Raw genomic sequence first — 916,806 nt, 5'->3', positions numbered from 1 at the left:
GCGTCACTGGCGAGATGGAGTGCGAGAGGTCCGAGTTCCTCCGGCTTCCCCATGCGACGCAGCGGCACGAACGACGCTTCCTCACCTTCAGCAGGCGCCCACGACTTCGAGACGTCCGTCAGGAAGGGGCCCGGCAGGATCGCGTTCACCCGGACCTTCGGCGCGAATGCATCGGCCAGTCCGACCGTGAGTGCATTAACCCCTGCTTTGGCGCAGGCATAGGGCAACTGACGCGCGCTCGCCACCAGGGACCCCGCGGTACCGACATTGATGATGGAGCCACCGTCGTTTTCGGCCATGTGGGTGGCGGCTCGAACGGCGAGCCGAAACGGTCCCTTGAGGTTGACAGCGAACGTCTTGTCATACAGCTCTTCGGTGATGTCGTCGAGGTTCTCGTACAGCGGTGACATTCCGGCGTTGTTCACCAGTACGTCGAGCCTTCCGAAATGTTCCAGGGTCTGTTCGATCAACTGGTCGCACTCGTCCCAGCGTCCGACGTGACAGGCTACGGGAAACGCTCGACTGCCGGTGGACGTCTCTACCTCCTTGGCCGCGAGCTCGCATGCATCGAGCTTGCGTGAGGCGATGACAACGTCGGCCCCCGCCTCGGCGAGAGCCTGCACGATGGCCCTTCCGATGCCGCGGGATCCGCCGGTGACGACGGCAACCTTGCCGGTCAGGTCATGTAGGGAAGCACTAGTGGTCATCCATGAATTATGCCCGAGTCGAGTGCCCTTTGGAAAGGACGTTCTGACATTCGAGAATCGCATTCTGCAGGCGGCGGAGTGCTTGTGTGGTGAGCTACATGCGGGGGGTGATTGTGCTTGTCGAGAGGTGAGGAACCACATGAATATGCAAGTGGTACAGGACAAGGCCGAGATCGTGGAGCTGATGTATCGGTACGCGCGAGCCATCGACACGAAAGACTGGGCGCTGCTGAATTCAGTGTTCACGGAGGACGCTCACCTCGACTACAGCTCGGTCGGGTACCCGCCCGGGCCGCGAGACGAGGTGATCGCCCTTCTCCGGGATGCGTTGACCCAGGTTCCGCTAACGCAGCATTTCGTCACGAATATCGAGATCGATCTCGATGGCGCCACTGCGAAGGTGCGGGCAATGTTCTTCAACCCCATGCAACTACCCGGCGTGAGCGGCATGACCTACTGCGGGGGCAACTACCACCACGAAGTGGTGCGTACTCCGGATGGCTGGAGAAGCGCCCGACTCCGGGAAGAGAGTCTTTGGTTCTCGAATCATCCCGGACCGAGCGGCCTTGACGAGGCCGCTCGGTCATAGCCGGTGTCAGAGCTGGACGAGGCGCGGCGCCGATCCTTCGGCCCGGATCATCGCGCCGGCTTCGCGGGTGAGTTCTCGCGCACTGCCGAGGAGGCCGTCGAGCACCAGCGCGCGCCGGATGTGCCGGTGTAGATCGTGTTCGGCGGTGAAACCTATCCCACCGAGCACCTGCTGGCAGTGACGAGCTGTTATGAGCGCCGCCTGGCCGGCCGCGGCCTTGGCGAGCAGGGAACCGAGGTCGTCGGTGGCGGCGGCCAGGGTTGCTTCGGCGCCCTCGATGGCGACGAGGGTCTCCGCGAGCCGATGCCGTACGGCCTGGAATGCGGCGACCGGCCTGCCGAACTGTGTACGACCCAGCGCGTGTGTTCGAGCCAGGGACAGCATGGCTCGGCTGGTACCGGTCAACCACCAACCGAGCGCTCGGCGGCCCGCAGCGAGCGGGACCGGACTTCCGGGGTCGACGATCGCCAGCGGTAGTTCACTGTCCAGTGTGCTGTACTGCGGTGCGGGCGCCTTGTCGGTGCGGTCCCACAGAACCCAGGAGCCTCCGGTGTACGGCAGGGGGACGGCGCCACCGACGGGGAGTCCCGCCTCGTCCAGCACCACGTCATTGAGGAAGGGTCCGTGTGCGCCGGTCTCCCCGAGGAGCCGGAACACGATCGGCACTGCGAGGTCTGGCATTTCGGTGAGCATGTCGTGCCACCCGAGTTCGGTGAGGGCGGTATCGAGATCTGCGCCCGATCGGGTGGTCATCGTTTTGCGAAGTGTGTCCTCGAGGAGGGTGAGCTCCACGTCGTACACGGTCATTCCGCCCCCAGGTCGAGTAGCCGGCGCGCGATGATGTTGCGTTGTATTTCCGCGGTGCCGCCGTAAATGGTTGCGGCGCGGGAATACAGGAATTCCGTGCGCCACTCGTTCTCGCCGAGTTCGAGCACCCCGGGGAGCAGGTCTCGGGCGGTGTCGAACAGTCGCTGTTCGGCGGTGGCCAGCAATACCTTGTCGATGGAGGTCTCCGGGCCGAGCTGGGCACCGTTTGCCAGTCGCTGCTGGGTGGCGTGGGAGCGACACCGAGCGGTGTGGAGCGCAAGGTATGCCGCACCGAGATCGCCGTCGTCCGACGTCGCGGTATTCGATTCCGTCAGCAATCGATCGAGACGGGTGAACAGATAGGCGATTCGGTGCCAGAAGCAGGTGGACCGTTCGTGAGGGAGTAGGTCCATGGCCACCCGCCATCCGTCGCCCGGGCGGCCGAGCATGCGATCCTCGGGAACGACCACATCGTCGAAGTACACCTCTGCGAACTCGTCGACGCCGTGCATCGTGCGCAACGGCCTGACGGTGATGCCTGGTGTGTTCATGTCGACGAAGAAGGCGGTGATACCGCCATGGCCCGGCGCGGTGCGGGTGAGTAGGACACAGCGGGTGGAGTACTGGGCGAGGCTCGTCCAGACCTTTTGCCCGTTGATCACCCATGTGTCGTCACCGCGGGGATCCGCGCGGGTGGTCAGCGAAGCGAGGTCGCTTCCCGAACCGGGTTCGGAAAAGCCCTGGCACCACTGCTCGCGGCCGCTGAGGAGTAACGGCACCATCTCGGCCGCCAACTCCGGGCGGGCGTACGAGATCATGGTCGGAGCGAGTACTTCGATCATCGAATAGATTCCGGGCTCGGCCAGGTCGCGGGTCGCCACTTCCTCGCCGAGGACGGCGCGAAGCACCGCGGGCCCGCCTACACCGCCGACCTCGGTGGGCCAGCCGTAGCGCATCCAACCGGCGTCGTAGAGGGCGCCACGCACCCGGGCCAACTGCGCGACCTGTCCGTCGAGCGAATGATCGGGCCCGGCGGACAGGTCGTTGTCTTCGAGCCAGCCGCGCAGACCTGCCCGAAATTCTGTGACGTTCATGCGCCAGGACGTTCGAAGGCGTGCGGGCGCCCCGAATCATGCGCTCCGCTACGGCGAATGAACGTCATGGCCCGTGTCCGAAGCCGCCAGCCGTCGGTGGTCCGGGCATAGGTGTCGTTGTAGTACCCGATTCGCATGTCGTGCGTCGCCTCGTCGACGAAGCACAGTGGCTGTGTCCCGGTTGCCGTGTCGCCGGACAACTCGATGAGGGGCGTACCGGTCATGAACAGACCCTTGGGTGCGGCAGCAACCAGTTCGGGGAACTGATCGAGGGGAAATGCGTCACCGAAGGCGCTGTAGGTGCCGTCAGCAGTGAAGACACCGGTCACCCCCTCGACGTCGCCCTTGGTCATGTTCACCGCATAGCGGGCGAGCAACTGCTGAATTTCCATCAGGTCGTCATTTGTTGACATAGACCTTGCCGCCTTTCATGACGAACCGCACATTCTGGGTCACGGTGATGTCGTCCACCGGGTCACCGGGAACACCGATGATGTCGGCCAGCAGGCCCTCCGCGAGCCGTCCCCGGTCGGTCACGTCGATCAGATCGGCGGCGGTGGTGGTCGCTGCCTGCAGCACCGACAAGGGCGGCATACCTCGCTCCACGAGGGCGACGAGTTCGTCGGCGTTCTTGCCGTGGGGAATCGCGGGTGCATCGGTGCCGACGGCGATCTTCACGCCTGCCTTATATGCCGCAAGAACCGAAGTGCGTGCGCGGGGGAACATCTCGGCTGCCTTGGCTTGCAGATCGGCAGGGGCATGCGAGACGTCCATGGCATCCGCGAGCCGGGTGGTGGGCACCAGGTAGGTACCGCGCTCGACCATGAGGTCGATGGCATCGTCGTCGATGAGGAAGCCGTGCTCGATGCAATCGATGCCTGCCTCCACCGCCGCACGCACCGCATCCGCGCCGTGTGTGTGCGACGCGACGCGCAACCCGCGCCGATGAGCCTCGTCCACGATGGCCCGTAGTTCCTCATCCGAATAGTGCTGCGCACCTGGAAGTCCGGTATGTGACATGACCCCGCCCGAGACGCACACCTTGATCAGCTGTGCGCCGTGCTTGATCTGATAGCGGACGGCCTTGCGTACCTCGTCGACCCCGTTGGCGATCCCTTCCTCGATGGTGAGGTCCAGAACACCGGGGGCGAACGCCGCGAACATCGTGGGGTCGAGATGCCCACCGGTGGGGGTGATCGCGTGTCCGGCCGGCACGATCCGGGGACCGTCCACCCAGCCGGCGTCGATCGCCTTGCCGAGCGCGACGTCGAGTAGGTAACCGCCCGTCTTGACGAAGAGTCCCAAATTGCGGACGGTGGTGAAACCGGCGTGCAGCGTGCGGCGGGCATTGCCCACCGCACGCAGCATGCGCAGCGGAGGATCGTCCTGCACGGTGGAGTACACGGGCTTCTCTCCCCGCCCACCCATCAGGAGGTTGACCTCCATGTCCATGAAGCCGGGAAGGAGGATCAGGTCGCCGAGATCCAGTACCTCCCCTTCCGCGTGGTCGCCGGCATTGCCGGCGTCAGAGCCGACACCGACAATGCGATCGTCCTCGATGTGGAGGATGCCGGGTCGGATGATCTCGCCGGAATCGATGTCGAGTAGCCCGGCCGCCTTCAGTGTCAGCATGATGTCAGACCACCGGTTCCTTGATGAGATCGACCCACGCCGCGCCGCTGTCGGGCACCCGGGCCTGCTTCCACACCTCGATCGGGAACGACACCATGACGAGCGACTGCATCAGGTGCACGAGGGAGCGGGCGTCGTCGGGCAGGTCGTCGAAGTCGAACTTGTCGCAATACGTGATCGCGTCTTCGAGGCGGCCGAACGCGGCGTCGTAGAACTCCTGCATCTCGGGCATGGTGGAGGCGAGGCGTTTTGCATAACGCTCGGGTTCGGTCTGCAGGGCCCAGCCGGCGTACGGCTCGAGGTCGACGAACTCAGTTGGCAGAGCCATCACGGTACTCCTTGACGTAATCTTTGACGGTCTTGTGAAGGTGGCGGAGAAGAACTTCCTGATCGCAGAGCGGGAAGTCGGTGACGGTGCCGGTGGCAAGCATCGACTGGGTTGCCTCGAGGGTGTTGGCATCCTGGAGTGCGTACTCCTTGAAAGTCACCGCAGCCAGCTCCTGCGCGAGGCGTTCGCGCGTGTTCTTCGGGGGAACGAAGTAGAGGTTCGCCTCGAAGGTGTGGCGACCGACCTCTGTCGGCCAGTACTGGTACGTGAGGTACCAGCCCGGTGCCCAGAACAGGAGCGAGAAGTTGGGGAAGATTTCGAATTCGTCGATGCCCCAGGGCTTTGCGCCGGCGGGGTTGATGCCGCGCGGCAACGGATCGAGCCCCTCGATGTCCGGACGATCCCACGGACCGAAGAGACCACTGCGCAGGACTCGCTCGATCGGCTTGACCATGTTGAGATCCTTCGGCGGCGACATGCCACCCCAGGAGGAGATCATCGAGTGGGGAGTCTGCAGCTCGTAGTGCAGTGCCTCGAAGCCGTAGCCGATGAGCTTGTCGGCCTCGTCCTTGGTTGCCTGCTTCTGGTGGAGCACAGGCGCGTGGTAGAACTCGGCGAACGCGTCGATGAACAGCTTCCAGTTACTCGCGATGTCGGAGCGGTAGCTGTAGACCTCGGTCATCTCGTGGAAGGGGTAACCCTTGAGGCTCTGGCCGTAGTCGCCGAGGTATTCCTCCAGTGATACTGCTTCGGGATCGAGGTTGACGAAGATGAAGCCTTCCCAGACCTCGCAGCGCACGTCCTTGAGGCCGTAGTTGCTCTTGTCCAGGTCGAAGAACTCGCCCTCCTGCTGAACGAACGTGAGCTCGCCTTCGAGGCTGTAGCGCCACGCGTGGTACTTGCAGGTGAACTGACGGCAGGTGCCGGACGTTTCTTCCTGCGGGAAGTCGTTCCACACCAGCTTGTTACCGCGGTGGCGGCAGACGTTGTGGAAGGCGCGAATCGTGCCGTCGGCCCCCTTGACGATGATCAGTGAGGTGTCGGCAGCCTTCAGTTCTCTGGTGAAGTAACCACCGGTCTTCGGCACCTGTTCGACGCGCCCGACCAGCAGCCAGGTGCGCTTGAAGATTGCGACCCGCTCGTCTTCGTAGAACTGGGGATCAGTGGAGTCGGTGTAATCGACCGGCTCGGTACCCAGTTGGGGGAAACTCTCTGTCCAGCTTCCCGCAGCTGGTTTCGTGAAGTGGGGCACGGGTCTACCTTTCCTGTTCGAGCTCTATGCCGAATGTGTTGAAAGCCATGGCCATCATGGTGTAGCCGCCGATCGTGAAGACCAGGTCCATTTGCTGCCGTTCATCGAGACGTTCACCGAGAGCGGCCCAGGTCCGATCCGACAGGCGGGACGTCTCGTCGAGTTCGTCCACGGCCGCGAGCAACTTCTGCTCGAAGTCGTCGGCGGCTTCGCCGCGCTGCGCGGAGGCGATCTCGTCCGCGGACAGTCCTACTTCTCTGCCGAGTTCCGTGTGGTGTGTCAGCTCGTACGTGCAGTCGCGGCGATACGCGACCCGCAGGATTGCCAGCTCGCGCAGGCGTGCGGGCAGGGTCGACCGGTACAGCAGGTGAACGCTGAAGCCGAGAAATGCCTTTGTCAGGTCAGGGTGGCGAGCGAGTGTCGCCAACGCTGTGCCCGCCCCTTCCGGATTCTGCCGTTCCCTGGGAAGCATCCCGGCGAAGGCGAATCGTGCTTTGTCGTCCCAGCGGTCTGCGGGCAGCGGGGGCAGTAAGGGCATTCGTAACCTCCTCTCGATGAGAATAACATTCTCAAATATGAGCACTAGGTTTCCATGGGTTGCTCCGATAGTCAATCTCTGCGGTAAAAAGTGTTGTCCACCGCGGTCAACGGCACCCCTCGCCGAGGGGCGGGCAGTGCGATCCCGGCTGACGTGACCGCCCGGCCGGCAGCCTCCTCCTCGGGTGCATCCGATTCTGTATAGCTTGATTCTCTGTAATGGAGAGGATAGTTTCCAAGTAGTAAGAGAGCGACCATCGTGGGGTGTCCCCGTCGGAAAGCGGAGACGCCCGGTGATGCTTCCGCTTCACATCTGCGGTCCCCATGTCCTCGACCTGCCCGCTGACCGCTTCGTCGAAAGGGAGATTCATCGTGACCACATCAGCACCGCTGCGTCCCGGTGAGCAGCTCGCCAGTGCCGTCTGCTCCACTCGAGTGATCGTCGTGCGCGCCCCGGCCGAGGGTGCACCGCTCATCGCCTGCGGTGGCACACCGATGGTCCCCGCTACCGGCGGTCGGCCTTCCACAGCCGGAATGACCGATCCCCGCACACTCCTCGGCAAACGCTATGTCAATGCGAGCGAAACCCTCGAGGTGCTCTGCACGTCCCCCGGCGTGGGAGAGCTGAGCTGTGACGGCGTCCCCATGATCATCAAGGCCGCAAAAGCCCTTCCCGCCTCCGACTGAGCGGAAACGGTCAGGGCACGCAGAGACGTGTCCGACGGTCCCGTCGGCGGCCGGCTGAAATGAGAGAGAGCAGAGTGATGGCTGTGCCCGGTGGCATGAGTTTCGAGCTGACCGAGGATCAGGAACTGATCCGGAAATCGGTCGGCGAGTTGGTGAAACGGTTCGACGACCAGTACTGGATGGAAAAGGACCGCGCACACGAATTCCCCACGGAGTTCTACGACGCCATCGCGGACGGTGGATGGCTGGGAATGACGATGCCGCAGGAGTACGGCGGGCACGGGCTCGGCATCACCGAGGCAACCTTGCTGCTCGAGGAAGTCGCCCGATCAGGCGGTGGTATGAACGCCGCGAGCTCCATTCATCTGTCGATCTTCGGAATGCACCCAGTTGTGGTGCACGGATCCGAAGAACTCAAGCAGCGGACGTTACCGCGCATCGCTTCCGGCGACCTCCACGTCTGTTTCGGGGTTACCGAGCCGGGCGCGGGGCTGGATACCTCGCGCATCTCGACCTTCGCGCGGCGGCAAGGCGACCACTACGTCGTCAACGGCCGCAAGGTGTGGATCTCGAAGGCGATGGAGTCGGAGAAAATTCTCCTGCTGACCCGCACCCAACGCTACGACGACGTATCCAAGAAGACCGATGGCATGACGCTGTTTCTCACCGATCTCGATCGCAGCCGGGTGGACATCCGTCCGATCGCAAAAATGGGGCGAAATGCGGTCACCTCCAACGAGTTGTTCATCGACGATCTCCGTATTCCCGTCGAGGACCGCGTCGGTGAGGAAGGCATGGGCTTCAAGTATCTGCTCGACGGGCTGAACCCTGAGCGGATGCTCATCGCCTCCGAAGCGCTGGGGATCGGCCGGGTAGCGCTCGAGAAGGCAGTGAAGTACGGCAAGGAACGCGAAGTGTTCGGCAGGCCGATCGGAATGAACCAGGGCATCCAGTTTCCACTCGCCGATGCTTTGGCGCATCTGGATGCGGCCGAACTGGTTCTTCGAAAGGCCACCTGGCTCTACGACAACGGTCAGCCGTGCGGGCGTGAGGCGAACACCGCCAAGTATCTCTGCGCGGAGGCCGGGTTCGCGGCTGCGGACCGAGCGCTGCAAACCCATGGGGGAATGGGGTATTCGGAGGAATATCATGTCGCCCGCTATTTCCGCGAGGCCCGGCTGATGCGAATTGCACCGATCAGTCAGGAAATGATTTTGAACTATCTAGGATCACACACTTTGGGATTGCCGAGGAGCTACTGATGGCCGACAATATTGGGTTGTTCGATCTGACCGGACGGTCTGCGCTGGTAACCGGTGCCGCCGGGGGTATCGGTTCGGCAGTTGCGCAGGCACTCGCTGCCGCGGGCGCTGCCGTGCTCGTCACGGATGTCGATGCCACCGCCGCCGCGGCTGTGGCCGAGAAGATTTCGGCGCGCGGGGGTAAGGCCGACAGCATCGCCTTGGACGTTCGCGACAAGGACTCCGCCGACGCAGCGGTGGCCAGGGCGGCCGGTTTCACCGAGGGCGTTCTCCACGTACTCGTGAACAACGCAGGAGTGACTGCACCGGCCATGTTCGCCGATCTGCAGGAGGAGTCCTTCCAGCGGATGCTCGACATCCATCTGCTCGGAGCCTTCCACTGCGCCCAGGCAGCACTGCCGTTCCTTGCCACCGATGGGACCGGACGGATCATCAACGTGACCTCTTCGGCCGGCATCACCGGCACGCTCGGTCAGGTGAACTACTCCGCCGCCAAAGCCGGCATCATCGGCATGACAAAGTCGCTGGCGCGTGAACTGGCCCGCAAGAACATCCTCGTCAACGCGCTGGCACCACTTGCTGCCACCCCGATGACGGAAACCATACGTACGGACGAGAAGTTCGCCGCCCAGATGCTGAACCGCATCCCACTGCGACGCTGGGCTGAACCCGAAGAGATCGCCGGTGCCTTCGTCTTCCTCGCCTCCGATGCCGCCTCCTTCGTCACCGGGCAGGTGCTGCCGGTGGACGGCGGCATGGTGATGTGATGGCCGAACCTGCGGCGCGGGGTGGCCCACTCGAAGGCATCACGGTCGTCACGATCGAGCAGGCCGTATCCGCCCCGATGTGCACCAAGACGCTCGCGGACTTCGGTGCCCGCGTGATCAAGGTGGAGAATCCGCGAGGTGGTGACTTCGCCCGCCACTACGACGACGTCGTCGGCGGTCTTGCGGCCCATTTCGTCTGGGCCAATCGCGGTAAGGAATCCGTGACACTCGACCTGAAAACCGATGACGGGATCGAGATGCTGCACCGGTTACTCGGAAATGCCGACGTACTGGTGTCCAACCTCGCGCCGGGGGCCACTTCCCGCCTCGGTATCGCGCCCGCAGATCTGGCAACGCGTTACCCGGAACTCGTCGCGGTCGAGATCGACGGCTATGGGTCGGGCGGGCCGCTGTCGCACAAGCGGGCGTACGACCTTCTCGTGCAGGCGGAGTCGGGCGCATGTGCGGTAACCGGATTTCCGGGTGAGCCGGCCAAACCGGGCCCCCCGGTAGCCGATGTCAGTTCTGGACTGTATGCCGCGTTGTCGATCCTCGCTCTGCTGTGCGCGAAGGGGCGTCGTCCTGAACTGGGTGCTCGCTTCGGCGCGGTCACGGTCAGCATGTTCGACACCATGACGGAACTGATGGGCTACCCCCTCACCTACACACGGCACTCCGGGGTAGATCAGCAGCCGCTCGGAATGTCGTCGCCTGCGGTCGCGCCGTACGGCGCCTACCGGACCGCCGATGAACAAACCGTGGTACTCGGCACCACGAACGACGGGGAATGGCAGCGGTTGGCGCGGGACATACTGCAGCGCAGCGACCTTGCCGACGACGACCGATTCGGGACGAACTCCGGCCGGGTCACGCACCGTGCCGAGCTCGACGAGGCCATCGGTGCATGGTGTGCGCTCCACGACCTCGCCCACGTGCAGAAGACTGCCGACGCCGCGGGTATCGGCAACTCTCGGTACAACCTCCCGAGTGAGGTTCTGGGGCATCCGCAGCTCACTACGCGCGACCGTTGGCGGCAGATCGAGACACCCGCAGGTCCGATCCCGTCACTGCTGCCGCCGCCCATCATCGCCGGTTACGACCCTCCGATGGCGGCGGTGCCGGGTCTCGGGGAGCACACCGACTCCGTACTGACCGAGTTCGGGATCGCTGAAGCCGACCTCGCCCGGCTGCGGGAGCAGGGCGCCGTGGGGCCGGTCTACCGCTGATGTGCCTGTGAAGGGGAAACACTGTGACTGACAGTTCCATACTGTTGTGCCGGGACCGCGACGGCGTGCGAACTCTGACGCTCAACCGGCCGCAACGCAAGAACGCCATCAACGCGGAATTGTGGGCCGTATTGCGGGATGCGCTCGTCGCAGCCGGAACCGATCGTGCGGTACGTGCGGTGGTTGTCACCGGGGCCGGTGGGGCATTCAGCTCGGGCGCTGACATCTCTTCCCCGAGCGACGACCACCCGGCAGACAAGATGCGGCGCCTGACCGACGTAGCGTTGCTGTTGCACGAGCTGCCGAAACCGACGATTGCCAAGGTGACCGGCGTGGCTGTCGGCGCGGGGTGGAACCTCGCACTGGGATGCGATTTCGTGGTTGCCACGCCGGAATCGAGGTTTTCCCAAATCTTTACGCGGCGCGGCCTGTCGTTGGATCTGGGCGGCTCCTGGTTACTGCCGAAACTGGTGGGATTACAGCAGGCGAAGCGACTTGCCCTGCTGGCCGAGATGATCGACGCAGCAGAAGCCTACGCCCTGGATCTCGTGACCTGGGTCGTGCCGGCCGAGGACATCGATGGTTTCGTCGCCGACCTCGCCGAGCGACTGGTGGCAGGCCCGCCGGTTGCGCTCGCGCAGAGCAAGGCGCTGCTCAACGAGGGAGCCGACCGAACGATGCGCGATGCGCTGGCGAACGAGGCCCGCGCGCAGATGGTCAATTTCGCCACCGCCGACGCTCCGGAGGCATACGCCGCTTTCGCAGAGAAACGCGAACCACATTTCACGGGTCGCTGGGCGGTCGACCGTGCGCGCGACGCCGTCGACCTTCGAACCATGGACAGACCGACAGTAGGAGAAGTCAATGCGTGAGGTAGTAATCGTCGAGGCGGTCCGTACCCCGGTGGGGAAGCGGAACGGCGGACTGTCCGGCGTGCACCCGGCAGACCTGTCGGCAATGGTTCTCACAGCGCTCGCCGAACGCACCCGGCTCGATCCGGGCATCGTCGACGATGTGATTTGGGGGTGCGTCTCCCAGGTCGGAGATCAGTCGAGCAACATCGGCCGCTACGCCGTACTCGCCGCGGGGTGGCCCGAGACCGTTCCCGGAACGACGATCAACCGAGCGTGCGGGTCGAGCCAGCAGGCGCTCGATTTCGCGGTGCACGCGGTGATGTCGGGGCAGCAGGACGTCGTCGTAGCAGGCGGTGTCGAGGTCATGAGCAGGGTGCCGCTCGGAGCGGCGAAAGCTTCCGGCGCGCCATACGGGCCCAAAGCGCTTGCCCGGTACGACAATTTCCAGTTCAACCAGGGTGTCGGCGCGGAAATGATCGCCCAGAAGTGGGGTCTGTCCCGGAGCCGGCTCGACGAGTTCGCCAGTCTTTCACACGACCGCGCGGCAACCGCTCTGGACAACGGAGCCTTCGACAACCAGATCGTTCCCGTATCCACTGAGTCGGGCGTGATCGCCGTCGATGAGTGTGTGCGACGGGGAACCGACGTCGACAAGCTCGCTGCACTGAAGCCGGTGTTCCAGGACGACGGTGTGATCCACGCAGGCAACTCCTCGCAGATCGCCGACGGGGCAGCCGCTCTGCTCGTCACGACACCGGACAGGGCGCGCGAACTGGGGTTGACGCCGATCGTGCGGTACTGCGCCGGTGCCGTCACAGGGGCAGATCCGGTCCTCATGCTGACCGGACCGATTCCGGCGACCGAGAAGGTGCTGAACAAGGCAGGCATCGACCTCCCGGAGGTCGGCGTTTTCGAGGTGAACGAAGCCTTCGCCTCGGTGCCGCTGGCCTGGCTCGCGGAGACCGGTGCCGATCCCGCTCTGGTCAACCCGTTGGGCGGCGCGATCGCGCTGGGTCACCCGCTCGGCGGATCGGGCACCATTCTGATGACCCGCATGATTCATCACATGCGCTACAACGGAATCCGCTACGGCCTCCAGACGATGTGTGAGGGCGGCGGCACCGCCAATGCCACCCTGGTCGAGCTGTCGGCGTAAGGGAAGGAATCGACATGCGCAGAGACGTTTTCACCGCAGACCACGAAGCTTTCCGAAAACTGGCCCGCGACTTCATCGAGAAGCGAGTGGTCCCCGACTATCCGATCTGGGAGAAGGCAGGGCGGATGCCACGTGCGGTCTTCGAGCAGCTCGGATCCCTGGGATTGCTGGGTACCGCCATCCCCGAGGAGTTCGGGGGAGCGGGGCTGCCCGACTACCGCTACAACGTCATCCTGCAGGAGGAGGCGGCCCGCGCTCTGGTCACGTTGAGCACGGTCCGTACCCAACTCGACGTCATCCTTCCGTACTTTCTCGCCTATGCCGACGACGCGCAGAAGAGCCGCTGGTTTCCCGGTCTGGCGGCAGGCACGTTGCTGACGGCTATCGCGATGACCGAACCGGGTACGGGCTCCGACCTCGCGGGAGTTCGCACCACCGCAGTGCGGGACGGCGACGAGTATGTCGTCAACGGTGCCAAGACGTTCATCACGGGGGGATTGCTCGCAGACCTCGTGATCGTCGTCGCTCGGACGTCGACCGATCCGGACAATCGGCGCGCTGGATTGACCCTGCTGGTCGTGGAGGACGGCATGCCCGGGTTCACGCGCGGTCGAATTCTGGACAAGATGGGCTGCAAGGTGCAGGACACCGTCGAGCTGTCGTTCGATGACGTCCGCGTTCCGGTGGCCAACCGGCTGGGCGAGGAGGGTGCCGCCTTCGGTTACCTCGGCCGAAATCTGCCGCAGGAGCGAATGACAGTGGCGGTCGGTTCGGTCGCCCAGGCGCGGGCGGCAGTGATGACGACGATCGAGTACGTCAAGGAACGTAAGGCGTTCGGCACGCCCGTCGCTTCGTTCCAGAACACCAAGTTCGAGCTGGCGGCCATGTCCGCCGAGGTCGAGGCAGCACAGTCGATGATCGACCGGGCGGTGCTCGATCTCGTGGACGGCGAGTTGTCCGGTGCCGACGCAGCGAGGGTCAAGTTGTTCTGCACCGAGATGCAAGCGCGTGTCGTCGATCGGTGCCTGCAACTGTTCGGCGGCTACGGCTTCATGACCGAATACCCGATAGCCCGCCTCTACACGGATGCGCGCGTCGCCCGAATCTACGCGGGGACGAGCGAGGTGATGAAGGTAATCATCGCCAAGTCTCTAGGACTGTGACGACCGCATGTGACTGTAGCCACGCGTAACAACAAAAGAGATCCTTGTCACATCGGATGAACTGACCTACTGTGTGTTCAGTAGGTTGGTCCAACGAAGGAGTCCGGTGTCGGAACCACGGCCGTATGACACGCTTCTGGCGAAGGGTGAGGATCGACGGCAATTGATCATCACCGCCGCTCAGCGGCTGTTGGCGCGGAACGGCTGGCGCAACACGACGTTGGCTCAGATCGCGAAGGCGGTCGGGGTCAGCCCTGCTGGACTGCTGCATCACTTCGAGTCGAAGGAGCAGCTGTTGCACGCGGTGCTCGACGCCCGCGATGCCGACGACGACGCTCACGCAGACCGCTCGGGTGATCTCATCGAGCAGATCGAGCGGGTCGCTGAGCGATTTCAGCGCTCACCGGAGCTGCTCGGCATGTTCGCCGCCCTCCAGATCGAAAACCTCGATTCCAACGCGCCGCTGCACGACCGCCTACTCGGCAGAGCCAGGGCCTCTGTCGAGGCCGTGGCAGAGGGCATCCAGCGTGGTCAACGCGCCGGCCGATACCGAACAGATGTAGACCCGGCACTCAAGGCCGTAGAGATTGTTGCGTTTCTCAGAGGAATGGAGACCTCATGGCTACTCGACCCTTCGATCCCCGTAACCGACGTATTCAGGGAGTATGCACGATCGCTGACTCGACAGCTCGCGCCCGACAGCGAAGCCTGAGGTATCGGGTTGCCGTCGTCGCACCGAACGTGGTCGACGTGGTGCGGCTCGCTGGAGGCTGGCTGTTCGACCAGACGATGGCGGGGTGGGACGTTTCGGTCATCGTCGCGGACCACCTTGATGCACGGCCACTCCAGATTCTCGGAGCGATCACACTCGATCTGGAATCCGCGCTCGCATCCCCTCACGGTCCCTGTCCGCAGGTGATCGCAGTGTCGGCGGATCTGTACCAAACCGACTCCCGCGTGCGGCGGGGTGTGCTCGCAAACCTGGACAAGGGCGAGACCGAGGTCATGCTGCTCGGGGATACGTTCCCGGATGACCTCGACGAGAGATTCGGTGCCGGCAGCCACCGGTTGAGTATGGCCGCCAGAGCTTTCAAGGCTCATGCCCTCGCGGCGGCTGCCGTTTCGGTCGATTCGATCGGGGCCACGGAGACCTTCCGCCACAACGAGCTGCTCAACTGGCCGTCGTTGTCGATATCCGACATAGCTTGACCGGCTGGGTTTTTGGTCATCGGTGTGACTCCTCCGACTGAGTCGGAGGAGTCACACCGCACTACGACTCGCAATCGATGAGTACCTTGCCGATGGCCTTGCCGTCGGCGACGAGCCGGAGAGCGTCGGCTGTGCCCTCGAGCGGATACGACGCGCCGATGTGGGGGACTGCACGATCCGCGAGGAGCAGGTCGGTCAATTCCTGTTCGTTGCGATGGAATTCGTCGGCTGGAATGTCCTTGAACTGGAATCCGGAGATGTGAATGCCTTTGACCAGTACCAGATTGAGAGGGATGGACGGGATGACGCCGGAGGCGTAGCCGACCGTAACGAAGCGGCCGCCCGGGCGTAGCGCGCGGAGGGCAGGCTCGGAGAGGTCGCCTCCCACCGGGTCCACCACGACGTCTGCGCCCTGGGGAAGGGCTTCTTTCAGCCGGGTGCGCAGATCCCCGGATCGGTGATCGATGAGGTGGCCGGCTCCATATGACGCAGCGACGACGAGCTTGTCGGTGCTCGATGCGACCGCGGTGACGGACGCACCGAGTGCGATACCGAGTTGAACAGCGGCGATGCCGACTCCGCCGCCCGCCCCGAGGACGATCAGCTCGTCCCCAGGCCGCAGGCGGGCCACCGAGCGAAGTGTGTGGTAGGCCGTGCGATATGCGACGCCGAAGGCAGCGGCGACGCGTGCATCGATGCCGTCCGGGATCCGCTTGAGGGTGAGTTTGTCGGAGGCCACGACTATCTCCTCGGCGAAGGCACCGACAAACCCGGTTCCGGTGACCCGGTCGCCCACGGAGACTGCGCTGACTCCTTCGGCCACTTCCTCGACGACGCCCGCGAACTCACTTCCTGGTGTGAACGGTGGTGGGACACTGACTTGGTACTTGTCGGCAATCAGCAGCACATCTGAGAAGTTGACGGCTGCGGCTCCGATCTTGATCCGCACCTGACCCGCTTCCAAGAGAGGTGAGGGAAGCGTTTCGACTGTGACAGCTTCAGGGGGCCCGTACGAGGAACAGACTGCGGCACGCACTCTCAGATCACCGGCCCTGCCAGATCGGTGCGCGCTTCTCGATGAACGCCGCGGCGCCCTCTTTGGCGTCTGCACTGGTGAATACGATGGACTGCCAGTCGGTGAGTCGTTCCGCGGCCCGGGCAGCATCGGAGACCGAGAGACGGACGAGTTCCTTGCAGGCAGCAAGTCCGAGGGGTGCATTGGCGGCGATTCGCTCGGCGAATCCCAGGGCAGTGTCCAACACAGCATCAGCTTCGACCACAGCATTGATCAAACCGAGCTGGTAGCCACGGTCTGCGGTGATGAAGTCGCCCGTGAGCGTCATTTCCAGCGCGGCGTGCAACGGGAGTCTCGTGCCTATGGTCGTTCCGCCGCCACCGGGGAACAAACCCCGCTTCACCTCGGGGAAGCCGAATTTGGCGGTCGACGAAGCGACGATGACATCGGCCCCGAGCAGCAGCTCGAGTCCGCCGCCGATGGCCGTGCCGTTTGCCGCACCGATAACCGGGAGGGTCAGTTGTCCCGAAGCCAGTCGCGCGTAACCCTCGGAGTTGAAACCACCCTCGCCTTCTTCCGCGAAGGAGCGCAGATCCATCCCTGAACAGAATGCGCGGTCGCCCGCGCCGGTGAGGACGATGGCGCGAACGTCCGGATCAGCTTCGGCCTCCACGACGACGGTGCCGAGGTCACGCATCAGCGTGCCGGTGAGTGCGTTCCGTGCCTCCGGTCGGTTCAGGCGAAGGACCAGAATGGCGCCGTGGCGTTCCTGTACGAGTTCTGCGGTGTCGGTCATGACTTGTACTCCGTCGTTTCGGCGAGCTCGGCGGCCGCGATCATGGACTGGACGACGATGGGCCCGAAGGCGAGGAGCTTTTCGTTGCCGCCTGCACGCTGGTATCCCTGTTCGAGAATGATCGCCAACTTCCATTTGGCGAGGATCCGGTAGTAGTCGAGATCGTCGACCTGGCGTCCCGAGACGTCGGAATAGTGTCCTGCCAGCTGATCCATCGACGGCATCCCCTGCAGATTGACGTAGCTGCAGGTGGCAGCTTCCGGGGTGCTGGTGTCCGCAGGCCAGCCCTCGAGCATCCAAGCCAGGTCGAGCTTGGGGTCTCCGACCGTGCCCATTTCCCAGTCGACGATCGCGGCCAGTTTCGCCGGTGCACCGTCCTGGAACATGACGTTCGCGAACTGATAGTCGCCGTGCATGATGCCGGGGACGAAATCGAGCGGCTTGTGGTTGCGCAGCCAGTCGGTAGCTACATCGAAACCGTCGAGTTCGCGGCCCTTGATCTTCGCGAAAAGGCCGGTCCAGCGGTCGACCTGGCGTTCGTGGAAGCCCTCGGGGCGGCCCAGGTCTTGGAGACCCCTGGACTTCCAATCGACCGCGGACAGGAGGGCGATGCCTTCGGCCAATTGGTAGCCGAGTCCGGCGCGGGCCACGAGGTCGGTGTCGAAGGGGGTGGTCCAGTTCCTGTTCTCCATCGGTGACCAACCGTCGACGAATCCCATCAGGTAGAACGGCCGGCCGAGGACCGATGCGTCTTCGCACACGGCGATGGCCTCGGTGTGTGGCACGTCGGTGCCCTCGAGTGCCTGGATGATCTGCCACTCCCGCAGAATTCCCTTGTCGCGATTCGCCGGAGCTTCGGGCGGTGGTATTCGGATCACGCAGCGGAGGTCTTCGCGGGTCAGTTCGTAGATGTCGTTCTGTGTTCCGCCGGAAAGGTATCGGTGTTCGAGCGGGGCCCCCTTGCCGAGCCCCTGACCGTCCATCCAGTCCGACAGGCGTTGAAAGTCGATCACAAATTTCCTACTTCCAGTTCGAGGTACTCGGCGAACTTCGCCTTGGCGGCTTCTTGCTTCTTCGGGATCCATTCCGAGGGCCAGAGGTCGTCGTTGGGCTTGTAATCGCGAAGTACCTGCTTGGCGACTGTGGTCTTGTGCACCTCGGTGGGGCCGTCCGCGAGGCCCATGACGGCGGCGCCGTGAATCATCTGGAACAGCGGCAGCTCGTTGGTCACGCCCAGTGCTCCGTGCACTTGCATTGCGCGCCAGGCAATGTCGTGTAGAACTGTCGGCATGATGACCTTGGCGGTGGCGATGTCTTTTCGAACCTTCTTGTAGTCGTTGTACTTGTCGATTTTCCAGGCCGTGTGCAGCACGAAGAGCCGGAACTGGGCCAACTGGGCGTAGGAGTCGGCGATATAGCCCTGGACGAATTGCTTGTCCGCGAGGCGGCTACCTGAGGTTTCGCGGCTGAGGGCGCGCTCGCACATCATGTCGAGGGCCTTCTGCGCGAGACCGATCGTCCGCATGGCGTGGTGGATCCTGCCGCCGCCGAGGCGGGTCTGAGCGACGGCGAAAGCCTGACCTTCTCCACCGAGCATTGCCTCTTCGGGAACCCGGACACCGTCGTAGTGAATGAGGGCGTGGGTACCGTCGTTCATGGCTTCCCCATACAGGCCGACGTTGCGAACGATGTCGATTCCGGGCGTATCCGCCGGGACCAGAAACATCGACATGCCTTTGTAGACGCTGACGTCGGGGTTCGTGACGGCCATGACGATCAGGAAGGATGCGGTTCTGGCGTTGGAGGAGAAGTACTTCCAGCCGTCGATGATCCAGTGGTCCCCATCTTTGACCGCTCGCGTGGTGAACTGGGCTGGGTCGGCGCCTGCCTGGGGCTCGGTCATCGAATAGGTGGAGAACAACTCGCCGTTGAGCAGCGGCTGCAGATAGCGCTCCTTTTGTGCTTCGGTGCCGTAATGGGCGATGATCTCGGCGTTGCCGGTGTCCGGCGCTTGGCACCCGAACACGATCGGTGCCCACGAAGATCGGCCGAGTATCTCGTTCAGGAGCGCCAACTCGAGCGCTCCGTATCCCTGGCCGCCGAGTTCGGGTCCGAGGTGGGTGGCCCAGAGGCCTTGTTTCCGAACCTGGTCTTTCAATGGGTCGATAGCCTTGCGTCGCGCCCCGTCGAGGGGAACGAACTGTTGGTGCTCCCAGATGTGATCGAGTGGCTCGACCTCGTCGCGTACGAACGTATCCGCCCAGTCCAGTTTCGCTTGGTACTCAGCGTCCGTCTCGAAATCCCATGCCATTGCGCCTCCTTCGTCTACATGAGAATATCGTTCTCGTGAACATAAATGCAATTCTTATTTTTCGGAGTTCGCTTCTTGAAGCCGCGGAGAGTTGGGCGAGGCCGGCCGATGAAGGCTGAGGATCTCTTTCATCTCGGCATCGTCACCGACAAACCGGAAGCGACCCGGATGGAGCTCCGCGCCCTGTTCGGGTACGAGTGGGGCGACGAAATAGGTGGTCCGATCGCGGTGACTGTGCCGGTCGTGACCGAGGCGACCCGGGTGGGTTCCGACGGGCAACCGTTCTTCACTTTCCATCGCAGCGCGACGACGGGCCTTCGGATCGAATTGGTGAGTCGTGTGGCGCAGCCAGGGCTTCAGCGGTGCTGGGCCCGCCCCGAGCGGCTTTCGCGCGGTCCAGCCGAAGCGAACTGACGCGATGGAGGATCTTGCGAACCGTATTGCTCAGCGCGCGTTGGCCAAACGCGGCGCGATATATGCCATGGAAATCCGTGGGTTGCTCGACGCCGCGCTCGAGGTGATGCGGGCGTGCGGAACGACCTCCCGCCCGCGGGTCGCGGACATTGTCGCTGCGGCCGGCCTGTCGAACGAGGCGTTCTATCGTCATTTTCGGTCGAAGGATGCGCTGGTGGCAGCGCTGTTCGAGGACGGAACGGAGCGGTTGCGGAATTACGTTGCGCACCAGATGGGCAAGGAGTCCACGCCTGAGGTAAAGGTTCGCCGCTGGGTCGAGGGTGTGATCTCCCAGGCCGCCGGTGAGGTCGCGGAAACCACGCGCGCCGTCCTGTGGAACGCCGGCAGTCTCGGCGAGGACGCGGCGTCGGGCCTGCGGTCGGCCAGTGATCCGCTGGCCGGTTTGCTGCACGAACCGTTCAGGCAGTTGGGAAGCGAGGCGCCCGAATTCGATGCCTCCCTTGCAGCGCACGCGATGATCGGCACGTTGTCGGACTACCTCTGGCGGCGGGTTCAGCCGACCGCGACCGACATCGATCGCATCACCGTGTTCTGCCTGAGAGCCGGAGCAGCCGGGCGGTAATGCGCCGACCGGCCGTGGCTTTCCGGTTCACGTCCGTTCGTCGTCGACGCGCCGCAGGCTGCGAAGAAAGAGCTGCACCGCCGAACGGGTGTGGCGTGCCCGGTCCTCGGGGTCGTGCACGATGCCGAAGGACGCGAGGCGCGCCGGCGCGACCGAGGCCATCCCGAGGAAGTGTTCCGCGAGCAGGTCGGGGTCTTCGGCCACGATCGAGCCGTCTGCCGCGTGCCGGTTGAGTAGGTCGACCACGAGCTGCTTGCGCGGCCAGAATCCGGTACCGAAAGTCCGGCGGGCGAGCTCCGGGTAATGCGAAGCATGGGCAATAGCGATCTGTTCGAGCCTGATCATCGCGGGTTCGAGCGCCCGACTCAGCGCGGCGGACGCGATCGCGGTCAAGGCCTCCTCCAAGTCGTCGAGGCTCGGCGCGGGTGGTTCGGGAACCGGCCAGTCGGTGCGTTGGATCGCCCATTCGAGTACCGAGCGGAAGACTGCCTCCTTGGTGGGGAAGCGAGCGTATAGGGACGGTTTGGTGGTGCCGGCCGCCTCGGCGATCGCATTCATCGACGTGCCCTCGTAGCCGTACTGGAGGAAGAGCTCGAGCGCGCTTTCGCGGACGCTTCGATCGATCCGCGTGGCTTGCTCCCGGGTGGGACGGCCGCCGCGGTGAGGCGTGGAGTCGTCTGTACGAGAGCGGGACTTCGGCGACGTCATGCCGGTAAGTCTGCCAGCCGAGTCCGGGACTGCTGTGGACAAAATAACTTTACCGTGGGTAAAGTTAACGCAACTTGACCGAGGGTAAAGTTATTTGCGCTCACGACGCCGGAGGCACCATGTCAGGAACGACGAAACAGCGGAATGTCATCGAGACACTGGATGCGCTTTTTCAGGAGCGGCGCCGGCAGGTGCCCTTTCTCGCGCAGCGGGCCGATGCGGAGGGAATCGAGAGAATCGCGTCCCGCGAGGACATGATTCCCCTGCTCTTCCCGCATACCGCCTACAAGAGCTACCCCGAATCGCTGATCGCGAAGGGCAATTGGAGGCAGCTCACTCGCTGGCTCGATTCCCTCTCGACCCACCGGGTCACCGACGTCGACCTGTCCGGCGTCGCGGACGTCGACGGCCTGATCGACAGGTTGGAAGCTGCTGGACATCTGGTGTCGAGTTCGAGCGGCACCAGCGGGAAAAGTTCCTTTTTGAACAAGTCTCCGCGTGACCGGGAAGTGTCGCTGCAGAACATGCTCGACGGCCTGACCGATCTCGGTCTGCCGCCGGAACGCACGTGGCATTTCATTCCTGTCGGTCCGGAGACCGGGCTCAGCGGACACAATGCCATGCGCGACCTGCTCCTCGGCTCCTACGGCCGACCGGACGGCATCCCACTCTTTCCGGCCGCGCCCCCCGCCGCCGGGCACCACGCCTACATGGCGCGCCTGTCCGCGGTGCGCAAGGCGATGGCCGACGGGACCGCCACACCGGACGAGCTCGCGGCGCACGAGGCAGAGGCCGCGAAGCGGCAGGCGGAGAACGAGCGGCGCCTGCACTACTGGGCAGAGCAGATACTCGAACATCGTTCGGAGCGAATCTTCTTCAGCTCCCAGTTCGCAAGCCTGTTTCGGCTCACGGAGATACTGCGCGAGCTCGGAGCGAAAGACGGAGACATCACCGGCGAGAATGCGCTGACGGTGGGCGGCGGATTGAAGGGCCACTCCTTGCCTGCCGACTATCAAGCGCAGATCTACCGGATGCTGAATATCTCACCGAGCAGGTTCTTCCACTACTACTCCATGCAGGAGCTCAATCTGCGTCTTCCCCGATGTTCCGCCGAGCGCTACCACGTGCCGTCCGGACTCGTACTCTTCGTACTCGACAAGAACGGCGAGGCGCCGGCACCGGAATCGGACGGACAGGTCGAGGGTCGTGCCGCATTCTTCGACACGACCGTCGACGGGCGCTGGGGCGGGACGATCACCGGCGACAAGATCAGCGTCGACCTCGACGCGTGCGCCTGCGGCCGATCGGGGCCCTCGATCGCCCCCGACATCACTCGGTACTCGGATCTGGTCGACGACGACAAGATCACCTGTGCCGGCACCACGGATGCTTACGTCCGTGGATTCATCGAGGACTGAGGACGAAACCATGACGACGACAACCACTCTCACCCCGAGTACGTCCAAGATCCGTGTACCCCATTTCGTGCGCGGCAAGCTGATCTGGGGTCACGACACCGAATATCTCTCCCGCGACTTCGGCGTGCCCTTTGCCACGCCGCGCCTGAAGCTCGACGAACTGTTCGTTCCGCGCACCCAGCAGGGCCCGGCATTCGAGGTTCCACTCTCGGAGATCATCGATTTTCTCGTCGAGACCGCCAAACATCTCACGCTCGAAACGAACGAATATCTGCAGGAGTCGCTAGAGATGACCCTGCAGGTCAGCGCGCTGCCGCGGCGAATCATCGAGAATACGTTCGCCAGGCCCGGGCAGTTCCTGACCAGGGAGGCGCTCGAGTACCGGCTCGACCGCACGTTCGGTGACCGGAATCTACTCGACGGATGGGTCGAGCGCACCGATCCGAACGGAAGGGTGAGTCGGATTCGGGCCTTCCCACCCCGGCTCGTCCACATGCTCGCAGGAAACTCACCGAGCGCAGCCATGACCTCGATCGCCGACGCAGCACTTGTCAAGGCGGTGAACGTCTTCAAGATGCCTTCTGCTGATCCCTTCACCACGGTTGCCGTACTTCGAACCATGTCGGACATCGAGCCCGATCATCCGATTCTCCGGTCGATGTCGGCTGTCTACTGGCGCGGGGGCGACGCGCAGGTCGAGAACGTGCTGTACCGCTCCCAGTACTTCGACAAGCTGGTGGCCTGGGGTGGCGGCTCCGCGATCGCGAACGCCGCGAAGTACGCCGGGCCGGGGTTCCAGTTGATCTCGTTCGACCCCAAGGTGTCGATGTCCATCGTCGGCAGGGAGGCGTTCGCATCGGAGGAGACCCTGCAGCAGGTGGCCGAACTCGCCGCGGCCGACGCCACGATCTTCAACCAGGACGCGTGCGTCGCCGCTCGGCACATCGCGGTCGAGGGTGACATCGGGCAGGTCGACCGGTTCTGTGCCGCGCTCACCGCACGACTCGGTGTCGACCGGGACTTCGCGGAGGCAACCGGGCCGAAGACTCCCAGCGACATTCGTGAGGAGGTGGAGGGAATGCGCTTCCTCGAACCCGACTATCGGGTCTGGGGAGGTTACGACGGTAGCGGCCTGGTTGTGCGCTCGCCCGAGCCGGTCGACTTCCACCCGACGAACAAGACTGTCAACGTCGTGCCGGTCGCGTCGATGGGCGACGCCGCCGCCTTCGCGACGGTGGCGACGCAGACGGTAGGCATCTACCCGACACACCGGAAGGCCGAGGTTCGCGATCATCTCGCTACGGCGGGCGTGCAGCGTGTCGTGAAACTGGGCAGCGCACTCACCGGCAGCATGGGCAGCCCTCACGACGGTATGTATCCCCTCCATCGATTCGTCAACTGGGTGGTGGATGACGATGCCTGACTCGGATCGCAGGAGGGGAATGGGGATGCGTGTGCTGGGCTCGTCCGGCCTGCGTGTCAGCGAGCTCTGCCTGGGTGCAATGACATTCGGGACGGAGTGGGGGTTCGGCGCGGATGAGGAGACGTCGCGGGAAATCTACCGTGCCTTCCGCGACGCGGGCGGCAACGTGGTCGACACGGCCAACAACTACACCGAAGGCGCGAGCGAATCGATTGTCGGGCGACTGGTAGCGGGCGAGCGCGATTCTGTCGTCCTGAGTACCAAATTCACACTGCCGACCCACAAGGACGATCCGAACTCGGGCGGCAGTCACCGCAAGAGCCTGCGTCGCAGCGTCGAGACGAGCCTGCGACGGCTGGGCACCGACTATGTGGACTTGTTGTGGGTACATGCGTGGGACCAGTGCACTCCTGTCGAAGAGACATTGCGTGCACTCGACGACCTGGTGCGATCCGGCAAAGTCCTCGCGATCGGCGTGACAAACACGCCCGCCTGGGTCGTCTCCCGATCGGCCGCCATTGCCGAGTTGAGGGGCTGGTCCGCGTTTTGCGGCATGCAGGTCGAATACTCTCTCGTCGCACGTACTCCGGACCGAGAGCTCCTGCCCATGGCGCGGGCACTCGGCCTGGCTGTCTACGCGTGGAGTCCGCTCGCACGCGGGATACTGGCCGGGAAGCTTCCCGGTGGTATCGAGCGACTGTCCCCGTCTCACCAACGGGGTGTGAACGCTGCCGTCGAAATCGCGGAAGAACTCGGAACCACGTCCGCGCGCGTAGCGCTGGCCTGGGTGCTGCGCCAGGGGCTGATCCCGTCGATCGGCGCACGTACCGTGACCCAGATCCACGACAATCTCGGCGCACTGAGTGTCCATCTGGACGACTCACATATGGAGCGGCTCGACGCGGCCACACGTGTGCGGCTCGGCTATCCGCACGACTTCCTGCACGAGCGTCGGGCGATGTTCTCGTCGGATGCCGACACTGCAACCTGATTCGGAAGGAACCACGATCATGGCGACTACACGGTCGTTCATCAATGGAGAATCTGTCGATTCCCCCGAGTGGTACGAGAACATCGACCCGTCCACGGGCCGTTCCCTGGGCACCGTCGCACGTGCCACGGCGCAGCAGGTCGATTCCGCGGTGTCCGCGGCCCGTGCGGCGAACAGGTCGTGGCGGCGCACCAAGCCCGAGGATCGTGCACACATCCTCACCCGTATCGCGAACCTGATCCTGCGCGACAAGGAACACCTTGCACGGATGGAGAGCGAGGATTCGGGCAAACCTCTCAGCCAGGCGCGCAACGACGTCGACGTGTCGGCACGCTACTTCAGCTTCTATGGGCACGCGATCGACACCTACTACGGTCAGTCGATTCCGCTCTCAGCCGACCTGCACGTGTACACCCGGCGTGAGCCGTTCGGGGTCACCGCCCACATCGTGGCCTGGAACTACCCGATGCAGCTCCTCGCGCGCGCGGTGGCACCCGCCATTGCGACCGGCAACTGCTCGGTGGCCAAACCGGCGGACGAAACACCCCGCACCGCGGTGGCGTTCGCGCAGCTGGCTATCGAGGCAGGCTTACCGCCCGGTGTGTTCAACGTCGTCACCGGGATCGGCGCCGAAACCGGTGCGGCACTGTCCGCGCATACCGGGGTCGACCACATCGGGTTCGTCGGGTCGACCCGGATCGGCGCGGTGATCGCGCGTGCGGCCGCCGACCGTGTCGTTCCCGTGGTACTCGAGCTCGGGGGTAAGTCCGCGCAGATCGTCTTCCCGGACGCTGATCTGGACGCAGCATCCACGGCGGTGGCGAAGGCAATCTTGCAGAACGCGGGGCAAACCTGCTCCGCAGGTTCGCGTCTGCTCGTTCACGAGTCCGTCCATGCCGAAATGGTCGATCGGGTCGCCGAACACTTCTCCCGCGTGACCATCGGAGCCGGTGTCGACGACAAAGAACTCGGTCCGCTGGTGTCGGCCAAGCAGCAGGGCCGGGTCAAATCCATGGTCGACGATCTCACCAAGGGTGAAATAGTGTGCGGGGGCATCGTCCCTGAGGACGAATCGCTCGCCGGCGGCGCCTACTTCGCGCCGACCCTCATCGACAACGTGGATCCGGTCTCACCGATCGCTCAGGAGGAAATCTTCGGGCCCGTTCTCGTGGTCAACTCTTTCGCCGGAGAAGAGGAGGCGGTCGCACTGGCGAACGGCACCGAGTATGCGCTGCTCGGCTCGGTGTGGACCGCCGACCTTTCTCGGGCGCACCGGATGGCCGCGGACATCGAGGCAGGTCAGGTGTACGTCAACACCTACGGCGCCGGTGGTGGTGTGGAACTTCCCTTCGGCGGCTTCAAGAAGTCCGGATACGGGCGTGAGAAAGGGTGCGAGGCCCTCGATGCCTTTACCGCCACCAAGACGGTTGTTGTCAAACTCTGACGTGAAGCGGATCGACCCTCTACGCATGATGCCCGCCGACTCCGGTCGGCGGGCATCATGCGTGTAAAAGTTTCCTGACCTACGAGTTCGCGAGTTCGTAGCGTCGGCGGTACTCCTCCTTGGACGTCTCACTCACGTCGACGTCGGTGGCGCGGGCACGCAGGGCTCCCACGGTGGCCTGCTCGCGAGGAGTGTGCTCGAACGGATCCCAATCGAAGAACCTGGCAACATTCTTCCAGGTGATTTTATCGATCTCCTCGTCGGTGCAGCGGGAGGCGGCGAGCTCCTCCATCAGCATCTCCGGCGAATTCGGCCAGGTGGAATCGGAGTGCGGGAAGTCGCACTCCCACGCGATGGTGTCGATGCCCAGCCGCTCACGGTTGTTCAGACCGCTCGGCTCGGTGATGTAGCACGCCAGAAAGTTCTTTCGCCACACGTCCGTAGGGCCCATTCCCTTGGGGAGGAAGCTCATGCCCGTCCACGACTGGTTCTCGATATGCCGCTCCAGCCGGTCGAGCCACGGCGCCACCCAGCCCACACCGCCCTCGCTCATGGCGACCTTGAGGTCGGGGAACTTCTGGAAAGCCCCGCTGAGCATCATGTCGTTCGCCGCGATCGTCGAGATGAGCGGCGTCAAGACCATCATGTCGTCGATGTTGAAACCCTCGGGCCGCTTGACGAGGCCGAAGCCGCCGCCGATGTGCAGGCTGAGGACAATGTTGTGCTCCACGCACGCTTTGAAAACCGGGTCCCAGTGACCTGATTTGAAGTCGGGAAACCCGACACCGTAGGGGGTTTCGGGAATGCTGATGGATCGGCAGCCCATCGCCGCGAGCCGGTGGATCTCCTTGACCGACGCGTCCATGTCGAAGAACGGGATGATGCCGAGCGGGATGAAGCGGCCCGGGTAGGTGCTGGGGACCTCGCCGACGACCCAGTCGTTGAACGCCTGGCAGGCAGCGAGAGATAGCTTCTTGTCCGGCAGGCTGGCCAGATGGGTGCCGGCGAATCCCGGGAAGGTGGCGAAAAGTGTTGCGGCCAGGGTGCCGTTGGCATCCATGTCCCGCACCCGCATGCCCATGTCGTAGACACCGGGGCGCATCTCGGCGTAGCCCGTCGGATCCAATCCCCACTCGCTCTTGGGCCAGGAGACCACGGCGTTCAGCCCCGAGCTGCCGACCACGACGTCCTGGAACATCCAGGCCTGCACGTTGGGGTTGCGCGGGTGGGCTGTCAGCTTGGGAGCCTGGTCCATGAGACTCTTCGGGAAGTGCTTTTCGAAGATGTCGGCTGGTTCGACCACGTGGTCGTCGATGCTGACCATCACCATGTCGTCAATGTTCATTGGAAATCCTCTCCTGCACTGCGCAGAAATATCCGGCAGTGGCGCCAGTCACTAATGAGAATAGTACTTTCATTTGTGAGAATCTAGATCCCGCGTTCGAATCGGCCGTTTTTGCGGTCGATGGGCCGGTCGTGCGTGGGAACCGAGCGACACCGTTCAGCGCAGGACAGTGCCGCCATCGACGTTGACGACCTGGCCGTTGATCCACGCCCCGTCGTCGGACATCAGATAGGCGACCATTCCCGAGATGTCGCTCGGCCTGCCCGCGCGCGGGCTGCGGGATCGGGCGATCAAAGATTGCAGCAACTCCGGAGAGGCACCCTGCTCGATCTCAGGAGTGAGGATCAATCCGGGAGTAATGGCATTGGCGCGGATGCCCTCCCGGCCCCAGCGAGAGGCAACGTGCCGCGCCAGGGCATTGATACCCGCCTTGGTCGCGGAGTAGGCCGGGCGTTCGGGATCACCCGTGAAGGACGCAATGGACGAGGTGTACACGATGGTCCCACCACCTCGGGCGAGAAGCTCCGGAATGCTGTGGCGGGTGACGAGCATGTGGCCGCGGAGATTGACGGCGATGGTGCGGTCCCATATCTCGAGGTCGATATCGACGATATTCGTGTCCTTGGACACCGCCGCCATGTCCCCGGCGTTGATGTGGACTGCGTCCAGGTGTCCGTAGGTCCGCACGGAGAACACGACCAGTTCCTTGACGGACTCGTCGTCGGAGATGTCGAACTGTGCGGCGACCGCCTGACCACCGGCCTCGCTGATGGCTGCAGCGGTCTTCTCGGCTCCGGGAAAGTTCAGGTCGCCGACCACAACCCGTGCTCCGTACTGTGCCAACCGGTGCGCAGAGGCGGCGCCCAGGCCGGTGGCCGCACCGGCGACGAGGACTACCTTATTTGTCAGACCCTCCACGAGGACCTCCTTGGTGACGTCATTCCGCGGTCCGTGGGGGAGATCCGCGGCAATCGGATATGCGAAATGGGGGGGTCGGCGTCGTTCATCGACAACGCCTCCTGCCGCGCCGACGGTACGGAAGTGCTCATCGGGGGTACCGCACCGGATGCCCACCGCTGATGACACTGTCGAGGATGCCCAGGTCACCGCCGAGTTCGGCGACGGTTTTACGGACTACTGCCACATCCTTGTCGAGGAACTCACCGACCGCGCTTCGGAAGGACCTCACCGAGCCTCGCGCCGCGACACTGCCCATGACCCGACTGGCGGAGCTTCCGTGGGGAAGGGCCTCGAGCAGCACGGACTCGTCTATTCCGAGCTGCCTGCCGAGGTCGGCGGCTTCGGCGAGGAGTCCGATCTGCGCCGCGAACAGTGCATTGTTCACCAGCTTCACGCGTTGCCCGTTGCCGCTGGGGCCGACGTGGAGAATGGGATCGCCGTAGCTTTGCAGTATCGGGCGAATTCGTGCCACAGCGCCCTCGGGTCCGCCGAGGAAGAGGGTCAAGCACCCGGCTGCGATGTCGGGTGGCCCGCCGCTGACCGCGGCGTCGACCACGTCGATGCCATGTGCCGCTGCACGTTCCGCGACGGCCTCGACCGTGCGGGGACTCACCGTGGTGTGCACCGCCAGGACGGCGCCGCTCGGCATGGCTGCCAGCAACAGGCTGTCGAGGCACACGTGCCGAACCTGGTCGTCGCTGAATACGCATACCGTCACGAGATCGGCTCCCTCGCCGACCTCGGAAAGATCGGAGAATGCCTCCGCCCCCGACGCGTAGATAGCGGCCCGGCTTTCGGATGAGCGGCCCAGCGCGCGCACTTCGTGACCGGCTTCGGCGAGCCCCCGCACCATGGGGAGTCCCATGCGCCCGGCACCGATGAATCCGACGCGACTCATCGCAGGTGGTCCATCAGGGTGAGCGTGGTGTCTGCGGCGGCCATCGCGATGCCCGTCGGGACCTCCGCCGCGGCCGCGAGCCCGGCCACCAGCCCGACATCCTTCTGGAGCAGCTCGCCGGCGTGCGCCGCGATGCGATCGAGAGTTCCTCCGGCAGAGACGATTCGGCTGAGTGCAAAGCTGTCGGCGGTTCCGTGGGTGATGACTTCACCGAGTCTGGCGGGGTCGACACCCAGTGACTGCCCGAGGCTCAGGGTGCTGGCCGCCGTGGCGAGGTTGGCGGTGAAGAGCAGATTATTGAGCAGTTTCGTGACCTGTCCGGCGCCCAGCGGACCTAGGTGGACGACAGGGTTCGCATACATCGAGAACACCGGCCGGCAGCGGTCGTAGTCGTCGACCGCTCCTCCCACCATCACCAGCAGACGCCCTTCGGTAGCCGCCGATCCGCCGCCGCTCACCGGAGCATCGACGACGGAGACCCCGCGCTCCCGCGCCTTGGCAGCCAGGTCGTGACACGTGTCCGGGTGCACCGTGCTGTGGATGGCGATCACGCCGCCGTCCTTCATTCCTTCGAGTACACCGTCCTCACCGGCGACCACCTCCTGAACGTCGTCGTCGCTGACCACGCAGATACACACGAGATCGCTGGCCGCGCCGAGGTCGGCCGGGGAGTCGGCGAACGTCGCGGCGGTGTCGGCAAAGGGCACGAAAGCGTCGGGACGGCGCGCCCACAGTGTGACGTCGTAGCCCGCGTGAATGATCCGGCGTGCCATGGGTGCGCCCTGGCTGCCGAGTCCGATGAATCCGACGCGCATCAGTGTTCCTCCGATTCGAGATTGGGCATCATGCGGCCACGACCTCTCGCGGTTGCGGTCGCCAGAACAGTGCAAGCAGTCCTGCCGTTGCGGCGACGCCCAGACCCAGTGCGGTGCCCCCACCGGCCCAGCCGGCGATGTCGATGCCTGTGACAGCGTCGAGCGAGAACTCTCCCGGGCCGAGCATTGCCAACGCCAGTGCGGTTATCGATAGCACCAGGACGTATTCATAGCCTTCCTTGAAGACGAAGAACCCGTTGGGCCGGTGGGCGAGGAGTCCCGCCACGAGCATCACCGAGATGACCGCCGCGCAGGCGAGCGGCGTGAGGAGGCCTATGACGAGAAGTAAGCCCGCACCGATTTCGGTGATTACGCTCAGCCACGCCTGCAGCTTGCCCTGCCGCAGACCCAGTCCGCTGAACCAGCGGGCAGTCCCTTCGATACGGCCACCGCCGCGCCAATGGTTCAGCCCGTGCGCGATCATGGTCGCTCCGATAACCAGTCTGACAAGTAGCAGTGCAACATCGACGGCGTGCATCAGTCGTCCTTTCCCGTTGTGCTGTGTGTGCAGTCCTCGACGAAGGACAACACCTTCGCGTAGTAGTCCGGGGCTCCATGGCCGAGGCTGAGGTTGTGCCCGCTGCCGGCCTGTTCGTTGACGGTGACGCTGGGCGCAGCAGTGAACATGGCTGCGATGTCTTGCAGTGCAGCGGAGTCGATTCGCCACACCTTCTCGAACTCGGCGGCGGTGAAGTGGACGGGAACTCGTATCCGCGCCGCGAGCGCCGGGAAGTCGATTCGCGCCCAGGTCGCGAGGACACCTGACTCGTAACGGGGAGTCGATGAGGCGATAGGTGCGCCCCCGATCAGTTCGGTGGGGTACAGGTGGCTCGGTTGCCACAGCAACGCGCGCACTGCCTCCGGCGGTGCCGGCTGGTGAGGCGTGCCCAGGATTTCGGCCGCCACGGGCTGGTGTTCGCGACCGGTGCCGGCAAGCTCGATACCCAGTAAGTCGGTGCCTCGTTCGTCGGCGGCCATGCGGACTGCGAGCTCCGAACCGGCCGAATGCGCCCACACGAAGACGCCGGCGCCGCGCGGACGCGACCCGAGGTGGTGGTCGATGGCCGCATAGGTGAGGTCGACGCGTCGTTGGTGGGGGGCGATCTCGACCGCGAACGGTGCAGAAGTGCCGTAGCCCGGCCGATCGAGCGCGAGCACGGTGTACCCGAGCGCGGACGCGAATCGCAACAGCGACAGTTCGGGATGGCCCGGGCAGTCGTAGTAGCCCGAGTTCGTTGCTCCACCGTGCAGCGCGACGATCACCGCGCGCGGATTCGGGGCCTCGGACAACAACGCCGACATCGGGATTCCGTCGATGTCGGCCACGCTCGCGCACGGCGTGGTGGTTTCAGGGTCGTCGAAGTCGGCGGGTAGCGACAGATCGGGATCCGTGGTGGTCATGCATCCGTCCTGAGGAGCAGGGCGCCGCCGGGGGAGAGGCCTCCGGTGGCGGCGACGGCGACGCGGGCGCCGGGAACCTGGCGTGCCCCGGCATCGCCGCGCAATTGGGTGACGGCTTCGTGGATCAGTCCCATGCCGTGGGTACGGCCGTGTGAGAGCTGACCGCCGTGCGTGTTGAGGGGGAGCACGCCGTCCCGGGCAATGTTCGTGCCGCCGTCGAGGAAATCTTTCGCTTCACCGATGCCGCAGAAGCCCAGGGCCTCTATCCAGGACAGGCAGTTGAACGTGAACCCGTCGTAGAGCTCGGCCACGTCGACATCACTGGGGCTCATCGAAGTCCGCGACCACAGGTGGGCGGCGGGGCCGAGAACCTGAGGTTCGTGCGTCAGCGTGCTCTGATCCCATTCGATCCGCTCGACGATCTGGGTGCCGACGGCCTCGACGAGCACGGGCGGCTTCGCGAGATCGTGGGCGGCGTCCACCGCCGAGACGATGACGGCAATCGAGCCGTCGCAGGGAACGTCGCAGTCGTAGAGACCGAACGGTGTGGTGATCGTCCGGGCAGACAGGTAGTCGTCCATCGTCATCGGATCGCGGTATACAGCCGTGGGATTGAGTGCGGCGTTGGCCCGCTGGTTCAGTGCGATCCATCCGAGTGTTTCCCGGGTAGTTCCATATCGGTGGAAGTGCCGCTGTGCGTTCTGGGCCAGCGTATGTGCGGCCGAGGTGGCCCCGAACGGCACCATCCAGCTGGGAGTGCGGCCGGTGGCCGGTGGGGGGATCTCGCCGCGACGCATCTGCTCGCTGTAGGTCGCTTCCCAGAGGGTCCGGTAACACAGCACATGACGTGCCAGGCCACTGGCGACCGCGAGCATCGCGGTGATCACGGATCCGCCGGGACCGAAGGTTTCGATGCCCCCGTTGTGCCACGTCGGCCGGAGTCCGAGGGCTGCCTCGACTCCGGTCACGCCGCCCTCGCCGAAACCGCCGACCTGGCCGGCGCCGGGATAGCTTGCGAGGCCGTCGATATCGTCCATCGTGAGGCCGGCATCGGCCACGGCACGCTCGCAGGCCTGCAGTGTCAGCGCCATCGGCGACACCATCAGCCGTCGACCGATTTCCGACATCCCGATGCCGGTGAGAGCTACCTTGTCCTCGAACTTTTCGCGCGTCACCATGGGGCGCACGGACTTCCTGATCTGGCCCGGATCGACGTCGTCCGTAGGCAGGGGAAGAGACGCAGGCTGTTCGGCCGCAGGCCGGAACAGCGGGAGCCACACATCGCCGTCCTGCGTGAAGACGACCTCCATCCACATACCGAGTGCGAGCTGTGCAGGGTCGCACTCGACCACGTTGGTCGTCAAGCGAACCCGCTGATCCTCGTCGATCGCGACCTGGGCCACCACGTAGGGTGCCGGCAGCCCGGGCAGGCTGAAGCGGTGGTTGACCGTGAATCCGATGAGAGTCGCGGAACCGGACACCACCCGGACACCCAACTGATGGCTTCGGCAGTACCGGCAGATCGGTTGCGGCGGATGGATGAGAGCCGAGCACGACTCACACTCCTGCAGCCGCAGGCGGCCATCCGCGCCGGACGTCCAGAAGAAGCGGTTCTGCGGCGTGATCTGGGGGAGGGGACGGCCGGACTCTTCGGCCGCCTTCCCCCCTACCACCGGATCGACCACCGTGGAATCAGCCACGTGCTTGCGCATCCTTACCTCGTGCCGTGATCGGTTCGGCGAGTCCCTGCTCGTCACAGATCAGTTGGAGCTTCTCGAGCGTGTCATCCAGGCCGGCGCCCAAGCGGGGGCCGGGAGTGAACGTCGCCGGAAGATGACGCATACCCTGAATGACACCGATGGAGTCGTAGTGCACGGTGCCTTCCGGGTCGCAGCGGTAGTCGGGCATCCGGTCGAGCACGGCGACGAGCATCCGCTTGAACACGGTTCGTGCGACGTTGGATCCGATGCAACGGTGAATTCCCAGACCAAAACTGAAGTGGCGGTTTCCCTTGCGCTCGAGATCGATCTGGTTCGGCTCCGGAAACAGCGACGAGTCGCGGTTGGCCATTGCCCAGGACAGCCAGAGGCGGTCGCCCTCCTTCAACTGGATTCCGTCGTACTCGCAGTCGGCGGAGATCGTGCGCCCGTCGCCCGGTGCAGGGGCGAAGTAGCGCAGGAATTCCTCGGTCGCGGAGTTCAACAGGGTGTCGCGTTCGCGGCTGAGAGTGTCGCGCTCCTCGGGATGCTGAGACAGCCACTCGAGCGAGTGCGCCGTGAGTGCCGTCGTCGTGTCGAACCCACCGCCGATGAGGAGACTGAGAATGCCGAGCAGTTCCATATCGTCCGGTGTCTCGCCGTCGACTGTGGCGCGTGCCAGCGCGTCCACCAGTCCTGGACGGGGATTCTCACGGATCTCCATGAGATTGGTGAGGAGGTCCAATCCCATGGCGCGGTGCAGTTCCCCGATTCGCGGGATGTCGGGGGAGTCCGGTGGTGTGTAGACCGCGGCGTGGACCGGCTCGTTGTAGATCGTCCATTTCTTGATGGGGATTCCGAGCATCGCCAGTGTGAGGACGGCGGGGACGATGTTCGCGAGCTCGTCTACGAAGTCGATCCTGCCCGTTTCGATTTTCTCGTCGATGGACGCGCGCACCACCTCGTCGATGAACGGGATCCACCTGTTGACTGCAGCGGGCGACAGGTACGGGTTGAGAAGCGAACGAAATTCACGATGCTCGGGCTCGTCCATTTCGAGGATGCCGCCTCGGACGCCGCTCGCGCGTTCCATTGTGGGGATAGCTATGCCCTTGTATCCACGACGGATGCCCTTCAGGTCGTGATCGTTCGACACGTCGGCGGACCGGGCGAAGGTGAACACCTCGCGGCCGCCCGCGGCGACCCAGTGGCCGCCGTGAGTATCGGACCAGGCCATCGGACACTTCGCGTGCATTTCCTCCGTGATCGGTAGGAAATTGTCGCGGTACTCCGGTGCGTGCCGGTCGAAGTCGTAGGTGTTCTTCTTCCGACTGTCGTCGTCTACGACGTCATCAACGCTCATCGCGTCGTCCTCTCTTGCGGTTCGAGGTGAATTGGCGAGTTCCGACCGGCAGCCGTGTCAGAAAAGGGAGATAGCCTGCTCTGGGCAGGAGTGGGCGGCTTCGCGCACCTTCTCTTCGTGTTCGGCGGACACCGATTCGCTGACGGCCGACGCGTGGCCGTCGATGTCGCTCAGTTCGAATACGTCTGGAGCTGCCATTGCGCACAGGGTGTGCCCTTGGCAGCGTTCTGGGTCGACCTTCACCTTCACGTTATTCCTCCTGATCGCAGGTGAATCCATCTCGAGCACATACTGTTTCGATCCCGTCGAGCCGCGGTCCGGCCGCAGGTCAGGTGTGGTAGTCGTACCACTTGAGGTAGCCGCCGCCGTCGACACGCATCTGCATGCCGGTGACGTATCGGGCTTCGTCGGAGGCGAGGAACAGGACGGTGTTGCTGATGTCCTCGGGCTCGACGTAGGGGATCGGCATGGCCTGTTGAACCCCGAAAGCGGGCTCGGCGTCCGCCCGCGTCGGGTGTTCCAGATCTGGCCGGAACGATCGATACATCGGCTCGCTCTGCAGCATGTCGGTATTGCAGTTCGTCGGGTGCACGACGTTGGCACGAATGCCGCGCGGGGCGAGATGTGTCGCAAGTTCGTGGATGTATTGGGAAAGTGCACGTTTGGAGAAGACATAGGCGACGCCACCGAGGTCCTTGCCGGGAACGTCCACCTTGCTCACGTCCATGAGTGCGGCGGTCGATCCGGTTGCGATGATCGAGGCACCATCTCCCAGGTGGGGCAACGCAGCCTGAATGGCATTCATCGTCCCAATGAGGTTGGTGTCGACCACAGCGCACCAGGCATCGATCTGTGGTTCGCCCTTCATACCCGCGACACCGGCTTGCGCGACCACGATGTCGAGAGAGCCGAGTTCGGCGATGCCACGCTCCACCGCGGCCCGCAACTGGTCGATTTGCCGAACGTCAGCCTGTATAGCGACGATGCGTCGACCGTGCTTTTCTACCAAGCGTGCGGTCTCTTCGAGATCCTCCGGGGTCGCCATCGGATAGCCGATCGCCGCGATGTCGCTACACAGGTCGACAGCGATGATGTCGGCTCCCTCTTCGGCCAGTCGCACGGCATGGCTGCGACCCTGGCCTCGCGCCGCGCCGGTAACGAACGCGACCTTGCTTTCTACTCGTCCCACTGAGAATCCCTTCGTTGATTGGCCGGCGTCAGTGCTTGCGTCCGATGCGGTGCGCGATGCGCCTCAGGTATTGCGGCCGCCGTTGACGCCGAGGATCTGGCCGGTGATGTATCCGGCTTCCTCGGAGATGAGGAAGGAGCAAGCGGCGGCGATGTCCTCCGGTTGGCCGACGCGCCGGACTGGGGTCTTGCTGATGTGCTGGTCGATCGAGCCGCCGAGGAGGCCCTTCTCCTCGGACCGGCGCAGCATGGGTGTGTCGATGAAGCCGGGAGGCACCGCGTTGACCGTGATGCCGCTGGGCCCGTATTCCAGAGCCAGCGATTTGGTGAGTCCGTTGACCGCCGACTTTGCGGATACGTACGCCGACATGAACGGCTGGCCTGAGTGCGCACTGGACGACGAGATGTTGACGATGCGACCCCAGCCCGCATCGACCATGTCCGGAAGCACCGCCTGGACGCAGTGGAAGACGCCGTTCAGATTGACGTCGATCACTCGCTGCCAGTTGTCGAATGCGATGTTGCCGAACCGCTTGTACAGCTCCAGTCCTGCCCCGTTGACCAGGACGGTGATCGGGCCCAACTCTTTTCGAACCTCGGTGAGAGCGCTATCGATCTGGGCAGGGTCGGTCACGTCGACCTTGTACTCGAACGCGGAGTCGGTCGGTGCAAGATCGAGTACGGCGACTTGGTAGCCGTCCTTGCGCAGGCGTTCGGCGATGGCGCGTCCAATGCCGGAGCTACCTCCGGTGACGACAGCTGTTCTCACGACCAGGCCTCGTCGCCCGAGATCGTGGTGCGCCGCATCAGGCGTTCCGAGGAAGGGGCATAGGGGAGCGCTCGGTGCAGCATCCCGGTGTTGTCCCACACCACCACGTCGCCGACCTTCCATTCGTGGGTGTACGAGAAGCGTTCCTGGGTCGCCCAACCAAGCAATTCGTCCAGCAGTGCCCGGCTTTCCTCGGGCTGCATTCCGACGATGTGGTCAGCGGTGGCACCGATGACGAGTGACTTTCTACCGTCGCGGCGCGTCCAGACGAGTGAAGTCTCGTGTGTGGGAAGTCGACGCCAGTGCGCCAGCATCTCGTCGGAAGGGTCTGGATGGACCAGCCGCTGGGCCGCCTCGAAGCTGTGTACTACCCGCAGGCCCTCGTAGCGTTTGCGCTCGTGCTCGGGCAGGTTCTCGTAGGCCGCGTAGGTACTGGCGAACTCGGTTCCGCCACCGACCATGGCGACGTGCCGGGCGGTGAGCATGGTTGCCTTCGCCGGCACATCATTGGTGGTGTCGTCGATGTGCCAGTAGAAGGTCCCTTTAAGGTACTCGGCGGACGGAGCCTTGGCCGGGTCGAGGGAGACCGTGAAGAGCTCCTCGCCTGGTGCCGTCATGCGCACCGTTCCGAGCCTTCGGCTGAACGCCAGCTGAGCATCGTCGTCGAGATGCAGGCCGCGAATGAGCAGCACGCCCCGCCACTTCAGAGCCTCCAGGCACCGGGCGATGACCGCCTCATCCTCCAGGCTCTCGACGCCGGTGACTTCCACTCCGAGCGATGGACCGAGTGCTGTAGTCTGGATCACAAGAATCTCCCTTCCGTTTTTGAGAACCATACTCTCGGAGAACACGGTGTGGCAACAGTCGATCAGCAACCAGGTGAGGTGTGGCGCCGATCTCAATTGGGGGTATCCCCGCGGCTCACATGTTGTTACATTCTCTGCAGAGCCAATGCATAATTCTCAAATGCGAGAATTGTATTTTCACTTTGAGCGAGGAGAACGGAATGTCATCTCAGGACACGGTGTCGGCCGCGAACGGTGGTCACGGAGGCCGTGAGGCTGCGACCGTGCTGGACGTCGACAAGCGCCTGCTGATCGACGGGCAGCTTGTTGCGACCGAGCGGACGTTCGCATCGATCAATCCAGCTACGGGTGACATCGTCGGATATGCGCCTGATGCCGGGGTCGCGGAAGCCGAAGCGAGTATCGCTGCAGCGCGGAGGGCCTTCGACACGACCAGCTGGTCTACCGACGTGGCGTTCAGGATCAAGTGTCTCGACCAGTTCCACCAGGCGCTGCTCGACAATCTCGAGGAGCTCCGCGAACTGACGATCGCTGATGTGGGTGCCACCGTCCAGCTCACACGCGCCAACCAGCTGGAGGCACCTATCCGAATCGTGCGCTACTACGCAGACCTCCTGCGCGAGTACCCGCTGAGCGAAGACCTCGGCGAAATCGACATTTCCGGACAGCGCCACAAGCGGTGGGTGGAGAAGGAAGCGGCCGGCGTCGTCTCCGCGATCGTTGCGTACAACTACCCGACGCAGCTCGCGTTGGCCAAGATCATTCCCGCGCTTGCCGCGGGATGCACAGTGGTGCTCAAGGCTGCGCCCGACACGCCGCTCGTCACGCTGGCTCTCGGCGAGATAATCGCGCAACACACCGACATTCCAGCGGGCGTCGTGAACGTCATCAGTTCCTCGGAGATTGCCCCCGGTGAGCTGATGACGACGCACCCCGACGTCGACGTGGTCACCTTCACCGGGTCGACCCCGACCGGACGCCGCATCATGGCGGCGGCGGCAGACACGATGAAGAAAGTGTTCACGGAGCTCGGCGGGAAATCCGCGATGATCGTGCTGGAAGACGCCGATTTCGCGATGGCTGCGAAATTCGCGGCCGGGACCGTCTGTTCGCACGCCGGTCAGGGGTGCGCGCTGACCACGCGGCTACTCGTGCCGCGAGCGCACCACGACGAGATCGCGAAGATGGTGGCGGCGATCATCCGCCGCATCCCGTTCGGCGATCCGACTGACCCACAGAATTACATGGGCCCTCTCGTGAGTGGTCGTCAGCGCGAAAAGGTCGACGCGATGGTGCAGCGCGCGATCGCTGACGGTGCCGAGTTGCTGGCGGGTGGCACGAAGGTCGATCCAGGTTTCTTCTATGAGCCCACGGTCTTGGCGGGCGTGGACCCCAAGAGCGAGATCGCACAAGATGAAGTGTTCGGACCGGTGCTCGCGATCATCCCGTTCGATGACGACGACGACGCTGTGCGGATCGCCAACGACTCGATCTATGGTCTGTCCGGCGCTGTGATGAGCGCGAGCGACGAACGTGCAATCGCGATAGCCCGGCGCATCCGTACCGGAACGATGGGTATCAACGGCGGGAATTACTTCGGTCCGGACGTCCCGTTCGGTGGTTACAAGCAGTCGGGTATCGGACGTGAATGCGGCCGAGAAGGACTCGAGGAGTTCCTCGAAACCAAGGCCTTCGCGGTCGTGGTGAAGCCGTGAAGCCGCTTGCGGGTATCCGCGTGCTCGAGGTCGCGATGTACGGCTTCGTGCCCTCAGCGGGTGCCGTGCTCGCCGATTGGGGCGCGGAGGTCATCAAGGTCGAGCACGCCGTCACCGGGGACCCGCAGAGGGGGCTCCGCCAGATCGGGCCCCTCCGGGTCGAGGGTGATCCCAATCCCAATGTCGAGCATGCCAATCGCGGCAAGCGAAGTATCGGACTGGACATGGGCCGACCGGAGGGCAAGGCGGTCCTCGACGACCTGGTCCGTCGGTCGGACGTCTTCCTGACCAGTTTCCTTCCCCAGGCCCGCACCAAATTCGGGATCGACGTGGACGACGTCCGCGCAGTGAACCCGAACATCATCTATGCGCGAGGCAGTGCCCTCGGTCCACGTGGTGTCGAGGCAGACAAAGGCGGTTACGACATGACCGCTTTCTGGGCGAGGGGAGGCATCGCCGCAACGCTCACACCTCCAGGAGTGGAAGGCATGATCAGTCCGCCGGGACCTGCCTTCGGCGACACCATTTCGGGGACGAATCTTGCCGGGGGTGTCGCAGCGGCGCTCCTGGCCCGCGAGCGCACGGGCACACCGTCGATCGTCGACGTCTCGCTGCTGAGCAGTGGCGTGTGGGCTATGGGACACGGCATTGCGTTGTCAGCTCATCTCGGCAAGGCCATGGTGGCACCCGTCCCTGGCGCCCACGGCGCGCCGACCAATCCGCTGTCGGGGATATACGCCACCGGCGACGGACGTTACCTGGCATTCGTCATGCTGCAGCCTGCGAAGTACTGGGCAGATGTGTGTCGCCACATCGACCGCCCCGAACTCGCGGATGATCCGCGCTTCGCCGACGCCGCCCAGATCGCCGCCAACACCGACAAGGCCGTGGCGATTCTCGGGGAGGTGCTCGCCACCCGCACCCTCGCGGAGTGGACGGAGCGCTTCGCCACGCTGTCCGGTCCGTGGGGGCCGGTGCAGGATTCACTCCAGGTGTCCGTCGACGCGCAGGTCCGCGCCAACGAATACCTGGTCGAGGCGGGCGAACTCGAACTTGCTGCCAACCCGGTGCAGTTCGACGTCGCTGCCCCCGAGCTTGGCCCGGGTCCCGAGTTCGCGGCCCACACCGACGAGATCCTGGCCGAGCTCGGCTTGGACTGGGATCGCATCATCGCGCTCAAAACGGCGGGCGCTGTTACCTAGATTGCTGGGAGTTCACATGTCATACATCACTTCGATAGGTACGTACCTGCCGTGCTGGGGAACACCCGGGCGCCGTGTGCCGGGTGACGACGAGGATGCGATCACCCTCGCTGTCGAAGCTGGTCGAGCCGCCCTCGACAGCGGCGGCTCGGTCGAGTGTGTCGTGCTCGTCAGCCGCGACCTGCCGTTGATGGAAAGCAGCAACGCTGCTGTGCTGCTCGCCGGCCTGGGGCTCGACCCTGAGCTCGAGGTGACGGAGCGGCTCGGTGGTGCACCGGCGACGCTCGATGCCCTGGGCTCGGCCCGTCCGCGCACGCTGGTCATCGGTGTGGACATCGATGCAGCAGGAGCGGCAGCGGCGCTGACCGCGGAGCGTGGACTGCAGGTTCGCACCGCTGCGCGTATCGCCCGCAGCCTGCCGGTCCGCACCCGCACCGCGAACGGTCTGGTACACGACTACGGTGACCCGCGCCTACTGAAGGAGCGCGGCTTCCTGGCTTCACTGGCAGCGGCGTGGGTGGACACTCCGGTCGCGGTGGCAGGTGTAGAGGAGAAGCAGGCTGCGGCTCTGTGCGCGGGCCCTCCACTGCCATTACCGACAACCGGAGCGAGTTCCGGACTGTTCGCACTCGCCGCGATGGTGGAGTCGGGGTCTACCGGCCCGCTCGTGGGGGTTGAGCAGGCCAGCCTCTCCGGCATCACGGTCGCCGACGGTGCGGCGCACATCAACCGCAGGGAACCGCGAGCGCGTGCCAAGCCGGAGTGTGCGTACATCCCCAGTGCGGACATCCCGATTTCCCTCGCCGCCTACGAGAGGGCATTTGAGGCGAAAGTCCGCTGGGAAGCCGGAAAATACTCCGACAGCGACGAGCTGGACTTTCCGCCCCGATACCGCGTCGACCGTGATGGAACGCTCAGGACCGACTACTCCTTCGTGCCCCTGCCCCGCACTGGAACCGTCTATACCGAGGTGACCGTGCACGTACCGGTACCCGGCCTCCGGACCCCGTACTCGCTGGTGATCGTCGAACTCGACGACGTGGGCGTTCGCGCGTTGGCGAAGGTAACCGGTATCGAGCCCGGCACCGTCGACATCGGCGATCGCGGTCGCATGGTGCTGCGCCGGGTTGCCGTGCGGTCCGGGGTTCCGGACTACGGCTATGCATTCGAACCCGATCCCACATCCGATCGCGCCCTGGAGGCGGCAGCATGAGAAACGTTGCGATCGTCGGCGCCGGTATGACACCGTTCGCCGAACACTTCACTCTGGGAATCAAGGATCTCTTGCCGATGGCGTTCGCGGAATGCGCCGGCAGCATCGACAAAGGGCTGGACAAGTCCGATCTGCAGGCCGCGTGGTTCGGCTCGATGGGCACCACGGACGGATTTCCGTCCGGAATTCTCGCCGACACGCTCGACATCTCCGACATTCCGGTGACACGGGTCGAGAATTCCTGTGCCACAGGTCATGACGCCATCCGGAACGGCTTGTTCGGGATAGCCTCGGGAGCGTTCGACGTGGCACTCGTCATGGGCGCCGACAAGCTCCGCGAAACCGCGTCGAAGGACATGCTCTGGGAGTGGGAGGCGATGACGCGCGACATGGCCTGGGACTACCCACTGGGCCTCGTCGCACCGGCAGGATTCGCGCTCCACGTTCGCCGGTATCTGCACGAGTCACCCGCCACCCGTGAGCACATGGCGATGGTGGCGGTGAAGAACCACCACCATGCCATCAATAACCCCAAGGCACGGCAGCGCTTCGAGATCACCGTGGAGGAGGCTTTGAACGCGCCGACGGTGGTGACGCCCTTCGGGCTCTATGATTGCGCCCCGCAAAGCGATGGAGCTGCGGCACTCGTTCTCGTATCCGAAGACGTGGTCGACCGGTTCACCGATCGCCCGGTATGGGTTCGCGGCGTCGGCTCCGGCCTCGATTCCGTGATGGCGCAACACAAGCGGGACATGACTTCGTTTCCGTCGACGGTACGGGCCGCGAAGCAGGCTTTCGCGATGGCGGGACTGTCTCCATCAGACGTCGACGTCGCGGAGGTGCACGACTTCTTCACGGGCATCGAACTCATCAGCTACGAGGACCTCGGATTCGCGGACCGGTTCGAAGGTTTCAAACTCCTCGAGGCCGGCGTCACCAGCGTCGGCGGATCACTACCGGTGAACCCCAGTGGCGGGCTGATCGCCAAGGGACATCCGCCGGGCGCAACCGGTGTCGCACAGTGTGTGGAGTTGTTCGAACAGCTGCGTGGCAGCTCGGTCAACCAGGTCGACGGAGCACGGATCGGATTGGCACACAACGTCGGCGGTCCGACGGCGGTATCGGCCGTCACCATTCTCGAGGGTCCCGGAGGAACCAACCGATGACAGAAACGCTGTCAGATACCAGCTCGATAGAGGACGCCCACCGCACCCTCTTCGACGCGGGCCTCGCCGTTCGCAGGGAGGTGCTCGGAGATGACTACGTCAACGCTGCGATCACCCGGAATGCGGGTTCCGACGGAGCACCATTGCAGGAATATGTCAGCGAAACCGTGTGGGGCTCTGTGTGGACCCGTTCCGGTCTCGACCGTCGCAGCCGAAGTCTGATCACTCTCGGAATGCTGGTCGCGCTCAACCAGCCGCGAGAGCTCGCCGTTCATGTGCGCGCCGGCATCCGTAACGGGTTGACACGCGAGGAGATCACGGAAGCCGTGATTCACGGAACCGCGTATGCCGGTGTACCGGCGGGAGTCGCAGCGATGCGCGTCGTCCAGGAAGCGTTGGACGCCCATCTCGGTCCCCTGAACGCCGAAGACCCCTTGAACGCCGAAGACGAGGTGGACGCTCCGAAGATTCCGCTGCCACACAGCAAGGTGGGCTTCGTCGGGCTCGGGGCCATGGGCAGGCCGATCGCACGCAATTTCGTCAGCGCCGGACAGCCGATCGTCGTGCACGATGCCGACCGGGAGGTCCGTCGACGATTCATCGACGACAATCCCACCGCTACTAGTACAGCGACCACCGCCGAGCTGGCGGACTGCGACATAGTCGTCCTCGTCCTGCCCAACAGCGACATCGTCGACCAGGTCGTACTCGCTGACGGGGGCCTGCTTTCCTGCCTGAAGCCGGGGAGCATCCTCGTCGACATGGGATCGAGCGTTCCCGCCCGCACCCAGGCGATCGAGAAGGCCGCGGCAGTCCGAGGAATTGATGTCGTGGACGCCCCGGTCAGCGGTGGGGTAGTGCGCGCGAGAAACGCGGATCTTCGCTGTGATGGTCGGAGGCGACCAGTCGGCGATCGACACCGTACTGCCGTTGCTCGAATCGACGGGTCGACAGATCATCCGTGTCGGGCCGGTCGGATCGGGGCACGCTGCGAAGGCGCTCAACAACCTCCTCGCCGCCAACGGTTTGGTGGCCGCCGGAGAGGCACTTCTCGTGGGACGGAAGTTCGGCATCGATCCCGCGACACTGCTGTCCGTGATCAACGCCGGCAGCGGTCGAAATCAGGCAACGGAGACCAAGTACGAAAACTTCGTCCTCTCCCGAAACTTCGCGTCGGGGTTCAGCGCCCGGTTGATGCGCAAGGACATCGGAATTGCCCTCGATCTGGCGCGGCAGCTCGATGCCTCCACGGTCCTCGGTGACGCTCTGGGGCGTGTGTGGGGAGAAGCGGTCGAGGATCTCGATCCGGCAGCCGACCAAACGGAAGTAGTGCGCTATCTCGAAAAGCTCAGCGCGGTAACGCTGGACGAGAACGCCCTCCCTTCCCTGTCCGAAAGGTGAGTTCCATGGTTCTCACGGTTACGAAGCGGATCGGCCGCAGCGTGTCGGTGGTGCTACTGGTGACATTTGCCGTGGTGGCGCTCCTCGGTTTGGCGCCGGGGTCGGTGGCGGAGGTGATTCTGGGCGAGAATGCGACACCCGAGGCGGTGGCGGCGATGAATGCCGAGCTCGGTCTGGATGTCCCGCTGTGGTCACAGTATGTGTCCTGGCTTTCCGACGCGGTGCGGGGTGACTTGGGAGCATCACCGTTGACCGGGCAGTCGGTGCGAGAGGCGATCGTGGAGCGGTTGCCGGTAACGTTGCAGCTCGCGGCGATGGGCTTGACCATCGCGTTGACGGTGGCCCTCATCATGGGTGTTCTGTCGGCGTCGCGGCCGGGCAGTGCGCTCGATCGGGGCACGAACGCAGTGTCGGCGGTGTTCTTGTCGGTGCCCGCATTTATCGCGGGCCCGGTGCTGATCTACTTCTTCGCGATTCAGTTCCAGTGGTTCCCGGTGATGGGGTGGTCGCAGATCAGTGACGGGCTGGGGCCGAATCTGCAGAGCGCGATGTTACCCGCGATCGCCATCGCGTTGACGGAGATCGCATCGTTTCACCGGTTGCTGCGTACCGACCTGATCGGGACGTTGCGGGAGGACTTCATCGCCTCGGCGCGGGCGAAGGGAATGCCTCGCGGATACGTGATGTTCCGTCATGCGCTGCGGCCCTCCTAATTCTCACTGATCACCGTGGCGGGGATCAATCTGGGGCGGTTGATCGGAGGGACGGTCATCGTCGAGACATTGTTCGGACTACCGGGTTTGGGGCAGCTGGTGGCATCGTCGATCACCTCCCGTGACGTGATCATGGTGCAGGGCATCGTCGTGTTCATCGCGGTGGTCTACGTGGGGATAAACACGGTCGTCGATCTGAGCTACTCAGTGATCGACCCGCGGGTGCGAAAGGTGGCCGGAGCATGACCGATGTGGCGGTAAATCAGACAGTACGTACGGATCCAGGTCCGGCGGTGGAGTTGCCGGCGGTTCCGGTAGTTCGCAAGCGCCGGTCGTTGCTGGTGTATCTGTCGGTGCTGTGGCTGGTGGTGTTGATAGCGGCGGCGCTGCTGGCCGGCGTACTGCCGTTGGCTCCGTTCGCCACTCCGGTGGCGGCACCGCGACTGGGACCGCAATTCGGCTCACTCGAACTGTTGCTGGGCACGGACACGTTGGGTCGGTCGATGTTGTCACGCATCATCTACGGCGCCCGCGTCTCGCTCGTGGTGGGTACGGTAGCCGGATTGGTGGGGTTTGTGATCGGGTCATTGATCGGACTGTTCGCCGGCTACTTCGGTAAGCGTCTCGATGCCGGCGTGTCGCTGGTGGCCGATGCGATGCTGGCGTTCCCGCCCTTGATCCTCCTGCTGGCATTGGCGTCGATCCTCGAACCCAGCGTGCCGACGATATTGCTGGGGCTCACGTTGTTGGTGATCCCTGCTTTCATTCGGTTGTCGCGGGCCAACACGATGTCGTGGTCGTCGCGGGAATTCATCAGGGCGGCCCGCAATATCGGCGCGGGTAATTTTCGGATACTTTTTCGGGAAATCCTGCCGAACCTGTTGGCTCCGTTGGCGGCGTATCTGCCGATCGTGATGGCGGCGTTGATCGTGGCGGAGGGATCGTTGAGTTTTCTCGGTCTGGGAATTCCTCCGCCGCAACCGAGCTGGGGAGGAATGATCAACGACGGCAAGGACGCGATCGCCACGTCACCACACCTTGTGTTCGTCCCCGCATTGGTCATCTTTTTCACCGTTTTTGCCCTGAACCAGGTCGGCGATCATCTCCGCACCAAGTTCGACCGGACCATGCACGACTGAACCGGCGAGGTCCTTCGCCACACCATATCTGCATTACCAGCTTCCACCTTCCCGAGAGGTCCATGATGTTTCGATCCAGACGTATTCTGACCGCGATGGTCGCGGCATGCGCCGGAGCACTGCTCTTCAGCGCCTGCGGTGGCACGGGTTCTGCCGCCGGCGGCCAGTCCGAGGGTGGTGAACCCGTCGCCGGTGGTGTGGCTCGCGTCCTGCAAACCGGCGAGCCGCGGAACCTCGACCCCGCCAGCCTGTCCAATACCTGGGCCCACCAGCCCGTACTCGGCAACGCTCTATACGGAACGTTGATGATCAACAATCTCGAGAACTTCGATCTCGAATACAAGATGGCGACCGGATTCTCCACCACTGACGGCGGAGCCACGTTCACGCTCACGCTGCAGCCTGGCCTGAAGTTCACCGACGGGACCCCGCTCGACTCGGCTGCGGTCAAGTTCAACTGGGACCGGTTGCGCGACCCTGCCCTGGGATCGACGACCATCCGTCAGGCAGTCCAAATCGCGTCGTCGGAGGTGATCGACCCCACCACGCTGAAAGTAACCATGGTTGCGCCGAATCCGCATTTCGGCCAGTCCTTGGTCGCCGGTGCATTGAATTGGATCGCGTCACCGACGGCTCTGCAGAAGGGGCAAGCGGCTTTCGATGCGAACCCTGTGGGCGCGGGACCGTTCACCCTGGTGGAATGGGTCCGGCAGGACAAGATCGAACTGCAGAAGAACCCGGGTTACTGGGATGCACCCAAGCCCTATCTCGAAGGTCTGACGATCAAGACGGTGAGTGACAGTAATCAGCGGGTCAACACCATAATGACCGGTGGCGCGGATCTGTCGTCGGAGACGAACTGGGCGAGCCTGAACAAGGTAGAAGCCGCTGGTTATCCCACGGAGGTCGTACCGACAGGTGGTGGTCAGTTCGTAGCGATGAATTTCCGCCGTGCGCCATTCGATGACGAGCGGGCGCGCCGGGCGATCGGGCTGGCAGTGGACTTGGATGCGATCAACACGATCGTCTACAACGGCGAGGGCGTCGTTCCCAAGACGCTGTTCGAGGAATCCTCGCCGTACTACGCCGATATCTCGCTGCCTACGCCGAACAGTGAGGAGGCGCAGAAATTATTCGATGAACTGGCCGCCGAGGGCAAGCCGGTCTCGTTCACCTTCCTCTCCTACCCGACCACGGAGAGCAAGACGCTCGCCGAAGGTTTGCAGGCTCAGCTGAGTGCCTTCGACAACGTCGAAGCCAAGGTCGAGGTAGTGGACTTCGCGGTCGCGACGGCCCGGGCCGGCGCGCGGGATTTCGACATGATCATTTCGTCTGCTGTGGTCCAGGATCCCGACTTCGGATTATGGACCGCTTTCCACGGTGCTTCTCCGGGCAATTTCGTCGGCATCAATGACCCCGAACTCAGCGCAGCGCTGGACGCCGGTCGCAACGCCGAATCGGTGGAGGAGCGCAAGGTGGCATACGAGACGGTGCAGAGGCGATTGGTCGAACTGAATCCAGGCCTCTGGTACGTCCGGGCGGTGCCTTCTGTCACCGCGAGTAAATCTTTGAACGGTATCGACCTGTACACCCTGGGTTCGCCGCTACCCGAAGAGCTGTGGACCACAAAGTAGTCGGCAGCAGAGGGAAACAGCTGACAACCGAAGGGATGGAGCCGGACTCGTCATGAATACTCAGTCGTTGCTCGAAGTGAAGAATTTGCGTGCCTATATCGGCACGCCTCGTGGGACCGTGCGGGCAGTGGACGACGTGTCGTTCACGGTGGACGCGGGACAGGCACTGGGGATCGTCGGTGAGTCCGGCTCCGGTAAGTCCGTCTTGGCCCGGGCCGTGATGGGCCTGATGCCTCCGCGCTCGGCCCGCTCGGGTGAGGTGACCTTCCAGGGCCGAGATCTGCTGGCTCTGAGCAAGAAGGAGAGTCTCGACATTTGGGGTAAGCAGATTGCCATGGTCTTCCAAGACCCCGGCCGATCCCTGAACCCGGTAGTGCGAGTGGAACGGCAACTCACCGAAGGGATGCGCCGGCACCTGGGCATCACCCGATCCGAGGCACACGGACGGGCCCTCGATCTCTTGCGGGAGGTCGGGGTGCCCGACCCGGAACGACGGCTCCGCAACTACCCGCACGAAATGTCCGGTGGCATGCGTCAGCGGGTGATGATCGCCATCGCCTTGGCGTGCGAACCGGACCTTCTGATCGCCGACGAGCCGACCACGGCGCTGGATGTCACGATCCAGCGGCAGATCCTCGATCTGCTCCGCCGGATTCAGCGCGAACGTGGCATGGCGATGATGCTCATCAGCCACGATCTCGCCGTGGTTGCGGGCCGCACCGACCGCGTCTCGGTAATGTATGCAGGTCGGCTCGCCGAGATCGGCTCTACCCGCGAGATATTCGAGGACCCGAGGCATCGCTACACGGAAGCGTTGCTGGGCGCGACCCCCACCATCGACCACGAACGGCATGCGCCGCTGCGACTGATCGCGGGTTCACTTCCAGATCCCACCCAACCCCCGGAGGGGTGCCGATTCGCACCCCGCTGCGAACATGCCGATGAGGAATGTCGAAGCTCCGGTCCGGAGCGGCAGTCCGTGGGTGTGGACCATCACGTGTTCTGTGTGCACCCGGTTGCCTCCGCGGCATCCGTACCTTCCGGAGGTGGAAATCATGGCTGGTAGCGGTAGCGCTCACCTCCGCGGCGAGCAGGCACTGCTCAGTGTGCAGGATCTCGTCGTGGAGTACCCGACAGGTGCGGGCACCGTGCAGGCAGTGTCGAAGATCAGTTTCGACGTGCTGCCCGGAGAAACCCTCGGCATCGTCGGAGAGTCCGGATGCGGCAAGTCCACTACGGGGCGGGCCGTGCTGCGGCTCGACCGCCTCACTGCGGGACGCATCCGCTTCGGTGACGATTGGATCGAAGAAGTGGACGAGAAACGCATGCGCGCGCTGCGACGCGACATGCAGATGATCTTCCAGGATCCGGTGGGCTCACTCAATCCGCGCCGATCAGTCAAGGACATCGTGGTCGAGGGATTGGCAGTGGCCGGTGCACCATCGTCCGAGCGTGCCACCACCTCCGCTGCCGTCCTCGAACAGGTCGGCCTGGCCGGGAACCGGTTCGCCGACATGCTGCCCCGTCAGCTGTCGGGTGGACAGGCACAGCGCGTTGCCATCGCCCGGGCGTTGGCCCTCGGCCCCCGACTCCTGATTTGTGATGAGCCGGTCTCCGCGCTCGACGTGTCGGTCCAAGCCCAGATTCTCAACCTGATCGAGGAACTGAAGGCCGAGTTCGATCTGACTGTCGTCTTCATCGCCCATGACCTCGGTGTCGTGCGGACCGTCAGCGACAATGTGTTGGTCATGTACCTCGGTAAGGTGTGCGAGTTCGGTGACTCGATCGAAATCTACGACGATCCCGCCCATCCCTACACCCGAGCTCTCCTCGACTCCGTGCCACTGACCGACCCTGAGAAGGGGTTCGCCGGTCCGGCGTTGGAAGGTGATGTGCCCTCCCCGCTGGCGCCGCCGACGGGTTGCCGGTTCCGTACCCGTTGTCCACAAGCTCAACAAAAGTGCGCCACAGAGGAGCCCGAGGTACGGGAAGTGCGACCCGGCCAGTTCGTCGCCTGCCATTATCCGTTACCCGCAAGCACCGACGAAGTAGCTTTCGCATGAGGTGACCTGCCTCCGGCACCTGCCGTGCAATATCTCAGGGGACGCTGTCGGGCACGGTCGACAGCGTCCGGTCGGGACGGTGAGCCGGCGCTTGCAGATTTCGGGAAGCGCAGACACGGCTTTGTGATTGACGAAATGGCGTTGCCCGCCACGCCGGCCATACTGCCGCGAGAGGACACCGTCAGCTCCGGCCTCGACTCCGTGGAGGAAGCTGACCTAGTGCACTACTCGTCGTCCGTGAACGCTACTCGGGGTACGAGGGGAAAATCTTCTGCTCGAACTATCCAGTTTCGTCAGTCGCCGTACTGAAACCGGCGACGTGAAGCACATCCTCTCGGTGTCACATCTCGTAACCCTTGACCGGGGTAGGCGGTGTTGGCAAGGCCAGTTTGGCGCGGCGCGTGGGCGAGAGGGCGCCAACGTGCGTACCGCGACGGGGTGTGGCTGGTGGAGTTGTTGGGTGATGGGTTGGTCGAGTTCCTGCGACGCGGGAGCTGCTGCTAATTCTCGATAATCTTGAGCAAGTGCTGGACACGACTGCGGAGTCGGCGGAGACGCTGTTGAAGACCTGTCCGCATCTACGGATTTTCGCGACAAACCGCGAGCCTCTCGGGGTCGGTGGCAATGCCGCATTGCGGGTACCGCCGCTGGCTGCGGCGAAGCTGGATCAGGAACCGTCGCTGCGGGGCCTGCCTCGCTACGCTGCAGTTACTGGGGGAGGACGTATGGACACCTCGGCAGCGAGAGATCGAATGCTGTCAGCAGATGCTCGCGGTCACCGAAACCCGCGGCGAAGTGCTGTATCGGTCGTACGCTCTAAGGGCTATGGCCGTTGCCATCTGGGCGGCAGGGAAATCCCAGTCGCGCGGCAGGGCTACTCGAGCAGTCTTTACAACTGGCCCGGAAGAGGAGCGAATCTTATACTACCGCAGCGTGTCTCGAGGTTTTTGCCTGGGCCGCGGAAGCTGGATCGGACGTGAGGGGAGCCGCAGTACTGATGGGCGCGGCCGAGGAGTTGGCGCGGTCGATGGGTAGCTTCATTCGCGTACGCGCTCCGCGCACAAGCTGTGGATAACGACAAGGCGCAGCCTTCGACCGCAAGATCACTCACATTGACGAACCGAGAACGTCAGGTCGCCGAACTCGTCGCCGAGGGGCTGGCCAATAGGGCGATCGCTGCCCGCCTTGTGATTTCGCCACGCACCGCTCAGGGAAACGTCGAGCACCTTCTGACCGAGATCGACGTGGAATGGGCCGACCCCTTCTAGTACGTCACACCAGGTATCGCGCAAGACTGTCCGCGACGCAGGCTGGGCGCTGCGCACCCTCGGTGGTGATCGTGACGGTTCGTTCGACCTGCACACCGCCGGGGACGTCGGTTACGGAGGTGAGCATAACGGTACCGCGAACTCGGCTACCGACGGGCACTGGAGTGATGAACCGTGTCTTACCGAGCCCGTAATTGAGGGCAATACGGGCGCCACTGACAGTCATGACCTGCTGGGTGATCGGTGCGAGTAGAGCGAGCGTCAGAAATCCGTGTGCGATCGTGCAGCCGTAAGGACCACTCGCGGCGCGCTCGGTGTCGACGTGGATCCATTGATCATCACCGGTGGCGGCCGCGAAGCGGTCGATACGTTCCTGGTCGACAGTGATCCAGTCACTGGTGCCGATCTCGGTCCCGGCGGCCGCGCGGAGCATGTCGAAGTTGGTGAAGTCTCTCATGTGTGTCCTTTTGCTTGCGTCGCCCACATCATCCCGCTCGGGCCTGCGGCACATGCAATCTGCTGTCACAGATATCAGTTAGTTGCGTGACGAGGTGGGGCGTCAGCTGATGCTGTCGGTGGGTGGCCAGGAGCCGGCGCAGTCGGAAGAAGAACTGGTATGCGGGAATACCGAACTCGACGAAGATGTCCTCGTCGGGTCCGCCGTCCCAATGTCGCCATTTGATGGCGAATTCGATCATCGCGCTGTCGGTGTCCATTGCGGACCTCCTACGTCGAAGTGTGAGTTCTGTGCGTCTACGCCGGGTCCTGTCTTCGCGCGGCCGAGCGTGGTTCGGGAGGGTGTTACCCCACCAGATCTTTCAAGTGCTCCTTCATGACCTTGCCGGTGGCGTTCAACGGGAGCGAGTCGACGAACCTTACGGTCCGCGGCACCTTGAACCCCGCCATTCGCTCACGGCTCCAGGCGATCAGCTCCTCCGCGGTGACAGGGTTCTTCGCGACCACGAACGCCTTCCCTACCTGGCCGAGCCGCTCGTCGGGAACGCCGATCACCGCTACTTGGTCGACTGCGGGATGCTCGAGCAGGAATCCCTCTATCTCGGCGGGGTAGGCATTGAAACCGCCGACGATGTACATGTCCTTCTTGCGGCCGATGATGCGCAACCGGCCCCGGTCGTCGAGGGTCCCCAGATCCCCGGTGTGCAACCAACCGTCGGCATCGATGGCTTCCGCGGTCGCGGCCGGATCATCGAGGTAACCCTGCATGACGGTGTAACCCCGGATCAGAACTTCGTTGTCGGCTGCGATCCGCAATTCGACTCCCTCGCAGGGTGTGCCGACGGTCGTCGCAATTTCTTCGAAGGTGTCGCCGGGCCGCGAGGCGGTTGCCGTCCCACCCTCGCTGAGGCCGTACCCGGTCATGATGGTCTCGAACGGCAGTTCGTCGTGAATTCGCCGGATGAGTTCGACCGGGATGTCCGCTGAACCGGTCACCGCTGCACGCAAGGACGAAAGATCCCAGTTCCCCTGAGCTGCCAGAAGCGACTGATAGAGAGTCGGCGGACCGGGCAGCATGGTCACCTTCTCCTTCTCCACCAGTTCGAGTACCCGATCGACGTCGAGCACGGGCACGGGCAGGATGGTGGCGCCCCGAATAAGGGAGGCGATCACACCTGCCTTGTAACCGAACATGTGGAAGAACGGATTGACGATCAGATAGCGGTCACCTTCCCGCAGATCCGCCAGATCGCACCACTCCGAGAAGAGGCGGAGCGTCTGGCGGTGGTTCATCATGACGCCCTTCGGGCGGCCCGTCGTACCGGACGTGTACATGATGTCGGCGATGTCTTCGCCGCTGACCTCACACTCGAAGGGCTGGCCGTCGGAGAGAAAGCCCGATTTGAGATCGATCACGGGCACACCATCGGGTCCCGAGTACCGGACACCGAGGAAACCCTGCTCGACCAGCAGAAGTTTCGCGCCGCTGCGCCGGATGATGTCTTCGGCCTCGTCCTGCTTGTACCGGGTGTTCACGGGAACGAGCACGCCGCCGGCGGTCAGCAGACCGAACGCGGCGACGATCCATTCGGCCGAGTTCGGTGCCCAGAGGGCCACCCGGTCACCCTTGTCGATGCCGGCCGAAGCGAATGCCCCTGCGGCTCGCCGAACTCGGCCGGCGAGTTCGGCGAAGGTGATCCGAAGCGGCCCGTCGACGACCGCTTCGGCAGTGCCGAAGCGGTCGCCCGCGCTCAGGACCATCTGGGGGATGGTCTCCCACGTCATAGATTCATCAACCTCGCGAGGTTGCCGCCCATGATCTTGGCCTGGTCCTTCTCTTCCAGGTGTCCGAGCATGTCGGCGAAGTGCCGCGGTTGTGCCAGACCTTCCGGGTGCGGGTAGTCGGACCCGAACAGCACCTGGTCGACACCGATCAAGTCGATCAGGTCGGTCACGCCCTCCTCATAGAAGGGGCTGACATGGATGCTGCGCTTGATCGCCTCCACCGGATCTTGCATACCGAAGCCCTCGGGGGCCTTCTTGTACGTGTCGGCCAGGACGTCGAGCAGGGGCTTCAGCCAACTCGAGCCGTTCTCGATGACAGCGAGCTTGATATCGGGGAAGCGGAACAGCGCGCCGTGGCAGACCCACGAGGCCACCGTGTCCTGCACGGGCCGCCATTCGTTGACCATCCGGAACGTGTTCGTCTGGAACGGCAGCATTTCGCCGTCACTGCCCTCCCACTCTGCGTCGTGCCGGGCGTAGCCGCTGTCCGAGGAATGCATCGCGACGAGGATGTCGAGCTCGACGACACGCTTCCAGAAGGGGTCGAACTCGGGGAGGGCGAACGAGCGGGAACCCTTGTAGCCGGGTACCGGTGCGGGGCGGATGAGAATAGCCCTGGCGCCTCGCTCGACCACCCACTCCAGCTCCTCGATCGCCTTGTCGACGTTCGGCAGCGTGATCACGGGTGTGGTGAAGATACGGTCCTGGTAGTTGAAATTCCATGTCTCGTAGAGCCACTCGTTGAGCGCGTGGACGACAACATGGATCAGGTCCGGATCGTCACGCATGCGCTCCTCGACGAGGCTGGCAAGGGTCGGGAACATCAGTGTCCGCTGCACGCCCAACTCGTCGAGCAGCTCGAGACGAGCGGCAGGCTCACGAAAGGCCGGGATCGACTTCATCGATTTGCCGAAGATCTCACGCCGGCTCTTGCCCTCGGGGTTCCCGTTCTTGAAATAGTCCTCCATCGAGCCGGGCCGAGCGACCACGTCGAAGGTGGGGTTGGGGATGTAATCGCTGATCTGGCCGCGAATAGCGATCTTGGTGCGGCCGTCGACCTGCACATACTTGATCGCATCCTTGTACTTCTCGGGAAGGAACTTGGTAAGGGCCTCCTCGGTCTCGTACAGGTGGTTGTCCGCGTCGAACAGCGGATACGGCAAGTCGTTCACTGGCATGAGATCCTCCTTATCGATTTACGAGAATACTATTCTCTTCTGCCGAGTGCCGCAATGTCCTGCCGCACCCGAAACTTCTGGATCTTGCCGCTGGCGGTCCGCGGAAAGTCGTCGACTCGGTGCAGTTCCTCCGGCCACTTCTGCCGCGCGATCTCGGCCCGCTCGAAGTGAGCGCGGACGGCGTCCATCGAGGGCATGGCGTGTCCGGGCCGCAGGCGCAGAACGGCGGCCGCCCGCTCCCCGAGGCGGGCGTCGGGTGCCGAAACTACCGCCGCCTCCGCGACCTCGGGCATGGCGAGGAGAACTTCCTCGACCTCGAGGGCGCTGATGTTCTCGCCGCCGCGAATGATGATGTCCGCCTTGCGATCGGTGATCGTCAGGTAACCGTCTTCGTCGATCGTGCCGATGTCCCCGGTGTGGTACCAGCCGTCCGCATCGAACGCTGCCTCCGTCAAGGTGAGATCGGTATAGCCGACGCAGAGATCGGGGCCACGACTGAGGATCTCACCGTCGGCCGCCAACCGGACCTCCACTCCGGGCAGGGCGTCCCCGTCCGTGAACAGCCGTTTGTCCTCGGGTGCCGTGTACCGCGAGCCCGTGATCGACGGATGTTCGGTGCTGCCGTACGAGCGGAACACGGTAATGCCCAGCTCTGCGAGCCGAGTGGTCACCGCCGAGGGGACCGAAGACCCGCCGAGGCCCGCGTACTTCATGTGCGGCAGATGCCGGGGCGCAAAATCAGGATGGTCGAGGAGGCTGGTGACGAAGTAGGTGGCCCCGCCGCCGACGGTGAGCCCGTCGCTCTCCATCAGCGCCAGCGCCTGAGCCGGATCCCACGTGTCGGTCAGATTGATTGCCGTGCCGTCCAGAACGGGGATCAGGAAGGCATTCACCATGCCGATGAAGTGGCCGACGGGAGCGGCAGTGAGCTGTTTCCCCCGGTCCGGCGGGTAGAGGCCCGCGAGCTGTCGCGTCTCGTGGCCCAGTGTCTGATGACTGTGAATGACACCTTTGGGGGCCCTCGTGGTGCCGGAGGTGAAGGCAATCAGCGCCGGACCCGCCGGATCGGCTTCGACGGTACCCGGCATCGGGTGCTCATCGAGCAGGTCGTCGAAGTCGCGGCCCACGACACCCACGACGGGCACGTCCGAGCACAGATCGGCGTGGTGCTCGGTCCGCCCGAATCGTTCGGCGGTCACGAAGACGCGCGGCTTGGTCTCGCTGAGGATGTATCCGAGTTCCTTGCGCCCGTAGAAGTGGACGATCGGGACCACGGTGGCGCCCAGGAAGGCCGACGCCCAGAAAACAGCGGCCGCTTCCATCCAGTTGGGCAACTGGAAGGCGACCACGTCTCCGGGACCGACTCCGCGAGAACGCAATCCGCCCGCCAGTCGACTGGCAACGCGCTCGACGTCACCGAAGGTTCCCGACCACGGACGAACGGTCGAGTGAATCCGGAATTCGGTGTCGGGGGCGGCCTCGAGACCGCGCCTGAGCAGGTCTCCGATGGTGTCGTGGGTCCACCATCCCTCGTCTTCGTAGCGTCTGATCAGTTCGGGGGGGACGTGCCGCATGTGAGAGCTCCAATACCCGTGGACGGAGCCGCGCCGAGGTCGGCACCGCGGCGTCGGGACTCGCTCCGGCCGGCGTCTGCCAGCTGTGAATATGATATTCTCACTGAACAAGAATGCCAATATCAGAATGGAGAACAGCGCATGGTCGACCTTGAGCTGGAGCAGGAGTTGGCGGTCATCACCATCGATCGACCGCATGCTCGCAACGCCATCGCGCCGGAGACCATGGATCAGTTGGAGAAGGCGCTCGATGCGGCGGCCGGGGCCAAGGCGCTGGTGATCAGGGGAGCCGGTGACCGGGCCTTCGTGTCGGGCGGAGATCTCAAAGAGCTGAGCAAACTCAGAACCGAGGAGCAGGCGGCAGACATGGCGCGCCGGATGCGGACGGTCTGCGACCAGATCGCGAACTTCCCGGCGCCGGTCGTCGCCGCGCTGAACGGCCACGCTCTCGGCGGTGGGGCAGAGGTGGCCGTGGCCGCCGACATCCGGGTAGCCGCCGACGACATCAAGATTGGCTTCAACCAGGTCGCACTGGCGATCATGCCCGCATGGGGTGGCGCCGAGCGGCTCGCCGCGCTCGTCGGCCCGGGCAAGGCCCTCATGCTGGCCGGCTCGGGTGCCGTACTCGACGCGGCAGAAGCCGAACGTCTCGGATTGGTGGACCTGGTCATGCCCAGGACGTCCTTCGAGGATGGTTGGCGTTCGCTGGCCCTGTCGCTGGCCAACAACTCGGCTGGTGAGATCAAGCGTGTCATGGCGGGCGCCTCCGCAGCCGAGGCGGTCACGGCGTTCGCGCGGCTCTGGGTTGCCGACGAACACTGGGAGGCTGCAGACCGAGTGATGAGCCGCAGCAGGTGAACTCATAACCTTCGGGATGCGGTGCCCAGTCGGTTCCGTTGCCTTCGCACTGGGGAAAGATGTTGCAACACCCGCTGGACACGGCTTTGCGCCCGTCTCCGCTGGCATGGCGAGCCCCCGCCGACATCGAGGACGCGTTGGTAGTTCGGCATCCCGGCGTACACCGTGACCGTCGGTGCCACGGCTGGGCGGGCCTTCGTAGGCGTCGTCGTGGAGAGCCACGAAACGCCCGGTGACAATCCTGGGCGCGGGTCGTCCTACCGCTGCGGCTTGGATCACCGGCGCGATGTGCGAGTCGCACTTCCGCCGACCCCACCCACAGGACCGTGCCGTCGGCCTGGCCTGCCACCCGCAACATGTGCGGTGACACGGCAGACAACAGAACCGGCACGTCGTGAACAAGCGGCAGCATGCGGTTTGGCGCTGGTCGTCGCCCAATCGCCGCGAAACTCCACGCCCTCGCCGCGGAATAGCGCGGTCAGATTGTACGTATCCTTCGGTGTTCCTGCCTGGACGGTCGTAGGAGAGGCCATACACGTCACGGACTACGGACCTCGCGCAAGGGGCCGAGACCGAGCGTGAAACCGCCGCGGCCAATGGGCTCGGCGACGACGGCAGCTAACAAGGATAGGTCTGCAGCACAGCGGTTCCGAGCTCGATCGTCGAGGTGGCGCTGCCGGCCCCCCGAGGGCTGGCAGTGGATCACTCGCGACCGTGCTGGCGCACCAGACGGAGGTGAACCCGTCCGCCTCAGTCTGCTGGGCTTGCCGCACGATCTTGTCAGTCGACGAAGCGCCGCCGGTCAGTGCTATCAGCATGATGCATCCTCCGTTGCCGCCACTAGGAGGAAATGTTCCTTTCCTCAGTTGGTAACTACGCTAGCTGCAACAGAGAGTGATATTCTCGTTTTATCCAGCTGCCTCAGGAGGAACCGTGTTCGCCAACGCCACCCCGATCACCGCCACCATCGGTGTCGAGATCACCGAACTGCCGGGAAGCCACCTCGTCGACGACCGCGGCGCAGCCCGCTGCCGGGCCGCGCTGGACCAGTACGGCGTCGTTGTATTTCGGGAAGCCCACATCGACGACGACGATTTGGTCGCACTGAGCCGCCTCCTCGGCGACGTGGTCGTGGCGCAGGTGGGTGGGCAGGACGAGCACCCGGAGATATCAGCCATCAGTCTGGATCCGGCCAAGACCGTGTTGGCGTCCCTAAACCAGGGCACATTCCACTGGCACATCGACGGCGCCACGGACGCAGTGCCACAGAAGGCCACCTTGCTCACCGCACTGGAGGTGTCCGACGAGGGCGGCGACACCGAGTTCGCCAACACCTACGCAAGCTACGAGGCGCTAGGTGACGACGAGAAGGCGGAGATCGCCGACCTTCGGGTCGTGCACAGCTTCGCGGCAGCGCAAACGTTGGCCAATCCCGAGCCCTCGGACAAGCAGCGGGCGGCCTGGGACCGGGTGCCGACACGGGAGCATCCACTGGTCTGGACCCGCAGCAACGGGCGTAAGTCGTTGCTTCTTGGCGCGACGGCGTCTCATGTCGTCGGCTGGCCGGAGGACAAGGGCCGGGCGCTTCTCGACCGCCTCCTCGGCTGGTCGACGCAACCTCGATTCGCGTTGCGGCATCACTGGCGGCGCGGCGACCTGGTGCTGTGGGACAACACCGGAATGCTGCACCGCGCCGTCCCCTACGCGCCGACGTCTGCCCGCCTACTGCACCGGACGACCTTGATCGGCGAGGAAGCCGTCGCCTGACCATTTCCGGTTCGACCGTAAGGAGACCTATGACCACCGACGAAGACGTAATTACTCGGTTGCAGCGTGATGTGCAGTATTTGATGGACCGATCGGAGATCCTCGACTGCGTGTCCAAGCACTCTCGCGGCTGCGATCGGCACGATTCCGACCTACTTGGCAGCACCTATCACGTCGACGGTGTCGACGAGCACGGCACGAGCACCAATTTGGGGCCGGACTATGCGCGTTGGGCGAACGCCGTGCACGCGGCCTCCTCTCGCGCCCACACCCACAACGTCACCACTCACACTTGCGAGATTGACGGCGATACCGCTCACTGCGAGAGCTACGTGCTGGTGGGACTGCTCTATCAGGACGGCACCACGGTGCAATTGCTGAACGGCCGCTATCTCGATCGACTCGAACGACGTGAAGGTACGTGGCGGATCGCGGTCCGGCGATCGACCGTCGAATGGACCGCGACCGCCGACGCCTCACTACTTCAATCACCGTTCTTCACAAAGCAGGCGTTCGTCAAGGGCACGCGGGACAAGGACGACCTCTCCTACCAACGCCCGTTGTTCGTCGACACGCCGGCGCCCGAGCGTTGGTGATTGGCAGCGCCGGGTGCGTGTCGAAATCATTCGAGTCGGTCCCGAACAACATTAGTCTGCCTGCTAATTGCGCAGACGGTGTGCGCAAGTGCTGAGTCGATTGATCACGCGCAACGGGTGTTTGCGATGCCCGGTACAGCGCGAAGCCGAAGACCGTGATCGCCCGCCTCAGGAGCCCGCCCCTTCTGTCGTGGATCTGATCGGGTAATTCCGGGATCGTATGCTAAGTAATTGGCTCGCAGTAGTTTTCGGGTCGAAAGATGGGAAGACGCCTTGTTTGCAAGTACCGCGATCGTGTCACCGTGCCGTGCGAGGTAGCGAAAATGGCCAGGGATCATCGATGCCGAAGTAGGAGGACTTATGTCAGTTAATGGGGTGGTGGCAGTGGTCACCGGAGCAAGTCGCGGCGCTGGAGCCGGTATCGCACGGGCGCTGGGCAGTCACGGTGCCACGGTCTACGTCACCGGGCGATCCGAGAGCGCCGGCGATTCGGCACGGCCGGGCACCATTGGCGAAACCGCGGACCTCGTCACGGCCGCCGGTGGTCGAGGCATCGCTGTACGCGTTGACCACAGCGATGACGAGCAAGTGAAGGCGTTCTTCGATCAGGTCGGCCGCGACCACGGACGTATCGACATCCTAGTCAATAACGCCGCGATCATCCGCGATGAAATGATGGGCCGTACGAAGTTCTGGGAGGAGCCCCTGAATGTTGTCGACACATTCGACGTCGGACTACGAAGCAGCTATGTGGCTACGGTCTATGCCGCCCCGTTGATGCTCTCACATCAGGGTGGGCTGGTGGCCTTCACGTCGTCATCGGGCGCTGTCCACTATGCCTTTGGCCCTGCCTATGGTGTCCCAAAGGCGGGTACAGACAAGATGGCGGCCGACATGGCGTACGACTTCAAAGAGTTTGATATCGCGGCCGTTTCAATTTGGATGGGTTCGCTACTCACCGACCGTGTAAAGCAGATCATCGCGAGCAACCCGGCGAAATTCGGCCACATTCTGGACAGTGCCGAGACGCCGGAGCTGACCGGCCATGTCATCTGGGCCCTTTTCAATGATCCTGAGCTCATGGCGATCAGCGGTCAAACTCTCATTGGTGCAGAACTTGCGGTCAAGTACGGCATAAAAGACGCTGGAAATCGCCAGCCCCCATCCTACCGGCAGCTTTTCAATGTTCATCCGAACAGGCAGTACAGCCACGTCATGAGATAAGTCGGGCTACTTGATTATTGCTGCAACGACAGTTGCGATGTCCAAATCCGTATGATGGCAAGGGATTTGGTGAGACTGGCGCGGCGCCGGGTCTGTCACTACCTCCTATGTCAAGCAGCGATGGTGACTGATAGCGATTGGTCGGTGAGTATGGCACGGAAGACGACGTGGGAGAGTCTGATGTGTTGCTTCCGCACCACCGTCACCGTCGGCTTTTGTGGCGGGCCAAGAGTGCGCGTGCATCATCGGCTGCGTCACGGTGAGTTTGAGTCCAGCGGTTCACAGCCACCGCCCGCAGGGCAAGATGAGGCTGCATCCTTGGAGTGGACACCCCTGACAATGGTTCCAGTGGAGAGCCAGGAGGGATGTCGAGGTGGGACGCCAGTCTCTGTACACGGAGGAATTCCGGAAGGACGCGGTGGCGCTGTATCGCGCGGCCGATGGTAAACGCACGTACGCGGCGGTGGCCGCGGACCTGGGCATCAGTGGCGAGACGCTGCGGACGTGGGTTCGTAAGGACGCCGCCCGAGAGGGACGCCCGGAGGCCCGCCGCATAGCCGGTGGGGAGACCGAGTCGGACGAGCTCGCGCGCCTGCGGGCAGAAAATGCTCGGCTGCGGGGTGCGGAGAAGGAATGGCAGCTCGAACGGGAGATTCTGCGCCGGGCAGCCGCGTATTTCGCATCAAGGAGGTGAAGTGAAGACCCGCCGCTGGGACTTCATCTCCGACCTTTGCGCCGAGTTCTTCCGTGCTGCGGCTGTGCTGGGTGCTCGGGACCTCCCGCTCCGGCTACTACAAGCACCTGGCCACCGAAGATGCTCGTGCCGCGTCGGCGCCTCGAGGTGCGGGACCGCGGCGGGACACTACCCCGCGGGCGGCATCAACATCGGCCCGGCGATGACCTTCGGCTACATCGCCGCACGACACGCAACAGGTGTCATGGACCTACAGGTGTTGTGATGCACCCTGGGCGATCCACTCGCCGATCTCGGCAGTCTGCTCACCTACTTTGGCGGACGACTGACGGGCGGCAACGCGCAAGCGAGCAAAAATCTATGCGCACGGTCGCAGATTCATTTCATTCATCTGTTAACATCGTGGGGTTCCTTGAGAAGAAGGGAGCCACTTGTGGTGTTGGATGTCATGCCCCGGTCGCGTCGCGGGGTGTATGGAATAGCGGTCACATCGGAGTTGACCGGAATCGGGCCGCAAACACTGCGGCTGTACGAACGGCGCGGATTGCTGACGCCCGCGCGGACCAGCGGCGGAACCCGTCGTTACAGCGAGGAAGATCTGGTTCGCCTCGGACGCATCGCCGAACTTATCGAAGCCGGCATCAACCTGCCGGGCATACAGCGGATTCTCGACCTCGAAGCGGAGAACGCTGAACTTCTGGGTCGTCTGCACTCGGCCGAACATGGTTGCGACCGCCTGAAGGTCGAACGTGAAGAGGCAACCGCCTGAAACGGCGGTACGCGATCGATCGAATCGACAACCAGTAATCGTCACTGGCCGGTTCTGCGGGCGCGTTCTTCCGAGCGTCCAGCGGCCTTTTCGTTATGCATGACACTGCAGATCACAAAACATCTCGAATTCTGAGATGTATGGGGTTGTCTATTCTGCCTGGTCACTCAGTGTTTTCGGAGTCGACTCCAGCCGGGCGTCGCGCTGGGTTTGCGTCGCGGGGTTGAACTTCTGTCGTTAACCGATACGATAAAATCTATACCCGCCGGAGCAGATAAATTACTGAGCAACACTGCGTCGGCGGTGAAACAGCGACACGCTGGCCGTGCAGAAGGCCGCGGCCGGCGTCGCACCGGAAACGCCAGTTCCGGTGCGTCAGCCCGAAGACCTCTGGCCCAGACTCGACGCAAGACGGGACCTGAACCATGACTCTCGCCGCACATGACGTATTCCGCCCTCATACTCCCCGGCACGCAAAGACTGCTAACGGAACGCCCGACCGGCGCTTCTCCGTGGGAACCGCGTTGACCGCAGGCCTCATTGCAGCCGTGCCCGCGGCGACTGTGACTGGTTCGGTGGTACTTGCCGCCGCTACTGCCACCTCTGTACTGATTGGAGTGATTCTGGCCGCATTTCTCATCTCGAGCGTGATCTGACCGATATTCGTCCGCCACATCAGCTATCGAAGGAGAAATATATGACCAGCACCACCACCGCAACGCTGATCACTCAGTTGCGTGCCGTTCTCGACCTCACCAACACCGAAATCCAGGTAGCAGAGACCCGCATCGCCCAGGCACGCACCGAGGCTGTTCGCCGCGAACTCACGGAGAACGCCGAAAACGGACGTCAGCGCGCCGAGGCCATCGAACGCGCAATCCGCGACCTCGGCGGTGTTCCCGAGGTTATCGGGCCCTTCCTCGGTCGGCTTGCTGCCGTGCTCAAGGCGATGGCCGAGCAAGCGCAGCCGTTCGACGAGGCACTGCTGGGCGACCTGGCCCTCGAACATCAACTCCTCGACCGCGCGCGTTACATCAAGGCGCTCGCCACCGTCGCGAAGGAGCCGGCAGTCATCGGTCTAGCGGACCGATTGATCACAGCGCATTCCGCAACCGTGGACTGGCTTTCGACCGTTCTGGCCGAGGATGCGCTCGGCGGCCCGGCAGCGCTGCGGCGCACGCCGTTCCAGGCCGCTGCCGGAAGCACGATTCGGCTGCTCAACGTCCCGGTCACCTGGTCGGCGCGCGGAATCGATCGAGCATTGGACACGGCCCGCACCACACCGCCCCTGCTCAGTGCGTTGCTCAGCCGTGGCGCTCACGCCGGCGATGTCGCAGTCAAGACGTTGGCCGCCTCGCGGGATGCCGCCCTCGAAACTGCGGAGAGTGTGACCCGCCGGGAAGGCGCGAGCGGTGTCGCCGACGCCATCCATTCGGCTCGCGCCGCGGGTGGTGTCGTGGATCCGGGCGAGCTTCCGATCGACGACTACGACGACCTGAACGTGTCGCAGGCCGTCGCTGCGGTCAGGGAACTCACCGATCCCGCCGATGTGCGCACGGTCGTCGCCTACGAGGAAGCGCACAAGAATCGGCACGGCATCGTCTCCGCCGCCCAAACCCATCTCGCGTCCATCGCGCAGGAAGTCGCCGGCATCCGCTGACGATTCGTAGAAGAATTCCGCCGGTCCCCACAGGGGGCCGGCGGAATTGTCGGTGAGGTCAGCAGGTGCCGGTTTTGGCAGCGTCGTACGCCCTGACCATCTGATCCTTACGTTCTTGCGGGGCGTCTTTCCATTCCGGGGTGAGGGCCGACTGGTCGAAGAGGTCGCTCAGAGCCTTCGTGCGGTCGAACGGTTCGCCGGTCTGCTGCGCTCGGGCTTCGGCACTGTTCGCGTACTGGAGCAGGCCCGCGCACAGGTCGGCGACGGCGGGAAGGTCGGCGGCCGCTGCCTCCGCCGCCTCGGTGGTTGCGCTCACCTCGGTGTCGGTGTCGGTGTCGGTCGATTCGGAACTGCACGCTCCCAGGAACAGGACGGCAGGGATCAGCAGCGCAACGATGGTTCGGGTCATGCGAAATACATACCAGAGCTGCCGACCACGCCGTGTCGTCCGGTTCGCCACGATCGGGGAGCGGGCGCGTCTTCCGCGGAAGACCTCGTGCTCAGCTGATCTTGCGCCGGTAGATGGCGGTCGCGAAGGCGTAGGCGACAACGAGGATGCCGACCAGCCACCCGAGAGCGATCCAGATGTCAGTGCCGACGGGTTGCTGGGCGAACAGTGCTCGGATGGTGTTCACGACGTAAGTCACGGGCTGGTTCTCGGCGAACCATGCGACCGGTCCGGGCATCGAGTCGGTAGGCACGAAGGCCGAGCTGATGAACGGCAGGAAGATCAGCGGGTAGCTGAACGCGCTCGCGCCGTCGATCGTCTTCGCCGAGAGTCCGGCAATCACGGCGATCCAGGTCAGCGCGAGGGTGAACAAAATCAGGATGCCCGCGACCGCGAGCCAGGCGGCCACGGATGCTCCGGTGCGGAACCCCATGATCAGCGCGACACCGGTGACGATCGTGACCGAGACCAGGTTCGCGGCCACGGACGTGAGCACATGCGCCCACAGCACACTCGACCTCGCGATCGGCATGGATTGAAAGCGTTCGAATATGCCGCCCCGCATGTCGAGGAACAGTCGGTACGCGGTGTACGCGACGCCGGACGCGATCGTGATGAGCAAGATGCCGGGGAGCATGTAGGTGCCGTACGACTGGTCGGATCCGGTGTTGATCGCGCCGCCGAATACGTAGGTGAACAGCAGCATCAGCGCGATCGGGGTGACCGCGGTAGTGACGATCGTGTCGGGGCTGCGGAGGATGTGCTGCAGCGAGCGGCCGGTGAGGACGCCGGTGTCGCCGAGGACATGGGTGGTCATCGGGCTTCCTTTCCTGCTGGGACGGTCGTGTCACCGACGAGGGCGAGGAAGACGTCCTCGAGGGAGGGCTGCTTCTCGATGTACTCGACCTTGGCGGGCGGAAGGAGCTGCTCGAGCTCGGCGAGGGTGCCGTTCTGAATGATGATGCCCTGGTGCAAAATTGCGATGCGGTCGGCGAGCTGCTCGGCCTCGTCGAGGTGCTGGGTGGTCAGCAGTACGGTCGTGCCGGTCCTGGCGAGTTCCTTGACCGTCTGCCACACCTCGATCCGGGCCTGCGGGTCCAGCCCAGTGGTGGGTTCGTCGAGGAAGATGATCGGCGGGTTGCCGATCAGGCTCATTGCGATGTCGAGCCGGCGTCGCATGCCACCGGAGTACGTCGTCGCCTTGCGGTTCCCCGCTTCGGTGAGCGAGAAGCGGGCGAGCATGTCGTCGGCGATCGCACCCGGATTCTTCAGGTGGCGCAGCTTGGCGACCAGCACGAGGTTCTCCCGGCCGGTGAGCACTTCATCGATCGCGGCGAATTGGCCTGTCAGACTGATCGACTCGCGTACCTCGCCGGGCTTCGCAGCGACGTCGAAGCCGTGGATCGTGGCGGTGCCCGCGTCGGCCTTCAACAGCGTTGACAGGATTCGCACCAGCGTGGTCTTGCCCGCACCGTTCGAGCCGAGCAGCGCGAAGATGCTCCCCGCCGTCACGTCGAAGTCGACTCCCCGCAACACCTGCAAGCCCTTGAACGATTTCACGATGCCCCGCACTCGGATCGCCGGTTCGAGCGCCTGATCGGCGGTCATGGCCGGTTCTCCGTTTCCGGCGCGTTCACGCCCTCGTCGGCGGCCTTGTCGAGGGCGTCCGTCAGGCGCCTGCGCTCCTTGTTGATCCATTGGCCGTCCGAGTAGTTCTGGATGAAAGTGTCTGCGAATTCGACTGGGTCGTCCCCGACGATGTCGCGGATCGGGGTGCCGTCGGCGGCGGCGCGCTCGATCAGGTCGGCGAGGTCCTCGAGCATCTGGATGAGCACATCGCCCTTGACGATCGATCCGGCGTACATGAAGTAGCGTTCGATCCCGTCGATCCCGGTTCGGTAGCTCGTGGGAAGCTGTTCCTTACGGGCCTTGTACCGGCGCCAGCGCTTCTTGTCCTCGAACGAACCCGTGATCTGCTCGATCCATCGTGCGGCCATGATTACTCTCCTTCGCTTCGTGGGTGCTCGATGTGCTGGTGGAGCTGGTCGATCCGCTCTGCGAGGAAGGTCCACGTCTTCCAGAATTCTTGGAGGTACCCGCCACCGTGTGGGTTGAGCGAGTACACCTTGCGCGGCGGACCCTTCTCGGACGGGACCTTCTCCACGTCGACGAGACCTCGCTGCTCGATCCTGACCAGCAGGGCGTAGATGGTGCCCTCGGCGATCTCGGAGAAACCCTGCTCGCGAAGTCGCGCCGTGATCTCGTAGCCGTACGCCGGCCGCGCGGCCAGGATCGCCAGGACGATGCCCTCGAGCGTGCCCTTGAGCATCTCGGTCATCTGCTTGCCCATCGGACCCTCCTTCCGACTACTCAGTGTTAATGACTACCGCTAGATAGTAACGCTGAATACCGTTCGTGCAAGAGGGTTGATGCAACGAATTCAGAAGGGGGTTCGGAGCGTTGAGGCTCCGGCAGCTGCGGGCGTTGACGTTCGACGCGCAGAGCAGCCCGGCTGCGGGCACCTGTCAGATGGCAGGGCGAGATGTTTTCACGAACGCGTCAGGCAGGACCCAGCGTGTAATCGATGCCCGGTCGATCGCCCTTGCCCTTGAGCCAGCGTCCAGGAAGGCGGCCGGCGAGTTCCCCGAGGGGGCCGACGGCTGCGCTCAAAACCGCGACTGTGTCCTGTAGCAGATCGATGCTCGCGCTCATCCGCTCGAGATTCGGCGCCAGTGCGGTCAAGGTTTCCGAGAGCGCGACGATCTGGTCGAGCGGTCCGCCCTCGGCGATCAGCCGTTCGAAAGCGCCACCCTCGGACAGCAGCGTGTCGAGGATCCCGTTCTCGGCCAGGGCGCGGTCCACGATGCCGCCCTGCGCGGTGAGTCGCTCGACGGCGCCGTCGGCGGCTGTGAGTCGTTCGAGGGGGCCTTGCTCGGCGGTGAGGCGGTCGAGCAGTCCATCCTTGGCGAGTAGACGCTCGAGCGTGCCGTCCTCGGCGAGAACGCGGTCGAGTGGGCCGTCTTTCGCGAGCACCCGGTCGAGCGGTCCGCCGGGTTCGAGGAGCCGTTCGAGGGTGCCGCCTTCGGAGGTCAGCCGGTCGACCGGGCCACCCGGCGCAAGCAGTCGATCGAGTGGTCCTCCGGGCTGGAGTGCTTGTCCGAGTGGCCTGTCGTTCGCCGCCAGTGAGGACAGTTGACTGATCATCTGCAGCGGGCTGCCGGAAGCGCCCATGCCGGTGACCACTCCGGTGCCTGCTACCGCTGTGCGCACCGTTGCCAAGGTGGCCTCGGCGATTCCGAGTCCGACATCGGCCGCCGCAAGTCCGGCGCGCACCGGGAGGGCCAGCAACGAGACCACGTTCATACGGTTACTGTAACCCGCGACACACAAGCATTTCGCGGCTCGGGGCGCTCAGTGCAGGACTTTGAGTCCCACGACGCATGCCACGATGGCGGCGACCAGCAGAATCTTGACGAATGATGTGTTTTCGGCGCCGGTCACCATCGCGAAACCGACGGTAAGGGAAGCGCCGATTCCCACCCAGACTGCGTATGCCGTCCCGGTCGGCAGAGTACGCATCGCGAAGGCCAGCCCCGCCATGCTGAGGACCAGCGCAATGACGAATACGACACTGGGACTGATTTTGCTGAACCCCTCGGACCGACCGAGTGCGGTGGCCCAGACGGCCTCCAGCACACCCGACAGCACCAGCACGATCCACGCCATGACAACTCTCCCGAGCACCGTCTTGTCGCTGGCCGGGTACGGTGCGCTCGTCCGGGTGTCGTATCGACGACCTTCACGGTACCGAAAGCCCGTGCCGCGGGCTGAACGCAGTGGTCGGCGCGTGCAGGAAAACGCCGGATAAGTCTCCCTCGTCTCGGCGGATTTCCTTTTTGTGACACGGCGGGGAAACGCATTGTTATCGGGTCGGGTTCACGCCGGCGAATGCGCCGAATAACTCAGCGGATCGCGGCCTGCTTGTTTATTGTCGAGCACAATGCGTGAATTCCGTGCGCACTCCACCGACGATGACGAGGCATATCATGATGCTCGGACTGCTTGCCGCAATCAACAGCGCGTTCACACTCGGGATTGCCAACACTATCGGGACGTTCGGGGGAGTGGTTCTCAACCTGAACGTGGTCGGCTGAGAAACCGGTCGACGTCGACAGCTGTCGGACCGACAGCAGGACACCTACTTTCACCACATCTGTGATCGACGGCCCCGCCGCGTCTCCTGCGGCGGGGCCGCCGTGTACCCGGGGCGCCCCAGCCTGCGGAAGGCACAACTTTCCCATCCTTGCTCATCGCTCTCGAATCTCGGCTCTTTTCGCCGAAAAAGTCTCGGTGAGAAATTTCGGGAAAATCCAATGCGAGTGTCGCCACAGATTTGCGACGGTTCACCTATTGTTCTCGACAACGTGCAAGCAACGCGCGTAATCGGCTCGACACGGAAGTCCGCCCTGGCACAGGGGGAGATGATGGAGAACATGATGCTCGGATTACTCGGCGCACTCAACAGCGGTGTCACGCTCGGTCTGGCCAACACGATTCTGACGTTCGGTGGCGTAGTCCTCAACCTCAACATCGTCGTCAACTGACAAGGGGGCTTCGTCGTCTGCTGACGACGGGCGCACCGCCCGCCCGCTCGGTTCCCTGGGACGCTCACAGGAACTTCCCAGGGAACCGACAGCGATGATCCAGCGTCCCGCGTGATGATGGGTTCCGTGAATGAGAAGCCCATCGAAGCCCGAGTTCTCGTCGTCGACGACGAACCGAACATCCTCGAACTGCTGTCCGTCAGCCTGCGTTTTCAGGGTTTCGAGGTCGCGATCGCGTCGAGCGGCGCGGCAGGTCTCGATACGGCGCGCACCTTTCGGCCCGACGCCGTAATTCTCGACGTCATGATGCCGGGGATGGACGGGTTCGGGATGCTCCAGCGGCTACGCGCGGATGGCGTGCACGCGCCGGTTCTCTTCCTTACCGCAAAGGACGCGGTCGAGGACAAGATCAGCGGCCTCACACTCGGCGCCGACGACTACGTCACCAAGCCGTTCAGTCTCGAAGAAGTGGTGACACGGCTGCGTGTGATCCTCCGTCGATCCGGCAAGGTGTCGGTCGAGGAACAGTCGGCGCGCATCACGTTTGCCGACATCGAACTCGACGACGACACACGTGAGGTATGGAAAGCGGGCGAACTGGTATCGCTGTCGCCCACCGAGTTCACCCTGCTGCGGTACTTCATGGTGAACGCAGGCACGGTTCTCAGCAAGCCGCGCATCCTCGACCACGTGTGGAATTACGACTTCGGCGGTGAGGTCGGGGTGGTGGAGTCGTACGTCTCCTACCTGCGTCGCAAGGTGGACACCGGGGAGACGCCGCTGATTCACACCCTTCGGGGCGTCGGGTACGTGATGCGCGAACCGCGGCGATGACCGCCCCACCCGCACTAGAGAATTCTGTCGCGCCGGCCGGGCACGCGGGTCGGTGGTGGGTGCGGTCGATGCCGTTGCGGGTCAGCTTGGTAAGTGCGGTGCTGCTGCTCGCGGCACTCGGTCTCCTGGCGTCGGGAGTCGCGGTGACGTCGGCGCTCGAGAATTCTTTGACGAGCCGAATCGACCACCAACTCCGCGAGGCCGCGCAAGGGTGGGCCAAGCCGCGGGAAATGCGTCCGCTCCCGCCCCCGGACGAGCCGAACCCGGGACGACCGCCCAGCCCGTTCTATGTCCGCGCCGTGTCCCCGGACGGAACGGTGCTCTTCCAGATCAACGACGAGACCAGCGCGCCCGCAATTCCTGCCGATCCCTCTTCGGGTCCCATGACGGTCGGCTCCACCGACGGATCCGATGTCCGCTGGCGTGTGCTCACCACCACCGCGGCGAGCGGCACCCAGACGACGGTGGCGGTGACACTCACCGAGAACGACGACACGGTGAACCAATTGGTGGTCCTGCAACTCGGCATCGGCGCGGTGGTGCTCATTGCGTTGGGCGTCGTCGCGTACTTCGTCGTCCGCCGCAGCCTGCGTCCCCTCGGCGAAGTCGAGGAGACCGCCGCCGCGATCGCTGCCGGCGACCTCCATCGGCGTGTCCCCGCGCGCGACGACCGCACCGAGATCGGACGGTTGTCGGTTGCCCTGAACGGGATGCTCGCCCAGATTCAGCATGCCTTCGCCGCAACAGAAGCGTCCGAGGAGTCGGCCCGCCGCTCCGAGGAGAAGATGCGGCAATTCGTCGCCGACGCCAGCCACGAATTGCGTACCCCGCTGACCACAATTCGCGGTTTCGCCGAACTGTATCGGCAGGGCGCGATGACCGACACCGAGACGTTGATGAGCCGTATCGAGGGAGAGGCCTCCCGGATGGGTCTACTCGTGGAGGACCTACTCATGCTCGCTCGGCTCGACGCCCAGCGGCCCCTCGAGAATCGGCCGGTCGACCTGCTGTCCGTGGTGTCCGACGCCGTGCATGCTGCCCGCGCGGTGGCGCCCGAACGCTCCTTCGCCCTGGAAGTGGGTTCCGGACCGGGAACCCCCGAAGTCCTCGGTGACGAGGCGCGGCTGCGGCAGGTGCTCGGCAACCTACTTACCAACACCGTCAAGCACACTCCCGCGACCGCGGACGTGACGGTTCGACTGCAGACCACGGAGAACCGGGTCGTGCTGGAGGTAACCGACACCGGCCCGGGTCTCAGCGAAGACGATGCGGCGCGGGTATTCGAACGGTTCTACCGAGCCGACGCGTCCCGCACCCGAGAGAGTGGGGGAAGCGGACTCGGCCTGTCGATCGTGGCGGCGCTCGTGGCCGCGCACCAGGGCACCGTGACCGTCGACAGCCGGCCGGGCGAGGGCGCCACCTTCCGGGTGGAACTGCCCCGGGCGCTCTAGATCACATGTCTCAGTCGGGAACGTTGTCTGCGTATCCGAGATCGCGGAGGGCGCCGCGGAGCTTCGTCATAGCGTCGTCCTGCGACTCCTGAGACGGATCCGGATTTGCATTGCTGATGTTGAAATCACCGAGGTCGTATGCCGGGAAGACGTGCACATGCAGGTGTGGGACCTCGAGTCCGGCGATCAACAGTCCGGCACGGGGCGCGTCGAACGCCGGGCGCACAGCCTGCCCGACGATGCGGGCCACATCCATCACCTTGGCCCACAGCTCACCGTCGACCTCCTGCCAGTGGTCCACCTCTTTCCGGGGCACGATGAGGGTGTGGCCTTGTGTGATGGGTGCGATGGTGAGGAACGCGACGACATCCTCGTCCTCCCACACGAACCTTCCGGGTAGATCTCCGTTGATGATGGCGCTGAATACAGATCCCATGGCCGCCATTATGCGGCTTCGCCGCCCGTGAGTACTTATTAACCATCCCCGGTTAACAAGTACTCACAGGCGCGAAGCGCACAGGAAACTGCCAGGCGGTGTCCAGGGAGGCCGGAGAGTTCGGGCCGAATCTGGGACGCATGACGACGAACTCCCTCTCCCGCGGATCGGGTGCACCGTTACGAACAGAGACCTCGCCGACCGCGCCCGTGCTGGACGTTGTCGTGCCGGTGTACAACGAGGAGGCCGGCCTCGACCACTGCGTACGGCGGCTGCGACGGCACCTCGACGACAATGTTCCCTACTCCGCCCGCATCACGATTGCCGACAACGCCAGCGTCGACGCCACCCTCGCCGTAGCGGAACGGCTCGCCACCGAAGTCCGCGACGTGCGCGTCGTCCACCTCGACCTGAAGGGGCGCGGCCGCGCGCTGCGGGAGGTGTGGGTTGCATCGGACGCCGAGGTCGTGGCCTACATGGACGTAGACCTGTCGACTGACCTCAACGCCCTCATGCCGCTGATCGCCCCTCTGCTGTCCGGGCATTCCGACGTCGCGATCGGCTCCCGCCTCGTCCGCTCGTCCCGGGTGGTGCGAGGGCTGAAACGCGAGTTCATCTCCCGCAGTTACAACCTGATCCTCCGCGGCGCACTGCACGCACGCTTCTCGGACGCACAGTGCGGCTTCAAAGCAATGCGGGCCGACGTAGCCCAGCGTCTACTTCCCCTGGTCGAGGACACCGGCTGGTTCTTCGACACCGAACTGCTGGTCCTCGCCGAGCGTGCCGGCCTCCGCATCCACGAAGTCCCGGTCGACTGGGTCGACGACCCGGACAGCCGGGTCGACATCGTCGCGACCGCGGTCGCCGACATGAAGGGGGTCTGGCGGGTGGGCCGCGCCCTGTCCACGGGCTCGTTGCCGCTGGGCGGCCTTCGCGCCAGCTTCGGTCGTGAGCCGCTCGTTCCGGGGGTGCCGCGCGGAATGGTCGGGCAGCTGGTCAGATTCGCGGTGGTAGGAGTGGCATCCACCCTGGCCTATGCGCTGCTGTACCTGATTCTGCATCCACTGATGGGTGCACAGTGGGCCAACGCCGTCTCGCTTCTCGTCACCGCCGTCCTCAACACGGCCGCGAACCGCGCCTTCACTTTCGGTGTGCGCGGCTCCGAAGGCGTCGCCCGACACCAGCTGCAGGGCCTGTTCGTGTTCGCCTTCGGATTGTTCCTCACCAGCGGTTCACTGTTCGTTCTGCACTCGGCAGCCCCGGACGCGTCCAAGCACGTCGAACTCGCTGTGCTCGTGCTCGCCAACCTCGTCGCCACCGTCAGCCGTTTCATAGCCCTTCGCTGGGTGTTCCGGAACGCTCGAACCGAAGGAGCTTCTGCATGACCACGACTCTCGACGCACCGAAGGTCGAAACGGCCGGACCACCGGTACGTAAACGCTGGGAACTGTGGGCGCTCGGCGCCCTTCTGGTGGGAACCGCGGTCGCGTACACGTGGGGGCTCGGCGCCTCCGGATGGGCCAACTCCTTCTACGCTGCCGCGGTCCAGGCCGGGTCGGAATCGTGGAAGGCCTTCTTCTTCGGCTCCTCGGACGCCGCCAATTCCATCACCGTCGACAAGCCTCCGATGTCGTTGTGGGTCATGGAATTGTCGGTCCGGGCCTTCGGTTTGAGTTCCTGGGCCATGCTGGTGCCGCAAGCGCTTCTGGGCGTCGGTTCGGTGGCCCTGTTGCACGCCACGGTGAAGCGGTGGTTCGGTGCCCCGGCCGGTCTGCTCGCCGGCCTCGTGTTCGCGCTGACGCCCATTGCCGCGCTCATGTTCCGCTTCAACAACCCCGACGCCCTGCTCGTGCTCCTGATGATCGCCTCCGTCTGGGCGATGCTGCGGGCAGTAGAGGACGGACGCACCCGCTGGATGGTGCTGACCGGTGTATTCGTCGGATTCGGCTTCCTCACCAAGCAGCTTCAGGTGATGCTCGTCGTTCCGCCGCTCGCCCTGACCTATCTGATCGCGGGACCCCCGAAGTTCGGCACGCGCCTGGCCCAGTGCTTCGCCGCACTCGGCGCGATGATCGTGTCCGCGGGCTGGTGGCTGCTCACCGTCGAATTGTGGCCGGCGTCGTCGCGCCCGTGGATCGGTGGCTCGCAGAACAACTCGATCCTCGAACTGACGCTGGGATACAACGGACTCGGCCGATTGAACGGCGAAGAGACGGGCAGTGTCATTCCCGGCCGCGGCGTGGCGGCCACCACCATGGGTGGCGCCGCGGAAGCCGCGATGGACGGCGGTATGCCTGGCGGCGGAATGTGGGGCAGCACGGGCATCACCCGGATGTTCGAGTCCGCTCAGGGCGGCCAGATCGCCTGGCTGATCCCAGCAGCGCTGATTCTGCTGGTCGCCGGACTCGTAGTGCGCAGCTGGGCGCCTCGTGTCGACACCCAGCGCGCGTCGTTCCTCGTCTGGGGTCTCTGGCTACTCGTCACCGGACTGACCTTCAGCTTCATGGCCGGCATCTTCCATGCCTACTACACGGTCGCGCTCGCACCGGCCGTGGCCGCCCTGGTAGCGATCGGATCGGTGACGATGTGGCGTCGACGGGACGCGCTGTGGGTGAGGGCGGTGCTCGCCGCGACAGTGCTGGCCACCGTTGCCACGTCCTGGATCCTGCTCGGCCGCACCGCGTCGTTCGTGCCGTGGGTGAAATGGGCGGTGGTCGCGGTGGGTGTCGTGTCCGCCCTCGCACTTCTGATCCCGGCGCCGACCCGGGGTCGCATCGCAGTCGCAACCGTCCTGGCGGCTCTGTTCGCGGGGCTCGCCGGACCGGCCGCCTATGCGATCGACACGATCGCCACCCCGCACACCGGCTCGATCGTCTCGGCCGGACCCACCGTCGTCGGAGGCCGTGGAGGTCCGGGCGGAATGGTCCGGCCGGCCGGAACGGACGGACCTGGACGCACGGGAGCCGGCACGGCACCACCCCCAGCGCCTCCTGGAGCCGCAGGTGGGGCTGGGGCCGCCGGCGGCCTACTCTCCGGCAGTACCCCGAGCGCCGAACTGGTAGGGCTCCTCGAAGTGAACGCCGACGACTACACCTGGGTGGCCGCGGCAATCGGCTCCAACAGCGCGGCGGGGTACCAGCTGGCCACGGAGGATCCGGTGATGCCGATCGGCGGTTTCAACGGGAGCGACCCGTCACCCACGCTCGAGCAGTTTCAGCAGTATGTGACCAACGGTGAGATCCACTACTTCATTTCCGGCGGTCGCGGAGGGGGAATGGGTGGTGGCGGCACGGCGTCGGAGATCACCACCTGGGTGCAGGAGAACTTCACCGCCGTCACGGTCGACGGAGTGACGCTGTATGACCTCACGGACTGACAGCCGTGAGTACTTGTTAACCGCCCGGTGTTAAGAAGTACTCACAGGGGGTGTTCCCGGCCACCCTCACCGGTGGCATTACGCGGCCCGTACGCTGACACCGTGCGCGTACTCGTTATCGGCTCCGGAGCCCGTGAACATGCCCTCCTCCTCGCCCTCGCTCGCGATCCGGGTGTCACTGCCCTGATGTGCGCTCCCGGGAACGCTGGGATCGCCAAGATCGCCGAGCAGCATTCCGTCGACATCGCCTCCGGGGAGGCCGTCGCCGATCTCGCGAAGAAGGTCGAAGCCGACCTGGTCGTGGTGGGCCCCGAGGTCCCGCTGGTTCTGGGTGTTGCGGACGCCGTCCGCGCTGCGGGAATCGCCTGCTTCGGCCCGTCGGCCGACGCCGCGCGCATCGAGGGTTCCAAGGCGTTCGCCAAGGACGTGATGGCCGCCGCCGGTGTGAAGACCGCGCACAGTGAGATCGTCGATTCTCCCGCCAAGCTGGACGAAGCACTCGACCGCTTCGGACCCAACTGGGTCGTCAAGGATGACGGCCTCGCGGCAGGCAAGGGCGTCGTGGTCACCACCGACCGGGACGCCGCCCGCGATCACGCCGCCGAATTGCTCGAGAACGGGCACCCGGTCCTCCTCGAATCGTTCCTCGACGGCCCCGAGGTGTCGCTGTTCTGCGTCGTCGACGGCGACACCGTGGTGCCGCTCCTCCCGGCCCAGGACCACAAGCGCGTCGGCGACGGCGACACCGGACCCAACACCGGCGGCATGGGCGCGTACACCCCGCTGCCGTGGCTGCCCGAGCAGATGGTCACGCAGATCGTCGACGACGTCGTCAAGCCGGTCGCGGCGGAGCTCGTCGCCCGGGGCAGCTCTTTCAGCGGTTTGCTGTACGCCGGTCTGGCGATCGGCAAGGATGGCCCCGCCGTGGTCGAGTTCAACTGCCGCTTCGGCGACCCCGAGACCCAGGCGGTACTCGCCCTGCTGAAGAGTCCGCTGGGTGAGCTGCTGAACGCGGCGGCCACCGGCACGCTTGATCAGGTCCCGCCGCTCGAATGGCAGGACGGTTCGGCGGTCACCGTGGTGGTGGCGGCCGAACATTATCCGGCGACGCCCCGCACGGGTGACGTGATCAGCGGCGCCGACGGGGAGGGCGTGCTCCATGCCGGCACGAAGCTCGTCGACGGACAGGTGGTGTCGGCAGGCGGGCGTGTACTGAGTGTCGTCGGGGTCGGCGCGAACCTCAGCGAAGCACGCGAGGACGCCTACGCCAAGATCGCCGCAATCAAGCTGCCCGGCAGCCACTTCCGCAAGGACATCGGGCTAGCCGCAGTCGAGGGGCGTATCGCCATCCCGTAGTTCTGTTCCCGTTCGAGTACTGAAAGACGTGCACCCCGGAGTATTCCAGGGGTGCACGTCTTTCGGGCCGATTGGCTATCGCGCAGTCCACCCGCCGTCGATGGTGTACGACGCGCCGGTGACCATACCGGCGTCCGCTGAGGCCAGCCATCCGACGAGGGATGCGACCTCGGCCGGTTCCACCAGCCGTTTGATCGCGCTCTCGGTGAGCATCACCTTCTCGACTACGTCGGCCTCACTGACGCCGTGCAGCTGTGCCTGATCGGCGATCTGCTTCTGCACCAACGGCGTCGACACGTAACCGGGGTTGACGCAGTTGCTGGTCACGCCGTGCGGGCCACCCTCGAGGGCGGTCACCTTGGACATGCCCTCGAGCGCGTGTTTGGCCGTCACGTACGCCACCTTGAATGCCGAAGCCCGAAGTCCGTGCACGGAGGATACGTTCACTATCCGACCGAATCCCTGCGCGTACATGTGGGGGAGAGCGGCACGAATGAGCAGGAACGGTGCCTCCACCATCAGTGTCTGGATCCGGCGGAAATCGTCGACGCGGAATTCCTCGATGGGGCTGACGGTCTGGATACCGGCGTTGTTGACGAGGATGTCTGTCTTCAGGCGCAGATCGGCGAGCTGATCGGTGTCGAGAAGGTCCACGTGCCAGGCGCTTCCGTCGATCTCCTCGGCGAGCGTCTTGGCCGCGACATCGTCGAGGTCTGCGACGGTGACCTGTGCTCCACGTGCGGCCAGGTGTCGCGCGCATGCTGCACCGATTCCGCTCGCACCACCGGTGACGAGTGCGGTGCGGCCGGAGAGGTCGCGGGCGGTCATGCCGGCGCTCCGGCCTTTTCCGCGGCCAGGGTACGGGCGTCGGCCGCGTCGATCGATTCGAGGGAGATGCCCTTGGTCTCCTTGGCGACGATCACGGCGACGACGGTGATGAGCGAGGCGATCGCGAGATAGATCGCGATGGGGACCGAGGAGTGGTACCTGTTCAACAGGGTCGCCGCGATGATGGGGGCCAGAGAGCCGGCCACGATCGACGTCACTTGGTAGCCGAGGGAGACACCCGAGTAGCGCATCCGGGTGGGGAACATCTCCGCCATGATCGCGGGCTGGCCGGCGTACATGAAGGCGTGGAACACCAGGCCGATGACGATGGCTCCGAGAATGACGGCGTTGTGGCCGCTGTTCATCATCGGGAAGGCGAAGAAACCCCAGGTTCCCGCGGTCAGGGCACCGATCATGTAAACAGGGCGGCGGCCGATGCTGTCGGACAACCGTCCCACCAGCGGGATGACCGCGAAGTGCACCGCATGCGCGATCAGCATCCACCACAGGATCTGCGCGGTGTCGGTGTGGACCACCACCTTGAGGTAGGTGATCGAAAAGGTGACGACGAGGTAGTACATGACGTTCTCGCCGAACCGCAGTCCCATCGCGGTGAACACGCCGCGCGGGTAGCGTTTGACCACCTCGAAGACGTTGAACGACGTCTCCTTGATCTTCTCGGCATCCTTCTGGGCCTGGAGGAAGATCGGCGCATCGGTCACCTTGGTGCGAATGTAGTAGCCGACCAGGACGATCACGGCGGAGAGCCAGAAGGCCACACGCCAGCCCCAGCTCAGGAAGGCGGCGTCCGGGAGGGTCGTCGTCAGGATGAGCAGTACGACGGTGGCCACGAGGTTGCCGGCCGGAACGCCGGCCTGCGGCCAGGAAGCCCAGAACCCACGCGATCGGCTGGGGCTGTGCTCGGCGACGAGCAGCACCGCGCCGCCCCATTCGCCACCGACCGCGAAGCCCTGGATGAAGCGAAGCGTGACGAGTAACGCCGGCGCCCAGTAACCGATTTGAGCGAAGGTGGGCAGGCAGCCCATGAGGAAGGTGGCGGTGCCCACGAGGACGAGGCTGAACTGCAGCAGCTGTTTGCGGCCGAACTTGTCACCGAAGTGGCCGAAGACGATGCCGCCGAGCGGTCGGGCGACGAAACCGACCGCGTAGGTGACGAAGGCCGCGATGATGGCGTCGAGTTCGTTGTCTCCGGCCGCGAAGAACACTTTGCTGAAGACCAGGGTTGCCGCCGTGCCGTACAGGAAGAACTCGTACCATTCGACCACGGTGCCGGCCATCGACGCGCCGACCACCTTCTTCAGCCCCGACGGTGGGGTCTCTTCCGTGCGTAGTGTCTCGTCGACGCTCATCTGCCGCTCCTTGCTGCCCTGTGACTGGGGACACATCGAGTGTTGCCTGCCGAGTATTGATGCATATTTGTGCGCACACAATGGCGCATGATGCAACCCCCGTGTGCAAATATGCAGACATGACTTCCGAAACGTCCATGCCCAGCGCAGATGACCTGCTTGTGCTGTTGGCGGTGGGACGCACCGGCCGCTTCAACACCGCGGCCGACGACCTCGGTGTAAATCACACCACCATCTCCCGGCGCATCACAAACCTCGAGAAAACCCTCGGCGGTCGCGTACTCGTGAAGGCCGCCGGCGGATGGGAACTCACCGAACTGGGACAGCAGGCCCTGACCGCGGCCGAGCGGGTAGAAGCCGCTGTGCACGGCCTCGTCGCCGAGCCAGGCGGTGGTGACGGCCTCAAAGGCGTGGTGCGAGTGTCGGCGACCGACGGGTTCAGTGCGTACATCGCAGCACCCGCGGGCGCGTTGATTCGCCGCCGGCACCCCGAGGTGTCCGTAGAGATCGTCGCCGTCACGCGCCGGGCCTCCCAGCACCGTTCGGGTCTCGACATCGAGGTGGTCGTGGGCAAACCGCAGGTGCACCGCGCCGAGGCCGTCTGGCTGGCCGATTACACCCTCGGTCTGTATGCGTCGCGGTCGTATCTCGTGCGGAAGGGCACTCCGCGGACCGTCGTCGAACTCACCGACCATTCCCTGGTGTACTTCATCGACTCGATGCTGCAGGTCGACGAACTGGACCTCGCGCGCCGGCTCACCGTATCGATGCGGGAGTCGGTGACCTCGACCAACGTGTTCGTCCACGTGGAGGCCACCCGCGCCGCCGCGGGGATCGGGCTGTTGCCGTGCTTCATGGCCGATCGTCACGACGACCTCGTTCGCGTGCTGCCCGGACAGGTGGAGGCGACGCTCGCGTACTGGCTCGTCGCACGTCCCGAATCGCTCCGCAGACCCGAGGTGGCTGCAGTCGTGGCTGCCGTCCGCGAGACGGTCGAGTCCCAACGGGACGCGTTGGCCGGGCGTTGACGGCGTCACGCTAGCGTCGAGGGGTGCGCTCCGAATCTCAGCGATCCGACATTCAGACCTTCCACGTGATGGACGTGTGGAAGGCCGCCGCCGAGCGCGAACGGACCCACGGGGACGTGCTGACTCTCGCAGCAGGTCAGCCTTCGACCCCGGCGCCGAAGCCCGTGCTGAGCGCCACCCGGCAGGTCCTCGACGGACACCTGCTCGGCTACACCGAGACGTTCGGGATCCTGGGACTCCGCGACGCGATTGCGGAGTACCACTCCACCAAATCCGGTATCGACGTCGACGCCGAGGACGTGGTGGTGACCACGGGGTCCTCCGGAGCCTTCACGTTGCTGTTCCTCGCCGCTTTCGATGCGGGCGACACCGTGGTCGTCGCTCGCCCGGGTTACCCGGCGTACCGCAATACCCTCGCCGCCCTCGGTTGCCACGTCGTCGAACTCGATTGCGGTGCCGACACCCGGTTCCAGCCGACGGTCGCGATGCTCGAGGCGCTCCCCGAACCCCCGGCCGGTCTGATCGTCGCGAGTCCCGCCAACCCCACCGGAACCGTGATCGATCCCGAAGAATTGGCGGGTCTCGCTCGGTGGTGCGACGACCACGGCACCCTCCTGATATCCGACGAGATCTACCACGGCATCGGATACGGCGGGCAGACGATGGCGAGCGCCTGGGAGACGTCGCGGGAATCCGTCGTCGTCGGGTCGGTGTCCAAGTACTTCTCGATGACGGGCTGGCGGCTGGGGTGGATGCTGGTACCCGCCGGGCTGAGGGGCGCCCTGCAGCGCCTGGCGTCGAACATGACAGTGTGCCCACCGGCGATTTCGCAGTACGCGGCGATCGCGGCGTTCACACCGGAGTCGCGGGCCGAACTCGATTCGCACGTCCAGCGTTACGCCGTGAACCGCGAACTGCTCCTCACGGGGCTACCGGAACTGGGTATCACCGAGCTGGCGCCCGCGGACGGTGCGTTCTACGTGTACGCCGACATCGGTCACCTTCTCGGTGGGGCCCATGGTGACACGTCGACGCAGTGGTGCTCGCGACTGCTGCAGGACACGGGTCTGGCACTGGCACCCGGCATCGACTTCGACACCGTCCACGGGAACAGGACCATCCGTCTCTCGTTCGCCGGGTCCACCGCGGAAGTGCGGGAAGCGCTGATCCGCTTGCGGCGCTGGCTCTAGCGATCGACCGAAGTCGGCCTACACTATGACCAGGATTACAGTGTTGCGGCGCACGCGGGCAAAAGGCGAAACCATGAGCGAAATCAGCAACCCAGACCCTTCCACTCCTGGTGGACTCCGCATAGGAACCTTGGAGCGGGAGCAGGCCGCAACGGCACTCGCCGCACACTTTGCGGCCGGCCGCCTCGACACCGACGAGTTCGATTCCCGGGTCCGTCAGGCGTACCTCGCCAAGACCGCAGCCGACCTCGCACCTCTGTTCGCGGATCTTCCGGGCGAACAGCGCTTCGGGACCGAAGTCGAGTACGAGCCGGAGCCGAGCCGCCGGGATCCGGGACGCGAGGCCGCGGCCCTGCGCACGCTGCTGTTCGTGATCGCGGTGCTCGCCGCGGTCCTGTGGGTCTTCGTTGTCCGCGTGCCGCCTCTCGTCTTCCTTCCGATCATCTGGCTCGTCCTCGCACGGCATCACCTCGGTCGCCGTTCGTGCCGAGCCTGGTGACTTCGCCCGGCGCAAACTTCGCGGTCTGTAGCCCAATCCGCTCTGGTGCGGCACCCCCGGCTGGCAGGATGAATTGGTGTCGACAGCGGCAACTCCCAAGGGCGAACGGCGCCGACAGGCGCTTGTCGACGCTGCCGCCGACCTGCTTCTGGAGGGCGGCTTCGAAGCGGTGCGGCACCGGTCGGTGGCCGCGCGCGCGAACCTTCCGCTGGCATCGACCACCTACTATTTCGCGTCGCTCGAAGAGCTGATCGCGAAGGCCGTCGAGTGCAACGGTGAACGCGACCTCACCGTCATGCGGGCGCGGGTAGAGGACGTCACCCACCGTCGTCGCGGTCGCGAGTCCACCGTCGACCTTCTCGTGGAACTACTCGTCGGGCCGGTACTGATCACCGACGACAGTCGCGAACGCTTGATCTGCCGGTACGAGCGGCTCACCGCGTGCGCGCGGCGACCCGAACTACGCGAGGTTCAGCTGCGGTTGCGAGCACAGCTCGACGACATCCTCACCGAGGCCCTGCGTCGTTCCGACCGTGACGTGCGGCAAGGACAACTGCGTCGCCTGGTCGCCACCGTGGACGGCGCCGTGGTGACTGCCCTCGGCGAGCACGACCCCGACCTTCGTGGGCTCGCCCGGGCCATGCTGCTCGACGTCGTCGACCTCGTCGCGCCGGCGCTGGACCGGCCGGACCACGTTCACCTCTAGCGCCGCCGTAAACTGAAGTCTCGTGACCCGCATCCCGAACGTCCTCGCCAACCGTTACGCCAGCCCTGAACTCGTCGAGTTGTGGTCGCCCGAGCACAAGATCGTGCTCGAACGCCAGCTGTGGCTCGCGGTGCTGCGTGCCCAGGCGGAACTCGGGATCGACGTGCCGGCCGAGGCGCTCGCCGACTACGAGCGGGTCATCGATCAGGTGGACCTCGACTCCATCGCCGCCCGCGAACGGGTCACCCGGCACGACGTGAAGGCCCGCATCGAGGAATTCAACGCACTCGCCGGTCACGAGCAGGTACACAAGGGTCTCACCAGCCGCGACCTCACCGAGAACGTCGAACAGCTGCAGATCCTGCGGTCTCTCGAGCACGTGTACGCACACGGTGTCGCGGTGGCCGCACGGCTGTCCGAGCGTGCCGCCGAGTACAGCGGCCTCGTCATGGCCGGCCGTTCGCACAACGTGGCGGCGCAGGCCACCACCCTCGGCAAGCGCTTCGCCTCCGCCGCCGACGAACTGCTCGTCGCCCTCACCCGGCTACGGGAACTGATCGACCGTTACCCGCTGCGCGGAATCAAGGGTCCGATGGGCACCGCGCAGGACATGCTCGACCTTCTCGACGGCGACGCCGCCAAACTCGACACCCTCGAGCGGAAGGTGGCCCAGCACCTCGGTTTCGCTCACGTCTTCACCAGTGTCGGGCAGGTCTACCCGCGCTCGCTCGACCACGACGTGCTGTCCACGCTGGTCCAGGTCGCCGCCGGGCCGTCCTCCTTCGCCCACACCATCCGCCTGATGGCCGGGCACGAACTGGTCACCGAGGGCTTCCAACCCGGCCAGGTCGGGTCCTCCGCGATGCCGCACAAGATGAACACCCGCTCCTGCGAACGTGTCAACGGACTGCAGGTCGTCCTCCGCGGCTACGCGTCGATGGCCGCAGAACTCGCAGGCGCCCAATGGAACGAAGGCGACGTGTTCTGCTCCGTGGTGCGCCGGGTCGCCCTGCCGGACGCATTCTTCGCCATCGACGGACTGATCGAAACGTTCCTCACCGTGCTCGCCGAATTCGGCGCCTACCCGGCCGTGATCGAGAAGGAACTCACCCGGTACCTGCCGTTCCTCGCCACCACCAAGGTCCTCATGGCGCTCGTGCGGGCCGGTGTGGGCCGCGAAACCGCGCACGAGGTCATCAAGGAACACGCCGTCGCCGTCGCACTGGCCATGCGCGAGCAGGGCAAGGAACCCGACCTCCTCGACCGGCTCGCCGCCGACGACCGGCTGCCCCTCGACCGGGCAGCCCTCGACGAGGCGCTCGCCGACAAGAAGGCGTTCATCGGCGCGGCCGAAGCTCAGGTGGCCGCAGTGGTGACCGAGGTACAGAAGCTCGTCGATGCCAACCCCAAGGCGGCTGCCTACCAGCCGTCCCCGATCCTGTAGGCGGCTTCGCCGCCCGTGAGTGGTTAACGAGTGCAGGGACTCGTCAACCACTCACAAGCACCGGAGGTGCCTACCCCATGAACTGCACTTTCTGCGAAATTGTCGCCGGTCGCGCCGAAGCCAGCGTCGTATACGACAACGACGAGGTGATGGCGTTCATGGACATCCGGCCGTGGACCCCCGGACACCTGCTGGTGGTTCCCAAGCGGCACGCGACCGGACTGTCCGACCTCGACCCCGCCGATGGTGCCGCAGTGTTCACCGCGGGACAGCGGATCGCAACCACGTTGCGGCACGGGTCGTTACGCGCCCATGGCGTCAACCTCTTCCTGGCCGACGGAATCGCCGCCGGTCAGGAGGTGTTCCATGTTCACCTCCACGTCGTTCCCCGCACGAACGGTGACGGATTCGGGTTGCGCGGAATGCCGACGTCGCCCAGCCGGATGGCGCTGGAGCAAACTGCCGGCGTCATCCGATCGTCGCTTACCTGACCTGTGCCGAGTCGAACCGGACTTCGCCGGCGACCCCGTTCGGATCGAAGCGGCGTTCGGTGATGTCGTAAGTGCCGTCCGAGCGGACACGGAGGACGGTCGACGCCCGGGTGCCGTACTCGCCGTAGTGGATGAAACGCGACGACAGTGCCCGTTCGAGGTCCGGCCCGACCCCGGTGTCGGGCAGCGACTCCCACGGTGCCGGCTCGCTCTGGGCGAGGACGGCGAAATACGCCTCGAGGTCGGCGTCCGGCTTACCGTCGTCGGCGGCGAGGGCGGCGAGGGCGGCGCCGAACGCGCGGGTGCCCTCGGTGACCTTCGGCCATGGGGTGTCGAGTTCGGCGTTGGACAACCCGTGGATGCCGGGTTCGACACGCTGCCGGCGGCCGTGCGGCCGGTTGGTGGACCACCACAGTTCCTCCCGGTCGGCGACGAGCAGGTTGAAGCTGCCGTACGCACTGCCGGTTGCGGCGACGCTGTCGGCATGAAAGGCCGCCGAGTCCTCGGAGAGGAGGAAATCGACGGGCAGCCGCCCGCGGGACAACGCCCCGGCCGCAGGGGACCCATCGCGGACGTTGGTCACGGCCGCGAACCGTAATCCGTCACTGATTCCCATCCAGGTGCCGCCCGCGAGGAGGTCCCGGCCGGCGACGAAACCCTCGTCCCAGCGGTGCAGCGGCTCGGTGGGGCGGGCGTAGAACTCGTCGCGGTTGGCTGCCACGACCAAGGGAAGGTCGGGGTGGGTATGCCACGCGAACAGGACCAGACACATGCTTCCGACAGTAGTGTGCGCTGGACCCCGAAGTATTTCGACAGCACCTGCCATCGCGAAGCGAGGCACTACGACAGCGCAGACTACGGTGTCGCGAGCGTCTTCTCCAGGGCTCGGCGCAGTTCGGACTTGCTGATCTTGCCAACGCCTGTGACCGGGAAGTGTTCGACGAACATCACCTTGTCGGGGACCTTGTACTCGGCGAGGCCGCGGCCGCGCACGAATTTCTTGAGTTCTCCTTGCGTCGGTTGTTCGCCGAGGACGACGACGAAGGCGCAGGTGCGTTCGCCGAGGTAGGGATCGGGCATCGACACCACTGCGACGTCGGCGACGCGGGGATGTGCCAGAAGATGGTTCTCTACCTCCTCTGCGGCTACTTTCTCGCCACCGCGGTTGATTTGGTCCTTGGCCCGGCCCTCGACGACGAGGTATCCGTCGTCGGTGAGGCGAACGATGTCACCGGTGCGGTAGAAACCGTCCTCGGTGAACGCCGTCGAATTGTGTTCGGGTGCGCGGTAATAACCGCGAATGGTGTACGGGCCGCGGGTGAGCAGGTGACCGGAGGTGCCGACGGCAACGGGTACGTCGTGCTCGTCGACGACGAGCACCTCGTCGTCGGGGCTGATCGGCCTGCCCTGCGTGGAGACGAGGATGCTCTCCGGGTCGTCGAGTCTCGTGTAGTTGACGAGGCCCTCCGCCATACCGAACACCTGCTGCACTGTGCATCCCAGTTCGGGCCGCACCCGCTTGGCCGCCTCGGCACTGAATTTTGCGCCGCCGACCTGTATCACCTCGAGACTCGACAGGTCACGTTCGGTGCGGGCGGCGGCCGCCAACCATGCCAGTGCCAGCGGTGGGACGAGCGACACCATGGTGATGCCTTCACGCTCGATGAGGGCGAAGGCAGTGTCGGGACTGGGATCCGGTGCCAGCACTACGCGACCGCCTGCGTGCAGGACACCGAGGATGCCGGGCGAGCTCATCGGAAAGTTATGCGCAGCAGGCAGAACAACGAGCATGCGGGTGTGCTCGTCGACGCCACAGACGCGAGCCGATTCGCGCACCGAGTAGAGGTAGTCGGCGTGCGTGCGAGGAATCAGTTTCGACACCCCGGTGGTGCCACCCGACAGTTGCAGGAAGGCCACCGACTCCGCGTCGACCGGCGACTCGACGGTGATCGGCATCGAGCCCCGCAGATCGTCGAGCGCAACGAATTCCTGCGCGTCTCCGGCGACGATCACCGTCGGCGGCTGTTCCGAAGACGACACCACCTGGCGGGCCAGTGCGCGGTAATCGAAACCGGAGTGCCGGTCGGTGACGATGTATGCGGCCGCGTCGGTGAAACTGCAGAAGTAGGAGACCTCGTGCTCGCGGTGCGCGGGCAAGGCGAACACGGGCAACGCGCCGAGGCGAAAGAGCGCGAAGACCACTTCCACGTACTCGACGATGTTCGGTAACTGCACGACGACCCGATCACCGGGGTGGATGCCCGACTCGAGAAGTCCGGCCGCCAATCGACCGGCGCGGTCGGTGAGTTGGCGGTAGGTGAGGCTCGTATCGCCTCCGGTGGCGTCCGGCCCCACCACCGCAACGGCATCCTCGAACTCCGCTGCGCGTGCGCCGAGAAACTGCTGGAACGTCTCGTCCGTCCAGTAACCGGCCTGCCGATACCGTTCGGCGAAGGAGGCGGGATATCCGGTGGTGTCGGAGAGGGGCGCGCGCAGGCTCGTGGTCATCGAAAGTCCTTCCGCAACTTGCTGTTCGGTCTCACGCCCGGAGGGTGGCGCCGCCGTCGACGTACAGGGCCTGCATGGTGATGTGCCGCGCGCGATCGGAGAGCAGGAATTCGACGGAATCGGCGATGTCAGCGGCGTCCGCGATCCGGCCCAGGGGGATGCCGACCTTGAACGATGCGAGATCGCCGTCGATCGCGGCGCGGGCCCCCTCGTCGTCGGCGGGGTCGGACCACAGCGACCGCTGCATGGCGGTGTCGGTCGAACCCGGTGCCACGATGTTGGCGCGGATCCCGTACTCGGCCAACTCGAGTCCGAGGACCCGGACGATCATCGCGACTGCGGCCTTGGATGCGCCGTACGCGCCCATTCCTGTGCGCGGCACGCCGGCAGCATTGGAGCCCACCACGACAATCGAACCCTTTCTGCGCTGGCGCATTTCGATTCCGACGGCCCTCAGCACGTTGACCAGTCCGGTGACATTGACGTCGAAGACGCGTTGCCAGCTCGCGGGATCGGCGTCGAGTATCGAACCGGTTTCGAGTATTCCGGCGACGTGCGCGAGTGCGGTGACGGGGCCGTGCCGGTCCTCGATGTGTCGTACGGATTCTGTGACGGCGTCGGAGTTGCGGATGTCGACGACCTCGGTGTCGAGCGGCGACCGGTCCAGGAGGGCGGCAGTGCTGCGCAACCCGTCGCCGTCGCGGTCGAGCAGCGCCAGGCGATGACCTCGCCGGGACAGAGTGACGGCGGTGGCCTGCCCGATACCGTGTGCCGCGCCGACGACGAGGGTGACTCCGTCGCTCACAACTCCACTCCCAAACCGGCCAGGATCGTCCCCAATTTCGTTGTCGTCTCGGCGAGTTCGTCGTGAGGGTCGGATGCGGCGACGATGCCACCGCCCGCGTGCGCGACGATCGTGGTGCCGCGGGCGTCGATCTCGGCGCACCGGATGCCGACCATCCATTCGCCGTCCCCGTCGGAGTCGGTCCAGCCCACCGCTCCGGCGTAGAAGCCGCGGTCGCCCTCGAGTTCGGCGATCAGCCGGCGTGCGGCGTCGGTGGGAGTGCCACAGACGGCGGGTGTCGGGTGCACCGCTACGGCGAGGTCGAGGGCTGTGACCGAGCGGTCTCGCAACCGACCCGAGACGGGTGTGCCCAGGTGCCAGAGGTGGGGGGTGCGGGTGAGGGACGGACTGTCGGGGATGTCGAGTTCAGTGCACAGCGGTGCGAGGCTCGCCCGGAGCGCGTCGACGACCAGCGCGTGTTCACGCAGATTCTTCTCGGACGCGGCGAGACCTTCACCTGTCCGACGATCCGACTCGGGGTCGCTGCGGCGCGGCGCAGAACCGGCCAGGGGGTGGCAGCTCACCGCGTCTCCTCGGCGCCGGATCAGCACCTCGGGACTCGAACCGACGAGGTGCTTTCCCGACCAGGCGTCTCCAGCCGCGCCCAGAGCGACGCTGAAACCGTTGCCGCCCTGGTCGTGTGCGACCAGTCGGGCGAGCAATGCATGGGGGTGCAGACGTTCGTCCGCGTGCAGTGTGAGTGACCGGGCGAGGACCACCTTCTCCAGAGTGTTGTCCGGCGAATGCAATTCGCGTAGCGCGGCTTCCACCCGGGCGACGTGCTCGGCCTCCATGGGGGCCGCTGGTCCGATCCGGATGCGCGGGAGCTCGCGGTATTCGCCGTTCCAGCTCCCGGATTCGTGTTTCAGCGACTGCGGCGTGACGAGTGCGGACGGGTGTTCGGGGTCGAAGGGGAGCGCGCCGACTATCGCGGTCGCGCGGCCGTCGCGCAGCGCCTCGGCTGCCGCGACGGTGGAGTCGTACTGCGCGCGGGTTCCCACGGCAACGACCGTGCCGTGGGGGCGGGAAAGGATGAACGGTGTGCTCGACGGTGAATCCGCTCCGATGTCGGCGGATTCGGCGACTGCCGTCGATTCCATGTGTGATCCCCTCTCGATAACCGGCGAACTCACGTCAGACTATATGGTTAGCCTAACCTTTGGTTCGGTGCCGATTTCGATGCTGGTCAACGTCACCCGCACGCGGCGGGGAGGGCAGGCTTTCGCAACGGGGGCCCGACGCGACCGTCATTCGCCGGCCGGCGGCGCGGTACTCGGCGCAGGCGCAGCGGCGGATTTCTTCGGCATCGCCACGGCAGCGAGCACGAGAATCACGGCGGCGCCGAGGGCGGCTACGAAGACCAGGTGCAGGGCTTCGGCGAGATCGGCGCGGGCGGGGTCCTCGGTGCCGCCGAGGCGGGCGTTGACGAGGGCTCCGAAGAGGGCGACCCCGACGGCGCTGCCGATAGACCGGGCGAACATGTTGGTGGACGTGACGACACCGCGCTCCGACCAGTCGACGCTGGCCTGCGCGGCGATGAGGGTGGGGCTGGCGACGAGGCCCATCCCGCCGCCGATGACGAAGCAGCAGAGCGCCACCTGCCACACCGCCGACTCGATGGACAGGATGGTCGTGAGGGCGGTACCCGCGACGACCAGCAAACTGCCCGCCGTGGCCGTGACCCGGAATCCGAAGCGCAGGTACACACGCCCGGACAGCGACGCGGCGATCGGCCAGCCGATGGTCAGGGTGGCCAGTGCGAACCCGGCCACCAACGCGCCCGTCCCGAGCACACCCTGGGCAAAGGTCGGCACATACGTGGTGAGGCCCAGGACGATGGCGCCGACCAGAAGCGAGACGACGCTACTCGCGGCGAGGACTCGTCGCGTCAACACCCACAGCGGGAGGATGGGTTCCGCGGCTCGCCGTTCCACCAGGACGAAGACGAACAGGAACACGCCGCCGGCGGCGAAGATGCCCAGACTGACCGGCGAACTCCACGCCCAGGCCTGGCCGCCTTCGAGCAGGCCCAGAATGAGGAGCGTTGCGCCCACGGCGAGCAGTCCGGCCCCCGTGTAGTCGATGGACCGGCGGGTCCGCGCCCGCTTCTCGTCGAAGTTGCGGATCAGCATCACCGCGGCCAGGAGGCAGAGCGGAATGTTGACGAAGAAGATCCAGCGCCACGACAGATACTCGGAGAACACGCCGCCCAGCGTCGGTCCGACCACCGCCGACATTCCCCACACGCTCGCGAGGTAACCCTGCGCTTTCGCACGTTCGGCGAGCGTGTAGATGTCGCCGGCGATGGTCATGCTCATCGGCTGGACCGCGCCTGCCCCAAGACCCTGCACGGCGCGGAAGGCGATGAGTGCCGGCATGCTCCAGGCAAGCCCGCAGAGGACCGACCCGAGCGCGAAGAGGCCGATCCCCAGAAGCATGACCGGTTTCCGGCCGAAGATGTCGGCGAGTTTGCCGTAGATCGGCACGGACACCGCCTGGGTGAGTAGATAGATGGAGAAGAGCCAGGGGAACTGGGTGAATCCACCGAGATCGCCGACGATGGTGAAGACCGCGGTGGAGATGATGGTGGCGTCGAGGGCAACCAGGGATGTCGTGAGCATCAGCGCTACGAGTACCGGACCGCGCTCCGACCGGAACCCCACATCGACGGGCGCTGTGTCGGTTGTCATTGCTCACCTGATTCGTACCTGGGATCACATCGTGTCGTAACCCACGGTAACGACATGGCTCAGGAGGGTGTTCCGCGCGGTCGGCTCAGGGGCCCGACCTCACGGTAGAGCGCAACGATCGACCCCGGAACGCTGTGAGCGCCGCAAGGTCAGCGCCCGGTCTGTCCGGCAGGACCGATAGGCTGGCTCACCGTGCGCCCCTCACTCGATTCCTACGCCCATCTGGCCGGTGGCAAGGTCCGCGACCTCTACACGATCGACGACGAGCACCTGCTGTTGGTCGCGAGCGATCGCATCTCCGCCTACGACCACGTTCTCGGTACCACGATTCCGGACAAGGGCCGGGTACTCACCGCGATGAGTGTCTTCTTCTTCGGTGTGCTCGGTGGCAGCAACCATCTGGCGGGTGAGCCCGACGACAGTCGCATCCCCGAGGAGGTCCTCGGCCGCGCACTCGTGGTGCGCAAGCTCGAGATGGTTCCGATCGAATGTGTCGCCCGCGGTTACCTCACCGGTTCCGGCCTGATCGACTACAACGAGACCGGTTCGGTGTGCGGGGTGCCCCTGCCCGAGGGGTTGGTGGAGGCCAGCCGGCTCCCTGATCCGATCTTCACCCCGGCCAGCAAGGCGGAGCTGGGGGAGCACGACGAGAACATCACCTTCGACGTCGTGGTCGACAAGGTCGGTCAAGATTTGGCGATCAAACTGCGGGACGACACCCTGGACATCTACGGCAGAGCAGCCAACTTCGCCGCCGACCGTGGGATCATTCTCGCCGACACCAAGCTCGAGTTCGGCCTCGACAAGAAGGGCAACCTCGTGCTCGCCGACGAGGTCCTCACACCCGACTCGTCCCGCTACTGGCCGGCCGACGGGTACGAGGCCGGGAAGGTGCAGCCGAGCTTCGACAAGCAGTTCGTCCGTAACTGGCTCACCAGCCCCGAGTCGGGCTGGGACCGCGCGTCCGACACGCCGCCGCCGCCGCTTCCCGCGGAGATCGTCGCGGCAACGCGGCAACGCTACATCGACGCGTACGAGCGCATTTCGGGATTGTCGTTCGCGGAGTGGGTGGGCTGAGCGATGACCACCGAGAACAAGATTCTGACCCCGCCCGTTGCCAAGAAGGTTCCCACCGAGCGGGTCCATCACGGACACACCTTCGTCGACGAGTACGAATGGTTGCGCGACAAGGAAGACGCGGAGGTGATCGCCTACCTCGAAGCCGAGAATGCGTACACCGAGCAGGAGACCGCCCATCTGGCTCCCTTGCGCGACCAGATCTTTTCGGAGATCAAATCCCGGACACAGGAAACCGACATGTCGGTGCCCACCCGGATGGGGGAGTACTGGTACTACGCCCGGACCATCGAGGGTAAGCAGTACGGCGTGCAGTGCCGGACACCGATCACGGGTCCCGACGACTGGACGCCGCCGGAGCTCACCCCGGGGGTCGAACTCCCCGGTGAGCAGATCCTGCTCGACGGCAACGCGGAGGCCGAGGGTCACGACTTCTTCTCCGTCGGAGCCTTCTCCCTCAGTCACGACGGCACGCTGCTCGCGTACTCGGTGGACGTGGTCGGCGACGAGCGCTACACGCTCCGGTTCAAGAACCTCGTCACCGGCGAATTGCTGCCCGACGAGATCACCGGCACCGCACCGGGAGTTACCTGGGCGATCGACCACCGGCATGTCTTCTACCTCACGGTCGACGAGTCCTGGCGCCCCGACACCGTGTGGCGTCACCGGCTCGGCACCGCCCGCGAGGAGGACGTCGCCGTCTTCCGGGAGCCCGACGAGCGGTTCTGGGTTTCCGTCGGATCCACCCGCAGTGAGAAGTACCTGATGATCTGGGTGGGTTCCAAGATCACCAGCGAAGCCCGGGTCCTGGAATCGGCAAATCCTGAAGGTGAGTTCCGGGTAATTCTTCCGCGGCGCGAAGGCGTCGAATACGGCGTCGAACATGCAGTGGTCGCGGGCGAAGATCGTTTCCTGATCATGCACAACGACGTCGTCGACGGTGAGAAGGCCGAGAATTTCGTGCTTGCCGAGGCACCGGTGTCGGATCCGACGTCCTTGACCACGCTGATCTCGCATCGGTCGGATGTACGACTCGAGGAGGTCGACGCCTTCGCCGACCATCTGGTGCTCAGCTACCGGCGGGAAGCGTTGACCCGCTTGGCAATCTGGCCGCTCGGCCCGGAGGGGTATGGCGAGTTCACGGAGATCGCCTTCGACGAGGAACTATTCAGCGTGGGCCTCGGCGCCAATCCGGAATGGCAGCAGCCGACTCTGCGGATGGCGTTCACCTCGTTCATCACGCCCGGGCAGGTGTACGACTACGTGTTGTCGACGGGCGAACTGGCGCTACGGAAGTCGCAACCCGTGCTCGGGGACTTCGACGCGCGCAACTATGTGCAGCAACGTGATTGGGCCATCGCCGCCGACGGTACCCGGATTCCGCTGTCGATCGTGAGGCGTGCCGACGGTGCCCCGGACGAACCGGCGCCGACACTCCTGTACGGCTACGGCTCGTACGAGGCCAGCATGGATCCCGCGTTCTCCGTCGCACGGCTCTCGCTCCTCGATCGGGGAGTCGTGTTCGTCGTCGCACACGTGCGTGGCGGCGGCGAGATGGGCCGGCATTGGTACGAGAACGGCAAGACACTGACGAAGAAGAACACCTTCACCGATTTCGTCGACTGTGCACGTCACCTCGTGGACACCGGCCGCACCACTCCGAACCAACTCGTCGCGGACGGCGGCAGTGCCGGCGGTCTCCTGATGGGCGCAGTGGCCAACCTGGCTCCGGAACTCTTCGCAGGCATCCTCGCCAACGTTCCCTTCGTGGACCCGCTCACCTCCATCCTCGATCCGTCGCTTCCGCTGACGGTGATCGAGTGGGACGAGTGGGGTAATCCGCTCGAGAACCCCGAGGTGTACGAGTACATGCGTTCGTACAGCCCGTACGAGAACGTGGAGGCCAAGGATTATCCGGCCATCCTCGCGATCACCAGCATCAACGACACGAGGGTCCTCTACGTCGAGCCGGCGAAATGGGTGGCCAAGCTTCGGGCCACCAAGACGGGCGACTCGCCGCTGCTTCTCAAAACCGAGATGAGCGCGGGCCACGGAGGCGTGAGCGGGCGCTACGAGAAGTGGAAGGAAGTGGCGTTCGAGTTCGCCTGGGTGCTCCACATCGTCGGGAGGGCCTGACACCAGGTCCGCCCGACATGAGCGTCCTCGTTCCGGAACCATGGGCGAACTCGGGCCTGCCATTCGAGCGACAGGTTTAAGCTGATCGTCATCCTGGTTCCGACGCGACGAGGAGGTGACGCTCGTGACAGAGATGGCGATCGACACGGCGCGAGCGGTCGAGCATTTCGCGGCGATGCTCCGTGTCCCCACGGTGTCCACCCGGGGCGACGCGAACACGGACTGGACGTTCTTCGCGCGTTTCCGGAGTCTTGTCGACGAGTTGTACCCGCTGGTGCGGGAGAATCTCGACAAGGAGATCATTGCCTCGCATTCGCTCGTGTACCACTGGGATGTCGGGGTGCCCGACAAGCCGATCGTGCTGATGGCGCACCAGGACGTCGTGCCCGCACACGACGAGGGATGGACTCATCCACCGTTCGGCGGGGTAGTGGCGGACGACGCCGTCTGGGGGCGCGGTGCCATCGACGACAAGGGCGTGCTGGTCAGCATTCTCGAGGCAGTCGAAGGGCTGCTGCGCAGTGGTGTCGTCCCGGCCCGTGACGTCTATCTGGTTTTCGGCCACAACGAGGAGGTCGGAGGAGACGGCATTCCACAGGTGGTGCACACGTTCCGGGAGCGGGGGATCGTGCCGGGTGTGGTCATCGACGAGGGCGGTGGAGTTGCCGGCGACGCGTTCCCCGGAGTCGACGCGACGCTCGCGGTCCTGGGGACTGCCGAAAAAGGGATCCTCGACCTGCAGTTGACGGCGAAGGACCCTGGTGGTCACGCGTCGATGCCGGGGAGGAAGACCGCTACCGCCCGGCTTGCCCGCGCCATCACCCGCGTCGACCACCACAAGTTCCCGGCCCGGCTCACTGAACCCACCGTCGACCTGCTCACCAACGTAGGCGTCCATGCGAAAGGTCCGCTGGGCACGGTGCTCTCCCGGACCGACACCTTCGGACCACTGCTGGCGAGGGTGCTGCCGCGTGCCGGTGCACTGATGAACGCCATGTGCCGCACCACGGCAGTCGCTACCGTCCTGGAAGGCAGTGTCGCCAACAACGTGATGGCGGAGACGGCGCGTTCAGTGCTCGATATCCGCATACTGCCGGGCGACACCGTGAACGGCACCGTGGAACGGATACGGAAGACGATCCGCGACAACGACATACAACTCGACATCCTCGGCGCAACTGAACCGTCACCGGTGTCGCGGACGGACGACGAGGTGTTCGCCCGACTCCGGCAGGTGGTAGCCGATACCTTTCCCGGGGCGATCGTGTCACCGTTTCTCCTGGTCGGCGCCACCGACGCCCGACACATGGCCCGGATCAGTGAGTACGTCTATCGCTTCTATCCCTTCGAGCTCGACGCCCGGAGCCGGGCGCTCATTCATTCCACGGACGAACGCCTGTCGATTGCCGGGTTACGGAACGGGATCGAGTTCTTCAGCCGGCTGATCCGCGACTGGCGTTAACGGTCCGGTGCGTCGGCTCGCCGGCCGGTCGAGGTCGCGTCGGCGAGCACGTCCTCGGCCATCGCCACGAGTTCGGCGGCCACCCGATCGAGCGCCTGCGTGCTGCGTTGCGCTCTCGACAGCACGAGTGCGCCTTCGATCGCGGAGATCGACATGGTGGCGACGGATTGGGCACGGGACATCCGTACGCCGTGCTGCCAGAGTGAGGCAGCGATGGTGGCCTCCCAGGAACTGAAGGCTTCACCCGCCGCATCCTTGGCAGTGGGGCATTCGCCACTCGACAATGCGCCGGCGGCGACCGGGCACCCGGACGAGAAATCCGTCTCCACGAGTTCCCGGCGGAACAGATCGATGATGAGGACGAGTGTCTCGACGGGGCCCTTGTTCGAGAGGCTCTCGCTGATGAGCGACCCCATCAGGCCACCGGCCCGATGCGTGGCCTCCTCGGCCAGCTGACTCTTACCGCCGGGAAAGTGGTGGTAGATGGACCCGCGGGGAGCGTCTGCGTGCGCGACGACGTCGGCCAGCGACGTCGCGTCCACGCCCCGCTCGCGGAAGAGGGTGACGGCGCTCAGCAGCATCCGGTCGCGTGCAGTCGTTCGCCTACTCATTATGTCGACCAGCATAGCTCTTCGACCTGCTCCCGGAAGTCGTTCTCGAACTCCCTGCGGAAATTCGTGCGGAAACACGGCAACCGCCCATTGACTGTAACTAGTCGTAACGCATACTCTCGCCGCAGGAGATATGCAGTCCCGCATAACAGCGACGAGGAGTCGATTCCAGTGCCACACACCACGGCGGTTCATCCAGCCGCGCCTCGAACTACCGACAGCGGCATGAGTCGTCGAGCGCGCTACCTCGCGCTCCTCGTCATCTGCCTGGCCGAACTGCTCGTCGTTCTCGACAACACCATCGTCAACGTCGCGCTGCCCTCACTCGGCGTCGAGTTGCATACCGACATCAGCGGCCTGCAGTGGGTGGTGGACGCCTACACCCTGACCTTCGCGGGCTTGCTGCTCGCGTTCGGCCACCTCGGCGACAGATACGGGCGGCGGCGGGTCATGATGATCGGGCTGGCTGGTGTCGCCGTCATGTCCGTGGGCGGCGCCCTCGCGACCGATCTGGGGCAGGTGATCGCCGCCCGGGCCGCCATGGGTGTGTTCGCCGCCGCGGTGTTCCCGGCGACACTCGCGCTGATCATCAACATCTTCACCGATGTGAAGGAACGGGCGGTTGCCATCGCCGCCTGGACGGCAATGGCGGGAATCGCGATCGCGATCGGCCCGACCGCAGGTGGCTGGCTCCTCGAGCACTTCTCGTGGCATTCGGTGTTCTGGATCAACGTGCCGGTGGCATTGGTCGTGCTGGTTCTCGCTCGGCTCCTGATTCCCGAGTCGAAGACCACACACGTCGGCAGGCTCGACCTGCTCGGCATCGCCTTCTCGCTGCTCAGTGTGACCACGTTGGTATGGACCATCATCGAAGCGCCGCACCAAGGATGGGTTTCGGCGATCAGCCTGTCCGGCTACGCGATGTCGGTCGTGTTCTTCGCGGCGTTCGTGTGGTGGGAATTGCGCACCGACTCCCCGGTCCTCAACATGCAGCTCTTCCGCATCCGGCGTTTCTCGTTACCGGCGCTGGCGATCGCGGTTGCCTACTTCAGCATGTTCGGATTCCTCTTCATGATCACCCAGTACTTCCAGGGCGTGATGGAACTGACGCCGCTGCAGTTCGGGATCCACTCGTTGCCGTTCGCCGCGGCGATCGCCGTCGGCGCGCCGCTGGCCACGCTGATCGCGCAACGGATCGGCACCACCGCAGTCATCGTGTTCGGTCTCGTCGTCATGAGTGTCGGAATGTTCATCGCCGGGCAGGTGAAGGTCGAAACCCCCTACCTAGGAGCGGTGGTCGTCTCGATGGTGTTGATGGGGCTGGGACTGGCCATCGTGCAGGGGCCGGCCACCGAGTCGATCATGTCCTCGGTGCCGCTCGAGGAGGCCGGAGCCGGTTCCGCTGTCAACGACACCACCCGTGAGGCGGGCGGCACCCTCGGCGTCGCAGTACTGGGGTCGATCGTCGCTTCGGTGTATACGACCAAGGTCGGACCGCGCATCGATGCCATCCCCGACTTCCTGATGACGCCCTACGAGAAGAGCTTTGCGCGCGAAACGGTGATCAGTGTGCTCGAAATCGTGAAGCGACCCACCGTTCCCGCGTTCGCGCAGCAGAAGGCCGACCTCGTCTACGCCATGAAGGCGGCGTCGCTGGAGGGCTTCCAACTGGCCTCCTACGTCACCGTATCGGTCTCGCTGCTCGTCGCTGTTGCGGTGGCCGTCTTCCTGCCGTGGAAACCGGCCGCCGAATCCGTTCTGCTGGCCTGGAAAGAACCGTCCGCGAAGTAGTCGGGCCTCGAACAGAAGGAACCTCGTATGAACATCGTCCCCACGGGAAAGAACATGAGCGCCGACCTGATCGACGCACTGGAGCTTCCTTGCGGTCAGCGCTTGCCCAACCGGTTGATGAAGGCGGCACTCAGTGAGGGACTCGCGAACAAGGACCACGGTCCCGACCCGCGCCTCGAACGCCTGTACACCCGCTGGGGCAGTGGCGGCTACGGACTGGTGGTCACCGGAAACGTCATGGTCGATCGCAGCCACCTGGGCGAACCGGGCAATGTGGTCCTCGACGACGACCGAGACCTCGACGGGCTCCAAAGATGGGCCAAGGCAACCCAGGACGGCGGCGCACCCATCTGGATGCAGCTGAATCATCCCGGACGACAAGCAAATCCACTCGTCACTCGCACTCGCCCCGTCGCTCCCTCGGCGGTGGCGTCGAACATCCCGGGAATGACCACACCACGTTCACTGACCGAATCGGAGATCGAGAACATCATCGATCGTTTCGCCGCGGCCGCGGGCATAGCGGAAACGGCGGGATTCAACGGTGTCGAGATACACGGTGCACATGGATACCTGGTCTCGCAGTTCCTCTCACCCCTCTCCAATCAGCGCACAGACCGCTGGGGCGGCGACTCCGAACGGAGGATGCGGTTCGTTCTCGAAATAGTCCGCCGGATCCGCTCCGTCGTGGCACCGAGCTTCGCTGTCGGCATCAAACTGAACTCGGCAGATTTTCAGCGCGGCGGATTCACCGAAACGGAGTCACGCTCGGTGGTCGAGCAACTGTCCGTGGAGAGAATCGACCTGATCGAAATCAGTGGCGGCAGCTACGAATCCCCGGCCATGATGGGCCGGAACGCGAGCGTATCCACCAGTACGAGGCAGCGGGAGGCCTATTTCCTCGACTACGCCGCGTCGGTGCGCGAGGCGGCGGGTGACGTACCGCTTGCGGTCACCGGCGGATTCCGGTCACGCTCCGCCATGGCCCGGGCCGTCGATTCCGGAGTGTGCGACGTGATCGGCCTCGGCCGTCCGACGGTGACCACCCCCGACGCGGGATCGGCGCTTCTCGTGGCGGGCGGCGACCGAGTCGACGCCATCCCGGTCTCTTTCGGTCTGCGTGGCGGACTGTCCCGGATCGCGAACCTCCGGGCCCTGGACGGCGCCCTGGATCTGCAATGGCACACCGACCAGCTGGAGCGGCTCGGTGCCGGCATGGACCCCGACCTCGATCGGCCGTGGTGGAAGACCGCGGCGTCGATGATCAACCGGAACGGCGTCGGCGCTCTCCGCAGCAAGCGGGGTGGCTGACGGACATACGGTTTCCTCAGCGCAACGCGTACCGAATTTGCGGTCGTCCCGCCCGGCCGTACTCCGTGTGCCGGGCGAGGACGCCGTCGTCGGCCAGTCGTTCGAGGTACCGCCATGCGGTCACACGGGACACACCGATCGCGGCGGCCACCTCGGCGGCAGTCAGGGGTCCTGCTGCGTCCCGGATGCACGCGGAGACGTGGTCGAGGGTCTGCGGAGCCACACCTTTCGGCGAACTCGCGCGTTCATCCGAGGTGCGCAGGGCAGACATTGCCCGGTCGATGTCCTGCTGGCTCAACGCGTTACTGCCAGCAGGAAGTGCGTCCCGGAACTCGCGGTACCGTTCGAGTTTGTCGCGGAACGCGGCGAAGGTGAACGGCTTCAGCAGATACAACGCGATCCCGCGGGCCACCGCGGTGCGCACCAACTCGAGGTCGCGGGCCGAGGTGACAGCGATGACGTCGGGGCTGGGCCGGATCCCGCTCAGCGCGGCCGCAACATCGAGACCACTCGAATCCGGCAAACCGAAGTCCAGCAGGACGAGGTCGATCGGATCCCCGGTGCTGCCGGCTTCCGCCACGGCGCGCATCGCACTGCTGCCGTCATGGACGACGGTATGCACGGAGAACCCGGGCACCCGCTCGACATACGCACGATGAGCCTCGGCGATCAGCGGCTCGTCCTCGACGATCATCACTCGAATCACGAAGCCGCTCCGGCGATCGGTATCTCGACGACGATCATCGAGCCCAGTGACGGTTCGGTGCGGATCGTTCCCCCGTGGCGTGTCACGACCTGCACGACGAGGGCGAGTCCCAGCCCGCGCTGGCCGGATTTCGTGGAATAGCCACGGGTTACGGCCTTGTCGAACACCTCCGCGGGAATACCCGGACCACTATCCGCAACGCGCACGACCATCGACGAATCCTCCTCGCATACAGTGACTTCCACCCAGGGTCCGTCGGCCGTCTGCTCCGCAGAACCGCGCGCGGCGTCGATGGCATTGTCCACGAGGTTACCCACCAGCGTGACCAGTTCCCGCGCGGTGAGCGGCGTGACGGGACCCAGTGCGGTGTCCTCGGTGACGATCAAGTCGACGCCCCGTTCCGCCGCAACGCCCACCTTGCCGAGCAGCAGCGCTGCCAGTGCCGGTTCGTGTACCGCCGTCATCAGCCGGTCGATCAGCTCCTGGGACAGACGCAGATCATCCGTGGCGAACGCGATCGCGTCGTCGTAGCGGCCCAGTTCCACCATCGTGATGATGGTGTGTAGCCGGTTGGCCGACTCGTGGGCCTGTGAACGCAAGGACTCGGCGAACCCACGCACCGAGTCGAGTTCACCCATCACGCTTTGCATTTCGGTGCGGTCACGCAAGGTCAGTACCGTGCCGATGCGCTGTCCCTCCCATTCGACGGATTCACGGCTGACGAGGAGAACGCGGTCGGTGGTCAGATGTATCTCGTCGCGCGGCTCGCCGGTGTCCGACGGGGCGGGGGCGGTGGCCGTACGCAGCGACGGTGGCAGGGCGGAAACGGGCACCGGGCCGTCGGGTAGATCGAGTAGTCGGCGGGCCTCGTCGTTCACTACCTCGGCGGTCGCGTCGTCGCCGTCGGTTCGACCGAGAACCACCAGACCCTCGCCGATCGAATGGAGAACGGCGGCGTGGTGCTCGTACATACGCCGCAGTTCATCGGGCGCCATTCCGAGTGTCTGACGGCGCAGCCGCCGGCTCAGCAGGAACGAGCCGGCCGCGGACACCACGAGTCCGATTGCGGCGACGGCGAAGATAGTGGGCAGGCTCTTCGCCACCTGGTCGCCGATCTTCTCGCGGGTGACACCCACCGAGACGAGACCGACGATGCGGCCGCCGTCGTAGATGGGGGCCACCGCCCTGATGGACGGACCGAGCGAACCGGCGTAGGTCTCGGTGAACGTTTCCCCGGCGAGCGCACGCTCGATGTTTCCGGAGAACGTGCCACCGATGAGCTCCGGGCTGGTGTGCGTGAAGCGCGTGCGGTCCGGGGCCATCACCACGATGAAGTCGGTTCCGGTGGCCGTGCGGATCCGTTCGGTCTGCGGTTGGAGAATCGCGCTGGGGTCAGGAGTGCGCAGCGCTGCAACGGTTCCGTCGGACAGGGCCAGCGCCGTGGCCACCGCCGTCACCGCACGCCGGGTGCTGTCGTCGCTGTCGCGTCGCTGATCGAGGACGGCAAGCAAAGTTCCCGCAGCGATCACCAGCGTCAAGACCGCCAACTGCAGGAGGAACAGTTGACGCGCCACGCTCATGGGCCGTCTCGGCAGTGGTCGTCGCACAGCACTCTCCTGAACGTAATGAACACAAACTTCTCCAACCGAGCGATCGCTTACAAGATTCTCCACAAGACGTGATCGCGGTCACTACCCGGCTTATCGATCAGCTTGCCATTCGAACTGGAGGACCACCCCATGAGTACTGCGACAGGGAAAACGAAGAAACGCGACCGTACCCACTGGTTGTACATGGGGGTCATCGTCGCCGTGGTCGCGGGCGTACTCGTCGGATGGCTCGCGCCGGGGGCAGGCAAATCGCTCGGTGTCCTGGGCACGATGTTCGTCGACCTGATCAAGATGATGATCAGCCCGGTGATCTTCTGCACCATCGTGCTGGGAATCGGGTCGGTGAAGGCAGCGGCCAAGGTCGGCAAGGTCGGCGGGCTCGCTCTCACCTACTTCATCGGCATGTCGACCGTCGCCCTCGGCATCGGCTTGGTGGTGGGCAACCTCCTCGACCCGGGTAGCGGCCTGAACGTCAGCCCAGACACCGCCGGAACCGGCGCCCAGCTGGCCGAGAAGGCGCACGGCGCAGGCGGCACCGTCGAGTTCATCGGGTCGATCATTCCCACGTCACTGCTGTCCGCGCTCACCGAGGGCAACGTCCTGCAGACCCTCTTCGTGGCCCTGCTCGTCGGCTTCGGTCTGCAGGCGCTGGGTAAGCAGGGTGAGCCGATCCTGCGCGGGGTCGGTTACGTGCAGAAGCTCGTGTTCAAGATCCTGTCGATGATCCTGTGGCTGGCCCCGATCGGTGCCTTCGGCGCCATCGCCAACGTCGTCGGACAGACTGGACTCGGCGCAGTCGTTCAGCTCGCGACCCTGATGCTGGGCTTCTACCTGACCTGCCTGATCTTCGTCTTCGGTGTTCTCGGATCGATCCTGCGCGTCGTCGCCGGAGTGTCCATCTTCAAGCTCGTCCGCTACCTGGCCCGCGAGTACCTGCTGATCTTCGCCACGTCCTCGTCCGAGTCGGCCCTGCCCCGCCTCATCGCGAAGATGGAGCACATCGGCGTCGAGCGCACCACCGTCGGCGTCGTGGTCCCGACCGGATACTCGTTCAACCTCGACGGCACCGCGATCTACCTGACCATGGCATCGATCTTCATCGCAGACGCGATGGGCCAGCCGCTGTCGCTTCCCGAGCAGCTGTCGCTGCTGCTGTTCATGATCATCGCGTCCAAGGGCGCCGCCGGGGTGAGCGGTGCAGGTCTCGCTACCCTCGCCGGTGGGCTGCAGAGCCACCGCCCCGAATTGCTCGACGGGGTCGGACTGATCGTCGGCATCGACCGGTTCATGTCCGAGGCGCGCGCAGTCACCAACTTCTCCGGCAATGCCGTCGCGACGCTGCTCGTCGGCTCGTGGACGGACACCGTCGACAACGACCGCGTCCGCAAGGTCCTCGACGGGAAGCTGCCTTTCGACGAGGAGACCATGGTCGACGACGGTCACGGTGAGGTCGTCGAGCAGGAGAAGGCAACCCCTGCCCGCGAAGACGACTCCCGCGTGCTGCTCACCCACTGACACCACGAACGAACACGGAAGCGCTGTGCGCCCGGGCGGATCTCCGCTTGGGCGCACAGCGCTTGTTGTCGCTACGTTGGGTGTCATGACGACTCCTGTGCAGAACATTGCCATCAAAACCCTGGGCGGCGTGCCCACCTCGCTCGGCGAATACGACGGGCGCGCAGTTCTCGTGGTGAACGTGGCCTCCAAGTGTGGGCTCACCCCCCAGTACAAGACCCTCGAAAAGCTGGCGACCGATTACGCCGACCGCGGTCTCACCGTCATCGGGATTCCGTGCAACCAGTTCATGGGACAGGAGCCCGGGACTGCCGAGGAAATCGAGACGTTCTGCTCCACCACGTACGGCGTCACCTTCCCCCTGCTCGAGAAGATCGAGGTGAACGGCGACAATCGTCATCCGCTGTACGAGGAGCTGACCAAGGTTGCCGACGCCGACGGGGAGGCGGGGGACGTGCAATGGAACTTCGAGAAGTTCCTCGTCGCACCCGACGGCACCGTCGTGAACCGGTTCCGTCCGCGCACCGAACCCGACGCCCCCGAGGTCGTGGCCGCGATCGAGGCTGTCCTGCCGAAGTAGGCCCTTCGGGCTCGTGCGCCTTTCTGGTGGCCCAGGCGACCAGAAAGGCGCACGACCTTTGCCTGGCGTTCACCTTGGGCTGTCACCCTGGAAGTCATGACCGGACAGTTGCTCGTGTCGGTGTCAGGACTTCGACAGGAAACGCGCGACTTCGCCGCCGCGTTCGCCGAGGAGATGGACGCGCGGGGTGTGCCGCTGTCGCTGCTGGTCGCTCCGCGCCTGAAAGACAAATACCGCCTGGTCAACGACCCGGCGACCCAGGACTGGCTGCGTCTGCGCCGTTCCCGGGGCGACGCCGTTGTCCTGCACGGCTACGACCAAGCCGCCACAAAACGTCGTCGCGCAGAGTTCGCGGCACTTCCCGAACACGAAGCCCGACTGCGGTTGATCGCCGCCGACCGCGTGATGGAGCAGACCGGCCTGCGCACCCGGGTGTTCGCCCCGCCGCGCTGGCTGGCGTCGCAGGGTGCCGTCGCGGCCCTGCCTTCCGCGGGGTTCCGCCTCCTCGCGAACATGACCGCTATTCACGACCTCGAACGGGGGTCGTCCGTACGGTCGCGCGTACTGGGCATCGGCGAGGGGTTCCGGGCAGAGCCGTGGTGGTGTCGGGCGCTCGTCCACGGCTCGGGGCGCGCGGCGAAGCGCGGGGGAGTGGTCCGCCTCGCGGTCACGGCCAAGCAGCTGGGTACCCCCGGCCCGCGGCAGGCGATTCTCGACGCCGTCGACCTGGCCCTTCAGTACGGCGCGGAGCCGACGGTCTACCGGTGGCAGCCGCGACATCCCCGGGTGGGCGCCGCCTGACCCGTGAGTACTTCTTAACAGCGGGCGGTTGAGAAGTACTCACAGGGGTGTCAGGCCACCTCGACGCTCGATTCGCTGGGAAGGGTGCGGAATTCGGTTCCCGCCGGTGCCATGTCGGTGTAACGACCGTAGAAGATGCCGGTGGCCTGGTCGGCGATGATCGCCTGATGAATGGGTACGGCGACCCGCGGCGCGACGGCGCGCAGGTAGTCGATCGCCTCGGATATCTTCAACCACGGCGCCGCGGCGGGCAGAGCCAGCACGTCGACCTTCTGTTCCGGGACGAACAGCGAGTCGCCCGGATGCAAGAGCTGTGCCGGATCGCTGGAGTCGCCGAGTAGGTAAGCGGTGTTGTCGATCATCGGGATGTCGGGGTGGATCACGGCGTGCGTACCGCCGGTGCCGGTGACGTGGACGTTGCCGATGTCGAACTCGTCGCCGGCATGCACCCCCGTCCATCTACCGCCGAGCTGCGCCGCGGTTTGTGGATCCGAGTACAGGGCTGCGTCGGGGTTCGCCTCGACGAGAGCCGGCAATCGCTGCTGGTCGACATGGTCGGGGTGCTGATGCGTGACCAGGATCGCGTCGAGCCCGGTGAGACCCTCGAATCCGTGCGAGAAGTTGCCCGGATCGAACAGGATGGTGGAACCGTTCAACTCGACGAGGACGCAGCTGTGGCCGAAGTGAGTCAGTCGCATGGATTCGAGTATGCGCGCCCTCCGTCCGATGCGGGCTGCACACCGGTGGCCCGGTAAACTCCCTAGTGCCCGGTGTTCCACTCTGGGCTCGCGCACTACTAACGAGGAGCAGCACGTGGCCCGTGTCGTCGTCGAAGTCATGCCCAAGGCCGAGATTCTCGACCCCCAGGGGCAGGCCATTGCCGGGGCCCTGCCGCGGCTCGGGTTCGCTGGAATCTCGGATGTCCGCCAGGGGAAGCGTTTCGAGCTCGAGGTCGACGGCAGCGTCGACGACGCGCAGCTCGAGAAGATCGCCGAGGCCCTGCTGGCCAACACGGTGATCGAGGACTGGACCGTGAGGCGCGTCGAAGCATGAGCGCACGCGTCGGAGTCATCACTTTCCCCGGCACCCTCGACGACGTCGACGCCGTCCGTGCGGTGAAACTCGCCGGTGGCGAGGCCGTGAACCTCTGGCACGGAGACGCCGACCTCAAGGGCGTCGACGCGGTCATCGTCCCGGGTGGGTTCTCGTACGGTGACTATTTGCGAGCAGGCGCGATCGCGCGCTTCGCCCCCGTCATGGGCAAGGTCGTTCAGGCAGCTCAGGGGGGCATGCCCGTCCTCGGTATCTGCAACGGTTTCCAGGTGCTGTGCGAGGCCGGTCTGCTGCCGGGCGCACTCACCCGCAACGAAGGCCTGCATTTCATCTGCCGTGACGAGTGGCTCAGGGTGGAATCCACATCGACGGCGTGGACCTCGCGTTACGAGTCGGGTGCCGAGATTCTCATTCCGCTGAAGTCGGGCGAGGGCCGTTACCAGGCTCCCAAGAAAGTACTGGACGAGCTCGAGGGTGAAGGCCGGGTCGTCTTCCGGTTCGCGGGCGACAACCCCAACGGGTCTCAGGGCGCAATCGCCGGCATCTCCTCAGCCAACGGACGCGTCGTCGGCCTGATGCCACACCCGGAGCACGCCACCGAAGCTCTCACCGGTCCCAGCGACGATGGGCTCGGCATGTTCTATTCCGTCCTCGACAGCGTCATTTCCGCCTGACCTGGACGTTTCGCCCTACGCCGATGCCTTGTCGCTCTCGATGAGCGACTCGGCGTCGGCTTCGGTGTGCAGGGCCGTTATCGGCGTCAGTGCACCGATCTCATCGTTGATGCGTTCGGGAGCGTCGTGCACGCTGATGCACGGAATGCCTTCTCTGCGGACTCGCTGCAACATGGTGGCCTCTGAAGGAAGACAGAGCCCATCGAGAACGTCTTCGGTGGCGACCGCACACACCACCGGCCCGCCGGCGAATGTCCTGGTGGTTTCCAGCCCGTGGCCGGTCGCCCACACCCGCATCGCGGCCCAATGAATCACCTCGATGAACTGGGTGGGGTTGCCGATGAACAACAACCGCCGCACAGGATGCTTCACTCTCGACGTCACACGCCCCTCCGTTGTCAGTTGCGGCCCTCTGTCAGTTGCGGGTCTCTGTCAGTTGCGGTTCTCGGGGCTTCGTCCTGCGCGAACATCGCTTCGATCCGTGATTTGATCTCTTCGGTACTCATCGACGACCTGCGTTTCGCCGGGGTCGCCGTTGCGGGCGCGGTGTGCGTCTTCGGTCCGGTCATTGTCGGTATCGGCTCTCTCAACTTGCGTGCCGGTTGGCGAGCATGGGTGCCCAGGTCTCGTCCAGGGCGGCCGTCTCGGCGCCGTGGAGTCGACTGGCCTCTGCTACCGCACGAGAATCCTTCGCCGCGAGATCGATGAGCCGTTCGGCGGCGCGGCGAACATCGACGTGGTGCCTGCGCGCCACATCCATCAGTTCGTCGAACGCTGCGTCGCCGCTGTATCCGCGGCACTCGATCAAGATGTGCTCCGCCGTGGCCAGTACGTCACGCTCGGTGCGCTGCTGTCGTAGGGGCTGTGATCGTAGATCGACTACGTTGTGGGACATCGGTTCTCTCTTCAAAAGTGGTTGCAATCGAGCGCCGATCGAGGGATTGCCTCGACTCGATGCCGAATCATCGTGTGATAGCAGTATTCCCACTGAATGTCCGGTCGAATCCGGACGGAGACAAGTACATCGAGCAGCGAACAGAGGTGTGAGGATCCGACCGGACATTCCGGCCGATTCGCTGCAGGCGTCGTCGAGGTTGTGTGAGGGCAACATCGTCCACCGCGACACCCATAGTGTGGTCCTACCTTGCCTCGGGAAGGAAGGCGCGAAAATCGCGAAAGCCGAATGGGGTTGAGTCTCGAGTTTCCGCGCGGCGGCGAATCCCTGCGTCGGCTGCGTGCTCAACCTTTGCTCAGGATAGCGTGCCGCGCATGTTTCGGCAATGAAACTGCCGAGTAACGAGTGGAAATGTGTTGTCACTCAGCAAAGGGCATACCGTTGTCGCCTACTATTTCGCGGCTCGAAACACGACGATCTGCTCGCGGGACTGCCCGGGCTCGATGAGGCCGCGCTCCTCGAGCATCTTCCGCCGTCCCTCGAGAACCGGCCCGAAGGGAATTTCTGCCGTGGCTGCTAACTCGACCCTCAAATTCTGCTCTTCGAGCATCGTCTGGGTCTTCTCGATCCCACTGAGCGCGGATTGGGCGAGGAGGAGTACCCCACCGGGCGCCAGCACGTCCGGTGATTGAGCGCAGATCCTGTCGAGCAGGGCGCGACCGTTCTTGCCCGCGTCCCACGCCCGGGCAACACCTCGCGCGGGAAGGGCGTCGTCGTGTGCGGGAACGTACGGCGGGTTGGACACGATGAGGTCGAATCGCTCGGACCGGATCGACTCGGTGAGGTCGCCGCGGAGAACCCGAATCGGGAGTCTCCTCGTCAGCGCGTTGAGCCGGATGCTGAGCACTGCGCGGAGCGACACGTCCACCGCGGTGACCGATCCGGCACCGGCCTCAGCTGCCCGGACGCTCAGGGCGCCGGTGCCTGCACAGAGGTCGAGAACGCGTGAGGAAGGCCCTAGCTCCTCGGCTGCGATCACGTCAGCCAGCATCTCCGTATCGTCCTGTGGGCGATAGACTCCAGGAAGACGTAGCAGCATCTGGGCTCCTTGGTCGGTGAGAGTACGAGGTGAGTCCGAACTCTGTCACCGGGCACTCTCGGCAATGTCGAGTCGAACGGCAGTGTCGATTGGGGTCCAATTACCCGGGACGCGCCCGAATCAATCAGTTCCGTGTTTACGGCGCGCGAGCGCACCGTCGACCTGGCACGATCGACAAGGTGAGCTACAGCCAGCAGTTGCGGAATCTAGCGGCCCGGCACGGCGTGGCGACGTCGTACGAGGGATGGGACGAGCAACGTCACGAGGTCGGGGACGAGACATTGCGCACCGTCCTCGCGGCGATGGATGTCCCGGCCGACACCGACGTCGAGGTCGAGGATGCGCTGGAAGAGTGTGAACTGGCGCCTTGGCGGCGTGTACTGCCACCGGTCGTCGTCGGAGTGCAGGGCACCGAGGCACGCTTCGTCGTCCACGTGCCGCACGGCGACCCCGTCACCGTCACGATCGTCACCGAATCCGGCGACGAGGTCGCGGCGCGGCAGCTCGACGTGTGGGTCGACCCGCGAGAGGTCGATGGCGCCCTGATCGGTCGCGCGACTTTCGCCGTCCCCGCCGACGTATCCTCGGGGTGGCACGAGATCCGCGCGTCGACATGGAGCGACGGGACGGAGCCGTCCGACGCTACGTCCGAGTCGTGCACGCTCGTCGTCACGCCGGCCCGGCTGTCGACATCGGATTCTCTCAGCGACCGGCAACGGTGGGGAGTCCTTGCCCAGCTGTACTCGGTGCGTTCCCGGCGCTCGTGGGGTCTCGGCGACTTCGGGGACCTGGGGGACTTGGCCACAATCTTCGGTTCCGTGCACGGCGCCGACTACGTTCTGGTAAATCCGCTGCATGCGGCGCAACCGCAGCCCCCGGTCGAGGCGTCTCCCTACCTGCCGACCACTCGTAGGTTCGTCAATCCGCTGTACATCCGCGTCGAGAACATCCGGGAGGCCGCGTACCTGCCCCGTCCGCACTACGCCCGTATGCGTGAGGCGGCGGCCCGTTTCGAGCGGGCCAACGGCAAGGCCGATCGGATCGACAGGGACAGGTCCTACCGCGCCAAGCTTCGGACACTCGAGCGGGTGTTCCGAGTCGAGCGCAGCGCGAGTCGGCAGCAGGCGTTCGACGAATTCCGCCGCACCGAAGGAGACGGGCTCCGCGACTTCGCAACCTGGTGCGCCCTCGCCGAGAAATTGTCTCCGCGGGACCCGCGATGGCAGACGAAGGCTGCCTCGCCCGACACCGAATGGGTGCGAGCGCAACGCGACAAGCTCTCCGACCGGATCGAATTCCATTCTTGGTTGCAGTGGATCTGCGACGAACAACTCGCCGAGGCTCAGCACGCTGCCCGCGCGGCAGGCATGGACATCGGTGTCGTGCACGACCTGGCGGTCGGTGTCCAGCATGGCGGAGCAGACGCCTGGTCGCTCGCTTCCGCTCTCGCGGAAGGTATTACGGTCGGCGCTCCACCTGACGACTTCAACCAGCAGGGCCAGTCCTGGGATCAGCCGCCCTGGCGGCCCGATCGGCTCGCCGAATTGGGCTATGCCCCCTATCGCGACATGCTGCGCACCGTGCTCAAGCATGCAGGTGGACTGCGTGTCGACCATATCCTCGGCCTGTTCCGACTGTGGTGGATACCGGAGGGTGCAGCGTCACCGGCGGAAGGGACCTATGTCACCTACGACCACGAAGCCCTCATCGGGATTCTGGTTCTCGAGGCGGAACGCGCGGGGGCCGTCGTCATCGGCGAAGACCTGGGTGTTTTCGAGCCGATGGTGCAGGAGTATCTCGCCGAACGCGGAGTGCTCGGGACGTCGATTCTGTGGTTCGAGCGCGACGAGGACGGCCCCATTCCGCCCGAGAAATACCGTTCCCTGTGTCTGACTTCCGTGACGACGCATGATCTTCCACCGACTGCCGGGTATCTCGCGGGCGAGCACATCGAATTGCGTTCGCGGCTGGGCCTTCTCGAACGGGACCTCGAATCGGAGAAGGAGCACGACACGCGTCAGCGCGAATCCGTTCTGCAGATGGCCCGGGACCGCGGGCTGTCGGAGGACGGCGCGTCGATCGAGGACACAGTGAAGGCGTTGTACGCGTTGATCGGCCGGAGTCCCTCCATGTTGCTGGGAGTTGCACTCGTCGACCTCGTCGGCGAGCACCGCATCCAGAATCAGCCGGGCACGGGCGATGCCCAGTACCCGAACTGGAAGATTCCCCTGGCCGACGCCTCAGGTAAGGCGGTTGCTCTCGAGGACCTGGCGCGGGCCGACTACAGCTACGTCGAATGCGAGGCGGTCACAGCGCAAGGGCACTCCTGACTCTGGCCTGCGTCAACACATGCATTCCTTGACGGGGGCTGCGGTGATGCCTGAACGGGTGCCGCCTCGGCGGCTGGCGGGATGGTGAGAGCGACGGTCGCTGGCGACGGTCTCTGGTGACGAGTGTCCGGTGTGGACCGGTCAGAGCGCCCCGCTCGGGGCGCGGTATGCATCCCTGGGCGCAAAGCTCGTGAAAAAGTTGGCGAACCTGCAATTGCGGCAGTGATTCGAAAACCGGCGCCGGGGTATTCGGATTCTGTCACCGGTCGGTCAGGAAGTGCGCCGACGCCGAAAGAGAGGCGTTGGGTGCGAGTGCTGCCCCACGCCTCACCGCGGAGGAAGTGGGGTGCGCCGTGCTGATAGACGTTCCGCGGTTCGTCGTGGGGGTGCGACGATGAGCTTGCGACCACTCGACAGCGCACGATCGGACGTACCCGGCTCCAGCCGCGGTCCGTCGGTCGGAGTGGAGGAAGAATTCTTCCTCGTCGACGCGTCGACGAACCGAATGCTCGCGTGCAATCGGGAGGTCGTCGACAGTGCCCGAAGCCTGGGCGGCACGCTCGATCTGGAGCTCAAGACGAGCCAGGTGGAGACCAACACCCCGGTCTGCCGGGGAATGCGCCAGTTGTACGACCAGATCGCGGGGGCTCGCTCGGTTGCGGCGGCGGCAGCGACCCAGCATGGGGCGGCCCTGTTGTCCACGGGGGTGCCGCCGGTGTGCGGCGAGTTCTCGACGGTCACCGATGTACCCCGTTACCAGCGGATGGCCGAGCGGTACGGGTCTCTCGTGTCCGAGCACGAGGTGTGCGGTTGCCACGTGCACGTGGCGATCAGTGACCGCGAGACCGCGGTGCAGGTGTGCAATTATCTGCGGCTCTGGCTGCCGACTCTCCTCGCGCTGACCGCGAACTCTCCGATCCATCGAGGCCGCGACACCGGATTCGCGAGCTGGCGGGCGGTGCTCGGAGGCAGATGGGCGTGCTCGTGGGCACCCCCGTACTTCACATCGGCCGATCACTACGACTCGGTGGTCGGCGTGATGATCGAATCCGGGGGCATTCTCGACGAGGCGATGGTGTACTGGGACGTCCGCCCCTCCGCGCACCTTCCCACCGTCGAGGTCCGGGTCAGTGACGTGCCCGGCACTGTCGACGAAACGGTGGTCGTGGCCACGCTGATTCGTGCCCTGGTCGCAGCAGCGGAGCGTTCGGTACATGCCGGACGGCTAGCGCTTCCGGTGGCTCCCGAAGTGCTGCGGGCCGCATATCTGCGTGCCGCGCGCGAAGGCGTCAGCGGGCAATTGCTCGACATCACCTCTTCGCGGTTGACCTCACCTGCGCGCCAGCTGTCCTCGCTGATCCGTCACGTGCAGACGGAACTCGACGAGTTCGGTGAACGCAGCAGGGTGGAGAAGATGATGAAGAAGATCCTGTCTCAGGGCAACGGCGCTACGCGGCAGCGGGAGGCGTTCTCCCGGCGACAGGACGCGGCTGACGTGGTGTCGGTCGCAGCTCGCTGCACGCTCGCGGGTTCGTGGCCCGCTGCGATCCGCGAGCATGACACCGTTCATTGAAGACCGACACCGCACGCAATACACCACACGGTGACATCGGGGAAGGAAATCGACGTGGCCGAACGTAAAGCTTCCGTCTTCGAGGTGGAGCACGAAGTCGATGCCGACACGATCCGGAAGGCGCAGCGGGCGGTCGCGTCGCGATCGCGCGATGCCCACGATTGCAAGGATCTGTTGTCGATCCTCGGGATCCTGCACATCACACCGGCAACGGAGTGACACAGCGGCTTGCGCAGGAGCTGAAAACGTGTCGGTGAGCGGGGATAGGGTGCGCCCATGGCACTCGAACTCGGCATGATCACCTTCGACAGCACAGATCCCGGACCCCTGGCCACCTGGTGGGCGGAGCAGACTGCGGGCACCGTCGAGCAGGAGAACGACGGATGGTTCTATGTCGTCACGCTTCCGAACTCGCCGTACAAGCTCGCCTTCCAGAAGGTGGACGACCCCACGCCGGGGAAGAATCGCATTCACCTCGACCTGACGTCCGAGAATCTCGACGGCGAGGTGGGCAGACTGACCGCCGGGGGCGCGACGGAGGTGGCGCAACGTGAGATGGGCGGGTTCCGCTGGGTCACCCTCGCCGATCCAGACGGCAATCAGTTCTGCGTCTCGGGTCCCCACAGCTAACACCGCGTCCTGCATGATTGGCTCCATGCATTCCACTACGTGGGCCGACGCCCAGGGCCTGTGCACCTTCGTCGATGCGTCACCGTCGCCTTTCCATGTGTGCGCGACGGTGTCGATGTTGCTGTCCGGCAACGGATTCACCGAGCTGCACGAGACGGACTCATGGCCCGGCGAACCTGGCCGCTACTTCCTGGTTCGCGGCGGATCGCTCATCGCCTGGAGCACCGAGAGGGTCGGGCGGACGGCGCCGTTCCGCATCGTCGGCGGGCACACCGACAGCCCGAACCTGCGCGTCAAGCAGCATCCCGATCTGTGGTCGGCCGGGTGGCAGATGGTGGGTCTCGAGCCGTACGGGGGTGCGTGGCTCAATTCGTGGCTCGACCGCGACCTGGGTATCTCGGGACGCCTGAGCGTGCGGGTCGGCAACGTGGTGGAACAGAAACTCGTCCGCATCGACCAACCGATCCTGCGGGTCCCGCAGCTCGCGATTCACCTGTCGGAGGATCGCAAGGGAGTGCATCTCGACCCGCAACGACACCTCAACGCGGTCTGGGGTGTCGGTTCGGAGCGTCGATCCTTCATCGACTTCGTCGCGGACCGGGCCGAGGTGCCTGCCGATTCGGTGCTCGGCTGGGAACTGATGACCCACGACCTCGCGCCCAGTGCGGTGGTCGGGACGGATGAGGATCTCGTCAGCGCGCCGCGGCTCGACAACCAGGGCACCTGCTACGCCGGAACCCAGGCGCTGCTCGCCGCCGCCGAGTACCCGGCAGGTGATCACGTGCCCGTGCTCGCGCTCTTCGATCACGAGGAGGTCGGGAGTATGTCGGATCGCGGCGCGTTCTCGGACCTCCTCAACACCGTTCTCGAGCGCATCGTGCTCGGCCGGGGTGGCGGGCGCGAAGAATTCCTGCAGGCCATGGCCGGCTCGGTGTGTGCGTCGGGCGATATGGCGCACGCCACCCACCCCAACTATCCGGACCGCCACGAACCCGCACACCAGATCGCCGTCAACGCCGGGCCGGTCCTCAAGGTCAATCAGAATCTGCGCTACGCCACCGACGCGGCGGGCGCAGGAGCGTTCGCGCTGGCGTGCGATCAGGCCGGCGTGCCGTTGCAGAGGTATGTGCACCGCGCCGATCTGCCGTGCGGGTCGACCATCGGCCCGATCACCGCCTCACGAACCGGTCTGAGCACCGTCGACGTCGGTGCCGCTCAGTTGGGAATGCACTCGTCCCGGGAGCTGATGGGTGCCCGCGACGTGCGGGCATACTCCGACGCCCTTGCGGCGTTCCTCACACCGACAACCTGATGCCGGGCAGGCCGGTGAGCGCCAGGTCGATGGCGGAAGAAGGTGCCGGATAGACTGACGTACGGCTCGTCGCCACCCGGCTCACCGGCCGGCCCTGACTCCGGCTTGCCGCTCTTGACTCCCGTAGGGAAGGGACCACACCTCCAGTGTCAGCACACCCGGTCGATACCGTCACCGCCGCCGCCGCGAACCCCGAAGTCGCGCAGCCTTACAAGGAGCTCGGCCTCAAGGACGACGAGTACGCCCGTATCAAGGAGATCCTGGGCCGGCGCCCCACCGAGGCCGAGCTGGCGATGTACTCGGTGATGTGGAGTGAGCACTGCTCGTACAAGTCTTCCAAGGTGCACCTGAAGTACTTCGGTGAGACCACCACCGACGAGATGCGTTCCTCGATGCTCGCCGGTATCGGGGAGAACGCCGGCGTGGTCGATATCGGTGACGGCTGGGCCGTCACCTTCAAGGTCGAAAGCCACAACCATCCGTCCTACGTCGAGCCCTACCAGGGTGCGGCCACCGGTGTCGGCGGCATCGTCCGCGACATCATGGCCATGGGCGCGCGGCCCATTGCCGTCATGGACCAGCTGCGTTTCGGTGCGGCGGATGCCCCCGACACGCGGCGCGTGGTCGACGGTGTGGTGCGCGGTGTCGGTGGCTACGGCAACTCGCTCGGGCTGCCCAACGTGGGCGGCGAAACCGTGTTCGACGAGTCGTACGCCGGAAATCCTCTGGTCAACGCCCTGTGTGCTGGTGCCATGCGCGTCGAGGATCTGCATCTCGCCTTCGCCTCGGGTGCCGGTAACAAGATCATTCTGTTCGGTGCCCGCACCGGACTCGACGGCATCGGCGGCGTGTCCGTGCTTGCGTCGGAGACGTTCGACGGCGACGAGAGCGGGGACGAAGCCGCCGGCGGAGCATCGAAGAGCAGAAAGAAGCTCCCGGCGGTGCAGGTGGGCGATCCGTTCACCGAGAAGGTGCTCATCGAGTGCTGTCTCGAGCTGTATGCCGCCAAGCTCGTGGTCGGTATCCAGGACCTCGGTGGTGCCGGACTGTCCTGCGCCACGTCCGAGTTGGCCGCGGCGGGCGACGGTGGCATGCACATCGACCTCGAGCAAGTCCCGATGCGCGCGACGGGCATGACGGCGGCGGAGGTGCTGTCCAGCGAGTCGCAGGAACGTATGTGTGCCGTCGTGACTCCCGAGAACGTGGATGCGTTCATGGCCGTGTGCAAGAAGTGGGACGTTCTCGCGACGGTGATCGGCGAGGTCACCGACGGTGACCGTCTCACCATTTCCTGGCACGGCGAAACCGTCGTCGACGTGCCGCCGCGCACCGTCGCCCACGAGGGCCCTGTCTACGAGCGTCCGGTGCAGCGGCCCGCGAGCCAGGATGCGCTGGTCGCGAACACCACGGCGGGGCTGAAGCGGCCCGAGTCCGCCGAGGAGCTGAAGGCGACGCTGCTGAAGATGATCGCGTCGCCGGCGCTGTGCAGCCGGAAGTGGATCACCGAGCAGTACGACCGTTACGTCCGCGGCAACACGGTACTGGCCGAAAATGCCGATTCGGGTGTCATCCGGATCGACGAGGAGACGGGCCGCGGCATCGCCCTGGCCACCGATGCGTCCGGTCGCTACACCGCACTCGACCCGTACACCGGAGCGCAGCTGGCACTCGCCGAGGCGTTCCGCAACGTTGCCGTCACCGGAGCCACCCCGAAGGCCGTCAGCAACTGCCTCAATTTCGGATCCCCGGAAGACCCGGGCGTGATGTGGCAGTTCCAGCAGGCCGTGCGCGGTCTGGCCGATGGCTGCGCCAAGCTGGGCATTCCCGTCACCGGTGGCAACGTGAGCTTCTACAACCAGACCGGTTCCACGCCGATCCTGCCCACCCCGGTGGTCGCAGTGCTCGGCGTCATCGACGACGTGCACCGGCGCATCCCCACGGGCCTCGGTCTCGAACCCGGTGAAACGCTGATCCTGCTCGGCGAGACGCGCGACGAATTCGACGGTTCGATCTGGTCGCAGGTCGAGCACGGACATCTCGGCGGCGTTCCCCCGCGGGTCGATCTCGACCGCGAGCAGCTTCTCGCCGACATCCTTCTGGCGTCGTCGCGTGACGGGCTGGTGTCTGCCGCACACGATCTGTCGGAAGGTGGCCTCGCGCAGGCTGTCGTCGAGGCCGCGCTCGCCGGTGAAACCGGTTGCCGCATCCTGCTTCCCGACGACGCCGATCCGTTCGTCACCTTGTTCTCCGAGTCGTCGGGCCGCGTGCTCGTCGCCGTCCCGCGTACGGAAGAAACTCGCTTTACCGGAATGTGCACGGCACGTAACCTCCCGTGGGTGCGCATCGGTGTGGTGGACGAAGGCTCCGACTCCGTGGAGATCCAGGGACAATTCTCGATCACCCTTGCCGAACTGCGGGCGACGTCAGAAGCGACCCTGCCGGCGTTGTTCGGGTGATGCGTGGTCGAATCGGGGGCGCTGGACAGGATTGACACCGAGCCGCGGGAACGCCCGCGGCTCGGTGGATCGATCCGTCTTCGCGACTCCCGGCTCGAAAGATTGTGGCGTCTACTGCGTCTCGACGTCACCGGCATCGCCTGTGCGACGCTGTTCTTCTGCTGGTCGCTCACGCCGTCGTTGCTGCCTCGCGACTGGCTGTTCCAGGGTCTGATCGGGGGGATCAACGCCGCGATCGGCTACGCGTTCGGTACGGCGCTCGGTTGGGCCGTGCGCCGGTACTTTTTGCGACGCAAGGCGTGGTGGCCGCTGCCGGAGTCACGGTCCACCACGATCACGGTATTCGTCACGGTCACCTCCGTGGTGGTGAGCCTGGTGATGCTCGGGTACTCGGCGGCGTGGCAGCGGGAGATCGCCGGCCTCATGGGCGCCGAGGGCACCTCGACCACGGGATACATCCGTACCGGTGGGCTCAGCTTGCTGGTCGGTGGGGCCATCGTCTCGGGGTGGCGGCTGCTGCGCGAGTTGGTGCGATGGATAGCGGGCCGTTTGATCCGGCGCTGGCACCTCGCCATTCCCACCGCCACGACAGCGGGCATCCTCATCGTCACGGTGTTGTTCCTGCTCCTCGTCGACGGGGTTCTGGTACGCGGCATCTATGCCGTCGCCAATCTCGGGTTCAGCCTGCAGAATTCGTCCACCCGGGACGGTGTCGTCCAGCCGGTCGACCCCGAAAAGTCGGGCAGCCCGGCGTCGTTCGCGCCGTGGGACACGCTCGGGTACGAGGGCCGCAACTTCGTCTCCCGGGGGCTGGACGCAGCCGGACTCACTGCAGCGAACGGCACACCGGCCGTAAACCCGATCCGTGTCTATGCCGGCCTCGAGACGGCCGAGGACGCGGAGGCCCGCATGGACATCGTCATCGACGAACTCGAGCGGACCGGGGCATTCCAGCGCGAGGTGCTGGTGATCATTCCGACCACGGGAACGGGATGGGTGAATCCCACTGCAGCGCAGGCTATCGAGCTCGTCCACAACGGAAACACCGCGTTGGTGGCCAGTCAGTATTCCTTCCTGCCGAGTTGGGTGTCCTTCCTCGCCGACCGAGACAAGGCCGCCGAGGCGGGAAGGCAACTCATCGGCCGGGTGCACGAACGTTGGCTCCAGGAGCCCGAGGCAACCCGTCCCAAATTGCTGGTCTACGGCGAGAGTCTCGGGACTCAGGCGGGGGAGGGTGCCTTCGACACGCTGACCGACATCCGGCAGACCGTCGACGGTGTGCTCTGGGTCGGCCCGCCCAATGCAAACCGCTTGTGGGGGCAGTTGATCGAGCGTCGTGACCCCGGCACCTCTGAGGTGGATCCGGAGTACTCCGCGGGTCTGGTGGTGCGATTCGCCGACGACGCCGCCGACATGGTCGACAACACCGGGGAGTGGCTCTCTCCCCGGATCCTCTACGTGCAACACGCATCCGATCCGGTGGTGTGGTGGTCGCCGGACCTCGCGTTCACCAGACCGGACTGGTTGAAGGAACCGCCGGGCGACGACCGCTCACCGTCGATGAAATGGTTTCCCTTCGTGACGTTCTGGCAGGTGTCGGCCGATCTCACCAACGCGGCCGGAGTTCCGGACGGGCACGGTCACAATTACGGGACGCTGGTGCTCGACGGGTGGGTCACCGTTGCTCAGCCCGAGGGATGGACACCGCTCGACACCATGCGGGTCCGGACGGCCCTCGACATGCTTGCCGGTAGCGAGGGTCCCGAGAAGTGAGCAGATCGTCGTCCGTGTTGGTGGCAACGGCGGTCGTGGTGTGGAACAACGGGATACTTCCGCGGTGCGGGTGGGGGCCGTACGGGCGCGCGGTCGCCGGCGCCGCAACGGCGCTGACAGCGGTGGGAGTGGCGAGCGCCGCCGGGTACAGCCGGAACGAACTAGGGCTGTCCCCTTCCGCAGTGCCTGCGGGCCTGCGATACGGCGCGGCGGCCGCGCTGATCCCGGTGGTCGTCGGTGTTACGGCCGTAGTGGCGCAGCCGTGGCGAAGTGGGGTACGGCTCGCGGCGCATTCCGCGGACTTCTACGGCTGGGTCGGTTTTCGGATTCCCGTGGGCACGGTGGTCGCCGAGGAACTGCTGTTCCGCAGCGTCCTGAGCGCCGTCCTGCAACGGGTGTGGTCACCGCGGACCGCGCGTGCGTTGCATGCGATGACGTTCGGACTCTGGCACGTTCGGGCCGCCCGACTCGCGCACGAAAATGTCCTCGGCACGGTGATCGTCACCGCCGCATCGGGGGTGTTGTTCGAAGAGCTGAGGCGCCGGAGCGGCAGCGTCGTAGCGCCCGCACTGCTGCACCTTTCGGTCAACGTCGCCGGCGCGGTCGCCGCCGGGCCGCGGAACCCGGACCAGTAGATTGAAGGCATGCCGCGTCGAGCCGTGAACCCAGCCGAGATGAGGGCGGCCGTCCTGGAAATCGGCCCGTGGTTACGCGGGGACACCGTCGAGAAGCCGTCCCGGACCGTCCTCGCTGCGGCGGTCCGGCTCAGCGCCCGAACTCTCGAGCAGGTGGCCCCCGGATCGAGTGTCGAGGTGAGGGTTCCCCCGTTCGTGGCGGTGCAGTGCATCGAGGGCCCGCGCCACACGAGGGGCACACCACCCAACGTGGTGGAAACCGACCCGCGGACGTGGTTGCTCCTCGTGACGGGCCTGATCGACTTCGATGAGGCGACTCAGGGCGGCGGGGTCACCGTGTCGGGGGCCCGCGCCGGGGAGATCGCCCACTGGTTGCCGCTGCTGCGGGTGTAGTCAGCCCAGCCACAACGAACGGGTGCGCGGCAGCCCGCTCGACCCGTCGTCGGACGGACGAACGGCGAGCACCTGATGAATCGTCAGCCGGTCCTTCTCCTCGAAGCCCAGCGCGCTGGCGGCGAGATAGAGCAGCCAGGTACGGGCGCGTTCACCGCCGACGAGACGAACCGCGTCGTCCCAGGAGTCGCGTAACCGGTCGACCCAGGCGCGCAGAGTGAGCGCGTAGTGCTCGCGCAGCGCCTCGGTGTCGCGGACTTCGAGTCCGGCGCGTTCGAATGCGTCCACCGTTCTGCTCAACGGCAGCACCTCCCCGTCGGGGAAGATGTAGTTGTCGATCAGGCCGTTGCCGTTGCCGCCCTCGCGTGCGACGACCGACGCGATGGCATGGTTGAGGAGGCGTCCTTCCGGCTTCAGGAGGCCGAACAGCTTCGCGGCGTATCCGGGCAGGGCCGACGCGCCCACGTGTTCCGACATACCGATGCTGGAGATGGCGTCGTAGGGCCCGTCGGCGACGTCGCGATAGTCCTGCACCCGAATCTCGATCCGGTCGGTCAGTCCCGCCTCCTCCACCCGCGCCCGCGCCCATTGGCACTGCTCACGGCTCAGCGTGATCCCGACGACGGACACGTCGTACTTCTCGGCGGCATGGAGCGCCATCGACCCCCAGCCGCAACCGATGTCCAGCAGTCGCATGCCCGGTCCGAGTCCGAGCTTGCGGCAGATCAGATCCAGTTTGTCGATCTGCGCGTCGTCGAGCGTTCCGCTGTCGCCGGAACTCTTCGGTTGCCGGTCCCAGTATCCGCACGAATACACCATCGTCGGGCCCAAGAAGAGCCGGTAGAAATCGTTGCCCACGTCGTAGTGGTGGGAGACGGATGATGCGTCGCGCGCCTTGGTGTGCTTGGCGCCGCGGCGTCGCGACACCTCCACGGACGGCGGCCGCGGTGGCAGGCCGGGACCGGCGAGACGGAGGAACGTGGCCAGTGACCGCAGGACGATGCGCCGATCCGGCCTGCGGAGGCTCAATTTACCCAGCCGGTCGACGAGTTGGGGGAGGGTCAGCAACCGGAAGATGTCGCCGTCGATCTCGAGGTCGCCGGACACGTAGGCCCGCACGAACCCCAGCTCGTTCGGCGACCACAGCACTCGGCGGATCGCCCGGCGGTTCCGGAACACGACGGTGAGGTCCGCATCGGCCCCCGCCTCGGAGCCGTCCCAGCATCGGACGCGCACCGGAAGTGGTATTCCGATGACGCCCTCGAAGGCGTCGAGGAGGCGTGTGGCCGCGGTCGGAGCCGTGGTGCGGACAGTCAACGGAAGACCCCACTCTGTCGATCCGAGCTTTCGATCGGTATCGAAACTAACCGATGTCGGCCCGTCCGTCCCGGATCTGCACACACGCATAGGGCACCGTGGCCGAGCCGACCGCCGACGGCACGTAGACTGTGGGTGCCCCTCACACGCCCATCCCCAGGGAGCACCCCGGTGACCAGAGCCGATCTGTCGGTCAACAGTCCTAATCTCCTCTCTTCGAACCCGTCCGACGAGGACGAGAACGAACCCCGCGAAGAATGCGGCGTCTTCGGCGTCTGGGCGCCGGGAGAGGATGTGGCGAAACTCACGTACTACGGGCTCTATGCTCTGCAGCACCGTGGACAGGAAGCGGCAGGCATTGCCGTCGCGGACGGCTCCCAGGTGCTGGTGTTCAAAGACCTCGGTCTGGTCAGTCAGGTGTTCGACGAGCAGACGTTGGCCGCCATGCCCGGGCACGTCGCCGTAGGGCACTGCCGGTACTCGACCACGGGATCGACCACGTGGGAGAACGCCCAGCCGATCTTCCGGACCACCGCCGCGGGCAGCGGCATCGCTCTCGGACACAACGGCAACCTGGTGAACACGGCGGAGTTGGCCGGACGGGCGCGGGAAGCCGGGCTGGTCAACGACAAGCGCCCTGGCGGCGCCACCTCCGATTCGGATGTCGTCGGTGCGCTCCTCGCGCATGCCGCCACGGACAGCACCATCGAGCAGGCGGCCATGAAGCTGCTGCCGACGCTGCGCGGCGCGTTCTGTCTCACCTTCATGGACGAGCACACTCTCTACGCGGCCCGAGACCCGCACGGCATCCGCCCACTCTGTCTCGGCCGCCTGGACCGCGGCTGGGTGGTCGCCAGCGAGACCGCCGCCCTCGACATCGTCGGTGCATCCTTCGTCCGCGACATCGAGCCCGGTGAACTCCTCGCCATCGATGCCGACGGAGTCCGCTCCTCCCGCTTCGCGAACCCCGAGCCCAAGGGCTGCGTGTTCGAGTACGTGTACCTGGCGCGCCCGGACAGCGTGATCGCCGGCCGTTCGGTGCACTCCACCCGCGTCGAGATCGGCCGTCGACTCGCCACCGAGCATCCGGCCGACGGCGACCTCGTGATTCCGGTTCCGGAGTCGGGCACCCCCGCCGCGGTCGGGTACGCGCAGGGGTCGGGAATTCCGTACGGCCAGGGGTTGATGAAGAACGCCTACGTGGGCCGTACATTCATCCAGCCGTCCCAGACCATTCGTCAGCTCGGTATCCGGCTCAAACTCAACCCGCTCAAGGAAGTCATCCGAGGTAAACGTCTCGTCGTGGTGGACGACTCCATCGTCCGCGGCAACACGCAGCGTGCACTCATCCGTATGCTGCGGGAGGCGGGTGCTCTCGAAATCCACGTCCGGATCGCCTCACCGCCGGTCAAATGGCCCTGCTTCTACGGCATCGACTTCGCCTCGCCCGCCGAGCTGATCGCCAACGGCGCCGGTGGCGGAGCCGAGCCCGGAAGCTTCGACGAGATGCTTGAAGGCGTCCGCCGATCCATCGGCGCCGACACCCTCGGCTATATCTCCACCGACGGGATGATCGCGGCCACCGAGCAGCCCGCCACGCGGCTGTGCACGGCGTGCTTCACCGGCGCCTATCCCATCGCACTTCCGACGGAAACGTCGATAGGCAAGAACGTCCTCGAAGGAATGCTCGAGAGCGCGGCAGGCGGTCCCGCCACCCGGGACAACGACAACGCGCACGCGCTCAGCCGACCCTAGGCCAGTACATCGGGTCGGCCGTCGAATGTGCTCCGGTACCGTAAGGGCGCAATCACAGCACTCGATTGCCCGACCGACACCACTTTGACGAGCAACAGAAGGCTGGAGTAACAACCACATGACCGAGGATCCGACAAGTCGCCCTGGAGCGTCCTACGCCGCCGCGGGAGTCGACATCGCCGCAGGCGATCGGGCGGTGGAACTCTTCGCGCCCCTGGCCAAGAAGGCCAGCCGTCCCGAGGTTCTCGGGGGTCTGGGTGGATTCGCGGGTCTGTTCGCGCTCAAGGGTGATTACAAGGAGCCGCTGCTCGCGGCCTCCACGGACGGTGTCGGCACCAAGCTCGCCGTCGCCCAGGCGCTCGACAAGCACGACACGGTCGGACTCGACCTGGTCGCGATGGTCGTCGACGATCTCGTGGTGTGCGGCGCCGAGCCGCTGTTCCTCCAGGACTACATCGCTGTCGGACGGGTCGTCCCCGAGCGGGTCGCCGAGCTGGTCAGCGGCATCGCCGAGGGCTGCATCCAGGCCGGCTGCGCGCTGCTGGGCGGCGAGACGGCAGAGCACCCCGGCGTGATGGCCGACGGTGACTACGACCTGTCGGCGACCGGCATCGGCGTAGTCGAGGCCGACCAGGTCCTCGGTCCCGACCGGGTCCGGCCCGGCGACGTCGTGATCGCCATGGGCTCCTCCGGTCTGCATTCCAATGGTTACTCGCTCGCTCGCAAGGTGCTGCTCGAGATCGACCACATGAGCTTGACGGCCCACGTCGACGAGTTCGGCCGCACGCTGGGCGAAGAAATGCTCGAGCCCACGAAGATCTACGCAAAGGACTGCCTGGCCCTCGCCGCCGAGACCGACGTGCGCACGTTCTGTCACGTCACCGGCGGGGGACTTGCCAACAACCTGGCCCGGGTCATGCCCAAGGGGCTCGTCGCCGAACTCGATCGCGGAACCTGGAGCCCCGCTCCCATCTTCGCGATGATCGCGCAGCGCGGTCGCGTCGAGCGCAGTGAGATGGAACAGACGTTCAACATGGGCGTCGGCATGGTTGCCATCGTGGCTCCCGAAGACGTCGATCGTGCGCTGGCCGTCCTGACGGCACGGCACATCGACTGCTGGACGTTGGGCAGCATCAAGAAGTCGCACGACGCCTCGGAGCTGCGGGCTCAGCTCGCCGGGGACCACCCGCGATTCTGACGACGATCTGACAAAGCCGGACGGGGCGAGCTAGCGGCCCTGTCCGGCTGAAGATGTGGAAATGAGGGGGAGCCGGACTCGGCTCCCCCTCATTTCGTTGTCGCTACTATCAGCGCCGCCAGTCGTCATCGTCCTCCAAGGAGTACCCCTCCCTGTCGGCACGCTGGTCAGCAAAGACCTCGTCCCGATGCGAGTTGGACGACCCACCTGAGAGCTCTCGTTGCAGGCTGTCAAAATCCGTGGTCGGTACGCTGTACTTCAACTCGCGTGCAACCTTGGTCTGCTTTGCCTTAGCCCGGCCGCGGCCCATGGCTGACCCCCTCGCGCTTTCGCGGGGCGGCCTGGGGAATTTGGCGGCCCCGTTTGAGTGTGTAAGTTCCTGCCCACACTCTAGCGTGGAAAAGTCGCTCGCGCTTCCATCCACCGCCTGTCGTGGTGTCTGTTGTGTCTCACCCAGTGCGCGAGCAGCCAGAATGCCGAAATTATTCGGCTCAGAACACTCCGGGAATCGCGCGGACCGTTCCCACCCGGACGCCGCCACCGAGCACGGGCTGCGAGGCGAGGGCGGCGAGGTCCTCCGTCCACTCCGCGCCCATCCGGTGCAGCAGGGCTGCGGCCAGCGGCAGGCGGGCCCGCTCGTGGCCGTCCTCGATTTTGAGCGCGAACGCCGAACCGTCCGGCAGTGCTCCGGCGTAGACGCCCTCGGCGCCTGCCTTCGACACCAGGCCGGGCACCACCGGCATCAGCCGGGCGTCGTCCTTTCCGGTGCCCGAGATCAGATAGGGGTGCTCCCGGATGGCATTGGCGACGGCGCGCTCCGGTGAATCGGGCTCGGCCGTGACGAGTCGCGCGAATGCCCGCGCCAGATGCGTCAACGACAGCGGGACGATCGGGAGGCCGCAACCGTCGATACCCAACTCCGCGTCGACGTCACCGCTGATCGACCCTAGGGTCTCGACCACCGCGAGTTGCAACGGGTGCGTCGGCTCGAGGTAGCTGTCCAGCGGCCAGTCGTTGGCCAGGCAGGTGGCGAGCATCGCGGCATGCTTGCCCGAGCAGTTCATGTAGATCGGCCGGGGAAGCTCTCCGGCCGCCAGCAGTTCGGCGCGGGCGAGTTCGTTGGACGGGAGGTCCGCGGGACAGCGGAGCTGATCCTCGTCGAGTCCGTGGCGGAGAAGTAGTTCCTCGACCAGCTCGACGTGGTCCGATTCCCCTTCGTGCGAGGCGGTCGCAATCGCGAGTTCCTCCGCACTCGTCGGCGCGAAGCCGCTTCTGAGGAGGGTCACCGTCTGCCAGGGTTTGTTGGACGAGCGCGGGTAGATCGGCGTGTGCACCTCGCCGACCGCGACGGCAGTGTCGCCGTCCGGACCTAGGATCACCGCGGATCCTCGATGGACGCACTCGCGGAAACCCGATCGAACCACCTCGACGAGTTCGATGCTCACGTCGTCACCCTGTCCTCCGGCTCGGCGATGCCCGCTCGCTCGACGATGCGCCGGGCCATCTGGGCGGCGGCCGGCGAGAGATCCACCTGCTGCGCAAGGAGGGCGGCGCAGCGCTCGGCGTCGCGGCCGGTGAAGAGATCACGCACGGTGACACCGTGCGCGGGTACATGGTGGCGGTGCACGGTGTCACCGGCACTGATCGACCCTTCCGTCACCACCCGCAGGTAGGCCCCCGTGTCCCCGCGCTGAGTGAAGCGCTTGACCCAGTGCTCCTCGCCTGCCCACACCGCAAAGGTGCGGCAGGGCGTCCGGGGGCTGTCGACTTCCAGCTCGGTGGTGCCGATCCGCCAACGCTCCCCGATCACCGCGTCGCTCGTCGGAACGCCGCGTACCCGCAGATTTTCGCCGAACCAGCCCGGTGGTAACTCGCGGCCGAGGTCCGCCTCCCACCGCCGCGCCTCGTCTTCCTGATACGCGTACACGGCTTTGAACGGGCCGCCGTGGTACTTGGTGTCGCAGACGTAGTCGCCTGCCAGCCCGGTTGCCGTCACCCGTATCGGACCGTCCACGGGACGCTTGTCGATAGCCGTCCGTTTCACGCGTCGGACACCACTGTCCCGCTCGGCGTGCAGGACGCAGACGGCCAGCACCTCGCCGGCCGCCCCGGCGCCTGCGCTCACCGTCCGCGCAGCCGCTCGACGGCGGCCCGGCCGGCCTGCACGGTCTCCTCGGTGGGAACGGAGTCGGGATCGATGGAGGCGGCGCACGGTCCCGTGACCAACTCGGTGTCGATGGGAATGGAGCGTTTGATCAGGGCGAGGGCGATGGGACCGAATTCGTGATGGTCGATCACCGTGCCCACACGGCCCACTGTGCGGCCGCCTGCGGTGACAGGATCACCGGTTTCCGGGCGACCTTCTGCGCTCCCGTCGAGGTGCAGCAGCACGAGGTGTCGGGGCGGCTTGCCGAGATTGTGAACACGGGCCACCGTCTCCTGCCCGCGGTAGCAGCCCTTCTCCAGGTGGACGGCCCCGTGCTCGGCAGGACCGCCGATCCACCGGACCTCGTGCGGGATGGTGCGTTCGTCGGTGTCGAGTCCGAGGCGGGGTCGCAGGGCGGCGACCCGGAGCGCCTCGAAGGCCCACGTTCCGGCTGGTGCGGCTCCTGCCGCGGTGAGTCGTGCCCACCAGTCGGTCAGCTGCTCGCGTGGCACCAGCAGGTCGAACGAGGAGTCGGTAGGCCATGGCATGCGGCGAACGAATCCGCCGCCCGCCAGCGCGGCGGCGGCGTAAGGCTCGGTGGGTGCGGCGGCTCCGGCTCCTTCGAGTGCGGCGGGAGCGTCCGGTCCGATCACGGTCAGGACCGCCAGCTCGTTCCCGTCGCGGGGCTCAGCCTTGGCCCAGAACACCATCTTGGTGAGGAACGAGAGGAGGTCGGGTCCGCGACCGGTCTCGGTGTCGATCCAGGTGACGCCGGCGAGGTCGGTCTGCACGAAGTGGTGTTCGACGCGGCCGTTGACGTCGAGGCTGAGGTTCTCCGCGCCCTCACCGTCGGCGAGGGCGGCGATGTGCTGGCTGGAGATGGTGTGCAGCCAGGTCAGTCGTTCGGCACCCGCGACAGCGAGGACGAAACGGTGGGACCGATCGATGACCACGGCGGAACGCTCGGCGCTGCGCTGTTCCCCGAGGGGGTCGCCGTGGTGCCATGCGACCCCGGCGTCCGGCGAGTCGTCGGGCGCCCGGACAGCGCCCGGGGCCGTGAGAAGTGGACTGGGTGAAACGGGCAGTTTGTCGACCACGAACCCAGTCTAGGGACCACGGAGGGCGTGCGGCGGCAGGCAGGGTGGATAGGCTGGCTCCATGTCTGATGCAGTGCTGGTGACGCTGGACCATGAGGTACGCGATCCGAACGCCCCGCTTCTGTACGCGGACGATCTGGCGGTGGTGCGCGGCGACGGTGTCTTCGAGACACTGCTCGTGCGCGGCGGCCGGGCGCTCAAGGTGGAACCGCATCTGTCCCGCCTCGTGACGTCCGCCCGGGCCCTCGCCCTGCCGATGCTGGATCTCGACGAGTGGCGCCTCGCGATCGAACTTGCCGTGGAACAGTGGGGCTCAGAACGCGAGGGTGCGATGCGTCTGGTGCTCAGCCGAGGGAGGGAATCTGGGGGTGACCCGACGGCGTTCGTCACGATCGGTGCGGTGTCCGATCGCATTCTCGACGCTCGTCGCGACGGCGTGTCGGTTCTCACACTGGCGCGTGGGTACTCCGTGGACCTGTCGGCGAGTGCGCCGTGGCAGCTACTCGGGGCCAAGACCTTGTCATATGCGACCAACATGGCGGCTCTGCGCTACGCGGCGACGTTGGGCGCCGACGATGTGATCTTCGTCAGTAGTGAAGGCAATGTGTTGGAAGGGCCACGTTCCACGGTCGTCATCGCCCGGGAGAAAACGCTCCTCACCCCGCCGCCGGAGCACGGCATCCTGCCGGGGACTACGCAGCAGGCGCTGTACGACGTGGCGTCCAAAAGAGGCTTCCGCTGTGAGTATGCTGCACTGCGTCCTGCGGATCTCATTACTGCAGAAGGTGTTTGGCTGATCTCCAGCGTCACCATGGCGGCTCGGGTGCGCAAGATCGACGGACTGGTGCTTCCGGAGCCCCCTCTCGCTGACGAGATCGTGAAGCTGGTGGACCTTGCGGTCGAGACCGCGGGCTCGGAGTCTGCCGAGGCTTGACAGGCCTACTACATTCGGTAGTAGCTAGGTCCCGTCGGGGAAGTCGTGCGAGGGAAGCGTCTCGCAAAAAGGACTGCCTCGACAGGATCACGCGCACAGGGATCGAGCGGATGCCCACGCCTCGACCCCGAAGCCTGTCCTAGGGCCCAGTTTCGGAGTAGCCATGGATACCCTGGATGTCTCTCGGTGGCAGTTCGGCATCACCACCGTTTATCACTTCATTCTCGTCCCGCTGACGATCGGGCTCGCGCCTCTGATCGCTGCAATGCAGACGATGTGGGTGGTCACCGGTAAGGCCCACTGGTATCGGCTCACCAAATTCTTCGGCAAGCTCTTTCTGATCAACTTCGCGCTCGGGGTCGCGACCGGCATTGTGCAGGAATTCCAGTTCGGCATGAACTGGAGCGAGTACTCGCGCTTCGTGGGAGACGTGTTCGGCGCCCCGTTGGCGCTCGAGGGGCTCGTCGCATTCTTCCTCGAGTCGACCTTCCTGGGGCTGTGGATCTTCGGCTGGGGCCGGCTGCCGAAGCTCGTCCACCTGGCGACCATCTGGCTGGTCGCGGTCGGGGTGAATGCGTCCGCGTATTTCATCATCGCGGCCAACTCATTCATGCAGCATCCGGTCGGCGCCACGTACAACCCCGACACCGGTCGCGCCGAACTCACCAGCATCTGGGCGCTGCTCACCAACAACACGGCGATGGCAGCTTTCCCGCATGCGGTGGCAGGGGCGTTCCTGACCGCCGGAACGTTCGTCGCGGGTATCTCCGGATGGTGGATGGTGCGCAACATGCGACGGGCGCGGACGGCCACCGCACCCGAGGCGGCGAAGCTCGAAGGTGACGCACGGACCATGTTCCGTCCGGCCGCGCGCCTGTCGCTCCTGGTGGTGATTGCCGCCGGTGTCGGACTCGTCTACACCGGCGACGTGCAGGGCAAGCTGATGTTCGAGCAGCAACCCATGAAGATGGCGTCGGCAGAATCGTTGTGTCACACCGCAACCGACCCCGACTTTTCCATTCTCACGGTCGGCACCCACAACAACTGCGACGGTGTGAAGCATGTGCTCGAGGTGCCGTTCGTCCTGTCCTATCTCGCCGAGGGCGAGTTCACCGGGGTGACGTTGCAGGGCGTCGAGGATTTGCAGGCCCAGTACGAGGAACAGTTCGGTCCGGGCAACTATCGCCCCAACCTATTCGTCACCTACTGGTCGTTCCGCGCGATGATCGGTCTGGCCGCCGGGTCCGCTCTGCTTGCGGTGGCCGGGTTGTGGCTCACCCGCGGCAACCGTGTCCCCGACCAGAAGTGGTTCTCGTGGCTCAGCATCGCCGCGATCCCGACACCCTTCCTCGCCAACAGCGCCGGCTGGATCTTCACCGAGATGGGCCGCCAACCCTGGGTGGTCGCGCCCAATCCCACCGGGGTGGACATGATCCGGCTGACGGTCGACCAGGGCGTGTCGCATCACTCGGTGTGGACGGTGTGGTTCTCGCTGATCACCTTCACGCTCCTGTACGGCGCACTGGGTGTGGTGTGGTTCATGCTGATTCGTCGTTACGCCGTCGAGGGGCCACTCGAGCACGATGCCCATCCGCCGGGTGACGACGACGAGGAACCCGAAGAGCCGGGCACGCCGAAGCAACTCTCGTTCGCCTACTAGGAGAGATGGTCATGGGACTGGTAGAAGTGTGGTTCATCCTGATCGCGGTGCTCTTCACCGGCTACTTCGTGCTGGAGGGGTTCGACTTCGGCGTCGGGATGCTGATGCCGGTGCTCGGCAGGCGCAAGGATGCCGACGGCGACACTCGCCGGCGAGTCGTCCTCAACACCATCGGTCCTGTCTGGGACGGCAACGAGGTGTGGCTCATCACGGCGGGCGGCGCCTTGTTCGCAGCGTTCCCCGAGTGGTACGCCACGTTATTCTCCGGTTTCTACCTGCCGCTCCTGCTCATTCTGGTGGCCCTCATCGTGCGGATCTGTGCCATCGAGTACCGCGGCAAGATCGACGACGACACCTGGCGCCGGCGTTGCGACTGGGGCATCGTTTTCGGGTCGTGGGTCCCCGCGGTGCTGTGGGGTGTGGCCTTCGCGAACATCGTGCGGGGAGTGGACATCAATGCCGAGAAGGTGGTCACCTCCAGTCTTCTCGATCTGCTCAATCCCTACGCGCTGCTCGGTGGTCTGACCACGGCGCTCCTGTTCGCATTGCACGGTGCCGTCTTCCTGGCGCTGAAGACCGCCGACGAGGTCCGCGTCGACGCTGTCGAACTGGCAGCGAAGCTGGCACTGCCCACAGTTCCGGTAGCCGGGGCGTTCGTTCTGTGGACGCAGTTGGCCCACGGCAAGGCGTGGACCTGGATCCTGGTGGCCGCGGCAGCCGCTGCTCTCGCCGGGGTGGTCGCGCTCACCCGGGCCGGACGTGAGGGCTGGGCATTCGCACTGACGTCGATCGCCGTCATCGCGAGCGTGGTGCTGCTGTTCGGTTCGCTGTTCCCCGACGTCATGCCGTCCACCCTCGACGCTGCGTACAGCCTGACTGTCGACAACGCGTCCTCGAGTCCGTACACGCTGACAGTGATGACCTGGGCGGCTGCCTTCCTCACTCCGGTGGTCCTCCTCTACCAAGGCTGGACGTACTGGGTGTTCCGGCAACGTATTTCGACCAAGCAGATCCCGCCGTCGATCGGTCTCCCACTCGGGCGCAGATGAGCGTCGACACAGGAAGCGAACTTCGTCTCCCCGGTGAGCGTCCCACCGGGAAGGCCGGTTCACGGCCGCCGATCGACCCCCGGCTGTGGCGCTACTCCGCCGCGGCTCGCGGCTATCTCGTCCTGACCGTCGGCCTGTCGGTCGTCAACGTCGCGATGGTCGTCATCTCGGCCCTGGCCCTCGGGCGGATACTCGCGGGAATCATCGTCGACGACGTCACCGACGTTCGCCGATGGACCACCGAACTGTCGGTTCTTCTGTTGGCGATGGGAGTTCGGGTCCTCGGCACCTGGTTGCAATCGAGGTTCGCCCATCGCGCAGCCAGTCGGGTGGTGGCAGAACTGAAGGGTGAAGTACTCGGTGTCGCCGCCCGGATTCGGCCCCGCGACCTCGACGTGCGTCGGGACGAGATCGCAACGGTACTGACGCGCGGGATCGACGGTCTGCTGCCCTACCTCACGGGGTATCTCCCCGCCCTGGTTCTGGCCGCCACGCTCACCCCGGCGACTCTGGCGGTCATCGTCTTTCAGGACCTGACGTCCGCGGCGATCATCTTCGTCACGTTGCCGTTGATCCCGATCTTCATGATCCTCATCGGGTTACTGACCCGAGGCAAGGCTGCTAAGACGCTGACCGCGATGACGGCGCTGTCGTCGCAGCTGCTCGACCTACTCGCCGGTCTGCCGACGCTCCGCGCGCTGGGGCGTGAGCACGGACCCGCCGCACGCGTGCGCGAACTCGGTGACGCACATCGCCGCACCGCGATGTCCGCCCTGCGGGTGGCGTTCCTCTCGTCCATGGTGCTCGAACTGCTTGCGACACTGTGCGTCGCGTTGGTCGCCGTCAGTATCGGTCTGCGTCTGGTATACGGCGAGATGAGCCTGGAGGCAGGAATTGTGGCGCTCATCCTCGCGCCCGAGGTGTATCTCCCACTGAGGATGGTCGGAACACGCTTTCATGCCGCGGAAGACGGAATGGCGGCCGCAGAACGGGCATTCGCGGTGATCGATACCGAACTGCCCGGCAACGGCGGCGGCATCGGCCGTATCGACGCACGAGGGGCGAGCATCGAGTTCGACGGCGTCAGTGTGCAGTCGCGCCGCGGGATGGCGCCGCATGCCTTGTCGGGAGTGCTCGAGCCTGCTCGGGTCACCGCGCTGACCGGACCGAACGGCTCCGGCAAGTCGACGGCCGTGCAGGTACTTCTGGCTCTCACGGACCCGGACGCAGGTGAGGTGCGGGTGGCCGGAACGCCTGTCCCGCAACTCGACCGGACCGCGTGGTGGGCGCAGGTGGCCTGGTTGCCGCAGCGTCCCGTCCTGGTACCCGGCACCCTCGAGGAGAACCTTCGGCTGATCGGCGACGTCGAGGATATTGAGGCAGCCTGCGCGGCAACCGGTTTCGATGCGGTTCTCGCCGAGCTTCCGGACGGGTGGTCCACCCGCGTCGGGGCAGGCGGAGCCGGCTTGTCGCTGGGCCAGCGTCAGCGGCTCGCGCTGACCCGTGTGCTCGCCACCCGCCGTCCGGTCCTGATCCTCGACGAACCGACAGCGCACCTCGACGACAGGTCGGAAGAAACCGTGCTTTACTCGCTGCGCAGACTCGCGGCGGCGGGAAAGACCGTCGTCGTCATCGCGCACCGGGCCAGTGTGCTGGCAGCCGCCGATTCTGTGATCGAGGTGCGTGCCGATGTCGAATGACCCGCTCCTGCGAGCTCTCCCGCTCCTCGAACTCGAGCCGAAGAGAATGCTGCGGGCCGTCGCCGCCGGCGTAGCCACCCTGGGAAGCGCGTTGGCACTCGCCGTGCTCTCGGCGTGGCTGATCACCAGAGCCTGGCAGATGCCGCCCGTCCTCGATCTGAGCGTCGCTGTGGTGGCGGTCCGTGCCCTCGGAATCTCCCGCGGCGTGTTCCGGTACCTCGAGCGGCTGGCCACCCACGACACCGCCCTCAGGGGAACGACGTCCGCCCGGAGTCGGCTGTATCAGCGGCTGGCCGCAGGCAATCCCGCAGCCGCGGCGGGATTGCGCCGCGGCGACCTCCTCGCTCGCACCGGGGCCGACGTGGACACTCTCGGCGATGTCGTCGTGCGTGCGCTGGTGCCGATCGCAGTCGCGATCGTCCTCTCGGTGGCCGCAGTGGGCATCCTTGCCGTCATCTCGCCCGCCGCGGCGCTGATCCTGGCGGTCTCGCTCGCCGTGTCCGGGATTGCGGCACCGGTGCTGTCCGCCCGCGCCGCGCTGATGTCCGAAAAAGACAGCGCAGCAGCGCGGGCACGCTTCAGCGAAGAGGCCGTCACGGCGCTCGATCACGCCGCTGAACTGACAGTGGCCGGTCGACTCGACCGCACCGTCGACGGTGCGATCGCTGCCGAGCGGGCCGCCGTTGCAGCGACCGACCGCGCCGCCGTGCCCGGCGCCTTCGCCGACGCCGCGACCCCGCTCGCGGTCGGGGCCAGCGTGATCGGTGCACTGCTGATCGGCATGAACCTGTACTCGTCGGGGACCATGAGCCCGATGGCCCTGGGCATCCTCGTCCTCATGCCGCTGTTGGCGTTCGAGGCGACCAGCACCCTTCCCGCGGCCGCTGTCGCGCTGACCCGGGCCAGGATCGCGTCACGTCGTATCCTCGCGCTGTTCGATGCCGCCACTTCGGACCCACATCCCGGAGACCGGGAACTGGACGGTCCCGTGCACCTGCGAACGACCGGTCTCCGATGCGGATGGCCCGGTGGTAGGACAACAGCGCCGATCGACCTGGACCTGCCGCCCAGCGCCCGGGTCGCGATCGTGGGCGGCAGCGGCTCCGGCAAGACCACGGCGCTGATGACACTGGCCGGACTGCTACCTCCGGTGTCGGGGGCGATCGACGTCAACGGCGCCGCACCGGCCGACATCCGGCCCGACTCCCTGCGACGCCGGATCGGATTCTTCGCCGAAGACGCGCACCTTTTCGACACATCCGTCCTCGAGAATTTGCGCGTCGCACGCGGCGATCTGCAGGAGGATGAGGCGCTCGACGTCCTGGAGTCCGTGGGGCTGAGGGAGTGGGTTTCGCAGTTGCCGCAGGGCCTGGCCACCACGCTCTCCGGCGGCGCCCGGGCGGTGTCGGGCGGGCAGCGTCGCAGGCTGCTGCTCGCCCGCGCCCTCCTCTCACCCGCCGACGTGCTGTTGCTCGACGAACCCACCGAACATCTCGACGCGGACAGCGGAGCGCAGCTGCTGCGGGATCTCCTCGCGCGGGACGCAAAGCTGGTGTCGGGGGAGCGCACCGTCGTCGTGGTCACTCATCAGCTGCCGGAGGATACCAGCGCTGACGTGGTGATTCGCGTCGAGAACGCGGAGAGCGAAAATACGTTGCCGACGATGTGAGGGCGGCGTACTTTCTTGAGTACACGAGGAAGGAGGTGGTCTGAAGTTGAATGACAAACGGACACGTGAGGTGGCTGCCAGCTAGCCGCTACCGCTGACGGAATTCACTGACCGCGCGAGCGGCGAGCGAATCCCAGGCAGCTACCCGGCCCCCGAGCCCCCGGTCTGGTCCAGATCGGGACCGGTGCACCCGCACCGGAAGGCTCGGGGGCCGTTCTACGCTCCGCGCCTGTGAGTACTTATTAACAATCCATTGTTAATAAGTACTCACAGGCGGTTATCCACAACCTCACATCCATCCACAGGCGAATTCCGATCGTCGGCTTTCGCCCATAGGTCTGTCGGTGACGCTGCGCACCGTTCGGACCATGACCACCGCGACATCCGACTACACACCCGAATTCCAGCGCGTTCTCGACTACCAGCACGGGATCATCACCACCAAGCAATTGCACTACTTGGGTCTTTCGACCCGCCAGATCCAGCATCGCGTCGAGTCGGGGCAGTGGCCGGCCGTGCTCCACGGCGTGTATGCGGTGACCAACGGACCACTCGACCGCTCCATGACTCTGTGGGCGGCCCTGCTGTTCGGTGGTCCGAGGGCTGTCCTCAGCCATCGCACGGCGGCCGAGGAGTGGGCGCTCGAATCCGTCGACGCCACTGCGCCCGTCCACGTGACCGTGCCCTACGGACTGTCGGCGGAGTCGCAGGCGCCTACGTACCGGCAGGCCGGTAGCCGGTCCGAACGGCTCGTCCCGAGAGAGGGCGATCTACTCCATCCCGGTGTCGTCGTGCATCGCTCCCGAGCACACACCCACATCACCGTGCCGACAGTGCCACCGCGGACATCGCGAGCGGACACCATCCTGGACCTCGCCGTTTCCGAACCATCGGCAGCAACTGGAGCCCGGGTAGTGGTGGCAGCAGCGACGACTGGCGGTGTTCCGGTGCACGATCTGCTCCGACGGATCGAGGAGCGGCCACCGCGCAGATATCGCCGTGCTTTGACCGCAGCACTCGTGTCGGTGTCGGATGGCGGTGTTCAATCGCTCCTCGAGCACCGTTACGCCGCAGACGTGGAGAAGGCGCACGGGCTACCGGCAGCGCGTCGACAGTCACCCATTCTCGTCGACGACCGCACCCTGTACGAAGACGTGGATTACTCGGACACCGGTATTCCGCTGATCGTGAGACTCGATGGATTGCGGTACCACTCGTCACGCGTGGTTGCTCTGCGCGACCGGCGCCGCGGCAACGCAGCGGAAATCGCCGGAAAACCGACGCTGGTGTACGGCTGGGAAGAAGTGACTCGGCGCCCGTGCGTCGTCGCCGCGGAGGTTCGAACGGTGCTCGAACGCGGCGGCTGGAGTGCCCCCAACCCGTGCCCGCACTGTGCGCACTTATCAACCGCGGAGTGTTAACAAGTACTCACGGGTGGGGTCAGCCGATGTAGCGGGTAAGACGCGCCGAAAGGCGGGGAAGAAGTTCTCCGTCGGCGATGATGCGTTCCTCGACGTACGCCAGGTCGCCGCCTTCGACGATGCCGTACAGACGCTTGGCGCCGCCGACGAGGGCACCGGAAGTGCTGCGGATGACGACATCGGTGGCGAGTTCCCACGACGACTGCGTGAGGGCGCGACCGTAGAACAATTCGACGATGCCGGAGCTGTGGGTGAGGAGCAGCTCGACGACTTCTTCGTTGGTGCTGCCGGGTATGCCGTCGCCGCTGATGCGCCAGAAACCGGATTCGCGGAGATCGGGACGGACGTATTCACCTTCACTGTCGAGAACCCAGGACTGGGACTCCCAGTTCAGGTAGTTGCCGCCGTTGTGAGAGACGACGATCTGCTGCCCGAATCGGTAGTCGCCGGTCTCGGGGTCGTGGCCTTCGCCTTCACCGCGCCACACACCCACGAGGGGCAGTACCGCGAGGAGTTCGTTGTTGAGGTCCGGCCCGAGCCGCAGATTTGCGGTGTCCTCGGGCAGCGGAAGGTCCGGAAGCAGGGGAATGTTGCGTGACGCCGTCGACTTGGATCGCTCGATGGCGGCCGCGACGGCTGCGTCTCCGCTTCCGCGACGAACGGTCGTGGAATCGCCGGCCTGCTCGTCGGAAGCCGGCCGGTCGGGAGACGGATCTGCGCCTGAGTCCGGGGAAGAACTCACGACTCGTCGGTGACCAGGCGGTAGATCGTGTACAGCGAGAACCACGTGATCAACACGGCGGCAAGGACAAGAAGTACCTCGAAGAAGATAACCACGCTGCCATCTTAAACCGACGCATTCGAACGGTCGAAACGGGAGCGGCGTTCCCGGACGGCTAGTACGGTTCTCGCGTCGCCGGCCTTCGGGGCCGGGATTCTCCTTTCTCTATCCGGCCAGGTCGTTCCGCGATATCCATGGAGGTTTTATGCTGCGCCCATGCCCTGAACTACTGATGAAAGGTGTGATCATCGCCACAGCAACTCTTCTCGCGTCGGCGATGCCTGTGGTCGCGGTGGCGGCGCCGGACACCGGAAGTGTCGGCTCGGGGAGTGCCGACACGAACCGGGTGGATCCGAACAACTACGCCACCGAGTGCCCGGACGTCCTGATCGTCGCGGTGTCGGGCGCCACCGATTCGACGGAGGACCGCAACCCGCTCGCGGACGAGGAGCGACAGCTCTGGTCGAATTGGGTGGGCAACGTGACGGTTCCGACGGGGGCGCGCAACGCCGGTGAGCCGGGGAAGGTGGGATGGATGTACGTCCCCTATCCCTCCACCTACGGTGTTGGACTCCTCGAACCCGTTCCCACGTACCAGGATTCGATGGCGGCGGGTGTTGCCTCGACCAATCGGATCCTCGACGAGAACAAGAAGAAGTGTGGTGATGCCACCGAGTACGTTCTCGTCGGGTACAGCGTCGGCGCCGAGGTGGTGGAAAGGGTGGCCCGCGAACTCGGTCACCGCGACTCCACCGCGCTGGTGACTGCGGACGACATCGCCGGCGTGGCCTTGATCGGCGACCCGTACCGGCCCGCGGGAACTCCGTCGCTCGGTGATACCGGCCCGGCGGGTGGCGGTTTCATGGCGTCCGAGCCCGCCGACTACGGCGCGCTGGACGGGAAGATCACCTACGCCTGCAGGCCGTACGACATCGCGTGCGACGCGCCTCAGGACATCGCGGTTCTCGAGCTCGCGTTGGGAGTGCTCGGTCAGATGCACTTCACGGTGCTGAACCCGGGCCAGACGTTCTCCGACTTCGCGACCGCGGTGTCGGGCATGGCTGCGCGCTCCATCGTGCACATCATCACCCATGAGGACTGGTTCGGTTCGGAGGAATCATTTCTCGATGTGCTGCGGAAGGTGGCCGACCTCAGCTATGACCCCGATGGGCCAGACCGCGACATTCAGTTGACCGACGAGCAGGTTGTCGAGGCGCTGAACTGGGCGACGGGGCCTGGCGCAGACGTGGTGCAGGCCAAGCTGGCCGACGAAGGCGCCGGATTCCTCGAGGACAACAAGGACATCTTCGACCTGGTGGTCAAGCCGTACATTTTCCTGGCGTTCATCCAGCACTTGCTCTATTGGAACAACAATCCGAACGACCCCTGGTACTGGGAGAGCGAGAAACTGGTCGATTGGATCACCGACTTGGCCCACGCCGAAAAAGGCAGCGATACAGCGGCGCAGCCGGACGCTGCAACCCCGGGCAGCTAGACCCTCGCAGCCGAGAAAGGCCCCGCTCCGTATACGGAGCGGGGCCTTCGTGGTGCGGTGAAACTAGTCGCCGACGGTGACGTCGACGTTGTGAACGCCTGCGCCGCTCGGGCTCACCGTGGCGGTGCCGTTGCCGGAGCTCGACAGTGCACGCACGGTCCAGTCGCCGGGAGCGGCGAAGAAGCGGAAGTCGCCGGTGCCCGAGGCAACGACCTCGGCGGTGAACTCGCCGCTGCCGTCGAGGAGGCGCACGAACGCTCCACCGATCGGCTGGCCGTCAGTGGCGAGGACCCGGCCGGTGATGACCGTTTCCTTCTCCACGTCCACGCCTGCGGGCAGGGTCTGGGTCTGTACGGGTGCTCCACACATGATCAGTGAACCTCCAACTCGATCGGGGCGCCGACGAGTGAGCCGTATTCGACCCAGCTGCCGTCGTAGTTCTTGACATCGGACTTGCCGAGGATTTCCTTGAGCACGAACCAGGTGTGGCTGGAGCGCTCACCGATGCGGCAGTACGCGATGGTGGGCTTGGACTCGTCGTAGCCCTTCTCCGAGTACAGCTTCTCGAGGTCGTCGTCCGACTTGAAGGTGCCGTCCTCGTTGGCGGTGGTGCTCCACGGGATGTTCAGGGCGCCGGGGACGTGTCCGCGCTGCTGCGCCTGCTCCTGCGGAAGGTGCGCCGGGGCGAGGATCTTGCCGGAGAACTCGTCGGGGGAACGGACGTCGATCAGGTTCTTGTTGCCGATCGAGTCGATGACCTCGTCACGGAACGCGCGGATCGACAGGTCGGGGGCCTCGGCCTTGTACTGGGTGGCCGGGCGGGTGACGGTCTCCTTGGACAGGGGGCGTCCGTCGAGTTCCCACTTCTTGCGTCCGCCGTCGATCAGCTTGACGTCCTGGTGGCCGTACAGCTTGAAGTACCAGTACGCGTAGGCGGCGAACCAGTTGTTGTTGCCGCCGTACAGGACGACGGTGTCGTCGTTGGCGACGCCCTTGGCGGACAGGAGGTCGGAGAACTGCTGCTGGTTCAGGAAGTCGCGACGGACGCCGTCCTGCAGGTCCTTCCGCCAGTCGAGGCGGATGGCACCCTCGATGTGGCCGCCGTCGTATGCGCTGGTGTCCTCATCCACCTCGACGAAAACGGTCTTGGGGGCGTTGAGGTTCTGCTCAGCCCAGTCGGCGGAGACTAGGACATCGGAGCGAGCCATGGTGTTCCTTTCGATGTGTACTTACTCGGTTCGGGTGGATGGTGCAGTGGTGTGTGGCGGTCAGGCGATGGCGCGCACCCGTGCGACCAGCGGATAGATCTGGCAGCCCAGACAGAAGCCGAACGCCGCGTTGAGGAACGCCGCGAACAGCGCGAAACCGGTGGCCACGGCGCCGACGATGCCGGAACCGGCCAGGAAACCGATGGTTCCGACTGCAGCGAAGACGAAACCGACGAACTGGGCGAATCGAAGCGGTGCGACGGGTTCCTTCTCGGTCACCGGGGCGAGCCGGGGAGCAACGAGTGCGCCGAAGATGCGGCCGTAAGGGCTTCGGCGCGGCCCGGTGGCCGCACCGACTGCGAAGACGACGGCCTGCAGGGCGAGCAGGACGCCCGCGGCGAGCAACGAGAACGCAGAGAGAACGAACACGGCGACCAGGACGGCGGTGGTGACCCAGGCGGCGAACCGGGGGCCACGGACGTCGACCTGCTCGACTTCGAGGGTTGTGGACATGAGAAGTGCTCCTGCGGTGAGTGCTGAATGCTTGGCTGGCTCCGACGGGCGACGAACTTCGTCGTCATCGGGTTTCGATCACGTGAGCGGAGTCCGCGGTGTCAGCAGAAAGTGACAGCCCTGGTGATCAGCAGCAGGTACAGCAACAAGCCCCGAGGCGGCACAGGTCAACCGTGCGGCGTCGGGTGAGCATGAGCTCGTGGCTGGATTGCACGTCGGTGAGTTTACCCGGTTCTTCAGGAATTTGAAGCGGGGGGCCGGGAGAGAGGCTCCAAGGCGGCGCGCAGGTCGGCTGCGGAAGGCACACCGGACACCCGAAAGCGTTCGCGCAGGTCGCTGTCCAGAATGAACGTCGTCGGCAGGGACAGAACGCCCAGTTCCTTGGCGAGAGCGGGGTATTCGTCGATGTCGAGTTCCACTTCGGCCGGTGGGTGCGGCTCGTCGGAGAGGTCCTGGATGACCTGTCCCACCACCCTGCGCACGGCGGCGCACGGGCCGCACCAGTCTGCGGAGAAATGCAGCACGGTCGCCGAATGGTGAGACGCTGCCGCTTCGGAGCCCACGCCGGCGGCCCCGAGGAGCCGTCGCCGTTCATCGGTCACGAAAGAATCAGTCGACCCGCTCGGGGTGCGAACCCTGCCTTGCCTGCGTTGCCACCAAAGCCCGAACGCAATGGCGACGAGCAGTGTGACGATCAGCAATGTGATCTCGGTCATCTGTTCTGCAGTTCGTCGAGGTCGATCGTCACGTCGTTGCCCACACCTTCGATGACTATCTGTGAACCCTCGGCGTAGACCTCCGTGGGCTGGACCCCGAAGGGCAGTTCCCTGGGGTCGATCGTCCGGGTGAAGAGTCCGAGGATGGCGGGAGCCAGGGGATCGGGGATGCTGAAGTCGGCGTGACCCTCCGGACCGAAGTAGAAGTCGCTGGCCACGATCTTCACCTGGCCGCCCTCGAGAACGAGGTCGGCCTGCACGCTGACCGTCGTCTCGATCGGCCCGACCGGAACCGTGCCCGTGAGGACGACGCCCCCCGCCGTGGGCATGCCCGAGCCACCCGATCCGCCGGTGCCGTCCGATTTGCTCGCCGGCGGTGCCGACACCTGCAGGTCAGGTATGCCGAGGAATCTGCCCAGGTCGGTGGCGTCGATCAGCATCCGGCCTGTCAGGTGATCGACGGGAAGCGCCTGGACCGAGCCGTCCACCAGATCGGACAGCGGGGCCGAGACGCCCTGGAGGGTGGACTCGATCGTCACCTCGCCCACCACATCACTCTGTACCCCCTGTGCCCGGATTTCGATGTTGTCGTACTCGCCCTCCCAGGCCTGGGTGAGGAACGGGAACCCGTGAACCGTGACCTCCGGATCCGCCGTGAGCGAGGCGCCCGCCCGCAGTTCCCTCGACACCCGGTACTCCGCGTAGGCCGCCGCCCCGAAGTCGACGACGAGACCGAGGGCGACGAGGAAGACGATTCCCATGATGAGTTTCCGCACGGCCCCATTGTGACCGATACGGTGACCGTGGGCGCCGGTGCAACCATCGGCGCCGGGCCTCGGGGGTTCGGTGCAACGAACAGGTCTGGTGGCGCGCTACTCTGTCACCGACAAAAGTGTCGATACCTTCAGGGTCGATCTACCTGCACCGGCTGTCTCACCAGTCGGCCGGTCGGGTACGACGGTGACGAGATGGGAGGCTGTGTGGAGCTACTGCTTCTTACCTCCGACCCCAACCCGGAGGCGGTCCTACCGGCCCTCTCCCTGTTGGCGCATTCGGTGCGGCCTGCTCCGACGGAGGTGTCTTCGCTTCTGGAAGCGAGCTCTGCTGATATCGCCCTGGTGGACGCGCGGACTGATCTTGCGGCCGCCCGTGGCCTGTGCAGGCTGCTGGGAAGTACCGGTTCTGCCGTACCGGTGGTCGCCGTGCTGACCGAGGGTGGCCTGGTGGCCGTCAATTCCGACTGGGGATTGGACGACATCCTTCTGCCCGGCACCGGACCTGCCGAGGTCGACGCGCGTTTGCGTCTTCTCGTCGGGCGCAGCGGTGGAGTTGCCAGCCCGGAGGCCTCGGGCAAGATCACGCTGGGCGAACTCGTCATCGACGAGGGCACCTACACGGCCCGGCTTCGTGGCCGTCCCCTCGACCTCACCTACAAGGAATTCGAGCTCCTCAAGTACCTGGCGCAGCACGCGGGACGCGTCTTCACCCGTGCGCAGTTGCTACAGGAAGTGTGGGGCTACGACTTCTTCGGCGGCACCCGCACCGTCGACGTCCACGTGCGGCGCCTCCGGGCGAAGCTGGGCAGCGAGTACGAATCCTTGATCGGTACAGTCCGCAACGTGGGCTACAAAGCTGTTCGACCCGCCAGGACCAAGTCGGGTACACCGGTCGTGCCCGTCGACGACATGGATGCCGACGACATCGACTTCGAGTCGGCCGAGGGGCCGGCGATCTGATGAGTGCTTCGGTGCAGTCTTGGCAGGATCGACTCGACGCGACGCAGGCCGTCGAAGTGTCCGCGCTGTTGGAGCGGGCAGCGGAGGCGGATGGGACCGCCGCGGTGTCGGAGCAGGGAATCCACGCGTTGGCCGGCGTCGGCGAGGCGCGACATCTCGTATGGACCGACGAACATCGCGTGGTCGGGTACGCGCAGTTGCAGCCGGGTCACGGCGAGCACCCTGCGATGGCGGAACTCGCAGTCGACCCGCAGGCCCGTGGCCGCGGAATCGGTGGCCGCCTGGTCGCCGAGGCACTGGACGAGGGTGGCCCTGACTCGCGGGTCTGGGCGCACGGCAATCTGCCGGCCGCGCAGGCGGTAGCGCGGCGTCTTCAACTGGCCGGTGCACGTGAATTGTTGCAGTTGAGGCGCCCGCTCGCGGGCACCGATCTGCCGGAACTCGTTACGCCGCAGGGTATTACGCTGCGCGCCTACCGTGGAGTCGAGGACGACTCCGAGGTGCTGCGGGTCAACGCCGCCGCATTCGCCTGGCATCCCGAGCAGGGTTCGTGGACCGCGCGCGAGATCGCGGAGCGTCGCGCCGAGGACTGGTTCGATCCCGCGGGGCTGTTCATGGCCTTCGAGGCGTCGGACGAGCGCACCTTGCTCGGATTCCACTGGACGAAGGTGCATCCCGCACAGGGCGAGAATCCGGCGATCGGTGAGGTCTACGTCGTGGCGATCGACCCGTCGGCGCAGGGGCGTGGACTCGGCCGATTCCTCACGCTCGCCGGACTGCATTATCTGCGCGACCGGGGAATCGGGGCAGTACTTCTCTATGTAGAAGGCGACAACGCTGCCGCCCTCCATACCTATGAGCGGCTGGGCTTCGCGCCGTTCCACGTCGACGTGGCCTACGCGCGCCGCTGACGGTCTCCACTACGTTCCGTTCGGCCGTACGTCCGGGAAATCTGGACGAATGCGTGGTCTGTTCACTTTCCGTTCACCGATCATGGTCCTACTGGACATTCACTACCCCTAGGTTTCTCCATGGGCAGCGCCGTGTTGCCTGGTGCAGGATTCAACCAGCGATCCGCGCCTCATGTCGCCGCCCGATCGTGGGCGAGACGATATTTCCGGAGGACTAGGTGAATTTCAAGCGCAATGGTGCCCTGCTCGGTGCAGTGGCCCTGGGTGCCATGACCTTGGCCGCGTGTGGCAGCGACAACAACGCCGCAACGAGCGGAGTCGACGTGTCGGCGTCCGACGCCACGTGCGAGGGCAAGGCCAACCTCTCTGCCGCTGGTTCCTCGGCGCAGAAGAACGCGATGGACCAGTTCGTGTCTACCTACATCTCCGTCTGCCAGGAAAAGGGCAAGACCGTCAACCTCGCGTACAACCCCAGCGGATCCGGTGACGGCCGTACGCAGTTCATCGCCGGCCAGATCGACTTCGCCGGTTCCGACTCGGCAATCAAGGCGGAGCAGGCCGAGCAGGCGAAGGCCCGCTGTGTCGGCGGCGAGGCCTGGAACCTTCCTCTCGTCTTCGGGCCCGTCGCCGTCGCGTACAACCTGGACGGTGTCGAGGACCTCGTGCTGAACGGCGAGGTGACGGCCAAGATCTTCAACGGCACCATCAAGAAGTGGAACGACCCGGCCATCGCCGCGCTCAACGAGGGCGCCACCCTGCCGGATCAAGACATCACCGCGATCATCCGCTCGGATTCTTCGGGCACCACCGACAACTTCCAGCAGTACCTCACCGCCGCCTCGAACGGCGCCTGGACCACCGGCGCCGGCTCCGACTTCACCGGTGGTATCGGTGAGGGCGCCAAGGGTTCGGCCGGTGTCGCGCAGGCAGTGGCCTCCGCCCCCGGTTCGATCACCTACGTCGAGAAGTCCTTCGCCGACCAGAACAAGCTGTCGGCCGCGCAGATCGACAACGGCTCCGGCCCCGTCACGCTGTCCGACGAGTCCGCGGCGAAGGCGATCGAGGGTGCGCAGTTCAAGGGTGAGGGCACGGGCGACCTGACCCTCGACCTCGCGTCGATCTTCGGTACCCAGGAGTCCGGCGCATACCCGTTGGTGCTCGCCACCTACGAGATCGTGTGCTCCAAGGGATACGACGCCGACACCTCGGCTGCGATCAAGTCGTTCCTGACCAGTGCCGCGAACGAGGGTCAGGCGGACCTGGCCGAGCAGGGTTACGTGCCGCTGCCCGACACGTTCAAGGAGAAGCTGAACGCGTCGATCGCCGCCATCGGCTGATAGCAAGCAGTTCGTTCGGACCGCTCATGTCTCTATATCCTGACGAGAAAGAATGCGAGCGCAGATGAGTGAAGCGCCCACCGAATCAGCACCTCGCACCTCCGGCTCCGCTTCAGGCGGGGCCGGGGTGGGCGGTCCGAACGGCACCCCGGAGGCCGAGTTGAGTTCTACCCAGGCCGAGACCCCGACCCCGACTTCGGCGGGAGGGACCCCCGGCAAGGCGGTCACCAGGCCCGGAGACCGGGTCTTCCGCTCGCTCGCGACCAGTTCGGCGATTTTTGTCTCCGTTCTCATCGGGGCGATCGGCATCTTCCTCGTGTGGCGCGCGGTTCCTGCTCTGAGCCGGAACGAGGTGAACTTCCTCACCAGCCGTGAGTGGGTCACCGTTGACATCAATGCGATGGCGTTCGGTGTGCTCGACCTCTTCCAGGTGACCCTGCTGGTGTCGGTGTTCGCGCTGGTGCTCGCAATGCCTGTTGCTCTCGGAATCGCGATCTTCCTCACTGCGTACTCACCGAGTTGGCTCAAGCGCCCGCTGGCATACGTCATCGACCTGCTCGCCGCAGTGCCGTCGATCGTGTACGGGTTGTGGGGTCTCCTCGTCTTCGCCCCGGCAATCAAGCCGTTCGCCATCTGGCTGAACGAAAATCTCGGCTGGTTTCCGCTGTTCGCGACCGGCAGCGGATCCATCCTCGGCGGCGGCACCATCTTCACCGCGGGCATCGTTCTCGGTGTGATGATCCTGCCGGTGATCACCGCGGTCACCCGGGAAGTGTTCGTCCAGACGCCCACCGCGCACATCGAGGCGGCGCTCGCGCTCGGTGCCACCCGGTGGGAGGTCGTCCGGACCACGGTCATCCCGTTCGGCAAGTCCGGTTACATCAGTGGTTCCATGCTCGGCCTCGGCCGCGCCCTCGGTGAGACCATGGCGCTGTACCTGATCTTGCGGACCACCTCGCAGTCGTTCTCCTGGTCCTTGTTCGACGGCGGCGCCACCATCGCCTCCAAGATCGCTCTCGGCTACGCGGAGTTCAACAACGACATCCAGGCCGGCGCCTACATCGCCGCCGGTCTCGTGCTCTTCGTGCTCACCTTCGTCGTGAACGCCGCTGCCCGCGCCGTGATCGCAGGAAAGAAGGACTGATCCCATGACCGCGACCCTCGACAAGCCGGTCAAGGCGCCCACATTCCGGGGTGTCGGTACCCGGCGCCGTATCACGGACGTCACCGCTACCGTGCTCGTCACGCTGGCCGTGCTCATAGCGTTGATTCCGCTGGTGTGGGTGCTGTTCACCGCGATCGCCAAGGGAATTCCCGCCCTGACCTCGGCCACCTGGTTCACCCACTCGCTCAGTGGCCTGACGTCCTCGGCGGCCGGCGGTGGCGTTTACCACGCGCTGATCGGCACGATCCTGCAAGGACTCGTCTGCGCGCTGCTGTCCATCCCGCTCGGCCTCTTCGTGGCGATCTACCTCGTCGAGTACGCCGACCGGCAGTCGCGGCTGGCCAAGCTCACCACCTTCATGGTCGACATCCTGAGCGGTGTCCCGTCGATCGTGGCGGCCCTGTTCATCTATGCGCTGTGGATCGCGACCTTCGGCTTCCCGAAGTCGGGATTCGCGGTGTCGCTCGCGCTGGTGTTGCTGATGGTTCCCGTCGTCATCCGCAGTACCGAGGAAATGCTCCGCATCGTCCCTCAGGACCTGCGGGAAGCGTCCTACGCACTCGGTGTTCCCAAGTGGAAGACGATCGCCAGGATCGTCCTTCCCACTGCGCTTCCCGGCATCATCACGGGTGTCATGCTGGCCCTCGCCCGCGTGATGGGAGAAACGGCTCCGCTGCTGATCCTCGTCGGCTACGCACCGTTCATCAACTTCGATCTGTTCGGTGGTGAGATGGGGACGCTGCCCGGGGTCATGGTGTCCGAGATGAACAACCCCACCGATGCGGGCACCAACCGCATCTGGGGCGCGGCGCTGACGCTGATCCTGCTCATCGCCATCCTCAACGTTCTGGCCAAGGTCATCGGCCACTTCTCACAGGTTCGTAGCAAGTGACACATACACATACATCAGTAGGGAGCCGGTAATGGCCAAGCGTCTGGATCTCAAGGACGTCAACATCTACTACGGCAAGTTTCATGCCGTCGCCGATGTCGGGCTGTCGGTTCCCCCGCGGAACGTGACTGCCTTCATCGGACCGTCCGGCTGCGGCAAGTCGACCGTCCTGCGCACCCTCAACCGTATGCACGAGGTGACTCCCGGTGCGCGCGTTGAGGGTTCGATCCTGCTCGACGGTGAGGACATCTACGGTTCCGGCACCGACCCGGTCGGTGTCCGCAAGACCATCGGCATGGTGTTCCAGCGTCCCAACCCGTTCCCGACGATGTCCATCAAGGACAACGTGGTGGCCGGTCTCAAACTGCAGGGCGAGCGCAACAAGAAGCGGCTCGACGAGGTGGCGGAGCGCTCACTGCGCGGCGCAAATCTGTGGAACGAGGTGAAGGACCGTCTCGACAAGCCCGGCGGCGGCCTCTCCGGTGGCCAGCAACAGCGTCTGTGCATTGCCCGTGCCATCGCGGTATCGCCCGACGTGCTGTTGATGGACGAGCCCTGCTCGGCTCTCGACCCCATCTCGACGCTCGCGATCGAAGACCTCATCACCGAGTTGAAGAAGGACTTCACCATCGTCATCGTCACCCACAACATGCAGCAGGCAGCGCGGGTGAGTGACCAGACGGCGTTCTTCAACCTCGAGGCGACCGGCAAGCCGGGCCGTCTCGTGGAGATCGACGACACCGAGAAGATCTTCTCGAACCCGACGCAGAAGGCCACCGAGGATTACATCTCCGGCCGCTTCGGATAGAGCTCGACGACGAACGCCCCGACCGTAATTCGGTCGGGGCGTTCGTGTTGGAAAGGCTCTTACAGATCGGGGTAGGTGGTCAGGTTGTCGGCATCGGCCACAGGGCCGGTCTCGTCGGGCAGCTTGCCGGTGACCAGGAAGATGACGCGGCGGCCCACCTCGACGGCATGGTCGGCGAAACGCTCGTAGAAACGGCCCAGCAGCGTGACATCGACGGCCGCGGCTACGCCGTGCTTCCATTCACGATCCATCAGGACGGTGAACAGGTGGCGGTGCAGGTCGTCCATCGCCTCGTCCTCCTCGCGGAGGCGTGCGGCCCGCTCGGGGTCCCGGGTCTCGAGAACCTCACGGGCGGCTGCACCGATGGAGACGGCGATGCGCCCCATCTCGGCGAAGTATCCGTTGACCTCTTCGGGCAGAACGTGATTGGGATGTCGGCGGCGCGCGATCTTGGCGACATGGAGGGCGAGGGCTCCCATGCGGTCGATATCGGCGACGATCTGGATTCCGCTGACGACGGAGCGGAGGTCGCCGGCAACAGGTGCCTGAAGGGCGAGGAGGGCGAACGCACGCTCCTCGCAGATGGTGCTGAGATCGGTGATCTTGTCGTGCTCTCCGATCACCTGCTCGGCAAGGGAGAGGTCGGCCTGGAGCAGTGACTGGGTGGCCCGCTCCATGGCGGCCCCCGCAAGCCCCGCCATCTCACCGAGCAGGTCGGCAAGCTCGGTCATTTGTTCGTTGTAAGCCACGCGCATGAGGTCACAGCCTACGGTGCACGGGAGTCCAAGTCACGATCGCAGGGTGAACGCGGGGTGAACGACGTGCCTGATCAGCGCTCAATCACAGGACGCGTCGCCGGCATTGACCACCGCAAGATCGGCGGGGATCTCGACGTCCTCCGGCTGGCCGACACGCACCCCGGACATGTCCAGCGGGGTGTCGATCGCGCTCGGTGCCTGCACGGTCCCGGAGAAGTTCGACCCGACGGCAACCTCGGTCACCGTGCCCAACCCGGAGGTCGACTCGAGGATCGCGCCGGGGAAAGCCGACGCGAGGGTGGCGGCCTCGGCTTCGTGCCCGGGGGAGAACCGGACGACCGTCTCGGCACTGGTGGCGGTGTAGTTGCCGACGTTGTAGATCTGAAAACCCTGTGCGGCCAGCGCGTCCGCGGTGGTCGCGGCCAGCCCCGATTCGCCGGAAGCGTTCGAAACCTGCACCGACACGCTGGTCGGGTCTACCGCGAAAACGGAGAGTGGTGCGCTCGGCGTCGGAGTGGGGGCGGAGGCTGCAGCCTCGATTGGTTCGGCCCGCTTCTCCCCGGGAAGCGGAGCGTCGTCGATGATGGCGCGGAAGATGGCCTTGATGTCATCGGTGCGGGGAATCTCGTTTCCCCAGTCGGTCGTTCCTGCGGTTGGGACCGTCAGGAAGGTGACCGCGCCGGCGTCGACGTTCTGCAGCGAACGGCCGAGTGTGACCAGGGACTTGGTGTCGATGTTCTCCACGAACGTGTCTCGGGTGAAGGCGTTGATGAACCCGTTGAGCTTGCCGGGGTTGAGGAGTACCTGACTGGACAGAGCTCCTCGGAGAAGCGCAGACAGGAACCGCTGCTGACGATTGATGCGGCCGTAGTCACCGTTGCCCTCCGCCTCCACGTGGCGGGCACGTACGAAGTTCAGCGCTGTCTTTCCGTCGAGCACCTGGGTGCCGGCCTCGGGAAGCACGGTGCCGAGGACGAAATCCTCGAGCGGCTGTGTGGTGCAGATCTTGACGCCACCGATCTCGTTGACCATCGACTCGAAACCGGCGAAGTCCATGCCGACGAAGTGGCCGATCTTCAGGCCCGACATCTTCTGGATCACCTTCACCAGACACTTCGGCCCGCCCAGGGCGTAGGTGGCATTCAGCTTGTCGCCCTCGGCGGAGGGGAACGTTTCCTCGGTGTACGTCCCGGTGGCGTTGTCCCAGCCCTGGCAGACCGGGCGCTCGACGTCGAGGTCGCGGGGAAAGGAGACCGCCACGACGCGGCTGCGATCAGCAGGAATGTTGACGAGCATCACGGTGTCGGCGCGCGAACCCTCGGCGTCCTCGACCGTTCCGGCGCCGATCGCGCCGCTGGCACCGGCTCGCGTGTCGGTGCCGACGATGAGATAGGTCTCGTCACCGGTCTGCCCACCTGCGTCGACGATATCCGTCGACTCGGTGTCGAGGGCGGCGATCTGATCGAACTTGCCTTCGGTGGAACGCAGGTAGCCCCACACGATTCCTGTTCCGGCGAGCGCGATCACCGCCACCAACGCGACGAACGCTCGTCCCAGCGCCCGCAGGCGGCGGCGTCGACGGCTCTTGCTCAACGCCAGACGAGTCAATCCCGGATTACCGACGACCTGAGGAGTCGCGGTGGTTTCGGCGTCCGCATGCCAGCCGGTCTCTGTGTCGTCGGTGGCGAGTTGTGAGGGCGGAGGTGTGAACGTCGGCTCCGGTGGGGCGACGGCACCGGGTGGGGGATGTCGCTCGTCGACGGGGGCGATCGTCTCGGTCTTGTCCGGATCATCCGGTCGCTGTGGTTCGCCTCCGGCGACCTTCTTGACGAGGTCTGCAACGGAGAGGCCTTCGGTGGGTCCGCCGGCCGCGCGCCGGCCGATGCGCCCGCTGTCCTGGCGGATGGCGTCCGTGCGCTCGATCGGGGGACGACGGTCCGACGGAGCCGGACGTTCGGGAGGCCGCTGTTCCGGAGATGGCTGGCGTGGAGGCAGCCGACGTTGTCGTCCCGACTGCGCTTCCCGATAGCGTTGATCGGCGAGAGGGCGTTCCCAGGGGGCGCGCGATTCGGGCGCCGGGGCGTCCGAACTGTGATCATCACCCACCGATACAACCTGCCCTTTCCGCCGACCCGGACCTCCGTCGGGGCCGACGGATTCCAGTCATAGTACTTATCGAACGTCGGCGCTCCACTCGGGAAGCGATGCGACTCGCCCCCTGCTCCTAACCGCCCGAGTGCATCATGTCCGCTCCAGCCGGAACCAGGCAGTCCTCGGGATCGTCGAGCCAGCCCTCGGGGAGGGCCACGGTTCCCGGCGAGCCCTGGCGTCCCCGGGGTCCCTCGGCGTCCTTGGGGAAGGGGATCGACGGATCGAGCTGGGCGAGGAGCCCGTCGAGTTCGGTGAGGGTGCTGACGAGGGCCATGGCCACGCGCAGATCGGAGCCGGCCGGGAATCCGCGCAGATACCAGGAGACGTGTTTGCGCAGTTCCCGGAGGCCTTTGTCTTCGCCGTGGTGAGCGGCGAGGAGTTCAGCGTGCCTCCGGATGATGGTCGCGACCTCACCGAGGGTGGGCGGCGTCGGCAGTGGTAGTCCGTTCAACGCGGCGCTCAGCTCGGCGAACAGCCACGGCCTGCCGAGGCATCCGCGGCCGACGACGACGCCGTCGCACCCGGTCTGGTCCATCATGCGGGCCGCGTCTCCGGCGTCGAAGATGTCACCGTTTCCGAGCACCGGAACGTCCGTGACGTGTTCCTTGAGCCGCGCGATCTCGTTCCAGTCGGCCGTACCCGAGTACCGCTGGGACGCGGTGCGCGCGTGCAAGGCGACAGCGGCGGCGCCCTCGGCCGCGGCGATGCGGCCGGCGTCGAGATGCGTGTGGTGTTCTGCGTCGATGCCGACACGGAATTTGACCGTCACCGGGATGTCGGTGCCCTCGGTGGCCTTGACGGCGGCGGCGACGATCCGGCCGAACAGGTTGCGCTTGTACGGCAAGGCCGCGCCGCCACCTTTGCGTGTCACCTTGGGTACCGGGCAGCCGAAGTTCATGTCGATGTGGTCGGCCATGTTCTCGTCCACGATCATCTTGGCCGCCGCGTATGTCGTGTCGGGATCGACCGTGTACAGCTGCAGCGACCTCGGCGTCTCCGTCGGCCCGAACGTGGTCATGTGGAGAGTTGCGGGTTGCCGTTCGACGAGTGCCCGGGCGGTCACCATCTCGCAGACGTAGAGGCCGGACGTGCTCCCCGCCCGCTCCGTCTCGAGTTCCCGGCACAGCGTGCGAAACGCGACGTTGGTGATGCCTGCCATGGGAGCGAGCACCACCGGGCTGCGCAGCTCGAGCGAACCGATACGAAGGGTAGACATTGACGACCTCTGGGAAAGTACTGACAAAAAGCGTGCCCGGCACCGAAACCGGTACCGGGCACAGGATAGCTGTTTCGGCTACGAAGCCTTCTGCTCACGCTTCTTGGCCTCGCGAGCAAGCATGCGGTCGCGCTGCTCCTCGAACTTGGTGGCCTGGCCCTCGAGGTTCTCGAGGAAGGCGCCGAGCGACTCGCGGATTTCTTCGCCACGGGCCGTGAAGTCGGACCGCTCGAAGATGTTCCACTTGCGCAGGACCGGCATGACGACCTCTTCGAGGTGCTGCCGGAGATCGTAGATGCCGTGCTTGGCCATGAGCACGCCGTTGCGGCGGAAGTTCGGCATTCCCGCGCCCGGCATCTGGAAGTTCTGGACGATCATGTTGATGGCCTCGAGTGCCTGGTCGGGCGCGAGATCGAGGGCTGCACCGCACATGTTGCGGTAGAAGATCATGTGCAGGTTCTCGTCGGCCGCGATGCGCTGCAGCATCTTGTCGGCGACGGGGTCTTTGCAGGCTTTACCGGTGTTGCGGTGGCTCACCCGGGTGGCCAGCTCCTGGAAGGTGACATATGCCACCGAGTGGAGGAAGCCGGCATCGACGTCGGCGGGGGAGGCGAAGCCGTTGGTCATGTGCTCCATGCGGAAGCGCTCGAGCTGGACGGGGTCGACGGCGCGGGTCACGACGAGGTAGTCGCGCATCACGATGCCGTGACGGTTCTCCTCGGCGGTCCAGCGGCCGACCCACGTGCCCCACGCGCCGTCCTGGGAGAAGTTTTCGGCGATCTCACGGTGATACGAGGGAAGGTTGTCCTCGGTGAGCAGGTTGGTGATCATGGCGGCCTTGGCGACCTCGTCGAGCTGTGACTGCTCCGGATCCCAGTCGATTCCGCCCATCGCAGCGAAGTTGCGGCCTTCGTCCCACGGAACGTAGTCGTGTGGATGCCATTCCTTGGCCATGGAGATGTGGCGGTTGACGTTCTCTTCTGCGACCGGCAGCAGCTCGTGCAGCAGCTCGAGTTGGGTCAGATCCCTCGCCATGTGTTTAGCCTCCATATAGCTCACTGTGACTGTCGTTCAGCCTACGGCACCGTAAGTACGTCGGTAAACGCCTTCGGTGCGCCGGAGACCGTGGAAGTTACCGATCCGTAATCGAATCTCCGGGGTCTGTCGCCGCGACACGGCCGACCGTTACACACAGTGTACTGGGAGACGCCGATGGGCAGTGACCTGCGCGGTTATGCGGGAAAGATCATCACGTCGGCTGGCCTGGCACTGTGGGCGGTCACAGATTGCGGGGTTTGCCGAGGTCGTCGTTACGTGCCCGAGTCGTAGGCCGTGCACTCGTTGACCGTTCCGTGTCCGATTTCTTCGGTGTGTCGTGCCGTGATGTGAGTCCCGACACGCCGTGACGCTCCTCCACGAAAACAGGCTTCTTCACGACGGCAGTGCACGTGGTTGCGCTGGGCCCCGGCACAGCCAACAATCGGGTCATGGCAACTGTGCCGACGCAGGGGGACGAACGATGACGGCAGACATCAGCGGTTCCACCACACCAGCGAAGCCGGGCTTGCCCGCCTGGGCGAAGAAGGCTATTGCTGTCGCTGCGGTCCTGGTAGTCCTGGTCATCGCCTATTTCATTCTGGCGGCCTACCTTCCGCGGGCGTGGGCGCAGAACGTCGGTGGGCTGGCCGACGGCAGCTTCGGTGCCGGGATTCTCTGGGGCTTGTTGTTCGGCTTCCTGTGCACTCTCATTCCACTCCTGCTGTTCCGCGGAGCGTGGCGATTGTTCCGCCGGCGCCGATTCAGACCGATGCAGGTAATCATGCTGATTGTCGCCGTGATCGTCGCGCTGCCCAATCTCCTGACACTCAGCGTGGTGCTCGGCGGGAACAGTGCGGCGCATGCGGGCGAACGCATCATGGATGTGGACGCGCCCGGGTTCCGGGGGGCGTCTCTGGCGGGCGCGATCATCGGCGTCGTCGCCTTCCTCGGCGTCATCGGGCTCACCTACACCTATCGCAAGCGCGGCGAGGATCTCGCCGAGCTCCGTGATGCCGATTCGAAGGGCCCGGCGACGGGACCCGGTGAGGCGCCGTCTGCACGCTGAGGGTTGCCGATCACCACACCAGTACCGGTTTGACGACGCTGCCGGAGGTCTGATCGGCCACGGCGCGATTGATGTCTGTGAACGGGTAACGGGTGACGAGCCGGTCGACCGGGAACTTCCCTTCCGCGTGCAGGGCGAGGAGCCGCGGAATGAAGGTCTGCACCGACGAGTCACCTTCGATGCACCCTCGCAGAGTTTTGCCCTTGCGCATCACGTCCTGGATGTTCACTGTGACGTCGGGTGCGCCTAGTGCCACCACGACGGCCGTGCCCCTTTCCCGCAGTGCCGAGACGGCCTGGCCGATCACCGCCGGAATTCCCGTCGTATCGAGCGTATGGGTGGCGCCGCCGCCGGTCAGTGCCCGAATCTCGGCGACGACGTCCTGGGTGGCCGGATCGAGGGCCACGGCACCGAAATCCTCCGCGAGGGCGCGTCGTGCAGGAACGGTGTCTACCGCGCACAGCGTCGCAACCCCGCTCGCGCGGGCAGCGAGAAGGGCTGCGGATCCGACGCTTCCGGCGCCGAAGACCACCATGGTCGAATCGTCATTCGGAGCAAGCACATTCAGAACTGCACCCGCTCCCGTCTGGAAACCGCATCCGAAGGGCGCCGCAAGGGTGAGATCCACGGACTTGTCCACCACGACCACGTTGTCCGCCGTCGCCACCACGTACTCGGCGAAGCTGGACTGGCCGAAGAAGGTGGCCCGCACGTCTCCACCGTTCTGGGTGATCGTCGTCGATCCGTCCGGTCGGCGTCCCGAACTGTTGAGCTGTTGGGCGCGTTCGCAATAGGCGGGATGCCCGCCGCGGCACTGCCGGCAGGCGCCGCAGTGCCGATAGCTGAGCACCACGTGGTCACCCGGTGAAATGTCCTTCACCAGTGCGCCCACCTCCTCGACGACTCCGGCGCCTTCGTGCCCGAAGACGGCCGGCCCCATCGCGGCGGGAAGCGTCGACTTGGCGATGAGGTCGGTGTGGCACAGCCCGGTGGCAACGATGCGCACGACCACCTCGTCGGGACGCGCACGATCGAGCTCGACCGTTTCGAGCGAGAAAGACGACCGAGGGTCACGGGAAAGTGCGGCCTTCATCTGCATGGGAGCGTCCTCGGTGTCGAGGGGGCGACTCGTCGATTCGTCACCGGGTCAGTCTCTTTCGAGAACGAAGTAGTAATGCCTGCCACCATCGAGGACGAGTGCGGACTTGCCGTTCATGATGCCCATCAAGGTGGTGTCGTCGACCCGTTTGAAGTGATCGAAGATGGGCGCGCCGTCGTAGACCATGGTCGCGGTCACCTCACCCCGGAACTCGATGTTCCACAGGCTTGCCTCCCCGTTTCCGCTCGCGATGTCGGAGAAGAGGTTTCCGTCCGCGTCGCGGCAGATCAGGGGTTTCGCGTCGTCGAGCGAATTGAACGTCTTTCCGTGCCAACGGCTCGCGGCGAGTTTCTCGTGCAGGCGATGTCCGGTGGCGAAGTCGTCACCTTTCCACTGCCCGAGGATCTCTTCGGCGCGGACCGGGTCGAGCGCTGCCCACACTGCGTCGAGGTTGTCGGGGGATACGCCGCTCTCGAGCCGGCGGAGTGTGCTGAAGGTGCTGCGTGCCTCATCGATGTCCATGGACAGTCCTCCGGAGAGAGCGCTGGATGCTGCGCTCGGAATGATGTTCGCGAACCATCTGGTTCGCCGAAACGGAACCCTACGCCGAACCAAACGGTTCGGCAACGGTCAACTTAGGATGATGCGTATGCGTTCAGCCGGTGAAGCCACGAGGGAACGGATTCTCGCTGCGGCGAAGGAGGAGTTCGCTCGCTACGGAGTGGCCGGGGCCCGGATCAATCGCATCGCGGCGGCAGCCCGGGCGAGCAAGGATCGGTTGTACGCCTACTTCGACAGCAAGGAAGCGCTCTTCGACGCGGTCTCGCACCAGTGGATTGTCGAAACGACCGAAGAGACCGCGCTGCGCGGAGACGACCTGCCCGGGTACGTCGGCCGACTGTTCGACAACTATCTGGCTCATCCCGAGAACGCGAGACTTCAGGAATGGGCCGATCTGGAGATGGGCGAGCTGGACGAGGAGGACGACATGCGGATCCGCGCATTGCGGCCCAAGATCGCCGAGATTCGTCGCGGACAGGAGGCGGGGTTCATCGACCCGTCTTGGAACCCCGCTGAGTTGCTGCTGGTCATCACCGACATCGCGCGCACGCTCGCGGCGACACGTCTCGGGCTTCACGGCGGAAGATCGGGCCAGCGCGGCGCCGGCGAACGAAGACAGACAGCTGTCGAGGCCGTGCGGCGACTGATCGCGGTGCCGGGCTCCGAGCCCTGAACGGGCCGCTGACCCCTTACCCGGCGAAGGCGCCGAGTAAGGGGAGTGGTGGTGCCCCCAGTAGGGCTCGAACCTACGACCTGCGGATTAAAAGTCAGAACCCCGACGTGATCCCTGATGATCCACAGTGATCGATAGGCGCTGTTTTACCAGGTGGATGGCGGTTCGTTGTCCACCTGGTGATGCCTGGTGATGTGGTCACACGCGTCGTCTGTGACCACATTGAAGCCACGAAGCATCAATATTCCGCGCTCGCTAAGTACGATGCTCTGTGTCGTTGTCGAGCGGAGGAAGTAGTCATGGTGGTGGAGGAGCCAATTAGGCATACGGAGGTCGTAGCTAGTGGCGACATCACCGAAGGACTCGTCGCGATGAAGCGCGTGACAGCGAGGGAGTTGACTCTCGACGATGTCGGCAAATTCATCGGCTGCCACCAGGACGGCGTCAACTTCCAGGCGAAGATACTGAAGATCGAGATCTTCGAGGACGGTCACGCCCCGGGCGTGGGCTTGGTCCTTCAGTGCCCGCCTCTTCCGAAGCGAGCAGCGACACGCGACGCATGGCGAGTTCCGTTCGACGAAGTGTTGGAGCTCGTCGAGCTCATCGCGATGTGAACGCCGCGGCTTAATTCTCACGCCCCGTCAATAGTCGAGCAGGTACTGTCGGACTGCAGTGGTACACCTGATGCAACGGATTGGAGTCGTGATGTCGCTGATTACTGAAGCAATCGACGGTGTCGTCGAGCTGTCCGATCAGGAGTACGACGCGCTCTTCGATCGCATCACACGCAAGAACATGGGAATCTCTGCGGCAGAGTTCCTGGAGCGGTGGGATGCCGGCGAATACGAGGGTCGAGACTGGGACGATGTTGGCGGCCTCCGAGCAGTCGCGATGGCGCTGCCGTTGATCCGCTCGTAGGAGTCCATCGGTGCCTGGTCGAAAGCCGTTCGAGGCTGTCAAGAACTACCTCGATCCCATACGCGACTGCGTGGCGGTCTTGGGTCACCCGACCCTCATTCTGGCCAAGGGGCAGAAGTACGAGGTGGGTGCCGAGGGGTACTGGCGTCTCGGTGCGGAGGACGGTCTCCAGCTGCGGATGACAAACGGGTCGACGGCGTACTTCGAAGCTGAGCAGGCATTTCGAATCGTCGAGATTGAACCTGAACGGCGCACTGGGTCTGATCGTTACCGCGTGACCACCCTGATGTATGCATATCAGCTAAAGATCGACGGGATCGTGGAATGGCAGATGCACTGGCATCCGCAGGGCAATAGCTACGAGACTCGTCCGCACTACCACTTCAACCGTAAGCCTGGCGCCCACAATCCCTGTGCCCGTCACACGATTGAGGATGCAATCGAGTGGTGCGTGGTGGAGGGTGCCGTACCGACGACGGAAGGTTGGCCGTCGATTCTACACGCGAGCAAGCAGGTCCACGAGGATCACCGCTCGTGGCATGACCAGCCGTTGGAGTCCACTACCTAAAACGCGTGGCGGTTGCCTGCCTTACCGAGATTCTGGCCTCATTGGACACTCGGGGTTTGTACAGTAGGGGCCTCCGTCGTCAGCCCGACTCGGAAACTGCCCGAAATGGTTACTGACGATTACGTAGTTCTGTCGAAGACGCTCGCCGCATGAGGCGCAGCGCTCATCCAGTAACCGCCATTGACTTGTCATCTCCCGACTCTAGCTGTTGACCTTGGTGTACGTCAGCGGTGCGGGGCTAGGGCAGCGATGATCTGACGAGAAGATGCCCCCCGGCGACGGCTTTCCTCCGCGCCGGGACGAAGCTACCGGGACGAAGCTATTCGGGATCCATGCCGGGGTACTTATAGAGCTGGCCAACGCCAGCGATCATGAACGCGAGACCGAAGATACCGACGATCGCAGTTACGGCCCAAATCGCACCATGCACGTTGAGGGCAAGCCACGACGATCCCCAGATCAGAAGAGCGGTGACGATTCCGATCAGGATGAGCCCGGACAGGGCTACCCCGTTCAGCGTCCGTGAGGATCGCTTGGCTTGCCGCTCAGCGAACAGTTTCACTTCGTTCTTGGTCAGCGTCTCAAGTGGCTCCCGGGCATCCTCTGGAACCGTCTCTAACAGGTCTGTGTAGCGCTTGATGCGGCGCACATGCGACTCATCACGACCATCGGAAAGGAACCGAGCCCCGATCGCGAGCAATGACGGCAAGGCGGAAGCAGCGAAGCCAATCCATCCATTCATGATTCTGCCAGGGCCCTTTCGATGAAGCGCGTCTAGTTGATGCGGTCAAGGGTGGTCGTGCCGTTGTGGGTGATGCACAGGAATGTAGTCCGGATGTTCGCGCCGAAGGTGTTCTCTGAGTCGACTGCGCCCTTGGTGATGTAGTCGCCGGCACCGTCCTTGTAGGTGGTTACGCCGGTGAAGTCTGCGGTAGCGGGCGCCTTCAACCGGTTGGTCACCAGCTTTTCACAGGTAATCTCCGCGGCAGACTTGGCCTGTAATTCGGCCGAGCGTGCATCGAACACGGCCTGCTCGGCGGCCTGTTGGTCGGTCTTTGCCCGTTCGGCCGCGGCGCGTTCCTCGGCGGAGGGGCCGGTGATTGCCGAGTATCCGATATAGACGCCCAGCGCCGCGACCAGGACGCCGGCGAGAATAGTGTATTGCTTCCACCCCCACGGCGGCCTTGGTGGCGGAGGAGGCGTCTGCGCGTTGGTCGTATGCGTCGTCCACTGCTGCCCATCGTGCCAGCGCGCAACCGCCCTTCGCTGGGGATCGGGATACCACCCGGCTGGCGTTGATGTCATGTGAGATGCATACCAGGCCGTTGAGACACTGTCCGCCAATGTCATTCACGTGACTGACACTGAGCGTTGACTCAACGTAATCGCGTGCGCTCACGCATAAGCCCTGCTCAAGACTTGTTTTTCGGTGTTGGATACGGTTCGAGGGTTGTGTCACCCAAATGGAAGGGATCGCCCGCGAATGCCACCGATGGAAGGACTATTCGATATCCCCGATTCGGGGGCGAAGTCGAAGCTGATGGACCTCAAGGAGGTAGCAGAAGCCCTCTGTCTGCGCCCGCAGACGATCATCCGGAAGCGGGTGGAAGACCCCATGCACCCCCTGTTCTCGAAGGCTGTAAAGCCTGGGGGCGCTCACAACTCCCCGTTGGCGTGGTTCCGGGACGACGTCGACGCCTACATCGAATCGTTGCGCGGGGATGTTGTATCGGCCGGTTCGGGTCGCCGACAAGATGTAGAAGGAATTCGGCGAGCGGTCGTTGATCTTCGGAGAGTCATCACTTCCCTTGAGAAGTCGTTGCGGTAGAGCCGAACCGATTGGGGCCCGCCAGTTCGGCGGGGCCCCAGCCATTCTCAGTCTGTCTCGGACCTGCGGATCGAGTGTCCGATGGACGGGTCATTTCTCCTGTTCGGACGGGGTGTGGTCACATCGTGGTCACACCCCGTCCGAACGCCCTTTGTGGGTTTATTGGCGGGGGCTACGGGGTGACGAAGTAACCCTTCTGGTTCGCCTGTCCCGCCTGCCGTTGCGTGTCCGTGAGCGCTGACGTGAAGGACACAACCTCGGAGACGATGCCCGTGAACGGGGCGATCGCGGTCACGCCGTTCGAGTAGACGATGCCTCCCATGCAGGTGCGGGCGATGGTCAGCGTGCCCGCACGGGTGTACGTCTGCTGGGTTCCGCTCAGTGCCCCATTCGCGTACAGGCTGATCTGCGTGCCCGTGTCGACCGTGGACACCTGATGCAGCGTCCCGTTCTGCGTGAGCGCGGTACCCACTACCTGCTTCATCGTGACATCGGTGTCATCGGTGATGTTCAGGACCGGAGCGCCAGCGCCGGACCACCACAGTGTGGTGTAGCGGGCGTTCTTCCCTGCCGCACTGCCGCCTTCCGAGTACGCGGCCATCGACGCGGCAGTCGAGGCGATCGTGTCGACACCCAGTACCGACGCCGCGCCTGCCGCGTACAGTCCGGCGAACGCACCCTGGAGTGTGTTCTGTGCGGAGCCGACGAACTTGATACCCGGCTTGCCGTTCTTGGTCACCACGACACCGGACTCCACCAGTACGGGCTGATTCGCCGCCGTAGCCTGCACCAGATTCCGGGCGTTACCCGACTGGTCGTAGAGCGTGTCGACGTATGCACTGTCGGAACCGGCGAACGCCAGCAGTGCGGTGGTGTCCAGATCGCCACCGGCAGTAAACCCAATGTCCTGGGTCGTGTTGTCCGAGGACCGACGAACCTTCAATGCCGAGCCACTGTAAGAGCTGGACAGCTTGCGGGTGCCGTACGCGGTGAAGGCAGATACGCCCACATCGGTCAGAAGCGCCACAGGCGGTGCCGTCGAGACGTTGGCGAGCGCGGTGCTCGGTGTCCCGGTGCCGGCCGCATTGATCGCCGACACCCGGTAGTCGTACGGTGCGGCAGCCGACAAGCCGGTAACCGTGTGACTGACGCCAGTGACGGTCGCGGCCGTGAGCCAGGTCGTTGTCCCGTTCGGCTTGTACTCCACCTTGTAGCTGGCAGCCCCAGACACTGCGGACCACGAGAGCGGCTGCGAGGACGGGGTTGCCGTGCCAGCGGTCAGCCCGGTCACCTGTGCGGGAAGCGCCACGAGGGTCACTGATCCCACTGGGCTGGGCGAAGAGGTGCCCTGCTCGTTGATCGACGACACCCGAACCTGAACCGTCGACACACCAGGCAGCCCGGTCAGGGTGGCCGTGTTGTCGATCGACTGAGCGCGGGTCAGAGTCGTCCACGCGCCAGCGCCGACCTTGTACTCGACCAGGTAATCAGTGACCCGGCCGGGAGTGCGAACCCACGAAATAGACGCTGCGGTCGGACTCGTCTGGGTGACCGTGACGGCACCCGGCGAAACGGGATCGGTGCCCAGCACGTTGCCCAGTGCGAGCAGGTAGGCATCGAAATACCGGCGACCGAGGATGCGTTGACCAGCTGCGTTGTAGTGAATCTTCTCGTTCTCGGCGTTGTAGTAGCCAGCCGGACCGTAGGCGAAAGCGGTCCGCGCCTTGCGCCGAGGGGTGTCGATGTGCGCGGCGTTGACGATCGGGTATCCCGACGCCGAACCCAGCGCAGCCACGTGTTCGGCCATACGGTCCGGTGTCATCTGCCCGAGGATGAACGGCAGGTCAGGCTTGCCGAACAGGGTCCGAATCGTGTCGATCAGCGTGTCGAAGTGTCCCGCGTAGGCATTGGCGACCGTGGTGTCCCCGGAGTCGTTCTCGCCTTGGTGCCACAGGACGCCCACCAGGCGGGCATTCGGACCAGCCGCGGCCAGCGCCGAGCTGATCTGCTGCACCGCGAGATTGAACAGGTTGACGCTGGTGGTCGTGTCCGCGGGGTCCCAGGTGAAGCCGCCGCTGGGGGCGAAGCCGGTAGAACCACGACCACACGGGACCAACAGGACTCGCCTGTTCGGTGGGACCGCGCCGAGGTAATTCTTCGCGAACGTCATCGCGAAGCCGACACCACCAAGGCCGCCCTGATGCATCAGCGGGTCGACACCCTTGACGATCTTCCCGAAGTAGGTGGAGCTCGAACTGTTCGCGTACTGGTCGATTCGCCCATCGGTGGTGTCGATGTACGTCACGTCCAGGCCGACGCCAGATCCGGTGTTCGACTGGCCCAGCACCGCCCACACGTCGTAGCCGACATCGTGCGGGTTCACCGCCAGGTCGACGGGGGCATAAATACTGTTAGCGGTCGTCCTGGTTTCCGAGTCCGGGTCCGCCAACTTCGCCGCGATTGCTTCGTCCTGGGCGGTGGACAACCCCTCAGCTGTGGCCGCCGAAGCCTCCGCAGCCTCAGCCCACTGACGGGCCTCATTCACCACCGGCGCAGGGGCCGGCGTGTAGGTCTCGATGAGGGGGAAAAGGCGTTCGTCATCGACACTGTCCGGAACGATGATGTCGAACTCGTCGGCCAGGGTGCCGTGTTGCAGTGAAGATTTGAGCTTCCCTTGCCAGTGCCCTGGGTCCAACACAACCGAGAATGTGCCATCTGCGGCCACAGGGACAGTGATGACTTTCTTCGTCACCATGGCGTTGGATGCGGCGTTGTCGCGCAGGTCGGGGGGCCAGAACTTCAGCGTGGCCTTGTCTCCGGCGCCCGTTCCGTCTGTGAACTTGTCTGCGATAGTGGTCATGTTGTGGTTCGTTCCTTCCGTGTGGCCCCCGCCAATCGGTGGGGGCCACACTGGGGTAGATCAGGATTCGTCGTCGGAGTCTTCGTCGGCCGCGACGTTCTGGCTCATCGCCATGTGAAGACCGATCGTGGATTCCATGGGGTTGCCCTGGCCGGTGTCGATGACGTCGACGAACCGCTCGAACGCCGGCACGACGTCGTCGATCGTGGCGGCCTCGGTGATCGCTGCTGCTCCTGCGGGCTCAGCCAGCTCCGCGAAGCGTGCAGCGACGGCACGCCCCACCGCAGAGGTATCAACCGTCCGGTCTTCGAGGGTGACCTTGCCGCCACTGTTATGGGCGTTCGCGTGGAACCCCGCCTCCATTCCGGCGACACCACTACTCTGGCCCGGACTGTTGGCCTGCAACCAAGCCGGTGCAAACCGTTCCGCACCGAGCACGGCATCGGCGTCAGCGTTTCGTAACGCTGCCTGGAGGGTCCGTCCCTTCTCCAGCTGGGGGAGGACGACGTTGCGCCACGCCTGCTCGGTACGCACAAGGTCGGTCGGTGAGTTCGGATCGAACTGCGGCCGCGCATTCGCTGCCTTCGCTTTCGTGTCCCTCGCGTATGCGGCAACTTCACTCTTGACCTCCGCGAACTTGGGCCCGAACACCTTGTCGTACTCCTTGCGCCAGTTCGCGACGTAGGCAGCGCGTTCGGTGGGTGTCATCATCGGATCACCCGCGGCGTCGGCGCGGCGCTGGGCCAAGAGCTGTTCCCGCTCCTGCTGGAGGCTCCGTGCCTTCTTCTGCAAATCCTTCAGCGTGCTCATTGTGCTCAGTTCTCCTCGTCGGTGGTAGCGGTGCGGTGCGCTTTGATGGCTGCGAGCCGGCGCGGGTCGTCGACCTCGATGGCAACGACGGTGGGCCCGTGCGGGTCATCGATGCCGGCGTTGGTGGGCGGCAGTATTTCTGCGGCCTCAGGGGTGATGGATGCGTCCTGGACCTTGGTGCCTAGCTGGATGGGGTTCGGCCATCCAGCGGGAAGTTCACCGTCTGTGTAGGGGAGTCCGTCGTTGTACAGCGCCATGGGTCTTCTCCTGCTCTAGTCGTTCCAGTTGGGGTTGTCGAGGTTCGGCCAGCCGAAGCCCTCGGGGGGCGTGGGCCAGCCCGAGCCGGTGGGCACCAGCGGGGGAAGGGGCCGCGGGTCGGCGCCGTCCTGCACCGGGATTGCCCGGACGATGGCCCCGTCTGACGAGCGAATCCGGTGTTGGATGCTGCCGTCGCGGCGTTCACCGTAGGGGTCGATCAGGAATCCTTGGGGGGTCAGGCGTGAACCGCCGCGCATGACGAAGTCACCGGTGGTCTCGTCGTAGTGGGTGTCGAGGGCGGGGTGGCCCTGTGTGGGGTTGTCGCTCATGGTGTCCTCCTCGGACGTTGTTGCGTGGGTTTGGGTTTGAACCTGCGGATTTGTTCTCCGATGGGCGGTGCATTCGCGCAGGTCGGGGGATATGTGGTCACGCCGTGGTCACGCGGTCTGGTCACGGTCACCGACCTCGGGTAGTTCGCTACCGTTCTCGGCCGCAGCCTCCGCTTCGTACTCAGCGGCGTACTTCTCCAGAGCCGTCTGCATCTGCATCAGCATCGACTTGGAGTGGTCAACCGAGGATGTGGACGTGAACTCGGCCATCACGGCGTGCGACTTCGCCAACCGTTCGATGGCCTTCGCGAAGTCGGCCGTGGCCTTCGCATCCGGCAAATCCTGAGACATCCGCTCGGGCCCTGCCGGTGTGTTCACGATTACCTCGTGCTCACTCCACATCCGCTCCCGAAGCGCCAGGGCATCCGCGAGTGCCGCCTCAGACAGCCGCATCCGGTTGAACGCCAAGCGCTCACGCACGACGTCCGCGGCCGCCGGCACCCCAGTCCAGAGCAGACCCTCTTTCTTGGCCCACCGGCTCACCGTCGACGGATTGACGCCCAGCTCGCGGGCAATCGAGTTCAGTGACTTACCTAGTATGTGACCCTCACGGATCTTCGCTGCGTCCTCGTCACTCAGCTTGGGTGCGACCATGTTGGGCCTCCATACGGTCTCGCGTGCGCGCACGCGGGGAACATTGCGCCACCGCGCCTCTTCATTGCGTCTTTGTCTTTCGGTGTTCTGGGAGTCGTTGTGCGACGTTGGCGAGGATTTCGGGGTGTTCTCCGGGGAGTTCGTGTGCGTTGGCGATTTCGCGGGTGAGCATGGCGGCGAGGTGGGCTTGGGCGAAGATCATGGGCCGAAGTTGCTCGGGATCGAGTTCGCTGACGGCCTGGACGAGTGCGGTTTCGTCGGCGTCGTTGATGCCGGCTGCGATGGCTGCGAGGCCAATTGCTGCGGGGAAGGTGTCTTTCATGCTGTTCCTCCGGTGAGGTGGTTGCGTCGGGCGAGGTGGGGTTTGCATTGGATGCAGGGGATGGGGTGGCCGTCGAGGTCTTGTCCGAGCCATCCGCTTCGGCATCTGGGGTCGTGGGGGAGGCGGGTATGCGTGCTCGTTTCGGGCTTTTCGCCGTAGCGGTCGGGCATGGGTGCCTCGTTTCTGGTGTCTGTGTGCGTCTCTGAGCGGTTTTCGGGGTGTTCCTGGTGTGGTTGGGTGGTCATGAGGTTTGCCGCCGTCCTGGTCGGCGTCGGGAACTCCGCATTTTGGTTATCTCGGCGGCGACGGGGTAGAAGGTTCTCGTCGATTCCTCGGCGAACATGGACTCGGCGACGGCCATCTCATCGGCGCTCATCGGGCCCACCGCATTTCGGAGCAGCTGCATTGGCGTCGGCGTCTCATCGACCACCGGCTGCCGCGGCCGCATCTCGACAACCTCAGCGTCGATGACTGAGGGCTTGGCCGTTCTTCCCCCGGTGTTCTTCGGGAAGAGTGCTTCGAAGGGGAAGGGGGTGTACTCGCCGCTTTCGCCCGCGCCCGCGTTACTTACGTAAGGGGAGTGCTCTCCTGGTGAAAGTTGATCTGGTGAAGATGAACTGGTGGGTGGACATCCAGGTGTCCGGTAATAAGTGTCTGGATGTCCACTAATAACGCTGTCGTGTCCACTATTTAGGTCCGTATTGGTGGACATCTGGGTGTCCACCTTTTCGGTTGGAATAGTGGACATCTGGGTGTCCGCTATTTCCTCGCCGACAGAGAAGGCAGGGAACGTCAACCGGTACACATCCGCTCGCCTGTTACCGCGGCCCCGAGGCGCGGGCTCATCGAGAAAGATGAACCCGCGCTCGACACCGTTCTCCAGAGCGCGACGAACGGTGCGCTCGGACACGTGCTTATCGTTCGGAGTCGCAAGAGCCTCGGCGATCCTCTTGATACCCGGGCGTCCATTGGTGCCGTCAGGGTTGGTGTACGACTCCAGTTCGAGGAGGACACGCCGCGTGGCATCAGAGAGGTCCGGGTCGCGGACCACCAACTTCCGCCACACGAAGCGCATCGAATCAGTCATCGGCGTTAGCCCTCCCTGCGATTGAGGGCCCGCACGCCGCTGCACTTGACCTTCTTCGACACGATGATGGTCGTCGCCCATCCGAGTTCATTCCCGAGAACGACAGGCACCCAGCCGGACTCGGCATTCGCTTCGCAGTAGAAGGCGTCTTCGGCAGCCGCAGCCAAGTAGCCGGCCTGGCGAGTGGTGAGGTCGTGGCGGGGGAACACGTAGATGATCCCGTCGAGGCTGACCAGTTGCCCAACGTTTGTTTCCGCCCGCCCGCCGCTGATGCGGGTGGTAACAACCCCGTGTGGATCCTCAGTGCGGATGCCGAGGGTGTCAGCCAGATCCCCAGCTATGGGCGTGGTCGCCGCCTCGGGGAACAGCTTCCGGGAGACGGCGGTGTTGCGTGAGATGATCTGTCGTGCAAAGATATCCATATTCAGTTCTCCTCGTGCAGGGGCGAATTGGTGGATGCCCTCGGCGCATAGGTGTTCCAGCACCTTGCCGGGGGTGTTCTCTGTTATGGAGTTGTGGTTTTGATTCACGCGGCCAACTTCCTCTCTTAACTCTCGATGCCAAGTAGGCTGAGTAGATCCGCTGTGATGCACCGGTAGCTCGCGCCGAGCTTGAGTACCTTCACCGGAAACTGACCGCTTCTGGCGAGCGTGTAGGCATGGCTCCGGCTGATTCCCAGTGCTTGGCCAGCGGTCGGCCAGAGCGGGACCGTGGGGCCCGCGCTGAGAAGCTCATCGGTAATCCCCTTCGTGCTCGTTATGGGCATTTCGTCGCCTCCATTGATTTGTCGTCCAGTGACGAATAGCTACTTCTTCTACTCGCCGTGCGACAACCGTAGCACTGATTCTTTACAGAGCGCCAGAGTTCGACGTAGTCTCATCGCGTGGCGACAAATGATGAGTCTGACCGGTGGGCCGAACAAATCGTCAAACGAGTCGGAGCGACTGCAAAGGCGCTGCGGGGTAAGCGATCTGCCAAATGGTTGTCCGAGCGGACCGCTGAGCTTGGGTTCCCGCTCTCACCTCAGGTCATCGCCCGACTCGACTCGGGAAAGCGCGCCGGCCACCTGGAAGTGTCTGAGTTAATCGTCCTCGCGGCCGCGCTAGACGTATCTCCAGTCGAACTGCTGTTGCCTGAACTGCCAGACGCACCCGTCGAGCTGTGGCCCGGGTTAGAGACCGATTCGACGAAGGCCCTGCTCTGGATGTCCGGGGAACTTGCGTTCGTTCCGATCGATCATCCTGAGCATGCCTCCAAGTGGGGAAGTCTCAACATCGGTGTGGATAGCAACCGTCTCGTTTCGTTGGCTCGCCGGCGGCACCAGCTGGAGGAGGATGTACGCACCTATGAAGCGCACGTTGTCGTAACCCGCCATAGGGAGAAGATCGACCCCTTGCTCCCGCCTCGATCTCCAGCGGAAATCGAGCAGAGCGAAGCGGCGGCCAAGATCCTGCTCGAATCGGCGCTGCGGGAACTGGACGCGGTGAATGCTCAGATCAAGCGAATCCAGGAAGGCGCACGATGAAGGGTTCTGTATCGAAGCGGTGCAAGTGCCCGGTGGAGTACGACGCGAAGGGCAGGCGGAAGGCGTGCAAGAAAGCGCACGGCTCCTGGGTGTTCGTCGCAGACATGGGGATCGACCCGGCGACGGGGAAGCGCCGGCAGGTCCGCAAGTCGGGATTCCGGTCCAGCGATGAGGCGCAGGCCGCGCTGTCGACGTTCCTCCACAATGTCGGCACCGGGCAGATCGCGCATGACGACAGGCTGACCGTCGCCGACTATCTGAAGGGCTGGATCGAGGCCAAGCGAGACGCCGGTATCCGACCGACCACCCTCCGGTCATACGAACAGCACGTCAACACGTACCTGATCCCGCACCTCGGACGGATCCGCCTGGGTGACCTCCGCGCCACTCACGTCGAGAAATTCCTCCGCGACATCGCAAAGCCACCAACGGCGCCGAAGGCAGGCGAGAAGATCGCGAAGGGTGCGCGCCGTAACCCCAAGACGTTGAAGCCGGCCACAGTGCGGCGCATCCATGCCACCCTGCGCTCGGCGCTCACATCCGCACGCCGGAAGCACCTTGTGGCGTTCAACGCCGCCGAGAACCTGGAGTTGCCGCGGGCTGCGCGTCCGAAGGTGAAGCCGTGGGAGGCTGCCGAGCTTGGCCAGTTCCTCGACCACGCCACCACAGACCGACTCGGCACCCTGTTCGAGGTCATGGCCATGACCGGGCTGCGTCGGGGGGAAGCCTGTGGGCTTCGATGGGACGACGTCGACTTGAAGGCGAACACCATCATCGTGCGGCAGCAGCTCGTCGAGATTGACGGCACCGGTGTCGTCTGTGAGTACTGCAAAGGCGAGCACCGTCAGTTCCAGTTCGGCAAGCCCAAGACGGCGAGCGGTGAAGACCGCGTTGTCGGCATCGACCAGCACACCGCGGGCGTTCTCCTCGCACACCGCTTCGCCCAGGACTCCGAACGCAATGAGTGGGGGAGCGCGTACTCCGACCACGGGCTGGTGTTTGCGCGGGAGAACGGCACCCCGTACCCGCCGCAGCACGTCACGGATCAGTTCAACAAGCTGACGAAGGCCGCGGGCGTCCGTGGAATCCGCCTGCACGATCTGCGGCACGGCCAGGCGTCACTGTTGCTGGCGGCCGGCGTCGACCTGACGATCGTGTCCAAGCGGCTCGGGCACTCATCGATCGCCATCACCGCGGACACCTACAGCCACCTTTTGGCGGGCGTGGACTCCAAAGCGGCGGAGGCTGCGGCCGGTCTCGTTCCTCGCGTCACCAGAGAGCAGAAAGGCGGGCGTGACCACTCGGTGACCACTCCCGCCAATCCGAACCTCTTTATCGCACTCCCTGACCAGGAAGTTCCTGGTGAGGATGGTGCCCCCAGTAGGGCTCGAACCTACGACCTGCGGATTAAAAGTCCGTAGCTCTACCAACTGAGCTATAGGGGCGCGGAGCCAGAGTCTAGTGCGCGGACGGCCGGGGTGAGAACTGGACCCCCCGACACGCCGTCACCTGTCTCGAACCGACGGGTGGGCTCGGGTGCGCACCCCCTGCAGCGCACCCGAGCCGACCCAAATTATACCACTCGGTGTGTTTTTGGCAGAGGTCTGTTTACTGCCCCATAAAAATCCTGGGGTCGGCTCAGGCGGTACTTTTCATGGCGGACAGACTGTTGTGTCGGTTTTTTCGAAACGGGCATACTGTTATGTGAGACTTCGCGTCCTGGACGTCGGAGCCCGGAACAGCCGGAGAGGGATCTACCGCCATGGCACGTCAACAGGAGCGTGCGCGACGTACTCGCGCTGCACTGGTGGAGTCGGCCGCGATCGAATTCGCCAAGCGCGGTTACGCCGCTGCGTCGGTGAACACGATTCTCGAGGGCTCGAACGCCACCAAGGGGGCGATGTACTTCCACTTCCAATCCAAGGAAGAACTCGCCCGAGCTGTTCTGCAGGCTGGGGTCGAGCAGTTCACCGCCCTGACGGAACGCTGGACGCGTCGCAACGACCTGGACCCCTTCGAGGCGCTGCACTGCCTCGTCGTCGATCTGGCCGAGCTGTTCCGCACCAATGTGATCGTGCAGGCCGAATTCCGGCTCATCATCGAGCCCGAGTTCTACGCGGACGTGCAATCCGGTGGTTCGCAGGTGTGGGGCGCCACCGCTCGCCAGTTCGCCCTGCGCGCGCAGAAAGAAGGGCTGCTGCGGGAGGGTGTCGACACGGAGAAGTTCACCCGGGTGCTGGCGGCCTCGTTGGCCGGTCAGAGGTACATGGCGGATCTGACGGAACTGAGGGGCGACCTGGCCGACCTCTTCGAGGAATCGCTCGAGGTGGTCCTTGCTGCGATGGCATCCGAGCAATGGCACGAGAAGTTTGCCAGGCAGGGATGGCCCGAATGTCGGTCAGAACTGCCCGAATCATAGTTTGACCTGGCGATTTGGGATTTTCTCGATCCGTGTCCTAAGCTATCCAAGCTCCCAACGGAACGCCGTTGAGGTACTGGTTCGGAGAAATCCGACGGGCCCCCTTCGTCTAGCGGCCTAGGACGCCGCCCTTTCAAGGCGGTAGCGCGGGTTCGAATCCCGTAGGGGGTACGTTTGACCGGTGTCGAGCATGCGGTATGGTTCGGCAGCAGTAAAAGTAGGACAGCAGTAAAAGTGACATGCAGTATCGCTTCACTTGTGAAGCGCAGCAGGACAAGCAAGGCCCTGTGGCGCAGTTGGTTAGCGCGCCGCCCTGTCACGGCGGAGGTCGCGGGTTCGAGTCCCGTCAGGGTCGCAGATGCGTATCCGATACCCGGTATCGGATACGCAATGCGATAGGCATTCGGTTCGGGTGCCGTCCGGCCAGGTAGCTCAGTTGGTACGAGCGTCCGCCTGAAAAGCGGAAGGTCGCCGGTTCGATCCCGGCCCTGGCCACCAAGCACACTCCGTTGTCGGATCATCGACAGCGGAGTTTTTTCATTCCGGCGCCGCACGACGACGCTACTTTCGACGATCTTCGGTAGGACCGGTGGCTCTGTACGCCGCGGCGAGGAAGTGTTCCGTGCTGTCCGGGTTGCCGGGCAACCGCCACCGGGGAGGCCCTGGCGACTCGCTAGGCTGACCCCATGAGCACTGCTGAAGAGCCGTTGACCGCGGGCCGCGACGGGCTGTTGTCGTTGCTGCGTCACGGACAACTCCCCTCACGGGCAGCGAAGGCACCGCAACGGGAGCGTTATCAGCGCATCGTCGCGGCGGCCATGGAACTCGCGTCCGAGGGTGGCTACGACGCCGTGCAGATGCGGGCGATCGCAGATCGGGCCGGGGTCGCCCTCGGCACGGTATATCGGTATTTTCCCTCGAAGAATCACATGCTCGTCATGGGACTCCTCATGGTGTTCGAGGGAATGCGCGCCCGCTTCGAGGACGTCGTGATTCCCGGCGACACGCCGTCCGAACGGATTCTGTTCGTTCTCCGCAAGAACACGGAAGTGCTGGAGAAGGACCGACCGCGGTACGAGGCGCTGGTTCGGGCGTTCATGTTCGCCGACGCGTCGGCATCGGCTGAACTCGATGCCTTCGGCGCGCTGATGACGGAGATGTTCGCCAAAACCATCGGTGTCGAGAAGATCTCGGACGACCAGTTGAACGCGATACGCGTGATCGGTGACGTCTGGATGTCGAGCCTGGTGTCGTGGGTGGCCGGCCGCATCTCGGTGGACGAGGTCATGTCGCACCTCACTCTTGCTGTCCGCCTCGTGTTCCGGCGACTGGGCGGCTGAAGGTCGGACTACTCCCGACAACGACTGTCGCTGACGGATGTGCACGTCGGCGACCCCCTGCAGGCACCGCTGCACACGCGCGAAGCTCGGGCATTGAACCGGTAGTCATGAGCGGCGCTGCCGCCGTACTGTTCGGGGACCTCCAAGCCTAGGTGGCCGTTGGCGTCGGCCTCGAGCCAGATCTCGCGTCGATGTAGCGCTGCTCGATGAACTTCTCCTCGTTGGGCACCAGATGACAGTTGACGAACTCGCGTACCAAATCCCGGAACGACCTGCTCGGCCCGGGCGACCGGCGATGTAGACCGCCTCGCAGCGTCCGCGCTCGCAGCGCGACTTCGAATGCACAGGAGCCTTGGCGGTGATGGCTGACTGTACGAGACCGCCGTCCCTTCCGTCGTAGCCATTCACCGCTGCGGTAGAGAACGACAACTAGTGCGTCAAAATTGTGAGCATTGCACTTGAACTTGACGCCAGATTCGACTATACAAAAAGCGACGCGAGTCACAATGCACGGCGAAGGAGAGGGAGCCTCGTGAAGGTTGCACGGAAGGTCGCCATCGTGACCGGCGGTGGAAACGGGATCGGCGGAGCGATCGCCGAACGTCTCGCCGAACAGGGTGCGCGGGTACTCGTGGCCGATCTCGACCCGAAAGCAGCCACCGCGGTTGCGGACCGCATCAATGAACGGCACTCCGGATCGGCTCTCGCGGAAGGTGCGGATATAGCAGATTCCGAGCAGATTCGGCGCGTCATCGAGCGGGCAGAGACCGAATTGGGTCCGGTCGACCTCTACTTCGCCAACGCCGGCATCGGGGGAGCGCCGGGCCTCGACGCCGACGACGCCAGCTGGGATCGAGCCTTCGACGTCAACGTCCGCGCCCACATCCGCGCCGCCCAGCAGTTGGTGCCCGGATGGGTCGAGCGCGGCGAGGGCTACTTCGTTACGACGGCGTCTGCGGCGGGCTTGCTTACCCAGATCGGCTCCGCCACCTACTCGGTCACCAAGCATGCGGCTGTCGCGTTCGCCGAATGGCTGTCGGTGACGTACGGAGACCGAGGAGTCCGGGTGAGCTGCCTGTGCCCGATGGGAGTGGAGACGAAGTTGATGCGCTCGGGTGAGGACTCGGGGGATCCGCTCGGCATTGCGGCCACCCGGGCCGTGATCTCTGCGGGGGACGTGCTGCAGCCGGCGGAGGTCGCCGACATTGTGCTGGACGCCGTCGACCGCGAAACGTTCCTGATTTTGCCCCACGAGAGCGTCCTCACCATGTACCGGCAGAAGAGTTCCGACTACGACCGCTGGCTGCGCGGGATGCGCCGCTACCAGAGCTCGCTGCTGGAACACGCATGACGGGTGCGCAACAGGATTTCCTGCTCGCCGAGCGCCGCGGACCTGTGCTGGTTCTGACGTTCAACCGGCCGTCGAAACTCAACGCCTGGACGAACGAACTCGAGGACCGCTATTTCGACCTGCTCGACGCCGCCGAAGACGACCCGCACGTGCGTGCTGTCGTCGTGACGGGTGCCGGCCGCGGGTTCTGTGCCGGTGCCGACCTGACGGACCTGCAGGCGGTGGGTGATGTCACCGAGCTGCTGGATCGTCGGCCGCGTGACGTGCCGCTGCAGCTCCGCAAGCCGCTCATCGGTGCGGTCAACGGCGTCGCGGCAGGGCTCGGCATGGTCGAGGCGCTCTATTGCGATGTCCGGTTCGCTTCACCGGCTGCGCGTTTCACCACCGCCTTCGCTCAGCGTGGGCTGATCGCCGAATACGGCATCTCGTGGATGCTGCCACGGTTGGTCGGACGAAGCCGCGCCGCGGATCTGCTGCTGTCGAGTCGGATGGTCGACGCAGAGGAAGCGTTGCGTATCGGGCTGATCGATCACCTGATCGTCGACGGAAACGTGCTCGCCGCGGCGGTGGCGTACGCCCAGCAGCTGGCCACGCAGTGCTCACCGACCTCGATGGCCGTGATCAAACAACAACTACAGACCGATGCGGACGGCACCTACGCCGACTCCGTGTCCCGCGCGGAAGGTCTGATGTTCGACGCCTTCCGAGGTGAAGACCTCGTCGAGGGCGTGCAGAGCCACCTCGACAAGCGCACACCCACCTTTCCCTCCCTACCTACGAGGAGTTCCCGTGTCCCTGTTCGACATCTCTGACCGCGCGAAGAAGTACCAGGCCGATCTGCTGGAGTTCATGGACTCCCACGTGTATCCCGCGGAGGCGGTGTACGAAGAGCAGATGCGCGAATCGGGTGATCCGCACTTCCAGCCACCGATCCTCGAAGAGCTGAAGGTTGAAGCCCGTAGCCGCGGGTTGTGGAACCTCTTCCACCCGCACCCCGACTCCGGACCCGGGTTGACGAATCTCGAGTACGCGCCGTTGGCGGAGATCATGGGCCGCAGCCACATCGCCTCGGAGGCGTGCAACTGCAACGCCCCGGACACCGGGAACATGGAAGTGCTCGAGCTCTTCGGTACCGAGGAGCACAAGGAGAAGTATCTGAAGCCGCTTCTCGACGGGACGATGGCGTCCGCGTTCGCGATGACGGAGCCGGCGGTGGCGAGTTCCGATGCTACCAATGTCGAGCTGTCGATGGTCCGCGACGGCGACGAGTATGTGCTCAACGGTCGGAAGTGGTTCGCGTCCAATGCGTTGCATCGCAACTGCAAGGTAATGATCGTGATGGGGAAGACCGATCCGTCGGCGGCGCCGCATCGTCAGCAGTCGATGATGGTGGTCCCGATCGATGCCCCCGGTGTCACGGTGATGCGGGGTCTGCCGGTGTTCGGATATCAGGACCGCGAGGGGCACGCGGAAATCGACTTTGCCGACGTGCGGGTTCCGGCCAAGGATGTGCTGAAAGGTGAGGGCGAGGGTTTCGCGATCTCTCAGGCCCGGCTGGGTCCGGGCCGCATTCACCACTGCATGCGGGCGATCGGGATGGCCGAGCGGGCGCTCGAGCTGATGTGCCGGCGGGCGTCGTCGCGGGTGACGTTCAGGAAACCGGTCAGCGAGAACGCCAATATCCAGGACTGGATCGCCGAGGCCCGGATCGAGATCGAGATGATTCGGTTGCTCACGCTGAAGGCGGCATATCTGATGGACACCGTCGGGAACAAGGAGGCGCGCATGGAAATCGCGGCGATCAAGGTGGCGGCCCCGAATATTGCGTTGAAGATCGTAGATCGGGCTATCCAGGTGCACGGCGGCGCCGGGGTGACCGACGACTTCCCGCTTGCCATGGCCTGGGCGCACTTGCGCACGCTGCGCCTGGCGGACGGTCCCGACGAGGTTCACAAGCGGTCCATCGCCAAGCAGGAACTGCGCCGGTACCGGAATGTTGCGCCCTCGACCAACGGCCACAAGGTTACGGTGAGCTGAGATGGCCGGACTGAACCTCACCGGGCGCGCCGCGATCGTCACCGGCGCGTCCCGGGGCATCGGCCTCGCGGTGGCTGAGGCCATCGCGGCCGCCGGCGGCAACGTCGTGCTCACCTCCCGTTCGCAGGAATCGGCCGACGCCGCCGCAGCACAGGTCGGAGGAACCGCGATCGGCGTCGCTGCCCATGCGGTCGACGAGGACGCGGCCCGGCGGTGTATCGATGTGACGCTCGAGCGGTTCGGCCGTCTGGACATCCTGGTCAACAACGCGGGCACCAACCCCGCGTTCGGGCCGGTGATCGATCAGGACCATGCCCGCTTCGCCAAGACCTTCGACGTGAATCTGTGGGCTCCGGTGCTGTGGACGGGGCTGGCCACGAAGGCATGGATGGGTGAGCACGGCGGCGCCGTCGTCAACACCGCCTCCGTCGGCGGGATGGCGTTCGAGGCGAACATCGGCGTGTACAACGCGTCGAAGGCGGCGCTCATTCACCTCACGAAGCAACTGGCTCTGGAACTTTCACCGAAGGTGCGGGTCAATGCCGTCGCTCCCGGTGTGGTGCGGACCAAGCTCGCCGAAGCGTTGTGGAAGGAACACGAGCAGACGGTGTCCGCGTCCACAGCCCTCGGACGCATCGGTGAACCCGAAGACGTCGCCTCGGCGGTCGCGTTCCTCGTCTCCGACGCCGCCAGCTGGATCACCGGCGAAACACTGGTCATCGACGGCGGGCAGGTGCTCGGTGACGTTCTTCCCTTCCGGCAGGGGGTCCAGCTCGGTGTCTAGCGTGGGTATCGTCGGAATCGACACCGTCGCCGTGGCCCGATGGTTGCACACCATCGGCGTCGATTACACGGGCACACTGACTTTCGACCGGATCGGTCTCGGTCAGTCGAACCTCACCTACCTCGTTCGCGACAGCGTCGGTGGGCGGTGGGTGCTGCGGCGCCCACCGCTGGGGCACCTTCTCGCGTCGGCACACGACGTGGCCCGTGAGGCCCGAATACTCTCCGCACTGCAGGACACCGCGGTGCCGACCCCGCGGGTGTTCGGCTTCACCGAAGACCCGGCGGTCACCGACGTGCCGCTGCTGCTGATGGAGTTCGTCGAGGGGCAGGTGGTCGACCGGATGTCGGTGGCGCAGGCGCTGACACCCGAGCGACGGCGGGCGATCGGCCTGTCCCTACCCCGCACGCTCGCAAAGATTCATGCGGTCGACCTCGAGCAGACCGGGTTGATCGATCTGGCCAGCCACAAGCCGTATGCGCAGCGTCAACTCAAACGGTGGGCGGGGCAGTGGGAGCAGTCGAAGACCCGCGAGTTGCCCGCCCTCGACGATCTGACGCGTCGGCTCGTCGAGTCGGTGCCCGAACAACACGAGCTGACATTGGTACACGGGGATTTTCATCTCCGCAACGTCATCACGTCCACTGACACCGGCGAAGTCACCGCGGCACTTGACTGGGAATTGTGCACCCTGGGCGATCCACTCGCCGATCTCGGCAGTCTGCTCGCCTACTGGCCGGAGCCCGGCGAGACGTTCGGTGGTGAATTCCCGGCTTCGACCCTCGACGGCTTTCCCGACCGAGCCGAGATCGCCCAGGTGTATTTCGACGAGACGGGGCGCGACCCGGAGGCGCTCGGATTCTGGCATGTTCTGGGTCTATGGAAGGTCGCGGTCATCGCCGAGGGTGTCATGCGCCGGGCGCGAGATGAACCGCAGAACAAAGCAGCAGCAGGGACGCCGACGGTGGAGCGTATCGACGCGCTCGTGGAAAAGGCGTGCGACATCGCCTCCCGAGCCGAAATCTGACTCGGGTTCTGGGCTGGCGAGTGATGACTACCAAGACCACACCGTTGGTCAGCGGCGTTCTCGGACACGCGCGGTTTCACCTGTAGCAGAACATATTTCCGCTTCACCTCAACAGGTTTGAGGCAACACTCGGATGCTAGCCGTCGAGGTTGAGCGGGAGACCGCCGAATGGAGTCGGTCCACTGTTCAACACGGACAGACTCCATTCGTCAATCGATTAATTCCCCCGAACGACATCGAGGCCGCGGATACGAGTGGGAATTCCACGTCGAGAACGCGCCGGCGGAGACCTGGAGTGGCTGGCGCGCGCTCTGGCCTGGCTGGCGCGGCGCCAGCTCGACCAGTGCCAGACATGTACGAGGGCGTGTTCGACCGGACAGGAGACGCGGCCCCAAACAATCGCCGTATCTCGTTGATTGTCAGAGGTATTAGATCTCGGGTACCGGCTGGAACTCCCCTCTTTGAGCGCCGCGGCGCAGGATCGTCAGGAAGGCGGCCGCGGCCATCGACAGGGTGATGTGCCGGTACCAGGCCGGGCACCCGCGCACCTGGTAGTGGTCGGTCGAGTCCGTCTCGTTCTTGGTGGTTTGAAAGCACTCCTCGATCGCCCAGCGACTTCCGGCCACCCGGCCAAGCTCGACGGGTTCGGTGTCGGCGGGCAACTCGAGGCAACAACAACCTGCTGATCATCGGCGGCGCACTGGTCGGCTCCTCCGTTGCCTACCTGTCCTACATCATGTGCAAGGGGGATGAACCGCTCCTTCATTTCGGTTATCACCGGCGGGTTCGACATTGCGGCTGGACCGGTCGACGACACCGACTACTGCGAGCACCGCGAGATCCAGGCGGACGCCACCGCCGGGCTGCTCTCCGGCGCAGGTCTCACCAGCTTCGGTGACAGCCGTTCTCGAATCCTGCAGTCCAGCAGCACGTGTCAAGAAGGCTCGTCGAGGGGTTGCCGGTCGGCACACCCGACCATTCGAAGGGTAAGTTCGACGTAGCGATCCGCGATAATGCGTGGGTCGGAGTAGGCACGGGAGGGGAACCACCTGCTGACATCGACACCGAGGGACGTGATTGCCAGCGCGGCGGCCTCGATGTCGAATGGGTGAAAGTCGCCTGCCGTTGCGCCGGCTTCGATGATCCGCTTGAACACCTTCGTGGTGGACCGGCGGATGTCCGCAATGATTGCAAAGTGCACAGGCGAGAGCGAACGTAGTTCGTACTGCGCGACCCGGGCGCTCGCGCGGTTGTCGGCGTGCCAGATCACGTAGGCCGTCACGGTCGACGTCAGCCGGTCGGGCGCCGCGACGTCGGGACTATCAGCGGCGGTGATGGCCGCCAGTACCGAATGGTGGCCCTCGAGGCTGATGGCGTAGAGAAGGGATTCCTTGGTTTTGTAGTGCGGGTATACGGCTCCTGGGCTCATGTCGAGGCTGGCGGCGATCTCCCGGGTAGTGGCGGCGCCGTACCCCTTGGCGGCGAACACCTCGATGGCCGCGGCGCGTATCCGCGCAGCGGCTTTCGAGGTCCCCAGTTCGCTGACCGCTCCGGTTAGTGGTGCGTCCGTCACACTGTTGCCTCTCGGTTGGCAGGGGTTGACAGGTCTCCTGCGACACCTCAGTATATGCAGACGCATAGTAAATATGCGGTTGCATATTTTTGGCTGCATAGCTTTCCCATCACCGTCGCCAGACGACCCGCACCCAGGAGTTCCGCATGCCCGAGGCTGTCATCGTTTCCATCGCCCGTTCTCCGATCGGTCGTGCCATGAAGGGGTCGCTCAAGGGCATGCGCCCGGACGACCTGGCCGCGCAGATGGTGCAGGCGGCCATGGAGAAGGTGCCCGCCCTCGATCCCACCGACATCAACGACCTGATCCTGGGTTGCGGGCTGCCCGGCGGCGAGCAGGGCTTCAACATGGGCCGCAACGTCGCCGTGCAGTTGGGCTACGACTTCATTCCCGGCACCACCATCACCCGCTACTGTTCCTCGTCGCTGCAGACCACCCGCATGGCGCTGCACGCGATCAAGGCCGGCGAGGGTGATGTGTTCATTTCCGCCGGTGTCGAGACGGTGTCCCGGTTCACCGCGGGCAGCTCCGACTCGCTGCCCGACACCCAGAACCCGCTCTACGCCGACGCCCAGGCCCGCACCGAGAAGCTCGCCCAGGGCGGCCAGCAGTGGGTCGACCCCCGCGAGGAAGGGCTCGTCCCCGACACCTACATCGCGATGGGCCAGACCGCGGAGAACGTCGCCCAGATCACCGGCATCACCCGCGAGGAGCAGGACCGGTGGGCGGTGCGCTCGCAGAACCGGGCGGAGGCGGCCATAGGCAGCGGTTTCTTCGAGCGGGAGATCACCCCGGTGACGCTGCCCGACGGCACCGTCGTGTCGAAGGACGACGGCCCCCGCGCCGGCACCACCTACGAGGCCGTGTCGCAGCTCAAGCCGGTGTTCCGGCCGGACGGCACCGTGACCGCCGGCAACGCGTGCCCGCTCAACGACGGCGCCGCCGCCCTGGTGATCATGTCCGACACCAAGGCCAAGGAGCTGGGGTTGACCCCGCTGGCGCGGATCGTGTCGACCGGGGTGTCCGGGCTCTCGCCGGAGATCATGGGGCTGGGCCCGATCGAGGCCACCAAGCGGGCCCTGGCCATCGCCGGGATGGGTATCTCCGACATCGACCTGTTCGAGATCAACGAGGCGTTCGCGGTGCAGGTCCTCGGGTCGGCGCGGGAACTCGGCATCGACGAGGACAAACTCAACGTCTCCGGCGGCGCCATCGCCCTCGGTCACCCGTTCGGCATGACCGGTGCCCGGATCACCGCGACCCTGCTGAACAACCTGCAGTCCAGCGACAAGCAGTTCGGTGTCGAAACCATGTGCGTCGGTGGTGGCCAGGGCATGGCCATGGTCCTCGAACGCCTCAGCTGAGAAGAAGGACAGGAAACCTCAATGGGCAACATCACGTACGACTTCACCGGCAAATCGGTCATCGTCACCGGCGCCGCCCGCGGCATCGGCCAGGCCCTGGCCCGCCACTTCGCCGAGGCCAAGGCGACAGTGTTCATGGTGGACTTCGACAAGGACGAACTCGACAAGGCCGCGCGCGAAATCGGAGCCATCGGCATCCCCGCCGACGTCAGCGACACCGGTGACGTCGAGAACGTTGTCTCTACCGTGATCGCCGAGACCGGGCGGGTGGACATTCTGATCAACAATGCCGGGATCCTGCGCGACAAGGTGCTGTGGAAGCTGACCGACGAGGACTGGGACCAGGTCCTCGATGTCCACGCGGGCGGCACGTTTCGGTTCACCCGCGCCTGTGTTCCGCATTTCCGGAGCCAGGAATTCGGGCGGGTCGTCAACATCACCTCCTACACCGGGCTGCACGGCAACCGCGGGCAGGCCAACTACGCCACCGCCAAGGCCGGGATCATCGGGTTCACCAAGACCGCCGCGAAAGAGCTCGCTGCTTTCGGGGTCACAGTAAATGCGATCTCCCCGAATGCTGCGACCCGGATGACCGCCTCCATTCCGAAGGAGAAGATCGCCGAGGTCACCGGTCCGATCTCGCGGTTCGCTGATCCCGCCGAGATGGCCGACGCCATCTGCTTCCTCGCGTCGGAGGAAGCCGGCTACGTCACCGGCGTCGTCCTTCCGGTCGACGGCGGCATCTCCATCTGAGCGAGCCCACCTTGAACGGAACTGATTCTCATGACTGATGTACTTTCTCGCCGCGATCTCGATTTCCTGCTGTACGAGTGGCTCGACGTGGTCGCACTGACCTCGCGTAAGCGCTTCGCCGAACATTCGAAGGCCACCTTCGACGCGGTGCTCGACCTCAGTGCGGACCTTGCACACAAGCATTTCGCCACCCACAACAAGAAGGCCGACGCGCACGAGCCGACCATGCGCCCGGACGGCACCGTCGAGATGATTTCGGAGGTCAAGACGGCGCTCGACGCTTACGCGGCGGCCGGTTTGATCGCCGGGGCATTCGACGAGAGCGTCGGCGGGATGCAGCTGCCCACCACGGTGGCGCGGGCGGCGATGGCCTGGTTTCAGGCGGCTAACGCCAGCACCTCGTCCTATCCGTTCCTGACGATCGCCAACGCGAATTTGCTCGCCGAGTACGGCACCGAGCAGCAGATCGACGATTACGTCCGTCCGATGCTCGAGGGCCGCTGGTTCGGCACCATGTGCCTGTCCGAGCCGCAGGCCGGATCCTCGCTGGCGGACATCACCACCCGCGCGGTACCGCAGGAAGACGGCAGCTACCGGGTCACCGGAACCAAGATGTGGATCTCCGGAGGCGACCACGAACTCACCGAGAACATTGTGCACCTGGTGCTGGCGAAGACACCGGGTGGCGGCCCCGGTGTCAAGGGCATCTCGCTGTTCATCGTCCCGAAATACCTTCCCGGCGCCGACGGTGCCGCCGGCGAACGCAACGACGTCACTTTGGTGGGCCTCAACCACAAGATGGGCAACCGCGGCACCACCAACACCCTGCTCGCTTTCGGCGACGGCACCCACACCCCCGGTGGCAAATCGGGTGCTGTCGGTTTCCTGGTCGGCGAGGAACACCGCGGCCTGTCCTACATGTTCCACATGATGAACGAAGCCCGGATCGGTGTCGGGTTCCTCGCGATCGCCCTCGGCTACGTGGGATACCGCAAGTCGCTCGAATACGCGACGGTGCGGACCCAGGGCCGCTCTCTCGGAGCCAAGGACCCCTCCTCGCCGCCGGTGCCGATCATCGAACACGCCGATGTCCGCCGCATGCTGCTGGCCCAAAAGTCCTACGTCGAGGGCGCGCTCGCGCTCGGCCTCTACTGCTCGCGGTTGGTGGACGAACACGACACGGCCGACGATGCGGCCACCGGAGACCAGGCGACGTTGCTCCTCGACGTGCTGACCCCGATCGCGAAGAGCTGGCCATCGCAGTGGTGCCTCGAGGCGAACAGCCTCGCGATCCAGGTGCACGGCGGTTACGGCTACACCCGCGACTACGACGTCGAACAGTACTACCGCGACAACCGATTGAATCCGATCCACGAGGGCACGCACGGGATCCAGGGGCTGGACCTGCTGGGCCGCAAGGTGATCATGCAAGACGGTGCCGGGCTGCGGTTACTCGGATCGAAGATCGCCGCCACCGTCGCGCGGGGGCGGTCTCTCGGTGGCGATGCCACCGGTTACGCCGACGCCCTCGACACCGTCTGGAACCGGGTCGTCGACATCACCGCCGCCTTGTGGGCGGCCGGTGACGCGGCGGCTGCGCTGGCGAACTCGTCGGTCTATCTGGAAGCCTTCGGGCACACGGTCATCGCGTGGATGTGGCTCGAACAGCTCATCGCCACCGAGGGTAAGAGTGGTGACTTCTACGACGGAAAGCGCATGGCAGCCCGCTACTTCTACACCCACGAGCTACCCAAGGTCGGCCCCCAGCTCAATCTGTTGGCCAGCGGAGACCGGACCACTCTCGACATGAAAAACAGCTGGTTCTGACCCAGGAGGCATCACATGAGTGTGCTCGAGAAGTTCCGCCTCGACGGCCGCGTCGCCATCGTCACCGGCGCCTCGTCCGGCCTCGGTGTGGCCTTCGCTCAGGCCCTCGCCGAGGCCGGCGCGGACATCGTCCTCGCGGCGCGCCGTGTCGACAAACTAGACGACACAGCCGCACTTGTCCGTGCCACCGGCCAGCGGGCACTGCCGGTGGCTACCGACATCGCTGATCCGGATCAGTGCGCGGCTCTGGTCGACGCGGCAATGACCGAGTTCGGCCGCGTCGACGTTCTCGTCAACAACGCCGGTGTCGCTACCGCCCACCCCGCCACCCGCGAAACCCCGGACCAGTTCCGCTCGGTGATCGACATCAACCTGGGCGGCTCCTACTGGACCGCCCAGGCGTGTGGGACGGTCATGCAACCCGGCAGTTCCATCGTCAACATTTCCAGCGTCCTCGGGCTCACCACCGCCGGTCTGCCCCAGGCCGCCTACAGCGCCAGCAAAGCCGCAATCATCGGTCTGACCCGAGATCTCGCCCAACAGTGGGGCACCCGCAAGGGAATTCGCGTCAACGCGCTCGCCCCGGGCTTCTTCGCCTCCGAGATGACCGACCAATATCACGACGGCTACCTCGACAGCCTCGCGCCTCGGATGGTGCTCGGGCGCGCCGGCGATGCTGCCGAACTCGCCGCCACCCTTGTCTGGCTCGCCTCCGACGCAGCCGGGTACGTCACCGGACAGACTCTGGCGGTCGACGGCGGCATGACCATCACCTGACCGAACGGCGCGCTTTCGACATGCACACCACCCGCTGATCTCCTCACTCTCTGCGAGAAGGTAACCATGCCCACCACAATCGACGACGTCGACGCCCTCCACGGACTGCTCGGACAGCAACTCGCAAGTAGCGACTGGTTCGACATCACCCAAGACCGGGTGAATACCTTCGCCGACGCCACCGACGACCACCAATGGATCCACGTGGATGTCGAGCGCGCCAATAGCGAAAGCGCCTATGGCGGGCCCATCGCCCACGGTTACCTCACGCTGTCGTTACTCAGTGCCATGTTCTCGCAGGTCCTCGAGGTTCGGCAAGCGTCGATGGCGGTGAATTACGGTCTGAACAAGGTCCGATTCCCTGCTCCGGTTCCGGTCGGGTCCAAGGTCCGACTGAGCGCGGAGCTGATTACCGTCGAAGACATCGCCGGCGGCATCCAGATCGTCCTCCGAGCAACAGTGCACTGCAGCGCAGTGGACAAGCCAGTGTGTGTGGCCGAACCGCTATTCCGCTTCTATCGCTGAGTCGCTCGAGGCCCACAAACTCGAACCGACATGGGACTGTCAACGCTGGAATCTTTGGTGGATCCGAATCTGGCAAGGTACACCGGCCGCACGGACGAACACTCAATTTCGATGAAGTACCGAATAGCTCTCGCCCCCAACAGCGGCGAGGTGGTCATGCTCAGCCCACGGTGGCCGTGCGACCTCTCACTGGAAGGTTCCGGGTCAATGGGAACTGGCTCCGTCATCCCGGCGACTGTTATCGGCTGACAACGCGGAGGGAAGCCGATCGGCCCGGGTGGTGGTGGCGGTTGTCGCGTGTTCGACGCGTATGGAGGGGTACCGGTTACACGCTGCACCGCCTGCGCGGCGTCGTCCGGGTGTCCTCGGCGTCGGTCCTCTGCCTCCATTACACATAGCGGCTCCTTACGCCGTGTATCCACCGTCGACGTCGAGTTTCTGTCCGGTGATGAACCCCGCACGGTCACTCGCCAGGAAACACACGGCCTCGGCGATGTCCGTGGCCGTGCCGAAACGGCGAAGCGGGATGCGGCTCATGGCCACGTCGAGGGCGCGTTGGTCGAGATCGGCTGACTGGATGAGGCGCTGCGCCATTCCGTCGGTGAGCATGCCCGGGCCGACCGAGTTGAAACGGACCCCGAAGCGGCCCTCCTCGGCCGCGAACCCCTTGACCAGTTGCTCGACAGCACCTTTGGTGCCTGCCGAGAGGCCGTCGCGGACGGGGTAGCGGCTGGTGGCAGCGGTCGTGACCGCGACCACGGAACCTGCGGATTCCCGTAGGGCAGGGAGGGCGGCGCGGACGACGGTGAAGAATGCGACAGCCTCTTGTTCGAGATGGACGGCGTAATCCTTCGGCGTGATCTGCGACAGGTGGACCATCGGAATGTGCGGTCCCGCTGCGTGAATCAGGACGTCGAGCCCGCCGAAGTGCTCAACCGTCTGCCGAACAACCTCGGCGACGCGAAGTTCGTCGACGAGATCCGTGGAGAAGGCGGCACAGGTGACACCGGTCTGCTCGAGTTCGGTCACCAGGTCGGCCGCGACATCGGCGTGGGATCGGTAGGTGATGGCCACGTGGTGCCCGAGGTCCGCGAGTCGCCGCGCCACGGCGGAACCGATGCCACCCGTGCCGCCGGTGACCAGAGCGGACCGTCGCCGCGGGGGAGCGCTGTTGCCGGGTGCCGCCATAGGGACTCCAATGATCGGGTACGAACCACATCAACCTAGCAACTGCTTGGTCGCGCTGCGAACCGAGCGACCCGCGCAGCGAACTGAGCGACAGCGCAGCCTTGCCTCGCTATCGGGCAACTCCGTGCGGACCTAGCCTGAATCCATGTCCGCAGAACGCGCTGAGTCCTCGCATGCCGCCGTGGAACCGCACGGCCCCACACTGGCCGGTCGCCTCAACTGGTTGCGTGCCGGGGTTCTGGGAGCGAACGACGGCATCGTGTCCACCGCCGGTCTGGTGGTCGGTGTCGCGGCGGCCACCACCGAGCGGTCGGCGATCTTCACTGCAGGGTTCGCCGGTCTGGCGGCCGGCGCGGTGTCCATGGCTCTCGGCGAGTATGTGTCGGTGAGCACGCAGCGCGACACGGAACGGGCGTTGCTGTCGAAGGAACAACAGGAACTTTCCGAAACCCCGACTGCCGAATTCGAAGAGCTCGTGGAAATCTATCAGCGAAAGGGGTTGCAGGAAGACACTGCCCGCACGGTGGCCCGCGAACTTACCGAACACGATGCGTTTGCCGCGCACGTCGACGTCGAGTTGGGTCTCGATCCGGACGAACTGACCAATCCGTGGCAGGCCGCCGGGTCTTCGGCGCTGTCCTTCACTCTCGGTGCCGCCATTCCCTTACTGGCGATTCTTCTCACGCCGGTGCACCTGCGCGTCCCGGTGACTTTTCTGGCCGTACTGTTTGCGCTGGCCCTGACCGGGTCGGTGAGTGCGACTCTCGGCGGTGCTCGGCGGACCCGCGCCGTCCTGCGGGTGGCGCTCGGCGGCGCACTCGCCATGGGGGTGACCTATGGCATCGGTCAGTGGGTGGGGACCGGCATCACGTAGCGCCGGACGAGTCTCAGCTTCGACAGATCATGACCGGAGTGGTGGCGTGGTGGAGCAGGTTCTGGCTCGTCGATCCCATCAGCGCGCCCAGCAGTGGGCCACGGCCATGGCTGCCCACGACGATCAACTGGGCGTCGGCGGCATGCTGCAGAATGACGTCCGCGGCGGCGCCCTGCTGAGCCACCTTCGTCACGGAGACGTCCGGGTACCGCTCCGACTCTCCGGCCAAGCCCTCCGACAGGACGGCGGCTTCTTCCTGTTTCACTGCGTCCCAGTCGACGAGCATGCCGGTGCCGCCCGCTCCGAATGTCGGGGAGCCCTGCCAGGTGTGGACCGCAACCAGGGGCGCGCCGAAAAAGGAGGCGAACTCGAATGCATGCGACACCGCTTCGCGGCTGAGTTCGCTCCCATCGACTCCGACCACGACGGGACGCCCGTCCGGCGCCGTCACGTCGCCGCGCAGAACGACGACCGGGCACTCCGCACGATTGGCCACGTGCAGCGCGGTCGACCCGAGGAGAACTGAGCGGAACGCGCCTGCTCCGGTCGAACCCAGCACGATCAGTCGCGCCCAGTCGGCGGCTTCCAGCAGCGCCGTGCCCGCCGGCCCGGGACTGATCGTCGTCTCGATGGTGAGATCCTCATAGTGCTGTCCCAGTAGGTTCTTCGCGGTGTCGACGATGGCCTCGCCGTCTTCTCTCAATTGGCTGAGAAACTGTGATTCCAGCATGATCGACGCCGGGCTGTACAGCGGGCCGTCCTGCGGCAGCGCGTGGACGAGTGACAGTGTGGCGCGCCATTTCGCTGCTACTGCGGCGCCCCACGTGGCGGCGGCCGTGGACGCGTCGGATCCGTCGAGGCCGACGACGACGGAATGGCTTGAAGAGGTGCTCACGTCTGGTTCCCTTCGTCGGGCTGTACTCGTCCGGTCTCCACAGTGCCTTATGTGTGTACTTTGCGGACCCACCTCCGGCAAGTAACGGACTCGTCACGACACGGCGACGGATCGGCGTCGAAACTTCGGAATTCCGAAGATTCACCTGTCACAACACAATAGTCGTACACCTGTACTTTACTTCTGCCTCAGAGGTATCGGGAGGAGGTCACAAAGGGGAGAAGCCGACCCATGTCCGCGAGCGCGGAGAGGAAGGACTCAGCATGACCACGTGCCACATCGAGAGGCGCACCCTGGGCTGGATTGCCACGATCGGCGCAGCCGTGACGGTTCCACTGGGCCTGAGCGCCGGTGTTGCGTCTGCCGCACCGCACAACTGGGACGCCGTCGCCGAATGCGAAAGCGGCGGCGACTGGACGATCGATACCGGAAACGGCTACTACGGGGGCCTGCAATTTCTGCCCGAGACCTGGAAATCCCATGGCGGAAAGGGAGACCCGTCCGAAGCGAGTCGAGCGGAACAAATCCGTATCGCCGAAAAGGTGCTCCAGAGCCAGGGGGTCGGCGCGTGGCCGGACTGCGGCCAGTACCTGACAGACCCCGTCGAGGTGCCGGAAACCAACGAGCTGCCGGAAACGCCGGATGTGGGCGAGGTGCCGGAAGTGAGCGAGGTGCCCGAAGTGGCTCCGACGTCCCCTGTGCCCGAAGTGGCTCCGTCGTCGCCCGAGGATCTCACTCCCTCCGAGAAAGCGGCCGCGGTGAAGGCGGCTGCCCAGGAGGCTCTGGACAGTGCCCGCCGCCTCGCCGAGCAGAACGGATCCGGTCAGGTTCTGGAGCAGAGGGTGGCGGCCTCGCAGGAGTAGTTCGACGTCCCTGCGCTGAGTGTCATTGCGCCGGCGGGGTAGACGCCGGCCACATCAGGGTCCGCTCACTGACGAACCGGCGGTGTGCACCCGACAAGGGATCGGTGAATTCCACCGAGCGTGCGAGTAGGCGCAGTGGAGTCGAATAGTCGTCCCCGGCAACATCATAGAAGTCAGGGTAGAAATTGTCACCGAAAATTGGGATGCCGAGTGCACTCATGTGCAACCGCAGCTGGTGCGTCTTGCCGGTGTGCGGGAGCAGTCGATAGCGCGCGGCACTATCGCGGATTTCGAGCAGTTCGATGCGACTCTCGCTGTTCGCGGGCCCCTCCGTCTCGAAAGCCTTCAAGACGCCGCGTTGCTTGACGATGCGGCTGCGGACCGTTGCGGGAAGGGTCAACTCGGGGTCGTGGCGGGCAAGCGCCTCGTACTCCTTGCGCACTTCCCGTCGATCGAACAGCGACTGGTAGTCCCGCCGGACCTCGCGTCGCACGGTGAAAATCAGAACTCCTGCAGTGAGACGATCCAGCCGGTGCACGGGCGTCAGGTCGGGAAGTCCGAGACTCCTGCGCAACCGTACGAGTGCGGACTCGACGATGTACGCGCCTCGCGGTGTACTGGCCAGGAAATGGGGCTTGTCGGCGACGAGCAGATTCTCGTCGCGATGAAGGATCTCGATCTCGAACGGCACCCGCGATTCCACCGGAGGATCCCGGTAAAGATAAACATCTCTGCGCGGGACGAACGCCGTCGACTCGGTGACGGGGTGCCCCCGCTCGTCGACCACCTCCCGCGCGGCCACCTTCTCGCGGAGCCGTGTTTCGTCGTGAGGAAAACGGCCGACGAGGTACTCGAGGACGCTGGGCCACGGTCCGTCATCGGGCGTCCTCAGCCGCGTCGGGTTGAGGCCGTCACGAATGGGAAGCGGGGCGTCGGGCACACCGTCGACGGTAGTGCAGCTTGTCTGTAACTCGGCGTTGACCTGGCGCGAACCCATGGCTACTATCCGGTAAGTTTGTGACGCGGGCCACCCTGGCCGCTGAGGCGCGTCATCGGGAAGTTCACGGGGGTTCTTAGGTGATCGTGCGTCGCTGGGCGTTTCGACCAGGTGTATTGGCAGTCTCGGTAGCAATGTCCATAGGGCTCGCTGTAGCGCCCACGGCGTCCGCTGACCCGACCGGGGGACCCGCAGCCGCACAGTGGCTGGCTGCCGTCGATGCACCGCCGGCCTACCCGGTCGTCGCCATCGACTGGGACGTGCCCATCACGATGAGCGACGGGACCGTGCTGAAGGCGAACGTCTATCGGCCCGCCGACGCGGCAGGCATTCCGGTCGACACCAAGATGCCCTCGGTTCTCAATGTCACGCCGTATACCAAGTTGATCGGCAACGTCGTCGACTCCGTGCTCGCGGTACCGGGGCTCGAAGACACCGTTGTCGACCTGGTGAATTCCTACAACCTCGCCGGTACGCCGTTCGACGGCATCACCGAGGCCGCGAAGGTTCTGTCAGGCGGCGGCATGCGCGTTTTCGGTGTCAACCGCGACCTCGTGCAGAACGGGTACACGCAGGTGGTCGTGGATGCGCGGGGCACCGGCTTCTCGCAGGGCGAATGGCAGGCACTCGGCCCGGTCGAGCAGCGCGATTCCGTCGAGGTGATCGATTGGATCAGCAAGCAGAGCTGGTCTGACGGCCGAGTCGGGATGGGCGGCGTGTCCTACTCGGGCATCAACTCCCTGCAGGCCGCGGGTCATCAGCCGCCTGCCCTGAAGGCGATCTTCCCCACAGAACCCGGAAACGATCTGCTCCGCGACATCGTCGGGACCGGCGCCGGACTGGGTGTGGGTTTCATGCCCCTCTGGCTCTCGCTGGTGAACGGTCTCAAGTTCGTTCCGGACGTGCAGGCGCTCGCGCAGGGCCGCTTCGACCAAACCTGGCTTCAGGATCGGCTTCGTGATCCCCTAACGCTGTTCCCGGCTCTCCTCGAGGCCATGACAGCGCCCACCGTGAACGACCTGGATCCCGGCACGCTGCGGGTAGCGCAGGATGGGGAGTTCTACGAGGAGCGCAAAGCCCGGGTGGACAACATCGAGGTGCCGACGATGCTCTACGGCGCGTGGCACGACATCTTCGCCAACAGCGAGCCCCGGGTCTACAACGACATCCCCCTGCCGCCGGGCGAGAAGCAGCTGATCATGAGCGACGCCTACCACATCAACTTCGGTGGTGGGTTCGGGGAGCCGGGCGCCCCGCCACGCCTCGACGTTCTCGAACGCGCTTGGTACGACAAATGGTTGAAGGGTGTTGACAACGGAATCGACGCCTACGGCCCGGTCACGCTGTATCAGCAGGGCAACGGATGGACCACTACCGATTCGTTCCCCCGGGCCGGCGTCGACTACCAGCGGATGTATCTGTCGAACGCGCCGAGCGGCACGGCGGGGCACGCTGCGCACGACGGCAGCCTCGTCCCGGCGCAGCCCGCCGATTTCGCGAATCTCACGGTGGCGCCGGGCCTGCGGGCACTGTGTTCGCGTGACGGTGCCCAGGGCACGGCCGGGGCGGCCGTGATCTTCGGATCGGCATGCACCAAGGACTCCCGTTTCAACGAGGCTGAAGGCCTCACATTCACCAGCGCTCCCGTCACCCGGCCCACCGAGTTGTCGGGACCCGTCAACCTGCATCTCGAGACGGTGCTCGACGCCACCGACGGCTTCTGGGCGGTCACACTCAACGACGTCGCGCCCGACGGTACGTCGACGACCTTGACCAATGGGGCGCTCACTGCGTCGATGCGTGCGGTGGACGATGCGCAGAGCACGAAGTCTCCCAACGGCGACTACACCGAACCGCATCACTACCTGACGGTGGCGGCGCGCCAGCCCCTCGTTCCCGGGGAGGTCACACCCGTGGACATCAACTTCGTGCCCACGGACGCTGTCCTGGCGCCCGGACACCGGTTGCGTGTCGACGTGTACGCGAGCAGCTTTCCGCGTTATCTGCCGCTCGGACCGATGCTCGCGGACAGCCAGTTGAAGCAGCAGCATGTCCGGTTGTCGCCGGACAGGCCGAGTTTCGTCAACCTCCCGCTGGTCGGAGCAACGGCGTGGTGACGGGTGTTGGCCGCGTCCCGACTTCCGTAGGGTTGCTCTCATGACCAAGTGGACAGCAGCGGACATCGCGGATCAGCAGGGCCGGACGTTCGTCGTCACGGGTGCCAACAGTGGATTGGGGGAGGTGGCTGCGCGCGCACTCGCCAAGGCGGGCGCCCACGTCGTCCTCGCCTGCCGCGACACCACGAAAGGCGACGCGGTCGCGCGCACCATCGGTGACAACGCCGAGGTCCGCCGACTCGACCTCGCCGATCTGGCTTCGGTGCGGGACTTCGCCGCGGGCATCGGTTCGGTCGACGTGCTGGTGAACAACGCCGGAGTGATGGCGGTTCCCCGGCGTAAGACTGTCGACGGCTTCGAAATGCAGATCGGCACAAACCATCTAGGCCATTTCGCGCTCACCGGACTGCTACTCGCCAAGATCACCGACCGAATTGTCACGATGTCGAGCACCGCACACAAGATGGGATCCATCGACCTCGACGATCTCAACTGGGAAAACCGCAAGTACAACCGGTGGAGCGCGTACGGACAGTCGAAACTCGCGAATCTTCTGTTCACCTACGAGCTACAGCGCAGACTCGCCGCGGCGGGGTCATCGGTCAAGGCTGTGGCCGCGCATCCCGGTTACGCATCGACCAATCTGCAGGCCCACACCGAGTCGGTACAGGACAAGCTGATGGCCGTCGGTAACCGAATCTTCGCGCAGTCAGCGGAGATGGGTGCTCTGCCCATGCTGTACGCGGCCGCCGTTCCCGATGTGGCGGGCGGTAGTTATCTCGGGCCGGACGGGCTGTTCGAGCAGCGTGGCCACCCGAAGGTGGTCGGTTCCAATGAGAAGTCGCGGGACGAGAAGACCGCGGGTGCCTTGTGGTCGCTGTCCGAGAACCTGACGGGCGTCGAATACACCTTCGCGTGACCGACGCCCGCCGGTAGGTTCAGTCCTCGGTGACGTCGAGGGTGACCTCGACATTTCCCCGAGTTGCGTTGGAATACGGGCAGACCTGGTGCGCCTTCTCGGTCAATTCGAGGGCCTCGTCCCGCGAGAGGTGGGGCAGGGACACTTCGAGGGTCACGGCGAGACCGAAACCGCCGCCATTCGCCGAGCCGATTCCGACGCGCGCACCGACCGCCGAGTCGGTGACATCTGCCTTGGCCTGGCGGGCCACCATCTGCAGTGCCGAGTGGAAGCACGCGGCGTAGCCGGCGGCGAACAACTGCTCCGGGTTGGTGCCGTTGCCCGAACCGCCCATCTCGACGGGGATGGCAAGGTCGAGATCGAGTCGGCCGTCCGAGGTGCGGGCGCGGCCGTTGCGGCCTTCTCCGGTGGCGAGGGCTTCGGCGGTGTAGAGAATCTGCACGGGATTACTTCCTTTTCGCTGGATCGGTTGCGGTGTACTGGTGTAGCGATTCGGTGAGACGACTCAAGGTGTCGCGGAGGGCGACGAGTTCGTCGACGTCCATACCGGTCGAGCCCGCCAGTGCGGCCGGAATGCCCACGGCGGAATGCCGCAGCTGGTTCCCGGCCTCGGTGAGGTGGATACCGACCCGCCGCTCGTCGGCCGAGTCGCGACGACGCTCGACCAACCCGAGAGATTCGAGTCTCTTGAGTAGCGGCGAGAGGGTGCCGGTATCGAGATTCAGGGCGTCGCAGATGTCGCGCACGCCGCGGCCGTCCCGTTCCCACAGCACCAGCAGAACCAGGTACTGCGGGTACGTCACGCCCAACTTCTCGAGCAGCGACCGGTAGGTGGCCGTCATGGCCCGCGATGCCGAGTAAAGGGCAAAGCACAACTGGCGGTCGAGGGTGAGAGGGTCGGTCACCCCAGAATGGTTGCACACAACTTAATTGTGCGCAACAAAGATGGGTGCGGCTTTTTCTCTTGGCGACTGCGCTTAGACTGTCGCCAGTGACACGGGGTGCTGCCCGGCGAAAGCTGGGCGGCTGAGAACACACCCGTCGAACCTGAACTAGGTAGTGCTAGCGAAGGGATGTCGCGCCGACCGCTGATGCGTGCGGTCGTCCGGCGTTCCTCGCGGCCGGACGAAAGGTGTGCAATGCAGATCGACAAGCAGATCGTTCTCGTGACCGGGGGCGGACGCGGCCTCGGTTCCGCCATCGTGCGCTCGTTCGCCGAGCAGGGCGCACGGGTGGTGGTGAACTACCGTCGTAGCCGAGACGCGGCCGAGGAGCTCGCAGCGGAGGTGGGCGACGGGCAGGCCATCGCGCTACAGGCCGATGTCACGAATCGCGAACAAGTGGACGCCCTGTTCGGCGCGGCGGCAGACTACTTCGGCTCACCGATCACCACCGTGATCAACAACGCGCTCGCCGATTTCTCCTTCAACGGCGACGCCCGCGACAAGGCCGACACCATTTCGTGGGACGCCTTCGACGCGCAGCTGCAAGGAAGTGTCAAGGCGACTCTGAACACTACGCAAGCCGCGCTACCGGGCATGCGCTCAATCGGCTTCGGTCGCATCGTCACCATTGGAACCAACTTGTTCCAGAACCCCGTGGTTCCCTACCACGATTACACGGCGGCCAAGGCTGCAGCACTGTCACTGACCCGCACGCTCGCCGCCGATCTCGGTCCCGACGGCATCACGGTGAACATGGTGTCGGGCGGGCTGCTGCGCACCACGGACGCGAGCGCCGCCACTCCGGACGAGGTGTTCGATCTCATCGCGGCGAGTACGCCACTGCAACGCGTCACCACTCCGGAAGAATTCGCCGACGCGGTGCTGTTCTTCGCGTCTCCGTGGTCGCGTTCGGTGACCGGCCAGAATCTCGTCGTCGACGGGGGATTGGTCAAAGACTGATGGCAGCACGTAAGCAACTGCACCTCAACGCATTTCTTTTCGCCTGCGGGCACCACGGCGCCGCCTGGCGGCACCCGGCGTCGCAGGTGGAACGGCTCACCGACATCGCCTACTACGAAGAGTTGGCGCAGACCGCGGAACGTGGCTGCTTCGACGCCGTCTTCTTCGCCGACGGACACTCGGTGCGAGACCCCGCCGCCGGCGGAGTGTGGTTTCTCGAACCGCTGACGGCGTTGTCGGCGATGGCCCGGGCGACGGAGCGAATCGGGCTGGTCACCACCGTGTCCAGCACCTTCTACACGCCCTTCCACGCCGCCCGGATGCTTGCGTCGCTCGACCACATCAGTGGTGGCCGGGCCGGGTGGAACGTCGTGACCTCCATGTTCGACGCGGAGGCCCGTAACCACGGACTCGAGGAAATGCCGCCGCACGACGAGCGGTACTCGCGCGCCGCCGAGTTCGTCGACGTGGCACTCGCGCTCTGGGATTCATGGGACGCGGACGCGTTGGAACTCGACCGGGGCGGGGTGTTCGCCGACCCGGCGAAGGTCGCCCCGATTCATCACCGCGGCAAGCATTTTCTGGTGGACGGCCCGCTGAACGTGCCGAGGTCGCCGCAGGGGCGTCCCGTCCTCTTCCAGGCCGGTGCCTCCGAGCAGGGCCGCGACCTGGCGGCCCGCTGCGCCGAGGGAATCTATGCCGTGGCGTACGACCTCGAATCCGCTCAGAATTACTACCGAGACGTCAAGCTGCGCATCCGTGGTGCGGGCCGCGATGCCGACGCCGTGACCGTGATGCCCGGTCTCGTCACCTACGTCGGATCGACCACAGAGGAGGCACACAGGAAGAAGGCCGAACTCGACGCCCTGCTGCCGGTCGAACAGTCGATCGCGCAACTGTCCCTGTTCACGCACCAAGACTGCAGTGAGTGGGAACTGGACGCGCCCGTCCCCGACCTGCCACCGCTCTCCGAGTTCACCGGACCGCAGGGCCGCTACGACACCATCCTGCGGATCATCGAGAAGGATCGGCCCACGGTCCGCGCGCTGCTGGGAACACTGGCCGCCGGTGGTGGGCACTGCACGATGATCGGCACGCCGGAGTCGATCGCCGACGACATCGAACGGTGGTTCCACGGAGGTGGCGCCGACGGCTTCAATCTGATGCCGCCGATCTATCCGGACGCCCTCACCGACTTCGTCGACGAGGTCGTTCCCGTACTGCAGAAGCGCGGACTGTTCCGGACCGAGTACGAGACGGCGACGTTGAGGGAACATCTGTCTTCGCCACCACAATGAACACAACCTTCTCTACGTCCGTAACAGTGACTGTGAGCGCCCGCTCGATCAACACTTGCTGTTGTCGCGATCACATTGCGACTTTCGAGGTGCGGACGAGGAGTGGCAATGCTGGTAGCACTCGGCTTTCTGATGGTGGCCGTGTTCATGTTCTTGATCATGTCCAAACGGGCCACCCCAGTGGTCGGGCTGATTGCCGTCCCGGTCGCGTTCGGTATCGCGGCCGGGGCCGGTTTGGGTATCGGCGACATGATCACCGACGGGATCAAAGCGCTGGCGCCCACTGCGGCACTGCTGTTCTTCGCGATCATCTTCTTCGGGATCATGATCGACGTCGGGCTCTTCGACCCACTGGTGAAGGTGATTCTCAAGCTCGTCCGCAACGATCCCATGCGGCTCGTCGTCGGCACGGCAGTCCTGGCCATGGTGGTGTCGCTGGACGGTGACGGGTCGACGACCTTCATCATCGTCACCTCGGCACTGCTCCCGCTCTACCTGAAACTGAAGGTGAGCCCCGTCGTTCTCACCGTCGTCGCCGGTCTATCGAACGGTGCGATGAACATCATCCCGTGGGGTGGGCCGACCGTCCGAGCTGCTGCGGCCCTCGGGATCTCCCCGTCCGACGTCTTCGTGCCGATGATTCCTTCGCTCGTTGCCGGACTGGTCATCGTGCTGCTCTTCGCCGTGCAGCTCGGCTACTCCGAACGACGACGCATCGGCACCCTGGTTCTCACATCCGAGCGTCTGCTCGTCGGCGCGGGATCCTCGCGAACTCGGGTGGGTTCCGGCGGCGCAGACGGTGGCAGCGGCAACGCAACCGGCGGTTCCGGAGATTCCGGGTCGGACGACGGGCTCGACGGCTTCGTCGACGGACTGGACCCCGAGCGGCCGACGCTGCGACCGAAGCTGTTGTGGTTCAACGCTGCTCTGAGCGTGGGTCTGCTGGCCGTGCTCGTGATGGACGTCCTGCCCATCCCGGTGCTCTTCATGGTGGCGGCATCGATCGCCTTGATGGCGAACTTCCCGCGCGTCAAGGAGCAGCAGGAAGCCATCACCCGGCACTCGTCGAGCATCGTCTCGGTGGTGGCGATGGTGTTCGCCGCAGCCGTGCTCACGGGAGTCTTCCAGGGCACGGGCATGGTCGAGGCAATGGCGCAGTGGTTGCTCGAAATCATCCCGGCATCGCTCGGACCGCACCTCGCCGTCATCACGGGTGTCCTGAGCCTGCCCTTCACGTTCTTCATGAGCAATGACGCCTTCTACTTCGGTGTGATGCCGGTGCTCGCCGAAACCGCGTCCACCTACGGCATCGAGCCCGTCGAGATGGCCCGCGCTTCGATCACCGGACAAACCTTCCACATGCAGAGCCCGTTGGTCCCGGCCATCCTGCTGCTCGTCACCCTCGCGGGGGTGTCGCTGGCCGACCACCACAAGAAGGTGCTGTGGCGCGCCGCGCTGGTGTCGCTGACCATGCTGGTGGTCGGTGTTCTCGCCGGTCAGATTCCCTGGTAGGCGTCAGTCTCAGTCGTCCGTGTCGGTGGCGGGCCCCTCCGGGGTCGCGCCACCTTCGCCGCTCCAGTCCGCACCCGAACCCTTGTCGTCCTCCGCGGGATCGGACACCACGTCTTTGTGGGCACCCGACTTGCCACTCTCCGTACTCGTTGTCGCCGGGCCGGGTGTGTTCTCGTGCTGCTCGGTGTCCTTGTGCGTCATGTCCGACGGTTACCCACACGGCCGCATGTTCAAAAATCGGGAGCTCGTCTGCCTCCGATTTCCGCGGCGGCCAGGCATACTGATCGAAACTCGATCCCTCCTGGTGAGGCGGTGTCTTCGTGGTGGATCCCGAGGTATTGGTGGTCGGAGCGGGTCCGGTAGGACTGACTGCGGCGATCGAACTGCGCAGGCGCGGCATCTCCTGCCGCATCATCGATCCGCTCCACGAGCCGCCGCAGTACGCCAAGGCGGTGGGCATCCAACCCCGGACCCTCGAAGTGTTCGAAGGTATGGGCGTGCTCGGGCGAGTACTCGACGCGGGGGTTCCATTCCGTGGGCAGATCCTCTACGTCGACGGCGTCGAGGTCGGGCGAATGGAGTTGGCCTTGCCCGCGGATGTGCCGTTCGGGTTCATCGGGCTGCCTCAGTACGAGACCGAACGCATACTCACCGAACACCTGGCCTCCCTGGGCACCAGGGTCGAGCGCGGAATCGGCCTCGTCTCGTTCGAACAGGACGAAGGCGGAGTGGTCGCCACAGTGAGCGGGGACGGCGGAGGGACCATCCGATCGCAGTACCTCGCCGGATGCGACGGCGCGCACAGTGTGGTGCGCAAAGGTCTCGGTCTCACGTTCGAGGGCGGCGCCTTCGCCGAGCAGTACATGCTCGGTGACGTCGAAGTGGACTGGTCGTTGCCGCGCGGCTACAACATTCGTTCGGTCCGCCGCACGGAGGACGGACCCGACGATGTCCTCGTGTGCATTCCCTTGCCCGGTCGTCGTCGGTACCGGATGTCGATGCTGGTGCCCGCGGAACTGTCGAACACCGGCGCCTCGGCCGGCGACAACATTCGGCACGGATTCGAGTCGGGGCCCACGCCGCAACTCGGGCACATTCAGGCCGTACTCGACAGGCTGGCTCCCGAACCGGCCCGGGCATCGAACCTTCGGTGGTCCTCCGTGTTCCGCATCAGCCACCGCATCGTCGACTCCTACGGACGTGGACGCGTGTTCGTTGCCGGCGACGCCGCCCATATCCACCCGCCCACCGGGGCGCAGGGCATGAACACGGGGATCCAAGACGCCCACAACCTGGCATGGAAGCTTGCGCTCGCCGTGTCCGGAGTCGCGGCCCCCGACTTGATGGACAGCTACGACCTCGAGCGGCGGCCGATCGGCGAGGAGGTCGTGGGGCGCACCATCCGCAGCGCCAGGGAAGGGATCGGCGCGGGTGCTTCGGACCCCGAACTGGTCATGCGCCGCGAAGCGCAGCTGCTCATCGACTACGGCGACAGCCCTATCGTGAACCGGACCGAGGACGCGACCACGCTGCGGCCCGGTGAGCGAGCGCCCGACGCGCGTGGGTTGACCCGCGCCGCCGTCGCATTCCCGATCCGGCTGTTCGGGTTACTGGGACGCGACCGGCACACATTACTGCTGTACGCCGACGACTCGGTCGACGCGCGGGGTCTGGCCGTGCTGGAGGCTGCTGCGGCGTCGGCCGGAACCGCGGCCCACGGCCTGCTCGACACCTATCTGATTGCAACTCCGGGTGCCGAGGTCGGTGAAACGATTCTTCCGCTCGTGCGGGACGAGGCCGGCGAATTCGCCGCGGCCTATGGCGCCGAGGGTTGTGCGGCGTACGTCGTCCGTCCGGACGGCTATCTGGGCTTCCGGATGGCGCCCGTCTCAATCGAGGGTCTCGCCGAACACCTGAAGTCGACTTTCCGCTGACCCCGCCGGGAAGAGAGGGTCGCTGTCCGGTGTTGTAGGAAGTTCTACTCGCCGGGCAGCCGTCCCTGCATATGACGGCCATCACAATGAAACGCCCCCGGCTGCGGGAATTGATCGGAGCACTGGCACGTTAGTTGAGTGAGTAACGCTCAACTTCTTAGGAGGCTTCGGAATGCCAGCATTCTTCGGGCCGGAGGGCCCTGGTCGCATCGACATCAGCCGTCTCATGAGCCGCTCCACCCAGGAACTCATGGCAGCGGCCGCGCGGTTCGCCGCCGGTCGCGGTGACTCCGACCTCGATGCACTGCACGTTCTGCGCGTCATGGCCGAACAAGACCCGGCCAAGACACTGATGCAGCGAGCGGGTGCCGACGTGTCAGCCGTGTCGGACGCCGTGGAACTGCGTCTTCCGCAGGGCCGGAACTCGTCCGGATTCGCCGTGCCCTCGCTGAGCGGTGCGCTCAAGACCGCGCTGCTCGAGGCGCATCAGCTCGCCCGCGCTCTCGGGTCGACGTACATCGATCCCGAGCACCTGTTCCTCGCGCTCGCCGCAGATCAGGACCATGCCGCAGGCCGCCTGCTCGCCTCGGAGGGCGTCACCCCGGAGCGTCTACAGACCGCCATCCAAGGCGGGTCGGCCGAGCAGGCGCCGGACTCCGACACTCCCACCCTCGACAAGTACGGTTTCGATCTCACCGAACGTGCCCGCAGCGGCGGCGTCGACCCGGTGATCGGCCGGGCCGACGAGATCGAACAGACCATCGAGATCCTGTCGCGGCGGACCAAGAACAACCCCGTCCTCGTCGGTGAGGCGGGCGTCGGCAAGACGGCGATCGTCGAGGGCCTGGCTCAGCGAATCGTCGACGGCGACGTACCCGACCGTCTGACCGGTAAGCGCATCGTGCAACTCGACCTGTCGAGCATGGTGTCGGGAACGCGGTACCGCGGCGACTTCGAGGAACGCCTCACCAAGGTGATCGACGAGATCGCCGCCCACAAGGACGAGTTGATCGTCTTCATCGACGAGGTCCACACCATTGCCGGCGCCGGTGGCGGAGCCGAGGGTGCGATGGATGCCGGAAACATCCTCAAGCCGAAGCTCGCCCGCGGTGAACTGCACATCGTCGGTGCCACCACCCTCGACGAGTACCGCAAGCACATCGAGAAGGATCCGGCTCTCGAACGCCGATTCCAGCCGGTCACGGTGGCGGAGCCGAGCATCGAGGACGCAGTGGCCATTCTGTCGGGTCTCCGCGACCGGTACGAAGAGCACCACGGCGTGCGCTACACCGACGACGCCATCACCGCCGCCGTCGAACTCTCTGCCCGGTATATCGGTGACCGCTTCCTGCCCGACAAGGCGATCGATCTGATCGACCAGGCCGGGGCCCGGCTACGGCTGCGCATGCCGAGCGTCGACGTGGAGGCTCTGCGGAAGCAGGTGGAGGAGTTGGAACAGGCCAAGAATCAGGCCGTCGCCGACGAGCAGTACGAGAAGGCGTCGGGACTGCGTGACCAGATCACGAAGCTGCAGGCCCGCATCGGTGGCAAGGCCGACGCGTCGGACATTGCGCCGGACGTGACCGCCGAGCAGATCGCCGAGGTCGTGTCGCGGTCGACGGGTATTCCCGCGAGCCAGATGACCCAGGAGGAGAAGGAACGCCTCCGCCGGCTCGAAGACGAACTGCACCGGCGGGTCATCGGGCAAGACGATGCCGTGCGGGCCATCGCCCGGGCGGTGCGTCGGAGCCGGACCGGTATGAACGATCCCGACCGCCCCGTGGGCAGCTTCCTGTTCCTCGGCCCGACCGGTGTCGGCAAGACCGAACTGGCGAAGGCTCTGGCCGCCACCCTGTTCGGTGACGAGAACAAGATGCTGCGACTCGACATGAGCGAGTTCGGTGAACGGCACACGGTCAGTCGCCTGGTGGGTGCCCCTCCCGGATACGTCGGCTACGGCGAGGCGGGACAGCTCACCGAGCAGGTCCGGCGCAACCCGTACTCGGTGATCCTGCTCGACGAGATCGAGAAGGCGCACCCCGACGTGTTCAACACGCTGCTGCAGGTGCTCGACGACGGACGGTTGACCGACGGTCAGGGCCGGACGGTGGATTTCAAGAACACCGTTCTGATCATGACCAGCAACCTGGGGTCCGACATCATCTCCAGCAAGTCGGGCGGACTGGGCTTCGCCACCGGTGACGCCGAGGCGTCGGAGAAGCCGCTGCGAGACCGGGTGATGGGCCGGCTGCGCGAGTCGATGCGGCCGGAATTCCTCAACCGGATCGACGAGATCGTGATCTTCCGCAAGCTGGACACCGAACAGCTGCACCGGATCACCGACCTACTGTTGGATGACAGCCGGAAGCGGCTCGAGGCCAAGGGCATCGAGATCTCGTTCAGCGACGCCGCGGTGGACTGGATTGCCGAACACGGACACCAGCCCGAGTTCGGGGCACGCCCCCTGCGCCGGTCGATCCAGCGTGCGGTCGACGACCGGATCGCGGACCTGCTGCTCGACGACATTCTCGTCGAGGGTGGCAGCGTGACGGTCGGTGTCAACGACGACGAGCTGGATCTGGTCGTCGGCTGAGCCCGTGTGAGGGCACAGTATGCTTCGGCCTACTGTGCCACTCACGTGTGTGCTGGGAGCCCCTAACCCGCCCTCGCCGTCTCGGATCGGCACCTGATGATGAGCTGTGCGTCGTGCGCAGTCACCTGTGCGATGTGCTGGGCTGCACTGTGATCCGGGAGTATGCCCGGGGTGCGCTGCCTACCACGCAGGAGATGTGGCCGGATTGCCGCCGACCGCGGTGTGTGCCCGCCTCCGAAACGGTTACCTACTGCCCAGCAGAATTCAGTCGAGCAGTTCGACCTCCCAGTTCGCTTGCTGCACTCGGAGATCGACTTCCCGGATCTGCCGCGCCAGATCATCGGCAGTACGCCTGAGATCCCGGACCGGCAACGCTGCGACGAAGACGAGCTCCGAGCGTAATTGTCGGCCGTACCGGTCCTGCTCACGACCGGAGGCGGCATCCGCGGCGGCGGACACCACCCGGTGCCGGATGCGCAGCATGTCCCGGCGAGCCAGGGCGTCCGTAATGCTCGCATCACCCAGGGGCGCAGACGTATTGGTTCGATTGATTCTTCGGACGAGGACCTCCAGGCGGTCCAGGACCTCCTCGAGTTCGGCGAGTAGCGCCGCGGCGTCCTCCGCCGGCGACTCGCCCTCTTGATGTCGCGCATTCGTGAGGATGCGCGATTTCAGGTGCTCCACCCGACGCGTCAGATCGCCGCGTTCGGTCAGTGCCGCTGCAAGTTTCATCTCTACCTCCCCACCTGTTCGATTGAATGTTCCCCTCGTCTGCGCGAGTGTGCGCCAACGATTTCGAGCGTCGACGGACACGCAGGGTGGAGGGGTCACGACATCGGAGGGGCGCCGATCGAAGCGTGGGGAGCGGATCTCGGTGGGCGCTCATGCGCCTTTCGTCGAGTCGCGATTCAGCATCCTCAACAACTACCACATCTCTGCGCTCGGCGCGAGCATCAATGTCCACGGTGGGCGGTGGCGACTATCGTTGAGGTATGCGAGCGGAAGACGGCGAATTGACCTCCAAGCACCAACCGTTGCTGGTCTTGAGCAAGATTACGGAGATTCTCGATGCGTTCAGCCTGTCGCGTCCGTCGATGACGCTGGGCGAGATCCAGCAGGCGACGGGTCTGCCGACGTCGACGGTCCAACGGCTGGTCAGCAACCTGGTGGCGCAGGAATTTCTCGACCGGTCCGGCGATCAGATCCGGATCGGCGTGAAGATGGCGTTCTGGGCTGCGACGGCCACCAAGGGACTCGACGTGCTGGCTGTCGTCACGCCGGTGCTGAAGGAGATCCGCGACGCCACCGGCGAGACCGTCAGCTTCTTCCGGGTCGAGCAGGGTTACCGCGTGTGCGTGGCCATCGCTGAGACCGAGCACGCGCTGCGCCGCAACATGTACGTCGGAAAGATCGTCCCCTTGCCCGCGGGATCGGCGGGCCGGGTGTTGCTCGCCTGGAACCCGGAACTCACCGAACAGGTCCTCGCCGGCCCCATCGAGCCGATGACCGAGGGCACCGTCACCGACACCGCAGTGCTGCGTGAACTGATTCATCAGGCCCGGGCCGACGGGTACGCCATCACCGCCGGGGAGCGGGAAGACAGCGCGTCGGGATTGGCGGCGCCCGTGTTCGATTCGTCCGCCGACGTGATCGGTGCCCTCGCGATCAGCGGGCCAACACTCCGCATGCCGCGCGAGCAGTGCGAGAAGTGGGTGGATCTGCTCGTCGGCAGCGCCGAGAAGGTCACCCGGACGCTGGGTGGTCGCTACCCGTCATGAGCTGCGCCGCGATCGTGCGGCCGGCGTCGTGCATGGCCACGGCGTCTGTGGCGACGAAAACGCCGGCGAACCTGGACCCGTAATCGCCGAGATCGTCGCCCACGGAGCCGACGACGGCGTACACCGGGGTGGTGCCCGCGCGGGCGAGGATCGCGGAGATGATCTTGCCCGCTTTCGTCTGTCCGTCGAGCCTGCCCTCGCCCACCACGATCGCCGACGTGTCCGCGGCGAGGGCGTCGAAACCGGTCACATCGAGGACGTACTCGGCGCCGGAGCGGAGTTCGGCGTCGTACCGTGCCCACATGCCGCCGGAGAACCCGCCTGCCGCGCCGGTGCCGTCGACTTCGGACGGGTCGCGGGGCAGAGCCCGCGCCTTCGCCTCGAGTCGCCGCGTGAGCAGTTGCACAGCTTCCGCGTCGGCACCCTTCTGCGGTCCGAACACCCTGGCGGCGTCGACATACCGGGTGGTGACGTCGGTCAGCACGGTGACGGAGGCGCCCCGGAGCCCGCCGCCTGCCTCGATGGCGGCGATGGCGCCGGTGCCCCCGTCCGTGGTGGCGGAACCGCCGGCCGCGATGACGATGTGCCGGGCACCGCGCCGGGCCGCGTCGGCGACGAGCATCCCGGTGCCGTAGGTGGTGGCGGTGATCGGGTCGCGGGGACCGTCGTGCGGTGTGGTGATCCCGGAGGCTGCGGCGATCTCGATGACCGCCGTCCCGTTTTCGGACAGTCCGTACGTCGGCCGGCACGGACTACCCCAGGGGTTGCGGGCGCGGGCAACGACCGGGCGCAGTCCGAGGGGGACCGCGAGAACGTCGAGGGTGCCTTCGCCGCCGTCGGCGACCGGCAGCCGGATCGCGGTACCGCCGAATGACTCGACCCCGCCGGCGACGGCGTCGGCGACCTCGCCTGCGGTGTAGGTGCCCTTGAAACTGTCGGGGGCGATCAGAACAGTCATGGGTTCCACGCTTCCGGGTTGACCGGATGTGGGGGAATCCGGTTCTGCGCCATGGCCACAGCGTTCTCCGCGCACAGTCTCGCCATCTCGGCGCGCACCGACACCGTGGCACTGCCGAGGTGGGGGAGCAGCACCGTGTTCGACTGTTCCGCGAGTCCCGGGGCGAGCACGGGTTCGTCCTCGTACACGTCCAGCCCGGCGCCGGCGATCTCCCCGGATTTCAGGGCGGCGACGAGGGCGGCTTCGTCGACGACGGGACCGCGGGCCGTGTTGATCAGGATCGCGGAGGGCTTCATCGCCGTCAGCACGCCCGTATCGACCAGGTGGCGGGTTTGCGCGTTGAGGGGCACGTGCAGCGACAGGTAGTCGCTGGTGGCGACGAGGGTGTCCCAGTCGGTGTGGGTGACGAGTCCGGCGAACTCCCCGAGTTCCTCGTCCGTCACCGGCCGGTCGCCGGGAGGCCGAGGGCAGAACTGCACCTGCATGCCGAAGGCCAGTGCCCGTTTCGCGGTCGCCCGCGCGATCCGCCCGAACCCGGCGAGACCGAGCGTGCGCCCCGAAACATCCTGGCCGAGGAGCAGGTTCGGCTCCCATCCGGTGAACTTTCCGGCGCGGACGAACGTGTCGGCCTCCACGGCGCGGCGGGCGGTGGCCATGATCAGCAGCATCGCGACGTCGGCGGTGGCGTCGGTGAGCACCCCGGGTGTGTTGCCGACGAGGATCGAGTTCGCGGTGGCCGCGTCGACGTCGACGTTGTTGAACCCGACCGCGTAGTTGGAGATCCCGCGAATCTTCGCGGCGGCCAGGAGGTCGGCGTCGAAGGAGTCGCGCAGCTGGGACACCACCACGTCGTAGTCCCCGGACACGCACGCGTTCCGTAGTTGCGCGGCGCCGGGTAACGCGTCGGGGACGTGGACGCTGCCCGCGGCGCGCAGCAGCGTGAGACCGGGTTCGGGAATCGGGGTGGTGACGTAGAAGCGGGCGCCGCTCATCGGCCGCCGCCGATGACCCACTCGAACGCGGTGGCGTTGGAGCGTGCGCCCTGGGCGGCCTTGGATCGATTGGCCTCACCGAGTTCCGCGAGCGTCTTCTCGGACAGTTCCACCAGCGACCCGAAAACGGTGGGATTCAGCCAGTTTGGGCGGGTGGCGAACAGCAGGTCCTCGCTGGCGGTGTTGCCGCTGGCACCGGGCGCGAAGGGGCAGCCACCGAGTCCGCCGAGGGCGCCGTCGACGGTCATCGCGCCGGCCGCAACCGCGGCAAGGCTGTTCGCGACCCCCAGACCCCAGGTGTCGTGGCCGTGGAAGACGATTCCGCGCTGCGGGGTTTCCAGCCGGACCCGGGAGACGAGCGAGTACACCTCGGCGGGGACGGCCTGGCCGAGGGTGTCGCAGACGACGACGTCGACGGCGCCGTGGGCGCGCGGGTCGTTGGCAATGTCGATCACCCGTTGCTCGGGCACCCGGCCCTCGAACGGGCAGGTGAACGACGTCGCAATGCACAGTTGGATGCTGCCGCCGACCTGCTGGGCGAGTTCGATCGCCGCCGGCATCGCGGCGAGGCTGTCCTCGGTGGAACGTCCGATGTTCGCCTGGTTGTGGGAATCGGAAGCGGAGAAGCAGTACTGGAAATGGCGTGCACCGGCCGCGGCGGCCTTCTCCACGTGCCGGGGCGTCGCCACCCACACCCAGCAATGGTCCAGTTCCTCCGGGGTCAGTTCGGAGATCACTTCGACGGTATTCGCCATCGGCGGGACGAGGTCGGGACGGGCCATGGACCCGATCTCGAGCGCAGGCACGCCGAGTTCGAGGAGCCGGCGGGCGATCTCGAGCTTCCGGGCGGTGGGCAGCATCTTGCCCGTCAACTGCAACCCGTCGCGCAGGGTGACGTCGCGGAGCAGGGTGCGTGATTCGAAGGACTGCGTCATGAGAGGCCACCTACTGTGTCGTTGACGATGGAGTCGATCTGTTCGGGGGTCTTGCCGAGCAATGTTTCCAGGACCTCCCGGGTGTGCTCGCCGAGGTCCGGTCCGACGGTGCGGATGGGCAGCGACGTGCCGCCGATCACCGGGACGATGCCGGGGAACCCGACCTGCTTCGGCTCGGCCTCACCGGTGTCGACGGTGAATTGCTGAATCATGTTGCGGGCGGCATACTGCTCGTCGCTGCAGATGTCGGCGGCGGTGTTGATCGGACCCGACGGCACCCCGGCGGTGTCGAGGATCTTCAGCGCCTCCTCGCGGGAATACTGAGCGGTCCATTCGCCGATCGCTGCGTCGAGTTCGTCGCGTCGCTCCCAGCGGCCCGCGTTGGTCTGCAGACCCGGGTCGGCGCCGAGGTCGGGTCGGCCGATCGTGTCCATGTAGCGCTGGAAGATGGCGTCACCGTTGCCCGCGATGATGATGCTGTTGCCGTCGTTGCAGAGGTACGCGTTCGACGGGGCGATGCCTTCCATCCGTCCACCGACACGTTCACGTTTGACGCCGTACGCGAGGTAGTCGGGGATCAGCGACTCCATCATCGACAGGATCGATTCGTTGAGCGCGACGTCGATGATCCGATGCGGCAGGGACGGGCCCTGCGTTCCGGCGACTTTCGCAGTCTCCCGCTGGAACAGGGCCATCACCGCCCCGAACGCCGCGTAAAGGCCGGCGATCGAGTCGCCGATCGACACCCCTACCCGTACCGGTGGCCGGTCCGGGTCGCCGACGAGTTCACGGAATCCGCCCGCGGCCTCCGCGACCGCGGCGAACCCCGGCCGCTGTGACATCGGCCCGGTCTGCCCGAACGCCGAGATGCGGGTGATCACCAGGTCCGGGTTGGCCGCGTTCAACGCATCCGGTCCGATGCCCCACTTCTCGAGGGTGCCGGGCCGGAAGTTCTCCAGCAGGATGTCGCACTTGGCGGCGAGGTCGAGGACGAGCTGCCTACCTTCCTCGGTCCGCAGGTCCAGCACGATCGACTTCTTGTTGCGGTTGATCGTGCGGTACAGCATCGACGTGTCGCCGGAGTAGAGGCGCCAGTTGCGCAGTTCGTCACCGGTTTTCGGACGCTCAACCTTGATCACCTCGGCCCCGAAGTCGGCGAGCATGCGTCCCGCGGTCGGGGCGGCGATGTAGTTACCCAGCTCGAGTACCCGTACGCCGTCGAGGGGGCGGATCGTGTTTTCAGACATGATGTTCCTTCAGGGGTGCGAGGGGCGGTCAGAAGAACAGGCTCATCGGAAGAATGAGCAGGATGGCGACCACCGACGCCACCGATACTCCTACGGAGCACGTCTTCAGCGTGCCACGTGTGGTCTGTCCCATGAGGGATTGCAGGAGCCAGAAGGTGTTGCTGGTGACGTGCACGGCGAACAGTGAACCGGCACCGGCCGCCAGCGCGATCAGGACGGGATCGAGGCCGATGATCGGTGCGACGGGGGCGAGGACGCCGGCGGCGGTAATCGCGGAGATCGTCACCGAGCCGACCGCAATATGCAGGGCGGCGGCCATCACCCACACCATGAGCAGCGGGGCGGCGTGGTTGGCGGCGAAGTACTGACCGAGAATGTCCCCGAGTCCGACGGCCGCGATAGTGGCGGCAAGCGAGCCACCGACTCCGGTGAGAATCAGGATCTGGCCGCTTTCGCTGAAACCGCTGGCGATTGCCTTCTGCACGCGATGCTGGCCGATGGTGAGCCGTCCGATGAAACTGGTGCCGATCAGACCGATCAACAAAGCGATGAGCGGTTCGGACACGAAGTCGATAACCGGATTGCTGACGTCGGCGATATCCAGAATGGCGCCGGTAGCGATGAGAAGAAGTGACACGAGCAGCGGAGCGAGCAGGACGATGAGCCGGCCCTCGTGCCGGGTCACGACATCATTGTCCGTGGTCGGGCGCAGGCTGGTGCTGGTGCGCTCGGCCTGGGCGACGCTGCGACCGGGCACGGGCCGCGGGCTCGAGGCACCTACGCCGCCATCGGGAGTCGCGTCCTCGTCCTCGTCGTCCACCACTGTCTGATGGAAGTGCTCCTCGTCCTTCTCCGGGTTCCACCAACCGTGGGTGAACAGGAACGACATGATCGCCACCGAGATCGCCACTGTCGGGATCACCAGGATCAACCCGAAGATCAGCATCTTGCCGAGGGGCACACCGAGCAGTCCGGCGAGCGCCAGCGCGCCCACACCCGGGACCATGAGCACGATGCCGCACTCGAGCCCGATCGCCAGCGCAGTGGCCATCCGCGCGGTGCCCATCCGGCCGATCTTCGGGGCGAGGTTACGTGCGAGCGGTGCGGAGATGACCAGCAGTACGTCGAGGAAGATTGACTGAAGCAACGTCGCGATGGTCAGCGACAGCGCGTAGGGCATCCGCTTGGGACCGAATACCCGCAGCAGCGTTCCCACCAGACGTTGGATCGCACCCATCTCCCGCAGCATGGCGCCCATCAGGACGCCGAAGGAGATAAGCAACCCCACTTCGGCCATGATGTCGCCGAAACCGGTGGCGATCGTCTCCACCGTCTTCGCCGTTCCGAGCCCGGAAGTGAGGCCGAGATAGGCGGATCCCACGACCAGCGACACCACCGGGTTGAACTTGAAACGCACGATCATCAGCACCACGGCCGACACGGCGATCGCGGTGTTGATCAGGATTGCGAGGTCTGACATTGACGCGTCCTAACGAGGAGGCGGATAGTGACTACAGTCACAAGGTCACCCATATTATGAACACAGACTCACGATATAAGCAACGGGCCCCCGGCCTCTAGGGGTGGGTGTGGCGCCGATCGGGGTCGGCCGCTACTGTGGGCGCCATGCAGCGCGTGTATTTCTGGTTTAGCAGGCCGGCCCCGGGTGGGTCGGTCGGCGTAACCACGCGCTGATCACTTCCACCCCAGAGCCGGATTACAGACCGGCTCGCGGGATTCTTCACAGTCTTCGAGGGTCGGCCTGAGAACAGGAACTCCACCCCATGACTGTCACTCTCGACACCGCGTCCCACGCTGATCGCCTCGACGACCAGCGCACAGTGAGCATCAGCCCCCTGGTGGCCCCCTCTGTCGTGCGCCGTGAATTCGCGCCCGACGATGTCGCGGCTGCGACTGTGCGTAGCGGCCGCGCCGACACGGTCAACGTGCTGAACGGCGACGACGACCGTCTTCTCGTCGTGGTCGGCCCGTGCTCGGTGCACGATCCGGCGGCTGCGATGGACTACGCGCGCCGACTCGCCGCGAAGGCGGAGGAACTCCGGGACGATCTGCACATCGTCATGCGTGTCTACTTCGAGAAGCCGCGCACGACCCTGGGATGGAAGGGCCTGCTCAACGACCCGCATCTGGACGGCACCTTCGACATCGACACCGGTCTGCGGATGGGGCGGAAACTGCTGCTCGACGTGTCCTCGCTCGGGCTTCCCGTCGGTTGCGAATTCCTCGACCCGATCATGCCCCAGTACATTGCCGACCTGGTCACCTACGGCGCAATCGGTGCGCGCACCGCCGCCAGCCAGGTGCATCGACAGCTCTGCAGCGCGCTGTCGATGCCGGTAGGTATCAAGAACTCCACGGAGGGTGACGTGCAGGTGGCGGTCGACGGAACGAGGGCCGCGGCGGCGAGTCATGTGTTCCCCGGGACGGATCTGGACGGTCAGGCCGCTCTGATCCGGACGATGGGCAACCCCGACTGCCATGTGATCTTGCGCGGCGGAACCGACGGACCCAACTACGACTCGGAGACGGTGTCCGACACACTCGCCCGGCTGCGGAAGTCGGGACTGTCCGAGCGGGTCGTGATCGATGCGAGCCACGGCAACAGCAGCAAGAATCACGAAAAGCAGGTGGAGGTGGTCGGCGACATCGCGGCGCGGCTCGAGGCGGGCGAGCGCGGCGTCGTCGGCGTCATGATCGAGAGCTTCATCGAGGCCGGCCGTCAGGACCTCACCCTGGGCCGCGCCGAGGACCTCACCTACGGGCAGTCCATCACCGACGCCTGCATCGACTGGGACACCACCGCCGCGCAGCTCGACCGGTTGGCGCAGGCGGTCGCGGCCCGGCGGGGGTGAGCGATCATCGGACTCCTCGCGTGCGGAACTGGACGCTGATGCGTGGCCCCACCGGGCGGCTGCACTTCGGTACGCAATGCTCCCAGGTGCGTTGGCAGGATCCCCCCATCACCAGTAGGTCGCCGTGCCCGAGCGAGTACCGGATCGACTGCCCTCCACCGCGCGGCCGCAGCAACAGCGGTCGCGCGGTGCCGAGGGAGAGGATGGCCACCAACGTGTCCTGGGTGCGGCTACGGCCGGTGTCGTCGCCGTGCCAGGCCACGCTGTCGGAGCCGCCCCTGTAGAAGCAGAGGCCCGAGGTCACGAACTTTTCTCCCAGTTCAGGCAGGTAATGCGTGCTCAACGCCTCGCGCGCCGCGACCAGGAGTGGATCGGGAAGCGGCTCGTTCTCCCCGTAGAAGCGGACGAGACGCGGAACGTCGACCACGCGGTCGTACATCTGTCTGCGCTCTGCCCGCCACGGAACGGTGTCGACGAGCTCGGTGAACAGCTCGTCGGAGCCCGTCATCCAGCCGGGGCGCACGTCGACCCACGCGCCGGCAGTGAGGGTTCGGCGAGTGACCGTCGATCCGAGTTCGCCCAGTTCGACACCGCCCGACGCGTCGTCGAACAGCGAAGCCTGGAGCGCGTACCGCGCGTCCGCGGAAGTCATGCGGTCATACTACCTCGAGGTTCGAACGTATGTTCCCCTCATTTTCGGGCGTAGTGATCACCGCTCAAACGCACCCGATTTCTGTAGCTGCACTACTTTTCGGGCCCTAGAAGAAGTGCGGCTGCGAAGAAGGGGTGCGTCTGTGTACAAGAGCGCGGCACCGGTCCACCGAGGCCGGACTGGACGGTGACGGCGAGTGACGTTGGTGGGATCGTCACGACCATGATCGATTCGACGGCAATACTCGGGGTGGCGGCGATCGCGCTCGGATTGGTACTGACGCCGGGACCCAACATGCTGTACTTGGTCTCGCGCAGCATCACTCAGGGCCGAGGAGCAGGTTTGATATCGCTGGGCGGAGTCGCGATCGGATTCTTGTTGTATCTGGCAGCGACGACGCTCGGGATTTCGGCGGTATTCTCTGCGGTTCCGCAGGCATACACGGCATTAAAACTGGCAGGTGCGTGTTACCTCGGCTGGCTGGCGTGGCAGGCGCTCCGGCCGGGCTCGGGTACACCGTTCGCCCCGAGGCAGACTCTGCCGCGCGATTCGCCGGCCCGTCTGTTCACGATGGGACTCACTACGAACTTGCTCAATCCCAAAATCGCGGTGATGTACCTGGCGTTGATTCCGCAGTTCGTCGACTCCGACTCCGGACCGGTGTGGTCGCAAAGTCTGCTGCTGGGAAGTGTCCAGATTGTCGTCGCTGTGGTCGTCAATGCCGCAATCGTCTGCCTTGCAGGGTCAGTCGCCGGCTTCCTGCAGGGACGGCCACGATGGATCCGCGCTCAGAAACTCGTGATGGGCAGTGTGCTGGGCGGGCTCGCGGTACATCTTGCGTTCGATCGCGGTCGCCCCACGGTGATCTGAAATCCGACGGACCACTCCCGCGGCGTCGTACTCGACTCAACCTGTCGGTACCTCGCTATACCGTCGGAACATGGGATACGAATTTCAGGTCACCGTCGATTCGGAGAACCCGCACAGCCTCGCGAAGTGGTGGGCGCAGACGCTCGGTTGGGAGGTGGAGCCGAGCAACGAGGAATTCATCCGCGGACTGGTGCAGGCCGGTCACGCGAAAGAATCCGACACCATGATCTTCGAAGGTGTTCTCGTCTGGCGGGAGGGTGCCGCCATTCGGGATCCGGCACATTCGGAGCGGCCACGGGTGCTGTTCCAACTCGTTCCCGAGTCGAAGACGGTGAAGAACCGCCTGCATCTCGACCTGCGGGTGGGAGACGGGCGAGAAGACCTCGCCAGGGAACTCGAGGAATCCGGCGCGAAGGTGCTCCACCGGGGACGGCAGGGTCCGAACGAGTGGATCACCATGGCCGATCCGGAGGGCAACGAGTTCTGCCTCGCCTGACCGAGCAGGCCGGGGACGCAATGGGCCGAAAACGCAGTGGGCCGAAAATGCAGTAGCCGAGGTCAGCGGTACGCGCTGGGAGTGGTGCCGGTCCACCGCTTGAAGGCGCGGCGGAATGCGCTGGGCTCGGAGAATCCCAGGCGTGCGGACAAATCGTCGACCGTCTCACCGCGTCGCAGACCCGCGACTGCGGCGTCGCGCAGAACCTCCTCGCGGAGCTGATTGAGCGAGGTGCCTTCCTGCCGGAGTAGGCGCCGTAGGTGGGGCACGCTGATCGACAGCATCTCCGCGATCTCCTCGGCGGTGGACGTGCGGCCCTTCATGCCCAATTCCAGCACCCGCCGCACCTGGGATGACGCCGTGCTGTCGTAGTCGCGCTCGGACATCAGTAGCGTCGGCGATTCGCGGAGGTACTCTTCGAGCGTGTCCTCGGTCTGGATGATCGGCAGCCGCAGCACTGCATTGTCGAATTCGATTGCGGGAATTGCGCAGTCGAACGTGACGGGGACACCGAAGATGTGGTCGTAGTTTTCGGCGAGGCGTGGAAGCGGTGCGGGGTACGGCATGTCGACGGCGAGCAACCGGACGCGCTTACCTACCAGCCACGCTGCGAACCGGTGCAGGAGAATGAGGAGGAAGTCGGTGGTGACGCGCGCCGCCTCGAGCGACAACTGTGCATCCTCGGCCGACTGGACCTTCGCGCCGGGACGGATATCGAGCGTCATGCGCGTTCCGCCGTGGTTGCCGGGGACGATGTGGAGAGCGGGAAGTGAGGGCAGCGCCCGGAGAATGTCTGCCATCCGCTCGAGCGCGGCAGAGAGGTCGGCGGTGTGGATCAACGCCAGACACACCAGCCGAAAGGTGCCGCGCGGCACCGGAGCCGGCCCGAGACCGAACAGTTCGTCGCCCGTGATCTGCCAGACCGCTTGCGTGAACGCAGTGACCTGGGTCGGTGTGAGCCTGGCCAATGGGTCCTGCAGCGACACCGCCGTGATCCCTGCGACGGATAAAGCGGGGGAGAGGTCGACGCCACTGCGAGCCGACAGCTCCAGTGATCGCCGGACGAAGTCGGCGGGGATGGTGCGAACAGTCACGAGCCAGGCTTTCCGAGAGCCCGCAATCGCCGTGCGGCCTCGGCGAGCACATGGTCCTGTTTGCAGAAGGCGAAGCGCACCAAGGGCTTCCACTGCTCGGGATGGTCGGTGAACACGCTGACCGGCACACCGGCGACACCGATCCGCGCCGGAAGATCGCGACAGAACTCGATACCGTCGTGCTCGCCGATCCCCGTGATGTCGGCGCAGAGGTAGTACGTGCCCCCGCCGGAACGGACTTCGAGGCCGGCCGCCACGAGAGCGTCGTAAAGAACATCCCTCTTCGTTTGCAAGCTGTCGCGTAGTTGTGTCACCCACTGCTGTTCGTGCGTCAGCGCGTGAGCCACCGCCGGCTGGAACGGGCCGCCGCCCACGAACGACATGTACTGCTTCGCGGTGCGCACGGCGTCGACGAGTTCGGCGGGTCCGCATGCCCAACCGATCTTCCAACCGGTGACGTTGAACGTCTTGGCGGCACTCGACACGCTGACCGTGCGTTCGTACATCCCGGGGAGGGTGGCGACGGCGGTATGGGTCCGGCCGTCGAAGACCAGGTGTTCGTAGACCTCGTCACTGAGGACCAGCAGGTCGTGCTCGCAGGCCAGGCGAGCGACGGCCTCGAGTTCTTCGCGGGTGAACACCGTGCCGGTGGGATTGTGCGGTGTGTTGAGCACCAGCATCCGGGTCTTGCTCGTGACTGCATCGCGGAGTCCGTCGAGGTCGACGGCGAAGCTCTCGCCGGCGGGGACGAGGGGCACGGTGCGGCGTATCGCGCCCGCCAGTGCGACGGAGGCCGCATAGGAGTCGTAGTACGGCTCGATCAACACCACCTCCTCGCCGGGCTCCACGAGACCGAGAATTGCCGCGCTGATCGCTTCCGTCGCGCCAACGGTGATCAGCACCTCCGAGTCCGGGTCGTGGTCGAGGCCATAGCGAGCCAGCCGGTCGGCGGCCACCGCACGCCGCAACACGGGCATTCCGGGCCCGGGTGGGTACTGGTTGAGGCCGTCGGCGATGGCCGCTCGCGCGGTGTCGAGCATCGACGACGGCCCGTCGGTATCGGGGAAACCCTGGCCGAGGTTGATGGCGCCGTGTTCCACCGCGAGGGCGGTCATCTCGGCGAAGATGGTCGACGCGAACGGCTGCAGGCGCGAGACGGTTCGATTACGCGGCGTAGCCGACAGGCGATTGCGCGGCGTTTCGGGCATTACTGCAGCGTAGTCGGTGTGCCACCGAACCTCGCACACGGCCGTGTCACGTTCTGCGGGGCTGTCTCGTCTTCTCTGTAGACGGCGCGCGAAGGGCGCCCGGTGACGATGGAGGACACAATGCCCCGCATTCCCGCAGTGGCCCCGGCTGACGCGAGCCCGTTGGTCAAGGTCGCGTACAAATTCGCTGCCCACAAGTTCGACGAGGTCCCGGAGCCGTTCACCGTGCTCGCCCACCACCGCAAACTCTTCGTCGCCTCGGCCCGGCACGAGCTGGCGGTGCAGAAGGCGTCGACCGTGCTTCCGGCCAGTGTTCGGGAGCTGGCCGTGTACCGCGTCGCCTGGACGATCGGCTGCTCATGGTGCGTGGACTTCGGGACGATGCTGCAACGCCTGGACGGGCTGGACACGGCGAGGCTCGAAGACATCGGCAACTACGCCGACTCCCCGGCGTACAGCGAGGATGAACGTGCGGCCATCGCCTATGCCGACGCGATGACTGCAACGCCCACGACGGTCACGGACGAACAGGTGGCCGACCTCGAACGCCGTTTCGGCAGGGACGGTGTCGTCGAACTGTCGTATCAGATCGGAATCGAAAACATGCGGGCCCGGATGTATTCGGCACTGGGCATCACCGAACAGGGTTTCAGCACCGATTCGTGTCGGGTTCCGTGGGCCTCGAACGACGCGCAGGTCACGAAGGGTGGTCCGGAAGCCTGATCCCGAGGAGCTTCTCCGGATTCGCGATGTCGTAGGCGGCGTAGACGAGTCCGTCCCGGACGGTGAACCCACCCACTCGCGGAGGCGAGCTGCGGTGGGTCCCGCCGCCGGCGATCCCGGCGCTGAAGAAGCCGAGCTGACCGTTGACAAGGACAGGCTGCATGGTGGTGAAGGCGGCGGCGCCGTACTTTCGGATGAGGCCGAGATAGAAGCGAGCGAACTTGTCCGCTCCCCGGATGACGTTGACGGCGGTACCGGTCGTGCCGTTGGCGTCGCCGATGACGAGGGCGTCGGGGTGCAGTGCCGACACCACCGCATCGATGTCGCCGGAGGCGAGGGCTCCGAGAAGTCGCTGCACCGCGCGGGAATGCTCCTCGTCCGGGACCGCGGGAGTGGTTGCTGCCGCGGCCTTACGGGCGCGGGACGCGAGCTGCCGCGCCGCCGGAACCGCGATCCCCAGCAGGTCTGCCACCTCGTCGAATGGCACCCCGAACCCGTCGTGGAGCACGAAGGCGACGCGTTGCTGCGGAGTGAGCGTGTCGAGCACGATCAACGCGGCCAGCCGGTTGTCTTCCTCCTGTACGACCGCTTCGAGCGGATCCGGCTCCGCAGACGGTCCCAGCCCGGTGACTATGGGTTCTGGAAGCCACTGCCCGACATACTGTTCCCGCCGCACGGCGGCCGATCGCAGCCGATCGAGGCAGATTCTGCCGACCACGGTGGTCAGCCAGCTCCGGAGGTCCCGTATGCCGGTGGCATTCTCTTCGTCGAGTCGCAGCCACGACTCCTGCACGGCATCCTCGGCGTCGCTGACACTGCCGGTCAGCCGATAGGCCACCGACAACAGATGCCGCCGGTGGCCCTCGAATTCGTCTACCAGCGTCGCTGACGGCATGCCGACATCGTACGTCCGATCCAGACATAAAATCCGTGGTGCGCGTAACCGTTGACCCTGGTGGGGGCACCGGACGTATTGTGGGACAACCACACGACGTCAGGGAGTTCTGCCATGTTCCAGTGTTGTAGCTGTCGCAGCTGACCTGGCTTTTCTGCACCCCTTCTCTTCGCAGGCACTACTCGATCCAGCGGGACCGTCCCGGTCTCCGGTCGAACGGTGCGCATCACCCGACCCGCCACCCTTTCCGTGTGCGGGCATCACCCTGAGGAAGATCCCGATGCTTCATCCACGTCTGGCGCGGACTCTGGCCGCCGCGGCCGCCCTGCTCACCTTCGCCGGCCTCACCGTCGCCTGCTCGAGCGACAAGACCGTCACGACCGCCGACGGTAAGACCGTCCTGCGCTACGAGGGAACCACCGGCCAGGTCTCCTTCTCGGAATTGGCGGCCGACCTGGGTTACTACCAGAAGGTCGAGCTGAACTGGATCGGCGACAGCACCAGTGGGCCCCAGAGCATCCAGAACGCCGCAACGGGACAGACCGATTTCGGTGGGGCGTTCAACGGGGCGGTACTGAAGCTGGCCGCCGCGGATTCACCCGTCACCTCGGTCGTCGGTTACTACGGCTCCGACAAAGAGACGTTCAACGGGTACTACGTGCTCGAGGACAGCCCGATTCGCACCGCCCGAGATCTCATCGGCAAGAAAGTCGGGATGAATACCCTCGGCGCGCACCACGAATTCCTGGTCCGTGAATGGCTGGCGCGGGAGGGGCTCACTCCGGACGAGATCAAGCAGGTGGAGCTCACTGTCGTACCCCCGGTGAACACCGAACAGGCACTGCGACAGGGACAGATCGATGTCGGCACACTCGGGAGCGTGTTCCGCGACAAGGCCGTGGAGAAGGGCGGCATCCGCGCGCTGTTCACCGACGAGTCGATCTTCGGTTCGTTCACGTACGGCTCGCTGCTGTTCCGCAACGACTTCATCGCAAAGAACCAGGAGGCAGTGGCCGACTTCGTGCAGGGCACGGCCCGGGCGATCCGCTGGACGCAGACCACGCCCCGCGATCAGGTGATCGCGAAGTACAAGGAGATCATCACCGAGCGCGGACGCAACGAGAACACCGACCTCGTCGACTACTGGAGGTCGCCCGGTGTCGCCGGCCCCGGTGGAGTGATCACCGACAAGGAAATCCAGACCTGGATCGACTGGCTCGTGCGCAATGGAGAACTCGAGGACGGCAAGCTCACGCCGGCCGATGTGTACACGAACGAGTACAACCCCTACGCCAACGGCACGTATCCGGCGGACAGCGGTCCGGACGGGCAGGCCCTGGCCACGAAATGACTGTACCGAGCAGAACTCACGGAGAAGTATCGGAAGGACAGACATGAGCACGACCGCTTCGGACCGAGGTCAGGTCACACCCCCCAAACTCCGCCTCGAACACGTCACCAAACAATTCGACGTGCGTGGGACGAAGGACAAGTTCACCGCGATCGCAGACATCGACATCGACCTCGCCGCCGGTGAGTTCCTCGTCCTCGTCGGACCCAGCGGTTGCGGAAAGTCGACGCTGCTGGACCTTCTCGGAGGTTTGAGCACACCGACCTCGGGCCGCATTCTCCTCGACGGAAAGCCGGTGACGGGGCCGGGACTCGACAGAGGCATCGTCTTCCAGCAGTACGCGCTTCTCCCATGGCGCACCGCGCGGCACAACATCGAGTTCGGGTTGGAAGCCAAGGGGCTGCCCAAGAAGGAGCGGCGAAGCCTCGCCGAGCACTACCTCGAGTTGGTGGGCTTGCACGGCTTCGGTGACCGGTATCCGCACGAACTGTCCGGTGGGATGAAGCAGCGTGTCGCGATTGCCCGCAGCCTGGCCTTCGATCCCGAAGTGCTACTGATGGACGAGCCGTTCGCCGCCCTCGACGCGCAGACCCGCGAATCACTCCAGGACGAACTGCTGCGCATCTGGAAGGCAACGGGAAAAACCATCCTGTTCATCACCCACGGCATCGACGAGGCCATCTACCTCGGGCAGCGGGTTGCGGTGTTGACCTCGCGACCCGGGCGGGTGAAGACGTTCGTCGACATCGACATCGACCGCAGCGGTGAGGACGTCCGATCCAACGAGCAGTTCCGGCAGTACCGGCACAAGATCTGGACGCTGTTGCACGGTGAAGTGGAGCGAGCACAGGTAATCGAGAAGGAGGAGGCTCATGTCTAGCGCACTTGCCACACCGACAGATCTCGACGAGGCACCTGTCGTCGCCGATCCACTGCAGACCCGCGCAACGTCGCCCGCACCGGAGGTCCGGCCGGCGGCACCCAACGCCGCGAAGCGCGCCGGCGCGGTCGTGGGACCGGTCGCCTGGCGAATCCTCAAGCCTTCCATCGCGATCGTCGCGTTTCTCGCGCTGTGGGAGTTGGCGCCCCGAATCGGGTTGGTGGACGAGGTGTTTCTACCACCGTTCAGTACGGTGGTCGAAGCCTTTCTCGACCTGGCCGCCAGCGGTGAACTGTGGCAGCACGTGTCGGCGAGTCTCTCGCGGGCTCTGATCGGCTTCTTCGTGGCAGTCGCGATCGCGATCCCGCTGGGTATCGCGATCGCCTGGTACCGGCCGGTGTCGGACTTCCTGAACCCCATTCTCGAACTCTTCCGCAACACGGCCGCGCTGGCCCTGCTACCCGTCTTCATCCTGATCCTCGGCATCGGTGAGGAGTCGAAGATCGCGCTGGTGATCTACGCCTGCACGTTCCCCATTCTCCTCAACACGATTTCCGGTGTGCGCACCGTCGATCCGCTGTTGATCAAATCGGCTTCGTCGCTGGGATTGTCGCCGGTGCGCCTGTTCCAGAAGGTGGTGCTGCCCGCCGCTGTTCCCACCATCTTCACCGGTATCCGCATGGCGGCGGCATCCTCCATTCTCGTGCTGATCGCGGCTGAAATGGTGGGCGCCAAGGCCGGGCTCGGCTATCTGATCACCGCCTCCCAGTTCAACTTCCAGATCCCCAACATGTACGCGGGCATCGTCGCGATCTCTGTTCTCGGGCTGTCCCTCAACGCGATTCTCGTGTTGATCGAACGCAGGTTGTCGCGCTGGCGGGTCTGAACGGCCTGCTGCTCATCTCGTAGAAAAGAAACTCGATGTCACAAGGTTCCCAGCACTTCCATCTCAATGCCTTTCTCATGGGCGTGGGTCACCACGAGGCGGCGTGGCGGCATCCACGCACGGAGGCCCACCGGGTTCTGGACGTGAAGCACTTCCAGGAACTCGGGCGGATCGCGGAACGCGGCAAACTCGACTCCGTGTTCTTCGCCGACACCCTGGCAATCGGTCCGCGGCTCGAGCACAACACGCAGGCGATCTTCGAACCCGTCACGCTGCTGTCGGCCATCGCCGTCGCCACCGAACACGTGGGACTGATCGCCACGGCGTCGACGAGTTACGGCGACCCCTACAGCTTGGCGCGGAAGTTCACCTCTCTCGACCACATCAGCGGTGGCCGGGCGGGGTGGAACATCGTGACCTCGGCGGGCGCGGACGAGGCGGCGAACTTCGGCGTCGACGGGATCCCGGCGCACAGCGGAAGATACGAGCGCGCAGCGGAATTCGTCGACGTGGCACTTGCGCTGTGGGACAGCTGGGAAGACGACGCCGTGGTGCTCGACCCGGACACCGGCCTGTTCGCCGACCCGGCAAAGGTCCACACGATCGACCACGATGGACCCCGCTTCCAGGTCAAGGGGCCGCTGAACTCCCCACGATCGGCGCAGGGGCGACCACTGCTGGTACAGGCCGGTTCTTCGGAGAGCGGTAAAGAGTTCGCCGCCCGGCACGCAGAGGCGGTCTTCACTGCGCAACGCACCCTCGCGCAAGGGCAGGAGTTCTACCGGGACCTGAAGGCGCGGGTGGTGAAGTACGGCCGCAATGCCGGCGATCTGAAGGTGCTGCCGGGTATCGTCCCGTTCATCGCAGACACCCAGGAGGAGGCGGAGGCGCTCGAACGGTCCTTCACCGACCTGATTTCACCCGCGTACTCGCTGCGTCAGCTGTCCACGATGCTCGGCGTCGACCTCACCGAGCATTCCCTCGACGCCCCGCTCCCACCCTTGCCACCGCTCAACGAGATTCAGGGGAACAAGAGCCGGTACCAGCTGGTCAAGGATCTTGCCGAAGACGGCTCGCTCACCGTGCGGCAACTGATCGGACTCCTCGGCGGCGGGCGTGGACACCGCACATTCGCCGGAACCCCCGAGCAGGTGGCGGACGAGTTGCAGATCTGGTTCGAACAGGGTGCGGCGGACGGCTTCAACATCATGCCGCCGTACTTGCCGGGAGGTCTCGACGACTTCGTCGATCAGGTGGTTCCCATTCTCCAGGACCGCGGACTGTTTCGCACCGAGTACACCTCGACGACGTTGCGCGGTCACTATGGACTGGGCGAGGTCGGCAACCGGTTCGCACCCGGTGACGCGCTGGGCGGTGCCATCGGCGAAGCGAGCGCATGAGCGGTCCGACCGGCCTCAAACCCTTTGTCACCACGGTCTTCGTCCCGGCCGCAATCTTCGGGATCGGCCAGGGCGCCGCGGCGCCGGTCATGGCCCTCACTGCACGCGATCTAGGTGCGTCGGTGGCGGTGTCGGGGCTGATCGTGGCGGTCGTCGGGCTCGGCGCCGTGCTCGGTGACCTGCCGGCCGGGCGGATCGTAGCCAGGTTCGGCGAGCGGCGGTCGATCATCGGGGGCAGCTCGGCCGGCGCCCTCGGCGTCCTGATCTGCTTGTTTGCGCCGACGCCGGGAGTTCTGGGTCTCGGCGCCCTGCTGACCGGGCTCGCCAACGCAGTATGGGGCCTGGCCCGGCAGAGCTATCTGGCCGAGGCCGTGCCGCTCGGGCTGAGGGCACGTGCCATGTCGTCGTTTGCGGCGATGTGGCGGCTCGGCTTCTTCGTCGGCCCGCTTCTCGGTGCCGCCGTGATCCTCGTCGTCGGCACGCGCGGCGGGTTCGTCGTCCAACTTGTCGGTGTCGTGTTGTCGGGGTGGCTGATGTCCCGCGTCCCCGATCCACCGAGTCGCACGGATGGCCCGGTGAAGTCGCATGCCACGCTGCCCTCGATTCTGCGTGGGCACCGAAAGCTGTTGTCCACCCTTGGCGCCGGCTCGCTGCTGATGGGTGCGGGGCGAGCGTCTCGGGAAGCGGTGCTGCCGCTGTGGGCAGCCCACCTCGGACTCGACGCCGCCCAGGTGAGCCTGGTGTTCGGTGCCGGAGCGGCCGTCGACCTGCTGTGTTCGTATCCGGCCGGCCACTTCATGGACCGGTACGGCCGGAGATTCATCGCCGTACCCTCCCTGCTGGTGATCGGGGTGTCGTACCTGGCGTTGCCGTTCTCACACGATCTGGTGTCGATCGGTGCGGTCGCCGTCCTCATGGGGATCGGCAACGGACTCGGCAACGGCGTCATCATGACGCTCGGGGCCGACATCGCCCCACCCGCGATCCGCGCCGAATTCCTCGCCGCCTGGCGACTGACCCACGACACCGGTATGTTCGCCGGGCCGTTGGGGGTGGGTGCGCTGGCCGCGGTGGTCCCGCTCGGGTTCGCCGTCGGTGCGATCGGCGGGGCTGCGCTGGTCGGTGCGAGCCTGCTGTTTCGCTTCATTCCCGTGTACTCGCCGTGGCCGCCTCGACCGAGCCGCGATCCGGGTTCCGTCGCCCTCGAGAAACAAGAAACCTAGGACTCGGCCGGGCTCGGTGAGGCGGCTCCGGGGAGTTAACCGGCCATGGCCGATACCGGCGAGATCGCCCCGGCACGCCTGGCGGGAAGCAGTGCCGCAATCATCCCGCAGACCCCGCCGATCAACACGATGGCGAAGAGCTGCACCCACGGGATTCCGCTGAGCACCACATCGTCGTAACCGAAAACCGAAGCAGTTCCGGCGGTTCCGAAGACCAGACCGAACACGACGCCCATTCCGGACGCCACACCGGCCACCAGGAGAGCTTCCCAGATCAACATTGCGCGTACTCCCTTTCTCGTCAGGCCGAGCGCTCGAAGCAGTCCCGATTCACGACGCCGTTCGAGGACGGACAGTGCCATCGTGTTACCGACGCCGATGAGAGCGATCAGCACAGCTACCGACAGCAGGCCCGCGACCACCATGAGCATGGTGTCGAACACCGAATCGATAGCCCCGCGCATCGCGATCATGCCTTGGACCTCGCTTCCGGGCGCCAGCTCACGGGCAAGTTCCGTCACCTGGTCGGTCGCCGCCAGCGACTGCTCGTCGGAGTTGCCCTCCGACAGACGAATCCAGTACGCGTCGATCACCGGGGACGATGCCGACACCGCCATATCGGTGTGATCGAGGAGAGCCGGCTGACCGTCCCGGCCCTCTACCACCGTGACTGTGACGTCGCCGCGATCACCTCGGACCGTCGCCGTGTCTCCAGGGCTCAGACCGTTGTCCCGCAGTCCGGCGGGAGAAAGCACCAGCCGTCCCGGTGAGGGAAGGGTGATCGGGGTACGCAGCACGGACTGCGCGGCACTGCCCGACACCCCGAAGGCCTCCAGTTCGCCACGGCCATCGATGACCAGGTCGGCACGCTCGAGCGCCGAAACCCCCCACACACCCGTTGTTGCCGTGATCCGCGGGCCCAACGCCGGTGGAAGTCCTCGGTTCCCTGCGCTGCTGACCATCACGTCCACCGGAAACTGCTCGTCCATCGCGGCGGGGGCCGACGATTTCACTGTCGCGATCCCCACCACCAAGGTGCTGGTCAGCGCCACACCGATCAACAGAGCGGTGACTGTGGCGGCGGTCCGGCGCGGATTCCGGCCTGCGTTGCCCGCGGCGAGCTCGCCGACCGGACCTGCCAGCCGTGCCAGAACGATGCCCGTCCGGCTGATCAGCGCCGGCACCATCGTAGTGCTCAGTGCCGCGATGCCGAGGAACGAGAGCAATCCGCCCACAGTGGCTGCCGGAACTTGCTGTACGAGTACGCCTACCACGGTCATCGCGATTCCGGCGGCCAGCATCACGAGGCCGAGAACCCTGCGGCCGAGTGACATTCGAGCACTCTCCGGCTTTGCGTCCATCGGTTGCAGCGCTGCGAGTGGCGACAGTCTGGTCGCCGCCCGTCCGGGGGCAGACGCTGCCACCATGGTCATCACGATCCCCACTGCTACACCGAGCGCGACCGACAGAGGATCGACATGCAACATCGACAGCGGGATCGGTGCATCCGCCGCCGTGGCTACCCGTCCGACCACCCAGGCCAACGCGATCCCGACGCCGGCGCCGAGAACGGACGCGATGATCCCTACTGCGGCCGCCTCCGTCCGGATACTGCGGCGCACCTGTGATGCGGTTGCACCGACACAGCGCAGGACCGCAAGCTCCTGGGTCCGCGCCGCGAGCAGCACTGCGAAGGTATTGGCGATCACGAGCGCCGCGACAACGACCGCGATGGCGCCGAAGGACAGGAGGATGGTACTCAGTACCTCGGCCTGGCCGAGATACTGTCCTGCAGCGTCTTTCGTAGCTGCGGCTCCGGTAGTCACGGTCGAGTCGGCGGGCAGGGCCTCGCGGATACGGGTGGCCAGCTCCCGCTGTGACAGGGACCCGTCACCGGCGATGCGTACCTCGTGGGTGGCGGCCTCACCGGCCCACTGAATCAGCTGGGCAGGTGTCGCGAAGACCGTGGTGCCGCGCATTCGCTGCGCTGTTCCGGAGAGGTCGACCAGCCCGACGACGCGCACACTGGTGGTCACACCGTCGCTCGCTTCGAGTGCGGTCACCGTGATCTCCGAGCCGACAGGGATTCCGGCGTCCTTACTCACCAGCGCCTCGCCGAGTCCCCTGGGCAGTTCTCCGTCGGAGACCTGCTGCCACCGCAACACACTGTCGTCCGCGATCGACACGGCGTCACCGTAGGACTTTCCGTCGATCGCGGAATCGACACGGACAGAGGCGCTCACGTCATCGGTCGTCGCGGCGACGCCGGGGATCCGGGCGAGGTCGGCCGCCCTGGCGCCCGGCCCGGAAGCGACCGCGTCGGTGCCCTGATACTGCACAGCGAGCGAGGTGTCGATTCCGGCGCCGACGGTGGAGTTCAAGGTCAGCGTCGCCACGATGTACCCGACGGCGATGACCACCGCGAGAATCGAGGCCACGTACCGGCCCGCGTGCGCCCGGGCCTGCGCCAAAGCCAGCTCCCTCATCGTCGCACCGCCGGGAGGTCGTTCGCGCCGAGTGCACGCATCGACGCGATCACGGAATCTACGGTCGGCCGGAGAATGTCACCGGCGATCAGACCGTCTGCAATGAGAACCACCCGGTCCGCATACGACGCGGCAACCGGGTCGTGCGTCACCATCACCACCGTCTGCGACGTCTCCCGCACGCACGTTCGCAGGAGCCCGAGAACCTCTGTGCCGGAGTGTGAATCGAGGTTCCCAGTCGGCTCGTCGGCGAAGACGACGTCGGGCTGCGGAAGCAGAGCGCGCGCCACAGCCACCCGCTGCTGCTGCCCGCCCGACAACTCGTGGGGGAGATGATCGAGCCGGTGCGTGAGCCCGAGCTTGGCGACCACTTCCGCCATCCACTGCGGCGACGGGGTGCTGCCCGCCAGGCGCATCGGCAACATCATGTTGGCTCGCGCGCTCAGAACCGGCAGGAGATTGAATGCCTGGAACACGAATCCGATCCGCTCACGCCGCAGTTCGGTCAGCTCCCCATCCCCCAACCCGGTCACCTCGGTGTCGCCGAGAAACACGCGGCCGGCCGACACCGTGTCCAGTCCGGCCAGGCAGTGCATCAGCGTCGACTTGCCGGAACCCGACGGACCCATGATGGCGGTGAATGCGCCTCGCTCGAAGTCGACGTCCACCCCGCCCAGCGCCCGCACCGCTGTCTCACCCGTGCCGTATACCTTCGTTACCCCGCTCGCGCGGACCGCAGCCTGCATCGTCGTCCCCACCTCCGTGTTGGTCCTTGTCATCACGGAATCGACGTTATTGCAGGTGAAGCGGTGTGCGCGTCGGAGCGCGGAGCCATCTTCCGGCGGCGGCCGTCGTCCTCCGGTAGGACGACGTGGGCCCCCGGCGTCAGTCCTCGGTACCGAGAAGGTCCGAGCGGCGCACCAAACCGACCTGGAATGCGAACACCACCGCTTGCACCCTGTCTCGTGAGTGCGTTTTCGACAGAACGCGTCCCACATGCGTCTTCACGGTGGTCTCCGATATGTGGAGCTGCGCCGCAATTTCCGTATTGGACAGCCCATACGCCATGGCCTCGAGAACCTCCACCTCACGGCGTGTGAGTTCCTCCGGAAGCTGTGCGCGGTCCATCGAATCCTCGAGTAACGGCCCCACGTGCTGTAGTAGGCGGCGAGTGGCCCGTGCCTCGATCACGGCGTCACCCCGGTGCACCGTCCGGATACCGTCGAGCAACTGTTCCGGTGGAACGTCTTTGAGGAGAAAGCCGCTCGCCCCCGCCCGGATTGCGGACAAGACATATTCGTCGTTGTCGAAAGTGGTGAGTACCACCACTTTCGGCGCATCTTCTGAGGCCAGCAGCTGGCGGGTGGTTTCGATGCCGTCCATGCGCGGCATCTGCACATCCATCAGGACGACATCGACGCGACATGCCGCGAGTTCGGTGAGCGCCTGACGCCCGTCCGACGCCTCGACTACCACCGACAGGTCCGGCTGCGAATCGATGACCATCCGGAATCCCGCGCGGACCAGTTGCTGGTCGTCGATCAGCGCAACATCGATGCGGCCGCCGTGTTCGTCCATGCACTCACCCTAGGTGTTTCCGTGAGGGAGGACGGCGCGGACCCGATAGCCGCCACCAGGTTTGGGACCAGCCGTCACCCGGCCGCCGTGAAGTCGTGCGCGCTCCGTCATCCCGATCAAGCCCTGCCCTCCTGCGGAGGGTTCGATGAGTGCCGCCGAAACGCCCCGGCCGTCGTCCACCACAGTGACAACCAGTTCGTGCTCGGTCCAGCTCATTTCGACGTCGGCGTGCGCCCCCGGCCCGGCGTGCTTGAGCACGTTGGTCAGCGACTCCTGCACGATCCGGTACGCGGTCAGACTCGTTCCCGGTGGCAGTTCCCGCGGGTTACCTTCGATCTGGAGATGCACGTCCACCCCACTTCTGCGAAGGTCTGCGACGAGCGACTCGATATCCGACGCACCGGGGATCATGGCGAAGTCCCGGGGTCGGTCCTCCCGCAACACAGACAGCAGGGCCCGCATATCCGTCAGCGCTTGCCTGCCTGTGGCGGCGATCGTCTCCAGCGCAGCGACAGCCGCTGCGGGATCCTGGGCGGCCCCGTACCGCCCACCGTCGGCCTGAGCGATGACCACGGTCAGCGAGTGGGCGACGATATCGTGCATCTCCCGGGCAATCCGCGTGCGCTCGGTGATGGTGGCGATCTCGGCTTCCTGTTCCCGTTCGAGTTCGAGGAGCCGAGCTCGCTCCGCCAGCCCCTCGAGTTCCTTCATCCGAACCCGGCGCAGGTCACCGAACGCCCACACCGCGAGGACGAAGACGATGAAGGCGAGGGAGTTGTACACGAGTATCTCGGACGACTTGCTGTCGGAGAAGTACTTCACCGTCGCGCCCACAGCCCCGACCATGGCGAGACCGAGCGCAGCGAAACTGCTCCACCGCGGACCGTAGGCGGCGAAAGCATAGAGCGCGATGGGGACCGCGACTACGGACAGCAAGAGGGTGTGTGCGATCACGACAAGATGCAGCACGGAGAACGCGGCGATGACGAAACCGGACACCACCGTGTGCGAACGACGCCACGCCAGCGGCACCGTCATCCCCAAGGAAACGACCACCGCGGCCACGCTCGCCTCCGCCGCGGTCAGGAGACTGAGGACGGTGACGACGCCGGCAACGCACACGTCGATTCCGCGGCTGTGTTTCGCGCTCCATCGGTACCACTGTTCGGTGGAAGGAAAGCGGGCCATGCTGTGACGGTAGCGCCTGTTCAGACGATCCGGCCGCGGGTGGCGCCGCACCCTGCAGGACTACCCGGACTGTGGGTACATTCTTCTCATGCGCTTCGGATTGTTCGTTCCTCAAGGCTGGCGCCTCGATCTCGTCGGTATCGATCCTTCCGAGCAGTGGGCGGTGATGCGCGACTTCTCGTTGCGTGCCGACCGCGGCTCCTGGGATTCGCTCTGGGTGTACGACCACTTCCACACCGTTCCGGCGCCCACCGAGGAGGCAACCCACGAGGCGTGGACCCTGATGTCCGCCCTCGCTGCCGTCACCTCACGGGTGCGGCTCGGCCAGATGTGCACCGCGGTCAGCTACCGCAATCCCGCGTATCTGGCCAAGGTGGCCACCACCACCGATCTCATCTCCGGCGGGCGAGTGGAGATGGGCATCGGAGGCGGCTGGTACGAGCACGAGTGGAGGGCCTACGGATACGGATTCCCCTCGCCCGGTGAACGTCTCGGTCGCCTCGAGGAAGGCGTTCAGATTCTGCGCCAGGCCTGGATCAACGGCAGCGCCACCCTCGCAGGCACGCACTACCAGGTGGACGGGGCGATCGTGCGGCCACTTCCCCTCCAAGAGGGCGGCATTCCCCTGTGGATTGCCGGTGGCGGCGAAAAGGTGACCCTGAAGATCGCGGCGAAGTACGCGCAGTACACCAACTTCGACGGCACTCCCGAAGGATTCGCCCACAAGTCCGAGATCCTCCGCAGGCACTGTGAGGACGTCGGAACCGACTTCGATGCCATCGTCCGGTCGGCCAACTACAACGTCGCAATCGGAACCACCGAGGCCGAGGTCGAGCAACGACTGGCCACGCTGGTCGAGCGCGTCACCCCCTATGTCGGCGCCGAGGCGGCGGAGGGAACTCTCGGCGCCTTCCGCGGAATGCCGGGCGTGGGTACCCCGGATCAGATCATCGAGAAGCTGTCCGCTCTGAAGGCGCAGGGCATGACCTACGGCATCTTCTACTTTCCCGAAGCCGCGTACGACACGTCAGGTATCGAGCTGTTCGAGAAGGAAGTGCTCCCGGCGCTGCGTTGATCGACGGCTCGCAGGCCTACAGTGGCGGCATGTTCGTCGTCACTCTGAACACCGGCACCGTGTGGCTGAGCCCGCCGGTCGTCAGCGACATCGACGCGATCTGTGCCGCCTGTAGCGACTCCGCGATCGCCGAGTGGACCACCATGCCCTCGCCCTATGCGCGATCGGACGCCGAGCACTTCGTGCGGCGGACCGTCCCCTCCGGATGGGCGGATCGCAGCCCGGTCTGGGCAATTCGCGAGCGCGCCGACGGACCGGCGGTGGGGATGATCGGACTACTCGCGCGCGACAGCTCGTCGGCCGAAATCGGATACTGGCTCGCCGCCGGTGCCCGCTCTCGAGGTCTCATGGCAGCCGCGGTGGAGGTAGTGTGCGACTTTGCGTTTCGGCCGGGTGGGATGGGTCTCGAACGCATCGAGTGGCGTGCCTTCGTCGGCAACCACAACTCCGCGGCGGTGGCCCGCAAACTGGGATTCCGGTTCGAGGGAGTGCAGCGCCGTGGGCTGCTCCAACGTGGAGTCCGGCGGGATTCGTGGATGGCAGCGCTGCTCGCGGACGACCCGCGCACGCCGGCAGACGGCTGGCCCGACTAGTTCAGCGCAGGCTCTCGGGAAGCTCGTGCTCGGACACGGCCACTCGCTGATCGGGACTCGTGCGCACGTGTTCCGACTCGGGGATCTTGCTCTCCAGAAATTCCCACTCCGCCTGATCGATGGCTTCGGCTGCGCGGGCGCGCACCGAGGAGTCCCGCGTCCCCCAGGCGATGGGCATCGGACTGACCATCTCCCAGGTGTCGGCGGCGCTGTGCGTGTTGCGGTCGCTCAAGAGCGCGACGGACGGCACCCTGTCGCCGACGTTCTGCTTCTGATGTGCACGGATCGGAACGTTCCGGGTGACCAGCACGTACGACGGCCGCCCTGCCGCAGGCTTCGCTGCGTCGATCAGCGACAGCAGCGTGAGCGCACGCGGGTGCGTCTCCGAGATCACGGCCGGGACCAGCGGGCTCTTCGCATACAGGTCTTCGATGCTGCCCACCTTCTTGGGCACCCAGAACGCCACCCACACCGACGTGAGAGCGACGAGCGCCACCACGACGCCGAGGATGATCGACCACGGATGCCTGAGCAGGACCAGCCCCACAGCCGCGGCCGCGAACAGCAGGGCAACGATGACCGCGGACACCTGGAGGCGTCGCATATCGGCGAACGTCTGATTCACAGACTTCGCGTAGGCCCGATCGACGGTGAACTCGAAATGTCGCACGGCACCAGCTTAGAGTCCCAGGCTCCGCGGCGGCGGAGTCACCCGATGGCGGGCCCCAGGAGGTCGTCGGCGTCGGTGATCCGGTACGCATAGCCCTGCTCCGCCAGGAAGCGCTGCCGGTGTGCGGCGTACTCGGCGTCGAGGGTGTCGCGGGCGACGACGGAGTAGAAGTGCGCTTGGCCGCCGTCCTGCTTGGGGCGCAGCAGCCGTCCGAGCCGCTGGGCTTCCTCCTGCCGCGACCCGAACGTGCCCGAAACCTGTACCGCGACGGACGCTTCCGGAAGGTCGATCGAGAAGTTGGCAACCTTGCTCACCACCAACGTCTGGATGTCCCCTGCCCGGAAGCTGTCGAAGAGTTCCTCGCGTTCCTTGTTCTTGGTGGAGCCCTTGATGACCGGTGCGTTCAACGCCTCGCCCAGCTCGTCGAGTTGGTCGAGGTAGGCGCCGATGATGAGCGTGGGTGCATCGGTATGCCGCTCGAGGATCGATTTGACCACTGCGATTTTCGTGTGTGCTGTGGAACACAGCTTGTACCGCTCGTCGGGTTCGGCGACTGCGTAGGCCATGCGCTCGGCATCGGTCAACGTGACCCGCACCTCGACGCAGTCGGCGGGAGCGATCCAGCCCTGGGCCTCGATGTCCTTCCACGGTGCGTCGTACCGCTTGGGGCCGATCAGCGAGAAGACGTCGCCCTCGCGACCGTCCTCACGCACCAACGTGGCGGTGAGGCCGAGGCGGCGACGGGACTGCAGGTCGGCGGTCATCCGGAACACCGGGGCCGGAAGTAGGTGGACCTCGTCGTAGATCACGAGGCCCCAGTCGCGGGAGTCGAACAGTTCGAGGTGCTTGTACTCACCCTTGGTCCGGCGCGTGATCACCTGATACGTGGCAATCGTGACGGGCCGAATCTCCTTGCGCTCACCGGAATATTCGCCGATTTCCTCCTCCGTGAGAGAGGTGCGGGCGATGAGCTCTCGCTTCCACTGGCGTCCCGCGACGGTGTTCGTGACGAGGATCAACGTGGTGGCTTTCGCCTTGGCCATGGCCGCGGCACCGACCATGGTCTTGCCTGCGCCACAGGGAAGGACGACGACACCGGAACCACCCGCCCAGAAGGAATCGGCTGCCATTTCCTGATAGTCGCGCAAATGCCAATGGCCGTCCGCCGATCCGGGCGACGTGCCGTCGTAGTCGAGGTCGATCTGGTGGGCTTCACCGTCGACATATCCGGCAAGGTCTTCGGCCGGCCAGCCCACCTTGAGGAGGAGCTGCTTGAGTCGTCCGCGCTCACTCGGGTGAACTACCACGGTGTCGTCGTCGACACGGGCGCCGAGCATCGGGGCAATCTTCTTGTGCCGGGTCACCTCGGTGAGCACGGCGCGGTCCAGACTGACGAGGGTCAACCCGTGCGCGGGATTCTTCACCAGCTGCAGTCGGCCGTACCTGGCCATGGTGTCGACGATGTCGACCAGCAGAGGCTGCGGCACGGCATAGCGGGAGAAGTTGACGAGGGCGTCGACCACCTGTTCGGCGTCGTGGCCGGCCGCTCGCGCATTCCACAGGGCCAGCGGAGTGATGCGGTAGGTGTGGACGTGTTCCGGCGCACGCTCGAGTTCGGCGAACGGCGCGATCGCCTGCCGGGCGTCGTTCGCGCGTTCGTGATCGACCTCCAACAGCAACGTCTTGTCGGATTGGACGATCAACGGTCCGTCGGTCACGGAAGCCTCCTTGTCACGCCGGATTCTGGCCAGCCTGTCCATTGTCCTGGTATGGGCGTCGGCGCGCCACGTCGCCACCTCTCACCTGGCTCGATACCAGCACATTCCGGGCGGTAGCCGCCTAAATTGAGAGGTGAGCCGGTGGTTCCCCCAGAGACGAGGCCTGAGATGACCCAGCCCCCCGACCCCCCACGTCCCGATCCGAACACCCCCGGCCAGCCGCCGAACAACCCGCAGCAGCCGTACCAGCAGAATCAGCCCTACCAGCAGGGCCAGTACCCGCAGCAGCCTTACCAGCAGGGCCAGTACGGTCCGCCGCCCGGGCAGCAGGGTCAGTACGGTCCGCCGCCGGGACAGCAGGGTCAGTACGGTCCGCCGCCGGGACAGCAGGGTCAGTACGGTCCGCCGCCCGGACAGTACGGGCAGTACCCGCCCGGCGGTCAGTATCCGCCTCCGAAGAAGTCGCGCAAGGGCCTGTTCATCACCCTCGCTGTGGTCGCCGTGGTGCTCCTCGCCGCTGTCGCCGCAGTCGGCCTGTTCGCCGTGCGTAGTGCCGACCAGAACAGCCTCGACGTCGGAGATTGCGTCTTCTTCGAATCCGCCTCGACCACGGCCGCCGAGACCGAGCACGAAAAGCGGGACTGCTCCGACGACGACGCCACGTACGAGGTGGCCACCAAGCAGGACGGTGACGTCCAGTGCGGTGACGACTACTTCTCCTACACGCTGGTGGGGGAGGACGACACCGTCGAGAGCACGCTGTGCCTCATCCCGAACATGGTGAAGGATTCGTGCTACCTCCTCGAGGACGACGGCAGAATCGTTCCGGGTGTCTGTTCCCAACCCGACACCGTCACAGTGGTCGAACGCGTCGACGGCCAGGACGACGAATCCCTGTGCAACCAGTTCGACGCCGCATTTCCCATCGCCTTCTCGGAACCGCAACGCACCTACTGCATCGAGGTCAACTTGACCGGTTAGCGACTTCGCAATCGGGAGTGCTGTTCCCGTCGCAACAGGGCCGTGCCGATGCGCTGTGGCGGGGAAAGCGCGGGCGTACCGTCGACGTCATGACCGACGACCAGGTTGCGCCGTGGGATGACATCTATCGAGGCGATGCGGAGAATTTTTCGGGACCGGTGCCGTGGAACATCGGTGAGCCGCAACCCGAGATCGCCGGACTGATCGCCGAGGGCAAATTCCGCAGCGACGTATTGGACGCGGGCTGCGGACATGCCGAGACTTCCCTCCACTTGGCGGCGCAGGGGTACACGGTGGTCGGTCTGGACCTGTCGCCGACGGCCGTTGGCGTGGCTCGGGCAGCCGCGGCGGACCGTGGACTGACGACGGCCACCTTTCAGGTGGCGGACATCAGTTCTTTCACAGGCTTCGACGGACGGTTTGCCACGATCGTCGACAGCACCCTGTTCCATTCGCTGCCCGTGGACCGTCGCCGCGACTACCTGCACGCCGTCGCCCGAGCGGCGGCACCCGGTGCGCAGTACTACATCCTGGTGTTCGCGAGGGGTGCCTTCCCCGAGGGGCAAGGACCGAATCCGGTGACCGAGGAAGAGTTGCGCGAGGCCGTCGCGGAGTACTGGAACATCGACGACGTTCGCCCCGCATTCATCCACGCACTGCTCGGACCGGAGGAGGCCGCGAACTGGGAGCGCGACGACAAGGGGCGGGCCATGCTGCCTGCGTGGCTGCTGTCGGCTCACCGCGATTGATGGGTGGGCCGACACTGCGCGAGTCGTGCGGCGCAGCCAAGCGCAGCCCCTGCCAACGATCTATATCAGCTGGCAGGGGCGCTACACGGACAACCTGCTACGTGATGACGAGCGGCGCATGAGAGATTTTGGCGAGCACGGGCATGGAAGTCCAGAGACTGTGATCCACGCCATGGCACAAATTTCAACCACCCTGAATGCCGGTTCGCGAATGGCGCTTTCAGCCCTGTGAGTACTTGTTAACCGCGGGCGGTTAACAAGTACTCACAGGGGGTCAGGCGCCGATCGAGGCCTTCATCATCGGGAGCATGGCCCAGAGCTGATCTTGCCAGTAGCCCCAGGTGTGGGTTCCGGACGCGGGGAAGTCGTAGTGCGCGCCAATTCCCAGAGTGTCGAGCCGTACCTGGAAGGCGCGGTTCTGGGCAAGGGCGATCGCTTCGAGGCCCATCGCGGTGCTGGTGTTGAACGCGCCGATAGCGGAGTCCGGCCGGTCGTACGCACCCGGCAGCCCGCTCCCCGCGGAGATCCACATCGGCAGCCCGCGGAGCAGGGGGGCGACGACGAAGGGGTCGTTGCGGAGCCAGGCCGGATCCCACGGCGGCCCCCACATGGAGTCGGAGTTGTAACCGCCGGAGTCGAGCATCGACACCCGAATGGCTTCGCGCATGCCCGGTGCCGACAGGTTGAGGTATCCGGACATCGAACCGGCGAACGTGAACTGGTCGCGGTGATATGCGGCGAGGATGAGGGCTGCGTTGCCGCCCATCGACAGGCCGGCCACGGCGTTGCTCGTCCGACTGATGCCGTACACGTTCGCGAGGAAGTCGGGCAGGTTCTGGGTCAGGAACGACTCCCACTTGTAGGTGTAGGGCTGTCCGTTGGTATTGCTCGGGGCGTACCAGTCCGAGTAGAAGCTGGACATCCCGCCGACGGGCTCGACCACGTTGATTCCGTGATCCGACAGCCACGCGGCGTTGGTCTCGTGCTCCCAGCCGCTGACGTCGTTGGGTGCGCGGAGGCCGTCGAGCAGGTACAGGGCCTTGTTGCTGCCGTTGTTCGCCAGCCATATCCGTACCTTGATCTGCCCGACACCTCCAGGGGCGGCAACCCAGTGTTCACGCAGCCGGTCATACGGATTCGCCGCAGCAGTTCCGCCTCCGGCCAGCACGAATGCCAACGGCAGAATGACCACGGCGACCATCAGACGTACGACTGCGTGCAGCATAGTCCGCCGCCGCGTTCCGGTAACACTCATGTTCCAGCCTCCTGGTTGTCGTCCCCGGCCAGGTACATACTCGTAACACGTTATTGCCCGGAAACCCTGAGTCCAGGTGTTTGCGCACAATCGTTATCCGAGGCGCCGTTCAGTCGACTCGTGCGACGGAGGTGATTCGGTGCAGTGTGAAGCGACGGACACTGCCGCTCGCCGGGTCGAAAGCGTCGAGTTGACCACCGCCGACGCTCACGGGGTCGACGATGCGGTGCGTCGCGACGCCCTGCGCGTCGACGTAGCCGATGGACACGCTGCTCTTCTCGCGGGCGGCAGTGCTGAGCAGTGCGACGGTGGCGGCACTGCTGGCTCGCGACCCGTCGGCGCGGATGCTGCCGCGGCCGTGGGCCGATGCGGCCAGATCACCCGCACGCAGGGTGCGGACCACTGCGTCGAGCTGCGCTTCGGTGGCGACGGCCGGTGCTCGAGTCCCGGGGGCCTTGCGACGGGTCAGCACCCGCGCGCCCCGCGGACGGAGGTCGACCAGCGCTCCCGAAGAATCCTCACCCGCGGGCGCGAACCCAGCGGCGCGCAGTTCGTTCAGTACCTCCCGCAGCGGGGCCTGCGACACCGCCACCGTCGGCGCCAGCGCGCGGAGCGCCAACGTAGTGGCCACGGGCGACGCCAGCACCTCGGCGAGCAGGGCGGGATCCTCACAGCGGACGAAGGACGAGGCGACTCCGGCCCGCAGCCGTCCGTGCCGCCGGGCAACGTCGTCGATCAGGTACGACAACGACTGCGGCACGGGGGTGCGCGACCGGGTCGCGAAGAGGCTGTGCAGCTCGGCGGCAGTCATTCCGGCGTCGAGTGCCCTACGCACGCTGTCTTCACTGATTCGGTACATGGACGCGGCACCGGCCGACTCGATGTCCGCGACCAGGGCGATCTGCTCGAGCAGGTCGGGCGTGAGCGGTCCCGGAGCGACGACGGTGAGGTCGGCCTGCACGAGAACGTGGTCGACGGGCTCGGGGAGTGAGGCATGCATCTCCGCCTCGGCGTCACCGCCGTGAATGAGCGCACGACCGGCAGAGCTGAGGGCACCGCGCGCGACCAGACCGAGAGTCGCGGCCTCGTCGAGGGTCCGCTCCACCGCATGCACGCGCAGTCGGGCACCCCACCTCGGGCGACGCCACGCGAGCAGTCGGCTCAATTCCGCGGGCGCTGCGGACTGACCGCTCCCGAGTTCGGCGAGAAGCCCGAGGATCGTCTGCCGGTCGCGGGGTGCGGACGGCGCCCGCACCTCCTCCGACAAGGCGGCAACCGGTTTGTCGTTGGAATCGCGCATACCGATGAACCACGCCATGCGCGGCAGCTCGAGCCATCCGGCGGCCAATGCGTGCCATCGCCGGGCGATCGGCGCGTTCAGCCAGTTGTCGACGGCGGCCGTCGGCGCCCAGTAGCTGTCCCCACTGTCCGAGGGCGGAGCCGGATCAGGCGCGCCGCTCGCAATCAACCCGGCTGCCGAGAGAAGCTCGACCAGCAGACTCAGCCGGTTCTCGTCGATCCCGGACACCTTCGCGATGCGCCGTAGCTCCCGGACACCCAGCCCGCCGGCCCGCAGGGCGGGCGCGGGCGCCTCGCCGAGAACCTTGACGACGTCCTCGCAGTGGCGGACCAGCTCGAGGGCCTCACCCGCCGCTGCGGCATTGATGTCGGCTGGTTTGTACTTACGGCCGGTCACGGCGGGCGGCGTCAGGGAGGTGGGGTCGAAAGCGGCTTCACCGCGCAGAACCTGACGCACCTGGAACGGCAGTTCCACCGTCTCTTCGTCGACCCAGCGCAAGAGTCCTGCGGCGAGAAGGCGCTGCACGGGCCGATCGGCAGGCGTCCCCGGGGCCGCGTCCCGCGTCCGACCGACTGACGTGGAGCGGGCGAGCGTCTCGAGGATGTCGCGTTCAACCGTCACCAGCTGAGCCAGAGCAGCGGTGATGCCGGCCTCGTCGAGCGTCTCCGTGGGCTCGGCGATACGTCCGACACGCCACGGGATGGTCGCGACGACGGCGGGAACGATGCGGAGATTATCGGCGTCGCCCCACACCAGTGCCAGCGACCGCAGGGTGTCGAGGGTGGCGTCGACCGTCTTCTTGGTCACCCTCGTCCCCACTGCGCCCAGAAGTGCGGCGCGGGAGACAGGCATCTCGTCCGCCTTGTCGAGGGCGAGTAATTCGAGGATGCCGAACTCGAGCGAGGTGAGATTGTCGGCGGCACGGGCCACCGACGCCCGCTGTTCGGCACGTCCGGCGAGAACGACGATCGTGGCAGGCGGGGGGACCGCCAAGTCGGGGCGCGCACGAAGCAGCGCGATCAGGTGGGCGTCGCTGCGCGCTGCCAGCCAGTCGGCGAGACTTGCGCCGCCGGCGCTGCTCGTAGCGGCGCCGGGGGTCGTGACGGTGTCGTCGGTGTCGGTCATCGACTATCAGATTAGAGACCTGGGCTGTACGTCGCCGACCGCTCCTGTCAAAATGTCCCCGTGGCTAACAATTCTAAGAAGCAGTATGTGGATCCAGGGTGGCCCGAAACCGCCGATGGAGATCACGCCGTGACCGAACTGTCGTCGAGCCGGGCGGGCGGTCTGTCCCCGTTCGGCGAGGACACCGAGTTCCCGCTGCCGGCGGAGTCGTTGCCGTACGCGCATCCGCACACGGTGATCAACCGCTAGTACAACGGCAGAAGAGGGGCCCTGCACCGCAATGGTGCAGGGCCCCTCTTCGCTGTGCCGAAGGACTTACTGCGGAAGCAGGGCCCGGTTGGCGTCGATGAGCTGCAGGATCTGGGGATCGATCTGGATACCCTGAGCCTTGACGGCCTCGATGGCCGAGTCGATGGCGTCCGCAGCCTGCGGGGCCGCATTGGTGCTCGGAACGCCGCTCGTGAGGTCGGGGAGCGCCGGGGCCTCCGGGACGTCGGGCACGGTGGCCGGCGCGTTGCGCTGGGTGGGGGCGCTGCTCAGGCCGAGGCTCGAGGAGCAGGACGGCCATGCGCCCCATCCCTGCGAGTCGAGAACACGCTCGGCAACGACGATCTGCTCTTCGCGTGAAGCCTGGTTTGCGGTGGCGGCGTACTGGCTGCCGCCGTGTGCGTTCCACGTGCTGGGCGAGAACTGCAGGCCGCCCTGGTAGCCGTTTCCGGTGTTGATGCCCCAGTTTCCGCCGGACTCACACTGCGCGAGGCGGTCCCAGTCGGAATCAGGCGCTGCGTTCGCGGTGCCCGAGAAGGCTGCTCCGGCGACGCCCATGATGGCGCCGGTGACGGCGACCTTGGCGACGGTACGGCCGGTGGTGGTGGGCTTGCGATGACGTCCGCTCATAGTGGGTCGAGATCCTCTCCACACGCGCCTGCGAGGTCAGCTGTCGGGTTCGGGCTGAGAGGTCGCCCGGCCTCACCCCTCCTGGCTTGGAGAGGGTCTGGCTTCACCCCAAGGTCCGACTGTGCGTGGCACATTCGGACCGGTGTCCGCCTGGGAACTGGAGTTCCCTGGAGGACTTTGGGTCCCCCGTCCTCGTCCCTGGAATGCTTCGTCGGGACTCCGGTACCCGCGGGACGAGGCTTGGCGCGGCGGGCCGGATGTGGCCGATGTTTGCTCGACCGCTGACGACGGTAACGGTCCGAGGCCTCAGTGTCACCATTTGATAACGCCGCGTGTCCGTGCCTGATGCAGCCCACTATTCGGGGGCCTCGCAGACTCTTCCCAGCTAGTAGCGGCGAGACGTGCCTATCGCCGACCCGTTGCCCTTCTGTTACCGGGTCGTTATGTGAGTAACGTCACATCAACGTGGAGCGTCGACTATGTCCTTGCCGAGAGGCATGAGCGAGATCGGAACCATCTTGATGTTCGCCACGGCGAGGGGGATACCGATGATGGTGATCGCCATGGCAACCGCGGTGACGACGTGGGCGATCGCCAGCCACAGACCGGCGATGATGAACCAGATGACGTTGCCGATCAGCGACGCCACCCCGGCCGTCGGTTTGTCGACGACCGTCTTCCCGAACGGCCACAGCGCGTAGACGCCGACGCGGAAGGAGGCGATCCCGAACGGAATGGTGATGATCAGAATGCAGCAGAGGATTCCGGCGACGAAGTAGCCCAGGGCGAGCCAGAGCCCACCGAAGATCAGCCAGATGATGTTGAGCAGAAGTCTCATGATCGTCCCGTCGTAGTGAGGGTCTGGATGTCGTCGCCGAGCGTGTGCACGATCAGCGTGTTCGTCGGCCCTGTCTCAGCGCCGACACGATCCCGAGGAGGAACCCGATCGGGCACGCGAGCGCGATGAGATACAGGACGAGGCCGGGATCGCTGTCCGAGACCACCGGGGTGAGAAAGATCGCCACGATCGCGAGGAATCCGACCGCGAACAAGGCAAGCGCCACCCGCAGCAGACCATCGTGGGTGCGGGGGGTCCCGGGCGTGCTCGGGGGAGTCGATTCTGGGGGCACACCAGCAACGATAATGCCTGGAAACCCGAATGCCGGAGGCAGTGTGTGCAAGGTAGACTGTGGATACTGCGCGTCCCGCACCAAAGGTGGGGCGCGTTGTTTTGCATACCAATTGCACTTCAAGTGATGAGCGGGTGAACGCGGTGCCGACCGGCAAGGTGAAGTGGTACGACGTCGAAAAGGGCTTCGGCTTTCTGTCGCAGGAAGAGGGGGAGGACGTCTATGTTCGTTCGTCCGCTCTGCCCGAAGGCGTCGAGGGCCTCAAGGCCGGTCAGCGCGTCGAGTTCGGCATGGCCGCCGGGCGGCGCGGTCCGCAGGCGTTGAGCTTGAAAGTGCTCGACCCGGCGCCGTCGCTGCGCCAGAACGCCGCACGCAAGGAACCTTCCGCGAAGAAGCACACCCCCGACGAATTGCACGGCATGGTCGAGGACATGATTACGCTTCTCGAGGCGAAGGTGCAGCCCGACCTGCGCCGGGGCAAATACCCCGACCGCAAGACGGCTCAGCGCATCTCCGAGGTTGTCCGCGCCGTCGCCCGGGAACTCGACAGCTGACAGAACGCTTTCCGAAAAAGGAACCCCGCACCACGACACGGTGCGGGGTTCCTTTTTCGCTTGCTGTCGAATCAGGCCGTCTTGATCGACCAGGCGGCCCGCGCCTGCGTCAGCCCCTGCTCGTCGATGACGGCGGAGGGCAGCTGGATCTCGACTCCGGCCAGCTGTAATTCTTCCGTCGACGGCACGGTCACTGCACGGGTCTCACCCGCGCGGTGCGCCCTCTCCTGCACGACGACCTGCCCCGACGGGTCCTGATAGACGACGACCATGCGCCACGGTGCGTCGACGATCTCCTGCGGCAGCGACAACTGCAGCGCCGATCCGGGGGGGACGTCCAGTTCGGCAAGCCGGCCCGTCTCGCAGTTCTCGAGATACAGATTGCAGAACGCCAGTGGCGCCACCTGCTCCGCGTGGCCGTGCGCGAAGGCGGTGATCTCGGGCAGGCGGGGATCGGAGTCCCGAATGAGCGCGTATAGAACCCCGACGAAGGCCACGGCCGTCACCACCAGTCCCACGGTGATCAGTGCCAGGGTCTTCTTGGTTCGCGCCTGCATACTCACTTACGTCACATTTCCCGTCGATCGGTCGGCCCTGTGGGTCGAGATTGGCTGAGTTACTTCCTGTTCGGCGAGGTCGGGCCGCTTTCCGCCGAGCCCTGGCAGCAGCGTGCTGCCCCGGTAGGTGAGGACCGTCTGCACCAGCCCGACGGTCATAACCGCCGACACCACGGTGAATCCGATCCAGTACTCGGTGGGGAGCAGGACGCCCAGCGCACCGCCCACCACCCAGCTGAGCTGCAGCACCGTCTCGGAACGACCGAATCCCGAGGCGATCGATTCTTCCGGCAGATCGTGTTGCAAGGATGCGTCCAGCGACACCTTGGCCAGAGCGCTCGCCGCCGACCCGACGAGGGTGGCAACGGCTGCGGTCAACAGGTTGTCGGTGACGGCAGCGATCACCGCCACCACCCAGACGGCGCCCGTGCAGCGCAGGACGATCAGAGCGGGACGGCCGAGTTTGAGGCGGGCGCCGGCGGCGTTGCCGGTGAAGTTCCCGATGCCGGCAGCTGCCCCGACCAAGCCCAGCATCGCGGCCTGGATCAGTGGTTCGTGGTCGGTCCGGGACTTCGCCACGAACGCGATGTACAGGGTGAGGAACCCGGTGAGCACGCGGATCGTGCTGTTGCCCCACAGCCCGGTGATGACCGCCCGTCCCAGCGGCTGCCTGCGCTTACCCGACTTGGGCCCGGCGTCCGCCTCCGGCATCACGCGGGTGCGGTCGATGACCTCGGTGTGTCGGTCGTCACCGTGATAGGTGAGGGTGGCCGGGACCTCGCCTTCGGTCACCTCCACCCACGACGGGATACGCATGCTCAGGTAGGCGCCGAGGACGGTGATCACCGCTGCCAGCCACAACGTCGCCATGGACGATCCGGTGACCAGCGCGAGAGCGCCGGCGAGAGCGCCCGCGCCGATGGTTCCGCCGAGGAGACCGAAGACGGTGAGCCGGGAGTTGACCCGGACGAGGTCGATCTCGGGCGGTAGTACTCGTGGTGTGACAGCGCTCTTGAGGACCGAGAACGACTTACTGAGCACCATCATCCCGAGTGCGGCGGGATAGAGCACCCAGCTGTCGAAGTTGAAGACCAGGATGATCGCGAGCGCGGTACGCAGTCCGAACGACGACGCGAGGGCGATGCGCCGACCGTGCTGAAGACGGTCGAGCATCGGGCCGATCAGTGGGGCGATGACCGCGAACGGGGCGATGGTGATCAGAAGGTACAGCGCGACCTTGGTCTTGTCCTCGCCCGTCGCCGCGGAAAAGAACAAGGTGTTCGCGAGCGCGACGGCGATGGCCGCATCGGTCGCGTTGTTGGTCATCACCGCATAGGTGAGCGCGGTGAGTCCCGATTTGTCCGCACCATCTGCCTTCGCTGCCCGGTGGAAAGTGGCGATCGTCCTGTTGGTCAGCTCGCGACTGCGCATGGCGGCTACCCGGGTGACCGTGAGCTTGCGCGGCATCGGCGGCGCCTTGGGTGCATTCGCCCGGTCCTCCTCCGACCGGGATCGCTGCCCACCGCCCACTGGATGCAGGGGCGGCAACGGCGTACGTCGTCCTCCGGAGCGGGCAGCCGGAGGATAATTGTCGTAGCCGGGATGAGCGGTTGGCCCGGAATTGCCGTGGGGCGCCCGACTGCTGTCGGAGTCGAAGGGTTCGCGCGGTCCGGTCACTCCCCAATTCTGTCCTAGTCGGCGGACATCCGACCACAGCAACCCCGGGCAAGCTGGTGGGACCGGCCTGTCAGGGAACGAATCGGACCTCGAACATTCGCGGCCAGTATTTTCCGGTGAGGAGGAAACGGTCGGTTCCGGGAATCTGGGCGACGCCGTTGAGGACGTCGACGTCCCGCGGCCCGGGCGGCAACGCGTCGCGTAGTGCGCTCGCGTCTATCGCCGCGATCACGCCGCCGTCGGCGGGGTCGATACGGACGAGGGTGTCGGTGGTCCACACATTGGCGTAGACGGTGCCGTCGTCCGCGCACTCGAGTTCGTTGAGGTGAGCGACGGCAACCCCGTCCCGGCGCGCCTGGACGGTGCGCTGCGCTTCGAACGTTCGGGAGTCGCGGAAGGTGAGGGTCGACGAGCCGTCACTGGTCACGAGACTGCCGGCAAGCGCGCAGATGCCCCAGCCCTCGGCGTCCAGTGCGACCCGTCGCTGCTCGCTCAGGGTCTCCCGGTCCCGAGCGATGGCCACACCGTCACGCCAGGTCAGCTGCCACACCGTGTCGTCGACGACGGTGATGCCCTCACCGAACAGAGGGGAAGGGAGCTCGGCCCGAGCGCGGACGGTCCCGCTGCCCAGGTTCGTCGCACGAACCCACGACTCGCCGCTTCGACCTGTCCCCTCGAAGAGATCGTCGCCGGCGATCTCGAGCCCCTGAGTGAAGGCATTCGGGTCGTGATCGAGGGTGCGCAGTATCTCCACACGCAGCTCGGCGTCGGGGGCGTCGGCCGCTGTGGGGGCCTGCGCGGAGCAGGACGTCACCATCATCGCGACCCCGAGGAGGGGCGCCGCGAGTGCGGGGACGAGGTGCCTTCCTCCGGTCATCGGACCAGCATGACAGCCCAGGTGGGCATCCACTTGCGGTGGTGCGGCAAACTGGTGGTGTGAGTGTTGCTTCTTCCGACGAGCGCGCAGTGTCGCGCCCCGTACTGACCGACGCCGTCGAGCTCGCCCGAACCGCGCTGGCCGAACTGCAGGACGGGGGAATCGGCGAGTACCTGGGTGTCACCACCGAGGACGAGTGTGCCGCGACTCACCGTTTCGTTGCCGACCTTCCGGGCTACCGGGGCTGGCAGTGGGCGGTGGTGGTGGCCGCTGATCCCGCGGCGGATCACGCCACCGTCAGCGAAATCGCCCTCCTCCCCGGACCCGATGCCCTCGTCGCCCCCGACTGGATTCCCTGGGATCAGCGCATTCGGCCGGGTGATCTGTCGGCCGGTGACCTGCTGGCACCCCCGGCCGGCGACCCCCGGCTCGTTCCCGGCTACGTCGCCAACGGCGACCCCGAGGTCGACGACGTCGCCCTCGAAATCGGGCTCGGCCGCAAACAGGTGATGAGCCTCGAGGGCCGTCTCGACGCCGCGCAACGCTGGCACGACGGTGAGTACGGTCCGGATTCGGAGATGGCCAGGGCGGCCCCGTCCACGTGCTCCCTGTGCGGGTTCTATCTGCCGCTCGCCGGGTCGCTGCATCGAGCGTTCGGCGTGTGCGGCAACGAGTTGGCGGCGGACGGGCACGTCGTCGACGCCGAATACGGATGCGGGGCCCATTCGGACACCTCGCTGCCGTCGGGTGCCGGTTCGCCGCAGTTCGACGCCTACGACGACGGCGCCGTCGAGATGGTCGAGGGTCCGACCGGAACCGAGGCCGGGAACGCCGACCCCGACACGGAGACAGTGACGGCCGAGGCGACCGCGGCCGGCAACTCCGACGTGGAGGATTCCGCATCGACCAGCTAGCCGATCCTTTCGGCACGGGTGCCCTTCGGGACTCGACGCTGCACGCGTGGCGCACCTCACCCACCCGGTTGAGGGAAGACGCCGCCGCGGAGTCCGATCTCGTCCACGCCGGCTACCGCGACCGGTTGCTGACCGAGCTGGCGCAGAACGCCGCCGACGCGGCAGCGCGCGCGGGCGTGCCCGGTGAGCTCTGGGTGCGTCTCGACGGGCGCGTGCTGAGCGTCGCCAATACGGGTGCGCCGCTGGACGAGTCAGGGGTGCAGGCTCTCGTCGCCCTCCGCGCGTCGAACAAGTCGGCGGGCACGGTCGGCCGTTACGGGGTCGGTTTCACCGCGGTGTTGTCGGTGAGCGACGAGGTGGAGTTGCGATCGACGTCCGGTTCGGTCGCCTTCTCTTCTCGGCGCACGCGATCTGCGCTCGCGGAGTTCGACGGCGCCGATCCGGGTGCCGATGTTCCGGCGCTGCGCCTCGCGTGGCCCACCGACCACCGTCCCGTCGCGGGGGCGACGTCCGAGGTCGTCTTGACGCTGCGCGACACCGTCGACGCGACTGCGTTGCTGTCCCACATGGCCCGTGAGGCGCCGGACCTGCTGCTCGAGCTTCCCTCCCTGGACTCGATCACCGTGGGGGGCAGGGAGTTTCGAAGACGAGAGCACCCACTGGCATCCGGGCTGACCGACATCGCCATCGGCGACGACCATTGGTGGCAATTCGAATCCGGGCGGGCCCGGTGGCTGGTCCGCGTGGTCGACGGCGTCGTGCGCCCCTCTGCCGACGACGTTCTGCGTGCCCCCACTCGTTCGGACGAGGAACTGTCGATCCCGGCAATGTTGATAGCGGACATTGCGATGCAGCCCGATCGCCGGCGGGTGCTGCCCGGCGTATCGCTTGCCGAGGTGACGGTCGGTTACGCCGACTTCGTGGCGGCATTGCCCCCGAAACAACGACTGGCGCTGGTCCCCTTGCCGGGTTTCGCTCGCAGCGAGGTCGATTCGGCTCTGCGGGAACGGCTGCTCATCGAACTGCGGGAGAAACCGTGGCTTCCCACAGTCGGCGGTAAGGACAGGGCGCCCAACCGGGCATCGGTCGTTCCCGGACTCAGTGACGAACTCGCCGAACTCCTCGCCGACATCGTGGACGGCCTGGTGGTGCCGGAACTGTCCGGACCGCGCTGGGCCCCCGCTCTGGCCGCCGTCGACACCCACAGGATCGGACTCGCCCGCATCGCCGAACTGCTCAGCGGGATCGACCGCGAGCCGACGTGGTGGGCTCGCCTGTACGCCGCGCTCGAACCTTTGGCCATCGACGCACTCGCGGCCGAGGAACTGGCCTCCATTCCCGTGCCGCTGTCGGACGGCCGCACGGTGACCGGACCGCGAACGGTATTGCTGGGCCACGACATCGGAGACGTTCTCGGTGTCGACTGGACGCGGCTGGTCCACCCCGAGGCGGCGCACTCGCTGCTGTCGAGGCTCGGCGCCAAGACCGCGACCGCCGTCGACCTGCTGTCCGACCCGGCACTGCGGGCCGAGATCGAGGACCTCGATCACGACGACGTGGCGGCGGCGGCGGAATTGTCCACCGTGGTGCTCGCGCTTGCCACACACGCCGAGCCCGGCGCCCTGCCGTCGTGGGTGGGCGAACTCCTTCTGCCCGACATCGACGGCGAATTGCGCGGCGCCGACGAATTGCTCCTACCCGGTGCACCTCTCGCGGCGGTTCTGGTGGACGACTCGCCGTTCGCGTCGGTGGACCCGGCTTTCGCCGAGCGGGTGGGCGAGACAGCATTGCGTGCCGTCGGTGTGGGCTGGGGCTTCACCGTGCTGCGCGCAGAACTGCCCACCGGGCCTGATCACGACCTCGACGACGAGAACCGCTGGTGGGACACACTCGACGACGATCCCGAGACGATCGACGCCGTACGTGACCTCGACCTCGTGGACGAGGACCGCTGGGCGACGGCTCTGACCATGCTCGCGACGGATCCGTCGACCCGCCCACTGCTCGCGGACCGCCGCGGCTACACGGCGTGGTGGCTACGGCACAACGCCGAACTGGACGGCCAGGCCCTGGGATTGCTCCGCGAACCGGGCGATGACACGTTCACCGGGCTACTGGACGCCGTCGATCATCCGGAGTCGGGCGTGTTCGCCGCGGCGCTCGCCTCACCCGCCGTCGATACTCCCGAACTGGCGCAGCTACTCCTCGATCGTCTCGCCGACTCCAGGCGGCAGCCATCCCCGGCGGTGATCGTGCGCACGCACACCCTGCTGGGCGCGGCCGCTGCTGCGGGGGTCCTCGACCTCGACGAACTACACCTGCCGGACCATGTGCGCGCCGTCACCGGCGCTGTGATCGACGCCGGCGCGGCGCTGGTGCTCGACAAGCCGTGGTTGTCCGCCGCAGTCCCGCACGACCGCCTGGTCGCCGGGGCCCTCGACACCGGTGAGGCACTGGCCGACCTGCTCGATGTCGCCACAGCCTCCGCGGCGGTGCGGAGCGTCGTGACCAGCACCGGCCGCCCGGTGTCGTGGGAGCTCGAACCGACGGCAGTGCTCGCCCACGTCAGCATCGGCCGGCCCCTGCCCCACGGCAAGGTCGTGGTTCATCCGCAGCTCACCGTATCGCTCACCGGTGCCCTCGATGTCGAAGTGACCGTTCCGTGGTGGGTGGACGAAGACGGCACCACACACGTCTCCGCGTCCTGGGCGGCAGCCACCTGGGGTGTGCCAGATGCCCGTTGACAGCAGTGTCCTGAAGGGGGCGATCGAGGACCGGCCTCTGTGGCTGGTCGACGTCGTCACGGCGATCACGAACAGCGGGGGAACCGTCGCCGCGTGGATCATCTCGGTCGTACTCACCGTCACACTGCTGCGGCAGGACCGCCGACGGGACGCCCTGCTCGTCGGCGGCGCGATGCTGTCCGGCTGGGCGGTAATGAGCGGCCTGAAACAACTGTTCCGGCGCGACCGACCACCGCTCCCCGAACGGCTGGTCGACATCTCGACCTACTCGTTCCCGTCCGGCCACGCCATGATGACCGCCACCCTGGCTTGTGTCGTCGGCACCGTGGTCGTTCGCCTCGTCGTGCTTCCTCATGTCCGCGCGGCAGCGCTGACCCTGCTCGGGCTCTACACGCTGATGGTCGGGCTGTCGCGGGTCTACCTCGCGGCGCACTGGATCACCGACGTCCTCGCCGGCTGGGTCTTCGGGGCACTGTGGGCGGCCTTCTGGATTTTGCTGACCCGCTCACCCGCCGGCACCAGCACCCGCCCCTAGAGCAGACCCTGCTGCGCCACTAGAGCAGACCCTGCTGCGCCCCTAGAGCAGACCCTGCTGTGCCCCCCGACTGCCTCGCCTCGCCGCCCGCCGCTGCAGCGCGAACAATCCGTAGCCGAGGAACCCGACGGCGACGCCCGCGATACACGTCGGCAACGCATCCGCCCACCGGTCGCCCGTGACGATCACCACGACCATCGCCACAACCCACGCAAGCGTGCCCAGGATCAGTGCAGGTCGCGGGTCGGCGAGGCGCCGCGTGAGGGGTTGTCGGTCTGCGGTCTCGTTCACCGGAAGAACGCTACCCTCGTCACCGTGCCCTAATCTCCAGTAGCGACGCGCGACTTCTGGCGATGGGGATTGAGAACATGGGTGCAGCTCCGAAACTGCTCGACAACTACTTCAGAATCACCGAACGTGGTTCGACAGTGGGCACGGAGATCCGCGGCGGTGTGGTCAGCTTCGTCGCGATGGCGTACATCGTGGTCCTCAACCCGTTGATTCTCGGCAGTTTCTCCGCGGACGACGCCGTCGCCAAGACGGACGTCCTCGGCAACATCCTCCCCGTCAACCAAGTGGCCGCGGTCACCGCCCTCGTGGCCGGGCTGATGAGCATCGTCTTCGGCATCGTGGCCAACTATCCCTTCGCGATCGCGGCGGGCCTCGGTATCAACAGCCTCCTCGCCGTCACCATCGCGCCGCAGGTCACCTGGCCGGAGGCGATGGGCCTGGTGGTGATCGACGGAATCATCATCGTCGTCTTGGCGCTCACCGGTTTCCGGACCGCGGTGTTCAACGCCATTCCGCCCGAACTGAAGTCCGCGATCGCCGCCGGCATCGGAATGTTCATCGCGTTCATCGGCCTCGTGGACGCCGGATTCGTGCGACGCATTCCCGATGCCGCCGGAACGACGGTCCCCGTGGGCCTCGGCATCAACGGATCTATCTCTTCCTGGCCCACAGTGACCTTCGTATTCGGTGTCCTGCTGATGGGCGTACTGGTAGTCCGTAAGGTGCGCGGTGGATTGCTGATCGGCATCGTCGTCACCACCGTGCTGGCGGCGATCATCGAGGCGGTCGCCGGAGTGGGCCCGTCGCTCGGAGTGAACCCGAACGGTTGGAACCTCAGTGTGCCCGAGGCTCCCGATGTCGTCGCGGAACTCCCGGACCTGAGCCTCGTCGGCGACGTCAGCCTCTTCGGCGCCTTCGTCCGCATCGGCGTGCTGGCCGCGAGCCTCCTCGTGTTCACACTCGTGCTCGCCAACTTCTTCGACGCCATGGGCACCATGACCGGACTCGGCAAGGAAGCCGGTCTCACCGACCAGGAGGGCAACCTGCCCAACATCGGGCGGGCGCTCGTCGTGGAGGGAACCGGCGCCATCGTCGGAGGTGGCGCATCCGCTTCGTCCAACACGGTCTTCGTGGAGTCCGCATCCGGTATCGCCGAGGGCGCGCGCACCGGCCTGGCGAATGTCGTGACGGGACTGCTCTTCCTGGCCGCGATGTTCCTCACCCCGCTGTACTCGGTGGTGCCGATCGAGGCGGCCGCACCAGCCCTGGTCGTGGTGGGCGCCATGATGATCGGCCAGGTTCGCGACATCGACTTCTCGAAGTTCTCGATCGCGTTGCCCGCGTTCCTCACCATCGTCGTGATGCCGTTCACCTACTCGATCGCCAACGGCATCGGTGTCGGCTTCATATCCTGGGTGGTCCTGAACGCTGCGAGTGGCGGTGTCAAGAAGATTCACCCGTTGATGTGGGTGGTGGCAGTGCTGTTCGTGGCGTACTTCGCAGTGGACCCGATCACCGACGCAGTAACGTAAACGACGGCCCATCGGTCCCGTATTGTCATTCCCGTGACCACGGATACGCGCGCACTCGCCAGCGACCTCTCTTTGGCCGTCGTGCGCCTCACGCGTCATCTGCGTGGGCGTCGCGTCGACGCCCAGGTGTCGCTTACCCAGCTGTCTGCGCTGGCCACCCTTGCCCGCGACGGAGCCATGACGCCGGGCAATCTCGCCGCCCGTGAGAAGGTACAGCCGCCGTCGATGACCCGGGTCATCGCCTCGCTCGTCGATCTGGGACTGGTCGAGCGCGCAGCGCATCCCACCGACGGCCGCCAGATCATTGTCACCCTCTCCGATGCCGGTCACGCGCTGATCGCCGACGAGACGCACGCCCGTGAAGCCTGGATGAACGAGCGGCTGTCCGGACTCGACGAGGACCAGTTGAAAACGCTCCGCGACGCGGTCGGCATCATCACGGCCATCGTCGCCGACTCCGAGTAGCCGCACCGAAGCGCAGGCGCTTCGGCCGCCGGGAGCAAGATGGAACGGTGCCACCCGAACCTGACGCCGCCTCACCCGCCCGGCAGAAGACCGGAATGTTCGCCGCCCTGCATACCCGCAACTACCGGCTGTGGGCCTCGGGGCAGATCGTGTCCCTCGTCGGGACGTGGATGCAACGGGTGGCGCAGGACTGGCTCGTCCTGACCCTGTCGGACGGCAACGCCCTTGCGGTGGGCATCGTGATGGCACTGCAGTTCGGTCCGACCCTGTTCCTGTCCGTGTGGGGTGGCGTGCTCGCCGACCGCTACGACAAGCGGCGAATCCTGATCACCACCCAGGTGGCGATGGCGTTGTGCGGCCTGGTGCTCGGCCTGCTCGACGTGGGTGGGGTGGTCGCGCTGTGGCACGTGTACCTCATCGCCTTCGTGCTGGGTTGCGCCTCCGCGATCGATGCACCGGTCCGTCAATCGTTCACCATCGAAATGGTCGGCAGGGATTTCCTTCCCAATGCCATCGCGCTCAACTCGATGACCTTCAACACCGCACGCATCATCGGCCCGGCGGTGTCCGGGGTGCTCATCACCCTCATCGGCACGGGCTGGGTGTTCCTCCTCAATGCCGCCACGTTCACCGGGGTGTTGGTCGCGCTGGCGATGATGAATACGCGGGAACTGTTCACCGCCCCGCCCGCGGAACGCGGTAAAGGGCAGGTGCGGGCGGGCTTTCGTTATGTGTGGAGCCGCGCCGATCTACGCGTGCTCATGATCGCGGTGTTCCTGGTGTCGACGTTCGGGCTGAACTTTGCCCTCAGCCTGGCTGTGCTCGCCCGCAACACCTTCGGGCAAGGCGCGGACGCCTACGGGCTGCTGTCCACCACCCTGGCCGTCGGCACGCTCGCGGGCGCTACGATCGCCGCGAAGCGCCGGACACCGCCGCGGTTGCGTACGTTCCTCGGTGCCGCGGCAGCGTTCGGCGCGTTCGAGATTCTCGTCGGGCTCATGCCCACCTATTTCCTCGTGGCCGTCATGCTGGTGCCCACCGGGGCGCTCACCCTCACGTTCACCACGGCGGCGATGAACATTCTCCAGATGTCGGTGCCGTCGGAGATGCGGGGCCGGGTGATGGGTATCTATATGCTCTGCTTCCTCGGTGGCACTCCGCTGGGCAGTCCGGTCCTCGGCTGGCTCGCCGACGTCCTCGACCCGCGTGCACCCCTCGTGATCGGCGGTGCCATCTCATTGGTCAGCGGCCTCGGCGCTGCCCTGTACCTGATGCGGCACGCGAAGGTGCGACTGAAAGTACGCAGACCGGATGCGGGCCGCTACCTTCCGGTGTTCGAGCTGCACAACGTCGTCGACCCGCACCCGGTCGTGGTGTGCGACGCCACCGAGCAGGCGGTGGAAGCCGGCCGCGACTCGCGGCCTTGACGGCTGCCGCGACCGTTCAGACGCCGACCGCCGTCGCCACGGCCCGCCGGGTCAGCACTCTCGCGAGGTGGCTGCGGTAGTCGGCGTCGGCGTTACCGTCGGTGACCGGGTCGGTGCCCTCGGCCGCGTGCTCGGCGGCCGCCCGGATCAACTCCGGATCGGCGGCCTTGCCGACGAGCGCGTCCTCGACGCCGCGAGCGCGCACCGGCACGGCCCCCATGTTGGTCAGCGCCACCCGGGCCTGCCGGATCGTGCCGCCGTCGACCTGAATCGTCGCGGCCACCGCCACGATCGACCACGCCTCCGCGACGGTGTTGAACTTCTCGTACCGCGCCTCCCAGCCGGTGTGTTTCGGGATCCGCACATCCGCAAGTATTTCGTCCGGGTGCAGTGCCGTCGTGTAGTAGCCCTCGAAGAAGTCGGCGACCGGAATGCTCCGCCTGCCCGCGGTCCCGACCGCGGTGAGGGTGGCGTCGAGTGCCAGTGCCGGTGCGCACAGGTCACCCGCCGGATCGGCATGCGCCAGAGCGCCACCCAGCGTGCCGCGGTGCCGGATCTGCGGATCGGCGACCGTGCGGGTCGCTTCGACGAGCAGCAGCGCATGCTCCTGGACGAGCGGGTCGCGGATCATGTCGTAATACGTGGTCATCGCGCCGATCACGATGCTGTCGCCGTCTTCGCGCACACCGCGCAACTCGCCGATCCGGCCGAGATCGACGAGAGTGCTCGGCGAGGACAGGCGCAGCCGCAGCACCGGTAGCAGGCTCTGGCCGCCCGCGAGTATCTTGGCGTCGTCCCCGGCCTCGGCGAGTGCGGCCACCGCCTCTTCGACAGTGGTCGGGGCTACGTAGTCGAAGGTCGACGGAATCATCGGGCACCTCCCTGAGCGGACCGGATGGCGTTCCAGACCCGCATCGGTGTACAGGGCATCGCGATGTCACGCACCCCGAACTGTCGGACGGCGTCGAGGACGGCATTGACGACGGCCGGTGTGGATGCGATCGTTCCCGCCTCACCGACCCCCTTGACGCCGAGTGGATTACCGGTGGCGGGGGTCTCGGTGCGGCCCGTGGTGAACTTCGGCAGATCCGCCGCGGACGGTACGTGGTACTCGGCGAAGGAACCCGACAGCAGAGTGCCGGACTCGTCGTACACCGCCTCCTCGTACAGGGCCTGCGCGATGCCTTGGACAAGTCCGCCGTGCACCTGACCCTCGACGATCAGCGGGTTGACCACGTGCCCGATGTCGTCGACGCACACGTAGGACCGGATGCCGACCTTCCCGGTCTCGGTGTCCACCTCCACCGCGCACAGATGCGTGCCGTGCGGGAACGAGAAGTTCTCCGGATCGTAGGTGGCCTCGGAGTCCAGGTTCGGCTCCACCCCGTCGGGCAGATCGTGCGCGGCGAACACGGCGAGCGCGACGTCGGCGATGCCGACCGCCTTCTCGGTGCCCTTCACCCGGAATCGTCCCTCGGTGAACTCGAGATCGTCCTCGGCGCACTCCATCAGGTGCGCGGCGATGGGCCGGGCCTTCGCGATCACCTTCTCGGCGGCCTTCACCACCGCGATCGCCCCGACGGCCAGCGACCGTGAACCGTACGTGTCCATGCCACGCGGCGACGTCTGGGTGTCGCCGTGTAACACCTCGACGTCCTCGAACGGAACCCCGAGCTGATCCGCGACCACCTGGCTCCACGCGGTCTCGTGTCCCTGGCCGTGCGCCGACGAACCGGTGACCACCTCGACCTTGCCGGTGGGCAGCATTCGGATCGCCGCGTGTTCCCACCCGCCGGCCCCGTAGGCCAGCGCGCCGAGGGTGCGTGACGGCGCCAGACCGCACATCTCGGTGAAGGTGGACACCCCGATGCCGAGTTGCACCGGGTCCTTTCGCTCGCGTCGCTCCGCCTGTTCGCGTCGGAGACCGTCGTAGTCGAACAACTCCCGCGCGCGCTCGGTGGCGGCCTCGTAGTTGCCGGAGTCGTAGGTCAGGCCCGCGACGGTGTCGAACGGGAACTCCTCGTGGGTGATCCAGTTCTTCGCCCGCAGTTCCAGCGGATCCATTGACAACTCGGTCGCGAGCTCGTCCATCATCCGCTCGATCGCGAACGTCGCCTCCGGCCGCCCCGCGCCGCGATAGGCGTCGGTGGGCACCTTGTTGGTGAACACGTTGGTGCACGTGAAGTGATACGCCGGGAACTTGTAGATGCCGTTGAACATGAACGCGCCCAGGATCGGCACCCCCGAGGTGACCAGGCGCAGGTACGCGCCCATGTCGGCGAGAAGTTCGACCTTCATCCCGGTGACGGTGCCGTCGCGGCGGGCGGCCAGTGTCAATTTCTGGATCTGGTCGCGCCCGTGATGCGCCGCGACCATCGATTCGCTACGCGACTCGGTGTACTTGACGGGCTTGCCGAGTCGCCGCGCGACGAGCAGAGCGATGACTTCCTCCGGCGTCACCTGAAGTTTGCCGCCGAAACCGCCGCCGACATCCGGGGCGACGACGCGCAGTTTGTGTTCCGGTATGTCGAGCGTCATCGCCAGCATCAGCCGCAGGATGTGGGGGATCTGTGTGGCCGACCACATGGTGATCTGAGCGCCGGTCGGGTCGACCACCACCGAGCGGGGCTCCATGAACGCCGGGATCAGCCGCTGCTGCCGGAACGTGCGCTCGACGAGGACCTCGGCGTCGCGGATGGTCTGCTCGACGTCGCCGCCCGTGCCTGCCTCCGCAGAGTCGAAGGTCCAGGTGGCGCTGACGTTCGTCCCGAGATCCGGGTGCACGAGTTCGGCGCCGTCGGCGGCCGCGGCCGCGAGATCGAGCACGACCGGCAGTTCGTCGTACTCGACGTCGATCGCCTCGAGTGCGTCGTGAGCCTCGTACGCGCTGCGTGCCACCACAACCGCGACGGCCTCGCCGGCGAAGTTCACCCTGTCGACCGCGAGGGACGGGGCGGGCGGCGACTTCATGTCCGGTGTGATCGGCCATGCGCACGGCAGGCTGCCCTGCTCGGCGGCGAGGTCGGCGCCGGTCAGGACCGCGACGACACCGGGCATCTCGCGGGCGGCAGTGGCGTCGACACCGGTGATCCGGGCATGTGCGAACGGGCTGCGCAGAATCGCCAGGTGCTGCATACCCGGCAGCACGAGGTTGTCGGTCCAGCGGGTGCGTCCGGTGACCAGATGCTCGTCTTCCTTGCGCTTGCGGGCCTTTCCGATTTCCGGTTCGGCGGTGGCGGTCATCGCACACCTCCCTGCGCGGTGTCGGTCTTCGGTGCATCCGCCGTCGTCGGTGTTTCGGTGGTGCTGCCGCCGCGCAACCGCTGCGCCGCATCCTGCACCGCGCTGACGATGTTCTGGTACCCGGTACAGCGGCACAGATTGCCTTCCAACCCCAGCCGCACCGTCCGCTCGTCCGGGTCGGGTTCCTCGGCGAGCAGGTCGAGGGTCTGCATGATCATGCCGGGGGTGCAGTAGCCGCACTGCAGGGCGTGGTTGTCGCGGAACGCCTGCTGCACGGGGTGCAACGTCCCGTTCCGGGACAGGCCCTCGACGGTGAGGACGTCGCCGCCGTCGGCCTGCACGGCGAGCACCGAGCAGGACTTGACGCTGTGACCGTTCAGGTGAACGGTGCACGCCCCGCAGTTTCCGGTGTCGCAGCCGATGACGGTGCCGACCTTGCCGAGCCGGTCCCGAAGATAGTGGACGAGGAGCAGTCGCGGTTCCACCTCGTCCGTGTATGCCGTTCCGTCGACGGTGACAGTGATGCGCATTGCGCCTCCAAAGCCGGGAGCGTCAGGTGATACGTCCTACTTTGCGCCGACGGAGCGCGAACAACACCCGAAATCGTGGAACCGGTTCAGGATCGGTCACGTTCGACGTGCGACCTCGAGCAGTTCCTGCAGTGTCGCGAGACTGTGGCCGGCGAGCAGACGATCGACGAACGGCAGGGCGGCCGCGATCCCGGACTGCACCGGCTCGTATCCGTCCGCGCCGGCGTGCGGATTCACCCACAGCACGGTGCGCGCGAGCCGGCGCAGCTGAGCCATCTGCTCCGCGAGCAGCGCCGGGTCACCGCGCTCCCAGCCGTCGGAGAAGATCACCACGACCGCGCCGCGGGCCACACCGCGCCTGCCCCAGCGGTCCAGGAACGCGCGAAGCGTCTCGCCGAGGCGGGTGCCGCCCGCCCAGTCGGGCACGGCCCGGCCCGCGGCGGCGAGTGCCACTTCCGGGTCGCGGGCCCGCAGCGCCCGGGAGAGCCGCGTCAGGCGGGTGCCCAGCGAGAACACCTCGGTGCCGCCCGGGTTGCCGCGGGCGACGACGTGCGCAAAACGCAGCAGTGCGTCGGCGTACGGGCTCATCGATCCGGACACGTCGATGAGCAGCACCATCCGGCGTGGCCGGGTGGCTTTGCGGTGGAGGCTCGGCCGCACCGGTTCGCCGCCCGCCGCGAGCATGCCCCGTACGGTGCGCCGCGGGTCCACCGTCCCCCGGCGGGCCGGGCGCATCCGGATGGCCGGGCGGGTCGGGGGCCGCGGACGCAGGGCGGCGATCAACTCGGCGAGGTGCGCGCGTTCGGCCGCGGTGAGGTCGGCGATGTTGCGGTGGCGCAATACCTCGGTGTCGTCCGCGGCGACCCGCAGTTGCGGCGCGTCGCCACCGATGTCGCCGCCGTTCGTCGTGGTCATGGCGGCGGTTCGGGCCCGGCGAGGCAGTTCCCCGGACCGCGGCACTCGGGCGGGAACGGTACCGCCGAACCAGGCTGCGAACGCCGAGTCGTACCGGGGGATGTCGTCGGGACCGCGGCACAGTGTCGCGCGACCTGCCCAGTACACCTGTTCGGGATTGCCCACTTCCACCTCGCGGAGTGCCCGGGTGAAGGCGGCGACGGCGTCCGACGCGACCGGCAGTCCCGCGGCTGCGAGGGCGTGGGCGAGCCCGGCCAACCCCACCAGAGGATCGCCGGCGCCCTGTGCTGCGGGCATGCTTCTCACCCGGCCAGGAGCCGGTCCAGTCCGGCACGGGCGACCCGTTCGAGGTCCTCGCGGTACTTGAGGACGGCACCGAGCGTCGCGGCGGCTGTCTCCGCGTCCAGCACGTCCCGGTCGAGTTCGCGCAGTGCGCGTGCCCAGTCCAGCGCCTCGGCCACCCCCGGCGGCTTGAGCAGTTCCATCTCCCGCAGGGAGTGGACGGCGTGGGCGACCTGCGCGGCGAGGTCGGGGCCGATGCCGGGGATGCGGCGTCGCAGGATCGCGACCTCCCGGGCCAGGTCGGGGTGCTCGAGCCAGTGGTACAGGCAGCGGCGTTTGAGTGCGTCGTGCACTTCGCGGGTGCGGTTGGAGGTGAGCACCACCAGCGGCGGTGTCGCCGCCCGCACCTCGCCGAGTTCTGGGATGGTGACCGCGTTCTCGTCCAATACCTGCAGCAGGAACGCCTCGAATTCGTCGTCGGCGCGGTCGATCTCGTCGACGAGCAGCACGCAGGGGGCTTCGGTGAGCGCCCGCAGCAAGGGTCGGGCCAGAAGGAACCGCTCGGTGTACAGCGAGCGTTCGACGGTGTCGGCCTCGAGCAGGCCGGTGCTCGCCGCCTCGAGCGTCCGCAGGTGCAGCAGCTGCCGCGGGAAGTCCCAGTCGTAGAGCGCCTGCGCGGCGTCAATGCCCTCATGACACTGCAGGCGGATCAGCGGCAGGTCGAACGCCTCCGACAACGCGGTCGCGAGCGACGTCTTGCCGGTGCCGGGTTCACCCTCGCAGAACAGCGGCCGTCCCATACGTATGGCGAGGAACGCGGCCATCGCGACGCCGTCGTCGGCGAGGTAGCCCGTGGCGTCGAGCGCCCGCGCCAGTTCCGCAGGCGAACCGACCGTCGGTGTGGAATCCCTCACCCACGCGAGCCTAGGTGAGTGCCCGCCCCCGGACACGCGACTCGGAGGAGCTTGCTGCCGTCAAGCGTCCGGCTCCACCCTGCCGCGGTCCTCGCTCAACCGCCGGAACATCGCGGTGGCGCCGAACCGCGCGGCCACCCGTTCGACCAGTCCCGGCGCGATCTGCCCCAGAGCGAGCAGCGGGCGGATCGGGGCTCCGCTCTCGACGATCTCGGGCCGGTCACGCCGGATTGCCCGGATCACAGCGGCGGCGACCTTGTCGGTGGTGGTCTCGCCCGTGATCCGGCCGGCCCTGATGCCGCGTTCCGTCATGCGCTGGTACATGCCGTCGCCGGCGATGAATCCGGGGCACACGACGGAAAAGCCGACGGGCGAGCCCGCGTACTCCGCCCGCAGCGACTGGGTGAGACCGATCAGGCCCGCCTTCGTTGTGGCGTACGGCGCGCAGTACGCCGGACCGATCTTCGCTGCCAGCGAAGAGATGAACACCACGTGTCCCCAACCGCGGTCGAGCATCCCGGGAACCACTCGGCGTGTGAGAAGCAGTGGTGCGGTGAGATTGACGTCGACCATTGCGGTGAGCTCGCCGGGGTCGAGTCGGGTGAAGGCCGAGACGTTCTCCACACCGGCGTTGTTCACGAGTAGGTCGAGGGGACCGACTGCCGCCTCGGTGCGTTCGATGAGCGAATCGAGCTGTTCCAGTCGGTTCAGGTCCGCGGGCACGGCCTCGGCGCGCACACCGAGAGCACGCAGTTCACCGACGATTTCCGCGAGTCGATCCTCGCGCCGGCCGGACACCGCGACGGTGACGCCTTCACGCGCCAGCGCCCGTGCGATGACGCGGCCGAGGCCGCCGGAGGCACCCGTCACCAGAGCCGTGCGCCCGTGCAGTTGCTTCATCCCTTCGAGCTTTCGCGTTCGGTGGTGGGGAGTCAACGGGGTGACTCCGCACATACGGCACGATGGACCGGTGGTTTCCGTCATCGACATAGCAAATCCGGCCGATTCGCGGCTGGACAACTTCCGCGATCTCAACTCCTCGGATCGCCGCCCGGATCTTCCCGAAGGTAAGGGCCTGGTGATTGCGGAAGGCGTGCTGGTGGCTCAGCGCCTGCTCGCCTCTCGTTTCGACCCGATCGCGCTGCTGGGCGTCGATCGCCGGCTCGGGGAACTCGCGGACGACCTGGCCCGGGTGGACGTCCCGTTCTACCGAACGACGGCGGATGTCATGGCCGAGGTCGTGGGATTCCACCTCAATCGCGGCGTACTGGCCGCGGCACGTCGGCCGGTGCCGCTCGACTTGCCGGAGGTGCTCGACAGCGCGCGAACGGTCGCTGTCCTCGAGGGAGTGAACGATCACGAGAACCTCGGTTCCATGTTCCGCAACGCTGCCGGGCTGGGAGTGGACGCCGTCGTCTTCGGCAAGGGTTGTGCGGACCCGCTCTACCGCCGGGCGGTGCGAGTGTCCATGGGCCACGTTCTGCGCGTTCCGTTCGCACACGTGTCGGCCTGGCCCCGCGACCTCGACGTGTTGCGCGAGCGCGGGTTCCAATTGATCTCGCTGACGCCGAACCCCGAAGCGATCACCTTGGCCGAGGCCATGACGGGGGAGAAGGTCGCCGTCCTGCTCGGCGCGGAAGGCCCAGGCCTCACCGAACATGCCATGCGCGCCACGGACGTCCGTGCCCGCATCCCGATGGCCCCGGGGACGGATTCGCTGAATGTGGCCACCGCCGCCGCGATGGCGTTCTACGAACGCGTTCGGACGGGTCGGTGACGGTGCCGCCTGCACCACGACCGGTGTCCGGCGCCGGGGTCCCGTGGTTCACGGGGCTACTCGTCACCGGATTCACGGCGGTCATCGTGGCGACCGCGGTCATCGCCTTCGGCACCCAATTGGCCCGCATCAACGCGGTGCTTGCGGTCTTCCTGGAGCTGGTGGTGGTGGCGGGTGTCGCGCCGACTGCGTGGCGGTTCCGCCGGACACCGGTGTGGCGCTGGGTGGTATACGGAATGGGCGTGGGAGTTCTCGTGGGATGGATCGCGGCTATCGCGGGCGCCGGCTGACCGTTCAGAAACCGAAATACCTGCGCAGGCGTCCGGGCCTGCGGGTGGCGGAGGGTGGTTCGACGGCAACCGGCACCGGTTCCAGTGCCGGTGCTGATACCGGTTCAGGTTTCGGCGTTTCCGGCTCCTCCACGTCCGCGGCGGGCCCTTCGCCCGGGCGATGCACGGTGAAGGCGACTACCGGGAGGGACTTCGGGTCGAGCTCGGAGTCCTCGCGGGGTCCGGTGTAGCGGAATCCCAGCCAGTTCCGGTTGGCGCCTTCGGCGAACTGTTGTGGGTGGAACGGCAGCGACTGTGGATCGGGAAGAACCCCCGCCGGATAGCGCAGCGGGAACTCGCCCGCCCAGTAAGGTCTTTCCCACACCAGGGGCAGGCCGAGGTCTTCATGGATGTGCACTGGTGTCGCACTGAAGGATCGGGCCATCTTGCCGTTCTCCCACGTCGCGAACGAACCCCACGCGAGGTCGGGCTTGGACGCCACATAATAGATTCGCTCGAATTCCGAGACCGGCAACCGGCTTTCGGGCAGTGTCGACGGGCGGGGAATCGCGAGATCGGCACTGCACACTACGGTGACACCGGGGTAGCAACCGATATACACGGTGCCGTCCTGGTCGACGGCGGACGCCTCGGACAGCGACGCCGAACCGGTCGGCGTGGCCACCAGATCGGGATAGAGCCGGCTGGCGAGTGCCTGGGCGGCATCAGGATCGGATTGTGGGTGTCCACGTAGGACGGTGACCGGATCGGGGGTGTCGACGTACCAGATCGTTGATACCTTCGCCCCCACGGTCATCCCTCTCTTTCGGTGCTTACCTGAAAGAGTACGACCACGACCGTGTTCCCGGCCCGTTCACCGCGCCGGTAATCAGCGTCCGCTGCTGCGAACGCCGAGCAAAACGTCGTCCCACGACGGAAGCGACGGCTTCCCGCGCTTGTCCCTGTTGGAGGTCTGGTGCGGAGCGACCTTCGGTGCGGAGGGCTCGGGCTCGGTGTCTTCGTCGACCGGCTCGGGCACGTCGGTTTCGGCTTCGACGATGCGCTCCGGCTCCGCCGCAGGCGATGGGGATTCCGCCGGGTAGTCGACGAATTCGAGTTGCTCGGGCTCGTCGGACGCCACGGGAGCCAATCCGCGCAGAGGACGGCCGAAGTCGGGATCTATCAGGTCGAACGCGGTGTCGTCGAGCGCGACGATGGTGCCGCCGTGGGCATCCGGCTGGTACCGCCAGTGCGCGGCGTTGGTGGTGCGGCCCGCCTGCCACTGCAGCTGGGCGACCCAGTGGTTGTCCTCGTCACGCCAGGCGTCCCACGTGGCGTCGTCGATGTTGTGTCCGCGCGCCCGGAAAGCCTGGGTGACGATCTCGGCCAGCGTCGGAACGGCAGGGCCGTTGTCGCGGACCGGATGTCCACCCTGCGCCATCTCGGCGGCACGGGAGCGTTCGAGTAGAACCGGGTAGGCGAAGCGTTCCACCTTCGACAGCGGAATGCCGGCCTCGTCAGCCACCTGCTCTACGGAAGCGCCGGCGCGAATGCGGGCCTGGATCTCACGGGGTCTGAGCTGACTGTCCATTTCGATCTCAATCTGGCCGAGTCGAGCGATGTCCCCGCGGGATGCTGCGCGGAGCTTGTCATCGGCGGGAAGCCGGAATTTTTCGCCGGTAGCAGCATCAGCGCACACGACGTGCGAACCATCTGGCTCGAGACCGATCACTCGAAGCTCTCGCACGTTGACCTCCTTATCGCGCCGGCTCGCGACGATGTACCGCGCCAACTGTAATTCATTCGTGACAGCCGATGCGGGAGGACACGCGCGGCCGTGGTGGCGGCACAGAGGATCATGTCCGCGTTACGCTTCGACGTTTCGGAGTCGCGATTCATCCCGGACACCGTCCACCATCCGTCGGGATCGGCTCCCTGGACGTGGTCGTGGCGCGCATACTGATCGGCAGAGCCCGGGAACCGGGAAGTCGGAACAGAAGTGGATCCCCGACGATGAGCCATACCGATGTCGACGACACCGACCTCGCCCATCTGCGGCGCACAATCGAACTGGCCGACGAGACCGGAGACGCGGGCAACAGACCCTTCGGTGCGGTGGCCGTCGGCTCTGATGGACACGTCATCAGTGAGGGCGCCAATTCCGTCGCCACGTCCGGCGACGTCACCGAGCACGCCGAACTCGACGCGATCACCACTGCCTGCGCCGAGGGACGGACAGAGCAGCTCGTCGGCGCCACCATGTACGCCAGCGGTGAGCCTTGCCCGATGTGCAGCGCCGCGATGGTCTGGGCAGGGATCAGGCGGGTCGTCTTCGCCGCGTCGTCCGACGACTTCGGCCGAATCCTCCCGGACGGGCCGCGGTTCGGCCTGCGCTGCTCCGACGTGGTGGAGTCCGCCGACGTCGAGATCGAGGTCAGCGGCCCTCACCTCGGGGACGAGGCTCTGGCTCCGTTCCACCGTTTCCTCGCCACCGACTGAAACCGCCACCGACTGAAAACGACGTCAGCCCCCGGCAGCGCATGCCGGGGGCTGACGTCGATTCAGTTCACTAGCCGAGCTGAGAGACGACCCAGTCGACGCACTTGGTGAGCTGCGTGACGTCCTCGGGGTCGACGGCCGGGAACATGCCGACGCGGAGCTGGTTGCGGCCGAGCTTGCGGTAGGGCTCGGTGTCGACCACACCGTTGGCGCGCAGGATCTTCGCCACCTGGGCGGCGTCGATCTTGTCGTCGAAGTCGATGGTGCCGACCACCTGCGAGCGGTGCGCGGGATCGCTGACGAACGGGGTGGTGTACTCGGTCGCCTCGGCCCACTGGTACAGACGCGAGGACGAATCCGCGGTGCGCGAGGTGGCCCAGTCGAGACCGCCCTGCTTGTTCAGCCACTCGATCTGGTTGGCCAGCAGCAGGAGTGTCGCCACGGCCGGTGTGTTGTACGTCTGATCCTTCGAGCTGTTGTCCACGGCGATGGGCAGCGAGAGGAAGTCGGGGGTCCAGCGACCAGAGTCCTTGATCTCCGCCACCCGTTCGAGGGCCTTCGGGCTCATCAGCGCGATCCACAAACCACCGTCGGCCGCGAAGTTCTTCTGCGGCGCGAAGTAGTAGACGTCGGCATCGGAGACATCGACCGGCAGTCCGCCGGCACCGGAGGTGGCGTCGATGGCGATGAGGGCGTTCTCCGACCCGGCGGGACGGGACACGGGGATCGCGACACCGGTGGACGTTTCGTTGTGTGCCCAGCCGATGAGGTCGACGGACGGGTCGGACACCGGCTCGGGGGCGCTGCCCGGCTCGGCCGACACGACGATCGGATCACCGATGAACGGGTTGTTCTTCGCGACCGACGCGAACTTGGAGCTGAACTCGCCGTTCGTCAGGTGCAGCGACTTCTCCCGGATGAGGCCGAACGCCGCGGCATCCCAGAACGCGGTGGTGCCGCCGTTGCCGAGAACCACCTCGTATCCCTCGGGCAGGGAGAACAGGTCGGCGAGCCCGGAGCGCACGCTGGCGACGACGTCCTTGACGGGCTTCTGGCGGTGGCTGGTGCCGAACACCGAGGAGCCCACCTCCACCAGCGACTGAAGTTGTTCGGGGCGAACCTTGGAGGGTCCGCAGCCGAAACGTCCGTCGGCGGGCAGGAGGTCTGCGGGGATGATCGGTGTGGAGGTCATCGCTACTTTCTGTTCCTTACTGATGTTTCCGGTGAGGGTGTTCAGCTGGTGTGGGCGATCTGGTCCCAGCCCTCGACGGACTCGGGGGTGCGGGGTGCGGGGCCGGTGTAGATGGCGGCGGGGCGGACGAGCTTGCCCAGACGTTTCTGCTCGAGGATGTGGGCGCACCAGCCGGCGGTGCGGCCGCAGGTGAACATCGCGGGCATCATGTGCGCGGGGACCTCGGCGAAATCGAGGATGACCGCGGCCCAGAATTCGACGTTGGTTTCGATGGCCCGGTCGGGGCGGCGCTCGCGGAGTTCGGCGAGGGCGGCCTGCTCGAGGGCGGCGGCGGCCTCGTAGCGGGGGGCGTTCAGGCGTTTGGCGGTGGCGCGCAGCACGCGGGCGCGGGGGTCTTCGGCGCGGTAGACGCGGTGACCGAAGCCCATCAGCTTGTCTTTGCGGTCGAGGATGCCCTTGACCAGGGCGCGGGCGTCGCCGGATTTCTCGGTGTCCTCGATCATCGGCAGGACGCGGGCGGGGGCGCCGCCGTGCAGGGGGCCGGACATGGCGCCGATTGCCCCGGAGAGGGAGGCGGCGACGTCGGCGCCGGTGGAGGCGATGACGCGGGCGGTGAAGGTGGAGGCATTCATGCCGTGTTCGGCGGCGGAGACCCAGTAGGCGTCGATCGCTTCGACGTGGGCGGGGTCGGGTTCGCCCTTCCAGCGGACCATGAATCGTTCGGTGACGGTCTTGGCTTCGTCGATCCGTTTCTGCGGGACGGCGGGCTGGTAGATGCCGCGGGCGGACTGGGCGACGTAGGACAGGGCCATCACGGAGGCGCGGGCGAGTTGTTCGCGGGCGGTGTCGTCGTCGATGTCGAGGAGGGGCTGGTATCCCCAGATGGGGGCGAGCATCGCGAGGCCGGCCTGGACGTCGACGCGGACGTCGCCGGTGTGCACGGGCAGGGGGAAGGGTTCGGCCGGGGGCAGGCCGGGGCCGAAGCGGCCGTCGACGAGCAGTGCCCACACGTTGCCGAAGGTGACGTGCTTGCCGACGAGGTCTTCGATGTCGACGCCGCGGTAGCGCAGGGCGCCGCCGTCCTTGTCGGGTTCAGCGATATCGCTGGTGAAGGCGACCACGCCCTCCAGTCCGCTGACGAAATCCTCCGGTATTGCCGCGCTCGCTGACATAGCTCGTGGACTCTCCTCGTTCGAGTGCCCCCGGTCAGAGCGGCACTGCCTCGGCGTTTCGACAACTGCGCTGATCGTGCGTGCGGGATGGGCAGGCACTCGTTCGTCCGCGCAATCGGCCTCCCACCCTCCTGGTGTCGCGCGGTGGAGGCGACGGTTCAGCAAAGGCGGGTTCGGTCCCCAAAACTTTAGCCGGTGTCACCGGAAGGACAGTCAGTGCATACCCGGGAGTAGCGTTCTCCGCTGTGTCATCAGATGCAGAACAGCCGGGTCCGGCGAACAACGACCTTGCGACGATGCGCGTCGGTTACGGACATCAGGGCATCGCCGGACGGTCCGAAGAGTCCGATCTGGACGCCGAGCAGCTGAATGACGGCTGGCTGCCGTTGATGCGTCGCTGGCTCGAGGACGCTGTGGAGGCGGGAATTCCCGAGCCCAATGCGATGACGCTGGGCACCGTCGACGAACACGGCCATCCCTGCACGCGCACCGTTCTCTGCAAGGGCCTGAGCCCGGCCGGAGTGCTGTTCTTCACCAACTACGAGTCGGACAAGGGGAGGCAGCTCGCCGCCGTTCCGTACGCGTCGGTGACCTTCACCTGGGTGCCGATCGCCAAGCAGATCACCGTTCGCGGTCCCGCCGAACGGGTCAGCGCCGAGGTCACCGACGAGTACTGGCACAGCAGGCCGCGGGGGTCGCGGCTCGGTGCGTGGGCGTCGGAGCAGTCGCGGCCGATCGGCTCGCGGGCCGAACTCGATGCAGCGCTCTTGCACGTCGCCGAACGCTTCGGCGTCGACGTCGACATCCCGGTGCGGCCGAACTGGGGTGGGATCCTCATCCGCCCCGAGGTGGTCGAATTCTGGCAGGGCCGGGCCAACCGGATGCACAACCGAATCCGGACTTCGAGGCACGGGGACCGGTGGACCGTCGAACGGCTGCAGCCATGACCGGACAGGTGACCCGGGATCGTCGGCCCCGAAGGTTCCTCGCAGATACGACGCCACTCGAGAACAAGGACTACCGGCGCCTGTGGACTGCCGGAATTGTCACCGTCATCGGGGGACAGCTCAGCGTGGTCGCGGTTCCCCAGCAGGTCTACGAGATCACGCGCAGCTCCGCGTACGTGGGCCTGACCGGAGCGTTCGCCCTGGTACCGCTGATCGTCTTCGGCTTGTGGGGCGGGGCCCTCGCCGACGTCATGGATCGGCGCACCCTGCTGACGATCACCACGGTGGGACTCGGGGTGACCTCGGTCCTCTTCTGGGTACAGGCGGCGCTCGGCCTGAACAACGTGTGGCTGGTACTCGGACTCCTGGCTCTGCAACAGGCGTTCTTCGCGGTTAATCAGCCCACCCGCAGCGCGATCATCCCGCGGCTGATACCGATGGGGCAGCTGGCGGCGGCCAACTCGCTGAACATGACGGTGATGCAGTTCGGCGCGATCGCCGGACCCCTGCTCGCCGGGGTCATGATTCCTGCCGTCGGCCTGTCGACGCTGTATCTCGTCGATTCGATCGCACTGCTAGCCACCCTGTGGGCGGTACTCCGGCTGCCCGCCATCCCGCCGGTGGGGGAGTCGCGGCGCGCGGGATTCCGGGAAGTGTTCGACGGCTTCGCCTACCTGGCCACCCAGAAGGTGCTGCTCGCGTCGTTCGTGGTCGACATCATTGCCATGGTCTTCGGGATGCCCAGGGCGCTGTTCCCGCAGATCGCCCACGACACCTTCGGTGACCCTGCAACCGGCGGTGTCGCCCTCGGTCTGCTGTTCGCGGCGATGTCCGTGGGGGCGGTCGCCGGTGGTGTGTTCTCCGGCTGGTTGCCGCGGGTGCGCCGACAGGGACTCGCCGTGATCGTGTGCATCGCGCTGTGGGGGCTGGCGATGCTGGGCTTCGGTCTCGTGGTGGGGGTTGCGTCCCCGGGCTCGAGTCCGGTCCTGTTGTGGGCGGCTCTCGCCTTCCTCGCGTTCGGTGGTGCCGTCGACATGGTGTCCGCGGCGTTCCGCAGCACGATGCTCCAGCAGGTGGCCACCGACGAGATGCGCGGACGGTTGCAGGGGGTGTTCATCGTCGTCGTCGCCGGCGGACCCCGCATCGGTGACGTCCTGCACGGCGCTGCCGCCGCTGCAGTCGGAACGAGCGTCGCCGCGGCCGGTGGTGGCGTCCTCGTCGTCGTCGGTGTGGTAATCGCCGCAGTGGCATTCCCGGCGCTGGTGCGATACAAGGTCGCTCGTTAGGTTCCTGTGCCCTGTCACAGATTTCGGGCACACTGTGGTGCATGGGTGAACCGCAGTCGTCGGAATCGAAGAGGTCCACAGCGGGCGGAGTGGAGATCCGAGGAGGCGGCTACCGGGCCGAGATCGCAGTCACGGGGGCTGGGCTGCGACGCCTCGAATGGCACGGCCCGGACGGTCCGCGGGCGCTGACCGAAACCTGGGAACTCGGGTCCAGACCGCCGTTGTCTGCGGGGTTGATCCTCGCCCCGTGGCCCAACCGGATCCGTGACGGTCATTTCGTCTTCGACGGTATCGAACATCAACTCGAGATTACGGACACGGAGTTCGGCAACGCCAGTCACGGCTTCGTCCGTCGCCGGGACTGGCGTGTCGTCAGCCGCGCCGAGAACCGTGTGGAGATGTCGATCGATGTGGGACTTCACAAGGGCTGGCCGTATCCGCTGCGGGTGACCGTCGAATATGCTCTCGAGGCTTCGGGCCTGACGGTCACACACACCGCCACCAATACCGGGGCAATTCCGGCGCCGTTCGGCTTGGGAATGCACTCGTACGTCCGCGTCGGTGACGTTCCGCTCGACGACTGCACGCTCCGCCTGTCCGCAGGCACCCGGTTGCCGCTCGACGACCGCCGGTTGCCGAACGGTGGTTCGCAGGCTGTTGCGGGCAGCGACTACGACTTCACCAGTCCCCGCCCCCTCGCCGGGGTGTCGCTCGACACGCCGTTCAGCGCGCTGGACGTCGACCCGGACGGTAGGTCCCGGCACGAACTGCGTGCCCCGGACGGCACCGGAACCATGCTGTGGGCTAGCCGCGAGTTCGGTTGGCTGCAGGCCTTCATCGCCGATCCGGCGGACGGCAAGCCCTATCCGGGCCGCGGACGGGCGCTGGCCCTCGAACCGATGACCTGTCCACCGGATTCGTTCAACTCCGGCATCGACCAATTGGTGCTCGCCCCCGGGCAGCGTTGGTCCGGCCGGTGGGGCATGACCGCAGTGGGTTCCTGACGGTCCGGTCCGCGACGACAAGCGTCCACAGAGTGAGACGGTGTAACACCGGCAGCGCATCGCTCGATAAGTTCCGCGGGGTTCTTCTGTTGCCGTGTCCGGGTCCGGTCGAGGGCCGTATTACTACGGCAGGTCTCCTCACCGCTTTCCCGGCATGATTGTGCGTTTGCTCATTGTCGACGCCATCGATGCAGGTAACGCCGCCTCTTCTTCCTCCGGCGGCCACCGGCCGTTCATCTCGGCAGCTCGCACCGCACGAAATGTCTCATCCTCGCGGCGGTACTCCGCTCGTCGCCACCATCGTCTCGCCACATTCGGCGGCGGGGGCGGGTTGCGGCCTTTCCGTGGACCCTCCTGCAGCATGCGGGCTGGAGTGGGACTAGTTTCTACCTGAATGAAGTTGTTACTCATTGGTTTGAGCTTGAGAGGGATGCTTCGTGCCTGACAATGACACAAAGCCCACGCTTACCTACCCTGGTGGTGAGCACACGATGTCCATTGCCAGGGCAACCGAGGGCAATGACGGTATCGAACTGGGCAAGCTGCTGGCCAGCACCGGGTACACCACCCTGGACCCGGGTTTCGTCAATACCGCCTCCACCAGCTCCGCGATCACCTACATCGACGGTGAGCACGGGATTCTCCGCTACCGCGGTTACCCGATCGAGCAGCTGGCCGGAAAGTCCACGTTCATCGAGGTCAGCTACCTGCTGATCTACGGTGAGCTGCCGACCGCAACGCAGCTCGAGTCGTTCACCGACCGGATTCGCCGGCACACGTTGCTGCACGAAGACCTCAAGAGGTTCTTCGACGGGTTCCCCCGCAACGCGCACCCGATGCCTGTTCTCTCCAGTGCTGTGAACGCGCTCTCGGCCTACTACCAGGACTCCCTGGATCCGGCCGATCCCGAGCAGGTCGAACTGTCGACCATCCGCCTTCTGGCGAAGCTGCCCACCATCGCGGCATATGCGTACAAGAAGTCCGTCGGACAGCCGTTCCTGTACCCGGACAACTCGCTGAACCTTGTCGAGAACTTCCTTCGGATGACGTTCGGATTCCCCGCGGAGCCGTACGAGATCGACCCGGAGATCGCCAAGGCACTCGACATGCTGCTGATCCTGCACGCCGACCACGAGCAAAACTGCTCGACGTCGACGGTGCGCCTCGTCGGATCGTCGGACGCGAACCTCTTCACCTCCATCTCCGGCGGCATCAACGCACTCTGGGGCCCGCTGCACGGCGGCGCAAACCAGGCGGTCCTCGAGATGCTCGACGAGATCAAGGCCAGCGGCAGCAACGCAGGCGATTTCGTCCGCAAGGTCAAGAACAAGGAAGACGGCGTGAAGCTCATGGGCTTCGGGCACCGCGTCTACCGCAATTACGATCCGCGTGCGGCCATCGTGAAGCAGACCGCGCACACCATTCTCGACAAACTCGGTGGCGACGACGAACTGCTCGACATCGCGATGGCACTGGAAGAGGCGGCGCTCACCGACGACTACTTCGTCGAGCGCAAGCTGTACCCCAACGTCGACTTCTACACCGGCCTCATCTACCGCGCCATGGGCTTCCCCACGCGCATGTTCACCGTCTTGTTCGCCATGGGCCGGTTGCCCGGGTGGATTGCACACTGGCGGGAGATGCACGAGGATCCCGCTACGAAGATCGGCCGTCCGCGCCAGATCTACACCGGCTACACCGAGCGCGACTACAAGGACGTCACAAGCCGCTGATCTGCGACCTGTGCCGAACAGACAGCCCTCACCGAGGAGGACACATGACTAAGCCTGAGATCGAGTTCCAGGAGGGACCCGCCCCGACCGACCTGGTCATCAAGGATCTGGTGGTCGGCGAAGGCGCCGAGGCCGTTCCGGGGGGCACCGTCGACGTGCACTATGTCGGCGTCGAGTTCGAGTCCGGCGAGGAGTTCGACTCTTCGTGGAGTCGCGGGGAGTCCATCCAGTTCCCGCTGCGCGGTCTCATCAAAGGCTGGCAGGACGGCATCCCCGGCATGAAGGTCGGCGGACGTCGTCAGCTCACCATCCCGCCGGAGCTGGCCTACGGCCCGGCCGGCGCCGGACACCAGCTGTCCGGCAAGACCCTGGTGTTCGTGATCGATCTGCTGGACGCCAAGGAATAGTTTTCCGCTTAACGGCACAAGTCCCGCTTCACCTCGGTGAGGCGGGACTTGTCGCATTCTGCGCCGGAAGGTGCGGCATCGGATGTGCGTCGGCCGAGTGCAGCTCCACGACCAACCGGGCACCACCGAGCGGGCTGTCCTCGAAGTGCGCCCGCCCGCCGTGCAGCGCTGCCTGTTGAGCAACGAGCGCGAGGCCGAGTCCCGATCCGCTGCTGGTGGCGTTGGTGCCGCGGTGGAACCGCTCGAACACCTGAGTCCGCTCGGCGTCCGGTACGCCGGAACCGTTGTCGTCGACGGTGATGACGGTGGCGTCGTCCACGGCTCTCAGTGTGATCCGGACCGCTGTGGCACCCCCGTGCCGGACGGCGTTGGTGATCGCATTGTCCAGTGTCAGCCGCAGTCCGCCGGGCATCCCGCGGACGGTCAGCGGAACTGCGTCGACGGTGACCTGCAGTCCGGGATGGTGTCGCATCGCATCGTCGGCCGCCAGATCGCAGATGTCGACGAGGTCGCAGTCCACGAAGTCCTGGTCGGTGGACAATTCTCCGCGGGCCAGCCGCTCCAGGTCCGACAGGGTCGATTCCACACGGCCCTGGGCGCGAATCAGATCGCGAAAAATTTCGTGCTGCTGCGCGGCCGTCAGCTGATGCGTGGTGAGCACCTCGAGGTCGGTGCGCATCGCGGTGAGCGGCGTGCGCAGTTCGTGGGCGGATACGGCGGCGAAGTCACGCGCGGTGGCCAGGGCGGCGGTGGTGGCGTCCTGTGCCTCGGCGACATCGCGCAACATCGACTCCGCCGCGGAGGCCAGTTCGTCTGCCTCGCGCACCCCTGAGGACGCGGGCGTCAACTCGGGGTCGCGGCGAACGATGCGGCCGGTGAGGTCGACCAGGGGGCGAACCGCCCGGCCACCGAACAACCAGCCGAGGCCACTGGCTGCGGCCACGGCCAGGACACCGACGAGGGCCACCTGGCGCTGCTGTTCGGTGGTGACGTCCTGGGCCTCCGAGTACGGGACGGCGAGTGAGATCCGGGTCCCCAGGAAGGGTGTCGTCGCCGTGAACGCCCGATACTTCGTGCCGTTGACGTCGACGGACTCCCACCCCGGTTCGAGCGGTGGCAGCCGGGTGGGGGTGCTCACCAGAACGGTGTCGCCGCCCGCGGACCGGATGGTGATCGCGAAGGCGCCCTTGTCGCCCAGCGCGCCGAGGAACAGTCCTGCTGTCGCCGCGTTGGGAACCAGCACGTCGGACGCCGTTTCGAGCCGTCGGTCGAGTTGGGACAAGTTGTTCCTGTTGATCGCGAGCGCCACCAGGATGCCCAACGCCACGACGATTATGGTCGCCCCGAGCGCCGTGGCCGCCGCGACACGGGTCCGGAGCGAGAACGAGCGCTTCACGACGGTTCCCGCAACACGAACCCGACGCCACGCACGGTGTGCAGGATGCGCGGTTGGCCCTCGGTTTCGAACTTGCGCCGCAGATACCCGACGAAGACGTCCACGACATTGGTGTCGGCCACGAAGTCGTATCCCCACACCAGTTCCAGTAGTCGTTCGCGGCTCAGGACGATGCCGACGTTGCGGGCGAGGACCTCGAGCAGTTCGAACTCCCGCTTGGTCAGGGTTATTTCGTGGCCCGCGAGGAAGACTCGGCGCGCCGAGACGAAGATCTCGAGGGCACCGACGCGGATCGGCGGAGCCGCGGGGGTATCGGCTGCGGGGGGCGTGGTCGCACCGCGCCGCCGGAGCATTGCCCGGATCCGGGCGATCAACTCCGCCAGGACGAACGGTTTGACCAGGTAGTCGTCCGCTCCCGACTCCAGCCCGGAGATGCGGTCGTCGACGGTGTCGCGGGCACTGAGTACACAGATCGGGATGTCGTTGTTCATTGCGCGGAGCGCGGTCACGACACCGGTTCCGTCGATGACGGGCATGTTCATGTCGAGGACCATCGCGTCGGGGCGTCGCTCGCTGACCACTCGGAGGGCGTCGGCTCCGTCGACTGCGGTGAGAACGGTGAATCCGGACAGGCGCAGACCACGTTCGAGCGAAGTCCGCACGTCCTCGTCGTCGTCGACGACGAGAACACTGGCTGAGTCGGTGGCGGTCACTCCTGCATTGTGCCGTGAGGAGGAGGTGGATGGCGGTGGTCCGGTCGTGTCCGTCCGTACACTCGGGTGCGATGTTTTCTTCGCTACTGGCATTCGAACTGACCGAAACCAACCGTGACTGGCTGATTCACCGCCCGGCCGAGATCGCGATCTACGTCGTTCTCGCGCTGGCCCTGCGGTTCACCCTGCACCGGCTCATCGACCGGATGACCCGGCAGCGGACTGCCACCGACAAACCGGCGATGCTTCGCCCTCTGCGTGAGCGAGCGCCGAGAGGCATCAAGGAAGTGATGGCGAACGAACGCCGAGCGCAGCGTGCCACGACGATCGGGTCGGTACTCAAATCCGCGGTGTCGATCGTCGTTCTCATCTGGGGCGTGTTGCAGATCCTGGGCATTCTGGGGGTGAATGTCGCCCCGTTCATCGCGTCCGCCGGTGTGATCGGTCTCGCACTGGGATTCGGTGCGCAGAACCTCGTCCGCGACTTTCTGTCGGGCATGTTCATGCTGCTCGAGGATCAGTACGGCGTGGGCGACGTGGTCGATCTCGGTGAGGCCGTGGGAACCGTGGAGACGGTGGGCTTGCGGGTCACCACGATCCGCGACGTCAACGGCACCCTGTGGTACTGCCGCAACGGTGAAATCGTCCGGGTCGGCAACATGAGTCAGGGATACGCGGTGGCGGTGGTGGATCTGCCGATCGCGCATGCGGCCAACGTTCAGCGGGCATGTGAGGTGGCCCTCGACGCCATCCTGGAGGCGTCGCGAAGTGACGCGATCGAGGCGGACGTGCTGGAAACGCCCGAGATGCTGGGTGTCAATGCCGTGACCGCCGAATCGGTGACGCTCCGCATCACCGCCCGCACCAAGCCGGGACGGCAGTGGGCGGTGCAGCGCACGTTCGCGCGGGCGGCTCTCGCGGCGTTCGAGAAGTACGACATCGATGCGCCGTACCTGTCGATCGTGTCGGCGGCCCGCATGGACGCCTGACGGCGTTGCGTTTCAGTACCGTGGCAGGCATGGACACGGCACTGGTCTGGTTCCGGCGCGACCTCAGGCTCGGCGATCTTCCGACCTTGCACACCGTCGCCGAGGCGGGGGCTCGCGCGCTCGGCCTGTTCGTGCTCGACGAGAAGCTGCTCCACCCCGCGGGCGGCCCGCGCCGGGATTTTCTTTACCGCAGCCTGACTGCGCTCGACGACCAACTCGGGGGGCGGCTGCTGGTAGTGCACGGCGCTCCTGCCGACGTGGTCCCAGCGGTTGCCGAGGCGGTGTCGGCGGGTGAGGTTCACGTGAGCGCCGACTTCGGTCCCTACGGCCGCGAGCGTGATGCAGCGGTTGCCGAGCGCACCGAACTGGTGGCCACCGGATCGCCCTATGCCGTGGCACCGGGGAGGGTCAGCAAGGCGGACGGCGAACCGTATCGCGTGTTCACTCCGTACTTCAGGCAATGGCTCGACCACGGGTGGCGTGCGCCGATCGACACCGGTGCCGCGACGGTCGACTGGATCGAACCGGACGACGTCCCCGTCCGACGGGCAGCAATTCCCCAGCCGGAGTCCGAGGGCGTGGCCGCGGGGGAGTCGGAGGCTTTGCGAAGGTGGGCAGAGTTCCTGGAGGACGAACTCGACTCCTACGACGATGCCCGCAACCGTCCCGACCTCGACGCGACGAGCCGGATGTCGGTGTACCTGAAGTACGGCAACATCCATCCCCGCACCATGCTCCGCGATCTTTCACGCCGCCCCGGTAAGGGGGTCGAAGCGTACCGGCGTCAGTTGGCTTGGCGAGATTTCTACGCCGACATCCTTTTTCAACGCCCAGACAGTGCGCGCGGCAATTACGACCGCAAGTTCGACGCGATCCGACTCGATTCCGGCCCCGACGCCGACGAGGCGTTCGCCGCGTGGTGCGAGGGAAGAACCGGGTTCCCGATCGTCGATGCGGGAATGCGTCAGCTCCGAGCCGAGGCGTGGATGCACAACCGGGTGCGCATGATCGTCGCGTCGTTCCTGGTGAAAGACCTGCACCTGCCGTGGTGGCGTGGAGCGCGCTACTTCATGGACCGCCTGGTCGACGGCGATCTGGCCAACAATCAGCACGGCTGGCAGTGGACGGCGGGAACAGGCACCGATCCCTCCCCGTACTTCCGGGTGTTCAACCCGATCACCCAGGGCGAGAAGTTCGATCCCGACGGCTCCTACGTGCGCAAGTGGGTGCCGGAGCTTCGCGGCATCCCGGGCCGCGCCGTCCATTCGCTGAAAGCCCTTCGGCCCGAGGGGTACCCGGAGCCCATCGTCGACCACGGCCTCGAGCGGCAGGAGTCCCTCGCCCGCTACGGCGAAATCAAGGCCCCGTGAGTACTTGTTAACAGCGGGCGGTTAAGAAGTACTCACAGGCGCTGGGCGCACAAGGAGGCCGAGGAAGGCGGCCCCGGCGAGCAGGATGACGAGTCCGCCGTAGAGGCGGGTGGTGTCGACCAATCCGACCTCGCCGACCAGGTAGCCGGCGAGGAGCGCCGGGACACTGTTGGCCAGGTAGGCGATCACGTAGATGGTCGAGAGCAGACCCGCCCGCTCGTGGGGCGCGGCCAGGGGCATCACGGTATGGATTGTGCCCTGGAAGCCGGCGCCGAAGCCGACCCCCGCGATGGCTGTTCCTGCCAGGACGATTGCTGCAGAGGATATTTCGGCGCCGACGAGTGTGACGGCCACACCGGCGATCAGCGCAGAGGTGCCGACGAGCAGCACTCGCCGCGCCGCCACGTTGCGTAGTACGAAGACGGCGATCGCCCCGGTTCCCGTCAGTGTTGCCACCATGATGGCGCCGATCAACGAGGTGTGGACGTCCAAGGCGTTGCGGGCGAGTGAGGGGCCGAGCGACAGGTAGAAACCGCCGAGGGCCCATACGGCGATCAGGCACGGCCCCGTGAGGACGAGCATGCCGAGAGCGGGGGACGGTACCGCGAGCGTCGGGCGCATCGAGGCCAGTGCGCCCTGCCGCCGCACGGCCGTTTCCGGTGCCGCCCAGATACCCAGGAGCTCGAGGACGAAGAGCGCGAGGAAGACGAGGAACACGGTGCTGGTCGGACGCGGAAGGTGCTCGCTGATCAGACTCGATCCGATGGCGCCGACCGCGAGACCCACCGTGGGCGCGATGCTGTTGACGGTGGAACCGCGGCCGGGTCTGCGCTCGAGGTCGATGAGGGTCGATCCGAGCGCGCTGATCGCGGCACCGGTCGCAAAGCCTTGCACGACCCGGGCTGCCAGGAGAAGCCCGAGGCTCTCGGCTGAGGCGAACATGGCCATCGCGACCGCCTCGAAGGCCAGCGCGGTGACGAGCACGGGGCGTCGGCCGATGTAATCCGAGAGAGAACCGACGGTGAGCAGGGCCAACAGCAGACTTACGGCATAGATCCCGAAGACCAGGGTGGATTGCAGGGACGAGAAGCCCCAGTGGCTCTGGTAGAGCTCGTAGAGGGGTGTCGGTGCCGCAGACGCTCCGAGCAGGGTGGCGATCACCACGGCGACGAGCGTGAACGCTGCGCCGCGGCCGAGTGTGGGTCGCGACTTCGGTGGAGCGTCGGGTGCGGCAAGGGTCGTCATGCGGTACTCCCAGCTTTAAAGCAAAGCGTTTGCATTTATGAACGTACGCTGCCGTCATTCTTAATGCAAAGATTTCGCGTTAGTATGGGCTCATGAGCCCGGTCACAGGTCCACGCCCCGGTGGGCGCAGCGCCCGCATCCAGCAAGCGGTGCACGCGTCCACTCGCAAGCTGCTCGACGAGCGCGAGCGAGGGGACATCACCGTCCCGATGATCGCGGCCGACGCCGGCGTCACCCCGTCCACCATCTACCGGCGCTGGGGCGACATCACCGAGGTGTTCGCCGACGTGGCGATCGAGAGACTGCGGCCCGAGACGCCCCCGCGGGAGACCGGCAGTGTGCGCGGTGACCTCGTTGCGTGGGCTCAGGAGTATCTGGAGGAGATGTCCTCGCCGGTGGGCCGGGCCGCGCTGCGCGACATCGTGATGAGTGGTGACGTGGGCCGCCCCGACAACGGCACGAACCAGTACAAGTGCGCGGCATTCTGCCGGAGTCAGATCAACGCCATTCTGGAACGGGACGCACGGTTTTCAGGGGCGCCGGGTGCCGTCGGGGGCGTGATCGACCACGTCGTCGCGCCGATCGTCTATCGCATTCTGTTCGATCAGGATCCGCTCGCGGAGGACCGCATCGAGGCACTCGTCGATTCCGCCCTCGATGCGGTCGTTCACGCCTGACGCGCGCGTTACCTGGAGACGTCAGTCCCGCAGCTGCTTCTCGAGCGCCTCGAGCACGGCGACATCCTCGATGGTGGAGGGCACGGTATACCGCTCGTGGTCGGCGATCTGACGCATCGTCTTACGCAGTATCTTGCCCGAGCGCGTCTTCGGCAGGGCTCCCACGACGGTGACGTCCCGGAACGTTGCGACCGCGCCGATCTGCTCGCGCACCATCGCAACCAATTCGGCGCGCAGTGTTTCCGGGTCGATGTCGACACCGGCCTTGAGGACCACGTAGCCGCTGGGCCGCTGTCCCTTCAGCTCGTCGCGGATCCCGACCACCGCGCACTCGGCCACGGCCGGATGTCCCGCGACCACGGCTTCGATGCTGCCGGTCGAGAGCCGATGGCCGGCCACGTTGATGACGTCGTCGCTGCGGCCGAGGACGAACACGTACCCGTCCTCGTCGATGTACCCGGAGTCGCCGGTGAGGTAGTAGCCGTCGAAGGTGGCGAGGTAGGACTTCACGAACCGGTCCGGGTCGCGCCACAGTCCGGTCAAGGTTCCGGGCGGGAGGGGAAGCCCGATCACGATATTGCCTTCGGTGCCTGCCGGAACGACGTGACCCTCACCGTCGACCACCTCGACGCGATAACCAGGCACGGGCACGGTGGGGGAGCCGGCTTTGACGGGCATGGGTTCGAGCCCGCGCAGATTGGCGCAGATGGCCCAGCCCGTTTCCGTCTGCCACCAGTGGTCGACCACCGGGAGGCCGAGAACCCGGGTGGCCCACGCATAGGTGTCGGGGTCGAGGCGCTCGCCGGCGGCGAACAGCGTCTTCAACGACGAGATATCGTATTTGGCAATCTCTTTCGCTTCGGGGTCGGCCTTGCGGACTGCCCGGATCGCGGTCGGGGCGGTGAACAGTGCGGCTACCCCGTGGTCGGAGATCACCCGCCAGAACGCCCCGGCGTCGGGAGTGCCCACCGGTTTGCCCTCGTACAGCACTGAGGTGGCACCGGCCAGCAACGGGCCGTAGACGATGTACGAATGACCGACCACCCAGCCCACGTCGGAGGCGGTCCACCACACATCACCCGGGCCGATGTCGTAGACGTTGGTCATCGACCAGGTCAGGGCCACCGCATGCCCGCCGTTGTCCCGGACCACGCCCTTCGGCTTACCTGTGGTTCCGGACGTATAGAGGATGTACAGCGGATCCGTGGCAGCGACGGGAACCGGCTGAACGGGCGAGGCATCGGCGGCGAGGGCGTCCCAGTCGAACCAGGAGGCTCCGTCGTTGCGGTAGTCGGCGGCCGATCCCGGTACCTGCTCGCGATTCTTGACGATCACCGTATGCGGTGGAGTGCTCGACAATTCGAGCGCCTTCGCCACCATCGGCAGGTATTCGACGGTGCGCCCCGGCTCGAGCCCGCCCGATGCCGTGACCAGCACAACCGGTCCGGCGTCGTCGATCCGTGTCGCCAGCTCCTTCGCCGCGAAACCCCCGAACACCACCGAGTGGACGGCGCCGATGCGGGCGCAGGCGAGCATTGCGACGGCGGCCTCGGGGATCATCGGCATGTAGACGATCACCCGGTCGCCGGCCACCACGCCCTGTGCGGCGAGGACGCCGGCGAACCGGGACACTTCGTCGAGCAGCTGTGCGTACGTGTATGTGCGGGAAGCCTCGGGTGCCATTGCCGAGTCGTAGATCAGGGCGTCCTGATCACCTCGCCCGTCCCGCACGTGCCGGTCGAGAGCGTTGAAGCAGGTGTTCAGCCGCGCGTCCGGGAACCAGCGATACATCGGGGCGGACGAATCGTCGAGGGCGCGCGTCGGTTCCTCGACCCACTCGACTGCCGTTGCGGCCGCCAGCCAGAACTCCTCGGGACGTTCGACGCTCTCGCGGTAGACGTCTGCGTACGTACGTCCGGCGCTCGCTGTCGGGGAGCTCATCGATGTTCGTCCTCTCGCCGTTCACCTTGTGACCTGAAACACCCTATGCGATGGCGGGTGGACGTCGGTGGACGGCGCGGCGCGGGGTCAGTCCATACCGCGCCAACCCACGACATCGGGGTCGTCGTCGGCTGGAGGTTCGGGATCGCGCCATTCTTCCGCGCGCGTGGGTTTGTTGCCGCGGATCATTCCTTCTGTCTCGTGCTTCATTTCGTCGTCCTGCCGAGGTCCGTGTTTGGCGCTCGCGCGTTCCATGTGCTCGTCCTTCCTCTCGGTCCGCGCCGGATACCCGACGGGGCGAGAGGCGAAACGGGAGTTCCGCCGGATCCGGCGCTAGATGCCGAGCGAGGACGCGATCATCGGCCAGGAGTTGTGCAGGTCGTCCTGCCAGTAGCCCCACGAGTGGGTGCCGGTGGGATGGAAGTCGAACGTGGCGGGGATTCCCAGTGAGTTCAGCCGGTCGGCCAGCCGGTAGGTGCACTGGTTCGTCCCCGCTTCGATGATTCCGCCTACGATCACCTGGTTGGCCAGGACGCCTACGTCCCCGTTGACGTCCGGACCGTTCAGCGTGTCGTGGTGGCCGGGCAGGCCGGTACCGTTGCTGATGTAGAGGTCGATGCCCCGCAATTTTTCGGCGTTGACGACGGGGTCGTTGGCCACCCAGTCCGGATCGCCCGGGGGTCCCCACATGTTCTCGACGTCTCCGCCGCGGGCGCTGACCACGAAGGTGACGTAATCTCGGCCGGGCTGGGTGCTCGTCTCGGCGCACCCGCTGTAGGAGCCGACCGCCCGATACAGCGAGGGGGCGGACTGGGCGAGACTCAGCACCGAAGTGCCCGACATCGACAGTCCCGCAATGGCATTCTCGCCGGTCGTTCCCAGTGTGGCGTCGACGATCGGGGGAAGTTCCTCGGTGAGGAAGGTGGTCCATTTGTTGAGGCCGAGAGTGGGATCGGGCTTCTGCCAGTCGGTGTAGTAACTGAACGCGCCGCCGACAGGGGTGACGACATTGACGTTCTTGTCGGCGAAGAAGCTGACCACGTCAGTCTTGGCCTTCCAGGTTGCCGAGTCCTGCCCGCCACCGGCACCGTTGAGTAGGTACAAGGTAGGGCGAGGCACGCTGGCGTCTGCCGGACGAATCACCTCGAGGAGAATCACTTTCTCCATCGCCGCCGAGTAGACGTACATGTTCAATTGACGGCCGTCGATCTCCTCGATGCGGTCGAGAACGGATCCGTCCGCCGAGGCCGGCTTGTCGGTGGGAAGAGTTCGCCACTCGTCGGCCGACGCTACGGCCACCTGACCGAACAGGCTCGACGAGGCGACGACAGCGACAATCAGGAGCGCCCGACAGCGTCCGATCATCGGGTGCGCCCGACGGTGTCCGATCGCGCTCATGGCCGCTCCTCGTGCTCGACTGCACTGCCCGACTACCGTTGGATCCTGATTCCCTCTCACGGTAACGGGGAAACATTCCTCTCGGCGGCTGAAACGGAAGACCCGATGTTCGCCGGCGACGAAACCTAGCCGTTCGGCAGGCCGAGGTTCCGGTAGCGGGCCAGCCGCGCGGCGAATCGCTCGGCGTCGGGCGCAGCGATGAGCGTGCGCAGTTCGCGGGAAATGGCCTCGCCGACTCGCTTCGAGAAGTCGACGGGTTCGTCGGCGGCGTCGGGTCGCTCGGGAATGATCGCGTCGATGACGCCGTCGCGCAGCAGGTCGAGGGAACGGATGCCCTGTGCGGCCGCCATCTCCGGGGCGTGCGTGGTGTCGCGGTGGACGATGGCACTGGCACCTTCCGGCGGCAGCGGCGCCAGCCAGCCGTTCTGTGCGGCGAGGACGCGGTCCGCGGGAAGGAAGGCCAGCGCCCCGCCGCCGGTGCCTTGTCCCAGCAGAACCGACACGGTCGGAGTCTTCAGCGTCACCAGATCGGAGATGCAGCGTGCGATTTCCGGGGCCAGTCCGCGTTCCTCCGCCTCCTTCGACAGCGCCGCGCCGAGGGTGTCGATGACGAGGACCAGTGGTATCTGCAACTCCTCCGCGAGACGCATGCCCCGACGGGCCTCGCGCAGGGCGGCCGGTCCCATGGTATTGAGCGCCGACTGTCCGGCGCGGTCCTGGCCCAGGAGAACACAGGGGGCACCGCGGAACCGCGCCAGCGACAACAACACGGTGCCCTCGGTTTCCCCCTGCCCCGTTCCGCTGAGCGGGACCTGCTCCGTGGCCGCGTGCCGGAGGAGGTGACGGATACCGGGACGGTCGGCGCGCCGCGAGAGCATCACCGATTGCCAGGCAGGGACGTCGGGAATTTCGACGTCCGGGATCTCGGCGGTGACCGTCGGTGTGGCAGGAGGGTCGATCAGCACGCGCAGGGCGCGATGCACTAGGAGCCGTAGCCGACTGGCAGGGACCACGCCGTCGATGACACCGTTGCGGTACAGGTTTTCCGACGTCTGCACGCCGTCGGGGAACTTCTCGCCGTAGAGCGCCGCGTAGACGCGGGGACCGAGGAACCCGACCAGCGCACCGGGTTCGGCCACGGTGATGTGCCCGAGTGAACCCCAGGACGCGAAAACTCCGCCGGTGGTGGGATTGCGCAAATACACCAGATACGGCAGGTGCGCCGCCTTGTGGGTCGCCACGGCCGCGGCGATCTTGACCATCTGCACGAAGGCGACGGTGCCCTCCTGCATCCGCGTGCCCCCGGACGTGGGGGAGGCGAGCAGGGGCAGCCCCTCGCGGGTTGCCCGCTCGATGGCGCTGACGATGCGTTCGGCCGCCGCCACCCCGATCGAACCCGCGAGGAACGCGAACTCGCAGGCGATCACAGCTACCCGGCGACCACGAACCGTGCCGACTCCGGTGAGCACCGATTCGTCGACGCCCGACTTCTCGGCGGCCTTCATCAGGTCCGTTCCGTACTTGTCGTCGGGCCGCACGTCCACCGGGGTGGTGTCCCAGGAGACGTAACTGCCCTGATCCAACACCAATTCGAGGACGTCGTGGGCGGAGATCTTGGCGGCCATGGCCCTGAGAGTAGCGGTACGTCCGCAGGGAGCGATGCCTGCTACGGCGGGTGACGGCAGTCCATTCGGCGGGAACAGCGCAAACGGCGCCGACACACCGTCGCCGGTGTCTAGAGTCGAAGACGTCGATGCAGGTTGGGCATGAGAACGACACCTTCCCCCGAGGGGAGCAGTCCCATGGATCTCCACACTGTCACGGACGTCGTTCGACGACCATCCGACAGGCCGGGGGAGGCGTGGTGTGACGGCGACGCCTGGCTGGCCGGGGGCACGTGGTTGTTCTCCGTCCCGCAGCCCGACGTCCGCCGCCTCGTCGACATCACCACCCTCGGCTGGGATGCGCTGGTGGCCGGTGACGCCGGCCTGGAGATCGGTGCCACGTGCACGATCCGGGAGCTGTATGCGCTGGAGCCGCCGGGCGACTGGCTCGCCGGCCCGTTGCTGGCCACGAGTTGCGAGGCGTTTCTGGCGTCGTTCAAGGTATGGAATTCGGCGACAGTCGGCGGCAACATCTGCATGTCACTGCCTGCCGGCCCGATGATCACGCTGACCGTCGCGCTGGAGGCGACGTACACGCTCTGGAATGCCGACGGATCCGAACGCACCGTCGATGCCGTCGACTTCGTGACGGGAGATCACCGCAACATCCTCGCGCCGGGTGACATCCTGCGGCGCATCGACATTCCGGTGAGTGCCTTGCGTAAGCGTCACACCCACCGTCGTTTCACGCTTACGCAGTTGGGTCGTTCCACGATCTTCCTGATCGCCACGCAGTCGCCCGGAACCGACGACTTTCTGCTCACCCTGACTGCGGGCACCACCCGTCCGGTGCGCCTGTCGTTCGACTCCATGCCCGATGCCGACGCGTTGCGCCACAGCATCGACGACCTACCCGCCGACGTGTGGTTCGACGATCCGAACGGCACTCCCGACCACCGCCGTCACCTGGCGAAACACTTCGCCGAAGAGATTCGCAGTGAACTGGCACCGGGAGAACTGTCATGACGTACACCGTGAACGGCAAGACGTTCGACGAACAACCCGAGCCGGGCCAGTGCCTGCGCACCTTCGTGCGCGCACTGGGCCATCACGGTGTGAAGAAGGGATGCGACGCGGGCGATTGCGGCGCGTGCACGGTGTGGCTCGACGGCGTCCCTGTGCACAGCTGCATCACCCCTGCTTTCCGGGCCGACGGCCACGAGGTGACGACCATCGAGGGGCTGGTCTCACCCGAAAATCTGCACCCGGTGCAGCGCTGCTTCCGCGATGCGCCGGGCTTTCAGTGCGGTTTCTGCACTGCCGGCATGATCATGACTTCGGCGACGTTCACGGACGCGCAGAAGGCGGATCTGCCTCGCGCGCTGAAGGGTAACTTGTGCCGTTGCACCGGGTACCGGGCGATCGAAGACGCGATCAACGGTGTCACCGAGATCGAGGAAGCGCTGCCGGGCAAGGCCGTCGGCACCAGTGTGGGAGCGCCCGCAGCCACCGAAGTGGTCACGGGCCGCGCCGAGTTCACCATGGACACCGAGATCGAGGGCATGCTGCAGCTGAAGGTGCTGCACTCCCCGCACGCCCATGCGCGCATCGTCTCCATCGACAAGACCGCGGCGCTCGCCGTTCCCGGGGTGCTGCGGGTGTACACGTGGCAGGACGTGCCCCGCAAGAGGTTCACCACGGCAATCCACACCGATCACCTCGTCGACCCCGACGACACCTACATCCTCGACGACACCGTGCGGTTCGCCGGGCAGCGGGTGGTTGCGGTACTCGCCGACACCGTCGCCGCCGCCGAGGAGGGATGCCGCAAGGTGGTGGTCGAATACGACATGCTGCCTGCGGTGTTCGACCCGGAGGAAGCGATGGCGGACGGGGCGCCTCGGCTGCACGGCTCGGACGACCCCTTCGTACGGGACCCCGACCACAACATCCTCCTCGAACTCCACGGGAACATCGGTGACCTCGAGGCGGGGCTGGCCGAGGCCGACGTGATCCACGAGGGCACCTACTTCTCCCCGCGCGTACAGCACGCGCATCTCGAGACGCACGGGTCGATCGCGTGGATGGAGGACGGCAGGCTGCACGTGCGCACCAGCTCGCAGTCGCCTTCCATCGCCAAGGTCAAGCTGGCCCATCTCTTCGACCTGCGTCCCGATCAGCTGCGTGTGTTCTGCAAGCGTGTCGGTGGCGGTTTCGGTGGCAAGCAGGAGGTGATCACCGAGGATCTGGTGGCGCTCGCCGCCCTCGACACCGGGCGTCCGGTCTGCTTCGAGTACACCCGGGAGGAGGAGTTCACGACGGCATCGCCGCGGCACCCGATGACGTTGACGATCACCTTGGGAGCGCGGGCCGACGGCACGCTCACCGCGTTCGGGGTGCGCAACGTGTCGAACACGGGCGCCTACGGCAATCACGGGGGCGAGACCCTGTTCGCGGCCGGAGCCGCCATCTCGATGTACCGGTGCCGCAACAAGAAGTTCGACGCGTACTCCGTCTACACGAACACGGTGCCGAGTGGTGCGCTGCGCGGGTACGGCATGACTCAGCCGGCGTTCGCGGTGGAGTCCGCGATGCACGAACTCGCGGTCGCCCTCGACATCGATCCGCTGGAACTGCGCAGACGCAACATCGTGCGCCCCGGGGATTCCCTCGTGGCAATCGACGACCGGCCGGACGACGTCGCCTTCAACGAGGACGGCCTCGGCCAGTGCATCGACCTCGTCGACGCTGCCCTCTCGCGCAGTGCGGACGGGAAGGCGCTCGGTGGCCACTGGCTGATCGGCACGGGTACCGCCAGTTCTGTGCACGAGACCGCCCCGCCCACGGAGCACATCTCGGAGGCGTGGCTGACACTCGGTGACGACTGTGTCTACGAATTAGCAGTCGGCACGGTCGAATTCGGGGAGGGAACGTCCACCGCGCATGTGCAGATCGCCGCCAACCAGCTCGGCACCACACCCGCGCGGGTGCGGCTCGTGCAGTCCGACACCGACCGGACCGGTTTCGACACAGGAGCGTTCGCGAGCGCGGGCCTGTTCGTCGCCGGCAACGCCGTGCTGCGGGCATCCGACGCCCTCCGCGACCGCATCCTGGCCTTCGCTGCCGCACACACCCGGTCCGATTTGTCCGACTGCTCGATGGACGACGACGGCGTTGTCTGTGGTGGCGTCCGCGTCTCGCTCGGCGAACTCCTCGATGCGGCACACCGACGCGGTATCCGGTTCACCGCGGCGCGCAAGGCGTACGGCTCGCCGCGCAGCGTGGTGTCGAATACCCACGGCTTCCGTATCGCCGTTCACCGGATCACGGGCGAGGTCCGCATCCTCTACAGCGTTCATGCCACCGACGCCGGCGTTGTCATCAACCCGGCTCAGGTGCGCGGCCAGATCGAGGGCGGCGTGGCCCAGGGCATCGGGTTCGCGCTGACCGAGAACTACCACGTCGACCACACCGGCACGATGATCAACCCGAGCCTGCGGAACTACCGCATCCCCACGTACGCCGACGTCCCGCGCACGGAGGTGTTGCTGGTCGACTCGTCGGATTCTGTCGGCCCGATGCGGTCCAAAGGCATGGCGGAGTGCTGTATCAACCCGGTGGCGCCGGCGTTGGCCAATGCCCTGCACGACGCGACCGGTGTGCGCTACCGGGAGTTGCCGTTGACACCCGAGCGCATCTACCGACGGCTCGGGGAGTCGACGAGCGTTGTGACGGCGCAGGCGTAGGGCGGCGGCGATGCGCGCGGAACGGATCGACAGCGGCGCCGCGACGGTGATCATCGGCCAGAAGGTCCGCGCCGGTTGCGAGCAGGCCTTCGAGACGTGGCAAGAGGACATGAATGCCGCCGCCTCGGATTACGCCGGGTTCATGGGCGCGGAGATCACCGCACCGACCGACGTGCAACCCGACTGGGTGGTGGTCTACCGCTTCGATTCCATCGCTCACGTGCAGGCCTGGATCAACAGCGCCACCCGGCAGGAGCACCTCGACGTGGGGCAGCGGTACGTCGACGGTCCCGCCACCCAGCAGGTCCTCGGCGGGGACACCCGACCCCACGACCCGCTCGTCACCGTCGTCGTGTCACATCGCGTCGCGTCCGGCAACGTCACCGCCTTCCTCGACTGGCAGGAGCGACTGCGCCTGGAAGAGAGCAGGTTCGAGGGGTTCCGGGGCAGTGAACTCTTCCGTCCCGTCGAGGGCGTGCAGGACGAGTGGACCGCGCTGTACCGCTACGACACCGCGGCGCACCTCGACACCTGGCTCACCTCGAAGAAGCGGCAGGAGCTGCTGGCGGAGGGTGAAGAGTTCTCCGACTTCGAGTTACGCACCGTCGACAACTCCTTCGGCAGTTGGTTCGCGTTCGACGAGAACGGCAAGGAGGCCCCGCCGCCGTCGGAGACCAAAACCTCCATCGCTGTCTGGGTCGGCCTGTATCCCACCGTCGTGCTGCTCACACTTGCGCTGTCGCCGTTGCGGATGCCGCTGTGGCTCGGAATGCTCGTCGGCAATCTGCTGTCCAGCTTCACCATGAGTTTCCTGACGATGCCCCACTACGTGAACCCGCTCCTGGGGCGGTGGCTGCGGCCCCCAGCGGGTGCGTCGAAGGTGAAGTCCAACGTCAGAGGGATCGCGCTCGTCGCAGCCGCCAATGTGTTCTGGGTGCTCGTCTTCTTTCTGGTGACCACCCAGTTCTGGACGCTGCCCTGACAGCAGCGCCCCCGACACCGTCAACGGAAGGATCGATGATGACCGCGAAAACCGTGCGAGGTACGAGCCTGACCGCCCTTGCCATGGCATCGGCACTGCTCCTGGGAGGTTGTGGCTCGGACAGCGCCGACGACTCCGGTTCGCAGACCAGTGCCACGGCAGCCGTCACCACGACGGATTCGGCAACCACGACGGATTCGGCAACCACGACTGGCGCCGGCACCTCGCCCAGTGGGACGGCGGCCTCGACGGCGGTGGGCAAGCAACAGGCCGAACAGATCGCTCTGGCGACGGTGCCCGGAGGCACGGTCGTCTCGTCCGAAGAGGTGAAGCGGGACGGTAAGACCGTCTGGCACGTGCATATTCGCGACGGCAGGGGCTGGGACTACGACGTGAACGTCGACGCTGCCAACGGCACAGTCGTATCCGAGGACCAGGACCGGGACGACGACGAGGCTGCGACCACCCCCTCCGTGCCGGCCGCGTCGCAGGCGGTTACCCAGCAGCAGGCCGAGCAGACTGCCCTGGCGACGGTGCCCGGGGGCACGGTGGTCTCCTCGGAGGAACAGCAGCGGGACGGTAAAACGGTGTGGCACGTGCATATTCGCGACGGCAGGGGATGGGACTACGACGTGAACGTCGATGCCGCCACCGGCGTGGTGGTACCCGACAACTGACGGACGATCTACCGCCCACCGAGCGGCACCGGTCCGCTCGGTGCAGGCAGCGGGGGGAGAACGCCCAGCGGGGACGGCACCAGGGTGCCGGCCTGCGGGTCGGCCCTGCCGAGTTCGAACTTGCGGATCTCGGCGCCGCCCGGTCCGGCACCACTGACGAGTAGATCTGCGCCCGTGGTGGTGCTCGTCGTGGCCACCTGCACGCCACTGCCCGGGAACGGCACGAAGGCGGCGATCTGCGTGAAGGTGACGGGCCCTGAATGATGGTTGGGGCTCTCGAGATACATCGCCGGTTCGCCGTCGAGTCGTGAACCGCTCGACCAGACGCGAACCGTGCCGTCGCCGCCGAGCTGGCCGGCGACGATGCTCTGAGCGCCGCCCTCGGCGCCCGCGACCCACCCGGTCGACAGGGAGACGCCACCGGTATAGCTCTCGTCGAAGGCCAGGAAGTCCGTGGTGGTCACGGGCCCGGCAGCGTGGCCGGCATGCTCGTCCGTCGAACCGCTCGCCTCGGCCGCAGCGGTCTGGGTGTACAGGTCGTAGCGAAATGTCTTCACGCGGGGTGCTTCACCCGGACCGGGCGCGGTAACGATGCTGTCCCGGCCCGAGACGGCGTCGACCATGCCGGTGGCAACCGTGACACCCGACGTCGAACCTGGGTACGGCGTGAAGCTCCCGAACAACCCGGGGGCCGTGCCCTTCTCGCCGGGAAGACCGAAAATCTTCACTTCCGACTCGATTCCGGGACCGGAGCCGACGATGATGTTGTCGGCCAGGGCGTTGCCGTCGATGTCCGCGCCTGCGACAGTGACACCACCGCGGAATTCCGCGTCGAAGGGCGCGAAACGGGTGAGCTCGGAGAGGAACCCGTCTGCTCCGTCGTAGGCCACCACCTCGGGTGCCACCCCCGCACCCGTGCCGGCCACGAGGTCGAGCACCATGTCGCCGTCGACGTCGGCCATGGCGACGGTCGGCGTTCCCTCGAACGAGGGAAAGGGCGTGGCGGTCGAGACGAGCCTGTCACCGTTGCCGTCGTAGACCTGCACGGTCGCCGCCCCTCCCGGTGATCCAGGTACCGCGACCGCGTACGTCGACACCTCGGGGATCACGTTGACAGTGGCCATCAGCCCGTTGTCCTCGTGGTTGAGTCGATGGCAGTGGATGACGAAGGTGCCGATGTACTCGGTGAACTTCGTGCGCAGCGTCACCGAGGCCGGTACGAGCGGGTTCTCGTTCGCGTCGGTCACCGGCGCCGGCACGTTGACGTTGTCCTCACCCCACATCTGCACCCCTGTCCTCGTGCCGGCGACCGGGTCCACGATCTCGGTAACCTGAAAGTCGTTGACGTGGATGTGCATCGGGTGTTCGTCGTTGTTGAGATTGGTGATCAGCCACTCCTCGACGGAGTTCAGCCGCGGCTGGATCAAGGGAATATTGGGGAAGGTGTTGTCGTCGAACTCGTAGGTGAATGCCTTGGGGTCGCTGTTGCTGGCTTTCTCGTTGCCGAAACCGCCCGAGACGGTGAGGGTGCGTTTGACGTCGGGCGTCATCGCCGACGTGTCGACGAAAGACGTGTAGGCGTCGAGTTTCTGCCCGGGTTCGAACGGTGTGGTCCGTCCCTGCCCGTCGTCCGGGGTGGCCTGGACGAGTTTCTGCGTGGGAAAGGTGAAGAAGCCGTCGGCGTAGCTGATGACCGACGGGTCGACGGTGACGGTGCCCAGAACAGCGGGCGGGTTCTCGGTGCCGTCGTTCGTGTACAGCACACCGGGATTGCTGACCGGCTGCGCGTTGTCCAAGGGCGGCATGTCCAGCACCAGGTCGCCGGTCTGCGGCATCGTTACCGCAATCGCGTACCGCGACGCCGGCGGGATGACGAGCCGGGTCCCGTCACCGCCGACGGGCCTCTCGACCTGGGGGAAGGGATTTCCGTCCTGGCCGACTACCGCGAATTTCGGGTGGTTGCCCGTCGCCGTCTCGGTGAGGCGCAGCGGCATGTAGGCGAAGTCGCTGATGTTCGCGAGCACCCAGATTTCGGTCTGTCCCGGCTTCAGCTTCAGTTCCGGCTGGAACTGGCCGTTCACCGTGTACTGCACATCGCGCTGATTGTCCGGCAGGGACGGATCCGCGGGGATGTTTGTCGTGTCGCTGCTGAAACTCTGCAGGTTGCCGGGCACGAACTGGTTCTGTCCCCGGTGGTTGGCGGGCGACAGCGGTCCGCTGTACCAGTTGGTGAAGTACTGGGCGCCCTCCGACGTTTCCGAGAAGTTCACCGGGGCCAGGCTCGGCGAGTACGTGCCGTCGGCGAGCTGGTCGCCTTCGGGGGGCGTCAGCGTGCTCACGTACTGCGGCCAGTTCGGGTCGTTCAGCTGATGCCCGCCGCCCTTGCGGTCGAACACGAAGTTGTACTGCAACGCCATGTCCCGGATCGGGATGTCGTGCTCGGTCACCAGCGGCAGGTTGCCGTCGGGACGCCCGATCTCGAGGAGTCCCGCGAGTCCGAGATACGTCTGCTGCGCCGTGACCGTGTGGCGGTGGCTGTGATACCAGTACAGGCCGTTCGGCATGTCCTTCGGCACCGCGTAGTCGTAGACGTTGCCTTTGCCCGCCGGGATGTCGAGTAGGACGTTGTCGGCGTTGCCGTCCGGACTGACATGCAGTCCGTGGGTGTGGAGATTGAGCGGTGACGACGTCAGAGGCGGCGGGTAGATCGGTACGTCCCCACCTGCGGGTGTGAAGGCGGGATCGTAGAAATCTTCGATCGTCAGGTTCTGCAGGTCGTTGTCGTAATGGATGATCAGACGCTCACCCGGATCGACCCGCAGCGTCGGGGCCGGGTAGACGCCGTCGGCCTCCGTCGAACCGTCGGAGGCCGTGCCTCGGAGAACCTCGTACCCGAAGAGCAGAAAATTCGATACCGGCGCCGAGGCGGTGTCGAGGTCGACGGTGCCCTGATGGGCCGAGAGCCGCACTTCGAGGACCCCGCCGTCGCTCGTCAGCTTCACCGGCTCCTGGTACGCGACGGGTGCGCCGTCCGGCCCGGAATTGCCACCACCCGCGGTGGTCGTGTCGGATGCGCAGCCGGCGAACATCAGAGTGAGCGACATGACCATCGTGACAGCGACCAGGACGACCGGCCTTCTGCGACGGACGACCATGACGTTCCCCGTTCCACGACCGCACGTGAGCAGCGCCGATCGACATATCGAACGCTACACGGCACGCACGGCCGCAATCAGGGGATTCGCGCCTTCACCCACTCGCGGCCCAGCGCGGGGCGGTCGTCGAGCGCCCGACGTTCAAGGTAGAGATTCGGCGGGCCCTCGGAGACTTGCCCAGTTGCTCGACGCGACTGCCCACTGGAGTGTTCGAGCGGTCGACGAAACCAGCCGTGGACAAGTGGAGTTCGAGTACCGGCGCTTGTATATGGTCGTGGTGGTGTCGCACGTAGCCTGTTACCCGACGCGATACCGTAGCCGCACGCATAGCTCTTCGTAAGCGGACCGAACTAACGCGGGAGATCAACCATGAGCGCCGACAAACAGTCGACCATCCTCTACACGCTGACCGACGAGGCGCCGTTGCTCGCGACCTACGCCTTCTTGCCAATCGTGCGCACCTTCGCCGGCGCCGCGGGCATCGAGGTCGAGTCCAGCGACATCTCGGTGCCGGCGCGCATCCTGGCCGAGTTCCCCGACTGTCTGACCGAAGAGCAGCGTGTCCCGGACAACCTCGCCGAGCTGGGTCGTCTGACACAACTGCCCGAGACCAACATCATCAAGCTGCCCAACATCAGCGCGTCTGTGCCGCAGCTCCTGGCCGCCATCAAGGAGCTCCAGGGCAAGGGCTACCAGATTCCGGACTTCCCGGACCCCCCGAAGACCGACGAGGAACGTGAGATCCGGCAGCGCTACGGCAGGATCCTCGGCAGCGCGGTCAACCCGGTCCTGCGTGAGGGCAACTCCGATCGCCGCGCACCCAAGGCGGTGAAGGAGTACGTCCGCAAGCACCCGCACAGCATGGGTGAGTGGTCGATGGCCTCGCGCAGCCACGTCGCGCACATGCGGCACGGCGACTTCTACCACGGCGAAAAGTCGATGACGCTGGACCGGCCGCGCAAGGTCCGGATGGAGCTGGTGACCAAAGGCGGCGAGACGATCGTCCTCAAGCCCGAGGTGGACCTGGGCGAGGGCGACATCATGGACAGCATGTTCATGAGCAAGACGGCGTTGCTCGACTTCTACGAGGAACAGATGGAGGATGCGCGCAAGACGGGCGTGATGTTCTCCCTCCACGTCAAGGCGACGATGATGAAGGTCTCGCACCCCATCGTCTTCGGTCACGCGGTGAAGACGTTCTACAAGGACGCCTTCGCGAAGCACCAGAAGCTGTTCGACGAGCTGGGCGTGAACGTCAACAATGGTCTCGGCGACCTGTACGACAAGATCGAGACGCTGCCCAGCACGCAGCGCGACGAAATCAATCAGGACCTACACAACTGCCATGAGCACCGTCCCGAGTTGGCCATGGTCGATTCCGCCCGCGGCATCTCGAACTTCCATTCACCCAGCGACGTCATCGTGGACGCCTCGATGCCCGCGATGATCCGCTCGGGCGGGAAGATGTACGGCGCCGACGGAAGACCCAAGGACGTCAAAGCGGTGATGCCGGAGTCCACTTTCGCGCGCATCTACCAGGAAATCATCAACTTCTGTAAGACCAACGGCGCGTTCGACCCGACGACCATGGGTACCGTCCCCAATGTCGGGCTCATGGCGCAGAAGGCGGAGGAGTACGGCTCGCACGACAAGACTTTCGAGATTCCGGAGGAGGGCGACGCCAACTTCGTCGATGTCGACACCGGTGAGGTGCTGCTCACCCAGCACGTCGAGGCGGGCGACATCTGGCGCATGTGCACCGTCAAGGACGCGCCGATCCGCGACTGGGTCAAGCTAGCGGTCACCCGGGCACGCAACTCCGGCATGCCGGTCCTGTTCTGGCTCGACCCGTACCGTCCTCACGAGAACGAGCTGATCAAGAAGGTCGAGTTGTACTTGCAGGATCATGACACCGAGGGCCTCGACATTCACATCATGTCGCAGGTGCGCTCGATGCGGTACACGCTGGAGCGACTGATCCGCGGGATGGACACCATCGCCGCGACCGGCAACATCTTGCGCGACTATCTCACCGATCTGTTCCCGATCCTCGAACTCGGCACGAGCGCCAAGATGCTGTCGATCGTGCCGCTGATGGCGGGCGGTGGCCTGTACGAGACGGGCGCAGGCGGGTCTGCGCCCAAGCACGTCAAGCAGTTGGTGGAGGAGAACCACCTGCGCTGGGATTCGCTCGGTGAGTTCCTGGCGTTGGCCGTCAGCCTGGAGGACCTCGGCATCAAGGCCGGCAACGAACGCGCCAAGATACTGGCAAAGACGCTCGATGCAGCGACCGGCAAGCTGCTGGAGACGAACAAGAGCCCGTCGCGCAAGACCGGCGAGCTCGACAACCGGGGCAGTCAGTTCTACCTTGCGATGTACTGGGCGCAGGAACTTGCCGCGCAGACCGAGGACCAGGAACTCGCGGAGCAGTTCGCCCCGCTTGCCGAGGCGCTGGCCAGGGACGAGGACACGATCGTGCGGGAGCTGATCGAGGTGCAGGGCGCGCCGGTTGACATCGGCGGCTACTACAAGCCGGACAGCGAGAAGACCGTCGCCGTGATGCGTCCGAGCAAGACTTTGAACACCACGCTGGCTGCCGCCCAACGCTGAGCCCGATCGTCGCGGCGGATCCCGGACGGCGTGGTCGCGACGACCTCGTTGCCACCGGGGTGCGGGGTAGCCCGCCGCGACGGTGGTTATGCTCAATCCCCGCAACCCAGCGTGAGAGCGTGGCCGGCGCGCAGGCGCGGTCGCCGGCCTCGGTGTACGTGTCGGGGCGTCAATCAGATATTCCGCCAACACCATCGGATGCCGGCAAGATAGTTCGCAATTTCGGGCGATAGCTGCAGAACTGTAGTCATCGCAGCCCGGTACTCACAAACCATGAGTGACACGGAGCGGTACCGGGGAGAAGGGTCCGCGAGTCGTTCGTTTGTGGTTCCGCGAACCCTGTCACTTTTTAGATCTCGAGTCACTCGGGACAACGCTGGATGCGTCCACATAAAGGGGTTGTTCCGATCAGTCCCGACAAGGGTGCATGGAACTGCACTGCCGTCGGCGCAGATCAGGTGCCGCCGGAACCCTCGGGGCGGAACTTCAGTCGGGCGGTGAGGATGTCCTGGGCGATCACCGTGATCCTGCGGTGTTGCGCGAACGCCATCGCCCGTAGTCGGGCGAGGGCATCGGTAGGAGAGACCCGAAGCTGGACGGCCGCCATTCCGGCGGCCACGTGCACCTTGCCGCGCGGAGACAGGCGGGGTCGATCACCGTCGGGTGGCGCGAGGGATCGAGTTCCTCGACCACGATCGGGCCGAGGGCAGCGGCGTAGTTGGCCGCGGCCCGATAGTGCTGGGCATCGAGCCGGCCGGGCTGGGTGCGGTGGAGCTCGAGGACACCGATGCGGGCCCCGTTGAACATACGGAGAGGGAAGGCGAAGACGGCGCGAACGCCGAGGTCGAATATCTCGGGGGCGAACATCGGCCACCGTGTCGTTGCGGCGGGCTCCGTTAGATCGGGGTGTAGTTCGGGCACCGATGAGCGATACGCGGCGAGGCCGGGGCCCTCGCCGCGGGTGAATTCGAGTTCGTCGATCCGTTCGGCGGTGATGTCGGTGGCGTACATCAGGTCCCGACTGGTGTCGCTGGCGAACACCGCGACGGCCGCGCCGTCGACACCGACGACGTCCGAGCATTGCCCGCACAGGATGCGAGTGCGGGTGAGCAGGGACACCGTGTGATCGTCGTCGGGACGAGTTTGGTTTTGTTCGGCGCTCATTTCCCCCACTTGCCCAAACTGGGCGACTGCAAACATCCCGCGGCTCACGCCACGAACCTCCGTTGCCCACCGAACACCGGCCGACGCGAGACTCCGGTCGCGTTCACGGTCCGTGCCCGATGCCAGGACCCTGAGGTTCTCTTCTTCAAGAGGATCGGTTTGCGGGGTCATCACGAACCCACGCGCCGCGCTTCGTGCTCAGTCCGCCGAGCGAGGAAGAAAACCTGCACTTCGTGCAACGGTGGAGATAATTTCCGCGCACGCCGCTGTGTTCGGCATACTGTGGCGGTGGCATTCCGAGGTGAGGGTGGTTTGAACGCGGAGGGCAGTGGGGTAGCTGTGGACAGTGACGAGCTCCTTGTCTCGAGTGCACCCCCACAGGGCGGGAGTTTCCGGTTCTACCTCGACGGCGAACGCTGGGAATGGTCCGACCCCGTCGCCCGGATGCACGGCTACCAGCCGGGCGAGATCACTCCCACCACCGAACTCCTGCTTTCCCACAAACATCCAGACGACAAAGCGCAGATCGCTGCGCTCTTCGACAAGATGATCCACGCCGGTGAGCCGTTCAGCAGCAAGCACCGCATCATCGACACCGACCGCCGAATCCACCACGTTATCGTGGTCGGCGATCGCCTGCTCGACGAGAACGACAAGGTCATCGGCACGTACGGGTATTACATCGACGTCACCGAATCGTTGGAGACCGACCCCCGCGAATTCAACGAGGCGCTCACCGAGGCCGTCGCCGAATTCGGGAAATCGCGGGCGGTGATCGAGCAGGCCAAGGGTGCACTCATGCTCGTGTACGGCATCTCCTCCGAACGCGCGTTCGGCATTCTTACCTGGCGCTCACAGCAGACCAACACCAAACTCCGCACCCTTGCCGAACGCTTTGTCGCCGCTCTCACCGAGACGGCTTTCCCCGAGTCGTTTCGCGCCCGGTTCGACCACCTACTCCTCACTGCACACCAGCATCCCGATGCCCAGCCGGGGGAACGGGGTTGACCGGCACCCTGACGTGACGAGCTGAAGGCATCGGCGAAGGTCTCCCGCCCGCATGGTGAGGTCGCAGTGTTCATCTCGTACGAGGACCGCGCGGCATTGCGGTCACCGACCGGCGCAGGAGCCAACGGGCGAGCGCTGAAGCCCTGCGTCGTTGCGATCATTCACCGGTGGCGGCGGCCGTGTTGCGGAAGTGGGATTCGAGGCCGTCGATGATGATGTCGAGTCCCGTGTCGAGACGGTGTGCACCGTCGTAGTCGGCGAGTTCGGAAGCGAGGGAGCGTAACCGGGGAAACTTGCTGCGCGGCAGGCGATGCAGTCCGAGGCGGAGGAGATCCTCCGACTCTTCGGGATCCTCGACCAGTTCCTGGAGTTCGTCGAGAATGTGCCCTTGCAGGAATCCGAAGAAGAGTCGGTAGGAGTGCAACGCATTCGGCGGGGAGAAGCCGGCCCGGACGAGGAGTTCGAGGAAGTCCTCGAGTGGGCGCAGTGTGCCCGGGGGCCGTAATCCCAGAGGTGTCGCGAGGGGGCGCGTCACCAGCAGCGGAACGACATTGGGGTGCTCGAGTGCGAGGTCTCGGTAACGGTGGGCAAATAGTCGCAGTTCCTGTGCCCACTCCTGCGCGTCGCAGTCGATGACGAGTTCGCGGAGCACCAGGTCGACGACACCGTCGAGGAGCGCCGCCTTGTTCTGTGCGTAGCGGTACAGGCTCATCGCGTCCCGGTCGAGAGCCTGCGCCAATCGACGCATCGAGAGGGCATCGACGCCCTCGTGGTCGACGATCTCGAGGGCGGCGGCCAGCACCTGCTCGGTGCTCAGCCGGGTCAGACGGGTCCGAACCCGGGAACGGCCCTGGGGAGTGGTCGACCCGGACTCGGCCGGGTCCGTGCGCGCAACCATCGCTGCCTCCTTGATCTGAGACGAGCAGAAGAACGCGTCCCCGACGGATCACGTCTTATCCAGCCCTTACTTACACCGTACGCTTGCACTGTAGTTACTTGTGCGTATACTTGTGGGGTATGGGTTCGCTCCAGCAGAGGGTCGCGCTCACCACCACGTCCACCTCAGTCGAGGAGACGTTCGCGGTGACCCGGATCTGCACTGCAATGCCGGGCACCCCATTGAAGGAGTCATTCATGACCTCCACTAATCCCGTCGCCCACACCAGTGCCGTAGCGGCCGGCCCGCGGACTCACCTCGAAGCGCGCCGCAGCACCGAGACGAAGGCCGCGTACAAGACCACCGAGTTTTTCGTCTACATCGCCGCTGTCATCGGCGTCCTGCTCGCCTCGTATCTGGTGCAAACCACCGACGCCCACGAAGACTATTTCCGGGCGGACCGCGCATGGTTCTACGTCGTCATTCTGACGATCGCCTACATCGTCAGCCGGGGCATTGCCAAGTCCGGCAGCCGCGAGCACTACACGGACACCGATCGGCATTCCGGCGTCTGATTCGCTATCTTCGTAGCGGGGGTTCCGGCGGCTCGTCTCGCCGGGCCCCGCGCTCCGGGTGTTGTCGATCGTTCCCGTGACACCGCTTCCCGGTCTCAGGAAGATCGTTCCCCCAAGCCAATTGGTTCGAAGTATTGTCGGAAGTGTTTTCTCCCTTGATCTTTGACGGTGAAGCATCACCGCATCTCGATACCCCGCTCGCCGACCGCACGGTGCACCCGTCCCTGGTCGAACTGCAAGCGTCCGGTTGTTCCTCGAACCCGCGGCGACCTCGCTCTCTGTTGCGACCATCGCGCTACTCACCGTGATGAGTTCCCGGGTTACGCTGTGCCGCAACTTGACTGACCGATAAGAAAGGTCGATTCATGTGGATTCTCGTCAGCCGTCTGCTACGCCGATGGAAGATGCTCGTTCTCGCTCTCCCCGTCGTGGCGGCCGTACTGTCCAGGCTCGGTAGCCACCTCGAACGCCGCGCCGGCAAGCCGACCACCGCATCACGCGGACTCCTCGGAATCTCGCGTTTCGCCCGGCGCCGGGCCGGTACCGAGGACACCGCCCACCGTCCTGCCCGCGCACACCGACCATCCGACTTCAGGAGCAACGTATGACCGACAACACCGCTACACTGATCACCCAGCTGCGCGTGGTCTTGGAACTGACGCACACCGAAATTCAGGTCGCCGAGACCCGGATCGGGCAAGCGCGAACAGAAGCCGTCCGCCGGGAACTGTCACAGAACGCCGACAACGCCCGTGACCGCGCGGCCGCGATCGAGGAAGCGATCCGTGACCTCGGTGGACTTCCCGACGTCGTGGGCCCGCTACTCGGCCGCGCGGTTGCGATGGTCAAGGCCATGGCCGAACAAGCCCAGCCGTTCGACGAGGCCCTGCTCGGCGATTTGGTCCTCGAACATCAACTGCTCGACCGGGCGCGTTACCTGCGGGCATTGGCGACCACGTCGCGCCGCACCGGCATCGTTGCCCTGGCCGGACGCCTGATCGCCGCCCACACCGCCACCGTCGAATGGTTGACGACGGTGCTGGCCGAGGACGCACTCGGCGGCCCCGCGGCATTGCGGCGCACCCCGATGCAGGCTGCGACCGGGACCGCGATCCGGTTGATCACTGTCCCGGCAACGTGGTCGGCGCGCGGACTCGACCGCGCCATCGACACCGTCCAGGCCACCCCGGACCGGATCGGTGCGCTTCTGCGCCGCGGCGCCTACGCCGGTGACGTGGCCACGAAGACGCTGGTCGCCAGCCGCGACGCGGCACTCGAATCGGCCGAAGCGGTGACCCGCCGAGAGGGCGCATCCGGCGTCGCCGATGCCATCCGAAACGCCCGAACCGCCAACGGTTCTCTCGATGACGAAGAACTCCCGATCTCCGACTACACCGAACTCAATGTCTCCGGCGCGGTGGCCGCGGTGAAAGAACTCACCGCACCCGCCGACCTGCGCACCATCATCGCCCACGAAGAAGCGAACAAGAACCGCCACGGAGTGATATCGGCCGCGCAGACCCGCCTCGCCGCCCTCGCCCAAGAAGTCGTCGGCATCAACTAATCGGAAGCGGTACTTGTGACGCGAGTGTCCCAACCCTTCTCGCAGGGTATTCACTTGGCTAACGCGATGCTTCGGCCGTGAGGCCGGGGCACCCGTCACGGTCGCAATTTCAGGGGCGGCGTGTCGGGTCGGTCCCGACGCCTGTGCGCACGGTCGGGTCGTTTCGACGCTCGAGTCCGGCGAGACCCAGCAGGCCCGCGAGGCCCAGGAGCCCCCACAGCCCGGTCTTGTCGCTGCCTTCGCTGTCACTGTGCTCGTCCTGCGCTTGCTGCGCCACGTTCTCGCGTCGTGGACCTCGAGGACTCGGTTCGCCCTCGGGATCGAGTCCATGATTGATCGCACCTACCCTCAACGTGGATCGGTTCCTCCCGGGCAGTGCCGGACGCGCCCGCTGGGGTATCACGTTCTCAGGCGTGCCCGATATTCCGGAGTACCGGACGTGTCCAGGCCAGGTCGGTTCAGGAAAGAGCCGACCTGGCCGCCCCGAAGGGCATTCATCAACGGTCGGTAGCTGTTCAGCCGGGTGCGGGGGAGGGTCCGTCCATCGCGGGGCGGTGGGTGTGCTCGAGTGCGGTGTTGATGCGGCGGGCCTCGGCGAGTTGGTCTTCGAGGATGATGATGCGGCACGCGGACTCGAGTGCGGTGCCTTGGTCGATCAGTTCGCGGGCGCGGGCGGCGAGGCGAAGCTGGTATCGGGAGTAGCGGCGGTGACCGCCCTCCGAGCGTCCGGGGATGAGAAGCTTCGCGGCGTCGAGGCTGCGGAGGAAGGCCTGTGTTACGCCGAGGATCTCGGCGGCGCGGCCCATGCTGTAGGCCGGGTAGTCCTCGTCGTCGAGCTTCCCGGCCGGGCTGCGGTCGGGGCAATCTTCCGGAATGGGATAACACCTTTCACACGGACAGGGCCCCCGGCGCCGTGAGGCACCGGGGGCCGGAGCGGTTTTCACTTCCCTCATTCACTGCACTTTTTCGGCTGTCGGGCTTATCGTGCTGCTCGACCGCCCGGCCGGAGGTGCCGGGGCCTCACGCACTCACATCAACACTTGCCCCGTCACGGCCGTCTCTTGCGGTACTGCTATGCGGGCAGTTCATTCTCTCCCGCACCTCGTGAACTCTTTCCTTGCAACGACAGGAACTCTACAACAGCGAATTCTCAATGTCTACAGTCGCCACTATAGATATTCTGGAGTGGGTTGACCAGGGTTTCCGTCTGCGTCGAGAGGCACCTTGGCTCCGACATGGACGGGCAATCCCTCGGCGGATAGGTTCTCGTCGATGGTGAGGTGGCAGAGTCGGAGTCGGAGTAGGTGTCGAGCAGTCTGTCCGCTTTCCTCGGTTCGGGTGCGGACGTCCGGAACCGTTCTTCGGGTAGCAAGATTCAGCGGTATCGAGATCGGGGATTCGATGTGGGTTCCCGGATCGTGGTGGTAGGGAGTATCGGCATGGCGCAGGGCATTGTGAAGTGGTTCAACGGTGAGAAAGGCTTCCCTTTCATCGCACCCGACGACGGAACTGCGGACGTTTTCGTGCACTACTCGGAAATCTCGGGCAGCGGCTACAAGTCGCTCGAGGAGAACCAGCGGGTGGAGTTCGAGGTGGGCCAGGGGCAGAAGGGCCCGCAGGCCACGAATGTGCGGGCTGTCTAGCATTTCTGGAGGACCGCATACGTTGGGTGCGGTCCTCATTCGAGAGCCGGATGAGGATCCGCTTGCCGAACGGGTCGGGGCTCGACGTTCGGACGGATCTGTCCCGGTATCGTCGCGAACATCCTCGGTCGTGAAGGACTGGCCTCGCGTGGATGGGTACCGGACGCGCGGATTTGCTGTTGGCTGGCTTCAGGACTTCGGTCGAGAACGGCGCGTCCGATCAGACCGCGGCAAGGGTCGCTCAGGAACTGCAATGCCGTCGGCGCAGATCAGGTGCCGCCGGAACCCTCGGGGCGGAACTTCAGTCGGGCGGTGATGATGTCCTGGGCGATCACCGTGATCCTGCGGTGTTGCGCGAACGCCCTCGCCCGTAGTCGGGCGAGGGCATCGGTAGGAGAGACCCGAAGCTGGACGGCCGCCATTCCGGCGGCCACGTGCACTGTGCCGCGCGGAGACAGGGCGGGGTCGATCACTGTCGGGTGGCGCGAGGGATCGAGTGCCTCGACCACGATCGAGCCGAGGGCAGCGACGTAGCCGGCCGCGGCCCTCACCTAGGGTGAATTCGAGTTCGTCGATCCGTTTGGCGGTGATGTCGGTGGCGTACACCAGGTCCCGGCTGGTGTCGGAGGCGAATACCGCGATGGCCGCGCCGTCGACACCGACGTCGTTCGAGCATTGCCCGCACAGGGTACGAGTGCGGGTGAGCAGGGACACCGTCTGATCGTCGTCGGGACGAGCTGGGTTCAGTTCGTCACTCATTTCCTCCACTTTCCCCCGCGCTGGGACTACAAACATCCCGCCGCTCACGCCACGAACTTCGTTGCTCGGACGGAGCCGCTGGCGTACGGCTACGACCCGCCGACTACATCTTGGCGTAGCGGGCCATGGCGAAGCTGTAGAGGCCGTAGGCGATGATGCCGGCACCGGCGGCGATGAGGAGGGCTACTCCGTAGGGTTGGGCGCCGACGGTTTTGAAGGCGCCGTCGAGTCCTGAGGCCTTGTCGGGCTCGGATTGATTGACGGCGAGGATCACCAGCAACCCGATGGCGGCGATGGCCAGACCTTTCGCGATGTAGCCGACCATGCCCAGTCGCCGCACGAGTGGGCTGGTGGTTCCTTCGAGGTCGTCGAGGAATTTGCGACTGATCCCCTTGTAGACGTGGTATCCGCCGACCGCGATGATGACCAGCGCCGCGGCGATGAGGGCGATCGTGCCGGCGGTGGTCTGCATCAGGCGGGCGGTGATGCCCGCACTCTGGCCGCTGCTGGACTTTCCGCTGCCGCGGGCGAATCCGAATGCGGAGAAGGCGAAAGCGAAGTAGACGACCGCCAGGGCGAAGGCCTTGAGCCGGTCGACGATTTCCGATTTCTTGCTGTCGGCGCCAGGTCGGGATGAACTGCCGAGTGCCGCTTCGGCGAGTCGCCACAGTCCCATGATGGCGAACGCGACCACGCCCACCCATAGTGCGGCGATGCCGCCCGGTTTGGCGGCCAGTTCCGTCATGGCACCGGATTGGTCAGCGGTGCCGGCTGCGCCGCCGAGGGCGAGCCGGATGGCGATGTAGCCGATGATCAGGTGCACGATCCCGCTCACCACGAACCCTGCGCGGGCAAAGTGTTCGAAGAAGCTGTTCTGCGCCACCCGTCCTGCGGTGGAGGACGAGTTGTCCTGCGACGCCGACGAAGAATTGGCGGAGGACGCCTGGGAACGGTTGGTGTCAGGCATGGTGATCGCCCCTTATCGGTGGTGAAGTCCTTCGCCGGCGGGTGCGAGGGTTGGCTCGAGCCGTCAGCGCCGTCCGGAGTCCTACTCGACGACCTGGGGCCGTCCCGCCAGACTGAGGCAACGGTGTGCGGAATTTCATCTCCGAGGCCGTTTCTGGGGCGTCGTCGGCGGTCGCGCGCAGAAACCGGTCGGGGAGTGCGAGTTTGTGGATGGTGCGCAGCGTCAGCAGATACTGCCGGGCGAGGGAGCCGGTGGTGTAGGGCAGGTCGTATTTCTCGCACAGTGCGTGCACCTTGGTGGCGATGTCCGCGTAGCGGTTGCTGGGCAGGTCGGGGAACAGGTGATGCTCGATCTGGTAGCACAGGTTGCCGCTGAGGAACGCCATCACGGGGCCGGCCCGGAAGTTGGCTGCTCCGAGCATCTGCCGCAGATACCACTCCGGCTGTGTCTCGTTCTCGAGTTCGGTGAGGGTGAACTTCTCGGCGCCGTCCGGGAAGTGCCCGCAGAAGATCACCACGTACGCCCATACGTTCCGCAGCAGGTTCGCGGTCAGGTTCGCCGTCAGCGTTCGCCGCCAGCGGCGTCCGCTGAGGGCGGGAAAGAGCAGGTAGTCCTTGCCCGTCTGGCGGGCGATCTTCCCGATCAGTGCTCGGGTGTGGGCGGACTTCTCGGTGGCAGTGCGGGCCCGAACCTGCTCGGAGTACAGGTCGTGGAGGGCGATCCCCCATTCGAACATCGCCGCCAACAGCAGGTTTCGCAGCGGTTGCAGTAGATGTTCAGGCTTCCACGGCTGGTCGCGGGTAACCCGGAGAACACCGTAGCCGAGGTCCTCGTCCATCCCGACGACATTGCTGAACACGTGGTGGCGGTAGTTGTGGGAATACCGCCACTGCGATGACAGGCCGGCCATGTCCCATTCCCAGTTGCTGGAATGGATTTCGGGGTCGTTCATCCAGTCCCATTGGCCATGGGAGACGTTGTGGCCGATCTCCATGTTTTCCACGCTTTTGGCCACCGCGAGCGCTGTCGTCCCGAGGGCCCAGCCCGCCGGTTTCCTGCTGTCGTAGATCACCAGTCGTGCAGCGGCATCGAGTAGCCGCTGGAGGCCGATGGTGCGGCGGATGTAGGCGGCGTCGGCCTCCCCGAGGGACTCGGTGACCTCCCGGCGAATGCTGGTGAGTTCGTCGCTGAGTGCCTCGACGTCCGCGTCGGTGAGGTGTGCGTATTCCTTGATATCGGAGATGGCCATGGTGTGCTCCAGGTTCCGGACGAGCCCCCTCCGGAACCTGGGTGCTGCCCCGTCCGGTGCGGCCTCAGGGCCGGGTCAGTAGTAGTGGCGGCGCCCTGCCACCGCGTGGCCCATCGACCCCATGATCACCAGGACCACTCCAATGACGATGAGCGCGACCCCCACGTACAACAGGATGGGCAGGCTGATGACCACGCCGAGGATGGCGAGGATGATTCCGAGAATGATCATGAGAGCGACCTGATTTCGGGACAGAGAGTGGGATTGGGTATCGAACGGTGTGAGCGGGTCAGTGTTTGAAGGTGTGCTTGATCTTCTGCCCTGCCTGCTTGAGCTTGTCTCCGGTTTGCTTGGTGTTGCCCTTGGCCTGGCCTACACTCCCCTCCGCTTCCATACGTTCGTTTCCAAGGGCCTTGCCGACCGTCTTCTTGGTGGCGCCCTCCGCGGTTTCGGCCTTGTGTCGAAGCCTCTTCCCGATGCTCATGGCGGTACTTCTCTCTTTGGTGATCGGACGGCGTGGCTGCGGGCCCGATGTCGGTGGATTTCCTCAGCGCGGGTTTCCTCAGCGCGCGACGTCGTGGGTGGTGGCGGCCCTGGTTGTTCGGTGGCCGAACGGGTGCCGCCAGTCACGTCGCCCGTCTCGCTGGTCACGGGGAGTTGTCCCGTGCGCGGTCCTGTCGACGGTGTCCGGGTCCGCGGCGACCATGTCGCGCTGCCCGGCGAGGCGATCCCGGTCCTGGTACGCGTCCGCTGTCTCCCGGCGAGAATCCTTCAGGTCGTGGCGGGCAAGGCGGCCGCGACGGGAAGTCCGCCGGGCACCGGCCAGTAGCAGGCTCAGCCCGAGCAGGCCGACCGCGCCGACGACGATGCCGTACAGAAACAGCGTGCCGGTGGAGCCGGTGACGTGATAACCGAATACGGCGAAATCATCGGTGAGGGCGTGCCCGTCGCCGCTGTTGGTCAACACGCCCGCGAGCCCGATGATCACGGCGGCGAGCAGAATGACGAGTCCGAAGATGATGATCATGGCGGCCTCCCGGGCCTACGTTGTAGTACCCAGTCAACGCCGCATTACACGGTGTGTCAACACTGTAGGTCTACTGTCGAGACCTACGGTAAAGGCCTACAGTGGACGCATTGAAGGAAGTGTTTGTGATGGTCAAGGTCCCCGCTGATCGCCCGATCCGCTCCGGTAACGGTTCCGTTCCGGACGGCGGCCCGATCACCCGAGAGCGAATCCTGACGGCAGCACTCGCGATCATCGACGGCGACGGAATCGACGCACTGTCCATGCGACGCCTCGGCAAGGCCCTGGGCCGCGACCCGATGACCCTCTATCGTCACGCTCCGAACAAGGCCGCGCTCCTCGACGCCGTCGCCGAGAGCGTCCTCGACCAACTCGAAGTCGACACCGACGACGGCGACTGGGCAACCCAACTCCGGGAGGTCGCCCGGGGCTTCCGCCGGTTGGCGCTCGATCATCCCCACGTGGTCCCGCTGCTGGTCACCCGGCCCCTGTCGACGCCCCTGGGGCTGCGGCCCCTGGGAACTCTGCGCCCGCTCGAGAAGATCCTGAGCTTGCTCACCCGGGCCGGCTTCACCGGGACTGATGCCCTGCACATCTACCGGGCATTGTTCGGCTTCCTTCACGGTCACGTCCTCAACGAACTCCAGGAAATCGTCGAACGCCCCGACGAGCACGACGATCTGCTGCGCCTGGGACTGCACCGGTTACCGATCGGCGAATTCCCGCTGCTGCGCGGTCTCGCACCCGTGCTGGCGTCGTACGACGGCGCCGCCGAACTCGAACGCGGCCTCGACATCCTGATCACGGGACTGGCCGCCACACTGCCCCATCCCGACAGCCCAGCCCCTGCGGTGAGCTGAATCCAACGGACGAACCGTCGTGCCGGCACTCTCCAACCTGCCAAACTGCAGCATCTACCGACGCGGCGGACTTACGCCGCGCCGGCTCCGGCCGCACGTGGCAAGATCAGGCCAGGCGTCCGTGGACAGACGCGGGCGCCCCGACATCGTTTCTCCACTTCACAGCCGAAGCCGGCAGTGGAGCCGGCCCATATTCCAGGTGCCCGAGTCCGACCCCGAGCGGTCGGCGGTCAGGGCGCTCTGCTGGTTGAACCACGAGACGGAAGGGCACAGTGTCGCCACGCAAGCTCGAATCCCTGGTCCTGCACAATGACGTCCTCAAGTTCGTCGACGTCGGCGAGGGACCGCCGGTGGTGCTGGTGCACGGGCTGCTCGGCTCGCACCAGTCCTGGGCGCCGCAGCTCAGAAGACTGGCAAAAAAGCATCGAGTGGTGGCACCCGACCTCTTCGGGCACGGGCAGTCCGACAAACCCTCCGGTGACTACTCCTTGAGTGCCCATGCCGCCACCCTCCGCGACCTGATGGACCATCTCGGGATTTCCTCCGCCGCGTTCGTGGGGCATTCCCTCGGCGGCGGCATCGTCATGCAGCTGTCGTACCTCTTTCCTGAGCGAGTCGACCGTCTGTGCCTGGTGAGCAGCGGCGGCCTCGGGCCCGAGGTGAGCCTGTTCCTCAAGGCCGCCACCCTGCCTGGCAGCGAACTGGTCCTGCCCGTTCTGGCCTCCGACCGGCTTCGGCGCACTACCGAGAACATCCTCAAACAACTGGGCCGGCTCGGGCTGCCCGTGCAGCCCAGCCGCAGCGCCGCGGAAACCTGGCGATCCCTCGAGACCGTGTCCGACCGCTCCTCGCGAGCCGCGTTCCTCGCCTCCACCCGTGCCGTCGTGGGACTGCGTGGACAGACCGTCAGCGCCAAGCAACACTTCTCGAAGTTCGAATCGCTTCCGTCGCTGCTGGTGTGGGGTGGCAGAGACAGAATGATTCCCGCCTCACACGCCGAGAACCTGCGCCGCGTCGTCCCCCACAGTCGCGTCGAGATTTTTCCCCGCGCAGGCCACTTCCCTCAACTCGACGAACCGGAATTGTTCTTCCGCGTGCTCGACCAGTTCCTCGACCCGGCTTCAGGATCCGATCGGTAACAATGCGGCTCCGGGCCCGCACCAACAGACAGCGCGCACAGCTTCGCCATGGCCCACTACATCGAGGATGTGGGTGTGGCCGTTGAGAGCGGACCCGGGCCACTCGGTACAGGTCCTGACCAAGGCGTGCGACAGCGAATTTCTCGACCCCTGAGGTTGCCCGTCATGGATTGTGTTGGTGGGTCGGTCGGAGGATTCGCCGCGTGCTACCGACCGGCTGAGATCGTGCGTGCCGGGCCGGAGGAAACCGGCGGTTTGCCTGTCGACCTGAATTTCACATCACCGGCACACTGAACCGAGGTGGGCGCTGGTCGTAGTGTGGATCCGGTGCCGGGATTCAGACCCGTTGTCCGCCTTCGGGGTGGTGACGGGTCCGCTCCCACGGCCACGTCATCATCGCCCATACGATGAGGATCAGCGTGGTCGCGGTCAGCAGATACAGCGGCCACGGGCCCAGCACGTCCAGCAGGGTCGCGGTGGTGGGTTTTCGGTTGAGGAACCCGTAGTTGGTGCCGGCGATGGTGTTGAAGGTGACTGTGGCCGCCGCCCACAGCGCCGTGACCAGGACTGCGATCCGGTAGCTGCGCCACCGCGGCCGCATCTGCCGGCCCCAGGTGAGGTAGATCGCCGCCCAGACGACGAGCAGGTGGATTCCCCAGAACGCGAGGAACTCGTGATGGGGAAAGTCCGGGCTGGCCAGCACCGGTGAGATCAACGCCTGTGTGCTCAGCACCAGACCCCAGTAGTAGGTGAGCGCGAACGCCCAATGTGCCTGCGACCACAGCGCGTAGGCCGCCGCCACCGTCGCGAGATCGGTCAGGCGCAGCGGTACCGACCCGCCGATGCTGGGCGGGAACAGCGAATAGATCAGCGCCGCACCGTAGATCACGGCGGTCAGCACCGCCAGGGCGCGGCCGAGGCGTCGCGCCTGCGCCTCGCTCTGCCGGCGCCCGAGCCAGACCAGCAGCACGGCGACCGTGGCGAATACCGCGATCACGACCCAGTACGACGGGCCGTAGGCCGCGAACTCTCGTTGTGCGGTGAACAAGTCCATCAACTCCGCAGTGTCATCTCCCGTGGCGGTCTGGTGCGTCGCGGCCGGCCCCTGCTCACACAGCGGTGCGCTTTCTCCATCCTGTCCCACAGCGCAGGTCCACTGCTGACAATTCGCCGGCACGGCTTTCGGGGTGCCGGGTCGACGGCGGACCCGGACCTCGGCGCCGTCCATCCGAACCTTGGGCTAACGGCCCAGTGCCTCCTTCCACGACACGACCTTGCCGATACGCAGGATCGAGCGCTGGTAGATCTTGGCGGCCAGCACACTCAACGCTGCCGTCACGGCGAGCATCAGTGCCACGGTTCCCACGACCTGCGTGGGTGATGCCACGCCGGCCGCGATCCGCAACGGCATCAGGATCGCGGAGAAGGGCGGGATCCAGCTGAGTACGTTGCTCACCGTGCCGTCGGGGTCGCTCACCGAGGAGAACGCGCTGAAGAACATGATGACGATCAAGACCATCAGCGGTGACGCCGTGGCGTTGACGTCCTCCTGCCGAGACACCATCGAGCCTGCGGCGGCGTAGAGCACGGCGAAGAACGCGAAACCGAGGACGAACCAGCCGAGTGTGCCCGCCAGGACCCCGAGTGCGGTACCGGTCACGGTGAGGGTGCCGGTGGCGAGGCCTGCGCCCACGCCGGCCACACCGTACGCGGCCAGCTGCAGCAGACCGACGGCGCCGATACCGATGACCTTGCCCCACAGCAACTGCAGGGGCCGCAGGGTCGACAGCAGTAGCTCCACCACGCGGCTCGACTTCTCCTCGACGACGCCCATCGCGACGTACATCCCGAACATCATGATCTGCATGTAGAGCAGCACCACCACGGCAACCGACAATGCCACGCGCTGACCCTTCTCCGGGTCGGGCGGGTCCAGGGCGTCGACCGTCACCACGGCCTTGCCGGCCTCCTCTGCCAGTCGAGCGGGATCGACACCCTGCGCCGTCAGTGCTTCGGCCTGTGCTCGTTGCATCACGGCGCCGTCGATCACGGCACGTAGGCCGGAGCCGATCTCCGATTCGGTGACCGCTGTGGCAGAGCCGTCGGCGCCCGGAATGAGGACCACGTCCAGATCGCCGTTCTCGACGCGTTCGCGGCCGGCCTGTTCGCTGTCGATCGCCGTCACCTCCACCGGGGTGCCCACGGCGTCCCCGGCCGCGACGAGAACCGGTGCGAGCGCCTGGTCGCCGACGACGCCGATCTTCGCCCGGTCGTCGCCGCCGCCCGAAAACAGCGAGTAGGCGACGATACCGCCGACGATCGCGAGGAGAATGATCACGTTGCTGATGACGAAACTCTTCTTGCCGACCTGTGTCAGGAACTCGCGGCGGGCTACCAAGCCGATGGCACGGACAGGACTCAGTGGGGCGCTCATGCCGTCACGACCTCTCGGAACATTTCGGTGAGGGACGGCCGGTGTAACGAGAATTCGTGCACCGGGCCGGTTTTCAACGCTGTGTGAAGTATCAGCTGATCGTCCACGTGTGGTTCGAGCGACAGCAGGGTCCGGCCCTCGACGTGGCTGATCGTGGTCACGCCGTCGAGGTGGTGCGCCCACCCGACGGGAGCTTCCGGTGCATACACGTCGAGTTGGACGTTGCCGGTGCCGCGTAACTCCTCGACGGTCCCGACCGCACGCATTTTCCCGGACGCGATGATGCCCACCCGGTGGCACAGGCGCTGAACCAGTTCGAGCTGATGGCTCGAGAAGATTACCGGCACACCGGTTCTCGCCTTCTCCAACAACACCTCGCTCATGACGTCCACGGCGACGGGATCGAGCCCGGAGAACGGTTCGTCGAGCACCAGGACCGCCGGATCGTGGACCAGCGCTGCCGCGAGCTGGACCCGTTGCTGATTACCCAGCGAGAGTGCATCCACGGTGTCACCGGTGCGGTCCGAGATGCCGAGGCGTTCGGTCCACCGGCCTACCGACTCGCGGGCAGCCGCGCGGGTGAGACCGTGCAGCTCCGCGAGATACGCGAGTTGCGCGCCCACTTTCATCTTCGGGTACAGCCCGCGCTCCTCGGGCATGTAGCCGATGGTCCGTCGCACCTCGAGGTCCACGGGCTTGTTCCCGAGCCGCACCTCACCCGAGTCGGCGGACAGAACGCCGAGGGCGATACGCATCGTGGTGGTCTTTCCGGCGCCGTTGCTGCCGACGAACCCGAAGATCTCGCCGGGCCGCACGTCGAACGAGAGGTCGTCGAGTGCGACGACGTCGCCGTACCGTTTGGAGATGCCGTCGATCGTGAGGGTGTGAGACATGGGTCCTTCCCATTTCGGAGGGCGAGAAGTTGTCATGGCGTCAGGTCTTCCGGTTCCGGATCGGGTTGTGTCCAGCCCAGAATCATGGCCGGGGTGCATCCGCCGACCATCAGCGCGGTGACCACGAGGAGGCCGGCGGCGTACGGCACGTTGCTGTGATCGCCGTCCTGCGCGCCGACGAAAATCAGGTACAACCCGGGAACGAGCGTCAGCAGTTGCGTCACCGTGAGTCCGATCGACCGGGCGCTGTTCCGCTGCTGGATCTCCCACTCGTCGAGTGCATCACGGGGTGCGTCACCCCGCCGTCCGGAGACTATCTGCAACGTCGTCCACAGTGGGAAGAAGAAGAGGCAGGCGGGAAGCCACAGCAGTGGTCCCACCACCATGTCGAAGTGGCACACGACCCCCACGGCGACCATGAACACGAATGTGAGCGCAAGGAGCACGACGAGTAGCCGCCGGCGGCGCTGTGTCCGCCACCCCGGCATCCACGTCCGATAACGGGCTTCGTTCTGCAGAAATCTTCGGGTGCGGAAACCCTGGTACCGCTCCAGCAGAGTCGTGTCAGGCAGAGTCGTGTCAGGCATCGGAACTCCTCTCGCTTCCTGTTTCGCGCGCCGGACGGGTGTTGCGGTAGAGCTCGGTGGACAGTGGACCGAATTCGGTCCGGGAGAAGATCGCCTCCACGGGTAGCTCGAACACCCACGCGATGCGGAAGGCGAGGTCCAGGCTGGGGTAGTGGTCGCCCCGTTCCAGCGCGCCGACGGTTTGCGGATTGACGTCGACGAGGCCCGCCAGCTGTGCCCGGCTCATCCCTCGCTCGGCGCGAAGCACCCCGATGCGGTTGTAGATGGGAAGAGACTCCCCCCGGCGAACTGGACTCACACAAAGAAGTGTTGTGAAAACCCAACGATTTGTCAATTGGGGGCAACGATCCGCGCGCCGAAGTCGACTTCGGTTGACCACGGGCAATTGAGTGGCAGAGTGGAGGCGATTCGCGCCGGACGGCAGGAAAGGCCAGGATTAGTGACGTGACGTATACCATCGCCGAGCCCTGTGTCGACGTTCTGGACAAGGCATGCATCGAAGAGTGCCCGGTCGACTGCATCTACGAGGGTGGTCGGATGCTCTACATCCACCCCGACGAATGCGTCGACTGCGGAGCCTGTGAGCCCGTGTGCCCCGTCGAAGCCATCTTCTACGAGGACGATGTCCCCGATCAGTGGGTGGAATACACGAAGGCGAACGCCGACTTCTTCGACGACCTGGGGTCGCCGGGAGGTGCGGCGAAACTCGGCAAGGTCGACTACGACCCGCCGTTCGTCAAAGCCCTGCCGCCCATGGCCGAAGGCGACTGACCTACTCCTCGAACAGCCGGCCCGCATCCATCCGCCACCGGCGGGTGCTGCGGGTCGTCTCCAGCATCCGGCGGTCGTGGGTGACGAGCAGCAGGGTGCCGTCGAAGTTCTCCATCGCCTGCTCGAGTTGCTCGATCGCCGGAAGGTCGAGGTGGTTGGTCGGCTCGTCGAGCACCAGGAGATTGACTCCGCGGGCCTGCAACAACGCGAGCGCCGCCCGGGTGCGCTCGCCGGGGGACAGCGACGATGCGGGACGCAATACGTGGTGGCCCTTCAATCCGAATTTCGCGAGCAGTGTTCGCACGTCGGCGTCCGCCCAGTCCGGCACCTGGGCGGCGAAGGCGTCGGACACCTTCTCCGCGCCCTCGAACAGGCCGCGCGCCTGGTCGATCTCGCCGATCGCCACACCCGAGCCGAGCGAGGCGCTACCCGCATCCGGAACGAGTTTGCCCAGCAGTACCTTCAATAGGGTCGTCTTGCCGGAACCGTTGGCGCCGGTGATGAGGATGCGGTCGCCCCAGTCGACCTGGGTGGTCACGGGCCCGAACTCGAAGTCGCCGACGCCCTGGGTGATCGTTGCACCGTTCGCCGTCGCGACCACGGACCCGCTGCGCGGGGCAGCGGCGATCTCCATGCGCAGTTCCCACTCCTTGCGAGGTTCCTCGACCACGTCGAGTCGCTCGATTCGGCGCTGGGTCTGTCGGGCCTTCGCGGCCTGCTTCTCGGTCGACTCGGTACGCAGGCCCTTTCCGATCTTGTCGTTGTCCTTCGCTTTCCGCCGCGCGTTGCGGACGCCGTGCTCCATCCAATTGCGCTGCATCTGCGCGCGGTCTTCCAGCTCCGAACGGGTGCCCGCGTACTCTTCGTAGGCCTCGCGGGCATGCCGTCTGGCGATCTCGCGCTCCGCGAGATACGACTCGTAGCCGCCGTCGTACACGGCGATCTGCTGCTGAACCAGGTCGAGCTCGACGATGCCGGTCACCGTGCGTGCAAGGAACTCGCGATCGTGGCTGACCACCACCATCGCTGCCCTGCTGTCCGCGACGAAACGCTCGAGCTGTTCGAGCCCGAGGAGATCGAGGTCGTTGGTCGGCTCGTCCAGGAGAAGGACGTCGTAGCGGGACAGCAGCAGGGACGCCAGCCCTGCCCTCGCGGCCTGCCCACCCGACAGGGCCGTCATCGGGGCGGTCAGCGGCACCCCGAGCCCCAGCTCGGCGATCACCTTCTCGGCACGTTCGGCGAGATCGGCACCGCCCAGCGCCAGCCACCGTTCGAGAGCGGGGGAGTAGAGATCCTCCTCCGACTCACCCAGGGTTTCGGCTGCGGCGTTCATCGCGTCCTCGGCCACGGTGACGCCGGTGCGCCGTCCCAGGAAATCGAGAACGGTCTCACCCGGCACACGCTCGGGCTCCTGAGCGAGGTAGCCGACCGCGGCGTCGGGTGGGCTGAGGATGATGCTGCCCTCGACGTCGGCCGATCCGACGCCGGCCAGAGCGGTGAGGAGGGTGGATTTGCCTGCGCCGTTGGCGCCGACCAGGCCGGTGACGTCGCCGGGGGCGACAGTCAGGTCGAGGTCGGAGAACAGTGTCCGCTCACCCCGCGAAGCCGACAGTCCGCTGATGCGCAGTGTTGCAGTCACCTGGGCATTATCCCCTGTGCGCACTTGTGCACCGCGGGCGGTGGACAAGTGCGCACAGGGGTCAGCGCTTGACGAGGCGGAACCAGCGGGGGTCGGCCTTCTTCAGGGGCCCGGGCATGCCCGTGGTGTCGGCGTCCACGTCGGAAGTCAGCTTCCACGCCTCGAAGGTGCGCTCGACGTTGGAACGGGAGTCACCGCGGGGGAGGGGTCCCCGGTGACCCGGGCCGAACGCGAACATCAGGAGAGTGGCTCCCGGCTCGGTGACGGTGGTGACGTTTTCTGCGTACGCGATGCGGTCGGCGTCGCTCATGCCGTGGTAGCACCCGACGTCGAGGACGAGGTGGTAGCCGCGGCCGACGGTGTGCTCGAGATCGGTGGCGTCCGCACGGAGAAATCGCGCGTCGACGCCCGCCTTCCGTGCTTTGGAGCGTGCCTTGTCCAGCGCCAGCTGGACGGTGTCGATTCCGGTCACGTCCCAGCCTCGTCTGGCCATTTCGATGGCATGGTCGCCCGTCCCGCAGCCGACGTCGAGGACTTTGCCCGGTGGGGTGTCGCACGGATCGAGCAGTCCTTCGATCTGATCGCCGAAGATTCGGCCCGCTTTTACCCAGGGCGTGATCTTGAACCGATAGGCCAGTTCGTACCCGAGGCCCATGCTCGCCCCTTCCGATGGGTGCGTCCCCACCTGAACACACCACTTGCGACCGATTACCCGCTCGCCACCGGACGACACGCAACGTCCACATCCTGAGACTGAGGAACATCCTCGTCGGGTGTCCGGTTGGATTCACCTATGGGTTTCAACACTGCACAGAGTCCTGTACCTGTACCTACGGTCACGCTGAGCGACGGGAACAGCATTCCTGCGCTGGGCTTCGGTGTCTGGCAGGTACCCGACGACGAGAGCTACGGCGCGGTCACCGAGGCGCTGAAGGCGGGGTACCGCAGCATCGACACGGCGCGCATCTACGAGAACGAGGCCGGGGTGGGCCGTGCGCTGGCCGACTCGGGCATCGCTCGTGACGAATTGTTCGTCACCACCAAGCTGTGGAACGACGATCAGGGCTACGACTCCACACTCCGCGCTTTCGACGCGAGCCTCGGCCGGCTGGGCCTCGACTATGTGGATCTCTACCTCATCCACTGGCCGGTGCCGTCGGCGGATCGATACGTCGAGACCTTCAAGGCTTTCCAGAAGATCAAGGCCGAAGGGCGCGCCCGTTCGATCGGCGTTTCCAACTTCACGCCGGCCACCCTTGAGCGCCTGATCGCCGAAACCGGTGAGGTGCCGGTTCTCAACCAGGTGGAACTTCATCCTCGATTCAACCAAGCCGAGTTGCGGGCTTTCCACACCGGGAAGGGAATCGCGACCGAAGCGTGGAGCCCCCTCGGGCAGGGCACCATCCTCGAGGACGAGTCGATCACCACAATCGCGGCGGCACACGGTAAGTCGACAGCGCAGGTGATTCTCCGCTGGCATATTCAGATCGGGAACGTAGTGATCCCGAAGTCGGTGACCCCTGAGCGCATCGCCGCCAACATCGACGTTTTCGACTTCGAATTGACCCCCGACGAGATCAACACGATCGGCTCCCTCAGCCGCCCGGACGGCCGTCTCGGCGGCGACCCGGACACGTTCGCCGGCTAGACCAGCCGAAAATCCTCGAAGTCGAAACCCGGCGCGACGACGCAGCTGACGAGAGTCGGTTCGTCGCCCGCCGGAGTGGCGCGCTGCCAGTGTCGGGGCGGGACCAGTAGCTGTGGCTGCTGGCCTGCCGCGACGTCGGGTCCGAGAATGTGCGGTTGCGGGGCATCGGGTTCGCCGCCGTCACCCCCGAGGTCGAGCCGCAGTGGGCTGCCCCGGTGGTGGAACCAGATCTCGGCACTGCGCACCGTGTGCCACGCAGACTGCTGACCGGGCAGGAGGAGGAACAGGATCGCGGTGCCCGCCGACCGCGGTCCCGGATAGTCGGCGGGCAGACTTTCGGCGGGGACGGTGATGTCGCTGCGCCACGTCTCGCGATACCACCCGCCCTCCGGATGAGGAGTGAGATCGAGCGTGCGCGCCCAGTCCGGAAGATCTGTCATGAACCCATTGTGTTCTGCCGATGGCGCTCGGGATCGTACGGCTCGAAGAACGACTCGCCGACCACGAACATGCCGCGCTGTGGCAACCAGAAGTCTCCCAGTCTCGCTTGATGATCGAGCGGTCCAGGCGGACCGATGTCGACGCCGTCGACCATGGCCCGGCTGTCGTCGACGGTCCACAGCATCCGTGGATTGGCGCGGAACCATTGGCCGTTCGACACCGTCCCGGTAAGGCCGACCTTTCCGGCGCGCAGCACTGGTCCCGCCACCTTCGACATCGCGGACAGCACCTTGTCGCTCCGCCACCAGGCCGCAGGCATGAGGCGGCCGATCCCGGTCATCGCCGCGGTGGCAACCGAGCGACCGAGTTCGAGTTCCCACACGATCTTGTGCCGTATCTCCACGGTGAAAGCGCGCGGACCGGTCCACTGGACTGAAATGTTCTCCACCCGTGCGTCTTCGAGTTCCGAGCCGAAGTAGCGCGCGCAACTCGAGCTGGGTGGGACGCTGCTGTAGATCACCCAGTTCCCGGCCGGGTCGCGATGCCACACCGAGTCGTAACCTTCCCCGACCGAGCTCGCCGGGAAGTGCCGGAACGCGAGGTAGTGCCCGCTGGCGAACGGCAGGCCCATCACCCCGTACCCCGCGAAACGCTCCTCGTTCAGACCGGCGGGAAGCGGCGTGTCGCGTTGGGCGATCGATCGCGGGCTGTCCGTCATCACGGCCTCCTCGGCTGTGCCCTGTCCGTTCATCATATGTTCGGAAACCGGGAGCTCGATCCCGGTACTCAGCAACGACATCAGGAGACGCGTCACTCGGTTGCGGGGCGCAGCCTGTAGCTCACGACTGTAGCGATCCGGCCGCTTTCCTGCGTCGGACCAGTCTGCGCCGGAACCGGGTCCAGTTGGTCCTCTCCCAGATGCTCGGCGGTGTCCGTTCCGGGTCCATCAATTCGCTCTCGGCCAGCGGGCTGTCCTCACCCTCGACGGTGTCCGGTTCGAACGGCATCAGCGTCCGGCCGTCGCCGCGCAGCGCCTCGACGGTGGCCAACAACGAACCCTTCTCGGTGAGAAGGTCGTCGAAGGTGTCCGACGCGACGTCGAGGTGCTCGCACAACAGCTGACGCCGTATTCCGACGATGGTGTCGCGGACTCGGTCGCCGTTCGCTGTGTCTGCCCTCACCTCGACCGCCAGGTCGCACTCCGAGTCGAAACCCATCGACCGGTTGTTGAGGTTCGACGAGCCGACCCGCAGAAGGCGGTCGTCCATCACCAGAATTTTGGCGTGCACGTAAATGGGGTTTCCGCCTGCGGTGACCGGGTAGTACACCCCGAGCTTGCCGCCGGCGTCGGCGTCCCACAACAGGTGCAGCAGTCGTCGGCGGGCCCCGTCCATGGCCAGGCGCTCGAGCCACCCGTCGGCGTTGCGGGGCAGCACCAGGATGATCTCCGGGCCGTCCGGTTCACGCAGTCGCGTGGCGATCGCCTCCGCGATGGTGCGGGACGCCAGGTACTGACTTTCGATGTACAGCGACCGTGCCGCGCCCGCGATCGCCGCCAGGTAGAGAGCCTCGATTTCGCGAACCTCCCCCCGATCGGCGAGTTCGGGCAGAGTACGGGCGATGCCGACGTCGACGGAATGCATCGTCGGCTCCAGCCCGTCCGGCCAGGGTGTCGTGTGTGCGGTGTCGTCGAGCGCCGGAAGTTCCTTACCGGTGGCGGTCTTCCATCGGGCGCGGGCCTGTTCGCTGACAGCTTTGGCGGCGTCACCGTCCACTGCGGTGGTCGCGTCGTGCCACGGTCCGTAGCGGTTGCCGTTCGGCTGCGTGCGGTAGTGGTTGTCGTCCCGGTGATCGGAGGTGTCCCAGCGGTCGACGGTCATGTCGATACCGCCGCAGAACGCGAGCGTGTCGTCGATCACGACAATCTTCTGGTGATGAGCGGACCCGACCGGGTGAGCTCCGTCGATCTCGAAATGCAACCGGCGATCCGTCACCCAGTTCACCATGAACACCGGGGTCATACCGCGCCCGATCGCCGCGAAGGCCCCGATGTTCCACTTCAGCAGATAAATCTCCAGATCGGGACGCTTCCGGGTCAGCCAGACGAGGAATCGTCCCAGCCGATTCGGGCCCTCGAGCGTCTTCTCGTCCGGCTCGAACTTGATCCGTGTGTCGAAGTCCCAGCCGATCAGGATGATGCGGTGCCGGGCCTGGAGCATTGCAGATTTGGCGTGGCGGAAGTAGTCGGCGGCGTCGACGATGCACGCCAGCCGATCGGCGTGCGTGACCTGCCAGCACGTGTCGCCCGGTGCGAGTATCGGGCTCTCGTCGCTCATGTTTCCGCTCTCCCCGTCCGGTGGGACCGCCCTACCCCGAAGGCGGACGATTCACACTACTGCCATCCCTGCGCGGACTACCGTGGAGAGGTGCGGCGTTCGTGGCGCATCGTGGCGTTACTCGCACTGGTCAGCGTGCTCTGGGCACCCACTGTCGGTGCGGTACCGGTGCGCTCCGACGACCGTCCCGGAACGGTGATCGCATCCTCCGAACTCCCGGCGGAGCTCCGACTTCCGGGTGCTGGCGCTGCGTACCGGATGACCTACCGCACCACCGACCGGCACGGCGTCACGCCCTGTACCGGAATGCTGTTCGTGCCGGCGGGCCCACCGCCCGACGGGGGCTGGCCGGTGATCGCCTGGGCGCACGGCACGGTGGGGAACTCCGATTACGACGCTCCGTCGGTGACCGGCGTCGACACGGAGTCGCGAGACTATGTCAGCAGCTGGCTGCAGAGGGGCTACGCCGTCGCGGCGACGGACTACGTGGGGCTGGGCACTCCGGGGGTGCCGCCCTACCTCGACGGCAAGGTCGCCGGACGCAGTGTCGTCGATTCGGTCCGGGCTTCGAGGGAGGTCGACGACACCCTGGGCTCGTCCTGGGTCACGGTCGGACTGTCACAGGGTGGGCAGGCTTCCGTGTTCGCCGCCCACAATGCCACCGCCTACGCGCCGGAGCTCGACTACCGCGGCGCCGTCGCGGGCGGTGTGCCCTCGAACATCGAGCTGGTGGCGCCGTGGAGTGGTCCCTGGTTTCCGCCGCAGGGGCTCGCAGGCCTGACGGTGTACATGTCCTATCTGATCGCCGGGTTCCGCGACGCGTATCCGGAACTCGACCTCGACAGTTACCTCACCGAGGTGGGCAGGCGATTGGTCGATGCGGCGCCGGAGTTGCCGTTCCGCGAGTTCGCGAGGCTGACGCGCAACGTCTCGGTGGCGCAGATGCTGTCGCGCGGACTGGACGCGCCAGACCTGCAGTCGGCGCTGCGCGAGTATCTGGAAGTACCCGTCACCGGCTACGACCGCCCGCTACTGATCGTTCAAGGTGTCACGGACCCGTCGGTGCCGTTCCCCCTGACGGACAAACTTGCCGCCGACATGCGCCGAGCGGGAACCCCGCTCGACTACCGCATGTACTCGGGCGGCCACTTCGGCAGCATGTACCAGTCCGCGCCGGAGCAGGCCGTGTTCGTGGCGGCACTGTTCAGGCAGTCGACGCGAGGTACCGGGTGAGTTCGCGTGCGGCGGCTTGCCCCGCACGGTTGGCGCCGATGGTCGACGACGACGGCCCGTAACCGACCAGATGGATCCGCGGATCGGCAGCTACCTGGGTGGCCAGCCGCCCGGTCATCTCGATGCCGCCACCCGGGCCGCGGAGTCGCAGCGGCGCCAGGTGGTCGAGCGAACTGCGAAAGCCAGTGCACCACAGAATCACATCGACGTTCTGCTCACGCCCGTCAGCCCAACGGACACCGGTCGCCGTGATCTCGCTGAACATGGGCAACCGGTCCAGCACCCCGCGCTCGCGGGCGGCGCGAATAGCGGGAGTGACAGGGAGGCCGGTCACCGACACCACCGAACCCGGCGGGAGCCCGCGCCGGACCCGATCCTCGACGAGAGCGACCGCGGCCCGACCGATCTCGGGGGTGAAAGGCTCGTCCCGGAACTCGGGCGGACGCCGGGTAACCCACGTGGTGGTGGTGACCCGGGAGATCTCGTCGAGCAGTTGCACCGCCGAGATACCACCGCCGACCACCAGCACGTGGCGTCCCGCGAACTGATCCGCCGACGAATAATCCTTGGTGTGCAGCTGCTGTCCGGTGAACAACTCCGCGCCCGGATATCGGGGGATGAACGGGCGCTCCCAGGTGCCGGTGGCATTGATCAGTCCGCGAGCGGTGAAGGTGCCCGCGTCGGTCTCGATCCGCAGCCGCTGCTCGCGGGCACACACCACGCGCGTGTGGACGGGCCGGTGCACGGGAAGTTCGAACTGTTTCTCGTACGTCGCGAAATACTGAGGGACGGCGGTCGACGCCTGCACCTGGGCCGCCGCCACGTCATCGACGTCGACGCCGACCGCATCGGCGAAGGACAGGCCGGGAAGATCGTGCACCCCGTTGACAGTGCTCAGGGTCAGTGACGGCCAGCGGAACTGCCAGGCGCCCCCGGGCCCGGCCGCATGGTCGAGAACCACGAACTCCGTCTCCGGCTCCACCCCCAACCTGCGCAGGAAGTAGGCGGCGGACAACCCCGCCTGACCGGCCCCGATCACCACCACGTTCACATTCCGACTCATGTTCGTCCTTACCTCCCCCTAGACAACTATCCGACCGGCTCCCGTGTTCCGGCCGTTCCGGCGTGTGGTTGGCTGGCAGCGGTCCAGTCGGGTGGGCACGTCAGCAACGCAACGGACAGGAAACACGGAGAAAGCGAGTGGACATGATCGGGACGAGTCGTGACGGCGACGTCATCACCCTCGAATTACAGCGCCCCGACCGCCGGAACGCCCTGAACACCGAACTCTGCGAGCGCCTGCGCGAGGAGATGGAGACGTCCGTCACCGACGGCGGACGAGTGATCGTGCTCACCGGACAGGGCACCGCCTTCTGCGCGGGAGCCGATCTGTCGGGCGACGTGTACGCGGACGGGTTCACCGACACCCTGCTCGAGATGCTGCACACCATCGACTCGGTTCCCGTCCCGGTGATCGCCGCGATCAACGGTCCCGCCATCGGCGCAGGAAGCCAACTGGCCCTCGCCGCGGACCTGCGGGTGGTCGCCCCCGAGGCGCGTTTCGCCATCCCCGCTGCCAAGCTCGGTATCTCCGTCGACAGGTGGACCGTGCACCGGCTGGCGTCGCTGATCGGCGGCGGACCGGCCCGCACCATCCTTCTCGGAGCCGAGGAGGTCGGTGCCGACGAGGCCCTCGCCCACGGTCTCGCCAACAAGCGTGGCGACCTCGCAGTCGCACAGCGCTGGGCGCACTCCATCGCCCGGCTCGCCCCGCTGTCGTTGCAGCACCTGAAGATGGTTCTCAACGACGACGGAACCCAGAGCCCGCCGCCGCCCGAGCAGCTCGCCGCACTCCATGCCGCGTGGAAGAGTTACGACGCCCACGAAGCGCGGGTGGCACGCGCGGAGAAGCGGCCCCCGGTGTTCCGGGGCCGCTAGCCGGCCGCGCCACGTACGGCGCACTCGTGGTTACAGTTGTCGGGATGAACGCGAAACGCGCTGTGACCACAGTCCTGGCAACTGCCACACTCGGGTGGCTGACGAGGGCTGCGTGGGGACTGCCCGCGCAAATCGGTGCGTCCCGCGCGCAGGTGCGTCCCTACGCCGCGGCGTCGCCGAGATACCGCAACCAGCAGTTCCACAACTCCGACCCCGGCAGCACGATGTTGCCGGGATCGGAAACCGGAATCCTGAAGGCGCTCGTCACCCGGGGTACCGCGGGACGACCGCGCAGGCCGATTCCCCTGGCCACGCCCCTCGCACCGGTCGAGGCAGCCGACGTCGCGGTCACCTGGTACGGCCATTCGAGTGTGCTCGTCGAGGTCGAGGGGTACCGGGTCCTGGCCGATCCGGTGTGGAGTCGCCGGGTGTCTCCGTCGACGTTTCTCGGTCCGTCCCGCATGCATCCCACACCCGTGCCACTCTCGGACCTGCCTGCCGTCGACGCCATCGTCATCTCCCACGATCACTACGACCACCTCGACATGGCGACGGTGCGGCAACTCGTCTCCAGCCAGAAGGCGCCGTTCGTCGTCCCGGTCGGGCTCGGCGCGCACCTGCGGCGGTGGCGGGTGCCGGAGGAGCGGATCGTGGAACTCGACTGGGACGAGTCGACCACCGTCGGTGCGCTCACGCTGACCTGCACGGAGGCGCGGCACTTCTCCGGTCGCGGGTTCGTCCGCAACACCACGCAGTGGGCGTCGTGGGTTCTCGCCGGCCCCGAACGCACCGTGTTCTTCGGTGGTGACAGCGGATACACCCCGAGGTTCGCGGATCTCGGCCGCCGCTACGGGCCGTTCGATCTCACTCTGCTGCCGGTCGGTGCCTACGACCCCCGGTGGGCCGATATTCACATGAACCCGGAAGAGGCGGTGCAGACACACACCGACCTCCAACAGGGGGACGCCACCCGCGGACTCCTGGTTCCCGTGCACTGGGCAACCTTCAATCTCGCCTTCCATGCATGGTCCGAACCGATCGTCCGGCTCGTCGAGGCCGCGGAAGACAGCGGCACGACGGTGGCCGTGCCGATGCCGGGCCAGCGCGTCGACGTGACGAAGCCGACGGCGCAGACGCCGTGGTGGACCGCCCTCGGCTGATCTGTGGAACGCAGTGCCGGGTGCTAATTTCCGGTCCATGAACACACGAACCCAGCGGCTGGACGAGCTTCCCTTCACGCGGAAGCACGGAAAATTGCTGCTCGGCTCCGGCGTGGGGTGGGCGCTCGACGCGATGGACGTGGGGCTCATCTCCTTCGTGATGGCGGCGCTGGCCGTGCAGTGGAAACTGAGTTCGACGGAGCTGTCGTGGATCGGGTCGATCGGCTTCGTCGGCATGGCGGTGGGTGCTGCCCTCGGCGGGCTACTCGCCGACCGGATCGGACGACGCCAGGTATTCGCGGTCACGCTGCTCGTCTACGGCCTCGCGACCGGCGCTACCGCGCTCGTCGGTTCGGTAGCTCTGCTGCTTGTTCTGCGATTCGTCGTCGGCCTCGGTCTGGGCGCGGAACTTCCGGTGGCGTCGACGCTGGTCAGCGAGTACGCGCCGCGCAAGGTACGGGGGCGCGTCGTGGTGGCGCTCGAGGCGTTCTGGGCACTCGGCTGGATTCTGGCCGCGCTCATCGGATACTTCGTCATCCCACTCGGTGACAACGGATGGCGATGGGCCCTGGCCGTGGGACTCGTCCCCACCCTGTACGCGGTGGTGGTCCGGATCGGACTGCCCGAGTCGGTGCGGTTCCTCGAACGACGGGGCCGATACGAGGAAGCGGAAGCCGCGGTCCGCTCGTTCGAGGAATCGGCGGGCATGACGGCCGCGGTCGATGGTGGCAACGCCGACAACGCCGCCTGTCCCGACAGCGCCACCCCGCAGCCACCGGCAGAGTCGATCTGGTCGCCGCGGCTGCAGTCCCGGACGGCCGCGCTGTGGACGGTGTGGTTCTGTATCAACCTCTCCTACTACGGCGCCTTCATCTGGCTGCCGAGCCTGCTCGTCAACCAGGGATTCGACCTTGTGAAGTCGTTTCAGTACACGCTGTTCATCACGCTCGCCCAACTGCCCGGCTATGCGGTCGCCGCCTGGCTGATCGAGGTGTGGGGCCGCCGCAGCACACTCGCGACGTTCCTCCTCGGCTCTGCGGTGGCAGCAGGGCTGTTCGGGCTCGCGGATACGCCCGCCACCATCGTGGCCGCCGGAATGATGTTGTCGTTCTTCAACCTCGGCGCGTGGGGTGCGCTGTATGCGATCGGTCCGGAGCTGTATCCAACGTCGGTGCGAGCGGCAGGGACGGGTGCGGCGGCGGCCTTCGGCCGGATAGCGTCGATCCTTGCGCCGTTGATGGTTCCCTGGCTGCTGATCGGCGGGGGAAACGCACTGGTGTTCGCCGTGTTCGCGGCAGCATTCCTCGTGGCCGCCGGTGCGGCGTTCACGCTGCCGGAGCGGGCCGGGATGGTTCTCGAGGCGGGATGACCGCCTGTCGTCGCCCCGTTGCGTAGCCTGTGGACCATGGCGTACGACGAGACCGGTACGGACGGCGTTGCCGTCCTCGCTGCGCACGGCTTGACCGCCGACCAGGTCGCCGAGCGGGTGGCCGCAGGCAAAACCAACGACGTGCCGGACCGCGCCAGCCGGTCGATCCGCGACATCGTGCGCGCCAACGTCTTCACCCGGATCAACGCGATCCTCGGCATACTGTTCGCCATAGTTCTGGCGACGGGTTCGATCATCGACGGGATGTTCGGGCTGCTCATCATCGCGAACAGTGGCATCGGCATCATTCAGGAGATCCGCGCCAAGCGGACTCTGGACGAACTTGCCATCGTCAGCCAGACCAAACCGGTGGTGCGCCGCAACGGATCGGCCGTCGCGATGGCGCCTCGGGAAGTGGTGCTCGACGACCTCATCGAGCTGGGATCGGGCGACCAGATCGTCGTCGACGGTGTCGTGGTGGAGGCGAGCGCGCTCGACATCGACGAATCGCTGCTCACCGGCGAGGCCGACCCGGTGCACAAGGCGGTGGGTGATCCGGTTCTGTCGGGGAGTTTCGTTGCCGCCGGCAGCGGCTGCTACCGGGCGACGAAGGTCGGCAGTGACGCCTATGCCGCGAAACTGGCGGAGGAGGCCAGCAAGTTCACACTCGTACATTCGGAGTTACGCAGCGGCATCGACACGATTCTGAAGTTCATCACGTACCTGATGATTCCGGCGGGGCTGCTCATCATCTACAACCAACTGTTCTCGAGCGGACAGTCGTTGCGACCGGCGTTGAACGGCATGGTGGCCGCGCTGGTGCCGATGGTGCCCGAGGGGCTCGTGCTGATGACGTCGATCGCGTTCGCCGTCGGCGTGGTCCGGCTCGGCCGGCGTCAGTGTCTGGTGCAGGAGTTGCCCGCCATCGAAGGGCTCGCCCGGGTCGACGTGGTGTGCGCCGACAAGACGGGCACGCTCACCGAGAACGGGATGCGCCTGTCCGAATTGCGTTGCGCCCTGGCCGAAGATGCCGGGCCGGCCGGGGCCGCACTCGCCGCCCTGGCCGCCGACGATCCACGCCCCAACGCCAGTGTCCAGGCGATCAAGGAGGCGTTTCCGGACGTTCCCGGCTGGGGCGACGCCACGGCGGAGGCGCCGTTCTCCTCGGCGAAGAAATGGAGCGGACAGTCGTACGGTTCCCACGGGAACTGGGTGCTCGGCGCACCGGACGTTCTCCTGGACCCGGGCAGTGCCATGGCACGGGAGGCGGAGCGTGCGGGTGCGTCGGGACTCCGGGTGCTGCTACTCGGCAGCGGAGACGTTCCGGTCGACCATCCGGCGGCACCGGGAGTTGTCACGCCTCGCGCCCTCGTGATCCTCGAGCAGCGGGTGCGACCCGATGCGCGCGGCACCCTCGAGTACTTCGCGGGTCAGAACGTCACTGTGAAGGTGATTTCCGGGGACAACGCCGTGTCGGTCGGTGCGGTGGCCGGATCGCTCGGCCTTCCGGGTGGGAACCGGCCCGTGGACGCCCGCACCCTGCCGTCGGAATCCGAGACCCTCGCCGATGCTCTCGAGGAATCCACCACGTTCGGCCGGGTGCGGCCGGATCAGAAGCGGGAAATGGTGGCAGCGTTGCAATCTCGCGGCCACACGGTGGCGATGACGGGTGACGGTGTCAACGATGTTCTCGCGCTCAAGGACGCCGACATCGGCGTGTCGATGGGATCGGGAAGCCCCGCGACGCGGGCGGTGGCGCAGATCGTGTTGCTGGACAACAAGTTCGCCACCTTGCCGTACGTGGTCGGTGAGGGTCGCCGGGTGATCGGCAACATCGAACGCGTCTCCAACCTCTTCCTCACCAAGACCGTCTACTCGGTGTTGCTGGCGTTCCTGATCGGCTTGACGGGTGCGCTGTCGCAGATTTTCGATTTCGAACCGGTCCCATACCCCTTCCTGCCGAGGCATGTGACCATCGCGGCTTGGTTCACCATCGGTATCCCCGCATTCATCCTCTCGCTGGCTCCCAACAACGAACGTGCGCGCTCCGGCTTCGTCCCACGGGTGATGCGGCTGGCGGTGCCGTCGGGCGTCATCATCGGTGTCACCACGTTCATTTCGTACCTCCTGGTCTACGCCGGGCCCGAGCAGACCCAGACACAGAAAGTGCAGGCGGGTACGTCGGCACTGATCACACTCATCATGATCGCGCTGTGGGTGCTCGCCGTGGTCGCACGCCCGTACGTGTGGTGGAAGCTGGTCCTGATCTTCGGGTCCGTCGCGGCGTACCTCGTCCTGTTCGCCCTCCCGTTCACGCGGACGTTCTTCGAGCTCGACCCGACCAACGTGGCTGCCACCACGTCGGCGCTCACCTGCGGTCTCGTCGGGGTGGTTCTCGTGGAGTTGGCGTGGTGGGTGACGGGCCGCCTCCACGGAGAGCATCGACGACTCTTCGCGCCACCGGCGGATCTGCCGGGCCGCCGCTGAGGGCGGTGGCTCGCGCCCTGATAACGGGACCGTTGGCGTCCCCGGCTCGATGCTGTGAGACTGGGTGCGCTGCGAGTGTTCGATCTCGCGCAGACGCTATGTGCGCAAGCACAGAGGAGGAAGAACGATGAGTTTTGCCGACACACTGAAGGGCCTGCTGGGCAAGGGGAAGGCTGCGGCCTCGCAGAACGCGGACAAGGTTCACGGCGCCATCGACAAGGCTGCCGACATCGCGAACAGCAAGACCGGTCGCAAGTACAGCGACAAGATCGACAAGGCTGCCGACGCGGCGAAGAAGGCAGTTCCTCCGAAGGAGTGACCGCCCTTCCCGCCAGAACTGTCCGGGCCCCGGTTCTCGAACCGGGGCCCGGACGCGTCCGCGGTGATGAGCCGCGATCTCGGGGCGGGCACGGCACAATCGAACTGTGAACGGCGTCCTCGTACTTCTCGTCATCATCGCGGCCATCGCGGTGACGAGTCTCGCCAAGCGCCGCGATCTGCAGCCGCCCCTCGTTCTGGTCACGATCGGCGCGATCGCCTCCTTCATTCCCGGCCTTCCGCGCCTCGAACTCGACCCCGAGGCCATCCTCGGAGTAGTGCTGCCGCCGCTGTTGTACTCGGCGGCCCTCAAATTCTCGGTGGCCACCTTCCGTCGCCACCTCGGGCCGATTCTGCGGCTCGGCATCTTCACCGTGCTGGCCACGGCATTCGCCGTCGCGTTCTTCGCCTCGTGGTTGTCGCCCGAGCTGACGTTGGGCGCCGCACTGGTACTCGGGGCGGTGGTGGCGCCGACGGACGCGGTCAGCGCTGTCGCCGTCGGCCGCCGGCTGGGGCTGCCGAATCGGGTGATCGCCATTCTCACCGGTGAGGGCCTGGTGAACGATGCCACCGCTCTGACACTGTTCGCCGTGGCCGTCTCGGCCGTGGTCGGAACGGATGTACCGGTTCACCCGGTGTTGTTCTTCGCCTACGAGGTGATCGGTGGAGTGCTCGTCGGGCTGGTTCTCGCCAAGATCGTCGAGTGGGTGCGACGCCGCATGTACGACTCGCCACTGGAAACGGTCCTGGGGCTGATGCTTCCCTTCGCGGCGTACCTCGCCGCCGGGCAGTTGCACGCCTCCGGCGTTCTTGCGGTGGTCACGGCCGGATTCCTGATGGGCCACAAGGCAACCGACGCCTCGGTCTCCACCCGTATCCAGGAGCGGTCCCTCTGGGAGAGCGTCGATCTCGTGCTCGAGATGTTCGTGTTCGCCTACATGGGGTTGCAACTCAAGTTCGTCATCGTCGACGTCCGCGACAACGGATTGCCGGTGCACCACATCTTCTTCTACGGGTTCGCGGTCCTCGTCGTGGTGATGGCGGTGCGGCCGGCGTGGATACTGCTGCACCGGTTTCGCCGCCACATCGGCCTGGTGGTGCGTACACCGGGCGACACGGTGGAACTCGGCTGGCGCGAAAGCCTAGTCGTGTCGTGGGCCGGCATGCGCGGAGTCGTCACCATCGCGGCAGCGGCGGGGATTCCGATGACGGTTGCGAGCGGAGCGCCTTTCCCGGGCCGGGAAGTCATCCAGGCCATCGCCTTCGTCGTCGCGGTGGGAACACTGCTCATCCAGGGCGCCACCATGCCGTTGCTGATTCGAATGCTAGATCTGGCAGATCCCCTCGAACGTCAACGGGAAGAGGAACAGGTGAAGCACGCGCGCACCATTTCACGCGAGGCGGGCGAACGGTTTCTCGACGACTGCGCCGAGCATCCGCCCTCGGGAATCGACTCGGCAGGGGTGACCGACATTCTGTCGCGGGTACGCCGGTCGATGCGGGCACGCCTGCAGGCCGAAGAAGCGGAAGAGCCCGGCGAAAAGGTTCGGGCCGGCGTGGTGTTCGACGACATCCGCCGGGCAGCGCTGCGTGCGCAGCGGCAGGCGTTGATCGATGCCCGTGATGCGGGCAGTCTCGACGACGAGGTGATGCGTACCGTATTGGAAAGCCTCGACGTGGAAGAGGCTGCAGCAGAAGAGCGGGTCCGACGGCGTCGAGAATGGGGTGCGCGATGACAGGTCTGTCGAGGCGGCGTGCGGGATGGCCCGTGATCTTCGCCCTCACCGCGGTCGTGGTGCTCGCAGCGTGTGGCGCAGACGGGGCGACCGTCCCGCTGCCCTCCGCCCCCGCAGCGACCTCCACCCCCGCGTCGCCGCCGGCCCCCACCGGGGACGACCGCGGCGCGCTCACCGCGCAGACCCCCGTGGCCGACATCGACCCGGCGATCACGAATCTCGGCGCTACGGCAACCCGCGTCGTCTATCGGTCGACGTCGGGGGTCGACGGGGCCGGTACCGAAGTGGTGGGCACCGTGTTCACACCGGCAGGACCCGCTCCCGAGGGCGGTTGGCCGGTGGTCACGGTGGGGCACGGCACCACCGGAGTCACCGACGACTGCGCGCCGTCGGCCTCACCGACGCTGTCGGGCACCACCGGACTCGTCGTGCCGCTCCTGCAGAGGGGGTATGTGGTGACCGTCAGTGATTACCAGGGCCTCGGTACCGACGGCCCGCACCCCTACCTCGAACCCGTCACCGCGGCATACAACCTCATCGACGCCGTCCGCGCGGCCCGCAATGTGGTGCCCGAGGCATCGACGCGCTGGGCGGCCCTCGGGGTTTCCCAGGGCGGTCAGGCGTCGTGGGCGGCGGCCGAACACGCGGACGACTACGGGGACGGGCTCGAATTCGTGGGTTCGGCCAACCTGTCGCCCGCAGCTGATCTGTCGGGCATCATGGCGGAGGGAACCGCAGCCCCGTTGTCGTTGCCTCAGAAGATGATCCTGCCGTATCTGCTCGAGGGACTTTCGGTGCTCCATCCGGACCTCGATCCGGCGGACTACATGCGCGGCGCGCTCGCCGACAATCAGGAGATCACACTGTCGTGCGTCACGGCGAGACTCTCCGAGAAGTGGACTGTGGCAACCCAGCTCACTCCGGAGGACACCGGACCGCGTACGGAGGCCGCCGCCGAACGGATGAATGGCTGGCTCGAGGAGATCGCGCTGCCACGGGAGCGTGCCGAAGGCCCGATGCTCGTCGTGGTCGGTGAGCGAGACAATCTCATTCTGCCGCAGTGGACTTCGGAAGCCGTAGACAAGGCGTGTGCGCAGGGCGACGTCATCGAGTTCGAATCCCGACCCGGGGAGGGTCACGCCGACGGACGGGCCGTGCCCGGTGCCGTGCAATGGATTGCCGACCGCTTCGCCGGTGAGCAGGCGCCGAACACCTGTGACGGCGGCGCACGGTGAGCGAATCGGTGATCGACCGACTGCGGGCGTTGTGCCTGGCGTTGCCCGAGGCGACCGAACGCGTCAGTCACGGAGAACCCTCGTGGTTCGTCCGTCGGTCACCCCAATTCGCGACTCTGGCAGACCATCACCACGACGACCGCTTGTCCTTCTGGGCCGCCGCTCCCGCAGGCGCGCAGCAGGACTGGGTTCGGCGCGACGAGGAACGCTTCTTCGTGCCGCCGTACGTCGGCGGGCGCGGGTGGGTAGGCGTGTACCTCGACGTGCCGCAGGATTGGCGCGACCTCGCCGACATCGTGGAGGAGGCCTACCGCACCGTGGCCCCGAAAACGCTGATCGCTCGACTGGACGCCGGAGAATGAGCCGTCGCGGGCTGCTGCAGTGGTTGCGGGCGAGGCAGGAGCTGACCACACCCACCGAACGAGCGGTCCACACCACCCTGCACACGGCGTCGCTGGCGGCCGGATCGTTGCGGCGGGGACTCGACGAGACTTCGGCGCAGGAGGCGGCGCCGCATCTGCGCCTGCTTACGGGCGCCCAGGCCCTCGCGATCTTCGATGCCGCCGGACACCTCCTCGCCTGGAACGGCCCCCACGAGGCGTTGGCGGAACAACTCCACGATGCGGCGAGCCGGGCGGTCGACGGTGAGCGCCGGGTGCTCGTCGCCTACGGCGGACTGCTTCGCAGCGCCGGTGACCACGGGGTGCGGGCGCTGATCGCCCAGCCCCTGCTCATCGAGGCCACCGGCGTGGTGGGAGTGCTCGGGGTGGTCACCACGGAGGACCCGGGGCCCGGCATGCTGGGCGCCGTCACGGAGGTGGCCCGGTATGCGTGCAGTCAAATCGAACTGGCCGATCTGGATGCGTCTCGCGCGCGACTCGACCGCGCCGAGGTGCGGGCGCTGCGCGCACAGATCAGCCCGCACTTCATCTACAACGCGTTGAACACGGTGGCGTCGTTCGTGCGCACCGATCCCGACCGGGCCAGGGAACTGATCCTCGAGTTCGCCGATTTCACCCGGTATTCGTTCCGGTCGGCGGGGGAGTACACCCTGCTGGCGGACGAACTCCGCAACATCGACCGTTACCTCACCCTCGAACGCGCCCGATTCGGTGACACCCTGGCCGTCACCCTGCAAGTGGCCCCCGAGGTGCTCAATGTGGTGCTGCCGTTTCTCGCGCTGCAACCGCTGGTGGAGAACGCGGTGCGGCACGGCATCTCCGGCAAACCCGAGGGCGGCACCGTCACCATTGTCGCAGCCGACGAGGGTACGGACTGCGTGATCAGCGTGGAGGACGACGGAATCGGGATGGACCCGGAACTGCTGCGGTCGGGGTCGCTCGACGCGGTCGCCGAGTCGTCCGGCATGAAGGAGGCGGCGCACGTCGGGCTCGCCAACGTCGACGACCGGCTGCGCGCCGCCTTCGGCAACGACTACGGGCTGGTCGTGGAGACCGCGCCCGGGGCGGGCACCAAGGTGAGCATGCGCGTTCCCAAGTTTCGGCAGGGGATCCGCCCGTGACCCGGCGGGGTCCGTGCGAAAATCGGTTCCGTTGTGAATGACACTGACGACATGGCCCCCCGAGCGTCCGGAAGCGATGCGCCGCTCACCGTGCTGGCCGTCGACGACGAGAAACCCGCCCTCGACGAGTTGGCGTTCCTGCTGCGCGCGCAGGATGCCGTCGGGGAAATCCGCACTGCAGGGGAGGCCACGACGGCGCTGCGCCTCCTCCGGGACGGGAACATCGACGCCGTGTTCCTCGACATCAACATGCCGGGACTCGACGGCCTCGAACTGGCCGGAATCCTGTCGAACTTCGCGTCGCCTCCACCGGTCGTGTTCGTCACCGCACACGACGACCGGGCTGTGGACGCGTTCGACCTCGGTGCCGTCGACTATTTGCTCAAACCGTTGCGCGAGGAACGTCTCGCCGAGTCCGTGCGGCGGATCGTCGAAGGTCGGCGGCGGCGACAGGAACCCGCCGCACCGGGGGCGGTGTCCGACGAGGTGATCCCGGTCGAGCTCGGCGGCGTCACCACTCTGGTACACCGTTCGTCGGTGGAGTGGGTGGAAGCCGACGGTGACTACGCGCGACTGCACACCGCCGACCGTTCACATCTCGTGCGCATCCCGATCTCCGCGCTGGAGGCACGCTGGGCCGATGCCGGTTTCCTCCGCGTGCACCGTTCCTACCTGGTGTCCCTGCCGCTGGTCACGGGAATTCGCACCGTCGGCAACGGCCTCGTCGTCTGTCTACGCCCGCACGGTGATCTGCCGCCCGTCGAATTGCCGGTCAGTCGACGGCACACGCGAATTCTCAAGGATCGCCTGGTCCGGGCACCGAAACAGTCATGGACCGCGCGATGAGCTCGCCCGAACGGGTTCGAGTGGTGCTGGCGCAGCGGCGTGGGGCCCGCATCGTGCGTACCCGTGTCGAGGTCCAGGAACAGACCGAGGTCGGGGACGCCATGATCCGCGGGCTCGTCCGCGCCCAGCTGTGGCTCGCTGTCCGGCTCGCCGTCTTCGCCGCGGGTCTCCTGTGCGCGGTACCGGTTGTCCTGCTGTCGTTCCCTGCGGTGTCGGAGGCCACCGTGCTGGGAATTCGCCTGCCGTGGGTGGTGCTCGGCGCCCTGGTGTATCCGGTGCTCCTGACGACCGGGTGGGTCTACATTCGGCAGGCCGAGCGCAACGAGCAGGAATTCACCGAACTCGTGGACGACTGAGCACGCCGTGACCACCGACCAGCCGATTCCCTGGCTCACGTTGGCCGGTCTGGCGGCGGCGGCCGTCGCCACCGTGGCCATCGGCATCTACGGCGTGCGGTTGGCCCGCACCACCTCCGACTTCCTGGTCGCCTCGCGTAGCGTCGGCCCGCGCTGGAACGCCGCCGCGATCTCCGGTGAATACCTCTCGGCCGCATCCTTTCTCGGAGTCGCCGGGCTCATCGCCAAGTACGGTGCCGACGCCCTGTGGTACCCGATCGGGTTCACGGCCGGATACCTGGGCCTGCTGCTGTTCGTCGCGGCGCCGCTGAGGAGGTCGGGGGCCTACACGGTGCCCGACTTCGCCGAGTTCCGGCTCGGCTCGGCTCGGGTTCGTACCCTCGCCATGATCGTCGTCGCCGTCGTCTGCGCGCTGTACCTCGTCCCGCAGTTCCAGGGGGCCGGCCTCACCCTGAACATCCTCCTCGGCGTCCCGAGCTGGGTCGGAGCGGCGGTGGTCGGGGTCATCGTCATCGCCAACGTGGTGGGCGGCGGCATGCGGTCCGTCACCTTCGTGCAGGCGTTCCAGTACTGGCTCAAACTGACCGCGGTCGCGATACCGGGGCTGGTGTTGTCGGTGTACTTCTTGGCCGACTCCCACGAGTTGGGTGCACTCGCACCGCCCACCGTCGACGAGCAGACCACCGTCGACATCACCACCGACGTCGTCGTGCAGGTTTCGGCTCCCGTCACGGTCGGGGGGTCGGGAACGATCGACGGAGTGGAGAACTCGGAAGATGTCACGCTCGCACCCGGTGAACACCATCTCGGCGAGGGCACGTCGATGATCCTCGAAGCGGGGTCGCCCGTACCCGTCGTCGCGGGCGCACCGGCCGACAACTCCGACTGGATCACGCCCGGATGGGGTTTCGGGGGCGGGCACCCGACATATCAGGTGTATTCGCTGATCATTGCCACATTCCTCGGCACGCTCGGGCTTCCGCACGTCCTGGTCCGGTTCTACACCAATCCCGACGGACGGGCGGCGCGGTTGACGTCCCTCGCCGTCGTCGGACTGCTCGGGGTGTTCTACCTGTTCCCGACGCTGCTCGGCGTGTTCGCGCGGTTGTACGTGCCACAACTGCTGATCACCGGCACCTCCGACGCCGCGGTGCTCCTGCTGCCCGGCTCGGTGTTCTCCGGTTGGGGGGGTCAGCTGCTGGCCGCGCTCGTCGCCGCCGGTGCGATCGCCGCCTTCCTGTCCACGTCGTCCGGACTGCTCGTGAGCATCGCGGGGGTCCTCAGCACCGATGTGCTGCGCGGACGGGTCCGCGACTTCCGGATTGCCGCGACCCTCGCCGGGGTGGTGCCACTGGCGCTGTCGTTGGCGGTGACGTCGCTCGACCTGTCCCGAACTGTCGGCCTGGTCTTCGCGGTCGCAGCGTCGACGCTGTGCCCCTTGCTGGTCCTCGGCATCTGGTGGCGCGGACTCACTGCGGCCGGGGCGGGCGCCGGGATGACGGCCGGGGGACTCGTCGCCGGTACTGCCGCAGCTGTCGTCGTGGTGGGCGGCGTCCCCGACGACATCGCCGCCGGCTGGCCCGCCGCGATGGTCGCCTACCCTGCTGCGGTCAGTGTGCCGCTGGCCTTCGCCACGATGGTGCTGGTGAGCAAGATGACGAAGCGTCAGATCCCCGCCGACCTCAGCCGGATCTTCACCCGCATGCACGCCCCCGAGCGCCTCGGTGTCGGCTCCGACCGCGAGAGGGAGCTCCGCTCCCCGTGAGTGGTTGACGAGTCTCTGCGCCCCTCGGGCACGCACGAGGGTGAGGCCGCTCGTCGCGGTCGGGTAACCGTTCGGCGCACACTCCGACAGTTCGGCGTGTGACTGCCGCCACACTGTGTTGTTGTGACTCACCTCTCAGTACCGTCAATCTTCAGTTCACTTCATGCGTGCGACCAAGGAGCCAGCAGTGACCACAGCCGATATCAGCGAGGGAGCGTCGCAAAAGCGGCGCACCCCTGATGCGCAAGCTTTCCTCGATATGCAGGCGAGTCCCGAGTTCCAGGAGTTGCGGCGCCGCCTCCGTAGGTTCGTCTTCCCCATGACGGCGTTCTTCCTCGCCTGGTATGCGGCGTATGTGCTCCTGGCCACCTACGCGTCCGACTTCATGGCTACCAAGGTGCTCGGCAACATCAACCTCGGCATCATCCTCGGTCTCGGGCAGTTCGTGACCACCTTCGCGATCACCGCCCTGTACGTGCGGTTCGCCAACCGGGAACTCGATCCCCGATCCGCCGCCATCCGTGAAGAGCTGGAAGGACCCGTCAAGTGATCACCACCCTCGCGGCCGGTACCGACGTCGGCAACCCGCTCCTCAACATCGCGATCTTCGCGGCCTTCGTCGTGATCACGATGACCATCGTGATCCGTGCGAGCCGCACCACCAAGAAGGCCTCGGACTTCTACACCGGTGGCGGTCAGTTCTCCGGACCGCAGAACGGTTTCGCCATCGCCGGCGACTACCTGTCGGCGGCGTCGTTCCTCGGTATCGCGGGTGCCATCGCGGTGTACGGGTACGACGGATTCCTGTATTCGGTGGGCTTCCTCGTCGCCTGGCTGGTGGCTCTGCTCCTGGTCGCCGAACTCCTCCGCAACACCGGCCGATTCACGATGGCGGATGTGCTGAGCTTCCGGCTGAAGCAGCGCCCGGTGCGCATGGCCGCGGCGCTCTCCACGCTCGTCGTGTCGCTGTTCTACCTGCTCGCGCAGATGGCAGGCGCCGGCGGACTCGTCGCGCTACTGCTCAACATCGACGGCAAGGTAGGCCAGGCCATCGTTGTCGCCGTGGTCGGTGCGCTGATGATCGTTTACGTGCTCGTCGGTGGCATGAAGGGCACCACCTACGTGCAGATGGTCAAGGCGGTGCTGCTCGTCCTCGGTGCCGGTGTCATGTTCTTCCTCGTCCTGTTCGCGGTGCGCGGCAATTTCTCGCAGCTGCTCGCCGACGCGCAGGCCACGGCCGCCGGTTCCACGAACGAGGCGATCGCGGGCCGTGACATGCTCAGTCCCGGTGCCAAGTACGGCATCAGCTCGATGAGCAAGCTCGACTTCATCTCGCTCGGTATCGCGCTGGTGCTGGGAACCGCCGGCCTTCCGCACGTCTTGATGCGGTTCTACACGGTCCCCACCGCCAAGGAAGCTCGCCGCTCGGTCACCTGGGCAATCGGACTGATCGGCGCGTTCTACCTGTTCACGCTGGTCCTTGGTTACGGCGCCGCCAAGATGGTCGGACCGGACGCCATCCTCGCCGCGCCCGGCGGTGAGAACGCGGCCGCGCCGCTGCTCGCATTCGAACTGGGCGGCACCATCTTCCTCGCAGTCATCTCCGCGGTCGCGTTCGCGACCATTCTCGCAGTGGTCGCGGGCCTGGCGATCACGGCCTCGGCATCGTTCGCCCACGACATCTACGCCAGTGTCATCAAGCGCGGTAACGCGTCCGAGGAGTCGCAGGTACGGGTGTCGCGCATCACCGTCGTCGTGATCGGCGTCGTGTCGATCATCCTGGGCATACTCGCGATGGGGCAGAACATCGCGTTCCTGGTGGCGCTCGCATTCGCCGTCGCCGCTTCGGCCAACCTGCCGACGCTGCTGTACTCCCTGTTCTGGAAGAAGTTCAACACCACAGGTGCGCTGTTCAGCATCTACGGCGGCCTCGTCAGCTGCCTCGTGTTGATCATCTTCTCCCCGGCGGTGTCCGGCAAGAAGTCGTCGATGTTCCCGTCCGCCGACTTCGACTTCTTCCCGCTGGCCAACCCCGGCATCGTGTCCATCCCGCTCGCGTTCCTGCTGGGCGCCGTCGGCACCTACATCGGTCGCAGCAAGGCGGAGGATCCCGCCAAGCAGGCGGAGATGGAGGTCCGTTCACTCACCGGTGTCGGAGTGGAGAAGGCGGTCTCGCACTGATCCCCCTGTGAGTACTTATTAACCGCCCGCGGTTAATAAGTACTCACAGGCGGCTAGGCTGCAGCGATGGCGAAACTTACGGTCGAGACGGACGTCCCGCTGACTCCCCAGGACACCTGGGACAAGGCATCGAATCTGCAGGAGTTCGACAAGTGGTTCGTGGTGCACGACGGCTGGCGCAGCGAGCTTCCCGAAACGCTCACCACTGGTACGGTTCTCAGCTCCGTCGTCACTGTCAAGGGGCTGCGGAACCGGGTGAAGTGGACCATCAAGGAGTACGACGCTCCGCGGCGACTTGTACTGAAGGGTGACGGCAAGGGTGGCGTGAAGCTCGGCCTCACGCTGGAAGTGAAGGCGAAGGGTGGCGGCTCCGAGGTCGTGTTCACCATCGAGCTGGGCGGCGCGCCGCTGTTCGGGCCCATCGGCTCCGGTGTCGCGAAGGCATTGAAGGGCGACATCGAGAAGTCGCTGCAGACGTTCGTGGAGCTGTACGGCTGATCGACACACCTGCCGGACCCGGAATCGGAGCGAGGAAAATCCTTCCGCAGCGCACAATATGTATGTATTGACGGCGGAAGGGTGTCGATGGCGAGCACGGGAACCCGGCAGGTGACGGTCGACGGACATCGGCTGTCGCTGACCAACCTGGACAAGGTCCTCTACCCCGAGTCGGGCACCACCAAGCGTGAGGTGATCGAGTACTACACGCACATCGCGCCCGCGATGATTCCCCACATCCTCGATCGGGCCGCCACCCGTAAACGTTGGCCGAACGGCGTGGAGAGCGACCCGTTCTTCGAGAAGAACCTGGCCGCTTCGGCCCCTGCCTGGCTGGAACGACGGGCCCTGGAACACTCCGACCGTTCCGTGCACTATCCGATTCTCAACTCTGTGGCGGCGCTCGCCTGGGCGGGTCAGCAGGCCGCGCTCGAAATCCACGTGCCGCAGTGGCGATTCGACGGGTCGCGGCGCGGACCGGCCACCCGGATCGTCTTCGACCTCGACCCGGGACCGGGCGTGGGTCTGCCGGAATGCGCCGAGGTTGCCCGCGCCGTCCGGGACCTCGTAGCCGAGCTCGGCTGGACCGCCTTCCCGGTGACGAGCGGCAGCAAGGGCATTCACCTCTATGTGCCCCTCGACCGGAAGTTGGAGGGGTCGGGGGCGTCGACCGTCGCGAAGCAGGTGGCGACGGGCCTGGAGAAGCTGATGCCCGACCTGGTCACCGCCACGATGGCCAAAGCGGTTCGCGCCGGGAAGGTGTTCGTCGACTGGAGTCAGAACAATCCGTCGAAGACGACCATCGCGCCGTACTCGTTGCGGGGACGACCGCAGCCGTTGGTCGCGGCGCCGCGCAGCTGGGACGAACTCGACGATCCGGAGTTACGGCAGTTGAGCTTCACGGAAGTGCTCGAGCGGTGGGAGACCGACGGTGACCTGCTGGCCGATCTCGACCCGCCGTGGGAGAACGACGCGACGCTGGCTGACTATCGCCGCAAACGCGACCCGAGCCGAACCCCGGAACCGATGCCGGACAAGGTCAAACCCGGTGCGGGCAACAGTTTCGTCATTCAGGAACATCATGCCCGGCGCCTGCACTACGACCTCCGGCTGGAGCGCGAAGGAGTGCTGGTGTCGTGGGCGGTGCCGAAGAATGTGCCCACCTCCACCGGTGAGAACCGGTTGGCCGTCCACACCGAGGACCACCCGCTCGAATACCTGACCTTCTCGGGCACCATCCCCAAGGGGGAGTACGGCGGCGGAACCATGACGATCTGGGACACCGGCACGTACGACGTCGAGAAGTGGCGCGACGACGAAGTGATCGTGCAGTTGCACGGCGAGCAGGTGGAGGGTCGTTTCGCGCTGATCCGCACCAAAGGTGACCAGTGGTTGATGCATCTGATGAAAGACCAGTCGACCGGGGAATCGACATCCGCCGAACTGCCACGGGATCTTTCACCGATGCTGGCGACGCCGGGCACCCTCGACGGGCTCGATCCCGACGAGTGGGCTTTCGAAGGAAAATGGGACGGCATCAGAGTGATCGCCGAGATCGGTGGGGGAGAACTGCGTCTGCGCAGCCGGGCAGGTAACGACAAGACCCGCGACTATCTTGGATTGGGCTGGCTTGCAGACGCTCTCGCCGACCACGACGTCGTCCTCGACGGTGAGGTGGTCGCCTTCGATCGGCACGGAATCACCAGTTTCGGCCTGCTCCAACAAGGAAACGACCCCCACTTCCTGGCGTTCGACGTGCTGTACCTGGACGGTGTGTCGTTGCTGCGGAAGAAGTACACCGACCGCCGTCGGGTGCTCGAAGCCCTCGCCGCGAAGGTCGACGACCTCGTGGTGCCGCCGCAGCTACACGGTACGGCGGAGGAGGCGCTGGAGGAGAGTGGCCGCCGCGGTTGGGAAGGTGTGGTGGCCAAACGTCGTGAGTCCGTGTACTTGCCGGGAAAGCGTGGGTCGAGCTGGATCAAGGTGAAGAACTGGCGGACTCAGGAAGCGGTGATAGGAGGTTGGCGGCGCGGGCAGGGCGGCCGTTCCCGGGGGATCGGTTCTATCCTTCTCGGAATCCCCCAGGACGGCGGACTGCGCTACGTGGGCCGGGTAGGTACCGGATTCACCCAGCGCGACCTGGAGGAACTCGCATCCACCCTCGGCCCGCTCGAGACCGAAACCAGCCCCTTCGTCGACGACCTCCCGACCGCCGACCGTAAAGGTGCGGTGTGGGTGGAACCCACTCTGGTGGGGGAGGTGCGATTCATGGAATGGACCGGCGCCGGACGACTACGACACCCGAGCTGGCGTGGGTTGCGGGAAGACAAGCGGCCGGCGGATGTGGTGGACGAATCGTAGCGCTCCGATCCACTTACTCGCCGACAGTCGTTCCTCCCACGGACCCGCCCACTCCACCGGGGGCCTGCGGAACGCTCGGCGGCCGGGGCTTCGGTCCGCCACCGGCCGGGAAGGGATCGGTCGCGGGCGAGAGGACTTCGTCGTCGATCTTCCCGGGGAAGGGGAACGGGCGCTTCGGCGGCTTGACCGGATCCACCACGACCGGCGGTTCGACGACTGGCGGTTCGACGACTGGCGGTTCGACGACCGGCGGTTCGACGACCGGCGGTTTGGCGACGGGCGGCTGTGCGATCGGGGGAATCACGACTGGGGGTGCTGCGACCTGGGGTACCCCGACCGGCGGCGCTACGACCTGGGGTGCTGCGACCTGGGGTGCCGGCGCGAAGACGATCGGTGGGACGACCTCCGGTCCGGGAGCCGCGACCTCGATATCGGCCGCCGCAGTACCCGGATCCACCGCGACGGCACCGGGCACAGCAGCGATGCCGGGAAGAACTCGCTGCTGCGAGTTGCTCCTGTCGGACGTCGGTGAGGGTGCGCCGTCGATGTGCCCGCCGGCGAGGAGGACGACTGCCGTCCCCACGAACGAGAAGGCAATGGCGGCGGTGGTGCCGAGTGTGATGCGGGTTGCGGTGGTGGTCACGGTGTAGGCCTCCGGTGGGTAGGGGGTGTGCCGGGCTGATGACTCAAGCGTGCGCTGAAGACGAACGCCGCGACAGCGACCCCAGGGTGAGGATCCACCACCCCGTGCGCGGGCAAACCTGCACAGAATCTTCACAGGCTCTGACGGGGATCCGCACGCGCGGGCAATACAGTCGGGGCATGAGCCAGCGAAGAGTGCTCGTCGTAGACGACGAGGCGACGATCTGCGAGTCGGTCGCCGCCAGGTTGCGTGCGGAGGGCTTCGACGTCGTCACGGCGTCCGACGGTCCGGGTGCCGTGGCGGAATGCGAGGCCTCCGAACCGGACCTGCTCGTCCTGGATGTGATGCTGCCCGGATTCGACGGGCTCGAGGTCTGCAGGAGGGTGCAGGCCGCACGGCCGGTACCGGTGTTGATGCTCACCGCCCGAGCGGACGAAACAGACATGCTCATCGGGCTCGGGGTGGGTGCGGACGACTACCTGAGCAAGCCATTCAGCATGCGGGTGCTCGTGGCCAGGGTGCACGCGCTCGTGCGCCGCGCCGAACGGGCCACCGAGGCCGCCTCCAGCGGACAGGCGGGGATGTCGGTGGGTGATCTCGAGGTGGATCTCGTCGAGCGACGGGTCCGGCGCGGTGACGATGAAATACACCTCACGAGAACGGAGTTCGACCTTCTCGCGCATTTCGCGTCTCGCCCACGGGCAGCCATCTCCCGGGAGTCGCTGCTCGCGGAGGTCTGGGGATGGGGTGACGTGGCCGGCAGCAGGACCGTCGACAGCCACGTCAAGGCCCTGCGCCGCAAACTCGGCGGCGACCTCATCCGCACGGTCCATGGTGTCGGTTACGCGCTGGACGTGCAGAAGTGAGCGCCGGTGACCGGGTCGGTGGCGGACGGATCGTCGACAGGTTGCCCCGACCGCTCGATCCTTTTCGGTCGTTCAAAGTCAAGACCGGGTTACTCGTGGTCGCGGCACTGTTCCTCGCCTCCCTCATGTTCTGGGTGACGGCGCGCTGGCCCTTCCGATACGCGCTCGCCCTGGCGATGCTGGTGTCGTTAGCAGTGACCCAGATCCTCGCGCACGGGATGACCTCGCCCCTGCGAGAGATGACGGCTGCGGCCCGCGCGATGGCGACGGGCGACTACTCCCGCCGGGTCCGGTCGACGTCGAGAGACGAAATCGGTGAACTGGCCCGCGCATTCAACTCCATGGCCGAGGATCTCGAGGCAGCGGACCGCTATCGCCGCGAACTGATCGGCAACGTCTCGCACGAGCTCCGCACACCGATTTCCGCACTGTCGGCACTGCTCGAGAACGTGGTCGACGGTGTAGAAGAACCCGATCCGGCCCGGATGCAGGTGGCACTCGATCAGACCGAGCGGCTGGGCCGGTTGGTCGCCGAACTTCTCGACCTGTCGCGCCTGGAAGAGGGTGCGGTGCAACTCGACCGCGAGCGGTTCCCGGTCCGGGACTTCCTCGAGGATGTGGTTCGTCAGGCGGTGGGACCGGCAGGACCACGGCGCGTGCAAGTGGACGTACAGCCGTCCGGCCTCTGCGTCGATGCCGATGTCGCGCGACTCCACCAGGCGGTGACGAACCTCGTCGACAACGCTCTTCGGCACGGCTCCGCCCGCACCCAGGTCGTAGTGCGCGGCCGCCCCGCTCCGGAAAAGGGTGGTGTGATCATCGAGGTGGAGGACGACGGCCCCGGCATCAGCCCCGGCGAGCGCTCGCGGGTATTCGAGCGTTTCACACGCGGGGGTTCGACGGATGGGGGAACCGGGCTCGGACTCGCGATCGCACGCTGGGCGGTCGAATTGCACGACGGCAGCATCGAGGTCGTCGACACGGTGCGCGGCTGCTGCATCCGGGTGACCCTGCCCGCCGGTTGACACGAACACACCAGACACGGGACCCACCGGTCCCGCGATGACGCCTGCCCGAATCCGGGTGATGCAACCAGGGAGGACACATGACAATCGCACCTGCCCAATCAATTCGGCCACGGCGGACACGATCGTGGCCGGGGGGAGTGTGGCGGCGCGACCGCACGTCGATCGCTCCCCGCGCGATCGTCCTCGCCGCCGTCGGAGCCGGCGTGGTCGCTGCTCTCACTCTCCACATCACGGTGGTCGGTGTGGGATACCTGCTGACTGGTACCGCGACCGCACTGGCGGTCTTCGCGACGCGCAGGGTGAGACCCACAGCTGCGCAGGCAGTTGCAGTAGTCACTGCACTCACCCTGCTCGCTGTGCTCAGTGTTCGGGGCGCCGGCTGGCTGGCCGCCGTGTGTGTAGCCCTCAGCTGGGTGGTCGGGTCCTTCGCCGTGGTCGGAGGCAGAACCTGGACGGGTCTGGCCGCCGGTTCGTTCGCGCTGTGGTTCACCCCGCTGCGGGTGATTCGCTGGACACGACGCGGTGCCTCCCGCTGGAGTTCCGCCGAAAGAGTCTCGCTGCTTCATGTTTTCGGCGTGGCCGCCGTCAGCGCGGTCCTCCTGCTGGTGTTCGGATCGCTGTTCGCCAGCGCCGATGCGAAGTTCGCCGAACTCCTCGAACAGGCGACACCCTCGGTGGAGGTGTCCAATTCGGTCGGCAGGCTCGTTCTCGGCACGCTCGTGTGCGGTGGGACGCTGGGCGCTGCCTATCTGCTGAGACGCACCCCACGGGTGGACGCACTCGCCCCCGGTCCTGGTCGACCCGTTGCCCGCTGGGAGTGGGCCTTTCCGCTCGCGCTGCTGAACTTGCTGTTCCTCGGTTTCGTCGCCGTGCAGTTGAGAGTGCTGTTCGGTGGGGACCGGCACGTGTTGACGACGGACGATCTCACGTACGCCGAGTACGCCCGGCAGGGCTTCTGGCAGTTGCTGGCCGTGACGGGGCTGACGCTGCTGGTGATCGCTGTTGCTCTCCGCAAGGCAGCGCGGAGGGAGGCGATCGACCGCACGCTGGTGCGAGTGCTGCTCGGCCTGCTCTGTGTTCTGACGCTCGTCATCGTCGCATCGGCGGTCGCCCGGATGTCGCTGTACGAGAGTCACTACGGGTACACGCAGCTGCGTCTGCTCGTTCTGGTGACCGAACTGTGGCTGGGATTGGTGTTCGTACTGTTGATCGTTGCGGGGCTGCGGTTGTCGGGGCGGTGGTTGCCGTGTGCGGTTCTGGGTTCGGCAGTGTGCGGGGTGCTCCTCCTCGCTGTGGTCGATCCGGACGCCTATATCGCGCAGAAGAACGTGGAACGCTTCGAGGAGACCGGACGCATCGATGTGAGCTACCTGAGGTCGTTGTCGGTCGATGCGGTTCCCGCTCTGGATCGACTGCCGGAGCCGGAACGCTCGTGTGCCCTGTATCGGCTCCAACACGAGGTTGATGAAGGAGCCGAGTGGTACGAGTACAACGCGGCGCGGAACAGGGCCCGCGATCTGTTGGCCGCTCACCCTGTCGGGCGCTGTGATCGGGTCGCGTCGTAGATCGCTAGAACGGCGGATCGTCGCGTGCCGGATCTGACACCGGAATCTGGGTGATGCCGGGGACAATTGGTGCGGATCGTGGTGTTCGGTGAAGTTCTATGAGGTAGTCGAGGTCATGCTCGGCGTGGGAGCGTCGGGTCATCAACGCCAGCGTCCGGTCGTGCCGTGATGTGCGAGCGGTACGGGCGAGATAGACTGCGGCACCTTCGGGTTCGGTGTACATGGTTTCGCCGTGTGGGGTGGTCCATTCGAGATGTCCGGCGCCGCTCTGTTTCACGGTCCACAATCCTCGAGTTTTGAGGCGGTGGTGTCGTCGGCAAAGGCAGGCGAGATTCGAGTCGACGGTGAGACCACCATTCTTGGGATCCTTGTGGTCGAACGGAGTCGTATGGTCGAGGTCGCAATGTCGGGCGGGCACCTGGCAGTTCGGGAAGCGGCACTGTCCGTCGCGGGTACGGATGCGGCGGGACTGCGCGGTGCCGGGTGTGTAGGTGGTGGCGCCGGTGTCGTTACGGATCAGATCCTTCGGTACGCCAGGGTGTTTCACGATGGCACTGATGCCGAGGATGTGGCTGCCGTCGCCGGATACGTCGTTCTCGGTGAGGGCGTGGACGCGTTGGAAGACTCCGTCTGCGGCGAGAAGGCGGGCGGTGTCGGCGTCGATGGGACCGTACCCGTCGAGGCGGGCCGGGGTTTCGTCCAACCCGAGCAGTGTTTCGGCGTTGATTACGGATCAGCGGTGCCCGACGGGTAGGAGCGGGCCTGGTGCGGGTGTGGCAGCCGACGTCCAGGCAGCGGCAGAGGAGTCTGCCGCTGCCGTCTGCGAGTGCGGTCAGGGCGTCGGCACGGCGTTGGGCGAGGGTTCGGGGGTCGCCGGTGCAGACGTCGTGAATGGCCATCTCCCGTAGCCGCATCCCAATGGTGTGGGCGTCGGCCGCGGGGAGATGTCCGTCGACGAAGGACATGCCGTTCTCGGCGGGCCGCACCCGGACATCGCGGTCGGCGGCGGCAAGCTTCGCCCGGCGACGGAGACTGCCGGGATCGTGCTTGGCGATCAGCCGGCGGCAGCGGACTCGGAGCGTGGTGGGTGGTACATTACCGCCCTCCAGCACTGCGGATTCGAGAATGTCGAGGGCGGCATCGCTCACTCCGGTCAGCATGGCGGAGATGACGCGGGCCTGGGCGAGGTCGATCCGGCCGGTCGCGAAAGCCTCGCGCGTTCGGTGGAGACGGTGTCGTAATTCCAGTCCCAACTCGATCGACGCGGTGACCGTTCCTTCATTCATCCCCAGTGCAGCGGACAGTTCGACTGCGGCGTGCATGCCGGAATGCGCGGGATTGATCCCACGTCGCTCGTCTTCGTTCGAGCACAGGTAGTAGTAGTACCCTCCGACAAGTCCTGTCAGCTTGGGGCGAAGGACGCCAGCACTGTCTTGGTGATGTAGGACGCGGCGTCGCCCGGATCGAGCCGTCCGGCATCGACTTCGGTTGCTGCGCAGTGCACGACACTGTGGAGAACGGCGGCCAACCACGACGTGGGCAGATCGTTTCGGAACACGCCTTCGCTCCGCCCGCGCTCGAGGAGCTCCCCGACGGGAACCAGCATCCCGTCGTGGGCGGCACGTATCTGGGCGGCGGGCAGGCTGCGTTCGGCGGCGGCCACCAGTGCACCGGCATCGGCAGTGAGTGACCAGGAACCGGCGACGAGCCGGTGTATGGCCTCCCGTGGATCACCGGAGAGGTCGATGACAGCAAGGGCGTGTTCGGCGGCGGTGAGTGCGCGTGTGACGACTGCGTCGACGAGGTCGGCGCGAGTCGGGAAGTGTCCGTAGAGCGTGACCCTCCCGACGCCGGCGGCTTTCGCGATGTCGCCGATGCTGGCGTCCGGGTCGGAGCTCAGACATGCGTGAGCTGCGTCGAGGATCGCTTCGATGTTGCGTTCCGCGTCCGCGCGGCGTCGGCCGGACTTCCTGGGTACCTCGCTGGTGCTCGTGGCTCCTCTTCCTCTTGTCGAACAGTTGTGTACAGGTTACGCTGCAAATAAGTTGAACATGCATGTTCAACTTGAGGACTTGATCGCTGACACGCGAGGGGAAGTCGATATGAGCACCACAGTCACACGGCACACTCACCACCCGGCCCATTCCGTCCTGCAACGCTGGCCGACCCTGTCTGCCGTCGTATTCGCGATGTTCGTCATGTTCGATGGCGGCACCGATCTCGCGCCGGTCCTCGCCGCCGCCGCTCTCGTGTATCTAGGTGCCGCACTGCTGGGGCGCAGAAGCTCCGCGTGGCCGCTGTTCTTCGGGACGGTCGTAGTGATCACCGCGGGAAAACTGGCGGAGCGTGCCACGGACGTCGGCGTCGACGTCACATGGGTGCTGTTGGGGTTCGGCGTCATCGGAATCGGCTACGCGGTGGGCCGAGCGGTGGTGGGGCAGACGTTCCGGGTGCAGCCTGCGGTCCTGGCGATGGCCGCCTACGGTGCAGTGGCGGCCACGGCCGTCGTGGTCGCGCCCACAGTGGGGGCCTTCCTCGTCGGCTCCGGTTTGCTCGCTCATGCGGCGTGGGACCTCTACCACTACCGAGCGAATACGGTGGTCGACCGCTCCCTCGCGGAGTTCTGCGGTGTCCTCGACGCGGTGCTCGGGTTGGCGGTCATCGGCATCGCATGCGCGGCACTCTGAGATGTGAGTGACTGTGCGTCACAACTAGTTTCACTCACCGCTCGTGGGGGAGAAGATTTCGCGCTCCGGTCCCCGGTGGCGGCCGTCGCACTACACTCAGCGGATGAGAAATGCGATCGATGTTGCCCACGACTTGTCGCAGATCGCCGAGCCCTTCCTCGACGCCGGTGCCCGAAGTCGGGTAGATGAGTTCCTGGACAGGGGTGAAGGACGCATCGCTGTCGAGACAATCCTGCATGCTGCAGTTGCCGGCCAGTTCACCATTCCCCGCCCCCTGCTGCACGAAGTGACGTCATGCTTCCTGGCCGGCACCGGTTCCGAGCAGGTCGTGGCGGACCTTCGCTCGCTGGTCGACGCCGCACTGCAACACAACCGAGGAGTCGCCACAGATCGAGTCACAACCGATCGAGTCGCAACCGAGGCGTCATCACGCGTCGATTACGAGCTGAGACTGGGCTGACAGTGCCCTCGGCAGGATTCGAACCTGCGACCTACCCTTTAGGAGAGGGTTGCTCTATCCCCTGAGCTACGAGGGCGCGTGTACACCCGTGGCGTACGCCGTGGTGAGTGTAGCGGGAATTGTGGTGCGCTCGCGATCCGGAGTGCAGAGTCGGCAACAGATGTCCTGGTGAAGCCAATGCCTGGCAGTCAAGAGACGGCGTGCCGAGCGCGGGAGGTGGCGTTCCGGTAGTCGAGGCCGCAGACCCGCATGACCTGACCGAGCGTGAGGTACCCGTCCATGGTCGTGGCCTTCGCGAACTTGCCGTCCGCGCGCACGGCGACGGTCACGGTGGTGCGGTCGCAGTCGATGCGTGCGAGTTCGTACTCGTCCACACCGTTGCTCGCACGGGCGGCGGTCCGCACGGCGCCCTGTGCGTACGCGATCTCGATGAGGTCGTCGATCATGAACTCAGCTCCTGCCTCGGTAAGTTCTAGGAAGGTTAGCCTTAGCTGGGTGTGGCCTGTCAACCCCTGCCTTCGAAGACGCTGCCCTCGAACGCGAGCCTCGGGGAAATCGCGCGTAACGTGACCCACGCTTTTGTGGGGTGCGCTTCTCGGGCGCCAGACCCCGAGGGCGTGGCACGTACGACGAAAGGGTTGCGGGTTTCCATGGCTGACCGAACATCCTCGACGGGCGCGATCGGATCGGAATCGGGCGAAACTCCGTCCACCGGATCAGCGGAAGCACCGCATCTGTCGCGGCAGCTGGCCAACCGTCATATCCAGCTGATTGCGATCGGTGGAGCCATCGGCACGGGCCTCTTCATGGGCTCCGGCAAGACGATCTCGCTGGCAGGGCCGTCGGTGATCTTCGTGTACATGATCATCGGCTTCATGCTGTTCTTCGTCATGCGGGCGATGGGTGAACTTCTGCTCTCGAATCTGCAGTACAAGTCCTTCTCCGACTTCGCGGCAGACCTTCTCGGCCCGTGGGCCGGATTCTTCACCGGCTGGACGTACTGGTTCTGCTGGATCGTCACCGGAATCGCCGACATCATCGCCATCTCGGGTTACGTGCAGTACTGGTGGCCGGACCTGCAATTGTGGATTCCAGCGGTCGTCGCCATTGCAGCGTTGCTTCTGCTCAACCTCCCCACCGTGCGGGCGTTCGGCGAGACCGAGTTCTGGTTCGCTCTGATCAAGATCATCGCGATCGTCAGTCTCATCGTGGTGGGTCTCGTCATGGTGTTCGCCCACTTCACGGCTCCGAACGGTGCTCAGGCCGGCTTCGACAATCTGTGGAACGACGGTGGCATGTTCCCCACTGGAGCAATGGGATTCGTCGCCGGATTCCAGATCGCGGTGTTCGCGTTCGTGGGCATAGAACTGGTCGGCACCACCGCGGCCGAAGCGAAAGATCCGGAGAAAAACCTTCCGAAGGCGATCAACTCCATCCCCATCCGCATTCTGCTGTTCTACGTGGTGTCGCTGATAGTGATCATCTCGGTCACGCCGTGGCGTGAGGTGGTTCCCGGTGAGAGTCCCTTCACGGCGATGTTCTCGCTCGCCGGTCTCGCGATTGCGGCGGGAGTGATTCAGTTCGTGGTGTTGACCTCTGCCGCGTCGTCGGCCAATTCGGGTATCTACTCGACGTCACGGATGGTTTACGGTCTCGCCCGCGAGGGTGACGCACCCGCCCGATTGGGCACGCTCAGCTCGCGCCGGGTGCCCGCCAACGCCTTGATGTTCTCATGCACGTTCCTGCTGTCGGCCATCGCGCTTCTCTTCTCCGGCGATTCCGTGATCGAAGCCTTCACGACGGTGACGACGATCTCGTCCGTGCTCTTCATGTTCGTGTGGACGATGATTCTGGCCAGTTACCTGGTCTACCGGAAACGTCGGCCGGAACTGCACGAGGCGTCGGCCTTCAAGATGCCCGGCGGTGCGGTGATGTGCTGGGTGGTGCTGGCCTTCTTCGTGTTCCTGCTTTGGGCTTTGACGCAGGAAGCGGACACGCTCGCGGCGCTGCTCGTCACGCCCATCTGGTTCGTCGTGCTGGGTATCGCCTGGGCGGTGGTGCGGACGCGCGCCCCGCACAAGGCCCGCTATGCCGAATTCCGCGCCGAACTCGAGCGGCGCAAAACATAAAGATTCGGTCACGGTGGCGCTGGCCTATATCGTTTTGTTACATTCGTCGCCAGACAGAGGAGCCCACCCCACACGGGGCGTGCTGCAATCCGACGACTGACGAGGTATCAACTGTGGGTTCCCACCACCGCTCGAACGGCAATTCGCTCCGATTCGAGATCGATCCGGACGCGGCGCGCGGGCGCCATCGCACTGCGCAGACCGGAGCGGGAGTGGGCATGAAGGCAGCCACGGTTGCGGCGGCCACCGGCGCCCTCGTCGTCGGCGCAGCCCAGCTCGGAGCGGGCAGCGCGGCCGCTGCCCCGGCCGACTCGCACGCTGTCGAGCCGGTAGCCCCGCACACCGCTCCCGGCCTTCCCTTCGAGATTCCGGCGGGCGTCCTCCCTGCCGGAGTCGAATTGCCCGCAGATTTGGGGGCCGCCGTCCAGAACTTCGGCGGACCCGACCTGGGGGCACAGGCACAGCAGTGGCTGAGCTCGGTCAACCCCGTCAAGCCGCACGCGGTACAGCCGGTCTCGGGCACCCTCACATCCAACTTCGGCTCGCGCTGGGGGGCGCACCACGGCGGCATCGACATCGCCGCTCCCATCGGTACCCCCGTCCTTGCGGCCGCCGATGGTCAGGTCATCGACGCCGGCGCTGCGTCCGGTTTCGGCCTGTGGGTGCGGTTGCTTCATGACGACGGCACCGTGACGGTGTACGGGCACGTCAACGACTACACCGTCGCCGTCGGGCAGCGTGTCTCCGCCGGACAGCAGATCGCTCACGTGGGCAACCGTGGTCAGTCCACCGGCCCGCACCTGCATTTCGAGGTCCATGACGCCGCCGGAAACAAGGTCGATCCCGCCCACTGGTTGAAGAAAAACGGCGTGGCTGTCACGTGGGGCGACGCCGGCGCCAACGCCTGAGTCTTATTCCGGGTCTTATTCCGGCTCGAGATCCGGGTCGTTACGGAAGACGAGGGGCCCACCGTCGAGGGCTATCGCCCATCGGCGCGACACGGCCCAGTTGCGGCCGTAGGACTCGTCGGTGATGTCCTGGACGCCGCCGAACTCGTCGACGATGACGCCCGTCTCGAGTGGCCACTCCTTCTCAGGAAGCTCGGGATCGACCGAATGGCGGGTCTTCACCCGCGTTCCCACGCTGAACTCTGGTTTACTCCTCGAGTCGGTGTGAGGTGTCATCTCGGATCCTTCCGCTCACCAGCGTCTGGTTCGAGGTTATCCCGCCACCCCGGTCTCGTGCCGACCGAACGGATATGCTCGCGGAACCGAAGTCGCAGAGCAGAGGAGTGGCATGGGCCGCGAGGTCACCTCTCGGACATTCAGCCGAGCAGATCGACGTTTGTTCCGCCAGAAGGTACTGATGTGCGCCGACGCGCTCGAACGCATGCTGAAGGAAGGCGCTTTCCGGGACGACATCGACCCCCCACGACCGATGCTGGGCATGGAGATCGAGTTCAATCTCGTGCACGCAGACATGATGCCGGCGATGTCCAACAATGCCGTGCTCGAGTCGATCGGCGACGACGCGGTGTTCCAGACCGAGCTGGGTCAGTTCAACGTGGAGATGAACGTCAAACCGGGGCCGCTTGTCGGTGACGGGACGTTCGACCTCGAGCGCACGCTGCGGGCATCACTGTCCGTCGTCGATGCCCGGATCCACCGCCACGACGCACAACTGGTCATGATCGGGATGCTGCCGACCCTCGAGCTCGAGCACCTGGATCGCGAGTGGATCTCGGCCAACCCTCGGTACGAACTGCTCAACGAGCAGATCTTCGCGGCACGCGGAGAGGACATCGAACTCGACCTCGAGGGCGTCGCTCTCGAAGGCCGTCCGCAGGAGCAACTACGTGCCGACAGCAATTCCGTGGTCCCCGAGGCAGCATGCACGTCACTGCAACTGCATCTGCGAGTGGCACCCGAAGAGTTCGCTGCACACTGGAATGCTGCGCAGTGCCTCGCAGGTGCACAGGTCGCGTTGGCAGCCAACTCGCCGTTTCTCGCGGGGAAGGCGCTGTGGCACGAATCGCGCATACCGATCTTCGAGCAGGCCACCGATACCCGACCCCTCGAGCTCGAGAATCAGGGCGTCCGGCCACGGGTGTGGTTCGGGGAACGGTGGATCTCGTCCGTCTTCGACCTGTTCGAGGAGAACTCCCGGTACTTTCCGGCGCTTCTTCCGGAGGTGACGGATGTCGACCCCGCGGCCGAACTGGACGCCGGCCGCATTCCCGACCTGAGTGAACTGCAAATGCACAACGGCACCATCTATCGCTGGAATCGTCCCGTCTACGACTGTGCCGACGGCAAACCGCACCTGCGGATCGAGAACCGGGTGTTGCCCGCCGGCCCCACCGTGCTCGACATCATGGCCAACGCGGCCTTCTACTACGGCGCATTACGAGGACTGGTCGAAGCCGATCAACCCGTATGGACGCGGATGTCGTTCAACGCGGCGGAGGAAAACCTCCGCGCCGGGGCCCAGCACGGCATGGATGCCGAGATGTACTGGCCGGGTGTCGGCACGCTGGGAGCGGACGAGTTGGTTCTGCGGAGGTTATTGCCGATCGCCGACCAGGGACTGACGGCCTTCGGCCTGTCGCAGAAAGCGCGGGACCGCTACCTCAGCGTCATCGAGGGCCGATGCCTCACCCGGCAGACAGGGGCGGCGTGGCAGCGCGTGCAGGTAGTTCGTCACGAGGACGCCGGGATGAACCGGCGGGACGCGCTCGCCGCCATGATGCGTCAGTACGTCGAGAACATGCGTGACGGGAGCCCTGTCCACACGTGGCGAGTGTGAACCCCGGACGGTGACGAATCCTCCCCGTCGACGGCCGCCGTCCGGTGCTTCGATGAGCTAACCATGGGTGACACCGGCGCGGCTCGGGAGGACGATAAAAACGGACCGGTCTTATTTCATCGGGTCCATTCATCTGCCATCCGTACAAGGAATGATTGCCATGCCGGTTACCGAGCAGTCCGTCGTCATCGCCCGCCCTCCCTCGGAAGTCTGGAATTATCTGACCGTCGCGGAGAACTGGCCCTCGTGGGAAGCGTCGATCGTCGAATGCGAGCAGCTCACCGATGGGGACCCCGGGGTAGGCACCCGGTGGCGCGGAGCAACGCGGATCCTGGGTAAGCGATTCGAGTGGGTCAGCGAGTTCGTCGAATATCAGCCGGCGAAGGCCGGTGTATCCAAGTCGGTGGAGGGCCAGATCGGGTTCACAGCGTCAACGAGACTCGAAGAGGTCGACGGCGGCACCCTGTTCACCTATCGCGTCGACAGCGAAAGTGGTCTCGGAGGCATCTTCGGCAAGTTGGCGGACCCCATCGTCAACAAGGCGTACTCCCGCACGGTGCGTGCGAGTCTGGACAACCTCGCCGACCTGCTCACCACCGAAAGCTGAACTCGGAAAACGTGCACCACCCCGCCGTCGAACAGAGATGTGATGTCGGTGACAGCGGTGTCGATCAACCGTCCGTCGGTGGCGGGTCGCGCCGTCGTGATGTACTCGACCAATGCATTTGTCCAACAACCCCTTTGGAATCTACACACGGGACTATCCGCAGAGCGCCCGACCCGCGAAAGGGCTGGAGTCTCTGGTGCGTGGTGATGCCGGCCCGTTGCTGAAAGATGAAGGGCGGCAGACCCGAATTGGCGACCGGGGATAGTGTGGAGGCATGAGCGCACGGGACCGCAACAGCGTCGTCGTCGGGGTCGACGGGTCGGACAGTTCCAAGGCTGCGGTGCGACTGGCGGCTGAACTGGCCACCGAACGCGGACTGAATCTGAAAATCATCCACGCGCTCGATTTCGCCCCGTACGGTTTCGGTGGGCCCTACATGGACTCGGGCGGTGTGTACGAGTGGGTCGAGGCGAGCGGGAAAACGATCCTCGCCGAAGCCCAGGAACAGGCGTACGTGGTCAACCCCATCATCGATGTCTGCACCGAGCTGTCCATCGGCAGCAGCGCTCAGTGGCTCGTCGACCTATCCGAGACCGCGCGGATGGTGGTGGTCGGAGCATCGGGGTCGGGAGCGGCGGCGACGGCCCTGCTCGGCAATACCGCGATCAACGTCACCAGTCACGCGCATTGCCCGGTGGTGGTGGTACGCGGTGACGCGCACTCCGGCGGCCCCGTCGTGGTCGGGGTCGACGGGAGTCGCACCAGCGAACGCGCGATCGCCGTGGGCTTTCACGAGGCGTCGTTGCGGAACGCGGCGCTGGTGGCCGTCCACGTCTGGAGCGACCTCGGCCCGATGACCTTCGACGACCCCCGCAACGCCGCGCTGGTGCCCGCCGGCCTCGAGGAGGACGAGCGGGCAGTGCTCGCCGAGCGGCTCGCCGGCTGGCAGGAAAAATATCCTGACGTGCAGGTTTCCCGAAAGGTCTACGTCGACAACCCGCGTGCCCGTCTGCTGGGATGGTCGAAGAAGGCGCAGCTCGTGGTGGTCGGCAGCCGCGGCCGGGGCGGGTTCACCGGGATGCTGCTCGGCTCGACCAGTAACAGTCTGGTGTGCGGCGCCCATTGTCCCGTCGTCGTCGTGAGGCCTGAACGCCCCTGACGCCATCGGCGGCAGTAGTGTGCTGAGTTAGAGAAGAACGCCAGGATTGGGGAGCGACGTGCGCATCGGTATGGGCTTGAACTACAGCGGCGGATTCGCCGAAACGGTCGAAGAGGTCGCAGACCTGGAGAGGGCGGGCCTCGACATCGCGTTCGTGCCCGAGGCCTACTCGTTCGACGCGGTGAGCCAGCTCGGCTATCTGGCCGCCAAGACGTCCACGCTCGAACTGGCCTCGGGAATTTTCCAGATCTACACCCGTACGCCGAGCCTGACCGCCATGACGGCCGCCGGTCTCGACTTCGTGTCCAACGGACGCTTCGTGATGGGTCTGGGCGCGTCGGGCCCACAGGTGATCGAGGGCTTCCACGGCGTCAAGTACGACGCACCGCTCGGCCGCACTCGCGAGGTCGTCGAGATCTGTCGTCAGGTGTGGCGTCGTGAGAAGGTTCAGTTCCAGGGCAAGTACTACCAGGTGCCGCTTCCTGCGGACAAGGGCACAGGCCTCGGCAAGCCACTCAAGATCATCAACCACCCTGTGCGTGAGCGCATTCCGATCATCATCGCCTCGCTCGGCCCCAAGAACGTCGAGCTGACGGCCGAGATCGCGGAGGGCTGGGAGCCGATCTTCTACTACCCGGAGAAGGCGGCAAGTGTGTGGGGCGAGCCACTGGCCAAGGGCAAGGCAAAGCGCGACCCCAGCCTCGGTGAGCTGCAGGTTTATGCGTCGCCGGCGCTCGCTATCGGTGAAGACGTGGAGCACATGCTCGACTGGGTTCGCCCGAGTCTCGCGCTGTACATCGGCGGCATGGGTGCCAAGGGCAAGAACTTCTACAACGACCTCGCGGTCCGGTACGGCTACGAGAAAGAAGCCGAGACGATCCAGGATCTCTATCTTGCAGGCAAGAAGGACGAGGCCACCGCGGCGGTCCCCGACGAACTCGTCCGGGCCGTCTCGCTGATCGGACCGGAGAGTTACGTGGCGGAGCGCGTCGCGGCGTTCGCCGAGTCCGGCGTCACCACCCTCACCGTGTCGCCGCTGGCCGCCGACCGAGCCGGCCGCGTCGAGTTGGTCGAGAAGCTGCGCAAGATCTGCGGGTAACCGAACCACCGAATTGCCGTGCCTGGAAGCAGGTGTGAAGGAGGGGAAGGCGATCATGACCGGACACAAGCCGATCATCGTGGGTGTCGACGGGTCCGAGTCGGCGTCCGCTGCCGTCGTGTGGGCGGCCAGGACTGCAGCTGCGCTGTCCCTGCCATTGCACATCGTGACGGTGGTGCACATCCCCGCCTTCTACTACACCGAGCCCTATCTGGCCGAGAGCTTCAAGGAAGAGCTGGCCGACACGGCCAAGGCCCGCCTCGGCAGTGCCCGCGTACTGGCCAAGCAGACAGTGGACGGCAGCCTCGACATCACCACCGAGCAGCACGAGGGCAAGGTGAGTCAGACGCTGATCGCCCTGTCTGCCGACGCGCACATGGTGGTTCTCGGCTCGCGCGGGCACGGTGAGTTCACCGGGTTGCTCGTCGGTTCCACCACATCCTCGGTGGCGGCCCACGCGCAGTGCCCGCTCGTGGTGGTGCGTGGCCGCACACTCGACGGGCGGCCGCCCACCGAAGGTCCGATCGTGGTCGGCGTCGACGGTTCGGAAAGTAGCAAGGCGGCAGTGGACGTCGCCTTCGCGCAGGCGTCGGCGACGTCGTCGACGTTGGTCGCGGTCAACGTGTGGAGTGACGTCAGCGTTCAGCCTTCGCTCGGTGCAAGCCCGGACGACCCCTTGTGGGGGGGTATCCAAACCGGGGAAGAGGTAGTACTTTCCGAGCGGCTCGCCGGCTTCCAGGAGCGGTATCCCGACGTCACGGTCGAACGCGTCGTCGCGCGGGATCGTCCGGTGCGTGTCCTCAGTGAATTCGCCGAGAAGGCGCAGCTCGTCGTGGTCGGCAGCCGTGGGCGCGGCGGCTTCACGGGCATGCTGCTCGGTTCCACCAGTAATGCCCTGATGCATACCGCCGACTGTCCGGTGATGATCGTGCGAGAACAGTAGCAAGCATGACCACGCGAGTGTTTCTCGTCGACGACCACGAGATCGTTCGCCGGGGCCTTCTCGACCTCTTCGGCAGCGTGCCGGATCTGGAAGTGGTCGGGGAGGCGGGTTCGGTAGCGGAGGCGTTGGCCCGGTTGCCCGCCAGCGGTGCGGATGTCGCCGTCCTGGACGTCCGGCTGCCGGACGGCAATGGTGTGGAGCTGTGCCGGGACCTTCGAGCCGCCCTGCCTGCGCTCCGCTGCCTCATGCTCACGTCGTATTCGGACGACGAGGCGTTGTTCGACGCGATCATGGCGGGTGCGTCCGGTTTCGTCCTCAAGCAGATTCTCGGCACCGACCTGGTGTCCGCGGTCCGTACGGTGGGACAGGGGGGGTCGCTACTCGACAGCCGTGCCACGTCGGCGCTGATGCAGCGCATTCGGTCCGAGCGGAGGGAAGATCCGCTCGCGCAACTGTCGGAACAGGAACGGGCGGTGTTCGAGCTGATCGGGGAGGGTCTCACCAACCGGGAGATCGCCGAGCGGCTGTTCCTCGCCGAGAAGACGATCAAGAACTACGTCTCGCGGCTGTTGGCCAAGCTGGGAATGCAAAGGCGCACTCAGGCAGCGGTATTGGCGACGGAGCTGCGGCGCCGGACCTAGGAGATGGGTACTCGCCATGTGACGAGTGTGCCCGAGGGGCCCGTCTCGACGGTGCAGGTGCCGCCGCACAACTCGGCCCGGCGATCGAGATTTGCCAAGCCGCTACGGTCTCCTGGCGTGATGCCGATTCCGTCGTCCTCTACGGTGATGGTGAGTTCGTCTTCGGCTGCGATGCAGATGTCGATCGTGGTCGCGCGAGCATGCCGCAGCGCGTTACTCAGGGCTTCACGCAGGACTGCCTCGGCGTGTTGATGGATCCGGTTCGGTACGAGTGTGTCGATGGCGCCGGCGAATTGAACGTTGGGAGCGATCGGTGACTGCGCCGTGAGATCACTGACCACGTCGAGGAAACGTCTGCGCAGGCTCGTCGCGGACGCGGCATCGGTGGCCTGAAGATCGAAGATGGTGGTACGGATTTCGCGCACCGTCCGATCGAGTTGCTCGACTGCGGTGGCCACGATGGAACGCACCGCCTCCGGCACATGTCCGTCGGCGTCGGTGCTCCGCAGGCTCATACCCGTGGCGAAGAGACGCTGAATCACGTTGTCGTGCAAGTCCCGGGCTATCCGGTCGCGATCGGCGAGTACCGACAACAGTCGCTGTTTGCGCTGTTGGTCCGCGAACTCGACTGCCACAGCGGCGAGGTCGGCCACCGACTCGAGCCGAGCAACCTCGTCGGGGTCCCACGGCACGTTCCCGCGGGCGGTGACCACCAGGACGCCGCCGACCCCAGATGCCGTCGACAACGGAAGAACGGCGGCGCGACCGGCATCCGGCGAGAACGGTGCCAGACCGGCCAATCCTGTCAGCAGAGCGGGAGTCCGGGAATGCTGGACCTCGGCCAGCGGCTCGGCGTGTGCAGCGATCCGATAGGCGTCGGGAAGGGGACGTGCGGCGGTATCCGCTCCCACCACGGCGCCGTCGCCCTGCGTGACGACGATGAATACCTCGTCGCCGCTCGACAATTCGCGTACCTGCCCGGCGAGGGTGCGTAGGGTCTCGTCGAGTGAGCCACCGACCATCAAGCGCGACGTGATGGAGGCGACCGCCGTCAGCCATCGCTCGCGCGTCCGCGACTCCTCGAACAACCGGGCGTTGTCCACGGCCACCCCGGCCGACGTGGCGAGAGCGAGCAGGATCATCTCGTCCTCTTCCGTGAACTCGGGACCGCTGCGTTTCTCGGTGAGGTAAATGCTGCCGAACACGGTCCCGCGCATCATGATGGGCGCGCCGAGGAAGCTACTCATCGGTGGGTGGCCGGGCGGAAGGCCTACAGATGCGGGATGGCGGGAGAGGTTCGGCAGACGGACCGGGCGCGGGTCGTTGATCAGTAGGCCGAGCAGCCCGCGACCTTCCGGGAAATGGCCCATCCCGGCGCGCTCGTCCGGGGTGATGCCCCGAAACACGAACTCGGCCAGACCGCCATCGGGGGCACGCACACCCAATGCGCCGTAGCGGGCGTCGAGCAGCGAGGTGGCCGAATCGACGATGCGCTGCAGGGTCGAATCGAGTTCGAGACCTGACCCCACCACGAGCACCGCCTCGAACAGACGCTGCAAACTCTGACGGGTGGGTACGACCTCGCTGAGGCCTCCGCGAGGCAGTCTCATCCTCATCCCGTGCTGGTCGTCCCGTCCCATGTCAGCAGCATAGGTGCGAGCGGGAGGTAACGCCGGGAACTGGGGTGTCGATAGAGGCGCGAGAGTGTTTACTCATTCGAAGTAACGCTTATCCATGAAGGACGAGGAGAAGAAGAATGAATCGACGGCACTTCGGACGACGGATCGCGGCAGGCCTGACCGCTGCAGTGGCAGCGACGATGATGTTTACCGGGGCGGCTTCGGCGCAGCCCACAGATTCAGTTCCGGCTGTCGACCCCACCACGGCGATCGCCAAGCTGCGGACCGCTGCAGCAGGTAATCCGGACGCCGAGGCCGCCATCGAACGGCTGGCACTCTCACCGACCGATGCGGCCGCGATGGACATCGCCCTGCCGGGCCAGATCTTCCAGGTTCCCGCGTACTCCGACACCGGTCAGGGCGGACCCGTCCTCGGCCAGCTGTACGGCGCCGGAGTGGCAACCAACATGAGCAACCAGTTCCGCTTCGGGTTCTTCGGGGGACCGGGGACCATCGCTGCCGACCAGGCCGGTGCCCAGCTCGAAGTCGTGTATTACAGCTTCGCCACCGGTGCCAGTGGCGTCGTCAAGCTGGACCAGAACAACGTAGCCGTTCCCACCGTCATCTCCACCCCGCCGGTCGCGGGTCTCGGGGGCGGCCTGGTCGTGGCGGCCGTGTACGGGTCGCTGAATCATCAGGTCGGTCCGAACATCGTCAAGAGCACAATCTGGTGGCCCAGTCTGGGGTCGGTGCTCGCCTGACAGTCGAGCAACTAGGTGGCGGGTCCGGCCGGCGGCCGGGCCCGCCACCACTCCGTCCAGCGCTGCTCGAGCTCGCGGAACTCTTCCTCGTCCAGGCCGTACACGGCCAGCAGTATCTGAGCACCACCGTGCGGGCGCGCAGAGTTGACCGGCTGCTCGCCGAACTGCAGCAGTCCGGGGCCGAGATCGTCGACGCTGACCGCGGTCTGGTGCTCGCCGACGAAGCACACCACGCCGGACAGCAGGTCGCCCGTCGCAGAGACGGCGCTGAAGTGAGCGCCCGGCCTCGACCCGGTGATCTTGTCGAGGCCCAGCAGATGCTGCGCCGAATCTCCCTGCGCGACCGGGCCTTCGAGAAACAGCGTGCGCCGCTCCGCCAATCCGTGCCGCTCGATGCCGAATTTCAGGAACTGCAGAAACGTGGTCCAGCCCTCGGTGACGTCGTCATACCAGTCGGCCGCGTCCGGGCTGCTGTCGCGGGACGGCCGGGTGATCCGCACGAGGGTAGTGCCCTCGTGTTCGTGGAGTGTGAAGAGGTCACCCCCGGCCAAGGCCAGGCTGTACTCGGCAGGGTTCTCGGTCACGTCGCGGAAATAGATTTCCTGGATCTCCGCGTCGAGGCCGTCATAATCCCATCCGTGCCAGCGCCGGATCAGTTCCGGATCCCGTAGCGCGGGCCACACCACGGACGGCGCCGCAGCCACGGACACCTCGATCACCGGTTGCGTGTCGGTCATGTCACATGGCGACGGTGAGCAGGAAAGCCACGTCCTCCAGCGCTTCGACGCTGTGCCGGTCACTCGGGAGAACCAGGAAATCGCCCGAGGAGCCTTTCCACGAATCCTCGCCCGACACCAGGTTCAGCTTGCCGCTGAGAATGAACAGTGTGCCTTCACCCGGGCTCTCGTGCTCCGCCATCTTCTGACCTGCGGTGAGCGCGACGACGGTCTGACGGAGACTGCGCCGGTGGCCGCCGTACACGGTCTGCGAACTGCGACCGCTGGACGTCCCGCCTGCCAACTTCAGTTGCTGACGGGCAAGGGCGGTCAGTGACTTCTTGTCCATGAGTCGAGTATGACCCAACGCGCGCACCGTCACCCGGTGAATGGGGTAACGGTGCGGTCGTGGTGCTGTGTCAGCGACGGGCGAGTGTCCACCCCTGCAGCGCCGCGAAGGCCCCGACCACAGCGGCCTGCAATACAGCCCAGGCAGCTCCGGCAGTGGTGAGATGCTGCCATCCCGCGAGTACGAGTGCCAGGCTGGCGACCACCCACGCGGCATTGGCGACGATGACGGCCTCGACGGCCGCGGTTCGCGGGCGGTCGGGCGTACTCACCGACCACACGCCCACGGCGAAGGCGAGGAGGAACACCCCGATGACCCGCAGAAAACCCGTCGTCGGACCGAGAAGGCCGTCGAGTAGGCCGGCGGCAACGAGATAGGCAAGCCCGTTGGCGCCCGTGACGACGGCGTCGAGGCGCAATACTAGGCGCAGCGGGGAGAGGGCGGTTCGGGCTTCGAGTGCGGCGATCATGTCGGCGATCCTCACGTGAGACGAGTGAACGGGTACATCACTCAGACTCGCGCCGAAACCGAATGGTCTCAATTACCTCGCAGGTAATGCCCGGGTGTAGGTAATCCACCGATACCGGGTGCCGTTCTTCGCCGATTCGAGCCACTCACCGGTGTCCTCGGCGTACCAGGAGTCGTCGATCGGCGGCGCCCAAGCATCGCCGTCGACCGTGACGTCGACTTCGGTGACGAACAACCGTGTAGCGAAAGGCATTGCTGCCCTGTAGATCTCGCCGCCGCCCATGATGCAGACGTCCTCGTTCGCCAGTGCCAGCGCCGATGCGAGCCCGGACGCGGTCTCCGCGCCCCCCGCCATCCAGCCCGGCTGCCTGGTGACCACGATGTTGCGCCGCCCCGGTAGTGGCCGGAACTTTGCCGGCAACGAGTCCCAGGTCTTGCGGCCCATCACCACGGGGTGTCCCTGCGTGACCTTCTTGAAGTACGCCATGTCCTCGGGCACATGCCACGGAATGGTGTTGTCGCGGCCGATGACGCCACCGTTCGCCTGCGCCCAGACCAGGCTGACCTGCCGTGCGCCCACTAGACGGCCACCGGAGCCTTGATGGCCGGGTGATGGCGGTAGTCGACGATCTCGACGTCCTCGAAGGTGTAGTCGAAGATCGAATCCCGCTTGTTCAGCTTCAACGTCGGATACGGAAACGCTTCCCGGCTCAGCTGCTCCGCGACCTGGTCCACGTGATTGTCGTAGATGTGGCAGTCGCCGCCCGTCCAGATGAAGTCACCCGGTTGGAGTCCGGCTTGCTGCGCCACCATATGGGTGAGCAGCGCGTAGCTGGCGATGTTGAACGGAACACCCAGGAACATGTCGGCGCTGCGCTGATACAGCTGGCACGACAACCGGCCGTCCGCCACGTAGAACTGGAAGAACGCATGGCACGGCGCCAATGCCATCTGCGGGATGTCGCCGACGTTCCACGCCGACACGATGATGCGCCGCGAATCCGGATTGGACTTCAGCGTCTCGATGGTCTGGGTGATCTGATCGATGTTCTCACCCGAGGGGGTGGGCCAGCTGCGCCACTGCACGCCGTAGACCGGGCCGAGTTCACCGTTCGCGTCGGCCCACTCGTCCCAGATGGTCACGCCGTTGTCCTGAAGCCATTTCACGTTCGAGTCGCCGCGCAGGAACCACAGCAGCTCGTAGACGATCGACTTGAGATGCACCTTTTTGGTCGTGACCAGCGGAAACCCGTCCGCCAGATTCCACCGCATCTGATGACCGAAGACACTTCTCGTGCCGGTTCCGGTGCGGTCGGCCTTCGGCGTGCCGGTGTCCAGCACGAGTCGGAGGAGGTCTTCGTACGGGGTCGGCACAGTCACGGCGTTCAGTTTAGGCGGCTCCGCCGCCCGTGAGTGGTCTGCGGGTCCCTGGACTCCTCGACCACTCACGAGCGATAGCCTTCGCCCATGCGTGAACTTCTCGTGATCGGCATCGGCGCCGGCGACCCCGACCAGGTGACCATCCAGGCGATCAAGGCGATGAACAAGGCTGATGCCTTCTTCGTCATCGGCAAGGGAGACGAGAAGCAGGACCTCGTCGACCTCCGCACCACCATTCTCGAGGAACACGTCACTGGTCCGTATCGGGTGGTCGTCATCGCCGACCCGCCGCGGAACCGCACGCCCGACGACTACGAGGGCGTTGTAGACGACTGGCATGAGCGTCGCGCGGCAGTGTTCGAGGAGAAGTTTGCGGCCGAACCGGGAGTCGGGGCGATCCTCGTGTGGGGTGACCCGTCGCTCTACGACAGCACGTTGCGGATCGTCGAGCGAGTACTCGCCCGCGGAAATGTGTCGTTCGACTACTCGGTGATCCCTGGCGTGACCAGTGTGCAGTCGCTGGCGGCGGGACACCGGATGGTGCTCAACCGGATCGGTGAACCCATTCACGTCACCACCGGTCGCCGGCTTGCCGAGGGACTCCCCGAGGGCGTCGACAACGCGGTGGTGATGCTCGACGCGAACACGACGTTCACCCAAGTACCCGGCGAGGACGTGCAGATCTGGTGGGGCGCCTACCTGGGCACCCCCGACGAGGTCCTCATCTCCGGTCGCCTCCGCGACGTCGAAAGCGAGATCCAGCGGGTGCGGGCCGAACTTCGCGAGCGCAAGGGCTGGATCATGGACACGTACCTGCTGCGGCGGTAGGTCCGTTAGCCTGGTGCCATGCCCGAGCTGCCGGAGGTGGAGGCGTTAGCCGAGTTCCTGCGGAAACACGCCGTGGGAGCGGTCGTCGGACGGGTGGACGTGGCCGCGCTGAGTGTCCTGAAGACGTTCGACCCGCCGATCACGGCGTTGCAGGGCCGGGATGTGACGGGTGCTGCGCGTTTCGGTAAGCACCTGGCCCTCGATTGCGACGGGGTGTGGTTGGTCACGCATCTCTCCCGCGGAGGATGGTTGCGCTGGACCGACAACCCGTCGGCCGCCCCGCCGAAGCCGGGGAAGGGTCCGCTCGCGTTGCGGCTCCACTTCTTCACTCCGGAGGGGGCGACACCGGCGTTCGACCTCACCGAGGCGGGAACGAAGAAGCGGCTCGCGGTGTGGGTGGTGCACGACCCGCAGGAAGTGGAGGGGATCGCGCGACTCGGCCCCGACGCCCTGGAGGTTACCGAACCGGAGTTCGCCGCGCTGCTCGAGACCTCCTCAGCGCGGATAAAGAACGCCCTGGTCGATCAGTCTCTGCTGGCCGGCGTGGGCAATGCGTACTCGGATGAAATACTCCACACGGCGAAGATCTCACCGTTCGCGACGTCGAAGACACTGCCGGAGGATTCCGTCCACATTCTGTACGACACGATGCGCACGGTGCTGACCGATGCCGTCGAACGGTCACTCGGTCAGGATGCCGCGCGGCTCAAGGGGGAGAAGAGATCCGGTATGCGGGTGCACGCGCGCACAGGTCTGCCCTGCCCGGTGTGCGGCGACACGGTCCGGGAAGTGTCGTTCGCGGAGAGGTCTTTTCAGTACTGTGCCACGTGTCAGACCGGCGGCAAGGTGCTCGCGGATCGGCGGATGTCCAGGCTGCTGAAGTAGCTCTCCGCACGCATATAGTTGTCGCCATGCGGAAACAGGCACCCGAGCGGTTCGGTACACCTCTGACGGCGGGCGCGATACGCGTGATGCTGCTCGGGTCGGGTGAGCTGGGCAAAGAAGTCATCATCGCCCTGCAGAGACTCGGTGTCGAGGTGATCGCGGTCGACCGGTACGACAATGCGCCCGGGCATCAGGTCGCGCACCGCGCGCACACCGTCGACATGAGCGATCCGGATGCGCTGTTGCGTCTCGTCGACGCCGAAAAGCCGCACTTCGTTGTTCCCGAGATCGAGGCCATTGCCACCGACGCGCTGGCCACCGTAGAGGAGTCCGGTGCCGCCGTGGTGATCCCGACCGCGCGCGCCACCGCGCTCACCATGAACCGGGAGGGGATACGCCGTCTCGCGGCCGAGGAACTGGGACTCCCGACGTCGCCGTACGAATTCGCCGACTCGCTGGACGCAGTGCGTTCCGCTGTCGAACGCATCGGTGTGCCGTGTGTGATCAAGCCGGTGATGTCCTCGTCAGGGAAGGGGCAGTCGACCGTCCGCGATCTCGCGGACGTTGACAAGGCTTGGGAATACGCACTTTCCGGCGGCCGGATCAATCACGGACGCGTCATCGTCGAGGGGTTCGTCGACTTCGACTACGAGATTACCCAACTCACCGTTCGGGCCGTCGGCGCGGACGGTGAGGTGCACACCGCCTACTGCGAGCCCATCGGTCATCTGCAGGACGCCGGTGATTACGTGGAGTCGTGGCAGCCGCAGGCGATGAGCCCGGTAGCGCTCGCCCGCGCGCGGGAGATAGCGGGGACGGTGACCGCGGCGCTGGGAGGCAGGGGAGTGTTCGGTGTCGAACTGTTCGTCAAGGGTGACGACGTCTATTTCTCGGAGGTGAGCCCCCGTCCGCACGACACCGGCTTGGTAACTCTACGCACTCAACGCTTCTCGGAGTTCGAGCTCCACGCCCGCGCAGTACTCGGGCTTCCCGTCGACACCACGCTCACCGCGCCCGGCGCGTCCGCGGTGATCTACGGCGGCAGGGACGCAGTCGGCATCGGTTTCGAGGGTGTCGCCGAGGCGTTGGCCGTACCGGAAACCGACCTACGGCTGTTCGGGAAACCCGAAAGCTACGTCCGTCGGCGCATGGGAGTGGCCGTGTCCACGGGACCCGACGTCGAGACGGCGCGCAGCAGGGCGCGCGAGGCCGCGTCCCGCGTTCGTCCGGTCGAATGAGCACGGGAGCAGAGGCGCTCGTCGGCCTCGTTATCGTGATCGGGTTGATCGGTATCGTCATTCCGGTACTTCCCGGAACGATACTGATCTTCGCCGCAATCCTCGTGTGGGCCATCATGTCCGGCACCGCTACCGGGTGGGCCGTGTTCGCCGCTGCCACGCTGTTTCTCGTGGTGAGCGGCGTCGTGAAGTACACCTGGCCCGGTAGACGGATGCGCAGTGCCGGCGTGCCCAACATGTCGCTCGTCGCCGGTGGACTGACGGGGATCGTCGGGTTCTTCGTCATCCCGGTGGTGGGCCTGTTCCTCGGCTTCATCGCGGGAACGTATGTGGCCGAGCTCTACCGGCTGCGGGCGCACAACCGTGCGTGGGCGTCGACCTGGCACGCGTGCAAGGCGGTCGGGCTGTCGATGCTGATCGAACTGCTCGGCGCCCTGATCGCCTCCGGTGTCTGGCTGGCGGCGGTGGTTGCGACTTAGGGGTATCCAGACGCAGTCGTCACCTGCAAGTATGGAATGCGGAACGAGATCTCCCACCTAGCGGAGGAACGCCCGTGCATACCAAGACGACCTGGTTACTCGGTCCCCTCACTGTCATCGTCCTGGCCATGAGCGGCTGTGGGGACGACTCGTCAGGCTCGTCGGCGGCGAGCGACACCAGCGCCGCCGCCTCGGCGACCACCACCGCGAGCACCACCGCGGCAGCGGCCGCCCTGATGGAGCAGATCCCCTCCCCGTTCGTAGAAGAACCCCAGCTCGAGAGAACCTTCCTCGGCGCGGTGGACGATTCGGACGCCTATGTTGCTGTCGTCACGTCGGGTAGCGACGCTGTCGCATTCCTGTGCGACGGCGACGACATGTGGATGTGGATGTCCGGAACGATGGACGGTGACCGGCTGGCATTGACCGCGCCGGACGGGTCGTCGCTCACCGGCACGATGAGCGACGGAAAGGTGTCGGGGACGGTCACCGGTGCGGGCATGACCGACAAGGCGTTCGAGGCCGCACCCGCGGCGGCCGATGAAGGCCTCTACCGCGCCACCACCAACCGCGACGGTGCCGACTACACCCTCGGTTGGATCATGCGCACTGACGGGGTTCGGGGGCTCGAACGGCAGGCCAACGGATCTACCACGGGTGGCATCGCCGTCGACCGGAACGACGACGACATGGACGAACGCAATCGGGAGCGGCGGCAGGAGCGCAGGGACAACGATCAGGCCGCATGCGAGCAGATGGGCGGATACAACGACTGGCTGGCCTCACAACCGCAGACACCGCCGGTCAGCGAGATGATGTCGATGAACAGCATGCAGATGGAAGGCTGCTAGCAGGGTCCGTGTTCTAGCAGGGGCCCTGTTCGGAGCTGCAGCGGTACCACTCGCGTGCGTTGTCGCCCATGACGGCATCGAAATCGTCTCCCACCGCCTCCGCGACTATGTCGATGTCGCTGTCCTGGAACACTCTTCGTGAACGGCTGCCGGGGAGATCGGTGCCGAACATCAGTGCCCGGGGGTTGACGGCGTGAATTTTGCGGAGGACTTCACACACGTCGTCGATGGTGGTTCTACCGAACCCGGTTGCTTTCACGCGTGCGCCGCGGTCGACGAGATCCAGTAGGTAGGGCAGCCCGCGGGTCGACATGCCGAGGTGATCGATACTGACGGCGGGCAGCTTGGCGAACACCGGCTCGAGCGACAACAGGAGGGTGGCGTCGACGTAGAACTCGGCGTGCCAGCCGGCGAGTTCGTACGCGCGCAGTGCCTGCTTGGTGAGGAGCTTCAGATCGGTCGCGCTGCGGCGGAGGTTGAACCGGACTGCCCGCACGCCGGCAGAGTCGAGTCGCAGAATGTCATCATCGGTGGCGTCGGGCTCGAGGTGTGTGACGCCGACCCAGCTGGGGCCGAGTTCTTCCAGCGCGGCAATCAGATAGCTCTGGTCGGTGCCTTGGTACGACGCAGTGACCACGGCGCCACCGTCCACGCCGAAACCTTCGGTCCGTGCACGGTAATCGGCAATGGTGAAGGGGTCAGGCAGGTAGCCGTGATTCTCGAACACCGGGAACCGGGGATCGATGATATGCACGTGGGCATCAAACACGGTTCAATTTTGCCTTGTCGCCGGTCTACCACGCGTGGAGGGAGTGCGAAGGGAGCCTCCCGTGGGGGGCTCCCTTCGCTGATGCTCGACGATCAGGCCTTGTCGGGCTCGCTGGCCTTGAGCATGTCTTCGCGTTCGACGACCTTGATGCGCTCGCGGCCCTCGGGCTCACCGAGGCTGCGCTCGTGCGCGTCGAGGCGGTACCAGCCCTGCCAGGTGGTGTACGGAATCTGCTTGCCCTCGAGGTACTCGATGATCGCGTCCTCGGACGGGTTGGCCGGTTCGGCGAAGGTGGGCCGGTCCTCGAGCAGGTTTGCCACGGTCTCGTTGGCGTCGCCCTTGGTGTGCCCGATCAGGCCGACGGGGCCGCGCTTGATCCAGCCGGTGACATAGGTGGCCGGCATGAACCGGGCGGCACCCTCGGCCGAGTCGTCGGCGATGACGCGTCCGGCCTCGTTGGGGACGGTGCCGGCCTGCTCGTCGAACGGCAGCTTCGCGATGTTCTGCGACAGGTAGCCCACCGCGCGGTACACGGCTTGGACGTCCCAGTCGTTGAACTTGCCGGTGCCCTTGACGTTGCCGGTGCCGTCGAGCTGGGTGCGCTCGGTGCGCAGACCGACGACCTTGCCGTCCTCGCCGAGGACCTCGGTGGGTGATTCGAAGAAGTGCAGGTACAGCCGGTGCGGCCGGTTACCGACGTCGCGGATGGCCCAGTCCTGCAGGGTGTTGGCCACCATGTCGACCTGCTTGGAGTTGCGGCGCGCCTGCTCCGAGCCCTCGTCGTAGTCGATGTCCTCGGGGTCGACGATGACCTCGATGGTCGGGGAGTGATCGAGTTCGCGCAGCTCGAGGGGCGTGAACTTGGCCTGCGCCGGTCCGCGGCGGCCGAAGACGTGGACCTCGACGGCCTTGTTGGCCTTGAGCCCCTCGTAGACGTTGGCGGGGATTTCGGTCGGCAGCAGCTCGTCGCCGGTCTTCGCGAGGACACGGGCGATGTCGAGGGCGACGTTGCCGACGCCGAGGACGGCGACCTTCTCCGCGTCGAGCGGCCAGGTGCGCGGCACATCGGGGTGACCGTCGTACCAGGAGACGAAGTCGGCGGCGCCGTAGCTGCCGTCGAGGTCGATGCCCGGGATGTTCAGGTCGCGGTCGGCGTTGGCGCCGGTGGAGAAGATCACCGCGTCGTAGAAGTTGTGCAGGTCTTCGAGGGTGATGTCGGTGCCGTAGTCGATGTTGCCGAGCAGGCGCACCGACGGCTTGTCGAGCACCTTGTGCAGGGCGGTGATGATGCCCTTGATGCGCGGGTGGTCGGGGGCGACGCCGTAGCGGATCAGACCGAACGGTGCCGGCATCCGCTCGAACAGGTCGATGCTGATCCCGCCGTCCGAGGCGGCATCAGATTTCATGAGTGCATCGGCAGCGTAGATACCGGCGGGGCCGGCACCGACGATCGCTACGCGCAACGGACGTGTCTGATCAGTCATCTGGAGCGAACTACCTTCTGATGGGCGGACAACGGATTTTCAGCTTAAGTTAAGCCCAGCCTAATCGGGTGGCCGAGGTGTGGCGTCACGCCCCTGCCCGGCGGGGCCCGCACTCGGTGGCGCCGAGAGAGCTGGGCGGCTCCCATTGTCTGGGCTTGCGAATGTCGTGGGTAGTCGTCTCCCGCTTGGGGGGTCACAAACCAGATTTGTACCAGCTGCTCTATACACTGCTGACCACGCCGAAACGAAGGGAAGTCATGTCCGATCCGAGCGAATCGCCGCACAACGCCGCGGGGGACGACCCGGAGGATCCCCGGCGTACCACTGCCACACCGTTCATCGCCGCCGTCGCCCTCGTCGTAATCATCCTGGTCGCGATCGTCGTCGGCAGTATTCTCTCGCCCGCCGACGAGAACGTCACCGAGGCTGACCGCATCAACCGCTCGGTGGCCGATTACATCCAGGCCCGCAATCATGACGACGCCGACCTGCAGAAGTCGTTGGTGTGTTCTACCTGGTCGGACGACCGGTCACTGCTCGCAGGGCGCGAAGGGGAGATCACCCTGCAGGGTGTCGACTCCTCCGAGGTGAACGGCGACCGCGCCCGGGCGGAGGTGCGGATCACGGCCGAGGACGGTCGTGGTGAGGCGACGGATACCTGGCAGCTGACCCGCTCCGGCGACAAGTGGGTCGTGTGCAATTGATGCGTGCCCAGAAGAGGGCCGCTTGCCCGGGAGGGCATCGAAAAGAGGGTTGTGAAAAGCTGACATGGTGAGTTACGCAGGCGACATAACGCCGGAGCATGCCTGGGAGCTGCTTCGCGACAATCCCGACGCTGTGCTGGTCGACGTACGAACAGATGCCGAATGGAAATATGTCGGTGTTCCCGATACGTCCTCACTGGGCAAGCAGCCGGTGCTGATCGAGTGGGTGAGCTATCCCCACGGTGCGCGCAACGACAATTTTGTGGATCAGTTGAAGGAAGCCGGGATCACCGGGGGCGAAGACGCACCCGTCATCTTCCTGTGTCGATCCGGTCAGCGTTCCATCGGTGCGGCGGAGGCCGCGACAGCGGCGGGCATCGGCCCGTCGTACAACGTGCTCGACGGTTTCGAAGGCGCCTTGGACGCCGACGGTCATCGTGGGGCGGTCGGCTGGCGGGCGCTGGGCCTGCCGTGGAGGCAGTGGTGAGTGCAATTCCCCAGGGCGGCGCGTTTCAGAAGGCGCTGCCGGACGGCATCGGTCAGGGCACGATCAGTGTGCGCGGCGGAACCCTCCGATCAGGCTTCGAGGAAACGTCCGAAGCGATCTTCCTGAATTCGGGCTTCGTGTTCGAGAGCGCGGGAGCGGCCGAGGCGTCGTTCACCGGCGATATCGACCACTTTGTCTACTCGCGTTACGGCAACCCGACCGTGAAGATGTTCGAGGAGCGGCTCCGTCTCATCGAGGGTGCGGAAGCGTGCTTCGCCACCGCGAGCGGGATGTCGGCGGTGTTCACCGCCCTCGGTGCCCTGCTGAAGGCCGGCGACCGCCTGGTGGCGGCACGCAGCCTGTTCGGGTCCTGCTTCGTGGTGTGCAACGAGATCCTGCCGCGCTGGGGTGTCGAGACGGTGTTCGTCGACGGCGAAGACCTCGACCAGTGGGAGGAGGCCCTCTCGACGCCGACCACGGCAGTGTTCTTCGAGACGCCTTCCAATCCGATGCAAACGCTCGTGGACGTGCCGCGCGTGGTGGAGCTGGCGCATGCAGCAGGTGCCAAGGTCGTGCTGGACAACGTGTTTGCTACACCGCTGCTGCAACGCAGCCTCGATCTGGGAGCTGACGTCGTCGTCTACTCCGGGACCAAGCACATCGACGGTCAGGGGCGCGTGCTCGGCGGTGCGATCCTCGGATCACAGGAGTACATCGACGGTCCGGTCCAGAACTTGATGCGTCACACAGGTCCGGCACTCAGTCCGTTCAACGCCTGGACGCTACTCAAGGGCCTGGAGACGATGCCGATCCGCGTGCGGCACTCGGTCGGCTCCGCTTTGCAGATCGCGCGGTTCCTCGAATCGAATGCCGCGGTCGAATGGGTCAAGTACCCGTACCTCGAGTCCCATCCCCAGCACGAGCTCGCCAAGCGCCAGATGAGCGGCGGCGGCACGGTGGTCACCTTCGCGCTCGCTGCCGCCGAGAACGAGGCCAAGAAGCGTGCGTTCGAAGTGCTCGACGCGCTGCGGCTGGTCAACATTTCGAACAATCTCGGTGACTCCAAGTCGCTCATCACCCACCCCGCCACCACGACCCACCGGGCAATGGGACCCGAAGGGCGTGCGGCAGTGGGAATTACGGACGGCGTCGTCCGGCTCTCCGTCGGACTCGAAGACACCGAGGACCTACTGTCCGATCTCGAGCACGCGCTGAGCTGACTACACCTCGGACCCGGCCCGAAGTCAGACCGAGGTTTCGGCCCGATCGAACGGATCCGAGGTGCGCCCGACGAGATCGGCCACGGACTTGAGGACTGCCGTGGGGCGGTACGGGAAGAGCTCGACCGAATCGCGCGTCGAGATACCGGTCAGCACCAGAATGGTCTGCAGCCCGGCTTCGAGCCCGCACACGATGTCGGTGTCCATGCGATCGCCGATCATCAGGGTGTTCGCGGAGTGCGCCCCGATGGCACGGAGCGCGGAGCGCATCATCAGGGCGTTCGGCTTGCCCACGTAGTAGGGGTCGCGGCCGGTGGCCTTGCTGATCAATGCGGCAACGGATCCGGTGGCAGGTAACGATCCCTCCCGGGACGGTCCGGTGGGATCGGGGTTGGTGGCGATGAAGCGAGCACCTCTCTCCACCAAGCGGATTGCGGTGGTGATCGCCTCGAAGGAGTACGTGCGGGTCTCACCGAGCACCACATAGTCGGGATCGTTCTCGGTGAGGACGTAACCGATGTCGTGCAGTGCGGTGGTGAGACCGGACTCGCCCACCACATAGGCGCTGCCGTTCGGCCGCTGGCTCGCCAGGAACGTGGCGGTCGCCAAAGCAGACGTCCAGATGGATTCCTCGGGAATGTCGAGTCCCGTGCGGAGAAGCCGGGCGCGGAGGTCGCGGGGTGTCCTGATGGAGTTGTTGGTGAGCACGATGAACGGGATTTCGGCTTCGCGGAGCTCGGCCAGGAAGAGGTCTGCCCCCGGGACCAGGTGTTCTTCGTGAACGAGAACTCCGTCCATGTCCATCAGGTACGTCCAGCCGGGGTTCTCTACATCTGTTGTGCTCACCGACCCAGTATGAGGCAGCACCAGGCGGCGTGCGCGACTACGCCAGGAGCCGGCCCAGCCCGATCAGGCCGACCACCACGATGGTCACCCGGAGTGCGGCGGGGGACAGGCGACGGCCATAGCGGGCCCCGAGCACTCCGCCGAGGAGCGAACCGACCGCGATGAGGCCCGCGGCGGCCCAGCTGATCCGGTCGAAGGCGACGAGCGTGTACGCGAGCGCGGCGACGATGTTGACGAGCAGGGAGAGCAGGTTCTTCGCGCCGTTCATCCGCTGCAGGCTCTCGGGGAGGATCGCCCCCATTACACCCATCAGCAGGATGCCCTGCGCTGCGGTGAAGTACCCGCCGTACACCCCGACCGCGAACGTGCCGGCCGTCAGCAACAGCAGACGCGGCCGGCTGAGGCCGGCTTCGTGGCTACCGCGCTCCTTCGCCCACGCCTGGATCCGCGGCTGCAACACCACCAGCACGAGCGCGAGGACCAACAACACAGGGACGATGAACTCGAACACCGATTCGGGCAGGTGCAGCAACAACCATGCGCCGAGAATCGCACCGCACAGTGATGCCGGGATCTGCCAGCGCAGCCGGGACCCCTGCCCGGCCAGCTCTCGCCGGTAACCCCAGGTGCCGGAGACGCCGCCGGCGACCAATCCCACCGCATTCGACATCGTGGCGGTCACGGGTGGAAACCCGAACGCCACCAGGGTCGGGAAGGTGATGAGCGTGCCGCTGCCGACGACCGCGTTGATCGCACCTGCGCCGATGCCGGCAACGAGGATCGCAATGGCTTCGAGTGGAGTCACCGGGGCGACGTTACAAGGGACGCCTGGCACCCTGCGCCCGGGTTCCGGAGACGCGCGCCGTGGAGAGGTGCCCACCCCATCCAACCTCATGGCGCGGCCGGTGTCAGCATTTGCACGCAGCCTGATCCGATTGCGTGGGTTTTCGGGTTTTCCTGTGTGGCAGGCGAATCTACGTGCTTTGCATCACCGAGGCCAGCCGTGTGCGCACCTATGCGGCCGCGCGGTCGTGGTCGTGGATGAGCCCGCGCGCGACGGACGACGACGCGGCGGGCCGGGAATGGGACTTACCCCGACTACTCGCTGCCTGACACCGCGATGGTTGAACGCTGGTCCAAGTGGGCATCCCCCGCTCATGGACACAGCACACGCCTCTGTGCCCGAGCCTTCTGACGGGTTGGTCGAGCAGTTACGGCAGTACCTCAGTTCGATCACGTCGACGGATCTCGGACCCGACGACGACTACTTCACGTTGGGCCTGGTGAGTTCTCTGCGGGCCCTGGAGATCGTCACCTACATCGAGGGCTCCCACGACGTCGTGGTCGAGGTGGAGGACCTCGACCTCGACAACTTCCGCACCGCTGCCCGTGTCGCCGAGTTCATCCGAAGGAAGCGGGGCGAGCAGGTTCGGGCCACGGACGGGGCGTCGCCGTGATCGGGATCGACACTCTCGTCGCGGCAGCGGAGACGGATGCGGTCGCATGGGACGAGTCGGGGCTTCCCACCGAGGTGATCGACGCCGCCGCCCGGGCCGGTGTCCTGGGTCTGGACCGGGCCCCCGCCTGCAAAGGCCTCGGCCTGAGCGCAGCCGAACTGGGCTCGGTGGCGGAACGACTCGGAGCTGTCTGCACGTCGCTGCGGTCGCTCCTCACGGTGCAGGGAATGGTGAATGCCGCGCTCGACCGATGGGGAAGCGCCGAACAACGGGAGGAGTGGCTGCCGGTGCTGACCACCGGTGAGCTCCTCGCCGGGTTCGCGGCGACCGAGGCCGGTGCCGGAACCGAACTCTCCTGCGTGGCCACCACCTTCGACCCCGCCGGTTCCGATTACCGGGTGTCGGGCAGGAAGCTGTGGGTCACCTACGGCCAGGTCGCGGACGTACTCCTGGTCCTCGGACAGACGTCCGGCGGCCTCACGACCGCACTCGTCGAAACGAGTTCGCCGGGGGTCACCGTGGAACCGGTACACGGGCAGCTCGGCATGCGCGGTACACGGGTGGCGCACATCGAACTCGACAACGTGTCGATACCCGCGACCCACGTCATAGCGCCGCCGGGATTCGGTCTGTCCCACGTCACCGGCACAGCCCTCGATCACGGCCGGTACACCATCGCGTGGGGGTGCGCGGGGATGGCCCGGGCGTGCCTCGCCGATGCGGTGGCTCATGCCGCGACCCGGGTGCAGGGCACTGCCGTGTTGTCCGAGCAGGACGCGGTGCGGTCGATGATCGGCCGCGGTTGGGTCGAGGTCGCTGGTGCGCGCGCCCTCTGTGAACGCGCCGCGCAGGAACGCGACGCACGCGAGCACACCGCCCTCTTCACCACCGTTGCCGCCAAGTACGCCGCTGCGCGCGCAGCCGTGACGCTGAGCCAGCAGGGAGTCCAGATCCTCGGCGCCACCGGATGCGCCGGAGACAGCAGGGTCGGCCGATTCTTCCGGGACGCGAAGGTCATGCAGATCATCGAGGGCGCCACCGAGGTCGCCGAATTGCAGATCGGTGAGTACGTGCTGGCCGGCGGTGTTCGATGATTGCCCCCGTCGCCCTGCACTCGATCGCGCTGTGGTTCCCGGACGACGAGGTCACCGTGGCGGGTCTGCCGGAACTCGATCAGCTTCCTGTGGCGCAGCGCGAGCACGCCCTGTCCCTCGGCATCGACACCGTTCGGATCGGCATCGGTCAGTCCGAGTCGGACATGGCTCACGCCGCCGCCACCGCGTTGCTGCGCGCAGCGGACATCGACCCGACCCAGCTCGATGCCCTCCTGCTCGTGCAAGGGAGGGTTCCGCAGTATCTGCTCGCCTCCGAGGCCACCCGGCTGCAACACCGGCTCGGCGCGACTCAGGCCTTCACTACCGGCGTCGGTGACCTGGGCTGCGTTTCCATCTCCGCGGGATTCGCACTGGCGTCCGCGCTACTTCGGGGAGACCCCCACTGCCACAATGTTCTGGTCGTCGCTGCGGCGAAGACGCCCACGCGAGCCCGCTACCGCTCACCGATGACACTGCTCGGGGACGGTGCGGCCGCGGTGCTGCTGACGACGTCGGGGACCGGGCGATACGAACTCGTCGACCAGATCGTCCGCAGCGACGGGAAGTACTCCGACCTGTTCCGAATCGACTACCGGGACGTGCGCGAGGCCGACTGGACCGAGGAATGCACGGATGAGCCGACGTACTCGTTCCGGCTGGCCGTCGAGAGCCGGAAACGCTTCACCGACATCAATGCTGCGCTTCTCGGACGCAACGGTGTGGAACACGACAGGGTGGGGACCTTCCTGATGCAGAACCTTTCGGCCGGTGCGTTCGCGTTCTGGCAGGAAGCCCTCGATGTGCCCATCGACCCGGTGTGCCGCGCGAACCTGGCCCGGTTCGGCCACCTCGGATCCGTCGACGTCGCGCTCAACCTGAAAGCCGCGGCTGCGTCGCAGCGGCCGGGGGACTATGCCGTACTCATGAACAGCAGTCCTGTCGCGGCGTGGAGTAGCGCACTCCTGCGGCGACTGCCGGATCCGACCGGGAACGGGAAGTAATTGCGATGGAGCAGACCGTCAAGTGCGTGGTCTGGGACCTCGACGACACCATCTGGGACGGGGTGGTGCTCGAGCAGGATGTCCCCGTGCCGAAGGTCGAAGTGCTGCGCACGCTCGACGTGCTCGACCGCCGCGGCATTCTGCACGCCATCGCGAGCCGCGGAGAGTTCGAACCCGCTGTCGCTCATCTGCGCGCCCATGGCCTCGAGGAACTGTTCTGCGCCGTCGACGTCGGATGGGGGCCCAAATCCGGTGCAGTGCGGCGGATAGCGGAGACGCTGCACATCGGTCTCGACACGGTGGCCTTCGTCGACAACGATCCGGTCGAGCGCGCGGAAGTCGCCGGGGCGTTGCCGTCGGTGCGGTGTTATCCGGCCGAGAGTATCGCTTCCTTCCCCGATCTGCCCGAGCTGACTCCGGAGTCGATCACGGCCGAGGCAGCGGGGCGCCGCGCGCTGTACCGCGCCGAGCGGATCCGGCAGAGCAGTGAGGAGGTGTTCGCGGGGTCGAGCGCCGAGTTCCTCGCCTCGCTGGGCTTGGTGATGACCGTGCGCAGGGCAGAGGACGAGGACCTGGCGCGGGCACACGAACTCACCGTGCGTTCACATCAACTCAACACCACCGGTCGCACCTTCGGCATCGACGAACTCCGCAGACTGTGCCGTTCGGATCGCCACGAGGTGCTCGTGGCTGCCCTGGAGGACCGTTTCGGTGGATACGGAACCATAGGACTCGCCGTGTCGGAGTTCCGTGGAGACGACTCGGTGCTCCAGTTGCTGTTGATGTCGTGCCGAGTGATGTCCCGCGGAGTGGGCGCGGCCCTGATCCAGCATGTCGTCGACCGGGCGCGGGCGCGGGGACAGCAGCCCTGTGCGGAATTCGTGGCCACCGAGGTCAACCGCGTGATGCTCGTGACCCTGCGTTTCGGTGGGTTCGAGGTCGCCGCGACGGACCACGATCGGTTACTGCTGCGGCACAATGGCATTGCTCACGGTGGACCGAACACCGATCACGTCCGCATCGTGAGCGCGGTGCCATGAGCGCCTGGTGTCCGGGTGACGAGGTGATCGCGGGGATTCTCGAGCAATGCTCACGGGTTCCCGGGCGGATCGCGATAGCGGTGGGGGATCGAGCCCTGACCTATGCCGAGCTCGATTCGGCGAGTGCGGAACTCGCCGCCGAGCTGGTGTCGACCGGCGTGCGGCCGGGCCTGGTGGTTCTGATCTATCGGAAGCAGAGCACCGACACGATGGTGGCGATGATCGCCGCCCTGCGGGCGGGCGCCGCCTGGTGCGTCATAGAACCTGGCCACCCGGCGATGCAACTACGCGCCCTGCTGTCGGACGTCGACTACGGGGCCATCGTGTTCGATTCCTCGGATCCGGCCACCTCCACGGAGGGTGTCGGTGCCCTCGCCGGTGAAGCCGGTGCCGGCGTGCCTGCATTGATCGACCGGCACCGGGAATCACCGCCGCGGTCACGTGCGATCGGCCTTCCCGAACGCGTCCCCGCAGGCGCTCCCGCCTATGTGATCACCACCTCGGGAACGACCGGAGTTCCCAAAGCCGTCGTGGTCACCCGCGCCAATCTGGCGAGCATGGTCGCGGGGCGGAACTACGACTACGAGGAGTCCGATCTAGTCACCTTCTCCGCGTTTCGTCTGACGTGGGACGGCGCCCTCCTGAAGACGATCTGGGCGCTCTGCACCGGCGGCACCAGCGTGCTCCCCGATGCGGGCGGTATGCGCAATGCCGAGGCCGTCGCAGCGCTCGCAGGGAAGTGGCGGGCAACCCACCTGGCCGCGACACCGTCGTTCTACCGCCTGCTGCTGCCGCACCTCGCTCCGCTCCGCTCGCACCTGCAGTGGGTGACCCTGGCCGGCGAGGCGCTTCCCGCGACGCTCGTCGAACGGCACCGCGCCGTGCTGCCGGGCGTGCCGCTGGGCAACGAGTACGGGCCCACCGAGACCACCGTCAGCTGCGTTGCGCACCGGGTGCGTGAGCTGCCCGCGTCGATCGCCCCGATCGGCAGGCCGCTGGGTGCGACGACGGCGCACATCCTCGACGCGAAGCTGGTTCCCGTGCCGCCGGGAACGGTGGGGGATCTTTACCTCGGTGGTCCCCAGATCGCGGCGGGATACGCCCATCGCCCCGCGGGCACCGCAGCCCGCTTCGTGGCCGACCCGTTCGCCACCGATCCCGGTGCCCGGATGTACCACGCGGGTGACCTCGCACGCGTCGATGTCCGCGGCGACATCGAGTTCTGCGGACGGGTCGACGGTCAGGTGAAGGTGCGGGGAGCGAGGGTGGAGCGGCACGCGGTGGAGTCGGTGCTCGAGAGTCACCCGGCGATCCGTCAGGCGGTGGTGCTCGCGACCGTGGACGAGTACGGCGACACCGCCCTCACCGCGTTCTGGGTTCCCGCCCAGGCGGCGACCCTCCTGCCCACCACCCGCGACCTGATCGCGCATTGCGCCGAGCGTCTGGTCGCGCAGGCGGTGCCCGCCCATTTCATGGCGCTCGGCGCCCTTCCCCTAGCGGCGAGCAGCAAGGTCGACGAAGCGGCGCTGCGGACATTGCTGGAAAAGTCCGAGATGAACGGCGGTGGCGGCGGTTGACAGTGTGCTGGATTGGAGGCAGTCTCGATCTTCTCGGGGATTTCGTTGCGTGGTCAGGGTGAGGGCAGGTAGTCCGTCACCGTGGTTGATTGCTCCCGGATGCGAAGGCGATGGGGGCCTTGGCTGGGATGCGATTGCGATGGAGCGACGAGCAGCGAGGGGGTCGGTGGGCGAACCCGCCTGTGTCGCCGACACTCCCGCCCGTTTACCCGCTTCACCAGCCTCACCGTTTCCACTGTCCGCCGCGCAGTACGAGGCCTGGTTGGCGCAGCAGCTCGCACCGGACGTGCCGTTGTGTATCGCGCAGTATGTGGAGTTGCACGGAAACCTGGACGTCGATCTCCTCAGGTCTGCCACGGTGGCCGCCGCCGACGAGTTCGGGTCGCCGTTCCTGCGTCTGATCGAAATCGAGGGCCGCCCGTTCCAGCTGGTCGACCCTTCGACGGACCGATCCATCGGGCTGGTCGACTTCCGCGGAGAGGTCGACCCGGAAGACGCGGCTCGCCGGTGGATGCGGGCGGACTTCGCCACGCCGATCGACCTGACCCACGACCGCCTCGTCGAATCCTCGATTCTGCGGGTCGGCGACGAGCACTACCTGTGGTACAGCAAGATTCATCACGTGGCGCTGGACGGCTACGGCGCAATGACGATGCTCAACCGGATCGCGGCCCGATACAGTGCCGCGATTGCGGACCGGGAGCCGCCACCGAATGAGGCTGTCGATCCCCGGTACCTCCTCGACATTGATGAGCAGTACCGATCGTCGAGCCGCTTCGCCGCGGACCGCCAGTTCTGGGCCGAGCGAATCGCCGGACTCGGTCCTGCACCGAGCCTGGCTCGCAAGGCCGCACCCGCGGTGGCCGACAGCACCGACATCGCGGGACCGCTGCCCGAGGCGGCCGAGCGTGCGCTGCGCGAGGCCGGGCAGCACGGCACGGCGACAATCATCGCCGGGTTCGCCTGCTACCTCGCACGCATGACGGGACGCCGGAACGTGCTGGTCACTATCCCGGTGTCGGCGCGAACGACAGCGGTTCTGCGACGTTCGGGCGGCATGGTGGCCGGTATCGTGCCGCTGCCGGTGGAGATCCGCACCGAAGACACGGTGGGCGAGTTGGTCGAACGAGTCCGGCTCGACCTCCTGGGTGCCCTGCGACACCAGCGTTTCGGGCTCGGGGACATTCGCCGCGACGCAGGGGCGGGCGCCGCCGACACGCTGTCCGGGCCGATGGTCAACGTGATGCTCTTCCATCAAGAGCTGAGGCTCGGCACCCTCGTGGGCGAGTACCACATCGTCACGTCCGGGCCGGTGGAAGATCTGCTCGTCGACGTGTACCAGAGCGGTGCGCCGGTGAAGACCTTTGTCCACTTCCTGGCGAATCCGAACCGGTACGACGCCGAGGAGGTCGGTGCCCACCACTGCCGGTTCGTGGAACTGCTCGACGAGTTCCTCCGGGCGGACGCGGACGCCGCGATCAGCACCGTCCACCACGACACCGCCAGATTGGATTTCTGGACACGGACGCTGGCGGACGCGCCGCCGCTGATCGAGCTGCCTGCCGACCGGCCCCGGCCACCCCGGCCGTCCGGGCGCAGCGCCGCCGTGGAGGTGGCGATCGGCGCAGCTCTGCGGCATGGGCTGACGACGTTCGCGGCCGAGTACCGCACCGACGTGTTCACGGTGGTCCACGCTGCACTCGCTCTGCTGCTGTCGCGGGTAGCGCGTACCGCGGACGTGGTCGTCGGAACCGCGGTGGGCACGGAGGTGCAGGTGTCGCGGACCCGGGTGCGCGGCAGCGAACCGTTCACCGAGTTGGTCGAGAGGGTGCGGAACTCGGCACGAGAGGCGGCCGCTCACCGCGGCGTGTCATGGGAGCAGATCGTGGACGCGCTCGACCCGCCGCGGTCCCGATCACATGCGCCACTGTTCCAAGTGCTGCTCGACTACCGAGACCGAGGCCGGGACCTCGGCGATCTCGACCTGCTGGTGACCGTGGACGAGCGTCATGATCAGGTCCGATTCACCTATGCCGCAGACCTGTTCGACGCCGATACAGTCTCGGGCTTCGGTCATCGGCTGCTCCGACTCGCGGAGGCCGCCCTCGATGACCCGTCCGTCCCGGTCGGCGACATCGATCTGCTCGCGCCGGCCGAGTACACGCTTCTCCTCGAGTGGTCGACGCTCCCCACGTCGCCCCCACGTCGGACGTTGACCGAGCTGTTCGCAGTGCGGGCGGCGGGCACACCTGATGCCACCGCGGTCGTGGCGGGCGACGAACGGCTCTCGTACGGCCGGTTGGACGCCCGGTCCAATCGCCTTGCCCGGCAGCTTCTGTCGAGGGGGGTGGGTCCGCAATCCCTGGTCGCGGTCGCGGCACCGCGGTCGGCCGCGCTGGTGGTCGCGCTGGTCGCCGTCGTCAAGGCCGGTGCGGCGTATCTCCCGATCGACGTCGATCACCCCGGTGAGCGGTCGGCGCTCGTGCTCGACGACGCCCGACCAGTGTGTCTTCTCGCCACGCAGGACACCGCAGCGGCACTGGCGCCGTCGAATATCCCTGTCTTCCTGCTCGATTCGGAGGAAGCCGAGCTCGATACCGTTTCAGCGCTGCCGGTGACGGACGCCGAGCGGGCGCCGATCAACCCGGATTCGCTGGCGTACGTGGTCTACACGTCGGGATCGACGGGCAGGCCGAAGGGCGTGGCAGTGTCGCATGGCAACGTGGTGGCCCTCTTCGCGAGCGCCGAGCAGCTGTTCCGGTTCGACGGCACCGACGTCTGGACGATGTTCCACTCACCGGCGTTCGACTTCTCCGTCTGGGAGCTGTGGGGCGCTCTGCTCCACGGGGCGACGCTCGTGGTCGCCGACTTCGACACCACCCGTTCGCCGGCACAGTTCCTCGAAGTGCTGCGCCGCGAACGGGTGACGGTGCTGAGCCAGACGCCCACGGCGTTCGCCCAGCTGATCGATGCGGAAGCCACGAATGAAGGCGCCGGACCACTCCCGCTGCGATACGTCGTGCTCGGCGGTGAAGCGCTCGACCTCGGGCAGCTCGCACGCTGGTACTCGCGGCACGACGACAACGCGCCCGTACTCGTCAACATGTACGGCATCACGGAGACGACGGTGCACGTCAGTCACCTTCCCCTCGACCCGGAGTTCGCAGCCGCCGCATGGACGAGTGTGATCGGGCGGGCCATTCCGGGTTTCCGCGTATCGGTGCTCGACCCGCGACTCCATCCTGTGCCGGTGGGCGTGGCCGGCGAACTGTACGTTTCGGGACCGCAGGTGGCGCGCGGCTATCTGGGCCGCGCCGGGCTCACGGCATCCCGTTTCGTCGCGGACACGTCCGGGTCGAGCATGTACCGGACCGGTGACGTGGTGCGGTGGCGCCGGGACGGACATCTCGAGTACCTGGGGCGCGATGACCAGCAGGTCGAGATCCGCGGATTCCGCGTGGAGCTCGGCGAGGTGGAATCGGTGCTGGGCCGCTGCGACGGGGTGGCGCGGGCGGTGGTGACGCTGCACCGGAACGAGGTGACCGGCCCGGCCCTTGCCGCCTACGTGGTACCCGAACCGGGGGCGCTCATCGACCCGGGGGCCGTCCTCGAGGCAGCGGAATCCGCTCTTCCCTCGTACATGGTTCCCGGGTCGGTGACCGTTCTCAACCAGCTGCCGCTCACCGTCAACGGCAAGATCGACCGGGCGGCGCTCCCGTCTCCGGTAGTGCAGGCCCGTGCCGACTTCGTCGCACCCGGCTCTGCCGTCGAGGAGGTGCTGGCGGCTGTCTTCGCGGAGTTGCTGAACGTGCCGTCCGTCGGTATCGACGACGACTTCTTCGGACTGGGCGGCAACTCGCTGGTCGCCGCCAGGGCCGCGGCCCGAATCCAGACCGAACTCGGCGCGGGTGTGGGCGTGCGCGACCTCTTCGAGGCCCCGACGATCCGGTTGCTGGCGACTCGCGTGGGTAGGGCTGCGACGACGACGCGGCCACCGCTGGTCCCGACGGATCGCTCCTCACCGGTGCCGGTGTCCCTCGCGCAAACGCGGATGTGGTTTCTCGACCAGTTCGACACGACGTCGCCCGCCTACAACATTGCAGCGGCCTTCCGATTGCGCGGGCCTCTCGACGCCGCCGCGCTGGAGGCCGCATTGACCGATGTGGTGGACCGTCACGAGATTCTGCGGACCGTGTTCCCGCTGGCCGGAGACACCCCCGTGCAGTCGGTACTCCCGGTGAGGGACGCCATGCCGGGCCTCCGCGCGGTGGCGGTGACAGGAGAAAGCGAACTGCGCCAACGAATCTCGTCGGCCTTGGCGACAGGCTTCGATCTCACGACGCAGGTGCCCTTGCGGGCGGAACTGTTCGAAGTCGGGCCGAGCGAGCACGTCTTCGCTCTCGTAATGCACCACATCGCGGCGGACGCGCTGTCCCTGGGCCCACTCGCCCGGGATGTGACAGCCGCCTACGCGGCTCGGGTGGCCGGCCACGCGCCGCGGTGGGAACCGCTGCCCGTGCATTACGGCGACTACAGCAGGTGGCAGCGGGCGCTGCTCGGATCGGAGGACGACCCCGACTCCATGATGTCCCGGCAACTCGCATACTGGCGTTCCACGCTCGCCGATGCGCCGATCGTGGCGGATCTACCGCTCGATCGTCCTCGTCCGGAAGTGCGGTCACTCGCCGGGGCGGGCGTGTCGTTCACCGTCGACGCACGCCTGCACGAGCGGCTGCGGGACCTCGCGCGAGAACACGAGGTGACAGTGTTCATGGTGTCGCACGCGGTGTTCGCAGTACTACTCGGGAACCTGACCGGCACGAGTGACGTGGTGATCGGGTCGCCGGTCGCCGGTCGCAGCGAAACAGTCCTCGACGACCTGGTCGGGATGTTCGTCAACACTCTCGCGCTGCGGACCCCGGTTCCCGGCTCCGCCTCCTTCGCGGACCTGCTCCACACCGTCCGGGACCGTGATCTGGAGGCGTTCGCGCACGCCGACGCGCCCTTCGAGCGGGTGGTGGAGGCGCTCGACCTCCCGCGTACCACGTCACACGCGCCGTTGTTCCAAGTGTTGTTCGAGTTCCAGGACGTCGAACGGCCGACGCCGGCCCTGCCGGGTCTCACGGTGGAAGAGGTCGATCTCGGCGTGTCCGTGTCGACCTTCGACCTGCAACTGACGTTGATCGAACAGTTCGCCGAGGACCGCTCCCCGGCGGGAATGAGTGGTGGCTTCACCTACGCCACGGATATCTTCGACGCTGGGACCGTACACGCGTTCGCCGAACGGTTCGTGCGTCTGCTCGACACGATCGTGGCATCGCCCGACGTTCCACTGGCGCGCATCGATGTGCTCACGCCCGACGAGCGGGGGGCACTGGTTCCGGTCGGCGGACACCCTGCCGAAGCGCCCCGGTTGCTGCCGGACATTCTCTCTGCCGCGGCGCAACGCGATCCGCATGCCATCGCGTTGTCCTACGGCAACGCGGTGATGTCGTATCGCGAACTCGACGACTGGTCGAACCGGCTGGCCTGGGTGCTGATCGATCGCGGAATCGGCCCGGAAGACCAGGTGGCGATCGGCCTCGTCCGGTCGGTGGAGTTGGTGGTGTCGGTGTGGGCGGTGGCGAAGTCGGGGGCATCCTTCGTACCGGTCGATCCGAGTCTGCCGCAGGCGAGGATCGCCGACATCCTCGCCGATTCCGGCGCGGTCGTCGGTTTGACGGTCGCCGAACAGCGCGACCGGATGCCCGACGGTGTGGAGTGGCTACACCTCGACTACCCGGGTCCGTCGCGGCGGTGGCGGTCCCATCCCATCACGGACGGCGACCGGGTCGCCGCGCTGCGACCGGAACATCCCGCCTATCTGATGTACACGTCCGGGTCGACCGGAACGCCGAAAGGTGTGGTGATCACCCACACGGGGCTGCAGAATCTCACCGTCGAGCAGCACATCCGGTATGCCACGACCGCCGCCTCCCGGGTTCTCAATCTTGCGGCGCCCGGATTCGATGCGTCGATGTTGGAGTACCTCATGGCCTTCGGTGCGGGCGCCCGACTGGTGATCGCGGCACCCCACGTGTACGGCGGCGACGCGCTGACGGATCTGCTCGCCTCCGAGCGCATCACGCATGCCTTCGTGACCCCCGCCGTGCTCGCCACGGTCGATCCGCGCGGCCTCCACCTCCTCCGCACCCTTGTCGTCGGCGGGGAACGCTGTCCACCGGAGTTGCTCGACCGCTGGGCATCCGGGCGCACCCTGCTCGTCGCCTACGGGCCCACGGAGACGACGGTGGTGTCCAACATCGGGGCCCCGATGGCGCCCGGCGACCCCGTGCGGATCGGGCGCCCGATCCGCGGTATCCGCGAACTCCTCCTCGACGGGTGGCTGCGCCCGGTTCCCGTCGGAGTGGTCGGTGAGCTGTACATGCTGGGGGACGGGTTGGCCCGCGGTTATCACCGGAAGCCCGGTTCGACCGCCGCGTCGTTCGTGGCCAACCCGTTCGACCGCGCGGGCTCGCGAATGTACCGCACCGGCGACCTCATGCGGTGGACACCCGAGGGACTACTCGAGTACTTGGGCCGCAACGACTTTCAGGTGAAGTTGCGTGGACAGCGGGTGGAGCCGGGAGAAGTCGAGGCGGTGCTCACCCGCTGCCCCGGGGTGGCGCAGGCGGTGGTCACGGTTCGCCGCACCCCGGCCGGCCAGGCTGTGCTCGCCGGCTACGTCACGGCGAACGAGCATGCGGATCTCGACAGCGCAGAAGTCCTGCTCTTCGCCGGATCCGTCCTTGCGCCATTCATGGTGCCGGCCACGGTGACCGTCCTGGATCGAATGCCGCTCGGCCCCAACGGAAAGGTCGACAGGCGGGCACTCCCGGATCCCGAGCTCGCACCGCGTGTATTCCGGGCGCCCACCACGCCGTTCGAGTCGATGGTTGCCGGCATCTTCGCGGAAGTGCTTCGAAGCGGTGCCGTGGGCGCCGACGACGACTTCTTCGCGTCGGGTGGCAACTCCCTGACAGCCACACAGGTCGTCGCGCGGATCAACGCCGCACTGGGCGCGAGCATCGGGGTGCGCGACGTGTTCGAGGCCCCCACAGTGCGGGCCCTGGCTGCGCGGATCGAGGGCAGAGGCGCTGACGACCGGCCCAGATTGACGGCGGTGCAACGGCCGGACCCGCTCCCGCTGTCGTGGGCGCAACACCGGATGTGGCTACTCAACCAAATCGACACCTCCTCGCCCGCCTACAACATCGCGATGATGGTGCGGCTCTCGGGAACACTCGACGTGGACGCGCTCGCCGCCGCACTCTCGGATGTGGTGGTCCGGCACGAGACGCTGCGCACGCGGTATCCCCACGGGGTCGCGGGGCCCATCCAGGTGATCACCGACGCGCACGACGTCGCGGGGCTCACGGTGGTGACCACGGGAGAGGCACCCCTGTCGGAGTTGGTGTCGACAGGGTTCGACGTGGCCGCCGAAGTCCCGATGCGAGCGCGACTGTTCGAGTACAGCGAGCGCGACCACCTGCTCGTCGTCGTGGTGCACCACATTGCTGCGGACGGATTCTCGATGGTCCCGTTGGCGCGGGATGTTCTCACGGCGTACACCGCCCGAGCCGCGGGCCGCGCGCCGGGGTGGGACCCGCTGCCGGTCCAGTACGCCGACTACACCGTGTGGCAGCGGCAACTGCTGGGTTCGGAGGACGACGCCGACTCCCTGATGTCCCGGCAACTGGTCTACTGGCGAGCCGTCCTCGCCGATGCGCCGGTGGTAACCGAGCTACCTGCGGATCGGGAACGGCCGCCGCATCGATCCGGTGCCGGCGACCGGTGGACGTTCACCATCGACGAGGACATGCACAGGGATGTCGTAGCGCTTGCACGGTCGCGGCACTGCACCGTTTTCATGGTGGTGCACGCGGCGTTCGCGCTACTTCTGTCCAGGTCGGGGGGCACCCGCGACATCGTGATCGGATCGCCCGTCGCCGGACGCGGAGAGGCGGACCTCGACGACGTCGTCGGGATGTTCGTCAACACCCTCGTCCTCCGGACCGAGGTCTCGGGAACGTTCGCCGATCTCCTGGGGCGGGTCCGCGACACCGACCTCGCTGCATACACCCACGCCGATGTGCCGTTCGAGAGAGTGGTGGAGGCATTGAATCCGCCGCGCTCGCAGTCGCATTCGCCGCTGTTCCAGGTGCTGCTCGAATTCCGGAACACCGAGTACCCCGCGCTTGCGCTCCCACACCTCGATGTCGAGGTGCTCGAACCCGAAGTCACGGTGTCCCTGTTCGACCTGCAACTGACCCTTCGTGAGCGCCACGACGAGTCCGGGTCGCCGACCGGGATGACCGCTGCCTTCACCTACGCCACCGACCTCTTCGACGAGCAGACCATCCACACCCTCGCCGACCGATTCACCAGAATCCTCTCGGCCGCAGTCGCGGAGCCGAATATCGCCGTCGACGAGATCGATCTCCTCGCTCCCGCCGACCGGCGGCAGCTCCGCGAACACAGCTTGGCCGCAGGCACTTTCGTTCTCGATTCCCGGCTGAATCTGGTGCCCGAGGGGGCGACGGGAGCGGTATACGTGGCCGAGTCCGCGGCGGACGACCTGTCACCGCGGGCGGCGGCCACCACTGTCGTCGCCAATCCGTTCGGTGCCCCCGGATCCCGCATGGTCTGCACCGGCCGGCTCGCTCGGTGGACACGGTCGGGACGCCTCGTCGGCGTCGACGGCTCCCCGCTTCACTCGATTCCGGACATCATGATGACTCACCCCGCAATCCGCGAGGCGGTCGCGCTGACGACGGCGGCGGGTATCACGCTGTTCTGGGTTCCGGCGGCAACTGCGGCCGTCCTGCCGATGCCCGAGGATCTGAGCGCATTCGGTGCCCAGCGACTCGAATCCCGACTCGTGCCCGCGCAGTTCTTCGCGCTCGGTGCGGTGCCGCGCACCCCCGACGGCAAGGTCGACGAGGATGCACTGCGTGCACTGATTCCGGAGGCGCAGGCACCCGACCGCACGTCACGACAACGGTGGACCGAGGTGCAACGCGCCGTCGCCGAGGAGTGGGCGGCCGTGCTAGGGCATGACGACTTCTCGCGCGAGGACGGGTTCTTCGACGTCGGCGGCAACTCTGTCCGTGTCGTGGAACTTGCGCGGCGGTTCGAGGACCGGTGGCCGGGCGCTCTCCGGGTGGGCCGGCTTTTCGACGTCGTCACGGTCGCCGCGCAGGCCGAGGTGATCTCGCACTCTGCCGAGGCAACGCAGGTCCGCGCGCCCGCTACCTACGAATTCTGACCGAACTTCTGACCAACTCCGGGAGGCAACAGTGACCCAGCGACAACCGGGCGACGACGCCGTCGTCGTGGTGGGCATCGCCGCGCGCTACCCCGAGGCCGACGACCTGGCAGAGTTCCGCGCGAACCTCGCGGCCGGCCGGGATTCGGTGCGCCCGCTGTCCCGGTCGCGGGCCGAGGCCACCGGACTGGGTCCGCCCTCGGACTACCAGCCGATGGGGTTCGTCGAGGACATCGCCACGTTCGACTACTCGTTCTTCACGCTGTCGAAGCGGGAGGCGTCGCTGATCGACCCGCAGCAACGTCTGGCGCTGGTCCTGGCGTATCGAGCGATCGAGGAGGCCGGCTACTCGGCGACCGACTTCCGGGACAGTGCGACAGCGGTGATCTTCAGCGCCGCGACGTCCACGTACCCGGCGATGTGGGCGGAACCGGGCGTCCTGAGCACCCTGGGCAACGTTCCGTTCGCGGTGCCTGCCCGCATCGCGTACCAACTCGGGCTCACCGGGCCCTGTTACGCCGTCGACTCGGGCTGCAACGGTTCGCTGATCGCGGTGCACCACGCCTGCCGGGAGCTGCGCTCGGGAGACGCCGAATTCGTGCTCGCGGGTGGTGTCAGTCTGCGGGTGAACGGTATTCGCGCCGATCTGGCCGAGGGCTCGGCCGAGCTGATGTCGCCCGGCGGACGATGCCGGGCATTCGATGCGAGCGCGGACGGTACTGCCGTCGGCGAGGGTGGTGCGGCGCTGCTCCTCACCACGATGGGGCGCGCGCGTGCCGACCGTGTGCCAGTGCACGCGGTGATACGCGGCACCGCAACGGTGTCGAGCGGCCATTCGTCCGCGACCATCAGTTCACCGAGCGCTCGGGCGCAGGTGGCCGTGATCGAGCGGGCCTGGCGCAACGCGGGGCTCGCACCGAGCGATGCCGGGTATCTCGAAGCGCACGGTTCGGGAACACCGCTGGGCGATGCCGTGGAACTGGAAGGAATCGCCACCGCATTCGAGGGCAGGTCGGGTGTTCTGCCGATCGGTTCGGTGAAGACCAACATCGGCCATCTCGACCACGCCGCGGGAGTGTCGGGCCTGGTGAAGGCGATCCTTGCCGTCGAGCACGGTGAGCTGTACCCGTCGCTGCATTTCGACAGGCCCACCGGCGGAGTAGATTTCGCCGGCAGCGGGATCGAGGTGGTCACCGAGGCCAGGACCTGGAGCGAGGAGGGCAGTCCTCGACGGGCCGGAGTCAGCTCGTTCAGTCTGGGCGGTATCAACGCGCACTGCGTGGTGGAGCAGCCACCCCTGCAGCACACCGCGCCGCACGCCGAGGACACCATTCGGCTCGTGGGTGTGTCGGCGAAAAGCGCAGCGGCGCTCGCCGCTCTGTGTGACGATCTGGCGTCGGCGGTGCGCGGGTATTACCTCGCCGACATCGTCTTCACCCTCAACCAGGGGAGGCCGCATCACGAGTATCGGGTGGCGGTGCAGGCGCGCACTGTCGACGAACTGGCAAAGGCACTCGCGGCGCGGGCCGCCGACCCCGAGGGTCGGAACGAGAGTGCTCCAACCCGGCGGGCACCGTCCGTGGCACTGCTGCTGTCACCGGACCCGATGCCCGCCGCACTCCGTGGCCGTTCCCTACCGCCGGCACTGCCGGCCACGGGTGACGAGGCGGACCTTCTCGCCGGCCAGATCGCCGTTCACCGGGAATTGCGGAACGCTGGGATATCCGTGGACGCCGTCCTCAGCGGTGGTGTGTCGCGCTATGCGGCGAGGTATCTGCTCGGCACGTTGTCGGAGGTCACCGCCGCCGAGATCGCGGCAGCCGCCGCCGACCCTGCGATCGACACGGGACGGTTCGTCGCCGTCGCGAAAGGAATGCTCGCCGACGGACCCGTCGTGTTCGTCGAGCCGAGCCCGGACGGGCGGCTCGGACGGTTGCTCGCGGACGCGCTCGGTGACCGAGCGGATGCAGAGATCCTGCGCGTACCGGACACGCCCGGGGCCGTCACCCATCTGCTCGCGGGATTGTACGAGCGCGGAGTCGACCTCGACTGGGTTGCCGTCGGTGCGGCTGACGAGACCGCTCGGCGGGTGCGGTTGCCCGGGCACCCCATGCTGGGATCCCGGTGCTGGTACGACCTGCCCGGCCGGCCGGAGTGGGGTCGAACCCCCGAAGTCGTCGCGCCGGAACCGAAGCCGGAACCGGCGCGCGTCGTCCCGGCGGACAGCCTCGACTGGCTGCAGACGACACTGCGTGGTCTGCTGCACAGCGAGACGGCGGTTGCCGCTGACGACGACTACTTCGAACTCGGCGGCAACTCGCTGATCGCGATGCAGCTCGTCGACAAGGTGGCCGAGCAGTACGGGGTCCGACCCAAGTTGATCGACCTCTACGAGCGGCCGAAGGTCGCAGATTTCGCGGAGCTGCTCGCGGCGGGCACGTCCGCAGCCGGTGGGCTCCCTCCGATCACACCACGCGGACGGCATGTGATGTCGTTCGGCCAGGTGCGCATGTGGTTCCACCACCAACTCGACGCCACCACGACGATCTACAACCTGCCGATGGTCAGCGACCTGCACGGACCGATCGATGAATCGGCGGTCCGCGGAATGTGGGACGACCTCGCCGCACGGCACCAGGTACTGCTGTCCAACTACGTCAACGTCGACGGCGAGCCGCAACTGCGCATTCGCCCATCGCTGGGCGACTTCTTCCGGACCGCCGACGTGTCGAACGAGCCGGACCCTGTGGCTGCGGCGCGGGCACTCGTGCACGAAGCGGCGGTTGCACCGTTCGACTTGGCCAACGACCCGCTGGTGCGTGCTCTCCTCGTCCGGATCGGCCCGGACGAACACGTCCTGCAGGTGACCACCCACCATTCCGTCAACGACGGTGGTTCGCCGCGAATATTCGAACGCGAACTCCCCGCCCTGTACGCCGCACGCCGGACCGGACGCCCTGCGGATCTCCCGCCACTGCCCATCCAGTACTGGGACTACGCGCTGTGGCAGCGGGAACTCATTGAGAGCGCCGCACTCGAGCCGGAACTCGACTACTGGCGACAGGTACTCGCCGATGTCCCGCTGCTACGGCTTCCCACCGACTTTCCTCGACCGGAACGGAAGAACTTCACCGGCGCATTCCACACCTTCACCATTTCGGCCGAACAGACAGCACGCCTACGCGCCGTGGCCCGGCGTGAGTCGGTGTCACTGTTCGTGGTACTCCTCTCCGCGTTCTTCCTACTCATGGCAAGCCGTAGTCGCCAGCGGGACATCGTCGTCGGGACCCCGACGACGGGGCGCAACCGGCCGGAACTCGCCGGCATGATCGGGTACTTCAACAGCACTGTGGCGTTGCGCGCCGACCTGTCCGGCGAACCGAGCCTCACGGAACTGTTCGGCCGGGTGCGCGACGTCGTGCTGGGGGCCCTCGAACATCAGGAGATTCCGTTCGACCGGGTCGTGACTGCACTCACCGGTGACCGAGACACGAGCCGTACCCCGCTCTTCGACGTCTGCCATGTGCACCAGGAACTGCCCGCGTTGCAGTCGCAACAGGGGCTCACCGAGACGCTGTTCGACCAGGAGGATCCCTCGGCCATCGCCTTCGGCGGGGTGCCCTCCGGTACAGCGAAGTTCGACCTCACCCTCGTCACCACGGAGCGCGGCGGCGAAGACGACATGGCCGCGGGGCTCGAGTTCAGCACGGAACTCTTCACCGAGCAGACCGCCGCCGCGCTGTGCGGGGAGTACGTTGCCATCCTGGCAGACATCGTCGATTCTGCGGCGGTGCAGCCGATCTCAGCGTTCCTTGCCGACTCGTCCGACGAGATCGCGTCGCGCGAACTGCCGATCGCACCTCCGGTGGTACCGGCCGACCGGCCGCGGCCGACATCGAACGGCGCGGAACCGCTTCGGTACTCGGTCGCTCGGGTGACCGCGATGCTCGACGACGCGCCGGGTTTCGCCGAGATGCTCGCCGCGTGGATCGCCCTCCTCGCGTGGTACACCGCTCAGGACGAGGTGGTCGTCGGCACCGCCACGGTCCCCGGGGGTTCGCCGCGGCTCGTCGGTGTCGACCTGTCGGGTGAACCCTCGTTCTCCGAACTGGTGTCGACGGTCCGCCGGGAACTGTCCTCCGACAGCAGCGTGCGGGATTTCGCAGCAGTTCACTTCCCGGTCCGGTGCGACGGAGAACGCGGCCCGAGCGACGACCGTGCCGAGGTATCGTCCGCCGAACTGGCGCTGGCGTGGTCCCGAGGGCAGGGCCCGAATCTCACCCTCGAACTCGACTACGCGGTGGAACTGTTCGACCGAAGCACGGCAACCGCGATGCTCGCCGACCTCCGTCAGCTCATCCGGGCGCTGGTGACGCATCCCGACCTGCCGGCTCAGGAGGTGGCGATGGAGTACGTGCATCAAGACGACACCGATTTCTCCTCGGAGGCGGCGCGATGAGCATCGGTGTGGTGGGCGCCGGCACCATGGGGGCCGGAGTCGCCGAGTGCTGTGCGCACTCGGGCCACGACGTGATCGTCGTCGAGTCGGATCCGCAGGCCGTCGAAGTCGCGCGCAAGCGCATGAGCGACTCGCTGCGGCTCGCGATACTCCTCGGGCGCAGCGCGGGCCCGAAACCCGCCGAGGTGGCGGCGCGTGTGCGATGGACCGATCAGATGTCCGAGCTGCACGACGCCACCGTCGTCGTCGAGTGTGTTCCCGAACGGATCGACCTCAAAGAGAAGATCTTCGCGGAACTGGACCGCTGCTGCGCCGCCGATGCCGTCCTCGCATCGTGCACCTCTGGGATTCCGGTCGATCTCATCGCCGCGTGCACCTCGAGGCCGGAACAGGTTGTCGGGCTGCACTTCATGAACCCGGCGCCGCTCAAGGACACCGTAGAGGTAGTGGCCGGACCGCGAACGTCCCAGCGCACCCTGGACCGCGCGCAGGAGTTCCTCACCTCCCTGAACAAAACCGGCATCATCGTGGGTGACGGACCCGGCTTCGTGTTGAATCGCGTGCTCATGCTGTGCATCGCGGAGGCGGCCGCCTCCGTCGACGCCGGTATCGCCGACCCGGAAACCGTCGACGCACTGTTCGAGGGCTGCCTCGGCCATCCCATGGGGCCGCTGCGCACCGCGGACCTGATCGGCCTCGACAACGTCCACGACACGATGACCAGCCTCCGCGCGCTGACAGGCGACGACCACTACCGCCCGCCCGAGTCGCTCACCGCATTGGTCGACGCCGGCCACCTGGGGCGTAAGACCGGGCGGGGCTTCCATGACTACCGATGAACGACCGCCTACCGATGAACGGCATACCGGCAGTGTGGAACTGCCTCTGACATACGATCAACTCGCAGTGCTCGAGACCTGCCACGACAACCCCACTTTCGCGTTGTATCTCGAACTCGACGGCCCACTCGTCGAGGACGCATTTTCTACCGCACTGCGGCAGACGCTGACCGAATGTGGTTGTCTGCGAGTAATCTTCGGCGGAAACGGGCAAGAACTACGCCAGAGCACCGGGACCGGGCACGTGTCCGGACCGGAGGTTATCGACGCGAGCACCTCGGCCGACGCCGACACCCTCGTCGCGGCGTGGATCGGCCGCGAACTGGACCGAACCATGGTCGTCACCACCGGCCCGCTGTACGTCCACATCCTTTTCCGGTTGCCGCACGGACGGTTCGGCTGGTTCCAGCGCTACCACCGCCTGGTCAACGACGAACCGGGCATGGCGGCGATCGTCCGGGCCACCGCCGAAACCTACGAGGCCGCCCGCACCGCGCCGCCTCGGAGAGCGAACTGGCCGTTCACGTCCCCGTCGGCACTGCTCACCTCCGATGCCCGCTACCGGGAGAGCGCCGCGTGGCTCGACGACCGCCGCTACTGGGAGGAACTCCTCGCCGGGGTCCCAAAAGCGGAAGAACTATTCGATCAGGTTCCCGAACAGAAGGATTCACGCTACGAAAATGTATCGGTCGGCGGTGTAGCGGCGCGACTCGCACGCCGCAGCGGCGGCGGTACGGCAGCAGTTCTACTCGCGGCGCTCGCCCTGTACCGGCAGAGCCTTACGGGTGTCGACGACGTACTGCTCGGGTACCGGGAACACGGGACGACCATCCCGGTCAGGGTCACCCTCGCCCCTCATTTCACGTTCGACGCGGTGACGCGGCAGGTGGGCCTGCAACTACGGAGATCCCGTCGACGGCGCTTCCTCTCCACAACCGATGCTGCGGTATTCGGGCAGGACTGGTGCCCGCTGGCGGGTGAAGTGCGGGAACCGCTCGGCGTCGAGCGGATCGGGAACTGCGCCGTCACAGGGGTGAAGCGTTGGGGCGCAACGGGTGAGCGCGCATTCTTTGCCGTGGACGACCGGGACGGGACGTGGTCCGTCGAAGCACACGGTTCTGCCCATCTGCAGCACTTCGTCCGAATACTCGCGGCCGCACTGGAATCGCCGGATGGGTTGTTGGCGGGGGTGGAGGTGTTGGGACCGGAGGAGTGTGGGGTGTTGGTTCCGGTGCGGGGTGGGCGGGGTGTGGGTGTTCGGGTGTTGCCGGAGATTTTGGCTGGTGGGGTGGGGGTGGATCGGGGGGCGGTGGCGGTGTCGTGTGGTGGGGTGGAGGTGTCGTATGGGGAGTTGGATGAGTTCTCGTCGCGGTGGGCGCGGGTGTTGATCGGTCGGGGTGTGGGGCCGGAGTCGGTGGTGGCGGTGGTGGTGGGGCGTTCGGTGGAGTTGGTGGTGGGGGTGTGGGCGGTGGCGAAGGCGGGTGGGGCGTTTTTGCCGGTGGATCCGGTGTTGCCGTTGGTGCGGGTGCGGGAGATGTTGGTGGATTCGGGTGTGGTGGTGGGGTTGTCGGTGTCGGGGGTGCCGGAGGGGGTGGAGTGGTTGTGGCTCGATGATGTGGGTGTGGTGGAGGGGGTGTCGGGGGGTGTGGTGTCGGATGGGGATCGGGTGCGGCCGTTGAGGGCGGGGTGTGCGGCGTATGTGATGTATACGTCGGGGTCGACGGGGCGGCCGAAGGGGGTGGTGGTGACGCATGAGGGTTTGGCGAATTTGGCTGTGGAGGAGCGGGTTCGGTTCGGGGTGTCGTCGGGTTCGCGGGTGTCGCAGGTGTCGTCGCCGAGTTTTGATGCGGTGGTGTACGAGTGGTTGATGGCGTTTTCGGTGGGGGCGCGGTTGGTGGTGGCGCCGCCGGGGGTGTTCGGGGGTGTGGGGTTGGTGGAGTTGTTGGAAGGGGAGGGGGTGTCGCATTGTTTTGTGACGCCGTCGGTGTTGGCGACGTTGGGGTCGGGTGTGGGGTTGGGGTCGGTGCGGGTGTTGGTGGTGGCGGGGGAGGTGTGTGCGCCGGAGTTGGTGGCGCGGTGGGCGCCGGGTCGGGAGTTTTTCAATGCGTATGGGCCGACGGAGGTGACGGTGCAGGCGACGGTGGGTGGGCCGTTGGTGGCGGGGGTGTGGTGTCGGTGGGTGGTCCGGGGGTGGGGGTGGAGGTGGTGGTGTTGGACGGGTGGTTGCGTCCGGTGCCGGTGGGGGTGGTGGGTGAGTTGTATGTGGCGGGGTCGGGTGTGGCGCGGGGGTATCGGGGTCGGGCGGGGTTGACGGCGGTGTCGTTTGTGGCGAATCCGTTTTCGGGTGTGGGGTCGCGGGTGTATCGGACGGGGGATGTGGTGCGGTGGGTTGAGGTGGGGGTGTTGGAGTTTGTGGGGCGGGGTGATGGGCAGGTGAAGGTGCGGGGTCAGCGGGTGGAGTTGGGGGAGGTGGAGGCGGTGTTGGTGCGGTGTCCGGGGGTGGCTCGGGCGGCGGCGGTGGTGCGGGAGGGGGGTCGGTTGGTGGGGTATGTGGTGCCGGAGGTGGGGGTGCGGGTGGATCCGGATGTGGTGGTGGAGTGGGTGGCGGGTGTGGTGCCGGGGTGGGTGGTGCCGTCGGTGGTGGTGGTTGTGGGGGAGTTGCCGGTGACGGTGAGTGGGAAACTTGACCGCACAGCACTACCCGAACCGGAACTTGTGCACCGACCCCAGCGGCCCGCGCGCACCGCAGCCGAAGAGACGTTGGCATCGGTCTTCGCGGAAGTACTCGGAATCGAACGGGTGGGGTACGACGACTCGTTCTTCGCGTTGGGCGGCGACAGCATCCTGTCGATCCGGCTGGTGTCGCGGGCCAAGGCCCGAGGACTGGTGTTCACCCCGCAACAGGTGTTCGAGCACCGAACGGTGGCTGCGCTGGCAGCACAATCGGACATCGCGGACCGCACGACGCCCGGCCCTCTCACCGAACTCGCCGGCGGCGGTATCGGCACCTTCCCGCCCACACCTGTGGTGCGGTACCTGCTGGAGCGCGGCGGCCACTTCGAGCGGTTCAGTCAGAGCCTGCTGCTCACGCTCCCCGCCGGGATCGACGAAGACGGACTTGTCGCTGTCGTCGCCGCTGTGATCGCACGGCACGACATGCTGCGGTCCCGGCTCTGCCGGGATGCGAGCGGACAGTGGCAGATGGAGACCCGCCCGGATACCGACGTGGATGCCGCGTCACTGATCCGTCGCGTCAGGTTCGACCCCACCATCGCGGTCGACCCGCCGGCGACACTCGTCGCGGCCGAGCACCAGGCGGCCGTCGAGAGACTGCGTCCCTCCGATGGTGTCGTCGTCCAGTTCGTTTGGCTCGATCCGGGAACGTCGAGCGTCCCCGCAACCTGGGGCCGATTGATCGTCGTGGCTCACCACCTTGCCGTCGACGGAGTGTCGTGGCGGATTCTGTTGCCCGACTTCGCGACCGCCTGGTCTCAGATCTCCGCCGGACACGCGGCGGAGCTGCCGGCGCCGGGAACGTCCATGCGCCGGTGGGCGCATGCACTGGCGGAGGATGCACAGCGCGGCGAGCGGGTCGCCGAGCTGGCGTGGTGGCGGAGCGTCGTGGACCGGCCGGACCCCCCGATCACCGACCGCCCTCTGGATCCCGCGGTGGACGTGGCGACGGCAATTCGTGACGTCGGCGTCGAGATGTCGACCGAAGACACCTCCGTACTGCTGACAACCCTCCCGAGGCTTTACCACGGGGGTGCCCACGACGCGCTCGTCACCGCCCTGGCAGTGGCATCGTCCAGATGGCGACGCGATCGGGGAATCTCGTTGTCGTCCATGCTGATCCGCATGGAGGGGCACGGACGCGAGCAGTCTGTGGTGCCGGGCGCCGACCTGTCCCGCACCGTCGGCTGGTTCACCACAATCTTTCCCGTCCGCCTCGACCTCGCCGGCGTCGACCTCGACGACGCGCTCGCCGGCGGCCCCGCGATGGGCCGGGCGATCAAGGTGGTGAAGGAGCAGCTGCGCGCTGTGCCCGACATGGGCATCGGCTACGGCCTCCTCCGCTACCTGAACCCCGACACTGCCGACACGCTGCCGAAAACCGAACCGGGGCACATCAGTTACAACTATCTCGGCCAGGTCCCCGACGCACCCGCCGGCAGCGCGGTGGCATGGGCACCCGCCGACGGATTCGGCGACCTGCAGTACGTCCCGGACCCCGACATGCCTGCCTCGGCCGCGCTCGAGGTCAACTCGATCGTGATCGGCGGAAAACTCCGGGTGAGCGTGGGCTACCCGGACACCCTGGTGGCGCGCGACGATGCCGAGCGGTTCGCGATTCGGCTACGGGAGGCGTTGTCCGCATTGACAACACATTCTCACCGTCCTGAGGCCGGGGGGCTCACCCCTTCCGATGTTCCGCTCGTCACCGTGACTCAGAGCGACCTCGACGCGTGGGAGGAGCGCTTCGGGCCGCTCACCGATGTGTGGCCACTCGCACCTCTGCAGGCCGGGTTGCTGTTTCACGCCCTCATGGCGAAACCCGCGATCGACGCCTACACGGTCCAGGTGTCGTTGCATTTGAAAGGTGTCGTCGATCCGGCGCGGATGCGCCGCGCGGCTCAGGCACTGCTGGATCGGCATGCGAACCTGCGGGTGGCGTTCGTGCCGTCCGCCGACGGCACGTTCGTCCAGGTGGTGCCGGCGACCGTAGGCGTGCCGTTCCGCCAGGTTCACCTGACGGGTATTCCCGAGGAGGCGCGCGGCGCCGAACTGGAGCGGATTCTGGCCGCCGATCGCTCTGCGGCATTCGACACCTCCCACGCACCGCTGATGCGATTCCTTCTTCTGTCCACCGGACGCGACGAATTCCGTCTGGTGTGGACCAACCACCACACCCTCCTCGACGGGTGGTCGATGCCACTCGCGATCCGGGATCTCCTCGCTCTGTATGTAGCAGATGGGGTGGGGATGCTGCCGAGTCCCCGGCCCTACCGGGACTTTCTGATCTGGCTGCACCACCGAGATCCGGAGGAGTCGCGGGGGGTGTGGGCGAACGCGCTCGCCGGTATCGAGGGGCCGACGCTGCTGCTGCCGGATGCGTGGGGTAAACAGTCGTCGGTCCCACCCACCCAGGTACAGTTTTCGCTCTCCGAAAGCCTTACCGCGGAACTCGCGACTCTGGCGCGCGAGCGCAACGTCACTGTGAATACGGTGACCCAGGTGGCGTGGGCACTCCTGCTGAACGGGGCGACGTCCTCGTCCGATGTCACGTTCGGCGGCACGGTGTCCGGGCGATCACCGCAACTCGCCGGCGCCGAGTCGATGATCGGACTGTTCGTCAACACCGTCCCCGTCCGTATCACGCTTGATCCGCGGGAAACGGTGGGCGAGTTGCTCGAACGAACGCAGTCGGAGCAGGCGGCGTTGTTCGACCACCACCACCTGGGTCTCGCCGACATTGCGCGCGCGGCCGGACCACAGCTCGGATTCGACACGGCAACCGTCTTCGAGTCGTACCCGATCGATCGAGGTGGGCTGACCGAGGACACCGACCTGGCCGGAATCCGGGTGGTGGACGTCAGCGGTGTCGATGCCACGCATTACCCACTCAGCGTGGCCTTCTCGATGGACACGCAGCTGCGTATGACCTTTCACTACCTACCGGACCTGATCGAGGCGGCCACGGTCGAGACGATCGCGGCACGGGTCACCCGGATATTCGAGGCGATGGCCACGTCGCCGGACGGGTTGTTGGCGGGGGTGGAGGTGTTGGGACCGGAGGAGTGTGGGGTGTTGGTTCCGGTGCGGGGTGGGCGGGGTGTGGGTGTTCGGGTGTTGCCGGAGATTTTGGCTGGTGGGGTGGGGGTGGATCGGGGGCGGTGGCGGTGTCGTGTGGTGGGGTGGAGGTGTCGTATGGGGAGTTGGATGAGTTCTCGTCGCGGTGGGCGCGGGTGTTGATCGGTCGGGGTGTGGGGCCGGAGTCGGTGGTGGCGGTGGTGGTGGGGCGTTCGGTGGAGTTGGTGGTGGGGGTGTGGGCGGTGGCGAAGGCGGGTGGGGCGTTTTTGCCGGTGGATCCGGTGTTGCCGTTGGTGCGGGTGCGGGAGATGTTGGTGGATTCGGGTGTGGTGGTGGGGTTGTCGGTGTCGGGGTGTGTGGTGCCGGAGGGGGTGGAGTGGTTGTGGCTCGATGATGTGGGTGTGGTGGAGGGGGTGTCGGGGGTGTGGTGTCGGATGGGGATCGGGTGCGGCCGTTGAGGGCGGGGTGTGCGGCGTATGTGATGTATACGTCGGGGTCGACGGGGCGGCCGAAGGGGGTGGTGGTGACGCATGAGGGTTTGGCGAATTTGGCTGTGGAGGAGCGGGTTCGGTTCGGGGTGTCGTCGGGTTCGCGGGTGTCGCAGGTGTCGTCGCCGAGTTTTGATGCGGTGGTGTACGAGTGGTTGATGGCGTTTTCGGTGGGGGCGCGGTTGGTGGTGGCGCCGCCGGGGGTGTTCGGGGGTGTGGGGTTGGTGGAGTTGTTGGAAGGGGAGGGGTGTCGCATTGTTTTGTGACGCCGTCGGTGTTGGCGACGTTGGGGTCGGGTGTGGGGTTGGGGTCGGTGCGGGTGTTGGTGGTGGCGGGGAGGTGTGTGCGCCGGAGTTGGTGGCGCGGTGGGCGCCGGGTCGGGAGTTTTTCAATGCGTATGGGCCGACGGAGGTGACGGTGCAGGCGACGGTGGGTGGGCCGTTGGTGGCGGGGGTGTGGTGTCGGTGGGTGGTCCGGGGTGGGGGTGGAGGTGGTGGTGTTGGACGGGTGGTTGCGTCCGGTGCCGGTGGGGGTGGTGGGTGAGTTGTATGTGGCGGGGTCGGGTGTGGCGCGGGGGTATCGGGGTCGGGCGGGGTTGACGGCGGTGTCGTTTGTGGCGAATCCGTTTTCGGGTGTGGGGTCGCGGGTGTATCGGACGGGGGATGTGGTGCGGTGGGTTGAGGTGGGGGTGTTGGAGTTTGTGGGGCGGGGTGATGGGCAGGTGAAGGTGCGGGGTCAGCGGGTGGAGTTGGGGGAGGTGGAGGCGGTGTTGGTGCGGTGTCCGGGGGTGGCTCGGGCGGCGGCGGTGGTGCGGGAGGGGGGTCGGTTGGTGGGGTATGTGGTGCCGGAGGTGGGGGTGCGGGTGGATCCGGATGTGGTGGTGGAGTGGGTGGCGGGTGTGGTGCCGGGGTGGGTGGTGCCGTCGGTGGTGGTGGTTGTGGGGGAGTTGCCGGTGACGGTGAGTGGGAAACTTGACCGCACAGCACTACCCGAACCCGGCACCGGGACGCGTCGCTTCCGGGCTCCCGCCACCCCCCTCGAAGCCGTCGTGGCCGGTGTGTTCGGCGACGTCCTCGGAATCGAACAGGTCGGCGCCGACGACGACTTCTTCCGCCTGGGCGGCGACTCACTGTCCGCCACCCGCGTGGTTGCCCGGGTCGACGCGGCACTCGACGTCGATGTCGGACTGCACGCCCTCTTCGAGGCGCCGACCGTCACAGCGTTTGCGGCCCGTGCCGCGAAAGCCACCGTGCGTACCGACCGGCCGGTGTTGCACGCCGGGCCGCGCCCGGAACGAATCCCGTTGTCGCTGGCGCAGACTCGCATGTGGTTCCTCAACCAGTTCGACACCTCCTCGCCCGCCTACAACATCGCGATGGCGTTCCGGCTCACCGGCGCACTCGATGCCGACGCGTTGCGCGCTGCGGTGGCCGATGTGGTGGCGCGGCACGAATCGCTCCGGACCCGCTTTCCGATGTGCGACGGTGCGCCGGTGCAGGTGATCCTCCCGGACGCGGCACCGGACCTGCCAGAGGTGAGGGTGACCAGCGAAATGGAGTTGCGCGAGCAGCTCTCGGCGTCGGTGTCGGAAGGCTTCGACGTCACGAAGCAGGTGCCGGTGCGAGCCGCATTGTTCGAGACCTCCGATGCCGAGCGAGTGCTCCTGGTGGTGGTGCACCACATCGTCGCGGACGGAGCATCGATGGTCCCGCTCGCCCGGGACGTGCTGGTGGCGTACACGGCCCGCACCCACGGGCGCTCCCCGGAGTGGGAACCTCTGGCGGTGCAGTACGCCGACTTCGCGCTCTGGCAGCGGCAACTCCTCGGTTCGGACGAGGATCCGCAGTCGTTGGTGTCGGCGCAGCTGGCCTACTGGCGGAACGCGCTGGCCGGTCTTCCTGCCGCACTGGATCTACCGGCGGACCGTCCGCGTCCGATGCAACGGTCACCGGGTGGGAGCCGAGTGGGATTCGAAATCGACGCCGACCTGCATCGTCGGCTGACAGCGCTGGCGTCGGCGCACCAGTCGACGCTGTTCATGGTCGCGCATGCCGCCCTGGCCGCGTTTCTGGCCCGAATGTCCGGTTCCGAGGACATCGCCATCGGAACCCCCGTCGCCGGACGGGGCGAGGCTGCACTCGACGACGTGGTCGGAATGTTCGTCAATACCGTGGTGCTACGCACCGTCATCCGGTCCCCGAGCACATTCGCCGAACTGCTCGAGCAGGTGCGCGTCGTCGACCTCGGGGCATACGCCCACGCCGAGGTGCCGTTCGAGAAGGTCGTCGAAGCGCTCGACCCACCTCGCTCGACGGCGCATTCACCGCTGTTCCAGGTACTACTCGAATTCCAGAATGTGAAGCAATCCGACCTGTCGCTGCCGGGCGTCGAGGTGACCGGGATCGACCTCGGTGCGACGATCGCACGATTCGACTTGCAGCTCACCGTGTCCGAAGAGTACGACGACGAGGGGTCACCGTCGGGTATCAGGGCCGCATTCAGTTACGCCACCGACCTTTTCGATGCCGACACCGTGGCCGAGCTGGCCGACCGTTTCGTTCGCATGCTCGACGCCGTGGTGGACGACCCCTCGGTGCGGCTGGGGAACCTCGACATACTGGACGCCTTCGAACGGGACGAACTCGCGCCGGTCCGGGGTGCGCCCGCGGTTCCGGAACGGACGCTGTCGGACGTGCTCGTCGCTGGCGCCGCCGTGGATCCGGAGGCAATCGCACTGTCGAGCAATGGCATCGACGTTTCGTACCGGACGCTCGACGAACGGTCCAACCGGTTGGCCAGAGCGCTCGTCGACCGGGGCGCCGGTCCCGACTCCTTCGTCGCCGTCGGGGTGCCGCGGTCGATCGAATCGGTGCTGTCGGTGTGGGCGGTCGCGAAGTCGGGTGCGGCGTACGTGCCGATCGATCCCGCGCTCCCGGCCGCCCGCATCACGGCGATGCTCGAGGATTCCGGTGCAATCCTCGGACTGACCGTATCGGCGCACCGCGAGCATCTGCCCGGCGCGGTGCAGTGGCTGCTGGTCGACGACCCGGAGGTCGACAGCGCGTACCCCGGGGACCGGGTCACCGACGACGACCGCGTGCGACCGCTGCATACCGAGCACGCCGCCTTCCTGCTCTACACCTCCGGCTCGACCGGCACACCGAAGGGTGTCGTCGTCTCGCACAGCGGTCTGGCAAACCTGGTAGTCGAGGAGCGGGAACGCTTCGCAGCGACGCACGGGGCACGGGTGTCACACCTGGCGTCCCCGAGTTTCGACGCGTCCGTCTTCGAGCTGCTGATGGCGTTCACGGTCGGGGCGACGCTGGTCATCGTGCCCCCGACCGTGCTCGGTGGCCGTGAGCTGGCCGAACTCCTCGAGGCCGAACAGGTCACACACGCGTTCTTCACCCCCACCATCCTGGAAACGGTGAGCCCCCAAGAGCTCCCGTCCGTGCGAGTTCTGGCGGTGGCAGGTGAACGGTTCGCCCCCGAGCTTGCGAACCGCTGGACACCGGGCCGGTTTGTCTTCAACGGATACGGTCCCACTGAGGCGACGATTCAGACCACCGCCAGCGAGGCGCTGTCGCCGGACGAGCCGGTCACCGTCGGGGGTCCGGGCCGCGGCGTCGAGGTAGTAGTCCTCGATCCGTGGTTGCAGCCGGTCCCGGTGGGTGTGGTGGGCGAATTGTATGCGGCGGGACCGGGACTGGCCCGTGGATACCATCGGCGCCCAGGTATGACAGCAGCGTCGTTCGTGGCGCACCCCTTCGGAGGTCCGGGCTCCCGCATGTACCGCACCGGTGACCTCGTGCGCTGGACCGAGATGGGCCGACTGGAATACATAGGCCGCAACGACTTCCAGGTGAAGATTCGAGGACAGCGGGTGGAGCTCGGCGAGATCGAGTCGGTCCTGGCCCGCTGCGACGGGGTGGGTCGGGCGGCGGTGACCACACACGCCGGTGCGATCGATCGACTGGTGGGTTACGTTGTCCCGGAGGGTAATGCGAGCATCGATCCGGCGGAAGTGCTGCGCTACGCCGCCTCTCATCTCGCACCGTACATGGTGCCCGCTCGGTTGGTGGTGCTCGACGAGCTGCCGGTCGGGCGCACAGGCAAACTGGACCGGCGGGCACTTCCCGCGCCGATGGTTTCGCCCAGGCCGTTCAAGGCGCCCGCCACTCCGCTCGAGCACGCGGTCGCGGAGGTGTTCGCCGACGTACTCGGGGTAGAACGCGTCGGAGCCGACGACGACTTCTTCGCACTGGGTGGGAACTCCCTGGTCGCGACCAGGGTGGCGTCCGCGCTGCGGGACCGGCTCGGCACGGACGTCGCACTGCAGTGGATCTTCCGCAACCCCACTCCCGAAGGGCTGGCGCGCCGCATCGTCGACCCGTCCACACCCGGCGCCGCGGTGACCGACGACGTGTTGAGTGTCGTGGTCCCGCTCCGGTCCGGTGGAACACGTCCCGCGGTGTTCTGCGTGCACCCCGCCGGCGGACTCGCCCTCGGATACGCCGGACTGATCCAGCACCTCGCGCCGGACAGGCCGGTGTACGGGCTGCAGCTGCCCATCCTGAGCGGAGGCGCGACGTTCGAGTCGATGGAAGAACTGGCACACCGCTACGTCGTCGAGATGCGGGCGGTGCAGCCCCGAGGCCCGTACCACCTGCTGGGATGGTCACTCGGTGGCGTGATCGCGCACGCGATCGCCGTCGAATTGCGGGAGTCCGGGGCGGACGTCGGCACGCTGGCGATGATGGACAGCTACCTCGCAGAGGAGGGCGACTTCGGTGACCTCGAGGTCGACGCCGAGCAATGGCTGCACGGACTGGGCGTCGACTTCGAGGGCAGCGACGACGATGACAGGTCGTACCGAGAGCAGTTGGTCGAGATGCTCGGCCGATCGTTCGGCCGCGACCCGGCGTTCGCGTCGACCCTCCTGAGCCGCATCAGCGCGGGCCTCGAGAACTCGAAGCGGATCTCGGCCGCACATCGGCCCCGCGTGTTCGACGGCGACTTGCTGTTCTTCGCCGCCGCGCAGAGCACCGACGACGAGGGTGAACGACCCTCGCCGAGCGTGTGGCAGCCCGTAGTGACCGGCGTGATCACCGCGAACGAGGTGGAGTGCGATCACGTGCGGATGACCACACCGGAGGCTTTCGCGGTGATCGGGCCGATCCTGGAACGCGCACTGGGGCGTACGCGGTGATGGTCGCCGCTCATGCCCCGATAGCGCTGCCGATGACGGGCCAGGAGTCGCGTAGCTCGGTTTCGAACAGGCCCCAGGAGTGGGTGCCCTGCGGTAGGTAGGCGAACGTGGCCGGGATTCCGAGCTGTCGAAGCCGTGATTCGAAGGCCCCGGCGCACACATGGGTGACCATCTCGACGACACTGCCGCCGATCGTCTGCGGCACAGTCAGTAGTGGGTCGTGGTTGTCGACGGGCCCCGGCATCCCGTTGCCGGTCGACACGAACAACGTTGTGCCGCGCAGGCGCTCGGCGCTCAGCATCGGATCGTGCCGCGCCCACGCGGGATCCCCGGGCGCACCCCACATGTTGGCGGCGTTACCGCCGCCCCGCAGTTCGACCATCGACCGCACCATCGCCTGCCCGAGCACGCCACTGGTCTGTGCGCACCCGCTGTACGAGCCCACCGCACGGTAGAACCCCGGTACCTGCGCCGCCAGGTCGAGCACCGCTGCCCGCCATCGAGACTCCGCCGATGGCTTTCGAGCCTGTTGTCGAAAACCGGCTGTCGATTGCGGCGGGAAGCTCTTGGGTGAGGTACGTCTGCCACTTGTTACGCCCGAGCACCGGATCGTCCGCGGCCCAGTCGGTGTACATGCTGTACTGGCCGCCGATCGGCATCACGACGTTCACATGCTTGTCGGCGAAGAAGTCCCGGACCCGCGTGTTGTTGAACCACGAGATGCCGTCCGATCCGCCGCCGATCCCGGTGAGCAGGTAGAAGGTGGGCGCGGGCGCACCGGAAGCGGGGGAGATGACGTCGTTGGAAACCCAGCGGCCCATCGCCTCCGAGTAGACGTCGACCCGGGTGATCCGCGGCTCCGCCGAGGCGGGCGGCGGTCCGAGCGCCAGCCACGCCGACAACAGCAGGACCGTCACCAACAGTCCACGCAGAGGGGCCGAGCGTCGCAGATCGTCGAACGGTCGCATATTGCCCCCTGCCTGTGGCCTGCTCGTCCAATCTAAGACGCCGGGCTACCTGCTTGTCGCGGTTCCACGGAACCGGTGTATAGATGGATCGATGACGGACAACGACCGGCCCGACGAGCGATTCACACTCGCCAGTGAGCGGACGTTTCTGGCATGGATGCGGAGTTCGCTGGCCTTGCTCGCGGGTGGTCTCGCGATGATCCACCTGGTCCCCGAATTCAGCACCGGATGGGTGCGGACGACCCTCGGCCTGATTCTGATCGGTCTCGCCGCGGCAGCGGCCCTCGTCGGACTGCGACGGTGGTCTCAGGTCGAGAAGGCCCTGCGCGACGGCGCGCCGATGCCCCCGCCCCACGAGTTGAGGCTGTTTGCCGTAACTCTGACGGTGGTGGCGCTGGGAGCGGGGCTCGCCAGCGTCGTCGCCGTTCTCTAACCTGCAGAAGAGGTTTGCATAACGCGAACCGGACGTGACGATTAAGGAGTACACGGTGGCCCACGAGCTCAAGCTGGGATACAAGGCGTCGGCGGAGCAGTTCGGTCCGCGGGAGTTGGTGGAGCTGGGTGTGCTGGCGGAGGCGCACGGGATGGATTCGGCGACGGTGTCGGATCATTTCCAGCCGTGGCGGCACGAGGGTGGGCATGCTCCGTTCTCGATTGCGTGGATGACGGCGGTGGGGGAGCGGACGGAGCGGTTGCAGTTGGGGACGTCGGTGATGACGCCGACGTTTCGGTACAACCCGGCGGTGGTGGCGCAGGCGTTCGCGACGATGGGGTGTCTGTATCCGGGTCGGGTGATGCTCGGGGTGGGTACCGGTGAGGCGCTCAACGAGATCGCGACGGGTTTTGCGGGGCAGTGGCCCGAGTTCAAGGAGCGGTTCGCGCGGTTGCGGGAGTCGGTGCGGTTGATGCGGGAGCTGTGGCTCGGGGATCGGGTCGATTTCGAGGGCGAGTTTTTCTCCACGAAGGGGGCGTCGATTTATGACGTGCCCGAGGACGGGATCCCGGTGTATATCGCGGCGGGTGGTCCGGTGGTGGCCCGGTATGCCGGGCGCAGTGGGGACGGGTTCATTTGTACGTCGGGTAAGGGTATGGAGTTGTATACGGAGAAGTTGCTGCCGGCGGTGGCGGAGGGGGCGGCGAAGGCGGAGCGCGATGTCGCGGAGATCGACAAGATGATCGAGATCAAGATTTCGTATGACACCGATCCGGAGTTGGCGTTGGAGAACACCCGGTTCTGGGCGCCGTTGTCGTTGACGGCGGAGCAGAAGCATTCGATCGATGATCCGATCGAGATGGAGAGGGCGGCGGATGCGTTGCCGATCGAGCAGGTCGCGAAGCGGTGGATCGTGGCGTCGGATCCGGATGAGGCGGTGGCGCAGATCAAGCCGTACCTCGACGCCGGGTTGAATCATCTGGTGTTCCACGCGCCCGGACACGACCAGAAGCGGTTCCTGGAGCTCTTCGAGCGCGACCTCGCACCCCGGCTCCGCGGCTAGGCGGCTTCGCCGCCTGTGAGTGGTTAACGAGTGCAGAGACTCCTTAACCACTCACAGGCGCGGAGCGCCTCAGAGCATGTGCACCCGCTTGTACAGGCGCTTGGACGGCCCGCCCAGCAGGTCCGCGTCGGCGAGGAAGCGCATCAGTGGCTGCGAGCTTTCGCGTACTTTCGCGGCGCGGAACGAGTTGTTCTTCGCCTCGCGTAGCGCTCGCTCGGTGTCGAGTCCGGCGGCGGCGTAGACCGCGGGATTGATCATGCTCGACACGATGAGGTTCGCCGCAATCGCGATGGCGCCGCGGCTGGCCGCCCGGCGAGCCTTGCTGGTACCCGCCGCACGGCGCAGTGTCTCCTCACGAGCGAAACGCATGTGCCGGGCTTCCTCGACCACGTGAATCTTGCTGGTCACCCGAACGATCGGCTGAACACGGGTGTCCTTCATCCAGTCGCGCTGCATGACGTCGAGGATTTCTTCGGCGACCAGAATGCCGGCGTAGGCGACCTCTCCCGACGCGAGAGCTTTGAATCCGCGACCCAGGTTGACGACGGCACGGCGCGGCACGTACGACGGGCAGCCGAACTTCTCGGCGGTACGAGCGAACATCACGGAGTGCCGGCATTCGTCGGCGACCTCGGTGAGCGCGAACTGGAAGTGCGCCTGCGAGGCATCCTTGGCATACATGTCCCGGATGACCATCTGCTGCAGGATCATCTCGAACCAGATGCCGGTGCCCATGATCGAGGACACTTCGTGCTTGGTCAGCGTGATCTGCTGCTCGAACGTCATTTCGTTCCACAGCGGGGTTCCGTACAGCGTGGACCATTCCGGCGTCAGGCCGTAGAGGTCGTCAGGGACCGGTGCATCCCAGTCGACCTCGACCATGGGGTCGTACGACATCCTCGCGGAGGATTCGAGGAGCCGTGTACCCGTGTCCTGGCGGTCGGTGATCCTCGGGTTGCGAAGCTCGAGCGTAGAACGGGTCATGAGCGTCCTCCATATCAGTGTGACGAGACGTAACATGTAATATGGACCTTAGATTGCTTTACGTCAAGGCGTCTCGTGTACAAATGCTGGACTCCCTGACGGATACGTCGCCCTTCGAACCGGTGGGTGATGATTCCCACACACGTCCGGAGTTAGCTTGCTGAATGTTTGCTGATGGTCTGTAGTGGGTGTGCCTGCAGTCGGCAACAAGCTCCCGAACCGCAACGCGCAGGGTTCGGGATCGGCCGGCGGTCCCTCCCCCGACTCGGGGTCGTCGGCTGTTCCCACACCCGCTCACCCCAGCGGGTGTGGGAACAACCAGGCCGCCTGCGGCCCTCCTTCGAAGAAAGTTGGATGAGCAATGCCCGAGCAGAACCCTGTGAAACCCGACATCGTCGTCGGAGCCCGTGTCCGTGTTCGGCGCGAGACGGAAACGACGGCGCAGGGTGTGGTGATCGAGGATTTCGCGGAACTGACCACGTCGGGGCAGTCGCTCGGCCGCGACTGGGCTCCGGTGCACCGGTGGGCGGTCGCTCTCGACGACGGACGTCTCGTGTTCGCCCACGACGGCGAACTCGACGTCGACACCGCGTCGAGCGGACAGTGACCGTCGTCAGTCGACGCCGTCGAGGCGGTTCATCGCCCGGTGCAGTTGGTCTTCGCTGAGCGCCGGTCCGCCCAAGGTGCTGTGGCCGTCCCGTTTGCGCGGAGACCATCGAGCGCGAAGCCGAGGACGCGCATCCATAACTCGGGTGATTCTGCGCTGGCGAAGTCGGCGACAGCGTCTACTTGAATCTCTTACTACCTGCCACTGACATGGCCGATGTCGGAGATGTAAGTACTTCACGGCTACCCGTAACGCCTTGTGCGGGTGCTCTCGGTGAAGAAGTAGACGAGACCTTTCCGCGGATCCGGCATCGCTTCGGCTGCGGTCGAGATCTCGACGACGTCCTGGAGGCGCGCAGCGAACAGGTGCTCGATTAGTTGATCCTTGCTCGCAAATCGGCGGTAGACGGTCCCGACTCCGACACCGGCATCCTCCGCGACCTCGGCGAGCCTGGCCATCGAGACACCGGGATGTGAACACCTCGCGCGGGGCGACTGCAGGATGCGTTCGAGGTTTGCCCGCGCGTCGCTGCGGAGAGCACTGTTGTCTGGGGACTCATCTCCTCGGCAGCAGACAACTCCAGCGCCGAGCACGCCGTGTCCGGGGATCCGGCCGTCGTGGCGCAGCAGCTCGCCGAGGGTGCGGCGCTGGCCAGCTATCACTCCGCGTTCTGGGTGGCCGCAGCATTTTTCGCTGTAGGCGCGTTGGTGTCGATGACACTGTATCGCAACGAGATTCCGCAGCAGGACGCCGATGCGGGGCCAGTTCTGGTCCACTGATGGAGTGTGCTGATCGGGGCCCTATCGAGGCGGTTCGCGGCGAACGGTGCGGGGGGTCGGCCTGGCATCTGGAGACCGCGCGATGGTGCGGATGCCGGTCAACCCCTCGATGGCCGCGGCCAGATCGTCGGCGGACAAGGCTCCTGATTCGGGGTCCGTATCTGCTGGCTGGTGGCCTGGCCGGGACTTCTGGTTCATATGTCTGCCTGTCCTCGAGTCGACGCGGGGGAGAACTCACTGATCGGGGTCGGGCGGGTTCGGCTTCAGCGGCACAGGCGTCACCACATACGGGCGTAATTGTCTGGCTGCAAGCATGTTTCCCCTTTCCCGGCGGCTGTCCGCCTCATCTCCTGGTTCCACCACACACCACGAGCAAACGTCTGGCAACTTGCGGCGCTGTGATTGTCCCCACGTAGATGGTACGGGCGGGAACAGATATCCCGGGGTAGCGCTGGTGAGCGGGTCGCGCTATGAGGCAATGACGTTGGTCAGGTGGCAGTCAGTGCGAACACCCGCATGTTGCGATCGGTGCGGGTCTCGTAGACGCCGTAGACCCGGACCATCGCATCGAATTCGCGATAGATGCGGGTTCGTTCCGGTTCGGTGAGGAGAGTGGCGGTCACCGGGATCGCCTTTCCCCCGATGGTCACCGTCGCGTGCGGCTCCGCGATGAGGTTCGTGGACCAGGCGGGGTGTTTCTCTTGTCCGAAGTTGCTGCCCACCACGTAGATTCGGTCACCCTCGCGGTGGTACAGCAGTGGACTGGTCCTCGGCTTGCCGGACTTGCGGCCCGTCGTGGTGAGAAGCACCACCGGCGCGGCGATCGGGCCGAGAACAGTGAAACGTCCACCGCTCTTCTGGAGTAGACGCCGGTCCACTCCGGCGAGCTTCCGAATCACCCACGACCCCGGCCGGGTAGCGGCGAAGGCCGCGGCGGGCTCACGGAGGAAGCTGTTTTCGCTGCCCCAGCGCACGTCGGGGAAGGGTGATTCGGCCATATGTCATCTGACCGCTTCGTCGGACCCCTGTCAATCGTGGTGGCCGGAGGTGCCGACGGTGACGGCGACGGCGCGGACCGCCGGATACGCTATGGCCATGGCTGCACCTGGAACCTCCGCACCAGTGAGCTCGCCGGGCCCTTCGGCCCCGTCGAGCATATATATCGCCTCGCCGGAGGGGGACACCGGTAAGTCCACCATCGCCTTGGGTGTCTTGCAGATGCTGTGTGCCTCGGCGGCACGGGTGGGTGTTTTCCGGCCGATAGCGCGATCGACGGAGGAGACCGACTACATCCTGGAGTTGCTGCTCGAGCACACGACCGCCGACGTCGGTTACGAGCAGTCCCTGGGTGTCACCTATGAGCACGTCCACGCCGACCCCGACGGCGCGCTCGGTGAGATCGTCGCGCGGTATCACACGATGGCCGAGCAGTGTGATGCCGTCGTGGTCATCGGTAGCGACTACACCGACGTGGCCAGCCCAAGTGAGCTCGGGTACAACGCGAGGATCGCCGTCAACCTGGGTGCGCCGGTGCTCCTCGCATTGCGGGGAGCGCGCCGCAGTCCTGACGAGGTGGCCCAGCTCGCTGCGCTGTGCATCGGTGAGTTGAAGGCACATCACGCTCATCTGATCGCGGTGATCGCCAATCGGTGCGACCCGGACGAACTCGGCGCCGTCACGTCCGCGCTGTCCGCCACCGGCGTGCCTGCGTGGAGCTTGCCGGAGATTCCGCTGTTGACGGCGCCGACCATGGCAGAACTGCTCGACGCCGTCGACGGCACCTTGTTCAGTGGTGATCCAGAGCTTCTGCATCGTGAAGCGTTGCGGGTGATGGTCGGCGGCATGACGGCCGAGCACATCCTCGAGCGTCTGAGTGACGGGGTGGTGGTGATCGCGCCCGCCGACCGTTCCGACGTACTGCTGGCGATGGTCAACGCCCACGACGCGGAAGGGTTTCCGTCGCTCGCCGGAATCATCATGAACGGTGGTCTGCTCCCGCATCCCGCGATCGCCGACCTGATGGCAGGTTTGAAACCGCGTCTTCCGATCCTCACCACCTCGCTGGGTACGTTCGACACGGCAAGTGTTGCCGCGCAGACGCGGGGCCGGGTGGCCGTCGGCTCGCAACGCAAGGTCGACACCGCGTTGAGCGTCATGGAGCAGCACGTCGATCCCGCTGTTCTCGTCGAACGGCTGAAACTTCCGATTCCCTCGGTGGTCACACCGCAGATGTTCGAGTACCAGCTGATCGACCGGGCCCGGCGCGGTCGCAGGCACATCGTCCTTCCGGAGGGTGACGACGACCGTATCCTCCGGGCCGCGGGCCGATTGCTCCAACGCCAGGTGGCGGAGCTGACACTCCTCGGAGACGAGGGGCAGGTGCGCAGGCGTGCCGCCGAACTCGGTGTGGACCTGTCCGAGGCGCAGGTTCTCGATCCGCGAACCTCGGAGTACACCACTTCGTTCGCCGAGGAGTACGCCCGGCTGCGCGCGCACAAGGGTATGACCCTCGAGCGTGCACGGGAGGTGATGGGCGACATCTCGTACTTCGGAACCATGATGGTGCACAGGGGAATAGCGGACGGAATGGTGTCCGGCGCCGCTCACACCACCGCGCACACGATTCGGCCGTCGTTCGAGATCATCAAGACTCGGCCGGGTGTGAACACGGTGTCGAGCGTGTTCCTGATGTGTCTGTCCGACCGCGTCCTCGCCTACGGCGACTGCGCGGTGGTGCCCGACCCCACCGCCGAGCAACTGGCCGACATCGCGATCTCGTCCGCTGAGACGGCCGCGCAGTTCGGCATCGACCCGCGCATCGCGATGCTGTCGTACTCCACCGGCGATTCGGGGACCGGCGCAGATGTCGACAAGGTGCGCTCCGCCACCGCCGTCGTCCGTGAGCGGCGACCGGATCTGTTGGTGGAAGGACCGATTCAGTACGACGCCGCCATCGAGCAGAGTGTGGCCGACAAGAAGATGCCCGACTCGCAGGTGGCAGGTAAGGCGACGGTGTTCATCTTCCCCGATCTCAACACCGGCAACAACACCTACAAGGCGGTGCAGCGCAGTGCTGGTGCCATCGCCGTCGGCCCGGTGTTGCAGGGTCTGAACAAGCCGGTCAACGACCTTTCCCGGGGCGCGCTGGTCGAGGATATCGTCAATACGGTGGCCATCACGGCCATACAGGCCGCGGCGCTCGAACCTCGGGGGGCAGACACGTGAGCGACGACACCGCAGGATCGGTGCTGGTACTCAACTCCGGTTCTTCGTCGATCAAGTTCCAGCTCATCCAGCCGGACACCGGCGAGTCGATCGCCTCCGGGCTCATCGAGCGGATCGGCGAACCGGATGGTCACATCGTGTATCGGCACCGCACGGGCGTGGAGGAACGACACGGTGTCATCGCCGACCATCGCGCGGGTTTGAAAATGGTCCTCGAGGTGGTCGCCGAGGTCGGCCGGCCGCTCGGTGAGGCGGGGATCGTCGCCGTGGGGCACCGCCTCGTTCATGGTGGCAAGGTGTTCTACGAGCCCACGATCATCGACGACGACGTAGTGCGGGCCATCTCCGATCTGTCGAGTCTGGCGCCGCTGCACAATCCGGCGAACGTGATCGGCATCGAGGTGGCCCGGGAAGTGCTTCCCGATGTCCCGCACGTCGGAGTGTTCGACACCGCGTTCTTCCACACCCTTCCTGCGGCGGCGTCCACCTATGCCATCGATCGGAGCATCGCGCAGGAGTACGACATTCGGCGTTACGGCTTCCACGGGACGTCGCACCAGTACGTGTCGTCCTGTGCCGCCCAGTTCCTCGGCAGGGATACCTCCGAGCTCGACCAGATAGTTCTGCATCTGGGCAACGGCGCCTCGGCGTCCGCCATACACGGCGGCCGAGCCGTCGACACCAGCATGGGATTCACGCCACTCGAGGGCCTCGTCATGGGTACGCGCAGTGGTGACATCGACCCGGGAGTCCTCCTTCATCTGTATCGGCAGGGACTGACGGTCGACCGGATCGACGACCTGCTCAACCGGCAGTCGGGTCTGCGAGGGCTGTCCGGCGTCAACGACTTCCGCTCGCTCCGGACACTCGTCGGTGAGGGAAACGCGGACGCCGCGCTCGCCTATGACGTGTATGTGCACCGGCTCCGCAAGTACATCGGCGCCTACCTCGTGGAGCTGGGCGGTGCCGATGTCATCACGTTCACCGGGGGAGTGGGCGAGAACAACGTCGATGTCCGGCGCGACGGCCTGGCGGGGCTCGAACGTCTCGGCATCATTGTCGACGACACGCGCAACAGCTCGGAATCCCGGTCGCCCCGGCGCATCTCCTCGGACGACTCCGAGGTCGAAATTCTTGTCGTCCCCACCAACGAGGAGTTGGCGATTGCCCGGGCGGCAGTCGACTTGGTGGGTAGCTGAGCCGGTGACCGACTGCTAGAACAGGCTTTTCGGGCGAATGGTGTTGGCCCGGTCGACCAGTGCATAGCGGTGGGTGCGTTCGGGGGCTTTGCGGGCCAGTGCGCGCAGCGCCGCCTCGGTGCCCGTGCGTAACCCGTGTTCGGTGAACGGCACATCGAGGAAAGGTCTTTGTTCGGTGGTCGACGTGTGGCCGCTGCGTATCCAGTCGAGTGCGGTACCCAGCACGAGGGTGCGCATCTGGAGTGCCCGGCTCTCTTCGTGCGGCAGCGCGGCGACACGAAGCGCCGCCTCGCGCAGCTCGGACTCCTCGATCTTGTCGATCGGCCGCCCGGACAGCAGCACCAGCACACCGGTCATCCGGGCCACGGTGAAGTGCCGGGAGGTGGGGGGAACCTCGTCGAGCGCCGCGAGGGCACCGGAAAGATCTCCGCGCTCGGTGAGTTGCCGTGCCAGCCCGAATGCCGCACTCACAGCGTTGTGGTCGGTGCGCCACACCGACCGGTAGTACTTCTCCGCGAACGACCGCCACGGGGCCGGGTCCGAGGTATCCCAGTGCTGCAGGATCAACTCGGCGGTCGCGGCCAGGGCGAGCTTGGGTGCCGTCTCACCGGGCATCGCTTGCAGCACGCCTTCGAAGTGGGAGAAGGCCGCCTCGTAGTCGCCGGAGAGCAGTGCGGCGATTCCTGCATACCAGTCGATCCGCCAGTTGTCGCCGACGTCTCCCTCCACTTCCCCGAGCAGGGTGAGTGCCGTGGCCGCGTCGCCGAGATCGAGGTGGGCCTTGATCTCGGCGAGCGTGAGTTCGCGGGAAAACGACACATCGGGATTTCCGACGAGGCGTTCGATGCCGTTGTCCCGGGCATGTCGCAGGGAGTCGAGCGTCTGCTGCGGTTCGCTGTGAACGGCGGCGGCCAGCAGGGGAGCGTTGGGGTCGGTGGGATCGATCAGCGGCACCGCCAGGGCCTGCGCCACCGAGCGCGCATCGAGTTTCTGGTCTCGTTGCACACCGTCGACGTAGACGTCGGTCTGTTCGACGGCCTCGTCGGTGCCGAAAGTTGTTCGCTGCCTGCTGAACACCGTGGAGAGTCCGGGGTGCTCCTCGCCGGTCTGCTGCGCGAGTACCTCACGGAGCACGCCGGTGAGCTGACCGGCCATCTCGTGCGCCGAGCGGAAACGCTTCGCGGGGTCGGGATCGGTGGCACGCAGCAGGAGTCGATGGAAGAACTCGTATTCGGCCAGCAGCGGCGCGTTGTCCGGCGTCGGTATCCCGTCGAGGTACCGGCCCTTGTCGGAGGGCATGTCGAGCGTCAGCACCGCCAGCGTGCGGCCCACCGTGTAGATGTCGGAGGCGACGGTCGGGCCCGTCTTCACGATCTCCGGTGCCTGGAAACCCGGTGTGCCGTAGAGATAGCCGTAGTCCTCGATGCCCGCGACCGCGCCGAGGTCGATCAGCTTGAGCGAATCCTCGGTCACCATCACGTTGTCGGGCTTGAGGTCGTTGTAGACCAGGCCCGTGGAGTGCAAATAGTCGAGTGCCGGAAGTATCTCCAGCACATAGGCGATGGCTTGCTCGATGGGCATCCGCTCAGGGCGGTGGTGCGTCGAGAGAACGTCCCTCAGTGAGTGCCCGCCTACGTACTCCATGACGATGTACCCCATCGGAGTCCCGTCGGATCGGGGTTGCTCGACGAAGTTGTAGATCTTCACGATGCTCGGGTGCGCCACTTCGGCGAGAAACTGGCGTTCGGCCACGGCGACCGCCTGCGCCTCGGCATCACCGAAATGCAACAGACCCTTGAGAACCACCCATCGATCGCTCACGTTGCGGTCGATTGCGAGATAAATCCACCCGAGACCGCCGTGCGCGATGCATCCCTGCACCTCGTACTGGCCGCTCACCAGCTCGCCAGGCCGCAGAAGCGGCCGGAAGTCGAAGGTGGCGGCGCACGAGGGACATGTGCCGAACTCGCACTCTTCCGCAGTGGCGCACTTCCGGCCGACCGGATTGCCGCACTTCCAGCAGAACCGCTTGTTCTCGGGAACCGTCGGGTCCGACATGACGGCCGAAGCCGGGTCGACCGTCTTCACCACCGGCACTTCGACGAGCCCACCACCCAGGCGCAGGCGGCCGCCGGAGCGACTGCGCGGTGACCGCGTCGAGCGACCTGTCGTCGAGGCTCCCGATGGACGCGAAGCCTGCGTGGCCTGTTCCGGTTCGCGGGGTGCAGCCTGCGTGGCCTGTTCCGGTTCGCGGGACGCAGCCTGAGTGGCGACGTCGGGATCCGGCGACCCCGAATTCTCCTGGGACATCGGCCTCAGTCCTGGTACACGGCGGCCGGAGGGACGGGCGACGGTCCCAGCATCGACAACCAGCGGTTGTAGGAGTCGGTCCAGGTTCCGTCGCGGCGGATCCGCTCGAGGGTTGCGTTGACGAACCGCACGAGGTCCTCGTTCGATTTGGTGATGCCGATCCCGTACGGTTCGGCGCCCATGCTGTCCCCGACGATCTCGAGGTACGGGTCCTGAGATACCAGTCCGGCCAGAATCGTGTCGTCGGACGTCACCGCATCGACCTGCCGTTGCTGCAACACCACCAGGCAGTCGGACCACATCGGCACGGTGAGGATCTCGGCCGTCGGCGCCACCTGCTGCAGCCGCTCCAAGGAGGTGGTGCCGCGCACCACACATACCCGTTGTCCGGCCAGCTCCGCCGGACCGCGGATGGGCGAGCCCTTGACGACGAGGACCCGTTGTCGCGCCTCGAAGTACTGGCTCGAGAACGCCACCCTCTCTCGCCGGTCGCAGGTGATCGTCATCGTCTTGGCGACGACATCGACCAGCGACTCCTGCAGCGCCCGTTCACGATCGGCGGACGTGAGAATTCGGTACTCCAGGCGCTCCGGGTCACCGAACAGATCCCGTGCAATCTCACGGGCGATGTCGACATCGAAGCCCTCGATCATGCCGGTGGCCGGGTCGCGGAAACTCATGAGGTTACTGCCGGTGTCCAACCCGACGATCAGCCGGCCCCGCGCGCGGATGGCGTCAACGGTCGGACTCGGTGGTGTGCCTGCGTCGGAAACGGGGCGCAGACTGGCTGTGGGATCGCCGCAGTCGCCGCCCGGCGCGGGAGCCGGTGTCGAACGGTCCGTCGGTGCCGGGGCGACGCCGGCCGGTAACGGCGGTTCGGTGTACGAGATGCTCGGCGAACCGACGTGCCCCGACGTCGACTGGGTGCAACCGCAGAGGAGCATCGCCAGCGCTAGCACCACGGGTGCGATCCGGTGCCGCCTCACTGATACTCCCTCAACCGCGGCCACAGTCCGATGATAATTCCGATCACGGCGATCAGCGTCAGGGCGAAGGCCCCCGGGCCCAACGCCGTCAGCACCCCGGATGCGGACGCCACATGGGAGCGCAGATGATCGCGGGCAGAGTCGATGCCTTCGGTGAGCGCATCGTCGAGAGCGGTGAACTGGGCGGCCGAATTCTCGTCACCGGGACCGATGGCGATGGCCGCACCGGTGAGGAAATCGCCTTCGGCGAGAACGGTGTTCATCCGTTCGTGCGCCGTCGACCATCGGTTCCATGCTTCCTCGGCCCGGGTCACCTCGGCGTCACCGACCGGGTTGTCGTCCTCGCGCGGATAGTTCGACAGCACCGCACCGAGCTGAGCGGACTTGTCGTCGAACACCGCGTCGTAGTCGCCGTTCGAATCGCGCCGCACCAACCGGAGTGTCTCCTCGGTGCGCGCCTGCTGGGCGAGGATGCGGCCGGTGGTCAATTCGTGCAGCGGCCGGGCGCCCTCGGTGAGTGCGCGGTGGGTGTCGAGAGCCGAGATCAGCCCTGCTATCAGCATCCATGCCAGCAGAATGGCGGTCGCCGACGATGCCAGGATCAAACCGAGATTGAACGTGCGCCTGGTGAGCCGGGCCAGCACTACCTGGGTGAGGACCAGTCCCACCGCGGCCGTCAGCAGGAGCGCGAGAGCGAACCACGGAGGCCGTGAGTAGTTACTCTGCGTCGACGCGACGCGGGTCTCGTGCCCGGCGTGCAACTGCTGCGCCATCGGAAGCAAGCTCGTCTGCATCAGCGTCGAGGCCTCGCCGAGGTAGGCCGCCCCGACGGGGTTGCCCACCCGGTTGTTCGCCCGCGCGGTCTCCACGAGCCCGGTGTACACCGTGAGGTCGGTGGAGATGGAGGCGAGGAGGCGGCGGCTGTCCTCTTCGCTCGCTGCCAGCCCGCCGGAGGCATGAACGAGATCCGCCGACGCCGTGCCGATCGCCTGCGCGTACCTGTCCCGAAGGTCGCCCGGCTCGAGACCCCCCGAGATGAACGCCGTCGTGGCTGCGGCGTCGGCCACCGACAACGCGATATACAGATTCTGCGCCGAGTACGACAACGGTTCGGAATCCACGAGGACGGCGTCGAGCGTGGCCGCCCTGCCGTTCACCGTGGAGGTGGCCACCAGACCGGCGGCCACGCACAGGAGCATGAGCAGAATGCCGAGACCGGTCAGTCTGGCCGGAGTCGAGTGGAGGAAGGCGCGCAACTCCCTGCGGCGAGCCACCGCCGGATCGACCTCGTCGTCCCCGAGAGCCGACAAAGCTCGGCTACCGTGGGGTTCGATCGACGGTGCCTCACGCAGAACCACGTCGCACCCCTTCTGGAAACGGCCGCACTGTCTGGGGAGCATATAAGCTGCCGCGCCGGGAGGCGGTCAACCGGACGGAGCGCGGGATCGTGCCCCCGGCCGAACGGAGCCCGAACGGGGCCGTGAGCTGGCGAGGCCGGGAGAAACCGTTAGTGTGAGGGAACTGCAGGTGACCCATCAGGTCGGACAGGGGTAGTCGATGCGTGGTGACGGGGACGGCTGGGCAACCGGTCCGGACGGCAGTCGTCATTGGGGCAAGCACGGTGCGGCCGGATTGTTGTTGCGTGCTCCGCTCGCGGACGAGACGCCGGCGGTGCTGCTCCAGCATCGTGCGGTCTGGAGCCATCAAGGCGGGACGTGGGCGTTGCCCGGCGGCGCCCGGGACAGCCACGAGACGACGACCCATGCTGCGGTCAGGGAAGCCCAAGAGGAGACCGGCATCGAGAGTGCGGCCATCCGGGTGCGCACCGAGGTCGTGACGATGGAAGCGGCCAGCGGCTGGAGCTACACCACGGTGATCGCCGACGCCGAGCGCCCGCTCCCCACCGTTGCCAACGGTGAGAGCACGGAGCTGCGCTGGGTTCGTGAATCCGACGTCGCAGGGCTGCCGCTCCATCCGGGGTTCCAGGCGGGCTGGCAGATGCTGCGCACCACGGAGGTACGGCTGGTCCTCGCCGGGCACGACGTTCTGGGGGAGCACGCCTCGCTGACACACTTGTCGAAGGCGTTGCCCCGCACGATCCACATGCCCGACGGAACCTACGGCTGGCTCCCGCGCGTCGAGGTGCTCGACTCGCTCGAGGTGATCGGTGGCACCGCAGAGCCGGCAGGCCATGGCACCACCGTCGGAACGGTGACCGCCGTGGTGACCGCGGACCCCGAACTCGTCGACCAACTCGCGGGCACCGTCCTCACACTGGAGCCGTCGACCGTCCTGGGCTGGCTGGATCAGCCCTGACTCAGCTGTTGGCGCGGAGCATTCCGGCAAGTGAGCGCGCCGCCGCCTGAGGGTCCCGGGCCTCCGTGATCGCCCGCACCACGACGATGCGGGTGGCTCCCGCAGCCAGAATCTCCGGTACGCGTGACTCGTCGATGCCACCGATTGCGAACCAGGGTCGGGTGGGCTGCGAATCGGCGGTGGACCGCACCAGCTCGATGCCCGCCGCCGTGCGTCCCGGCTTGGTGGGGGTGGCCCACACGGGCCCGGTGCAGAAGTAGTCGACGTCGTCCTCGATCGCCGCGAGACTGGCCTGCGCCCGGCTGTGGGTGGACCGGCCGATCAGGACATCCGGCCCTACGACGTTCCGGGCGTACGGCACCGGAAGGTCACCCTGGCCGAGGTGCAGGACATCGGCTCCGGCTGCGAGCGCCATGTCCGCGCGGTCGTTGACGGCGAGCAGGGCGCCGTGCCTCCGTGCGACGGCGGCGAGCACGGACAGAGCCGCAAGTTCGTCGCGTGCGTCCATCGGACCCAGCTCGCGCTCGCCGGCCGAGCCCTTGTCGCGGAGCTGGATGATGTCGACACCACCGGACAGCGCGGCTTCCGCGAACTGTGCCAGGTCACCCTTCTCGCGTCGAGCGTCGGTACACAGGTACAAACGCGCAGATCCGAGGCGACGCCGACGTTCTGCATGGCTGGTGTGATGCGAGGTGGTCACGGCATGACGGTAGCCTCTACGGTGAAAGTGCAACACGGGAGTCCCGGGATCGTGGGGCTGAGAGGGGCTCACGCCGAGCCCGACCGTCATACCTGACCCGGATCATGCCGGCGCAGGAAGTGAGGTGGTGTTCGATGTCAACGGTTCTGAGACCACGGTCGGTGTCCGTCGTCGGCGGCGGGGTGATCGGGCTGTCGATTGCGTGGCGCGCCGCCCGCGCCGGGTGGTCGGTCCGCCTGTACGACCCGGCGCTCGGCTCGGGTGCGTCGTGGGTGGCAGGGGGCATGCTGGCACCGCTGTCCGAAGGCTGGCCCGGCGAGGAGAGTGTCCTCGAGCTGGGCAGTGCGTCACTGGACCGGTGGCCCGACTTCGGCAAGGAGCTCGAGGCCGCCGCCGGTGTCGAGCTGTTCACTTCGGCCAGTTCACTCACCGTCGCGCTCGACGCCGCCGATGCCGAAGATCTGCACACCATCGCCGAATGGGTGGGTGCGCAGGGACGCGATCTGCAGATCCTGAGCCGCAGCGAGGTGCGCGAACTCGAGCCGATGCTCGGGCGTGGGGTTCGGCTCGGACTGCTCGCGGTCGCGGAACTCGCCGTCGACAACCGGTTGCTGCTGGCGGCACTGCGGACGTGCGCAGTCGACGCCGGAGTGGAGTTGATCGAGGAGAGTGTGTCCGACCTCGGCCTGCTCGACACCGACCAGATCGTCCTCACCGCAGGCGTCGCGTCGCCGTCGCTGTGGCCGGGGCTTCCGGTTCGCCCGGTGAAGGGGGAGATCCTGCGACTGCGAGCCCGTCCCGGGGTGACGCCGGCGCCGGGGCGGACCATCCGCGGCAGTGTGCACGGCCGGCCCGCGTACCTCGTGCCGCGGGCCGACGGAATCGTCGTGGGCGCCACCCAGCACGAATCCGGCCACGACACCCAGGTCACCGTCGCCGGGGTGCGCGACCTCATCGCCGACGCCGAAGCCCTGATGCCTGCGATCGGCGAGTACGAACTGCGCGAGGCCTCGGCCGGTCTGCGGCCGATGACTCCCGACAATCTGCCCCTGATCGGGCGAGTGTCGGATCGGGTCGTGGTGGCGACGGGACACGGACGCAACGGCGTCCTGCTCACCCCCGTCACCGCCGACGCGACGGTGGCACTGTTGGAGGGATCGGCTCTCGCCGAGGCGAAGGCTGCCGACCCCGGACGTTTCGAGAAAGTAGCGAGGTAGAGATGAGTGAGCAGCAAGTGGTGGTGCCCGTCGGCATCACCGTCAACGGCGAGGACCACGAGTTCGCGGTAGCGCCCACCGTCGCCCACCTGCTGGAGACGCTGAACCTGCCCACGAAAGGCATTGCGGTAGCTGTCAACGGTGCCGTGTTCCCGAAGGCCCGCTGGGACGAAGTCGTGGACCGCGGCTGGGACATCGAAATCCTCACGGCGGTGCAGGGTGGCTGACGTGACACCGGTGGCGCAGAAGGGCCTGACGATCGCCGGCCGCACCTTCGATTCGCGGTTGATCATGGGCACCGGCGGCGCCGCGAACCTCACCGTGCTGGAGGAGGCGCTGGTGGCATCCGGCACCGAGTTGACGACCGTCGCGATGCGCCGGGTCGACGCGGCCGGCGGCACCGGCGTGCTCGACCTGCTGCGGCGGCTCGACATCGCGCCGCTCCCGAACACCGCGGGTTGCCGGGGCGCGGCCGAGGCGGTGCTCACCGCGCAGCTCGCCCGAGAGGCGCTGGAAACCGACTGGGTGAAGCTCGAGGTGATCGCCGACGAACGCACCCTGATGCCCGACGCGATCGAGCTCGTCAGTGCGGCAGAGCAATTGGTCGACGACGGCTTCGTCGTCCTGCCGTACACCACGGATGACCCGGTGCTGGCCCGCCGGCTCGAGGACATCGGGTGTGTTGCCGTGATGCCCTTGGGGTCACCGATCGGAACCGGATTGGGCATCGCCAACCCGCACAACATCGAAATGATCGTCGACGGGGCTGGGGTGCCGGTGATCCTCGACGCCGGCATCGGAACCGCGAGCGACGCCACCCTGGCGATGGAGTTGGGCTGTGACGCCGTCCTCCTCGCCACCGCCGTCACCCGGGCCAAGGACCCGGCGCTGATGGCGTCGGCGATGCGTGGCGCTGTCGTGGCGGGATACGAGGCACGTCACGCGGGCCGGATACCCAAACGATTCTGGGCGCAGGCGTCGTCGTAGTTCTCGGGGTCGCGTCGGGGTCTCGCTCAGGGTCCGACCGGTACCAGGGGACGAGTCAGGTGTAGACCTGCGGCCGATGCGCGCCGGCCGCAGGTTCGGGCATCCTCGTCACCATGATTGAAGTGAGGGGACTGACAAAGACCTTCGGTGCGACGAAGGCGGTGGACAACCTGACGTTCACCGTCCAGCCGGGTATGGTCACCGGCTTCCTCGGGCCGAACGGTGCAGGCAAATCGACGACGATGCGGATGATCCTCGGGCTGGACCGTCCCACCGCGGGCACGGCGCTGATCGACGGCAAACCGTACCGTGAGCTGGTGCAGCCGCTCCGGACCGTGGGCGCACTCCTGGACGCCAAGTGGGTGCATCCCAACCGCTCCGCCCGCGCCCACCTGCAGTGGATGGCGGCCTCGAACTCGCTGCCGAAGAGCCGGGTGGACGAGGTGCTGCACCTCGTGGGCCTCACGGAGGTGGCCGGCAAGAAGGCCGGTGGGTTCTCGCTCGGCATGTCCCAGCGACTCGGCCTGGCCGCCACCCTTCTCGGTGACCCGAAGGTTCTGCTGTTCGACGAGCCGGTCAACGGTCTCGACCCCGAGGGCATCGTGTGGATCCGCAAATTCATGCAGCGCCTCGCGGCCGAGGGACGCACCGTGCTGGTGTCGAGCCACCTGCTCTCCGAGATGGCACTCACCGCAGAGCATCTGGTGGTCATCGGCCGTGGGCGCCTGATCGCAGACACGACGGTGTCGGAATTCGTGAGCAAGTCCTCGGAATCGACGGTGCGGGTGCGCAGTCCGCAACTGGATGCGCTGCGGAGCGCGCTGACGTCGAATGGGCTCACGGTCCGCGAGGACGGATCCGACGGGCAGCAGGCGCTCGTCGTGGTCGATTCGTCCACCGACGTGATCGGCGCGATCGCCGGATCGCAGGGAATCACCCTCCACGAGTTGGCGTCTCAGCGCGGTTCGCTCGAGGACGCCTTCATGAAACTGACAGGAGACGACGTGCAGTACCACGCAGAAAGCGTCGACGACGTGATGAAGGGTGCACTGTAATGGCTGTTCTCAATGCGGAACGCATCAAGATCACCTCCACCCGGTCGCCGTGGTGGTGCACCGTCATCATCGTCGTGCTGGGTCTCGGCCTGGCCGCGGTCATCGGGTTGAGCGCGAAGGCCAGCATCAACTCCTTCAACGACCAGTTGGCGGACGGGAAGGAACCCGATTTCGAACCCTTCCTGCCGCAGATGGCCGATGCCGTCGGCGGCGTCTCCGGATTCGGTGTCCTGGTCCTGATGATCCTCGCGACCCTGGCCGTGACCAGTGAATACCGCTTCGGGGTCATTCGCACCACGTTCCAGGCAATTCCGAACCGCGCCTCCGTCCTCGTCGCCAAGGCCGGCCTGATCGGCGCGTTCGGTGCCGTGCTGACGTTCGTCCTCACCTTCGGGGCGTACGCCATCGCGAAGGCGACCGCGGGCAACGAGGCAGGTGCTGCCCTCACACTCTCCGGTGGGGATGCGTGGCGGTCGATCTACGGAGTGCCGATCTACGCGTTCCTGTGTGTCGTGCTCGCCGTCGGGATCGGTGCGTTGCTGCGCCAGTCGGCGGGAGCGATCGCGCTGCTGCTGCTCTGGCCGCTACTGATCGAAAGCCTGTTCAACCTGTTCGGATCATTCGGTGAGAAAATCATGCCGTTCCTGCCGTTCCTCAATGCCAATCACTTCCTCGGGGCACCGCAGGGCGTGGACTTCCACTGGGGACCGTGGGGCAGTCTCGTGTACTTCGCGGTGTTCGTCCTGGTGATCTTCGGGGCCAGCCTGGTGGTGGTGAACAAGCGCGACGCGTGAAACCCGATAGAGTACTTTCGCCCTGCCCCTCCGCCAGGTGAACGTCGGGAGACCTGGCTGGGATCGTAGGCAGGGCGGGGAGCCTGTGGGCCGGTGCGACATCCATTCGCACCGGCCCACAGGTGGTTCTGCGTTAGGCTCCCGACATGCGACTACGGGGACTTTTCACCGTCGGAGTGACCGGTGCGCTGGTGCTGGCCGGATGCTCGTCCACGAGCGAACCGGAGTCGCCACCGGTCGACGCGAGCGCACTCGCCGGATCGGTCACCGAGGACGCTGTGGTGGCGCATCTCGAGGAACTGCAAACCATCGCCGACGACAACGACGGCAACCGGGCCGCAGGCACCCCCGGATACGAGGCCAGCGTCGACTACGTGGCACAAGTTCTGACAGACAACGGCTTCGACGTCCAGACCCCGGAATTCGAGTTCCACAATTTCGATGTCGCCGCCGAGAAACTGAGGTCGCGCGATAGTGACGTCGAGGTGCGAGCTCTGTCCTACAGCCCGTCCACCGGCCCCGAGGGACTGACGGCGCGACTGGTGCCGGCTCCCCAGGACGAGACCCCGGGGTGTGAGGCAACGGATTACGACGGTCTCGACGTCAACGGAGCGATCGTGCTGGTAGACCGGGGTATCTGCCCGTTCTCGGCCAAACAGCAGATAGCGGCCGAGCGCGGCGCTTCGGCCGTGATCGTGGTCAACAACGAGGACGGGCCGATGAGCGGCGGCACTCTCGGCGATCCGTCGGCGGGCAAGATTCCCACCGGTGGGGTGAGCAGGGCCGACGGCGACGCGCTCCGGCAGGGCGGCGGAGACGTCACGCTGACGCTCGACACCAGCACCGAGACCAGCACGTCCCGTAACGTCATCGCCCAGACCACGACGGGCTCCACCGACGATGTCGTCATGGTCGGCGCTCATCTCGACAGCGTTCCCGAGGGTCCCGGCATCAACGACAACGGCACCGGCGTGGCCGCGATTCTCGAAACGGCGGTCCAGCTCGGCAGTTCCCCGGACGCCGACAACGCGGTGCGGTTCGCCTTCTGGGGCGCCGAAGAACTGGGCCTGCTCGGCTCCGAGGCCTACGTCACCGGACTGAGCGAGGAGGAACGCAACGACATTGCGCTCTACCTGAACTTCGACATGCTCGGCTCGGAGAACGCCGGCTACCTGACCTACGACGGCGACAACTCCGACAAACTCGGCGAAGGGCCCGGCCCCGAAGGTTCGGCGGGAATCGAGCGCACCTTCGTCGAGTACCTCGGTAAGAACGGCATTGCCGCGAACGGCACCGATTTCGACGGCCGCTCCGACTACGGTCCGTTCATCGAGCAGAAGATTCCGTCGGGCGGGGTGTTCAGTGGTGCCGACGACAAGAAGACCGCCGAGGAGGCCCAGAAATGGGGTGGCACACCCGACGCCGTGTTCGACAAGCATTACCACAGCCCGACCGACACCCTCGCGAACATCGACCGGGCAGCTCTTGCGAAGAACGCGTCCGCGGTGGCCTACGCCGTCGGGGTCTACGCGGAGTCACTGGCCGGTCCCAACGGTGTCCCCACCGGCGCCGATCGCGAGAAGGCTCGGGCAGCGCAGTGATGTCCGATTCGTCACGGGCTTCTGCCTGTGACGCTGGGTTACCCTTGCGCTCGTGAGCGAAGACCCGGCCGACGACAGCGCTGCCGAACTCGACGCTGCGTCCGAGGAGAGTAGACAGGACAAGGTTCTGGGCTGGGTGGGGGCACTGAACCGTCGGCCCCAGCTGATCGATGGACTGCGCAGGGTCCGCCGCGCGTTGCCGGGAGATCCGGCATTCGGCGACCCGCTGTCCACTGCAGGCCCCGGCACCGCACGCGCCGTGGCACGCGTGGCCGACCGCTTCCTCGACCATCAGCCGGGAGCGTCCCGGGAGATGAGCCTCGGCGCCCTGCAGGTGTGGCAGGCGCTGCTCGAGCGCACCGGCCGGGGCCGGGGAACCCGGGAAGTGACCATCGTGTTCACCGACCTCGTCGGCTTCTCGAGCTGGTCCCTCCCCGCAGGCGATACCGCCACCCTCGCGCTGCTACGAGACGTCGCCAAAGCAATCGAGACACCCATGGTCGACCGCGGCGGGCACGTCGTGAAGCGGATGGGCGACGGCGTGATGGCCGTCTTCCCCAGCCCCGATCGCGCCGTCGACGCCGTCTTCGCCGCCCAGGACGCGCTCCGGAATGTCGAGGCCGACGGCTACCGTCCGCGGATGCGGGTCGGAATCCACACGGGGGTTCCCCGGCAGATCGGCAGCGATTGGCTCGGCGTCGACGTCACCATCGCGGCCCGCATGATGGAACTCGGCGGGGACGGCAACGTCATGGCGTCGTCCGCCACCCTCTCGGCGCTCCAGCCGGGGACGCTCGAGGAACTCGGTATCAGCGTCAAACCGTGGCGCCGCGCCTTCTTCGCCCCCGCCCCCAGCGGGGTGCCGTCCGACCTCGGCATCTGGCGGCTGCGGCTCCGCCGCCCGTGAGTACTTCTTAACCGCCGCAGGTTAATAAGTACTCACGGGTGACGAAGTCGCCAGAGCGGGGAGACGGGGCCATGACCGGCTCCCAGGTCGTACGACGCCTCGAGGCACTTGGTGACCCATTCCTTGCCGAACGCGACGGCGTCGGGCACAGACCACCCGTGGGCGAGTGCGCTGGCGATGGCCGCCGCGAGGGTGTCGCCGCCTCCGTGGTCGTTGCCGGTGTCGACCCGGGGGCTGCTGAACTCCCGGAAAGTGTCCCCGTCGAAGAGCAGGTCGGTACTGACCTCCGACGTACGCAGGTGCCCACCCTTGACGATCGACCACTGGGCCCCGAGCGCGTGCAGAGCCTCGGCTGCGCGGCGCGCGGTGGCGTCGTCCACCACCTCGATCCCCGTGATGAGCCGGACCTCGTCGAGGTTCGGTGTCACCACCGTCGCGATCGGGATCAACGTATTCCGTACGGCATCGAGCGCTTCGGCGTGGAGCAGCGGATCGCCATGCATCGACGCGCAGACCGGGTCGACGACGAGCGGGACCGGATGCTCGCGCCCGATCCCCACTTCTGTGCAGACACTCGCGACGGCCTCGATGATAGCGGTGGACGCCAGCATGCCCGTTTTCGCCGCTCCCACGCCGATGTCACCGACGACGGAGCGGACCTGCGCCGCCACCGTCTCGGGTGGAATTTCGTGGAACCCACTCACACCGACGGAGTTCTGCACGGTCACGGCGGCCACCGCGACGCATGCGTGGACACCGCACAGAGCCATCGTCCGTGAGTCGGCCTGAATTCCGGCGCCACCGCCGGAATCGGTGCCGGCGATGGTGAGGACTCGGACGGGGGTCTGGCCGTCGGGGGCCAGGGGCAGCAGCTTCACGGAGGGGACCTTACCGATTCTCTGAGGTGACGGATTCGACGGGCAGATATACGCGGCCACCCGCGCCGACGAACTCGTCCGACTTCTCGGCCATGCCCGCCTCGATGGCCTCCACCGAATCGAGGCCGTTCTTCTCGGCGTACTCCCGGACATCGGCGGAGATCCGCATCGAGCAGAACTTCGGGCCACACATCGAGCAGAAGTGGGCCGTCTTCGCGGGCTCCGCAGGCAGGGTCTCGTCGTGGAATTCGCGGGCGGTGTCCGGGTCGAGGGACAACGCGAACTGGTCGTGCCAGCGGAATTCGAAGCGCGCCTTCGACAAAGCATCGTCTCGTTCCTGCGCCCGAGGGTGCTGCTTGGCGAGGTCGGCGGCGTGTGCGGCGATCTTGTACGTGATCACGCCGGTTTTGACGTCGTCGCGGTTCGGCAGCCCGAGGTGCTCCTTCGGCGTCACGTAGCAGAGCATGGCGGTGCCCGCCTGCGCGATCATCGCCGCACCGATGGCCGACGTGATGTGGTCGTAGGCTGGGGCGATATCGGTGGCCAATGGGCCCAGGGTATAGAACGGCGCCTCTTCGCACAGTTCCTCCTCCAGCCGTACGTTCTCGACGATCTTGTGCATCGGCACGTGTCCGGGGCCTTCGATCATCACCTGCACGCCATGGGATTTCGCGATCTTCGTGAGCTCACCCAGTGTGCGAAGCTCCGCGAACTGCGCCTCGTCGTTGGCATCCGCGATCGAACCCGGCCGGAGCCCGTCGCCGAGCGAAAACGTGACGTCGTAGCGGTGCAGGATCTCGCACAACTCCTCGAAGTGCGTGTACAGGAACGACTCCCGGTGATGTGCCAGGCACCAGGCCGCCATGATGGAGCCGCCGCGCGAGACGATGCCGGTGACGCGACGCGCGGTCAGCGGAATGTATCGGAGCAGCACTCCGGCATGGACCGTCATGTAGTCGACGCCCTGCTCGCATTGTTCGAGCACGGTGTCCCGGTAGATCTCCCAGGTGAGGGCGGTCGGATCGCCGTTCACCTTCTCGAGTGCCTGATAGATCGGCACGGTACCCACCGGGACCGGTGAATTGCGCAGGATCCACTCGCGTGTCTCGTGAATGTTCTTGCCGGTCGAGAGGTCCATGATGGTGTCGGCGCCCCAACGGGTGGCCCACACCATCTTCTCCACTTCTTCGGCGATCGAGGACGTGACCGCGCTGTTGCCGATGTTCGCATTGATCTTCACCGCAAACGCCTTGCCGATGATCATCGGCTCGAGTTCTGCATGCTTGCGGTTGGCCGGGATCACGGCCCGTCCCGCAGCGACCTCGGCGAGCACGGTGTCCGGTGAGACACCCTCGCGCGCAGCGCAGTAACGCATTTCCGGGGTGAGGACGCCCGCCCGGGCGGCGTCCAGTTGGGTCTGCCCGCGATCCCCGGACCACTGCTCGCGGATGCGGGGCAGCCCGGCGGAAACGTCGATCTGGGCGTTGGAATCGGTGTACGGGCCGGACGTGTCGTACAGGTCGAGATGCTCACCGTTGGTCAGGTGGACGCGCCGGACCGGTACGCGAATGTCGTCGCTCCACTGCACGTATTCCTTGGTGCTGCCCGCGATAGGCCCCGTCGTGACGGACGTGGCCGTAGATACAGTTCTGCTCATTGAGATGCTCCCTACGCCGGCATTACCCGGACAGGTTCGACGGTCGACGGCCCTAGCCGTCCTCTCAGCCCGCTGGTGCGAGCCCCCGTGGATGTGTAGTTGTCGCACAGACTGTAACCGACATGTCTGTGAGAAATCATTCCGGGGAACCTTGGACAGCGGCCCGGAGAGTCGGTATAAATGGTGACGTACATCACGTTTTGATCACGGAGCAAACACCAGGAGGTCGCAATGCTGACGGACTCGCAGGTTGTGGACGTGATCGACAATGCCGGTCAGAACCGCTTCGAGCTGCGACTGAGTGGGGACCTGGTCGGAATCCTCGGATACTACGACCTCTCGGGGCCGCCGACCGGCGCCGGCGCCGGGGTCGGGGTGACGGCCGGTCGGCGCCCGCCCGGCGTCCCGGCTCCGATCGTCTCGTTCATGCACACGGTGATCGTCGAGGACTTCGGGCATCGCGGACTCGCGTCGATGATGGTGGGGCGCTCCCTCGACCTGGCCAGGGAATACGGCTGGAAGGTGCGACCGGTGTGTACCTACGTCCAGCGCTTCCTGTCGGCCCATCCGGAGTACCGCGATCTTGTGGTACCGATCGAACGCTGACCGCTGCGCGAAAAACCCGGCAACGAATCGATCCCGGTTACGGCGTTTGTGCTCCCCCCGTCTGCGACTTACTGGTTCCATGGTGGCATGGATCACATTTCGAAGTCTTCCCCGGCGGGCAGTGCCTCGGCGTCGGGCAATGTCTCGGCCGCCGATGTTCGCGTACTCGACGATCCGGCTCACGAACGCTTCGACTTGTGGCTCGGTGACGAACTCGTCGGGATTCTCGGCTATCGCGACGAGGACGACATTCCCGGCTTCACGGCGAAACCGGGTGAGGTGGTGGCGTTCATGCACACGGTGGTGAAAGAGGAATTCGGCGGACGAGGATTGGCCGAAACACTAGTCCGCGCAGCCTTCGACGAGGCACGCGCTCGCGGGTGGAAAGTACGCCCGATCTGCACCTACGTCCAGCGCTATCTCTCGCGGCACCCGGAGTCCCTCGACATCCTCGTCGAGGACTGAATGTCTCTACGCCTCCGCGTTCGTGCAGTTGCGTGCAGTTGCGTCAGTCTCCGAGGTCGACGATGACCGGCGCGTGATCGCTCGCGCCCTTTCCCTTACGTTCGTTGCGGTCGATCTCCGCCTTGTCGACCCGGCCGGCGAAAGCGGGCGAGCCGAGGATGAAGTCGATCCGCATTCCCTGTTTCTTCGGGAATCGCAGCTGCGTGTAGTCCCAGTAGGTGTACACGCCCGGACCCGGTGTGTGCGGCCGCACCACATCGGTGAAACCTGACTCGAGAAACGACTGGAAGGCCTCCCGCTCGGGTGCGGATGTGTGCGTCTTGCCTTCGAAGAGGGCAGGATCCCACACGTCGTCGTCGGTGGGCGCGATGTTCCAGTCGCCGACCAAGGCGATCTGCTCCTCGGGATTCTTCTCCAGCCACCGGACCGCATCCGCACGCAGCTTGGACAGCCACTCGAGCTTGTAGGTGTAGTGCGGATCCGCCAGCTCGCGTCCGTTCGGAACGTACAGGCTCCACACGCGGACACCGTTGCACGTGGCACCGATCGCGCGGGCTTCCTCGACGGGGGCAACCTCTGGATCCTTGTGGAACCCGGGCTGATCGTCGAAACCGATCCGAACGTCCGTCAGCCCCACGCGGGACGCGATGGCCACCCCGTTCCACTGACTGATACCGACGTGCGCCACCTCGTAACCGAACTCGCGGAAACGCTCGTACGGAAACTGCTCGTCCTTGCACTTGGTCTCCTGCATGGCCAACACGTCGGTGTCGGTCCGCTGAAGCCAGTCGAGGATCCGGTCGGTACGGGCACGAACAGAATTCACGTTCCAGGTAGCGATGCGCACGCCGCCAGCCTAGTGCCCGCCGCCGACAGGTTCCGTCGCGTACCGGTAGCGATGGTGCGCAACGAAGCCGAGGCCGCGATACATCGCCTGAGCACCCTCGTTCTCCGCGGCCACCTGCAGGCAGGCATGGGTCGCTCCCTGCTCGCGACCCCACGCGATCATCTCGCCGCAGATCAGGCTGCCGATACCGCGCCTGCGGTGGGCCTGCGCCACCTCGACCGCGGTGAGTCCCACCCACAGGCGGCCGTCCGGGGCCGAGGTCACCGAACCGCGTGCGACTGCGAGGAGGGTGGAGTCGGCGGCGCCGATCCGGCCGAAGCCGAGCGTGCCGCCGCGGACGGCGTCGAGCACGTCGACCGCGAAGTCGGGGAGCGCGGACCCGCGGTACCGGTAGAGCGCGAGCCAGTCAGAATCGGGACGATCGGTGATCGTGGTCGTGCGAGGGCCCAAGGGAAGAGTGAGATTCGCGATATCGGCGCCCATTACGACGACCTCGTCGCTGAGATTCCATCCTGGTGGAACCGCGCCCAGCCGATCGGGAAGCAGAAGCCGCAACGGACGCTCGCGCTCGGCGTACCAGTCGCGCAGCCGATCGAGCGTGCTGCCGGGGGAGCTGTCTGCCAGGTCGCCGACCGTGCCCGGGTCACCGAGGGGGGCCGCCGAGTTCGCGCGCCCGGTGAATCCGTGACCGTACCGGGCCAGCCACCCGTCGATCCAGGCGTGTTCGACTCCCGGCCAACCGTCGGCGGAAGCGAGTTCGAGCGCCCGGATCTCGCTGGTGCGGACCGGCCGCGCGGGGACGGCCTTGAGGGCGATCACCCGGTCCGGTTCCACCTCGACGACCGAACCGTCCGCCGCACGCACGGTGACGAACGGCGCGACGCCCTCCAGAATCCCGACGACGTCGGTCATCGGGTGGCTGCGGCCGGGAGGCAATGCGTAACGCAGCACCACCCGGCTACCGACAGGGATGTCAGTCGTCATGCCCGAAGGGGTCTTCGACCGTTCCCGGCACCCAGCTCAGGCCCGGGACGCCCCAGCCGGCGCGTTTGATCGTCTTCTTCGCGGCCCGCGCGTTGCGGCCGATGAGCATGTCGACGTACAGAAAGCCGTCGAGGTGCCCCACCTCGTGCTGCAGCATCCGGGCGAAGAATCCGCGCCCCTCGATGTCGACGGGATTGCCTTCGGCGTCCGTGCCGGTGACTCTGGCCCAGTCGGCGCGGCCGGTGGGGAACTGCTCGCCCGGCACGGAGAGGCAGCCTTCGACGTCGTCGTCCGGGTCGGGCATGGTCTCGGGAACCTCGGACGTTTCGAGCACCGGATTGACGACGCAGCCGCGACGGCGGAAGGCTTTGCCGCTGTCGTCGACGTCGGGGCAGTCGTAGACGAACACGCGCAGCGACTCGCCGACCTGGTTGGCGGCGAGCCCGACACCGTTGGCGGCGTCCATCGTGTCGTACATGTCCGCGATGAGTTCGGCGAGCTCTGCGGGTGACTGGGACACCGGCTCGGTCGGCTTGTGCAGTACCGGGTCGCCCACGATCCGGATGGGGAGGATGGCCATGGTTGTCAAGGATAGTGCGGCGCGCCCGCGTCGCCGGCACTGCCTGCGGCCTTCCTCATGGTTGAATAGTCGCTGAAGTACAGCTGTGTAATTCGTTGCTCGGTCGGCCCACGCGATCGAGGAGCCGGGGGAACGTGGTTTCGCTGAATTCGAGCGAGAGCTAGTAGTCGAGGAGTGACATGGACGGCGCAACAGCGCGTAGTCGGAACCAGTCCGAGCGCACCGACAACGACAACTCCGCAGGGGTCGACGAGGTCGGGACCGACGGACTGAGCCGTCGGGAACACGACATTCTGTCCTTCGAGCGCCAGTGGTGGAAGTATGCCGGGGCCAAGGAAGAGGCAATCAAGGAGCTCTTCGACATGTCGGCCACCCGGTACTACCAGGTGCTCAACGCCCTGGTCGACCGCCAGGAGGCACTCGCGGCAGATCCGATGCTCGTAAAGCGGCTGCGGCGTCTGCGCGCCAGCAGGCAGAAGGCTCGCGCCGCTCGTCGCCTCGGGTTCGACGTCACCTAGTAGCCCGGTCGCTAAGGTCGACACCGTGAGCAATCAGAATCCGCAATCGTCCGGCCCGCCGTTACGTGCCCTCGCCATGGTGCTGATTTCTCTCGCGATCCTCTTCGCAGGTCTCGGGTTCGCCTCACTCGGCGATTCGGACTCGGAGAACACTGCGGCCACCGTCACGACCGCCTCCGCGGCCCCGCCGGCTTCGGCCGCGGCGCGCACGACGACTGCGACCGCGTCGGCGTCGGCGTCGGGTGCCACCTCGACGTCCGCGTCGGCGAGCACCACGTCCGGCGCCTCGGGTACATCCGCGTCCGCCGACGCGTCGTCGGTGCCCGTGCGGGTGTTCAACAACAGCAACGTCACCGGACTCGCCGGACAGACGGCCACCGAGCTCACCGAGGCCGGCTGGACGGTGGCCGAAACGGGAAACTACAGCGACGGCACGATCTCCGAAACCACCGTCTACTACGGCAATTCGCCTGCCGAGAAGGAAGCGGCGACGCAGATCGCCGCCGAGCTGGGGGCTACGGCCAAACCCCGATTCGCCGGTATCGCGAACTCTTCCGCAGGCGTCATCGTCATCGTCACCGCGGCCGGTTAGCGCGAGCGCCGGGGCAGGCCGGACCGGAAGGCCGGTCCAGGGGCGTCGTGGTTATGATCAGTTGCACTTCTTCGCCACCTCAAAGGAGCGGTTTTGATGGCCTCGAGTACTACCCGTCGGATGTCCTGGCGCATTGTCACCCCCGTGGTGGCCATCGCTGCGTTGGGGCTGACCGCCTGCAGTAACAACGAGGAGCCGTCCGACGTCTCGGGCACCACGCCCCCCGTGTGGACCGGAGCCGCCGATCCCAGTGCCGCAGACGTTCCCGGCGACGCAGGCCACGGTTCGGCCGGCGGGCACAGCGAGAGCGGAAGCGAAACCCTCACTGCGACGTTCAAGAATGCCGAAGGTAACGACGTCGGCACCGCTACCTTCACGCAGTCCGGCGAGCACGTCGAGGTCACCGTGTCGGTCAAGGACCAGACTCCCGGGTTCCACGGCTTCCACGTGCATTCGGTCGGCAAATGCGAGACGAACTCCGTCGCCCCCACCGGTGGTGCACCCGGCAACTTCCTCTCCGCGGGTGGGCACTTCCAGGTCGAGGGGCACTCCGGCCATCCGGCCAGCGGCGACCTCACCTCGCTGCAGATCCTCGAAGACGGTACCGGTGAATTGGTTACCACCACTGACGCGTTCACGGTGGAGGAGTTGAAGAACAGCGATGCCGGGACCGCGGTCATGATCCACTCCGGCGCCGACAACTTCGCGAACATCCCCACCCGGTACGCACCCGCTCCCGATCAGGAAACCCTGAGCACCGGGGACGCAGGCTCACGTGTGGCCTGCGGTGTCCTGGGCGAAAGCTGAGATGTCCGACATCCCGGTTGACGCCGGGATGTCGGTGTACTGCCGCGCTGTGCGGCCTGTGGTTGGATCGGAATCGTGGTAGTTCCCTTTCCCGGTTCGCCGCGGCCGACACTGGGTGTCGAGTGGGAGATCGCGCTGGTCGACAGGGTCACGCGGGATCTCTCCAACACGGCCGCCGAGGTGTTCGATGCGGTGGCGAATCTGGCGGGCCCCGAGGATCCGCGCATCACCAAGGAGTTGCTGCGCAACACCGTCGAACTCGTGACCGGCATCCACTCCACCGTCGGCGAGGCGATGAGCGATCTCGATGAGTCGCTCGATCTGCTGCGGCGGGCTGCCAACCCGCTGGGTGTCGACTTGATCTGCGCCGGCACCCACCCGTTCGCGCAGTGGTCCACCCAGTTGGTCACCCGCACACCCGACTACGACGAGCTGATCGAACGCACGCAGTGGTGGGGGCGGCAGATGCTGATCTGGGGTGTGCACGTTCACGTCGGTGTGTCGTCACCGCAGAAGGTGTTCCCGATTCTCAATGCTCTGCTGCAGCGGTATCCGCATCTACTGGCGTTGTCGGCGTCGTCACCGATGTGGGCGGGCGTCAACACCGGGTACGCCAGTAACCGTGCGCTGATGTTTCAGCAGCTGCCCACGGCCGGGTTGCCCTACCAGTTCGCGAATTGGGCGCAGTACGAAGACTTCATCAGTGATCAGATGAAAACCGGGGTGATCACCAAGATCGGCGGCATGCACTGGGACATCCGCCCGGCTCCGCGCTGGGGCACCATCGAGGTGCGGGTTTTCGACGGCATTTCGACCCGGGCCGAACTCGGGGCGCTCGTGGCACTCGTGCATTGCCTGATCGTCGATCTGGACCGGCGTTTCGAGGCCGGCGAGAACCTGCCGAACCTGCAGCCCTGGCATGTCAAGGAAAACAAGTGGCGGGCGGCGAGGTACGGGCTCGACGCCGAGATCATCCTCGATTCGGACAGCAACGAGAGGCTCGTCACCGACGACCTGAACGATCTGCTCGAGAAGCTCGCACCCACCGCTGCGCGTCTCGGGTGTGCGAACGAGCTGGCGGCTGTGGCCGATATTCCGCGCCGCGGGGCCTCCTATCAGCGCCAACGCCAAGTCGCGGAGGCCACCGGGGGCGATCTGGTGGCGGTGGTCGATGCTCTCGTGAAGGAACTGGGCACCTGACACCGCGGTACCAGGATCGGACGCTTGTCCACCTGCCGTTCATGTGTTGTTTACACTTGGCGGGTGTCGATCGACGAAGTAGCCGTTGCACGGCCGGGGAGGTCCGTCGACCGGTCGCCCACACTCGTTGCCGGTGGCGTGCTGGGGGTCGTGGCTGCGCTGGTGACGGTCCAGTTGCTCGCGTCGGCGCAGGGATTCCAGGGGCCACTCGAAAGCCTTGTCCGTGACTATGTTCTGACACCGAAGTCGGCGTCCGTCCCCTGGGCGGGGCTCGCGCTCGCGATGGTCGGGCTCACTTCACGGCAGCGGATCGTGGCCCTGTCGGCCGCGGCCGGCATCGATGTGTCCGTCGCCGCTGTGCGGTACGCGGCGGGGGGCCCTCTCACCGTGGGAAACGGTGCGACGTGGGTTCTCACCGCGGTCGGTGTCTACGCCGCAGTCCGGTGGACCGGCGAGCAGCGGCGCAGCGCGCTGAAGGGGGTGGCCCTCGGTGCCCTGCTCATTCTTGCGACCAAGTTCGGCGATGCGTGGTTGCAGATCACGATCATGGCCGGCCCGATGGTTCTCGACGAATACGCGCAGCTCGCCGACCATGCCCTGGGAAATCCGTCGTGGCACATGGGACAGCTGGTCGATGCTCTCGGTTCGGTCGGATACGGGGTTCTGCACTGGGTTTACATCGAACTACCGGTCGCCGCGATCGCGGTGGCGATCTATCAGCTGCGACACGGCTGGCCCACGCATTATCTCGTCCGCACGTTCCTGATGATCGGCCTCGTCGGGCCCATCTTCTACCTTCTCTTCCCCGTGGTGGGGCCGATCTTCGCATTCGGCACCGACGGGGAGGGCTTCCAAGCAGGCAATTACTGGCCGAATCTTGTTCCGACGCCCGACTTCACCCCTGCGCCGATGGCGTTCGATGAGGTGACGCCCCGCAACTGCATGCCCAGTCTGCACACCGCGTGGGCGCTCGCGCTGTTCATCCACTCGCGCGGCGGCACCTGGTGGCTTCGGCTCGGCGGCACGTTCTGGCTGGTATGCACTCTCACCGCGACGCTCGGCTTCGGCTATCACTACGGAGTCGACCTGGTGGCGGGAGCCGTGCTCTGCCTGACCATCGAGTCGGCCTTGCGGGACCCCGAACGCGGGTGGGGCTGGTTCCGGATTCGGCTCGTGGGCGGCGGGGTGATCGCACTCGTCGTACTGCTGCTCAGTTACCGCTATCTGGCCGTGCCGATGGGCCGCTTCCCCGAGGTCTCGGGACCGATCGTGATCGGTGTCCTCGCCGCTGTGATTCTCGGGTTCTACGCGACCTTCTTCGCCCGCGAGGACAGCGCGCTGCACCGCTGGGGCACCGTCGGTTCCCGGCCCGCGGTCACGGCCGCTCTGGAGGCTCCAGCTCGTTGATCATCATCAGCCCGTCCTGATCGCGTTGCTCCCGGTACGCGACGCGGCCGACGCTGTGCGCGATGACGGGAGCGGTGAAGAGAGTGAAGACGCCGACGAGGATCAACATCCAGATGTCGACGTTGCCCCGCAGTTCGATCACGGCGCCCACCAGCACCATGTTCAGTCCGACCACCTGCGGTTTGGTGGCGGCGTGCATGCGCCGCAGAGTGTCGGGGAAACGCACGATGGCGATGGCCGCGGTGAGCGCGAGGAGTGAGCCCGCCAGCATGAGACCGGCGCCGATGTAGTTCAGGACACTGGTCATTACTTGTCACTCACTCGGAAGCGGGCCACCGACACGGAACCGATGAAGCCGACCAGCGACAGGGCGACGATGGCAGGGACGATCGTGGTGTCGCCGGTGTAGGCGGCCCACACCGCGAGACCACACATGGCGAGGGCGATCAGGGTGTCGAGGGCGACGAGGCGGTCCAGTGAGTTGGGCCCGTCGAGGAGCCGAAAGGTGGTCAGCACGCCGGCGATCACCAGAACGATCCCGGATATGACGGAGACGACTGTCATGTGGTGCCCTTCTGAGTGGGGTCCTCGTACTGCTCGTCGCCGAAGTGCCAGGCACTCGGCTTCCATTCGGAGTCGCGCTCGAAGGCGGCGATGAACAAGCGTTCCAGTTGCGCGACCGTGCGGTAGAACTGGCCGACCGCCTTCGCCGAACCCATGTCGAGTACATGGACGTACACGATTCGTCGAACCTGATCGATCTCGAGCACCATGGTTCCCGGGATGAGATTCAGGACGTCGATGAACAGGGTGAGGACCAGATCCGATTTGATTCCGAGTTGGTACCGCAGAACGCCGGTGACCGGTGGTGGACCGGGGCGTACCGCCAGCCAGGCGATCTGCAGGCTCGATTCGAGCGAGTAGTACACGAATTTCCATGCCAGCCGGAGGAGTGACAGGACGTGCACGCGCCCCTGGACCGGCACCCCCGGCAGGGGCATGAGGACCATGATCAGCACACCGACCGCGACTCCTCCGACCACATTGGCGATGCTGAGGTTTCCCCACAGGAGAATCCATACGGCCGTCAACCAGACCAGTGCGCTGAGTTGGAGAAATCTCTCGCGTTTCATCGCGGCGCCTCCTGCGCTTCGGCCCCGCTGCGATCGCCCAGGACTGCGGTGATGTAGATCGAGCGGTCCTGCAGGTCGGTGGCAGCACGGTCGCTGATCGAGATGATCTGCCCGGCGAAGACCGTCATGGCCAGGCCGACCCCGACGAGCGCGACCGTGGGTAGCAACATCATCGCGGGTATGCGCCCCACGTCGGCGCGATCGTCGAACGGGATGTCGGCCTCGGACTCGTCGATCAGTGCCGACGGGCTGACGTCGGCGAGGTCACCTTCCGGGGCGTCGGCGCGGGCCCGCCAGAACGCCTTGGTCCAGACGCGGGCCACCACGTACAGGGTGAGCAGGCTGGTGAGGGTACCGCCGCCGACGAGGACCCAGGCCAGCACCCCGGCGTCTGCGGAACCCGCTTGCAGCAGGGCTACTTTGCCGATGAACCCGGAGAACGGCGGGATGCCCCCGAGGTTCAACGCAGGGACGAGGAAGACGATGGCCAGGACGGGGCTGGCGGCGGCGAGCCCGCCGAGCCGGCGCAGCGACGACGACCCGGCCTGTCGTTCGATGAGACCGACGACGAGGAACAGCGTGGTCTGCACGAGAATGTGGTGCGCCACGTAGTAGATGGCACCCGAAAGCCCCGACTGCGTGGACAGCGCGATACCGAACACCATGTAGCCGATGTGACTGACCAGGGTGAAGGACAGCAGGCGTTTGATGTCGCTCTGCGCGATCGCACCGAAGATGCCGACGAGCATCGTCAGCAGGCCGCACACCATCAGAACGTTGTCGAGTTCGCCCTCCGGGAACAGCAGCGTGTGCGCGCGGATGATCGCGTACACGCCCACCTTGGTGAGCAGACCCGCGAAGACGGCTGTGACCGGTGCCGGCGCCGTCGGGTAGGAGTCGGGGAGCCACGTCGATAGAGGGAAGACCGCGGCCTTGATCCCGAACGCCACGAGCAGGACACCGAAGATGGCGGTGCGCGTGCCCGACGGGATGCCGTCGAGCCGGGTGGCCATGTCGGCGAGGTTGAGGGTGCCGGTGGCCGCGTAGGCGAAGGAAATGCCGGCCAGGAAGATCAGCGACGACACCATCGACACCATCACGTAGGACACGCCGGCGCGGACCCGCTCGGCGCTCGCTCCCAAAGTCAGTAGGACGAAGCTGGCCGCGAGCAACACCTCGAAACCGACATACAGGTTGAACAGGTCGCCGGCGAGGAAGGCGTTGGATATTCCTGCGGTGAGGGCTAGGTACGTGGGCAGGAAGATCGAGACGGGCTGGTCTTCACTTCCGTCGCGGATGCCCTGACCGACCGCGTATGCCATGACGGCCAGCAGCACGATCGAAGAGACGACGAGCATCATCGCGGACAAACGGTCGACGACGAGGGTGATGCCGATGGGGGAGTCCCAGCCGCCCACTTGAATTGCCGTCGTGCCGTCGCGGTCCGCGAGGTACAGGAGCAGTGCGGACACGACCAGCACGGCGATCAGTGCGGTCAGGGTGATCACCCGCTGGGCCCGGGGACGCCGGCCGAGTACCAGGGTCGCGGCGGCGGCGAGCATGGGCACGAGAACCGGCAGCGGCGCGAGTGTGGTGACGAGGTGCGGGGACAGGGTCACGGCTTCTTTCCGATCGTGGCCTTATCGTCTTCGTCGTCATCGAAATCGCCGGTGTGCAGCTCTTCGTAACCCTCGAGGTCTTCGAGGTTCCGTAGTTCTTCCAAGGGGATGGGATTACCGTTCCGGTCGAAGGCGTCACCGGTGAAACTGGGCTCGCCGGTGACGGGGTCGTCGGAGCGGTCGCGGTCGGGAGCTTCCGAGGGCGAACGCCGCAGCAGGACCCGGGTGTCCTCGGGATCGTTCTCGACGAGGTCGGCGGTGGTGATCTTGAACGACCGGTACGCGAGAGCCAGGACGAAGGCCGCAATGCCCATGGTGATGACGATCGCGGTGAGCACCATGGCCTGCGCGAGGGGATCGGCCATCGACTCGTGGATGGAGTCACGGCCCACGATCGGTGGATTGCCGTCCGAGCCACCCGACGTGAGGATCAGAAGATTGATCCCGTTCCCGAACAGCAGCAGTCCCAGGAGCATGCGCGTGATGCTGCGCTCGATGAGCAGGTAGACGCCTGCCGACACCAGGACGCCGATGATGACGAGGAATCCGATGTTTGCGCTCATTTCTGGTTCACCTCGATCTGTGCATCGAGACGTGCGCCGAGACTGCGGAGCACGTCGAGGACGAGACCGACCACGATGAGGTACACACCCAGATCGAAGAACAGTGCGGTGACCAGCTTGATGTGTCCCAGCAGCGGGACCGTCACCTCGAACACTGCGGACGACAGCACGGGTGCGCCGAGGAACAGCGACACCAGGGCCGTTCCGGCGGCGAGTGTGAGGCCCAGACCGAGAATTTTTCCGGCGTCGATGGGGACCGTTTCTCCCAGCTCGTACCGGCCGCCCGCGAGATAGCGCAACACAAGGGCGAGCCCCGCGGTGAGTCCGCCGGCGAATCCGCCACCGGGTGTGTTGTGCCCGGAGAAGAAGAAGTAGACCGACAGCACCATGATCGTCGGGAAGATCAGCCGGGTGGTCACCTCGAGAACCAGCGAACGGTGTCGGGGATCGATGAGATCTCCACCGAGCAGCCAGGTCGTCTCCGACTGCGCGGACGCCTGTTCGACGGTGACTGCAGGGGCGTCCGACACGCGGGGCGCGCTACCGAAGCGGCGATTGCGGAACACCAGACTCGCGACACCCGTCGCGGCGACGAGTAGAACCGAGATTTCGCCGAGCGTGTCCCAGGCGCGGATGTCGACGAGTAGGACGTTCACGACATTCTTGCCGTTTCCGATGTAGTACGCGGCGTCGGGAAGCAACCCATGAATGGGCACCGTGTTGCGGGCGTTGATCGCGTAGGCACCGATCGTGGTGATGGTGGCGCCGACCGCGACGGCGAGCAGTGCCCTGGGCAGCTTGAAACCGATCGCCCTGCTCTCGTCGACCTCTGCGGGAAGCTTGCGGAACACCAGCACGAAGATCACCAGAGTCAGCGTTTCGACGAGGAACTGGGTGAGCGCCAGGTCCGGGGCGCCGTGCAGCGCGAACAGGACACCGCAGCCATATCCACTGAGGCCGACGAGGATGACGCTGGCCAGCCGGTTGCGCATCACCGTCGCCGCGAGCGCGGCGGCCACCATCATCAGCCCGATCACGAACTGCACCGGCGAGTCCCACAGTCGGAGGTCGGCGTCGGTGCGGCTGCCGGTGAACAGCAGAACGAGCGGCAGCACGACGAGCGTGGCGAGAATGATCGCCTGGGTCCGGGGGAGCGAACCGCGCTGAGTGGCACCGGTCAGCCGCATCGACAGGGCGTCCATGAAGCGGAGTGTCGCGTCGTAGATGCGGTCGGCGTTGCCGAGCGGTGGATGTTCGAACCGCAACCGGATGACCCACCGCTGCGCCACGAACAGGGCGGTGCCGACGGCGAACACGAGCACCGTCAACAGCAGTGCGGTGTTGACGCCGTGCCACAGCGCGAGGTGGTAGTCGGAAGCGCCCTCGGCAGGCAGCGTCTGCGAGTACGGAACCAGCAACTTCTCGAGTTGGGGTGACGCCACACCCGCGGCCAGACCGAGCATCGAGAGCACCGCGGGCGCGGCCAGGAACATCGGGCCGGGGGCGTGCATCTTCTGCACGGCAACGGTGGGATTCTCGAGCCGCTTGCGCCCGAATGCGCCCCACATGAACCGCACGCTGTAGGCGAAGGTCAGGATCGATCCGACCACCACCACGGCCACGGCCACGAGGCGAGCGGGGTCCGCGAGCGCCGTGGTGCTCAGCAACGAGTCGAAGGCTGCTTCCTTGCCGACGAAACCCAGGAACGGCGGCAGTCCGGCCATGCTGGCCGCGGCAAGGGCCGCGAACACCGTCAGCGCCGGTGCGCGGGCGCCCAGGTGGCCCAATTTCCGGATGTCCCGGGTGCCGGTGGAGTGGTCGATGATGCCGACCACCATGAATAGCGCCGCCTTGAACATCGCGTGGGCGACCACCATGGTCAGCCCCGCCAACATGGCGTCCCGCGTACCCAGACCCACGAGCACCATGAGAAATCCGAGCTGACTGACGGTGCCGAACGCGAGGACGAGTTTGAGGTCGAAGGCCCGCAGCGCACGCCACCCCGCCAGCACCATCGTCAGCAGCCCGAGCGTGACGATGGTGAATCGCCACGGGGCGGCGTCGGCGAAGCCGGGGGACAGCCGGGCCACGAGATAGATGCCGGCCTTCACCATGGCCGCGGCATGCAGATAGCCGCTGACCGGAGTCGGGGCCGCCATCGCTCCGGGCAGCCAGAAATGCAACGGGACGATCGCGGATTTCGACAGCGCGCCGATGAGGACCAACACAACACCGACACCGGCGAGCCAGCCGCGAGGTGCGACCTCGATCAGTTCCGACAGGTTGTACGTGCCACCGACCTGGCCGAGGATGATGATGCCGACGAGCATGGCCAGCCCACCCGCGGTGGTGACGAGCAGCGCCTGCGTCGCGGCCCGGCGACTCGAGGCGCGCTCGGCATAATGGCCGACCAGCAGGAACGACAGGACCGTCGTCAGCTCCCAGAAGGTGTACAGCAACAACATGTTGTCGCTGGCGACAAGCCCGAACATGGCGCCGGCGAACGCCACCATCTGCGCGGCGAAAATACCCAGCCGAGGCTCGTCGTCGGTGAAGTACCGCGCGCAGTACATCAAGATCAGGGCGCCGATCCCGAGGACGAGCAGCGACATGATGGCGGCCAGGGGATCGAACCAGAAGTCGATGTTCATCGACAGGCCGGGGATCCACTCGAGTGAGACGGTCTGCACCGTCCCCCAGTGCGCGATCACCCAGCCGAGTGATACCAGCGGGACGAGCGCGAGCGGATAGAAAGCGTTGCGGCCGAACATGCGCACCACAAGCGGAGCCAGAACGGCGGCGACAGCATGGGCGAGCAGAACAGCGAGCAAAAGGCACTCCGTCGTTGGTCAGCGGGCGGCGGGGTGTCGGAACGCAGCGAACCGAGTCGGTGTAGACCGTTCGCGAAGCTAGCGAGTTGGTCTACGACGTACATCTTACTGGTTCCAGGTTTCGGCCTCGAGTCCCGGCAAACCGGACGAAACGGGCGGGCCCGTCACGCTGCGTCATTTCAGGGCCGCGGCGGGCTGTTCTATCTTGTGAGGCGTGCCCGCCGAGATCCGAACCGCAGCCCTCGCTCACATCCGCCAGAGGCGGCTTCTGCAGACGAGATCGGTCGGAAAGTCGGCGTTCTACATGGCCGGCGGCAAGATCGATCCCGGAGAGAACGCCGAAGAGGCGCTGCACCGGGAAATTCGGGAAGAACTCGACGCCGCGATCGTGGACGGCACCCTCGAGCAACTGGGAGTCTTCGAAGCGCCGGCGTACGGGCATCCCGAAGGCACCGCCCTGCACATGACGTGCTTTCTTGCAGAACTGAGCGCTGAGCCGCGGCCCACGAGCGAGATCGCGGAACTGCGGTACTTCACGGTCGACGAGTACGCGGCGATGCCCGACGTCGCGCCCGGTTCGATGCTGGTGTTTCGCCGGCTGCAGTCGCTGGGTCTGCTCGACTAGGTGAGCGGTGCGGTCGTTTCCAGCGGTCGGCGACGAGACCGTATCGAGTAGGCGCAGTACGCCACGACGGCCAGCATCGCGATCCCGGCGAGATGGTCCGATGCCGCCGAGGCGGGCGAGGGACCGTCGGGGGTGAACGCCGCCACAGCGCCGAGCGGTCCATAGGCGCCGGCGTACACGACCCGGCTGCCCGGGATGGTGGTTGCCGCCACGAAGACGAGCGAGGCGAACGGCAACGCCAGGCCCAGAACGGCGACCGGCGCCGACGCGGGGAGCGCGGCGGCCAGCGCAAAACCCATCCCGGTGCACAGGACGAGGAGCCGGGCGAGAAGGAGGACGCCGTCATTGCCGAAGTCGGGCTGTACGGCGGTGGTCAGGGGAACGAGGGCGGCGAGCCCGAGCCCCCAGTACGGTCGTCGCAACGTCGGAGGAACCCGGACCGCGACCGCGATGCCCAGTGCCAACGCTGTGACACCGACGATCAGGACGGCGGAGGCGGGGGTTGTCACGCGCGGGGTCCGGAGGTCGTCGAGGACGGGCATGGCCGCGGCGGTGACTGCTGTCGCGGCCAACAGGAAATGCCCGTCGGCACGGGGGAGCAAGCGTGCGGACACCTCCGTGCACACGAGCACCACCACGAGGCAGAAGCCGATGATCAGCCACACCGTCAGCGGTTCACCGAATTCGTGATCGTCGATCCACGCACCGAGTAGCCGGTTGAGGAGAGCGAGAGCCAGTGCCGCGGCCAGTGCCGTCTGAAGGGTTCGACGTTCGGGACGCTGCACCCGGAACTGCTTCTGGGCGAGGGCGGTGCAAACGAGCGCCAGTACCAGCGTCCCGATCAGCAACCACATCGGTGGTTCCCCGATCGCGGACGTACTCCGGCTTGCCGGTTCGAGATACTCGGCGTCACCGCGTGGTAGTCGCGCGACGCTCGCGAGAACGAACGCTCCCGCCACGCCGAGCGTCAGCGTCAGCTGCGGACCCCACCGTCCCCACACTGCGGCGACCGCGGCTCCGAGAAGAATCCCCGCGGTTGCGGTCTTCGCGAAGTGCAACGCGATCAGCGTGTCGACACCACTTGCCCCGGCCACCGCAGAGCGGGTTGCGATCAGGACGAGTGCACACGCCGCGGCGACGATCCACGAGGCGCGGCGTGAGCCCGACCGCTGCAGTCCGGCCACAGCGATCACGGCGAGGACGAGGGCAACCACGACACCGGTCGGCTGGCTGCTGAGCCACCGGTCGATCTCACGATCCGACGCATAGATGGCCCACGCGCGATTGCGGGGATTGGTGAGAACGAACCCGGCCAGTGCGCCGGAGGCGAGGGCCGCCGCCGCCGACAGGGGTTCGCGGAAGTCCATCCACTCACGGTACTCGAGCAGCGAGGAATGGACGGCACCCACCTCGCGTTGCCAACGAAGGCGTACCGAGAACGACTCCGTCCAACACTTTCCGAGGCGAGGAGCCCACCCATGACGTCGATCCACGAGAAGGCCACAACGCTGCTGCAGCTGCATCAGCCCGGTAACCCGGTCATCCTGCCGACGGTATGGGATGCGTGGTCCGCGAATCTGGCTGTCTCCGCGGGTTTCCGAGCACTCACGGTCGGTAGCCATCCGGTGTCGGACTCGATCGGCAAGCCCGACAACGAGGGAATCACCTTCGACGAGCTGCTGCATCGGATCGCCCAGATCACCTCCGCCGTCGACCTGCCCATCTCGGTCGACATCGAATCCGGCTATGGGGAGGAACCTGCTCGCCTCATCGACGGCTTGATCGGCGCCGGCGCCGTGGGGCTGAATATCGAGGACACCGTCCACAGTGAAGGCGGCCGGCTGCGTGAGCCGCAGGAGCACGCCGACTTCGTGGGGAAACTACGCCAGGCCGCCGACGCCGCAGGCGTGCACGTCGTCGTCAATGCGCGGACCGACCTGTTCGTCAAGAAGGTCGGAGAAGATGCCGATCGCGTCGACCGTGCCATCTCCCGGCTGAAGCTCGCGGCCGACGCCGGTGCCGACGTCCTGTACCCGGTGGGCCGCCACGACGACGCCACCCAGAAACGTCTCACATCGGAGCTGCCGCTGCCCGTCAACGCGATCGGCCTGCCCGACCAGGACGACCCGGCATCCTTCGGACCGCTCGGCGTCGCACGCGTGAGCTTCGGTCCGTTCTTTCAAGCTGCCCTCGCGTCGCACGCCGCGACATTGCTCGGCCGCTGGTCCTGACCCGTGAGTACTTGTTAACCGCGGGCGGTTAAGAAGTACTCACGGGCGCGACAGCGCATACGCCTCGAGGTGCGCCACTTGCTCGGGGTCGAGCGAGGGGCGCACCTTCTCGCGTGCTGCGGCCACGTCGGCGGCGGTGACGTCGGCGGCGTCGATGCTCCGGCGCATCGCGGCGAGCGCGGCTTCGCGGAGGAGCGCCGAGCAGTCGGCGGCCGAGTAGCCGTCGAGGTTGTCGGCCAGGTCGTCGAGGTCGACGTCGTCGGCGAGCGGGACCGAACTACCGGCGGTTCGCAGGATCGCCTTGCGCGCCTCCGCGTCGGGCGGCGGCACGAACACCAGTCGTTCGAGGCGTCCGGGCCGCAGTAACGCGGGGTCGATCAGGTCGGGTCGGTTGGTGGCGCCGAGCACCACCACATCGCGCAGAGGCTCGACGCCGTCGAGTTCGGTCAGCAGCGAGGCCACCACGCGGTCGGAGACACCGGAGTCGGAACTCTGACCGCGGCGCGGGGCCAGCGCATCGATCTCGTCGAGGAAGATGAGGGACGGCGCAGAGTCGCGGGCCCGCTGGAACAACTCGCGCACCGCCTTCTCGGACGCGCCCACCCACTTGTCCATCAGCTCGGCGCCCTTGACGGCATGCACGCTGAGCTGTCCCGTACTGGCAAGGGCCCGAACAAGATAGGTCTTCCCGCAGCCCGGAGGTCCGTACAGCAGGACTCCGCGCGGAGGGTCGACACCGAGGCGTGCAAACGAATCCGGATGCTGCAACGGCCACAGCACCGCCTCGGTGAGGGCCTGCTTGGTTTCGACCATGTCACCGACGTCGTCGAGGGTGAGGCTGCCGATGGCCAGCTCCTCGCTTCCCGACCTCGACAAGGGGCGGATCACGTCGAGGGCCCCGAGCAGATCCTCCTGGGTCAGAGCTGGGTCGGCCGGTGACCTGGTGGCGCGGGAGGCGGCCCGCAACGCTGCTTCCCGGCACAGCGCTGCGAGATCGGCCACCACGAATCCCGGCGACCTGGCCGCGATGGCATCGAGGGCGATCCCGTCGGTGGGCACCTTCCGCAGCAGCAGTTCGAGCAGGGCTCTTCGGGTGGCGCCGTCGGGCAATGTCAGGGCGAGTTCGCGGTCGCACAGTTCCTGGCCGCGCAGCCGGGTGTCGGTCGATTCCGGATGCGCGGTGGTCGCCACGAATGCGACACCGGCAGTGTCGACGGCACGGCGGAGTTGGTCGAGGATCAGGGCGGAGACGGGTTCCGGAGTCGCGGGCAGCAGGGTGTCGATGTCGGTGATGAGTAGCACCCCGCCGCCGCTGATCGCGTCGACTGCTGCTGTGACCCGTTGCAGTCGTGCACCGGCTTCGAGAGCGCCGACGCTGGGACCGTCGAGTTCGACGACGCGCCGCGACGCCAGCACGGAGCGGGCCAAGGTGGCTTTACCGACGCCACCCGGCCCGGTCACGAGGACACCCAGGTGAGGCGACGCCCCGAGCTTGCGGAGCAGTTCGGGTTCGTCGAGCGCGAGTCCCAGCCACTCGGTCAGTTTGGCGGCCTGGGTCTGCGCCCCGACGAGGTCCTCGACGGGCAGGGGTGGGACGGCCGCCGTTTCGGTCACCGTCGCCGACAGGCGCGCCGGTGCGGACGAGACCGCGGTGCGCGTTCCCGCACCCCACCCGACCGCGGTGTTGGGTTGCACACTCACCGGGCCGCCTGCCGGGTCCACCCCGGTGACGGTGAGCAGTTCCGACGTCCATGCGACGCCGAAGGTCCGGGACAGTGCCTGCGTGGCGGGTGCTGTGCTGGTCCCGGGGCCGAGGTCGCGGGGGAGCAGGGACACCGCGTCACCCACGCTGAGGACCTTCCCGAGGAGGGCCTGCCGCAGGGTGACATCGGAGATCGAGGTGACCGCCAGGTTGGAGCCGCTGACCGTGACCGCTCTTCCGCCGTATACGGTCACCGGCGTCACGACGACGGTGGCGTTCTCGGTGAGGCCGGCATTCGACATCGTCACGTCGTCGAGCAGCGCGGTGCCCGTGGGCGTTCCGGCCGGCGCGATGCCCGCCACCGCTGCCGTCCGGCGCGCCCCCACCAACGCGATCGCGTCCCACTCGCGGAGACCGAGCGCGGCGAGCGCTTCCGGATGGAGCCGTACGACGCCGCGTCGCGTGTCCGCGGCCGAAGTGTTCAGTCGGACTGTGAGCGCGAGTTCCGGTGAGGTCACGCGTCGAGCCTACGTGCGCGAGTGGACTATCGGGCTCGTGGACGGCGCAACCCGAGCCGCGCGGCGGAGCGCCGTCCGCGGGTGTCGGGCTGTCGCCGGATGGCTCGCCGTTCGGCCGGTTTGATCTCCCAGGTCTCCGGCCTCGCCGCCACCCACCGCTGCGAGCGGACGGCGAACGGAATGTGAGCCAGGTATACGGCGACGAGGGCCATCAACAGAATGAACGGATAGGTGACCAACGCTGCGGCTGCGAGCGCCACCAGCACCAGCAGACCTGCTGCCATGCGAGGCGGAACGGACACGGTCTTGAGCGCCAGAGTGGGAATGCGGCTGACGATGAGGGCGGCGGAGAACACCGTCCACGCCACGACGACCGGATACGACGACCACCAGCCGTCGCCCCACTGCGCTGCTGCCGCCAAGGGCGTCAGCGCTACCAAGGCTCCCGCGGGTGCCGGGACGCCGACGAAGTACTCGCTGGCGTAACCGGGCATATCGTCGTCGTCGAGCAGAGTGTTGAAGCGGGCGAGCCGCAGCACGATGCTCACTGCATAGATGAGCGCGATGATCCAACCGAAACTCTGCCCGTCCAGCAGGGTGACGTACAGCACGAGGGCCGGGGCGACACCGAACGAGATGGAGTCGGCCAGCGAATCGAGCTCCGCACCCATTTTGCTGGTGGCGTCGAGGAGCCGGGCGATCCGCCCATCGAGGGAGTCGAGCACCGCGGCGGCACCGATCATTGCCAGCGCGGTCCCGAGATCGCCGTCGAGCGCGAACTTCACCGCGGACAGCCCACCACACAACGCGAGAATCGTGACGACACTCGGCAGCAAGCGCACCGCTTGCCGTGGTCTCCCTCTCCGCTGCTTCGTACTGGCGATCACGGCAGTTGAGCGATGACGGTTTCGGCGCCGATCGTCCGCTGGCCACGCTCCACCAGCAAGGTGGTGCCCGCAGGGAAGTAGGTGTCGACGCGGGAGCCGAACCGGATCAGACCGTAGGTGTCACCGATGGGGAGGGTGTCGCCGACCGCGGCGTCGCACACGATTCGCCGGGCCAGTAGGCCGGCGATCTGCACAACTGCGACGTCGTGGCCGTCCGAGGTGTGCAGCAGCATGCTGTTGCGTTCGTTCACCTCGCTGGCATCGGCAAGGTCGGCGGACAGGAATTGGCCCGACCGGTGCACGACTTTCTGCACGACTCCGCCGACGGGGCTGCGCTGGACGTGGACGTCGAGTACGGACAGGAAGATGCTGACCCGGGGCAGGGGCTCGGAACCCATGTCGAGTTCGGCCGGCGGCACGGCGGTATCGACGAGTGCGACTTCACCGTCGGCAGGCGCGACCGCTACGCCCACCCGGTTGGGGGGCACACGGTGCGGATGCCGGAAGAACGCGGCGCACGCCGCGGCAGAGGTCAGCGCACCACGCCGGACCCACTTGCGGTTGCGGCCGAGTAGGGCCACACCGAGCGGTGCGAGAACGAATGGCAGTCCGGCCGGATGAAGCGGTGGGACGGCTCCCCGGGCGAGATCGACGAAGTGGCCGATCCCTGAGGTCTGCGCGGTTCCGGGTGGTCTGGGCTTACGGGCCACGGGCTCCTCTAACTGTGTCGGGCGGGACGGCTGCCTGCCGTTGCGGCGCCCTCACAGGTTACGTGAGCGCGGCCGGCTGTAACGGCATCAGGAGAGAGTACGCACTCACCGAGGCGGAGGAGGAAACGGACCGCGGACGGATGGCGAGCGGTGTGATGGGGCCGCCGAAGCGGAACGTCAGCTGATCGCCGGGGAGGGCGGCGACCGCGTCGAGGAGAAAACCCGCGTTCACCTGTACGTGGAAGAGCACCGGCCGGTCTCGGCCGGGATCGGCAAAACCTCGGTGCTGCGCGCCGACCACCATGGAACCGGAGTCGAGGACGCCGAGGTCCACCCGCTCGCCCGTCCCGGCAAGGACGGCCCGCAGTTCGGTCGCCGAGATCGTCGCTTCGGTTCCGGGAACCAGTCTCGAGGTGGATTCCGCGCAACGCCGGAAACTCGGACTGCGGGTCGAGGGCGAACCGGACCGATGCAACAGCATCGGCGAGGTCATCGGCATCGACAACGACGGTGCCTCTTCGCTCCGCGCGCCAGTCCACGAGACGGTGTATCCGGGTCAGCTCGCGTCGTGCATCGGCAAGGCCCTGCTCGAGTCTGCACAGGTGCTGGTCGAGCAGAGCGTGCGGATCGGTACCGGACAGCACCGCCGTCATTTCCTTCACCGGCATCCCGACACGCCGCATCGCAGCGAGGAGAACGGCCGCGTCGACCTGCTGGTCGGTGTACCGGCGGTAGCCGGTGTGTGGGTCGACAGTGTGCGGCGCCAACACGCCTGCCTTGTCGTAGAACCGCAGCGCACTGACCGACAGGCCGGACGCCCGCGACAGCTCACCGATGCTCAGCACGGCGTTCACTGTTCCCGAGGGGTATGACAGGTGCGATCTCGTCGATGCGGTGATGCAACCGCGCGATGGCACCGCGGATCGTGTTGCCGTAGCCGTCTTCGGCGAGGTGGTGAGATTCCTCGGTGGCCCGATCGAGGTGAAAGCGCGCTTCCGGGACATGCCCGAGCGCGAGATGAGCCGCTGCGACATTGAGGTGCAGCGAAGGGTAAAACGCCGCCACCTGCAGTGACGCGTCGTGCCGTTGCGCGCGATCGTCCGTCAGCGCGTCCGCGGCCTCGAGCGCACGCAGATCCCAGCGCAGTTCTTCGGCGGGGTCGGTCTGAACGTCGGCCATGTAGTGGGCGAGGGTGACGATGTGAAGCGGATCGCGAGTGCCCTCGGGGGACGCCTCGAGGGCGCCCCACACCTCGGCGAAGAGATGTCGGGCGCCCTCGGCGTCGCCTGCTATCGCGAGTTCTTGACCTCGACCGATCTGCGCCATCACGTTATCCGAATTCTCCATGCGGTTCACGGTGAAGGGTCGACCAGGTCGAGAGTCAAGCGGGTTACTTCGCTTCGGCAGCTGCCTTGATGCGGGCCAGGGTGGTGTTCATACCCTCGATCAGTTCGACCTCGAAGTCGTCGTTGCCGCCCAGCACGGTCTTGATCAGGAATTGCGACACCTTGGTCGTTCCGGTCGGCGCCTCCCGGCGTTCGATGACCTTGGTTCCGCCGGCGGTGGGCTGGAGTTCGTACGACCAGATGGTGCGGTTCTCAACGACGCGGAAGGCGATCGACTTGTTCGGCTGGAACTTGACGACCTTCGAGGTGGTCGGCCACACGAGCATGCCCTTGCGGTTGATGTTGATCGTCTTCGTGCCTTCTTCGACCACACCGCCCAGGACGCGCATCGTGCGGCACTGCGGGCTCCACTCGCCCATCCGCTTCAGATCAGACACCACCGCCCACACATCCTGCGGGGTGGCGTCGATTTCGATGCTTGCTTCGAGGGTGTTTGCCATCGGCTGTCTCCAGTCAGGGAAGGTGGTACGGGTAGTTACAACTACTTTGCCGTCATCGTAGGCGTTCGGAGAACGAGGATGTGCGGCAGGTCACTTCTTTGTACCCCGATGGGCTCGTCGCGTCCGCTCGGAAGTGTTTGTCGTTTCACCGTGGCAGGTTTGTCGCTTCGCTCCGCGCGCCTCACCGAAACTGTGTAACTCACGAGGCACGATGAGCGATAGAAAAATCAGTGCAATGGTTCGGTGCCAGCGCATTGGCACGTCGTCGAGTCGGTGTTCGGAAGTGATCGTCGTGAATGTTCATTCGATCCTGCGGCGGGACCGCAGCCCTCTCCCTCTACTCGAATCTGCCCGATTGCAAGGACGGCCGTCCTCGTGGCCGAGTGAAAAACTCGAACGTCTCATGACCCCACGCGAAATCGAAGAAGTTCTGCGCGGCGACGTGTAATCGCCGTTGGCACCCCGCAATTCCCGACCTACACCCCGCGCCGGGGTGGACACTGGGTCTGTGGGTACCGAAGAGCCTGTCGTCGTCGGTGTCGGCCCGGTGTCTGCCGAAGAAGTGGTTCGGGTGGCCAGGCTCGGCGCCCCGGTGCGGATCTCCGAAGAGGCTCTGTCCACCATGGCGAAAAGTCGTCGGTGGATCGAGGCTCTCGCCGAGGATCCGAAACCGGTGTACGGCGTCTCGACGGGGTTCGGTGCCCTCGCGATCCGTCATATTCCGGTCGACAAGCGCGCACAGCTGCAGCGCAGCCTGATCCGTTCCCACGCCGCCGGCAACGGGCCGGAGGTGGAACGCGAGGTGGTGCGTGCGCTGATGTTGTTGCGGCTCTCGACTCTCGCCACGGGCCACACCGGCGTTCGGCCGGAGGTCGCGCAGGTGTACGCGAACCTGCTGTCGGCGGGTCTGACTCCGGTGGTGTACGAGTACGGAAGCCTGGGTTGTTCGGGCGATCTGGCGCCGCTGGCACATGTTGCCCTCGCCGTGATCGGTGAGGGTACGGTACGGAGCGCCGAGGGCTGTCCTACCCCCGCCGCCGACGCGCTGCGGGCCGCCGGAATCGCACCGGTGTCGCTGGAGGAGAAGGAGGGCCTTGCCCTCGTCAACGGCACCGACGGCATGCTGGGCATGCTGGTGCTGGCCTGCGAAGACCTGCGTCACCTGCTGCGTCTGGCCGACATCACGGCAGCGATGAGCGTCGAGGGCCTGCTCGGCACAGACAGGGTCTACGCCGCCGACCTGCAGTCGCTGCGGCCGCATCCCGGGCAGGCCGCAGCGGCCGAGAACATGACCCGGATGCTGGCCGGCTCCGACATCGTGCGCAGCCACGCGGGGCCCGGGTGCACGGTGGTCCAGGACGCCTACTCGTTGCGCTGCGCCCCCCAGGTCGCCGGCGCCGCGCGCGACACCCTCGCCCACGCCCATCAGGTAGCAGCGCGCGAACTCGCGAGCGCCGTCGACAGCCCCGTGGTGACTGCGGACGGCCGCGTCGAGTCGAACGGCAACTTCCACGGAGCCCCGCTCGGCTACGTCCTGGATTTCCTGGCGATCGTGGTCGCGGACGTGGCGAGCATGAGCGAGCGCCGCACCGACCGATTTCTCGACGTCGCCCGCAACCACGGGCTGCCCCCGTTCCTCGCCGACGACCCCGGCGTCGACAGCGGCCACATGATCGCCCAGTACACGCAAGCCGCGATCGTGTCCGAACTCAAGCGCCTGGCCGCGCCTGCGAGTGTCGACTCGATTCCGTCGTCGGCGATGCAGGAGGATCACGTGTCGATGGGGTGGTCAGCGGCCCGCAAACTTCGCCGCGCCCTCGACGGGCTCACCAGGGTCCTCGCAGTCGAGGCGCTGACTGCCGCACGGGGACTCGACCTCCGTGCGCCGCTCGAGCCTTCGCCTGCAACGGGTGCCGTACGCGACGCGATCCGGGAGCACGTCGCCGGACCCGGAACCGACCGGTACCTGGCCCCCGAGATCGATGCAGTGGTGGCGCTCGCGTCGTCGGGCACCCTCCTGGCCCGCGCCGAGGCGGTGGTCGGCGCATTGGCCTGAAACGAAGGACGGGCTCAGCGCAGAGGGTCGAAATGACGCAGCACCGCGGACGGTTCGCCCCCCGTCATCGACTGGGCCACCAGGCGGCCCGTGAGGGGGCCGAGCGCGATACCCCACATTCCGTGGCCGCCGGCAACGTGCACGCGAGGCGAGCGGGTGGCCCCGACGAGGGGCAGCCCGTCCGTGGTGCACGGCCGTGAACCCACCCATTCCTCCTGGCGGGCATTCCAGTCGATACCGGTGAACAGGGGTGTCGCGGCATCGATGATGGCCTGGACCCGTCGGGGATCGAGCGGTGCGTCGGGACTCCGGAATTCCATCATTCCGGCGACACGGAAGCGGTCGTGCAACGGGGTGCACGCCACCCGCTGAGTGGGGAAGTACACGGGATTCTTGGGCATCTGCTGTGGCTGGACGCTGAAACTGTAGCCACGGCCGGCCTGGACCAGTGCCCGGACGCCGAAGGGGCGTGCCAGTGTGCCCAGCCGGGCGCCGTTCGCGATCACGACCGCATCGGCCGACACCGAATCTCCGCGGGCAGAGGCGAGCCGAACGTCGGACGCGCCACGGTCCTGGACCGCCGTGACGTCGAATCCGGAGACGATGTCGCCACCCCGCGCGCGGACGGCGTCGGCGAGAGAATGCACAAACCGCGGCGGATCGATGAAGCGCTGGTTCCGCAGGCGGAGACCGCAGTGCACGCCCTCCCCGAGACTCGGTTCGAGGGAGTGAATCTCGTCGGTATCGAGCCGGTCGTACTCGACCTCGCCGCCGATCGCCTCCACGTGGCGGAACTCGTCGACGAGCACTTCCCGGTCCGCGTCCGAGGTGAACGCAGTGAGGAAGGGGTCGGCGAGGTGGGTGTGTTCGGCGACGCCGCCCTCGGCGAGTTGGTCGTAGGCGCCCAGGGAAATCCGGTTCACTTCGGCGTAGACCTTCATCGCCTCCTCCCATCTTGCGGGAGTGCAGTGCCGGGCGAAACCGACGAGGAAACGGAGGAGGCGGAGGTCGGTGGTGAACGGAACATACACGGGGGAGGAGGGATTCAGCATCGCGCGGAGGCCGTACTTCAGGACGGCGGGCTCCGGGAGCGGCAGGGTGAGGGCAGGAGCGAGCCACCCCGCATTTCCCCAGGAGGCATCGGCCGCAACACCTTCCCGGTCGACGACGGTGACGTGAACCCCACGCTCCTGTAGGAACCAGGCTGTGGACAGGCCGACGACACCGGCTCCGACGATCGCGACATGCTCCGGACGCGCAGTTGTGCTCATGTGTCCATCATCGATCGACGATCACGCGGGGGGAGTAGCCGTTCGGCCAGTGCCGGACCGTCCACGTTGTGCAATCGGCCAGGGTGGGTCCACCGCTCAGTGCTCGCGCAGTCCGCGCAGTTTCAAATGCAGCATCAGGACGAGGCGGGTGTCCGCGTCGGAGAGGTCCACGCCGCACGATTCGACGCAGCGCCGGAGCCGGTTGCGCAGGGTGTTGGGGTGGACGTGGAGGGCTGCGGCGGCGTCGGCCACGTCGCCGCCATGGTCCAGGAACGCGCGTGCCGTGGCCACGAGGTCGGTTCCGTGCTTCTCGTCGTGCGCAAGGAGGGCGGCCAGCGGGGTGAGCGTGCCCAACCCGTCGAAGATGTCGGCCACGCGCAGCGCGAGGACCGACGCCAGCGTGTCGCGCATGGTTCCGACCACACCGCCACGGGAGGCGTGTTGCAGCGCCGCGAGTATCCGGTCGGCGTCACCGCGCGACAGATGCGCCTGTCCTGCCGTGTCGACGCCCCGCCCGACCGCGACGACGAAGGCATGTCCACTGCGCGCACGTCCGAGGAAATTCTCGGCGAGACGGCGAACCTCCTTCTCCCCGGCGGCGATCACCACATAAATGGTGTCGTCGAGTTGGGCTGCGACGGATTCGACGGCCAGCGTGTCCAGGTAGAGACCGAGGGAGGCCAGGAGTCCGGACGGCAGCGACGAGCCGAGCGTGACCGGGGCCGCCGCGGCAACCGTCAGCGGACCGCTCCACCGCAGGTCGTCGGCGGCCCGGAAGGCGGGCTCGCCGCCGGTCAGGAGGGCACGGACCCGGTCGACCTGCAATCGTCGTGTGACATCGACCCGTTCGCGTTGCGCGGCGATATGTTCGGCCACGACCGGTACGGCGGACCGGAGGATCGCTTCCTGTTCCGGCGTCGGAGAAGCGGTGACGGCCGCCCAGATGGACCCCACCGGGCGACCGCCGTCACGTACCGCGATCGCCGCCCGCGGTCGCATGTCGGGAACGTGTAGATCGACATAGATGACGTCGGTGTCGTGGTGTAGGCGTTCGAACACACCGGCCTCGGTGAGCAACTGCCGGTACCGTCCCGGCACCTGCCGGCCCAGGATGGTCCCGATCCGCGCTTCGTCCACCGCCTGCTCACCACTCGAATACGCGAGCACCGTCGAGTTCTCGTCCTCGATCGTGATCGGGGCGCCGATCAGCTCGGCCAGAGACCCCGCAACCGTGAACAGGTCTTCACCGCGCAGGTCCATGCTCGGAGCCTAGTTGGCCGGGACCGACTCGAATGCTTCCGACGGGAGGTGTTTCATCTGGCTCGCCGAAGGCCGTCCGTCGTGGAGGAAGTTTGGGCTCGGGCGCTGAGGGCATAGCTGTGTAGCAGGGCATTCCGACGGTGATTCGTACACGTTTGTCGCACAACAGTCAGGAGAGGTCATGGAGAGAGCGTTAATTTTTGCAGCGGGGGCGGCCGTGGGTTTCGTCCTGGGCACCCGGTCCGGCAGGCAAACCTACGAGAAGATGAGGGATCAATCCCTCGAAGTCTGGCACAACCCCACTGTGCAGGAGAAGGTGAGCGGCGCGACCGAGGTGGTGAAGGAGAAGGCCCCGCACGTGCAGCACAAGGTCGGTGAGCTGGCGAAGAAGGCCACCCACCGCGACACCGACACCAGCACGGCCACCGCGCCCACCACCGGTGCGCCGCCCGTCGAAGCCACGGCTACCACTCCCACGCCGGCTCCCACTCCCACGCCGGCGCCCACGGACTCGCCCGTTTCTCCGCCGGCGGGGGGCAAGCATACGCAGAGCCCGGGCTGACCGGTGCCGATGCGGCAGTAGGTAACCATCCCGGCGCGGCGTGCGGTCGCGACACTGCGGATTTCGTGGCGTCGGCGTCGCGCCGCGGGCATCCTGTGGGTATGGCAGCGACGCGACGCGGAATCCGGAGGATGGGTGCGTGGCGCGCCGTCAGCCCCGGACCGATTGCGGGCACTCCTCTGCAGTGGGACATCGAAGCGCTCCCCGAGCCCGAGCCGGGTGAATTGCTGGTCAAGGTACTGGCCTGTGGTGTGTGCCGAACCGACCTACATATCGCCGAGGGTGACCTTCCCGCGCACCGACCGCGGGTCGTTCCCGGTCACGAAGTGGTGGGCGAGGTTGTCGCCGTGGGCGACTCCGTCTCCGCGGCCTGTGCCGCCGGAGATCGCGTCGGTGTCGCCTGGCTGCGCCACACCTGTGGTCGGTGCCCGGCGTGCGGTCGCGGCCTCGAGAATCTCTGCCGGCAATCGCGCTACACGGGGTGGGACGCGGACGGTGGATACGCCGAATTCACGACAGTGCCCGCCGACTACGCGCTGCAACTCCCGGACGGGTATCCGGACGCCGAGCTCGCGCCGCTCCTGTGCGCCGGGATCATCGGTTACCGGGCCCTCATACGTGCCGAGGTGCCGGACGGCGGCGCCTTGGGCATCTACGGCTTCGGGGGGAGCGCCCATCTCACCGCCCAGGTTGCGCTCGCCCGCGGTGTCCGCGTGCACGTCATGACGCGAGGCGCGCAGGCACGGGCACTTGCCGAGGAACTCGGCGCGGCGTCGGTGCAAGGGGTGCGCGACACCCCACCGGAACCGCTCGACTCGGCGATCCTGTTCGCACCCGCCGGAGACTTGGTGCCCACGGCGTTGGAGGCGCTCGCCGACGGTGGCACGCTCGCCGTCGCGGGCATCCATCTGACAGACATTCCGCGGCTCGACTACCAGAAGCATCTGTTCCGGGAGCGGCAGGTCCGCAGCGTCACCGCCAACACCCGGGCAGATTCCGTCGCGTTTCTCCGATTCGCGGCGGACCATCGATTGAGGGTCGACACCCATCCCTATCCGCTCGACCACGCAGATCGGACGCTGCGCGATCTGGCGGACGGAAAGTTCAGCGGTGCAGCAGTTCTCGAACCATAGAGGGAGAGGGATATGAGTGAATACGCGGGCCCACCGGTGGTGGTCGGTGTCGACGGATCACGGCCTGCTCTCGACGCGGCACGCTGGGCCGCGGCGACGGCAGTCCGGCTCGGTGCCCCGCTGCTGCTCGCGCATACCTACCCGGACGGGGCGACGTTCTACAACGGCACCGCAATGATGATCGACGCGCAGTTCATCCAGGAACTTCGTGAAGACGGAAACGCGATGCTGGACACCGCCCGCACGGCCGTGCTGGATGAGCACCCCGGATTTCCTGTCGAGACAGACCTGCGGACCGGGACCGCAGCCGCCCACCTGATCGAGTTGTCACGCGCCGCCCGGATGGTGGTTCTCGGCGCGCAGGGTGCGGGTGCCATCACGGATTACCTGCTCGGTTCGACGGTGCTGCGCACGATCAACTCCGCACAGTGCCCGGTCGCCGTGTTCCGCGGTGCCCGCGAAGCCCCGTCACCGGACCTGCGCCCGATCGTCGTCGGTGTGGACGGCAGTGGCGTCAGCGAACTCGCCGTCCGCCAAGCGTTCGCCCTCGCCTCGGCGTTCGGCGTCGGACTCGAGGTCGTGCACGCCTGGAGCAGCGAGCGGCGGCACGGGCTCGCACACGCGTCGAAATACGTGGACTGGGCGGCGTACGAAGAAGCGGAGCGGGCCGTCGTCTCCGACTGCCTCGCCACCTGGGCCGAGGACTACCCCGACGTGCAGGCGATTGGGACAACCACCGAGGGCGCACCTGCCGATGTCCTGATCCGGCACGCGTCTGCCGCGCAATTGCTCGTGGTCGGCAGCCACGGCCGGGGCAAGGTGCTCGGTGCACTGCTCGGATCGGTCAGCCAGAATCTCGTGCACCACGCTCCCTGCCCCGTTGTGGTCTGTCACGCTCAGCGGTCGCCCGGATAGGCTCGACCCCATGACTGCGGTCGAAGGAATCCTGTTCGATATAGACGGAGTTCTGGTTACTTCTTGGCATCCCATCGACGGCGCGGCCGACGCCGTGCGCGAGGTGCGGGATCGGGGACTCGCGTGTGCGTATCTCACGAATACAACGTCGAGGACGTGTGACGAGATAGCGGGCGCGCTGCGGAACGCGGGTATCGACACCGAGCCCGGCGAGATCGTCACCGCCGCGCGCCTCACCGCCGAGTACCTCCGCACCACCTACCCGGGTGCGCGGGCCTGGGTGCTCAACAATGGTGACATCACGCCCGACCTCGCCGGCATCGAACTCGACGAGGACGATCCGCAGGTCGTCGTGCTCGGTGGCGCGGGCCCCGAGTTCACCCATCGTGCGCTCAGCCGGGTGGTGGAGTTGATGCTCGACGAGGTTCCCGTGGTGGCCATGCATCGGGGGACGACGTGGGCAACCCGCGACGGACTGTGCATCGACACCGGCGCCTACCTTCCGGGCCTGGAAGAAATTGCCGGAACGAACGTCGTCTCGGTCGGCAAGCCCTCGCTGGCCGCCTTCCTCACCGCAACCGAGCTCATGGGAACCGACCCCGAAGCGGCCGTCATGGTCGGTGACGATCTGACGGGGGACGTCCTCGCCGCACAACGGGTAGGCCTGACCGGTGCGTTGGTGCGCACCGGCAAGTTCCGGCAGTCGATTCTCGACCTCGCTGTGCAGCGCCCCGACCACGTCATCGATTCGGTCGCTCAGCTCCCTGAGCTGCTCGACGGACTCGCCTGAAACACGGTCCGGGACTAACCGGCCGGGAGCGGGTAGTCTCGCGGCGAATCCTCCAATTAGACGTTCCCAGAAGGAGCTTCCATGCTCGCTGTCTCCACGCCCGCCACCTCCACCGCCTCGGCCACTCGTACCCGCATCTCCTCTCTGTTCGGCCGCCGGCTGGCGCGTGCGGGAGCGGCGATGGTCGTCGGTCTGGGTGTCGCGGCGGGACTCTCGGTGGCCGGTGCCGGTGTCGCCGGTGCCGCCCCCGTCACCTGTGTCTCCCCGCCGTCCGTCAACGACATCCAGGTGTCGGACACGGCGAGCTGTGGTGCCAAGGCGACCGAGGCCGGTGTCGCACGGGCGACGGCGATGGAGAGCGGGACCGCGGTGAGCGTCGCCAACGGGCACGGCTCCACCACCACCTATGCCAACGGGTTCGGAACGTCTCTGGGCGCGTCGACGGGTTCGGGTCAGGCGTATGCCGTGTCGCTGGGCGGCGGCATCGCGCGGTCCGGGGCGGCTGACGGCACCACCACCGTGGCGATCGCCGGCTGGGGGTCGGGCGCGACCTCCGACACGAACGGCGTCGACTGCGTCGGTGCCCTGTCGCTCGCGTTCAACCTCAACACGGGCCAGGTCTGCGCCATGCGCTGATCCTCTGACCCGGCGGTCTCGTCCCGACCTTGCACTCACCATGGTCGAGTGCTAGAAATGCACTTGGCACTCGCGACACGTGAGTGCCAGGTCGGGATGGTGAGACCGGGAACCTAGACACCCCTGGTCGTCCGTCGCGGGCACTGACCCCGGCCCAAGGCGTAAATGGGGCGACCCGGCAAGCGGCCGTCCTGTGTGTCACCCCCCAATCCGGAGGATCACTTCGCAATGGCCAAGATCATCGCGTTCGACGAAGAGGCCCGTCGCGGCCTCGAGCGAGGACTCAACGCCCTCGCCGACGCAGTCAAGGTGACGTTGGGCCCCAAGGGTCGCAACGTCGTGCTCGAGAAGAAGTGGGGAGCTCCCACGATCACCAACGACGGCGTTTCCATCGCCAAGGAGATCGAGCTCGAGGACCCCTACGAGAAGATCGGTGCCGAGCTGGTCAAGGAGGTCGCCAAGAAGACGGACGACGTCGCCGGCGACGGAACCACCACCGCAACCGTGCTCGCTCAGGCTCTCGTGCGTGAGGGCCTCCGCAACGTTGCTGCCGGCGCCAACCCGCTCGGCCTCAAGCGCGGCATCGAGAAGGCCGTCGAGGCGGTCACCGCGCGTCTGCTCGAGACCGCCAAGGAGATCGACACCAAGGAGCAGATCGCTGCTACCGCTGGTATCTCCGCCGGCGACCCGTCCATCGGTGAGCTCATCGCCGAGGCCATGGACAAGGTCGGCAAGGAAGGCGTCATCACGGTCGAGGAGTCCAACACCTTCGGCCTGCAGCTCGAGCTCACCGAGGGCATGCGTTTCGACAAGGGCTACATCTCGGCGTACTTCGCCACTGATGCAGAGCGTCAGGAAGCCGTCCTCGAGGACGCGTACATCCTGCTCGTGAGCTCCAAGATCTCCACCGTCAAGGACCTGCTGCCGCTGCTGGAGAAGGTCATCCAGTCGGGCAAGCCGCTGGTCATCATCGCGGAGGACGTCGAGGGCGAAGCCCTGTCCACCCTGGTGGTCAACAAGATTCGTGGCACCTTCAAGTCCGTGGCCGTCAAGGCCCCCGGCTTCGGTGACCGCCGCAAGGCGCAGCTCGCCGACATCGCCATCCTCACCGGTGGCGAGGTCATCAGCGAAGAGGTCGGCCTCTCCCTGGAGACCGCCGGACTCGAGCTCCTCGGTCAGGCCCGCAAGGTCGTCATCACCAAGGACGAGACCACCATCGTCGAGGGTGCCGGCGATTCCGACGCCATCGCCGGTCGCGTGAGCCAGATCCGCGCCGAGATCGAGAACAGCGACAGCGACTACGACCGCGAGAAGCTGCAGGAGCGCCTGGCCAAGCTGGCCGGTGGCGTTGCAGTCATCAAGGCCGGTGCCGCCACCGAGGTCGAGCTCAAGGAGCGCAAGCACCGCATCGAAGATGCCGTGCGTAACGCCAAGGCTGCCGTCGAAGAGGGCATCGTTGCCGGTGGTGGCGTGGCCCTGCTGCAGTCGGCCCCCGCGCTCGACGACCTCAAGCTCGAAGGTGACGAGGCCACCGGTGCGAACATCGTTCGCGTCGCCCTCGAAGCTCCGCTGAAGCAGATCGCCTTCAACGCCGGCCTCGAGCCCGGCGTCGTCGCCGAGAAGGTCCGCAACCTGCCCGCAGGTCACGGCCTCAACGCTGCGAACAACGAGTACGGCGACCTGCTCGAAGCAGGCATCAACGACCCGGTCAAGGTCACCCGCTCCGCGCTGCAGAACGCAGCGTCGATCGCGGCTCTGTTCCTCACCACCGAGGCCGTCGTCGCCGACAAGCCGGAGAAGGCCGGAGCGCCCGCGGGCGACCCGACCGGCGGCATGGGCGGCATGGACTTCTGAGTCCGTACCACCCCGTTCCACCCGAACACCCCGAAGGCCCGGGACTCCCGCAAGGGAGTTCCGGGCCTTCGGCCTTCGGCCCCGTGCGACTACTTGGCGGGCATCAGCATCCACGCTGCCAGGTAGACGAGAGCCGCGGTGCCGCCGGTGACGAGTGTGGCGACGACGGCCAGGAGTCGGACGAGGTTGACGTCGGCACCGAAGTATTCGGCGATGCCGCCGCAGACGCCGGCGAGCATTTTCTGGTTGTCGGAGCGGGTGAACTGGCGAGGAGTATTGCTGTCGAATGTCATGCGTCCAGTCTGCTCAGCCCGCTGGTAGTGCACATCGGGATGTACCCCGATCTCCACCCTGGTCTTTCACCCCGACATCGTGCTGAGAGCGCGTTTCCCGTTCACGCCCGGGTCACTTCGAGGACGCCTCACGCCGCTAGATTCCGCCCCATGACCGACCTCGACGAACGCCCCGGCTTCCTCAGCGCGTACGCGGATCTGGCTACTGCCGTCGACCTCCGCGACACCTCCGCGTTCAGGGTCGACGACGAGGACGACGATGATCCCGTGCTCGTCACGCTCACCGACGGTCTGATCGTCGATACCTGGCGGGAGGGCTATCCGTACGAGGAGCGGATGCCCCGCGACGAATACGAAGTTGCCAAGCGGTTGCTCCAGATCGAACTGCTGAAGTTCCAGAACTGGGTGAAGGACAGCGGACGCCGTCACGTCATCGTGTTCGAGGGACGCGACGCCGCCGGCAAGGGTGGCACCATCAAACGGTTCATGGAACACCTCAATCCGCGCGGTGCGCGTGTCGTGGCACTCGAGAAGCCGTCGGTGCGTGAGTCGACCCAGTGGTACTTCCAGCGTTACGTCCAGCATCTCCCTGCGGCCGGTGAGATCGTGTTGTTCGACCGGTCGTGGTACAACCGCGCCGGCGTAGAGCGCGTCATGGGCTTCTGCAGCGCAGACGAATACGACAGGTTCCTGCATCAGACGCCGCTCTTCGAACGCATGCTCGTCGACGACGGTGCCAGCCTCACCAAGCTGTGGTTTTCTGTCTCGCCACTCGAGCAGCGGACCCGGTTTGCCATCCGTCAGGTCGATCCGGTTCGCCAGTGGAAATTGTCCTCGATGGACATTGCCTCACTGGATAAATGGGGCGCCTATACCGCGGCCAAGGAAGATATGTTTCGCTTCACGGACACCGATATTGCTCCGTGGACGGTAGTCAAGAGCAATGACAAGAAAAGAGCGCGCATCAATGCAATGAAGTATGTTCTGTCGCTGTTCGATTACGGGAACAAGGACTTCGAAGTGGTGGGGACGGTAGATCCGCTGGTCGTGGGCCGTGCCAGCCAGGTAATTGGCGAATAACCGGATGATCTTTCTTCCGAACGCCAGGTAACTATTCGAGATATGTCCGCGAAATTTCTTTGGTCTTCGCCTTCGGTCGGGTACAAAGAGTGAAGCGCCGACCCATGGCGCAGATCGAAAACCAACACAGTCGATCGGGAGAAACCAACATGTCCACTGAAATTCTCGGATTCGTCGAAATCCTTCTCGGCTTCATCGAGTTGCTCGGCTCTGTCGCGCCGGAATAACCACCCGCTTTTTCACCGAGCGCCAGTCGAAGAACTGGAGCCCACATGACACACTGTGGGCTCCAGTTCTCGTCTCTTCGGAGTCGGGCAGGCGGCTTCGCAGCAAAGGAGAATAATGGGCAACCGCACGGCAGCGGGTAGGTACGGGGTTCGGCTGGCACTCGCGCTCGCTCTCGCAGCGGCTCTTCCGTGGGCGGGGGCGCAGGCCGTGTCCGCAGACCCGGTGGATGACGCGACCGTCGTCGACGGCAGCTCGAGACTCCTGCGCACCGAGAAGATCGACGACCGGCAGTTGACGATGCACGTCTACTCGGCGTCGATGGACCGCGACATTCCGCTCCGGGTGATCACGCCCGCGGACACCAGCGCTCCGAGGCCCACGCTGTACCTGCTCAACGGCGCGGGCGGCGGTGAAGACTCCGCGACCTGGCAGGCGAAGACCGACGTGGTCGACTTCTTCGCCGACAAGAACGTCAACGTCGTCACGCCGATGCAGGGCGCCTTCAGTTACTACACGGACTGGCGGCAGGAAGATCCCGAACTGGGCAACAACAAGTGGACGACGTTCCTCACCCAGGAACTCCCTCCCATCGTCGACGCCGAGCTGGGCACCAACGGTGTCAACTCGATCGCCGGCATCTCCATGGCCGGCAGTTCCGTCCTGAGCCTCGCGCAGTCGGCACCCGAGCTGTACGAGAGTGTCGGCGCCTACAGCGGTTGTGCGATGACCAGCACCGACCCTGGTCGCACGTATGTCCGGATGGTCGTCGAATCCCGCGGCGGCGGCGACACCAGCAACATGTGGGGCCCCGTGGACGACCCGGCCTGGACGGCCAACGATCCGTACCTCAATGCGGAAAAGCTGCGCGGCCTCGACATCTACGTCAGCAACGGTTCCGGCATTCCGGGTCCGAACGATCGCCTCGACGGTCCGGGGATCAACGGGAACGTCGAGATGTTCGCCAACCAGATCATCCTCGGCGGTGCCATCGAGGCGGCGACCAACCAGTGCACCCGCGCGCTGGCGGACAAGCTGAACGAGCTGCAGATTCCCGCCACCTTCGACTTCCGTCCCGTCGGCACCCACTCGTGGCCGTACTGGCAGGAGGACCTCCACAAGTCGTGGCCGCTGCTGGCGTCGTCGATCGGCCTGTAGCCACCGGCCCGGACACCACCGTCCTCGCGCACTGACTTGGCCTCGACCCCTGCGGATCGCGAATCCGCGGGGGTCGAGCCGTCTAGTCTGGCGGAGTGGAGACAGTACCGATCCAGATGCCCGACGGAACGACCACCCCGGTTCGCCTGTTTCCCGGGCGGGACGAGGCACCCGTAGTCGTGGTGTTTCCCGGCCTGGGAATTCCTGCCGGCTACTACGAGCCGTTCGCCGAGGAGTTGATGTCCCGCGGGTTCAATGCGGCCATCGGCGAATTACGCGGACAGGGTGACAGCCGCCCCCGTCCGAGCAGTGCCAGCAGGTACGGCTACCACGAGCTGGTGTCGGTCGACTTTCCCGCCATCTTCGAGGTGGTGCGCGAACATTTCCCGGCTGCGACGCCGTTCCTGTTGGGGCACAGTATGGGTGGTCAGCTGGGGGTGATGTACGCGGCGCGGATTCGCGGCCGGCTCGGCGGAATCGTGCTCGTCGCGTCGGGGTCGCCATATCACCGGGGATTTCCCGGAATGCACTCGCCGCGAATGCTCGTCGGCGCGGCCGCGATGTCGATGACGGCCAATCTCGCCGGTTTCTGGCCGGGCGGCAGGCTCGACATCGGCGGGTTCGGCAGGCAGTCGAAGGTACTGATCTCCGACTGGTCCCGTTTCGCGCGCACCGGGAAGATCGAACCCGACGGCGCCGACATCGACTACGAGGAACGGATCGGCAGATTGAAGCTGCCGGTCCTGTCGGTGACTATCGAGGGCGACGACCTCGCGCCGGGCCCTTCGGCGAAGAATCTCGTCGCCAAACTCCCACATGCCGACGTCACCATCTGGCACAACCCGCGACCGCAGGGTCACAACGGGTGGATCCGGGAGCCAGTCGACACGGTCGATCGGGTCGTCGACTGGATCCATGACCACACCTAGCCGTGAGTACTTATTAACAAGCGGTGGTTAAGAAGTACTCACGGGCGGGTGAGTGTGCGCCACAGGAACATGAACGTCAGCGCCGACTTGAACGCGGCCTGGGCGTTGTCCGCGGCCCCGCCGTGTCCACCTTCGATGTTCTCGTAGTACCAGACTTCGTGGCCCTGCTCCTCGAGGAGGGCGGTCATCTTGCGGGCATGGCCCGGATGGACCCGGTCGTCCCGCGTGGAGGTGGTCACCAGAATCGGTGGGTACTCGGCGGTGGCACTGGTGTTCTGGTACGGCGAGTACTCGCTGATGAACTTCCAGTCCTCGGGATCGTCGGGGTCGCCGTACTCGGCCATCCACGACGCCCCGGCCAGCAGCAGGTGGTACCGCTTCATGTCGAGGAGCGGTACCTGACACACGATCGCCCCGAAGAGTTCGGGGTAGCGGGTCAGCATGACGCCCATCAGGAGACCGCCGTTGCTTCCACCTTGAGCCGCGAGTTGCTTCGTGGTGGTGATGCCGCGCGCGACCAGGTCGCGCGCGACTGCGGCGAAGTCCTCGAACACTTTGTGACGGCCTTCGCGGACGGCCTGGGTGTGCCACGACGGGCCGTATTCACCGCCACCGCGAATGTTGGCGACGACGTACGCACCCCCGCGTTCGAGCCAGGCGAAGCCGACCGACCCGCTGTATCCCGGCACCATCGAGTTCTCGAACCCGCCGTATCCGTACAGGAGTGTGGGGCAGGGACCGTCGGCGTCGTCGCGGCGTACGACGAAGTACGGGATCTCCGTTCCGTCGTCCGAGGCGACGAAGTACTGGGACACCGAGATACCGTCGGCGTCGAAGAATGAGGGCGCCTGCTTGACAGGTTCCAGCGGCCCGCCGACGGTGCCGTAGAAAAGAGTTGCGGGAGTGGTGAATCCACTGCTGTTGACGAAGAAATTGTCCCCGCTGCGCGCATCCGTGCTGATGACACCACTGGCCGTGAGTTCGGGCACGCCGTCGAGCGGCTTCTCGTCCCAGCCGGTTTCGGTGGGCGTGAGTACCGACAATCTGGTCTGCACATCCGAGAGGGTGACCAGAAGCAGGTGGTTGCGAGTCCAGGTGCCCTGTTCCAGGGATGTGTGCTCGTCGGGTGTGAACAGCGGCGTCAATTCCCGCGAGCCGGCGAGATAGTCGGCGTAGTCGGTGACGAGCAGCGAACCCGCGGGATAGATGGTGCCGTCCACCTCCCAGTCGGTGCGCGGGCGGACGGTCAGCCAGTCGCGGTAGACGGACGTTCCGGCGTCGTCGGGCGTGTCGATGCGCAACAGCTTACCGTCCGGCAACAACTCGTACCGTTCGGAGTTGTAGAAGTCGATCGATCGGCCGACGAAGTGCCGCTCGTATCCGGGAGTGTCGTCGTAGGAGGCGCCGACCGACACGTCGGTGCTCTCGCCCTCGAACACGGTGACCGCCTCGGACAAGGGGGTACCGCGATGCCAGCGCTTCGCGATCCTCGGATAGCCGGAATCGGTCATCGAGCCGTCACCGAAGTCGGTGCCCACGTAGACGCTGTTCTCGTCGATCCAGCTGATGCTGGTCTTTGCTTCCGGGACGTCGAAAGGGTTGTCTGTGACGAATTGCCGTGTGTCCAGGTCGAACTCGCGAACCACGGACGCGTCCGCGCCGCCCCGCGAGAACGACAGCAACGCGCGGGTCTGTGCTGGGCGCAGGACACTCGCCCCCGCCCACACCCAGTTCTCACCCTCGCGCTCGGCGAGTTCGTCGACGTCGAGCAACACGTCCCACTGCGGGTCCTCGGAGCGGTATTCCGCCAGGGATGTGCGCCGCCAGATTCCACGCTTGTGCTCGCCGTCGCGCCAGAAGTTGTACAGATAGTCACCGCGCAGGGCGACGTAGGGAATGCGCGCGTCGGTATCCAGCAACTCCAGAATCCGGCCCTCGAGCGCGGAGAACTCCGAGTTCTCGGTGTACTCGCCGACGGTCCGGGCGTTGCGTTCCCGCACCCAGTCGAGAGACCGGTCAGCGGTGACATCTTCGAGCCAGAGATAGGGATCCGTCATGACGGCCATTGTTGCAGGAAGACCTCGGATAGCCTCGGCGGCGTGAGTACACCTGGGCCCTATCCGTTGTGGGAGCAGCACTGCTGCCTGCCGCTGACACCGTCGGCAACTATCGACGAGCTCCGCCGTTACCGCCGTCCGGCCGGCAGCTACGTCTCGGTGAACATCGGTTACTCCCCGCAGGACAAGGCGGCGTCGACGGCGATCGCCGAGAACTTTCGTGCTCAGGCCGGTGGTGACATCGAGTTGGTGACGCGGCTGGATGACGTCGACGCAGTACGCGGCGCCGGTGGTATCGCGCTCGCATTCGACCTCGAAGATTCGGCCCCGCTCGACGGCGACCTCGCCAATGTGGCCCACTTCCACCGACTGGGCACACGATCGTTGCTGCCCACGTATAACTATGCGAATGCCGCCGGGTCCGGTTGCCTCGACGCCGACGACACCGGGCTGACCGGCTACGGCCGCGACCTAGTGCGGGAGATGAATCGGGTGGGGATGACGGTGGACGGCTCCCACTGTTCGATCCGTACCGGACTCGACCTTGCCGCTGTTACCGAGCGCCCCATGATCTACAGCCACTCCAACCTGCGGCGATTGTGGGATCACCCTCGCAACATCACCGACGATCAGGCCCGCGCCTGCGCGGAGACGGGTGGCGTGATCGGGGTCAACGGGGTCGGCATCTTTCTGGGCGTCAATGGGCCGGACGACCATGCTCGCCGGTTGTCGGCGATGGCCGACCACATCGAAGAGGCGGTCGATCTGGTGGGTCCCGCGCACGTCGGCATCGGCTCGGACTACTCGTTCGACGCCGCGGACTTCGTCGCCGAGATCACGAACAATGCGGGCTCGTTCTCGGACGCGTATACGGCGTGGGGTCCGCTGCAGTGGGTACCGCCGGAGGATGTCCTGACTCTCGATCGCGTTCTGCGCAATCGGGGGTTCGACGAACCGTCCATCGAGGCCGTATACGGGGGAAATTTCGCCCGTGTCGCCGCGGCAGTCTGGGCTACTGGCGGGTAACACGACCGAGGTGAGACACCGAATCCGGACGGGACTACCCTGAACAACCGTGACCTCACACTATGACGTCGTTGTCCTCGGAGCCGGTCCCGGTGGGTACGTCGCTGCTATCCGCGCGGCACAGCTGGGATTGAGTACCGCCATCATCGAGCAGAAGTATTGGGGTGGTGTGTGCCTGAACGTGGGCTGCATCCCCTCGAAGGCTCTTCTCCGTAACGCCGAGCTTGCGCATCTCTTCACGAAAGAGGCCAAGCTGTTCGGCATCACCGGTGAAGCCTCCTTCGACTTCGGCGCCGCCTACGACCGCAGCCGCAAGGTCGCGGAGGGGCGCGTCAAGGGCATTCACTTCTTGATGAAGAAGAACAAGATTCCCGAGTACGACGGCAAGGGCACCTTCACCGACGCCAACACCATCGAGGTGGCACTGACCAAGGGTGGCACCGAGACGGTGACGTTCGACAATGCCATCATCGCGACCGGTTCGACCACCAAGTTGCTGCCGGGTACCTCGCTGAGCGAGAACGTCGTCACCTACGAAGAGCAGATCATGACCCGGGATCTGCCGGGTTCGATCCTCATCGTCGGGGCCGGGGCGATCGGCATGGAGTTCGGGTACGTCCTGAAGAACTACGGCGTGGACGTGACCATCGTCGAGTTCCTCGACCGGGCGCTGCCCAACGAAGACGCGGACATCTCCAAGGAAATCGAGAAGCAGTACAAAAAGCTCGGCGTCAAGGTCAAGACCGGCGCGGCGGTGCAGAGCATCGACGACGACGGCAGCAAGGTCACCGTCTCGATCAAGGACAACAAGAGCGGCGAGATCGAGACCGTCGTGGTCGACAAGGTGATGCAGTCGGTCGGCTTCGCCCCCCGCGTGGAGGGCTTCGGTCTCGAGAAGACCGGTGTCCAGCTCACCGATCGTGGTGCCATCGGGATCACCGACACGATGCAGACGTCGGTGCCGCACATCTACGCGATCGGTGACGTGACGATGAAGCTGCAGCTCGCTCACGTGGCCGAGGCGCAGGGTGTCGTGGCGGCCGAGACGATCGCCGGCGCCGAGACGCTGCCGATCGACGACTACCGGATGATGCCGCGCGCCACGTTCTGCCAGCCGCAGGTGGCCAGCTTCGGTCTCACCGAGCAGCAGGCGAAGGACGAGGGCTACGACATCAAGGTGGCGAACTTCCCGTTCGCCGCCAACGGCAAGGCGCACGGCCTCGGTGACTCCACCGGCTTCGTCAAGCTCATCTCCGACACCAAGTACGGCGAGCTGCTCGGCGGCCACCTCATCGGCCCCGACGTCTCCGAGTTGCTGCCCGAGCTGACCCTCGCGCAGAAGTGGGATCTCACCGTCAACGAGCTGGCCCGCAACGTGCACACCCACCCCACCCTGAGCGAAGCCCTGCAGGAGGCCATCCACGGCCTCGCCGGACACATGATCAACTTCTGATCCACGACAGAAAACGAGGCCCGCACAGAAACTGTGCGGGCCTCGTTTCGTGTATGCGGGCCTAGTTCTGGTCGGTCCGGCGTTCGGCGTACTTCTGCTGCGCCGCCCAGACTTCGGGCATTCGCGACTCGACCAGTTCGATCAGGCCGACGAGACGCCCGGCGATCTCGGCACCGAGTGGTGTCAGGCTGTATTCCACCTTCGGGGGTATCGCCTCGAGTACGTCGCGGACCACGAGTCCGTCTCGTTCGAGCGCCTGGAGGGTCTGCGACAGCATGCGTTCACTGACTCCGTCGACACGTCGGCGTAGTGCGCTGAAGCGGTAGTTGCCCTCGGCCAACGCCGCGAGCGCGAGCACACCCCATCGGCCGGTGACGGTCTGCAGGGTTTCGCGAGAGGTGCACCCGCGGGCGAAGACGTCGGCTTCCAGGGTGGCGTCTGCGCCGGCGCGCGGTGTCTGTTCGAGCTCGGACATGCTCACCACTCTACCCCTCATCCGAGAAGTGCTTACCGCTACGCTTGCACTTACAAATAGTTAGTGCATAATGGAACATGCGCGCTTGAAACAACAACCCTCACGCTAGGAGTTCCCATGACCATCGCCGTCACCGGTGCAACAGGACATCTCGGCCGCCTCGCCGTCGAGGCTCTTCTCGACAACGGCACCCCCGCCGGGGAGATCGTGGCGCTCGTTCGCACACCGGCCAAGGCCGCCGACCTGACCGACAAGGGCGTCGACGTCCGGCAAGCCGACTACAGCGACCGCGCCGCGCTCGACAAGGCGCTCGGTGGTGTCGACAAGCTGCTCCTCGTGTCGGGTTCCGACGTCGGGCAACGAGTAATTCAGCACGGCAACGTCATCGACGCGGCGAAGGCAGCCGGTGTCGGGTTCATTGCCTACACCAGCGTCCTCGATGCGCAGAAGAGCCCGCTCGGACTGGCTGCCGAGCACCGCGCCACCGAGGATCTGCTCGACGGGTCCGGGATCGACTTCGCCTTGCTGCGGAACGGCTGGTACTGGGAAAACTACCTGGGCGCTGTGGCAACGGCCCGGGAGGTGGGTTCCTTGTTCGGCAGCGCAGGAAACGGCATCATCGCCGGTGCCGCGCGCAAGGACTACGCCGAGGCGGCCGCCGCCGTCCTGGTCGCCGACGGGCAGGCGGGAGCGGTGTACGAGCTCGGTGGCGACGAGCGGCTGACGTACGAACAGCTGGCCGAGGCCTTCTCCGCGGTGGTCGGTAGCCCGGTGTCGTACAAGGACCTCCCGCAGGACGAGTACGCCGCCCTGCTCGAAGGCGCCGGCTTGCCGGCACCGGTGGCGCAGATGCTCGCCGATTCCGATGCGGGAGTAGCCACCGGCGCCCTCGACACGCAGAGCGGCGATCTGCAGAAGCTGATCGGCCGCCCGTCGACCCCGGTGGCCACCGTCCTCGCTGTGAGTACTTCTTAACCGCCCGCTGTTAAGAAGTACTCACGGGACGCGAAGCGGCAAGGTAGGCCACCCAACTACCGAATTCGGTGATGTCCGTGGCCCCGTCGGCCGCATCGTGGGTGCAGCTGAAACCGACCACGGCGCGGCCGTCGGACAGTTCCACACTCGTCAGTGCCATCGGCGCCGGAAGTGCCGCCAGGAATCGTCCCAATCCGGCGGGGGAGACTCGGAACAACTCTCCGACGATGGGTGCGCCCGCGCCGGGGCCCCGGCGCACCAGCCCGGGTTTGGGGGGTGTGGTGGCAAGTGCGGTGAGCCGGTATGCGTCGGTGGTGGTGACGGTGTCCACGAAACGGGCACTGAGGTCCTCGAGTTGGAAATGGAGAGGCTGCCCGCGCAGGTGGGCGCCGAATACGGCGAGCTCGACACCGTCCTCGACCAACGCCGGCGCGGGAACACCGGTGAGTCGGGCAGCGAGGTCGACGGCCACCTGATCGGCGAACCCGGGCACCACGAACATCACCCCGAACGGCTCACCCGCGGCCGTAGGCACGCCGGGTACCGCGACGGCCGCCATGTCGAGCAAATTGCAGAAGTTCGTGTATGTACCCATTCGCCGGTTGATGTCGATCGGGTCGGCCTGGACCGCGGCGATCGTCGGGTGCTCGGTGGTGGTCGGCAGGAGCAGCCCGTCGAATCCGGCGAGGAGATCCCGGGTCTGTGCCTTGACGCGAACGAGGGTGTCGAGGTCGGCCACCAACTCGTGCCCTGCCGGCCGCCTCGCGGACCCGACAATGGCGGTCACCACCGGATCCGCCCCGGCGGGCGCCGTGTCGAGGAACCGCCCGACGGCGGTGTACCGTTCCGCGACGACCGCACCGTCGTAGAGCAGCCGGGCAGCGTCGAGCAGTGGGGAGATGTCTACCGCGTCGACGCGAAAGCCTTTGTCCGTCAGCAGCTGAACCGTGTCGTCGAATGCTCGCCGGTAGTCGGGGCCGAGCGCGGTGAGGTCCTCGTCGCGCGGGATGGCGACCCGTGGCTGCGCGGGTGCCGCCAACCTGACGTCGGCCGGCCAAGCCCGGCTGCGCGGGTCCCTCGACGCCGGCCCGGCCATGATCCGGGCTGCGGCGGCGGCGGTGTCGAGTTCGGTGGCGAACACGGTGACGCAGTCGTAGTCGACACAGGCGGGGACGACGCCGTCCGCGGGGATCACACCCAGCGTGGCCTTGATACCGACGAGACCGTTGAAGGCCGCAGGCACCCGACCCGATCCGGCGGTGTCCGTGCCTATCCCGATGTCGGCGATGCCGAGGGCCACGGCGACGGCCGAGCCGGAGCTCGAACCACCGGACACCCGCTCGGGGTCCCACGAGCAGCGCACCGCCCCATAGGGACTGCGCGTGCCCACCAGGCCGGTGGCGAATTGGTCGAGGTTCGTCTTCCCGAGGACGATGGCACCCTGATCGACCAGTCGGCGGACGGCGGTCGCGGTGCGGTCGGGCACGTAGGCGAACTCGGGACACCCCGCGGTGGTGGTCATTCCCGCGACATCGATGTTGTCCTTGACTGCCAGGATCTGCCCGGCCAGCGGGAGGTCCTCGCCTGCAGTGATTCTCGATTCGATGGCGGCCGCGTCGGCATAGACGTCCTCGGCGGGCCGAAGTGTGATCCAGATTTCCGGGCGGTCCACCGCGGCGATCCGCCGGAAGGCGTCGTCGACGCGTTCGGTGGGCGAGAGGGTAATTTTGGTGGGCCCCAGCTTGCTGGCATCGACACTCACGCTCATCAGTTCTCTGCTCCGATCACGAAGAGGGGGGGCGCCGGGCTCGACGATCGATCCCGGTGAAACAAGCACTTGCAGAACCCTTCCGGAGGCGGTTGCAGGCACCGGCATCTCCAGTTTCATGGCTTCGAGCACCACGGAGTTGTCGCCGAGCCGGACCCGCTGCCCGACCTCGACCTCGACTCGCCACACGCTGCCCACCAGCGGAGCTTCGACGACGACCGCACCGGGTGGCAGGTCGAGGGGCGGCTGTTCGGGGAGAGGTGGCGGTTCGACACGGTCGTATTCACCGGACACACGCCACGCAGACTTCTCGGCGTCGAAAGCCGCCGACTGCCTGCTGTTGAACGCTGCGATCGACTCGGCGTTGTCGGTAAGGAACTTCAGGTGATCGGCGAGTGCGAAGGTGCCCTCGGAGATCTCCGTATCGAACCGCCCCGCCACAGCCTGCTCGCGGTACTTCCGCAGTTCCTCCGGGGTCACCGGTTCCCAGACGATGCGGTCGAAGAACCGGAACATCCAGGGTGTGCCCTCGTCGAAGGGGCGGTGCTGCCGGTAACCGGACCAGATGGGTACCGTGCGGCCGATCAACTGGTAGCCGCCCGGCGACTCCATGCCGTAGACGCACAGGTACTTTCCGCCGATGCCGACGGCGTCGGACGGCGTCCAGGTGCGTGCCGGGTTGTACTTGGTGGTGACCAGGCGGTGCCGGGGGTCGAGTGGCACGGCCAGCGGCGCACCGAGGTAGACGTCACCGAGCCCGAGTACCAGGTACTCGGCGTCGAACACGGTGTCGCGCACGTCGTCGACACTGCCCAACCCATTGATGCGCCGGATGAATTCGGTGTTGGAGGGCAGCCAGGGAGCCTCGTCCCGGACGCCGCTGCGGTAGCGGTCGATCGCCTCCGCGATGGAGGGGTCGTCGAAGGACAACGGTAACCGGACAGTTCGGCTCGGGACGACCAGGTCGTGCGTGGCGGGCAGCAGTTCCTCGATGTCCTGCAGGATGTCGAGTAGGCGGCCACCGGGGAGGACGTCCGGGTCGAAATGCAGGTGCAGCGACCGCACCCCCGGGGTGATGTCGATGATGCCGCGCACCCCGCGTCGGATCAACTCTTCCGACAGCGCGTGCACCCGCATCCGGAGTCCGAGGTCGAGTTGCTGTTCACCGTATTCGACGAGGATGTTGTCGTCCCCGCCGCGAAGGTATGCCACCGCGGGGCGGTCCAGTACGGGCCCGGTTCGCCCCAGAACGCCTCCGTCGGCCTTGGCGGGAGTCCGGACATTTCGCGGAACATCCAGAGCGCGAGAGGAATCGGATCGCCGAAGTTCGTGCGCATCGGATTCGGACACCGCCACGAAGCGCACCCGGTCACCCGGCCGGATCTGCCCCAGCTTCCACCGGTGGGCGCTGATGACGGTGAGCGGGCAGGCGAAGCCACCGAGACTCGGGCCGTCGGGACCGAGGAGGATCGGCGTGTCACCGGAGACGTTGAGGGCACCCACGCTGTACGGGTTGTCGTGCAGGTTCGACGGGTGGAGTCCCGCCTCGCCGCCATCGGTCCGCGACCAGGTGGGTTTGGGTCCGTCGAGGCGGAGACCGGTGCGATTGGCGTGCGCCTGCACTTTCCAGGTGGTGTCGTAGAACTGCGCCATATCGGATTCGGTGAAGTACGACGGCGCAGACTGCGGACCCTCGGTGACCGCCAGATGCCACAGGTGAGTGCAGTGGGGACGCGACTCCTTCGGAACGGGGTGTGGAGTGCCCAGGTTGCTGGTGTCGTCGACGAGTCCGAGTACGTCCCCGGTGGCAACTGCCTTACCGGTGATGCCGCCGAAACCACCGAGCGGGAAAGTGGAAGCGCTGCCGTGAAAGAGCGGTGCGTCGATGCCGCCGTGGACGGCGAGGTACGTGCGCAGACCGGTGTCGGTGGGACTGCCGATGTCGAGAACGGAACCGGCGGGCACCTCGACCGGCTCCCACAACGGGACGGCGTCGCCATCGATCGTGACCGGTGCATCCGCGCCGCCGACACAGATCAGGGTGGCATCGGAGAACTCGAGTCGCGGACCCTGCAGGGTGCATTCGAGGCCCGGCGCCCCGGCGGGGTTGCCGACGGCGGAGTTCACGAGCTGGAACGAAAGGTCGTCCATCGGTCCGGACGGCGGAATGCCGACGCTCCACAGCCCGGTGCGGCCCGGATAGTCCTGCACGGTGGTCATCGTCCCTGCCCGGAGGACGTCGATACGACGGCCCGTCGAACGGAAGTCGGTGAGAAAGCCGGTGGTATGGATGGCGTCGAGAACGTCTGCGGCAGAACAGATTCGCCGCAGCTGCGGCAGGTTCGTCTGAATTCCGTAGATGTGCGTGTCGGACAGGGCCTCGGCCAACGCGGCGAACGCACCCGTGCGCCGATGCCCGCGAGTGATCACCTTGGCGAGCATCGGGTCGTAGTACGGGCTCACCTCCGTGCCGGTGTCGACCCACGTCTCCACCCGCGTGTGGGCAGGAAACTCGACTCCGGTGAGCAGCCCCGCGCTGGGGCGGTAGTCGTGGCCCGGGTCCTCGGCGTAGATCCGGGCTTCCACCGCGGTACCGACGATGTCCGGTCCGGTGTCGGGGAGGCCCTCGAGCATCGACGAATCTCCGCGTGCGAGCCGCAGCATCCACTCGACCAGATCGATACCGGTGACTTCCTCGGTGACCGGATGTTCCACCTGCAAGCGGGTATTCATCTCGAGGAACGACGCCTCACCGCGATCCACGTCGTAGACGAACTCGACCGTCCCTGCGGATCGGTAGTCGACGGACGACGCCAGCATGCGAGACGAACTCAGCAATCGCTCGACGACGTCATCGGGCAGTCCGGGTGCGGGAGCCTCCTCCACCACTTTCTGATGGCGCCGCTGAAGCGAGCAGTCGCGTGTGCCGAGGCTGAGGGTACGTCCGAGGCCGTCACCGAAAACCTGCACTTCGATGTGCCGCGCCCGGGCGACGAAGCGTTCGAGGAACACACCCGAAGACGAGAAGTTCGCCTCGGCCAGCCGCTGGACGCGGTCGTACGCTTCCGCGAGGTCGCCGGCGTCGAAGCAGGCCTGCATACCGATTCCGCCGCCACCACCGACTGCCTTGATGATTACCGGGTATCCGATATCCGAGGCTGCGGACAGCGCTGCATCCACCGAGTCGAGGAGGCCGCTGCCCGGTACGAGCGGAACCCCCACGGCTAGAGCCTTTTCCCGGGCGGTGTGCTTGTTTCCGAAAATTCGGAGCTGTTCCGGTGTGGGACCCACGAAGGCAATGCCCGCCGACTCGGCTGCGGTGGCGAAGGCGTCGTTCTCGGAGAGGAACCCGTACCCGGGATGGATTGCGCCCGCGCCGGTGGCCAGCGCAGCCTCGACGACGGCATCGGCGCGTAGATACGACTCGGCTGCGGGGGCGGGTCCGAGTCGCACCGCCATGTCGGCCATCTCGACGTGCGCAGCCGCCGCATCGGCGTCGGAATACACCGCCACCGTCTTGAGTCCCAGAATGTGCGCCGAGCGCATGATGCGACAAGCGATCTCGCCCCGGTTCGCTACGAGGAGCGTGTCGAACGAGTACTCGACCGGCGGCGTATTCATCCCTGTGGACATGCTTGTATACGCTAAGGACGTCGTGTTGCGCGGAGATTTCTCGCGGTAAAGCGTGGGTTAGTAGAACCTCTCGCGCGCCGTCATGGCGTGGGTATTACCGGCGGCACGTAGTCGAAGGTCATCCCGAGTAGCCACACCAGGAGCAGAACCACCGGCAGGTGGAACATGAACTGCAGGAAGGTGAATCCCACGAGGTCGCGGGCGCGCAGCTTCAGCACCGCCAGGAGCGGCAGCATGAAGAACGGGTTGACGAGGTTGGGCAGTGCCTCGGCCACGTTGTAGATCTGAACCGTCCAGCCCAGGTTCATCTGGACGTCGGTGGCCGCCTGCATGACATACGGGGCCTCGACCAGCCATTTTCCGCCACCGGAGGGGACGAAGACCCCCAGCACCACGGTATAGAGGGCGATGACGACCGCGAAACTCCCGCCGCCCCCGATGTTCGTGAAGAACTCCGCAAGGTGTTCCGAGATGGTGAGACCCCCGTTGCCCTCGGCCTCGGTGAGAATCGCTGCCATCGCGGCATAGAGGGGAAACTGGACGAGAATACCGGCCGTGGCCGGCACGGCGAGATTCACAGCTTGCAGGAACTTGCGGGGTGTCCCGTGCAGCACCAGTCCCAGCATGAGGAATACCAGCAGATATCCATTCAAACTGCTGACAACGGTGAGCACCGGCTTCGTGACGAGCTGAGAGACCAACCATCCCAGCGTCATCAGGGCGGCGAGGACCGGCAGGATACGGCTGTACTCGAGCCACTCTCCCGGCCGCGAGCGCGGCGCCACCTCGGCCGGCTGGTCGTCTATATCGACATCCAGTTCTTCGGCAGTCTTGATGGCGGAACCCCTCGGCGCGGAGAAATGCGCGATCGCCACGGTCAGCGCGGTGATAATGGCGCACATGAGCAGCGACTGCCACGTGAAAATCGTGTCACCGAAGTCGAGGACGCCGGTGATCTTCAGCAGTGCCGGAGGCAGCGAGGTGGCAGTGGCCTGCAGTTGCGCGGCCGAAGAGGACATGCCGAGCGCCCACACGGCGCCCAGTCCCATGAAGGCCGCTGCGCCGAGCGCGCGATAGTCCACACGTAGATCGGTCCGGCGGGCGATCGCACGGGCCAGGAGACCACCGAAGACGAGACTGAGTCCCCAGTTCAGGAAGGACACCGACATCGACAGGAATGCAACGACACTCACTGCACTGCTTGCGGTGCGCGGCACGGTGGCCAGCCGGTCGATCAGCCTGGCGACCGGTGGAGAGGTGGCCACGACATATCCGGTGAGTACCACCATGGCCATCTGCAGGGTGAAAGCAGTGAGATCCCAGAAGCCGTCACCGAAAGCATCGACGACCGCGTGCGGGGAGGAACCGTTGGCCAGAGCGGCGACGGCCACGAGGACGACACCGGCCAGCGCGAAAACGTAGGCGTCCGGAAACCACTTCTCGGTCCAGGCGGCGAGTGACTGGGCGACCCGTGCCAGTCCTCTTTCGGAGCTGGTTTCCTGGGCGGTGTCCGTCATTCGTCGATTCCCATCTGTGCGATGTCCACTCGTTCGAACTGTGACGCGGTGCGTCACGCTCAATCGGTGAAGTATCGATGCAGACTTCAGCGCAGACAAGGCAGACATACGCAGACACCGACTGCAGAAATGCAGAAATGCAGAAACAGGAAAGGCGTCACCGTGGACAAGTACGACTGCAAGAAGGAGCGGAAGCGGCTCTACGCGCCGAGCACCGGAGGGTTCGCTCTGGTCGACGTCCCGGAGTTGACCTATATCGCAGTGGACGGACATGGTGACCCGAACACCTCACCCGAGTACGCCGCGGCCGTCGAGGCGCTGTATGCCACCGCTTACACGATCAAATTCGCCAGCAAAATCGCCCACGGTCGCGATTTCGTCGTCGGTCCGCTCGAAGGTCTGTGGCGTGCCGCCGACCCACGCAGCTTCATCACCCGCGACAAGGACAGCTGGGACTGGACCATGATGATCGTGCAACCCGACTGGATCACCACGGCCGACATCGAGGATGCACGGTCGGCGGTCGCCGCCAAAAAGGAGCTTCCCGCTCTCGATCTGCTGCGCCCGCTCACGTTCATCGAAGGCGTAAGCGTGCAGATCCTGCACCTCGGCTCCTACGACGACGAGGCGCCTACCCTCGCCCGACTACACGACGAGTTCATGCCCGAGCACGGACTGGTCTTCAACGGCGATCATCACGAGATCTACCTCAGCGACCCCCGGCGGACGGCACCGGCGAAACTCCGGACGGTTCTCCGGCAGCCCGTCCGCCCGGCGTAGCGAAGGGGTGTGAACCGGACCTTGGCGTCTACGTGTAGTCCCGCTCGATCCGCAATGTGCCGATGGTCGTGGCCAGCGCGTCGTATTGCGTGACCAGAAAACAGAACTCGATCAGCTGGCGGTCGTCGAAGTGGGCGCTGAGCGCCGACCACGCGGCATCGTCGAGATTGTCGGTGGTGACGAGTTGGTCGACGGCCGTGAGGATGGCGCGGCGGCGCACATCCCAGCCCTCGGCGTCCGGACCGTCGAGCACCTGCTGGAGAAGGGCCGGGGTGACGCCGGCGCGGCGTCCGAGACGGACGTGGTGATCCATCTCGTACCCGCACTTCCGCAGATGAGCTACGCGGAGAATGATCAGTTCGGTCTCGTGCCGGGAGATCTTTCCACCGGGCATCAACTTGCTGGAGTAGCGCAGCCACGCCCGGAACAGGCCCCTCGCGCGGCCGACCGTGCTGAACAGATGCGCGTCGGGGACACCGGCGACGGTCGAAAGGATCCGCCACAACACCCAGTTGACCGGTCCGAGCTCCTTCAGACGTCCTGGTGGAATGCGTGCGCTCATGCGACTCCCTTCCGTCGGGACTGTGTTACCGAGCGGTAGCAAGACGCTAGCACTAGCTCGGCTTCTCGGTCGAGAAAAGGGAGCCCACGCGAGGGAAACGCGGTCTCAATCCCGGACGGCCCACGCCATCCGCGCCAGCGAAAGCGCCTGTTCGGCACGTTCGATCACCACTTCTCGCGACTCGCTGATGTGCGCCAGCAGGGTGTCGTAGGCGGCATCGAGTTTGCGATCCAGCGTCAGTTCTGCCACCGAGATGTGCTCGTCGATGGTCGCAGTCATGCGGTCGGGGGTGAGGTAGTCGAACATCCGCACCGGTCGTACCTTCGCATTCACGTTGACGAGGGCGTCCGACAACGCTGTGTTGCCCGCGGCCCGCAGAAGAACGATGTGGAACTGCTCGTCGAGTGCCACGAACCCGGCGTCGGGCTCCGGAGTGTCCTTGCGCAGGGCGTACCACTTGTCGAGTTCGGGTCCCAGGACGTCGGGGTCGTGCTGCCTCGACTCGTCGTCTCTGACCCGTGCGATGCCCTGCAGTTCGAGTGTGATGCGGAGTTCGTAGAGCCCGGCGAGTTCGTCGATGCGCGGACGGTACGGAAAGAGCCCACCCACATCGCGTTGCACGAGCCCGTCCGCCAGCAGACGAGCCAGAGCCTCCCGTACCGGCGTCCGGGACACGCCGTACGTCTCGGCGAGGCGTTCCTCGCCGAGGCGCTGTCCGGGCGGAATTCGTCCGCTCATGAGGTCGGTCCGCAGCGCGAGGTACACCTGGTCGCTGAGTGGACCGGCTGATTCTCGGCGAGCCATCAGATGGCCATTGCCGCGCGGACGTCGGACACCGCGGTACGGACGTCGGACTCGGGTGCGGCGCCACCGGCACCCGACGACGTGACCCGCCCCGACTCGAGCACGTAGTAGCGCTCCGCCGATTCGAGCGCGAAGCCGATGTGCTGCTCGACGAGCAGGACGCCGAGCCCGCCCCGACGCGTGAGCTCCATGATCGTGCGTTCGATCTCCGCGACCACGGACGGCTGAATGCCCTCGGTCGGTTCGTCGAGAATCAACATCTTCGGCTCGGTGATGAGCGCCCGGGCAATGGCCAGCTGCTGACGCTGACCACCCGAGAGAAGGCCGGCACGTCGTTCGAGAAGGCCACGCAATGCGGGAAAGAGATCGAGTGCCTCCCCGATGAGTTCCTTTCCGCGCTTGCGGCCGTCGGCAACCACTTGGAGGTTTTCGGCGGTGGTCAGCTGCCCGAACGACTGCTGGCCCTGCGGGACGTACGCGAGGCCGCGCGCCACGCGGGCGCTCGGGCGCAGCGCCGTGACGTCCTCGCCGTCGAACAGCACCCGCCCGGAATCGACCTTGATCAGTCCGACCGCAGCCCGCAGAAGCGTCGTCTTGCCCGCGCCGTTGTGACCCATCACCGCTGCCACGCCGTCCGACGGCACCGTCAGCGAGACCCCGTGGATTACTTCGGTCCGGCCATACCCGGCGCGGATGTCGTCAAGCTCGAGCATCGCTGTCCTCCTTCGAAACCTCGGGCTGCAACTCGGGAGCGGCGCCGGCGGCGGCCGTCCCGAGGTACACCTCCTGCACACGCGGGTCTGCCTGCACCTGTTCGACGGTGCCCTCGCTCAGCACCTTCCCCGCGTGCAGCACGGTCACCGACGTGGCGAACGCGCGCATGAAATCCATGTCGTGCTCGACCACGACGACGGTCCGCTCACCGCCGATGCGGCGCAACAGGTTTCCCGTCTCTTCCCGCTCCTCGGAACTCATCCCGGCAACAGGTTCGTCGAGCAGGAGAACCGAGCAATTCTGCACCAGCAGCATGCCGATCTCGAGCCACTGCTTCTGCCCGTGCGCGAGAATCCCGGCCGGGGTGTCGCGGAGGCTGCCGAGACCCGTGACCTCGAAAGCCTCCTCGATGGCGGGGAGCACCGTCTTGCGGCGGCGCAGCAGGGTGAGTGCCGAGCGGCCCGCACCCGCCGCGATGTCGAGGTTCTGGAGAACCGTCAACTCCTCGAACACACTCGCAGTCTGGAACGTGCGTCCCACCCCGAGCCGGGCGATGCGGTGCACCTTCTTACCGATCAGCTCGACACCGGACTTGGTGACCGATCCGGTCGCGGGGACGAGCCCGGTGATGGCGTCGACGAGCGTGGTCTTGCCCGCACCGTTAGGTCCGATGAGGAACCGCAGATCACCCTGCAACAGAGTGAGATCGACGCCGTCGACAGCCTTGAACCCGTCGAAGCTGACGCGTAGATCGCGCACCTCGAGGTACTCGCTGGACATCCCGGCGTTGCCGCCGAGCACAGGTTCCTTGGACGTGGTGGACGTGGTCATCGCGCCATCTCCATTCGTTCCGTCGACTCCGTGTCGTCCTCCGGTCCGGGCGAGGAAGGTTCGTCTGGGGACGCCTTCTGCCTGCGTTTCAGCAGTGCGAACAGGCCGGCGACACCGGCCGGGAAGAATCCGACCACCACGATGAACAGCAGGCCCTGGGCGTAAATCCATCCGGAGGGGAAGGACTCGGAGAAGGCACTCTGCGCCCACGCGACCCCGATCGCACCCAGAACCGGACCGAGCAGGGTGGCGCGGCCACCGATGGCGACCCCGATCAGGAAGGCGATCGAGGGAACGATTCCGACGTCGGCGGGGGAGATGATGCCGACGATCGGCACGAACAGCGCACCCGCGATCCCGGCGAAGAAGGCGGCGGTCACGTAGGCGACGAGCTTGATGTTCGCCGGGTCGTACCCGAGGAAGCGGACACGCTCCTCCTGGTCACGGACGGCGACGAGCAGTTCACCGTAGCGGCTGTTCATCAGTTGCCGCACGATCGCCACCACGGTGAGGAGAACACCGGCGGCGATGAAGAACAGCATCTGCTTGTTGGCGGGATCGTTCAGGTTGAAACCGAAGAAGGTGCGGAACCGGTTGAGGCCGTTGCTGCCGCCGGTGGTCTGTTGCCCGACGAGCAGGATCGCGAACGCGGCAGCGAGTGCTTGACTGAGGATCGCGAAATACGCGCCCTTCACCCGGCGTTTGAACACCCCGAGACCCAGCGCGAACGCGACGAGTCCGGGGATCAGCAGAATGCCCAGCACCGTCACGACCGGCGACGTGAACGGCACCCAGTAACCGGGCAGGGCGCGGATACCGGCAATCTGCATGAAGTCCGGCACGGTGTCGCCGCGGAGTTCGGCGTCGGAAATCTTCAGATGCATGGCCATCATGTAGGCGCCGAGCCCGAAGAACACGCCCTGGCCGAGGGTGAGCATCCCGCCGCGGCCCCACGCGAGGCCGATACCGACCGCGACGATCGCGAAGCACAGGAACTTCCCGAGCAGACTCAACCGGAAATCACTGAGAACGGCAGGGGCGACAACGAACAGGAGAAGGGCGGCGAGCGCGAAGCCCGCCCACGCACGGTAACGGCCACTCGTCAGGATGCTCATACGAGACTCCTCGTCTTGACGGCGAACAGGCCCTGTGGCCGAACCTGGAGGAACACCACGATGACCACGAACACGATGACCTTGGCGATCGACGCCGTGGTCGAGTACTCGATGAACGAGTTCAGCAGGCCGAGCGCGAACGCGGCGATCACCGCACCCTTCATCTGCCCCAGACCGCCGACCACGACCACCAGGAAGGCGTCGATGAGGTAGCTCTGACCGATGGTCGGGCTGGTCGAACCGATCAGGGTGAGCGCCACACCCGCGACACCGGCGAGACCGGATCCGATGAAGAACGTCGTCACATCGGTACGGCGACTGGAGATTCCACTCGTTTCGGCCAGATCGCGGTTCTGCACGACCGCCCGAATACGACGTCCCATCGACGATCTCTTCAGTGCCAGCGACAGCGCCACCACCGAGGCGACGGCGAGCACGAGGATGAACAGACGTGTCTTGGGGACCACCGCTCCCAGAATCTCCACACCGCCCGAGAGCCACCCCGGTGCGACGACGTTGACTGCCGGCGCACCGAAGATGTCCCGCGCGAGCTGCTGCAGGATCAAGCCCACACCGAACGTCACCAGCAGGGTGTCGAGCGGCCGGTGGTACATGCGTTTGACCAGAGTGACCTCGAGGAGGACGCCCATGGCACCACCCACCACGAAGCCGACGAGTAGAGAGACGAACAGGGATCCGGTGGCGCTCGAGATCACCTGCTGCACCACGTAAGCGGTGTACGAGCCCGCCATGATGAACTCGCCGTGGGCCATGTTGATGACGCCCATCTGACCGAACGTCAATGACAGTCCCAGCGCTGCGAGCAACAGGATGGATCCGATACTCAGCCCGGTGAACAACTGCCCGATCACTACATCCATGGATGCATGTCCTCTCTCCCTCTACTCGTCGGACGTGGTGCTAGCTACCGAGCGACTCGGCCCAGGGGTAGGACGTCAGGTACGGGTCCGGCTCGATCGGGGTGCCGGAATCCCACACCGTGTAGATCAGGCCGTCTCCCCGGATCTCACCGATCCGGGCCGTCTTGCTGATGTGGTGGTTGGAACCGTCGATCGTGACCTTTCCCTCGGGGGCGTCGAACGCCACTCCGTCCGCGTTGGCCTGAATGTCGGCCGTAGCAAACGAATTCGCCTTCTCGACGGTGTTCTTCCACAGATAGACGGAGGTGTAGGCGGCTTCCATCGGGTCCGACGTCGGCTTGGCGGCGCCGTACCGCGCCTTGTACGCGTCGACGAACGTCTTGTTCTCCGGCGAATCGATGGTCTGGTAGTAGTCCCAGGCCGTGAGCTGGCCTTCGATGTTCTGGACCCCGATACCGCCGACTTCCTCCTCGGCGATCGACACCGACACGACGGGCATGTCCTGGGCGGTCAGCCCCACGTTCTTGTACTCCCGGAAGAACGCGACGTTCGAGTCTCCGTTGAGCGTGTTGAACACGGCATCTGCGTCGGCGGAGCGAACCTTGTTGATGATTGTGGAGAAGTCGGTGGAACCGAGCGGCGTGTAGTCCTCGCCCTTGATCTCGATGCCGTTTGCCTCGGCGTAGGCCTTGATGATGCGGTTCGCGGTCTGCGGGAACACGTAGTCGCTGCCCACCAGGTACAGCGACGTGACGCCCTTCTCCTTCAAGTAGTCGAGGGCAGGAACGATCTGCTGGTTGGTGGTGGCACCCGTGTAGAAGATGTTCTTCGAATCTTCGAGACCCTCGTACTGGACGGGGTAGTAGAGCAGGGAATTGTTGTCCTCGAACACCGGAAGCATCGCCTTGCGGCTCGACGAGGTCCAGCCGCCGAAAACCGCTGCGACACAGTCGCTGCTGATCAGCTTCTCGGCCTTCTCGGCGAACACGGTGGGTTCCGAAGCGCCGTCCTCGGCCACGATCTGAATCTTCTTGCCGAGCACGCCGCCCGCGCTGTTGATTTCGTCGACCGCGAGCGCGATCGAATCCCGGACGGTCACCTCACTGATGGCCATGGTGCCGGACAGCGAATTCAACGACCCGACCTTGATCGTGTCCCCGGAGGTGTCCACGCAGGATGCCGCGGTGGACTCCGTGGCCGTGTCGGATGCCTTGCTGCCGCAACCGGTCAGCACGAGCCCGATCGCGGCGAGCGCGATCGGTGCAGCGAGGGCGCGCTTGGAGAAGGTGCGCATGTACGGGCCTTTCCGTCGGAGGAGGTGGGGAACCCCGTATTCCGGAACGGATGTATCCGCCCCACGTATACAGAGGTGTATTCGTGCGGCGAACATTAAGCCGCGGTTGTTGCGCCTGAATGTCTGTCGGTGACGTGTTCGTGTCGCGAATTACAGACGTGTGAACAAGCGCTCACAGGGCCCAGCGGTGCGCGGCGGAAAGTGCAATGCGTCACCGAATGAGGTAGGGGGACACCGAACTGCGGTGTTCGCTGATGTCGAGTTGCTTACCCAGGGGCGGGAACGCCCGTTGTGGGCAGTTGACCCGCTCGCATACCCGGCAGCCGGCTCCGATCGGCGTCCCGGGATTCGACTCGTCGAGGTCCAGTCCGTCGCCGTAGACCAGGCGGTGCGCGTGTCTGATCTCGCAGCCGAGCCCGATCGCGAAGATCTTGGCCGGCTGCCCGTAGCGGGCGGCGCGCCGCTCGACCGTGCGGGCCACCCAGAGGTACCGGCGGCCATCGGGCATCTGCGCGATCTGGTTCATGATCTTGCCCGGGTACGCGAACGTTTCGTAGACGTTCCACAGTGGGCAGGTGCCGCCGCTCGTGGAGAAGTGGAAGCCTGTGGCGGATTGGCGCTTCGACATGTTCCCGGCGCGGTCGACGCGCACAAACATGAACGGGACCCCGCGCAGCTTCGGCCGCTGCAGGGTGGAGAGGCGGTGGCAGACCGTCTCGTAGCTGACCGAGTAGAACGCCGACAGACGCTCGATGTCGTAACGGAAATCCTCGGCGACGTCGTGGAACTGTCCATAGGGCAGCACGGTCGCGGCGGCGAAGTAGTTGGCGAGTCCGAGCCGGGCCAGCGCCACCGACTCGTCGCTGGTGAAGCCGCCCTCCGCCACCATCTTGTCGAGGAGGTCGCCGTACTCCAGGTAGGCCAGTTCGGTGGCGAACTTGAACACCTGCTGCCCGCCCGAAAGGTGCGGCGAGATCTCCAGCACCCGCGACTCGGGGTCGTACCGGTGCAGCACGTTCTCGCCCAGGTCGATGCGGCGAACGATCTGTACGTCGTGCACCGTTTCCAGTCTGCGGGCGATTTCACCACCCACGTCACCGCGGTGGAAACGCAGGCGCGCGGTGAGCTCTTCTGCAGCAGTGTCGAGCTCATGCAGGTAGTTCTGGCGCTGGTAGAAGTAGTCCCGGACCTCTTCGTGCGGCATCGTGATGGAACCGCTGCCGCTGCCGTCGCTGAACCGGTCCTCCGTGGCGGCCGCCAGCTGCGCGGTGGTGTTGCGAAACCGGCGATGCATGTTGACCATGGCCTTAGCCAGGCCTGGATGCGACGCCACCATATCCGCGATCTCCTGAGCGTCGGCGTCGATTCCCATCTCCTGATCGAGGGCAACCTCCCGCATCTCGGCGATCAGGCGAGTGTCGTCCTGGGAGGCGAAGAAGGTGGTGTCGACGCCGAACACCTCGCTGATGCGCAGCAGGACCGGCACGGTGAGCGGCCGGACGTCGTGCTCGATCTGGTTGAGGTAACTGGCGGAGATTTCCAGCGTCTTGGCCAGTGCTGCCTGGCTCATGCCTCGTTCGGTGCGGAGCTGACGCAACCGGGTACCGACGAAGGTCTTCGACATTTCCCCAGCCTACGAACGGTTCGCGGGGTTCGCAAGAGGGGCTTCGCAGCCTTCGCGGGTGCTGCGGTCCGGGATGAATGTACCTTCCAGCGCTGTGGACGCGCCGAAAGGTACATTCGCCCCCCTCGACGCGCGGGGCCGGCCATCGACGCGAGCGCGGTGACAGCCGCGAGCGCGGTATCCGCCCCGATCGGTGATTGCCATCACAACCGGCGCGTCGAGGGGTGCGCGGCGGCGGGGAGGTGCGGGCCGCAGGGGCGCAATTACCTGTGTACGAGGGGTTGCGTGCATTGTGTTCGCGACCTGCGCGTTCTTACTACTGGCGGGTATCTTTCCTCGCCGACAGGGTAGGTCGTGACCCATTCCTTCTTCGCAAAGTTTGCAAGGCTCGATGAAAAGCTAGCGAAGATTGGCAGTAGCAACAGGTAGACGGCACTTTTTGTGTGTGTCATTCTCGATGAGTAACTAGGAAGGGCCTGGCAAGGATGTGAAGCAGTACATCCGTACCGGACCAGCAGATCGAAGAGATGGAGTCTTGATGTCGACCACCGGCACCCCGAAGACCGCAGCTGAGATTCAGCAGGATTGGGACACCAACCCGCGCTGGAAGGGAGTAACCCGCAACTACACGGCGGAGCAGGTCACCAAGCTCCAGGGCACCGTTGTCGAAGAGCAGACCCTCGCACGCCGTGGTTCCGAGATCCTCTGGGACCTCGTGAACAACGAGGACTACATCAACTCGCTGGGCGCGCTGACCGGCAACCAGGCAGTTCAGCAGGTTCGTGCAGGCCTCAAGGCCATCTACCTCTCCGGCTGGCAGGTCGCCGGTGACGCGAACCTTTCCGGACACACCTACCCGGACCAGAGCCTCTACCCGGCCAACTCGGTTCCGCAGGTCGTGCGTCGCATCAACAATGCCCTGCTGCGCGCCGACGAGATCGCCAAGGTCGAGGGCGACACGTCCGTCGACAACTGGCTCGCCCCGATCGTCGCCGACGGTGAAGCCGGCTTCGGTGGTGCACTCAACGTCTACGAGCTGCAGAAGGCCATGATCGCGGCCGGTGTTGCCGGTTCGCACTGGGAGGACCAGCTCGCGTCGGAGAAGAAGTGCGGCCACCTCGGTGGCAAGGTGCTCATCCCCACGCAGCAGCACATCCGCACCCTGACCTCGGCTCGCCTCGCGGCCGACGTCGCGGACGTTCCCACCGTGGTCATCGCACGCACCGACGCCGAGGCCGCAACCCTCATCACGTCGGACGTCGACGAGCGCGACCAGCCGTTCCTGGACGGCACCCGCACCGCCGAGGGCTTCTTCGGTGTCAAGAACGGCATCGAGCCCTGCATCGCTCGCGCCAAGGCTTACGCGCCCTACGCCGACCTCATCTGGATGGAGACCGGCGTGCCGGACCTCGAGGTCGCCAAGCGGTTCGCCGAGTCCGTGCGCAGCGAGTTCCCGGACCAGCTCCTCGCCTACAACTGCTCGCCTTCCTTCAACTGGAAGGCGCACCTGGACGACTCGACCATCGCGAAGTTCCAGAAGGAGCTCGGCGCGATGGGCTTCAAGTTCCAGTTCATCACCCTCGCCGGCTTCCACTCGCTCAACTACGGCATGTTCGACCTGGCCCACGGCTACGCCCGCGAGGGCATGACCGCCTTCGTCGACCTGCAGGAGCGCGAGTTCAAGGCCGCCGAGGAGCGTGGCTTCACCGCCATCAAGCACCAGCGTGAGGTGGGTGCCGGCTACTTCGACAGTATCGCCACCACGGTCGACCCCAACACGTCGACGGCTGCTCTGAAGGGTTCCACCGAAGAAGGTCAGTTCCACTGAGCCTTGTCCACAACAAGGATTCGACCGATCACGGTGTGACCTGATCAATCCCGACCCCCGGGAGGGGCCTGTTCCAGGGCCCCTCCCGGGGCGACGACTCCACTAGACGAAAAGGAGCTGACGACGTGACCAGCGACAAAATTCAGCGCGTCGGCGTTATCGGCGCCGGGATCATGGGCGCCGGAATCGCAGAGGTGTGCGCTCGCGCGCACGTCGATGTTCTGGTGTTCGAGCAGACCCGTGAGCTTGCGGCTGCAGGGCGCTCACGCATCCTGCGTTCGCTCGACCGCGGCGTGAGCAGCGGCAAGATCACCGAACGTGAACGTGAACAGGCGGCCTGGCGGCTGCGGTTCACCTCCGATCTCGGTGATTTCGCGGATCGCCAGCTCGTCGTGGAGGCCGTCGTCGAGGACGAGAAGGTGAAGAGTGACATCTTCGCCGAGCTCGACTCGGTCGTGACGGATCCGAATGCCGTGCTGGCATCCAACACGTCGTCGATCCCGATCATGAAGCTGGGCATTGCCACGAAGTCCCCGGAACGGGTCATCGGGATGCACTTCTTCAATCCCGTTCCGGTGCTTCCCCTCGTCGAGCTCGTGACCACGCTCAAGACGAGCAAGGCGGTGGCCGAGCGGGCCGAGGCCTTCGCGAGCGATGTGCTGGGCAAGCAGGTCGTCCGCTCCGCGGACCGTTCCGGCTTCGTCGTCAACGCCCTGCTGGTGCCGTATCTGCTCTCCGCCATTCGCATGGTGGAGTCGGGGTTCGCCACCAAGGAAGACATCGACAAGGCAACGGTGCTCGGCCTCGCACACCCGATGGGTCCGCTCGCGCTGACCGACCTGGTGGGTCTGGACACGGTCAAGTCCATTGCCGACTCCATGTACGAGGAGTTCAAGGAGCCCCTGTACTCAGCACCGCCGCTGTTGCTGCGCATGGTCGAGGCGGGACTTGTCGGCAAGAAGGCGGGCGCCGGCTTCTACGAGTACGCCGAGAACGGCCGGGCCAGCAAGAAAGCAAGCTAGTAGGTAGGTAGGCGACTACCCTGTGCGCCTTTCACGACCCCGGTTGTGAGAGGCGCACAGGTGCATCGAGTCCGAGACGCTTTCCGCCTCCGGACTGAGCCCAGAAAGGTCGACCGCATGTCCAGCACCGCAACATACGGATCCAGCATCCTGGGGTATCCCCGCATCGGAGCGCACCGCGAACTCAAGCGCGCCCTCGAGTCCTACTGGCATGGCACCAGCACGAAGGCAGAACTCGTCGCCGTCGGGCGGGACCTGCAGGAAGAGACGTGGAGTGAGCTCGCCGCGACCGGTTTGACCCAGGTCCCGGGCAACACGTTCTCGTACTACGACCACGTACTCGACAACGCGCTGCTGTTCGGTGCGGTGCCCGAGCGGTTCGCCGCGCTCGAAAGCGAGCTGGATCCGCTGGACTTCTACTTCACGATGTGTCGCGGCCGGCCCGACTTCCCACCACTCGAGCTGGTGCGCTTCTTCGGCACCAACTACCACTACCGCCAGCCCGAGCTGGACGAGAACACCACCTTCTCCCTGCGTTCGGACACGCTGATGGACGAGTTCGCACGGGCGAAGGCGCGCGGAATCGAACTGCGTCCCGTCGTGCTCGGTCCGGTGTCGCTGTTGCTCCTGTCGAAGGTGGGGCCGGCGTCCCGGCGGCACGGCTTCTCGACGCTCGACCTGCTGGACAAGATCCTGCCGGAGTACGAGCTGTTGTTCGAGCAGCTCGCGAAGGCCGGCGCCACGTGCGTCCAGCTCGACGAACCGTCGTTCACCGAAGACCGCACCCCCGAGGAGCTGGCCGCGCTCGCGCGTGCCTACGAGAAGCTGTCGCACGCACCGCTGCGTCCCCGCATCCTCGTCACCGGGCCGTACGGACACCTGGGTGAAGCACTCGCCCTCCTCGCCGCGACCAAGGTCGAGGCTCTCGGTCTCGACCTGGTCAGCCACCGGATGAGCGCCGATGACCTGGCGAAGATCCCCGGCATTCGGCGCAAGCGCATCTACGCCGGTGTGGTCGACGGCCGCAACGTGTGGAGGGTCGACCGGTATAACACCCTGACGTACCTGAACACGATCAAGGACGTCGTGCCGGATCTCGTAGTCTCGACGTCCACGTCGTTGCTGCACGTGCCCTACGACGTGCTGTCCGAGTACGACATCCAGGGCGACGTGGCGGACAGGCTGGCGTTCGCCAAGCAGAAGGTCGGCGAGGTCGTGTCGCTCGCGAAGGCTCTCACCGAGGGGCCATCGGAGAAGTGGCGCAAGCGCCCCACCTCGGTGCACTTCAAGCTCAAGCACGCCGTGCGTGCGCGGGTCAATGCCATCACGCCGTCCGACCGTGTCCGGGTCCCGTACGAGGAGAGGCGCGTCGCGCAGCAGGAGCGGCTGAATCTGCCCCTGGTTCCCGCGACGACGCTCGGCTCGTTCCCTCAGACGACCGAGATCCGTCAGGCTCGCTACGAGCTGGGGGAGGGACGCCTGGAGTGGGACGAGTACTACAAGCGGATCCAGGCCGAAATCGAGAACACCATCCGGTTGCAGGAAGACATCGGTCTGGACGTGCTGGTGCACGGCGAGCACGAGCGCAACGACATGATCCAGTATTTCGCGGAGCTGCTCGAGGGCTACGCGTACACCCACAACGGCTGGGTGCAGGCCTACGGTTCGCGGTGCACGCGTCCGCCGATCCTCTATGGGGACGTGTCACGGCCGAAGCCGATGACGGTCGAGTGGATCTCGTACGCACAGTCCTTGACGGACAAGCCGGTCAAAGGCATGCTCACCGGTCCGGTGACGATGATCGCGCGGTCGTTCGTCCGCCAGGATCAGCCGTTGTACGAAACGGCGGACCAGTTGGCGTTGGTGATCCGCGACGAGATCGCCGATCTGGAGGCCGCGGGTATAGCGATCATTCAGGTGGACGAGCCAGCCATCCGTGAGCTGCTGCCTCTGCGCGAGGACGGTCGTGAGGCGTATCTCGAGTGGGCTGTCGATGCGTTCCGCCTCGCCACCGGTGGCGCGAAAGCGGAGACACAGATCCACACCCACCTCACCTACACGAGCCGCGCGTCGGTCGTCGATGCCATCGAACGCCTCGACGCGGACGTCACTGCCATCGTGGCCACCCGGTCCATTACCTGGGTGCTCGATGCTCTCAAGGAACGGGCGCTGACTCACGGGGTCGGCCCCGGTGTGTACGAGAGCAGGTCGGCGCGGATCCCCGATATCGACGAGCTGGACGAACTGCTCACCGAGGCCAGCGAATCCGTCTCCCTGGAGCGGCTGTGGGCCAACCCCGACGGGGGTCTCAAGACCCGTCACTACTGGCAGTTGGAACCCTCGCTACGCAATCTGGTGGCGGCCGCGCGGCGGCTCCGCCGCCGGGCCGAGAAAGAAGAACTCGAGGACTGAGTCGATTCGTCCGGGCGGGCCGTTGTCCTCGGACACGGCCCGCCTGGACGCCGAGCGACGCGAACATGTAGGCATGTGTGCATGGTTACCGCCGCCGCATATGCAGTCACGTCCGCTGAGGGCGCCTTCGAAAAGACCACCATCGAACGTCGGGAACTCGGACCGCTCGACATTCTCGTCGAGATCAAGTTCGCGGGCATCTGCCACTCGGACATCCACACCGCCCGCAACGAGTGGGGCGGAACCCACTATCCCGTCGTCCCCGGCCACGAGATCGCCGGTGTGGTGACCGCCGTCGGTTCCGAGGTGACCCGCCACCACGTGGGTGACCGCGTCGGAGTCGGGTGCTTCGTCGACTCCTGCGGTGAATGCGACGCCTGCCGCGCCGGTGAGGAGCAGTACTGCGCGAATCGCGTCACCGGTACCTACAACGCTCGCGGCCGCGACGGCGAGTGGACGCAGGGCGGATATTCGACGCACATCGTCGTGACGGAACGTTTCGTCGTCTCCATTCCGGACGGGCTGGAACTCGACGTCGCGGCGCCGCTGCTGTGCGCCGGAATCACGTTGTACTCACCACTCGCGCACTGGGGCGCGGGCCCGGGCAAGAAGGTAGCCGTCATCGGCATGGGCGGGCTGGGACACGTCGGGGTGAAGATCGCTCATGCGATGGGCGCGGAGGTCACGGTTCTGAGCCAGTCCCTCGGCAAGAAGGAGGACGGGCTGAAGTTCGGGGCCGATCACTACTACGCCACCTCCGATCCGGAGACGTTCAGATCGTTGCGGAGCCGGTTCGACCTGATCGTCAACACGGTGTCGGTGAACCTGGACATCGACGCGTACCTGTCGATGCTCGCGATCAACGGCACCCTCGTAGAACTCGGCCTGCCCGAAAAGCCGATCGAGGTACGCGCGTTCAGTCTCGCCGCCAATCGGCGCAGTCTCGCCGGTTCGATGGTGGGCGGTGTCGCCCAGACTCAGGAGATGTTGGACTTCTGCGCGGAGCACGGCATCGGCGCGGCGATCGAGGTGATTCCGGCGAGCGACATCGATACCGCCTACGACCGCGTCGTCGCCAGCGATGTGCGGTACCGGTTCGTGATCGACGCGGCAACGATCTGACTCACGCCTCGCCGAGCTGATCCCGCAGCGACGCCAGTGTTTTCGCCAGCAGCCGCGAGACGTGCATCTGCGAGATGCCGACGCGGTCGGCGATCTGGGTCTGCGTCATGTTGCCGAAGAACCGGAGCATCAGGACGGTCCGCTCCCGTTCGGGCAGCGACTCGAGCAGCGGGCGCAGGGTCTCGTGATTCTCGACTTCGTCCATCGCGGCGTCGTAGTCACCGATCGTCTCGACCATGGACAGTTCGCCGGACCGCTCGGACGACGTGTTGTCCACGGACACCGTCTGGTAGGCGTTACCGGCGAGGAGGCCCTGTGCCACGTCCTCCTGGTCGATGTGGAGATGTTCGGCCAGCTCGCTGACCGTGGGGGCGTGGCCGAGGGTCTGCGACAACTCGCCCACCGCGAGGCTCAGCGCGAGATGCAGTTCCTTCATGCGGCGCGGTACGCGCACGGCCCACCCGGTATCTCGAAAATGCCGGCGTACCTCGCCCATGATCGTGGGCACCGCGAAGGACACGAAGTCGGAACCACGGGTCACGTCGAACCGATCCACCGAATTGACGAGGCCGAGGCGCGCCACCTGTACCAGGTCGTCGTGCGCCTCGCCTCGCCCGTCGAAACGACGGGCAATGTGCTCTGCGAGGGGGAGACAACGCGTCACCAGGGCGTCGCGGAGAATGCGTCTTTCGGGATCGTCGTCGTCGAGCGCGGCCTTCCGCTCGAACAGTGCTGCCACATCCTGATACTCGTCCGGCCAGCGTGCCGTCTGCCCCCCACCGCGAGTACCGGACGTCACAGAATCGAGCCGTTCTTCACCCTGGTGAATTCCATGGTGGTGACGAATCCCGACGAGGGCGGGTCCAGCTCGTGGCGCATATCGACCGAATCGGTCAGGGCATGGAGTACGTGCCAGCCGAACGAGCGCGGCCCGAGCGAATCAATGGTCGTGGTGGTGCTCGACACGGCCACTCGCAGTGTGCCGTCGAGGTACTGCAGCCGGCACACCAGGACTGCATCGGGCGTCGCGCGGACGATCAATTGGGTGCAGATCTCGTCCATGGCCAGTTTGATGTCGGCGATGGAGTCGAGGTCGAAGTCTTCGTGAATGGCAACGGTGGCTGCCAGGGCGCGTAGTACGGACAGCTGATCGGGCGTTGCTCGCACGCGCAGTTCGACGACGGGATGAGTGTGATCCTGGTCGGGTTCGATTGTCTTGGCGATGGCCATGAGACCTCCGGGTCGGGCGTACCGGGTTGACGGCGGGAGTGTGCCGGCTCGCGGGTGGTGACAAGTCAGGGTAGCGATCCAGGGACACCGCAGGTGGGATACCGCAGAACAACCCCGATCAAACCAGTCCGCGCGGTACGTATGCGCAGGTAGGGTTGGCGCAAAGCGATGAGCGTTCCTCAGGCTCTCGATGGGGCATGTGGTCAGAGGAGACGGGTGGGATGCGGAAGGATCTCCGACGGCAGACTGCGACGAGCGTCGACGCCCCCACGGACGTCGATCCCGTCACCGTGTCGCTCGAGGCGGTACTCCGGCTCCTCGAGACCGAAGACAGTGTCATTGCCCTCCTGAACAACTTGTGCAGGCAGGCGGTTCAGGCATTTCCCGGAGCGGAAATGGCCGGGATCACGCTACTGGGCGCAGCCGGCCCGGCATTCGTGGCCGCAACCTCGGACGAGGTTCTCCACTTGCGCGAGGCCCCGGTGTTCGGTACTGGCGGTAGCTCCCTATCGGTGCCGTTGACCGACGCGACAACACGGGCAGACTCCCGGTCGGGGGATATCGAGACGCTGGGTGCCTTGAACCTGTACGGCAGTCGCCCGCGCGCCTTCGACGACCTCGATCAGTCGGTGCTCGGGTTGCACGTCGACGCGGCGACAGCCGCACTGCGTCAGGTACGACGATGCGAGGAAGCGAGAAGCCTGATCGAACAATTGCGGATAGCAAATGATTCGCGGGCTGTCATCGATCAGGCCAAGGGCATCGTCATGGCGTTGCGGGGAGTAGATGCCGGGGCCGCGTTCGGCGTCCTTGTCGCGCGCTCGCAACAGGAGAACGTGAAGCTGCGTGTGGTCGCCGAGCAAGTGGTGCGCGCCGTCGCGAGACGCGCGCCCGTAGGTAACGCTTTGTAATAGCTCACCTGCGCAGATGTCGGCAAGGGGATCTGTTATTTCCTTGTGACACATCACTGCCGGGAGTAGTCTCGAACCGAGGTTGAACACACAGCCGATGTCGGGAAGCGCTGCCGTAGCAGACGGTGAGAGGTGTCCGAGGTCGGGTTTGTCTGCAGGTGCTCCGCTTCCCCTCTCAATAGTTCGAGATGGGGTGAGCCATGTCTGTTGTTCCACGGGTCCCAGAACCCGAACTGGCCTGTTCGGGCGCGGGTACCGGCGTCGACTACACACCGAAAGTAGTCCTCGCAGCGGTCGATACCGTTCCGACACGCTGTGCGAGTGCGAAATTCTCTTCCGAGCGAATAGGTTCAGGAGTGATGGTTCTCGGAGTGCGCGGTGACATCGACCTGTTCAGTGCGCCCGTGTTCCACGAGTACGTCTGCACCCAGATCTCGCCGGAGGGGCAGTTCATCCTCGACATGTCCAAGGTCGACTTCATCGGGACGGCAGGACTGTCGGTCCTCGACAGCGTCCACGCATCGAACCTTCGGGACGGGCGGCACTGGGCAATGATCTGCGGGCGCCCGCTCTATCGGTTGTTACGGGCGGCGGGTCAGGAATCGAGTTACCCGTGCTACCCCTCGGTCGACAGCGCGCTCGGGGCGTGGCACGGAAGAACCGCCTGACGGCAGATCCTCGGCCGGAACCGGTGCGGAGATCAGTGCGCACCGGTTCGACTCGTGCGCGGGGGAGCGGAAACGCAACGTCCGTACGCGCGAAGTGTGTCGGTGGCGACTCGATCCCAGGAATACCGTGCGCGGGCACGGTCGCAGCCCGCCATGCCGAAACCCGCACGCAGCGCATCATCGTCGAAGATTTGCCGTAGTGCCTCGGCCAGTCGCACCGGATTTCGGGGTGAGATCAGCCGCCCGGTGATTCCGTCGACCACCGTGTCCCGCATGCCGCCGACCGCGGAAGCCACCACCGGGGTGCCGCAGGCCATCGCCTCCAGGGGGACCATGCCGAATGGCTCGTACCACGGGGTACACACCACAGCGTCCGCGGAGCGCAGCAGGGAGGGCACGACGTCGTGCCGAACGTGGCCGACGATCCGTACCCTGTTGCTCACCTTGCTCTCACGCGCGAGAGCCAGCAGTCGCATCGCCTCCGGATCGTCGGCGACCCGCTCGGCGGCCGGTCCGCCCGCAATGACCAGTTCGGTATCGGGAAGATGGGTGAGCGCGGCGATGGCGGTGTCGTAGCCCTTGCTCGGCGCCAGCCTGCCGACCATCACGATGCGATGACGCATCCCCTTGTCGTCGGCGCGACCGTCCGGAGTGAATTCCGCGACGTCGACACCGGAAGGAACCACCGATGTTCGGGACCGCGGCAGACCGAGGTGGGCGAGTTCGAAAACCTCGTCGGTACACGTTGCCACCACCCGGGTGGCTCCGCGGGCGATCAACTGCTCGAGGTGAACTCGGTTGGACTGGCTCGTCATCGGACGCTGGAACCGCTCCTCGACCACGCCGAGGGCGTGGAAGGTCTGCACAGTGGGGATGCCGAGGAGGCGCGCCGCGAGCTGCGTCGCAATACCCGACATCCAGTAGTGGGCGTGAACGATGTCGGGCCTTTCGGCCTCCCATTCGTTCTTCAGGAAATTGCCGAAACCACCCATCAGGGGCAGTATTTCGGCTTCCGGCATCGGCCGGGGCGGGCCGAGGGGCACCTGCACGACCGTGTATCCGCCCGGCATGGTGAAGCGGTCCGGGAGGGTCTCGTCGGCGCGCCGCGTGTACACGGTGACGTCGTGGCCCTCGCGGGTGAGGGCAGCGGACAATTCCGCCAGATGGATGCTTTGACCGCCTCCGTCGCCGTCCGAATCGGTCAGCGGACCCGCGTTGCCGGAGACCATCGATATTCGTAACCGCCGGGCGGTGACGAGAGGCGCGGTTCTGATCGGCTGACCGACGCAGGAGTCGGGTCTCGGCTGGCGATGAGTGGCGGTCATGCCAGGGGATTCCCGAACTGTGGGTTTGTAAACCGACCGGCTCGCACTCTGTCACAAGACAGGGTTCACGGGACCGGTCGGTGTCGCGATCTAGTACCAGTGGCGCCTGCCGCCGACAGCGCGTCCGGTGGAACCGAGGATCCACAGCACCGCGCCGATCACCAGGAGAATGATGCCGAGAACCCAGAGCCAGTTGAGATTGGCCAGCCATCCGATCAGGAGCAAGATCAACCCGAGCACGATCATGACGTTCCTCGTTTCTTCCTCATCCTCTCGACGCGGGAAGCGTGTCCGCTGATGGACTGCGCTCCACGTCGCCGACTCCTGCGCCCATTGCGTAGGTCAGATGTCCGCCCAGCGTTCCGCCGACGCCGACCGCGAGGAACCCGGCGACGCTCAGCGCGACAGCTTGCGCGTCGGTACCGCGGCGGCGGCGCAGGAACGACGCGGTGAAGGCGGCGATTCCCAGCGCATTCGCCCCCGCGTGAATGAGGCCGACGCGGCGTTGCGTCGCATCGCGTTCGGCCCAATCCACCCAGCCGGTCGTGAGGGTGGGTACTGCCGAGAGGAGACCGAATCCGATCAACCGTCTGGCGGCGACGTGGTCGCGCAGCACGGTGTCCAGGACCAGGGACCCGGACCAGGCGCCGATCGGGACGGTGACGAGCACGGGATGCAGCGGGTGGCCCAACCAGGAACCCCGCAGAACTTCACGGGCTCCGGTGCCGCTGAGCGTGCCGGCGATCCTGCGCTGCAGCAGTGCGCTGACGTTGTCGAGGAAGTCGGCGGACTCCGTCTTGCGTAACAGACCGGGTACGTTCATTCGGCTCGATTACCCCGGCCGGACGGCGCGAAACCCCCGTTGATGCCACCGAGACATCTTGTCGCCGATTGCGGTGCGGCGTAGCGTCGGGAACAGATTCCACCAGGTGAGGTGAGTACTGATGAAACTCAATCTCTTTGCCGCGTGGACAAGCTTCGCGCTCGTCCTGTTCGCGGTGGTCTGCATCGCCGGGTTCCTCGTCGCTGCCGGATCCGGTGAGGGCGGCTGGGCGGTGATCGCCGGTTCGTTGTGCGTCGTCGCCCTCGCAGCAGCAATGGCGCTGTACGGCGGCACAGTGCGCCACGATCACCGGGTGCATCACGACACGCCGCACCTTTTCTGAAGCGACCGCGTTCGCCTACGACTCCGCGAGTCGGCGCTTCTCCGTGTCGACGTCGAAATCAGGTTCCGGCCATTCGAGGCGGAGGCGTTCGAACGCGTCGATCAGTAGCTCGGTGACCGCAATTCTGCTATACCACTTCCGGTCACACGGAACCACATACCAGGGCGCGTCCTCGGTGGACGTCTTGTCGAGCATCGCCTGGTAGGCGTCTTGATACGCCGGCCACAACTTGCGCTCGGTCACATCGCCCGGGTTGTACTTCCAGTACTTGTCCGGGCGCTCCAGTCTCTTCTGCAGCCGCGACTTCTGTTCGTCGAGGGAGACGAACATGGCCACCTTCACCAGGGTGGTGCCGGTGCCGAGGAGTTCCTTCTCGAACTGATTGATCTCGTCGTAGCGGCCGCGCCACACGGTCTCGGGAACGAAGCCGTGTACGCGCACCACCAGGACGTCCTCGTAATGGGAGCGGTCGAAGACGCCCAGTTGCCCACCCCGGGGCAGCGCCTTCGTGACCCGCCACAGGTAGTGGTGCCGCTTCTCCTCGTCGGTGGGCACCCCGAATGCCACGTGATCGACACCCTGCGGATCGACGTGCCCGATGACGTGACGAACCATTCCGCCCTTGCCCGCGGTGTCCATGCCCTGAAGGACGAGCAGCACCGAGCGGTTGTCGCCGGATCGGCCGTTGGCGTAGAGCTTCTCTTGCAACGAGGAGAGGACCGTTCCCCGTTCGTGGAGGGCGCGCTTCCCGTCGATCTTGCTGCTGACGAATCCTGGTGTGCTCCGACTGTCGAGATCAGCGATCTGCATGCCGGGACGGAAGCGCAGCGCTTCGGCGGCCGGTGTCTCCCACAACCCTGCTGCGTTGTCTGCCATCTACGAACAGTGCCACAGTCGGGGGCTTCGGACAGGCGAACTCGGCTTCACACTCGGCTGAAGGGTGGCGGGGTGACCCCGTCGATGAGGTGGCTACCCCACAGGTCCACACCCGTGATCCTGGCGGTGGCGGTACCTTGCGGTCCCGTGATCCGTAACTCCGTGCCGGGGGAGAGGTCGGCGTCCTCGCCCAGGGCGTCCGTCAGCGTGCGTACCCGCCCGTGCCAGACGTAGCGACCGCTGATGGGTTCGAAGTTCCCTGCGAGCTGGACCTGGACCGTCACGGCGGGTAGTGCACCCACCACGACCTCGGCCGGCCCGCGGTAACCCTCTTCTTCCTCGGAGTCGTTCATGACCCCGAGTTTACCTGTTACTTCTGGTTACACAATATTGAGTGGGTGTCTACTCGTCGGCCGTGGGAAGCAGCGGGTGCGGTGCCGCGTTGAATCGCGCAGGGGAACCGTTGAAGGCAGCGATGCCGGCGATGCCTCCCCAGGTCATCATCGTCAGGTAGTTGATCAGATCCTCCACTGACATCGATCGGTTCGAGATCCACCAGTGGGTAGCCAACTGGACACCGCCGACGATGCCGTACGCCCACGGCACCGAGCCTCCGGAATCCATCTCCATCTGACGCAGTCGCTCGCCGAGCACCGTCGAGAGGACCTCCGCGATCATCCGTTCGGAATCGGCCACCGTGTCCCGGCCCGGCCCCGAACCGTTCGACATGATGTACAGATACACTTCGGGATCGGATGCGACCGTCTCCACGTAGGCGGTGATCGTGGCGCGGGTGAGTTCGAAGTCGTCGAGATCTTCGCCGATGGCCTCGTAGATCCGGGGTGCCAGCGTGGTTTCCACGTAGCGGGCCATGGTGGCATTGGTGAGATCGCTCTTGTCGGCGAAGTACCGGTACAGCACGGTCTTGGAGACGCCGATTTCCGAGGCGATCTCATCCATGCCGATGTCGCGTCCACGCAGGCGGATGGCGGCGATCGTTCCGTCGACGAGCTCCTCCCGGCGCGCGATCTTGTGCTCACGCCAGCGGCGCTTGCGGCCGTCAGGCTTGGTCGCCTTTTCCAGCTTCGTCATCGACTCCGTCACCTGCTCGGCATCCTTCAGGTCGTCATTCGCCACTGAGCTTGTTCACATCCGTTTCGTGTCGCAATTCTTCTCCCAGCTTAGTGCTCGTGTGTTGTCGGCTCGCACAATGCTGTCTGTGCAGCTCGCTCGTCACTCCTTTGCGAAGCGCCGCGTCATCGACCTTCGGCACAATGGCAACTGTGCACCAATTGAGTCTTTCTGCTTTCGACGACGGGGAGAAGCGGCGCGATCTCCGCAAGATGAAGACCGTGGCGACGGGTTTCCTCGTGTTCGCCACCGTGGTCTACCTCGTGTGCCGGTGGCAGGAATCGCGCGGTGCGGGGGAGTGGGTCGGCTACGTGCGAGCCGCGTCGGAGGCCGGAATGGTGGGCGCGCTCGCCGACTGGTTCGCCGTCACGGCACTGTTCCGCCATCCCCTCGGCCTGCCCATTCCGCACACGGCGATCATCAAACGGAAGAAGGATCAGCTCGGTGCCAGCCTGAGCAGTTTCGTGGGGCAGAACTTCCTGGCTCCCGAAGTGGTGGCGGCCAAGGTCCAGGCCGCCCAGATCCCGCTACGGCTCGGCACCTGGATGGCGCAGCCGAAACATGCCGCGCGAGTCGCCGCCGAGACAGCGACCGTCCTGCGCGGACTCGTCGAGGTGCTGCGCGACGAGGACGTGCAGCAGATCATCGACAGCACCATCGTGCGCAGGCTGGCCGAGCCGGAATGGGGGCCGCCGATCGGACGGGTACTCGGTGAACTAATCCGCGAAAACCGTCAGCTGCCGATCCTGGACCTGCTTGCCGAGCGCGCCCACCAGTGGGCCCTGGGAAGCCAGGAAACGATCGACCGCATCGTCACCCGCGACTCGCCGTCCTGGTCGCCCAAGTTCGTCGACCTGATGCTCGGCGAGAAGATCCACCGTGAGCTGGTCGAATTCACGTGGAAGGTGCGCTCGAACCCCGAGCACGAGGTCCGTCAGGCGGCCAACCGCTTCCTCGTCGACTTCGCCGACGACCTGCAGAACGACCCCGTCACGATGGAGAAGGCCGAAAAAATCAAGGCCGAAATCATGGGTCGCGAGGAGGTGACCGGGCTCGCCGCCGCCACCTGGAAGGTCGCCAAGCGCCTCATCATGGAGTCCGTCGACGATCCGGGCAGCACGCTGCGGACCAAGGTCGCCGAGAACGTCGTCCAGATCGGCGAACGACTGCGCGACGACGACGAGCTGAGACTCAAGGTCGACGGGTGGGTCATGGCGGGCACGCGATACGTCGTCGACAACTACACCGGCGAGATCACCGGGATCATCTCCGACACCGTCGAACGCTGGGATGCCGAGGAAGCGAGCAAGAAGATCGAACTGCAGGTGGGACGGGACCTCCAGTTCATCAGGATCAACGGCACGGTGGTCGGTTCGATCGCCGGGTTACTGATCTACACGGTCTCCTCATTGATGTTCGGCTGACCGCCGGTTGATGTTCCGCTGACCGCCCGGCACCCTGTGGCGAGGGCTACGTGCTCGCTGCTAGCAGAGCGCTTGCAATTGCTAGCACCGTCTCTTACACTCGAAATTGCCCAGCAATTCGGGAGGACTGATGGCCAGCGATGACCGCGAGGCAGCCGGTGCAGGAGATGTGGCCGCTCGCGTAGTCAGTAACGCCGCACACGACATCGGTGGCTTCATTCGCGCACAACGTGAAGCCGCGCAGGTCTCGATGCGACAACTGGCGCAACTCGCAGGCGTCAGTAATCCGTACCTGAGTCAGATCGAGCGCGGGTTGCGCAAGCCTTCGGCCGAAGTGCTGGCGCAGATAGCGAAGGGTCTCCGGGTGTCCTCGGAGGTCCTGTACGTCCAGGCGGGGTACCTCGAGCAACGACCCCACGGTCCTGTTCGCGACGCCCTGCTTGCGGATACGGCCATCACCGAGCGGCAGAAGCAAGTGCTGCTCGAGATCTACGAGTCCTTCTGTCGTGAGAACGACTCGGCAGAATCCGCCGAATCCAGGATGTCCGAGGTTCGGACCCACGAACCACATCGGTCCGGACCCGAGACGCCGGAACCCGACCCCCCCAACGTTGAACAGGAGATAGCCGATGACTGACCAGAAAACCATCGACAGCGTCAAGACCTCGCTGTACGCAGCCGTAGGTGCCGGTGACGTCGTGGTGCAGGCCGTGGCCGACGTCGTCGCCCAGGTCCGGTCGCGCGCCGAGACCACCCAGGATGATGTCGAGGAGCGCGTCGGTGGCGCCCGCGAACGCATCGCCGGTCTGCAGGAAGAGGTCACCGAGGGTGTCGAGCACCTCCGCGAGCGCCTCGCGGGCCTGCCGTCCGAGCTGCCCGAGGAGCTCGCCGAGCTCCGCGAGAAGTTCACCGCCGACGAACTGCGCAAGGTCGCCGAGGCTTACCTGAAGGTTGCGTCCGACCTCTACACCTCCCTCGCGGAGCGCGGCGAGGATGCAGTCGAGCGCATCCGCAAGCAGCCGGTCGTCGAGGAGGGTCTCGGTCGCGCCGAATCGGCCTTCGGTGACGCCGTCGAGCTGACCGAGGAAGCTCTCGGCACCGTGGCACGCCAGACCCGCGCTGTGGGCGAGCAGGCCGCGAAGCTCGCCGGCCGCGCGTCCGTCCGGATCTCCGACACCGCCGAGGGCGTCGGCGAAGCGATTGCCGACGCCGGCGACGAGGCCGCGATTCGCGTTCTCGACCTGGGCGACCAGGCCGAAGAGGTCTCGAAGGAGGCTGCCGATCGTGTGAACGCTACGGCTGCCGACGTCCAGGCCCGCGCCGACAAGGCAGCGCCGGCCAAGCACGCTGCCCCGGCGAAGAAGGCGACCCCAGCCCCGGCCCCGGCCAAGGCTGCTCCGGCCAAGGCTGCTGCAACTCCGCCCGCGCCCGCCAAGAAGACGGCTCCGGCCAAGAAGACGGCTCCGGCCAAGAAGGTCTGACCTTTTCGCGCTCTCGGCCCCCGCACTTTACGGTGCGGGGGCCCTTTGCGTCTTCAGCTCGTAGTATGAGCGTGTGATTCAAGTTGACGGCATCGTCTCGGTGATCTTGTTGGTGATTCGCATCGTCGCCCTCGGCGGCGCGGCGTTCGCCCTGTTTCACGCTGCTCGCCAGCGCAAAGACGCCTTCACGGCCGTCGACAAGCTGAGCAAACCCATCTGGCTGAGCATTCTCGCCGTGGCATTCCTCGTGCTGCTGCTGTTCCCCGCGGTGCAGCTGTTCGGCATCGTCGCGGTGGTGGCAGTCTGCGTCTATCTCGTGGATGTCCGGCCGCGGGTGGACGACGTCCAACGCGGACCCCGCTGGTAGTTTGGCAAACTGCTCGCGTGCGTTAGGCTCGCGTGATGGCCACGCCCACCACGGTCGAGCAGACGCGGGCTATCCCGATCACATGCGCGCAAGCATTCGACGGGACCCTGTCGATCCCACTGGATGCGATCTTCTCCCGCCGCTACGCCCTTCTGCCGCCCATCAAGCAGGTTCGCGGACAGGACGGAATCTGGGGCCGGGTCGGACAGTCGCGCACAGTGGTCACCACGGACGGCGGAACGATGCGCGAGGTGCTGACAAATGTCGATGCCCCACACTCGTTCAGTTACCTGCTCAGCGACATCACCGGCCCACTGCGGCCGCTGGTTGACAGCATCGACGGAACCTGGGAGTTCGTCCCATGCGGGACCGGGACCAGAATCACCTGGCGATGGGTCCTGCACCCGAGGGGCCCTGGGACACTCGTCATGCCGCTGATCGCCTCGATGTGGCGTGGCTACGCACGACAGGCACTGGAGGTGCTGTCCGAGCAACTGCTCATGCCGGAGTCCACCGAGCGCACGCCGGACTGACGCTTCGTTCCGTCATCACTGGCGGGCAGTGTGCGCCTGAACTTCAGCCGGCCCCGGCCGGACACAACGTCGGTTGCAGAGGTTCGATCGGTGAATTCGCATGTGGAACTGATGGTTACGACTACCTCAGTGGGCCGCAGCGAACATCGAATCGCTCACGCACAGTGTCCAGGGTGTGGCGGAGGTGATCGCGTCCGCGGCGGTGGGTGAGCAGGAACCGCGTTGTTCCGATCATGCGGCGTGGCCGCGGGTACCAGCGATCGAGATCGAGTCCGCAATCGAGGAATACCTTGTTGGGCACACTGTCGACGATGAGACTGAGGTTGTGCATGGTGAGCGATCCGAGCGTATAGGGAAATGCCGCCTTCGACTTCTTCCGTAGATCCGGCGCGTCGAGTTCATACAGCGGGAGGTCCTGGATCTTGTCCAAGAACAGTAGGTGGGTCAGGAAGTATCCCACGTACGACGTCAGATGTAATGTGGCAGAACGCGGTTGAATCGACAGGACCGCACCGCTGTCGGAAACGTATGGCTCGTAGGGGTTCTCGTTGCGCAGCAGGTATCCGGTGCAGTTCACTATCCAGCTGCCCGGTTGAATTGTCTTCGCTGAGCCGCTGCGGAATATTAAGTCGGTGTCGCCGTTGCGGTCGACGGCATCCACGACGTGATCCATGATCACCTCGTTCAGCCCGGCGGCAATCGTCCTGTTCTCCGATTCGGACAGCAAGCCCAGCAGGTAGTTGCCTGCGGTGGGGGTCAACCAGGTGCCGTAGGTAGTGCGGAACCAGGTCGCGACATCGGTCTCGTTGGTCCCGTCGAAGCGCCGACCCAGTTCCGTGAAGATGCGGGTCACGGGCGTGCCGCCCCACCATCGTCGGCCGCCGGTAGGGAACAACCGGTCGCGGTTCGAAAAGAAGGTGCCCGAACCTGCCACTAGGTTCACTTCCCGACCGGGGTATTCCGTGACCAGCGTGTGAGCGGTGTCCATCGCGGTTTTTCCGCCGCCCACGACCCACACGGGGGCGTTGCTCGCCCGCATGTCGTCCCCTCGCATGTCGCAGAAATCGGGTGATACCGACAGGACGCGCGCGCTGGAGATCTCGAGCGGGTCGTTGGGCACGACTCCAAAACCGCCGGCTTTGATCAGGCGCTTCGCCTCGACGACCATGACCTGGCCGTCCGACGATGTGCAGATGACGCGCACGATCCCACCTGACTCGTCATGCGACTCGAGCGTCCAGCCGAAGTACTCGTCCACGTGCACTCGTTGCTTGACAACGTCGAGGCAGTGTTCGAAGTGGGTAAGCACCTCCTCCTTTGTTGCCAGATAGGAGCGATCCTGGCCGAGCGTCCACTTGATGTTGCCGGCGGTGAACAGGCCATGCGGTTGGTGCAGTCGCACATATGCATAGGTGTCGACCCACATGCCGCCGGGGCGATCGCGGCGGTCGACCAGGACGATCTTCTGCGAGGGAGACAAGTATCGACTGGCGACGAACAGGGCATTGACTCCGGCGATGCCGGCACCGACGATGCAGACGTCGCAGCGCTCTACCCGCACGGACGTCTCAGCCGACGCAGCACTGTATGTCACCGCAACCTCCTGGGGACTCTTCAATGCTAGCGACCCCGGGCGGTTCCGAGAATTGCTCCGCTGGGTCGTTCACCTCCTCGAAGGTGAACCCAAGTTCGTGATCTCTGTTGGCTTTTTGCGTCGCGGGATGGTCGCCGAGTTCGCGGCGGACACAGTGGTGGATTCGGTCTGGGTGGTCTTCTGCCGGCACATGTGAGTGAAGGCGACGAAAACCTCGAGTATCTCGGCGGATGTCCATCCGCGGTTGTTCGTGAGGGCTTCGTGCGGGACATGCGGGACATCGGTATCCATGCCGGCGGGGGTGAGGCCGTCGATGTTGTGCAGGTTCGGTGGAGTGTCGCTTCCGGGTGGGCTGAGTTCAGCTTCCGCGGTGGGGAGCGGCAGGTAGACGTGGTTGAGGTATCGGTATGCCCCACCTGGACGTGGCTCACCGTCGTTGCCGAGGAATTCTGCAAGTTCGGATGCCGATACGAGTTGGACGGAGAGAAGGGTGTCGTGCTCGATTTTCCACAGGAGGACGAGCCCGCCTTCGGGTCGGGCGAGGTACGCCACTCCGGAAGGTGAGGGCAGGTTCTCGGGCGTGACGCTCACTTCGGCAGAAGTCTCCCTGCCCGCGAGGATGTGGGCTGTCATTTCCTCGGAGGCGTAGTACGCGTGCCGGTCGGCGGTAGCTGCGCTGGTGCACCGATATGCGTCGTACATTCCCAGCATCGTGTGCTCTTCCATGGCGCCGATGGCGGACCCTTCAGGTCCGAAGCAGAAGTAGCGCTCGGTATTGACCAGCAGTGATTCAGCTGATTGACCGTGAAATTTGCACCACCACGCAAGAGTGGTGCCGATCGTTCGGGTGGCGCGGAACTCTTCGAACTCAGGCACTACCCAGGCGAATGGCTCGAGGTGTTCGACGACAGGTGTGGCAGCGTCGTCGAGAGCGTCCAGCAGCAGCGGCATCTGTGCCGGTTCCAAGTCGGCCAAAGCCTGTTGTGCCTGTCGACGCATCGGCAGACCGTGTCGGAAATGCTCACCCGTCACGAACGGCCCAGCGAAGTCCTCTTCGGTCCTGTTCCGACGTAATGCGTTACTCATCGTTCCACCCTCGAATCTGTGTTGGCTCAGCTGTCGTAGTCGACTGCGACAGCTGGGGTGGTGGGGTGGGATTGGCAGGTGAGGATGAAGCCGGCCTCGGTTTCGTTCTTCTGAAGTGCGAAGTTTTGTTCCATTGATACTTTTCCTGTGGTGACTCGGGCTTTGCAGGTGCCGCATGCGCCGCCGAGGCAGGCGTAGGGGGCGCCGATGTTGTTTTTCAGCGCGGATTCGAGGACGGTCTCACCGGGGGCGAGTTCCACGGTGTGCTGTGCGCCGGAGAGGGTGATGGTCACTTCGGAGGCGGGAAAGTTGTCGAGGTGTGTGGGTCGGTTCGTGCCGCGGAACAGTTCGAGGTGTATCCGGTCGGTCGGCACTTTTTCGGTTGCGAGGTCATCGCGGATTGTGGTGGTGAGTTCGCTCGGGCCGCACAGGTACCACCGGTCGATCGTGGTGAGGTCGGTGGCGATCAGGCGTTGAATTGTCGCCAGGTCGATACGGCCGCGCAGGGCTGCGGGGTGGTGTGCCTCGGCGGAGCGGATGTGGAAGATGCGTAGCCGGTCTGCGTACCGGGATTCGAGTTCGTCGAGTTCGGCGGCGAACATGGTCGACTCTGCGGTGCGGTTGCCGTAGAAGAGGGTGAAGCGGCTCTCGGTCTCGATCTCCATGGTGGTGCGCAGAATCGACAGGATGGGGGTGATGCCGCTGCCGGCGGCTACCGCGACATGGTGGTGCCGGGCGAGTGGATCGAGGGGTGCGCCGAAGCTGCCCGTGGGGGTCATCAGTTCCAGGACGTCGCCGGCTCGCAGGGTGTCGACCGCGAAGCTCGAGAACGTCCCGCCGGGGATGTGGCGGATGCCGATCGCCAGTTCTCCCGAGGTGGCGCAGGTGCAGATCGAGTAGTTGCGTCGTACCTGCTGTCCGCCGATGCGGTGGTGCACGGTCAGGTGTTGGCCGGCCTGGAAGGCGAACTGGTCGCTGAGGTGATCGGGAACGTCGAAGGTGACTTTGACGCTGTCGGGAGTGAGGGGGTCGACGCTACTGACCGGGATCGGGTAGGTGCTGGTGGGGCGTGCCGCGGAGGAACGCGGCATACGGACCGGGAGCAGGGCGGCGAGGGTGCCGTTGAGGCGTTTCCACTCCTGGTACTGGGTGGCGTCGAGGTGTTGCCCGAAGACGGTGCTGATTTCCGGGTCGCGCTCGAGGTAGGCGGCCTCGTTGCGTCGCCAGGCCGCGACGTAGCGGTAGAAGGGGATGGAGGGGTGTAGGTGGTGAACCAGGTGATAGTTCTGCGACAAGAGCAGGGGAGTGAGGATCCATTCCGAGCCGACGCGGTTACGGGTCGCGCGGTAGCGGTTCTCGCGTTGGGTGTCTTTCAGGTCGTGGTGGGGTAGCCAGTCGAACCACCAGGCGAGGACGAACATCGCGACCCGTTCGGGAATCAGGTAGATCAGCGCGAGCGTCCACAGATGTCCGGCGAAGGCGGCCGAGGCGATGACCGTCACCGACAGGGTCATCAGGGCCGCCGTCTCGGCAATTTCGGCACGTGGGCGGCGACGCAGGTTGCGCACCAGGAAACTGATGTAGGGCAGGTCCATTGCCGGGAAGCGGAGGGGCAGCTGCCACCAGGGTGAGGCGCTGACGAAGTGATCGGGATCGGACTCACCGTCGTTGGTGTTGCGGTGGTGCTCGATATGGATGAACGCGAAAGATCGGAAGGAGATCAGCGGCGAGACGAAGAACATGGCCACCCGACCGAAGGCGACGTTGACCCAGCGATGTGAGCTGATCGAGTAGTGCGAGGCGTCGTGCAGCACGGTGAACAGGACGAAAATTGCTGTCGAGCTCGCGGCGATGGTAGCGATCGCAGGCAGCGTGTCGGTGAGGGCAGCCCAGGTCGATGCGCCGAAGAGTGCGAGCGCGAAGATGCCGATGCCGACGATCGGCCAGGACAGTGTGGGAACCTGCTCGCCGGGATCGGGCAGGGCGTGCTGCGAGGCCGCTGCCGGGGGTTGGGGGTGTCGAGTCGTGGTCGACATCGGACTCCTCTGCGCGCTTCGGGATGAGATTGCTCACAACCTATATACGGGCGGTGTCGGTCGACAAGGCCATCCCAGCCCTTCCCGGTGTGCTGTCAGCACATCCGGTGCGCTCGGGCTCCGGTCAGTGAGGCTTCGGTTCGGGCAACACCGCGGCCCCCAGCACATTGCAGACGATCAGCGCTGCGTGCAGTTCGGCGAGGTTGCTCGTTGCGGGCCTGCCTCTGCGCTCCTCGGCACGACGCATCCTCTGCAGGACCGTGTTCCGATGGATTCCCAACGTGCTCGCGGCGGTCGCCAGGCTCCCTTGCGCGTCGAGAACAGCCAGGAGCGCGGCGCGCTCGCCGCGCTCTTTCGCGTCGTCCCGTGCGAGCTCGCCGAGCTGAGCGGAAACGAAGGCCCTCGCCGCATCCAGGTCACGCGAGATGGCGTCTACCAAGGCAACATCGCTGAACTCTGTGATCGATGGCGCCGCACGCCCGGACAGTTCGATGATTCGGCGTGTGCGTAGAGCCTCGAGATGGGAGGTCCGGAAGCCTGCTGCCCCCGGATGGGATGAGCCGACCGCGACGTGAACGTTCTCGCGTTCGCCGCCGGGAAGCACTGTCGCCAAGCCGCTGGGTGAAGTCCGCGCGTCCTCCGTGATCGATGCCCATCCCCACACCGCAAGTGGGCCGTCTGCCACCACGAGTGAGTGACCTGCCCCGAGGAACCTACCGACCCGCCTGGCGAATCCCTCGAGGTCGACACCGCGTTCGTCGACCCAGCACACGAAACCGATCTGCCGGCCGGTGAGCCGGTGGCTGAGCACACGTTCGGCGCGCGCGATGTCGACTCGTTCTCCGGCGAGCAGTGCCCGCACGACATCGGCGCGTTCGGCTCGTGCCTGGTTCTGGCGTCGGTCGAGCTCGGCGACGTACTCGGCAGCCACCAGACTGGAGATGCGGTCGATGTATCGAAATCCGAAGCGCTCCAGGTCGATGAACGTCCTCAGCGCGACCGCAGGGTCCTCGATCCAGTCGGTGAGTGAGTCGGAAAGCTTCTCGGTGAAGTACTCATGACCCAACCGATAGAACCGCAGCATCACATCGACGCTGTGCCCTCGTGATGCCATTGCGCGCGCGTGTTCGAGCGCCGTCACCGGCGCCTCCGCAGCCGCTACGTCGATCCCGTGACGAACCATCGACAGTGCCGCTTCGAGATTCGACGAGCACGACCCCAGGGTCAGGCCGCGAAGCTCGTCATCCCCGCCGACCTCCGGAATTCGCTCGACCAAATACTTCAGCATGTCGTCAGCCAGGCTGGACACATTCGCCAGTAGAGACGCGGCGATGCCGCGTAAGGCGACCGCGCCGTTGTCAGGCTCCAGCGCGTCCATATCTGCACACTAGTGTCCGGCGGTCGCAAATGCGTCAAGCCTGGCGCGTCAGCCGAGCTGCTCGAACAGGGACACGATGATCCCTTCGGGCCCACGCACGTAGGCCATCCGCACGCTGTTCTCGTACTCGCCGATGCCGCCGATGAGCCCGTACCCGTCCGCAGCCACCGCGTCGACAGCCGCCTGGAGGTCGCCGACCTCGAAGGACACGTTGCGCAGTCCGAGCTCGTTGGCCATCGCCTTCGGCGATCCGGGCACGTGGTCGGGCGTGACGAAGGTCGCGAGTTCCAGCCGGGACCCGTCGCCGGGCGGCCGCAGCATCGCAATCTCACAGCGCGCGCCGGGGATGCCGCAGACTGTCTCCACGAACTCACCCTCCACGGATCCGGTGCCCTCTACCTCGAGACCCAGTCCGACGAAGAACGCCGTGACCGAGTCGAGGTCCGCGACGGTGATGCCGACGTGGTCGAAACGTTGTACGTGTGCCATGGGATCCATCCTCCAGTGTTGTCTCGCCGAATCGGCTGTCTTGCCGATTCGACGATGGGACGGAGCCGGGTCTGGATTTTCGACATCATGCGTTCCGCAGGCAATTCTCGCCCCGACGATGACAATGAGCATTGTGACAATGCTATTGTGGTGAAGAAGGCGACCGAGGAGTGGTGATGTCCGTCGAGAGTGCACGGGACTTCCTCCGTGATGCCCCTGCGACGTCCCGGAGAATGCACGTCAGTGACCGTCAGGACACGGCTGAGCGGCTACTCGCCTCCGCGGCACGCAAGTCCTACGACCCGCTGATCGAGGTCGACTGGGATGCGCCGATTCCCGCGGACCGGTACGGCATGACACCCGAGTGGTGCAGCCTCTATGGCACTGAACTCTGGGACACCATGACGGAGGAACAACGCGTCACCCTCACCAAGCACGAGGCGGCGAGCATCGCCGGTACCGGAATCTGGTTCGAGCTGATCCTCATGCAGATGCTCGTCCGAGACATCTACTTCCACGACCCGGCCACCCCGCACGTCCAGTTCGCGCTCACCGAGATTGGCGACGAGTGCCGTCACTCCACGATGTTCGCGAGGTCGGCGCAGCGCTTCGGGATTCCGTCGTACCGGCCCAAGTGGTGGATCCGTCAGGCGGCTCGCGCCTTCAAGGCGACCGCCACCGGATCCCTGGCGTACGGCGGGACGCTGTTCGCCGAGGAGATCCTCGACATGATGCAGCGCGACTTCATGCGGGACGAGCGAGTTCAGCCGGTGACACGCACGGTCAGCAAAATCCACGTCCTCGAGGAGTCGCGGCACATCAAGTACGCACGCGAGGAAACAATCCGGCGAATCCGATCGGCGTCCTGGTTCGCGAGGGCCCGGGTGCGGTTGGCGCTCGGCGTCATCGCCTATTTCATCGTCACCAGTCTGGTGAACCCGCAGGTCTACTCGGCGGCGGGTCTCGACGTGGACGCGGCGAAGAGGGCGGCCAAAGCGAATCGCCACTATCACGACAAGATCCGCGAGGGCTGCGCCAAGACCGTCGAATTCCTCGACGAGGTGGGACTCATCGGTGGCCCGTCGAGGCTTCTGCTCGAACGGGCGCACATCGTCTGATGAAGGAATATCGGATCGACGACCTCGCACGCGAGGCGCGGGTGAGCGTGCGCAACGTGCGCGTCTACCAGGACCGCGGACTTCTCCCGCCACCGCGGAAACAGGGGCGGACCGGGTGGTACAACGAGTCGCATCTGGCCCGGCTGCACCTCATCGGCCGGATGCTCGACCGCGGATACACCTTCGCCACCATCAGCGAGCTGCTCACGGCCGCCCAGTACGGACTGCACGTCACCGATGTGCTCGAGACCGACGATCCCGGCAGCCGGTGGAGGAAACGCAAGCGCGCCGCGCGACTCACCCTGGCGGAACTCCGGCGGATGTTCGGTGCGCAGACCACCGACGAGAATATTGCGCGGGGAACCGAGCTCGGCGTGCTCGTCCCCTCCGGTGACGACTACGCGGTGAACAATCCTCGACTCGTGGAGGCGGCCCAGGTTCTCGTCGACGCGGGTATCCCACTCGAGGACGTGCTCGAACAGACCGCCGCCGTGCGCAAAGACCTTTCCGACGTCGCCGCTCGATTCGTCGCGGTCGTCGCCGACCGGTACCTCGCACCCGAGGGCGAGCAACTCGAGCTCGACGAGGCGAAGATCTCGGACATCGTGCGGCTCGTCGAGCAGATGCGGCCACTCGCACACGACGCCGTCCAGACACTCTTCACGCAGGCGATGGAAGAGCAGATTTCCCGCGCCCTCGAGAAAGCCGCACAGCAACTCGGAGATCCGCCGAGTTCCGCGCGGACGGCCGACAACGGCCGCGCAAGTTGACAACTCACGGACGTCGCCGCACGGCGGTGTCACCCAGATGACAGGGGTAAGAATGACGAGCAGTTCGCGCACCACCGCCCTACGGGCACTCGCCGGCGTCGCCGGAGTGGGCGCTGCCTTCGTCGCAGCAGCGGCGATTCGGCACAAGCGTTCCACTCGCGGTTTGACGCTGACGACCGAGGTCGCACCGAACGAACTGCTGCGTACCCCGAGCCTGCGACCCGACGTCAGCGAGATCGTCACCGACGACGGCGCCACCCTGTATGTGCGCGCCTATGGTCCGGTGGACGGCGACCCCATCGTGTTCAGCCACGGCTGGACCTGCTCGACCGAGTACTGGTACCCGCAGGTGAACGCCCTCTCAGGCGAATACCGCGTGATCACCTACGACCAGCGTGGGCACGGTCGGAGCACCGTCGGCTCCCTCGCTCTCGGCCCCGACGTCCTCGCCGACGACCTGTCGGAGGTGCTGAGGGCGACTGTCCGCGAGGACAAGAAGGCCGTCCTGGTCGGCCACAGCATGGGCGGCATGAGCATCATGGCCTGGGCCGGCCGTCATCCCGACGAGGTACAGAAGTATGCGTCCGCGGTCCTGCTCGCCAGCACCGCCTGCGACCGGCTCATCGCCGAGACCACCGTGATTCCCCTCCCGAATCGCTTCCCGCGAGTGCCGGTCCCGGTCGGCCGTGCGGTGCTGAGCGCACCGATGCCGCTGGTGTCTTCACCGGTGATGACCCGAGCGATCCAGTACGTGTCGATGTCGCCGAACGCCAGCCCCGCCGAGGTCAGCTTCTGCGAGAACATCGTGCGCGAGTGCAAGCCCCGCATCCGCGGGGGCTGGGGTGCCGCGCTGAGCGGGCTCGACATCCACGAAGCTCTCGACCACCTCACCGTGCCGACCACCGTGCTCGTCGGGTCCATGGACCGGCTCACACCACCGGTCCACGCGCGCAAGCTCGCTCGCGTGCTGGACGAAGCGGGACATCTCGACCGGCTCATCGTGCTCCCCGGTGTCGGGCACATGAGTTCCGTCGAGAACATCGACGAGTTCGACAAGGAGATCGTCCGGCTGCGCAACCTGTAACCGCACGCAGCGGGTAGTCAGCTGAAGATCACGGTCTTCCGGCCGTGCACGAGGACGCGGTCCTCGAGGTGCCAGCGCAGGCCGCGGGACAGCACGAGCTTCTCGATGTCGCGGCCCTGCCGCACCATGTCCGCGACCTCGTCGGCGTGATCGACGCGAATCACGTCCTGTTCGATGATGGGGCCTGCGTCCAGCTCTGCCGTCACGTAGTGGCAGGTGGCGCCGATCAGTTTCACTCCTCGTGCGAAGGCCTGGTGATACGGGCGGGCGCCGACGAACGAGGGCAAGAAGCTGTGGTGGATGTTGACGGCGCGTCCCGCCCAGTGCTCGCACAGTTCCGAGGGCAGCACCTGCATGAACCGGGCGAGGACCACAGCGTGCGGATCGTGCGCGTCGACGAGTTCCCGGACCTGTTCGAAGGCCGGACCACGTTGGGCCGGATCCTTGGGAAAGGGCACATGGTGGAAGTCGATGCCGTGGCGTCGGGTGACGCTCTCGAGGTTGCGGTGGTTGCCGATCACCGCGCAAATGTCTGCCGGCAGCTCCCCGCCCGCCGCCCGACCCAACAGGTCGTGCAGGCAGTGTGCTTCCTTGCTCACGAGCAGCACCACACGTTTGCGTTCACCCGTGTCGGACACCGTCCATTCCGTGTCCGGGCCCAGCTCGGCCGCGACGGCAGCGAATTGTTCGCGCAGCTCGTCGATCGACATGTTCACCGACGACGCCCGCACGGCCTGCCGGGTGAAGAACCAGCCGGTGTCGGCGTCGGCGTGGTACGCGGCCTCCACGATCCACCCGCCCACCTCGGCGAGAAACGTCGAGATCCTGGCGACGATGCCGGTGCGGTCGGGGCAGCCGAGGGACAGAACGTACCGGTGATCGTCGGAAGAAGCAGTGCTCATGGGCAACAGTCTTTCAGGTGGCCCGCCGGTCGGTCACGACTGCGGTACCCACCAGAGTTCCGGCGTCGACGTCATGGATCGCCCGCTCGGTGAGGAGCTGCAGGAAGTCCCGGCGAATCACTTCGACGGTGTTGTCGTCGAAGGGCGAGAGGGCTCCGCGCAGTGCCCCACCCAGCACGAGATCCCAGGCGAACTCCGGTGTCGCGGGTATCAGATTGGACAACTCACGGACCTCCGTGGACTCCGCACCGAGGTCGGCCAGCCACTGATGGAGACCGTCCGGGGTGTCGATGCGATCGAGAACGTCGAACCGAGATGCGCTCTGCTCCGGTGCGGGTTCCTGCTGCCGGGCGACTGCGGCCAGGAACGCGTCGGCGAATTCGCGCAGCGCTCCGCGTCGCCACACGGTGATCCCCACCTTCCCACCGGGTCTGACCAAACCGGCGAGCCGGGTGAACGCCGCATCCATGTGTGGCAGGAAGAAGACGCCGTACGAGCATGCGAGCGCGTCGTAACCGGCCGAAGGCACCGTGCTCGGCGGCTCCCAGGTGGTGGCGTCCGCACACACGAACTCGATGTTCTTCAAGCCGCGTTCCGCGCTTTTCACCCGGCCCTGTTCGAGCAGTTCGTCGGCGAGGTCGACGGCATGGACCAGCCCGGTGGGCCCTACGGCGGTAGCGGCGGGGATGGCCGAAGCTCCTGCACCACAACACACGTCGAGTACGGCATCGCCGGGGTGCAGTCCGAGCTGGAAGACGAGGGACTGCCCGGCCGGGGACCACACTGCCGTGGTGAGTCGATCGAACTCCTGGCGGGCCTCGTCGAAGATCGCTCCGGGATTGGTCATACCGCGATGCTAGGCCGTGGACGCGGGTCGCCGGCGGCGTTGTGCGAAGCTCGGAGCATGCCGGACGTTGCACTGACCCGTTCCCAGGTGGCCGCCCTCGTCGACCACACACTCCTCAAACCCGAAGCGACCACCGCCGACGTCGACGCGCTCATCACCGAGGCTCACTCGCTCGGCGTTCTCGCGATCTGCGTGTCACCGTCGATGCTGCCCGTCCGGGCCGCGGGTCTGGTCACGGCGGCAGTGGTCGGGTTCCCGTCGGGAAAACACCACTCACTCGTCAAGGGTGCCGAAGCCCGGCTCGCGGTCGATCAGGGGGCGCAGGAAATCGACATGGTGATCGACATCGGCGCCGCGGTGGCGGGTGACTTCAACGCCGTCCTCGCCGACGTGCTCACCGTGCGCGAGGCTATCGGCGACGGCCCGGTGCTGAAGGTGATCCTCGAAACAGCGGCCCTCACCGACCATGCCATCGTGGAGTCGTGCCGCGCCGCCGAACGCGCAGGTGCCAACTTCGTCAAGACCTCCACCGGATTTCATCCTGCAGGCGGAGCGTCGGTCGCTGCCGTACGGCTGATGGCCCAGACCGTCGGGGGACGGATCGGCGTGAAGGCGAGCGGGGGCATCCGCACAGCCCAGGCAGCGATCGACATGATCGACGCCGGAGCGACGCGACTCGGCCTGTCGGGAACCCCCGCCGTGCTCGACGGGCTGCCCGACTGAGCCGTCCGCTCGATCAGACGAGGAGCCCGCAGCTGCTCTGCTGCTGTTCCTGCTGCTGCTGGGTACCGGCTGCCGGCATCGTGTACGCGCCGCCCTCGAGGGTGATCTCGATGGCATCGTCGGTGACCTCCAGCGAGGTCGGCTGCATTCCGAGCGGGTAGGTCTGCAGGCTCGAGGTGAGGGTCTGCACAATTCCGTCGACCAGGTCGGTGGGAAGACCGAACCCGAGGATCTCGGCGTTCACCGTCTTCACCTGAACCGTTCCGCCGGCGGCCTCGGGCCGGACGGTCAGCTCGGCGAGTCCGGCAGGACCGACCGAGAAGGTCAGGGTCCCGGCGTCCGCATCGGCCTTGACGGCGCTGACGAGGGAGCCGAACGCCTGCTGCTGCAGCGTCGCCAGGATTCCCTCGGTCGACCAGTGAATGTGGGCGTCCGAGCTGCCGATGGTGCCGCTGCTCTCGGGGGTGTCCTCGATGCGGATGTCGTTGATCTGGGCGTTGACCTGCATTCCCACTGCGGGACCGAACTTCGTGTCGTCACTGTCGATGGTGATGTAGGGGACGTTCTTGTCCAGCGATTGCAGCAACACGGGTTTCCAGCTCAGGCCCACGTCCACCTTGGACCCGAGTTGGCTCTCGAACTGATCTGCCATGCAGCTTTTCACGCTGTGGCGGACATAGAGTTCACCGCCGACCAGCACGGCGACGAGCGCGGCGATGACGATCAGCGAGATGACGAGCACACGGTTACTTCGGGATGCGGAGTTCGTTCGGGCTGCCATTGCACGGATTCTTCCCGACAACTCTGAACAATTTCTGTGAATACCGCCGCGGGGCGCACGCGAAGTTCGCGAGAAAGTGTGATTCACGACACAAGAGACCGTAATGTGAGGGAATGTCCGGATGGTTGGCTCCACGTCCCGGCGGCCCCGGGCGTGACGGTGTCGGCGAAGAACTGACACGTCTCGCTACGGCGCAAGCCGGATATTTCACCACGGCGCAAGTGCTGCGCCTCGGTTTCACGGCCGATGAGATCGGTGCGCACGTCAGCGCAGGGTCTTGGGACAAGATCGAGCGAGATCTGTTCCGACTGAACAGCAGTCCCCACTCCGACCTCGACGAGTTCGCGAAGTGGTGCACGTGGTTCGGTGCCGCCGCGGCCGTCTCGCACCAGAGCGCGGCCGAACTGCACGGTCTCGGGCACCTGTACCCGCGGTTCATCCACCTCTCGACCGTGCTGTCGCCACCCTCGCCCACGCAGCAACTGGCGCTGCACCGCCGTTCGCTTCGCGCGGAGGACTGCGAGCAGGTGGGACCACTGCGGATCACTACACCGACGTGTACCGCGCTCGACCTCGCCGCCAGCGGCATCTCACAGGAACTGCTCGACGAGGTGGTCTCCGACGGGGTCGCGATCGGTCGCCTGGATGTGCGCACCCTGCACGGCGAGTGTGGGTCGCTGCCCGCGCAGGTCGCTCAGCGCGTCGAGCATGCGCTGGCCACCTGCACCTGACGAAAGCCCCGCCGAGCAATCCCGACGCGCAACGTCTTTCGCCGAGGAACGTGACGGGGCGGCTCTGTGGGGGAGTGGGGGATTACCTCGGCGACTGCGCCGGCGCCACCAGGTCCCACGGAACGGTGAGCACGTTGTCGCGAATACGTCTGCGCTGCGGTTGCACCGGGACACCCTGCGCACGCAGCAGTTGCAGGGACGCTCGCCACCGCACCCGGGGACCGAACGAGCCGTGCGGTGCGGCGATCGCCCAGGCTCGGTCGACGGCGGCGAGCAGCGCGTGGATCGGTTCGCCGGGAACGTTGCGGTGGATCAGCGCCTTCGGCAGGCGTTCGGCGATGTCCGATGGAGTCTCGACGTCGAAAGGATCCCAGGCCAGGGTCAGCGACAGGGGGCGGGTCGCGTCGAGCAACACCCAGGCGCAGCGTCGGCCGAGTTCGTCACACGTGCCCTCGAGAATCAGCCCGCCCGGGGCAAGGCCGGACTGCATGAGCGCCCAAGCCGGCCCGACCGACTCCTCCGGGTACTGCCGCAGCACATTGAATGCCCGGACGAAGACCGGACGCAGGCCGGACAATTCGAAGCCGCCCCGCGCGAAACTCACTCCGTTGCCGCCCTCGACCACCCGTTCGGGGTCGATCTCGAGACCCACCACCCGTCGATCCCGCCGCACCGAGAGGAGTCGGTCGGCGAGTTCGAAGGTGGTGTGCGGGCGATTGCCATAACCGAGGTCGACGACGAGCGGGTCGGCGCTGTCCCCGAGCGTGCGACGCACCAACGCGTCGTTCACGAGCCAGCGATCGCTGCGCCGCAGACGGTTGATGCCGGTAGTGCCCCGAGTGATGACACCCCGGGGGGTGAGGCCGGCCTGGGCACCACGGGGCCGCCTCAGCGTCGCTGAAGTCATGGGAGCTGTGTGCTGTGGAAGCTACTGCTGAGACAACCAGTTCTCGGTGATCTCGGCCTCGGCGCGGAAGAGGTCGATGAGGTTGACGAGCATCAGCTGCTCGAGCTTCCCGCCGATGAACGGCAGGTACACCTTTGCCTCGGACGACGTGCGGAACGTGCATCCGGTGTCGGTGGCGAACAGTTTCATGGTGCCCGTCAGGCTGCCGGGTCCGGCGGGGATCGATGCCTCGTACGTTCCGGTGGTCGGGTCACCGAACGGGGTGTACGACTCCTTACGGGTGATGACCATGTCCTTCTTCATCACGGTCTGCGCGATCTCCGGGAGTTCGGAGCGCGGCAGGATGTGGTGAAGGACGATGTCGATTCCGTCGTCGCTGACCTCGAAGTGCTCGATGTGATTCTCGGAGTACTTCCGCATCTCCTCGATGCGCGCGTCCCAGTAGTCGCGGTTGGTGAACGCGCCGTACACCTCTTTCGGGGTGTACTTGTAACGGGCTGAGTAGTCGATGCGGCGAGCCATGATCGTCAAGGTTACCGGACTGTGACCGAACACAATCGACGCCCGCCCCAGGTCGGGGACCGTCGAGACGCCGCTCGGCGGGCGTCAGGCGCCGAGCCACCGCTGCGTGAACTCCTGCTCCTTGTCGATCAGGCGCAGCACCTCGTCTCCGATGGCGCCTTCGATCTTGCCGCCGATCAACGGTATTTTGACCTCGGCCTTGCCGGTGACCTGGACTTTCGTGCCGGAGCCCTCGCTGGTGAGGGTTTGCGATCCCGAGATCTCAGCGGGTGCGCCGGTGACCCGAGCAGTGAAGGTGCCGGACGCGCGACCGCCGTCGAGCGCGTTCCACGTTTCGGTGCGCGCGATCACGAGGTCCCCCGATCGGACCTTCGCGACGATGCTCGGCAGATGCTCGGCGGGAATCGACTGCGACATGGACACCGAGATGGTCCCGGGCCCGGTCGTGACCTCGTCGAGCGTGGCCCCCGGCCCGCCGACCTCGGCGATCCGGTCGCGCCAGTACTGCTCGGTGGTCAGGCCGGCGTGGACGTGTTCGACGGGGAAGGAGTAGGTCGAGGAATGCTCGATGCGGCGGCTCACGGTCCGCAGGCTACCGTTTGCGGATGTGTGGGATGTGAGCATTGTCAGTCAACTCGTCGATTCCGGCGCCTTCGTGTCCGAGAATCTCGACTTCTCGGAGATGACCACCCTGCGGGTGGGCGGGCCGGCGCGCATCGTGGCCGAGTGCCCGACCACCGAGGTGCTGGTCGATGTGGTCCGCCTGCTCGACGCGAGTGGCATACCGACGCTGATCCTCGCGGGCGGCTCGAATCTGGTGGTCGGTGACGACGGTTTCGACGGCGTGGTGGTCCGTGTGTCGAACACCACCGTGGAATTCGACGAGGGATTCGTCACTGCCGAGGCCGGTGCCGAGTGGGATCAGGTCGTGGCGCAGACCGTCGCCGCCGAGCTCGGCGGGCTCGAATGTCTGTCCGGAATTCCCGGCTCGACGGGTGCCACTCCGGTGCAGAACGTCGGGGCGTACGGCGTCGAGATCGGCACCATGTTGCGGCGCGTGCGGCTCCTCGACCGCCGCACCGGCGAGGTCCGATGGGTGCAGCCCGACGCGCTGGGACTCGGGTACCGCACGAGCGTCCTGAAACACACCGACGCGGCCCTCGTGCTCGCGGTGGAACTGACAGTGCACCGGGACGGCTCGAGCGAGCCGTTGCGCTACCGGGAACTGTTCTCTGCCCTGGAGGCGGAGGAAGGGGACCGGCGACCGTCGGTCGAGGTCCGCGACGCCGTCCTCGACCTGCGCAGAAGCAAAGGCATGGTGCTCGACCCCGACGATTACGACACCTGGAGTGCGGGGTCCTTCTTCACCAATCCCGTCGTACCCGACAGCGAACTGACCGCCGTTCTTGCTGCCGTCGAAGCTCGACTCGGTGACGTCTCGGTGCCGCAGTATCCGGCCGCCACAGGCACCAAGCTCTCCGCCGGATGGCTGATCGAGCGGGCGGGGTTCTCGAAGGGGTATCCCGCCGAAGGCGCCGCAGCCCGCTTGTCCACCAAGCACACCCTGGCACTCACCAATCGCGGCGCGGCGAAGACCGAGGATCTCCTGGCCCTTGCGCGGGACGTGCGGGACGGTGTCCAGTCGGCGTTCGGTGTCCGCCTCGAACCGGAACCCGTCACGGTGGGCTGCGCGATCTGAAAGGTCGGTCCGTAGCGCAGGTAACGTGTCAGTCGTGCATGAACTGGGTTCTCGGACAAGCCGGAAGCGGGTCGCGTATGTGGCGGCGGCGCTGATCGCTCTCGTCGCCTTGCTCGCCGGTTGCACGGTGGGCTCGCAGTCCGGAACGCCCGTCGCCCCTCCCGAACCGGTGGTTCACGTCACCCAGAATCCGGAGTCGGGTTCGCAGGACGTGAACCCGGTATCGCCGGTCTCGGCCACCGCCGCCGAGGGCACTTTCACCGATATCGCTCTCGTCAATGCGGAGGGCCGTGCCGTACAGGGCGTCCTGTCGCCCGACCGAACCACGTTCACTGTCGGTGAGGCTCTCGGCTACGGATCCACCTACACGTGGCAGGGCACTGCCGTCGGTACCGACGGCAAGACGGTCACCGTCGACGGCAGCTTCACCACCGTGCAACCCGAGCAGACGATCTCGGCCAACCTGAACATCGGTGACGGTCAAGAGGTCGGTATCGCCGCGCCCATCATCGTGCAGTTTCACGACACCGTCGAAGACAAGGCCGCGGTGGAGAAGGCGATGACGGTGACGACGACGCCGCCCACTCCGGGGTCGTGGGCCTGGCTGCCGGACGACAACGGGTCGCGTGCTCACTGGCGACCGCAGAACTACTGGGCACCGGGCACCACCGTGAATCTGGACGCCAGGCTGTACGGGCTCGACTTCGGTGACGGAGCCTACGGAGCGGAGGACCTGTCGCTCGACTTCACCATCGGCCGCAGTCAGATCGTGATCGCCCACGCGCCCAGCCACCGTATGCAGGTGGTGCGGGACGGCCAGACCATCATGGACATCCCGGTCAGCTACGGCGAGGGCAACGAACCGCGCAACGTCACGCGAAGCGGCATCCACATGGTGACGGAGAAGCACGAGGACTTCCTCATGTCCAACCCGCCGTTCTACGAGAACGTCCGCGAGCGGTGGGCGGTGCGCATCTCGAACAACGGCGAATTCATCCACGCGAATCCCGAGACGCTCGGAGTGCAGGGGTCGTCGAACGTCACCAACGGCTGCATCAATCTGTCGCTGGGCGACGCCCAACAGTATTTCGGCACGGCCATGTACGGCGATCCTGTGGAGGTCACCGGCACCTCCATCGAATTGTCGGCGGCCGACGGCGACATCTACGACTGGGCCGTCGATTGGCCGACCTGGCAGTCGATGTCCGCGCTCGCGTAGGGGAACCGAACCGACCCCCGCTGCGTCTACCTGAACGAGTCCCGATTTTCGGGACAGGTCGACCGGTAGGGGGCTGCGGTGGCGGGATGGATGCTGTTGGGATCGGTGGCGTTGATCGTTGCCGCGGTGTGGGCCGTGGTCCTACTGCTCGAATTTCAGGATCGCCGCGCCGACGGACGGGACCGGTGACGAGCCGCAGTGAGGCTTGTCGGTCACCGACGTCTCAGGTCACGTCGTGCGGTGGAAACGTCCCGAGGAAGCCTGATCTCGGGGCTTGACGACGATCTGGTCTATGTTGACGTGCGAGGGGCGCGACGCCACGAAACCGATGATGTCGGCGACGTCGGCGGCTACCAGCGGAGTGATCCCCTCGTACACCTTGTCGGCGCGTTCCTTGTCGCCCTCGAACCGCACCAGCGAGAACTCCGTCTCCACGGCGCCCGGCGCAACCTCGGTGAGGCGAACAGGCTTGCCCAGCAACTCTCCACGCAGCGTCCGATGCAGCACGGCCTGTGCGTGTTTGGCCGAGGTGTAGCCCGCGCCGTTGTCGTAGGCCTCGAGCGCCGCCACCGACGTGATGGTGACGATCAGTCCGTTGCCCGAGTCGACGAGTTTGGGCAGGAGCGCCCTGGTCACCCGCAGGGTTCCCAGGACGTTCGTCTCCCACATCCAGCGCCAGTCGTCGAGGTCGGCGTCGAGGACCGGCGCCAGCCCCTTGGCCCCACCCGCGTTGTTCACCAGCACATCCACCCGGGGCAGGACTGCCGTGAAGGCGTCCACCGAGTCGTCGTCGGTGACGTCGAGCTCGAGCGCCGTACCCCCGATGTCCCCGGCGATCTTTTCCAGTCGATCCACCCGCCTCGCTCCGATGACCACATGAAAGCCCTGGTCAGCCAGTGTGCGGGCGGTGGCTTCGCCGATTCCGGAGCTCGCTCCGGTGACAACGGCGACGCGGGTGTCGGGTGAGATGATCATGCGGCCATGGTAGGGCTCGAGCCTTACCCGCGAACGGGCGCGGGCTCGTCGATGACCGAGTAGCTGCTCGCGTCGCCTGCGATGCTGCGGCTGCGTTCGCCGTTGATGTCGACGGGCACGTCCCCGGCCAGGGTGATGCGATTGAGCCGGCGGTACTGATCCCCGTAATCGGCGACGGCGTAGTGCTGCGTTGCGCGGTTGTCCCAGATGGCGACATCGCCCGGCTGCCAGCTCCACCGGGTCGTGTACTCGAGGGAGATGGCGTGATCCTGCAGAATCCGGAACAGCGCCTGTGATTGTGCAGAACTCAGGCCGACGAGATTCTTCACAAAATGGCCGAGCAGCAGGGTGCGTTCGCCGGTCTCCGGGTGCACCCGCACCACCGGGTGCACCGTCTCGAAGTAGGTGGACTGGAACTCGGCGCGGTACTCCTGCGTCTTCTCGTTCTGCGCCCGCTCCGCGCTCGTCGCGGCGTAGTCGTAGACGTTGGTGTGGGTGGCCCACAGGTTCTCGGCGAGAATCTTGAGCGGCTCCGGAAGCGCGTTGTAAGCCGCGACCCCGGACGCCCAGGTGGTGGAGCCTCCGTAGGTCGGAAGTTGCACGGCACGCAGAATCGACGCCTTCGGGATGCGGTCGACGAAGGTCACGTCCGTGTGCCAGCTGTTGGCCTTGCCGTAGTCGGAGTCGATGGGCAGCACCGTGGTTCCCCGCGAGGTGACGGTGGGGTGCGCGGTGGTGGGGGAGCCGAGCAGCTGTGCGAACTCGTACTGGGAATCGTCCGTCAGGTGCTGCTGTCCGCGGAAGAAGATCACTTTGTGGGTGAGCAGCGCCCGATGGATCAGCGACACCGTGGCGGGGTCGAGGTCGCCGCCGAGCCGAACACCGTCGATCCGGGCTCCGATGTGTTCGCCCAGTTGTACGACGCCGGCGGCACCCGGAACGGCAGGGGAGTCGGCAACCTGATCGGGCGCGAAATCGATAGACATGATGGGCCTTTCGGGTATCGGAAGCGATGTGCAGTCCTGCAACCGAACCATCGGCGCGCCACCGCCGGAAGGTTTGGCGTCACTCTGATCGCAAGAGTCGCGGGGACCGTCGAATCGGCAGAGATTGGTGGAAGCGACCGAAGGTGCTATTTTTCTTGACATGTCCTCAGGCCAGCCGACCGCTCCGCGGGTCACCTATGTGACTTCCGCGCTGGGATCGCGGCTGCCGTTGGCGCGGGAACTGTGTTGTCGCTGTTTCAGCGTCTCCAGCTGACCCGCGCAGTCTTCTCCTGATCAGCCGTCCGCGTCCCCGCAGGGACGACGCCGTGTTCGGACGAAGGTGCGCACCGCCTCCGTACGCAAGGACTACTTCGTGTCTACACCCACTCTTTCCAGTTCGAACCTGAGCGCCTCTCCCCGGTTCCAGCGTCCCTTGTCTCGTCCGCGCCTGACCATCGTTCCTCCCGAACTGCGGATCAGCGACGGTCCCGCCGCCGGTGTCCTTCGCGTGGCCCGTGCTCGCGGCCCCCCTGTCGCGGGATGTGGCCGCCAAGGCGACCGGCCTCAGTATTGCGACCGTCAATCGTCAGGTATCGATGCTTCTCGATCTCGGGTTGCTCCGCGAGCGCGGCGATCTCACGCCCTCCGGTGCGATCGGTCGTCCCCGCGTCCCGTTCGAGGTGAACCACGAGCCGTACCTCACCGTGGGAATCCACATCGGCGCCGTGGTGACCAGCATCCTCGCGAGCGATCTGCGCGGAAAGGTGCTCGGGGCTGTGGAAGTTCCGACGCCGCGCGGTCCGTCCGCCGAGGCTCTGACCGGTATCGCCCGCAGCGCACGGGCTTTCGCGTCCCGCTGGCACCGGCGCAGTCCGCTGTGGGCGGGCGTCGCTCTCGGTGGACGCGTCGATGCGCAGACAGGTGTGGTCGATCATCCCCGGTTGGGGTGGAAATCGGCGCAGGTCGGAGCCATCATCGCCGCCGGGCTCGGATTGCCGGTGTCCGTCGCCGCCCACGTCGAAGCGATGGCCGCGTCGGAACTGTTACTGAGCCCGGACAGTGAGGATTTCGTGGCGCAGGGTGAAACGGGGCTGTACTTCTACGCGCGCGAAACCGCGGGAATTGCCATCACCATCGACGGCCGGGTGCACACGCCGTCGAGTGGGCCGGGTTCCATCGCGCACCTCCCCACCGGTTCCTCGGCACAGTGCTCCTGCGGCTCGAGCGGATGCCTCGAAGCGACGATCAGCGATCGTGCAATTCTCGGTGCCGCAGTGTCGGCGGGCATCCTGCCGGAGTCGGCACGGCTGCCGTCGATGAGTGCGCTGTACAAGGTGGCGGCGGCCGGATCGGTTGCTGCGCACGATCTTCTGGTCGAGCGCGCTCAGGTGCTGGGCAAGGCGGTGGCCATGCTGCGGGACCTGTTCAATCCGGATCGGGTGATCCTCGGTGGTCAGGCCTTCACCGAGTATCCGGCCGGAATTCCGCACGTGGCCGAGGCGTTCGCTCGATCTTCGTCGTTGGAGCGCAAGGACATTCGCATCACGGGCTTCGGAAACCGGGTGCAGGAGTATGCGTCGACGGTGGTGTCATTGAGTGCTCTGTACTCGGACCCGGTCGGTGCGATGCGGCGTGTGTCTCTCCAGTAGGTGCGGATGGATCGGTCAGCCGCGTGCGTACGAGGCTGCGCTGCTGAACTTTCCGTCGGCAACGGGGCGGTCGGACAGCGGTCAGCTGAGGGGTGGCGCCGACGTGGCGTCCGGTGCGGTTCCCCGTCGCCGCAGTTCCTCGCGGGCGCGCTCGATGCCCCCGTGTTCGAGCGCTGCCAGAGGAGATTCGTCTGCCCACACGAGACGACCACGGCGACGGACGGTGACACTCATCGACCCGGCGAGATGTTCGAGGGCGCCCGCGATGTTGCGACGTTCCTCGGGCAGCGGTACCGGCAGCACGTGTGCGGAGCCGAGCGGGGAAGTGCCCTCGATCTCGATACTCCAGGTGCGGCTTCGCCCCCGCAGCGACCAGCGATCCTCGGTCACGTGTGCTCGTACCGGGGAGGTGACGGGGTTGCCGAGGCGGAACACGGTGCCGTCGGGCAGGGCGACGACCACGGCGGTCACCTCGGTCTGGAGCGGGCCTGCGGAGATCTCGCCGCCCGCGAACGCTACGCACGCCTGGCGATCGGCGAATCCCTGAGCCTGCCCCCACCACCAGGAGTCGGGGAAACCGCCCTTCCCCCAGTTCTTCTCGGCGTACACCTGTGCGCCGCCGAGATCGATTTCGGTGTCGCCGAGCACCGCGGTGCCCTCGGCTCTGCCACCGAGCAACCACGGATGCCAGTACTGGTTGAGCGCCGGAACGCTCTGGAAGACGCTGGATCCGCCGAAGCGGCGATGCGGCCATCCGACGCGATCGGTCACCCGGACGTCGAGTCGCGCATCCGGTCCGAGATCTACCTGGACGCGGTCGGCGGTGCCGCGGAACGCCCTGCCTGCGAACGCTCCCAGCCCAGCGGACTCCGCGTGTCCCTCCGGGTAGGCGTCGGTGCGCAGGAACCGATTGGGATGGGCGGCCAGGCCGAGCGTCGACCACTGACCGTCCGTAGCGCGGTTGATGCCGGCCAGCGCGATGACCACCTGGCCCGTGGCCGGCTGGGTGAACCGCCAGAAGTAACCCTCCATTGCGACGCCGTGCGCTGCGAGGAGGTTGCCGAACGGCAGGTCGGCTCCCGTGGCGCGGTAGGCGCGCAGCAACCAAGACATCGGATCAGCGCGCCGGTCGCAGGACCGTCTGAGGCTGGTGAGGAGATCAGCGGGTCCCATACCCGTGGATGCTAGGCGCGTAGTCCGGTCCCCGCAGGCAGTTCACGGGCCTCGAGTTCCTCAGAGCGGAAGCGACGATTCCGCGAGACCGTCCGGCGCCCCGCGGCGGCGGAACCACTCCTGGCCGAACACCGCACGGAGCTGCTCGTCCGGCATGGCGAGGAAGGGCCCGAAATCGCCGATCTGGGTGGCGTGCGCATGCATCGCCGCCCGCTTGACCTCGAGAACCCCGCTGACATCGACGACCGTGGTGATCTCCGACTCTGGTAGGCCGAAGCTGTCGAGGTCCGGCGGCTGCGCGTCCTCGGACCATTGGGGGTTGGCGGCCAGCAGACCCCGGATGTGGTCGCGGCTCACGGCAGCCTCGTACACGTGCGGCACACCGGCCATCTCCGCGGCGCGGACTCCCACGTGGTGCACCTGGACGTGGTCGGGGTGCCCGTACCCGCCGTTGGGGTCGTAGATGGTGACGACGTCGGCGGCTTCCTCGACGAGTACGGCGGCCAGCCGGGCGGCCGCCTCCTCGACGTCGGCGTTGCAGAACGCAGCCGGGTTGTCGTTCTCCGGCGTGCCGGCCATCCCCGAGTCCGCGTAGTGGAGCATCACGACCCGCGCGGCGCCGAGGAGGGTGGTCGAGTGCTCGAGCTCGCGCCTGCGCCGTTCGGCGAGCGATTCGCCTTCGCTCAGGATCCCGTCGGGAACCTCGCCGAGCGCCCCGTCCGTGGCCGTGACGACGACCACGCGATGACCGGCGTCCGCGGCCTGCCGCATCACACCGCCGGTCGTGAACACTTCGTCGTCGGGATGGGCGTGGAAACACACCAGGACACTCATGAGGGCAATACTTGCACGCGCCCGGCAGGGCGGCGGCCCCCTAGGGTGGCCGCATGGCTATTCGTGAAACCTTCGGCGTCGACGGAACGCCGCTCGTCTACTCGGTCACCGGCGCCCAGGACGCGCGCCCCCTCGTCCTGCTGCACGGCTGGGCGCAGTCCTCGAAGTGCTGGGGCACCGAGGTGCTGGACGAACTGGCGGCCCGGTACCGGGTGATCGCTCCCGATCTACGCGGGCACGGGTATTCGGGCGTGCCCACCACCGGATACGACGACTCCGCGGTCTGGGCCGGAGACGTGCGCGCGGTCCTTGCCGCCGAAGACGTCACATCCGGGGCCGTCCTCCTCGGATGGTCGTACGGTGGGCTCGTCATCTGCGATTATCTCGCCACGCACGGGAGCGCCGCGGTCGACGGGGTTGTGCTCGTCGGTGCGATCACCAGCATCGGCCGGGGGGAGAAGGGCGGCAAAGTCGGCCCAGCGATGCGGGAAGCGGTTCCCGGCGCGATGTCGGAAGAGCCGCGCGTCGCCATTCGCGCGCTCGGCGCGTTCGGGACCGCCCTCACCGGCCCGCCCGAAGGGAAGGGCGCGCAGTCGCAGGCGCTGTTCGGCGCGAGCCTCAGCACCCCGCCGCGGGTACGTGCGGCCCTCTTCGACCGCGCTGCGAGCCACGACGACCTGCTGCGGCGGCTCGACGTCCCTGTTCTGGTGATCCACGGCACCGAGGACTCCGTCGTGGACGTCGCGGCAGGCAGGCACGCCGCCGACCTCGTGCCGAACGCGCAGGCGTCGTTCTGGGACGGCTGCGACCACGGACCGTTCGTCGAGGATCCGGCCCGGTTCGTCAAAGAGATCGGCGAGTTCGTCGGCAACCTCGATTAGAAGCCCCGCCGAGCGAGGGGGCAGTATGGAGTTCGTGACGCCCATGTACAACGACCTCGGCGGGCTCGGCCGGGGTGCGCGCCCCCGCAGGGTGGCCGTGCTTTCGGTCCACACCTCACCGTTGGCGCAGCCGGGTACCGGCGATGCGGGCGGAATGAACGTGTACGTCCTGCAGACCGCCATGCAGATGGCCCGGCGCGGGGTCGAGGTGGAGATTTTCACCAGGGCCACGTCGTCCGCTGATCAGGCGGTGCAGGAGGCGGCACCCGGCGTGCTGGTCCGCAACGTGGTGGCCGGCCCGTTCGAGGGACTGGACAAGCAGGATCTGCCCACGCAGCTCTGCGCGTTCGTTGCGGGTGTTCTCCGCGAGGAGGCGCGCCACGAACCGGGCTACTACGACGTCGTGCACTCGCATTACTGGCTGTCCGGTCAGGTCGGCTGGCTCGCCCGCGACCGGTGGGGCGTCCCGCTCGTCCACACCGCGCACACGCTTGCCGCGGTGAAGAACGCGTCGCTCGCCGAGGGCGACACCCCCGAGCCTGCCGCTCGCCAGATCGGCGAACAGCAGGTCGTTGCCGAGTCGGACCGTCTCGTCGCCAATACCGCCGAAGAGTCCGAGCAACTGGCCCGGCATTACGGCGCCGACCCGAGCCGGATCGATGTCGTGGCCCCCGGAGCCGACCTCACGCGGTACCGGCCCGGCGACAAGGGTGCGGCCCGGCGCGCGCTCGGCATCGACCCCCGCGAGACCGTGGTGACCTTCGTCGGCCGCATCCAGCCACTCAAGGCCCCCGATGTGCTGCTGAGTGCCGCCGCAGAACTCATCGCCCGCGATCCCGAGTCGGGCCTGCGGGTCCTCGTCGTCGGTGGTCCGTCCGGTACCGGGCTGGCCCGACCCCACGCACTGATCGAACTCGCCTCCTCTCTGGGTATCGCGGCCCACGTCACCTTCCTTCCCCCGCAGGCACCCGACAGACTCGCCGACGTGTACCGCGCATCCGATCTCGTTGCGGTACCCAGTTATTCGGAATCATTCGGTCTGGTCGCCATCGAGGCGCAGGCCTGCGGCACCCCGGTGATCGCCGCGAACGTAGGCGGCCTCGGTGTCGCGGTACGCAACGGCGAGACCGGACTGCTCGTGGACGGGCACCGCACAGGGGACTGGGCGACGGCGTTGCACTCGCTCGTGTCCGATCCCCGGCGGCTGGCTGCACTGGCCGCCGAGGCGCCGCGACATGCCGAGAATTTCTCGTGGGAGCACACCGCGGACGGGCTTCTCGAGAGTTACCGGAAAGCGACAGTCAACTACAACTACGGAATCGGGCCGAGCGAGTTCTCCCCGCGCCGCGGACGCGGATTGTGGAAACTGCGCCGGGTCGGGGGAGTGCGCGCATGAGCGATCTTGCCGAAGTCATCGAGTCTGCCCTTACCGAGCGTGAGATGGAGTTCACCAGGAAGGACTCGACGCATTTCATCGTCGAGTTGCCGGGTGAGCGCAAGTTGAAGACCACCACCCTGCTGACCGTCGGCACGCATGGTGTTCGGGTGGAGGCGTTCGTGTGCCGCAAACCCGACGAGAACTTCGAGGGCGTGTACAAGTTCCTGTTGCGCCGCAATCGTCGGCTGTACTCGGTGGCATACACGCTGGACAAGATCGGCGACATCTATCTGGTCGGGCAGCTTGCCGGCCATGCCGTGAACGAGGACGAACTGGACCGCGTGCTCGGGCAGGTCCTCGAGGCAGCGGACGGCGATTTCAACACCCTCCTGGAGCTGGGATTCGCCAGCTCGATCAAGCGGGAATGGGACTGGCGGGTCTCCCGTGGGGAGTCGCTCGCCAACCTCAAACCGTTCGAGCATCTGATCGACGACACGGAGGAATGAGGTCTCGACAACTGCCCGCGGCACCGAATTACGCGCGGGTAGAGTTGCTGCACCTGTGACTGTCATCACAGGATAGGTACATGTTTCTGACTTTCACAGAAACTTGTGTCGACAACTGCTGCTGCAACATTTCGAGGGAGAGGCCCCAGTGAGCTTCAAGAGCCCGTTTCCGGACGTCGAGATTCCGAACCTCAGCGTCTACGACTTCCTCTTCGGCCAGGTCGATGCGGCCGAGGGGGATCGGCCGGCGCTGATCGACGGCGCTTCCGGTGCGGTCACCACCTATCAGGGGTTGATCGCCCAGATCAACGGGGTCGCGGGGGCGCTCGCCGCCCGCGGGCTGGCCGTCGGTGAGGTGGCGGCGTTGCATTCGCCGAATGTGCCGGCGTTCGCGTCGGTGTTCCACGGGATCCTGCGGGCCGGTGGGGTCGCGACCACGATCAACGCGTTGTACACCGCCGAGGACATCGCCAAGCAGCTCACCGACTCGAAGGCGAAGTTCCTGTTCACCGTCTCCCCGCTGCTGCCGCAGGCGAAGGCCGCGGCCGCGCAGGTCGGGATCCCGGCCGCGCACGTGATCGTGTTGGACGGCGCGGACGGGCACCCGTCACTGAAGGACCTGCTGGCCGAGGGGGCGCCGGCGCCGGAGGTGTCGTTCGACCCGGCGACCCAGCTGGCGGTGCTGCCGTATTCGTCGGGCACCACCGGCCGGCCGAAGGGGGTGATGCTCACCCACCGCAACCTGGTGGCGAATGTGTGCCAGATCGACCGGCCGATCGGGATCGGTGCCGACGACAAGCTCCTGGCGGTGTTGCCGTTCTTCCACATCTACGGGATGACGGTGCTGCTCAACGCCGCCCTGCGTAAGCGGGCCGCGCTGGTGACGATGCCGAAGTTCGACCTGGTCGAGTTCTTGACGGTCGTCGCGGAGCAGAGGTGCACGTATGTGTTCATCGCCCCGCCGGTGGCGGTGGCGTTGGCCAAGCATCCGCTGATCGATCAGTACGACCTGTCGAGTGTGCATTCGATCTTCTCCGGGGCCGCCCCGCTGGATCAGGAACTGGGTAAGGCGGTGGCGAACCGGCTCGGGTGTCGGGTGCGGCAGGGGTACGGGATGTCGGAGATGAGCCCGGTCTCGCATGTCATTCCGTTCGACCGGGACGATATTGCGCTGGACTCGGTGGGTCCGAGCATCGCGAACATGGAATGCAAGCTGGTCGATCCCGGGACCGGGGCGGAGATCGAGCAGCCGGTCGAGGGGGTCAGCGCGGCGGGGGAATTGTGGTGCAAGGGCCCGAATATCATGGCCGGGTATCTCGGGAACGACGAGGCGACCGCGGAAACCCTGGATGCGGACGGGTATCTGCATACCGGGGACATCGCGACGGTCGATTCGGAGGGGGTGGTGACGATCGTGGACCGGATGAAGGAGTTGATCAAGTACAAGGGTTATCAGGTGCCGCCCGCCGAGTTGGAGGCGTTGCTGTTGACGCATCCGCAGATCGCCGACGCCGCGGTGATCGGGGTGCTCGACGAGGAGGGTGAGGAAGTGCCCAAGGCGTTCGTGGTCCGGCAGCCCGGTGCCGACCTGGACGAGGACGCGGTAATCGCGTTCGTCGCCGAGAAGGTCTCCCCGCACAAAAAGGTCCGCAAGGTCGAGTTCATCGACCTGGTGCCGAAATCCGCCGCCGGCAAGATCCTCCGCAAGGACCTACGCGCCGCCGAGGCTGCGAAGTAGGCACTCCCGGCCGGCCTGTGGGCGGGCGGTAGAGGGGTTCAGGACGCAAGGGTTCCGGGACGCATGCCAGGATGAACGGCATGAGTACCGGAACCCTTGTGCTGCTCCGTCACGGCGAGAGCGAATGGAATGCACTCAACTTGTTCACCGGCTGGGTGGACGTTCACCTGACCGATAAGGGCATCGCCGAGGGCAAGCGCGCCGGCGAACTGCTCCGCGAGCACGACCTGCTTCCCGACGTGTCGTACACGTCGCTGCTGCGCCGGGCGATCAGCACGGCCAACATCGCGCTCGACGCAGCCGATCGGCACTGGATTCCGGTGGTGCGCGACTGGCGTCTCAACGAACGCCACTACGGCGCCCTTCAAGGGCGCAACAAGGCTCAGGTGAAGGACAAGTACGGCGACGAGCAGTTCATGCTGTGGCGCCGCAGCTACGACACCCCGCCGCCGCCGATCGACGCGGGTAGCGAATACAGCCAGGACGCCGACGCCCGGTACGCGGGACTCGACGAGGTACCCCTCACCGAGTGCCTCCTCGACGTCGTCAAGCGCCTCATCCCGTACTGGGAAGACACGATCTCCGCCGACCTGCTGGCGGGCAAGACCGTCCTCGTCACCGCCCACGGCAACTCGCTCCGAGCCCTGGTCAAGCACCTCGACGGCATCTCCGACGACGCCATCGCCGGGCTCAACATTCCGACAGGGATCCCGCTGCGTTACGACCTGGACGAGAATCTGACACCCCTCAACCCGGGTGGTACCTACCTCGATCCCGAAGCGGCGGCCGCGGGCGCTGCCGCGGTGGCGAATCAGGGCGGTAAGTAGTCCGTGTGGGCCGGCCGGGTGCCCCGTGCGAGGGCACTCGGCCAACAACGGGTGAACGACGGGCGAAGAGTGCGGTTCCGACGTGTGACGTGCACGGAAATGGCTGAACCCTGCATCACCAGCGGTTCCCGCGAACGTACGATTCAGGCGTGAGCGTTGTTCAAGGCGTACTGCTTGCCGTCATGGGCGGCTTCGTCGGTTACCTGATCGGTGGTGTGCTGATTCCCATGCTGTCGACACGGCACTCGCAGCGGATGGCGGAGCAATCCGGGCTGACCATGTCGCAAGTGCTCGACCTGATCGTTCTGGCGTCGGAAAGCGGCATCGCCGTGGTAGACCAGTTCCACGACGTGGTCCTGTTCAACCCTCGCGCCGAGGAACTCGGCCTGGTCCGCAACCGGCTCGTCGACGACCGCGCCTGGGTGGCGGCTCTGCGCGTCCTCGAGACCGGTGAGCCCGTAGAAGTCGATCTCAGCGCGAAGGCCCCCCAGCGGGGACGTGACCGGATCGCTGTGCGGGGTACCGCACGGCTGCTCAGCAAGGAAGACCACAAATTCGTGGTCCTGTTCGCCGACGACGATTCCGAACAGGTGCGGATGGAGGCGACCCGCCGCGACTTCGTCGCCAACGTCAGCCACGAACTGAAAACCCCGGTCGGGGCCATGGGACTGCTCGCCGAGGCACTTCTGGAGTCGGCGGACGACCCGGAGTCGGTGCGACATTTCGGGGAGCGGGTGCTCCACGAATCGGTCCGCCTCGGCAAAATGGTCACCGAACTGATCGCGCTGTCCCGGCTGCAGGGCGCCGAGAAGCTCCCCGACCTCGAGGCAGTGTCGGTCGACGAGGTTGTGGACGAGGCCCTGCAACGGTGCAAGATCTCTGCGGAGGCGGCCGGCATCTCCGTCACCACCGACCATCCCAGCGGTTTCGAAGTGCTCGGTGACCGCGCACTGCTGGTCACCGCCCTCACCAACCTGGTGCAGAACGCCATTGCTTACTCACCGAAGCGGACACCGGTGTCGGTGAGCCGCTCGATGCGGGGCGCCAACGTCGCGATCTCGGTCACCGACCGCGGCGAAGGGATCGCCAAAGCCGACCAGGAACGGGTGTTCGAGCGCTTCTTCCGCGTCGACAAGGCCCGGGCACGGGCGACCGGCGGCACGGGACTCGGACTCGCCATCGTCAAGCACGTCGCCGCCAACCACAACGGATCCATCGAATTGTGGAGCAAGCCCGGAACAGGTTCGACGTTTACCCTGCAAATACCTGCACACATCGAGACAGTAGATCCGAACGGCGGGGACGCCGACGGCGGAAACGTCGGAAAGAGAGAAATCGGTATGGAGGCCAAGCGATGACAAGTGTGCTGATCGTGGAAGACGAGGAATCCCTGGCCGACCCGTTGGCATTCCTGTTACGCAAGGAAGGGTTCGAGACGACCGTCGTCGGCGACGGACCCTCGGCCCTTGCCGAGTTCGATCGTTCCGGTGCGGACATCGTCCTCCTCGACCTCATGCTTCCGGGTATGAGCGGCACGGACGTGTGCAAGCAGTTACGCAGCCGATCCGGTGTTCCCGTCATCATGGTGACGGCGCGCGACAGCGAAATCGACAAGGTGGTCGGACTCGAACTCGGAGCCGACGACTACGTGACCAAGCCGTACTCCGCGCGGGAACTGATCGCCCGGATCCGCGCGGTGCTGCGCCGCGGCGTCGACAACGACCTCGACGTGGCGCAGGACTCGGCGGTCCTCGAGGCCGGCCCGGTCCGCATGGACGTCGAACGTCACGTGGTGCAGGTCAACGGAGAGGCGGTCACCCTGCCGCTCAAGGAATTCGACCTGCTCGAGTACCTGTTGCGGAACTCGGGCCGGGTGCTCACGCGGGGTCAGCTGATCGACCGCGTGTGGGGTGCCGATTACGTCGGCGACACCAAAACCCTGGACGTCCACGTCAAGCGTCTCCGCTCGAAGATCGAAACGGACCCGGCCAAGCCCGAGCACCTGGTGACCGTGCGCGGCCTCGGCTACAAGCTCGAGGCCTGAGCCGACCTCAGAACGGGTTGTAGACGTAGACGGGCCGGAACGGGGCGAACATCACCTGCGTGATGGCGTGCTCGCGCGCCTGGTCGTCGAACTGACGGCACGACACGGCGACATAATGTCCGTCGCCCTTGCACTCGATGACGCGGGACGTGCCGAAGGGGCTCAACACGATGGCCTTGTCGCCCCTGTCGCCGAATGCGCCGGGGTCGAGCGGTGCGACGAAGTTCGCGGTCTTGTCGTGATAGGTGTTCCAGCCGTACGGGTCGTCGGCAGGGTTCGCGGCGGCGACCGGGGCGAGGGTCAGTGCGGCGGCGGCGGTCAACAGGGCAGCGGACAGAATTCGAGCAAGCATGTTCTCTCCCATCGTGGCTGTGCCCGCGAACGGGCCGTGTCGTGGCTGTGCCCGCAAGCGGGCCGTGCCTGGGAAATCGACCGCTGGGTCCGATCCGTTACCGGGCCGGGTTCCGTTGCGCGATAGAGGTGGCGGGATGGACGGCGATGAGACCCAGGCCTGCCCGGCGAGCACACAACTTCGCCAATTCGGCGTAAGCGGCCTTACCGAGGAGTTCCGCCAGTTCGGGCGCATACGACTGCCACACCGCCTTGGCGCCGACATGGGCGTCGGGTGAGCCGGAGCAGTACCAGGCGAGGTCCTCGCCGCCCTCGCCCCAGCCGCGCCGGTCGTACTCGGTGATCGTCGTCTTGAGTATCTGCTCGCCGTCCGGGCGTTCGACCCATTCCTGGGTGCGGCGGATCGGGAGCTGCCAGCACACGTCCGGCTTCACTTCGAGGGGCTCGATCCCTCGCTTCAACGCCATCGAGTGCAAGGCACACCCGACGCCGCCCGCGAATCCGGGGCGGTTGAGGAAGATGCACGCGCCTTTGTATCGGCGGGTGCGCAGTGCGGGCTCGTCCTCGAGGTCGTCTTCTTCGACGTAGCCCTTCTTGCCGAGACCCTTGTCCATGAACTGCCAATCCTCGGGTGTGAGCAGCTTCACCGACTCGTTCAGCTTCTCGAGATCCTCATCGTCGGACAGGAAGGCCCCGTGCGAACAGCAACCGTCATCGGGCCGGTCCTCGAGGATTCCCTGACACGCCGGCGTGCCGAACACGCAGGTCCAGTGGGAGAGCAGCCACGTCATGTCGGCAGCGATGATGTGCTCGGCGTTGTCCGGATCGGGAAATTCGACCCACTCGCGAGCGAAATCGAGGGGAACTTCGGGGCTGGGCGTCATCTTGTGGGAACGCCCTGCTTTACCTGCTGTCACAAAGCCCGACGGTAGACCCAGTACCGTGTCAATGTGCGACTAGGGGTACTCGACGTCGGAAGCAACACCGTCCATCTGCTCGTAGTGGACGCCCACAGGGGCGGCCACCCCACACCGATGAGCTCCACCAAGTCGACATTGCGGCTGGCGGAGAACACGGACGAACTCGGTGACATCACAGCCGCGGGCGCAGACCGCCTGGTGGCGACGGTCGCCGACTTCGCAGCAATAGCGAAGACCTCGGGCTGCGGCGAGCTGATGGCCTTCGCCACCTCGGCCGTGCGTGACGCGAAAAACTCGGATGCCGTTCTCGGCCGCGTACATGTCGAGACCGGGGTGAGACTCGAAGTGCTGTCCGGCGTCGACGAAGCGCGGCTGACTTTCCTCGCCGTGCGCCGCTGGTACGGATGGAGCGCGGGGCGCATCCTCAACATCGACATCGGTGGCGGATCCCTCGAACTGACGAGCGGGGGCGACGAGGACCCGGACGTCGCGCTGTCGTTACAGCTCGGGGCGGGCCGCCTCACTCGTGATTGGCTCGAGGCCGATCCGCCGGGGAAGCGCAGGGTCGCGGTGCTGCGCGACTGGCTCGACGCCGAACTCACGGTCCCGTCGAAGGAGCTGCGGGCGGCTGGGGAATGGGATCGTGCCGTCGGCACGTCGAAAACTTTCCGGTCCCTGGCCCGTCTCACGGGCGCCGCGCCGTCCGGTGCCGGTCCCCGGGTGAAGCGCACGCTCACCTCGAGCGGTCTCAGGCAACTCATAGCTTTCATTTCGCGGATGACGGCGTCGGACCGTGCAGAATTAGAGGGAGTGAGCTCCGACCGGTCGCAGCAGATCGTCGCCGGAGCACTCGTCGCGGAGGCCAGCATGAGAGCTCTCGGGGTAGAAGAATTGGAAATCTGCCCCTGGGCTCTGCGGGAGGGTCTGATCCTCCGAAAGCTCGACACGGAAATGGGCGGTGAATTGATGGTGGGTGCTCGATGACCGAGGACAGTCAGCAGATCTCTGTTTCAGAACTGCTCAAACGCAATGGGCAGCAAGTGGAGTCCCGTGGGGGAAGACGTCGTCGCGGCGTCAAGGGCGGAATCTCCGTTGCCGAGCTGACCGGTGAGATCCCGGTCGTCCGGGATTCATCCGAGTCGCGGGCACTCGATTCCGAGCCGGAGCCCGAATCTGCGTCCGAGCCCGAACGTAAGCCCGAGCCCGAACGTAAGCCCGAGCCCAAACCTGCGGCGACGCCCACGCGGGCCACCCCGCGGTCGGTGACGGCAGATGAGCGCACTGCCGCATTCAAGGCGCCGTTCGACGATGACGACGATGACGAGCCCATCGCCAGTCGCCCTGCCGCCCGTCGCCCCGCCGCCGGTCGCAATGGCGCCTCCGCCACGGGAACATCACGTGATCATCAGGGCGCCTGGGTGAGTCGGTCCGTCACGCAGGAGCGCCCGAAGCCGGCCGCCCCACCTGTCGCGCCGGCGGCCGCCGAACCCGCTTCGGTGACGAAAACGCCGGAACCGGCACCCACCGTCGCCGCACCCCGCGTGCAGCCGGCTCCCGCCGCTAAACCTGCCCCCGCCGCCAAGCCTGGCCCCGCCGCGAATCAGGCTTCTACCGCCAAGCCGGCCCCGGAGGCGAAGCCGCAGGCGGAGGCAAAGGCCGTCCCGAACGGCGCGCCGGCGCCAGGCGGGACCGGCATGCTCGTCAAGACACCGAAGAAGCCCGAGACCGCACCCCAGAACAAGGGGACTGAGCAGTCGGGAACACAGCAGGAGCCCGGGCTGCTGTCCGGCTCGACGCTTGCCGGCGACCTGATGCGGCAGTCGCGCGACGCGGATGCCGCGAAGGCCGGTGAGGACACCGAGTTGATCGCCGCCGCCACCGACGAGGCGCCGGAGGCGGAAACCGAGCACGCCGACACTCCACGTCGCTCGCGTAAAGAGGCGAAAGCGGAAGCCGCCAGAGCTGCCAAGGCCGCGAAGGACGTCGACGGCGCCGAGCAGGAGAGTAGTGCCGCCCGCGAGTGGGCGGTTCTGGCGGGTCAGGGTGTGATCGCGGTGATCGCCGGCGCTCTGTTGTTCAAGGGCTTCGAGAAGCTGTGGGACGTATTCCCGTGGGTCGCGTTGATCCTCGCCTTGCTCGTCATCGTCGGATTGGTGGCTATGGTGCGCATCCTGCGCCGCACCGACGACATCACCAGCTTCGTGATCGCCGTCGTGGTCGGAATGATCGTCACTCTGGGGCCGCTCGCCTTCATGCTTGCGTCGGGCTGAGTTGCTCATGGTCGGGGACAGTGGGTACGTACAGGCGCGGCAGACACCGCGCGGGCGCAAGGTTCTGGTCGGGCTGTCGACGGCGTCGGTATATCCGGAAAACACTGAGGCGGCCTTCCGATACGCGGCGGAACTGGGGTACGACGGCGTCGAGTTGATGGTGTGGGCGGAGTCGGTGAGCCAGGACATCGGTGCCGTGGCCGCACTGGTTCGCAAGTATGCGATGCCGGTTCAGGCGATTCACACCCCCTGTCTGCTGATCTCGCAGCGAGTGTGGGGCGCCGACCCGGTGGCGAAGCTCGACCGTTCGGTGCGCACCGCGGAGGCGTTGGGCGCGACGAGCGTCGTGGTGCATCCACCGTTCCGCTGGCAACGCCGGTATGCGGAGGGGTTCAGCGACCAGGTCGCCGCGCTGGAGGAGCGCAGCGACGTGATCGTCGCAGTGGAGAACATGTTCCCGATGCGGGCGGACGGCTTCTTCGGAAGCAAGGAACGTTCGGCCGAGCGGCTTCGTCGTCGCGGCGGCCCAGGTGCCGCGTTGTCGGCGTTCAGTCCTTCCTACGACCCCACTGATTCCGGCCATGCCCACTACACGCTCGATCTCTCGCACACCGCCACTGCGGGTATGGACGCGATGAAGCTGGCGGAGCGGATGGGGTCGGGGCTGGCGCATCTGCACCTCGCCGACGGCCGGGGAGCCTCGATGGACGAACACCTCATTCCCGGGCACGGCGGACAGCCGTGCGCAGAGGTATGCCGTCACCTCGTCGACTCCGGCTTCGAGGGACAGGCTGTGATCGAGATCAACACTCAGAACGCGCGGACCCGGCGCGAGCGGGCGTCGATGCTCGGTCAGGCGCTGGCCTTCGCCAGGGAACACCTCGGGACGGGCCGTGCCACCTCCGGTTCGGCACGTAGCCGCCCCGGCGGCGATCACGACGACACCTGACCTGAACCGCGGGCGATGAGGCCATTCCTGCTGCGGTAAGCTGACACCACCATTGGATAGCTGGAGTATCCAACGATGGAGTCCCTGATCGAGTCGCGGTAGGAGGCACCGTGCGCGTGTCGGAACTGGTTGCCTGTACCGGCGTTCCCCTGGCGACCGTGAAGTACTACCTGCGCGAGGGTCTGCTGATGCCGGGCGAGGCGACGAGTGCGACTCAGGCCAGGTACGGCGAAGAACACGTTCGGCGCCTCGGGCTGGTGAAGGCACTCGCCGGGGCCGGACTCCCGATCCCTCGGATCCGGAAGGTCCTCCAGCTCATCGACCACCCCGACGGCTCGCTGTTCGAGGTGCTCGGCCAGGCGATCGGTCAACTTCCGCCCTACCTCGACATTCCGGCCGATCCCGGTGACTATCCGCGAGCGCGCGCCGTGCTCGAGAAACTCGGGCAAATCTACGACCCCAGGTACGTGGCGGTCGCGCAACTCGAACGCGCGCTCGAGGCCTTGGAAGATGCGGGTATCCCGATGACCGAGGAGCGCCTCGACGCCTACGGGCGGCACATTCGCGGTATCGCCGAGGTGGACATCGGGCTCATGCCCACCGGCTCGGCAGAGGACGCTGTGCGCTGTGCGGTACTCGGGACTGCGATCTACGAACCGGTGATCGCCGCGATGCGCCGACTCGCCCATCAGGACATTGCCCAGAATTTCTTTCAGAAAACCGATGAACAGGACGCTTCGTGAGCTCTGCACCCTTCCGCGACCTCAACGCCCTCACCCCCGGCGGTGACGGCACGTTCCAGGCGCACATCGACCCCATCTGGACCATCGGCCCGAAGGTGCATGGCGGCTCCATGATGTCGCTGTGCGCGGCGGCCGCACGCGCCCGCCTGGTCGACGACGGCGGTGCAGGCGATCTCGCCCGGGTTCAGCCACTCGCAGTGGGGGCCAACTACCTGGCCGCTCCCGACCCCGGCGAGGTCACCCTCTCGACCACGGTGCGCAAGCGGGGCAAGCAGGTGTCGTTCGTCGACGTCGAGCTCCGGCAGGGCGACCGGGTCGCCGTCCATGCGTCGGTCACGCTGGGTGTTCCCGACGCGGGTGAGCCTCACTACAGCGTCGATCATGCGCTGGCCCAGCTTCCAGTGGAGCCGCCCGCCGACGCGGTAATACTCACGCCCGACCACCCGATGGGCCAAATCGTGCACGTGGCTCAGGGATGCGACATGCGCGTCGACGGCACGTCCGCCCACTTCCTCGCCGGCAACCAGGGCGAGCCGGAGGTGCGCATGTGGGTCCGACCGCGTGCCGACGACGAGAACGACCCCGACACCGCCGCACTGTTCGCCATCATGACGGGCGACATCAGTGCACCCGTGACGATGAACCGCGGAATGTTCGGGTGGGCACCCACTGTGCAGCTCACCACCTATCTGCGCAGGCAGCCCGCACCGGGGTGGCTCCGCGTGATGGCCAGCAGCACGGTGCTCGGCAGTGCGTGGTTCGAAGAGGACCACACGGTCCTCGACTCGACCGGTGCAATCGTCGTGCAAAGCCGTCAGCTGGCCATGATCCCCCGCTAGAAACACGCCGCCACGGGTCGTGGCAGGCTGTCCGGCATGACGAGAATTGCGGTTATCGGAGGCGGCCGGATCGGTGAGGCGCTCATCTCGGGCCTCCTGCAATCAGGACACGCGGTGAAGGATCTCGTGGTGGCCGAGCAGCATCCACCGCGGGCTGCCGAACTGGCAGCCGAGTACTCCGTGTGTGTGAGCAGTCCGCAGGACGCCGCCGAGGGAGCCGACGTCATCGTGGTGGCCGTCAAGCCCGGTGACGTCGAGTCCGCGCTCACGGCGGTGTCGAAGGCCGACCTCGACGGTGAGCGTGAACAGATTCTCGTGTCCCTGGCGGCGGGCATTCCCACCTCGTACTACGAGAAGCGCCTGCCTGCCGGGTTCCCCGTCGTCCGGGTCATGCCGAACACGCCGATGCTGGTAGGGGAGGGCGTCAGCGTGCTCGCTCCCGGCCGCCATGTGAAGAAGGACCACCTCGACCTGGTGCGTGGGGTGTTGTCTGCCGTGGGCAAGGTCGTGACGGTGCCGGAGTCGCAGATCGACGCGGTCACTGCCGTCTCCGGGTCCGGGCCCGCCTACTTCTTCCTCGTCGCCGAGGCGATGATCGACGCCGGTGTGGGTCTCGGGCTGACCCGCGCGACGGCGTCCGAGCTGGTCGTGCAGACGATGGTCGGTGCCGCAGCCATGCTCGACCAGTCGGGGGAAAGCACGACGGAACTCCGCGCGGCGGTCACCTCGCCCGGTGGAACCACTGCTGCCGCGATCCGTCAGCTGGAAAAGAACGGTCTCCGATCGGCGTTCTACGACGCGCTGGAGGCGGCGAAATCGAGATCGGCCGAGCTCGGCACTTCTACCGAATGATATTCGATTGCCCACACCCGTCGCAGTAACCCCATCCGTCCCGCTAAGCTCGAAGTAGCACGTGCGTGTCTGTTCCGCCGGAGGGGAAGCCGGCGGCGCGAGACGTGCCGGAGGTAAGTGTTTGATGACGTCTGGAAAAAAGCCGTCGAAGGGTTCAGCCCAAGACGGACAACCGGCCCTGGCCGGAACGCAATTTCTCACAGTCGCCGAGGTAGCGACGCTGATGAGAGTGTCCAAGATGACTGTGTATCGGTTGGTGCACAGCGGCGAACTGCCTGCCGTCCGGGTGGGCCGTTCGTTCAGAGTGCATGCGAAAGCTGTGCACGACTACCTCGAAACCTCGTACTTCGATGCCGGTTGACCGATCGGCACGAAGAGGGTGACCTCGGTTTCTCCCGGGCGAACCTCACCGGTACGATTAGCGACTGTCGTACCAGCCAGCTGGTGTCGTAAGGCGCTGAGCTAGTTAAAACGAGGCCCAGGCGCCAGAGAGGCGCAGGCGTACGTGACCGGCGTGCGCAGGAACGCTAGAGAAGAACGTGAGGGACACCCGCTATGGGTTCAGTGATCAAGAAGCGACGTAAGCGCATGTCGAAGAAGAAGCACCGTAAGCTGCTTCGCCGCACCCGAGTGCAGCGCAGGAAACTCGGTAAGTAAAGAGACACGACGCGATGCCCGCCACCTCGAGTGGCGGGCATTTCGTCGTTTCGGACGGGTCGACTTCTGGGCGACCGACCAAATGTCGTTGTGCGAAGCGCTATCCGCCCGCTGCACGTATCGTTGACCTCACTCGCTACGTGATCGGGGGTTCTAGTGGTTGTGAGTGACGATGGCAGCTCTGAGCGTACGGCGCCGCCGCGCGTCGCGCTGGTCACCGGCGCGAGCCGGTTCCTCGGGGGATACCTCGTCACCAGGCTGGCACAGAACCCGGATATCGAGCGGGTCATCGCGGTAGACGCGGTGTCGCCGAGCAAAGACATGCTGCGGAGAATGGGCCGCGCCGAGTTCGTGCGCGCCGACATCCGCAATCCGCTGATCGGCAAAGTGATCCGCAACGCCGGGGTCGACACGGTAGTGCATGCCTCCACTCTGGCCCGACCGCCGAAAGCGGGCAGCCGGGCGGCGATGAAGGACATGAACGTCATCGGCGCCATGCAATTGTTCGCGGTCTGCCAGAAGGCGCCCACGGTGCGGAAGGTGGTACTGCGCTCGGCGTCCGTCGTCTACGGCAGCACCGCCCAGGACCCGGCGAAGTTCACCGAGGAGATGAGCGCGCGCCGCCGCCCCGGCGGCGCCTACGCACGGGACTGCATCGAGATCGAGGGCTACCTGCGCGGCATGGGACGCCGGCGTCCCGACATCGCGGTGTCCATCCTGCGCCTCGCTCCGCTGGTCGGTCCCCGCCTCAACGCGACGGTCGCGCGGTACCTGACGTCGCCGCTGGTACCGACCATCCTGGGTCGCGACGCACGCCTGCAGGTACTGCACGAAGAGGACGCCCTCGCGGCTCTGGAACGCGCAACCGTGTCGGGTCCGGCCGGAACGTTCAATGTGGCAGGCGACGGTGTCGTCATGTTGTCGCAGGCGATCCGCCGGGCCGGACGTGTCGAGGTGCCGATGCCGTTCAGTCTGTTTCGCAACGTCGGCCGTGCGCTGATGGGGCCGGTCATGCGGTCGTATTCCAACGAGCAGCTCGAGTACTTCCACTTCGGTTGCGGACTGGACACCACGCGCATGCGAACCGAATTATCCTTCGAGCCACGGTGGACCACGATGCAGGCGCTCGACGACTTCGCACGCGCCGCCGGGGTCACCGCCATCATCAAGAACGAATGGATCGACGCAGCAGAGAACGCTCTACTCGCTCTGACCGGTACGGCGAAAGGGGAGAGGTGAACGAAGTGGCGAAGGTCATTCCGTTGCACGGTGCATCAACCGCGCGCGGGGCTGCACTGGGACGTTCGAGGCGCGAGCAGAGCGAGAGCCGACATCCGTCCGCAATGCCCCCACCGGCCGTGATCAGCCCGCCGGAGCCCCAGCCCGACACCGGATCGTCGGCGGTCGACGCCGTCCGACGGGTCCTTGCCGATCAGATCGTCAACACCGCGGAGTTCGTGCGCCGCCGCCTGTCGGGCGACTATCACGTCGACGACTTCGGCTACGACCCGCACTTCGCCGAGAATGTGTGGCTGCCGATACTGCGGCCCCTGTTCGACAAGTGGTTCCGCGTCGAGGTCAGTGGTCTGGAGAACATTCCGTCGACCGGTGGCGCCCTGGTGGTGGCCAATCATGCCGGTGTCCTTCCCCTGGACGGCCTGATGACCTCGGTCGCCGTGCACGACCACCACCCCGCTCATCGGCCGCTGCGCATGCTGGCGGCCGATATTGCGTTCGAGATGCCCGTGGTCGGTGACCTCGCCCGTAAGGCCGGGCACACCCTGGCGTGCAACCCCGACGCTGTTCGCCTGCTGCAAACCGGTCAGGTCGCGGCCGTGTTCCCCGAAGGCTTCAAAGGGATCGGCAAACCGTTCAGTGAGCGCTACAAGCTGCAGAGATTCGGTCGCGGTGGTTTCGTGTCCGCCGCCATGCGGACCGGGGCACCGATCATCCCGTGCTCGATCGTCGGTTCCGAGGAAATTTATCCGAAGATCGGCGACCTCGGAACGCTCGCCCGCTTACTCGGCATGCCCTATTTCCCGGTGACACCACTCTTTCCGCATTTCGGGCCGCTCGGGCTGGTTCCGCTGCCGTCCAAGTGGTACATCGAGTTCGGCAAGCCCATCGTCACCGATACCTACGACGCGTCGGCCGCCGACGACCCCATGGAGCTGTTCGAGGTCACCGACCACGTTCGCGAGACCATCCAGCAGACGCTCTATCGGCTCCTCGCGAAGAGGCGCAACGTCTTCCTGGGCTGACACCGACACGTCGTAGCCGGGGTCGATACGCGGCGCAGTGAAGGGTTCAGACCGCGTGCTCGCGGCGGCGGGCGACCGCGGCCGCCAGCGCGCCGCCGGCCGCGCCGAGCAGCAATGCGGTGGGAACGCCGATCTTGGCGGCCTTGCGGCCGGTGCGGAAGTCCCGGATCTCCCAGCCCCGGTTCTTGGCCAGCTCGCGCAGGTCGGTGTCCGGATTGATGGCGACGGCCGTGCCGACGAGCGAGAGCATGGGCACGTCGTTGTGGCTGTCCGAGTAGGCGGTGCAGCGTTTGAGGTTGAGGCCCTCGCGGACGGCCAGCGCACGCACCGCGTGGGCCTTGCCGAGGCCGTGCAGGATGTCGCCGACCAGACGTCCGGTGAACACGCCGTCCTCGCTTTCGGCGACGGTGCCGAGGGCCCCGGTCAGGCCCAGCCGCTTCGCGATCACCTGGGCCAGTTCCACGGGAGTGGCCGTCACCAGCCACACCTGTTGTCCGGCGTCGAGATGCATCTGCGCGAGTGCCCGGGTACCGGCCCAGATCTTGTCGGCGATCACTTCGTCGTAGATCTCCTCGCCGAGCCGGGCGAGTTCGGCGGTGGACCGACCGGCCACGAATGAGAGGGCCTTCTCCCGGCCGGAGGCGACGTCGACGCTGCTCTCCTTGCCGGTCACGCGGAACTTGATCTGCTTCCACGCGAAGTCCAGGAGGTCGGCGGACTTCAAGTACTTCCTGGCGGCTAGTCCGCGGGCGAAGTGGATGATCGACGCACCCTGGACCATCGTATTGTCGACGTCGAAGAAGGCCGCGGCGGTCAGGTCCAGGGGGACCTGTGGCTCTTCGGTCTCTGGGCCGGCTTCGTGGAGGGCCAGCGCGGCGTCGGCACTGGCCTCGCCCGCAACGTTTGCACGTACCTCGGCCTCGCTCGGGCCCAGCGGATTCCTGAACTGCCGACGGCCCGGAAGGATCATCCCCGCCAGTCCTGAACCGAAACCCGAGCCGTTCGGTAGTGATCGCGCAGGCACTCGCACCTCCCCTATCGCTGAAGCCTCTGGACGCAGCCTATCCCTCGGTTCCGACCCTGGGCGGGCGGATGGCTGCGTGCACCGAATCGTGTGACGTTCATCTCCGAGCCGGGTGGCGTTACCGGCCCCGGAAACGGCACAGTGAGTCCCGCAGAGGTGGCGAAAGGAAAGTATCCGACATGAGTACCAGCGAACACGTGGTGACGCTTCTCACGCGGGCGGGCTGCGGGGCGTGCACGCCGGCGCGCGAGCAGTTGCTGATTCTGTGCGAGGAGTTCGGGCTGGAACTGACGTGCATAGACGTCGACGAGGCGGCTTCCACGGACCCGGAACTGCGGGCGGAATTCGGTGATCGATTGCCGGTCGTCCTGCTCGACGGACGTGAGCACAGTTACTGGGAGGTCGATGAAGAGCGCCTCCGATCGGATTTGCGCAAGTAAGGCGACCCTAAAACTGCGAACTCCGGATGCTGTGCAGGTAGGAGTGCATGTCGCGCAGTCGCAGCGACTTTGTGCATGGGTTCACAAGCAGTTACCGTGGTGTGAACAATTCCCCGGAGCATCGTGGAGAACGGCAGCGAATGCCGGTCGGACGAGGAGCCAACGACGTGACCGAAACGCACCAGACGCATGGGTCTGTGGCCCATGGCGTCACGGGCGCAGTCGGTCCGTCCGCCGTCGAGTCACCAGCCCCCGGATCGCCGCTCCCCGAATCGCGGGACATCCCCCAGGCTACGGTCACGCGGCTGGCGACGTACCTGCGGGTCCTCGGAATGCTGGCGGACCGCGGCACGATCATCGTCTCGAGTGAGGAACTCGCCGCCGCTTCCGGTGTGGGTTCGGCCAAGCTCCGCAAGGACCTGTCTTTCCTCGGCCCCAACGGGGTGCGGGGGGTCGGCTACGACGTGACGCGGCTGCGGGCACGCATCGAACGAGCACTCGGTCTGGACCGCGGGCACAAGGTGGTCCTCGTCGGTGTCGGAAACCTCGGCCAGGCCCTCGCGGGTTACGGCGGTTTCGGACGCCGCGGATTTTCGATGGTGGGTCTGTTCGACAGCGATCCGGCTCGTGTCGGCACCCCGGTAGGCGACCTCGTGGTGCGCCACGTCGACGAACTCGAACAGGCCTGCGCCGAACTCGAAGCCACCATCGGCGTCATCTCGACTCCGGACGAGGCCGCGCAGGACGTGTGCGACCGCCTCGTCGGCGCCGGGCTGCGGTGCATCCTCAGCTTTTCGCCGACCGCACTCGACGTCCCGGACCACGTCGAGATGCGCCGCGTCGACCTTGCGGTCGAGATGCAGGTCCTCTCGTTCAACAGCGCACGCAACACCGAGTCGGCTCCTGGCGCTCGGGCCGCGGACGTCGTACCCACGGCTCCGCGCGTGCGCATCGGACATTCGGCTGTCCCGTCCACCGCACCAAGAAACGGATCAGTGATCGCGCCGTGAGTGTTCTGCTTGTCGGGGTCTCGCACCGGACGGCTCCCGTGCCGGTTCTCGAGCGGGTTGCTGTCACCGACACCGATCGACCGAAGCTGACGGACAAGCTTCTGGCGTCGACGCACATCTCGGAAGCGATGATCGTCTCGACCTGCAACCGGGTGGAGATCTACGCCGTCGTCGACGCGTTCCACGGTGCGCTCACCGAGGTCGGTGAACTTCTGGCGGATCATTCCGGGCTCGACCTCACCGACCTGCACCGTCACGCCTATGTGCGGTACAGCGAGGCGGCTGCGGAGCACCTGTTCGCGGTGGCCAGCGGACTCGATTCGATGGTGATCGGCGAACAGCAGATTCTCGGTCAGATCCGGACCGCCTACGCGTCCTCGGACGCCCAGCAGGCCGCCGGACGCACGTTGCACGAGCTCGCCCAGCAGGCGTTACGCGTGGGCAAGCGGGTTCACGCGGAGACGGGAATCGACTCGGCCGGCGCGTCGGTCGTCTCGGTGGCGCTCGACCGCGCCGCCGGCGTCATCGGCGCCGGTGGGCTCAGCGGCCGTACCGCAGTGGTCGTCGGTGCCGGCTCGATGGGCGGGCTCTCGGTCGCATACCTCACCCGTGCGGGCATCGGCCGAATTCTCGTCGTCAACCGCACCGCGGAGCGGGCCGAGCACCTGGCCGACACGGCCCGGTCGGGCGGTGTCGAAGCGGAGGCGTTCGAGCTCGGTCACCTGCCCACGGCGATGGCGCAGGCGGATGTGCTCGTGACCTGTACCGGCGCGGTCGGTGCCGTCGTCACACTCGCGGATACGCACCGTGCGCTGGCTCAGCCCGACCGCGACCCCGAACGTCCACTCGTCATCTGCGACCTCGGTCTGCCCCGCGACGTCGAGCACGCGGTCTCGGGACTGCCCGGGGTCACCGTGCTCGACATGGAGTCGCTGCAGCGCGACCCCGCCGCAGGGGCGGCCGCATCGGATGCCGACGCCGCCCGGGCCATCGTGGCGAGTGAGCTCGCCCAGTATCTCGCCGGGCAGCGGCTGGCGGAGGTGACGCCGACCGTCACCGCCCTGCGTCAGCGCGCCGCGGACGTCGTCGAAGCCGAGTTGCTGAGGCTCGATTCCCGGCTCCCCGGGCTCGACGACCCCGAGCGCGACGAGGTGGCACGCACCGTCCGCCGAGTGGTCGACAAGCTGCTGCACGCTCCGACAGTGCGGGTGAAACAGCTGGCGTCGGCGCCGGGTGGCGACTCGTACGCCGCCGCGCTACGCGAACTGTTCGAGCTGAGCCCCGGATCCGTCGAGGCGGTGGCAAAGCCGACCGACCTCGGTGCCATCGACATCACCGACGGATTCATCGCGGGCCAGGACCCCCGTCTGCGCCGTTTCGTCGCGGGCGACAACCAAGGGAAGGAATCGCAGGCATGAGCGCCGTCGGCACCCGCACCCTGCGGATCGGTACCCGCGGAAGCGAACTCGCCACCACCCAGGCCGGCACCGTGCGTGACGCACTGATCTCCGCCGGACACGAAGCCGAACTCGTCATCATCAAGACCAAGGGCGATCAGTCCATGGAGTCGGTGGAGAAGATCGGCGTCGGTGTCTTCACCGCGGAACTTCGGGAAGCGCTGGTCGACGGCCGCGTCGACGTGGCTGTTCACTCGTACAAAGATCTGCCGACCGCCCGGGACGAACGGTTCACCATTGCCGCGATTCCGCCGCGCGAGGACCCGCGTGATGCGCTGGTCGCCCGCGACGGACTTGTTCTCGGTGAACTTCCGGTCGGGTCGAAGGTCGGTACGTCGGCGCCGCGCCGCACCTCGCAACTGCGGGCACTCGGCCTCGGTCTCGACATCCGTCCTCTGCGCGGCAACCTGCAGCGTCGGCTCGGCAAGGTGGAGTCGGGCGAGCTCGATGCCGTCATCCTGGCGCGGGCGGGGTTGGCGCGTATCGGCCGACTGGACCTGATCACCGAGTCCCTCGAACCCGTCCAGATGCTGCCTGCACCTGCCCAGGGTGCGTTGGCTGTGGAATGCCTGTCCGGCAACACCGCGCTCGTGTCGATCCTGGCCGAGCTCGACGACCCGAACAGCCGCGCCGCCGTCACCGCGGAACGTGCCCTCCTCGCCGAACTCGAGGCCGGATGCACCGCACCTGTGGGAGCAATCGCGGAAGTCGTCGAATCACTCGACGACGACGGCCGCAGCTTCGACGAACTCTCCGTCCGGGGTTGCGCAGCAGCCATCGACGGTTCGGACGTCATACGCACGGGGGCAGTGGGCTCCCCGGACAACGCCGAAGAACTCGGCCGCTCGGTCGCACGGGAACTCCTCGAACTCGGGGCCCGCGAGCTGATGAACGTCACCGAGGCCGGTGATGCCGATGTTTGATGTGCGAAGGCCGACCGATCGGCCGGCCCGCCCCCTGTACCCATCTCGACACATGATCGCACTGGAGAATTACCGATGAGCCGAGTCCGAAAGAACACCCCCGGACGGATCCTGTTCGTGGGATCCGGACCGGGCGATCCGGCCCTGCTCACTGTGCACGCACGGGACGTCCTTGCCGCAGCGACGCTGGCCTTCACCGACCCCGACGTCGACAAGGGCGTCACCGTCCTGGTCGGCACCGACCTGGGCGTCGACGCGGAAACCGGTGAGCCGCTCGCCGAGGTCCGCCCGGCTCTCGGTGAACCGGCCGAGGTCGCGAAGACCCTCGTGCACGAGGCCCGCAACGGCCACGACGTCGTCCGCCTCGTGTCCGGTGACCCGCTGACTACCGATTCGGTGATCGCCGAGGTCGCGGCAGTGGCGCGCACTCAGGTGCAGTTCGAGGTCCTGCCCGGACTCCCTGCCGCGTCCGCTGTGCCGTCGTACGCCGGCATGGCGCTGGGCTCGGGACACACCGAGGCCGACGTCCGCGGTGAGGTCGACTGGGCGGCGCTGGCCGCGGCGCCCGGACCGCTGGTGCTGCACGCCACGTCGGGGCACCTGGCCGAGACGGCGAGCGCGCTCGTCGAACACGGTCTTGCTCCGCAGACCCCGGCCGCGATCACCGTTCGCGGCACCACCCGGCAGCAGCGCACGGTCGAGGCCACCCTCGCCACCCTCAACGAGGCCGGTTCCGAACTGGTCGGCTCCCTCGTGGTGACGGTCGGCAAGGTCGTGGCCCAGCGCAGCAAGATGTCGTGGTGGGAATCGCGTGCCCTGTACGGCTGGAAGGTCCTCGTGCCCCGCACGAAGGATCAGGCCGGGGAGATGAGCGACCGCCTGGTCACCCACGGCGCCATCCCGATCGAGGTGCCGACCATCGCCGTGGAGCCGCCCCGCAGTCCCGCCCAGATGGAACGTTCCGTCAAGGGCCTGGTCGACGGCCGCTACCAGTGGGTGGTGTTCACCTCCACCAACGCGGTGCGTGCGGTGTGGGAGAAGTTCGAGGAGTTCGGGCTCGACGCCCGCGCGTTCTCCGGTGTCAAGATCGCCTGCATCGGCGAGGCCACGGCCGCCAAGGTCCGGTCATTCGGGATCAACCCCGAACTCGTGCCGTCCGGTGAGCAGTCGAGCGAGGGCCTGCTGGCCGAGTTCGCTCCGTACGACGACGTGTTCGACCCCGTCAACCGGGTTCTGTTGCCCCGCGCCGACATTGCCACCGAAACACTCGCCGAGGGTTTGCGTGAACGCGGCTGGGAAATCGACGATGTCACCGCCTACCGCACCGTCCGGGCCGCGCCGCCGCCGGCCGAGACCCGCGAGATGATCAAGACCGGTGGGTTCGACGCGGTCTGCTTCACCTCGTCGTCGACGGTCCGCAATCTCGTCGGTATCGCGGGAAAGCCGCATGCACGGACCCTCGTGGCCTGCATCGGTCCCAAGACCGCGGAAACCGCAGTGGAGTTCGGACTTCGCGTGGACGTACAGCCGGAGACCGCTCAGGTCGGCCCGCTGGTGGAGGCTCTTGCCGAGCACGCCGCGCGACTGCGCGCCGAGGGTGCACTGCCCCCGCCGCGCAAGAAGTCCCGCGCCCGGCGATAGGCGCTACGCGCCTGTGAGTGGTTGAGGAGTCCAGGCACTCGTCAACCACTCACAGGCCCGACGAAGGAGGGCCCTTCCGTGTTCCCGACCCACCGGCCGCGGCGATTGCGCCGCACACCGGCGTTGCGCAGACTCGTCGCCGAGACTTCGCTCGAGCCACGACATCTGGTTCTGCCGATGTTCGTGGCGGACGGCATCGACGAGCCGCGCGAGATTTCGTCGATGCCCGGTGTCTTCCAGCACACGCTCGCATCGCTGAGGTCGGCTGCCATCGAGGCTGTGGAGGCGGGTGTCGGTGGGCTGATGTTGTTCGGTGTGCCGCGTCCCGACGACAAGGACGCCGAGGGTTCCGGCGCCAGCGATCCGGAAGGCATCTTGAACCGTGGGTTGCGGTCCCTTGCAGAGGAACTCGGTGACGCGACCGTCATCATGGCGGACACGTGCCTGGACGAGTTCACGGAGCACGGTCACTGTGGGGTGCTGGACGACAACGGCGCGGTCGACAACGACCGGACGCTGCTCAGGTACGTGGACATGGCCGTCTCGCAGGCCGATGCCGGTGCCCACCTGCTCGGTCCGAGCGGGATGATGGACGGTCAGGTCGCCGCCATCCGGAAGGCGCTGGACGCCGCGGGTCACACCGAAGTCGGTCAGCTGGCGTACTCCGCGAAATACGCCTCCGCTTTCTACGGGCCGTTCCGTGAGGCTGTGGGCTCGTCCCTGCAGGGTGACCGGAGGACCTATCAGCAGGACTCGGCCAATCGGCGGGAGTCGCTGCGCGAAGTGGATCTCGATATCGAGGAAGGCGCCGACCTCGTCATGGTCAAGCCGGCGATGTCGTATCTGGACATTCTCCGCGACGTAGCGGACAGGTCACCGGTTCCCGTTGCGGCATACCAGATTTCGGGTGAGTACTCGATGATCACGGCGGCTGCGCAGAACGGCTGGATCGATCGGGACGCCGCCATCCTCGAATCGCTGACGAGCATCCGGCGGGCGGGCGCCGACATCGTTCTCACCTACTGGGCCACCGAAGCGGCGGGCTGGCTGGGATGAATGCGGCGCGGCGTCCGGTGACGGATACGGTGGTGCCATGACTTCGCAGTGGCCGCACACCCCGCCACACCAGACACCGCAACACCAGATTCCGCCACAACAGGCACCGCCGCAGGGTCCGGACCCGTACGGCGCCTATCCGCCGCCCGTGCCGCAGCCGAAGCCCGAGCGCCCCGCGCCGGTCGATGTGGGCACGGCGGCGCAACTGCTGTGGGTGGTGGCCGTGCTCGGTGTGATCCAGGCGGTGGCGGCGATGGTCCTGGTGGTTCGTGAGAAGTCGACTTTCGTCGACGAACTGATGACCAATTCCAGCGTGAAATCCGGCGAGGTCGCGATGACGCGGGAGAACGTGGAGATGCTCTTCTACGTAGGTATAGCCGTCACTGGAGTCGTCATTTTGCTCCTGACGGGCCTGTTCGTCCTTTTCGTCCATTTCATGCGGAAGGGCAGGAACTGGGCGAGAACCTTGCTGACGGTCGTGAGCGTCACGATGGTGGTCTGGACGGTGCCGGTGCTGTTCGGAATCGGATCGGACGGTAGTAGTATCGCGCTCGCCGTCGGAGGTGTGCAGATCCTGCAGGCTGTGGTGGCGGTGGGTGCCGTCGTGCTGATGCACCGGAAAGACTCGAACGGTTACTTCTCGAAGCTGCCCGCGTCGTAGCTCGAGTTTGATCGTGAAACATAAAGATGTACCGTGAAGTACGTCACAACAGCACACGGCAGACTTCTTCTACCGAAGGGCATTTCTACATGCGCGCTGAAGATCGGGCACACGGGTCACGCAGGGAAGCACTGATGTTCGCCATTATCGTGGCCTTCGTACTGCTGACCCTGCTGCTCGTCGTCATTCCCGGTGCCGTTTCCTGAGGTGATCCCGCCGGGCGTGGACCACCGTGCGACCGCAAGAATCCGGGCGGTCCGTGGCTGAGGAGATTTTGTTCAGTGAGCCCGGCGCGCGCTGGCGGTTGGTGGCATTCGGCCCGGTGTTCTGCACTGTCGCGCTGGTAATCGAACTTCTGACGGGCCCGGTGGTGCACTGGTTCGCCCTGCCGTTGTTCGCCGCCCTCCTCAGCGGGTTCCTCTACGTGCAGGTAGTTGCCGCCCGCCGGCACGCGAGCGTGGAACTCACACCTACCCTGCTGCGGCAGGGCACCGAGGAACTACCGATCAGCGAGATCGTGAAGATCCTGCCTCCGCTGGACACCGAGTCGTACACACCCCAGCCCTGGGAGACGGCCCGGACGCTCGGTGAGCTGTCCGCGGTGCCCCGGCGACGATCGGGTATCGGGCTTCGACTGCGGGGCGGCGCACTGGTGCAGGCATGGGCGAAGGACGACGAGGGGTTGCGGGCGCAGCTCGAGTCGCTGCTCGCAAAGGCCGACGGAGGGGCGGAACAGTGAATCGACGCGCCATGGGGTCGGCGGCGGAGATCGCCTCGGCCGTCGTCCTGTCAATTCTGGCCGTGTGGTGCTGGACCTCGGCACGAGTTACCTCCGATTTCGGTCCGGTTGCACCGGGCGCGCCGTCCTACCAGGGAACCGAGTACTCGGGTTCGTGGATCGCCGGCGCCGCCGCCCTCGTCACCGTTGCAGGCCTGCTCGTGATCGACGCGGTCCGCAGGCGGGCTGCCGGCCCGGCGGGTCACCCCGCCGAGCCGTCGACGTCACCGGAAGATCTGAGTCTTGCGGATCGTGTCGGTTCCCGGCCCGTCGATCATCGCGGAGCCGAGTAGCGCCTCCGGCACTCCCAGTCCCTCGACGAGCGTCGCCGCGTAGGGGCGCAGCTTGCGGCAACGGTCGTTGATTCCCCGCTGCACCGCTTTGGACCGCTCGACCGACAGGTGGCGGTGTTCCATGAACCACGCCTTGTCTTCCTCGATGATGCTGAGCGCGTAAAGGTCGCAGACGTCGCTCAGAAGGTTGCATGCTTCCTCGTCCTGACACTCGTCGATACCGGCGATGAATGCTTCGAGCACCACCCGGTCGATGTGCGCCTGCGCGGCGTGCATTACGTGATCCTGAACGAAGTTGAACGCGTCGAACGGGTTTTCCTCACGCTTCTGCGCACCCTGGAGCCGGCGAGCCGCGGTCGAGAGCAGGTACTGCTCGCGGTCCTCGAACATGGTGAGCTGTGTCCCGCGGTTGAAGAGGCTGCCGTCCTCTTCGTTGTCCTGACGCGTGTCGAGGATGGTCTGAATGATCTGCTGCGCCGCTGTGCGGGTCTTGACGACGTCCGACACGGTCGTGGCGGCGAAACGCATCCACTCGACGGGACTCATCCCGCGGACCTCGTCGGCGTAGGACGTGAGCAGTTCCTTGGCAACCAGCTGGGTCAGCACGTGGTTGTCGCCCTCGAAAGTGGTGAACACGTCGGTGTCCGCCTTGAGAGCCGTCAGCCGGTTCTCCGCCATGTATCCGGCGCCGCCGCACGCTTCCCGGGCTTCCTGGATGGTGCGGGTGGCGTGCCAGGTGTTCGCTGCCTTGAGGCCGGCCGCCCGACCTTCGAGTTCGCGCTGCTCCTGCGGATCGGCATCCTCGATGCTCTGGATGTCATACATCTTCGATACCAGCTCGTTCTGCGCGAACTGCAGCGCGTAGGACCGTGCGATCAACGGGAAGAGCCTTCGCTGGTGCACGAGGTAGTCCATGAGCAGCACTTCGTCTTCGCTCTGCGGCGCACTGAACTGGCGGCGCTGCAACGCGTATCGGGTCGCGATCGACAGTGCGACGCGGGCTGCGGCGCCGGCTGATCCACCGACGGTGACGCGTCCCCGCACGAGGGTTCCCACCATCGTGAAGAAGCGGCGATTGGCATTGTCGATCGGGGAGGAATAGGTGCCGTCCTCCGCGACGTCGGCGTACCTATTGAGCAGGTTCACCCGCGGAATGCGCACCTGATCAAAGGTGATGCGGCCGTTGTCGACTCCAGGGAGCCCACCTTTGTAGCCGCAGTCGGAGGTGTGAACGCCCGGAAGGTCGTTGCCGTTGTCGTCGCGAATCGGGACGAGGAAACAGTGCACGCCGTGGTGTTCACCCTGCGTCACCAATTGCGCGAAGACGGCCGCCATCGTCGCGTGTTGTGCGGCCCCGCCGATGTAGTCCTTGCGGGACGACGGGGTGGGGGAGTGGACGACGAATTTACCGGTGGCCGCGTCGTAGGTGGCGGTGGTCTCGAGTGCCTGGACATCGCTGCCGTGGCCGGTCTCCGTCATCGCGAAGCAACCGAGCAGGTCCAGGTCGATCAGAGGCTTGACGTATGCCTCGTGGTGGCGAGCGGTGCCCAGATTTTCGATGGCTCCGCCGAAGAGTCCCCACTGCACGCCCGCCTTGACCATCAGCGACAGGTCGGACATCGCCAGCATCTCGATGCTCGTCACCGCGGCCCCTGCGTCCCCGGTTCCGCCGTGGTCCTTCTTGAACCCGTCGGCTGCGTAGCCGTTGCCCGCGAGCAGACGCATCTGCTCGAGCGTCTTGGCTCGCGCTTCTTCCAGATCGGGGGTGTAGTGCGGAGCGAAATCGGGCGTCGCGGACAATTCCGCCCGCACGCGCTCGCGTACTTCCCTCCAGCGCCCGTCGAGTGTGCTTCTCAGGTGGTCAGCTGTGGTGGCCATGAGTCGACCCTAGCGGGAGCCCTACAGTTGCGGGTGTGAGTACCGGCAACGACGGCACGGGCGGACGACAGGTTTTCGACGCACATCTGCACGTCGTGGATCCCCGCTTCCCACTCGTCCCGAACGACGGCTATCTGCCGCCGGAGTTCACCGTGTCCGACTACACGAGACGGGTGGCCGGACTCGGTGTCATCGGGGGCGCCGTGGTGTCCGGATCGTTCCAGGCATTCGATCAGACATATTTGCTGGACGCGCTGGGAGCGCTCGGTGACGGCTTCGTCGGCGTGACGCAGCTGCCCGCCTCGGTGACGGACGAGGAGGTCTTGCATCTGGACGCGTGCGGAGTACGAGCCCTGCGGTTCAACGTCCGCCGGGGTGGGTCCGAGTCGTTGTCGCACCTCGACACTCTCGCCCGGCGAGTGCACGAACTCGCCGGATGGCACGCCGAGCTGTACATCGATTCCCGCGATCTCGACGACCTCGGTGATCTCGTGGCGGCACTTCCGGCCGCGAGCATCGATCATCTCGGTCTGTCCGCAGAGGGCCTGCCGCACCTCCTGACCCTTGTCGAGAAGGGGATCCGGGTCAAAGCGACAGGCCTCGGCCGGGGAAATCTCGATGTCGCCGCCGCGCTGACGGCTCTGGTGGCAGTGAACCCGCGCGCCGTGATGTTCGGGACCGACCTCCCGTCCACCCGGGCGCCGCGACCGTTCGCCGACTCCGACCTCGAGATCGTCGCCGACGCCGTGGGGGGTGAGCACGTCGAGGCGGTGTTCTACGGGAACGCGGCCGAGTTCTACCGCGTGGCGGAACCGTTGGCCGCCGCCCGGACGAGTTGCTGATGGCGCAGTGCGATCTGGGTCTGCGTGGCGATCACGGTGGACGAGCGTAAGACGTTGCGGCCGTCGACGATCGAATTGATGACACGTTGCAGATCGGCATTCGTGCGCGCCACCACCCGCACCAGGACGTCACCGGCGCCCGTGATCGTATGCGCTTCCAACACTTCGGGGATGGCGGTCAGGTGCTCGACCACGGCGGCGTGTCCGGTGCCCTGGGCGATCTCGAGGGTGGCGAATGCGATGACCGGAAAACCCAGGGCCTCGGGATCGAGGGTCGGCGCCGAGCCGGTAATCACCCCGGAGCGTTCGAGGCGGTCGAGCCGCGCCTGGACTGTGCCACGCGCCACCCCGAGTCGGCGTGAGGCCTCGAGGACCCCGACCTTCGGTTCGTCATGGAGAAGATCGAGGAGTGCGGCGTCGAGCCGGTCGAGAGCCATCGTCATCCCCTGGTCACCTTGTACGATGAAATGTGGATGCTGTCCAGCATTGTGTACACATTGACCATCCTAAAATCGCACAGTTGCGCATGGCAGTGATCTGAATCACAGTTTTTGCATGACTACTGCCGACATTCGACTGACTCCGCGTGAAGTGGCCGCCCGGCTCGACACCGCCGGGCTCCGGCAACTGGTTGGCCTCGTCGAACACGACGACGCCTCGGATCCCTTTCCCGTGGTCGCCTTGGACGCCGTGGTGTTCGTGTGCGGCAATGCGACGCAGAGCATGCAGTACTACGTGTCGACCTGGGGGATGACGCTCGTCGCCTACGCCGGCCCCGAGACCGGTCAGCGCACGCACAAGTCGTTCGTGCTCGAGTCGGGATCGGCGCGATTCGTGCTCCACGGTGCGGTGGACCCGAAAAGCCCTCTCGCTGATCATCACCGGACGCACGGCGACGGCGTCACCGATCTCGCGATGGAGGTGCTGGACGTCGACCGGTGCATCGCCCACGCGCGCTCGCAGGGCGCCACGATCCTGGAAGAGCCGCACGACGTCACCGACGGGTTCGGTACCGTCCGGCTGGCGGCGATCGCCACCTACGGCGACACTCGGCACACCATCGTCGACCGCAGCCGGTACGACGGCCCGTACCTGCCGGGATACGTCTCGCGCAGTAGCACTTTCGTACCGAGGCCGGGAAAGCCGAGGCGGTTGTTCGAGGCGCTCGATCATGCGGTCGGCAACGTCGAGATGGGCCGAATGGACCAGTGGGTCCGCTTCTATAACCGGGTCATGGGATTCACGAACATGGCCGAATTCGTCGGTGACGACATCGCCACGGAGTACTCGGCGCTCATGTCGAAAGTGGTTGCCAACGGCAACCACCGCGTGAAATTCCCGCTCAACGAGCCCGCCGTCGGCAAGAAGAAGTCGCAGATCGACGAGTATCTCGAGTTCTACGGTGGGCCGGGATGCCAGCACCTCGCACTGGCGACAGGCGACATCCTCGCGGCCGTCGACGCTCTGCGAGCGGAGGGTGTCGAATTTCTGAGTACCCCCGATGCGTACTACGACGATCCAGAGCTTCGCTCCCGGATCGGCAAGGTCCGAGTGCCGGTGGAGGAATTGCACAAACGCGGAATCCTCGTCGACCGAGACGAGGACGGCTATCTGCTCCAGATCTTCACAAGGCCGCTGGGCGACCGGCCCACCATGTTCTTCGAACTGATCGAGCGGCACGGATCCCTCGGTTTCGGCGCGGGAAACTTCCGGGCGCTGTTCGAGTCCATCGAGCGGGAGCAGGCGGCGCGCGGCAATCTGTGAGTACCCGAACGGCGAACAGGGCATCATCCAGGAATGGACACGAAGCGCGGCCTGATGGAGCCCGGGGCATGAGTCTCGTCACCGGACCGATATTTCAGGTCTGCTGGGTGGTCGAGGACCTCGACACGGCGGAGCGCCATTTCGCCGACCAGTTCGGAGTCGCGAAATGGCTGCGACTGCCGAATGTGCATTTCGGTCCCGATCACTGCACGTACCGCGGGGAGCCCGCCGACTACGTCGTCCACGTGTCGCTCGGGTACGCCGGAGGGCAGCAGCTCGAACTCATCGAACCGGTGTCGGGCAGCAACCTCTATGTCGAGCAGTTGGAGAGGAGCGGTCCCGGACTGCACCACGTGGCGTGGGTTCCCGACGACTTCGAGGCCACGCTGGCGGAGGCGGCGCGCCGCGGACTGCCCGTCGTCCAGCAGGGGCGGTTCGAGGGAGTCGGGATGGAATTCGCCTACCTCGAAGGCGGCCCCCTCGGCGGCTACGTCGAGCTGATGAAGCTGTCCGAGGAGATTCGGGCGATGTTCGACTCCCTCGTCCCCGAGTGACCGCACGGAAGTGATACTGGCCACCCACTACACCCTGTCGTTGGCAAATTCGACAGAACTGGGACACTGGAGGCCGTGACTGTTTCCTCCGGTGGCCCCGACGTGCATGCATCCCGTTCCGCTCAGCTCTTCGACCGGGCCGACGTGGTGATTCCCGGCGGCGTCAACTCACCGGTGCGGGCCTTCGGCTCGGTCGGCGGAACCCCGCGCTTCATCGAGAAGGCTGCCGGTTACACACTCACCGACGTCGACGGCAACGACTATGTCGACCTCATCTGTTCCTGGGGTCCGATGATTCTCGGCCACGCCCATCCCGCGGTCGTCGAGGCAGTCCAGAAGGCGGCCGCCACGGGCCTGTCCTTCGGAGCACCCACCGAGGGTGAGATCGAACTGGCCGAGGAGATCGTCGCCCGCGTCGCGCCGGTGGACAAGGTGCGGCTGGTCAATTCCGGCACCGAGGCCACCATGAGCGCGGTCCGACTTGCCAGGGGATTCACCGGCCGGACCAAGATCGTGAAGTTCTCGGGTTGCTACCACGGCCACGTCGACGCCTTGCTCGCCGACGCCGGTTCCGGCCTGGCCACGTTCGGCCTGCCGACGTCGCCCGGCGTGACCGGCGCCCAGGCGGAGGACACCATTGTCGTGCCCTACAACGATCTCGAGGCCGTCGCGCAGGCGTTCGCAGCCAACGAGGGCCAGATCGCGTGCGTCATCACCGAGGCCGCTGCAGGCAACATGGGTGCGATCGCACCCCAGCCCGGATTCAACGAGGGACTGCGCACACTCACGCGCGAGCACGGCGCGTTGCTGATCATGGACGAGGTGATGACGGGATTCCGCGTCAGCTCGGCCGGCTGGTACGGACTCGAGGGTGTCGCAGGCGACCTCTACACGTTCGGCAAGGTGATGAGCGGCGGCCTGCCCGCTGCCGCCTTCGGTGGCCGCGCCGACGTCATGGCTCACCTGGCGCCCGCCGGTCCCGTCTACCAGGCGGGCACGCTGTCGGGAAACCCCGTCGCCGTCGCCGCCGGTCTCGCGAGCCTGCGCGCGGCCGATGCGAGTGTCTACGACGCCCTCGAGCGCAACAGCGTCACCCTGCAGAACCTGCTGTCCGAATCGCTGACCGCGGCAGGCGTGCCCCATCGAGTGCAGACCGCCGGAACGATGCTCAGCGTCTTCTTCACCGAAGATCCGGTCACCAACTACGCCGAGGCGAAAGCGGCGCAGACGTGGCGGTTCCCGGCCTTCTTCCATGGACTGCTCTCGCGCGGGGTGTACCCACCGCCCAGCGCGTTCGAGGCCTGGTTCGTCTCGGCGGCCATGGACGACAAAGCCTTCTCCATCATCGCCGACGCCCTGCCGCATGCAGCGAAGGCCGCCGCGGCGGCCACCCAGCCCTGACCGTCTGTCCAGTCCTGACGCGCCGCGTCGATTCAGCCACCCGACTCCCCGCCCCGACCCGAGGAACCGCACCGTGACCGATGCCGCTCACCCCGACCACACCCAGACCCGCACGATCGTGCACGTGCTCCGGCACGGCGAAGTGCACAACCCGCGAGGAATTCTCTACGGCAGGCTCCCCGGTTTCCGCCTGTCGGTGACGGGCGAGGCACAGGCTCGCGCCGTAGCGTCGGTCCTCGCGACCCACGACATCACCCACGTGGTCGCATCGCCGCTGCAACGGGCGCAGGAAACGGCGGCGCCGATCGCAGAGAAGCACGGACTCGAGATCGCAACCGACGAGAGCCTCATCGAGGCGGGTAACGAGTTCGAGGGACTCAAGGTCTCGGTGGGCGACGGCGCGCTCGCACGCCCCCGACACTGGTGGAAGCTGCGAGATCCGTTCACTCCGTCCTGGGGTGAGCCCTACCTGCAGATCGCGCACCGAATGCTTGCCGCCGTCAACAGCGCGCGCGTGGCCGCCGTCGGTCACGAGGCCGTGGTCGTCAGCCACCAACTTCCCGTCTGGACGCTGCGCCGATTCCTGCAGGGGGAGCGGTTGTGGCACGACCCGCGTCACCGCCAGTGCTCTCTGGCGTCGCTGACGTCGCTCGTCTACGAGGGCGACACACTCATCGACATCGTGTACTCGGAGCCCGCGGGCGCATCGGATCCGAGGGTGAGCGGGGCATGATTCGGGGGCGCTTCGCCGGGCTTCTCGCGGTGATCTGCATGGCCGCGGTGTCGCTGTCGGCGTGTGCGTCCGGCGACGACGCAGTGGCCCAGGGAGGCACGTTCGACTTCGTGTCCCCGGGCGGTCAGACGGAAATCTTCTACGATCCGCCGGCCGGTCGCGGCACCATCGGCACCGTGTCCGGACCCGACCTCATGACGGAGGGCAAGACCACCTCCCTCGACGACTACGAGGGCCAGGTAGTGGTCCTCAACGTCTGGGGGCAGTGGTGCGGGCCGTGCCGCGGCGAGGCGAACGACCTCGAGCAGGTCTACGAGGCGACCAAAGACCAAGGTGTCGCGTTTCTCGGGATCAACGTCCGGGACAATCAGCAAGACAAGGCGCAGGACTTCGTGATCAACAACAAAGTGTCGTATCCGTCGATCTACGACCCCGCCATGCGGACGATGATCGCTTTGGGAGCGAACTACCCGACGAGCGTCATTCCCACCACGGTCGTGCTCGATCGTGAACACCGTGTCGCCGCGGTGTTCCTGAAGGAATTGCTGGCGGACGACCTGCAGCCGGTAGTCGAACGGGTGGCGCAGGAATCGTGACTACCGGTACCACCCTTCTCGCCGCCGGCGTCGGCGACGCCTTCCAGTCCACCGCCTCGTCGGGACCGCTGTTCCTCGCGCTCGGAGCCTGCGTTCTCGCCGGTCTGGTCTCGTTCGCCTCGCCGTGCGTCGTTCCCCTCGTCCCCGGTTACCTGTCCTACCTGGCCGGTGTCGTGGGAGCCGACGCTCCGGCTGTCACCGCCGAAGAAGCCGCGACGCGCACGAAGACGGTGACAGACGGACGCCTGCGCGTCGCGGGGGCCGCAACTCTCTTCGTGGCCGGTTTCACGGTCGTGTTCGTCCTGGCCACGGCGTCGGTCTTCGGCGCGATCTCGGTCCTTTCCGTCAACCGCGAAGTACTGATGCGGGTCGGAGGTGTCGTGACGATCGCCATGGGATTGGTGTTCATCGGCCTGATCCCGGCGTTGCAGCGTGACACCCGGCTCGAGCCGCGGCGTATCTCCAGCCTGGCGGGAGCCCCGCTGCTGGGTGCAGTGTTCGCGCTGGGGTGGACGCCGTGCCTCGGTCCGACACTGGCCGGCGTCATCTCCCTTGCCGCCGGCACCGACGGCGCCACCGCGGCCCGCGGCGTCGCCCTGATCGTCGCCTACTGCCTCGGCCTGGGCCTGCCCTTCGTCATCCTTGCCCTCGGCTCCTCCCGCGCGCTGCGGGGTGTGGGCTGGCTGCGCCGCAACGCGCGAACCATCCAAATCTTCGGCGGAATCATGCTCGTGGCGGTGGGCATCGCCCTCGTCACCGGCGCGTGGGATCAATTCGTCGGCTGGATTCGCGACGCCTTCATCTCGGAAGTGACCTTGCCAATTTAACGGTTCCCATCGACGAATCGACGGGATTCTCAACTCGGACCGCACCGACAATCAACCCGGAGGAGGCTGCAGGTGTCTTACGTCGTCAACGCTGGTGTGGCCCCGCTCTGCCACAGCCAGGACTACCCTGGCAGCATTCCTGTCCCTATGGTCGGTATTCCCGCAGGTGTGACACCGGAAGATGCGTTCCGAGAGCCCCAGCTGCTGCTTGGCTCTCGCGAAGCAACTGGAGCACGTCATTGTGGTGTAGGCGGGCGCGACGATGACCACCTGACGTCCTGCCCGCTTCGCACGGTAAATCAATTCCCGTTTGACCGTGCCGATCGTCGCATCTGCAGACTTTCGGGCCATCGTCGATCTAGCGAGGAACTTCGGCCTGAAATCCTCCACGGCTATGAGTTGATGGCTTGCAACGACATCGCGTGCCCACATTCGGGAGTCGTGCTGGGTCTGTCGGGCCGCCTTCTTCTGCAGGCGGGCGGCCTCACGCCGGGCTTCCTTATATCCGTTCGACGGAGCGATACCCTTCTTTCGACAACGCCTTGCCATCCTTCTTTGTGCCTTTGCGAGTTCGGCGGAACAGCGCTTCCGATGCCCGAGGTACACCAAGTCATACCGTTCGTCCGTCGTCGTCGCGGTGGTCGACACGCCCCAGTCGATACCGATGCCACCCCTGGCATCCGTGGCGGATGGAGCCGAGCGGCGGACCACAAAAGACGCGTATTAATGTCCCAAGGAATCTCGGTAGACGCGCACAGAAGTCGGCTTCGACGGCAACTCCCGGGACCACACCACAGGAATCCTTACCCCTTTTGGCAGCACCAGCCGACCTTCGAGAATCGAGAAGCCGCGAGTCGTGTACTCGAGGGACGGGAGGCTCCTGTTTCGTGCCTTGTACCTCGGTCGTCCACGATCCCTCACCCCAAACGAGGAACTCAGCGCCTGCCCGTACGTGCGCAACATTTGCTGCTGCGCCACCTGCGAACCAGCACGCAGCCACGCGCAGCGCGCGCGTGCCTCGGTGAGCAATCTCGAAAGCGCGCCGAAAGTCGGCCTACGCCCCGATCTCTGCTGGTGGACGGCCTCGTTCCACAGGAACCGACACCGATGCCACTCCGCGATAAGCGCACGCTCCGCCGTCGCGCCCGGGCGCAACCGGTAGGAGTAGCGCACTACTTCCCCCATTTCCAGATCGTAACGAGAGGCACCGACATGTATCGGCAGCCATGCCGCCGCGACGTCCGGCCGGACGAAACCGGTGATTTCTCGGGTGCTGCTCGATGAGCGACACCCAGACCCCCGAGGCCCCGGAAGCCGCACCGGTACCCCGCCAATCGTTGCCGGGCCGGGCTTTCGCACTGGTCCGCAACACCTGGCGTGGGCTCACGTCGATGCGGACGGCGCTGGTGTTGCTGTTCCTGCTGGCGCTCGCGGCGATACCCGGGGCCTTGCTGCCGCAGCGCAGCCTCAATGCGGGCAAGGTCGACGAGTACATCGCGAATCGGCCGACCCTCGGTCCCTGGATGGACCGGCTCGAACTCTTCGATGTATTCGGCAGTTTCTGGTTTACCGCGGTCTACGTCCTGCTCTTCATCTCGCTGGTCGGCTGCATCCTTCCGCGTTGCGTCGACCACGCGAAAGCACTGCGCACGCGTCCGGTGGCAGCGCCCCGGAACCTCGCGCGTCTGCCCCACCACGTCGAGCGCCGGGTCGAGGAGACGCCCGAGGAACTCGCCGCCCGCATCCGTACTTCGCTGAAAGGGTGGCGGGTGGAGACCCGCACGGGCGGCGCACGCCCGGTCCGCGACGGTGAGATCACCCTCTCTGCGGAGAAGGGTTACACGCGCGAACTCGGCAACCTCGTCTTCCACCTCTCGCTCGTCGGTCTGCTGGTGGCCATCGCCGTCGGCAAACTGTTCGGGTACGAGGGCAACGTGATCGTGGTCGCCAACAACGGTCCCGGCTTCTGCACCACGTCCCCTGCCGTGTTCGATTCGTTCAAGGCAGGAAACACGCAGGACGGCACGGGAATGACCCCGCTGTGTCTCAAGGTCAAGGACTTCACCGCCGACTACCTCGACAACGGTCAGGCCGAGATGTTCACGTCGAACATTTCGTACCAGGCCGGTGACGACCTCGAAACCGGTACTTGGCGCGACGATCAGTTGCAGGTCAATCATCCTCTCCGTGTCGAGGGGGACCGTGTCTACCTGCAGGGACACGGATACGCGCCGACATTCACCGTCACGTTCCCTGGCGGTGAGACGCGGACCGAAACGCTGCAATGGCGACCTGACGATGCGACGACCTTCCTCAGCAGCGGGGCCATGCGATTCGATCCGCCTGGTGGCATGTACCCCGACACGGACGAACGCCGTAAGAATCAGATCGCGATCGAGGGCTTGTTCGCCCCCACCGCGCTGTTCCACGGCAACCTGCTCGCGTCGAGTCATCCGGCGATGAAGGACCCGGCGGTGGCCATCGACATCTACAAGGGCGACACCGGCCTCGACACCGGCAACCCGCAGTCGCTGTTCTCCCTCAATACCGAACTGATCAACCAGGGTCGGCTGGTGAAGCAGGACCGGGTCAACCTCATGCCGGGGGAGAGCGCGACGCTCGCCGACGGCACGCAGGTGCGGTTCGACGGAGCCGTGGACTTCGTCAATGTGCAGGTGTCGCACGATCCGGCGCAACAGTGGGTGCTGGTGTCGGCTCTGACGATGATGGCGGGACTGCTGGTGTCGCTGCTGATCAAGCGCCGCCGCATCTGGGCCCGCATCTATCCCGCGGACCCCGCCGACCTTGACCCACGACGTACTGTAGTAGAGCTTGGCGGACTCGCCCGGACCGATCAGGCCGGCTGGGGTGACGAGTTCGACCGGCTCTGCGCCCGTCTGCTGACGGACGACACGAAGCCTGACGCGCAGGAGAAGCGACGATGACGACCAACGAGACACTGGCGCAGTACAGCGACTGGGCCTTCCGATCCGCGTTCACGGTGCTCGCGCTCGCGCTCGTGCTGCTGATCGTGCAGTACGCGTCGACGAGGGCGCGCGCCGTGCAGGACAAGGAGCTCGTGGCGGCGGGTGCCAGGCCCGCCGGCTCCGCGGCGGTTCCCGGACGCGTGGTCGAGCAGCCGAAGAAGCCGATGGCCGAGCGCTTCGGCGGCATGGGGTCTGCGGTGCTCGTGGTCGGCACTGTTCTCATCTTCGCATCGATCGTGCTCCGCGGATTTGCCACCGACCGTTTCCCGCTCGGCAATATGTACGAGTTCGTCACCATGGCATGCGGGGCGGCGCTCGTCGTAGGGCTGGCGCTCCTGTCGAAGCCGGCATACCGGCCGATGTGGGTTTTCCTGATCGTCCCCATTCTCATCCTGATGTTCCTCGCCGCCACGGTGCTCTACGCGGATGCGGCACCGGTGGTGCCGGCGCTGCGGTCGTACTGGCTTCCCATCCACGTCACCATCGTCAGCGTGGGTTCGGGCGTCTTCCTGGTGTCGGGCATCGCCAGCCTGTTGTTCCTGCTGCGGATGCGCTACCCGCGCGGCGAGGAAGGAACGGGCGTCTTCGCACGGGTGGCGGAGCGCCTGCCCGACGCGCAGACCTTGGACCGATTGGCGTACAAGACCACGATCATCGGGTTCCCGCTGTTCGGCGCCGGTGTCATCCTGGGGGCGATCTGGGCCGAAGCCGCCTGGGGGCGGTTCTGGGGATGGGATCCCAAGGAGACGATGTCGTTCATCGCCTGGGTGATCTATGCGGCATATCTCCACGCCCGAGCGACCTCCGGATGGCGCGATACCAAAGCCGCGTGGATCAACATCGCCGGCTTCGTTGCGATGCTGTTCAATCTGTTCATCATCAACATGGTGGTGTCGGGACTGCATTCGTACGCGGGCCTGACCTGACGGTCACCACCGACTGATATTCTTCCGCCGCGACGTCTCCCAGCGGTGTGAAGCGGTGGGGACTACGGAGACTTCATCTAGGGGGGATGTTCGGCCATGTCCGAAAACAACGCTGGCGTGTGGGAGCCGGTGCGGCCGGCATCGAACCCGCCCGCCGACACCACCGTGGGATCCACACCGCACAACGCCGCGCGGCAGGCGCCGTACGTTCAGCCGCAGGGTCCCAACCCCTTCGCACAGCCCGGGCACCAGGCCCCCGCCGCGACGCCGGCGCGTCCTCAGACGCAGGTCCCGGCCGCGGGTCCGATTCAGGCACCGCCGCCCACACTGGCTCCCGCATCTCCGCAGCCCGCCCCGGCTCCGACGTTCACAGCCCCCGCGCAGCAGCTGCCGTCGCACACGCAGCAACCTGCTCCCGCCGCGTACACGTCGGCTCCCCAGCAGCATCCGGCGAGCCGCCCGCAGACCGTGCGTCCCGAGCAACAGCCGTACGCGGTATCCGCGCGAGACCTGTCCACGTCACTTCTGCTCAAGCAGGTCAAGCCTGCCCCCACCACGGGGTGGCGCAGAATGCTGTACCAGGTGTCCGGTCGCTACATCAACCTCGGGAACAGCGCCAAGGAACAGCGCCGCATCGAGCTCACCAAGCAGGTCAACCAGCCGTTGCAGGGCTGCTACAAGATTGCTCTGCTGAGCCTCAAGGGTGGAGTCGGCAAGACCACCACCACGGCCACACTGGGATCGACGTTCGCATCGTTGCGCGGTGATCGAGTGATCGCGGTCGACGCCAACCCGGACCGCGGCACGCTCAGCCAGAAGATCCCCCTGGAAACCCCCGCCACCGTGCGGAACCTGCTCCGCGACGAACACAGCATCGAAAAGTACAGTGACGTCCGCAGTTACACGTCACAAAGTCGGCATCGGCTCGAGGTACTCGCATCGGACAGCGACCCGGCAGTGTCGGAGGCGTTCAGCGCGGACGACTACGCGCGCACGGTCGCAATGCTCGAGAAGTTCTACAGCATCGTCCTCACCGACTGCGGCACCGGGCTGATGCATTCCGCGATGCAGACGATTCTCGAAGAGGCCGACGCACTCGTGGTGGTCAGCTCGGGGTCGGTCGACGGTGCCCGCAGCGCCTCGGCGACGCTCGACTGGCTCGATGCGCACGGCTACCGCGAACTCGTCGCGAAGTCCGTGGCCGTCGTCAACGCCGTCCGCCCGCGCTCCGGCAAAGTTGATCTGCCGAAAGTGGTCGAACACTTCGAACAGCGGTGCCGGCTGGTTCGGCTCATCCCGTTCGATCCACACCTCGAAGAGGGCGCCGAGATCGAACTCGATCGCCTGCGGCCCAAGACGCGAAATGCCCTACTCGAACTCGCTGCAGCGGTGGCGTCCGACTTTCCCGCCTCCACGTTCGCGCTCCAGGATCATCGCTGACGCAGTAACCGAACCGCGGGGGAAATCACCCTGTGGTATCCGGCGAACCCGTGTCAGGCTCGTCCGACTTCTTCCGTCGGGCGTCCCGACTCATGCGCCACAGAAAATCTGGATCGTCGTCGGGTCCGAGAACCCTGTCGCCGAGAACTGGCTTCGTATTCGGGCCGAACGCTTTCCAGAGTAGAAACGCCACGACCACGAGCCCGATGAGCGCCAACAAATACAGCACCGCGCACCTCCTTACACCGCTCGGGTAGCCGGTATCCCTCGAGCGTAGCCGTGTAAGAAGCCGACGGCACCTACCCCCTCAGGGGCGAGCCCGTCCACATGTTCAGGGTCGCGCAGCCTCCGTGTTCAGGGTCGGGCAGCCAAGGTGTGTTCAGGGTCGGGCAGCCTCCGTGGTGAGCGAGCGGAGCAGTTGCATCACTTCGGCCTCGCGGAACCGGCGGTGGCCACCGGGTGTCCGGAGCGAGCCGAGCCTGCCCGCGTGCGCCCACCGGGTGACGGTTTTGGGGTCGACGTGGAACAGGGCGGCCACCTGGCCCGGGGTCATGAGGGCTTCGTTCGGTCCGCTGAAACCGGATCCGTTGTAGGTGGGTGCGCTCATCGACGGTCCTCCGCTGTTTTCGTTCTGTCAGTGCTGCAGCTGGTCGCAATCGCGACTGAATACGGTCATCGTGGCATCACAACCCTCAGGTACTCGAACGATCTAATGTTGGTAAAGGGGAGGTAATAGACAAATCGGATAAGTCGGACGTTCGAGCGCGCCCCGGTGGGTGGGTAATCTGGGGGTCGTGAGCGAGCCCAGTGAGAAGCCGAAGAACCCGAAGCCAGCCGATCAGGCCGAGCCCCCCGTGACCGCAGGGTCGGCGGCCCCGCAGCCGGCCGAACGGGTCACCAAGGGTCGTCTGGCTCGCGACGTCGCGCTCTACTCCTTCGCTCGACTGCTCCTCGTCGTCGTCATCGCGGGCATCATCCTCGGAGTCGCGGCGCTGGTCGGGGTGACGATCCCGCTGCTCGTCGCCGCCATCTTCGGGGTCCTGATCGCCCTTCCGCTGTCTCTGCTGCTGTTCGCGACACTTCGGCGCAGGGTGAACGAGGGGATCGCTGCGTTCGACGCGCAGCGCCGCGCAGACCAGGCTGACCTGCGCGCGAAACTCCGCGGCGAGGACCGGTGACGGACGCCGACTGCGTCGTCATCGATCGGAGCCGGTCCCGAGACTGGGTGGACAACGCGGTTCGTCTGATCGAGGCCGATGCGCAGCGCAGCGCCGACACCCACCTCCTCCGTTACCCGCTTCCCCCGGCATGGGGCGTGCAGCTGTACCTGAAGGACGAGTCGACGCACATCACGGGAAGCCTGAAGCACCGGTTGGCCCGTTCACTTTTTCTGTACGCGATCTGCAACGGGTGGATCACCGAGGGAACCACGGTCATCGAGGCGTCGTCCGGTTCGACAGCGGTCAGTGAGGCCTACTTCGCCAAGATGCTGGGCCTCGACTTCGTGGCGGTGATGCCGCGCAGCACGAGCGGCGCCAAGGTCGCGCTGATCGAGGCGCAAGGTGGGCGCTGTCACTTCATCGACCGCCCGCCCGAGATCTACAGCGAGGCCCGCAGGCTCGCGGTGGAGACGAACGGCCACTTCATGGATCAGTTCACCCACGCCGAGCGGGCCACCGACTGGCGGGGCAACAACAACATCGCCGAGTCGATCTACCAGCAGATGGCGCGTGAGGAGCACCCGGTGCCGGAATGGATCGTGATGAGTGCCGGTACCGGCGGCACCAGCGCGACGCTGGGGCGTTATATCCGGTACCGCAGGCACGCCACCCGACTCCTCGTGGTCGACCCCGAGAACTCGGCGTTCTTCGGTGGGTACGACACCAATTCCTGTGACTACGCGACCGGGCTGCCGTCCCGTATCGAGGGCATCGGCAGGCCTCGCGTGGAACCTTCGTTCGTCGGACAGGTCATCGACCGGATGATGCGCGTACCCGATGCCGCTTCCATCGCCACCATGCGCCATGCCAGTTCGGCACTGGGCCGGCGTGTGGGCGGTTCCACCGGCACGAACCTGTGGGGCGCGTTCTCGGTGGTGGCGGAGATGATCGCGGCCGGCCGCTCCGGCAGTGTCGTGACCATCCTCTGCGACGGCGGTGAGCGCTACGCGGACACCTATTACGACGACCGGTGGGTCAGCGCGGAGGGCATCGACCTCACCGGGCCGACTGCGTTGCTGGACGAGTTCGCGCATACCGGAGTCTGGCCAGGTCATACCGCCTGAGAGTGGCTGCGTCCGGCCGGGAGTGCCCGAGTCAGGCCGGCTGACTCGTCGGCTGCGCCCGGCGTGCGGGCGTGGCCACCGGTCGCGTCATGGTGACGCGCGGCCACGCTGCCAGTCCGTTGCGTGCCTCGTCCGCGCGGATCTGCGACAGCCCGGGGGTGAGTTCGCAATCCTGCAGGGGCCGAAAGCCCAGCCGCTCGTAGTACGGCGCATTCCAGGGAACGTCGACGAAGGTGGTCAGTGTGAGGGCCGGAAGGCCGCGGTCCGCCGCCCAGGACGAGATCTCGTCGAGAAGGAGCGCGCCGAGTCCCTGCCGGGCGGCGCTGGGATGGACCGAGACCTGTTCGATGTGCGCGGCGCCGTCCACGAGCGCAACCAGGGCATATGCGACCGGGTCGCCGTCTGCGTCCGCGGCGACCCAAATCCTCCCTGCATCCAGAAACTCCCTCAACTCGTCGAGTGAGGGCGGCGGATCCTCCGCGATCGCGTCCATTCCGATGTCGCGGAACGGAGCTCCTGCGGCAACTTCGATCTGTTGGAGAGTGGGCAGGTCGGTGACGATGGCCGAGCGGATCACAGGTCTGTTTTACCCGAAACGAGTCAATTCACACACCTTTGCAGCACGATCCCAGTACCTACGCCTCCGTAGGCTACGCAACCGTAGGTTGGTAGCCTGAGGTCAGGACGATGCGATCGGGGACTAGGTATGGACAGGCCCGAGGTAACCCTCGAGAACTACCGTGCGGTGTACGACTATTACCGCGATCATCAGCAGAACCGGGCGCTGGCCAAGCTGGCGTACGCGATGTTGAGCATGAAGTACCGGCCGCGGGTCCGGTATGCCGACGGCGCCGAGGAGCAGCTGACCGAGCTCGTCAAGTCCGGAGCGGTACTGCTCGTGGCCGCCAATCATGTGACGCACAGCGATCAGTACACGCTTGCCGCGACCGCATGGAAGACGCCTCTGCGCCGAGTGATCGGCAGGACCCGCGTACTGGCCAAGGACGAGTTGTTCACCGACTCTGATCTCCGCAAGAAGGTCGACATGATGGGCGGCATCCCGGTGTTCCGCAGTAAGAACTACGGCTTGCGCGCCGTGGCGGATGCGGGGCGTCTCATGATGGACGTGGCGGCCGAAAGGTTGTGCCGCGGAGACAACCTCGCGATCTTCCCGGAGGGCACCTGCAATGAGGGCGACCCGACCCGGCTCCAGCACATCAACAGCGGCATCGGTCACATCGCCAAGCGCGCTGTCGATCGAGGTGCCACTCCCGCGCTGCTCTCGATCGGCATCAGCTACGGCCCGGACGCGCACGGCGCCGATACCGAGCTGGTGAAGGGTGCGAGTGTGTATGTCGCTCAACCGCTCACTGCTCTCCCCGGCAAGCCGATGGACATCGCCCACATCGCGCAGTACGAGTTGCAGAAGGCGGTCGACGGGGCCGTCGCCGCGTACTGAGCCGTCGACAAGCGTCAAGGAAGGTTGACATCCGAGTCGGTGTCAACCTAGATTGACATATATGACGGAGGCAACGACACTCGCAGCTGCAGCGGGAAGCCCGGACCCCGCCGAGGGGTTACGGGCCGTGCGTGCCCTGCGACGTCTTCTGGAGCGGCTCGAAGCTATTCAGGTCGACAACGCTCGCGCTCAGGGCTGGTCCTGGCAGGCGATTGCCGACTCGCTCGAGGTGAGCAGGCAAGCGGTCCATCAGAAGCACAATCGGAAAGGGAGGTAACTCCCCATGTTCGAACGATTTTCGACGGATGCCCGTGCCGTGGTGATCGATGCCCAGAAGGAGGCTCGCGCTCTGAAATCGCCGCGGATCGGTCCCGAACACCTCGTTCTCGGACTTCTGTCCGTGCCGACCGAACCCGTCCAGGGCATCCTCGCCGATTCCGGCATCGTTCTCGCGGCCGCGAGACGCACTGTCGCAGAACGGGGTATAGCGCTCAGCGATGCGGACGCGGACGCACTCGGATCGATCGGCATCGATCTCGACGCCGTCCGCCGCAGTCTCGAACGAACCTTCGGGAAGGGCGTCCTCGATCCCGAGCCGCCCAAGGGGCAGCGTGGCTGGTTCGGGCGCAAGTCGGGCCACATACCGTTCACGAAGGACGCCAAGAAAGCGCTCGAACTGTCCCTACGGGAAGCTCTGGCCCGCAAGGACAATCACATCGGACCCGAGCATGTGCTGCTGGGCGTGCTCCGAGCCGCGGACGGCACGGCCCGCGAGATACTCGAGGTTTCGGTGACTGTGGACGAACTCCGGCGCCGGATGCACGCCGCGCTCGACCGGGCGGCCTGAACCGGGCTCTCCGCGAATGGGGGCGGTGCCCGTGTGTCGCAGTGATGTGCCAGCATGCACAGATGACCTTCTTGGTACGTCTCGTCGTCAACGCGTTCGCGATCTGGCTCGCGGCCGCCTGGGTATCGGGCATAGACATCTCGAGTTCGGGCAACGGCACTGCGTGGGACATTGTGGTGCTGCTCGGTATCGCGCTGGTATTCACGGTGGTCAACATCTTCGTCAAACCGCTGGTGAAGCTGTTGTCGTTGCCACTGCTGATTCTCACGCTCGGACTTTTCACCCTGGTGATCAACGCGCTGATGTTGATGCTCACCGCTTGGCTGAGTTCACAGACCGACTACGGCATGACGGTCGACGGCTTCTGGACGGCTCTCTGGGGCGGCCTGATCATCTCGGTCGTCAATTTCCTGGTCAACATCGTCGTTCCGGACCGCGACTGAGTTCGGTCAGGCCAGCGACAACGCCACGGCCGTCGCTGCGCCCCAGATGAGCATGGCCAGGCCCGAATCCCGCAACGCCGGTATCAAGGCCAGGCCTGTGGCACCGGAACGAACCGGCGAGTTCGCCCGGATCGCAAGGGGCACGGCCAATAGTCCGAGAAGCGCCCAGGGGGTGCGCGCAAGGAGGACGAGAGTCGCGATGAACGGGACGGTCAAGGTGACGAGGTGCAGGATGCGGGTGCGGGCATCGCCGAGACGGACAGCGAGTGTGCGTTTGCCCGATTCGGTGTCCGTGGGGATGTCCCGGAGGTTGTTCGCCACGAGCACCGCGCTCGAGAACGATCCGACGGCAACGGCCGTCACGACTCCCGCCCAGTCCACCCTCTCCGCCTGCACGTATTGGGTGCCGAGGACGGCGACGAGACCGAAGAATACGAAGACGGCAACCTCGCCGAAACCGCTGTACCCGTAAGGTTTTTTGCCGCCTGTGTAGAACCAGGCGCCTACGATGCACAGCGCGCCGATCAGAACCAACCACCATGCGGTGGTGACGGCGAGTACGAGTCCGGCGGCAGCGGCGACGGCGAAGCAGGCGATGGCAGCAGCTTTCACCGCCGACGGCTTCGCCAACTTGGAACCGACGAGCCGCAGCGGTCCGACCCGTTCGTCGTCGGTGCCGCGAATGCCGTCGGAGTAGTCGTTGGCGAAATTGACCCCGACGATCAACGCGAGAGAGACGACGAGCGCCAGTAACGCCTTCCACCACACTGCGCCGCCGAGCGACGCCGCTGCGCCTGTGCCCGCCAGCACCGGGGCGATCGCGTTCGGGAGGGTGCGCGGACGAGCGCCTTCGATCCATTGAGCAGCCGTTGCCATGTGTCGATCTTTGCACTCCGCACCACCGCCGAATGCGGTGGACCAGTACCTGAGTGTTACCGGGCGGGGCGAACCGGTAACGGCTGCGATCTGTTCAGGCCGACACACCGGCGCCGAGGCGGTGGGCGCAGGCGTGCAGGAGGTCGGTCAACTCCGGATCGCCGACGGCCAGCCGTCCGGTCTTCCCGATCGCGGCGAGGCAGCCGACCACTCCGTGTCGGGAGTCGCGCACGGGGACGGCGACGGAACTGCGGCCGATACGAATCTCGTCCACTTCCCGGGCCGAACCGGTGTGCCGAATGGTCTCCAACTCGGCGTTCAGCATCGAGATGTCGGTGATCGTGCGGGACGTGACCCGGCGCAGTTGCTGCTGTACGAGTTCGGGACGCGCCGCGAGGAGGATCTTCCCGATGGCGGACGCATGCGGATGCGCCGTGATGGTGCCTTCACCGCTGAGTTCGTGGTCGGGGTCTTTGTCGACGAGCCGGACCGCGCCCCCCGTGAACGATGCGAGGTAGACACCGAACCGCACCTGAGACCGCAGTCCCTCGACGATCGCGTGCTGATCGACTGCGTCCGGCGTGTCGGCGCCCGCGAGTTGCCGGGTGCGGCGACCGAGTGCGAATCCGGAGAGGTCGGAGATTCGCACCAGATAGCCGTCTGCGGTGAGCAGATTCAGAAGCCGATAGGCCGTCGCCTGGGGGATACCCGCATGGGCGGCGACGTCCTTGGCGGTAGCTCCCGAGCCCAGTTGGGCGACAGCCTCGAGTAGTGCGAGTGCTTTCTGCACGGCGCGGGGTTCGTGTCCCGCGAGCTCCCCGGTCCTCCTCGCCATCAGCGCATCTCGTGGGTTCGCGCACTCGCGGTCAATGCCAGGTTGCCCGTCGCATCGGTGACGAACACGCCCGCACCCGGCAGTACGTCCTCCGTTTCGGCGCTGTCGAACACGCCGATCGACATCAGACCCGCGGGATGGTGCCACTGGAGGAACAATTGCCAGGCAGAACCGGACAGCAGCAGCGTGAGCATCACCGCGGGCACCATGACGAGGCCGTGTGAGGCAGTGGTGAACAATAGGTAGGTGAGGACGGTTCCACCGGCTGCGCTGCCCGCGACCCCGGCGCACAAGGTCAATGCGGTGTGCTCCTGAATTCGGAGGAGGAATCGAACCGACGCCACCGCGACCAGCACATAGGCGGCGATCACCGCCGTGCGTGCTGCCAGTTGAACGTGACCGAATGCGGTCGACCTGCCGACTATTCCGAAGGTCGCTGCGCCCACGCATACGGTGCAGACAATCAGGGCCAGAGCGGGATACGGAGTGCGGTAGCCGCGCTGCACGCGCGCGAACAGCCGCGGAACCACTGATTCGACGCCCATCGAATACACGAGGCGTGAGGCGGCGTTGGACGACGCCATCGCCGAGGCCAGCCACGACGTCCCGAGCCCGAGATTCAGCGCTATGACGACCGCTGGGGCGACACCGGTCGACGTGCCGTGGAGGTAGGCGTTGACGAGGGTGTCGGCGCGGCCGGACCACGCGGCCCAGCCGGCGAAGATGAACAAGGCACCGCAGATCATCGGGGTGAGGAGGACGGTCCGGGTCACCGTCGCGAGGGGCCGCTTGGCCTCGGGTCCGAAGAAAGTGGCGCTCTCGAAACCGGCGAGAGCGAACACGGCAACGAGCGCCATGGTCAGGAGACCGTGCGACGAGTCTTCGGGCGGCACCACGGCGTGTTGCCCGCCCGCGCCCGTCACCACCATCAGGCCGATGATGAAGAGCAGCGAACATGTTTCGATGGCGAGAATGGCGAGGGCTGCGAACCGCACGCCCCGCACCAGACATCCGAGAATGACGAGTGCGATGCCGGCATAAATCAGTACCCGGTCGGCGGGACCACGCATCTCCAGTCCGAGGAAACCGAGTGTCGTGATCACGGCCTGACCGCCGTGGTACAGGGTCATGACGGCGCTACCGAGGTACTTGGTGAGCATGGCCACGCCGGCGGTGAGGGCGGCCCGGGTACCGAGTCCCTGGAATACGAAGCTGTAGATGCCGCCTGCCGCTGCCATCCGCCGCGTGAACTGGGAGACGCACACCGCAATCAGCGTGATCACGACCGTAGCGACGACGAGGGTGACCACACCGCTCAGAAGCATCTGATGGGTGAACATGGTGACGGGCAGGACGACCATCGAGACCGCGGGGGCGGTGGTGGCCACCGACTGCGCGAGGACCTCCAGCCCCGACAGTTGCCGTCGCCCGAGGGCTCGCAACGGAGAGAGAGCCTGACGCTCGGGCTCGCCGGTGGCGAACGAGCGCACGATTGCGTCGGAAAGGGCTGACATTCGCCGAAAACTAGTCCGCCCGTGTTGCCGGAAAGTTTCGGTTCAGGGTCGAATTGCGCCCCGGGAGTGAGAAAGCGGTGTGCCCCTTCTCGCTCGAATGCCCAGAACTGTTTCGCGGCCGACAAGTTCCCGACTCGTAGTGCTCCCAGGATGAGTCCCGACAGATACCCGGGTCACCGGGCGCACGAATGGGAGCGCGAATTGGCATTCACACGTAGATCTTTCATGAAGGGCCTGGGGGCCACCGGAGGCGCAGGCCTTGCGTACGGCGCGATGTCGACGCTCGGGCTGGCGCCGTCGACCGCCGCGCCCGCCCGCACCTTCACGCCACTCGCCGCCGGTGACCTCATCGGCAAGGTGAAGGGCAGCCATTCGGTGGTCGTACTCGGTGGCGGTCCCGCCGGCCTGTGTTCTGCGTACGAACTGCAGAAGGCGGGGTACACGGTGACCGTCCTCGAGGCGCGCACCCGCCCCGGTGGACGTGTCTGGACAGCGCGGGCCGGCACCGAGGAAACGGACCTGGGCGGTGAGACGCAGAAGTGCACCTTCTCCGAGGGCCACTTCTACAACGTCGGCGCCACCCGCATCCCGCAGAGCCACATCACCCTCGACTACTGCCGGGAACTCGGCGTCGAGATCCAGGGCTTCGGGAACCAGAACGCCAATACGTATGTGAACTACCAGAGCGACACGTCGTTGTCGGGCCAGTCCGTCACGTACCGGGCCGCGAAGGCCGACACGTTCGGCTACATGTCGGAACTGTTGAAGAAGGCAACCGATCAGGGCGCGTTGGACCAGGTGCTGACCCAAGAGGACAAAGACGCGTTGTCGGAGTTCCTCAGTGACTTCGGTGACCTGTCCGACGACGGCCGATATCTCGGATCCTCGCGTCGCGGTTACGATTCCGAGCCCGGCGCCGGGTTGAACTTCGGCAGCGCGAAGAAGCCGTTCGCGATGCAGGAAGTGATCCGCAGCGGCATCGGCCGAAACTTCAGCTTCGACTTCGGCTACGACCAGGCGATGATGATGTTCACCCCGGTCGGCGGCATGGACCGCATCTATTACGCCTTTCAGGACAGGATCGGCACCGACAACATCGTCTTCGGCGCCGAGGTGACGTCGATGAAGAACGTGTCCGAGGGCGTCACCGTCGAATACACCGCCGGCGGCTCGAAGAAGTCGATCACCGCCGACTACGCGATCTGCACGATCCCGCCACACCTGATCGGACGTCTGCAGAACAACCTGCCCGCCGACGTGCTCACCGCGCTGAAGGCGGCCAAGCCGTCGTCGTCCGGCAAGCTCGGCATCGAGTACTCGCGCCGGTGGTGGGAGACGGAGGACCGCATCTACGGCGGCGCGTCCAACACCGACAAGGACATCTCGCAGATCATGTTCCCGTACGACCACTACAACTCCGATCGAGGCGTGGTCGTCGCCTACTACAGCAGCGGCAAGAGGCAGGAAGCGTTCGAGTCGCTCACCCACCGGCAGCGGCTCGCCAAGGCGATCGCCGAGGGCTCCGAAATCCACGGTGAGAAGTACACCCGCGACATCTCCTCGTCGTTCTCCGGCAGCTGGCGTCGCACCAAGTACTCCGAGAGCGCGTGGGTCAACTGGGCGGGAAGCGGTGGCTCCCACGGCGGGGCGGCCACCCCCGAGTACGAGAAGTTGCTCGAACCGGTCGAGAAGATCTACTTCGCAGGCGACCACCTGTCCAATGCGATCGCCTGGCAGCACGGCGCTCTGACGTCCGCCCGCGACGTCGTCACCCACATCCACGAGCGCGTGGCCCAAGAAGCCTGACACCCGCAGACCAAGGAGTTCTTCATGAAGTCGTTCCGTATCAAGGCAATTACCACTGCCCTCGCGGCGTCCGCTGTTCTCGCAGGGGCCACCTCATGCTCCTCCGACGAGGCCGCAGCCGAGGCGCCCGGCAGCACCTTCGTCTCGAAATCCGTTCTCGAAGCGGGCGCGGCGAATCCGATGATCGCGCAGGGGGTGGCGATCGGCGGTGGCACCGCGGTCTACAAGTCGAGCGGGATCGGACCGGGTGCGTCCAACAAAGCCGCGCCCGAGGGAACCCCGGAGTCGTACATCGACACCGACGTGTTCACGGGCGGCGCACTCCCGGCCGGGGTCACGATCACCGAAGCGCAGGGCATCAATGCCCTGAAGCGGATTCGCGACAATCTCGAGGCGCAGGGGCTGACGCTCGAGGACGTCGTGACCATGCGGGTGTTCCTCGACAACGCCCCTGGAACGGACCGCGCCGATTACGCCGGCTGGAATCGCGCCTACCGGCAGTTCTTCGCGAACACCAACCTCGACACCGGCGACACCGAACTGGTTCCCCTCGGCATCGCGGAACCGGCCGCGCCGATGGAACGGAACTCCGCGCGTCCCAGCCGATTCGCCCTCGAGGTGGCGAGCTTGCCGGCAGCGGGATGGCTCGTCGAGGTCGAGGTGGACGCCGTGTACCCCGACGGTGAGGAGCCGCAGTAATGGGAGCGATGAGCCCGTCACACTGGGCGATTGTCGCGGTGGTTCTGGTGGTGCTCTTCGGGTCGAAGAAATTGCCCGACGCTGCGCGCGGTCTCGGCCGATCCATGCGAATCCTCAAAACCGAGGTGGGGGAGTTGCAGGCGGACGCCCCCGAACTGGAGAAGTAGGAGCCCGGGCGGGAGGCGACGCCTGCACTTGCAGAGACAGTGGTCGGATGCGCAGGTAATTCCGAATTGCGTCGGAAGGTAGCCAATGTCTCTGCAAGTGTCCTTCACCGTCGGTGCCGCGCACGTGCGCAGGCCCTGTCGTACCGCGCCTTGACGACGGCGAAGTCGAAAAGGTCCTTCCACGTCCACCGGATCACTTCGAACCCGACGTCAGGGCCGCAGCGATGCGTATTCGGTGCAGTGCACACGCGTCGAGTCCGGCGAAGTGCGCGTCCGAGACGTACGTGTCCGCGGCGATCCGCACAAGTTGTCCGGACCGTCGCGCGCGTCGGATCCTCGGCGTCGGTGATGCCGTCAGCCAAGGCTCGGCGTCGAAAGATAAGATCGTCGGTCATGGCGGACATCGTGCAGCACGCGGCAGACGGGGCTGGCGTGCTCACCAGGACTTCAGCGCGACCCTGGGGATAGAGCGGCAGCCTGTGGACAACTCCATCCGCGGAGACATTGGCCAGGCGCGCGACCATTGCGACCGCGGCTGGCGAAAACCAGCGCAAACAGGTGCGCCCTACCCGAACCTGGACTCCAGGGCGCGGCGGTCGACCTTGCCGGGACCGCGGAGGGGGAGGGCGTCGACGAGGTGCAGTTCGCGGGGCGCAGCGGTGGGGTCGAGGGTGCGTTCGACGAACTGCCGCAGTTCGTCGAGCGTGGGGAGGGTTCCGGATTCGGCGACGACGGCGGCGGTGACACGCCGGCCGAGTCGTTCGTCGGGGAGGCCGAAGACGGCGCATTCACGCACGGCCGGATGCTCGTTGAGTGCGCGCTCGACTACTTGCGGTACGACGGTGAGGCCGCCGGTGGAGATGGCCTCGTCCAGTCGGCCGGTGATGCTGAGGATTCCGTCGGTGAGCGACCCGGAGTCGTCAGTGCGGAACCAGCCGGGTTCGGCGAACGCGGGGTGGTCGGGAATGCCGCGGTAACCGGTCGCCAGCATGGGTCCCCCGAGCAGGACGCGGCCGTCGTCGATCCGGACCCGAGCGCCGTCGAGAGGGATCCCGTCGTACACGCATCCCCCGCACGTTTCGCTCATGCCGTAGGTGCGGACGACGGTGATCCCAGCCTCCTGGGCGCGTTGCAGCACCGGGGCCGGTGTCGCTGCGCCGCCGAGCAGGACGGCGTCGAGGGAGGCCAGTGCCGCCACCGCGCCGGGGTGGTCGAGGGCCTTGACGAGCTGCGTCGGAACCAGTGACGTGTAGCGGCGACGTGAGGTCATGGTCTCGACCGCGGCGGGCAGCACTGCGGGATCGAAACCTTCCGTCACATCGACCACGACCGGTTCGGTGCCCGCCAGCACACTGCGCAGGAGCACCTGCATCCCCGCGATGTGGTGGGCGGGCAGCGCCAGGAGCCAGGAGCCAGGCCCGCCGAGTCTCGCGTGTGTCGCCTCACCGCTCGCGCGCAGCGCAGCCGCCGTGAGCATCGCACCTTTGGGCACGCCCGTCGTACCCGAAGTCGCCACGACGAGTGCGACGCCGTCGTCGATCGGCTCCCCAGGACGCAAGGCGTCGGTCAATCGCCGGGTCTGCCGCTCGTCCGCGGCCGGGACGGGCAGCGCGGCGGGGGCGGTTCCGTCGAGCAACTCCGACAGCAGCGGCAGAATGCCGACAACCCCGACGCCCGACGGGACGGGAAGGACCTGGAGTTCGCTCACTGGGCGGGCCCGGCCAACGGCCATCCGCCCGCGGCGAGATTGCTGCGGACCCGGTCGACATCCGATTCGAGTGGCAACTCGTCGGTGACCTTGGTGATCAGGACCTGGATGTCCGTCTTTTCGATGGGGAGGTCACCTTCCTCGACGAGAGCGTCGGCGACGGCATCCACCTCGTCCTCGGACAGGCGGCGAGTGAGCAAGGCGAACAGCGGGATGTAGTCCTGCTCGGGCACACCATTGGGATAGCCGGCTCGCAGCCACCCGACGATGGAAGTGAGGAACGGTGGAAGGCTCATCGGCTATCCCGCGTCGCGTGTTTCTTTCGGATCACCCGCACCCTCGTCGGTGTCGCCGGCGACCGGCCACCCGCCCGCAGTGTCGCCGGCGACCGGCCACCCTCCCGCGGTGAGGTTCGCGGTGACCCGCGCAATGTCCTCCTCCGACGGCTCTTCGTGGGTGATCTCGCTGATGAGGCGCCGGATGCTGTCGTAATCGACGTGGCGATTCGGGTGTTCGTGGGCCGTTTCGATCGACAGCGCCACCACTTGCTCGATTTCCTCATCGGTGAGTCGACGACGCAATACGGCCAGCAACGCGAAATGGTCCTTCGCCGGAATCCCTTCGGGGTATCCGGCGCGGAGCCAATCGAGTACGGAACGAAGTGAATATTTGGGCACGCGTTCGGCCTCTTTCGTCGATGGAGTGGGGACCTCGCGGTCGCCGCTCAGAAGATGTGGATACCGAACGTGCTGGCCAGGAAGTCGCTCATCAACAGCAGTATCCCAGTGATGATCGCGATCAGCACGACGGCGAAGCAGGCCACGGCACCGATCCGGCCTGCGACGGAAGGCTGCGGTGCCGAGGTGTCACCTCCGGCTCCTGCGCTGAGCGACTTCAGTCCGAGAGCGAAGATGGCGGGGAGTCCCGCACCGAACAGCAGTCCGACGAGGATCACTTGCCAGAGCGAGTTGACGGTGGTGGTCAAGAGGGTCATGAGCAGCTCCCGTCAGTGGTTGGTGGTGGTGGGTCTGGGCGACTCGGAGATCTCCGAGCCGGCTGGGGATGGTACAGCCGTGGTCGCGGGATGCTCTGCGCCCGGCTCCCACTCGGCGTTGACATTGCCGGAGTGCACCGGCTGCATGCGGGACCGTAGGTACATGAACACGGCGAGGAGGATGAGTGCCGCGAACACCACCAGCACGCCGGCGAGGCCGCCGATGATGTGCGCGAGGAACCAGCACACGGCGCCCACGAACGCGGCCGAGGGGAGAGTGATGAGCCACGCGACCGCCATACGTCCGGCGATGCCCCAGCGAACCTCGGCGCCCTTGCGGCCGAGCCCGGTGCCGAGGATGGAACCGGTGGCGACGTGTGTGGTGGACAACGGAAGTCCGAGGTGGCTCGACGTCAGGATGATCGCGGCCGACGAGGATTCGGCGGCCATGCCTTGCGGGGCGGCGATCTCGACGAGGCCCTTGCCGAGGGTGCGGATGATCCGCCAACCGCCGAGATAGGTGCCGAGGGCAATGGCGACGGCGCAGCTGAGCTTGACCCAGAACGGCATCTCGTCGTCGGCGGTGATGCTGCCGTGCGCGACCAGTGCGAGGAAGATCACACCCATCGTCTTCTGGGCGTCGTTGGTTCCGTGCGCCAGCGACACCAGCGAGGCGGAACCGATCTGACCGACGCGGAAGCCGTGCTCCTTCGTTCCCTCCGGCACGGTGGAGGTGATGCGGTATACGAGTTTAGTACCTGCCGTGGCGACCAGTGCTGCGACGACAGGGGCGAGAAGTGCCGGAATGACGACCTTGCCGAGGACCCCGCCCCACTCGACACCACTCATGCCGATGGACGCGATGGCCGCACCGATCAAGCCACCGAACAGCGCGTGCGAGGAGCTCGACGGCAGACCGAGCAGCCAGGTAGCGAGGTTCCAGATGATGCCGCCGACAAGTCCCGCGAACACGATGAGCAGGAGATCTTCACCGCCCACCGTTCCCAGGTTCACGACACCTTTGGCCACGGTCGCGGCGACCTCGACCGACAGGAATGCGCCGACCAGATTCAGCGACGCGGAGAGCGCGACCGCGGTCTTGGGTCGCAGAGCTCCCGTTGCGATCGAGGTGGCCATTGCGTTTCCGGTGTCGTGGAAGCCGTTGGTGAAGTCGAAAGCGAGGGCGGTGACGACCACCACAAGAAGAACTACGAGCTCTGCGGTCACACCCAGATTGTGCGGATCGAAGTTCGAAAAGTACAGCTGGGGTCGGACACCTCGAGGCGGCCCAGTGTTTGGCCCCGCGTCACCTGTCGTTCACCGGCCGGGTGTCGCGCCGAAGGGGGTGATCCTCCGGAATCTGCACCAGCACGATCGGTATTCCGTCAGGGTCCGCGATCCACATTTCGTGCAGTCCCCACGGTTCCTGCCGGGCTTCGCGGTTGATCTTGACCCCGGCGAGGACCAGTTCGGTCTGTGCTGCGGTGAGGTCGCGGACCTGCAACCACAGGGCACCGTCGAACGTCGACGGAGTGTCCGCGGCGCCGTGGGCGGCCACCTCGATGAGTCCCTGCCCCGCGAAGAACACCGTGCCCCCGGGATATTCGCGGGCGGTGGCGAGTCCGAGGATGTCGCGGTAAAAACTCAGCGTCGTCGCGTAGTCCCGTGGCCGCAGGATCGTCCTGCTGCTGAGGATTTCCACCCGTCACTCTCCTTTGCTCGGGCGGGCTTCGTGACCTGCCCGGCCGTGTGTGCGTCGCGCTTCCTTCATCTCCGCCTCGAACAGGTGGCGACGACCGTCCAGCAGTTCGTCACGGGCGGCGCGCTCGAGTTCACGGAAGGTGGACCAATACCCGTCGTCGAACTCTTCCACGACCTGGAAGGTCCACCGTCCGTCGAGCACGTTGAGGCCGACCAACTCGGTCTCCAGGCGGTCCGCCGTCGCGCCGTGACCCGCCGACCGCAACGCGTCGACGGCGTCACCTAGCTGGAGGTCGGCGTGCCCGATCAGCTGGTGGAACGAGTACAGCAGTCCGCGGGCCCGCTCGACGGTTTCGAGGGATTCGGACAACTTCCCGAGCGCGGCGACGGTGTCGTCGCCGGTTCCGGGCGGACGGCGGTGTTCCGGGGCCGGGAGCTCGCGGTCGGTGCTCATGTGGTCAGTGTGCCGGAATCGGTGAATCCGCGCTGGCGCGTGGCCATTTCCACGATGCCCGGGAAGGGGAGCGGCTCAGAAGTACCAGGGATACGGCTTCCAGTCGGGTTCGCGCTTATCGAGGAACGAGTCGCGACCTTCGACGGCCTCGTCCGTCATGTACGCCATGCGGGTTGCCTCTCCCGCGAACAACTGCTGTCCGACCAGGCCGTCGTCCTGCAGGTTGAACGCGTATTTCAGCATGCGCTGCGCCTGCGGGGACTTTCCGTTGATCCTGGCGCCCCACTCGATTCCGACGTCCTCGAGTTCGGCATGGTCGACGACCTTGTTGACGGCGCCCATCCGGTGCATCTCCTCGGCGGTGTACGTCTCGCCGAGGAAGAAGATCTCGCGGGCGAACTTCTGCCCGACCATCTTGGCGAGGTAGGCGCTGCCGTAGCCGCCGTCGAAGCTGCCGACGTCGGCGTCGGTCTGCTTGAAGCGGGCGTGTTCGCGGCTGGCGAGTGTCAGATCGCACACCACGTGCAAGCTGTGCCCGCCGCCTGCGGCCCAGCCGTTGACGAGACAGATGACGACCTTCGGCATGAACCGGATCAATCGCTGAACCTCGAGGATGTGCAGGCGCCCGGCGCGGGCTCGATCGACGGTGTCCGCGGTTTCCCCTTCCGCATACTGGTATCCGCTGCGGCCGCGGATGCGCTGATCTCCGCCCGAGCAGAACGCCCAGCCCTGATCCTTCGGGCTCGGCCCGTTGCCGGTGAGGAGGACGGCGCCCACGTCGGAGGTCATCCGGGCATGGTCGAGTGCCTGGTAGAGCTCGTCGACGGTGTGGGGACGGAAGGCATTGCGCACCTCGGGACGGTCGAACGCCACCCGGACGATGCCCTCGCTGACATGCCGGTGATAGGTGATGTCCGTGAGGTTCTCGAAGCCGGGTACGGGTCGCCAGTGCTGCGGGTTGAAGGTCACGGCTCCGAGATTATCGGGTGCCGCCGGTGGGTGTCCGCGCGCGGGAGTTCGGCCCGGGTTTACCGTGCAGGTATGAGCGAGCAGGCTGCGGACGTCACCGGTGTCGACGGGAAGCGCGACGACGACTACGAGCACCACGGCGGGTTCCCCAAGTACGAGGCGGTCACCCCCGGCCCGGATTGGGCGCGGTTCGTGGAAGGAATGCGCACCCTGCAGGATCTGGCGGTGTCGGTGGACGCCCCCGACGACGTTGTCGCGCAGGCGGCTGACCAGGTGGAGAAGCTGGCCGCAGTGCTCACACCGTACGTGGTTCCCGAGGGGCGGTCGCCGGCCGGACGGACGATCGAGCTGCCGGGCCGGGGGAGCCTGCTGATGCCGCCGTGGCACATCGAGAAGTTCGGACCCGACGGGGTGCGCAGCGCGGGCGAGTTCCGTCGCTACCACCTCGGTGGCAACGGCGCCGCGCACGGCGGCACGCTGCCGCTGCTGTTCGACGATCTGATGGGAATGATCGTCCACGCGTACGGGCGGCCCATCAGTCGCACGGCGTACCTGCATGTGAACTATCGGGCGATCACACCGCTCAACACACCGCTCACCGTCGAGGGCAGCGTCGACCGGGTAGAGGGGCGCAAGACGTTCATCACTGCGCAGCTGAAGAAGGGCGACACGTTGCTCGCCGACTGCGAGGCCCTCATGCTCGAGCTTCTGCCCGGACAGCCCTGACCTCGTGTCCTCTCTGCCTACCCTCGACGAGGTCCTGGCCGACGCGGTCGTGGTAAGTCTGCCCATGCGGGTGCGCTTCCGCGGCATCACCACCCGAGAAGCCATGCTCGTGCGTGGTCCCGCGGGATGGGGCGAGTTCGCTCCCTTCCCGGAATACGCGGACGACGAAGCCTCGCACTGGCTGCAGTCGGCGATCGAGGCCGCCTGGATCGGTCCGCCGCCCACACTCCGCGACCGGGTGGCTGTCAACGCGACCGTTCCCGCGGTGGACGCCGCACAGGTCCCCGCCCTCCTCGAGCGATACCCGGGAGCCCGAACCGCGAAAGTGAAAGTAGCCGAGCGCGGTCAGAATCTCGCCGACGACGTCGCACGGGTGAACGCCGTCCGTGCCCACATTCCCTGCGTGCGCGTCGACGCGAACGGTGGATGGACGGTCGACGAGGCGGTGACGGCGCTGCACGCACTCACGGCAGACGGGCCGCTCGAGTACGCGGAACAACCGTGCGCGAGTGTGCCGGAGCTGGTGGAGGTACGCCGACGTGTGCCCGCTGTCCGCGTGGCCGCCGACGAGAGCATTCGGCGTGCGGACGATCCGTTGAAGGTGGTTCGCGCAGGCGGCGCCGACATCGCCGTCGTGAAGGTCGCCCCCCTCGGTGGAATGCGCCGCCTCCTCGCGCTTGCGGACGAGTTGTCCGAGTACGGGGTCCCGGTGGTCGTGTCGAGTGCGTTGGACACCGCCGTGGGAATTGCCGCCGGTGTCGCGGCCGCGGCCGCACTGCCCCACCTGCATTTCGCGTGTGGACTGGGAACCGGTGGACTCTTCGAGTCGGATGTGGCCGAGCCCAGAGAGCCCGTGGACGGTGCGCTGGGCGTCGCATCCGTGACTCCCGACCCCGCCCGGGTCGCCGACCTCGCGGCAACGCCCGAGCGTGCCCGCTGGTGGATCGAGCGGGTGCGCCGGTGTCATGGCCTGCTCGAACAACGCGACCCGCAGCTTTTCGTATAGTGTCTGGCCGGACCTGATCGCTCAGTCAATACGGAGGCATTGAAAGTGGTTGCAGCTCTGAACGAAACCCTGCTCGACGAGGCACGTGTGCCGGCGGTCATCGCCGATGTGCAGGCTCTGATCGACGCGGAGGTTTCGGACAAGTCGGGGGCCTCGGGGCTGGCATTGAAGGGTGGTTACGCCGCGGTCAAGAAGGTGGGACCGTCCATCGTGCCGGATGCTATCGAGGGCTTGCTGCCCGAGTTCGTCACCAAGCTCGAGCCGTACTGGCAGGATTTCACCGCCAGCGGCCAGGATTCGTTCGCCGATTACCTCGTCGCCCGCGGCGACGACGTGTCGGACTCGCTCCTCGGTGTCACCGACGAGCGCATCGAGAACAGTGACCGTGGCGCGGTCAAGAAGGTGTACAACTCGCTGCGCCCGTCCGCGAAGAAGAATGTGATCGAAGCACTTCCGCGTCTGGGCGCACTCGTCCAGAAGCACGCCAACTGAACGAACCTCTGGAAGTGGCGAAGTGCGCGTCCGCGTACTTCGCCGCTTCCTGTGGTCAGTAGGCGGCGTGGCCGTGGCGCCAGTAGCCGGTGAACGAAATGTGTGTCTTGGGAACGTGCCGGTCGTTCACGAGATGGCGTCGAAGAGCCGTCGGTAAGTCACTTTCTCCGGCGACGAACGTGTACGACGGCCCGGTCGGAAGATCTGCCTGCCGCACCGTCTCCAACGCAAGCAGCCCCGGACGGGCACCTGCGTTTTCGCGGACCAGCCAGTGCACGTTCACTCCGTCGCCCACCGAAACATCTTGTGCATCTGCGGCTTCCGCGATCTCGATGAACACCTCGGCTCGAAGGTTCCGCGGCGCCGATCGCAGAATCCCGACGATCGCCGGTAACGCGCTCTCGTCACCGACCAGGAGTTGCCACTCGGCGCCGGGCGCCGGGTTGTAGATCCGGCCCTCGTCGAGGATTGCGATCTCGTCGCCCGCCGACGCGGAAGCGGCCCAGGCCGAAGCCGGACCCAGGTCGCCGTGCGAGGCGAAGTCGATGTCGATCTCGGTCTCTTCGCCGAACAGTCCGGTGCCGGCGGCGCGGTAGTCGCGGATCGTGTAGTTGCGCACGACGGGCCGGGTGTCCTTCGACATCAGCTTGTACTGCGCGTACCAGAGGTTGCTCGCGCTGGTCGGCAGCCGCAGAGTGGTCTGTCCGGGTTGGGGGATGAACATCCGGAACCACTGGTCGAAGCCCATCGGCGTCACGGAGTCCAGTTCGGGTCCCGCCACGGTGACGCGGATGAAGTTGGGGCTGATCTGCTTGCCTGCCACCACCCGGGCGGACGCAATTCGGCGAGTCTCGGGTTTGACGAACTTGCTGCGTTGGGCCATGGATGGTTACTTTCCGGCTAGGGAATCGATTTTGTCAGGTAAGCCTAACCAATCGATCGACTATTCGGGTCGTTGCGGTCGGTCCAGCAACACGACTTCGGGCGGCAACCCCCACTCGTTGCGGCCCAGGCGGCTGAGCGGGGCGAGGGACGCGAAGTCGGGCAGACCGTCCTCCGCGACCGCCTCGTCCCGCACCGCAACCGCCAGCACGTCGCCCATCACCACGAACGAATCACCGACCGGAACGATTCGCGCGAGGCGGCATTCGATCGCCACCGGCGAGGCGGCCACCCGCACGGGACGCACGTGCTCGCTCGGCTCGGTCTCGATCCCCAGCGCCGCGAACTCGTCGACGTCATGGTCGTAGGTGGCCGAACTGGCGTTCACCACCTTCATGAGAGGTTCGGTCGCCACGTTGATGACGAATTCCCCGGTGGCTTCGATGTTGCGCAGGCTGTCCTTGCGGGTGACGGACGTGAACTGCACCACCGGTGGATTGGTGCTCGACACCGAGAAGAAGCTGTACGGGGCCAGATTGGCTACCCCGTCCTCCGAGAGGGTGGACACCCAGGCGATCGGTCGCGGCACCACGGACGCGTTGAGCACCTGGTACATGCGGCGGGGCGGAAGTTCGGCGGGGTCGAAGACTATGCGCATCTGTTCATCGTTTCAGCGGAGGGGGTGTGGCCGCGAACTCACCTGACGAGGTCGCCGACAGAACCGGCCGGTGGATCTGACACTCTGGATGGTGTGAATCCGTCCACTGCACAAGCCACCGCGGTCGTCGACGAACTGGTCCGCGGGGGAGTACGCGAGGTTGTGCTCTGCCCGGGTTCGCGCAACGCACCGTTGGCCTTCGCGCTGCAGAAGGCCGACCTCGAGGGTCGACTGCGCCTGCACATGCGCATCGACGAGCGGACCGCGGGATTCCTCGCGCTGGGATTGGCCGTCGCCGGTCGTCGGCCGGTGCCCATCGTGATGACCTCGGGTACCGCCGTGGCCAACCTCGGCCCGGCCGTTCTCGAGGCCAACTACGCCCGGGTCCCGCTCGTGGTGCTCAGTGCCAACCGCCCCTACGAAATGCTCGGTACCGGCGCCAACCAGACCATCGAGCAACTCGGCCTGTTCGGGAGCCAGGTCCGCGCCACCATCAGCCTGGGGCTGGCCGAGGACGACGCCGGTCAGAACAGCCAGTGGCGTTCGGCCGTGTGCCGGGTCCTCGCCGCCGCGCGCGGCACGAGGTCGGGCAATGCCGGTCCCGTGCACTTCGACATTCCGCTCCGGGAACCGCTCGTTCCCGACGTCCACGCGCAGGGGCCGATCCCGCAGGGACGGCCTGGTGGGGCGGCGTGGACCACCACTCAGCACGCGACGCTCGACGTGCCGGTCGAGCTCGACCTCACCCCCGATACCATCGTCATCTCCGGTCACGGGTCGGCTCTACGGCCCGAACTCGCCGGACTCCCGACGGTCGCCGAGCCGACGGCGCCGCTCCACGGCATTCCGGTGCATCCGATGGCGCTGCCCCAGCTCAAACCGCGGCAGGCAATCATCACCGGCCGCCCGACCCTGCACCGGCCGGTGTCGAAACTTCTCGCCGATCCGGTCGTGGCCGTGTACGCGCTCACCACCGGCCCGCGCTGGCCCGACGTCTCCGGCAACGTTCTCGCCACGGGCACCCGCGCCGTGGTCTCGGGTGAACCGGACCCGGCCTGGATCGCCCGTTGCCGGACCCTCACCGAGCACACGGACAAAGCGGTGCGGGCCCAGCTGGCGTCCCATCCGAAGGCAACCGGCCTGCACGTCGCCGCCACTGTGATGGACGCATTGTCCGACGGTGACCAACTGCTCCTCGGGGCGTCCAATCCGGTGCGAGATGCCGCGCTCGTCAGTTACCCGTCGCCGCGGATCCGGGTTCTGTCCAATCGTGGAGTCGCCGGGATCGACGGCACGGTGTCGGCCGCGGTGGGGGCGGCCCTCGCCTACGAGGAGGGCCGCACGGTGGCTCTGCTCGGCGATCTGACGTTCTTGCACGACGCCTCCGGGCTGCTCATCGGACCGGGAGAACCGCGTCCCCGTGATCTCACCATCGTGGTGGCCAACGACGACGGCGGCGGCATCTTCGAACTGCTCGAACAGGGCGACCCCCAGTACGCGGGCGTGTTCGAACGGGTCTTCGGCACACCACACGGCATGGACCTCGCCGCCTTGTGCGCCGCCTACCGCGTGGAGCACCACCTCGTCGGGCTCGAAGAATTGTCCGCCGAACTGCACAACCCCGGGACACCCGGTGAACGCGGAATCCGGGTGCTCGAGGTGACCACCGAGCGTTCCGGCCTGCGCGAACTGCATGCAGCGGTCCGGGCGCAACTGTGAACCCACGGGTGACGGGCCGGGTGCGGCGCGGCATCGTCGTCACGGCCGCCGGCATCTCGATCCTCGCCGTGCTGTTGGTGGTGGCAGCGTGGCGGAACGACCGCACGATCCAGTCGGACATGGGTGTCGCGACGGCCGAGGTGCTGTCGGCCGGCTCCTTGCGGTCGGCGATCAGCTTCGTGACGCCCGACGGCGTGACGCACAATCCGGAATTGGGTGTGCTGTACCCGACGCGGTTGACGGCCGGACAACGGATCGACGTCGAGTACGCACGGACCGACCCGGACCTCGTCCGGGTGTCCGGCCGGGATGCGAGTGTCGCCGTGATCCCTGCCGGGTCGCTCATCGTCGTCACCTGGCTCATCGCGGGACCGCTGATCTGGTATCTACGCAGACGAGAGGACGCGGCGGTTTCTCCGGCAATGTCATCGTGAGTTCGCCGGAACTTCGCGCGTCGGTCACATCGTTCTCGCCGCCGTGACCACGGGCACTGCCACGCTGTGCGTCGTGAGAGTAGCGATCGTCGCGGAGTCGTTCCTGCCCAACATGAATGGTGTGACCAATTCGGTGCTCCGGGTTCTCGAGCATTTGCAGCGGGACGGACACCAGGCGATGGTCGTCGCCCCGGACACCGTCGGTTCACAGCCCCCTGCCTCGACGGAACACGACGGTGTGCCCGTCTATCGGGTGCCCGCGGTCATGGTTCCGAAAGTCAGCTCCCTCCCCGTCGGACTGCCGCAACCGGGACTCACGGCGGAACTGCGTGCGTTCGAGCCCGACGTGATTCACCTGGCGTCGCCGTTCCTGCTCGGCGCGGGCGGGCTCGGCGCGGCGCACCGCCTGGACGTGCCGACGGTGGCGATCTATCAGACCGACGTCGCGGGTTTCGCCGAAAGCTACGGCCTGGGAATTACCAGCCGCGCGGCGTGGGCCTGGACCCGCCGCATCCACAAGGGATGCACGCGCACCCTGGCGCCGTCGACGTCTGCGGTCGAGGCCCTTGCCGAGCAGCGCATTCCCCGCGTGCACCGCTGGGCCCGCGGAGTCGAGACCAGCCGATTCGCGCCGTCTCGCCGCAGTACGGACCTGCGCGACTCCTGGTCGGCGGAGCCGGACCGTCTGATCGTGGGGTTCGTGGGCAGGCTCGCTCCGGAAAAGCATGTGGAGCGACTTGCCGCGCTGGCCGGACACCCCGGAATCCAGCTCGTGGTGATCGGCGACGGGCCGGAGCGGGGCCGTTTGCAGAAGCTGATGCCTGATGCCGTCTTCACCGGCCAACTCGGCGGCACCGAACTCGCGGAGGCCTACGCGAGCCTGGACGTGTTCGTGCATCCGGGTGAGCACGAGACGTTCTGCCAGACCGTCCAGGAAGCGCTGGCCAGCGGCATTCCGGTGATCGGCCCGGACGCCGGAGGGCCACGCGACCTCGTCACGCACTGCCGCAACGGGTACCTGTTGCCGGTCGAGCGGTTCGCCGAGCTGTTACCCAGTGCCGTCGAGGCGCTGAGTGACCGGCGGATGCGGGCGCGCTTCGGTGAGGCGGCGCGGCGATCGGTGCTGCACCGCACGTGGCCTGCCATCTGCAGCGAGCTGCTCGACCACTACGCCGAGGTCACCGGGAATGCGGGCTTCCGCGCGTCCCGGGCTGCCTGACGACGGCACGGGGACCGTTCCCCGAGCATGCGCGGCCAACCCAGACATCGGCCGGGCAGGCGTCGACTAGCGCCGATCCCGGCACCCGACGAGGTTGGTAGCGTTCCGGGTGTGGCAACTACACACGGTTCGCGGGCATCGCTCGAAAAAGATCCGCACGAAGTCGCGTCGATGTTCGACGGCGTCGCAAAGCGTTACGACCTCACCAACACCATCCTGTCCTTCGGGCAGGACCGCAGTTGGCGTAAGGCGACTCGGTCGGCCCTCGATCTGAAGCCGGGGGAGCGGGTTCTCGACCTCGCCGCGGGCACCGGTGTGTCGACCGTCGAACTCGGGCGATCGGGGGCGTGGTGCGTGGCCACCGACTTCTCCAAGGGAATGCTGCAGGCGGGCATCGGCCGGCAGGTTCCCATGGTGGCGGGGGACGCGATGCACCTGCCGTACGCCGACGCGGTGTTCGACGCGGCCACCATCTCGTTCGGCCTCCGCAACGTCTCGGACTTCGATGCCGGGCTGCGGGAGATCGCCCGTGTCACCAAGCCGGGCGGCCGCCTTGTCGTCAGCGAGTTCTCCACGCCGGTGTTCGGGCCGTTCCGAACGATCTACATGGAGTACCTGATGAAGGCGCTGCCCCGGGTCGCCCGCGCGGTCAGCAGCAACCCTGATGCGTACGTGTATCTCGCGGAGTCCATCCGCGCCTGGCCGACACAGTCCGAACTCGCCCAGCGCATCGAGGCGGCAGGGTGGCGGCACGTCCAGTGGCGCAACCTCACCGGCGGGGTCGTCGCCCTGCACCGCGCCAGCCGCTGACCGGCCTCAACCGAACAGTGGCCGGGTGTCCGCCTTCTGCGACGCCAGGCCGGACGCACGCCATGCCCGGGCGGTGAGGTCGTTGTCCTCCTCGGTGACGAGGTTGCCCATCACGCGCACGGCGATGGTCATGAGCGCGCGCGAGCGCATCGCCACCGGACCCGACGCCGGGAGAACCCGGGGCACGGTCAGCAGTCCGGCGAGCCGACGCGCCACCGAGAACGCCCGCCCATAGCGCTCGCGGAGGATGGTGGGCCACAGCTCCGTCAGATCGTCCGCATCGAGGACTTCGGCCACGAGACGTCCACCCTCGAGCCCGTAGTCGATCCCCTCGCCGTTGAGCGGGTTCACGCAGGCCGCGGCGTCGCCGATGATGGCCCAGTTGCGACCGGCGACGTGCGACACCGCGCCGCCCATCGGTAGCAACGCGGACGCCACCGCCCGCAGTTCGCCGCCCCAGGCCCACTCCGCGCGCCGCTGTGCCGTGTACAGGTCGAGCAGTGGGCGGAGCGCGCCCGGCGCCGGCCGTTTGGCGGTGGCGAGCGTGCCGACCCCGATGTTCACCTCGCCGGTGCCGAGGGGAAACACCCACCCGTACCCCGACTGCAGAGCGCCGGCGCTGTCACGCAACTCCAAGTGGGAGGTGATCCACGGATCGTCACTGCGCGCCGTGGCGATGTAGGCGCGCGCGGCGACGCCGTACGCGGTGTCGCGGTGCCATTCCCGGCCCAGCTTCTTGCCCAACGTCGACCGGACCCCGTCGGCCACGATCAGGGTGCGGCACTTGATGGTGTGCGTCCCGTCGCCGGTCTGCACCGTCACCGCGCTCACCCGGTCGCCGTTCCGCTCGACGCCGACCGCCTTGGCCCCCTGCACCATCACGGCGCCCGCCTCGACCGCAGTCGTTCGAAGCTTGTCGTCGAATTCGGTCCTGGCCACCGCGCTCCCCACGGCGGGAAACGACCGTCCGGGCCATTCGAGTTCGAGTTCCTGCCCGAATCCACTGAGCCGGAGCCCGCGGTTGGTGCCCCTCGACCGCACCCACTCACCGAGGCCGAGGTGATCGAGTTCGGCGACGGCACGCGGGGTGAGGCCGTCACCACACGTCTTGTCCCGGGGAAACACGGCGGCGTCGACGAGTACCACGTCGCGGCCGGCACGCGCGGCCCAGGTGGCCGCGGAGGAACCGGCGGGACCAGCGCCGATGACCAAGACATCGGCGGCGACGGGAAGCGGCGACCCCGCGGGCGACTGTTCTGCTACGACCACACCTACATCCTGTCAGGCCGCGCCCGGGGCCCGTGGCGAGGCCGATGGCCGCTGCAACCGCTAGGTTCTCTACCGTAGGTACCAGCCGTCACCGACGGCGCGGGAACCGAGCCGTCACTGACGACAGGAATGGGTACTGAGAACGTGAGCACCGAGGGCGCAGCACACACCGCTGCCGACGCTGTAGAGGGCACTACGGTCGCCGGGATCGATCTCGGCGACACTCAGCTCGCTGCCACGGTCCGCGACAGGCTGAAACAGGTCGAGGAACTGCTGGTCAGCGAGCTCTCCGACGGTGAGGACTTTCTCACCGAGGCCGCGCTGCACCTCGCGAAGGCCGGAGGCAAGCGCTTCCGCCCGCTGTTCACGGTGCTCACCGCTCAGCTGGGTCCGAAAGCGTCCGATCCGTCGGTGGTCACCGCCGCCACCGTCGTCGAACTGGTCCATCTGGCCACGCTCTACCACGACGACGTGATGGACGAGGCGTCGATGCGCCGAGGCGCGCCCAGTGCCAACTCGCGGTGGGGCAACAGTGTCGCGATCCTGGCGGGCGACTACCTGTTCGCCCACGCCTCCCGCCTCGTATCCACGTTGGGTCCCTCTGCTGTCCAGATCATCGCCGAGACGTTTGCCGAACTGGTGACCGGGCAGATGCGCGAGACGATCGGCCTGCGCGGGGAGCAGGACCCGATCCAGCACTATCTCAAGGTGGTCTGGGAGAAGACGGGTTCATTGATTGCTGCGTGCGGACGTTTCGGCGGCACCTTCTCCGGCGCGGACGCCGCCGACGTGGAGCGGCTCGAACGACTCGGCGACGCTGTCGGCACGGCCTTCCAGATCTCCGACGACATCATCGACATCTCCTCGGTGTCGGCTCAGTCCGGCAAGACACCAGGGACCGACCTGCGTGAGGGCGTGCACACCCTTCCGGTGTTGTATGCGCTGCGCGACGAGGGACCCGAGGCCGACCGGCTGCGTGTGCTTCTCGACGGCCCCGTCACCGACGATGACGACGTCGCCGAGGCGCTCGAGCTCCTCGCGCGGTCGCCTGGGATGGCGCAGGCCAAGGCGAAGCTGGAGGAGTTCGCAGTGGAGGCGCGTGTGCAGCTCACCCAGCTACCCCAAGGTCCCGCCAACGACGCGCTCGTCAAGCTGGTCGATTACACGGTCGAACGCGTCGGCTGAGCCGTATCGTCGAACCTGATTGCTCGCGCGATTTCCGCGCTGTACACACCGGGAACCGTCTCACCACCCTGCTTCGTTGAATGATCAAGATCCGGTATTCGGGCGATCGTGATCGGGTGACGACGACAAGGAAGGCGAGCCGTGCGCGGGTACGCAAACGGGGCCAAGACCCTGGTTCTGCTGGTCGGCATGTCGGCGCTGATCGTGTTCATCGGCGCGTTGTTCCGCAACACGACCATCCTTCTGCTGGCCATCGTGTTCGCGGTCGGCATGAATGCGTACGCCTACTTCAACAGCGACAAGCTGGCCCTCAAAGCCATGCATGCGCAGCCGATCACCGAGGTGGAAGCGCCTGCCATCTACCGCATCGTGCGGGAGCTGGCCACCACGGCTCATCAGCCGATGCCCCGGCTCTACATCAGCCCCACCAGTGCCCCCAACGCGTTCGCCACGGGCCGCAGCCCTCGGCATGCCGCGGTCTGCTGCACCAGCGGCATCCTGCAGATTCTCAACGAACGCGAACTGCGGGCGGTCCTGGGACACGAGTTGTCGCACGTCTACAACCGCGACATCCTGATCTCTTCGGTGGCCGGGACGATGGCCGCTGTCGTGTCCGGGCTGGCGAACTTCGCGATGTTCGCGAACATGTTCGGCGGAAGGGGTGGGGGACAGGGCGCCAACCCGCTCGCGCTGCTGCTGGTGTCGTTGCTCGGCCCCATCGCGGCCACCATCGTCAAGTTGGCGGTGTCGAGGTCCCGCGAATACCAAGCGGACCAGTCGGGCGCAGAACTGACCGGTGACCCTCTCGCCCTGGCGTCCGCGCTACGCAAGCTCGAGCGGGGCACCCAGGCGGCCCCGCTCCCCCCGGAACCTCAGCTCGCGGCGCAGTCGCACCTGATGATCGCCAACCCGTTCCGCACCGGCGAGAAGATGACCCGCATGTTCTCCACCCACCCGCCGATGGCCGAGCGCATCGAGCGTCTCGAGCGGATGGCCGGCCGGTAGGCGGCTTCGCCGCCCGTGCGCCTTTCCGGTTGCTCCAGCTACCTGTCTGTGCTCAGGACATCGCGAACACTTGATGTCTCAGGACATTGTGAACACTGAGCGGCTCATCCCTGAGATCCTCGGGGATGAGCGGAACAGGGTTTTCGATGGATCCAGAGTTTGTGTCCGCGATCGTCCGGGTGGCACGGGGCGAGGAGGTCAACGTCGCCGCGTTCTGCCGTGCCCACCGAATCTCGCGGACGACGTTCTACAAATATGTGGCCAGGTTCGCCGCCGAGGGCGCCGACGGGTTCACCCGCCGCACCACCACCCCGCACACCAGCCCGACCAAAACCCCGGCGGCACTGTGCGAGGCGGTGCTCCGGGCACGGAAGGAACTCGACGAGGCGGGTTTGGACAACGGACCCCAGAGCATCTCCTGGCGGCTCGAGAGCCTGGGGTTCGATCCGTTCCCGTCCCGGGCCACGGTGTACCGGATCCTGATCGACCACGGTCAGATCGTCGCGCAGCCGCACAAACGACCCAAGACCCGACGACGGTTCGAGTACGCCGACCCGGGCGGGTTGTGGCAGATCGATGGCATGGAGCACTACCTGTCCACCGGGCAGAAGGTGTGCGTGCTGCAGATACTCGACGCCCATTCCCGACTGGACGTGGGCACCTGCGCGGCCACCAGCGAGAACGGTGCCAACGCGTGGCGTTCCCTCGAGCAGGCCTTCGCCGGCTACGGGTTACCGGTGCGGGTGCTTTTCGACAACGGGCTGGCCTTCTCCGCCAAGCATCGCGGTGGAACCTCCGCCCTCGAACGCACCCTCGCCGGCCTCGGGGTCCAGACGATCACCTCGTCGGTGTATCACCCGCAAACCTGCGGGAAGAACGAACGGGTGCACCAGACGCTGCAGAAATGGTTACGCAAACAGCCCGCACCGGACACGCTCGACGAACTGCAGGCCCTACTCGACCAGTACCGGGTGATCTACAACAACCGCCGACATCAGAGCCTGGCGGGCCGGACGCCGCAGCAACGATACGATGCCACACCCACTGTCGCGGCCACTCCCGAACCCAAGATCCGGTACGGGCACGTCACCCGGTCGGTCTCGCACACCGGCATCGTCCAGTTCGACGGCCACTCGATCTCCCTCGGCAGACGGTGGGGAGATCAGAAAGCGGTCCTGCACTGGCGAGGCGACGACGTCACCGTCATGGTCGGTGACGCCATCGCCCGCGAACTCACCCTCGACCGATCAGTTACATTTCAACCACTGACCACACTGTCCACGAAGTCCTGAGACAGATGTGTTCACGAAGTCCTGAGACAGCACAGGTTGCTCCAGCTACCAGAAAAGCGCACGAGCGCGGAGCGCCTACCGGTAGTTCACGAACTGCAGCGCGATGCCGAAGTCCTCTCCCTTGAGCAGGGAGATGACTGCCTGTAGGTCGTCGCGCTTCTTACTGCTCACGCGCAGCTCGTCGCCCTGAATCTGCGCCTTGACGCCCTTGGGTCCCTCGTCGCGGATCTTCTTCGTGATCTTCTTGGCGTTCTCGGTGGTGATGCCCTGGACGAGCGTGCCGGTGAGTTTGTAGATCTTCCCCGACTGCGCGGGCTCGCCGGCGTCGAAGGCCTTCAGCGAGATGTCCCGGCGGATCAACTTCTCCTTGAAAACTTCGAGGGCGGCAAGCAGTCGCTCCTCGGTGTCGGCCGTCAGCGTGATGGATTCCTCACCGGACCACTCGATGGACGCGCCCGTGTTACGGAAGTCGAAACGGGTCGACAGCTCCTTGCCGGCTTGATGCAGGGCGTTGTCCACCTCTTGACGCTCCACCTTGCTCACCACATCGAAGGACGAATCAGCCACTGCACACTCCCGGTTTCCGTCTGTTTCCCCCGCCGCGATCCGGACGGGCGCTCACCTGAATGCTAGTGAGCAGATTCGACGCTATCGGTTCGCAACCGCCCGTATCCACCCGGTTTGCAAAACGGGGGGCCGTTCGTTGTATTCTTCTTCCGCAGTGGAGAGCGATCTCGCAGAGATTTCGAGCTCCTCGTGCAACCCGGCAGATTGCCCGAGCGGCCAATGGGAGCGGACTGTAAATCCGTCGGCTTATGCCTACGTAGGTTCGAATCCTACATCTGCCACACACAGAACCCCGGTGAGCACCAGCTCACCGGGGTTCTGTCGTTGGGGTACCTGTGGTTCGGGCTTTCCGCGATCGTTCCCGGGAGCGCGTAACGTCCGGTGGGTGGAGTTTCGGAGAACCGTGACCAGGCAATTTGGTTCTCGGCGTGAACTCTGTGTAATCTCGTCAAGGCTTCAGCGCACAGCGATGTGCGAGTGAAGCACGCCCCCTTAGCTCAGTCGGCAGAGCGTTTCCATGGTAAGGAAAAGGTCAACGGTTCGATTCCGTTAGGGGGCTCGCTGGATTGTGGTGAAGCGTTTCGTGCGCGACACTCGACACCGAGGCGGTGTAGCTCAGTTGGTAGAGCAAACGACTCATAATCGTTGCGTCGCCGGTTCAAGTCCGGTCACCGCTACACAATATGCATGATCCACCCTGATTGCTCGTAATCAGATACACCCGAAAGAAGGCATCCCGTGGCCTCCTCGACTGACGTTCGGCCCAAGATCACTTTGGCCTGCGAGGTATGCAAGCACCGTAACTACATCACCAAGAAGAACCGGCGTAACGACCCCGATCGCCTGGAGATCAAGAAGTTCTGCCCCAACTGCGGAACCCACCAGTCGCATCGCGAGTCGAAGTAGCACGGTTCCGGCCGGGAGTTGAGTTCGCGAGGGAAGCTTCGAGGCTGCCCTCGCGTTCCCACGCCCAGGGTAGAAGAGGTTCTTTCGCGTGACTGACACTGTGACAGAGATCGAGACGAGCGTGTCTCCGGACGTTCCCGAGGATCCGGCTGCGCACGCGCTGGCGATGGTGGGGCACCACTACCGCGTCGACGACTTCTACGAGGTCGGTCGCGAGAAGGTGCGCGAGTACGCGCGGGCCGTGCAGGACTGGCACCCCGCTCACCACGATGAGGACGCCGCCCGCGGCCTCGGCTACGACGGCCTGCTCGCTCCGCTCACGTTCATCTCGCTTGTCGGAATCATCGCTCAGAGCCGCCTCTTCAAGGAGATCGTCACCGGTTACGACCCGAGTCAGATCCTTCAGACGGATCAGCGTCTCGTGTTCCACAAGCCGATCAAGGTCGGGGACCGCTTGTTCTGCGACGTCTATCTGGACGGCTTCCGTCAGATGGGTGGCAGCGACATCATCACCACCAAGAACATCGTCACCGACCAGAACGACGAACTCGTGCAGACCACCTGGACCACGCTTGTCGCGCGGACCGGCGGCGAGGTCGACGAGAACATCGCTCACGCAGTCAAGGACGTGATCATGCATGGCGCTTCGTAAGTTCGAGGACGTCTCGGTAGGTGACGAACTCCCCGAGCGCATTGTGCGCCTCACGCGTGGCGACCTGGTCAACTACGCGGGCGTCTCGGGTGACCCCAATCCGATCCACTGGAGCGACGAAGTCGTCAAGCTCGCCGGCCTCGACAATGTGATTGCCCACGGGATGCTCACCATGGGTCTCGGCGGTGGATTCGTGACCTCATGGCTCGGTGACCCCGGCGCGGTCACCGAATACAATGTACGCTTCACGAGCTCGGTGTACGTCCGCGAGGACGAGGCCGCCGAGGTCGAATACACCGGCAAGGTCAAGTCGGTGGACGAAGAAAGCAAGACTGCAGTAGTCGCTATCGTGGCGCGCTCCGAAGGAAAGAAGATCTTCGGTCGTGCCACGGCAACGGTCCGTCTGGCCTGACCGCCGGGTGGATTGGGTTTGTTCCGGGGCTTTGAAGTACACTGAGATTTCTGGGATTACTCAGCGCTGCGCGCTGCCCTACGGTGCTGTTCGGCCGACACAGGGTGGCGCGCGTGTCATGTAATCACAGAGAGGTCGGGCAAGAATTGGTCCAGAGGTAACTCGGGACCAGGTCACCCGACCAAAGGGGCGTAGCTCAACTGGCAGAGCAGCGGTCTCCAAAACCGCAGGTTGCAGGTTCAAGTCCTGTCGCCCCTGCCCCCGGATTGCCAGCGACTGAGAGGAACGACGTGAGCGAGGAGCGCGCCAAGCGCGACGGCGACACTTCAGGGTCGACGCGCCCGGACGGTGTCGACGACACCGCGGCCGACGCCACCACGCGTTCCGAGAGTCCCTCGGCAAGGCCGAGCGGCAAACGTCAGAGCCGTCGTTCGCAGGCAGGCACCGGCGTCGCAGCCAGTTCCGTGAAGACGCCGGAACGCGCGAGAGCCGAGACGATCACCAAGGCCCGTCCCGCGACGAAGGACCGTGCCGACAAGCCGCACAAGGAGAACATCTTCAAGCGGCTGCGCCGGTTCCTGCGCGAGGTCATCGCGGAGCTGCGCAAGGTCATCTGGCCCAACCGCAAGCAGATGATCACCTACACCAGCGTTGTGCTCGTGTTCGTGGTGTTCATGGTGGCGTTCATCGGTGTGCTCGATCTTGCGGTCATCAAAGGCGTCACCTGGTTGTTCGGTTGACGGAGTCCGCCCCGGTGGATCCGAAGTATGTGAGTGACGAGAGGAAGCGAGTGCCCCAGTGAGCACCCCCGAGAACGACACGAATGAGGCCTTGGCCGAAGAGCGTGTTTCTGCCGAGGCGGCAGCCGAAGTGGATGTCGAGGCTGCCGACGAGGGCACCGATGCTCCGGACACTGCCGGTGACGAGGTAGCCGAGCCGTCGAACGACGACGCTGCCGTCGCCGAAGAGGCGCCCGCTGACGACGCAGTCGTCGCCGAGGAGCCCGAGGATCCGGTCGCCGAGCTGAAGGCCGCCCTGCGCCGTGCGCCTGGTGACTGGTACGTCATCCACTCCTACGCGGGCTACGAGAACAAGGTGAAGGCCAACCTCGAAACTCGTGTCCAGAACCTCGATGTCGGTGACTACATCTTCCAGGTGGAAGTTCCTACCGAAGAGGTCACCGAGATCAAGAACGGCCAGCGCAAGCAGGTCAACCGGAAGGTTCTGCCCGGTTACATCCTCGTCCGGATGGAGCTCAACGACGAGTCCTGGGGAGCCGTGCGCAATACGCCCGGTGTCACCGGATTCGTCGGTGCCACCTCCAGGCCATCGCCACTGACGCTGAACGAGGTCGTCAAGTTCCTGCTGCCGCAGCAGGAGCAGAAGAAGCAGGCTGCCGCCGCGGCAGTGTCCGCCGGTGACACCGGGGGAGAGAGCTTCGCGAAGCCGCTCATCGAGGTCGATTTCGAGGTCGGCGAGTCGGTCACCGTCATGGACGGCCCGTTTGCGACGCTTCCCGCCAGTATCAGCGAGGTCAACGCGGAGCAGCAGAAGCTCAAGGTTCTCGTCTCGATCTTCGGTCGCGAGACGCCCGTCGAGCTGTCCTTCACGCAGGTCGCGAAGATCTAGCGCCACACACACTTGCACTGCAGTAGCAAGAAACACACCCAGCAACAAATAGGAAATCGAGATGCCCCCCAAGAAGAAGAAGCTCGCAGGGCTCATCAAGCTTCAGATCCAGGCCGGTCAGGCTAACCCTGCACCGCCCGTGGGTCCCGCGCTTGGTCAGCACGGCGTGAACATCATGGAATTCTGCAAGGCATACAACGCGGCGACTGAGTCTCAGCGCGGCAATGTTGTGCCGGTCGAAATCTCGGTCTACGAAGACCGCAGCTTCGATTTCAAGCTGAAGACCCCTCCGGCTGCCAAGCTGCTGCTCAAGGCTGCAGGCGTCCAGAAGGGCTCCGGCGAGCCGCACAAGACCAAGGTTGCCTCGGTGACCATGGACCAGGTGCGCGAGATCGCGAAGACCAAGCAGGAAGACCTCAACGCCAACGACATCGAGCAGGCCGCGAAGATCATCGCCGGTACCGCCCGGTCGATGGGCATCACGGTCGACGGCTGAGCCGTTTCCGTATGACGGCCGCGGCCGTCGAGAGAACGCGTGGGAGGGCCGGCCAGGCCCCGACCACTACTGAACCATTCACCACTGCAGTTGGTCACACACTGTGGTGAGAAGTTAGGACAGAAAACATGGCAAAGCGCAGCAAGGCGTACCTCGCCGCCGCTGAGAAGATCGACTTCGACAAGCTGTACAGCCCGCTGCAGGCTGCGAAGCTGGCGAAGGAAACGTCGTCGAGCAAGATGGACGCGACCGTCGAAGTTGCCGTTCGTCTGGGCGTCGACCCCCGCAAGGCGGACCAGATGGTCCGCGGAACGGTCAACCTGCCGCACGGCACCGGTAAGACCGCCCGCGTCATCGTGTTCGCAGTCGGAGAAAAGGCCGCTGAGGCCGAGGCAGCTGGAGCCGACGCCGTCGGTGCCGAGGACCTCATCGAGCGGATTCAGGGTGGCTGGCTCGATTTCGACGCCGCCATCGCAACTCCCGACCAAATGGCCAAGGTCGGCCGCATCGCCCGCGTCCTCGGACCGCGTGGTTTGATGCCGAACCCCAAGACGGGCACCGTGACCGCAGATGTCACGAAGGCTGTCGCGGACATCAAGGGCGGAAAGATCAACTTCCGCGTCGACAAGCAGGCCAACCTGCACTTCGTGATCGGCAAGGCGTCGTTCGACGACGCCAAGCTGGTGGAGAACTACGGCGCCGCGCTGGACGAGATCCTGCGTGCGAAGCCGTCCTCCGCGAAGGGCCGCTACGTCAAGAAGGTCACCGTTTCGACCACCACCGGCCCGGGCATCCCGGTGGACCCGAACCGCACCCGCAACCTTCTCGAGGATGCCGACGCGTAAGTTCGTCACCTGTGCGCAGCTCGGCCGGTACGGAGATCTCCGTACCGGCCGAGCTGCTTTTGCGCGGCGTCGACCCTGGTCGTGAAGACGCCGATTTGGTGGCGCGGCCGGTGATGCCGTAGTCTGTGCTGCGGAGTTCATGCAGGATTCGAACTCCACCCCAAATCATGTTCTACCCAAGACCGTTGGTGATCGTCCCCGCGAGGGTGCGATTGAAAGTCCGGGAATGTCCGGCGGCCCACGCAGGAGGACGAGGTAGGGGGATGCGTCTCGGTCGCGGTTTCGTACCCGGCTGAATGCCTCCTTTTCCGCCCCGTGTGCCCTGCACCGGGGCGTTTTGCATGTCGTGGACTGTGCACCGTCCGGATTCTCGGACGTGCGCAGCGGCTCCGAAGTGGGATAACGACTGTCATGAGAGGAGGCGAAGTATGGCAAAGCCTGAGAAGGTTTCCGCAGTTGCGGAGATCACCGAGCAGTTCAAGGGTTCGACCGCTGCTGTGATCACGGAATACCGTGGTCTGACGGTGGGCAACATCACGACACTGCGACGCGCTCTCGGAGAGGGTGCCACCTACTCCGTCGCCAAGAACACCCTGGTCAAGCGTGCCGCTGCTGAAGCGGGCGTCGAAGGCCTTGACGACCTTTTCGTCGGTCCGACCGCCATTGCATTCATCAAGGGCGAGCCGGTCGATGCAGCGAAGGCTATTAAGAACTTCGCGAAGGACAACAAGGCTCTCGTCATCAAGGGCGGCTACATGGACGGCGCTGCGCTGTCCGTGGATCAGGTCAACCGGATTGCGGACCTCGAGTCCCGCGAGGTCCTGTTGGCCAAGCTTGCCGGCGCGATGAAGGGCAACTTGGCAAAGGCCGCAGGCCTGTTCAATGCTCCTGCCTCGCAGGTGGCCCGTCTGGCTGCCGCACTGCAGGAGAAGAGGGCCGCAGAGGGTGGAGCAGAAGCTCCGGCCGAGGCTCCCGCCGAAAGCTGATCCGCACCCGCGCATCACAGCTATAACCCCGCCCGGTCGCGGATCAGCGACATGGGACTTACAGGAAGGACCGCCATCATGGCGAAGCTCAGCACCGAAGAGTTGTTGGACCAGTTCAAGGAGCTCACCCTTCTCGAGCTGTCGGAGTTCGTGAAGGCATTCGAGGAGACCTTCGAGGTCACCGCGGCTGCTCCGGTTGCCGTTGCCGCTGCGGGCGCCCCGGCTGCTGCCGGCGCCGACGCTGCCGAGGAGCAGGACGAGTTCGACGTCGTCCTCGAGTCGGCCGGCGACAAGAAGATCCAGGTCATCAAGGTCGTTCGTGAGGTCGTCTCCGGCCTCGGCCTGAAGGAAGCCAAGGACCTCGTCGAGGGTGCTCCGAAGGCCATCCTGGAGAAGGTTGCCAAGGACGCGGCCGACGCCGCCAAGGAGAAGCTCGAGGCTGCAGGCGCGAAGATCACCGTCAAGTAAGACGGTTTCGCACTGCTCTACCCGAGCGGACGAACGAGGGCCACTTCCCACTTGTGGGGAGTGGCCCTTTTCATGTCCGGACGAGTCCGGAGTGTCGAAATTCAGAGCGAGAAACTGAACGTGCGACCAGCTCAAAACGCCCTCGTCATCGCAGCTCAGCGGGTATGTTTTGCATTGTGGGACCCCGTGTTGGCATGCGTTCTTACCGGTGAGTAGCATACTCTGTCACAGGTAACACTTCGATGCGATAGAGTGACCCAACCCACACGGGGTGTATGCATCGAACGGTCGCGGAGGTAATGGTGGGTGTCGAGGTAGCCGTCGAGGGACTGACCAAGTCGTTCGGCTCGCAGAGGATCTGGCAGGACGTCACGTTGACCCTTCCGGCAGGTGAGGTCAGTGCGCTGCTGGGCCCGTCGGGTACGGGTAAGTCGGTGTTCTTGAAGTCGTTGATCGGTCTGCTCCGCCCGGAGCAGGGCTCGATCGTGATCGACGGCACCAACATTCTCGAGTGCTCGTCCAAGGAGCTCTACGAGATCCGGAAGCTGTTCGGTGTGCTGTTCCAGGACGGTGCCCTGTTCGGGTCGATGAACCTCTTCGACAACGTGGCGTTCCCGCTGCGCGAGCACACGAAGAAGTCCGAGTCCGACATCCGCAAGATCGTGATGGAGAAGATGGAACTCGTCGGCCTGCTCGGGGCCGAGGAGAAGCTGCCGGGTGAGATCTCCGGTGGTATGCGCAAACGTGCCGGTTTGGCCCGCGCCCTGGTACTGGATCCGCAGATCATCCTCGTGGACGAGCCGGACTCGGGTCTGGACCCGGTGCGCACCACCTACATCTCGCAGACGTTGATCGACATCAACGCCGAGATCGACGCGACCATTCTGATCGTCTCGCACAACATCAATCTCGCGCGGACGGTGCCGGACAACATCGGCATGCTGTTCCGTCGGCATTTGGTGATGTTCGGTCCGCGGGAGGTGCTGCTGACCAGTGAGGAGCCGGTGGTCAAGCAGTTCCTGAACGGCACGATGATCGGTCCGATCGGGATGTCGGAGGAGAAGGACGAGGCGCAGATGGCGCAGGAGCAGGCGATGGTCGACGCCGGTCACCATGCCGGTGGTGTCGACGACGTCGAGGGCATCGTCCCGCAGATGAAGGCGACGCCGGGGATGCCGTTCCGGCAGGCCGTGGCCCGCCGGCAGGAACGCGTCCGCCACATCATGCACACCCTGCCGCCGAGCGCGCAGGCCGCAATTCAGGAAAGCCTCGACGAAACATCCGGCAACGGCGGCCACTACGACTACGCCTACAGCCAGGAAGATACGCAGGTCCTCCCGGCATACCGGGGCGAAGGATACGAGAACACCACTCACGGGCAAGGGTAGGCATAACGGATGGGGGTTACCCGCAGCTCCGTCTTGCGGCCGGTCAACGGTGCGCTGACGCAGGCCGGAAACATCGTCGAGCTTTTCGTCGACGTCGCACGAAACACGTTCAAACGACCGTTCCAGTTCCGCGAGTTCATCGAACAGGCCTGGTTCATCGCGAGCGTGACGATCCTGCCCACCGCTATGGTGGCGATTCCGTTCGGCGCAGTGGTGTCACTGCAGACGGGGTCGCTGATCAAGCAGCTCGGCGCCGAGTCGTTCACGGGAGCGGCCAGCGTGCTCGCCGTCATTCAGCAGGGTTCCCCGCTGGTGACAGCACTCCTGGTGGCCGGGGCTGCGGGCTCGGCTGTCACGGCGGATCTCGGTGCGCGAACGATTCGCGAAGAGATCGATGCCATGGAGGTTCTGGGTATCAACCCCGTGCAGCGCCTCGTGGTGCCCAGGGTCCTCGCGATGGTTCTCGTCGCGATTCTCCTCAACGGATTGGTGTCCGTGGTCGGTATCGCCGGCGGCTACTTCTTCAATGTGATTCTCCAAGGGGGCAATCCCGGTGCGTACCTGGCATCGTTCTCGGCCTTCGCGCAGCTCCCCGACATCTGGGTGGGTGAACTCAAGGCGGCCGTCTTCGGTGTCATCGCCGGTGTCATTGCGGCGTACAAGGGTTTGCATCCGAAGGGCGGTCCCAAGGGTGTCGGTGACGCCGTGAACCAGTCGGTGGTCATCACGTTCCTGCTGCTGTTCTTTGCCAACCTGATCTTGACCATGGTGTACCTCCAGATCGTTCCGGCGAAGGGATCGTGACCCGATGACAATCGCAAAGGGACGCGGTGACCGGACGCTCATGGCTGCGCGCCGTGTCGGGCGTGCGCCACTCAACGTGCTCGACCGGGCCGGCGAGCAGATGTCGTTCTACGCCAGGGCGATCGCGTGGTCGCCGCACACGCTCGTGCACTACCGCAAGGAAGTTCTGCGGTTGCTCGCCGAAGTGACCTTCGGCAGTGGGGCGCTCGCAGTAATCGGCGGAACCATCGGCGTCATCGCGATGATGTCCGGGTTCACCGGGGTAGTCGTCGGATTGCAAGGTTTCGCAGCCTTGGAGCAGCTGGGCAGCTCCGTGCTCACCGGCTTCCTGTCCGCCTACGTCAACACCCGTGAGATTGCGCCAATCGTTGCAGCTCTCGCACTTTCGGCAACAGTCGGTTGTGGTTTCACTGCGCAGCTGGGGGCCATGCGTATTTCCGAGGAGATCGACGCACTGGAAGTCATGGCGGTGCCGAGTGTTCCGTTCCTTGTGACCACACGCATGATTGCCGGATTCGTTGCCGTCATTCCGCTCTACATCGTGGGTCTTCTTGCGGCGTACCTTGCGTCCCGGCTCATCAGCACGACGTTCAATGGCCAATCGACCGGTTCGTACGATCACTACTTCAACTTGTTCTTGCCACCGCAAGACGTTCTCTACTCGTTCGCGAAGGTCTTGATCTTCGCTTTCGTGCTGATTCTGATTCACTGCTACTACGGCTACCACGCCTCTGGTGGCCCCGCCGGTGTGGGTGTGGCCGTAGGCCGGGCGGTCCGCACGGCGATCGTGACGATCGCCGTACTCGACTTCTTCCTGAGCCTCGCCATCTGGGGCACGACGACCACAGTGAGGGTGGCCGGATGAGCAACACATCGTCTGTTGTGGGTCGACGGGTGTTGGGGCTGGTGTTCTTCCTTGTCCTGGCCCTGTTCCTCGCAGTCACGATCGGCATGTTCAACAAGACGTTCACCAAGGTGGTCAAGATCGGGTTGGTTACCGACACGGTCGGAAACGCGCTGCCGCCCAACGCGGACGTCAAGGTGCGTGGCCTGATCGTCGGTGAGGTGCGCTCGGCTTCCACCACAGAGGGTGAGGTCACCTTGGAACTGGCCATACAGCCGGACAAGGCCGAACTCATTCCGTCCAACGCCACGGCGCGACTGTTACCCAAAACCCTGTTCGGCGAACGGTACGTGTCGCTGATCGTGCCGGAGGGGGACACGGCTCCGCACATCCAGGCCGGTGACGTTCTCGAGCAGGACAAGAGCGGGAACGCCGTCGAGATCGGCGAGGTCCTCGACGGCTTGCTGCCGCTGCTGCAGGCGATCCCGCCGCAGGACCTGGCGAACACGCTCGGTGCCCTGTCGCAGGGACTCAGTGGACGCGGCGCCGAACTCGGTCTGACGCTCGATCGGCTCGAGGAGATCTTCGCCGGACTCAACACGGAACTTCCTGCGATTCAGGAAGACCTGCGGGGCATCGCGGACTTCTCGCAGACGTATTCGGAGGCGGCACCGGACCTGGTCAACGCGCTCGACAACCTGCGGACCACAGGGAACACCGTGGTGGAGAAGCAGAACGAGCTCTCCACCCTGCTGGTGTCCCTGACCGGGACGGGTGCGAGCACGGCGGACCTCCTGGAGACCAACGCCGAGTCGATCGTGAACATCGCGGCCGATTCCCGTGAGGCGCTGCAGATTCTCGGCCGGTATTCGCCGAGCTTCGGCTGCACGTTCGCCGGATTCGCGAAGACGGCTCCCATCGCACGTGCGCTGCTTGCGCCGGACGACCCGAACCCGGGTGTGCGTGCCAGCGTGCAGTTCGTCAATCCGAAGGGCCGATACTTGCCTAACCAGGACGAGCCGCGCCTGCTCGACAACCGCGGACCCGCCTGCTACGACAACGTCACGGCGCCCGGCGGCAAGTTCCCGCAGTATCCGGGTGGGTCGTCGTACAACGACGGTGCCTACCAGGTACCTTCGCGTAACCCGGGACCGTCCACCATCGACTTCTTCCCCGCGCCGGCCGGCGTGCCGGACCAGGTTCCGGGATGGGGAGCCGAGGTCACACCCGCCAGCTATGCGGGTTCGAAGATGGAACAGGACACGCTAGACGTCGTGTACGGCGAAGCAGGAGGCATGGCGCCCGAGGACGTGCCGAGCTGGACGACACTCGTCGGTGCACCGACCATGAGGGGGACTGAGGTGAGTTTCAAGTGAGGGGCCTCCTTGCGCCGTTGATCAAGCTGATCATCTTTGCCGTGGTCACGATCCTGGCCACAGGTCTGCTCGCGGCCACGATCGCCAACCTCGGTGGTGGTGGCGGCACCAAGTTCAACGCGATCTTCTCGGATGTCACCTCCCTCAATGAGGGTGACGAAGTGCGTATCGCAGGTGTCCGGGTCGGTCAGGTCGAGAAGATCGCGATCGTCGACGATCGCGAAGCCGAGGTGCAGTTCACCGTGGCTGATCGAGATTGGTTGCCCGCGAGCACCACTGCGACGATTCGATTCCGGAACCTTGTGGGGCAGCGGTACATCTCGCTCCAGCAGGGCGAGGGCCAGCAGGGGAAGAAGATCACCGCCGGTGACACCATTCCGCTCGAGCGGACCAAACCCGCAGTCAACCTCACGACGCTGTTCAACGGATTCCGTCCGCTCTTCCAGACACTGAGTGCCGAGGACGTCAACAAGTTGTCCTACCAGATCATTCAGGTGTTCCAGGGCGAGTCGGGAACCATCACCGAACTCGTGCGGAACACCGCGAGTCTCACCAACACGGTGGCGGACAAGGACCGGGTGATCGGTGCGGTGATCAACAACCTCAACGATGTGCTCGCCACGGTCAACCAGCGCGACGACCAGCTCGATGCCCTGATCGTGAACACACAGCAGCTCGTCACCGGGTTGTCCGAAGAGCGCGGTACGGTCGGGTCGGCGGTCACGTCCCTCGCCGGCCTCACCGATGCGACCGCAGATCTCCTCGAACCCACGAGGCCGTCCATTCAGGAGTCCATCACTTCGCTCAATACGCTGGCGACGACGTTGAACCGCAACTCGGATACGGTCAACGGCGTTCTGGAAACTCTTCCCGTCAAGCTCGAGAAGCTGGGGCGGGCGGCCAGTTACGGCTCGTGGTTCCAGTTCTACCTGTGCGGAATCGACATCGTTGCAGGCCCGGGAACGGCACCTCAACTGAACTTGCCCACCGGCCTGCCGACCGTGAACCAGCCGCTGTACACCAACTCGGCGAAACGGTGCTCGCTGGATGGCCTACGGGAGTTGCAAACACGATGAGAAAACGTCGCAGCCCGGCAGTGGCTGGTGCCCTCGGCATCCTCGTGGTGCTTTTGGCGACCCTGTCGGCATTCTTCCTCGACTCGCTGCCCTTGATCGGCGCCGGATCGACCTACACCGCGCAATTCTCCGAGGCTGCAGGCCTGAAGCCGTCCAACGAGGTGCGCATCGCCGGTGTGAAGGTCGGCAAGGTCACCGCTGTCGAACTCGACGGAGACCACGTCAACGTCGACTTCAAGGTCACCGATGCGTGGGTTGGCAACGAAACCTCGGCATCTATTCAGATCAAAACGATTCTGGGCCAGAAGTATTTGGCTCTCGACCCCCGCGGTTCCGACTCGTTGAATCCCAATGACCCGATTCCGCTGGAGCGCACCACCTCTCCCTATGACGTGGTGGAAGCGTTCTCGGCGGCAGCGGAGACGGTGGGCGACATCGACTCCGATCAGCTGGCGGAAAGCATGGTGACGTTGTCGCAGGCCTTCGAGGGCACGCCGTCGGAGATCCGCGCGTCGCTCGACGGCGTCAGCAGGCTGTCGGAGACCATCGCGAGCCGCGACCAGGAACTGCGGAAGTTGTTCGACGCGACCGGTACGACGACGAAGGTACTCGCCGACCGCAACGCCGAATTCAACCGGCTGATCACTGATGCGGGCCTTCTGCTCGCCGAACTCAACAGTCGCCAGCAGTCGATCTCACAGCTGCTGACCGGAACCCAGAGGCTGTCGCAGCAGTTGACAGGTCTCGTACGCGAGAACGAAGCCACGATCGGTCCCGCACTCGAACAACTCAACGGGGTCGTCGAAATTCTCAAGGCCAACAACGAGAACCTGGACAGGGCGATGAAACTGTACGAACCGTTCGTCCGCCTGTACACGAACGTGGTCGGCAACGGGCGCTGGTTCGACCAGGTCGTGGTCAACCTTCTTCCGCCGGGTCTCCCGGACATTCCCAGACCCCGTGATCCCGTCCGTACGTTGGGGGGTAACTGATGGCTGACGCCGGCAACGGAGAAACCCGGGGAACCAACCGCGGTCAGATCGCAGTAATCGCGGCGATCGTCATTGTCGCGCTGGTGGTCGCGGGGGCGCTGTGGTGGGTGTTCACCCGCGCAGGCACCACCAAGATCACCGCCTACTTCGACAAGTCCGTAGGCATCTACGAGGGTTCCGACGTCCGTGTCCTCGGAGTGAAGGTCGGATCGATCAACTCGGTGGAGCCACAGGGTGACCAAGTGAAGGTCGAGATGCGGGTCGACCGCGGCATCGACATTCCCGCCGACGCGAAGGCCGCACAGGTCACACCGTCCGTGGTCGCCGACCGCTACGTTCAGCTCACGCCCGTCTATACCGGCGGAGAGACGATGGAGAGCGGGGCCGTGATCCCGCGGGATCGCACGGCTACGCCCGTCGAGGTGGACGAGCTGTACGCGAGTATCGAGAAGCTGTCGGCCGCCCTTGGTCCGGAAGGTGCGAACAGGGAAGGTGCACTGACCGAATTCGTCGAGACCGGCGCCGCGAACCTCGATGGCAACGGTGAGGCGTTGGGGCAGAGCATCAATCAGCTCTCGGACGCCGCACGAACGCTCAACGAGAGTCGTGGCGACCTGTTCGACACCGTCAAGAACCTCCAGGTGTTCGTCAGTGCTCTGGCTGCCAACGATCAGCAGGTCCGGGAGTTCAACACGCAGTTGGCCGACCTGTCCGGATTCCTCGCCGGCGAGCGCGAAAACCTCGGTGCGGCGCTGAACCAGCTGGCCATCGCTCTCGGTGACGTCTCGAAGTTCGTCGCCGACAACCGGGAGCTGCTCGCCGAGAATCTCGACGATCTCGTCCCGGTCACCCAGACGCTGGCCGACAACCGCGACTCGTTGGTGAACTCGCTGACATTGCTCCCGTTGGCCGTCAGCAACCTGGCCAACTCGTACGACGCGGAGTCCGGGAACCTGGCATCGCGCCTGGCGTTCCCCGAGCTCCAGGATCCTGCCGGTGTGATCTGCAAGTTGATCGACCTCGGCAGGCTCGTGCCCGGTGATCCGCGTTTCGAAGCGCTGGGGCGTCAGATGCAGCCGTTGATCGACAACTGCAAGAACATCACCTCGCAGATCACGGCATCGGTGACCTCGCCGACGCTCGTGCTCCCGTTCGGAATCCTGAGCGGCGAGAACATCCAGCGAACGGTCACTCCCGGCACGGTGCCGGGTGTCGTGTCGCCACGGTTCGACGACGCAGTAGGCGGTGAGGGCGAATGAGGCGTTCGGTCATTGTCGGTGCCGGGGTGTGCGCTGTCGCCCTCGCAGTGAGTTCCTGTTCGTCGGAGGGTATCTACGGTGTTCCGCTGCCCGGTGGGCCGGACGTCGGGAGCGACCCCATGCACCTGATGATCCAGTTCGACGACGTGCTCGACCTGGTACCCCAGTCGGCCGTCAAGGTGGACGGTGTGCCGGTGGGTCGGGTGGAGTCGATCAAGGTGGCTCCGGACGGCTGGTCGGCCGATGTCGAGGTCATCCTCGATTCGTCGGTGGACCTGGCTGCAAACGCGGTCGCGGCAATCGAACAAACCAACCTCCTCGGCGAGAAGTTCGTGCAGTTGTCCGAACCGCCGGAAGACAAGGATCCGGACCGGTTGCAGAGCGGCGACACGATCAGCCTCGATCGCACCCGGCACGCCACCGAAATCGAGCAGGTCCTCGGTGCGCTGTCGCTGTTGCTCAACGGCGGTGGTGTCGGGCAGCTCCAGCCGATCGTGCACGAACTGAGTACTGCACTCGACGGTCGTGAAGGCCGGGTGCGCAGTTTGCTGGAGCAGGCCAACACGCTCATCGACGGTCTCAATCAGCAACGGGACGACATCACGCGGGCGCTCGACGGCCTCGACGCCCTGACGACGCGCGTGAACGAGCAGAACGAGAAGATCGGGCTCATCCTGGACGACCTGCCGATCGCTGCCCAGGTGCTCAACGAGCAACGCCCGCAGCTGACGCAGATGCTGGTGCAGCTCGATCGGCTCGGTGCGGTCGGCACGGATGTCATCACCCGATCGAAGAACGATCTGATCGCCGACCTCCTGGCGCTTCGTCCGACACTCAAGGCGCTGGCCGATGCCGGCGACGACCTACCCAACTCCCTGGCGTTCATCCCGACGGTTCCGTTCCCGGACGGAGTCGAGCAGATCGCTCTCGGCGGCTCGGTCAACCTTTTCCTGTCGGTCGATCTCCAGATCGGCGACGCGCTGAGCGCACTCGGTGTCGGGCAGGGCAATCCGGTGTACGTGTCACCGAAATTCGGCGAGCCGAAGCCGATCGTCGACCCGACCAACCCGTACTACAACGGCAACGGTCCGCGACCGGGCTGGCCGACGATCTCACTGTTGCCGGTGCCTCCGATCGTTCCCGCCCCGACTTCGGGCCTGCGGCTCCCGGCGCTGCCCGGCACCGCGCCCGCCGGCGCGACCCCGGGCGCGGAGACACCGTCCCCGCAGAACCCGATGGGGGGACTGCTCGAGCAGTTCGGAATTGGGGGTGGACAGTGAGATCGCGACTGGTCAAGATTCAGCTCGTCGCTTTTGCCGTGGTCGCGGTGTTGGGCCTCGTCTACGTGGGCGCCAAGTACGTCCGCCTCGACAATCTGCTCGGGTTCGGCGAGTACGACGTGAACGCACAGTTCAGGGATTCCGGCGGCATCTTCACCAATGCCGAGGTGACATACCGGGGAGTGCCGGTCGGACGGGTCGGCGAGCTGTCACTCACGTCGGACGGACTGAACGTCGAACTCAAGCTCAAGAAGGGCGGCCCCGAGATCCCCGCTTCGGCCAAGGCAGTCGTCGCCAACCGTTCCGCGATCGGTGAGCAGTACGTCGACCTCCAGCCGGACAGCGACGAGGGCCCGTACCTCGCCGAGGGCTCGATGATCACCGAGGCCAACACCTCGACCCCCGTGCCGGTGGAGCAGGTGTTGATGAGTGTCAATGGGCTCGTCCGGTCGGTTCCGACGGACGCGCTGCGTACGGTCACCACTGAACTGGGAACGGCATTGAACGGCAAGGGCGAGGATCTCCAGACGCTGGCGGATGCTCTGTCCACGCTGACCGATGACGGGCTCGACGTTCTACCGGAAACCCTGACCTTGATCCGCGACAGCCAGACGGTATTGGCAACGCAGTCGGATCAGTCGTCGGCGATCATGCAGTTCAGCTCGGATCTCGACGCCGTCGCTGCGCAGCTGCGCACCAGTGACCCCGACGTGCGGGCGGTCATCGACAAGGGCATTCCTGCCAGCGACGAACTCGGCCTGCTGGTCGATCGGACGGGGCCCAGTCTCACGACCGATCTGACCAACCTGTCGGCGCTGGGTCAGAAGCTGGCGCCTCAGGCGATCGCATTGCGACCGATCCTGATGTTCCTTCCGGCCATCGCCGCTTCCGCATCGACCGTCGCGCCGAACGACGGAACGGTGCACCAGGGCATCGTGCTCGAGACGAACAACCCGCCGTCGTGCACGATCGGTTACGAGGGGACTCATGAAATCCTCGCCGAAATGCAGCGGCGGGACCCGAACTTCGACGACACCCAGCAGGACTTCCCGTACAACACGGAGGCCAATTGTGACGTGCCTCAAGGGAGCGTGACCGGTGTGCGAAGTGCAGACCGAATCGTGTTCGCCGATCCGGACACGATTCAGCCCTGGGATTTCAAGCCGAAGGTCATGCCGGACACCCTCAACTTGAATCCCATCGCAACGCAGCTCGCTCCGCTTCTCGGGGTTACTCCCAAGTAGCATCTCGGGTTCCATTCGAGCGAGCCGAAGAAAACAATCAGTAGGGTATTGGTGTGACGCGAACTACCACGCCCCCGGAGTCGAACTCATCGGCTCCGGGGAAGGACAGAACTCTGAAGGCCTCGTTTGCTGCGGTGACCGCACTGGTGGTGGTCGCGGTGATTGCAGCCGGATGGTTTGGCTTCGGGTGGGCGAGAGCGCTCTTCGTGGACAAGCCGATCGCCGACGCACGAGATTCCGCGTTGAACGGTGCGCAGCAGGCGGCGATCAACCTCAATTCGGTCGACTCCGCAAACCTCGAAGGTTCCTTCGAGAACATGAAGTCGTCCATCACGGGCGACAAAATGAACCAGGATCTTCAGGCGACCATGGACGGGTTCACCGACCAGATGCGCCAGTCGGGTGCGACGAGCAAGGCCGAACTGATGCAGGGCACTCTGACGGAGCTGAACACGGATGACGGCCTCGCGAAGGCACTGGTCGTCGTAGCGGTCACCACGACGTGGCCTGACCGTTTCGACAAGTCCAAGGTCACCATGAGGTTGGACGTGCAGGACGTCGACGGTGTCTGGAAGGCGTCTTCCGTCGAGCCGGTGGGTGCGCGTATCCCCCTCGAAAACGGCCCGCTGCCCGCCGACGGCGCCGCACCGGCACCGGCAGAGCAGGCACCGGCAGAGCAGGCACCGGGAGAGCAGGCACCGGCACCGGGGGAGCAGGCCCCGGCACCGACCGATGGTCCGGCCGCCCCCGCGCCCGAGTTGGTTCCGGCGCCCGGTGACACCGGCGGTCAGTAGTTGTGATGAGCCGCGCCGGATTCGTCGCCGCGGTGCCCACGTCGACGAGAGTTCGTCGTGCAATGAGAAAGTGGTGAACTATGCCCCCCAAGCGCCGTAACAACGTGCCGGACAGCGCTGCAAAGGGCAGGCGTCCCCGGGTAGCGGGAACCCGCAACCGTGTCAACGACCCGGCATCGCGAGTAACTCCGCCGCCTTCGCCCACGACGAAACTTCCGAAGAAGTCGTCGACTGATCCCGAGCAGGACCCGACCGCGAAAAGCCCTGTCGAGCAGGAGAATGTGGCGGCAGCGGCTGCCGTCGACACGGCCGCGACGCCGGACACGAAGACCGCTGACACGAAGACCGCTGGCACCAAGCCCGCGGAAACGGGCGAGCCGGTGTCGATGGCGAAGTCGACGTCGGTGAAGAAGGCAGCGCCGGGCGCCAAGACTGTGTCCACGGCCAAGGCAAGTGCGGCGGGAAAGGCGAAGGTTCCCAACCTGCAGCCGCGTATCAGTACCCAATCGGCTCCGACGGCGACACCGGAGATCGGCAGTAGCCGTATCACGTGGAAGCTGGTGGGGATCCTGGGTGCTGTCGCAGCGGTGCTGGGCATCTTCGCGGTCGTGGCGGCATTTCAGCCGGGTGGGCACATCACCAACACCGCGTGGGTGGACGAGAGTGGCACCGCCGAGGTGACCAAGGCCGGGACCGAGGCGATCGAGTCGCTGTACACCTACAACTACGAGACGATCGACCAGGATTTCGACAAGGCCCGTGGTTACTTGAACGAGGCCAAGCGTGCCGAGTTCGATCAGACTGCGGCGACGACGAAAGACGCGGCCATCCAGACCAAGACTGCCACCGAGGCGTCGGTCACCGACATCGGTGTCACCTTCCTCGAAGGAGACAGGGCGGAACTCTTGGCGCACATGAACGTGAGTGCCACGGGAGACGCTGTGGCGCAGGGCAGTGCGGCAACGCCGTTGTCGGTCAAGCTGGAGAAGGTCGACGGCAAGTGGGTGCTGTCCGACATCTCGGACAGCGAAGGCTGAGCTGATCTACGCTCCCCGGACGAGCGGCCTCGAAAACAGTGTAGGCAGCTGAACCGTGTAGTCAGCTGAACAACGAATTCGCCAGTGCGACTGGGGTCGTGCGGTTCGGTGTGCCTATCGGCGTGACGTGTCGACCGGCAAAGTATGTGCCGCAGCGGTTTTCGAGTGTCCGTTCGCGTCGGGCGGTACCCGTCGCGGCGTGAGGAATGTGGGCGCCCACCAGTTCGCTTCACCCATCAGTGCGACGAGGGCGGGGACGAGCATCATCCGGATCACGGTGGCGTCGATGATCAAGGCCACGATCATGCCCAGGCCGATGAACCGTATCATCGTCAGGTCCGAGAGGGTGAAGGCTCCCGTGACAACGATGAGTAGTGCGGCCGCGGCCGTGACGATGCGGCCGGTGTGCGCGGTGCCGATCCGCACGGCATCTTCCGTTGACGCGCCCTGCTCGTGGGCCTCGACCATCCGCGACATCAGGAAGATCTCGTAGTCGGTGGAGAGTCCGAACACGACGGCGATGATGAGGACGACCATCGTCGCGGGCAGTGGGCCCGGCGTCACACCGAGCAGTCCGGCTCCGTGACCGTCCTCGAAAATCCATGTGAGGATGCCGAACGAGGCGGCGAGGCTGAGCGCGGCCATCGCGATCGCCTTCAACGGCAGGACCACGGAGCCGAAAGCCGGGACCATCAGGGCGAAGGTGACGGCCACCATGATCCCGATCATCCACGGCAGAGTGGCGCCCATCGAGTCCAGCCCGTCGGCGGTGAGGGCGTTGAGTCCGCCGATCTGTTTCTCGGTGCCTGCCGGCGATGGGAGATCGCGAAGAGTGGCTGCCGTCGTCATCGCCCCTTCCGTTCTGTCGGCGTCGTCGAAAATGGCCCGGATTGCGGTGAAGCTTTCCGTGGTGCCGACCGGAACCACGCGGCGAACGCCCTCTACCTCCGCCGTCGCCTGAAAGAACTCCGCCGTCGCCGACGCCGGCGGAGCCTTGCCGTCGGTGCCGAACAGGACGAGAGTCGCACCGTTGTTGGCGAGCGGGAAGTCGGTGGCCAGGTCGTCGACGGCGAGGCGGGCCGGATGACCCGCGGGCAACCCGGTGTGATCCAGGTCGCCCAGCGAGGCGCCGACGAGCGGGGCGGAGAGGACCAGCAGACCGGCGACGATGCCGACGGCAACCGCGACGGGCCGCCGCATCACCCGGGCGGCGACACCGCCCCAGAATCGGTGCGCCCGGTCCTCGCTACGTTCGACCACTCCCGGGCGCCAGGTGAGCGAGTTGATTCGGGGGCCGAGGACGGTAAGTGCGGCGGGTAGCGCCGACAGCGACAGGACAGCGGCGATACCGATGGCTGCCATGCCCCCGTAGGCGAACGACCGGACCAGCGCCTGCGGGAAGACGAGCATGCCCACGAAGCCGCAGACGAGGAGAAGTGCGGAGAACCCCACGGTCCGTCCAGCGGTGGCCATCGTGCGCTGAACAGCCTCCGAGGTCTCGGCCCCGGACCGCAGTTCCTCACGGAAGCGGGTTACAACGAACAACCCGTAGTCGACGGACATCCCCAGTCCGACCAGGCTGGCGATATTGATCGAGAACGCGCTGACCTCGGTGGCGTAGGAAATTCCTCGCAGTGCACCGAGTGCGCCCAGGATCGCGAGGCCGCCGATGCACAGGGGGACGGCGGCCCCCACGAGTCCGCCGAAAATGACAAGGAGCAAGACCAGGAGGATCGGGAAGGAAATGGCTTCGGCCGTGATCAGGTCGCTCTCCGACTCCTCGTTGTACGCATTGGCGATCACGCTGAATCCGCTGAACTCGGTATTCACACCATCGATGAGGAGAAGGGGTGCGAGATCGTGGTACGCGGCGATCCTGGTGTTCTCGCTGCCGTGTAGAGACAGGACGACGAGTCCCTCGGTGCCGTCGGTGGAGCGCAGAAACTCCCGGGCCTGCGCTGGCGCCGTCCAGTACGAGAGGGGAGTGTTGGCAAGCGCAGCCGGATCGATCTGCGCCAGCCGCGCGGACACCTCGGGACCCAGGGCGTCGATCGTCTCTCCGGGACGTGCCGTGTAGGTCACCGCGAGGTCGGGCGTCTGGCGGCCGAACTCCTCCTCGATCAGGCTCTCGACGCCGGCCGATTCGCTGCCTGGGTCGGTGTACCCACCCAGGCTCAGCCGGTCGAACACCCCCGAACCCCAGGCGCCGCTCGCCAGCACGAGAAAAATCACCGCCGTCAGGACCAGCTTCGGGCGGGCAACGACGAGAGCACTCCAGCGCGTCACGGCCCTCCTTCCCCCGAGGTCTCGGCGATCGCGTGGGCATATTGTTCACCGCCCCCGGGCTGCGGGGAAGGGGTGGTGAACAGGCTCGGCGGGCGGTTCTCGACGACGCGGAGACGACGCGACACGCACGCTGACTCTTGACGCCGGGGTGATCACGCGTCACTCTGATGCGCGAACATGCGCTTCCGGCGCGTGGCCGAGCGCCCGGCTGGGTGCTCCTTCGGCTGCCCGACTCGACATCTGCTGAGTTTGGGTGTACTTTTGGACGTTGCGCTGGCTGCCTCCTGTCCACCTCTCGTCTCAACTGCTGTGAAGTGTTTCCACTTCTCGCCTCTGTGACGGGTTTCGTTCGGGTTGTAACCAGCGAAATTCAAAGCAGATACAGCGGCGGTCGCAACAGCACAGAGCGGCCCGCGTGAGGTGCTGGAAGGACGCATCTTGGCAGTCTCTAGCCAGACCAAGGCAGTTTCCGGAATCCCCGGAGCCCCGAAGAGGGTTTCGTTCGCGAAAATTCGCGAACCCCTCGAAGTTCCCGGGCTTCTTGATGTACAAACCGATTCGTTCGAGTGGTTGATCGGTGCGCAGAGCTGGCGCGAGCGCGCCGCCGCTCGTGGCGACAGCGCAATCTCCGGCGGTCTCGAGGACATTCTCGCGGAGCTCTCTCCGATCGAGGACTTCTCGGGCTCGATGTCTCTGTCCTTCTCGGACCCACGCTTCGACGAGGTCAAGGCCTCGACGGACGAGTGCAAAGACAAAGACATGACCTACGCGGCGCCGTTGTTCGTCACCGCGGAGTTCATCAACAACAACACCGGTGAGATCAAGAGCCAGACGGTCTTCATGGGTGACTTCCCGATGATGACCGACAAGGGCACGTTCATCATCAACGGCACCGAGCGCGTCGTCGTCTCGCAGCTGGTGCGTTCCCCTGGCGTGTACTTCGACCATTCGGTCGACAAGGGCACCGAGAAGGACCTGCACAGCGTCAAGGTCATCCCCGGCCGCGGCGCATGGCTCGAGTTCGACGTCGACAAGCGCGACACCGTTGGTGTCCGCATCGACCGCAAGCGTCGTCAGCCCGTCACCGTGCTGCTGAAGGCCCTCGGCTGGACCACCGAGCAGATCACCGAGCGTTTCGGCTTCTCGGAGATCCTCATGGCCACGCTGGAGAAGGACAACACCGCCGGCACCGACGAGGCGCTGCTCGACATCTACCGCAAGCTGCGCCCGGGCGAGCCGCCTACCAAGGAGAGCGCGCAGACGCTGCTGGAGAACCTGTTCTTCAAGGACAAGCGGTACGACCTGGCACGTGTGGGTCGCTACAAGATCAACAAGAAGCTGGGCCTGAACACCGGGCAGCCGATCGTGGCGTCGACCCTCACCGAGGAAGACATCGTCGCCACCATCGAGTACCTGGTGCGCCTGCACGCCGGTGACACCGAGATGACCGCCCCCGGCGGCGTCACGGTCCCCGTCGAGGTCGACGACATCGACCACTTCGGTAACCGTCGCCTGCGCACGGTCGGTGAGCTCATCCAGAACCAGATCCGCGTGGGCCTGTCCCGCATGGAGCGTGTGGTTCGTGAGCGCATGACCACCCAGGACGTCGAGGCGATCACGCCGCAGACACTGATCAACATCCGGCCCGTCGTCGCTGCGATCAAGGAGTTCTTCGGAACCTCCCAGCTGTCGCAGTTCATGGACCAGAACAACCCGCTGTCGGGGCTGACGCACAAGCGTCGTCTGTCCGCCCTCGGCCCAGGTGGTCTGTCGCGCGAAAGGGCTGGTCTGGAGGTGCGAGACGTTCACCCGTCGCACTACGGCCGCATGTGCCCGATCGAGACCCCTGAGGGTCCGAACATCGGTCTGATCGGTTCGTTGTCGGTGTACGCACGGGTCAACCCGTTCGGCTTCATCGAAACGCCGTACCGCAAGGTCGTCGACGGCCAGGTCACGGACCAGGTCGACTACCTGACCGCAGACGAAGAGGACCGCCACGTCGTCGCCCAGGCCAACTCGGCCATCGACGCCAACGGTCACTTCACCGACGACCGCATTCTGGTTCGTCGTAAGGGCGGCGAGGTCGAGTTCGTGTCGTCCGCCGACATCGACTACATGGACGTCTCGCCGCGACAGATGGTGTCCGTCGCAACCGCGATGATCCCATTCCTCGAGCACGACGACGCCAACCGTGCCCTCATGGGCGCGAACATGCAGCGTCAGGCGGTGCCGCTCGTCCGCAGTGAGGCTCCGCTGGTCGGCACCGGCATGGAGCTGCGGGCTGCAGTCGACGCCGGCGACGTCATCATCACCGAGAAGACCGGTGTCGTGGAAGAGGTCTCCGCGGACTACGTCACGGTCATGGCCGACGACGGAACCCGCAAGACCTACCGGATGCGCAAGTTCGCGCGTTCGAACCAGGGCACCTGCGCCAACCAGCGTCCGATCGTGGACGAGGGACAGCGTGTCGAGACCGGACAGGTCCTCGCCGACGGCCCCTGCACCGAAAACGGTGAGATGGCACTCGGAAAGAACCTGCTCGTCGCGATCATGCCGTGGGAAGGCCACAACTACGAGGACGCGATCATCCTGTCGCAGCGCCTCGTGGAGGAGGACGTTCTCACCTCGATCCACATCGAGGAGCACGAGATCGATGCCCGCGACACCAAGCTCGGTGCCGAGGAGATCACTCGGGACATCCCGAACGTCTCCGACGAGGTCCTCGCCGACCTCGACGAGCGCGGCATCATCCGTATCGGTGCCGAGGTTCGTGACGGTGACGTGCTGGTCGGAAAGGTCACGCCCAAGGGCGAGACCGAGCTGACCCCCGAGGAGCGCCTGCTGCGCGCCATCTTCGGTGAGAAGGCTCGTGAGGTCCGCGACACGTCGCTCAAGGTTCCGCACGGTGAGACCGGCAAGGTCATCGGCATTCGTGTGTTCTCGCGCGATGACGACGACGATCTGCCCCCCGGTGTCAACGAGCTGGTCCGCGTCTACGTGGCACAGAAGCGCAAGATCCAGGACGGCGACAAGCTCGCCGGCCGCCACGGCAACAAGGGCGTCATCGGCAAGATCCTCCCCCAGGAGGACATGCCGTTCCTGCCCGACGGCACCCCGGTGGACATCATCCTGAACACCCATGGTGTTCCGCGTCGTATGAACATCGGTCAGATCTTGGAGACCCACCTCGGGTGGATCGGCAAGACGGGCTGGAACGTGCAGGTCGCCGGCGACGGCTCGCGTCCCGATTGGGCCGAGCAGCTGCCGGAGGAGATGCTGTCCGCTCCCGCCGACTCCAACATCGCCACCCCCGTGTTCGACGGTGCCAAGGAAGACGAGCTCACCGGTCTTCTCGGTTCGACACTGCCGAACCGTGACGGCGAAGTGATGGTCGCGTCCGACGGAAAGGCCACCTTGTTCGACGGCCGTTCCGGCGAGCCGTTCCCGTACCCGGTGTCGGTCGGCTACATGTACATCATCAAGCTGCACCACTTGGTCGACGACAAGATCCACGCACGCTCGACCGGTCCGTACTCGATGATCACCCAGCAGCCGCTCGGCGGTAAGGCCCAGTTCGGTGGCCAGCGCTTCGGTGAGATGGAGTGCTGGGCGATGCAGGCCTACGGCGCGGCTTACACGCTGCAGGAACTGCTCACCATCAAGTCGGACGACGTGGTGGGTCGAGTCAAGGTGTACGAGGCCATCGTGAAGGGCGAGAACATCCCCGAGCCGGGTATCCCGGAGTCGTTCAAGGTGCTCCTCAAGGAGCTTCAGTCGCTCTGCCTGAACGTGGAGGTGCTGTCCTCGGACGGTGCGGCCATCGCGATGGCGGACGGCGACGACGAGGACCTCGAGCGCGCCGCAGCGAACCTGGGCATCAACTTGTCCCGGAACGAAGCGGCCACGGTCGACGACCTCGCGAACTAGGTTTCGGTCCCCGGGCCCGTGAGAAATCAGGGGCCCGGGGGCGTAGTTCACATTTGAATTGGCAGTCAGGTATCGGCGGCCACCGCTGATCCACAATCCCTCTGGGGAAAGGAAGTTACGTGCTCGACGTCAACTTCTTCGATGAACTCCGCATTGGCCTCGCCAGTGCAGAGGACATCCGCAATTGGTCCTACGGCGAGGTCAAGAAGCCGGAGACCATCAACTACCGCACGCTCAAGCCCGAGAAGGACGGCCTCTTCTGCGAGAAGATCTTCGGCCCCACCCGGGACTGGGAGTGCTACTGCGGTAAGTACAAGCGTGTCCGCTTCAAGGGCATCATCTGTGAGCGTTGCGGCGTCGAGGTGACTCGCGCCAAGGTTCGCCGTGAGCGCATGGGCCACATCGAACTGGCTGCCCCGGTCACCCACATCTGGTACTTCAAGGGCGTGCCCAGCCGGCTCGGCTACCTGCTCGACCTTGCGCCGAAGGATCTCGAAAAGATCATCTACTTCGCCGCATACGTCATCGTCGGTGTCGACGAGGAGCTGCGTCACAACGAGCTCTCCACGCTCGAAGCCGAGATGCAGGTCGAGAAGAAGGCTGTCGCGGATCAGCGTGACGCCGACCTCGAGGCTCGCGCGCAGAAGCTCGAGGCCGACATCGCCGAACTCGAGGCCGAGGGCGCAAAGTCCGACGTCCGCCGCAAGGTCAAGGACGGCGGCGAGCGCGAGATGCGTCAGCTCCGCGATCGCGCGCAGCGGGAGCTGGATCGTCTCGACGAGATCTGGACCACGTTCACCAAGCTGAGCGTCAAGCAGCTCATCGTCGACGAGCTGCTCTACCGCGAGCTGGTCGACCGCTACGGCGAGTACTTCACCGGTGCCATGGGCGCTGAGTCGATCCAGAAGTTGATGGAGAACTTCGACATCGACGCCGAAGCGGAGAACCTGCGTGAGACCATCCGCAGCGGCAAGGGGCAGAAGAAGCTCCGCGCACTGAAGCGTCTCAAGGTCGTCGCAGCTTTCCAGACGAACCAGAACTCGCCGATGGGCATGGTTCTCAACGCCGTTCCGGTGATCCCGCCGGAGCTGCGGCCGATGGTGCAGCTCGACGGTGGACGTTTCGCCACGTCCGACCTGAACGACCTGTACCGCCGCGTCATCAACCGCAACAACCGCCTCAAGCGACTGATCGACCTCGGTGCCCCCGAGATCATCGTCAACAACGAGAAGCGGATGCTGCAGGAGTCGGTGGACGCACTCTTCGACAACGGCCGTCGCGGCCGTCCGGTCACCGGTCCCGGTAACCGCCCGCTGAAGTCCCTGAGCGACCTGCTCAAGGGTAAGCAGGGTCGATTCCGTCAGAACCTGCTCGGTAAGCGCGTCGACTACTCGGGTCGTTCCGTCATCGTCGTCGGTCCCCAGCTGAAGCTGCACCAGTGTGGTCTGCCCAAGCTGATGGCTCTCGAGCTGTTCAAGCCGTTCGTGATGAAGCGTCTGGTCGACCTGAACCACGCGCAGAACATCAAGTCCGCCAAGCGCATGGTGGAACGCCAGCGCGCACAGGTGTGGGACGTCCTCGAAGAGGTCATCGCCGAGCACCCCGTGCTGCTGAACCGTGCACCGACGCTGCACCGTCTGGGCATCCAGGCCTTCGAGCCGCAACTGGTCGAGGGCAAGGCCATCCAGCTCCACCCGCTGGTGTGTGAGGCGTTCAACGCCGACTTCGACGGTGACCAGATGGCCGTGCACCTTCCGCTGTCCGCGGAGGCGCAGGCCGAGGCGCGCATCCTGATGCTGTCGTCGAACAACATCCTCTCGCCCGCGTCGGGTCGACCGCTCGCCATGCCGCGTCTGGACATGGTCACCGGTCTGTACCACCTGACCCGGTTGGACGAGGGTGCCACCGGCGAGCTGAAGGCTTCCGACGGAGAGGGCGCCGAACAGGGCGTGTACTCCTCGCCTGCCGAGGCTCAGATGGCCGTCGATCGTGGTGCGCTGGTCGTGCAGGCGAAGATCAAGGTGCGGCTCACGCAGCAGCGCCCGCCTCGTGACCTCGAGTCGGAGCTGTTCCCCGAGGGCTGGAACTACGGTGACGGCTGGACCGCGGAGACGACCCTGGGTCGGGTGCTCTTCAACGAGCTGCTTCCCGCGGACTACCCGTTCGTCAACGAGCAGATGCCGAAGAAGCGTCAGGCGACGATCATCAACGACCTCGCCGAGCGTTACCCCATGATCGTGGTCGCGCAGACCGTCGACAAGCTGAAGGACGCCGGCTTCTACTGGGCCACGCGTTCCGGTGTCACGGTCTCCATCTCCGACGTCCTCGTGCCGCCGGAGAAGGCTCAGATCATGGAGTCCTTCGAGGCTCAGGCCGATCAGATCGAGAAGAAGTACCAGCGTGGTGCCCTGAACAAGACCGAGCGCAACAGCGCCCTGGTCAAGATCTGGTCCGAGGCCACCGATGAGGTCGGTAAGGCCATGGAGGCCCACTTCCCCGACGACAACCCGATCCCGATGATCGTGAAGTCCGGCGCCGCCGGCAACATGACTCAGGTTCGTTCGCTCGCCGGTATGAAGGGTCTGGTGACCAACCCCAAGGGTGAGTTCATCCCGCGTCCGATCAAGTCTTCCTTCAAGGAAGGCCTGACCGTTCTCGAGTACTTCATCAATACGCACGGTGCCCGTAAGGGTCTGGCCGACACCGCGCTGCGTACCGCCGACTCGGGTTACTTGACCCGTCGTCTGGTGGACGTGTCGCAGGACGTCATCGTTCGTGAGGTCGACTGTGGAACCGAGCGTGGCATCGTCACCACCATCGCGGAGAAGCAGCCCGATGGCACGATGATCCGCGATGCTCACGTGGAGACCAGCACGTACGCCCGTACGCTGGCCGCCGACGCGGTCGACGCGAACGGAAACGTCATCGTCGAGCGTGGTCACGACCTGGGCGACCCGGCTATCGATGCGCTGCTCGAAGCGGGCATCACGCAGGTCAAGGTCCGTTCGGTGCTCACCTGCACCACCGGCACCGGCGTCTGCGCCACCTGCTACGGCCGGAGCATGGCCACCGGCAAGCTGGTCGACATCGGTGAGGCCGTCGGTATCGTCGCCGCACAGTCCATCGGTGAGCCCGGCACCCAGCTGACCATGCGTACGTTCCACCAGGGTGGTGTCGCCGGAGACGACATCACCGGTGGTCTGCCGCGTGTTCAGGAGCTGTTCGAGGCCCGCGTCCCCAAGGGCAAGGCCCCGATCGCCGACGTCACCGGACGTGTCCAGCTCGAGGACGGCGACCGCTTCTACAAGATCACCATCGTCCCGGACGACGGTGGCGAAGAGGTTGTCTACGACAAGCTCTCGAAGCGTCAGCGTCTGCGTGTCTTCAAGCACGAGGACGGCACCGAACGCCTTCTGGCCGACGGTGACCACGTCGAGGTCGGTCAGCAGCTCATGGAAGGTGCTGCCGATCCCCACGAGGTGCTGCGCGTCATGGGCCCCCGCCAGGTGCAGATCCACCTCGTCAACGAGGTCCAGGAGGTGTACCGGAGCCAGGGTGTGTCGATCCACGACAAGCACATCGAGGTCATCGTGCGCCAGATGCTGCGTCGCGTGACGATCATCGACTCGGGTGCCACGGAGTTCCTGCCCGGTTCATTGACCGAGCGGGCCGACTTCGAGGCGGCCAACCGTCGGGTCGTGTCCGAAGGTGGCGAGCCTGCGGCCGGTCGTCCGGTACTCATGGGTATCACCAAGGCATCGCTGGCCACCGACTCGTGGCTGTCTGCGGCGTCGTTCCAGGAGACCACTCGCGTGCTGACCGATGCGGCAATCAACTGTCGCTCGGACAAGCTGATCGGTCTGAAAGAAAACGTGATCATCGGAAAGCTGATCCCCGCCGGTACCGGTATCAACCGTTACCGCAACATCCAGGTTCAGCCCACCGAAGAGGCACGTGCGGCGGCGTATGCGGTTCCGTCCTACGACGACCAGTACTACAGCCCGGACGGCTTCGGCCAGAACACCGGTGCTGCAGTGCCGCTGGACGATTACGGGTTCAGCAACGATTACCGGTAGGGGCGCAGCCCCTGTGAGTGGTTGACGAGTCTCAGGACTCGTCGTCCGTTCACCCAGACCGGCCCCACCCCTTTCTCTTCGGGGGTGGGGCCTTTCTGTGTCGGGCCTGTGCTACCGCGGAACGTGGAACGTGGTCAGCGACGCCGAGCTCGAGGTGAGTTCGGCCCAGCTGCACGGGACGGTGAGCACGGCGAGTGCGGACGTCGGGAACTTCTCGCGTATCGCCACCGCATCCCCGGTGTCGGGGTTGCCCGCCAGATCGAGTGCGGTTGTCGGCATTCCGGGGTCGTGTCCGACGACCAGCAGAGTGCGCACCGATACGTCGGTCTCGGCGATCTCGGCGACCACCTGCGCGGGGTACGCACCATAGAGCGCCTCGCTGAAGGTGGTTGGTGCAGTGACCCCTGCGGCGGCGAGGGTGTCGCGGGTGCGCACGGAGGTCGAGCACAACACCGCATCGACGGGTGGCTGCATCGCCCTGAGCCAGTCTCCGGCCATCGCGGCCTGGCGTCGGCCCCGTGGGGCGAGCGGGCGGTCGTGGTCGGCGACTCCCGCCGGGTATGCCGACTTCCCGTGCCGCATGAGGATCAGCGTGCGGCTGTGCGGGGTCTTGTGCGTGGCCATGGCTAGACGCTAAGGCATGGTTTCGGATTGTCGAGACGGGCCCCGCAGCGGCCGGTAGCGTCGCAGCCGTGGCCTCCCTCCAGCTAGCCGACGGTCGGACACTCGCGTACGAAGAGTGGGGCGACGTCGACGGCATGCCCGTGTTCTTCGCCCACGGCACCGGGGACTCCCGTCTCGCCCGGTACCCCGACGACACCCTCACGCGGTCTCTCGGATTGCGGCTGATCACCGCTGACCGCCCCGGCGTCGGGGGCTCCACCCAGCTGCGGGGCCGGAGTCTGCTGGACTGGCCGCAGGATGTCTCCGCTCTCGCGGACGAGCTGGAGATCGAGCGATTCGCAATCGCCGGCTGGTCCGGTGGTGGACCGCACGCGTTGGCCGCAGCGCACCTGCTCGGTGACAGGGTCACCCGGTTGGTGCTGGCTTCCCCGCTCGGCCCGTTCGACGAGCAGGGCTCCCGGGACCTCGTGCTCAATCGCGACCTGCGCATGATCTGGCGACTCAACCATGCTCGTTTCGTCGCCACCGCTGCAGCGCGACACGAGTCGAAGGCGTCCCGCCGCGATCTGCGGAAGTTCGTCACCCACCTCGCCGAGGAGGCTCCCGCGGACCGGGACGTGCTGCTCGACCCGGTGCTGGAGCCGATGTTCGAGGAAGAGATGGGAGAGGCGCTGGTGCAGGGAGGCGTCGGCGTTCTCGACGACATGTGGGCGTTCCTGGAGTGGGGGTTCGTGCCCGAGGACATCACCCAGCCGGTCGACGTGTTCTACGGCGACGCCGACGACATCCTGGCCCCGGAGATGTATCGGCGCCTCGCCCAGCGACTGGGCGCCGCCGACACCCATGTCTGGGTGGGCGGTGGCCACTACCAGGTGTTCGCCCGCTGGGCCGAGTTCCTGCAGCCGTTGGTCGCCGGCCGCCGCGACGCTGTGAACTAGCTTTGCCCGACCGTGGTCCGTTCGCTGTCGAGCTGGGCCATCTGCGCGGGTGCGTAGCGGTCGCCGGCGACCGCGGAATCGGGAACCGCTGCTGCGATACCGGCCAGGTCCGCGGCGCTCAGCTGCACGTCGAGCGCGCCAAGCGTTTCGGTGAGGCGGGTGACCTTGCGGGCCCCGACGACCGGGACGATGTCGCCGCCCTGCGCGAGCACCCAGGCGATCGCGAGTTGTGCGACGGTCACCCCGTGTTGCGCGGCGAGTTCGGCCATCGTGTCGACGAGCCGCAGATTCTGTCGGAGGTTCTCGCCCTGAAATCGCGGGCTGTGCGAGCGGAAATCGTCGGGCGCCAGCGCGGAATTCGACCGCAGTGAGTCACTGAGCAGACCGCGGGACAGCACCCCGTACGCGGTGACGCCGATGCCGAGTTCGCGGCACAGGGGAAGGATCTCGTTCTCGATGCCGCGCGAGATCAGCGAGTACTCGATCTGCAGGTCGGCGATGGGGTGCACGGCGGTCGCGCGGCGGATCGTCTCGGGACCCACCTCCGACAGGCCGATGTGCCGCACGTAGCCGGCCTCGACCAGTTCACCGATCGCGCCGACTGTGTCCTCGATCGGCACGCTGGGGTCGAGGCGGGCGGGACGGTAGATGTCGATGTAGTCGACGCCGAGTCGCTGCAGCGAGTACGCGAGGAAGTTGCGGATCGAGTCGGGCCGGTTGTCGACTCCGCCCCACGTGCCTCCCGGTCCGCGCATTGCACCGAACTTCACGCTCAACGTGACGTCCTCGCGCCTGCGGCCGGACAGCGCTGCGCCGATCAGGGTCTCGTTGTGACCGGACCCGTAGAAGTCGCCGGTGTCGATGAGGTCGATTCCCGCATCGAGGGCGGCGTGGATCGTTGCGGTCGACTCCGCGTCTTCCGATCGGCCGTACATCCCGGACATGCCCATGGCGCCGAGTCCGATCCGGCTGACGGTGGGACCTGTGGTTCCGAGTGTGGTTGTGGGGACCATGATGTGCTCCTGATGGTCGTCGTGGTGTGGGACCGACACCAGCGTGATCCGCTCGGGACACGACAACCAGAGACCCTTCATCGGGGGACCGGCGATCCCTGGCAGGGCATCCGCGTGTCAGGCACAGTTGGTCCATGGACCGCACCGAGCTGGCCGACTTCCTCCGCCGTCGCAGAGAGCAGTTGGTCCCCGCGGATGTGGGCTTACCGCCGGGTGTCCGGCGCCGGACCCCCGGACTGCGACGCGATGAGGTCGCGCTGCTCGCAGGTATGTCCACCGACTACTACACCCGGCTCGAGCAGGCTCGCGGCCCGCACCCGTCGACCTCGGTGCTGGGCTCCCTTGCCCGGGCACTGCGGCTGACCGATGACCAGCGTGACCATCTCTACCTGTTGTCGGGACAGGTGCCACCGCTGCGTGCGGTAGGGGACAAGCACGTCGGGCCGGGACTGCTGCACCTACTGGACAAGCTCGACGACACCCCGGCCTGCGTCATCTCCGACCTCGGTGAGGTGCTGATGCAGAACCGCATGCACGTCGCCCTGTTCGGGGACGAGTCCGCGTTTTCCGGTCTCGAACGCTACCTCCCGTGGCGGTATTTCGTGCACCCGGAGGAACGCTCGATGTTTCCCGAGGAAGAACACGAGCGGCTCGCCGCGAACCAGATCGCGGATCTGCGGGCCACCGCGGCGCGCCGGGCGGGCGACGCCGACGTGACGGAACTGGTGACTCGACTGCGCGAGCGGAGTTCCGAGTTCGCAGCGCTGTGGGACCGCCATGACGTGGCGGTACGCCGCTCCGACACCAAGAGCGTGCTCCACGCGGAGGTCGGACGGATCGACCTAGTGTGCGAGACGCTTCTGACACCGAGCGCCTACCAACACCTGCTGGTGTACCTGCCGCAACCGGGTTCCGACGCCCGGGCGAGGCTCGATGTCCTGCGGGTGATCGGTACCCAGCAGATGGTCTGATCACACGGAGAGTGGACCTACCTTGGCGACTGCCCGCACGGTGTCGTCGACCAGGAACCACACTGTCAACGACGTGTCGTCGCGGCGCGAGCGAAGAATGATCTTGTCCGTCGACACGATCGGCGACAGGTATTCGAGCACGGCGCGGTGCGGGTTGTCGACGAGGCGTCCGCCACCCGGGTGCTCGTGATCGGCCAACAACTCTTCCACCGCTTGCCAGTAGACGGCGTTGTTGACGTGGTCGAACGGGTCGATGTCGGTGCGGCGCAGCCTGAATGGCGTCTCCTCGACGCCTTCCTCGTCGGTCGACGGAGCGTCCTCGACCAGCCAGCGCTTCCATTTCAAGCGCGTTTCGCTGGCGGACTCACCGAGTGCATCGATGAACCCGTCCTCGATACGCGTCGGCATCCCGGTTGCGGCGCTGATGTGAATCCAGAATCCTTCGGTCTCGATCAGGGCGCCTTTTTCGCCTTCGATCTGTACCCGCATGTTCGTCCATCGGGTGGACAACCCCGAACACCAGCGGCGAAGGTGCACGCGTTCAGGCCACACCGCCGGACGGATGATGTCGATGACCGTCCGGCGGACTATCCACAGGGGGTGGCTCTCGGCGGCGTCGACGGCCTCGAGGTTGTCCAGCCCGGCGTCTTGCAGGTAGCGGGCGATCCCGTCGAGGCGCAGTCGCTTGGCCGCGTCGATGTCCCCGGTGCGTACGGGCCAGGAAGTCTCGAAAACTCGGCCGCGATCAGGGAGCACGGCCAGTGGCTGATCGAGTGACAAGGTGCGTTTCCTTCGCTCGTGGACAGTCCCCTGATTCTCGCATTCGGCGGCGAGGGTTGTCCGGAGACGCGTTTCTCAGTACAGTTTCCATAACTGTTACTTCGTGTAACACACACGAACACATGGTCCGAACAGGTGTGAGGAATCCGCAAATGGCATATGTCATCACGCAGGCGTGCTGCAACGACGCGAGCTGTGTCTCCGCTTGCCCCGTGAACTGCATCCATCCGACGCCGGAGGAGCGGGAGTTCGCTCAGACCGAGATGCTCCACATCGACCCCGAGACCTGCATCGACTGCGGGGCGTGCGTCGACGCCTGTCCCGTGGACGCGATCTTCCCGGAAGACAAGCTCCTGGGATCGCTCACCCGCTACAAGGACATCAACGCCGACTACTACACGACGAATCCCATGCCGACGGGGTGGCTTCCGCTCACTCCCGCCACCCCGCCGCGACGGGATCTGGGGAAGCTGCGGGTCGCCGTCGTCGGTGCCGGGCCTGCTGCCTGCTACGCCGCCGGTGAGCTGCTCGAGCGCTCCGACGTCGAGGTCGACATGTTCGAGAAGCTGCCGACGCCGTGGGGCCTCGTCCGCGCCGGGGTCGCGCCGGACCATCCCGGCACCAAGGAGGTGACGCGGATGTTCGAGTGGAGCCTCGACCGCCCGAACTTCGAATTTCACCTCAACGTCGAGGTCGGCAAGCACATCACCCACGACGAGCTCCTCCGCAACCATCACGCGGTCGTCTACGCGGTGGGCGCGTCGAGTGACCGACGCTTGAACATCCCCGGCGAGGACCTACCCGGAGTGCACGCTGCCACGGAGTTCGTTGCCTGGTACAACGGCCACCCGGACTATGCAGATCGCACGTTCGACCTCTCCGGGAAGCGGGCCGTGATCGTCGGAAACGGCAACGTCGCGCTGGACGTCGCCCGCATCCTCACGATGAACGTGGCGGAGCTGGAACGGACGGACATCGCCGACCACGCACTTGCTGCATTGCGCAACAGCAACATCGAGGAGGTTGTTCTCCTGGGTCGCCGAGGTCCCGCTCAAGCGGCATACAGCAACCCCGAGTTCCTTGCGCTCGGCGATCTCGAGAACGTGGACGTCGTCATCGACGAGGCCGATCTCGACCTCGATGACGGCAGCCGCGCACTGCTCGACGACCCGGCCACTGCGATGAAGGTCCGGCTGGCGCAGGAGTTCGCCGCACGCACTCCGCGGCCCGGACGCAAGCGGATCGTGTTCCGGTACCTGACGTCCCCGCTCGACATCACGGGATCCGGTAGAGCCGAGGCGCTGCGCTACGGACGCAACGAACTCGTCGTCGACGAGTCCGGCGCCGTCGTCGCCCGGCCCGTCGACGACATCGGCTCGCTCGACACCTCTCTCGTGCTCCGCTCCATCGGCTACCGCGGCAATCCCGTGGGTGGCGTCGCGTTCGACGAGAAACGTGGCGTCATCCCCAACGAACGCGGCCGCGTATCCGACCGGGTGTATGTCACCGGGTGGATCAAGCGCGGTCCGAGCGGTGTCATCGGAACCAACAAGGCCTGCGCCAAGGAGACGGTCGCCGCCCTGCTCGAGGACTTCGAGGCGGGAAAACTTCGCGGCGACGTCGGAACCCGCAAGGACGTCAAGAAGCTCGTCGAGCGCCGGCAGCCGGAGCAGATCGGTTTCACCGGCTGGCGGGCGATCGACAAGGCCGAGACCGCGCGCGCGGAAGGGTCCGGCCGACCCCGGGTGAAGATGACGGACAAGGTCGAAATGGTGGCTGTCGCCCGCAAGCGGAGACGTCTCTTCGCTCGTTGATCACTTCCGGTCCCGGTACGCGTCTAGCATTCGGGAATGCGCGCAGTGGTGGTGACGGAACTGTCCGGGCCGGATGGCATGACGGTGCAGGAGGTGCCCGAACCGCAGGCTGAGGGTGCGGTGCTGATCGATGTCCGGGCGAGTGGGGTGTGTTTCCCCGACCTGCTGATCAGCTACGGCAAGTATCAGATTCGGCCCGAGCCGCCGTTCGTTCCCGGGGCGGAAGTGGCCGGGGTTGTCGTGTCGGCGCCGCCGGACTGCGGGCTCGAACCCGGTCGGCGGGTGCTGGCTGTCTCGCACGTCGGCGGATACGCCGAGCGGGTCGCCGTGCCACCCGCGCAGGTGCTGCCGATCCCCGACTCGCTGACCTTCGAGGCCGCTGCGTCCCTCATCGTCAACTATCAGACGATGGAGTTCGCGCTGCAACGGCGGGCGCAATTACGTTCCGGCGAGACGGTCGTCGTGCTGGGCGCGGCGGGTGGTGTCGGCACGTCGACGATCCAGCTCGCGAAGGCCCACGGCGCGCGGGTGATCGCCGTCGTGCGGCGGGACGGTGCCGGGGACTTCCTGCGGGAATTGGGCGCCGACGAGGTCGTGCAGCTCAGGGAAGGCTGGGGCGAGCATGTTCGCGCCCTGACCGGTGGTGTCGGCGCGCAGGTGGTCGTCGATCCGGTCGGTGGTGACGCATTCGACGAAGCGGTGCGGGTCCTGGCCCCGGAAGGGCGGCTGCTGGTCATCGGGTTCGCCGGCGGAGCGATTCCCGAGGTCAAATTGAATCGTGTGCTCTTTCGCAACATCAGCATCGTCGGGGCGGCGTGGGGTGAATTCCTCCGTACCGAACCGGCCGCGCTGGCCGAGGTGCACGCTGCGCTGCTCGGCCACATCGAGCGAGGTCTGACGCCGTTGGTGAAGAGCCGATACCCGCTGGCCGACGCCGCCGAGGCGCTGCGCGACCTCGAGACGGGGCGGGTGCTGGGCAAAGCCGTACTCGTGCAGGAACGCGAGCAGTGACGCTGTGACACCCGACACCGATAATTCGGTTGCGGCATAGTTGCTCTTCGGCAATAGTTGCATCTGCGCTAGCATTTCGGGGTGGCCGACAACTCTCCCGCTCTTCTCTTCGAGGTACTCAACGATTTCTTCTCGCAAGTGCTGTGTGTGGGGGAGTCGGAGTCGATGGACGCCCTGATCGAGCTGGACCTCACGTTCTCTCAGGTACGCATGCTTTTCGCGCTCGCGCAGCACGGTGAGCCACTGCCGATCAACGAGGTTGCGGAACGGTTACGGCTCTCGGTGGCGGCAGCCGGTCGGAACGTCGACCAGCTCGTAAAGCTCGGTCTCGTCGTTCGTCGGGAGGACGACCGTGACCGAAGGGTCAAGCGAGTGTCCTTGTCGGAGGCGGGGCACAAGCTGGCCAACCAGCACATCGACTGCAAGCGTGATCAGTTGCGACAGTTCGCATGGCGGATTCCGGAGGCCGAGCGGGCTCGACTGATCGAGGCCCTACAACCGATCCTCGCAGGAAACTTCCTGCGGGAAGACAACCAGGAGACATTCGGATGACATCGCCGAACGCCGCGCCCGCGGTGCCCGACAAGCTCGACGGCACGGTCCTCAAGATCGCGTCGGTGGTGGTGCTCGGCGCCATCATGTCGATCCTCGATGTGACCGTGGTCAGCGTCGCGCTGCCGACATTCGCCACCGAGTTCGACAGCACCTACGCCACCGTTGCGTGGACGATGACCGGGTACACGCTCGCGCTCGCTACCGTCATCCCTCTCACAGGGTGGGCGGCCGACAGGTTCGGCACCAAGCGCCTGTACATGACCGCACTGATCCTGTTCGTGCTCGGCTCGGTGCTGTGTAGTTTCGCCTGGGACATCACGACGCTGATCGGATTCCGCGTGCTCCAGGGTCTCGGCGGCGGCATGTTGATGCCGCTCGGCATGACCATCATGACAAGGGCGGCCGGCCCGGATCGAGTCGGCCGGGTCATGGCGGTGCTCGGTATCCCGATGCTGCTCGGACCCATCGGCGGTCCGATCCTCGGCGGCTGGCTGATCGAGGCGGCCAGCTGGCACTGGATCTTCCTGATCAACCTGCCCATCGGTATCGTCGCGCTCGCGGCGGCGTTCATCATCCTGCCGTCGGATCGGCCTTCGCCGTCGGAGTCCTTCGATTTCCTCGGAATGCTGCTGCTCTCGCCCGGCCTGGCGCTGTTCCTGTTCGGTGTGTCGTCCATTCCCGAGGTCGGCACCGTGGCCTCGGCCCGAGTGCTGGTGTCCGGAGCCATCGGATTGGTGCTCATCATCGCGTTCGTCTTCCATGCGCTTCGCAAGGACCACCCGCTGATCGACCTCCGCCTGTTCAAGAACCGGCAGTTGTCGGTCGCGGTCATCACCACCTCGCTGTTCATCGTCGCGTTCATGGGTGCAGGTCTGCTCTTCCCGAGTTACTTCATCCAGGTCGGGGGACACACCACTCTGGCTGCCGGTCTGCTGATGGCTCCGCAGGGAATCGGCGCGATGCTGACCATGCCGGTCGCCGGTCGGCTCGTCGACAAGATCGGTCCGGGCAAGATCGTGCTCACGGGTCTGCCGCTGATTCTGGTCGGCCTGGGAGTGTTCACTCAGGTCGCAGGGGATTCACCGGCGTGGCTGCTGATGGGTGCGCTGTTCGTGATGGGCCTGGGAATGGGTTGCACCATGATGCCGCTGATGACCGCAGCCATCGTCACCCTGTCCAACGAGCAGGTCGCGCGCGGTTCTTCGCTGATGAACATCGTCCAGCAGACCGCGGGTTCGATCGGTACCGCCGTCATGTCGGTCGTTCTGACGAACCAGCTACTCGATCGGGGTCTCGACAACCAGACCGTGGCGATGCAGCACGTTCCCGAGGTGGCCGCGCAGCAGCCTCCCGGCGCCGTCGACAGCATTCTGAACGCCGCGGCCGACGCCTTCGGCAACACCTTCATGGTGGCGACCGTGCTTATCGCACTGACTCTGATTCCGGCGTTCCTGTTGCCGCGGAAGAAGACGGTGAATCCGGCGCTCGAAGCAGAGGATGTTCCGCAGATCATGATGCACTGATCGGCTGCGTGGGGGATCCGGCGTATCGCGGCGAGGGGCGGCAAGCACTTGTGTGCTTGCCGCCCTTCGCGTTCCCGGCTACCCGGAATACTCCCATGTGGTTGAATGTTGTATCACATTGATGCACGCGTGACTGTGCGGTTCGGGAGGAACATCTCATGCAGTTCGGAATATTCACCGTCGGCGACGTGACGACCGACCCCACCACTGGCCGCACTCCGTCCGAGCACGAGCGCATCAAGGCGATGACCACCATTGCCACACACGCCGAAGAGGTCGGGCTCGATGTCTTTGCGACCGGCGAGCATCATAATCCGCCTTTCGTCCCGTCGTCCCCGACGACCATGCTGGGTTATCTCGCCGCCAGGACGAAAAAGATCATCCTCTCGACGTCGACAACGCTGATCACGACCAACGACCCGGTGAAGATCGCCGAGGACTACGCCATGCTGTCGCATCTCGCCGACGGACGCGTCGACCTGATGATGGGCCGCGGCAATACGGCTCCGGTCTATCCGTGGTTCGGCCAGGACATCCGCCAGGGCATTCCGCTGGCGCTCGAGCATTACCGGTTGCTGCGTCGACTCTGGGACGAAGAGGTTGTGGACTGGCAGGGACAGTTCCGTACCCCCTTGCAGGGCTTCACCTCGACGCCGCGGCCGCTCGACGGTATTGCGCCGTTCGTGTGGCACGGCTCCATCCGCAGCCCGGAAATCGCGGAGATCGCGGCCTTTCACGGCGACGGATTCTTCGCGAACAACATCTTCTGGCCCAAGGAGCACTACATCGAGCTCATCAATCTGTACCGGGAGCGCTACGAGCATTACGGTCACGGGCGCGCTGATCAGGCGATCGTCGGATTGGGTGGGCAGGTGTTCATGCGAAAGAACGCACGGGACGCCGTCGACGAGTTCCGACCCTACTTCGACAACGCCCCGGTGTACGGGCACGGCCCCAGCCTCGAAGACTTCACCGCGCAGACGCCGTTGACGGTCGGGACGCCCGAGCAGGTGATCGAGAAGACCCTCATGTTCGCCGACTTCTTCGGCGACTATCAGCGTCAGCTGTTCCTCGTCGATCATGCAGGCCTTCCCCTGAAGACGGTGCTCGAACAGCTGGACCTGCTCGGTGGCGAGGTGGTTCCTGTGTTGCGCAGGGAGTTTGCCGCCCGTCGTCCGGCGCACGTGCCGGAGAATCCACCGACGCACGCGTCGATGAAGGCCGATCGGACGTTGACCGAGGCCACCCCTCGATAGAACTGATCTGGCGCCTGGAGACGAGACTCCGAGCGTCGTACACGTGGTACCGCGCAGAGCCGACGAAAGGCACGATGGAATCGTGAGCAATGTGGAAGCGAATTCGGTGGAGAAGCGGTGTGAGTCCCGTCCCGGTGGCGAGGGTATCGAGGTGCTGAGCGCGCGCGAGGTTCCGCTGGGCGGCCCTCGCGCCATGCCGGTCCGGCGCACTCTGCCGCAGCGCGATCGTTCACTGATCGGGGCGTGGTGCTTCGCCGATCACTACGGTCCGGACGATGTCGGACTCACCGGGGGGATGAACGTCCCGCCGCATCCACACACCGGGCTGCAGACAGTGAGCTGGTTGTTCACCGGCGAAATCGAGCACCGCGACAGCATCGGCTCACACGCCATGGTCCGGCCCGGCGAACTGAACCTGATGACGGCGGGGCGGGGCATCGCACATTCGGAGGTGTCGACGCCGGAGACGCACATTCTGCACGGAGCCCAGCTGTGGGTGGCGTTGCCCGCCTCGGCTCAGGACGCGCCGCCCGCCTTCGACACCTATGCGCCGGAACCGGTGGAGTTGGACGGCGCAACGGTCCGGGTGTTTCTCGGTACCACAGCGGGGTCGACATCGCCGGTCCGGACCTTCTCGCCGCTGCTGGGGGCGGAGGTCCTGCTGGATCCGGGTGCCGACGTCACCTTCGACATCGAACCCGGTTTCGAGGTCGGGGTTCTGGTCGACGAAGGCGACGTCCGGCTACGCGGAACCCCGCTGAAGTGGGCGGAACTCGGCTATCAGCCGCCGGGGTCCTCGGTAGTGGCACTGCGAAATACGGGTGAAACCCGCGCCCGGCTGCTGCTGCTCGGCGGCGAGCCACTCGGCGAGCAGGTGATCATGTGGTGGAACTTCCTCGGTCGCAGTCACGACGACATCGTCGGCTACCGCCGGGACTGGCAGTCGGAAATCCGTGGCTCAGGGTCCGCCGACTACCGGTTCGGAACCGTCGAAGGATACGACGGTTCGGCTTTGCCTGCGCCCGAGCTGCCGAACAGCCGGCTGAAACCGCGCGGCTGATCCCTCGCCCTTCAGTAGCTGGTCAGTGCGGTGTTGGCCCCGCACAGGACGACACACAGCGGTCGATCCGAGGACGGTACGAGTTCGCCGGTGAGGATCGCGGCGAGCGCCGCCGCCGTGCCGTGTTCGACGACGATCCGGAACTCCTCCCACAGGAGCGTTCGCGCGTCGAGCAGTGCGCTGTCATCCACGACGAGGCTGTCGACGGGCCGCCCCGACACGGTGGCCCACGCGATCGAGCCGATCTGAGTGGCCCCGAGGGAGTCGCCGGCAATGCTGTCGATGTCGATGTCCACGGGACGGCGTGCCGCGACGGCCGTGTGCAGGGTGGCCGCGCCGCGCGGTTCCACACCGATGATGGCGTCGTCGTCGCGGCTACCCGCGACGATGCCCGACAGCAGACCGCCGCCGCCCACGGCGACCACGTAGGTGACCGGTTCGGGGACGTCGTCCTGGATCTCGAGGGCGATGGTGCCCGCTCCCGCGACGATGTCCGGAAGGTCGTAGGCGTGCAGCGCCAGTGCGTTCGACGACTCGGCGAGCTCTGCGGCGTACGCGGCGGCCTCCGCATAACGGTCACCCACCGTGCGGACATCCGCCCCCAGCGCCCGCAGTTTCTCGATCTTGATGTCGGGCGCGGTATCCGGCACCACCACGGTGCATCTCACACCGCGCAGGCGTGACGCCCAGGCGGCGCCGATCGCGGCGTTTCCACCGGAGGCGATGACGACCCCCGCGTCGGCGAGCTGCCCCTCCTCCTCTGCGTGAAGCAAGGCGTTGAGACTGCCGCGGACCTTGAACGATCCGCCGTACTGGAGGAATTCGAGCTTGAAGATCACCGGAACGTCACCGTGGGCCGTCGGAACGGTGGCCCGGAAGGTGGGAGTTCGCCGGATCAGCCCGTCGATGCGCTCGCGCGCGTGAACGACGGAAGCATGGTCCACTGTGTCTGCCATGACATACATCGTGTCATCTCGTGAGGGCGGTGCTACCGCGACTGCTTGACCGTTGCGGTTCCCTGCGCGGCGGCACAGAGCACCTCTGATCCATCCTCCTGCACTGCGTAGATGTCGCAGCGGCACAGGGCCTGGCGCCGGGTCGCGGCGTCGGCCCGAGCGTCGGCGCGAAGGATCACTCCCAGCGCCGGACGCAAGTAGGTGATGGTGAATCCGGCGGTCATGATGTTCGCGCCGAGCACGGTGCCGGCCGCGAAGGTGAGCGCATTGTCGGCGGCGTAGGACAGGACGCCGCCGTGCACGAAACCACTCTGCTGCCGTAGATCATCACGGACGGGAATCTCGAGGGTGGTACGGCCGTCGCCGAACTGCGTCATGCGGGCACCCACGAGCATGCTGAACGGCTGCGCTTCCAGCACGGCCCGGGCAGAGTCTGGAGTCAAGGCGACATCCACGGTCATGGTTCACTCCTGAGTTCGTAGCGACATCCACGCGGCGCGCGCCAATTCCGGGGCCACGGCGGCGGGTTCGGTGGTCATCGAGCCGGCGAGCCAGTGCCGGGAATACTCCTGCGCAGGTCCGAGCCACAGTGCGTACAGAACATCGATGCCGAGGCGACGGACCGTGCCGTAATGCTCGTGGACACGCCACCAGTGCGTCACCTGGCGGAAGAATGCGGCGTTCTTGTCGTGCACACGCTGGTCGACGGCAGGGGGGCAAGGCGCAGACAGAATCGCAGCCCTGTCCCTGTGTGTGGACACCCACGCGAGGTGGTGTACGACCGCTCCTTCGATTCCGGTCCGGGCGTCCGCGCACTCGGACAGTGCAGTCCAGAACTGATCCTGATAGTCGGTGAGTGCGCGGAGCCAGACCTGCGCGTACAGCTCGGCCTTGTTGGGGAAGTGGTGGTACACCGCACCCACGCTCGCCCCAACGTCCTGCCGGATGTCGGACAGTCGGGTCTCGAGAACTCCGCGGCGTGCGAAGTGTGCTTCCGCCGCATCCAACAACAGACTTTGAATCGGCACCAACCGAATATAGTTCGGTCTCGCCGTCCGTGGGAAGGACTTCCCGTAATCTCCGCGATCAAGGCCGTGATGCCTGCGACGATGAGGACGTGCTCAATTCCCGGGCGAAACGGCGGCTTCCGCGGCGAGTCGGCGTGCGGCTCGTGCCGCGGCCGGGAGGTCTGGTGTCCCCGGCGCCTCGTTTACTGCGCCGTCCGGTTCCCCATCGCGTTCAGATCGAGAACTTCGAACGTGCCGGTCTCCTGGAGGGGCTCTCGGGTTCGGACCGTACTGCCCGGATCGGCGTGCTCGACACGCTGGTCGCGGAGAACGTAACCATCGACGAACTACGCGCCGCGACTCAGGGCAACCGGCTCGCTCACCTGTTGCTCGAGCATGCCTTGTCGCCGAAAGGCACGTACAGCATCGAGGAAATCTCGCAGCTGGCCGGTCTCACCGTCGAGGATGCCCGCCGTTGGTTTCGCGCCATCGGCAGGGGAGCGTCCGAGGACGGGGCGTACTACAACGACGGTGATGTGAGCCTTGCGCGAGGATTGAAGCAGTACCGAGATCTGGGACTCGACGAAGGTGGAATGTTCGCGGCCGCACGCGTCATGGGCCGCAATATCTGGACGTTGGCCGATGCCGCGGAGGCCCTCCTCCAGGACCGTCTCGCGGCAGCGGGTGATCACCCGGAAGTTGCCCTGCAGTATGCGGTGGAGGTGCGCCGTATCGCAGATTTCCAGGCACAGATACTCGCGCACATTCTTGCGACGAGCCTGCGTGAGCAACTGCGTTCGGACGCGGTCGGCATCGCCGGTGACTCGAACCTGCACATCCGGGGTTCTCAGCAGATCGGGGTGTGTTTCGCCGATCTCGTCGGGTTCACGCTGCTCGGCGAGCAGGGCGCGGCGGACGATCTGAGCCGGGTCGCGGAACGGCTCGACCGCCTGGCCACTGACCTTGTGGTCTCGCCTGTGCGATTGGTGAAGACGATCGGGGACGCGGTCATGCTGGTTTCGTGGGATGCCTCCGCGCTCGCGGGCGCCGCACTCGACCTCGTCGATGCCGCCCGTCTGGAAGGGTTGCCACCACTTCGGGCCGGCATCGACTGGGGAACCGCAGTGCCGAGCGCGGGCGACTGGTTCGGTCGACCGGTCAACATGGCGTCCCGCGTGGTGGCCGTCGCACCCGCCCACGAGGTGGTGGTCACCGGTGAGTTCTACGACGAACTGGACACCGACGACTTCTGGTGCGAACCGGCCGGCAGCCACAGGCTGAAGGGCATCGATTCGCCTCGGGAACTCTTCGCGATCGGCCGACGATCCGTCGCCTGAGTAACAGTTCTGCTAGAGCTTGTAGGACCCGGCGAAAATCGAGATTCCCGGCTTCCGACTCTCGACCTTGGAGTCCACGTGCAGGTCGGCGTAACCATCCTTGCCCTCGCGGAGCATGCGGGGACCGACGATCTCCTGCAGGACGTGTTCCTCTGCCGACTCGAACGACGTATCCGACGGGAGTTCGACCTCGAAGTTGTGCTGGTCCACGAGTGTCCTTTCCTGGTACTTCCGCGGGCGAATGCCGGTCGCGTCTCGATGATATGGGCTCCTCGCCCGCGCGTCAGGGTTCGTCCGAGGGCGTGCGCGTCCCGAATCGGGAGTTGAACTCCTGCGCCCGGAGATCGCGCGCGAGATGGTCGCGTTGCTCGACGATCAGTCTTCGCAGAGCGCCCGGTGCGTCGGCGTTCGCTGCGAGCCAGGCGTCGGCCGCGCCGAGGGTCTTCTCCCGGGGGAACAAGCCGGTCACCACCCGGCGTGCCATCTCGATGCTCCGGTCCCGCCAGGTCGGACGTACTGCGGCGAAGTAGTCTGCCGCGAACGGTGCGACGAGGTCACGTCGTGCTCCCGCGAGGAATCCGCTGATGGTGGCGTCGAGGTGATCGTTCGACAGCGAGTGGTCGTGGAAAATGGACGCCCAGGCCTCCGCCTTGACGGCGACTTCCGGACGGGCCGACATCGCACGCAGGTACGCGGTGCGACCGGACCCGGTGTCGTCCCGCTGCCATTCGGCGTGCAGGTCGGTGTCATCGGCATGACCGGTGGCGGCGAGAGCGAGCCAGAACGCCCACCGCAGGTCGGGGTCGAGAGACAGTCCGGACGGCGGCGGTGCACTGCCGTCGAGAATCGATCGAATGTCCGCCGCCCGGCCTCCGTCGGTTGCCGCAACGGCGGCGACAGCGCGCGCCCAGGTGAGCTGGGCGCCGGAATCACTGACGAACATTTCGTTCCAGGTGTGCTCGAGCCATCGGCTGCGGGCGTCCGCTCGGGCGGATTCGGGTAGGTAGTGCTCGATCGCGAAGGGCGCATTCGACAGCACGGAGGTCAGGAGAGCCGGGTTGGATTCCGTAGGAGAGAACCGCTGCGCCATGGCAAGATAGCGGGCTGCCTCCAGTTCACTGTCCCGCGTCGCATTCCAGAGGGACGACCAGATCAGCCCGCGTGCCAACGGGTCGCGAACCCGGTCGAGGGAGTTCTCCACCGTGGTCAGCGAGCGAGTGTCGAGGCGCACCTTCGCATACGTCAGATCGGCGTCGTTCGGTAGCACCAGCGGGGCATCTGAGAGGTCGACGGGAGTCCGCGAGGTGGTGATGTCGATTTCGGTTCGCTCGGTGCACACCAGGTCGCCGGCTTCATCGAAGTCGTACATGCCGATCGCCAGCCGGTGCGGTCGGGGATCGGTCTGCGAAAGAGTCGCGCCGCCCCCGTCGTTGCGCTCCAGGGCCAGAGTCGATACTCCGCTGGTCTGCAGCCAGGCGTCCGCCCAGCTGGTCAGGTCGCGACCGGATGTGCCGGACAGCTCGGTCAGCAGATCGGCCAAGGTGGTGTTTCCGAAGGCATGGGCGCGGAAGTAGCGGCGAGCGCCCTCGAAGAAGGCGTCCCGACCCACGTAGGACGCGAGCTGCTTCAGCACACTGGCGCCCTTGGCGTAGGTGATGCCGTCGAAATTGAGCTTCGCGGCTTCGAGGTCGACGATGTCGGCCACGATGGGATGGGTCGTCGGGAGCTGGTCCTGGAGATAAGCCCAGGCCTTGCGCCGGTTGGCGAAGGCCACCCACGCCTGTGTCCACCGCGTCGCCTCGGCACTGGCGAGCGACCCCATGTAGTCGGCAAACGACTCCTTGAGCCACAAATCGTCCCACCACACCATGGTGACCAGGTCACCGAACCACATGTGCGCCATCTCGTGGAGGATCGTGTTGGCCCGGCCCTCGTACTGGGCATCGGTCGCCGACCCACGGAACACGTACGCCTCGGTGAAGGTGACGCAGCCCGGATTCTCCATGGCCCCGAGGTTGTACTCGGGCACGAAGACCTGGTCGTACTTACCCCACGGATACGGGTAGTCGAAGGCGTCGGCGAAGAAGTCCAAGCCCTGCTGAGTGATCTCGAAAATGGTGTCGGCGTCCAGATATCGTGCCAGGGATGCCCGGCACAGGACGCTCAGCGGCACTGTGAGGTTTCCTCTCTGCCAAGAGGATTCGACCCTGTGGTACGGACCGGCCACGACCGCGGTGATGTAGGTGGACAGGGGCAAGGTAGCTGCGAAGGTGACGACCTGGCCGTCGCTGACGGTGTCACGCCGGTCGACGTGCTGGTTGGAGATCACCTCCCAGCCCCGGTGTGCGGTGACGACGAAGGTGAACGAAGCCTTGAGGTCGGGTTGTTCGAAGCACGGGAAAACCCGGCGGGCGTCGGCCGGCTCGTACTGGGTGTACAGGTACGTCTGTCCGTCGGACGGGTCGACGAACCGGTGCAGACCCTCCCCGCTGCGCGAGTAGTCGCCCTGTGCGACAACGGTCACGACAGTGGATTCCCGTAGTCCGGTCAATGCGATACGTGCACCGTCGTACTGCACATCCACCGCGGTTCCGTCGACGGTCACCGACTCCACCCCGGCACCGATGAAGTCGAGCCAGGTGTCGGGGGAGCGTGAGGAGAATTCCACCGTGGTGGTGGTGCTGAAGGTGTCCCTGCCGGGGTCGACGGCACCGAGGAGGTCGAGCTCCACTCGGTACCGGAGCACCTCGATCGACCGGCTGCGTTCGGCTGTTTCGGCGCGGGACAGGTTCGCGGTACTCACGGCGTCGATACTGCCAGGCGGAGAAGGCTCGCGGAGAGACGGTGCGACGGCCGGCGACCACATGAGGGCGGTACCCGATAATGGCCCCATGCGGTCGCGGAGGAAGATCCTGGATGCCACGCTCGAGTTGATCAGAAGTGACGGCTTCGACGGGGTCACCATCGCGGCGGTGGCTCAGGCCGCGGGCGTCACGCGGCAAACCGTGTACTCCATCTTCGGGTCACGCGAGGAACTGGTGTCGCAGGCGATCGCCGGTCTTGCGGTGGAGGTGGTGGGCGGCATCCGTTCCCGCTTGGACGCCACCGGCACGCCCTTCGAGCTCGTCGTCGAGCTCGTCGTCGCCAGTCGGGCTGCGGTGCACGCGGACCCGGTCCTCGCGGCACTGCTCCAGGCCGAGCAGGGAAACCCTCTTTTCGACGCGGAAATGATGCGTCGCGCCAAACCCGTTGCACGCGAGTTGCTCTCACCTCTCGTTGATCGCTACCCCGACACGCAGACGCACCTGGACGACATCGTCGAAATCCTGGTCCGCCTGGGACTCTCGGTCATCATGTTCGACGACGAAGCCGTTCACGCCGACGACGACCTGCGCAGGTTTCTCACCCGCTGGCTACTGCCGGCGATGCCCTTCGGTTCGTGACGACCCGGCGCGGTGTGCGCCCCAGGTTCCGCCTCTCGAACAAACGAGTTTCTTGACACATCTTCGATCGAGTGTCGAGTTTTGACCTCGCCTGAGGGATTGCATCGGGCGCTCTGCCCGCAAAGTGCGTCCGGTTGGCCGGCTCACGCGTGATGTGACCACGTCGACCTGTCTTGTCATCTCGCCGAGTACGTCTCCACCGAGAGCTGGGGAAAGCTGTGTCTGCACTTAATCGCCGGTCCTTTCTGACGGGCGCGGCCGCCGCGGGAATTGCGTTGGCGAGCCCGTACGTTGCCCAGGCCGGCGTCAGTCGGGAGGACCATGGTGCGCGAACCTCGGTCACCCGCGAAGATCACCGGGTAATCGTCGTCGGATCCGGATTCGGGGGTGGTGTCGCAGCTCTTCGGCGCGCCGGTGTTGGAGCCGTACACAGGTCTCCTCGAGACGGTGCTCGGTGAGAACATGACCGCACTGTGCGCTGCGGGAGTCGGCGGCGGGTCCTTGGTATATCAAGGGATGACCCTGCAGCCGGCCGAGGCCGTCGTCAACTCTCATTTTCCGGAGGCGGTTCCCCTCACCTGGCATCCGCTGGGCGGTGCCTGCATGGGCACGGTGTGCGTCCTCGAAGGCCGCGTGCACGGCCAGCGCGGGCTGTACGTGCTCGACGGTGCCCTGATGCCCGGCAACACCGCCGCGTGCAACCCGTCGATGACGATCGCCGCTGTGGCCGAGCGCGCATTGGACCGCATCGTCGCTGCCGACGTCGGGACCCTGATATGAACTAGACGCGGAAAGGAACTACCTGTTGCTCAGTACCGACCCGATGCCGGCGGCGACGACGAGCGCGATCGCGGCCAGCGTCTGCAGTCCCAGTACCTGCCCGAGGACGAGAACCCCGGCGAGCGTGGCAGCAGCCGGCTCGAGCGCGATGAGGATGGCGAACACCTTCTTACTCATCACCTGTAGCGCCCGCAGTTCGAGAGTGTACGGAATGACCGAAGACAGCAGAGCCACCGCGGCGCCCACCGCCAGAGTGCGGGGATCGAACAGTGCTGTCCCGCCTGAGATCACGCCGAGAGGCAGCGTGAGCACCGCGGCGACGATGCTGGCACCGGCCAGGCCGTCAGCGCTCGGAACCGTCGCCGCCAAGTGTGAACCGGCGATGATGTAGCCCGCCCACGCCGCGCCCGCAGTGAGGGCGAATGCGACACCGACGGCGTCCAGCGCCTCGGTGCCCGTGTCCCGCAATCCGAGGATCAACACTCCGGCGAGAGCCGCGAGCACCCACACGCCGTCGCGGAGTTGTCGCGACAAGACGGCGGCCAGGGTGAGCGGCCCCAGGAACTCGATGGTGACGGTGGTGCCCAACGGTAGCCGCGCCAGCGCCTCGTAGAAGGCCGAATTCATTACTGCGAGGGCAAGTCCCAGGGCGACGATGCCCTCTCGTTGCGGTCGCGTCCACCGATGCCATCGTGGACGGACCAGAATGCCGAGGATGAGTGCGGCGACGGTGAGCCGCAGTGCCACGGCGCCCGACGCGCCGACCGTGTCGAACAAGGTGCTCCCGAAGGCGGCGCCGAACTGGACGGACAACACCGATCCGAGGACCGACAGGACAGGGACGAGCCGGCTGGGGGACGTTCCGGTCACGGGCGCTGTGTTTCCGCCGCAGCGGTGCGGTGAACCTGTCTTACGGCCGGGCGGAACCGATTCACTGCCCCGTGAAGTTCGGTGTCCGGCGATCGAGCATCGCCCCGACGGCTTCGTGGTGGTCGGCGGTGTGGTGTGCGAGCGCTTGCATCGCCGCCGAGAGTTCGAGCAGGCTTTCGAGGCTGTGTTGGCGTCCCTCGCGAAGCAGCTTCTTGGTCATTCGAAGCACCTGGGGTGGGTTGACCGCTACCCGGTCGGCCAGCGTCCGCGCCGCCGGCAGCAACTGGTCGGGCTCGGTCACCTGGGAAACTAGTCCCCACTCGAGGGCTTTGGCGGCGTCGATCGCGTCACCGGTGAACGCCATTTCGCTGGCGCGCGCCATGCCGATGGCCTGCGGAAGAAACCAGGCGCCCCCGTCGCCGGGAACGAGGCCGACCTTGACGAAACTCTCCGCGAAGACGGCGGCGGTGGAGGCGATCCGCATGTCACACATCAACGAGAGGTCGCAGCCCGCGCCGATTGCCGGCCCGTTGACGGCGGCGATGGTCGGTACCTCGCAGTGGTACAGGGCGAGTGGGATCCGCTGGATGCCGTGTCGGTAGCCCTGCCGGATTTCGGCGGGGGAGCCGCCGAACATTCCTTCGCGGTTCTGCATGTGCTTGACGTTGCCGCCGGACGAGAACGCCGAACCGGAACCGGTGATGATGGCGGCGCGCACGCTGGGGTCACCGTTGACCTCGGCCACCGCGTTCTCGAGTGCCTCGATCACGTCGGGCTCGGAGATCGGGTTGCGGGCCTCGGGACGATTGAGCGTCCACGTGATGATGTCGCCATCGCGGGTGGTGAGCACAGCGTCGGTCATGAACGGCTCCCTCTGGGTGTGTGCGGCTTTCGGAACAGAGCCAAGTCTTGCATTCCGGCTAGATGCCGGCCCTCCGCACCAACGCGTCGGTGAGGGTTGGCGCGAAGAACCCCAGAACCCGGAACAGCTCCCCATATCCCGGAAGCAACTCCACGGGCCGCGTCCGGACGGCGGTGACGAACCATTCGGCCGCCTGCTCAGGGGACAACGCCGCCATCGAGTCGTAGTCCGTGGTCGGGGCTATCATGGGCGTCCTCACCAGAGGCAGGTCGAGGGTGGTCACAGCGATGCCGCGATCGCGAAGTTCGGCACCGAGACTGCGACCGAACGCGCCGACCGCCGCCTTCGACGCGTGGTAGGCGGAGAACTTGGGCATCACACCTGCGGGCACACCCCACGTGGCCACGTTGATGATGTGGCCGTCGCGACGCTCGAGCATCGACGGAAGCAACGCGAGCGTGAGCCGGGTCGAACCGAAGTAGTTGATCGCCATGGTGCGCTCGTAGTCGTGGAAGCGGTCGAGCGAATCTTCGACCGTCCGCCGGATCGAGCGTCCGGCGTTGTTGACGAGGACGTCGACAGGGCCGATATCGCCGAGCACCCGGGACACCATGGCGTCGATCGAGTCGGGGTCGGTCAGATCGCAGGGAACAGCGTGCGCGTCGCACCCTGCACGCAGGATGTCGTCGCGGACGGCTTCGAGGGCTTCGGCGCCTCGGGCGACGAGCACGACCTCCGCTCCGAGATGTGCGAGTCGGCGTGCTGCAGCTTCGCCGACACCTGACGAACCCCCGGTGACCAGGATGCGCTTCCCGGCTACCCGATGTCCCGACTTCGGTACGAGGCGCGTCGCGAGTGTCCGCGGCGAGGGGAGAGGATTCAGTGCCGCCTGGGTGAGCAACTGTCGGATCACGTCCCAAGCGTGGCAGCAGACCGCCCGCAATGCACCCGGCGACACGGCAAGGACAAAAACAATCAATCGTGCTTGCTTTTTTGCGGGTCTGGTGTGATGCTGGTCGCATGGCCGAACTGCAGAGGTTCATCGATGACGTATGTGCCGAGAGTGAAGCGCTGGATGCGCTGGTCGCAGACCTCCCGGACCCCCGATGGGGAGACCCCACACCCGCGGAGGGATGGACGATCGCCCACCAGATCGGGCATCTGCTCTGGACCGATCGAGCCGCCCTGCTGGCGATCACCGACCCCGACGCGTTCACCACGCAGCTGGCGGTCGCCGCGGCAGACCCGGCAGGTTTCGTCGACGCCGGTGCCCGCGAGTTCGCGAGCCTCCCGCCGGCGCAGCTCCTCGAGGACTGGCGGACGACCCGTGCACAGCTCGCCGATGCTCTGGCCGCGGTGCCGCCCGACCAGAAAATCCTGTGGTACGGACCGCCGATGAAGGCGGCGTCCATGGCGACGGCCCGCTTGATGGAAACGTGGGCGCACGGCCAGGACGTGGCCGACGCTCTGGGAGTGACACGGACACCCACTGCGAGACTGAGAAGCATCGCCCACCTCGGTGTCCGCACCCGCGACTTCGCCTACGCCGTCAATGAGCTTTCTGCGCCGTCCGAGGAATTCCGCGTCGAACTGACCGCGCCCGGTGGTTCGTCCTCGTGGACATGGGGACCCGAGGACGCCGCCCAGAGGGTGACCGGACCGGCAGAAGACTTCTGCCTGCTCGTCACCCAGCGTGCGAATCGGGCAGACCTTACTCTCGTCGCGACCGGGCCGGACGCCGACCAATGGCTGGACATCGCACAGGCTTTCGCGGGTCCCGCCGGCGGGGGACGGGAGGCGGGGTCGCGATGACGGTGCGGATCGGCAACTGTTCCGGCTTCTACGGTGACCGCCTGTCGGCGATGCGCGAGATGCTCGAGGATGGCGAACTCGACTACCTGACCGGTGACTATCTCGCCGAACTGACCATGTTGATCCTCGGTCGTGACCGCATGAAGGACCCCGACCGGGGATACGCCAAAACGTTTCTACGCCAGGCTGAAGACTGCCTCGGACTGGCCCTGGACAAGGGCGTCCGCATCGTCGCCAACGCAGGCGGCCTCAATCCCGCAGGTCTGGCCGCGGCACTGCGCGCAGTGAACGACACGCTGGGGCTGCAGGCAAAGATCGCTCACGTCGAGGGTGACGATCTGATCGGGCGGACCGCGGAACTCGGACTGGGCAGTCCGCTGACCGCCAATGCCTACCTCGGAGCGTGGGGAATCGTCGAATGCCTGAATGCCGGGGCCGACGTGGTGGTCACCGGCCGTGTCACCGACGCCTCGGTGATCGTGGGACCGGCGGCTGCGCACTTCGGGTGGCAACGGGGCGACTTCGATCAGCTGGCGGGTGCGGTGGTGGCGGGTCACGTCATCGAGTGCGGCACCCAGGCCACCGGGGGCAACTATGCATTCTTCACCGAGATCGCCGACCTCGACCGGCCCGGGTTTCCGATCGCCGAGATCGACGCGGACGGATCCTCGGTCATCACCAAGCACCCCGGAACGGGCGGGGCGGTGACGGCCGGAACCGTGACCGCGCAGCTGCTGTACGAGATCACGGGCGGCCGGTATGCCGGCCCCGACGTGACGGCCCGGATCGACACCGCCGAGCTGTCCGACGACGGCGCCGATCGTGTCCGCATCAGCGGGGTCACGGGTGAGCCGCCGCCGCCGCAGCTGAAAGTCTCGTTGAACACGCTCGCCGGGTTCCGGAACGAGGCCGTGTTCGTCCTGACCGGCCTCGACATCGAGGCCAAGGCGGCGCTGGTGCGGAGACAACTCGAGAGTGGGCTGACCATCCGTCCGGCCGAACTGGAGTGGTCGCTCGCCCGCACCGACCACCCGGACGCCGATACCGAGGAGGCCGCGAGCGCACTACTGCGGTGTGTGGTTCGCGATTCCGACGCCGCCGCGGTGGGGCGCAGCTTCTCCTCGCTCGCAGTCGAACTCGCACTCGCCAGCTATCCCGGCTTCACGCTCACCGCCCCACCCGGGCAGGGCCAGCCCTACGGGGTGTTCACGCCCGGATACGTACACGCCAAGGAAGTTCCGCACGTCGCGGTACTGCCGGACGGCGCCCGCGTCGACATCGAGCCGTCTCCCGAGGTGCGTGAACTCGAGGACGTCGACGATCCGGTTCTCCCGGGGGCACCGGCCAGTGGCCCGACGACGCGCTGCCCCCTCGGCACCATTGCCGGTGCCCGCAGCGGCGACAAGGGCGGCAACGCCAACGTCGGTGTGTGGGTCCGCACCGACGAACAGTGGCGGTGGCTGGTCCACACCCTGACAGTCGACGAAGTGAAACGACTCCTCCCGGAGGCTGCCGACCTCCCCGTCACGCGGTACGTGCTGCCGAAACTGCGCGCCGTCAATTTCGTCATCGAGGGAATTCTCGGGCAGGGCGTCGCGTCCCAGGCCCGATTCGACCCGCAGGCCAAGGGTCTCGGTGAATGGTTGCGCTCGAGGCACGTCGATATTCCGAAAGCACTCCTCCCCGAAGGGACAAGTTCGTGAACGTGTGGGACACACCGGAACGGCAGGAGCTGCGCAAGACCGTGCGCGGTTTCGTCGAGCGACAGATACTTCCCCATCTCGCGGACTGGGAGCGTGACGGTGAGATTCCGCGCGCACTGCACCGTGAGGCAGCCGAACTCGGGCTGATGGGCGCCGGATTTCCGGAGTCCGTCGGCGGCGAGGGTGGGGATTTGGTGGACGCGGTCCTCATCTGCGAGGAGATGCACCAGGCCGGGGCGTCGGGTGGTCTGTTCGCGTCTCTGTTCACCTCGGGCATCGCCCTGCCGCACCTGGCAGCGGCCGGTGACCCGGAGCAGATAGAGAAGTGGGTGCGGCCCACCCTGCGCGGAGACCTCATCGGCTCGCTCGCCATCACGGAACCGGGCGGCGGTTCCGACGTCGGACACCTGCGGACCACCGCGGTGCGCGACGGCGACCACTTCGTCGTCAACGGTTCCAAAACCTTCATCACCTCCGCGTGCCGCGCCGACTTCGTGGTCACCGCGGTACGCACCGGCGGACCCGGCGCCGCCGGTGTGTCCCTCCTCGTGATCGAGAAAGGAACACCCGGTTTCGAAGTGGCCCGCAAACTCGACAAGATGGGATGGCGCGCCTCCGACACCGCGGAGTTGTCGTTCGTCGACGCGCGTGTGCCGGTCGCCAACCTCGTCGGCGCCGAGAACAGCGGATTCTCACAGATCGCCCAGGCCTTTCTCACCGAACGCATCGCGCTTGCAGCCCAAGCGTATTCGAGCGCGCAGCGGTGCCTCGACCTCACGTTGGCGTGGGTCCGCGACCGCGAAACCTTCGGGCGGCCACTGATCAGCAGGCAGGCAGTGCAGAACACGGTCACGGAAATGGCCCGGAAGATCGATGTGGCCCGGGTGTACACCCGGACTCTGGTCGAGCGGTCGCTCGAATCGAACGAGGACTTCATCGCGGAGGTGTGTTTCGCGAAGAACACCGCGGTGGAGTCGGGCGAATGGGTGGCCAACCAGGCTGTTCAGCTGTTCGGAGGGCTCGGTTACATGCGGGAGAGCGAAGTGGAGCGGCAGTACCGCGACATGCGCATTCTGGGAATCGGCGGGGGCACCACGGAGATACTGACCGGCCTTGCCGCCAAGCGATTGGGGTATCAAGCATGACGACGCTGAAGTCGACTCTCGACACCGGCTCGGACGAGTACGCGGCCGCGGCGAAAGCCATGACCGACAAACTCGCCGAGATCGACACCGAACACGCCAAGGCGCTCGCCGGCGGCGGGGAGAAGTACACCGAACGGCACAAGAAGCGTGGAAAGCTCCTCGCCCGCGAACGGATCGAATTGCTGCTGGACCCCGACTCCCCCTTCCTCGAGTTGTGCCCGTTGGCGGCGTGGGGCAGCGAGTTCCCGGTCGGCGCCAGCACCGTGGTCGGGATCGGGGTAGTCGAGGGTATCGAGTGCCTGATCGTGGCCAACGACCCGACGGTCCGCGGTGGCACGAGCAACCCGTGGACACTGCGGAAAGGGTTCCGCGCCAACGATATCGCGCGGCAGAACCGGCTCCCGGTCATTTCACTCGTGGAGTCGGGCGGCGCCGACCTCCCCACCCAGAAGGAAGTGTTCATTCCCGGCGGTCGCATGTTCCGCGACCTCACCCAGCTGTCCGCCGCGGGCATCCCGACCATCGCGCTCGTCTTCGGGAACTCGACCGCCGGTGGCGCGTACATCCCGGGCATGTCCGATCACGTCGTGATGATCAAGGAACGGTCCAAGGTGTTCCTCGCCGGACCTCCGCTCGTGAAAATGGCCACCGGTGAGGAGTCGGACGACGAAACCCTCGGCGGCGCCGAAATGCACGCCCGCAAGTCCGGTCTCGCCGACTACTTCGCCGTCGACGAGCAGGACGCGATCCGGATCGGCCGCAGCATCGTCAAGCGACTGAACTGGAAGAAGCAGGGTCCCGCGCCCCGGGCCGAGGTCATCGAACCGCTCGCGGACCCCGAGGAACTGCTCGGCATCGTCCCCGCCGACCTCAAGATCCCGTTCGATCCCCGAGAGGTGATCGCCCGCATCGTCGACGGCTCCGACTTCGACGAGTTCAAGCCGATGTACGGGTCTTCGCTCGTCACCGGCTGGGCCGAACTGCACGGGTATCCGATCGGCATCCTCGCCAACGCGCGCGGTGTTCTCTTCAGCGAGGAGTCGCAGAAGGCCACCCAGTTCATCCAGCTGGCCAACCGCTCGAACACCCCGCTGCTGTTCCTGCACAACACCACCGGATACATGGTGGGTAAGGAGTACGAGGAGGGCGGGATGATCAAGCACGGTTCGATGATGATCAACGCGGTCTCCAATTCCACCGTCCCGCACATCTCGATCCTCCTCGGGGCGTCGTACGGGGCCGGGCACTACGGCATGTGCGGACGCGCATTCGACCCGCGATTCCTGTTCGCCTGGCCCAGTTCCAAGTCGGCCGTCATGGGCGGTGCGCAGTTGGCGGGCGTCATCTCCATTGTCAGCCGGGCGTCGGCCGAAGCGCGCGGCCAGGCCTTCGACGAAGAGGCCGACGCCGGCATGCGGGCCATGATCGAGAACCAGATCGAGGCCGAATCGATCCCGATGTTCCTGTCCGGTCGCCTGTACGACGACGGTGTGATCGATCCCCGCGACACCCGAACCGTGGTGGGAATGTGCCTGTCGGCCATTGCCAACGCCCCGATCGAAGGCGCCGAGAACTTCGGCGTCTTCCGGATGTGAGGCAGCACATGACAACCCTCGACGCCCCACACCTGATCCGGTCCGTCCTCGTCGCCAACCGTGGTGAGATCGCCCGTCGCATCTCCGCCACCTGCCGGCGGGCGGGCATCGGTACCGTCGCCGTGTTTTCCGACGCCGACGCATCGAGCCCGCACGTCGCCGAGGCCGACGCTGCGGTCCGGTTGCCCGGCAACAGCCCCGCCGACACGTACCTGCGCGGTGACCTCGTCATCGAGGCTGCCCGCCGGGCCGGCGCCGATGCCATTCACCCGGGCTACGGGTTCCTCTCGGAGAATGCCGATTTCGCGCGCGCCGTCCACGACGCGGGACTCACCTGGATCGGGCCACCCTCGCCCGCCATCGAGATGATGGGCTCGAAGGTGGAGTCCAAGAAGCTGATGGCCTCCGCCGGGGTCCCCGTCCTGGCCGAACTCGATCCCGACTCGGTCACCGAGGCCGATCTGCCCGTGCTCGTCAAGGCGTCCGCGGGCGGCGGCGGACGCGGCATGCGTGTCGTTCGCGAGCTCGCGGACCTGGCGGAACAACTGGAAGGCGCTCGCCGCGAAGCACAGTCGGCCTTCGGTGACCCGACGGTGTTCTGCGAGCGCTACCTGGAAACGGGCAGGCACATCGAAGTGCAGGTGATGGCCGACCGTCATGGAACGGTGTGGGCGGTGGGGGAGCGTGAATGTTCCATCCAGCGCCGTCACCAGAAGGTGGTCGAAGAGGCGCCGTCCCCGTTGGTCGAGGCCATACCCGGGATGCGGGAGCGGCTTTTCGAAGCAGCCCGAGTCGCCGCCAAGGCCATCGACTACGAGGGTGCCGGCACAGTCGAATTTCTCGCCGACCAGGCGGGAGACTTCTATTTTCTCGAGATGAACACCCGACTGCAGGTGGAGCACCCGGTCACCGAATGCACCACGGGGCTCGACCTCGTCGAACTGCAACTGCAGGTGGCGTCGGGTATTCCTCTCGCCGCGGAGCATCCCACCGTGTCGGGCCACTCCATCGAGGTTCGGCTGTACGCCGAGGATCCGGCTCTGAACTGGCAACCCCAGAGCGGCACCGTCCACCACTTCGACGTGCCGGGCACGACCACCGAGTTCGACGTTCTGCGCTCGCCCGGCGTCCGCCTCGATTCCGGTGTGGTCGACGGCTCCGTGGTGGGTGTGCACTACGACCCCATGCTCGCGAAGGTGATTTCGTTCGCGGCAACGCGGTCCCAGGCGGCTACCCGACTGGCGTCGGCCCTCGGCCGTGCGCAGATCCACGGGCTGCGCACCAACCGGGACCTGTTGGTCAATGTCCTGCGGCACCCGGCGTTCCTTGCAGGCGACACGGACACCGCCTTCTTCGCGACCCACGACCTCGCGGTGTTGTCGCGGCCGCTCGCGTCGGCTGACGCCCACAGGTTGTCGGCGCTCGCCGCCGCACTGGCGGACGCGGCGCACAACCGCGAGGTCGCGGCGGTGAACGCCACGCTCCCCAGTGGATGGAGGAACCTGCCGTCCGCTCCGCAAAGTAAGACGTTCAGCACAGGTGACCGTCAGATCGAGGTCCGGTACCTGCTCGGCCGGTACGGGCTGAAGGCGGACGGTTTCGACGATGTCACCCTCGTCGCGGCGACCGCGCGCAGGGTCGTGCTGGACGTTGCCGGGTTGCGCAGATCGTTCGAGGTGGCGCGCTACGGCGACGACGTATTCGTCGACTCGGCGCTCGGGCCGGTGAGCTTGCGGGCAGAGCTGCGATTCACCGATCCGAGCACCGTGGTGGCGGAGGGGTCCCTACTCGCCCCGATGCCCGGCTCGGTCATCCGCCTCGGCGCCGAGGTCGGCGATTCCGTGACCGTCGGCCAGCCGGTCGTGTGGCTCGAGGCGATGAAGATGGAACACACGATCAAGGCACCGGCATCCGGTGTGGTCACCGAACTGTCGGTGACCGTCGGTCAGCAGGTCGACGTGGGAACGGTACTGGCAGTAGTCGAAGCAGCGCAGGCTGAAGGAGAATCATGAGCTTCATCGAGACCGAAGAACAGAAGGAACTCCGTGCCTCCGTGTCGAGGCTCGGGGAGCGTTTTAACTACGTCGATTATGTGCTTCCTCGGGCGCGGCGCGGTGAACCACTGACGGAGTTGTGGAACGAGGCGGGCAAGCTCGGGTTCCTCGGCGTCAACCTCCCCGAGGAATACGGCGGCGGGGGAGCGGGCATCTACGAACTGGCGCTGGTCCAGGAAGAACTTGCCGCGCACGGTGCCGGGCTGCTGCTCGTGGTGGTGTCGCCCGCCATCTGCGGCACCATCATCGGCAAGTACGGAACCGAGGAGCAGAAGCAGAAGTGGCTCCCAGGACTCGCCGACGGGTCGAAGATCATGGCATTCGGCATCACCGAGGCCGATGCGGGTTCGAACTCGCATCAGATCACGACCACCGCGCGCCGGGACGGCGAGGACTGGGTGCTGACGGGGAACAAGATCTATATCTCCGGGGTCGATCAGGCCGATGCCGTCCTGATCGTCGCGCGGACCGAGGACTCGAAGACCGGCAAGCTGAAGCCTGCGCTCTTCATCGTCCCCACCGACGCCGAGAACTTTGTCAAGACGCCGATGGAGATGGACATCGTCGAGCCCGACCACCAGTTCATGCTGTTTCTCGACAGCGTGCGGCTTCCGGCGGACGCACTCGTCGGAGAGGCCGACGCCGCGCTGATGCAATTGTTCGCGGGCCTGAATCCCGAACGCATCCTGGGTGCGGCCATGGCTGTCGGCATGGGTCGGTACGCGCTCGACGCGGCCGTGAAGTTTGCGAACGAGCGCACGGTGTGGAAGACGCCGATCGGCGCTCACCAGGGGATTTCGCACCCACTAGCTCAAATCAAGATCGAGCTCGAACTCGCCAAGCTGATGATGCAGAAGGCCGCGGTGCTCTACGACAGCGGCGACGACTTCGGTGCCGCGGAGGCCGCGAATATGGCCAAGTACGCCGCCGCCGAGGCGAGCATCAAGGCCCTCGACCAGGCCATCCAGACGCACGGTGGGGCAGGCCTGACCAAGGAATACGGCCTGGCAGCGATGCTCGGTGCGGCCCGCATCGCCCGGGTGGCGCCGGTCAGCCGGGAAATGGTCCTGAACTTCGTCTCCCAGCACTCGCTCGGGTTGCCGAAGTCGTACTGATGTCGAACGGACAGCACATGACCGAAGTACACGCCGACCGGTTCGTCCGGTACGAGGTGAGTCGCGGGTTCGCCACTCTCACCCTGGACTCGCCGCACAACAGGAACGCGATCTCCGGGAGGCTGGTCGAGCAGCTTCTGCAGGGATTGCGGGACGCCGCTGCGGACAACGACGTCCGCGGCGTCGTTCTGACCCACACCGGCGGCACTTTCTGCGCCGGGGCGGATCTCAGTGAGACCGGTGGAGATGTCGGGTCCCGGACCCGTCAGATGGCGGAACTACTGCGCGCCATCGTCGAGCTGCCCAAACCGGTGGTGGCGCGGATCGACGGTCACGTCCGAGCGGGAGGCATGGGTTTGGTGGGTGCCTGCGACATCGCGGTCGCCGGACCTCGGAGCACCTTCGCCCTCACCGAGGTGCGTCTGGGGCTCGCCGCCTCGATCATCTCGTTGACCGTCCTTCCCCGCATCGACGCACGCGCGGCAGGCCGGTACTTCCTCACGGGGGAGAAGTTCGGCGCGCACGAGGCCGAGGCGATCGGACTGATCAGTGAGTCGGCGCAGGACCCGGACGACATCGTCGAGGAAATTCTCGACCAGTTCCGGCAGGCGTCACCACAGGGGCTGGCGGAGAGCAAGGCCCTGATCACAAGGGCACTGCTCGCCGATTTCGACCGCTACACCGACGAGCTGACAGCGCAGTCCGCGAGGCTCTTCGAGTCCGAGGAAGCCCGGGAAGGCATGATGGCGTTCCTGCAGAAGCGGCCGCCCACCTGGGCCTCCAGCCCCGTGCGCGGTTGACGAGTCTCAGGACTCGTCAACCGCGCACGGGCGCGCAGCGCAACGAGAGGAAGTGACCGCATGACCCGCGAACCGAAGCAGGACCGTAGCCGGGTCACGCGTGAGCATCTGCTCGAGGTCACCATCGACTGCCTCGCCGAACTGGGGTGGGGCGCCACCACCGTCAGCCTGGTGGCGCAACGCGCCGGGGTGTCGCGCGGTGCCACTCAGCACCATTTCCCGACGCGGGAAGATCTGATCACCGCCGCCCTCGAGGTGATGTTCGACGCCAGGATGGAGCAGGCCCGGCGGGAGGCCACCGACCTGCCATCGGGGGCGGGCCGCACCGAGGCGGTGGTGTCGCGGCTCGTCGACTACTACACGGGCACTCTCTTCAAAGCGGCCCTGCAGGTGTGGACCGCAGCCGCGGCCGACCCGGAGCTGCGGGCGCGGATCGTGCCGCTCGAGGAACGCTTCGGACGTGTCGCCCATCGCACCGCCGTCGAGCATTTCGGCTTCGACGACTCCGACCCGGTGGCACACCGCCTCGTGCAGGCCACCCTCGACCTGGCCCGCGGGCTCGGCCTCGCCGACGTCCTCACCGACGACTCGAAACGCCGCGCCGAGGTGGTACGTCAATGGGCTGCGCAACTCGACGCCGCGCTCCCACGGGGCACTGACGGCGCCGAACGGACACTCGACGCGGTGGCAGTCGACTGAACCGGGCACACCCCGGCCGGATCGGTAGAGTCAGCGTTCATGGGCAGGAAATGGGGAGTGCTCGCCGCGGTCGGTGTCGTGGCTGCCCTGGCCGGCTGCGGGGGCGGCGACGACGCCGGGACCGATACTGCCGCCCCACCCGCCACCGGGCAGATCACCGAACCGGGACCGTTCTTCGGTCAGTGCGGCTCCGTCACGGACGACGAAGTGTCGACGGCATTCGGTATGCCCTCCTTCACCGGCGTCACCCGCAACTCAGTCGGCTGTGAATGGGAAACCGCGGGAATCGGCGGGCCCAGCGTGACGTTCTCCTGGTACCGCGGCAGTCCGATCGGCCGCGAACGGGCGGGATCGGAACTGATCGGCCGGCCGGCCACCGACATCGACGTCCAGGGGAACCCTGGCTTCATCGCCTCTTCGGAGGGGATTCTGTGCGAACTCGGTGTGGAGTTCGGTGGCGATTTCATTCACTGGTCGGTGATGTATGCCGACGCCCGGCCGGCCGCCGACCCCTGCAAGGTTGCGCGGGACCTCGCCGAACTCAGCGTGTCGAGGGCGAAGTGAGCGGGGGCCAGATGATGAGCGGAGGAGTGATGAGCGGCGGACGTCGCCGCGCGGCAGAGGTTACGGCCGCGATCGTGTCGGTGGCCGGGCTGATCGCGGGATGCGGGTCGTCGATCGACGGTTCGGCCCGACCCGAAGGTGCCTCTGTCACCGGTGACACGGAGAGGTTCACCGCCCTCCTCGAGGAGTGCGACGCAGTCACCGACGAACAGATCGCCGAAGCGGTCGCCGCCGACGCCATCGAGCGCGGCTTCTTCGGCGCGATCTGCCGCTGGGATGCCGTCGGCGCCAACGGTCCGGTGAAGATCACCTTCAACTGGTTCGAGACAGGTTCGCTCGACACCGAGAAGGAGACGGGCGAGGAGCTGGGCTACAAGGTGGAGTCGTCGACCATCCAGGGCCGCAGAGCCGTGGTGATGCGGCCACCGAACGACCCAGGAGCCTGCGGGGTGAGCGTGGGATCGCCGTCCTCGGGTGTGGTCGGCTGGTGGGTGCAGTTCACCGCTGCCGCGGCGGATCCGTGCGAGGCGGCGTCCACCCTCGCCGATCTGACGCTCAACCTGAGCAGCTAGTGTGCTGGCACTCGAACCGAAAGCCCTCTTTCTCACCTCGCAGCCCTTACCACCGCCCGCCCGCTTTGACCTTCCGGCGCGCCGCCGGGTATCGTTGTGGGTCGTGTCCGGCATGCCCGGGCCGATCTGTGTGCCTAGCGAGGTATTGCCGTGCGCGCGTTCGTGCAGATTTGCTGCATGGAACGAGCATCCGGCTGCCTGTGTGGGGGTATGCGACACACCCGACCGTGGGGTGCGTGCACGTCACGCACCGTCGATAAGGTGCGGGGCAGTAGCTTCCTTGCCCCAACTGCTAGATCCCTAATTTCAGAACAGCCAAGGTTGCTTGTCCAGAGCAGTCTGTTCAACACGAAGAAAGCCGGTAAATGCCAACCATCAATCAGTTGGTCCGCAAGGGCCGCCGCGACAAGACCGCCAAGGTCAAGACGGCAGCTCTGAAGGGCAGCCCGCAGCGTCGTGGCGTGTGCACCCGCGTGTACACCACCACCCCGAAGAAGCCGAACTCGGCGCTCCGTAAGGTCGCGCGTGTGCGCTTGACCAGCTCCGTCGAGGTCACCGCTTACATCCCGGGTGAGGGCCACAACCTGCAGGAGCACTCCATGGTGCTCGTCCGCGGTGGTCGTGTGAAGGACCTCCCGGGTGTGCGCTACAAGATCATCCGCGGCTCCCTCGACACCCAGGGTGTCAAGGGCCGCAAGCAGGCACGCAGCCGCTACGGCGCCAAGAAGGAGAAGAGCTAATGCCACGTAAGGGCCCCGCTCCGAAGCGCCCGCTCATCAACGACCCGGTCTACGGTTCGCCCCTGGTGACGCAGCTCGTCAACAAGATCCTCCTGGACGGCAAGAAGTCCACCGCCGAGCGCATCGTCTACCAGGCGCTCGAGCAGGCACGCGAGAAGACCGGCACCGATCCGGTCGTCACCCTCAAGCGCGCTCTGGACAACGTCAAGCCTGCCCTCGAGGTTCGCAGCCGCCGTGTCGGTGGCGCCACCTACCAGGTGCCGGTCGAGGTCCGTCCGGGCCGTTCCACCACCCTCGCGCTCCGCTGGCTCGTGACCTTCTCGCGGCAGCGCCGTGAGAAGACGATGGTCGAGCGTCTCGCCAATGAGCTCCTCGACGCCAGCAACGGCCTCGGTGCCGCTGTGAAGCGCCGTGAGGACACTCACAAGATGGCTGAAGCCAACAAGGCATTCGCCCACTACCGCTGGTGACGTCACGTCGGAGCAGTCACCTCACCGTGACTGCTCCGGCGTCGTTGCTACGTCGGGCCCTACCCGGGCCCGGCCGATCTACAACTCGAGACAATGGCCCCGCTGGTGGAACACCGGGGAGGCCGACACCCGATACACGAGCTACGAGCGGGGAAGAATCCTGTGGCACAGGAAGTGCTGACCGACCTGAACAAGGTCCGCAACATCGGCATCATGGCGCACATCGATGCCGGCAAGACCACCACCACCGAGCGCATCCTGTTCTACACCGGTGTCAACTACAAGATCGGTGAGACGCACGACGGCGCGTCGACGACGGACTGGATGGAGCAGGAGAAGGAACGCGGCATCACGATCACCTCTGCCGCGGTGACTTGCTTCTGGAACAACAACCAGATCAACATCATCGACACCCCCGGTCACGTCGACTTCACCGTCGAGGTGGAGCGTTCGCTCCGCGTGCTCGACGGCGCTGTGGCCGTGTTCGACGGCAAGGAGGGCGTCGAGCCCCAGTCGGAGCAGGTGTGGCGTCAGGCCGCCAAGTACGACGTTCCGCGCATCTGTTTCGTCAACAAGATGGACAAGATGGGCGCGGACTTCTACTTCACGGTCCAGACGATCATCGACCGTCTCGGTGCCAAGCCTCTCGTCCTGCAGCTGCCGATCGGCGCCGAGGACGACTTCGACGGTGTCGTCGACCTGGTCGAGATGCGTGCCATCACCTGGCGCGGTGTCGTGCCGACCGGTGCCGAGCCCACCATCGAGGAGATCCCCGCGGATCTGGCCGACAAGGCCGCCGAGTACCGCGAGAAGCTGCTCGAGACCGTTGCCGAGTCCGACGAAGCTCTCATGGAGAAGTACTTCGCCGGCGAGGAGCTCTCCGTCGAGGAGATCAAGGCTGCCATCCGCAAGATGACGGTCGCGTCCGAGCTGTACCCGGTGCTGTGCGGTTCCGCGTTCAAGAACAAGGGCGTGCAGCCCATGCTCGACGCGGTCATCGACTACCTGCCGAACCCGCTGGACATCGGTGAGGTTCAGGGCCACGCGCTGGGCAACGAGGAGGAAGTTCTCACTCGTAAGCCGAGCAAGGACGAGCCGTTCTCGGCTCTGGCCTTCAAGATCGCAGCGCACCCGTTCTTCGGCAAGCTGACGTTCGTTCGCGTGTACTCCGGCCGGATCGATCCGGGTGCCCAGGTCATGAACGCGACCAAGGGCAAGAAGGAGCGCATCGGAAAGCTCTTCCAGATGCACGCCAACAAGGAGAACCCGGTCGACGAGGCCGTGGCCGGCCACATCTACGCGATGATCGGTCTGAAGGACACCACCACCGGTGACACCCTTTGCGATCAGAGCAGCCCCATCGTGCTCGAGTCCATGAGCTTCCCGGACCCGGTCATCCAGGTCTCGATCGAGCCCAAGACCAAGTCCGACCAGGAGAAGCTGGGCACCGCGATCCAGAAGCTGGCCGAAGAGGACCCCACGTTCTCCGTCGAGCTCGACGAGGAGACCGGCCAGACCGTCATCGGCGGTATGGGCGAGCTCCACCTCGACATCCTCGTCGACCGTATGCGTCGCGAGTTCAAGGTCGAGGCCAACGTCGGCAAGCCGCAGGTCGCCTACCGCGAGACCATCACCAAGAAGGTCGAGAAGCACGACTACACCCACAAGAAGCAGACGGGTGGATCGGGCCAGTTCGCCAAGGTGATCATCGCGCTGGAACCGTTCGTCGGCGAAGACGGCGCCACCTACGAGTTCGAGAACAAGGTCAGCGGTGGCCGCATCCCGCGCGAGTACATCCCCTCCGTGGATGCAGGCGCACAGGACGCGATGCAGTACGGCGTCCTGGCCGGTTACCCGCTGGTCAACCTCAAGCTGTCGCTGCTCGACGGTGCATACCACGATGTCGACTCGTCTGAAATGGCCTTCAAGGTTGCCGGTTCGCAGGCACTGAAGGAAGCCGCCCGCAAGGCCGGCCCGGTCATTCTCGAGCCGCTCATGGCTGTCGAGGTCACCACACCCGAGGAATACATGGGTGACGTGATCGGCGACCTGAACTCCCGCCGTGGCCAGATCCAGGCCATGGAGGAACGCAGTGGTGCCCGTGTCGTGAAGGCGCTGGTTCCGCTCTCGGAGATGTTCGGTTACATCGGTGATCTGCGGTCGAAGACCCAGGGCCGGGCGAACTTCTCCATGGTGTTCGATTCCTACGCAGAAGTTCCCGCGAACGTCTCGAAGGAAATCATCGCCAAGGCGACCGGCGAGTAACCTCGGTTCCAGCCGGCCGAAAGCACGACCCAGTAATAACAACCGCACTGCTGCATACCGCAAGCATCAATCAGTCCAGGAGGACACACAGTGGCGAAGGCGAAGTTCGAGCGGACGAAGCCGCACGTGAACATCGGCACCATCGGTCACGTCGACCACGGCAAGACCACGCTGACCGCGGCCATCACCAAGGTTCTGCACGACGCGTACCCGGATCTCAACGAGGCCTCGGCCTTCGACGAGATCGACAAGGCTCCTGAGGAGAAGGCTCGCGGTATCACGATCAACATCTCGCATGTTGAGTACCAGACCGAGAAGCGCCACTACGCGCACGTCGACGCTCCCGGTCACGCCGACTACATCAAGAACATGATCACCGGTGCGGCGCAGATGGACGGTGCCATCCTCGTGGTCGCCGCCACCGACGGCCCGATGCCCCAGACGCGTGAGCACGTGCTGCTCGCCCGCCAGGTCGGCGTGCCCTACATCCTCGTCGCTCTCAACAAGGCCGACATGGTCGACGACGAAGAGATCATCGAGCTCGTCGAGATGGAGGTCCGTGAGCTCCTCGCTGCGCAGGAGTTCGACGAGGACGCTCCGGTGGTCAAGGTTTCCGCACTGAAGGCGCTCGAGGGCGACCCGGAGTGGACCAAGAACATCCTCGAGCTCATGGCTGCGGTCGACGAGTCCATCCCGGACCCGGTTCGCGAGACCGAGAAGCCCTTCCTCATGCCCGTCGAGGACGTCTTCACGATCACCGGTCGTGGCACCGTCGTCACCGGTCGTATCGAGCGTGGCGTGATCAACGTCAACGAGGACGTCGAGATCGTCGGCATCAAGGAAACCAAGACCAAGACCACGGTCACGGGTATCGAGATGTTCCGCAAGCTCCTCGACTCGGGCCAGGCAGGTGACAACGTCGGTCTGCTCGTGCGTGGTATCAAGCGCGAAGATGTCGAGCGTGGACAGGTTGTCGTCAAGCCCGGCACCACCACCCCGCACACCGAGTTCGAGGGCCAGGCGTACATCCTGTCCAAGGACGAGGGCGGCCGCCACACGCCGTTCTTCAACAACTACCGTCCGCAGTTCTACTTCCGTACCACGGACGTGACGGGCGTTGTGACGCTGCCCGAGGGCACCGAGATGGTCATGCCCGGTGACAACACCGAGATGTCCGTCAAGCTGATCCAGCCCGTCGCCATGGACGAGGGCCTGCGCTTCGCGATCCGCGAAGGCGGCCGCACCGTCGGCGCCGGCAAGGTCACGAAGATCAACAAGTAGGCACCCGCCTGCCTGTGATCGACTGATCACGCTGCACTACGCGCCAGTGGCGCTCATCCTCCGGGATGGGCGCCACTGGCGTTTTCTCGTCCGACCTCGTGGGGTGTCAGCGGAAGCCCAGGGCGTCCCACTCGCGGATTTCTCCCGGGAGCGCGATGCCCTCGAGGACGAAGGGGTCGTTCGCGACGAATTCCTCGGCTCGCTCCCGGCTCGTGAAGATCGCCATCGACCCGTGGGCCACGGGGTCGTCGAACGGGCCGATACTCAGCAGACCCCCTCGAGTGGAGAACTCGTCGAGGTACGCCAGATGCCGCGGGTACACCTCGGGGATACGCGCTGCACTGTCCGGATCGGTCGCATAGAACACCACATATTCCATGAGCCCGAACGTACCGAGTATGTGCGGGTGCGCGGGTCAGCTCTCGGAACTTTGTGCCGGCTGATCGGCCCGATCGAGGTGCAGCAGGACCTGGGTGGCCACCTCGTTGTCACCGACCGTCGCCGCAACCCAGGCGGCGATGCGCTCCGATGTACGGGTGAAGTCGGCGAGGTCGATCGTCGGATCAGCGGTCACGACGACGGACAGGGTGGGCAGTCCGCGTTCGTTGACGGCACGTGCACGGGTCTGCCGCACCCCCGGGTACCGCTCGAGCTCACTCGACACCCCGTTGGCGAGAGACCCGAGGTCCACGGTGACGAAGGTTCCGGAGTCGCGGTCCGGCACCGCAACGGGCGCGGTGCGTCGCCTGGTGAGATCGAGTGCCAGCAGCACCGTTCCGAACAGCACACCCCCGACGACCGTTGCGGCGAGCGCCCACCCCCACCAGTTCTCCTCAGGCAACGAGGTGACCCGTGCGCGGTCGTAATGCGACACCCATTCCCGGACGATCGGTACACCGAGGTCCCAGGCGACGGCGTAGGCGCCCACACCGAAGAGGAGGAGGCCGACGACGAGGACGATCAGACGATTGACGGCAGCGGTGCGATGCGTCATGGCTTCACCTGCACTCGGAGTTCGGGGGCGGTACCCAGTAGTGACAGGGTCGGTTCCACGGCTTCGCGGACCGAGATGGCGACGTCACCGGCCGAGAATGCTTCGCTGCGCACCACTCGCACGGTGACGTGTTTGCGGTCGACCGTGGTGTGCGCGGACTGCACGCCGAGAGCGGTGCGGGCGTGGCTGCTGCAATGGCGAGCGAGGTCGGTGGGTCGAAACCAGACGATCGGTGTGTCGCCGACTCGCAGTGGCAGATGTGTGCGTGGTCGGGGTTTGACAGCCGCGACGATGAAGACGACGCCGAGTACTATCGCGCTCACCGCGGCCGGGACTATCCACTCCGACCAGTGCAGCCGTCCCAGCCACTCGACGGTGTTCCGTATCCAGGGTGCATTCGCGAAAGTGCCTCGCATGATGAGCAGTTCGCGCGCCGAGACGAGTGCCAGGCCCAGAGCTGCGACCGCGATGATGATCGCGGCCGGTACCGCGGCCGGTGTGGCCCGCGGTGTGCGCGGTCGGAGCGGGACAATGCGCGCGTCCGGAGCGCGGGAGTCGTCGTCCTGGTAGGGCGTGTCCGGTGAACTGTCCTCGTCCGGGGCTGCCTCTGTTCCGGCGACCACGATGTTCAGTTCGCACACCGGCAACCCGGTCAGATCCTCGATGCGGCGGCTCACTTCCGCACGCAGCCGCCGGCTCAGGATGTCGAGACGGCACGGCCAGCGCATCGCGATGTACAGGTTGATGGCGACGGCATCGGCGCCCGTCGACACATCGGCGCGGGGGAGTTCGCGACCGGTGAGCCGGGACAGTCCGCCGGACTGCCTGACCACGCCGGGTACCTGCAAGGCTGCGGCGACGGCGATCTTCACGATGGCGCGCTCTTTGATGACCAACTCGCCGCGCAATCCGGACGCGTCGTAGTCGGCGGCCGCCTCGTCGACACCGGCAGCCGATCCGGTGGGGGAGGGTTCAGCCACGGCCACGGCTTCGGAGGATGGCGCCGAGGTCGAGGTGACCGTCCCGGTGTGCACCGACAGCCATTCCTACCGCGCCGAGAAGAACCGCGAAGACGAATCCGCTGAAGCCGCCGAGGATTCCGGCGATCGCGAGGAGTAACCCGACGACCAACCCTGTGACTGTACTGTTCATTGTGTGTGTCCTGTCTCGGTCAAGAGATCTTCGATGGTCACGTCGACGGGGACGTTCACCAGCGATTCGACGGCGGCCCGTACGTTTTCGGCGGTATCGACGACATTCGCCGGGTAGCGCACGGCTACGTGAACGGCGCACGACGACGGACCGATGGTCACTCCGGTGACACGACGGCCGGGCAGATAGGTCGCGATTTCCCCGAATTGGCCGCCGTGCAGGGCTGCGACGCCGGGAGTGGCGAGGACGGCGGCGGCAACCCGTTCCGACAGATTTTCGGTGCCGGTGTCCGGCAAGGGCGACCCTGTCACTGCACCCTCGGTTTGAGGTCCGACTCGGCCACGATGTCGGGTTCCTCGAGCATGACGTCGAAGACGGTGATGTTCACTTCCGTCACCTCGAGCCCGGTCATACGCTCGACGGCGGCGATGACGTTGCGGCGAATTCCGACGGCGAGTTCGTGTAGTGCGACGCCGTATTCGGCCACGATGCCGATGTCGATGGCGGCCTGCTTTTCCCCGACCTCGACGGCGACCCCTTGCGCGTGATTGACCCGTGCGCCGGGGATCCGGTCACGGAGAGCGCCGACTGCGCGGGCGGTGCCGCCACCCACGTCGTAGACGCCGTTGATCTCGCGAGTGGCGATGCCGGCAATCTTGGCGACCACGGCGTCGGCGATGATGGTCCGCCCCTGGGAGCTGACGAGTTCCGGCGTCGCTCCGGCACCGAACTGCACGCGGCTGCGCGCGCCTGAATCGCTGGTCATCGTGGATCCTTCCGAGTCGCCTGCCTTGTCCTCAACAGTAGTGATACCCGACCGTACGTGTGGCCCGACACAAGCTATGCGCCGACGGGAAGTCGCGAGCGCCGGTGGGCGAAAAATATCTGATATTGCCCACGGGTAGCATTCGAGTGATCCAGGTAACAACACGCACTACCGAAGGACATCGATGGCTGACGTGCCCGCCGTGGACAGCGTTTCCCCGGAAAAGCCGACTCCGCCGGAGGAGAACACAGCGCAGGTGGCTCCGGGCGGGGGAGCTGCCCCGCCGTCGGCCGGTTGGAGTTCCGGGACTGCAGTTGCCGCCGGTGTGCTGTCGGTGGCGGCGCTGTCGCTGGTCGCCCTCAGTGGGTACTTCGGCTACTCGCACTGGCAGGCCGAGCGCGATGTCCGGGAGCGGGCGGAGATACTGGACGCCGCCCGCCAAGGGGTCGTGAACTTGACGACCATGAACTTCGAGCGCGCCGACGAGGACGTGCAGCGAGTACTCGACGGCGCGGCCGGAGAGTTCCGCGACGAGTTCGAGGCGCGCTCGAAGGACCTCGTCGCCGTCATGCAGGAAGCGCGGGTCCGGTCCGAGGGTGAGGTGCGGCAGGCCGCAATCGAATCGCAGAGCGGCGATTCCGCCGACGTGATAGTCACTGTCGCACAGAAGGTTTCGAATGCCGGTGGCGCAGCGGAAGAACCGCGCGGACAGCGGATGCGGGTCACGGTGCAACTCGACGACGGCCGGTACAAGATCGTGAAGGCGGGGTTCGTCCAGTGAACGCAGAAGAGAAGGTGCAATGGTGGTCGCGGAACCCGCGCAGGTTGGTCTCCGTCCTGGCTGCACTCACCGCGGTGTCGGCGGTGCTGGCCGCAACCCTCTACGTGACGACGTATCGACCGGACCAGCGTGTCGATGACGACGTGCGCGCGGCGGTGACCGACACCGCGTCGCAGGGCGCGGTCGCCCTTCTGTCCTACACGCCGGACACTGTGGCTAGCGTCGTCGACACCGCCCGCGGTCGCCTGACAGGAGAGTTCCTCGACTATTACTCGAAGTTCACCACGGAGGTCGTGGTGCCGGCCGCGCAGGAGAGCCAGGTAGCCACCGAAGCGACGGTGGCGGCGGCCGGTCCCGTGGACGTACAGGCCGACACAGCGACAGTGCTCTTGTTCGTGAACCAGACGACGACGAGTGCCGCGGAACCCGAACCGGCCACGACGGCGACGAGTATCAACGTCGAACTCACGCGCTCCGGCGACGACTGGCTGATCTCCGGCTTCGATCCTGTCTAGTCGGCGCGAGTAGCGTGTGCGCGCATGAGCACCCTCCGAGAGGTCGGCGAACGCGCATCGTGGCGCTGCTGGCTGTGTGATGAACCGGTAGATCCCGACATGTCGGTCAACGATCCGCGCGGACCCAGTATCGACAGCGTTGTCACCGCGAAGAAGGCGAAGGCGAAGGGCGGCACCGAACGCCTGGCGCACCGCGCGTGCAATACGAAGAAAGGCGCGGTCAAACCGGTCGTGCCGTGGCCGGACCGGTTGTTCGTCGTCGATCCCGCACCGATCATCGGCGTGGTCGAGCAGTTGAGCCGCAAAGGCGGGCGTGTCGCGGTGGCGCGCTGCCCGGGAAAGTCGGATGCCGAAGAGGCGTCGGAGTGGCTGCTCGACCGGTTGTCCCGGTTGGCTCCGGACCTGCGGGTGGAGTCGCAGATCGACGCCGCGGGTGGCGCGTATCTGCTGGTCCTTCGCACCGCCTGACCCGTGAGTACTTGTTAACCGTGGCCGGTTAAGAAGTACTCACGGGCGGGGAAGCCGCACGAGGGAGTAACGTCGGATCCAGAACATGAATCCGACCTCGAGTGCGAAGGAATCCCGATGAATCTGGCTTTGACCGACGAGGAGCTGGCGTTCCGTGACGAGATGCGAACGTTCTTCACCACGCAGATTCCGGCGGAGATCCGTGAGCGGTATGAGCGCGGAGAAGAGGTGGGGAGGGAGGGGTTCGTCGAGTCGCAGCGGATTCTGAATGCGAACGGGCTCGCGACGCCGCATTGGCCGGTGGAGTGGGGCGGCCGGGACTGGACGCCGGTGCAGAAGCACATCTGGTTGGAAGAGTTGCAGTTGGCGTCGGTGCCCGAGCCGCTCGCGTTCAATACCGGCATGGTCGGCCCGGTGATTGCGGCGTTCGGTTCACAGGAGCAGAAGGAAAGGTTCCTGCCGCCGACCGCGAATCTCGACATCTGGTGGTGCCAGGGGTTCTCCGAGCCCGAGGCCGGCTCGGACCTGGCGTCGCTGAAGACCCGCGCCGTCCGTGACGGCGACGAGTATGTGATCAACGGTCAGAAGACGTGGACCACGCTGGCGCAGCACGCGGATTGGATTTTCGTTCTCGCCCGCACCAATCCGGATGCGCCCAAGAAGCAGGCCGGTATCTCGTTCATCCTCGTCGACCTGAGTACGCCCGGGGTGACGGTGCGCCCGATCAAACTCATCGACGGCGGCCACGAAGTCAACGAGGTGTTCTTCGAGGACGTTCGGGTCCCGGCGGAGAATCTCGTGGGCGAAGAGAACCAGGGCTGGAGTTACGCGAAGTTCCTCCTCGGCAACGAGCGCACCGGGGTGACCCGGCTCGGATTTTCCAAGGTGCGTGTGGCGCAGGCAAAAAAACGCGCCGCGGAGATTGCGGTCGGGGACGGCACCTTGCTGGAGGATCCGCTGTTCGCCGCGCGAGTCGCAGAACTCGAGAACGAGATCATCGCATTGGAGTTGACGCAGTTGCGGGTGGTGGCGAGTTCGGCCGACGGGAAGCCGAATCCGGCGTCGTCGCTACTGAAGCTGCGGGGGTCCGAGCTGCAACAGGCCACGCTCGAGTTGTTGACCGATGTCGCGGGACCGGACTCGCTGCCCTTCGCGGCCGGTGAGGGTATTGCCTCGCCGCTCTGGGCGCAGCGGACGGCACCGACGTATCTGAACTACCGCAAGGTGTCCATCTACAGCGGATCGAGCGAAGTGCAGCGCAGCATCATCGCCTCCTCGATCCTCGGATTGTGAGGGGTGTGTCATGGATTTCGAACTGACCGACGAACAGAAACTGCTGCGCGACACCACCCGCGAGCTACTCGGCCGCAGTTACGACGCGGAGAAGCGTAACGCCGTCACCGACACCGAGCAGGGGTGGAGCCCGCAGGTGTGGAAGCAACTCGCCGAGGTGGGACTGCTCGGTTTGAGCTTCGCCGAGGATGACGGCGGAATGGGCGCCGGTCCAGTCGAGGTGGCGTCGGTGATGACCGAAATCGGCCGCCGGCTCGCCCCTGAACCCGTCCTCGACGCGGTGCTCGTTCCCGGCGGGTTGATCGCTGCGGTAGGCAGCACGGAGCAGCGCCGCCGAATCCTGCCGGAGGTGTCGGAGGGCAACCTGTTGCTGGCGTTCGCCGATCGGGAACCGGGGGTGCGGTGGCCCTCCACCCGAGTGTCCACGACCGCGAAGCAGGACGGCGACTCCTGGACGGTGTCGGGTATCAAGAACCCCGTCCTGCACGGGGGAAGCGCGAACACGCTGGTCCTCACAGCGACACTCCCCGGTGGTGGGGTCGGGCTGTTCCTCGTCGACGCCGACGCTCACGGGCTTACCCGCACGGGTTACGCGACTCACGACGGACTGCGCGCCGCGCAGATCGAACTGTCGGACACTCCGGCGGAGCCGCTCGGTGAGGGCGGCGATGCGTCGTCGGCGATCGAGGGCGCGCAGATCCGGGCGCAGGCGGCGTTGTGCGCGGAGGCGGTCGGCGCGATGGAGGAAGCGTTGCGGTTGACGACCGAGTACCTGAAGACCCGCAAGCAGTTCGGTGTCCCGATCGCGAAATTCCAGACCCTGACACATCGGGCGGCGGATATGTATGTGCTGCTGGAACTGGCTCGCAGCATGAGCCTGTACGCGACGATGTCGCTGGCCGACGGAACCGTCGACCCGGTGGTCGCCTCTCGTGCGAAGCTGCAGATCGGGCGTTCGGCCCGCAAGATCGGGCAGGAAGCGATCCAAATGCACGGTGGCATCGGCATGACTGCGGAGTATCCGGTCGGGCACTACGTCAGCAGGCTCACCGCCATCGAACACACCCTCGGCGGCTCCGACGACCACCTTCGTGTCCTCGCGTCGGCGACCACCCAGGGGACCATCAGCATCATTTAAGAGCACCTGTGAGTACTTGTTAACCGCCCGCGGTTAATAAGTACTCACAGGGGTTGGTCTCGGCTTGGTATCGAATTACGGCGTTTCCGACGTGTCGCGCGGGTGGTGGTGGTGTGACGCGGATAACGTTCTGCGCGCAACACCAGAACTCACGGGGGACGTTCGTAATCTCGGTGAAGGAGTATTGCCATGGGGTCCGGTCCAGTCAAAGCGATCATGTGGAGCCTGCTTTTCGTGGGACTCGTCGGTGCGGGAGTCGGGATTTCCGAGCTGCACGTTCAGTGGACGGTCGCGTCGCTGATCGTCGCGTCGGTCTCCGGCCTTGTCTTGCTCAGGATTCGCGCAGACGCGCACCCCGAACTGCACAGCGACCGCCGGATGGCCGCCGGCTAGGCCCGCGTCACTCCGTCTGGAGCCTGTCTGCCCACCTGCGAATGTCGCCGCGTTCCAGTGCGAGCGCCAGCAATTCCGGGAACTTGTCCGGTGTGCAGGCGAACGCGGGAATCCCGAGAACACCCAGGGCCGCCGCGTTGTCATGGTCGAACGACGGGGCGCCGTCGTCGGACAGTGCCAGCAGCACGATCACCTGGACCCCGGCCGTCTTCATGGCAGACATCCGCCGCAGCATCTCGCCGCGGATTCCGCCCTCGTACAGGTCCGAGATGAGCACGAACAGCGATTCGGTCGGTCTGTCGATCAGCGACTGGCTGTAGGCGATCGCCCTGTTGATGTCGGTGCCGCCGCCGAGCTGCGTGCCGAACAGGACGTCCACAGGATCGGACAGTTTGTCTGTCAGATCCACGACCGCAGTGTCGAAGACGACGAGCGAGGTCTTCAAGGCGCGCATCGATGCGAGAACGGCGCCGAAGACGGAGGCGTAGACGACGCTCGACGCCATCGACCCCGACTGGTCGATGGCGAGGACAACGTCGCGGTGCACCGTCGGTGATCGACGTCCGTACCCGATCATCCGTTCCGGCACCACGGTCTTGTACTCAGGAAGATAGTGGGCGAGGTTGGCGCGGATGGTGCGGTTCCAATCGACGTCACGGAGCTTCGGATTGGTGGTGCGCGCAGCCCGGTTGATGGCGCCGGTCACCGCGGTCCGTGTTTTCTGCGCGATGCGTTCCTTGATCTGCCGGACCACTGTGTCGACGACCATGCGGGCGGTGGCTTTGCTCGTTTCGGGCATCACCCGATTGAGGCTCAGCAGCGTGCCGACGAGGTGGACGTCGGGTTCGACGGCGTCGAGCAGTTCGGGTTCGAGCAGCAACTCGGTAAGTCCGAGCCGGTCGACGGCGTCCTTCTGCATCACCTGGACGACGGTGCTCGGGAAGTACGTCCGGATGTCGCCGAGCCACCGCGCCACCTTCGGCGCCGAGCTTCCCAGGCCGGCACCGCGGCGACGGCTACCGGTGTCCTCGGGGTTCGCGTCGTACAGGGCGGACAGCGCACCGTCCATCGCGGCATCCGACTTGGAGCCCAGCCCGCCCGTCGACTCCTCGGCGGCGTCACCGAGCAGCAACCGCCACCGTCGTAACCGCTCGGCGTCTTCGCTCACGACGGCACTCCCAGAATGTCGGCCACCGTGCGGATCGCGACCGCGGCTCGCCGCGGGTCGATCGGAGCTGCAGCTTCGCTTCGGTTTCCGCCCTGCACGGACTGGCCGATCGCCTGACGTTCCCCGGTGTCGAAAGCGCCGAATGTTCGCCGCAGCAACGGCAGCGTGTCTACGAAGTCCTGCTCACCCAGTCCCGATACCCAGGTGTCGAGAAGGCGCAGCAGTTCGCGATCGTGGACGAGAAGCAAGCCACCGCCGCCGAGGAAGCCGTCCACCCATCCTGCCTTCGCGGACGGTGTGGCGCCGACAGACAATGCCCGCGATAACCTGGTCGCGGAGTCGGTTTCGCTGATCGCGCCGGCGTCGCGGAGCAGCCGGACCATCCGGCCGATCACCAGGCCGTTCACATCGCTGCGATCGACGAGCCCGGCGAGAGCGCCCAGCCATCGTTTCGACGCGCGATCCTCGTCGCGGAGCATCACGGCGGCATGGACTCCGTCGATCGCCCGGCGCTTCTCGATCGCGCTGTCGTCGTCCAATCCCGACAGCGCCGACCCCAGTCCCGCGCAGATCCGCACCAGGAGGCTGTCGTTGACGCGGGCGAGGGACGAGATGTCGGTGCCGCGGACGTCACCGTAGCGGAGGGTCCGGGTGAGGGACGGCAGCGCATCCATCAGATGCATCACGTCGTGGTCGAGGGCGGCGGCCGTGTCCAGCGCACGGAGCAGTTCGGACAGCGCATCGGTGAGATTCGACAGCAGCGCCTGCTCGAGGAGTGCGGTGAGCTGGGCGAGGGAGACGTCCTCGGCCGACGCTTCGGCCCGTACTTTGGCGGTGGCTGCGGCCTCGACTGTCGTTCCCCAGAGTGATGCCTCGATGATGGCGACGGCGAGTTCCGGCTTCCAAATCAGTGACCACGTTTCGCGGAACGTCCCGGTCGCGTTGATCTCGCTGTCCGCGGGAACGCCCCACCCGACTCCCAGTAGCTGCAGGCGGTGGAGTAACCGGGAGCGCGTGACGTCGATGTCCTTTCGAAGATCTAGGTCGAGTGTCTTCTCCGTGGCCTGCTGCTTGAGGCGGAGCGTTTTTGCCCGTGCACGCAGGTCGGCGTCGAGCGGGACGGTGGGTGTGTCGTCCGGGACGCCGCCGAGTGCCTCACCGACCACGAGTCGCCGGGTGATCAGGTCGAGCAGGACGTCGTTGCCGTCGCACATCACGGCGCGGGTTGCCTCGGTGACCTCGGACAGGCCGGCCAGGGGACGTGAGCGCATGGCGGCCAGGGTGTCTGCCAGGCGTACCGCCTCGATGACGTGCGCGCTCGACACCGGGAGGTCCTCGGCGCGCAGCACGCGAGCCACCTTGGTGAGCCAACGTGGGATCGTACGGTCGCCGGCGGTGAAGAGGTGGTGATACCAACCCGGTGAGGTGATACCGGCTCCGTACCCCGAGGCCGTGGACAGACGCGAATGGGTCCACGGAACCCACGTCAGTGAGGTTTTGATCTTCGGCAGGCCCTTGAGGATTCGCGCATCGGCGGTGGCGGGGCCGAGGGGCCCGGAGAGCGCCGGCGCATGCCAGGCACCACAGATCACCGCCACGCGCTGAGCACCGCCCTTGATGGCCTTGCGCAACGTCTGGCGCATGTAGGCCTCGCGTCTTCTCGTCTCCTCGTCGAGGTCGGTGGCATTGCGCAGATCAGACATCGCTTCGGTGATGGCATCGAACGAGTCTGCGCCGGTGCCGGATTCGATTACTGCGTCCCACCAGCGTTCGGGGTCGTCGTATCCGGCAGCCGCGGCGAGCTGGGCCAACGGGTCTGTGCGATCGGATTCGGCGGATTCGGCGGCGAGCGTGTGGGCAGCCGGGAGATCACAGAACCGCACGTCGACTCCGTGCTCCGCGGACCACGAGAGTGCCTGCCACTCAGGGGAAAATACTGCGAATGGCCAGAACGCAGCCGTCCGCGGTTCCCCGGTGGCGTACGCCAGCAGTGCCACCGGCGGTTCCATGGCATCGGCGGCCGTCAGTGCGATCAGCGGGTCGGCGTCCGCGGGCCCTTCGATCAGGACTGCATCGGGTGTGAACGCCTCGAGTGCGCGTCGCACCGACCGTGCGGATCCGGGCCCGTGATGGCGGATGCCGAAGACACGGACATCGGAACTCACCCGGTGACCTCCCGGCAGGCTCGGTAGAAGTCCGACCAGTCCTCGCGTTCACGGACAACCGCTTCGAGATACTCCGTCCACACCACCTTGTCTGCCACCGGATCCTTCAGTACGGATCCGAGGATGCCTGCGGCCACATCAGAGGGCCCCAACGTGCCGTTGCCGAAGTGCGCGGCGAGCGCCAGTCCGTTGGTCACCACGGAGATGGCCTCCGCGGTCGACAATGTTCCGGACGGCGACTTCAGCTTGGTACGGCCGTCCGAGGTGGCGCCGGAGCGTAATTCGCGGAACACGGTGACCACTCGGCGGATCTCGTCGACCGTCGCGGGGATTTTCGGCAGTTCCAGTGAGGCGCCCAGTTGTTCGACGCGCCGAGTGACGATGGCGACCTCGTCCTCTTCGCTGGCGGGCAGCGGCAGGACCACCGTGTTGAAGCGCCTGCGGAGTGCGGAGGAGAGGTCGTTCACACCGCGGTCGCGGTCGTTGGCGGTGGCTATCAGGTTGAAACCTTTGGTTGCCTGTATTTCGATGCCCAATTCGGGCACCGGCAGGGTTTTCTCCGAGAGCACGGTGATGAGCGCGTCCTGCACGTCGGCCGGAATCCGGGTGAGCTCTTCGACTCGGACGATCCGGCCGCTCTCCATCGCGGTCATTACCGGGGAGGGGACGAGCGCTCCCGCGGTGGGACCTTCGGCCAGGAGCCGGGCGTAATTCCATCCGTACCGGATGGCCTCCTCCGGGGTTCCGGAAGTTCCCTGGATCAGCAGCGTCGACGTCCCGGAAATCGCGGCCGAAAGATGTTCGGACACCCACGTCTTGGCTGTGCCGGGGACACCGAGGAGCAGGAGTGCCCGATCGGTGGCCAGGGTAGCGACTGCGACTTCCATCAACCGGCGGGGGCCGACGTATTTGGGGGTGATCACGGTGCCGTCCTCGAGTTCACCCCCGAGTAGGTACGTGACGACGGCCCACGGCGACATCTTCCAGGACGGCGGCCGCGGCCGGGTGTCCTGAGCGGCGAGGGTCGCGAGTTCATCGGCGTAGTCCTGCTCGGCATGGGGACGCAGCAAGTCGGCCTGGCCGGCCACGATCTCGGTCACTCGAGCTCCTTCAGCAGCGTTCGGCGGTGTTCGATGTTGGCGGCGGCCGTCGAGAACGCCTGCTGCCAGCCGTGGTCGCGGGTGCGTTCGGCGGCCGCGTGCAGCAGGGGAACTGCGCTGAACGGGAAGTGTGTCTCGGCACTGCGCAGCGTCGAGTAGTGGCTGTGCCGGGACAATTGTCCGAGCTCCTTGCCTGTCGAGGCGTGCCGCACCGCGATGTCCTCGAATCGGGCGATGATGCGTTGCGCGAGTTCGAGGGGCCACGGGTGCGGGAGATCGTCGAACAGTGCCGCCCCGTCCACGCCCAGCAGGTAGGAGTCGGCGTGGCCGGTGAGTATGTACTCCAGCCGCTCACCGGCGGGAACGAGGGGGACGACGCGCCGCTCGGTCTGCCTGCCCTGTTTGTGCAGGAAGGCGGACGCCCATCGCGGGTTGCGTTGCAACACTGTCGCGTTGACCCAGGCCTCGGTCATCACATCACGCCATTGGTCCTCGATGCGGATGTCCAGGGCCTGGGATGCGGATCCGATCATGTCGTCCCACACCGACAGTGGTGCTGCGGTGACCACCATTCGCAGCCACCAACTCCGAATTCCCTTGTTTTTGAAGTGCACGTTTTCGATGCCGTCACGCCGCGCCGAATCGTCGAGCGAACCCGGCATGTTCACCACCAGGCGGGTGCGGAGAGGCTTCTTCTCCACCCGCACCCATGCGCGGGCGCGGGCAGCCATCCGCTGCGCGTACGCCGAGCGGGGAAGTTGGCGCAGCAACTGGACTGCATGCTGGCGAACATCTTTGCGTCGGTCGTCGAGTGCGTGCTCGAGGAGGGCGGCGTCTGCGTCGCCGAGTCCGGTGGCCAATGCTGCGATGAACGCGGCCCGGTGCTCACCGCGTTCGGTATCCCACGTACGTTGCAGTTCCGCCGTGGCGGCCGCCGGATTCACCGAGCGCATCGCCGTGAGCCACTGCAGACGTTCCGGATGGGAGCCGCGATGCCACACCTCGAGGCGATCGGCTGTCCGCCGGAGCATCGACCATTCCGGGTTCTGGGCCGCCAGCCACTGTCCGCGTGGTCCGGTGAGCCGGAGAATGTTCTCCCGGTGCGTGTCGTTGCTCCGTGCCGCGGACATCAGGTCGGCGACGAGATGATCCGGTGCCCGGTACCCGCGCTCGACGGCCACGGCGAACCACTCCGTCAGAGTCCACGACTTGGCGGCGAGCAGTTGCATCAGGTGGTCGGCCGCCGCCGGGGGCAGTTGCACTCGGTCGTCCTCCTCGGCGGGCGCAGGCGCGACGTGCAGGGAGGCAGTGACCCCGCCTGCTCGATGGGCGTTTTCCAAAGCGGCCGCACCCAGCAGTACTTCGGCAGGATCGCCAGTAATCGATTGCGCCAGTTGCCCCGTGGCGAGGTCCTGCAGTGCGGGAGTGGACCGGGCCGTACCCAGGAGGGCCGTCGACAGAAGTTCGCTCATCGTCGTCTGCCTGCCGTGCGGGTCGAGACGGACGGTGCCGTTGCGGATACGAGCGAGTGGACGACACCGCGGTCGAACACGGACACCGGAGTCAGTGCCTCGCTGTTCCAGTCACCGCACACGGTGACCGGGTGGCCGCCGGAGATGCCGAGCAGTGTCCACAAATTTCTCTCGTCACCGGTGACCGGCAACGCTCGCCCTTCGGCGTCGACCAGCAGCCATCCCTCATCCGTGACCGTCGGCGTGACACCGCCCAGCAACACGGGCCACGAACGAACCCACGGGTCGGCGCCGATGACGTGGGCGAAGGCGTCGAGGGCTGGGTCGATGCCTCCCGCGGGAAGCGTCGTGAACGGTTCTGCCGCACCGTGGCCGGCGTCCCACTGCGCGCGCAACGGCGCGGCGCCGGGATAGAAGTGCAGATCTGCGTCGACGAGGGAACCGAGCGGCGGAACGGCGTTCGCGAAATTCGGTGTGCCGTGGGCGAAATCGAGCAAGAGTGCCCAACGGCCGTGATCCCGGCCGAGTAACCACACCTTGCGGGTGAAAAGCCGTTTCTCTTCGGTGGTCTGGGAGCCCAGCACCATCCACCGATCACGCACAGCCGGTTCACCACGCACCTTGTCGGTGGAGACCGGGTATCCCACGTGGGCGCGGACCGTCGCCCGCAACGGCTCCGGCAGTTCGGGGAGACGACGATGCGCGACCACGAGTAGATGCAGCTTGGCGTACTCGGCAAGCAATCTCGCCGGCCAGTCGGGGCGCAACGCGACAGTGAAGGCGAGCCGACGCAGCGCCGATGCGACGCCGGGAGCCTGTGCGTCGACCATTCGGGCCGCAACGGCATCGAATGCGGCGGGTGACGTGTCTGTGGATCCCAGCCCACCGCGGATCTGATCGGTGAGCCACAGATCGAGTTCGTCGAGGCCCGCGGCCACCCGATCGGCTCGACGTTCGGCAGACTTCCCCTGGGCGGTCGACGGGGGAGCAGGCGGACCGGGCTCGCTTGCCCGCGTGGCCCGTCGTCCCAGCCATTCGCGCGCAAACGGCGGGAAGTCAGCCGCGTCCGGGACCCGCCCCTGCGACCAGAGAAGGAGTAGCCCGAGCGCATGCTTGCAGGGGAATTTCCGGCTCGGACACGAACACGAGAAGGCGGGCCCGTCGAGATCGACCACGGTGCGGTATGGGCTCCTGCCGCTTCCCTGGCACAGTCCCCACAGTGCGGTGCCGGTGTGGCCGGTATCCGACCACGACGCCGAGAGCGTGCGTGCGGCAGCGAGAGAGCCGGCATCGGTCGCGACCGATGCGACCTGTCCCTCCGACCAAGGCGACGTCACGTCAGTCACCGTAGGCGAGTAGTCCGACATGCAGGGAGGAGGGTGCGCTCACAGGCACGGTCTAGGTGGGTGTGGGCGTACCGGAGTCGGGTAACCGGTCCGCGGGCCGGGGTGGGTCGAACAATCCCGCGATGCTCGATATCCGGTCGGTGGAATCTTCGACGGCGATGTTCTCGCCGGTCCGCAACCATCCGTTCCGCAGCGAAGACGTCAGCCAATTGTCCAGGGCCGCCTGCGTCTCGAACTTGAGGACGATGACGCACACAGCGGACGTGCTGCTCTCCTTGAGCCATCCGCCGCCGAGGAAACCGGGGAAGAGGCGTGCCAGACCGAGGCCGACCTGAATCCAATCGGCGAACTCTTCTTCGCACCCCTGGCTGACCCGCCGGACGATGGTCGTCGTCACGGACGTGTCGACGACGTCGCCCGTTCGGACGCTGTCGGCGGCGTTCGTCACTGTCGTTACCTCGGATCCTGCTTGTCTATTGGCAAACTACCAGCGGCTCGGGGGCTGCACACTGTCCACTCGCCTCAGAGTTGATAGAACGGCGCGGCGTACCGGAACATTCCCGACAGGGCGGAGTCCCAGGTAGTGAGACGGCGAACCTGGAAATGGGACGACCAGGAAGGCTCGTCCGGTTCGATCCCGAGGGAGGATCCGGCGACGAACCCGAACCGGGGGTAGTACTCGAGGTGGCCCAGCAGTGCTACCAGCGGTTCGTCACGGGAATCAGCGGCGCCGAGGGCGGCATGCATGAGCGCCGAACCGACCCCACCGCGCTGGTGGCTCGGCAGCACACCGATGGGGCCCAATGCCAGCACCGGCGTCGAAGCAACGGTGGCCCGGGTCAGGCACACGTGTCCGATTACCGAGTCGTGCCACTCGGCGACGAAGGACAGCGGCGGAATCCACGCCGGGCTCGACCGGAGTCGCTCGACGAGGTCGACCTCTACGGGGGCGTCGCCGTCGAAGGCCTGGCAATGGACCTCAGCGATCGCGGCGACGTCGTGGGCAGTTTCCCGTCGTATGAGCATGTTCGACAGCCTGCCGCGAGAATTCTGTCCGTCGCAACGAATTTATGCGGCGGTTTGCTGCTGGCCGATAGCTGGACCCGGAGCCCGTGCACAGAAGGTTCTGAGCGATGGCAGGCAGATACCGTCGCAACACTGGGAGTCTGCACAGGGCGAAGCGTTCTCCAATTGTGACCGTCGAGGGTTTCCCGCTTTCGAGTTTTTCCGGGTCGGGGATAGCAGTATGAGCACCACGCGTGAGTGCGTCGGCCGCCGCGGCGGGTCGAGGAGCGGCGAGGGAAGTGGGTGCGAGTGGCCGAGGCGCGGGAGTCTCGATATAGTTGCAGTGTGCAACACAACGAGGTCGAATCGGGTGAGTCGTCCGCATCGGGCGTCGTGGCTGTCCATGACGAACTCGTCCGGCTCGTCCGCCAGCTCGTCGCCGGCGACGGACCTCCGGCGGGTTCGCCGACATTCGCTCAGCATTCGCTGCTCTCGTACATCGCCCGCAATCCCGGGTGCCGGGCCACCCAGATCTCCGAGTCCTTCGGAGTGCACCGCTCCACGGTGTCGCGCCAGCTGCGTGTCTGCATCGACGAGGGGTGGGTGCGGGCCGAGGCCGGACCGCTTCGCAGCGGCCATCCGCTGACCCTCACCGACGCCGGTGTCGCCGTGCTTGCGGGTGCGGATGCCCGACGGGTAGAGGAAGTGCGCGACCGGATGGCGTCCTGGTCGGACCGTGACATCGCCGCGTTCGCCGATCATCTGCGCCGATTCCGCCATGGCGGCGACGACCCTTCGCGGCGCCCCTCGAGCTTCGAGAGCAACGGAGACGACACCCGTGCGTGAGTTCACGAGCCCGCCGACCTTCAGCGTCTCCGAGCACGAGAATGCGGTCTTGACGGTGTTCGCGCATGCGGAGAGCACGCCCGACCGGGTGATGTACGCCCGGCCGGAGGCCAATGGCTGGGTCGACGTGACGGCCAAGGATTTCGCCGCACTCGTCACCGGGGTCGCGAAGGGCCTCATCGCCCATGGTGTCCGGCCGGGCGACCGGGTAGCACTGCTGTCGTCCACTCGGTTCGAATGGTCCTTGCTCGACTACGCCATCTGGGCGACCGGTGCGGCCTCGGTTCCGGTCTACGACTCCTCGTCGCCCGATCAGATCCGGTGGATCATCGAGGACTCGGGGGCGGTGGCTGCCGTGGTGGAGACGCCGGCTCATGCGTCGAGCTTCGAGGGCGACGGCATCCCGTACACGTTGAAGCACATCTTCACCATCGACGAGGATGCGGTGGGCACCCTCATCAAGGACGGACGCTCGGTCGACGACTCCGAGGTGTTCAAGCGAGTAGTCGCGCTGACCGCCGGCGATCTCGCGTCGCTGGTCTATACCTCCGGGACCACCGGAAGACCCAAGGGGTGCATTCTCACGCACCGCAATTTCTTGTCGGAGGTGCGGGCCCTCCTCGCTGCGCCGATCGGGGACGTGGCGCGTCCCGGCAACCGCGTCCTCACCTTCCTCCCCCTGGCACACGTCCTCGCCCGGGCGGTGTCCCTGGCAATGTTCGAGGCCGGGGCCACCCAGGCACACTGGTCCGATTTCGGGACGGTCACGGGAGAATTCGAACGTTTTCGCCCGCACACGATCCTCGGTGTTCCGCGGGTTTTCGAGAAGGTGCGCGACGGTGCCGCCCGTAAGGCGGCATCCGGTGGTGGCCTGCAGAAGCGGATCTTCGACTTCGCCGAGACGACGGCCGTCGAGTACAGCCGGGCCCAGGACAACGGTGGGCCGGGACCGTTGCTCGCGCTGCGCCGCGCCGTCGCCGATAAGTTGGTCTACGCCAGGCTGCGAGCAGCCTTGGGTGGCGACTGCTGGTGGGCGATCTCGGGAGGCGGAGCGCTCATGCCGAGCCTTGGGCACTTCTTTCGCGGGATGGGCGTACCCGTGTACGAGGGGTATGGACTCACCGAATCCACTGCCGCGCATTGCGTGAACGTCCCCGGGGCGCAGAAGATCGGAACGGTGGGCCGGCCGCTCGGCGGACACGATGTACGCATCGCCGAGGATGGTGAGATCGAATTGTGCGGCGACGTCGTCTTCGGCGGCTACTGGCGCAACGAGCACGCCACTCGGGAGGCGCTGCACGACGGCTGGTTCCGCACCGGCGATCTGGGCCACCTCGACGACGAAGGCTTTCTCACCGTCACCGGACGCAAGAAGGACCTTCTGATCACCGCAGGGGGCAAGAACGTGTCACCGGGGCCCCTCGAGGATCGGCTGCGCTCGCACACACTGGTTTCGCAGGCCGTGGTCGTGGGTGACGGTCGCCCGTTCATCGGTGCGCTGCTCACCGTCGATCCTCAGGAATTCGACAAGTGGAAGGCAGCCCACGGGCGACCTGCCGACGCATCGGTCGCCGATCTGCGCGAAGACGAAGAATTGCGCGCGGAGCTGCAGGATGCCGTCGACGACGCGAATACTACCGTCTCCCATACCGAGTCGATCAAACGGTTCGTCATCCTCGACCGCGACCTCACCGAGGCGGACGGGGAATTGACGGCCACCTTGAAGATCAAGCGTCCAGTTGTGACCGAACGCTTCGCCGCCGATATCGATGCGCTGTATCGCCGGACCTGACCGGTTACCGTGGCGACATGACGACCGCTTTCGTTCTGTCGGGTGGAGCGAGCCTCGGAGCTATCGAGGTCGGAATGCTGCAAACGCTCATAGGCAGGGGAATTCGTCCCGATCTCATCGTCGGAACTTCTGTGGGAGCGCTCAACGGCGCTTGGCTGGCGGCCGGGTCCTCGGAATCGGATCTACGTGAACTGGCCGATCTGTGGCGCGGGCTGAAGCGGAGCTCGGTGTTCCCGACCGGCCTGTTCACCGGCTTCGTGGGTTTCGTCGGGATCGACAATCATCTGGTCTCCAACCGGGGAATCCGGCGGATCCTCGAAAAGCACTTGCGCTTCGGGCGGATGGAGGACGCTCCGATCCCGCTCCACGTGATCGCCGCCGACGTGTTGACCGGCAAGGACGTTCGGCTGTCGAGCGGTCCCGCCGTCGATGCCGTCCTTGCCAGCGCTGCCATTCCGGGAATTCTCCCGCCGGTAGTCGTCGAAGGTCGCGCGCTGATGGACGGTGGCGTGGTCAACAACACCCCGATCTCGCATGCCATCGAACTCGGTGCCACGACGGTGTGGGTACTGCCCACCGGATACTCCTGCACGCTGTCCGAGGTTCCCCGCAGCGCACTCGGGATGGCTCTGCTCGGGGTGACGCTCGCGATCAATCAACGCCTTGCGCTCGACATCGAACGTTATGAGGGCGCTGCCGATATCAAGGTCGTGCCACCCCTCTGTCCACTGGACACCAGCCCCGCTGATTTCGGCGACGCGGACGAGTTGATACGGCGGGCCCGGGAGCAGACTGCGCAGTGGCTCGACGAGGCCCCCGTCGAAGTCGGGCAGGCAGACCTGCTTCTGCCACACCTACACAGATAGAGCTCCAGCGGCTACGCGGACACTGTAATTCCGGTCACATCACCGTAGATCGACACGGGTGCAGCGGTGATTTGATTTCACCGTGGGGTCGCTACTGTGAGTGCATGGCGGTCACGGTGGAGCGGGCAGTGCTGGATCAGGCGGAAGACATCGTCCAGATGTACTGGGACGCAGAGGATTGGCTTGCCGAGCAGCAGATCGAACCGCCCTGCCGCGGTGATGTGTCGCTCGCCGATGTGCGTGAGCAGATCGAGGCCGGAGAATGGCGCGTCGCGCGCTCCGGTGGAATCGTGGCGGGCGCCCTGCGCGTGCTGCGCGCCGATCCCGACATCTGGGTCGACGACGAGGTTCCCGCTACCTACGTCGCGCGGGTGATGACGGATCGCCGCCATGCGAGCCCGGGGTTGGGGGCGCAACTGTTGCGGTGGGTGGACGAGCACGCCCGGAGCGAGGCCGTGTCCGTCGTCCGGCTCGAGTGCGTGGAAACCAACAGGCGACTGCGCACGTACTACGAGGAGCAGGGTTTCTTCCTGGTGGGCCGCCGCGACTTCGAGGTCGAATGGCCCAGCGTCGTGCTGTTGGAGAAGGCCGTTCGCTGACGTTCAGAGCGGATCGAGGATGCGGTGCAGGAATTGCCGTAGCCGCGGCCCGGTCGGGTTCGTCAGTACGTCCTTCGCCGTACCGCGTTCGAGGACGACGCCGCCGTCGATGAACAGCACCTGATCGGCCACCTGCTGCGCGAACCGGATTTCGTGAGTCACGATCACCATGGTCCAGCCCTCGGTCGCGAGATCGCGGATCACGCGGAGGACCTCGCCGACGAGTTCGGGGTCGAGTGCGGACGTCGGTTCGTCGAACAACATCAGTTTGGGCTTCAGTGCGAGTGCTCGGGCGATTCCGACGCGCTGCTGCTGGCCGCCCGAGAGTTGGTATGGGTACTGATTCGCCTTGTCCTCCAGCCCCACCTGGGTGAGCAGTGCCAGGGCGTCGGCACGCGCTTCCTCTCTCGGCCGCTTCTGGACGACCACCGGACCCTCGGTGACGTTCTGAAGCACCGTCTTGTGCGGAAACAGGTTGTGGGCCTGGAACACCATGCCGCTCTGTGCCCGGAACCGAGCCAGGGTGGACCGGTCCATCTGGGCAGCGAAGTCGACCGACACTTCACCGATCGAGATCACGCCGGCGTCCGCGCGGTCCAGCGCATTGAGTGTTCGCAACACCGTGGTCTTTCCCGAACCGGACGGGCCGATGATCACGGTGACGGTGCCGGGCAGGACCTCGAAGCTGATGTCGCGCAGCACGCGATGTTCACCGAACGATTTCTCGACGCCGGAAACCTGGAGCAGTGGGGGGCGAGTGTCGGTCATCTGGCCACATACCTGTCGAGTCGGGCCTCGAGTCGGCCCTGAACGGCCGAGAGGACGATGCAGATCGCCCAGTAGTACAGCGCCGCGACACCGTACAGGGCGAAGAAGTCGAACGTGGGTGCGGCGGCGAGTTGCGCGACGCGCAGCAGTTCGGTGACGAGGATCGTCGAGGCCAGGGAGGTGTCCTTGACCAGCGAGATGAGCGTGTTGGACAGTGGCGGAACGGCCACACGGGCGGCCTGGGGGAGCACGATCCGCTGCAACGTGGTGGTGTATCCCATGCCGATGGTCTGGGCGGCTTCCCACTGACCTTTCGGGATGGACAGGATCGCCGAACGAATGACTTCCGCGGCGTAACCGCCGACGTTGAGGCTGAACGCGATCACCGCCGCCGGGAACGGTTCGAGCGTGACTCCGAATTGCGGCAACGCGTAGAAGACGATGAACAGCTGCACCAGCAACGGTGTGCCCCGGATGATCGAGATGTAGAAGCGGGCCGCGATCGACAACGGTGTGATCGAGGAGATTCTGGCCAGCGCGACGAGCAGGGCAATGACCAATCCGATGGTGAAGCTGACGATAGTCAGCGGAATCGTCATGGTGAGTGTGGCCTTCAGCATCGGCCACAGGTTGTCCAGGATCAGTTGGATCGTTGCGTCGTCCACTCCGGCGCTCCTCGTGCGTGCCGGTTCAGTTACTCGGCGCGGACACGTCGGTGCCGAAGTACTTGTCCGAGATCTTCGCGAGTGTGCCGTCGGCGCGCAGTTCGGCGAGCGCCTTGTCGATGTCGGGCATCAGGCCGCTGTCCTTCCGGGCAGCGAAGGCCTGTTCGCTCGTGTCGCCGGTCTCGGCCGCGATCTTCACGCCCGCGTCATTAGTCTGCTTCTGATACTCCGCGACGGCGAGGTTGTCGTTGACGGTGGCGTCCACTCGTCCGTCCTTCAGAAGTGTGATCGCCTGCACGAAGCCCTCCACGGACTCGACATTTGCCCCGGCGTCCCTTGCGACCTGAGCCCAGTTGCTGGTCGCGGACTGCGCTGCAGTCTTTCCGTTCAGATCGTCGAGTCCGGTAATCGAGTTGTCGTCGGCGCGGGTCACGATCACACCCTCCGACACCGTGTAGGGCGTCGACAGGTCGTACTTCTGGGTGCGCTCGTCGTTCACGGTGACCTGGTTGGCGACCAGGTCGTACCGCTTCGCCTCGAGGCCGGCGAAGATGGAGTCCCACGGGGTCTGGGTGAACTCGACGGACACACCGAGTTTGTCACCGACGGCGCGGATGACCTCGACGTCGTAGCCGGTGAGCTGACCGTCGGGGCCCTGATAGCTGAACGGCGTGTAGGTGCCCTCGGTGCCTACCTTGAGGACGCCCGCCTCGCGCACCTGGTCGATGACCGGGCCGGAGTCGGAATTGCTGCATCCTGCCAGGGACAGGGCGGTGACAGCGGCGATCAGGATGGCCGGAAGTGTGCGTCGCACGGTGTTCCTCCTCGTTCGGCGGATCAGCTCACCGTACTGGTCGAGTGCGGTTCGGAGAGGATCTTCCGGGCTTCGAGGTCTTCACCGCCGGCCCGGGCGTGGCAGGTGTCGAGGCAGACGCCGGCCCCGAAGTCGCCGATTTCACGGCGGTCCGGCCGTCGGCAGCCAGTTATCACGTTGACCTCGACGTCCGACTACGCCGCTCAAGCGATAGAGCCGCTGTCTACTTCGGTGCCATGCGGATGGCCCCATCGAGGCGGATGGTTTCACCGTTGAGCATGGCGTTGTCGATGATATGAGCCGCGAGAGCGGCGTACTCGGTGGCTCGGCCGAGGCGAGATGGGTGTGGAACTTGCTTGCCGAGTGAGGTTTGCGCATCCTCGGGAAGTCCGGCCAGCATCGGCGTTTCGAAGATTCCGGGTGCAATGGTGACTACTCGGATGAGATGGCGCGCAAGTTCGCGGGCAATCGGTAAGGTCATTGCCGCGACTCCACCTTTCGATGCCGCGTACGCCGGCTGACCGATCTGACCGTCGAATGCTGCTACGGATGCGGTGTCGATGATGACGCCACGCTCGCCGTCCACCGGCTCGGTCTGCGCAATCCTCTCGGCTGCAAGTCGAAGCACGTTGAAAGTTCCGATCAAGTTGACGCGAATTACCCGCTCAAAATCTGCGAGCGGAAGGGGTCCGCTCTTTCCGAGAACCTTGCCTGGTGTTCCCACGCCAGCGCAATTGACTACCACCCGCAAATCACCGAGGGATGCGGCGAAGTCGATCGCCGACAGGACGTCACCAGACGAGGTGACGTCGGCGGCCACGAAGTAGGCGCGCTTGCCTATCTCTTTCGCAGCGACGTCTCCTCCGGAGGATGACAGATCCAGCAGTACGACGTGTGCTCCACGCTCGTGCAAGGTGCGGGCGGTGGCATTGCCGAGGCCGGATGCTCCACCGGCGACGACGGCAACGGCTTCGGTGATGTTCATTGGTTCTCCTCTGTTCTGGACAACTGATGCATTGCCGACCGTGAATAGTTGTGGCCGTGTATGACGAAGAATTGGACGACCAGTGCCGCTGCCTGTCTTCTGGATCGAGGGTCTCGGCCGCCGGTGGAAACACCGCTGGGCGTCGGGATCAGAGGCGTTCGATGATGGTGGCGTTGGCCATGCCCGCGCCCTCGCACATCGTCTGCAGGCCGTAGCGTCCGCCGGTGGCCTCGAGCTGGTTGACCAGTGTGCCGAGCAGGCGGGTGCCCGAGGAGCCGAGCGCGTGACCGAGGGCGATCGCACCGCCGCGGGGGTTCAGCTTGGCCGGGTCGGCACCGAACTCGTGCGCCCACGCCAGCGGCACCGGGGCGAAGGCCTCGTTGACCTCGTAGGCGTCGATGTCGTCGATGCTCAGACCCGACTTCGCGAGGATCTTCTTCGTCGCCGGGATCGGGGCGGTGAGCATGAAGACCGGGTCATCGCCCGCAACGGAGAACGAGTGGAACCGCGCCCGCGGAGTCAGGCCCAGCTTGGCGGCCATCTCCTCACTCATGATCAGTGCACCGGACGCACCGTCGGTCAGCGGGGACGAGTTACCCGGGGTGATGTGCCACTGCGCCTCGGGGAACCGGGCCGCGTACTGGTTCCGGCATGTATGCCGCTCGAGGTCTGCGTCGCTCGAGCTAGCGGCGTCGGAGGATCAGTAGATGATGACGCCGCGGATGTTGAGGCCAGCGTGCATGTCGGCGTATCCCTGGTCGAGTTCGTCGAGGGAGTAGGTGCGAGTAATGATTTCGTCGAGTTTGAGTTGGCCGGCCTTATACATGTCAAGCATCTTGGTGACGTCCCACATCGGGGCTACTCCGCCGAACATCGATCCCTGAATTCGCTTCTGATAGAGCGTCAGCTCGAAAGGAGAAATCGGCAGTCCGATGTGCGCCGAGTCGCCAAGCGCAGTGAGTACGACGGTGCCGCGCTTCGCGACGGAGTCGAAGGCTTCGGTGATGTGTTCGGGCTCGAGGGTGCCGACGGTGACGATGGTTGCCGCCGCGCCTTGCCCGTTGGTCAAGTATCGGGCGATCTCGGTCGCCTCGGCCATGTCGGCGGCGGTGTGTGTTGCGCCGATCTCGAGTGCCTTCGATCGCTTGAATTCCACCGGGTCGACTGCAATGACGTTGGTAGCACCGCCGTGACGGGCTCCTTGCAAGGCGAAGGCGCCGATGCCACCGATGCCCATGACGATCACGGTGTCGCCGGGGACCGGCTGCGCCATGTTGAAACCGGATCCCCACCCGGTGTTGACGCCGCACCCGACCAAGCAGGCCTTGTCGAGGGGGATGGCTTTGTCGATCTTGACTGCGGACACCACGCCTACTGTGGTGTATTCGGAGAACGTCGAAACACCACACCACTGACCGACCGGTTTACCGTCGAGGGACATCCGCCAGCTCTGGGGGTCGTCGAATCGGGAGCCGAGCATCAAGTGCTGTGCGAGGTCGCAGAGGTTGCCGTGGCCTGTTGCGCACATCTTGCAGCGTCCGCACTGCGGTAAACAGGAAAGTACGACATGGTCGCCGACCTCCCAGCCGGGAGTATGCGGGCCGACCATCTCCACAACGCCGGCTCCCTCGTGTCCGACACACATCGGAAAGTGGCCGATGCCCATGTGCCCGGCGGCGATGCTGGCCTCGGTGTGGCAGAGACCGGATGCTGCCATCTTGACAAGTATTTCGCCCTGCCGAGGCTCGTCGAGATCCAGTTCGACGATCTCGAACTTACCTGGCTGTTCGCGCAGTATCGCTCCGCGGGTTTTGATCGTTGCCATGCTGATGCCTGCTCCTATATGTCTCGACGTGTGTTCACGGAATTCGAGTGCGGTGTCAGAGGCGACGCCTGGGAGCCGTCCTAGCGCGAGATGCGAATGCCGTTGATCGAGGGGAATCGGTTACCGCAACGAGCCGAATTCCTGACTCCCGCATCCTGGCGAACTGGCTATACCGCCACGCTCCGATTTGCCGTTGCGTTCGTGGCTCGAAATCGAGTGAGTGGTCTGGAGACCAGCTTCCGGGGGCCTGATCCGGTGCGCGGAGCAGGCCCCCGGTTTCTGGTTCGACTTTGTTATCCGGCGGAGACGGCGGGCTGCGGAAGCGAAATCCTCGGCGCTACTTCGCTCTGGATCATCGCGAGAGAATTGAACCAGGGGGCGGGATCGTCGGAGTAGTCGTGCGATTCGATCTGCAGCGTGCCCCATCCGCCGCTGGCCTCGAACAGCGTGTTGATCTTGTCTACCACGGTGTCCGGTGAGCCCACACAGAACACGTTATCGACAACCCATTCGAGATCGACGTCGGCCCTGTCCGCTCCGGCGTCCTTGATGAATCCGTCCATCATGCCGAAGCGCCACCAGATCGGAATGAGGTAGCGCTCGAAGCAGTATCCGATAGGCCCTTCCATCACAAGCCGCTTCGCTTCTTTGTCCGTGTCGGCGACGAACACCGTCTGGGACACGTGATAGCGCGAACGATCAGCGACGTGCCCATTGGCCTCCGCGGCGGTGGAGTAGATGTCCCAGTGCATCTTCAAGGCGTCCAGCCCGGAGAAGATCGACATCGGTCGGAATCCGCGCTCGCCGGCGAACTTCATCGACGGTGACTTGGCGCTGAATCCGGTCACGGCGATTTCCGGTGCACCACCCCACGGACTGAGGTCGGCCAGCTTGTGCTGGTCGTCGCCCTCGTCGCCGTGCTTCTCTTCCGGGTAGCCGGCGTTCCAGAAACGTCCTTCATAGAAGAAGGGTTCGCGCTTCCAGATCTTCTCCATGATGTCGAGTGACTCGCGGACCATCTCGTTGGTGAACTGAGTGTCTTCACCGTTCTTGATGCCATGAATGTACGAGGCGTCCGGATAGGCGCCGGCACCCACGCCGAGGAAGTACCGGCCCTCGAGGATCTGCGACAGCCAGCCCACCATGATCGCGAGCTTCGCCGGATTGTGGTGGGGAAGGATGTGAGCCATCGGCGCAAACTTGATCCGCTCGGTCTGGCGTGCGGCTGCTGCGATGATCAACTCTGGGTTGGGAATATTCTCCCAACGCTGTGAGGCATGCTCGGAGAACATGATCGAGTCGAAACCGATCTTGTCGGTCTCGATGGCCTGCTGTACGCACCAGTCGAACGTCTGGCGCGCGGTTCGTTCCGGGCGCATGTACGGGTGAACGATGAGTCCTGTTTCCATTGCCATTGTTCTGTCCTTTCATCGGGTGAGGGTGTTCCTGGGCGAGGACTTTGTGGCCACGCGCCTCGCCGGGCGGGTCGGTTCAGGAATAGAAGATGTCGTAAGCGTGCTTGGTGTCCATGTACTCCTTGACCTGAATAATTTTTCCGTCAGCGACTTCGAATAAGAAGTGATATTGGTTTTTGTAGACGCGGCCATTGTTGAGTTCTGCATAGGACTCCGCCTCGACGGCAACCCGGTCACCCTGAGCGACGGCACCTGTAGGTGTAATCTGCAGCGCACCTTCTCTATAGATGCTCGTCACACCGCGGAGGAGTTCACCAAGTCGCTTCTTGTCGTAGTTGCCCGACATTCCCTCGATCTGCCCTGACACCCAGTAAGTCGCATCGGGGTGGAGGCAATCCAGGATGGCATCCACGTCTCCTGTCGAGAACACCTTGGCGAAATTATTGGCAATTTCTATGTTTTGTTCAGGGGTTGTCACGTACTTCTCCAGACATGATTCGGAATGGTCGTACTGTGGATGAATAACTTCGGATCAGCGTTAAAGCGCGCCGACGCCGGTTTCTATTTCCGCGAGGCGCTCTGCGAGTGCGCGCTTGTTGATCTTGGTCGCGGACATCGGCCAGTCATCGGGTTGGACGAGGTGCACCGCGCGGGGGACCTTGTACCGCGCGATCCTGCCTTGGCAGAACTGGATCAGTTCCTCGGGCTCGACGCTGTGGCCTGCGCGAATCTCGATGAACGCGACGGGAACCTCGTCGAGACGCTCATCGGGTCGGCCGATCACGGCCGCGGCCTTGACGGCCGGATGCTCACACAGGAAGGCTTCGACCTCGATGGCCGCAACGTTCTCGCCGCCGACCTTGAGCATGTCCTTGAGCCTGCCGTGGAACACGAGGCAGTCCGTCTCGGTCCGACTGTACAAATCGCCGGTGTGGAACCACCCATCCGTGTCGATCGCAGCCGCTGTCTTGATCGGATCCTTGTAATAGCCCTCCGTGACGCAGTATCCGCGCACAAGCATTTCGCCCGGGGTGCCCTGAGGTTGTTCGGCGCCGGTGTCGGGATCGACGATGCGCAGCTCAATTCCAGGGGCAGCCTTGCCCTGGGTTCCCGAGCGGTCTGTGATGGTGTCGGATCGCTCGCTGAGCGCGTAAATACCAGCGGTTTCGGTCATCCCGCATGCGGCCACGAGTTCTGCGATGGGGAAGGTTTGCTGCACCTGCTCGATCAGGACTCGCGGTCCGATCAAGAACAAGTAGCGAAGCGAGTCGAGCGCTGCTGCGTCGAACGAGGGGTGGTCCAACAATGATTGCATCATCGCGGGGAACCACGGCCAGGCAGTGGTCGGACGCTCCTGCTTCATCAGCGTCAGGGCACGACCGGGTTCGAAATAGATATCAGTGACGTAGGTTCCTCCCGCTCCCATCGCTCCGATCAGCGGCGAGAGTGCGGCGATGTGGAAGAGCGGACCGCCGGCCCAGCTGATATGGCGGTCGTCCGTCACGAGCCGTTTGCCGGCGCGCTCGACTGGCCCGCGGGTCAAAGCCTCATGGGTAAGGACGCAGCCTTTGGGGTTCGCGGTGGTGCCTGAGGTGTACAGGATTGCTGCGGCGTCGCGAATTCTGACTCGCCGCCGAATCTGATCCATATCCGAGGGGGGAACCTTCTCCGCCAACCGATCAAGCGTCGAGCGGCCGACGAACCCTCGGTTGTTGCTCTCACCGCGGAGGAGTACTGCCTGCCGCAGCAGGGGTGCCTCCGGGAGGTGCAGGTCCCGGTCCGTGACGGCCTCGGCCAATGATGGAAGAGCGTCGTGCATGACGTCGACGAAGTCGACATAAGCGTCATCTCCGGACACCGTCAACACTGCGGCCAAGTCCGCGTTTCGGACGATGTACCCGAGCTCACTGGCCTTGTGTCGGGCATTGAGCGGAACGATCACACCGCCAATCAGCGCCGCGCCGAAGAAGCCCTCAATGAACTCGATTCCGTTCGGGGCGAGCAGACCGACGTGGTCGCCCCGACGTACCCCGAGGGCGATGAGTCCGCGCGCAACGTGTGTTGCCCGTTCGAGCACGTCTGCGTAGGTGTATCGGCTGTCCGGGAAAACAATCAAGTTCCGGTCGGGATGGCTCCGGGCCCCGCGGACCAGGAGATCTGCAACCGGTAGCACCTCGCACCAGTCACCAGTGTCAACCATGTCGTTCCTCGCTCGATCGTTACACCAGGGGAGTTCCATCGGATGCCGGCGGAGTGTCCTCCGTCCGCCGGGCGCTGAGCCGCCGACTAACGGAACAGCTCCTCATCGGAACTCCGCGTCGGTGTGGTGCCCATCACTTTGCCGACTCCGCGGTGTGGATGGAACCCGTTCCTCTACGCGATCCACTACGCATCTAGTCGGGCTCGTACGAGAGATATCTTCGTGCAGGTCAGAGCGGGGTTCACGGCTGGTCTGCGCGTCATGGCCGGTGTCGTGTCACATGCTGTCAGATCTTGACCCCGTAGTTGGACAGTGTCACGATGGCGCAGTGGACGGGGTTCCCTGACACCACGCCGCGCGGGGTACCCAGGAAGGCATCGTGAACGCCGACGAATGGCGCGAAATACGCGAACTGCACGCGAAGGGCGCAACGATCAAGGGCATTGCCGAGGGTCTCGGTATGTCGCGGAATACTGTTCGTCGCGCACTTGCTTATGACGAGCCGCCCACAGACCACCGTCCCCGGAAGGGGTCGGTCGCCGACGCCTTCGAACCGGCGATTCGGACCCTGCTGGCCGAAGACCCGGACATCAGCATCGCCGACATTCACCGTGCTATTGGTTGGGACAGATCACGGAACACCCTTGCCAAGTTGGTGCGCCACATTCGGTCGGAATCGTCGAACCAGCCACCAGAAGTCGCTCCGTATCCCCAGTACGGCAGCAGTATTCCGACCTTCTCGACGGGGTTCGTCGGTCGAGACGGGGAATTATTCGCCCTCCGGCGGCTCCTGGGTACCACACGCCTGATTACGATTACCGGTCCTGGCGGCATCGGAAAGACCCGCCTCGCTGTTCAGACAGCCACCGACTTCCGGAGGGCATTCGCCGACGGCGTGCGCTTCATTGAACTGGCGTCTTTGAAGACATCGGGGCTTCTTGCTCAGGAGGTCCTGGACGGACTGGGGATCGCTCAACCCGACCTGGTTGGGCGTCCGCTCGAGGAGGTCTTGGTTCACTACCTCAGGCACAAGCAGATGTTGATCATTCTCGACAACTGTGAGCACATCGTCGATTCCTGTGCGGACCTTGTCGCCTACCTACTTCGCCACACGACGCAGGTTAGTATCATCGCCACCAGTCGTGAACGTCTCGCTGTCCCAGCCGAGCACGTTTTCACGTTGGCACCACTCTCGACGACACGCTCCGACGATTCCGGATCCGTCGGCGCCGCCCTCCAGCTATTCGAAAGCCGAGCGGCAGCAGTGCTTGCGGGCTTTTCCATCACCGATCGCAATCGCGACACTGTCCGTCGAATATGTAGCCAGCTGGACGGTATTCCGCTCTCGATCGAACTCGCCTGCGCACGATTGAGCGTGCTTTCGGTCCAAGACCTCGAGCAGCGGCTCGATCGACGGCTGGAGCTGCTGACGACCGGAAATCGGTCCGGACCCGAACGGCATCGCACCTTGCAGGCCACGGTCGATTGGAGTTACGAGCTCTGTACATCGGCCCAGCAAAAGCTATGGGCGCGCTTGTCCGTCTTCGTCGACGAGTTCGACCTACCGATGGCCGAACAGGTGTGTAGCGACGACGACCTACCCGCACAATTGATCCTCGACGGCATCTCCGCACTCGTGGGAAAATCGCTGCTGCAACGCGAGCAGAGGGGTGATTCGGCCCGATTCCGCATGCTTGAAACGATCCGCGAATACGGAGCCGGGAAGCTCAGTCCGACCGAAGCCGACGCGCTACAACTGAGGCACCTCGAGTCGTGCTCAACGCTTGTCAGGTCCTCCGTCGAGTCCTGGGCGAGCTCTGGACAACAGCGGGCAGGCGAATTGCTGCGGAGCAACCGGGCTAATCTGCGCAAGGCCTTGCACACCGCGCTATCGGCGGGAAGCGACAAGATGGTTTCTACCGCAACCGAACTCGTCTCAACGGCCTGGTTCCTCTGGTCCTCTGGATTTTCGGTGCGTGAGCATCGGATGTGGTTGATGCGTATCGCCGAGAGAGATACCGCTCCCACAGCTCGCCGAGGCCGGCTGCTGGCAACCCTGGGACTGGTCCAGACAATGCAAGGCGATCGGTCGGCGGCGTCCGACGTTCTCGACGAATCGATCCGACTCGCCTCGGCGTGCGGTGACGACGCGACCATAGCCTTCGCAACGCAGACCAAAGGACTGAAGGATTACCTGGACGGTGACTTCGAGTCGGCCGAACCGCTATTCAAAGACGCTCTGAACAGGTATGAGGAACTGCCCGAGAACATCGATCTGCTGTGGGCACTCCATATTGAAATGGGGATGTTCTACTGCTCCACGCTGAACACTGTGCGCGCTCTCGAGCATTTCGAGTTTGTGCGTGTGCACTCTGAACTCGCGGGTGAGCGATGGATGCTGTCCTATGCCGTTTATGGCCTCGGTCTCGCTGCCTTGGCGGATGAACGATACGATGAGGCACTGCGCCGTGCGATGGAAAGCCTCGCCCTGAAAAGGGAGTTCGACGACGTGGTCGGCACGTCTCTGGTAACTGACCTGCTCAGCTGGGCGGAGGCGGCCGCAGGGTCGAAAGAACGTTCGGCGGTCCTTCTCGGCGCGGCGTCGCGAATGTGGGAGTCGTTCGGCATGCAACTTTATGGATCCCGGCATTGGGTGGAGCGGCGCGCCGAGTTCGAGTCGACCGCCCGCACCGGCCTCGGGGATGAGCGGTTCGCACAATGTCGCCGCCGTGGGGCGGAGATGTCGATACCGGAGATGGTCCGGTTTGCTCTGAAAGAGGAAGTGCCTATCGAGCAGAGATCTTCGGGGTCGTCAGCTGCCGCACTGCTGTCACCGCGCGAACTCGAAGTCGCCCGGCATATTGCGGATGGACTGTCGAACAAGGAGATCGCGGCGCGGATGGTCCTGTCTCCCCGCACGGTCGAGGGCCATGTCGTGAGGATCCTCCGCAAGCTTGGAATGACTGGCCGCCACCAGGTAGCGACGGCCTTCGCGATGCACATGTAGTCGGCTAACCGCGTTCTAGGCATCTATGGCCGGGTGTTCACATATACGTTGACGTTGACAGCACGGGTAGTCGTCTGCGACGCTCGTCACATTCGCGGTGCCTGAGCTGACTTTGCAGATCTCGTGTAGTTATCAGCCAGCTCGATTGCAGCCACGAATCGAAGTCCTGAAGTCGCACACTCTCACAGAAGGAATCAACCTATGAACAGACTGGATGGCAAAGTCGCACTCGTCACCGGGGCAGCTCGCGGAATGGGGGCGTCCCACGCCCGGAAATTCGTCGAGGAGGGCGCCAAGGTCATCTTGACGGACTTGTCTGATGCCGCTGGCAAAGAGTTGGCCGAAGATCTTGGGGGCAATGCCCTCTTCCTTCATCACGATGTCACTGATCCGCAGTCGTGGGCCGAGGTGGTCGAACACGGCGTCCGTGCCTTTGGCGACATCACGGTCCTCGTCAACAACGCGGGTATTCTCGGACCCGTTACACAGACCGCAGAACTGAGTGAGGCCGACTATCGGACGGTGTGCGCGATCAACCAAGACGGGGTCTTCTACGGGATGAAGTCGGTCCTACCGTCCATGGAACACGCAGGAATCGGCGCCATCGTCAACATCTCGTCCATCGCCGGAATCGCGGCCAACTACGGATTTCCCAGCCTCGCCTACGTTGCGAGCAAATTCGCGGTACGCGGCATGACGAAGGCAACCGCGATAGAGTATGGGCCGAAGAATATCAGGGTCAATTCCGTCCATCCGGGATTTATCCAGACACCGATGATGGTGGAAGCTACCGATGAATCGGGCGGTGACGCGCTCGGACTGATCCCTTTGGGAAGAATCGCCGATCCGAACGAGGTGTCCAATCTCGTGCTCTTCCTTGCTTCGGACGAATCCTCTTACATCACCGGTGCCGAACACCTTATCGACGCCGGCATGCTCGCCCAATAGGTTCGGCTCGTCCGCCGGGGGCAAATTGCGTACGGCCTGCCAGCGCCTCGAGAGCTGATCGGAAACCCGACGCGCACTCCAGAGCACTGCAGACTCATTCGTGGGTGGGTTCGGCCGGGTGATTGTGGGCGGGGTGCCCCCGAGCTGAGCATCGCGAGTGCGATGCCGGCCTCGGGGGTGTGGAACCTGAATCCGCGGCGGGTGAGGAGGCGAATCTTGGTGTTGACCGATTCGATCCGACCGTTCGAGAGCCCGTACTCGACAACTGTGAGCATCTCGTCGACGCAGTCGCGGTACTGACTGAGACGCTCATACGCACGTGCGGAGAGCTGAAGATCGTGGCGACGAGTCGCGAGCCGCAGGGTATCGGCGGTGAGGCAGTTCTGCGCGTTCCGCCGCTGACGGTCCCTGATGCAGAGAGTGATTCAACCACGTCGTCGCCGAGTGAATACGATCGTGTGATGCTGTTCATGGAGTGGGCCACGGCGGCAGTTCCGCATTTCGAGTTAACCGATGAGAATCGGCCGACCATCACTCGAATCTGTCAACAACTCGAAGGTCTGCCACTGCCGATCGAGTCGGCTGCGGCCCGACTGCGGGCGCTGTCTTCGGATCAAGTCCTCCAACGTCTCACGGACAGATACAGACTGCTGACCGTGGGCAGTCGTGGTGCACCGACACGGGCTCGGGTTTCGGTATTCGCCGGAGTGTTCGAACTGAATGACGCGAATGGGATCTGCGGCCTGGGGATGTCACCGGAAGACCTACTCGATGCGTTGGCATCGTTAGTCGACAAGTCGATCCTGATTCGCGAGGAATCGGGCACCGCAGTGTGTTTCAGGATGCTCGAGACGCTCCGCGAATATGGCCGCGAGAAGGCGGTAGAGGCAGCCGAATTCGCGGACCTGCGTCGGCGTCACCACGACTGGTATCAGCGGTTGGTAGTCGAAGCCGAGGCAGAGTGGATCAGTGCATACCAACTGGAGTGGATCACTCGTCTCGAACATGAAACCTCGAATTTGCGAGAGGCGTTGGAATTCAGCGTGGCCGGGGATGACGATGCTGCGATCGAATCCAGCCTGACCATGACGGCGACGCTGTTGCTGTTCTGGCTCACCCGTGGCCGGTTCAACGAAGGACACAACTGGCTCGGTCATGCACTCGCGCGCAAGACCGGGGATTCGACGGCCGAACGCGCCAAGGCCTTGTATGCAGCGAGCGTTCTCGCCGAAGTACAGGGCGATCTCTCTGTCGCAGCTGACTTCGTCGCGGAGGGAGAAGCACTGGTCGCGCAGATGCCTGGCGACAAGGTGACTCATGCGCGGATTGCCCATGCCGATGCTCTACGCGATCTACAGTGGCGATCTTCCTCGCGCATGCTCGCGTTTGGATGAAGGCCTCAGCGTGTTTGAGAAGGAACAGGATTCCGCCTTGCACGTCTGGACTCTCATGATGCTCGGAGCGGCGTACCAGTTGAACGGTGATGCTCCTCGGGCTATCACTTGCCATGAGCAAGTACTCCCGATCACGAAGTCCCGCGGTGAGTAGGTATATCGATCTTTCTCATTGTGGGCGAGGGGAGTCGCGGCAGTTCAGCAGGATGACTTCGACGGTGCAGAGCGCACCTCGAGCAGTGTTTGTGGCTGACTCGACGGGTGGACGAGCCGCTCACTGCTGCTTACTGTTCGGAGGCTTCGTCATGGATCGCATGCCGACGTCAGACGTACGAGCGGGTGGCCGTACTCACGGGCGCGGCCGAGGCGATGGATCGCTCCGTGGGTAGTTCCCGCAGTTTGTTCCACGACCTAACCGTCTACCACGACGAGTGTCAGGCGTTGACCCGCGAAGCACTCGGTCCGAATAGGTACCACGAAGCGCAGAAGTACGGCGCTTTTGCTGGGGTTCGATCCCGCAGTCGCCTACGGCCTCGGGGAGCCGTCCGTTGGCCGCAGCGCGGATGCCGGTCACACAGAAGACCCGAACTGAGCGGTCAACTGAGGGTGACCATTTCCAGGCGGGCTTCGTTGGAATGTCCGGTGGTCGACATCGAGTCCCCCTCAATGCCGGCGCCGGTGCGATTGTTTCCAGCACCGGCACCGGCTTCGGGGGTGAGTCGCGCGCGGCGGACTTCAGTCCCTCACTGATGTTCGATCATCATCTGACTGTGTAGTTCTCCAGATCGGGCCGTCGCGTCATCTCCCAGTACTCGACGTTGAGGAACGGCATGACGAAGACGACTCGTCCGCGCGAGTTGCGGTAGTAGGTTGACATCCCACGGTGGGTCCAGACGGTGCGGGCGTGGGTGGTGTCGACGAGCTCGTTGTACTGCTCGGTTGCATCGGTTCGTGCGTCGATGGCGGCGATGTCCTGTTCGAACATTTTGGTCAGTAGGCCCCGGATGTACCGCATTTGAACTTCCATGAAGAACATGAAGCTGCCGCTACCAGGGAAGGAGTTCGGGCCGCCCAGCATGAAGAAGTTGGGGAACTGGGGAACCGAGACGCCCAGGTACGCCCGTGGGTCGTCATCATTCCATGCTTCTCGCAGGGACAGTCCATCGACTCCGCGCACATCGAGCGAGGAGACGAAGCGGGCGGCCTCGAACCCCGTAGCCCAGACGATGATGTCGGCGTCGATCTCGGCTCCGGATGCGCTGACGAGTCCCGTCTCGGTCACGGCGGCAACCGATTCGTTGACGAGGTCGACGTTGTCCCGACGCAGGGCTTCGTACCAACCGTTGTCGAGCAGGATGCGCTTGCCGAACGGGGGGTAGTCGGGCATCACCTTGTCGAGGAGATCGGTACGGTCGCCGACCTGCGCAGTGATGTACCGCGTGAAGTACTCACGGTGCGCATCATTCCGAGCGTTGACAGACCGCTCGGGGTGTTCCCACTCAGGATCGACGCGCAGGGACTCGATGACCTTGTCGCCGAACTGCCAGAACAGTCGAATCCAGTACCAGCTGTGATAAAGGGGGCACGACTGCAACAGTCGCCGAAGTTCCGTGGGGATGGGCATCCGGAACTTCTCGAAGGGTGCCACCCATTGTGGTGAGCGCTGAAAGACCGTCAGGTGTTCGACCCGATCCGCGATGGCGGGAGTGATCTGCATCGAGCTGGCGCCGGTACCGACGATGGCGACCCGCTTGCCTTCGACCTCGAGTCCTTCGGGCCAGTTGGCTGAGTGGAAACTCGTTCCACGGAAGCTCTCCATGCCGGGGAGATTCGGTGTTACCGGTCGATTGAGAACACCGACAGCACTGATGACGACATTGGAGCGCAAGGTCTCGATCGATCCGTCAGCGTTTCGTACCTCAACGTGCCACCCTCGTGACGTCTCGTCGTAGGTCGCGGCGAGAACTTCGGTGTTGTACCGGACTCGTTCGTTGCCGCCGACCTCCTTGAGGACGCGCCCAAAGTACTCCTGAAGTTCGTTGCGTAGTTCGAAGTGGGTGTTCCAGTCGTTCTTGGCGAACGAAAAGGAATACAGGTGGCTGGGGGTGTCGACGCCGGCGCCGGGGTAAGTGTTCTGCCACCAGTTGCCGCCGGCTTCCGGTTGCTTTTCGAGAATTATGTAATCGATGCCCATGTCTTCGAGCTGATGAGCTGCTGCGATGCCGGCGACACCAGTGCCGATCACGATGACGTTGAATCCGACGGGTGGTTCGACGGGGGGGAGTGCGAGCTCGGGGGCGTTCGGCGCTGCGCGGCGCGCCAGCTCGAGCGACAACATCGGGCCGTACTGGTCTGCGACCGGCTCGCCCATGCAGACGCTGATCATCCGGACTGTCTGTTCAGCTGTCGGTGCCTCGATCGCGGGCTTGACTCCGGCCTGGAAGTCCAGGATTGCCTGCACTGCCGCCTGGCGGATTTCCTCCTGGATCTCCTCGGTGAGTCCTCCGGAGTCGTGGTCGCCGAGACCCTTACCGCGTGTGGGGCGGTAGGGCTGCTCGAGCCACTTCTCCTCTCCGGTCATTTGGTAGACCACCATCAGCAGAGCGGGGACATTCGCGATGGACACCGCAGTCCGTACCTCGGACTCACTGAGGCCGTCCGGGTTGAACTGACTCGACTCGGTCGCGGTTGCGGATGTGACCGGACTGGCTGTCTGCATATCTGACTACCTCTCGCGGGGGCCGAACGTTGTAGCGGCAGAGAATCAAGCGATGACGACTCGTTCAACGTTCGCGTTGATTATTCGTTGATGCCATGGTCGCAGCCGGTCGCGCCGTCTGTCAACGTGTGAGTTGAAAATCGAGTGAATGCAGTGCGGGGCACGATCGGCAATCTATCTACATCGCCGTTGACAGGGAATGGTGGATGTGCCAGCCTCATTCCTGGCTGTGCCGTGTATCACACACCAGTGTCAGCCGATCCCACTAGGTGGTTCGCTGGCTCTCACCAGAACGGAATCGCAATGACTCACGCCATTACCTCGGACTCCTCTACCGAGAGGGTGCTCGATCTGCGCGCCTCCCGGAAGGCGCTGATCGCCGGGTCTCTCGGCAACCTCGTCGAATGGTACGATTCGCTATCTACGCATATATGGCACCGATTTTCGCGCCGCTGTCCTTCCCTTCCGGCAATCCGACGACGGCGATCCTGTCGACGTTTCTCATCTTCGCGCTCGCGTTCTTCTTGCGTCCTGTCGGTGCTGTCGTCTTTGGTCGTTTGACCGATCGAATCGGACGCCGGCCCGTACTGGCGATGATCATCGGGCTGATGGCCGCGTCCACCACGGTTATAGGACTCCTGCCCACGCACGCCCACATCGGGATGCTGGCGCGGATCTTGCTCACTCTCTGCCGTGTCGGTCAAGGCTTGTCGGCCGGTGGTGAGATGGGCGGCGCCGTTTCACTGATGGTGGAGTCCGCACCGTCGAACAAACGCGGGGTGTACGGGTCCTGGTCTTTCGTGGGAACCACACTGGGATTCGTTCTCGGTGGTGGAGTGGCAACAGTGCTGGCGATTGCCCTTTCCGACGCTCAGTTGGCGTCGTGGGGATGGCGAGTCGGCTTCCTGCTCGCCGCCCCAATGGGTGTCGTCATCCTCTATCTGCGGATGCGCGTCGACGAGACACCGCACTTCAAGCACATGGCTATCGAACGCGCAGCGCATGACCCGTCGTCGGAGGTTTCGTCGGCACCGCAAGGACGCTCGTTGATCTACTTTCTCGTCACGATGGGTGCCGTCGTCGTCTACAACGCGGTCGGAAACACCTTCATGGTCGGGATGCCGGCGTTCTTGTCGAAAAGCTTCGAGATGTCCTTCGAACGCTCCTACCTGCTCGCGTTGATCACCGGGATCATCGCGGCAATCTCCATGCCGATCTTCGGTGCCATGTCCGATCGAGTGGGGCGTCGTCCTGTCCTACTGGGGGGTTCAGTGGCCGTTGTGGTGCTTTCCTATCCCCTTTATGCCATGCTCAACTTCGGTTTCGCGGGTGGTCTGACCGCGCTTGCGCTCGCTGGGGTGCTTATCGGTGCAGTGGGGGGACCGATGCCGGCCTTTCTTTCCGAACGCTTCCGCACACGAAACCGAGCCACCGGAATTTCCGTCACCTACGCGCTCTCGGTGGCGTTGTTCGGAGGCACGGCGCCGTACATCATCACGTGGATGGCCTCGGCGACCGGTGATCCGTTGTCCGCGGCCTACTACACACTCGGCTGCGCCGTGATCAGCGCGATCGCTCTGCTCACAATCCGCGGTGTCGATCGGGACCAGCATCGCGCGGCGCTCGAAGACTGACGGTGAGCGGGCGCCCGCCTCCCTCGGGGGGCGGGCGCTTCCGCCGCTGTATCACCATGTGTCGAGATGCCACCGAACCCGTTCAACGGGTTTGCTGTTGGCGCGGTCGAAGGTCTGCACGATCCACGCTCTGGTGTCGGCCGGATCGATGACATCGTCGATCTCGAAGACCGATGCTGCGTTCGTGGCACGGCCCTGGCCTCGTAGTCGGCCAATAGAGACTGAAAGGTCTGCTCGCGTTCGTTCGGGTCGTCGATAGCGTCGAGTTCTCGGCGGAACCCGAGCCGCACTGCCCCTTCGGGCCCCATAGCGCCGAGATCTCCAGTCGGCCAAGCGAGCATTGCGTCCGGAACTCGAAAGCTTCCGCCGGCAATGGCCTGCCCTCCGAGTCCGTAAGACTTGCGGATTACGATCGCGCACAACGGAACAGCGAGATTTGGGCCGGTAACAAGCAGTCGGCTGACATGCCGCACCATAGCCGTCTCTTCTGCTTCGGGGCCTACCATGAATCCGGGGGTGTCGCAGAGGGACACAATCGGCAGTTCATAGGTATCGCAGAGCCGAAGGAAGCGCGCCATCTTGTCGGCCCCGTCGCTGTCGATCGCGCCGCCGCGGTGACGTCCGTCGTTCGCGACGATGCCCATCGGTCGACCCTCCACCCGAGCCAGGCACGTGACCATTCCTCGCCCGAATTCCTTTCGAAGCTCGAGTACCGACTCCTCATCGGTCAGGGTGTGGATGAGCGCACGAATATCGAACACCCGATATCGTCGCTCGGGTACGGCGTTGCGCAATCGACGTTGATCGGCGCAGGACCACTGACGGGCAGAGCCCTGGAAGTAGCCGAGGTACTTCTTGGTGGCGGCTACGGCCGCAGCCTCGTCATCGACGAGAATGTCGACGACTCCATTGGCCGCCTGGACCGGGGCGGGCCCGATAGCCTCCGGCGCGAACGTCCCCAGCCCACCTCCCTCGATCATGGCCGGGCCGCCCATCCCGATGTTCGCGTCGCCGGTTGCGATGACGACGTCACAGGCACCGAGCAGTGCCGCGTTGCCTGCGAAGCAACGGCCAGCCGCAATGCCTACCGTCGGAACGTGTCCGTTGAGCCGACCCAGCGCGACGAACGTTCCCAGGTCCATCCCGGTTGCCTTGGCCTGGTTGTCGGTGTCCCCGGGACGGCCGCCGCCCCCTTCGGCGAAGATGATCACCGGTGTTCCCCGTCGCCGGGCGAGTTCGAACATCCGCTCGGCCTTCTTGTGGTTCTGCAGTCCCTGGGTTCCCGCCAGCACGGTGTAGTCGTACGCGAGGGCGGCGACCTGGGTGTTCTGCGCGTCGGACTCGGCTGCGCTCACCCTGCCGAATCCGGCGACGAGGCCGTCGGCAGGTGTATTGGCTTCGAGGTCGTCCAGCGTCCGCCGTCGACGTTGCGCCGCGATGACAAGCGGGCCGTATTCACGAAAGGAGTGCGGGTCGAAAGGTCTGCGAGGTTCTCGCGGGCGGTCCGTTTCCCGGCCAGGTGCCTTCGTGCGCTGGCTTCTGGACGGGCGGCGTCCAGATCGGCCTCGTGGCGATCTCTGATTTCGGCGATATCGGAACGGATGTCGTCCAGATCGGGCAGCCCACAAGTGGCGGTTGTGGCGGGCGCAGGCTGGCCGTCGATGGCGACCGCCGCGAGCGTTGCGACCTGGACTCCCTCGGCGACAAAGTCACCGACCTGCACAGTCACCTTCTCCAGTCGTCCGGCGGCCGGGGCGGTTATCTCATGCTCCATTTTCATGGCCTCGAGAATTGCTACCGGTTCCCCCTGCTCAACCCACTGCCCGGTTTCGCCGGCGATCGAAACCACCGTTCCGGCCGACGGTGCGAATAGGTCGGTCGCCTGTGTGTCTTCTGCAGACACCGGTACGCGCGATGATCCGAGCAGGTAATCGTCGACGAAGCTCGTCGTCATCGCACCACGCGGAATCGCAGGGTCGGCCAGCACCGACCGCAGCAGCGCCAGGTTGGTGGGCACCCCCTCGATGACGCTACGACGCAGCTGGGCCTCGAGGTGAACCAGAACCTGCGCCAAGGTCGCGCACAGCCGGTGAACGATGATCTTGGCCAGGAGCGGATCGTAGGCATTGGTTGCCTGCATACCTGCGTAGCCGTGGCTTTCCACCCGTATACCGGATCCGGCCGGAAGGTCGAACCGCGTGATCTTCTGTGTGGGGGAGACCGCGGGCTCGAGGGTGACTCGCGCTTCGACAGCGATTCCGCGCGGGTTTCCGATGGCCTCCTGGGAAAGACCCTGGTCCGTCAGCGACACCCCCTCCGCTATGGCAATCTGGGCTGCGACCAGGTCGACGCCCGTGATTTCTTCGGTGACACCGTGCTCGACCTGCAGCCGTGGATTTCCTTCGATGAAGTAGTAGAGGTCGGGATTGTCGGCATCGACAAGGAATTCGAATGTGCAGACACCTCGGAAGTGTGTGGCCCGCGCGAGATCGAGTGCGGAGCGCAGAAGAGCCGATCGCGTCGGGTCCGGCAAATGTGAAGCAGGCGCGATCTCAATGAGCTTCTGATGGCGGCGCTGAATCGTACAGTCGCGGTCCCAGAGGTGTATCGGGTCGCCGGCACCGTCGCCGAGCACCTGAACTTCGATGTGCCACGCCCGCGGAAGATAGCGCTCGACATAGACTTGTGATTGCCCGAAACCACGCAGCGCCTCGGATCCACAACGAATGAGCGCTTGTCCGATGTCGGCGGAGTTTGTCACGACCCGCATTCCGCGGCCGCCGCCACCAGCGAGAGCCTTCACCATGACCGGGCCGCCCGAGTGCGCTTCCATGAAGGCCAGCGCTTCCGGAAGACCCGTCGCACCATTTGTCGCAGGAAGGACAGGAACTCCGATCTCTTCGGCCAGAGCCCTCGTCGCCGACTTGTCACCGAAGAGCCGGAGTGTCTCGGAGTCGGGTCCCACGAATGTAATACCTGCGCGTGCACAGGCGTCGGCCAGTTTCGGATTTTCGCTCGCGAATCCGTATCCGGGATGGAGCATGGTGCATCCGGACGTGATGGCTGCGTTGACCATTTGATCGATGTCGAGGTAGGCAGCCACGCCGCAACTCGCCAGCGGACGCACCTCGTCGGCCGCACGGACGTGGGTTGCTTCGGAGTCGTCGACGCTGTGAACCGCGACGGTGCGAAGCCCATATCTGCGGGCGGTGCGGATGATCCTCAAAGCGACCTCGCCGCGGTTAGCGATGAGTAAGCCCGGCAATCGCTTTCCCTTCGTTGTCACTGGGTCGGCGGAAACCGTCCCCTTCTCGAGGATGATCAGGTTGCGGTGGGCGTGCATCCGCCCAGCCTCGCGGTGACCCTCTCGGCCGCCGTCATCAATCGATTCCGATACTGTTCGACCGTCGCCCCGGACAGTTGGCGGGGGAGCTGGTAGAGGCTCAAGAGGAGCGCCGGTTGGGAATCTTCACCGAATACGGGCGCGGTGATGATTCGGACGTCATAGGTGGCAGCGGGTTCGATTTCGGCTGGCTCGTATCCCTCCAGACTGAGGGCACGGGCGGCCTCGGTGACATCAGATGCCAGATCGCCCGTGGCACCGGTAAGCGGCAGACGCGCAACGGCCCCTTCGAACCGCACTTGTGCGTCGCTGCGAAGCACAAGTGACCAGCCGCGGTCGCGGACACGGGATATCGCCTGCTCGAGCAGGGCACGATCGAGAGCCTCGCCGCCGCGTCCGATCCACTTGTCTCGTTCGCGTCCCTCGGACCATGCCATCAGTGGGAGGGCGAGTGGGGCACAAAGGGCATTCGCTGCCCGAGTCGGGTGTGTGGCGACGTCGGTAGAGTGCTTGCCATGCTGCTGCCGACCAGGACCAGCTGATCCCGAATCGCGACCGAGGCGCAGCATTCGACTCCTAGCTCGCGGGCGACCGCGTCCATTTCCGAACGTGCCTGATCGACGATGCTGAGGGGGCGCAGCAGGTCAGCCTCACCGGGTGCGGTGAGGGAGGTCGACGAGAAACAGCCGTAACCACCTTGGAAGAAGATGAGCGGTGAGGCGGCATCATCGACCTCGAGCGAGGTAACCCGACCGATCACCAGGAAATGGTCACCGGCGTCGTGGATTGTTTCGATTGTGCAGTCGATCCAGGCGATGCACTCGTGAATTCGAGGATTGTTGCGATTGGTCGGCGTCCAGGAGATCGACGCAAACTTGTCTGATCCCTTCATTGCCAGACTTCGGCAGACGTCCTGTTGGCCGGCGCCGAGCACGTTGACGCAGAAGCGACCGGATTCCCGGATCTTCGGGAAGGTGCTGGAACTTTTGTCGGGGAGGAACGCGACCAGCGCGGGATCCAGCGATACCGATGTGAAGGAGCCGACGGCCATGCCGACCGGCCCTCCCGCGGAATCAGTGGAGGTGATCGCCACGACGCCGGTCGGGAAGTGGCCGAGCACAGTCCGGAAATGTCCCGGGTCGATCACTGTGCTGGTGTCGGTGAGTGTCATCGGGTTGTCCTTCTCGGCTCAGGACCCAAAGGCCTGATCGGTGTGTGTGCTTGCGTTGAGTCTGGTTTCCGAGTATGGGTTGGCCGCTGTGCTGCCATGCCGTCCTCGAGCTCCGAGCGCCTTCCGATCACCCCGGTCTGTTCGAGGTGGAACTGCACCAAGTCTTCGTCTCGGTCGGGCATGTGACGTGCGTCGCTCTAAGGACGATCGTCGCATCGACCTTCATGCCGTGTCAACTGTTATGTTGATAAAATTCAACAAGCATGTTGATGCCAGATGGAGCGTGTGCGTGACGCCAGAAGCCTCGTGAAGTGCTCAGATAATGATCCTGGGACACGGGATGGTCGAAGAATAGGGAGCAAGTGCGTCTACACAAGCGTTGAAAATCTGTGTAGCTTGTTGGTAGTTTCTCGTCCAGAGGCGCCTCAGCGCAGCTTCACCGCCAGTACACGCCTGGCACCGAGGAATCCGCACTCAGCACATCGCCCCATCACATCGGAGGAAGATCATGACTACCAGTGCACTGTCGAGTCGAGAACTGACCGAACTCGTCGAGGCCCAGAAAGTCGAACGAGTGTTGTACGACTACGCGTACTACCTCGACATGAACCAGCCCGACGATCTCGCGGCCCTGTTCACGTCGGACTGCTACGTCGCGTATGGACCCGATTTCGGCGCCGAGGGACGCGACGCCTATCGAAAGACCCTCGACGGAATCGGCACCTTCTTCACCGCCACTAGTCATCATGTCTCCAACGTCGTTGTCGACTTCGACGAGGAAATGCGCAGTGCGACCGTCCGTTCGGTGCTGTATGCGTGGCATCAGTACACCAAGGAAGGCAAGCCGGACGGCCACTTCTTCGGCCAGTACCACGATGTTCTGGTGCGCGACGACGAGCACGGCTGGCGTTTCACCCGCCGTGAACTGCGCGCGGCAGGCGTCGTCGACTTCCACGTCAAGAAGCAGATCCCGATCGGACGTGCCTCGGCATGACCACGCCGACCACAACCGCCACAGTAGACACCGAGTACCAGCACTTGCGTGTCGAGCACCGCGGGCCGATCAGTTGGATCGTCCTTGACCGCCCGGACAAAGCGAATGCCCTGTCGAATGCGCTCCTCGACGAGTTCAGCGACGCCCTCGAGCGTCTCGCCACCACCGGCGGTCCCGTCGTCGGGATCCGCGGCGAAGGAAAGGGCTTCTCCGCCGGCTACGACATCGACCAGGTCGGCGAATATACCACCACCAAGGACCCGGTGTCGGATCGAGAACGGCTCGCGCGCAACGTCAATCGCTACCTCGCCATCTGGGATCACCCTAAACCGGTGATCGCGGCGGTCCACGGTTACTGCATCGCGGGCGCCACTCAGATGTGTGTATTCACCGATCTCACGATCGTGGCGCATGATGCGCGCATCGGTGAACCGGCTGTGCCGCTTGGTGGGGGATACATAGCCCCGCTGTGGGCGCCGCTGGTCGGACCCAAACGGGCGAAGGGACTCGCGTTCATCGCCGGCAACTCGATCGACGGTGACACCGCGGTCGAATGGGGGTGGGCCAACCGAGCCGTTCCGGCAGACACAGTCGTCGAGACTGTCGAACGCCTCGCCGCCCAAATAGCCCGGGTTCCCTCCGACCTCTTGCGCATCAAGAAACTGTCGGTCAACCGCGCTATGGAGGCCATGGGCGTACGCACTGCCGCACAGGGTGGCGCAGAAATGGACGCGCTGTTACATCTATCGCCATCGGTGGCGCAGGTTCGTGCCTTCATTGCCGAGGTCGGCCTGAAGGCGGCCATTGCCTCGTACCGTGCGCCGGTCGATGCCCCTCTCTCCACTTCGTCAGTACCATCCGGAAAGGCAACCTCATGAGCAGCGGAGTCAGGTTTACCCGCGATGGCCACATCGCACGCGTCACACTCGATCGCCCCAAGGCGTTGAACTCGATCAATGCCGAGATGGACCAGTCGTTGTACGAGGCGTGGACCGAAATCAACGCCGACCCGGACCTGTGGGTGGCCGTCCTGTCAGCCTCCGGGGAGAAGGCGTTCTGTGCCGGCGCCGACGTGAGCGGCGGCACGGAAGGCGACGGTCGCAGGATGGCCCTCGGCGGTGGACTCACCGGCGTCGGAGGTCCGTTGCTGAAGCTGCGCAAACCACTCGTTGCCGCCGTCCAGGGGTACGCCGTCGGTGGCGGATTCGAACTGGCGATGTGCGCGGATGTCATTGTGGCGGCGGACAACGCCCAGTTCGGTATCCCGGAAACGAAGGTCGGAATCATCGGCGAGGCAGGCATCATGCACCGCGCGATTCGGCAACTCCCGCATCACATCGCCATGGCGATGATTCTCACCGGGGACCGCATCACTGCCGTCGACGCCGAACGGTACGGACTCGTCAACGAAGTCGTCGCACCCGAGCAACTCGGTAAGGCCGCCGACCAGTGGGCCGAGCGTATCGCGGCCGCATCCCCGCTCGCCGTGCAGGCGGCCAAGGATGCCGTGCTGTCCCGATTGGACTGGCCCCTGGACATCGCGTTGGCGACCCGCTACGAACCCATCGAAGCGTATGCGGCCAGTGCCGACCGGCTCGAGGGGCGAGCGGCGTTCGCCGAGAAGCGAAAGCCGCAGTGGACCGGCCGGTAGACGAGGAACAGTTGTGGACGTGCCGCGGGCCGCGATGTAGGTCGCGTGCTCACGGCACCCCACCCGCTCGAAAACAGCAAACAGCGAAAGGCTGCACGGATCTAAGCGGGCTTGGCCAGTGCGCCCTGGAAGAATAGCGCGCAGAACGCATCAATGGTCTGTCTTGCGTCAACCCTGTGCGAGCCAGGCTTGAGCCACCGATGGGTCCAGTTGATCATCCCGAACAACGCTTTCGCCATCAGCGCAGTGGGAACATCTTCACGAAAGGTTCCCTCTGCCACCCCCTGCTCGAGGACGCCGGCGACGATTGCCTCGAAACGCTTCGTCTTACGGAGCATGTCCTTGGCCCATGGAGTCGACTGGAACTCGAGCTTCGCCATGTCCTCCTGGATATACAGGTAGATATAGGGATAGTTGTTCTCGTACGAGAGCATCAGTAATTCGACGAGTCGACGGAGCTTCTCAGGGGCGTCGGCGTCGATCTCCGCGATCTCTGTTCCAGCAGAAACGTTATCGTCGAGAACGCCGATCACAACGTCCTGAAACAGGGCCTGGAACAATTCCTTCTTACTGGCGAAGTAGTAGTAGATCGAGGCCCGATCGGTTCCGAAACGCTCCGCAATGTCGTTCAACGTGGCGGCGTCGTAACCCTTTTCCTGGAACACATCAGCCGCCGTTTGGAGGAGTTCTCGGCGTTTCGCCTGATAGCTGGGGCTACTGTCATTCTGCGCGCTACGGCGGCGCCGGCTCATTCCGCTGCTTCTCGTCACTGGTGTTCTGGCCACGTAGGGGATGCTACGCGGCGGAAGACGGGAAATCCATCAACGTTGATGTAAATCTACTTCAACGTTGATTGACACGGTGTTCGCGATCGCATAGCGTCGGAAGGCGGAAAACACGAGTTCTGCGGCCTCACCCGAGAAGCCGCTGTACCGACTCATGAGCGAGGCCGACATGACGAATACCGATCCCGGGGAGCGGATCACGTCCGTCGGTGGTTCCATGGTGTGCGGTACTCGCCATTGTCCCGATGAAGCCGCCGTTATCGTCCGATTGCTGCACACGGAAGCTGTCCCGCGGTGACCGAGTCCGAGGGCCCGCCCGACTCCGCGCGGCCGTCGGTACCGTCCATCCGCGATGAAGTTTCGCTCGATCACCTGCGCGCCGTCGCCGACGTGTACCTGAATGACGTCGGCGACGGGGAACCGTTGGACCCGCTGACCCGCGCGCTAGTCGAACTCGCGGTTCGCGCGTCCGTCACCACTCTGGACATCGTGGGTGCCGAACGCTACATGCAGGAGGCGCTCGACCTGGGAGCGACCGCGAACCAAGTCCACGAGGTCCTCATGCTGGTGTCGGGGCTCGGAGTGCACACCCTCTTCGCAACCGCCGAACACCTCCACGCTCTCACCTCGGAACGGCACAACGAGCAGGCGGATTCAGCGCTCGATGCCGACCAGCGTCTCCTTTGGGAGCGATACGTAGGAAGCGACCCCTACCGTCAGCGTCTAGAGGATGAGCTACCTGGTTTCCTTGCTGCGCTGATACGGATCTCTCCCGAAGGATTCGCTGCATTCTGCGAGTATTGCGGTCTCCCATGGAAGACGAAAAACGTGCGCGCCGTCACCAAAGAACTTATCGCCCTGGCGGTGGATGCAACGCCGACCCATCGTTTTCTTCCCGGCATGAAGCTGCACCTGCGCAATGCGATCGAACTCGGCGCCGGCCGTATCGCGATACTGGAGGTCCTCCTGATCGCATCCCACGCGCCACCGCACAGGGGAGTGCGCTGACCGTCTCTATGAGGTCGCAACCAGGGTTGAGGAGATCGCAACCACGGTTGAGCGCAACCGGTCGTGACATATCGTCTGGACTTTCTGCCGAGTCGCGACGGAGGTGATGGAGCGGTCAGCGATCGAGGGTCGCGCCAGCCGCCGAACTATGGCACGCATTCATCACGTCGCTGATCGGTTCTTCGGTCTCCGTCAGGGATCCGCTCAGATAGTGCCCCGTGGAGTGGTGGACTTCGGATCGGCACGCGGTACGCATAGCGATCAACGAGTCGCGGTGAATACTATGCTGTTCCGCTCGAGCCGGTCAACGACAACGCCGGCTCGGTAGCGTGTCCCTTCGCGGCGATCACCGCACGGAGCTCGTCCATGCTCACATCCGAGACGTAGCGGCGGGTGACCTGCCATTCGTCGTGCTGCTCGATCACCACCGCGGTCGCCAACCGCAGGAACGCGGCCGGGTTCGGGAAGATCTCCACCACATCGGCTCGACGCTTGATTTCCTTGTTCAACCGCTCAATTGGATTGTTGGACCAGATTTTTTGCCAATGCGCCTTCGGAAACGCGGTGAAGGCGAGCACATCGTGCTTGGCGGCTTCCATCAACGCCGCAACCTTCGGGAACGAACCGGTGAAGGTATCGGTGACCTGGTCCCACTGCGCGGCCACGTCGACCGGATCGGTGTGCGAAAAGATCGTCTTGACCGCCGCCATCACCGGCGGCACATGCTTGGCCGCCACTGCCGATCGGATGTTACGCATGAAATGAACCCGACACCTCTGCCACGATGATCCCGCGAACTGCTGCATCACAGCAGCTTTGAGACCGCTGTGCGCATCGGAGATCACCAGATGCACCCCCGACAGACCACGGTCTTTGAGGCTGGTGAGGAACTCACGCCAGAACTCGTAGGATTCACTGTCGCCGACCGCGGTACCGAGGACCTCGCGGGTGCCGTCGATCGACACCCCGGTGGCGACCACCAACGCCTGGGACACCACGTGCGCACCGACCCGGACCTTACAAAAAGTGGCATCGAGGAACACGTACGGAAAGCTCGTGTGCGTCAGGGTGCGCTCCCGGAACCGGGCGATCTCGGTATCGAGACCGGCGCAGATCCGCGAGACCTCCGACTTCGAGATTCCGGATTCGACCCCCAATGCACCGACCAGGTCATCGACGCTGCGAGTCGAGACCCCGTGCACATACGCCTCCATCACGACCGCGTACAGGGCTTTGTCGATCCGCCGGCGCCGTTCCAGCAAGGATGGGAAGAACGACCCGGACCGTAGCTTGGGGATCTTGACCTCGACATCGCCGCTGGTCGTGGAGACGGTCTTGGTGCGGTGGCCGTTGCGGTGGGTGGTGCGGGTAGCGGTGCGTTCGTAGCGGCCGGCGCCGAGCTTGTCGGTGGCTTCGGCTTCGATCAAGGCCTGCAGGCCGGCGCGGATCAGTTCGGCGAACACGCTGGCGCTGTCGGCGCCGGTGAGTGCGTCGAGTTGGGCGAGCAGTGCAGAATGGTCGTGGGTCATCGCGTAGCTCCTGGTAACGAGTCACTGTGAGAGGTAACTCGTTGATCACTACGCGATGGCCCACCCTTTTCGAGGGAGCGACACGCCCGGACCTGGCCGGATGCCGTCAGCCGATTCCCACCACTCCCTGGGACTTACCCTCCGCTCAGCTATCCGGCGGTGGGATAAGTGTCGGACAGAAGCTCCTTAGTGCGCCGAACATCGTCCTCGAGCGCGGCAATGAGTTCTTCCTTCGAGGCGAAGGTCGCTTGTCCGCGTATCCAGTGTTCGAGATGCACGGTGACTTCGAGGTCGTACAAATTTTCATCGAAATCGAGTAGATGCGCCTCCAGCAGTCGCGTCCCCACACGGCCGTAGAATGTCGAACGTCGACCTATCGAGATTGCGGCGGGGATCGACCTGCCATCGGCGAGCGCGCAGTGACCTGCCCACACGCCATCCACCAGGTGAGCCTCGGAAGAAGGGCTCCCGGCTTCGGTATCGAGTTCGAGATTCGCGGTGGGGAAACCGAGTTCGCGACCCCGCTGGTCACCATGTCGCACCAGCCCGGCGACGGTGTGCGCGGTGCTTGTCGTGGTGCAAGTCGGTGCCTTCACAGTCGAACCCGCATCAGCGTGGGACAGCACCGACGCCTCGATTCCCATGATCTCCAGGGTCCCGCGAAGATCGGCTGGCGGGTCCAGCAGCTGCAATGAGGAAATCCCGAGCTCTCGGATCACCTGTGCGATGTCCGCATTCCGGTCAATGCGTCTGCGGTCCTGCTGCTCTGAGGTGAGAGTGTACGAATCGAGATCGTTCGTGTTGCGTTCGATCAGCACCACGCCGTCACCATGTGCGGCTATCCGCGCAAACATTGCCTGACGATCAGGGTCTGTGGAGTCGGCATGCGGGGCGAAGTCTGATTCGCGGTGAACGTGGATCCATGGCGCGTCCGCACTCTGGGGTCGACCGATTCGGTAGGCGATGTAATCGGTGCCGGTCACCTCACTCCGAAATCCGGAGGTGAGCAGCTCGCCGTAAGGGCTTTCCCGAGTGATGGTGAAGGTGCATCGGACGTGTAGTTCGGATACCCGGCGATAGATGACGACGTCGTCCGCAGACAACCATGTCAATTGTTGTGCCTGGGCGAAATCACGGGTTTCGTCCTCGTTCGCGATGCGGGTGGGATCTTTCTCCGAGACGAGCGCAGCAAATACGCCGACCGGGCGTAGACCGGCCGCACGAGCGAGGTCCGTTATGACTTCCGCTGGACCACGGGTCTCGAGTACTCCGTTCTCGCGCGCCCGGGCCGGTACGACATGGCCGGGGCGGGTGAAGTCGCCGGTCGCGCTGTCGGGATTGGCGAGCATTGCGAGGGTGCGTGCCCGGTCGGCGGCGGAAATCCCCGTACCCACCCCGGCGATCGCATCCACCGAGACGGTGTACCAATCGCTGGCCTGGTCCGGGATCGTCCCCATCATCGGTGGCAACCCCAGACGTTCGCAGACACGCCGGGTGACCGCCGCACAGACGAAACCAGAGCTATGGCGGACCATAGATGCGAGCGCGGCAGGGGATGCCTTCTCCGCCGCCAAGAGCAGGTAGCCATCGGGATCGCCGCCCGCACTGCCCGCGAGCGCAACGGTTCGGCCGGCGGCGAGGTCGGACAGAGCTTGCTGGACTCGGGTCACCGAATTACTCATGCGTGCATCTCCAATCTTGGGGGGGCGAACGGACGTCGGAGTCCTGCCTTGGTCACGTTCTCGAATGGCGGCGTTTCCCCTGTGATCAGAATCGCAGCTGCGCCTCGACATGTCAACGTCAACGTAGATGTGCGCACCGGTGGCGTACTCCTCGGTGATCGATCGGTTCGATGTCGAGTCATGGCGACGGGCAGACACATGTTCTTGCGGTCGTCGAGACCGTAGAGCATGGTCGGCAACGCCACCATGTCGCCCGCTTTCAGATCCACTCCGTCGATGGTGATGTCCTTCTTGATCAGGCGGGCATCGGATACCAATCCTGCACTCCGTTTACGACCAGCCGGACGCCGATTCCGTTCATGCTCAATATGATCGAGTGATCGACGCCTTGTCGGAGAAGCTGCCGAAGGTCGCCGACCATCTCGACGCGGCTCGCCCGGATCTGCTCGCGTTCACCGGCTTCCCGAAGCAGATCTGGCGGCAGATCTGGTCGAACAATCCCCGATCGCACCGCCCTGATTCGGCTCGTCGGCGCGGTACTCGCCGAGCAGCATGACGAGTGGATCGAAGGCCGCCGCTACCTCGGCCTCGACGTGCTCGCCCGCTCCCGCGGCACCCACGCAACACCCGAACCTACCGAGGAGGTGACGCCGGCGGCTCTGACCGCATAACCCCACGAGGAGTCACGCGACGACCGTCGTACACCACGCCCTGGGACTTGACCTGTGTCCACCGCAAGCACTCGGTCACCCACTACGTAGAAGGCGCTGAAGGAACGGTCTTCGGGCCTTCCGCGTAACACCAAGCGGTCGTACCCTTCCGACAGGCCGACCATCTTCAGATTCAGGTCGTACTGATCGGACCAGAACCATGGAGCGCCAGTCGGGCGGGTCGGCTTGTCGCACAGTACGGCAGCGGCGTTGCGCGCCTGTTCGAGTGCGTTGGGGACCGACTCGACACGGACAAAGCGGTCGTACAAATGGCTGTACTGGCGAACACAATCTCCTACAGCCATGATGTGGGGATCGGCTGTGCGAAGGTCGTCGTCGACCACGATGCCGTTATCGACCTCGAGGCCTGCTGCTGCGGCCAATTCGCTGTTCGGTATCAGCCCGATACCAACGACGACCACATCGGCGGCGAGTCGTGTGCCATCCGAGCAGCGAACTGCTTCGATGCGGCCGTCTCCTCGAGTCTTCAGCCCTTCTACCACGCAGTTGGTAAGGGTATTGACCCCCGCCTCACGGTGAACGGCCTCGTAATATTCGGAGATCGGCTGCGCAGTAACGCGAGCAAGTACGCGGGACGCAGCCTCCAGCACGGTGACGGTCATGCCGATCCGGACGGCGGCCGCGGCCACCTCCAAGCCGATGTATCCGGCGCCGATGGTAACGACGCTCCGTTGGGGGCGCAGTTCATCTCGAAGCGCGTCTGCATCAGTCCTTGTGCGGAGATAGTGGAGATTCGAGGGCTTCTGGGGAAGCGCGTCTGCGACCGGAAGCGTCCGCAGTCGGCCTCCCGTTGCAAGAATCAGCTCGTCGTATCCGATTTCGGTACCGTCGGACATTGCGACCTTGCGATGCTTGCGATCGATCGCCTGAGCGCGATGGCCTGCGTGGAGGGTGATCGCACTGCGCTCATATGCCACGTCGCCACGCAAGTGCAATGATTCTGCGGTGACTTCACCCTTGAGGTATGTCTTCGAGAGGGGTGGTCGATGGTATGGCTGAAACCTCTCGTCACCCAGCAGGGTGATCGGTCCCTCCCATCCGGAGGTGCGTGCGGCAAATGCCGCTTCGGTACCACCGCAGCCATTACCTATGACAAGCAGGTGTCGGTTCGACATCTGGAAGTCCCCTTCTCTGTTTTCTTACGCGAACGAACCGGTCACGCGGGCGTCCGGCTGTTGCCGGACGGTGAGCTACCCGTGAAGCGTTCTGTGCTCTGCTTTTGCAGCGGTAGCGTTGGTGGCGTGTCGAATGAGCAAATCTTTCGTCTCCGAAAGGTTCTGGCCGCCTCCCGGCTCTGCGTCCACATGTCGTCGCATTTCGCGTCGGCATGATTGAAGTTGTTACTTAGACGCTAAGAGGGTGCCGAGGCATATCACCGTGCTGGCCGCACACAGATTTCGTGCAGTTTTGTGCGCCCCATCACATTCGGTAACGGCTGTGTGGGCAGTCATAATCTGGGCTGCGTCCGACACTCACCGGCGTCGGCTGCATTGGTGCGCGACAGACCTCAGTTGCCGACTGCACGTGACCCAGGTGCCCGGCATGAGCGTGCGCGTTCAATCGACGAACCGGCACCGAGCGTGCGACAGGCGATCTCTTCCTCGCATAGCACCTACAGGAACCAGAGACGCCCGTCGCCGGTCGTCCGTCGTGTTCGGTTGCCTCTCGGTGCCGGCTATAGGCCAGTAATCAGGATGTCCCGGCTTTGTCCGGGTCCGGAGCGAGTACCGTCCCGCCGAGCCAAAAGCACAACTCTAGAGCGTTCTCGAGTTCCAGCCGTCTTTCGCGCACGTTCCGGTCGAGCTGATCTTCGATTTTGTGGATCCTGTAGACGACGGAGTTCCGGTGCATGTGCAACGCAGTGGCGGTGGCGGCATAACTCCCACCGGCGCGAAGGAATTCACGCAGTGTAGTGCGTAGATCCTCGGCCGCCGGGTCATCAGCGGCTAACGGACCCAGAACGTCGGCGATCCAGGCGCGAGTCGCGCTGAGGTCGCTGCACATCAGCGCGACCGCGCCGATATCGGCAATGGAGATGATTCGTGGGGTCGGGACGCGCGAAGCCTGGGCAACAGTTCGAGCTTGATTGGCCTGCGAGTGAGTGCGGACGAACCCGGCGACGCCCTTCTGAGGTGCACCAACCGCCACCGAAACTGACTGGTCCCAATTCGTTGTGATCGAAGCAAATTTCTCGAGGTCGAGGTTGTCTTGTTGTCCGAGCGGTAGCCAAGCCCATCCGGTGTGTTCGTCGCGCGGCTCGAACAGCGGGTGGCCAGAGATGCCTAGGTGCCTGGCGAGTGCAATTACCGCTCCTTCATGATGACTCAGCTCGTCATCGGGCCTTTCGCTCCGTATTGTCCACGCGATCACCCCGATGTGGTATTGGTTGAGGCGGTAGCCAAGTGCTGCCTCGGCCGAGCCGATATCGATCGCTTGGTTGTCCAGTATGTCCTTGATACGTGCTGAACGGGAGGCGCTCCGCCGAAGCCGCCATGCATCTCGCTCAGCCTCATATGTCGTCAACAAATTCTGGGCAATCAGGTTGACGTGGGCAGATACCAGTGCGGTGATCTCCAATGCAGCCTGCGCGGTTACGGCCGCGTCGTCACTGCGGACCGCCAGCTCCCGAAGGCACCACCGAACAACACTGTCCTGGTACAGGCGGTAGGCGTGCTCCAGTGCGGTGATCGGAATCTCGCGTTGGGCGAGTAGTCGGGCAAGTTCATTCGCAGGTTCGGACGGATCAACCTGATCGATCTCGATTTCGTGTCGAAGTATTCGCATGGTGATGGCGAAGTTATGTGCGGCACCAGCGTTCAACTGTTCGACAATGGGCTCGTCGGCGGTGAATTCAGCGATCTCGGAGGTGAGTCGTGCGACGATCTCGTCCGCGATTCCAAGAGGCTTCTGTCCGCGGCCCTTGTGATGGCGAGGATCACTTCGTGGACACCGATGCCCGAATATGCCACCCACTCGCCGACGCCGTCAGCTCTCTTCATCCGCAAACTCATTTCTCGAACGTGTGACAAGAATACTGACCACCAGGCACCGAGGTTCGTCGATGGGCACCGCACGTCGTGCTGGGGCGCGCCCAAGCGATCGCGATGGCTGCGGCTCGGCCATGATCTCGACCGACGCAGTATTTGTTGACCGAGTCGTCCGCCGATGGCTTTGCATCATATGCATACCCGCCGGTCCACCCCTGGCGAAGCTGCGACTCACCCAGATTCGTTGGGCACTAAACCCCCGGCTCGTCCCGCTGTTAGCCATACCGTTTTAGTGCCCGACTGTCTCCCGGAGAAAAGCCAGATCATCGGCGAGTCCTTCGCCCGGCGTTTCGAGGACCACGGGTGCGCCTGCCGTGCGTACGACCTCGGCGAGCAGTTCCGGGTCGATGGTCCCGTCGGCCAGGTTGGCGTGCCGGTCCCGCGCGGAGTTGAACGCGTCCCGCGAGTTGTTGAGGTGCACGAGGTCGATGCGTCCGGTGATGGCCTTGATGCGCTCGACCACACCCACCAGGTCTTCACCGCCGGCCCAGGCGTGGCAGGTGTCGAGGCAGAAGCCGGCACCGAAGTCGCCGACCTCCTGCCACAACCGGTCGATCGCGTCGAAGTGGCGGGCCATCGCGAAGTCACCACCTGCCGTGTTCTCGATGAGGATCGGCACCGGGAAACCACCCTTATCGGCTTGGCGCTCGAAGAGTTTGCGCCAGTTGACGATCCCTTCGTTGACGTCCTCACCGTCGCGGACGTGGCCGCCATGCACCACCAGCCCGAATGCGCCGATGTCTGCGGCGGCCTGAGCCTGCTGTGCCACGGCGTTGCGCGATGGCATGCGGAGCCGGTTGTTGAGGCTCGCCACGTTGATCACGTAGGAGGAGTGGACGACGACGTCGATGGGGCTCTCGCGGATCTCGTCGGTCCGCGGGTGCGTGGGCGGTTTGTTCCACTTCTGGGGGTCGGTGAGGAACATCTGGATGATGTCGGCCCCGAGCCGCTCGCCGTATCCGATCGGATCGTCGTCCTGGCGGACATGTGCTCCTATGCGCATGCACTCAGGGTAGGGGGTGGGTGTCGGGTGTGGGGCGCAACACCTGGCCGGAGTGCGGGTCGATTCGGGACGCACGGACCCGGACACGCCGACACCCCTCGCTCCGTATGCGGGGCGAGGGGCTCTGTGTCGGCTGGTCTTTGTCAGGCGGGCGGCGGCGGTGGCGGCGGCGGTGGAGGGGGCGGCTGTGACGGTCCGCCGGGTGTCGAAGTGCAGAATTGGCAGCTGTCTCCGAGGTCCTTGGGTAGTGGCTTCGGATTCGGCTGATGGCAGTTGATCTTGCAGGGAGGCGCGGCGGAAGCCACAGCCGCCGGACCCACCATCCCGATCGACAATGCGGCGGCGGCTCCTACGAGCGCTGCGATCACGCGGGTTCGGGGTGAACGACTCTTCGACATCTGGTGTTCCTTCTCGGAGGCGGCGAGGGCGTCAGCTCGGCGTTTCTGACGTGATTCCATCCTGTGCGAGCGTGCTCGGTACCGATACCGACCCCGGGGTGAGGATCAGACCACCCTGCGCAGAGCAGGCATCCCTCAGTCGGCGACCCCGATGTCCTCGTTCCACAGGTCCGGCTGGGTTTCGATGAACTCGGTCATCAAGTCGATGCAGTGCTGATCGCGGAGAACCGTCACATCGACCCCGTGCTCTCGGAGCCATTCGTGCCCTCCGGTGAAGGTGACGCTCTCGCCGATGACGACCGCCCCGATGTTGAACTGGCGGATCAGTCCACTGCAGTACCAGCACGGCGACAGCGTCGTCACCATGACGGTCGAGCGATAGTCACGCTGACGTCCGGCGGCCCGGAAGGCATCGGTTTCACCGTGCACCGAGGGGTCGTCGTGTTGGACGCGACGGTTGCGGCCACTGCCGAGGAGGTCTCCGTTTCCGGCGAAGAGGGCGGCGCCGATCGGGATGCCGCCTTCCCGGGCGCCCAGTTCCGCTTGGGCAACCGCGGCCGCGAGCAACTCTTCCGGATCGAGGGTGAGCCGGGTGGGTTTGGGCGACGTCGACATCCGTCAGCGCTCCGCTGTTCCGGAACTCTGCAGTATTGCTATTGCCGCCCGCGTCATCATCGGAGCAAGCGACGGAAGGCTGTGCCCGTCACGCGCGCGCAGATTCGTGCGCAGCAGTTCGTCGAAGCCCCCGACAAGTAGCCGCAGAAGGTCGTCGGGCAGGTGGAGGAGCGTGCGATCTTGCTGACGGGCGAGCTGATGAAGTCCGCGCATTCGATCGAGAAGACTGTCGAACATCGCCTCGCGGGCCTGCCGAAGCTCGGGGGTGGCGAACGTCTGCACAGTGAGGGCATACGCTGCGCCGGGTTGTGCGGCCAGGACGTCGAGGTAGCGCTGAATGTGGGCGCGCAACTGCAGCTCCCAGGGCAGCGAGGTGTCTGTGGCCGCGTCGAGTTCTTCCGCCATGATCCGGGTCGCGAGCGCGCACACGGCGACGAAGCACTCACCCTTGTTCGCATAGAACTCGTAGAACGTGCGTCGGGACACGCGCGCGGAGGTGATGATGTCGGCCACTGTTGCTGCCGCGTAGCCCTTTTCGGCCAGAACGTCGAGGGCGGCAAAGTCGATGCGGTACCGCTGGGAGGCCGCTACCGCCGTCGGGTCGAGGCGATGGCGGCCTGCGGGAAGTGGCTCAATGGCTGTGGATCCTGCCGACTCGCGCATAGTGTCAGAGTAGACGTGCACCGAGCCTGTTCGGCGTCGCTACACGCGCGGCACCGTGTCGGCGCGGTGCCGGTGCGCGAATCGAAGAATTGAACTGTTTTCCAGAAACGCCGGTGTTTCTGGTGTGAAATACCTAGCATGTCGCGCATGGGTTCACACCGCTCGCACCGAGGTCGCCGGGTTGCCGCGTTAGCTGGAGTCCTCGTTGTCTGGCTCGTTGCCGCGCCCGCGGTCGCAGACCCGGTGACGGATTTCCTTTCCGTCCAACGCACAGCGGTCGATCGCGCCGAGTGCGGACCGGGGTCGGATCAGGAATCGGGGATGCAAGGGCAGGTGCCGCTCGCGGACCGCCGGAGTGGACGCAGTCAGGAACCGTACTCGTGCAACCTCGGACTGCTCGGCCAACTCCAGGGTCAAGGGGCGGGAATCGTCAGCGCCGCGTATGGCAACTGCGTGTATGTGGGATCGAATATTCCCACCCGGCTCGACCGTCCAGGCCCTGGCGTCCAGGTAGTGGATGTATCCGATCCGGCCCGCCCGCGTCACACCGGGACCCTGATCGAACCGCCGATGCAGGCCGGCACCTGGGAGTCGCTCAAGGTCGATCCGGGGCGCGGTCTGCTCGCGGGCACGGGCGTCGGACTGTTGACCGGCATCGGTGGATTCTCGATCTACGACGTTTCCCAGGACTGCACGCGTCCGCGGCTCCTCAATCCGGGGACGGGAACGCAGCTGTCGCTCCCGCTGCCGATCACGACGCACGAGGGCGGCTTCTCGCCGGACGGCCGAACATATTGGGCTGCAGGCACTGCCGGCGGCCAGTTGGCGGCTATCGACGTCAGCAACCCGGCCGAACCCCGCGTGGTCTGGACGGGCCTGACGGGTGTGTCGAATCACGGCTTCGGGATCACGCCTGATGGAAACCGCATGTATATCTCGACGCTGGCGGGCATCACCGTGCTGGACATCAGCGCCGTCCAGCGCCGCGATCTCTTTCCCGTGGTGCCGCACGTGGGCCGCAGACTGTGGTCGGACGGTCAGCTGACGCAGCACACCATCCCCATCACTGTGGACGGCGCACCGGTCATCTTCACCGTGGACGAAGGCGGATCCGGTGGCGTGAAGGTGATCGACTCGTCCGATGATGCGAATCTGCGCTTGATCAACACGATCAAACTCGAGGTGAACCTGCCGCAGAACATGGACGTGTGGGCCCAGGACAACGGTGGCAACGGTGCCTTCGGCTACGACGCGCACTACTGCAGTGTGGATCGGCCCGTGGACCCCACCGCGTTGGCTTGCGGCTGGATTCAGTCCGGTATTCGTGTCTTCGACGTCCGCGACCTGCAGGACATCAAGGAGATCGCGTACTTCGTCCCGCCGGGGCAACCGGACAAGGCCGGTCAGCTCGAGAACTCGACGCACGCGACCCTGGGATCGATAGTCGGCCTTCCGCTGATCGGATCGATCGCGGTCGCGCGGGCCGCACTGGAGGGCGATATCAATGGAGCGGACACGGTCGGGCCGGGCACCCGGCCGATCGGCATCGACATGTCCAGCGATTGGTGCATGTCGCCTCCCGAGTTTCGCGGCGACCAACTGTGGGTGACGTGCATGGACAACGGCTTCATGGCGCTGCAGTTCCAGAACGGTGTGTACCCGCTGACATGAAACGTCTTGCTCTGGCGGCCGTAGGCGTCGCGTGTGTCCTTCTCGGCGTGGTCATCGGGGCGTGGTGGCAGCACCAGCCCGACCAGCCGCGCGCCGCCACTGTGTCGCTCGAACCTCTGGAAGTGGGCTTCGCGCAGGACATGTCGAGCCATCACCTGCAGGCGATCGAACTGTGTCACGCCCTGGCGTCTCCGCGTGAGCCCATGATCGATGCACTGTGCACGCAGATCACCTCCGCCCAGAACCAGGAGATCGGTGTGCTCAGCGGCTGGCTCATGTTGCTCGACCAACCGCAGACTTCCCCGCAACCGATGGCGTGGATGGGAGCCGCCCATCACCACTCCGGCGCCCACATGCCTGGAATGGCGAGCTGGACCGAGATGGACGAGCTTCGTCGGCTCACGGGACCGGCGGCCGAGACGGCCTTCCTTCAGCTCATGATCCGCCACCATCGTGGTGGCCTCGACATGGCCTCCCACGCCGCCCAGCACGCCACCACGCGCGCGGTGGCGCAGCTGGCGACATCGATGATTAAAGAGCAGAGCGAGGAGATCGGCGTCATGGAGCCGCTGCTGGCGGCCCGCGGCGGCGAGCAGCTTCCGTACCCGTAATGCCGCTCCGGGGGCGCCGCCACTTCCGATGCACGCCGTCACAGCAGTGCATCCGCTGACACCCCGCTCGTCACAAACGTCGGCGACCGTCACCGCGTTGACGGACAAGCTGATTCCCCGGAACCACCATCGTTGATCCGGCCGGCGTGACGCCGAGTCATCTTGTGTGATCTACAGCCGCCCGGGTAATCGGACAGTGCCGGACCTTTCTAACCGAGGAGACACATCATGCCGCGGTCATCGATCAAAGACGAGAAGGTATACGAGGAAGTACGCAAGGACGGCGCGTCGAAGCAGAAAGCGGCGCGGATTGCGAACGCGGCCGCCAAGCGCGGGCGCTCCGGAACCGGCCGTAAGGGCGGAAAGTCGCAGTCGTACGAGGACTGGACCGTCGACGAGTTGAAGAAGAAGGCCAAGGATGTCGGACTATCCGGATACTCGTCGAAACGCAAAGGTGAGCTGATTGATGCCCTGCGAAACCACTGACGGCGGATGCCACCGTCCGCACCCGGCTGCGCCGTCGTGAGGGGCCTTTCACCACACGCGGAACTTCCTGTCGGACACGGTGAATCCGTGCCCGACATCGCTCGTGCAGGTAACGCCCGTCGTCTCTTCGACGTGACAGGTCAGATCGTTCACGCGTAGCGACCTGCCATACGGCAGAACGGTGGCCGGCGAACCGCCCAGCGGGTAGTACCGCGGATCACCCGCGCTGATGAACTGACCCGAGCGGGAACCAGTCACTTCGACGGCGTTGGGCGGTACCCGGATGTCGGGGGCGCCGGATCCGGGAACCTTCGGAGCCGACTCCGGCATCTGGCCGTGACAACCTGCCGTCGGGATGTCGCCGCCGGTCAGGATCGCGCAGTGAAACTTGGTGCTGGGCGTCGTGAAGTAGAAGCTCCCCGCCGCGGTACCCGCGTAACGCTGCGGATCGACTTCCGGGGTTCTCGCGGGCGCGCTCGTCACTGCACTGGGAACCACGCTCGGAGTTGAGGGGGCCGCACTCCGCATCGAAGTAGGAGGCGTCGGCGTGGTCGTTTTCGGCGGGGTAGTGGCGGAAAAGGTGGTCGACGGGGCGGCAGCGGTATCGGCGGATCCGCTCACCGAGCCTGCGCACCCGGTCATCAGCAACGCCGTGGTGAGCAGCAGCACTGCGCGGACCGAGAGACTCATGCGGAGAGCTTAGAACTGCGCCCGGCCGAAGCGGTCGCGGCGCGTCCGTCGACTTTCTGGGACAGTAGTGGGGAGCGATCTGCCCAGAAGCCGGTATCCAGGAGGTCCGATGTCGGAGAGCGGCCAGTCCCCGTACGGCGAGATCCCGCCGATGATCGACACCCACGAGGAGCGTAGGGCTCGGATTTCTTTCGAGGTTCGGCGTTGGTGTGAGCGAGCCACTATTTCGGGAACGCACCCGCCGTTGTCCGATCAGGCTGCCGTGCTGATCGCTGCCGGACACCTCGACGCGGCAACCCGGCAGGTGCTCGCGATCCGCCGTCGCACCGGCAGGACGATCCCATCGATCGGTGGGTTCGGCCACCTGCGTCTTCTGACGGACGAATACCACCAGGTGGTCCATCGTTGCGACACCCTGCGCCCCGGGCCGGCGCAGCTGCTCTTCAAGTACCGCGCCACCGAACTCGCCAGGAAATTGCAGGCATATCGGTCGGCAGTGGTGATGTCGACAGCGCATTACGGTAACGGTGTGCGGGCGATGCGCCGTGATCGGCGGGAGGGCGTCCATCTCGACCTCGAACAACGTGAGGCTCTTTTCCGTGCTCTACAGCGGACGCCGACACCGTTGACCGGAAGCGCCTTCGAGCGGGCTGCGAAAATCGCGCGCGGTACCGCTGCGGAGCGGATCGGCCAGGCGTCGCAGAACACTGTGATGGCGGCGGCCGGAAAAAGGGTGGCCGACGCTCTCGGCCGCGGCGTCGACCTCGACGAAGACACCTTCGCCGACGGTTACGACACGCTCCTCTACCTCGCCGGAATGCTGTACGACAGGATCGACGGGTCCCCGGTATGGCGCTCCGAGCACTTCGCTGTCCAGCGGCACCAACTCGACCTCGCCGACGAGCTGACGCAAATCGCTGTCGACACCGTGGCGTTGCGTGGCATTCGCCTCGAGCTCGACGACGCACTGCGCGTCACCCACTCCGACAGCGGTCGCCGGCAGATTCAACTCCGGCAGACTGCGCTGACGCCGGTCTGGGACCAGCTGGTGGACCGGGTTGCGGCGCTGGCGCGGATCGGTGACCTGCTCTCCAGAGCCGAAGTGCAATTGCGTTCCGTGCTGGCCGTCAATCGGGCCATGAGCCTGGACAGTCGAATCGACGACCTCATCGCCCGCTCAGGCGACCGGGAACTATCGGCCGTGAACACCCACCACGTGGGGGATCAGTTCGACGGGGTGGAGGAGCTGATGCTCACCTACCAGTCGGCGCTGTACGGCGACATCGCCGAACTGACGGCGTGGTCGGGGAGTCCCGAGCGCAAATAGACCCGCTGCATCGAGCCGGCGCGCACCCGTGTAACCAACCTAGGGCCGAGGCGCGATCATATGGCGATGTCGCCTCGCCGGTGTTCGATGGCGGCTTGCCGCTCGGATTCGGACATTCCTCCCCACACTCCGAAGGGCTCCTCGACAGCCAGCGCATGCTCTCGGCACTGGACGATCACCGGGCAACGGTTGCACAGCTGCTTGGCTCGCAGCTCGCGCTGCTTCCGGATGCGCCCGCGCTGTCCGTCCGGGTGGAAGAACAGCGACGAGTCGACGCCACGGCACAAGCCATGCACCTGCCACTCCCACACGTCCGACAGTGGCTTGGGAAGGTCCGTATATGAAGGCATGTGAACTCCTCGATCGTGACGTGACGTAGGTGGCGACGTTCTCGCCACCCGACGCTCACCCAGCCCGCACTGCTGGAGCGCGGTGAACATGTGAGGAAACCTGTACCCAGAAACGGGATGTGTCACGCACGCGTCAGAAAACTTTCACTGAGCGGCGTCGGCCATTGTCATTCGCCCGATGAACGAGGAGTCCCCTTCGGAGGCTCGGAATGTTCAACTTCCGATCAACCGGGTAATCGGCTGCCCACGACGCCGGGGAACACACGCCGCGGCAGTTAATGAAGGAAGAGCACATGGGCGAGGGGCACCCGATCGATCCAGCCAGCATGCTGGCCACCCACTTCCCGCGCGACCTCACCGACACGGTGATGAGCGGCGAGTCGGCCACCGTCGTACTCGACATCGCTGGTCACGGTCACTGGACCGTGTCGATCGACAGCGGTGTCGCAGAACTCCGCGGTGCGGACGGACCTCGCAAGCCCACGTGCACCATCCGGACCGACGCAGACACGCTCGCCGACGTCCTGATCGGCCGGCGTAGCGGGGTCGACGCGTTTCTGGACGGCGATCTCGTCACGCGCGGCAGCCTCGCGACCGTGCTTCAGATCGGCGGGGCGTTCGCGCCGGACGTCGAGTTGTCGACGCGGCCGCAGTCGCGGGAAGTCGACGCAGGCGGCGTGCGCACGGCCTACCTGGAGGCGGGCCGAGCCGACGCGCCGCCTGTCGTTCTCCTCCACGGCCTCGGTGCCACCAACGCATCCATGCTCCCGGTGCTGGCCGACCTGGCCGAGGACCACCGCGTCATCGCGCCCGACACCCCCGGGTTCGGTGCGTCGGAAGCACCGTGCTGGACCTACACCGCCCATCAGCTTTACTCCTGGCTTCGCGCTTTCCTCGATGCGGTCGACGCCCGCGGCGCCGTCGTCGTCGGCAACTCTCTCGGTGGCAGGCTCGCACTCGAGTTGGCCATGCACGATCCGGAGGCGGTCGCCAAGCTGGCCCTGCTCTGTCCGTCACCGGCGTTCCGCCGATTCCGGCAGTTGGTACCACTCGTCAAGTTGCTGCCTGTGGATGTGGCGCGCCTACCCGCGGCCCCCGTGCCGCGCCCTGTTGTGATGGCGGGCGTGAAGGCGATGTTCGCCGACCCGAGCCGAGTGCCACAGAGCTGGTTCGACGCTGCCGTCGACGAATTCGAGATTGCCATGAGCTCCGGTGCACACCGTCGCGCTGCGCTGTCGGCCTTGTTCAACATCTACACCGAGGAAGCGTTCGGCGATACCGGGTTCTGGGGACGACTCCCCAACCTTCGGACACCCGCGTTGTTCCTGTGGGGAAGCGAGGACCGGCTCGTTCCGGCCAGCTTCGCTCGCCACGTCAGCGAGGCGATGCCTACCGCGGAATCGGTGGTGATTCCTCATTGCGGGCACGTTCCTCAGCTGGAGCTGCCCGCTCTGACGATGCAACTGGTCCGCGAATTCCTGAGCTCGGGGCGCACTCCGAGCGCGCAGGCGTCGACCGAGTATGACTTGGCTCTGGGCTGAGCTCGGGCACTCTCCCGCATCAACACCAGCGGCCAGGTGTATCGCGCATCCGCTGACCGATCGTGCGGTCGGCATGGCCACCGGCAATATCGGCAAGCATGCGGGAGCGCTTGACGACCCGCACGTCCCACCACGGCGGGCGACATGCTTTGCCACGCGCTTGTGCCACATGGGTTTCGCCGTCACTAACGGGTGATCTTGTCGGTCGAGCCGGCGAAGTGCCGGACGTTCCTGCAGTTTCCTGACAGTAAACAACGCTGCTAGGATGCGGGACGTGACGACTCGACCGGAGACCGGGGTTCACCGTGACACGGGTGATCCCGCGCCCGTCGAGCGTGAGGTGCCGTCCGATACGCCGACCGGCCCTGATCTCGAGAAGGTGATCGGCAAGCAGGTGCGCGCGCTCCGCAAGGCCAGTGGGCTTTCCGTGGGGGACATGGCGGCAAAAGTCGGGATCTCGAAGGCGATGTTGTCGAAGATCGAAAACTCGCAGACCTCGTGCAGTCTGTCGACGTTGGCGCGGCTGGCGGCGGGACTGGACGTACCCGTGACCTCACTCTTCCGGGGTGCGGACGCTGCCCGCGACGCCGTGTACGTGGAGGCGGGCCACGGTGCGGTCATCGTCGGGCGAGGGACCCGGGTGGGGCATCACTACGAACTTCTCGGCGCACTGCGCGGGCAGCACAAGCGACTCGAGCCGGTGCTGGTCACGCTCACCGACGCCAGCGAGACGTTTCCGCTGTTCCAGCACGCCGGCACCGAACTGCTCTACATGCTCGAGGGTGTCATGGTCTATGGGCATGGTGAGGCCGAGTACACGCTGCGGCCGGGGGATTCGCTGCTCCTCGACGGTGAAGGTTTGCACGGTCCCAACGATCTCGTGCGGTTGCCGATCCGATTTCTCGCGGTCACCGCATATCCCGACCACCACGAGGACTGACGCGGTCATCGGACTTTCTACCTTCCTCCGCCTCCGCGCCGGGCGTAGAGTGGCGGTTGGTTCGAAAGGTCGTGGTTACGGTGTTAGCGACAGTTCAGATAGCGTCCGACGACGGGTCCGCGCTGCCCTTCGATCGTCTGGAGCCGGTTTACCTGGCCACCGCGGGCGCGATCGGGCTCTACTACTTCGACTACGGCACCGATGCGCGGATGAGCTCGGACGAGCTCGGCGACTTCTACCTCATTCAGATCCCGCTGTCGGGTACGGCCCGAATTACCTCTGGCGCTGAGGAGTTCGATTCGACGATGTCGGTCGCGTCGATTCTGCAGCCGGGGCGCCCCGCGACCATGCAGTGGCATGAAGGGCAAACTCAGCTGATCATCCGGCTGGCGCGCGAAGGTCTCGAGGAGCACTTGGAGGAAATCCTGGGAAGCCCTCTCGCTGAACCCCTGATATTCGAGCCGCAGATGGAACTCGGAAGCCCCGCAATCCGCGGCTGGCGTGAGGCGGTCGAACTTCTGGAGCACGAGGTGGCGAATCATGATCCGATGACTGCAGATTCGGCCGCCATGGAGGAATTCGACACGATCTTGCTGAGTCAGTTCCTGTCCGCTCAGCCGAACAACTACAGCGCGAGGCTGCGGAGTCTGGCTCAGAGTCTGACCTAGCTGATCACACGGTGGCCCTGCCTCGCGGAGTGCTGCGGGGTAGGGCCACCGGCTGTGTCGCGACCGGGATCAGGCCTTCGCGGGGTCCGCCGCCCTGGTCGTGATTGCTTCCGCACCGAGTACCGCGTCGGTGCCGTGTTTCGAGGCGCCGGTCAGGCCGACGGCGTCGAGTACGTAGGCCGTCTCGCCGTGCACGGACACGTCGAGGCCGTCGTATTCGCTGTCCTGGTCGGCGCGGATGCCCATGAACTTCTTCAGTGCCGCGGCGATCACCAGCGTGACGATGAAGCAGTAGCCGACAACGGCTGCCACGGCAACACATTGGCGCCACAGCACGTCGACACCGCCGCCGTAGAAGAGTCCCGCGGCGCCGCTGGGTGCGGCCGGATCTGCGAGGAATCCGATCAGAACAGTGCCGAGGATGCCGCCGACGAGGTGCACGCCGACGACGTCGAGCGCATCGTCGTAGCCGAGCCGGTACTTCCAGGACACCGCGAAGCAGCAGACTGCGCCGGCAGCGCCTCCGACGACCAGAGCGCCGAGCGGTGACACGGCGCCACAGGCGGGTGTGATGGCGACCAGTGCTGCGATCAGACCCGACGCGGCGCCCAGCGACGTGGCGTGGCCTTCACGCAGTTTCTCGACGGCCAGCCAGGCGCAGATGCCCGCGCACGCCGCGGCGACGGTGTTGAGAATGACGACGGACGCGCTGTTTCCGGCGGAGAGCGCCGAGCCGCCGTTGAATCCGAACCAGCCGAAGAACAGGATGCCGGCGCCGAGCATGGTCAGGGGAAGGCTGTGCGGGCGGGGCGAGACGGGGAACGTCTTGCGGGCCCCGAGGACCAGGACGACGGCGAGAGCAGCCACGCCGGCGTTGATGTGCACGGCGGTGCCGCCGGCGAAGTCGATCGCGCCGAGGGTGTTGGCGATCCATCCGCCGATCACCGATCCGTCGGCGGAGTCGAACGCGAACACCCAGTGGGCGACGGGGAAGTAGACGAACGTTGCCCACAGTCCGGCGAACAGCATCCAGGCGCCGAATCTCATCCGGTCGGCCAGCGCACCCGAGATGAGTGCCACGGTGATGCCGGCGAACAACAGCTGGAAGCCTGAGATCAACGCGGGCGGCAGTCCGGGTTCGGCCGGCGCCTCCAGCAGCGCGCTGGAGCCGAAGAACTCGAGGGGGTCGCCGAGGAGGCCGAGACCGCCGAGGGAGTTGCCCAGCACGGCGGAGTAGCCGAACACGATCCACAGCACGCCGACGACGGCGAATGCGCCGAACGTCATCATGGCCATGTTGAGCGTATTGCGCACGCTGACCATTCCGCCGTAGAACATGGCCAGGCCCGGCACCATGAGGCTCACTGCCGTGAAGGCCGCCAGAATCCAGGCAGTGTCGGCCGCAGCGACTGCTGCTTCGTTCATAGTCGTCCACCTTGATCGAGGAGGGCATGACACCGATGTGTCCGCCTTTGGGAATCAATGTCTATCAACAGTGAACCAAAGTGAAGATTGCCGATGTGGTGCGCCGCGTGACGACTATGTAACCGATTCGCTGTGACTGCGCACGAATTCGCACGCGAAGGTGTGCGGACGAGTAGCAAATAGGACGCACGATCTATTAACATCGTATCGTGACAGTAGACGCTCGTGGCGAGAGATCGTGATCGCAGTGCGGGAGGCCCGCATCATCGGGCGAGCGGATCACCGGACCACGCCGTGGGCCAACGGCGCAGGCACCACCGCGGAGATCGCCGCCGGTGCCGTGTCCCGGTGGCGGTTCAGCGTCGCGACGCTCGAGGCGAATTCGACGTTCTCATCGTTTCCCGGGGTGGATCGGATCTTCACGGTGATCGGCGACCATCCCGCGTCACTCGACCTCGGCGACGGCCCCACCCTGATTCCGCGCCTCAGTCCGACGGCCTTCGCCGGCGAGTGCAGCCCCGACTGCGTGACGGAGGGGCCGACCGAGGCGTTCAACGTCATGGTCGACAGGTCCACCACGGCCGCGTCCGTGGACATCGTCGACATCGGAGCGGCGCAGGCCGTGACCGCCGACGGGCGCCTGGCCGCCCTCGTCCTGGTCCTCATGGGGCGGCTGACGACGGACCTCGGTCCTGTCGGCCCGGGCGATTGCCTCCTCGTCGAGCAAGGGTCGGTGCGGCTGTCCGGGCAGGCGTCTGTCGCGGTGGCGGAGATCCTCGACCGCACGTGAGTGGCAAGGCATGCGGGGGAACACCTTTCGACTCATCTGAGGAATCACCTTGCGGTAGAGAGTATTCGGCGTAGCCGCTCGATCGCGCGTTCGGTTGCGGGGCGGTCCTTCGCGATCAACTGGTGCATGATGAATCCCTCGATCGCCGAGTACACCAGCAGGGTCAGGTCTTCGTCGGCGGTGATGCCCAGGCGGGTCAGCGCCGCGACGTCGCCTCGATGTACTTGGCGTACAGGAGTTTACGTGTGGGTCGAGGCGTGGGCTTCGCCGGGACTCGAGCATCAGTTCGTGCTGGAAGACCTGGAGGTCGGGGTCCCGGGCGACGAGGTCGGTGAGGTGTTCGACGAAGTGGTCGAGGGACGAGCCGGCGGCGATGTCGGCGGACGCTTGCACTCTTGTTCAGCGCGTAACGGAGCGCGGCGTCGAGGAGGGCTTCCGTCGACCCGGCGCTGCGCAGGACGGCCTCGTCCGAGACGCCGGTCTCACGGGCGACGGCCTGCGTCGTCAGCCCGCGCAGGCCTTCGCGGGCGATCACGGAGACCGTCGCGAGAACGAGGTCGAGGGCCACCTGATCGCTGTGGGGCGTCGTCCGCCGTCGTCCGTCGGTGAGCGTCACAGTTCGACATTCCCGTGGGTCAGCAGCCATCTCATGCCGGGTTCCCGGGTGCGACTGATGCCCTTGTACTCGGCCATGTCCACCGGAAGGTCCTCGAGCACCCGGTACAGTCGTTCGCCCCATTCCGGAACCGACGCGACGTCCCGGAACGGGAGCAGATACGTTCGGATCAGAAACATGACGGCACCGGAGTGAGCGAGCCGGATGAGATGCTGCACTTCGGTTCTCAGGAACAGGCGGTCCCCGACCTCGTCGAGCGGGCCGTCGGCGAGGGTGCGCCGGTCCTTGCCCCACTCGGGATAGGTCTCGGTCGACGTGTCGAGTTTGCCGTCCACGGTCAATGTCCAGTTGGTGCGTCGGTAACTCTGGCCGGGCTCGAGCCGCATCAGAAAGTTGTGTGCGCGGGTGATGATCTTCTCGCTGTGAATACGCGGGACGGGGCCGTGGATTTCGAGGAAGCTCATGCCTACGTCGAATCCGAAGGACCAGTCCGCCGCGAACGTCACCAGACCTGCGTCACCCCACAGTTCGCCCTTACGCTGATCGAGCAGCACGACGTCCTCCTGGATCTGGCCGCAGATGTACACCAGCGGCGGCGCCGGCAACGTGTCGAGATCCCCGAACACGAAGTTGCGCTCGATCCCGAGGAGGTCGTTCTTCCAGAACCAGTTGTCGTCGTGCCGTTCGAGGGTCATGGTGTCGGGGTATTCGTCGGCGAGGGTGCGCATCAGCGTGAGCATCGCGTCCCAGGCGGCGGGGACCATGTGGGGCAGGCATTGGTGCCGCGACGGATCCTCCGCCAGGATGCGCTCGCGTTCGGCGCGTTCCCGGTGATAATGGGCGTCGATGGCGATGCGGGTGTCTCCCCAGCTCCCGGTGGCGGTGTCGGTGGGGAGTCCGGCCGGTTCGACGTTGGTGCTGTAGCGGTACTGATCGCGCGGAAAGGGGAACGGAAAGCGCGCGATGCGGTCGGCACGCGAGTCGGTGGTTGTCACAGATCCAGCTCCAATCGGTCTCCTGCGGAACGTGATACGCACGGCATCATCGATTCTCCGGCGGCCTTCTCCTCGGCGGTGAGGAACAGGTCGCGGTGCTCGATCTCGCCGCCGCGAACCGACAGCCGGCATTCGCCGCACACCCCCTGGCGGCAGAGGTTCGGAACCTTGATTCCCCGGTCCAGCAACGCCTCGAGGAGGCTGGTTCCCGAGGGCACGGGGACGATCATTCCGCTGCGCCCGAGCTTGGCGGCGAAGGGTGCCCCGTCGGCCAGCGGGCCCGCCCCGAACGCCTCCGAGTGCACGCGCCCCGGTGGCCAGCCGCAGTCGCGGGCCCACTCGGCCACCGCCGCGATCATCTGCGCGGGACCGCACGTGTAGACGTGGGTACCGAGTGGCTGGTCCGCCAGCTTCGGGACGAGGCGGTCCGCGAGTTCTCCGGGCGTGGAGACCGTGATCATCCGGTCACCGCACAGCGCCGCCAACTCGTCGGCGTGCGCTCCCGACTGGTCGCGGAAAGAGTAGATCACTTCGAACGAACGACCCCACTCGAGCGCGGCCCGGACGTGCGACAGGATCGGCGTGACGCCGATTCCACCCGCGACCAGCAGGTGGTGCCGAGCATTGAGCACGGGCGTGAACGCACTCCGCGGAAGGCTCACACGGATGCGCTGATCCGGATGGAGGTCGTGGACCCAGCGCGAACCCCCGTGGCCGTTCTCGTCGAGCCGGACCGAGATCGCGTAGTGGTCCGGCTCGATCGAGGGGCCGGTGAGCGAGTAGGAATTCTGCCGACCCTCGGCCCAGGTGACGGCGATGTGGCTGCCCGGGGTGAACGACGGCAGGGTGCGGCCCGCCGGGTCCGCGAGGACGACGTGACGGATGCCCGGACACAGCAGCCGTGCCTCGCGCACCGTCAGAGTGAGCCCTCCGGTGATGCTCTCGCCCGCAACTGTTTCGAGGGCCGTGGTCATGGCAGTTCCTCCGAGTCGGCTCGATATCCCAGGTAGGCGCTGTGGCGCCGGGAGTAGTGGTAGTAGACGGTGAGTTCGGCGGAACAACCCCCGCACGGCGTCCGGCCGCCGACGGCTACCGGCACCGAGGACGACGTGGTGTGGCAGTGCGCGCAGAACACGTCGCGCACCGAGGCGTCAGGGTGGATGATCTCGGCGATCTCGGCGGGCACCCCGCCCGCGGCGATCAGCCGAGCGCGCACTGCCCCGACCACGTGTTCGGGGCCCGCGACGACGAACCGCCACCCGATGCGCGCCTCGGTCAGCAGTTCGTCGAGCCCGCCGAACCCGGATCCGGCCCCGGCGTCGACGATCACGATGCAAGTGGGAATGGGTGTCACCCGCCCGGACAGTTCGCGAAGGACCTGCATGCTGACCGAGCGGTCCGCGACGAGTACGTAGCGGGTGACGAGAGCGCCCGCCGCGAGGTCGTCGACGGCCGAGGAGTCGGATCGCCAGCGGGGGACGCTGGTCGACCTCATCGAAACCGTCATCGCGGATCAGGGCGCGAAGGAACGGTGGCCGACGAAGTAGGCCAACGCGCGGTCGGGGGTAGTGAAGCGGATGCGCGAACCCTTGGGGAAGAAGATCGCATCCTTCGCCTTCGCCACCTCGACCTGGCCGGTGTCGAGGTTCTCGAGGGTGAACTCCCCTTCGAGGACGACCTTCATCTCGTCGTAGGCGTAGTAGTAGTCGAGCGGGGCGTCGGTGCGCCGGAGTTCGAAGTAGCCGGCCGACATCTCCGAGCCGTCCGGGTTGGCGAAGACGTCGTCGATGTATCCCTTGGTGCCCGGGTACTCCGAGACCGGCATCTGAGGCAGGTTCTCGTGGAATCCAGCGGTGACGCGGAACGGGACGGCGATGGGCTTGTCGGTCGTGGTCATGGATTCTCCCTGAAGGTGTGGTGAGTTGGGTCCGCGACCTCCTCTGCATGAAACGAGGAGTAGCAACAGGAAACCACAAGACATATTTCGCCGACGTAAATCAATCCTGCGGTGCTGAAAACATGCAGATCAAAGCAGTGGTTGTTCTTGAAAGTGCATATGAGCGCCGTGATTTGGTGATGCACCGACAACGTTGCCGTAACACGATCGACATAGTAGAACTGTTTCATAGTGAACAACAGCGATTCATGAGGTGAAACGAACCGCTACCCAAGCCGCAGCGCCCGATCATCCGGCCGAATGAAGGAAGCAACGTGACACAGACAGCAAAGTTCGTGATCGTCGGTGGGGGACTCGAGGGTCTCGCCATCGCCTGGTCGCTCGCGGACCGCGGCGAGACCGATGTGCTGGTCCTCGAGCGTGACACCCTGTGCTCGGGCATGACCGGCAAGTCCAGTGGCGTGGTCCGGTGCCACTACGGGACGCCGTCGCTGGCGGCGATGTCGTGGTACGGCGTCGACATCTTCACCAGGGCCACCGAGATCTTCGGCGACGACATGGCATTCCGCCAGTGCGGATACGTGGCCGGCGTCGGTGAGAACAACATCGACCCGCTGAAGGCGAACGTCGCGATGATGCAGGGCCTCGGTATCGACGTCGACTACATCGGCCACGACAAGATGGCCGAACTGTGGCCGGGGCTGCATCTCGACGACTTCGCCGCCTTCGCGTACGAGCCCCTCGGTGGCCGCGGTGAGGCGTACATGGCCGGCATGGCGTTCGGCGCGTCGGCCCGCAAGCTGGGCGTCACGATCCGCCAGAGCACGCCGGTGGCGTCGCTACTGCAGAACGCGGACGGCCGCGTCTACGGGGTGACGCTCGCGAACGGCGACGAAGTGCATGCGGAGCAGGTGATCCTCGCGACCGGTCCGTGGGCGCCGGAACTCGGTGCCGGTGTCGGCGTCGACATCCCGGTGAAAGCCCAACGGGCGCAGCTTGTCCTGATCGATCAGGGTGTTCCGACTCCGGAGGTGCCGGTGCTGTCGGACCTGGCCGGACTGCAATACATCTGCCGCGAGCCGAACGGCGAACTGCTGGTCGGCAACAGCGACCACGCTGCGCCCGAATACATCGACCCCGACAAGTACAGCAACCGCGCGGACGACAGCACCATCGAGAAGAACATCGGCAAGCTCGGGAACCGTCTGCCCGACATGCCCGATCCGCGGATCACCTCGAGCTACGTCGGCGCGTACGACGTCACTCCCGACTACAACCCGATCATCGGACCCGCACCGGTCGACGGACTGTTCCTGGCCACCGGGTTCTCCGGTCACGGTTTCAAGATCTCGCCGGCGGTCGGCCGCCTCGTCGCCGACATGCTCCTCGACGACGGCACGACCACCCTCCCGAACGTCGAGCCGTCCGACTTCCGCTACTCACGCTTCGAGGAGGGCGACCTCCTGTTCAGCCTGCACCCCTACGAGGGCGCCGGCGAGATGCGCTGACCCACAGACCCCCTCACCCGTAGACCACCAGTTCAGGAGCTACCCATGGCTGTCGACACTGCTGACGCGTTCACCGCGCAGAACATCGTGACAACCCCACCGCAGACCTTGTCCGAGGTGGCCCGGGCCACCGAAACCACCTTCATTCTCGCCCTGTTCGTGACGCTGTCCGGCAAGCCGTGCGCCAAACTGGTCCCGATCGAGGCCGTCGAGCAGCTTCAGGACGACGGCGTGGGCTTCGCCGGGTACGCGGCGGGGCACATGGGGCAGGAGCCCAAGGACTCCGATCTCGTTGCCGTACCGGATGTCTCGTCGTTCACGCCGATCCCGTTCGTGAAGCCCGGGCTGGCGATCGTGCACTGCGACCCGCACGTGGAGGGAAAGCCCTGGCCGTATGCGCCGCGGGTGATCCTGAAGGAGACGCTGAAGAAGGCGTCCGATCTCGGCCTGTCCGTCAACGTCGGCGCGGAGATCGAGTACTTCCTCGTCCACCGCACCGGAGACGGCGCCCTCACGACCGCGGACACGGCCGACGTCAGTCGTCAGCCGTGTTACGACGCCCGCGACGTCACCCGGATGTACGACCATCTGACCGAGGTGTCCGCGGCCATGAACACGCTCGGCTGGGGCAACTACGCCAACGACCACGAGGACGGCAACGGGCAGTTCGAGCAGAACTTCGACTACGCCGACGCCATGACCACCGCCGACCGGGTGATCACCGCAAGGTACCTGCTGTCGGTGATCGCCGAGAAGCGCGGCATGAAGGCCACATTCATGCCCAAACCCTTCTCCGACCGCACCGGCTCCGGCATGCACCTGCACCTGTCGCTGTGGAACGACGCCGGTTCGGTGTTCCCCGACGGGGACGATCCCAAGGGACTGGGACTGTCGAGGACGGCGTACGCGTTCATCGCGGGGATTCTCGAGCACGCGTGTGCGCTGCAGGGTGTGATCGCGCCGACCGTCAACTCCTACAAGCGCACCGGGGCCACCTCGACGAGCAGCGGTGCCACCTGGTCGCCTCGATACGCCACGTACGGTGGCAATGACCGGACCCACTACCTCCGGGTTCCGGACAAGAACCGGGTGGAACTGCGCGGCGGCGACGGCTCGGCCAACCCTTACCTGGCCGCGGCCACCGCCATCGCCGCCGGCCTCGACGGCATCGAACGCGATCTCGACCCCGGCACCCCCGGCTCCGGCGACAGTCCCAGCGACATGCTGCCGATGACGCTGCTGCACGCGATGGACGCCCTGGAAACGGATCCCGTCGTCACGGGCGCCCTGGACGTCGCAGGCCCCGGAGTCGCCCAATACTTCGCGACACTCAAGCGCGAGGAGTTCTTCGCCTGGCACAACACCGTCTCCCCCTGGGAACTCGACCACTACCTGACAGCGTTCTGAACGACCTCCCGAAAGGAGACATCCATGTGTGGAATCGTCGGACTTCACCTGCGTGAGCCGTCCCTCTACCCACAACTCGGCGCCCTGCTCACCGACATGCTCGGTCAGATGTGCGACCGCGGACCCGATTCCGCAGGCATGGCGATTTACGGTGACCGGACCTGGTCGCCGGTCGGTGAGTCGACGGTCTCGCTACTCGACTGCCCCGTCCCCGCAACGGAACTCGCCGCAACGCTGTCGGCGTCACTCGACACCACCGTCACCGGATTCGATCTCGACCCGACGACGATCCTGCACGGCGTCGTCGGCGCGGCGGATCTCGCGACGGCCGTGCGCAGCGTGGTGCCGTCGGCGCGGGTCATCGGCTTCGGCGACGACCTGACCGTCCTCAAGGGCGTCGGAAACCCCATCGACCTGGCGAACCGGTTCGGGCTGCCGTCGGCGAGCGGCTGGCAGGGTGTCGCGCATACCCGCATGGCCACCGAATCCGCGGTGACCGCCGAGGGGTCGCACCCGTTCTCCGTCGGCCCCGACCAGTGCCTCGTGCACAATGGCTCGTTCTCCAACCACATGAGCATCAAACATCAGCTCGAACGTGACGGCGTCGAATTCGACAGTGCCAACGACACCGAGGTCGGGGCACGGTTCGTCGCCAAGCAGCTCGCCGAGGGCGTCGACCTGGAGAAGGCGCTGCTGATGCTGAACGAGACGTTCGACGGCTTCTACACCCTGCTCGTCTCGACGGCCGACTCGTTCGCCGTGGTCCGGGACGCCATCTCCTGCAAGCCCGCCGTCATAGCCGAGACCGACCAGTGGGTCGCGATGGCCTCCGAATACCGCGCCCTGGCGAACCTGCCCGGCGTCGACAACGCCCGAATCTTCGAGCCCGAACCGGAAGAGGTGTACGTATGGCACCGGTAGCCACCACCGAAGTGACTGTCCTGAACTTCGAGACGTCGAGTACGCGTGCTGTCAACGAGCGGCTCACCTCCCCAGAAGCCCCGAAGAAGGTCACGGTCACCGGCCCGCAGGGCGCGCACGCGCTGGCCTGCGGCCTCGACTCCGACATCGACGTCACCATCGACGGGCACGTCGGCTACTACTGCGCGGGCATGAACCAGCACGCGACGGTGACCGTCACCGGCAACGCCGGAGTCGGGGTCGCGGAGAACATGATGTCGGGGACGGTGCACGTCAAGGGTGATGCGTCGCAGTCCGCGGGCGCCACTGCCCACGGCGGCCTCCTCGTGATCGACGGCAATGCCGCTGCCCGCTGCGGAATTTCGATGAAGGGCGTCGACATCGTCGTCGGCGGCAACATCGGCCACATGTCCGCGTTCATGGGTCAGGCCGGACGTCTCGTCGTGCTCGGCGACGCCGGTGAGGCCCTCGGCGACTCGCTGTACGAGGCCCGCATCTACGTGCGCGGCACCGTCGCCTCCCTCGGCGCCGACTGCATCAAGAAGGAGATGCGCGAGGAGCACCTGACGGAACTGCGGGAGCTGCTCGATCGGGCAGGTTTCGACGCGGACCCGTCGGAGTTCACCCGCTACGGCTCCGCCCGCAAGCTCTACAACTTCCACGTCGACAACGCCAGCGCCTACTAGGAGCGACGATTATGAACACCCCGAACCCGGCCCTGCGCGAATCGGCGACGTTCGACCGCGGCGTCATCTCCGAGATCCAGCGGGCCGCCGAGACCGGCATCTACGACATCCGCGGCTGGGGTGCCAAGCGCAAGCTGCCCCACTTCGACGACCTGCTGTTCCTCGGCGCCTCGATGTCGCGGTACCCGCTCGAGGGTTACCGCGAGAAGTGCGACACCGACGTCGTGCTCGGCGACCGCAACGCCAAGTTCCCGCTGCACCTCGATATCCCGATCACCATCGCCGGCATGAGCTTCGGTGCACTGTCCGGGCAGGCGAAGGAAGCGCTCGGCCGCGGCGCCAGCGAGGTCGGCACGTCCACCACCACCGGTGACGGCGGCATGACGCCCGAGGAACGGGGGCAGTCGAAGAACCTGGTCTACCAGTACCTGCCGTCCCGGTACGGAATGAACCCGGACGACCTACGCAAGGCCGACGCCATCGAGATAGTCCTCGGCCAGGGCGCCAAGCCCGGCGGCGGCGGAATGCTGCTGGGGCAGAAAATCACCGAACGTGTCGCCGGGATGCGCACCCTCCCGATGGGTGTCGATCAGCGGTCGGCGTGCAGGCACCCCGACTGGACCGGTCCCGACGACCTCGCCATCAAAATCATCGAACTACGCGAGATCACCAACTGGGAAAAGCCCATCTACATCAAGGTCGGCGCCACCCGCACCTACTACGACGTGAAACTCGCCGTGAAGGCCGGCGCCGACGTCGTAGTGGTGGACGGCATGCAGGGTGGCACCGCCGCCACCCAGGACGTGTTCATCGAACACGTCGGCATCCCCACCCTCGCCGCAATTCCGCAGGCGGTCCAGGCACTGCAGGAACTGGGGGTGCACCGGAGCGTTCAGCTCATTGTGTCGGGCGGAATTCGCAGCGGCGCGGACGTCGCGAAGGCCATGGCGCTCGGGGCGGACGCTGTCGCGATCGGCACCGCTGCTTTGATCGCGCTGGGCGACAACAGCCCCCGCTACGCGAAGCAGTACGAGGAACTCGGCTCCGCGGCCGGGTTCTACGACGACTTCCAGGCCGGCAAAGACCCCGCCGGCATCACCACCCAGGACCCGGAACTGTCGAAGAACCTCGACCCCGTCGAGGGCGGACGGCGGCTCGCGAACTACCTGAGGGTGCTCACCATGGAGGCGCAGACCCTCGCCCGCGCCTGCGGCAAATCCCACCTGCGCAACCTCGAACCCGAGGACCTCGTCGCCCTCACCGTCGAGGCATCGGCGATGGCCCGCGTCCCCCTCGCCGGCACCACCTGGATCCCCGGCGCCCTGTAGGCGGCTCCGCCGCCCGTGAGCGGTTAAGGAGTCCAGGGACTCCTTAACCGCTCACGGGCGCGAAGCGCCTGCCGGCTTGAAACTATGAGTAGAGGACCGAGAACATGACTTCCTTCGATTCGCTCTGGGCGAGCATCCTTGATGTGGGACAGCACAAGTCGACCAGGGGATACCGAAGATTCGCGTGGAACGACGCCGACCTGACGCTGCGCGAATGGTTCTCGGGCTGCGCGCAGGCTCGTGGCATGAGCGTCGAGGAAGACCGCAACGGCAACCTGTGGGCCTGGTGGATGCCGAAGGGGTGGGAAGGAGACCCCCGCGATGCGTTCGTCACCGGATCGCACCTCGATTCGGTACCCGACGGCGGCGCCTACGACGGACCCCTCGGCGTGGTGTCCGCGTTCGCTGCCGTCGACATCGTCCGCGACCGCGGCATCGAACCGACCCGTCCCATCGCGGTCACTGCCTTCTCCGACGAAGAGGGCGCCCGCTTCGGCGTCGCCTGTGTCGGCTCGCAATTGTCCACCGGCGCACTGGCACCCGAACGTGCCCTGGCACTACGCGCCAACGACGGCATCAGCCTCGGTGAAGTCTTGGTCGGCGTCGGCCGCGACCCTCACCATCTCGGCGAGGACCCCGACCTCGTCGACCGCGTCGGCGTGTACGTCGAGTTGCACGTCGAGCAGGGACGCGCCCTCGACCTGATCGACAGCCCCATCGCCGTGGCCTCGTCGATCTGGCCGCACGGCCGGTGGCAGTTCGTCTTCACGGGGGAGGCCAACCACGCCGGCGCCACCCGCCTCGTCGACCGCCGCGACCCGATGCTCGCGTTCGCCTCTTCCGTCCACACCGCCCGCACTGCCGCGACTCTGCACGAGGCGGTCGCGACCTTCGGTAAGGTGCAAGTACTTCCCAACGGTGCCAACGCCATTCCGTCGGAGGTGCGGGCGTGGCTCGACGCACGGGCCGCCGACGAGGAAACATTGACCAAGCTGGTCCAGCAAATCACCGCGGAGGCACGGGCATACACGGCCGCCGACGGTATCGGTCTCGACGTCGACGCCGAATCGGTCACGCCGATCGTCGAGTTCCCGCACTCGACGCGGGAACGACTGCGCCACTCACTCGTGCACCTCGGTGACGTGCCCGTTCTGCCGACGGCGGCCGGGCACGACGCCGGAATCCTGTCCGCGAAGGTGCCCACGGCGATGATGTTCGTCCGCAACCCTACCGGCGTGTCCCACTCGCCCGCCGAGTTCGCCGAACCCGACGACTGCAACCGCGGCGCCGAAGCCCTGGCGGACGTGATGGCGGACTGGGTCAGCGAGCAGCAGTAGGCATATCAGCGGCAACGCCGATCCCTTCAGTGCTTCGGCGACCGCGGTGACGGTGGTTGTCGTGGTTTCTACCGCGCTATCGTGAAGTCCCTCGTCCGGGAAAGTTGGTCCGGTCAACCGCATCCACCGACGGCTGCCCGCCTCGGTTCGCGTTCGCCGACGGTTCTGTGCTGCGCTCGGATACCTCTGTGCCGATAACCTGCGGCACTACTTCTCGCTGTGGTGGGTGTCATTCCATGCGCGGAGGAGGTCGTTGCAGAGGGTGGTCTTGAGGTTGCGCAGGTGGCCCAGGTCTGATGGTCGCGGGGTCATCGCGGCTTGGAGGAGATGGAGGAACCTGTTGCGTTGTACGCCGAATCTGATGAACAGGTCCTCGGCGTCGGCGCCGCCGTAGGGGGCCCATTCGATGGCGAAGGCAACGAGCGCACGGTCCGGGGGACTGATGGAGTGCACGCGGGTGAGGAGATCGCAGGCGTGCAGGGATTGTCGTAGCCAGTCGAGCTCAGGCGAGCCGGTGGGAACGCCGGTGCGGGCGGCGCGTCGTCGCCGGGCCGAGCGGTTACCGGTTGGGCTGCGCTCGGGGCGAGCCCGACAGGCGGCGCCGGTGTCTGCAGCGGACAGGTTGAGCGTTGCCGGTGATGTCCTCGGCGATGGGGCGGGATTTTCAAGCATGGGTGCCTCGAGCGTGTGAAGAATTGATCGGGTCTTTCTATAGTTCTTCATTACCCATCGATTCGGACCGGCCGTTCGGCGGGGTGAGGTGCCTGTCCAGGTGCCCGCGCGGAGCTCGGCGTGGGATTGGCCGGCTCGGTAGGTGCGCGGCAGGCCTGGCGGTGGCGCTGATTGCGTGTTCGTTTTTTTCGTTTTATGGTGGGCTATGGCCGCTCTGATGAACCGCACGGTGTTGCCGCCACCCACCGACGATCGGGATGGTCTCGCCGCGCTGAAGGATGTTCTCGCTGGTTCTGAGGAGGTATCGATCTCGACTCCGGAAGGGTCGGTACCCCTGCCGGACAGTGTCCGAGGGTTACTCGTCGACGCGGTCACTGCGTTGGATCGGGGGCAGGCGGTGACGGTAGAGCCGCATCGCACGATGCTGACGACGCAGGAGGCCGCGGAGCTGTTGGGCGTCACCCGGCCGACGTTGGTGCGGTTGTTGGAGGCGGGGAAGATCCCGTACACCTCACCTGGTCGGCATCGGCGGGTGGAGTTGGCGGACGTGCTGGAGTTCCAGCAGGGTGAACGGGCGCGGCGTGGCCAGGTACTCGAGGAGATGGCCCGCGAAGAAACCGCGGATTCCGGCGATGCCGCTGACGGCTTCATCTCGACCCGCTGATCCGAGATGGCTGCCTTCCGGGTGGTTCTCGACGCGTGCGTCATGCTTCCCCAGACGCTGAATGATCTGCTGCTCACCCTTGCCGATGCCGAGTTGTTCCGGCCTGTCTGGACGCCGGATCTACTGGACGAGGTCGAACGGAATCTGTCTGTCGAGCGGTTCGGGAGTTCACCCGAACAGGCGGCGCGGCGAGTGCAGCAGATGCGCAGGGCGTTCTCCTTCGCGGAGGAGGAATCACGCGGATATCGGGAGCTGATTCCCGCGATGGCCAACGAGCCGAAGGACCGGCACGTTCTGGCTGCGGCGGTACGATCCGGCGCCGCATTGATCGTGACCGCCAACGTAAAAGACTTCCCGTGTGCGGTGCTCGACCCGTTCGACGTCGAGGTCGTCCACCCCGACGAATTCCTGTGCGATCAACTCGAACTGGACCCGGAAGCGGTGTTCGAGTGCATACACGTGCTGGTCGCGCGCAACACGCTCCCGCCGCGCACGGTGGGGGAGTTGCTCGAGTTACTCGCCCGGCTGACCCCGCGGTTCGTCGACGCAGTCCGGGCACTGCTTGCCGCCCCGGACGACGCCTCCGGCGCCGGTGCGGAAGCGGTGGCGTCGTCCCTTCCGGAGCTGACCGACGAGCAGATCGACTCCCTGCCGCCCGAGGTGCGGCAGACGTACCGGCAGCTTCGTGCGATGGATCCGGTCGAGCGGGTACGGTTCCTCGGGCATGCCGAGCTGGTGAGTGCGGCGTGGGCGTTTTTGACGCCGGTGTGCGTGGACGGGGATTTGCTGTCGGTGTGGCCGAACGTGGATCCCGATTTCCGGGTGGTACTGGCCCGGAACTGGGTGCAGGACAATCGTCGCGATATCGATGCGGACGGTTGGGATGGTGAGGCGGTTGCGGCAGCCCTCGCCGAACCGGAGCCGGATCATCCGTTGTGGGTACATTTCGAGCGCGTACACGTGCGGTCGTTCCGGGCGATGCTGCCGGATCCGGCGACATGGGGAATCGCTACCGGCACACGGCTGGTCGCCCCGGGAGTCGAAGTGCTCTATGTGTACGACACCTCGACACTGGCGGGCGGCGTGTGGCAGCCATACGACCCCCGCTATGTGTGCCCGGTCCTCATGCATCTCGTCGGCGGGCGATGGCTGGTGCGAAACCTGGGGTCTGAGGAGGACCCGGTCTCCTGGGGTTGAGTCGACGGTCTCTCCGGCGAATACCCGCACGGGGAGAAAGTCCGGTTCGGCGCGCACCCGGCCACCGATCACGGTTCGAAGATCCGCACCCACGCCGGAGCGGTGTTCTTCTAGGCACACGACGAACCTGCCCGCGCTGCGAAGTCCGTGGTGCAGATCGTGTCGGTCGCGGTGAACTGGGTGCTGGGTGTGTCATGAGAACGCCGGAGCATCACAGTTGCCGCAATCGGGCGCCGATCGGGACGATAAGCACTCGGCGCGAGCGCTCTGCGGAAATCAACAACGGGACTTAAGGCCCTAGCCACAAGATATTTCGTCGTGCTTACGATTTCGAGTGTGACACTCAGCTCCCTGTCTTTGGCCCTTCTGCGTGTGAACTATCGACTGGCGCGGCTTCCGCTGCAATTGGTCGAAGACGTGGCGGTAGCTCGGCTCGACGAACAGGCGCCGATACGGCTTGCGTACGAGCAGATCCTGATCGAGTGTGACCGTGCTGCGGCGTACTTGCTCAGCGATCGGACAGCGGCCAGGCGGGCGACCGAACTGACGCGGCGGACCGCGTCGGTGCGCCTGTTGATTGCCCGTGAACATCACCGCGTTCAACACCGTGGTGTGGTGTTGCTCGATGAGCAGCGCGAGCGGTTTCATCAACGTCGTCAGCAGGGCGTGGGTTCGTTGACATGACGTGTGTCGTTTTGCCGTTACGGTGGTCGGCACACTCGACCGGGTGAGCCGACGGGCCCAGGTGGGGCGTAGGGGTTGGCGCGCATCATCAGGGCGCGCCTGCCGCGCTGACCTCCCACGTTTCGTCCGGTGCTAGGCGCATCGCATTCGACTTCGGAACGGGCGGGTCCTGGTGCCCAGCATTCTCAGCGAATGCTTGCGGGAACCGCATAGCGCCGCGGGCCGCTGTGAACTCAGCTGGCCGGGACTGGCGGCGGGAGCGGCGCCGGAGAAGGCTCCTGTGGCGGGAGCGGCGCCGGAGAAGGCTCCTGCGGCGGGAGCGGCGCCGGAGAAGGCTCCTGCGGCGGGAGGGGCGCCGGAGAAGGCTCCTGCGGCGGGAGGGGCGCCGGAGAAGGCTCCTGCGGCGGGAGGGGCGCCGGCGAAGGCTCCTGCGGCGGGGGCTGGGTGTGTGGTTGGGTCGTCGGGTTCTCCGACGGTGGGGGTGGTTGCGTCGTCGGGTCGTCCGGCGGCACAGGCGCGGGCAGCTGCGGAGGCGGGACCATCGTGATGGTGGGTTCAGGGCTGGGGGACTGCCATGTCTCGGGTGGAAGCGTGTGCGTCGTGGTGGGGAGCGGCGGCGCTGACGTGGGTGGTGGTCCGGGAAGCTGCAGATCTGGGGGTTGCTCGACTCCGGGCGCCGTCGTGGAACCCGGTGCTTCCAGCACGGTAGCCGGGAGTTCGGTGGTCGTCGTCGGCGCTTCGGTGGTGGCGGTACCGGCCGTTGTAGTCGTCGTCGGCGAGGTGGTGGGGGCGATCTTCTCGAGTTCTTCGGCCAGCTTCGCCCGCCATGCGTCGAGTTCGTTGCGCGTGTCGGCGTCGCGGACCCCGCCGGCACGGTCGGCGGCGCCCTCGAGCAGGTTCTTCGCCGCCTCCGCGTCGCCCGCGGCGATCAGCCGCTCGGCTTCCTGCAGCTGGGAGGTGGTGTCGATCTGCGCGACGGTCGAATCGGCCTGCTGGCTGAACACCACCGATTTGACGCTCCAGAGTGGATCGCCGGGTGCGGCGTTGTACGAGAAGATGGTGACGCCACCTATGACGATCGCGATCGCGGCGGCAGCGCCGGCGATGGGTCGCAACAGGCGGAGCGTGCCGCGGGCGGCGCTGCGCGCGGAACGGGAGTCGGAGGCGTCAATCGCCGCGATCACGTCGTCGAGCAGCGGACCGGTTGGCATCGGCGTCGCGACGATGTCGGCGCGCCAGTTGGTCAGCAGAAGCGCGAGTTGGTCCTGTTCCGGCGAGTCCGATGCGACGGGATCGCCACCGGCGATGGCGTTGATCAGCGCGTCGTCGCGGCGTACTGCCGCGACGTCCACCGGGGCGTCGTCGTCGGGGAGATCGGCATCGGGATTGCCGTTGCGGGTGATGCCCTTAGCCACATCTCTCACCTACCCTCGTCACCTGCGATGGCTCGGTGTTGAGCCATGCCGCCAGCTTCCGTGGTACTCCCCACGGCCGGGTCCTGGCTGACTTACCGACCACGAGGCGAAGGATCACGATCTCCCGGTTCCATTCCGGCAGCGTGCTGAGCAGTTCATTCACCTGCCTGCTCACCTTTCGGCTCCAGCGCCCGCGGTTGACTGCGTCATCTGTTATTTCGGTAACGGGCTCCGACTTGTTACCGCATGTCAGCGAAGAACAACCAAGCGGAGCGCTCACGTCGGTCGTGGTTTCCGGTGTGGGTGCACACGCAGCTTGTTGCCGCACGCGCACACCCGTCCTGCTCGGGCCGACCCCGGCGCACTCGGGCGGTCCTGAGGCCCTGGGCCGGGGTCGACGTTTGTGCAAGGGCATCGTCTGCGGGGCGAACGATCCTGCTAGTGGGATTATCCCCCCGGCAGCCGGTACTTGGCGAGGCCCGCGGTTGCCGCAGGTATGCGATTCCGCGAGCGGGGTCGCGTCGTCCAGCGTGGACAGTTCGTCGGCTGTGGCGGCGGACCCTGCGCCGCCGGTGGTGGCGGTGACGCCTCGGCAGCGATGGGGCAGCCCGGTGTGGTGACCTTCGGGGCGCAGCAGTCGGGCGCGATTGTCAGGCCCGACCGTCTCGACGTGGTGGTGCATTGGCGAAACCTGCCGACCGGTGTACCGGTACCGCCATGCTCAGAGGCGTGACCCCCACGGATCTCAGCCGGCTCACAACTGCGGAGGCTTGGTGCCGACGCCCCAGTGGCGGTGGAGGACGTCACCGGCAGCGGGGTGGTCGCCGCATCTGTGGATGTGTCCGCCCGATCGCGATCAGTTCCAATTAGCAATCACCACAAGATTCGGGACTGTCGCGGTGTCTTAGGTAAGCCGGCCGATGCTGGCGGACTTGTTCTTTCGGGATTTCGTTCGGGGTGTGCGTCGGTTCGAACCGATTCACGACCATCCGCCGAGGAGAGGTGGGGTGGACCTATGGTGGATGTCCACAGCGAGGGGCCGCCGGGACACCGCGGAAGTTGGTCGCGGTCATTCGCGCTTTCTCAGCCTTGAGGTGTGCCGTTTCGCCACGTCGAGGTCTGCGTCAGCAGTTCCGAGGGTGTCCTGGGCTGCGCGGAGGGCATCGACGGCGCTCTCCAACACCTCCGGCGCCGTGGCCGGGGCGCCGAGGTCGTCCACCGCGAGCGCGGTCGCATCGAGGTCTGCGTAGGTGCGCTCGAGGTCGAGGAGGGTTCGGCGTAGGCCGTGTAGCGCATCCCGCACTGCGGTGACCTGCTCGTCAAGGTCAGCGGGCGTGCTCATTCGATCACGTCCCCGAGCATCGCGGCGGCGTTGTCGAGGTGGCGCTGCACGTCTGCCAGGGTGCCCAACTGCTTGCACACGCCGGCTGTCTGCTGGCCAAGGTCGGTCATGCGATTGCTTCGTCTGTTGTGCATGACTACAGCATGTCGTGCCGGACGGTCCGCCCGATAGCACTTGGCGCGGAACGCGCGTCTGATGTGCCGCTCGGCGGGCAGGAGCTGGCTTCGGCACCCCAAGAGGGGCGGCACTGCGCGAGCCCCGCTACTAGCCGGACCGGTAGACGTTCATGCGCATCTCTGGGTCGGCATCATTGGGGTGCCACGGTCGCACGGAATGCCGAGGAAATCCACCTCGGAGGCGAGATGCCGCGGGCGTCGTGTCTCGCAAGCGACGCCATCGAGGTCGAGGTCGAGGCTGTAGCCCGCGGAAAGCTGCGTACAGCGGTGCTGCGCCCGCTGCCTACGCTGCGGCGCAGTCGGGAAAGGCCTCCACACTCGGTGGCGCAGCACTGCCGGCCGTCGCGATGTTTTTCGGTGTACCAGGTGAGCCGTGCCTACAGACGTCGACGATTACGCCGCCGAAGCGGGCAGTGGTGCCGGCCACGACCAGGCCCGGTGCGCCGGTGGGCCGTGCCGGCCGATGACACGTCTGGTCTTCGCCGACGATGTTTTCATCGGATCGACCTCGGGTCGGGTCTGTTCTAGTAGTGGTGGCGGGCTTGCTGGATGACGACTGTGTCGTCGACGATCACGTACACCAACCGGTGTTCCTGGGTGATGCGCCGGGACCAGACGTTGTCGTCGATGTGGCGGAGGCGTTCGGGCTTCCCGATGCCTTCGTAGGGTGACCGCTTGATGTCTTTGATCAGGTCGTTGATCTTCTTCAGAATTTTGCGGTCGGTGATCGACCAGTGGGTGTAGTCCTCCCACCCGTCGTCGGTGGAGGCGGTGTTCACTCGATCAGTTCCCTTTCGGTGTATTCACCGCGCCGGGTTGCCTCCAGACTGCGAAACAGGCGGCGAGCGTTCGCCGGGCTGGACAGCAGGTAGGCCGTTTCCATGATGGAGTCGTAGTCGTCCTTCGAGAGAAGAACAGCGTTCCCGTTCTTGGAGACTATTTCCACGGTTGTGTGGTCCTTGTTCACTTGGCTGACCAAGCCGAACAGGTTCTTCCTGGCCTCGGTGGCTGTTATTGCAGTCATATCCGACCCCTCTCAGAGACCTTCCGTAGTGGTGTGCGTGTCGGGCCGGGACTTCCCCGCCACCGGCCGATCACACGCCCAAACCAGACCATAGCGGTACGCAATATGGTACCGGTGTGGCACCGGACGTTGTCTCGGAGCGACGGGGTGGCGGTGTCGATGTTTCGGTGTGGCGCGTGGTTTCCGGAACCACCCATCGCTTCTACATTCAATCTTGCTGCCGAATTCGGTCACCGTACGCACCTCACCCCACCGGTGCGTGTCTTCGACAGGCTTCGTATGGTCTTCGGGTGGTGCACTGAGGGGTGGGTGTCCTGGCCCGTCAGGCGCATTCGTGGCCCGACTGGGACGTAGAAACGACCCTCTAGGCGTCACCGGGGGTCAAGCGGGACGAGGCGACGAAGTTCGTCGACGCGGTGAGCTCGCCGAGTTCACCGCTGAGAAGTATCACGCAGGTCACTCGACACCCGTTTCGAGAGGCGCGCTACTTTGATGTCCTACTACCTCCCCGGACCGGGAGCAAACGGAAGGGCATCTGATGAATTCTCCTGAACCGATCGTGGTAATCGACGGCGCGCGGACGCCGGTCGGCAGCTTCGGTGGCACGCTCGCCGGCGTGCCCGCGCACGAGCTGGGTGCGACCGCGGCGCGGGCAGCGCTGGGCCGGGCCGGAGTCGCCGGTGACGACATCGACGAGGTGGTCATGGGCTGCATCGGTCAGGTGGGCCCGGACGCCTACAACGCCCGCCGGGTCGCCCTCGCAGCAGGCCTACCCGAGAGCACCCCCGCCTACACGGTCAACCGCCTCTGCGGCAGCGGCCTCCAAGCGGTGTGGTCGGCGGCGCAACAGATGCGCTGGGGTGGGGTGAACTTCGCCCTCGCCGGAGGCGACGAGAGCATGTCCCGGATGCCGTTCTACGACTTCGGCGCCCGGTCGGGGTACAAGCTCGGTGACCGTTCGCTCGTCGACGGCACAGTCGCGATCCTCACCGACCCGTTCGGTGGTGTCCACATGGGCCGCACCGCCGAGGCCGTCGCCCGCAAGTACGACGTGAGCCGGCAGCAGCAGGACGAGTTCGCTGTCGAGAGCCAGCGCCGCGCCGCCACCGACGCCGCGAAGGCCGCATTCGCCGAGGAGATCACCCCGGTCGCGATCAGCGGGCGCCGTCCGACCACCGTCGAGGTCGACGAGCACCCCAAACCCGGCACCACCCTCGAAACCCTCGCGAAGCTGCGTCCGGCGTTCGAGGAGGGCGGCTCGGTGACCGCCGGCAACGCGTCCGGTATCAACGACGGAGCCGCGGCCCTGGTGCTGGCCACCCAGTCCGCCGCCCGCGAGAAGGGCCTGACCGGGCTCGTCACGCTCGAGGCCGTCGCGACCGCGGCGATGGACCCGGGTCTGATGGGGTACGCCCCCGTTCTGGCGCTGGCGAAGCTGTTCGAGCAGACCGGCACCACCCCGGGCGATATCGACGTGATCGAGCTGAACGAGGCGTTCGCCTCGCAGGCGGTCGCGGTGATCCGGGACGCCAAGCTCGACCCGGAAAAGACCAACCCGTACGGCGGGGCCATCGCGCTCGGGCATCCGGTCGGCGCCACCGGCGCGATCCTGAGTCTGCGGGTCGCCAAGGACCTGGTCCGCCGTGACCTCGAACTGGGCATCGTCACCATGTGCATCGGCGGGGGGCAGGCCCTCGCCGCGCTGTTCCGTCGAGTCTGAGGCGTACGGACATGAAGAAGCACGTCCCGTCGTGGCACGACGACGAAGTAAGGGCCTTGTCCGAGCTCGCGATCGGGTTCTTCGAGCGAGAAGTGGTCGCGCACAACGACAAGTGGGACGCGCAACATCGCATCGACCGATCTGTGTGGCACACCGCCGGTCAGCTCGGTCTGTTGTGCTGCTCCGTGCCCGAGGAGTATGGCGGGGGCGGGGGCACGTTCGCCCACGACCTTGCCGTGTTCGAGGCCCAGGGTTACGCCGGTGACCTCGCGTTCGGCATCTCGGTGCACTCCGGCATCGTCGCGCACTACCTCGTCGAGTACGGCTCGGAAGCGCAGAAGAAGGCGTGGCTGCCGGGCATGGCGACTGGGGAAATCCTCGGTGCGATCGGCATGACGGAGCCGGGCGCCGGTTCCGACTTGAAGGCGATCAAAACCACGGCCATCCGTGACGGCGACGACTATGTGATCAACGGTTCGAAGACGTTCATCACCAACGGTGCGTCCGCCGACATGATTGTCCTGGCGGTCAAGACCGATCCGAAGGCCGGCGCCAAGGGTGTGTCGCTGGTGATCGTCGATCTGCGGGACTGTCCCGGCTTCACCGTCGGACGCGTCCTCGACAAGGTGGGCCAGCACGGTGCCGACACGTCGGAGTTGTCCTTCACCGATGTGCGGATACCCGTCGACAATCTGCTCGGTGAGTCCGAGGGGCAGGGTTTCGGGCAGTTGATGGCCCAGTTGGTGCAGGAACGGTTGATCATCGGGGCGCAGGCCTCGGGTGCGATGAAGCGTGCGGTCGAAGACACCGTGGCGTACACGAAGTCGCGGCAGGCGTTCGGTCACAGCCTGTTCGAGTTCCAGAACACTGCGTTCGAGCTTGCTGAATGCCAGACCATCGCGCGCACCTGCCAGGTGTTTCTCGACCACTGCATCGAGGCGCATCTGCGCGGTGAACTCGACCCGTCCGAGGCGGCAATGGTCAAGTACTGGCTCACCGAGAAACAGTGCGAGGTGATCGACCGCTGCGTTCAATTGCACGGTGGGTACGGCTACATGCGCGAGTATCTCATCGCCCGCATGTACGAGGACGCCCGCGTCCAGAAGATCTACGCGGGCGCCAACGAGGTGATGAAGGGCATCATCGCGAAGTCGCTGTAACCGCAGCCTCGCACGTCACCTCGTACGCCGCCTCGTCGAAACGGCCGAGGCGGCGACGCATTCGATCGGTCGACCACGGCCAGTTGAAGCTGTTGCGCCCGTTGACGTCCAGGAAGTAGCTCTGGCACCCACCGGCGTTGTAAACGGTAGTGGCCAGAGCCTCCTGCACCTGCGCATTGAAGGCGTCCTGCACCTCTCGGCGCGGTTCCCACCGGCTCCACCCCCTGCTGCGGGCGTGCGTGAGCGCCTGCATCACGTAGTCGAGTTGCGCCTCGAGGATCATGAATGCCGAGGTGTGGCCGGTGCCCAGCGCGGGTCCCAGCAGGACGAAGGCGTTGGGGAAGCCCGCGACGGTGGTGCCCAGATACGCCTGAGGACTGCCCTTCCAGTGATCGTCGAGGCTCCGGCCCTCGCCATCGAAAACCCGTGCCCCGATCGGCATGTCGAGAATGTGGAAGCCGGTGCCGAAGACGATGGCGTCCACCTCTCGTTCCTCGCCGTCGGTGCCCACCACCACGTTCCCACGCACCGACGCGACGGCATTGGCATGCACCTCCACGTTCGGCTGCGTCAGCGCCGGGTAGTACGTGTTCGACATCAGCAGGCGCTTGCATCCGAGCGTGTAATCGGGCGTCAGGGACGCTCGGAGTTCGCGGTCACGCACCTGGGCCAGCAACTGTGCCTTACCGATCTGCTGTACCACCTTCAGAATCCACGGGTGCCGAAACCCGAGTCCGAGCGACTCCATGATGGCGTACTCGACCCGCCGCAACGCCCGAATCGCGCCCGGTACCCGGCGCAGGACGGCGCGCTCGACGCCGCGCAGTGCGACATCGGGTTTGGGCAGAACCCACTGCGCCGTCCGCTGGTAAAGGTGCAGTTCCGCCACGTGCGGTTGGATGGCGGGAACGAACTGCACCGCGGACGCCCCGGTTCCGACGACGGCGGTGCGTCGACCGGTGAGGTCGAAGTCGTGGTTCCAGCGGGACGAGTGGAAGACCTCACCGGGAAAGGTGTCGAGACCGGGGACGTCGGGGACGAGCGGTTCGTTCCACGGCCCCGCCGCGGCGATGATCGCGTCGGACGTGAAGGTTCCGGCGGTGGTGTCGACCGTCCATCGCCGGGAGTCCTCGTTCCACTGAGCGCGCTGGACTTCGGTTCCGAATTGCACGTGCCCTGGAACTCCGTGGTTGCCGGCGGTCCGCTCGATGTAGCGGCGAATCTCCTCCTGCCCGGCGAACAGTCGAGACCATTCCCGGTTGGGAGCAAAGGAATAGGAGTACAGGGCGGAGGGCACGTCACACGCGCACCCCGGGTAGGTGTTGTCGCGCCAGGTCCCGCCGAGCGCATCGCCCTTCTCGAGAATCACGAAATTCTCGATGCCGTTCTGTTTCAGGCGGATCGCCGCTCCGATGCCGGATATGCCGGCGCCGATGACGAGGATGTCGTAGTGCGTCATGCGCGCACTCCCTTCGCGAGTTGAGTTCGAGTGCCACCAACGACCACCAAGCCGCTACTGAGATGTGTGTCACTGGACGTCATATACAGAACCTAGCAGATTTCAGATACCGACGGTATATGAAAAGTTGGATTAATCTCGGAGGACGCCGAAGAAAGGGTGCACATGGGGCGTTTGACCAGGTCGGAGAGTCAGGCGCAGACGCGTGCGCACCTCGTGTCCACAGCACGGGACCTGTTTCTGGCCGACGGCTACGCGGGAACGTCGCTCGAAAAGGTCGCCGACTCGGCCGGCTACTCGAAGGGCGCGGTCTACTCCAATTTCAAGAACAAGAAGGAGTTGTGCCTCGAGGTCCTAGGTTTGATCCACGCGACGAAAGGTGCCGAGATCGCGGCTGCGCTCGGCCACGGCGACACCGCGGAAGACCGGCTCGGCGCGTTCGAGTCCTGGGCGGAAAACACTCTCGGTGACGTGGGATGGACGATGCTCGAGTTCGAACTGATCGTGCTCTCCCGGCACGATCCGGAGCTGCGCGAGGCGCTTACCGCCACACTCGGCGCCGCGCGCGACATCGCGGTGAACCTCTTGACGTCGTTCACGGAGTCGCTCGGGGTCACGCTGCCGATGCCGGCCGAGGACGCGGCGAGCAGCATCCTCGGTCTCGGCGTGGGCCTGGGCATTCAGCGCGCGATCGATCCCACGATCTCCGCCCGCGTCGTCACCGACAGCCTGCGGGTGCTGCTGGCCACGAGCTCCCCGATGTGAGTGAGACAGTGCGTCCCCGGCGCACTGTCGTCGGTGCTGAACGCAAGTGGTGCAAGGATGCTCGCCGCCGACCGACGCGCCGTCCGGGGCGACGTCGGTTAGGCTGTGGCCGCGGGACTTCGGGACCACGCGTCGGCGGGCGGACAGGACTGACCATGAAGAAAGCACTTCTCATCCTCACCGGGCTGCTGGCTGTGGCTTTCGTGAGTACGCCTGCAGCGCATGCCGACCCGGGCGTCCATGTCGGACCGGGCACCGCATACACGACGAATCCCGACGTCGACGGCTTCTGCACCATCGCGGCCGTCGGGAATGACGACGCCGGCCGTCTCGTCGCCCTGACGATCGGGCACTGCCACCAGCAGGCCGGCACCCCCATCTACAAGATCGGGGAGGCGGACCGCGGACCGATCGGGTGGGAGACCGACATCTGGTCGACGAATCCCGCCGGAACGTTCCATGCGGTGGATTACGCGGTGCTCGAGTTGAATCCGGCGGTCGTCGCGCCGAGTAGGTACGGCGAGGGCAGTGACGTCGTCGTGAACAGTGTCGGCGACGCAGAACCCTGGAACATCGCCTGTAAATACGGCCCTACCACCGGCAAGACGTGCGGTGCCCTAGCTGCCTTCGCGGGAATTCACCTGCAGAACTGGGCCCTCATGGGTCCGGGTGATTCGGGTGGGCCGCTCGTCGTGGGCGACAAGCTCGTCGGGATCAGCGCCGGGCTCGACGCCGCCCCGGAGGCGCCGTTCATCTACGGGAAGATCGGTCCCATCCTGGCGGACATCGACGCACAGCAGAGCTTCGGAGCAGGCTTCAGACCTGTTCGCTGACCGGCGGCGCACGTTACCGTGTCGTTCATGCCCCGGACCGACAACGTTCCCGCGTACACGATGCGCCAGCTGGCGGCGTTTGTGGCTGTCGCGGAAATGGGCACCATCAGCGGTGCTGCAGAGCGGTTGCATCTGTCGCAGTCCGCGCTGTCCGCAGCCGTCACCGACCTCGAAAAAGCACTGAAGGCCCAATTGTGCGTCCGCCGCCGCGCCCGCGGGGTGCAGTTGACGCCGACGGGCGAAGCGGTGCTGTCCCGGGCACGCACCCTGTTGCAGCAGGCGGGCGAACTGCAGGCCGACGCGTCGGGTGCGGGTGGTGTGGTGGCCGGCCCCATTGCGGTCGGGTGTTATCCGGCGCTCGGGCCGACGATTCTGCCTGCCATGCTCTACTCGTTCACCGCCGAGTATCCGAGGGCTTCCGTCGAGTTCCGGGAAGACACGCAGAATCGGCTCCGCACCGAACTCGAAGGCGGCGAACTCGACGTCGCCATCGTGTACGACCTCGAGCTGTCGCCCGAGTGGCGCACCGTTCCCCTGATGACCCGTGAGCCGATGGTGGTGCTCGGGGCCGAACACCCGCTGGCAGGCGTCGACGGACCGGTGCGGCTGGCAGACTTGGCCGAGCACCCGATGGTCCTGCTGGACGCGCCGCCGAGCACCCATCACGCGATGGACGTCTGCCGGGGCGCCGGGTTCGCCCCGCGCGTGGCCTACCGCACCGCCAACTTCGAAACGGCCCGTGCCTTCGTGGGGCGTGGGCTGGGATGGACGCTGCTGCTCCAGCGACCCCGGGTCGACGTGACCTATGAAGGCCTGCCCGTTGTGGTGAAACCGATCGCCGAACCGAAGCCGCCGTCGGTGACCGTGGTGGTTGCCTGGCATCAGGGGGCGACGCTGAGCCGGGCGGCGCGAGCATTCATCCGGTTCGTTTCCACCAATGCCGGCGACGGCGATCCGGCCTGATCTGGGCGTCTTCCACCTTCCCCGGATTTTCCGCACATGAACCGGGGATAGTCCCGCTTTTCAAGGCTTGTGAGGCGCGTCATTGTTTTCCTAGCGCGATGAGTGTGCGCGGCAGACGGGAAGGCAGATTCATGACGGCAATCACCGAGGCGGCACCGACGGTGTCTCCCAAAGAAGCTCGCAGGGCGGTCCTGTCGAGCTTCGTCGGTACCGCGATCGAGTGGTACGACTTCTTCATCTACGGCACTGCCGCCGCCCTGGTGATCGGACCCCAGTTCTTTCCCGGCGCCTCGGCGTTCGCCGGCACACTGGCCGCGTTCGCCACGTTTGCCGTGGGTTTCATCGCCCGGCCGATAGGTGGCGTCGTCATGGGCCACTTCGGTGACCGGATCGGCCGCAAGTCCATGCTGGTGTTGTCGCTGACGATGATGGGCGCGGCGACCGTCGGCATCGGGTTGCTGCCCAACTTCGAGGCGATCGGTGTGGCCGCCCCGATCCTGTTGGTGGTGTTGCGGTTCGTCCAGGGCATCGGCGTCGGCGGCGAGTGGGGCGGGGCCGTCCTCATGGCCACCGAGAACGCGCCTGCCGGCAAGCGCGGACTGTATGGCGCCGCTCCGCAGATGGGCGTGCCTGCCGGGGTGATCATGGCCAACGTCGTGTTCCTCGCCGTCACTCAGCTCTTGCCGGACGACGCGTTCCAGACATGGGGGTGGCGGGTGCCGTTCCTGATGAGCGCGGTACTGGTCGGAGTCGCGATGTGGATTCGCCTGGGCGTGCTCGAAAGTCCCGCCTTCACCGAGGTGAAGAAGACCGACGCCGTCGTCAAGATGCCGATCGTCGAGGTTCTGACCAAGAACTGGCGGACCGTCCTGCTGGCGGCCGGCACCTTCATCGCGACCAACGGCATCGCCTACGTGTTCATGGTCTACGTCCTCACCTACGGCACCACAGAACTCGGCTTCAGCCGCGGAACGATGCTCACCTTGTTGATCGTGGCATGCCCCGTGTGGATGGCGGGAATGGCGATCTCGGCCGCAAAATCCGACACCTTCGGTCGTAGGCGCGTCTACACCTGGAGTTCGGTGGCGCTCGTCGCCATGGCGGCGGTGTTCTTCCCGCTGATCGACACGGCATCGATTCCGGTGATGCTGCTCGCCATGGTCGTGATGGCCGCGGTTCTGGGCACCACCGCCGGCCCGCAGTCGGCGTTGTTCGCCGAACTGTTCCCAGCGCACATCCGGTACAGCGGGGCATCGCTCGGCTACCAGATCGGCGCCATCCTGGGCGGGGGGCTGGCGCCGTTCATGGCGACGTGGCTGTTCCATGTGTTCGAGAACTCGATGGCCGTCACCGCGTACTTCGTCGTGATCGCGGTCGTCAGTCTCGTCGCCATTCTGCTGTTGCCGGAGACGAACGACGTTCGCGACGAAGAGAAGGTTTCCTGACATGTCCACTTATTTCCACCCCCCGAAGTACCCGGCGACCGACTTCACGTCGATGACCGCCGGTGACGAGCCACTGCCCGTCGTCGTGGTAGGCGCCGGGCCGGTGGGCATGGGCGTCGCGCTGGGACTCGCGCAGCGCGGAATCGCGGTAACGGTCCTCGAGTCTGCCGACCAGGTGTCGTTCGGTAGCCGCGCCATTTGCATCTCCCGGCACAGCCTCGAGGTGGCGGCCCGACTCGGCGTCGGGCCCGAACTCGAGAAGATCGTTCTTCCCTGGGTCGGCGGTCGCAGCTACTACCGCGACCAGGAGGTGCTGCGCTTCCAGATGCCGCACAGCGAGCACGATGTGCGGGGACCGATGGTCAACGTCTCGCAGTCCGAGATCGAGCAGATCATGACAGAGGCTTTGCTCGCGCATCCGTTGATCACGCTGCACTGGTCGGCGCGCGTCGTGGGCGTCGTGCGGGCGGGCAAGGAAGTAACGCTCGACATCGATACCGCCTTCGGCGCGCGGACGCTCCGTGCCTGCTGGGTCGTCGCCGCGGACGGTGGCCGAAGCCGGATGCGCGAGTTGGCAGGACTTCGGTTGCAGGGCAACAGCTATGAAGGAAGCTACGTGATCGCCGACATTCACTGGGAGTCGAAGCTGCCTGCCGAGCGGATGGTGTGGTTCGATCCGCCGAGCAATCCCGGGTCCACGATCATCATGCACCAGCAGCCGCGGGACATCTGGCGCATCGACTACCAGCTCGATGCTTCGGACGACGCCGCAGTCGAGACCCAGGAGCACCGGATCCGCGACCGCATCACCCGGCACCTCGAGTGGCTCGAGAACGACGTGCCGTGGACCCTCGAATGGCATGGTTTCTACCGAGCGCACGCGCTCGCATTGGAAACTTTCACGCACGATCGGATCTTGTTCGCGGGTGACGCCGCCCATTTGGTGCCGATCTTCGGTGTGCGCGGGTTGAACTCCGGAATGGAAGACGCGGAGACCCTGGCCTGGCAGCTTGCCGCCGTCGTGCACGGAACCGCCGACGAGGTGCTGCTGCAAGCGTATTCGACGGAACGCCGGGGGGCGTGGCAGCAGAACGTCGACAACGCCGGCAAGTCGACGCTCATCATGTCGCCGGGGAGTCACGGCTACCGGACCACCCGCGACGCAGTGCTGGCGCTGGCAACCACGCGTCCGGAGTTCGCTCACCTGATCAACCCGCGACAGTCCAGCGCCACGCACGCACACCTGTCACCGTTGACCTGGCCGGTGGCCCAGGGCACGACCGGAGTGCTGCCCGGCGACCCGATGGAGGATCGGCGGGTGCGCGTCGTCACGACGAGTGGCGCGGTGGAGTCGTCACTGAACCAGTTACGCGGAACGGGATTCGCCGTGCTCGGCATCGGACTCGACACCGCAGCCGCCGACGTGATCGCGGCCCACGCCGCCGCCCTCGCCATGGCGCTGTCGCCCGAATCGGTGCGGGCGATCGTGGTCGCTCGCGCCGGTGTCGAGGTGGACCCGGCCACCGACCTGACGGTGCTCGACGACGGTGACGGTGTGCTGTCGCGGGCCCTCGGTGCGTCCGACGGGGAGGTATTCGTCATCCGCCCGGACGGGCTCGTCCTGTGCCGGATCCGCGATGTATCGCTGCTCGGGCAGATCCACGAGCACCTGAGGTCCGCGACCGCGCCGACCCGCGGTGTCATCCCCGCACATACCGAGGCCGGTGCGACACCGGAGGAACTTATACGCGAGAACGTGTGGATGGGACTGTCCGAGGCACTCGACCAGGCGGACGAGTCGGACCGGGAAGGTTTCCTCACCCGGCTCGCGATACTGCTCGGATCGCAATCGGGTCGACGGGAGTTCGTGGAAGCGCTCGCCGCCGCATCGGCTGTGAGCAGCAAGGTACGTCATCGCGCTTCGCAACACTCCGTGGTGGACGCTTAGCCCGGGCGCGCCGGCGTCGGCGTGATTCGCCGAGGCGCGGGATGCGGCGCGCGCGCTCGGGTGATACCGCTGGGCGGGTAGTTGCACGTATGGTGAGGGAAGAACGCCGAGTCGTGCTGTGCAAACCCGTCGCCACACCTCTCTCCACCTGCGTACGGGACGCAGCATCACGGATGGACACGTACACAAGTGGAAGACACCGCCAGCCGGGGAATCCAGGCCTTCATCGCCGACGTCACGGAACGGGGCGGCAAAGCAGTCCGGCTCACCCATTCGCGGCGCAATCCTGTTCAGGTCTGGGGTGACGACGGCCAGAGCCGCATCGTGCGGGTGCGGTCCAAGCTCAGCGGCGACTGGCAGGCCCGTAAGCAGGACGAGTCGCTCGACGACGACGACACGGGCTCGCAGTTCTGGGTGTTCGTCGACCTGGCGAGCGAACCTCACGAGTTCTTCGTGGTTCCGTCCGCCGAGGTCGCCGACGACATCCGCGCCGAGGTGGACCTGTGGATGATGGACACCCCCGGCCGCACGCGAACCGGACACCACGCCATTCCACTGAGTCGCGTCGCGCACGGACGGGGTCGCTGGGATCTGCTGGGACTGTCGGGGGCAAAAGACCCGAGCCTGTACAGCGACGCCCAGCGGGCGAAGACCGCGGAGGTGCTGCACGCCGACGCGCTGGCCCGCACGAATGCCCGGAAGAAGCCCGCCAAAGCGGCCGCTCTATTGGACGAGGTGATAGATACCCGACTCGAGGTGGTCGCCGACTTCGAGGGGTACCGGTTGGTGGGGCGCTTCGACTCCGATACACACAGCCTCGAAATCGTGCGCGGTCCGATGCAGGGCCGCCGCTTTCCCGACCCCACCACCGCGGCCAGTGCGGTTGCCAGTCATATCAGCGGTGACGTGGAGACGCACGACGGGTGGAGTTTCTGGCGCACCGAGCAGGGCGAGCGAATTGACTTGAGGCAGAGCAGCATTTGAGTATCGGCTAGGTGTTGCGAAACCTGGCTCGCCGGTCTGCGGGATTGAGAATACCCTGGGGTGGGTAACGCAGTGTGTGATGCCGCCGCGTCGCGGTGGTGTGTGGACACAGCCGAGGGGAGCCGATATGGACATCGTCGACGGCACTGTACGTGCCGTGACCGGGGTCGCGACCGCCACGACGAGTGCTGTCGGTGCGGTCGGCGGTGCCGCGATCGGTAGCGTCGTCGGCGGTCTGCGGGGCATTGCGACCGGGGCTGTGCGCGGCGCCGCGAGTGGGGCCCGAAGCGGGTTCGACAGCGGCAGCCATTCGACGTCGACGGCGGTAGCGACGTTGGCGGCGGTAGGTGCGATCGGTCTCGTCGAGTGGCCGGTGGTGGTCACTGTCGGGGGAACGGCGTTGGCGCTGCGGCAGATCAACGCCGCCCGTTCCCGCGGTCGGACAAATTCAGAATCCGTCACCTCGTCCCCGCCGCGGGATGTGCCGGCCGCGAACGATGCTCTTACCTCCGACACTGCTCCTGCTTCCCACACGGCTCCTGCTTCGAACCCTGCGGCGACGTCGGTGGTTGCGCCCTCTCCCGGGGCCGCCCCGGCGCCGGAGAGGTCGGCTCCTGCCGAGAAAGCTCCGGCAAAGAAGGCTCCGGCAAAGACTGCGAGTGCGGCAACAAAGATGCCGGCCGGCACACCGGCCGCCGCCAAGAAGGCTCCCGCCAAGAAAGCTCCCGCAAAGAAGTCGGTCCCGGCGAAGAAGGCGATTGCCCGCAAGACTGCGGGGAAGGCGCTTCCGCCCGCGAGGTCGCGTGCAGGATCGGCGTCGGCCTCCCGATCGACGCGCGCGAAGTAGGCGACGTGGGTTTACGTCGATATCTCGCCGCCGCCGCGTCCGTACCGGTACGCAGCGTCGGTTTCGGGGTGGGTGTCGTGACGCACAGCGGCGCCGTCGCGGCCGATCTGATGACGACCACCGCTCGGGTCGCGACGTCGATCGCCGCCGAGGCTGTGGGCGGAACACCGGCACGCCGCACCAGTGCCGGGCGTGGCCGGGTTTGGATAGAGGTTCGTGGACTCGACAGTCCCCGCGGCGACGACGTGGCCGCCGAGGTACTCGACGCTGTCCGTACCACTACCGGGGTTCAAAGCGTGCAGCTCAACCGCCCGTTGTCCCGGCTGATCGTGTCCCACGGCGAGGGGGGCCCGTCGGTCGAGGAGCTGAGCGCCATCGTGTCCACCGCCGAGAAGCGGGCGCGAACCGGCGACGATCGCGACCATCCGTCGGAACTGCCGGGCGACGATGTGACGCTCGCCGAGAGCTGCCTCGCTCTGGCGGCTGTCACCACCGGCCTCGCGGTGGCCGTCGCGGGCCGCGCCCTGCGTCTTCCTCAGGTGCCCGGTTCGGCGCTGACCACGGTGGTCACGGCCGTGAATTATCAGCCGCGACTGCGAAAGATCGTCGAAGACCGGTTGGGGCCGGATGCGGCAGAACTCGTCTTGGCCACCGCTCAAGCACTCAGCGATGTCATTCGGCAGGCGCCGTCGTCCCTGGCGGTGGACGTGGGCTTGCGGTCGGCGCTGACCGCCGAAGCGTGGTCCGCCCGGCAGGCCTGGTACCGCCGTGAGCCCCAGCTGGCGCGGAGCGCTGCGGACCACACCGCCCCTCATCAGCAACCACCCGACCGCACGTCCGGTCCCGTCGAACGGCATGCCGACCGAGCGGCTGTTGCGCAGCTGGTCGGCGCGGCAACCGTCGGTGCCGCGACACGCAGTGCCGCCGGGGCAGGGGACGCCGTGCTGGTCGCCGCCCCCAAGGCGACCCGCACCGCCCGCGAGACATTCGCGGCCACGTTGGGACGTGGCCTGGCGGACCGCCACGGCGCGCTGACGTTGCGCCCCGGCGCGCTCCGGTGCCTCGACCGGGTAGACACGGTCGTGATGGATCCGTCGATTCTGCAGACGGCGGAGCTGCGTGTCAGTCGCATCCGCGGAGTGCGCGACGCCGATCGCACCAGAGTCTGGGAAGCCGCGCGATCGGCCGTCGACCGCGAAGAGTTCGGGCCCGGCTGGCACCTGCTGGCCGACCTGCCGGGTGATCTCGGCGCTGCAGGCGAGCACGAGGACGCTGCCGTGTTCGTCACACCGGCCCACCACCCGCTCGCGGCCGCGGTGCTCGCGCAGGCACGCACCTCCGGAGTCGCGGTGGTCTCCGTGGACACGGAGTCGCTCGGGAGTCTCCGTTCGGCATTCGACGATCTCCATCCCAGCAGTGGAGCGGGCGAGTTCCGCGGTTCACCCGACCGCGATCTTCGCGACGCGGTCGTTCATCTGCAGGCCGAGGGCGCGACTGTTGCGGTGGTGGCGGCGGGAGCGCCCAGCGCGCTGGCGTCCGCTGATGTCGGCATCGGAGTCTTGGTGGACGGTACGGCCCCGCCGTGGCCGGCGGACGTGCTCGTCGACGATCTCGCCGGGGTGTGGCGAATTCTCCGAGCACTGCCCGACGCGCGGGCCGCGAGCCGGCGCGGCGTCGAGATCGCCACCGCGGCATCGGTACTCGGCGCACTCCTGATGCTTCCCGGTGTGCGTGGCCGGGGCCCGGGGCCGATCACGGCCGGAGCGGCGGCCGGCCTGTGGACGGGACACTCGCTGGCGCGGCGCGTGATCAAGGCGTCCGTTCCGCCGTCGGCCCCCGTGCATGCCTGGCACGAGATGCCTGTCGAGGAGGTGCGGCGACTCCTTCCTGCGCAGGAAGGCGACGGCGACATCGGTGCGCGCCCCCGTGCGCTCGACTGGGCGCTGGCACCGCTCGAATGGGGTAGCAGTCTCGCGGCCTGGCCGGTGGGGCTCGCCTGGGACTTCGGCCGCGCGATGCGCACCGAACTGTCGGATCCGCTGACACCCATTCTCGCGACCGGTTCGGCGGCGAGCGCTCTGCTGGGTTCGCCGATCGACGCTGTGCTCGTGGGATCCGTGCTGACCGGGAACGCGGCACTGTCGGCCGTGCAGCGACTGCATGCGGAACGACTGCTGAGCCGGCTCCTCGCTGCGGGTGATCCGCCCGCACATCGGGTGAGCGGATCCCCGGAGGAGCGCGTCAGTGAGCGCGTCGAGGCCTCGCGGTTGCGGATCGGTGACGTGATCGAGATCGGTCCGGGAGAGGTCGTTCCCGCGGACGGCCGGTTGATCGAGGTGTCCGGTGTCGAGGTCGACGAATCCTCGCTCACCGGGGAGTCGCTGCCGGTGGCGAAACAGACGTCGCCGACACCCGGTGCACCGCTGAGCGAGCGCTCCTGCATGGTGTTCGGCGGTAGCACCGTTCTCACCGGAACGGCCACCGCGATCGTCACTGCCGTGGGGGAGGCGACGGAGGCGGGACGTGCCGGGGCGATCAGTCCCACCGGTGCATCGCACGTCGGCTTGCAGGCTCAGCTGCGCAGCCTCACCGACCGGGTGCTGCCGGTCAGCGTCGGGGGCGGGGCCCTCGTCACCGCGGTCGGCTTCCTCCGCGGAACGGGACTGCGTCAGGCGGTCACCAGCGGCGTCGCGGTCGCGGTCGCGGCGGTGCCCGAGGGGCTGCCGTTGGTCGCCACTCTCGCGCAGCAGGCGGCGGCGCGCCGGTTGACCAAGTCGAATGCGCTTGTGCGAGCGCCGCGCTCGGTGGAGGCGCTCGGCCGCGTCGACGTCGTGTGCTTCGACAAGACGGGGACGCTGAGCGAGAACCGGCTTCGTGTCATCAGAGTCGTGCCCGAGCCAGCCGTCGACCACGACGAGTTGCTGATGTGCGCTGCGCGTAGTGCCGTGACGCCCGACGGACGTCCCGCGGACCATGCCACCGACGTCGCCATCGCGGAGGCCGCTCAGCAGCTCGACTGCGGCGACGAGGCGCAGTGGTCCTACCTCCCGTTTCGATCGGGACGACCCTATTCGGCGGCACTGTCCGGCACACACCTGTGTCTGAAGGGTGCACCGGAGACGGTTCTGGCCGCATGCCCCGATATCGACGACGACGAAGTGGGTTCTCGGGTCCTCGCGATGGCCGGCGACGGGCTTCGGGTGATCGCCGTCGCGCGGCGCACCGTCACCGCGTTCCAGGCCCGGCGCGCTGCCGACGACGGTGCGGTGTTCGAGAAACTCTGCAGCAGTGGGCTCGAACTCGTCGGATTTCTGGGGATCGCGGACACACCGCGTCCGGAGGCTGCGGGGCTGCTGCCGGAGCTGGAACGCCAGCAGGTCGGGGTGCGGCTGCTCACCGGTGACCATCCCGTCACTGCCACCGCCATCGCGCAGGAACTGGGATTGACCGTGTCGTCCGAGCAGGTGATCAGCGGCTCCGACTGGGACACCCTGTCGCATCGTGGGCAGGAGGAGGCCGTCGAGAAGTGCCTCGTGTTCGCGCGGATGACTCCGGAGAACAAGGTGCAGGTGGTGCAGACTCTCGAGCGCGCCGGACGCGTGTGCGCCATGGTCGGGGACGGTGCCAATGATGCGGCGGCCATCCGCGCGGCCAGCGTGGGTATCGGTGTCAGTTCCCGCGGCAGCGATCCGGCCCGCAGTGCGGCCGATGTGGTCCTCCTCGACGGCCGGGTGGACGCACTGCTCGACGCCCTGGACGAAGGGCGGCAACTGTGGCGGCGCGTTCAGGCGGGGGTGTCCGTCCTCCTCGGGGGTAATGCCGGTGAGGTGGCGTTTGCACTGATCGGGAGCGCGACTGCGGGTAAGTCGCCGCTAACCGCGCGTCAGCTGCTCCTGGTGAATGTCCTCACGGATGCTTTGCCTGCGGCGGCGCTCGCGGTGAGTCCGCCCAACGAGGACGCGCGAGGAGAAGGCCGCGGACCCGACAGCGCAGCCTTGTGGCGCACAGTTGCGATCCGTGGTGCCGCGACTGCGATGGGTGCGACGACGGCGTGGACGATGGCGAGTCTGACGGGCAGGCAGCGCCGCGCCTCCACCGTAGGACTGGTGGCATTGGTCGGAACGCAGCTCGGGCAGACGCTCATCGACTCCCGCAGCCCATTAGTGGTGCTCACAGCAGGTGGTTCACTCGCCGCCCTGACGGTGCTGGTGAGCACGCCAGGAGTCAGCCAGCTACTCGGATGCACACCCCTCGGTCCGGTGGGGTGGACGCAGGCGCTGGGGTCGGCGGCTGCCGCCACCGCAGCCGCCGCATTCGCACCGGGAGTCCTGGCGAAGCTGGCGGGAGATCAGTCGACGATGTCGAGTACGCCCGCCCTCACCAACACGGCGTATACCTCATGCAACGGGGGAGTGAGCGCGCGTGTCACCGCGCCGGTCCAGAAGTCGCCGGGGGCGGAGACGACGCCGACAGCGGTCCGGGCTGCAGAAATCAACACACCGGTCACAGTCCTCGACCAACGTGACCGGCAGGTGAACAGCACGGACTAGGGAGGCGAACTATGGCCGACAACACACCGAGGGCCGAAGAAACACCGAGCCGCGACGCACACCGGGACGCGGTCGCGCGGGTGCGGGAGGCGTCCGGCTTCACCGTCCAGTTACCGGTACTCGGACGTGTACCCGTCCCACGTCCCGAACAGTTGGCGTTCTTCACCGCGATCGGGCTCCTCGCGGCCGTCGAAATCATCGAATGGCCGGTTGCGCTGACCATCGCGGCCGGGCACATCCTGATCGCCGATCAGCACAACAGAGCTGTTCAGGAGATCGGGGAGGTCCTGGAAGCGGTGTGAGCGCACACAATCAGGCAGGGCACGCCGGTGAGGTGAGCTGTGCGATGGCCACGATCGAGCACGCCGTCGCCTTCGACAGGCGCCACGTCCCGTTCGGCCCCGGCACGAAAATCGCGGGAAGGTTGTTCTGCTGAACCTGTCCGTTGATGGTGAGCTGCAGCTGAGCGCTCGCGCTCCCGTCACCGTTGTCGATCACGGGGTCCAGAACCTGTACCTGCGCTCCGGCCTGCTGCGCGGCCGCGGCTACCTGAGCGAACAGATTCGGATCCTGCTCGGAGCCTTCCACCATCGCGACCTTCTCCTCGACGGGAGTTGCAGGATCGAGTCCCCGCTCCATCAACTCGTTGAGCTCCGCCGCTGTGGGCAGTTCGAGTGGGGGCGATGTTTCGGCGGTCGACGTTGCCGATGCCGTGGTGGTTCTGTTCGGCGGGGCGGGATCGTCCGATCCGCACGCGGACATGGTCAGCGCTGTGGCGATCGCCATTGCGGCCACCGTCATTCTTCGAAGCGACACTCGCTTACCCCTTCGCTGTGGGCTCCCGATGCGGGACGGTCTCACTATCGAGTGTGGGGGTTCGGCGGCCCCTTCGCCGTCGAAGCAACCGATTTCTCAGAGTTTTGCCACTATTCCCGCGCGCCGAGCATCTCCTCGTCGCCGCAGGGCTTCGTAGACGCGCGGGCAGCAAAGCGCCGACGGCATTGTTCACCGCCCTTTTCCCTTACGGTGGGAACATGGCTACCGTCTGGACGATCCCGATCGACATCACTTCTCGCTGGCTCGACTCCGCCGAGGTCCAGGCCTTTCTCGCGTCCAACGACCTGGACAACGCATCCCCCGACCCGCTCGTGCGGTTCGCTCAGTTCTCCGACGTCACGAAGTCGCTGCAACGGAACATCGGGCACACCTATTCTTCGGTGCAGGGTGCGGCCACCGCGCTCTTCGACGGAATCGACGGTGGGGTGCCGGTTGCCCTGAAGCTGGCGGCACTGCGTCTGATCCTTCGTGAGGTCTATCAGACCCGCCGCGCCCCGGAACCGTTCCCGAAAAGGGTGGGCGACGAGCTCGGATCCTACGTCTACGCACTTCTCGACCCACGGAACCGGTCGGTCTTCTACGTCGGGAAGGGCCGGGGTACCCGGGTCTACGGCTACGTGTGGGAGGCGTTGGCGGTGGACGAGCACAGGAAGACGCTCGAAGACTCCGAGAAGGACGCCCCCGAGGTGACAGCGGCCACGATCGCCCGCATCCGGGAAATCTACGACTCCGGCCACGAGGTGGAGCACTACATCGTGGCACATCGACTGAACGCAACCGGTGACGTCGCCGAAGCCATCAGTGATGGACTGATCGGGGCTCTGGGCCTGCTGGAGGGGTCCGTACTCACCAACCTCGCGGCTGGTGCCGGCGAGCACCGCGCCGTACCCGTCGACGACCTGGTGTTGCAGTACGCGGCTGAGCCCGTGCCAAACCTGCCGACTCCCTGCGTGCTTCTCGAGGTGCCGCGCGCCGCCGAACGCGGAGTGACGCCGGACGACATCTACGAGCGCGCCCGTGGACCGTGGGCGGCCGGTGCCGCCGTCCGCAACAGCGAGAACATTCCGGTGATCGTGTTCGCCGACAACATCGTTCGCGCCGCCTACCGGGCGAAATCGTGGTCCGGAGTCGCTCGGCCGGGTGACGCGCAGTTGTGGAAGTTCACCGGTGACCTCGACCCCGACCTCGAGGCGCAGTTCGTGAACAAGCGGATCGTGCCCGCACAGGTCAATCTGAAGAAGTGGCCGTCACACGGATGGGTGCCGCACCTCACCCAGGCTCGCCCCGGCCGTTGACCGCCAGAGTGGGTACTCGTTGCAGCTCTGCCGGGGTTGTGTCCGACACCGTGATCACCAGTCCGTACCCATCGGGCTCGGGAATCGGCTGACCCCGGCGGAAGAACCGTAGTCGGTGCGGGTCGGCTGCCTCGGCTTCCATCGCCTCCCGGTCTTCGGGGGTCGGCTGACGGGCGATGGACGGGGTCGGCGCTTTCGCCACCTCCTGAATCGCGGCCGGAGTCGGTTCCTCGTCGTCCGGAACCGGGTCGGCGTCCAGAATCACCGCGGTCAGGCCGGGACGTACCAGGCTGGCCGCCACGATCGTCGAGGGCGTGGCGGTCAAGGTCGACACGGATTCGCCGCGGTGCAGCAGCCGCAGCACATCCCAGTTGTCCGCGCCCTCGACAAGGGTTTCGGCCTGTACCGGCGTCAGCGCCTCGGCCGGGTCGGCGGCGCGGAGCGGCCACCGTGGGTACACCGGGGTCGGCCACACGTACCAGCCGTCACCGCGCCACTGCGGGGGATACGCGTCCCGCGCCTTCTCGGCGAGGACCCGTCGATGGCTGGCGTGCACGTCGGCTCTGCCGAGCCAAGGGGGTAGCAATCCGTGGTCGCGTAGGTGGGCGAAGGTGTACGTGCGACCACCGCTGTACTCGAGGAGCTGTGGCGCGAGCGCCTCGGTGTGACCTCGCGCGGCCCACTCGCCGCACATGGCGACGCCATAGGCGACCAGGGCGGGGGTGAAACCTCGCCACATCGCCGTCGCGGGATGATTTTTCCAGCCGTACGACGGCCAGACGAGGGCCCGCAGGATCTGGAAGGTCTCGACGCGCTGCTTTCCGAGGCGCCGGTCGTCGAGCAACTTCGCACTGCGCACGAAACCGGAGTCGGGCACGAACGTCTGCATCCGCGAACCTTTCCGGGGCCGCGGCGCCGTCGGGGCCCCTCTCGAACCAGACTCCCACAGGCGAGGGTTGCGTGCGCCGGAACGTATATCGGCCTGAGCTTCGCAACGTAAGTCGGTGCTCTGTGGTAAGTCTGACCCCACACCGGAGTGGGGAGCGAAGGAGGGTGGTGACGTGTTCGTACTGCATCGTGCCGAGCGTTCAACCACCCTCGCCGCCGCGCTGGGCGATGTCCTCGCCACTCCACTTGCCGATCCGTTCGCCCGCGAGGTGATCGCGGTTCCCGCGAAGGGTGTGGAGCGCTGGCTGACGCAACGGCTCTCGGCGGTGCTGGGCGCGCGAGCGGACTACGGCGACGGTGTGGCCGCGAACATCGACTTCCCGTCCCCGACACGGCTGGTCGACGACGCACTCGCCGCGGCCACCGGCCTGTCCGCCGAGGATGATCCGTGGAATCCCGCCCGACTGCTGTGGGTGCTGCTCGACGTCGTCGACGGTTGCCTCGGCGAACCCTGGTGCGCTGTCCTCTCGAAACACCTCGGGTCCGGCCTGTCGGCGCAAGGTCGAGACGATCACCGGCCGCGTCGCCGGTACGCCACGGCGTCGCACCTGGTGGAACTGTTCCGGAGTTATGCCGCCCAGCGGCCGGCAATGCTCGTCGGCTGGGCGGGTGGCCACGACATCGACGGAACCGGTGGGGCGCTCGACGAGGATCTCGTGTGGCAGGCCGAACTGTGGCGTCGACTACGGACACGCGTCGGCACCCCGAGCCCCGCGGAACGGCTCGACTCGGCCTGTTCCCGGCTGCGGGACGAGCCCGGGCTCGTGGATCTCCCGCAACGCCTCTCGCTGTTCGGGCCCACCCGCCTCGCCACCGACCAGATTGCAGTGCTTTCTGCACTGGCCGCGCACCGCGACGTACACCTGTGGCTGCCGCACCCGAGTCCGGCCATGTGGGCAACTCTGACGACAACGCAGGAGGTGACTGCCCGCGCCGACGACCAGAGTGCGCTCGCCGTCCGTCACCCGCTCCTCTCGAGCCTGGCCCGTGACGTCCGCGAACTCGAAGCGCGCCTTGTGCGCCTCGACCTCGACGACGTCCACCACGACGCGCCACCGGGTCCGCAGACGCTACTGGGTCGCCTGCAAACCGACATCCGGGACGATCGGACACCGGTGCATGCCGGGATCGATCCCGACGACTCCGTGCAGGTGCACGCCTGTCACGGGCCGGCCCGCCAGGTCGAGGTCCTGCGTGAGTGCCTCCTCCACCTGTTCCAGGACGACCCCACGCTCGAACCGCGCGATGTCGTGGTCATGTGCCCCGACGTCGAGTCCTACGCACCGCTGATTCGTGCCGCATTCGGCCAGGACGTGCTCGGGCATCCCGGACACCGGCTGCGGGTACGACTCGCCGATCGTGCTCTGCACCAGACCAATCCGGTGCTCGCGGTGGTCGCGACGCTGTTGGGGCTGGCCGATTCCCGCGTCACCGCCAGTCAGGTACTCGATCTCGCCGCCGCGGTTCCGGTGCGCAAGAAGTTTCGTTTCGACGACGACGATCTCGAACGTATCCGGGAATGGGCCACCACTACCGGTGCGCGGTGGGGTATCGGGCCACGTCAGCGCACGGCCTACGGCCTCGGTGACTTCCCGCAGAATACCTTCACGACGGCACTCGATCGGATTCTGCTGGGCGCCGCTGCCGACGAGTCGGACAGCGAATGGCTCGCGCTGGCCCTGCCCCTCGATGACGTCGACAGCAACGACATCGACCTCACCGGCAGGCTGGCCGAGTTCGTCGATCGCCTCGACGTCGCCCTGCGAGGACTCGGTGGGCGACAATCGGTGGCGGAGTGGTCGCGGGCGCTGACAAGGGCTCTGGACCTCCTCGTGGAAGTGGGTGCGGCAGACGCCTGGCAGTCGGCGCAGGCGCGGCGCGAGTTGGGCGCCGCGATGGAACACGGGGGAGAGATGGTGCTGCGGCTGTCGGACGTGCGCGCCATGCTCGCCGGCAGGCTTGCGGGACGTCCCACGCGGGCCAACTTCCGCACCGGCGAACTGACGGTGTGCACGATGGTGCCGATGCGGTCCGTCCCGCACCGTGTCGTCGTTCTCCTCGGGCTCGACGACGAGGTTTTTCCCCGCGCGGCCGGCGTGGACGGCGACAACGCTCTCGCCCGCAATCCTCTGCTCGGCGAACGTGATCCGCGCAGCGAGGATCGTCAACTCCTCCTCGACGCGGTGATGTCCGCCGGTGAGAAACTGTTGCTCTTCTACACGGGCGCCGACCCGGTCACCGGTATGGTGCGGCCGCCGGCGATCCCGTTGTCCGAGTTACTCGACACGGTGGCCGTCACGCTCGGCGGCGACGCGTTGAGCCAGGTGATCACCCGTCACCCCCTGCAGCCGTTCGATGCGCGCAACTTCGAGCCCGAGCATCCGTTCAGCTTCGATCGTGTGGCACTTGCCGGGGCTCGGGCGGCTCGATCTCCCTCCGTGCCGAATCCGGCTTTCCTTCCGGACCCGCTGCCTGCGCCGCCGCCCGAAGACGTCGACCTGGCAGACCTCATCGCCTTCCTCGTACATCCCACGCAGGCGTTCCTCCGGCAACGGCTGGGTCTGCGCATTCCCGAGGTGGATGAGGACATCGCCGACGCACTCGATATCGCGCCCGACCCCCTCGCGCGGTGGGATCTCGGACAACGGATGCTCGTCGCGCGGCTCGCCGGAACCGAGCCGGCCGATTTCCGCGCCGCCGAGTGGCGCCGCGGCACACTGCCGCCGTTCAAGCTGGGGGAGTCGGTGCTCGGGGCCATCGAACACGGTGTCGAGGCGCTCGTCGCCGTCAGCGCACCCGTCCATGTGGGCCGCGCGCAGACCGTGGATGTGGACGTCGACCTCGGCTCCGGCCGGCGTCTCACCGGGACTGTCGGCGGCGTCCACGGTTCGGTGATCGCGAACACCACCTATTCACGGCTCGGTCCGAAACATCGCCTCGCCGCGTGGGCGCAACTGCTGGCAGTCGCGGCGTCGGGCAAGGGCGACGCATGGTCCGCCGTCACCACGGGCCGCGGCGCGTACAGCAGACCCGCGTGGCGTTCCACGTTGACCGCTCCGCCCGACGCCCTCGAGCAGCTCACTCGCCTCGTCGAACTCCGCGACCTCGGGTTGCATGCGCCGCTGCCGATCGCGACCGGCGCCTCGGCGGCCTATGCGGAACGGCGGTACGGCGGAAGCAGCGTCGAGGATGCGATCGAGGCGGCGCGGCGGGAATGGAGCAGCGACTTCGGGGATGCCAAAGACCGTCACATCGTTTATGTTCACGGGCCCTCGCCGAGTATCAACGTTCTCGGTGATTCGGTGGTGTTCGACGACTACGCCCGGAGACTGTGGGCGCCGCTGCTGGCGGCCGAGACGCTGGCGCAGCCATGACCGACACCCGGGGGTTCGATCTGCTCGGACCGTTGCCGTCGGGCACCACCGTGCTCGAGGCCAGCGCTGGGACGGGGAAGACCTACGCGATCGTGGGACTCGCCGCCCGCTTCGTCGCGGAAGGTGGAATCGACCTCTCGCGACTCCTGCTGGTCACCTTCAGCCGCGCGGCGACCCAGGAACTGCGCGAGCGCACCCGGGAACGCTTTCGCAGTGTGGCAACAGAATTGGCCGATCCTCGGCAGGCCCTCCGCGGCGAGGATCAGGTCATCCGGCACCTGGCCGACGCCGACCCCGAGGAGGTGGCACTGCGACGTCGACGACTTCTCCAGGCTCTGTCCGACTTCGATGCGGCCACCATCGTCACCACCCACAGCTTCTGCCAGCGCATGCTCGACGGCCTCGGCATCGCCGGTGAACGGGACCCCGACGCGGTGCTCGTCGAGGCCGCCGACGACCTCGTCACCGAGGTGATCGACGACCTCTACCTCAGCGCCTACAGCCGTGCCGAGTCCGCACCGTTCACCCCGGCGGAAGCCACCGCCGCCGCACGGGCCGCCATCTTCGATCCCCAGGCCGTGCTCGCACCGGAAGACGCGCGCGGCACCCCCGCAGGCGAACGGGTTGCGTTCGCCGAGGCGGTACGCGGCGAGGTGGAATGTCGCAAACGCGCTGTGGGACTGCGTGACTTCGACGATCTGCCAGCTCTCCTCCATCGCGTACTCACCCATCCCGAACACGGTGAGGCCGCCTGCCGGCGAGTGCGGGACCGGTACGACGTCGTCCTCGTCGACGAGTTTCAGGACACCGATCCGCTGCAATGGGACATCCTCGGCAGAACCTTTCACCGGGGCGGTCAGGCTTCGCGGCACCGCGCGGGAACGTTGGTGCTCGTCGGTGATCCGAAGCAGGCGATCTACGCGTTCCGGGGGGCCGAGGTACTCAGCTACCTCGACGCAGTCCAGTCGGCCGACAGCCACGAGGAACTGGTCACCAACTGGCGCAGCGATCAGGAACTGCTCGACGCACTGGAGTACCTCCACGGAGGAGCCGCCCTCGGCCATCCCGACATCGTGGTGCACCGAGTGGACGGCGCCCGACCGAAGTCGCGGCTCACCGGGTCGGCACCGCTGCGTCTGCGTTACCTTCCTCGCACCGGCGCGGGTGCGATCAACAAATCGGGTTACCCCGCCGTCAGTCCGCTGCGCAACCGGGTGGCAGCCGACCTCGCAGCAGACATTGTCCGCACCCTCGACGGCGGTGTCACACTCGACATCGGCGGCGTGTCCCGGGCGGTTCAACCGGGCGACATCGCCGTTCTGGTGCGGACCAACGCGCAGATCACGCTGGTGCACGACGCCCTCGACCGCGCCGGGGTCCCGTCGGTCCTCGCAGGCGGAGCCAGTGTGTTCACCACACCCGCTGCGCAGCACTGGCTGTGGGTTCTGCAGGCACTCGAGCAACCGCACCGTTCCGATCGAGTCCGGCTCGCCGCCCTCACACCGTTGCTCGGACACACCGCGGAGGAACTCGATGCCCGCGGTGACGACATCGTCGCCGAAGTCGGAGGGTTGCTGCGTGAACTCGCCTCGGTGTTTGCGCTGTCCGGTTTCGCGGCCCTCTTCGAACGTCTCGCGGCGATCGGGCGGCTCGAGGCGCGGCTGCTCGCCGTCTCCGCCGGAGAGCGCGCACTCACCGACCTCCGCCACGTGGCGCAGTTGCTCAACGGCGCCGCCGTGGAGAAGTCCCTCGGCCTCACCGCCATCACCCGGTGGCTCACCGAACGGATGAAGGATCCGTCGTCCGGCGACGTCGACCGCAGCCGACGCCTGGACAGCGATGCCGCGGCAGTGCAGATCGCGACCGTCCATGCCAGCAAGGGTCTCGAGTTTCCGCTCGTCTACCTGCCTTACGCGTGGGATGCTGCGAAGAATCCGAAACCGAACAAGCTGCTGCTGCACGACGACAACGGGCGGCGCATCCTCGACGTCGGAGGCCCGAACAGTCCGGGCTATGCGGAACGTAAAAGCAGGCACGACGCGGAAGAAGCGGGCGAGGAGCTTCGCCTGCTGTACGTTGCGCTCACCCGGGCGATGTGCGGTCTCGTGCTGTGGTGGGCGCCCGCCTTCTCGACGGGCGGTGCGCCGCTGCACCGGATGATCCTCGGCCGCGCGCCGGGACAGCGCGACGTGCCACAGAAAGCGAACGTTCCGGAAGACCCGGTCGTCGCCGATCGGTTGTCCGCCTGGGGTGCCGGCGGTCCCGACACGGTGCACGTCGAGCCCGTCGGTTCCGAAGCGGTGCCACCCGCGCAGTGGTCACCGCTCAAAGAGTCGGGTGGTGACCTCGAGGCCGCCCGGTTCCAGCGCCTTCTCGACACTCGGTGGCGGCGAACCTCGTACTCGGCGTTGACTGCGTCCGCGCACGAAAGCCCGGCAGTGGGCAGCGAAGCGGAGGTCGACGTCAAGGCGGACGAACCAGACGAGCCGCCGCTGCACGCGCCGGAAGACGGGGGCACCGGTCTCGCCTCGACGATGAACGACCTCCCCGGCGGCGCGACATTCGGAACCCTCGTCCACGCCGTGTTCGAAGTCGTCGACACCACCGCCTCCGACCTCGAATCCGAACTCGTGCGCTGTTGCACCGAGGTGATCGCGTCGACCATGTCGGAGATCGATCCGGCGCGGCTCGCTGCCGCCCTGCTGCCCGTACTGCACACACCCCTCGGATCCGCGGCGGCACGGACGCTCGCGGAGCTTGCGCCCGCAGACCTGCTCGCGGAACTCGAATTCGAGCTTCCACTCGCCGGCGGAGACACACCCTCGCTCACGGTGATGCTCGACGGCGTCGGCAGACTGTTGCGCACCCACCTTGCCGCCGACGATCCGCTGTGGCCGTACGCGGATGCCGTGACCACTTTGGAACCCACGCCGTTGCGTGGATACCTCACCGGCAGTATCGATGCCGTGATACGGCTGCCCGGCCCTCGCTACATCGTCGTCGACTACAAGACGAATCGACTGGCGCAGGGTGAGTTGACCACCGCCCATTACACGCGGGAGCGGATGGCCACGGAGATGATCCGGTCGCATTATCCGCTTCAGGCGCTGCTGTATTCTGTTGCGCTGCATCGCTATTTGCGGTGGCGTCAGCCCGGCTACGACCCAGCCCTACATCTCGCCGGCGTGCAATATCTGTTCGTGCGCGGAATGGTCGGGCCCGACACGCCGCCGGGATGCGGGGTCTTCGACTGGACGCCCCCAGCCGCGCTGGTGACCGAACTGTCCGACCTGTTGTCCGGGATCGAGGCGACGCCATGACCGACGTCCGGGTAGCCCAGCGCGGCAAGGGTGTGCTGCGAATCTTCAACGAGGCAGGAGTGCTCGCGGCTGCGGATGTCCATGTGGCGCTGCGGTTGTCCGCTCTCGCCGGGGAGACGTCGCCGGACGTCTACCTGGCCACCGCCCTCGCGGTCCGGGCAGTGCGGGCCGGCTCGGTGTGCCTCGATCTGACTCGGCTCCGGGAAGTGACGATCGACGAGGAGTCCGAGGTCGATCTGGACGATCTGCCGTGGCCGGACGACTCCACGGTCATCGAGGCGCTGCGCCGCAGTCCGCTCGTCGTCGGTGGACCGGCCGGACCGCTGCGACCGCTGCGGCTGGTGGATACCGCTGAAGGCGAATTGCTCTACCTCGACCGGTATTTCCGGCAGGAGGAGACGATCCGTCGCGTCCTCGACCAGCGCGCTTCCGGGCACCCCGTCGTCGACGAAGCATCACTACGCCGCGGGTTGGACACTCTGTTCCGCGATCAGAACGATCCGGCCGGCTCCTCGGCCCCGCCGGATCGGCAACGGATCGCAGCCGCTGTCGCCGCGACCCACTGGACCTCGGTGATCGTGGGAGGACCGGGTACCGGAAAAACGCACACCGTGGCCCGCGTGCTGGCCCTGCTGTCGATGCAGACCGACCGACCACGACGCATCGCCCTCGCCGCACCCACGGGCAAGGCGGCGGCTCGGTTGCAGGAATCGGTGCGGGATCAGGCGGGCGAGCTGGGCTTGCCACCCGATCTGACAGCGATGACGCTGCACCGCATGCTGGGCTGGCAACGCGGACGGGGCAGCCGATTCCGCTACAACGCCGACAATCATGTGCCCTACGACGTGATCGTGGTGGACGAGACCTCGATGGTGTCGTTGACCATGATGTGCCGGCTCCTCGAGGCGCTTCGTCCCAACACACAACTCGTGCTCGTCGGCGATCCCGACCAGTTGACGTCCGTCGACGCGGGCGCGGTGCTGGCCGACCTGGTGGCTCGACCCATGTCAGGGAAGGAGAATCCGCTACTCGCACGTCTGGTCGGGAAGGACATGGATGCGGCGGACGACCCGGACGAGGCCGCGCTGAGTGCGGCGGAACGGGATCGGCTGCGCGGGGGAGTCGTGCGGCTCAGCCGGGGCCGCCGCTTCGGCGGTGGCATCGCCCAACTCGCTGTCGCGGTGCGAGACGCGGACGAGGACCGCGTGATGGATCTGCTGCGCAGTGATGCCCCCGAGGTGTCGTTCCACGACGTCGACGATCTCGGGGCGCTGCGGAAGGACGTGGTCGACACTGCAGCGGGTGTCACCGAGGCCGCGTCGGGCGGCGACGCCTCGGCGGCACTGCAGCTTTCGGAGGCGCATCGCCTGCTCTGTGCGCACCGGGAGGGTCCGTACGGTGTCGCATGGTGGGCGCGGCAGGCCATGGAGTGGATCGGTGAGGCTTCAGGGCAGCGGCTGGACCCGGACCGCTGGTATCCCGGTCAGCCGCTTCTGGTCACGGCCAACGATCACGAGACGCGCATCTACAACGGTGACACCGGGGTGATCGTGCGACGCGCCGACGACGAACTCGTTGCCGCCTTCGCGCGCGGCAACGAACCCTTTCTGTTGCATCCCACGCACCTGTCGGCGGTGCAGACCGTCTACGCCATGACGATTCACCGCAGTCAGGGCAGTCAGTACGACACGGTGTCCGTGGTGCTACCGGGAGCGGAGTCCTCGTTGCTGACCCGGGAACTGCTGTATACGGCGATCACGCGGGCCCGTCGGCACGTGCGGATCATCGGGACAGAGGAGGCGGTGCGGGCGGGTGTGCAACGCCGGGTGCTGCGGGCGAGTGGGCTGCGGCGGACCTTCCGGTAGACCGGCTTTGCCGAGAGGTGACCATGGCTGTGTCCTCACCGCTAGGTGCGGGCGGACGGTGTGCTGGCAAGTCGATTGCGGGCCCGATTGCCTGCCGGTGTGACGGGCACGCGGGCGGTGAACCGCGCCAGCCCGAGCGCTGGAGCGCCGACATAGATCGACTCCGCGCGATCGATCGAATAGGTTTCGTGCCACACCCCCACTGCTCCCGGCGCCCGGCGGGCCCGTCGATTGAAGGCCGCCCAGGCGGGCCGGTGTCGGGCGGCGGGGTTGCTCGCGTAGGCGTACAGCTTGTCAGCCGAACTCCAGTACTGGATCAAGGTGGGTCCGCGCCCCTCGATCACCAGGCGGTAACCCAGCAAACCCGAGTCGGGGTCCTGCGACAGTTCACGCAACATCCTCGGCATGGCGAGGAAGGCGGGCAGCCACAAATCCGGGCGCCACGGTCGGTTGATGGTCATCCCGATCAGGAAGAGCACCAGCTCACCGTCGTAATGGTGGGTGGAACGGCCGGATTCGATCGTCGACATCGGATGCCTCCCGAGATTGGATATCTGCACTATCCAATAATGGATAGTGCAGATATCCAATGTCAAGGGGTGGGGGCATGCGAGTTGCCGGGATGCGCAGTGCGCAGCCCGGTCGTGAGATCGCGGTTGGGGACTACGGGGACGGAGCGGGAGGCGTAACGGGGACGACGGAGGCGAGCGCGCGCTCGTGGGCGTCGGTGGACCAATTCGGGTCGGTCGTGATGTCGAGGTCACCGACGATTCGGCCGAAGATGTCGATGCCGGTGCGGTACAGGACCATGGCGTTGCGCTGCGAGTCCGTGAAATTCGTGTCAGTGAGGTTGGCGTCGCTCAGATTTGCGTAGGACAGGTTCGCTGCGGTGAAGTTTGTGCCGGCGAGATTGGCGAACGTCAGGTTTGCGCCCGACAGGTCGGCGAAACTCAGATTCATGCCCGCGAGATTCACCCTGCTCAGATCGGCGCCGGGGCAGGTCGTGTGATGCTCGGGTGTCGGGTCGGCCACGATCGTGCAGCCGTTGATCTGGGTGTCTGCGGAGGCAGCGCCCACACCGCAGGTGAGCGCGACACCAGCGGCCACCGCCACCGCCACAGTTCCGAAATACGTCCTGCTCATGCCGGACCGCCCCCTCACCGATGAACCTCAACCGTCACCGCCGAACATAGTGCGGAGCGCACTGCCCCGCACGAGGAATCGCGACACCGGTTCGTCCTGCGAGGCGTTGTGGGGCTGCGAGGCGTTGTGAGACACAGACGCCCCCCTTCTCGGTAGACGCACCCGTTCCAGGGCCCGAAAAGGGGTGCGTGGGCGCAGAAGGGGTGCGCGTGTGGGTGCGGTGCCGGGGAAAGCGACTACTCGCAGGCGATTCCGTCGTTGTCCCGGTCGAGGTGCGGCGCGTAGCCGTCCTGGCCGCGGTAGATCGGCGTCACGCCGGCGTTGCGGGCCTCGGTGCAGTTCTTGTACCCAGCCCTCGGAGCGGGAGCAGGCGGTGCAGGAGCCACCTGGGGCGCGGGGGCGGCCTGCGGGGCCGGCGCCACCTGTGGTGCGGGCGCGGCCTGCGGGGCCGGCGCCACCTGTGGTGCGGGTGCCGGTGCTACCGGGGCGGCGGGTGCGGGCGGCAGAAGCGGGTTCACGGCGTCGGCCGAACCGCTCGGGATCAGTGCGGCGATCTCCGGCGGCAGGAAGTCGAAAACCGTGGACGCCTGCGCGGTCGGCGTAGCTGCCAGGGCAATGGCCGCAGATCCGAAGATGGTGAGAGCTGCACGTCGTGCCTTCATGGTGGTTCCTCGTTCATAGGGGTGGACTGCGACAGGACGCGGGGCCGAATTGGCGAACCGCACTGTCGGATGTTAGCCACGGCATAGCGGAGCGTGAAACCCGGTGTAGGTCAGGGAGGTTCGTTGTCAGTCGAGTGAATGACATCCGTGCCGAGTGACTCGCGCACTTCTTTTCGTCAGACGCACCCGTTCCAGGGCCCGAAAAGGGGTGCGTGGGCGCAGAAGGGGTGCGTGTATGGGTGCGGTGCCGGGGATCGACTGTGCGGACGCGGGCTTCTACGCGCCGGGGAGCATCCGTGCGTCGATCGCCTCGACGATGGTGTGCCAGATCCGGCTTGTCGGATCGATGACGGCGAAGTGATCGCCGGGCCCCTCGATCATGGCGACGTCATCGGTGGTCGCCGCGGCGGCCGCGGAGTACTCCCTGCTCATTTCCAGTATGTCCGGTTCGTCCTGGAGGGCGCAGGCGACCACCTGCGGGATGCCGAGGGGGAGTCGGTCGATCGGCGACGACGCCTCGTACGTCTCGCGGTCCTCGGACCAGTGATTGCCGACGGCCATCGCCACGGCGCCTTCGCTGAGGTGGCGATCGTCCGCGAGCCGCAGATTCAGGACACCGGCGAGGCTGACGGCGAGCGCGAGGGGAACTGCTGGCGCATCGGCGGCGGCGCGAAGCGCGAGCTGAGCACCGGCCGAGTGGCCGAGTACGACGAGGCGGCCCGGGTCCACACCCGGAAGAGTCGATACGGCCGCAACGGCGGCGGCGACATCGGACGACATGTCCGCCCAGCGATGTTCGGCGTTCCGTCGATACTCGACGTTCCACGTGACATACCCGCGGGCGGTCAGATCGACCGCGAGGGCATCCATCAGGTCGAACTCCCACCGTGTGCGCCAGAACCCGCCGTGGATGAGTGCGACGGCGGGGAAGGGGCCGTTTCCGTCCGGGATTCGGAGTTCGGCGCGTTGATCCGGGTGGCTTCCGTACCGGACCATCGTCCCGGGTTGGAAGCGGTGGTGGTACCAGCTGTCGACGGCGTACCGCAGGCCGTCGAGTCCTCTGCCGCGTATGTGGGCGCGGACGCCCGCCGAGCGATCGGCGTCGCAGTCACCGAAGTCGACGCGGATCACGCCGCCTTTCGGGGGTGTGAAGGATTTCCCGGTACCGGGCACGACGATGAACTCGTCTCGCCCCGCCGCCGAAAGCGTGGCCCACTCCAGCTCAGCGCTGTCCGTGGTGAACGTCAAGTCGCCGGTCAGCCCGCGCGCACTCAGCGCCCGGTGTAGGAGCTCTTCCACGGTTCCGCGGTGTGCCACGACCCCGGGGGCGAACACGACATCGACTCGGCGACTGGGTGCATTCACGAATCCACCGTACTTTCCGATAGTGACATCTGCCTAGCGGCCGCCACGATTATGTAATATGAAGGGCGAGGGCCCGGTACTCGAACACCAGCAGTGAGGACAGTCATGGGCGTGCAGGCCAACACCAGAGCCATCGAGAAAGACATCGTCACCGACTTCAGCGAGCGCATGAGCTATGGCTCGTATCTGGACCTCGACACCCTGTTGAGCGCGCAGAAGCCGGTGAGCCGCCCGGAGCACCACGACGAACTGCTGTTCATCATCCAGCACCAGACCACCGAACTCTGGCTGAAGCTCGTCCTCCACGAAACCCTCGCGGCGCGCGCCTCTTTCGACGACGACGACATCGGTAAGGCGCTCAAGTGTGTGGCGCGCGTGAAGCACATCCAGAAGACGCTGACCGAACAGTGGTCGGTCCTCGCCACGCTGACGCCCACGGAGTACTCCGAGTTCCGCCAGTTCCTCGGCAATTCGTCCGGGTTCCAGTCGTACCAGTACCGCGCCGTCGAGTTCGTGCTCGGCAACAAGAACGCGGGAATGCTGAAGGTGTTCGAAGCGGATCCTGCCGCCCACGATCTGCTGGGGCGGCTCCTCGCCGAGCCCAGTCTCTACGACGCGTTCTGGCAGTGCCTGTCGCGGCTGGGGTACGACGTGCCGGCATCCGCGCTGAACCGCGATGTGACCGCCGCCTACACGCTCAACGAGGATTTGATGCCCCTGATCAAGTTCGTCTACGAGAACCACGACGACCACTGGGCCGTCTATGAGGCGTTCGAGGAGTTCGTCGATCTCGAAGAGAACTTCCAACTGTGGCGCTTTCGGCACATGCGCACGGTGCTGCGCACCATCGGCATGAAATCCGGGACCGGAGGATCGAGCGGGGTGGGATTTCTGCAGAAGGCACTGGAGTTGACATTCTTCCCGGAACTGCTGGCCGTGCGCACCGAGATCGGACGATGATGACCACGTCTACCGGTGTGCTGACCGTCCGCGCCGAGCACCTCGACGCTGCGGACCCGCTGCGTTCCTACCGTGACCTGTTCATCGGCGCCGATGATCCTGCGGTGGTGGCGTACCTCGACGGCAACTCGCTCGGACGGCCCACTCGGGCGAGTGCCGAGCGGATCAACTCCTTCGTCACCGGGGCGTGGGGTGGCCGGCTGATTCGCGGCTGGGACGAGGAGTGGTTCGAACTCCCTATCACCATCGGCGACACCCTCGCGCGGGTTGCGCTCGGAGCGGCCCGTGGGCAGACGACCATCGGTGATTCGACGACGGTCCTGCTGTACAAGCTTGCCCGCGGCGCCCTCGCGTTGCGGCCGGGGCGCACCGAGATCGTCGTGGACCGCGACAACTTCCCGACGGACCGGTACGTGCTGGAGTCCATTGCCGGAGAACTCGGCCTCACGTTGCGGTGGATCGAGTCGGATCGGCGCGGTGGCGTCAGCCTCGACGACCTGAAATCCGTCGTATCGGAACGCACGGCGCTCGTCGTTCTCAGTCATGTCGCATACCGCTCGGGTTACCTGGTGGACGCCGCCGGGGCCGCACGCGTGACTCGTGAGGCGGGCGCACTACTGCTGCTCGACCTGTGTCACTCGGTGGGGTCGGTCCCACTCGAGCTCGACAGCTGGGGTGTGGATCTGGCGGTCGGGTGCACCTACAAGTACCTCAACGGCGGGCCTGGGTCACCCGCGTTCGCGTACGTCCGAGCCGAGCACCAGGGGAAATTCGTGCAGCCGATCTGGGGTTGGATGGGTCGCGACAACCCGTTCGCGATGGCCCAGGGCTACGAACCGGCTCCCGGCATCCGTCGGGTGATCAGCGGAACGCCGTCGGTCCTCGGCATGCTCGCGATGCAGGACACTCTCGCACTGATCGACGAGGTCGGTATGGCGGCCATCCGGGCCAAGTCGGTGGCACTGACGGAGTATGCGCTCGAGCTCGTGCGAACGTTGCTGTTTCCGCTGGGCGTGGAGATCGGATCACCGGGGGATTCTGCTGAGCGGGGTGGTCACGTGATCATCGATCACCCGCGATTCGAGGCCGTCATCGAGACGCTGTGGCGTAAGGGGGTCTTCCCCGACTTTCGTGCCCCCCACGGGTTGCGTCTGGGCCTCAGCCCTCTGAGCACGAGCTTCTCCGAGGTGTGCGCCGGAGTACTGGCGATCCGTGATGAACTCACCGCCTGAACCGGCAAGCGCGATCCTCGACGACTTCGATTCGCGACCCGGCAGCGCGACGTCGCTGATCCGAACCGTCCTCGGCGCGTACGTGCGCGACCTCGGCGGGTGGGTGGCGATCGCCGACTTCGTCGGATTGATGCAGGCCGTGGGCATCCCGTCCGAATCGACGCGCATCGCAGTGACTCGCTTGAAGAAGAGGGGGGTGCTGCGGGCCCGCGTCTGCGACGGGCGGAACGGGTACGAGGTGACCGAGCAGGCGGAGGCGATGTTCAGCCGCGGCGATCCGCGGATCTTCGGCTTCCGTCAGATGGCGGAAGGCGACCCCTGGCGTCTGATCTCGTTCACCATTCCCGAAACGCAACGGGCAGCGCGACACCAGTTGCGCAGGCGGCTCGGGTGGATCGGGTGCGGAACGGTGTCACCGGGTCTGTGGATTGCCCCCGAATATCTCGCGGAGGAGGTGGGGGACATCGTCGACGCGCTGGGCCTGTCCGCGTATGTGACCACCTTCGTTTCGACGTCGATGTTTGTGCCCGACTCGAAAGCGGACGCGGCAGCGAGGTGGTGGGATCTCGACGGCATCGCTGCTCGCCACCGGGCCTTCCTGACCCATCACCGCGCCGCTCTGTCGACGACAGAGCAGGTTTCACCGCGCGAGGCCTTCGTTCGTTTCGCTCCGCTGCTCGACGAATGGCGGATCATCCCGTACATCGACCCGGGCCTGCCTGCCGAAATGTTGCCCGACGACTGGCCCGGCTCCGACAGTGTTCGCCTGTTCGCGTCGGCGCGGGACCGCTACCTCACCGGAAGCCGAGAGTGGGTGCGCAGCATCCAGTCCCGACTTCCGGCGTGAGGCGGCTATCCCAGAAATTCCTCACCGATGATCTTGGCCCATTCCTCGGCCTGGTCCTTGGGGCGGATGCTGCTCGAGCCGTCGTGCCGGCCGTGTTCGCCCACCTGGACGGCGCCGAGGGAGACGAGCTTTTCGGCGAGTATTTCGCCGCCCCGGTTGTAGGTGTCTTCGTAGACCTTGTCGCCGAGGCCGAAGAGCGCGAAGCGCAATCCGTTCAGGTCCGGTTCGTCCTCGTCGAGTCCCTCGAAGAAAGGTTCAGCGCCGGTGGGCAATTCACCCTCACCGTAGGTGGAGCACACGATGACGTGGAAGTTCTCCGGGTCGAGATCACCGGCGTCGTACTCCATCATGTCGTACAGGGACGTGTCGTCGTAGGCGCCGAGCACGTCGGCGAGATGATCGGCAACCAGTTCGGCGGTACCGCCCTCGCTACCGTACAGAATCACCACTGCCATGGTTCTTGCTTCTCCTCGTAAGTCGGTGCGGCCGTGCTCAGTACACGTCGCGTAGGTAGCGCTTGTCTTTCTTGAGCTTGTTGACGTACTCCGACGCGTCCTCGGCCGAGAGACCGCCGTGGGTGGCGATCACATGGTGCAGCGCGCGGTCGACGTCCTTCGCCATGCGGGTGGCGTCGCCACACACGTAGAAGTGGCCGCCGTCCTCGAGCCAGGCAAAGAGCTCCTTGCCGTTTTCGAGCATCCGGTTCTGGACATACACTTTCTCGGCCTGGTCGCGGGAGAAGGCCAGGTCCAGGCGGGTGAGCAGACCGCTGTCGCTCATGGCGCCGATCTCGTCCTCGTAGATGTAGTCGGACGCGCGGTGCTGGTCGCCGAAGAACAGCCAGTTGCGCCCTACCGCGCCCCGCGCCCGGCGTTCCTGCAGAAACGCGCGGAACGGTGCGATCCCGGTTCCGGGGCCCACCATGATCATCGGCGCGTGATCGTCGGCGGGCACGCGGAACGACTTGTTCTTCGACACGAAGATTCCACCGGTACCGCCCTCGGCGACGCGGTCGGCCAGGTAGGTCGAGCACACACCGCCGCGGTCGCGCCCCGCGGAGGTGTGCCGGACGCTGGCCACGGTGAGGTGCACGCTGCCCGGGTCGGCGAGGGGACTCGACGAGATGGAGTACGCGCGGTGCTGCAACGGCTTGAGCACGCCCACGAACTCGTCGGCGGTCATCGACAACGCAGGAGCGAGGAGGAGCAGATCGAGGACGTCCTTACCCCACAGCCACGCGTCGAGCGCCTCCTTGTCGCCGTGCCGGAGAACGTGAGTCAGTTCGTCGTTTCCGGCCCGCTTCTCGATCTCGTCGAGGAACTCGTGGGACGGCGTGGAGATTTCGTAGCTGTGCATCAGCAGATCGCTGAACGGGCGTTCCTTGCCGGTGACGGCGGCGTCGGCGGGAATGCCGAGCCGCGACACCAGAGCGTCCACGAGCCGCGGATCGTTGACCGGCATCACACCCAGGGCGTCGCCGGCCTCGTACTCGAGACCGCTGTCGGCGAGCGCGAACTCGTAGTGCCGGATCTCCTTCGCGGACCCGTCACCCGACAGTCTCCGATTGACGGCCAGCGTGGACACATAGGGGTTCTTGCGATTCCACTGCGAACGCTTACGCGCGGGCTTCGCGTCCGGCGCCGCGACATCGGCGACCGGCGACTCCCCGCGAATGCCCTCGACTGCCGCCAACAACGGCAACGTTTCTGCCACCCATGCGGCAGCGGCGTCCTCGTAGTCGACGTCGCAGTCGACGCGCGGAGTGACGCGGCGGGCGCCGAGCTGCTCGAGCCGGGTGTCGATCATCTTGCCGGCCTGACAGTACCCGTCGTAGCCGGTGTCGCCGAGTGCGAGCACCGCGAAGTCCGTGGCCTCGAGACGAGGCGCGGTCTCGGCCGACAGTGCCTGCCAGAACAGTTCCGCGTTGTCGGGCATCTCGCCCTCACCGTAGGTGGAGGTGACGACGAGAACACGCTGCATCGACGCCAGGGCGTCGACCTCGACGTCGTCGAGTGCACTGACCACCGGGGCGAAGCCGTGCGAACGTGCCGCGGCGGCAGCATCTTCCGCGACGCCCTCGGCATTGCCGGTCTGGCTGCCGTACAGCACGTGGACAGCGGGGAGTTGCCCACCGGAGGCGGCGGGTGCGGCGGAGCTGCTGCCGACCGCGAGACGCGAGCTCATTCCGGCCAGGAAGCCGGTGAGCCACACGCGCTGATCGTCGCTGAACGGCGCGTCCTGGGGGATGTACGGCATTTTCATGAGGGAACAGCGTCCTTCGTGGGGATCAGGTCGGGCAGAGCGTGCTGAGCGAACAGTTCCTCGAAGCCGGGCAGCCGGCCGATCTTGTCGACGTTCTTCGCATCCTGGTGCAGGATCCAGCCGTACGTGCCGGGCGCGTCGATGGACCGGACGTTGCGTTTGCGCAGGGCGTCCTTGTAGTCGGCGAGGCGCTTGGCCGCCACCATCACTGCCAGGTCCTCGTCGCTGTAATCCTTCAGGGCTTCGCGGGCGTACCGCTGCAGCCGCTGCATCAGGAAGAAGTCCTCGGTGAGCAGCAGATTGCGCACGGCCTTGTCGACCGCCGGATCGGATGGGTCGGTGGCGCCGGGCAGCTTCGACAGCGCCATTTCCTGCGCGGCATTGAGCACCGTGTAGTTGTTGAGCAGCGCGAACATGGCCTCGGTGTCGGCCTCGCCGTAGCCGGGAACGGCGCCGCCCAGAACTGCGCGTCCGTCGCGGTAGTCCAGCTTGAACTTGCGCACCTGGTGGGCCACCAGCGCGGCCGCGAGTTCGTCGGCCAAGTCCTTGCGCGACTTGGCTTTCAGAATCTCGTCGCTGTCCTGGTACTGCAGCAGCGCACGCGGCATGCCGTACACGAAGTGGTGCTGTTCGGTCTCCCAGTTCTCGAGAAGCCAGGCCGCCTTCGCGGACCCGGTGGCCTCGAGGTGCCAGCCGAGCAGCAGGTGCACAGCCTGGTGGTGCAGTGCCGCGTGCTCGTCGTCACCGGTGATCGAACCGAGCAGGATGGAATCGGCACTGGCTTTGCCGGCGAGCTTGCCCTCGGGGTCGTACTGGTAGACGAACCCACCGCTCATGCCGTTGCCGACACCCTTGCCGAACCCGCCGAGGTTGAGCACCGCGCCGTTGGTCATGTACTCGCACGCGAAGTCGCCGACGCCCTCCACCACTGCGGTGGCGCCCGAGTTGCGGACGGCGAAGCGGTCACCGGCCTGACCCTCGACGAACAGGCGTCCGCCGGTGGCCCCGAACAACGCGAAGTTGCCGATCAGGACGTTGCCGCCGGCTGCGGTCGACCCGCCGCCGGGGGAGCGGACGACGATGCTGCCGCCACACGCCCCCTTGCCGACACCGTCGTTGGCGGTGCCGGTGTGGACCAGAGACATGCCGTCGTTGCAGAACGCACCGTACGACAGACCGGCGGACCCGGAGGTGGCGATCCGGACACTGCCCTCGCGCAGGTAGCCGCGACCGCGCTCGTCACGCAGTACCGCCGGCAGATCCTGTTCGGTCAGTTCGTGATTGAGCATGCGCTCGATGTCGACGGCCAACTGTGCGCCGACGCTCTTGTTGCGGTTGCTCAGCCGTACACCGTCACCGAGTTCGACGGTGCGCTCGCCCTGCTCGACCAGGGCAGCCCGCAACTGGACGAGCCAGCCGTCGTCGAGCGTGTAGTCCTTCTCGAGGTATACGGGATCGCCGATCGTGACCTCGTCGACTACAGCGAGCATCGCCCGCAGGTCGAGCTGGCCGACGCTCGACGGGTGATCGAGCAGGTGCAGCAGGTCGGACCGGCCGCGAGCCTCTCGCAGCGAGGTCATGCCCAGTTCGGCGAGCACCTCCCGCGTCTCGTGGGCGATGTTGAGCAGGTACTGCGCCATCGCCCGCGGGTCACCGTCGAACAGTTCCGGGTTGGTGGTGAGGCCGGCGGGGCATTTGACGTTGCAGTTCTTGGCCATGACGCACTTGAGCATCATCAGCGCGGTGGTCCCGAACTCGAAGCTGTCGGCCCCGAGGAGCGCAGACTTCACCACGTCGCTCGCCGTCTGGTGTGCGCCGGAACACCGGAGCATTACCTTCTGCCGTAAGCCGTTGGCGCACAGCGCCTGGTGAACCTCGGCCACGCCGATCTCGGCGGAGCGCCCCGCGTACTTGAGGCTGGTGACCGCAGCGGCGCCGGTGCCGCCGGTGTTGCCGGCGACGTTGATGACATCTGCGCCCGCCTTCGCGACACCGACCGCAATGGTGCCGATGCCCTCCGACGACACCAGCTTGACGATCACACGGACGCGTGCGGCTTTGCAGTCGTGGATCAGCTGAGCCAGATCCTCGATCGAGTAGGTGTCGTGGTGCGGGGGCGGGGAGACGAGCTCGACGCCGGGGGTGCCGCCGCGCGCGGCCGCGATCTCGACGGTCACCTTGGGGGCGGGAAGCTGCCCGCCCTCACCGGGCTTGGCGCCCTGCGCGATCTTGATCTCCAGCTCTTCGAGCATGGGATCAGCCAGGTAGCCGGCCCACACACCGAACCGGCCCGAAGCGAACTGCTTGATCCGCGAACCGCGGATGGTGCCGTAGCGGGAGATGTGCTCGCCGCCCTCACCGCTGTTCGACATTCCGCCGACCATGTTGGTGCCGTGCGCGACAGCCTCGTGCGCATTGGAGTTCAAAGCGCCGTGGCTCATGGCCCCGGAGGTGAGGAACGGCGTGATCTCACTGGCCCTCTGGACCGTGGCGAGCGGGATGCTGGGCGGTGCGGGGCGCAGCAGGGCCAGGCATCGCAGTGCCTCACCGGACGCCCGTACCAGCAGGGCGTCACCATCGATCCGGTGCTCGCACAGGTGGTCGCCGAACCGCAGGACCAGTGACTCGCCGAGTGCGGCAAGCACAGTGGGGTCACCGGCGTGCGGGCCGGTGAGCCGCAGGCGGAACTCGTCGTCCCCGACCTGCTCGGAGGCGAGCCCACGGACCGCGAAACTGTTGTTGCCCTTACGGGAGAACCGGCCCATCTGCCGGCGGAACTCCTGCGCGGTGGTGAGGAATGTGACGTCGGCGGGCAGGTCGAGGACGTCCCGCAGCGCGGCGGGGCGACGGGTGCGCTCCTCGGCCATGGTCCGGACGAATGCCCGGTAGCCGGGGGTGATTTCGAACCCGTCGATCGCCTCGGGGGTGAGCTTGTGGAAGCCGGCGTTGCGGTAGGCGTCGTCGTCGAGACCGAACGCGTCCTCGAGCCGGTTCAGGGGAAGCAGGCGCAGGGACTCGGTGTGGTCCTGGGTGCCGGCCGTGTCGAAGGCGATCGGCTCCTCGGTGAGGTCGACGAAACCGCGCACGGCAGCCGTGCCGTACGAGTGCCCGGCACCTTCGGCGCGTTCCTTGAAGAGGCCGAGTAGGGGGACGTCCTTCTCCCCGGTGACGGTCGACGCTTTTGCGTGCCAGTCGGCGACGGCCTGGGCGATCACGGCGAATCCCACGCCGCCCACGGGCGTCTTGACGTTCGCGAAGAAGCGGCGCAGAACCGGGTCGTCGGTGTCGAGGTAGTTGGGTTCGAAGAACTCGCCGCCGATATAGCTTTCGGCGGTGCACAGACCCACCCGGCCCATCGTCTTCATCAACGACTTCTCGGCCGCCTTGGCGAAGCGCGTGAACGCCTCGTCCGCGCTGTCCGCGAACTTCTCCTCGGCCCGCAACCGGACGGCGAGGGGGTAGATCGCGGCGGCGCCGAACCCCAGGGCAGCGGCGACGTGGTGCGAGGACGAAATCTGTCCGCTCTCGGCCACCACCGACACCCGCAGGCGCAGGCCCGCCTCGATCAGCCGCTGATTGACGGCCGAAATCGCGATGATCATCGGCAGGGCCGCGCGGTCGGTGGCGACGTGCCGGTCCGTGAGGATGGCGATGCCGCCGCGCTCTCGGGCGAATGCCTCCACCTCGTCGCACAACCCGTCCACCGCCGCCTCGAGCGCGGCCGCGTTTGCAGCGGCGTCGCCGGGAACAGGGCTGTACAGCATCGGGAAACGCTGCACCGGTGTGTCGGTCTGCTTGCGGATCCGCAGCATGTCCAGATGAGTGAGGATCGGCGACGGCACCACGATCTGCGGGGCAGACTCCGCACCACTGTGCAGCTTGGCGCCCAGCGCGACTCGCAGAGTCATGCCGTCCGACTCCCGGATGCTGTCCAGTGACGGGTTGGTGACCTGCGCGAAACGCTGCGAAAAGTACTTGGCCACACCGCCTTCCTGATCGGACAGTGCGTTGATGGCGTTGCCGTAGCCCATCGCGGAGATCTTCTCCTGACCCGAAGCCAGCATCGGGTCCATCATGAACTTGAAGCTTTCCTGGTTGTGCGAGTACGCGACGTACCGCTGATGGCGTTCCAGGTCGCCGTTGTAACGCAGTGGGCCGGGCTCGGCCTCCACCTCGGGCAGGGCGTCGATCGTGCGGCGCGCCTCGGCGACGAGGGCGCGGTAATCGTGCCGTGCTGCCAGCAGCTCGAGCGCCTCGTCGGAGGAGTATGCGCGGCCCTCGCGGTGGTCGAAGTACAGCATGCCGCCCGCCTCGATGCGGCCGCGGTGACGCACCGTCTCGGGGTCGAAGTCGATCTGGCCGGCCTCCGAGGTGACGCAGAGGTAGTCGTCGGTCTCCACGCTGCGCAGCGGACGCAACCCCAACCGGTCGAGACGCGCTCCGACCACGGTGCCGTTCCCGAAGATGACCGCGGCCGGGCCGTCGTTCTTCTCCTCGTAGAGAGAGAAGTACTCGAGCATCGCCCGCACCTCGGGAGAGAGGTTCGTGTCGTTCTCCCATGCGGGGGGCATCATCGACACCACTGCGGTGACGAGGTCGAGACCGTCCTCGACGACCCGGCTCTGCAGCGTCTGATCTAGACGGCAGCTGTCCGACTGGCCGTGGGGACGCACGATCTCCCGGTTCCGGGCACGGGCCACGGCCGTCTCGGAGAGGCGGTTCTTCTTGTCGGTGTTGAGTTCGCCGTTGTGCGCCATGAGCCGGAACGGCTGCGCCATCGTCGGGTGCGGGTCGGTGTTCGTGGAGAACCGGGTGTGGAAGAAGAGGGTGTGAACGGCGTGCGCCGGATCGACCAGGTCGCAGAAGTACGGGATCACCTCGTGCGAATTGAGGCGACCCTTGAGCACCTGGGTGCGGGCGCTGAGCGAGAGCGGGTACATCCCGGCGAGGTCGGGCTGGGTGTAGGCGACGGCCTCGATGGCGAGCAGGGCGTCGTGGATGCGGCGGTCGAACTCGACCCCGTCCGTGCACGCCTCGGGAGCGGTGAACACCCACTGCCGAATGGGCAGCTGGTACTTGATCGCGGCCGGACGCAGGACAGTGACGTCGACGGGGACGTCACGTTCGAGCAGCACCTCGAAGCCCTGCGCGGCGAGTGCTTGCTCGATGACGGCCTCGGCGTCGGCGTGGAACGCGACGTCGGTGGGGAGGAAGAAGTTGCCGACACCGAAGCGGCCGGCTTCCAGCTCACCCCGCCCGGTGAGGGCGCGGAAGAAGGGCACCGAGAGGTCGACACAGATTCCGGCCCCGTCGCCGACGCCCTCGGCCGACATGCCACCACGGTGAGGAACAGCACACAGGGCCTCGTTGCCCAGGGTGAGAATTTCCGGGGTCTGCACGCCATCCTTGCGGGTGATGAAGCCCACGCCGCAGCTGCTCTTGTCGAGCGTCCTGTCGTACAGGCCGAACTCACTGGCACTCGTCTTCAACCGACTGTCTCCTCGCGATACTCGCCGAAATGGGGTCCGTGCAGCACACGGGTGGCGTCGGCGAGAGGATCACGGCGGAGAACCGGCCCCGAACCGATACGCCGGTGAGGCAGACGTCGTTGTCTGTGGTGCGGACCCTGACGAGTCCACGCGAAACCGCAGATTAGCGGAGGCTAAGTCCCTACTGCAAGCGGCTCGTTTCCCAGCCGCGGAGCACTGGCAAATCCGCTTCAGGCGTGCAGGCAGAACGCCTAGTTGCGAATGTCACACCTGGCCAGGACGCTGGGCCGACTCGTGAATACACGGACTTTGGTCGGGTGCCGACGCTTGTGCGGGTGCGGATGACTATTCCGTGGGCGGATGTGATCGCATCTCAGTCGGTGAGATCGATCCGCACGGTCAGGAGGTCGGTGCCGACCGCCCGGACCGCCGCGCTGTTGAGCCGCGGGAGCTGCGCCAGCCGGGCGACGGCGTCGTCGTCGGGTAGCATCGTCGCGGTGCCGGTGTGCCAGGTGCCGTGCAGTCGCAGCCGCACGGCGTTGTTCGCGCGGATGTTGCGGATGTAATGAGAACGCTCACCGAACTCGGACACCAGCCAGAATTCGGTGCCCTGTTGTCGGCCACCGATGGGCGTGACGCGGGGCTGTCCGCTGACGCGGCCGGTGGTCTCGAGGAGCGTCTGGCTCGACAGTCGCGTGGAGAGCGGGTTGGCGACGTGCCGCTGGAATTGCATGACGATCCGTCGTTTGATCGCGTCGAGGTCGGCCATGACGAGAGCCTTCCACGTGGGGAAGGCTCTCGTCGAGCGTTTGGCTACGACGCTGCGACCGCGTCGTCGTCCTGGAACGGGTCGCCGGTCCGTTCGGCGTTGTACCGGGCCTCGTCGAGGATGCCCTCACGCTTGGCGACGATCGTCGGGACGAGTGCTTGACCGGTGACGTTCACCGCGGTGCGGCCCATGTCGACGATCGGTTCGACGGCGAGCAGGAGGCCCACTCCGGCGAGGGGCAGTCCCAGCGTCGACAGGGTCAGCGTCAGCATGACCGTGGCACCGGTGGTGCCTGCGGTGGCCGCCGACCCGATTACCGACACCACCACGATCAGCAGATAGTCGGTGACGGACAGCGGCACCCCATAGAACTCGGCAACGAAGATCGCGGCGATGGCGGGGTACACGGCGGCGCAGCCGTCCATCTTGGTGGTTGCTCCCAGAGGGACCGCGAACGACGCGTACTCGCGGGGAACGCCGAGGTTGCGTTCGGTGACGCGCTCGGTGAGGGGGAGTGTGCCGATCGACGACCGGGAGACGAACCCGAGCTGGGTGGCGGGCCACACGCCGGAGTAGAAGGCGCGCACCGACAGCCCGTGCGCACGTATCAGCACCGGGTAGACGACGAAGAACACCAGCGCCAGCCCGATGTAGACGGCTGCGGTGAACCAGCCGAGCGAGCCGATGGCATCCCAGCCGTAGGTGGCCACCGCATTGGCGATCAGTGCGGCGGTGCCGATCGGAGCAAGGCGGATGATCCACCACAGCACCTTCTGCACGATCGCCAGCAGTGACGCATTGAACTGCAGGAACGGTTCCGCCTTGGCCCCGACCTTCAGCGCGGCGATACCGATGGCGGCGGCCACGACCAGCAGTTGCAGGACGTTGAAGCTCAGTGACGTGCTCGCGACGCCTTCGGTGACAGTCGTTTTCGCGCCCAGGCCCAGGAAGTTGCTGGGCACCAAGCCGGTGACGAACGCCCACCACGATCCGGTGGTCGCCGGCTCCTTGCCTTCGCCGGACACCGTCGTATGTGCACCGGGCTGCGTGAGAAGCCCGACGACAATTCCGATGACCACCGCGATGAATGCGGTGATCGCGAACCACAGAAGGGTCTGCACCGCCAGCCGGGCGGCGTTGGCCACTTCCCGTAAGTTGGCGATGGAACTGACGATGGCCGTGAACACCAGCGGGATGACCGCAACGGTGAGGAGTTTGACGTAGCTCGTGCCGATGGTGTGGACGGTGCCGACGAGCCAGTTCTCATTGCCGTCGGCGGCCGCGGGGAGGCTTCGGGCGACGAGCCCGAGGATGACGCCGACGACGAGGCCGGCGACGATCTGCGGGCCGAACGAGCCGGCCCATTTCGGTAGGCGCCGAGAGGTGTTCTCGGCGCGCGTGGACAGCGCGGAACTGGGCATGGGTGTGCCTTTCGCATGAAGCCGTCAGCCGATGCCTGGTAAGGCGGGATGCGGCGGGGAAGGTTCCTGAGAGGTGTGAGAAGGGTCCGTCAGAGCGGGCGCGGACAGATGGCGCTCGCCTGCATTCGGAGGTCGACGTAGCGTCGAGAAGTCAGGAACAACACCGAAGTGACTGTACTCGCCGACTCGATCACTTCATGAGATGGGCGGCGTCCGCGCGGGCTTGCCGGGCATTCTCGAGTTCGAGTGCGTACAGCAGGCCGAAGGTAAACCCGTTCTCGCCCTCCGTAACTCCGGCGCGCGCTCCGAGAGCGCGAAGGTTGTCGGCGGCGAGCACGCTGTCCTGGTGCTCACCGAGCACCTTCTGGACATGCTTGAACTCGGACACCTTCTTCTCTGCTTTTCCGCCGAGCAGTGGTGTGGCCAGCTCGGCCGCGTACCTGGCGCGTTTGGCCGCTTTCCGGGCGCGGTGCAACTCCGTCGCGTCGGAATCGGCCACAGCGGCAGTGAGTCGTTTCCGCGCCTTGCGCCCGGCCCGCTTGACAGCCTTCGCGATCACTTTCGGGCCGGCGCCGCGTTCGATGGTCAAGGGGGGGGCCGTACGCCATTGCGCGAGCGTCACGAGAAGATTGCGGTAGCGCGCGTCGTCGAGAGCGGACATGACGACGGTCAGGCAACGCTGCTGTTCCCCCAGCAGGTCCTGTTCGATTCGTGCGGCGACGGGACCCATGACCAGCTCGGCGGGCAGGCCGGCGACCAATTCCCCGAGCCGGTGCCGTTGCACCTGACGATCGCGCACCTCGCCGAGTAGTCCTGCGTACCAAACGAGTTCGTCTTCGATCCTCGACCGAGCATCCGGGTCGACCAGATCCTTGAACACGCGGAGAGTACTGCGGAACCGGCGAATGGCCACGCGGGTGGCGTGTATCGGATCGAGTCCGCGGCGCAGCCACACATCACCCGCAACGATTTCGTCGATCTGGGTGCCGAGATAGTCGGTGAGTGCTCGCCGTGCCGGGTTCTCGGAATCGTCGTCCGCGCGGTGCGGCTCGAGTGCCAGCGCGCGGGCCAGTTTCGATGCGTACGACGACGTGTGCGCCCCGCTCCGAACGAGGCGGCCACCGATGTCGCGCAGCAGTCGTTCTTGCCCGTGATCCCCGATTTCGACCTCGACTTCGCGCCACTGACTGGCAATGGCTCCACCGTTGTGGGCGGTTGCGGTGGCGCGCACCGAATCGTCCGCCAGTTCGGCCAGCGAGTTGCCATCGGAGTCGACCACACGGTGGCGCCGCCGGACGGTCGAGAGGGAGGCCACTCGCAGGAGAGGTTTGCCGAGCGCCACACCCGACACCGCGTTCGCCAGCTCGTCCGGGACGGACTCGTCACTTGTGGGCGGAAGCCGGACCTCGGTGCGGGCGTCGCCGGCAGGCACCTTGAGCTGCCATCCGAGGTCGTCGTCGCCCGAGCGGCGGCGAAGCGTCAGATGATGACGGAGAAGGTCACGGTCGGCGGTGTCGAAGTAGACACTGTCGAGCCGGATGGTGTCGATGTCTTCCCGGCCCTGGTCGGGAACCAGGTCTCCGAGAGCCGGTACGACGAAGTCGAGGCTCACGTCGTATTTGTCTTCGCGTTCTGTCTGCTCCGCCGCCATCAGTCCAGTTTGCACCCCGCCTCTTTCGGATACCAGCGGCGGAAAACGTCGGGGTGCGCGCGGGTCCGGCTCTTCCACGCGTTCTCGCCGTATGTGCGGTACAACGGGTTGGCGGGGTCCCGTTCGACTCCCCGGGCTCGCGACGCCAGGTGCGGGGGCAGGGTAATCGTCGGAACTGTCGCGTCGAGTGCAGGATTGAGGAAGTACGGCACCGACAGCCGCTCCGGTGCCCCCGCCGGTGTGAGCACCCGGTGTCGGGTGGCCCGCAGATATCCACCCGTCGCCACCTCGAGTAGTTCGCCGATGTTGACCAGGAACGAGCCCGTGCGCGCCGGAGCGTCGATCCAGCTGCCGTCCTCACTCTCCACCTGCAGTCCCGTCGAGCCGGGCTCGAGGAGCAGGAGGGTGAGGACGCCTGAGTCCTTGTGGGCGCCCACGCCCTGCTCACCGGTGTGATCGTCGCTCGGCCGAGCCGGGTACCGCACCACTTTGATGAGTGTGGCCGGGGCGTGGGCGAAGGCGTCGTCGAAGATGCCCGGATCGGCGTCGAGGGAGGCCGCCCAGTGTCGGAGCAGACGCATCCCGACCTCGGCCAGTGCCGCGTCGAACTGCTCGATTGTGGATTTCAGTGCGGGTAGCGCTGCGGGCCACTGGTTCGGGCCCTGCAACCGCAGGTAGTCGGTCGCATCCGGAACCGGGTCCCGTTCCGGCCCGATGTCAATCTGTTCACGCCAGTCGATCTCGCCGTTGGTCAGTTCCCCGCCCACCCGGTTGTAGCCGCGAAAATGCGGGCTGTCGATCATGGCGATCGACATCTTCGACTCTTCGGGCAGCGCGAAGAACTCCCGGGCGACCGAGAACACCCCGTCGAGGAGGCGGCGGTCGACGCCGTGACCGTCGAGGTAGAAGAACCCGACGTGATGGGTGATCTCCCGCAGCCGCTCACGCCCGGCGGGGGTGTCCAGGTCGGCGAGGTCGATGACGGGAAGCACCTCTCCACGGTATCCCCGTGGCGAACTCCGGGCGAATGTACCGTTCGACGCGACCAGTGCGTCCGAAGGTACATTCGCCCGGCGAAGGAAGGGCCGTGATCAGCGATTCAGCACTGGCTCGCCCTCGTGGACGATCACTGCCGGGGGAGCGTCGACCTGATCGATCCTGCGGGGAATCAGCGCGGCGAGGATCGCTCCCACGGCGGCCGCGACGGCGCCGATCAGGAATGCGACTTGGAATCCTCTGTCGGTGTACAGGATTGCGCCCTGCGTCACCTCCGGCGGGATCGGGGCGATGTACGAATTGTTCATCACCGTGAACGCGACCACCGGCAGGACCGCGGCGACGATGCTCTGTGTCACGCTCACGATGCTCGCCGTGGTGGCCTGCAGTTGCGGCGGAACGGCCTCGATCAGCAGGTTCGGCACCGCTGCGTAGGCCAGCCCCATGCCTGTGCCGGTCAGGCCGGCGAAGATCAGAAGCAGCGCTTTGGAGTCGTGCATCTGGGCGGTGAGCAGGAATCCGGCCGACATGAACAACAGGCCCACGATCATCAACAGGCGGGGTCGGACGTTCTTGCCGACCAAGATGCCGACGACGATACCGCCGACCACGACCATCCCCCCCAACGGAACCTGAAAGATCGCGAATCCTTCGGCGCTGACCCCGAACCCGTAACCCAACCCCAGGATCGCGGGAGTCATGGCCATCATCGGGAGCAGGATAGTGAACAGCGCGCTGCAGCCGTACGCGAGCCCGGAGCCCATCGACGTCAGCAGGATCGGCCGCCTGCGGAGGACGTCGAGGTCGACGAGGGGTTCCCGCACGATCCGGGCGGAGACGAGCCAGGCCGCTACCAATGCAACGCCGCCGGCAAGGAACGCGAGCGTCGACGCGTTCGACCAACCCCAGATCGGTCCGAAGCTGACCGCGATCAGAATGCCCGCGATGCCGCCGCCGAGGAGGACCGCACCGAGGACGTCCATTCTCGACTGCAGACGTACCGGTGATTCGTCCGTGCTGAGCAGGATGAGCACACCGACGACGCCGAGTCCGACGACGAAGAACCAGAAGATGCTGCGGAAGCCGTGATTGTCGAGGAACCAGCCGGTGAGAAACGGTGCGGGGATGGCGATGAGGCCCATGCCGCTGGTGGCGACACTGACCGACAGGGCGACGGTTTTCGGCGGGAAGATGTCCCTGATCAGGGAGTAGCTCAGGAAGATGCAGGGAATCAGCACGCCGGACAGCGACCGGCCCACGATCAAGACCGCGTAGCTGGGCGCGACCGCGGAGACAAAGGATCCGAGTGCGGCAATGAACGTGCACGCCAGCAGAATCTTGCGCTTTCCGTACACGTCGGCCGACTTGCCGAGGAGGGGACCGGTGACGGCGCCGACCAGCAGGAACGAGGTGAGCAACCACGCGCCCTGCGTAGTGTGGTAGTGCTGGGAAATCGCCGGAACCGCCATCGAAATCATGATGTAGCTGACCGCGAGAATCTCCAGGAGCAGCATGATCGAGGTCAGGGAGAAAAGTAGCCGCGGCGACCAGTTCGGTGTCTCTCCGGGCAGGTCGATGGACGTGGTAGCAGGATCAAACATCGGGGTCCTCTCGGGTACCCACACGGTCCCTGTTCGGGATTGCGCGTGCAGTGTGTCGGTGACCGCACCCACCCCTCCATTGGGTGAGAAGTGCGTGTTCGACATCACACTTGGCCACGGACGTACCCACCATGGGTGTGACCGCTCAGCGGAAGAACTGACCGCGTTGCGTCCGCTCACCGGAACAGCGTGCAGGCGAACGGGTCTAGAACCCCCAGCCCATCTGCGCGGAGTATTCGGAACCGAAGGCGAGGTCCAGGGCGTCGAGGGTTGACGAGTCGACGGCCCACAACCTGTTCGCTGCGGCGAACGCGCGTGCGTGGTGCGCACCGAGGTACAGGCTGCCCAGCACGTCCAGGGCGAGCACCACCTGTGGGTCCGCTTCGGTGCGGGTGCACACCGCGCGGCCGTCCCGCACGCGCAACGCGAATCGGCCGCCGGCATCGAGGAAGCCATCGTCGACCTGCATCACGACGTCGAGATCGCACCGGTATACCCGAGCCTCGAGCGCGGCGGAAACGTCCATGATCCGTACCCACAATTCGTCGTGACGGGAGGTCGTACGGACCAGCCTGCTGTCGGTCAACAGGTACGGCAGCGGATCGTCGGGAACAACGGAGGCCTCGATCCGCCGGATGAGGTCCAGTCCGAGCAGGGCCCGCCACAGGGCGATATGGCTGTCGTCGGTGACCGAGCGGAACTCCTGGACGCGCGCGGTCGTCCCGTGCTCTCCGGAGACGCAGCGGTAAAGCACGTACCCGTCGTCGTGGAGCAGTCCGAACAGACTCGTACCGCCGCCGCGCTCGCTCTCCGGGTCGGCGAAAATTCGGTCCCACACGTTGTCCGGTCGTACCTGGGCGCCGGGTGTACGTCGCTGCCACCGGTCGTAAATTTCGGTGATCGACGGACGCGCCTCGATGGGGCGGACCATGCGCACACCACCGGGATCGGGTACATCCGGGTGTAGTGCTGCGAACCGGCGATCGATTCCGACCGTGGATTCGACAGTGGTCGGACCGTACCCGAACCGGCCGTAGATCCCGCCCTCGCTGGCGGTCAGAATCGACAGCGGCACGCCCGACCGCCGGATACGCGCGTGTTGTTCTGTGTAGAGCGCGCGCAGGATGCCCCGCCGGCGATGTGTGGGGGCAACGGTCACCGCGGTGATTCCGGCCGCCGCGACGCCGGCACCACCGGGCACCGTGACCGTCATCGGAATGTCCATGGTTGCGCCCACCACGGCAGCACCGTCCAGTGCGATGACAGGACGGTCGGCGCCCACCAGTCCTTTCCAGAAGGCTGTGAGCTCCGGTGTCTGCGGCGTCGCGAAACAGATTTCGTTGAGCAGCACGATCTTCGGCCAATCCTGCTCCGTCGCCGTCCTGATCGTGATCCCGCCGGTGGTGGTCGTCATGCCCCGACACTGGCACACCACACTCTGCCCTGCACGCGAATTTCAGCCGACTGTGAGCGACGACGGCGCACCAGCTCAGGCCGGGTCGGCGGCGATCCGTCCCGAGTGCACCGCGTCGACCAGGACCGCGTGGTCGGCTTCCGTTCGATCGGCGTAGCGGACGGCGTACCGCCCGATCGCTTCGTCCAGTTCCTCGTCGCCGGCGAAGTAGCCGGCGAGTAACCGCGGATCGAGCGAACGGGTGTGTGCACGTGCGAGGAGGGCGCCGGCCAGGCGGCCGTAGTCGTCGAGATGGTCCTGCGCGAGACCGGTGGGATCGATGTCGCCTTTGAGGTTCCGGAACTGCCGCACGATGTAGGGAAGGCCATCAATTGTGGTCCAGCCCAGGAGAATGTCCGACTCCGCCTGCACCAGCCGGGCGCCGTGCACGATCCGCTTGCCTTCGTGTTTCGGCGTGCTGACAGGCAGGTACGGCGACAGTGCCGACGGCCGCGCTTGCTTGAGCTGCAGGACGAGTGCCTCGTCCCGGTTGCCCTGCAGCAGGGCGATGTAGCTGCGCAGTCCCACACTCCCGGTTCCGACGATCCGGAAGGCGACATCGGATACGGCGAATCGGGTGATCAGGTTGCGGCGCGACTCGCGCAGTGATTCGACATAAAGTTCGAGTCCTTCGATCACGGCATCGGCAGTTGCCTGTTCGACACGTGTGAGAACCGGCGGGTTCTCCACGAATCGCCGTCGCCGTGCCCCGGTCCTGTGGTCTTCGAGGTGCTCGGTCCATTTGGCCGCCACCTTCTCGCTGGTGTTGCGGCGGGCCTTCTGCGCGGCCTTGTCGAAGTCGTCGAGCAAGTCGTCTGCTTTCGCCCGTTCGAGCGCCGACTTGTCGGGGAGAGCGTTCCACGACTGCAGGAATGGCTGTTCGGCGAGCTCGCGGATGGTGCGCCGATACGAGGTGACGGCATCCTCGGCGGCCTCGATGCAGCCGCGCTCGGACACACTGCCCTCGCGTCCGGCGAGGACCAGGCTCGCGGCGAGACGTTTGAGGTCCCACTCCCACGGACCCGGGAGCGTCTCGTCGAAGTCGTTGATATCCATCACGATCTGCCCGTCCGGTGTCCCGTACAGGCCGAAATTGGCGGCGTGCGCGTCGCCGCACAGTTGCGCCGTCAACCCGGTGACAGGTGAACCGGCGAGGTCGGCTGCCATGAGACCGGCAGCGCCTCGGAAGAACGAGAAAGGGGAGGCGATCATCCGGCCGATCCGTAGCGGCAGCAGAGAAGTCAGCCTGCCCTCGTTGGTGGCCTCGACGAACTCGAGCACTCCGGGCCGGTCTGTCCCGACGGCGACGTGGTCGTGCGCGCTGGACGGCACGGATGCCCGCAGTGCGTTGCCGCGCGCAGCGACGTCGTCCGCCTCGACCCTCGTTCGCAGGTCGACCCGCGCTCGGTCGGTCGTCACGATGGTGACCATATCCCAGGCACTCGGCATTCGACTAAGGTCCGGTGCATGCGGAGCAAGTGTGGCAACCGTGCCGCAGGGTGAGGCCGGAACCTTCCGACGTCGGGAACCGGTCATGCGCCGGGAATCGTGGGGTTTCGCGATCGGGTCGGTATTGTTCGCGCTCGGGGCACTGCAGGTGTACGGGGACGCTGTCGGCCGGGAGATCGACAATGCGACGTATTTCGTCGGATCGCTGTTCTTCACTGCCGCCGCGTACATCCAGCTCCGACTCAGTGGGCGACCGGTGCCCGGTGCCGAATCCTTACGCGTCGAGCGCTACGACTGGTGGGCGGCGCTGATCCAGTTCGCCGGCACTCTTCTGTTCAACCTCAGCACGGGGGTGGCACTCGTCCACGGCCTGACGGTCGAACAGGACGAAGCGTGGCAGTGGCGGCCGGACCTGTTCGGGTCGACCGCCTTCCTCGTTGCCAGTGGCCTGGCGGTAGTGGCCACCACTGAAACCGACAAATTGTGGGATCCCCAAGCTCGCAACTGGCGGAGCACCTGGCTGAACATGATCGGGTCGGTGGCGTTCGGCGTGTCGGCCGTCGGCTCCTTCATATTGCCGGGAACGGACATGCCGGCCGATCCTGTGGCTGCAGATCTCGGAACGTTCGTGGGCGCGCTCTGCTTCTTCGTGGCCGCGCTGTTGATGCGCCCGCCTCACCGCACGTATTCGTCGAACCAGTCGAGTACCCGGTCGTAGGCATCGCTCGCTGCCGCGGGGTTGTAGCGTTGCCCGGTGTCGTTGAAGAAGGCGTGGTCGGCACCCGGAACCGTGACGATCTCGTGGGGCAGTGCGGCACGAGCCAATGCGGCGGCTGCGGCGTCCCGGCTCGCGTTCACCCGGGCATCGTGCTCTGCATAGATGGCCAGCACGGCGGCCCGGGAACCAGAAAAATCTGCGTTCTCCGGCAGGGGTCCGTAGAACGGGACGGCGGCGGCGAGTCGAGGTTCACCGGAGGCCAGAAGTAGCCACACCATTCCGCCGCCGAAGCAGAACCCGACCGCGGCCGTTTTCTTGTTCGGCACCCGTCGTTCGAGTTCGTCGGCGCCGGCCTTCATGTCGGCCACGAAGCGTTCCGGCGGCACCTTCGCCAGTGTCGCCGTGGCCTGAGCGGGATCCGTGAAGGACGCGGTGCCGCCCTCTTCCGACAACAAGTCGACGGCGAGAGCGGAGTACCCTTCCCGTGCGAATCGACCTGCGACCGAACGAATATGGTCGGTGAGCCCTTTGTTCTCGTGGATGACGAGTACTGCTCCGCGGGGCGAGTCCGCCGGCGCCCAGGCTCCTTGGAGGGTTCGTCCGTCGGGTCCGGGTAGCGTCACCGATTCAGTGGCGACGGCGCCTGCCGCACCGGGTGGTGGGGATGCCTCACTGGACGCGGTGCTCGCCGTGGTCGTGCCTGGGTCGTTGGTGCAGGCGGCGAGGAGCGAGGTGGCGGCAGCGACACCGAGGCCTATCAGGCCCAGTCTTCGCAGGGCTTCCCGTCGGGTGAGGAGGCCGTCGGCATGGTCGACCGCGATCTCCTCGGCTATATAGCGTTGCAGTGGCGTCATGATCGTCCTCGTCCGAACGGCCGTTGCAGAGCATTTTCGCGCGTCTACGCCGGTGCGAAGAACTCCAGCGCGATGTTGTCGGGATCGCGGAACGAGATACCCGATCCGTAGTGGGCGGTCTTGATGCCTCCGTGCTCGATGCCGAGGGCGTCGAGCCGATCCCGCCACACCACCAGATCGGAACACTGGAACGCCACGTGGTCGAGCCCCACCTGCCGTTCGTCGAACCTGCTCCCGGAACTGCCGCCGGTGTGCGCGTGTAACCCGAACAGCATCCCGCCGTCCAGAGCGAACACGGTGTGATGGAAGGTGCCCGACTCCTCGTCCTCGTCGAGGACCGGTGCCGAATCGAACAACGCGCTGTACCAAGCGGTGCTGGTCGGCAGGTCGGAGACCGTGATCGCGATGTGGGCCAAGCCCGGGAAACTGGACATGTGTGGCATCCCTTCTCCGACGAAAGTTCGTGCGCGGATCCATACGACAGTATCGACTTCGGGCACCCGGCACACCCAGAAACCACTCGAGCCCACTCGGCTGGGACGGCTAGCCTGGGGCGATGCGCACCGTGGGCGTCGATCTCGCCGCCGAACCGAACAGGACGGCGATGGCGGTCGTCGAGTGGTCGGAAGGCGATGCCCGCGTCGAATCGGTGATGCTGGGCGTACGCAACGACGCCATCACCGCCGCAATCCTCGACAGCGACCGGGCGGGAATCGATGCACCTTTCGGCTGGCCCGACGCCTTCGTGCAGATGGTGTCCGCACATCATGCCGGCAGGATGGCGGCCACCGAAGAACTGTCACACCGCGCCGGCCGGCGACCCCTGACGAAACGTCGGACCGACCTCGTCGTCCAGGCTGCCACCGGCATCGCACCGCTCAGTGTCTCCGCTGACCTCATCGCGCACGTGGCACTGCGCTGCGCCGGGATTCTCGCCGAACTCGGCGACCTCGGCGCCGACGTCGACCGCGTCGAAGGCCGGGCCGTGGAGGTGTATCCCGCCGCTGCCCTGCGGCGGTGGGGACTGCTCTCGCGCGGCTACAAGCGGTCCGCGAATCGGGTGACCCTGGGCGAGTTGGTCGACACCCTTCTCACCTCGGCGCCGTGGATGGACCTCGGGGCGCACGAACCACTCTGCCGCACCTCGGACGACGCCCTCGACGCCGTCCTGTCCGCTGTGATCGCGCGCGCGGCGGCCGTGGGACTCACCGAGATGCCCGACGACGCGGACCGCAGGATCGCCCGCCGCGAGGGCTGGATCCACGTGCCCGTGGGCAGCCTGCAGTCGCTGCGGCCGACGCCGTGAACCGAAACCAGGCAAAGTGGACAGCACACGCACAGTGCGTGGCGAGGACAAAGGAGACTCATGGCTTTCTGGGATCAGCTGAAGGCAAAGGCGTTCGAAATGAACGGCCAGCTCAAGACGAAAACGGCACAGTTCCAGAACAAGGAGTTCGCCAACGCCAGCATGGCCATGTGCGCACTCATCGCCGCGGCTGACGGCACGATCGACCCGTCGGAACGACAGAAGACCGCGACGCTGATCACCAGCAACGAAGCGCTCAGTGTCTTTCCCTCGGACGAGCTGCGTCAGAAGTTCGAGTGGTACTGCAGCAAGCTGCAGTCGGACTTCGAGTTCGGCAAGATCGAAGCCACCGCCACCATCGCGAAGCTGAAGTCCAAGCAGGATCAGGCGCGGGCCGTGATCCAGATCGGCATCGTCATCGGCGGCGCGGACGGCAACTTCGACCAGCACGAGCGAAATGTGGTGCGCGACGCCTGTTTCGCCGTCGGGATTGCTCCGGCGGAATTCGAACTGTGACGTAAACGGTGGCGCGCCCCTACGAAGTGGCGCGCCACCGACTGCGACGTCGATCCCATGATCGAACAGTGGCTGACACGAGAAGTTGGCGTCACCCGGCGCAGCGGAACCTCCACGCCGGGGGCGTGCTCATCCGGGTGGCGGGTGTCAGCGGCACCAATGCCGAAGGACCTTTGCCGTGAGCTCGGCCCGACTCAGGTGGTGATGGTGATGGCGCGGTCCCCGCTGGTGCTGCACCTCGGAATGGACTTCGCGAATGATTTCGAACATCCCTCCGCCCTCCATTCTCTGCATCCTGCCCCGGAGCAGGACGCACCGGGGCGTCTGATTCCGTTTTACCCCATCGGTGGGCTTTCAGACGGGTTTCGGGCATACCTTTTCCGGCGTCGTTCGGCGGGGCCGCCGTAGGGTCGAGGCAGTGGCACAACCCGATATCGATGGAGGCTGACCGATGACCGAAGTTCACGACCGCAGCAAGATCTACATCGACGGAGCGTGGGTCGATTCGCAGGGGACGGGGCGTATCGACGTCGTCAACCCCGCCACCGAAGAGGTCATCGCTGTGGTCGCGGACGGCACCGCAGAGGACGTCGACCGTGCCGCCGAGGCCGCCCGCGCCGCATTCCCCGCGTGGTCGGCCCTCAGCGGCGAAGAGCGCGGCCAGTACCTGCGCAAAGCGGCCGGTCTCGTGAAGGAGCGAGTCGACGAACTCGCCGCCCTGGTGTCGAGCGACATGGGGATGCCTGTGCGGTTAGCGAAGCCCGTGCAGATCGGGATGCCATTGGCGAACCTCTCTGCCTTCGCCGAACTGGCGGCCAACTACAACTTCGACGCCCAGGAGGTCGGGAATTCGCTGATCGTGCGGGAGCCGATCGGCGTGGTCGGTGCCATCACCCCGTGGAACTTCCCCCTCCATCAGGTGGTCCTGAAGGTCGGTGGCGCCCTCGCCGCGGGTTGCACCGTGGTGCTCAAGCCGACCGAGGTGGCGCCCCTCATCACCTACGCCCTCACCGACATCTTTCACGAGGTCGGTCTGCCGGCCGGCGTGTTCAACCTCGTCAGCGGGTACGGTCCCGTGGTCGGGGAGGCCATCGCCGGACACCCCGAGGTAGACATGGTCTCCTTCACCGGCTCCACCCGCGCCGGTAAGCGCGTCGCCGTCGTCGCAGCCGAGACGGTGAAGAAGGTGGCGCTCGAACTGGGCGGCAAGTCGGCCAACGTCATCCTCGACGACGCGGACCTCACCAAGGCCGTCACCGACGGGGTGGGCAAGTGCTATTTGAACTCGGGTCAGACGTGTTCGGCACTCACCCGCATGCTCGTCCCGGCCGACAAGGTGGACGAGGCGGCCGCGATCGCTGCGCAGGTCGCCCAGAATTATGCCGTCGGCGACCCGACCGCGGCCACGTCGGTCCTCGGGCCGCTGGTCAATTCGAATCAGCTCAAACGGGTCCGAAGCTACATCGAGCAGGGAATCGCCGAGGGTGCCGAGCCTGTTCTCGACGGACGCGAAACCGGTCAGGAGAGAGGCTATTTCGTCGGCCCCACCATCTTCTCCGGGGTCACCGAAGACATGACGATCGCCCGCGAAGAGATCTTCGGACCTGTGCTCTCCATCATCGGGTACCAGGACGAGGAGGACGCGGTTCGGATCGCCAACGCCACCGAGTACGGGCTCGCCGGCGGCGTCTGGTCCGGGGACAAGGACCGTGCCGATCGCGTCGCCCGGCGGCTACGGGCCGGCCAGGTCGAGGTGAACGGCGGCGCCTTCAACACCAACGCCCCGTTCGGTGGGTACAAGCAGTCGGGTATCGGGCGTGAAGCCGGTGTTCTCGGCTTCGAAGAGTTCCTCGAGGTCAAGTCGATCCAGCGGTAGGCGGCTCCGCCGCCCGTGAGTGGTTAACGAGTCTCTGGACTCGTTAACCACTCACGGGTGCGGAGCGCAATTGGCCTCAAGCTGAACCGAATCCGTGATTCCCGACCACCGAGGTTCTAACCTCGAATCGAGGGGTGGACAGCGGCGATGAGGAGAACGACATGGATCTCGGTCTAGGCGGCAAGCGGACGATCGTCACCGGCGGCAGCCGCGGAATCGGTCTCGCGATCGCGCGCAGCCTCGCGTCGGAGGGAGTCGACGTGGTGCTCGCGGCCAGGGGCGTCGAGGCGCTGGAGTTGGCGGCGAAGACGCTGTCGCAGGGGACCGGACGGCGGGTGCTCGGGGTTCCCACCGACACCGGCGACGACAACTCGGTGCGCGCCCTCGTACAGCGAACGGTGGACGAACTCGGTGGTGTCGACATCCTCGTGAACGCCGCTGCAACCCCGTGGAGTGCGGGCAAGCCGAGCGACTTCGCGTCTACCACCGACGACGTGGTGCGCGGCGAACTCGAGATCAAGGTGCTCGGATACCTGCGGACCGCCCGGGCCGTGGCACCGCACCTCGTGGAACAGGGATGGGGGCGAATCATCAACATCAGCGGACTCGGTGCACGCCAGGCCAACTCCATCGCGCAGACCGTGCGGAACGTCGGTGTGTCGGCGCTGACGAAGAACCTCGCCGACGAACTCGGACCGCACGGAATCAACGTGACGGTGGTGCATCCGGGACTGACGCGGACGGAGCGACTCGTCGACCGGTTGGCCAAGCAGTCCGAGGACGAAGGTGTTCCGGTCGCCGAGTTGGAGTCGCGGCTGGCGACCAACTCGATCCACCGGCTGATCGACGCGAGCGAGGTCGCGGACGTCGTCACATTCCTGGCGTCACCGCGCAGTGTCGGGATCACCGGCGACGCGGTGGCCGTCGGCGGCGGTGTGCCGGGGGCCGTCTACTACTGAGGTTGGGCGTGGGACAGCACGCCGTCGTGTTCGGTGACTTCGCGGGCGGCGCGCTCCCCGGACCGGATGGCCCCGTCGACCCATCCGCACATCACGGACGAACTCTCCGTGCCTGCCCAGTGAACGCGACCGCAGGGCTTGCGGAGGGCGCGGCCGAACTGGGTGAGCACGCCCGTCGGCGCATGACTGAGCATGCCGCCGCCGGAGTACCGCTCGACGCTCCAGTTCTGCTCGATGTAGTCGACGGGGGAGGCTGCCTTATTTCCGAACCTCGCGGTCAACTCCGCGAACACCGCCTTCCTCCGTTCCCCTTCCGGCAGCGTCCCCAGCTTGCGGGCGATCGGTCCCTCGACGATGACGCACAGAACACCGGGGCGTCCCGTGTCGGTACTGGCGTCGATGGTGATCGTCGCGGGGGAGTCGGGTGCCGCCGACTGCCCCGACAGTCCGGCGGCGCGCCAGAAGGGTTCGTCGTAGAGGACGGCGATCTTCATGACCGCACCGCTCGGCATTCGCTGGTGTAGGAAGGACCGATCCATCGGCAGCAGCGGTTCGTAAACGATCTGGCTCGCGATCGCGAGGGGTACCGCGACGATCGCCCTCCGGGCCCTCACGGCCAGATCCGCGGAGCGGACGGTCACGCCGTCGCCGTCCTGCGCGATGTCCCGGACGGGTTGTGACAGGTGGAGCGCGTCGCCGATCTCGGCTGCCATCGGACGATAGACGGCAGCCATTCCGCCGACCGGCCGCGCGTCCTCGGCGGCGTCCTTCACACCGAGGACGAAACTTGGACCGCCGCCGGATGCCATCTGGTACAGGACGAACAGCATCGACACTTCGGACGCCGCGGACGTGTAGCAGCCGGCGATGGCGGTCTCGAGTAGGTCGTGGGCGGGTGTGGACAGCGTGTTGTCGCCGAGCCATTTGGCGAGGCTGATCGAGTCCCACTTCGCTGCCTTCTTCGCCTCCCACGGCGCGTCGAGCGGGATCGTCTTGCACATCTCGCCGAGTTCGACGAACACGGCGCCGAGATTCGCGGCCGCCCAGGGACTCATCGTCAGGGGAATCGTGCCCTTGTACCGGTACTGCTTGCCGTCGACGACCATCATCGCCTCGCCGTCGGTGTACTGCTTGTAACTCTTGACGCCGAATTCGTCCATCAGGGCGTAGATCCGGTCCTGTCCCGGCCCGATCCACGCACCGCCCCGATCGATCCACGAACCGTCCTCGCGGACCTCGGTGAACGTTCGGCCGCCGATCCGGTCACGCGCCTCCACGAGCGCGACCGATTGCCCGGCCTGCTTCAGACGCAGTGCCGCCGTCAGTCCGGCGAATCCGGCGCCTACGACGCAATAGTCGACCTCGATGTCTGCCATGACACATCCCCTCGCGCTGCGCGCGCGGCCCTCGTGCGGCCGTATGTAACGGGTGCGCCGCCATTGGTCCTGGGGGTGTGAATTCCTCTCTCCGGGAATGAAATCGCCGCGCACAGAACATAATCATCCTTACTCGCGGCGAGTAGTGCGGTCAAGGGCGTCCCCCTGTGAGTACTTATTAACCGCCCGTTGTTAACAAGTACTCACGGGTGGGGACCAGCGGAAACACCTGCTCGGCGATGCGTTCGAGCTCTTCGTGCGCGGGGGAGCACTGGATGAGCAGGAGTGTAAGACCGGCGTCCTGGTAGGCGCGGATCTTTTCGGCGACTTGTTCGGGGGTGCCGACGAGGTCGGGTCGCAATCCGCGCGTGCCGACGGAGTATTCGCGCTTGGACAGCTCGACGTCGAGTTCGGAGTTCTTCACGAACTCCTCGAACGACGCGTACCCGGGCGAGTGAGGGTCGACGGTGGTGATGCGTTCGAGTTCGGCGCGGGCCTCGGCTTCGGTGTCGCGCACGATGATGTACGTGGACATGCCGAATTCGGCCATGTCCCGCTGGTGGATTCGCTGCGACCGCGCGTTCATGTCCGCGATCTTCGTGCGCACCTCGTCGACGGCGCCGCCGTGCAGTACGTCCGAGTCGGCGAACGTGGCGATCGATTCGCGACCGCTCTCGCTCTCACCGCCGGCGAAAACCGGGGGATGGATTCCGGGCTTCGGCGACAGGATCGAGTCGCGCACGCTGAAGTGCTCGCCCTGGTAGGTGAACGGGGTGTGCTCCCAGAGCCCACGGAGAACGTCGACGAATTCGCCGGCCTGCCGGTATCGGTCGTCGTGCCGGGTGAAGGCGCCGCCGCACTGCCGGGCTTCCTCCTCCCACCACGCGGCGACGACGTTGAGCGCGAACCGTGCCGCACCGGCATCGGTTGTTCCGGCGATGTCGGTGATCGTCGCCGATTCCTTCGCGGTGACCGCCGGCAGGTCGGGAAGTGGTAAGTCGCTGACCTGCCGCGCCATCCTCGGAATTCTTTCCGGCGGAATCGGTGTCACCGCAGGCTCGATCGACTTCGACGGCATCGAACTCACGGACCTCGGTCGCAAACACTGGCGGCCACTGCGGGGTACCCGCATCTCCGCAGTCTTCCAGGACCCGGCGTCCTATCTGAATCCGTCCATCCGGGTCGGTGAACATCTGGCCGAGGCACTCCGGTCGACCCTCGGCCTGTCCCGCGCGAACGCCCGGCGGCGCGGCGTCGAACTGTTCCGGAAAATGGGACTGAACGACGCCGACACCGTGTACCGCCAGTACCCGCACGAACTGTCCGGGGGAATGCTCCAGCGGGTGCTCATCGCGATCGCGGTGTCCGCGGAACCGGAACTCCTGATCGCCGACGAGGCGACAACCGCCCTGGACGTCACCGTTCAGGCCGAGGTGCTCGACCTCCTCGAGGACCTGCGCGACGAACTGGGTCTCGCGCTCGTCCTCGTCTCGCATGACCTCGCCGTGGTGGCTCAGGTCTGCGACAACGTGATCGTGATGCGGGACGGCGCCGTCGTCGAGTCCGGGCGAGCAGGGGACCTGCTCACCGCGCCCCGACACGAGTACACCCGCCAACTCGTCGAGAACCACCGGGAGTACGGGCTCGAGTCGGTCATCGGAAAGGAGGCGGTTCGTGTCTGAGTCGTTGCTGCGCATGACCGGCGTCCGGGTGGAGCTCGGACCCCGCGCGGCCCGCAAGCAGATCCTGCACGGCGTCGACCTGACCGTCGATGCCGGCGAGAAGGTGGGACTCATCGGTGAAAGCGGTTCCGGGAAAACGACACTGGCCCGCACGATTCTCGGTCTGATCACCCCGACGTCCGGATCGGTCGAGATCCGCGGGCAGCGCGTCGACGACCTGTCCGCGGCGCACCGCAGGGCGCACCGCCGCACGGGGACCGTGCAGTACGTGTTCCAGGATCCGCTGCTGAGCCTCGATCCGGACATCCCCGTGGGTGAGTCGATCGCCGAGGGACTGCTCGTGCGCGGCGGACTCGACCGCAGCGTGGTGCGGTTGCGGGTGGCAGCGGTACTGGGCAGTGTCGGACTCGACGCCGACATCGCGGCGCGGATTCCCGCAGACCTGTCGGGTGGGCAGCGTCAGCGGATCGCGATCGCGAGGGCCCTCGTCCTCGATCCGGCGCTGCTGCTGCTCGACGAACCGGTCAGCGCCCTCGACTCGGTCAACCGTATTCAAATCCTGAAACTGCTCACCGAACTCGGGCACTCGCGGCAGCTCGCTCAGCTGTTCATCTCGCACGACCTGGGGGCGGTCGCGGCCCTGGTCGACCGGATCGTCGTGCTGTACCGCGGCAACATCGTCGAGGACGGACCCACCCATCAGGTGATCTCCGATCCCCAGCACCCGTACACGGCGCTGCTCGTCGGATCGGCTCCCACGTTGAGTGGCGGCGCGGTGACCCGGGAACGGCGCCGCGAACTGAGGCTCCACCTCCCGTGAGTACTTCTTAACTGCCTGTTGTTAATAAGTACTCACGGGTCGGCAGTGTAAGCCCGACCATCAGTGAACGGAAGGGTTTGATTCGACGTGATCCGAATGATCTGTGGGCGAAAGGGGCGCGCAGTCAATCATATTCGACGATGAACACTCAGCTGTTCTATCGTGGCACCGACAGCACATGAGAGGCGAGGGAACGATGAAGGTAACGGTAGTCGCGGGCAATCCCAAGGCGGGTTCGCGCACACTGGACGCGGCGACGTTGGTGGCGACGGCGGTGACGGGTTCCCCCGTGGACTCGGTCGTCGACGTCATCGAGTTGGGTCCCGGGCTGCTCGGCTGGGGTGACGACAAGGTCGCGCAAGCGGTCGAGACGGTGGCACAGTCGGACCTGGTGGTGGTCGCGAGCCCGACCTTCAAGGCCACCTATACGGGAGTGCTCAAGCTCTTCCTCGACCAGTTCGCGACAGCGGAAGGACTGCGGGGCGTAGTCGCGGTTCCGGTCATGCTCGGTGCGGGCCCGGCGCACGCGCTCGCACCCGAGCTGCTGTTGAAGCCGGTATTGGTGGAGCTCGGCGCAACAACGCCGGCGCCGGGGCTGTACCTCGCCGACACCACCTACACCACCGATTCGCGAATCGCCGAGTACGCCGAGCGTTGGGGGCCTGTGCTCACCGCGGCGGCCACGGCACGGACGGAGTTGTGATGAGCGGGACGGTAACGCTGGACCCAGGTTCGTTGCGGGAGGCGTTCTCGCATGTGCCCAGTGGTGTGGTGGCGGTGTGCGCAGAGATCGACGGCGAGCGGGTCGGGATGGCGGCGAGCACCTTCGTGCCGGTGTCGTTGGATCCCCCTCTCGTCGCGTTCTGCGTGCAGAACACCTCTTCGACGTGGCCCAAGCTGGCGGGATTGGCGCGCATCGGAATCAGCGTGCTGGGGGAGGTGCACGACACCGCGGCGCGGGTACTGGCCGCGAAGACCGGCGACCGGTTCGAAGGACTCACCACGGAAACCAGTGACGGCGGCGCGGTATTCGTCGGTGGTGCCTCCGTGTGGCTCGACACGACAGTGTCGGAGCAGGTGCCCGCCGGCGATCATGCGGTCGTGCTGTTGAAAATTAACGAGGTGCGGGTGCAATCAGACGTGGAGCCGATCGTGTTCCACCGCAGTACCTTCCGATGGCTGCAGGCCTGAGAATGTCTCCAGCGTGCGGTCACGAGAACGAAGAGTGCGAGCGGCAACCGCGGAACTGATGGCGGGGCCGGGCTGGGCAACTTGCATCCGTCGCCGACGTTGCAGCCAAAAATCCCTGTCTCGTTCGGTGTCGTGGCCGGCGCGGATGCGAAGGGCCGCCGCCTCGAGGAATTGTGAGCGTCCGATACGAATTCGGGAGGGTGGGGACGGTGCCTGAGCCGGGTCGGCCCGGTCGGAGTGTATTCCGCTCCGGCCGGGCCTCGCCGGAACGTGCTATGGGACACCGCCGCGCGAACTCGATTACGCCCGTCACGATGACTCGCGTGGCGGTTGGCCTCGCCGATGTCTCCTCGGGCGTTGACGGCATGGCAAGTGCGCAATCGCGTCAGAAAATCTCGGTATCGACTGCATCGGGGCCCCGCATCCAGTGCGTTTCGTGAGAGGTAAATGGTAGATCCAGCAGCTGGTCGCACCTCAGCAATGTGATCCACACCACATCCATTTTGCGTGTTGGTCGAACCGGGAGGGCGGTGGACGAAGGCTGACCGATTTGACGCCGAGGGTGCCCGGCTCGACGTAGAGCAAAGTATTGGACGATTGTCTAGGTGGCAGCCGCCGTGACGTGTGCTAGAACTATTCGGGCATCGGTAGTGACATGACTCACACTTTATGACCGCTTGGGATTCGTTGCCGGCACCCCGGTGCATCCCGGCCGATGCACGAGAGCAAAGGACTACGTCACATGATCGAGGACACCGCGGACTTCTCCCTCACTCCCGTTGCCGGCCCCACTCGCCTGATTCCCCGACGGCGTCCCGACGGTCGCGAGCTTCTCGCCACCGCGAAGGGCATCCTGATCGCAGCGCGCCGCTGCAGCGATGCCCAGGCGTTCGATGAACTCCTCGACGTTTCCCGCCGCCATCACTTGACCGTTCTCGGTGCCGCCCGAAGCTTGGTCGACCTCGCCGCCGGATCCGCGCCCCATCGCCGCACAGCTGACGCCGTCCGGTTCGACGAGTGGGAGCAGCTGCTCGCCCAGCTCCCCTCACATCCGCACGCGCACGCGAGCTGACGCAGCGGGCACGGTTCGCGTTTGAAGGCAAGGTCTGATTCGCAGATTCCGCGCTCACCACTGATTGACAGATTGCTATCCGGCAGGATCCGAAGTAGGGCTCGTGCCCCTGCCGCTGCGAGAGTTGACCCACCGCGCCTCTCGATGATCCCAGTAGCAGCCCCCATCGAGGGGGTGTGCGCGCCTGGCGAGCGGTGACGCGGGTGCAGCTGTGGCCGTCACGGTCCCCACCTGTGCTCCCGTGTGAGCGCCGAGCGAACCGCTCGCTGGCCCTCGTCCGACGAGAGGGCTGCGTTGGGGCAGTCTGTGCGCGCGCAGGACCACGTCGTGGGTGTGGTGCGCTCCCGCGCCGCCGCTGATCGAGCGCTCCCGCACCTCGTTCACATCGATGTGCCAGCTGGTATCCAGTAGCGCCGCCACATCACCGGGTGCGACCCAGTCATCGGGATCGAAGCCGTGCTCGCGCGCCGCATCCCCGTCGCGCATGTCGTGATGAACAACCAGCAGGATGCCGCCGGGTGCGACCGCGGAGACCAACGCTCGTTCCGCGGCATGGTCGGCTGTGCAGCGTAAGGCGGGGTACTGGGCTGAGACCAGGTCGAAACCATCGGCGGGCAGATCGGCATCCAGTAGGCCGCTGCACACCCAGGTGATGTCCGTGTTCTGGTCGGCGGCATGGGCCGCGGCCCGATCGAGCGCGACTCGTGAAACGTCCAGCGCGGTCACTGCCCATCCTTGGCGGGTGAGCCAGAGGGCATCAGCGCCTTCACCGCAGCCGACGTCGAGGGCGCGCCCGGGCGGTGCGCCGGTCATCTCGTCGACAAGTGCGCCGTTGGGTTCGCCGCTCCACACTTGATCCCGCTCGTTGTAGCGTGCATCCCATTCGGCTGCCTCACTCAATGCTGACGTGACCTCGGTGACCTCGCCGGAATCTTCCATACCGACACAGTGCAATAGCTGCGACCATTCTGGCGAAGGTTCTTGCTGTATCGGCAAGAACGCCGTGTCTGTCGGGTGCCCTTGAACGGGCAGTCATTCCGCTCTCGGGCCGACTCAGAAGATGGGCATCGGACGGGCCAACAGTCCCTCATCCCATCGCCCGGACGCGTCAGTGCGCCGAGACGCTCTTCTTCCGCTTCGGAATCAGGTGCATGATCAGGACGACGATCGCGCCGACGACGAGCCCCACGAGGGCAGACACCACGGTCCCCGAAGTCCAGGACAGAACCCCACCGAAACTGCCGTGCGCAAGGTCGCTGAACCAATGTTCGACATCGTGGAGGCGATCGGCAGGCCAGTGGAATCCTGCCTCACCGACATTGACGAGCAGGATGTGGCCGCCGACCCACAGCATCGCGGCGATCCCGACCACGGTGAGCACCGCCATCACCTTCGGCATCGCGGCGACGAGGCCTCGGCCGATTCGCTGACTGAACGTCGACTCGCGTTGGGCGAGCGCCAAGCCCACGTCGTCCATCTTCACGATCAGGGCGACCACACCATAGACCAGGATGGTGATGAGGAACGCCACGACGATGAGCACCAGCAGTCGAGTGACGAACGGTTCGCTCTCGACCGAAGACAGGGAGATCACCATGATCTCGGCGGACAGGATGAGGTCGGTGCGGATTGCGCCGCTGACCATACTTTTTTCGAGCTCGGGGCCCTGCAGCACTACCGGCGTATCTTCGTCGCCGTGGTGCCCGCCGGTGATTGCCTCGTAGACCTTCTCCGCTCCCTCGAAGCACAGGAACAGGCCACCGGCGATCAGCAGATAGGGCAGCGCCTGCGGCAGGAACTGGCTCAAGATCATCGCCACCGGCAGGATGATCAAAAGTTTGTTGCGGATCGATCCGATCGCGATCTTGCGGATTATCGGCAATTCGCGATTAGGGGAGAATCCATGGACATAGCGGGGGGTGACGGCGGTGTCGTCGACGACCACACCCGCTGCCTTGACGCTGGCCTTGCCTGCCGCGGCTCCGATGTCGTCGACGGATGCCGCAGCCACTTTCGCGAGTGCCGCGACGTCGTCCAACAGGGCGACGAGACCACCAGCCACGGGAACCTCCCACAGTTCAAATGTGCAGAGCCGATCGAATGACACGCGGTCGCGGGTCGATACCGAACGCTACCGAATCCATGGTCCCACGCAACAATCATGCGGACGCTTCTCAACGTGCCGCGTGCGAGCGCGGAGCCATGATGCGCCGACGTCGGGCGACCTCGAACTGCTCCCTCGAACCCGAACCGTGAGGGTGGCCATCTCGTCACCCAAGGGCATCTGGTCGCGGGGTTCGCTGGCGCAGACGATGGAATCACCGCCGGACCCGGCGGCCCTCGAGTCCTCGGAAAGGAACCCGCCCATGTCGAAGAGTGGAACAACTCGCGGACGTATCGCTGTGCTGATTGCGGGGGCTGCGGCCGCGTTGTCGATCTCGGCCGTCGCCCCTGTGGCCGTGGCGTCCGCTGTCCCATGCAAGGGAGTCAGCTGTCACGACACCAATCCCAAGCCGCCTCCCAAGGATCTCGGCGACGGAGGTTGCCAGTTGTGCCCACCTCCCAGTCCCGGCCCTGGGAATTTTCCGACGCCTAAGCCTCCGACTCCCGCGCCCCCGCCGTCGTGACGGTGACCTGAGTATTCACTGCCCAGTGCGGCCCCTATCGATGACCGGTGGGGGCCGCACTGTGGTGTGACAACCGCGGTTGCGGGCGCGATGACCACTCAGATGGCGTCGAGCGCCCTGCCTATCGCGTCGGCGAACGCGGTGGGATTGTGGATCAGCCAACCGTGACCGCCCGCCACGGTGAGAACCGGTGGATTGCGGAGCGCTGTCTTCAACGACTCCAAGCTGGCCACCGGGATCGTACGGTCACCGCGGCCCCATAACAGCGTCACCGGCAGTCCTCGGTTCGCGATAGTTCTGAGTTCGGTCCGCAAGTCCGCGCGCCGGGCCAGATGTGCCGTCCGCCACACCGCACCTGGATCGCGCACTGTGTTGGGGATGAAACCGTTGACGAGCGATGCTGCCGTGTGGGCGATCGACCGGATCGACAGGGCCTCGCCCAGCGCCGATGCACCCCAATCCCACAATGGTCTTTCACCGATGTGCCGTATTGCCTGACCGCCGGCAGACCATGCCCCGCCGCCGACGGAGTTGACGAGAACTACTCGTGCTACCCGCTCGGGAAGGTCGTGAGCGGTCTGAATCGCGACACCACCGCCGAAGGAGTGGCCGACCAGGGTCACCGGCTCGTCGATTCCCGCCGAGTCGAGAAACTGTCCGAGCCAGGCGGCGTAGCCCGCGAAGCTACGCGCGTGCGGCGGATGGTCGGGAGTCCCTCCGAAACCGGGAAGTGTCGGTGTGACGACGCGATGTCCCTGTCGGACGAGAGTCGAGAGGCTGCGGCCATACACCCGCGGGGTCAGTCCCCAGCCGTGGAGGAAGACGATGGGCGGACCCTGCGCCACCACGGTCAGGGTCGGGGCCTTCGGACCTGCGAGCGGCTCGAGGATCTCGGGTTCTGAGTTCTGGGTCAGTGACACGCTCCACAGCGTGTCCGACGGGTGTTCCGGCGGTAACGGCCGAATTACCCGCGGACATACCTGTTTTACGTTTTCGTCACGACCGGTCTGTTCGTTATAATCCTGTGATCTACGTGGTTTTCCGAAAACAGGTATGTGTATGGGCCATTCGGCCGTTGCCCGCTGAGCCCGTGACCGCGATGTTATAAAACGTCTCGTCCGATCGGCACGAAAGTCGCCGGACATCGAAAAAATGAAGGACTCAGCTCAATGGCCAAGCATAGATTGCGTCGGGGCAATCGTCTGCAGATTTCGACCGGTGGCGTTCTGGTTGCCACCGCGGTGGGGCTGGGAGCATTCATGCTCCCTGCTGCCCCTGCTGCAGCGGAGCCGATCACCATCCCAGGTATTGGGACGTTCGACATACCAGGTGTACCGCCGCTGCCGCCCGCGCCGCAGGCGCCGGCACCGAGCCCCGCTCCACCATCGAACCTGCTACCAGCCTTGCCGCCGGCTCCGGCCCTGCCGTCCACCCGCGGTGCGCAGGCGCTGACAGCCGCCCAGTCGAAGATCGGCTCACCGTACGTGTGGGGCGCCACCGGACCGAACGCTTTTGATTGCTCCGGATTGATGCAGTGGGCATACAAGCAGGCGGGTGTCTCGATCCCGCGTACCACCTACGACCAGGTGAACGGCGGGGCGCCTGTCGCCAAGGGAAATCTTCAGCCCGGCGATCTGGTCATGTTCTACGGGGCGTCGCATGTCGGGATGTTCGCCGGAAACGGCATGGTGGTCCACGCCCCCAGCGCCGGCCAGCCGGTGAAGCAGGCACCGCTCGATTCGATGCCGTTCCACTCGGCCCGCCGGTACTAGGCGGCTCCGCCGCCCGTGAGTGGTTAGCGAGTGCAGAGACTCGCTAACCACTCACGGGGCGCTAGCGCCCTATGAGGTCGGCGGCACGTTCCCCGATGAGCACGGCGGGTGCGTGTGTGTGGCCCCGGATGATCGTGGGCATGATCGACGCATCGGCGATGCGCAGGCGCTCGACTCCCCGCACACGTAGGTCCGGGGTGACGACGCTGGCGGGGTCCTTGCCCATCCGGCAGGTACCCACCGGGTGGTACAGCGTGTGCGCATTCTCGGCGAGGGCCCGTTCCAGTATTTCCTCGAGCGGAGTATCCGGCTCGACCGAGGGCCGAATCAGTGTGCCCAGCTTCGACTTCAGCGTCGGGGCCGAGGCGAGGGCATCGCACAGGCGAAGTCCTTCGAGCATGGCTCGCCGGTCCGCGCCCTCGGGGTCGCTGAGGTAGCGGGGATCGATGAGCGGTTTCGCCGCAGGATCCGCAGACCGCAGAGTGATGGTGCCGCGACTCTCCGGTTTCACCAGAATGGTGCCGATGACGGCGGCGTGGCCGGTGGCGGGGATCAGCCCCTCGTCGAAGAACGGTGCGGGGCCGTAGATCATCTCGAGGTCGGGTAGTGGCAAGTCGTCCCGGCTCCTCACGAACCCGTATGCCTCCGCGACATTGGAGGTGAGCATGCCGCGTCGGCGCGTGAGGTAGTTGATCAACTCGGGGATCTTCTCCGCCGCGTACAACGAGTCGGAGTCCACGCTGTAACCGAGGAACGAGACGAGGTGATCCGCCAGGTTCTTACCGACCTCGGGAAGGTGGTGCTGCACGGGGATGCCGTGCTCGCGTAGCTGCTGCTCGTCACCGACACCGGACAGCATCAGCAGCTGCGGCGTGTTGATCGCCCCACCGGCGAGTATCACCTCTTTCGCCGCCCGGACGGTGTGGCGTGCACCGCCCTTCTCGTATTCGACCCCGACCGCGGCGGTTTCGTCGAACAACACGCGGGTGGCCAGTGCCTCGGTCACCACGGTGAGATTCTTGCGTTTCATCGCGGGCCGGAGGTAGGCGTCGGCGGTGCTCCACCGCGCACCACGCTTCTGGGTGACCATCGTCTGGGAGAAACCCTCGGGCTGTGCGGTATTCGCACGCTCCACGGGATATCCGGTTTCCCGAACCGCGTCGAGGAACGCTCCTGTCAGTGCGCGTGGGCTCCGCTGATGGCACACGTTGATCGGACCTTCGATGCCGCAGTCGGCCTCGGTGGCGCCTTCCACTTTCTCGATGCGCCGAAAATGTTTGAGCACCTCCCGGAACGACCATGACTCGTCGGCGAGTTCCGCCCACTCGTCGTAGTCGGCGGCGAACCCACGCACCCACATCATCGCGTTCATCGACGAGGATCCGCCGAGCATCTTGCCCCGCGGCCAGTAGATTTCGCGGCCACCGAGGGCGTCTTGCGGCTCGGTGAGGTAATCCCAGTCCACCTCGCTGCGGAACAACTTCGAGAAGGCGGCGGGGATGTGCGCGAATTTGTTCTTGTCCTCGGGGCCGGCCTCGAGGACCACCACTGCATTCCGGGAGTCGGCGCTGAGGCGTTCGGCCAGTGCGGCACCCGCCGAGCCCGACCCCACCACGACGTAGTCCGCCACCGACGGTATGTGTTTCATTCGTTCCTCTCCAGTCGAGACAGCGGTGCGTCAGCCACGCAGCGCGGACGCGAAGATGGCCGGGAGCCGCTTCCATGACGGTGCTCCGGCGAAGGCGGTCAGCAGGCGCCCCGTGGTGGCGGCGGTGCGATTGTTCACGAACCACGGCGGTTTGGGTGAAATGGACAGCTCCCGCTTCATCACCGATCGCGGTGACGGGCGGAACGGGCCTCGCACCACGGTGCGTTCGGGGCGGTCGATCAACAGCGCGTTGTGGACCACACCGATTCCGCTCTGGACGTCGTTCACCGTGTGGCCGGGGAAGGCGCCCCAGGTTGCGGTGGCGGTGAGGTATCCCACGCCGGTCCAGGCGTTGATGGCGATGGTCCCGTATCGCAGGCTCTCCACGAAGGAGTCGAACGCCGAACCCATCGAGCGAATGGTCTGCGGTGTCGCGACGATGTTCACCCCGAGCGTGCCGACGAAGTCATCGTTCACGAATTGTGCTGCTCGCCTCGCGAACTCGTTTCCCTGGTACGGAAGGTCGATCACGCCGAGGACTGGAGCGAAGTACTCCGTCTGCAGCAGTGGCTCGTATTCGCCGGGATCGAGGTTCGTCACCAGCACGCGCCTACCGTTCTTGCCCAGACGCTCGGCCTTGGGGAACGACGCAACCGCTCCGGCCACACGGGTGTCGCTGCCCGGGTAGTAGGCGGAGCGGTCCGGTGCTCGATCGAGGGCGTCGCGCAGAGCGGCGAGGAACTCGTTACGCTGCCTCCACTCCGAGGACACCACGACCGCTTGTGCCGCGACACAGTTGTAGCCACCGTTGTGTAGCCGCTGGGTGGCAATGTGCTCGGCCTGGAACTTGATGTCGGCGTGGCTCCACTCGCCGGGCAGCACGATGGTGGGGGACACGCCACCGAGTTCGCTCGAGATCTCTTTTTCGAGGATCGGCTCGTTCGCGGCCTTGCGTCTCGCGCCTTCCTCGCCTGTGCCGAAGACGATCGCATCGTGGGTGAGTGCGCTACCCGTCATGTGGACGTGATCGACCTGCTGGTGGTGCACCAGATAGGTTCCGACGTCGGCGCCACCGGTGAGGAGGCGGACGGCGCCCACGGAGATGAGTGGCTCGAGCACCCGTGTGAGGACCGGCAGCAACGGGTCGGTGATCGGGTTGAGCTTGAGCGCGACGACGCGGTTGTGGGCGATCAATTCGTAGAGCGTGTCCAACGGGGCGATCGAGGTGATGTTGCCGGCGCCGAGCACCACACCGATGCCCCGGGTGTGGGAGGGGTCTCGCTGAGCCAAGCCGGCGTCCCGCTGTGCCGTTGCACGATCGATCCCCGGCTGCAGCCACACCTCGGCGCTGAAACCACTGAGGAGCAGCTTGTCGAAAATGTTGAGAGGAAGAACCTTGACGGTGGTGCGGTTGCCGGGCGCCCTGCCGAAGGTGGCGCCGTCGAGGGGACTGCCGCCCGCCTCGAGTTTTGCCAGGCTTGCGGAGAGCGCGGCGGTGGCGGTCGCGACGGAATACGGGCCGGACATCCATTCCTCACCGACCAGCGGCGACTTCGGGTCGAGGCCCTTGATCCCGACAGCAGCGTCCACCCAGTCCGCGGCGTGCTGCACGGTGAGGTCGTGGACTTTGTCGAGAAGCTTCCCGCGTTCGGACAGGGACAGGTCAGCCCAGTTCTTCTCGCCTTCGGCCAGGTCGGCGAGGGCTGCGTCGACGGCCGCGTGCTCGGCCGCGCCGGAGGGTGGGGGAGTGGCCTCGGGGTTTGAAGTGCTCACTGTGGACTCTCCGCTCGGGTCGATTACATGGAGAACGTCGCCACAGACGCTGAACGGCTGTGGGCGTAGGCCTGTGATTCTCGTCGCATCCCCGGCTGCTGCGCCATAGGCGGCGGCTGTCAAATGTCCACTTTGTCCCTATGCCGTCGCACAACAAGGGTGTGGCGGTACGGACGGCCGGTCGATAGTCTTGCCGAATGGTTGCCAGTCCGGACATCGCGCCGTCGCCCACCGATCTACTGGGCGACATGCTCGAATCGGTGAACGAGCTGTCCCAGACCCTCACCGAGAGAATTCTGTCTGCCGAACACGGCTACATCGAGGCGACTTTGCTCACCCCCGAGCAGTTGTACGGGGCGTGCCTCGACAACCTGACGGCGATGCTCGGCAACCTCGCCGGGATCGCGCCGATCCGGCTGGAGGCTGCGCGGGCAGCCGGCCAGTTGAAGGCCGAACAGGGTGTGCCGCTCGCCGCCCTGCTCCACGCGTTCCGACTCGGTGGCCGACTGATCTGGGATGAGCTGATGGACCGCTCGGAGGGCCGGGCCACCAACGCGCTGCTCGAGATGGCTGCGCAGGTGTGGGCGTTGGTGGATGTGTATTCCGACAGTGCCGCGGAGTCCTACCGCGAGACCGCTGACCTCCGTGCCCGGGAGGACGCCGAGTCGCGCGGCCGGCTCGTGAGGACGCTTTTCGGGGAGCACTCGGCGAATCCGGCGGGAGCTGCCGATGCGCTGCGGACGTTCCGCATCCCCGAGCACAGCACCTTCGTGGTCGTGTCGGTCGAATCGGCGGCGTCACCGTGTTCGGCGGATCTGCTGGAGGCCGAACTGCGCGGCGTGGGAGTCGAGTCCGTGTGGGACACGGAGGTCGACGGCCGAATCGGGTTGCTGTGGGCGTCCACCGCCGACTTCGTCGAGGCAGCGCTGACATTTCTCGGCCGCGCCGACGCCCGGGTCGGGGTCAGCTCCACATTCACCCGGCCCGCCGGGACGAGCGCCGCCGTCGAGCAGGCACGTGTCGCCCGCCGGTGCGCGGGACTTGGTGGTAGCACGGTCACGCGATACGAGTCCGTGCCCGTCTCGCTGCTGCTGGTCAGTGCGCCGGAAGCGAGCAAGCTCGCGGCGGGCCAGATTCTCGGACCGGTGTTGGCGCTGCCGCCGGAGGAGCAGGACAGTCTGCTCTCCACACTCGACGCGTGGTTCGCCTGCCACGGCTCCACCACTGCGGCCGCAGCGCAGCTGCACTACCACCGCAACACCGTGCTGTACCGGTTGCGCAGGATCCACAGCCTCACCGGGCGGAACTTCTCGGATCCCATCGACGCCGCCGAACTTTATGTCGGCCTGCGGGCGCATCAACTGCTCGCTTCCTGAAATGCGGTCCCCGAACACGTCGCAGGCCCGACAATGAGTGCCAGTCGGCCGTCGTAGCCCGGGGATGCCGGGCAGTGGGGCAGTGCAATGGGATTCGTCATCGGATTTGCGCCGTGGATCGTCTACTGGATTCTCGTGGGCAACACGGGGTTCGTCACTGCAGTCGCCGTCGCGTTCGGTATCGCGCTGGCCGGGCAGGTGCTGCAACGGGCGCGCCGTCAACCGTCGCGCACTCTCGAAGTGGGCACCGTTGCCGTTTTCGCACTGCTGCTGATTGCAGCCCTCCTCGTCGACGACGCCGTTCTGGCGCGATGGTTGCAGCCGCTGAGTAACTTCGGACTCTTCGCGATCGCCGCGGTCGGCGTACTGGTGGGCCGGCCGTTCGTCCGCGAATATGCGGTGGGAAGCGTCGACGCCGCGACAGCTGCAGGCGGCGGCTTCCGGTACGTCACTACGGCGATGACCTGGATGTGGGTGGCTGCATTCGGTGCAATGACGCTGGTGTCGCTGATACCGCCGATCGTCGATGGTGACGCAACCATGCGCGATGACGGGGACCCCCTGTCGATCGTCTGCTACTGGGTTCTGCCCTACACGCTGATGGGTGTGGCCGGGTTGGTCTCGGCGATGTTTCCCGGGTGGTTCGACAAGACGTCGCATCTTCTCGCGGAGCAGTCCTCGATGGAGCCGACGGTGGTATCGCGACCGTCGCCGCCCGAGGACCGGGTGGAGGGGAGCCTGGTCCTCGACGTCGTCGAGGATTCCCGCCACGATCAACCCTTCGCGGTCGCCGTGCGCGGCGCGGAGCCGGGTGCCGCGCTTACTGTCCGGACCACAGGAACGGATCTCTTCGGCTCGCAGTGGCGTTCGGAGGCAGTGTTCGTGGTCCCTGCCGACGGAACCGTCGACGTCACCTCGCGGGCACCGGTGCGCGGCGACTGGGATGTGGCAGACAGCGACGCCCCGCTGTGGGCGATGCGGTTCGTGTCGGACGATCGCGTACCCGAACTGTTCGTGCCCCCCGCCGGTCCATGGAACGTCACGGTCGACGTCACGTCTGCGCAGGGAAGGGTGCGGCGGACCGTGATCCGTCGCGCTGCCGCCCCGGGCGTCACGGTCACCGAACGGGAGGTCGACGGCCGCCCCGCGCTCCTCGCCCTACCCGCCGGCGACGCGCCCACCGCGGGGTGGCCGGGAGTCGTGTGTTTCGGCGGCTCCGAGGGTGGCGTCGACTCGCAGCGCTCCAACCTGGAGATGCTCGCATCACACGGCTGGTCCGCGCTGGCGTATTCGTGGGTCGACGAACCGGGCACGGAGCCGACACTGGTCGACATCCCGCTCGAACGGTTCGCGACTGCGGTCACGTTCCTGCGGACACTCGCACAGGTGGACGGCGATCGCGTAACCGCCGTCGGTACGTCCCGCAGTGCGGAAGGACTGCTCGCCGCCGCCTGCGACGGATTGCTCGACGTGAATGGTCTCGTACTGACGAGCCCGAGTTCGGTGTCGTGGCAGGCCATCGGACCCGAGGGAGAAATCCCCGATACGCCGTCGTGGACGCGTCGCGGCCGGGCAGTCCCCTGGGCGCCCCTCCCCGGCGGGACCCTGATGCCGCAGCTCATCCGGAACGCGTGGCACGCCCACCGCGACATCGCCGCAGGGCGGCCCAGCCTGCTTCGGCTCGGCACCGCCTACCGTGCCGGTCTCGCCGCCGCACCGGCGAATTCGATACTGCACTCCGAGCGTGTCGCAGCGCCGCTCCTGTGCCTGACCGGTGAGGACGACGAGCTCTGGCCATCGGCCGACATGGCCACCGCCCTTCTGGCGCGGCGCGCGGAACGACACGACGAGCACCGGTGCTTTCCCGGCGCCGGCCACCTGGTTCGGTGGGGAATGTTTCCGTCGGGTGCCCAATGGACCGGTGGCATCGCCCTCGGTGGGGGCGGCATCGGGCAGGCGCGTGCCCAACGCGAAGCGATACAGTGCGTCCTCGGTTTCCTGTCCCGCACGGCCGCCACGACGAGTGCCTGATGGGCACCGGAGGCGGGAATACCGCATCCTCGGACCGCGTCGTCGGATCGATCGTCGACATGGCAGGTGTCTCGCGGGCCAAAGTGTTTCCGCGCTCACGGTTGTCGGCCTTCGCCGAAGCGGGGGCGGGGGCGTCATCGAGCTGGAGTGTGTTTTGCGTCGACGACCATCTCGCGTTCACGCCCTCCTTCTCCGTGACCGGCGACCTTCGGCTCCGCATCGACCCCGACGAGGTCCGGGACCTCGGCAACGGCACGTACTGGGCTCCGGCGAATCTCTGCGAGCAGGACGGAACACCGTCGCAGTCCTGCACCCGGGGCGCGCTGCGGCGGGTGACGACGCGGTTGGCGGAGTCCGGTCTGAGCGCACGAACCGGTCACGAGATCGAGTTCACGCTCTTCGACGCGGCGAGCACCGAAGAATGGTCCGCATACGGCCTCAATGCCGTTCTCGCGCAGGAAGAATTCTTCGAACGGCTGCTGGCGGCGGCGTCGAGCGCCGAGCTGCCGATCGAACAGGTCCACGCCGAGGCTGGGCTGAATCAATTCGAGGTGTCGCTCGCCCCCGCGGATCCCGTCGAGGCGGCCGACAATGCGGTGCTGGCCCGCGCCCTGATCAGCCGGGTCGCGCGCGTTCAGGGACTCCGGGCGTCGTTCTCACCCATGCCCGTCGCAGGTGGGGCGGGAAACGGTGCCCATCAGCACGTGTCGTTCACCGAACGTGGCCTGCCGATCCTGTCGGGAGGGCCGGGCCCGCACGGGCTCACTCTCGCCGGTGGCGCCGCGGTCGCCGGGATTCTGCGGGCGCTACCCGAGTTCACGGCCGTTCTCGCCGGGTCGGTGCTGTCGCACCTGCGTTTGCGCCCAGGCATGTGGTCGGGGGTGTTCCGCTGCTGGGGCCTGGAGAACCGCGAGGCAGCCGTCCGCCTCTGCGCGGACACTGCCGGGAATCCGCACGGCGCGAACCTGGAAATCAAACCTATCGACCCGTCCGCGAACCCGTATCTGAGTAGCGCCGCTATTCTCGGTGCCGCCCACGACGGCATCACCGGCGGGCTTACGCTCCCGGACGAGGTGTCGGTCGACCCCGCGGACTTGTCCGGCACCCACGCCGTCGATCTTCTCCCGACCCTGTCGTCCGACATGCTCGGAGCATTCGAGTCGTCGGCGCTCGCGCGCGACTTGTTCGGGCCGCTGATCATGGAAGCGCTCGTGGCGGTCAGGGGTTACGAGCACGCCGAATACCGGGCGAAACCGGTCGACGAGGTCGCGCAACGCTTCCGGTACGCGTGGACGTCCTAGTCAGTTGCCGAACTCCGGATGCGGAACCGCGGTCACACGTTCGTGTGAGGACGTCCGCTATTCTTTCCACGGTCGCCGAGCATGTCGGTGACCCGGGTCCGGGGGTGGACCTCGATGCGGATATCAGGGGGAGAATTCGTTGTCAGAGGGCGATATGACGTGGCCGGACAGTGTCATTGCGTCGCTGGACGGGACCGGTGCGACGCAGCTTCCGCTGGACACCGTCCCCGGGTTGCCGCCGATACTCGGCGGACGAGACGTTGCGGTTGTCAAGGTCGACCCCGACATGCTGCGTGCGATGTCCACCGCGCTCGGCAGCATTGCGCGTGAGGTCGAGGCGTTGGGTGGCCGCCGTAGCTTCGAGCACGTGGTTCGGGCAGTCGAGGGGTCCGACACAGCGGCGGCGTGCCGTGACGCCGGCGACATCCTCGCGTCCGCGCTGGGAGTCGCGGCCAGTCGCATCGACGAGATGGCGTTCATCGCGGGTGACGGCGCCGACAACTACGAGGTCACCGACACGTCGTTCGCGTCGCAGCTGTCGGCGATGGGGGAGATGTGATTCCGCGTAGGTCGTAACTGCATGTCTGGAATCCGCGGGATCTCACACTGGCGGGCGAGGAAATCGGACGGTCCGCCGAAGACACGCGAACCCGGGCGGACGACGTCCTGCGTGCTGTCGCGGATCTGGGCCGGAACGACGACTGGCGCGGTCCGGCGCAGGCGGCTGCCGAAGAGCGAGCGAACAGTGAACGCACGAAAATCCGAAGTCTCGCCGACGATCTGGAGGATCTGTCGAACGCACTCGTCGGTGGGGCCGATCGCCTCGGCCATGCGCGGGACTATGTCGCCACCGTGATCGACAAGGCGGCAACCGACGGATTCACCGTCTCCGACGACTGGCAGATCGTCAGCCCGCCGACGACGATGAGCGAGGCCGAGGCCGCCGAACATGCCGACCTGCTGGAGTACTGGCGCAGCCAACTCGGTGCAGCGCTGACGGAACTCGACACCGCCGATCGGGACATGGCGACGGCGATCCGGGACGCGCTCGGCGCCGTGGCGGCGAGCGCCCCGGCGTCCGCGGGCCTGTCGGGGCACGAGGGCGCCGCGCTCGGCGAGCAGGTCGCGCGAGCCGGTTCCGACATTCCGCAGGACGTCCGTGACCGTGTTGCCCGGGAAATCGCGGCCGCAGGGCTCACTCCCGAACAAGTGAAGACGCTGGCCGACGGCGGCAAGGTCACCGATCTTCCACAGGGAACGATCGACTTCCTGCAGCAGTTCTATACGGCGGCAGGCAAGGACGGCTTCCTCGCCCTGTCCGAGCAGTACAGCGAGAACGGACGCACCGAGGCCGCCAGCGCGCTGTCCAACGGTCTCGCCGTGGTGTCGAACTACAACGTCGGCAGTGCCGGCGGAGACGTCGGTGGTCAGAACCACATCCCGGAAAGCCTTCGAGGGCTGTTCGAGGGCCCGGTGACGTCGACCGGCAACCTCACGAAGGGTGCGCACGACGCCCCGCAACCGTCTGTGGTCGTCAACAACGGCGACGACCTGGCACGCTTCACCAAAGCCTTCGGTCTCGCGGACCCGGGCGTCCAGCAGGGCAGTGACCTGAGCGAGAGCCTCCTCTCCCGTGCCGGCGAGATCGCCTCGGCCACCAGCGACAAGAGTCTCTTGATCGGGGACTCGTTCGACCACAACACGCTGGGCCGAGACAGCGTCGACACCCTCCTGCAGGACATGGTCGGCGTCGGTGGTCGCGATCATGTCGCGGTCCACAACATCCTGTCCGGTGAAGGCATGCCGGCCGACTACAACCGCGACGACGTCATCATGCCTCTGCTGCAACGTGATTGGGTCGATGGCGGTGAACAGAAGGTTGCCGGGATGTTCGACTGGATCGCCGACGACGCCAGGCCCTCCGATCCGTCCGATCCCGGCGAAATCTTCCGGTCGCGACAGGCCGGCGAATCGGCATTCGGACTCGCACAGATCCTCGCCGCGAAAGACGCCGAGCTACTCGATATCCCGGGGATGAAGGGGCAGGCAATCGGTGAGGTGAACCCCGAGATAACGCAGGCGTTGGGCGCAACGCTCGCACCCTACATCGGCAATATGGTGGGGGTGCCCGGCGACTTCGCGGGCACTTCGGGTTTCACTAGCTCGACCGGTGGAGAATTCGGGCTCGAGAACGCGCCCCGCCTCTTTTCGGTGATCGACTCCAATGCCGATGTGGCAAGCTACTTCAACGCGCAGGCGTTCGGAATGTCGGCTCAGCTCGAGCAAGCGTGGGCGTTGGATTCGCCTGCTCCTCATATCTCGCACGATCAATACGGATGGTGGGCAGGAAGCATTCAGGGCGTTGTAGATAAAGGATTCGACCTCGAGTTCGCCGACCGATCTGGGGACGAAGCGTCAAGTACTTCGTCCGGGTTCGAGAACAAAGGCGTTGCCTACGACACCATCAGAACAGTTGTGAGTAAAGGCGTCGAGTTCATTCCTGGTGCCGGCCCCCTGATATCGAGTGGGATCGATCTTGCGGATCCGGCATTCAAAAGCGCGGTGATGGGCGCGGTGCCCGATAATACTGCGCAGCAGAACACTCAATTCTCCGATGAGTCGCACCTCGCGAAGCAGTACTACCAAATTGCCCTGGGGATTCAGTCGGCGAATGGTGGAGTGCTTGATCCCTACGAGGGTCTGGACAGATTCCGCGACGGGGAGAACGGCCCCTTGCTGTCATACAACGAGATCGCGGGCGACCGCCCCGATTCGAATCTCCCGGTTCTCGGTGCGAACCTTTCCAGTTACATCGTCGAAGCGGGATACACGGGATTGGGTGAGTTCGTAGACCAACTGAACGCAGGGCGTGAATACGTTCAGGATGCGACGTACGGCCAGTGAAGAGACGTTTGATCGTCGTAGCGGTCACGACATCCGTGCTGGCAGCAGGGTGCGGATCGAGTGGGTCGGAGCCACCAGCGGTCGAGACGGTCTCGAGGTACTCGGTTCCCGACAATGTGGGCTTCAATTATCGGTGGTCGGCTGATCCCGGTATTGATCTGCACAGCGGGCAGGCGACGGTTGTTCGCGCGTATGTGGAGTCCTATTACCTCTCGATCAACAGCAATTCTCTCTCGGCCGCGTATCCCGGATTCGCCGAGGCGGTTCCCCAGCGCAAGCGAGCCGACTTCGACCACCCCGTCGACCCGATCGAGCGGCGGTACGTCGGCACCCAGTTCCAACACCTGATGTGGATGATGAAGACCGAACGTGGTTGGTTCGCCACGATCTGCACGGGCGACTACTCGGTGATGGAAGTGGGTCAGGACGAGAAGTTCTACAACATCGGGTCGAAGTATGTGAATGCGGAGACCGTGGAACTGATCGCACCGAATGACACGTCCGCGACGTCTGCGAGGTCCTACGGACCGGAACGCGCGCCCACCATCAACGTGTTCGATGGTTGGACACTTGCCGAGCATGTGAAAGGCGCGCGCGATCAGAACGCTTATGCCGAGTGCGACTCGCGGATGCCGGATGGGAGAGATGTGCGACCGCAGAAGGCGAACCTCCCACACGACACCCCCTACCCGACGCTTGCTCCGTATCCGGGCTGGCCGCGGTACGACGAGAGCTGACGGCCGGCCCCGACCGCCGGTGGAAGGGCACCGTCGCAGGCGCCTTCGGCCCCGTCCTATCCTCGACTGCGGCCCCTGTGCTCGACGGGGGTTCGCGGGAGTGATCGGACGGTATGAAGTGGGCAGCAGAAACGGCGTCGTCTACGCAGACGACCTCGCGGTGGGTGACAGGTTCGAGCTGGGCTCGTACACGGTGACCGAGCAGGAGCTGGTGGAATTCGCCGGCCAATGGGATCCGCAGTCTTTTCACATCGATCGCGAATCTGCAGCGGGCGGATATTTCGGCGGGTTGATCGCCAGCGGTGTGCACACGATCGCCATCTGCCAGCGGCTGACCGTGACCAGTCTTTACAACGACTGGAGCGTCATCGCCGGCAAATGCTTCCGGAACGTCAACTTCCTCCGCCCGGTCCGACCGGGTGAGGTGCTGACCGGGTCCATGCTGATCGACAATGTCGTGCTGGACGACCGCGGGCGCGGCCTGGTGACTGCCGCCGCCGAGATCGTCAACGGGGACGGCAAACCGATGCTCACGATGGTCACCGAGATGTTCATGCGCAGCAGGCCCTGACCGGAATTCCCAGATATTTTTGCCGTAAAGGATTGTTTGCCGATTCTTTGGGTATCGCCCATGGGCAGAGTCACCTACCTATGGAGGCATCATGAAGGTCGGCATCAGATTGGCCGCGGTCGCGGTGTGTGCAGCTGCGCTCGGCGTGGGAACCACCGGCGTTGCGTGGGGCGACGCTCTCGACTCGGCTGTGGTCCCGGTGCGAGCACCGGATGTAGTGCAGCCGTTGCCCCCCGGAGTTCCGCAGTACGGCCCCGCCGGTTGCGACGACTGGGCAGAACCCTATGAGAACAACGTTCCGGCCTGGGGTGCCGACCCGTACAACCAATACGACAACTGGTGCGACGGCCCCGACGACGGCATCCCGCAGCCCGCCACCTACAGCGGTGACGAGGGCGGCGGCGACTCGCCGAACGAACCGTAACCTCGGCTCGGTCCCGACGCGCCCCGGCAGCTTCAAGGCCGGGGCGGCGACGTCATGCGCCGGAGGGAGGTTGGTGTAGGCCGAACGCGGATCCCTGGTCGTCGTGACAGAGCGTGAATCGTCCGAACCGTGCCACCGACTCGGGCTCTTCTCCGAGGTCGACTGCATCGACCGTCCCTCCGAGCGCCAGGACCTTCTGCTTCGCGGCGTCGAGGTCAGCTACCCGGAAGAACACGTACGGGCCGGCGCCCGGGTCGCCGCCGTGGATGCCGCCCGGAACATTGGGCGTGTTGATCGCGTATCCGGACCCGCCGGGACCGGGTTCGAACTGCCAGCCGAACAGGGCCGAATAGAACTTTCGGCCCTGTTCGGCGTCGGCCACACCCAACTCGAAAAACGACACGTCACCTGACATGAGCACTCCTCCGTCCGAGATCGTGGAGGTGACGCTACGCCGGGCGACCGACTTCCGGACCGGCCTCGGCAGTCGAGTGACGGTGTCGTGAACTGTCACCGGGTGGCATTTCGGCTCCCCTAGGGTGGGTGGTGTGCGCGGCGAGGCGACCGCATCCTTGACGAAACCGATTCCGAGCGATCCCGATCTCCGACGGTCGGCATCACGGATTTCACATCCCGGTCGGGTTTCGAAATGGAGGAACAGATGTCGCCCTATTGCCGTGTCGATTCCGTGGCGGAAAGCTCGAGAGCACGAGTGGACCGCCTCGAGGGAAGGACGCTGGAGGAGGACGGCTACGTCCTCGTCCGCGACGTGGCCGATCGAGCCGCTGCTGCCGAAGTGGTTCGCTCCCTTGGGAATTTGGTACCGCAGTACAACGGTCATCTCACGCATGACGTGACCTACCGGCCGGGAAACGATCACCGGGCGTACTCACAGAGCGCGAACACGATTCTGGCGCACACCGAGGCTCCCGGATGGGATCCGAGCCCCGCCTATCTCGCTTTGTATTGTCATCGCCAGGCGCGCTGCGGGGGAGGGCATACCGACCTCCTCGACATACGGCACTTGGTCGAGGCCCTCGAACCGGCCGAGCTCGCGCTGATGACCGACGCCGAACTGGTCTTTCCCGGCCCTGACGGCGGAGTGCACACCACCATGCTGGGCTCGGACACCACCGGGCGCAGTGTTCTGCGGTTCAGCTACAACCTGCTCACCGCCGCCGACTACGATCCCCACCGCGACGCCGACATCGACGACTCCCTGCTGCCGCTCGGTCAGGCCGGCCGCCGGTTGGCGCACCGCGTGAGCGACCTGTTCCACACGCTGCGCACGCGTGTGCTGATCCCGGAGAACGCGCTGCTCATCTGGGACAACCAGCGCATGCTGCACGCGAGGTCGGAGTACGCCGACCGCACCCGTCACCTCACTCGTTTCTGGGCCGGCGACCGGAGCCGCGCATGACCATCGACGACCTTCAACTGCAACGCTCCGATGCCGATGGGCTGGTGCACTTTCCGGGACTTCCGGCGTTCGACCCCGCCGACGAAACCGAGAACGCCATCATCCGCCGCCTCGCGGGGAACTGGCACCGGCGGTCGACGGTGAAGCGCGACGAGCCCGACCTCGACGAGCTGTTTGTTGCCGGCCGGGCGGACTATCCGGAGAAGCTTGTGCCGTTCCGCGCGCACCCGACGTGGCAGGCGATGCCCGACGCGCTGCGTTCGCGGCTACTGAGCTGGGCGTGGATCGCTTATAACCGGCATACGGTGCTGGCCGAGCAACGTGTCGCCAATCCGGCCTTCGCGCTGGTGATGGACGGTGAATTTCCCGGACTCGGTGGTCCGGATCTGGAGATCGCGCTCGCCCAGGCCATGGTCGACGAGCAGTACCACTCCCTGATGCATATCAATGCGAGCGCGCTGACGAGGCGCAAACGGGGGTCCTTGTTCCCCGACAGCGCTCTTCCCGAGTCGCATACCTCGCGGATGCACAGTCGGTTGCGGGACGAGGCCGCGGAGCGCTGGCAGCGCAGCCTCACCACCTTGGCGTTTGCCACCGTCTCCGAGATCTCGATCAACGCGTACCTCGATCTTCTTGCCGGCGATCGGGACATTCAGGTGGTCAATTCCACTACCGCGCAACTGCACAACCGGGACGAGTACTGCCATGCGTCGATTTCCGACGAGATGGCGAAGCTCGTGTATGACGTGCTGGACGCCGACAAGCGCCGCTTCTTCCTCGACATGCTCGTGGCAGGGCTGGAGGCGTTCGTGGCCACCGACTACTCCACCTGGGAGGCGATCTTGCGGATCGAGCGGGTCCCCGGTTGGGAACGGATGGTCGCCGACGTTCGCTCCGAGAGTTCCGGGGCGCGGCTCGTGCGCGACTACAGCGGCCTCCACTCGCTGATGTCGGACATGGATGTCCTAGGGGAAGTCGACTTCGACTGGGGTCTGGCGGTGACGAACACATGACACTCGCCCTCGATAGCCACACGGCGCTGAACCCGCGGTCGGTCAGCGGTGACCGGCTACGCAAGCTCGTCGTCGAACGCACCGGCGACCCGGTCCTCGCACATGAGGCGCACGTGGTGTCCCAGGTACTGCCGTTCAAGGTCAGCAGCTACGTGGTGGACGAACTGATCGACTGGGATCGTGCACCCGACGACCCGATCTACCGCCTGACCTTTCCGCACCGCGACATGCTCGAACCCGAACACTTCGCGGTGATCGAGCAGGCGGTGGTACAGGGCGACCGGGCCGGAATCCGCAAGGCGGCCGACGCGGTTCGAGGCTCCCTCAACCCACACCCAGGCGACCAGATGAGCATGAACGTTCCCCAGCACGACGACATCGACGGCTCGGGGATGCAACACAAATATGCCGAGACACTGCTGGTGTTTCCCCGCCAGGGACAGACCTGCCACAGCTACTGCGGCTACTGCTTCCGCTGGGCCCAATTCGTCGACCAGCCCGACCTCAGGATGGCCGTGTCCGGGCCGGAGGCGATGACCCGGTACCTCGATCGGCATCCGATGATCACCGACGTCCTGTTGACCGGCGGCGACCCGCTGGTGATGCGCACCGATCTGCTGGCCTCCTACCTCGAGCCCCTCCTCGAACCCGAACGCGAACACGTCGACACGGTCCGGATCGGGACGAAGGCCGTGTCGTTCTGGCCCTACCGCCTGCTGGCCGGACCCGAAGCGGACAGCGTGCTGCGGTTACTCGAGCGGCTGACCGCAGCGGGTAAGCACGTCGCGGTGATGCTGCACCTGTCCCATGTCGCGGAGTTGCAGACCGATGTGGCCAAGGCGGCGCTCGCTCGATTGGCGTCGACGGGAGCGGTGCTGCGCGCCCAGGCCCCGGTGGTGCGTCACGTCAACGACGACCCGCGTGCGTGGGCAGACCTGTGGCAGGCGCAGGTGCGTCACAACGTGGTGCCTTACTACATGTTCGTCGAACGGGACACCGGTGCCCGGCCGTACTACGGTCTGCCGCTGGCAAGGGCGTACGACATCTATCGCGAAGCGCTGCAACAAGTCTCCGGTCTCGGTCGGACCGCGCGCGGACCGGTGATGTCGGCGTCACCCGGAAAGGTCGTGATCGACGGCGTCGTCGAGCTCGACGGCGGACGCGCGTTCGCGCTGCGCTACCTGCAGGCCCGCAACCCGCAGATGGTCGGCAGGCCGTTCTTCGCCGTGTACGACGAGCAGGCGCAGTGGTGGGACGAACTACGCCCGTACGGTCCCCGCGACCGCGAATTCTTCGGGGGACTCTCGTGAGGGTCACTGCACATGAGATCAGCCTGACGCAGAGGCACGTGTGGCGTTCGGCCAGGGAAGCGATTCCGGTGCAGCGTGCCCTCGTGGTCGAGGTCGAACAGGACGGTGTCACCGGATTCGGTGAGGCTTCCGCTTTCATGACCGCCCACTACAACTCCGGGGTGGACCAGCTCCACGCGGATCTGCGCCGGATCGCCCCGCTACTGGAAGACCTCGGTCCCGCCGACCCGTTCGCCGTGTGGCGCAGGCTGTTCGCGGCGCTGCCCGATTCGCCGTTCGTCCTGGCCGCCCTCGATACTGCGGTGCACGACCTGCGGGCCCGACTGCTCGGCGTGCCGCTGTGGCGGGCCCTCGCTCTGGACTCTCCGCAGGAATTGCGTTCGAGCTTCAGCATCGGGCTCGACGAGACCGAGATGATGGTCCACAAACTGTGCGAGCGGCCCGGATGGGCGGCGTACAAGGTCAAGCTCGCCGATCCGGGTGATCTCACCGTGCTCGAGGAACTCCGCCGCCACACGAGTGCGCCGTTCTATGTGGACGGCAACTGCGGCTGGACCCTGTCCCGACTGCTCCCGGTGCTGCCCGCCCTGCAGGACCTCGGCGTTCAGTTGATCGAGCAGCCGTTTCCGCGATCGGCGTGGTGGGACACGCGGACACTGAAGCAGCACAGCTCGATCCCGGTGATCGCCGACGAGAGCATCACCTCGATGCAGGATTTCGCCGCGTGCGCCGAGGCGTTCGACGGCATCAACGTCAAACCGATGAAAGCCGGGGGGATCACTCCATCCCTCGTGTTGCTGCGCCGGGCCCGCGAGCACGGTCTGCTCACCATGCTCGGTTGCATGCCCGAGTCGGTGGCCGGGGTGTCTGCCACGGCCCACCTGGGCGGACTAGCCGACTACCTCGACGTCGACGCCGTCGACCTGCTGGCCGTGAACACCGGCTTCGGGGTCTCGCTCGACGGTTCCGGCCGCGTCAGTCTCCCGGATCGGCCGGGGTCCGGATACCTGCCCGACCCCACCGCCCACGGCTGGCGCGTTCGGCCGGTGAGCGCCGAAGCAGTACGACCGGTCCGCCACCGAGTGCTGCGGCCCGGGCAACCTGTGGCGACCTGCGCCTATCCCGAGGACTCTGCCAGCGGCGCCCGGCATTTCGCCGCCCTCGACGCAGGGCGCGTGGTCGGGGTGGCCTCGCTGTACGACGAGGATCCCGAGTACACCGTGCCGGGACTGGCCGCCGGCCGCGGCCGGCGGCTGCGCGGCATGGCCACGCTCGAGGAGGTCCGCGGCACCGGCGCGGGCAGCGCGCTACTCCGCACCGTGCGCACCAACGCGGTGCTGTCCGGCGCCGACGCGCTGTGGTGCAACGCGCGCACCACCGCCGCGGGCTTCTATCTCGCACACGGCTTCCGCGTTCTCGGACCCGAATACGACATCCCGGGCATCGGACCCCACGTCTTCATGCATTGGAGTGCTTCATGATCAACCCCACTCGATGGCCCGAGCAGCAGGCGCGCACCCTCGCCGCGCGGGCGTTCCGCGAGGCCGGTGTCCCGGCGGGCAACGCCGAGCAGGTCGCCGACGCCCTGGTCGATACATCCCTGCGCGGCATCGACACTCACGGTCTGCGGCTGCTTCCGCAGTATCTCGACGAGCTCGCGACCGGTGTCGCGAAGGCAACGGCCACGCCGACCGTGGTCTCGGACCGCGGGGCGGGTCTGCTGCTGGATGCGGACGGCGCGCTGGGCGTACTCGCCGGATTGGCCGCCGCCCGGCTGGCCGCCGAGCGAGCCCGGGAATTCGGCGTCGCGGCGGTGGGGGTGCGCAATTCCAACCACTTCGGTGCGGCGTCGGTATACACCCGGCACCTGGCCCGGCACGGGCTGGTCGGCATCGCGGTGACCTCGGCCGCCTCGCGGGTGGCGCCGTTCGGCGGGGTCGAGCCGCTGTTCGGAACCGACCCGATCAGCGTGGCCGCCGGCGTCGGAGACGACGAGTTCGCCCTCGACATGGCCACCAGCCAGGTGTGCTTCGGCGAGGTGAAGCAGCGCCGGGCCGAGGGACGCCCACTGAACCGCGGCTGGGCGACCGACCTCTGCGGCCGTCCGACCGAGGTGCCCGAAGAGGCGTACGCGCTATCGCCGCTCGGTGGGTACAAGGGGCAGGGTCTCGCGATGGCGGTCACCCTCCTCGGTGCCGTGCTGACCGGATCGCCGCCGGATTGGCGGCTCGCGCAGGTCGGCGACGGAACACCGGGCCGCAGTCGCGGCGTCGGTCACTTCGTCCTAGCCCTGGATCCCGGTGCCTTCAGCGGGCAGACCAGTTTCACCGCCGGACTCGTCGACCTTCTGGATACCGTCCGCGCGTCGACGCCGGCCACGGACGCGCCCGTGGTGGCTCCTGGCGATCCTCAGCGAGCCCACCAACGAGAACGGTCGGAGCGGGGCATTCCGCTGGACGCACGAACCGCGGAAGTGCTGGCCGGCCTGTCCGGGAACGTCGCTGCTGACCCGGAGAAGGAGATGGTCCGATGATTCTCGTGCTGATCAGCCCGCGGGCTGCGGGGCTGCCGTTCGCCGGGTGGCTTCCCGAGGAGCGTGGACGGATGGTGGCGGTCTGCGCCGCGGGAGCGGAACCGGCCGAGGGATTTGCCGAGGTCATTCCGGTCGCCGACTACAGCGACGACGTCGCGGTGCTGCGGGCGGCCCGCGCTCTTGCGCGCTGGCACCGCCCGACCGCCGTGCTCGCCTTGGCCGAGGTCGACGTCGAGCGCGCCGCGGTGTTGCGCGGCGACCTCGGTGTGCCTGGGCTCGACACCGGCACGGCGGCCGCCTACCGCGACAAAATTCTGATGAAAGAACTAGCCCGCGATGCAGGACTGCTCGTGCCGTCCTTCGCGTCGGTGTGCACCCCGGCCGACGTCACCGGTTTCATGGCGGACCACCCGGGACGTGTGGTGGTCAAGCCGCGCAGTGGATCCGGTTCGTCCGGCGTGTACGTCCTCGAGTCGCCCACACAGGCGGACGACCTCGCCGACGACCTCGCGACAATGCCGTACGAGGTCGAAGAGTTCGTCGACGGCGCGGTGCACCATGTAGACGCATTCCGGGTGGCCGGGCAACCGGTGGCGGCGGTCGCCTCCCGCTACACCGGCCAGGGTTGCCTCGAACACTGGACCGACGCTCCGTTCGGTTCGCGGTCGGTCGATACCGCAGACCCTCTCCATGCGCGCCTGGTGGAGGAGACCTGGCGACTCGTCGATGCACTCGACTCGCCTCCCACGATCTGTGTGCACGCCGAGTTCTTCGTCACCGGCAGCGGCGACATCGTCCTGTGCGAGGTGGCTGCCCGAATCGGCGGCGGCCCGATTCCGATCATGTTGCGGCACATCCTGGGAATCGACCCACGGCACCTGTGGGCACGCGTGGAATGCGGCCTGCCCATCGACGTGGACGCGGTACGCCGGCACGTGGCAGCGGCACCGCACGCCGCGTTCTACGGCGTGCCACCCCGGCAGGGCCGGGTGCGGCGAATCCCCGACGCACCGCCCGGTGTCCACGACTTCACGGTGAACACCCATGTCGGGGACCACTGGAGCGCCAGCCGATACAGCGGGCGTAAGTCGGCGGACTTCCTCGCTTTCTGGGTGGTCACCGACTCGGACTTCACCGCTCTCGGGCGCCGGCTCGTTGCCACCGCCGACCGTGTTACCGCCGAATTCGACTGGGAACGCGACGAAACGGAGAACGCAGCATGACCGGCAGCAGCACCCTCACCGGCGGCCTCACCGCCCACCTCCTTCCGGCCGGTGCCCGCCCGAGTGCTCTGGATTTCGCGGGCATCGTCGAGCCGGACATCATCTGGGAGGACGCGCGGTGGTGCCGGTTCGTCGAACACACCGACCTGCACGAGATTCGCTATCTCGAGGTGCGGGAGGACGGCCAGACCGTCGCCCTGGCTCCGCTGCTGTTCACCGCACAGCCCGGTGGCCTGCTCTTCTACGATCCGCCCCGGCTGGTGGGAACCCCGGGTGCACTGGCCGAACCGGAGCTGCTCGACGAGACTGGTCGCCAGTGTTGGGCCGAGCTCAGCGCGGCGCTGCCCGGTGCGCGCGAGGATCAGTATCCGTCGCTCGCGCTCGCTACGTTCGGGAACCACCACGGGGTGGCGCACACTCCCGGCCGCACGCACGACGAGCGCCAGGCCGTCATGGCCGTCCTGCCCGAGCTGCTTCAGCAGGCCGGCGACGAACTCGGCTGCCGCAGTCTGGCATTGCTGTATGTCGGCGAGCCGGACGCCGAGGCGGTAGACCGCTGCGCCTCCCGTGCCGGTTACACGGCAGCACTACTGGGCGCTGAGGGCGTGCAGGACCTGGCCGCTGACAGCTGGACGGAGTACGTGGCGGGGCTGAGCAAACGCCGGCGCGTGCGGCTCCGCAAGGAGGTCGCCGACTACGAGCGGGCGGGCATGCGCACAGCGGTCCGGTGTGGACCGGAGGCACTCGACGACGAGGTGATCGCCCTCCAGGTCGCACACCGGGCCAAGTACGGACTGCCCGGCGGCGAGGATCGGGTTCGCCGCGACTTCGACTCCGTCCGCGAGGAATTGGGTGACGCGTGTGTGGTGCTGCGCACCGAACGCGCGGATCGGCTGGTGGGTTTCGTGCTCTACCTACGCACCCGGGACACGCTGTTCGCGCGGACCGCGGGATTCGCCGCCGATGCTCGCGGTTGCTATCTCACGCTGACGTACCACGAGACGGCAAGGTGGGCCGTGGAGCACGGCATCCGTCACGTCCACTACGGCATGGCGGCCTACGAGGCCAAACATGCTCGCGGGTGCCGACTACGCCCCCGCTGGGGCTGGTTCTCCTTCCGCGGAGCCGGCTCCGACATCTTTTCCGAGACCCTCGCGCTGCAATCACAGAGCATCGAACGCCGGCTCGAACTGGTCGGTGCGCCCGCGGCGCCGGTCGCCTCCCGACACCTCTCTGCCCCTACCGAACCGAAAGTGGAACGATGAAACTGACCCCGACCAGCACTGTATGGATGGACGGCGAGTTCGTCGCGTGGGACGAGGCCCAGGTCCACGTGCTGACGCCGAGCCTGCACTACGGGTGGGGCGTCTACGAGGGCATCCGTGCCTATGACACGGAGAGCGGCCCCGCGGTGTTCCGGCTACGCGATCACCTACGACGGCTCCACGACTCGGCCCGGGTGTATCTGATGGACCCGGGGTGGTCGGTGGACGATCTCACCGAGGCCTCCCTCGAGTTGCTGCGCCGCACCGGCCTGGACTCCGGCTATCTGCGCCCGATTGTCTACCTCGGCTACGGCTCGATGGGCGTCGCCCCAGCGTTGGACAGCACCCGGGTCGCGATCGCGGCCTGGCCCTGGGGTTCCTACCTCGGCGAGTCCGCGGAACAGGACGGCTGTCGCCTGATGGTCAGCAGTTGGCAGCGCAACGGCATCCACGCCGTTCCGCCGCTTGCCAAAGCGACTGGAGCCTACGTCAATTCGGCACTGGCAAAGGTGGGCGCGCTGCGCGCCGGTTACGACGACGCGCTGATGCTCACCGCCACCGGTCACGTGGCCGAGGCGTCCGCGGCGAACATCTTCGCCGTCCGCGACGAGGTACTGATTACGCCGCCGATCAGCGACAACATCCTGCCCGGCCTCACCAGGGACACCGTGATCACCCTCGCCCGGGATCTGGGGCTCACTGTGAAGGAGCAGAGCCTCACCCGCAGCGAACTCTACGTCGCCGACGAAGCGTTCCTCACCGGCACTGCTGCCGAGATCGTCCCGGTGGCGTCGGTCGACGACCGCCCGCTCGCCGCGGGTGGTTGCGGTCCGATCACCAAGCAGCTGCGCGACGTCTTCCACGACGTGGTGCGTGGGCGCGTGCCCACCTACCGACACTGGCTGGAGTTCGCATGAACACACGTTCCCTGCTCTCGACCACCGATCAGGTCACCGACGCCTGGGCCGGTAGTGGCCTCGGGATCCTGGAAGGCTTGGTCGCCGAGTTCGCCAGCGGGACAGGCCTACCCGACGACACGCCCACCGCTGTCGCTCGACGGGAGGAGGTCGCCGACCGGGTGGTAACGGTGCTGGGTGCGCGGGCATGGCAAGCGCTGCCGGAGGCGTCCCACGGTCGGGCACGCCGCGCGGCACGGCGCGCCGTCGCGTACTCGCTCGCCGCGGATGTCGCTTCCGCCGGCGGGCCCACCGGTGCGAGGGGCGACTGCTGGGTGCTCACCGTCCACGCACTGGAACTGCTCACGGTGGCGGCGCATTTCGACGCCGTCACCGACCGGACCCGCGAGCTGCTCGGACCGGCGCCCGCAGGACGGTTGCTCGCCGCCTGGCAGATGGTGAACGACGGCCTCGCCGTCGTGGCTACCACACGCCACGAATGGGTCGGGGCAGATCCCGCGACCGTGGCTGCCGCGGGATGGGTGCTGGTGGACCGGATGAGCCGACTACTGATCGCCGCCGCTCTGATCGCGCAGGCCAAATCCACCGTATTGCCCGCTCCGACGGTCGATCTGCTCGTCAACGCGGCACGCCGGTATGCCTGGAATCATGTGCGCGGCCCTGCGCCCGAGGCCGCCACCGCCACCCACGTGAACCGTTCGGCAGATCTCGTCCGAGCGTTCGCGACCCGAGGAATCCTCCCGTGACCCCGGGCCTACGGCGACTCGGTGGTGTACTTCTTCCCGGCAGTCCCGCGGGTCGCACGCTGGCCGTCGGTGCCGGAATCGACTCGCTCGGTACCGGCATGTTCTTCGCGTCCTTCGCCCTGTACTTCATCGGCGTCGTCGGCCTCAGTGCCAATCAGATCGCCCTTGCGACCACCATGGCGGGTGCGCTCGCCCTGCTCGCCCCGGTGCCCTTGGGCCGGCTTGCCGACCGGGTGGGTCCGGCGCGGTTCTACGTCGCCCTGCTGGTGGTGCGCGGCCTCGGCTACGGCTGCTTTGCGCTTGTCTCCGACTTCACTGCCTACCTACTGCTCACCGTGGTGCTCACCGCCGCCGACCGGTCGAGTAGTCCGATCCAGCAAGCCGTCATCACAGCCGTGATCGGCGGTCACGACCGCACCCGGACGATGGCCACCATCCGCGCTATCCGAAATGTGGGACTGACCGTCGGGTTCCTTCTGGCAGGCATCGTCTTCGCGACGGGCGCGCAGGCGGCCTTCACGGCGCTATTCGTGGGAAACGGGATTTCCTTTCTCGCCGTCGCGGTGGCCGTGCGACTCGTCCTGCGCAGGACGGGAACGGTAGTGGAGCGTAGGCCTTCTCGCGCCGACGGTGATCCGGCCGCGGCTGCCGTGCGCTCACCGCTGCGCGACCGGTGGTTCATGGTGTTCACCGTCGGGAACGGCGTGTTGGCGCTGTACGACACGGTGCTGATCGTTCTGCTGCCGATCTGGATTCTCGAGTACACCACGGTGCCGATTGTGTGGGTGCCGGTGTTCATGGCCGTCAACACCGTCCTGACCGTGGTGCTGCAGGTGTATGTGGCCCGATTTGCCCGCGGTACGGCCGCGGCCACTCGACTCCTGAGCGCGACCGGAGCCCTGATGGCGATCTGCTGCGGGTTGCTCGCTCTGGGACACCTGGCCGCGGCCCCTACCGCGGTGGTCGCCGTTCTGCTCGCGGTCGTGGTGCTATCCGTTGCCGAGAACGTCCACTCGGTGGCGGCGTGGGAGTTGTCGGCGGAACTGTCGCCGCAGCCTGCCGTCGCCCGCTATCTCGGCGCGTTCAGCCTCGGAATGACCGGCCAGAAGGTAGTCGGCCCCACCCTCCTCGTCGTCGCCCTGCTGCCGACCGGGCTGATCGCTTGGCCCGTCCTAGCCGGCACGTTCGGTGCCGCAGCGCTTCTCTCGCGGACGGCGGCGCGTCGCTGCCACGCCGAACGTATACGTGCACAGACATTTTCGGACGAGCAGCTACCGGCGTCCCCACTCCAGAAAGCACGGTGAAAACATGAGCGAACACGTCTTGGTCGTCGGCAGCGGCCGCGACCTTCCGAGCCGGGTCCGCAGGGCCCTGCCCGGCACGCAGACCTCCGTGATCTGCCGGCTCGACTTCGTTGCCAAGCTCCGGCAACTGACCGAGCACACCCGGGTGATCGCCGTGCGGCACGACGCCCCGGACGAGGAATGGATAGCACTGGCCAGGGCGGCGCACGCCCGGCATCCGTTCACCCGTATCGCGACGTTCGGTGAACGCGATCAGGACCGCTGCGCCGCGATCGGGGAGGCGCTAGGCCTGTCCACCCACTCGCCGCGCACTGTCGCGTTGATCCACGACAAGAACGCCATGCGCGCGCAGCTTCGGGACTCGGGCATCGACTCCACCGCCTCCGCCATCGTCGCCGACGTGGACGCACTGCACACGTTCGTGGGGCAACATGGCCTGCCCTGTGTCGTGAAACCGGTCTCCGGCGCGGGCAGCGCGGGGGTGGCCGTGGTTCGGGAGGACGCCGCGCTTGCGGCGGCATTCGAGCGCGCGGGAGGCAGCTTCGACGGCCTCCCGAACAGCGGCGTGCTGGTGGAGCAATTCCACGAGGGACCGCAATTCAGTGTCGAGGCGTTTTCGGAAAGCAGTGAACACCAGGTCGTCGCCATTACGCGCAAATTCTCCGACCCGGCCACCTTCGTCGAACTCGGCCACGTAACACCGGCCGAACTTTCGGCGGCCGAGGAAGAGCAGGTGCACACCTATGTGGAACGGCTGCTCTCCGCACTCGGAGTGGAATTCGGCGCCACGCACACCGAGATCGTCCTCGGATCCCAGGGCCCGAAGGTGATCGAGACCCACGTGCGAATGGGAGGCGACGAAATACCTGCTCTCGCCTTCGACGCCACCGGCGTCGACCTCGCCGGCTGTGTCGTGCGCCAAACGGTAGGGGAAAAGGTTCTTACGGGAATTCGGGCGGTTCTCGCCGAGGAGCGGCCCGGTCGTTGTTCCGCGATCTGGTTCGCGGCCGCCCCGGTTGCAGGAGTGCTCACAGAGGTCGGCGGCCTCGACGACGCCCGGAACGTCGACGGTGTGACCGAGGTGCAGTTGCTGGTTCGACCGGGGAGCAAGGTCGACGTCCTGGAGTCGTCGGACTCGCGGGTGGCCTACGCACGGGCCCTCGGAGACACGGCCGAGCAGGCGCTCGTCGCCGCTCGCGAAGCTGTCGGCTGCCTCGAATTTCAGGTGCGGGTGGCGGCAGCGGACGTGGTGTCGGTGTGACAGTGATGTCGGAGCTCCGGTGCGTGAGTATGCGGTCCCCGTAGAAGTGGGCGGCTTGCGGCTGAAAACCGATCGGTTTAGGGTGTGGAGGTAAACCGATCGGTTTCTAGAGTCAGGGAGTCCAATGATGGCGTCAACTCAGCAGGTGGCCCTCGTAACGGGTGCGTCATCCGGTATCGGGCGAGAAACGGCGCTCGCGCTGGTCAAGGCCGGTTTCACAGTTGTCGGTACCAGCCGCGACGCCTCGCGAAGCACGCCGCTCGACGGTGTGACGTTCTTCGACCTGGACGTGACCGATGAAGCATCGGTCAGCGCCTTGGTCGAGCAGGTGATCGGACGGTTCGGGCGGATCGACGTCCTGGTCAACAATGCCGGCATCGGTTTGATGGGCGCGGCCGAGGAAAACTCCGTTGCACAGGCACGGGGCGTCTTCGACATCAATGTCTTCGGCGTGATGCGTATGACGAGGGCGGTGCTGCCGCACATGCGAGCACTGGGACGTGGGCGCATCATCAACCTCTCGTCGGTCTACGGGCTGATCCCGGGGCCGTACTTGGCCGCCTACGTCGCGTCGAAGCATGCAGTCGAGGGCTACTCCGAGTCGGTGGACCACGAGGTCCGCGAACACGGCGTGAGGGTTCTCCTGGTCGAGCCCGGTGGTACGAACACCGGGTTCGAGGCGAACAGTACGCGGCCCGATTCGCCGCTGCCGGTCTACGAGAAGCAGCGCCGGATCGCCGATCAGGTGCTTGCGACGTCGGTCGAAGGCGGCGACACCCCTGCCACCGTGGCCCGTGCGGTCGTAGCGGCGGCGACGGATTCGAAGCCGAAGCAGCGGTATACCAGCGGCCCGCTGGCCTCGCGTGTCAGCATGTTGCGCCGATTCGCTCCCGTTCGGATCTTCGACGGCCAGATGCGCAAGTACCACCGCTTGACCAACTGACGCCTGCTCGACACCACTGGGAATCTCAGCCCTCAGGAGCAACTGATGCGACAGTCGCGATCCGCGTCGCCTTGTCTCGCGGGAGTTACTTGGAGGCCGCCAGTTCCTCGGCGATTTCGATGTCGATTTCCTGCTCGGTCATCTCTCCGAACAGGTGATTGGTGAACATTTCTCGACTCGATCCCGTGGTGGTGGTCCGGTCGCTGGAGGCTCCAGCAGCGGCTCTACAAGATGTATCGCCGCGGAGCGCGCTGGTGTTTCACCCCAGCTCCGGGTTCTTCAAGGTGGTCTGCCGGACCGGCGGTGTGCGCCGGACCCCGCTCATTCGCGCATTCCGTCGGCAAGCTCCAGAACGCGCCCGACGTATCGGCTCATGAACGTGTTGAACGCCAGTTGTGACAGTTCGGGGCACCCGGCCTTGCGGAAGAAGTGCTCCAAACCGACGAGTTCGGTGCCGATGCAGACTCGTTGGTCGTCGAGGTCGGCGAGCCGGCGTACGAGGCGCTCGAGTTCGTCGGCCTTGCTCATCACTTCGTCCATCGGACTTCACCTCGTACTCGATGCGATGGTGGTTTCTCGGCAGGGCTGGCGCGTCAGATGGGGGTCTTTCCGCGTCGCGTCTCCGAGTCTACCAGCTATTCGAACGTGTGTGCGAATAGCTGGCCTACATCGAACGAGGCCTTCGGCGCTGCGGAGTCGAGTGGTGTTCAGTTGTGGGCCGCGGCGCTCAATCGGTTATTGCACCGCACGGTTCCCGTGACCTTGCTGTACGTGCCTTCGCGACCGAGCAGCGTTCGGCTCAGCAGTACCAAGCCCCAGGGGCCGATCACCCAGACTGGCCAGAAGTAGATCATGACGCCGGTGGCGAGCGAGATGATGCCCCAGATCGCGATGTTGAGGCTTCCGGCGGCGAGCCAGGCAAGCCACTCGATGCGTTGGTGGCTCGGAAGACGCAGGCGTCCAGGCTGGCGTGATCGGATCTCGCGCGGGGCAGGTGCGGGGGCGGCCGGAAGGTCGCGCAGCACCTGACGTACCTGCACCTGGGTGACCGACCGATACGCCTGCGCCACCCGTTGGTCGAACTCGTCGATGGTGAGTCGGCCAGCGGTGAGATGCCGGCCGAGTTCGTTGACGACCTGCTCGCGTTCGGAATCGGATATCCGGATGTTGTCCGCGTACTCCATCGGACCCTCCTCGGCGGTGACATTCCACTGTGGAATGTCGATGTCTTCTATGATCGATATGACACAGTGGAATGTCAACCCCTCACTTACGAAGGACAATGCCATGGCCGAACGCCCGCTCAATGCCACCGCTGCGTCGCTTCTCGGTTTCCTGCACGAGGGATCGAAGACGGGATGGGACCTGGTGGTCACCGCCCAGGAACGCATCGGCAAGTTCTGGTCGATCACGACCAGCCAGGTGTATCGGGAGCTTGCTGCGATGGAGCGCGCCGGGTTGATCGAGGCGGGGGAGCGGGGCACCCGCGAGCGCAAGCCCTACACCCTGACCGATGAGGGTCGGCGGGCGTTCGCAGACTGGATCGAACGTGACCCCGCCGCCGAGAACATTCGCTATCCATTGCTGCTCACCGTCGCGTTCGGCGCGCATCTTCCGCCCGACCGGTTGGACGCGATGCTGGATTCCCACCGCACCGCACACGAGCATCAGCTCGCCGAGTACGAGCGCGAGGCGGAAGTGCACAGCTCCAATCAATATGCCTTGGCGACACTGGACTTCGGGATCGTGTACGAGCGCGCCGTCCTGGAATGGTTCGATCGCGTCGGCAAGCGGCTGGGGCGTGGGAGGCGGAGCCGCTGACGAAGCCTCTCGCGCGTCGGCGCCGGCAAGATGACTGCGAGCGCTTTCCGGCAGGCATGGGCATCGCGCTCCGAGCAACATCGGACATCGGGGTGGGATGAATCTGCACCCTCGGGTGCCTATGTGGAGGGCGATCGCTCTTCGACGATTGGAGTACACATTCCCAATCGCGCGAGCGAGGAAGAACGGCCCACTATGTCAATCGCTATCGACCAAGCACTTCTCACCCGAAAGGAGAGGCAAGCGCGCGAGTACGCAACTCCGTCGGCGCCGCCGACGACCGTACCCGTCATCGAAGCAATTGCGACCGGTGTGCCTGACCTGGTCCTCGACCAATCCGTCGCAGCGGACTGGATGGCTGGGCACTTCATCGATTCGGAGCAGCAAGCCAGAATCAGACGCATCTTTCGCAAGACCATGATCAACACGCGTCGATTCGCGGTCGACCCACTAGCTCCTCGACCTCATGCGCCCAGCGGCACATCAGCGACGATTCAGGATCGGATGCACCTGTTTTATCGCCACGCCGTTCCGCTGGCGGTCGATGTGGCGCGGCGGGCGCTCGACGGTGTCGACCCGGCAGATCTCGGACTTCTCGTCTTCGCCACGAGCACTGGCGTCATCGCGCCCGGCGTCGATGTCGCGGTCATCGAAGAACTCGGACTGCCTCGGTCGGTCGCTCGGCTGGTGGTCAACTTCATGGGTTGCGCGGCAGCGATGAACGGAATTCGCACCGCCTCGGACTTTGTCCAGGCCAACCCGGACAAGAAAGCGATGGTCCTGTGCATTGAGCTCAACTCGGTGCATGTCTTCCCCATCGAGGACGTCGACGACGCGGTGATACACAGCCTGTTTGGAGACGGCTGCGGCGCGGTAGTCATCGGGGCAAATCGAGGGGCGGAGCAGGCCGAAGCCGGATCGATCGTCATTCGGGACAAATTCACCCACCTGTTCGAGGCCACGGAAGACGGCATCGCGGTCGGTGTCCACCACGACGGTATAAGGTGCGAGCTGTCCGAGAACGTCCCCAAGTACATCTACAATGGCGTTGCTCCCGTCGTCGGAGACATCCTGCGCCGCAATGGGTTGCGGCAGTCTGACATCGATGTGTGGGCAATCCACCCGGGCGGGCCGAAGATCTTGCTCGAATCCGCGCGATCGCTCGGCCTCCCGGCCACAGCCTCGTCGACGAGCTGGGCCGTTCTTGGTGAATTTGGAAACATGTCGAGCGTCGCACTGATCTTCGTGCTCGAACGTATCGCCGGTGAGGCAGAGGCGAGCAAGCCGATCTCGACGGGTGTCGCGTTCTCGTTCGCGCCCGGAATCACGATCGAGGGATTCGTCTTCGATGTCGTTAGCCATTAACCATGCTTCTCGGCCATCCGGTCCAGTCGAGCGCCGAGTTTCCCGAGAACGGCCCATTTCCTCCTGAATGCTGATGTGGGGGCGGCTGTGCGTTGGCGCGAACGTGGTTGTCGGTGACGGTGGAGCTGCTCGGCGGGCGCGGCGAGGACCTGTGGCCATGGCCCGGCCGCGTGTATGAGGTCCTGTCCTGCGGTGCGCACCTCACCCGCAGTGGGTGAGGCGCCGGCAGGTTGAGTCCCGGCACGCTGAGGCAGGGCAGTGCTGTGTACTCCGGGCCCAGCAGAGGACCCGGGAGCGTTCCGACGACACGCGAAGAGGTTGTGAGTAGTCATGGTGGAGCGGCGTGAGGTTTTACCCATACCCGACCGGCAGCACCTCGGACTGATCACCTATGACGCGAAGGACCCGGACACCGCCTTCCCCCCGATCGAACCCCTGCTACCCCCACAGAACGCCCCGAACGTTCTGGTGATCCTGCTGGACGACGTGGGTTTCGGGGCGGCCAGTGCCTTCGGGGGTCCGGTGCACACCCCGACCGCGGAGCGACTGCAACGCGACGGCCTCACCTACAACCGCTTCCACACCACCGCCCTCTGCGCACCGACCCGAGCCGCGCTGCTCAGCGGCCGCAACCACCACTCGGTGGGGATGGGCATGATCACCGAAACCGCGACCTCGGCGCCGGGCTCGTCCGGGCTGCGGCCGAACACCAAGGCCGCACTGCCGATGACCCTGAAACTCAACGGTTACTCGACCGCTCAGTTCGGGAAGTGCCATGAGGTGCCGCCGTGGCAGACCTCCCCGATCGGGCCTTTCGACGCGTGGCCGACCGGCGGCGGTGGCTTCGAGCACTTCTACGGGTTCATCGGCGGCGAGAACAACCAGTACTATCCGGCGCTGTACGAGGGCGTGGCGCCGATCGAGGTGGACAAGACACCCGAGGACGGCTACCACCTCACCGAGGATCTCGCCGACCACGCCATCGACTGGATTCGGAGCCAGAAGTCCCTAGCCCCGAACAAACCGTTCTTCGTGTACTTCGCACCCGGGGCCACGCACGCCCCGCATCACGTGCCCCCGGAGTGGGCGGACAAGTACGCCGGCCAGTTCGCCGGCGGATGGGACGCGCAACGCGAGTCGACTCTCGAGCAGCAGAAGCGGCGCGGCGTCGTCCCCGCCGACACCGAACTCACGGCGCGCCCGGAGGCTATTCCCGGGTGGGAGGAGATGGACGACGCACTCAAACCGGTGCTGGAACGCCAGATGGAGGTGTACGCGGGATTCCTCGAGCACACCGACTTTCACGTCGGCCGCGTGATCGACGCGATCGAAACGATCGGCGCCCTGGACAACACCCTCGTATACTACATCATCGGCGACAACGGTGCCTCCGCCGAGGGAACCATCAACGGCGCATTCAACGAGATGGCGAACTTCAACGGTCTCGCCGCCATCGAGACCCCGGAGTTCATGGCCGAGGTGAAGGACAAACTCGGCACCCCGGAGTCCTACAACCACTACTCGGTGGGCTGGGCGTGGGCGATGTGTGCGCCGTTCCAATGGACCAAGCAGGTCGCCTCGCACTGGGGTGGCACCCGCAACGGCACCATCGTCCACTGGCCCGCCGGGATCCGCAGCAAGGGTGAAGTTCGGTCGCAATTCACCCATGTCGTCGACGTGGCAGCGACGGTGCTCGAGGCGGCCGGACTGCCCGAGCCCACGTTCGTCAACGGGGTGCAGCAGGCCCCGCTCGAGGGCCCGAGCATGCTGTACAGCTTCGATCAGCCGGAGGCTCCGGAACGACACGACCTGCAGTACTTCGAGATGGCCGGTAACCGCGGCATCTACTACAAGGGCTGGAGCGCGGTCACCCGGCACAGCACCCCGTGGCTGCCGAACGAGGTGCTGCCCGCCCTCGATGACGACGTGTGGGAACTCTACGACGGGTCGACCGACTGGTCGCAGGCCCATGACCTCGTCGCCGAGATGCCCGATAAACTCGCTGCACTGCAACGGCTCTGGTTGATCGAGGCGGTGAAATTCAACGTTCTTCCCATCGACGACCGCCGCTTCGAACGGCTGAACCCGACCATCGCCGGCCGACCGCAACTCGTGACGGGAACCTCGCAGGTGTTGTTCCCGGGGATGAAACGGCTCAGTGAACACAGCGTGATCGACATCAAGAACCGGTCGTTTTCGGTAACCGCGGCGATCGAGACGCCGAAGGACGGGCTCACCAACGGTGTCATCATCGCCCAGGGCGGTCGCTTCGGCGGCTGGGCTTTCTACGTCAGGGAGGGACGAGTGAGATTCGTCTACAACCTGCTCGGCATGAGCGAATTCGTCGTCGGGGCAACCGAAGACCTCGACACCGGCAGTCACCAGGTCCGCGCCGAGTTCGCTTACGACGGAGGCGGTCTGGCGAAGGGCGGGACCGTCACCCTCTACATCGACGGCCGCAGCGTCGGCTCTGGCCGGGTCGACCAGACGCAACCGATGGTCTTCTCAGCAGACGAGACCACCGATATAGGCAACGACTACGGGATGCCGGTGAGCACCGACTACACCGGTGCCGCCAAGTTCAACGGGCGTATCGAGGTCGTGAAGATCGACGTCGGCGAAGACGACCACTCCCACCTCGTCGACCCCGCCGAAGTCGTCCGGGTCGCAACCTCCCGCCAGTAATCGGTCCGACATGACGTGGGCGCTACCCGCGATCGCTGCGATTCTGCTCGCCTACGCGGCGATCTCCGGTCGGACTGCGGGCACGCCGATTACGGCCCCGATCGTCTTCACCGTCGGCGGTCTGCTCCTCGGTGCAAGCACGGTGGGGCTGATCGACGTGCATCCCGCCGCCGAGACGGTGAAACTTCTCGCGGAGGTCACGCTCACGCTGGTGCTGTTCTCCGACGCCTCCCGGGTCGACCTGTCAGCCCTCCGTGCCGAAATCGCCCTTCCCGCCCGTCTGCTGGGCATCGGCCTGCCACTGACCATCGCGGCCGGTTTCGGTGCCGCCCTGCTCCTACTCGGTGATCTGGCGTGGCCCGAGGCGCTCCTGCTTGCGGTGATCCTCGCGCCGACCGACGCTGCTCTCGGCCAGGCCGTGGTCACCCTGCCGATCCTGCCGTCCCGAATACGGCAGGGTTTGAACGTCGAGAGCGGGCTCAACGACGGAATCTGCGTGCCGCTGTTCTTGATCGTGCTGGCGATCGCGCAGGCCGAGGCAGGGGCGATCGGCGGCGGCGCCGCGGCCCGGTTGGTCGCCGAGCAGATCGGTTACGGCATCGTCTCGGGAATCGGTGCCGGGGCGATAGCGGCGGCGATCCTGGTAGTAGCCGGCCGCCACCGCACGATCGATCCGTTGTGGGCGCAGACCGTTCCCTTGACGGCGGCCCTACTCGCCTACACCGTCGCCGTGCCGTCGGGTGGTTCCGGTTTCATCGCTGCGTTCGTCGGCGGACTCACCTTCGGCGCCATCCGCCACCGAGCCGAGGTCAACCACGGCGATGGCGAGAGCAGTGACGGTGCCGACCTTCTCGACGAGGCCGGTGACCTGTTCAACGCGATCACCTTCATCGTCTTCGGCGCCGTGCTGCTCGGACCGGCTCTCGGCCACCTGTCGTGGGCCGTGCTCGGCTACGCAGTCGTGAGCCTGACTGCCGTCCGGATGGTTCCCGTCACCCTGTCTCTGATCGGGACACGTCCGCGCGCCCCCACCGTCGCCTTCCTCGGATGGTTCGGGCCGCGCGGACTCGCGACCATCGTCTTCGTCATCCTCATCTTCGAAGAATCCGGCGAGCTGCCCCACGAGGAATTACTGCTGACCACCGCCGTCATCACCATCGGACTTTCGGTGCTCGCCCACGGACTCACCGCCGCGCCCCTGGCCGATCGCTATGCCGCGTGGTTCCGTCACCACCCCCGAGGCGAGGGCGTCATGGCACCAGATCCCGGTCGATGAGATGGCCGCACCGACTGATCACCCACCGCCGAGGCCGACCACGGCGATCATCAGGGGCAGAAAGACGATGATCAGGATCGCGCCGACGATGTCGAAGGTGATTCCGCTTCGGATCATCGTGGTGATCCGGACGGCTCCGGAGCCGTAGACCACGGCGTTCTGCGGCGTCGAGACCGGCAGCATGAATCCGAACGATGCGGCGAACGTGGCCGCGAGCGCAGGCACGAAGGGGTTGACCCCGGCGGCCAACGCCACCGGGATCACAATCGGCACCACGACCGCCGCCGACGCCGTGTTGCTCGTCGTCTCCGATACGGCGATGGCCAGCAGCACCGCGAACACGGTGATGGCGACGACGCTCGTCAGGCCCAGCGAATCCGCGACGGATGTGCCGATCGTCTCGGCGAGTCCGGTGTCGGCGAGCAGTGAGCCGAAGATGATGCCGCTACCGAACAGCACGATCGTGCCCCAGTCGATTTCTGCTGCGTCCCGCCAGGTCAGCGTGAATTCGCGATTCTCCCAATCTGTCGGCAGCAGATAAAGCAACGCCGCGCCGAAGACCGCGACCATGCCCTCGTCGAGTCGGTCGCTGATCGTGCCGTAGAGGTCCGAGTCGTTGCCGGCGATCACCGCGACGATACCGGGCAGGATCCACAGCGTCACTGTGACTCCGAACGCGATGAGCGTGTTCTTCTCGGCACGCGACAACGGACCCATTTCTGCACGCTGCTCAGCCAGGTAGTCGGCGACGCCTTCGATGCGCCGAATCTCCGGTTTGTTGATGCGCAGCAGGATGATGGCGAGCGCGATGAACATCAGCAGGCAGATCGGGAGGGCCATCACCATCCACTGCCCGAAGCTGATCCGCTCCCCGGTGGCCTCCTCGATGAGCCCGCGTCCGATCAGGTTGGGTGGGCTTCCGACCGGTGTCAACAGGCCGCCCACGCTGGCGCTGTATGCGAGCATCAGCATGATCGCGGCACCCACCCGAACACGCAGCGGGTCGAAGTCCTCGGCGACGACGCCGCGGCGCTGCATGAGCTTCGCGATGACGCCGAGGATGCCCAGGGCGGTGGGCAGCAGCATGGCCACGGTCGCGGTGTTGGATACGAACGCCGAGAGTCCGCACGTGATCGCACCGAACGCGACGATCACACCGGTGGTGGACTGGCCGACACGCGGCAGGGTCAGGATCCGAAACGCGAAGCGCCGTGCGACGCCGTGCTCGAGCATCGCCTGGGCGAGGATGAACGCTCCGATGAACGTGAAGATCGTCGACGACCCGAACGCGGCGAGCACCTCGTCGGCCGGCGCCACGCCCAGAAACACCACGATCGCCACCCCGAGCAGCCCGCCGATCGGGATCGGCACCGCCTCGGTCACCCACAACACGATGACGCCGAGCAGCACGCCTGCCAACGTCTGCTGGTCGGGCGGTATGTCGATCGGCAGGGCGAGGAAGACGATCGTGATCAGTGGCGCCAGAAAGAGCCCGATCGTGCGGCGGCCCTTCTCGAATCGCTCCTCGGCGGGTGAGAGCTGCTGTTCGCCGAGACTGCGATAGGTGGTGTGACCGAGCAACGCCTTGTCGACGTCGGTGCGGTCGCCCTGGTTGTCAGCTGTCATGGTCCCTCCCCGGCACAGATCGGTACGGAAGTAGTACCCATGAACGAGCGTGATAGTCGTGTCACGACCTGTTCTCTCGGCACGACCGAGACTTGCGACCAGTGTCGGACCCGACCCGTCCTGGGACGACGAGTCCGGTCAACTGGCGGAGCCACCCGCGCACGAAGCGCGCCGGCACCTTCGAGTCCGCGTCGGGTTCGTCCAAATACCATGCACGACAGCACTATCGAACTTGGTGATATTGCTCAGCCCAGTGCCTTCGCTTTGAGAGTGTCGTACTCGGCCTGGTTGATGGTGCCTGCGTCGAGGAGTGCTTTCGCGTCGGCGATCTGCTCGGCAGCCGACTTGCCGGCCACCTCCCTGATGTAACGGTCAGTTGCCTGCCTCGCCGAGTTGTGCGCCTCGAGTTGCCTTTCCGCGATACCGCGACCCCGGGCGATGAGATACACGAACGCGGTGATGTACGGCAGCACGATCAGAAAAATGATCCAGAGTGTTTTGGTGAACCCGGACATAGCGCGATCGCGGAACAGGTCACCGAGGATCTGGAAAAGGATCATCAGGTAGGCGACGAACGCGAACACGACCAGCGTGTACCACAGCAGGTCCCAGAATGAATCCATCATGAGGTAGCTCCTTCGCACTTGTGGACTGCGGTGGTGTGCAGCCCGAAATGTGCACCGCTTACCTGGTCAGCATCGTCCTTCGAGCCCCCGATTGTGCGCAGTTCCGCATAACGGGTAGCGCGACGCATGCCGCCATTGGGTTGCTCCTGCGACTGCACCGTGGTGTGCTTCTGCTCGTGGAAGGGAGACGATGAGATGGCCGTGACTTTCGTCTTGTTGCCCGGCGCCGGATCCGACTCGTGGTACTGGCACCGAGTCGTGCCCATTCTGGCGAGCCACGGGCACGCCGCCATCACCGTCGACCTGCCCTACAGCGACGAGAGCGCAGGCCAATACGAGTTCGCCGACGTCGTCGTCAAGGCGTTGCACGACGTCGAGGGTCCCGTCGTGCTGGTCGCGCAGTCGATGTCGGCGTTCACCGCGGCGATCGTGTGTGAACGAACCGACGTCGACGTCGATCTGCTGGTTTTGGTGGCTCCGATGCTTCCGGCGCCCGGGGAGTCGGCGGGCGAGTGGTGGGCGAACACCGGGCAGTCCGCGGCCCAGCGTGCGCTCGCGGTCAGCGAGGGACGTGACCCGGCCGCCACCAACGATCTGCGCGAACTGTTCTTCCACGATGTGCCGGAGGAGCTCATCGAGGAAGCGTTCCAGGCCGAAGAGGTCGCCATGTCGGACACTCCGTTCGAGACGGTATGGAGGGCGGAGGAGTGGCCGCACGTGAAGACCCGTGTGGTCGCGGGCAGTCGAGACCGCCTCTTCCCTGTCGATTTCATGAAACGGATCGTCCGGGAGCGTCTGGGCATTGCACCCGACGTGATCGATGCGGGACACCTGATCGCCTTGGCCCGACCCCGGGAACTGGCCGCGGCGCTCGAGGGCTACGTCGAGGGACTCTGATCGTCACGGCGACCGTCGCCGAGCGCCGACCCCTGAACCGCGGTTAGTCTGCCGAGAACGGCGCAATCCGTTCCCGAGGTCCGAGCACATGGAGGTGCGAGACACGATGTCGTTGTCGGTATCAGGCGAGTTCGAGATCGAAGCAACCCCCGAACAGGTCATGCGTGCCCTTGTCGATGTGGAGCGGATCCCCGAGTGGTCGGCGGTGCACAAAAAAGTCATCGTGGAGTCGCGGTTCGAGGACGGGCGACCGCGGACCGTGCGGATGACGCTCTCGGTGCTCGGTGTCTCGGACACTCAGTTGGCCGAGCACAAGTGGATCGACGACGAGCAGATGTCCTGGGTCCTCGTCGAGAGCGACAAACAGCGGAGCCAGGAAGGCGAGTACCGCCTCACGCCCACGTCGCGCGGCACCTCTGTGCGGGTCACGATGTCGGTCGACCCCAAGATCCGGTTGCCTCAGGCGGTGCTGCGGCAGGGGCAGAAGCAGGCGATCCGGACCATCCGCAAGGGTCTGACGAAGTTCGTCGTCGACAACTACGTGTGATCAGCACGAGCGTGAGCGAGGGGACAGATGGCGGTCGAGGACAATCCCACACGCCTGGGACGGTTGTCGGCACGGCTTTCCGGAATTCGTGACGGCACCGACGACGACACGTTGTCGGCCGGCTTCCTGCTCGTAGCCACTGTTCTGGCGTTGGTGTGGGCAAACATCGGGACCACGTACGAGTCGTTCTGGCACACGCCGATCACCATTCAGGTCGGCGAATACGGAATCAGCCTCGACCTGAAGCACTGGGTCAACGACGCATTGATGACGCTGTTCTTCTTCGTCGTCGGCCTCGAGGTCAAGCGGGAACTCACGATCGGTGAGCTCACCGACAGAGCGCGTGCCGCAGTGCCTCTGGTCGCCGCCATCGCCGGTCTGGCCTTGCCGGCTGCGCTGTTCCTCGCCCTCAACCCGAGTGGCGACGAGGCCGCCGCATGGGGCGTGGTGGTGTCGACGGACACGGCGTTCGTGCTGGGTGCGCTGGCGCTCGTCGGACCGAAGTGCCCTGCGCGACTCCGCGTGTTCATCCTCACCCTCGCGGTCGCCGACGATATCGGCGCGCTCGCCATCATCGCCTTCTTCTACACCGACAATCTGCGGCTCGGTCCGCTCGTGCTCGGTGCGGTGGGACTACTGCTGATCATGCAGTTGCGTCGACTGGAGGTGTGGCGTGGAGTCGCCTACTTCATCGTCGCGGCCGTTACGTGGGTGGCGTTCTATGAATCCGGCGTCCATCCCACGCTCGTGGGCGTGTTGATCGCCCTGATCCTTCCCGTGTATCCGCCCAGGCGCCGCGAGGTGGAGCGGGCGGGCGAACTCACTCGCGCGTTTCGGCAATCACCGAACTCCGAGTACGCCCGGGCCGCACAGCTCGGTGTCCTGCGGGCCGTCTCCGTCAACGAGCGGCTCCTGCGGTTCTATCAGCCGTACACCGCCTTCCTCGTGGTGCCGATTTTCGCGCTCGCCAATGCCGGCGTGGTCGTCACCGGGCAAACCCTCGCCGACGCTGTGAGGTCGCCGCTGGCCTGGGGCATCGTGCTCGGCCTCGTGGTCGGCAAATACGTGGGCATCACCGCCTCCACCGCACTGTTCTCGAAAATGCGTCCGGGTAGTCTGCCACCCGGACTCAACTTGTCCCAGATCAGCGGCGGCAGCGCGCTGGCGGGCATCGGTTTCACGATCTCACTGTTCATCGTCGATCTCGCCATCGAATCGCCTGTCCTGGCGAACGACGCCCGCGTCGGTGTCCTGACGGCAGCGGTGATCGCCACCGTCCTCGGCTGGGCGCTGTTCCGGTTCTCGGACTGGCGCACGCCGCCGACCGAGGCGATCGGTACTACCCTTCTGCGGCCGGTGCAGCCGGGGCGTGATCACCTACGGGGACCGGTAGACGCACCGCTCACCTTGGTGGAGTACGGCGACTTCGAGTGCCCGTTCTGCACCAAGGCCACCGGCAGTATCCGCGACGTGCGCACGCATTTCGGTGATGGACTGCGCTACGTGTTCCGGCATCTGCCTCTCGACGAGGTGCACCCGCATGCGCGTTTCGCTGCCCACGCCGCGGAGGCGGCCGACCGGCAGGGCCGGTTCTGGGAGATGCACGATCACCTGTTCGCCAACAGTGATGCCCTCGATGAGGACGAAATCTACGGGTACGCGGCGGAACTCGGCTTGGACATGAATCGGTTCGAGGAGGAATTGCGCACCGGCGAGTACCTGCACCGCGTCGACGACGACGAACTCGACGCCCAGACCAGTGACTTCCGGCAGACACCGACGTTCTATCTCGGAGCCACGGGCGCCGATCTCACCCGGCACACCGGACCCTTCGACGCGGCCACGTTGATTCGCCGCCTCGAAGAGGCACGGGACGCGCAAGGCGACTGATCTCAGTTTCCCCCGCGCCCGTTTTCCTTGTCCTTCTCCTTGTCCTTGTTATTTCCGTTCCCGCCGTTGTTCCCGTTCCCATTGCCGCTGTTGCCGTTCGGCGGTTCGGGATTCTGCGCCGGTGGGACAGGAACGGGAACGCCGACCGACACAGGTGGCGCGACCGGAAGTTCTCCGGTGCCGGTGGGCGTCGGCAGGGGTGTCGGGGCCTGACTCGACGTTTCCGGTGCCACAGCGGGACTTTCCCCGCCGTCGTTACCCTGTGACGCGATTGCCAGGGCGCCCACGACCACTGCTACCACGACAGCGGCGATCGCTGCCAGGATCAGCCCCGTCTTGCGTGGCCGACGGGGATCGGCCGGGGGGAGTGGGGCCGCGGACAGAGTGGCGGGCGCGAACGCCATGGTTCGAGGTGGCGCAACCATCGGAGGGGGTGCCGTTACCCGCCCTGCATTGCCCAGAATCGCGTTGCGCATGGCCGCGGCGTCGCCGAATCGGTGCGCAGGATCGTGCGCCATCGCCTTCTCGACGGTGGACGCCAACGCGGGGTCGACGTCGGGTCGCACCTCGGACAGCGGGGGAGCGCCGCCTGCCAGGATCGCGCGGGCCAACGACAGAATGTTCTCGCCGACGAACGGGCGGTGTCCGGCGAGAGCCTCGTAGCCGACAACACCCACCGCGTAGAGGTCGTCGGCGACCGTTGCCGGTTTCTCCGCGATGCGATCCGGGCTCAAATACGCGACGGTCCCCAGCACCTGACCCGTCGTGGTGTGGCCACTGTCTGCGCTCTTGGCAATGCCGAAGTCGGCGACCTTCACGACACCCGTGCTACTGAACAGCACGTTGGCCGGTTTGATGTCGCGGTGCAAGATCCCACAGTCGTGGGCAGCGCCGACGGCGGCGAGTATGTCGGCGAGAATTGCGCGTGCTCGGGCCTCCGGAAGTGGGCCTCGAGCGATGTCGTCGGCGAGGGTGCGTCCGGGTAACCGTTCCATCACGATGTACGCAACGCCGGCGTCCTCGCCGCAGTCGTGAACGGCTACCACGTTCGGATGGTTCAACGTGGCCGCCATCCGAGCTTCGACCTCGAACCGTCGCCGGATATCGGGAATGGACGCATACTCGGGACGCAGCACCTTTACGGCGACCGGCCGTCCGAGCCGCAGGTCCCAGCCGTCGTGGACGTCGGCCATCCCCCCTCGGCCCAGCACTGTGCGCAGCTCGTACCGGGCTGCGAGGGTCTGGGGCGCTGACATAGCTTTCACGCTAGCGCCAGCGGTCCCCGCACGGCCAATGCAGCCGTTGCGAACTACGTTGCGGCCCACATTTCCGTAACACGCACTCCCTCTGTCACATGGTGATGCAGGTCAGGTCCGGGCAGAGCTGGTAGTCGGCGCCATACGCGACATCGTCGCAGAGGACGAGGAAATCTAGTCGAGGTCTACCTCGGTCCGGCTCGGTGCCTAGGCAGGACTAGGAAAGCTCCTGGGTTCTCCGCCTCGCAGTTCGGGGAGTCTGAAGTGAGGAAAGGCAACATCGGTGGCCAGGGCGGAAAACCCGCCGTATCCCGCCGGCGCAGCAAGAAAGGACTCTCATGCCGACCGAGACTTCGACAGCTCCCGGACGAGGCCTTTCGTTGATCAGTTCCGCCACGCATGAGGAGATCGCCACCCTCGTTCCGGGCGACTGGCAGCTGCGTGCTGCATGCCGTGGCGCTGATCCGGCGGTGTTCTATTCGCCCGAAGGCGAACGCGGTTCGGCTCGCGTCCGGCGCGAAGCGAAGGCTCGGCAGATCTGCAGGCCCTGCCCCGTGCTCGCGCCGTGCCGCGAGCACGCTCTGGCGGCGGGTGAAACATACGGCGTGTGGGGTGGGTTGACCGAGGCGGACCGACGGAAGCGCGCTCACCGACTTCGCCGCGGCGAGTCGACCACTCGGCTCGATCCCTTCGCTTCCGGTCGCAGCCGTTCGAGCAACGTCGACTCGCCTTGACAGCTACGGTGAGAACACACTGTGCCGAGGTCAGGAGTCGTCGTGCCCAAGTTGGAGATCAAGCGGACGTCCGAGCTCACTCGGAAGGAGGTGTCCGACAGGCTCATCGCGCTCGGGCAGGCCCTCGCGAGTGGCTCCGAGGTGGAACTGGGATCGGGTGGCGACTCGATCACCATCGACGTTGCCGACCAGGTTCGCTGGGAGCTGGAAATCGAGGTCGAAGGTGACCAGATCGAGTTGGAGATCGAAATCAGTTGGCGTGACGGACCGTCCGGGTACGAAGAGATTGAGGAGACACCTGCGGAATCGGAGGCTGAGATCTCGGCGAAACCGGCGCGTCGGGGACGACCGCGCAAGGTAACCGCCAAGTGATCTGCCTGCGCATGCCGGTCAGTTGACGGACTGCTGACACCTCGCGGTGATGCCCGCGAGGTTGCGCGTCACCGTCGCCGTAGATCGGGCCACGGCGGACGGCGCAGAACGGCCAACGTGGCGATCACCGCCGACGCCAAACCGATGAACTCGCCCAATAGCGCGATCCGCGTGGAATCGACGGCCGGCTGCCACGACACCCTGCCGCCGTGGATGACGAACACGCCGACCGGTGACGCAGCGAGGTCACCGCCCCGCCTGGTATCTCGTACGTTCGTGCTGCCGGAGCGAAACCCGCGGTGAACCCGCGCGACGGTGATGACCGTGGAACCGTCCGCCGTCTCGTAGGGCTCACCGAAGACGCGCGGCGCCCCGGTATCGTCCTGCCGAAGGTCCACGACTTTTCGAACTTCCATTTCGCTCTCCACACGGTCCCAAGATGCCGACGAACTTCACCATCGTCACACGCCTCGGTGCCCCAGATGCCGGATTGGACTCGCCAGCGTTGTCGCGGCTGTCCGGAGCTGGCCCTACCATGACCCCATGGCAGCTTCGGGCTCACGCAGACACCTCTCCGTCGTTCCCGACCAGCCGGTCATCGACCGGCCTTCGCAGCGCTCGGGACGACTCGACGTCGTGAGCTACCAGCTGCGCATCGAGCTCGACGACGTGTCGCCCACCATCTGGCGGCAGTTCGTCGTCCCGTCGAATCTGCGGCTCAACCAGCTGCATCCAGTGCTTCAGACGGTGATGGGGTGGTACGACAGCCACCTGCACGCGTGGGTCGGTGGGGAGCCGCCCGCATCCGAGCGGTACGAGATGCAGGAGAGCATCGACGAGGGCTTCGCCGACGATGACGACGAGTTGTGCGAGGACGACATCCGGCTGGACCAGGTGCTGGTGCAGCCGGGCGACCAGTTGTCGTATGCCTACGACTTCGGGGACGGCTGGGACCATACGATTGTCCTGGAGCAAATCCGGGCCGGTGATCCTGAGCCGAAAACGCAGTGCCTCGCCGGTGCCCGGGCCTGCCCTCCCGAGAATTCGGGCGGACCCGGTGGCTACGCCGATCTGCTGAGGGTGCTGGCCGACCCGAGCCATCCCGAACACCATGACGCGAGAGCGTGGGTGGGTTCGGGATTCTCGCCCGAGTCTTTCGACCCTGCCGTCGTCAATGCGAGTCTGGGAGGACACGAGGCAGTCCGGGCGCACGGTCCGGTGCCGGACTCGGCATTCGCCGAGTTGCTCGGCCACGTGCCGACCCGCGCTGCGCCGCAGGTCTATTCGATGCTCGAACGTGCCCATTTGACCCAACGATCGGGTGACTACCTGGTCGCGCAAGAGGCGGTGACACTGCACCTGCGCTGGTTCCTGCAGCGCATCGGACCCGACGGGATCACCCTGACGAAGGCCGGTCACCTCCCGCCGGCTGTGGTGGCCGAGGCCCGGGAACTACCGGGATTCGACGGCTGGCCGTCGACTGGTAACCGCGAAAACGATCAGCGGCCGGTGCACCTGCTGCACGTGTATGTGAAGACGCTGGGGTTGGCGCGCAAGTACAAGGGCAAGCTGGTGCAGACCAAGCTGGGGGCCGAGTTTGCGGGCAACGCGCGCGGCATGTGGAGCCACCTCCTCACCCGATTGCCCCTCGGCGCCGATCGGGTGGAGCGGGAAGCCGGATACCTGGTGCTCCTCGCCCTCGCCGCCGGTGCGTCACCGGAGGAACGTCAGAGCGTGGTCGCCGAGGGACTCGCCGCCCTCGGGTGGCGCGCGAGCGACAAAACGGTGGTCGAGGGGCTGGAGGCCTACTGGATCGCTCGGCCGACCATCGAGTTCCTCATGCTCACCGGTGCGATCGGCGAAGGTTACGGGGTGCACGACACCAGCGACCCGGAGTGGGGTCGACTCCTCGCGCGCATGGTGTTGTCGATGTGAGGTGGCGGCTCGGACTCCGACGAGGGGAACTGGAACCCGCCTCGTGACGCAGTCTGGCGTCGTTGATCGCTGACTTCTGCCGCGAAATCGATCACTCGATCGCTTGGCAGGCCGGCGGATCGAGTTCGAGTGCAGTGTCGGCCGGCGCAAACCTGGCGCTGATGCTTACGTGGTCGACCGAATGCTGCTGCCCAAACAAGGAATAGGGTTCGTAGGGCCCGAACTCGAACTCGAGTGAACGTAGCGCACCCTCGCCGGTGAGCTCGACGGCAATCGGGCCACCCAATCGCCCAAGAATCCAACGATCTCCCCAGACCCGGTCCGGTCTGTCCACGAACTCATCTTCCGGCTGTGTGGCTGAGGGCATGAGTTCTACCTCGAAGGTATCGAGTGCTGGATCGATCATCCGCGCCTGCTTGATTTCGCCGCGCAGGCTCTCGACGACTGCTCCGGTGACCCGCAACGCTTCTTCGACACTTATGGTGTCGGTGAAGTAGCCAACCGGCGCGTGGGGGTTCATCCAACAGCGCTGTCCGGCGGCACCGATGGATCCACCGACAGTCTCGCTCACCGTGTTTTCGGCGCCTTCTCCACCAAGCCCGATCACCGTCCCGACCTCGATCTCTGCAGGCGGTTGCGTCTCACCGACCTCGAACCGGAATCGACCCTCAGATAGGGCGATGAGGCCTTCGCCTGCCCAACGCGCATCCGTACTCTCGGCCCCTACTGACAGCGTCAGCACCTCTGCGGAGAATGCGTCGTTCGCCGCTGCCCCTACGAATGACTCGGGCGCGAGCCCTCCGCCGGGTGGCGTCGGCGTGTCATCGGAGCAGCCAACTGTCATCGCTGCAGTGATCACGCACAGGACGCTTGCTGCGAGGGTTCTCATGCCGCTATTTCTCGGCCGACTCAACATGCACGGCATCCCTTCGCTCGACTAACGCCCGTGGGTGCCCTGCCACACGTCGCCGGTGCGGGGGATCGAGGCAAAGTCTATCGCTACCCCGTCCAGTAGCTTCCGCGTCGCGTTTCGAGGTGCCGGCTCCGCCGATTCCGGCACACTGATTCCATGATCACACCGCCGCATCGCAGGTGGGTGCTGCATGTCGATCTCGACCAGTTCATCGCCGCGGTGGAGGTGCTGCGCCGGCCCGAGCTGCGAGGTAAGCCCGTGGTGGTCGGTGGGCGCGGCGACCCCACCGAACGCGGGGTGGTGTCGACGGCGTCGTACGAGGCCCGCGAGTTCGGGGTGGGTTCGGGGATGCCGTTGCGGACCGCGGCCCGCAAAATCCCCGACGCCGTGTTCCTGCCCGTCGACGCCGAGGCCTACACCGAGGTGTCCGCGGTGGTGATGGATACGTTGCGGAAGATGGACGCCGTGGTGGAGGTGATGGGCTGGGACGAGGCTTTTCTCGGTGTGGAAACCGAGGATCCGGAGGCGTTCGCCCGCGCCATTCAGGCGGCGGTGCTCGAGGCGACCGGGCTGCATTGCTCAGTGGGGATCGGCGACAACAAGTTACGTGCCAAGATTGCGACTGGATTCGGGAAGCCGCAGGGCATCTTCCGTCTGACGGGGGCGAATTGGTTCGAGGTCATGGGGGAGCGGGACACCCGCTCGCTGTGGGGCATCGGCAGCAAGACTGCGAAAAAGCTTGCCGCCCTGGGGCTGAACACGGTGAGCGAGTTGGCGGCGGCCGCGGACGAGGACCTCGCCACGACGTTCGGCCCGACCATGGGACCGTGGTACGGCAGGATCGGCCGGGGCATCGACCGTTCGCCGGTGACCGCCGATCCGTGGGTTGCCCGCTCCCACAGTCGGGAGACGACGTTTCAGCAGAATCTCGACGACTGGTCCGCCGTCACCGAAGAGATCCGACGTCTCGCCGTGCGGGTGCGGGAAGACATTGTGGCAGAGAATCGTCCGGCCGTTCGCGTCGCGCTGAAGGTGCGCTACGCGCCGTTCATCACCCGCACCACCAGCAAGGCTTTGCCGCAACCGACATTCGACGTCGACATCATCTGCGACGCCGCCGCGGCCTTGGTCGACCGATTCGACCACGACCGCGAAGTGCGCCTCCTCGGCGTGCGGTTGGAGATGACGCCGCCCACAAGGACGATCACCACCGGTTTGGAGGGGCATTGAATGTCTGAGCCGTTGTCCGTTCCTCGGGCCGCCCGCCACGTGAGTGGGCAGTGGAAGAGCTTGGCGAATGTGCATGGGACCGGGCAACGGTTTCACGCCACACTCGCCGAGGATCTACCACCCGCGGCCCACCGGTGGATCGTCCGTGCCGTCGTCGAGAACACGCCGCTTGCCCGAGCGGTACGACTCGAGATGCGTGGACAGATCCGTTTGGGAGACTGGCGGCACTTTACCGCCACCCAGCTCATCGCCCCGGGGGAAGGGTTTATCTGGGCCGCTACGGCGAAGGTTGCGGGTTTGCCGATTATGGGTTACGACCGTTTCACCAGCGGTAGCGGTGAGATGCGGTGGCGACTCGGCGGACTGATCCCCGTGATGTCCGCCCGGGGTCGTGATGTCACCAACAGTGCGGCCGGGCGCCTGGCCGGGGAGAGCATCCTCGTGCCGACCGCCTTTCCCCTGGCACGCTGGACCGGCGACGGGAACGATGTCTCGGCGACGTGGACCGTGGCTGGTCGCGAGGAAACCGTGCACCTGAACATTGCCGACGACGGCGCCCTGCGCGGTGTGCGGATGCAGCGGTGGGGCAACCCCGAAGGGCGGGGGTTCGGCCGTTATCAGTTCACCGTGGCGGTCGAGTCCGAGCGCACATTCGCCGGTATCACCATTCCGGCGCGCCTGCGCGCGGGATGGGACACCGGCGGCGCGTCGACCGGAGAATTCTTTCGCGCCGAGATCACCGACGCGGACTTCCGCTGACGCGACAGCCGCACGTCGCGTTGGCTGGGGTGGTGCAAGCATGCCTGCAGAGGGAAAATGTCTGGCATCCTCGGATCATGGCGGAACAGCGCAGAATTGAGCGCCTCGGCCCGAGCGACCTGACGGAACTCGCCTCAGACGTCGGGCCGGTGCCCATGAATGTCGGTGCCGTGCTCTTCCTCGCCGGTGACGAGACAGCCGGTAACGGGACAGTGGATTCGGCGACCATCGAGGCCACGCTCACGAAGCGGATCAGTGGGATACGACGGTTGCGGCAATGTCTGGTCGACCCGCCGCCGGGCCTGGGCCGGCCGTACTGGGCCGACAACGAACACTATGACGTCGGTGCCCATTTCGCACGGGTGCGCTGCCCGGCCCCGGGTGACCGCGACACCGCTCTGGCGATCGCGGTGGACGCAGTCACCCAGCCGCTGCCTCGCTCACGGCCGCTGTGGAGAGCGATCATCATCACGGACCTCGCAGACAATTGCGGTGCCGTCGGCCTCGTGATGGTGCTGCACCATGTGCTCGCCGACGGAATCGGTGGCCTGGCGATCCTCGCGCATCTGGTCGACGGCATGGCCGCGGCGGGATCGGCGGACGAGATCCCCACTACGTCCCCGTCGCCACGGCCGATGGAGCTTCTCGCCGACTGCGCCGTCGAACGCCTCCGCACGCTGCGGCAGATTCCGCGGACCGTGGCACGCGTGCGCGGGGGCTGGAACGAACTCGGACACAGTCTCGGTCGCCGAGCACCCCGATGTTCCCTGAATGCGGCAACCGGGCCGCGCCGCAGGGTGACGGCGGTGGAGACCGACCTCCGCCCTCTTCGGGACGCAGGGCGGAGTTCCGGGGCAACCGTCAACGATGTCCTCCTTGCCGCGATCACGGGAGCCCTGGCCGTACTCCTGCACCGACGGGGCGAGTTCCCGCTCGAGCTTGTGGTCTCGGTACCGGTCTCCGCCCGAAGGTCGACAACGAGCGGGCACCTCGGGAATCAGGTGGGGGTCATGCCGGTCCGGGTACCGCTGGCCGGAGGTCCGGCAGAGCGGTTAACCGCTATTTCGGGGATTACCCGCGCTCAGAAGATCAGAACCCGTGGCACGTCAGCGGCACTGATCGGGCCCCTTTTCCGGCTTCTGGCAGCTGTGAAACTGTTTCGGTGGTTCGTCGACCGTCAACGTCTCGTCAACTCGTTCTTGTCCAACCTGCCAGGTCCGCCGTCCCCACTAGCCATCGCCGGGGTTCCGATCGCGTCGATGGTGCCGATTACCGTCACCGCGGGAAATGTCGGTGTCGCGTTCGCGGCGCTGTCGTATGCCGGCACCCTCACGGTCACGATCATCGCCGACCCCGACGTGGTACCCGAGATCGACGACCTCGCTGCAGCCCTGCACGAACAATTCCGGGCGATCGACGAGGGCCAGCAGTCAGCGCGGTAGACAGTCGAACAGAACACACCTCCGAAACCGTGGGTGCACATCATTCGCGAGAAGGAAGGCGGCTCGGGGAGAACAATGGGCCGATGCCCCAAGTGCAGACCTTGCGAGTGGACCTGGAAGAGGTCGGTGCCCGGAACTGGTGGGCCGCCCTCCTCGCGACCCTGTCCGCCCAGTACGGCAACGCGTACCTGCGGTTCGTGGGGGTGGTCGACGGTGAACCGCGGTACTTCAGCGCAACTTTCCCCGTTCCCCGGACATGGGGATCGATCCCCCCGCGAGAGAAATGGGCACCCGGGATGACGGCTGCTCTCGCCGAGTTTCGGCGACAGATCGAGGACGACGGGTGGCGTCCCGTCGGCCACGGAGCGCAACCATGGTAGTTGACGTATCAACTACCGAAATGGGGACCCCATCCCGAAGCCTAGCCAGCTCCCGGCCGCGGCAGGATGTTGGTGACGACGTCAATGCCGTGTGGTGCGGCTGTTCGGGAGTTTGGTGGCGATGACGGCGGCCTGAGTGCGGCGTTCGACGCCGAGCTTGCTCAATAACCGGGATACATAATTCTTCACGGTTTTTTCCGCGAGGAACATGCGCTCCGCGATCTGCCGGTTGGTCAATCCTTCGCCCAGAAGAGTCAGGAGTGTGCGTTCCTGGTTGGTCAGTCCGGCGACCAGTCCTTCTTCCTCGCTGGGTTTGGCCCGCAGTTTTTCCATCAGGGCGGCGGCCGCACGATTGTCGAGCAGTGACTTCCCGGCACCGACCTCGCGGACTGCGTGGGCCAGTTCGGTGCCGCGGATGTCTTTGAGGGCGTACCCGCTGGCACCGGCAAGGATGGCGTCGAGCATGGCCTGTTCGTCGGTGAAGGAGGTCAACATCAAGCACCGCAGGTCGGGCAGCTGAGAGAGCAGGTCGCGGCACAGTTCGATGCCGTTGCCGTCGGGTAGCCGCACGTCGAGGACGGCGACGTCGGGTTGCAGTGCGGGAATTCGTGCAAGAGCCTCGGCGCAGTTCCCGGCCTCGCCGATGACGTTCAGTTCCGGATCGGTGGACAGCAGATCCGCGATACCGCGGCGCACGACCTCGTGATCATCGACGAGAAAGACTGTGATCATGCGGCTCAGAACTCCATTTCCGGTGGTCAGCGCCCTGAATGACAGCGTACGTGATCGGGCATACGCATCATTGCTTTCTCGAGAATCTGCGGGCAATGGGTGTCAGCGGAGATCACCGGCGGGGCGGAGCAGCGTGGTGCGGTGTCCGCTGATCTGTTCGATGCCGATAACGAGGTAGCGGTCGTCTCGAGAGCTGCTCCACGGTATGCGGGCTGGATCGGCGAAGCCGATCAACCCGTCGGTGTCGGACAGTACCCGTGACCTGCCCATTGCCAGAACACTCCAGCCGCTGCGGGTGGCCGGGTCGATGGTCCCCGCCTCGAACGCGAGCACCCCCCGGTCGAACCTGTCGAACCACGGGTTGTTGCCGGTGGGGATGACGAGATCGCCGTCGAGGGCCGCGAACGTGACCGGCCGCACCGCGGGCAGCGCGTCCTCGGTGTAGACCAGCCGGCCGGTCGGAACCGAGCGCAGCAACCTCCGGCATTCGGCAATGGGGAGCGGACCGTCCGAATCCATGGCCACCACGGGTGGTTTTTCCTGATACATGACTGCTTCTTCCGTGGGACGAGTACCGACCCCACCAGCATCGGGGCTGGTGCCAGGACGCAAACAGAGGACAAAGTCGTCACTGTGGCCGTCGAGCGCCCCGACTGCGATTTCCGGGACTGTTCCGGCTGTACTCGTTGACCGTCCTTCTCGAGCCACGTGATAGGGGCGGGTGAACCGCCGTGCCTGCCTGCGTGGTCGTGGTGTGATGGGGGGTGAGTGTCGATAATCGGCAAGTAGGAGCGAACGATGGGCGCCGACGAGGAACCGTTACTGACAGGTGCGTTGTCGCAATTGCGGCTGCGAGAGCTGCTTGTCGAGGTTCAGGACCGCATCGGCCAGGTGATGGACTCCCGCGACCAGATCGACGCTCTCCTCGAAGCGGTGCTCACCGTCGCGTCCGGGCTGGAATTGAATGCGACCCTCAAACGGATCGTGCACGCGGCAATCGAGTTGGTCGACTGCCGATACGGTGCCCTGGGAGTGCTCAATCCTTCTCGGGACCGACTCCAGGAATTCGTCTACGAGGGGATTGACGAGCACACACGGGAATTGATCGGTGAGCTCCCGACCGGCCACGGGTTGCTGGGGTTGTTGATCGAGCAGCCCAAGCCCATCCGTCTCGACAGCATCGCCGCACACACGGCGTCGTCGGGTTTCCCGGACCATCACCCGCCGATGCGCACATTCCTGGGGGTACCGGTGCGAGTGCGCGGGGAGGTCTTCGGGAACCTGTACCTCACCGAAAAGGTGGGAGGTCAGTCCTTCACCGAGGACGACGAGGTCGTCGTCCAAGCACTCGCCGCCGCTGCGGGTATCGCCGTCGACAATGCTCGACTATTCGAGGATGCCCGGCTGCGACAGCGGTGGCAGCACGCGACCAGCGAGATTCGCGGGGAACTGCTCGCGGCCACCGATACCGGGGAAGTCCTCGACCTCATCGCCCAGCGAGCGCGAACACTCGCCGTCGCCGACCACGTACTGATCGCCCAACCCGACGACCCCGATGTCGAGACCGCCGAGGTCACCACGCTGACGGTCACCGCCTACGCCGGCGACGACCCCGCCGCCTTTCACCGCCGGCACATCCCCGTCGACGGCTCCGACACGGGACGAGCGTTTCGCACCGGGAAGCTGACGCAGGTCCCCCACTTCGCGGACCGCGACCGCTACGGGCCCGCGCTGCTGCTGCCGCTGCGGGTTTCGGCGGACACGATCACCGGGGTGCTGGCCATCATCCGCGAACTCGGGGCGGAATCGTTCGACGATCGGCAACAATCGTTGGCCGCCGAGTTCGCCGATCAGGCTGCCTTGGCGCTCAAGCTCGCCGATGATCAACGGCAGCTGGCCGACATGTCGCTGATCTCGGACCGTGACCGGATCGCGAGGGACCTCCACGACCACGTCATCCAGCGTCTGTTCGCGCACGGTTTGAATCTGCAGAGCACCCAGGCACGCACCCGGGCGCCCGAGATTCGCGCACGACTCGAGGACATGATCGACGACGTGCAGCAGATCATCACCGACGTCCGGACGACGATCTTCGATCTGCATCGCGAAACGGACGAGGATTCCCGGCAGCTGCGGCAGGTCCTCAACACCGTCGTTGCCGAGCAGACCGAAAACAGTGGCCTGCGCACCACGGTCCGGATGGCCGGGCCGCTGAACGTGGTCACCGGTCCGCTCGCCGACCATGCCGAAGCGGTATTGCGGGAGGCGCTCAGCAACGTCGTGCATCACGCCCGAGCCCGTGCGGTCACTGTCACCGTCTCGGTCGGTGACGACCTCACCGTCGACGTCAGCGACGACGGCATCGGCCTCCCGCCGGCAGTGGCACGCAGCGGTTTGCACAATCTCGCCGCTCGAGCCGAGCAGGCCGGTGGGACTTTCACGATCGCCTTGCAGGACACGGGCGGGACTCGATTGACGTGGGCGGCCCCGCTACCGGAGGTGTGAAGTGTTTTGTCGGGTGGCATAACCTTCAGTCGAGAGTGACAATGCTCCCGGGCTCCAGTGTGGCAACCTGATCGCGGCAGACTATCTCGATCGGTCGCTGGTTGCCGGCCGCTGCGCTCACCTGGACCTTTCTGCCGGTGACGGTCAGCCAGAGTTGGAGTCCTCGGTACACGATGGGAAACTCCAGTGCGCCGAGTTCCTCCGGCCATTGCGGGCCGAATACCAAACGATCCCCGCGGGTTTCGAGTCCGGTGAAGCACCGCTGGAGCAGGTCGACGCTCCCCGCCATCGCGGCGAGGTGTATGCCCTCGGCCGTCGTACCGCCCTGGATGTCGGCGATGTCGGAGGCGAGTACCCGTTCGAAGTACTCCAGGGCGTTGTCGCGGTTGGCGCGCGCGAGAACCCAGGAATGCACCACCGCACTCAGAGTCGAACCGTGTGAGGTGCGGGCAAGGTAGTAGTCGACCGTCCGCGGAATGGCCTCGGGTTCGAGGTGATAGCCGAGTCCGCCGAACAGGTCCCGCAACTCATCGGCGGACAGTAAGTAGAAGAGCATCAACACATCGGCCTGTTTGGAGGCGCGGTAGCGGTTGACGTCGTCGTCTTCGGCCTCGAGGATCCGGTCGAGCCGTTGAATGTTGCCGTAGCGCTCGCGGTAGGCATCCCAGTCGAGTTCGGCGAGGTTGTCGTACCCCTCGAACTGGCTGATCACCTGATCATGGAACGGCACGAACATTCGGCGGCTCACGTCTTCCCACCGTGCCATTTCCTGCGCGTCCACCGCCAGGTTCTCGACCAGGTCGACCCGGTCCGGCGACGCAAGCGCGTCGAGAGCCTCGAGAGTGCGCAGGATGACCCACACCGCCATCACGTTGGTGTAGGCGTTGTTGTCGATTCCACCGAATGGTGATCCCGGGTAGCCGGAGTGGAACTCGTCGGGCCCCATGACCCCGCTGATGACATACCGGCCCCGCAGCCGGTCGTAGGTGGCGAGACTGGCGAAGAACCGTGCGATCTCGACCAGCAATTCGGCCCCGCACTCGGTGAGAAACTCCAGGTCGCCGGTCACCTGGTAGTACTGCCAGACGTTGTAGGCGATCGCTACCCCGATGTGGTGCTGGCGCCAGCTCGGGTCCGGCAGCCACCGCCCCGACGCCGGATTGAGATGGAGCTGCTGGCTCTCCTCCCGGCCGTCGCTGCCCGATTGCCAGGGAAACATTGCACCCCGGTAGCCGGCCGCTCTCGCGGCGCGCCGGGCCTCGGGGAGCCGGCGGTACCGGTAGCGCAGCAGCGACCGGGTGAGGGAGGGAACCCGCATGTTCAATACAGGGAAGACGAACAATTCGTCCCAGAAGATGTGCCCGCGGTAGGCCTCACCGTGCAGTCCCCGGGCCGGCACCCCCACATCGAGGTCGGCGGTGTTCCGGGAGACCGTCTGCAGCAGGTGCAGGAGATGGACGTGCACGATGCGGGAGGCGTCCTCGTAGCCCTGCAGTTCGATTCCTACCCTGTCCCACAGGTGTTCCCATGCCAGGACGTGGCCGTCGAGCACCTCGTCGAAGCGGCCGAGTTCCGCGAGCGGGCGTGCAGCTTCGTCCGCGGGATGTGACACCGCATGATCACGGCCCGTGAAGACCGTGACCATCTTCTCGAGCGTGACTGATTCGCCCGGGGCCATTTCGACGGCGATGTCGTGCCCGATGTGCCTGTCATCGGCGAACAGCTGGTAGCGGCAGTCAGCTCTCTCGGTATTGCGCCACAATTGGTTTCGGGCGGCCATCGCCACAGGTATTCCGGACTGTCCGGTGTGCATCGACAACAGTACGGAGTCGTCCGTCAGCTCGGTGGCGCGCAGTGGAGTGAGGTGGTCGCTGGCCAGTTCGCGGTAACGCTCGACGAGGGTGTTACCCACCGAACCGTCGAGCACCGACCGGATTTCGAGCTGCCCCGACCAGTCTTCTGCCACGATCGTCGTCTGCAGCGCACACACGTGGGGCAGGTGCATCGCGACGAAGCGCCGCTGGACCACCGAGGTGGTGCGGCCGGCCTCGTCGCGATAACGCCATCGCCGGGTGAGGACGGCACGGCGCACATTGAGATATTGGCGGTAGTCGAGGAGTTCGGCCGCATCGATGTCGAACCACGGCGCGCCGTCGATACGGAAGGTGGTCGCAAGCCAATTCGGCGCATTGACCAGACTTTCATTGACGATGGTCATTCCGGACCGTTCGTCGCTGAGCCGGTTGTAGACGCCGGCGAGGTAGGTGCCCGGATAGTGCACGGCGCCGGCACCGGACTCGGGTGCGCACCCGCGGGTGGCGAAGTAGCCGTTTCCGACGGTGCAGAGCGCCTCACGCAGTTTCTCGGCAGTCGGGTCGTATCCGTCGAAGAACAGGATCCAGGCGTCCGCCCGCGAGACCGTTTTCGGATCCCGCGCGAGTAGGTCGGCCAATCGCTGCAGCAGCTCGCACACCTGTGCGGGTCCATCTACCGCGAACCCGGCTGCAGACCGTCGATCGCCCGCCTCCTCGCTGCGGACCACGATTCCCACCCCGGTGGTCGCAACGGCGTCGAAAGCGTCCTCGTCGGTGAGGTCGTCGCCGACGTACAGGGGAAGCAGTTGCGTCGAATCGAGGACGTGTCCGAGAATCCACTCCAATGCCCGGCCTTTGTCCCAGCGGATGTCGGGACGTAGTTCGACGACCATGCGGCCCGCTGCGACGCGCAGACCATCAACACCGTGTGCGGCCTCGTACACTGCCGCGATCACCTCGTCGACGCGGGCCGCGGCGACGTTGCGGTAGTGGACTGTCACCCCGAACCGCTTGTATTCCACCAGGACACCGGGAATTCCGTGGAGCTGTTCCTCGACGAGTCGTCCAGTCTGCGCGAGCAGACTCACCGCGGTGAGCGCCTCGGGATTCTCGTAGTGCTCCCCGTCCGGCCCGCTCAGTTCGAAACCGTGGCTGCCCGCGTACCAGATCCCCTCCATGCCGATGCGCGACCGGACGTCCTCGAGATCGCGGCCGCTGATCACGGCCACGGGACACTCGCGGGCCAGTCGGGCCAGTTGCGCTGCGGCGCCGTCGACGAGGACCGCCGCGGACGGGTCGCTGACGATATCGGCGAGGGTGCCGTCGAAATCGAGGAAGACCGCGGGCCGCCGGATACGCAAATGTGCGGTGAGTTCGTGCCGGGAGGTCATCGCGTCGGGGATCTGCGACAGGGGACGATCCCCCTGGCGGATCGTGATGTCCGCCGGGTCGGTCACCACGTGGTCGGCACCCCAGGAATCCTTTTCCGGGCCGATCCCTACGACCAAGGCGAACCCGCTCCGCTCAGCTGCTGTCGCAGCCGCTTCCGAACGAGTGATTACGACTGATGCGGCGGGCTGGGTTCCGAGCCGGTGTGCGGCCTCGGCCGGCGCCACACCACCGATCCGGACAGGAAACAAGTCGGCGATTCCGGCGTCCTCGATTGCCGGCTTCACATCGCCGCTCGGGGAGAACACGGCCGTGTCGATGCCCAGCGCACGCAGCCGGCGCACCAGCATGACGGTGGAATCGACGGTCACAGGCTTCCCGGACCTGGTGTCGACAACCACACCGAGGTCGAAGAGGACGGCGCCGTGCCGGCGCAGATCGATCACAGGTCCGGCCATGGGTTCAGCTTTCGCGTTGTGCAGAGCTGTCCGGGTGCTTGTCGAGTGGGGTCCAGAGTACGTCGAACTATCGGGTGTGACCATGTGACCAATGGCCCTCACGTCGGGGCCGGCGCGCCACCACACTGAGGTACAGGACTCATGATCCCGGAGGCGGACAGTGAAACCAGGAAGAATCGTGGCGCTCGTCATCGGATGTCTGTGTGCTTTGCTCGGGTTCGCCCTTCTGAGCGCTGCAGTGTTTCTCGGGTGGGCATACTTCACACAGAACGAGGACGGTCATTTCACCTCACCCACCCAGAGGTATCAGTCGTCCGCGAACGCCCTGGTGTCGGAGCGGATCGACCTTTTCGAGGAAGCCGACCTTCCCCAGGGCTTCAGCACCGAGGATCTCGGCCGGGTGTTGCTGCGCGTCACCTCGGACCCGTCGAACCGGGAGATCTTCGTCGGAATCGGCCCTCGTGAGGCGGTGGAAGGCTATCTCTCCGGTGTCGCGCGCTCCGAGGTGACGGAGGTCGAATTCAACCCCTTCCAGCCGAGCTACCGTCAGATCACCGGTGACCGGCAGCCGGAAGCCCCTTCGGCGCAGACATTCTGGTCCGTCTCGTCCACCGGAGCTGGCACTCAGGAGGTGCAGTGGGATCTTCAGCGCGGGTCCTGGACCGCTGTGGTGATGAACGCCGACGGCCGTCCCGGCGTCTCGGTCGATATCCAGGCCGGTGCACGGCTCGACTTCCTCGGTCCGCTCGCGCTCGGTGTGCTCCTCGCCGCCGTGGTGATGCTCGTCGTGGGCATACCACTTGTGGTGGTCGGAGCGCTCGGGCTCGGCCGGCACGGTCCACCCCAACCGCACTGGCCGGCACCGGCGGGTGGAACCGGCGCGGCGTCCGCCCCCACCACACCGTCGACCGCAGACACACCCGCGCCGTCGAAGCCCTATCCCGCGCACCTTCGAGGTGATCTCGACCAGCCGCTGTCACGGTGGTTGTGGCTGGTCAAGTGGTTGCTCGCGATTCCGCACTACGTGGTGTTGGTCTTCCTCGGTCTGGGCTTGTTCGTGACCACGGTGGTGGCAGGATTCGCGATTCTCTTCACGGGGCGGTATCCGCGGGGGTTGTTCGACTTCAACGTCGGAGTTCTGCGTTGGCTCTGGCGTGTGCAGTTCTACACCTACTCCGCGCTGGGCACCGACCGGTATCCGCCCTTCACGCTGGCGCGCACCGACTACCCGGCTGACTTCGATGTCGAATATCCCGAGCGACTCTCCCGCGGTCTGGTCCTGGTGAAGTGGTGGCTGCTGGCGATACCCCACTACCTGATTCTGGCCGTGCTCGCCGGGGGTTGGTTCGGCGGCTGGCGGTTCGGAGTCACCAGCGGCGACGACGGAGTCCCCGGGCAGCCCTGGCTGTTCGGTTCGCTGCTCGGTGTCCTCATCCTGGTCGCGGCGATCATCATCTTGTTCACCGGCCGCTATCCCCGTCCGCTCTTCGACTTCGTCATGGGTATCAACCGCTGGGTCTACCGAGTCCTCGCCTACGTCGTGCTCCTTCGCGACGAGTATCCACCCTTCCGATTCGATCAGGGACCACGCGAACCCCACGAACACACCGCATCATCGGGCCCGGCACCGGACGACCAGCCGGCTGCCGGTCACCCCCAGGAGTCGACCCGATGACTGTCTTGGTGGGTTACGCGACCGCGAGGGGATCGACCCGAGGGGTGGCCGAGCGCATTGCCGCGCAGCTCGAATGCGCAGGTGAGCAAGTGGACGTACAGCCGTTGAGCGACATCACCTCGGTGCGCGAATACGAGACGTTCGTTGTCGGGAGCGCCATCCACAGTGGTCAGTGGCTTCCCGAAGCGGCGGCCGCCATCGGGCGACTCCGCCCGCAACTCGCCGGCCGAGCGCTGTGGGCGTACTCCGTGTCCTCGGTGGGGGCGACCAGCACGATCCTGTCGAACCGGGTGGCGTCCTATCTTCGCCGGGTCACCCCTGAACCGCGCGTGGTGCAGCACTTGCGGGAGGCCGCGGATGTTCGCGGCCACCGCTTCTTCGCCGGAGCCATCGGCCGCGGTGACTGGCCGGGCTTCGGTCGGGTGCTCTTCCGGCTGATGGGTGGGCATTATGGCGATGCCCGCGACTGGGCAGACATCGATCAGTGGGCGGAGTCTATCCATCACCGGGATGCCCAGGTGCGCGGCGAATGACAGTATCCGAGTCCACACCCACAGCTTCGGACCTCGATCGTTCCGGGGATGGCGTCCCCGGTCTGTCGTCGGCCCGGTGGATTGCTCTGTGTGCCGCAGCGGAGGCTGTCGGCATGACGGCCGCCGCCCTCGCCGCGAAGCTGGCACAACGAGTATCGGGTGATGCTCGTCACGGGCACTCGGAACAGTGACCGGGCTGGTAGCCGGGACGGTGCTGGGCGTGATCACCGGACGGTTCTTACCCGGGCCGGACGACATCGTTCAGCCACATGACGGTGTTCCACAAAGATGAGGAAAGGAAAACGAGTGAGAAGAAGCCGGAAAACCTGGAGTGACATGACAGATCGTCAGCGCGGCGGGCTGGCGGTGCTCACGATCGTTCAGATGGTGCTGGCCGTCGCCGCTTGGGTGGATCTCGCTCGCCGCGATCCTCGCGAGATCAACGGCAGCAAGGGAAAATGGGCGGCGGTCATCGCCGTCAATTTCATCGGGCCGGTCGCCTACTTCACGCGCGGCAGGCGCACCGTGCTGTGAGCGCCTGTCCCGGGTGGTGTGGCATGCACACACAGCACCCGGGCTGAAGGCGCACCGCTCAGGTGTGCGCCGGGGACTGCTTCGCCAGCATCTGACCCCATTTCTGCGCCCGTGCTTCCTCACCCTCGACGAGCTGGTTCTTCGTATCGACGAGAAAGCTCTCCGGATCGGCAACCAGCTCGAAACCCAAATGCCGCAACTTCTTCGAAATTCCTTTCGACGCCCGTCCGGTAATGAGTGCGGGCTTGTCGATGCGAGTATCGAACGCGGCAGCATTCCCCTCGTCCACGGTGAGCCCGTCGAGCCACTCACGAATTCCCGTACTGGCCGCATCTGGTTCCAGTGTCAGGTTGCTCTCCGGCTTCTCGGCGGCCTCCACCGCACCGCGCCGGGTCGATTCCCGGCTCATCCCGTGCACGTGGGTGGGACCACCCACGATCAGGAGATCGTATGAGGACACGTCCTGTTGGGGTACCTGCGACACGGGGATCGTCGTGACGTCGCCCGCAGGCGCGAATCCTCGCGCAATCGCCTCTGCCACCGCATGGGTATTGCCGTACATCGACTCGTAGACAATCAGTGTTCGCATGTCGCCGCCTCCTGGTTCGCTTGTTCGGTACCAGCTGAACCGCACGGGTGAGGTTCAGCCCGTCACATCTGGTTTACCTTCGAGTCTTTCACCGCCCGAGGTCTCGGCAGAGGGCACAAGGTCATCCGAAAGTCCCTTCCAGCGTGCAGACGTCACTCGACATCGAGGTGTGATGACCTAGGGCCCTATCGGCGCCGGCCACAGGTGACCGATCCTGAAGGTGTTCGGCGAAAGTCCGGAAATGTGTTGCAATGACTGGAGTTGGACGATGAGCACTCTTGCGAACCGCCAGTCCGTGGTCGTCGGTGTCGACGGCTCCGAACGCGCGATGCGGGCCGCCGTATGGGCGGCCGCCGTGGCGCGACGACGATCCGCGCCGCTGCGCCTTGCCCATGCTCTCCCCAGTCCCGGATACCACTACAGCGAAGCTGCCCTGCTGTTTCAGAACGAGTTCGCCGACGAAGTCCGGCAATCGGCCGAGGAGATTCTCGGGCGCGCCGAGCGGCGAGTGCGGCAGGAGTGTCCGGACGTCCGGGTGTCCTCGAGCATCCACCCGGGACCGGCAGGGATGTCGCTCACCGGACTGAGCAAGCACGCGGAAATGGTGGTGGTCGGATCCACGGGCGCCGGGATGGTCGAGTCACTGTTCACGGGGTCCACCGTGGTGCGGGTGGTCAACCACGCACACTGCCCTGTCACGGTCTTCCGATCCGACTCCGAGTCACCGGTGCCCGATCACCGGCCTGTCGTGGTCGGCGTCGACGGAAGTGCGCTGAGCATCAGGGCGATCGAGTCCGCCGTCGACTTCGCAGTGCTCTTCGACGTCCCGCTCCTCGCGGTGCACGCATGGGGTACAGGTGACATGTCCCGAGGCCGCTCCGCTGCGACCAAGGTGGACTGGGCCGCCATGGCAGAAGAGCAGACGGCACTGGTAGCAGAAAATCTTGCCGGTTGGCGAGAGAAGTATCCGGACCTGGAAGTCACCACGGTCATCGATGAGCGGAACCCTGCCGAACTGTTGCTGCACTTTGCGCGCGACGCACAACTCGTCGTCGTGGGAAGTCACGGCCACAATCGATTCGCCGGATCGCTGCTGGGGTCGACCAGCCAGAACCTTCTGCACCATGCATTGTGCCCCATCACGATCTGCCGTCCACCGAGGAGTGAGAAGCGATGACCTGGCCACTGGCGCTCGTGTTGATAGCGCTCATCTTTTCTATGACAGCCATCGTCACGTCATACATTGCGGTGCGCGGTAGATCGAGGCCACCACAGAAATAGGTCCCCGCCCGAACATCCGCCGTCGGACCTGTGTTTTGGTGCCGTCTCAGTCGCTGCGGAAGTCGATGTCCGGGCCGCCAGTCCATGTGCAGAGCCAACACGTGCTCGTGGGTGGTCGTCTGTACGTCGCGGAAGTGCGCGAGAGTGTCTTCACCGAGCAACCGGATTCGCCGCTGTGCGATGTCCCCTTCATTGCAATCACGTGATGAAAACCGCTCGCTTAGATCTGTACGCAGTCCCTGCGGTCGCGACGCCAGGCGAACTCCGGGTCACTTGCGGACGATCATCACCGGGCACCGGGCGGCATGGAGTACGGCCCGGCTGGTGGACCCGAGGAGTAGGGAGGTGAAGCCGCCGCGTCCGCGGCTGCCGGTGACGACGAGCTGCGCTTGCTCGGACAGTTCGACGAGGTGGTCGATCGGTCGATCCCGGACGACCACCTTCCGGACAGTGACGCCCGGGTAGGACTGGTGCCAGCCGGCCAGGCTTTCGGCGAGTACGGCCTCTTCCGCGACGGCGATCGCGGGCCAGCTCAGATCGTGATGGTCCGCGTCGTCGGTGGTGAAGACGGTCGATAGATCGAAGTCGCTCCACGCGTGCACCGCAACCAGATCGCAGTCGCGGAGAGCGGCTTCCTCGAACGCCGCGCCGATCGCCGGTGTGCTGCGCGCCGATCCGTCGACCCCGACCACCACCGGGCCGTCGAGAACAGCGTCCACGGGGTCAGGTATGCCGCGAACCACAACCACCGGGCACGGCGAGTGGGCGGCGACCGCCGTGCTCACCGAGCCGAGGAGGCCACCGGCGACACCGCCGAGCCCCCGGGATCCCACGACGAGCATGCGGGCCGATTTCGCCAACTCCAGAAGGACAGTCGCGGGGCTGCCCTCCCGAAGCGTGGTGCGCACCGTCAGCGGTGCGTCACCGACCGCCTTGGTTGCCAGTTCCGCCGCCCTCTCCAGGCGCTGCTTCCCGGCGTACTCGAGATCCGTGAAGGCACCCGCCGAGAGGTTGATGGCGTCACCGTAGGTTCCGCGCCGCACCACAAGCGACGAAGCCAGCAGCAACGGGGCGCCGCGGACCACGGCCACGTGTGCCGCCCAACGTACGGCGTCGAGTGCATGGGCGGAGCCGTCGACTCCGACGACGATGGGAATGTCTACTCGCATGGTGGCTCCTGTCGATGTGACCGGTCTTCTGTCCAGAATCCGGGATCATCGTGAGGTACAGGTAGGGCCGAAGGGCACTTCGTCGGTACCCGTGGTCCTCCGGGTCCCCCAGGGGCCGGTGGTCACGAGAGGCGAAAGACCCTGTGGTGATGACCGCCTGGCGGGGGACACTCGAGGTACGAGCCGTGCTGTACCGACCCGGGTTGGTGCGCCGGCGCCGAGAAGCCTGGAAGGACTGATCGTGATGTACCACAACGATCCAAGCGGTTGGGGATACGCGTTGATGTTCGTCGGGATGGCCCTCTTCTGGGGGTTGCTGATCGTGGGCATCGTCGCGATGATCCGCTATCTGGGCCACGGAATGCAGACCCCCCACAATGTGCCGTCTGCCCGCGATGCCGCGGAAAAGGTTCTGGCGGAACGGTTCGCGCGAGGTGAGATCGACGAAGCGGAGTACCGGACACGTCTGGCGACGTTGCGCGCCGAGACAGCGTCCTAAGCGAGTGATGACGACGTCGGCGAGGAGGTGATCGACATGGATGCACTGCAGATGGCTCACGAGCTCATGATGTGGCTGCATGGCGCCGGCCTACTGCCGCACGAGTTCATGATGTGGCTGCATGGCGCGGGCATACTGCCGCACATGCCAATGCACATGATGCCGATGTAACGGCGAGAACGAAGGGACAGCTTTTTCAGTACTGGATTGCGGTGATCACGGTGAGCGCAACGAACAGATATATGACGCAGACGGACTACATGTCGTGGCGGATGGAGGCAGATCCGATCCTGCGCTCGACCATTGTTGCGGTTGCCGTCCTCGACCGGGTTCCCGACTGGCCGCGGTTCGTCGACATGATGGAGCGGGGGACGAAGCGGGTTCCGATCTTTCGGCGCAAGGTGGTCACCGCTTCGGTGGGCGTTGCCCCGCCCCGCTGGGTCGAGGACCCCGACTTCGACCTCACCTGGCACGTAAGACGTTGCACGCTCACGGAACCGGGCGGTTGGGACGGAGTGCTGAATTTTGCGCGCACCACCGGTATGGCGGCCTTCGACAAGGAGCGTCCCCTCTGGGAGTTCACGGTGCTCGACGGGCTCGGCCATCACCGGGCGGCCCTCGTGATGAAGGTTCATCATTGCCTCACCGACGGCGTCGGCGGCATGCAGATCGCCCGGGAGATCGTGGACTTCACCCGGGAAGGAACCGTGCGCGCAGACGATGCCGAGGTGGTGGTGCCGGACGACGGGCGAAGGTCCGGGCCGATCGATGGTCTTGCCTGGTACCGGGATATGACGGGTCGCATCGTACGAGGGGTGTCGATCGGGATGGTGCGGGGAGGCGAGGGGCTGATCCGACGTCCGGCCGACTCGTTTCGCCGGTCGGTTGATGTCGTGGCTTCGACGATGCGTTTGACGCGTCCTGTTCGCACCACGCTGTCCCCGGTGATGAGGACGCGCACCACGCGCCGCAGGTTCGCCGTCCTCGAGGCCCCGCTCGAACCGCTCGGCCGGGCCGCCGAGTCCGCGGGCGGATCGCTCAACGACGGCTTCCTCGCCGCCATCCTGCTGGGTATGGCGAAGTATCACCGGGTTCATGGCGCCGAAATTCCGGCACTGAGAGTCACATTGCCGATCAGCTTGCGCACCGACACCGACCCGCTCGGTGGTAACCGCATTACTCTGGCGCGGTTCGCCTTGCCGACGAACATCGAAGACCCCGCCCAGTTGATACGGGAGGTTCACGCCGTTGTGGAGAGTTGGCGCAGAGAACCGGCGATTGCGTTGTCGTCACACATTGCCGGCGCATTGAATCTGCTACCCCCTTCGCTTCTGGGTAACATGCTCGAGCATGTCGACCTGGTGGCGTCGAACGTGGTGGGATCACCTGTACCGCTCTTCATGGCCGGCTCGCAGATCGTCCGGTATTACGCCTTCAGCCCCACCCTCGGGTCGGCGTTGAACGTCACCCTCATGTCCTACACGTCGCAGTGCTGCGTGGGCATCAACGCCGACCTCGGCGCCGTCCCCGACCTCGAGACGCTGACCGACTCCCTGGCAGACGGTTTCCGCGCCGTTCTGGCCCTGTGCTCGCCGGCACCCGACACCGCAATCGTCTCGGTACCGTGACAGAAGGTCGACCAGAGTAGAGCAGTTACCGCTCGATCAGGAATGCCAGGAGCCGGCGAACCGCACATCGGCGACACCGGGAACCGTCTCGGCGAGGGCGGTGACCACGCCGCGTTCCGGGTCGTCGGCGGAAAGACCACCGATGGCGACCTTGCCGTCCGCGACCTCGACGGTCCAGCGCCGCGAACCCGCGTACACGTCGAGGCGATGCTGCACCTCCTTCGCGATGTGAGTGTCGTCCATCGTCAAGGCACCGAGAAGATCACGCCGGGTCACGATCCCGATGAGGTCACTTCCCTGAACGATGGGAATCCCACGCAGACCCGAGCGCAGCATCGCGGAGGCGAGATCGCTGAGGTCGGTGTCCGCGGTCATGGCGATGACCGGGCTGGTCATCGTCTCCTTCACCGCCGCATCGGCCTGCGGAAGGGCTCGGAACTTCTCCCGGAGCAGATCACCCTCGGACGCTATACCCACCAGCCGGTGTGCCTCATCGACCACCGGGAGCACGGTGAATCCGAACTCTCCGATGATGCGGAGGCACTCGTCGATCGGTGTCGACGGCGCCACGGTGGTGACCGGGCTGCTCATGATGTGTCGCGCCTGCATGACGGCTCCTTCCCTCTGCACAAGCCTGGCCCGCCCGCGGCCGTGGGGGAAGGGCCATTGGGCCTTTGTCGTCCTTGATGGACAGCGTTCGGTTGCCGCTACCGATTTCGGTGACAATTTCTGGGAGGTAGGGCCGAAGTGCCCTGGTCCGCGGCCACGTGAGGGGGCGATCGTGGTGGGTACGGAGGTGGCAACCATGATCAAGCATTGGCTCCTGATGGAAGCTGGGGGAGAGGACTCCCGAACCCCCTACCGCACCCGGGTGGCCGGTGCAGGCAGGCATCTCCCGGTCACACGGCTCACCACCGAGAAGCTGATGGCAACGACCCGTCACACCACTCACATCGACCTCGAACGCTTGACGGGAATCCGCGAGCGGCGGGTCTCGGTGGGAGACGAGGATTCCTATACCCTCGCCGCGGCCGCGGCGCAGGACGCCTTGGAGCACTCGGGTCGGGATGCGGGTTCCCTCGACGCCGTCATCAGCTGCAGCATCACCAAGTTCCGGGGCGGACTCACCCAGTGGCTCGAGCCGACGATGAGCAGTGCTGTCGCCCGGGCGCTCGGCGCGGATCGGGCGATGACCTTCGACGTGTCGAACGCGTGCGCCGGAATGCTGACCGGAGTCACGGTGGCGGACAACTGGATCCGGCAGGGCGTTATCGAACGGGCGTTGATCGTCAGTGGTGAGTACATCTCGCAGCTCGGGCAGAACGCGGCGCGGCACATCCATAACATCATGAGCAAGGAATTGGCGTCGTTGACGCTGGGCGATGCGGGTGCCGCACTGGTCCTCGAGCGGGCTCCGGCCGGATCGGCTGGAATTCGGTTCGCCGGCTTCACCACCGTCGCCGATTACAGCCGGCTATGCCTGGCCTACCCGAAGGGCAACGAACCCGGCGCGCGCATGTTCACCAATTCCCGCGGCATCCAGAAAGCCGCCATCGCGGACACACCGCTGCTGTTGCACGAGGTCCTCGACACGCTCGGGATGTCGATGCACGACATCGATCACGTGATCACCCATCAAACCTCCGCCCGGGCCATCCGGAAAGGCATGGCCGAGTTGAAGTCCGAGTTCGGCGATGGTCCCCGGCACGACGCGGTGATCACCGTCGACCGGTACGGGAACACGGCGTCGACGACGCACACCGTGGCGTTGGTCGAGGAACTCGAGGCCGGACATATTCAGCCGGGGGAGACCGTGGCGTTGATCTCCTTGGCATCCGGCCTCGAGATCGGGGTCGTTCTACTGGAACTGGACGAGGAATTGGTGGCTGGTTATGGGCACGATCATTGATCGGGTAGACGTCACCTCCGGTGGGTGGCGAAACCGGCACAGCGCACTGCGCCTCGCCGTGTCCGCGGCGAAGACCTGCCTCGAGAACGCCGAACGGAGCCCGGACGAGGTCGACCTTCTGGTCAACGCCGGGTTGTATCGGGACCGCAATCTCGGGGAACCTGCCCTCGCAGCGATGATCCAGGAGGACATCGGCGCACATCCGGAGGATCCGCATACCGGCGAGCACGGCACGTTCTCGTTCGATATAGCGAACGGAACGTGTGGTGTGCTGACCGGGTTGCAGATCGTCGACGGGTTCTTACGATCCGGGACGATCGACTGCGCCCTTGTCGTCGCCAGTGATGCCGATCCCGGCCACAGGATGAGCGAGAACTTCACGTTCTCCGCGGCCGGAGGCGCGGTGTTGTGTAGTTGGACCGACGAGGATTACGGTCTCGGACGCGTGCACTGGGTCAACGACTTCGACGGCTCCGACGCGTTCTCCGCCACCGTCGGGGGGATCGATTCCCGGAATGTTCTGCGGTTCCGGGAGTCGGCCTCGATGGATGAACGCTATGCCGCCGCGGCCGCGGCCGCCGCCACCGAAGCCCTTACGGATGCTTGCCTCACCCTCGCCGATATCGATGCCGTGGTGCTCGCTCCGCCCCGCCCGGAATTCCGGTCGGCCCTGGCACGCCACCTCGGCCTGCCCGATTCCCGCGTCGTGGTCGCCGACGACGAACACATCCATACCGCCGCGCTGGTGGCCGGACTCGATGCAGGTGGCCGCCGTGCCGGCACTCGTACGCTCATCATCGCCGCCGGTGCGGGCGTGACGGCCGGCGCTGCCGTGTACGCCGAGCTACCCGCGAACGGCTCACACGCCTTCGGCCAGGTTCTGGATGGTCAGTAGCATTTTGCGGCTCATCACGAAGGAGACGGGTTCGATCAGCGCCGGGCCGAAGGCGAGCCGGCTCGCCAGCGACGGCCCGTAGGTTCCCCGGCCCCTCTCGATCAGTCTGGTGCGCCGCTCATCGATCCGTTGCAGGTGGAAGGCCCAGATCGACGCGTCGCCCGTTTCGGCGTTGCAACCGTGCAGAACCAACGCCGATGGCGGGTCCGCCACCGCCACTGTCAGTGCGGGGGCTTTCGGGTGTAACCGGACCTTGTCGCCTACCGCGAGGTGCTGACAATCCGGAAGAACCCGGTCAGCGTTGCGTATGCGGCACCCGATGGCGTTCTCGAGTCCCTCATAACTGTAGAAGCCGCCTCGTCCCTGCCCGAGCTGGACGATCCAGGGCCACACCTGTTCGGTCGGCACGGCGATCGTGATCGCGTGGGTGTATCCCCAGCGCGGGTTCGGTACCAGGTCATCTCCGGGCAAGGGTGTCAGCACCTCGGCGTTTGTCGCCCCCCAGCTGGTGCGCCAGCGGCGCAGCGGCTTGGTCATGAGCACGTGAAAGCCGATCAGGGCAGCAGCGAAGATCGCCTGCGCGGCCGTTGCGGCACTCGTTGTCAGCAGCGAGGTGCGGGAAGTGGGTCGGGTCGTCATGACCCTCATCCTGGTAGTGACCTCCCGGACGGTGCCAGGGTATTCGGGCGCTGCCCACCACGGCGTGCTGCCGGTAGGGCGGTGACCTTCGACCCTGTCCTGCGGACGCATAGCGGGGTTGGCTGAAACGAGACGGTGAGGAGTTCACAATGAAGGTCCAACAGGCAGTGGTCGAGCATCGTTGGGTGCGGCCGATCGACCAGGTGCGTTTGCCCGACGCGCCTTCCGTGGGCGGAAAAGCGGCGAATCTCGGTGAGCTGACCCACGCCCGTTTTCCCGTACCCCCGGGCTTCGTGGTGACGAAGGACGGCTACCTCCAGGCAATGGAGGACGCGGGAGTGCGTGACATGCTGCGCGCGCGAGGACTGCCCCCCGCCGGCGCCGACGATGCCGCGCTCACCGCAGCGTCCCACGAGCTACGGTCGACTGTGCTCGATGTCCCGGTCTCCGACGCGCTCCGCGACGAGATCGTCGATGCCTATCACGAACTCGGTGACTCGGTGCGTGTCGCAGTACGTTCCTCAGCTCCTGCCGAAGATGCCGCCGACACCTCGTACGCAGGCATCCACGACAGCTTCACCGACATCTGCGGACCCGACGCCCTCGTCGAGGCGATACGGAAATGCTGGGCATCGCTCTGGTCGGAACGAGCACTGACCTACCGCAGCGTGCAAGGTGTCACCGAAGAACCCTCGGTGGCCGTCGTCGTCCAGTTGATGGTCGATTCCGACACCTCCGGCGTCACCTTCACCGCCGATCCGCGGACCGGTGCCCGCGACCGTATGGTCGTCGAGGCCGCCGCGGGGCTCGGCGAGGTCGTGGTCGGCGGACAGGTCGAACCCGACACCTACGTGCTGTCCAAGGACGGCTTCCATCTACTCGACGAGCACATCGGATCGCAAACCTTCGCGATCACCGCCGATGCGAGTGGAGAGCGGACCACTGAGATTCCCCTCGACCAGCGCGGTGACCGAGTCCTCACCAACACCCAACTCGAGCGGCTCGCGCTGCTCGCACTCTCGGTCGAAGAGCACTACCACGCACCCCAGGACCTCGAGTTCGCGTTCGCCGGGGACAAACTCTGGATCGTCCAGACCCGCCCGATCACCACTCTCGGCGACCACACGCCCCCCGTCGATGCCGGCCGACCGGAACCGGCACCGGCCGGCGCGGTGCTCGCGCACGGGCTCGGCGCAAGCCCCGGAACCGTGACGGGCCGGGTACGCATCCTCCGGTCCGTCACCGACGCCCACCAACTGCACGACGGTGACATTCTGGTCGCCCCGATGACACGTCCCGACTGGCTGCCCGTGCTGCGCCGGGCTGCGGCCATCGTGACCGACGGCGGTGGTATCACCTGTCATGCGGCGATCGTCGGACGCGAGCTCGGACGCCCCGTCGTGGTCGGAACCCGCACCGCGACAATAACGCTCGTCGATGGCGCCGTCGTCACCGTGGACGGTGACGCCGGAACCGTGTGCGAGGGCGCAGCGGGGACCGCTGAACTGCCGGCTGCCGACTCGGCCCCCGCCGCACCGAGCGGAACACCGCACGCCGGATCGTTCAGCTGGGCGGAGCCGACAGCGACGTCGGTGTACGTCAACTTGGCGACACCGGATGCGGCTGAGCGGGTCGCGGCGATGGACGTCGACGGGGTCGGACTCCTGCGCGCCGAGTTCATGATCATGGACGCTTTGCAGGGCAGGCACCCGATGACCATGCTCGCCGAAGGGCGCCGCGCCGAGTACGTCGACACGATGTCCGCTGCCGTCGAGAAGATCGCTGCAGCATTCGCACCACGACCGGTCGTGTACCGGGCAATCGACCTGCGGACCAACGAGTTCGCGAATCTGGTCGGAGGCGACGTGGAACCGGTGGAAGACAACCCGATGATCGGGTACCGCGGGTGCTTCCGCTATGTGCGGGAGCCGGAACTGTTCGGACTCGACCTGGACGTGGTGCACACCGTACGCAAACGCTATCCGAACGTGCACCTGATGATTCCGTTCGTACGAACCCGGTGGGAACTCGAGCAGTGTCTCGGTCACCTTGCGGCGCACCCGCTGGGCGCCGATCACCGCATGCATCGCTGGATCATGGCGGAGGTGCCGTCGGTGGCCTACTGGATCCCGGAATACGCCCGCCTCGGTATCGACGGTGTGTCCATCGGAACGAACGACCTGACCCAGCTGATCCTCGGCGTCGATCGTGACTCCGAGATCTGCCGGGACCTGTTCGACACGATGGACCCGGCCGTCCTCGACGCCGTCGACACCATCATCGAGCGGGCGACCCGGGCAGGGTTGACCACCTCGCTGTGCGGGCAGGCGGTGTCGACCCACCCGGCCCTGGCCGAACACCTGGTGCGCAAGGGCATCACCTCGGTGTCGGTGGCACCCGACGTCGCTACCCGCACGCGCCGGAACATCTCCGTCGCCGAACGCCGGGTCCTGCTCGAGCAGGCCCGTGACTGTTCGCCGGGCCCGAGAAGCTAGGAAGCTAGTAGACAGCGTCGGAATGCTGCCCGACAGTGGCACGGCGAACGAGCGCGGCATAACACTGGTCGACGTCGCTCCGACGGCACGGTGCCGTGCCCGGTGTCCGCAGCATCGCCACCCCCGCGGCGACACCGTAGCGCACCGCCTCCCGCAGGTCCCACTGTCGCTCCAGCCCGACAATGATTCCCGCGACCATGCTGTCTCCGGCCCCGACCGCACTGACCACGGGCACCGCCAGGGACGGGCAGTGCTCCTCCTCCGCCGCTGTCACGTGCACGGCCCCGTCGGGGCCGAGGGAGAGAACGACCACAGCGCAAATCCCGGCGGTGATGAGTTCTCGTGCCGCGCTGACCTGCTCGTCGAGAGTCCGCAAATCCCGCCCGACGTGCTCACGTAGCTCGCGAATACTCGGTTTGAGGAGATACACACCGCGCTCGAGCGCGCGCAGCGGCGGGCCGGACGTGTCGACGACGAGGCGAGCAGACGAATCGGCGAGGGCATCGGCGAGGGTCTGATAGAACGTCACGGGCACCCCCGGGGGAAGGCTGCCACTCGCGACGACGAAGGCGGCGTCCTTGGCACTCTGCACCAGGGCGTCGAGACAGGACTCGACTTCCCGCGGTGTCAGTGACGGACCGGGCAGCACGAAGCGATACTGCAGACCGGTCTGCTCCTCGTCGATGGTGAAGCTCTCCCTGGTGGATCCGCGAATCGTGATGCTCCGACTTCGCACTCCCTCGGTGGCCAGGAGGTCTTCCAACGCCCGGCCACTGTGCCCACCGGAAGGAAACACGGCGGTAGCCGGCGCGCCGAGTACATGCAGGATGCGCGCGACGTTGATGCCTCCACCGCCGGGGTCACGTCTGGGGGCGGCGCACCGCACTTTGTCGGTGGCGATCACCCGCCCTGTTGCCGTGGTGATGTCGAGAGCGGGGTTCATCGTCAGGGTTACGATCTCGCGCATGGGTTCTCCGGTCAGGTGCCGCCACCGTCAGAGGTGACGTGAGTCAGTAGTTGCGCCATCCCTCCGTGGCATCCCAGAGGGCTCGGACCGCGTCCACCGCGTCACCGAGATCGGTGTTCGTGTCGATCGGGGTGGCCAACGGAGGGAGCGTAATCCGCTGCGCCATTGCGTCGTAAATTTCTGCGGTGGCATCGGAATTGCCGTGCGGGCGGGTGCGGATCCGTTCCACGGCGACGGAGCGAGGCGCGACGCATTCGATCTCGACCAAGTCGCTGTGCTCCTTGCGGGCGGTCGAGGTGGCCCACTGACGCAGCCGCGGGTCCGTCCACGAGGCATCGAGCACCACCGAACACCCGCGGGAGAGCAATCGGGCCGCGCGCCTGAGTAATTCGGTGTACGTGTCCTCGGTCATCGAGCCGCTGTAGAGGCCGTGCCCGTACTCGTCGGCACACGATACGTGCGGGCCGACGCCCGCCAGCTCCTTGCGTACGAGGTCGCTGGACAGGACAGTGGCACCCACTCGCTCCGCCACCGCACGCGAAAGCGTGGACTTCCCGGTTCCGGGAAGTCCACCGATCAGGGCAAGCCGCACCGCGCCCGAACGCAGATGACGCAGAGCGAGTTGGGTGTGGCCGCGTGCGTCCACCAGTGCCTCCGTCGAACCCTGGGTGTAGCGCAGACAGGCCACTTTCGCGCGCATGAATGCGCGATACGCGACGTAGTGGTCGATGAGCGTGGGGGGCGGGTCGTCCGCGGCGCACGCGCAGTAGCGGCGCACGAAGGCCTCCGCGAGTTCCGCGCGGCCGAGGTACTCGAGATCCATGGCCAGACACGCTGCGTCATCGAGGCCGTCGATGTGGCGCAGGTGGTCGTCGAAGTCGAGGCAGTCGAGGATCCGGGGACCGTCCGGCAGGCAGAAGATGTCATCTGCCAGGAGGTCGGCGTGGCCGTCGACGATCCGCCCGCACTCGATCCGCTCGGTGAAAACCGGCTCACGCCCGGCCAGATACTGGCGTGCGCGCCGATCGATCTCGTCGACCTCCATCTCCGCAAGCGCCCGCGGCTGATACCCCATCGCCTCGGTGACGTTGGCTCGCCACCGCGCGGCGACGGCGTCTCGAGTGGCATCTTCGTCGATGTCGCGGCCGCGGACCCCGCGCTCGTGGAACCGAGCGATCACGTCGGCGATCTCGTCGAGCTGCGCCGGCGATTCGTCACCACGGACAACGATCGTGGCGAGCCGGCGGTTGTCCGGCATCCGCCGCATCTTGACGAGCGGTTCGGCCGGTCCACCGGTCGGATCGGCGAGTTCGGCGACACCGAGATACACATCGGGACACAGACGGCGATTCAGTTCGACCTCGCGGTCACATGCCGACCGGCGCTTGTCCGCCGTGCTGAAATCCAGAAACGCAGTTCGGATGGGCTTTTTGGCCTTGTACACCACGTCGTCGACCATGACGACATACGCCGTGTGCGTTTCTCGGACGGTAATTCCCATCACGACTCACCCACGTCGATGTCCAGGTGCATTTCGTCACCGTCGCGCCGCAACGCAGACCCCCAGCCCTGATCGCGGATCAGAGCAAGTACGGACGCGTTCTCTGTCAGAACCTCGGCCCTCATCTGCTCGATTCCACATGCCCTCGCGTGCTGCACCAGCCGGGTCAATAATGCCGTCCCGATTCCGTGCATCCGGTAAGCGTGGTCGACGACGAGAGCGAACTCGACCACCGAGGGCGCGGCATCGGCATCGGCGTCGGCATCGAGAGAGACATAATTGGCGACGCCGACGAGCGTATCGCCGACGAACGCGCCCAACGCATAATGTGCAGGATCCTGCCGGCAGAGCGATTCCGCGAGCTCGGCGAGGTGCGCGGGACGCACGGCGAAAAACCGCATGTATTGGTCGTGCTCGTCGAGCCGCTCGTGCAGGCGGCGCACCGCGTCGTGATCATCGGCAAACAAGCGGCGTACCGTCACGTCCGCTCTGACCTGGGGTACTGCGGTCTCCATCGTTGTCAGCCCCTCTGCCCTGTGCCGTCGTAAGCATTCAACCGCCGGACGGCACGTCAGCGTCAGAGGCATAAGTCACCGACTACGGTCCTTCGCCTCTATTGCGTGATCTCCGCTGCGTCGATGCTGGGAGATAGTCGCCACCCACACCAGCTCGAGAGGACGTCGACCCGCGATGAACAGCCCCGATACGCACGACGGCACCGACCATGATCCCGGGCGGGGGATCGTCGACCGCCTGGTATCAGAGCTCGGTCAGTCCTTCGCACGCGCGGCGATCTGCCGGATGGTCACCGGAAGCATTCGAGACCTCGCCGGGGTGCCGACTGCGGACATTCCGGAACTCGCCGAGCGCCTCGCCCGTCAGCGTTTGCTCACGGTGCGCGAGCGAGTCGACGCGTACCCTGCGCGCTCGGCAGTGGTGACCCAGTGATCGGAGCGACCTAGAAGGAGGGCGTGATGAGTATGCACGAGAGGAAATGGTCGGTCGAAATCGTGATCGACGAACATGATTCAGGTGAGACCGGATCCCGCACCCGGGCACAAGCGCGGTTGCGGACCCATGACAAGACCGCATTGATCGGTGTCGGGACGGCCCGGCGCAATCCGAAGGACACCGAGATTCCCGAGATCGGTGACGAGCTCGCCGCAGCCCGTGCGCTGGCCGACCTCTCGCACCAACTCATCGAAGCGACGGTGGCAGATCTCGAGGCCGCGACGCGCGAGCACATCCATCTCGAGGCCTGAGCGGGCCGGGAACCACCTCGCGGTCGGCACGTGTCGGCTCTATCGACCGGAAAGGCCGAACGGCCCTGTTCCGCGCCGTATGTGGACTGGCTCAATGGGAAAGGGAGGGGCGAGACGCCCGAAAGGAGCGACCCGATGACCAGCACTCCGGCAGAACATCGTGACAGCGTCCTGGACCGTCGGGGTGTCGACCAGATGATCGACGTCCTCCGGGGGCGCGGCTACCGTGTGGTCGGTCCCACGGTGCGCGACAGTGCCATCGTCCTCGAGGAACTCGAGTCGGGCGCTCAACTGCCAGCGGGTTGGGGTGTGACGACCGGCCCCGGCACGTACCGGTTACGTCGACGCGACGACGACGCGGTCTTCGGGCACTCGTCCGGCCCCCAGTCGTGGAAGCAGTACCTGCATCCGCCCCGACAGCAGTTGTGGTCGGCGGAATCCGACGGCACCTTCCACCCCCCTGTCGAGGACGACACCCCCTATGCGTTCGTCGGCGTCCGCGGCTGCGACCTGGCGGCGATCGCCGTACTGCGCCGGGTTCTGTGCCCGGATCCGGACGCGGACAGCGCGACCGCCCGCCGCTTCCGATCCCTATTCGTCGTCGCCGCCCACTGCACCGAACCCGGCGGCGTGTGCTTCTGCACCTCCATGGGCACCGGCCCGGCAGCCGGCCCCGGCTACGACCTCGCGTTGACCGAACGCGTCGACTCGCAAGGCCATCGGTTCCTCGTCGAGGTCGGCACCGACGCCGGAGCCGATGTACTCGCCGACATCAACCGAAGCCCCGCTGCCGCCACGGACATCGACGAAGCCCGAGCGGCCGTGAGCGCTGCGGCCGGCCGGATGGGCCGGACGATGCCGCAGGTCAATCTCCGTGACCTGTTGGCCGACGCCCGCAGCGAGGACGTCTGGGACGAGGTCAGCAACCGGTGCCTCACGTGCGGCAACTGCACGATGGTCTGTCCCACCTGCTTCTGTACCACCAGCGAGGACATCACCGACTTGACGGGCGAGCATGCCGAACGCTGGGAGCACTGGTCGTCCTGCTTCGAACTCGATTACAGCGAACTGCACGGGGGAACCGTCCGGGCATCAGGGCAGAGCCGATACCGGCAGTGGATGTCCCACAAGCTCGGTACCTGGTTCGACCAGTTCGGCAGCTCCGGTTGTGTGGGGTGTGGGCGGTGCATCGACTGGTGTCCGGTCGGCATCGACATCACCGAGGAGGCTGCACGGCTGGTCCAGACTCTTCCGCCGTACCGGCCGGACGATGCGCGGGAGCAACGATGACCGCGGGCGGCACCGTGTTGCCGTCCCTGCTCGCCGCACTCGACGACGAGCACCGTCGCAGGCTGACCGCACTCACCTCCCCGGTGCGATTCGGTGAAGGAGAGGTCATCTTCCGGGAGGGCGCACCGGCGACTCGGTGCTGGTTGATCGGCTCGGGCAGCGTCGTCCTGACCACGCACGTACCCGGCCGCGGCGCCGTGGCACTCGAAACCCTTCATGGTGGAGACGTTCTCGGCTGGTCCTGGCTGGGAGCCCGACCGGTCTGGCAGTTCGCCGCCCACGCGGCGGCGGCCACCGAAGCCGCCGAAATCGACATCACCGCGCTCGAGCGGATGGCCGGAGCAGAGCCCGAATTCGGGTACGTCGTCACCCGAGCGTTCTCGGGATTGCTCATCGCCCGCCTCCAGTCCACCCGGGCGCGGCTGCTCGACCTCTATGCGAACCGCCGGGAGATGTGACGCCATGTCGACCGCCCACATGCTCCCCACCGGTTACCGTGTCCACTCCCGCACCCAAGAGACGACCGACACCGTGACGGTGACCCTGACACCCACCACAGCCGTCCCGAAAACCCCGGTTCTGCCCGGGCAGTTCATGATGCTGTACGCCCACGGAGTCGGAGAGGTCGCGATCTCGGTGAGCGACGCGCCCCGCGGGGACCTCGGTGTGCTGGTGCACACCGTGCGCAGCGTCGGCGCCGTGAGCAGAGCCCTCCACGACACGCCGGTGGGCGCGGTGGTAGGAGTTCGTGGCCCCTTCGGGCACGGATGGAACCTGCACCCCGGCGGACGCGACCTCGTCGTGGTTGCCGGTGGTGTGGGCCTGGCCCCCCTGCGGCCCGTCATAGGGTCCGTGCTGGCCGAGCGCGACAGGTTCCGGAGGGTGACCGTCATCGTCGGTGCGCGCAGTCCGTCGAACATTCTCTTCGGCGCCGAGCTGGCCGCCTGGCAGGCCCGCGAAGACCTCGACGTGGAGTTGACCATCGATCAGCCGGTATCGGGATGGACGGGGGCCGTCGGATTCGTCACCGAATCGCTGCACCGCATCAACATCGATCCCGCCCGCACCACCGCGTTGTTGTGCGGGCCTGAACCGATGATGCGGTTCTCCGCCCGAGTCCTGCTTGACCGTGGTGTACCTGCCACCGACATCCAGGTCTCCCTCGAGCGGAACATGCAGTGCGGTGTCGGCGTCTGCGGTCATTGCCAGCTCGGCGAACTGCTGTTGTGCCGTGACGGGCCGGTGGTCGACTTCGCCACCGCCGAACCACTTCTACGGGTACCGGAGCTGTGATGAGCGCACCACCGACCACCAGACCTACCCTCGCGGTGTGGAAGTTCGCGTCCTGCGACGGCTGCCAACTCACCCTGCTCGACTGCGAAGACGAACTGCTGGCGCTGTCCGGGGCCGTGACCATCTCCCACTTCCTCGAACTGTCCGACACGATCATCGGCGGCCCCTACGACCTGTCGCTCGTCGAGGGATCGATCACCACCGCCGCCGACCGGGAGCGGATCCGGGCGGTGCGCGAGCAGTCCCGCTTCCTCGTCACGATCGGGGCCTGCGCCACGGCGGGCGGTATCCAGGCGTTGCGCAACTTCGCCGATATCGACGACTTCCTGTCGGTCGTGTACGCCCGCCCCGACTACATCGACACCCTGGCCACTTCGACCGCGATCTCCGCGCACGTCCCGGTCGACTTCGAGCTACGCGGGTGTCCGATCGACCGGCGGCAACTCCTCGAGGTGATCACCGCCTACCTGGCCGGGCGGCGACCGAACATCCCGAACACCACCGTGTGTACCGAATGCAAGCGGCGCGGACTGACGTGCGTCATGGTGGCCGACGGCACCCCCTGCCTCGGACCGGTCACCCACTCCGGTTGCGGAGCACTGTGTCCCGCGGTCTCGCGCGGATGCTACGGCTGTTTCGGCCCCACGACCGACCCGAACCTCACCTCGCTGATGGGGTGGCTGCGCACCTGCGGCATGAACGACGATGCCATCTCGCGCGTCCTCGCGACCTTCAACGTGGCAGCATTCGACACCGAAACGCGGGGATCACCCCCATGACCCCTACCACGAGAGAACTGACCGTCAAGGCTCTCGCCCGAGTCGAGGGGGAGGGCCGACTCGACGTCACCGTACGAGACGGTCGCGCCGACCGAGTCGACCTGGCCATCTACGAGCCGCCCCGGTTCTTCGAGTCGTTCCTGCGTGGCAGGCACTACTTGGAGCCACCCGACATCACCTCCCGGATCTGCGGCATCTGCCCGGTCGCCTATCAGGTCAGTGCCTGCAACGCGCTCGAGCAGGCCTGCGGTATCGAGGTCACCGATGCCGTCCTCGACCTTCGGCGGCTGCTGTACTGCGGCGAGTGGATCGCCAGTCACGTCCTGCACATCTACTTCCTGCATGCACCGGACTTCCTCGGCTTCCCCGACTCCATCGCCCTCGCGCGACGCGACCGGGCTGCCGTTGAGCGGGGACTGGCACTGAAGAAGGCGGGCAACGCCATCCTCGATCTCATCGGCGGCCGGGCCATTCATCCGGTCAACGTCCGGGTCGGCGGATTCCACCGCGCACCGACCCGCAACGAGCTGGCCCCGCTGGCGGAGCAGCTGCGCGCCGCCTTGGGGCACGCGATAGCCACCGTCGACTGGGTGTCCACCTTCGACTTCCCGGATATCGAACTCGACCACGACCTCCTCGCACTCCACCACGAATCCCGGTACGCCATCGAAGACGGCGACATCGTTTCGACGAATGGAGTGCATTGTGGGCCAGAAGAATTCCCCCGGCACGTGATCGAGCATCAGGTGCCGCACTCGACCGCCCTCCACGCCGAACTCGACGGCCGGCGCTACCTGACAGGGCCCTTGGCGCGCTACTCCCTCAACTCCGCGCAATTGACAGGTGCGGCCGCCGCGGCAGCAACAGCCAACCTCGGTGCGCAGTGCCGAAACCCATACCGCAGCATCGTCGTTCGCGCCGTCGAAGTCGTCTACGCGGTCGAGGAGGCCTTACGCCTCATCGATCACTATCAGCGGCCCCCGCGATCCTTCACCGACGGGCCGCCCGTCCATGCGGTGGGTCACGGTGTCAGTGAGGCACCCCGCGGGTTGCTGTATCACCGCTATGAACTCGATCCGGACGGCCTGGTCCGCACCGCGACCATCATTCCGCCCACCTCACAGAACCAGGCGGCGATCGAACACGATCTCCGCGGCGCCGTCGATGCTCATCTCGGCCTCCCGGACGAGGAGTTGGCCGTCCTGTGCGAGCGGATCATTCGCAACTACGACCCCTGCATCTCCTGTGCCACCCACTTCCTGACACTCACGATCGACCGCCGATGACGGCGGTGGTGCTCGGAGTCGGGAACGAAAACCGACGCGACGATGGTGTCGGGCCCGCAGTCGCGCGCGCGGTCGCCGCCCGGGCGATTCCCAATCTGCTGGTCACGATTTCCGACGGTGACCCGGCGACCCTCCTCGACGCCTGGGCCGATATGGATGTCGCTGTCCTGGTGGACGCCATCGTGTGCGATCCTTCGCGGCCCGGCACCGTGCACCGATTCGACTCACAAGCGCTCGCCGCCCTGGATGCGAAGACCACCAGCACCCACGGGCTCGGACTCACCCAGGCACTGAGATTGGGTGCGGTGCTCGGCCGGCTGCCCCGGCGCTGGGTGCTGTACGCCGTCGAGGTCGCCGACGTCGGTTACGGTCGCGGCCTGTCCCTTTCAACAGAGAAAGTTCTCGAACCGGTGACGTCGGCGGTGTTGGCCGAAGTCGCCGGCGTGCAGAGGAGCACATCATGAGCACCACCCCGATCGTCGTGGGCGTAGACGGGTCGCCGCCATCATCGGAGGCGGTGCGGTGGGGGGTAGCCGAGGCGATCCTTCGCAGCGCTCCACTGCTCCTTCTGGCGTGTGTCAGTTACCGCGGGGCCGAGTCCCTACCGCTGGTGGGCCCAGAATTGCGTGCGCGAGCCGAGCGTGACCTCACCGCAGCTACTGAGCTCGCTCGGGCTCACGACCCCCGCGGCGTTGTCCAGATACACACGGAGCTGCACTGGCAGTATGCGCCCGCGGTGCTCGTCGACCGATCGGAGTCGGCGCGAATGATAGTGCTCGGCCGCCGCGGACTCGGCGAATTCACCGGCGGCCTGATCGGTTCGGTCACCTCGGCCGTCGCCCGGCACGCACACTGCCCCGTTGTCGTGATCGAAGGTGCCCCACCCACCCCTGAGGAGGGCGGCGTGGGCCCGGTTGTGGTCGGCGTCGACGGCTCGGCCAACAGCGAACCCGCCATCGCGCTGGCGTTCGAGGAAAGTGCCCTACGACGAACCCCGCTGATCGCACTCCATGCCTGGTCGGACCAGGACCTGTCCACTCTTCCCCTGGAAACCGGCCCCGACCGCTGGAAGGCGGTCGCAGAGTCGGAACAGGCACTGCTGGGGGAGAGCCTGACCGGATGCACCCAGCAGTACCCCGACGTCGCGGTACAGCAGGTCCTCGTCAGAGACCGGCCGGTGCGGCACCTGCTGGCGCAGGCCGAAGAGGCGCAGCTACTCGTCGTCGGCACCAGAGGCCGCGGCGGATTCAAGGGAATGACCCTCGGTTCGACGAGCGCGGCCTTACTGCACACCGCGCCATGCCCGCTCATCGTCGTCCCGCGGTGCTGAACGCCAAGTCCTTGAGGTGCTGTGTCCAGAACAGGGATGACTTTCGGCCACACGAGCACACCGTTCGACTCTGTCGTGCCCGGATTGTCTGCGGCACAGTGATCGGTATGCACGTCTGACGTGGTGAGGTAGGACTGATGGACGATGACACACTGAGTTTTCTGGACGCGGGGTTCCTCGAGACCGAGGATTCCGATGACCACGCGAGCCTGACGATCGGCGCGTTGGCGATTCTCGCAGGTCCGGCGCCGACTCCGGATCAGTTCCGTGAGGCGGTGGTGGCGCGGCTGGTCGATCTACCGCACGCAAGAGACAAACTCCATATGATGCCGCTGGATCTCGGGAAACCGTCCTGGGTGGAGGACCCGGTGTTCGACCTCGGCCACCACGTACGTCGAGTGGCGCTCCCGCAGCCCGGGGAAGAGGAGACGCTGTTCGGGTTCGTGGCCCGGGTAATGGGGCATCGCCTCGACCGCGATCATCCGCTGTGGGAATGCTGGGTGGTGGAAGGACTCACCGGGGAGCGTTGGGCCGTGCTCGCCAAGATGCATCACTGTATGGCGGACGGCATCGCCGGCACCAAACTGTTCGAAGCGATGTGCGACGAGAACCCGCCGGTCATCACACCGGCCACACCGAAAATCGTCTCCCAGAAGCAGACCCCCTCCGGCATCATCGACACGATCACCGGAGTTCTGTCACCGGCGCGTCAATTCCGAATGCTCACAGCGGTACTGACCGCACCGCAGCGATTCGCGGCGGCCACAATCGGCGCCACCCTGGGTTTCGCTCGCCTCCTCGCCGAGATGGTGACGTCAACGTCCAGCACGTCGTTGATCGGGCCCATCGGACGCCAACGGCGATACAGCGCCGCCCGCACCCGCATGGCGGACGTCCGCGAAATCTGCTCCGCCTACGGAGTCACGGTCAACGACGTCGCTCTTGCCGCGATCACCAGCGGACTGCGCACGCTCCTCCTGCGACGAGGCGAAATCCCGGAAGCCCGCACCGTCCGCACCCTCGTCCCCGTGTCCGTGCGGACCGACCCACCGGGTGGGGGCCCGGTGCACAACGAGGTTTCTCTCATGCTTCCGTTTCTCCCCGTCGACATCGAGGACCATGTCGAACAGCTCACTGCGGTGCACCGGCGCCTCGCCGCGCACAAAGCCGGCAACGAGGCGGAAGGCGGAAAAGCGTTCACAGCGCTGGCACAGTACGGGCCGTTCATGCCGTTGGCATGGGCGATACGCCTGGCCATGCGGTTCCCTCAGCACAGCGTCGTGGCCGTCGCCACGAACATTCCCGGGCCCCGTCAGATGCGGCACATCCTCGGCCGGGAGATCCTCGAAATTTTCCCCTACGTGCCGATCGCACTGCGGTTACGCATCGGCATCGCTGTCTTGAGCTACAGCGACCACCTCACCTTCGGTATCACGGGCGACTACGACACCAACCCCGACCTGGCCGACTTGGCCCACGGAATCGAACACGGCGTGGCATCGCTCCTGGCGGCGGCCCGCCTGTCCGAAATCAGCTAGCGGTCAAAGAGATCGCCGTCATGTATCCCAACCTCGCTGCGGGGTACGTCGAGGTGTGCGGTCCACCGTGACCACCACTGCAGACACGATCGTAAAGAACCCTTTACTATTACTGGTTCGTCCTCCTGGTAGCGACGATCGTGTTCCGTGTCCCCGATTTGCAGAGAGAGTTATGAGCAGCGCTTCGCGCAAACGTAAACCTCGAAGACCCCGCCCGCCCCGCGCTGCTGATCGCAGCCCCCTCACCCGGTTGCGGGTGAGCAGATGGTGACCATCGTTCTGAGCATCGCGGTCGGCATCCTCGTTGTCGTGGCGATCACCGCCCTGACCGGCTATTTCGTGGCGCAGGAATTTGCTTACATGTCGGTGGACCGCTCCCGGCTCGAGGCCCGAGCCGAGGCCGGTGACACCGGGGCCGCCCGCGCCCTGACGGTCACCCGGCGCACCTCGTTCATGCTGTCCGGCGCCCAATTGGGCATCACCGTCACCGGCCTACTCGTCGGCTACGTCGCCGAACCCCTGATCGGCCGCGGCGTCGGCGAGCTGCTGGGCGGGGTCGGCGTCCCGACCGCCGTCGGAATCGGAATCGGCGCCGTCCTGGCCGTACTCTTCTCCACCTTCGTTCAGATGGTCTTCGGGGAGCTGTTCCCGAAGAACCTGGCGATCGCCCGTCCCGAACCCGTCGCGCGCTGGCTGGCCCTGTCGACCACGATCTACCTGAGACTGTTCGGCTGGCTGATCTGGCTGTTCGACCAGTCGTCGAACCTGCTGCTGCGGGCGCTGCGGATCGAGCCGGTCCATGATGTCGTGCACTCGGCGACACCGCGGGACCTCGAACACATCGTTGCCGAATCCCGTGACGCCGGGGAGCTGCCGCGGGAGCTGTCCACCCTGCTCGATCGGATTCTCGACTTCCCCACCGAGACGGCCGAGCACGCGATGATTCCGCGCGCGCACGTGGACACCGTCCGGGCCGACGAACCGGTGTCGGCGGTGCTGGCCCGGATGGGGTCCGGGCACACCCGCTACCCGGTCGCGGGGAGGTCCTCGGATGACCTGTACGGGGTGATCCACCTGCACGATCTGCTGGGCGCCGATCCGACCGGGACGGCGGCCTCGCGGTGCCGGCCCCCGGTGATCGTGCCCGCCTCGCTGCCGCTGCCGCAGGTCCTCACCGCCCTGAGCGCGGCGAGGGAGGAGATGGCTCTGGTGATCGACGAGTACGGCGGATTCGCCGGGATCGTCACGATCGAGGATCTCGCGGAGGAACTGGTCGGGGAAATCGCCGACGAGCACGACCCCGACCACACCACCACAGTGATCGGGTCCGCCGCCGACGGCTGGACGATTCCCGGCGGCCTGCATCTGGACGAGGTCGAACGCATCGTCGGGCACGCCGTGCCGGACGGGGATTACGAGACCCTCGCCGGTCTGGTGATCGCCCGTTTCGGCGGTCTGCCCCGCATGGGCGACACCGTGGACATTCCGCTCGAGCCCGACCCGACCGACCTGATCGCCGACGGGGATCCCCCGCGCCGATACCTCACCGCGCAGGTGCGCGGGGTCGCCCATCGGGTACCGGCCTCGGTGTCCGTCACCGTTCACGTCGAACAGCAGGAAGAGCCGGATCATGAGTAACCCGTGGATCGTCGTGGCAGTCACCGTGGGGCTGATCGGAGCGAGCGCCTTCTTCGTCGCGGTCGAGTTCGCGCTGATCGCGGCCCGCCGGCACCGGCTCGAGGACGCCGCCCCGAACAGCCGGGCGGCCCGGGCTGCCCTGCGCAGCGCTTCGGAGTTGTCGGTGCTGCTGGCCGGCTCCCAGCTCGGTATCACCGTGTGCACCCTGGCGCTCGGGGCGATCACCAAACCCGCCGTGCACCACTGGCTGACCCCGGCCTTCGCAGACTGGGGTGTACCGCTGTGGCTCGCCGATGTCGCCGGTTTCGTTCTCGCCCTGATCATCGTCACCTTCCTGCACCTGGTCGTCGGGGAGATGGCACCGAAGTCGTGGGCGATTGCGCACCCGGAGAAGTCGGCGAGCCTGCTGGCGATCCCGATGCGCGGCTTCATGTGGGCCACCCGCCCCGCGCTGAATGCGCTGAACCGGATGGCGAACCGGTGCCTGCTCCGGGTCGGGGTCACCCCGGTCGACCAGGTCGGCTCCGGTCAGGACTCGGGTGCGCTGCGGCACCTGGTCGCACATTCGGCGACCGCGGGCACCCTCGACGAGCGCTACCACGGCCAATTGACCAGCGCCCTGGAACTCGAAACCCTCACCGTCGGGGACATGGTCCGGCCGAACCCGGCCCCGTCCGGTGTCCTTCCAGAGGCGACACCGGACGAGATCCGCGTGGCCGGCCAACGCAGCGGTCACCTACGGCTGCTGGTCCGCGGCGACGCCGGGGTCGAAGGCGTCGTCCATGTACGGGACAGCCTGCAAGCGCCGCCGACGTACACCGCCCGGGCGTTGATGCGCTCGGTCCTCACTCTGCCCGCCGGCACCCCGGTATACGAGGCGCTGCGCACCATGCGCGAGTCCCGCAGCCACCTCGCCCTGATCCTCGACGACGGCGGCGGCGAGGTGACCGGGCTGATCACCCTCACCGACGTGCTGCAACGGCTGTTACCGGCCGCCGGAGCCGCCGCCTGACCGGTACGCCTCGCCACAGCGGGTCCGCCACTATGGATCCCATGCGGTGGGACCTGGCCGGAGCAATTGCTGGTCAGGTCCCGCTGGCGCGGTAGAGCAGCCAGATCGGTCCCTCGCGGAGGGCCCACCTGGACCAGCTTGGCGGATGTCCGGTTTGTCCGGTTTCGCCTACACTGAGGTGCACAGAAGATCGAGGACGTTCTCCTACAGGAGAAGGGACATGGGCCACCGTCACAGACCACGGCCGCTCCGAACTGGGCGGCGGCGATGAACGACACTGTGGTCAACGTCGGGTTGGTGCTGGTCTTCGTGCTGGTCGGCGGTGTGTTCGCCGCTACCGAGATCGCGTTGGTCTCCCTACGGGAGGGCCAGATCCGGAACCTGGAGCGCGCTGGCGGCCGCGGGGCACGCACCGCCGCGTTGGCCCGCAACCCCAACCGGTTCCTGTCGGCGGTGCAGGTCGGGGTCACCGTGGCTGGGTTTCTCTCCGCCGCCTACGGTGCCTCCACCCTCGCACCCGACCTGATACCGACCTTCGAATCCTGGGGGCTGCCGGATGAGGCCGCCTCCGCCACCGCACTGATCGGCACCACCCTGGTGATCGCGTACCTGTCGCTGATCCTGGGCGAGTTGGTGCCCAAACGTATTGCTCTGCAACGCACCACCGGGGTTGCTCTGCTGACCGCGCCGACCCTGGATCGGTTCGCCACCGCGATGCGCCCGGTGATCTGGCTGCTGTCGGTCTCCACCGACCTGCTGGTGCGTCTGCTCGGTGGGGACCCGAAGGCCAAGAATGAGGCCATTACTCACGAAGAGCTGCGTGATTTGGTGATCGGACATGCCGCGATCGCCGAGAGCGAGCGCCGCATCCTCGCCGAGGTTTTCGACGCCGGGCACCGTACCCTGATCGAGGTGATGCGCCCGCGCACCGACGTAGACTTCCTGCCCGCCGACACCCTCCTGACCCGGGCCCGGGAGCAGGCCCTGGCGTCCGGGCACAGCCGATACCCGGTCACCGGCGCCTCGTTCGACGACATCGCCGGGTTCGTGCACCTGCGTGATCTGCTGCTCGCCGACCCCCACACGGTCACCACGGTGGCCGACCTGTGCCGGCCGGTCCTGCAACTGCCGGCCTCCAAGCCCGCCCTGGCCGCACTGACGGAGATGCGCCGCGACAATCTGCAGATCGCGATCGTCGTCGACGAATACGGCGGCACCGCCGGCATCGTCACTCTCGAGGACATCGTGGAGGAGATCGTCGGCGAGATCGGAGACGAGTACGACGAACCCGCCCCACCTGTCGGCGCCGGAGCGGCGCGGCACCCGACCCATCAGCAGGTGGACGGGCTACTGATCGTCGAGGACTTCGAGACTGCAACCGGTCTCACCCTGCCCGAGGGACCCTACGAAACCGTGGCCGGCTTCCTCCTCCATACCCTGCAGCGGGTGCCCCAGCTCGGCGACACCGTCACCATCGACGGCACCAGGCTCACCGTCAGCGCTCTCGACGGCCGCCGCATCGCTCGCGTCCGCGTCACCCTTCCCCGCCCCGCCCCGGATGCTGCGAGCACCCGCACCGAGCCGCGCCGGCGATGAGCCCGGCCACCCTCGGATACCGTCGGTCGGCAGCGCCGACCCGACCGGCGGTGTCGGCCACTGGGGCCAGGACGGGAGATACTTCGCCGGTGGCCAAAGGGCGAAAGGGCTGTCAACAGTTGATGTGACATATGATACTTCCTGATTCTTTCTGCTGCTCTCGATTTCATGCGAATTGGTGAGGCCGCGGCGTATCTGAACATGTCAGTCGTGGGCGTCCGTAAGGCCGCGTCGGAAGGCCGGTTACCCTCCCGGCGTACAGGTTCCGGCCAGCGCGTGTTCGATCGCACTGACCTGGATGCCTACCTCGGCCGTCCTCCTGCCCCGCACAAGACTCCGGCCGACCGGGTGGAAGCGTTGTACTGCCGAGTGTCCGGCTCGACGGGGCAGGAGTCCTCGCTCGCCAATCAGGAGAAGATGTTGCGCGAGAGCGCTTCCGGGGCCGTGTACCGGGTGTACAAGGATCGCGGTTCTGGTTTGAGGGAAACGCGCGCCGGTTTGGACCGGATGCTCGACGACGCCGCCAAAGGCCACTTCACGGTGGTGCGGGTGGTGTGGCGGGATCGGTTGGCCCGGTTCGGAGTCGCCAGGATCGAAAGGTATTTGTCGGTGGTCGGGGTTACGGTCGAGGTCCTGCGGGAGCATGGCGACACGTCGCTGGTGGAGGAGTTGATGGATGACTTCATGGCGTTGCTCGCGTCGTTTTCGGGCCGGTTCTACCGGCTGCGGTCGAAACAGAACCAACGCCGACTTCTCGGGCGATGCGGCAGGGAGGTTGGAGGAGGGGTAGCCGATGACTGTTGCCGGATTCACTGTGCCGCGTCAGTTTACGTTCACCACCCGCCCGTACGCGGCGATCGACGACGCTACCGACGCCTCGCTCGGGCTCGACGACATCGATGTTCGTGTCCGGTGGCTGCTCGACCTGATCGGCGCCGCGCAATCGGAGTTGGTGTTCCGGTTGTGGCAACCGGCCACCTTCGATGCCCTCGCCGCCGGACGTGACAGTTCGGGCCGGCGGCTCCCGATGCAGGGGCATGTCGCTGCCGCACGTCTGGGGTGGAACCCGACCTACCCACCGATGTGTACGTGCCCTCGCGAGTGACCCGGGTGGTCACCTCCCAGGCGATCGGCACGCTTCGTACCTTGGCGTACCGGGACCACGCAATCAGTGCCCTGTCGGCCAGGTTCGACCCCGTCACCGGGCGCGCGCCCGCCGCACCGACGGCGCGGCCACCGAACGCCTATGCATCACCGATGTGCAGGGACCGCCGCAGACCTGTGTGATGGCCAGGCTTTCCGCTGCCGATCGTCAACTCTCGCAGACCACCGTCGCAGACGGTGTCATGGTGTTGACGGTCAAACTGCCCACCACCGCAACCCCGACAGATCGGCCGCACTGGCGCAGGGTCCGCCTGATCGCCGCCATCCCACCGCACCTGCACGGGCGGGCGATCACACACTGGCATCTGCCGACCCTCGTCCTCGACCACCGTGGCTTGTTGTTGCGCTGCGCGGCCACCGAGCAGATAGCCGCTGCCGATCTGAACGCGGCAACAACCGCCGTGGGAGTGGATTGGTCGCCGGCCACCCTCGGGGCGGCCGCGATCGTCACCGAAGGCCCCGATGGGTTGGTCTCGGACTACCGGGGCTTCACCTACGACGACCGGGGCCTGGGGATCAGGCTGGCCCGCCTGCAAGCGGAAGGCCAACACCTGCACCGCAAGGCCGCACGCCTGACGCGGCTCGCCGCGACCGCACCACCCGAGGTGCGCGCCAACCTGGAAAACAAGATCGTGGTCCTCGACGCCCACCGCGCCGCGGTCGGTGTCAAACGGGGCAAGATCAATCGCGAATTAGCGTTTCACTTCGCCCGTCACATCGTCGACTATGCCGCCGCGGCCGGCGCGACGGTGATCGGGGTGGAAGACCTCACCACTCTCGAAACGCGGGGGCACGGCCGGGTGAACAACAATCGGGCCGCGCAGTCCGCCCGCCGTAAAGCCGTCGACGCTCTTGCACACACCGCCGCCGGGGTCGGCGTGGCGGTGGTGTCGGTACCGGCGCGCGGCACGTCGGCGTTGTGCCCGGGCTGTAACGACAAGCTCTCCCGCCCGGGCGGCTATCACCGGGCATGGTGCGCGCAGTGCACGATGGGTGGCAATCGTGACCACGTGGCGGGGGTGAACCTCGCCAAACGTGCACTGCTCGGGCGCAGCAGAGTTGTTCGCAAGCGCGGGAAGAACCCGGAGATCCGGATCGCCGAACACGCGCCGGTCCGGCAGTGCCGCGACAAGACCAGTCCCACCCCGAGCCGGCCACGGCATCGTCGGGTCCGCCGCAGTGTTCCCACCGCGACACCCCAGGCTGGGGTGAATCAAATAAGATTGTTCCTGCACCTCGAGCGTCGGTGTGGGACACGGTCAAGCCCGCAGCAGCATCGCACGGTGTTACGGGTAGCCGTGACGTACCTACATCTCCGGCATCGGCCGCGTCAGCGGCAGGCAGTATGAGAATTAAGTAGACGCTGCATCTGGGTACTCGGTTCTCATCGATGGAGCGCTCGCGCTAGCGAACAATGAGCAGCGGGCAGGCAACCGAGTGCATCAACGCCCTGCTGGTCGATCCCAGCAGCATGTTGGTAAATCCACCGCGCCCCCGGCTTCCCACCACGAGGAGCTGTGCATTGTCGGCCTGTTCTCGTAGGTTCCTCACGGGGCGATCCCGGACGACGACGGTGCGCACCTTCACGTCCGGGTATTCCTCCGCGCGGCCAGCTAGATTTTCGGACAACACAGCGGTCTCGTTTTCTGCGGCCCGTATCCACTCGGCGTCGCTGCCGCCGTCGGGGGCAATTACCAAAGCGATATCGGACCACGCGTGCACAGCCACGAGCTCCACCTGCCGCAGGGCGGCCTCTTCGTAGGCCATCGAGATGGCGGATTCACTGTGCCGCGAGCCGTCGACGCCGACGACGACGGGCCCGGAAAGGTCATTGATATCACGATCAGCTGCTCCCCGAATGACTGCAGCGGTGCAATGAGCGTGCGCGGCAACCGCGGAACTGACCGAGCCCAGGAAAGCGCGTTCGACGATTCCCTGCCTGTTCGCGCCGACCACAACCATCGACGCCGTCGCCGAGCGCCCGATCAGCTCACCGGCCGGAGTTCCCGTGCAGAGCGTGGCGACGATCTCGATGTTGTGCCCAGGCACCGCGGCACGGGCGATCTGTTCTGCGCGCATCAATCTTTCCCGGCCGTCGCGTTGCTCGTCTTCGAAGAAGCTGGCCGGCATTCCGATCGGGACGCCGTAGGCGCCGGGAACGAACGTCGTTGTGATGAGCGACAGCGGCAGGTTACGGAGCGCGGCTTCCTTGGCGGCCCAGGACACCGCCTGCAGCGATGAGGGTGAGCCGTCTGTTCCTACAACGATCGGGCGGTGGCCGGTCATGGGGTACTCCTCCGGGCTGCTCTGCGATGAGTTTCTCTCTCGACATCTATCGTCGCTATCCGTGACCGCCCTCCGTAGAGGAGAAGGTCATCACCTCCGCAGCTGAAGCCTCCCGTCGATTCGGGCGCAAGTCGCAACCGGGGGAGTCGCAATGGTCTTCGCAAGCGGCTGCGGTTACTGGGGGTCTGCAGCACCATCGGATTGAAACCGGGCACTGCCGACAGCGATGCACGCAGAATCAAGGCGACGCAAGTCCGGCGCGAACGCCCCCCGACACCGCTGAGGTTGGTAGCGGGCTTTGTTCACGAGCATGGCTGCGCGGCGCCCTGTTTCATATGCTCCCCGAGTCGGTCGAGGTGCTCGGCAACACCTGGTCGTGTAGGCCGCGGGGCGGCGGGGCTGCTCTCATTCCATGTGCTCGAGCAGTTCCCGGACTGGCACCACGGCCATCGCCCGATCGGGCACCGCCCGCTCGGATATCTGATTCTTGCCGCCGACCGACTGCACAACTTGATCGGTGAGGGTGGCGGTGGGCAGTGCGTTCGTGGTCGACCTCCGGTTGGGGGTGGTGACCTGGCTGGCGGCGGCGGTCCACGAGATACCGCAGCAACTCGGTGATTTCAGGGGCCTGGTCCACAGCGGCTGGAGCGCAGCCCAGGCACCGCTCAACACGGGCGTCGGCATTGATTTTTTCGCTCGGCGGGGTGCTGGCCTACGGTCTGGCCGGGAGTCGAGGTCGCCGTCCTTGTTTCTTCGCGGCCGGGAACTTCCTCTACGCCGCGGTCGCCGATCTGTTCCCCGAGATCGCCACCTCCCCGATACCGCGGGACAAGATCCTGAGCACCATGAGCTTCGCAGTCGGACTCGCCACGTTGGTGGCCATCGCACGAGCGGTGCGTCCGGCGTCCCCGCCGCGACCGAAGCAAACAACTCCGTCCACGATCGTCCGAGACGGCTGCCTAGCCGGTCTGGTCCGATGGGCCGTTCGGCCCTACCGATCCCGGTCGCATCGGTATAGACCGGAAGGCGACACCCAGCCCGGAAAGCAAGAGGGAGAATATCCATAAGCTGCTGGTGGCGGCTTCGAGTGAGCCGTTGCAGACCTCGAGGAGACATTCATGGCGTTCTACAGGCTCCGAAGGTCGACGTGCTGTGTAGCGTGCTGACCAAGACGTTGTACGACCTACGCCGAGAATTCCCGGCGTGGGTCATGGGGTCGCGATGCACATGGTGATCTGGCGCAGTGTCCGCGGCGAGCCGTCGATGAACCAGTTCCCCGGCCAGATGCCTGGGGCGTTTCGTGCGCTGTTCGCGATGTCTGGGTCGGACATGCCGACCACAGCCGGGTATATCAAGATCGAACTTCTGTCGTTCATGGGTACGTTACTGCTTCTGATCTACGCCGTCGGAACAGGTGTCGGGGCAGTTCTGGCAGAAAGCGTTCCCAGGTGGGCGGAACGATATCCCGGCGTGATCGTGCGAAAGATTGCGGAGTCCTGTGGAGCACGAAAGGTGTTGCTCCGCTCGTGTGAGGACGCGCATCTGCTGATCGGCGGAAGCCACGGGCACGCCGCGCTCGGCCGTGCGGTCCTCGGGTCGACGACCCACGGCATGCTGCACCGTGGTCGATGTCCATCCATGAACAGAAGAATTCACTGGGAGACCGGCAAGGTTCCAGATCGCGCCACGAAGTTCGGCGACCGTGGACATCGCTGAGTTCCACGCCTACGGTTACGCCGCCGCCCTGCTGATCGGCCTCGGGCTGGGAATCGAGCGTGAACACGCGGCCCGCACCTCACCCGAGGGTGCGGACCCGGGCTCCGTCGAGTTGCCCGGTGCACGGACCTTCCCGCTCATCGCCCTCGCCGGCGCCATCGCAGCTCATCTCGGCGCCGCCGTAGTCACCGCGGCTTTTGTGGGGATCGCGGCCCTCGTCGTGGGATGGTACTGGGTACGCACCCATATCCCGCCGCGACCGGACACCGGGACTACCACCGCGTTCGCCGCCCTGGTCGCCTTCCTGCTCGGTGCCCTCGCCTGGCACCATCCTTCACTTGCCGTTGCGCTCGGCGTGATTGTGCTCGTCCTCCTCTCCGTCAAGTACCCCATGCACGAATTCGCAGAGCACGTGATCGACGAGCGCGACATCACGGACTTCTGCGTCCTCCTCGCGATCGCCTTCCTCGTCCTTCCCCTACTCCCAGACCGCGACGTCGGACCGTACGGTGCATTGAACCCCGCCACGATCGGCCGCCTGGTGCTCATGCTGAGCCTGATCGGCTGGGTGGGCTACGTAGCCACCCGGGTCCTCGGCCCACGATGGGGACTGCTGATCGTCGGCTTCGGCGGCGGTTTCGTCTCCGGCGCTGCGACCACCGCCGTCATGGCGCGGACAGCCCGCCGAGAAGAGGATTCGTCGGACGCACTCCCGGCGGCACTGATCGTGAATCTGTCCACCATCCTGCTCGTCGTCGGTATCACCTGGGTCGTCAATGCCGAGGTCTCGGCGCAGCTGGCACTGATACTCGGTGGAACTGCCGCACTCGTCGTCGCGGAGACCGCCGTTCTCGTGCTCCGAGGAGCGCACGACAGATCGTCGGGCAGCCGCGTCAAGGGGGCCGCGCCGGCCACGGGTTTGCTCGACCGTCCGATCTCGGTGTCGGCAACACTTTCACTGGCAGGAATCCTGCTCGTCCTCCTTATTCTGACGAAAGGCGCCGCGGACATATTCGGCGGTGGCGGGGTCATCGCTGCGTCTGCTGTCGGCGGATTGGCCGACGCGCACTCCTCCTCGTTCGCCGCAGCGTCCGCGGCAGATGCCGAGATCACCGTCGACACTGCGACCGTGGCCGCAGTAGTCGCCGTCGGAACGAACCTGCTCACCAAACTGGTCCTCGCCGCCGTTGCCGGTTCGGTCCGGTTCGCTGTGACGCTGGCGGCGTGGCTGGCCCCGCCGGTCGCGGTGACAGCCGCGACCGTGTGGGTCGTGCTTATACAGTGACCATCCGCAGATGCACTGGTCGGACCGTGCGCTCTCCGCCGGACGGTGTCGATGACCTACGGCCATAGAGCCACCGAGCGCGAGGACACCACTCGAAGCCAGGGCAACGCAATGAGACACGATGACAGGCGGAGCACCAACCCCACCCACGGACCGACCGTGAACACGCGAGCGCTCCCCACGGTCCCGACCGACGTACCGTCGAATTAGCCGTGGCGTCGGCGCGCCGTGCGTCGTCGCTGCACAACAGCCAACCGGGGCATTGGACAAATGGGCGCGGCTCACCTGACGTTGTACAGCGATCCGACCGGCTGTTACATATCATCGATGGGTTCGGTCGTCAGATGGTGATCTCCAGCGGTGCGGGCTTGAATCATCTCGAGTACCCATTCGCGGCGAATCGCTGGCGTCCTGTGATCGCTGCCGCGGCCTTCCGGCCGGTAACTTCTCTCTACTATTCGCTGCGTCCCGGCACCGACCCCGCTCGATCTCATCGCACTAATGGCGGCGGCGCTCGAAAGACGACGAACCGAACGACTGCCGCTGGACGCACCGCCTCTGCGGAGCGAGACTCTCGACCAGTTGGTGCGAAACACAGGGACGGTAACGCGGTGGTCAGAGGGAATTGACGCCTTGCAGGACAAGAGCCGGCCACCCCGGGACCATCAGGCCGATACCGATCGAGATCAGTATGAGACCCGAATTACGGTGCCGAGCAGTGTAACCCGCGGCCAATCCGCAGAAGACGATCACCGACGCGCAGCCGAGCACATTGAGTGCGGAGGTTGCGAACAGTGCGGCAACACCCGTGAGTGCAGCTGCGACCAGCCAGAAGTACCGCAGATCGCGAGCATCGAGATCGAGAGTATGCACGGAACTTCCTGTCTCATATGACTGTCAGTGACTGGTTTCTCGCCGAGACCTGTTCACCGACAGCACGGTATTCACCTCACGCCGGGGAGTCTGCCGCGGAGTGAGATTCCCGACCGTGCCCAAGCGAACCAATGCCTGGGCAAAAGCGGGCTCGGGGAGAAGTTCCCCGATCATCGCCCGACTCCGCGGGACCTCGGTCACATGGGTGAGTGGGCAGGTGGCAACTTTGTTCACCGTTGCGTCGAGCAGTACGGCGGAGAGGGCTTCACCGCATCGCAACCAGTCCATCCGAGTGTCCGTTCCGGTGCTCAGCACCACCACGGTCGACTGATCGATCTGCGTCGAATCGGCTCCGTGTGTGTCGGTGCCGGAGGGGAAGTTGCGGCCGATGCCGACGCGTGCTCGCTCCTCTGCGGTGGCCAGCGCAGTCGGTGGGATTCCTCCCGCCGGAATGGAATGACCCGCCCACCAATGTAATTCAGTATGATACATCGCGTCGTAGCGCCGTGCAGCCGCGGTAAGCTCCGTCGCTTCTGCCAGCGTGCGACGCGCGTCGGCGGGGAGCACGGTCAAGCGCGCGCCGTGTCCGCGAACGGTTTCGGACAGGGTGCCCGGACCCCACGTCGTCAGGGGGTCGAACGCCCGTCGATCCGAGTAGCGATGCCTCATCGCGGCCGCGAGGTCGAAGTCGTGCGATTGAGGGCGAGCATCGTGCCGGAAGCGAATCGTCGCGAGATGGGGTGAGTGAGGGCCTTCGGGCAGCCGATTGATCACGGCGGTCCATCGCACTGCGGTGAGCGCGACCTGCAGGTGATGAAGGGCCGCTCCGCAGCTGATCACCATTTGGCGGCCGGTGGGGTCCGCCGTCTTCAGGAGTCTTTGGGGATCGGTATGAAGTTCGAGGCGATCGTCGGTCAGCGTCCAGTGCCATGGCTGGCTGTTGTGGACCGACGGCGCTCGGCAGGCCAAGTCGACCGCGTGCCGCACCACATCGAGGCCCGGGATCTCGAAATTCATGGTCTGCTCCTCACCTGCATTCTCACCGACGTCGCCGATGGGATGGGCGCAACGCCCTTCCTTACCCATACTCGTCGTCGCTGGGCTTCCGCGGCAGGGCCGATGGTCACCGCAATGGGGTTCCGAGCGTCCCGGTGCGTGCCCTGCGTGGTCGGCGGGGCATCAACATTGCTGCCGCGAGGCACAGGATTCCGACAAGAATCGCTGCCGCACCCACACCGACGAGCGGCGTCGCGAGCCAGACACCGAGACAAGCGACCAACCCTGCCACAGTCGCGCCGGTCAGCACTGCAAGCGCCATCCCGGCCGGGTGCAGGAATGGAAGGTCGTCGCTCTCGGCGAATGAACCTTCGTGATGCTGTCCCATGGTGTCCTCTGTTTCGTGCCGAGCCGTGTGTGTCGGCTTCCGTGAACAACGGTCCGATAACAACGGGCTTTGGTCCAGGGCCGAAGGTCACCGATATCGGCACCGTGGTCTCCGCCGGGTTTCACACTCGTGGAAGAGTCCTGGGCCGATGACTTTGTGCTCTACGCTGTTCGTCCTCATCGCGGAACACTCGGGAAAAGAGCATCCCGAGGAGGTCGAGATGGAAAGCAGCCGGCCACTCACCTTGCGGTGGTGGCGACTCGCGCCGTGGAGCCGGAATTCGTTAATGCGTCCCACTGATCGGGTCGAGTCGTTTGCAGTCCTGATGGCCATCCTCTTCATGCTCATGCTGGTGCCCTGTGCGGCGGCATTCGGTACGGTCACCTACACCGACCTGAGCGAACAGTCCCTGACCGACCGCGTCAACCGGCATGTGACAGCGGCCGTCCTTGTCGATGACCCGCGGCCCCGAATGGACGACGGGTTCACCCGTTCTCCGCTGATCCATGACTACGCCCCGGCACGGTGGGCAGGGTCCGACGGATTACCTCGCACAGGGGATGTGGAGGCCCCACCGAATGCACAAGTGGGCGATACCGTCGACGTCTGGATCGATGCGAACGGCGACGTCGTGGACGCACCGAGAACCGGAACGGAGAACGCCGCAATCGCGGTGAGCGCAGCACTATGTGTGTGGGCAATCGGCGCGACCACGGCCATTCTTCTTCTGGCAATCGGCAGATGGGCAGGCGCGCGCAACCGGATGCGGCAGTGGGATCGTGAATGGGGCAACGTCGACCGGACCCCGGGATGGACGATCAATTGACCACAGTTCGATTGACGACAACCGGAACAATCACGTCACCGGGAGCAACGATGACCTCCGCAGTACCCGACCGAGCCTCTCTCGAATCCGCAGTGGCCCTTGCGTGCAGGGCACCGTCGCTCCACAACAGCCAGCCCTGGCGTTGGGTCGTCGACCGGTACGGGCTTTCACTGTTCAGCGATCCTGATCGCCTGCTTCCCGCGACGGACGACTTCGGTCGTCAAATGGTGATTTCCTGCGGCGCTGCGCTCAACCATCTCGAATATGCCTTCGCTGCACAGGGCTGGGGCATCGACATCGATCGGATGCCGGCCCGAGCCGACCGCGAGCTTCTTGCGACGGTAGGAATGTTCCACAAGCGTGAGATCGTGCCGGACGACGCCCGCCTGGCGGAAGCAATCCCGACGAGAAGTACCGACAGGTTGCCGTTCGCTGCGCCACCATCGTGGGACGAGACAACCCCGCATCTGCAAGCCGTGTCGGAAAGAAGCGGGGTTCGCCTCGTCGTTCTCGGCGAGCGCAGCCGAGCAGCGCTAGAGGATGCCTCCCTGCGGCTCTCCGGTCTCCGTGGGGGCAATCCGGTGTATCAAGCAGAACTCCGATGGTGGGCCGGTCATCCGGATCCTTTCCCGCAGGGGGTTCCCGAAGCGGCGTTACCGTCAGCCACCCAACGCCGTTCCGTGTCGTTGGCTCGCGACTTCCCCTCGGGCACCGCCGCATCAGCGGATCCGGCCGCACGGCAGGATCAGGCCGCGATCCTGTTACTCGCCACCGACGCAGATTCCAGGCTCGACTGGCTGCGGTGTGGCGAGGCACTGTCCGCTGTGCTGCTCACCTGCGCATCCCGCGGGCTCGCCACGTGTCCGGTCACTCACCTCACCGAGATGCCGGCGACTCGTACCCTCGTCCGTGACCTCTCCTCGGACCCTGGGTTGCCCCAAGTACTCATTCGGGTGGGAGTGGCGACCCATGAGCAGACGCTTCCGACCACATCTCGTCGTCCGCTGTCCGAAGTTCTCTTCAAGGTCCGGCCGACACCACCTGAATAAGGACTCCGCGCCGATCACCACCCATTGGCGCCCCGCAAGATGGGGGAGGGGACTGTAAGAACAACAGCGCTATTTTACCCATCTCTCCCGCTGTCACCTCTCCACCGCAGTCATTCCCTCCTGCTGACATGAGTCCTGGAATAAAGGACCGTTGGCCCTACTACCTTCGCTCGATGGGGAGTGGACTCGGAGAGGTCAAGCAACCATCTCCCAGTTCTGGAGCCAGCTATGAGCATTCGGTCGCACCATCGTCCACGCCAGGCACTGCTCCCGGCGTGGCCGTCACCGCCGGACTGGTCCGATCTGATGGCCAGGTTCGAGGCGATGCCTCCGTGGACCTCGCTCGAAGGGCACATGATCGCGTCGAGGAATCCTGACGGTGACGATGCCGGTAACCGAATCACCGACACCGGAAAAGCACGTCGAAATCAAGAAGATCACCCCCGGCGGTGAAAAGAGAAACTGACCGGCCCGGCTGCGTCCGGTACGAATCAGACACACCATGGCGAAGCCGATCGTCCCCATCATCGCGGTCCTGTGGCTGATCCTCGCTGCGATCGGCGCCTGGAGCCGCATCGCCTTCGCGTTCGCCGCCGTGGCCGCCGTCGTACTGGGAACGTACCTGCTGGCCAGTGCGGTCACCCGCTCGGGCGGGCTCTGAAGGCTCCGCTTCGGGCCTGTCAACTGATTGTTTTGCAACCTTTTTGGAGGTTTTACGCCATGACCACAGCACGTGACATCATGCACACCGGTGCGACCTGCATCGGCGAACACGACACCCTCACCACCGCCGCGCAACGCATGCGGGAGCTCGACGTCGGGGCGCTGCCGATCTGCGGCGACGACGACCGACTCCGCGGCATCATCACTGACCGTGATATCGTCCTCAAATGCGTTGCGGCCGCGAATGATCCGACTACGATGATCGCGGGCGATCTCGCGCAGGGCAGCGCTTACCACGTCGATGCCGGAGCGAGCGTTGAACAGGTCATCACCGTGATGGAAGAACACCAGATCCGCCGCCTGCCCGTCCTCGACGAGCACCGCCTGGTCGGCATGATCAGCGAAGCTGACATTGCCCGTCACCTGCCCGAACACGCCGTCGGATCGTTCGTCGAAGCCATCTGCGCACCGAAAGCACTCCCGAGCCGTTGATCTCGCTGCCGGGGAGGGCCTCCCGCGGCAGCGAGGAGACGTCGTCGGTCGACCACATCCCGATCCACACCCATCCGGACAATCGTCGCGGTGCGCGAGCCCTGCGATCAGGCAGCCGAACACCCCGCCGCTCAGGTCGCAGCCCGGCCCATGAGGTAGTCGGGCCTGTGCGCGGTGGCGTCGGACGGGATCATCGGCTTCGCCGACCAGGCATCGCTCACCATGTCCACCCTGGTCGTCCTCCCTGGTCCTCGGTCTCGAGGTCGCCCTGTTGGCGGCCGCGTTCGGCTCCGCCTACAGCTGCACCCACGGCATGATGTTCGCCCGCACCGCTGCTCGGGATCTGGCGGGCGTTTCCCCTAGTCCGCGGGCGGCGTAAACACCGAGGGCTGCGCGCGGATTGGGGGTAGGGGAGCGCACCAGCGGAAGAGGGTTCCGTCGAGTTGATGGTGAAGCGTCGGTTGGTGTCTCGCGGGCTAGGTGGATGATTTGCTGCCGATCCGGTTCAGTCGGGACCGCCGCTACTGCTACTGCTACTGCTACTGCTACTGCTACTGCCACTGCCTGGCATCGTCGGATGGTCGCGGAGGGGAAGTCCGAGCGCGGTCCGATCGCAGCCCCGCACGAGGTCGGTGGCCGTGACGATGCCCGTCAGGTGCTGCTCACGGTCGACGACTGCAATCAGATCCAGACCCGGTCGGAGCAGCACCGCCCTGGTCACGTCCGCCAACAGCGTGTCACCGGTCACGATGTCGGTGTCGGGCAGGGGCCGTGCGAGTGACCCGATAGTCGTCCGGCGTCGCGCCGCCGGGGTTGTCCGGGCCAGATCACTCAGAGTGATCACCCCGACGGGGTGAACGTCCGGGTCGACGACCGGGAAGATCCGGTGGTGGGACGACGATGCCTTACTTGCCAGGAATTCTTCGACGGTGTCACCCGCGGCCGCGGCGACGGGGGTGGGTGTCATCGCATCGGCCACGTGAAGGTCACCGAGACGGTGCCGTGCCGATGCGGTCATCAGTTCCACATGCGCCGCCGACCGGAGAAACCACCCGAGCAGCATCAACCAGATTCCGCCGCTTCCGAAGACGATCGCCTGTGCGCCACCGAGCAGGATCAGCACCAGTCCCAGGACCCGCCCGCTCCTGGCCGCCGACGTGGCGGCGGCGAGCCTGTCTCCGCTCCGATGCCACAGGACGGCACGGAGCACCCGGCCGCCGTCCAAGGGCGCGCCCGGCAGCAGATTGAATATCGCAACGATCAGGTTCGCCGTTCCGAGCCAGACGAGGGCAGCGGTCACGAGCGGACCGGTGACCTGTTCGACCGCGAAGGCGACGACCAGAGAGACCACACCGATGAGCAGGCTGGTGATCGGTCCGGCGAGTGCGATATGGAGGTCTGCCTTTGGATCGGGTGGTTCCTCACGCAGCTCGGACATCCCACCCAGCAACCACAGGGTCACTCGGTCGACAGAGACGCCATGGCGGCGCGCGACGAGGGAGTGAGCGAACTCGTGCGCGACGAGAGTCAGGATGAACCCTGCCGCGGCCACCGTGCCGATGATCCAGTAGAGCAAAATGGGCCGACCGGCGAAATGCACCGGCAGTATCGACAGCGACAGCAGTGAAGCCAACAGCGCAAGTGTCGGGAAAAGCGACCAGTGCACCGAGATCCGGATGCCCGCAATCCGGCCGGCGGGAATCGCTCCGCGCAACATCGGGCATCTCCTGGTGGAAGCTGGGGTCGCCGGACGCGACCCGAACCCATTCCATTCCACTCCGGGCCGGATTGATACGGCAGGGTCATTGGTCACGTTCGCCGGGACTGCAGCCACCGCACGGTCGATTCGGTCTCCGCACCGAGTTCGGTCAGCCGTAGGTCGCCCGAATTCCGAACCGGTTGCCTAAGCCTGTCGCGGCCGTCGGCGTATCGTTCCAGGACTTTGCGCATATCCGCGACCGCCTTCTGACGGTTCCCTGCATCTTGGATCTGGGCGAGTTGACGCTCGAGACTGATCGTAAAGTCGGCGTAATCGTCGTCTTTACCTGTTCCTTCAGTGGGATTTCGTTGGCGACGGGGGGTCGGCGGCCCCGAGGATCTGATCGACCCGCTCGTGGAATATTCGCCAGCGTCGCTCGTTCTCGTGCGTGAGCACCGCGCTGCGAGCCGTGAGATCCGCGGCAAAATTGAGCATTTCCGAGACGGAGAATATATACCGCGGAACGACACGGTTCGCAGTGAGATCCGCGCGCAGGGCGGCCGTGGTGAAGTCGACCCGCCCGAGGATCGCGACCGCGCGCTCGAGGTTGCGGGCGATGAGATCGGCCATCGACGCGCACTGCCAATCGTTGCTCACGATACGGTGCCGCTCGGCCAGCAGATCCGCAAGTTCCGGGTAGCTCAGCAATGCCTCCAACATGTCCCATGCCGTGGACATCGCGGACGTCAGCCACTGCCCGGTCGCCCGGTTCGCCTCCGCTAGCGCGCGGAGATCACGTTTCAGATTCGTGATCTCCGCAGGCTCGCCACCCCCCTCCATGAACAAGATCCCGAGCGTCTCTGTGGCGCGATCCTCATTGAGGTCGGGAGCTCCTGCGAACGGGCTGAGGTACTTCTCGCCAGACGGTTCGACCACCAACCACCGCTCGGCCAGTGCCTGTAATGCCCGTGAATTTCGTTGCAACCGGATCACGTCATGAAATGGTGATTCAGAATAAAACTTCTCGTGCTCGCGGTGAAACCGCGCGAGGTTGCGCACCGTGAGCAGCAGCTGGTCTCGCTCCGTCTGCATCGTTCGAGCGTGGCACGGCGCAGCGAGACATCGCCGGCGAATCGGAGAACTCTCGCATCATCGGGGTAGTTTTCTCCGCGTGGAGCAGTTCGGGGGCGGTCGGTAGGGTTTCCTTCCACCTGTTTGCCAGCTGTCGCTGCTGGTCGACGAGGCCGAACATGCCCACGAGTTGGTCGAGATCACCCGCAACGGGCACTGCCGCGGTCCTGCTGGGCGCCGACGATTACGACGCGTTGCGGGAGACAATCGCGGTGCTGTCGGATACCGATCTGCTGGCGGCGCACCTCGCCGGTCGTTTGCGGTAATCAAGGATCGAGTATCACCAGCCCTTCCGTGCCCGTGACAGCCGTTCACCGATCAGTGACCGGCCAAGAATCCGCCCCCGATGTGCGAGTTCTCCGGTGAGCATCTTGTGAGCACGTCGTTCGTCAGTGCGCCGACTTCGATGGTGGTCGAGATATCGCCGGTTCGTTACGGGCTGGGAGGTACGTTCGCTCGCGCGTTTCACGTGCTGGCCATCGCGAAAGGAAAGTTTTGCCGCGCCTCAGGCAGCCGATCGTTCGGCCGGCGGTCAGCGGCGGAAGAATGAACGTAGGGTGCGACGCTGGTCCTGGACCGGGGTGGTGTCCTGACGGCAGGTGCAGCGGTCGGCGGTAGGCACGGAGCTCATGACGGTGTCGACGTGTCGGCCGCAACCGCCCCAGCCTGTTTTGCCGCAGTTCGGGCAGGTGACGGGATAGCACATGGGGATCCTCCTGGGTACCAGAGCGAGGCTCGGGTGAACGGTTCGGGTCAGGCGCCGGCGACTGCGCGTCGTTCGGTGACCGTCGCGTGCACCCGAGCCATGTCGAGGGCCTTCACCTGGCCGATCAGGTCGTCGAGGGCGGGCGCGGGCAGTACCCCGGGCCGGGAGTAGACGAGCACGCCTTCGCGGAAGGCCATGATGGTGGGGATCGACCGGATGTTCGCCATGGCGGCGAGTTGCTGCTCGGCTTCGGTGTCGACCTTCGCGTGCACGATATCTGGATGCGCGGCCGAGGACTTCTCGAAAACCGGGGCGAAGGCGCGGCAGGGTCCGCACCAGGAGGCCCAGAAGTCGACAAGCACGATGTCGTTGTCGGCGATCGTGGACTCGAAGTCCACGAGGGTGAGATTTTTCGTTGTCATCCGTTGGGTTCCTTCGTTGATCGGGACTGCGTGTGGCCTGAACGATCAGGCGGGGACGTGCGCCTCGGCCCAGGCGTTGTAACCGCCGAGCAGGTCGGTTACGTTCTCGAAGCCCTGCGCCCGCAGCAGCGACGCGGCCACACTCGACCGCCAGCCGCCCGCGCAGTGCACCACGATCGGCTTGCCGGTGGGTACCTGCTCGAGCCGGGTGCGCAACTGCGCCAGCGGAATCGGCGCCGCTCCCGGTATCGTCCCGAACTCCCGCTCGCCCGGGTTGCGGATGTCGACCAGGGTCACCGCAGCGGCGGCGAGCAGGGCGTCGAGCTCGTCGATGGTGGTGCGTTGTGCCGACTGCACGAGATCAGCCAGCTCGGCGGGAAAGAGCCGGTCGTGGCCGACGTTGAGGTAGCCGATCACATTGTCCGAGCCGATCCGCGCCAGCCGCACCGCAGCCTCCTGCTCCTCGCCCGGGTAGGTAATCAGCACCAGCTTCTCGCCCACTTCGGCGACCATCCCGCCCGTCTCGGCGAACCGGCCGTCGAACCCGACATTGACCGAGCCGCCCAGATGCCCGGCCGCGAAGTCGTCCACGCTGCGCGCGTCGACCACCCGGATACCGGCGACGAGTTCGGCGCGCACCCGCTCCGGCGGGAGTTCGGGAATCGCCCGATCGCGGGTGAGGAGTGGATGAACTCGCTTGTTCATCGCGGCGTCGACCGAGAAGTAGGACGGCGCCGCGGGTTGTCCCGCGGTGACCAGCGCGACAAAGACGTCCTCGCTCATCGGCTGCACCGACGGATTGGTGGCGCGCTGCTCCCCGATAGTCGAGGTCAGCTCCGTCGAGAGGTTCTTCCCGCAGGACGAGCCGGCGCCGTGGGCGGGCATGACGGTGACCTGATCGGGCAGGGTCAGCAGCTTCTCGTGCACCGTTCGGTACATTGCCCGGGCCAGGTCGGTGTTGGATCCGTGGCCGAGGTTGACCAAGTCCGGCCGGCCGACGTCGCCGATGAACAACGAGTCGCCGGTCAGCACCGCGGTCGGGGTCGCCCCCGCTCGCTCGCGCACCAGCACCGAGATCGACTCCCAGGTATGTCCCGGGGTCGACAGGATCTCGAGCTCGACCTCGCCGAGGCGGATCTGCTCGCCGTCGGCTAGGCGGCGGATCGGGTAGTCGGTCTCGGCGGCCTCGCCGAACCCGATCCACGCCCCGGTTGCCTCGACCAATTCGAGGTGGCCGGAGACGAAATCCGCGTGGAAGTGGGTGTTGATCACACCTTCGATCCGCAACCCGTGCTTGTCGGCGTCGTCGAGGTACTCGCCGATGTCCCGGCGCGGGTCGACCACCACCGCTCGGCCGGTGCTCTCGTCACCGATCAGGTATGAAGCGTGCGACAGGCACTCGATGTAGTACTGCTCGAGAATCATGCGTTCCTCCATCGGGTCGATGTCCTCGTATGAGCAACATGGTGCCATATACCCCATGGGGTATGTCAAGTACCCCTGGGGGTATGCATTTTATGCTCGGTTATCTCGACCGGAATTTCTTGGAGACGGAAGTCGGCACTGCCGTCGTCGTCCTAGCGATGCGCTCGGGCCAGCCGTGGGGCCCTCACCGCCGCCGGGTGAAAGCGGCGCATGGCTGGCCAGGTTCCCGCGACAGCAGGCGTCGAGCCGAACTGGCGCGGATCCTTCTGGGCTCTTTGCTCGCTCGCGTCGCGGGCAATCGGGCACACTTGCAGACCTGCATACCCCCTGGGGTACAGTGAGCGAGCTGCTAGTAGATACCCCATGGGGTATGTAGGAGTTTGATATGCGTGAGGTAGACCTCGGTGCATTCTCCGTGCGCTGGGCCGACTGTGTTCCCGCCGCCGCAGTGATGGTCGCGGTGTTCTTCACCTTCGCCCTGGCCGACCCGTTGCCTCCGAAGGAGATGGGCATCATCATCCTCGGCGTCGCCGTCCTTCTCGACGCGGTGCTGATCCGGCTCGTGCTGCTGCCGGTGTTGCTCTGGCTGACCGGGCACGCCGCCTGGTGGTCACCGGCCAGGCTGCGCAAGGTCCTGCCGAAGATCAACTTCTCGCATTGAGGCCGGTGCGGAGGTGGGCAGGCGCGCCCCTTGCCCACCACACTCCGATACCCCGGGGGGTACAGTGGTGAGAGGTCTAGGAAAGGAAACCGCCATGGTCGGCGACGAAGACAGCATTGCATTGGTACTCAACCGGCTCCGCCGCGCCCACGGGCAGCTCGCCGGGGTGATCTCGATGATCGAGCAGGGCCGCGACTGCAAGGACGTCGTCACTCAACTCGCCGCGGTCTCCCGGGCCCTGGACAAGGCCGGGTTCAAGATCGTCGCCACCGGCCTACGCGAATGTCTCACCGGTGAGTCCCAGGAAGGCAAGGAGCCGATGACCGAGGCCGAACTCGAGAAACTCTTCCTCGCCCTCGCCTGAGCCTCCTTCACCCCACCCTCCGTTTGACGTCGACGAAAGGTGACCATGACCGACGCGACCCGTCGGCGCGGCTGAACGATCGAAAGGATCGCGCCGCTGCTCGCCGGAACGATGGTGGTCGCGGGAATCGCACTGTCACTGGTCTTTCCGTCGCAGTGGCTGCTGCTCACCGGGTTCGCGTGCCCCGCCCCATCGGGACGATGAGCGGCGCCGGTGACCGACCGATTTGATCCATCTTTTCCGAGAGAAAGGCAGAACACGCTCATGACACTCGCACTGTCGACCACCCTGCACACCTCGTTCGCCGACGCGGTGGACCGCACCCGCAACGCCCTGGCCGACCAAGGCTTCGGGGTCCTCACCGAGATCGACATGAAGGCCACCCTGAAGGCGAAACTCGGTGAGGACATGGAGGACTATCTGATCCTCGGCGCCTGCAATCCGCCGCTGGCGCATCGCGCGGTCACCGTGGACCGGCAGATCGGGCTGCTGCTGCCGTGCAACGTCGTCGTCCGCGCCGACCCCGCCGACCCGGGTGCGGTGCTGATCGATGCGATGAACCCGCAAGTGATGGTTCAGGTAGCCGACCAACCCGGTCTCGGGGCGGTCGCCGACGACGCCACCGCAGCATTGCAGGCCGCCATCGACTCATTGGGCGCGGGCGCATCGGAGGACTGACACCGCTTCCGCCCATTCCCGTTGATGGAGAGGAGGATCGGTGACTTTGACCGTCGCGCTCGCCCTCGGAGCGATCATCGGCGTCCTGCTCGGCCTCCTCGGCGGCGGCGGGTCGATCCTGGCCGTCCCCGCCCTGGTCTTCGGCCTCGGCCTCGACCTCGAACAGGCCATTCCGATCTCCCTGCTCGTGATCGGTGTCGCCTCCCTCGCCGGAGCCATCCCGAAAATTCGCGATCACCAAGTGAACTGGCGCATGGCCGGCGTCTTCGCCGCCTGCGGCATTCCCGCCACCTTCGCCGGCAGCGCGGTCGGGCGCCTGCTGCCGCAATCGGTGGTCCTGATCGGTTTCGCCGCCGTGATGGTCGTCGCCGGGATTCGGATGCTGATGGATCGAGGTGACACCGGCACCGCCTGCGAGGTCGGGGACTCGGGGATCGACTGGCGCCGCTGCGCCCCCCGATCCATCCCCGCCGGGATCGCGGTGGGCTTCCTGACCGGCCTGTTCGGTGTCGGCGGCGGATTCTTGATCATCCCCGCCCTGGTGCTGATGCTCGGTCTGGACATGTCGGTCGCAGTCGGCACCTCACTGATCATCATCGTCGCGAATTCGGCGGCCGGTCTGGTCTCGCACCTGAGCGGAACGAGCATCGACTGGGCAATCACCGCCGCGTTCGCGGGCACCGCGATCGCCGGGTCCCTGATCGCCAGCCACTTCGGCACCAGGGTCGACACCGACCGGCTGCAGCGGTGGTTCGCCTACCTCGTCTTCGTCGTCGCCGCCTACGTTTTGGTCGACACGATCCTTCTCCGCTGAGGAGGGCGACGACCGACCCCCGACACCGTGTCGCCTATGCCCTCCCGGGTATGCGAACACCACAAGAGCATGTGAGGAAGGTACGAAACATGGACGTGTCGATCATCGAGACCTCGAGCCTGGGCGACCGCAGTTACCTGATCAGCGCCGGCGCCGTCGGCGTCGTCGTCGACCCGCAACGCGACATCGACAGGGTACTGGCCCTGGCCCGCGACCGGGGCGTGCGGATCACTCACGTCCTCGAGACCCACATCCACAACGACTACGTCACCGGTGGCCTCGAACTCGCCCGGACCGTCGGCGCCGAATACGTCGTCCCCACCGGCGACGACGTCGGCTACCAGCGGCGCGCCGTCGGGGACGGCGACGTCATCGACGCCGGACCCATCCAATTGCAGGTCATGCACACCCCGGGTCATACCCACCACCACGTCAGCTACGTACTTCGTGACGCCACCGGCACCCCTCACGCAGTCTTCACCGGTGGATCGATGCTCTTCGGCACCACCGGCCGCACCGACCTCCTCGGCAAGGAGCACACCGCGGAGCTGACCCACGCCCAGTACCACTCGGTGCGACGCCTGGCCGTCGAGCTCCCCGCCGACACCAAGGTCTACCCCACCCACGGATTCGGCAGCTTCTGCGCCGCCACCCCCGCGAGCGGGAACTCCTCCACCGTCGGCGAACAACGCACCACGAACCCCGCCCTGACCCAGGACGAGCAAAGCTACGTCGACGAACTGATCGCAGGCCTCTCCGCCTACCCGGCCTACTACGCGCACATGGGCGTGATCAACACCGAAGGGCCGACCCCGGTCGACCTGTCGCTGCCCGCACCCGTCGACCCGGACGAGCTCCGCCGCCGCATCGAAGACGGGGAATGGGTAGTGGACCTGCGTGAGCGCACCGCCTTCGCCGCCGGCCACCTCGGCGGCACCCTCGGCTTCGAACTGTCGGACTCGTTCGTCACCTACCTCGGCTGGCTCTACAGCTGGGGTGCACCTTTGACCCTGATCGGCGAGAACGAAGACCAGGTCACCGACGCCCGCCGCGAACTGGTCCGCATCGGCATCGACGACCTCACCGGAGCCGCGATCGGCGAAATCCACACCCTCGCCGCCGGCACCGAACTGCGGTCCTATCGGGTCGCCGACTTCCCTAGCCTCTCAGAGGCACTGCGCGAGAAAGACACCACGGTCCTCGATGTGCGTCAACGCAACGAATACGCGGAGAGCCACATCGACGGGGCGATCAACATTCCGCTCCACGAGCTCGCCGACCACCTGGGCACCCTCCCCGACGGGGAAATCTGGGTGCACTGCGCCTCCGGCTACCGCGCCTCCATCGCCGCCTCGATAATCGACCGACCCGGCCGTACCACCGTGCTGATCAACGACGACTACGACAACGCGAACGACACCGACATCACCAGCGCGACATAGGTATCCGGCCGTCCCGGCGAGCGCAGATCGCTCCCGGACACCACGACGGTGGAACGTCGACGAAGGACGGGCGACATGATCGCACCCGAACACCAGACGACTACCATCGCTAGAGG

At 65.9% G+C, this 916,806-nt stretch carries 865 protein-coding genes, 9 tRNA genes, 22 pseudogenes and 5 riboswitches (1 of these 901 cut by a window edge); of the genes and pseudogenes, 521 read left to right on the top strand and 375 right to left on the bottom strand.

The window, feature by feature from the left end; genetic code table 11:
• Positions 1–707: the 5' portion of a glucose 1-dehydrogenase gene (locus HYG77_RS10650; protein ID WP_109326982.1), read on the bottom strand. Its footprint begins 61 nt before the window's first position; the window shows 707 of its 768 coding nt (coding positions 1–707); the start codon lies at positions 705–707; its stop codon lies beyond the left edge, outside the window.
• Between the two features lie 139 nt (positions 708–846).
• Between HYG77_RS10650 and HYG77_RS10645 the strand changes: the two genes are divergently transcribed.
• Positions 847–1,296, top strand: a complete 450-nt coding sequence (locus HYG77_RS10645) for a nuclear transport factor 2 family protein (protein ID WP_208962629.1) — start codon at positions 847–849, stop codon at positions 1,294–1,296.
• A 6-nt stretch (positions 1,297–1,302) separates the two neighbouring features.
• Here HYG77_RS10645 and HYG77_RS10640 read toward each other — a convergent pair whose 3' ends face one another.
• The 7 genes from HYG77_RS10640 to HYG77_RS10610 are packed head-to-tail and all read right to left on the bottom strand — an operon-like array spanning position 1,303 to position 6,947.
• Positions 1,303–2,103 carry an acyl-CoA dehydrogenase family protein gene (locus HYG77_RS10640; protein ID WP_109326985.1) on the bottom strand — a complete coding sequence of 267 codons (801 nt, stop codon included), beginning with the start codon at positions 2,101–2,103 and terminating at the stop codon, positions 1,303–1,305.
• Complete coding sequence (locus HYG77_RS10635; protein WP_109326986.1) at positions 2,100–3,197, bottom strand: acyl-CoA dehydrogenase family protein; 1,098 nt, start codon at positions 3,195–3,197, stop codon at positions 2,100–2,102. The genes HYG77_RS10640 and HYG77_RS10635 overlap by 4 nt, the downstream gene beginning before the upstream one ends.
• Positions 3,194–3,610, bottom strand: a complete 417-nt coding sequence (locus HYG77_RS10630) for a nuclear transport factor 2 family protein (protein ID WP_208962628.1) — start codon at positions 3,608–3,610, stop codon at positions 3,194–3,196. Before HYG77_RS10630 ends, HYG77_RS10635 begins: the two co-directional genes overlap by 4 nt.
• Positions 3,597–4,829, bottom strand: a complete 1,233-nt coding sequence (locus tag HYG77_RS10625) for an amidohydrolase family protein (protein ID WP_109326990.1) — start codon at positions 4,827–4,829, stop codon at positions 3,597–3,599. Before HYG77_RS10625 ends, HYG77_RS10630 begins: the two co-directional genes overlap by 14 nt.
• Before the next feature lie 4 nt (positions 4,830–4,833).
• Positions 4,834–5,157, bottom strand: a complete 324-nt coding sequence (locus HYG77_RS10620) for a hypothetical protein (protein WP_109326994.1) — start codon at positions 5,155–5,157, stop codon at positions 4,834–4,836.
• Entirely contained in the window at positions 5,141–6,409 is a 1,269-nt protein-coding gene (locus HYG77_RS10615; RefSeq protein WP_109326995.1) for an aromatic ring-hydroxylating dioxygenase subunit alpha, read from the bottom strand. Before HYG77_RS10615 ends, HYG77_RS10620 begins: the two co-directional genes overlap by 17 nt.
• Before the next feature lie 4 nt (positions 6,410–6,413).
• Complete coding sequence (locus HYG77_RS10610; protein ID WP_109326996.1) at positions 6,414–6,947, bottom strand: carboxymuconolactone decarboxylase family protein; 534 nt, start codon at positions 6,945–6,947, stop codon at positions 6,414–6,416.
• Between the two features lie 371 nt (positions 6,948–7,318).
• Between HYG77_RS10610 and HYG77_RS10605 the strand changes: the two genes are divergently transcribed.
• The 9 genes from HYG77_RS10605 to HYG77_RS10565 all read left to right on the top strand — a co-directional run bounded on the left by HYG77_RS10605 (position 7,319) and on the right by HYG77_RS10565 (position 15,270).
• A complete protein-coding gene (locus tag HYG77_RS10605) occupies positions 7,319–7,633 on the top strand; it encodes a hypothetical protein (protein WP_208962627.1) in 315 nt (104 codons plus the stop codon).
• Positions 7,634–7,728: 95 nt separating this feature from the next.
• Positions 7,729–8,895 (top strand): acyl-CoA dehydrogenase family protein, encoded by a 1,167-nt coding sequence (locus tag HYG77_RS10600; RefSeq protein WP_109334870.1) that lies wholly within the window; start codon positions 7,729–7,731, stop codon positions 8,893–8,895.
• Positions 8,895–9,662: an SDR family NAD(P)-dependent oxidoreductase gene (locus tag HYG77_RS10595; RefSeq protein WP_204164876.1), complete on the top strand. Its 768-nt coding sequence runs from the start codon at positions 8,895–8,897 to the stop codon at positions 9,660–9,662. The genes HYG77_RS10600 and HYG77_RS10595 overlap by 1 nt, the downstream gene beginning before the upstream one ends.
• Positions 9,662–10,888, top strand: coding sequence for a CaiB/BaiF CoA-transferase family protein (locus HYG77_RS10590; RefSeq protein ID WP_208962626.1), 1,227 nt, complete (start codon positions 9,662–9,664; stop codon positions 10,886–10,888). The genes HYG77_RS10595 and HYG77_RS10590 overlap by 1 nt, the downstream gene beginning before the upstream one ends.
• A gap of 23 nt (positions 10,889–10,911) precedes the next feature.
• On the top strand, positions 10,912–11,760 hold the full coding sequence (locus HYG77_RS10585) for an enoyl-CoA hydratase-related protein (RefSeq protein WP_208962625.1): 849 nt from the start codon (positions 10,912–10,914) through the stop codon (positions 11,758–11,760).
• Positions 11,753–12,898 (top strand): acetyl-CoA C-acyltransferase, encoded by a 1,146-nt coding sequence (locus tag HYG77_RS10580; protein WP_208962624.1) that lies wholly within the window; start codon positions 11,753–11,755, stop codon positions 12,896–12,898. The genes HYG77_RS10585 and HYG77_RS10580 overlap by 8 nt, the downstream gene beginning before the upstream one ends.
• Before the next feature lie 14 nt (positions 12,899–12,912).
• Positions 12,913–14,061, top strand: a complete 1,149-nt coding sequence (locus HYG77_RS10575; RefSeq protein ID WP_208962623.1) for an acyl-CoA dehydrogenase family protein — start codon at positions 12,913–12,915, stop codon at positions 14,059–14,061.
• A 106-nt stretch (positions 14,062–14,167) separates the two neighbouring features.
• On the top strand, positions 14,168–14,773 hold the full coding sequence (locus HYG77_RS10570) for a TetR/AcrR family transcriptional regulator (protein ID WP_208962622.1): 606 nt from the start codon (positions 14,168–14,170) through the stop codon (positions 14,771–14,773).
• Positions 14,770–15,270, top strand: coding sequence for a hypothetical protein (locus HYG77_RS10565; protein ID WP_208963348.1), 501 nt, complete (start codon positions 14,770–14,772; stop codon positions 15,268–15,270). Before HYG77_RS10570 ends, HYG77_RS10565 begins: the two co-directional genes overlap by 4 nt.
• A gap of 61 nt (positions 15,271–15,331) precedes the next feature.
• Here the strand turns inward: HYG77_RS10565 and HYG77_RS10560 are convergent, their stop codons facing one another.
• Genes HYG77_RS10560 through HYG77_RS10545 form a run of 4 tightly spaced genes read right to left on the bottom strand, consistent with a single transcriptional unit; the run spans position 15,332 to position 19,392 of the window.
• Complete coding sequence (locus HYG77_RS10560; RefSeq protein WP_208962621.1) at positions 15,332–16,306, bottom strand: NADPH:quinone oxidoreductase family protein; 975 nt, start codon at positions 16,304–16,306, stop codon at positions 15,332–15,334.
• A 7-nt stretch (positions 16,307–16,313) separates the two neighbouring features.
• Positions 16,314–17,081: an enoyl-CoA hydratase-related protein gene (locus HYG77_RS10555; protein WP_208962620.1), complete on the bottom strand. Its 768-nt coding sequence runs from the start codon at positions 17,079–17,081 to the stop codon at positions 16,314–16,316.
• Entirely contained in the window at positions 17,078–18,094 is a 1,017-nt protein-coding gene (locus HYG77_RS10550; protein WP_244461283.1) for a phosphotransferase family protein, read from the bottom strand. The genes HYG77_RS10555 and HYG77_RS10550 overlap by 4 nt, the downstream gene beginning before the upstream one ends.
• Complete coding sequence (locus tag HYG77_RS10545; RefSeq protein ID WP_109327024.1) at positions 18,091–19,392, bottom strand: acyl-CoA dehydrogenase family protein; 1,302 nt, start codon at positions 19,390–19,392, stop codon at positions 18,091–18,093. The genes HYG77_RS10550 and HYG77_RS10545 overlap by 4 nt, the downstream gene beginning before the upstream one ends.
• 108 nt (positions 19,393–19,500) lie before the next feature.
• Here HYG77_RS10545 and HYG77_RS10540 point away from each other — a divergent pair, with 108 nt between their 5' ends.
• Together HYG77_RS10540 and HYG77_RS10535 are read left to right on the top strand one after the other, a co-directional pair.
• Positions 19,501–19,806 carry a hypothetical protein gene (locus tag HYG77_RS10540; RefSeq protein WP_208962618.1) on the top strand — a complete coding sequence of 102 codons (306 nt, stop codon included), beginning with the start codon at positions 19,501–19,503 and terminating at the stop codon, positions 19,804–19,806.
• Between the two features lie 4 nt (positions 19,807–19,810).
• Positions 19,811–20,428, top strand: a complete 618-nt coding sequence (locus tag HYG77_RS10535) for a TetR/AcrR family transcriptional regulator (RefSeq protein ID WP_208962617.1) — start codon at positions 19,811–19,813, stop codon at positions 20,426–20,428.
• A gap of 27 nt (positions 20,429–20,455) precedes the next feature.
• On the opposite strand, the gene HYG77_RS10530 is transcribed toward HYG77_RS10535, so the two are convergent.
• Positions 20,456–21,136 carry a TetR/AcrR family transcriptional regulator gene (locus HYG77_RS10530; protein WP_208962616.1) on the bottom strand — a complete coding sequence of 227 codons (681 nt, stop codon included), beginning with the start codon at positions 21,134–21,136 and terminating at the stop codon, positions 20,456–20,458.
• Between the two features lie 119 nt (positions 21,137–21,255).
• On the opposite strand from HYG77_RS10530, the gene HYG77_RS10525 reads away from it, so the two are divergent.
• The 4 genes from HYG77_RS10525 to HYG77_RS10510 are packed head-to-tail and all read left to right on the top strand — an operon-like array spanning position 21,256 to position 26,412.
• The gene (locus HYG77_RS10525) at positions 21,256–22,554 is read left to right on the top strand and encodes a hypothetical protein (RefSeq protein ID WP_208962615.1); all 1,299 of its coding nucleotides are present in this window, start codon (positions 21,256–21,258) and stop codon (positions 22,552–22,554) included.
• 10 nt (positions 22,555–22,564) lie between these two features.
• Positions 22,565–23,977: an acyl-CoA reductase gene (locus HYG77_RS10520; RefSeq protein WP_208962614.1), complete on the top strand. Its 1,413-nt coding sequence runs from the start codon at positions 22,565–22,567 to the stop codon at positions 23,975–23,977.
• Positions 23,970–24,968: an aldo/keto reductase gene (locus HYG77_RS10515; protein WP_244461282.1), complete on the top strand. Its 999-nt coding sequence runs from the start codon at positions 23,970–23,972 to the stop codon at positions 24,966–24,968. Before HYG77_RS10520 ends, HYG77_RS10515 begins: the two co-directional genes overlap by 8 nt.
• A 19-nt stretch (positions 24,969–24,987) precedes the next feature.
• The gene (locus tag HYG77_RS10510) at positions 24,988–26,412 is read left to right on the top strand and encodes an aldehyde dehydrogenase family protein (protein WP_208962613.1); all 1,425 of its coding nucleotides are present in this window, start codon (positions 24,988–24,990) and stop codon (positions 26,410–26,412) included.
• A gap of 79 nt (positions 26,413–26,491) precedes the next feature.
• Here HYG77_RS10510 and HYG77_RS10505 read toward each other — a convergent pair whose 3' ends face one another.
• The 12 genes from HYG77_RS10505 to HYG77_RS10450 all read right to left on the bottom strand — a co-directional run bounded on the left by HYG77_RS10505 (position 26,492) and on the right by HYG77_RS10450 (position 37,714).
• Positions 26,492–27,757: an amidohydrolase family protein gene (locus HYG77_RS10505; protein WP_109327033.1), complete on the bottom strand. Its 1,266-nt coding sequence runs from the start codon at positions 27,755–27,757 to the stop codon at positions 26,492–26,494.
• Positions 27,758–27,913: 156 nt separating this feature from the next.
• Positions 27,914–28,675 (bottom strand): SDR family oxidoreductase, encoded by a 762-nt coding sequence (locus HYG77_RS10500; protein ID WP_109334873.1) that lies wholly within the window; start codon positions 28,673–28,675, stop codon positions 27,914–27,916.
• Positions 28,676–28,802: 127 nt separating this feature from the next.
• A complete protein-coding gene (locus tag HYG77_RS10495) occupies positions 28,803–29,615 on the bottom strand; it encodes an NAD(P)-dependent oxidoreductase (RefSeq protein WP_208962612.1) in 813 nt (270 codons plus the stop codon).
• Positions 29,612–30,430, bottom strand: a complete 819-nt coding sequence (locus HYG77_RS10490) for an NAD(P)-dependent oxidoreductase (RefSeq protein WP_109327037.1) — start codon at positions 30,428–30,430, stop codon at positions 29,612–29,614. The genes HYG77_RS10495 and HYG77_RS10490 overlap by 4 nt, the downstream gene beginning before the upstream one ends.
• A 28-nt stretch (positions 30,431–30,458) precedes the next feature.
• Positions 30,459–30,968 carry a DoxX family protein gene (locus HYG77_RS10485; RefSeq protein WP_208962611.1) on the bottom strand — a complete coding sequence of 170 codons (510 nt, stop codon included), beginning with the start codon at positions 30,966–30,968 and terminating at the stop codon, positions 30,459–30,461.
• Complete coding sequence (locus tag HYG77_RS10480) at positions 30,968–31,891, bottom strand: alpha/beta fold hydrolase (protein ID WP_208962610.1); 924 nt, start codon at positions 31,889–31,891, stop codon at positions 30,968–30,970. Before HYG77_RS10480 ends, HYG77_RS10485 begins: the two co-directional genes overlap by 1 nt.
• Positions 31,888–33,591 carry an OB-fold domain-containing protein gene (locus tag HYG77_RS10475; RefSeq protein WP_244461281.1) on the bottom strand — a complete coding sequence of 568 codons (1,704 nt, stop codon included), beginning with the start codon at positions 33,589–33,591 and terminating at the stop codon, positions 31,888–31,890. The genes HYG77_RS10480 and HYG77_RS10475 overlap by 4 nt, the downstream gene beginning before the upstream one ends.
• On the bottom strand, positions 33,584–34,951 hold the full coding sequence (locus HYG77_RS10470; protein WP_109327044.1) for a cytochrome P450: 1,368 nt from the start codon (positions 34,949–34,951) through the stop codon (positions 33,584–33,586). The genes HYG77_RS10475 and HYG77_RS10470 overlap by 8 nt, the downstream gene beginning before the upstream one ends.
• Before the next feature lie 57 nt (positions 34,952–35,008).
• Entirely contained in the window at positions 35,009–35,200 is a 192-nt protein-coding gene (locus tag HYG77_RS10465) for a ferredoxin (protein WP_109334874.1), read from the bottom strand.
• Positions 35,201–35,279: 79 nt separating this feature from the next.
• Positions 35,280–36,140 carry a mycofactocin-coupled SDR family oxidoreductase gene (locus HYG77_RS10460; RefSeq protein WP_109327045.1) on the bottom strand — a complete coding sequence of 287 codons (861 nt, stop codon included), beginning with the start codon at positions 36,138–36,140 and terminating at the stop codon, positions 35,280–35,282.
• A 63-nt stretch (positions 36,141–36,203) separates the two neighbouring features.
• Complete coding sequence (fabG, locus tag HYG77_RS10455) at positions 36,204–36,908, bottom strand: 3-oxoacyl-ACP reductase FabG (RefSeq protein ID WP_109327046.1); 705 nt, start codon at positions 36,906–36,908, stop codon at positions 36,204–36,206.
• Positions 36,905–37,714, bottom strand: coding sequence for a TauD/TfdA family dioxygenase (locus tag HYG77_RS10450; RefSeq protein WP_244461280.1), 810 nt, complete (start codon positions 37,712–37,714; stop codon positions 36,905–36,907). Before HYG77_RS10450 ends, fabG begins: the two co-directional genes overlap by 4 nt.
• Before the next feature lie 200 nt (positions 37,715–37,914).
• Here HYG77_RS10450 and HYG77_RS10445 point away from each other — a divergent pair, with 200 nt between their 5' ends.
• The 12 genes and pseudogenes from HYG77_RS10445 (at position 37,915) to HYG77_RS10390 (ending at position 51,228) form a co-directional block, all read left to right on the top strand.
• Positions 37,915–39,429, top strand: a complete 1,515-nt coding sequence (locus HYG77_RS10445) for an aldehyde dehydrogenase family protein (RefSeq protein WP_109327047.1) — start codon at positions 37,915–37,917, stop codon at positions 39,427–39,429.
• On the top strand, positions 39,426–40,631 hold the full coding sequence (locus HYG77_RS10440; RefSeq protein WP_109327048.1) for a CoA transferase: 1,206 nt from the start codon (positions 39,426–39,428) through the stop codon (positions 40,629–40,631). Before HYG77_RS10445 ends, HYG77_RS10440 begins: the two co-directional genes overlap by 4 nt.
• 16 nt (positions 40,632–40,647) lie before the next feature.
• Entirely contained in the window at positions 40,648–41,844 is a 1,197-nt protein-coding gene (locus tag HYG77_RS10435; protein WP_109327049.1) for an OB-fold domain-containing protein, read from the top strand.
• On the top strand, positions 41,841–43,010 hold the full coding sequence (locus HYG77_RS10430; RefSeq protein ID WP_208962607.1) for a thiolase family protein: 1,170 nt from the start codon (positions 41,841–41,843) through the stop codon (positions 43,008–43,010). The genes HYG77_RS10435 and HYG77_RS10430 overlap by 4 nt, the downstream gene beginning before the upstream one ends.
• Positions 43,007–43,438 (top strand): annotated as a pseudogene (locus tag HYG77_RS10425) (carboxymuconolactone decarboxylase family protein); the annotation flags it as partial. The gene HYG77_RS10430 and the pseudogene HYG77_RS10425, both read left to right, overlap by 4 nt.
• 460 nt (positions 43,439–43,898) lie before the next feature.
• Positions 43,899–44,411: an NAD-binding protein gene (locus tag HYG77_RS10420; RefSeq protein ID WP_208962606.1), complete on the top strand. Its 513-nt coding sequence runs from the start codon at positions 43,899–43,901 to the stop codon at positions 44,409–44,411.
• A 5-nt stretch (positions 44,412–44,416) separates the two neighbouring features.
• Positions 44,417–45,370: pseudogene (locus HYG77_RS10415) on the top strand (ABC transporter permease).
• Complete coding sequence (locus tag HYG77_RS10410) at positions 45,367–46,263, top strand: ABC transporter permease (RefSeq protein WP_109327053.1); 897 nt, start codon at positions 45,367–45,369, stop codon at positions 46,261–46,263. Before HYG77_RS10415 ends, HYG77_RS10410 begins: the two are co-directional and overlap by 4 nt.
• A gap of 95 nt (positions 46,264–46,358) precedes the next feature.
• Positions 46,359–47,897, top strand: a complete 1,539-nt coding sequence (locus HYG77_RS10405; RefSeq protein ID WP_244373579.1) for an ABC transporter substrate-binding protein — start codon at positions 46,359–46,361, stop codon at positions 47,895–47,897.
• Positions 47,898–47,949: 52 nt separating this feature from the next.
• The gene (locus HYG77_RS10400) at positions 47,950–48,963 is read left to right on the top strand and encodes an ABC transporter ATP-binding protein (RefSeq protein ID WP_109327056.1); all 1,014 of its coding nucleotides are present in this window, start codon (positions 47,950–47,952) and stop codon (positions 48,961–48,963) included.
• Positions 48,953–49,960, top strand: a complete 1,008-nt coding sequence (locus tag HYG77_RS10395; protein WP_208962605.1) for an ABC transporter ATP-binding protein — start codon at positions 48,953–48,955, stop codon at positions 49,958–49,960. The genes HYG77_RS10400 and HYG77_RS10395 overlap by 11 nt, the downstream gene beginning before the upstream one ends.
• 1,112 nt (positions 49,961–51,072) lie before the next feature.
• The gene (locus tag HYG77_RS10390) at positions 51,073–51,228 is read left to right on the top strand and encodes a LuxR C-terminal-related transcriptional regulator (RefSeq protein WP_208962604.1); all 156 of its coding nucleotides are present in this window, start codon (positions 51,073–51,075) and stop codon (positions 51,226–51,228) included.
• Between the two features lie 4 nt (positions 51,229–51,232).
• On the opposite strand, the gene HYG77_RS10385 is transcribed toward HYG77_RS10390, so the two are convergent.
• The 5 genes from HYG77_RS10385 to HYG77_RS10365 all read right to left on the bottom strand — a co-directional run bounded on the left by HYG77_RS10385 (position 51,233) and on the right by HYG77_RS10365 (position 56,221).
• A complete protein-coding gene (locus HYG77_RS10385; RefSeq protein ID WP_208962603.1) occupies positions 51,233–51,685 on the bottom strand; it encodes a MaoC family dehydratase in 453 nt (150 codons plus the stop codon).
• Positions 51,686–51,713: 28 nt separating this feature from the next.
• The gene (locus HYG77_RS10380) at positions 51,714–51,944 is read right to left on the bottom strand and encodes a DUF3263 domain-containing protein (protein WP_208962602.1); all 231 of its coding nucleotides are present in this window, start codon (positions 51,942–51,944) and stop codon (positions 51,714–51,716) included.
• Between the two features lie 85 nt (positions 51,945–52,029).
• The gene (locus HYG77_RS10375; protein ID WP_208962601.1) at positions 52,030–53,469 is read right to left on the bottom strand and encodes a FadD3 family acyl-CoA ligase; all 1,440 of its coding nucleotides are present in this window, start codon (positions 53,467–53,469) and stop codon (positions 52,030–52,032) included.
• Positions 53,466–54,647, bottom strand: a complete 1,182-nt coding sequence (locus HYG77_RS10370) for an amidohydrolase family protein (protein ID WP_208962600.1) — start codon at positions 54,645–54,647, stop codon at positions 53,466–53,468. Before HYG77_RS10370 ends, HYG77_RS10375 begins: the two co-directional genes overlap by 4 nt.
• A 29-nt stretch (positions 54,648–54,676) precedes the next feature.
• Positions 54,677–56,221 carry an AMP-binding protein gene (locus tag HYG77_RS10365; protein ID WP_208962599.1) on the bottom strand — a complete coding sequence of 515 codons (1,545 nt, stop codon included), beginning with the start codon at positions 56,219–56,221 and terminating at the stop codon, positions 54,677–54,679.
• Between the two features lie 141 nt (positions 56,222–56,362).
• Here HYG77_RS10365 and HYG77_RS10360 point away from each other — a divergent pair, with 141 nt between their 5' ends.
• The 7 genes and pseudogenes from HYG77_RS10360 (at position 56,363) to HYG77_RS10330 (ending at position 63,789) form a co-directional block, all read left to right on the top strand.
• On the top strand, positions 56,363–57,079 hold the full coding sequence (locus tag HYG77_RS10360) for an enoyl-CoA hydratase/isomerase family protein (RefSeq protein ID WP_159919477.1): 717 nt from the start codon (positions 56,363–56,365) through the stop codon (positions 57,077–57,079).
• Between the two features lie 933 nt (positions 57,080–58,012).
• Complete coding sequence (locus HYG77_RS10355; RefSeq protein ID WP_208962598.1) at positions 58,013–58,846, top strand: TauD/TfdA family dioxygenase; 834 nt, start codon at positions 58,013–58,015, stop codon at positions 58,844–58,846.
• Between the two features lie 29 nt (positions 58,847–58,875).
• Positions 58,876–59,442: a nuclear transport factor 2 family protein gene (locus tag HYG77_RS10350; protein WP_159919481.1), complete on the top strand. Its 567-nt coding sequence runs from the start codon at positions 58,876–58,878 to the stop codon at positions 59,440–59,442.
• 360 nt (positions 59,443–59,802) lie between these two features.
• The gene (locus tag HYG77_RS10345) at positions 59,803–60,666 is read left to right on the top strand and encodes an SDR family NAD(P)-dependent oxidoreductase (RefSeq protein WP_159919483.1); all 864 of its coding nucleotides are present in this window, start codon (positions 59,803–59,805) and stop codon (positions 60,664–60,666) included.
• Positions 60,667–61,039: 373 nt separating this feature from the next.
• Positions 61,040–61,488, top strand: a pseudogene (locus tag HYG77_RS10340) (transposase); the annotation flags it as partial.
• 320 nt (positions 61,489–61,808) lie between these two features.
• Complete coding sequence (locus HYG77_RS10335; protein WP_208962597.1) at positions 61,809–62,129, top strand: MerR family transcriptional regulator; 321 nt, start codon at positions 61,809–61,811, stop codon at positions 62,127–62,129.
• Positions 62,130–62,826: 697 nt separating this feature from the next.
• A complete protein-coding gene (locus HYG77_RS10330; RefSeq protein WP_208962596.1) occupies positions 62,827–63,789 on the top strand; it encodes a ferritin-like domain-containing protein in 963 nt (320 codons plus the stop codon).
• Positions 63,790–63,847: 58 nt separating this feature from the next.
• On the opposite strand, the gene HYG77_RS10325 is transcribed toward HYG77_RS10330, so the two are convergent.
• The 7 genes from HYG77_RS10325 to HYG77_RS10295 all read right to left on the bottom strand — a co-directional run bounded on the left by HYG77_RS10325 (position 63,848) and on the right by HYG77_RS10295 (position 67,963).
• Positions 63,848–64,198, bottom strand: coding sequence for a hypothetical protein (locus HYG77_RS10325; RefSeq protein ID WP_208962595.1), 351 nt, complete (start codon positions 64,196–64,198; stop codon positions 63,848–63,850).
• Between the two features lie 91 nt (positions 64,199–64,289).
• Positions 64,290–65,054 (bottom strand): ABC transporter permease, encoded by a 765-nt coding sequence (locus tag HYG77_RS10320; RefSeq protein ID WP_208962594.1) that lies wholly within the window; start codon positions 65,052–65,054, stop codon positions 64,290–64,292.
• Positions 65,051–65,845 carry an ATP-binding cassette domain-containing protein gene (locus tag HYG77_RS10315; RefSeq protein ID WP_208962593.1) on the bottom strand — a complete coding sequence of 265 codons (795 nt, stop codon included), beginning with the start codon at positions 65,843–65,845 and terminating at the stop codon, positions 65,051–65,053. Before HYG77_RS10315 ends, HYG77_RS10320 begins: the two co-directional genes overlap by 4 nt.
• A complete protein-coding gene (locus HYG77_RS10310; protein ID WP_208962592.1) occupies positions 65,842–66,234 on the bottom strand; it encodes a DUF1048 domain-containing protein in 393 nt (130 codons plus the stop codon). Before HYG77_RS10310 ends, HYG77_RS10315 begins: the two co-directional genes overlap by 4 nt.
• A gap of 2 nt (positions 66,235–66,236) precedes the next feature.
• Positions 66,237–66,587, bottom strand: a complete 351-nt coding sequence (locus HYG77_RS10305; protein ID WP_109327107.1) for a PadR family transcriptional regulator — start codon at positions 66,585–66,587, stop codon at positions 66,237–66,239.
• Positions 66,588–66,796: 209 nt separating this feature from the next.
• The gene (locus tag HYG77_RS10300; RefSeq protein WP_109327111.1) at positions 66,797–67,600 is read right to left on the bottom strand and encodes an ABC transporter; all 804 of its coding nucleotides are present in this window, start codon (positions 67,598–67,600) and stop codon (positions 66,797–66,799) included.
• A gap of 48 nt (positions 67,601–67,648) precedes the next feature.
• Positions 67,649–67,963, bottom strand: coding sequence for an SMR family transporter (locus HYG77_RS10295; protein ID WP_208962591.1), 315 nt, complete (start codon positions 67,961–67,963; stop codon positions 67,649–67,651).
• Between the two features lie 11 nt (positions 67,964–67,974).
• A riboswitch (guanidine-III (ykkC-III) riboswitch) is annotated at positions 67,975–68,039 on the bottom strand.
• A gap of 229 nt (positions 68,040–68,268) precedes the next feature.
• Here HYG77_RS10295 and HYG77_RS40655 point away from each other — a divergent pair.
• The 4 genes from HYG77_RS40655 (at position 68,269) to HYG77_RS10280 (ending at position 71,126) form a co-directional block, all read left to right on the top strand.
• Positions 68,269–68,391 carry a hypothetical protein gene (locus HYG77_RS40655; RefSeq protein WP_268962540.1) on the top strand — a complete coding sequence of 41 codons (123 nt, stop codon included), beginning with the start codon at positions 68,269–68,271 and terminating at the stop codon, positions 68,389–68,391.
• A 270-nt stretch (positions 68,392–68,661) separates the two neighbouring features.
• Positions 68,662–68,841, top strand: a complete 180-nt coding sequence (locus tag HYG77_RS10290) for a hypothetical protein (protein WP_159919517.1) — start codon at positions 68,662–68,664, stop codon at positions 68,839–68,841.
• A gap of 117 nt (positions 68,842–68,958) precedes the next feature.
• Positions 68,959–69,675: a response regulator transcription factor gene (locus HYG77_RS10285; RefSeq protein WP_208963345.1), complete on the top strand. Its 717-nt coding sequence runs from the start codon at positions 68,959–68,961 to the stop codon at positions 69,673–69,675.
• A gap of 68 nt (positions 69,676–69,743) precedes the next feature.
• Positions 69,744–71,126, top strand: coding sequence for a HAMP domain-containing sensor histidine kinase (locus HYG77_RS10280; RefSeq protein WP_208962590.1), 1,383 nt, complete (start codon positions 69,744–69,746; stop codon positions 71,124–71,126).
• A 10-nt stretch (positions 71,127–71,136) separates the two neighbouring features.
• Here HYG77_RS10280 and HYG77_RS10275 read toward each other — a convergent pair whose 3' ends face one another.
• Positions 71,137–71,562 (bottom strand): HIT family protein, encoded by a 426-nt coding sequence (locus HYG77_RS10275; protein ID WP_109334881.1) that lies wholly within the window; start codon positions 71,560–71,562, stop codon positions 71,137–71,139.
• Between the two features lie 140 nt (positions 71,563–71,702).
• Between HYG77_RS10275 and HYG77_RS10270 the strand changes: the two genes are divergently transcribed.
• From HYG77_RS10270 to purD, 3 genes are all read left to right on the top strand, one after another.
• Positions 71,703–72,947, top strand: coding sequence for a bifunctional glycosyltransferase family 2/GtrA family protein (locus tag HYG77_RS10270; RefSeq protein WP_208962589.1), 1,245 nt, complete (start codon positions 71,703–71,705; stop codon positions 72,945–72,947).
• A complete protein-coding gene (locus HYG77_RS10265; protein ID WP_208962588.1) occupies positions 72,944–74,938 on the top strand; it encodes a glycosyltransferase family 39 protein in 1,995 nt (664 codons plus the stop codon). Before HYG77_RS10270 ends, HYG77_RS10265 begins: the two co-directional genes overlap by 4 nt.
• Positions 74,939–75,040: 102 nt before the next feature.
• A complete protein-coding gene (purD, locus tag HYG77_RS10260; protein ID WP_109327118.1) occupies positions 75,041–76,294 on the top strand; it encodes a phosphoribosylamine--glycine ligase in 1,254 nt (417 codons plus the stop codon).
• Positions 76,295–76,369: 75 nt separating this feature from the next.
• On the opposite strand, the gene HYG77_RS10255 is transcribed toward purD, so the two are convergent.
• Together HYG77_RS10255 and HYG77_RS10250 are read right to left on the bottom strand one after the other, a co-directional pair.
• Positions 76,370–77,122, bottom strand: coding sequence for a 3-hydroxybutyrate dehydrogenase (locus HYG77_RS10255; protein WP_208962587.1), 753 nt, complete (start codon positions 77,120–77,122; stop codon positions 76,370–76,372).
• Entirely contained in the window at positions 77,119–78,492 is a 1,374-nt protein-coding gene (locus HYG77_RS10250; RefSeq protein WP_109327122.1) for an MFS transporter, read from the bottom strand. Before HYG77_RS10250 ends, HYG77_RS10255 begins: the two co-directional genes overlap by 4 nt.
• Positions 78,493–78,611: 119 nt before the next feature.
• Here HYG77_RS10250 and HYG77_RS10245 point away from each other — a divergent pair, with 119 nt between their 5' ends.
• The 6 genes from HYG77_RS10245 to HYG77_RS10220 all read left to right on the top strand — a co-directional run bounded on the left by HYG77_RS10245 (position 78,612) and on the right by HYG77_RS10220 (position 83,850).
• Positions 78,612–79,520, top strand: a complete 909-nt coding sequence (locus HYG77_RS10245; protein ID WP_208962586.1) for a LysR family transcriptional regulator — start codon at positions 78,612–78,614, stop codon at positions 79,518–79,520.
• Positions 79,521–79,543: 23 nt separating this feature from the next.
• Positions 79,544–80,710: a pyridoxal phosphate-dependent aminotransferase gene (locus HYG77_RS10240; RefSeq protein ID WP_208962585.1), complete on the top strand. Its 1,167-nt coding sequence runs from the start codon at positions 79,544–79,546 to the stop codon at positions 80,708–80,710.
• Positions 80,711–80,783: 73 nt separating this feature from the next.
• The gene (locus HYG77_RS10235) at positions 80,784–81,209 is read left to right on the top strand and encodes a DUF1707 domain-containing protein (protein ID WP_109327125.1); all 426 of its coding nucleotides are present in this window, start codon (positions 80,784–80,786) and stop codon (positions 81,207–81,209) included.
• A gap of 76 nt (positions 81,210–81,285) precedes the next feature.
• Entirely contained in the window at positions 81,286–81,915 is a 630-nt protein-coding gene (locus HYG77_RS10230; RefSeq protein WP_208962584.1) for a TetR family transcriptional regulator, read from the top strand.
• A gap of 22 nt (positions 81,916–81,937) precedes the next feature.
• On the top strand, positions 81,938–83,359 hold the full coding sequence (gene purB / locus HYG77_RS10225; RefSeq protein ID WP_208962583.1) for an adenylosuccinate lyase: 1,422 nt from the start codon (positions 81,938–81,940) through the stop codon (positions 83,357–83,359).
• Positions 83,360–83,436: 77 nt separating this feature from the next.
• Positions 83,437–83,850, top strand: a complete 414-nt coding sequence (locus tag HYG77_RS10220; RefSeq protein ID WP_109327128.1) for an HIT domain-containing protein — start codon at positions 83,437–83,439, stop codon at positions 83,848–83,850.
• Here HYG77_RS10220 and HYG77_RS10215 read toward each other — a convergent pair.
• The 5 genes from HYG77_RS10215 to HYG77_RS10195 form a co-directional block, all read right to left on the bottom strand.
• Positions 83,843–84,622, bottom strand: a complete 780-nt coding sequence (locus tag HYG77_RS10215; RefSeq protein WP_208962582.1) for an NRDE family protein — start codon at positions 84,620–84,622, stop codon at positions 83,843–83,845. The genes HYG77_RS10220 and HYG77_RS10215 overlap by 8 nt on opposite strands.
• Positions 84,623–84,705: 83 nt before the next feature.
• A complete protein-coding gene (locus tag HYG77_RS10210; RefSeq protein WP_208962581.1) occupies positions 84,706–86,358 on the bottom strand; it encodes a (2,3-dihydroxybenzoyl)adenylate synthase in 1,653 nt (550 codons plus the stop codon).
• 31 nt (positions 86,359–86,389) lie between these two features.
• Positions 86,390–87,163: an SDR family oxidoreductase gene (locus tag HYG77_RS10205; RefSeq protein WP_208962580.1), complete on the bottom strand. Its 774-nt coding sequence runs from the start codon at positions 87,161–87,163 to the stop codon at positions 86,390–86,392.
• On the bottom strand, positions 87,160–88,302 hold the full coding sequence (locus HYG77_RS10200) for an isochorismate synthase (RefSeq protein ID WP_208962579.1): 1,143 nt from the start codon (positions 88,300–88,302) through the stop codon (positions 87,160–87,162). The genes HYG77_RS10205 and HYG77_RS10200 overlap by 4 nt, the downstream gene beginning before the upstream one ends.
• A 147-nt stretch (positions 88,303–88,449) precedes the next feature.
• Positions 88,450–89,892 carry an MDR family MFS transporter gene (locus tag HYG77_RS10195; RefSeq protein ID WP_109327134.1) on the bottom strand — a complete coding sequence of 481 codons (1,443 nt, stop codon included), beginning with the start codon at positions 89,890–89,892 and terminating at the stop codon, positions 88,450–88,452.
• A 192-nt stretch (positions 89,893–90,084) separates the two neighbouring features.
• On the opposite strand from HYG77_RS10195, the gene HYG77_RS10190 reads away from it, so the two are divergent.
• From HYG77_RS10190 to HYG77_RS10180, 3 genes are all read left to right on the top strand, one after another.
• The gene (locus HYG77_RS10190; RefSeq protein ID WP_109327135.1) at positions 90,085–90,969 is read left to right on the top strand and encodes a phosphoribosylaminoimidazolesuccinocarboxamide synthase; all 885 of its coding nucleotides are present in this window, start codon (positions 90,085–90,087) and stop codon (positions 90,967–90,969) included.
• A gap of 3 nt (positions 90,970–90,972) precedes the next feature.
• On the top strand, positions 90,973–93,105 hold the full coding sequence (locus tag HYG77_RS10185) for a S9 family peptidase (RefSeq protein ID WP_208962578.1): 2,133 nt from the start codon (positions 90,973–90,975) through the stop codon (positions 93,103–93,105).
• 133 nt (positions 93,106–93,238) lie between these two features.
• The gene (locus HYG77_RS10180; RefSeq protein WP_244461352.1) at positions 93,239–94,567 is read left to right on the top strand and encodes a M20/M25/M40 family metallo-hydrolase; all 1,329 of its coding nucleotides are present in this window, start codon (positions 93,239–93,241) and stop codon (positions 94,565–94,567) included.
• On the opposite strand, the gene HYG77_RS10175 is transcribed toward HYG77_RS10180, so the two are convergent.
• Entirely contained in the window at positions 94,564–95,178 is a 615-nt protein-coding gene (locus HYG77_RS10175) for a TetR/AcrR family transcriptional regulator (protein ID WP_244373577.1), read from the bottom strand. The genes HYG77_RS10180 and HYG77_RS10175 overlap by 4 nt on opposite strands.
• A gap of 225 nt (positions 95,179–95,403) precedes the next feature.
• On the opposite strand from HYG77_RS10175, the gene HYG77_RS10170 reads away from it, so the two are divergent.
• Entirely contained in the window at positions 95,404–96,969 is a 1,566-nt protein-coding gene (locus tag HYG77_RS10170) for an MFS transporter (RefSeq protein ID WP_109327141.1), read from the top strand.
• 27 nt (positions 96,970–96,996) lie between these two features.
• Entirely contained in the window at positions 96,997–98,280 is a 1,284-nt protein-coding gene (locus HYG77_RS10165; protein WP_244373575.1) for an NADH:flavin oxidoreductase/NADH oxidase family protein, read from the top strand.
• Positions 98,281–98,296: 16 nt separating this feature from the next.
• Here the strand turns inward: HYG77_RS10165 and HYG77_RS10160 are convergent, their stop codons facing one another.
• Positions 98,297–98,986: a response regulator gene (locus HYG77_RS10160; protein WP_109327145.1), complete on the bottom strand. Its 690-nt coding sequence runs from the start codon at positions 98,984–98,986 to the stop codon at positions 98,297–98,299.
• Positions 98,983–100,566: a sensor histidine kinase gene (locus HYG77_RS10155; protein ID WP_208962576.1), complete on the bottom strand. Its 1,584-nt coding sequence runs from the start codon at positions 100,564–100,566 to the stop codon at positions 98,983–98,985. The genes HYG77_RS10160 and HYG77_RS10155 overlap by 4 nt, the downstream gene beginning before the upstream one ends.
• A gap of 159 nt (positions 100,567–100,725) precedes the next feature.
• Here HYG77_RS10155 and HYG77_RS10150 point away from each other — a divergent pair, with 159 nt between their 5' ends.
• From HYG77_RS10150 to HYG77_RS10140, 3 genes are all read left to right on the top strand, one after another.
• Entirely contained in the window at positions 100,726–102,111 is a 1,386-nt protein-coding gene (locus tag HYG77_RS10150; RefSeq protein WP_159919599.1) for a cation:dicarboxylase symporter family transporter, read from the top strand.
• 85 nt (positions 102,112–102,196) lie between these two features.
• Positions 102,197–102,691, top strand: coding sequence for a glutathione peroxidase (locus HYG77_RS10145; protein WP_208962575.1), 495 nt, complete (start codon positions 102,197–102,199; stop codon positions 102,689–102,691).
• 96 nt (positions 102,692–102,787) lie between these two features.
• Positions 102,788–103,492, top strand: coding sequence for a DUF2334 domain-containing protein (locus tag HYG77_RS10140; RefSeq protein ID WP_208962574.1), 705 nt, complete (start codon positions 102,788–102,790; stop codon positions 103,490–103,492).
• Positions 103,493–103,542: 50 nt separating this feature from the next.
• On the opposite strand, the gene HYG77_RS10135 is transcribed toward HYG77_RS10140, so the two are convergent.
• The gene (locus HYG77_RS10135; protein ID WP_208962573.1) at positions 103,543–104,190 is read right to left on the bottom strand and encodes an MBL fold metallo-hydrolase; all 648 of its coding nucleotides are present in this window, start codon (positions 104,188–104,190) and stop codon (positions 103,543–103,545) included.
• A gap of 115 nt (positions 104,191–104,305) precedes the next feature.
• Between HYG77_RS10135 and purS the strand changes: the two genes are divergently transcribed.
• A complete protein-coding gene (gene purS / locus HYG77_RS10130) occupies positions 104,306–104,545 on the top strand; it encodes a phosphoribosylformylglycinamidine synthase subunit PurS (RefSeq protein ID WP_109327158.1) in 240 nt (79 codons plus the stop codon).
• Positions 104,542–105,219, top strand: a complete 678-nt coding sequence (gene purQ / locus HYG77_RS10125; RefSeq protein WP_159919607.1) for a phosphoribosylformylglycinamidine synthase subunit PurQ — start codon at positions 104,542–104,544, stop codon at positions 105,217–105,219. The genes purS and purQ overlap by 4 nt, the downstream gene beginning before the upstream one ends.
• Before the next feature lie 15 nt (positions 105,220–105,234).
• Here the strand turns inward: purQ and HYG77_RS10120 are convergent, their stop codons facing one another.
• The 3 genes from HYG77_RS10120 to HYG77_RS10110 form a co-directional block, all read right to left on the bottom strand.
• On the bottom strand, positions 105,235–105,603 hold the full coding sequence (locus tag HYG77_RS10120; protein WP_162603183.1) for a hypothetical protein: 369 nt from the start codon (positions 105,601–105,603) through the stop codon (positions 105,235–105,237).
• 202 nt (positions 105,604–105,805) lie between these two features.
• Entirely contained in the window at positions 105,806–106,114 is a 309-nt protein-coding gene (locus HYG77_RS10115) for an ANTAR domain-containing protein (RefSeq protein WP_159919611.1), read from the bottom strand.
• A 451-nt stretch (positions 106,115–106,565) separates the two neighbouring features.
• Complete coding sequence (locus HYG77_RS10110) at positions 106,566–107,213, bottom strand: HemK2/MTQ2 family protein methyltransferase (protein ID WP_159919613.1); 648 nt, start codon at positions 107,211–107,213, stop codon at positions 106,566–106,568.
• A 179-nt stretch (positions 107,214–107,392) separates the two neighbouring features.
• On the opposite strand from HYG77_RS10110, the gene malQ reads away from it, so the two are divergent.
• The 9 genes from malQ to HYG77_RS10065 all read left to right on the top strand — a co-directional run bounded on the left by malQ (position 107,393) and on the right by HYG77_RS10065 (position 118,315).
• On the top strand, positions 107,393–109,543 hold the full coding sequence (malQ, locus tag HYG77_RS10105) for a 4-alpha-glucanotransferase (protein WP_208962572.1): 2,151 nt from the start codon (positions 107,393–107,395) through the stop codon (positions 109,541–109,543).
• Positions 109,544–109,937: 394 nt separating this feature from the next.
• Positions 109,938–111,116 carry a glutamate--cysteine ligase gene (locus HYG77_RS10100; protein WP_109327175.1) on the top strand — a complete coding sequence of 393 codons (1,179 nt, stop codon included), beginning with the start codon at positions 109,938–109,940 and terminating at the stop codon, positions 111,114–111,116.
• 54 nt (positions 111,117–111,170) lie between these two features.
• Positions 111,171–111,335: a hypothetical protein gene (locus HYG77_RS10095; protein ID WP_204164878.1), complete on the top strand. Its 165-nt coding sequence runs from the start codon at positions 111,171–111,173 to the stop codon at positions 111,333–111,335.
• A gap of 57 nt (positions 111,336–111,392) precedes the next feature.
• The gene (locus tag HYG77_RS10090) at positions 111,393–111,746 is read left to right on the top strand and encodes a VOC family protein (RefSeq protein ID WP_109327181.1); all 354 of its coding nucleotides are present in this window, start codon (positions 111,393–111,395) and stop codon (positions 111,744–111,746) included.
• Positions 111,747–111,771: 25 nt separating this feature from the next.
• Positions 111,772–113,058 (top strand): M18 family aminopeptidase, encoded by a 1,287-nt coding sequence (locus HYG77_RS10085; RefSeq protein WP_109327193.1) that lies wholly within the window; start codon positions 111,772–111,774, stop codon positions 113,056–113,058.
• Between the two features lie 146 nt (positions 113,059–113,204).
• Positions 113,205–115,514: a phosphoribosylformylglycinamidine synthase subunit PurL gene (gene purL, locus HYG77_RS10080; RefSeq protein ID WP_208962571.1), complete on the top strand. Its 2,310-nt coding sequence runs from the start codon at positions 113,205–113,207 to the stop codon at positions 115,512–115,514.
• Between the two features lie 3 nt (positions 115,515–115,517).
• Entirely contained in the window at positions 115,518–117,287 is a 1,770-nt protein-coding gene (locus HYG77_RS10075) for an alpha/beta hydrolase (RefSeq protein WP_109327199.1), read from the top strand.
• Positions 117,284–117,922 carry a CPBP family intramembrane glutamic endopeptidase gene (locus tag HYG77_RS10070; protein WP_208962570.1) on the top strand — a complete coding sequence of 213 codons (639 nt, stop codon included), beginning with the start codon at positions 117,284–117,286 and terminating at the stop codon, positions 117,920–117,922. Before HYG77_RS10075 ends, HYG77_RS10070 begins: the two co-directional genes overlap by 4 nt.
• Positions 117,923–117,931: 9 nt before the next feature.
• Positions 117,932–118,315, top strand: a complete 384-nt coding sequence (locus HYG77_RS10065; RefSeq protein WP_109327215.1) for a sterol carrier family protein — start codon at positions 117,932–117,934, stop codon at positions 118,313–118,315.
• On the opposite strand, the gene HYG77_RS10060 is transcribed toward HYG77_RS10065, so the two are convergent.
• Entirely contained in the window at positions 118,316–119,632 is a 1,317-nt protein-coding gene (locus HYG77_RS10060; RefSeq protein ID WP_208962569.1) for a class I SAM-dependent methyltransferase, read from the bottom strand. It abuts the gene before it with no gap.
• Positions 119,633–119,803: 171 nt separating this feature from the next.
• Between HYG77_RS10060 and purF the strand changes: the two genes are divergently transcribed.
• Together purF and purM are read left to right on the top strand one after the other, a co-directional pair.
• Complete coding sequence (purF, locus tag HYG77_RS10055) at positions 119,804–121,387, top strand: amidophosphoribosyltransferase (protein ID WP_208962568.1); 1,584 nt, start codon at positions 119,804–119,806, stop codon at positions 121,385–121,387.
• A 118-nt stretch (positions 121,388–121,505) separates the two neighbouring features.
• The gene (gene purM / locus HYG77_RS10050; protein WP_109327226.1) at positions 121,506–122,585 is read left to right on the top strand and encodes a phosphoribosylformylglycinamidine cyclo-ligase; all 1,080 of its coding nucleotides are present in this window, start codon (positions 121,506–121,508) and stop codon (positions 122,583–122,585) included.
• Positions 122,586–122,694: 109 nt separating this feature from the next.
• On the opposite strand, the gene HYG77_RS10045 is transcribed toward purM, so the two are convergent.
• From HYG77_RS10045 to HYG77_RS10030, 4 genes are all read right to left on the bottom strand, one after another.
• Positions 122,695–122,895, bottom strand: a complete 201-nt coding sequence (locus tag HYG77_RS10045) for a DUF3073 domain-containing protein (protein ID WP_109327228.1) — start codon at positions 122,893–122,895, stop codon at positions 122,695–122,697.
• A 181-nt stretch (positions 122,896–123,076) separates the two neighbouring features.
• Positions 123,077–124,030: an asparaginase gene (locus HYG77_RS10040; protein ID WP_208962567.1), complete on the bottom strand. Its 954-nt coding sequence runs from the start codon at positions 124,028–124,030 to the stop codon at positions 123,077–123,079.
• Positions 124,027–124,710 carry an MOSC domain-containing protein gene (locus HYG77_RS10035; RefSeq protein ID WP_208962566.1) on the bottom strand — a complete coding sequence of 228 codons (684 nt, stop codon included), beginning with the start codon at positions 124,708–124,710 and terminating at the stop codon, positions 124,027–124,029. The genes HYG77_RS10040 and HYG77_RS10035 overlap by 4 nt, the downstream gene beginning before the upstream one ends.
• Positions 124,707–125,828, bottom strand: coding sequence for a folate-binding protein YgfZ (locus tag HYG77_RS10030; RefSeq protein WP_208962565.1), 1,122 nt, complete (start codon positions 125,826–125,828; stop codon positions 124,707–124,709). Before HYG77_RS10030 ends, HYG77_RS10035 begins: the two co-directional genes overlap by 4 nt.
• Positions 125,829–125,889: 61 nt before the next feature.
• Here HYG77_RS10030 and HYG77_RS10025 point away from each other — a divergent pair, with 61 nt between their 5' ends.
• From HYG77_RS10025 to HYG77_RS10000, 6 genes are all read left to right on the top strand, one after another.
• The gene (locus HYG77_RS10025) at positions 125,890–126,762 is read left to right on the top strand and encodes an aminodeoxychorismate lyase (RefSeq protein ID WP_208962564.1); all 873 of its coding nucleotides are present in this window, start codon (positions 125,890–125,892) and stop codon (positions 126,760–126,762) included.
• Positions 126,763–126,925: 163 nt separating this feature from the next.
• A complete protein-coding gene (locus tag HYG77_RS10020) occupies positions 126,926–128,422 on the top strand; it encodes a cytochrome ubiquinol oxidase subunit I (RefSeq protein ID WP_109327233.1) in 1,497 nt (498 codons plus the stop codon).
• A gap of 11 nt (positions 128,423–128,433) precedes the next feature.
• A complete protein-coding gene (cydB, locus tag HYG77_RS10015; protein ID WP_109327234.1) occupies positions 128,434–129,471 on the top strand; it encodes a cytochrome d ubiquinol oxidase subunit II in 1,038 nt (345 codons plus the stop codon).
• Entirely contained in the window at positions 129,468–131,171 is a 1,704-nt protein-coding gene (gene cydD, locus HYG77_RS10010) for a thiol reductant ABC exporter subunit CydD (protein WP_208962563.1), read from the top strand. The genes cydB and cydD overlap by 4 nt, the downstream gene beginning before the upstream one ends.
• Complete coding sequence (gene cydC, locus HYG77_RS10005; RefSeq protein ID WP_208962562.1) at positions 131,161–132,840, top strand: thiol reductant ABC exporter subunit CydC; 1,680 nt, start codon at positions 131,161–131,163, stop codon at positions 132,838–132,840. The genes cydD and cydC overlap by 11 nt, the downstream gene beginning before the upstream one ends.
• Positions 132,841–133,208: 368 nt before the next feature.
• Positions 133,209–134,261, top strand: coding sequence for a type IV toxin-antitoxin system AbiEi family antitoxin domain-containing protein (locus HYG77_RS10000; protein ID WP_208962561.1), 1,053 nt, complete (start codon positions 133,209–133,211; stop codon positions 134,259–134,261).
• 19 nt (positions 134,262–134,280) lie between these two features.
• Here HYG77_RS10000 and HYG77_RS09995 read toward each other — a convergent pair whose 3' ends face one another.
• Positions 134,281–135,003 carry an FABP family protein gene (locus HYG77_RS09995; protein ID WP_208962560.1) on the bottom strand — a complete coding sequence of 241 codons (723 nt, stop codon included), beginning with the start codon at positions 135,001–135,003 and terminating at the stop codon, positions 134,281–134,283.
• Between the two features lie 271 nt (positions 135,004–135,274).
• Here HYG77_RS09995 and HYG77_RS09990 point away from each other — a divergent pair, with 271 nt between their 5' ends.
• Positions 135,275–136,537 (top strand): cutinase family protein, encoded by a 1,263-nt coding sequence (locus HYG77_RS09990; protein WP_208963343.1) that lies wholly within the window; start codon positions 135,275–135,277, stop codon positions 136,535–136,537.
• Between the two features lie 63 nt (positions 136,538–136,600).
• Here the strand turns inward: HYG77_RS09990 and HYG77_RS09985 are convergent, their stop codons facing one another.
• The 5 genes from HYG77_RS09985 to HYG77_RS09965 all read right to left on the bottom strand — a co-directional run bounded on the left by HYG77_RS09985 (position 136,601) and on the right by HYG77_RS09965 (position 139,750).
• Complete coding sequence (locus HYG77_RS09985; protein ID WP_109327242.1) at positions 136,601–136,906, bottom strand: DUF1416 domain-containing protein; 306 nt, start codon at positions 136,904–136,906, stop codon at positions 136,601–136,603.
• A gap of 2 nt (positions 136,907–136,908) precedes the next feature.
• Positions 136,909–137,745: a sulfurtransferase gene (locus HYG77_RS09980; RefSeq protein WP_109327243.1), complete on the bottom strand. Its 837-nt coding sequence runs from the start codon at positions 137,743–137,745 to the stop codon at positions 136,909–136,911.
• 60 nt (positions 137,746–137,805) lie between these two features.
• Positions 137,806–138,258: a DUF4395 domain-containing protein gene (locus HYG77_RS09975; protein ID WP_109327244.1), complete on the bottom strand. Its 453-nt coding sequence runs from the start codon at positions 138,256–138,258 to the stop codon at positions 137,806–137,808.
• Positions 138,259–138,494: 236 nt separating this feature from the next.
• Positions 138,495–138,974, bottom strand: coding sequence for a thioredoxin family protein (locus HYG77_RS09970; RefSeq protein ID WP_208962559.1), 480 nt, complete (start codon positions 138,972–138,974; stop codon positions 138,495–138,497).
• Entirely contained in the window at positions 138,971–139,750 is a 780-nt protein-coding gene (locus HYG77_RS09965) for an LmeA family phospholipid-binding protein (RefSeq protein ID WP_109327246.1), read from the bottom strand. Before HYG77_RS09965 ends, HYG77_RS09970 begins: the two co-directional genes overlap by 4 nt.
• 204 nt (positions 139,751–139,954) lie before the next feature.
• Here HYG77_RS09965 and HYG77_RS09960 point away from each other — a divergent pair, with 204 nt between their 5' ends.
• From HYG77_RS09960 to pstB, 6 genes are all read left to right on the top strand, one after another.
• On the top strand, positions 139,955–140,710 hold the full coding sequence (locus HYG77_RS09960) for a response regulator transcription factor (RefSeq protein ID WP_109327247.1): 756 nt from the start codon (positions 139,955–139,957) through the stop codon (positions 140,708–140,710).
• Positions 140,710–141,621 carry a mycothiol synthase gene (gene mshD / locus HYG77_RS09955; protein ID WP_208962558.1) on the top strand — a complete coding sequence of 304 codons (912 nt, stop codon included), beginning with the start codon at positions 140,710–140,712 and terminating at the stop codon, positions 141,619–141,621. Before HYG77_RS09960 ends, mshD begins: the two co-directional genes overlap by 1 nt.
• Before the next feature lie 218 nt (positions 141,622–141,839).
• Positions 141,840–142,958 (top strand): phosphate ABC transporter substrate-binding protein PstS, encoded by a 1,119-nt coding sequence (pstS, locus tag HYG77_RS09950; RefSeq protein WP_208962557.1) that lies wholly within the window; start codon positions 141,840–141,842, stop codon positions 142,956–142,958.
• Positions 142,959–143,022: 64 nt separating this feature from the next.
• Positions 143,023–144,102, top strand: a complete 1,080-nt coding sequence (gene pstC, locus HYG77_RS09945) for a phosphate ABC transporter permease subunit PstC (protein WP_159919661.1) — start codon at positions 143,023–143,025, stop codon at positions 144,100–144,102.
• A 4-nt stretch (positions 144,103–144,106) separates the two neighbouring features.
• Positions 144,107–145,015 carry a phosphate ABC transporter permease PstA gene (gene pstA / locus HYG77_RS09940; RefSeq protein WP_109327250.1) on the top strand — a complete coding sequence of 303 codons (909 nt, stop codon included), beginning with the start codon at positions 144,107–144,109 and terminating at the stop codon, positions 145,013–145,015.
• Between the two features lie 31 nt (positions 145,016–145,046).
• Positions 145,047–145,823 carry a phosphate ABC transporter ATP-binding protein PstB gene (pstB, locus tag HYG77_RS09935; protein ID WP_109327254.1) on the top strand — a complete coding sequence of 259 codons (777 nt, stop codon included), beginning with the start codon at positions 145,047–145,049 and terminating at the stop codon, positions 145,821–145,823.
• Between the two features lie 59 nt (positions 145,824–145,882).
• On the opposite strand, the gene phoU is transcribed toward pstB, so the two are convergent.
• The 4 genes from phoU to HYG77_RS09915 form a co-directional block, all read right to left on the bottom strand.
• Positions 145,883–146,578, bottom strand: a complete 696-nt coding sequence (gene phoU, locus HYG77_RS09930) for a phosphate signaling complex protein PhoU (protein ID WP_109327259.1) — start codon at positions 146,576–146,578, stop codon at positions 145,883–145,885.
• Between the two features lie 81 nt (positions 146,579–146,659).
• Positions 146,660–148,687: an LCP family protein gene (locus HYG77_RS09925; RefSeq protein WP_208962556.1), complete on the bottom strand. Its 2,028-nt coding sequence runs from the start codon at positions 148,685–148,687 to the stop codon at positions 146,660–146,662.
• Positions 148,688–148,805: 118 nt separating this feature from the next.
• Positions 148,806–149,948, bottom strand: a complete 1,143-nt coding sequence (dusB, locus tag HYG77_RS09920) for a tRNA dihydrouridine synthase DusB (protein ID WP_109327263.1) — start codon at positions 149,946–149,948, stop codon at positions 148,806–148,808.
• A 78-nt stretch (positions 149,949–150,026) separates the two neighbouring features.
• On the bottom strand, positions 150,027–150,983 hold the full coding sequence (locus HYG77_RS09915; RefSeq protein WP_208962555.1) for an acyl-ACP desaturase: 957 nt from the start codon (positions 150,981–150,983) through the stop codon (positions 150,027–150,029).
• A gap of 484 nt (positions 150,984–151,467) precedes the next feature.
• Here HYG77_RS09915 and HYG77_RS09910 point away from each other — a divergent pair, with 484 nt between their 5' ends.
• Positions 151,468–152,052 carry a hypothetical protein gene (locus HYG77_RS09910; RefSeq protein ID WP_208962554.1) on the top strand — a complete coding sequence of 195 codons (585 nt, stop codon included), beginning with the start codon at positions 151,468–151,470 and terminating at the stop codon, positions 152,050–152,052.
• A gap of 10 nt (positions 152,053–152,062) precedes the next feature.
• On the opposite strand, the gene HYG77_RS09905 is transcribed toward HYG77_RS09910, so the two are convergent.
• Positions 152,063–153,151, bottom strand: coding sequence for an NAD(P)-dependent alcohol dehydrogenase (locus HYG77_RS09905; protein WP_208962553.1), 1,089 nt, complete (start codon positions 153,149–153,151; stop codon positions 152,063–152,065).
• 48 nt (positions 153,152–153,199) lie between these two features.
• On the bottom strand, positions 153,200–153,673 hold the full coding sequence (locus HYG77_RS09900; RefSeq protein ID WP_109327269.1) for a DUF4334 domain-containing protein: 474 nt from the start codon (positions 153,671–153,673) through the stop codon (positions 153,200–153,202).
• A 127-nt stretch (positions 153,674–153,800) separates the two neighbouring features.
• Here HYG77_RS09900 and HYG77_RS09895 point away from each other — a divergent pair, with 127 nt between their 5' ends.
• The 4 genes from HYG77_RS09895 to HYG77_RS09880 all read left to right on the top strand — a co-directional run bounded on the left by HYG77_RS09895 (position 153,801) and on the right by HYG77_RS09880 (position 155,871).
• A complete protein-coding gene (locus tag HYG77_RS09895) occupies positions 153,801–154,385 on the top strand; it encodes a TetR family transcriptional regulator (RefSeq protein WP_208962552.1) in 585 nt (194 codons plus the stop codon).
• 299 nt (positions 154,386–154,684) lie between these two features.
• Positions 154,685–154,999: a hypothetical protein gene (locus HYG77_RS09890; RefSeq protein WP_208962551.1), complete on the top strand. Its 315-nt coding sequence runs from the start codon at positions 154,685–154,687 to the stop codon at positions 154,997–154,999.
• Between the two features lie 70 nt (positions 155,000–155,069).
• Positions 155,070–155,303 carry a hypothetical protein gene (locus tag HYG77_RS09885; protein WP_244373573.1) on the top strand — a complete coding sequence of 78 codons (234 nt, stop codon included), beginning with the start codon at positions 155,070–155,072 and terminating at the stop codon, positions 155,301–155,303.
• Between the two features lie 10 nt (positions 155,304–155,313).
• Positions 155,314–155,871, top strand: a complete 558-nt coding sequence (locus HYG77_RS09880; RefSeq protein WP_208962550.1) for a hypothetical protein — start codon at positions 155,314–155,316, stop codon at positions 155,869–155,871.
• 319 nt (positions 155,872–156,190) lie between these two features.
• Here the strand turns inward: HYG77_RS09880 and HYG77_RS09875 are convergent, their stop codons facing one another.
• Both HYG77_RS09875 and HYG77_RS09870 read right to left on the bottom strand, forming a co-directional pair.
• Positions 156,191–156,613, bottom strand: coding sequence for a hypothetical protein (locus HYG77_RS09875; RefSeq protein WP_208962549.1), 423 nt, complete (start codon positions 156,611–156,613; stop codon positions 156,191–156,193).
• 32 nt (positions 156,614–156,645) lie between these two features.
• Positions 156,646–157,176, bottom strand: a complete 531-nt coding sequence (locus HYG77_RS09870) for a DUF2510 domain-containing protein (RefSeq protein ID WP_208962548.1) — start codon at positions 157,174–157,176, stop codon at positions 156,646–156,648.
• Between the two features lie 178 nt (positions 157,177–157,354).
• Between HYG77_RS09870 and HYG77_RS09865 the strand changes: the two genes are divergently transcribed.
• Positions 157,355–157,699, top strand: coding sequence for a hypothetical protein (locus HYG77_RS09865; protein WP_208962547.1), 345 nt, complete (start codon positions 157,355–157,357; stop codon positions 157,697–157,699).
• Between the two features lie 172 nt (positions 157,700–157,871).
• Here the strand turns inward: HYG77_RS09865 and HYG77_RS09860 are convergent, their stop codons facing one another.
• The 8 genes from HYG77_RS09860 to HYG77_RS09825 form a co-directional block, all read right to left on the bottom strand.
• Positions 157,872–160,559 (bottom strand): sialate O-acetylesterase, encoded by a 2,688-nt coding sequence (locus HYG77_RS09860; protein WP_208962546.1) that lies wholly within the window; start codon positions 160,557–160,559, stop codon positions 157,872–157,874.
• Positions 160,560–160,619: 60 nt separating this feature from the next.
• Complete coding sequence (locus HYG77_RS09855) at positions 160,620–161,369, bottom strand: hypothetical protein (protein WP_208962545.1); 750 nt, start codon at positions 161,367–161,369, stop codon at positions 160,620–160,622.
• 5 nt (positions 161,370–161,374) lie between these two features.
• Positions 161,375–161,626 (bottom strand): hypothetical protein, encoded by a 252-nt coding sequence (locus HYG77_RS09850; RefSeq protein WP_208962544.1) that lies wholly within the window; start codon positions 161,624–161,626, stop codon positions 161,375–161,377.
• Positions 161,627–161,641: 15 nt separating this feature from the next.
• Positions 161,642–161,956 (bottom strand): hypothetical protein, encoded by a 315-nt coding sequence (locus HYG77_RS09845; protein WP_208962543.1) that lies wholly within the window; start codon positions 161,954–161,956, stop codon positions 161,642–161,644.
• A gap of 108 nt (positions 161,957–162,064) precedes the next feature.
• On the bottom strand, positions 162,065–162,610 hold the full coding sequence (locus HYG77_RS09840; protein WP_208962542.1) for a helix-turn-helix domain-containing protein: 546 nt from the start codon (positions 162,608–162,610) through the stop codon (positions 162,065–162,067).
• A gap of 61 nt (positions 162,611–162,671) precedes the next feature.
• Positions 162,672–162,932 carry a hypothetical protein gene (locus HYG77_RS09835; protein ID WP_208962541.1) on the bottom strand — a complete coding sequence of 87 codons (261 nt, stop codon included), beginning with the start codon at positions 162,930–162,932 and terminating at the stop codon, positions 162,672–162,674.
• Between the two features lie 241 nt (positions 162,933–163,173).
• Positions 163,174–164,019, bottom strand: coding sequence for a hypothetical protein (locus HYG77_RS09830; protein ID WP_208962540.1), 846 nt, complete (start codon positions 164,017–164,019; stop codon positions 163,174–163,176).
• A gap of 5 nt (positions 164,020–164,024) precedes the next feature.
• Entirely contained in the window at positions 164,025–164,549 is a 525-nt protein-coding gene (locus HYG77_RS09825) for a hypothetical protein (RefSeq protein WP_208962539.1), read from the bottom strand.
• A gap of 353 nt (positions 164,550–164,902) precedes the next feature.
• Between HYG77_RS09825 and HYG77_RS09820 the strand changes: the two genes are divergently transcribed.
• Both HYG77_RS09820 and HYG77_RS09815 read left to right on the top strand, forming a co-directional pair.
• Positions 164,903–165,544 (top strand): DNA-binding protein, encoded by a 642-nt coding sequence (locus tag HYG77_RS09820; RefSeq protein ID WP_208962538.1) that lies wholly within the window; start codon positions 164,903–164,905, stop codon positions 165,542–165,544.
• Positions 165,541–166,701, top strand: a pseudogene (locus tag HYG77_RS09815) (site-specific integrase); the annotation flags it as partial. The gene HYG77_RS09820 and the pseudogene HYG77_RS09815, both read left to right, overlap by 4 nt.
• A 212-nt stretch (positions 166,702–166,913) precedes the next feature.
• Here the strand turns inward: HYG77_RS09815 and HYG77_RS09810 are convergent.
• Positions 166,914–166,989: transfer RNA gene (locus tag HYG77_RS09810), tRNA-Lys, on the bottom strand.
• Between the two features lie 317 nt (positions 166,990–167,306).
• On the opposite strand from HYG77_RS09810, the gene HYG77_RS09805 reads away from it, so the two are divergent.
• From HYG77_RS09805 to HYG77_RS09785, 5 genes are all read left to right on the top strand, one after another.
• The gene (locus tag HYG77_RS09805) at positions 167,307–167,963 is read left to right on the top strand and encodes a TetR/AcrR family transcriptional regulator (protein ID WP_208962537.1); all 657 of its coding nucleotides are present in this window, start codon (positions 167,307–167,309) and stop codon (positions 167,961–167,963) included.
• Positions 167,964–168,061: 98 nt separating this feature from the next.
• Positions 168,062–168,134, top strand: a tRNA-Glu gene (locus HYG77_RS09800).
• Positions 168,135–168,244: 110 nt separating this feature from the next.
• Positions 168,245–168,318: transfer RNA gene (locus HYG77_RS09795), tRNA-Asp, on the top strand.
• A gap of 66 nt (positions 168,319–168,384) precedes the next feature.
• Positions 168,385–168,461 (top strand) — tRNA-Phe (locus HYG77_RS09790).
• Positions 168,462–168,649: 188 nt separating this feature from the next.
• Entirely contained in the window at positions 168,650–169,303 is a 654-nt protein-coding gene (locus HYG77_RS09785) for a TetR family transcriptional regulator (RefSeq protein WP_159919768.1), read from the top strand.
• Positions 169,304–169,392: 89 nt separating this feature from the next.
• Here HYG77_RS09785 and HYG77_RS40940 read toward each other — a convergent pair.
• Positions 169,393–169,616: pseudogene (locus tag HYG77_RS40940) on the bottom strand (acyl-CoA dehydrogenase family protein); the annotation flags it as partial.
• A gap of 219 nt (positions 169,617–169,835) precedes the next feature.
• Here HYG77_RS40940 and HYG77_RS09780 point away from each other — a divergent pair.
• The 6 genes and pseudogenes from HYG77_RS09780 to HYG77_RS39530 form a co-directional block, all read left to right on the top strand.
• Positions 169,836–170,654: an SDR family oxidoreductase gene (locus tag HYG77_RS09780; RefSeq protein WP_208962536.1), complete on the top strand. Its 819-nt coding sequence runs from the start codon at positions 169,836–169,838 to the stop codon at positions 170,652–170,654.
• A complete protein-coding gene (locus tag HYG77_RS09775) occupies positions 170,651–171,466 on the top strand; it encodes an enoyl-CoA hydratase-related protein (protein ID WP_208962535.1) in 816 nt (271 codons plus the stop codon). Before HYG77_RS09780 ends, HYG77_RS09775 begins: the two co-directional genes overlap by 4 nt.
• Entirely contained in the window at positions 171,444–172,691 is a 1,248-nt protein-coding gene (locus HYG77_RS09770) for an acyl-CoA dehydrogenase family protein (protein ID WP_208962534.1), read from the top strand. Before HYG77_RS09775 ends, HYG77_RS09770 begins: the two co-directional genes overlap by 23 nt.
• 1 nt (position 172,692) lies before the next feature.
• Positions 172,693–173,475 carry an SDR family oxidoreductase gene (locus tag HYG77_RS09765; RefSeq protein WP_208962533.1) on the top strand — a complete coding sequence of 261 codons (783 nt, stop codon included), beginning with the start codon at positions 172,693–172,695 and terminating at the stop codon, positions 173,473–173,475.
• Positions 173,468–174,502, top strand: a complete 1,035-nt coding sequence (locus tag HYG77_RS09760; protein ID WP_109327281.1) for a phosphotransferase family protein — start codon at positions 173,468–173,470, stop codon at positions 174,500–174,502. Before HYG77_RS09765 ends, HYG77_RS09760 begins: the two co-directional genes overlap by 8 nt.
• Positions 174,503–174,504: 2 nt before the next feature.
• A pseudogene (locus tag HYG77_RS39530) lies at positions 174,505–174,637 on the top strand (IS3 family transposase); the annotation flags it as partial.
• 293 nt (positions 174,638–174,930) lie between these two features.
• Here HYG77_RS39530 and HYG77_RS09755 read toward each other — a convergent pair.
• Positions 174,931–175,161: pseudogene (locus tag HYG77_RS09755) on the bottom strand (IS701 family transposase); the annotation flags it as partial.
• A gap of 14 nt (positions 175,162–175,175) precedes the next feature.
• Here HYG77_RS09755 and HYG77_RS09750 point away from each other — a divergent pair.
• Positions 175,176–175,380, top strand: a pseudogene (locus HYG77_RS09750) (NAD(P)(+) transhydrogenase (Re/Si-specific) subunit beta); the annotation flags it as partial.
• A gap of 56 nt (positions 175,381–175,436) precedes the next feature.
• On the opposite strand, the gene HYG77_RS09745 reads toward HYG77_RS09750, so the two are convergent.
• Complete coding sequence (locus HYG77_RS09745; protein WP_208962532.1) at positions 175,437–176,075, bottom strand: TetR/AcrR family transcriptional regulator; 639 nt, start codon at positions 176,073–176,075, stop codon at positions 175,437–175,439.
• Positions 176,076–176,221: 146 nt separating this feature from the next.
• Between HYG77_RS09745 and HYG77_RS09740 the strand changes: the two genes are divergently transcribed.
• The 5 genes from HYG77_RS09740 (at position 176,222) to HYG77_RS09720 (ending at position 181,321) form a co-directional block, all read left to right on the top strand.
• Entirely contained in the window at positions 176,222–177,439 is a 1,218-nt protein-coding gene (locus HYG77_RS09740) for an acetyl-CoA C-acetyltransferase (protein ID WP_208962531.1), read from the top strand.
• Positions 177,440–177,460: 21 nt separating this feature from the next.
• Positions 177,461–178,192, top strand: coding sequence for an SDR family NAD(P)-dependent oxidoreductase (locus HYG77_RS09735; protein WP_109327287.1), 732 nt, complete (start codon positions 177,461–177,463; stop codon positions 178,190–178,192).
• Between the two features lie 30 nt (positions 178,193–178,222).
• Positions 178,223–180,019 (top strand): acyl-CoA dehydrogenase, encoded by a 1,797-nt coding sequence (locus HYG77_RS09730; protein ID WP_208962530.1) that lies wholly within the window; start codon positions 178,223–178,225, stop codon positions 180,017–180,019.
• 15 nt (positions 180,020–180,034) lie between these two features.
• Positions 180,035–180,796, top strand: a complete 762-nt coding sequence (locus tag HYG77_RS09725) for an SDR family oxidoreductase (RefSeq protein ID WP_208962529.1) — start codon at positions 180,035–180,037, stop codon at positions 180,794–180,796.
• Between the two features lie 66 nt (positions 180,797–180,862).
• Positions 180,863–181,321 (top strand): MaoC family dehydratase, encoded by a 459-nt coding sequence (locus tag HYG77_RS09720; RefSeq protein ID WP_208962528.1) that lies wholly within the window; start codon positions 180,863–180,865, stop codon positions 181,319–181,321.
• Positions 181,322–181,726: 405 nt separating this feature from the next.
• On the opposite strand, the gene HYG77_RS09715 is transcribed toward HYG77_RS09720, so the two are convergent.
• Positions 181,727–182,509, bottom strand: coding sequence for an SDR family oxidoreductase (locus HYG77_RS09715; RefSeq protein WP_109327295.1), 783 nt, complete (start codon positions 182,507–182,509; stop codon positions 181,727–181,729).
• A 145-nt stretch (positions 182,510–182,654) separates the two neighbouring features.
• Here HYG77_RS09715 and HYG77_RS09710 point away from each other — a divergent pair, with 145 nt between their 5' ends.
• Positions 182,655–183,383 carry a VIT family protein gene (locus HYG77_RS09710; protein ID WP_109327297.1) on the top strand — a complete coding sequence of 243 codons (729 nt, stop codon included), beginning with the start codon at positions 182,655–182,657 and terminating at the stop codon, positions 183,381–183,383.
• 13 nt (positions 183,384–183,396) lie between these two features.
• On the opposite strand, the gene HYG77_RS09705 is transcribed toward HYG77_RS09710, so the two are convergent.
• Entirely contained in the window at positions 183,397–184,278 is an 882-nt protein-coding gene (locus HYG77_RS09705) for a universal stress protein (RefSeq protein ID WP_109327299.1), read from the bottom strand.
• Between the two features lie 263 nt (positions 184,279–184,541).
• On the opposite strand from HYG77_RS09705, the gene HYG77_RS09700 reads away from it, so the two are divergent.
• Positions 184,542–185,141, top strand: a complete 600-nt coding sequence (locus tag HYG77_RS09700) for a transglycosylase family protein (RefSeq protein ID WP_109327301.1) — start codon at positions 184,542–184,544, stop codon at positions 185,139–185,141.
• Positions 185,142–185,163: 22 nt separating this feature from the next.
• Here HYG77_RS09700 and HYG77_RS09695 read toward each other — a convergent pair whose 3' ends face one another.
• A complete protein-coding gene (locus HYG77_RS09695) occupies positions 185,164–186,081 on the bottom strand; it encodes a pseudouridine synthase (protein ID WP_208962527.1) in 918 nt (305 codons plus the stop codon).
• 191 nt (positions 186,082–186,272) lie between these two features.
• Between HYG77_RS09695 and HYG77_RS09690 the strand changes: the two genes are divergently transcribed.
• Entirely contained in the window at positions 186,273–188,255 is a 1,983-nt protein-coding gene (locus HYG77_RS09690; protein ID WP_208962526.1) for a CocE/NonD family hydrolase, read from the top strand.
• Positions 188,256–188,295: 40 nt separating this feature from the next.
• Entirely contained in the window at positions 188,296–189,174 is an 879-nt protein-coding gene (locus HYG77_RS09685) for an oxidoreductase (protein WP_109327305.1), read from the top strand.
• A gap of 19 nt (positions 189,175–189,193) precedes the next feature.
• Here the strand turns inward: HYG77_RS09685 and HYG77_RS09680 are convergent, their stop codons facing one another.
• Both HYG77_RS09680 and HYG77_RS09675 read right to left on the bottom strand, forming a co-directional pair.
• Positions 189,194–189,616 (bottom strand): organic hydroperoxide resistance protein, encoded by a 423-nt coding sequence (locus tag HYG77_RS09680; protein ID WP_109327307.1) that lies wholly within the window; start codon positions 189,614–189,616, stop codon positions 189,194–189,196.
• A gap of 4 nt (positions 189,617–189,620) precedes the next feature.
• Positions 189,621–190,079, bottom strand: coding sequence for a MarR family transcriptional regulator (locus HYG77_RS09675; protein WP_208962525.1), 459 nt, complete (start codon positions 190,077–190,079; stop codon positions 189,621–189,623).
• Positions 190,080–190,161: 82 nt separating this feature from the next.
• Positions 190,162–190,265: riboswitch (TPP riboswitch) on the top strand.
• A 48-nt stretch (positions 190,266–190,313) separates the two neighbouring features.
• Here HYG77_RS09675 and HYG77_RS09670 point away from each other — a divergent pair.
• The 3 genes from HYG77_RS09670 to HYG77_RS09660 all read left to right on the top strand — a co-directional run bounded on the left by HYG77_RS09670 (position 190,314) and on the right by HYG77_RS09660 (position 193,888).
• On the top strand, positions 190,314–191,078 hold the full coding sequence (locus tag HYG77_RS09670) for a 3-oxoacyl-ACP reductase (protein WP_208962524.1): 765 nt from the start codon (positions 190,314–190,316) through the stop codon (positions 191,076–191,078).
• Positions 191,078–192,376 carry an LLM class flavin-dependent oxidoreductase gene (locus tag HYG77_RS09665; protein WP_208962523.1) on the top strand — a complete coding sequence of 433 codons (1,299 nt, stop codon included), beginning with the start codon at positions 191,078–191,080 and terminating at the stop codon, positions 192,374–192,376. The genes HYG77_RS09670 and HYG77_RS09665 overlap by 1 nt, the downstream gene beginning before the upstream one ends.
• A gap of 108 nt (positions 192,377–192,484) precedes the next feature.
• Positions 192,485–193,888: an SLC13 family permease gene (locus tag HYG77_RS09660; RefSeq protein WP_109327314.1), complete on the top strand. Its 1,404-nt coding sequence runs from the start codon at positions 192,485–192,487 to the stop codon at positions 193,886–193,888.
• Positions 193,889–193,897: 9 nt separating this feature from the next.
• Here the strand turns inward: HYG77_RS09660 and HYG77_RS09655 are convergent, their stop codons facing one another.
• Positions 193,898–194,089, bottom strand: a complete 192-nt coding sequence (locus HYG77_RS09655; protein ID WP_109327316.1) for a hypothetical protein — start codon at positions 194,087–194,089, stop codon at positions 193,898–193,900.
• Positions 194,090–194,208: 119 nt separating this feature from the next.
• Between HYG77_RS09655 and HYG77_RS09650 the strand changes: the two genes are divergently transcribed.
• Entirely contained in the window at positions 194,209–195,822 is a 1,614-nt protein-coding gene (locus HYG77_RS09650) for an FAD-dependent monooxygenase (RefSeq protein WP_208962522.1), read from the top strand.
• Between the two features lie 172 nt (positions 195,823–195,994).
• Positions 195,995–198,415, top strand: a complete 2,421-nt coding sequence (locus HYG77_RS09645) for an ATP-dependent Clp protease ATP-binding subunit (RefSeq protein WP_208962521.1) — start codon at positions 195,995–195,997, stop codon at positions 198,413–198,415.
• A gap of 264 nt (positions 198,416–198,679) precedes the next feature.
• Here HYG77_RS09645 and HYG77_RS09640 read toward each other — a convergent pair whose 3' ends face one another.
• Positions 198,680–199,147, bottom strand: coding sequence for a DIP1984 family protein (locus tag HYG77_RS09640; RefSeq protein WP_208962520.1), 468 nt, complete (start codon positions 199,145–199,147; stop codon positions 198,680–198,682).
• A 260-nt stretch (positions 199,148–199,407) separates the two neighbouring features.
• Here HYG77_RS09640 and HYG77_RS09635 point away from each other — a divergent pair, with 260 nt between their 5' ends.
• Positions 199,408–200,193 carry an IclR family transcriptional regulator gene (locus HYG77_RS09635; protein ID WP_208962519.1) on the top strand — a complete coding sequence of 262 codons (786 nt, stop codon included), beginning with the start codon at positions 199,408–199,410 and terminating at the stop codon, positions 200,191–200,193.
• Here HYG77_RS09635 and HYG77_RS09630 read toward each other — a convergent pair.
• The 5 genes from HYG77_RS09630 to HYG77_RS09610 are packed head-to-tail and all read right to left on the bottom strand — an operon-like array spanning position 200,159 to position 205,805.
• Entirely contained in the window at positions 200,159–201,151 is a 993-nt protein-coding gene (locus HYG77_RS09630) for a glycerate kinase (RefSeq protein WP_208962518.1), read from the bottom strand. The genes HYG77_RS09635 and HYG77_RS09630 overlap by 35 nt on opposite strands.
• Positions 201,148–202,143 (bottom strand): D-glycerate dehydrogenase, encoded by a 996-nt coding sequence (locus tag HYG77_RS09625; RefSeq protein WP_208962517.1) that lies wholly within the window; start codon positions 202,141–202,143, stop codon positions 201,148–201,150. Before HYG77_RS09625 ends, HYG77_RS09630 begins: the two co-directional genes overlap by 4 nt.
• Positions 202,140–203,078 (bottom strand): hydroxymethylglutaryl-CoA lyase, encoded by a 939-nt coding sequence (locus tag HYG77_RS09620; RefSeq protein ID WP_208962516.1) that lies wholly within the window; start codon positions 203,076–203,078, stop codon positions 202,140–202,142. Before HYG77_RS09620 ends, HYG77_RS09625 begins: the two co-directional genes overlap by 4 nt.
• A complete protein-coding gene (locus tag HYG77_RS09615; RefSeq protein WP_208963341.1) occupies positions 203,075–204,328 on the bottom strand; it encodes a CaiB/BaiF CoA-transferase family protein in 1,254 nt (417 codons plus the stop codon). Before HYG77_RS09615 ends, HYG77_RS09620 begins: the two co-directional genes overlap by 4 nt.
• Before the next feature lie 25 nt (positions 204,329–204,353).
• On the bottom strand, positions 204,354–205,805 hold the full coding sequence (locus tag HYG77_RS09610; RefSeq protein ID WP_109327336.1) for an SLC13 family permease: 1,452 nt from the start codon (positions 205,803–205,805) through the stop codon (positions 204,354–204,356).
• 304 nt (positions 205,806–206,109) lie between these two features.
• Between HYG77_RS09610 and HYG77_RS09605 the strand changes: the two genes are divergently transcribed.
• On the top strand, positions 206,110–207,198 hold the full coding sequence (locus tag HYG77_RS09605) for a 3-deoxy-7-phosphoheptulonate synthase (RefSeq protein ID WP_159919809.1): 1,089 nt from the start codon (positions 206,110–206,112) through the stop codon (positions 207,196–207,198).
• Between the two features lie 4 nt (positions 207,199–207,202).
• Here the strand turns inward: HYG77_RS09605 and HYG77_RS09600 are convergent, their stop codons facing one another.
• Positions 207,203–207,850, bottom strand: a complete 648-nt coding sequence (locus HYG77_RS09600) for an alpha-ketoglutarate-dependent dioxygenase AlkB (RefSeq protein ID WP_208962515.1) — start codon at positions 207,848–207,850, stop codon at positions 207,203–207,205.
• 222 nt (positions 207,851–208,072) lie between these two features.
• Here HYG77_RS09600 and HYG77_RS09595 point away from each other — a divergent pair, with 222 nt between their 5' ends.
• Together HYG77_RS09595 and HYG77_RS09590 are read left to right on the top strand one after the other, a co-directional pair.
• A complete protein-coding gene (locus HYG77_RS09595) occupies positions 208,073–208,720 on the top strand; it encodes a LysE family translocator (RefSeq protein ID WP_208962514.1) in 648 nt (215 codons plus the stop codon).
• A gap of 70 nt (positions 208,721–208,790) precedes the next feature.
• Positions 208,791–209,216, top strand: coding sequence for a VOC family protein (locus HYG77_RS09590; RefSeq protein ID WP_109327342.1), 426 nt, complete (start codon positions 208,791–208,793; stop codon positions 209,214–209,216).
• Positions 209,217–209,278: 62 nt separating this feature from the next.
• Here HYG77_RS09590 and HYG77_RS09585 read toward each other — a convergent pair whose 3' ends face one another.
• Together HYG77_RS09585 and HYG77_RS09580 are read right to left on the bottom strand one after the other, a co-directional pair.
• The gene (locus HYG77_RS09585; RefSeq protein WP_208962513.1) at positions 209,279–210,310 is read right to left on the bottom strand and encodes an AraC family transcriptional regulator; all 1,032 of its coding nucleotides are present in this window, start codon (positions 210,308–210,310) and stop codon (positions 209,279–209,281) included.
• On the bottom strand, positions 210,307–211,494 hold the full coding sequence (locus HYG77_RS09580) for a pyridoxal phosphate-dependent aminotransferase (RefSeq protein ID WP_208963340.1): 1,188 nt from the start codon (positions 211,492–211,494) through the stop codon (positions 210,307–210,309). Before HYG77_RS09580 ends, HYG77_RS09585 begins: the two co-directional genes overlap by 4 nt.
• A gap of 144 nt (positions 211,495–211,638) precedes the next feature.
• Here HYG77_RS09580 and HYG77_RS09575 point away from each other — a divergent pair, with 144 nt between their 5' ends.
• On the top strand, positions 211,639–212,241 hold the full coding sequence (locus HYG77_RS09575; RefSeq protein ID WP_208962512.1) for a carboxymuconolactone decarboxylase family protein: 603 nt from the start codon (positions 211,639–211,641) through the stop codon (positions 212,239–212,241).
• Here the strand turns inward: HYG77_RS09575 and HYG77_RS09570 are convergent.
• Positions 212,216–213,136: a sigma-70 family RNA polymerase sigma factor gene (locus HYG77_RS09570; protein ID WP_208962511.1), complete on the bottom strand. Its 921-nt coding sequence runs from the start codon at positions 213,134–213,136 to the stop codon at positions 212,216–212,218. The genes HYG77_RS09575 and HYG77_RS09570 overlap by 26 nt on opposite strands.
• 280 nt (positions 213,137–213,416) lie before the next feature.
• Here HYG77_RS09570 and HYG77_RS09565 point away from each other — a divergent pair, with 280 nt between their 5' ends.
• The 5 genes from HYG77_RS09565 to HYG77_RS09545 are packed head-to-tail and all read left to right on the top strand — an operon-like array spanning position 213,417 to position 218,876.
• On the top strand, positions 213,417–214,487 hold the full coding sequence (locus HYG77_RS09565; protein WP_109327350.1) for an ABC transporter substrate-binding protein: 1,071 nt from the start codon (positions 213,417–213,419) through the stop codon (positions 214,485–214,487).
• Positions 214,488–214,530: 43 nt separating this feature from the next.
• Positions 214,531–215,367: an ABC transporter ATP-binding protein gene (locus tag HYG77_RS09560; protein WP_208962510.1), complete on the top strand. Its 837-nt coding sequence runs from the start codon at positions 214,531–214,533 to the stop codon at positions 215,365–215,367.
• Positions 215,360–216,253: an ABC transporter permease gene (locus HYG77_RS09555; protein WP_109327353.1), complete on the top strand. Its 894-nt coding sequence runs from the start codon at positions 215,360–215,362 to the stop codon at positions 216,251–216,253. The genes HYG77_RS09560 and HYG77_RS09555 overlap by 8 nt, the downstream gene beginning before the upstream one ends.
• Positions 216,254–216,288: 35 nt before the next feature.
• A complete protein-coding gene (locus HYG77_RS09550; protein ID WP_208962509.1) occupies positions 216,289–217,653 on the top strand; it encodes an LLM class flavin-dependent oxidoreductase in 1,365 nt (454 codons plus the stop codon).
• Positions 217,650–218,876, top strand: a complete 1,227-nt coding sequence (locus HYG77_RS09545) for an MFS transporter (protein WP_208962508.1) — start codon at positions 217,650–217,652, stop codon at positions 218,874–218,876. Before HYG77_RS09550 ends, HYG77_RS09545 begins: the two co-directional genes overlap by 4 nt.
• Positions 218,877–218,911: 35 nt before the next feature.
• On the opposite strand, the gene HYG77_RS09540 is transcribed toward HYG77_RS09545, so the two are convergent.
• The 4 genes from HYG77_RS09540 to HYG77_RS09525 all read right to left on the bottom strand — a co-directional run bounded on the left by HYG77_RS09540 (position 218,912) and on the right by HYG77_RS09525 (position 224,128).
• The gene (locus HYG77_RS09540; protein ID WP_208962507.1) at positions 218,912–221,362 is read right to left on the bottom strand and encodes an FtsX-like permease family protein; all 2,451 of its coding nucleotides are present in this window, start codon (positions 221,360–221,362) and stop codon (positions 218,912–218,914) included.
• Positions 221,359–222,141 (bottom strand): ABC transporter ATP-binding protein, encoded by a 783-nt coding sequence (locus HYG77_RS09535; protein WP_208962506.1) that lies wholly within the window; start codon positions 222,139–222,141, stop codon positions 221,359–221,361. The genes HYG77_RS09540 and HYG77_RS09535 overlap by 4 nt, the downstream gene beginning before the upstream one ends.
• A gap of 106 nt (positions 222,142–222,247) precedes the next feature.
• Complete coding sequence (locus HYG77_RS09530) at positions 222,248–222,940, bottom strand: response regulator transcription factor (protein WP_208962505.1); 693 nt, start codon at positions 222,938–222,940, stop codon at positions 222,248–222,250.
• A 9-nt stretch (positions 222,941–222,949) separates the two neighbouring features.
• Positions 222,950–224,128, bottom strand: coding sequence for a sensor histidine kinase (locus HYG77_RS09525; RefSeq protein ID WP_208962504.1), 1,179 nt, complete (start codon positions 224,126–224,128; stop codon positions 222,950–222,952).
• An 88-nt stretch (positions 224,129–224,216) separates the two neighbouring features.
• Between HYG77_RS09525 and HYG77_RS09520 the strand changes: the two genes are divergently transcribed.
• Both HYG77_RS09520 and HYG77_RS09515 read left to right on the top strand, forming a co-directional pair.
• The gene (locus HYG77_RS09520) at positions 224,217–225,203 is read left to right on the top strand and encodes an LLM class F420-dependent oxidoreductase (RefSeq protein WP_208962503.1); all 987 of its coding nucleotides are present in this window, start codon (positions 224,217–224,219) and stop codon (positions 225,201–225,203) included.
• 29 nt (positions 225,204–225,232) lie between these two features.
• Positions 225,233–225,796, top strand: coding sequence for a GNAT family N-acetyltransferase (locus tag HYG77_RS09515; protein WP_208962502.1), 564 nt, complete (start codon positions 225,233–225,235; stop codon positions 225,794–225,796).
• A gap of 1 nt (position 225,797) precedes the next feature.
• Here the strand turns inward: HYG77_RS09515 and HYG77_RS09510 are convergent, their stop codons facing one another.
• Together HYG77_RS09510 and HYG77_RS09505 are read right to left on the bottom strand one after the other, a co-directional pair.
• Complete coding sequence (locus HYG77_RS09510; RefSeq protein ID WP_208962501.1) at positions 225,798–226,466, bottom strand: DUF3239 domain-containing protein; 669 nt, start codon at positions 226,464–226,466, stop codon at positions 225,798–225,800.
• Positions 226,467–226,504: 38 nt separating this feature from the next.
• Entirely contained in the window at positions 226,505–228,184 is a 1,680-nt protein-coding gene (locus HYG77_RS09505; RefSeq protein ID WP_109327371.1) for a DNA repair helicase XPB, read from the bottom strand.
• A 168-nt stretch (positions 228,185–228,352) separates the two neighbouring features.
• Between HYG77_RS09505 and HYG77_RS09500 the strand changes: the two genes are divergently transcribed.
• Both HYG77_RS09500 and HYG77_RS09495 read left to right on the top strand, forming a co-directional pair.
• Positions 228,353–229,165, top strand: coding sequence for a hypothetical protein (locus HYG77_RS09500; protein ID WP_208962500.1), 813 nt, complete (start codon positions 228,353–228,355; stop codon positions 229,163–229,165).
• 89 nt (positions 229,166–229,254) lie between these two features.
• Positions 229,255–229,914 (top strand): class I SAM-dependent methyltransferase, encoded by a 660-nt coding sequence (locus HYG77_RS09495; RefSeq protein WP_208962499.1) that lies wholly within the window; start codon positions 229,255–229,257, stop codon positions 229,912–229,914.
• 274 nt (positions 229,915–230,188) lie between these two features.
• Here HYG77_RS09495 and HYG77_RS09490 read toward each other — a convergent pair whose 3' ends face one another.
• Both HYG77_RS09490 and HYG77_RS09485 read right to left on the bottom strand, forming a co-directional pair.
• A complete protein-coding gene (locus HYG77_RS09490; RefSeq protein ID WP_244461351.1) occupies positions 230,189–231,139 on the bottom strand; it encodes an alpha/beta hydrolase family protein in 951 nt (316 codons plus the stop codon).
• A 139-nt stretch (positions 231,140–231,278) separates the two neighbouring features.
• Complete coding sequence (locus HYG77_RS09485; protein ID WP_208962498.1) at positions 231,279–233,594, bottom strand: helicase-associated domain-containing protein; 2,316 nt, start codon at positions 233,592–233,594, stop codon at positions 231,279–231,281.
• A gap of 60 nt (positions 233,595–233,654) precedes the next feature.
• Between HYG77_RS09485 and HYG77_RS09480 the strand changes: the two genes are divergently transcribed.
• Positions 233,655–233,843: a hypothetical protein gene (locus HYG77_RS09480; RefSeq protein WP_109327376.1), complete on the top strand. Its 189-nt coding sequence runs from the start codon at positions 233,655–233,657 to the stop codon at positions 233,841–233,843.
• Positions 233,844–233,909: 66 nt separating this feature from the next.
• Here the strand turns inward: HYG77_RS09480 and HYG77_RS09475 are convergent, their stop codons facing one another.
• The 3 genes from HYG77_RS09475 to HYG77_RS09465 form a co-directional block, all read right to left on the bottom strand.
• Complete coding sequence (locus HYG77_RS09475; RefSeq protein ID WP_109327378.1) at positions 233,910–234,491, bottom strand: resuscitation-promoting factor Rpf1 domain-containing protein; 582 nt, start codon at positions 234,489–234,491, stop codon at positions 233,910–233,912.
• A gap of 9 nt (positions 234,492–234,500) precedes the next feature.
• A riboswitch (cyclic di-AMP (ydaO/yuaA leader) is annotated at positions 234,501–234,715 on the bottom strand.
• 236 nt (positions 234,716–234,951) lie between these two features.
• Positions 234,952–235,329, bottom strand: coding sequence for a YccF domain-containing protein (locus HYG77_RS09470; RefSeq protein WP_208962497.1), 378 nt, complete (start codon positions 235,327–235,329; stop codon positions 234,952–234,954).
• A 52-nt stretch (positions 235,330–235,381) separates the two neighbouring features.
• Positions 235,382–235,621 (bottom strand): hypothetical protein, encoded by a 240-nt coding sequence (locus HYG77_RS09465; protein WP_208962496.1) that lies wholly within the window; start codon positions 235,619–235,621, stop codon positions 235,382–235,384.
• A 143-nt stretch (positions 235,622–235,764) separates the two neighbouring features.
• Here HYG77_RS09465 and HYG77_RS09460 point away from each other — a divergent pair, with 143 nt between their 5' ends.
• The gene (locus HYG77_RS09460; protein ID WP_109334893.1) at positions 235,765–236,175 is read left to right on the top strand and encodes a cold-shock protein; all 411 of its coding nucleotides are present in this window, start codon (positions 235,765–235,767) and stop codon (positions 236,173–236,175) included.
• A 71-nt stretch (positions 236,176–236,246) separates the two neighbouring features.
• Here HYG77_RS09460 and HYG77_RS09455 read toward each other — a convergent pair whose 3' ends face one another.
• The 3 genes from HYG77_RS09455 to HYG77_RS09445 form a co-directional block, all read right to left on the bottom strand.
• The gene (locus HYG77_RS09455) at positions 236,247–236,732 is read right to left on the bottom strand and encodes a DUF2771 domain-containing protein (RefSeq protein WP_109327384.1); all 486 of its coding nucleotides are present in this window, start codon (positions 236,730–236,732) and stop codon (positions 236,247–236,249) included.
• A gap of 6 nt (positions 236,733–236,738) precedes the next feature.
• Positions 236,739–238,409 (bottom strand): MFS transporter, encoded by a 1,671-nt coding sequence (locus tag HYG77_RS09450; RefSeq protein WP_109327386.1) that lies wholly within the window; start codon positions 238,407–238,409, stop codon positions 236,739–236,741.
• 70 nt (positions 238,410–238,479) lie between these two features.
• Positions 238,480–239,286 carry a glutaminyl-peptide cyclotransferase gene (locus tag HYG77_RS09445; RefSeq protein ID WP_208962495.1) on the bottom strand — a complete coding sequence of 269 codons (807 nt, stop codon included), beginning with the start codon at positions 239,284–239,286 and terminating at the stop codon, positions 238,480–238,482.
• Positions 239,287–239,324: 38 nt separating this feature from the next.
• Here HYG77_RS09445 and HYG77_RS09440 point away from each other — a divergent pair, with 38 nt between their 5' ends.
• From HYG77_RS09440 to HYG77_RS09430, 3 genes are all read left to right on the top strand, one after another.
• Complete coding sequence (locus HYG77_RS09440) at positions 239,325–240,200, top strand: DUF3027 domain-containing protein (protein WP_109327390.1); 876 nt, start codon at positions 239,325–239,327, stop codon at positions 240,198–240,200.
• 176 nt (positions 240,201–240,376) lie between these two features.
• The gene (locus HYG77_RS09435) at positions 240,377–242,944 is read left to right on the top strand and encodes an ATP-binding protein (RefSeq protein WP_208963338.1); all 2,568 of its coding nucleotides are present in this window, start codon (positions 240,377–240,379) and stop codon (positions 242,942–242,944) included.
• Positions 242,934–243,479, top strand: a complete 546-nt coding sequence (locus HYG77_RS09430) for a phosphatase PAP2 family protein (protein WP_208962494.1) — start codon at positions 242,934–242,936, stop codon at positions 243,477–243,479. The genes HYG77_RS09435 and HYG77_RS09430 overlap by 11 nt, the downstream gene beginning before the upstream one ends.
• A gap of 42 nt (positions 243,480–243,521) precedes the next feature.
• On the opposite strand, the gene HYG77_RS09425 is transcribed toward HYG77_RS09430, so the two are convergent.
• A complete protein-coding gene (locus HYG77_RS09425) occupies positions 243,522–243,770 on the bottom strand; it encodes a DUF2530 domain-containing protein (protein ID WP_208962493.1) in 249 nt (82 codons plus the stop codon).
• 77 nt (positions 243,771–243,847) lie between these two features.
• Here HYG77_RS09425 and HYG77_RS09420 point away from each other — a divergent pair, with 77 nt between their 5' ends.
• The 3 genes from HYG77_RS09420 to HYG77_RS09410 all read left to right on the top strand — a co-directional run bounded on the left by HYG77_RS09420 (position 243,848) and on the right by HYG77_RS09410 (position 247,194).
• Complete coding sequence (locus tag HYG77_RS09420) at positions 243,848–245,302, top strand: NCS2 family permease (RefSeq protein ID WP_208962492.1); 1,455 nt, start codon at positions 243,848–243,850, stop codon at positions 245,300–245,302.
• A gap of 33 nt (positions 245,303–245,335) precedes the next feature.
• Complete coding sequence (locus HYG77_RS09415; RefSeq protein ID WP_109327398.1) at positions 245,336–245,767, top strand: MarR family transcriptional regulator; 432 nt, start codon at positions 245,336–245,338, stop codon at positions 245,765–245,767.
• A 95-nt stretch (positions 245,768–245,862) separates the two neighbouring features.
• Positions 245,863–247,194 carry an MFS transporter gene (locus HYG77_RS09410; protein ID WP_208963337.1) on the top strand — a complete coding sequence of 444 codons (1,332 nt, stop codon included), beginning with the start codon at positions 245,863–245,865 and terminating at the stop codon, positions 247,192–247,194.
• Positions 247,195–247,210: 16 nt separating this feature from the next.
• Here HYG77_RS09410 and HYG77_RS09405 read toward each other — a convergent pair whose 3' ends face one another.
• The 6 genes from HYG77_RS09405 to HYG77_RS09380 form a co-directional block, all read right to left on the bottom strand.
• On the bottom strand, positions 247,211–248,065 hold the full coding sequence (locus HYG77_RS09405) for a xanthine dehydrogenase family protein subunit M (RefSeq protein WP_109327400.1): 855 nt from the start codon (positions 248,063–248,065) through the stop codon (positions 247,211–247,213).
• Positions 248,062–250,437: a xanthine dehydrogenase family protein molybdopterin-binding subunit gene (locus tag HYG77_RS09400; protein WP_208962491.1), complete on the bottom strand. Its 2,376-nt coding sequence runs from the start codon at positions 250,435–250,437 to the stop codon at positions 248,062–248,064. Before HYG77_RS09400 ends, HYG77_RS09405 begins: the two co-directional genes overlap by 4 nt.
• Positions 250,434–250,967: a (2Fe-2S)-binding protein gene (locus tag HYG77_RS09395; RefSeq protein ID WP_208962490.1), complete on the bottom strand. Its 534-nt coding sequence runs from the start codon at positions 250,965–250,967 to the stop codon at positions 250,434–250,436. Before HYG77_RS09395 ends, HYG77_RS09400 begins: the two co-directional genes overlap by 4 nt.
• 96 nt (positions 250,968–251,063) lie before the next feature.
• Complete coding sequence (locus tag HYG77_RS09390; protein ID WP_208962489.1) at positions 251,064–252,179, bottom strand: VWA domain-containing protein; 1,116 nt, start codon at positions 252,177–252,179, stop codon at positions 251,064–251,066.
• A 5-nt stretch (positions 252,180–252,184) separates the two neighbouring features.
• Positions 252,185–253,078: a MoxR family ATPase gene (locus tag HYG77_RS09385; protein ID WP_109327412.1), complete on the bottom strand. Its 894-nt coding sequence runs from the start codon at positions 253,076–253,078 to the stop codon at positions 252,185–252,187.
• A 60-nt stretch (positions 253,079–253,138) separates the two neighbouring features.
• Positions 253,139–253,978 (bottom strand): SDR family NAD(P)-dependent oxidoreductase, encoded by an 840-nt coding sequence (locus tag HYG77_RS09380; RefSeq protein ID WP_208962488.1) that lies wholly within the window; start codon positions 253,976–253,978, stop codon positions 253,139–253,141.
• A 70-nt stretch (positions 253,979–254,048) separates the two neighbouring features.
• Between HYG77_RS09380 and HYG77_RS09375 the strand changes: the two genes are divergently transcribed.
• Both HYG77_RS09375 and HYG77_RS09370 read left to right on the top strand, forming a co-directional pair.
• On the top strand, positions 254,049–254,855 hold the full coding sequence (locus HYG77_RS09375) for an RNA methyltransferase (protein ID WP_208962487.1): 807 nt from the start codon (positions 254,049–254,051) through the stop codon (positions 254,853–254,855).
• 2 nt (positions 254,856–254,857) lie between these two features.
• Positions 254,858–255,145, top strand: coding sequence for a DUF2537 domain-containing protein (locus tag HYG77_RS09370; protein WP_208963336.1), 288 nt, complete (start codon positions 254,858–254,860; stop codon positions 255,143–255,145).
• 4 nt (positions 255,146–255,149) lie between these two features.
• Here HYG77_RS09370 and HYG77_RS09365 read toward each other — a convergent pair whose 3' ends face one another.
• Positions 255,150–255,941: a hypothetical protein gene (locus tag HYG77_RS09365; protein WP_109327418.1), complete on the bottom strand. Its 792-nt coding sequence runs from the start codon at positions 255,939–255,941 to the stop codon at positions 255,150–255,152.
• A gap of 72 nt (positions 255,942–256,013) precedes the next feature.
• Entirely contained in the window at positions 256,014–256,871 is an 858-nt protein-coding gene (sepH, locus tag HYG77_RS09360) for a septation protein SepH (RefSeq protein WP_109334897.1), read from the bottom strand.
• A gap of 266 nt (positions 256,872–257,137) precedes the next feature.
• Here sepH and HYG77_RS09355 point away from each other — a divergent pair, with 266 nt between their 5' ends.
• The gene (locus tag HYG77_RS09355) at positions 257,138–257,623 is read left to right on the top strand and encodes a nucleoside deaminase (protein ID WP_208962486.1); all 486 of its coding nucleotides are present in this window, start codon (positions 257,138–257,140) and stop codon (positions 257,621–257,623) included.
• 70 nt (positions 257,624–257,693) lie between these two features.
• On the opposite strand, the gene serC is transcribed toward HYG77_RS09355, so the two are convergent.
• Positions 257,694–258,815 carry a phosphoserine transaminase gene (gene serC / locus HYG77_RS09350; RefSeq protein WP_109327422.1) on the bottom strand — a complete coding sequence of 374 codons (1,122 nt, stop codon included), beginning with the start codon at positions 258,813–258,815 and terminating at the stop codon, positions 257,694–257,696.
• 41 nt (positions 258,816–258,856) lie between these two features.
• The gene (locus HYG77_RS09345) at positions 258,857–259,987 is read right to left on the bottom strand and encodes a citrate synthase 2 (RefSeq protein ID WP_109327424.1); all 1,131 of its coding nucleotides are present in this window, start codon (positions 259,985–259,987) and stop codon (positions 258,857–258,859) included.
• A gap of 296 nt (positions 259,988–260,283) precedes the next feature.
• Between HYG77_RS09345 and pdxH the strand changes: the two genes are divergently transcribed.
• From pdxH to HYG77_RS09320, 5 genes are all read left to right on the top strand, one after another.
• Positions 260,284–260,934: a pyridoxamine 5'-phosphate oxidase gene (pdxH, locus tag HYG77_RS09340; RefSeq protein WP_208963335.1), complete on the top strand. Its 651-nt coding sequence runs from the start codon at positions 260,284–260,286 to the stop codon at positions 260,932–260,934.
• The gene (locus HYG77_RS09335) at positions 260,931–262,220 is read left to right on the top strand and encodes an MFS transporter (protein WP_208962485.1); all 1,290 of its coding nucleotides are present in this window, start codon (positions 260,931–260,933) and stop codon (positions 262,218–262,220) included. The genes pdxH and HYG77_RS09335 overlap by 4 nt, the downstream gene beginning before the upstream one ends.
• A gap of 41 nt (positions 262,221–262,261) precedes the next feature.
• On the top strand, positions 262,262–263,224 hold the full coding sequence (locus HYG77_RS09330) for an aldose 1-epimerase family protein (protein ID WP_109327428.1): 963 nt from the start codon (positions 262,262–262,264) through the stop codon (positions 263,222–263,224).
• Positions 263,225–263,661: 437 nt separating this feature from the next.
• Positions 263,662–264,957 carry a citrate synthase gene (locus tag HYG77_RS09325; RefSeq protein WP_109327430.1) on the top strand — a complete coding sequence of 432 codons (1,296 nt, stop codon included), beginning with the start codon at positions 263,662–263,664 and terminating at the stop codon, positions 264,955–264,957.
• A gap of 44 nt (positions 264,958–265,001) precedes the next feature.
• Positions 265,002–265,364 (top strand): FKBP-type peptidyl-prolyl cis-trans isomerase, encoded by a 363-nt coding sequence (locus HYG77_RS09320; RefSeq protein WP_109327431.1) that lies wholly within the window; start codon positions 265,002–265,004, stop codon positions 265,362–265,364.
• Positions 265,365–265,392: 28 nt separating this feature from the next.
• Here the strand turns inward: HYG77_RS09320 and HYG77_RS09315 are convergent, their stop codons facing one another.
• Together HYG77_RS09315 and HYG77_RS09310 are read right to left on the bottom strand one after the other, a co-directional pair.
• Positions 265,393–266,760, bottom strand: a complete 1,368-nt coding sequence (locus HYG77_RS09315; RefSeq protein ID WP_109327433.1) for a HAMP domain-containing sensor histidine kinase — start codon at positions 266,758–266,760, stop codon at positions 265,393–265,395.
• Positions 266,757–267,473, bottom strand: coding sequence for a response regulator transcription factor (locus HYG77_RS09310; protein WP_109327435.1), 717 nt, complete (start codon positions 267,471–267,473; stop codon positions 266,757–266,759). The genes HYG77_RS09315 and HYG77_RS09310 overlap by 4 nt, the downstream gene beginning before the upstream one ends.
• A gap of 71 nt (positions 267,474–267,544) precedes the next feature.
• Between HYG77_RS09310 and HYG77_RS09305 the strand changes: the two genes are divergently transcribed.
• Positions 267,545–268,462, top strand: coding sequence for a mechanosensitive ion channel family protein (locus HYG77_RS09305; RefSeq protein WP_109334898.1), 918 nt, complete (start codon positions 267,545–267,547; stop codon positions 268,460–268,462).
• Between the two features lie 29 nt (positions 268,463–268,491).
• Positions 268,492–269,832, top strand: a complete 1,341-nt coding sequence (locus HYG77_RS09300) for a deoxyribodipyrimidine photo-lyase (RefSeq protein WP_109327437.1) — start codon at positions 268,492–268,494, stop codon at positions 269,830–269,832.
• Positions 269,833–269,853: 21 nt separating this feature from the next.
• Here the strand turns inward: HYG77_RS09300 and HYG77_RS09295 are convergent, their stop codons facing one another.
• Positions 269,854–271,077 carry an MFS transporter gene (locus HYG77_RS09295; protein ID WP_208962484.1) on the bottom strand — a complete coding sequence of 408 codons (1,224 nt, stop codon included), beginning with the start codon at positions 271,075–271,077 and terminating at the stop codon, positions 269,854–269,856.
• Between the two features lie 92 nt (positions 271,078–271,169).
• Between HYG77_RS09295 and HYG77_RS09290 the strand changes: the two genes are divergently transcribed.
• Complete coding sequence (locus HYG77_RS09290) at positions 271,170–271,754, top strand: TetR/AcrR family transcriptional regulator (RefSeq protein ID WP_208962483.1); 585 nt, start codon at positions 271,170–271,172, stop codon at positions 271,752–271,754.
• Positions 271,755–271,775: 21 nt separating this feature from the next.
• On the opposite strand, the gene HYG77_RS09285 is transcribed toward HYG77_RS09290, so the two are convergent.
• The 4 genes from HYG77_RS09285 to HYG77_RS09270 all read right to left on the bottom strand — a co-directional run bounded on the left by HYG77_RS09285 (position 271,776) and on the right by HYG77_RS09270 (position 276,718).
• Positions 271,776–273,695: a propionyl-CoA synthetase gene (locus HYG77_RS09285; RefSeq protein ID WP_208962482.1), complete on the bottom strand. Its 1,920-nt coding sequence runs from the start codon at positions 273,693–273,695 to the stop codon at positions 271,776–271,778.
• Positions 273,696–273,782: 87 nt separating this feature from the next.
• Entirely contained in the window at positions 273,783–273,950 is a 168-nt protein-coding gene (locus HYG77_RS09280; RefSeq protein WP_201453514.1) for a hypothetical protein, read from the bottom strand.
• A 78-nt stretch (positions 273,951–274,028) separates the two neighbouring features.
• Positions 274,029–275,093, bottom strand: a complete 1,065-nt coding sequence (locus HYG77_RS09275; RefSeq protein WP_208962481.1) for an alpha/beta hydrolase family protein — start codon at positions 275,091–275,093, stop codon at positions 274,029–274,031.
• Between the two features lie 125 nt (positions 275,094–275,218).
• Positions 275,219–276,718 carry a carboxyl transferase domain-containing protein gene (locus tag HYG77_RS09270; RefSeq protein WP_109327447.1) on the bottom strand — a complete coding sequence of 500 codons (1,500 nt, stop codon included), beginning with the start codon at positions 276,716–276,718 and terminating at the stop codon, positions 275,219–275,221.
• A 177-nt stretch (positions 276,719–276,895) separates the two neighbouring features.
• Here HYG77_RS09270 and HYG77_RS09265 point away from each other — a divergent pair, with 177 nt between their 5' ends.
• The 4 genes from HYG77_RS09265 to HYG77_RS09250 are packed head-to-tail and all read left to right on the top strand — an operon-like array spanning position 276,896 to position 282,102.
• Positions 276,896–277,723: an FAD binding domain-containing protein gene (locus HYG77_RS09265; RefSeq protein WP_109327449.1), complete on the top strand. Its 828-nt coding sequence runs from the start codon at positions 276,896–276,898 to the stop codon at positions 277,721–277,723.
• Entirely contained in the window at positions 277,720–280,443 is a 2,724-nt protein-coding gene (locus tag HYG77_RS09260; protein WP_208962480.1) for a molybdopterin cofactor-binding domain-containing protein, read from the top strand. The genes HYG77_RS09265 and HYG77_RS09260 overlap by 4 nt, the downstream gene beginning before the upstream one ends.
• Positions 280,444–280,453: 10 nt before the next feature.
• Positions 280,454–281,425 (top strand): antibiotic biosynthesis monooxygenase, encoded by a 972-nt coding sequence (locus HYG77_RS09255; protein WP_109327453.1) that lies wholly within the window; start codon positions 280,454–280,456, stop codon positions 281,423–281,425.
• Positions 281,426–281,460: 35 nt separating this feature from the next.
• Complete coding sequence (locus HYG77_RS09250) at positions 281,461–282,102, top strand: PepSY domain-containing protein (protein ID WP_244373571.1); 642 nt, start codon at positions 281,461–281,463, stop codon at positions 282,100–282,102.
• Positions 282,103–282,110: 8 nt separating this feature from the next.
• On the opposite strand, the gene HYG77_RS09245 is transcribed toward HYG77_RS09250, so the two are convergent.
• The gene (locus HYG77_RS09245; protein WP_208962479.1) at positions 282,111–285,257 is read right to left on the bottom strand and encodes a multicopper oxidase domain-containing protein; all 3,147 of its coding nucleotides are present in this window, start codon (positions 285,255–285,257) and stop codon (positions 282,111–282,113) included.
• 369 nt (positions 285,258–285,626) lie between these two features.
• On the opposite strand from HYG77_RS09245, the gene HYG77_RS09240 reads away from it, so the two are divergent.
• Positions 285,627–287,867 (top strand): NADP-dependent isocitrate dehydrogenase, encoded by a 2,241-nt coding sequence (locus tag HYG77_RS09240; protein ID WP_208962478.1) that lies wholly within the window; start codon positions 285,627–285,629, stop codon positions 287,865–287,867.
• Positions 287,868–288,383: 516 nt separating this feature from the next.
• Here HYG77_RS09240 and HYG77_RS09235 read toward each other — a convergent pair.
• Entirely contained in the window at positions 288,384–289,031 is a 648-nt protein-coding gene (locus HYG77_RS09235; RefSeq protein WP_208962477.1) for a GAF domain-containing protein, read from the bottom strand.
• Between the two features lie 339 nt (positions 289,032–289,370).
• Here HYG77_RS09235 and HYG77_RS09230 point away from each other — a divergent pair, with 339 nt between their 5' ends.
• The gene (locus HYG77_RS09230; RefSeq protein ID WP_208963333.1) at positions 289,371–290,039 is read left to right on the top strand and encodes a PAS and ANTAR domain-containing protein; all 669 of its coding nucleotides are present in this window, start codon (positions 289,371–289,373) and stop codon (positions 290,037–290,039) included.
• Positions 290,040–290,196: 157 nt separating this feature from the next.
• On the opposite strand, the gene HYG77_RS09225 is transcribed toward HYG77_RS09230, so the two are convergent.
• Positions 290,197–290,937 carry a TetR/AcrR family transcriptional regulator C-terminal domain-containing protein gene (locus HYG77_RS09225; protein WP_208962476.1) on the bottom strand — a complete coding sequence of 247 codons (741 nt, stop codon included), beginning with the start codon at positions 290,935–290,937 and terminating at the stop codon, positions 290,197–290,199.
• 236 nt (positions 290,938–291,173) lie between these two features.
• On the opposite strand from HYG77_RS09225, the gene HYG77_RS09220 reads away from it, so the two are divergent.
• The 3 genes from HYG77_RS09220 (at position 291,174) to HYG77_RS09210 (ending at position 293,055) form a co-directional block, all read left to right on the top strand.
• Positions 291,174–291,491, top strand: coding sequence for a hypothetical protein (locus HYG77_RS09220; protein ID WP_109334900.1), 318 nt, complete (start codon positions 291,174–291,176; stop codon positions 291,489–291,491).
• 365 nt (positions 291,492–291,856) lie between these two features.
• Entirely contained in the window at positions 291,857–292,099 is a 243-nt protein-coding gene (locus HYG77_RS09215) for a hypothetical protein (RefSeq protein ID WP_109327462.1), read from the top strand.
• The gene (locus tag HYG77_RS09210; protein WP_208962475.1) at positions 292,096–293,055 is read left to right on the top strand and encodes a ferritin-like domain-containing protein; all 960 of its coding nucleotides are present in this window, start codon (positions 292,096–292,098) and stop codon (positions 293,053–293,055) included. Before HYG77_RS09215 ends, HYG77_RS09210 begins: the two co-directional genes overlap by 4 nt.
• Positions 293,056–293,164: 109 nt before the next feature.
• Here the strand turns inward: HYG77_RS09210 and HYG77_RS09205 are convergent, their stop codons facing one another.
• A complete protein-coding gene (locus tag HYG77_RS09205) occupies positions 293,165–293,332 on the bottom strand; it encodes a hypothetical protein (RefSeq protein WP_208963600.1) in 168 nt (55 codons plus the stop codon).
• A 238-nt stretch (positions 293,333–293,570) separates the two neighbouring features.
• Positions 293,571–294,008, bottom strand: coding sequence for a MerR family transcriptional regulator (locus HYG77_RS09200; protein WP_244373569.1), 438 nt, complete (start codon positions 294,006–294,008; stop codon positions 293,571–293,573).
• A gap of 486 nt (positions 294,009–294,494) precedes the next feature.
• On the opposite strand from HYG77_RS09200, the gene HYG77_RS09195 reads away from it, so the two are divergent.
• A complete protein-coding gene (locus HYG77_RS09195; RefSeq protein ID WP_208962474.1) occupies positions 294,495–294,698 on the top strand; it encodes a cold-shock protein in 204 nt (67 codons plus the stop codon).
• 269 nt (positions 294,699–294,967) lie between these two features.
• On the opposite strand, the gene HYG77_RS09190 is transcribed toward HYG77_RS09195, so the two are convergent.
• Positions 294,968–295,249, bottom strand: a complete 282-nt coding sequence (locus HYG77_RS09190) for an ANTAR domain-containing protein (RefSeq protein WP_208962473.1) — start codon at positions 295,247–295,249, stop codon at positions 294,968–294,970.
• 44 nt (positions 295,250–295,293) lie between these two features.
• Between HYG77_RS09190 and HYG77_RS40650 the strand changes: the two genes are divergently transcribed.
• Positions 295,294–295,419, top strand: a complete 126-nt coding sequence (locus HYG77_RS40650; RefSeq protein ID WP_280123301.1) for a hypothetical protein — start codon at positions 295,294–295,296, stop codon at positions 295,417–295,419.
• A 141-nt stretch (positions 295,420–295,560) separates the two neighbouring features.
• On the opposite strand, the gene HYG77_RS09185 is transcribed toward HYG77_RS40650, so the two are convergent.
• The 5 genes from HYG77_RS09185 to HYG77_RS09165 form a co-directional block, all read right to left on the bottom strand.
• The gene (locus HYG77_RS09185; protein ID WP_230990097.1) at positions 295,561–296,424 is read right to left on the bottom strand and encodes a DUF1206 domain-containing protein; all 864 of its coding nucleotides are present in this window, start codon (positions 296,422–296,424) and stop codon (positions 295,561–295,563) included.
• Positions 296,417–297,673 carry a fatty acid desaturase gene (locus tag HYG77_RS09180; RefSeq protein WP_109327468.1) on the bottom strand — a complete coding sequence of 419 codons (1,257 nt, stop codon included), beginning with the start codon at positions 297,671–297,673 and terminating at the stop codon, positions 296,417–296,419. Before HYG77_RS09180 ends, HYG77_RS09185 begins: the two co-directional genes overlap by 8 nt.
• A 75-nt stretch (positions 297,674–297,748) precedes the next feature.
• Complete coding sequence (locus HYG77_RS09175; protein WP_204164880.1) at positions 297,749–297,904, bottom strand: DUF6131 family protein; 156 nt, start codon at positions 297,902–297,904, stop codon at positions 297,749–297,751.
• A gap of 58 nt (positions 297,905–297,962) precedes the next feature.
• Complete coding sequence (locus tag HYG77_RS09170) at positions 297,963–298,157, bottom strand: CsbD family protein (RefSeq protein ID WP_109327470.1); 195 nt, start codon at positions 298,155–298,157, stop codon at positions 297,963–297,965.
• A gap of 78 nt (positions 298,158–298,235) precedes the next feature.
• A complete protein-coding gene (locus tag HYG77_RS09165) occupies positions 298,236–298,700 on the bottom strand; it encodes a hypothetical protein (RefSeq protein ID WP_208962472.1) in 465 nt (154 codons plus the stop codon).
• Between the two features lie 128 nt (positions 298,701–298,828).
• Between HYG77_RS09165 and HYG77_RS09160 the strand changes: the two genes are divergently transcribed.
• On the top strand, positions 298,829–299,560 hold the full coding sequence (locus HYG77_RS09160) for a TetR/AcrR family transcriptional regulator C-terminal domain-containing protein (protein WP_208963331.1): 732 nt from the start codon (positions 298,829–298,831) through the stop codon (positions 299,558–299,560).
• A 272-nt stretch (positions 299,561–299,832) separates the two neighbouring features.
• On the top strand, positions 299,833–300,699 hold the full coding sequence (locus tag HYG77_RS09155; RefSeq protein WP_208962471.1) for an alpha/beta fold hydrolase: 867 nt from the start codon (positions 299,833–299,835) through the stop codon (positions 300,697–300,699).
• Between the two features lie 337 nt (positions 300,700–301,036).
• Here the strand turns inward: HYG77_RS09155 and HYG77_RS09150 are convergent, their stop codons facing one another.
• From HYG77_RS09150 to HYG77_RS09130, 5 genes are all read right to left on the bottom strand, one after another.
• Positions 301,037–301,747: a TIGR02206 family membrane protein gene (locus tag HYG77_RS09150; protein WP_109334902.1), complete on the bottom strand. Its 711-nt coding sequence runs from the start codon at positions 301,745–301,747 to the stop codon at positions 301,037–301,039.
• A 192-nt stretch (positions 301,748–301,939) separates the two neighbouring features.
• Entirely contained in the window at positions 301,940–303,133 is a 1,194-nt protein-coding gene (locus tag HYG77_RS09145) for an ABC transporter permease (RefSeq protein WP_208962470.1), read from the bottom strand.
• The gene (locus HYG77_RS09140) at positions 303,130–304,026 is read right to left on the bottom strand and encodes an ATP-binding cassette domain-containing protein (RefSeq protein WP_208962469.1); all 897 of its coding nucleotides are present in this window, start codon (positions 304,024–304,026) and stop codon (positions 303,130–303,132) included. Before HYG77_RS09140 ends, HYG77_RS09145 begins: the two co-directional genes overlap by 4 nt.
• Before the next feature lie 32 nt (positions 304,027–304,058).
• The gene (locus HYG77_RS09135) at positions 304,059–304,598 is read right to left on the bottom strand and encodes a hypothetical protein (RefSeq protein ID WP_208963330.1); all 540 of its coding nucleotides are present in this window, start codon (positions 304,596–304,598) and stop codon (positions 304,059–304,061) included.
• 7 nt (positions 304,599–304,605) lie between these two features.
• The gene (locus tag HYG77_RS09130) at positions 304,606–304,911 is read right to left on the bottom strand and encodes a helix-turn-helix transcriptional regulator (RefSeq protein WP_208962468.1); all 306 of its coding nucleotides are present in this window, start codon (positions 304,909–304,911) and stop codon (positions 304,606–304,608) included.
• A 146-nt stretch (positions 304,912–305,057) separates the two neighbouring features.
• Between HYG77_RS09130 and fdxA the strand changes: the two genes are divergently transcribed.
• Positions 305,058–305,384 carry a ferredoxin gene (fdxA, locus tag HYG77_RS09125; protein WP_005244047.1) on the top strand — a complete coding sequence of 109 codons (327 nt, stop codon included), beginning with the start codon at positions 305,058–305,060 and terminating at the stop codon, positions 305,382–305,384.
• 1 nt (position 305,385) lies between these two features.
• On the opposite strand, the gene HYG77_RS09120 is transcribed toward fdxA, so the two are convergent.
• Together HYG77_RS09120 and HYG77_RS09115 are read right to left on the bottom strand one after the other, a co-directional pair.
• Entirely contained in the window at positions 305,386–307,023 is a 1,638-nt protein-coding gene (locus tag HYG77_RS09120) for an ABC-F family ATP-binding cassette domain-containing protein (protein ID WP_109327483.1), read from the bottom strand.
• Positions 307,024–307,084: 61 nt separating this feature from the next.
• Positions 307,085–307,678, bottom strand: coding sequence for a class I SAM-dependent methyltransferase (locus HYG77_RS09115; protein WP_208962467.1), 594 nt, complete (start codon positions 307,676–307,678; stop codon positions 307,085–307,087).
• 138 nt (positions 307,679–307,816) lie between these two features.
• Between HYG77_RS09115 and HYG77_RS09110 the strand changes: the two genes are divergently transcribed.
• Complete coding sequence (locus tag HYG77_RS09110; protein WP_109327487.1) at positions 307,817–308,671, top strand: aldo/keto reductase; 855 nt, start codon at positions 307,817–307,819, stop codon at positions 308,669–308,671.
• Here HYG77_RS09110 and HYG77_RS09105 read toward each other — a convergent pair.
• The 3 genes from HYG77_RS09105 to HYG77_RS09095 all read right to left on the bottom strand — a co-directional run bounded on the left by HYG77_RS09105 (position 308,668) and on the right by HYG77_RS09095 (position 311,448).
• Complete coding sequence (locus HYG77_RS09105; RefSeq protein WP_109327489.1) at positions 308,668–309,111, bottom strand: cupin domain-containing protein; 444 nt, start codon at positions 309,109–309,111, stop codon at positions 308,668–308,670. The two genes, HYG77_RS09110 and HYG77_RS09105, sit on opposite strands and share 4 nt — an antisense overlap.
• Positions 309,108–309,830 carry a hypothetical protein gene (locus HYG77_RS09100; protein WP_109334904.1) on the bottom strand — a complete coding sequence of 241 codons (723 nt, stop codon included), beginning with the start codon at positions 309,828–309,830 and terminating at the stop codon, positions 309,108–309,110. The genes HYG77_RS09105 and HYG77_RS09100 overlap by 4 nt, the downstream gene beginning before the upstream one ends.
• A gap of 121 nt (positions 309,831–309,951) precedes the next feature.
• Complete coding sequence (locus HYG77_RS09095; RefSeq protein WP_208962466.1) at positions 309,952–311,448, bottom strand: phospholipase D-like domain-containing protein; 1,497 nt, start codon at positions 311,446–311,448, stop codon at positions 309,952–309,954.
• 90 nt (positions 311,449–311,538) lie between these two features.
• Here HYG77_RS09095 and HYG77_RS09090 point away from each other — a divergent pair, with 90 nt between their 5' ends.
• Positions 311,539–312,681: a lipase family protein gene (locus tag HYG77_RS09090; protein ID WP_244373567.1), complete on the top strand. Its 1,143-nt coding sequence runs from the start codon at positions 311,539–311,541 to the stop codon at positions 312,679–312,681.
• On the opposite strand, the gene HYG77_RS09085 is transcribed toward HYG77_RS09090, so the two are convergent.
• Complete coding sequence (locus HYG77_RS09085) at positions 312,653–313,744, bottom strand: NAD(P)-binding domain-containing protein (RefSeq protein WP_208962465.1); 1,092 nt, start codon at positions 313,742–313,744, stop codon at positions 312,653–312,655. The genes HYG77_RS09090 and HYG77_RS09085 overlap by 29 nt on opposite strands.
• Positions 313,745–313,887: 143 nt before the next feature.
• Between HYG77_RS09085 and HYG77_RS09080 the strand changes: the two genes are divergently transcribed.
• The 16 genes from HYG77_RS09080 (at position 313,888) to HYG77_RS09005 (ending at position 332,453) form a co-directional block, all read left to right on the top strand.
• Positions 313,888–314,619: an enoyl-CoA hydratase gene (locus HYG77_RS09080; RefSeq protein ID WP_204164881.1), complete on the top strand. Its 732-nt coding sequence runs from the start codon at positions 313,888–313,890 to the stop codon at positions 314,617–314,619.
• A 44-nt stretch (positions 314,620–314,663) separates the two neighbouring features.
• Positions 314,664–315,779 (top strand): MBL fold metallo-hydrolase, encoded by a 1,116-nt coding sequence (locus HYG77_RS09075; protein WP_208962464.1) that lies wholly within the window; start codon positions 314,664–314,666, stop codon positions 315,777–315,779.
• A 37-nt stretch (positions 315,780–315,816) separates the two neighbouring features.
• Positions 315,817–317,148 (top strand): MFS transporter, encoded by a 1,332-nt coding sequence (locus HYG77_RS09070; RefSeq protein ID WP_208962463.1) that lies wholly within the window; start codon positions 315,817–315,819, stop codon positions 317,146–317,148.
• A gap of 36 nt (positions 317,149–317,184) precedes the next feature.
• Complete coding sequence (locus HYG77_RS09065; protein WP_208962462.1) at positions 317,185–319,635, top strand: HAD-IC family P-type ATPase; 2,451 nt, start codon at positions 317,185–317,187, stop codon at positions 319,633–319,635.
• Positions 319,636–319,762: 127 nt separating this feature from the next.
• Complete coding sequence (locus HYG77_RS09060) at positions 319,763–319,954, top strand: antitoxin (RefSeq protein WP_109327503.1); 192 nt, start codon at positions 319,763–319,765, stop codon at positions 319,952–319,954.
• 106 nt (positions 319,955–320,060) lie between these two features.
• On the top strand, positions 320,061–321,689 hold the full coding sequence (locus tag HYG77_RS09055) for a Na+/H+ antiporter (protein ID WP_208962461.1): 1,629 nt from the start codon (positions 320,061–320,063) through the stop codon (positions 321,687–321,689).
• Complete coding sequence (locus HYG77_RS09050; protein ID WP_208962460.1) at positions 321,686–322,924, top strand: lipase family protein; 1,239 nt, start codon at positions 321,686–321,688, stop codon at positions 322,922–322,924. Before HYG77_RS09055 ends, HYG77_RS09050 begins: the two co-directional genes overlap by 4 nt.
• Positions 322,921–323,286, top strand: coding sequence for an MmcQ/YjbR family DNA-binding protein (locus HYG77_RS09045; protein WP_208962459.1), 366 nt, complete (start codon positions 322,921–322,923; stop codon positions 323,284–323,286). The genes HYG77_RS09050 and HYG77_RS09045 overlap by 4 nt, the downstream gene beginning before the upstream one ends.
• Positions 323,283–324,446 carry a histidine kinase gene (locus HYG77_RS09040; RefSeq protein ID WP_208962458.1) on the top strand — a complete coding sequence of 388 codons (1,164 nt, stop codon included), beginning with the start codon at positions 323,283–323,285 and terminating at the stop codon, positions 324,444–324,446. Before HYG77_RS09045 ends, HYG77_RS09040 begins: the two co-directional genes overlap by 4 nt.
• Before the next feature lie 33 nt (positions 324,447–324,479).
• Positions 324,480–325,292 (top strand): LytTR family DNA-binding domain-containing protein, encoded by an 813-nt coding sequence (locus HYG77_RS09035; protein ID WP_244373565.1) that lies wholly within the window; start codon positions 324,480–324,482, stop codon positions 325,290–325,292.
• Positions 325,277–325,648, top strand: a complete 372-nt coding sequence (locus HYG77_RS09030) for a hypothetical protein (protein WP_109327514.1) — start codon at positions 325,277–325,279, stop codon at positions 325,646–325,648. Before HYG77_RS09035 ends, HYG77_RS09030 begins: the two co-directional genes overlap by 16 nt.
• A gap of 7 nt (positions 325,649–325,655) precedes the next feature.
• On the top strand, positions 325,656–327,413 hold the full coding sequence (locus tag HYG77_RS09025; RefSeq protein ID WP_109327516.1) for a cation acetate symporter: 1,758 nt from the start codon (positions 325,656–325,658) through the stop codon (positions 327,411–327,413).
• Positions 327,414–327,600: 187 nt separating this feature from the next.
• A complete protein-coding gene (locus HYG77_RS09020; RefSeq protein WP_109327518.1) occupies positions 327,601–327,963 on the top strand; it encodes a DUF485 domain-containing protein in 363 nt (120 codons plus the stop codon).
• Complete coding sequence (locus tag HYG77_RS09015) at positions 327,960–329,594, top strand: cation acetate symporter (protein ID WP_208962456.1); 1,635 nt, start codon at positions 327,960–327,962, stop codon at positions 329,592–329,594. Before HYG77_RS09020 ends, HYG77_RS09015 begins: the two co-directional genes overlap by 4 nt.
• A gap of 66 nt (positions 329,595–329,660) precedes the next feature.
• A complete protein-coding gene (locus HYG77_RS09010; RefSeq protein WP_109327522.1) occupies positions 329,661–330,092 on the top strand; it encodes an SRPBCC family protein in 432 nt (143 codons plus the stop codon).
• 87 nt (positions 330,093–330,179) lie between these two features.
• Positions 330,180–332,453, top strand: coding sequence for an ATP-dependent DNA ligase (locus tag HYG77_RS09005; protein ID WP_109327524.1), 2,274 nt, complete (start codon positions 330,180–330,182; stop codon positions 332,451–332,453).
• 13 nt (positions 332,454–332,466) lie between these two features.
• Here HYG77_RS09005 and HYG77_RS09000 read toward each other — a convergent pair whose 3' ends face one another.
• Positions 332,467–333,096, bottom strand: coding sequence for a hypothetical protein (locus HYG77_RS09000; protein WP_244373563.1), 630 nt, complete (start codon positions 333,094–333,096; stop codon positions 332,467–332,469).
• A 179-nt stretch (positions 333,097–333,275) separates the two neighbouring features.
• On the opposite strand from HYG77_RS09000, the gene HYG77_RS08995 reads away from it, so the two are divergent.
• The 3 genes from HYG77_RS08995 (at position 333,276) to HYG77_RS08985 (ending at position 336,555) form a co-directional block, all read left to right on the top strand.
• On the top strand, positions 333,276–333,962 hold the full coding sequence (locus tag HYG77_RS08995) for a response regulator transcription factor (protein WP_109327526.1): 687 nt from the start codon (positions 333,276–333,278) through the stop codon (positions 333,960–333,962).
• Positions 333,959–334,987, top strand: a complete 1,029-nt coding sequence (locus tag HYG77_RS08990; RefSeq protein WP_244373561.1) for a HAMP domain-containing sensor histidine kinase — start codon at positions 333,959–333,961, stop codon at positions 334,985–334,987. Before HYG77_RS08995 ends, HYG77_RS08990 begins: the two co-directional genes overlap by 4 nt.
• 80 nt (positions 334,988–335,067) lie before the next feature.
• Positions 335,068–336,555, top strand: a complete 1,488-nt coding sequence (locus HYG77_RS08985; protein WP_208962455.1) for a DUF4173 domain-containing protein — start codon at positions 335,068–335,070, stop codon at positions 336,553–336,555.
• A 4-nt stretch (positions 336,556–336,559) separates the two neighbouring features.
• Here HYG77_RS08985 and HYG77_RS08980 read toward each other — a convergent pair whose 3' ends face one another.
• Complete coding sequence (locus HYG77_RS08980) at positions 336,560–337,258, bottom strand: HNH endonuclease signature motif containing protein (RefSeq protein ID WP_244373559.1); 699 nt, start codon at positions 337,256–337,258, stop codon at positions 336,560–336,562.
• 241 nt (positions 337,259–337,499) lie between these two features.
• Between HYG77_RS08980 and HYG77_RS39525 the strand changes: the two genes are divergently transcribed.
• Complete coding sequence (locus HYG77_RS39525; RefSeq protein ID WP_244373557.1) at positions 337,500–337,796, top strand: hypothetical protein; 297 nt, start codon at positions 337,500–337,502, stop codon at positions 337,794–337,796.
• A gap of 161 nt (positions 337,797–337,957) precedes the next feature.
• Here the strand turns inward: HYG77_RS39525 and HYG77_RS39520 are convergent, their stop codons facing one another.
• Together HYG77_RS39520 and HYG77_RS40645 are read right to left on the bottom strand one after the other, a co-directional pair.
• Positions 337,958–338,218, bottom strand: a complete 261-nt coding sequence (locus HYG77_RS39520) for a hypothetical protein (RefSeq protein ID WP_244373555.1) — start codon at positions 338,216–338,218, stop codon at positions 337,958–337,960.
• Between the two features lie 138 nt (positions 338,219–338,356).
• Positions 338,357–338,479 (bottom strand): annotated as a pseudogene (locus HYG77_RS40645) (helix-turn-helix domain-containing protein); the annotation flags it as partial.
• 178 nt (positions 338,480–338,657) lie between these two features.
• Between HYG77_RS40645 and HYG77_RS08965 the strand changes: the two are divergent.
• Positions 338,658–339,242, top strand: coding sequence for a hypothetical protein (locus tag HYG77_RS08965; protein WP_208962452.1), 585 nt, complete (start codon positions 338,658–338,660; stop codon positions 339,240–339,242).
• Between the two features lie 103 nt (positions 339,243–339,345).
• Positions 339,346–339,702: a hypothetical protein gene (locus tag HYG77_RS08960; RefSeq protein ID WP_208962451.1), complete on the top strand. Its 357-nt coding sequence runs from the start codon at positions 339,346–339,348 to the stop codon at positions 339,700–339,702.
• Between the two features lie 3 nt (positions 339,703–339,705).
• Here HYG77_RS08960 and HYG77_RS08955 read toward each other — a convergent pair.
• A tRNA-Arg gene (locus HYG77_RS08955) sits at positions 339,706–339,778 on the bottom strand.
• 112 nt (positions 339,779–339,890) lie between these two features.
• Entirely contained in the window at positions 339,891–340,148 is a 258-nt protein-coding gene (locus tag HYG77_RS08950; protein WP_208962450.1) for a hypothetical protein, read from the bottom strand.
• Positions 340,149–340,352: 204 nt separating this feature from the next.
• On the opposite strand from HYG77_RS08950, the gene cycA reads away from it, so the two are divergent.
• Together cycA and HYG77_RS08940 are read left to right on the top strand one after the other, a co-directional pair.
• Positions 340,353–341,831: a D-serine/D-alanine/glycine transporter gene (gene cycA / locus HYG77_RS08945; protein ID WP_208962449.1), complete on the top strand. Its 1,479-nt coding sequence runs from the start codon at positions 340,353–340,355 to the stop codon at positions 341,829–341,831.
• A gap of 113 nt (positions 341,832–341,944) precedes the next feature.
• Positions 341,945–342,739 carry a M23 family metallopeptidase gene (locus HYG77_RS08940; protein WP_208962448.1) on the top strand — a complete coding sequence of 265 codons (795 nt, stop codon included), beginning with the start codon at positions 341,945–341,947 and terminating at the stop codon, positions 342,737–342,739.
• Positions 342,740–342,754: 15 nt separating this feature from the next.
• On the opposite strand, the gene HYG77_RS08935 is transcribed toward HYG77_RS08940, so the two are convergent.
• Positions 342,755–343,015: a hypothetical protein gene (locus HYG77_RS08935; RefSeq protein WP_208962447.1), complete on the bottom strand. Its 261-nt coding sequence runs from the start codon at positions 343,013–343,015 to the stop codon at positions 342,755–342,757.
• Positions 343,016–343,127: 112 nt separating this feature from the next.
• On the opposite strand from HYG77_RS08935, the gene HYG77_RS08930 reads away from it, so the two are divergent.
• The 6 genes from HYG77_RS08930 (at position 343,128) to HYG77_RS08905 (ending at position 349,085) form a co-directional block, all read left to right on the top strand.
• A complete protein-coding gene (locus tag HYG77_RS08930) occupies positions 343,128–344,636 on the top strand; it encodes a glutamate-cysteine ligase family protein (RefSeq protein WP_208962446.1) in 1,509 nt (502 codons plus the stop codon).
• Between the two features lie 151 nt (positions 344,637–344,787).
• Positions 344,788–345,243 carry an SRPBCC family protein gene (locus HYG77_RS08925; protein ID WP_244373553.1) on the top strand — a complete coding sequence of 152 codons (456 nt, stop codon included), beginning with the start codon at positions 344,788–344,790 and terminating at the stop codon, positions 345,241–345,243.
• A gap of 274 nt (positions 345,244–345,517) precedes the next feature.
• Positions 345,518–346,402, top strand: coding sequence for a universal stress protein (locus HYG77_RS08920; RefSeq protein WP_208962444.1), 885 nt, complete (start codon positions 345,518–345,520; stop codon positions 346,400–346,402).
• Between the two features lie 58 nt (positions 346,403–346,460).
• Positions 346,461–347,501 carry an LLM class F420-dependent oxidoreductase gene (locus HYG77_RS08915; protein WP_109327549.1) on the top strand — a complete coding sequence of 347 codons (1,041 nt, stop codon included), beginning with the start codon at positions 346,461–346,463 and terminating at the stop codon, positions 347,499–347,501.
• Positions 347,502–347,556: 55 nt separating this feature from the next.
• The gene (locus HYG77_RS08910) at positions 347,557–348,444 is read left to right on the top strand and encodes a universal stress protein (RefSeq protein WP_109334909.1); all 888 of its coding nucleotides are present in this window, start codon (positions 347,557–347,559) and stop codon (positions 348,442–348,444) included.
• 5 nt (positions 348,445–348,449) lie between these two features.
• A complete protein-coding gene (locus HYG77_RS08905; RefSeq protein ID WP_109327551.1) occupies positions 348,450–349,085 on the top strand; it encodes a response regulator transcription factor in 636 nt (211 codons plus the stop codon).
• Here the strand turns inward: HYG77_RS08905 and HYG77_RS08900 are convergent.
• Positions 349,082–350,701 (bottom strand): GAF domain-containing protein, encoded by a 1,620-nt coding sequence (locus HYG77_RS08900; protein WP_244461350.1) that lies wholly within the window; start codon positions 350,699–350,701, stop codon positions 349,082–349,084. The two genes, HYG77_RS08905 and HYG77_RS08900, sit on opposite strands and share 4 nt — an antisense overlap.
• Positions 350,702–350,841: 140 nt before the next feature.
• Between HYG77_RS08900 and HYG77_RS08895 the strand changes: the two genes are divergently transcribed.
• Complete coding sequence (locus tag HYG77_RS08895; protein ID WP_208962442.1) at positions 350,842–351,465, top strand: Tat pathway signal protein; 624 nt, start codon at positions 350,842–350,844, stop codon at positions 351,463–351,465.
• Positions 351,466–351,476: 11 nt separating this feature from the next.
• Here the strand turns inward: HYG77_RS08895 and HYG77_RS08890 are convergent, their stop codons facing one another.
• The 5 genes from HYG77_RS08890 to HYG77_RS08870 all read right to left on the bottom strand — a co-directional run bounded on the left by HYG77_RS08890 (position 351,477) and on the right by HYG77_RS08870 (position 354,378).
• Positions 351,477–352,202 (bottom strand): hypothetical protein, encoded by a 726-nt coding sequence (locus HYG77_RS08890; RefSeq protein WP_208962441.1) that lies wholly within the window; start codon positions 352,200–352,202, stop codon positions 351,477–351,479.
• A 1-nt stretch (position 352,203) separates the two neighbouring features.
• Positions 352,204–352,530, bottom strand: coding sequence for a cupin domain-containing protein (locus tag HYG77_RS08885; RefSeq protein WP_109327559.1), 327 nt, complete (start codon positions 352,528–352,530; stop codon positions 352,204–352,206).
• 70 nt (positions 352,531–352,600) lie between these two features.
• Positions 352,601–352,999 (bottom strand): hypothetical protein, encoded by a 399-nt coding sequence (locus tag HYG77_RS08880; protein ID WP_208962440.1) that lies wholly within the window; start codon positions 352,997–352,999, stop codon positions 352,601–352,603.
• A 72-nt stretch (positions 353,000–353,071) separates the two neighbouring features.
• Complete coding sequence (locus HYG77_RS08875) at positions 353,072–353,578, bottom strand: dihydrofolate reductase (protein ID WP_208962439.1); 507 nt, start codon at positions 353,576–353,578, stop codon at positions 353,072–353,074.
• Positions 353,578–354,378, bottom strand: a complete 801-nt coding sequence (locus HYG77_RS08870) for a thymidylate synthase (RefSeq protein WP_208962438.1) — start codon at positions 354,376–354,378, stop codon at positions 353,578–353,580. The genes HYG77_RS08875 and HYG77_RS08870 overlap by 1 nt, the downstream gene beginning before the upstream one ends.
• Before the next feature lie 87 nt (positions 354,379–354,465).
• On the opposite strand from HYG77_RS08870, the gene cobF reads away from it, so the two are divergent.
• The 5 genes from cobF (at position 354,466) to HYG77_RS08845 (ending at position 358,659) form a co-directional block, all read left to right on the top strand.
• Positions 354,466–355,206, top strand: coding sequence for a precorrin-6A synthase (deacetylating) (cobF, locus tag HYG77_RS08865; RefSeq protein WP_208962437.1), 741 nt, complete (start codon positions 354,466–354,468; stop codon positions 355,204–355,206).
• 18 nt (positions 355,207–355,224) lie between these two features.
• On the top strand, positions 355,225–356,091 hold the full coding sequence (locus HYG77_RS08860; RefSeq protein WP_208962436.1) for an Fpg/Nei family DNA glycosylase: 867 nt from the start codon (positions 355,225–355,227) through the stop codon (positions 356,089–356,091).
• A gap of 26 nt (positions 356,092–356,117) precedes the next feature.
• On the top strand, positions 356,118–357,329 hold the full coding sequence (gene purT / locus HYG77_RS08855) for a formate-dependent phosphoribosylglycinamide formyltransferase (protein ID WP_208962435.1): 1,212 nt from the start codon (positions 356,118–356,120) through the stop codon (positions 357,327–357,329).
• A complete protein-coding gene (locus HYG77_RS08850) occupies positions 357,326–357,808 on the top strand; it encodes a DUF456 domain-containing protein (RefSeq protein WP_109327573.1) in 483 nt (160 codons plus the stop codon). Before purT ends, HYG77_RS08850 begins: the two co-directional genes overlap by 4 nt.
• Before the next feature lie 74 nt (positions 357,809–357,882).
• Positions 357,883–358,659: a hypothetical protein gene (locus tag HYG77_RS08845; RefSeq protein WP_208962434.1), complete on the top strand. Its 777-nt coding sequence runs from the start codon at positions 357,883–357,885 to the stop codon at positions 358,657–358,659.
• 13 nt (positions 358,660–358,672) lie between these two features.
• On the opposite strand, the gene HYG77_RS08840 is transcribed toward HYG77_RS08845, so the two are convergent.
• Positions 358,673–359,428 (bottom strand): amidohydrolase family protein, encoded by a 756-nt coding sequence (locus HYG77_RS08840; RefSeq protein ID WP_109327577.1) that lies wholly within the window; start codon positions 359,426–359,428, stop codon positions 358,673–358,675.
• 92 nt (positions 359,429–359,520) lie between these two features.
• Positions 359,521–360,912, bottom strand: a complete 1,392-nt coding sequence (locus HYG77_RS08835; RefSeq protein WP_109327579.1) for an FAD-dependent oxidoreductase — start codon at positions 360,910–360,912, stop codon at positions 359,521–359,523.
• Between the two features lie 257 nt (positions 360,913–361,169).
• On the opposite strand from HYG77_RS08835, the gene HYG77_RS08830 reads away from it, so the two are divergent.
• The 3 genes from HYG77_RS08830 to HYG77_RS08820 all read left to right on the top strand — a co-directional run bounded on the left by HYG77_RS08830 (position 361,170) and on the right by HYG77_RS08820 (position 363,323).
• Positions 361,170–361,616, top strand: a complete 447-nt coding sequence (locus HYG77_RS08830) for a hypothetical protein (protein WP_208962433.1) — start codon at positions 361,170–361,172, stop codon at positions 361,614–361,616.
• Positions 361,617–361,683: 67 nt separating this feature from the next.
• Positions 361,684–362,103: a rhodanese-like domain-containing protein gene (locus HYG77_RS08825; protein WP_109334910.1), complete on the top strand. Its 420-nt coding sequence runs from the start codon at positions 361,684–361,686 to the stop codon at positions 362,101–362,103.
• On the top strand, positions 362,100–363,323 hold the full coding sequence (locus tag HYG77_RS08820) for an O-succinylhomoserine sulfhydrylase (protein ID WP_109327583.1): 1,224 nt from the start codon (positions 362,100–362,102) through the stop codon (positions 363,321–363,323). The genes HYG77_RS08825 and HYG77_RS08820 overlap by 4 nt, the downstream gene beginning before the upstream one ends.
• Positions 363,324–363,347: 24 nt before the next feature.
• On the opposite strand, the gene HYG77_RS08815 is transcribed toward HYG77_RS08820, so the two are convergent.
• On the bottom strand, positions 363,348–364,127 hold the full coding sequence (locus HYG77_RS08815; RefSeq protein WP_109327585.1) for an HAD-IIA family hydrolase: 780 nt from the start codon (positions 364,125–364,127) through the stop codon (positions 363,348–363,350).
• 79 nt (positions 364,128–364,206) lie between these two features.
• Complete coding sequence (locus HYG77_RS08810) at positions 364,207–364,974, bottom strand: sulfite exporter TauE/SafE family protein (protein WP_159920023.1); 768 nt, start codon at positions 364,972–364,974, stop codon at positions 364,207–364,209.
• A 173-nt stretch (positions 364,975–365,147) separates the two neighbouring features.
• Here HYG77_RS08810 and HYG77_RS40640 point away from each other — a divergent pair, with 173 nt between their 5' ends.
• From HYG77_RS40640 to HYG77_RS08750, 14 genes are all read left to right on the top strand, one after another.
• A complete protein-coding gene (locus HYG77_RS40640; protein WP_280123300.1) occupies positions 365,148–365,282 on the top strand; it encodes a hypothetical protein in 135 nt (44 codons plus the stop codon).
• A gap of 44 nt (positions 365,283–365,326) precedes the next feature.
• On the top strand, positions 365,327–365,626 hold the full coding sequence (locus HYG77_RS08805) for a phosphopantetheine-binding protein (RefSeq protein ID WP_109327589.1): 300 nt from the start codon (positions 365,327–365,329) through the stop codon (positions 365,624–365,626).
• Positions 365,623–366,720 (top strand): acyl-CoA dehydrogenase family protein, encoded by a 1,098-nt coding sequence (locus tag HYG77_RS08800; protein WP_208962432.1) that lies wholly within the window; start codon positions 365,623–365,625, stop codon positions 366,718–366,720. Before HYG77_RS08805 ends, HYG77_RS08800 begins: the two co-directional genes overlap by 4 nt.
• A complete protein-coding gene (locus tag HYG77_RS08795; protein ID WP_208962431.1) occupies positions 366,717–367,721 on the top strand; it encodes a 3-oxoacyl-ACP synthase in 1,005 nt (334 codons plus the stop codon). Before HYG77_RS08800 ends, HYG77_RS08795 begins: the two co-directional genes overlap by 4 nt.
• 5 nt (positions 367,722–367,726) lie before the next feature.
• The gene (locus HYG77_RS08790) at positions 367,727–368,761 is read left to right on the top strand and encodes an HAD-IIIC family phosphatase (protein WP_109327595.1); all 1,035 of its coding nucleotides are present in this window, start codon (positions 367,727–367,729) and stop codon (positions 368,759–368,761) included.
• Positions 368,758–370,338 (top strand): amino acid adenylation domain-containing protein, encoded by a 1,581-nt coding sequence (locus tag HYG77_RS08785; RefSeq protein ID WP_208962430.1) that lies wholly within the window; start codon positions 368,758–368,760, stop codon positions 370,336–370,338. Before HYG77_RS08790 ends, HYG77_RS08785 begins: the two co-directional genes overlap by 4 nt.
• Before the next feature lie 166 nt (positions 370,339–370,504).
• Positions 370,505–379,645 carry a non-ribosomal peptide synthetase gene (locus HYG77_RS08780; protein ID WP_244373551.1) on the top strand — a complete coding sequence of 3,047 codons (9,141 nt, stop codon included), beginning with the start codon at positions 370,505–370,507 and terminating at the stop codon, positions 379,643–379,645.
• 31 nt (positions 379,646–379,676) lie between these two features.
• Positions 379,677–384,104 (top strand): condensation domain-containing protein, encoded by a 4,428-nt coding sequence (locus HYG77_RS08775; RefSeq protein ID WP_208962428.1) that lies wholly within the window; start codon positions 379,677–379,679, stop codon positions 384,102–384,104.
• The gene (locus tag HYG77_RS08770) at positions 384,101–384,943 is read left to right on the top strand and encodes a 3-hydroxyacyl-CoA dehydrogenase family protein (RefSeq protein WP_208962427.1); all 843 of its coding nucleotides are present in this window, start codon (positions 384,101–384,103) and stop codon (positions 384,941–384,943) included. The genes HYG77_RS08775 and HYG77_RS08770 overlap by 4 nt, the downstream gene beginning before the upstream one ends.
• Positions 384,930–387,254: an AMP-binding protein gene (locus HYG77_RS40635; protein WP_280123299.1), complete on the top strand. Its 2,325-nt coding sequence runs from the start codon at positions 384,930–384,932 to the stop codon at positions 387,252–387,254. The genes HYG77_RS08770 and HYG77_RS40635 overlap by 14 nt, the downstream gene beginning before the upstream one ends.
• Complete coding sequence (locus tag HYG77_RS40630) at positions 387,140–390,916, top strand: condensation domain-containing protein (protein WP_348273583.1); 3,777 nt, start codon at positions 387,140–387,142, stop codon at positions 390,914–390,916. The genes HYG77_RS40635 and HYG77_RS40630 overlap by 115 nt, the downstream gene beginning before the upstream one ends.
• Positions 390,838–391,212 (top strand): AMP-binding protein, encoded by a 375-nt coding sequence (locus HYG77_RS08760; RefSeq protein WP_348273577.1) that lies wholly within the window; start codon positions 390,838–390,840, stop codon positions 391,210–391,212. The genes HYG77_RS40630 and HYG77_RS08760 overlap by 79 nt, the downstream gene beginning before the upstream one ends.
• A gap of 23 nt (positions 391,213–391,235) precedes the next feature.
• Positions 391,236–391,508, top strand: a complete 273-nt coding sequence (locus tag HYG77_RS08755; RefSeq protein ID WP_208962424.1) for an AMP-binding protein — start codon at positions 391,236–391,238, stop codon at positions 391,506–391,508.
• A 167-nt stretch (positions 391,509–391,675) separates the two neighbouring features.
• Complete coding sequence (locus HYG77_RS08750; RefSeq protein ID WP_208962423.1) at positions 391,676–396,451, top strand: non-ribosomal peptide synthetase; 4,776 nt, start codon at positions 391,676–391,678, stop codon at positions 396,449–396,451.
• Between the two features lie 10 nt (positions 396,452–396,461).
• Here the strand turns inward: HYG77_RS08750 and HYG77_RS08745 are convergent.
• Positions 396,462–397,419, bottom strand: a pseudogene (locus HYG77_RS08745) (alpha/beta hydrolase family protein).
• Positions 397,420–397,510: 91 nt separating this feature from the next.
• On the opposite strand from HYG77_RS08745, the gene HYG77_RS08740 reads away from it, so the two are divergent.
• Entirely contained in the window at positions 397,511–397,852 is a 342-nt protein-coding gene (locus HYG77_RS08740) for a DUF202 domain-containing protein (RefSeq protein WP_109327614.1), read from the top strand.
• Positions 397,853–397,907: 55 nt separating this feature from the next.
• The gene (gene fgd, locus HYG77_RS08735; RefSeq protein WP_109334913.1) at positions 397,908–398,915 is read left to right on the top strand and encodes a glucose-6-phosphate dehydrogenase (coenzyme-F420); all 1,008 of its coding nucleotides are present in this window, start codon (positions 397,908–397,910) and stop codon (positions 398,913–398,915) included.
• Between the two features lie 69 nt (positions 398,916–398,984).
• Here fgd and HYG77_RS08730 read toward each other — a convergent pair whose 3' ends face one another.
• The gene (locus HYG77_RS08730; RefSeq protein WP_109327616.1) at positions 398,985–399,899 is read right to left on the bottom strand and encodes a diiron oxygenase; all 915 of its coding nucleotides are present in this window, start codon (positions 399,897–399,899) and stop codon (positions 398,985–398,987) included.
• A 361-nt stretch (positions 399,900–400,260) separates the two neighbouring features.
• On the opposite strand from HYG77_RS08730, the gene HYG77_RS08725 reads away from it, so the two are divergent.
• Positions 400,261–400,506 (top strand): hypothetical protein, encoded by a 246-nt coding sequence (locus tag HYG77_RS08725; protein ID WP_109327618.1) that lies wholly within the window; start codon positions 400,261–400,263, stop codon positions 400,504–400,506.
• Positions 400,507–400,748: 242 nt separating this feature from the next.
• On the opposite strand, the gene HYG77_RS08720 is transcribed toward HYG77_RS08725, so the two are convergent.
• Complete coding sequence (locus HYG77_RS08720) at positions 400,749–400,964, bottom strand: TetR family transcriptional regulator (protein ID WP_109327620.1); 216 nt, start codon at positions 400,962–400,964, stop codon at positions 400,749–400,751.
• A 138-nt stretch (positions 400,965–401,102) separates the two neighbouring features.
• Here HYG77_RS08720 and HYG77_RS08715 point away from each other — a divergent pair, with 138 nt between their 5' ends.
• On the top strand, positions 401,103–401,285 hold the full coding sequence (locus HYG77_RS08715; protein ID WP_109327622.1) for a hypothetical protein: 183 nt from the start codon (positions 401,103–401,105) through the stop codon (positions 401,283–401,285).
• 488 nt (positions 401,286–401,773) lie between these two features.
• Here the strand turns inward: HYG77_RS08715 and HYG77_RS08710 are convergent, their stop codons facing one another.
• Positions 401,774–402,283, bottom strand: coding sequence for a nitroreductase/quinone reductase family protein (locus HYG77_RS08710; RefSeq protein ID WP_208962422.1), 510 nt, complete (start codon positions 402,281–402,283; stop codon positions 401,774–401,776).
• Between the two features lie 91 nt (positions 402,284–402,374).
• Between HYG77_RS08710 and pta the strand changes: the two genes are divergently transcribed.
• Both pta and HYG77_RS08700 read left to right on the top strand, forming a co-directional pair.
• Positions 402,375–404,510 (top strand): phosphate acetyltransferase, encoded by a 2,136-nt coding sequence (gene pta, locus HYG77_RS08705; protein ID WP_208963326.1) that lies wholly within the window; start codon positions 402,375–402,377, stop codon positions 404,508–404,510.
• A complete protein-coding gene (locus HYG77_RS08700; RefSeq protein WP_208962421.1) occupies positions 404,507–405,709 on the top strand; it encodes an acetate kinase in 1,203 nt (400 codons plus the stop codon). Before pta ends, HYG77_RS08700 begins: the two co-directional genes overlap by 4 nt.
• 15 nt (positions 405,710–405,724) lie before the next feature.
• Here the strand turns inward: HYG77_RS08700 and HYG77_RS08695 are convergent, their stop codons facing one another.
• Genes HYG77_RS08695 through HYG77_RS08685 form a run of 3 tightly spaced genes read right to left on the bottom strand, consistent with a single transcriptional unit; the run spans position 405,725 to position 410,363 of the window.
• Complete coding sequence (locus HYG77_RS08695; RefSeq protein ID WP_208962420.1) at positions 405,725–408,019, bottom strand: serine/threonine-protein kinase; 2,295 nt, start codon at positions 408,017–408,019, stop codon at positions 405,725–405,727.
• Positions 408,020–408,024: 5 nt separating this feature from the next.
• Positions 408,025–409,005, bottom strand: a complete 981-nt coding sequence (locus HYG77_RS08690; RefSeq protein ID WP_208962419.1) for a glutamate ABC transporter substrate-binding protein — start codon at positions 409,003–409,005, stop codon at positions 408,025–408,027.
• Positions 409,002–410,363: a hypothetical protein gene (locus HYG77_RS08685; protein WP_244373549.1), complete on the bottom strand. Its 1,362-nt coding sequence runs from the start codon at positions 410,361–410,363 to the stop codon at positions 409,002–409,004. Before HYG77_RS08685 ends, HYG77_RS08690 begins: the two co-directional genes overlap by 4 nt.
• Before the next feature lie 199 nt (positions 410,364–410,562).
• Between HYG77_RS08685 and HYG77_RS08680 the strand changes: the two genes are divergently transcribed.
• Positions 410,563–411,321: an NUDIX hydrolase gene (locus HYG77_RS08680; RefSeq protein WP_208962417.1), complete on the top strand. Its 759-nt coding sequence runs from the start codon at positions 410,563–410,565 to the stop codon at positions 411,319–411,321.
• Position 411,322: 1 nt separating this feature from the next.
• On the opposite strand, the gene thiE is transcribed toward HYG77_RS08680, so the two are convergent.
• The gene (gene thiE / locus HYG77_RS08675) at positions 411,323–412,021 is read right to left on the bottom strand and encodes a thiamine phosphate synthase (protein WP_208962416.1); all 699 of its coding nucleotides are present in this window, start codon (positions 412,019–412,021) and stop codon (positions 411,323–411,325) included.
• Between the two features lie 24 nt (positions 412,022–412,045).
• A riboswitch (TPP riboswitch) is annotated at positions 412,046–412,159 on the top strand.
• Here thiE and thiO point away from each other — a divergent pair.
• The 7 genes from thiO (at position 412,156) to HYG77_RS08640 (ending at position 418,582) form a co-directional block, all read left to right on the top strand.
• Positions 412,156–413,238 (top strand): glycine oxidase ThiO, encoded by a 1,083-nt coding sequence (thiO, locus tag HYG77_RS08670; protein ID WP_208962415.1) that lies wholly within the window; start codon positions 412,156–412,158, stop codon positions 413,236–413,238. (Overlaps the previous riboswitch by 4 nt.)
• Before the next feature lie 2 nt (positions 413,239–413,240).
• Positions 413,241–413,465, top strand: a complete 225-nt coding sequence (gene thiS / locus HYG77_RS08665; RefSeq protein ID WP_109327634.1) for a sulfur carrier protein ThiS — start codon at positions 413,241–413,243, stop codon at positions 413,463–413,465.
• A complete protein-coding gene (locus HYG77_RS08660) occupies positions 413,458–414,225 on the top strand; it encodes a thiazole synthase (RefSeq protein WP_109327637.1) in 768 nt (255 codons plus the stop codon). Before thiS ends, HYG77_RS08660 begins: the two co-directional genes overlap by 8 nt.
• Before the next feature lie 113 nt (positions 414,226–414,338).
• Complete coding sequence (locus HYG77_RS08655; protein WP_109327639.1) at positions 414,339–415,280, top strand: ATP-binding cassette domain-containing protein; 942 nt, start codon at positions 414,339–414,341, stop codon at positions 415,278–415,280.
• Complete coding sequence (locus HYG77_RS08650; protein WP_109327640.1) at positions 415,280–416,074, top strand: ABC transporter permease; 795 nt, start codon at positions 415,280–415,282, stop codon at positions 416,072–416,074. The genes HYG77_RS08655 and HYG77_RS08650 overlap by 1 nt, the downstream gene beginning before the upstream one ends.
• Positions 416,075–416,220: 146 nt before the next feature.
• Positions 416,221–417,675: a M20/M25/M40 family metallo-hydrolase gene (locus HYG77_RS08645; protein WP_208962414.1), complete on the top strand. Its 1,455-nt coding sequence runs from the start codon at positions 416,221–416,223 to the stop codon at positions 417,673–417,675.
• 52 nt (positions 417,676–417,727) lie between these two features.
• Positions 417,728–418,582 (top strand): adenylate/guanylate cyclase domain-containing protein, encoded by an 855-nt coding sequence (locus HYG77_RS08640; RefSeq protein WP_208962413.1) that lies wholly within the window; start codon positions 417,728–417,730, stop codon positions 418,580–418,582.
• Between the two features lie 32 nt (positions 418,583–418,614).
• Here the strand turns inward: HYG77_RS08640 and thiD are convergent, their stop codons facing one another.
• Positions 418,615–419,460: a bifunctional hydroxymethylpyrimidine kinase/phosphomethylpyrimidine kinase gene (thiD, locus tag HYG77_RS08635; protein ID WP_208962412.1), complete on the bottom strand. Its 846-nt coding sequence runs from the start codon at positions 419,458–419,460 to the stop codon at positions 418,615–418,617.
• A gap of 10 nt (positions 419,461–419,470) precedes the next feature.
• A complete protein-coding gene (gene thiC / locus HYG77_RS08630) occupies positions 419,471–421,117 on the bottom strand; it encodes a phosphomethylpyrimidine synthase ThiC (protein ID WP_109334918.1) in 1,647 nt (548 codons plus the stop codon).
• A riboswitch (TPP riboswitch) is annotated at positions 421,109–421,216 on the bottom strand. (Overlaps the previous gene by 9 nt.)
• Before the next feature lie 132 nt (positions 421,217–421,348).
• Here thiC and HYG77_RS08625 point away from each other — a divergent pair.
• Complete coding sequence (locus HYG77_RS08625; protein ID WP_109327646.1) at positions 421,349–421,723, top strand: GNAT family N-acetyltransferase; 375 nt, start codon at positions 421,349–421,351, stop codon at positions 421,721–421,723.
• An 87-nt stretch (positions 421,724–421,810) separates the two neighbouring features.
• Positions 421,811–422,188, top strand: coding sequence for a GNAT family N-acetyltransferase (locus HYG77_RS08620; protein ID WP_109327648.1), 378 nt, complete (start codon positions 421,811–421,813; stop codon positions 422,186–422,188).
• 43 nt (positions 422,189–422,231) lie between these two features.
• Here the strand turns inward: HYG77_RS08620 and HYG77_RS08615 are convergent, their stop codons facing one another.
• From HYG77_RS08615 to HYG77_RS08605, 3 genes are read right to left on the bottom strand one after another with little or no spacing between them, the layout of a single operon-like run.
• Positions 422,232–423,035, bottom strand: a complete 804-nt coding sequence (locus tag HYG77_RS08615; RefSeq protein WP_109327650.1) for an exodeoxyribonuclease III — start codon at positions 423,033–423,035, stop codon at positions 422,232–422,234.
• Positions 423,036–423,044: 9 nt separating this feature from the next.
• The gene (locus HYG77_RS08610) at positions 423,045–424,019 is read right to left on the bottom strand and encodes a GNAT family N-acetyltransferase (protein WP_208962411.1); all 975 of its coding nucleotides are present in this window, start codon (positions 424,017–424,019) and stop codon (positions 423,045–423,047) included.
• Positions 424,009–424,599 (bottom strand): peptide deformylase, encoded by a 591-nt coding sequence (locus HYG77_RS08605; RefSeq protein WP_208962410.1) that lies wholly within the window; start codon positions 424,597–424,599, stop codon positions 424,009–424,011. The genes HYG77_RS08610 and HYG77_RS08605 overlap by 11 nt, the downstream gene beginning before the upstream one ends.
• 179 nt (positions 424,600–424,778) lie before the next feature.
• On the opposite strand from HYG77_RS08605, the gene HYG77_RS08600 reads away from it, so the two are divergent.
• The 5 genes from HYG77_RS08600 to HYG77_RS08580 all read left to right on the top strand — a co-directional run bounded on the left by HYG77_RS08600 (position 424,779) and on the right by HYG77_RS08580 (position 429,123).
• Complete coding sequence (locus tag HYG77_RS08600; protein WP_109327656.1) at positions 424,779–425,117, top strand: DUF3263 domain-containing protein; 339 nt, start codon at positions 424,779–424,781, stop codon at positions 425,115–425,117.
• 25 nt (positions 425,118–425,142) lie between these two features.
• A complete protein-coding gene (locus HYG77_RS08595; RefSeq protein ID WP_208962409.1) occupies positions 425,143–425,709 on the top strand; it encodes a LytR C-terminal domain-containing protein in 567 nt (188 codons plus the stop codon).
• Positions 425,710–425,805: 96 nt separating this feature from the next.
• The gene (locus tag HYG77_RS08590; RefSeq protein WP_208962408.1) at positions 425,806–426,516 is read left to right on the top strand and encodes a superoxide dismutase family protein; all 711 of its coding nucleotides are present in this window, start codon (positions 425,806–425,808) and stop codon (positions 426,514–426,516) included.
• 75 nt (positions 426,517–426,591) lie between these two features.
• The gene (locus tag HYG77_RS08585) at positions 426,592–427,716 is read left to right on the top strand and encodes a glutamate--cysteine ligase (protein ID WP_109327661.1); all 1,125 of its coding nucleotides are present in this window, start codon (positions 426,592–426,594) and stop codon (positions 427,714–427,716) included.
• A gap of 69 nt (positions 427,717–427,785) precedes the next feature.
• Entirely contained in the window at positions 427,786–429,123 is a 1,338-nt protein-coding gene (locus HYG77_RS08580) for a phosphatase PAP2 family protein (RefSeq protein ID WP_244461348.1), read from the top strand.
• Here the strand turns inward: HYG77_RS08580 and mnhG are convergent.
• The 6 genes from mnhG to HYG77_RS08550 are packed head-to-tail and all read right to left on the bottom strand — an operon-like array spanning position 429,092 to position 435,269.
• Positions 429,092–429,430, bottom strand: a complete 339-nt coding sequence (gene mnhG / locus HYG77_RS08575; protein ID WP_109327665.1) for a monovalent cation/H(+) antiporter subunit G — start codon at positions 429,428–429,430, stop codon at positions 429,092–429,094. The two genes, HYG77_RS08580 and mnhG, sit on opposite strands and share 32 nt — an antisense overlap.
• Complete coding sequence (locus HYG77_RS08570) at positions 429,430–429,687, bottom strand: monovalent cation/H+ antiporter complex subunit F (RefSeq protein ID WP_109327667.1); 258 nt, start codon at positions 429,685–429,687, stop codon at positions 429,430–429,432. Before HYG77_RS08570 ends, mnhG begins: the two co-directional genes overlap by 1 nt.
• A complete protein-coding gene (locus HYG77_RS08565; protein ID WP_109327669.1) occupies positions 429,684–430,256 on the bottom strand; it encodes a Na+/H+ antiporter subunit E in 573 nt (190 codons plus the stop codon). The genes HYG77_RS08570 and HYG77_RS08565 overlap by 4 nt, the downstream gene beginning before the upstream one ends.
• Positions 430,253–431,875, bottom strand: a complete 1,623-nt coding sequence (locus HYG77_RS08560) for a Na+/H+ antiporter subunit D (protein ID WP_109327671.1) — start codon at positions 431,873–431,875, stop codon at positions 430,253–430,255. The genes HYG77_RS08565 and HYG77_RS08560 overlap by 4 nt, the downstream gene beginning before the upstream one ends.
• Positions 431,872–432,438, bottom strand: coding sequence for a Na(+)/H(+) antiporter subunit C (locus HYG77_RS08555; protein WP_109327673.1), 567 nt, complete (start codon positions 432,436–432,438; stop codon positions 431,872–431,874). Before HYG77_RS08555 ends, HYG77_RS08560 begins: the two co-directional genes overlap by 4 nt.
• Positions 432,435–435,269 (bottom strand): Na+/H+ antiporter subunit A, encoded by a 2,835-nt coding sequence (locus HYG77_RS08550; protein ID WP_109327675.1) that lies wholly within the window; start codon positions 435,267–435,269, stop codon positions 432,435–432,437. Before HYG77_RS08550 ends, HYG77_RS08555 begins: the two co-directional genes overlap by 4 nt.
• A gap of 214 nt (positions 435,270–435,483) precedes the next feature.
• Between HYG77_RS08550 and HYG77_RS08545 the strand changes: the two genes are divergently transcribed.
• Positions 435,484–435,894 (top strand): NUDIX domain-containing protein, encoded by a 411-nt coding sequence (locus tag HYG77_RS08545; protein ID WP_208962406.1) that lies wholly within the window; start codon positions 435,484–435,486, stop codon positions 435,892–435,894.
• Here HYG77_RS08545 and HYG77_RS08540 read toward each other — a convergent pair.
• Positions 435,891–437,261 (bottom strand): hypothetical protein, encoded by a 1,371-nt coding sequence (locus HYG77_RS08540; protein WP_208962405.1) that lies wholly within the window; start codon positions 437,259–437,261, stop codon positions 435,891–435,893. The genes HYG77_RS08545 and HYG77_RS08540 overlap by 4 nt on opposite strands.
• Before the next feature lie 111 nt (positions 437,262–437,372).
• Here HYG77_RS08540 and HYG77_RS08535 point away from each other — a divergent pair, with 111 nt between their 5' ends.
• Complete coding sequence (locus tag HYG77_RS08535) at positions 437,373–438,125, top strand: isocitrate lyase/phosphoenolpyruvate mutase family protein (protein WP_109327679.1); 753 nt, start codon at positions 437,373–437,375, stop codon at positions 438,123–438,125.
• A 39-nt stretch (positions 438,126–438,164) separates the two neighbouring features.
• Here the strand turns inward: HYG77_RS08535 and HYG77_RS08530 are convergent, their stop codons facing one another.
• The 7 genes and pseudogenes from HYG77_RS08530 to HYG77_RS08505 all read right to left on the bottom strand — a co-directional run bounded on the left by HYG77_RS08530 (position 438,165) and on the right by HYG77_RS08505 (position 443,788).
• A complete protein-coding gene (locus tag HYG77_RS08530; RefSeq protein WP_208962404.1) occupies positions 438,165–440,345 on the bottom strand; it encodes an AAA family ATPase in 2,181 nt (726 codons plus the stop codon).
• Positions 440,346–440,371: 26 nt separating this feature from the next.
• Positions 440,372–441,232 (bottom strand): CDP-diacylglycerol--serine O-phosphatidyltransferase, encoded by an 861-nt coding sequence (pssA, locus tag HYG77_RS08525; protein WP_109327683.1) that lies wholly within the window; start codon positions 441,230–441,232, stop codon positions 440,372–440,374.
• Complete coding sequence (locus tag HYG77_RS08520) at positions 441,229–441,942, bottom strand: phosphatidylserine decarboxylase (RefSeq protein ID WP_159920134.1); 714 nt, start codon at positions 441,940–441,942, stop codon at positions 441,229–441,231. Before HYG77_RS08520 ends, pssA begins: the two co-directional genes overlap by 4 nt.
• A 58-nt stretch (positions 441,943–442,000) precedes the next feature.
• Positions 442,001–442,441 (bottom strand): hypothetical protein, encoded by a 441-nt coding sequence (locus HYG77_RS39500; protein WP_244461416.1) that lies wholly within the window; start codon positions 442,439–442,441, stop codon positions 442,001–442,003.
• A gap of 196 nt (positions 442,442–442,637) precedes the next feature.
• Positions 442,638–442,787, bottom strand: a pseudogene (locus HYG77_RS39495) (MerR family DNA-binding transcriptional regulator); the annotation flags it as partial.
• Positions 442,771–443,289, bottom strand: coding sequence for a hypothetical protein (locus tag HYG77_RS08510; RefSeq protein WP_208962403.1), 519 nt, complete (start codon positions 443,287–443,289; stop codon positions 442,771–442,773). The pseudogene HYG77_RS39495 and the gene HYG77_RS08510, both read right to left, overlap by 17 nt.
• Positions 443,290–443,332: 43 nt before the next feature.
• Positions 443,333–443,788 carry an SRPBCC family protein gene (locus HYG77_RS08505; protein ID WP_208962402.1) on the bottom strand — a complete coding sequence of 152 codons (456 nt, stop codon included), beginning with the start codon at positions 443,786–443,788 and terminating at the stop codon, positions 443,333–443,335.
• Between the two features lie 508 nt (positions 443,789–444,296).
• On the opposite strand from HYG77_RS08505, the gene hutH reads away from it, so the two are divergent.
• On the top strand, positions 444,297–445,844 hold the full coding sequence (hutH, locus tag HYG77_RS08500; protein WP_208962401.1) for a histidine ammonia-lyase: 1,548 nt from the start codon (positions 444,297–444,299) through the stop codon (positions 445,842–445,844).
• 14 nt (positions 445,845–445,858) lie between these two features.
• On the opposite strand, the gene HYG77_RS08495 is transcribed toward hutH, so the two are convergent.
• Together HYG77_RS08495 and HYG77_RS08490 are read right to left on the bottom strand one after the other, a co-directional pair.
• Positions 445,859–447,115: an FAD-dependent oxidoreductase gene (locus HYG77_RS08495; RefSeq protein WP_208962400.1), complete on the bottom strand. Its 1,257-nt coding sequence runs from the start codon at positions 447,113–447,115 to the stop codon at positions 445,859–445,861.
• A 96-nt stretch (positions 447,116–447,211) separates the two neighbouring features.
• Positions 447,212–448,375, bottom strand: a complete 1,164-nt coding sequence (locus tag HYG77_RS08490) for a helix-turn-helix domain-containing protein (RefSeq protein WP_208962399.1) — start codon at positions 448,373–448,375, stop codon at positions 447,212–447,214.
• A 181-nt stretch (positions 448,376–448,556) separates the two neighbouring features.
• Here HYG77_RS08490 and HYG77_RS08485 point away from each other — a divergent pair, with 181 nt between their 5' ends.
• From HYG77_RS08485 to groL, 6 genes are all read left to right on the top strand, one after another.
• Complete coding sequence (locus HYG77_RS08485; RefSeq protein WP_208962398.1) at positions 448,557–448,937, top strand: YtxH domain-containing protein; 381 nt, start codon at positions 448,557–448,559, stop codon at positions 448,935–448,937.
• Positions 448,938–449,068: 131 nt separating this feature from the next.
• Entirely contained in the window at positions 449,069–450,070 is a 1,002-nt protein-coding gene (locus HYG77_RS08480; protein WP_208963325.1) for a zinc-binding alcohol dehydrogenase family protein, read from the top strand.
• A 12-nt stretch (positions 450,071–450,082) separates the two neighbouring features.
• Positions 450,083–450,985 (top strand): universal stress protein, encoded by a 903-nt coding sequence (locus tag HYG77_RS08475; protein WP_208962397.1) that lies wholly within the window; start codon positions 450,083–450,085, stop codon positions 450,983–450,985.
• A 10-nt stretch (positions 450,986–450,995) separates the two neighbouring features.
• Entirely contained in the window at positions 450,996–451,775 is a 780-nt protein-coding gene (locus tag HYG77_RS08470) for an HAD-IIA family hydrolase (protein WP_159920152.1), read from the top strand.
• Between the two features lie 81 nt (positions 451,776–451,856).
• Entirely contained in the window at positions 451,857–452,411 is a 555-nt protein-coding gene (locus HYG77_RS08465) for a DUF6764 family protein (RefSeq protein WP_208962396.1), read from the top strand.
• A 228-nt stretch (positions 452,412–452,639) separates the two neighbouring features.
• Complete coding sequence (groL, locus tag HYG77_RS08460) at positions 452,640–454,265, top strand: chaperonin GroEL (protein WP_109327707.1); 1,626 nt, start codon at positions 452,640–452,642, stop codon at positions 454,263–454,265.
• A gap of 89 nt (positions 454,266–454,354) precedes the next feature.
• Here groL and HYG77_RS08455 read toward each other — a convergent pair whose 3' ends face one another.
• Positions 454,355–454,558, bottom strand: a complete 204-nt coding sequence (locus HYG77_RS08455) for a PspC domain-containing protein (protein WP_109334920.1) — start codon at positions 454,556–454,558, stop codon at positions 454,355–454,357.
• 150 nt (positions 454,559–454,708) lie between these two features.
• On the opposite strand from HYG77_RS08455, the gene ppk2 reads away from it, so the two are divergent.
• The 4 genes from ppk2 to HYG77_RS08440 all read left to right on the top strand — a co-directional run bounded on the left by ppk2 (position 454,709) and on the right by HYG77_RS08440 (position 457,950).
• Positions 454,709–455,638, top strand: a complete 930-nt coding sequence (ppk2, locus tag HYG77_RS08450) for a polyphosphate kinase 2 (RefSeq protein ID WP_208962395.1) — start codon at positions 454,709–454,711, stop codon at positions 455,636–455,638.
• Between the two features lie 104 nt (positions 455,639–455,742).
• Positions 455,743–455,865 carry a hypothetical protein gene (locus HYG77_RS40625; protein ID WP_280123298.1) on the top strand — a complete coding sequence of 41 codons (123 nt, stop codon included), beginning with the start codon at positions 455,743–455,745 and terminating at the stop codon, positions 455,863–455,865.
• Positions 455,866–455,980: 115 nt separating this feature from the next.
• Entirely contained in the window at positions 455,981–457,021 is a 1,041-nt protein-coding gene (locus tag HYG77_RS08445) for an alpha/beta hydrolase family protein (RefSeq protein WP_208962394.1), read from the top strand.
• Between the two features lie 95 nt (positions 457,022–457,116).
• On the top strand, positions 457,117–457,950 hold the full coding sequence (locus tag HYG77_RS08440; protein ID WP_244373547.1) for an alpha/beta fold hydrolase: 834 nt from the start codon (positions 457,117–457,119) through the stop codon (positions 457,948–457,950).
• Between the two features lie 38 nt (positions 457,951–457,988).
• Here the strand turns inward: HYG77_RS08440 and HYG77_RS08435 are convergent, their stop codons facing one another.
• Entirely contained in the window at positions 457,989–460,007 is a 2,019-nt protein-coding gene (locus tag HYG77_RS08435; RefSeq protein ID WP_208962393.1) for a prolyl oligopeptidase family serine peptidase, read from the bottom strand.
• A 42-nt stretch (positions 460,008–460,049) separates the two neighbouring features.
• Here HYG77_RS08435 and HYG77_RS08430 point away from each other — a divergent pair, with 42 nt between their 5' ends.
• Together HYG77_RS08430 and lpdA are read left to right on the top strand one after the other, a co-directional pair.
• Entirely contained in the window at positions 460,050–461,033 is a 984-nt protein-coding gene (locus HYG77_RS08430; protein WP_208962392.1) for a membrane dipeptidase, read from the top strand.
• Positions 461,034–461,082: 49 nt separating this feature from the next.
• Positions 461,083–462,486 (top strand): dihydrolipoyl dehydrogenase, encoded by a 1,404-nt coding sequence (lpdA, locus tag HYG77_RS08425; RefSeq protein WP_109327712.1) that lies wholly within the window; start codon positions 461,083–461,085, stop codon positions 462,484–462,486.
• Between the two features lie 61 nt (positions 462,487–462,547).
• On the opposite strand, the gene HYG77_RS08420 is transcribed toward lpdA, so the two are convergent.
• On the bottom strand, positions 462,548–462,961 hold the full coding sequence (locus HYG77_RS08420) for a helix-turn-helix domain-containing protein (RefSeq protein WP_109334924.1): 414 nt from the start codon (positions 462,959–462,961) through the stop codon (positions 462,548–462,550).
• Positions 462,962–463,078: 117 nt separating this feature from the next.
• On the opposite strand from HYG77_RS08420, the gene HYG77_RS08415 reads away from it, so the two are divergent.
• On the top strand, positions 463,079–463,936 hold the full coding sequence (locus HYG77_RS08415) for an SDR family oxidoreductase (protein ID WP_208962391.1): 858 nt from the start codon (positions 463,079–463,081) through the stop codon (positions 463,934–463,936).
• A gap of 10 nt (positions 463,937–463,946) precedes the next feature.
• Here the strand turns inward: HYG77_RS08415 and atzF are convergent, their stop codons facing one another.
• The 3 genes and pseudogenes from atzF to HYG77_RS08400 all read right to left on the bottom strand — a co-directional run bounded on the left by atzF (position 463,947) and on the right by HYG77_RS08400 (position 470,854).
• Positions 463,947–465,698 carry an allophanate hydrolase gene (gene atzF / locus HYG77_RS40935; protein WP_208963323.1) on the bottom strand — a complete coding sequence of 584 codons (1,752 nt, stop codon included), beginning with the start codon at positions 465,696–465,698 and terminating at the stop codon, positions 463,947–463,949.
• 93 nt (positions 465,699–465,791) lie between these two features.
• Positions 465,792–469,250, bottom strand: a pseudogene (uca, locus tag HYG77_RS40930) (urea carboxylase); the annotation flags it as partial.
• A gap of 167 nt (positions 469,251–469,417) precedes the next feature.
• The gene (locus HYG77_RS08400; RefSeq protein WP_109327718.1) at positions 469,418–470,854 is read right to left on the bottom strand and encodes a TIGR00366 family protein; all 1,437 of its coding nucleotides are present in this window, start codon (positions 470,852–470,854) and stop codon (positions 469,418–469,420) included.
• 162 nt (positions 470,855–471,016) lie between these two features.
• On the opposite strand from HYG77_RS08400, the gene HYG77_RS08395 reads away from it, so the two are divergent.
• A complete protein-coding gene (locus tag HYG77_RS08395; RefSeq protein ID WP_208962390.1) occupies positions 471,017–471,634 on the top strand; it encodes a GyrI-like domain-containing protein in 618 nt (205 codons plus the stop codon).
• A 28-nt stretch (positions 471,635–471,662) separates the two neighbouring features.
• Here HYG77_RS08395 and HYG77_RS08390 read toward each other — a convergent pair whose 3' ends face one another.
• From HYG77_RS08390 to ramB, 8 genes are all read right to left on the bottom strand, one after another.
• Positions 471,663–472,196 (bottom strand): carboxymuconolactone decarboxylase family protein, encoded by a 534-nt coding sequence (locus HYG77_RS08390; protein ID WP_109327720.1) that lies wholly within the window; start codon positions 472,194–472,196, stop codon positions 471,663–471,665.
• A 105-nt stretch (positions 472,197–472,301) separates the two neighbouring features.
• A complete protein-coding gene (locus HYG77_RS08385; RefSeq protein WP_109327721.1) occupies positions 472,302–473,000 on the bottom strand; it encodes a GntR family transcriptional regulator in 699 nt (232 codons plus the stop codon).
• Positions 473,000–473,713: an urea ABC transporter ATP-binding subunit UrtE gene (urtE, locus tag HYG77_RS08380; RefSeq protein WP_208962389.1), complete on the bottom strand. Its 714-nt coding sequence runs from the start codon at positions 473,711–473,713 to the stop codon at positions 473,000–473,002. Before urtE ends, HYG77_RS08385 begins: the two co-directional genes overlap by 1 nt.
• Positions 473,700–474,545, bottom strand: a complete 846-nt coding sequence (gene urtD / locus HYG77_RS08375) for an urea ABC transporter ATP-binding protein UrtD (protein ID WP_109327725.1) — start codon at positions 474,543–474,545, stop codon at positions 473,700–473,702. The genes urtE and urtD overlap by 14 nt, the downstream gene beginning before the upstream one ends.
• The gene (urtC, locus tag HYG77_RS08370; protein WP_109327727.1) at positions 474,542–475,660 is read right to left on the bottom strand and encodes an urea ABC transporter permease subunit UrtC; all 1,119 of its coding nucleotides are present in this window, start codon (positions 475,658–475,660) and stop codon (positions 474,542–474,544) included. Before urtC ends, urtD begins: the two co-directional genes overlap by 4 nt.
• Positions 475,657–476,541 (bottom strand): urea ABC transporter permease subunit UrtB, encoded by an 885-nt coding sequence (gene urtB, locus HYG77_RS08365; RefSeq protein WP_109327729.1) that lies wholly within the window; start codon positions 476,539–476,541, stop codon positions 475,657–475,659. Before urtB ends, urtC begins: the two co-directional genes overlap by 4 nt.
• Before the next feature lie 40 nt (positions 476,542–476,581).
• Positions 476,582–477,835, bottom strand: a complete 1,254-nt coding sequence (urtA, locus tag HYG77_RS08360) for an urea ABC transporter substrate-binding protein (RefSeq protein ID WP_208962388.1) — start codon at positions 477,833–477,835, stop codon at positions 476,582–476,584.
• A 211-nt stretch (positions 477,836–478,046) separates the two neighbouring features.
• Complete coding sequence (gene ramB / locus HYG77_RS08355) at positions 478,047–479,459, bottom strand: acetate metabolism transcriptional regulator RamB (protein WP_109327734.1); 1,413 nt, start codon at positions 479,457–479,459, stop codon at positions 478,047–478,049.
• A gap of 538 nt (positions 479,460–479,997) precedes the next feature.
• Here ramB and aceA point away from each other — a divergent pair.
• The 4 genes from aceA (at position 479,998) to HYG77_RS08335 (ending at position 485,843) form a co-directional block, all read left to right on the top strand.
• Positions 479,998–481,287 carry an isocitrate lyase gene (gene aceA, locus HYG77_RS08350; RefSeq protein ID WP_109327738.1) on the top strand — a complete coding sequence of 430 codons (1,290 nt, stop codon included), beginning with the start codon at positions 479,998–480,000 and terminating at the stop codon, positions 481,285–481,287.
• A 125-nt stretch (positions 481,288–481,412) separates the two neighbouring features.
• The gene (locus tag HYG77_RS08345; RefSeq protein WP_109327740.1) at positions 481,413–482,309 is read left to right on the top strand and encodes a 3-hydroxybutyryl-CoA dehydrogenase; all 897 of its coding nucleotides are present in this window, start codon (positions 481,413–481,415) and stop codon (positions 482,307–482,309) included.
• Positions 482,310–482,426: 117 nt separating this feature from the next.
• Positions 482,427–484,721 carry a 5-methyltetrahydropteroyltriglutamate--homocysteine S-methyltransferase gene (gene metE / locus HYG77_RS08340; protein WP_109327742.1) on the top strand — a complete coding sequence of 765 codons (2,295 nt, stop codon included), beginning with the start codon at positions 482,427–482,429 and terminating at the stop codon, positions 484,719–484,721.
• 81 nt (positions 484,722–484,802) lie between these two features.
• The gene (locus tag HYG77_RS08335; RefSeq protein WP_208962387.1) at positions 484,803–485,843 is read left to right on the top strand and encodes an NAD(P)-dependent alcohol dehydrogenase; all 1,041 of its coding nucleotides are present in this window, start codon (positions 484,803–484,805) and stop codon (positions 485,841–485,843) included.
• A 1-nt stretch (position 485,844) separates the two neighbouring features.
• Here the strand turns inward: HYG77_RS08335 and HYG77_RS08330 are convergent, their stop codons facing one another.
• Together HYG77_RS08330 and HYG77_RS08325 are read right to left on the bottom strand one after the other, a co-directional pair.
• The gene (locus HYG77_RS08330) at positions 485,845–486,642 is read right to left on the bottom strand and encodes a SigB/SigF/SigG family RNA polymerase sigma factor (protein ID WP_109327746.1); all 798 of its coding nucleotides are present in this window, start codon (positions 486,640–486,642) and stop codon (positions 485,845–485,847) included.
• Complete coding sequence (locus HYG77_RS08325) at positions 486,639–487,073, bottom strand: ATP-binding protein (RefSeq protein ID WP_109327748.1); 435 nt, start codon at positions 487,071–487,073, stop codon at positions 486,639–486,641. The genes HYG77_RS08330 and HYG77_RS08325 overlap by 4 nt, the downstream gene beginning before the upstream one ends.
• 221 nt (positions 487,074–487,294) lie before the next feature.
• On the opposite strand from HYG77_RS08325, the gene HYG77_RS08320 reads away from it, so the two are divergent.
• On the top strand, positions 487,295–487,984 hold the full coding sequence (locus HYG77_RS08320) for an ANTAR domain-containing protein (protein WP_109327750.1): 690 nt from the start codon (positions 487,295–487,297) through the stop codon (positions 487,982–487,984).
• A gap of 359 nt (positions 487,985–488,343) precedes the next feature.
• A complete protein-coding gene (locus HYG77_RS08315) occupies positions 488,344–488,652 on the top strand; it encodes an STAS domain-containing protein (protein WP_244373543.1) in 309 nt (102 codons plus the stop codon).
• 32 nt (positions 488,653–488,684) lie between these two features.
• On the opposite strand, the gene HYG77_RS08310 is transcribed toward HYG77_RS08315, so the two are convergent.
• The 3 genes from HYG77_RS08310 to HYG77_RS08300 all read right to left on the bottom strand — a co-directional run bounded on the left by HYG77_RS08310 (position 488,685) and on the right by HYG77_RS08300 (position 490,800).
• On the bottom strand, positions 488,685–489,881 hold the full coding sequence (locus HYG77_RS08310; RefSeq protein WP_109327754.1) for a glycosyltransferase: 1,197 nt from the start codon (positions 489,879–489,881) through the stop codon (positions 488,685–488,687).
• Between the two features lie 186 nt (positions 489,882–490,067).
• Entirely contained in the window at positions 490,068–490,223 is a 156-nt protein-coding gene (locus HYG77_RS08305; protein WP_201453523.1) for a DUF6131 family protein, read from the bottom strand.
• A gap of 19 nt (positions 490,224–490,242) precedes the next feature.
• Positions 490,243–490,800, bottom strand: coding sequence for a DUF2231 domain-containing protein (locus HYG77_RS08300; protein ID WP_109327756.1), 558 nt, complete (start codon positions 490,798–490,800; stop codon positions 490,243–490,245).
• 121 nt (positions 490,801–490,921) lie between these two features.
• Here HYG77_RS08300 and HYG77_RS08295 point away from each other — a divergent pair, with 121 nt between their 5' ends.
• Complete coding sequence (locus tag HYG77_RS08295; RefSeq protein ID WP_109327758.1) at positions 490,922–491,143, top strand: hypothetical protein; 222 nt, start codon at positions 490,922–490,924, stop codon at positions 491,141–491,143.
• Between the two features lie 15 nt (positions 491,144–491,158).
• Here the strand turns inward: HYG77_RS08295 and HYG77_RS08290 are convergent, their stop codons facing one another.
• The 3 genes from HYG77_RS08290 to HYG77_RS08280 are packed head-to-tail and all read right to left on the bottom strand — an operon-like array spanning position 491,159 to position 493,111.
• On the bottom strand, positions 491,159–492,019 hold the full coding sequence (locus HYG77_RS08290; RefSeq protein ID WP_109327760.1) for a polyphosphate kinase 2 family protein: 861 nt from the start codon (positions 492,017–492,019) through the stop codon (positions 491,159–491,161).
• 47 nt (positions 492,020–492,066) lie between these two features.
• Positions 492,067–492,372 carry a DUF4873 domain-containing protein gene (locus HYG77_RS08285; RefSeq protein ID WP_208962386.1) on the bottom strand — a complete coding sequence of 102 codons (306 nt, stop codon included), beginning with the start codon at positions 492,370–492,372 and terminating at the stop codon, positions 492,067–492,069.
• 49 nt (positions 492,373–492,421) lie between these two features.
• Entirely contained in the window at positions 492,422–493,111 is a 690-nt protein-coding gene (locus HYG77_RS08280; protein ID WP_230990209.1) for a TetR/AcrR family transcriptional regulator, read from the bottom strand.
• Positions 493,112–493,302: 191 nt separating this feature from the next.
• On the opposite strand from HYG77_RS08280, the gene HYG77_RS08275 reads away from it, so the two are divergent.
• The 5 genes from HYG77_RS08275 to HYG77_RS08255 all read left to right on the top strand — a co-directional run bounded on the left by HYG77_RS08275 (position 493,303) and on the right by HYG77_RS08255 (position 496,955).
• Entirely contained in the window at positions 493,303–494,574 is a 1,272-nt protein-coding gene (locus HYG77_RS08275; RefSeq protein ID WP_208963321.1) for a DUF445 domain-containing protein, read from the top strand.
• A 130-nt stretch (positions 494,575–494,704) separates the two neighbouring features.
• Entirely contained in the window at positions 494,705–495,211 is a 507-nt protein-coding gene (locus HYG77_RS08270) for a helix-turn-helix transcriptional regulator (RefSeq protein WP_109327766.1), read from the top strand.
• Complete coding sequence (gene tadA, locus HYG77_RS08265) at positions 495,204–496,055, top strand: major lipid droplet protein TadA (RefSeq protein ID WP_208962385.1); 852 nt, start codon at positions 495,204–495,206, stop codon at positions 496,053–496,055. Before HYG77_RS08270 ends, tadA begins: the two co-directional genes overlap by 8 nt.
• Before the next feature lie 73 nt (positions 496,056–496,128).
• Positions 496,129–496,422: a DUF2516 family protein gene (locus tag HYG77_RS08260; RefSeq protein WP_109327770.1), complete on the top strand. Its 294-nt coding sequence runs from the start codon at positions 496,129–496,131 to the stop codon at positions 496,420–496,422.
• 35 nt (positions 496,423–496,457) lie between these two features.
• Positions 496,458–496,955, top strand: a complete 498-nt coding sequence (locus HYG77_RS08255; protein ID WP_208962384.1) for an SRPBCC family protein — start codon at positions 496,458–496,460, stop codon at positions 496,953–496,955.
• A gap of 121 nt (positions 496,956–497,076) precedes the next feature.
• On the opposite strand, the gene HYG77_RS08250 is transcribed toward HYG77_RS08255, so the two are convergent.
• From HYG77_RS08250 to HYG77_RS08230, 5 genes are all read right to left on the bottom strand, one after another.
• The gene (locus HYG77_RS08250; RefSeq protein WP_208962383.1) at positions 497,077–498,549 is read right to left on the bottom strand and encodes an FAD-dependent oxidoreductase; all 1,473 of its coding nucleotides are present in this window, start codon (positions 498,547–498,549) and stop codon (positions 497,077–497,079) included.
• A 69-nt stretch (positions 498,550–498,618) separates the two neighbouring features.
• Positions 498,619–499,635 (bottom strand): hypothetical protein, encoded by a 1,017-nt coding sequence (locus HYG77_RS08245; RefSeq protein ID WP_208962382.1) that lies wholly within the window; start codon positions 499,633–499,635, stop codon positions 498,619–498,621.
• 26 nt (positions 499,636–499,661) lie between these two features.
• Positions 499,662–501,671 carry a fatty acid desaturase gene (locus HYG77_RS08240; RefSeq protein ID WP_208962381.1) on the bottom strand — a complete coding sequence of 670 codons (2,010 nt, stop codon included), beginning with the start codon at positions 501,669–501,671 and terminating at the stop codon, positions 499,662–499,664.
• A 124-nt stretch (positions 501,672–501,795) separates the two neighbouring features.
• Positions 501,796–503,049 carry a helix-turn-helix domain-containing protein gene (locus tag HYG77_RS08235; RefSeq protein ID WP_208962380.1) on the bottom strand — a complete coding sequence of 418 codons (1,254 nt, stop codon included), beginning with the start codon at positions 503,047–503,049 and terminating at the stop codon, positions 501,796–501,798.
• Between the two features lie 48 nt (positions 503,050–503,097).
• Complete coding sequence (locus HYG77_RS08230) at positions 503,098–503,538, bottom strand: VOC family protein (RefSeq protein WP_109334928.1); 441 nt, start codon at positions 503,536–503,538, stop codon at positions 503,098–503,100.
• Positions 503,539–503,771: 233 nt separating this feature from the next.
• Here HYG77_RS08230 and HYG77_RS08225 point away from each other — a divergent pair, with 233 nt between their 5' ends.
• From HYG77_RS08225 to HYG77_RS08215, 3 genes are read left to right on the top strand one after another with little or no spacing between them, the layout of a single operon-like run.
• Complete coding sequence (locus HYG77_RS08225; RefSeq protein ID WP_208963320.1) at positions 503,772–504,656, top strand: diiron oxygenase; 885 nt, start codon at positions 503,772–503,774, stop codon at positions 504,654–504,656.
• On the top strand, positions 504,656–505,426 hold the full coding sequence (locus HYG77_RS08220) for a MerR family transcriptional regulator (RefSeq protein ID WP_109327779.1): 771 nt from the start codon (positions 504,656–504,658) through the stop codon (positions 505,424–505,426). Before HYG77_RS08225 ends, HYG77_RS08220 begins: the two co-directional genes overlap by 1 nt.
• Before the next feature lie 52 nt (positions 505,427–505,478).
• Positions 505,479–506,510: an alpha/beta hydrolase gene (locus HYG77_RS08215; protein WP_208962379.1), complete on the top strand. Its 1,032-nt coding sequence runs from the start codon at positions 505,479–505,481 to the stop codon at positions 506,508–506,510.
• A 17-nt stretch (positions 506,511–506,527) separates the two neighbouring features.
• Here HYG77_RS08215 and purU read toward each other — a convergent pair whose 3' ends face one another.
• Together purU and HYG77_RS08205 are read right to left on the bottom strand one after the other, a co-directional pair.
• Positions 506,528–507,412: a formyltetrahydrofolate deformylase gene (purU, locus tag HYG77_RS08210; RefSeq protein ID WP_208962378.1), complete on the bottom strand. Its 885-nt coding sequence runs from the start codon at positions 507,410–507,412 to the stop codon at positions 506,528–506,530.
• Between the two features lie 13 nt (positions 507,413–507,425).
• Positions 507,426–508,259: a methyltransferase domain-containing protein gene (locus HYG77_RS08205; RefSeq protein ID WP_109327785.1), complete on the bottom strand. Its 834-nt coding sequence runs from the start codon at positions 508,257–508,259 to the stop codon at positions 507,426–507,428.
• Between the two features lie 57 nt (positions 508,260–508,316).
• On the opposite strand from HYG77_RS08205, the gene deoC reads away from it, so the two are divergent.
• Complete coding sequence (deoC, locus tag HYG77_RS08200; RefSeq protein WP_208962377.1) at positions 508,317–508,982, top strand: deoxyribose-phosphate aldolase; 666 nt, start codon at positions 508,317–508,319, stop codon at positions 508,980–508,982.
• A gap of 13 nt (positions 508,983–508,995) precedes the next feature.
• Here the strand turns inward: deoC and HYG77_RS08195 are convergent, their stop codons facing one another.
• On the bottom strand, positions 508,996–509,763 hold the full coding sequence (locus HYG77_RS08195) for a DUF2993 domain-containing protein (RefSeq protein ID WP_208962376.1): 768 nt from the start codon (positions 509,761–509,763) through the stop codon (positions 508,996–508,998).
• 113 nt (positions 509,764–509,876) lie between these two features.
• Here HYG77_RS08195 and HYG77_RS08190 point away from each other — a divergent pair, with 113 nt between their 5' ends.
• Positions 509,877–510,494 (top strand): type IV toxin-antitoxin system AbiEi family antitoxin domain-containing protein, encoded by a 618-nt coding sequence (locus HYG77_RS08190; protein ID WP_109327791.1) that lies wholly within the window; start codon positions 509,877–509,879, stop codon positions 510,492–510,494.
• Between the two features lie 82 nt (positions 510,495–510,576).
• On the opposite strand, the gene HYG77_RS08185 is transcribed toward HYG77_RS08190, so the two are convergent.
• The 3 genes from HYG77_RS08185 to HYG77_RS08175 all read right to left on the bottom strand — a co-directional run bounded on the left by HYG77_RS08185 (position 510,577) and on the right by HYG77_RS08175 (position 512,505).
• Positions 510,577–511,401 carry a class I SAM-dependent methyltransferase gene (locus HYG77_RS08185; protein ID WP_208962375.1) on the bottom strand — a complete coding sequence of 275 codons (825 nt, stop codon included), beginning with the start codon at positions 511,399–511,401 and terminating at the stop codon, positions 510,577–510,579.
• A gap of 21 nt (positions 511,402–511,422) precedes the next feature.
• Positions 511,423–511,923, bottom strand: a complete 501-nt coding sequence (locus HYG77_RS08180; protein WP_109327795.1) for a DUF2505 domain-containing protein — start codon at positions 511,921–511,923, stop codon at positions 511,423–511,425.
• An 84-nt stretch (positions 511,924–512,007) separates the two neighbouring features.
• Complete coding sequence (locus tag HYG77_RS08175) at positions 512,008–512,505, bottom strand: DUF2505 domain-containing protein (RefSeq protein WP_208962374.1); 498 nt, start codon at positions 512,503–512,505, stop codon at positions 512,008–512,010.
• A gap of 73 nt (positions 512,506–512,578) precedes the next feature.
• Between HYG77_RS08175 and HYG77_RS08170 the strand changes: the two genes are divergently transcribed.
• Together HYG77_RS08170 and HYG77_RS08165 are read left to right on the top strand one after the other, a co-directional pair.
• Entirely contained in the window at positions 512,579–513,622 is a 1,044-nt protein-coding gene (locus HYG77_RS08170) for a UDP-N-acetylmuramate dehydrogenase (RefSeq protein ID WP_230990210.1), read from the top strand.
• 34 nt (positions 513,623–513,656) lie between these two features.
• Entirely contained in the window at positions 513,657–514,841 is a 1,185-nt protein-coding gene (locus HYG77_RS08165) for an Ig-like domain-containing protein (protein WP_208963319.1), read from the top strand.
• Between the two features lie 228 nt (positions 514,842–515,069).
• Here the strand turns inward: HYG77_RS08165 and HYG77_RS08160 are convergent, their stop codons facing one another.
• Together HYG77_RS08160 and HYG77_RS08155 are read right to left on the bottom strand one after the other, a co-directional pair.
• On the bottom strand, positions 515,070–515,816 hold the full coding sequence (locus HYG77_RS08160) for an SDR family oxidoreductase (RefSeq protein ID WP_109327803.1): 747 nt from the start codon (positions 515,814–515,816) through the stop codon (positions 515,070–515,072).
• Between the two features lie 23 nt (positions 515,817–515,839).
• On the bottom strand, positions 515,840–516,802 hold the full coding sequence (locus tag HYG77_RS08155) for a TauD/TfdA family dioxygenase (RefSeq protein WP_208962373.1): 963 nt from the start codon (positions 516,800–516,802) through the stop codon (positions 515,840–515,842).
• Positions 516,803–517,175: 373 nt separating this feature from the next.
• Between HYG77_RS08155 and HYG77_RS08150 the strand changes: the two are divergent.
• Positions 517,176–518,451: pseudogene (locus tag HYG77_RS08150) on the top strand (ROK family protein).
• An 81-nt stretch (positions 518,452–518,532) separates the two neighbouring features.
• Here the strand turns inward: HYG77_RS08150 and HYG77_RS08145 are convergent.
• On the bottom strand, positions 518,533–519,564 hold the full coding sequence (locus HYG77_RS08145; protein ID WP_208962372.1) for a tocopherol cyclase family protein: 1,032 nt from the start codon (positions 519,562–519,564) through the stop codon (positions 518,533–518,535).
• Positions 519,565–519,684: 120 nt separating this feature from the next.
• On the bottom strand, positions 519,685–520,458 hold the full coding sequence (locus HYG77_RS08140; RefSeq protein ID WP_208962371.1) for a PIG-L family deacetylase: 774 nt from the start codon (positions 520,456–520,458) through the stop codon (positions 519,685–519,687).
• Between the two features lie 53 nt (positions 520,459–520,511).
• On the opposite strand from HYG77_RS08140, the gene HYG77_RS08135 reads away from it, so the two are divergent.
• From HYG77_RS08135 to HYG77_RS08105, 7 genes are all read left to right on the top strand, one after another.
• Positions 520,512–521,339, top strand: a complete 828-nt coding sequence (locus HYG77_RS08135) for an alpha/beta hydrolase (RefSeq protein ID WP_208962370.1) — start codon at positions 520,512–520,514, stop codon at positions 521,337–521,339.
• A 43-nt stretch (positions 521,340–521,382) separates the two neighbouring features.
• Positions 521,383–522,735 (top strand): D-inositol-3-phosphate glycosyltransferase, encoded by a 1,353-nt coding sequence (mshA, locus tag HYG77_RS08130; RefSeq protein WP_208963318.1) that lies wholly within the window; start codon positions 521,383–521,385, stop codon positions 522,733–522,735.
• Positions 522,732–523,223: a YbjN domain-containing protein gene (locus HYG77_RS08125; protein WP_109327811.1), complete on the top strand. Its 492-nt coding sequence runs from the start codon at positions 522,732–522,734 to the stop codon at positions 523,221–523,223. Before mshA ends, HYG77_RS08125 begins: the two co-directional genes overlap by 4 nt.
• A gap of 148 nt (positions 523,224–523,371) precedes the next feature.
• Positions 523,372–524,961 carry an AMP-binding protein gene (locus HYG77_RS08120; RefSeq protein WP_208962369.1) on the top strand — a complete coding sequence of 530 codons (1,590 nt, stop codon included), beginning with the start codon at positions 523,372–523,374 and terminating at the stop codon, positions 524,959–524,961.
• Between the two features lie 71 nt (positions 524,962–525,032).
• Complete coding sequence (locus HYG77_RS08115; RefSeq protein ID WP_204164889.1) at positions 525,033–525,788, top strand: phosphoglyceromutase; 756 nt, start codon at positions 525,033–525,035, stop codon at positions 525,786–525,788.
• Positions 525,789–525,937: 149 nt separating this feature from the next.
• Complete coding sequence (locus tag HYG77_RS08110; protein ID WP_109327817.1) at positions 525,938–527,146, top strand: ATP-binding protein; 1,209 nt, start codon at positions 525,938–525,940, stop codon at positions 527,144–527,146.
• Positions 527,143–527,832 (top strand): response regulator transcription factor, encoded by a 690-nt coding sequence (locus tag HYG77_RS08105; RefSeq protein WP_109327819.1) that lies wholly within the window; start codon positions 527,143–527,145, stop codon positions 527,830–527,832. The genes HYG77_RS08110 and HYG77_RS08105 overlap by 4 nt, the downstream gene beginning before the upstream one ends.
• Before the next feature lie 7 nt (positions 527,833–527,839).
• Here HYG77_RS08105 and HYG77_RS08100 read toward each other — a convergent pair whose 3' ends face one another.
• Together HYG77_RS08100 and HYG77_RS08095 are read right to left on the bottom strand one after the other, a co-directional pair.
• Positions 527,840–528,184, bottom strand: coding sequence for a hypothetical protein (locus HYG77_RS08100; RefSeq protein WP_109327821.1), 345 nt, complete (start codon positions 528,182–528,184; stop codon positions 527,840–527,842).
• A 97-nt stretch (positions 528,185–528,281) separates the two neighbouring features.
• Entirely contained in the window at positions 528,282–529,067 is a 786-nt protein-coding gene (locus HYG77_RS08095) for a hypothetical protein (RefSeq protein WP_109327823.1), read from the bottom strand.
• A gap of 66 nt (positions 529,068–529,133) precedes the next feature.
• Here HYG77_RS08095 and HYG77_RS08090 point away from each other — a divergent pair, with 66 nt between their 5' ends.
• The 10 genes from HYG77_RS08090 to HYG77_RS08045 all read left to right on the top strand — a co-directional run bounded on the left by HYG77_RS08090 (position 529,134) and on the right by HYG77_RS08045 (position 537,674).
• Complete coding sequence (locus HYG77_RS08090) at positions 529,134–530,087, top strand: Ppx/GppA phosphatase family protein (RefSeq protein ID WP_109327825.1); 954 nt, start codon at positions 529,134–529,136, stop codon at positions 530,085–530,087.
• A complete protein-coding gene (locus HYG77_RS08085) occupies positions 530,084–531,373 on the top strand; it encodes a hypothetical protein (protein WP_208962368.1) in 1,290 nt (429 codons plus the stop codon). The genes HYG77_RS08090 and HYG77_RS08085 overlap by 4 nt, the downstream gene beginning before the upstream one ends.
• A 7-nt stretch (positions 531,374–531,380) precedes the next feature.
• Positions 531,381–532,322 (top strand): sugar phosphate isomerase/epimerase, encoded by a 942-nt coding sequence (locus HYG77_RS08080; protein ID WP_159920275.1) that lies wholly within the window; start codon positions 531,381–531,383, stop codon positions 532,320–532,322.
• A gap of 110 nt (positions 532,323–532,432) precedes the next feature.
• A complete protein-coding gene (locus HYG77_RS08075; protein WP_109327831.1) occupies positions 532,433–533,065 on the top strand; it encodes a MerR family transcriptional regulator in 633 nt (210 codons plus the stop codon).
• Positions 533,062–533,904, top strand: a complete 843-nt coding sequence (locus tag HYG77_RS08070; protein WP_109327833.1) for a thioesterase family protein — start codon at positions 533,062–533,064, stop codon at positions 533,902–533,904. Before HYG77_RS08075 ends, HYG77_RS08070 begins: the two co-directional genes overlap by 4 nt.
• 36 nt (positions 533,905–533,940) lie before the next feature.
• Positions 533,941–534,756, top strand: coding sequence for a pyrroline-5-carboxylate reductase (gene proC, locus HYG77_RS08065; protein WP_159920281.1), 816 nt, complete (start codon positions 533,941–533,943; stop codon positions 534,754–534,756).
• A 124-nt stretch (positions 534,757–534,880) separates the two neighbouring features.
• Positions 534,881–535,117 carry a helix-turn-helix domain-containing protein gene (locus tag HYG77_RS08060; protein WP_109327837.1) on the top strand — a complete coding sequence of 79 codons (237 nt, stop codon included), beginning with the start codon at positions 534,881–534,883 and terminating at the stop codon, positions 535,115–535,117.
• 194 nt (positions 535,118–535,311) lie between these two features.
• Positions 535,312–535,413 carry an AURKAIP1/COX24 domain-containing protein gene (locus tag HYG77_RS08055; protein WP_003402602.1) on the top strand — a complete coding sequence of 34 codons (102 nt, stop codon included), beginning with the start codon at positions 535,312–535,314 and terminating at the stop codon, positions 535,411–535,413.
• A gap of 162 nt (positions 535,414–535,575) precedes the next feature.
• On the top strand, positions 535,576–536,652 hold the full coding sequence (locus HYG77_RS08050; protein WP_201453527.1) for an NAD-dependent epimerase/dehydratase family protein: 1,077 nt from the start codon (positions 535,576–535,578) through the stop codon (positions 536,650–536,652).
• On the top strand, positions 536,649–537,674 hold the full coding sequence (locus HYG77_RS08045) for a lysophospholipid acyltransferase family protein (protein WP_159920283.1): 1,026 nt from the start codon (positions 536,649–536,651) through the stop codon (positions 537,672–537,674). Before HYG77_RS08050 ends, HYG77_RS08045 begins: the two co-directional genes overlap by 4 nt.
• 46 nt (positions 537,675–537,720) lie before the next feature.
• Here HYG77_RS08045 and HYG77_RS08040 read toward each other — a convergent pair whose 3' ends face one another.
• Positions 537,721–538,698, bottom strand: coding sequence for an HAD-IB family hydrolase (locus HYG77_RS08040; RefSeq protein ID WP_109327843.1), 978 nt, complete (start codon positions 538,696–538,698; stop codon positions 537,721–537,723).
• Between the two features lie 179 nt (positions 538,699–538,877).
• Here HYG77_RS08040 and HYG77_RS08035 point away from each other — a divergent pair, with 179 nt between their 5' ends.
• From HYG77_RS08035 to HYG77_RS07995, 9 genes are all read left to right on the top strand, one after another.
• Complete coding sequence (locus HYG77_RS08035) at positions 538,878–539,138, top strand: glutaredoxin family protein (protein WP_109327845.1); 261 nt, start codon at positions 538,878–538,880, stop codon at positions 539,136–539,138.
• A 140-nt stretch (positions 539,139–539,278) separates the two neighbouring features.
• The gene (locus HYG77_RS08030; protein WP_208962367.1) at positions 539,279–540,148 is read left to right on the top strand and encodes a redox-sensing transcriptional repressor Rex; all 870 of its coding nucleotides are present in this window, start codon (positions 539,279–539,281) and stop codon (positions 540,146–540,148) included.
• Positions 540,145–541,566, top strand: coding sequence for a glutamyl-tRNA reductase (locus tag HYG77_RS08025; RefSeq protein WP_109327849.1), 1,422 nt, complete (start codon positions 540,145–540,147; stop codon positions 541,564–541,566). The genes HYG77_RS08030 and HYG77_RS08025 overlap by 4 nt, the downstream gene beginning before the upstream one ends.
• Positions 541,563–542,528: a hydroxymethylbilane synthase gene (gene hemC, locus HYG77_RS08020; RefSeq protein WP_109327851.1), complete on the top strand. Its 966-nt coding sequence runs from the start codon at positions 541,563–541,565 to the stop codon at positions 542,526–542,528. Before HYG77_RS08025 ends, hemC begins: the two co-directional genes overlap by 4 nt.
• 75 nt (positions 542,529–542,603) lie before the next feature.
• Complete coding sequence (locus HYG77_RS08015) at positions 542,604–544,169, top strand: bifunctional uroporphyrinogen-III C-methyltransferase/uroporphyrinogen-III synthase (protein WP_109327853.1); 1,566 nt, start codon at positions 542,604–542,606, stop codon at positions 544,167–544,169.
• A gap of 78 nt (positions 544,170–544,247) precedes the next feature.
• The gene (gene hemB / locus HYG77_RS08010) at positions 544,248–545,225 is read left to right on the top strand and encodes a porphobilinogen synthase (RefSeq protein WP_208962366.1); all 978 of its coding nucleotides are present in this window, start codon (positions 544,248–544,250) and stop codon (positions 545,223–545,225) included.
• 37 nt (positions 545,226–545,262) lie between these two features.
• Positions 545,263–545,886, top strand: a complete 624-nt coding sequence (locus HYG77_RS08005; protein ID WP_208962365.1) for a hypothetical protein — start codon at positions 545,263–545,265, stop codon at positions 545,884–545,886.
• Between the two features lie 259 nt (positions 545,887–546,145).
• Complete coding sequence (locus HYG77_RS08000) at positions 546,146–546,625, top strand: hypothetical protein (protein WP_208962364.1); 480 nt, start codon at positions 546,146–546,148, stop codon at positions 546,623–546,625.
• Positions 546,622–546,957 (top strand): hypothetical protein, encoded by a 336-nt coding sequence (locus HYG77_RS07995; protein ID WP_208962363.1) that lies wholly within the window; start codon positions 546,622–546,624, stop codon positions 546,955–546,957. The genes HYG77_RS08000 and HYG77_RS07995 overlap by 4 nt, the downstream gene beginning before the upstream one ends.
• Here HYG77_RS07995 and HYG77_RS07990 read toward each other — a convergent pair.
• Positions 546,889–548,835 (bottom strand): acyl-CoA dehydrogenase, encoded by a 1,947-nt coding sequence (locus tag HYG77_RS07990; RefSeq protein ID WP_208962362.1) that lies wholly within the window; start codon positions 548,833–548,835, stop codon positions 546,889–546,891. The genes HYG77_RS07995 and HYG77_RS07990 overlap by 69 nt on opposite strands.
• Before the next feature lie 35 nt (positions 548,836–548,870).
• Here HYG77_RS07990 and HYG77_RS07985 point away from each other — a divergent pair, with 35 nt between their 5' ends.
• Complete coding sequence (locus HYG77_RS07985; RefSeq protein ID WP_208962361.1) at positions 548,871–549,677, top strand: amidohydrolase family protein; 807 nt, start codon at positions 548,871–548,873, stop codon at positions 549,675–549,677.
• Here HYG77_RS07985 and HYG77_RS07980 read toward each other — a convergent pair.
• Positions 549,632–550,120: an Lrp/AsnC ligand binding domain-containing protein gene (locus HYG77_RS07980; protein WP_230990107.1), complete on the bottom strand. Its 489-nt coding sequence runs from the start codon at positions 550,118–550,120 to the stop codon at positions 549,632–549,634. The two genes, HYG77_RS07985 and HYG77_RS07980, sit on opposite strands and share 46 nt — an antisense overlap.
• A gap of 112 nt (positions 550,121–550,232) precedes the next feature.
• On the opposite strand from HYG77_RS07980, the gene hppD reads away from it, so the two are divergent.
• The 6 genes from hppD to HYG77_RS07950 all read left to right on the top strand — a co-directional run bounded on the left by hppD (position 550,233) and on the right by HYG77_RS07950 (position 555,552).
• On the top strand, positions 550,233–551,441 hold the full coding sequence (gene hppD / locus HYG77_RS07975; RefSeq protein WP_208962360.1) for a 4-hydroxyphenylpyruvate dioxygenase: 1,209 nt from the start codon (positions 550,233–550,235) through the stop codon (positions 551,439–551,441).
• Positions 551,442–551,509: 68 nt separating this feature from the next.
• Positions 551,510–551,995: a VOC family protein gene (locus tag HYG77_RS07970; RefSeq protein WP_208962359.1), complete on the top strand. Its 486-nt coding sequence runs from the start codon at positions 551,510–551,512 to the stop codon at positions 551,993–551,995.
• 75 nt (positions 551,996–552,070) lie between these two features.
• Positions 552,071–553,396, top strand: a complete 1,326-nt coding sequence (hemL, locus tag HYG77_RS07965; RefSeq protein ID WP_208962358.1) for a glutamate-1-semialdehyde 2,1-aminomutase — start codon at positions 552,071–552,073, stop codon at positions 553,394–553,396.
• A gap of 73 nt (positions 553,397–553,469) precedes the next feature.
• Entirely contained in the window at positions 553,470–554,129 is a 660-nt protein-coding gene (locus HYG77_RS07960; RefSeq protein WP_208962357.1) for a histidine phosphatase family protein, read from the top strand.
• Positions 554,126–554,725 (top strand): TlpA disulfide reductase family protein, encoded by a 600-nt coding sequence (locus HYG77_RS07955; RefSeq protein WP_208962356.1) that lies wholly within the window; start codon positions 554,126–554,128, stop codon positions 554,723–554,725. The genes HYG77_RS07960 and HYG77_RS07955 overlap by 4 nt, the downstream gene beginning before the upstream one ends.
• Entirely contained in the window at positions 554,722–555,552 is an 831-nt protein-coding gene (locus tag HYG77_RS07950; protein ID WP_159920311.1) for a cytochrome c biogenesis CcdA family protein, read from the top strand. Before HYG77_RS07955 ends, HYG77_RS07950 begins: the two co-directional genes overlap by 4 nt.
• Positions 555,553–555,603: 51 nt before the next feature.
• On the opposite strand, the gene HYG77_RS39490 is transcribed toward HYG77_RS07950, so the two are convergent.
• Positions 555,604–556,263, bottom strand: a complete 660-nt coding sequence (locus HYG77_RS39490) for a transposase (protein ID WP_280123297.1) — start codon at positions 556,261–556,263, stop codon at positions 555,604–555,606.
• A gap of 569 nt (positions 556,264–556,832) precedes the next feature.
• Here HYG77_RS39490 and HYG77_RS07940 point away from each other — a divergent pair.
• The 3 genes from HYG77_RS07940 (at position 556,833) to HYG77_RS07930 (ending at position 560,905) form a co-directional block, all read left to right on the top strand.
• Positions 556,833–558,497 (top strand): cytochrome c biogenesis protein ResB, encoded by a 1,665-nt coding sequence (locus tag HYG77_RS07940; protein ID WP_208962355.1) that lies wholly within the window; start codon positions 556,833–556,835, stop codon positions 558,495–558,497.
• On the top strand, positions 558,494–559,465 hold the full coding sequence (gene ccsB, locus HYG77_RS07935; protein WP_208962354.1) for a c-type cytochrome biogenesis protein CcsB: 972 nt from the start codon (positions 558,494–558,496) through the stop codon (positions 559,463–559,465). The genes HYG77_RS07940 and ccsB overlap by 4 nt, the downstream gene beginning before the upstream one ends.
• A gap of 96 nt (positions 559,466–559,561) precedes the next feature.
• A complete protein-coding gene (locus HYG77_RS07930; RefSeq protein ID WP_208962353.1) occupies positions 559,562–560,905 on the top strand; it encodes a MinD/ParA family protein in 1,344 nt (447 codons plus the stop codon).
• Between the two features lie 25 nt (positions 560,906–560,930).
• Here the strand turns inward: HYG77_RS07930 and HYG77_RS39485 are convergent, their stop codons facing one another.
• The gene (locus HYG77_RS39485; RefSeq protein ID WP_109327886.1) at positions 560,931–561,134 is read right to left on the bottom strand and encodes a hypothetical protein; all 204 of its coding nucleotides are present in this window, start codon (positions 561,132–561,134) and stop codon (positions 560,931–560,933) included.
• A 150-nt stretch (positions 561,135–561,284) separates the two neighbouring features.
• Complete coding sequence (locus HYG77_RS07925; protein ID WP_109327888.1) at positions 561,285–561,512, bottom strand: BldC family transcriptional regulator; 228 nt, start codon at positions 561,510–561,512, stop codon at positions 561,285–561,287.
• Positions 561,513–561,699: 187 nt separating this feature from the next.
• Here HYG77_RS07925 and HYG77_RS07920 point away from each other — a divergent pair, with 187 nt between their 5' ends.
• Positions 561,700–562,083 (top strand): DUF4229 domain-containing protein, encoded by a 384-nt coding sequence (locus tag HYG77_RS07920; RefSeq protein WP_208962352.1) that lies wholly within the window; start codon positions 561,700–561,702, stop codon positions 562,081–562,083.
• Positions 562,080–563,189, top strand: coding sequence for a PLP-dependent cysteine synthase family protein (locus HYG77_RS07915; RefSeq protein WP_208962351.1), 1,110 nt, complete (start codon positions 562,080–562,082; stop codon positions 563,187–563,189). Before HYG77_RS07920 ends, HYG77_RS07915 begins: the two co-directional genes overlap by 4 nt.
• Before the next feature lie 31 nt (positions 563,190–563,220).
• Here the strand turns inward: HYG77_RS07915 and HYG77_RS07910 are convergent, their stop codons facing one another.
• Complete coding sequence (locus tag HYG77_RS07910) at positions 563,221–563,766, bottom strand: GNAT family N-acetyltransferase (protein ID WP_109327892.1); 546 nt, start codon at positions 563,764–563,766, stop codon at positions 563,221–563,223.
• A 129-nt stretch (positions 563,767–563,895) separates the two neighbouring features.
• Here HYG77_RS07910 and HYG77_RS07905 point away from each other — a divergent pair, with 129 nt between their 5' ends.
• The 4 genes from HYG77_RS07905 to HYG77_RS07890 all read left to right on the top strand — a co-directional run bounded on the left by HYG77_RS07905 (position 563,896) and on the right by HYG77_RS07890 (position 565,938).
• Complete coding sequence (locus tag HYG77_RS07905; RefSeq protein ID WP_208962350.1) at positions 563,896–564,648, top strand: 1-acyl-sn-glycerol-3-phosphate acyltransferase; 753 nt, start codon at positions 563,896–563,898, stop codon at positions 564,646–564,648.
• A gap of 61 nt (positions 564,649–564,709) precedes the next feature.
• Positions 564,710–564,925, top strand: a complete 216-nt coding sequence (locus tag HYG77_RS07900; RefSeq protein ID WP_109327895.1) for a helix-turn-helix domain-containing protein — start codon at positions 564,710–564,712, stop codon at positions 564,923–564,925.
• 6 nt (positions 564,926–564,931) lie between these two features.
• Entirely contained in the window at positions 564,932–565,495 is a 564-nt protein-coding gene (locus HYG77_RS07895) for a Clp protease N-terminal domain-containing protein (RefSeq protein ID WP_109327897.1), read from the top strand.
• 62 nt (positions 565,496–565,557) lie between these two features.
• Complete coding sequence (locus HYG77_RS07890) at positions 565,558–565,938, top strand: phage holin family protein (RefSeq protein WP_109334935.1); 381 nt, start codon at positions 565,558–565,560, stop codon at positions 565,936–565,938.
• Between the two features lie 6 nt (positions 565,939–565,944).
• On the opposite strand, the gene HYG77_RS07885 is transcribed toward HYG77_RS07890, so the two are convergent.
• The 3 genes from HYG77_RS07885 to HYG77_RS07875 all read right to left on the bottom strand — a co-directional run bounded on the left by HYG77_RS07885 (position 565,945) and on the right by HYG77_RS07875 (position 569,163).
• Positions 565,945–566,814 (bottom strand): 1,4-dihydroxy-2-naphthoate polyprenyltransferase, encoded by an 870-nt coding sequence (locus tag HYG77_RS07885; protein WP_109327898.1) that lies wholly within the window; start codon positions 566,812–566,814, stop codon positions 565,945–565,947.
• 94 nt (positions 566,815–566,908) lie between these two features.
• Positions 566,909–567,649 carry an IclR family transcriptional regulator C-terminal domain-containing protein gene (locus HYG77_RS07880; RefSeq protein WP_109327900.1) on the bottom strand — a complete coding sequence of 247 codons (741 nt, stop codon included), beginning with the start codon at positions 567,647–567,649 and terminating at the stop codon, positions 566,909–566,911.
• Positions 567,649–569,163, bottom strand: a complete 1,515-nt coding sequence (locus tag HYG77_RS07875; protein ID WP_208962349.1) for an APC family permease — start codon at positions 569,161–569,163, stop codon at positions 567,649–567,651. Before HYG77_RS07875 ends, HYG77_RS07880 begins: the two co-directional genes overlap by 1 nt.
• Before the next feature lie 201 nt (positions 569,164–569,364).
• On the opposite strand from HYG77_RS07875, the gene HYG77_RS07870 reads away from it, so the two are divergent.
• Genes HYG77_RS07870 through tatA form a run of 3 tightly spaced genes read left to right on the top strand, consistent with a single transcriptional unit; the run spans position 569,365 to position 571,835 of the window.
• Entirely contained in the window at positions 569,365–570,969 is a 1,605-nt protein-coding gene (locus HYG77_RS07870) for an FAD-dependent oxidoreductase (RefSeq protein ID WP_280123310.1), read from the top strand.
• 24 nt (positions 570,970–570,993) lie between these two features.
• Positions 570,994–571,668 carry a Rid family hydrolase gene (locus tag HYG77_RS07865; RefSeq protein WP_208962348.1) on the top strand — a complete coding sequence of 225 codons (675 nt, stop codon included), beginning with the start codon at positions 570,994–570,996 and terminating at the stop codon, positions 571,666–571,668.
• The gene (gene tatA, locus HYG77_RS07860; RefSeq protein ID WP_109327910.1) at positions 571,668–571,835 is read left to right on the top strand and encodes a Sec-independent protein translocase subunit TatA; all 168 of its coding nucleotides are present in this window, start codon (positions 571,668–571,670) and stop codon (positions 571,833–571,835) included. Before HYG77_RS07865 ends, tatA begins: the two co-directional genes overlap by 1 nt.
• Before the next feature lie 565 nt (positions 571,836–572,400).
• On the opposite strand, the gene menE is transcribed toward tatA, so the two are convergent.
• The 8 genes from menE to HYG77_RS07820 form a co-directional block, all read right to left on the bottom strand.
• The gene (menE, locus tag HYG77_RS07855; protein ID WP_208962347.1) at positions 572,401–573,543 is read right to left on the bottom strand and encodes an o-succinylbenzoate--CoA ligase; all 1,143 of its coding nucleotides are present in this window, start codon (positions 573,541–573,543) and stop codon (positions 572,401–572,403) included.
• Complete coding sequence (locus HYG77_RS07850) at positions 573,540–573,839, bottom strand: DUF3349 domain-containing protein (RefSeq protein ID WP_208962346.1); 300 nt, start codon at positions 573,837–573,839, stop codon at positions 573,540–573,542. Before HYG77_RS07850 ends, menE begins: the two co-directional genes overlap by 4 nt.
• A 3-nt stretch (positions 573,840–573,842) precedes the next feature.
• Positions 573,843–574,220, bottom strand: coding sequence for a DUF3349 domain-containing protein (locus HYG77_RS07845; RefSeq protein ID WP_208962345.1), 378 nt, complete (start codon positions 574,218–574,220; stop codon positions 573,843–573,845).
• A gap of 47 nt (positions 574,221–574,267) precedes the next feature.
• The gene (locus HYG77_RS07840) at positions 574,268–574,537 is read right to left on the bottom strand and encodes a hypothetical protein (RefSeq protein WP_208962344.1); all 270 of its coding nucleotides are present in this window, start codon (positions 574,535–574,537) and stop codon (positions 574,268–574,270) included.
• A gap of 12 nt (positions 574,538–574,549) precedes the next feature.
• The gene (locus tag HYG77_RS07835; protein ID WP_208962343.1) at positions 574,550–575,764 is read right to left on the bottom strand and encodes an inorganic phosphate transporter; all 1,215 of its coding nucleotides are present in this window, start codon (positions 575,762–575,764) and stop codon (positions 574,550–574,552) included.
• Between the two features lie 79 nt (positions 575,765–575,843).
• Positions 575,844–576,239 carry a VOC family protein gene (locus HYG77_RS07830; RefSeq protein ID WP_208962342.1) on the bottom strand — a complete coding sequence of 132 codons (396 nt, stop codon included), beginning with the start codon at positions 576,237–576,239 and terminating at the stop codon, positions 575,844–575,846.
• A gap of 3 nt (positions 576,240–576,242) precedes the next feature.
• Entirely contained in the window at positions 576,243–576,692 is a 450-nt protein-coding gene (locus tag HYG77_RS07825; RefSeq protein ID WP_109327920.1) for a hypothetical protein, read from the bottom strand.
• Positions 576,693–576,767: 75 nt separating this feature from the next.
• Positions 576,768–577,661 carry a 1,4-dihydroxy-2-naphthoyl-CoA synthase gene (locus tag HYG77_RS07820; protein WP_109327922.1) on the bottom strand — a complete coding sequence of 298 codons (894 nt, stop codon included), beginning with the start codon at positions 577,659–577,661 and terminating at the stop codon, positions 576,768–576,770.
• A gap of 72 nt (positions 577,662–577,733) precedes the next feature.
• On the opposite strand from HYG77_RS07820, the gene HYG77_RS07815 reads away from it, so the two are divergent.
• The 3 genes from HYG77_RS07815 to HYG77_RS07805 are packed head-to-tail and all read left to right on the top strand — an operon-like array spanning position 577,734 to position 579,885.
• Positions 577,734–578,387 (top strand): PaaI family thioesterase, encoded by a 654-nt coding sequence (locus HYG77_RS07815; RefSeq protein WP_109327924.1) that lies wholly within the window; start codon positions 577,734–577,736, stop codon positions 578,385–578,387.
• A gap of 4 nt (positions 578,388–578,391) precedes the next feature.
• Positions 578,392–579,393, top strand: coding sequence for an o-succinylbenzoate synthase (locus HYG77_RS07810; protein WP_208962341.1), 1,002 nt, complete (start codon positions 578,392–578,394; stop codon positions 579,391–579,393).
• Positions 579,394–579,438: 45 nt separating this feature from the next.
• Positions 579,439–579,885, top strand: coding sequence for a hypothetical protein (locus HYG77_RS07805; RefSeq protein ID WP_109327928.1), 447 nt, complete (start codon positions 579,439–579,441; stop codon positions 579,883–579,885).
• Between the two features lie 55 nt (positions 579,886–579,940).
• Here HYG77_RS07805 and HYG77_RS07800 read toward each other — a convergent pair whose 3' ends face one another.
• Together HYG77_RS07800 and HYG77_RS07795 are read right to left on the bottom strand one after the other, a co-directional pair.
• Entirely contained in the window at positions 579,941–580,768 is an 828-nt protein-coding gene (locus tag HYG77_RS07800) for a siderophore-interacting protein (protein ID WP_208962340.1), read from the bottom strand.
• 60 nt (positions 580,769–580,828) lie between these two features.
• Complete coding sequence (locus HYG77_RS07795) at positions 580,829–581,425, bottom strand: flavin reductase family protein (protein WP_208962339.1); 597 nt, start codon at positions 581,423–581,425, stop codon at positions 580,829–580,831.
• Positions 581,426–581,518: 93 nt separating this feature from the next.
• On the opposite strand from HYG77_RS07795, the gene menD reads away from it, so the two are divergent.
• From menD to HYG77_RS07775, 4 genes are all read left to right on the top strand, one after another.
• On the top strand, positions 581,519–583,144 hold the full coding sequence (gene menD / locus HYG77_RS07790; RefSeq protein ID WP_109327934.1) for a 2-succinyl-5-enolpyruvyl-6-hydroxy-3-cyclohexene-1-carboxylic-acid synthase: 1,626 nt from the start codon (positions 581,519–581,521) through the stop codon (positions 583,142–583,144).
• Entirely contained in the window at positions 583,141–583,578 is a 438-nt protein-coding gene (locus HYG77_RS07785; protein WP_208962338.1) for a DUF3592 domain-containing protein, read from the top strand. The genes menD and HYG77_RS07785 overlap by 4 nt, the downstream gene beginning before the upstream one ends.
• Before the next feature lie 73 nt (positions 583,579–583,651).
• Positions 583,652–584,797: a glycosyltransferase family 1 protein gene (locus HYG77_RS07780; RefSeq protein WP_208962337.1), complete on the top strand. Its 1,146-nt coding sequence runs from the start codon at positions 583,652–583,654 to the stop codon at positions 584,795–584,797.
• A gap of 111 nt (positions 584,798–584,908) precedes the next feature.
• The gene (locus HYG77_RS07775) at positions 584,909–585,607 is read left to right on the top strand and encodes a demethylmenaquinone methyltransferase (RefSeq protein WP_109327939.1); all 699 of its coding nucleotides are present in this window, start codon (positions 584,909–584,911) and stop codon (positions 585,605–585,607) included.
• A 6-nt stretch (positions 585,608–585,613) separates the two neighbouring features.
• Here the strand turns inward: HYG77_RS07775 and HYG77_RS07770 are convergent, their stop codons facing one another.
• A complete protein-coding gene (locus HYG77_RS07770; protein WP_208962336.1) occupies positions 585,614–586,876 on the bottom strand; it encodes a geranylgeranyl reductase family protein in 1,263 nt (420 codons plus the stop codon).
• Between the two features lie 129 nt (positions 586,877–587,005).
• On the opposite strand from HYG77_RS07770, the gene HYG77_RS07765 reads away from it, so the two are divergent.
• The 3 genes from HYG77_RS07765 (at position 587,006) to HYG77_RS07755 (ending at position 590,358) form a co-directional block, all read left to right on the top strand.
• Positions 587,006–588,061 (top strand): polyprenyl synthetase family protein, encoded by a 1,056-nt coding sequence (locus HYG77_RS07765; protein ID WP_244373539.1) that lies wholly within the window; start codon positions 587,006–587,008, stop codon positions 588,059–588,061.
• Between the two features lie 141 nt (positions 588,062–588,202).
• Entirely contained in the window at positions 588,203–589,066 is an 864-nt protein-coding gene (gene htpX / locus HYG77_RS07760; protein WP_109327951.1) for a zinc metalloprotease HtpX, read from the top strand.
• Positions 589,067–589,212: 146 nt separating this feature from the next.
• Entirely contained in the window at positions 589,213–590,358 is a 1,146-nt protein-coding gene (locus tag HYG77_RS07755; RefSeq protein WP_208962335.1) for a DDE-type integrase/transposase/recombinase, read from the top strand.
• A gap of 75 nt (positions 590,359–590,433) precedes the next feature.
• On the opposite strand, the gene HYG77_RS07750 is transcribed toward HYG77_RS07755, so the two are convergent.
• A complete protein-coding gene (locus HYG77_RS07750) occupies positions 590,434–590,925 on the bottom strand; it encodes a YajQ family cyclic di-GMP-binding protein (protein ID WP_109327953.1) in 492 nt (163 codons plus the stop codon).
• A 198-nt stretch (positions 590,926–591,123) separates the two neighbouring features.
• On the opposite strand from HYG77_RS07750, the gene HYG77_RS07745 reads away from it, so the two are divergent.
• The 24 genes from HYG77_RS07745 to HYG77_RS07630 all read left to right on the top strand — a co-directional run bounded on the left by HYG77_RS07745 (position 591,124) and on the right by HYG77_RS07630 (position 609,413).
• Positions 591,124–591,206, top strand: a tRNA-Tyr gene (locus HYG77_RS07745).
• 205 nt (positions 591,207–591,411) lie between these two features.
• A tRNA-Thr gene (locus tag HYG77_RS07740) sits at positions 591,412–591,484 on the top strand.
• 45 nt (positions 591,485–591,529) lie between these two features.
• Positions 591,530–591,602: transfer RNA gene (locus tag HYG77_RS07735), tRNA-Met, on the top strand.
• Between the two features lie 61 nt (positions 591,603–591,663).
• A complete protein-coding gene (rpmG, locus tag HYG77_RS07730) occupies positions 591,664–591,831 on the top strand; it encodes a 50S ribosomal protein L33 (RefSeq protein WP_005252089.1) in 168 nt (55 codons plus the stop codon).
• Between the two features lie 88 nt (positions 591,832–591,919).
• Positions 591,920–592,483 carry a (3R)-hydroxyacyl-ACP dehydratase subunit HadA gene (gene hadA, locus HYG77_RS07725; protein WP_109327955.1) on the top strand — a complete coding sequence of 188 codons (564 nt, stop codon included), beginning with the start codon at positions 591,920–591,922 and terminating at the stop codon, positions 592,481–592,483.
• Positions 592,470–592,895 carry a (3R)-hydroxyacyl-ACP dehydratase subunit HadB gene (gene hadB / locus HYG77_RS07720; RefSeq protein WP_109327957.1) on the top strand — a complete coding sequence of 142 codons (426 nt, stop codon included), beginning with the start codon at positions 592,470–592,472 and terminating at the stop codon, positions 592,893–592,895. Before hadA ends, hadB begins: the two co-directional genes overlap by 14 nt.
• 185 nt (positions 592,896–593,080) lie before the next feature.
• Positions 593,081–593,153: transfer RNA gene (locus HYG77_RS07715), tRNA-Trp, on the top strand.
• 32 nt (positions 593,154–593,185) lie between these two features.
• Positions 593,186–593,635, top strand: coding sequence for a preprotein translocase subunit SecE (gene secE / locus HYG77_RS07710; RefSeq protein ID WP_162603194.1), 450 nt, complete (start codon positions 593,186–593,188; stop codon positions 593,633–593,635).
• A 58-nt stretch (positions 593,636–593,693) separates the two neighbouring features.
• Positions 593,694–594,524, top strand: a complete 831-nt coding sequence (gene nusG / locus HYG77_RS07705) for a transcription termination/antitermination protein NusG (RefSeq protein ID WP_109327961.1) — start codon at positions 593,694–593,696, stop codon at positions 594,522–594,524.
• Positions 594,525–594,585: 61 nt separating this feature from the next.
• Positions 594,586–595,020 (top strand): 50S ribosomal protein L11, encoded by a 435-nt coding sequence (gene rplK, locus HYG77_RS07700; protein ID WP_109327963.1) that lies wholly within the window; start codon positions 594,586–594,588, stop codon positions 595,018–595,020.
• 128 nt (positions 595,021–595,148) lie between these two features.
• A complete protein-coding gene (gene rplA, locus HYG77_RS07695) occupies positions 595,149–595,865 on the top strand; it encodes a 50S ribosomal protein L1 (protein ID WP_005252097.1) in 717 nt (238 codons plus the stop codon).
• A 428-nt stretch (positions 595,866–596,293) separates the two neighbouring features.
• Entirely contained in the window at positions 596,294–596,851 is a 558-nt protein-coding gene (gene rplJ, locus HYG77_RS07690; protein WP_109327965.1) for a 50S ribosomal protein L10, read from the top strand.
• 78 nt (positions 596,852–596,929) lie between these two features.
• Entirely contained in the window at positions 596,930–597,319 is a 390-nt protein-coding gene (rplL, locus tag HYG77_RS07685) for a 50S ribosomal protein L7/L12 (RefSeq protein WP_012688867.1), read from the top strand.
• 299 nt (positions 597,320–597,618) lie between these two features.
• The gene (locus HYG77_RS07680) at positions 597,619–598,707 is read left to right on the top strand and encodes an ABC transporter ATP-binding protein (protein ID WP_280123309.1); all 1,089 of its coding nucleotides are present in this window, start codon (positions 597,619–597,621) and stop codon (positions 598,705–598,707) included.
• A gap of 9 nt (positions 598,708–598,716) precedes the next feature.
• Complete coding sequence (locus HYG77_RS07675) at positions 598,717–599,511, top strand: ABC transporter permease (protein WP_109327969.1); 795 nt, start codon at positions 598,717–598,719, stop codon at positions 599,509–599,511.
• Between the two features lie 4 nt (positions 599,512–599,515).
• A complete protein-coding gene (locus HYG77_RS07670; protein ID WP_109327971.1) occupies positions 599,516–600,376 on the top strand; it encodes an ABC transporter permease in 861 nt (286 codons plus the stop codon).
• Entirely contained in the window at positions 600,373–601,731 is a 1,359-nt protein-coding gene (locus tag HYG77_RS07665) for an MCE family protein (protein WP_109327973.1), read from the top strand. Before HYG77_RS07670 ends, HYG77_RS07665 begins: the two co-directional genes overlap by 4 nt.
• Positions 601,728–602,807 (top strand): MlaD family protein, encoded by a 1,080-nt coding sequence (locus HYG77_RS07660; protein WP_109327975.1) that lies wholly within the window; start codon positions 601,728–601,730, stop codon positions 602,805–602,807. Before HYG77_RS07665 ends, HYG77_RS07660 begins: the two co-directional genes overlap by 4 nt.
• The gene (locus HYG77_RS07655) at positions 602,804–603,799 is read left to right on the top strand and encodes an MCE family protein (protein WP_109327977.1); all 996 of its coding nucleotides are present in this window, start codon (positions 602,804–602,806) and stop codon (positions 603,797–603,799) included. The genes HYG77_RS07660 and HYG77_RS07655 overlap by 4 nt, the downstream gene beginning before the upstream one ends.
• The gene (locus tag HYG77_RS07650) at positions 603,799–605,058 is read left to right on the top strand and encodes an MCE family protein (RefSeq protein ID WP_208962334.1); all 1,260 of its coding nucleotides are present in this window, start codon (positions 603,799–603,801) and stop codon (positions 605,056–605,058) included. The genes HYG77_RS07655 and HYG77_RS07650 overlap by 1 nt, the downstream gene beginning before the upstream one ends.
• Positions 605,055–606,338 (top strand): MCE family protein, encoded by a 1,284-nt coding sequence (locus HYG77_RS07645; protein ID WP_208962333.1) that lies wholly within the window; start codon positions 605,055–605,057, stop codon positions 606,336–606,338. The genes HYG77_RS07650 and HYG77_RS07645 overlap by 4 nt, the downstream gene beginning before the upstream one ends.
• Positions 606,335–607,582, top strand: coding sequence for an MlaD family protein (locus HYG77_RS07640; protein ID WP_208962332.1), 1,248 nt, complete (start codon positions 606,335–606,337; stop codon positions 607,580–607,582). Before HYG77_RS07645 ends, HYG77_RS07640 begins: the two co-directional genes overlap by 4 nt.
• 134 nt (positions 607,583–607,716) lie before the next feature.
• Positions 607,717–608,376, top strand: coding sequence for a hypothetical protein (locus HYG77_RS07635; protein WP_208963314.1), 660 nt, complete (start codon positions 607,717–607,719; stop codon positions 608,374–608,376).
• A gap of 80 nt (positions 608,377–608,456) precedes the next feature.
• Positions 608,457–609,413, top strand: a complete 957-nt coding sequence (locus HYG77_RS07630; RefSeq protein ID WP_208962331.1) for a hypothetical protein — start codon at positions 608,457–608,459, stop codon at positions 609,411–609,413.
• 114 nt (positions 609,414–609,527) lie between these two features.
• Here the strand turns inward: HYG77_RS07630 and HYG77_RS07625 are convergent, their stop codons facing one another.
• Positions 609,528–611,699, bottom strand: a complete 2,172-nt coding sequence (locus HYG77_RS07625) for an MMPL family transporter (protein ID WP_208962330.1) — start codon at positions 611,697–611,699, stop codon at positions 609,528–609,530.
• Positions 611,700–612,119: 420 nt separating this feature from the next.
• Here HYG77_RS07625 and HYG77_RS07620 point away from each other — a divergent pair, with 420 nt between their 5' ends.
• Both HYG77_RS07620 and HYG77_RS07615 read left to right on the top strand, forming a co-directional pair.
• On the top strand, positions 612,120–615,626 hold the full coding sequence (locus HYG77_RS07620) for a DNA-directed RNA polymerase subunit beta (RefSeq protein WP_109327991.1): 3,507 nt from the start codon (positions 612,120–612,122) through the stop codon (positions 615,624–615,626).
• Between the two features lie 119 nt (positions 615,627–615,745).
• Complete coding sequence (locus HYG77_RS07615) at positions 615,746–619,702, top strand: DNA-directed RNA polymerase subunit beta' (RefSeq protein ID WP_109327993.1); 3,957 nt, start codon at positions 615,746–615,748, stop codon at positions 619,700–619,702.
• A gap of 111 nt (positions 619,703–619,813) precedes the next feature.
• Here the strand turns inward: HYG77_RS07615 and HYG77_RS07610 are convergent, their stop codons facing one another.
• Positions 619,814–620,326 carry a histidine phosphatase family protein gene (locus HYG77_RS07610; protein ID WP_208962329.1) on the bottom strand — a complete coding sequence of 171 codons (513 nt, stop codon included), beginning with the start codon at positions 620,324–620,326 and terminating at the stop codon, positions 619,814–619,816.
• 68 nt (positions 620,327–620,394) lie between these two features.
• On the opposite strand from HYG77_RS07610, the gene HYG77_RS07605 reads away from it, so the two are divergent.
• Positions 620,395–621,264 (top strand): alpha/beta hydrolase, encoded by an 870-nt coding sequence (locus HYG77_RS07605; protein WP_109327997.1) that lies wholly within the window; start codon positions 620,395–620,397, stop codon positions 621,262–621,264.
• On the opposite strand, the gene HYG77_RS07600 is transcribed toward HYG77_RS07605, so the two are convergent.
• Positions 621,261–622,277, bottom strand: coding sequence for an aldo/keto reductase (locus HYG77_RS07600; protein ID WP_208962328.1), 1,017 nt, complete (start codon positions 622,275–622,277; stop codon positions 621,261–621,263). The genes HYG77_RS07605 and HYG77_RS07600 overlap by 4 nt on opposite strands.
• A gap of 134 nt (positions 622,278–622,411) precedes the next feature.
• Here HYG77_RS07600 and HYG77_RS07595 point away from each other — a divergent pair, with 134 nt between their 5' ends.
• Entirely contained in the window at positions 622,412–623,248 is an 837-nt protein-coding gene (locus HYG77_RS07595) for a helix-turn-helix transcriptional regulator (RefSeq protein ID WP_208962327.1), read from the top strand.
• Here HYG77_RS07595 and HYG77_RS07590 read toward each other — a convergent pair whose 3' ends face one another.
• On the bottom strand, positions 623,249–624,028 hold the full coding sequence (locus tag HYG77_RS07590) for an acyl-ACP thioesterase domain-containing protein (protein WP_208962326.1): 780 nt from the start codon (positions 624,026–624,028) through the stop codon (positions 623,249–623,251). It lies immediately after the preceding gene.
• A gap of 152 nt (positions 624,029–624,180) precedes the next feature.
• Between HYG77_RS07590 and HYG77_RS07585 the strand changes: the two genes are divergently transcribed.
• From HYG77_RS07585 to HYG77_RS07560, 6 genes are all read left to right on the top strand, one after another.
• On the top strand, positions 624,181–625,842 hold the full coding sequence (locus HYG77_RS07585) for an FAD-dependent oxidoreductase (RefSeq protein ID WP_208962325.1): 1,662 nt from the start codon (positions 624,181–624,183) through the stop codon (positions 625,840–625,842).
• Between the two features lie 36 nt (positions 625,843–625,878).
• Positions 625,879–626,853, top strand: a complete 975-nt coding sequence (locus tag HYG77_RS07580) for an NADPH:quinone oxidoreductase family protein (protein ID WP_208962324.1) — start codon at positions 625,879–625,881, stop codon at positions 626,851–626,853.
• An 81-nt stretch (positions 626,854–626,934) separates the two neighbouring features.
• Positions 626,935–627,405, top strand: coding sequence for a MarR family transcriptional regulator (locus tag HYG77_RS07575; protein WP_109328005.1), 471 nt, complete (start codon positions 626,935–626,937; stop codon positions 627,403–627,405).
• Positions 627,402–628,931, top strand: coding sequence for a DHA2 family efflux MFS transporter permease subunit (locus tag HYG77_RS07570; protein ID WP_208962323.1), 1,530 nt, complete (start codon positions 627,402–627,404; stop codon positions 628,929–628,931). Before HYG77_RS07575 ends, HYG77_RS07570 begins: the two co-directional genes overlap by 4 nt.
• Positions 628,932–629,089: 158 nt before the next feature.
• Complete coding sequence (locus HYG77_RS07565) at positions 629,090–630,187, top strand: LLM class flavin-dependent oxidoreductase (protein ID WP_208962322.1); 1,098 nt, start codon at positions 629,090–629,092, stop codon at positions 630,185–630,187.
• A gap of 82 nt (positions 630,188–630,269) precedes the next feature.
• Positions 630,270–631,247, top strand: a complete 978-nt coding sequence (locus tag HYG77_RS07560) for a pirin family protein (RefSeq protein ID WP_109334938.1) — start codon at positions 630,270–630,272, stop codon at positions 631,245–631,247.
• A gap of 11 nt (positions 631,248–631,258) precedes the next feature.
• Here the strand turns inward: HYG77_RS07560 and HYG77_RS07555 are convergent, their stop codons facing one another.
• Genes HYG77_RS07555 through HYG77_RS07545 form a run of 3 tightly spaced genes read right to left on the bottom strand, consistent with a single transcriptional unit; the run spans position 631,259 to position 633,231 of the window.
• Positions 631,259–632,203, bottom strand: coding sequence for a serine/threonine dehydratase (locus tag HYG77_RS07555; RefSeq protein ID WP_109334939.1), 945 nt, complete (start codon positions 632,201–632,203; stop codon positions 631,259–631,261).
• 32 nt (positions 632,204–632,235) lie between these two features.
• The gene (locus tag HYG77_RS07550; RefSeq protein ID WP_109328011.1) at positions 632,236–632,664 is read right to left on the bottom strand and encodes a PaaI family thioesterase; all 429 of its coding nucleotides are present in this window, start codon (positions 632,662–632,664) and stop codon (positions 632,236–632,238) included.
• Positions 632,665–632,667: 3 nt separating this feature from the next.
• The gene (locus HYG77_RS07545; RefSeq protein ID WP_208962321.1) at positions 632,668–633,231 is read right to left on the bottom strand and encodes a TetR/AcrR family transcriptional regulator; all 564 of its coding nucleotides are present in this window, start codon (positions 633,229–633,231) and stop codon (positions 632,668–632,670) included.
• A 164-nt stretch (positions 633,232–633,395) separates the two neighbouring features.
• Here HYG77_RS07545 and HYG77_RS07540 point away from each other — a divergent pair, with 164 nt between their 5' ends.
• Positions 633,396–634,547: an adenylate/guanylate cyclase domain-containing protein gene (locus tag HYG77_RS07540; protein WP_109334940.1), complete on the top strand. Its 1,152-nt coding sequence runs from the start codon at positions 633,396–633,398 to the stop codon at positions 634,545–634,547.
• Positions 634,548–634,559: 12 nt separating this feature from the next.
• Here HYG77_RS07540 and HYG77_RS07535 read toward each other — a convergent pair whose 3' ends face one another.
• Both HYG77_RS07535 and pepN read right to left on the bottom strand, forming a co-directional pair.
• Positions 634,560–634,757, bottom strand: coding sequence for a hypothetical protein (locus tag HYG77_RS07535; RefSeq protein WP_208962320.1), 198 nt, complete (start codon positions 634,755–634,757; stop codon positions 634,560–634,562).
• Between the two features lie 73 nt (positions 634,758–634,830).
• Positions 634,831–637,350: an aminopeptidase N gene (gene pepN / locus HYG77_RS07530; RefSeq protein ID WP_208962319.1), complete on the bottom strand. Its 2,520-nt coding sequence runs from the start codon at positions 637,348–637,350 to the stop codon at positions 634,831–634,833.
• 88 nt (positions 637,351–637,438) lie between these two features.
• Between pepN and HYG77_RS07525 the strand changes: the two genes are divergently transcribed.
• The 3 genes and pseudogenes from HYG77_RS07525 to HYG77_RS40920 all read left to right on the top strand — a co-directional run.
• Positions 637,439–637,990 (top strand): TetR/AcrR family transcriptional regulator, encoded by a 552-nt coding sequence (locus HYG77_RS07525; protein ID WP_109328017.1) that lies wholly within the window; start codon positions 637,439–637,441, stop codon positions 637,988–637,990.
• A 218-nt stretch (positions 637,991–638,208) separates the two neighbouring features.
• Positions 638,209–638,448, top strand: a complete 240-nt coding sequence (locus tag HYG77_RS40925; RefSeq protein ID WP_348273576.1) for a twin-arginine translocation signal domain-containing protein — start codon at positions 638,209–638,211, stop codon at positions 638,446–638,448.
• 118 nt (positions 638,449–638,566) lie between these two features.
• Positions 638,567–638,770, top strand: a pseudogene (locus HYG77_RS40920) (GMC oxidoreductase); the annotation flags it as partial.
• Positions 638,771–638,788: 18 nt separating this feature from the next.
• Here HYG77_RS40920 and HYG77_RS07515 read toward each other — a convergent pair.
• From HYG77_RS07515 to HYG77_RS07505, 3 genes are all read right to left on the bottom strand, one after another.
• The gene (locus HYG77_RS07515) at positions 638,789–639,640 is read right to left on the bottom strand and encodes an EamA family transporter (protein WP_109328019.1); all 852 of its coding nucleotides are present in this window, start codon (positions 639,638–639,640) and stop codon (positions 638,789–638,791) included.
• 61 nt (positions 639,641–639,701) lie between these two features.
• Positions 639,702–640,502 carry a crotonase/enoyl-CoA hydratase family protein gene (locus HYG77_RS07510; protein WP_109328021.1) on the bottom strand — a complete coding sequence of 267 codons (801 nt, stop codon included), beginning with the start codon at positions 640,500–640,502 and terminating at the stop codon, positions 639,702–639,704.
• A 58-nt stretch (positions 640,503–640,560) separates the two neighbouring features.
• Entirely contained in the window at positions 640,561–641,403 is an 843-nt protein-coding gene (locus tag HYG77_RS07505) for an SDR family oxidoreductase (protein ID WP_109334941.1), read from the bottom strand.
• A gap of 119 nt (positions 641,404–641,522) precedes the next feature.
• On the opposite strand from HYG77_RS07505, the gene HYG77_RS07500 reads away from it, so the two are divergent.
• From HYG77_RS07500 to tuf, 14 genes are all read left to right on the top strand, one after another.
• Positions 641,523–642,314: a TIGR03084 family metal-binding protein gene (locus tag HYG77_RS07500; RefSeq protein WP_208962318.1), complete on the top strand. Its 792-nt coding sequence runs from the start codon at positions 641,523–641,525 to the stop codon at positions 642,312–642,314.
• Positions 642,311–644,017 (top strand): acyclic terpene utilization AtuA family protein, encoded by a 1,707-nt coding sequence (locus tag HYG77_RS07495; RefSeq protein WP_208962317.1) that lies wholly within the window; start codon positions 642,311–642,313, stop codon positions 644,015–644,017. The genes HYG77_RS07500 and HYG77_RS07495 overlap by 4 nt, the downstream gene beginning before the upstream one ends.
• Positions 644,014–645,162, top strand: a complete 1,149-nt coding sequence (locus HYG77_RS07490) for an acyl-CoA dehydrogenase family protein (RefSeq protein ID WP_109328027.1) — start codon at positions 644,014–644,016, stop codon at positions 645,160–645,162. Before HYG77_RS07495 ends, HYG77_RS07490 begins: the two co-directional genes overlap by 4 nt.
• Entirely contained in the window at positions 645,159–646,757 is a 1,599-nt protein-coding gene (locus HYG77_RS07485) for a carboxyl transferase domain-containing protein (protein ID WP_208962316.1), read from the top strand. Before HYG77_RS07490 ends, HYG77_RS07485 begins: the two co-directional genes overlap by 4 nt.
• Positions 646,758–646,765: 8 nt before the next feature.
• Positions 646,766–648,769, top strand: a complete 2,004-nt coding sequence (locus HYG77_RS07480) for a biotin carboxylase N-terminal domain-containing protein (protein ID WP_244373537.1) — start codon at positions 646,766–646,768, stop codon at positions 648,767–648,769.
• A complete protein-coding gene (locus tag HYG77_RS07475) occupies positions 648,766–649,926 on the top strand; it encodes an acyl-CoA dehydrogenase family protein (protein ID WP_208962315.1) in 1,161 nt (386 codons plus the stop codon). The genes HYG77_RS07480 and HYG77_RS07475 overlap by 4 nt, the downstream gene beginning before the upstream one ends.
• Positions 649,926–650,726: an enoyl-CoA hydratase family protein gene (locus HYG77_RS07470; protein ID WP_208962314.1), complete on the top strand. Its 801-nt coding sequence runs from the start codon at positions 649,926–649,928 to the stop codon at positions 650,724–650,726. Before HYG77_RS07475 ends, HYG77_RS07470 begins: the two co-directional genes overlap by 1 nt.
• A gap of 60 nt (positions 650,727–650,786) precedes the next feature.
• Positions 650,787–651,425 (top strand): TetR/AcrR family transcriptional regulator, encoded by a 639-nt coding sequence (locus tag HYG77_RS07465; protein ID WP_159920443.1) that lies wholly within the window; start codon positions 650,787–650,789, stop codon positions 651,423–651,425.
• A 39-nt stretch (positions 651,426–651,464) separates the two neighbouring features.
• Entirely contained in the window at positions 651,465–651,989 is a 525-nt protein-coding gene (locus HYG77_RS07460; RefSeq protein WP_109328037.1) for a DUF3558 domain-containing protein, read from the top strand.
• Between the two features lie 29 nt (positions 651,990–652,018).
• Positions 652,019–652,561, top strand: a complete 543-nt coding sequence (locus HYG77_RS07455; RefSeq protein WP_208962313.1) for a DUF3558 domain-containing protein — start codon at positions 652,019–652,021, stop codon at positions 652,559–652,561.
• A 365-nt stretch (positions 652,562–652,926) separates the two neighbouring features.
• The gene (rpsL, locus tag HYG77_RS07450; RefSeq protein WP_005252198.1) at positions 652,927–653,301 is read left to right on the top strand and encodes a 30S ribosomal protein S12; all 375 of its coding nucleotides are present in this window, start codon (positions 652,927–652,929) and stop codon (positions 653,299–653,301) included.
• On the top strand, positions 653,301–653,771 hold the full coding sequence (rpsG, locus tag HYG77_RS07445; protein ID WP_072738343.1) for a 30S ribosomal protein S7: 471 nt from the start codon (positions 653,301–653,303) through the stop codon (positions 653,769–653,771). The genes rpsL and rpsG overlap by 1 nt, the downstream gene beginning before the upstream one ends.
• Positions 653,772–653,933: 162 nt before the next feature.
• Positions 653,934–656,036, top strand: a complete 2,103-nt coding sequence (gene fusA / locus HYG77_RS07440) for an elongation factor G (RefSeq protein ID WP_109328039.1) — start codon at positions 653,934–653,936, stop codon at positions 656,034–656,036.
• Between the two features lie 90 nt (positions 656,037–656,126).
• Entirely contained in the window at positions 656,127–657,317 is a 1,191-nt protein-coding gene (tuf, locus tag HYG77_RS07435) for an elongation factor Tu (protein WP_109328041.1), read from the top strand.
• 106 nt (positions 657,318–657,423) lie between these two features.
• On the opposite strand, the gene HYG77_RS07430 is transcribed toward tuf, so the two are convergent.
• Genes HYG77_RS07430 through HYG77_RS07405 form a run of 6 tightly spaced genes read right to left on the bottom strand, consistent with a single transcriptional unit; the run spans position 657,424 to position 660,229 of the window.
• Positions 657,424–657,696, bottom strand: coding sequence for a YciI family protein (locus tag HYG77_RS07430; protein WP_109328043.1), 273 nt, complete (start codon positions 657,694–657,696; stop codon positions 657,424–657,426).
• A gap of 36 nt (positions 657,697–657,732) precedes the next feature.
• Positions 657,733–658,311 (bottom strand): hypothetical protein, encoded by a 579-nt coding sequence (locus HYG77_RS07425; RefSeq protein ID WP_208962312.1) that lies wholly within the window; start codon positions 658,309–658,311, stop codon positions 657,733–657,735.
• Complete coding sequence (locus HYG77_RS07420; protein ID WP_244373535.1) at positions 658,308–659,297, bottom strand: DUF6286 domain-containing Asp23/Gls24 family envelope stress response protein; 990 nt, start codon at positions 659,295–659,297, stop codon at positions 658,308–658,310. Before HYG77_RS07420 ends, HYG77_RS07425 begins: the two co-directional genes overlap by 4 nt.
• Positions 659,284–659,463 (bottom strand): DUF2273 domain-containing protein, encoded by a 180-nt coding sequence (locus HYG77_RS07415; RefSeq protein ID WP_109328047.1) that lies wholly within the window; start codon positions 659,461–659,463, stop codon positions 659,284–659,286. The genes HYG77_RS07420 and HYG77_RS07415 overlap by 14 nt, the downstream gene beginning before the upstream one ends.
• Entirely contained in the window at positions 659,460–659,774 is a 315-nt protein-coding gene (locus HYG77_RS07410) for a hypothetical protein (RefSeq protein ID WP_208962311.1), read from the bottom strand. Before HYG77_RS07410 ends, HYG77_RS07415 begins: the two co-directional genes overlap by 4 nt.
• Positions 659,771–660,229, bottom strand: a complete 459-nt coding sequence (locus HYG77_RS07405; protein ID WP_109328051.1) for an Asp23/Gls24 family envelope stress response protein — start codon at positions 660,227–660,229, stop codon at positions 659,771–659,773. Before HYG77_RS07405 ends, HYG77_RS07410 begins: the two co-directional genes overlap by 4 nt.
• A gap of 184 nt (positions 660,230–660,413) precedes the next feature.
• Here HYG77_RS07405 and HYG77_RS07400 point away from each other — a divergent pair, with 184 nt between their 5' ends.
• The 6 genes from HYG77_RS07400 to HYG77_RS07375 all read left to right on the top strand — a co-directional run bounded on the left by HYG77_RS07400 (position 660,414) and on the right by HYG77_RS07375 (position 664,817).
• Positions 660,414–661,010 (top strand): hypothetical protein, encoded by a 597-nt coding sequence (locus tag HYG77_RS07400; protein ID WP_208962310.1) that lies wholly within the window; start codon positions 660,414–660,416, stop codon positions 661,008–661,010.
• On the top strand, positions 661,007–661,525 hold the full coding sequence (locus tag HYG77_RS07395) for a twin-arginine translocation pathway signal (protein WP_244373530.1): 519 nt from the start codon (positions 661,007–661,009) through the stop codon (positions 661,523–661,525). Before HYG77_RS07400 ends, HYG77_RS07395 begins: the two co-directional genes overlap by 4 nt.
• A 24-nt stretch (positions 661,526–661,549) precedes the next feature.
• The gene (locus tag HYG77_RS07390) at positions 661,550–661,993 is read left to right on the top strand and encodes a hypothetical protein (RefSeq protein WP_109328057.1); all 444 of its coding nucleotides are present in this window, start codon (positions 661,550–661,552) and stop codon (positions 661,991–661,993) included.
• 117 nt (positions 661,994–662,110) lie between these two features.
• Positions 662,111–663,286, top strand: a complete 1,176-nt coding sequence (locus HYG77_RS07385) for an acyl-CoA dehydrogenase family protein (RefSeq protein WP_208962309.1) — start codon at positions 662,111–662,113, stop codon at positions 663,284–663,286.
• Between the two features lie 10 nt (positions 663,287–663,296).
• On the top strand, positions 663,297–664,424 hold the full coding sequence (locus HYG77_RS07380; RefSeq protein WP_208962308.1) for an acyl-CoA dehydrogenase family protein: 1,128 nt from the start codon (positions 663,297–663,299) through the stop codon (positions 664,422–664,424).
• A gap of 189 nt (positions 664,425–664,613) precedes the next feature.
• On the top strand, positions 664,614–664,817 hold the full coding sequence (locus tag HYG77_RS07375) for a hypothetical protein (RefSeq protein ID WP_109328063.1): 204 nt from the start codon (positions 664,614–664,616) through the stop codon (positions 664,815–664,817).
• 7 nt (positions 664,818–664,824) lie between these two features.
• Here the strand turns inward: HYG77_RS07375 and HYG77_RS07370 are convergent, their stop codons facing one another.
• The 7 genes from HYG77_RS07370 to HYG77_RS07340 form a co-directional block, all read right to left on the bottom strand.
• Entirely contained in the window at positions 664,825–665,985 is a 1,161-nt protein-coding gene (locus tag HYG77_RS07370) for a VWA domain-containing protein (RefSeq protein ID WP_208962307.1), read from the bottom strand.
• Entirely contained in the window at positions 665,982–668,150 is a 2,169-nt protein-coding gene (locus HYG77_RS07365) for a DUF5682 family protein (RefSeq protein ID WP_208962306.1), read from the bottom strand. Before HYG77_RS07365 ends, HYG77_RS07370 begins: the two co-directional genes overlap by 4 nt.
• The gene (locus HYG77_RS07360; protein WP_208962305.1) at positions 668,147–669,250 is read right to left on the bottom strand and encodes an AAA family ATPase; all 1,104 of its coding nucleotides are present in this window, start codon (positions 669,248–669,250) and stop codon (positions 668,147–668,149) included. The genes HYG77_RS07365 and HYG77_RS07360 overlap by 4 nt, the downstream gene beginning before the upstream one ends.
• A complete protein-coding gene (locus tag HYG77_RS07355) occupies positions 669,247–670,722 on the bottom strand; it encodes a DUF5691 domain-containing protein (protein ID WP_208962304.1) in 1,476 nt (491 codons plus the stop codon). The genes HYG77_RS07360 and HYG77_RS07355 overlap by 4 nt, the downstream gene beginning before the upstream one ends.
• Positions 670,719–672,059: an SWIM zinc finger family protein gene (locus tag HYG77_RS07350; protein ID WP_208962303.1), complete on the bottom strand. Its 1,341-nt coding sequence runs from the start codon at positions 672,057–672,059 to the stop codon at positions 670,719–670,721. Before HYG77_RS07350 ends, HYG77_RS07355 begins: the two co-directional genes overlap by 4 nt.
• 61 nt (positions 672,060–672,120) lie before the next feature.
• Positions 672,121–672,516: an antibiotic biosynthesis monooxygenase gene (locus tag HYG77_RS07345; protein WP_109328073.1), complete on the bottom strand. Its 396-nt coding sequence runs from the start codon at positions 672,514–672,516 to the stop codon at positions 672,121–672,123.
• Positions 672,517–672,590: 74 nt separating this feature from the next.
• Positions 672,591–673,094, bottom strand: a complete 504-nt coding sequence (locus HYG77_RS07340; protein WP_208962302.1) for an N-acetyltransferase — start codon at positions 673,092–673,094, stop codon at positions 672,591–672,593.
• Positions 673,095–673,376: 282 nt separating this feature from the next.
• Here HYG77_RS07340 and HYG77_RS07335 point away from each other — a divergent pair, with 282 nt between their 5' ends.
• From HYG77_RS07335 to HYG77_RS07320, 4 genes are all read left to right on the top strand, one after another.
• Positions 673,377–673,919, top strand: a complete 543-nt coding sequence (locus tag HYG77_RS07335; RefSeq protein ID WP_109328077.1) for a MarR family transcriptional regulator — start codon at positions 673,377–673,379, stop codon at positions 673,917–673,919.
• The gene (locus tag HYG77_RS07330) at positions 673,912–675,711 is read left to right on the top strand and encodes a long-chain fatty acid--CoA ligase (RefSeq protein ID WP_208962301.1); all 1,800 of its coding nucleotides are present in this window, start codon (positions 673,912–673,914) and stop codon (positions 675,709–675,711) included. Before HYG77_RS07335 ends, HYG77_RS07330 begins: the two co-directional genes overlap by 8 nt.
• A gap of 17 nt (positions 675,712–675,728) precedes the next feature.
• Positions 675,729–676,577 (top strand): patatin-like phospholipase family protein, encoded by an 849-nt coding sequence (locus tag HYG77_RS07325; protein ID WP_208962300.1) that lies wholly within the window; start codon positions 675,729–675,731, stop codon positions 676,575–676,577.
• Positions 676,578–676,681: 104 nt separating this feature from the next.
• Positions 676,682–677,176, top strand: a complete 495-nt coding sequence (locus HYG77_RS07320; protein WP_208962299.1) for a GNAT family N-acetyltransferase — start codon at positions 676,682–676,684, stop codon at positions 677,174–677,176.
• A 3-nt stretch (positions 677,177–677,179) separates the two neighbouring features.
• Here the strand turns inward: HYG77_RS07320 and HYG77_RS07315 are convergent, their stop codons facing one another.
• From HYG77_RS07315 to HYG77_RS07275, 9 genes and pseudogenes are all read right to left on the bottom strand, one after another.
• Positions 677,180–677,944, bottom strand: coding sequence for an amino acid ABC transporter ATP-binding protein (locus HYG77_RS07315; protein ID WP_280123296.1), 765 nt, complete (start codon positions 677,942–677,944; stop codon positions 677,180–677,182).
• Positions 677,941–678,609, bottom strand: coding sequence for an amino acid ABC transporter permease (locus HYG77_RS07310; RefSeq protein ID WP_109328087.1), 669 nt, complete (start codon positions 678,607–678,609; stop codon positions 677,941–677,943). The genes HYG77_RS07315 and HYG77_RS07310 overlap by 4 nt, the downstream gene beginning before the upstream one ends.
• Before the next feature lie 25 nt (positions 678,610–678,634).
• Positions 678,635–679,423, bottom strand: coding sequence for an amino acid ABC transporter substrate-binding protein (locus HYG77_RS07305; RefSeq protein ID WP_109328088.1), 789 nt, complete (start codon positions 679,421–679,423; stop codon positions 678,635–678,637).
• A gap of 223 nt (positions 679,424–679,646) precedes the next feature.
• Complete coding sequence (locus HYG77_RS07300; protein ID WP_208962298.1) at positions 679,647–680,408, bottom strand: SDR family NAD(P)-dependent oxidoreductase; 762 nt, start codon at positions 680,406–680,408, stop codon at positions 679,647–679,649.
• Positions 680,409–680,556: 148 nt separating this feature from the next.
• Positions 680,557–681,051, bottom strand: a pseudogene (locus tag HYG77_RS07295) (steroid 3-ketoacyl-CoA thiolase); the annotation flags it as partial.
• Between the two features lie 57 nt (positions 681,052–681,108).
• Positions 681,109–682,224, bottom strand: coding sequence for an NDMA-dependent alcohol dehydrogenase (locus tag HYG77_RS07290; protein ID WP_208963309.1), 1,116 nt, complete (start codon positions 682,222–682,224; stop codon positions 681,109–681,111).
• Between the two features lie 302 nt (positions 682,225–682,526).
• Positions 682,527–683,648, bottom strand: a complete 1,122-nt coding sequence (locus tag HYG77_RS07285; RefSeq protein ID WP_244373528.1) for an LLM class flavin-dependent oxidoreductase — start codon at positions 683,646–683,648, stop codon at positions 682,527–682,529.
• A 76-nt stretch (positions 683,649–683,724) separates the two neighbouring features.
• Positions 683,725–684,126 carry a nuclear transport factor 2 family protein gene (locus tag HYG77_RS07280; RefSeq protein ID WP_208962297.1) on the bottom strand — a complete coding sequence of 134 codons (402 nt, stop codon included), beginning with the start codon at positions 684,124–684,126 and terminating at the stop codon, positions 683,725–683,727.
• Between the two features lie 60 nt (positions 684,127–684,186).
• Positions 684,187–685,848 (bottom strand): class I adenylate-forming enzyme family protein, encoded by a 1,662-nt coding sequence (locus HYG77_RS07275; RefSeq protein WP_208962296.1) that lies wholly within the window; start codon positions 685,846–685,848, stop codon positions 684,187–684,189.
• A 379-nt stretch (positions 685,849–686,227) separates the two neighbouring features.
• On the opposite strand from HYG77_RS07275, the gene HYG77_RS07270 reads away from it, so the two are divergent.
• Positions 686,228–688,855: a LuxR C-terminal-related transcriptional regulator gene (locus HYG77_RS07270; protein WP_208962295.1), complete on the top strand. Its 2,628-nt coding sequence runs from the start codon at positions 686,228–686,230 to the stop codon at positions 688,853–688,855.
• A gap of 201 nt (positions 688,856–689,056) precedes the next feature.
• Positions 689,057–689,803, top strand: a complete 747-nt coding sequence (locus HYG77_RS07265; protein ID WP_208962294.1) for a glucose 1-dehydrogenase — start codon at positions 689,057–689,059, stop codon at positions 689,801–689,803.
• 110 nt (positions 689,804–689,913) lie between these two features.
• On the opposite strand, the pseudogene HYG77_RS39480 reads toward HYG77_RS07265, so the two are convergent.
• Positions 689,914–690,165, bottom strand: a pseudogene (locus HYG77_RS39480) (transposase); the annotation flags it as partial.
• A gap of 345 nt (positions 690,166–690,510) precedes the next feature.
• Here HYG77_RS39480 and HYG77_RS07255 point away from each other — a divergent pair.
• A complete protein-coding gene (locus HYG77_RS07255; RefSeq protein WP_208962293.1) occupies positions 690,511–691,197 on the top strand; it encodes a hypothetical protein in 687 nt (228 codons plus the stop codon).
• 760 nt (positions 691,198–691,957) lie between these two features.
• On the opposite strand, the gene HYG77_RS07250 is transcribed toward HYG77_RS07255, so the two are convergent.
• Positions 691,958–693,916 (bottom strand): NAD(P)/FAD-dependent oxidoreductase, encoded by a 1,959-nt coding sequence (locus HYG77_RS07250; RefSeq protein ID WP_208962292.1) that lies wholly within the window; start codon positions 693,914–693,916, stop codon positions 691,958–691,960.
• Positions 693,917–694,347: 431 nt separating this feature from the next.
• On the opposite strand from HYG77_RS07250, the gene HYG77_RS07245 reads away from it, so the two are divergent.
• Positions 694,348–695,550, top strand: coding sequence for an MFS transporter (locus HYG77_RS07245; RefSeq protein WP_244373526.1), 1,203 nt, complete (start codon positions 694,348–694,350; stop codon positions 695,548–695,550).
• 51 nt (positions 695,551–695,601) lie between these two features.
• Here HYG77_RS07245 and HYG77_RS39475 read toward each other — a convergent pair.
• From HYG77_RS39475 to HYG77_RS07225, 3 genes and pseudogenes are all read right to left on the bottom strand, one after another.
• Positions 695,602–698,815, bottom strand: a pseudogene (locus HYG77_RS39475) (carboxyl transferase domain-containing protein).
• A gap of 56 nt (positions 698,816–698,871) precedes the next feature.
• Entirely contained in the window at positions 698,872–699,330 is a 459-nt protein-coding gene (locus tag HYG77_RS07230) for a hypothetical protein (RefSeq protein WP_208962290.1), read from the bottom strand.
• Complete coding sequence (locus HYG77_RS07225; RefSeq protein ID WP_208962289.1) at positions 699,330–700,064, bottom strand: flavin reductase family protein; 735 nt, start codon at positions 700,062–700,064, stop codon at positions 699,330–699,332. Before HYG77_RS07225 ends, HYG77_RS07230 begins: the two co-directional genes overlap by 1 nt.
• Before the next feature lie 508 nt (positions 700,065–700,572).
• On the opposite strand from HYG77_RS07225, the gene HYG77_RS07220 reads away from it, so the two are divergent.
• Genes HYG77_RS07220 through HYG77_RS07210 form a run of 3 tightly spaced genes read left to right on the top strand, consistent with a single transcriptional unit; the run spans position 700,573 to position 702,709 of the window.
• Entirely contained in the window at positions 700,573–701,058 is a 486-nt protein-coding gene (locus tag HYG77_RS07220) for a nuclear transport factor 2 family protein (protein WP_109328115.1), read from the top strand.
• Positions 701,055–701,936, top strand: coding sequence for an enoyl-CoA hydratase-related protein (locus HYG77_RS07215; RefSeq protein ID WP_208962288.1), 882 nt, complete (start codon positions 701,055–701,057; stop codon positions 701,934–701,936). Before HYG77_RS07220 ends, HYG77_RS07215 begins: the two co-directional genes overlap by 4 nt.
• Positions 701,933–702,709, top strand: a complete 777-nt coding sequence (locus HYG77_RS07210) for an enoyl-CoA hydratase-related protein (RefSeq protein WP_208962287.1) — start codon at positions 701,933–701,935, stop codon at positions 702,707–702,709. Before HYG77_RS07215 ends, HYG77_RS07210 begins: the two co-directional genes overlap by 4 nt.
• 101 nt (positions 702,710–702,810) lie before the next feature.
• Here HYG77_RS07210 and HYG77_RS07205 read toward each other — a convergent pair whose 3' ends face one another.
• Complete coding sequence (locus HYG77_RS07205) at positions 702,811–703,494, bottom strand: TetR/AcrR family transcriptional regulator (RefSeq protein WP_244373524.1); 684 nt, start codon at positions 703,492–703,494, stop codon at positions 702,811–702,813.
• Positions 703,495–703,788: 294 nt separating this feature from the next.
• Between HYG77_RS07205 and HYG77_RS07200 the strand changes: the two genes are divergently transcribed.
• A complete protein-coding gene (locus HYG77_RS07200; protein ID WP_230990112.1) occupies positions 703,789–704,502 on the top strand; it encodes a carboxymuconolactone decarboxylase family protein in 714 nt (237 codons plus the stop codon).
• 281 nt (positions 704,503–704,783) lie between these two features.
• Here the strand turns inward: HYG77_RS07200 and HYG77_RS07195 are convergent, their stop codons facing one another.
• The 3 genes from HYG77_RS07195 to HYG77_RS07185 all read right to left on the bottom strand — a co-directional run bounded on the left by HYG77_RS07195 (position 704,784) and on the right by HYG77_RS07185 (position 708,030).
• Positions 704,784–706,031 (bottom strand): IS256 family transposase, encoded by a 1,248-nt coding sequence (locus tag HYG77_RS07195; RefSeq protein WP_208962286.1) that lies wholly within the window; start codon positions 706,029–706,031, stop codon positions 704,784–704,786.
• Positions 706,032–706,180: 149 nt separating this feature from the next.
• On the bottom strand, positions 706,181–707,713 hold the full coding sequence (locus tag HYG77_RS07190) for a 3,4-dihydroxy-2-butanone-4-phosphate synthase (protein WP_208962285.1): 1,533 nt from the start codon (positions 707,711–707,713) through the stop codon (positions 706,181–706,183).
• Positions 707,710–708,030, bottom strand: a complete 321-nt coding sequence (locus HYG77_RS07185; protein WP_208962284.1) for a hypothetical protein — start codon at positions 708,028–708,030, stop codon at positions 707,710–707,712. Before HYG77_RS07185 ends, HYG77_RS07190 begins: the two co-directional genes overlap by 4 nt.
• Between HYG77_RS07185 and HYG77_RS07180 the strand changes: the two are divergent.
• A pseudogene (locus HYG77_RS07180) lies at positions 708,030–708,384 on the top strand (transposase); the annotation flags it as partial. The gene HYG77_RS07185 and the pseudogene HYG77_RS07180 sit on opposite strands and share 1 nt — an antisense overlap.
• Here the strand turns inward: HYG77_RS07180 and HYG77_RS07175 are convergent.
• The 5 genes from HYG77_RS07175 to HYG77_RS07155 form a co-directional block, all read right to left on the bottom strand.
• Entirely contained in the window at positions 708,291–709,559 is a 1,269-nt protein-coding gene (locus tag HYG77_RS07175) for an FAD-dependent oxidoreductase (protein ID WP_208962283.1), read from the bottom strand. The pseudogene HYG77_RS07180 and the gene HYG77_RS07175 overlap by 94 nt on opposite strands.
• A gap of 574 nt (positions 709,560–710,133) precedes the next feature.
• Positions 710,134–711,417, bottom strand: coding sequence for a helix-turn-helix domain-containing protein (locus HYG77_RS07170; protein WP_208962282.1), 1,284 nt, complete (start codon positions 711,415–711,417; stop codon positions 710,134–710,136).
• A 303-nt stretch (positions 711,418–711,720) separates the two neighbouring features.
• The gene (locus HYG77_RS07165) at positions 711,721–712,494 is read right to left on the bottom strand and encodes a deoxyribonuclease IV (RefSeq protein WP_208962281.1); all 774 of its coding nucleotides are present in this window, start codon (positions 712,492–712,494) and stop codon (positions 711,721–711,723) included.
• Between the two features lie 533 nt (positions 712,495–713,027).
• Positions 713,028–713,507 carry a nucleoside deaminase gene (locus tag HYG77_RS07160; RefSeq protein WP_109328138.1) on the bottom strand — a complete coding sequence of 160 codons (480 nt, stop codon included), beginning with the start codon at positions 713,505–713,507 and terminating at the stop codon, positions 713,028–713,030.
• A gap of 3 nt (positions 713,508–713,510) precedes the next feature.
• Positions 713,511–714,170 (bottom strand): TetR/AcrR family transcriptional regulator, encoded by a 660-nt coding sequence (locus tag HYG77_RS07155; RefSeq protein ID WP_208962280.1) that lies wholly within the window; start codon positions 714,168–714,170, stop codon positions 713,511–713,513.
• Positions 714,171–714,317: 147 nt separating this feature from the next.
• Here HYG77_RS07155 and HYG77_RS07150 point away from each other — a divergent pair, with 147 nt between their 5' ends.
• From HYG77_RS07150 to HYG77_RS07140, 3 genes are all read left to right on the top strand, one after another.
• Entirely contained in the window at positions 714,318–715,841 is a 1,524-nt protein-coding gene (locus HYG77_RS07150) for a hypothetical protein (protein ID WP_208962279.1), read from the top strand.
• On the top strand, positions 715,838–716,452 hold the full coding sequence (locus tag HYG77_RS07145) for a DUF305 domain-containing protein (protein ID WP_208962278.1): 615 nt from the start codon (positions 715,838–715,840) through the stop codon (positions 716,450–716,452). The genes HYG77_RS07150 and HYG77_RS07145 overlap by 4 nt, the downstream gene beginning before the upstream one ends.
• A 228-nt stretch (positions 716,453–716,680) precedes the next feature.
• Positions 716,681–716,938 carry a Rho termination factor N-terminal domain-containing protein gene (locus HYG77_RS07140; protein ID WP_109328146.1) on the top strand — a complete coding sequence of 86 codons (258 nt, stop codon included), beginning with the start codon at positions 716,681–716,683 and terminating at the stop codon, positions 716,936–716,938.
• Positions 716,939–716,986: 48 nt separating this feature from the next.
• Here HYG77_RS07140 and HYG77_RS07135 read toward each other — a convergent pair whose 3' ends face one another.
• Positions 716,987–717,628, bottom strand: a complete 642-nt coding sequence (locus HYG77_RS07135) for a hypothetical protein (protein ID WP_208962277.1) — start codon at positions 717,626–717,628, stop codon at positions 716,987–716,989.
• Between the two features lie 109 nt (positions 717,629–717,737).
• Here HYG77_RS07135 and HYG77_RS07130 point away from each other — a divergent pair, with 109 nt between their 5' ends.
• Entirely contained in the window at positions 717,738–718,955 is a 1,218-nt protein-coding gene (locus HYG77_RS07130; protein ID WP_244373522.1) for a hypothetical protein, read from the top strand.
• A gap of 56 nt (positions 718,956–719,011) precedes the next feature.
• Here the strand turns inward: HYG77_RS07130 and HYG77_RS07125 are convergent, their stop codons facing one another.
• Positions 719,012–719,305 (bottom strand): WhiB family transcriptional regulator, encoded by a 294-nt coding sequence (locus tag HYG77_RS07125; protein WP_109328148.1) that lies wholly within the window; start codon positions 719,303–719,305, stop codon positions 719,012–719,014.
• Between the two features lie 293 nt (positions 719,306–719,598).
• On the opposite strand from HYG77_RS07125, the gene HYG77_RS07120 reads away from it, so the two are divergent.
• The 3 genes from HYG77_RS07120 to HYG77_RS07110 all read left to right on the top strand — a co-directional run bounded on the left by HYG77_RS07120 (position 719,599) and on the right by HYG77_RS07110 (position 722,454).
• Entirely contained in the window at positions 719,599–720,846 is a 1,248-nt protein-coding gene (locus HYG77_RS07120) for an alpha/beta fold hydrolase (protein ID WP_208962276.1), read from the top strand.
• 274 nt (positions 720,847–721,120) lie between these two features.
• Positions 721,121–721,786, top strand: a complete 666-nt coding sequence (locus HYG77_RS07115) for an XRE family transcriptional regulator (protein WP_109328151.1) — start codon at positions 721,121–721,123, stop codon at positions 721,784–721,786.
• Positions 721,787–721,857: 71 nt separating this feature from the next.
• On the top strand, positions 721,858–722,454 hold the full coding sequence (locus tag HYG77_RS07110; protein ID WP_208962275.1) for a transcriptional regulator: 597 nt from the start codon (positions 721,858–721,860) through the stop codon (positions 722,452–722,454).
• A gap of 69 nt (positions 722,455–722,523) precedes the next feature.
• Here the strand turns inward: HYG77_RS07110 and HYG77_RS07105 are convergent, their stop codons facing one another.
• Positions 722,524–723,879, bottom strand: a complete 1,356-nt coding sequence (locus HYG77_RS07105; RefSeq protein ID WP_208962274.1) for an ammonium transporter — start codon at positions 723,877–723,879, stop codon at positions 722,524–722,526.
• Between the two features lie 238 nt (positions 723,880–724,117).
• Between HYG77_RS07105 and HYG77_RS07100 the strand changes: the two genes are divergently transcribed.
• A complete protein-coding gene (locus HYG77_RS07100) occupies positions 724,118–724,669 on the top strand; it encodes a HutD family protein (RefSeq protein WP_208962273.1) in 552 nt (183 codons plus the stop codon).
• 196 nt (positions 724,670–724,865) lie between these two features.
• Here the strand turns inward: HYG77_RS07100 and HYG77_RS07095 are convergent, their stop codons facing one another.
• Genes HYG77_RS07095 through HYG77_RS07075 form a run of 5 tightly spaced genes read right to left on the bottom strand, consistent with a single transcriptional unit; the run spans position 724,866 to position 728,177 of the window.
• Entirely contained in the window at positions 724,866–725,285 is a 420-nt protein-coding gene (locus HYG77_RS07095; RefSeq protein ID WP_244373518.1) for a TetR family transcriptional regulator, read from the bottom strand.
• Positions 725,282–726,280, bottom strand: coding sequence for a DUF3445 domain-containing protein (locus HYG77_RS07090; RefSeq protein WP_208962272.1), 999 nt, complete (start codon positions 726,278–726,280; stop codon positions 725,282–725,284). Before HYG77_RS07090 ends, HYG77_RS07095 begins: the two co-directional genes overlap by 4 nt.
• A complete protein-coding gene (locus HYG77_RS07085; RefSeq protein WP_208962271.1) occupies positions 726,277–727,254 on the bottom strand; it encodes a PDR/VanB family oxidoreductase in 978 nt (325 codons plus the stop codon). The genes HYG77_RS07090 and HYG77_RS07085 overlap by 4 nt, the downstream gene beginning before the upstream one ends.
• Positions 727,251–727,775 carry a dimethylamine monooxygenase subunit DmmA family protein gene (locus tag HYG77_RS07080; protein ID WP_244373516.1) on the bottom strand — a complete coding sequence of 175 codons (525 nt, stop codon included), beginning with the start codon at positions 727,773–727,775 and terminating at the stop codon, positions 727,251–727,253. The genes HYG77_RS07085 and HYG77_RS07080 overlap by 4 nt, the downstream gene beginning before the upstream one ends.
• Positions 727,776–727,793: 18 nt before the next feature.
• Positions 727,794–728,177, bottom strand: coding sequence for an ethanolamine utilization protein (locus tag HYG77_RS07075; RefSeq protein ID WP_208962269.1), 384 nt, complete (start codon positions 728,175–728,177; stop codon positions 727,794–727,796).
• A 314-nt stretch (positions 728,178–728,491) separates the two neighbouring features.
• Here HYG77_RS07075 and HYG77_RS07070 point away from each other — a divergent pair, with 314 nt between their 5' ends.
• From HYG77_RS07070 to HYG77_RS07045, 6 genes are all read left to right on the top strand, one after another.
• The gene (locus tag HYG77_RS07070) at positions 728,492–729,685 is read left to right on the top strand and encodes an FAD-dependent oxidoreductase (RefSeq protein WP_208962268.1); all 1,194 of its coding nucleotides are present in this window, start codon (positions 728,492–728,494) and stop codon (positions 729,683–729,685) included.
• 45 nt (positions 729,686–729,730) lie between these two features.
• Positions 729,731–731,092 carry a type III glutamate--ammonia ligase gene (gene glnT / locus HYG77_RS07065; protein WP_208962267.1) on the top strand — a complete coding sequence of 454 codons (1,362 nt, stop codon included), beginning with the start codon at positions 729,731–729,733 and terminating at the stop codon, positions 731,090–731,092.
• 24 nt (positions 731,093–731,116) lie between these two features.
• Complete coding sequence (locus HYG77_RS07060) at positions 731,117–732,013, top strand: glutamine amidotransferase family protein (RefSeq protein ID WP_208962266.1); 897 nt, start codon at positions 731,117–731,119, stop codon at positions 732,011–732,013.
• Positions 732,001–732,699 (top strand): protein glxC, encoded by a 699-nt coding sequence (locus HYG77_RS07055; RefSeq protein ID WP_208962265.1) that lies wholly within the window; start codon positions 732,001–732,003, stop codon positions 732,697–732,699. The genes HYG77_RS07060 and HYG77_RS07055 overlap by 13 nt, the downstream gene beginning before the upstream one ends.
• An 11-nt stretch (positions 732,700–732,710) precedes the next feature.
• A complete protein-coding gene (locus HYG77_RS07050; RefSeq protein ID WP_208962264.1) occupies positions 732,711–734,027 on the top strand; it encodes an FMN-binding glutamate synthase family protein in 1,317 nt (438 codons plus the stop codon).
• A 104-nt stretch (positions 734,028–734,131) separates the two neighbouring features.
• Positions 734,132–735,364 (top strand): allantoate amidohydrolase, encoded by a 1,233-nt coding sequence (locus tag HYG77_RS07045; RefSeq protein WP_208962263.1) that lies wholly within the window; start codon positions 734,132–734,134, stop codon positions 735,362–735,364.
• Positions 735,365–735,571: 207 nt separating this feature from the next.
• Here HYG77_RS07045 and HYG77_RS07040 read toward each other — a convergent pair whose 3' ends face one another.
• Positions 735,572–736,036, bottom strand: coding sequence for a hypothetical protein (locus HYG77_RS07040; RefSeq protein ID WP_208962262.1), 465 nt, complete (start codon positions 736,034–736,036; stop codon positions 735,572–735,574).
• Positions 736,037–736,241: 205 nt separating this feature from the next.
• Here HYG77_RS07040 and HYG77_RS07035 point away from each other — a divergent pair, with 205 nt between their 5' ends.
• The 3 genes from HYG77_RS07035 (at position 736,242) to HYG77_RS07025 (ending at position 738,581) form a co-directional block, all read left to right on the top strand.
• Positions 736,242–736,700: a helix-turn-helix domain-containing protein gene (locus tag HYG77_RS07035; protein WP_208962261.1), complete on the top strand. Its 459-nt coding sequence runs from the start codon at positions 736,242–736,244 to the stop codon at positions 736,698–736,700.
• A 6-nt stretch (positions 736,701–736,706) separates the two neighbouring features.
• Entirely contained in the window at positions 736,707–737,897 is a 1,191-nt protein-coding gene (locus HYG77_RS07030) for a PIN domain-containing protein (RefSeq protein ID WP_208962260.1), read from the top strand.
• Between the two features lie 336 nt (positions 737,898–738,233).
• Entirely contained in the window at positions 738,234–738,581 is a 348-nt protein-coding gene (locus HYG77_RS07025) for a hypothetical protein (protein ID WP_109328183.1), read from the top strand.
• 233 nt (positions 738,582–738,814) lie between these two features.
• Here the strand turns inward: HYG77_RS07025 and HYG77_RS07020 are convergent, their stop codons facing one another.
• From HYG77_RS07020 to HYG77_RS07005, 5 genes and pseudogenes are all read right to left on the bottom strand, one after another.
• Positions 738,815–740,005, bottom strand: coding sequence for an anti-sigma-D factor RsdA (locus tag HYG77_RS07020; protein ID WP_208962259.1), 1,191 nt, complete (start codon positions 740,003–740,005; stop codon positions 738,815–738,817).
• Positions 739,989–740,174 (bottom strand): annotated as a pseudogene (locus HYG77_RS39470) (RNA polymerase subunit sigma); the annotation flags it as partial. The gene HYG77_RS07020 and the pseudogene HYG77_RS39470, both read right to left, overlap by 17 nt.
• 891 nt (positions 740,175–741,065) lie before the next feature.
• Positions 741,066–741,338, bottom strand: coding sequence for a hypothetical protein (locus HYG77_RS07015; protein ID WP_208962258.1), 273 nt, complete (start codon positions 741,336–741,338; stop codon positions 741,066–741,068).
• Between the two features lie 700 nt (positions 741,339–742,038).
• Complete coding sequence (locus tag HYG77_RS07010; protein WP_109328189.1) at positions 742,039–742,293, bottom strand: Txe/YoeB family addiction module toxin; 255 nt, start codon at positions 742,291–742,293, stop codon at positions 742,039–742,041.
• Complete coding sequence (locus tag HYG77_RS07005) at positions 742,290–742,538, bottom strand: type II toxin-antitoxin system prevent-host-death family antitoxin (RefSeq protein ID WP_208962257.1); 249 nt, start codon at positions 742,536–742,538, stop codon at positions 742,290–742,292. The genes HYG77_RS07010 and HYG77_RS07005 overlap by 4 nt, the downstream gene beginning before the upstream one ends.
• 538 nt (positions 742,539–743,076) lie before the next feature.
• Here HYG77_RS07005 and HYG77_RS07000 point away from each other — a divergent pair.
• Both HYG77_RS07000 and HYG77_RS06995 read left to right on the top strand, forming a co-directional pair.
• A complete protein-coding gene (locus tag HYG77_RS07000; protein ID WP_208962256.1) occupies positions 743,077–744,258 on the top strand; it encodes a thiolase family protein in 1,182 nt (393 codons plus the stop codon).
• Positions 744,259–744,269: 11 nt separating this feature from the next.
• The gene (locus HYG77_RS06995) at positions 744,270–745,418 is read left to right on the top strand and encodes an acyl-CoA dehydrogenase family protein (RefSeq protein ID WP_109328196.1); all 1,149 of its coding nucleotides are present in this window, start codon (positions 744,270–744,272) and stop codon (positions 745,416–745,418) included.
• Here HYG77_RS06995 and HYG77_RS06990 read toward each other — a convergent pair.
• Complete coding sequence (locus HYG77_RS06990) at positions 745,399–746,877, bottom strand: NAD(P)/FAD-dependent oxidoreductase (protein WP_208962255.1); 1,479 nt, start codon at positions 746,875–746,877, stop codon at positions 745,399–745,401. The two genes, HYG77_RS06995 and HYG77_RS06990, sit on opposite strands and share 20 nt — an antisense overlap.
• 165 nt (positions 746,878–747,042) lie before the next feature.
• On the opposite strand from HYG77_RS06990, the gene HYG77_RS06985 reads away from it, so the two are divergent.
• From HYG77_RS06985 to HYG77_RS06940, 9 genes are all read left to right on the top strand, one after another.
• A complete protein-coding gene (locus HYG77_RS06985) occupies positions 747,043–747,642 on the top strand; it encodes a TetR/AcrR family transcriptional regulator (protein WP_109328200.1) in 600 nt (199 codons plus the stop codon).
• A 155-nt stretch (positions 747,643–747,797) separates the two neighbouring features.
• A complete protein-coding gene (locus HYG77_RS06980) occupies positions 747,798–748,475 on the top strand; it encodes a serine protease (RefSeq protein WP_109328202.1) in 678 nt (225 codons plus the stop codon).
• A gap of 27 nt (positions 748,476–748,502) precedes the next feature.
• Positions 748,503–749,438 carry a LysR substrate-binding domain-containing protein gene (locus HYG77_RS06975; RefSeq protein ID WP_208962254.1) on the top strand — a complete coding sequence of 312 codons (936 nt, stop codon included), beginning with the start codon at positions 748,503–748,505 and terminating at the stop codon, positions 749,436–749,438.
• A gap of 131 nt (positions 749,439–749,569) precedes the next feature.
• Positions 749,570–750,883 (top strand): MFS transporter, encoded by a 1,314-nt coding sequence (locus HYG77_RS06970; protein ID WP_208962253.1) that lies wholly within the window; start codon positions 749,570–749,572, stop codon positions 750,881–750,883.
• Between the two features lies 1 nt (position 750,884).
• Positions 750,885–752,831 carry an FAD-dependent monooxygenase gene (locus tag HYG77_RS06965; protein ID WP_208962252.1) on the top strand — a complete coding sequence of 649 codons (1,947 nt, stop codon included), beginning with the start codon at positions 750,885–750,887 and terminating at the stop codon, positions 752,829–752,831.
• Positions 752,832–753,020: 189 nt separating this feature from the next.
• Positions 753,021–753,815, top strand: a complete 795-nt coding sequence (locus HYG77_RS06960) for a hypothetical protein (RefSeq protein ID WP_208962251.1) — start codon at positions 753,021–753,023, stop codon at positions 753,813–753,815.
• A gap of 127 nt (positions 753,816–753,942) precedes the next feature.
• Entirely contained in the window at positions 753,943–754,662 is a 720-nt protein-coding gene (locus HYG77_RS40620) for a hypothetical protein (protein ID WP_261343238.1), read from the top strand.
• A 5-nt stretch (positions 754,663–754,667) separates the two neighbouring features.
• The gene (locus HYG77_RS06945; RefSeq protein WP_208962250.1) at positions 754,668–759,212 is read left to right on the top strand and encodes a cation-translocating P-type ATPase; all 4,545 of its coding nucleotides are present in this window, start codon (positions 754,668–754,670) and stop codon (positions 759,210–759,212) included.
• An 11-nt stretch (positions 759,213–759,223) separates the two neighbouring features.
• Positions 759,224–759,514 carry a hypothetical protein gene (locus HYG77_RS06940; RefSeq protein WP_109328214.1) on the top strand — a complete coding sequence of 97 codons (291 nt, stop codon included), beginning with the start codon at positions 759,224–759,226 and terminating at the stop codon, positions 759,512–759,514.
• Positions 759,515–759,524: 10 nt separating this feature from the next.
• On the opposite strand, the gene HYG77_RS06935 is transcribed toward HYG77_RS06940, so the two are convergent.
• Positions 759,525–760,028: a hypothetical protein gene (locus HYG77_RS06935; RefSeq protein ID WP_109328216.1), complete on the bottom strand. Its 504-nt coding sequence runs from the start codon at positions 760,026–760,028 to the stop codon at positions 759,525–759,527.
• A 218-nt stretch (positions 760,029–760,246) separates the two neighbouring features.
• Here HYG77_RS06935 and HYG77_RS06930 point away from each other — a divergent pair, with 218 nt between their 5' ends.
• Positions 760,247–761,344 (top strand): GIY-YIG nuclease family protein, encoded by a 1,098-nt coding sequence (locus HYG77_RS06930; protein ID WP_109328217.1) that lies wholly within the window; start codon positions 760,247–760,249, stop codon positions 761,342–761,344.
• Here the strand turns inward: HYG77_RS06930 and HYG77_RS06925 are convergent.
• Positions 761,319–762,233, bottom strand: coding sequence for an MSMEG_6728 family protein (locus tag HYG77_RS06925; protein WP_208962249.1), 915 nt, complete (start codon positions 762,231–762,233; stop codon positions 761,319–761,321). The genes HYG77_RS06930 and HYG77_RS06925 overlap by 26 nt on opposite strands.
• A 172-nt stretch (positions 762,234–762,405) precedes the next feature.
• Here HYG77_RS06925 and recC point away from each other — a divergent pair, with 172 nt between their 5' ends.
• Genes recC through recD form a run of 3 tightly spaced genes read left to right on the top strand, consistent with a single transcriptional unit; the run spans position 762,406 to position 770,851 of the window.
• Positions 762,406–765,666, top strand: coding sequence for an exodeoxyribonuclease V subunit gamma (gene recC / locus HYG77_RS06920; RefSeq protein WP_208962248.1), 3,261 nt, complete (start codon positions 762,406–762,408; stop codon positions 765,664–765,666).
• Positions 765,663–768,986, top strand: a complete 3,324-nt coding sequence (locus tag HYG77_RS06915; protein WP_208962247.1) for a UvrD-helicase domain-containing protein — start codon at positions 765,663–765,665, stop codon at positions 768,984–768,986. Before recC ends, HYG77_RS06915 begins: the two co-directional genes overlap by 4 nt.
• Positions 768,983–770,851 (top strand): exodeoxyribonuclease V subunit alpha, encoded by a 1,869-nt coding sequence (recD, locus tag HYG77_RS06910; protein WP_208962246.1) that lies wholly within the window; start codon positions 768,983–768,985, stop codon positions 770,849–770,851. The genes HYG77_RS06915 and recD overlap by 4 nt, the downstream gene beginning before the upstream one ends.
• 41 nt (positions 770,852–770,892) lie before the next feature.
• Here recD and HYG77_RS06905 read toward each other — a convergent pair whose 3' ends face one another.
• The 4 genes from HYG77_RS06905 to HYG77_RS06890 all read right to left on the bottom strand — a co-directional run bounded on the left by HYG77_RS06905 (position 770,893) and on the right by HYG77_RS06890 (position 774,021).
• A complete protein-coding gene (locus HYG77_RS06905) occupies positions 770,893–771,381 on the bottom strand; it encodes a DUF4188 domain-containing protein (RefSeq protein ID WP_109328225.1) in 489 nt (162 codons plus the stop codon).
• Positions 771,382–771,514: 133 nt separating this feature from the next.
• Positions 771,515–771,994: a pentapeptide repeat-containing protein gene (locus HYG77_RS06900; protein WP_208962245.1), complete on the bottom strand. Its 480-nt coding sequence runs from the start codon at positions 771,992–771,994 to the stop codon at positions 771,515–771,517.
• Positions 771,995–772,230: 236 nt separating this feature from the next.
• Positions 772,231–772,656 (bottom strand): excalibur calcium-binding domain-containing protein, encoded by a 426-nt coding sequence (locus HYG77_RS06895; RefSeq protein WP_208962244.1) that lies wholly within the window; start codon positions 772,654–772,656, stop codon positions 772,231–772,233.
• A gap of 276 nt (positions 772,657–772,932) precedes the next feature.
• Positions 772,933–774,021, bottom strand: coding sequence for an alpha/beta fold hydrolase (locus HYG77_RS06890; protein ID WP_208962243.1), 1,089 nt, complete (start codon positions 774,019–774,021; stop codon positions 772,933–772,935).
• A gap of 105 nt (positions 774,022–774,126) precedes the next feature.
• Here HYG77_RS06890 and HYG77_RS06885 point away from each other — a divergent pair, with 105 nt between their 5' ends.
• The 3 genes from HYG77_RS06885 to HYG77_RS06875 are packed head-to-tail and all read left to right on the top strand — an operon-like array spanning position 774,127 to position 777,060.
• Complete coding sequence (locus HYG77_RS06885) at positions 774,127–774,981, top strand: tryptophan 2,3-dioxygenase family protein (protein WP_208962242.1); 855 nt, start codon at positions 774,127–774,129, stop codon at positions 774,979–774,981.
• Positions 774,978–776,213, top strand: coding sequence for an aminotransferase class V-fold PLP-dependent enzyme (locus HYG77_RS06880; RefSeq protein WP_208962241.1), 1,236 nt, complete (start codon positions 774,978–774,980; stop codon positions 776,211–776,213). The genes HYG77_RS06885 and HYG77_RS06880 overlap by 4 nt, the downstream gene beginning before the upstream one ends.
• The gene (locus HYG77_RS06875) at positions 776,197–777,060 is read left to right on the top strand and encodes a PaaX family transcriptional regulator C-terminal domain-containing protein (RefSeq protein WP_208962240.1); all 864 of its coding nucleotides are present in this window, start codon (positions 776,197–776,199) and stop codon (positions 777,058–777,060) included. The genes HYG77_RS06880 and HYG77_RS06875 overlap by 17 nt, the downstream gene beginning before the upstream one ends.
• Before the next feature lie 5 nt (positions 777,061–777,065).
• On the opposite strand, the gene HYG77_RS06870 is transcribed toward HYG77_RS06875, so the two are convergent.
• The 10 genes from HYG77_RS06870 to HYG77_RS06825 all read right to left on the bottom strand — a co-directional run bounded on the left by HYG77_RS06870 (position 777,066) and on the right by HYG77_RS06825 (position 794,121).
• Positions 777,066–777,515, bottom strand: coding sequence for a flavodoxin domain-containing protein (locus tag HYG77_RS06870; protein WP_208962239.1), 450 nt, complete (start codon positions 777,513–777,515; stop codon positions 777,066–777,068).
• Between the two features lie 37 nt (positions 777,516–777,552).
• Entirely contained in the window at positions 777,553–779,322 is a 1,770-nt protein-coding gene (locus HYG77_RS06865) for a sulfite reductase subunit alpha (protein WP_208962238.1), read from the bottom strand.
• On the bottom strand, positions 779,319–784,811 hold the full coding sequence (locus tag HYG77_RS06860; RefSeq protein ID WP_208962237.1) for a glutamate synthase-related protein: 5,493 nt from the start codon (positions 784,809–784,811) through the stop codon (positions 779,319–779,321). Before HYG77_RS06860 ends, HYG77_RS06865 begins: the two co-directional genes overlap by 4 nt.
• Before the next feature lie 373 nt (positions 784,812–785,184).
• The gene (locus HYG77_RS06855) at positions 785,185–785,580 is read right to left on the bottom strand and encodes a nitroreductase/quinone reductase family protein (RefSeq protein WP_208962236.1); all 396 of its coding nucleotides are present in this window, start codon (positions 785,578–785,580) and stop codon (positions 785,185–785,187) included.
• A gap of 44 nt (positions 785,581–785,624) precedes the next feature.
• Positions 785,625–787,001 carry a dicarboxylate/amino acid:cation symporter gene (locus HYG77_RS06850; protein ID WP_208962235.1) on the bottom strand — a complete coding sequence of 459 codons (1,377 nt, stop codon included), beginning with the start codon at positions 786,999–787,001 and terminating at the stop codon, positions 785,625–785,627.
• A 190-nt stretch (positions 787,002–787,191) separates the two neighbouring features.
• Positions 787,192–788,652 (bottom strand): CYTH and CHAD domain-containing protein, encoded by a 1,461-nt coding sequence (locus tag HYG77_RS06845; RefSeq protein WP_208962234.1) that lies wholly within the window; start codon positions 788,650–788,652, stop codon positions 787,192–787,194.
• Positions 788,652–789,644, bottom strand: a complete 993-nt coding sequence (locus HYG77_RS06840; protein WP_208962233.1) for an isopenicillin N synthase family oxygenase — start codon at positions 789,642–789,644, stop codon at positions 788,652–788,654. Before HYG77_RS06840 ends, HYG77_RS06845 begins: the two co-directional genes overlap by 1 nt.
• Before the next feature lie 99 nt (positions 789,645–789,743).
• Complete coding sequence (locus HYG77_RS06835) at positions 789,744–791,249, bottom strand: MFS transporter (protein WP_208962232.1); 1,506 nt, start codon at positions 791,247–791,249, stop codon at positions 789,744–789,746.
• Positions 791,250–791,454: 205 nt separating this feature from the next.
• Positions 791,455–792,663: an enhanced intracellular survival protein Eis gene (locus HYG77_RS06830; protein ID WP_208962231.1), complete on the bottom strand. Its 1,209-nt coding sequence runs from the start codon at positions 792,661–792,663 to the stop codon at positions 791,455–791,457.
• A 75-nt stretch (positions 792,664–792,738) separates the two neighbouring features.
• A complete protein-coding gene (locus HYG77_RS06825) occupies positions 792,739–794,121 on the bottom strand; it encodes a DUF2252 domain-containing protein (RefSeq protein WP_208962230.1) in 1,383 nt (460 codons plus the stop codon).
• A gap of 115 nt (positions 794,122–794,236) precedes the next feature.
• Between HYG77_RS06825 and HYG77_RS06820 the strand changes: the two genes are divergently transcribed.
• On the top strand, positions 794,237–794,869 hold the full coding sequence (locus HYG77_RS06820) for a hypothetical protein (RefSeq protein WP_208963305.1): 633 nt from the start codon (positions 794,237–794,239) through the stop codon (positions 794,867–794,869).
• Here the strand turns inward: HYG77_RS06820 and HYG77_RS06815 are convergent.
• Positions 794,827–795,723 (bottom strand): dienelactone hydrolase family protein, encoded by an 897-nt coding sequence (locus tag HYG77_RS06815; protein WP_208962229.1) that lies wholly within the window; start codon positions 795,721–795,723, stop codon positions 794,827–794,829. The genes HYG77_RS06820 and HYG77_RS06815 overlap by 43 nt on opposite strands.
• A 44-nt stretch (positions 795,724–795,767) precedes the next feature.
• The gene (locus tag HYG77_RS06810) at positions 795,768–796,157 is read right to left on the bottom strand and encodes a VOC family protein (protein ID WP_109334954.1); all 390 of its coding nucleotides are present in this window, start codon (positions 796,155–796,157) and stop codon (positions 795,768–795,770) included.
• Between the two features lie 122 nt (positions 796,158–796,279).
• Here HYG77_RS06810 and HYG77_RS06805 point away from each other — a divergent pair, with 122 nt between their 5' ends.
• The 4 genes from HYG77_RS06805 to HYG77_RS06790 all read left to right on the top strand — a co-directional run bounded on the left by HYG77_RS06805 (position 796,280) and on the right by HYG77_RS06790 (position 800,380).
• Positions 796,280–797,029, top strand: coding sequence for a DUF429 domain-containing protein (locus HYG77_RS06805; RefSeq protein WP_208962228.1), 750 nt, complete (start codon positions 796,280–796,282; stop codon positions 797,027–797,029).
• A 60-nt stretch (positions 797,030–797,089) separates the two neighbouring features.
• Positions 797,090–797,545 carry a tellurite resistance TerB family protein gene (locus HYG77_RS06800; RefSeq protein ID WP_159920810.1) on the top strand — a complete coding sequence of 152 codons (456 nt, stop codon included), beginning with the start codon at positions 797,090–797,092 and terminating at the stop codon, positions 797,543–797,545.
• A 451-nt stretch (positions 797,546–797,996) separates the two neighbouring features.
• Positions 797,997–799,421: an aldehyde dehydrogenase family protein gene (locus tag HYG77_RS06795; protein WP_208962227.1), complete on the top strand. Its 1,425-nt coding sequence runs from the start codon at positions 797,997–797,999 to the stop codon at positions 799,419–799,421.
• Positions 799,422–799,582: 161 nt separating this feature from the next.
• Complete coding sequence (locus tag HYG77_RS06790) at positions 799,583–800,380, top strand: SDR family oxidoreductase (protein WP_208962226.1); 798 nt, start codon at positions 799,583–799,585, stop codon at positions 800,378–800,380.
• Here the strand turns inward: HYG77_RS06790 and HYG77_RS06785 are convergent.
• Positions 800,374–801,756 carry an FAD-dependent oxidoreductase gene (locus tag HYG77_RS06785; RefSeq protein ID WP_208962225.1) on the bottom strand — a complete coding sequence of 461 codons (1,383 nt, stop codon included), beginning with the start codon at positions 801,754–801,756 and terminating at the stop codon, positions 800,374–800,376. The two genes, HYG77_RS06790 and HYG77_RS06785, sit on opposite strands and share 7 nt — an antisense overlap.
• Before the next feature lie 178 nt (positions 801,757–801,934).
• Positions 801,935–802,774 (bottom strand): LLM class flavin-dependent oxidoreductase, encoded by an 840-nt coding sequence (locus HYG77_RS06780; RefSeq protein ID WP_244373514.1) that lies wholly within the window; start codon positions 802,772–802,774, stop codon positions 801,935–801,937.
• Here HYG77_RS06780 and HYG77_RS06775 point away from each other — a divergent pair.
• From HYG77_RS06775 to HYG77_RS06755, 5 genes are all read left to right on the top strand, one after another.
• Positions 802,725–803,438 carry an ABC transporter ATP-binding protein gene (locus HYG77_RS06775; RefSeq protein ID WP_244373512.1) on the top strand — a complete coding sequence of 238 codons (714 nt, stop codon included), beginning with the start codon at positions 802,725–802,727 and terminating at the stop codon, positions 803,436–803,438. The genes HYG77_RS06780 and HYG77_RS06775 overlap by 50 nt on opposite strands.
• A complete protein-coding gene (locus tag HYG77_RS06770) occupies positions 803,431–804,258 on the top strand; it encodes an ABC transporter ATP-binding protein (RefSeq protein WP_208962224.1) in 828 nt (275 codons plus the stop codon). Before HYG77_RS06775 ends, HYG77_RS06770 begins: the two co-directional genes overlap by 8 nt.
• 196 nt (positions 804,259–804,454) lie before the next feature.
• Entirely contained in the window at positions 804,455–804,961 is a 507-nt protein-coding gene (locus HYG77_RS06765; RefSeq protein WP_208962223.1) for an NAD(P)H-dependent oxidoreductase, read from the top strand.
• A complete protein-coding gene (locus HYG77_RS06760) occupies positions 804,961–805,449 on the top strand; it encodes a flavin reductase family protein (RefSeq protein WP_109328267.1) in 489 nt (162 codons plus the stop codon). The genes HYG77_RS06765 and HYG77_RS06760 overlap by 1 nt, the downstream gene beginning before the upstream one ends.
• Before the next feature lie 742 nt (positions 805,450–806,191).
• Positions 806,192–806,521, top strand: coding sequence for an ANTAR domain-containing protein (locus HYG77_RS06755; RefSeq protein ID WP_109328269.1), 330 nt, complete (start codon positions 806,192–806,194; stop codon positions 806,519–806,521).
• A gap of 75 nt (positions 806,522–806,596) precedes the next feature.
• Here the strand turns inward: HYG77_RS06755 and HYG77_RS06750 are convergent, their stop codons facing one another.
• The 3 genes from HYG77_RS06750 to HYG77_RS06740 all read right to left on the bottom strand — a co-directional run bounded on the left by HYG77_RS06750 (position 806,597) and on the right by HYG77_RS06740 (position 810,068).
• Complete coding sequence (locus HYG77_RS06750) at positions 806,597–807,460, bottom strand: class I SAM-dependent methyltransferase (RefSeq protein ID WP_208962222.1); 864 nt, start codon at positions 807,458–807,460, stop codon at positions 806,597–806,599.
• 169 nt (positions 807,461–807,629) lie between these two features.
• Positions 807,630–808,583 (bottom strand): DUF808 domain-containing protein, encoded by a 954-nt coding sequence (locus HYG77_RS06745; protein WP_204164898.1) that lies wholly within the window; start codon positions 808,581–808,583, stop codon positions 807,630–807,632.
• Positions 808,584–809,246: 663 nt separating this feature from the next.
• Positions 809,247–810,068: an alpha/beta hydrolase gene (locus HYG77_RS06740; RefSeq protein ID WP_208962221.1), complete on the bottom strand. Its 822-nt coding sequence runs from the start codon at positions 810,066–810,068 to the stop codon at positions 809,247–809,249.
• Between the two features lie 249 nt (positions 810,069–810,317).
• Between HYG77_RS06740 and HYG77_RS06735 the strand changes: the two genes are divergently transcribed.
• Complete coding sequence (locus HYG77_RS06735) at positions 810,318–810,920, top strand: C40 family peptidase (RefSeq protein ID WP_208962220.1); 603 nt, start codon at positions 810,318–810,320, stop codon at positions 810,918–810,920.
• Between the two features lie 61 nt (positions 810,921–810,981).
• On the opposite strand, the gene HYG77_RS06730 is transcribed toward HYG77_RS06735, so the two are convergent.
• Together HYG77_RS06730 and HYG77_RS06725 are read right to left on the bottom strand one after the other, a co-directional pair.
• Positions 810,982–812,568 (bottom strand): GMC family oxidoreductase N-terminal domain-containing protein, encoded by a 1,587-nt coding sequence (locus HYG77_RS06730; RefSeq protein ID WP_208962219.1) that lies wholly within the window; start codon positions 812,566–812,568, stop codon positions 810,982–810,984.
• Between the two features lie 30 nt (positions 812,569–812,598).
• Positions 812,599–814,341 (bottom strand): aldehyde dehydrogenase family protein, encoded by a 1,743-nt coding sequence (locus HYG77_RS06725; RefSeq protein WP_208962218.1) that lies wholly within the window; start codon positions 814,339–814,341, stop codon positions 812,599–812,601.
• Positions 814,342–814,538: 197 nt separating this feature from the next.
• Between HYG77_RS06725 and HYG77_RS06720 the strand changes: the two genes are divergently transcribed.
• The 8 genes from HYG77_RS06720 to HYG77_RS06685 all read left to right on the top strand — a co-directional run bounded on the left by HYG77_RS06720 (position 814,539) and on the right by HYG77_RS06685 (position 823,685).
• Positions 814,539–815,717 carry a helix-turn-helix domain-containing protein gene (locus HYG77_RS06720; RefSeq protein ID WP_109328280.1) on the top strand — a complete coding sequence of 393 codons (1,179 nt, stop codon included), beginning with the start codon at positions 814,539–814,541 and terminating at the stop codon, positions 815,715–815,717.
• Between the two features lie 87 nt (positions 815,718–815,804).
• Positions 815,805–817,748 (top strand): acyl-CoA thioesterase/bile acid-CoA:amino acid N-acyltransferase family protein, encoded by a 1,944-nt coding sequence (locus HYG77_RS06715; protein ID WP_208962217.1) that lies wholly within the window; start codon positions 815,805–815,807, stop codon positions 817,746–817,748.
• On the top strand, positions 817,748–819,049 hold the full coding sequence (locus HYG77_RS06710) for a glutamine synthetase family protein (protein ID WP_208962216.1): 1,302 nt from the start codon (positions 817,748–817,750) through the stop codon (positions 819,047–819,049). Before HYG77_RS06715 ends, HYG77_RS06710 begins: the two co-directional genes overlap by 1 nt.
• A 154-nt stretch (positions 819,050–819,203) precedes the next feature.
• Entirely contained in the window at positions 819,204–819,608 is a 405-nt protein-coding gene (locus HYG77_RS06705) for a hypothetical protein (RefSeq protein WP_208963304.1), read from the top strand.
• Positions 819,609–819,625: 17 nt separating this feature from the next.
• Complete coding sequence (locus HYG77_RS06700; protein ID WP_348273582.1) at positions 819,626–821,953, top strand: hypothetical protein; 2,328 nt, start codon at positions 819,626–819,628, stop codon at positions 821,951–821,953.
• Entirely contained in the window at positions 821,950–822,690 is a 741-nt protein-coding gene (locus HYG77_RS06695; RefSeq protein ID WP_244373506.1) for a hypothetical protein, read from the top strand. Before HYG77_RS06700 ends, HYG77_RS06695 begins: the two co-directional genes overlap by 4 nt.
• 100 nt (positions 822,691–822,790) lie before the next feature.
• Positions 822,791–823,261 carry a MaoC/PaaZ C-terminal domain-containing protein gene (locus tag HYG77_RS06690; protein ID WP_208962215.1) on the top strand — a complete coding sequence of 157 codons (471 nt, stop codon included), beginning with the start codon at positions 822,791–822,793 and terminating at the stop codon, positions 823,259–823,261.
• 91 nt (positions 823,262–823,352) lie between these two features.
• Positions 823,353–823,685, top strand: a complete 333-nt coding sequence (locus tag HYG77_RS06685) for a hypothetical protein (RefSeq protein WP_109328291.1) — start codon at positions 823,353–823,355, stop codon at positions 823,683–823,685.
• Between the two features lie 52 nt (positions 823,686–823,737).
• Here the strand turns inward: HYG77_RS06685 and HYG77_RS06680 are convergent, their stop codons facing one another.
• On the bottom strand, positions 823,738–824,100 hold the full coding sequence (locus HYG77_RS06680; protein ID WP_109334959.1) for a VOC family protein: 363 nt from the start codon (positions 824,098–824,100) through the stop codon (positions 823,738–823,740).
• A gap of 246 nt (positions 824,101–824,346) precedes the next feature.
• On the opposite strand from HYG77_RS06680, the gene HYG77_RS06675 reads away from it, so the two are divergent.
• The 12 genes from HYG77_RS06675 to HYG77_RS06620 all read left to right on the top strand — a co-directional run bounded on the left by HYG77_RS06675 (position 824,347) and on the right by HYG77_RS06620 (position 837,620).
• The gene (locus HYG77_RS06675) at positions 824,347–825,105 is read left to right on the top strand and encodes a TauD/TfdA family dioxygenase (RefSeq protein WP_208962214.1); all 759 of its coding nucleotides are present in this window, start codon (positions 824,347–824,349) and stop codon (positions 825,103–825,105) included.
• Positions 825,102–826,118, top strand: coding sequence for a diiron oxygenase (locus tag HYG77_RS06670; RefSeq protein ID WP_109328293.1), 1,017 nt, complete (start codon positions 825,102–825,104; stop codon positions 826,116–826,118). The genes HYG77_RS06675 and HYG77_RS06670 overlap by 4 nt, the downstream gene beginning before the upstream one ends.
• A complete protein-coding gene (locus HYG77_RS06665; protein WP_208962213.1) occupies positions 826,115–827,428 on the top strand; it encodes a lysine 2,3-aminomutase in 1,314 nt (437 codons plus the stop codon). Before HYG77_RS06670 ends, HYG77_RS06665 begins: the two co-directional genes overlap by 4 nt.
• Positions 827,425–828,909 (top strand): GNAT family N-acetyltransferase, encoded by a 1,485-nt coding sequence (locus HYG77_RS06660; protein WP_208962212.1) that lies wholly within the window; start codon positions 827,425–827,427, stop codon positions 828,907–828,909. The genes HYG77_RS06665 and HYG77_RS06660 overlap by 4 nt, the downstream gene beginning before the upstream one ends.
• Positions 828,906–829,961, top strand: a complete 1,056-nt coding sequence (locus HYG77_RS06655) for an Ldh family oxidoreductase (RefSeq protein ID WP_208962211.1) — start codon at positions 828,906–828,908, stop codon at positions 829,959–829,961. The genes HYG77_RS06660 and HYG77_RS06655 overlap by 4 nt, the downstream gene beginning before the upstream one ends.
• Positions 829,958–831,184: an ATP-grasp domain-containing protein gene (locus HYG77_RS06650; RefSeq protein WP_208962210.1), complete on the top strand. Its 1,227-nt coding sequence runs from the start codon at positions 829,958–829,960 to the stop codon at positions 831,182–831,184. Before HYG77_RS06655 ends, HYG77_RS06650 begins: the two co-directional genes overlap by 4 nt.
• Entirely contained in the window at positions 831,181–832,449 is a 1,269-nt protein-coding gene (locus tag HYG77_RS06645) for a GNAT family N-acetyltransferase (RefSeq protein WP_208962209.1), read from the top strand. The genes HYG77_RS06650 and HYG77_RS06645 overlap by 4 nt, the downstream gene beginning before the upstream one ends.
• A complete protein-coding gene (locus HYG77_RS06640) occupies positions 832,446–833,366 on the top strand; it encodes a branched-chain amino acid transaminase (RefSeq protein ID WP_208962208.1) in 921 nt (306 codons plus the stop codon). Before HYG77_RS06645 ends, HYG77_RS06640 begins: the two co-directional genes overlap by 4 nt.
• Positions 833,363–834,112, top strand: coding sequence for a hypothetical protein (locus tag HYG77_RS06635; RefSeq protein ID WP_208962207.1), 750 nt, complete (start codon positions 833,363–833,365; stop codon positions 834,110–834,112). The genes HYG77_RS06640 and HYG77_RS06635 overlap by 4 nt, the downstream gene beginning before the upstream one ends.
• On the top strand, positions 834,109–835,416 hold the full coding sequence (locus tag HYG77_RS06630; RefSeq protein ID WP_208962206.1) for an MFS transporter: 1,308 nt from the start codon (positions 834,109–834,111) through the stop codon (positions 835,414–835,416). Before HYG77_RS06635 ends, HYG77_RS06630 begins: the two co-directional genes overlap by 4 nt.
• A gap of 4 nt (positions 835,417–835,420) precedes the next feature.
• Entirely contained in the window at positions 835,421–836,677 is a 1,257-nt protein-coding gene (locus HYG77_RS06625) for an ATP-grasp domain-containing protein (RefSeq protein ID WP_208962205.1), read from the top strand.
• 127 nt (positions 836,678–836,804) lie between these two features.
• Entirely contained in the window at positions 836,805–837,620 is an 816-nt protein-coding gene (locus HYG77_RS06620) for an oxidoreductase (protein ID WP_208963302.1), read from the top strand.
• Positions 837,621–837,941: 321 nt separating this feature from the next.
• Here the strand turns inward: HYG77_RS06620 and HYG77_RS06615 are convergent, their stop codons facing one another.
• Positions 837,942–838,160 (bottom strand): hypothetical protein, encoded by a 219-nt coding sequence (locus HYG77_RS06615; RefSeq protein ID WP_109328315.1) that lies wholly within the window; start codon positions 838,158–838,160, stop codon positions 837,942–837,944.
• Between the two features lie 167 nt (positions 838,161–838,327).
• A complete protein-coding gene (locus HYG77_RS06610; RefSeq protein ID WP_208962204.1) occupies positions 838,328–838,804 on the bottom strand; it encodes a DUF1707 domain-containing protein in 477 nt (158 codons plus the stop codon).
• 103 nt (positions 838,805–838,907) lie between these two features.
• Here HYG77_RS06610 and HYG77_RS06605 point away from each other — a divergent pair, with 103 nt between their 5' ends.
• The 4 genes from HYG77_RS06605 (at position 838,908) to HYG77_RS06590 (ending at position 844,767) form a co-directional block, all read left to right on the top strand.
• Positions 838,908–839,441: a PadR family transcriptional regulator gene (locus HYG77_RS06605; RefSeq protein ID WP_208962203.1), complete on the top strand. Its 534-nt coding sequence runs from the start codon at positions 838,908–838,910 to the stop codon at positions 839,439–839,441.
• Between the two features lie 195 nt (positions 839,442–839,636).
• Positions 839,637–840,806: a 3-oxoacyl-[acyl-carrier-protein] synthase III C-terminal domain-containing protein gene (locus tag HYG77_RS06600; protein WP_208962202.1), complete on the top strand. Its 1,170-nt coding sequence runs from the start codon at positions 839,637–839,639 to the stop codon at positions 840,804–840,806.
• Between the two features lie 330 nt (positions 840,807–841,136).
• Positions 841,137–843,491: an arylsulfatase gene (locus HYG77_RS06595; protein WP_208962201.1), complete on the top strand. Its 2,355-nt coding sequence runs from the start codon at positions 841,137–841,139 to the stop codon at positions 843,489–843,491.
• Between the two features lie 10 nt (positions 843,492–843,501).
• Positions 843,502–844,767, top strand: a complete 1,266-nt coding sequence (locus HYG77_RS06590) for a cation:proton antiporter (RefSeq protein ID WP_208962200.1) — start codon at positions 843,502–843,504, stop codon at positions 844,765–844,767.
• 18 nt (positions 844,768–844,785) lie between these two features.
• Here HYG77_RS06590 and HYG77_RS06585 read toward each other — a convergent pair whose 3' ends face one another.
• Both HYG77_RS06585 and HYG77_RS06580 read right to left on the bottom strand, forming a co-directional pair.
• Complete coding sequence (locus tag HYG77_RS06585; RefSeq protein WP_208962199.1) at positions 844,786–846,393, bottom strand: DASS family sodium-coupled anion symporter; 1,608 nt, start codon at positions 846,391–846,393, stop codon at positions 844,786–844,788.
• Positions 846,394–846,638: 245 nt separating this feature from the next.
• On the bottom strand, positions 846,639–847,019 hold the full coding sequence (locus HYG77_RS06580) for an SHOCT domain-containing protein (protein WP_208962198.1): 381 nt from the start codon (positions 847,017–847,019) through the stop codon (positions 846,639–846,641).
• A 195-nt stretch (positions 847,020–847,214) separates the two neighbouring features.
• Here HYG77_RS06580 and HYG77_RS06575 point away from each other — a divergent pair, with 195 nt between their 5' ends.
• The 3 genes from HYG77_RS06575 (at position 847,215) to nhaA (ending at position 850,353) form a co-directional block, all read left to right on the top strand.
• Complete coding sequence (locus tag HYG77_RS06575) at positions 847,215–847,916, top strand: alpha/beta hydrolase (protein ID WP_208962197.1); 702 nt, start codon at positions 847,215–847,217, stop codon at positions 847,914–847,916.
• A 106-nt stretch (positions 847,917–848,022) separates the two neighbouring features.
• Positions 848,023–848,463 (top strand): SRPBCC family protein, encoded by a 441-nt coding sequence (locus HYG77_RS06570; protein WP_109334961.1) that lies wholly within the window; start codon positions 848,023–848,025, stop codon positions 848,461–848,463.
• Positions 848,464–848,490: 27 nt separating this feature from the next.
• Entirely contained in the window at positions 848,491–850,353 is a 1,863-nt protein-coding gene (nhaA, locus tag HYG77_RS06565; protein WP_208962196.1) for a Na+/H+ antiporter NhaA, read from the top strand.
• A 2-nt stretch (positions 850,354–850,355) separates the two neighbouring features.
• On the opposite strand, the gene HYG77_RS06560 is transcribed toward nhaA, so the two are convergent.
• The gene (locus tag HYG77_RS06560; RefSeq protein WP_208962195.1) at positions 850,356–851,609 is read right to left on the bottom strand and encodes a serine/threonine-protein kinase; all 1,254 of its coding nucleotides are present in this window, start codon (positions 851,607–851,609) and stop codon (positions 850,356–850,358) included.
• Between the two features lie 338 nt (positions 851,610–851,947).
• Here HYG77_RS06560 and HYG77_RS06555 point away from each other — a divergent pair, with 338 nt between their 5' ends.
• Together HYG77_RS06555 and HYG77_RS06550 are read left to right on the top strand one after the other, a co-directional pair.
• Positions 851,948–852,343: a WhiB family transcriptional regulator gene (locus tag HYG77_RS06555; protein ID WP_208962194.1), complete on the top strand. Its 396-nt coding sequence runs from the start codon at positions 851,948–851,950 to the stop codon at positions 852,341–852,343.
• Positions 852,344–852,385: 42 nt separating this feature from the next.
• Positions 852,386–852,715, top strand: a complete 330-nt coding sequence (locus tag HYG77_RS06550; RefSeq protein ID WP_208962193.1) for an amphi-Trp domain-containing protein — start codon at positions 852,386–852,388, stop codon at positions 852,713–852,715.
• A gap of 68 nt (positions 852,716–852,783) precedes the next feature.
• Here HYG77_RS06550 and HYG77_RS06545 read toward each other — a convergent pair whose 3' ends face one another.
• Positions 852,784–853,131: a hypothetical protein gene (locus HYG77_RS06545; RefSeq protein ID WP_208962192.1), complete on the bottom strand. Its 348-nt coding sequence runs from the start codon at positions 853,129–853,131 to the stop codon at positions 852,784–852,786.
• A gap of 127 nt (positions 853,132–853,258) precedes the next feature.
• Here HYG77_RS06545 and HYG77_RS06540 point away from each other — a divergent pair, with 127 nt between their 5' ends.
• Positions 853,259–854,650, top strand: coding sequence for a plasmid pRiA4b ORF-3 family protein (locus HYG77_RS06540; RefSeq protein ID WP_208962191.1), 1,392 nt, complete (start codon positions 853,259–853,261; stop codon positions 854,648–854,650).
• Between the two features lie 91 nt (positions 854,651–854,741).
• Here the strand turns inward: HYG77_RS06540 and HYG77_RS06535 are convergent, their stop codons facing one another.
• Positions 854,742–855,392 (bottom strand): hypothetical protein, encoded by a 651-nt coding sequence (locus HYG77_RS06535; RefSeq protein ID WP_109328347.1) that lies wholly within the window; start codon positions 855,390–855,392, stop codon positions 854,742–854,744.
• Positions 855,393–855,719: 327 nt separating this feature from the next.
• Between HYG77_RS06535 and HYG77_RS06530 the strand changes: the two genes are divergently transcribed.
• The 4 genes from HYG77_RS06530 (at position 855,720) to HYG77_RS06515 (ending at position 859,374) form a co-directional block, all read left to right on the top strand.
• Positions 855,720–856,793: a DNA polymerase IV gene (locus HYG77_RS06530; protein WP_208962190.1), complete on the top strand. Its 1,074-nt coding sequence runs from the start codon at positions 855,720–855,722 to the stop codon at positions 856,791–856,793.
• Positions 856,794–857,552, top strand: a complete 759-nt coding sequence (locus HYG77_RS06525; RefSeq protein ID WP_244373504.1) for a DUF6544 family protein — start codon at positions 856,794–856,796, stop codon at positions 857,550–857,552.
• 77 nt (positions 857,553–857,629) lie between these two features.
• The gene (locus HYG77_RS06520) at positions 857,630–858,994 is read left to right on the top strand and encodes a wax ester/triacylglycerol synthase domain-containing protein (RefSeq protein ID WP_208962189.1); all 1,365 of its coding nucleotides are present in this window, start codon (positions 857,630–857,632) and stop codon (positions 858,992–858,994) included.
• Positions 858,995–859,077: 83 nt separating this feature from the next.
• Complete coding sequence (locus tag HYG77_RS06515) at positions 859,078–859,374, top strand: hypothetical protein (RefSeq protein WP_208962188.1); 297 nt, start codon at positions 859,078–859,080, stop codon at positions 859,372–859,374.
• An 81-nt stretch (positions 859,375–859,455) separates the two neighbouring features.
• On the opposite strand, the gene HYG77_RS06510 is transcribed toward HYG77_RS06515, so the two are convergent.
• Together HYG77_RS06510 and HYG77_RS06505 are read right to left on the bottom strand one after the other, a co-directional pair.
• Positions 859,456–860,106 carry a response regulator transcription factor gene (locus HYG77_RS06510; protein ID WP_208962187.1) on the bottom strand — a complete coding sequence of 217 codons (651 nt, stop codon included), beginning with the start codon at positions 860,104–860,106 and terminating at the stop codon, positions 859,456–859,458.
• Between the two features lie 102 nt (positions 860,107–860,208).
• Entirely contained in the window at positions 860,209–860,655 is a 447-nt protein-coding gene (locus HYG77_RS06505) for a pyridoxamine 5'-phosphate oxidase family protein (protein WP_244373502.1), read from the bottom strand.
• 249 nt (positions 860,656–860,904) lie between these two features.
• Here HYG77_RS06505 and HYG77_RS06500 point away from each other — a divergent pair, with 249 nt between their 5' ends.
• Positions 860,905–862,611 (top strand): GAF domain-containing sensor histidine kinase, encoded by a 1,707-nt coding sequence (locus HYG77_RS06500; RefSeq protein ID WP_109328355.1) that lies wholly within the window; start codon positions 860,905–860,907, stop codon positions 862,609–862,611.
• A gap of 25 nt (positions 862,612–862,636) precedes the next feature.
• On the opposite strand, the gene otsB is transcribed toward HYG77_RS06500, so the two are convergent.
• Entirely contained in the window at positions 862,637–866,272 is a 3,636-nt protein-coding gene (gene otsB, locus HYG77_RS06495) for a trehalose-phosphatase (protein ID WP_208962186.1), read from the bottom strand.
• A gap of 160 nt (positions 866,273–866,432) precedes the next feature.
• Between otsB and HYG77_RS06490 the strand changes: the two genes are divergently transcribed.
• The 4 genes from HYG77_RS06490 (at position 866,433) to HYG77_RS06475 (ending at position 869,014) form a co-directional block, all read left to right on the top strand.
• On the top strand, positions 866,433–867,947 hold the full coding sequence (locus HYG77_RS06490; protein ID WP_208962185.1) for a DUF4389 domain-containing protein: 1,515 nt from the start codon (positions 866,433–866,435) through the stop codon (positions 867,945–867,947).
• The gene (locus tag HYG77_RS06485) at positions 867,944–868,480 is read left to right on the top strand and encodes a flavodoxin domain-containing protein (protein ID WP_208962184.1); all 537 of its coding nucleotides are present in this window, start codon (positions 867,944–867,946) and stop codon (positions 868,478–868,480) included. Before HYG77_RS06490 ends, HYG77_RS06485 begins: the two co-directional genes overlap by 4 nt.
• Positions 868,477–868,671: a hypothetical protein gene (locus HYG77_RS06480; RefSeq protein WP_208963598.1), complete on the top strand. Its 195-nt coding sequence runs from the start codon at positions 868,477–868,479 to the stop codon at positions 868,669–868,671. The genes HYG77_RS06485 and HYG77_RS06480 overlap by 4 nt, the downstream gene beginning before the upstream one ends.
• Positions 868,672–868,816: 145 nt before the next feature.
• On the top strand, positions 868,817–869,014 hold the full coding sequence (locus HYG77_RS06475; RefSeq protein ID WP_230990128.1) for a PLDc N-terminal domain-containing protein: 198 nt from the start codon (positions 868,817–868,819) through the stop codon (positions 869,012–869,014).
• A gap of 58 nt (positions 869,015–869,072) precedes the next feature.
• Here HYG77_RS06475 and HYG77_RS06470 read toward each other — a convergent pair whose 3' ends face one another.
• A complete protein-coding gene (locus HYG77_RS06470) occupies positions 869,073–869,603 on the bottom strand; it encodes a flavodoxin domain-containing protein (RefSeq protein WP_208962183.1) in 531 nt (176 codons plus the stop codon).
• Between the two features lie 268 nt (positions 869,604–869,871).
• Between HYG77_RS06470 and HYG77_RS06465 the strand changes: the two genes are divergently transcribed.
• The gene (locus HYG77_RS06465) at positions 869,872–870,780 is read left to right on the top strand and encodes a universal stress protein (RefSeq protein ID WP_109328369.1); all 909 of its coding nucleotides are present in this window, start codon (positions 869,872–869,874) and stop codon (positions 870,778–870,780) included.
• Positions 870,781–871,153: 373 nt separating this feature from the next.
• On the opposite strand, the gene HYG77_RS06460 is transcribed toward HYG77_RS06465, so the two are convergent.
• Complete coding sequence (locus HYG77_RS06460) at positions 871,154–872,053, bottom strand: universal stress protein (protein ID WP_208962182.1); 900 nt, start codon at positions 872,051–872,053, stop codon at positions 871,154–871,156.
• A 244-nt stretch (positions 872,054–872,297) separates the two neighbouring features.
• On the opposite strand from HYG77_RS06460, the gene HYG77_RS06455 reads away from it, so the two are divergent.
• From HYG77_RS06455 to HYG77_RS06450, 3 genes are all read left to right on the top strand, one after another.
• A complete protein-coding gene (locus HYG77_RS06455) occupies positions 872,298–872,552 on the top strand; it encodes an SHOCT domain-containing protein (RefSeq protein ID WP_109328373.1) in 255 nt (84 codons plus the stop codon).
• 36 nt (positions 872,553–872,588) lie between these two features.
• Entirely contained in the window at positions 872,589–872,723 is a 135-nt protein-coding gene (locus tag HYG77_RS40615; RefSeq protein WP_257792470.1) for a hypothetical protein, read from the top strand.
• Between the two features lie 71 nt (positions 872,724–872,794).
• Positions 872,795–874,180 carry a wax ester/triacylglycerol synthase domain-containing protein gene (locus HYG77_RS06450; protein WP_208962181.1) on the top strand — a complete coding sequence of 462 codons (1,386 nt, stop codon included), beginning with the start codon at positions 872,795–872,797 and terminating at the stop codon, positions 874,178–874,180.
• Between the two features lie 36 nt (positions 874,181–874,216).
• On the opposite strand, the gene HYG77_RS06445 is transcribed toward HYG77_RS06450, so the two are convergent.
• Entirely contained in the window at positions 874,217–874,789 is a 573-nt protein-coding gene (locus HYG77_RS06445) for a CBS domain-containing protein (protein WP_208962180.1), read from the bottom strand.
• 196 nt (positions 874,790–874,985) lie between these two features.
• Here HYG77_RS06445 and HYG77_RS06440 point away from each other — a divergent pair, with 196 nt between their 5' ends.
• Together HYG77_RS06440 and HYG77_RS06435 are read left to right on the top strand one after the other, a co-directional pair.
• Positions 874,986–876,089 carry a 3-oxoacyl-[acyl-carrier-protein] synthase III C-terminal domain-containing protein gene (locus HYG77_RS06440; protein WP_208962179.1) on the top strand — a complete coding sequence of 368 codons (1,104 nt, stop codon included), beginning with the start codon at positions 874,986–874,988 and terminating at the stop codon, positions 876,087–876,089.
• Positions 876,073–876,984: a 3-oxoacyl-[acyl-carrier-protein] synthase III C-terminal domain-containing protein gene (locus tag HYG77_RS06435; protein WP_208962178.1), complete on the top strand. Its 912-nt coding sequence runs from the start codon at positions 876,073–876,075 to the stop codon at positions 876,982–876,984. The genes HYG77_RS06440 and HYG77_RS06435 overlap by 17 nt, the downstream gene beginning before the upstream one ends.
• Here HYG77_RS06435 and HYG77_RS06430 read toward each other — a convergent pair.
• A complete protein-coding gene (locus HYG77_RS06430) occupies positions 876,949–877,623 on the bottom strand; it encodes a hypothetical protein (RefSeq protein WP_208962177.1) in 675 nt (224 codons plus the stop codon). The genes HYG77_RS06435 and HYG77_RS06430 overlap by 36 nt on opposite strands.
• 149 nt (positions 877,624–877,772) lie before the next feature.
• Between HYG77_RS06430 and ppsA the strand changes: the two genes are divergently transcribed.
• A complete protein-coding gene (gene ppsA, locus HYG77_RS06425; RefSeq protein ID WP_208962176.1) occupies positions 877,773–880,118 on the top strand; it encodes a phosphoenolpyruvate synthase in 2,346 nt (781 codons plus the stop codon).
• A gap of 4 nt (positions 880,119–880,122) precedes the next feature.
• Here ppsA and HYG77_RS06420 read toward each other — a convergent pair whose 3' ends face one another.
• The 3 genes from HYG77_RS06420 to HYG77_RS06410 are packed head-to-tail and all read right to left on the bottom strand — an operon-like array spanning position 880,123 to position 883,101.
• Positions 880,123–881,085, bottom strand: a complete 963-nt coding sequence (locus tag HYG77_RS06420) for a 1-phosphofructokinase family hexose kinase (protein ID WP_109328387.1) — start codon at positions 881,083–881,085, stop codon at positions 880,123–880,125.
• 43 nt (positions 881,086–881,128) lie between these two features.
• The gene (locus HYG77_RS06415) at positions 881,129–882,586 is read right to left on the bottom strand and encodes a bifunctional aminoglycoside phosphotransferase/ATP-binding protein (protein WP_208962175.1); all 1,458 of its coding nucleotides are present in this window, start codon (positions 882,584–882,586) and stop codon (positions 881,129–881,131) included.
• The gene (locus HYG77_RS06410; protein ID WP_208962174.1) at positions 882,586–883,101 is read right to left on the bottom strand and encodes a GNAT family N-acetyltransferase; all 516 of its coding nucleotides are present in this window, start codon (positions 883,099–883,101) and stop codon (positions 882,586–882,588) included. The genes HYG77_RS06415 and HYG77_RS06410 overlap by 1 nt, the downstream gene beginning before the upstream one ends.
• Before the next feature lie 175 nt (positions 883,102–883,276).
• Between HYG77_RS06410 and HYG77_RS06405 the strand changes: the two genes are divergently transcribed.
• The 15 genes and pseudogenes from HYG77_RS06405 to HYG77_RS06335 all read left to right on the top strand — a co-directional run bounded on the left by HYG77_RS06405 (position 883,277) and on the right by HYG77_RS06335 (position 898,134).
• Positions 883,277–883,534, top strand: a complete 258-nt coding sequence (locus tag HYG77_RS06405) for a hypothetical protein (protein ID WP_208962173.1) — start codon at positions 883,277–883,279, stop codon at positions 883,532–883,534.
• Positions 883,535–883,566: 32 nt separating this feature from the next.
• Positions 883,567–883,848 carry a dsRBD fold-containing protein gene (locus HYG77_RS06400; protein ID WP_204164955.1) on the top strand — a complete coding sequence of 94 codons (282 nt, stop codon included), beginning with the start codon at positions 883,567–883,569 and terminating at the stop codon, positions 883,846–883,848.
• Positions 883,849–883,983: 135 nt separating this feature from the next.
• A complete protein-coding gene (locus HYG77_RS06395) occupies positions 883,984–885,138 on the top strand; it encodes a 4Fe-4S dicluster domain-containing protein (protein WP_208962172.1) in 1,155 nt (384 codons plus the stop codon).
• Positions 885,135–885,596 (top strand): cyclic nucleotide-binding domain-containing protein, encoded by a 462-nt coding sequence (locus tag HYG77_RS06390; RefSeq protein ID WP_208962171.1) that lies wholly within the window; start codon positions 885,135–885,137, stop codon positions 885,594–885,596. The genes HYG77_RS06395 and HYG77_RS06390 overlap by 4 nt, the downstream gene beginning before the upstream one ends.
• Positions 885,597–885,600: 4 nt before the next feature.
• Entirely contained in the window at positions 885,601–886,431 is an 831-nt protein-coding gene (locus HYG77_RS06385) for an FAD/NAD(P)-binding protein (protein WP_244373500.1), read from the top strand.
• Entirely contained in the window at positions 886,431–887,210 is a 780-nt protein-coding gene (locus HYG77_RS06380; RefSeq protein WP_208962170.1) for an oxidoreductase, read from the top strand. Before HYG77_RS06385 ends, HYG77_RS06380 begins: the two co-directional genes overlap by 1 nt.
• Positions 887,207–888,496 (top strand): nickel-dependent hydrogenase large subunit, encoded by a 1,290-nt coding sequence (locus tag HYG77_RS06375; RefSeq protein ID WP_208962169.1) that lies wholly within the window; start codon positions 887,207–887,209, stop codon positions 888,494–888,496. Before HYG77_RS06380 ends, HYG77_RS06375 begins: the two co-directional genes overlap by 4 nt.
• Positions 888,493–888,960 (top strand): hydrogenase maturation protease, encoded by a 468-nt coding sequence (locus HYG77_RS06370; protein ID WP_208962168.1) that lies wholly within the window; start codon positions 888,493–888,495, stop codon positions 888,958–888,960. Before HYG77_RS06375 ends, HYG77_RS06370 begins: the two co-directional genes overlap by 4 nt.
• The gene (locus tag HYG77_RS06365) at positions 888,957–889,826 is read left to right on the top strand and encodes a universal stress protein (RefSeq protein WP_208962167.1); all 870 of its coding nucleotides are present in this window, start codon (positions 888,957–888,959) and stop codon (positions 889,824–889,826) included. Before HYG77_RS06370 ends, HYG77_RS06365 begins: the two co-directional genes overlap by 4 nt.
• 137 nt (positions 889,827–889,963) lie before the next feature.
• Positions 889,964–891,364: a wax ester/triacylglycerol synthase family O-acyltransferase gene (locus HYG77_RS06360; protein WP_208962166.1), complete on the top strand. Its 1,401-nt coding sequence runs from the start codon at positions 889,964–889,966 to the stop codon at positions 891,362–891,364.
• 264 nt (positions 891,365–891,628) lie between these two features.
• Positions 891,629–893,002: a hemolysin family protein gene (locus tag HYG77_RS06355; RefSeq protein WP_109328411.1), complete on the top strand. Its 1,374-nt coding sequence runs from the start codon at positions 891,629–891,631 to the stop codon at positions 893,000–893,002.
• Positions 892,995–894,014, top strand: coding sequence for a hemolysin family protein (locus HYG77_RS06350; RefSeq protein ID WP_208962165.1), 1,020 nt, complete (start codon positions 892,995–892,997; stop codon positions 894,012–894,014). The genes HYG77_RS06355 and HYG77_RS06350 overlap by 8 nt, the downstream gene beginning before the upstream one ends.
• Positions 894,015–894,281: 267 nt before the next feature.
• On the top strand, positions 894,282–895,610 hold the full coding sequence (locus tag HYG77_RS06345) for a hemolysin family protein (protein WP_208962164.1): 1,329 nt from the start codon (positions 894,282–894,284) through the stop codon (positions 895,608–895,610).
• A gap of 168 nt (positions 895,611–895,778) precedes the next feature.
• Positions 895,779–896,294, top strand: a pseudogene (locus HYG77_RS06340) (recombinase family protein); the annotation flags it as partial.
• Positions 896,295–896,403: 109 nt separating this feature from the next.
• A pseudogene (locus HYG77_RS06335) lies at positions 896,404–898,134 on the top strand (zinc ribbon domain-containing protein).
• 44 nt (positions 898,135–898,178) lie between these two features.
• On the opposite strand, the gene HYG77_RS06330 reads toward HYG77_RS06335, so the two are convergent.
• Positions 898,179–899,060 carry a universal stress protein gene (locus HYG77_RS06330; RefSeq protein ID WP_208962163.1) on the bottom strand — a complete coding sequence of 294 codons (882 nt, stop codon included), beginning with the start codon at positions 899,058–899,060 and terminating at the stop codon, positions 898,179–898,181.
• Between the two features lie 405 nt (positions 899,061–899,465).
• Positions 899,466–899,744, bottom strand: coding sequence for a hypothetical protein (locus HYG77_RS06325; RefSeq protein ID WP_208962162.1), 279 nt, complete (start codon positions 899,742–899,744; stop codon positions 899,466–899,468).
• A gap of 519 nt (positions 899,745–900,263) precedes the next feature.
• On the opposite strand from HYG77_RS06325, the gene HYG77_RS39460 reads away from it, so the two are divergent.
• Positions 900,264–900,776: a universal stress protein gene (locus HYG77_RS39460; RefSeq protein WP_244373496.1), complete on the top strand. Its 513-nt coding sequence runs from the start codon at positions 900,264–900,266 to the stop codon at positions 900,774–900,776.
• Positions 900,763–902,061, top strand: a complete 1,299-nt coding sequence (locus HYG77_RS06315) for a DUF4010 domain-containing protein (protein WP_208962161.1) — start codon at positions 900,763–900,765, stop codon at positions 902,059–902,061. Before HYG77_RS39460 ends, HYG77_RS06315 begins: the two co-directional genes overlap by 14 nt.
• A gap of 615 nt (positions 902,062–902,676) precedes the next feature.
• On the opposite strand, the gene HYG77_RS06310 is transcribed toward HYG77_RS06315, so the two are convergent.
• The 3 genes from HYG77_RS06310 to HYG77_RS06300 form a co-directional block, all read right to left on the bottom strand.
• Complete coding sequence (locus tag HYG77_RS06310; protein ID WP_109328421.1) at positions 902,677–902,934, bottom strand: hypothetical protein; 258 nt, start codon at positions 902,932–902,934, stop codon at positions 902,677–902,679.
• Positions 902,935–902,958: 24 nt separating this feature from the next.
• Complete coding sequence (locus HYG77_RS06305) at positions 902,959–903,951, bottom strand: hypothetical protein (protein WP_208962160.1); 993 nt, start codon at positions 903,949–903,951, stop codon at positions 902,959–902,961.
• Positions 903,952–904,057: 106 nt separating this feature from the next.
• Entirely contained in the window at positions 904,058–904,318 is a 261-nt protein-coding gene (locus HYG77_RS06300) for a hypothetical protein (protein ID WP_230990131.1), read from the bottom strand.
• 148 nt (positions 904,319–904,466) lie between these two features.
• On the opposite strand from HYG77_RS06300, the gene HYG77_RS06295 reads away from it, so the two are divergent.
• The 4 genes from HYG77_RS06295 (at position 904,467) to HYG77_RS06280 (ending at position 907,348) form a co-directional block, all read left to right on the top strand.
• Positions 904,467–905,144 (top strand): hypothetical protein, encoded by a 678-nt coding sequence (locus tag HYG77_RS06295; protein ID WP_348273575.1) that lies wholly within the window; start codon positions 904,467–904,469, stop codon positions 905,142–905,144.
• Positions 905,145–905,194: 50 nt separating this feature from the next.
• Positions 905,195–906,193 (top strand): nitroreductase family protein, encoded by a 999-nt coding sequence (locus tag HYG77_RS06290; RefSeq protein ID WP_208962159.1) that lies wholly within the window; start codon positions 905,195–905,197, stop codon positions 906,191–906,193.
• A 502-nt stretch (positions 906,194–906,695) separates the two neighbouring features.
• Positions 906,696–906,854 (top strand): hypothetical protein, encoded by a 159-nt coding sequence (locus HYG77_RS06285; RefSeq protein ID WP_208962158.1) that lies wholly within the window; start codon positions 906,696–906,698, stop codon positions 906,852–906,854.
• Positions 906,855–906,913: 59 nt separating this feature from the next.
• The gene (locus HYG77_RS06280; protein ID WP_208962157.1) at positions 906,914–907,348 is read left to right on the top strand and encodes a CBS domain-containing protein; all 435 of its coding nucleotides are present in this window, start codon (positions 906,914–906,916) and stop codon (positions 907,346–907,348) included.
• A 505-nt stretch (positions 907,349–907,853) separates the two neighbouring features.
• Here HYG77_RS06280 and HYG77_RS06275 read toward each other — a convergent pair.
• Both HYG77_RS06275 and HYG77_RS06270 read right to left on the bottom strand, forming a co-directional pair.
• Positions 907,854–909,065: a site-2 protease family protein gene (locus HYG77_RS06275; protein WP_208962156.1), complete on the bottom strand. Its 1,212-nt coding sequence runs from the start codon at positions 909,063–909,065 to the stop codon at positions 907,854–907,856.
• A gap of 336 nt (positions 909,066–909,401) precedes the next feature.
• Complete coding sequence (locus HYG77_RS06270; protein WP_208962155.1) at positions 909,402–910,139, bottom strand: hypothetical protein; 738 nt, start codon at positions 910,137–910,139, stop codon at positions 909,402–909,404.
• 158 nt (positions 910,140–910,297) lie between these two features.
• Between HYG77_RS06270 and HYG77_RS06265 the strand changes: the two genes are divergently transcribed.
• Positions 910,298–910,444, top strand: coding sequence for a hypothetical protein (locus HYG77_RS06265; protein ID WP_230990132.1), 147 nt, complete (start codon positions 910,298–910,300; stop codon positions 910,442–910,444).
• A 487-nt stretch (positions 910,445–910,931) separates the two neighbouring features.
• On the opposite strand, the gene trxA is transcribed toward HYG77_RS06265, so the two are convergent.
• The gene (gene trxA / locus HYG77_RS06260) at positions 910,932–911,306 is read right to left on the bottom strand and encodes a thioredoxin (RefSeq protein ID WP_208962154.1); all 375 of its coding nucleotides are present in this window, start codon (positions 911,304–911,306) and stop codon (positions 910,932–910,934) included.
• Between the two features lie 45 nt (positions 911,307–911,351).
• A complete protein-coding gene (locus HYG77_RS06255) occupies positions 911,352–912,731 on the bottom strand; it encodes an MBL fold metallo-hydrolase (RefSeq protein WP_208962153.1) in 1,380 nt (459 codons plus the stop codon).
• A gap of 439 nt (positions 912,732–913,170) precedes the next feature.
• On the opposite strand from HYG77_RS06255, the pseudogene HYG77_RS06250 reads away from it, so the two are divergent.
• From HYG77_RS06250 to HYG77_RS06230, 5 genes and pseudogenes are all read left to right on the top strand, one after another.
• Positions 913,171–913,392: pseudogene (locus tag HYG77_RS06250) on the top strand (MMPL family transporter); the annotation flags it as partial.
• Positions 913,393–913,486: 94 nt separating this feature from the next.
• On the top strand, positions 913,487–913,756 hold the full coding sequence (locus HYG77_RS06245; RefSeq protein ID WP_109328428.1) for a metal-sensitive transcriptional regulator: 270 nt from the start codon (positions 913,487–913,489) through the stop codon (positions 913,754–913,756).
• 264 nt (positions 913,757–914,020) lie between these two features.
• Positions 914,021–914,434, top strand: coding sequence for a DUF302 domain-containing protein (locus HYG77_RS06240; protein WP_208962152.1), 414 nt, complete (start codon positions 914,021–914,023; stop codon positions 914,432–914,434).
• A 40-nt stretch (positions 914,435–914,474) separates the two neighbouring features.
• A complete protein-coding gene (locus HYG77_RS06235; protein WP_208962151.1) occupies positions 914,475–915,248 on the top strand; it encodes a sulfite exporter TauE/SafE family protein in 774 nt (257 codons plus the stop codon).
• A gap of 89 nt (positions 915,249–915,337) precedes the next feature.
• Positions 915,338–916,690 (top strand): MBL fold metallo-hydrolase, encoded by a 1,353-nt coding sequence (locus HYG77_RS06230; RefSeq protein ID WP_208962150.1) that lies wholly within the window; start codon positions 915,338–915,340, stop codon positions 916,688–916,690.
• The last annotated feature ends 116 nt before the right edge of the window (positions 916,691–916,806 follow it).

The sequence above is a fragment of the Rhodococcus sp. ZPP genome (genome assembly GCF_017656075.1).
In the GTDB taxonomy this organism is placed as follows: Bacteria; Actinomycetota; Actinomycetes; order Mycobacteriales; family Mycobacteriaceae; genus Rhodococcus_F; species Rhodococcus_F oxybenzonivorans.
The sequence above is the reverse complement of the archived record's forward strand: the minus strand, read 5'-3'. Positions and strand labels throughout refer to the sequence as shown.

Excerpts from the sequence above, each read along its gene's own strand:
- HYG77_RS10645 (WP_208962629.1), top strand. The coding sequence starts at position 847 with ATGAATATGCAAGTGGTACAGGACAAGGCCGAGATCGTGGAGCTGATG.
- HYG77_RS10640 (WP_109326985.1), bottom strand. The coding sequence starts at position 2,103 with ATGACCGTGTACGACGTGGAGCTCACCCTCCTCGAGGACACACTTCGC.
- HYG77_RS10635 (WP_109326986.1), bottom strand. The coding sequence starts at position 3,197 with ATGAACGTCACAGAATTTCGGGCAGGTCTGCGCGGCTGGCTCGAAGAC.
- HYG77_RS10630 (WP_208962628.1), bottom strand. The coding sequence starts at position 3,610 with ATGTCAACAAATGACGACCTGATGGAAATTCAGCAGTTGCTCGCCCGC.
- HYG77_RS10625 (WP_109326990.1), bottom strand. The coding sequence starts at position 4,829 with ATGCTGACACTGAAGGCGGCCGGGCTACTCGACATCGATTCCGGCGAG.
- HYG77_RS10620 (WP_109326994.1), bottom strand. The coding sequence starts at position 5,157 with ATGGCTCTGCCAACTGAGTTCGTCGACCTCGAGCCGTACGCCGGCTGG.
- HYG77_RS10610 (WP_109326996.1), bottom strand. The coding sequence starts at position 6,947 with ATGCCCTTACTGCCCCCGCTGCCCGCAGACCGCTGGGACGACAAAGCA.
- HYG77_RS10600 (WP_109334870.1), top strand. The coding sequence starts at position 7,729 with ATGAGTTTCGAGCTGACCGAGGATCAGGAACTGATCCGGAAATCGGTC.
- HYG77_RS10595 (WP_204164876.1), top strand. The coding sequence starts at position 8,895 with ATGGCCGACAATATTGGGTTGTTCGATCTGACCGGACGGTCTGCGCTG.
- HYG77_RS10590 (WP_208962626.1), top strand. The coding sequence starts at position 9,662 with ATGGCCGAACCTGCGGCGCGGGGTGGCCCACTCGAAGGCATCACGGTC.
- HYG77_RS10580 (WP_208962624.1), top strand. The coding sequence starts at position 11,753 with ATGCGTGAGGTAGTAATCGTCGAGGCGGTCCGTACCCCGGTGGGGAAG.
- HYG77_RS10575 (WP_208962623.1), top strand. The coding sequence starts at position 12,913 with ATGCGCAGAGACGTTTTCACCGCAGACCACGAAGCTTTCCGAAAACTG.
- HYG77_RS10555 (WP_208962620.1), bottom strand. The coding sequence starts at position 17,081 with ATGACCGACACCGCAGAACTCGTACAGGAACGCCACGGCGCCATTCTG.
- HYG77_RS10545 (WP_109327024.1), bottom strand. The coding sequence starts at position 19,392 with ATGGCATGGGATTTCGAGACGGACGCTGAGTACCAAGCGAAACTGGAC.
- HYG77_RS10540 (WP_208962618.1), top strand. The coding sequence starts at position 19,501 with ATGAAGGCTGAGGATCTCTTTCATCTCGGCATCGTCACCGACAAACCG.
- HYG77_RS10535 (WP_208962617.1), top strand. The coding sequence starts at position 19,811 with ATGGAGGATCTTGCGAACCGTATTGCTCAGCGCGCGTTGGCCAAACGC.
- HYG77_RS10530 (WP_208962616.1), bottom strand. The coding sequence starts at position 21,136 with ATGACGTCGCCGAAGTCCCGCTCTCGTACAGACGACTCCACGCCTCAC.
- HYG77_RS10525 (WP_208962615.1), top strand. The coding sequence starts at position 21,256 with ATGTCAGGAACGACGAAACAGCGGAATGTCATCGAGACACTGGATGCG.
- HYG77_RS10520 (WP_208962614.1), top strand. The coding sequence starts at position 22,565 with ATGACGACGACAACCACTCTCACCCCGAGTACGTCCAAGATCCGTGTA.
- HYG77_RS10515 (WP_244461282.1), top strand. The coding sequence starts at position 23,970 with ATGCCTGACTCGGATCGCAGGAGGGGAATGGGGATGCGTGTGCTGGGC.
- HYG77_RS10510 (WP_208962613.1), top strand. The coding sequence starts at position 24,988 with ATGGCGACTACACGGTCGTTCATCAATGGAGAATCTGTCGATTCCCCC.
- HYG77_RS10505 (WP_109327033.1), bottom strand. The coding sequence starts at position 27,757 with ATGAACATTGACGACATGGTGATGGTCAGCATCGACGACCACGTGGTC.
- HYG77_RS10495 (WP_208962612.1), bottom strand. The coding sequence starts at position 29,615 with ATGAGTCGCGTCGGATTCATCGGTGCCGGGCGCATGGGACTCCCCATG.
- HYG77_RS10490 (WP_109327037.1), bottom strand. The coding sequence starts at position 30,430 with ATGCGCGTCGGATTCATCGGACTCGGCAGCCAGGGCGCACCCATGGCA.
- HYG77_RS10485 (WP_208962611.1), bottom strand. The coding sequence starts at position 30,968 with ATGCACGCCGTCGATGTTGCACTGCTACTTGTCAGACTGGTTATCGGA.
- HYG77_RS10480 (WP_208962610.1), bottom strand. The coding sequence starts at position 31,891 with ATGACCACCACGGATCCCGATCTGTCGCTACCCGCCGACTTCGACGAC.
- HYG77_RS10470 (WP_109327044.1), bottom strand. The coding sequence starts at position 34,951 with ATGAGCGTTGATGACGTCGTAGACGACGACAGTCGGAAGAAGAACACC.
- HYG77_RS10445 (WP_109327047.1), top strand. The coding sequence starts at position 37,915 with ATGTCATCTCAGGACACGGTGTCGGCCGCGAACGGTGGTCACGGAGGC.
- HYG77_RS10435 (WP_109327049.1), top strand. The coding sequence starts at position 40,648 with ATGTCATACATCACTTCGATAGGTACGTACCTGCCGTGCTGGGGAACA.
- HYG77_RS10430 (WP_208962607.1), top strand. The coding sequence starts at position 41,841 with ATGAGAAACGTTGCGATCGTCGGCGCCGGTATGACACCGTTCGCCGAA.
- HYG77_RS10420 (WP_208962606.1), top strand. The coding sequence starts at position 43,899 with ATGGTCGGAGGCGACCAGTCGGCGATCGACACCGTACTGCCGTTGCTC.
- HYG77_RS10410 (WP_109327053.1), top strand. The coding sequence starts at position 45,367 with ATGACCGATGTGGCGGTAAATCAGACAGTACGTACGGATCCAGGTCCG.
- HYG77_RS10405 (WP_244373579.1), top strand. The coding sequence starts at position 46,359 with ATGGTCGCGGCATGCGCCGGAGCACTGCTCTTCAGCGCCTGCGGTGGC.
- HYG77_RS10400 (WP_109327056.1), top strand. The coding sequence starts at position 47,950 with ATGAATACTCAGTCGTTGCTCGAAGTGAAGAATTTGCGTGCCTATATC.
- HYG77_RS10395 (WP_208962605.1), top strand. The coding sequence starts at position 48,953 with ATGGCTGGTAGCGGTAGCGCTCACCTCCGCGGCGAGCAGGCACTGCTC.
- HYG77_RS10385 (WP_208962603.1), bottom strand. The coding sequence starts at position 51,685 with ATGAGAGACTTCACCAACTTCGACATGCTCCGCGCGGCCGCCGGGACC.
- HYG77_RS10380 (WP_208962602.1), bottom strand. The coding sequence starts at position 51,944 with ATGGACACCGACAGCGCGATGATCGAATTCGCCATCAAATGGCGACAT.
- HYG77_RS10375 (WP_208962601.1), bottom strand. The coding sequence starts at position 53,469 with ATGACGTGGGAGACCATCCCCCAGATGGTCCTGAGCGCGGGCGACCGC.
- HYG77_RS10370 (WP_208962600.1), bottom strand. The coding sequence starts at position 54,647 with ATGCCAGTGAACGACTTGCCGTATCCGCTGTTCGACGCGGACAACCAC.
- HYG77_RS10365 (WP_208962599.1), bottom strand. The coding sequence starts at position 56,221 with ATGCGGCACGTCCCCCCCGAACTGATCAGACGCTACGAAGACGAGGGA.
- HYG77_RS10360 (WP_159919477.1), top strand. The coding sequence starts at position 56,363 with ATGGTCGACCTTGAGCTGGAGCAGGAGTTGGCGGTCATCACCATCGAT.
- HYG77_RS10350 (WP_159919481.1), top strand. The coding sequence starts at position 58,876 with ATGACCACCGACGAAGACGTAATTACTCGGTTGCAGCGTGATGTGCAG.
- HYG77_RS10345 (WP_159919483.1), top strand. The coding sequence starts at position 59,803 with ATGTCAGTTAATGGGGTGGTGGCAGTGGTCACCGGAGCAAGTCGCGGC.
- HYG77_RS10335 (WP_208962597.1), top strand. The coding sequence starts at position 61,809 with ATGCCCCGGTCGCGTCGCGGGGTGTATGGAATAGCGGTCACATCGGAG.
- HYG77_RS10330 (WP_208962596.1), top strand. The coding sequence starts at position 62,827 with ATGACCAGCACCACCACCGCAACGCTGATCACTCAGTTGCGTGCCGTT.
- HYG77_RS10325 (WP_208962595.1), bottom strand. The coding sequence starts at position 64,198 with ATGACCCGAACCATCGTTGCGCTGCTGATCCCTGCCGTCCTGTTCCTG.
- HYG77_RS10320 (WP_208962594.1), bottom strand. The coding sequence starts at position 65,054 with ATGACCACCCATGTCCTCGGCGACACCGGCGTCCTCACCGGCCGCTCG.
- HYG77_RS10315 (WP_208962593.1), bottom strand. The coding sequence starts at position 65,845 with ATGACCGCCGATCAGGCGCTCGAACCGGCGATCCGAGTGCGGGGCATC.
- HYG77_RS10310 (WP_208962592.1), bottom strand. The coding sequence starts at position 66,234 with ATGGCCGCACGATGGATCGAGCAGATCACGGGTTCGTTCGAGGACAAG.
- HYG77_RS10305 (WP_109327107.1), bottom strand. The coding sequence starts at position 66,587 with ATGGGCAAGCAGATGACCGAGATGCTCAAGGGCACGCTCGAGGGCATC.
- HYG77_RS10300 (WP_109327111.1), bottom strand. The coding sequence starts at position 67,600 with ATGAACGTGGTCTCGTTGCTGGCCCTCCCGGTGCGCGCCGGACTTGCG.
- HYG77_RS10295 (WP_208962591.1), bottom strand. The coding sequence starts at position 67,963 with ATGGCGTGGATCGTGCTGGTGCTGTCGGGTGTGCTGGAGGCCGTCTGG.
- HYG77_RS40655 (WP_268962540.1), top strand. The coding sequence starts at position 68,269 with ATGACGAGGCATATCATGATGCTCGGACTGCTTGCCGCAATCAACAGC.
- HYG77_RS10285 (WP_208963345.1), top strand. The coding sequence starts at position 68,959 with ATGGGTTCCGTGAATGAGAAGCCCATCGAAGCCCGAGTTCTCGTCGTC.
- HYG77_RS10280 (WP_208962590.1), top strand. The coding sequence starts at position 69,744 with ATGCCGTTGCGGGTCAGCTTGGTAAGTGCGGTGCTGCTGCTCGCGGCA.
- HYG77_RS10275 (WP_109334881.1), bottom strand. The coding sequence starts at position 71,562 with ATGGGATCTGTATTCAGCGCCATCATCAACGGAGATCTACCCGGAAGG.
- HYG77_RS10270 (WP_208962589.1), top strand. The coding sequence starts at position 71,703 with ATGACGACGAACTCCCTCTCCCGCGGATCGGGTGCACCGTTACGAACA.
- HYG77_RS10265 (WP_208962588.1), top strand. The coding sequence starts at position 72,944 with ATGACCACGACTCTCGACGCACCGAAGGTCGAAACGGCCGGACCACCG.
- HYG77_RS10255 (WP_208962587.1), bottom strand. The coding sequence starts at position 77,122 with ATGACCGCCCGCGACCTCTCCGGCCGCACCGCACTCGTCACCGGTGGT.
- HYG77_RS10250 (WP_109327122.1), bottom strand. The coding sequence starts at position 78,492 with ATGAGCGTCGACGAGACACTACGCACGGAAGAGACCCCACCGTCGGGG.
- HYG77_RS10245 (WP_208962586.1), top strand. The coding sequence starts at position 78,612 with ATGACTTCCGAAACGTCCATGCCCAGCGCAGATGACCTGCTTGTGCTG.
- HYG77_RS10235 (WP_109327125.1), top strand. The coding sequence starts at position 80,784 with ATGAGCGAAATCAGCAACCCAGACCCTTCCACTCCTGGTGGACTCCGC.
- HYG77_RS10220 (WP_109327128.1), top strand. The coding sequence starts at position 83,437 with ATGAACTGCACTTTCTGCGAAATTGTCGCCGGTCGCGCCGAAGCCAGC.
- HYG77_RS10215 (WP_208962582.1), bottom strand. The coding sequence starts at position 84,622 with ATGTGTCTGGTCCTGTTCGCGTGGCATACCCACCCCGACCTTCCCTTG.
- HYG77_RS10210 (WP_208962581.1), bottom strand. The coding sequence starts at position 86,358 with ATGACCACGAGCCTGCGCGCGCCCCTCTCCGACACCACCGGATATCCC.
- HYG77_RS10200 (WP_208962579.1), bottom strand. The coding sequence starts at position 88,302 with ATGGAATCGACGGCAGTCGCCGAATCCGCCGACATCGGAGCGGATTCA.
- HYG77_RS10195 (WP_109327134.1), bottom strand. The coding sequence starts at position 89,892 with ATGACAACCGACACAGCGCCCGTCGATGTGGGGTTCCGGTCGGAGCGC.
- HYG77_RS10185 (WP_208962578.1), top strand. The coding sequence starts at position 90,973 with ATGACCACCGAGAACAAGATTCTGACCCCGCCCGTTGCCAAGAAGGTT.
- HYG77_RS10180 (WP_244461352.1), top strand. The coding sequence starts at position 93,239 with ATGGCGATCGACACGGCGCGAGCGGTCGAGCATTTCGCGGCGATGCTC.
- HYG77_RS10175 (WP_244373577.1), bottom strand. The coding sequence starts at position 95,178 with ATGAGTAGGCGAACGACTGCACGCGACCGGATGCTGCTGAGCGCCGTC.
- HYG77_RS10170 (WP_109327141.1), top strand. The coding sequence starts at position 95,404 with ATGAGTCGTCGAGCGCGCTACCTCGCGCTCCTCGTCATCTGCCTGGCC.
- HYG77_RS10165 (WP_244373575.1), top strand. The coding sequence starts at position 96,997 with ATGAACATCGTCCCCACGGGAAAGAACATGAGCGCCGACCTGATCGAC.
- HYG77_RS10155 (WP_208962576.1), bottom strand. The coding sequence starts at position 100,566 with ATGAGCGTGGCGCGTCAACTGTTCCTCCTGCAGTTGGCGGTCTTGACG.
- HYG77_RS10150 (WP_159919599.1), top strand. The coding sequence starts at position 100,726 with ATGAGTACTGCGACAGGGAAAACGAAGAAACGCGACCGTACCCACTGG.
- HYG77_RS10145 (WP_208962575.1), top strand. The coding sequence starts at position 102,197 with ATGACGACTCCTGTGCAGAACATTGCCATCAAAACCCTGGGCGGCGTG.
- HYG77_RS10140 (WP_208962574.1), top strand. The coding sequence starts at position 102,788 with ATGACCGGACAGTTGCTCGTGTCGGTGTCAGGACTTCGACAGGAAACG.
- HYG77_RS10135 (WP_208962573.1), bottom strand. The coding sequence starts at position 104,190 with ATGCGACTGACTCACTTCGGCCACAGCTGCGTCCTCGTCGAGTTGAAC.
- purQ (WP_159919607.1), top strand. The coding sequence starts at position 104,542 with ATGAGCGCACGCGTCGGAGTCATCACTTTCCCCGGCACCCTCGACGAC.
- HYG77_RS10115 (WP_159919611.1), bottom strand. The coding sequence starts at position 106,114 with ATGTCCCACAACGTAGTCGATCTACGATCACAGCCCCTACGACAGCAG.
- HYG77_RS10110 (WP_159919613.1), bottom strand. The coding sequence starts at position 107,213 with ATGCTGCTACGTCTTCCTGGAGTCTATCGCCCACAGGACGATACGGAG.
- HYG77_RS10100 (WP_109327175.1), top strand. The coding sequence starts at position 109,938 with ATGAGCTTGCGACCACTCGACAGCGCACGATCGGACGTACCCGGCTCC.
- HYG77_RS10090 (WP_109327181.1), top strand. The coding sequence starts at position 111,393 with ATGGCACTCGAACTCGGCATGATCACCTTCGACAGCACAGATCCCGGA.
- HYG77_RS10085 (WP_109327193.1), top strand. The coding sequence starts at position 111,772 with ATGCATTCCACTACGTGGGCCGACGCCCAGGGCCTGTGCACCTTCGTC.
- HYG77_RS10065 (WP_109327215.1), top strand. The coding sequence starts at position 117,932 with ATGCCGCGTCGAGCCGTGAACCCAGCCGAGATGAGGGCGGCCGTCCTG.
- purM (WP_109327226.1), top strand. The coding sequence starts at position 121,506 with ATGACCGAGGATCCGACAAGTCGCCCTGGAGCGTCCTACGCCGCCGCG.
- HYG77_RS10045 (WP_109327228.1), bottom strand. The coding sequence starts at position 122,895 with ATGGGCCGCGGCCGGGCTAAGGCAAAGCAGACCAAGGTTGCACGCGAG.
- HYG77_RS10025 (WP_208962564.1), top strand. The coding sequence starts at position 125,890 with ATGTCTGATGCAGTGCTGGTGACGCTGGACCATGAGGTACGCGATCCG.
- HYG77_RS10020 (WP_109327233.1), top strand. The coding sequence starts at position 126,926 with ATGGATACCCTGGATGTCTCTCGGTGGCAGTTCGGCATCACCACCGTT.
- cydB (WP_109327234.1), top strand. The coding sequence starts at position 128,434 with ATGGGACTGGTAGAAGTGTGGTTCATCCTGATCGCGGTGCTCTTCACC.
- cydD (WP_208962563.1), top strand. The coding sequence starts at position 129,468 with ATGAGCGTCGACACAGGAAGCGAACTTCGTCTCCCCGGTGAGCGTCCC.
- cydC (WP_208962562.1), top strand. The coding sequence starts at position 131,161 with ATGTCGAATGACCCGCTCCTGCGAGCTCTCCCGCTCCTCGAACTCGAG.
- HYG77_RS10000 (WP_208962561.1), top strand. The coding sequence starts at position 133,209 with ATGACCACCGCGACATCCGACTACACACCCGAATTCCAGCGCGTTCTC.
- HYG77_RS09990 (WP_208963343.1), top strand. The coding sequence starts at position 135,275 with ATGAAAGGTGTGATCATCGCCACAGCAACTCTTCTCGCGTCGGCGATG.
- HYG77_RS09985 (WP_109327242.1), bottom strand. The coding sequence starts at position 136,906 with ATGTGTGGAGCACCCGTACAGACCCAGACCCTGCCCGCAGGCGTGGAC.
- HYG77_RS09980 (WP_109327243.1), bottom strand. The coding sequence starts at position 137,745 with ATGGCTCGCTCCGATGTCCTAGTCTCCGCCGACTGGGCTGAGCAGAAC.
- HYG77_RS09975 (WP_109327244.1), bottom strand. The coding sequence starts at position 138,258 with ATGTCCACAACCCTCGAAGTCGAGCAGGTCGACGTCCGTGGCCCCCGG.
- HYG77_RS09970 (WP_208962559.1), bottom strand. The coding sequence starts at position 138,974 with ATGACCGAGATCACATTGCTGATCGTCACACTGCTCGTCGCCATTGCG.
- mshD (WP_208962558.1), top strand. The coding sequence starts at position 140,710 with ATGAGTGCTTCGGTGCAGTCTTGGCAGGATCGACTCGACGCGACGCAG.
- pstC (WP_159919661.1), top strand. The coding sequence starts at position 143,023 with ATGAGTGAAGCGCCCACCGAATCAGCACCTCGCACCTCCGGCTCCGCT.
- pstA (WP_109327250.1), top strand. The coding sequence starts at position 144,107 with ATGACCGCGACCCTCGACAAGCCGGTCAAGGCGCCCACATTCCGGGGT.
- pstB (WP_109327254.1), top strand. The coding sequence starts at position 145,047 with ATGGCCAAGCGTCTGGATCTCAAGGACGTCAACATCTACTACGGCAAG.
- phoU (WP_109327259.1), bottom strand. The coding sequence starts at position 146,578 with ATGCGCGTGGCTTACAACGAACAAATGACCGAGCTTGCCGACCTGCTC.
- dusB (WP_109327263.1), bottom strand. The coding sequence starts at position 149,948 with ATGTCTACCCTTCGTATCGGTTCGCTCGAGCTGCGCAGCCCGGTGGTG.
- HYG77_RS09915 (WP_208962555.1), bottom strand. The coding sequence starts at position 150,983 with ATGGCGAGGGATCTGACCCAACTCGAGCTGCTGCACGAGCTGCTGCCG.
- HYG77_RS09910 (WP_208962554.1), top strand. The coding sequence starts at position 151,468 with ATGACGGCAGACATCAGCGGTTCCACCACACCAGCGAAGCCGGGCTTG.
- HYG77_RS09905 (WP_208962553.1), bottom strand. The coding sequence starts at position 153,151 with ATGCAGATGAAGGCCGCACTTTCCCGTGACCCTCGGTCGTCTTTCTCG.
- HYG77_RS09900 (WP_109327269.1), bottom strand. The coding sequence starts at position 153,673 with ATGGACATCGATGAGGCACGCAGCACCTTCAGCACACTCCGCCGGCTC.
- HYG77_RS09895 (WP_208962552.1), top strand. The coding sequence starts at position 153,801 with ATGCGTTCAGCCGGTGAAGCCACGAGGGAACGGATTCTCGCTGCGGCG.
- HYG77_RS09890 (WP_208962551.1), top strand. The coding sequence starts at position 154,685 with ATGGTGGTGGAGGAGCCAATTAGGCATACGGAGGTCGTAGCTAGTGGC.
- HYG77_RS09885 (WP_244373573.1), top strand. The coding sequence starts at position 155,070 with ATGCAACGGATTGGAGTCGTGATGTCGCTGATTACTGAAGCAATCGAC.
- HYG77_RS09875 (WP_208962549.1), bottom strand. The coding sequence starts at position 156,613 with ATGAATGGATGGATTGGCTTCGCTGCTTCCGCCTTGCCGTCATTGCTC.
- HYG77_RS09870 (WP_208962548.1), bottom strand. The coding sequence starts at position 157,176 with ATGACATCAACGCCAGCCGGGTGGTATCCCGATCCCCAGCGAAGGGCG.
- HYG77_RS09865 (WP_208962547.1), top strand. The coding sequence starts at position 157,355 with ATGCCACCGATGGAAGGACTATTCGATATCCCCGATTCGGGGGCGAAG.
- HYG77_RS09860 (WP_208962546.1), bottom strand. The coding sequence starts at position 160,559 with ATGACCACTATCGCAGACAAGTTCACAGACGGAACGGGCGCCGGAGAC.
- HYG77_RS09855 (WP_208962545.1), bottom strand. The coding sequence starts at position 161,369 with ATGAGCACGCTGAAGGATTTGCAGAAGAAGGCACGGAGCCTCCAGCAG.
- HYG77_RS09850 (WP_208962544.1), bottom strand. The coding sequence starts at position 161,626 with ATGGCGCTGTACAACGACGGACTCCCCTACACAGACGGTGAACTTCCC.
- HYG77_RS09845 (WP_208962543.1), bottom strand. The coding sequence starts at position 161,956 with ATGAGCGACAACCCCACACAGGGCCACCCCGCCCTCGACACCCACTAC.
- HYG77_RS09840 (WP_208962542.1), bottom strand. The coding sequence starts at position 162,610 with ATGGTCGCACCCAAGCTGAGTGACGAGGACGCAGCGAAGATCCGTGAG.
- HYG77_RS09835 (WP_208962541.1), bottom strand. The coding sequence starts at position 162,932 with ATGAAAGACACCTTCCCCGCAGCAATTGGCCTCGCAGCCATCGCAGCC.
- HYG77_RS09830 (WP_208962540.1), bottom strand. The coding sequence starts at position 164,019 with ATGACTGATTCGATGCGCTTCGTGTGGCGGAAGTTGGTGGTCCGCGAC.
- HYG77_RS09805 (WP_208962537.1), top strand. The coding sequence starts at position 167,307 with ATGGCACGTCAACAGGAGCGTGCGCGACGTACTCGCGCTGCACTGGTG.
- HYG77_RS09785 (WP_159919768.1), top strand. The coding sequence starts at position 168,650 with ATGAGCACTGCTGAAGAGCCGTTGACCGCGGGCCGCGACGGGCTGTTG.
- HYG77_RS09775 (WP_208962535.1), top strand. The coding sequence starts at position 170,651 with ATGACGGGTGCGCAACAGGATTTCCTGCTCGCCGAGCGCCGCGGACCT.
- HYG77_RS09765 (WP_208962533.1), top strand. The coding sequence starts at position 172,693 with ATGGCCGGACTGAACCTCACCGGGCGCGCCGCGATCGTCACCGGCGCG.
- HYG77_RS09740 (WP_208962531.1), top strand. The coding sequence starts at position 176,222 with ATGCCCGAGGCTGTCATCGTTTCCATCGCCCGTTCTCCGATCGGTCGT.
- HYG77_RS09735 (WP_109327287.1), top strand. The coding sequence starts at position 177,461 with ATGGGCAACATCACGTACGACTTCACCGGCAAATCGGTCATCGTCACC.
- HYG77_RS09730 (WP_208962530.1), top strand. The coding sequence starts at position 178,223 with ATGACTGATGTACTTTCTCGCCGCGATCTCGATTTCCTGCTGTACGAG.
- HYG77_RS09725 (WP_208962529.1), top strand. The coding sequence starts at position 180,035 with ATGAGTGTGCTCGAGAAGTTCCGCCTCGACGGCCGCGTCGCCATCGTC.
- HYG77_RS09720 (WP_208962528.1), top strand. The coding sequence starts at position 180,863 with ATGCCCACCACAATCGACGACGTCGACGCCCTCCACGGACTGCTCGGA.
- HYG77_RS09715 (WP_109327295.1), bottom strand. The coding sequence starts at position 182,509 with ATGGCGGCACCCGGCAACAGCGCTCCCCCGCGGCGACGGTCCGCTCTG.
- HYG77_RS09710 (WP_109327297.1), top strand. The coding sequence starts at position 182,655 with ATGTCCGCAGAACGCGCTGAGTCCTCGCATGCCGCCGTGGAACCGCAC.
- HYG77_RS09700 (WP_109327301.1), top strand. The coding sequence starts at position 184,542 with ATGACCACGTGCCACATCGAGAGGCGCACCCTGGGCTGGATTGCCACG.
- HYG77_RS09690 (WP_208962526.1), top strand. The coding sequence starts at position 186,273 with ATGTCCATAGGGCTCGCTGTAGCGCCCACGGCGTCCGCTGACCCGACC.
- HYG77_RS09685 (WP_109327305.1), top strand. The coding sequence starts at position 188,296 with ATGACCAAGTGGACAGCAGCGGACATCGCGGATCAGCAGGGCCGGACG.
- HYG77_RS09670 (WP_208962524.1), top strand. The coding sequence starts at position 190,314 with ATGCAGATCGACAAGCAGATCGTTCTCGTGACCGGGGGCGGACGCGGC.
- HYG77_RS09665 (WP_208962523.1), top strand. The coding sequence starts at position 191,078 with ATGGCAGCACGTAAGCAACTGCACCTCAACGCATTTCTTTTCGCCTGC.
- HYG77_RS09660 (WP_109327314.1), top strand. The coding sequence starts at position 192,485 with ATGCTGGTAGCACTCGGCTTTCTGATGGTGGCCGTGTTCATGTTCTTG.
- HYG77_RS09655 (WP_109327316.1), bottom strand. The coding sequence starts at position 194,089 with ATGACGCACAAGGACACCGAGCAGCACGAGAACACACCCGGCCCGGCG.
- HYG77_RS09645 (WP_208962521.1), top strand. The coding sequence starts at position 195,995 with ATGCCAGCATTCTTCGGGCCGGAGGGCCCTGGTCGCATCGACATCAGC.
- HYG77_RS09640 (WP_208962520.1), bottom strand. The coding sequence starts at position 199,147 with ATGAAACTTGCAGCGGCACTGACCGAACGCGGCGATCTGACGCGTCGG.
- HYG77_RS09635 (WP_208962519.1), top strand. The coding sequence starts at position 199,408 with ATGCGAGCGGAAGACGGCGAATTGACCTCCAAGCACCAACCGTTGCTG.
- HYG77_RS09630 (WP_208962518.1), bottom strand. The coding sequence starts at position 201,151 with ATGACTGTTCTGATCGCCCCCGACAGTTTCAAGGGCACCTACACCGCA.
- HYG77_RS09625 (WP_208962517.1), bottom strand. The coding sequence starts at position 202,143 with ATGAGCGGCGCCCGCTTCTACGTCACCACCCCGATTCCCGAACCCGGT.
- HYG77_RS09620 (WP_208962516.1), bottom strand. The coding sequence starts at position 203,078 with ATGACGCAGTCCTTCGAATCACGCACCCTGCTCCGCGACGTCACCCTG.
- HYG77_RS09610 (WP_109327336.1), bottom strand. The coding sequence starts at position 205,805 with ATGTCAGACCTCGCAATCCTGATCAACACCGCGATCGCCGTGTCGGCC.
- HYG77_RS09605 (WP_159919809.1), top strand. The coding sequence starts at position 206,110 with ATGACTGTCACTCTCGACACCGCGTCCCACGCTGATCGCCTCGACGAC.
- HYG77_RS09600 (WP_208962515.1), bottom strand. The coding sequence starts at position 207,850 with ATGACTTCCGCGGACGCGCGGTACGCGCTCCAGGCTTCGCTGTTCGAC.
- HYG77_RS09595 (WP_208962514.1), top strand. The coding sequence starts at position 208,073 with ATGATCGATTCGACGGCAATACTCGGGGTGGCGGCGATCGCGCTCGGA.
- HYG77_RS09590 (WP_109327342.1), top strand. The coding sequence starts at position 208,791 with ATGGGATACGAATTTCAGGTCACCGTCGATTCGGAGAACCCGCACAGC.
- HYG77_RS09575 (WP_208962512.1), top strand. The coding sequence starts at position 211,639 with ATGCCCCGCATTCCCGCAGTGGCCCCGGCTGACGCGAGCCCGTTGGTC.
- HYG77_RS09570 (WP_208962511.1), bottom strand. The coding sequence starts at position 213,136 with ATGCCGTCAGCGACGCTGGTAGACGAATTCGAGGGCCACCGGCGGCAT.
- HYG77_RS09565 (WP_109327350.1), top strand. The coding sequence starts at position 213,417 with ATGCTTCATCCACGTCTGGCGCGGACTCTGGCCGCCGCGGCCGCCCTG.
- HYG77_RS09560 (WP_208962510.1), top strand. The coding sequence starts at position 214,531 with ATGAGCACGACCGCTTCGGACCGAGGTCAGGTCACACCCCCCAAACTC.
- HYG77_RS09555 (WP_109327353.1), top strand. The coding sequence starts at position 215,360 with ATGTCTAGCGCACTTGCCACACCGACAGATCTCGACGAGGCACCTGTC.
- HYG77_RS09550 (WP_208962509.1), top strand. The coding sequence starts at position 216,289 with ATGTCACAAGGTTCCCAGCACTTCCATCTCAATGCCTTTCTCATGGGC.
- HYG77_RS09545 (WP_208962508.1), top strand. The coding sequence starts at position 217,650 with ATGAGCGGTCCGACCGGCCTCAAACCCTTTGTCACCACGGTCTTCGTC.
- HYG77_RS09540 (WP_208962507.1), bottom strand. The coding sequence starts at position 221,362 with ATGAGGGAGCTGGCTTTGGCGCAGGCCCGGGCGCACGCGGGCCGGTAC.
- HYG77_RS09535 (WP_208962506.1), bottom strand. The coding sequence starts at position 222,141 with ATGACAAGGACCAACACGGAGGTGGGGACGACGATGCAGGCTGCGGTC.
- HYG77_RS09530 (WP_208962505.1), bottom strand. The coding sequence starts at position 222,940 with ATGGACGAACACGGCGGCCGCATCGATGTTGCGCTGATCGACGACCAG.
- HYG77_RS09525 (WP_208962504.1), bottom strand. The coding sequence starts at position 224,128 with ATGGCCCGCTTTCCTTCCACCGAACAGTGGTACCGATGGAGCGCGAAA.
- HYG77_RS09520 (WP_208962503.1), top strand. The coding sequence starts at position 224,217 with ATGCGCTTCGGATTGTTCGTTCCTCAAGGCTGGCGCCTCGATCTCGTC.
- HYG77_RS09515 (WP_208962502.1), top strand. The coding sequence starts at position 225,233 with ATGTTCGTCGTCACTCTGAACACCGGCACCGTGTGGCTGAGCCCGCCG.
- HYG77_RS09500 (WP_208962500.1), top strand. The coding sequence starts at position 228,353 with ATGACCCAGCCCCCCGACCCCCCACGTCCCGATCCGAACACCCCCGGC.
- HYG77_RS09495 (WP_208962499.1), top strand. The coding sequence starts at position 229,255 with ATGACCGACGACCAGGTTGCGCCGTGGGATGACATCTATCGAGGCGAT.
- HYG77_RS09490 (WP_244461351.1), bottom strand. The coding sequence starts at position 231,139 with ATGCTGCACGCAGTCGTACGTCTGATGGTCGCCGTGGTCATTCTGCCG.
- HYG77_RS09485 (WP_208962498.1), bottom strand. The coding sequence starts at position 233,594 with ATGACCGACACCGACGACACCGTCACGACCCCCGGCGCCGCTACGAGC.
- HYG77_RS09475 (WP_109327378.1), bottom strand. The coding sequence starts at position 234,491 with ATGAGCGGACGTCATCGCAAGCCCACCACCACCGGCCGTACCGTCGCC.
- HYG77_RS09470 (WP_208962497.1), bottom strand. The coding sequence starts at position 235,329 with ATGAGACTTCTGCTCAACATCATCTGGCTGATCTTCGGTGGGCTCTGG.
- HYG77_RS09455 (WP_109327384.1), bottom strand. The coding sequence starts at position 236,732 with ATGCAGGCGCGAACCAAGAAGACCCTGGCACTGATCACCGTGGGACTG.
- HYG77_RS09445 (WP_208962495.1), bottom strand. The coding sequence starts at position 239,286 with ATGACCGGAGGAAGGCACCTCGTCCCCGCACTCGCGGCGCCCCTCCTC.
- HYG77_RS09430 (WP_208962494.1), top strand. The coding sequence starts at position 242,934 with ATGCCCGTTGACAGCAGTGTCCTGAAGGGGGCGATCGAGGACCGGCCT.
- HYG77_RS09420 (WP_208962492.1), top strand. The coding sequence starts at position 243,848 with ATGGGTGCAGCTCCGAAACTGCTCGACAACTACTTCAGAATCACCGAA.
- HYG77_RS09410 (WP_208963337.1), top strand. The coding sequence starts at position 245,863 with ATGTTCGCCGCCCTGCATACCCGCAACTACCGGCTGTGGGCCTCGGGG.
- HYG77_RS09405 (WP_109327400.1), bottom strand. The coding sequence starts at position 248,065 with ATGATTCCGTCGACCTTCGACTACGTAGCCCCGACCACTGTCGAAGAG.
- HYG77_RS09400 (WP_208962491.1), bottom strand. The coding sequence starts at position 250,437 with ATGACCGCCACCGCCGAACCGGAAATCGGAAAGGCCCGCAAGCGCAAG.
- HYG77_RS09395 (WP_208962490.1), bottom strand. The coding sequence starts at position 250,967 with ATGCGCATCACTGTCACCGTCGACGGAACGGCATACACGGACGAGGTG.
- HYG77_RS09390 (WP_208962489.1), bottom strand. The coding sequence starts at position 252,179 with ATGCCCGCAGCACAGGGCGCCGGCGATCCTCTGGTGGGGTTGGCCGGG.
- HYG77_RS09380 (WP_208962488.1), bottom strand. The coding sequence starts at position 253,978 with ATGAAGCAACTGCACGGGCGCACGGCTCTGGTGACGGGTGCCTCCGGC.
- HYG77_RS09365 (WP_109327418.1), bottom strand. The coding sequence starts at position 255,941 with ATGACCGTGGGGGCGAAGGTATCAACGATCTGGTACGTCGACACCCCC.
- HYG77_RS09355 (WP_208962486.1), top strand. The coding sequence starts at position 257,138 with ATGAGCCATACCGATGTCGACGACACCGACCTCGCCCATCTGCGGCGC.
- serC (WP_109327422.1), bottom strand. The coding sequence starts at position 258,815 with ATGACCTCCACACCGATCATCCCCGCAGACCTCCTGCCCGCCGACGGA.
- HYG77_RS09345 (WP_109327424.1), bottom strand. The coding sequence starts at position 259,987 with ATGTCAGCGAGCGCGGCAATACCGGAGGATTTCGTCAGCGGACTGGAG.
- pdxH (WP_208963335.1), top strand. The coding sequence starts at position 260,284 with ATGCGCGTCGGTTACGGACATCAGGGCATCGCCGGACGGTCCGAAGAG.
- HYG77_RS09335 (WP_208962485.1), top strand. The coding sequence starts at position 260,931 with ATGACCGGACAGGTGACCCGGGATCGTCGGCCCCGAAGGTTCCTCGCA.
- HYG77_RS09330 (WP_109327428.1), top strand. The coding sequence starts at position 262,262 with ATGGGTGAACCGCAGTCGTCGGAATCGAAGAGGTCCACAGCGGGCGGA.
- HYG77_RS09320 (WP_109327431.1), top strand. The coding sequence starts at position 265,002 with ATGACTAAGCCTGAGATCGAGTTCCAGGAGGGACCCGCCCCGACCGAC.
- HYG77_RS09305 (WP_109334898.1), top strand. The coding sequence starts at position 267,545 with ATGTTTTCTTCGCTACTGGCATTCGAACTGACCGAAACCAACCGTGAC.
- HYG77_RS09300 (WP_109327437.1), top strand. The coding sequence starts at position 268,492 with ATGGACACGGCACTGGTCTGGTTCCGGCGCGACCTCAGGCTCGGCGAT.
- HYG77_RS09295 (WP_208962484.1), bottom strand. The coding sequence starts at position 271,077 with ATGACGACCCTTGCCGCACCCGACGCTCCACCGAAGTCGCGACCCACA.
- HYG77_RS09290 (WP_208962483.1), top strand. The coding sequence starts at position 271,170 with ATGAGCCCGGTCACAGGTCCACGCCCCGGTGGGCGCAGCGCCCGCATC.
- HYG77_RS09285 (WP_208962482.1), bottom strand. The coding sequence starts at position 273,695 with ATGAGCTCCCCGACAGCGAGCGCCGGACGTACGTACGCAGACGTCTAC.
- HYG77_RS09280 (WP_201453514.1), bottom strand. The coding sequence starts at position 273,950 with ATGGAACGCGCGAGCGCCAAACACGGACCTCGGCAGGACGACGAAATG.
- HYG77_RS09275 (WP_208962481.1), bottom strand. The coding sequence starts at position 275,093 with ATGAGCGCGATCGGACACCGTCGGGCGCACCCGATGATCGGACGCTGT.
- HYG77_RS09270 (WP_109327447.1), bottom strand. The coding sequence starts at position 276,718 with ATGGCCGCCAAGATCTCCGCCCACGACGTCCTCGAATTGGTGTTGGAT.
- HYG77_RS09265 (WP_109327449.1), top strand. The coding sequence starts at position 276,896 with ATGGATCTCCACACTGTCACGGACGTCGTTCGACGACCATCCGACAGG.
- HYG77_RS09260 (WP_208962480.1), top strand. The coding sequence starts at position 277,720 with ATGACGTACACCGTGAACGGCAAGACGTTCGACGAACAACCCGAGCCG.
- HYG77_RS09255 (WP_109327453.1), top strand. The coding sequence starts at position 280,454 with ATGCGCGCGGAACGGATCGACAGCGGCGCCGCGACGGTGATCATCGGC.
- HYG77_RS09250 (WP_244373571.1), top strand. The coding sequence starts at position 281,461 with ATGATGACCGCGAAAACCGTGCGAGGTACGAGCCTGACCGCCCTTGCC.
- HYG77_RS09245 (WP_208962479.1), bottom strand. The coding sequence starts at position 285,257 with ATGGTCGTCCGTCGCAGAAGGCCGGTCGTCCTGGTCGCTGTCACGATG.
- HYG77_RS09240 (WP_208962478.1), top strand. The coding sequence starts at position 285,627 with ATGAGCGCCGACAAACAGTCGACCATCCTCTACACGCTGACCGACGAG.
- HYG77_RS09235 (WP_208962477.1), bottom strand. The coding sequence starts at position 289,031 with ATGAGCGCCGAACAAAACCAAACTCGTCCCGACGACGATCACACGGTG.
- HYG77_RS09225 (WP_208962476.1), bottom strand. The coding sequence starts at position 290,937 with ATGGTTGCGCGCACGGACCCGGCCGAGTCCGGGTCGACCACTCCCCAG.
- HYG77_RS09220 (WP_109334900.1), top strand. The coding sequence starts at position 291,174 with ATGACCTCCACTAATCCCGTCGCCCACACCAGTGCCGTAGCGGCCGGC.
- HYG77_RS09215 (WP_109327462.1), top strand. The coding sequence starts at position 291,857 with ATGTGGATTCTCGTCAGCCGTCTGCTACGCCGATGGAAGATGCTCGTT.
- HYG77_RS09210 (WP_208962475.1), top strand. The coding sequence starts at position 292,096 with ATGACCGACAACACCGCTACACTGATCACCCAGCTGCGCGTGGTCTTG.
- HYG77_RS09200 (WP_244373569.1), bottom strand. The coding sequence starts at position 294,008 with ATGAGGGAAGTGAAAACCGCTCCGGCCCCCGGTGCCTCACGGCGCCGG.
- HYG77_RS09195 (WP_208962474.1), top strand. The coding sequence starts at position 294,495 with ATGGCGCAGGGCATTGTGAAGTGGTTCAACGGTGAGAAAGGCTTCCCT.
- HYG77_RS09185 (WP_230990097.1), bottom strand. The coding sequence starts at position 296,424 with ATGCCTGACACCAACCGTTCCCAGGCGTCCTCCGCCAATTCTTCGTCG.
- HYG77_RS09180 (WP_109327468.1), bottom strand. The coding sequence starts at position 297,673 with ATGGCCATCTCCGATATCAAGGAATACGCACACCTCACCGACGCGGAC.
- HYG77_RS09175 (WP_204164880.1), bottom strand. The coding sequence starts at position 297,904 with ATGATCATTCTCGGAATCATCCTCGCCATCCTCGGCGTGGTCATCAGC.
- HYG77_RS09170 (WP_109327470.1), bottom strand. The coding sequence starts at position 298,157 with ATGAGCATCGGGAAGAGGCTTCGACACAAGGCCGAAACCGCGGAGGGC.
- HYG77_RS09165 (WP_208962472.1), bottom strand. The coding sequence starts at position 298,700 with ATGATCATCATCTTCGGACTCGTCATTCTGCTCGCCGCCGTGATCATC.
- HYG77_RS09160 (WP_208963331.1), top strand. The coding sequence starts at position 298,829 with ATGGTCAAGGTCCCCGCTGATCGCCCGATCCGCTCCGGTAACGGTTCC.
- HYG77_RS09145 (WP_208962470.1), bottom strand. The coding sequence starts at position 303,133 with ATGAGCGCCCCACTGAGTCCTGTCCGTGCCATCGGCTTGGTAGCCCGC.
- HYG77_RS09140 (WP_208962469.1), bottom strand. The coding sequence starts at position 304,026 with ATGTCTCACACCCTCACGATCGACGGCATCTCCAAACGGTACGGCGAC.
- HYG77_RS09115 (WP_208962467.1), bottom strand. The coding sequence starts at position 307,678 with ATGGGCCTCGGGTACGAACTGGCCTATCGGTTCAAGATCACGCCCTGG.
- HYG77_RS09110 (WP_109327487.1), top strand. The coding sequence starts at position 307,817 with ATGGGTTTCAACACTGCACAGAGTCCTGTACCTGTACCTACGGTCACG.
- HYG77_RS09105 (WP_109327489.1), bottom strand. The coding sequence starts at position 309,111 with ATGACAGATCTTCCGGACTGGGCGCGCACGCTCGATCTCACTCCTCAT.
- HYG77_RS09100 (WP_109334904.1), bottom strand. The coding sequence starts at position 309,830 with ATGACGGACAGCCCGCGATCGATCGCCCAACGCGACACGCCGCTTCCC.
- HYG77_RS09095 (WP_208962466.1), bottom strand. The coding sequence starts at position 311,448 with ATGAGCGACGAGAGCCCGATACTCGCACCGGGCGACACGTGCTGGCAG.
- HYG77_RS09085 (WP_208962465.1), bottom strand. The coding sequence starts at position 313,744 with ATGAGTCGGAATGTGAACGTGGTGGTGATCGGGGCCGGTCAGGCGGGG.
- HYG77_RS09080 (WP_204164881.1), top strand. The coding sequence starts at position 313,888 with ATGATCGGGACGAGTCGTGACGGCGACGTCATCACCCTCGAATTACAG.
- HYG77_RS09075 (WP_208962464.1), top strand. The coding sequence starts at position 314,664 with ATGAACGCGAAACGCGCTGTGACCACAGTCCTGGCAACTGCCACACTC.
- HYG77_RS09070 (WP_208962463.1), top strand. The coding sequence starts at position 315,817 with ATGAACACACGAACCCAGCGGCTGGACGAGCTTCCCTTCACGCGGAAG.
- HYG77_RS09065 (WP_208962462.1), top strand. The coding sequence starts at position 317,185 with ATGGCGTACGACGAGACCGGTACGGACGGCGTTGCCGTCCTCGCTGCG.
- HYG77_RS09060 (WP_109327503.1), top strand. The coding sequence starts at position 319,763 with ATGAGTTTTGCCGACACACTGAAGGGCCTGCTGGGCAAGGGGAAGGCT.
- HYG77_RS09050 (WP_208962460.1), top strand. The coding sequence starts at position 321,686 with ATGACAGGTCTGTCGAGGCGGCGTGCGGGATGGCCCGTGATCTTCGCC.
- HYG77_RS09040 (WP_208962458.1), top strand. The coding sequence starts at position 323,283 with ATGAGCCGTCGCGGGCTGCTGCAGTGGTTGCGGGCGAGGCAGGAGCTG.
- HYG77_RS09030 (WP_109327514.1), top strand. The coding sequence starts at position 325,277 with ATGGACCGCGCGATGAGCTCGCCCGAACGGGTTCGAGTGGTGCTGGCG.
- HYG77_RS09010 (WP_109327522.1), top strand. The coding sequence starts at position 329,661 with ATGGCGAAACTTACGGTCGAGACGGACGTCCCGCTGACTCCCCAGGAC.
- HYG77_RS09005 (WP_109327524.1), top strand. The coding sequence starts at position 330,180 with ATGGCGAGCACGGGAACCCGGCAGGTGACGGTCGACGGACATCGGCTG.
- HYG77_RS08995 (WP_109327526.1), top strand. The coding sequence starts at position 333,276 with ATGAGCCAGCGAAGAGTGCTCGTCGTAGACGACGAGGCGACGATCTGC.
- HYG77_RS08985 (WP_208962455.1), top strand. The coding sequence starts at position 335,068 with ATGACAATCGCACCTGCCCAATCAATTCGGCCACGGCGGACACGATCG.
- HYG77_RS39525 (WP_244373557.1), top strand. The coding sequence starts at position 337,500 with ATGTCCGTCGACGAAGGACATGCCGTTCTCGGCGGGCCGCACCCGGAC.
- HYG77_RS08965 (WP_208962452.1), top strand. The coding sequence starts at position 338,658 with ATGAGCACCACAGTCACACGGCACACTCACCACCCGGCCCATTCCGTC.
- HYG77_RS08960 (WP_208962451.1), top strand. The coding sequence starts at position 339,346 with ATGAGAAATGCGATCGATGTTGCCCACGACTTGTCGCAGATCGCCGAG.
- HYG77_RS08950 (WP_208962450.1), bottom strand. The coding sequence starts at position 340,148 with ATGATCGACGACCTCATCGAGATCGCGTACGCACAGGGCGCCGTGCGG.
- cycA (WP_208962449.1), top strand. The coding sequence starts at position 340,353 with ATGGCTGACCGAACATCCTCGACGGGCGCGATCGGATCGGAATCGGGC.
- HYG77_RS08935 (WP_208962447.1), bottom strand. The coding sequence starts at position 343,015 with ATGACACCTCACACCGACTCGAGGAGTAAACCAGAGTTCAGCGTGGGA.
- HYG77_RS08930 (WP_208962446.1), top strand. The coding sequence starts at position 343,128 with ATGGGCCGCGAGGTCACCTCTCGGACATTCAGCCGAGCAGATCGACGT.
- HYG77_RS08925 (WP_244373553.1), top strand. The coding sequence starts at position 344,788 with ATGATTGCCATGCCGGTTACCGAGCAGTCCGTCGTCATCGCCCGCCCT.
- HYG77_RS08920 (WP_208962444.1), top strand. The coding sequence starts at position 345,518 with ATGAGCGCACGGGACCGCAACAGCGTCGTCGTCGGGGTCGACGGGTCG.
- HYG77_RS08910 (WP_109334909.1), top strand. The coding sequence starts at position 347,557 with ATGACCGGACACAAGCCGATCATCGTGGGTGTCGACGGGTCCGAGTCG.
- HYG77_RS08905 (WP_109327551.1), top strand. The coding sequence starts at position 348,450 with ATGACCACGCGAGTGTTTCTCGTCGACGACCACGAGATCGTTCGCCGG.
- HYG77_RS08900 (WP_244461350.1), bottom strand. The coding sequence starts at position 350,701 with ATGAGGATGAGACTGCCTCGCGGAGGCCTCAGCGAGGTCGTACCCACC.
- HYG77_RS08895 (WP_208962442.1), top strand. The coding sequence starts at position 350,842 with ATGAATCGACGGCACTTCGGACGACGGATCGCGGCAGGCCTGACCGCT.
- HYG77_RS08890 (WP_208962441.1), bottom strand. The coding sequence starts at position 352,202 with ATGACCGACACGCAACCGGTGATCGAGGTGTCCGTGGCTGCGGCGCCG.
- HYG77_RS08885 (WP_109327559.1), bottom strand. The coding sequence starts at position 352,530 with ATGGACAAGAAGTCACTGACCGCCCTTGCCCGTCAGCAACTGAAGTTG.
- HYG77_RS08880 (WP_208962440.1), bottom strand. The coding sequence starts at position 352,999 with ATGATCGCCGCACTCGAAGCCCGAACCGCCCTCTCCCCGCTGCGCCTA.
- cobF (WP_208962437.1), top strand. The coding sequence starts at position 354,466 with ATGCGTGAACTTCTCGTGATCGGCATCGGCGCCGGCGACCCCGACCAG.
- HYG77_RS08860 (WP_208962436.1), top strand. The coding sequence starts at position 355,225 with ATGCCCGAGCTGCCGGAGGTGGAGGCGTTAGCCGAGTTCCTGCGGAAA.
- purT (WP_208962435.1), top strand. The coding sequence starts at position 356,118 with ATGCGGAAACAGGCACCCGAGCGGTTCGGTACACCTCTGACGGCGGGC.
- HYG77_RS08850 (WP_109327573.1), top strand. The coding sequence starts at position 357,326 with ATGAGCACGGGAGCAGAGGCGCTCGTCGGCCTCGTTATCGTGATCGGG.
- HYG77_RS08835 (WP_109327579.1), bottom strand. The coding sequence starts at position 360,912 with ATGACTGATCAGACACGTCCGTTGCGCGTAGCGATCGTCGGTGCCGGC.
- HYG77_RS08830 (WP_208962433.1), top strand. The coding sequence starts at position 361,170 with ATGTCCGATCCGAGCGAATCGCCGCACAACGCCGCGGGGGACGACCCG.
- HYG77_RS08815 (WP_109327585.1), bottom strand. The coding sequence starts at position 364,127 with ATGGACATGGACGGAGTTCTCGTTCACGAAGAACACCTGGTCCCGGGG.
- HYG77_RS08805 (WP_109327589.1), top strand. The coding sequence starts at position 365,327 with ATGGACACAGCACACGCCTCTGTGCCCGAGCCTTCTGACGGGTTGGTC.
- HYG77_RS08795 (WP_208962431.1), top strand. The coding sequence starts at position 366,717 with ATGATTGCCCCCGTCGCCCTGCACTCGATCGCGCTGTGGTTCCCGGAC.
- HYG77_RS08790 (WP_109327595.1), top strand. The coding sequence starts at position 367,727 with ATGGAGCAGACCGTCAAGTGCGTGGTCTGGGACCTCGACGACACCATC.
- HYG77_RS08785 (WP_208962430.1), top strand. The coding sequence starts at position 368,758 with ATGAGCGCCTGGTGTCCGGGTGACGAGGTGATCGCGGGGATTCTCGAG.
- HYG77_RS08770 (WP_208962427.1), top strand. The coding sequence starts at position 384,101 with ATGAGCATCGGTGTGGTGGGCGCCGGCACCATGGGGGCCGGAGTCGCC.
- HYG77_RS40635 (WP_280123299.1), top strand. The coding sequence starts at position 384,930 with ATGACTACCGATGAACGACCGCCTACCGATGAACGGCATACCGGCAGT.
- HYG77_RS08755 (WP_208962424.1), top strand. The coding sequence starts at position 391,236 with ATGTATACGTCGGGGTCGACGGGGCGGCCGAAGGGGGTGGTGGTGACG.
- HYG77_RS08740 (WP_109327614.1), top strand. The coding sequence starts at position 397,511 with ATGACGGACAACGACCGGCCCGACGAGCGATTCACACTCGCCAGTGAG.
- HYG77_RS08730 (WP_109327616.1), bottom strand. The coding sequence starts at position 399,899 with ATGACCCGTTCTACGCTCGAGCTTCGCAACCCGAGGATCACCGACCGC.
- HYG77_RS08725 (WP_109327618.1), top strand. The coding sequence starts at position 400,261 with ATGCCCGAGCAGAACCCTGTGAAACCCGACATCGTCGTCGGAGCCCGT.
- HYG77_RS08720 (WP_109327620.1), bottom strand. The coding sequence starts at position 400,964 with ATGGCCAGGCTCGCCGAGGTCGCGGAGGATGCCGGTGTCGGAGTCGGG.
- HYG77_RS08710 (WP_208962422.1), bottom strand. The coding sequence starts at position 402,283 with ATGGCCGAATCACCCTTCCCCGACGTGCGCTGGGGCAGCGAAAACAGC.
- pta (WP_208963326.1), top strand. The coding sequence starts at position 402,375 with ATGGCCATGGCTGCACCTGGAACCTCCGCACCAGTGAGCTCGCCGGGC.
- HYG77_RS08695 (WP_208962420.1), bottom strand. The coding sequence starts at position 408,019 with ATGTCCCAGGAGAATTCGGGGTCGCCGGATCCCGACGTCGCCACTCAG.
- HYG77_RS08680 (WP_208962417.1), top strand. The coding sequence starts at position 410,563 with ATGCGTGGTGACGGGGACGGCTGGGCAACCGGTCCGGACGGCAGTCGT.
- thiO (WP_208962415.1), top strand. The coding sequence starts at position 412,156 with ATGTCAACGGTTCTGAGACCACGGTCGGTGTCCGTCGTCGGCGGCGGG.
- thiS (WP_109327634.1), top strand. The coding sequence starts at position 413,241 with ATGAGTGAGCAGCAAGTGGTGGTGCCCGTCGGCATCACCGTCAACGGC.
- HYG77_RS08655 (WP_109327639.1), top strand. The coding sequence starts at position 414,339 with ATGATTGAAGTGAGGGGACTGACAAAGACCTTCGGTGCGACGAAGGCG.
- HYG77_RS08650 (WP_109327640.1), top strand. The coding sequence starts at position 415,280 with ATGGCTGTTCTCAATGCGGAACGCATCAAGATCACCTCCACCCGGTCG.
- HYG77_RS08645 (WP_208962414.1), top strand. The coding sequence starts at position 416,221 with ATGCGACTACGGGGACTTTTCACCGTCGGAGTGACCGGTGCGCTGGTG.
- thiC (WP_109334918.1), bottom strand. The coding sequence starts at position 421,117 with ATGAGCAGAACTGTATCTACGGCCACGTCCGTCACGACGGGGCCTATC.
- HYG77_RS08625 (WP_109327646.1), top strand. The coding sequence starts at position 421,349 with ATGCTGACGGACTCGCAGGTTGTGGACGTGATCGACAATGCCGGTCAG.
- HYG77_RS08620 (WP_109327648.1), top strand. The coding sequence starts at position 421,811 with ATGGATCACATTTCGAAGTCTTCCCCGGCGGGCAGTGCCTCGGCGTCG.
- HYG77_RS08610 (WP_208962411.1), bottom strand. The coding sequence starts at position 424,019 with ATGACGACTGACATCCCTGTCGGTAGCCGGGTGGTGCTGCGTTACGCA.
- HYG77_RS08605 (WP_208962410.1), bottom strand. The coding sequence starts at position 424,599 with ATGGCCATCCTCCCCATCCGGATCGTGGGCGACCCGGTACTGCACAAG.
- HYG77_RS08600 (WP_109327656.1), top strand. The coding sequence starts at position 424,779 with ATGGACGGCGCAACAGCGCGTAGTCGGAACCAGTCCGAGCGCACCGAC.
- HYG77_RS08590 (WP_208962408.1), top strand. The coding sequence starts at position 425,806 with ATGGCCTCGAGTACTACCCGTCGGATGTCCTGGCGCATTGTCACCCCC.
- mnhG (WP_109327665.1), bottom strand. The coding sequence starts at position 429,430 with ATGACCAGTGTCCTGAACTACATCGGCGCCGGTCTCATGCTGGCGGGC.
- HYG77_RS08570 (WP_109327667.1), bottom strand. The coding sequence starts at position 429,687 with ATGACAGTCGTCTCCGTCATATCCGGGATCGTTCTGGTGATCGCCGGC.
- HYG77_RS08565 (WP_109327669.1), bottom strand. The coding sequence starts at position 430,256 with ATGAAACGCGAGAGATTTCTCCAACTCAGCGCACTGGTCTGGTTGACG.
- HYG77_RS08555 (WP_109327673.1), bottom strand. The coding sequence starts at position 432,438 with ATGAGCGCAAACATCGGATTCCTCGTCATCATCGGCGTCCTGGTGTCG.
- HYG77_RS08540 (WP_208962405.1), bottom strand. The coding sequence starts at position 437,261 with ATGGACTTCCGCGAACCCCTGTCGGCGGCGGCGGCCCTCGCCTCCGGC.
- HYG77_RS08535 (WP_109327679.1), top strand. The coding sequence starts at position 437,373 with ATGACGTCGATCCACGAGAAGGCCACAACGCTGCTGCAGCTGCATCAG.
- HYG77_RS39500 (WP_244461416.1), bottom strand. The coding sequence starts at position 442,441 with ATGCCGATGACCTCGCCGATGCTGTTGCATCGGTCCGGTTCGCCCTCG.
- HYG77_RS08510 (WP_208962403.1), bottom strand. The coding sequence starts at position 443,289 with ATGGAGAATTCGGATAACGTGATGGCGCAGATCGGTCGAGGTCAAGAA.
- HYG77_RS08505 (WP_208962402.1), bottom strand. The coding sequence starts at position 443,788 with ATGGCAAACACCCTCGAAGCAAGCATCGAAATCGACGCCACCCCGCAG.
- HYG77_RS08495 (WP_208962400.1), bottom strand. The coding sequence starts at position 447,115 with ATGAGCACAACTGCGCGTCCGGAGCATGTCGCGATCGTCGGAGCCGGT.
- HYG77_RS08490 (WP_208962399.1), bottom strand. The coding sequence starts at position 448,375 with ATGGACCTGCGCGGTGAAGACCTGTTCACGGTTGCGGGGTCTCTGGCC.
- HYG77_RS08485 (WP_208962398.1), top strand. The coding sequence starts at position 448,557 with ATGGAGAGAGCGTTAATTTTTGCAGCGGGGGCGGCCGTGGGTTTCGTC.
- HYG77_RS08480 (WP_208963325.1), top strand. The coding sequence starts at position 449,069 with ATGGGTGCGTGGCGCGCCGTCAGCCCCGGACCGATTGCGGGCACTCCT.
- HYG77_RS08475 (WP_208962397.1), top strand. The coding sequence starts at position 450,083 with ATGAGTGAATACGCGGGCCCACCGGTGGTGGTCGGTGTCGACGGATCA.
- HYG77_RS08470 (WP_159920152.1), top strand. The coding sequence starts at position 450,996 with ATGACTGCGGTCGAAGGAATCCTGTTCGATATAGACGGAGTTCTGGTT.
- HYG77_RS08465 (WP_208962396.1), top strand. The coding sequence starts at position 451,857 with ATGCTCGCTGTCTCCACGCCCGCCACCTCCACCGCCTCGGCCACTCGT.
- groL (WP_109327707.1), top strand. The coding sequence starts at position 452,640 with ATGGCCAAGATCATCGCGTTCGACGAAGAGGCCCGTCGCGGCCTCGAG.
- HYG77_RS08455 (WP_109334920.1), bottom strand. The coding sequence starts at position 454,558 with ATGACATTCGACAGCAATACTCCTCGCCAGTTCACCCGCTCCGACAAC.
- ppk2 (WP_208962395.1), top strand. The coding sequence starts at position 454,709 with ATGACCGACCTCGACGAACGCCCCGGCTTCCTCAGCGCGTACGCGGAT.
- HYG77_RS40625 (WP_280123298.1), top strand. The coding sequence starts at position 455,743 with ATGGCGCAGATCGAAAACCAACACAGTCGATCGGGAGAAACCAACATG.
- HYG77_RS08445 (WP_208962394.1), top strand. The coding sequence starts at position 455,981 with ATGGGCAACCGCACGGCAGCGGGTAGGTACGGGGTTCGGCTGGCACTC.
- HYG77_RS08435 (WP_208962393.1), bottom strand. The coding sequence starts at position 460,007 with ATGACGGATCCCTATCTCTGGCTCGAAGATGTCACCGCTGACCGGTCT.
- HYG77_RS08420 (WP_109334924.1), bottom strand. The coding sequence starts at position 462,961 with ATGTCCGAGCTCGAACAGACACCGCGCGCCGGCGCAGACGCCACCCTG.
- HYG77_RS08415 (WP_208962391.1), top strand. The coding sequence starts at position 463,079 with ATGACCATCGCCGTCACCGGTGCAACAGGACATCTCGGCCGCCTCGCC.
- HYG77_RS08400 (WP_109327718.1), bottom strand. The coding sequence starts at position 470,854 with ATGACGGACACCGCCCAGGAAACCAGCTCCGAAAGAGGACTGGCACGG.
- HYG77_RS08390 (WP_109327720.1), bottom strand. The coding sequence starts at position 472,196 with ATGAGCGCACGCATTCCACCAGGACGTCTGAAGGAGCTCGGACCGGTC.
- HYG77_RS08385 (WP_109327721.1), bottom strand. The coding sequence starts at position 473,000 with ATGGCTCGCCGAGAATCAGCCGGTCCACTCAGCGACCAGGTGTACCTC.
- urtE (WP_208962389.1), bottom strand. The coding sequence starts at position 473,713 with ATGCTCGAGCTTGACGACATCCGCGCCGGGTATGGCCGGACCGAAGTA.
- urtD (WP_109327725.1), bottom strand. The coding sequence starts at position 474,545 with ATGACCACGTCCACCACGTCCAAGGAACCTGTGCTCGGCGGCAACGCC.
- urtC (WP_109327727.1), bottom strand. The coding sequence starts at position 475,660 with ATGAGCATCCTGACGAGTGGCCGTTACCGTGCGTGGGCGGGCTTCGCG.
- urtB (WP_109327729.1), bottom strand. The coding sequence starts at position 476,541 with ATGGATGTAGTGATCGGGCAGTTGTTCACCGGGCTGAGTATCGGATCC.
- urtA (WP_208962388.1), bottom strand. The coding sequence starts at position 477,835 with ATGCGCACCTTCTCCAAGCGCGCCCTCGCTGCACCGATCGCGCTCGCC.
- ramB (WP_109327734.1), bottom strand. The coding sequence starts at position 479,459 with ATGTCGAAGACCTTCGTCGGTACCCGGTTGCGTCAGCTCCGCACCGAA.
- aceA (WP_109327738.1), top strand. The coding sequence starts at position 479,998 with ATGTCGACCACCGGCACCCCGAAGACCGCAGCTGAGATTCAGCAGGAT.
- metE (WP_109327742.1), top strand. The coding sequence starts at position 482,427 with ATGTCCAGCACCGCAACATACGGATCCAGCATCCTGGGGTATCCCCGC.
- HYG77_RS08335 (WP_208962387.1), top strand. The coding sequence starts at position 484,803 with ATGGTTACCGCCGCCGCATATGCAGTCACGTCCGCTGAGGGCGCCTTC.
- HYG77_RS08325 (WP_109327748.1), bottom strand. The coding sequence starts at position 487,073 with ATGGCCATCGCCAAGACAATCGAACCCGACCAGGATCACACTCATCCC.
- HYG77_RS08320 (WP_109327750.1), top strand. The coding sequence starts at position 487,295 with ATGCGGAAGGATCTCCGACGGCAGACTGCGACGAGCGTCGACGCCCCC.
- HYG77_RS08315 (WP_244373543.1), top strand. The coding sequence starts at position 488,344 with ATGGTTCTCGGAGTGCGCGGTGACATCGACCTGTTCAGTGCGCCCGTG.
- HYG77_RS08310 (WP_109327754.1), bottom strand. The coding sequence starts at position 489,881 with ATGGTCTCCGGCAACGCGGGTCCGCTGACCGATTCGGACGGCGACGGA.
- HYG77_RS08305 (WP_201453523.1), bottom strand. The coding sequence starts at position 490,223 with ATGATCGTGCTCGGGTTGATCTTGCTCCTGATCGGATGGCTGGCCAAT.
- HYG77_RS08300 (WP_109327756.1), bottom strand. The coding sequence starts at position 490,800 with ATGAACGTACCCGGTCTGTTACGCAAGACGGAGTCCGCCGACTTCCTC.
- HYG77_RS08295 (WP_109327758.1), top strand. The coding sequence starts at position 490,922 with ATGAAACTCAATCTCTTTGCCGCGTGGACAAGCTTCGCGCTCGTCCTG.
- HYG77_RS08290 (WP_109327760.1), bottom strand. The coding sequence starts at position 492,019 with ATGGCAGACAACGCAGCAGGGTTGTGGGAGACACCGGCCGCCGAAGCG.
- HYG77_RS08285 (WP_208962386.1), bottom strand. The coding sequence starts at position 492,372 with ATGAACGACTCCGAGGAAGAAGAGGGTTACCGCGGGCCGGCCGAGGTC.
- HYG77_RS08280 (WP_230990209.1), bottom strand. The coding sequence starts at position 493,111 with ATGACGAAGCTGGAAAAGGCGACCAAGCCTGACGGCCGCAAGCGCCGC.
- HYG77_RS08270 (WP_109327766.1), top strand. The coding sequence starts at position 494,705 with ATGGCCAGCGATGACCGCGAGGCAGCCGGTGCAGGAGATGTGGCCGCT.
- tadA (WP_208962385.1), top strand. The coding sequence starts at position 495,204 with ATGACTGACCAGAAAACCATCGACAGCGTCAAGACCTCGCTGTACGCA.
- HYG77_RS08255 (WP_208962384.1), top strand. The coding sequence starts at position 496,458 with ATGGCCACGCCCACCACGGTCGAGCAGACGCGGGCTATCCCGATCACA.
- HYG77_RS08245 (WP_208962382.1), bottom strand. The coding sequence starts at position 499,635 with ATGAGTAACGCATTACGTCGGAACAGGACCGAAGAGGACTTCGCTGGG.
- HYG77_RS08240 (WP_208962381.1), bottom strand. The coding sequence starts at position 501,671 with ATGTCGACCACGACTCGACACCCCCAACCCCCGGCAGCGGCCTCGCAG.
- HYG77_RS08235 (WP_208962380.1), bottom strand. The coding sequence starts at position 503,049 with ATGGACGCGCTGGAGCCTGACAACGGCGCGGTCGCCTTACGCGGCATC.
- HYG77_RS08230 (WP_109334928.1), bottom strand. The coding sequence starts at position 503,538 with ATGGCACACGTACAACGTTTCGACCACGTCGGCATCACCGTCGCGGAC.
- HYG77_RS08225 (WP_208963320.1), top strand. The coding sequence starts at position 503,772 with ATGCACGTCAGTGACCGTCAGGACACGGCTGAGCGGCTACTCGCCTCC.
- HYG77_RS08220 (WP_109327779.1), top strand. The coding sequence starts at position 504,656 with ATGAAGGAATATCGGATCGACGACCTCGCACGCGAGGCGCGGGTGAGC.
- HYG77_RS08215 (WP_208962379.1), top strand. The coding sequence starts at position 505,479 with ATGACGAGCAGTTCGCGCACCACCGCCCTACGGGCACTCGCCGGCGTC.
- purU (WP_208962378.1), bottom strand. The coding sequence starts at position 507,412 with ATGAGCACTGCTTCTTCCGACGATCACCGGTACGTTCTGTCCCTCGGC.
- HYG77_RS08205 (WP_109327785.1), bottom strand. The coding sequence starts at position 508,259 with ATGACCAATCCCGGAGCGATCTTCGACGAGGCCCGCCAGGAGTTCGAT.
- deoC (WP_208962377.1), top strand. The coding sequence starts at position 508,317 with ATGCCGGACGTTGCACTGACCCGTTCCCAGGTGGCCGCCCTCGTCGAC.
- HYG77_RS08195 (WP_208962376.1), bottom strand. The coding sequence starts at position 509,763 with ATGGCAGCCCGAACGAACTCCGCATCCCGAAGTAACCGTGTGCTCGTC.
- HYG77_RS08190 (WP_109327791.1), top strand. The coding sequence starts at position 509,877 with ATGTCCGGATGGTTGGCTCCACGTCCCGGCGGCCCCGGGCGTGACGGT.
- HYG77_RS08185 (WP_208962375.1), bottom strand. The coding sequence starts at position 511,401 with ATGACTTCAGCGACGCTGAGGCGGCCCCGTGGTGCCCAGGCCGGCCTC.
- HYG77_RS08180 (WP_109327795.1), bottom strand. The coding sequence starts at position 511,923 with ATGGCTCGCCGCATCGACTACTCAGCCCGTTACAAGTACACCCCGAAA.
- HYG77_RS08160 (WP_109327803.1), bottom strand. The coding sequence starts at position 515,816 with ATGATCATCTCACCCGACACCCGCGTCGCCGTTGTCACCGGAGCGAGC.
- HYG77_RS08155 (WP_208962373.1), bottom strand. The coding sequence starts at position 516,802 with ATGTCTATCGATTTCGCGCCCGATCAGGTTGCCGACTCCCCTGCCGTT.
- HYG77_RS08145 (WP_208962372.1), bottom strand. The coding sequence starts at position 519,564 with ATGTCTTGGTTGCTGCGCGCCTACCGCGCCACGGGAGCCGACCTGCCG.
- HYG77_RS08140 (WP_208962371.1), bottom strand. The coding sequence starts at position 520,458 with ATGAGTGTCCTGGTGTGTTTCCACGCCCATCCCGACGACGAAGTGTTC.
- HYG77_RS08135 (WP_208962370.1), top strand. The coding sequence starts at position 520,512 with ATGGCTATTCGTGAAACCTTCGGCGTCGACGGAACGCCGCTCGTCTAC.
- mshA (WP_208963318.1), top strand. The coding sequence starts at position 521,383 with ATGTACAACGACCTCGGCGGGCTCGGCCGGGGTGCGCGCCCCCGCAGG.
- HYG77_RS08125 (WP_109327811.1), top strand. The coding sequence starts at position 522,732 with ATGAGCGATCTTGCCGAAGTCATCGAGTCTGCCCTTACCGAGCGTGAG.
- HYG77_RS08115 (WP_204164889.1), top strand. The coding sequence starts at position 525,033 with ATGAACGGCATGAGTACCGGAACCCTTGTGCTGCTCCGTCACGGCGAG.
- HYG77_RS08105 (WP_109327819.1), top strand. The coding sequence starts at position 527,143 with ATGACAAGTGTGCTGATCGTGGAAGACGAGGAATCCCTGGCCGACCCG.
- HYG77_RS08100 (WP_109327821.1), bottom strand. The coding sequence starts at position 528,184 with ATGCTTGCTCGAATTCTGTCCGCTGCCCTGTTGACCGCCGCCGCCGCA.
- HYG77_RS08095 (WP_109327823.1), bottom strand. The coding sequence starts at position 529,067 with ATGACGCCCAGCCCCGAAGTTCCCCTCGATTTCGCTCGCGAGTGGGTC.
- HYG77_RS08085 (WP_208962368.1), top strand. The coding sequence starts at position 530,084 with ATGACCGAGGACAGTCAGCAGATCTCTGTTTCAGAACTGCTCAAACGC.
- HYG77_RS08080 (WP_159920275.1), top strand. The coding sequence starts at position 531,381 with ATGGTCGGGGACAGTGGGTACGTACAGGCGCGGCAGACACCGCGCGGG.
- proC (WP_159920281.1), top strand. The coding sequence starts at position 533,941 with ATGACGAGAATTGCGGTTATCGGAGGCGGCCGGATCGGTGAGGCGCTC.
- HYG77_RS08060 (WP_109327837.1), top strand. The coding sequence starts at position 534,881 with ATGACGTCTGGAAAAAAGCCGTCGAAGGGTTCAGCCCAAGACGGACAA.
- HYG77_RS08055 (WP_003402602.1), top strand. The coding sequence starts at position 535,312 with ATGGGTTCAGTGATCAAGAAGCGACGTAAGCGCATGTCGAAGAAGAAG.
- HYG77_RS08035 (WP_109327845.1), top strand. The coding sequence starts at position 538,878 with ATGAGTACCAGCGAACACGTGGTGACGCTTCTCACGCGGGCGGGCTGC.
- HYG77_RS08030 (WP_208962367.1), top strand. The coding sequence starts at position 539,279 with ATGCCGGTCGGACGAGGAGCCAACGACGTGACCGAAACGCACCAGACG.
- hemC (WP_109327851.1), top strand. The coding sequence starts at position 541,563 with ATGAGCGCCGTCGGCACCCGCACCCTGCGGATCGGTACCCGCGGAAGC.
- HYG77_RS08015 (WP_109327853.1), top strand. The coding sequence starts at position 542,604 with ATGAGCCGAGTCCGAAAGAACACCCCCGGACGGATCCTGTTCGTGGGA.
- HYG77_RS08005 (WP_208962365.1), top strand. The coding sequence starts at position 545,263 with ATGACTTCGCAGTGGCCGCACACCCCGCCACACCAGACACCGCAACAC.
- HYG77_RS07990 (WP_208962362.1), bottom strand. The coding sequence starts at position 548,835 with ATGGCCACCACAGCTGACCACCTGAGAAGCACACTCGACGGGCGCTGG.
- HYG77_RS07980 (WP_230990107.1), bottom strand. The coding sequence starts at position 550,120 with ATGACGATGGCTCTCGACCGGCTCGACGCCGCACTCCTCGATCTTCTC.
- hppD (WP_208962360.1), top strand. The coding sequence starts at position 550,233 with ATGACTACTGCCGACATTCGACTGACTCCGCGTGAAGTGGCCGCCCGG.
- HYG77_RS07970 (WP_208962359.1), top strand. The coding sequence starts at position 551,510 with ATGAGTCTCGTCACCGGACCGATATTTCAGGTCTGCTGGGTGGTCGAG.
- HYG77_RS07955 (WP_208962356.1), top strand. The coding sequence starts at position 554,126 with ATGATTCGGGGGCGCTTCGCCGGGCTTCTCGCGGTGATCTGCATGGCC.
- HYG77_RS07940 (WP_208962355.1), top strand. The coding sequence starts at position 556,833 with ATGAGCGACACCCAGACCCCCGAGGCCCCGGAAGCCGCACCGGTACCC.
- ccsB (WP_208962354.1), top strand. The coding sequence starts at position 558,494 with ATGACGACCAACGAGACACTGGCGCAGTACAGCGACTGGGCCTTCCGA.
- HYG77_RS07930 (WP_208962353.1), top strand. The coding sequence starts at position 559,562 with ATGTCCGAAAACAACGCTGGCGTGTGGGAGCCGGTGCGGCCGGCATCG.
- HYG77_RS07925 (WP_109327888.1), bottom strand. The coding sequence starts at position 561,512 with ATGAGCGCACCCACCTACAACGGATCCGGTTTCAGCGGACCGAACGAA.
- HYG77_RS07905 (WP_208962350.1), top strand. The coding sequence starts at position 563,896 with ATGGACAGGCCCGAGGTAACCCTCGAGAACTACCGTGCGGTGTACGAC.
- HYG77_RS07900 (WP_109327895.1), top strand. The coding sequence starts at position 564,710 with ATGACGGAGGCAACGACACTCGCAGCTGCAGCGGGAAGCCCGGACCCC.
- HYG77_RS07895 (WP_109327897.1), top strand. The coding sequence starts at position 564,932 with ATGTTCGAACGATTTTCGACGGATGCCCGTGCCGTGGTGATCGATGCC.
- HYG77_RS07890 (WP_109334935.1), top strand. The coding sequence starts at position 565,558 with ATGACCTTCTTGGTACGTCTCGTCGTCAACGCGTTCGCGATCTGGCTC.
- HYG77_RS07885 (WP_109327898.1), bottom strand. The coding sequence starts at position 566,814 with ATGGCAACGGCTGCTCAATGGATCGAAGGCGCTCGTCCGCGCACCCTC.
- HYG77_RS07880 (WP_109327900.1), bottom strand. The coding sequence starts at position 567,649 with ATGGCGAGGAGGACCGGGGAGCTCGCGGGACACGAACCCCGCGCCGTG.
- HYG77_RS07875 (WP_208962349.1), bottom strand. The coding sequence starts at position 569,163 with ATGTCAGCCCTTTCCGACGCAATCGTGCGCTCGTTCGCCACCGGCGAG.
- HYG77_RS07865 (WP_208962348.1), top strand. The coding sequence starts at position 570,994 with ATGAAGTCGTTCCGTATCAAGGCAATTACCACTGCCCTCGCGGCGTCC.
- tatA (WP_109327910.1), top strand. The coding sequence starts at position 571,668 with ATGGGAGCGATGAGCCCGTCACACTGGGCGATTGTCGCGGTGGTTCTG.
- HYG77_RS07850 (WP_208962346.1), bottom strand. The coding sequence starts at position 573,839 with ATGAGCCTTCCACCGTTCCTCACTTCCATCGTCGGGTGGCTGCGAGCC.
- HYG77_RS07840 (WP_208962344.1), bottom strand. The coding sequence starts at position 574,537 with ATGACCCTCTTGACCACCACCGTCAACTCGCTCTGGCAAGTGATCCTC.
- HYG77_RS07825 (WP_109327920.1), bottom strand. The coding sequence starts at position 576,692 with ATGAGCACCGACCGCGAGCTCCCGGCCCCGGAACACCGCCGTCCGCCC.
- HYG77_RS07815 (WP_109327924.1), top strand. The coding sequence starts at position 577,734 with ATGAGCGAGCAGGCTGCGGACGTCACCGGTGTCGACGGGAAGCGCGAC.
- HYG77_RS07800 (WP_208962340.1), bottom strand. The coding sequence starts at position 580,768 with ATGGCCCAACGCAGCAAGTTCGTCAAACCCGAGACTCGCCGAATTGCG.
- HYG77_RS07795 (WP_208962339.1), bottom strand. The coding sequence starts at position 581,425 with ATGCGCATAGTCTTCGACCCCGCCGAACTTCCGCCCCGCCGCATGTAC.
- HYG77_RS07765 (WP_244373539.1), top strand. The coding sequence starts at position 587,006 with ATGGGTACTGAGAACGTGAGCACCGAGGGCGCAGCACACACCGCTGCC.
- HYG77_RS07755 (WP_208962335.1), top strand. The coding sequence starts at position 589,213 with ATGGATCCAGAGTTTGTGTCCGCGATCGTCCGGGTGGCACGGGGCGAG.
- hadB (WP_109327957.1), top strand. The coding sequence starts at position 592,470 with ATGGCGCTTCGTAAGTTCGAGGACGTCTCGGTAGGTGACGAACTCCCC.
- rplK (WP_109327963.1), top strand. The coding sequence starts at position 594,586 with ATGCCCCCCAAGAAGAAGAAGCTCGCAGGGCTCATCAAGCTTCAGATC.
- rplA (WP_005252097.1), top strand. The coding sequence starts at position 595,149 with ATGGCAAAGCGCAGCAAGGCGTACCTCGCCGCCGCTGAGAAGATCGAC.
- rplJ (WP_109327965.1), top strand. The coding sequence starts at position 596,294 with ATGGCAAAGCCTGAGAAGGTTTCCGCAGTTGCGGAGATCACCGAGCAG.
- rplL (WP_012688867.1), top strand. The coding sequence starts at position 596,930 with ATGGCGAAGCTCAGCACCGAAGAGTTGTTGGACCAGTTCAAGGAGCTC.
- HYG77_RS07680 (WP_280123309.1), top strand. The coding sequence starts at position 597,619 with ATGGTGGGTGTCGAGGTAGCCGTCGAGGGACTGACCAAGTCGTTCGGC.
- HYG77_RS07675 (WP_109327969.1), top strand. The coding sequence starts at position 598,717 with ATGGGGGTTACCCGCAGCTCCGTCTTGCGGCCGGTCAACGGTGCGCTG.
- HYG77_RS07670 (WP_109327971.1), top strand. The coding sequence starts at position 599,516 with ATGACAATCGCAAAGGGACGCGGTGACCGGACGCTCATGGCTGCGCGC.
- HYG77_RS07665 (WP_109327973.1), top strand. The coding sequence starts at position 600,373 with ATGAGCAACACATCGTCTGTTGTGGGTCGACGGGTGTTGGGGCTGGTG.
- HYG77_RS07655 (WP_109327977.1), top strand. The coding sequence starts at position 602,804 with ATGAGAAAACGTCGCAGCCCGGCAGTGGCTGGTGCCCTCGGCATCCTC.
- HYG77_RS07650 (WP_208962334.1), top strand. The coding sequence starts at position 603,799 with ATGGCTGACGCCGGCAACGGAGAAACCCGGGGAACCAACCGCGGTCAG.
- HYG77_RS07645 (WP_208962333.1), top strand. The coding sequence starts at position 605,055 with ATGAGGCGTTCGGTCATTGTCGGTGCCGGGGTGTGCGCTGTCGCCCTC.
- HYG77_RS07630 (WP_208962331.1), top strand. The coding sequence starts at position 608,457 with ATGCCCCCCAAGCGCCGTAACAACGTGCCGGACAGCGCTGCAAAGGGC.
- HYG77_RS07610 (WP_208962329.1), bottom strand. The coding sequence starts at position 620,326 with ATGGCCACGCACAAGACCCCGCACAGCCGCACGCTGATCCTCATGCGG.
- HYG77_RS07600 (WP_208962328.1), bottom strand. The coding sequence starts at position 622,277 with ATGGTCCCCACAACCACACTCGGAACCACAGGTCCCACCGTCAGCCGG.
- HYG77_RS07595 (WP_208962327.1), top strand. The coding sequence starts at position 622,412 with ATGGACCGCACCGAGCTGGCCGACTTCCTCCGCCGTCGCAGAGAGCAG.
- HYG77_RS07585 (WP_208962325.1), top strand. The coding sequence starts at position 624,181 with ATGGCATATGTCATCACGCAGGCGTGCTGCAACGACGCGAGCTGTGTC.
- HYG77_RS07580 (WP_208962324.1), top strand. The coding sequence starts at position 625,879 with ATGCGCGCAGTGGTGGTGACGGAACTGTCCGGGCCGGATGGCATGACG.
- HYG77_RS07570 (WP_208962323.1), top strand. The coding sequence starts at position 627,402 with ATGACATCGCCGAACGCCGCGCCCGCGGTGCCCGACAAGCTCGACGGC.
- HYG77_RS07565 (WP_208962322.1), top strand. The coding sequence starts at position 629,090 with ATGCAGTTCGGAATATTCACCGTCGGCGACGTGACGACCGACCCCACC.
- HYG77_RS07555 (WP_109334939.1), bottom strand. The coding sequence starts at position 632,203 with ATGGCAGACACAGTGGACCATGCTTCCGTCGTTCACGCGCGCGAGCGC.
- HYG77_RS07550 (WP_109328011.1), bottom strand. The coding sequence starts at position 632,664 with ATGACCGTGGATGTCGCCTTGACTCCAGACTCTGCCCGGGCCGTGCTG.
- HYG77_RS07525 (WP_109328017.1), top strand. The coding sequence starts at position 637,439 with ATGCGGTCGCGGAGGAAGATCCTGGATGCCACGCTCGAGTTGATCAGA.
- HYG77_RS07510 (WP_109328021.1), bottom strand. The coding sequence starts at position 640,502 with ATGACCGACGCTGTGCTCACCACCCGCGATGGCGACATCATCACGTGG.
- HYG77_RS07500 (WP_208962318.1), top strand. The coding sequence starts at position 641,523 with ATGGCCGAACTGCAGAGGTTCATCGATGACGTATGTGCCGAGAGTGAA.
- HYG77_RS07495 (WP_208962317.1), top strand. The coding sequence starts at position 642,311 with ATGACGGTGCGGATCGGCAACTGTTCCGGCTTCTACGGTGACCGCCTG.
- HYG77_RS07485 (WP_208962316.1), top strand. The coding sequence starts at position 645,159 with ATGACGACGCTGAAGTCGACTCTCGACACCGGCTCGGACGAGTACGCG.
- HYG77_RS07480 (WP_244373537.1), top strand. The coding sequence starts at position 646,766 with ATGACAACCCTCGACGCCCCACACCTGATCCGGTCCGTCCTCGTCGCC.
- HYG77_RS07475 (WP_208962315.1), top strand. The coding sequence starts at position 648,766 with ATGAGCTTCATCGAGACCGAAGAACAGAAGGAACTCCGTGCCTCCGTG.
- HYG77_RS07470 (WP_208962314.1), top strand. The coding sequence starts at position 649,926 with ATGTCGAACGGACAGCACATGACCGAAGTACACGCCGACCGGTTCGTC.
- HYG77_RS07465 (WP_159920443.1), top strand. The coding sequence starts at position 650,787 with ATGACCCGCGAACCGAAGCAGGACCGTAGCCGGGTCACGCGTGAGCAT.
- HYG77_RS07460 (WP_109328037.1), top strand. The coding sequence starts at position 651,465 with ATGGGCAGGAAATGGGGAGTGCTCGCCGCGGTCGGTGTCGTGGCTGCC.
- HYG77_RS07455 (WP_208962313.1), top strand. The coding sequence starts at position 652,019 with ATGAGCGGCGGACGTCGCCGCGCGGCAGAGGTTACGGCCGCGATCGTG.
- rpsL (WP_005252198.1), top strand. The coding sequence starts at position 652,927 with ATGCCAACCATCAATCAGTTGGTCCGCAAGGGCCGCCGCGACAAGACC.
- rpsG (WP_072738343.1), top strand. The coding sequence starts at position 653,301 with ATGCCACGTAAGGGCCCCGCTCCGAAGCGCCCGCTCATCAACGACCCG.
- HYG77_RS07430 (WP_109328043.1), bottom strand. The coding sequence starts at position 657,696 with ATGGAATATGTGGTGTTCTATGCGACCGATCCGGACAGTGCAGCGCGT.
- HYG77_RS07425 (WP_208962312.1), bottom strand. The coding sequence starts at position 658,311 with ATGACGCATCGCACCGCTGCCGTCAATCGTCTGATCGTCCTCGTCGTC.
- HYG77_RS07415 (WP_109328047.1), bottom strand. The coding sequence starts at position 659,463 with ATGAACAGTACAGTCACAGGGTTGGTCGTCGGGTTACTCCTCGCGATC.
- HYG77_RS07405 (WP_109328051.1), bottom strand. The coding sequence starts at position 660,229 with ATGACCAGCGATTCAGGCGCGCGCAGCCGCGTGCAGTTCGGTGCCGGA.
- HYG77_RS07400 (WP_208962310.1), top strand. The coding sequence starts at position 660,414 with ATGGCTGACGTGCCCGCCGTGGACAGCGTTTCCCCGGAAAAGCCGACT.
- HYG77_RS07390 (WP_109328057.1), top strand. The coding sequence starts at position 661,550 with ATGAGCACCCTCCGAGAGGTCGGCGAACGCGCATCGTGGCGCTGCTGG.
- HYG77_RS07385 (WP_208962309.1), top strand. The coding sequence starts at position 662,111 with ATGAATCTGGCTTTGACCGACGAGGAGCTGGCGTTCCGTGACGAGATG.
- HYG77_RS07380 (WP_208962308.1), top strand. The coding sequence starts at position 663,297 with ATGGATTTCGAACTGACCGACGAACAGAAACTGCTGCGCGACACCACC.
- HYG77_RS07375 (WP_109328063.1), top strand. The coding sequence starts at position 664,614 with ATGGGGTCCGGTCCAGTCAAAGCGATCATGTGGAGCCTGCTTTTCGTG.
- HYG77_RS07355 (WP_208962304.1), bottom strand. The coding sequence starts at position 670,722 with ATGAGCGAACTTCTGTCGACGGCCCTCCTGGGTACGGCCCGGTCCACT.
- HYG77_RS07340 (WP_208962302.1), bottom strand. The coding sequence starts at position 673,094 with ATGCTCATACGACGGGAAACTGCCCACGACGTCGCCGCGATCGCTGAG.
- HYG77_RS07325 (WP_208962300.1), top strand. The coding sequence starts at position 675,729 with ATGACGACCGCTTTCGTTCTGTCGGGTGGAGCGAGCCTCGGAGCTATC.
- HYG77_RS07320 (WP_208962299.1), top strand. The coding sequence starts at position 676,682 with ATGGCGGTCACGGTGGAGCGGGCAGTGCTGGATCAGGCGGAAGACATC.
- HYG77_RS07315 (WP_280123296.1), bottom strand. The coding sequence starts at position 677,944 with ATGACCGACACTCGCCCCCCACTGCTCCAGGTTTCCGGCGTCGAGAAA.
- HYG77_RS07300 (WP_208962298.1), bottom strand. The coding sequence starts at position 680,408 with ATGAACATCACCGAAGCCGTTGCCGTCGTCGCCGGTGGAGCATCCGGC.
- HYG77_RS07285 (WP_244373528.1), bottom strand. The coding sequence starts at position 683,648 with ATGGCAATGGAAACAGGACTCATCGTTCACCCGTACATGCGCCCGGAA.
- HYG77_RS07275 (WP_208962296.1), bottom strand. The coding sequence starts at position 685,848 with ATGGTTGACACTGGTGACTGGTGCGAGGTGCTACCGGTTGCAGATCTC.
- HYG77_RS07265 (WP_208962294.1), top strand. The coding sequence starts at position 689,057 with ATGAACAGACTGGATGGCAAAGTCGCACTCGTCACCGGGGCAGCTCGC.
- HYG77_RS07250 (WP_208962292.1), bottom strand. The coding sequence starts at position 693,916 with ATGCAGACAGCCAGTCCGGTCACATCCGCAACCGCGACCGAGTCGAGT.
- HYG77_RS07245 (WP_244373526.1), top strand. The coding sequence starts at position 694,348 with ATGGCACCGATTTTCGCGCCGCTGTCCTTCCCTTCCGGCAATCCGACG.
- HYG77_RS07230 (WP_208962290.1), bottom strand. The coding sequence starts at position 699,330 with ATGGCATGGTCCGAGGGACGCGAACGAGACAAGTGGATCGGACGCGGC.
- HYG77_RS07225 (WP_208962289.1), bottom strand. The coding sequence starts at position 700,064 with ATGACACTCACCGACACCAGCACAGTGATCGACCCGGGACATTTCCGG.
- HYG77_RS07220 (WP_109328115.1), top strand. The coding sequence starts at position 700,573 with ATGACTACCAGTGCACTGTCGAGTCGAGAACTGACCGAACTCGTCGAG.
- HYG77_RS07215 (WP_208962288.1), top strand. The coding sequence starts at position 701,055 with ATGACCACGCCGACCACAACCGCCACAGTAGACACCGAGTACCAGCAC.
- HYG77_RS07210 (WP_208962287.1), top strand. The coding sequence starts at position 701,933 with ATGAGCAGCGGAGTCAGGTTTACCCGCGATGGCCACATCGCACGCGTC.
- HYG77_RS07195 (WP_208962286.1), bottom strand. The coding sequence starts at position 706,031 with ATGACCCACGACCATTCTGCACTGCTCGCCCAACTCGACGCACTCACC.
- HYG77_RS07190 (WP_208962285.1), bottom strand. The coding sequence starts at position 707,713 with ATGAGTAATTCGGTGACCCGAGTCCAGCAAGCTCTGTCCGACCTCGCC.
- HYG77_RS07175 (WP_208962283.1), bottom strand. The coding sequence starts at position 709,559 with ATGTCGAACCGACACCTGCTTGTCATAGGTAATGGCTGCGGTGGTACC.
- HYG77_RS07165 (WP_208962281.1), bottom strand. The coding sequence starts at position 712,494 with ATGCGCATAGGAGCACATGTCCGCCAGGACGACGATCCGATCGGATAC.
- HYG77_RS07160 (WP_109328138.1), bottom strand. The coding sequence starts at position 713,507 with ATGTCGACGTCGCCCAAACCCACCCGGCTCACCCTCGATCCGGAAGAG.
- HYG77_RS07155 (WP_208962280.1), bottom strand. The coding sequence starts at position 714,170 with ATGCGCGAGTCGGCAGGATCCACAGCCATTGAGCCACTTCCCGCAGGC.
- HYG77_RS07150 (WP_208962279.1), top strand. The coding sequence starts at position 714,318 with ATGGGTTCACACCGCTCGCACCGAGGTCGCCGGGTTGCCGCGTTAGCT.
- HYG77_RS07145 (WP_208962278.1), top strand. The coding sequence starts at position 715,838 with ATGAAACGTCTTGCTCTGGCGGCCGTAGGCGTCGCGTGTGTCCTTCTC.
- HYG77_RS07140 (WP_109328146.1), top strand. The coding sequence starts at position 716,681 with ATGCCGCGGTCATCGATCAAAGACGAGAAGGTATACGAGGAAGTACGC.
- HYG77_RS07135 (WP_208962277.1), bottom strand. The coding sequence starts at position 717,628 with ATGAGTCTCTCGGTCCGCGCAGTGCTGCTGCTCACCACGGCGTTGCTG.
- HYG77_RS07130 (WP_244373522.1), top strand. The coding sequence starts at position 717,738 with ATGTCGGAGAGCGGCCAGTCCCCGTACGGCGAGATCCCGCCGATGATC.
- HYG77_RS07125 (WP_109328148.1), bottom strand. The coding sequence starts at position 719,305 with ATGCCTTCATATACGGACCTTCCCAAGCCACTGTCGGACGTGTGGGAG.
- HYG77_RS07120 (WP_208962276.1), top strand. The coding sequence starts at position 719,599 with ATGGGCGAGGGGCACCCGATCGATCCAGCCAGCATGCTGGCCACCCAC.
- HYG77_RS07105 (WP_208962274.1), bottom strand. The coding sequence starts at position 723,879 with ATGAACGAAGCAGCAGTCGCTGCGGCCGACACTGCCTGGATTCTGGCG.
- HYG77_RS07085 (WP_208962271.1), bottom strand. The coding sequence starts at position 727,254 with ATGACCACGGCCCTCGAAACAGTTGCGGGCGAGAGCATCACCGGAGGG.
- HYG77_RS07080 (WP_244373516.1), bottom strand. The coding sequence starts at position 727,775 with ATGAGGTCGACCAGCGTCCCCCGCTGGCGATCCGACTCCTCGGCCGTC.
- HYG77_RS07075 (WP_208962269.1), bottom strand. The coding sequence starts at position 728,177 with ATGACCACGACCGACAAGCCCATCGCCGTCCCGTTCCGCGTCACCGCT.
- glnT (WP_208962267.1), top strand. The coding sequence starts at position 729,731 with ATGGCTGTCGACACTGCTGACGCGTTCACCGCGCAGAACATCGTGACA.
- HYG77_RS07060 (WP_208962266.1), top strand. The coding sequence starts at position 731,117 with ATGTGTGGAATCGTCGGACTTCACCTGCGTGAGCCGTCCCTCTACCCA.
- HYG77_RS07055 (WP_208962265.1), top strand. The coding sequence starts at position 732,001 with ATGGCACCGGTAGCCACCACCGAAGTGACTGTCCTGAACTTCGAGACG.
- HYG77_RS07050 (WP_208962264.1), top strand. The coding sequence starts at position 732,711 with ATGAACACCCCGAACCCGGCCCTGCGCGAATCGGCGACGTTCGACCGC.
- HYG77_RS07045 (WP_208962263.1), top strand. The coding sequence starts at position 734,132 with ATGACTTCCTTCGATTCGCTCTGGGCGAGCATCCTTGATGTGGGACAG.
- HYG77_RS07040 (WP_208962262.1), bottom strand. The coding sequence starts at position 736,036 with ATGCTTGAAAATCCCGCCCCATCGCCGAGGACATCACCGGCAACGCTC.
- HYG77_RS07035 (WP_208962261.1), top strand. The coding sequence starts at position 736,242 with ATGGCCGCTCTGATGAACCGCACGGTGTTGCCGCCACCCACCGACGAT.
- HYG77_RS07030 (WP_208962260.1), top strand. The coding sequence starts at position 736,707 with ATGGCTGCCTTCCGGGTGGTTCTCGACGCGTGCGTCATGCTTCCCCAG.
- HYG77_RS07015 (WP_208962258.1), bottom strand. The coding sequence starts at position 741,338 with ATGAGCACGCCCGCTGACCTTGACGAGCAGGTCACCGCAGTGCGGGAT.
- HYG77_RS07005 (WP_208962257.1), bottom strand. The coding sequence starts at position 742,538 with ATGACTGCAATAACAGCCACCGAGGCCAGGAAGAACCTGTTCGGCTTG.
- HYG77_RS07000 (WP_208962256.1), top strand. The coding sequence starts at position 743,077 with ATGAATTCTCCTGAACCGATCGTGGTAATCGACGGCGCGCGGACGCCG.
- HYG77_RS06995 (WP_109328196.1), top strand. The coding sequence starts at position 744,270 with ATGAAGAAGCACGTCCCGTCGTGGCACGACGACGAAGTAAGGGCCTTG.
- HYG77_RS06990 (WP_208962255.1), bottom strand. The coding sequence starts at position 746,877 with ATGACGCACTACGACATCCTCGTCATCGGCGCCGGCATATCCGGCATC.
- HYG77_RS06985 (WP_109328200.1), top strand. The coding sequence starts at position 747,043 with ATGGGGCGTTTGACCAGGTCGGAGAGTCAGGCGCAGACGCGTGCGCAC.
- HYG77_RS06980 (WP_109328202.1), top strand. The coding sequence starts at position 747,798 with ATGAAGAAAGCACTTCTCATCCTCACCGGGCTGCTGGCTGTGGCTTTC.
- HYG77_RS06975 (WP_208962254.1), top strand. The coding sequence starts at position 748,503 with ATGCCCCGGACCGACAACGTTCCCGCGTACACGATGCGCCAGCTGGCG.
- HYG77_RS06970 (WP_208962253.1), top strand. The coding sequence starts at position 749,570 with ATGACGGCAATCACCGAGGCGGCACCGACGGTGTCTCCCAAAGAAGCT.
- HYG77_RS06965 (WP_208962252.1), top strand. The coding sequence starts at position 750,885 with ATGTCCACTTATTTCCACCCCCCGAAGTACCCGGCGACCGACTTCACG.
- HYG77_RS40620 (WP_261343238.1), top strand. The coding sequence starts at position 753,943 with ATGGACATCGTCGACGGCACTGTACGTGCCGTGACCGGGGTCGCGACC.
- HYG77_RS06940 (WP_109328214.1), top strand. The coding sequence starts at position 759,224 with ATGGCCGACAACACACCGAGGGCCGAAGAAACACCGAGCCGCGACGCA.
- HYG77_RS06930 (WP_109328217.1), top strand. The coding sequence starts at position 760,247 with ATGGCTACCGTCTGGACGATCCCGATCGACATCACTTCTCGCTGGCTC.
- HYG77_RS06925 (WP_208962249.1), bottom strand. The coding sequence starts at position 762,233 with ATGCAGACGTTCGTGCCCGACTCCGGTTTCGTGCGCAGTGCGAAGTTG.
- HYG77_RS06915 (WP_208962247.1), top strand. The coding sequence starts at position 765,663 with ATGACCGACACCCGGGGGTTCGATCTGCTCGGACCGTTGCCGTCGGGC.
- recD (WP_208962246.1), top strand. The coding sequence starts at position 768,983 with ATGACCGACGTCCGGGTAGCCCAGCGCGGCAAGGGTGTGCTGCGAATC.
- HYG77_RS06905 (WP_109328225.1), bottom strand. The coding sequence starts at position 771,381 with ATGTCGACGATCGAATCCGGCCGTTCCACCCACCATTACGACGGTGAG.
- HYG77_RS06900 (WP_208962245.1), bottom strand. The coding sequence starts at position 771,994 with ATGAGCAGGACGTATTTCGGAACTGTGGCGGTGGCGGTGGCCGCTGGT.
- HYG77_RS06895 (WP_208962244.1), bottom strand. The coding sequence starts at position 772,656 with ATGAAGGCACGACGTGCAGCTCTCACCATCTTCGGATCTGCGGCCATT.
- HYG77_RS06885 (WP_208962242.1), top strand. The coding sequence starts at position 774,127 with ATGGGCGTGCAGGCCAACACCAGAGCCATCGAGAAAGACATCGTCACC.
- HYG77_RS06880 (WP_208962241.1), top strand. The coding sequence starts at position 774,978 with ATGATGACCACGTCTACCGGTGTGCTGACCGTCCGCGCCGAGCACCTC.
- HYG77_RS06875 (WP_208962240.1), top strand. The coding sequence starts at position 776,197 with ATGAACTCACCGCCTGAACCGGCAAGCGCGATCCTCGACGACTTCGAT.
- HYG77_RS06870 (WP_208962239.1), bottom strand. The coding sequence starts at position 777,515 with ATGGCAGTGGTGATTCTGTACGGTAGCGAGGGCGGTACCGCCGAACTG.
- HYG77_RS06865 (WP_208962238.1), bottom strand. The coding sequence starts at position 779,322 with ATGAAAATGCCGTACATCCCCCAGGACGCGCCGTTCAGCGACGATCAG.
- HYG77_RS06855 (WP_208962236.1), bottom strand. The coding sequence starts at position 785,580 with ATGGCCGACCTCGACGCGATCAAACGACGGATCGTCATGCAATTCCAG.
- HYG77_RS06850 (WP_208962235.1), bottom strand. The coding sequence starts at position 787,001 with ATGCCCAGTTCCGCGCTGTCCACGCGCGCCGAGAACACCTCTCGGCGC.
- HYG77_RS06845 (WP_208962234.1), bottom strand. The coding sequence starts at position 788,652 with ATGGCGGCGGAGCAGACAGAACGCGAAGACAAATACGACGTGAGCCTC.
- HYG77_RS06835 (WP_208962232.1), bottom strand. The coding sequence starts at position 791,249 with ATGTTTGATCCTGCTACCACGTCCATCGACCTGCCCGGAGAGACACCG.
- HYG77_RS06830 (WP_208962231.1), bottom strand. The coding sequence starts at position 792,663 with ATGACGACCACCACCGGCGGGATCACGATCAGGACGGCGACGGAGCAG.
- HYG77_RS06820 (WP_208963305.1), top strand. The coding sequence starts at position 794,237 with ATGCGCCGGGAATCGTGGGGTTTCGCGATCGGGTCGGTATTGTTCGCG.
- HYG77_RS06815 (WP_208962229.1), bottom strand. The coding sequence starts at position 795,723 with ATGACGCCACTGCAACGCTATATAGCCGAGGAGATCGCGGTCGACCAT.
- HYG77_RS06810 (WP_109334954.1), bottom strand. The coding sequence starts at position 796,157 with ATGTCCAGTTTCCCGGGCTTGGCCCACATCGCGATCACGGTCTCCGAC.
- HYG77_RS06805 (WP_208962228.1), top strand. The coding sequence starts at position 796,280 with ATGCGCACCGTGGGCGTCGATCTCGCCGCCGAACCGAACAGGACGGCG.
- HYG77_RS06800 (WP_159920810.1), top strand. The coding sequence starts at position 797,090 with ATGGCTTTCTGGGATCAGCTGAAGGCAAAGGCGTTCGAAATGAACGGC.
- HYG77_RS06795 (WP_208962227.1), top strand. The coding sequence starts at position 797,997 with ATGACCGAAGTTCACGACCGCAGCAAGATCTACATCGACGGAGCGTGG.
- HYG77_RS06790 (WP_208962226.1), top strand. The coding sequence starts at position 799,583 with ATGGATCTCGGTCTAGGCGGCAAGCGGACGATCGTCACCGGCGGCAGC.
- HYG77_RS06785 (WP_208962225.1), bottom strand. The coding sequence starts at position 801,756 with ATGGCAGACATCGAGGTCGACTATTGCGTCGTAGGCGCCGGATTCGCC.
- HYG77_RS06780 (WP_244373514.1), bottom strand. The coding sequence starts at position 802,774 with ATGGCGCGGCAGGTCAGCGACTTACCACTTCCCGACCTGCCGGCGGTC.
- HYG77_RS06765 (WP_208962223.1), top strand. The coding sequence starts at position 804,455 with ATGAAGGTAACGGTAGTCGCGGGCAATCCCAAGGCGGGTTCGCGCACA.
- HYG77_RS06760 (WP_109328267.1), top strand. The coding sequence starts at position 804,961 with ATGAGCGGGACGGTAACGCTGGACCCAGGTTCGTTGCGGGAGGCGTTC.
- HYG77_RS06755 (WP_109328269.1), top strand. The coding sequence starts at position 806,192 with ATGATCGAGGACACCGCGGACTTCTCCCTCACTCCCGTTGCCGGCCCC.
- HYG77_RS06750 (WP_208962222.1), bottom strand. The coding sequence starts at position 807,460 with ATGGAAGATTCCGGCGAGGTCACCGAGGTCACGTCAGCATTGAGTGAG.
- HYG77_RS06735 (WP_208962220.1), top strand. The coding sequence starts at position 810,318 with ATGGCCAAGCATAGATTGCGTCGGGGCAATCGTCTGCAGATTTCGACC.
- HYG77_RS06730 (WP_208962219.1), bottom strand. The coding sequence starts at position 812,568 with ATGAAACACATACCGTCGGTGGCGGACTACGTCGTGGTGGGGTCGGGC.
- HYG77_RS06720 (WP_109328280.1), top strand. The coding sequence starts at position 814,539 with ATGGTTGCCAGTCCGGACATCGCGCCGTCGCCCACCGATCTACTGGGC.
- HYG77_RS06715 (WP_208962217.1), top strand. The coding sequence starts at position 815,805 with ATGGGATTCGTCATCGGATTTGCGCCGTGGATCGTCTACTGGATTCTC.
- HYG77_RS06710 (WP_208962216.1), top strand. The coding sequence starts at position 817,748 with ATGGGCACCGGAGGCGGGAATACCGCATCCTCGGACCGCGTCGTCGGA.
- HYG77_RS06705 (WP_208963304.1), top strand. The coding sequence starts at position 819,204 with ATGACGTGGCCGGACAGTGTCATTGCGTCGCTGGACGGGACCGGTGCG.
- HYG77_RS06685 (WP_109328291.1), top strand. The coding sequence starts at position 823,353 with ATGAAGGTCGGCATCAGATTGGCCGCGGTCGCGGTGTGTGCAGCTGCG.
- HYG77_RS06680 (WP_109334959.1), bottom strand. The coding sequence starts at position 824,100 with ATGTCAGGTGACGTGTCGTTTTTCGAGTTGGGTGTGGCCGACGCCGAA.
- HYG77_RS06675 (WP_208962214.1), top strand. The coding sequence starts at position 824,347 with ATGTCGCCCTATTGCCGTGTCGATTCCGTGGCGGAAAGCTCGAGAGCA.
- HYG77_RS06670 (WP_109328293.1), top strand. The coding sequence starts at position 825,102 with ATGACCATCGACGACCTTCAACTGCAACGCTCCGATGCCGATGGGCTG.
- HYG77_RS06665 (WP_208962213.1), top strand. The coding sequence starts at position 826,115 with ATGACACTCGCCCTCGATAGCCACACGGCGCTGAACCCGCGGTCGGTC.
- HYG77_RS06655 (WP_208962211.1), top strand. The coding sequence starts at position 828,906 with ATGATCAACCCCACTCGATGGCCCGAGCAGCAGGCGCGCACCCTCGCC.
- HYG77_RS06650 (WP_208962210.1), top strand. The coding sequence starts at position 829,958 with ATGATTCTCGTGCTGATCAGCCCGCGGGCTGCGGGGCTGCCGTTCGCC.
- HYG77_RS06645 (WP_208962209.1), top strand. The coding sequence starts at position 831,181 with ATGACCGGCAGCAGCACCCTCACCGGCGGCCTCACCGCCCACCTCCTT.
- HYG77_RS06640 (WP_208962208.1), top strand. The coding sequence starts at position 832,446 with ATGAAACTGACCCCGACCAGCACTGTATGGATGGACGGCGAGTTCGTC.
- HYG77_RS06635 (WP_208962207.1), top strand. The coding sequence starts at position 833,363 with ATGAACACACGTTCCCTGCTCTCGACCACCGATCAGGTCACCGACGCC.
- HYG77_RS06625 (WP_208962205.1), top strand. The coding sequence starts at position 835,421 with ATGAGCGAACACGTCTTGGTCGTCGGCAGCGGCCGCGACCTTCCGAGC.
- HYG77_RS06620 (WP_208963302.1), top strand. The coding sequence starts at position 836,805 with ATGGCGTCAACTCAGCAGGTGGCCCTCGTAACGGGTGCGTCATCCGGT.
- HYG77_RS06615 (WP_109328315.1), bottom strand. The coding sequence starts at position 838,160 with ATGGACGAAGTGATGAGCAAGGCCGACGAACTCGAGCGCCTCGTACGC.
- HYG77_RS06610 (WP_208962204.1), bottom strand. The coding sequence starts at position 838,804 with ATGGAGTACGCGGACAACATCCGGATATCCGATTCCGAACGCGAGCAG.
- HYG77_RS06605 (WP_208962203.1), top strand. The coding sequence starts at position 838,908 with ATGGCCGAACGCCCGCTCAATGCCACCGCTGCGTCGCTTCTCGGTTTC.
- HYG77_RS06600 (WP_208962202.1), top strand. The coding sequence starts at position 839,637 with ATGTCAATCGCTATCGACCAAGCACTTCTCACCCGAAAGGAGAGGCAA.
- HYG77_RS06595 (WP_208962201.1), top strand. The coding sequence starts at position 841,137 with ATGGTGGAGCGGCGTGAGGTTTTACCCATACCCGACCGGCAGCACCTC.
- HYG77_RS06590 (WP_208962200.1), top strand. The coding sequence starts at position 843,502 with ATGACGTGGGCGCTACCCGCGATCGCTGCGATTCTGCTCGCCTACGCG.
- HYG77_RS06585 (WP_208962199.1), bottom strand. The coding sequence starts at position 846,393 with ATGACAGCTGACAACCAGGGCGACCGCACCGACGTCGACAAGGCGTTG.
- HYG77_RS06580 (WP_208962198.1), bottom strand. The coding sequence starts at position 847,019 with ATGATGGATTCATTCTGGGACCTGCTGTGGTACACGCTGGTCGTGTTC.
- HYG77_RS06575 (WP_208962197.1), top strand. The coding sequence starts at position 847,215 with ATGGCCGTGACTTTCGTCTTGTTGCCCGGCGCCGGATCCGACTCGTGG.
- HYG77_RS06570 (WP_109334961.1), top strand. The coding sequence starts at position 848,023 with ATGTCGTTGTCGGTATCAGGCGAGTTCGAGATCGAAGCAACCCCCGAA.
- nhaA (WP_208962196.1), top strand. The coding sequence starts at position 848,491 with ATGGCGGTCGAGGACAATCCCACACGCCTGGGACGGTTGTCGGCACGG.
- HYG77_RS06560 (WP_208962195.1), bottom strand. The coding sequence starts at position 851,609 with ATGTCAGCGCCCCAGACCCTCGCAGCCCGGTACGAGCTGCGCACAGTG.
- HYG77_RS06555 (WP_208962194.1), top strand. The coding sequence starts at position 851,948 with ATGCCGACCGAGACTTCGACAGCTCCCGGACGAGGCCTTTCGTTGATC.
- HYG77_RS06545 (WP_208962192.1), bottom strand. The coding sequence starts at position 853,131 with ATGGAAGTTCGAAAAGTCGTGGACCTTCGGCAGGACGATACCGGGGCG.
- HYG77_RS06540 (WP_208962191.1), top strand. The coding sequence starts at position 853,259 with ATGGCAGCTTCGGGCTCACGCAGACACCTCTCCGTCGTTCCCGACCAG.
- HYG77_RS06530 (WP_208962190.1), top strand. The coding sequence starts at position 855,720 with ATGATCACACCGCCGCATCGCAGGTGGGTGCTGCATGTCGATCTCGAC.
- HYG77_RS06525 (WP_244373504.1), top strand. The coding sequence starts at position 856,794 with ATGTCTGAGCCGTTGTCCGTTCCTCGGGCCGCCCGCCACGTGAGTGGG.
- HYG77_RS06520 (WP_208962189.1), top strand. The coding sequence starts at position 857,630 with ATGGCGGAACAGCGCAGAATTGAGCGCCTCGGCCCGAGCGACCTGACG.
- HYG77_RS06515 (WP_208962188.1), top strand. The coding sequence starts at position 859,078 with ATGCCCCAAGTGCAGACCTTGCGAGTGGACCTGGAAGAGGTCGGTGCC.
- HYG77_RS06510 (WP_208962187.1), bottom strand. The coding sequence starts at position 860,106 with ATGATCACAGTCTTTCTCGTCGATGATCACGAGGTCGTGCGCCGCGGT.
- HYG77_RS06505 (WP_244373502.1), bottom strand. The coding sequence starts at position 860,655 with ATGTATCAGGAAAAACCACCCGTGGTGGCCATGGATTCGGACGGTCCG.
- HYG77_RS06500 (WP_109328355.1), top strand. The coding sequence starts at position 860,905 with ATGGGCGCCGACGAGGAACCGTTACTGACAGGTGCGTTGTCGCAATTG.
- otsB (WP_208962186.1), bottom strand. The coding sequence starts at position 866,272 with ATGGCCGGACCTGTGATCGATCTGCGCCGGCACGGCGCCGTCCTCTTC.
- HYG77_RS06485 (WP_208962184.1), top strand. The coding sequence starts at position 867,944 with ATGACTGTCTTGGTGGGTTACGCGACCGCGAGGGGATCGACCCGAGGG.
- HYG77_RS06480 (WP_208963598.1), top strand. The coding sequence starts at position 868,477 with ATGACAGTATCCGAGTCCACACCCACAGCTTCGGACCTCGATCGTTCC.
- HYG77_RS06475 (WP_230990128.1), top strand. The coding sequence starts at position 868,817 with ATGACAGATCGTCAGCGCGGCGGGCTGGCGGTGCTCACGATCGTTCAG.
- HYG77_RS06470 (WP_208962183.1), bottom strand. The coding sequence starts at position 869,603 with ATGCGAACACTGATTGTCTACGAGTCGATGTACGGCAATACCCATGCG.
- HYG77_RS06465 (WP_109328369.1), top strand. The coding sequence starts at position 869,872 with ATGAGCACTCTTGCGAACCGCCAGTCCGTGGTCGTCGGTGTCGACGGC.
- HYG77_RS06460 (WP_208962182.1), bottom strand. The coding sequence starts at position 872,053 with ATGCGAGTAGACATTCCCATCGTCGTCGGAGTCGACGGCTCCGCCCAT.
- HYG77_RS06455 (WP_109328373.1), top strand. The coding sequence starts at position 872,298 with ATGTACCACAACGATCCAAGCGGTTGGGGATACGCGTTGATGTTCGTC.
- HYG77_RS40615 (WP_257792470.1), top strand. The coding sequence starts at position 872,589 with ATGGATGCACTGCAGATGGCTCACGAGCTCATGATGTGGCTGCATGGC.
- HYG77_RS06450 (WP_208962181.1), top strand. The coding sequence starts at position 872,795 with ATGACGCAGACGGACTACATGTCGTGGCGGATGGAGGCAGATCCGATC.
- HYG77_RS06445 (WP_208962180.1), bottom strand. The coding sequence starts at position 874,789 with ATGCAGGCGCGACACATCATGAGCAGCCCGGTCACCACCGTGGCGCCG.
- HYG77_RS06440 (WP_208962179.1), top strand. The coding sequence starts at position 874,986 with ATGATCAAGCATTGGCTCCTGATGGAAGCTGGGGGAGAGGACTCCCGA.
- HYG77_RS06435 (WP_208962178.1), top strand. The coding sequence starts at position 876,073 with ATGGGCACGATCATTGATCGGGTAGACGTCACCTCCGGTGGGTGGCGA.
- HYG77_RS06430 (WP_208962177.1), bottom strand. The coding sequence starts at position 877,623 with ATGACGACCCGACCCACTTCCCGCACCTCGCTGCTGACAACGAGTGCC.
- ppsA (WP_208962176.1), top strand. The coding sequence starts at position 877,773 with ATGAAGGTCCAACAGGCAGTGGTCGAGCATCGTTGGGTGCGGCCGATC.
- HYG77_RS06420 (WP_109328387.1), bottom strand. The coding sequence starts at position 881,085 with ATGCGCGAGATCGTAACCCTGACGATGAACCCCGCTCTCGACATCACC.
- HYG77_RS06415 (WP_208962175.1), bottom strand. The coding sequence starts at position 882,586 with ATGGGAATTACCGTCCGAGAAACGCACACGGCGTATGTCGTCATGGTC.
- HYG77_RS06410 (WP_208962174.1), bottom strand. The coding sequence starts at position 883,101 with ATGGAGACCGCAGTACCCCAGGTCAGAGCGGACGTGACGGTACGCCGC.
- HYG77_RS06405 (WP_208962173.1), top strand. The coding sequence starts at position 883,277 with ATGAACAGCCCCGATACGCACGACGGCACCGACCATGATCCCGGGCGG.
- HYG77_RS06400 (WP_204164955.1), top strand. The coding sequence starts at position 883,567 with ATGCACGAGAGGAAATGGTCGGTCGAAATCGTGATCGACGAACATGAT.
- HYG77_RS06395 (WP_208962172.1), top strand. The coding sequence starts at position 883,984 with ATGACCAGCACTCCGGCAGAACATCGTGACAGCGTCCTGGACCGTCGG.
- HYG77_RS06390 (WP_208962171.1), top strand. The coding sequence starts at position 885,135 with ATGACCGCGGGCGGCACCGTGTTGCCGTCCCTGCTCGCCGCACTCGAC.
- HYG77_RS06385 (WP_244373500.1), top strand. The coding sequence starts at position 885,601 with ATGTCGACCGCCCACATGCTCCCCACCGGTTACCGTGTCCACTCCCGC.
- HYG77_RS06380 (WP_208962170.1), top strand. The coding sequence starts at position 886,431 with ATGAGCGCACCACCGACCACCAGACCTACCCTCGCGGTGTGGAAGTTC.
- HYG77_RS06375 (WP_208962169.1), top strand. The coding sequence starts at position 887,207 with ATGACCCCTACCACGAGAGAACTGACCGTCAAGGCTCTCGCCCGAGTC.
- HYG77_RS06370 (WP_208962168.1), top strand. The coding sequence starts at position 888,493 with ATGACGGCGGTGGTGCTCGGAGTCGGGAACGAAAACCGACGCGACGAT.
- HYG77_RS06365 (WP_208962167.1), top strand. The coding sequence starts at position 888,957 with ATGAGCACCACCCCGATCGTCGTGGGCGTAGACGGGTCGCCGCCATCA.
- HYG77_RS06360 (WP_208962166.1), top strand. The coding sequence starts at position 889,964 with ATGGACGATGACACACTGAGTTTTCTGGACGCGGGGTTCCTCGAGACC.
- HYG77_RS06355 (WP_109328411.1), top strand. The coding sequence starts at position 891,629 with ATGGTGACCATCGTTCTGAGCATCGCGGTCGGCATCCTCGTTGTCGTG.
- HYG77_RS06350 (WP_208962165.1), top strand. The coding sequence starts at position 892,995 with ATGAGTAACCCGTGGATCGTCGTGGCAGTCACCGTGGGGCTGATCGGA.
- HYG77_RS06345 (WP_208962164.1), top strand. The coding sequence starts at position 894,282 with ATGAACGACACTGTGGTCAACGTCGGGTTGGTGCTGGTCTTCGTGCTG.
- HYG77_RS06330 (WP_208962163.1), bottom strand. The coding sequence starts at position 899,060 with ATGACCGGCCACCGCCCGATCGTTGTAGGAACAGACGGCTCACCCTCA.
- HYG77_RS06325 (WP_208962162.1), bottom strand. The coding sequence starts at position 899,744 with ATGCCGACGCCCGTGTTGAGCGGTGCCTGGGCTGCGCTCCAGCCGCTG.
- HYG77_RS06305 (WP_208962160.1), bottom strand. The coding sequence starts at position 903,951 with ATGAATTTCGAGATCCCGGGCCTCGATGTGGTGCGGCACGCGGTCGAC.
- HYG77_RS06300 (WP_230990131.1), bottom strand. The coding sequence starts at position 904,318 with ATGGGACAGCATCACGAAGGTTCATTCGCCGAGAGCGACGACCTTCCA.
- HYG77_RS06295 (WP_348273575.1), top strand. The coding sequence starts at position 904,467 with ATGACTTTGTGCTCTACGCTGTTCGTCCTCATCGCGGAACACTCGGGA.
- HYG77_RS06290 (WP_208962159.1), top strand. The coding sequence starts at position 905,195 with ATGACCTCCGCAGTACCCGACCGAGCCTCTCTCGAATCCGCAGTGGCC.
- HYG77_RS06285 (WP_208962158.1), top strand. The coding sequence starts at position 906,696 with ATGGCGAAGCCGATCGTCCCCATCATCGCGGTCCTGTGGCTGATCCTC.
- HYG77_RS06280 (WP_208962157.1), top strand. The coding sequence starts at position 906,914 with ATGACCACAGCACGTGACATCATGCACACCGGTGCGACCTGCATCGGC.
- HYG77_RS06275 (WP_208962156.1), bottom strand. The coding sequence starts at position 909,065 with ATGTTGCGCGGAGCGATTCCCGCCGGCCGGATTGCGGGCATCCGGATC.
- HYG77_RS06270 (WP_208962155.1), bottom strand. The coding sequence starts at position 910,139 with ATGCAGACGGAGCGAGACCAGCTGCTGCTCACGGTGCGCAACCTCGCG.
- HYG77_RS06265 (WP_230990132.1), top strand. The coding sequence starts at position 910,298 with ATGCCCACGAGTTGGTCGAGATCACCCGCAACGGGCACTGCCGCGGTC.
- trxA (WP_208962154.1), bottom strand. The coding sequence starts at position 911,306 with ATGACAACGAAAAATCTCACCCTCGTGGACTTCGAGTCCACGATCGCC.
- HYG77_RS06255 (WP_208962153.1), bottom strand. The coding sequence starts at position 912,731 with ATGATTCTCGAGCAGTACTACATCGAGTGCCTGTCGCACGCTTCATAC.
- HYG77_RS06245 (WP_109328428.1), top strand. The coding sequence starts at position 913,487 with ATGGTCGGCGACGAAGACAGCATTGCATTGGTACTCAACCGGCTCCGC.
- HYG77_RS06240 (WP_208962152.1), top strand. The coding sequence starts at position 914,021 with ATGACACTCGCACTGTCGACCACCCTGCACACCTCGTTCGCCGACGCG.
- HYG77_RS06230 (WP_208962150.1), top strand. The coding sequence starts at position 915,338 with ATGGACGTGTCGATCATCGAGACCTCGAGCCTGGGCGACCGCAGTTAC.